The 863237-nt window shown below is 41.1% G+C and carries 784 protein-coding genes, 22 tRNA genes, 4 rRNA genes, 1 other RNA gene, 9 pseudogenes, 7 riboswitches and 3 other annotated features (1 of these 830 running past the window's edge); of the genes and pseudogenes, 405 read left to right on the top strand and 415 right to left on the bottom strand.

All coding sequences use genetic code 11. From position 1 onward, the window contains the following. Positions 1 to 70: 70 nt before the first annotated feature. Positions 71 to 1339: an MFS transporter gene (locus V5M37_RS14985; protein WP_423797989.1), complete on the top strand. Its 1269-nt coding sequence runs from the start codon at positions 71 to 73 to the stop codon at positions 1337 to 1339. Between the two features lie 114 nt (positions 1340 to 1453). On the opposite strand, the gene V5M37_RS14980 is transcribed toward V5M37_RS14985, so the two are convergent. After that, a complete protein-coding gene (locus V5M37_RS14980) occupies positions 1454 to 1711 on the bottom strand; it encodes an HPr family phosphocarrier protein (RefSeq protein WP_423797988.1) in 258 nt (85 codons plus the stop codon). A gap of 173 nt (positions 1712 to 1884) precedes the next feature. Between V5M37_RS14980 and V5M37_RS14975 the strand changes: the two genes are divergently transcribed. Further along, a complete protein-coding gene (locus V5M37_RS14975; protein ID WP_423797987.1) occupies positions 1885 to 2544 on the top strand; it encodes a DUF429 domain-containing protein in 660 nt (219 codons plus the stop codon). 71 nt (positions 2545 to 2615) lie between these two features. On the opposite strand, the pseudogene V5M37_RS14970 reads toward V5M37_RS14975, so the two are convergent. Beyond that, positions 2616 to 3236 (bottom strand): annotated as a pseudogene (locus V5M37_RS14970) (DUF3298 domain-containing protein). Between the two features lie 147 nt (positions 3237 to 3383). Between V5M37_RS14970 and V5M37_RS14965 the strand changes: the two are divergent. The 10 genes and pseudogenes from V5M37_RS14965 (at position 3384) to V5M37_RS14920 (ending at position 10562) form a co-directional block, all read left to right on the top strand. After that, a complete protein-coding gene (locus V5M37_RS14965) occupies positions 3384 to 3713 on the top strand; it encodes a DUF1904 family protein (protein ID WP_423797986.1) in 330 nt (109 codons plus the stop codon). A 50-nt stretch (positions 3714 to 3763) separates the two neighbouring features. After that, complete coding sequence (locus tag V5M37_RS14960) at positions 3764 to 4927, top strand: YecA family protein (RefSeq protein WP_423797985.1); 1164 nt, start codon at positions 3764 to 3766, stop codon at positions 4925 to 4927. Between the two features lie 167 nt (positions 4928 to 5094). Next, positions 5095 to 5922: an alpha/beta fold hydrolase gene (locus V5M37_RS14955; RefSeq protein ID WP_423797984.1), complete on the top strand. Its 828-nt coding sequence runs from the start codon at positions 5095 to 5097 to the stop codon at positions 5920 to 5922. Between the two features lie 217 nt (positions 5923 to 6139). Further along, positions 6140 to 6230: transfer RNA gene (locus V5M37_RS14950), tRNA-Ser, on the top strand. A gap of 48 nt (positions 6231 to 6278) precedes the next feature. Next, positions 6279 to 6363: transfer RNA gene (locus V5M37_RS14945), tRNA-Leu, on the top strand. 10 nt (positions 6364 to 6373) lie between these two features. Beyond that, positions 6374 to 6445: transfer RNA gene (locus tag V5M37_RS14940), tRNA-Asn, on the top strand. Next, an RNA gene (ffs, locus tag V5M37_RS14935) (signal recognition particle sRNA small type) lies at positions 6445 to 6529 on the top strand. The genes V5M37_RS14940 and ffs overlap by 1 nt, the downstream gene beginning before the upstream one ends. Before the next feature lie 301 nt (positions 6530 to 6830). Next, positions 6831 to 8342 carry a spore germination protein gene (locus V5M37_RS14930; protein ID WP_423797983.1) on the top strand — a complete coding sequence of 504 codons (1512 nt, stop codon included), beginning with the start codon at positions 6831 to 6833 and terminating at the stop codon, positions 8340 to 8342. Then, positions 8329 to 9429: a Ger(x)C family spore germination protein gene (locus V5M37_RS14925; RefSeq protein WP_423797982.1), complete on the top strand. Its 1101-nt coding sequence runs from the start codon at positions 8329 to 8331 to the stop codon at positions 9427 to 9429. The genes V5M37_RS14930 and V5M37_RS14925 overlap by 14 nt, the downstream gene beginning before the upstream one ends. An 11-nt stretch (positions 9430 to 9440) precedes the next feature. Beyond that, positions 9441 to 10562: pseudogene (locus V5M37_RS14920) on the top strand (GerAB/ArcD/ProY family transporter). Positions 10563 to 10822: 260 nt separating this feature from the next. On the opposite strand, the gene V5M37_RS14915 reads toward V5M37_RS14920, so the two are convergent. The 3 genes from V5M37_RS14915 to V5M37_RS14905 form a co-directional block, all read right to left on the bottom strand. Then, positions 10823 to 11389: a MerR family transcriptional regulator gene (locus tag V5M37_RS14915; protein ID WP_423797981.1), complete on the bottom strand. Its 567-nt coding sequence runs from the start codon at positions 11387 to 11389 to the stop codon at positions 10823 to 10825. A gap of 374 nt (positions 11390 to 11763) precedes the next feature. After that, the gene (locus tag V5M37_RS14910) at positions 11764 to 12453 is read right to left on the bottom strand and encodes a cell wall hydrolase (protein WP_423797980.1); all 690 of its coding nucleotides are present in this window, start codon (positions 12451 to 12453) and stop codon (positions 11764 to 11766) included. Between the two features lie 334 nt (positions 12454 to 12787). Then, complete coding sequence (locus V5M37_RS14905) at positions 12788 to 14617, bottom strand: glycosyl hydrolase family 28 protein (RefSeq protein WP_423797979.1); 1830 nt, start codon at positions 14615 to 14617, stop codon at positions 12788 to 12790. Positions 14618 to 15110: 493 nt separating this feature from the next. Here V5M37_RS14905 and V5M37_RS14900 point away from each other — a divergent pair, with 493 nt between their 5' ends. From V5M37_RS14900 to V5M37_RS14870, 7 genes are all read left to right on the top strand, one after another. Then, the gene (locus V5M37_RS14900) at positions 15111 to 15875 is read left to right on the top strand and encodes an SIR2 family NAD-dependent protein deacylase (protein WP_423797978.1); all 765 of its coding nucleotides are present in this window, start codon (positions 15111 to 15113) and stop codon (positions 15873 to 15875) included. Between the two features lie 34 nt (positions 15876 to 15909). Beyond that, positions 15910 to 16680, top strand: coding sequence for a TatD family hydrolase (locus V5M37_RS14895; RefSeq protein ID WP_423797977.1), 771 nt, complete (start codon positions 15910 to 15912; stop codon positions 16678 to 16680). A 198-nt stretch (positions 16681 to 16878) separates the two neighbouring features. Further along, entirely contained in the window at positions 16879 to 17277 is a 399-nt protein-coding gene (spxA, locus tag V5M37_RS14890; protein ID WP_423797976.1) for a transcriptional regulator SpxA, read from the top strand. 17 nt (positions 17278 to 17294) lie between these two features. After that, positions 17295 to 17429, top strand: coding sequence for a BA3454 family stress response protein (locus tag V5M37_RS14885; protein ID WP_378581904.1), 135 nt, complete (start codon positions 17295 to 17297; stop codon positions 17427 to 17429). Between the two features lie 102 nt (positions 17430 to 17531). Next, positions 17532 to 17957, top strand: coding sequence for an RrF2 family transcriptional regulator (locus V5M37_RS14880; RefSeq protein WP_423797975.1), 426 nt, complete (start codon positions 17532 to 17534; stop codon positions 17955 to 17957). 112 nt (positions 17958 to 18069) lie between these two features. Further along, positions 18070 to 18402, top strand: a complete 333-nt coding sequence (locus tag V5M37_RS14875; protein WP_423797974.1) for an IDEAL domain-containing protein — start codon at positions 18070 to 18072, stop codon at positions 18400 to 18402. A 285-nt stretch (positions 18403 to 18687) separates the two neighbouring features. Continuing rightward, positions 18688 to 19917, top strand: coding sequence for an MFS transporter (locus V5M37_RS14870; protein WP_423797973.1), 1230 nt, complete (start codon positions 18688 to 18690; stop codon positions 19915 to 19917). Between the two features lie 49 nt (positions 19918 to 19966). On the opposite strand, the gene V5M37_RS14865 is transcribed toward V5M37_RS14870, so the two are convergent. Continuing rightward, positions 19967 to 21631, bottom strand: coding sequence for a long-chain fatty acid--CoA ligase (locus tag V5M37_RS14865; protein ID WP_423797972.1), 1665 nt, complete (start codon positions 21629 to 21631; stop codon positions 19967 to 19969). A 373-nt stretch (positions 21632 to 22004) separates the two neighbouring features. Between V5M37_RS14865 and V5M37_RS14860 the strand changes: the two genes are divergently transcribed. Continuing rightward, on the top strand, positions 22005 to 22949 hold the full coding sequence (locus V5M37_RS14860) for a phosphotriesterase family protein (protein ID WP_423797971.1): 945 nt from the start codon (positions 22005 to 22007) through the stop codon (positions 22947 to 22949). 54 nt (positions 22950 to 23003) lie between these two features. On the opposite strand, the gene V5M37_RS14855 is transcribed toward V5M37_RS14860, so the two are convergent. Both V5M37_RS14855 and V5M37_RS14850 read right to left on the bottom strand, forming a co-directional pair. After that, a complete protein-coding gene (locus tag V5M37_RS14855) occupies positions 23004 to 24242 on the bottom strand; it encodes a multidrug effflux MFS transporter (RefSeq protein ID WP_423797970.1) in 1239 nt (412 codons plus the stop codon). A gap of 188 nt (positions 24243 to 24430) precedes the next feature. Next, positions 24431 to 25558: a 5-methyltetrahydropteroyltriglutamate--homocysteine S-methyltransferase gene (locus V5M37_RS14850; RefSeq protein WP_423797969.1), complete on the bottom strand. Its 1128-nt coding sequence runs from the start codon at positions 25556 to 25558 to the stop codon at positions 24431 to 24433. An 80-nt stretch (positions 25559 to 25638) separates the two neighbouring features. Beyond that, a riboswitch (SAM riboswitch) is annotated at positions 25639 to 25737 on the bottom strand. 211 nt (positions 25738 to 25948) lie between these two features. Between V5M37_RS14850 and V5M37_RS14845 the strand changes: the two genes are divergently transcribed. The 4 genes from V5M37_RS14845 (at position 25949) to V5M37_RS14830 (ending at position 28425) form a co-directional block, all read left to right on the top strand. Beyond that, positions 25949 to 26566, top strand: a complete 618-nt coding sequence (locus V5M37_RS14845) for a peroxiredoxin (protein ID WP_423797968.1) — start codon at positions 25949 to 25951, stop codon at positions 26564 to 26566. Between the two features lie 211 nt (positions 26567 to 26777). Beyond that, positions 26778 to 26981, top strand: coding sequence for a hypothetical protein (locus tag V5M37_RS14840; protein ID WP_423797967.1), 204 nt, complete (start codon positions 26778 to 26780; stop codon positions 26979 to 26981). 154 nt (positions 26982 to 27135) lie between these two features. Then, positions 27136 to 28095, top strand: coding sequence for an aldolase catalytic domain-containing protein (locus tag V5M37_RS14835; RefSeq protein ID WP_423797966.1), 960 nt, complete (start codon positions 27136 to 27138; stop codon positions 28093 to 28095). A 135-nt stretch (positions 28096 to 28230) separates the two neighbouring features. Continuing rightward, entirely contained in the window at positions 28231 to 28425 is a 195-nt protein-coding gene (locus V5M37_RS14830; protein ID WP_213146023.1) for an SE1832 family protein, read from the top strand. 77 nt (positions 28426 to 28502) lie between these two features. Here the strand turns inward: V5M37_RS14830 and V5M37_RS14825 are convergent, their stop codons facing one another. Together V5M37_RS14825 and V5M37_RS14820 are read right to left on the bottom strand one after the other, a co-directional pair. After that, positions 28503 to 29498 (bottom strand): LLM class flavin-dependent oxidoreductase, encoded by a 996-nt coding sequence (locus V5M37_RS14825; protein WP_423797965.1) that lies wholly within the window; start codon positions 29496 to 29498, stop codon positions 28503 to 28505. 18 nt (positions 29499 to 29516) lie between these two features. Further along, complete coding sequence (locus V5M37_RS14820; RefSeq protein ID WP_423797964.1) at positions 29517 to 29801, bottom strand: DUF3219 family protein; 285 nt, start codon at positions 29799 to 29801, stop codon at positions 29517 to 29519. A gap of 529 nt (positions 29802 to 30330) precedes the next feature. On the opposite strand from V5M37_RS14820, the gene V5M37_RS14815 reads away from it, so the two are divergent. The 39 genes from V5M37_RS14815 to V5M37_RS14625 all read left to right on the top strand — a co-directional run bounded on the left by V5M37_RS14815 (position 30331) and on the right by V5M37_RS14625 (position 60015). Further along, positions 30331 to 31880, top strand: a 16S ribosomal RNA gene (locus tag V5M37_RS14815). A gap of 205 nt (positions 31881 to 32085) precedes the next feature. Then, positions 32086 to 35020: ribosomal RNA gene (locus tag V5M37_RS14810) — 23S ribosomal RNA — on the top strand. A gap of 87 nt (positions 35021 to 35107) precedes the next feature. Next, a 5S ribosomal RNA gene (gene rrf, locus V5M37_RS14805) occupies positions 35108 to 35224 on the top strand. Positions 35225 to 35344: 120 nt separating this feature from the next. Next, positions 35345 to 35435, top strand: a tRNA-Ser gene (locus tag V5M37_RS14800). Positions 35436 to 35454: 19 nt separating this feature from the next. After that, positions 35455 to 35529 (top strand) — tRNA-Glu (locus V5M37_RS14795). Between the two features lie 5 nt (positions 35530 to 35534). Then, positions 35535 to 35610: transfer RNA gene (locus V5M37_RS14790), tRNA-Val, on the top strand. A 5-nt stretch (positions 35611 to 35615) separates the two neighbouring features. After that, a tRNA-Thr gene (locus V5M37_RS14785) sits at positions 35616 to 35691 on the top strand. 21 nt (positions 35692 to 35712) lie between these two features. Beyond that, positions 35713 to 35797: transfer RNA gene (locus V5M37_RS14780), tRNA-Leu, on the top strand. 56 nt (positions 35798 to 35853) lie between these two features. Further along, positions 35854 to 35930, top strand: a tRNA-Arg gene (locus V5M37_RS14775). Between the two features lie 15 nt (positions 35931 to 35945). Continuing rightward, positions 35946 to 36022: transfer RNA gene (locus tag V5M37_RS14770), tRNA-Pro, on the top strand. Positions 36023 to 36038: 16 nt separating this feature from the next. Next, positions 36039 to 36114: transfer RNA gene (locus V5M37_RS14765), tRNA-Ala, on the top strand. A gap of 22 nt (positions 36115 to 36136) precedes the next feature. Beyond that, positions 36137 to 36213: transfer RNA gene (locus V5M37_RS14760), tRNA-Met, on the top strand. 12 nt (positions 36214 to 36225) lie between these two features. Continuing rightward, positions 36226 to 36318: transfer RNA gene (locus V5M37_RS14755), tRNA-Ser, on the top strand. Between the two features lie 117 nt (positions 36319 to 36435). Further along, positions 36436 to 36509 (top strand) — tRNA-Met (locus V5M37_RS14750). Between the two features lie 3 nt (positions 36510 to 36512). Continuing rightward, a tRNA-Asp gene (locus V5M37_RS14745) sits at positions 36513 to 36589 on the top strand. A gap of 7 nt (positions 36590 to 36596) precedes the next feature. Next, positions 36597 to 36669: transfer RNA gene (locus V5M37_RS14740), tRNA-Phe, on the top strand. A gap of 23 nt (positions 36670 to 36692) precedes the next feature. Then, positions 36693 to 36768, top strand: a tRNA-His gene (locus V5M37_RS14735). A gap of 6 nt (positions 36769 to 36774) precedes the next feature. Then, positions 36775 to 36848 (top strand) — tRNA-Gly (locus V5M37_RS14730). A gap of 4 nt (positions 36849 to 36852) precedes the next feature. After that, positions 36853 to 36927 (top strand) — tRNA-Gln (locus V5M37_RS14725). Between the two features lie 4 nt (positions 36928 to 36931). Then, a tRNA-Gly gene (locus V5M37_RS14720) sits at positions 36932 to 37006 on the top strand. Positions 37007 to 37013: 7 nt separating this feature from the next. After that, positions 37014 to 37087 (top strand) — tRNA-Cys (locus V5M37_RS14715). Between the two features lie 6 nt (positions 37088 to 37093). Further along, positions 37094 to 37175, top strand: a tRNA-Leu gene (locus tag V5M37_RS14710). A 21-nt stretch (positions 37176 to 37196) separates the two neighbouring features. Beyond that, positions 37197 to 37313, top strand: a 5S ribosomal RNA gene (rrf, locus tag V5M37_RS14705). Together the 16S, 23S and 5S rRNA genes with 19 tRNA genes alongside form the textbook arrangement of a ribosomal RNA operon. Before the next feature lie 487 nt (positions 37314 to 37800). Then, a complete protein-coding gene (locus V5M37_RS14700) occupies positions 37801 to 38490 on the top strand; it encodes a FadR/GntR family transcriptional regulator (protein WP_423797963.1) in 690 nt (229 codons plus the stop codon). Between the two features lie 86 nt (positions 38491 to 38576). After that, positions 38577 to 39887, top strand: coding sequence for an FAD-binding oxidoreductase (locus V5M37_RS14695; protein WP_423797962.1), 1311 nt, complete (start codon positions 38577 to 38579; stop codon positions 39885 to 39887). Positions 39888 to 39889: 2 nt separating this feature from the next. Then, positions 39890 to 41242, top strand: coding sequence for a (Fe-S)-binding protein (locus V5M37_RS14690; protein ID WP_423797961.1), 1353 nt, complete (start codon positions 39890 to 39892; stop codon positions 41240 to 41242). Next, positions 41242 to 42708, top strand: a complete 1467-nt coding sequence (locus V5M37_RS14685) for an FAD-linked oxidase C-terminal domain-containing protein (protein ID WP_423797960.1) — start codon at positions 41242 to 41244, stop codon at positions 42706 to 42708. The genes V5M37_RS14690 and V5M37_RS14685 overlap by 1 nt, the downstream gene beginning before the upstream one ends. An 86-nt stretch (positions 42709 to 42794) precedes the next feature. Further along, positions 42795 to 44975, top strand: coding sequence for a malate synthase G (locus V5M37_RS14680; RefSeq protein WP_423797959.1), 2181 nt, complete (start codon positions 42795 to 42797; stop codon positions 44973 to 44975). A 165-nt stretch (positions 44976 to 45140) separates the two neighbouring features. Beyond that, positions 45141 to 46343, top strand: a complete 1203-nt coding sequence (locus V5M37_RS14675) for an NAD(P)-dependent malic enzyme (protein WP_423797958.1) — start codon at positions 45141 to 45143, stop codon at positions 46341 to 46343. A 14-nt stretch (positions 46344 to 46357) separates the two neighbouring features. Then, a complete protein-coding gene (locus V5M37_RS14670) occupies positions 46358 to 47137 on the top strand; it encodes a fumarylacetoacetate hydrolase family protein (RefSeq protein ID WP_423797957.1) in 780 nt (259 codons plus the stop codon). 75 nt (positions 47138 to 47212) lie between these two features. After that, positions 47213 to 47989, top strand: a complete 777-nt coding sequence (locus V5M37_RS14665) for an IclR family transcriptional regulator (protein WP_423797956.1) — start codon at positions 47213 to 47215, stop codon at positions 47987 to 47989. A 390-nt stretch (positions 47990 to 48379) separates the two neighbouring features. Continuing rightward, positions 48380 to 50074 (top strand): L-lactate permease, encoded by a 1695-nt coding sequence (locus tag V5M37_RS14660; protein ID WP_423797955.1) that lies wholly within the window; start codon positions 48380 to 48382, stop codon positions 50072 to 50074. A gap of 412 nt (positions 50075 to 50486) precedes the next feature. Next, on the top strand, positions 50487 to 53156 hold the full coding sequence (locus V5M37_RS14655) for a response regulator (protein ID WP_423797954.1): 2670 nt from the start codon (positions 50487 to 50489) through the stop codon (positions 53154 to 53156). 17 nt (positions 53157 to 53173) lie between these two features. Further along, positions 53174 to 54019 (top strand): CheR family methyltransferase, encoded by an 846-nt coding sequence (locus tag V5M37_RS14650; RefSeq protein ID WP_423797953.1) that lies wholly within the window; start codon positions 53174 to 53176, stop codon positions 54017 to 54019. Next, the gene (locus V5M37_RS14645; protein ID WP_423797952.1) at positions 53988 to 55964 is read left to right on the top strand and encodes a PAS domain S-box protein; all 1977 of its coding nucleotides are present in this window, start codon (positions 53988 to 53990) and stop codon (positions 55962 to 55964) included. Before V5M37_RS14650 ends, V5M37_RS14645 begins: the two co-directional genes overlap by 32 nt. A 90-nt stretch (positions 55965 to 56054) precedes the next feature. Further along, positions 56055 to 56972: a VOC family protein gene (locus V5M37_RS14640; RefSeq protein ID WP_423797951.1), complete on the top strand. Its 918-nt coding sequence runs from the start codon at positions 56055 to 56057 to the stop codon at positions 56970 to 56972. Between the two features lie 182 nt (positions 56973 to 57154). Further along, complete coding sequence (locus V5M37_RS14635) at positions 57155 to 58279, top strand: NADH-dependent flavin oxidoreductase (protein WP_423797950.1); 1125 nt, start codon at positions 57155 to 57157, stop codon at positions 58277 to 58279. Positions 58280 to 58382: 103 nt separating this feature from the next. Then, positions 58383 to 59417 (top strand): beta-carotene 15,15'-monooxygenase, encoded by a 1035-nt coding sequence (locus tag V5M37_RS14630; protein WP_423797949.1) that lies wholly within the window; start codon positions 58383 to 58385, stop codon positions 59415 to 59417. Positions 59418 to 59550: 133 nt separating this feature from the next. Next, positions 59551 to 60015, top strand: coding sequence for a hypothetical protein (locus V5M37_RS14625; RefSeq protein WP_423797948.1), 465 nt, complete (start codon positions 59551 to 59553; stop codon positions 60013 to 60015). A 64-nt stretch (positions 60016 to 60079) separates the two neighbouring features. Here V5M37_RS14625 and V5M37_RS14620 read toward each other — a convergent pair whose 3' ends face one another. Continuing rightward, entirely contained in the window at positions 60080 to 60538 is a 459-nt protein-coding gene (locus V5M37_RS14620; RefSeq protein ID WP_423797947.1) for a low molecular weight protein-tyrosine-phosphatase, read from the bottom strand. Between the two features lie 381 nt (positions 60539 to 60919). On the opposite strand from V5M37_RS14620, the gene V5M37_RS14615 reads away from it, so the two are divergent. The 8 genes from V5M37_RS14615 (at position 60920) to V5M37_RS14580 (ending at position 69325) form a co-directional block, all read left to right on the top strand. Beyond that, positions 60920 to 61714: a hypothetical protein gene (locus V5M37_RS14615; protein ID WP_423797946.1), complete on the top strand. Its 795-nt coding sequence runs from the start codon at positions 60920 to 60922 to the stop codon at positions 61712 to 61714. 413 nt (positions 61715 to 62127) lie between these two features. After that, complete coding sequence (locus V5M37_RS14610) at positions 62128 to 63684, top strand: class I adenylate-forming enzyme family protein (RefSeq protein WP_423797945.1); 1557 nt, start codon at positions 62128 to 62130, stop codon at positions 63682 to 63684. After that, positions 63681 to 64445 carry an ABC transporter ATP-binding protein gene (locus tag V5M37_RS14605; protein WP_423797944.1) on the top strand — a complete coding sequence of 255 codons (765 nt, stop codon included), beginning with the start codon at positions 63681 to 63683 and terminating at the stop codon, positions 64443 to 64445. Before V5M37_RS14610 ends, V5M37_RS14605 begins: the two co-directional genes overlap by 4 nt. Then, positions 64432 to 65139, top strand: a complete 708-nt coding sequence (locus tag V5M37_RS14600) for an ABC transporter ATP-binding protein (RefSeq protein ID WP_423797943.1) — start codon at positions 64432 to 64434, stop codon at positions 65137 to 65139. Before V5M37_RS14605 ends, V5M37_RS14600 begins: the two co-directional genes overlap by 14 nt. Before the next feature lie 38 nt (positions 65140 to 65177). Continuing rightward, a complete protein-coding gene (locus tag V5M37_RS14595; protein ID WP_423797942.1) occupies positions 65178 to 66380 on the top strand; it encodes an ABC transporter substrate-binding protein in 1203 nt (400 codons plus the stop codon). Between the two features lie 99 nt (positions 66381 to 66479). Beyond that, positions 66480 to 67346, top strand: a complete 867-nt coding sequence (locus tag V5M37_RS14590) for a branched-chain amino acid ABC transporter permease (protein WP_423797941.1) — start codon at positions 66480 to 66482, stop codon at positions 67344 to 67346. Next, the gene (locus V5M37_RS14585; protein ID WP_423797940.1) at positions 67318 to 68367 is read left to right on the top strand and encodes a branched-chain amino acid ABC transporter permease; all 1050 of its coding nucleotides are present in this window, start codon (positions 67318 to 67320) and stop codon (positions 68365 to 68367) included. Before V5M37_RS14590 ends, V5M37_RS14585 begins: the two co-directional genes overlap by 29 nt. Before the next feature lies 1 nt (position 68368). Further along, positions 68369 to 69325, top strand: a complete 957-nt coding sequence (locus V5M37_RS14580) for an amidohydrolase family protein (protein WP_423797939.1) — start codon at positions 68369 to 68371, stop codon at positions 69323 to 69325. Between the two features lie 58 nt (positions 69326 to 69383). Here the strand turns inward: V5M37_RS14580 and V5M37_RS14575 are convergent, their stop codons facing one another. Continuing rightward, positions 69384 to 69980, bottom strand: coding sequence for a TetR family transcriptional regulator (locus tag V5M37_RS14575; RefSeq protein WP_423797938.1), 597 nt, complete (start codon positions 69978 to 69980; stop codon positions 69384 to 69386). Between the two features lie 299 nt (positions 69981 to 70279). On the opposite strand from V5M37_RS14575, the gene menE reads away from it, so the two are divergent. The 10 genes from menE (at position 70280) to V5M37_RS14525 (ending at position 80476) form a co-directional block, all read left to right on the top strand. Continuing rightward, complete coding sequence (gene menE, locus V5M37_RS14570) at positions 70280 to 71830, top strand: o-succinylbenzoate--CoA ligase (protein WP_423797937.1); 1551 nt, start codon at positions 70280 to 70282, stop codon at positions 71828 to 71830. Positions 71831 to 71922: 92 nt separating this feature from the next. Further along, positions 71923 to 72942, top strand: a complete 1020-nt coding sequence (locus V5M37_RS14565; RefSeq protein WP_423797936.1) for a zinc-binding dehydrogenase — start codon at positions 71923 to 71925, stop codon at positions 72940 to 72942. Between the two features lie 19 nt (positions 72943 to 72961). Next, positions 72962 to 74107: an acyl-CoA dehydrogenase family protein gene (locus V5M37_RS14560; protein WP_423797935.1), complete on the top strand. Its 1146-nt coding sequence runs from the start codon at positions 72962 to 72964 to the stop codon at positions 74105 to 74107. A gap of 94 nt (positions 74108 to 74201) precedes the next feature. Then, positions 74202 to 75380, top strand: a complete 1179-nt coding sequence (locus V5M37_RS14555; protein WP_423797934.1) for an ABC transporter substrate-binding protein — start codon at positions 74202 to 74204, stop codon at positions 75378 to 75380. A 56-nt stretch (positions 75381 to 75436) separates the two neighbouring features. Next, complete coding sequence (locus V5M37_RS14550; protein ID WP_423797933.1) at positions 75437 to 76306, top strand: branched-chain amino acid ABC transporter permease; 870 nt, start codon at positions 75437 to 75439, stop codon at positions 76304 to 76306. After that, positions 76303 to 77313: a branched-chain amino acid ABC transporter permease gene (locus V5M37_RS14545; RefSeq protein ID WP_423797932.1), complete on the top strand. Its 1011-nt coding sequence runs from the start codon at positions 76303 to 76305 to the stop codon at positions 77311 to 77313. The genes V5M37_RS14550 and V5M37_RS14545 overlap by 4 nt, the downstream gene beginning before the upstream one ends. Further along, positions 77300 to 78025, top strand: coding sequence for an ABC transporter ATP-binding protein (locus tag V5M37_RS14540; protein ID WP_423802624.1), 726 nt, complete (start codon positions 77300 to 77302; stop codon positions 78023 to 78025). Before V5M37_RS14545 ends, V5M37_RS14540 begins: the two co-directional genes overlap by 14 nt. Continuing rightward, positions 78018 to 78725, top strand: coding sequence for an ABC transporter ATP-binding protein (locus tag V5M37_RS14535; protein ID WP_423797931.1), 708 nt, complete (start codon positions 78018 to 78020; stop codon positions 78723 to 78725). Before V5M37_RS14540 ends, V5M37_RS14535 begins: the two co-directional genes overlap by 8 nt. A 19-nt stretch (positions 78726 to 78744) precedes the next feature. Further along, positions 78745 to 79557, top strand: a complete 813-nt coding sequence (locus tag V5M37_RS14530; RefSeq protein WP_423797930.1) for an enoyl-CoA hydratase — start codon at positions 78745 to 78747, stop codon at positions 79555 to 79557. Between the two features lie 181 nt (positions 79558 to 79738). Beyond that, on the top strand, positions 79739 to 80476 hold the full coding sequence (locus V5M37_RS14525; RefSeq protein WP_423797929.1) for an SDR family NAD(P)-dependent oxidoreductase: 738 nt from the start codon (positions 79739 to 79741) through the stop codon (positions 80474 to 80476). Positions 80477 to 80717: 241 nt separating this feature from the next. On the opposite strand, the gene V5M37_RS14520 is transcribed toward V5M37_RS14525, so the two are convergent. Then, positions 80718 to 81479: an SDR family NAD(P)-dependent oxidoreductase gene (locus tag V5M37_RS14520; RefSeq protein WP_423797928.1), complete on the bottom strand. Its 762-nt coding sequence runs from the start codon at positions 81477 to 81479 to the stop codon at positions 80718 to 80720. 443 nt (positions 81480 to 81922) lie between these two features. Between V5M37_RS14520 and V5M37_RS14515 the strand changes: the two genes are divergently transcribed. The 26 genes from V5M37_RS14515 to V5M37_RS14390 all read left to right on the top strand — a co-directional run bounded on the left by V5M37_RS14515 (position 81923) and on the right by V5M37_RS14390 (position 111789). Continuing rightward, positions 81923 to 82978 carry a zinc-dependent alcohol dehydrogenase gene (locus V5M37_RS14515; RefSeq protein WP_423797927.1) on the top strand — a complete coding sequence of 352 codons (1056 nt, stop codon included), beginning with the start codon at positions 81923 to 81925 and terminating at the stop codon, positions 82976 to 82978. Positions 82979 to 83075: 97 nt separating this feature from the next. After that, positions 83076 to 83813: an SDR family oxidoreductase gene (locus V5M37_RS14510; RefSeq protein WP_423797926.1), complete on the top strand. Its 738-nt coding sequence runs from the start codon at positions 83076 to 83078 to the stop codon at positions 83811 to 83813. Between the two features lie 92 nt (positions 83814 to 83905). After that, positions 83906 to 85258: an MFS transporter gene (locus tag V5M37_RS14505; RefSeq protein WP_423797925.1), complete on the top strand. Its 1353-nt coding sequence runs from the start codon at positions 83906 to 83908 to the stop codon at positions 85256 to 85258. 321 nt (positions 85259 to 85579) lie between these two features. Continuing rightward, entirely contained in the window at positions 85580 to 86221 is a 642-nt protein-coding gene (locus V5M37_RS14500; RefSeq protein ID WP_423797924.1) for an MBL fold metallo-hydrolase, read from the top strand. Positions 86222 to 86324: 103 nt separating this feature from the next. Then, positions 86325 to 87329: a thiamine pyrophosphate-dependent dehydrogenase E1 component subunit alpha gene (locus tag V5M37_RS14495; protein ID WP_423797923.1), complete on the top strand. Its 1005-nt coding sequence runs from the start codon at positions 86325 to 86327 to the stop codon at positions 87327 to 87329. A gap of 15 nt (positions 87330 to 87344) precedes the next feature. Next, positions 87345 to 88340 (top strand): alpha-ketoacid dehydrogenase subunit beta, encoded by a 996-nt coding sequence (locus tag V5M37_RS14490; RefSeq protein WP_423797922.1) that lies wholly within the window; start codon positions 87345 to 87347, stop codon positions 88338 to 88340. Positions 88341 to 88456: 116 nt separating this feature from the next. Then, a complete protein-coding gene (locus tag V5M37_RS14485) occupies positions 88457 to 89623 on the top strand; it encodes a dihydrolipoamide acetyltransferase family protein (RefSeq protein WP_423797921.1) in 1167 nt (388 codons plus the stop codon). Positions 89624 to 89648: 25 nt separating this feature from the next. Continuing rightward, on the top strand, positions 89649 to 90419 hold the full coding sequence (locus V5M37_RS14480) for an SDR family NAD(P)-dependent oxidoreductase (protein WP_423797920.1): 771 nt from the start codon (positions 89649 to 89651) through the stop codon (positions 90417 to 90419). A 107-nt stretch (positions 90420 to 90526) separates the two neighbouring features. Then, the gene (locus V5M37_RS14475) at positions 90527 to 92509 is read left to right on the top strand and encodes a sigma-54-dependent Fis family transcriptional regulator (RefSeq protein ID WP_423797919.1); all 1983 of its coding nucleotides are present in this window, start codon (positions 90527 to 90529) and stop codon (positions 92507 to 92509) included. A 214-nt stretch (positions 92510 to 92723) separates the two neighbouring features. Beyond that, positions 92724 to 93938: an acyl-CoA dehydrogenase family protein gene (locus tag V5M37_RS14470; RefSeq protein WP_423797918.1), complete on the top strand. Its 1215-nt coding sequence runs from the start codon at positions 92724 to 92726 to the stop codon at positions 93936 to 93938. Continuing rightward, positions 93913 to 94965, top strand: coding sequence for a phosphotransferase family protein (locus V5M37_RS14465; protein ID WP_423797917.1), 1053 nt, complete (start codon positions 93913 to 93915; stop codon positions 94963 to 94965). The genes V5M37_RS14470 and V5M37_RS14465 overlap by 26 nt, the downstream gene beginning before the upstream one ends. Positions 94966 to 95142: 177 nt before the next feature. Then, the gene (locus tag V5M37_RS14460; RefSeq protein WP_423797916.1) at positions 95143 to 96285 is read left to right on the top strand and encodes an acyl-CoA dehydrogenase family protein; all 1143 of its coding nucleotides are present in this window, start codon (positions 95143 to 95145) and stop codon (positions 96283 to 96285) included. Positions 96286 to 96473: 188 nt separating this feature from the next. Beyond that, positions 96474 to 98033, top strand: coding sequence for a class I adenylate-forming enzyme family protein (locus V5M37_RS14455; RefSeq protein WP_423797915.1), 1560 nt, complete (start codon positions 96474 to 96476; stop codon positions 98031 to 98033). Positions 98034 to 98036: 3 nt separating this feature from the next. After that, the gene (locus V5M37_RS14450) at positions 98037 to 98975 is read left to right on the top strand and encodes an MBL fold metallo-hydrolase (RefSeq protein WP_423797914.1); all 939 of its coding nucleotides are present in this window, start codon (positions 98037 to 98039) and stop codon (positions 98973 to 98975) included. Positions 98976 to 99113: 138 nt separating this feature from the next. After that, positions 99114 to 99755 carry a DUF421 domain-containing protein gene (locus V5M37_RS14445; protein ID WP_423797913.1) on the top strand — a complete coding sequence of 214 codons (642 nt, stop codon included), beginning with the start codon at positions 99114 to 99116 and terminating at the stop codon, positions 99753 to 99755. 156 nt (positions 99756 to 99911) lie between these two features. Continuing rightward, complete coding sequence (locus tag V5M37_RS14440) at positions 99912 to 101576, top strand: sigma-54 interaction domain-containing protein (RefSeq protein ID WP_423797912.1); 1665 nt, start codon at positions 99912 to 99914, stop codon at positions 101574 to 101576. 227 nt (positions 101577 to 101803) lie between these two features. Next, entirely contained in the window at positions 101804 to 102952 is a 1149-nt protein-coding gene (locus V5M37_RS14435; RefSeq protein WP_423797911.1) for an acyl-CoA dehydrogenase family protein, read from the top strand. A gap of 14 nt (positions 102953 to 102966) precedes the next feature. Continuing rightward, complete coding sequence (locus V5M37_RS14430; protein WP_213139863.1) at positions 102967 to 103737, top strand: SDR family oxidoreductase; 771 nt, start codon at positions 102967 to 102969, stop codon at positions 103735 to 103737. Between the two features lie 252 nt (positions 103738 to 103989). Continuing rightward, positions 103990 to 105603, top strand: a complete 1614-nt coding sequence (locus V5M37_RS14425; RefSeq protein ID WP_423797910.1) for a long-chain-fatty-acid--CoA ligase — start codon at positions 103990 to 103992, stop codon at positions 105601 to 105603. Beyond that, the gene (locus tag V5M37_RS14420; RefSeq protein WP_423797909.1) at positions 105600 to 106478 is read left to right on the top strand and encodes a 3-hydroxyacyl-CoA dehydrogenase family protein; all 879 of its coding nucleotides are present in this window, start codon (positions 105600 to 105602) and stop codon (positions 106476 to 106478) included. Before V5M37_RS14425 ends, V5M37_RS14420 begins: the two co-directional genes overlap by 4 nt. A 15-nt stretch (positions 106479 to 106493) precedes the next feature. Continuing rightward, positions 106494 to 107267, top strand: a complete 774-nt coding sequence (locus V5M37_RS14415; RefSeq protein ID WP_423802551.1) for an electron transfer flavoprotein subunit beta/FixA family protein — start codon at positions 106494 to 106496, stop codon at positions 107265 to 107267. Between the two features lie 13 nt (positions 107268 to 107280). Continuing rightward, complete coding sequence (locus V5M37_RS14410; RefSeq protein WP_423802550.1) at positions 107281 to 108258, top strand: electron transfer flavoprotein subunit alpha/FixB family protein; 978 nt, start codon at positions 107281 to 107283, stop codon at positions 108256 to 108258. Between the two features lie 70 nt (positions 108259 to 108328). Then, on the top strand, positions 108329 to 109174 hold the full coding sequence (locus V5M37_RS14405; protein WP_423802549.1) for a 3-hydroxyacyl-CoA dehydrogenase family protein: 846 nt from the start codon (positions 108329 to 108331) through the stop codon (positions 109172 to 109174). Positions 109175 to 109189: 15 nt separating this feature from the next. Continuing rightward, positions 109190 to 109972, top strand: a complete 783-nt coding sequence (locus V5M37_RS14400) for an enoyl-CoA hydratase/isomerase family protein (protein WP_423802548.1) — start codon at positions 109190 to 109192, stop codon at positions 109970 to 109972. Between the two features lie 147 nt (positions 109973 to 110119). Then, positions 110120 to 110893, top strand: coding sequence for a hydroxypyruvate isomerase family protein (locus V5M37_RS14395; RefSeq protein WP_423802547.1), 774 nt, complete (start codon positions 110120 to 110122; stop codon positions 110891 to 110893). A gap of 2 nt (positions 110894 to 110895) precedes the next feature. Further along, complete coding sequence (locus tag V5M37_RS14390; protein WP_423802546.1) at positions 110896 to 111789, top strand: NAD(P)-dependent oxidoreductase; 894 nt, start codon at positions 110896 to 110898, stop codon at positions 111787 to 111789. A gap of 105 nt (positions 111790 to 111894) precedes the next feature. Here V5M37_RS14390 and V5M37_RS14385 read toward each other — a convergent pair whose 3' ends face one another. Together V5M37_RS14385 and V5M37_RS14380 are read right to left on the bottom strand one after the other, a co-directional pair. Continuing rightward, the gene (locus V5M37_RS14385) at positions 111895 to 112269 is read right to left on the bottom strand and encodes a PH domain-containing protein (protein WP_423802545.1); all 375 of its coding nucleotides are present in this window, start codon (positions 112267 to 112269) and stop codon (positions 111895 to 111897) included. A gap of 138 nt (positions 112270 to 112407) precedes the next feature. Continuing rightward, positions 112408 to 113235, bottom strand: a complete 828-nt coding sequence (locus V5M37_RS14380) for a GNAT family N-acetyltransferase (RefSeq protein WP_423802544.1) — start codon at positions 113233 to 113235, stop codon at positions 112408 to 112410. Between the two features lie 141 nt (positions 113236 to 113376). On the opposite strand from V5M37_RS14380, the gene V5M37_RS14375 reads away from it, so the two are divergent. From V5M37_RS14375 to V5M37_RS14350, 6 genes are all read left to right on the top strand, one after another. Further along, complete coding sequence (locus V5M37_RS14375) at positions 113377 to 114825, top strand: sigma-54 interaction domain-containing protein (RefSeq protein WP_423802543.1); 1449 nt, start codon at positions 113377 to 113379, stop codon at positions 114823 to 114825. 180 nt (positions 114826 to 115005) lie between these two features. Beyond that, positions 115006 to 116574, top strand: a complete 1569-nt coding sequence (locus V5M37_RS14370) for an AMP-binding protein (RefSeq protein WP_423802542.1) — start codon at positions 115006 to 115008, stop codon at positions 116572 to 116574. After that, positions 116571 to 117953, top strand: coding sequence for a short-chain fatty acid transporter (locus V5M37_RS14365; RefSeq protein WP_423802541.1), 1383 nt, complete (start codon positions 116571 to 116573; stop codon positions 117951 to 117953). The genes V5M37_RS14370 and V5M37_RS14365 overlap by 4 nt, the downstream gene beginning before the upstream one ends. Positions 117954 to 118080: 127 nt before the next feature. Then, positions 118081 to 118440 carry a hypothetical protein gene (locus V5M37_RS14360; RefSeq protein ID WP_213139875.1) on the top strand — a complete coding sequence of 120 codons (360 nt, stop codon included), beginning with the start codon at positions 118081 to 118083 and terminating at the stop codon, positions 118438 to 118440. Positions 118441 to 118544: 104 nt separating this feature from the next. After that, positions 118545 to 118751: a hypothetical protein gene (locus V5M37_RS14355; RefSeq protein ID WP_213139876.1), complete on the top strand. Its 207-nt coding sequence runs from the start codon at positions 118545 to 118547 to the stop codon at positions 118749 to 118751. A gap of 107 nt (positions 118752 to 118858) precedes the next feature. Continuing rightward, complete coding sequence (locus tag V5M37_RS14350) at positions 118859 to 119809, top strand: ribose-phosphate diphosphokinase (protein WP_423802540.1); 951 nt, start codon at positions 118859 to 118861, stop codon at positions 119807 to 119809. Positions 119810 to 120003: 194 nt separating this feature from the next. Here V5M37_RS14350 and V5M37_RS14345 read toward each other — a convergent pair whose 3' ends face one another. From V5M37_RS14345 to V5M37_RS14330, 4 genes are read right to left on the bottom strand one after another with little or no spacing between them, the layout of a single operon-like run. Further along, on the bottom strand, positions 120004 to 120231 hold the full coding sequence (locus V5M37_RS14345) for a hypothetical protein (RefSeq protein WP_423802539.1): 228 nt from the start codon (positions 120229 to 120231) through the stop codon (positions 120004 to 120006). Between the two features lie 30 nt (positions 120232 to 120261). Next, positions 120262 to 121428, bottom strand: coding sequence for a Ger(x)C family spore germination protein (locus V5M37_RS14340; RefSeq protein ID WP_423802538.1), 1167 nt, complete (start codon positions 121426 to 121428; stop codon positions 120262 to 120264). After that, positions 121406 to 122533 (bottom strand): GerAB/ArcD/ProY family transporter, encoded by a 1128-nt coding sequence (locus tag V5M37_RS14335; RefSeq protein ID WP_423802537.1) that lies wholly within the window; start codon positions 122531 to 122533, stop codon positions 121406 to 121408. Before V5M37_RS14335 ends, V5M37_RS14340 begins: the two co-directional genes overlap by 23 nt. Before the next feature lie 13 nt (positions 122534 to 122546). After that, the gene (locus V5M37_RS14330) at positions 122547 to 124121 is read right to left on the bottom strand and encodes a spore germination protein (protein WP_423802536.1); all 1575 of its coding nucleotides are present in this window, start codon (positions 124119 to 124121) and stop codon (positions 122547 to 122549) included. Positions 124122 to 124329: 208 nt separating this feature from the next. Here V5M37_RS14330 and V5M37_RS14325 point away from each other — a divergent pair, with 208 nt between their 5' ends. From V5M37_RS14325 to V5M37_RS14305, 5 genes are all read left to right on the top strand, one after another. Continuing rightward, complete coding sequence (locus V5M37_RS14325; protein ID WP_423802535.1) at positions 124330 to 124932, top strand: TetR/AcrR family transcriptional regulator; 603 nt, start codon at positions 124330 to 124332, stop codon at positions 124930 to 124932. Then, positions 124929 to 125711: a crotonase/enoyl-CoA hydratase family protein gene (locus tag V5M37_RS14320; protein ID WP_423802534.1), complete on the top strand. Its 783-nt coding sequence runs from the start codon at positions 124929 to 124931 to the stop codon at positions 125709 to 125711. The genes V5M37_RS14325 and V5M37_RS14320 overlap by 4 nt, the downstream gene beginning before the upstream one ends. A 65-nt stretch (positions 125712 to 125776) precedes the next feature. Beyond that, positions 125777 to 127330, top strand: coding sequence for a class I adenylate-forming enzyme family protein (locus V5M37_RS14315; protein ID WP_423802533.1), 1554 nt, complete (start codon positions 125777 to 125779; stop codon positions 127328 to 127330). 343 nt (positions 127331 to 127673) lie between these two features. Next, positions 127674 to 128912, top strand: coding sequence for a serine/threonine transporter SstT (gene sstT / locus V5M37_RS14310; RefSeq protein WP_423802532.1), 1239 nt, complete (start codon positions 127674 to 127676; stop codon positions 128910 to 128912). 117 nt (positions 128913 to 129029) lie between these two features. Next, positions 129030 to 129506 carry a hypothetical protein gene (locus V5M37_RS14305; protein ID WP_423802531.1) on the top strand — a complete coding sequence of 159 codons (477 nt, stop codon included), beginning with the start codon at positions 129030 to 129032 and terminating at the stop codon, positions 129504 to 129506. A 70-nt stretch (positions 129507 to 129576) separates the two neighbouring features. Here the strand turns inward: V5M37_RS14305 and V5M37_RS14300 are convergent, their stop codons facing one another. Next, positions 129577 to 130773, bottom strand: coding sequence for a CynX/NimT family MFS transporter (locus V5M37_RS14300; RefSeq protein WP_423802530.1), 1197 nt, complete (start codon positions 130771 to 130773; stop codon positions 129577 to 129579). Positions 130774 to 131027: 254 nt separating this feature from the next. On the opposite strand from V5M37_RS14300, the gene V5M37_RS14295 reads away from it, so the two are divergent. From V5M37_RS14295 to glnA, 3 genes are all read left to right on the top strand, one after another. Then, positions 131028 to 132296: a S8 family peptidase gene (locus V5M37_RS14295; protein ID WP_423802529.1), complete on the top strand. Its 1269-nt coding sequence runs from the start codon at positions 131028 to 131030 to the stop codon at positions 132294 to 132296. A gap of 112 nt (positions 132297 to 132408) precedes the next feature. Next, a complete protein-coding gene (locus V5M37_RS14290) occupies positions 132409 to 132909 on the top strand; it encodes a hypothetical protein (protein WP_423802528.1) in 501 nt (166 codons plus the stop codon). Positions 132910 to 133168: 259 nt separating this feature from the next. Then, the gene (glnA, locus tag V5M37_RS14285) at positions 133169 to 134530 is read left to right on the top strand and encodes a type I glutamate--ammonia ligase (protein WP_423802527.1); all 1362 of its coding nucleotides are present in this window, start codon (positions 133169 to 133171) and stop codon (positions 134528 to 134530) included. Positions 134531 to 134652: 122 nt separating this feature from the next. Here the strand turns inward: glnA and V5M37_RS14280 are convergent, their stop codons facing one another. Further along, positions 134653 to 135180, bottom strand: a complete 528-nt coding sequence (locus tag V5M37_RS14280; RefSeq protein ID WP_423802526.1) for a UGSC family (seleno)protein — start codon at positions 135178 to 135180, stop codon at positions 134653 to 134655. 69 nt (positions 135181 to 135249) lie between these two features. Continuing rightward, complete coding sequence (locus V5M37_RS14275) at positions 135250 to 136287, bottom strand: hypothetical protein (RefSeq protein ID WP_423802525.1); 1038 nt, start codon at positions 136285 to 136287, stop codon at positions 135250 to 135252. A gap of 244 nt (positions 136288 to 136531) precedes the next feature. Here V5M37_RS14275 and V5M37_RS14270 point away from each other — a divergent pair, with 244 nt between their 5' ends. Then, the gene (locus tag V5M37_RS14270) at positions 136532 to 137269 is read left to right on the top strand and encodes a TerC family protein (protein ID WP_423802524.1); all 738 of its coding nucleotides are present in this window, start codon (positions 136532 to 136534) and stop codon (positions 137267 to 137269) included. A gap of 108 nt (positions 137270 to 137377) precedes the next feature. On the opposite strand, the gene V5M37_RS14265 is transcribed toward V5M37_RS14270, so the two are convergent. Beyond that, the gene (locus tag V5M37_RS14265) at positions 137378 to 138157 is read right to left on the bottom strand and encodes an alpha/beta fold hydrolase (protein ID WP_423802523.1); all 780 of its coding nucleotides are present in this window, start codon (positions 138155 to 138157) and stop codon (positions 137378 to 137380) included. Between the two features lie 290 nt (positions 138158 to 138447). On the opposite strand from V5M37_RS14265, the gene V5M37_RS14260 reads away from it, so the two are divergent. The 6 genes from V5M37_RS14260 to V5M37_RS14235 all read left to right on the top strand — a co-directional run bounded on the left by V5M37_RS14260 (position 138448) and on the right by V5M37_RS14235 (position 146795). Beyond that, positions 138448 to 138795, top strand: coding sequence for a hypothetical protein (locus V5M37_RS14260; RefSeq protein ID WP_423802522.1), 348 nt, complete (start codon positions 138448 to 138450; stop codon positions 138793 to 138795). A 133-nt stretch (positions 138796 to 138928) separates the two neighbouring features. Next, positions 138929 to 140350 carry an amidase gene (locus V5M37_RS14255; RefSeq protein ID WP_423802521.1) on the top strand — a complete coding sequence of 474 codons (1422 nt, stop codon included), beginning with the start codon at positions 138929 to 138931 and terminating at the stop codon, positions 140348 to 140350. Between the two features lie 189 nt (positions 140351 to 140539). After that, a complete protein-coding gene (locus V5M37_RS14250; RefSeq protein WP_423802520.1) occupies positions 140540 to 142267 on the top strand; it encodes a CocE/NonD family hydrolase in 1728 nt (575 codons plus the stop codon). 749 nt (positions 142268 to 143016) lie between these two features. Continuing rightward, positions 143017 to 144063: a zinc-dependent alcohol dehydrogenase gene (locus V5M37_RS14245; protein ID WP_423802519.1), complete on the top strand. Its 1047-nt coding sequence runs from the start codon at positions 143017 to 143019 to the stop codon at positions 144061 to 144063. Beyond that, positions 144060 to 145037, top strand: a complete 978-nt coding sequence (locus V5M37_RS14240) for an NAD(P)H-quinone oxidoreductase (RefSeq protein ID WP_423802518.1) — start codon at positions 144060 to 144062, stop codon at positions 145035 to 145037. Before V5M37_RS14245 ends, V5M37_RS14240 begins: the two co-directional genes overlap by 4 nt. A gap of 15 nt (positions 145038 to 145052) precedes the next feature. After that, positions 145053 to 146795, top strand: coding sequence for an acetolactate synthase catalytic subunit (locus tag V5M37_RS14235; RefSeq protein ID WP_423802517.1), 1743 nt, complete (start codon positions 145053 to 145055; stop codon positions 146793 to 146795). Positions 146796 to 146905: 110 nt separating this feature from the next. On the opposite strand, the gene V5M37_RS14230 is transcribed toward V5M37_RS14235, so the two are convergent. Next, positions 146906 to 147703: a Cof-type HAD-IIB family hydrolase gene (locus V5M37_RS14230; RefSeq protein WP_423802516.1), complete on the bottom strand. Its 798-nt coding sequence runs from the start codon at positions 147701 to 147703 to the stop codon at positions 146906 to 146908. Positions 147704 to 147845: 142 nt separating this feature from the next. Here V5M37_RS14230 and V5M37_RS14225 point away from each other — a divergent pair, with 142 nt between their 5' ends. The 5 genes from V5M37_RS14225 (at position 147846) to V5M37_RS14205 (ending at position 151698) form a co-directional block, all read left to right on the top strand. Continuing rightward, positions 147846 to 149042, top strand: coding sequence for a CaiB/BaiF CoA transferase family protein (locus tag V5M37_RS14225; protein WP_423802515.1), 1197 nt, complete (start codon positions 147846 to 147848; stop codon positions 149040 to 149042). Positions 149043 to 149175: 133 nt separating this feature from the next. Further along, the gene (locus V5M37_RS14220; protein WP_423802514.1) at positions 149176 to 149424 is read left to right on the top strand and encodes a hypothetical protein; all 249 of its coding nucleotides are present in this window, start codon (positions 149176 to 149178) and stop codon (positions 149422 to 149424) included. 15 nt (positions 149425 to 149439) lie between these two features. Further along, on the top strand, positions 149440 to 149760 hold the full coding sequence (locus V5M37_RS14215) for a carboxymuconolactone decarboxylase family protein (RefSeq protein ID WP_423802513.1): 321 nt from the start codon (positions 149440 to 149442) through the stop codon (positions 149758 to 149760). 16 nt (positions 149761 to 149776) lie between these two features. Continuing rightward, the gene (locus tag V5M37_RS14210) at positions 149777 to 150721 is read left to right on the top strand and encodes a phosphotriesterase family protein (protein WP_423802512.1); all 945 of its coding nucleotides are present in this window, start codon (positions 149777 to 149779) and stop codon (positions 150719 to 150721) included. Between the two features lie 41 nt (positions 150722 to 150762). Next, positions 150763 to 151698 carry an aldo/keto reductase gene (locus tag V5M37_RS14205; protein WP_423802511.1) on the top strand — a complete coding sequence of 312 codons (936 nt, stop codon included), beginning with the start codon at positions 150763 to 150765 and terminating at the stop codon, positions 151696 to 151698. 58 nt (positions 151699 to 151756) lie between these two features. Here V5M37_RS14205 and V5M37_RS14200 read toward each other — a convergent pair whose 3' ends face one another. Next, a complete protein-coding gene (locus V5M37_RS14200; protein ID WP_423802510.1) occupies positions 151757 to 152749 on the bottom strand; it encodes an NADPH:quinone oxidoreductase family protein in 993 nt (330 codons plus the stop codon). Between the two features lie 230 nt (positions 152750 to 152979). Between V5M37_RS14200 and V5M37_RS14195 the strand changes: the two genes are divergently transcribed. The 4 genes from V5M37_RS14195 to V5M37_RS14180 all read left to right on the top strand — a co-directional run bounded on the left by V5M37_RS14195 (position 152980) and on the right by V5M37_RS14180 (position 156785). After that, the gene (locus tag V5M37_RS14195) at positions 152980 to 153540 is read left to right on the top strand and encodes a class I SAM-dependent methyltransferase (protein ID WP_423802509.1); all 561 of its coding nucleotides are present in this window, start codon (positions 152980 to 152982) and stop codon (positions 153538 to 153540) included. A 136-nt stretch (positions 153541 to 153676) separates the two neighbouring features. Beyond that, positions 153677 to 154147, top strand: a complete 471-nt coding sequence (locus V5M37_RS14190; RefSeq protein WP_423802508.1) for a CoxG family protein — start codon at positions 153677 to 153679, stop codon at positions 154145 to 154147. A 236-nt stretch (positions 154148 to 154383) separates the two neighbouring features. Next, the gene (locus V5M37_RS14185; protein ID WP_423802507.1) at positions 154384 to 155571 is read left to right on the top strand and encodes an amidohydrolase; all 1188 of its coding nucleotides are present in this window, start codon (positions 154384 to 154386) and stop codon (positions 155569 to 155571) included. A gap of 26 nt (positions 155572 to 155597) precedes the next feature. Continuing rightward, on the top strand, positions 155598 to 156785 hold the full coding sequence (locus V5M37_RS14180; RefSeq protein ID WP_423802506.1) for a M20 metallopeptidase family protein: 1188 nt from the start codon (positions 155598 to 155600) through the stop codon (positions 156783 to 156785). A gap of 63 nt (positions 156786 to 156848) precedes the next feature. Here V5M37_RS14180 and V5M37_RS14175 read toward each other — a convergent pair whose 3' ends face one another. Both V5M37_RS14175 and V5M37_RS14170 read right to left on the bottom strand, forming a co-directional pair. Beyond that, positions 156849 to 158618 (bottom strand): sensor histidine kinase, encoded by a 1770-nt coding sequence (locus V5M37_RS14175; protein ID WP_423802505.1) that lies wholly within the window; start codon positions 158616 to 158618, stop codon positions 156849 to 156851. 13 nt (positions 158619 to 158631) lie between these two features. After that, complete coding sequence (locus tag V5M37_RS14170) at positions 158632 to 159369, bottom strand: response regulator transcription factor (protein ID WP_423802504.1); 738 nt, start codon at positions 159367 to 159369, stop codon at positions 158632 to 158634. A gap of 216 nt (positions 159370 to 159585) precedes the next feature. On the opposite strand from V5M37_RS14170, the gene V5M37_RS14165 reads away from it, so the two are divergent. The 20 genes from V5M37_RS14165 (at position 159586) to V5M37_RS14070 (ending at position 180041) form a co-directional block, all read left to right on the top strand. Beyond that, the gene (locus V5M37_RS14165; RefSeq protein ID WP_423802503.1) at positions 159586 to 160602 is read left to right on the top strand and encodes an ABC transporter ATP-binding protein; all 1017 of its coding nucleotides are present in this window, start codon (positions 159586 to 159588) and stop codon (positions 160600 to 160602) included. Continuing rightward, entirely contained in the window at positions 160599 to 161591 is a 993-nt protein-coding gene (locus tag V5M37_RS14160; RefSeq protein ID WP_423802502.1) for an ABC transporter ATP-binding protein, read from the top strand. The genes V5M37_RS14165 and V5M37_RS14160 overlap by 4 nt, the downstream gene beginning before the upstream one ends. Positions 161592 to 161619: 28 nt before the next feature. After that, on the top strand, positions 161620 to 162570 hold the full coding sequence (locus V5M37_RS14155) for an ABC transporter permease (RefSeq protein WP_423802501.1): 951 nt from the start codon (positions 161620 to 161622) through the stop codon (positions 162568 to 162570). A gap of 17 nt (positions 162571 to 162587) precedes the next feature. Then, positions 162588 to 163502 carry an oligopeptide ABC transporter permease gene (gene opp4C / locus V5M37_RS14150; protein ID WP_423802500.1) on the top strand — a complete coding sequence of 305 codons (915 nt, stop codon included), beginning with the start codon at positions 162588 to 162590 and terminating at the stop codon, positions 163500 to 163502. 127 nt (positions 163503 to 163629) lie between these two features. Further along, complete coding sequence (locus V5M37_RS14145) at positions 163630 to 165261, top strand: ABC transporter substrate-binding protein (protein ID WP_423802499.1); 1632 nt, start codon at positions 163630 to 163632, stop codon at positions 165259 to 165261. Positions 165262 to 165382: 121 nt separating this feature from the next. Beyond that, a complete protein-coding gene (locus V5M37_RS14140) occupies positions 165383 to 166702 on the top strand; it encodes a DUF2254 domain-containing protein (protein ID WP_423802498.1) in 1320 nt (439 codons plus the stop codon). 223 nt (positions 166703 to 166925) lie between these two features. Then, a complete protein-coding gene (fabG, locus tag V5M37_RS14135) occupies positions 166926 to 167684 on the top strand; it encodes a 3-oxoacyl-ACP reductase FabG (RefSeq protein WP_423802497.1) in 759 nt (252 codons plus the stop codon). A gap of 79 nt (positions 167685 to 167763) precedes the next feature. Then, complete coding sequence (locus tag V5M37_RS14130; protein ID WP_423802496.1) at positions 167764 to 168540, top strand: DeoR/GlpR family DNA-binding transcription regulator; 777 nt, start codon at positions 167764 to 167766, stop codon at positions 168538 to 168540. A 77-nt stretch (positions 168541 to 168617) separates the two neighbouring features. After that, the gene (locus tag V5M37_RS14125; protein WP_423802495.1) at positions 168618 to 169880 is read left to right on the top strand and encodes an aspartate aminotransferase family protein; all 1263 of its coding nucleotides are present in this window, start codon (positions 168618 to 168620) and stop codon (positions 169878 to 169880) included. A 21-nt stretch (positions 169881 to 169901) separates the two neighbouring features. Then, a complete protein-coding gene (locus V5M37_RS14120; RefSeq protein WP_423802494.1) occupies positions 169902 to 170915 on the top strand; it encodes a phosphotransferase enzyme family protein in 1014 nt (337 codons plus the stop codon). Beyond that, positions 170902 to 171363 carry a hypothetical protein gene (locus tag V5M37_RS14115; protein ID WP_423802493.1) on the top strand — a complete coding sequence of 154 codons (462 nt, stop codon included), beginning with the start codon at positions 170902 to 170904 and terminating at the stop codon, positions 171361 to 171363. The genes V5M37_RS14120 and V5M37_RS14115 overlap by 14 nt, the downstream gene beginning before the upstream one ends. A gap of 23 nt (positions 171364 to 171386) precedes the next feature. Continuing rightward, entirely contained in the window at positions 171387 to 172904 is a 1518-nt protein-coding gene (locus V5M37_RS14110; protein WP_423802492.1) for an aldehyde dehydrogenase family protein, read from the top strand. 21 nt (positions 172905 to 172925) lie between these two features. Then, the gene (locus V5M37_RS14105) at positions 172926 to 173210 is read left to right on the top strand and encodes a BMC domain-containing protein (RefSeq protein ID WP_213115508.1); all 285 of its coding nucleotides are present in this window, start codon (positions 172926 to 172928) and stop codon (positions 173208 to 173210) included. Positions 173211 to 173248: 38 nt separating this feature from the next. Then, the gene (gene pduL / locus V5M37_RS14100) at positions 173249 to 173911 is read left to right on the top strand and encodes a phosphate propanoyltransferase (RefSeq protein ID WP_423802491.1); all 663 of its coding nucleotides are present in this window, start codon (positions 173249 to 173251) and stop codon (positions 173909 to 173911) included. A 1-nt stretch (position 173912) separates the two neighbouring features. Next, entirely contained in the window at positions 173913 to 174236 is a 324-nt protein-coding gene (locus tag V5M37_RS14095; RefSeq protein WP_423802490.1) for a BMC domain-containing protein, read from the top strand. Between the two features lie 31 nt (positions 174237 to 174267). Next, the gene (gene mdh / locus V5M37_RS14090) at positions 174268 to 175206 is read left to right on the top strand and encodes a malate dehydrogenase (protein WP_423802489.1); all 939 of its coding nucleotides are present in this window, start codon (positions 174268 to 174270) and stop codon (positions 175204 to 175206) included. A 155-nt stretch (positions 175207 to 175361) separates the two neighbouring features. Beyond that, entirely contained in the window at positions 175362 to 176963 is a 1602-nt protein-coding gene (locus tag V5M37_RS14085) for an APC family permease (protein WP_213139927.1), read from the top strand. Between the two features lie 37 nt (positions 176964 to 177000). Continuing rightward, positions 177001 to 177933, top strand: a complete 933-nt coding sequence (locus V5M37_RS14080) for a metallophosphoesterase family protein (protein WP_423802488.1) — start codon at positions 177001 to 177003, stop codon at positions 177931 to 177933. A 22-nt stretch (positions 177934 to 177955) separates the two neighbouring features. Continuing rightward, the gene (locus V5M37_RS14075; protein WP_423802487.1) at positions 177956 to 178855 is read left to right on the top strand and encodes an acetamidase/formamidase family protein; all 900 of its coding nucleotides are present in this window, start codon (positions 177956 to 177958) and stop codon (positions 178853 to 178855) included. Between the two features lie 85 nt (positions 178856 to 178940). After that, positions 178941 to 180041 (top strand): P1 family peptidase, encoded by a 1101-nt coding sequence (locus V5M37_RS14070; RefSeq protein WP_423802486.1) that lies wholly within the window; start codon positions 178941 to 178943, stop codon positions 180039 to 180041. A gap of 96 nt (positions 180042 to 180137) precedes the next feature. Here V5M37_RS14070 and V5M37_RS14065 read toward each other — a convergent pair whose 3' ends face one another. The 3 genes from V5M37_RS14065 to V5M37_RS14055 all read right to left on the bottom strand — a co-directional run bounded on the left by V5M37_RS14065 (position 180138) and on the right by V5M37_RS14055 (position 186843). Further along, positions 180138 to 184190, bottom strand: a complete 4053-nt coding sequence (locus V5M37_RS14065; RefSeq protein ID WP_423802485.1) for a hypothetical protein — start codon at positions 184188 to 184190, stop codon at positions 180138 to 180140. Between the two features lie 339 nt (positions 184191 to 184529). Further along, positions 184530 to 186272, bottom strand: coding sequence for an aminodeoxychorismate synthase component I (pabB, locus tag V5M37_RS14060; RefSeq protein ID WP_423802484.1), 1743 nt, complete (start codon positions 186270 to 186272; stop codon positions 184530 to 184532). Next, positions 186262 to 186843, bottom strand: coding sequence for an anthranilate synthase component II (locus tag V5M37_RS14055; protein ID WP_423802483.1), 582 nt, complete (start codon positions 186841 to 186843; stop codon positions 186262 to 186264). Before V5M37_RS14055 ends, pabB begins: the two co-directional genes overlap by 11 nt. Positions 186844 to 187141: 298 nt before the next feature. Here V5M37_RS14055 and V5M37_RS14050 point away from each other — a divergent pair, with 298 nt between their 5' ends. Beyond that, positions 187142 to 187681, top strand: coding sequence for an NADPH-dependent FMN reductase (locus V5M37_RS14050; RefSeq protein ID WP_423802482.1), 540 nt, complete (start codon positions 187142 to 187144; stop codon positions 187679 to 187681). 47 nt (positions 187682 to 187728) lie between these two features. On the opposite strand, the gene V5M37_RS14045 is transcribed toward V5M37_RS14050, so the two are convergent. From V5M37_RS14045 to V5M37_RS14035, 3 genes are all read right to left on the bottom strand, one after another. Then, positions 187729 to 188865 (bottom strand): SLC13 family permease, encoded by a 1137-nt coding sequence (locus V5M37_RS14045; protein ID WP_423802481.1) that lies wholly within the window; start codon positions 188863 to 188865, stop codon positions 187729 to 187731. A gap of 143 nt (positions 188866 to 189008) precedes the next feature. Next, entirely contained in the window at positions 189009 to 190352 is a 1344-nt protein-coding gene (locus V5M37_RS14040; protein ID WP_423802480.1) for a TldD/PmbA family protein, read from the bottom strand. 3 nt (positions 190353 to 190355) lie between these two features. Next, entirely contained in the window at positions 190356 to 191744 is a 1389-nt protein-coding gene (locus V5M37_RS14035) for a TldD/PmbA family protein (protein WP_423802479.1), read from the bottom strand. Between the two features lie 321 nt (positions 191745 to 192065). Here V5M37_RS14035 and V5M37_RS14030 point away from each other — a divergent pair, with 321 nt between their 5' ends. From V5M37_RS14030 to V5M37_RS14005, 6 genes are all read left to right on the top strand, one after another. Then, the gene (locus V5M37_RS14030; protein ID WP_423802478.1) at positions 192066 to 192746 is read left to right on the top strand and encodes a GntR family transcriptional regulator; all 681 of its coding nucleotides are present in this window, start codon (positions 192066 to 192068) and stop codon (positions 192744 to 192746) included. Between the two features lie 188 nt (positions 192747 to 192934). Beyond that, a complete protein-coding gene (gene hydA, locus V5M37_RS14025) occupies positions 192935 to 194341 on the top strand; it encodes a dihydropyrimidinase (RefSeq protein ID WP_423802477.1) in 1407 nt (468 codons plus the stop codon). Positions 194342 to 194485: 144 nt separating this feature from the next. Continuing rightward, positions 194486 to 195820, top strand: a complete 1335-nt coding sequence (locus V5M37_RS14020; RefSeq protein ID WP_423802476.1) for an MFS transporter — start codon at positions 194486 to 194488, stop codon at positions 195818 to 195820. Positions 195821 to 195840: 20 nt separating this feature from the next. Continuing rightward, positions 195841 to 196581 (top strand): maleate cis-trans isomerase family protein, encoded by a 741-nt coding sequence (locus V5M37_RS14015; RefSeq protein ID WP_378581810.1) that lies wholly within the window; start codon positions 195841 to 195843, stop codon positions 196579 to 196581. 252 nt (positions 196582 to 196833) lie between these two features. Next, on the top strand, positions 196834 to 197739 hold the full coding sequence (locus V5M37_RS14010; protein ID WP_423802475.1) for a fumarylacetoacetate hydrolase family protein: 906 nt from the start codon (positions 196834 to 196836) through the stop codon (positions 197737 to 197739). 220 nt (positions 197740 to 197959) lie between these two features. After that, positions 197960 to 200137, top strand: coding sequence for a malate synthase G (locus V5M37_RS14005; RefSeq protein WP_423802474.1), 2178 nt, complete (start codon positions 197960 to 197962; stop codon positions 200135 to 200137). 76 nt (positions 200138 to 200213) lie between these two features. Here V5M37_RS14005 and V5M37_RS14000 read toward each other — a convergent pair whose 3' ends face one another. Together V5M37_RS14000 and V5M37_RS13995 are read right to left on the bottom strand one after the other, a co-directional pair. Continuing rightward, positions 200214 to 200408 carry an alpha/beta-type small acid-soluble spore protein gene (locus V5M37_RS14000; RefSeq protein ID WP_026576247.1) on the bottom strand — a complete coding sequence of 65 codons (195 nt, stop codon included), beginning with the start codon at positions 200406 to 200408 and terminating at the stop codon, positions 200214 to 200216. A gap of 174 nt (positions 200409 to 200582) precedes the next feature. Next, entirely contained in the window at positions 200583 to 201359 is a 777-nt protein-coding gene (locus tag V5M37_RS13995) for an acetoacetate decarboxylase (protein WP_423802473.1), read from the bottom strand. Positions 201360 to 201759: 400 nt separating this feature from the next. On the opposite strand from V5M37_RS13995, the gene V5M37_RS13990 reads away from it, so the two are divergent. Then, positions 201760 to 202446, top strand: a complete 687-nt coding sequence (locus V5M37_RS13990; protein ID WP_423802472.1) for a CoA transferase subunit A — start codon at positions 201760 to 201762, stop codon at positions 202444 to 202446. 1 nt (position 202447) lies between these two features. Beyond that, entirely contained in the window at positions 202448 to 203149 is a 702-nt protein-coding gene (locus tag V5M37_RS13985; protein WP_423802471.1) for a 3-oxoacid CoA-transferase subunit B, read from the top strand. A 611-nt stretch (positions 203150 to 203760) separates the two neighbouring features. On the opposite strand, the gene V5M37_RS13980 is transcribed toward V5M37_RS13985, so the two are convergent. Next, positions 203761 to 204885 (bottom strand): CAP-associated domain-containing protein, encoded by a 1125-nt coding sequence (locus V5M37_RS13980; protein ID WP_423802470.1) that lies wholly within the window; start codon positions 204883 to 204885, stop codon positions 203761 to 203763. 170 nt (positions 204886 to 205055) lie between these two features. Between V5M37_RS13980 and V5M37_RS13975 the strand changes: the two genes are divergently transcribed. The 5 genes from V5M37_RS13975 (at position 205056) to clpP (ending at position 208161) form a co-directional block, all read left to right on the top strand. Beyond that, complete coding sequence (locus tag V5M37_RS13975; protein WP_423802469.1) at positions 205056 to 205616, top strand: YitT family protein; 561 nt, start codon at positions 205056 to 205058, stop codon at positions 205614 to 205616. Positions 205617 to 205748: 132 nt separating this feature from the next. Continuing rightward, a complete protein-coding gene (deoD, locus tag V5M37_RS13970; protein WP_423802468.1) occupies positions 205749 to 206462 on the top strand; it encodes a purine-nucleoside phosphorylase in 714 nt (237 codons plus the stop codon). Between the two features lie 103 nt (positions 206463 to 206565). Further along, entirely contained in the window at positions 206566 to 206712 is a 147-nt protein-coding gene (locus V5M37_RS13965) for a hypothetical protein (protein WP_423802467.1), read from the top strand. Between the two features lie 155 nt (positions 206713 to 206867). After that, a complete protein-coding gene (locus V5M37_RS13960) occupies positions 206868 to 207548 on the top strand; it encodes a sigma-70 family RNA polymerase sigma factor (RefSeq protein WP_423802466.1) in 681 nt (226 codons plus the stop codon). Positions 207549 to 207576: 28 nt separating this feature from the next. After that, positions 207577 to 208161 (top strand): ATP-dependent Clp endopeptidase proteolytic subunit ClpP, encoded by a 585-nt coding sequence (gene clpP, locus V5M37_RS13955; RefSeq protein ID WP_423802465.1) that lies wholly within the window; start codon positions 207577 to 207579, stop codon positions 208159 to 208161. Positions 208162 to 208661: 500 nt separating this feature from the next. On the opposite strand, the gene V5M37_RS13950 is transcribed toward clpP, so the two are convergent. After that, positions 208662 to 209057, bottom strand: a complete 396-nt coding sequence (locus V5M37_RS13950) for a DUF2243 domain-containing protein (protein WP_423802464.1) — start codon at positions 209055 to 209057, stop codon at positions 208662 to 208664. Between the two features lie 166 nt (positions 209058 to 209223). On the opposite strand from V5M37_RS13950, the gene V5M37_RS13945 reads away from it, so the two are divergent. Next, positions 209224 to 209727 carry a DinB family protein gene (locus V5M37_RS13945; protein ID WP_213139961.1) on the top strand — a complete coding sequence of 168 codons (504 nt, stop codon included), beginning with the start codon at positions 209224 to 209226 and terminating at the stop codon, positions 209725 to 209727. 121 nt (positions 209728 to 209848) lie between these two features. Next, positions 209849 to 210523: an NUDIX hydrolase gene (locus V5M37_RS13940; protein ID WP_423802463.1), complete on the top strand. Its 675-nt coding sequence runs from the start codon at positions 209849 to 209851 to the stop codon at positions 210521 to 210523. On the opposite strand, the gene V5M37_RS13935 is transcribed toward V5M37_RS13940, so the two are convergent. Both V5M37_RS13935 and V5M37_RS13930 read right to left on the bottom strand, forming a co-directional pair. After that, positions 210500 to 211345: an MBL fold metallo-hydrolase gene (locus V5M37_RS13935; RefSeq protein WP_423802462.1), complete on the bottom strand. Its 846-nt coding sequence runs from the start codon at positions 211343 to 211345 to the stop codon at positions 210500 to 210502. The two genes, V5M37_RS13940 and V5M37_RS13935, sit on opposite strands and share 24 nt — an antisense overlap. A gap of 102 nt (positions 211346 to 211447) precedes the next feature. Continuing rightward, complete coding sequence (locus V5M37_RS13930; protein ID WP_423802461.1) at positions 211448 to 212335, bottom strand: LysR family transcriptional regulator; 888 nt, start codon at positions 212333 to 212335, stop codon at positions 211448 to 211450. A gap of 236 nt (positions 212336 to 212571) precedes the next feature. Here V5M37_RS13930 and V5M37_RS13925 point away from each other — a divergent pair, with 236 nt between their 5' ends. Together V5M37_RS13925 and cysI are read left to right on the top strand one after the other, a co-directional pair. Beyond that, positions 212572 to 214377: an assimilatory sulfite reductase (NADPH) flavoprotein subunit gene (locus V5M37_RS13925; protein ID WP_423802460.1), complete on the top strand. Its 1806-nt coding sequence runs from the start codon at positions 212572 to 212574 to the stop codon at positions 214375 to 214377. 27 nt (positions 214378 to 214404) lie between these two features. Beyond that, positions 214405 to 216123 carry an assimilatory sulfite reductase (NADPH) hemoprotein subunit gene (gene cysI / locus V5M37_RS13920; RefSeq protein WP_423802459.1) on the top strand — a complete coding sequence of 573 codons (1719 nt, stop codon included), beginning with the start codon at positions 214405 to 214407 and terminating at the stop codon, positions 216121 to 216123. A gap of 31 nt (positions 216124 to 216154) precedes the next feature. Here the strand turns inward: cysI and V5M37_RS13915 are convergent, their stop codons facing one another. Then, positions 216155 to 217054 (bottom strand): DMT family transporter, encoded by a 900-nt coding sequence (locus V5M37_RS13915; protein ID WP_423802458.1) that lies wholly within the window; start codon positions 217052 to 217054, stop codon positions 216155 to 216157. Positions 217055 to 217293: 239 nt separating this feature from the next. Here V5M37_RS13915 and V5M37_RS13910 point away from each other — a divergent pair, with 239 nt between their 5' ends. The 3 genes from V5M37_RS13910 (at position 217294) to V5M37_RS13900 (ending at position 220808) form a co-directional block, all read left to right on the top strand. Beyond that, the gene (locus V5M37_RS13910; protein ID WP_423802457.1) at positions 217294 to 218484 is read left to right on the top strand and encodes a PLP-dependent aminotransferase family protein; all 1191 of its coding nucleotides are present in this window, start codon (positions 217294 to 217296) and stop codon (positions 218482 to 218484) included. A 633-nt stretch (positions 218485 to 219117) separates the two neighbouring features. Then, positions 219118 to 219888: a cyclase family protein gene (locus tag V5M37_RS13905; protein WP_423802456.1), complete on the top strand. Its 771-nt coding sequence runs from the start codon at positions 219118 to 219120 to the stop codon at positions 219886 to 219888. Positions 219889 to 219902: 14 nt separating this feature from the next. After that, complete coding sequence (locus tag V5M37_RS13900) at positions 219903 to 220808, top strand: fumarylacetoacetate hydrolase family protein (RefSeq protein WP_423802455.1); 906 nt, start codon at positions 219903 to 219905, stop codon at positions 220806 to 220808. A 122-nt stretch (positions 220809 to 220930) separates the two neighbouring features. On the opposite strand, the gene V5M37_RS13895 is transcribed toward V5M37_RS13900, so the two are convergent. Together V5M37_RS13895 and V5M37_RS13890 are read right to left on the bottom strand one after the other, a co-directional pair. Continuing rightward, positions 220931 to 221716: a cytochrome c oxidase assembly protein gene (locus V5M37_RS13895; RefSeq protein ID WP_423802454.1), complete on the bottom strand. Its 786-nt coding sequence runs from the start codon at positions 221714 to 221716 to the stop codon at positions 220931 to 220933. Beyond that, a complete protein-coding gene (locus tag V5M37_RS13890; RefSeq protein WP_423802453.1) occupies positions 221703 to 222206 on the bottom strand; it encodes a DUF2243 domain-containing protein in 504 nt (167 codons plus the stop codon). The genes V5M37_RS13895 and V5M37_RS13890 overlap by 14 nt, the downstream gene beginning before the upstream one ends. A 190-nt stretch (positions 222207 to 222396) precedes the next feature. Between V5M37_RS13890 and V5M37_RS13885 the strand changes: the two genes are divergently transcribed. From V5M37_RS13885 to V5M37_RS13875, 3 genes are all read left to right on the top strand, one after another. Next, positions 222397 to 223404: a TAXI family TRAP transporter solute-binding subunit gene (locus V5M37_RS13885; RefSeq protein WP_423802452.1), complete on the top strand. Its 1008-nt coding sequence runs from the start codon at positions 222397 to 222399 to the stop codon at positions 223402 to 223404. A gap of 79 nt (positions 223405 to 223483) precedes the next feature. Continuing rightward, the gene (locus V5M37_RS13880; protein ID WP_423802451.1) at positions 223484 to 224017 is read left to right on the top strand and encodes a DUF1850 domain-containing protein; all 534 of its coding nucleotides are present in this window, start codon (positions 223484 to 223486) and stop codon (positions 224015 to 224017) included. Further along, positions 224004 to 225959, top strand: a complete 1956-nt coding sequence (locus tag V5M37_RS13875; RefSeq protein WP_423802450.1) for a TRAP transporter permease — start codon at positions 224004 to 224006, stop codon at positions 225957 to 225959. Before V5M37_RS13880 ends, V5M37_RS13875 begins: the two co-directional genes overlap by 14 nt. A gap of 67 nt (positions 225960 to 226026) precedes the next feature. Here the strand turns inward: V5M37_RS13875 and V5M37_RS13870 are convergent, their stop codons facing one another. After that, on the bottom strand, positions 226027 to 227607 hold the full coding sequence (locus tag V5M37_RS13870; protein ID WP_423802449.1) for an acetolactate synthase large subunit: 1581 nt from the start codon (positions 227605 to 227607) through the stop codon (positions 226027 to 226029). Between the two features lie 150 nt (positions 227608 to 227757). On the opposite strand from V5M37_RS13870, the gene V5M37_RS13865 reads away from it, so the two are divergent. The 10 genes from V5M37_RS13865 to V5M37_RS13820 all read left to right on the top strand — a co-directional run bounded on the left by V5M37_RS13865 (position 227758) and on the right by V5M37_RS13820 (position 238912). Continuing rightward, the gene (locus V5M37_RS13865; protein WP_213139977.1) at positions 227758 to 228414 is read left to right on the top strand and encodes a PIG-L deacetylase family protein; all 657 of its coding nucleotides are present in this window, start codon (positions 227758 to 227760) and stop codon (positions 228412 to 228414) included. Further along, positions 228411 to 229706 (top strand): glycosyltransferase family 4 protein, encoded by a 1296-nt coding sequence (locus tag V5M37_RS13860; RefSeq protein WP_423802448.1) that lies wholly within the window; start codon positions 228411 to 228413, stop codon positions 229704 to 229706. Before V5M37_RS13865 ends, V5M37_RS13860 begins: the two co-directional genes overlap by 4 nt. Positions 229707 to 229720: 14 nt before the next feature. Then, positions 229721 to 230899: a carbamoyl-phosphate synthase gene (locus V5M37_RS13855; protein WP_423802447.1), complete on the top strand. Its 1179-nt coding sequence runs from the start codon at positions 229721 to 229723 to the stop codon at positions 230897 to 230899. A 30-nt stretch (positions 230900 to 230929) separates the two neighbouring features. After that, positions 230930 to 231997 (top strand): phosphotransferase, encoded by a 1068-nt coding sequence (locus tag V5M37_RS13850; RefSeq protein ID WP_423802446.1) that lies wholly within the window; start codon positions 230930 to 230932, stop codon positions 231995 to 231997. An 84-nt stretch (positions 231998 to 232081) separates the two neighbouring features. After that, positions 232082 to 233020 (top strand): NAD-dependent epimerase/dehydratase family protein, encoded by a 939-nt coding sequence (locus V5M37_RS13845; RefSeq protein ID WP_423802445.1) that lies wholly within the window; start codon positions 232082 to 232084, stop codon positions 233018 to 233020. Positions 233021 to 233107: 87 nt separating this feature from the next. Continuing rightward, positions 233108 to 233563, top strand: a complete 456-nt coding sequence (locus V5M37_RS13840; RefSeq protein WP_423802444.1) for a hypothetical protein — start codon at positions 233108 to 233110, stop codon at positions 233561 to 233563. Between the two features lie 96 nt (positions 233564 to 233659). Next, on the top strand, positions 233660 to 234646 hold the full coding sequence (locus V5M37_RS13835) for a proline dehydrogenase family protein (protein WP_423802443.1): 987 nt from the start codon (positions 233660 to 233662) through the stop codon (positions 234644 to 234646). 190 nt (positions 234647 to 234836) lie between these two features. Continuing rightward, the gene (locus V5M37_RS13830; protein WP_423802623.1) at positions 234837 to 235721 is read left to right on the top strand and encodes a thermonuclease family protein; all 885 of its coding nucleotides are present in this window, start codon (positions 234837 to 234839) and stop codon (positions 235719 to 235721) included. A 299-nt stretch (positions 235722 to 236020) separates the two neighbouring features. Next, positions 236021 to 237016, top strand: coding sequence for a VanW family protein (locus V5M37_RS13825; protein WP_423802442.1), 996 nt, complete (start codon positions 236021 to 236023; stop codon positions 237014 to 237016). Between the two features lie 144 nt (positions 237017 to 237160). Then, complete coding sequence (locus tag V5M37_RS13820) at positions 237161 to 238912, top strand: bifunctional metallophosphatase/5'-nucleotidase (protein WP_423802441.1); 1752 nt, start codon at positions 237161 to 237163, stop codon at positions 238910 to 238912. Positions 238913 to 238988: 76 nt separating this feature from the next. Here the strand turns inward: V5M37_RS13820 and V5M37_RS13815 are convergent, their stop codons facing one another. After that, positions 238989 to 240131: an acyl-CoA dehydrogenase family protein gene (locus V5M37_RS13815; protein ID WP_423802440.1), complete on the bottom strand. Its 1143-nt coding sequence runs from the start codon at positions 240129 to 240131 to the stop codon at positions 238989 to 238991. Positions 240132 to 240279: 148 nt separating this feature from the next. On the opposite strand from V5M37_RS13815, the gene V5M37_RS13810 reads away from it, so the two are divergent. After that, on the top strand, positions 240280 to 241344 hold the full coding sequence (locus tag V5M37_RS13810) for a tellurite resistance/C4-dicarboxylate transporter family protein (RefSeq protein ID WP_423802439.1): 1065 nt from the start codon (positions 240280 to 240282) through the stop codon (positions 241342 to 241344). Positions 241345 to 241543: 199 nt separating this feature from the next. Here V5M37_RS13810 and pepF (V5M37_RS13805) read toward each other — a convergent pair whose 3' ends face one another. After that, entirely contained in the window at positions 241544 to 243361 is a 1818-nt protein-coding gene (pepF, locus tag V5M37_RS13805; protein WP_423802438.1) for an oligoendopeptidase F, read from the bottom strand. 247 nt (positions 243362 to 243608) lie between these two features. Here pepF (V5M37_RS13805) and V5M37_RS13800 point away from each other — a divergent pair, with 247 nt between their 5' ends. The 4 genes from V5M37_RS13800 (at position 243609) to V5M37_RS13785 (ending at position 246520) form a co-directional block, all read left to right on the top strand. Beyond that, positions 243609 to 243986, top strand: coding sequence for a CidA/LrgA family protein (locus V5M37_RS13800; RefSeq protein ID WP_423802437.1), 378 nt, complete (start codon positions 243609 to 243611; stop codon positions 243984 to 243986). Continuing rightward, positions 243970 to 244659, top strand: coding sequence for an LrgB family protein (locus tag V5M37_RS13795; RefSeq protein WP_423802436.1), 690 nt, complete (start codon positions 243970 to 243972; stop codon positions 244657 to 244659). Before V5M37_RS13800 ends, V5M37_RS13795 begins: the two co-directional genes overlap by 17 nt. Before the next feature lie 211 nt (positions 244660 to 244870). After that, on the top strand, positions 244871 to 246022 hold the full coding sequence (locus V5M37_RS13790) for a lactate 2-monooxygenase (RefSeq protein WP_423802435.1): 1152 nt from the start codon (positions 244871 to 244873) through the stop codon (positions 246020 to 246022). Positions 246023 to 246034: 12 nt separating this feature from the next. Then, on the top strand, positions 246035 to 246520 hold the full coding sequence (locus V5M37_RS13785; RefSeq protein ID WP_423802434.1) for a PaaI family thioesterase: 486 nt from the start codon (positions 246035 to 246037) through the stop codon (positions 246518 to 246520). Positions 246521 to 246577: 57 nt separating this feature from the next. Here V5M37_RS13785 and V5M37_RS13780 read toward each other — a convergent pair whose 3' ends face one another. Next, positions 246578 to 247477, bottom strand: a complete 900-nt coding sequence (locus V5M37_RS13780) for a TetR/AcrR family transcriptional regulator (protein ID WP_423802433.1) — start codon at positions 247475 to 247477, stop codon at positions 246578 to 246580. 187 nt (positions 247478 to 247664) lie between these two features. Between V5M37_RS13780 and V5M37_RS13775 the strand changes: the two genes are divergently transcribed. From V5M37_RS13775 to V5M37_RS13725, 11 genes are all read left to right on the top strand, one after another. Continuing rightward, positions 247665 to 249245, top strand: a complete 1581-nt coding sequence (locus V5M37_RS13775) for a DHA2 family efflux MFS transporter permease subunit (RefSeq protein ID WP_423802432.1) — start codon at positions 247665 to 247667, stop codon at positions 249243 to 249245. A 97-nt stretch (positions 249246 to 249342) separates the two neighbouring features. Next, positions 249343 to 250110 (top strand): cobalamin-binding protein, encoded by a 768-nt coding sequence (locus V5M37_RS13770; RefSeq protein WP_423802431.1) that lies wholly within the window; start codon positions 249343 to 249345, stop codon positions 250108 to 250110. A gap of 51 nt (positions 250111 to 250161) precedes the next feature. After that, positions 250162 to 250983, top strand: a complete 822-nt coding sequence (locus tag V5M37_RS13765; protein ID WP_423802430.1) for a uroporphyrinogen-III synthase — start codon at positions 250162 to 250164, stop codon at positions 250981 to 250983. Between the two features lie 490 nt (positions 250984 to 251473). Further along, on the top strand, positions 251474 to 252841 hold the full coding sequence (locus V5M37_RS13760) for an NAD(P)-dependent oxidoreductase (RefSeq protein WP_423802429.1): 1368 nt from the start codon (positions 251474 to 251476) through the stop codon (positions 252839 to 252841). A gap of 44 nt (positions 252842 to 252885) precedes the next feature. Further along, entirely contained in the window at positions 252886 to 254172 is a 1287-nt protein-coding gene (gene preA, locus V5M37_RS13755; protein ID WP_423802428.1) for an NAD-dependent dihydropyrimidine dehydrogenase subunit PreA, read from the top strand. 22 nt (positions 254173 to 254194) lie between these two features. After that, complete coding sequence (hydA, locus tag V5M37_RS13750; RefSeq protein ID WP_423802427.1) at positions 254195 to 255613, top strand: dihydropyrimidinase; 1419 nt, start codon at positions 254195 to 254197, stop codon at positions 255611 to 255613. Positions 255614 to 255748: 135 nt separating this feature from the next. Beyond that, entirely contained in the window at positions 255749 to 257224 is a 1476-nt protein-coding gene (locus V5M37_RS13745) for an NCS1 family transporter (protein WP_423802426.1), read from the top strand. Positions 257225 to 257236: 12 nt separating this feature from the next. Next, complete coding sequence (locus tag V5M37_RS13740; protein ID WP_378581763.1) at positions 257237 to 257455, top strand: hypothetical protein; 219 nt, start codon at positions 257237 to 257239, stop codon at positions 257453 to 257455. Positions 257456 to 257531: 76 nt separating this feature from the next. Further along, positions 257532 to 259148, top strand: coding sequence for a PucR family transcriptional regulator (locus V5M37_RS13735; protein WP_423802425.1), 1617 nt, complete (start codon positions 257532 to 257534; stop codon positions 259146 to 259148). A gap of 150 nt (positions 259149 to 259298) precedes the next feature. Beyond that, positions 259299 to 260765 carry a CoA-acylating methylmalonate-semialdehyde dehydrogenase gene (locus V5M37_RS13730; protein ID WP_423802424.1) on the top strand — a complete coding sequence of 489 codons (1467 nt, stop codon included), beginning with the start codon at positions 259299 to 259301 and terminating at the stop codon, positions 260763 to 260765. Positions 260766 to 260799: 34 nt separating this feature from the next. Next, the gene (locus V5M37_RS13725; protein ID WP_423802423.1) at positions 260800 to 262155 is read left to right on the top strand and encodes an aspartate aminotransferase family protein; all 1356 of its coding nucleotides are present in this window, start codon (positions 260800 to 260802) and stop codon (positions 262153 to 262155) included. Between the two features lie 42 nt (positions 262156 to 262197). Here V5M37_RS13725 and V5M37_RS13720 read toward each other — a convergent pair whose 3' ends face one another. Both V5M37_RS13720 and V5M37_RS13715 read right to left on the bottom strand, forming a co-directional pair. Next, positions 262198 to 262635, bottom strand: coding sequence for an Rrf2 family transcriptional regulator (locus V5M37_RS13720; RefSeq protein ID WP_423802422.1), 438 nt, complete (start codon positions 262633 to 262635; stop codon positions 262198 to 262200). A 92-nt stretch (positions 262636 to 262727) separates the two neighbouring features. Continuing rightward, positions 262728 to 264686: a helix-turn-helix domain-containing protein gene (locus V5M37_RS13715; protein ID WP_423802421.1), complete on the bottom strand. Its 1959-nt coding sequence runs from the start codon at positions 264684 to 264686 to the stop codon at positions 262728 to 262730. Between the two features lie 260 nt (positions 264687 to 264946). Between V5M37_RS13715 and V5M37_RS13710 the strand changes: the two genes are divergently transcribed. The 9 genes from V5M37_RS13710 (at position 264947) to V5M37_RS13670 (ending at position 275729) form a co-directional block, all read left to right on the top strand. Continuing rightward, a complete protein-coding gene (locus tag V5M37_RS13710; protein WP_423802420.1) occupies positions 264947 to 265159 on the top strand; it encodes an acetyl-CoA carboxylase biotin carboxyl carrier protein subunit in 213 nt (70 codons plus the stop codon). A 71-nt stretch (positions 265160 to 265230) separates the two neighbouring features. Next, on the top strand, positions 265231 to 266793 hold the full coding sequence (locus tag V5M37_RS13705) for an ABC transporter substrate-binding protein (protein WP_423802419.1): 1563 nt from the start codon (positions 265231 to 265233) through the stop codon (positions 266791 to 266793). 24 nt (positions 266794 to 266817) lie between these two features. Beyond that, positions 266818 to 267765: an ABC transporter permease gene (locus V5M37_RS13700; protein WP_423802418.1), complete on the top strand. Its 948-nt coding sequence runs from the start codon at positions 266818 to 266820 to the stop codon at positions 267763 to 267765. Positions 267766 to 267780: 15 nt separating this feature from the next. Then, positions 267781 to 268620: an ABC transporter permease gene (locus tag V5M37_RS13695; protein ID WP_378581755.1), complete on the top strand. Its 840-nt coding sequence runs from the start codon at positions 267781 to 267783 to the stop codon at positions 268618 to 268620. Positions 268621 to 268631: 11 nt separating this feature from the next. Continuing rightward, positions 268632 to 269645, top strand: coding sequence for an ABC transporter ATP-binding protein (locus V5M37_RS13690; protein ID WP_213115594.1), 1014 nt, complete (start codon positions 268632 to 268634; stop codon positions 269643 to 269645). After that, the gene (locus V5M37_RS13685) at positions 269638 to 270606 is read left to right on the top strand and encodes an ABC transporter ATP-binding protein (protein ID WP_423802417.1); all 969 of its coding nucleotides are present in this window, start codon (positions 269638 to 269640) and stop codon (positions 270604 to 270606) included. The genes V5M37_RS13690 and V5M37_RS13685 overlap by 8 nt, the downstream gene beginning before the upstream one ends. Before the next feature lie 60 nt (positions 270607 to 270666). Further along, a complete protein-coding gene (locus V5M37_RS13680) occupies positions 270667 to 272280 on the top strand; it encodes an AMP-binding protein (RefSeq protein WP_423802416.1) in 1614 nt (537 codons plus the stop codon). A gap of 66 nt (positions 272281 to 272346) precedes the next feature. Further along, positions 272347 to 273951: an acyl-CoA carboxylase subunit beta gene (locus tag V5M37_RS13675; protein WP_423802415.1), complete on the top strand. Its 1605-nt coding sequence runs from the start codon at positions 272347 to 272349 to the stop codon at positions 273949 to 273951. 41 nt (positions 273952 to 273992) lie between these two features. Further along, positions 273993 to 275729: an AMP-binding protein gene (locus tag V5M37_RS13670; protein WP_423802414.1), complete on the top strand. Its 1737-nt coding sequence runs from the start codon at positions 273993 to 273995 to the stop codon at positions 275727 to 275729. A 39-nt stretch (positions 275730 to 275768) separates the two neighbouring features. Here the strand turns inward: V5M37_RS13670 and V5M37_RS13665 are convergent, their stop codons facing one another. Continuing rightward, positions 275769 to 277004: an MFS transporter gene (locus tag V5M37_RS13665; protein ID WP_423802413.1), complete on the bottom strand. Its 1236-nt coding sequence runs from the start codon at positions 277002 to 277004 to the stop codon at positions 275769 to 275771. A 447-nt stretch (positions 277005 to 277451) separates the two neighbouring features. On the opposite strand from V5M37_RS13665, the gene proB reads away from it, so the two are divergent. The 10 genes and pseudogenes from proB (at position 277452) to V5M37_RS13615 (ending at position 287569) form a co-directional block, all read left to right on the top strand. Then, positions 277452 to 278564, top strand: a complete 1113-nt coding sequence (proB, locus tag V5M37_RS13660) for a glutamate 5-kinase (RefSeq protein ID WP_423802412.1) — start codon at positions 277452 to 277454, stop codon at positions 278562 to 278564. Positions 278565 to 278569: 5 nt separating this feature from the next. Further along, positions 278570 to 279811, top strand: a complete 1242-nt coding sequence (locus V5M37_RS13655) for a glutamate-5-semialdehyde dehydrogenase (protein WP_423802411.1) — start codon at positions 278570 to 278572, stop codon at positions 279809 to 279811. A 77-nt stretch (positions 279812 to 279888) separates the two neighbouring features. After that, positions 279889 to 282157 (top strand): annotated as a pseudogene (locus tag V5M37_RS13650) (ATP-dependent DNA helicase). A 138-nt stretch (positions 282158 to 282295) separates the two neighbouring features. Further along, a complete protein-coding gene (locus V5M37_RS13645) occupies positions 282296 to 282550 on the top strand; it encodes a FeoA family protein (protein ID WP_423802410.1) in 255 nt (84 codons plus the stop codon). After that, the gene (locus V5M37_RS13640; RefSeq protein ID WP_423802409.1) at positions 282540 to 283232 is read left to right on the top strand and encodes a FeoB small GTPase domain-containing protein; all 693 of its coding nucleotides are present in this window, start codon (positions 282540 to 282542) and stop codon (positions 283230 to 283232) included. The genes V5M37_RS13645 and V5M37_RS13640 overlap by 11 nt, the downstream gene beginning before the upstream one ends. Next, the gene (locus tag V5M37_RS13635) at positions 283233 to 284606 is read left to right on the top strand and encodes a nucleoside recognition domain-containing protein (protein WP_423802408.1); all 1374 of its coding nucleotides are present in this window, start codon (positions 283233 to 283235) and stop codon (positions 284604 to 284606) included. Positions 284607 to 284675: 69 nt separating this feature from the next. Then, complete coding sequence (locus V5M37_RS13630) at positions 284676 to 284957, top strand: DUF1292 domain-containing protein (RefSeq protein WP_423802407.1); 282 nt, start codon at positions 284676 to 284678, stop codon at positions 284955 to 284957. Between the two features lie 554 nt (positions 284958 to 285511). Continuing rightward, positions 285512 to 285763 carry a hypothetical protein gene (locus tag V5M37_RS13625; RefSeq protein ID WP_423802406.1) on the top strand — a complete coding sequence of 84 codons (252 nt, stop codon included), beginning with the start codon at positions 285512 to 285514 and terminating at the stop codon, positions 285761 to 285763. A gap of 112 nt (positions 285764 to 285875) precedes the next feature. After that, a complete protein-coding gene (locus tag V5M37_RS13620; protein WP_423802405.1) occupies positions 285876 to 286652 on the top strand; it encodes an alpha/beta fold hydrolase in 777 nt (258 codons plus the stop codon). A 65-nt stretch (positions 286653 to 286717) separates the two neighbouring features. Beyond that, positions 286718 to 287569 carry a fumarylacetoacetate hydrolase family protein gene (locus V5M37_RS13615; RefSeq protein WP_423802404.1) on the top strand — a complete coding sequence of 284 codons (852 nt, stop codon included), beginning with the start codon at positions 286718 to 286720 and terminating at the stop codon, positions 287567 to 287569. Between the two features lie 58 nt (positions 287570 to 287627). Here the strand turns inward: V5M37_RS13615 and V5M37_RS13610 are convergent, their stop codons facing one another. Further along, on the bottom strand, positions 287628 to 288167 hold the full coding sequence (locus V5M37_RS13610; protein ID WP_423802403.1) for a helix-turn-helix domain-containing protein: 540 nt from the start codon (positions 288165 to 288167) through the stop codon (positions 287628 to 287630). 257 nt (positions 288168 to 288424) lie between these two features. Between V5M37_RS13610 and V5M37_RS13605 the strand changes: the two genes are divergently transcribed. From V5M37_RS13605 to V5M37_RS13585, 5 genes are all read left to right on the top strand, one after another. Then, the gene (locus V5M37_RS13605; RefSeq protein WP_423802402.1) at positions 288425 to 289078 is read left to right on the top strand and encodes an alpha/beta hydrolase; all 654 of its coding nucleotides are present in this window, start codon (positions 288425 to 288427) and stop codon (positions 289076 to 289078) included. Positions 289079 to 289100: 22 nt separating this feature from the next. Beyond that, positions 289101 to 289532, top strand: a complete 432-nt coding sequence (locus tag V5M37_RS13600; protein ID WP_423802401.1) for a DoxX family protein — start codon at positions 289101 to 289103, stop codon at positions 289530 to 289532. 17 nt (positions 289533 to 289549) lie between these two features. Continuing rightward, positions 289550 to 290326: a dioxygenase gene (locus tag V5M37_RS13595; protein WP_423802400.1), complete on the top strand. Its 777-nt coding sequence runs from the start codon at positions 289550 to 289552 to the stop codon at positions 290324 to 290326. Between the two features lie 108 nt (positions 290327 to 290434). Continuing rightward, positions 290435 to 291895, top strand: coding sequence for an aldehyde dehydrogenase family protein (locus V5M37_RS13590; RefSeq protein ID WP_423802399.1), 1461 nt, complete (start codon positions 290435 to 290437; stop codon positions 291893 to 291895). Positions 291896 to 292069: 174 nt separating this feature from the next. Beyond that, the gene (locus V5M37_RS13585) at positions 292070 to 293665 is read left to right on the top strand and encodes an amidohydrolase (protein ID WP_423802398.1); all 1596 of its coding nucleotides are present in this window, start codon (positions 292070 to 292072) and stop codon (positions 293663 to 293665) included. A 45-nt stretch (positions 293666 to 293710) separates the two neighbouring features. Here V5M37_RS13585 and V5M37_RS13580 read toward each other — a convergent pair whose 3' ends face one another. After that, positions 293711 to 294082 carry a hypothetical protein gene (locus tag V5M37_RS13580; protein WP_423802397.1) on the bottom strand — a complete coding sequence of 124 codons (372 nt, stop codon included), beginning with the start codon at positions 294080 to 294082 and terminating at the stop codon, positions 293711 to 293713. Positions 294083 to 294278: 196 nt separating this feature from the next. On the opposite strand from V5M37_RS13580, the gene V5M37_RS13575 reads away from it, so the two are divergent. The 10 genes from V5M37_RS13575 to V5M37_RS13530 all read left to right on the top strand — a co-directional run bounded on the left by V5M37_RS13575 (position 294279) and on the right by V5M37_RS13530 (position 304611). Continuing rightward, complete coding sequence (locus tag V5M37_RS13575) at positions 294279 to 295379, top strand: metallophosphoesterase (RefSeq protein ID WP_423802396.1); 1101 nt, start codon at positions 294279 to 294281, stop codon at positions 295377 to 295379. Between the two features lie 137 nt (positions 295380 to 295516). Next, positions 295517 to 295999, top strand: coding sequence for a hypothetical protein (locus V5M37_RS13570; RefSeq protein ID WP_423802395.1), 483 nt, complete (start codon positions 295517 to 295519; stop codon positions 295997 to 295999). After that, complete coding sequence (locus V5M37_RS13565) at positions 295989 to 297149, top strand: LuxR C-terminal-related transcriptional regulator (RefSeq protein ID WP_423802394.1); 1161 nt, start codon at positions 295989 to 295991, stop codon at positions 297147 to 297149. Before V5M37_RS13570 ends, V5M37_RS13565 begins: the two co-directional genes overlap by 11 nt. An 81-nt stretch (positions 297150 to 297230) precedes the next feature. Further along, complete coding sequence (locus V5M37_RS13560; RefSeq protein ID WP_423802393.1) at positions 297231 to 297686, top strand: DUF2269 family protein; 456 nt, start codon at positions 297231 to 297233, stop codon at positions 297684 to 297686. A gap of 13 nt (positions 297687 to 297699) precedes the next feature. After that, a complete protein-coding gene (locus V5M37_RS13555) occupies positions 297700 to 298506 on the top strand; it encodes an arylamine N-acetyltransferase (protein WP_423802392.1) in 807 nt (268 codons plus the stop codon). Positions 298507 to 298650: 144 nt separating this feature from the next. Then, positions 298651 to 300141 (top strand): long-chain-fatty-acid--CoA ligase, encoded by a 1491-nt coding sequence (locus tag V5M37_RS13550; protein ID WP_423802391.1) that lies wholly within the window; start codon positions 298651 to 298653, stop codon positions 300139 to 300141. Positions 300142 to 300237: 96 nt separating this feature from the next. Then, positions 300238 to 301290: a zinc-dependent alcohol dehydrogenase family protein gene (locus tag V5M37_RS13545; protein WP_423802390.1), complete on the top strand. Its 1053-nt coding sequence runs from the start codon at positions 300238 to 300240 to the stop codon at positions 301288 to 301290. A 133-nt stretch (positions 301291 to 301423) separates the two neighbouring features. After that, positions 301424 to 302575, top strand: a complete 1152-nt coding sequence (locus V5M37_RS13540; RefSeq protein WP_423802389.1) for an iron-containing alcohol dehydrogenase — start codon at positions 301424 to 301426, stop codon at positions 302573 to 302575. Positions 302576 to 302589: 14 nt separating this feature from the next. Next, entirely contained in the window at positions 302590 to 302991 is a 402-nt protein-coding gene (locus V5M37_RS13535; RefSeq protein ID WP_423802388.1) for an acyl-CoA thioesterase, read from the top strand. Positions 302992 to 303006: 15 nt separating this feature from the next. After that, complete coding sequence (locus V5M37_RS13530) at positions 303007 to 304611, top strand: FAD-binding oxidoreductase (protein ID WP_423802387.1); 1605 nt, start codon at positions 303007 to 303009, stop codon at positions 304609 to 304611. 552 nt (positions 304612 to 305163) lie between these two features. On the opposite strand, the gene V5M37_RS13525 is transcribed toward V5M37_RS13530, so the two are convergent. After that, the gene (locus tag V5M37_RS13525) at positions 305164 to 306327 is read right to left on the bottom strand and encodes a glycosyl hydrolase family 18 protein (protein WP_423802386.1); all 1164 of its coding nucleotides are present in this window, start codon (positions 306325 to 306327) and stop codon (positions 305164 to 305166) included. A 182-nt stretch (positions 306328 to 306509) separates the two neighbouring features. Here V5M37_RS13525 and V5M37_RS13520 point away from each other — a divergent pair, with 182 nt between their 5' ends. Further along, on the top strand, positions 306510 to 307718 hold the full coding sequence (locus V5M37_RS13520) for a CapA family protein (RefSeq protein WP_423802385.1): 1209 nt from the start codon (positions 306510 to 306512) through the stop codon (positions 307716 to 307718). Positions 307719 to 307776: 58 nt separating this feature from the next. Here V5M37_RS13520 and V5M37_RS13515 read toward each other — a convergent pair whose 3' ends face one another. Next, positions 307777 to 309201 (bottom strand): hypothetical protein, encoded by a 1425-nt coding sequence (locus V5M37_RS13515; protein ID WP_423802384.1) that lies wholly within the window; start codon positions 309199 to 309201, stop codon positions 307777 to 307779. A 313-nt stretch (positions 309202 to 309514) separates the two neighbouring features. Between V5M37_RS13515 and V5M37_RS13510 the strand changes: the two genes are divergently transcribed. Both V5M37_RS13510 and V5M37_RS13505 read left to right on the top strand, forming a co-directional pair. Continuing rightward, positions 309515 to 310087: a TetR/AcrR family transcriptional regulator gene (locus V5M37_RS13510; protein WP_423802383.1), complete on the top strand. Its 573-nt coding sequence runs from the start codon at positions 309515 to 309517 to the stop codon at positions 310085 to 310087. 24 nt (positions 310088 to 310111) lie between these two features. Continuing rightward, positions 310112 to 312694 (top strand): annotated as a pseudogene (locus tag V5M37_RS13505) (cytochrome P450); the annotation flags it as partial. Between the two features lie 160 nt (positions 312695 to 312854). Here V5M37_RS13505 and V5M37_RS13500 read toward each other — a convergent pair. The 3 genes from V5M37_RS13500 to V5M37_RS13490 all read right to left on the bottom strand — a co-directional run bounded on the left by V5M37_RS13500 (position 312855) and on the right by V5M37_RS13490 (position 316358). After that, entirely contained in the window at positions 312855 to 314264 is a 1410-nt protein-coding gene (locus V5M37_RS13500; RefSeq protein WP_423802382.1) for an aldehyde dehydrogenase, read from the bottom strand. Between the two features lie 8 nt (positions 314265 to 314272). Beyond that, positions 314273 to 315472 carry an iron-containing alcohol dehydrogenase gene (locus V5M37_RS13495; RefSeq protein ID WP_423802381.1) on the bottom strand — a complete coding sequence of 400 codons (1200 nt, stop codon included), beginning with the start codon at positions 315470 to 315472 and terminating at the stop codon, positions 314273 to 314275. 214 nt (positions 315473 to 315686) lie between these two features. Continuing rightward, entirely contained in the window at positions 315687 to 316358 is a 672-nt protein-coding gene (locus tag V5M37_RS13490; protein ID WP_423802380.1) for a helix-turn-helix domain-containing protein, read from the bottom strand. A gap of 303 nt (positions 316359 to 316661) precedes the next feature. Here V5M37_RS13490 and V5M37_RS13485 point away from each other — a divergent pair, with 303 nt between their 5' ends. From V5M37_RS13485 to V5M37_RS13460, 6 genes are all read left to right on the top strand, one after another. Beyond that, a complete protein-coding gene (locus V5M37_RS13485) occupies positions 316662 to 318602 on the top strand; it encodes an LTA synthase family protein (protein WP_423802379.1) in 1941 nt (646 codons plus the stop codon). A 135-nt stretch (positions 318603 to 318737) separates the two neighbouring features. After that, a complete protein-coding gene (locus tag V5M37_RS13480; RefSeq protein WP_423802378.1) occupies positions 318738 to 319661 on the top strand; it encodes a hypothetical protein in 924 nt (307 codons plus the stop codon). A gap of 9 nt (positions 319662 to 319670) precedes the next feature. Next, complete coding sequence (locus V5M37_RS13475) at positions 319671 to 320327, top strand: DUF4129 domain-containing protein (protein ID WP_423802377.1); 657 nt, start codon at positions 319671 to 319673, stop codon at positions 320325 to 320327. Then, a complete protein-coding gene (locus V5M37_RS13470) occupies positions 320314 to 321447 on the top strand; it encodes a DUF4350 domain-containing protein (protein ID WP_423802376.1) in 1134 nt (377 codons plus the stop codon). The genes V5M37_RS13475 and V5M37_RS13470 overlap by 14 nt, the downstream gene beginning before the upstream one ends. Further along, on the top strand, positions 321444 to 322373 hold the full coding sequence (locus V5M37_RS13465; protein WP_423802375.1) for an AAA family ATPase: 930 nt from the start codon (positions 321444 to 321446) through the stop codon (positions 322371 to 322373). The genes V5M37_RS13470 and V5M37_RS13465 overlap by 4 nt, the downstream gene beginning before the upstream one ends. After that, positions 322324 to 323682, top strand: coding sequence for a DUF58 domain-containing protein (locus V5M37_RS13460; RefSeq protein WP_423802374.1), 1359 nt, complete (start codon positions 322324 to 322326; stop codon positions 323680 to 323682). Before V5M37_RS13465 ends, V5M37_RS13460 begins: the two co-directional genes overlap by 50 nt. Here V5M37_RS13460 and V5M37_RS13455 read toward each other — a convergent pair. Further along, complete coding sequence (locus tag V5M37_RS13455) at positions 323633 to 324634, bottom strand: stage II sporulation protein M (RefSeq protein WP_423802373.1); 1002 nt, start codon at positions 324632 to 324634, stop codon at positions 323633 to 323635. The two genes, V5M37_RS13460 and V5M37_RS13455, sit on opposite strands and share 50 nt — an antisense overlap. Before the next feature lie 101 nt (positions 324635 to 324735). On the opposite strand from V5M37_RS13455, the gene V5M37_RS13450 reads away from it, so the two are divergent. Next, on the top strand, positions 324736 to 325539 hold the full coding sequence (locus V5M37_RS13450; RefSeq protein WP_423802372.1) for an RDD family protein: 804 nt from the start codon (positions 324736 to 324738) through the stop codon (positions 325537 to 325539). A gap of 59 nt (positions 325540 to 325598) precedes the next feature. Here V5M37_RS13450 and V5M37_RS13445 read toward each other — a convergent pair whose 3' ends face one another. Together V5M37_RS13445 and V5M37_RS13440 are read right to left on the bottom strand one after the other, a co-directional pair. Further along, positions 325599 to 325946: a spore coat protein gene (locus tag V5M37_RS13445; RefSeq protein WP_423802622.1), complete on the bottom strand. Its 348-nt coding sequence runs from the start codon at positions 325944 to 325946 to the stop codon at positions 325599 to 325601. Between the two features lie 68 nt (positions 325947 to 326014). Continuing rightward, positions 326015 to 326299 (bottom strand): ferritin-like domain-containing protein, encoded by a 285-nt coding sequence (locus V5M37_RS13440; protein WP_423802371.1) that lies wholly within the window; start codon positions 326297 to 326299, stop codon positions 326015 to 326017. Positions 326300 to 326503: 204 nt separating this feature from the next. Here V5M37_RS13440 and V5M37_RS13435 point away from each other — a divergent pair, with 204 nt between their 5' ends. Next, a complete protein-coding gene (locus V5M37_RS13435; protein WP_423802370.1) occupies positions 326504 to 326884 on the top strand; it encodes a hypothetical protein in 381 nt (126 codons plus the stop codon). Then, positions 326874 to 327359, top strand: coding sequence for an aminodeoxychorismate lyase (locus V5M37_RS13430; protein ID WP_423802369.1), 486 nt, complete (start codon positions 326874 to 326876; stop codon positions 327357 to 327359). Before V5M37_RS13435 ends, V5M37_RS13430 begins: the two co-directional genes overlap by 11 nt. 45 nt (positions 327360 to 327404) lie before the next feature. Here V5M37_RS13430 and V5M37_RS13425 read toward each other — a convergent pair whose 3' ends face one another. After that, the gene (locus V5M37_RS13425; RefSeq protein WP_423802368.1) at positions 327405 to 328097 is read right to left on the bottom strand and encodes a hypothetical protein; all 693 of its coding nucleotides are present in this window, start codon (positions 328095 to 328097) and stop codon (positions 327405 to 327407) included. Between the two features lie 185 nt (positions 328098 to 328282). Here V5M37_RS13425 and V5M37_RS13420 point away from each other — a divergent pair, with 185 nt between their 5' ends. Both V5M37_RS13420 and V5M37_RS13415 read left to right on the top strand, forming a co-directional pair. Beyond that, a complete protein-coding gene (locus tag V5M37_RS13420) occupies positions 328283 to 330436 on the top strand; it encodes a sensor histidine kinase (protein ID WP_423802367.1) in 2154 nt (717 codons plus the stop codon). Next, positions 330423 to 331082, top strand: a complete 660-nt coding sequence (locus tag V5M37_RS13415) for a response regulator transcription factor (RefSeq protein ID WP_423802366.1) — start codon at positions 330423 to 330425, stop codon at positions 331080 to 331082. Before V5M37_RS13420 ends, V5M37_RS13415 begins: the two co-directional genes overlap by 14 nt. A 47-nt stretch (positions 331083 to 331129) precedes the next feature. Here V5M37_RS13415 and V5M37_RS13410 read toward each other — a convergent pair whose 3' ends face one another. Together V5M37_RS13410 and V5M37_RS13405 are read right to left on the bottom strand one after the other, a co-directional pair. Then, entirely contained in the window at positions 331130 to 331384 is a 255-nt protein-coding gene (locus tag V5M37_RS13410; protein ID WP_423802365.1) for a DUF2533 family protein, read from the bottom strand. Between the two features lie 95 nt (positions 331385 to 331479). Beyond that, on the bottom strand, positions 331480 to 332466 hold the full coding sequence (locus V5M37_RS13405) for an MBL fold metallo-hydrolase (protein ID WP_423802364.1): 987 nt from the start codon (positions 332464 to 332466) through the stop codon (positions 331480 to 331482). A 329-nt stretch (positions 332467 to 332795) separates the two neighbouring features. Here V5M37_RS13405 and V5M37_RS13400 point away from each other — a divergent pair. The 8 genes and pseudogenes from V5M37_RS13400 (at position 332796) to V5M37_RS13365 (ending at position 337741) form a co-directional block, all read left to right on the top strand. Further along, a pseudogene (locus tag V5M37_RS13400) lies at positions 332796 to 333022 on the top strand (sulfurtransferase TusA family protein). 53 nt (positions 333023 to 333075) lie between these two features. Beyond that, positions 333076 to 333555, top strand: coding sequence for a DsrE/DsrF/DrsH-like family protein (locus V5M37_RS13395; RefSeq protein ID WP_423802363.1), 480 nt, complete (start codon positions 333076 to 333078; stop codon positions 333553 to 333555). Positions 333556 to 333566: 11 nt separating this feature from the next. Further along, positions 333567 to 333863 (top strand): rhodanese-like domain-containing protein, encoded by a 297-nt coding sequence (locus V5M37_RS13390; RefSeq protein WP_423802362.1) that lies wholly within the window; start codon positions 333567 to 333569, stop codon positions 333861 to 333863. A 43-nt stretch (positions 333864 to 333906) separates the two neighbouring features. Next, the gene (locus V5M37_RS13385) at positions 333907 to 334485 is read left to right on the top strand and encodes a sulfurtransferase TusA family protein (RefSeq protein WP_423802361.1); all 579 of its coding nucleotides are present in this window, start codon (positions 333907 to 333909) and stop codon (positions 334483 to 334485) included. A gap of 39 nt (positions 334486 to 334524) precedes the next feature. Then, complete coding sequence (locus V5M37_RS13380; protein ID WP_423802360.1) at positions 334525 to 335652, top strand: MBL fold metallo-hydrolase; 1128 nt, start codon at positions 334525 to 334527, stop codon at positions 335650 to 335652. Positions 335653 to 335975: 323 nt separating this feature from the next. Next, positions 335976 to 336359, top strand: a complete 384-nt coding sequence (locus V5M37_RS13375) for a DUF302 domain-containing protein (protein ID WP_423802359.1) — start codon at positions 335976 to 335978, stop codon at positions 336357 to 336359. 229 nt (positions 336360 to 336588) lie between these two features. Beyond that, positions 336589 to 336763, top strand: a pseudogene (locus V5M37_RS13370) (sulfite exporter TauE/SafE family protein); the annotation flags it as partial. A 75-nt stretch (positions 336764 to 336838) separates the two neighbouring features. Then, complete coding sequence (locus tag V5M37_RS13365) at positions 336839 to 337741, top strand: redoxin domain-containing protein (RefSeq protein WP_423802358.1); 903 nt, start codon at positions 336839 to 336841, stop codon at positions 337739 to 337741. Positions 337742 to 337812: 71 nt separating this feature from the next. On the opposite strand, the gene V5M37_RS13360 is transcribed toward V5M37_RS13365, so the two are convergent. The 3 genes from V5M37_RS13360 to V5M37_RS13350 all read right to left on the bottom strand — a co-directional run bounded on the left by V5M37_RS13360 (position 337813) and on the right by V5M37_RS13350 (position 340731). Further along, a complete protein-coding gene (locus V5M37_RS13360) occupies positions 337813 to 338046 on the bottom strand; it encodes a hypothetical protein (RefSeq protein ID WP_423802357.1) in 234 nt (77 codons plus the stop codon). 626 nt (positions 338047 to 338672) lie between these two features. Then, a complete protein-coding gene (gene brnQ, locus V5M37_RS13355) occupies positions 338673 to 340025 on the bottom strand; it encodes a branched-chain amino acid transport system II carrier protein (RefSeq protein ID WP_423802356.1) in 1353 nt (450 codons plus the stop codon). 328 nt (positions 340026 to 340353) lie between these two features. Further along, positions 340354 to 340731, bottom strand: coding sequence for a c-type cytochrome (locus tag V5M37_RS13350; protein ID WP_423802355.1), 378 nt, complete (start codon positions 340729 to 340731; stop codon positions 340354 to 340356). Positions 340732 to 341128: 397 nt separating this feature from the next. Between V5M37_RS13350 and xerS the strand changes: the two genes are divergently transcribed. Further along, positions 341129 to 342217 carry a tyrosine recombinase XerS gene (xerS, locus tag V5M37_RS13345; RefSeq protein ID WP_423802354.1) on the top strand — a complete coding sequence of 363 codons (1089 nt, stop codon included), beginning with the start codon at positions 341129 to 341131 and terminating at the stop codon, positions 342215 to 342217. Between the two features lie 579 nt (positions 342218 to 342796). Continuing rightward, the gene (locus tag V5M37_RS13340) at positions 342797 to 343222 is read left to right on the top strand and encodes a universal stress protein (RefSeq protein WP_423802353.1); all 426 of its coding nucleotides are present in this window, start codon (positions 342797 to 342799) and stop codon (positions 343220 to 343222) included. Positions 343223 to 343298: 76 nt separating this feature from the next. On the opposite strand, the gene V5M37_RS13335 is transcribed toward V5M37_RS13340, so the two are convergent. The 13 genes from V5M37_RS13335 to V5M37_RS13275 all read right to left on the bottom strand — a co-directional run bounded on the left by V5M37_RS13335 (position 343299) and on the right by V5M37_RS13275 (position 359064). Further along, complete coding sequence (locus V5M37_RS13335; RefSeq protein ID WP_213115665.1) at positions 343299 to 343499, bottom strand: cold-shock protein; 201 nt, start codon at positions 343497 to 343499, stop codon at positions 343299 to 343301. Positions 343500 to 343692: 193 nt separating this feature from the next. Beyond that, complete coding sequence (locus V5M37_RS13330) at positions 343693 to 343890, bottom strand: sporulation protein Cse60 (protein WP_423802352.1); 198 nt, start codon at positions 343888 to 343890, stop codon at positions 343693 to 343695. Between the two features lie 124 nt (positions 343891 to 344014). Next, positions 344015 to 344491, bottom strand: coding sequence for a CarD family transcriptional regulator (locus V5M37_RS13325; protein WP_213140075.1), 477 nt, complete (start codon positions 344489 to 344491; stop codon positions 344015 to 344017). Between the two features lie 169 nt (positions 344492 to 344660). Then, complete coding sequence (locus V5M37_RS13320) at positions 344661 to 344942, bottom strand: hypothetical protein (RefSeq protein WP_423802351.1); 282 nt, start codon at positions 344940 to 344942, stop codon at positions 344661 to 344663. Between the two features lie 200 nt (positions 344943 to 345142). Next, positions 345143 to 347035 (bottom strand): ABC transporter ATP-binding protein, encoded by a 1893-nt coding sequence (locus V5M37_RS13315; RefSeq protein WP_423802350.1) that lies wholly within the window; start codon positions 347033 to 347035, stop codon positions 345143 to 345145. Continuing rightward, entirely contained in the window at positions 347032 to 348759 is a 1728-nt protein-coding gene (locus V5M37_RS13310; protein WP_423802349.1) for an ABC transporter ATP-binding protein, read from the bottom strand. The genes V5M37_RS13315 and V5M37_RS13310 overlap by 4 nt, the downstream gene beginning before the upstream one ends. 18 nt (positions 348760 to 348777) lie before the next feature. Next, complete coding sequence (locus tag V5M37_RS13305) at positions 348778 to 349230, bottom strand: MarR family winged helix-turn-helix transcriptional regulator (RefSeq protein WP_423802348.1); 453 nt, start codon at positions 349228 to 349230, stop codon at positions 348778 to 348780. Positions 349231 to 349344: 114 nt separating this feature from the next. Beyond that, a complete protein-coding gene (locus V5M37_RS13300) occupies positions 349345 to 350103 on the bottom strand; it encodes a hypothetical protein (protein WP_423802347.1) in 759 nt (252 codons plus the stop codon). Between the two features lie 99 nt (positions 350104 to 350202). After that, positions 350203 to 352641 carry a DNA topoisomerase IV subunit A gene (parC, locus tag V5M37_RS13295; protein WP_423802346.1) on the bottom strand — a complete coding sequence of 813 codons (2439 nt, stop codon included), beginning with the start codon at positions 352639 to 352641 and terminating at the stop codon, positions 350203 to 350205. Further along, positions 352638 to 354617 carry a DNA topoisomerase IV subunit B gene (gene parE / locus V5M37_RS13290; RefSeq protein ID WP_423802345.1) on the bottom strand — a complete coding sequence of 660 codons (1980 nt, stop codon included), beginning with the start codon at positions 354615 to 354617 and terminating at the stop codon, positions 352638 to 352640. The genes parC and parE overlap by 4 nt, the downstream gene beginning before the upstream one ends. A gap of 283 nt (positions 354618 to 354900) precedes the next feature. Further along, positions 354901 to 355320 carry a CoA-binding protein gene (locus V5M37_RS13285; RefSeq protein ID WP_423802344.1) on the bottom strand — a complete coding sequence of 140 codons (420 nt, stop codon included), beginning with the start codon at positions 355318 to 355320 and terminating at the stop codon, positions 354901 to 354903. 167 nt (positions 355321 to 355487) lie between these two features. Continuing rightward, positions 355488 to 356327 (bottom strand): sensor histidine kinase, encoded by an 840-nt coding sequence (locus V5M37_RS13280; RefSeq protein WP_423802343.1) that lies wholly within the window; start codon positions 356325 to 356327, stop codon positions 355488 to 355490. A 997-nt stretch (positions 356328 to 357324) separates the two neighbouring features. After that, a complete protein-coding gene (locus V5M37_RS13275) occupies positions 357325 to 359064 on the bottom strand; it encodes a glycosyl hydrolase family 18 protein (RefSeq protein WP_423802342.1) in 1740 nt (579 codons plus the stop codon). Positions 359065 to 359227: 163 nt separating this feature from the next. Here V5M37_RS13275 and plsY point away from each other — a divergent pair, with 163 nt between their 5' ends. The 4 genes from plsY (at position 359228) to V5M37_RS13255 (ending at position 362592) form a co-directional block, all read left to right on the top strand. Continuing rightward, the gene (gene plsY / locus V5M37_RS13270; protein ID WP_213140086.1) at positions 359228 to 359827 is read left to right on the top strand and encodes a glycerol-3-phosphate 1-O-acyltransferase PlsY; all 600 of its coding nucleotides are present in this window, start codon (positions 359228 to 359230) and stop codon (positions 359825 to 359827) included. A 120-nt stretch (positions 359828 to 359947) separates the two neighbouring features. Beyond that, entirely contained in the window at positions 359948 to 360118 is a 171-nt protein-coding gene (locus V5M37_RS13265) for a hypothetical protein (RefSeq protein ID WP_423802341.1), read from the top strand. Between the two features lie 516 nt (positions 360119 to 360634). After that, positions 360635 to 361786, top strand: coding sequence for a CapA family protein (locus tag V5M37_RS13260; protein ID WP_423802340.1), 1152 nt, complete (start codon positions 360635 to 360637; stop codon positions 361784 to 361786). A gap of 44 nt (positions 361787 to 361830) precedes the next feature. Further along, positions 361831 to 362592 carry a CPBP family intramembrane glutamic endopeptidase gene (locus V5M37_RS13255; RefSeq protein WP_423802339.1) on the top strand — a complete coding sequence of 254 codons (762 nt, stop codon included), beginning with the start codon at positions 361831 to 361833 and terminating at the stop codon, positions 362590 to 362592. Positions 362593 to 362679: 87 nt separating this feature from the next. Here the strand turns inward: V5M37_RS13255 and V5M37_RS13250 are convergent, their stop codons facing one another. The 9 genes from V5M37_RS13250 to acnA all read right to left on the bottom strand — a co-directional run bounded on the left by V5M37_RS13250 (position 362680) and on the right by acnA (position 372376). Next, positions 362680 to 362997: a hypothetical protein gene (locus V5M37_RS13250; protein WP_423802338.1), complete on the bottom strand. Its 318-nt coding sequence runs from the start codon at positions 362995 to 362997 to the stop codon at positions 362680 to 362682. Positions 362998 to 363021: 24 nt separating this feature from the next. Continuing rightward, positions 363022 to 363453 carry an acyl-CoA thioesterase gene (locus V5M37_RS13245; RefSeq protein ID WP_423802337.1) on the bottom strand — a complete coding sequence of 144 codons (432 nt, stop codon included), beginning with the start codon at positions 363451 to 363453 and terminating at the stop codon, positions 363022 to 363024. A gap of 28 nt (positions 363454 to 363481) precedes the next feature. Further along, positions 363482 to 365773, bottom strand: coding sequence for an AAA family ATPase (locus V5M37_RS13240; RefSeq protein WP_423802336.1), 2292 nt, complete (start codon positions 365771 to 365773; stop codon positions 363482 to 363484). A 112-nt stretch (positions 365774 to 365885) separates the two neighbouring features. Further along, on the bottom strand, positions 365886 to 366116 hold the full coding sequence (gene tlp / locus V5M37_RS13235; protein ID WP_423802335.1) for a small acid-soluble spore protein Tlp: 231 nt from the start codon (positions 366114 to 366116) through the stop codon (positions 365886 to 365888). A gap of 136 nt (positions 366117 to 366252) precedes the next feature. Further along, positions 366253 to 366393, bottom strand: a complete 141-nt coding sequence (locus V5M37_RS13230) for an acid-soluble spore protein N (protein WP_217034550.1) — start codon at positions 366391 to 366393, stop codon at positions 366253 to 366255. 65 nt (positions 366394 to 366458) lie between these two features. Then, positions 366459 to 366590, bottom strand: coding sequence for an FbpB family small basic protein (locus V5M37_RS13225; RefSeq protein ID WP_066304847.1), 132 nt, complete (start codon positions 366588 to 366590; stop codon positions 366459 to 366461). 133 nt (positions 366591 to 366723) lie between these two features. Next, entirely contained in the window at positions 366724 to 367260 is a 537-nt protein-coding gene (locus V5M37_RS13220) for a peroxiredoxin family protein (RefSeq protein WP_423802334.1), read from the bottom strand. 116 nt (positions 367261 to 367376) lie between these two features. Then, on the bottom strand, positions 367377 to 369074 hold the full coding sequence (gene abc-f, locus V5M37_RS13215) for a ribosomal protection-like ABC-F family protein (RefSeq protein ID WP_423802333.1): 1698 nt from the start codon (positions 369072 to 369074) through the stop codon (positions 367377 to 367379). A gap of 596 nt (positions 369075 to 369670) precedes the next feature. Further along, the gene (acnA, locus tag V5M37_RS13210; RefSeq protein WP_423802332.1) at positions 369671 to 372376 is read right to left on the bottom strand and encodes an aconitate hydratase AcnA; all 2706 of its coding nucleotides are present in this window, start codon (positions 372374 to 372376) and stop codon (positions 369671 to 369673) included. A 322-nt stretch (positions 372377 to 372698) separates the two neighbouring features. Here acnA and sspO point away from each other — a divergent pair, with 322 nt between their 5' ends. Continuing rightward, complete coding sequence (sspO, locus tag V5M37_RS13205) at positions 372699 to 372848, top strand: small acid-soluble spore protein O (protein WP_423802331.1); 150 nt, start codon at positions 372699 to 372701, stop codon at positions 372846 to 372848. Between the two features lie 60 nt (positions 372849 to 372908). Here the strand turns inward: sspO and V5M37_RS13200 are convergent, their stop codons facing one another. Then, a complete protein-coding gene (locus V5M37_RS13200) occupies positions 372909 to 373178 on the bottom strand; it encodes a hypothetical protein (RefSeq protein ID WP_423802330.1) in 270 nt (89 codons plus the stop codon). A gap of 113 nt (positions 373179 to 373291) precedes the next feature. On the opposite strand from V5M37_RS13200, the gene V5M37_RS13195 reads away from it, so the two are divergent. Next, positions 373292 to 373432 carry a small acid-soluble spore protein P gene (locus V5M37_RS13195; protein WP_213115690.1) on the top strand — a complete coding sequence of 47 codons (141 nt, stop codon included), beginning with the start codon at positions 373292 to 373294 and terminating at the stop codon, positions 373430 to 373432. A gap of 66 nt (positions 373433 to 373498) precedes the next feature. Here V5M37_RS13195 and selA read toward each other — a convergent pair whose 3' ends face one another. After that, complete coding sequence (gene selA, locus V5M37_RS13190; protein WP_423802329.1) at positions 373499 to 374905, bottom strand: L-seryl-tRNA(Sec) selenium transferase; 1407 nt, start codon at positions 374903 to 374905, stop codon at positions 373499 to 373501. 102 nt (positions 374906 to 375007) lie between these two features. Here selA and V5M37_RS13185 point away from each other — a divergent pair, with 102 nt between their 5' ends. Next, positions 375008 to 375412, top strand: coding sequence for an Hsp20/alpha crystallin family protein (locus V5M37_RS13185; RefSeq protein WP_423802328.1), 405 nt, complete (start codon positions 375008 to 375010; stop codon positions 375410 to 375412). Between the two features lie 80 nt (positions 375413 to 375492). Here the strand turns inward: V5M37_RS13185 and V5M37_RS13180 are convergent, their stop codons facing one another. Beyond that, positions 375493 to 375732, bottom strand: coding sequence for an Rdx family protein (locus V5M37_RS13180; protein WP_372447556.1), 240 nt, complete (start codon positions 375730 to 375732; stop codon positions 375493 to 375495). Between the two features lie 122 nt (positions 375733 to 375854). Between V5M37_RS13180 and selD the strand changes: the two genes are divergently transcribed. Then, positions 375855 to 376907, top strand: coding sequence for a selenide, water dikinase SelD (selD, locus tag V5M37_RS13175; RefSeq protein WP_423802327.1), 1053 nt, complete (start codon positions 375855 to 375857; stop codon positions 376905 to 376907). 32 nt (positions 376908 to 376939) lie between these two features. Here the strand turns inward: selD and V5M37_RS13170 are convergent, their stop codons facing one another. From V5M37_RS13170 to V5M37_RS13155, 4 genes and pseudogenes are all read right to left on the bottom strand, one after another. Then, a complete protein-coding gene (locus V5M37_RS13170) occupies positions 376940 to 377902 on the bottom strand; it encodes an L-threonine 3-dehydrogenase (RefSeq protein ID WP_423802326.1) in 963 nt (320 codons plus the stop codon). Positions 377903 to 377929: 27 nt separating this feature from the next. Further along, positions 377930 to 379120, bottom strand: coding sequence for a glycine C-acetyltransferase (locus tag V5M37_RS13165; RefSeq protein ID WP_423802325.1), 1191 nt, complete (start codon positions 379118 to 379120; stop codon positions 377930 to 377932). Positions 379121 to 379366: 246 nt separating this feature from the next. Beyond that, positions 379367 to 380914 carry an acyl-CoA carboxylase subunit beta gene (locus V5M37_RS13160; protein WP_423802324.1) on the bottom strand — a complete coding sequence of 516 codons (1548 nt, stop codon included), beginning with the start codon at positions 380912 to 380914 and terminating at the stop codon, positions 379367 to 379369. An 11-nt stretch (positions 380915 to 380925) separates the two neighbouring features. Then, a pseudogene (locus V5M37_RS13155) lies at positions 380926 to 382580 on the bottom strand (AMP-binding protein). 279 nt (positions 382581 to 382859) lie between these two features. Continuing rightward, positions 382860 to 382961: riboswitch (purine riboswitch) on the top strand. Between the two features lie 127 nt (positions 382962 to 383088). Between V5M37_RS13155 and V5M37_RS13150 the strand changes: the two are divergent. Together V5M37_RS13150 and V5M37_RS13145 are read left to right on the top strand one after the other, a co-directional pair. After that, the gene (locus V5M37_RS13150; protein ID WP_423802323.1) at positions 383089 to 383682 is read left to right on the top strand and encodes a xanthine phosphoribosyltransferase; all 594 of its coding nucleotides are present in this window, start codon (positions 383089 to 383091) and stop codon (positions 383680 to 383682) included. Beyond that, on the top strand, positions 383682 to 384992 hold the full coding sequence (locus V5M37_RS13145; protein ID WP_423802322.1) for a nucleobase:cation symporter-2 family protein: 1311 nt from the start codon (positions 383682 to 383684) through the stop codon (positions 384990 to 384992). The genes V5M37_RS13150 and V5M37_RS13145 overlap by 1 nt, the downstream gene beginning before the upstream one ends. Before the next feature lie 27 nt (positions 384993 to 385019). Here V5M37_RS13145 and V5M37_RS13140 read toward each other — a convergent pair whose 3' ends face one another. Together V5M37_RS13140 and V5M37_RS13135 are read right to left on the bottom strand one after the other, a co-directional pair. After that, positions 385020 to 385316, bottom strand: coding sequence for a spore germination protein (locus V5M37_RS13140; RefSeq protein WP_423802321.1), 297 nt, complete (start codon positions 385314 to 385316; stop codon positions 385020 to 385022). 126 nt (positions 385317 to 385442) lie between these two features. Beyond that, positions 385443 to 385913 carry a hypothetical protein gene (locus V5M37_RS13135; RefSeq protein WP_423802320.1) on the bottom strand — a complete coding sequence of 157 codons (471 nt, stop codon included), beginning with the start codon at positions 385911 to 385913 and terminating at the stop codon, positions 385443 to 385445. Between the two features lie 272 nt (positions 385914 to 386185). Between V5M37_RS13135 and V5M37_RS13130 the strand changes: the two genes are divergently transcribed. The 3 genes from V5M37_RS13130 to V5M37_RS13120 are packed head-to-tail and all read left to right on the top strand — an operon-like array spanning position 386186 to position 389499. Then, on the top strand, positions 386186 to 387088 hold the full coding sequence (locus V5M37_RS13130) for a putative selenate ABC transporter substrate-binding protein (protein WP_423802319.1): 903 nt from the start codon (positions 386186 to 386188) through the stop codon (positions 387086 to 387088). Between the two features lie 16 nt (positions 387089 to 387104). Continuing rightward, on the top strand, positions 387105 to 387866 hold the full coding sequence (locus tag V5M37_RS13125; protein WP_423802318.1) for a phosphonate ABC transporter ATP-binding protein: 762 nt from the start codon (positions 387105 to 387107) through the stop codon (positions 387864 to 387866). Next, positions 387859 to 389499, top strand: coding sequence for a PhnE/PtxC family ABC transporter permease (locus V5M37_RS13120; RefSeq protein ID WP_423802317.1), 1641 nt, complete (start codon positions 387859 to 387861; stop codon positions 389497 to 389499). Before V5M37_RS13125 ends, V5M37_RS13120 begins: the two co-directional genes overlap by 8 nt. Positions 389500 to 389622: 123 nt before the next feature. Here V5M37_RS13120 and V5M37_RS13115 read toward each other — a convergent pair whose 3' ends face one another. Then, on the bottom strand, positions 389623 to 390141 hold the full coding sequence (locus V5M37_RS13115; protein WP_423802316.1) for a hypothetical protein: 519 nt from the start codon (positions 390139 to 390141) through the stop codon (positions 389623 to 389625). Positions 390142 to 390312: 171 nt separating this feature from the next. On the opposite strand from V5M37_RS13115, the gene V5M37_RS13110 reads away from it, so the two are divergent. Both V5M37_RS13110 and V5M37_RS13105 read left to right on the top strand, forming a co-directional pair. Further along, positions 390313 to 390987, top strand: coding sequence for a response regulator transcription factor (locus V5M37_RS13110; protein ID WP_423802315.1), 675 nt, complete (start codon positions 390313 to 390315; stop codon positions 390985 to 390987). Next, positions 390984 to 391967 carry a sensor histidine kinase gene (locus V5M37_RS13105; protein ID WP_423802314.1) on the top strand — a complete coding sequence of 328 codons (984 nt, stop codon included), beginning with the start codon at positions 390984 to 390986 and terminating at the stop codon, positions 391965 to 391967. The genes V5M37_RS13110 and V5M37_RS13105 overlap by 4 nt, the downstream gene beginning before the upstream one ends. A gap of 17 nt (positions 391968 to 391984) precedes the next feature. Here the strand turns inward: V5M37_RS13105 and V5M37_RS13100 are convergent, their stop codons facing one another. Beyond that, a complete protein-coding gene (locus V5M37_RS13100; protein ID WP_423802313.1) occupies positions 391985 to 393910 on the bottom strand; it encodes an FtsX-like permease family protein in 1926 nt (641 codons plus the stop codon). Then, positions 393897 to 394664, bottom strand: a complete 768-nt coding sequence (locus V5M37_RS13095) for an ABC transporter ATP-binding protein (protein WP_423802312.1) — start codon at positions 394662 to 394664, stop codon at positions 393897 to 393899. Before V5M37_RS13095 ends, V5M37_RS13100 begins: the two co-directional genes overlap by 14 nt. A 211-nt stretch (positions 394665 to 394875) precedes the next feature. Between V5M37_RS13095 and V5M37_RS13090 the strand changes: the two genes are divergently transcribed. Next, on the top strand, positions 394876 to 396033 hold the full coding sequence (locus tag V5M37_RS13090) for an MFS transporter (protein WP_423802311.1): 1158 nt from the start codon (positions 394876 to 394878) through the stop codon (positions 396031 to 396033). A 76-nt stretch (positions 396034 to 396109) separates the two neighbouring features. Beyond that, complete coding sequence (locus V5M37_RS13085; protein WP_423802310.1) at positions 396110 to 396442, top strand: hypothetical protein; 333 nt, start codon at positions 396110 to 396112, stop codon at positions 396440 to 396442. Positions 396443 to 396453: 11 nt separating this feature from the next. On the opposite strand, the gene V5M37_RS13080 is transcribed toward V5M37_RS13085, so the two are convergent. Together V5M37_RS13080 and V5M37_RS13075 are read right to left on the bottom strand one after the other, a co-directional pair. Further along, a complete protein-coding gene (locus V5M37_RS13080) occupies positions 396454 to 397236 on the bottom strand; it encodes a sulfite exporter TauE/SafE family protein (RefSeq protein WP_423802309.1) in 783 nt (260 codons plus the stop codon). A gap of 156 nt (positions 397237 to 397392) precedes the next feature. Then, positions 397393 to 397656 (bottom strand): metal-sensitive transcriptional regulator, encoded by a 264-nt coding sequence (locus tag V5M37_RS13075; protein ID WP_423802308.1) that lies wholly within the window; start codon positions 397654 to 397656, stop codon positions 397393 to 397395. A gap of 233 nt (positions 397657 to 397889) precedes the next feature. Between V5M37_RS13075 and V5M37_RS13070 the strand changes: the two genes are divergently transcribed. Beyond that, positions 397890 to 398069, top strand: a complete 180-nt coding sequence (locus tag V5M37_RS13070; protein ID WP_213141340.1) for a hypothetical protein — start codon at positions 397890 to 397892, stop codon at positions 398067 to 398069. Positions 398070 to 398126: 57 nt separating this feature from the next. Here V5M37_RS13070 and V5M37_RS13065 read toward each other — a convergent pair whose 3' ends face one another. Beyond that, positions 398127 to 398915, bottom strand: coding sequence for a hypothetical protein (locus V5M37_RS13065; protein ID WP_423802307.1), 789 nt, complete (start codon positions 398913 to 398915; stop codon positions 398127 to 398129). 188 nt (positions 398916 to 399103) lie between these two features. Here V5M37_RS13065 and V5M37_RS13060 point away from each other — a divergent pair, with 188 nt between their 5' ends. From V5M37_RS13060 to V5M37_RS13050, 3 genes are all read left to right on the top strand, one after another. Continuing rightward, on the top strand, positions 399104 to 399385 hold the full coding sequence (locus V5M37_RS13060; protein ID WP_217036543.1) for a DUF2642 domain-containing protein: 282 nt from the start codon (positions 399104 to 399106) through the stop codon (positions 399383 to 399385). A 94-nt stretch (positions 399386 to 399479) separates the two neighbouring features. Beyond that, a complete protein-coding gene (locus tag V5M37_RS13055) occupies positions 399480 to 399578 on the top strand; it encodes a YjcZ family sporulation protein (RefSeq protein WP_241113772.1) in 99 nt (32 codons plus the stop codon). A gap of 150 nt (positions 399579 to 399728) precedes the next feature. Then, a complete protein-coding gene (locus V5M37_RS13050; RefSeq protein ID WP_423802306.1) occupies positions 399729 to 401066 on the top strand; it encodes a D-serine ammonia-lyase in 1338 nt (445 codons plus the stop codon). 33 nt (positions 401067 to 401099) lie between these two features. Here V5M37_RS13050 and V5M37_RS13045 read toward each other — a convergent pair whose 3' ends face one another. The 9 genes from V5M37_RS13045 to V5M37_RS13005 form a co-directional block, all read right to left on the bottom strand. Beyond that, positions 401100 to 402584: a pyruvate kinase gene (locus V5M37_RS13045; protein WP_423802305.1), complete on the bottom strand. Its 1485-nt coding sequence runs from the start codon at positions 402582 to 402584 to the stop codon at positions 401100 to 401102. A gap of 223 nt (positions 402585 to 402807) precedes the next feature. Continuing rightward, positions 402808 to 403968, bottom strand: coding sequence for a VWA domain-containing protein (locus V5M37_RS13040; RefSeq protein WP_423802304.1), 1161 nt, complete (start codon positions 403966 to 403968; stop codon positions 402808 to 402810). Between the two features lies 1 nt (position 403969). Then, a complete protein-coding gene (locus V5M37_RS13035; RefSeq protein WP_423802303.1) occupies positions 403970 to 406228 on the bottom strand; it encodes a DUF5682 family protein in 2259 nt (752 codons plus the stop codon). Then, complete coding sequence (locus tag V5M37_RS13030; protein ID WP_423802302.1) at positions 406225 to 407310, bottom strand: AAA family ATPase; 1086 nt, start codon at positions 407308 to 407310, stop codon at positions 406225 to 406227. The genes V5M37_RS13035 and V5M37_RS13030 overlap by 4 nt, the downstream gene beginning before the upstream one ends. Then, a complete protein-coding gene (locus tag V5M37_RS13025; protein ID WP_423802301.1) occupies positions 407310 to 409103 on the bottom strand; it encodes a HEAT repeat domain-containing protein in 1794 nt (597 codons plus the stop codon). Before V5M37_RS13025 ends, V5M37_RS13030 begins: the two co-directional genes overlap by 1 nt. A 15-nt stretch (positions 409104 to 409118) precedes the next feature. Then, positions 409119 to 410531, bottom strand: a complete 1413-nt coding sequence (locus V5M37_RS13020; protein WP_423802300.1) for an SWIM zinc finger family protein — start codon at positions 410529 to 410531, stop codon at positions 409119 to 409121. Between the two features lie 142 nt (positions 410532 to 410673). Next, a complete protein-coding gene (locus V5M37_RS13015; RefSeq protein WP_423802299.1) occupies positions 410674 to 411978 on the bottom strand; it encodes an arsenic transporter in 1305 nt (434 codons plus the stop codon). Between the two features lie 288 nt (positions 411979 to 412266). Then, entirely contained in the window at positions 412267 to 412905 is a 639-nt protein-coding gene (locus tag V5M37_RS13010) for a hypothetical protein (RefSeq protein ID WP_423802298.1), read from the bottom strand. A 15-nt stretch (positions 412906 to 412920) separates the two neighbouring features. Continuing rightward, entirely contained in the window at positions 412921 to 413160 is a 240-nt protein-coding gene (locus V5M37_RS13005) for a hypothetical protein (RefSeq protein ID WP_423802297.1), read from the bottom strand. Positions 413161 to 413449: 289 nt separating this feature from the next. Here V5M37_RS13005 and V5M37_RS13000 point away from each other — a divergent pair, with 289 nt between their 5' ends. From V5M37_RS13000 to V5M37_RS12985, 4 genes are all read left to right on the top strand, one after another. Then, positions 413450 to 414520 (top strand): CotH kinase family protein, encoded by a 1071-nt coding sequence (locus V5M37_RS13000; protein ID WP_423802296.1) that lies wholly within the window; start codon positions 413450 to 413452, stop codon positions 414518 to 414520. Positions 414521 to 414671: 151 nt separating this feature from the next. Then, a complete protein-coding gene (locus V5M37_RS12995) occupies positions 414672 to 415199 on the top strand; it encodes a hypothetical protein (RefSeq protein ID WP_423802295.1) in 528 nt (175 codons plus the stop codon). Positions 415200 to 415255: 56 nt separating this feature from the next. After that, a complete protein-coding gene (locus tag V5M37_RS12990; RefSeq protein WP_423802294.1) occupies positions 415256 to 416599 on the top strand; it encodes a hypothetical protein in 1344 nt (447 codons plus the stop codon). A 185-nt stretch (positions 416600 to 416784) separates the two neighbouring features. Beyond that, positions 416785 to 417453, top strand: coding sequence for a DUF2642 domain-containing protein (locus V5M37_RS12985; protein WP_423802293.1), 669 nt, complete (start codon positions 416785 to 416787; stop codon positions 417451 to 417453). A gap of 175 nt (positions 417454 to 417628) precedes the next feature. Here the strand turns inward: V5M37_RS12985 and V5M37_RS12980 are convergent, their stop codons facing one another. Beyond that, the gene (locus tag V5M37_RS12980) at positions 417629 to 418702 is read right to left on the bottom strand and encodes an NAD(P)H-dependent flavin oxidoreductase (protein ID WP_423802292.1); all 1074 of its coding nucleotides are present in this window, start codon (positions 418700 to 418702) and stop codon (positions 417629 to 417631) included. A gap of 160 nt (positions 418703 to 418862) precedes the next feature. Here V5M37_RS12980 and V5M37_RS12975 point away from each other — a divergent pair, with 160 nt between their 5' ends. Continuing rightward, positions 418863 to 419255, top strand: a complete 393-nt coding sequence (locus V5M37_RS12975; RefSeq protein ID WP_423802291.1) for a thiol-disulfide oxidoreductase DCC family protein — start codon at positions 418863 to 418865, stop codon at positions 419253 to 419255. Between the two features lie 59 nt (positions 419256 to 419314). On the opposite strand, the gene V5M37_RS12970 is transcribed toward V5M37_RS12975, so the two are convergent. Further along, complete coding sequence (locus tag V5M37_RS12970) at positions 419315 to 419866, bottom strand: GNAT family N-acetyltransferase (protein WP_423802290.1); 552 nt, start codon at positions 419864 to 419866, stop codon at positions 419315 to 419317. 462 nt (positions 419867 to 420328) lie between these two features. On the opposite strand from V5M37_RS12970, the gene treP reads away from it, so the two are divergent. From treP to V5M37_RS12925, 9 genes are all read left to right on the top strand, one after another. Next, entirely contained in the window at positions 420329 to 421753 is a 1425-nt protein-coding gene (gene treP / locus V5M37_RS12965) for a PTS system trehalose-specific EIIBC component (RefSeq protein WP_213140132.1), read from the top strand. A 65-nt stretch (positions 421754 to 421818) separates the two neighbouring features. Next, a complete protein-coding gene (gene treC / locus V5M37_RS12960; protein WP_423802289.1) occupies positions 421819 to 423486 on the top strand; it encodes an alpha,alpha-phosphotrehalase in 1668 nt (555 codons plus the stop codon). A 14-nt stretch (positions 423487 to 423500) separates the two neighbouring features. Continuing rightward, positions 423501 to 424214 carry a trehalose operon repressor gene (gene treR, locus V5M37_RS12955; protein WP_423802288.1) on the top strand — a complete coding sequence of 238 codons (714 nt, stop codon included), beginning with the start codon at positions 423501 to 423503 and terminating at the stop codon, positions 424212 to 424214. An 86-nt stretch (positions 424215 to 424300) separates the two neighbouring features. Next, positions 424301 to 424978: an SOS response-associated peptidase gene (locus V5M37_RS12950; protein ID WP_423802287.1), complete on the top strand. Its 678-nt coding sequence runs from the start codon at positions 424301 to 424303 to the stop codon at positions 424976 to 424978. A gap of 255 nt (positions 424979 to 425233) precedes the next feature. Further along, entirely contained in the window at positions 425234 to 425482 is a 249-nt protein-coding gene (locus V5M37_RS12945) for a hypothetical protein (protein WP_423802286.1), read from the top strand. 13 nt (positions 425483 to 425495) lie between these two features. After that, positions 425496 to 425738, top strand: a complete 243-nt coding sequence (locus V5M37_RS12940) for a hypothetical protein (protein WP_423802285.1) — start codon at positions 425496 to 425498, stop codon at positions 425736 to 425738. A 44-nt stretch (positions 425739 to 425782) separates the two neighbouring features. Beyond that, positions 425783 to 426016 carry a hypothetical protein gene (locus V5M37_RS12935; protein WP_423802284.1) on the top strand — a complete coding sequence of 78 codons (234 nt, stop codon included), beginning with the start codon at positions 425783 to 425785 and terminating at the stop codon, positions 426014 to 426016. A 134-nt stretch (positions 426017 to 426150) separates the two neighbouring features. Beyond that, positions 426151 to 426768: an RraA family protein gene (locus tag V5M37_RS12930; protein WP_423802283.1), complete on the top strand. Its 618-nt coding sequence runs from the start codon at positions 426151 to 426153 to the stop codon at positions 426766 to 426768. A gap of 62 nt (positions 426769 to 426830) precedes the next feature. Continuing rightward, positions 426831 to 427982, top strand: a complete 1152-nt coding sequence (locus tag V5M37_RS12925) for an ion channel (RefSeq protein ID WP_423802282.1) — start codon at positions 426831 to 426833, stop codon at positions 427980 to 427982. A 32-nt stretch (positions 427983 to 428014) separates the two neighbouring features. Here the strand turns inward: V5M37_RS12925 and V5M37_RS12920 are convergent, their stop codons facing one another. Further along, positions 428015 to 428452 carry an N-acetyltransferase family protein gene (locus V5M37_RS12920; protein ID WP_423802281.1) on the bottom strand — a complete coding sequence of 146 codons (438 nt, stop codon included), beginning with the start codon at positions 428450 to 428452 and terminating at the stop codon, positions 428015 to 428017. 219 nt (positions 428453 to 428671) lie between these two features. Between V5M37_RS12920 and V5M37_RS12915 the strand changes: the two genes are divergently transcribed. Continuing rightward, positions 428672 to 429502 (top strand): DUF4405 domain-containing protein, encoded by an 831-nt coding sequence (locus V5M37_RS12915; protein WP_423802280.1) that lies wholly within the window; start codon positions 428672 to 428674, stop codon positions 429500 to 429502. Between the two features lie 61 nt (positions 429503 to 429563). On the opposite strand, the gene V5M37_RS12910 is transcribed toward V5M37_RS12915, so the two are convergent. The 4 genes from V5M37_RS12910 to V5M37_RS12895 form a co-directional block, all read right to left on the bottom strand. Next, entirely contained in the window at positions 429564 to 429809 is a 246-nt protein-coding gene (locus V5M37_RS12910) for a hypothetical protein (protein ID WP_423802279.1), read from the bottom strand. Between the two features lie 35 nt (positions 429810 to 429844). Beyond that, complete coding sequence (locus V5M37_RS12905) at positions 429845 to 430279, bottom strand: SRPBCC family protein (RefSeq protein ID WP_423802278.1); 435 nt, start codon at positions 430277 to 430279, stop codon at positions 429845 to 429847. 68 nt (positions 430280 to 430347) lie between these two features. Then, entirely contained in the window at positions 430348 to 431505 is a 1158-nt protein-coding gene (locus tag V5M37_RS12900; protein WP_423802277.1) for an acyltransferase family protein, read from the bottom strand. A 223-nt stretch (positions 431506 to 431728) separates the two neighbouring features. Then, a complete protein-coding gene (locus tag V5M37_RS12895) occupies positions 431729 to 433321 on the bottom strand; it encodes a long-chain-fatty-acid--CoA ligase (protein WP_423802276.1) in 1593 nt (530 codons plus the stop codon). A 171-nt stretch (positions 433322 to 433492) separates the two neighbouring features. Here V5M37_RS12895 and V5M37_RS12890 point away from each other — a divergent pair, with 171 nt between their 5' ends. Beyond that, entirely contained in the window at positions 433493 to 433897 is a 405-nt protein-coding gene (locus V5M37_RS12890; RefSeq protein ID WP_423802275.1) for a hypothetical protein, read from the top strand. Between the two features lie 228 nt (positions 433898 to 434125). On the opposite strand, the gene V5M37_RS12885 is transcribed toward V5M37_RS12890, so the two are convergent. Then, on the bottom strand, positions 434126 to 435538 hold the full coding sequence (locus tag V5M37_RS12885) for a PLP-dependent aminotransferase family protein (RefSeq protein WP_423802274.1): 1413 nt from the start codon (positions 435536 to 435538) through the stop codon (positions 434126 to 434128). 268 nt (positions 435539 to 435806) lie between these two features. Here V5M37_RS12885 and V5M37_RS12880 point away from each other — a divergent pair. Beyond that, a pseudogene (locus V5M37_RS12880) lies at positions 435807 to 436301 on the top strand (DUF3231 family protein); the annotation flags it as partial. A 24-nt stretch (positions 436302 to 436325) separates the two neighbouring features. On the opposite strand, the gene crcB (V5M37_RS12875) reads toward V5M37_RS12880, so the two are convergent. The 4 genes from crcB (V5M37_RS12875) to V5M37_RS12860 form a co-directional block, all read right to left on the bottom strand. Continuing rightward, complete coding sequence (gene crcB / locus V5M37_RS12875; protein ID WP_423802273.1) at positions 436326 to 436688, bottom strand: fluoride efflux transporter CrcB; 363 nt, start codon at positions 436686 to 436688, stop codon at positions 436326 to 436328. After that, positions 436685 to 437059, bottom strand: coding sequence for a fluoride efflux transporter CrcB (gene crcB / locus V5M37_RS12870; RefSeq protein ID WP_423802272.1), 375 nt, complete (start codon positions 437057 to 437059; stop codon positions 436685 to 436687). Before crcB (V5M37_RS12870) ends, crcB (V5M37_RS12875) begins: the two co-directional genes overlap by 4 nt. Positions 437060 to 437172: 113 nt before the next feature. After that, positions 437173 to 437313 (bottom strand): YrzI family small protein, encoded by a 141-nt coding sequence (locus V5M37_RS12865; RefSeq protein ID WP_423802271.1) that lies wholly within the window; start codon positions 437311 to 437313, stop codon positions 437173 to 437175. A 152-nt stretch (positions 437314 to 437465) separates the two neighbouring features. Next, a complete protein-coding gene (locus V5M37_RS12860; RefSeq protein WP_423802270.1) occupies positions 437466 to 437975 on the bottom strand; it encodes a YbaK/EbsC family protein in 510 nt (169 codons plus the stop codon). A gap of 271 nt (positions 437976 to 438246) precedes the next feature. Between V5M37_RS12860 and V5M37_RS12855 the strand changes: the two genes are divergently transcribed. Together V5M37_RS12855 and V5M37_RS12850 are read left to right on the top strand one after the other, a co-directional pair. Beyond that, a complete protein-coding gene (locus tag V5M37_RS12855; protein ID WP_423802269.1) occupies positions 438247 to 439038 on the top strand; it encodes a GNAT family N-acetyltransferase in 792 nt (263 codons plus the stop codon). A gap of 128 nt (positions 439039 to 439166) precedes the next feature. Then, the gene (locus V5M37_RS12850; protein ID WP_423802268.1) at positions 439167 to 440078 is read left to right on the top strand and encodes a DMT family transporter; all 912 of its coding nucleotides are present in this window, start codon (positions 439167 to 439169) and stop codon (positions 440076 to 440078) included. A gap of 157 nt (positions 440079 to 440235) precedes the next feature. On the opposite strand, the gene V5M37_RS12845 is transcribed toward V5M37_RS12850, so the two are convergent. The 6 genes from V5M37_RS12845 to ilvA form a co-directional block, all read right to left on the bottom strand. Further along, a complete protein-coding gene (locus tag V5M37_RS12845; RefSeq protein ID WP_423802267.1) occupies positions 440236 to 440955 on the bottom strand; it encodes a YebC/PmpR family DNA-binding transcriptional regulator in 720 nt (239 codons plus the stop codon). A gap of 226 nt (positions 440956 to 441181) precedes the next feature. After that, positions 441182 to 441382 (bottom strand): CLC_0170 family protein, encoded by a 201-nt coding sequence (locus tag V5M37_RS12840; protein ID WP_423802266.1) that lies wholly within the window; start codon positions 441380 to 441382, stop codon positions 441182 to 441184. Between the two features lie 18 nt (positions 441383 to 441400). Further along, positions 441401 to 442612 carry a Ger(x)C family spore germination protein gene (locus V5M37_RS12835; protein ID WP_423802265.1) on the bottom strand — a complete coding sequence of 404 codons (1212 nt, stop codon included), beginning with the start codon at positions 442610 to 442612 and terminating at the stop codon, positions 441401 to 441403. Next, a complete protein-coding gene (locus V5M37_RS12830; RefSeq protein ID WP_423802264.1) occupies positions 442602 to 443702 on the bottom strand; it encodes a GerAB/ArcD/ProY family transporter in 1101 nt (366 codons plus the stop codon). Before V5M37_RS12830 ends, V5M37_RS12835 begins: the two co-directional genes overlap by 11 nt. Next, a complete protein-coding gene (locus V5M37_RS12825) occupies positions 443650 to 445254 on the bottom strand; it encodes a spore germination protein (RefSeq protein WP_423802263.1) in 1605 nt (534 codons plus the stop codon). Before V5M37_RS12825 ends, V5M37_RS12830 begins: the two co-directional genes overlap by 53 nt. A gap of 233 nt (positions 445255 to 445487) precedes the next feature. Then, a complete protein-coding gene (gene ilvA, locus V5M37_RS12820; RefSeq protein WP_423802262.1) occupies positions 445488 to 446747 on the bottom strand; it encodes a threonine ammonia-lyase IlvA in 1260 nt (419 codons plus the stop codon). Between the two features lie 69 nt (positions 446748 to 446816). After that, positions 446817 to 447073, bottom strand: a binding site (T-box leader). A 223-nt stretch (positions 447074 to 447296) separates the two neighbouring features. Here ilvA and V5M37_RS12815 point away from each other — a divergent pair. Continuing rightward, positions 447297 to 447803 carry a gamma carbonic anhydrase family protein gene (locus V5M37_RS12815; RefSeq protein ID WP_213140161.1) on the top strand — a complete coding sequence of 169 codons (507 nt, stop codon included), beginning with the start codon at positions 447297 to 447299 and terminating at the stop codon, positions 447801 to 447803. Positions 447804 to 447879: 76 nt separating this feature from the next. Here V5M37_RS12815 and V5M37_RS12810 read toward each other — a convergent pair whose 3' ends face one another. The 4 genes from V5M37_RS12810 to V5M37_RS12795 all read right to left on the bottom strand — a co-directional run bounded on the left by V5M37_RS12810 (position 447880) and on the right by V5M37_RS12795 (position 451083). Beyond that, positions 447880 to 448461: an SCO family protein gene (locus V5M37_RS12810; RefSeq protein ID WP_423802261.1), complete on the bottom strand. Its 582-nt coding sequence runs from the start codon at positions 448459 to 448461 to the stop codon at positions 447880 to 447882. 62 nt (positions 448462 to 448523) lie between these two features. Further along, positions 448524 to 449531 (bottom strand): ABC transporter substrate-binding protein, encoded by a 1008-nt coding sequence (locus V5M37_RS12805; protein ID WP_213140163.1) that lies wholly within the window; start codon positions 449529 to 449531, stop codon positions 448524 to 448526. A 21-nt stretch (positions 449532 to 449552) separates the two neighbouring features. Beyond that, positions 449553 to 450314, bottom strand: coding sequence for an ABC transporter permease (locus tag V5M37_RS12800; RefSeq protein ID WP_213140164.1), 762 nt, complete (start codon positions 450312 to 450314; stop codon positions 449553 to 449555). Further along, entirely contained in the window at positions 450298 to 451083 is a 786-nt protein-coding gene (locus tag V5M37_RS12795) for an ABC transporter ATP-binding protein (protein WP_423802260.1), read from the bottom strand. Before V5M37_RS12795 ends, V5M37_RS12800 begins: the two co-directional genes overlap by 17 nt. A 214-nt stretch (positions 451084 to 451297) precedes the next feature. On the opposite strand from V5M37_RS12795, the gene V5M37_RS12790 reads away from it, so the two are divergent. Further along, a complete protein-coding gene (locus V5M37_RS12790) occupies positions 451298 to 451753 on the top strand; it encodes a YndM family protein (protein ID WP_423802259.1) in 456 nt (151 codons plus the stop codon). A gap of 127 nt (positions 451754 to 451880) precedes the next feature. Here V5M37_RS12790 and V5M37_RS12785 read toward each other — a convergent pair whose 3' ends face one another. The 3 genes from V5M37_RS12785 to V5M37_RS12775 all read right to left on the bottom strand — a co-directional run bounded on the left by V5M37_RS12785 (position 451881) and on the right by V5M37_RS12775 (position 455729). Next, positions 451881 to 453206, bottom strand: a complete 1326-nt coding sequence (locus tag V5M37_RS12785; RefSeq protein ID WP_423802258.1) for an MDR family MFS transporter — start codon at positions 453204 to 453206, stop codon at positions 451881 to 451883. Between the two features lie 217 nt (positions 453207 to 453423). Beyond that, entirely contained in the window at positions 453424 to 454650 is a 1227-nt protein-coding gene (locus V5M37_RS12780) for an ATP-binding protein (protein ID WP_423802257.1), read from the bottom strand. A 209-nt stretch (positions 454651 to 454859) separates the two neighbouring features. Then, complete coding sequence (locus V5M37_RS12775) at positions 454860 to 455729, bottom strand: proline iminopeptidase-family hydrolase (protein ID WP_423802256.1); 870 nt, start codon at positions 455727 to 455729, stop codon at positions 454860 to 454862. Between the two features lie 128 nt (positions 455730 to 455857). On the opposite strand from V5M37_RS12775, the gene V5M37_RS12770 reads away from it, so the two are divergent. Further along, on the top strand, positions 455858 to 456037 hold the full coding sequence (locus V5M37_RS12770; protein ID WP_423802255.1) for a hypothetical protein: 180 nt from the start codon (positions 455858 to 455860) through the stop codon (positions 456035 to 456037). Positions 456038 to 456150: 113 nt separating this feature from the next. Here the strand turns inward: V5M37_RS12770 and V5M37_RS12765 are convergent, their stop codons facing one another. The 3 genes from V5M37_RS12765 to V5M37_RS12755 all read right to left on the bottom strand — a co-directional run bounded on the left by V5M37_RS12765 (position 456151) and on the right by V5M37_RS12755 (position 460168). Beyond that, a complete protein-coding gene (locus V5M37_RS12765) occupies positions 456151 to 457368 on the bottom strand; it encodes an MFS transporter (protein WP_423802254.1) in 1218 nt (405 codons plus the stop codon). A gap of 148 nt (positions 457369 to 457516) precedes the next feature. Then, positions 457517 to 459355, bottom strand: a complete 1839-nt coding sequence (locus V5M37_RS12760; RefSeq protein WP_423802253.1) for a PAS domain S-box protein — start codon at positions 459353 to 459355, stop codon at positions 457517 to 457519. 114 nt (positions 459356 to 459469) lie between these two features. After that, positions 459470 to 460168, bottom strand: a complete 699-nt coding sequence (locus V5M37_RS12755; RefSeq protein WP_423802252.1) for a Na-translocating system protein MpsC family protein — start codon at positions 460166 to 460168, stop codon at positions 459470 to 459472. 392 nt (positions 460169 to 460560) lie between these two features. On the opposite strand from V5M37_RS12755, the gene V5M37_RS12750 reads away from it, so the two are divergent. Continuing rightward, positions 460561 to 460737 (top strand): hypothetical protein, encoded by a 177-nt coding sequence (locus V5M37_RS12750; protein ID WP_213140174.1) that lies wholly within the window; start codon positions 460561 to 460563, stop codon positions 460735 to 460737. Between the two features lie 58 nt (positions 460738 to 460795). Here the strand turns inward: V5M37_RS12750 and V5M37_RS12745 are convergent, their stop codons facing one another. Beyond that, a complete protein-coding gene (locus V5M37_RS12745) occupies positions 460796 to 462622 on the bottom strand; it encodes an APC family permease (RefSeq protein ID WP_423802251.1) in 1827 nt (608 codons plus the stop codon). 128 nt (positions 462623 to 462750) lie between these two features. Then, a riboswitch (cyclic di-AMP (ydaO/yuaA leader) is annotated at positions 462751 to 462893 on the bottom strand. A 124-nt stretch (positions 462894 to 463017) separates the two neighbouring features. Here V5M37_RS12745 and V5M37_RS12740 point away from each other — a divergent pair. Then, positions 463018 to 463152 carry a hypothetical protein gene (locus V5M37_RS12740; protein ID WP_423802250.1) on the top strand — a complete coding sequence of 45 codons (135 nt, stop codon included), beginning with the start codon at positions 463018 to 463020 and terminating at the stop codon, positions 463150 to 463152. 91 nt (positions 463153 to 463243) lie between these two features. On the opposite strand, the gene V5M37_RS12735 is transcribed toward V5M37_RS12740, so the two are convergent. Further along, positions 463244 to 464221: an aldo/keto reductase gene (locus V5M37_RS12735; protein ID WP_213140176.1), complete on the bottom strand. Its 978-nt coding sequence runs from the start codon at positions 464219 to 464221 to the stop codon at positions 463244 to 463246. Positions 464222 to 464338: 117 nt separating this feature from the next. On the opposite strand from V5M37_RS12735, the gene V5M37_RS12730 reads away from it, so the two are divergent. The 3 genes from V5M37_RS12730 to V5M37_RS12720 all read left to right on the top strand — a co-directional run bounded on the left by V5M37_RS12730 (position 464339) and on the right by V5M37_RS12720 (position 466552). After that, positions 464339 to 464524 (top strand): hypothetical protein, encoded by a 186-nt coding sequence (locus tag V5M37_RS12730; RefSeq protein WP_423802249.1) that lies wholly within the window; start codon positions 464339 to 464341, stop codon positions 464522 to 464524. Continuing rightward, positions 464515 to 465111 carry an arylamine N-acetyltransferase family protein gene (locus V5M37_RS12725; protein ID WP_423802621.1) on the top strand — a complete coding sequence of 199 codons (597 nt, stop codon included), beginning with the start codon at positions 464515 to 464517 and terminating at the stop codon, positions 465109 to 465111. Before V5M37_RS12730 ends, V5M37_RS12725 begins: the two co-directional genes overlap by 10 nt. A 214-nt stretch (positions 465112 to 465325) precedes the next feature. Further along, positions 465326 to 466552 carry an MFS transporter gene (locus tag V5M37_RS12720; protein ID WP_423802248.1) on the top strand — a complete coding sequence of 409 codons (1227 nt, stop codon included), beginning with the start codon at positions 465326 to 465328 and terminating at the stop codon, positions 466550 to 466552. Positions 466553 to 466576: 24 nt separating this feature from the next. On the opposite strand, the gene V5M37_RS12715 is transcribed toward V5M37_RS12720, so the two are convergent. The 4 genes from V5M37_RS12715 to V5M37_RS12700 all read right to left on the bottom strand — a co-directional run bounded on the left by V5M37_RS12715 (position 466577) and on the right by V5M37_RS12700 (position 470104). Then, positions 466577 to 467413 (bottom strand): hypothetical protein, encoded by an 837-nt coding sequence (locus tag V5M37_RS12715; RefSeq protein ID WP_423802247.1) that lies wholly within the window; start codon positions 467411 to 467413, stop codon positions 466577 to 466579. Between the two features lie 120 nt (positions 467414 to 467533). Then, positions 467534 to 468748, bottom strand: a complete 1215-nt coding sequence (locus V5M37_RS12710; RefSeq protein ID WP_423802246.1) for an AAA family ATPase — start codon at positions 468746 to 468748, stop codon at positions 467534 to 467536. Beyond that, on the bottom strand, positions 468749 to 469624 hold the full coding sequence (locus tag V5M37_RS12705; RefSeq protein WP_423802245.1) for a tetratricopeptide repeat protein: 876 nt from the start codon (positions 469622 to 469624) through the stop codon (positions 468749 to 468751). Positions 469625 to 469630: 6 nt separating this feature from the next. Beyond that, positions 469631 to 470104 carry a hypothetical protein gene (locus tag V5M37_RS12700; RefSeq protein WP_423802244.1) on the bottom strand — a complete coding sequence of 158 codons (474 nt, stop codon included), beginning with the start codon at positions 470102 to 470104 and terminating at the stop codon, positions 469631 to 469633. A gap of 190 nt (positions 470105 to 470294) precedes the next feature. Here V5M37_RS12700 and V5M37_RS12695 point away from each other — a divergent pair, with 190 nt between their 5' ends. After that, positions 470295 to 471980 (top strand): hypothetical protein, encoded by a 1686-nt coding sequence (locus tag V5M37_RS12695; protein WP_423802243.1) that lies wholly within the window; start codon positions 470295 to 470297, stop codon positions 471978 to 471980. A 93-nt stretch (positions 471981 to 472073) separates the two neighbouring features. Here the strand turns inward: V5M37_RS12695 and V5M37_RS12690 are convergent, their stop codons facing one another. Both V5M37_RS12690 and V5M37_RS12685 read right to left on the bottom strand, forming a co-directional pair. Beyond that, the gene (locus V5M37_RS12690; protein ID WP_423802242.1) at positions 472074 to 473384 is read right to left on the bottom strand and encodes a hemolysin family protein; all 1311 of its coding nucleotides are present in this window, start codon (positions 473382 to 473384) and stop codon (positions 472074 to 472076) included. A 59-nt stretch (positions 473385 to 473443) separates the two neighbouring features. Next, on the bottom strand, positions 473444 to 473857 hold the full coding sequence (locus tag V5M37_RS12685) for a MerR family transcriptional regulator (protein ID WP_423802241.1): 414 nt from the start codon (positions 473855 to 473857) through the stop codon (positions 473444 to 473446). A 179-nt stretch (positions 473858 to 474036) separates the two neighbouring features. Here V5M37_RS12685 and V5M37_RS12680 point away from each other — a divergent pair, with 179 nt between their 5' ends. Both V5M37_RS12680 and V5M37_RS12675 read left to right on the top strand, forming a co-directional pair. Further along, positions 474037 to 474831: an EcsC family protein gene (locus V5M37_RS12680; RefSeq protein ID WP_423802620.1), complete on the top strand. Its 795-nt coding sequence runs from the start codon at positions 474037 to 474039 to the stop codon at positions 474829 to 474831. Positions 474832 to 474906: 75 nt separating this feature from the next. Then, positions 474907 to 475290: a VOC family protein gene (locus V5M37_RS12675; RefSeq protein WP_213140186.1), complete on the top strand. Its 384-nt coding sequence runs from the start codon at positions 474907 to 474909 to the stop codon at positions 475288 to 475290. Between the two features lie 68 nt (positions 475291 to 475358). On the opposite strand, the gene V5M37_RS12670 is transcribed toward V5M37_RS12675, so the two are convergent. Continuing rightward, complete coding sequence (locus V5M37_RS12670) at positions 475359 to 476474, bottom strand: UDP-N-acetylmuramoyl-tripeptide--D-alanyl-D-alanine ligase (protein ID WP_423802240.1); 1116 nt, start codon at positions 476472 to 476474, stop codon at positions 475359 to 475361. 210 nt (positions 476475 to 476684) lie between these two features. Here V5M37_RS12670 and V5M37_RS12665 point away from each other — a divergent pair, with 210 nt between their 5' ends. Then, positions 476685 to 478061 carry a YheC/YheD family protein gene (locus V5M37_RS12665; RefSeq protein WP_423802239.1) on the top strand — a complete coding sequence of 459 codons (1377 nt, stop codon included), beginning with the start codon at positions 476685 to 476687 and terminating at the stop codon, positions 478059 to 478061. 169 nt (positions 478062 to 478230) lie between these two features. Here the strand turns inward: V5M37_RS12665 and V5M37_RS12660 are convergent, their stop codons facing one another. Further along, on the bottom strand, positions 478231 to 479142 hold the full coding sequence (locus tag V5M37_RS12660) for a DMT family transporter (protein ID WP_423802238.1): 912 nt from the start codon (positions 479140 to 479142) through the stop codon (positions 478231 to 478233). A gap of 222 nt (positions 479143 to 479364) precedes the next feature. Here V5M37_RS12660 and V5M37_RS12655 point away from each other — a divergent pair, with 222 nt between their 5' ends. Both V5M37_RS12655 and V5M37_RS12650 read left to right on the top strand, forming a co-directional pair. Beyond that, positions 479365 to 479988: a TetR/AcrR family transcriptional regulator gene (locus V5M37_RS12655; RefSeq protein ID WP_423802237.1), complete on the top strand. Its 624-nt coding sequence runs from the start codon at positions 479365 to 479367 to the stop codon at positions 479986 to 479988. A 35-nt stretch (positions 479989 to 480023) separates the two neighbouring features. Next, entirely contained in the window at positions 480024 to 481535 is a 1512-nt protein-coding gene (locus tag V5M37_RS12650; protein WP_423802236.1) for a DHA2 family efflux MFS transporter permease subunit, read from the top strand. A 52-nt stretch (positions 481536 to 481587) separates the two neighbouring features. Here the strand turns inward: V5M37_RS12650 and yeiL are convergent, their stop codons facing one another. After that, a complete protein-coding gene (gene yeiL, locus V5M37_RS12645) occupies positions 481588 to 482259 on the bottom strand; it encodes a transcriptional regulator YeiL (RefSeq protein WP_423802235.1) in 672 nt (223 codons plus the stop codon). Positions 482260 to 482338: 79 nt separating this feature from the next. On the opposite strand from yeiL, the gene V5M37_RS12640 reads away from it, so the two are divergent. Beyond that, complete coding sequence (locus V5M37_RS12640) at positions 482339 to 483487, top strand: MFS transporter (protein ID WP_423802234.1); 1149 nt, start codon at positions 482339 to 482341, stop codon at positions 483485 to 483487. Positions 483488 to 483535: 48 nt separating this feature from the next. On the opposite strand, the gene hprK is transcribed toward V5M37_RS12640, so the two are convergent. The 7 genes from hprK to V5M37_RS12605 form a co-directional block, all read right to left on the bottom strand. Then, positions 483536 to 484471 carry an HPr(Ser) kinase/phosphatase gene (hprK, locus tag V5M37_RS12635; RefSeq protein ID WP_378581670.1) on the bottom strand — a complete coding sequence of 312 codons (936 nt, stop codon included), beginning with the start codon at positions 484469 to 484471 and terminating at the stop codon, positions 483536 to 483538. Positions 484472 to 484639: 168 nt separating this feature from the next. After that, a complete protein-coding gene (locus V5M37_RS12630; RefSeq protein WP_423802619.1) occupies positions 484640 to 485284 on the bottom strand; it encodes a response regulator in 645 nt (214 codons plus the stop codon). A 9-nt stretch (positions 485285 to 485293) separates the two neighbouring features. Next, positions 485294 to 486433, bottom strand: a complete 1140-nt coding sequence (locus tag V5M37_RS12625; RefSeq protein ID WP_423802233.1) for a sensor histidine kinase — start codon at positions 486431 to 486433, stop codon at positions 485294 to 485296. Positions 486434 to 486594: 161 nt separating this feature from the next. Next, positions 486595 to 488154: a malate:quinone oxidoreductase gene (locus tag V5M37_RS12620; protein WP_423802232.1), complete on the bottom strand. Its 1560-nt coding sequence runs from the start codon at positions 488152 to 488154 to the stop codon at positions 486595 to 486597. 332 nt (positions 488155 to 488486) lie between these two features. Further along, a complete protein-coding gene (locus V5M37_RS12615; protein WP_423802231.1) occupies positions 488487 to 489833 on the bottom strand; it encodes a TrkH family potassium uptake protein in 1347 nt (448 codons plus the stop codon). 124 nt (positions 489834 to 489957) lie between these two features. Next, on the bottom strand, positions 489958 to 490617 hold the full coding sequence (locus V5M37_RS12610) for a response regulator transcription factor (RefSeq protein WP_423802230.1): 660 nt from the start codon (positions 490615 to 490617) through the stop codon (positions 489958 to 489960). Then, positions 490598 to 492751: an ATP-binding protein gene (locus tag V5M37_RS12605; protein WP_423802229.1), complete on the bottom strand. Its 2154-nt coding sequence runs from the start codon at positions 492749 to 492751 to the stop codon at positions 490598 to 490600. The genes V5M37_RS12610 and V5M37_RS12605 overlap by 20 nt, the downstream gene beginning before the upstream one ends. A gap of 199 nt (positions 492752 to 492950) precedes the next feature. On the opposite strand from V5M37_RS12605, the gene V5M37_RS12600 reads away from it, so the two are divergent. Then, positions 492951 to 493514, top strand: coding sequence for a hypothetical protein (locus V5M37_RS12600; protein ID WP_423802228.1), 564 nt, complete (start codon positions 492951 to 492953; stop codon positions 493512 to 493514). A gap of 210 nt (positions 493515 to 493724) precedes the next feature. Here V5M37_RS12600 and pepF (V5M37_RS12595) read toward each other — a convergent pair whose 3' ends face one another. After that, complete coding sequence (gene pepF / locus V5M37_RS12595; RefSeq protein ID WP_423802227.1) at positions 493725 to 495515, bottom strand: oligoendopeptidase F; 1791 nt, start codon at positions 495513 to 495515, stop codon at positions 493725 to 493727. A gap of 92 nt (positions 495516 to 495607) precedes the next feature. On the opposite strand from pepF (V5M37_RS12595), the gene V5M37_RS12590 reads away from it, so the two are divergent. Next, positions 495608 to 496528 carry an MBL fold metallo-hydrolase gene (locus tag V5M37_RS12590; protein ID WP_423802226.1) on the top strand — a complete coding sequence of 307 codons (921 nt, stop codon included), beginning with the start codon at positions 495608 to 495610 and terminating at the stop codon, positions 496526 to 496528. A gap of 141 nt (positions 496529 to 496669) precedes the next feature. Here V5M37_RS12590 and V5M37_RS12585 read toward each other — a convergent pair whose 3' ends face one another. Together V5M37_RS12585 and V5M37_RS12580 are read right to left on the bottom strand one after the other, a co-directional pair. After that, positions 496670 to 498679, bottom strand: a complete 2010-nt coding sequence (locus tag V5M37_RS12585) for a hypothetical protein (RefSeq protein ID WP_423802225.1) — start codon at positions 498677 to 498679, stop codon at positions 496670 to 496672. A gap of 195 nt (positions 498680 to 498874) precedes the next feature. After that, positions 498875 to 499426: a DUF421 domain-containing protein gene (locus V5M37_RS12580; protein ID WP_423802224.1), complete on the bottom strand. Its 552-nt coding sequence runs from the start codon at positions 499424 to 499426 to the stop codon at positions 498875 to 498877. Between the two features lie 110 nt (positions 499427 to 499536). Here V5M37_RS12580 and V5M37_RS12575 point away from each other — a divergent pair, with 110 nt between their 5' ends. Continuing rightward, entirely contained in the window at positions 499537 to 500364 is an 828-nt protein-coding gene (locus V5M37_RS12575) for a GDSL-type esterase/lipase family protein (protein WP_423802223.1), read from the top strand. A gap of 53 nt (positions 500365 to 500417) precedes the next feature. On the opposite strand, the gene V5M37_RS12570 is transcribed toward V5M37_RS12575, so the two are convergent. The 6 genes from V5M37_RS12570 to uraD form a co-directional block, all read right to left on the bottom strand. After that, positions 500418 to 500594: a Fur-regulated basic protein FbpA gene (locus V5M37_RS12570; protein WP_423802222.1), complete on the bottom strand. Its 177-nt coding sequence runs from the start codon at positions 500592 to 500594 to the stop codon at positions 500418 to 500420. 226 nt (positions 500595 to 500820) lie between these two features. Continuing rightward, positions 500821 to 502206: an MFS transporter gene (locus V5M37_RS12565; RefSeq protein WP_423802221.1), complete on the bottom strand. Its 1386-nt coding sequence runs from the start codon at positions 502204 to 502206 to the stop codon at positions 500821 to 500823. A gap of 176 nt (positions 502207 to 502382) precedes the next feature. After that, on the bottom strand, positions 502383 to 502904 hold the full coding sequence (gene tpx / locus V5M37_RS12560) for a thiol peroxidase (RefSeq protein WP_423802220.1): 522 nt from the start codon (positions 502902 to 502904) through the stop codon (positions 502383 to 502385). A gap of 44 nt (positions 502905 to 502948) precedes the next feature. Next, positions 502949 to 503302 carry a hydroxyisourate hydrolase gene (gene uraH, locus V5M37_RS12555; RefSeq protein ID WP_423802219.1) on the bottom strand — a complete coding sequence of 118 codons (354 nt, stop codon included), beginning with the start codon at positions 503300 to 503302 and terminating at the stop codon, positions 502949 to 502951. Next, positions 503299 to 504270, bottom strand: coding sequence for a factor-independent urate hydroxylase (pucL, locus tag V5M37_RS12550; protein ID WP_423802218.1), 972 nt, complete (start codon positions 504268 to 504270; stop codon positions 503299 to 503301). Before pucL ends, uraH begins: the two co-directional genes overlap by 4 nt. A 112-nt stretch (positions 504271 to 504382) precedes the next feature. After that, a complete protein-coding gene (gene uraD, locus V5M37_RS12545) occupies positions 504383 to 504883 on the bottom strand; it encodes a 2-oxo-4-hydroxy-4-carboxy-5-ureidoimidazoline decarboxylase (protein ID WP_423802217.1) in 501 nt (166 codons plus the stop codon). Positions 504884 to 505152: 269 nt separating this feature from the next. On the opposite strand from uraD, the gene V5M37_RS12540 reads away from it, so the two are divergent. Further along, on the top strand, positions 505153 to 505899 hold the full coding sequence (locus V5M37_RS12540) for a PucR family transcriptional regulator (RefSeq protein ID WP_423802216.1): 747 nt from the start codon (positions 505153 to 505155) through the stop codon (positions 505897 to 505899). A 32-nt stretch (positions 505900 to 505931) separates the two neighbouring features. Here the strand turns inward: V5M37_RS12540 and V5M37_RS12535 are convergent, their stop codons facing one another. From V5M37_RS12535 to V5M37_RS12470, 14 genes are all read right to left on the bottom strand, one after another. After that, entirely contained in the window at positions 505932 to 507155 is a 1224-nt protein-coding gene (locus V5M37_RS12535) for a PucR family transcriptional regulator (RefSeq protein ID WP_423802215.1), read from the bottom strand. Between the two features lie 30 nt (positions 507156 to 507185). Further along, complete coding sequence (locus tag V5M37_RS12530) at positions 507186 to 508517, bottom strand: nucleobase:cation symporter-2 family protein (protein ID WP_423802214.1); 1332 nt, start codon at positions 508515 to 508517, stop codon at positions 507186 to 507188. Positions 508518 to 508681: 164 nt separating this feature from the next. After that, a complete protein-coding gene (locus tag V5M37_RS12525; protein WP_423802213.1) occupies positions 508682 to 510043 on the bottom strand; it encodes an allantoinase in 1362 nt (453 codons plus the stop codon). A gap of 205 nt (positions 510044 to 510248) precedes the next feature. Then, complete coding sequence (locus V5M37_RS12520; protein WP_423802212.1) at positions 510249 to 511160, bottom strand: sugar phosphate isomerase/epimerase family protein; 912 nt, start codon at positions 511158 to 511160, stop codon at positions 510249 to 510251. A gap of 87 nt (positions 511161 to 511247) precedes the next feature. Further along, a complete protein-coding gene (locus tag V5M37_RS12515) occupies positions 511248 to 512978 on the bottom strand; it encodes a thiamine pyrophosphate-binding protein (protein ID WP_423802211.1) in 1731 nt (576 codons plus the stop codon). 1 nt (position 512979) lies between these two features. Next, a complete protein-coding gene (locus tag V5M37_RS12510) occupies positions 512980 to 514431 on the bottom strand; it encodes a four-carbon acid sugar kinase family protein (RefSeq protein ID WP_423802210.1) in 1452 nt (483 codons plus the stop codon). Between the two features lie 21 nt (positions 514432 to 514452). Then, complete coding sequence (locus V5M37_RS12505; protein WP_423802209.1) at positions 514453 to 515400, bottom strand: transketolase family protein; 948 nt, start codon at positions 515398 to 515400, stop codon at positions 514453 to 514455. Continuing rightward, on the bottom strand, positions 515401 to 516225 hold the full coding sequence (locus tag V5M37_RS12500; RefSeq protein ID WP_423802208.1) for a transketolase: 825 nt from the start codon (positions 516223 to 516225) through the stop codon (positions 515401 to 515403). It abuts the gene before it with no gap. 372 nt (positions 516226 to 516597) lie between these two features. Then, positions 516598 to 517353 (bottom strand): IclR family transcriptional regulator, encoded by a 756-nt coding sequence (locus V5M37_RS12495; protein WP_213140218.1) that lies wholly within the window; start codon positions 517351 to 517353, stop codon positions 516598 to 516600. Positions 517354 to 517503: 150 nt separating this feature from the next. Then, positions 517504 to 518760: an ArgE/DapE family deacylase gene (locus V5M37_RS12490; protein WP_423802207.1), complete on the bottom strand. Its 1257-nt coding sequence runs from the start codon at positions 518758 to 518760 to the stop codon at positions 517504 to 517506. After that, positions 518757 to 520028 carry an allantoate amidohydrolase gene (locus V5M37_RS12485; protein WP_423802206.1) on the bottom strand — a complete coding sequence of 424 codons (1272 nt, stop codon included), beginning with the start codon at positions 520026 to 520028 and terminating at the stop codon, positions 518757 to 518759. Before V5M37_RS12485 ends, V5M37_RS12490 begins: the two co-directional genes overlap by 4 nt. A 273-nt stretch (positions 520029 to 520301) precedes the next feature. Further along, positions 520302 to 520814, bottom strand: a complete 513-nt coding sequence (locus V5M37_RS12480; protein WP_423802205.1) for an RNA polymerase sigma factor — start codon at positions 520812 to 520814, stop codon at positions 520302 to 520304. 37 nt (positions 520815 to 520851) lie between these two features. After that, the gene (locus V5M37_RS12475; protein WP_423802204.1) at positions 520852 to 523080 is read right to left on the bottom strand and encodes a sensor histidine kinase; all 2229 of its coding nucleotides are present in this window, start codon (positions 523078 to 523080) and stop codon (positions 520852 to 520854) included. Further along, positions 523058 to 523750, bottom strand: a complete 693-nt coding sequence (locus tag V5M37_RS12470; protein ID WP_213140222.1) for a response regulator transcription factor — start codon at positions 523748 to 523750, stop codon at positions 523058 to 523060. Before V5M37_RS12470 ends, V5M37_RS12475 begins: the two co-directional genes overlap by 23 nt. Before the next feature lie 248 nt (positions 523751 to 523998). On the opposite strand from V5M37_RS12470, the gene V5M37_RS12465 reads away from it, so the two are divergent. Beyond that, positions 523999 to 524595 carry a hypothetical protein gene (locus V5M37_RS12465; RefSeq protein ID WP_423802203.1) on the top strand — a complete coding sequence of 199 codons (597 nt, stop codon included), beginning with the start codon at positions 523999 to 524001 and terminating at the stop codon, positions 524593 to 524595. A 548-nt stretch (positions 524596 to 525143) separates the two neighbouring features. Here V5M37_RS12465 and msrA read toward each other — a convergent pair. The 3 genes from msrA to V5M37_RS12450 form a co-directional block, all read right to left on the bottom strand. Then, positions 525144 to 526100, bottom strand: coding sequence for a peptide-methionine (S)-S-oxide reductase MsrA (msrA, locus tag V5M37_RS12460; protein WP_423802202.1), 957 nt, complete (start codon positions 526098 to 526100; stop codon positions 525144 to 525146). 248 nt (positions 526101 to 526348) lie between these two features. Beyond that, entirely contained in the window at positions 526349 to 527323 is a 975-nt protein-coding gene (locus tag V5M37_RS12455; RefSeq protein ID WP_423802201.1) for a bile acid:sodium symporter family protein, read from the bottom strand. Next, complete coding sequence (locus tag V5M37_RS12450; RefSeq protein WP_423802618.1) at positions 527323 to 528714, bottom strand: FAD-binding oxidoreductase; 1392 nt, start codon at positions 528712 to 528714, stop codon at positions 527323 to 527325. Before V5M37_RS12450 ends, V5M37_RS12455 begins: the two co-directional genes overlap by 1 nt. A gap of 190 nt (positions 528715 to 528904) precedes the next feature. Here V5M37_RS12450 and V5M37_RS12445 point away from each other — a divergent pair, with 190 nt between their 5' ends. Continuing rightward, positions 528905 to 529633 (top strand): FadR/GntR family transcriptional regulator, encoded by a 729-nt coding sequence (locus tag V5M37_RS12445; RefSeq protein ID WP_423802200.1) that lies wholly within the window; start codon positions 528905 to 528907, stop codon positions 529631 to 529633. 97 nt (positions 529634 to 529730) lie between these two features. Here V5M37_RS12445 and V5M37_RS12440 read toward each other — a convergent pair whose 3' ends face one another. Next, positions 529731 to 530078 (bottom strand): YrdB family protein, encoded by a 348-nt coding sequence (locus V5M37_RS12440; protein WP_423802199.1) that lies wholly within the window; start codon positions 530076 to 530078, stop codon positions 529731 to 529733. A gap of 254 nt (positions 530079 to 530332) precedes the next feature. Here V5M37_RS12440 and V5M37_RS12435 point away from each other — a divergent pair, with 254 nt between their 5' ends. From V5M37_RS12435 to V5M37_RS12415, 5 genes are read left to right on the top strand one after another with little or no spacing between them, the layout of a single operon-like run. Beyond that, on the top strand, positions 530333 to 530851 hold the full coding sequence (locus V5M37_RS12435) for a cytochrome C oxidase subunit II (protein WP_423802198.1): 519 nt from the start codon (positions 530333 to 530335) through the stop codon (positions 530849 to 530851). Positions 530852 to 530872: 21 nt separating this feature from the next. After that, on the top strand, positions 530873 to 532357 hold the full coding sequence (locus V5M37_RS12430) for a cbb3-type cytochrome c oxidase subunit I (RefSeq protein ID WP_423802617.1): 1485 nt from the start codon (positions 530873 to 530875) through the stop codon (positions 532355 to 532357). Beyond that, positions 532350 to 532961 (top strand): SCO family protein, encoded by a 612-nt coding sequence (locus tag V5M37_RS12425; RefSeq protein WP_423802197.1) that lies wholly within the window; start codon positions 532350 to 532352, stop codon positions 532959 to 532961. Before V5M37_RS12430 ends, V5M37_RS12425 begins: the two co-directional genes overlap by 8 nt. Before the next feature lie 13 nt (positions 532962 to 532974). After that, positions 532975 to 533538, top strand: coding sequence for a hypothetical protein (locus V5M37_RS12420; RefSeq protein WP_423802196.1), 564 nt, complete (start codon positions 532975 to 532977; stop codon positions 533536 to 533538). A 25-nt stretch (positions 533539 to 533563) separates the two neighbouring features. Next, entirely contained in the window at positions 533564 to 534403 is an 840-nt protein-coding gene (locus V5M37_RS12415; protein ID WP_423802195.1) for a formate/nitrite transporter family protein, read from the top strand. An 87-nt stretch (positions 534404 to 534490) separates the two neighbouring features. On the opposite strand, the gene nirD is transcribed toward V5M37_RS12415, so the two are convergent. The 4 genes from nirD to V5M37_RS12395 all read right to left on the bottom strand — a co-directional run bounded on the left by nirD (position 534491) and on the right by V5M37_RS12395 (position 540446). Then, positions 534491 to 534817, bottom strand: coding sequence for a nitrite reductase small subunit NirD (gene nirD, locus V5M37_RS12410; protein WP_423802194.1), 327 nt, complete (start codon positions 534815 to 534817; stop codon positions 534491 to 534493). Positions 534818 to 534851: 34 nt separating this feature from the next. After that, entirely contained in the window at positions 534852 to 537266 is a 2415-nt protein-coding gene (gene nirB / locus V5M37_RS12405) for a nitrite reductase large subunit NirB (protein ID WP_423802193.1), read from the bottom strand. A gap of 107 nt (positions 537267 to 537373) precedes the next feature. Continuing rightward, positions 537374 to 539509 carry an assimilatory nitrate reductase catalytic subunit NasC gene (gene nasC, locus V5M37_RS12400; protein ID WP_423802192.1) on the bottom strand — a complete coding sequence of 712 codons (2136 nt, stop codon included), beginning with the start codon at positions 539507 to 539509 and terminating at the stop codon, positions 537374 to 537376. Then, positions 539502 to 540446 (bottom strand): (2Fe-2S)-binding protein, encoded by a 945-nt coding sequence (locus tag V5M37_RS12395; RefSeq protein WP_423802191.1) that lies wholly within the window; start codon positions 540444 to 540446, stop codon positions 539502 to 539504. The genes nasC and V5M37_RS12395 overlap by 8 nt, the downstream gene beginning before the upstream one ends. A 341-nt stretch (positions 540447 to 540787) precedes the next feature. Between V5M37_RS12395 and V5M37_RS12390 the strand changes: the two genes are divergently transcribed. Next, on the top strand, positions 540788 to 541993 hold the full coding sequence (locus tag V5M37_RS12390) for a nitrate/nitrite transporter (RefSeq protein WP_423802190.1): 1206 nt from the start codon (positions 540788 to 540790) through the stop codon (positions 541991 to 541993). A gap of 78 nt (positions 541994 to 542071) precedes the next feature. On the opposite strand, the gene V5M37_RS12385 is transcribed toward V5M37_RS12390, so the two are convergent. The 4 genes from V5M37_RS12385 to V5M37_RS12370 all read right to left on the bottom strand — a co-directional run bounded on the left by V5M37_RS12385 (position 542072) and on the right by V5M37_RS12370 (position 546124). Then, positions 542072 to 543385: an ammonium transporter gene (locus V5M37_RS12385; RefSeq protein WP_423802189.1), complete on the bottom strand. Its 1314-nt coding sequence runs from the start codon at positions 543383 to 543385 to the stop codon at positions 542072 to 542074. Between the two features lie 5 nt (positions 543386 to 543390). Next, positions 543391 to 543750, bottom strand: coding sequence for a P-II family nitrogen regulator (locus V5M37_RS12380; RefSeq protein ID WP_378581639.1), 360 nt, complete (start codon positions 543748 to 543750; stop codon positions 543391 to 543393). 286 nt (positions 543751 to 544036) lie between these two features. Further along, on the bottom strand, positions 544037 to 545698 hold the full coding sequence (locus V5M37_RS12375) for an AAA family ATPase (protein WP_423802188.1): 1662 nt from the start codon (positions 545696 to 545698) through the stop codon (positions 544037 to 544039). A gap of 135 nt (positions 545699 to 545833) precedes the next feature. Continuing rightward, complete coding sequence (locus V5M37_RS12370; RefSeq protein ID WP_213115825.1) at positions 545834 to 546124, bottom strand: hypothetical protein; 291 nt, start codon at positions 546122 to 546124, stop codon at positions 545834 to 545836. A 165-nt stretch (positions 546125 to 546289) separates the two neighbouring features. On the opposite strand from V5M37_RS12370, the gene V5M37_RS12365 reads away from it, so the two are divergent. Further along, complete coding sequence (locus V5M37_RS12365) at positions 546290 to 546715, top strand: HIT family protein (RefSeq protein WP_423802187.1); 426 nt, start codon at positions 546290 to 546292, stop codon at positions 546713 to 546715. Positions 546716 to 546763: 48 nt separating this feature from the next. Here V5M37_RS12365 and V5M37_RS12360 read toward each other — a convergent pair whose 3' ends face one another. Continuing rightward, on the bottom strand, positions 546764 to 548758 hold the full coding sequence (locus V5M37_RS12360; protein ID WP_423802186.1) for an acetoacetate--CoA ligase: 1995 nt from the start codon (positions 548756 to 548758) through the stop codon (positions 546764 to 546766). Positions 548759 to 548993: 235 nt separating this feature from the next. Here V5M37_RS12360 and V5M37_RS12355 point away from each other — a divergent pair, with 235 nt between their 5' ends. After that, entirely contained in the window at positions 548994 to 550430 is a 1437-nt protein-coding gene (locus tag V5M37_RS12355; RefSeq protein ID WP_423802185.1) for a PLP-dependent aminotransferase family protein, read from the top strand. 35 nt (positions 550431 to 550465) lie between these two features. On the opposite strand, the gene V5M37_RS12350 is transcribed toward V5M37_RS12355, so the two are convergent. Next, a complete protein-coding gene (locus tag V5M37_RS12350) occupies positions 550466 to 550648 on the bottom strand; it encodes a hypothetical protein (RefSeq protein WP_423802184.1) in 183 nt (60 codons plus the stop codon). Positions 550649 to 550924: 276 nt separating this feature from the next. Here V5M37_RS12350 and V5M37_RS12345 point away from each other — a divergent pair, with 276 nt between their 5' ends. Next, positions 550925 to 552592 carry a ribonuclease J gene (locus tag V5M37_RS12345; protein ID WP_423802183.1) on the top strand — a complete coding sequence of 556 codons (1668 nt, stop codon included), beginning with the start codon at positions 550925 to 550927 and terminating at the stop codon, positions 552590 to 552592. A gap of 39 nt (positions 552593 to 552631) precedes the next feature. On the opposite strand, the gene V5M37_RS12340 is transcribed toward V5M37_RS12345, so the two are convergent. Then, positions 552632 to 553480 carry a gamma-glutamylcyclotransferase gene (locus V5M37_RS12340; RefSeq protein WP_423802182.1) on the bottom strand — a complete coding sequence of 283 codons (849 nt, stop codon included), beginning with the start codon at positions 553478 to 553480 and terminating at the stop codon, positions 552632 to 552634. A gap of 180 nt (positions 553481 to 553660) precedes the next feature. Between V5M37_RS12340 and V5M37_RS12335 the strand changes: the two genes are divergently transcribed. Beyond that, positions 553661 to 554224: a phosphatase PAP2 family protein gene (locus V5M37_RS12335; RefSeq protein ID WP_423802181.1), complete on the top strand. Its 564-nt coding sequence runs from the start codon at positions 553661 to 553663 to the stop codon at positions 554222 to 554224. Positions 554225 to 554273: 49 nt separating this feature from the next. On the opposite strand, the gene V5M37_RS12330 is transcribed toward V5M37_RS12335, so the two are convergent. After that, positions 554274 to 555041 (bottom strand): alpha/beta fold hydrolase, encoded by a 768-nt coding sequence (locus tag V5M37_RS12330; RefSeq protein ID WP_423802180.1) that lies wholly within the window; start codon positions 555039 to 555041, stop codon positions 554274 to 554276. Positions 555042 to 555239: 198 nt separating this feature from the next. On the opposite strand from V5M37_RS12330, the gene V5M37_RS12325 reads away from it, so the two are divergent. After that, a complete protein-coding gene (locus tag V5M37_RS12325; protein WP_423802179.1) occupies positions 555240 to 556346 on the top strand; it encodes an AbrB family transcriptional regulator in 1107 nt (368 codons plus the stop codon). A gap of 642 nt (positions 556347 to 556988) precedes the next feature. Here V5M37_RS12325 and V5M37_RS12320 read toward each other — a convergent pair. From V5M37_RS12320 to V5M37_RS12285, 8 genes are all read right to left on the bottom strand, one after another. Further along, positions 556989 to 557726 (bottom strand): response regulator, encoded by a 738-nt coding sequence (locus V5M37_RS12320; RefSeq protein WP_423802178.1) that lies wholly within the window; start codon positions 557724 to 557726, stop codon positions 556989 to 556991. Next, a complete protein-coding gene (locus V5M37_RS12315) occupies positions 557704 to 559314 on the bottom strand; it encodes an ATP-binding protein (protein ID WP_423802177.1) in 1611 nt (536 codons plus the stop codon). Before V5M37_RS12315 ends, V5M37_RS12320 begins: the two co-directional genes overlap by 23 nt. Before the next feature lie 70 nt (positions 559315 to 559384). After that, complete coding sequence (locus V5M37_RS12310) at positions 559385 to 560911, bottom strand: tripartite tricarboxylate transporter permease (RefSeq protein ID WP_423802176.1); 1527 nt, start codon at positions 560909 to 560911, stop codon at positions 559385 to 559387. Between the two features lie 62 nt (positions 560912 to 560973). Next, on the bottom strand, positions 560974 to 561429 hold the full coding sequence (locus tag V5M37_RS12305; protein ID WP_423802175.1) for a tripartite tricarboxylate transporter TctB family protein: 456 nt from the start codon (positions 561427 to 561429) through the stop codon (positions 560974 to 560976). 60 nt (positions 561430 to 561489) lie between these two features. Then, positions 561490 to 562530 (bottom strand): tripartite tricarboxylate transporter substrate binding protein, encoded by a 1041-nt coding sequence (locus tag V5M37_RS12300; protein ID WP_423802174.1) that lies wholly within the window; start codon positions 562528 to 562530, stop codon positions 561490 to 561492. A gap of 235 nt (positions 562531 to 562765) precedes the next feature. Further along, on the bottom strand, positions 562766 to 562906 hold the full coding sequence (locus V5M37_RS12295) for a YrzI family small protein (RefSeq protein ID WP_423802173.1): 141 nt from the start codon (positions 562904 to 562906) through the stop codon (positions 562766 to 562768). 195 nt (positions 562907 to 563101) lie between these two features. Next, entirely contained in the window at positions 563102 to 563707 is a 606-nt protein-coding gene (locus V5M37_RS12290; protein WP_423802172.1) for a TetR/AcrR family transcriptional regulator, read from the bottom strand. A 112-nt stretch (positions 563708 to 563819) separates the two neighbouring features. Beyond that, positions 563820 to 564341, bottom strand: a complete 522-nt coding sequence (locus tag V5M37_RS12285) for a cupin domain-containing protein (RefSeq protein WP_423802171.1) — start codon at positions 564339 to 564341, stop codon at positions 563820 to 563822. Positions 564342 to 564629: 288 nt separating this feature from the next. Here V5M37_RS12285 and V5M37_RS12280 point away from each other — a divergent pair, with 288 nt between their 5' ends. Next, entirely contained in the window at positions 564630 to 564827 is a 198-nt protein-coding gene (locus V5M37_RS12280) for a hypothetical protein (RefSeq protein ID WP_213115843.1), read from the top strand. A gap of 93 nt (positions 564828 to 564920) precedes the next feature. On the opposite strand, the gene V5M37_RS12275 is transcribed toward V5M37_RS12280, so the two are convergent. The 3 genes from V5M37_RS12275 to V5M37_RS12265 form a co-directional block, all read right to left on the bottom strand. Next, positions 564921 to 566291: an MATE family efflux transporter gene (locus V5M37_RS12275; protein WP_423802170.1), complete on the bottom strand. Its 1371-nt coding sequence runs from the start codon at positions 566289 to 566291 to the stop codon at positions 564921 to 564923. 191 nt (positions 566292 to 566482) lie between these two features. Next, positions 566483 to 566800, bottom strand: coding sequence for a hypothetical protein (locus V5M37_RS12270; RefSeq protein WP_423802169.1), 318 nt, complete (start codon positions 566798 to 566800; stop codon positions 566483 to 566485). Between the two features lie 87 nt (positions 566801 to 566887). After that, the gene (locus V5M37_RS12265) at positions 566888 to 568171 is read right to left on the bottom strand and encodes an MFS transporter (protein ID WP_423802168.1); all 1284 of its coding nucleotides are present in this window, start codon (positions 568169 to 568171) and stop codon (positions 566888 to 566890) included. A 196-nt stretch (positions 568172 to 568367) separates the two neighbouring features. Here V5M37_RS12265 and V5M37_RS12260 point away from each other — a divergent pair, with 196 nt between their 5' ends. Beyond that, the gene (locus V5M37_RS12260) at positions 568368 to 568649 is read left to right on the top strand and encodes a hypothetical protein (RefSeq protein WP_213140248.1); all 282 of its coding nucleotides are present in this window, start codon (positions 568368 to 568370) and stop codon (positions 568647 to 568649) included. A 36-nt stretch (positions 568650 to 568685) separates the two neighbouring features. Here the strand turns inward: V5M37_RS12260 and V5M37_RS12255 are convergent, their stop codons facing one another. Beyond that, complete coding sequence (locus V5M37_RS12255; RefSeq protein WP_423802167.1) at positions 568686 to 569516, bottom strand: hypothetical protein; 831 nt, start codon at positions 569514 to 569516, stop codon at positions 568686 to 568688. Between the two features lie 163 nt (positions 569517 to 569679). Between V5M37_RS12255 and V5M37_RS12250 the strand changes: the two genes are divergently transcribed. After that, complete coding sequence (locus V5M37_RS12250) at positions 569680 to 570894, top strand: MFS transporter (RefSeq protein ID WP_423802166.1); 1215 nt, start codon at positions 569680 to 569682, stop codon at positions 570892 to 570894. 215 nt (positions 570895 to 571109) lie between these two features. Next, a complete protein-coding gene (locus tag V5M37_RS12245; protein ID WP_423802165.1) occupies positions 571110 to 571847 on the top strand; it encodes a protein-glutamine gamma-glutamyltransferase in 738 nt (245 codons plus the stop codon). A gap of 71 nt (positions 571848 to 571918) precedes the next feature. On the opposite strand, the gene V5M37_RS12240 is transcribed toward V5M37_RS12245, so the two are convergent. The 22 genes from V5M37_RS12240 to V5M37_RS12135 form a co-directional block, all read right to left on the bottom strand. Beyond that, positions 571919 to 572914: an ABC transporter substrate-binding protein gene (locus V5M37_RS12240; RefSeq protein WP_423802164.1), complete on the bottom strand. Its 996-nt coding sequence runs from the start codon at positions 572912 to 572914 to the stop codon at positions 571919 to 571921. 23 nt (positions 572915 to 572937) lie between these two features. Further along, the gene (locus V5M37_RS12235; RefSeq protein WP_423802163.1) at positions 572938 to 573705 is read right to left on the bottom strand and encodes an ABC transporter permease; all 768 of its coding nucleotides are present in this window, start codon (positions 573703 to 573705) and stop codon (positions 572938 to 572940) included. Then, the gene (locus V5M37_RS12230; protein WP_423802162.1) at positions 573695 to 574465 is read right to left on the bottom strand and encodes an ABC transporter ATP-binding protein; all 771 of its coding nucleotides are present in this window, start codon (positions 574463 to 574465) and stop codon (positions 573695 to 573697) included. The genes V5M37_RS12235 and V5M37_RS12230 overlap by 11 nt, the downstream gene beginning before the upstream one ends. Then, positions 574440 to 575111, bottom strand: coding sequence for a thiaminase II (gene tenA / locus V5M37_RS12225; RefSeq protein WP_423802161.1), 672 nt, complete (start codon positions 575109 to 575111; stop codon positions 574440 to 574442). Before tenA ends, V5M37_RS12230 begins: the two co-directional genes overlap by 26 nt. A gap of 5 nt (positions 575112 to 575116) precedes the next feature. Further along, complete coding sequence (locus tag V5M37_RS12220; protein ID WP_423802160.1) at positions 575117 to 576406, bottom strand: acetylornithine deacetylase; 1290 nt, start codon at positions 576404 to 576406, stop codon at positions 575117 to 575119. Between the two features lie 72 nt (positions 576407 to 576478). Beyond that, a riboswitch (TPP riboswitch) is annotated at positions 576479 to 576582 on the bottom strand. Beyond that, positions 576583 to 577092 carry an energy coupling factor transporter S component ThiW gene (gene thiW, locus V5M37_RS12215; protein WP_213140254.1) on the bottom strand — a complete coding sequence of 170 codons (510 nt, stop codon included), beginning with the start codon at positions 577090 to 577092 and terminating at the stop codon, positions 576583 to 576585. Between the two features lie 7 nt (positions 577093 to 577099). Continuing rightward, complete coding sequence (gene thiE / locus V5M37_RS12210) at positions 577100 to 577741, bottom strand: thiamine phosphate synthase (RefSeq protein WP_423802159.1); 642 nt, start codon at positions 577739 to 577741, stop codon at positions 577100 to 577102. After that, on the bottom strand, positions 577738 to 578550 hold the full coding sequence (thiD, locus tag V5M37_RS12205) for a bifunctional hydroxymethylpyrimidine kinase/phosphomethylpyrimidine kinase (RefSeq protein WP_423802158.1): 813 nt from the start codon (positions 578548 to 578550) through the stop codon (positions 577738 to 577740). The genes thiE and thiD overlap by 4 nt, the downstream gene beginning before the upstream one ends. Continuing rightward, entirely contained in the window at positions 578547 to 579371 is an 825-nt protein-coding gene (thiM, locus tag V5M37_RS12200; RefSeq protein WP_423802157.1) for a hydroxyethylthiazole kinase, read from the bottom strand. Before thiM ends, thiD begins: the two co-directional genes overlap by 4 nt. A 75-nt stretch (positions 579372 to 579446) precedes the next feature. Further along, a riboswitch (TPP riboswitch) is annotated at positions 579447 to 579555 on the bottom strand. Between the two features lie 127 nt (positions 579556 to 579682). After that, positions 579683 to 579925, bottom strand: coding sequence for a glutaredoxin family protein (locus V5M37_RS12195; RefSeq protein ID WP_423802156.1), 243 nt, complete (start codon positions 579923 to 579925; stop codon positions 579683 to 579685). 331 nt (positions 579926 to 580256) lie between these two features. Beyond that, positions 580257 to 581057 carry a HipA family kinase gene (locus tag V5M37_RS12190; RefSeq protein ID WP_423802155.1) on the bottom strand — a complete coding sequence of 267 codons (801 nt, stop codon included), beginning with the start codon at positions 581055 to 581057 and terminating at the stop codon, positions 580257 to 580259. After that, the gene (locus tag V5M37_RS12185; RefSeq protein ID WP_423802154.1) at positions 581054 to 582169 is read right to left on the bottom strand and encodes a glycosyltransferase family 4 protein; all 1116 of its coding nucleotides are present in this window, start codon (positions 582167 to 582169) and stop codon (positions 581054 to 581056) included. The genes V5M37_RS12190 and V5M37_RS12185 overlap by 4 nt, the downstream gene beginning before the upstream one ends. Before the next feature lie 34 nt (positions 582170 to 582203). After that, positions 582204 to 583220 carry a hypothetical protein gene (locus V5M37_RS12180; RefSeq protein ID WP_423802153.1) on the bottom strand — a complete coding sequence of 339 codons (1017 nt, stop codon included), beginning with the start codon at positions 583218 to 583220 and terminating at the stop codon, positions 582204 to 582206. A 252-nt stretch (positions 583221 to 583472) separates the two neighbouring features. Further along, complete coding sequence (locus V5M37_RS12175) at positions 583473 to 584756, bottom strand: YjiH family protein (protein ID WP_423802616.1); 1284 nt, start codon at positions 584754 to 584756, stop codon at positions 583473 to 583475. Positions 584757 to 584936: 180 nt separating this feature from the next. Continuing rightward, positions 584937 to 585935, bottom strand: a complete 999-nt coding sequence (locus V5M37_RS12170) for an agmatinase family protein (RefSeq protein WP_423802152.1) — start codon at positions 585933 to 585935, stop codon at positions 584937 to 584939. Continuing rightward, on the bottom strand, positions 585913 to 587205 hold the full coding sequence (gene hutI / locus V5M37_RS12165) for an imidazolonepropionase (protein ID WP_423802151.1): 1293 nt from the start codon (positions 587203 to 587205) through the stop codon (positions 585913 to 585915). Before hutI ends, V5M37_RS12170 begins: the two co-directional genes overlap by 23 nt. Before the next feature lie 212 nt (positions 587206 to 587417). Continuing rightward, positions 587418 to 589091 (bottom strand): urocanate hydratase, encoded by a 1674-nt coding sequence (gene hutU / locus V5M37_RS12160; RefSeq protein ID WP_423802150.1) that lies wholly within the window; start codon positions 589089 to 589091, stop codon positions 587418 to 587420. A 204-nt stretch (positions 589092 to 589295) separates the two neighbouring features. Next, on the bottom strand, positions 589296 to 590777 hold the full coding sequence (locus V5M37_RS12155) for a helix-turn-helix domain-containing protein (protein WP_423802149.1): 1482 nt from the start codon (positions 590775 to 590777) through the stop codon (positions 589296 to 589298). A 126-nt stretch (positions 590778 to 590903) separates the two neighbouring features. Then, positions 590904 to 591311, bottom strand: a complete 408-nt coding sequence (locus V5M37_RS12150) for an acyl-CoA thioesterase (RefSeq protein WP_423802148.1) — start codon at positions 591309 to 591311, stop codon at positions 590904 to 590906. 86 nt (positions 591312 to 591397) lie between these two features. Next, a complete protein-coding gene (locus V5M37_RS12145) occupies positions 591398 to 592444 on the bottom strand; it encodes an ATP-grasp domain-containing protein (protein WP_423802147.1) in 1047 nt (348 codons plus the stop codon). A gap of 137 nt (positions 592445 to 592581) precedes the next feature. Next, positions 592582 to 593076: a flavodoxin domain-containing protein gene (locus tag V5M37_RS12140; protein WP_423802146.1), complete on the bottom strand. Its 495-nt coding sequence runs from the start codon at positions 593074 to 593076 to the stop codon at positions 592582 to 592584. 113 nt (positions 593077 to 593189) lie between these two features. Beyond that, a complete protein-coding gene (locus V5M37_RS12135; RefSeq protein ID WP_423802145.1) occupies positions 593190 to 594116 on the bottom strand; it encodes an alpha/beta hydrolase in 927 nt (308 codons plus the stop codon). Between the two features lie 176 nt (positions 594117 to 594292). On the opposite strand from V5M37_RS12135, the gene V5M37_RS12130 reads away from it, so the two are divergent. Next, on the top strand, positions 594293 to 595600 hold the full coding sequence (locus tag V5M37_RS12130) for an ectonucleotide pyrophosphatase/phosphodiesterase (protein WP_423802144.1): 1308 nt from the start codon (positions 594293 to 594295) through the stop codon (positions 595598 to 595600). 23 nt (positions 595601 to 595623) lie between these two features. After that, positions 595624 to 596898 (top strand): MFS transporter, encoded by a 1275-nt coding sequence (locus V5M37_RS12125; protein WP_423802143.1) that lies wholly within the window; start codon positions 595624 to 595626, stop codon positions 596896 to 596898. 40 nt (positions 596899 to 596938) lie between these two features. On the opposite strand, the gene V5M37_RS12120 is transcribed toward V5M37_RS12125, so the two are convergent. From V5M37_RS12120 to V5M37_RS12095, 6 genes are all read right to left on the bottom strand, one after another. Beyond that, positions 596939 to 597835, bottom strand: coding sequence for a carbohydrate kinase family protein (locus V5M37_RS12120; protein WP_423802142.1), 897 nt, complete (start codon positions 597833 to 597835; stop codon positions 596939 to 596941). A 109-nt stretch (positions 597836 to 597944) separates the two neighbouring features. After that, on the bottom strand, positions 597945 to 598151 hold the full coding sequence (gene copZ / locus V5M37_RS12115; protein WP_423802141.1) for a copper chaperone CopZ: 207 nt from the start codon (positions 598149 to 598151) through the stop codon (positions 597945 to 597947). 14 nt (positions 598152 to 598165) lie between these two features. Beyond that, complete coding sequence (locus tag V5M37_RS12110) at positions 598166 to 598504, bottom strand: metal-sensitive transcriptional regulator (protein WP_423802140.1); 339 nt, start codon at positions 598502 to 598504, stop codon at positions 598166 to 598168. Between the two features lie 69 nt (positions 598505 to 598573). Continuing rightward, positions 598574 to 599389: a hypothetical protein gene (locus V5M37_RS12105; protein ID WP_423802139.1), complete on the bottom strand. Its 816-nt coding sequence runs from the start codon at positions 599387 to 599389 to the stop codon at positions 598574 to 598576. A gap of 75 nt (positions 599390 to 599464) precedes the next feature. Next, entirely contained in the window at positions 599465 to 601885 is a 2421-nt protein-coding gene (locus tag V5M37_RS12100) for a heavy metal translocating P-type ATPase (protein WP_423802138.1), read from the bottom strand. Positions 601886 to 602600: 715 nt separating this feature from the next. Then, positions 602601 to 604421, bottom strand: a complete 1821-nt coding sequence (locus V5M37_RS12095) for a CocE/NonD family hydrolase (RefSeq protein WP_423802137.1) — start codon at positions 604419 to 604421, stop codon at positions 602601 to 602603. A 325-nt stretch (positions 604422 to 604746) separates the two neighbouring features. Here V5M37_RS12095 and V5M37_RS12090 point away from each other — a divergent pair, with 325 nt between their 5' ends. After that, a complete protein-coding gene (locus V5M37_RS12090; RefSeq protein ID WP_241113873.1) occupies positions 604747 to 604899 on the top strand; it encodes a hypothetical protein in 153 nt (50 codons plus the stop codon). 56 nt (positions 604900 to 604955) lie between these two features. Here the strand turns inward: V5M37_RS12090 and V5M37_RS12085 are convergent, their stop codons facing one another. Together V5M37_RS12085 and V5M37_RS12080 are read right to left on the bottom strand one after the other, a co-directional pair. Further along, entirely contained in the window at positions 604956 to 605423 is a 468-nt protein-coding gene (locus V5M37_RS12085) for a CBS domain-containing protein (RefSeq protein WP_423802136.1), read from the bottom strand. Positions 605424 to 605444: 21 nt separating this feature from the next. Further along, entirely contained in the window at positions 605445 to 606092 is a 648-nt protein-coding gene (locus tag V5M37_RS12080) for a TetR/AcrR family transcriptional regulator (protein WP_423802135.1), read from the bottom strand. A 287-nt stretch (positions 606093 to 606379) separates the two neighbouring features. Between V5M37_RS12080 and V5M37_RS12075 the strand changes: the two genes are divergently transcribed. Both V5M37_RS12075 and serC read left to right on the top strand, forming a co-directional pair. Then, the gene (locus V5M37_RS12075; RefSeq protein WP_213115881.1) at positions 606380 to 606532 is read left to right on the top strand and encodes a hypothetical protein; all 153 of its coding nucleotides are present in this window, start codon (positions 606380 to 606382) and stop codon (positions 606530 to 606532) included. Positions 606533 to 606711: 179 nt separating this feature from the next. Then, positions 606712 to 607809, top strand: coding sequence for a 3-phosphoserine/phosphohydroxythreonine transaminase (gene serC, locus V5M37_RS12070; protein WP_423802134.1), 1098 nt, complete (start codon positions 606712 to 606714; stop codon positions 607807 to 607809). A 23-nt stretch (positions 607810 to 607832) separates the two neighbouring features. Here serC and V5M37_RS12065 read toward each other — a convergent pair whose 3' ends face one another. Then, complete coding sequence (locus tag V5M37_RS12065; protein WP_213140280.1) at positions 607833 to 608411, bottom strand: DNA-3-methyladenine glycosylase I; 579 nt, start codon at positions 608409 to 608411, stop codon at positions 607833 to 607835. 3 nt (positions 608412 to 608414) lie between these two features. After that, positions 608415 to 609110: an ATP-binding protein gene (locus V5M37_RS12060; protein WP_423802133.1), complete on the bottom strand. Its 696-nt coding sequence runs from the start codon at positions 609108 to 609110 to the stop codon at positions 608415 to 608417. Positions 609111 to 609270: 160 nt separating this feature from the next. Between V5M37_RS12060 and V5M37_RS12055 the strand changes: the two genes are divergently transcribed. Then, complete coding sequence (locus V5M37_RS12055) at positions 609271 to 609930, top strand: hypothetical protein (RefSeq protein WP_423802132.1); 660 nt, start codon at positions 609271 to 609273, stop codon at positions 609928 to 609930. A gap of 53 nt (positions 609931 to 609983) precedes the next feature. On the opposite strand, the gene V5M37_RS12050 is transcribed toward V5M37_RS12055, so the two are convergent. The 22 genes from V5M37_RS12050 to V5M37_RS11945 form a co-directional block, all read right to left on the bottom strand. Continuing rightward, the gene (locus tag V5M37_RS12050) at positions 609984 to 610919 is read right to left on the bottom strand and encodes a manganese-dependent inorganic pyrophosphatase (protein WP_423802131.1); all 936 of its coding nucleotides are present in this window, start codon (positions 610917 to 610919) and stop codon (positions 609984 to 609986) included. A gap of 100 nt (positions 610920 to 611019) precedes the next feature. Further along, positions 611020 to 611880 (bottom strand): GNAT family N-acetyltransferase, encoded by an 861-nt coding sequence (locus V5M37_RS12045; RefSeq protein ID WP_423802130.1) that lies wholly within the window; start codon positions 611878 to 611880, stop codon positions 611020 to 611022. 159 nt (positions 611881 to 612039) lie between these two features. After that, positions 612040 to 613248, bottom strand: coding sequence for an iron-containing alcohol dehydrogenase (locus tag V5M37_RS12040; protein WP_423802129.1), 1209 nt, complete (start codon positions 613246 to 613248; stop codon positions 612040 to 612042). Between the two features lie 19 nt (positions 613249 to 613267). Beyond that, on the bottom strand, positions 613268 to 614791 hold the full coding sequence (locus V5M37_RS12035; protein WP_423802128.1) for an aldehyde dehydrogenase family protein: 1524 nt from the start codon (positions 614789 to 614791) through the stop codon (positions 613268 to 613270). A gap of 110 nt (positions 614792 to 614901) precedes the next feature. Then, complete coding sequence (locus tag V5M37_RS12030; RefSeq protein ID WP_423802127.1) at positions 614902 to 615795, bottom strand: R2-like ligand-binding oxidase; 894 nt, start codon at positions 615793 to 615795, stop codon at positions 614902 to 614904. Between the two features lie 45 nt (positions 615796 to 615840). Next, on the bottom strand, positions 615841 to 617358 hold the full coding sequence (locus V5M37_RS12025) for a class I adenylate-forming enzyme family protein (protein WP_423802126.1): 1518 nt from the start codon (positions 617356 to 617358) through the stop codon (positions 615841 to 615843). Between the two features lie 258 nt (positions 617359 to 617616). Then, complete coding sequence (locus tag V5M37_RS12020) at positions 617617 to 618429, bottom strand: enoyl-CoA hydratase/isomerase family protein (protein ID WP_423802125.1); 813 nt, start codon at positions 618427 to 618429, stop codon at positions 617617 to 617619. Further along, positions 618426 to 619520, bottom strand: a complete 1095-nt coding sequence (locus tag V5M37_RS12015; RefSeq protein WP_423802124.1) for an acyl-CoA dehydrogenase family protein — start codon at positions 619518 to 619520, stop codon at positions 618426 to 618428. Before V5M37_RS12015 ends, V5M37_RS12020 begins: the two co-directional genes overlap by 4 nt. Continuing rightward, positions 619517 to 620671 carry an acyl-CoA dehydrogenase family protein gene (locus tag V5M37_RS12010; protein ID WP_378581572.1) on the bottom strand — a complete coding sequence of 385 codons (1155 nt, stop codon included), beginning with the start codon at positions 620669 to 620671 and terminating at the stop codon, positions 619517 to 619519. The genes V5M37_RS12015 and V5M37_RS12010 overlap by 4 nt, the downstream gene beginning before the upstream one ends. Positions 620672 to 620872: 201 nt before the next feature. After that, on the bottom strand, positions 620873 to 622303 hold the full coding sequence (locus V5M37_RS12005; protein WP_423802123.1) for an aldehyde dehydrogenase family protein: 1431 nt from the start codon (positions 622301 to 622303) through the stop codon (positions 620873 to 620875). 121 nt (positions 622304 to 622424) lie between these two features. Beyond that, positions 622425 to 623627, bottom strand: a complete 1203-nt coding sequence (locus V5M37_RS12000; RefSeq protein WP_423802122.1) for an acyl-CoA dehydrogenase family protein — start codon at positions 623625 to 623627, stop codon at positions 622425 to 622427. Between the two features lie 18 nt (positions 623628 to 623645). Beyond that, positions 623646 to 624698, bottom strand: a complete 1053-nt coding sequence (locus tag V5M37_RS11995; RefSeq protein ID WP_423802121.1) for a phosphotransferase family protein — start codon at positions 624696 to 624698, stop codon at positions 623646 to 623648. 21 nt (positions 624699 to 624719) lie between these two features. Further along, on the bottom strand, positions 624720 to 625484 hold the full coding sequence (locus tag V5M37_RS11990) for an SDR family NAD(P)-dependent oxidoreductase (protein ID WP_423802120.1): 765 nt from the start codon (positions 625482 to 625484) through the stop codon (positions 624720 to 624722). Positions 625485 to 625647: 163 nt separating this feature from the next. Next, positions 625648 to 627270, bottom strand: a complete 1623-nt coding sequence (locus V5M37_RS11985; RefSeq protein ID WP_423802615.1) for a long-chain-fatty-acid--CoA ligase — start codon at positions 627268 to 627270, stop codon at positions 625648 to 625650. A gap of 2 nt (positions 627271 to 627272) precedes the next feature. Continuing rightward, complete coding sequence (locus tag V5M37_RS11980) at positions 627273 to 628061, bottom strand: tyrosine-protein phosphatase (RefSeq protein ID WP_423802119.1); 789 nt, start codon at positions 628059 to 628061, stop codon at positions 627273 to 627275. Between the two features lie 45 nt (positions 628062 to 628106). Continuing rightward, positions 628107 to 629369, bottom strand: a complete 1263-nt coding sequence (locus tag V5M37_RS11975) for an ABC transporter substrate-binding protein (RefSeq protein WP_423802118.1) — start codon at positions 629367 to 629369, stop codon at positions 628107 to 628109. Between the two features lie 118 nt (positions 629370 to 629487). Further along, the gene (locus V5M37_RS11970) at positions 629488 to 629892 is read right to left on the bottom strand and encodes an acyl-CoA thioesterase (protein WP_423802117.1); all 405 of its coding nucleotides are present in this window, start codon (positions 629890 to 629892) and stop codon (positions 629488 to 629490) included. A gap of 49 nt (positions 629893 to 629941) precedes the next feature. Further along, a complete protein-coding gene (locus V5M37_RS11965) occupies positions 629942 to 630643 on the bottom strand; it encodes an ABC transporter ATP-binding protein (RefSeq protein WP_423802116.1) in 702 nt (233 codons plus the stop codon). Beyond that, positions 630627 to 631403 (bottom strand): ABC transporter ATP-binding protein, encoded by a 777-nt coding sequence (locus tag V5M37_RS11960; RefSeq protein ID WP_423802115.1) that lies wholly within the window; start codon positions 631401 to 631403, stop codon positions 630627 to 630629. The genes V5M37_RS11965 and V5M37_RS11960 overlap by 17 nt, the downstream gene beginning before the upstream one ends. Further along, positions 631390 to 632400: a branched-chain amino acid ABC transporter permease gene (locus V5M37_RS11955; protein WP_423802114.1), complete on the bottom strand. Its 1011-nt coding sequence runs from the start codon at positions 632398 to 632400 to the stop codon at positions 631390 to 631392. Before V5M37_RS11955 ends, V5M37_RS11960 begins: the two co-directional genes overlap by 14 nt. 6 nt (positions 632401 to 632406) lie before the next feature. After that, entirely contained in the window at positions 632407 to 633273 is an 867-nt protein-coding gene (locus tag V5M37_RS11950; RefSeq protein WP_213115902.1) for a branched-chain amino acid ABC transporter permease, read from the bottom strand. An 18-nt stretch (positions 633274 to 633291) separates the two neighbouring features. Continuing rightward, entirely contained in the window at positions 633292 to 634920 is a 1629-nt protein-coding gene (locus V5M37_RS11945; RefSeq protein WP_423802113.1) for an acyl-CoA synthetase, read from the bottom strand. Between the two features lie 418 nt (positions 634921 to 635338). Here V5M37_RS11945 and V5M37_RS11940 point away from each other — a divergent pair, with 418 nt between their 5' ends. Continuing rightward, entirely contained in the window at positions 635339 to 636601 is a 1263-nt protein-coding gene (locus V5M37_RS11940) for an ABC transporter substrate-binding protein (protein ID WP_423802112.1), read from the top strand. A gap of 117 nt (positions 636602 to 636718) precedes the next feature. Here the strand turns inward: V5M37_RS11940 and V5M37_RS11935 are convergent, their stop codons facing one another. From V5M37_RS11935 to V5M37_RS11825, 23 genes are all read right to left on the bottom strand, one after another. Next, positions 636719 to 637489, bottom strand: a complete 771-nt coding sequence (locus V5M37_RS11935; protein ID WP_378581556.1) for a 3-hydroxyacyl-CoA dehydrogenase — start codon at positions 637487 to 637489, stop codon at positions 636719 to 636721. 117 nt (positions 637490 to 637606) lie between these two features. Then, positions 637607 to 638758, bottom strand: coding sequence for a thiolase family protein (locus tag V5M37_RS11930; protein ID WP_423802111.1), 1152 nt, complete (start codon positions 638756 to 638758; stop codon positions 637607 to 637609). Between the two features lie 30 nt (positions 638759 to 638788). Then, positions 638789 to 639769, bottom strand: a complete 981-nt coding sequence (locus V5M37_RS11925; protein WP_423802110.1) for an NAD(P)H-dependent flavin oxidoreductase — start codon at positions 639767 to 639769, stop codon at positions 638789 to 638791. Between the two features lie 26 nt (positions 639770 to 639795). Further along, the gene (locus V5M37_RS11920; RefSeq protein ID WP_423802614.1) at positions 639796 to 640947 is read right to left on the bottom strand and encodes a CaiB/BaiF CoA transferase family protein; all 1152 of its coding nucleotides are present in this window, start codon (positions 640945 to 640947) and stop codon (positions 639796 to 639798) included. A gap of 113 nt (positions 640948 to 641060) precedes the next feature. Beyond that, entirely contained in the window at positions 641061 to 642593 is a 1533-nt protein-coding gene (locus tag V5M37_RS11915; RefSeq protein WP_423802109.1) for a class I adenylate-forming enzyme family protein, read from the bottom strand. 93 nt (positions 642594 to 642686) lie between these two features. Further along, complete coding sequence (locus V5M37_RS11910; protein WP_423802108.1) at positions 642687 to 643832, bottom strand: acyl-CoA dehydrogenase family protein; 1146 nt, start codon at positions 643830 to 643832, stop codon at positions 642687 to 642689. 30 nt (positions 643833 to 643862) lie between these two features. Continuing rightward, positions 643863 to 644651: a crotonase/enoyl-CoA hydratase family protein gene (locus V5M37_RS11905; RefSeq protein WP_423802107.1), complete on the bottom strand. Its 789-nt coding sequence runs from the start codon at positions 644649 to 644651 to the stop codon at positions 643863 to 643865. Continuing rightward, positions 644651 to 645511, bottom strand: a complete 861-nt coding sequence (locus V5M37_RS11900; protein WP_423802106.1) for a crotonase/enoyl-CoA hydratase family protein — start codon at positions 645509 to 645511, stop codon at positions 644651 to 644653. The genes V5M37_RS11905 and V5M37_RS11900 overlap by 1 nt, the downstream gene beginning before the upstream one ends. 55 nt (positions 645512 to 645566) lie before the next feature. Further along, complete coding sequence (locus tag V5M37_RS11895) at positions 645567 to 646778, bottom strand: acyl-CoA dehydrogenase family protein (protein WP_423802105.1); 1212 nt, start codon at positions 646776 to 646778, stop codon at positions 645567 to 645569. A gap of 38 nt (positions 646779 to 646816) precedes the next feature. Next, a complete protein-coding gene (locus V5M37_RS11890; RefSeq protein ID WP_423802104.1) occupies positions 646817 to 647275 on the bottom strand; it encodes a hypothetical protein in 459 nt (152 codons plus the stop codon). 10 nt (positions 647276 to 647285) lie between these two features. Then, entirely contained in the window at positions 647286 to 648320 is a 1035-nt protein-coding gene (locus tag V5M37_RS11885; protein ID WP_423802103.1) for a phosphotransferase family protein, read from the bottom strand. A 40-nt stretch (positions 648321 to 648360) separates the two neighbouring features. Further along, positions 648361 to 649425 (bottom strand): phosphotransferase family protein, encoded by a 1065-nt coding sequence (locus tag V5M37_RS11880; RefSeq protein ID WP_423802102.1) that lies wholly within the window; start codon positions 649423 to 649425, stop codon positions 648361 to 648363. A gap of 13 nt (positions 649426 to 649438) precedes the next feature. Continuing rightward, positions 649439 to 650998 carry an acyl-CoA synthetase gene (locus V5M37_RS11875; protein WP_423802101.1) on the bottom strand — a complete coding sequence of 520 codons (1560 nt, stop codon included), beginning with the start codon at positions 650996 to 650998 and terminating at the stop codon, positions 649439 to 649441. Between the two features lie 392 nt (positions 650999 to 651390). Beyond that, positions 651391 to 652164 (bottom strand): 2,4-dienoyl-CoA reductase, encoded by a 774-nt coding sequence (gene fadH, locus V5M37_RS11870; protein WP_423802100.1) that lies wholly within the window; start codon positions 652162 to 652164, stop codon positions 651391 to 651393. Positions 652165 to 652250: 86 nt separating this feature from the next. Continuing rightward, a complete protein-coding gene (locus V5M37_RS11865) occupies positions 652251 to 652631 on the bottom strand; it encodes a MaoC/PaaZ C-terminal domain-containing protein (protein WP_423802099.1) in 381 nt (126 codons plus the stop codon). Between the two features lie 12 nt (positions 652632 to 652643). Further along, a complete protein-coding gene (locus V5M37_RS11860) occupies positions 652644 to 653051 on the bottom strand; it encodes an FAS1-like dehydratase domain-containing protein (RefSeq protein ID WP_423802098.1) in 408 nt (135 codons plus the stop codon). 10 nt (positions 653052 to 653061) lie between these two features. Then, complete coding sequence (locus V5M37_RS11855; protein ID WP_423802097.1) at positions 653062 to 654246, bottom strand: acetyl-CoA acetyltransferase; 1185 nt, start codon at positions 654244 to 654246, stop codon at positions 653062 to 653064. A gap of 1 nt (position 654247) precedes the next feature. Beyond that, complete coding sequence (locus V5M37_RS11850; RefSeq protein WP_423802096.1) at positions 654248 to 655660, bottom strand: OB-fold domain-containing protein; 1413 nt, start codon at positions 655658 to 655660, stop codon at positions 654248 to 654250. Positions 655661 to 655759: 99 nt separating this feature from the next. Then, positions 655760 to 657310 (bottom strand): long-chain-fatty-acid--CoA ligase, encoded by a 1551-nt coding sequence (locus V5M37_RS11845; RefSeq protein ID WP_423802095.1) that lies wholly within the window; start codon positions 657308 to 657310, stop codon positions 655760 to 655762. A gap of 22 nt (positions 657311 to 657332) precedes the next feature. After that, positions 657333 to 658106 (bottom strand): enoyl-CoA hydratase/isomerase family protein, encoded by a 774-nt coding sequence (locus V5M37_RS11840; RefSeq protein WP_423802094.1) that lies wholly within the window; start codon positions 658104 to 658106, stop codon positions 657333 to 657335. Between the two features lie 121 nt (positions 658107 to 658227). After that, a complete protein-coding gene (locus V5M37_RS11835) occupies positions 658228 to 659400 on the bottom strand; it encodes an acyl-CoA dehydrogenase family protein (RefSeq protein ID WP_423802093.1) in 1173 nt (390 codons plus the stop codon). Positions 659401 to 659445: 45 nt separating this feature from the next. Then, positions 659446 to 660639 (bottom strand): acyl-CoA dehydrogenase family protein, encoded by a 1194-nt coding sequence (locus tag V5M37_RS11830; protein ID WP_423802092.1) that lies wholly within the window; start codon positions 660637 to 660639, stop codon positions 659446 to 659448. 66 nt (positions 660640 to 660705) lie between these two features. Next, positions 660706 to 661491 (bottom strand): enoyl-CoA hydratase, encoded by a 786-nt coding sequence (locus tag V5M37_RS11825; protein WP_423802091.1) that lies wholly within the window; start codon positions 661489 to 661491, stop codon positions 660706 to 660708. 297 nt (positions 661492 to 661788) lie between these two features. On the opposite strand from V5M37_RS11825, the gene V5M37_RS11820 reads away from it, so the two are divergent. Beyond that, the gene (locus V5M37_RS11820; RefSeq protein WP_213115925.1) at positions 661789 to 662385 is read left to right on the top strand and encodes a TetR/AcrR family transcriptional regulator; all 597 of its coding nucleotides are present in this window, start codon (positions 661789 to 661791) and stop codon (positions 662383 to 662385) included. Positions 662386 to 662428: 43 nt separating this feature from the next. Here V5M37_RS11820 and V5M37_RS11815 read toward each other — a convergent pair whose 3' ends face one another. From V5M37_RS11815 to V5M37_RS11790, 6 genes are all read right to left on the bottom strand, one after another. Then, entirely contained in the window at positions 662429 to 664000 is a 1572-nt protein-coding gene (locus V5M37_RS11815) for an acyl-CoA synthetase (protein ID WP_423802090.1), read from the bottom strand. Between the two features lie 98 nt (positions 664001 to 664098). Continuing rightward, complete coding sequence (locus V5M37_RS11810; RefSeq protein WP_423802089.1) at positions 664099 to 665277, bottom strand: acyl-CoA dehydrogenase family protein; 1179 nt, start codon at positions 665275 to 665277, stop codon at positions 664099 to 664101. Between the two features lie 23 nt (positions 665278 to 665300). Beyond that, positions 665301 to 665705 (bottom strand): PaaI family thioesterase, encoded by a 405-nt coding sequence (locus tag V5M37_RS11805; protein WP_423802088.1) that lies wholly within the window; start codon positions 665703 to 665705, stop codon positions 665301 to 665303. A 43-nt stretch (positions 665706 to 665748) separates the two neighbouring features. Beyond that, positions 665749 to 666660, bottom strand: coding sequence for an SDR family NAD(P)-dependent oxidoreductase (locus tag V5M37_RS11800; protein ID WP_423802087.1), 912 nt, complete (start codon positions 666658 to 666660; stop codon positions 665749 to 665751). Positions 666661 to 666689: 29 nt separating this feature from the next. Next, a complete protein-coding gene (locus tag V5M37_RS11795) occupies positions 666690 to 667991 on the bottom strand; it encodes an acetyl-CoA hydrolase/transferase family protein (protein ID WP_423802086.1) in 1302 nt (433 codons plus the stop codon). Between the two features lie 55 nt (positions 667992 to 668046). Further along, complete coding sequence (locus tag V5M37_RS11790; protein ID WP_423802085.1) at positions 668047 to 668832, bottom strand: IclR family transcriptional regulator; 786 nt, start codon at positions 668830 to 668832, stop codon at positions 668047 to 668049. 155 nt (positions 668833 to 668987) lie between these two features. Continuing rightward, positions 668988 to 669222 (top strand) — a binding site (T-box leader). A 42-nt stretch (positions 669223 to 669264) separates the two neighbouring features. On the opposite strand from V5M37_RS11790, the gene V5M37_RS11785 reads away from it, so the two are divergent. Further along, the gene (locus V5M37_RS11785) at positions 669265 to 670794 is read left to right on the top strand and encodes a 2-isopropylmalate synthase (RefSeq protein WP_423802084.1); all 1530 of its coding nucleotides are present in this window, start codon (positions 669265 to 669267) and stop codon (positions 670792 to 670794) included. Between the two features lie 70 nt (positions 670795 to 670864). On the opposite strand, the gene V5M37_RS11780 is transcribed toward V5M37_RS11785, so the two are convergent. The 21 genes from V5M37_RS11780 to V5M37_RS11680 all read right to left on the bottom strand — a co-directional run bounded on the left by V5M37_RS11780 (position 670865) and on the right by V5M37_RS11680 (position 691219). Next, a complete protein-coding gene (locus V5M37_RS11780) occupies positions 670865 to 672079 on the bottom strand; it encodes an ABC transporter substrate-binding protein (RefSeq protein ID WP_423802083.1) in 1215 nt (404 codons plus the stop codon). 144 nt (positions 672080 to 672223) lie between these two features. Continuing rightward, positions 672224 to 672931 carry an ABC transporter ATP-binding protein gene (locus V5M37_RS11775; protein ID WP_423802082.1) on the bottom strand — a complete coding sequence of 236 codons (708 nt, stop codon included), beginning with the start codon at positions 672929 to 672931 and terminating at the stop codon, positions 672224 to 672226. Beyond that, positions 672924 to 673691 (bottom strand): ABC transporter ATP-binding protein, encoded by a 768-nt coding sequence (locus V5M37_RS11770; protein ID WP_423802081.1) that lies wholly within the window; start codon positions 673689 to 673691, stop codon positions 672924 to 672926. The genes V5M37_RS11775 and V5M37_RS11770 overlap by 8 nt, the downstream gene beginning before the upstream one ends. 2 nt (positions 673692 to 673693) lie before the next feature. Continuing rightward, the gene (locus V5M37_RS11765; RefSeq protein ID WP_423802080.1) at positions 673694 to 674722 is read right to left on the bottom strand and encodes a branched-chain amino acid ABC transporter permease; all 1029 of its coding nucleotides are present in this window, start codon (positions 674720 to 674722) and stop codon (positions 673694 to 673696) included. Continuing rightward, positions 674722 to 675585, bottom strand: a complete 864-nt coding sequence (locus V5M37_RS11760) for a branched-chain amino acid ABC transporter permease (protein WP_423802079.1) — start codon at positions 675583 to 675585, stop codon at positions 674722 to 674724. The genes V5M37_RS11765 and V5M37_RS11760 overlap by 1 nt, the downstream gene beginning before the upstream one ends. An 80-nt stretch (positions 675586 to 675665) precedes the next feature. Further along, a complete protein-coding gene (locus V5M37_RS11755; RefSeq protein WP_423802078.1) occupies positions 675666 to 677342 on the bottom strand; it encodes a long-chain fatty acid--CoA ligase in 1677 nt (558 codons plus the stop codon). 27 nt (positions 677343 to 677369) lie between these two features. After that, positions 677370 to 677954, bottom strand: a complete 585-nt coding sequence (locus V5M37_RS11750; protein ID WP_423802077.1) for a TetR/AcrR family transcriptional regulator — start codon at positions 677952 to 677954, stop codon at positions 677370 to 677372. A 157-nt stretch (positions 677955 to 678111) separates the two neighbouring features. Then, the gene (locus V5M37_RS11745) at positions 678112 to 679281 is read right to left on the bottom strand and encodes a thiolase family protein (protein WP_423802076.1); all 1170 of its coding nucleotides are present in this window, start codon (positions 679279 to 679281) and stop codon (positions 678112 to 678114) included. Positions 679282 to 679329: 48 nt separating this feature from the next. Beyond that, on the bottom strand, positions 679330 to 680103 hold the full coding sequence (locus V5M37_RS11740; protein ID WP_213140399.1) for an SDR family oxidoreductase: 774 nt from the start codon (positions 680101 to 680103) through the stop codon (positions 679330 to 679332). A gap of 22 nt (positions 680104 to 680125) precedes the next feature. Continuing rightward, a complete protein-coding gene (locus V5M37_RS11735; RefSeq protein WP_423802075.1) occupies positions 680126 to 681331 on the bottom strand; it encodes an acyl-CoA dehydrogenase in 1206 nt (401 codons plus the stop codon). Positions 681332 to 681622: 291 nt separating this feature from the next. Beyond that, a complete protein-coding gene (locus V5M37_RS11730) occupies positions 681623 to 681997 on the bottom strand; it encodes a PaaI family thioesterase (RefSeq protein ID WP_423802074.1) in 375 nt (124 codons plus the stop codon). A 53-nt stretch (positions 681998 to 682050) separates the two neighbouring features. After that, positions 682051 to 682431, bottom strand: a complete 381-nt coding sequence (locus tag V5M37_RS11725) for a PaaI family thioesterase (RefSeq protein WP_423802073.1) — start codon at positions 682429 to 682431, stop codon at positions 682051 to 682053. A gap of 15 nt (positions 682432 to 682446) precedes the next feature. After that, on the bottom strand, positions 682447 to 683637 hold the full coding sequence (locus tag V5M37_RS11720; RefSeq protein ID WP_423802072.1) for a thiolase family protein: 1191 nt from the start codon (positions 683635 to 683637) through the stop codon (positions 682447 to 682449). 29 nt (positions 683638 to 683666) lie between these two features. Next, positions 683667 to 684815: an acyl-CoA dehydrogenase family protein gene (locus V5M37_RS11715; protein ID WP_423802071.1), complete on the bottom strand. Its 1149-nt coding sequence runs from the start codon at positions 684813 to 684815 to the stop codon at positions 683667 to 683669. 22 nt (positions 684816 to 684837) lie between these two features. After that, on the bottom strand, positions 684838 to 686442 hold the full coding sequence (locus tag V5M37_RS11710; protein ID WP_423802070.1) for a long-chain-fatty-acid--CoA ligase: 1605 nt from the start codon (positions 686440 to 686442) through the stop codon (positions 684838 to 684840). A 30-nt stretch (positions 686443 to 686472) separates the two neighbouring features. Then, a complete protein-coding gene (locus tag V5M37_RS11705) occupies positions 686473 to 687384 on the bottom strand; it encodes a ketopantoate reductase family protein (protein ID WP_423802069.1) in 912 nt (303 codons plus the stop codon). A 66-nt stretch (positions 687385 to 687450) separates the two neighbouring features. After that, on the bottom strand, positions 687451 to 688218 hold the full coding sequence (locus tag V5M37_RS11700; protein ID WP_423802068.1) for a class II aldolase/adducin family protein: 768 nt from the start codon (positions 688216 to 688218) through the stop codon (positions 687451 to 687453). Positions 688219 to 688357: 139 nt separating this feature from the next. Next, positions 688358 to 688759 (bottom strand): MaoC/PaaZ C-terminal domain-containing protein, encoded by a 402-nt coding sequence (locus V5M37_RS11695; RefSeq protein WP_423802067.1) that lies wholly within the window; start codon positions 688757 to 688759, stop codon positions 688358 to 688360. Beyond that, the gene (locus V5M37_RS11690; protein WP_423802066.1) at positions 688756 to 689205 is read right to left on the bottom strand and encodes a MaoC family dehydratase N-terminal domain-containing protein; all 450 of its coding nucleotides are present in this window, start codon (positions 689203 to 689205) and stop codon (positions 688756 to 688758) included. The genes V5M37_RS11695 and V5M37_RS11690 overlap by 4 nt, the downstream gene beginning before the upstream one ends. A 17-nt stretch (positions 689206 to 689222) precedes the next feature. Beyond that, positions 689223 to 689987, bottom strand: coding sequence for a beta-ketoacyl-ACP reductase (locus tag V5M37_RS11685; protein ID WP_213140409.1), 765 nt, complete (start codon positions 689985 to 689987; stop codon positions 689223 to 689225). A gap of 59 nt (positions 689988 to 690046) precedes the next feature. Next, positions 690047 to 691219, bottom strand: a complete 1173-nt coding sequence (locus tag V5M37_RS11680; RefSeq protein ID WP_423802065.1) for an acyl-CoA dehydrogenase family protein — start codon at positions 691217 to 691219, stop codon at positions 690047 to 690049. Positions 691220 to 691470: 251 nt separating this feature from the next. Between V5M37_RS11680 and V5M37_RS11675 the strand changes: the two genes are divergently transcribed. The 3 genes from V5M37_RS11675 to V5M37_RS11665 all read left to right on the top strand — a co-directional run bounded on the left by V5M37_RS11675 (position 691471) and on the right by V5M37_RS11665 (position 693725). Continuing rightward, the gene (locus V5M37_RS11675; RefSeq protein ID WP_213140411.1) at positions 691471 to 691623 is read left to right on the top strand and encodes a YpzG family protein; all 153 of its coding nucleotides are present in this window, start codon (positions 691471 to 691473) and stop codon (positions 691621 to 691623) included. Between the two features lie 159 nt (positions 691624 to 691782). After that, positions 691783 to 692286, top strand: a complete 504-nt coding sequence (locus V5M37_RS11670; RefSeq protein WP_423802064.1) for an N-acetyltransferase family protein — start codon at positions 691783 to 691785, stop codon at positions 692284 to 692286. 113 nt (positions 692287 to 692399) lie between these two features. Continuing rightward, positions 692400 to 693725, top strand: a complete 1326-nt coding sequence (locus V5M37_RS11665) for an ATP-binding protein (RefSeq protein ID WP_423802063.1) — start codon at positions 692400 to 692402, stop codon at positions 693723 to 693725. A 39-nt stretch (positions 693726 to 693764) separates the two neighbouring features. Here the strand turns inward: V5M37_RS11665 and V5M37_RS11660 are convergent, their stop codons facing one another. From V5M37_RS11660 to V5M37_RS11640, 5 genes are all read right to left on the bottom strand, one after another. Continuing rightward, positions 693765 to 694904, bottom strand: a complete 1140-nt coding sequence (locus V5M37_RS11660) for a GerAB/ArcD/ProY family transporter (RefSeq protein WP_423802062.1) — start codon at positions 694902 to 694904, stop codon at positions 693765 to 693767. A 21-nt stretch (positions 694905 to 694925) separates the two neighbouring features. Beyond that, positions 694926 to 696137, bottom strand: coding sequence for a Ger(x)C family spore germination protein (locus V5M37_RS11655; protein WP_423802061.1), 1212 nt, complete (start codon positions 696135 to 696137; stop codon positions 694926 to 694928). Continuing rightward, entirely contained in the window at positions 696137 to 697720 is a 1584-nt protein-coding gene (locus tag V5M37_RS11650; RefSeq protein ID WP_423802613.1) for a spore germination protein, read from the bottom strand. The genes V5M37_RS11655 and V5M37_RS11650 overlap by 1 nt, the downstream gene beginning before the upstream one ends. Before the next feature lie 406 nt (positions 697721 to 698126). Continuing rightward, the gene (locus V5M37_RS11645; RefSeq protein ID WP_423802060.1) at positions 698127 to 698333 is read right to left on the bottom strand and encodes a hypothetical protein; all 207 of its coding nucleotides are present in this window, start codon (positions 698331 to 698333) and stop codon (positions 698127 to 698129) included. 113 nt (positions 698334 to 698446) lie between these two features. Beyond that, a complete protein-coding gene (locus V5M37_RS11640) occupies positions 698447 to 699664 on the bottom strand; it encodes an MDR family MFS transporter (RefSeq protein WP_423802059.1) in 1218 nt (405 codons plus the stop codon). A 152-nt stretch (positions 699665 to 699816) separates the two neighbouring features. Here V5M37_RS11640 and V5M37_RS11635 point away from each other — a divergent pair, with 152 nt between their 5' ends. Beyond that, positions 699817 to 700494, top strand: coding sequence for a DUF421 domain-containing protein (locus V5M37_RS11635; protein ID WP_423802058.1), 678 nt, complete (start codon positions 699817 to 699819; stop codon positions 700492 to 700494). A 43-nt stretch (positions 700495 to 700537) separates the two neighbouring features. Here the strand turns inward: V5M37_RS11635 and V5M37_RS11630 are convergent, their stop codons facing one another. Next, complete coding sequence (locus V5M37_RS11630; RefSeq protein ID WP_423802057.1) at positions 700538 to 700804, bottom strand: phage holin; 267 nt, start codon at positions 700802 to 700804, stop codon at positions 700538 to 700540. 183 nt (positions 700805 to 700987) lie between these two features. Between V5M37_RS11630 and V5M37_RS11625 the strand changes: the two genes are divergently transcribed. Next, positions 700988 to 703090: a transglycosylase domain-containing protein gene (locus tag V5M37_RS11625; RefSeq protein ID WP_423802056.1), complete on the top strand. Its 2103-nt coding sequence runs from the start codon at positions 700988 to 700990 to the stop codon at positions 703088 to 703090. Positions 703091 to 703106: 16 nt separating this feature from the next. Here the strand turns inward: V5M37_RS11625 and V5M37_RS11620 are convergent, their stop codons facing one another. The 8 genes from V5M37_RS11620 to V5M37_RS11585 all read right to left on the bottom strand — a co-directional run bounded on the left by V5M37_RS11620 (position 703107) and on the right by V5M37_RS11585 (position 710375). Further along, positions 703107 to 703688 carry an ECF transporter S component gene (locus V5M37_RS11620; protein ID WP_423802055.1) on the bottom strand — a complete coding sequence of 194 codons (582 nt, stop codon included), beginning with the start codon at positions 703686 to 703688 and terminating at the stop codon, positions 703107 to 703109. Next, positions 703688 to 704356 carry a DUF4430 domain-containing protein gene (locus V5M37_RS11615; protein ID WP_423802054.1) on the bottom strand — a complete coding sequence of 223 codons (669 nt, stop codon included), beginning with the start codon at positions 704354 to 704356 and terminating at the stop codon, positions 703688 to 703690. The genes V5M37_RS11620 and V5M37_RS11615 overlap by 1 nt, the downstream gene beginning before the upstream one ends. A 2-nt stretch (positions 704357 to 704358) precedes the next feature. Then, the gene (locus V5M37_RS11610; protein ID WP_423802053.1) at positions 704359 to 705657 is read right to left on the bottom strand and encodes a hypothetical protein; all 1299 of its coding nucleotides are present in this window, start codon (positions 705655 to 705657) and stop codon (positions 704359 to 704361) included. A gap of 135 nt (positions 705658 to 705792) precedes the next feature. Then, positions 705793 to 705985: riboswitch (cobalamin riboswitch) on the bottom strand. Positions 705986 to 706122: 137 nt separating this feature from the next. After that, positions 706123 to 706590, bottom strand: a complete 468-nt coding sequence (ribE, locus tag V5M37_RS11605; RefSeq protein WP_423802052.1) for a 6,7-dimethyl-8-ribityllumazine synthase — start codon at positions 706588 to 706590, stop codon at positions 706123 to 706125. Between the two features lie 18 nt (positions 706591 to 706608). Further along, positions 706609 to 707802: a bifunctional 3,4-dihydroxy-2-butanone-4-phosphate synthase/GTP cyclohydrolase II gene (locus tag V5M37_RS11600; protein WP_213140424.1), complete on the bottom strand. Its 1194-nt coding sequence runs from the start codon at positions 707800 to 707802 to the stop codon at positions 706609 to 706611. 37 nt (positions 707803 to 707839) lie between these two features. Then, on the bottom strand, positions 707840 to 708499 hold the full coding sequence (ribE, locus tag V5M37_RS11595) for a riboflavin synthase (protein ID WP_423802051.1): 660 nt from the start codon (positions 708497 to 708499) through the stop codon (positions 707840 to 707842). Between the two features lie 151 nt (positions 708500 to 708650). Then, a riboswitch (FMN riboswitch) is annotated at positions 708651 to 708798 on the bottom strand. 77 nt (positions 708799 to 708875) lie between these two features. Further along, on the bottom strand, positions 708876 to 709343 hold the full coding sequence (locus tag V5M37_RS11590) for a GyrI-like domain-containing protein (RefSeq protein ID WP_423802050.1): 468 nt from the start codon (positions 709341 to 709343) through the stop codon (positions 708876 to 708878). Positions 709344 to 709535: 192 nt separating this feature from the next. Next, positions 709536 to 710375 carry an oxidoreductase gene (locus tag V5M37_RS11585; RefSeq protein WP_423802049.1) on the bottom strand — a complete coding sequence of 280 codons (840 nt, stop codon included), beginning with the start codon at positions 710373 to 710375 and terminating at the stop codon, positions 709536 to 709538. A 117-nt stretch (positions 710376 to 710492) separates the two neighbouring features. Between V5M37_RS11585 and V5M37_RS11580 the strand changes: the two genes are divergently transcribed. Continuing rightward, the gene (locus tag V5M37_RS11580; protein ID WP_423802048.1) at positions 710493 to 711485 is read left to right on the top strand and encodes a nuclease-related domain-containing protein; all 993 of its coding nucleotides are present in this window, start codon (positions 710493 to 710495) and stop codon (positions 711483 to 711485) included. A 411-nt stretch (positions 711486 to 711896) separates the two neighbouring features. Here the strand turns inward: V5M37_RS11580 and V5M37_RS11575 are convergent, their stop codons facing one another. The 6 genes from V5M37_RS11575 to V5M37_RS11550 all read right to left on the bottom strand — a co-directional run bounded on the left by V5M37_RS11575 (position 711897) and on the right by V5M37_RS11550 (position 716957). Continuing rightward, complete coding sequence (locus V5M37_RS11575) at positions 711897 to 712097, bottom strand: cold-shock protein (RefSeq protein WP_213140427.1); 201 nt, start codon at positions 712095 to 712097, stop codon at positions 711897 to 711899. Between the two features lie 112 nt (positions 712098 to 712209). Beyond that, a complete protein-coding gene (locus V5M37_RS11570) occupies positions 712210 to 712956 on the bottom strand; it encodes a Cof-type HAD-IIB family hydrolase (RefSeq protein ID WP_423802047.1) in 747 nt (248 codons plus the stop codon). Between the two features lie 177 nt (positions 712957 to 713133). Continuing rightward, entirely contained in the window at positions 713134 to 713439 is a 306-nt protein-coding gene (locus V5M37_RS11565; protein ID WP_213140428.1) for an iron-sulfur cluster assembly accessory protein, read from the bottom strand. 27 nt (positions 713440 to 713466) lie between these two features. Next, on the bottom strand, positions 713467 to 714168 hold the full coding sequence (pssA, locus tag V5M37_RS11560; RefSeq protein ID WP_213115975.1) for a CDP-diacylglycerol--serine O-phosphatidyltransferase: 702 nt from the start codon (positions 714166 to 714168) through the stop codon (positions 713467 to 713469). A 186-nt stretch (positions 714169 to 714354) separates the two neighbouring features. Beyond that, the gene (locus tag V5M37_RS11555; RefSeq protein WP_423802046.1) at positions 714355 to 715134 is read right to left on the bottom strand and encodes a TerC family protein; all 780 of its coding nucleotides are present in this window, start codon (positions 715132 to 715134) and stop codon (positions 714355 to 714357) included. Positions 715135 to 715424: 290 nt separating this feature from the next. Further along, the gene (locus V5M37_RS11550) at positions 715425 to 716957 is read right to left on the bottom strand and encodes a carboxypeptidase M32 (protein ID WP_423802045.1); all 1533 of its coding nucleotides are present in this window, start codon (positions 716955 to 716957) and stop codon (positions 715425 to 715427) included. Between the two features lie 244 nt (positions 716958 to 717201). Here V5M37_RS11550 and V5M37_RS11545 point away from each other — a divergent pair, with 244 nt between their 5' ends. From V5M37_RS11545 to V5M37_RS11535, 3 genes are read left to right on the top strand one after another with little or no spacing between them, the layout of a single operon-like run. Then, the gene (locus tag V5M37_RS11545; RefSeq protein ID WP_423802044.1) at positions 717202 to 719547 is read left to right on the top strand and encodes a xanthine dehydrogenase family protein molybdopterin-binding subunit; all 2346 of its coding nucleotides are present in this window, start codon (positions 717202 to 717204) and stop codon (positions 719545 to 719547) included. Further along, positions 719544 to 720383, top strand: a complete 840-nt coding sequence (locus tag V5M37_RS11540) for an FAD binding domain-containing protein (protein WP_423802043.1) — start codon at positions 719544 to 719546, stop codon at positions 720381 to 720383. The genes V5M37_RS11545 and V5M37_RS11540 overlap by 4 nt, the downstream gene beginning before the upstream one ends. Continuing rightward, positions 720380 to 720868, top strand: coding sequence for a (2Fe-2S)-binding protein (locus V5M37_RS11535; protein WP_423802042.1), 489 nt, complete (start codon positions 720380 to 720382; stop codon positions 720866 to 720868). Before V5M37_RS11540 ends, V5M37_RS11535 begins: the two co-directional genes overlap by 4 nt. Positions 720869 to 720917: 49 nt before the next feature. Here the strand turns inward: V5M37_RS11535 and V5M37_RS11530 are convergent, their stop codons facing one another. Next, the gene (locus V5M37_RS11530; RefSeq protein ID WP_423802041.1) at positions 720918 to 721304 is read right to left on the bottom strand and encodes a hypothetical protein; all 387 of its coding nucleotides are present in this window, start codon (positions 721302 to 721304) and stop codon (positions 720918 to 720920) included. Positions 721305 to 721482: 178 nt separating this feature from the next. On the opposite strand from V5M37_RS11530, the gene V5M37_RS11525 reads away from it, so the two are divergent. Continuing rightward, positions 721483 to 723546, top strand: a complete 2064-nt coding sequence (locus V5M37_RS11525) for a peptidoglycan D,D-transpeptidase FtsI family protein (protein ID WP_423802040.1) — start codon at positions 721483 to 721485, stop codon at positions 723544 to 723546. 25 nt (positions 723547 to 723571) lie between these two features. Here the strand turns inward: V5M37_RS11525 and V5M37_RS11520 are convergent, their stop codons facing one another. Genes V5M37_RS11520 through V5M37_RS11505 form a run of 4 tightly spaced genes read right to left on the bottom strand, consistent with a single transcriptional unit; the run spans position 723572 to position 728258 of the window. After that, entirely contained in the window at positions 723572 to 724027 is a 456-nt protein-coding gene (locus tag V5M37_RS11520; RefSeq protein WP_423802039.1) for a (2Fe-2S)-binding protein, read from the bottom strand. Positions 724028 to 724042: 15 nt separating this feature from the next. Continuing rightward, positions 724043 to 724882 carry an FAD binding domain-containing protein gene (locus tag V5M37_RS11515; protein ID WP_423802038.1) on the bottom strand — a complete coding sequence of 280 codons (840 nt, stop codon included), beginning with the start codon at positions 724880 to 724882 and terminating at the stop codon, positions 724043 to 724045. Continuing rightward, positions 724869 to 727199 (bottom strand): xanthine dehydrogenase family protein molybdopterin-binding subunit, encoded by a 2331-nt coding sequence (locus V5M37_RS11510; protein WP_423802037.1) that lies wholly within the window; start codon positions 727197 to 727199, stop codon positions 724869 to 724871. Before V5M37_RS11510 ends, V5M37_RS11515 begins: the two co-directional genes overlap by 14 nt. A gap of 54 nt (positions 727200 to 727253) precedes the next feature. Further along, complete coding sequence (locus tag V5M37_RS11505; protein WP_423802036.1) at positions 727254 to 728258, bottom strand: XdhC family protein; 1005 nt, start codon at positions 728256 to 728258, stop codon at positions 727254 to 727256. A 190-nt stretch (positions 728259 to 728448) separates the two neighbouring features. Between V5M37_RS11505 and V5M37_RS11500 the strand changes: the two genes are divergently transcribed. Beyond that, the gene (locus tag V5M37_RS11500) at positions 728449 to 729771 is read left to right on the top strand and encodes an MFS transporter (protein ID WP_423802612.1); all 1323 of its coding nucleotides are present in this window, start codon (positions 728449 to 728451) and stop codon (positions 729769 to 729771) included. A gap of 478 nt (positions 729772 to 730249) precedes the next feature. On the opposite strand, the gene V5M37_RS11495 is transcribed toward V5M37_RS11500, so the two are convergent. Then, positions 730250 to 731029 (bottom strand): NlpC/P60 family protein, encoded by a 780-nt coding sequence (locus V5M37_RS11495; protein WP_423802035.1) that lies wholly within the window; start codon positions 731027 to 731029, stop codon positions 730250 to 730252. Between the two features lie 358 nt (positions 731030 to 731387). Between V5M37_RS11495 and V5M37_RS11490 the strand changes: the two genes are divergently transcribed. Continuing rightward, complete coding sequence (locus V5M37_RS11490; RefSeq protein WP_423802034.1) at positions 731388 to 732575, top strand: TIGR04053 family radical SAM/SPASM domain-containing protein; 1188 nt, start codon at positions 731388 to 731390, stop codon at positions 732573 to 732575. 43 nt (positions 732576 to 732618) lie between these two features. Here V5M37_RS11490 and V5M37_RS11485 read toward each other — a convergent pair whose 3' ends face one another. Genes V5M37_RS11485 through V5M37_RS11475 form a run of 3 tightly spaced genes read right to left on the bottom strand, consistent with a single transcriptional unit; the run spans position 732619 to position 736152 of the window. Beyond that, complete coding sequence (locus V5M37_RS11485) at positions 732619 to 733719, bottom strand: Ger(x)C family spore germination protein (RefSeq protein ID WP_423802033.1); 1101 nt, start codon at positions 733717 to 733719, stop codon at positions 732619 to 732621. After that, complete coding sequence (locus V5M37_RS11480) at positions 733716 to 734792, bottom strand: hypothetical protein (protein WP_423802032.1); 1077 nt, start codon at positions 734790 to 734792, stop codon at positions 733716 to 733718. The genes V5M37_RS11485 and V5M37_RS11480 overlap by 4 nt, the downstream gene beginning before the upstream one ends. 25 nt (positions 734793 to 734817) lie before the next feature. Further along, positions 734818 to 736152 carry a spore germination protein gene (locus tag V5M37_RS11475; protein ID WP_423802031.1) on the bottom strand — a complete coding sequence of 445 codons (1335 nt, stop codon included), beginning with the start codon at positions 736150 to 736152 and terminating at the stop codon, positions 734818 to 734820. Between the two features lie 167 nt (positions 736153 to 736319). Here V5M37_RS11475 and corA point away from each other — a divergent pair, with 167 nt between their 5' ends. Next, a complete protein-coding gene (corA, locus tag V5M37_RS11470; RefSeq protein WP_423802030.1) occupies positions 736320 to 737270 on the top strand; it encodes a magnesium/cobalt transporter CorA in 951 nt (316 codons plus the stop codon). Between the two features lie 69 nt (positions 737271 to 737339). Here corA and V5M37_RS11465 read toward each other — a convergent pair whose 3' ends face one another. Beyond that, entirely contained in the window at positions 737340 to 738047 is a 708-nt protein-coding gene (locus tag V5M37_RS11465) for a DUF421 domain-containing protein (protein WP_423802029.1), read from the bottom strand. A gap of 151 nt (positions 738048 to 738198) precedes the next feature. On the opposite strand from V5M37_RS11465, the gene V5M37_RS11460 reads away from it, so the two are divergent. The 7 genes from V5M37_RS11460 to V5M37_RS11430 all read left to right on the top strand — a co-directional run bounded on the left by V5M37_RS11460 (position 738199) and on the right by V5M37_RS11430 (position 744004). Next, complete coding sequence (locus V5M37_RS11460) at positions 738199 to 739248, top strand: M42 family metallopeptidase (RefSeq protein WP_423802028.1); 1050 nt, start codon at positions 738199 to 738201, stop codon at positions 739246 to 739248. Between the two features lie 192 nt (positions 739249 to 739440). Continuing rightward, positions 739441 to 739590, top strand: a complete 150-nt coding sequence (gene dltX / locus V5M37_RS11455; protein ID WP_213140447.1) for a teichoic acid D-Ala incorporation-associated protein DltX — start codon at positions 739441 to 739443, stop codon at positions 739588 to 739590. Between the two features lie 15 nt (positions 739591 to 739605). Beyond that, complete coding sequence (gene dltA / locus V5M37_RS11450; protein ID WP_423802027.1) at positions 739606 to 741123, top strand: D-alanine--poly(phosphoribitol) ligase subunit DltA; 1518 nt, start codon at positions 739606 to 739608, stop codon at positions 741121 to 741123. After that, complete coding sequence (gene dltB / locus V5M37_RS11445; protein WP_423802026.1) at positions 741120 to 742286, top strand: D-alanyl-lipoteichoic acid biosynthesis protein DltB; 1167 nt, start codon at positions 741120 to 741122, stop codon at positions 742284 to 742286. The genes dltA and dltB overlap by 4 nt, the downstream gene beginning before the upstream one ends. 5 nt (positions 742287 to 742291) lie before the next feature. Then, positions 742292 to 742528 carry a D-alanine--poly(phosphoribitol) ligase subunit DltC gene (gene dltC / locus V5M37_RS11440; protein ID WP_213115992.1) on the top strand — a complete coding sequence of 79 codons (237 nt, stop codon included), beginning with the start codon at positions 742292 to 742294 and terminating at the stop codon, positions 742526 to 742528. Continuing rightward, the gene (gene dltD, locus V5M37_RS11435) at positions 742525 to 743721 is read left to right on the top strand and encodes a D-alanyl-lipoteichoic acid biosynthesis protein DltD (protein WP_423802025.1); all 1197 of its coding nucleotides are present in this window, start codon (positions 742525 to 742527) and stop codon (positions 743719 to 743721) included. Before dltC ends, dltD begins: the two co-directional genes overlap by 4 nt. A 73-nt stretch (positions 743722 to 743794) precedes the next feature. Then, positions 743795 to 744004 carry a twin-arginine translocase TatA/TatE family subunit gene (locus V5M37_RS11430; protein ID WP_213140451.1) on the top strand — a complete coding sequence of 70 codons (210 nt, stop codon included), beginning with the start codon at positions 743795 to 743797 and terminating at the stop codon, positions 744002 to 744004. A gap of 69 nt (positions 744005 to 744073) precedes the next feature. On the opposite strand, the gene V5M37_RS11425 is transcribed toward V5M37_RS11430, so the two are convergent. Together V5M37_RS11425 and V5M37_RS11420 are read right to left on the bottom strand one after the other, a co-directional pair. Next, positions 744074 to 744196 carry a hypothetical protein gene (locus tag V5M37_RS11425; RefSeq protein ID WP_277398128.1) on the bottom strand — a complete coding sequence of 41 codons (123 nt, stop codon included), beginning with the start codon at positions 744194 to 744196 and terminating at the stop codon, positions 744074 to 744076. A 134-nt stretch (positions 744197 to 744330) separates the two neighbouring features. Further along, positions 744331 to 744891 (bottom strand): hypothetical protein, encoded by a 561-nt coding sequence (locus V5M37_RS11420; RefSeq protein WP_423802024.1) that lies wholly within the window; start codon positions 744889 to 744891, stop codon positions 744331 to 744333. 278 nt (positions 744892 to 745169) lie between these two features. Between V5M37_RS11420 and V5M37_RS11415 the strand changes: the two genes are divergently transcribed. After that, complete coding sequence (locus tag V5M37_RS11415) at positions 745170 to 746393, top strand: NAD(P)/FAD-dependent oxidoreductase (protein WP_423802023.1); 1224 nt, start codon at positions 745170 to 745172, stop codon at positions 746391 to 746393. A gap of 102 nt (positions 746394 to 746495) precedes the next feature. Here V5M37_RS11415 and V5M37_RS11410 read toward each other — a convergent pair whose 3' ends face one another. From V5M37_RS11410 to V5M37_RS11395, 4 genes are all read right to left on the bottom strand, one after another. After that, positions 746496 to 746864 (bottom strand): VOC family protein, encoded by a 369-nt coding sequence (locus V5M37_RS11410; protein WP_423802022.1) that lies wholly within the window; start codon positions 746862 to 746864, stop codon positions 746496 to 746498. Positions 746865 to 746935: 71 nt separating this feature from the next. Continuing rightward, complete coding sequence (locus V5M37_RS11405) at positions 746936 to 747916, bottom strand: ABC transporter permease (RefSeq protein ID WP_423802021.1); 981 nt, start codon at positions 747914 to 747916, stop codon at positions 746936 to 746938. Beyond that, positions 747909 to 748823 (bottom strand): ATP-binding cassette domain-containing protein, encoded by a 915-nt coding sequence (locus V5M37_RS11400; RefSeq protein ID WP_423802020.1) that lies wholly within the window; start codon positions 748821 to 748823, stop codon positions 747909 to 747911. Before V5M37_RS11400 ends, V5M37_RS11405 begins: the two co-directional genes overlap by 8 nt. Before the next feature lie 12 nt (positions 748824 to 748835). Then, positions 748836 to 749612: an SGNH/GDSL hydrolase family protein gene (locus tag V5M37_RS11395; protein ID WP_423802019.1), complete on the bottom strand. Its 777-nt coding sequence runs from the start codon at positions 749610 to 749612 to the stop codon at positions 748836 to 748838. A gap of 216 nt (positions 749613 to 749828) precedes the next feature. Between V5M37_RS11395 and V5M37_RS11390 the strand changes: the two genes are divergently transcribed. Then, positions 749829 to 750677: a DegV family protein gene (locus V5M37_RS11390; RefSeq protein ID WP_423802018.1), complete on the top strand. Its 849-nt coding sequence runs from the start codon at positions 749829 to 749831 to the stop codon at positions 750675 to 750677. 122 nt (positions 750678 to 750799) lie between these two features. On the opposite strand, the gene hmpA is transcribed toward V5M37_RS11390, so the two are convergent. Beyond that, positions 750800 to 752065, bottom strand: coding sequence for an NO-inducible flavohemoprotein (hmpA, locus tag V5M37_RS11385; protein ID WP_423802017.1), 1266 nt, complete (start codon positions 752063 to 752065; stop codon positions 750800 to 750802). A 222-nt stretch (positions 752066 to 752287) separates the two neighbouring features. On the opposite strand from hmpA, the gene V5M37_RS11380 reads away from it, so the two are divergent. After that, positions 752288 to 752899, top strand: coding sequence for a YdcF family protein (locus tag V5M37_RS11380; RefSeq protein WP_423802611.1), 612 nt, complete (start codon positions 752288 to 752290; stop codon positions 752897 to 752899). Between the two features lie 4 nt (positions 752900 to 752903). Here V5M37_RS11380 and V5M37_RS11375 read toward each other — a convergent pair whose 3' ends face one another. Further along, positions 752904 to 753464, bottom strand: a complete 561-nt coding sequence (locus tag V5M37_RS11375) for a GNAT family N-acetyltransferase (RefSeq protein ID WP_423802016.1) — start codon at positions 753462 to 753464, stop codon at positions 752904 to 752906. 61 nt (positions 753465 to 753525) lie between these two features. Next, positions 753526 to 754956 carry a proline--tRNA ligase gene (gene proS, locus V5M37_RS11370; protein WP_423802015.1) on the bottom strand — a complete coding sequence of 477 codons (1431 nt, stop codon included), beginning with the start codon at positions 754954 to 754956 and terminating at the stop codon, positions 753526 to 753528. 95 nt (positions 754957 to 755051) lie between these two features. Next, positions 755052 to 755267 (bottom strand) — a binding site (T-box leader). Positions 755268 to 755436: 169 nt separating this feature from the next. Between proS and V5M37_RS11365 the strand changes: the two genes are divergently transcribed. The 4 genes from V5M37_RS11365 to V5M37_RS11350 all read left to right on the top strand — a co-directional run bounded on the left by V5M37_RS11365 (position 755437) and on the right by V5M37_RS11350 (position 759612). After that, positions 755437 to 755574 carry a hypothetical protein gene (locus V5M37_RS11365; RefSeq protein WP_423802014.1) on the top strand — a complete coding sequence of 46 codons (138 nt, stop codon included), beginning with the start codon at positions 755437 to 755439 and terminating at the stop codon, positions 755572 to 755574. Positions 755575 to 755676: 102 nt separating this feature from the next. Continuing rightward, positions 755677 to 755877, top strand: a complete 201-nt coding sequence (locus V5M37_RS11360; protein WP_423802013.1) for a hypothetical protein — start codon at positions 755677 to 755679, stop codon at positions 755875 to 755877. Between the two features lie 132 nt (positions 755878 to 756009). Beyond that, complete coding sequence (locus V5M37_RS11355; RefSeq protein WP_423802012.1) at positions 756010 to 756471, top strand: MarR family winged helix-turn-helix transcriptional regulator; 462 nt, start codon at positions 756010 to 756012, stop codon at positions 756469 to 756471. Positions 756472 to 756474: 3 nt separating this feature from the next. Further along, entirely contained in the window at positions 756475 to 759612 is a 3138-nt protein-coding gene (locus tag V5M37_RS11350) for an MMPL family transporter (RefSeq protein ID WP_423802011.1), read from the top strand. 57 nt (positions 759613 to 759669) lie between these two features. On the opposite strand, the gene V5M37_RS11345 is transcribed toward V5M37_RS11350, so the two are convergent. Beyond that, positions 759670 to 760182 carry a CBO0543 family protein gene (locus V5M37_RS11345; RefSeq protein WP_423802010.1) on the bottom strand — a complete coding sequence of 171 codons (513 nt, stop codon included), beginning with the start codon at positions 760180 to 760182 and terminating at the stop codon, positions 759670 to 759672. A 223-nt stretch (positions 760183 to 760405) separates the two neighbouring features. On the opposite strand from V5M37_RS11345, the gene V5M37_RS11340 reads away from it, so the two are divergent. Together V5M37_RS11340 and V5M37_RS11335 are read left to right on the top strand one after the other, a co-directional pair. Continuing rightward, positions 760406 to 761863 (top strand): alanine/glycine:cation symporter family protein, encoded by a 1458-nt coding sequence (locus tag V5M37_RS11340; protein WP_423802009.1) that lies wholly within the window; start codon positions 760406 to 760408, stop codon positions 761861 to 761863. 183 nt (positions 761864 to 762046) lie between these two features. Then, positions 762047 to 763600, top strand: coding sequence for a TerD family protein (locus V5M37_RS11335; RefSeq protein WP_423802008.1), 1554 nt, complete (start codon positions 762047 to 762049; stop codon positions 763598 to 763600). Positions 763601 to 763639: 39 nt separating this feature from the next. On the opposite strand, the gene selB is transcribed toward V5M37_RS11335, so the two are convergent. Further along, entirely contained in the window at positions 763640 to 765526 is a 1887-nt protein-coding gene (selB, locus tag V5M37_RS11330; RefSeq protein ID WP_423802007.1) for a selenocysteine-specific translation elongation factor, read from the bottom strand. Positions 765527 to 765618: 92 nt separating this feature from the next. Further along, a complete protein-coding gene (coaW, locus tag V5M37_RS11325) occupies positions 765619 to 766419 on the bottom strand; it encodes a type II pantothenate kinase (RefSeq protein WP_423802610.1) in 801 nt (266 codons plus the stop codon). Positions 766420 to 766526: 107 nt separating this feature from the next. On the opposite strand from coaW, the gene V5M37_RS11320 reads away from it, so the two are divergent. Then, positions 766527 to 767000, top strand: a complete 474-nt coding sequence (locus V5M37_RS11320; protein WP_423802006.1) for a GNAT family N-acetyltransferase — start codon at positions 766527 to 766529, stop codon at positions 766998 to 767000. A 34-nt stretch (positions 767001 to 767034) separates the two neighbouring features. Here the strand turns inward: V5M37_RS11320 and V5M37_RS11315 are convergent, their stop codons facing one another. Together V5M37_RS11315 and V5M37_RS11310 are read right to left on the bottom strand one after the other, a co-directional pair. Continuing rightward, a complete protein-coding gene (locus V5M37_RS11315) occupies positions 767035 to 767487 on the bottom strand; it encodes a GNAT family N-acetyltransferase (protein WP_423802005.1) in 453 nt (150 codons plus the stop codon). 51 nt (positions 767488 to 767538) lie between these two features. After that, positions 767539 to 768117, bottom strand: a complete 579-nt coding sequence (locus V5M37_RS11310) for a histidine phosphatase family protein (RefSeq protein ID WP_423802609.1) — start codon at positions 768115 to 768117, stop codon at positions 767539 to 767541. 336 nt (positions 768118 to 768453) lie between these two features. Between V5M37_RS11310 and liaG the strand changes: the two genes are divergently transcribed. After that, positions 768454 to 769314 carry a LiaG family protein gene (gene liaG, locus V5M37_RS11305; protein WP_423802004.1) on the top strand — a complete coding sequence of 287 codons (861 nt, stop codon included), beginning with the start codon at positions 768454 to 768456 and terminating at the stop codon, positions 769312 to 769314. Positions 769315 to 769360: 46 nt separating this feature from the next. On the opposite strand, the gene V5M37_RS11300 is transcribed toward liaG, so the two are convergent. From V5M37_RS11300 to V5M37_RS11275, 6 genes are all read right to left on the bottom strand, one after another. Further along, entirely contained in the window at positions 769361 to 769945 is a 585-nt protein-coding gene (locus V5M37_RS11300) for a uracil-DNA glycosylase (protein ID WP_423802003.1), read from the bottom strand. Between the two features lie 99 nt (positions 769946 to 770044). Then, positions 770045 to 773182, bottom strand: a complete 3138-nt coding sequence (locus tag V5M37_RS11295; RefSeq protein ID WP_423802002.1) for an AAA family ATPase — start codon at positions 773180 to 773182, stop codon at positions 770045 to 770047. Continuing rightward, positions 773179 to 774324, bottom strand: coding sequence for an exonuclease SbcCD subunit D (locus V5M37_RS11290; protein ID WP_423802001.1), 1146 nt, complete (start codon positions 774322 to 774324; stop codon positions 773179 to 773181). The genes V5M37_RS11295 and V5M37_RS11290 overlap by 4 nt, the downstream gene beginning before the upstream one ends. A 183-nt stretch (positions 774325 to 774507) precedes the next feature. Next, on the bottom strand, positions 774508 to 774708 hold the full coding sequence (locus V5M37_RS11285) for a cold-shock protein (protein WP_042463935.1): 201 nt from the start codon (positions 774706 to 774708) through the stop codon (positions 774508 to 774510). A gap of 384 nt (positions 774709 to 775092) precedes the next feature. Further along, entirely contained in the window at positions 775093 to 775449 is a 357-nt protein-coding gene (locus tag V5M37_RS11280; protein WP_423802000.1) for an ArsR/SmtB family transcription factor, read from the bottom strand. A gap of 24 nt (positions 775450 to 775473) precedes the next feature. Beyond that, positions 775474 to 777222, bottom strand: a complete 1749-nt coding sequence (locus V5M37_RS11275; RefSeq protein ID WP_423801999.1) for a SulP family inorganic anion transporter — start codon at positions 777220 to 777222, stop codon at positions 775474 to 775476. A gap of 354 nt (positions 777223 to 777576) precedes the next feature. Here V5M37_RS11275 and V5M37_RS11270 point away from each other — a divergent pair, with 354 nt between their 5' ends. Continuing rightward, the gene (locus tag V5M37_RS11270; RefSeq protein WP_423801998.1) at positions 777577 to 778368 is read left to right on the top strand and encodes a TIGR00266 family protein; all 792 of its coding nucleotides are present in this window, start codon (positions 777577 to 777579) and stop codon (positions 778366 to 778368) included. Between the two features lie 563 nt (positions 778369 to 778931). Here the strand turns inward: V5M37_RS11270 and V5M37_RS11265 are convergent. The 9 genes from V5M37_RS11265 to pruA form a co-directional block, all read right to left on the bottom strand. After that, positions 778932 to 780392 carry a DUF4153 domain-containing protein gene (locus V5M37_RS11265; RefSeq protein ID WP_423801997.1) on the bottom strand — a complete coding sequence of 487 codons (1461 nt, stop codon included), beginning with the start codon at positions 780390 to 780392 and terminating at the stop codon, positions 778932 to 778934. Positions 780393 to 780462: 70 nt separating this feature from the next. Continuing rightward, positions 780463 to 781101: an HAAS signaling domain-containing protein gene (locus tag V5M37_RS11260; RefSeq protein ID WP_423801996.1), complete on the bottom strand. Its 639-nt coding sequence runs from the start codon at positions 781099 to 781101 to the stop codon at positions 780463 to 780465. Beyond that, positions 781082 to 781429, bottom strand: a complete 348-nt coding sequence (locus tag V5M37_RS11255; RefSeq protein WP_213140481.1) for a PadR family transcriptional regulator — start codon at positions 781427 to 781429, stop codon at positions 781082 to 781084. Before V5M37_RS11255 ends, V5M37_RS11260 begins: the two co-directional genes overlap by 20 nt. Positions 781430 to 781549: 120 nt before the next feature. After that, positions 781550 to 781723, bottom strand: a complete 174-nt coding sequence (locus V5M37_RS11250) for a hypothetical protein (protein ID WP_378581396.1) — start codon at positions 781721 to 781723, stop codon at positions 781550 to 781552. Between the two features lie 85 nt (positions 781724 to 781808). Then, the gene (locus V5M37_RS11245) at positions 781809 to 783254 is read right to left on the bottom strand and encodes an amino acid permease (RefSeq protein WP_423801995.1); all 1446 of its coding nucleotides are present in this window, start codon (positions 783252 to 783254) and stop codon (positions 781809 to 781811) included. A 350-nt stretch (positions 783255 to 783604) separates the two neighbouring features. Continuing rightward, on the bottom strand, positions 783605 to 783859 hold the full coding sequence (locus tag V5M37_RS11240; RefSeq protein ID WP_423801994.1) for a hypothetical protein: 255 nt from the start codon (positions 783857 to 783859) through the stop codon (positions 783605 to 783607). Between the two features lie 46 nt (positions 783860 to 783905). Further along, positions 783906 to 785171: a Glu/Leu/Phe/Val family dehydrogenase gene (locus V5M37_RS11235; protein WP_423802608.1), complete on the bottom strand. Its 1266-nt coding sequence runs from the start codon at positions 785169 to 785171 to the stop codon at positions 783906 to 783908. 66 nt (positions 785172 to 785237) lie between these two features. Next, the gene (locus V5M37_RS11230) at positions 785238 to 786434 is read right to left on the bottom strand and encodes an ornithine--oxo-acid transaminase (RefSeq protein ID WP_423802607.1); all 1197 of its coding nucleotides are present in this window, start codon (positions 786432 to 786434) and stop codon (positions 785238 to 785240) included. 67 nt (positions 786435 to 786501) lie between these two features. Beyond that, positions 786502 to 788046 carry an L-glutamate gamma-semialdehyde dehydrogenase gene (gene pruA, locus V5M37_RS11225; RefSeq protein ID WP_423801993.1) on the bottom strand — a complete coding sequence of 515 codons (1545 nt, stop codon included), beginning with the start codon at positions 788044 to 788046 and terminating at the stop codon, positions 786502 to 786504. Positions 788047 to 788259: 213 nt separating this feature from the next. Here pruA and V5M37_RS11220 point away from each other — a divergent pair, with 213 nt between their 5' ends. The 3 genes from V5M37_RS11220 to V5M37_RS11210 all read left to right on the top strand — a co-directional run bounded on the left by V5M37_RS11220 (position 788260) and on the right by V5M37_RS11210 (position 790496). Further along, complete coding sequence (locus V5M37_RS11220) at positions 788260 to 789675, top strand: sigma-54 interaction domain-containing protein (RefSeq protein WP_423801992.1); 1416 nt, start codon at positions 788260 to 788262, stop codon at positions 789673 to 789675. Positions 789676 to 789857: 182 nt separating this feature from the next. Continuing rightward, positions 789858 to 790064, top strand: a complete 207-nt coding sequence (locus V5M37_RS11215) for a methionine aminopeptidase (protein ID WP_241113643.1) — start codon at positions 789858 to 789860, stop codon at positions 790062 to 790064. Positions 790065 to 790157: 93 nt separating this feature from the next. Further along, positions 790158 to 790496, top strand: coding sequence for a hypothetical protein (locus V5M37_RS11210; protein ID WP_423801991.1), 339 nt, complete (start codon positions 790158 to 790160; stop codon positions 790494 to 790496). 48 nt (positions 790497 to 790544) lie between these two features. Here the strand turns inward: V5M37_RS11210 and V5M37_RS11205 are convergent, their stop codons facing one another. Further along, positions 790545 to 791843, bottom strand: a complete 1299-nt coding sequence (locus tag V5M37_RS11205) for a purine/pyrimidine permease (protein ID WP_423802606.1) — start codon at positions 791841 to 791843, stop codon at positions 790545 to 790547. A gap of 297 nt (positions 791844 to 792140) precedes the next feature. Here V5M37_RS11205 and V5M37_RS11200 point away from each other — a divergent pair, with 297 nt between their 5' ends. After that, complete coding sequence (locus V5M37_RS11200) at positions 792141 to 793013, top strand: alpha/beta fold hydrolase (RefSeq protein ID WP_423801990.1); 873 nt, start codon at positions 792141 to 792143, stop codon at positions 793011 to 793013. Between the two features lie 58 nt (positions 793014 to 793071). Here the strand turns inward: V5M37_RS11200 and V5M37_RS11195 are convergent, their stop codons facing one another. The 7 genes from V5M37_RS11195 to V5M37_RS11165 all read right to left on the bottom strand — a co-directional run bounded on the left by V5M37_RS11195 (position 793072) and on the right by V5M37_RS11165 (position 801325). Continuing rightward, positions 793072 to 793527 carry a nucleoside deaminase gene (locus V5M37_RS11195; RefSeq protein ID WP_423801989.1) on the bottom strand — a complete coding sequence of 152 codons (456 nt, stop codon included), beginning with the start codon at positions 793525 to 793527 and terminating at the stop codon, positions 793072 to 793074. A 93-nt stretch (positions 793528 to 793620) separates the two neighbouring features. Next, on the bottom strand, positions 793621 to 795162 hold the full coding sequence (locus V5M37_RS11190) for a xanthine permease (RefSeq protein WP_423801988.1): 1542 nt from the start codon (positions 795160 to 795162) through the stop codon (positions 793621 to 793623). A 31-nt stretch (positions 795163 to 795193) separates the two neighbouring features. Then, positions 795194 to 796156, bottom strand: coding sequence for a carbamate kinase (arcC, locus tag V5M37_RS11185; protein WP_423801987.1), 963 nt, complete (start codon positions 796154 to 796156; stop codon positions 795194 to 795196). A gap of 15 nt (positions 796157 to 796171) precedes the next feature. Continuing rightward, a complete protein-coding gene (locus tag V5M37_RS11180) occupies positions 796172 to 797344 on the bottom strand; it encodes an ankyrin repeat domain-containing protein (protein WP_423801986.1) in 1173 nt (390 codons plus the stop codon). 120 nt (positions 797345 to 797464) lie between these two features. After that, the gene (locus V5M37_RS11175) at positions 797465 to 798892 is read right to left on the bottom strand and encodes a DUF1116 domain-containing protein (protein ID WP_423801985.1); all 1428 of its coding nucleotides are present in this window, start codon (positions 798890 to 798892) and stop codon (positions 797465 to 797467) included. 2 nt (positions 798893 to 798894) lie between these two features. Then, a complete protein-coding gene (gene fdrA / locus V5M37_RS11170; protein ID WP_423801984.1) occupies positions 798895 to 800442 on the bottom strand; it encodes an acyl-CoA synthetase FdrA in 1548 nt (515 codons plus the stop codon). Continuing rightward, a complete protein-coding gene (locus V5M37_RS11165; RefSeq protein ID WP_423801983.1) occupies positions 800420 to 801325 on the bottom strand; it encodes a DUF2877 domain-containing protein in 906 nt (301 codons plus the stop codon). The genes fdrA and V5M37_RS11165 overlap by 23 nt, the downstream gene beginning before the upstream one ends. A 253-nt stretch (positions 801326 to 801578) precedes the next feature. Between V5M37_RS11165 and V5M37_RS11160 the strand changes: the two genes are divergently transcribed. After that, positions 801579 to 803288: a PucR family transcriptional regulator gene (locus V5M37_RS11160; RefSeq protein WP_423801982.1), complete on the top strand. Its 1710-nt coding sequence runs from the start codon at positions 801579 to 801581 to the stop codon at positions 803286 to 803288. A gap of 329 nt (positions 803289 to 803617) precedes the next feature. Here the strand turns inward: V5M37_RS11160 and V5M37_RS11155 are convergent, their stop codons facing one another. From V5M37_RS11155 to V5M37_RS11130, 6 genes and pseudogenes are all read right to left on the bottom strand, one after another. Further along, positions 803618 to 804307, bottom strand: a complete 690-nt coding sequence (locus V5M37_RS11155) for a response regulator transcription factor (protein ID WP_423801981.1) — start codon at positions 804305 to 804307, stop codon at positions 803618 to 803620. Positions 804308 to 804320: 13 nt separating this feature from the next. Continuing rightward, positions 804321 to 805778, bottom strand: coding sequence for an ATP-binding protein (locus V5M37_RS11150; RefSeq protein ID WP_423801980.1), 1458 nt, complete (start codon positions 805776 to 805778; stop codon positions 804321 to 804323). Between the two features lie 118 nt (positions 805779 to 805896). Next, positions 805897 to 806727, bottom strand: a pseudogene (locus V5M37_RS11145) (DUF4822 domain-containing protein); the annotation flags it as partial. A 367-nt stretch (positions 806728 to 807094) separates the two neighbouring features. After that, positions 807095 to 808315 carry an amidohydrolase gene (locus V5M37_RS11140; RefSeq protein WP_423801979.1) on the bottom strand — a complete coding sequence of 407 codons (1221 nt, stop codon included), beginning with the start codon at positions 808313 to 808315 and terminating at the stop codon, positions 807095 to 807097. A 17-nt stretch (positions 808316 to 808332) separates the two neighbouring features. Continuing rightward, positions 808333 to 809568, bottom strand: coding sequence for an amidohydrolase family protein (locus V5M37_RS11135; protein ID WP_423801978.1), 1236 nt, complete (start codon positions 809566 to 809568; stop codon positions 808333 to 808335). Positions 809569 to 809651: 83 nt separating this feature from the next. Next, entirely contained in the window at positions 809652 to 811208 is a 1557-nt protein-coding gene (locus V5M37_RS11130; RefSeq protein WP_423802605.1) for a glutathione ABC transporter substrate-binding protein, read from the bottom strand. Positions 811209 to 811570: 362 nt separating this feature from the next. Between V5M37_RS11130 and V5M37_RS11125 the strand changes: the two genes are divergently transcribed. The 8 genes from V5M37_RS11125 (at position 811571) to ncs1 (ending at position 819729) form a co-directional block, all read left to right on the top strand. After that, positions 811571 to 812425 carry an ABC transporter permease gene (locus V5M37_RS11125; RefSeq protein ID WP_423802604.1) on the top strand — a complete coding sequence of 285 codons (855 nt, stop codon included), beginning with the start codon at positions 811571 to 811573 and terminating at the stop codon, positions 812423 to 812425. A gap of 15 nt (positions 812426 to 812440) precedes the next feature. Further along, a complete protein-coding gene (gene nikB, locus V5M37_RS11120; protein WP_423801977.1) occupies positions 812441 to 813361 on the top strand; it encodes a nickel ABC transporter permease in 921 nt (306 codons plus the stop codon). A 16-nt stretch (positions 813362 to 813377) separates the two neighbouring features. Further along, positions 813378 to 814394, top strand: coding sequence for an ABC transporter ATP-binding protein (locus V5M37_RS11115; RefSeq protein WP_423801976.1), 1017 nt, complete (start codon positions 813378 to 813380; stop codon positions 814392 to 814394). Beyond that, complete coding sequence (locus V5M37_RS11110; protein WP_423801975.1) at positions 814394 to 815389, top strand: ABC transporter ATP-binding protein; 996 nt, start codon at positions 814394 to 814396, stop codon at positions 815387 to 815389. The genes V5M37_RS11115 and V5M37_RS11110 overlap by 1 nt, the downstream gene beginning before the upstream one ends. 98 nt (positions 815390 to 815487) lie before the next feature. Beyond that, complete coding sequence (locus V5M37_RS11105) at positions 815488 to 816255, top strand: sensor histidine kinase (RefSeq protein WP_423801974.1); 768 nt, start codon at positions 815488 to 815490, stop codon at positions 816253 to 816255. Next, positions 816252 to 816944 (top strand): response regulator transcription factor, encoded by a 693-nt coding sequence (locus V5M37_RS11100; RefSeq protein ID WP_423801973.1) that lies wholly within the window; start codon positions 816252 to 816254, stop codon positions 816942 to 816944. The genes V5M37_RS11105 and V5M37_RS11100 overlap by 4 nt, the downstream gene beginning before the upstream one ends. Then, on the top strand, positions 816941 to 818242 hold the full coding sequence (locus V5M37_RS11095) for a hypothetical protein (RefSeq protein ID WP_423801972.1): 1302 nt from the start codon (positions 816941 to 816943) through the stop codon (positions 818240 to 818242). The genes V5M37_RS11100 and V5M37_RS11095 overlap by 4 nt, the downstream gene beginning before the upstream one ends. Before the next feature lie 29 nt (positions 818243 to 818271). Next, on the top strand, positions 818272 to 819729 hold the full coding sequence (gene ncs1 / locus V5M37_RS11090) for an NCS1 family nucleobase:cation symporter (RefSeq protein WP_423801971.1): 1458 nt from the start codon (positions 818272 to 818274) through the stop codon (positions 819727 to 819729). Between the two features lie 38 nt (positions 819730 to 819767). Here ncs1 and V5M37_RS11085 read toward each other — a convergent pair whose 3' ends face one another. The 4 genes from V5M37_RS11085 to aspA all read right to left on the bottom strand — a co-directional run bounded on the left by V5M37_RS11085 (position 819768) and on the right by aspA (position 825875). Further along, positions 819768 to 820988: an amidohydrolase gene (locus V5M37_RS11085; RefSeq protein WP_423801970.1), complete on the bottom strand. Its 1221-nt coding sequence runs from the start codon at positions 820986 to 820988 to the stop codon at positions 819768 to 819770. Between the two features lie 78 nt (positions 820989 to 821066). Further along, entirely contained in the window at positions 821067 to 822635 is a 1569-nt protein-coding gene (locus V5M37_RS11080; RefSeq protein ID WP_423801969.1) for a glutathione ABC transporter substrate-binding protein, read from the bottom strand. A 109-nt stretch (positions 822636 to 822744) separates the two neighbouring features. Continuing rightward, positions 822745 to 824229: an amidohydrolase family protein gene (locus tag V5M37_RS11075; RefSeq protein WP_423801968.1), complete on the bottom strand. Its 1485-nt coding sequence runs from the start codon at positions 824227 to 824229 to the stop codon at positions 822745 to 822747. Positions 824230 to 824450: 221 nt separating this feature from the next. Beyond that, complete coding sequence (aspA, locus tag V5M37_RS11070; RefSeq protein ID WP_423801967.1) at positions 824451 to 825875, bottom strand: aspartate ammonia-lyase; 1425 nt, start codon at positions 825873 to 825875, stop codon at positions 824451 to 824453. A 431-nt stretch (positions 825876 to 826306) separates the two neighbouring features. Between aspA and V5M37_RS11065 the strand changes: the two genes are divergently transcribed. Beyond that, a complete protein-coding gene (locus V5M37_RS11065) occupies positions 826307 to 828721 on the top strand; it encodes a cytochrome P450 (RefSeq protein ID WP_423801966.1) in 2415 nt (804 codons plus the stop codon). 45 nt (positions 828722 to 828766) lie between these two features. On the opposite strand, the gene V5M37_RS11060 is transcribed toward V5M37_RS11065, so the two are convergent. Further along, a complete protein-coding gene (locus V5M37_RS11060) occupies positions 828767 to 829195 on the bottom strand; it encodes a MarR family winged helix-turn-helix transcriptional regulator (RefSeq protein WP_423801965.1) in 429 nt (142 codons plus the stop codon). A 182-nt stretch (positions 829196 to 829377) separates the two neighbouring features. On the opposite strand from V5M37_RS11060, the gene V5M37_RS11055 reads away from it, so the two are divergent. Continuing rightward, positions 829378 to 830619, top strand: a complete 1242-nt coding sequence (locus V5M37_RS11055) for an MFS transporter (protein WP_423801964.1) — start codon at positions 829378 to 829380, stop codon at positions 830617 to 830619. Positions 830620 to 830673: 54 nt separating this feature from the next. Here V5M37_RS11055 and V5M37_RS11050 read toward each other — a convergent pair whose 3' ends face one another. From V5M37_RS11050 to V5M37_RS11020, 7 genes are all read right to left on the bottom strand, one after another. Then, positions 830674 to 831516: an aldo/keto reductase gene (locus V5M37_RS11050; protein WP_423801963.1), complete on the bottom strand. Its 843-nt coding sequence runs from the start codon at positions 831514 to 831516 to the stop codon at positions 830674 to 830676. A gap of 251 nt (positions 831517 to 831767) precedes the next feature. Continuing rightward, a complete protein-coding gene (locus tag V5M37_RS11045; RefSeq protein ID WP_423801962.1) occupies positions 831768 to 832550 on the bottom strand; it encodes a sirohydrochlorin chelatase in 783 nt (260 codons plus the stop codon). Between the two features lie 15 nt (positions 832551 to 832565). Further along, on the bottom strand, positions 832566 to 833165 hold the full coding sequence (gene cysC, locus V5M37_RS11040; protein ID WP_423801961.1) for an adenylyl-sulfate kinase: 600 nt from the start codon (positions 833163 to 833165) through the stop codon (positions 832566 to 832568). Between the two features lie 11 nt (positions 833166 to 833176). Further along, positions 833177 to 834325, bottom strand: coding sequence for a sulfate adenylyltransferase (gene sat, locus V5M37_RS11035; RefSeq protein WP_423801960.1), 1149 nt, complete (start codon positions 834323 to 834325; stop codon positions 833177 to 833179). A gap of 27 nt (positions 834326 to 834352) precedes the next feature. Next, positions 834353 to 835402: an anion permease gene (locus V5M37_RS11030; RefSeq protein WP_423802603.1), complete on the bottom strand. Its 1050-nt coding sequence runs from the start codon at positions 835400 to 835402 to the stop codon at positions 834353 to 834355. A 34-nt stretch (positions 835403 to 835436) separates the two neighbouring features. Next, the gene (locus tag V5M37_RS11025) at positions 835437 to 836156 is read right to left on the bottom strand and encodes a phosphoadenylyl-sulfate reductase (protein ID WP_423801959.1); all 720 of its coding nucleotides are present in this window, start codon (positions 836154 to 836156) and stop codon (positions 835437 to 835439) included. Positions 836157 to 836231: 75 nt separating this feature from the next. Continuing rightward, positions 836232 to 836342, bottom strand: a complete 111-nt coding sequence (locus V5M37_RS11020) for a YezD family protein (protein WP_378581377.1) — start codon at positions 836340 to 836342, stop codon at positions 836232 to 836234. Between the two features lie 378 nt (positions 836343 to 836720). Here V5M37_RS11020 and V5M37_RS11015 point away from each other — a divergent pair, with 378 nt between their 5' ends. Both V5M37_RS11015 and V5M37_RS11010 read left to right on the top strand, forming a co-directional pair. Continuing rightward, complete coding sequence (locus V5M37_RS11015) at positions 836721 to 837590, top strand: cation diffusion facilitator family transporter (protein ID WP_423801958.1); 870 nt, start codon at positions 836721 to 836723, stop codon at positions 837588 to 837590. 74 nt (positions 837591 to 837664) lie between these two features. Then, positions 837665 to 838522, top strand: a complete 858-nt coding sequence (locus V5M37_RS11010) for an MBL fold metallo-hydrolase (protein WP_423801957.1) — start codon at positions 837665 to 837667, stop codon at positions 838520 to 838522. A gap of 44 nt (positions 838523 to 838566) precedes the next feature. On the opposite strand, the gene htpG is transcribed toward V5M37_RS11010, so the two are convergent. Next, a complete protein-coding gene (htpG, locus tag V5M37_RS11005; protein WP_423801956.1) occupies positions 838567 to 840447 on the bottom strand; it encodes a molecular chaperone HtpG in 1881 nt (626 codons plus the stop codon). Between the two features lie 166 nt (positions 840448 to 840613). Next, positions 840614 to 842086: a PAS domain S-box protein gene (locus V5M37_RS11000; RefSeq protein WP_423802602.1), complete on the bottom strand. Its 1473-nt coding sequence runs from the start codon at positions 842084 to 842086 to the stop codon at positions 840614 to 840616. A 349-nt stretch (positions 842087 to 842435) separates the two neighbouring features. Here V5M37_RS11000 and V5M37_RS10995 point away from each other — a divergent pair, with 349 nt between their 5' ends. Then, positions 842436 to 843053, top strand: a complete 618-nt coding sequence (locus V5M37_RS10995; protein WP_213140525.1) for a YitT family protein — start codon at positions 842436 to 842438, stop codon at positions 843051 to 843053. Between the two features lie 48 nt (positions 843054 to 843101). On the opposite strand, the gene V5M37_RS10990 is transcribed toward V5M37_RS10995, so the two are convergent. The 6 genes from V5M37_RS10990 to V5M37_RS10965 are packed head-to-tail and all read right to left on the bottom strand — an operon-like array spanning position 843102 to position 847492. After that, positions 843102 to 843656: a hypothetical protein gene (locus V5M37_RS10990; protein ID WP_423801955.1), complete on the bottom strand. Its 555-nt coding sequence runs from the start codon at positions 843654 to 843656 to the stop codon at positions 843102 to 843104. 32 nt (positions 843657 to 843688) lie between these two features. After that, on the bottom strand, positions 843689 to 844288 hold the full coding sequence (gene cysC, locus V5M37_RS10985) for an adenylyl-sulfate kinase (protein ID WP_423801954.1): 600 nt from the start codon (positions 844286 to 844288) through the stop codon (positions 843689 to 843691). Continuing rightward, positions 844275 to 845444, bottom strand: coding sequence for a sulfate adenylyltransferase (gene sat / locus V5M37_RS10980; RefSeq protein ID WP_423801953.1), 1170 nt, complete (start codon positions 845442 to 845444; stop codon positions 844275 to 844277). Before sat (V5M37_RS10980) ends, cysC (V5M37_RS10985) begins: the two co-directional genes overlap by 14 nt. Positions 845445 to 845473: 29 nt before the next feature. Further along, positions 845474 to 846187: a phosphoadenylyl-sulfate reductase gene (locus V5M37_RS10975; protein ID WP_423801952.1), complete on the bottom strand. Its 714-nt coding sequence runs from the start codon at positions 846185 to 846187 to the stop codon at positions 845474 to 845476. A gap of 19 nt (positions 846188 to 846206) precedes the next feature. Then, on the bottom strand, positions 846207 to 846740 hold the full coding sequence (locus V5M37_RS10970) for a histidine phosphatase family protein (protein WP_423801951.1): 534 nt from the start codon (positions 846738 to 846740) through the stop codon (positions 846207 to 846209). Continuing rightward, a complete protein-coding gene (locus V5M37_RS10965) occupies positions 846725 to 847492 on the bottom strand; it encodes a phosphosulfolactate synthase (RefSeq protein ID WP_423801950.1) in 768 nt (255 codons plus the stop codon). Before V5M37_RS10965 ends, V5M37_RS10970 begins: the two co-directional genes overlap by 16 nt. A 187-nt stretch (positions 847493 to 847679) precedes the next feature. On the opposite strand from V5M37_RS10965, the gene V5M37_RS10960 reads away from it, so the two are divergent. From V5M37_RS10960 to V5M37_RS10950, 3 genes are all read left to right on the top strand, one after another. Beyond that, positions 847680 to 848906, top strand: a complete 1227-nt coding sequence (locus V5M37_RS10960; protein WP_423802601.1) for an MFS transporter — start codon at positions 847680 to 847682, stop codon at positions 848904 to 848906. A gap of 14 nt (positions 848907 to 848920) precedes the next feature. Further along, entirely contained in the window at positions 848921 to 849205 is a 285-nt protein-coding gene (locus V5M37_RS10955) for a hypothetical protein (protein ID WP_423801949.1), read from the top strand. A gap of 121 nt (positions 849206 to 849326) precedes the next feature. Further along, positions 849327 to 850091 carry a sulfite exporter TauE/SafE family protein gene (locus V5M37_RS10950; RefSeq protein WP_423801948.1) on the top strand — a complete coding sequence of 255 codons (765 nt, stop codon included), beginning with the start codon at positions 849327 to 849329 and terminating at the stop codon, positions 850089 to 850091. 56 nt (positions 850092 to 850147) lie between these two features. Here the strand turns inward: V5M37_RS10950 and V5M37_RS10945 are convergent, their stop codons facing one another. Genes V5M37_RS10945 through V5M37_RS10930 form a run of 4 tightly spaced genes read right to left on the bottom strand, consistent with a single transcriptional unit; the run spans position 850148 to position 854180 of the window. Next, a complete protein-coding gene (locus tag V5M37_RS10945) occupies positions 850148 to 851251 on the bottom strand; it encodes a GerAB/ArcD/ProY family transporter (protein WP_423801947.1) in 1104 nt (367 codons plus the stop codon). Next, positions 851248 to 851466, bottom strand: a complete 219-nt coding sequence (locus V5M37_RS10940) for a hypothetical protein (RefSeq protein ID WP_423801946.1) — start codon at positions 851464 to 851466, stop codon at positions 851248 to 851250. Before V5M37_RS10940 ends, V5M37_RS10945 begins: the two co-directional genes overlap by 4 nt. A gap of 3 nt (positions 851467 to 851469) precedes the next feature. After that, on the bottom strand, positions 851470 to 852624 hold the full coding sequence (locus V5M37_RS10935) for a Ger(x)C family spore germination protein (protein WP_423801945.1): 1155 nt from the start codon (positions 852622 to 852624) through the stop codon (positions 851470 to 851472). Continuing rightward, complete coding sequence (locus tag V5M37_RS10930; protein WP_423801944.1) at positions 852621 to 854180, bottom strand: spore germination protein; 1560 nt, start codon at positions 854178 to 854180, stop codon at positions 852621 to 852623. The genes V5M37_RS10935 and V5M37_RS10930 overlap by 4 nt, the downstream gene beginning before the upstream one ends. A gap of 164 nt (positions 854181 to 854344) precedes the next feature. On the opposite strand from V5M37_RS10930, the gene V5M37_RS10925 reads away from it, so the two are divergent. Further along, positions 854345 to 854620 carry a YqhV family protein gene (locus tag V5M37_RS10925; RefSeq protein ID WP_213116087.1) on the top strand — a complete coding sequence of 92 codons (276 nt, stop codon included), beginning with the start codon at positions 854345 to 854347 and terminating at the stop codon, positions 854618 to 854620. Between the two features lie 113 nt (positions 854621 to 854733). Here the strand turns inward: V5M37_RS10925 and odhB are convergent, their stop codons facing one another. After that, positions 854734 to 855978 carry a 2-oxoglutarate dehydrogenase complex dihydrolipoyllysine-residue succinyltransferase gene (gene odhB / locus V5M37_RS10920; RefSeq protein ID WP_423801943.1) on the bottom strand — a complete coding sequence of 415 codons (1245 nt, stop codon included), beginning with the start codon at positions 855976 to 855978 and terminating at the stop codon, positions 854734 to 854736. A gap of 51 nt (positions 855979 to 856029) precedes the next feature. Next, entirely contained in the window at positions 856030 to 858918 is a 2889-nt protein-coding gene (locus V5M37_RS10915) for a 2-oxoglutarate dehydrogenase E1 component (protein ID WP_423801942.1), read from the bottom strand. A 168-nt stretch (positions 858919 to 859086) separates the two neighbouring features. Between V5M37_RS10915 and V5M37_RS10910 the strand changes: the two genes are divergently transcribed. Beyond that, complete coding sequence (locus V5M37_RS10910; RefSeq protein ID WP_423801941.1) at positions 859087 to 859971, top strand: LysR family transcriptional regulator; 885 nt, start codon at positions 859087 to 859089, stop codon at positions 859969 to 859971. Between the two features lie 167 nt (positions 859972 to 860138). Here the strand turns inward: V5M37_RS10910 and V5M37_RS10905 are convergent, their stop codons facing one another. From V5M37_RS10905 to V5M37_RS10890, 4 genes are all read right to left on the bottom strand, one after another. Then, entirely contained in the window at positions 860139 to 860462 is a 324-nt protein-coding gene (locus V5M37_RS10905) for a hypothetical protein (protein WP_423801940.1), read from the bottom strand. Positions 860463 to 860566: 104 nt separating this feature from the next. Continuing rightward, entirely contained in the window at positions 860567 to 861592 is a 1026-nt protein-coding gene (locus V5M37_RS10900) for a patatin-like phospholipase family protein (protein WP_423801939.1), read from the bottom strand. A 157-nt stretch (positions 861593 to 861749) separates the two neighbouring features. Beyond that, positions 861750 to 862802, bottom strand: a complete 1053-nt coding sequence (locus V5M37_RS10895; protein ID WP_423801938.1) for a ketopantoate reductase family protein — start codon at positions 862800 to 862802, stop codon at positions 861750 to 861752. Between the two features lie 65 nt (positions 862803 to 862867). Continuing rightward, on the bottom strand, positions 862868 to 863237 hold the 3' portion of the coding sequence (locus V5M37_RS10890) for a 3-oxoacid CoA-transferase subunit B (protein WP_423801937.1). The gene runs 305 nt beyond the window's last position; 370 of the gene's 675 nt are visible here — the last part of the coding sequence; the start codon falls outside the window, past its right edge — the gene reads right to left on this strand; it ends in the stop codon at positions 862868 to 862870.

Here is an 863237-nt window from a genome sequence, read left to right as displayed (position 1 = left end):
TAACGTTTTTGGGTATAGGAGGAAGGATGTTGGATGAAGTTGAGGTACGATTGTAAAGCAGGTGTACAACATGAATAAAGATAAACAACTCTATTTTGGTTGGTATATTGTCATTGCCGCGTCCATTATTGGTTTGCTTACAACAGGTATGAGGATGGGAATCGGGCCGTTTATCCATCCCATCATGGAAGATTTAAAATTGTCGCGAACTGAAATTTCGCTCGTTGTTTCTGTAGGAATGCTTGTTTATGGGATTGGAATGGTGCTAGCAGGTATTCTGTTAAAAACTTTTAATACCCGTATTGTTTTGTTGATTGGGCTGGCCATTGTATGTATTTCTACTATATGGACGGTTTATTCCAAAGGGATGCTTTCCTTTTTCCTCTCCTATGGTGTGTTCCTGTCGATTGGTCTATCTTTTTTAAGCAATATCACCTTATCGCCGATTGTTAGTAAATGGTTTGTCCGCCAAAGAGGGAAGGTCCTTTTTTATTTGACGACCGGAGGAATGGCGGGTATTGCCATTTTGACCCCCGTTGAAACATGGATGATTGGCCTTGTTGGCTGGAAGAATACACTTTTATTTTTTGGAGTAATCTTTGTTTGTATTATTCTGCCTTCTGCGATTTTTATCATGCGGGAAGATGTTCCGGAAGAGGCTGATAGTCCGGGCAATGCCAGCGGAATCACTAGACAGGAAGCTCCGGCAACCGTCACATTGAAGGATGCTTTAAAGACAACAACCTATTGGAAAATTGTTTTTGTGCTATTTGCTTGTGGATTTGGGATGAATCTATTAGGATCGCACGGGGTTCCTATGTTGATGGATCACCATTTTGGGCCAATGACCGCTTCCTTTGGGGTAGGTTTGATTGGAATTGTCGCGATCTTCGGAACGTTGTTTTTAGGACAGCTCGCCGACCGTTTTCCGAGAAGAAATATTTTATTTTTAGTATTTTTTGTCCGTGGACTTGGATTTTTTGGTCTGGTTTTATCAGCCCACACTTGGCAGCTCTTTCTAGTTTCCATTATCGGAGGATTGGTATGGGCAGGTTCAGTGGCCATGGCCACAGCGATCTTAGGTGACTTATATGGAGTAAAGTTGCTCGGAATTTTAAATGGGTTAGCATTTTTTGTAGGGCATCAAATAGGAGCCGCAATCGGTTCTTTCCTAGGCGGATGGGGGTACGAAGTGTTTGGAACGCATCTATTTTCGTTCAGTGCCGCGGGTATCCTTGCGCTTCTAGCCAGCTTGGCATCGATAACTTTACCTCAAAGTCTATCGTTCTCCAAGCCAATCAAGCTTGGAGAAAAGCATAACATAACGACTGGACAATGAGAGTGGTTAACTGGAGTTAACTAAACATATAGACGACCAATTAAGGTTGTCTTTTTGTTTTTAAAAACGTGAGTTGAAGCGGAGGCATGGGGGAAGAAGAACCGTCCCCATGTGTCAGCTAAACGATTCAAGCTTTTTCAATAAGTGTTCTAGTGCTTCCTTTTCATCATGACCAGAGGTTTCTATGGTTACTTGTTGTTTGTTTCCTAACATGAGTGTCGTTACACCAAGCAATGATTTCAAATTCACCTTTCGGCCTTTCTGAGTAAGAAAAATTTCGGAATGAAATCGTGAAGCTTCCTGAACTAATTGAGTAATAGGTTTTAGGCCTAGAACATCCTTATTATTAAGCTCAACAGTTTGTTGCATCATAAAAACTCTCCTTTCTAAACTTAATTATTCTTGCCAAAAGAATAATCGCTTCTTTATAAAACTATGGTGATTTACCCCTTATTATTAAGGATTTTAATTGAATACTGGCCTTATTGTCATAAAATTTGTAAGAAGATTTGCCATAATATTTATAGAAAGTGATGGAGCATTTAATGAAAATCATTGGGATTGATTTATCAGGACCGAGCAATCGTAAAGATACTGTCTTGGCTGTATTTGAAAAACAAGCTGGTGCTTTAAAATTTATCAAACAATTAAGTAATATTGGTGATCTGGAAATATTAAATGAAGTTATGCATCAAAGTCAAAATGATGAAGTGGTAATCGGAATCGACGCTCCTTTATCATATCAGGATGGCGGCGGGGACCGGCCGGGTGATAAAGAGCTAAGGCAGTACATCGTGTCCTTAGGGATGAAATCCGGTTCCATTATGCCGCCGACTTTTAATCGAATGGTTTATCTTACCTTAAGAGGGATTAAGCTTAGCAGGGAAATCGGAAATTTGAAAACTGAGAATCCCATTTCGATGGTGGAAGTGCACCCGGGTGCCGTTATTGGTTCTCGAATTTCTCAGAGTAATCTTGAGTATGTTCTGAGTTATAAGCAGGATTTGACTGCGAGGACATTCATAAGAAAATGGTTTAAGGAGCAAAAATTGACCGATCTGCCGGTTTGTATAGAGGAAGAAAGTCATTCCATTGATGCCTGCGCTGCGGCATTAGGCGCATGGCATTGGCGGGATAAGCAGTTTCGTCCTAAGTGGATTTTACCTGCAAATCTACCGCTGCATCCGTATGATTATTGTTGTTGATAAACATAACAGGTATTGTTCCAGCACTGGCCGGCTACAGCAGCTTCGACTGTAATCAGCCGCTTTTGGTATTAATTATTTTCTGCCATCCGTCCAAGCGGGCCGCTTTCATCTAAAATATCCTGAAGCTCATATACCGATATTGGAAACATTGGAAATCCAAAAGCATATGGGGTAATGTCATAAAGCTGGAAGTAGATGACGAGTGCTTTGTCAGCGATGTAAAAGTCCTGATCAGGCTTTATGCTGGTGAAATCGCCAAGAAGGAAAATATCCCGTTTTTTGATTTGCTCCTGAATAAGGGTTGTGAGCCTTTTGATATAATTACTTCCAGGTTAGAACAGGTCCTTGAGTTGTACCAGTGTTTCTTTTTGAAGGTCGAAGGTTAAGGATTTAATATAGGTCATTCCATGGGCAGCATGTTCATGATAAGTATAATTGGAGAGGTTAAGGCTCAATACATTGCGCTGGTTGTTTTTCAATTCAAAAGTTCCTAGCATTTCACTGACAGTGGAGGGCATATCCCCAACCTGAGTGTCTATTAGCTTTTGGGTTTGTTGCACAATGCCCTGATTGATGGATCTTTCCAGCCGTTGGTTGCGGTGGTTAACTACTTGTGGATAAATAACCTCCTTTTTGGGACCGCTCCTATAAATATACGGTTTGACATCTACGGGTAATATAATTGGCATTTCTCTCCGCCCTTTTTCACTTATCTTATTCGTGAGCGGATGGCAGGTGCGTTTAGAAAAAATCAAATAGGTTCATCAAGGATTTTTTTATGGTAAAATATCGGAAAGATCTTCTGGATATTAACTTTTTTATGGAGGGAATTAAAAGTGCCGCAATTAATTTTTAAAGGAGTAAGTGTAGAGCAAGTCAAAAAAATTAGTACACCTTTGGTAGAGGAATTGGCTGAACTTTGTGAGTGTGAAACAGATAATTTCACTTTTGAAATTGTGGATTCGATTTTTGTTTTTAATGGAGAAGAAGTGCCAGGGTTTCCATTTATTGAAGTGAAGTGGTTCGATCGGGGCCAAAAAGTTCAAGATGAATTTGCTGCCATCACAACCGAGCATTTACATAGTCTGGGAATTCCAGATGTAGAAATCGCCTTTAGAGTGTTTTCTGAGTCAGATTATTATTTAAATGGGAAAAGCTTTGCGTAAATTTCATTTACCTAGTTGTTAGAAAAAAACAAACTCAGAGGGAGTTTAGCATGACATTTTTAGAAAAAATAAAACCACATTTAATTAGTGACGATATTTTAATTCAGGAAACGGTCCTACATGCACTGCACGATTATCCATTGTTCCCTGAAGAATGGACAGTAGAATTACTGAAAGAAGCTTTTAGAAATAAGGAAAAGCAATCTTATATTCTCATCTATGTAGATCATCAGACGATTAATGAAGAGGCAGTCAAGGTCTTGATTGAAAATATTCCCAGCATGGACAAGTCCAAGGTTCATTTAGCAATTAACCTGCTTTTGAAAATTGAACCTGAACTTGCTCTTACATATAGGGAATCCTTGGAAAAATATATCCCCAAGGATATGTGGGCCATTTATGAGTTAACTGCAAATGGGACGGAAGAAGAAGTTTATATGGAATATGGAGGCATCTTAAGTGATCTTGACCATGCAAATCCATATCAGAACGATTTATACATAAAGGGCAAAATTCTAGCTGCCTGCATAGTGAAAAATGGCTGGGTGACGGAACAGGAAATCGACATTATAATTCGCGAGGAATTGGAAGAACAATGGTTTTCTTATCATGGAATTCTAACGATTTATATGATTGGCTTGTTAAAAATAGAAAAATATATACCGATGCTGGCAAGCATGTTGGGACGAGATGAAGATGTTTTGCTGGAAGAGGTCTCTGCTGCGTTAATTCAGTTTCAATCAGATGATGTGGTGAAGGAAGTCGCGCCGTATTTATATAGAGAAGATTCGGTTATTTTTGCAGCCTCCGTTGTAGAGAATATTAAAACAGACTTCGCCATTCAGGTCTTAAGAGAGGCCTACGCTGCGGCTGAAGAAATTGGTGATCAAGATATCCTTATCGAATCCATTTGTCATCATTTCTCTAGAGAGGCACTGCCCGAAATTAGCCGCCATATGAAAAACGAGTATACTTCAAACATAGTGGATATTGAGCAGACGGTTTATAGTTACTATTCTATTTTGGGGGAGCACCATCCTGAATTGGAATTTTGGAGAAAAGCTGCCCTTGAAAGAGAAATGGACTTTAGAAATGACGGCAGGGAAGGGACGTTAGGTAAACCCGCCCCCGTTCGGATTGAAACGAAAGTTGGCCGAAACGATCCCTGTCCATGCGGAAGCGGGAAAAAATATAAAAAATGCTGTGGGAAATAGATCTGTTGTAATCACAAGGAAAGACCAATTATATCTTGAAGAGAAGGATGTCTAATAAAGTTGAGGCATCCTTCTTTTTTAAATGGAAAAGAAAGGATTTTACCTCTTTTTGTCGAATTATTGTGAGAATATAAAATCTTTACATTAGAAACAATTGGAGGTCCAGAATGAATACGAAAAAAACACTAACCATAAATTATCAAAAGCTTTCCTATATTGATGAAGGTGCCAAAACTGACCCGCCAGTTTTGCTTATTCATGGAGTCCCAGAGTCCAGCATGCTTTGGAAACACATCATCCCTGAAATTGCTGCATTAGGTTTTCGGGCGATTGCACCGGACCTTCCGGGATTTGGTCAGAGTGACCGTTTTCCATACGAGTCTACTTGGGAAAACTATGTTGCTTTTATCAATGATTTCATGGAAGCATTAGAATTAGAAAAAATCCATCTCGTTGTCCATGACTGGGGTGGAATGATCGGATTAAGATGGGCGTGTGACAATCCGGATAAAGTGGAAAGCTTGATTATAACCGACACAGTATTGTTGCCAGGATATACGTGGCACCCACTAGCCCAAAAATGGAGAACGCCTGGTTATGGTGAAAAAGTAATGGAAGCCATGGCCAATAAGGATTCATGGATGGCAGGTATGATAAAGGAGATTCCGTCTGTAGATGAAGGGATCTTGGAAGACTTTTTCGCCATTTTTGAGACTGCTGAGAAAAGGAATGTCATTTTAGAATTATACCGTTCTGCCAATCAACAATTAACGGAACCGTATTTGAATCTTGCTGCTATAAAGTCCCCTGTTACGATTCTTTGGGGTGAACATGATCCTTACATTTCAACCGATTTTGCTTATCAGACGCGTGACCAGCAATTCCCGCACGCAGCGGTACATATCATTCCTGGTGCGGGGCATTTTATTCATGTTCAGGTTCCGGAAAAGGTGATTCCACTTGTAAGAGAACATTTTCTAGCTATTTTAGAATAACCAATTTTACAGTGGTCATTTTGCGGAGTCATGAGGACAGGGTAAGTGTGAATATTTGAGATAATTTTTCTTATGTTGGGGCTATGAGGACTCCCAGAGTGAATTTTACTAGACAAACGTCCTCACACCAGTGGAGCTTTCTGTTTTAGATTACCAAAATTTACAGCTAGCTCCCAATTTCAAAAGATGATATATTTGTTTTGTAAGTTATTACTACAGAGAAGTACTCAAGCGGCTGAAGAGGCGCCCCTGCTAAGGGTGTAGGTCGGGTAACCGGCGCGAGGGTTCAAATCCCTTCTTCTCTGCCAGAAAAATCTTGCAGGTTTAGCACAAATGGTATAATATATTAACATCATGCGGGTGTGGCGGAATTGGCAGACGCACCAGACTTAGGATCTGGCGCCTTCGGGCGTGGGGGTTCGACTCCCTTCACCCGCACCAGAATTATTATTCCGCAGTAGCTCAGTGGTAGAGCTATCGGCTGTTAACCGATCGGTCGTAGGTTCGAGTCCTACCTGCGGAGTCATAGTCCAACAAGGACACTAAGAAAGGGTCAGGGCGGGAACGCAGCAGCCATCATTAGTGAAATTGTGTGGGCTATTACATAGTCCAGAAATAGAAACCGCTAAACTCAATAATTATTGAGTTTAGCGGTTTTTTTGAATTAGAAACTATTTCTATCATCTCTTTTAATTAGCGGCAGTGATTGCCTTTCTTGTTTCCTCTTCTATTAAATTAATTCATTCCTCATCTTGGTTATCCAAATGTTCAATTATACTATTAGTATTTTTTATTATGGCTTAATAAGCCATGCATTGAAACTACATACGTTGGCAAAATAAGCCTATGATGATTACACTGTTTATACTAACTTAGGCTAATTCATAAAAAATAGTTGGTGAGAAGATATGCCTTTTAAAAACTCAAATCGCAAAGATAAAAATAAAAAAAAAACTGAAATAAAGTCCATTGAAGATGTTTTTCAGCAGGCAAAAAAGTCAAGTGATTTTTTTCAATTTTCCCCCTTTAAGCGGGAGGATTCCCTTATTATCAGTTATTATAAGTCCATGATAGATGGTAAAGCGATTAAAGAGTTTTTGCTTCCAGTATTTAAGGAGAACGGTAAAAAAGTCAAGTCACTCCAAGAATTGGAACAATTAATTCCTTTTGAAGGGATTCAATATTCTGAAGACCCCAATGACATTGAAAAAAAGCTAATTAAAGGTTTTGTCACTGTTCAATTTAGAGATTTTAAAGAGTTACTTGTGATAGATATTCAAAATGAGGAACTTGGGTATAGAAAAAATAATGAAACCGAGAATGAATTTAGTGTGATAGGTCCCAAAGTTGGGTTTATCGAAAACATCAATGTCAATATTCATTTATTAAGGAAAAAAATTGCTGTTCCGGAATTAGTTTTTGAAGAAATAAAACTCGGTTCTCTATCTAAAACAGAAATAGCGATTGCCTATATTGAGGGGGTAACAAACCCGCAGTATATCCAGACAGTCAAGCAACGTATAAAGGATATTGATTTTGATGTCATTTTTGATAGCTCACAAATTGAACAGATTTTTTCCGATAACTCAAACACTCCTTTTCCGATATTTTTATCAACTGAAAGAATAGATCGAGTTGTTTATGCCATGATATCAGGGCAAATTGCTATATTTGCTAACGGTTCACCCTATATCGTGACAGGCCCATCTACTTTGTTGGATTTTTTTATATCTCCAGAAGATTATTATCTGTCTTGGATATTAGGTTCTTTTTTTAGGATTATCAGAATTTTAGGGGTTATTTTTTCCATGTTTTCTAGTTCGATATATGTTGCCATACTGACATTTCACTATGAGGTGATACCAGGAGATTTACTTCAACCATTAATAAGTTCAAGGGCACATGTTCCGTTTCCTCCGGTATTGGAAGCAATATTCCTGGAAATAACTATTGAACTATTACGTGAGGCAGGAGCCAGGCTCCCTACGAAGATAGGACAGACGTTAGGGATCGTAGGTGGTATTGTCATTGGACAAGCTTCTGTTGAAGCAGCTTTAACAAGTAATATCTTGCTGATTATTGTCTCATTATCCGCTCTGGCTTCATTTACAACGCCAATATATAAAATGTCTAACGCAATTCGTCTTCTGAGATTCCCTTTCATTATTTTAGCTGCTTTTTTAGGCGGATTTGGCATAGCAATTGGAGTTGTTTTTCTGCTTAGTCACCTATTAAAATTAACGTCTTTAGGGAACCCTTATATGGTTCCTCTTTATCCTTTTAGAAGGAATAGCTTTAAAGATAGTTTTATTCGAACATCATACAAGTACACTACAAATCGAAGCCGGTTTTTAAGACCTCTTTCGCTTGTTAGATATAATCCTAAAGAAAATAAGGATGATTCTAATGAATGGGCCTAATTTGAAATTTATCATTACTTTCTTAGCTGCTTTATTAACTTTGACTGCCTGTAATTATCCTAATAATAAGACCATTGATGATATCCAAATTCCTTCTGTTTTAGGATTAGATAAAGGAAAAGATCATTATATTGGAACCATTCTTTATACTGACTATACAAAAGAAGAGGAGAAGGGGGAAGTTACAACCTTAGTGGGAAATGGAAGGAATACAAGGACAATACTGGAAGAGATGGATGAGCAGTCTTCGAAGCCGGTTGAAATAGGAAAATTGAGTTTATTGTTATTTGGTAAAGAATTAGCCGAAGATGGTATCGCTTATTTTGTAAAAACTATTTGCAGAGACCCGCTGGTAGGAAGCAATATGTATGTGGCTGTCTCCGAAGGTCAATCAGGTGAGTTATTAAAGAACAGTAAAAGTAACAGTAGTGACCATATCGTTAAATTAATTGAGCATAGATATGAAAAGGGTGAGTTACCTCTTCCGAATATGCATAGTTTTTTATTTGATTATTACGGCGAAGGAAGAGATAATGCCATACCAATCTTAAAAGTAAACTCCGTTGGTAAAATAACCACTGGCGGATTAGCGATATTTAAAAACGATAAGTTAATAACAACCATCGATAAAAAAGAAACGTTCTTATATAAAATATTAAAAGGGAGGAAGATAAGTGGAGAAAGTATATTTGACGTAAAGAAGGAAGAAAGAAAAGGATCAATTGTCTTTACTGTTTTATATGGTGAGATTAGAAAAAGATTTGATAGAAATTCATCAATACCAAAGATTCATTTTCATATGGAGTTACAAGGTATGGTGAAAGACTATCCTACTTGGTTAGACCTAAGGGCAGATCAAAATAAATATATGTTAAAAAAACAACTAGAAGAACAAGTAGAAAAAGAATGTAAAAAACTTCTTTATAAACTGACTGCCAATAAAGTAGATCCACTTGGTATAGGTGATTTGGTAAGGGCCAAAACTAGAGATTGGGATGAAAAAGAATTTTATGAAAAAATATATCCGAATGTTCAATATGATATTGACCTAAATATCGAATTAACTCGGGCAGGTATTGGGGAGTAAGGTGGAGGATTATGGGCAAGGAATTAAAGGAAAGTTTAACAGTCTCTCCCTTTTTTTTATTTTTTCTTATCCATGGGGCACAAACGGGTGTAGGTTTACTTGGATTTCAAGGCAAGATATTTAGAGGTGCGGAACAAGATGCATGGGTGTCAATCCTTTTGATGGGAGCGGCTTTTCATTTTGTTGGTGTGTTAATATATTTTTTATTAAAGCATGCCAGAAACGGAGATATCATGTCGCTACAAAAAGAATTGTTTGGCAGATGGGTGGGGAATATATTAAATCTCCTTCTATTTAGTTACTGTATATTAATCGTATCTATTGTCATCAGGTCCTACTTAGAGGTGTTAATGACATGGGTTTTTCCAAGTACTCCAATATGAATATTATCTTTCATTCTTTTAATTGTAATTGTTAATATCGTTAAAGGCGGGTTTCGAGTTATTACCGGAATATGCTTTTGGGGAGTAATCTTACCAAGCTTTTTAATCCTTTCATTGTATTATCCAATTAAGTACGCTAATTGGTTAAACTTATTACCGCTATTTAATCATGGGATCCATGATTATTTTGTTTCCGGGAAGGAATGTATGCTAAGTTTTCTTGGTCCGGAATTCTTGCTTATTTATTATCCATATATCAAAGATAACTTTAATTCTCAAAAGTGGTTTCACTTGGGTATAGGTTACTCGACCTTGTTATATGTTCTAGTAGCCATATTTACATTTGTTTACTTTAGCCATGGGCAACTTTTACATACAGTTTGGCCAACTTTAATTATGACGAAAATAATTCGTTTCCCGTTTATTGAAAGGTTTGAATATGTTTATATTTTTACTTGGCTTTTGGTCTTTTTACCTACATGCTGTTTAGCAGTTTGGGGGGGAGTGCGAATTCTTAAAGAGTCTATTGGAATAAAGCCGAATATAACCATTTGGGTTTCAGTCATACTTGTGCAAATTATTGTTTCACTCTGTAATGATACTTTAGAGGTCAACAAAGTGGAGTCCATACTACTTTTATTTAGTTCTATTTTTCTTTTTACTTATTTACCCGTATTAAGCATTTGGGTTTTTATAAGAAATAAATTTAAAAAAACAAATAAAGAGATAACAAATCTAAAACCTAGTTAAAATGAACGTTCAAAAATTATTGTATTTTCCTTCTATATAAATAGTACCTGTATTAAAAAAGCTAACCCACATTCTACTAGCTTAAATTATAAATGAACATGCTTCTTTCTTTATTATATGATAAGGAGATTTAAGCTTATTAGAAATTAAACAAACAAATACTTTAAAACAACTTTTTGCTCTAAATTCCTATGAAAACTTAACCATAAAAAACCCCCTAAGCTGGATTATTAGTCCAACTCAAGGGGGCCATTTCAGGTTTAGCTTTTTTTGAATATAAACCAATTCCACCATTTCTTATGACTGGCAGCAGCAATTTGCATTCTTGTTTCCTCTTCTATGTTTCTAATACGGTCAGACTCCAGATGATCTATACGTTCTACATGCCTTAAAATTTGATTAATCTTTTCCTCTTGGTAAGCTTCCCGTACAGCCTTTTCCTTCAAGAGCTTGATTAAATCCAAGTTTATTTGCTCTAAATGTTCTATGCGTTCCATTAATTCTTCATGGTTACAATTGTGCTCCACAACTTGGTCGCTAGTAATTTGTATGGGTTCTTCTTCCGTAACAGAGCATCTGTTATTTTTTTCAGAAACCAATTTCAATACTGCTTCAGCAGACTTTTCCATTGTCATACCCTCATGTTTGCTGAATTCCATTAATTTGCGGAATGTATGAACATCCTTCTCAAAATAAACTCTATGTCCTCGATTATTTCGGTGAACATGATACCCATGCCCTTCGAGGAGAGTGGCGTACTTCCTTAAAGTACTGGCATCTATTTCAAATAATTTCTGTACATCACTAGGTGAATATATTTCCGTCATTCATTTCACCTCTATTAAATACATTTGTAAATTATACTGTAATAGCCCGATGTTATTTTATAAATAGGTTAAAAGCGAATGAAATTAGCCATCCTAGTGCAAGAAAAACTGATAGATATGTACCTAAACCAACTAAAATCTCTGCCATGATTCCTACTCCTTTAATTCGGGCTTTGGTTTCAATTTCTTCAATACAATGTCATTATAGCAGGGGATTTTTTAAAATTTGTCGAAACTAGGGAGGTTAATCAATTTGTAAAAAGACTGTTAACTTTTTTTAATAATAGTTGGGTATAAAACAGGTATAATGATGTGAAAAATCCACCCTAAAGTTTATTAACGATTAGGTGGATTCAACGACTAGCATTTTTATCTTATTTTGCGAATACATGATGGCCAATTGTCCTAACGACTGAACGAGTACGAATCCATTTATCCGTGGCAATGGCTGGGTTATAAAAATAAATGGAATCACTCAACCGATCCTTTCTCGTCAATGCCTCTTCGACTGCTCTTCTGGACTCATCTGATGCTGGCTTCCTAATCTCGCCATTTTGAACAGGAGAAAAGGCATAGGCATGTCCAACTACCTGATTAATAACGCCTGTCACCGTCTTAGGGAAACGTGGTGATTCCACTCGATTTAATACAACGGTGGCAACGGCTACTTTTCCTTGATAGGGTTCACCTTTTGCTTCGGCCTCTACTAATCTGGCAAATAAGTCTTTTTCGTTATTGGAAATGGAAATGGCCGGTGTTTCCGGTGCTTTTTCAGGTGGCATCTGCCTCGTAATCCCAATTTCCGGTTTTGTTGAGTGAAGGGTTACTTCTACTTGTTTTTCCGGCTTTTGCTTGATTTCTTCTGTATTAATTTGATTGTATTTGCTAGGTTTGTCTTGCTGACCATTCTCGGCAATACCACCATATTTTTGCTCAAGGTTTATGGAGCTATTTTCTGTTACGGCTCGATCTTCGGAAATAGCCTCGGCATTTTTACTTATTCCAATAAATGAACTTGCTGCTACACAAGCTACAATTAGTGATTTTATGTATGTTTTTTTCATCTGTGCTACCTCCTGAATTTTTGCTTTATATTACTCTACCATTGGATGGTATTTAATTTACAGAACGATAGCGTTACATTTCTTTTTAGTTTGATGAACAAAATGTCAGAAAATAATCAATTGTGACATGATGCCTAGTTTGGTGTCACAATCCAACCAATATTACGAAACATAGGAATATCTATCCAAAAACTATAAAGATTCAATATATATACAAGTGGTTATAAACAGGCGGAATGAATTATTCGAAAAAGATAGAAGGGGGGAGAGGGAGCTGTATCATCAAAAAAAAGCATCAGTAGTTTCTACTGATGCTAGTATTTTTACATATTCCTTAATTTTTTGGTGGTGTTACTGGCCAGTCGGTATCTAGAAGTTTTTCTCCATCAACTGTGAGATTTTGGTATATGCTGTTAGGCTGGAACATAATACCGTTATTGATGTTGACATTCTTCATTGTAATGTTTCTTACATATTGGAAATACAATGGTTTGTCAGCATGCACGGTGACGTTCTCCAATGTTAGGCCATCAACAGGGCTTTCATATAGTCCCTGGAAGAAGGAAGCTTCTTGAGCACCCTCAGCGGTAATATTTTTGATCGTAATATTTTTAATGTAAGGTGTCGTTTCATCGATTACACCAGTGAATGGCAGTGGAGTGCCGTTAGATGTATAGTTAGAGTTAATATTAAATACATCGCCTGCAATATCTTTCATCATGATGTTATCAAATGTTAGATTTTCAATGGTACCGCCACGTCCGCGAAGAGTTTTCATACGAATACCAATGTCGGTTCCATCGAAAATGTCATCTCTTGCTACAACATTTTTAACGCCGCCAGACATTTCACTACCGATTGTAACGCCGCCATGACCATGCTTCATAATGTTGTTGCGGATTTCGATGTTTTGGCTTGGTTTGCCAGTTTGACGACCTTCAGCATCTTTACCTGATTTAATCGCGATCGCATCATCACCAACATTAAATGTTGAACCAAAAATCTTTAATCCATCAACGGAGTCTGGGTCAACGCCATCTGTGTTGGGTGCATCAACTGGGACAGCTGGATTTTCAACGTGTACACTATCAATGACCACATTGTTGCTGTATAACGGCTGGATTGTCCAAGATGGTGAATTCTGAATCTTTAGACCTTGAAGAAGGACATTTTCTGAATCCTTGAATTGAACCAATCTTGGGCGAGCAGTTTGAGTTGCAGGATTGGTCGCTTTTGGATTATCCCACCACAATCCCATATTAAAGTAAACAGTTTGCTTACCCTCTGCGTTCGGATCATATTTACCATTGTTATAGTCATATGTTCCATCAAGGGTTACTTTTTTGTAAGGATAACCGAATTCATCGGTTCCATTCGAATCCATAGCCTTGATTGGACCTGCATTTCCATCAACTGTACCTTCGCCGATGACTTTAAGATTTTTAGCACCTTGTGATGCAATCAAGCTTTGGTAGGAGTGGAATGTAGTTCCTTCCCATCGGTCTTGGATCACTGGGTAGTCATCTTTGTCGCGACTTCCAAGAAGCGTTGCATCTTTTTGAATCTCAAATGTCATATTGCTTTTTAAACTTAGCGGAGCAGAATAATAGGTTCCTGCAGGGAGGATAACAACACTGTTAGGACTTGCGGAAGCTGCATCAATCGCTGCTTGAATGGCAGCGGAATCTTTTGTTACACCGTCACCCTTTGCGCCAAAATCCTTAACATTAAATACTTCGCCTAATACATCAGTTTTAATATTAACGTGAGCGCTTTCGTTTGAATGATTACCTGCCGCATCTTTTGCCACAACTTTGAAACTATACATCTTATTCGGCTTTAAGTCTTTTACGGTAAAGTTTGACATAGCAATTCCATATTCATTTGGTGTTGAACTTCCAGCGTATTTACCATTTACATAGACATCATAAGCTGTTATTCCCGTATTGTCAGTAGACCTATCCCAGATTAGACTTACAGATTTATAGGTTGTTGCATACGCATAAACATTGATAGGGGCTGTTGGTGCTTGTTTGTCAACTGAAACTTGAGCATTTGAATTTGCGGGTGTTGTTGCTGCAAATGCACCAAATGGGGCAATCACGGAACAGCCTAGAGCAAGGCCTAGTGCTCCAGTTAGATAGGTTTTTTTACCGAATTTCATAGATTATACCCTCCTAATTTTTAGTAGTTTGAATGAAACTGCTTACAATTTTAGGTGTTACAAATTCTTTATTTGCTGGGTATTACCGTTCGAAAAAATAAAAACGTTTTCATTCTTAGGTATCCTAGTTTTTTAGTCTCGATGCACCATCCTTTTTTCTAATTTTAACGTTAACATTTTATAACAGCACTAATAATTTATAGTTTTTTAAATTTCTATCTCAAAAAATGTTAACGTTAACATTTTTTCTAATATTTATTTTACTATTCAGATAAGATTTATAAAAGTGACCAAATCACTATCTGTATACAGCGTTGAAAATAGTGAAATAGTCTCGCTTTTCTTCTTTGTTAGTTCGTTTTATAGGGAATTTGATGGATTATTGTTTTTATTTTCAGATAATTGGAAAGGAAGAGATGAAAACTTTGTATTATAATGATAATAATTATAGGAACAACCTTTAATGAACATCTGAAAGTGAGGTTTATCTGGAATGGAAAGTAACATAGAAACCTGCACCAACCTTCTTAGGGAAGCACGAAACATTGTCGTCCTGAGCGGTTCTGGGATCAGCACGGAATCGGGAATCAAGGATTTTCGATCCAAAACTGGTGTATACCAAATGGCCCCAGAATATATCCTGTCACTTGATTATTTTTACAAAAACCCGAAAGATTTTTATCAGTTTGCTTTTGAAAATCTATTTCATCCGGATGCCATCCCAAATAAAGGCCACGAAATACTGGCAAAATGGGAGGGACAAGGCAATGTTCAGTACATTATTACTCAAAATATCGATGGCCTTCACCAGAAAGCCGGCAGCGAAAACGTCATCGAGTTTCACGGAACAATGAAAACCGCATCTTGTTTGAATTGTGGAAAAATCTATCCTTCCTCGGAAATGGAATCTCGTTTTGAGACAATGGAGGATTTTTTTGTATGCAGCGATTGCGAAACAAAGAGTGAAAAAGACCGCTATATCAAGCCTAATGTTGTTTTGTTCGGAGATACAGGTGAATGGTGTACAGTAGAAGGATTTAATGCTGTCATCCAACTTATTGATCAGGCAGATGCCATTTTGGTATTGGGCACAAGTCTTCAAGTGACGCCTTTTTCAACCTTTCCACAGTACAGGAGAAAGGGCGTACCGCTGATTATTATCAATAAAGGCGGAACACCTTATGATCGTGGAGAGGGAGCATATGTCATTCATGATTCGATTGGAAAAACATTGTCCCTAATTGACGAAAGTTTATGATGAACCAAATCCTTTCCAGGAAGTGTGATAACGAATGAAATTGATTGATGCCCACCTCCATTTAGATAAATATAAAAATAAAGAAATTGACTCTATTCTTGTTGGAACAGAATGGCTTGAAGCAGTCGTGGCCGTGTCATTTGATCTTGATTCATGCAAGCGAAACCTTCAATTATCAAAAAAGTACAAAAAAGTAAAGCCCGCATTTGGTTTTCATCCCGAGCAAGATCTGCCAAGCGAAGCTGACATTAGCAGCCTGATTGACTGGATGACGCTGCATCGGGCGGAAATGATTGCTTTCGGCGAGGTAGGGTTGCCGTACTATTTAAAGCAGGAAGAAAAGGTATCCAGTGTACAGATTGGCCAATATATTGAACTCCTTGAGACGTTCTTGAAGCTGGCCAGGAATTGGGAAAAACCAATTGTTTTGCATGCCGTTTATGATGATGCACCAATTGTTTGTGATCTTTTAGAAAAACATTCAGTCGAAAAGGCACATTTTCATTGGTTCAAAGGGGACGATAAAACGATAACGAGAATGATTGAAAATGGTTATTTTATTTCCGTTACACCCGAGATTGTCTATAAGGAAAAAATTAAAAAGATAGCTCAGATTTACCCGTTAGCGCAAATGATGGTCGAAACAGACGGTCCATGGCCATTCGAAGGTCCATTTTCAGGCAAAATGACACACCCCGCCATGATGAAGGAATCAATCTCCATGCTGGCAAAAATAAAAAATCAATCGGAAACAGAAATATCGGAACGAGTTTTGAAAAACACAAAAGAATTTTACAGTATTTAGAGGCATGGGGACGGTTCTCGTGCCTCAAAAATGAATGATGCATAAGAAGATTAGCCCTGCATTTTAAAAAAAATGATGCATAAGAACCGTCCCCATGCATCATAATATGGTTGACAAAATCAACTGTAAATATTAATATTACAGTATAAACTGTAAGGATTTTTATTACATTTTTTTATTAAAGGAGTGATTAGTGGTATGGTGACATTGTTTACGACACCGAGTTGTACTTCTTGCCGTAAAGCAAAGGCTTGGTTTGATGAGCATCAGATTGACTATAAAGAAAGAAATGTATTGGCTCAGCCGCTTTCCGTAGATGAAATTAAATCGATTCTTCGTTTGACTGAAGAGGGGACCAGCGAAATCATTTCAACTAATTCAAAGACATTCCAGGAGTTAAATATAGATCTTGATACGCTTCCGCTCAATGAATTCTATAAATTAATAATTGAAAACCCGAAAATGCTGCGTCGGCCAATTATATTGGATGAAAAACGATTACAGGTTGGATATAACGAGGAAGAAATTCGCAGCTTTCTGCCGCGCAGGGTTCGTTCATTTTTGAGCATGGAATTGCAAAAAGCGGCAAATCAATAGAATGGAGGAAGAATAAGATGATTGAAGTTTTCGTAACAGTTCATTATAAAGATAGAAATTATCATACCAATGTTATTGTGGAAAAAGAAATGAAATGGGACAGAATTAAAAAGTTAGCAGAAGAACAAGTTAAAAAACAGTGGAATGTTTAAATTTGACAAGCTAATCTGTAACGTTTACTATTACAGTACAATAATTTATTTAAAATAAGACATAGAAATAGAAAGATTAGCATTTTTTGAGGAGGCCAGGTTATGAACAGCGATTTTACACTTGCTATACACAGTCTAACATATCTCGCACTACAGCCTGACCGAATGTCAACAAGTGAAGCCATTTCAGAAAGTGCCGGTGTCCACCCGGTTCGGATTCGTAAAGTCCTAAGTTTGTTGAAAAAAAATGGATTTATAAAATCAAAAGAGGGAATTGGCGGCGGATTTATTTTTGCACTGGATTTAAGTGAAGTTACTCTCTGGGATATTTATAAAATTACCTCTGAAGGTGCTTTGCAGCCTAAGTGTCCAGATTCCAATGAAAAGTGTATAGTGGGTGCGAATATGCATACAGTCCTGTTTAAAATATTCTTGGGTGCTGAAGAACATCTTGGGGAGTATTTAAAGGACTATACGATAAAGGAAATCGTCGATCTAATTAATCAATGCAAAGGCTGTGATTGTTGATTTTCTTAAGGTTTCTTTTTGTTGAAAGTGTAATAAAAAACATTACAGATTACGTATCCTAAATGGCTGCAAATTCATACAATACATTAAAATAATTTGGAGGTGACCAGTTATGGGGCCGAACGATCGTTTTAGTTTAAAAACAGGTGATTGGATTAAGGGAACTTCATGGGGTGGTGAATTAATCCTTGGTTTTATAGAATCAATGGATATTCTAGAAGGAGTGGTTAAAGTAACGGTCATTAGAAGTGACAATACGGAGACCATTGGAAAAACCATTCCGATTTTAAGCAAACAGGTGAAGAAATTGCCTGTCTCAACAGCCACAAATAAGGAGCAAACTAGATTCCTAATAGACCTGGCATTGTCTACAGGTGATGAAGAGTGGTTTATGGAGCTGTCTGCCAAGTTAAACGAAATGAAACAGCTTGTAAGCAGTGAATAATGATACAAAACTAGATTCTTATAATAAAATAACATCCGTTTATTAATAAAAACCTTCTCATTTATATTCCGAGAAGGTTTTTTCAATTTGTTAAGGGACAATAGTAGCAAACCTATCCTTATAAATTCTGTTGTTGTCAAAAATTTTATATGTTATATTATCGGTTCAGTGAGGACTATGAGATGATTGCAATAGCAGATTAGTAGCCTAAGTCTTGGACTTGATCTCATGATGAATGGGACAAACAATTAAAGTTCATTTGAACACAATAAAAGAGGTTTAAACATGATAACATTCCTTTTAATTATCATTTATTTGGCTTTTATTAGCTTAGGTTTACCTGACTCATTGTTAGGGGCTGCGTGGCCGGTCATGCAATTAGATTTAGGGGCCCGTCTTGATACAGCTGGATTTCTTTTTATGACGATTGCGGGCGGTACGATTATCTCAAGTTTAGTTAGCGGAAAGGTACTGAAACGGTTCGGGACTGGAAAAGTCACATTTGTCAGTGTCTTCATGACAGCTTGTGCTTTGCTGGGTTTTCATTTTGCACCATCGGTTTTTTGGCTATTGGTATGTGCCATACCACTTGGATTAGGGGCAGGAGCAGTTGATGCAGGATTAAACGATTATGTGGCAACACATTATAAGGCACACCATATGAGCTGGCTCCATTGTTTTTGGGGAGTCGGAGCCACTCTTGGCCCAATCATAATGGCTCAGTCTATTTCGGGCCAAAATTCTTGGAGAAACGGATATTTCACTATTTCTGGAATTCAGTTTGCGTTAGTGATCATCCTTTTCCTTACTTTGCCTTTATGGAATAGAGTGACAAAAAACAGCAATATTGCAGTAAATGAAGATCACGAAGATACATCTTTTGATGACGATGGTAAGGATATAAAACCTTTACAAATTAAAGGAGTGAAATTGGCTCTCGCATCCTTTTTGTTTTATTGTGGGGTTGAAGCATCAGTGGGTCTTTGGGGAAGCAGTTACTTGGTAAATGTCAAAGGGATAAGTGCGACCGCTGCTGCCCAATGGGTTTCCCTCTATTACGCAGGAATAACGATTGGTAGATTGATAACAGGCTTTATTACCTTTAAGATTAGTAATCTCACTCTTATTCGGATAGGGCAAATCATCGCATTAGTCGGTGCTGTATTTCTTTTCCTGCCATTGTCAACGATTTTTTCGCTTGTGGGTTTTATATTGATTGGATTGGGATTGGCGCCGATCTTTCCGTGTATGTTACATGAAACACCAACACGTTTTGGGAAGACGCATTCCCAGACGATTATGGGTTATCAAATGGCTGTTGCCTATTCAGGCAGTACCTTTGTGCCGCCGCTTCTTGGTTTCATGGCATCTCAATCAACAGTAGGGATCTTCCCAATTTGCATTGTTATTTTTGTGGCAGTCCTGCTCTTTAGTTCAGAAAAATTAAATGCCTTATTGAAAAAGGAAGGATTTTATAAAAAGGAAAGACACCAGTTCAATATAACAAGAAAATGACGTATGCCAATTTTGATCATACGTCATTTCTTATGTCGTTTAGCTAAACCTATTTCACTTTTTCTTCTTCCATCTCCTGCAGCTTCCTCCATAGGATCTTCCCGCTGCCTGACATCGGCAGTTCATCTAAAAATTGAACAATCCTCGGAACTTTATAGGCGGCCATATGCTCTTTGGACCACGCGATAATTTCCTCTTCCGAAGTTCCTTTTCCTTGTGAGTTCAGCACGATAAACGCCTTTACGGTCTCGCCGCGTCTTGGGTCGGGAACACCGATGACACAGGCATTCTGAACGGAAGGGTGCTTATACAAAGTATTTTCCACTTCCGCAGGCCATACCTTGAAACCGGAGGCATTGATCATCCGTTTGACCCGGTCAACCAGGAAGAAATAGCCTTCTTCATCATAGCGGCCGATGTCGCCTGTTCTGAAAAATTCCTTCCCTTCAATCGTTATAAAGGAATTCTTGGTTTCCTCAGGTCTGTTCCAGTAGCCTTTTAAGACTTGGGGACCATTGACAATGATTTCCCCCTGTACATTTGGACCCTGCTCCTTTAACGAGACCGGATCAATCACTCTAGCATCCACATCAAACTGCGGCACTCCCAAGCACTGCATCTTCGGCCGGCCAACTGGATTTTGATGCGTTTGTGAAATGGTCTCGGTTAGCCCGTAGCCTTCTACATAGCGAAGCCCTGTCAGCTCTAAAAGCTTTTGGCCGACTGCTTCTGGAAGGGGAGCACCGCCGCCGCTAATCATCTTCAGGGAATCGATTGAATAGTCTTTGAGATTTGGGTGCGCCAATAAATCAACGACCATCGTTGAAATGTTCGTCCATCTTGTGCACCGATAGCGATCAATCAATTTTAAAGCAACATCCCGGTCCCAGCGCGTCATCATCACCATCGTGGAACCAAGAGAGATCGGTCCATTCATGTTATGCTGCAGTCCGGTCACATGAAAAAGGGGAAGCGTTGACAAACCAATATCAGCCGCTGTTGACTGCGACCATACAATTCCGCCTAGAAGAGTAGATTGCAAGGTTTTATGTGTGTGCATGCAGCCTTTTGGCTTGCCGGTCGTTCCTGAAGTATAAGGGAGGCAGCATAAATCATCGCATGTTGCCTTGCTAGGATCAGCTTCTAAGCCTGCTGTTAATGCTTCATTCCAATCAATTATCGCTAATGATTCAAATCTTTCCTTTGGAGCAGCCACGGAAGGAGGGACCGTGTAGTCCAAATCAGTTTGGGCATAGTCCGAATAGGCTGCAACAATAATCCGCTCAAGAGGAGTGAATTTAATACACGGCTCAATTTCCCGAATTAATTCTTGCCCCACAATCGCCACTTTGGCATCACAATCTGATAAATAAAACGCCACTTCATCCTTCACATTCATTGGATTAATTGGCACTACGACAGCGTCCGCCCGTAATATCGCGTAAAAGGCGATAATATACTGTGGTGAATTTTGCATGTACAGCATTACGCGGTCGCCTTTTGCTACACCAAGCTCTTTCTGCAGATATCCTGCTAGTTTATTAACTTCTGTGTGTAGTTGTTTATAGGTGATTTCTGTTCCGTAAAAAATAATTGCCGTCTTATTCGGATAACGCTTTGTCGTCATTTCCAGATTGTCGTAAATGGTTGATTCAGGGATCGGTAAAGTTTTCGGCAGCCGTTCTGGCCAGAATTCAAAATGACGTGTAAACATTGAACAAATCACCACCAAATAGATTTTTTTAAACACTCTGCTTCTGCTGAAATCGGTTACAGTTATAATAATAATACAACGAATACAGAATATTCTAGTAATTAAGTGAATTTTTTCTGCAAGAAATAATAATTTACAAGAATACAAGGTTGACCTGGGATTTTTTACAAAAAAATTGACATTAAAGGATGAGGCTTGGTACTATATCTATCAGATAATTCATAATCTTTTAAAAGTTGATGAATGAGATTAGCAACAAATATGCATTTTTTATGCGCTAATATGAAAACGTTAACATTTGTTGTGCTCGAGACTTAGGTTAGGGATTATTTTTTAATTTTTCAATGGACCGAGGGTGAAAGGGGAGTATGGAATGACACTTATTAATTCTGTTACAGGACAAGTTGATTCTGCCGAACTGGGTTTAACGCTAATCCATGAGCACATGCGTATTCGCTCTGAGTCTGTTTTCGTGCAGTTTCCCCATTTGTATGATGAGGAGAAAGACTTCGCTAGAGCAGTGGTACAAGTGAATAAAGCAAAAGCACTCGGTGTGAAAACCGTCTGTGATCCAACCGTCATGGAACTTGGCCGTGACATCCGCTTTATTGAGAGAGTCTCCCGCGAAACGGGGGTTCAAATCATCGCCGCAACTGGAATCTACTCCTATCACTATATCCCACCACATTTCCAAAACCGCGACATCGACTATATGGCTGATTTGTTTGTCCGAGATATTGAAGTCGGAATTCAAAACACATCCATTAAAGCAGGGTTCTTAAAATGTGCCACGGATACACAAGGGGTCACCCCTGATGTTGAGAAGGTTATCCGCGCCGTTGCCCGTGCTCAAAAGCGGACAGGTGTACCGATTATGACACATTCTCATCCAGGAACCGGCACCGGCTTAAACCAAATTGATATCCTTCTTGAAGAGGGAGTGGATTCAAAGCGGATTCTGATCGGGCATACCGGAGATACCGATAACATGGAGTACATATTGAAGGTGCTGGACCATGGAGTATTTATCGGCATGGACCGTTATGGCTTAACTGCTGAGTGTACAACGGAAAATAGAAACACAACCGTTATCGAACTCGCGAAGCAAGGCTATGCAGACCGCATGTTTTTATCACAGGATCACTGCTGCTCGATGGATTGGTATCCTGAGGGACTAATTGAGCATGTGCTCCCGAAATGGACGATGACTTTTGTGCTTGAAGAAATTATCCCAGAATTGAAAGCGAGTGGAGTAACGGAGGAACAAATTAACCTTATGATGGTTGATAACGCCCGCCGCTGGTTTGAGGGGAAATAGAAAAAAAGACCACCTTCCATCGTTACAAATGGAAGGTGGATTTTTCAGGAGGGTTTAAATTGAACCCCTTACTCGGTTTCTCTTTACTAGAATCCAATACAATAACACCGCTCCACAACCGGCACATAAAATTACTACGCCCATCGGAATGGCTGTCTGCCCGCCGCCTATACCAACGAGGGGAGCGACAAATCCACCAAAGGTAAAGGAAGTAACACCCAGCAAGGCAGAAGCACTTCCCGCATTTTTTCCTTGTGTTTGCATAGCTAAGGAGAATCCTGCTGTATTTACCATTCCTACACTGGATACAACGAAAAACAATGGAATCAAAACCAAAATTAGCTTTGCCTGTAAAAATATAAGAAGGAGTAAAATGATTCCGCCTGTTGCGGACATTCCCAATCCGAATTGGAACAGTTTAGCTTCAGGGATTCTCCCTGCCAACCTGCCTGTTGTTTGACTCATGATCATAATCCCGATCGCGTTGATCGCAAAGATCATGCTAAACATTTGCGGGGAGGCACCATAAATATCCTGTACGACAAAGGGAGAACCTGAAATGTACGCGAACATGCCAGCAAAGACTAAGCCCTGTGCTAAAGCATAACCCATAAAGCTTCGATCCATGATTAGTTTTAAAAAAGGTCTAAATGTATTCTTCATGCCTCCAGCCGAACGCATTTCTTTAGGCAGCGTTTCAGGCAAACCAAAAAGAATGACAAAAAACATTACGATTCCAATGATACTTAAAACAATAAAGACACCTTGCCATGGAAATGCCTTAAGCAGCTGCGCACCAATAATCGGAGCGAGGATCGGGGCCAGCCCGTTCACCAATGCAAGAAGTGCAAAAAACTTGGTTAATTCAGTTCCTGAATATAAATCTCTGACAATCGCCCTTGAGATGACAATTCCTGCTGATCCGGCAAAGCCCTGGATGAGCCGTAAGATAATCAATCCCCAAATGGAAGGGCTAAATACGCATAAAAGGGACACGATAAAGTAAATCATTAAGCCGACTAAAAGTGGTTTTCGGCGGCCGGTTACATCACTGATAGGTCCGGTGAGCAGTTGCCCTGATGCTAAACCGAGCACGAAAAGCGACAGGCTGAGTTGAACAGAAGAGGCGTTTGTATGGAAATCTTTTGCGATATTCGGCAGGGCCGGTAAATACATATCAATGGATAAAGGGCCGAATGCTGCAAGTGAACCGAGAACAATCGCCATCCATACTCGTTTTGAACGAGAAAGCACTGCTTGATGATCCTCTGCCTTTTGTATGAAATCCCCCATATAGTAAGTCATTCCTCCAGTTATGTAAATCCAATCTAGTTACCTCAGATTTTATCATTCTATGTTAACAGATTATTCAATATTTAGGAATTCTTTAAAGTAGAAACATACAACCAATTTCAGAAACGATTAAATTGAAAAAGGCCACCTTCCATCATAGAAATGGAAGGCGGCCTCTCCTAATGGGATTAAATGGTTCCCCAAACATCCTTAGCAATAGTCACTACATGTTTAATCTTATTCCACTGCTCTTCTTCCGTTAAAATATTTCCTTCTTCTGTGCTAGCAAAGCCGCATTGAGGGCTTACTGCCAGGTTTTCTAAAGGAATAAATTGACTTGCTTCTTTAATTCTTGCCTTAATGGATTCTGGATCCTCGAGTTCTGGGAATTTAGATGTGAATAATCCTAGTACAACGGTTAGGTTAGGACGCTGGAAGCCTTTTAAAGGTTCGAAGTCACCAGAACGCTGATCATCATACTCTAGGAATAGCCCGTCCACATTTAGCTCAGCGAAAATGGCATCGGAAATTTGATCGTAACCGCCGCTTGTAATATAGGTGGATCTGAAGTTGCCGCGGCAAATGTGCATCGTAATTGTCATATCTTCCGGCTTATTGGCAATGGTTTCATTGATCGCACTTACTCTTGTTTTGATGATTTCATGAACATCCTTGCCAACTTTTTCTACCACTGCATTGATCCGCTCTTCTGAAACAAAATCAATCCAAGATGTGTCGTCTAATTGCAAGTAACGGCAACCAGCCTCATAGAAAGCTTGGATGGCTTTTTGATAGGCCGCTACGGTATCTTTAAAAAATTGCTCACTGTTGCCATTGTAGTACTCATCGCCTTGAATTCTCGTAAACAACATGTTCGGGCTTGGGATGGAGAACTTCGCCACTTGGCTGCCATCACCATATTTTTCAACCGCCTGCTTTAAAAATTTGAAATGTTCGAGCATATAATGATCATTAAAGTCCACTTTGCCCACTACTTTAATGGCGTTGTTTCTTGTTTGGGCGCCTTTGAAGTTGCTGATATATTCATTTTCGAAAAACGCTACACCTTCCAAACCAGCCAAGAAATCCAGATGCCACCATGAACGTCTAAACTCACCATCTGTAATGGATTTTAAGCCTGCTCCAATTTGGTTTTGAACCAATTTCTCAATTTCTTGGTCCTCAACCGCCTTCAGGGCAGCTGCATCAATTTCCCCATTGGCAAAAGCCTTTCTAGCTTCTTTAACCGGTTCTGTTCGAAGAAAGCTGCCGACATGGTCAGCTTTGAATGGAGTTTTTACTAGTGTTGCTGTCATTAATTATTCCTTCTTTCTCGGTGTAATAAAAAACCCTCTTCTCAAAAATAAGAAGAGGGTAATAGCCATTACTAAATCTCTTCTTATCTTCAAGCACTCGCTTCTGGAATTGGCACAGTACGAACGTGTCTGCTGCCGAGGCTTCAAAGGGCCAGTCCCTCCACCTCTCTTGATAAGAATATTCGAAAATATTTAATTAACAGTAAAGATACACCTGTTCAGATTTTCTGTCAACAAAAATCTACAACACTATTGTTGTGGTTGAATGGAAAAGCTATCCAAAATAGGCTCAATGGGACAAATACCTAAACATATAGTATTTATGGCAACGTATTAAAAAATGAACTGCAGCAAGGAATTAAGATTCACGTGATGATCTGAGGTGAAACAATGGAATTTAACAGGCGAGAGGGTCATTTTGATGGATCTTTGCAGCCATTTTGTGCACAGACAACGGATATGGCGCCCCTATTTGAAGCAGAAGCTTATGATCATGCAGAAAAGAAAATAAAAAAGCTTCGTCTAGAAAGCTATCGTGGAAGCTGGGTTATTTTATTTTTTTATGCAAGTGATTTTACCTTTGTTTGACCGACAGAATTGGCAGCGGTCGCTGTTATTAAGGATCAACTAAAGACACTTAATACAAATGTCCTTGCTATCAGCACGGACAGTGTGTATGCCCATAAAGTTTTCGCTGAGGTATCTCCTAATGCCTCTCAGGTATCATTTCCACTTCTAAGTGACCGAACACACCAAATCAGTAAAGCATACAGAGTCCTAAATGAAAAAGTTGGGGCAGCCTTAAGAGCAACCGTCATTATCGATCCAGATGGAATAATTGTATCCAAATTGGTATACCCATTAGAAGTTGGCCGAAATGTTTACGAAATACTAAGGATCATACAAGGGGTACAATACGGAAGAAGCACCGGAGAAGGAGTCCCAGCTAACTGGGTTCCCGGTAACCCAGGAATCATTAGAGACCCAAAGAATATCGGAAGAATTTGAGGCATGGGGACGGTTCTCATGCCTCATTTAGGCTTTTAAGATCCTCTACATACATCATTGATTCCTTAATTATGTCGTAATTTGTCGAAAAGTTAATAAAAATGTACGCGTTTTCACCTGATATGATAGTTTCTATACAAATATTCTAAATATTCACCCCTTTGTGACTACCCAGGAAAAATGGATAGATCGGTCTGTCAGGAGGTATAAAATGTGCCAGGAACACAGAAATAAAAATGTAGAAGTAAATTTTGAAATACCCGAAAACATAATCCAAAGTTTTAGAGATGCTGTTGAAAAAAATGGAAAGTCTATGAATGACGTGCTTAGGTTATATATGCAAAAATACATTTGGAAACAAAGTGAATTACAAAGAAATAGACAAATGCGACGTCAAAGTATTGGAGCCAAGTGATAAAATGATAGTAGTATTAATATAGAAATACTTTAACAATTTTATCAAATATTTTTAGAACGGCTGACATGTAAGTTTGACACCTTTAAAAGATTCATGGTATATATATTCAAATTATGACGAATGAGCATAACCACAGGGGGAATTTAAAATTATGGAACATCGCAGCAAAATTTTAGATTGTACGATCCGTGACGGAGGTTTAGTAAACAATTGGGATTTCAGTATCGAATTTGTCCAGGACTTGTATAATGGACTAAGTGCGGCTGGCGTTGAATATATGGAGATTGGCTACAAAAACTCCGCTAAGCTGCTGAACGCAACTGAGCCTAATCCATGGAGATTTTTAGATGATCATTTTCTGAAAGAAATCATTCCTGAGAAAAAATTCACGAAGCTATCTGCATTAGTAGATATTGGCCGTGTCGATCCCAACGATATCCTGCCTCGCGAGCAAAGTGTGTTGGATATGATTCGGGTAGCCTGCTATATCCGTGAAGTGGACAAGGGCCTGGAGCTTGTCCAAATGTTCCATGATTTAGGATATGAGACATCTCTCAATATTATGGCTTTATCTAGTGTGCCTGAACAGAAGCTTATTGAAGCCATGGAAATGGTCAAAGAAAGTCCAGTCGATGTTGTGTATATCGTGGACTCTTTTGGAAGCTTAGACCCGGCTGATATTGCACATCAAGTGAAAAAGTTTCAAGCAATGCTCCCTAACAAGCAGCTTGGTATTCATACACATAACAATTTGCAGTTAGCATTTGCTAATACCTTGACAGCACATCAAAATGGAGTTACCTTCCTGGATTCATCTGTTTACGGCATGGGACGGGCGGCAGGGAACTGCAATACAGAGCTTCTTGTCAGCTACATAAAAAAACCAAGCTATGAACTAAAACCGTTACTGGGTGTAATCGAAAAGCATATGTTAGAAATGAGAGAAAAGTGGGAATGGGGCTATATCATTCCTTATATGATCTCTGGTGTCCTTAATGAGCATCCACGGGTGGCAATGGCTTATCGAAATAGTGACGAGCGCGACCAATTCGTTGACTTCTATGACAAGGTAACAACACCTGAAGCAACTTTAGCTACAACTTCTAGGTAGTTTATTACATTTACAGCCGCCTGCGGGCGGTTCTTTTTTTGGGGATGAAAGCAACTGGGCAGAATAGTAGTGAAAACACATCGGATTTGTAATCATAGAAAGAAGAATTAAGACTTATGGAGAGTGAAACCAATAATGGATAAAAAACAGATTGAGTATAAAATTTTAGAGTTGAAAGACGAATACTTACAACTGCAACATAATCTTGAAAAATTAGAGTATGTAAAAGGAAACATAGCCCCGTTGGAAAAACGACTATCTGAAATTGAAGAGGAATTGAATTCTCTTAATCAATTATTACGAAAAATAGCGGGGCAAACACAAAAATAGTAACTTAAGTTCAAGAGGCCATCGAAATGATGGTCTCTTTTCTTGTATCAAAGTTTTAATAGATGCGTATTAAATAGTTATAAAACCACTTTTTCAGCGATGAGTCTATAGGATTCGATGCGATCCTTCGGAGAATGTGTAATCGTTAAAATCATAATTTCATCCGCATTATATGAAGCTTGTAACTGCTCAAGTTTCTTTTTTACCTCCAGTGGATTGCCAATGATCATTCTCTTTTTCATCGCTGCTAATTTTTCTAGTTCTTTTTCATTGAGTTCGTATTGCTTGGCTTCCTGGATAGAGGGCACAAATTGGCCTTCGCCTTTTTCCTTCTGTAATGCCCAGATTAGATTACTTAATGCGATTTCTTCAGCTTTTTCGGCCGTTTCCGCGCAAACCACTGAAACAGTTAACAATACCTGAGGGGATTGCCCGTGTTTGTTAGCTTGAAAGGCATCAAGATATTGTTGGATAATGTCTGCTCCGTCTTTGTCGCTCATGAACTGGCCGAATGCATATGCCAAGCCATGTTCAGCAGCAAGGTGGGCACTTTTTTTACTTGTACCAAGAATCCACGGCAACGGCGGCACTTCCGGCAGGGGAGAGGCCTTTAGTTTTGAAAACTCGTGATCTTCAGGAAAATCATTTTTTAAAAAGTGAAGCAGTACTTTTACTAAGTCAGGCATTTTCCAAACCTGTTGTAAAAAATTATCGGATAAAGCATTTGTTGCCTCCGCTGATCCGCCAGGTGCACGCCCAATACCGATATCAATCCGATTTGGATATAGAGTGGCCAGCATATTATAAACCTCGGCCACTTTATATGGTTTATAATGCGGCAATAATACAGCCCCAGAACCGAGGCGAATCCGTTTGGTGTTGGCGCCAATATAACTGATCATCACTTCAGGAGCCGAGCAGGCCAGACCCGGCAAATCATGATGTTCGGAAATCCAATACCGTGTGTAACCTAACTCATCTCCTGCTTGGGCTAGCTTCAACGATTCATTTAATGCCTCTTTTGCTGTTTGGGTGGAGGAGATGGGAGATAAATCTAGTATGCTTAATTTCATTGCACTAAGCCTTCTTTCTTAATTCTTCACTTCGAGCAAAGTCAATGCAAAAATTCCTACTTGTCCTTTTTCATAGAGATTCGTGACAGAAGTGGAATATTGTTGAATGGTACCTTTAAACGCTAAACCAGTTTCAGGAACTTTTACATCAAAAGATCCTTCATACAGCAACACTGCAGTGTCGTGATACTCCTCACTCGTCACTTTAAATTCAATAACAATTTTATGTAAACCGTTCTCAAGCTTTTGTTTATATTTGTCTACACGAATGGAAGTATTATTTAAGATGATTTCATTAACCAATGACACCACACCTTTTTTGTTATTATGAAAAAATAATAGCACTGGGCCAATAGGGGAGCAAATGAATTGGACCGTCAGATTAAAAATAACAATAGTCTTCTTATATAATATAAGCCCATTTCATTTCTAAATTTCTTAGCACATACATCGTTCATTATTTGGTAAAAATTTCAGGTTGAAGATAAATGGAAATCGCGATATATTATAAATCCGTCACTTACACGAGTGACAGAAGACATGATACATTTTTAGATGGTTTCAAGAAATTAAAAACTTTTTCTTGCGATATAAAAATGTATGTGTTAATATAATAAATGTCGCTTTTGAAATAAATCATTAACTTCTTAAATTGGAAGAAAATGATGGTTGATAGATTAGTAGAAATGCGATATGCTATAACCCTTGTCGCTTAAACAAGTGACAAAGATAGTTCTTTGAAAACTAAACAAACAAAAACGTCAACAAACAATAATATTCGTTTCGTTTGAAACGAAGCCAACGTAACATTTTTGAGCTAATCAACTCAACTTTATTGGAGAGTTTGATCCTGGCTCAGGACGAACGCTGGCGGCGTGCCTAATACATGCAAGTCGAGCGAATCACTGGGAGCTTGCTCCTGGTGGTTAGCGGCGGACGGGTGAGTAACACGTGGGCAACCTGCCTGTAAGACTGGGATAACTTCGGGAAACCGGAGCTAATACCGGATAAATTCTTCCCTCGCATGAGGGAAGGTTGAAAGTCGGTTTCGGCTGACACTTACAGATGGGCCCGCGGCGCATTAGCTAGTTGGTGAGGTAACGGCTCACCAAGGCGACGATGCGTAGCCGACCTGAGAGGGTGATCGGCCACACTGGGACTGAGACACGGCCCAGACTCCTACGGGAGGCAGCAGTAGGGAATCTTCCACAATGGACGAAAGTCTGATGGAGCAACGCCGCGTGAGCGATGAAGGCCTTCGGGTCGTAAAGCTCTGTTGTCAGGGAAGAACAAGTATCGGAGTAACTGCCGGTACCTTGACGGTACCTGACCAGAAAGCCACGGCTAACTACGTGCCAGCAGCCGCGGTAATACGTAGGTGGCAAGCGTTGTCCGGAATTATTGGGCGTAAAGCGCGCGCAGGCGGTCCTTTAAGTCTGATGTGAAAGCCCACGGCTCAACCGTGGAGGGTCATTGGAAACTGGGGGACTTGAGTGCAGAAGAGGAAAGCGGAATTCCACGTGTAGCGGTGAAATGCGTAGAGATGTGGAGGAACACCAGTGGCGAAGGCGGCTTTCTGGTCTGTAACTGACGCTGAGGCGCGAAAGCGTGGGGAGCAAACAGGATTAGATACCCTGGTAGTCCACGCCGTAAACGATGAGTGCTAAGTGTTAGAGGGTTTCCGCCCTTTAGTGCTGCAGCTAACGCATTAAGCACTCCGCCTGGGGAGTACGGCCGCAAGGCTGAAACTCAAAGGAATTGACGGGGGCCCGCACAAGCGGTGGAGCATGTGGTTTAATTCGAAGCAACGCGAAGAACCTTACCAGGTCTTGACATCCTCTGACACTCCTAGAGATAGGAATTTCCCCTTCGGGGGACAGAGTGACAGGTGGTGCATGGTTGTCGTCAGCTCGTGTCGTGAGATGTTGGGTTAAGTCCCGCAACGAGCGCAACCCTTGATCTTAGTTGCCAGCATTCAGTTGGGCACTCTAAGGTGACTGCCGGTGACAAACCGGAGGAAGGTGGGGATGACGTCAAATCATCATGCCCCTTATGACCTGGGCTACACACGTGCTACAATGGATGGTACAAAGGGCAGCGAAGCCGCGAGGTGGAGCCAATCCCATAAAACCATTCTCAGTTCGGATTGCAGGCTGCAACTCGCCTGCATGAAGCCGGAATCGCTAGTAATCGCGGATCAGCATGCCGCGGTGAATACGTTCCCGGGCCTTGTACACACCGCCCGTCACACCACGAGAGTTTGTAACACCCGAAGTCGGTGGGGTAACCGCAAGGAGCCAGCCGCCTAAGGTGGGACAGATGATTGGGGTGAAGTCGTAACAAGGTAGCCGTATCGGAAGGTGCGGCTGGATCACCTCCTTTCTAAGGATATAAGCTGGACATATGAGCCAGACAATACATGTTTGTTTGATTGTTTCTTGTTTGTTTAGTTTTGAGAGAACAATCTCTCAAAACTTTCGTTCTTTGAAAACTAGATAATCGTAAAAGAAGAAGTAACCAAGTAAGAACCGAGTAATCGCCATTTTAGTTTTTCTCTCTTATTTTTAAGAGTAAGTAAAACCTTTTAGGTTAAGTTAGAAAGGGCGCACGGTGAATGCCTTGGCACTAGGAGCCGATGAAGGACGGGACTAACACCGATATGCTTCGGGGAGCTGTAAGTAAGCGCCGATCCGGAGATTTCCGAATGGGGAAACCCACTGTTCGTAATGGAGCAGTATCTTTACCTGAATACATAGGGTATTGAAGGCAGACCCGGGGAACTGAAACATCTAAGTACCCGGAGGAAGAGAAAGCAAACGCGATTCCCTGAGTAGCGGCGAGCGAAACGGGAACAGCCCAAACCGAAAGGCTTGCCTTTCGGGGTTGTAGGACACTCAACATGGAGTTACAAAGGAACGGGGTAGATGAAGCGGTCTGGAAAGGCCAGCCATAGAAGGTAAAAGCCCTGTAGTTGAAACTTCGTTCCCTCCTGAGTGGATCCTGAGTACGGCCGGACACGTGAAATCCGGTCGGAAGCAGGGAGGACCATCTCCCAAGGCTAAATACTCCCTAGTGACCGATAGTGAACCAGTACCGTGAGGGAAAGGTGAAAAGCACCCCGGAAGGGGAGTGAAAGAGATCCTGAAACCGTGTGCCTACAAGTAGTCAGAGCCCGTTCATGGGTGATGGCGTGCCTTTTGTAGAATGAACCGGCGAGTTACGATTGCATGCGAGGTTAAGTTGAAGAGACGGAGCCGCAGCGAAAGCGAGTCTGAATAGGGCGAATTAGTATGTAGTCGTAGACCCGAAACCAGGTGATCTACCCATGTCCAGGGTGAAGTCCAGGTAACACTGGATGGAGGCCCGAACCCACGCACGTTGAAAAGTGCGGGGATGAGGTGTGGGTAGCGGAGAAATTCCAATCGAACTTGGAGATAGCTGGTTCTCTCCGAAATAGCTTTAGGGCTAGCCTCACGTAGTTAGAGTCTTGGAGGTAGAGCACTGTTTGGACTAGGGGCCCTCATCGGGTTACCGAATTCAGACAAACTCCGAATGCCAATGACTTATCCGTGGGAGTCAGACTGCGAGTGATAAGATCCGTAGTCAAAAGGGAAACAGCCCAGACCACCAGCTAAGGTCCCAAAGTATACGTTAAGTGGAAAAGGATGTGGAGTTGCTTAGACAACCAGGATGTTGGCTTAGAAGCAGCCACCATTTAAAGAGTGCGTAATAGCTCACTGGTCGAGTGACTCTGCGCCGAAAATGTACCGGGGCTAAACGTATCACCGAAGCTGTGGGTGGACACCTTGTGGTGTCCGCGGTAGGAGAGCGTTCTAAGGGCGTTGAAGCTAGACCGTAAGGACTGGTGGAGCGCTTAGAAGTGAGAATGCCGGTATGAGTAGCGAAAGATGAGTGAGAATCTCATCCACCGTATGCCTAAGGTTTCCTGAGGAAGGCTCGTCCGCTCAGGGTTAGTCGGGACCTAAGCCGAGGCCGAAAGGCGTAGGCGATGGACAACAGGTTGATATTCCTGTACCACCTCTTTATCGTTTGAGTGATGGGGGGACGCAGGAGGATAGGGTAAGCGCACTGCTGGATATGTGCGTGCAAGCAGTTAGGCTGGCAAGTAGGAAAATCCGCTTGCCATAAGGCTGAGCTGTGATGCCGAGGGAATTATAGTACCGAAGTTCCTGATTCCACACTGCCAAGAAAAGCCTCTAGCGAGATAAAAGGTGCCCGTACCGCAAACCGACACAGGTAGGCGAGGAGAGAATCCTAAGGTGAGCGAGAGAACTCTCGTTAAGGAACTCGGCAAAATGACCCCGTAACTTCGGGAGAAGGGGTGCTTTTTGGGGTGAATAGCCCCGAAGAGCCGCAGTGAATAGGCCCAGGCGACTGTTTAGCAAAAACACAGGTCTCTGCAAAGCCGCAAGGCGAAGTATAGGGGCTGACGCCTGCCCGGTGCTGGAAGGTTAAGAGGAGGGGTTAGCGCAAGCGAAGCTCTGAATCGAAGCCCCAGTAAACGGCGGCCGTAACTATAACGGTCCTAAGGTAGCGAAATTCCTTGTCGGGTAAGTTCCGACCCGCACGAAAGGCGTAACGATCTGGGCACTGTCTCAACGAGAGACTCGGTGAAATTATAGTACCTGTGAAGATGCAGGTTACCCGCGACAGGACGGAAAGACCCCATGGAGCTTTACTGTAGCCTGATATTGAATTTTGGTACAGCTTGTACAGGATAGGTAGGAGCCTGAGAAACCGGAGCGCCAGCTTCGGTGGAGGCGTCGGTGGGATACTACCCTGGCTGTATTGAAATTCTAACCCGCACCCCTGATCGGGGTGGGAGACAGTGTCAGGTGGGCAGTTTGACTGGGGCGGTCGCCTCCTAAAGTGTAACGGAGGCGCCCAAAGGTTCCCTCAGAATGGTTGGAAATCATTCGCAGAGTGTAAAGGCACAAGGGAGCTTGACTGCGAGACCTACAAGTCGAGCAGGGACGAAAGTCGGGCTTAGTGATCCGGTGGTTCCGCATGGAAGGGCCATCGCTCAACGGATAAAAGCTACCCTGGGGATAACAGGCTTATCTCCCCCAAGAGTCCACATCGACGGGGAGGTTTGGCACCTCGATGTCGGCTCATCGCATCCTGGGGCTGTAGTCGGTCCCAAGGGTTGGGCTGTTCGCCCATTAAAGCGGTACGCGAGCTGGGTTCAGAACGTCGTGAGACAGTTCGGTCCCTATCCGTCGTGGGCGCAGGAAATTTGAGAGGAGCTGTCCTTAGTACGAGAGGACCGGGATGGACGCACCGCTGGTGTACCAGTTGTCTTGCCAAAGGCATCGCTGGGTAGCTATGTGCGGACGGGATAAGTGCTGAAAGCATCTAAGCATGAAGCCCCCCTCGAGATGAGATTTCCCATAGCGTCAAGCTAGTAAGATCCCTGAAAGATGATCAGGTTGATAGGTCAGAGGTGGAAGCGCGGTGACGTGTGGAGCTGACTGATACTAATCGATCGAGGACTTAACCAAGTCATAATTAAGTAAGGTGAACTCGTTTTTACTAAACTTCTTCTGCGTTATCTAGTTTTGAGGGAATGAAACCCTTAATTCAATAGGTCCGGTAGCAATGGCGAGAAGGTCACACCCGTTTCCATCCCGAACACGGAAGTTAAGCTTCTCAGCGCCGATGGTAGTTGGGACGCAAGTCCCTGTGAGAGTAGGACGCTGCCGGGCTAAGACAGAAATTTTACTTTCTGTCTTTTTTCTTCCCCTATAATGAATTTGGAAGAAATTAGTCATTGTTATAAAAGTAGAGATGTGAGAAGATATTCACTGTCGCTTCTTTCATATTATGGAGAGCTGTCCGAGTGGCCGAAGGAGCACGATTGGAAATCGTGTATACGTTAACCGCGTATCAAGGGTTCAAATCCCTTGCTCTCCGCCATAATAAACTTTTTCTAAATGGCCCCTTGGTCAAGCGGTTAAGACACCGCCCTTTCACGGCGGTAACACGGGTTCGAATCCCGTAGGGGTCACCATAAATGGAGGATTAGCTCAGCTGGGAGAGCATCTGCCTTACAAGCAGAGGGTCGGCGGTTCGATCCCGTCATCCTCCACCATATATGCCGGCTTAGCTCAATTGGTAGAGCAACTGACTTGTAATCAGTAGGTTGAGGGTTCAAGTCCTTTAGCCGGCACCACTTCAAATAATTACTTCTTTTGCGGGTGTGGCGGAATTGGCAGACGCACCAGACTTAGGATCTGGCGCCTTCGGGCGTGGGGGTTCGACTCCCTTCACCCGCACCATTTATTTGCGGAAGTAGTTCAGTGGTAGGCTCCAATTTTTCAAAATAACAAATAATGCGCCCGTAGCTCAATTGGATAGAGCGTCTGACTACGGATCAGAAGGTTATGGGTTCGACTCCTGTCGGGCGCGCCATCAAATTTTATAGTTCGGGAAGTAGCTCAGCTTGGTAGAGCACTTGGTTTGGGACCAAGGGGTCGCAGGTTCGAATCCTGTCTTCCCGACCATTCTTTAAAAACTTATGGGGCCTTAGCTCAGCTGGGAGAGCGCCTGCTTTGCACGCAGGAGGTCAGCGGTTCGATCCCGCTAGGCTCCACCATTGAATATTATAAATGAATGTTGGCGGTGTAGCTCAGCTGGCTAGAGCGTACGGTTCATACCCGTAAGGTCGGGGGTTCGATCCCCTCCGCCGCTACCAAATATGTTTTACGGAGGAATACCCAAGTCCGGCTGAAGGGATCGGTCTTGAAAACCGACAGGCGGGTTAAACCGCGCGGGGGTTCGAATCCCTCTTCCTCCGCCATAAGACTGTTATTTATTTTAGAGTGTATCAATTGAACTCTTTTTTGAATATACTTTTGAAGATTGATACAGTCAGACGTAAGCTTTATGTATATCGTTTCTAAATATTTCTTATTATCGCGGGGTGGAGCAGTCCGGTAGCTCGTCGGGCTCATAACCCGAAGGTCACAGGTTCAAATCCTGTCCCCGCAATCCGGTCTGGTAGTTCAGTTGGTTAGAATGCCTGCCTGTCACGCAGGAGGTCGCGGGTTCGAGTCCCGTCCAGACCGCCACTAAAGTGGCTCAGTAGCTCAGTCGGTAGAGCAAAGGACTGAAAATCCTTGTGTCGGCGGTTCGATTCCGTCCTGAGCCACCTTTATTTTTAAAAACATCACGGCGGTTGTGGCGAAGTGGTTAACGCATCGGATTGTGGTTCCGACATTCGTGGGTTCGATTCCCATCAGCCGCCCCATCTATTGCGGGTGTAGTTTAGTGGTAAAACCACAGCCTTCCAAGCTGTTGTTGTGGGTTCGATTCCCATCACCCGCTCCATTATTGGGCTATAGCCAAGCGGTAAGGCAACGGACTTTGACTCCGTCATTCGTAGGTTCAAATCCTGCTAGCCCAGCCAATATGCGGAAGTAGTTCAGTGGTAGAACACCACCTTGCCAAGGTGGGGGTCGCGGGTTCGAATCCCGTCTTCCGCTCCAAAAATATGGCGGCATAGCCAAGTGGTAAGGCACAGGTCTGCAACACCTTTACCACCGGTTCGAATCCGGTTGCCGCCTCCAAATCATGCCGGTGTGGCGGAATTGGCAGACGCGCACGACTCAAAATCGTGTTCCGTGAGGAGTGTCGGTTCGACCCCGACCACCGGTATCATATCTAAATAAAAACATGTCCGGCAGCAATGGCGAGAAGGTCACACCCGTTCCCATCCCGAACACGGAAGTTAAGCTTCTCAGCGCCGATGGTATTTGGGGCAAAAGCCCCTGTGAGAGTAGGACGCCGCCGGGCAAACCAAAAAGACAACCTGAAATGGTTGTCTTTTTTTTGAAGTAAAGCGTAATGACTGAAATTTTGATGCAGTAATATCGTCCAAGATCACTTGGAAATACTCTCTACCAAGGTTTTAAAAAGTCTGAAGTACTTGATGTGCAGTCTTCGGACAAAATTGGGCGAAAAAGGGGTGGAAGCGTCCGAACTTGTGCAACCTTCGGACAAAATCGCTTTAAAAAGGAGTGGAAGTGTCCAAATCTGGGGCACCTTCGGACAAAATCGCTTAAAAAAGAATCGGAACTGTCCGAACCTTACCTTCTTAGTCTTGAGCCGTCTCCGCCCATCATTTGAGGCAATAGAACCGTCCCCATGCATCATTACTGAATTTTATAAAAAAATAATTTATTCAGAAAATTAATTGAACTTTTTTGTTAAAGATGGTTTAATATAGGTAATCGTTGTAACTTGTCAGATATGTGATATCTGAAAGGAAGGGGGGAGATGTTTGCATATACAAAAGATCTCGACTAAGAAAGTGTCCGATTCTGTTGCTGAGCAAATCGAGGAGATGATTAGATCCGGTACGTTTCAGGTGGGAGAAAAGCTTCCTTCGGTCAGGGAACTATGTGAAATGTTTGGTGTTGGCCGTTCCGCAGTCCGTGATGCTATTACGACTTTAAAAGGAAAAGGTATTGTCGATGTAAAGCAGGGAGAAGGAACATATATTTTGGAATTTGACTCAACGAGACTCTTCAACAATCATTTGCTGCTCACCCAACCAAGAGATATCAGTCAACTTTATCAAGTTAGAAAGATCTTAGAACCAGGGATTGCTGAGCTTGCCGCTATACATAGAAAAGAAGAAGATCTGCAGTTAATGGCAGAAATCTTCGCCAACCCAACTATGAATGGGTGGGATTCAGATTATCTGTTACATACAGCCATTGCCAAAGCGGCAGGAAATGATATCATTATTCAACTTTTAGAATTTATCTCAACAACGATGAAGAACGCCATGATTGATTTTCACCACTATATTAAGAAAAACCCAACCACTGCTCAGATGATGGAAATACAACATTTTAAAATCTATGAATCCATTAAGCTAGGAAAACCTGAGAATGCGAAACAGATGATGATGGAACACTTGGATTACGTCGAGAAAGAGCTTTTGAACAGTCTTGTCTTACAGTAGGCTAAGCAGGCCGACAAAGTGATTTCATTTTTTTTAAGAAATAGCAGAAACTAAGTTGCTTATTATGCAACTAGGAGGTGTTGGTAGTGATTACCACAGAACTTTTAACAGAGTTACAGGCCATTCTATCACAAGAGCAAGTCATCGAAGGAGATAAAAACCATCCGCTGGGAAATAGCGGTATAGTCAAGGTGTTTCCGCAAACAGAAGAAGAAATAGCAAGCATTCTTAAATTTGCCAATGATAATGGTAAAAAGGTAAACGTAGAAGGCAATGGAACCAAAAAGGGATTTGGCGGTTTAACTGAATCAGCCGATATTTTACTTTCGCTATCAAACTATAAGGGTATTGTAGAACATGTCGTGGGCGATATGACGTTAACTGTTAAGGCCGGTACCAATTTCAAGGAATTGCAGGAGTATTTGGCACAGTTTAAGCAAAAAATTTCACTTGATCCTTATTGCCCAGAATCTGCAACGATTGGGGGGATTATCGCAGCGAATGATAGCGGTCCCAAAAGATTGGGTTATGGCTCTTCAAGAGATGTTGTCATTGGGCTAAGAATCGTTTATCCAGATGGTAAAGTGATTCGTTCAGGCGGAAGAGTGGTCAAAAACGTCGCCGGTTATGATATGAATAAATTGTTTATCGGTTCGATGGGTACGCTCGGTGTGATATCAGAAGTAACCGTAAAGCTTCGACCGCTCCCTAAATATGAAAGTTTGAATTTAGTATTATTCCCACAAGGAAATATGGAAGAAATCAGGGCGTTTGCTACCAAGCTTCTAGATTCTACGATGGAACCCGTAACGCTGGAATTGCTTAGTCCAGCATTGTCAGAAAGATTGATTGGCCATGACTGTTACACAATCGCGGTTAGTCTAGAGGATGTTGAAAAATCGGTACGCTATCAAGAGAGCTTTATCCAAAGCATTCAGCCGGCCCATTCAGAATTGAAAGTTCTTTCTCAACAAGAAGCACAGTCTTTTTGGAACAAATTTTACTCACTTTCACCAAACTCCTCCACAGATTCAACACAGGCTTCTTTGAAAATTGGTGTCATTAACATGGATGTATCGCACGTCGTAAAAGAAAGTCATCTCCTTATTGATTCTCACAACTTAGATGTCGAAGCGCATGGCGGATTAGGCCATGGCTTATGTCAAATTAATCTTAGCGGTTCAAAGGACGATATCATTTCAGCCATTCAGCAAACAAGAGAATTGTCCACAAAACTTGGCGGGTACACCGTCATTAATCATTTACCTTTTGCGTTAAGACAGGAAGTTGACACCTGGGGTAAAAAGCCATCACATTTCTTCCTATTAGAAGGGATCAAATCCAAGGTTGACCCAAATAGAGTTCTTAATCCTAAACGATTTGTGGGAGGGATTTAATGATGAGTCTTATAGAAGCAGATTTAAAGAAAGACCCAGCATGCACAACTAGTTTAAGTAATTATCTGGCGAAGGATCACCCAGATGAAAGCAAATGGGCAGATTGTGTACATTGTGGTATGTGTTTGGAATCATGCCCAACTTATGAAATTACTGGTCAGGAGCAACATTCTCCGCGCGGCCGCGTCCATTTGATTAAATCGGTGGCGGAAGGACGGCTCACTGTCAATGAACAGTTTATGGATCCTGTTTTCGCTTGTCTTGACTGCCGTGCTTGTACAACTGCCTGTCCAGCGGATGTGGAAGTCGGCGGACTGATTGAAGAGGCCCGCGGCCAGATTCGCCAAGCAATGCCGTTAACAGGCGTAAAAGGTGCGGTAAGCAAGGTGTTCCTGCAGGGATTATTCCCGCATCAAAATCGCCTCAATAAACTTGGAAGCCTGCTGCGATTCTATCAAAAGAGCGGTATGCAAAAGGTTGTAAGAAAGTCAAAGCTGATTAATATCATGCCGCAGCATCTTGTCGATATGGAAGCGATCATGCCCGAGGTCAAAGAGCCTGTTCGAAAAAAATACAAAGATGTCAATGTCATTAAGTCCAAAGGGGAAACAAAGCGCGAGGTGGCATTCTTAACAGGCTGTGTGATGGACGTGATGTTCAGTGATATTAATGAAGCAACGATTAACGTTTTAACCCGTAACGGGAATGATGTAACGATTCCGAAGAACCAAACCTGCTGCGGAGCACTGCATGTCCATGCGGGGGACCGTGATATGGGAAGAAAGCTGGCAAAACAAAATATCGAGGCATTTAAGGATTCAGATAAGGTGATTGTCAATGCAGCTGGCTGTGGCTGTGCCTTAAAGGAATATCCTGAGTTATTCCAGGATGATCCTGAATGGCATGAAAAGGCGGAAGAGTTTTCTGCGAAGGTAGAGGACATTTCGAAACACCTTTATGATACAGGCTACGAAATACCAAAAGCGGAATTAAAAACTCGGATTACTTATCACGATGCCTGCCATTTGGCGCATGGACAGGGGATCCGTCAAGAACCGCGCGATCTGTTGATCAATATTCCTGGAGTGGAAATGGTTCATATGCCAAATTCGGACCGTTGCTGCGGCAGTGCGGGAATCTACAATATTACGAATCCGGAAATGGCTTCTGCCGTCCTTGAAAACAAAATGCAAAATGTCCCGGATGATGTTGAAATGATTTCGATGGGGAACCCAGGATGTATGCTCCAGATGGCAATGGGTGTACAAAAGCATGGCAGAAATCAAAAGATTGTCCACACAGTTCAGCTGCTCGATTGGGCTTACCAAAAAGAAGACGGCAAGGGGGAACTCTAATGGCGGTCAAGGGAATCAAATCAACCGATCGGCATATTTTAAATCTTGCAAGGATCGTAGGAGACACCCGGTCGATTATTTACAATAAGGAAGATCTCATCGCATATGACTGTGATGGCTTCACATTACACAGGCATTTGCCCAAAGCCGTTGTATTCCCGAATAACACTGAGGAAGTGGCTGCCCTAGTGAAATATTGCGCAGAAAATCAGCTGCCATTCCTCGCACGTGGGGCAGGAACAGGCTTAAGTGGCGGCGCCATCCCTTTAAATGGTGAGGTCATTATTAGCTTAGTTCGAATGAAAAAGCTGTTAAGTGTTGACTTCGAGAATCGCCGCGCTGTGGTTCAACCAGGCTTCGTCAATTTAAAGCTGACGAACTCCATTTCTGATAAGGGCTACTATTATGCGCCAGATCCTTCCAGTCAGTATTGCTGTACAATCGGTGGAAATGTTGCAGAAAATGCCGGAGGTGCTCACTGTTTAAAATATGGGGTAACAACCAACCATATCCTTGGTCTCGAAATTGTTTTACCAAACGGTGAGATTGTTGAAATTGGAGCCAACGGCATTCCTGATGAGCCGGGCTATGATCTACTCGGGCTATTAACAGGGTCTGAAGGAACTTTAGGGATTGTTACCAAAATTACGGTCCGTATCCTAAAAAACCCTGAATCAAAGAAAACGGTGCTGGCTTATTTTGATAAAGTGGAAGACGGCTCACAGGCTGTTTCCGATATTGTTTCTGCAGGGATTGTCCCAGCCGCTCTAGAAATGATGGACAAAACAGCGATTGAAGGGGTTGAGGCAGCCGCCTTCCCAGTCGGGCATCCTAAGGATATCGAAGCCGTGCTTCTGATTGAAGTAGATGGTATTGAAGCTGGTTTGGATGAGCAAATTAATCAAATTCTTGACGTCTGCAAAAAAAGGAACGTACGTGAGGTCAGAGCAGCAAAGGATGAGGCGGAACGCGGCAGATGGTGGGCGAACCGGAAAACAGGTTTCGGTGCTATGGGCGCGATCTCTCCTGATTATTTAGTACAGGATGGCGTTATCCCTCGCAGCAAACTGCCGGAAGTTCTAAATAGAATTAACAAAATTAGTGAAGAATCCGGACTCCGGATTGCGAATATTTTTCATGCGGGAGATGGAAACTTGCACCCGTTAGTTCTTTTTGATGCCAGAATTCCCGGGCAAAGTGAAAAGGCTTTGGTAGCCGGAAGTGCCTGTTTGCAGGCTTGTGCAGATGTGGGCGGTACTATCACCGGTGAACACGGCGTCGGAATTGAGAAAAGAGAAGAAATGCGCTTCGTCTTCACCGATGAAGAAATTATCGCACAAACAGATGTTCGAGAGGTCTTCAATCCTGATAATCTATTAAATGCCGGAAAACTATTCCCGATGCCGGGGCGATGCGTGGAAATTAAGAGGGATCTAAAAGAAAAGGAAACTGCTATTACATCCTAATTTTAACGGCATGGAAGTTCCCGCTCAATCCATTAACATATTTTTCGAAACTATTACTTTTACCAAATCAAGGGAGGAACATCATCATGACTAATTATGTAAAAAAGGGAAATCTACAAGTGGCCCAGGAACTCTATGAATTTATTAACTCGGAAGCACTTCCGGAAAGCGGATTGACTGCCGATCAGTTTTGGTCCGGTTTTGAAGCGTTAATCAGCGACTTAACGCCTAAAAACAAGGAGCTGCTGGCAGTTCGTGATGATATTCAAAACAAACTGAACACATGGTATCGCGAAAATAATGAAAACTTTGATTTCGAAGCATATAAGTCATTTTTAACCGAAATTGGCTACCTTGAACCGGAGGTAGAAGATTTTGAGATTACAACTGAAAATGTGGACGATGAAATCGCTGTGCAAGCCGGACCGCAGTTAGTTGTACCAGTTAATAATGCCCGCTATGCGATTAATGCTGCCAACGCCCGTTGGGGAAGCCTTTATGATGCACTTTATGGAACGGATGCGATTAGCGAAGAAGCTGGTGCCAGCCGTGAGGGAGGTTACAATCCTGTCCGCGGTGCAAAGGTCATCGAATTTTCCAGGAATTTTCTTGACCAAGCGGCTTCGTTACAAGGAGCATCGCATAAAGACGCGGTTTCCTATACCGTAGCAGATGGTAAACTACAGGTTGCATTAAATAATGGAACAACGACTGGGTTACAAGATGAAGCAAAGTTTGTCGGCTATCAGGGAACACAGGAAAATCCATCCGCCATTCTTTTAAAAAATAATGGACTTCATTTTGAAATCCAAATCGACCGAAATCATCCGATAGGCAGTACGGATGCGGCTGGCGTGAAGGATGTGATCCTTGAATCGGCGATTACGACCATTATGGACTGCGAAGATTCTGTAGCGGCCGTAGATGCTGAAGACAAAGTGCTCGTCTATCGCAACTGGTTAGGCCTTATGAAAGGTACACTTTCTGCTACTTTTGAAAAAGGCAATAAAACGATGACACGGACACTCAATCCTGATCGCAGCTACCTGTCTCCGGCCGAAGAGGAAATCACTTTAAATGGACGTTCCTTGCTATTTGTCCGCAATGTTGGACATTTAATGACTAATAGTGCCATTCTTGACGCAAATGGTGAGGAAATTCAGGAAGGTATTTTGGATGCTGTTCTGACTAGCCTTATTGCCAAACATACACTCTTAGGCAATGGTCCATTCCAAAACACGGAGAAGGGTTCAGTCTACATTGTAAAGCCAAAAATGCATGGTTCAGAAGAGGTTGCTTTTGCCAATCAGCTATTTGACCGCGTGGAAGATTTGCTTGGACTTGAGCGCAATACGTTAAAAATCGGTGTTATGGATGAAGAACGCAGAACCACTTTGAACTTGAAGGCATGCATCAAACAGGTAAAAGACCGGATTGTGTTTATTAATACTGGGTTCCTTGACAGAACAGGCGATGAAATTCATTCTTCCATGGAAGCTGGTCCAATGGTCCGTAAAAATGATATGAAATCATCCAAATGGCTCCAGGGCTATGAACAATCCAATGTGATTGCCGGACTTTCAAGCGGATTCATGGGCCGTGCACAGGTCGGCAAAGGCATGTGGGCTATGCCGGATTTAATGGCGGAAATGCTAAAGCAAAAAATCGGTCATGTAAAAACGGGAGCCACTACAGCTTGGGTGCCATCTCCAACTGCTGCGACATTGCATGCACTGCATTACCATGAAGTAGATGTAAAAGAAGTACAGAATGAAATGCTTCATCAAACTGGAGACTTCCAAGATGATATCTTACAAGTTCCTGTTGCAAAGAACCCATCCTGGACTCCTGAAGAAATCCAGGCAGAGCTTGACAACAACTGCCAAACTCTTTTAGGCTATGTTGTCCGCTGGGTAGATCAAGGAGTTGGCTGTTCAAAAGTACTAGATATCAATGACGTGGGGTTAATGGAAGACCGCGCTACATTGCGAATTTCCAGCCAGCATTTGGCAAACTGGCTTCACCATGGTATTTGTACGAAAGAGCAAATTCTTGAAACATTGCAGCGTATGGCCAAGGTTGTTGATAAGCAAAATGCAGGAGATCAGATGTATCACAACATGGCTCCGAACTATGATGACTCCGTTGCCTTCCAGGCTGCCTGCGATTTGATTTTTGAAGGCTATGACCAGCCAAATGGCTATACGGAGCCAATCCTGCATCGCAGACGGATTGAAGCAAAGGCTAAGTTCGCAGTGAAACAATAATCGATTTGAATAGATGAATTCTGGGGCATTCTTGTAATGAGAATGCCTTGGAAAAAAGTCAACAGTTTAAATTATTCGTTGAAATGAGAGACTGCACCGAGCCTAAGACCGCCATTTTCAACATTACTCAAATTTTTTGAAAAAATAAATGGAGGTTATGAGGCTATGCAAAACCTAAGGGAGACTTCGCTGGAACTTCACAAGCAGTCAAAAGGGAAAATAAATATCGATGTTAAGGTTCCGGTGGAAAATGCATATGATTTAAGTTTGGCTTATTCACCGGGGGTGGCAGAGCCTTGTAAAGAGATCTATGAAAACCCAGAAAAAGTCTATGACTATACGATTAAAGGAAATCTTGTAGCGGTCGTATCGGATGGATCAGCCGTACTAGGCCTTGGGAATATTGGTCCAGCAGCGGCAATGCCCGTTATGGAAGGTAAAGCCGCATTATTTAAGGCTTTCGCTGATGTGGATGCATTTCCAATTTGCTTGAATACGAATGATGTGGAGCAAATTATCCAAACGGTAAAATTACTGGAACCAACATTTGGCGGCATCAATTTGGAGGACATCGCAGCACCGAATTGTTTCATTATAGAAGAGAGACTTAAAAAGGAAATGAACATCCCTGTTTTTCATGATGATCAGCATGGAACGGCAATTGTCACGGCAGCTGGATTAATTAACGCTTTAAAGGTAGTTGGCAAACGTCTTGAAGATACGAGAGTAGTAGTCAATGGCGCAGGTGCGGCGGGCATTGCCATTACAAAATTGCTACTGAGAATGGGAGTATGTGACATCATTTTGTGTGACACAAAAGGCGCTATCTATGAGGGACGCCTAACAGGAATGAATTCGATGAAAGACTCGATTGCTATGCTGACCAATAAGAGCCATATTCATGGAGATTTAAAAGAAGTGATTAAAGGGGTAGATGTGTTCATCGGTGTATCTGCCGCTGGAGCAGTCACACAAGAGATGGTCATGTCCATGAACGAGGATGCGATTATTTTTGCCATGGCAAACCCAATCCCTGAAATCATGCCAGAAGAGGCAATGGAAGCTGGAGCGGCAGTGGTAGGGACAGGACGCTCTGATTTGCCGAATCAGGTGAATAATGTTCTTGCATTCCCTGGTATTTTTAAAGGGGCGCTGAAGGTCCTTGCTTCTGAAATAAATGAAGAAATGAAGCTGGCTGCAGTTTATTCCATTGCCAACTTAATCACGCAGGAAGAACTTTCCCGCGAATATGTGATTCCACATCCTTTTGATAAAAGAGTTACAGAAGCAGTAACCGCAGCAGTTGCGGAGGCTGCCATTAAAACAGGAGTCGCACGAAAGAAAATGGAGCAAGAAAAAACTGTTTGAGAGGAAGTATCACAATGAAATTTACTAGATTTACACAAGGTTTAACTGTTTATACAGGTGTGATAAAAGATAGCAACATCCAGGAAATTAAAGGTGATCTGTTTGGAGAATGGGAGTTTACGGGGAACAGTTTCTCTGTAGCTGACGTAAAATTGCTGGCGCCGCTTGAACCAAACCAAATCATTGGGATTGGCGCAAACTATGTGTCTAAGCTTGAGGATCTGCCAACCGAGCTTCCGGAAATTCCAGTTTTCTTCTTTAAACCAACCTCATCCGTTATTGGTCCCGAGGATGAAATTATCATTCCAGAGGGAATTGAACAGGTAAAGTTCGAATCTGAGTTAGCGATTGTCATTGGTAAGGAAGCTAAAAACGTTCCTGAATCAGAAGTGTTGGACTATGTATTCGGATATACGGTAGGAAACGACGTAACAGCCCCTCAATTTTTCCATCAGGACGGGCATTGGACAATTGGCAAGTCTTTTGATACCTTCACTCCGCTCGGGCCTGTGATCGAAACAGAACTGGACCCATTCGCTGTAAAGGTAGAAGCAAACCTGAACGGTGTGGAGAAACAAAATAGTGCTACGGAATTAATGATTATTCCGATCCGAAAAATGGTATCTTATTTGACAAAAGTGATGACTCTTAAGCCGGGAGATGTGATTTTGACAGGCAGTCCGCTTGGAGCTGAGCTGGTTGGTGCCGGAGATACAATTGAATGTGAAATTAAAGAAATTGGGACATTGCGTAATACATTTGTATTGGCAAAAGAATCCGTTAAATCTAATTAAATCCCTAGCAATGGCCGGTAAAAGATTTATGCTTTCATGTAACTTATTAGGGACAGTATTTTGAGGTGAGCGATTATGGATAGAGAGAATATGGTCAAATCTGTAAGCAGGGCGTTGGATATTATTCATTTGGTGAGTTTAAAAAAGGGCGGATTAGGTGTGACAGAGATTGCTAAACAAATAGATATCAACAAAAGCTCTGTTTACCGCATCCTATCAACATTTGTCCAGTATGGTTATATCGAGCAAGATGAAGTTACCGGCCGCTATAAACTGGGTTATAAATTCTTAGATATCAGTTCAAAGTTGCTTGAATCCATTGATCTAAGGGCTGAGGCAAAGCCATTCTTAAAACAATTGGAAAGCGAAAGCAATGAAGTTATCCATCTTGTTGTTTATGATCAAGGGGAAGTCGTTTATATCGAGAAATTAGAAGGTACTGAAACGTTACGAATGCATTCCAAAGTAGGAAAAAGGGCTCCCATGCATTGTACATCCGTTGGTAAAGCCATCCTTGCTTTTCAACCAACTGATGTTGTACTGGATATTCTTGAGCGAAAAGGCATGCCGATGCACACAGATAAAACCATTACCAATAAAGAAGAGTTTTTCCGGGAACTGGCGAACGTAAAACGGAAGGGTTATGCACTTGATTTAGAAGAAAATGAATATGGAATTACATGCATTGCTGTACCGATCTTTGACTATACGGGCAAAGTTGTTGCGGCAGCCAGCCTCTCTGGACCAACAATACGAATGACGGATGATCGATTAAAACGACTTGAAGCACGAATGCTGCACATAGCAAAACAAATATCAACACGACTGGGTTTTGAAAATAGAGTTAGCTAAGAATATTTGACTAGTATAAATGATATACTGGTCAAATATATTTTTGAATTTTTTTAATTATAATTTTCTAAAAATTGTTGTAATTCAGATAAAAATCCGTATAATAAAAGAGTGATCGAAATGTGTTATATAACATTTGAATTATTGTTGTATAACATGTTTCGTCCTTAGCAACAAATTTAAGGGTTGTTTCTTATTACGAAACGAAGAGGGGGGAAGTTTTTAAAAAAAATTAAAAGTATGAAATTACAGCGTTTCGCAGTCACTTACATATTAATCAGTCATCATAGAAATCTATTGATTTATCCATCAGAACTATTCATTTCTAGGTCTGAAAAGGGATAAGACCGATACATGAAAATTTTAATTTTTTTATGATGGGGGATTACTATGACATTTACACAAAATTTCACGGCGGTGGGAGATAGTCTCGCCTTATCCGCTTTGGTAGCTCTTATACCAATTTTATATTTTTTCTGGGCTTTAGCCATAAAACGTATGAAAGGCTATTTAGCTGGTTTATCAACACTACTAATTGCTTTAATACTTGCAGTAGTTGCATTTAAAATGCCTGCCGGTATGGCGGTCATGTCTGCCACGCAGGGTGCCGTATATGGAATATTGCCTATAGGCTGGATCATTATCACATCTGTATTCCTCTACAAATTAACTGTCAAGACTGGCCAATTCGATATAATCCGCCATTCGGTCGTTTCACTTACAGAGGACAGACGTCTTCAAGCACTTTTGGTAGCGTTCTCATTTGGAGCTTTCCTTGAAGGAGCTGCCGGTTTTGGCGCTCCAGTTGCCATCTCGGCAGCGCTTCTTGTGGGTCTTGGATTTAATCCTCTTTACGCTGCTGGCCTGTGTTTAATAGCCAATACAGCGCCTGTTGCCTTTGGTGCAATCGGAACTCCCATCATTGCCGTCGAAGGACCAACTGGGATATCAGCATTGGAAATTTCCAAAATGGTCGGACGTCAGTTGCCGTTCTTATCATTATTCGTTCCGTTTTATTTAGTTGTTATTATGGCAGGGTTTAAGAAAGCATTGGAAATCTTACCGGCCATTTTCATAACAGGGTTCACTTTTGCAGTAACTCAATACTTAAGCTCCAACTTCCTTGGTCCAGAACTTCCCGATATTTTATCTGCATTAGTGTCATTGTTTGCCCTAGCAATCTTCTTAAAATTTTGGAAACCAAAAACTATTTTCCGCTTTTCATCTGAGCAAGAACTGGCTGCATCCGTTGCTGCCAAAGCATCTAATAGTCAGCAAGTAAAATACTCAGGTGGGCAAATTTTTAAAGCTTGGTCACCATTCCTTGTATTGACTGCATTTATTACGATTTGGGGAATCCCAACAGTCAAATTGGCTTTGACAGGTCATTATGAAGGAACAAACGCTATTTTGAAAGCGGTAAATGCTCTTGGACACGCGTTAACACTGATGCCTGAAGTTCCATTATTAAACAACAAAGTCATTAATGCTGCCGGTGCTCCTGTTGCGGCCATTTATAAGCTGGAAATCTTGGGTGCAGCTGGTACATCAGTCATTATTGCGGCCATTGTCACCAAGTTTATCGTTAAAATTTCTTGGAAAGAATGGGTTGCAACCTTTGGGGAAACTCTCAATGAATTAAAGTTCCCTATCATTACAATCGCTTCAGTTGTAGGGTATGCCTATGTAACTAACTCATCAGGGATGAGTACGACATTAGGAATGACGCTTGCAAAAACAGGTTCCCTATTTGCCTTTTTCTCTCCAGTCCTTGGATGGTTAGGCGTGTTTATCACTGGATCAGATACATCATCGAACCTTTTGTTTGGTGCAATGCAAAAGGTGACAGCACTGAACCTTGGTATGGATCCGGTATTAGCAGTCGCTGCAAACTCTTCGGGCGGGGTTACTGGAAAAATGATTTCACCACAATCGATTGCTGTAGCGTGTGCAGCTGTAGGCCTGGCAGGAAAAGAGGCCGACTTGTTCCGCTTTACGGTTAAACACAGTATTGTTTTGGTCTTTATTGTCTGTATCATGACATTCCTGCAAAATAGCAGTGTATTAGGTTGGATGGTTCCATAAAAATAGAATCCAATCCGTTTCGATTAAGGTCAGCCAAATTTTAGGCTGGCCTTTTTGTGATACCTGGTGAAGGTACAGTGTCTTGGGCGGTGTGTTTTTTAATTTGCTAGAAAAAGGGAAAATGGGGATTAGATAACCTAAAATTGGTAGGATTTGAACTAATTATTGGAAGATCTGCGGTTGGCTTTTATCGACAAGTTTCTAAACAGAATCCCATCTCTATTTGTCTTAAAAATTATTTTTCGAGCTTTGTCGAAAAAACAAATTTTCTTAAAAAATTTTTGTTAAAATAATTTGAATAAGTCTGATTTTTATTCTAGTTAGTTTCAATAGGTTAATTGTAAACTAGAGTATATAAATGAAATAGTTTTTAGCATTAAACAACACTTGGCAGAGCGGTGAAAAAATAATTATGAAATTTAAAACAAAATTGTATTTAGGGTTTGGCTTATTGATTTTCCTGTTTATTGTTTTTTTATTATTCTTAATGATGCTGATGAATCAGTTGAACACGAATATGAAGAATGCCGTTGACAACTACGAACTGGCAAAGACTGCCTACAAGATCCAAGATTCCCTCAATTGGTATCGCAGTGATTCCAAGGGCATTTTGGCGAATCCGCCGGCTGACCTATTAAAAGAATTTCAAGACCATAAGGAACAAAGTTACTTGAATGCCAATCAAGCGATTGAGAGTCTCCGTAAGCTCGACAAACGCGAAAAATCTCAGAAAGTCATCGCTGAATTACAAACATTAAGTATTCAGCTCCGTGCCATGGAGGCCAAGACCAATAAGTTAATGGAACAAAACAAGGACGAAGAAGCAAGGAGCCTATTTTGGTATGATACGTGGGATGTCATTGATAAAATGACAAGTGATGCCACTTATTTACAGACCATTCAGGAGGATGGAGTCCAAAGTGAATTTGAACTGTCGAACGATACCACCTCCACCGCCTACAAATTCATATTTGGCTATGCTGTCGCCGTTCTCATCTTGGGCGGAGCGATCACATTCTTTATCCTAAGGAGCATGTCTAAAAATTTAAATGATGTCATGTCTGTTTTCACAAACGCCGCCTTTCGCAAGGGGGACCAGCTGCCGCGGATCAAGGTGAAAACAAAGGATGAAATCGGAAAAATCTCAATCGCTTATAATGAAATGGCCCAGGTGCTTGAAAAACATCATAAACAAGAAAAAGAATTAAAAAATGCAGCTGAGGAACAAAGCTGGTTAAATACGAAGATTGCGGAAATTGCCACGATGTACCCCGGCATTAACAACCTCAATGAATTAGCTCATCTTTTTATTACAAGGTTGGCGCCTATTGTCGGGGCAAGCTACGGGCTTATTTATATGAAGGAAGACAGCGTATTTCGAAAGTATGGGTCATATGCCGGCCAGGAGGAGCCTGTTGGGCGGGAAAGTTTCTCTGTGGGTGAAGGGCTAGTCGGTCAATGTGCGCTTGACAGAAGGCCGATATCGCTTGAAGACATACCCGAGAATTATATCAAAATTTCATCCGGCACTGGTGAAGCGTCCCCAAACAGCATCCTTGTCATTCCTGCTGAATATCAGGGAGAAGTGCTTGCTGTCATTGAACTCGCTTCATTTAAACCATTCGCTCGGCTTGAACAGGTACTCCTTGAGGAAGTCGTCAGCCATCTTGGTATCAACATTAAGAGTATCCAAAGGCATATGCGGGTGGAAGAATTGCTCCAGGAATCACAAACCCTGACCGAAGAGCTGCAAAGTCAGTCCGAAGAGCTGCAATTGCAGCAGGAAGAATTACGGACCGTCAATGAACAGCTTGAAGAACAGTTCAAAAGCTCGGAGAAAAAAACGCATGAACTTGAAAAAATTAAAAATATGCTCGAGGAGAAGGCTCAGCAATTAATGATGAGTTCCCAATATAAATCCGAGTTTCTTGCCAATATGTCACACGAGCTGCGGACACCGTTGAACAGCTTGTTGATTCTAGCACAAATGCTTTCAGAAAACAGCGCTCAAAACCTAACCCAAAAGCAGGTTGAATATGCAAAAACAATCCTCTCCTCCGGTCATGACCTGCTGCGGTTGATCAATGATGTCCTTGATATCTCTAAAATTGAGGCTGGTAAGATGGAGATTTACCTTGAGAAAACGGAGATTCAAGAAATAAAGGCATCACTCGAGTCACAATTTTTCCCGCTGGCACGGCAAAAGGGACTCGATTTTTCGATTCAGCTTGACCCTTTTTTACCGGGTCTAATCCATACCGATCCACAGCGGCTCCAGCAAATTCTTATCAATTTGCTATCAAATGCCTTCAAATTTACAGAAAAGGGCCGGATTATGCTGCAGATTGAGAAAGCAAAGCAAACTGTTTTTTCAGAGGAAAAGGGAAATAATCAAGTCGAAACCATGATTGCTTTTTCAGTAAGGGATACAGGGATTGGCATTTCACAAGAGAATCAGAAGTTAATTTTTGAGGCCTTTCAACAAGCCGATGGAACGACAAGCCGCAAATATGGCGGTACTGGCCTGGGGCTATCGATCAGCCGCGAACTAGCTCAGCTTTTAGGCGGCTATCTGACGGTTGACAGCACAATCGGCGAAGGCAGCACGTTTACATTATACATCCCTGGTTTGGCACATGAACCAGCACAGCTTGAGGCGGCCGTCACGGTTGAAGAATCAAAGCCGGTTGGTTTTACCGGGGAATCGCTTGAAGGGAAAAAAATCCTGATTGTCGACGATGATATGCGCAATATTTTCGCTTTAACAACCGCACTTGAAAGCTATTTTGTTGAAGTAGTTTTTGCGGAAAATGGCAGAGAAGGCATCGATGTCCTCCAAAAAAATCCGGATATTGACCTCGTGTTGATGGATATTATGATGCCGGAAATGGATGGGTTTGAAGCGATTCGCGCTATCCGCCAGATGCCTGAATACATGAATCTTCCTATCATTGCCCTGACCGCAAAGGCAATGAAAAGTGATCGAAAAAAATGCATCGAAGCCGGGGCATCTGATTATATCAGCAAACCCGTGCATATAGAGCAGCTTATTTCCATTATGCGAGTTTGGCTATATCGATAAGAAAGGTTTAATTATAAATGGAAAAATTAATATCATTCGACAAGAGTGAAATTGAAAAGATTGAAATGAACCTGCTGCTAGAGGGGATTTATCGATTATATGGGGTTGACTTCCGTAATTATTCTACCCCGTTTGTAAAGCGGCGAATTGAACATCGGATCCGGACAGAGAAGCTCTCAGGAATCTCTGACCTCCAGCGAAAGATTCTCTACGACCCGCTGTTGATGCGTCGCTTTTTTAACGATTTTTCAATAAATGTGACGGAAATGTTCCGGGACCCTTCGTTTTTTCTAGCATTTCGGACAAAGGTTGTTCCGCTCTTGCGCAATTTTCCCGCAATTCGGATTTGGCATGTCGGCTGCGCGACTGGTGAAGAGGTCCTGTCGATGGCGATTCTCCTGCATGAGGAAGGCCTTTATAAAAAAACTAGACTTTATGCCACCGATATTAGCGAGGGGGCCCTGGACCAGGCCAGAAAAGCGATGATGCCCTTGAACAAAATGAAAAATTATACGAAAAACTACCTTGAGGCAGGCGGGACAAGTGCTTTTTCCGAATATTATGTTGCCCGGGAGTCATGCGCAGCCTTCCATTCTTTTCTTACTGAAAATGTAGTGTTTGCGCAGCATAATTTAGCCACCGACCAATCGTTTAATGAATTTCATGTCATCATTTGCCGGAATGTCATGATCTATTTTAATAAATCGCTGCAAAATCGTGTGCTGCACCTGCTGCATGAAAGTCTGTCTGCATCCGGATTCCTTGGCTTGGGAAGTAAGGAGGGAATCCAGTTTACCGATATCGCAAATTATTATGAGGAAGTCGATTCTGATGAGAAACTCTACCGTAAAATCCATTCATAATATCCATCCTGTGGATCCAATCAATATTTTAATGGTCGATGACCGCCCGGAAAACCTGCTCGCTTTAGAGGCCGTTTTAGCATCGCCCCATTATCGTTTAGTGAAGGCAGGCTCGGGTGAGGAAGCGTTGAAATGTGTGCTGAGGCAGAATTTTGCCGTCATTTTGCTGGATGTGCAAATGCCAGGCTTGAACGGTTTTGAAACGGCAAAATTGATTAAGGCGCGGGAAAAATCAAAGTTTGTTCCCATTATTTTTATCACGGCTATCAGTCAAACGACCGAGCATGTCCTAAAGGGATATAATTTAGGGGCAGTTGATTATATTTTTAAACCGTTTCATCCGGAGACATTAAAGTTAAAGGTACAGGAGTTTGTCAAAATCCATCAAAATCAGGGTCGTAAGGAAATCGAGCGGCAGCAAGAGCTTCTTCATGTAAACGCAAAGCTGAACAAGACGACCCTTGATTTGCAAAAAAAAGAAGAATTGGCCCGGGTGATTGAAGAAACACTGATTGACACAATTATTACGTTTGACCAGGAAGGGTCGATTATCTCGGTCAATCCTGCAGTTCAAAAATTATTTGGCTATTCGATGGGGGAGTTTTTGGGACTTAAAATGGAGGACCTTTTTGTAAAAATGTGGGATCAAAATGGACCCTCCATTGGGAAAATGCTTGAGGCTGTTGCCAAGCATAAAAACGAAAATCACTTTCCTGTCGAGCTGCAAATCGGTGAGGCGGTTATCCATAATGAGCATTTCTACGTTTGTTCGCTGCGCGATATTACCGAGCGAAAGCAGCAATACGAGCTGCTCGAGAAGCTGGTGGAAGAGAGGACGAATGAACTTGTCATTGCCAACGAAAAGCTGCGTAAAGAAATAGAGGTACGGATGCAATTTGAAGAAGAGCTGCGAAAGGAAATTGAAGTCCGAAAACAATTTTCTGAAGACCTGCGCCTGTCGCAGGAGCATTTTTATAAAATTTTTCAATCAAGCCCCTGCCTGATTGAAATTCGTTCAATGACTGACAACAGGTACCTGGACGTCAATGCAAGCTGGCTCAAATTTACCGGTTATTCCTTAGTAGAGGTCATTGGCCGGCAGCCGTCGGTTTTACCTGCCTGCCACAAGGAATCCTTGCAAAATGAAAAGATTCATTACCTAACAAAATCAGGAGAGAAGCGGCAGGGTTTGTTGGCAACGGAAATCATTGAGGTGAAAGGTGAAAGCTGCATTCTCAGCGTGATAACTGATGTAACCGAGCTTGAACAATTGGGAGCGAAAATGGCGCGCCTAGACCGACTGAATTTAATTGGTGAGATGGCGGCGGGAATTGCCCATGAAATTAGGAATCCGATGACCACCGTCAAAGGGTTTTTGGAGCTTTCAAAAAAAAGCATCGACAATCTATCCGTTCAATATATTGATTTAATGCTGTCCGAATTGGACCGGGCCAATTCAATTATTTCCGAATTTCTTAATTTAGCGAAAAACAAGCAATCGTATAAAAAATCTCAGTGGTTGAATCCGATTATTGAGGGGCTTTACCCTTTGATCAAAGCCGAAGCGCTGCTGACGGATAAAACGGTCTCCCTGCTGTTATCGGAAGTTCCGAGGCTTTATCTTGATGAAAAGGAAATTAGCCAACTGATTCTAAATCTTTCCCTGAATGGGCTCGAGTCGATGGCAGCGGGCGGGGAATTGACAATAAAAACTTATCTTGACGGGCAGGATGTAGTGCTGGAAATCCAAGACCAAGGCTCCGGTATCGAACCTGAACTGATCGATATGATCGGGACGCCGTTTTTCACTACCAAAGATTCCGGGACTGGCTTGGGCCTGCCCATTTGCTATAGTGTCGCTGAGCGTCATGGAGCCGTTATCGATCTGCGAACAAGCACTGAAGGAACTACCTTTTTTGTCCGTTTTCTGGAAAGGGATTTCTAGAGAAAAACACATATTTTTTTGTTTGACAAAAAAATATGAGGCAAAAGAACCATCCCCATGCATCCGTAAGAGAATTAAGGAGGAAGAGATTTGGCAAAAACAAATCAAAAAATTGTTCCGCATTTATGGTATGACAAGGAGGCAAAAGAAGCAGCCGAGTTTTACGTTAACATATTCCCGGACTCGAAAATTACAGATGTGACAACCATTCATGACACACCCTCAGGCGACTCTGATATAGTCTCATTTGAGCTATGGGGGCAGAAGTTCGCAGCTATCAGTGCAGGACCTTTTTTCAAGATCAATCCGTCGATCTCTTTTATGGTAAACTTTGACCCATCACGAGATAAAGACGCGAGAGAAAAAATAGATGAGGTTTGGAACAGATTATCCGATGGGGGCACAGCGTTAATGCCGCTTGATAAGTATCCGTTCAGTGAAAGGTATGGTTGGATTCAAGATAAGTTTGGTTTGACATGGCAGTTAATCCTAACCAATCCAGAAGGTGAAGAGCGTCCTCCATTAATTCCATCACTTTTGTTTGTCGGTAATCAATGTGGTAACGCGGAAGAGGCGATGAATTTTTATTTATCAATATTTAAGAATGCGAAGCAGGGACTGATCGCCCGCTATCCTAAAGGAATGGAACCTGACAAAGAAGGTACAGTCATGTTCAGTGAATTCATGCTTGAAGATCAGTGGTTTACCGCAATGGATAGTGCCCACGAGCATAAATTCAGTTTTAACGAGGCAATCTCATTTATGGTTTACTGCGACACACAAGAAGAGATTGATTACTACTGGGAGAAGCTCTCTAAGGTTCCTGAAGCGGAGCAATGCGGCTGGCTGAAAGACCAGTATGGTATATCTTGGCAAATTGTGCCTAGTGAGATGGACGAAATGATGAGCAAAAGTACACCTGATCAACTTGCACGCGTAACGAAGGCATTTCTAAAAATGAAGAAATTTGATCTTGAGGAATTGCGTAAAGCATACAAGGGATCTTGAGAATAGTGCCTAAGTTAAATAAAAATAAATGAAGTAGAATTCGGAGTGTTGGTTCGATCCCGACCACCGATATACATAATATAGCAGTATTATAATGATACACGAGAACCGTCCCCATGCATCACTTGCCTTTGTTAGGGAAAAGTATGGATGAAAAGAATTTCATTTTGGGGGATTTTGCATTGAATTCTAAATTTAAAGCTTTGTTTGAGTCGTTTACTTTACCATGTGGTGTTGAATTGAAAAACCGGATTGTGATGGCACCAATGACTAATTTTTCATCGAACGAGGATGGGACAGTTTCGGATTCCGAAGTTAAATATTATGCAAGGCGGTCTGGCGGTGTAGGAATGGTGGTCACTGCTTGTACATATGTGACTGCAAATGGTAAGGGGTTTAATGGAGAATTTGGCGCTGATTCTGATGAATTAGTCCCCAGTTTACGGCAACTGGCCATAGGTATTAAAGAGCAGGGTGCTAAAGCTGTATTGCAAATTTTCCATGGCGGGAGGCAAGTTCCTCCTCAATTAGTGCCAAATGGTGATGTTGTTAGTGCTAGTGCCATTCCGTCTGAAGGGGCAGGGAAGCCTGTTCCTAGAGAACTGCCGGAAGAAGAAATTGAAGCGATTATTAAAGCTTTTGGAGAAACAACTAGAAGGGCCATTGAAGCAGGCTATGATGGTGTTGAAATCCACGGGGCAAATGGCTATCTTATTCAACAATTCTTTTCTCCGCATTCCAATCGCCGGGATGATCGATGGGGCGGCAGCATTGAAAAGAGATTGACCTTTCCACTGGCAATTGTCGATGAAGTGAAAAGGATTGTTGCCGAAAATACAAATGAACCTTTTATTGTGGGCTACCGCTTTTCTCCGGAAGAACCAGAAACACCTGGGATTACGATGGCAGATACTTTGGTGCTAATCGATGCGCTGGCTGACAAGAACCTTGATTACCTCCATGTTTCATTAAATGATTTCTGGTCAAAGCCAAAAAGAGGCGTGGACGATTCCCGGGCACGAATCGAAATTATACAGGAACGCGTCGGAAGTAAGGTACCTGTAATCGGTGTTGGCTCACTTTATTCTGCAGACGATTTCCTCCGGGCAAAGGAGACGGGGATACCACTTATTGCAATGGGTCGGGAATTAATTATTGATCCAGATTGGGTTCAAAAGGTTGCAGAAGGCAAGGAAGATGAAATCGTAACAAAAATTGACAAAGGAAAGCAACAGGAATTAATGGTTCCTGACCCATTGTGGCAGGCTATCATCCATACTCCGGGCTGGTTTCCGGGAATTGAATAGAAATAGATAAAGTATCCTTTTTTTAGGATACTTTTTTCTATATATCTAATAAGTGTATAGGTAAAATATGGTATGATGAAAGAAAAAGAAAAGAGGGACTTTTATGATTTTAAAAAGAACCTTGAACCGGAATGCGCAGCTGATTTTGCTGTTACTAGTGTTGGGTGCGAATTATTCCTTGTACCATACAACATTGGGAATTCAAATATTGCCTGAACAGCCGAATATCATCGTTGCTGCTTCCATGGTAGACGTAGCGTTGATTTCACCGATTTTATTTTTGGCATGGAAACGGAAAATGAATTGGAAAAACCTGATTATTGGGATAGCAGGCGGACTTATTTTGGTGCGCTTTCTCATACCGATGGAGTATTTAGCTCCATTTGAGGCTGTTACGTGGGCTGGGTTTGCCGTTGAAGGCGGCCTCTTGTTGTTAGAGGTTATGGTTATTGTCTCGTTGTTTAAATATATGCCAAACATTGTACGTGCTGTTAAAAGAAGTTCCCTTCCAGTTATCTTTTCTTTTTCAAAAGCTGTGGACCAAGAGGTTAAACCATATCCAATTATTCGCATCATTTGTTCAGAAATGCTCATGTTTTACTATGCGTTCGCATCCTGGAAAAAGAAACCGCAACATGGGCAGAATGTGTTTACGTTACATCAAAAATCAAGTTTAATTGCGATGCAAGTGATGCTGATTCACGCAACAGTTATTGAAATGGCTGGGCTTCATTGGCTGTTTCATGAAAAGTCTGTGATTCTATCCATTATTTTACTGGTACTTAATGTATATACAGTCATTTTCTTTTTAGGTGATATCCAAGCCGTTCGCCATAATCCCTTACTTGTGACTGAAGAAGGTATGTACATTTCCCTGGGATTGATGAAACGAATGGAAATAAAGTGGGATGATGTTGAAGAAGTTATCGAGGCGCCATTGGTTGGAAAACGTCCTAAGGATACCATAGAATTCATTGCCCATGATTTTGAAGAAGTAAAGCCTGACGTTATATTGAAATTAAAAAAGCCCGTCGATGCAACATTAATCATGGGACTTAAAAAGAAATATTCACAAATAGCAATTCGCGTAGACGAACCCAACAGATTTATAAGCGCTTTAAAAGAAAATGTGAAATGATGCATGGGGACGGTTCTCATGCATCATTTATTTTATGAATCAGGCACACTAACCGTCCCCATGCTTCTTCTTAACCCAGTTTATGCATATAATGGGTGGGAATGGACTCATCATTAAATAGGAGGGGATGATGATGAAATTTACGGTACAATATATTCCGCTGGATAAAATCAAGCCGGATTTTTCGGCGAAGATGACGGAGCATATGAAGCGTCTGCAGAGATTTATGTGGGATTGCATGTTTGTTCTGGTCGTCAGAAAAAACAGGAAAGATGGCAGCTATATCATTGTCAGCGGCCAGGAGCGCTTCGAAAGCCTCAAGAAACATACAAAAAGTATTTACGCGCCGTGTATTGTAGACAAAAGCACTTCCTCTGATATTAAATCGTGGTTTCATCGTTTGCTTAAAAAGCAGCCCCTGGATGATTTTCCTTTCACTCCAAAAAGCTGGTCGATTGTCCGCTACTTTCTAAAACAAGAACCCCGTTTCAAACACCTAACCCGATCCCAACAAATAAGAGTCCTAATATTGGCTGTAAAGTACAAAAAAACCGTAGTTTACTCAATGAGAAGTATGGTTGATGAAATCTTAAAATGAAGCATGGGGACGGTTCTCTTGCCTCAATTTTCTTCAAGTGAGGCGCAAGAACCGTCCCCACGCTTCAATTTTCCGCAAGGATTTTCTCAAGTAACGCCCGGCATCCTTCTGTTACAAGCTGGTAGGTTTCTTGGAAATCACCTGTGTAGTAAGGGTCCGGGACATCTTTTCTGTGATTAGTTAAGTCCAGTAGACGGATGATTTTGGGATGATTCGGCTTTCCGGTAATTTCGTTAATGTTTCTTGTGTTGCCTTCATCCATGCCGATGATGTAGTCGAATTTTTCAAAGTCGTCTTTTGTTAATTGACGTCCGACAAGGCCCTCCGAGGAAATGTTATATTTCTTTAAGATTCCCAAGGTTCCTTTATGCGGTGGAGAACCAATATGCCATGAACTGGTTGCAGCGGAATCCACAGCAATTTGGCCGGAAAGATTTTCTTTTTTCAGTAAGTCGCGAAACACAGCCTCAGCCATCGGCGACCGGCAAATGTTCCCCAGACAGACGAATAGAACGTTGATCATGTTATGAACTCCTTTAGTTAAGACTAGCGGGTCGAAAGGTAATACCGTACCGACAATTCTAAGAATATTATACTTTAGGATTATTGAAAAGCGGAGTGTATATGTTCCCGGAAACAATGCCGAAAAATACCTGCGATAAAAGAGTGAATTAGAATTACTAAAAATACTCTCAAAAACTCTCAAAACCAATAAACCCCTTGATATAGTGCTTCTTGAATTCCATAATGAGGCATAAGAACCGTCCCCATGCCTCATTTAATAGTCTTATTGAGCCATTCACATTCTTTTTTTCCTCCTTTAATATTAAATAGGAAACTATTAAAATATATGGCCATTTGTGTCATTTTCTGTCACCTCAGTTGTTTTTAGAGGAGGATTCTTGTGAATACTGATCAAGCTTTTGAGTTGTTAAAGAGTGCTGGAGTTCCGGATGAGCTTAGTATTCAGACGGTTAGACGGTGGATGCGGGAGCGAAAAATAAGGTTTGAAGGGAAGCAAAGGCTCTCCAAAACAGAGTACATACTGGAAGATACGGATCAAGCCTTTGACCTATTAAAGGATGCAGGTGTTGCTGCAAATATCGGTATTCAACTAGTCAAACGCTGGTATAATGAAGGGAAGATTCATAGACTAGGGAATGTTGACCAAATCAAGGAATACATATCTACCCAGCCAAAATTGCCAGCTTTTGAAGACAAGCCTTCCGATTTGACGATTCGTGAGCTAAAAGTAAAACTTAAAGCACAGGATGAGCAAATCAAAGGGATACAGGAGCTTCATCAAACGTCTTTAAAAGCGATGATCCAGCAACGGGACAAGCTGAATAAAGAAATCGCCAGCCTTCAACACGAAAAATCGGAATTGCAAATGGAGACTAGAAAAGTATTAAAGGAAAATATTGACCTTCGTAAGGAATTGTTAAGACTAAAAGAAGAGCTCTCGAAACAAGGTAAAGGAGAGGATGAAAAGGTTCAATCCCAATCCGGCCCACCATCTAATCCGCAAGATTATCGTCGAAAACTGGGGCTATCCAAAACAGCAGGTCCAAAAGAAGTCATGGTCGGTTTTAAAAAATTATTAATAGAAACGCATCCAGACCATGGCGGCAGCGCCAGAGCCTTCCATTACGTGAAAACAGACTATGATCAATATAAAAAAGGGTTAAAAGGAAATTAAAACTCTCAAAATAAATTTCAAAACTTACAAGGAACAAAATAAATTTTTATTAAGTTGTGGCTAAGGTATTATTTTTCTACCTTAGCCTTTTTCATATTCTAACACCAATTTTCTATCTTATTTATATTTTTTTCTTATAGAATAGTCTACAATGCCCACTATAATTGTTAAAAAAATTATTTAAATTAACTGCATGATATTTTTTTGTGAAGAGTAAGAAGTAAGTTCCAATAAACATTTATATATTGAAATTTAGGAATAACGTCATAATTAATGAATAATAATTTATTAACTTATAATTTAAATTTTTAATTTGAGTTTTGTATCTTTTAGTAATTGGTTCTTGTGTAATAGTTGATCCTGAGTTTTAAACCTGAAGGTAGTTTCGACGTAATAATGAAAGGGATGAGTTCATGCTTGTAAGTGATATTATCAGATTAAATGCACTCACGTATCCAAGTAAAACAGGGTTCATCTTTGAAGAAAGGAGATTTTCTTTTGAACAGTTTAATCAAAGAATAAATTTAACAGCTAATGCTCTTTTAGATTCAGGAATACAACAAGGTGATCGTATTGCCGTATTAGATCAAAATTCTATAGAATACTTTTGTCTTTATTTTGCAGTTTCAAAAATTGGGGCAATATTAGTTCCAATCAATTTTTGGTACAGGCCAAATGAGGTAGCTTATGTAATTAATGATTCCAAACCCAAAATGCTTTTTGTGGGAGTGGAATACTACGAAAATATTAAGAATTTTGAAAGAGAATTAAAAACAATTCAGGAAATTATTATTCTTTCTGAAAAGTCTACCAATCAACACAGAAATTTCAATGAATTTGTAAAATCTGTTAAGTCCGATGAACCAGATGTATTTGTTTCTTGGGAGGAGCCGCATTTAATATTATATACATCAGGTACAACAGGCAGGCCTAAAGGAGCGATTCTTTCCCAAAAAAGGACAATAATGGATGCGCTTTCAATGTCGTTATCCTTAAGAATCAAACCGTCTGATAGGTTCATTAGTTTCTTTCCGCCTTTTCACGTAGGTTTATGGGATTATGCTAAATTATTTTGGATTTCAGGTGCTACAGTCGTATTAATGAAAAAATTTGATGCCGGGAATGTTTTAGAAACACTAGAAAAAGAAAGGATTACATTTCTATTAGGCGTTCCGACAATGTTACGGTCAATGATGGAGCATCGAAGGTTCAATCAAGTTGATATAAGTTCATTACGTGCTTTTTTATACGGGTCTTATGATCCAACAGGAGTCATTGAAAGAATTACAAATGCAATAAAGGAAAGAGTTGAACATTTAGATATATTTCATCTCTATGGATTAACTGAAGGGGGCCCGTTTGTCACTGTTTGTCAACCAGATGATATTTATCATAAATGGGGTACCATTGGAAAGCCGATTCCTGGAGTGGAAGTTCGTCTAGTAGATGATGCAGACCTAGAAGTAAAGACAGGAACTGCTGGTGAGATAATTTTCCGCGGCCCAATGTTAGATGGATATTGGGAAATGCCAAAGGAAACTGAGCATGCAAAACGTGGCGGTTGGTTTCACACCGGGGACATAGCGGTTAAAGATCAAGATGGATTTTACTTTATTGTGGATCGGAAAAAAGACATGATTCGAAGTGGTGGTCAAAATATCTATTCAAAAGAAATTGAAGATTGTTTAAAAGGGAACAGCTCAATATTGGATTGTGCTGTAATCGGTGTACCTGATGAAGTGTACGAAGAAAAGGTAATGGCTGTAATAGTTTTGAAACAAGGAATAACCTCAACAGAGGATGATATTAAAAATTATGTCAGTCAAAGAATGGCTGGTTATAACGTACCGAAAGAAGTTGAATTTGTTGATGAATTACCCAAAAACGCTGTTGGAAAAACATTGAAAAATGAATTGCGAAACCGATACGGTTCGTTATTTGCCAACATAAAAAGAGGGGAAGGAAAATGATTGTAAAAAATGTTTCCAAGACATTTGGCGGCATTGCAGCTATTTCAAATGTAAGCATGAGATTGGAAAATGAAATTTTAGGAATAATTGGGCCAAATGGAGCGGGTAAGACAACATTGTTAAACTTAATTAGCGGTTTAATTTCACCTGATGACGGTGAGATTTATTGGAAAAATATCAATATCGCAAAATATAAAATCGATGCCGTTTCAAGACTGGGATTAGTCCGCACATTTCAACATGTAAAAGTTTTCCCTAGTCTTACAGTATTGGAAAATATACTCATATCAATCTATGCGCGTGATATAGGTTCAAAAATGTCACCTTTAAAAGCGTTCGGAGGGAAATATAAGAAGGCAGCGTTAGCTGAAGCAGAGGATTTATTAGGAATGGCGAATATGAATCAATATTCTGATCAAACCGCAGGTGCTCTCCCGTACGGGTTAGGAAAACGTCTCGGAATCCTTTTGGGGCTATCTACGAAGCCGGAAGCCATTTTGCTTGATGAACCTGCAACAGGTCTTAATAATGAAGAAATAAAAGATTTAGATCGATTATTGCGAAATACATTTAAAGATAAAAAGATAGCAATAGGATTAATTGAACATAATATGAACTTTTTAATGAACTTGGCGCACAGAGTGATTGTTTTAAATGAAGGCGAAGTTATCGCAAATGGCTCACCTGCTGAAGTTCAAAAGGATGAAAAAGTAATTCAAGCGTATTTTGGTACCGGGAGGAATGAAGTTGAGCTATTTTAATATAGCTAACCTAGAAGCTGGTTATGGAAAATTGCAAGTTTTAAAGGGAATTACTCTCGAAGTTTTCGAAGGAGAGATTGTTTGTGTACTTGGAGCTAATGGGGCAGGGAAATCGACTTTACTAAGAGCAATAAGCGGGCTAGTAAAAGTGAATAAAGGTTCTATTACTCTTGAAGGTAATGAAATAGTAAATCGCAAAACTAATGAGATTGTATCAAATAGAATTATTCATGTACCTGAAGGCAGGCAAGTCTTTCCCGAGATGTCAGTAAAAGAAAATCTCTTGATGGGTGGGTATATTCGCAAAAAAGATAAGGATATTCAAAACGATATGGAAGAAATTATTGAACTGCTGCCATTATTAAAAAAATTACTTCATAAAAATGCCGGTCTTTTAAGTGGCGGTGAACAACAAATGTTGGCAGTAGCCCGCGGATTAATGGCGAAACCCAAAATATTGTTATTAGATGAACCATCAATGGGGTTAGCACCAGTTATTGTCAATCAAATAGCCTCCATTATCCAAGAAATTAATAAGAAAGGTACTACTATCCTCTTGGTGGAACAAAATGTAAACCTTGGATTAGGTATTGCGAATCGTGCCTATGTTTTAGAACTCGGTAAAGTCGTATTGGAGGGCAAAACTGAAGAACTTGCTGAGAGTGATTTAATACGTAAGGCATATCTAGCATAATAAAATTTTTGCAAGCTAACAAAGGGGGCTCATTAATAATGAAGAAAAGAAGTTTAATAATCATTTTTGTTCTGATTTTGACCTTAACTACTTTTTTAGCAGCTTGTGGAAATGATTCTTCTAGTGGAACCGGTTCCAAAGCTAAAAAAACAATTGTTATCGGTCAAATGGCAACATTAACTGGGTCTGCTGCTAGTGTGGGTGTTCCGCAATCTAATGGTGTAAAAATGGCGGTCAAAGAAATCAATGATGCTGGAGGAATAAAAGTCGGCAACGATAAGTATAAAATTAAACTGATCACTTATGATGATGAAGGTAACCCTCAAGCCGGTGCAACAGCAATGCAGCGATTACTTAATTCCGATAAAGTAAAGTTCATTGTTGGAACGGTTTCTAGTGCAGTTGATGGAGCAACTGAACCGATGCTCCGAGGTAAAAATGTTATCAATGTCATTGTAGGATCGGCTTTAGCTGGCTCTACAAAAAATCCAAATAACTATCGTCCTCGCGTTATAATACCACAATATGTAGATGCAACTAGCAAATATCTGATTGATAAGGATGTTAAAACAGTAGCGTTGCTAACTGATAAACAGCATGCGGGCTATGTTAATTTAACCGATTCTTTAATTAAAGAATTAGAAGTAGCAGGCATAAAAGTTGTAAGCAACGAGTTTTATACATTTGGAGATACGAATTTTGCAACACAACTCACTTCTATAAAAAAATTCAACCCTGATGCTATTAATATTCGAGGATATCAAAACGATGTCGTATTGGCTACCATGCAAGCTAAAGATTTAGGACTTAACTCGTTAATTGTAACCGGCTCTGGTATTACAACCGAGGTTGAGGCCCACAATGCAACTGCAGCGATGGAAGGCAATATTGATATTACCCCGCCTACAGCTGTTGACTTATCTGCTTTGGGAGAAACGAAAGCAAAGGAATTTATTGAAAACTACCGTAAAAACTTTAATGCAGACCCAGGTTTTACAACTTTAAGTGCTTATGGCGGTGTCTATATTCTGGCAACAGCGATTGAAAAAGCCGGAACTGTAGAGAACATAGAAAAAATAAAAAAGGAAATGGATAATTTATCAGTTAAGGATGTCCCGGAATTAGTTGAGCCTATTTTGGAACAAAACGGAAAAATATTTAAAGACCGGCAGGCCAGTTTTAAAATGGTATTACGAGAATTTAAAGATGGAAAATTTACTCCAGTTAAATTCCTTGAATAAGAAATTCATAAAAATGTTTGAAAACCCTAATAATCTCTTGTCAATGGGTTATTAGGGTTAAAACAACTTAATTAACAGAAGGGTAGGTGATACCGTAATATGTTCTGGCAACAATTGGTTAATGGAATTGTAGACGGGGGTATTTATGTTTTAATTGGGATTGGTTTAATGCTTGTCTTTGGCACAGTAAGAATACCGAACTTTGCACATGGGGAATTGTATATGGTTGGGGCTTTTATTAGTTATTTCCTAATTACGCTCTTTCATTTTCCCATTTTTATTGCATTCTTGGTTTCCGCACTAGGCGTTTCCTTAATAGGAATTTTTAAGGAAAAACTGGTTTTTCGGCCACTCAGAAATGCACCTGAATTGTCACTCTTAATATCTTCTATTGCGGTAATTTATATATCAGAAAGTGTTGCTTCATTATTATGGGGAGAACAATCGAGGTCAATTCCTGTTTCTTTTTCAGGTAAATTGGAGATAGGTAGTGTTACCATCACCTATATAAAGATATTCATAATTGTGATTACATTGGTAACCATTTTCCTTTTACACCTGTTCATCAATAAAACAACAACAGGAAGAAGTATGAGGGCGCTTGCCCAAAATAAGAATGCAGCTGCGTTAATGGGGATTGATATTGATAAGATCACATCCATAACTTTTGGTATTGGGTCAGCATTGGCTGCCATGTCTGGCACATTAGTGGCACTGCTTTTTCCTATCGATGTGTTTATGGGTTCCATGGCATCTTTGAAAGCCTTCACAGTTATCATACTAGCCGGATTGGGGAATATACCGGGTACAATTGGTGCAGGACTCTTACTAGGAATATCGGAAAATCTTGGAGCAGCTTATATTGATTCCGCATACAAAAATACCTTCGCGTTTATCCTATTAATCATTATTTTGATCATTCGCCCAGGTGGATTATTTGGCAAAAGAGGTGTTTTACGTGATTAATAAATCTAAACGACTCCGTCCCATTATGATCGTTATTTTTCTTTTGCTCCTCATAATCTTACCGCCTATGAGTAATGATTACATTATTAATTTAGGAGTCATTACCGGAATATGGGTAATTCTAACCCTTGGCCTAAATATAATTATGGGCTATGGTGGTCAAGTTAATATTGCACAAGGTGCCTTATATGGAGTTGGAGCATATGCTTCTGCGATTCTTACTGTAAAAATACAATTTCCTTTTATATTAAGCCTATTTCTATCCGGTTTGATTGCGGCGGCTATAGGGTTAATTTTTGGTTACTTAACATTAAGGACTGCTGGATTATATTTTACAGTTACAACTTTAGGACTAGGAATAATATTTCATGACATTTTCTTGAATTGGCTTGGTTTAACAGGCGGTCCGATGGGTTTTCCAGGCATTTCAAGGCCTGGTCCAATTAACCTAGGATTTTTGGAAATTGACTTTTATAACACTCTACCCTTCTATTACCTTGTTTTTATATTAGTAATTGCCACTTTTATTTTATTAAATATTTTTATAAAATCCCCCTTTGGAAAAATATTGGTGTCTATAAGGGAAGATGAGATGTTGGCACGGTCGATGGGAATTAATGTGGTTTCCTATAAACTTATAGGCTTTGTGTTATCTTCCTTTTTCGCTGGGGTAGCCGGAAGTTTATATGCGCACTACATCGGGTTTATCTCCCCAGAAAGTTTTAACTTATTTGCTTCTTCGCTTCAAGCTTTTGTTATTGTAACTGTTGGTGGAGCAGGGTTTATGTATGGACCAGTAGTGGGGGCCATATTATTAACAGGTTTGCCAGAACTATTAAGGATGGCACCTGAATTCAAAGGTTTAATATACGGTATTCTTCTCTTATTAGTAAACTTATTCATGCCAGAAGGAATTGTTGGACGTATAAACAGTTATTTAAAATCGACCAAACTTAGGCAAAAAGGTGATTTACAAACGAAATCTACTAAAAAGTTAAAAAAATTTAAGGAGGGTATATGATATGATAATAGATGCATTATGCGGGCACATCCCATCAAGAGAATCTATTGAAAATGAAATTCGAACATTAGGCAAGTTGCATGGGTATATTGATATGTTTGGCCATGGGGCGATTCCCGGTATTACTGAAGATGAATTTAATATCCTTAAGGAAAAACACAGCTATGATCAGTTTGTTGAAGAATTGGCGGTACGAGCTGGAGACTCAGCGCCTAGTGAAGTAGATTTCATAAAAAATTTAGATGATAGCAATGTAAAAAATGCCGTTATGTTTAATGAAGACTATGAAACAACTCTAGGTGTGTCACCTTTTCCTAATGATGCACTTGCAGAGTTTGTTCACAAATACCCAAACCGTTTTCTCGGATTAGGTGGTGTTGATCCTTGGAAAGGGGAGGCAGCGGGGAAAGAGGTTGAAAGATGTGTTAGAGAACTTGGTTTACATGGTGTTCTAATTTCACCTTTTAAAAGTAAACTATACGCAAATGATTCCAAGTATTACCCGATTTATAAAAAATGTGAAGAAAACGGTGTTCCAATATATGTACATTTCGGGATAAATTGGTGGTATTCTGCGACCATGGATTATGGTAGGCCAATCCACTTAGATAAGGTTGCGTGTGAGTTCCCGAATCTTAAAATCGTAGGTATACATGGTGGATGGCCATGGGTTAATGAAGCAGTCATGTTAGCTTGGAGGCATCCTAATTTTTATATTGATATATCAACTCAACGTCCTAAATTTTTTACTCAAGCAGGGAGCGGGTGGGAGATGCTCTTATACTTTGGGGCAAGAACCATTCAAAACAAAATCTTATTTGGATCTGCCTCATCCCTGTTAGGTGTTGGGATAAATGATCTTGTCGAAGAGGTTCGTAATTTACCATTGAAGGAAACAATTAAAGAAAAATGGCTATATCAAAATTCATTGAATTTATTTAAAGAATTTCTTAGTTAAAATTATGAAATAAAAAATAGCCCGCCAATATAAAGGGGGCTATTTTTTGTTGCAAAGGTCATTTTTTAACAACCATCCTCAGTAAGTAATTTGTGAAAGCGTTTGCAATTTCTTCCCCGGATTTTGAGCCGTCTTGAACATACCAATGCTGTATCCAGTTTAATGCCCCCAAAATAACCATTCGTACCATTTTAACGTCCATATTAGGATCGAATACATTCTTATCAATGCCTTCATTTATTATTCTATCAAAATATTGAGAATAATTTCGTCTAAGCTCTAAAACGTCCTCAAGCTTCTCATTAGAGAAACTTTGATGCGGTTTATCCATAATCATAAACATCGATTTCTCACTGGTTGCTAGTAGGATATGTGCCCTAATTGCGTTTTGTAATTTCTCAATAGGGTCTGATTCACTTGATGCAACTTCTTCTATTCTCTCTAAACTCATTTCCATAATCATTTGATGGCAATGATAAAGAAGATCGTCTTTATTTTTAAAGTAATAATACATTGAACCCTTTGTCAGGAGAAGTTTTGCCGCAATTTCTTCCATTGTTGCCCCATGGTAACCTTTCTCAGCAAGAACAGAAGCGGCAGATCGCAAGATTTCCTGTTTCCTCTTGGCAATTTTTTGTGCTCTAAGAGAAGCCATGTAAAACCTCCTTTTAATTCTTGTTACTTTTCCTATTGGAGTTTTATAGTAAACTAGCAGTTATTTTGATGTTTTTTTAAATATATGTTAAATTTTCTGAAAAATCAACCTGAAATTTAAAAATGTGGGAAAAAGTGTTAAATTGTCTTATGTTATGAATAGTTTTTTATAGGTTTAAAATTATCCTATGAAAAATATTAAATTTATATATTGATTTTTCAGAATCTTTGAAATAAAATAAAAAAGTAAACAGTAGGTCAAAAAGTAAATAGTAATTCAGTTGAGATTGGAGTGAAAACATGCTGGAGTATGTCAGAGCAAAACAGTTATTGGTAGATGAAATGCTCAACAGGTCAGCTCGCAGGTTTCCAAATAAAACCGCTATCGTAGATGATAACAAAAGGATTACGTATGTCACTCTGCAAAAACGCGTCAATCAATTAGCAGGCTGGTTTCAGTCGAAGGGAATTAACAAGGGAGAAAAAGTAGCGCTCTTGTTGTACAACTCCATCGAAATCACTGAATGCTTAATAGCTTTAGGCAAAATTGGTGCAGTTGCTGTTCCTGTCAATTTTCGGCTTCAGCAGCTTGAATTTGAATATATTCTCCAAAACTCCGATGCGAAAATGCTGATTGCCCACCAGGATTTTGTTGACATCATTGGAAAAATGAGAGTCAATCTCCCATTGCTGGAAGAAGTGATCGTTGTTGACCAGCAAGAAGCTAAACACCATTCCTATTTTTCATATGATGACATTTTTGGAACCGCTTTTATTCCTAGTTTGGAAGAATTGAAGGACGATGATGATTTTCTTATCGTATATACCTCAGGAACAACAGGAAAACCAAAAGGTGCTGTCCTCACTCACAAAAATGTCTTTATGAATTCCGTCAATATGTGCCTTGAGTGCAGTTTAACAAAGGACGAAGTACAAGTCATTTCAACCCCCTTGTTTCATATAGGCGGCATATCTGCCTTGACAATGCTATTGCTAGTTGGTGGAACGACCATTTTTCTACGTAAATTTGACCCCGAACATCTTTTGCAAATCTTTGAAAAAGAAAAAGTAACATATTCTTTTATGGTGCCATCGATGTGGAACATACTCCTAGAACTTCCTTCATTCAAAAATTACAATGTTACAAGCATTCAAAAAATATGCTGTGGTGCCGCCACAACACCACTTGAGTTAAAGAAAAAATTATTGAAGCATTTTCCAAATGCAGGTGTCTTTGATACATTTGGGCATACAGAAATGGCAGCGAGCACATCCACTTTAAAAGCAAGCGATTCGATTCAGAAAACCGGCTCTGTCGGCCTTCCATATTCCAATGTAGAAGTAAGAGTAGTAGATGAAAACATGAATGACTGCGCTCATGGTGAGGTAGGTGAGATTGTATACCGCGGACCAACCACGATGAAAGAGTATTATAAGAACCCTGAGGCTACCGAGGAAGCAGTAAAAGGCGGATGGCTCCATAGCGGGGATTTGGTAAAGCTGGATGATGAAGGATATATCACCGTTGTTGATAGGAAGAAAGATATGATCATCAGTGGCGGCGAAAATATCTATCCAAAGGAAATTGAAGAGGTGTTATATACTCATCCGGATATTCTTGAGGCGGCTGTGGTGGGAATCCCGGATGAAAAATGGGGTGAAACCGTAAAGGCATACATAGTCCTGCGGAATGGGAAAAGCATTACAGCGCAGCAGGTGATTGACTATTGCACGGATAAAATTGCCCGCTATAAAAGGCCGCATTATGTTGAATTTTTAGCGGAACTGCCGAGAAATGGCTCGGGGAAAATTCTCAAAACAAAGCTGAGAGATTATAACTTAAAAGTGTAATAGAGTGGAGTGGATGGGGACATGGATCAAGTCTATACCCCACTGAAGGGCAGTAATTTGCATGAGAGTTTAAAAGAGTAAAGGAGGAACATATGAAAGCCGTTATTTTAAGAGACCTTGGCGGACCGGAGCAATATCGAATCGAAGATGTTGACATCCCCAGTCCCGGTGAGAATGAGATTTTAGTACGTGTTAGGGCAGCGGCTTTTAATCGCCGTGACATATTTATTCGAAAAGGCGAATATCCGGGAATCCGTCTTCCATCTATTCCAGGGGCGGATGGGGCAGGTGAGATTGCTGCTGTCGGCAAAGGGGTGAAAGACCTCGCTATCGGAAATAAGGTGGTCATCAATCCGGCATTAAATTGGGGTGATGATGAAAGAATCTATACAAAAGACTTTTCGATTGTCGGAGTCCCTACAGATGGCACTTTTGCTGAGTATATCAAGGTTCCAAGGGAAAATGTTTTTCCTAAACCTGAATATCTCTCGTGGGAAGAAGCTGCAGCCTTGCCATTAGGAGGGCTTACTGCGTATCGTGCATTGTTTACTAAAGGCAAGGTACAAAAGGGTGAAGTTGTTTTAATTCCGGGTATTGGAGGTGGTGTCGCGACATTCCTGCTGCAGATGGCATCTGCCTTGGGTGCCAAGGTGTTTGTTACCTCCAGCAGTGAAGACAAAATTCAAAAAGCAATTTCTTTAGGAGCAACAGGGGGAGTCAATTACAGAGACCCAAATTGGGATAAGCAATTAAGAAAATGGCTGCCGGAGGGCGCTGATCTGATCATTGACAGCGTGGGCGGTGAAAATTTTGCAAAGCTCTTGAATATTGCCAAGCACGGTAGCCGGATTGTTACCTTTGGGGCCACTGCCGGACCTGTTCCACAGCTTGTAATGCCAAAATTATTCTTAAAACAAATCGATGTTTTGGGGACCACAATGGGTTCACCAACTGAATTTCAGAAGATGCTTTCCTTCTATGATGAACACAAAATAAAGCCGGTCATTGACTCTGTTTATTCCTTTGCGGATATTCAGGAAGCGCAAACCCGAATGGAAAAAGGGTTAAACTTCGGCAAAGTTGTGGTTACCATACAAAAGCAAGAATCGTAAACGATGGAGGTAAAAACAGATGGCAAGGGCATTCCTCAAGGAAGAGCACGAAATATTTAGACGTTCCCTAAGGAAGTTTTTAGAAAAGCAAGCCATTCCTTTCTATGAACAATGGGAACATGAGAAGTTGGTTCCACGGTCCTTCTGGAAGAAGATGGGGGAAAATGGCTTCCTCGCACCATGGGTTGATGAAAAATATGGCGGTGTGAATGCTGACTTTGGATATTCCGTTGTCATTAACGAAGAACTAGAAAAGGTTGGCAGCGGCTTGGTTGGCATCAATAACCATAATGATATTGTCGTTCCTTATATTAATAGTTTTGGTAACGAAGTACAAAAGGAAAAGTGGCTTCCGGGCTGTTTATCAGGGGAATTCATAACCGCTATTGCGATGACCGAACCGGGTTCAGGCTCTGATCTTGCAGGTATCAAAACTACGGCTAGAAGAGAAGGAGATTACTATATTGTAAACGGTGCCAAAACGTTTATTACCAGCGGCATCCATGCCGATCTAGTCGTTCTTGTCTGCAAGACAGATCCGAAAGCGGAACCTGCGCACAAAGGTGTCAGCCTGTTGGTGGTTGAGGCAGGAACACCTGGGTTCATTAAATCCAAGCAGCTGAGTAAAGTTGGGCAGCATTGTTCGGATACGGCTGAGCTTGTATTTGAAGATGCAAAAGTACCTGCGGCAAATCTCCTCGGAGAAGAAGGAAAGGGTTTCTATTACTTAATGGAAAAACTGCAGCAAGAAAGGCTCCTCGTAGCAGTAGGTGCTGTTGCTGTTGTGGAACGAATGTTCGATATAACGAAGGATTATGTGAAACAAAGGACTGCGTTTGGAAAATCGATCAGCCAATTCCAAAATACCCAATTCAAAATGGCGGAAATGGCGACGGAAATCCAGATTGCCCGCGTCTTTGTCGATGATCTTGTGGCCAATCACATCGAGAAAAACGATGTTGTGACACAGGTGTCAATGGCGAAGTGGTGGGTAACAGATCTAGCCAAAAGGATTGCTACCCAATGCATGCAGCTCCACGGCGGCTATGGATACATGGAAGAATATGAGATTGCCAGAAGGTTTAGGGATATTCAGGCGACCTCCATATATGCAGGAACCAACGAGATTATGAAAAGCATCATTGCGAAAAGGCTTGAATTGTAAGCAGCACACGAAAAAATAACTGAAAATTCTATTTTTATAAAAGAGTATAGGTCTATACCAATCCAATTTTAACCCTTAGGAGGGCGTGTTGTTTATGAAAAAAGTAAAGTTGGGCCTAGTAATTTTCGTACTTTCCGTTTTTGCTGCTTTGGCAGGGTGCAGTAAAGGATCAGAAGAGACTTCCGGCAAATCGGGCGGTTCTGGAGGAACTGTAGAAATTGGCGTTGTGCTGGCCACCTCCGGACCAATTGCGCAAACCGGAACGTGGGTTTTGGACGGACATAAAGCAGCTGAGAAAGAAATCAATGACAACGGCGGTTTTAAGGTTGGCGACAAAACCTATAAAGTGAAAATCGTTCAATATGACTCCGAGGGAAGAGCTGAATCAGCAACAGCCGCAACAGAAAAGCTGATTAATCAGGACAAAGTGCCTGTCATTCTTGGAACCTCGATTAGTTCCGAGACAGCCGCCATGATTCCAATTGCCCAACGTGCTAAGACACCTCTTATCACTTTTGTTGCCGCTAGTGACATCTTAACAGCCCAAGGAGCCAGCTTCTTCTCACAAGCAGCACCGGCAAACAAAAACTATGTGGAAGCCGGTACAAAAACGATGAAAGACATGGGAATGAAAAATATTGCTTTTATCTATGTTGATGATGCCTGGGGTCAATCATATGGAAAGCTATACCCACCTGCAATGGAAGAAAAAGGTCTTAAAATTGTCGCAACGGAAAAGTTTGCGCCGGAACAAAAAGAATTTATGACTATGTTAAATAAAGTCAAGGCAAAAAATCCTGACGGTGTCGTACTAGCAGCCGAAACGGAATTAGCTGTTCCGTTATTAAAGCAACTGCATGAAGTAATGCCTGATGTGAAAATCATGGAGTCAGGCGGAAGTATTCCAGAAGAATTGATTAAATTGGCTCCAGATGCCGTAAACGGCTTGGTTACCTTAAGCCGTGCCGGCGCCATAACACCTGAAATCACAAAATTCCAAGAGCTATTTGCTAAATCCAATAGTTACAAAGCTAATTCCTTCAACTATTCCGGTTATGATGGCATCCACTTTATTGTTGATGCGATGCAGAGAGCGGGCACTGTATCAGATAAGGAAAAAATCAACAAAGCAATCCGTGATGCAAAGTATAAGGGACTCATTGGAACTTACAGCTTCAATGAAAAAGGTGAAAACAGCCTAGTAGGGAACCGAGCAATCATCAAAGATGGTAAAGTGATTTACCAAACAGTCAACGAACCGCTACCGAAATAATTATATAGGGGGCAGAGATCTTGGTCTCTGCCTCTATTTCTAAAAGGGGGGTAATCATGGGAGATCAAATAATTCAATCTATACTGGATGGACTAGTGAGTGGCAGCATTTATGGATTAATGGCGATTGGCTTTACCCTTGTATTTGGCATTATGCATGTTATTAACCTTGCACATGGCGAATTGTATATGCTGGGTGCTTTTACTACGTTCATTATGGTTGGTGTCTATCATATTAACTTCTTTGTAGCGATTCTTGCGGCCATGTTGATTGTCGGCGGTCTTGGATTTTTGATTGAGCGCTATATTTTCCGGCCGCTCAGAAATACGGCTATGTTAAATACTTTATTAGCTTCCATTGGGTTATCTATCTTTATCAGCAATCTAGTTTTGAAGATTGCAGGGACAGGAATGAGAAGCATTCCGACGCCTTTTTCTGATAAGAGTTTTACAATCATCGGTGCTTCTATTTCCACCCATCGTTTAATGGTGTTGTTACTGACGGCATTATTAGTGGCGGTTCTATTTTGGGTCATTAAATTTACGAAGTTTGGAAGGTCGCTAAGGGCAACATCACAGGATCAAGATGCATCGGCCCTGATGGGGGTCAACATAAACCTTACATACGGCCTGGTGTTTGCGATTAGTGCCGGGATGGCGGCGATGGCGGGCGGATTAATTGGTTCACTATATGTCGTTGACCCGACAATGGGGTTAGGGCCTGGCTTGAAAGCTTTTATTATTGTCATTCTTGGCGGAATGGGGAGTGTCGTTGGGGCGATTGTCGGTGCCTTCGTTATGGGGTACGCCGAAACGTTTACCTCTCTATTCTGGGCTGCTTCCTACCAAGATTTAGTGGGATATATTCTGTTAATTTTGGTTCTTTTACTAAAACCTAATGGCTTGTTTGGGGGGGCGAAAAGATGATCAATAACCGAATGAAAATGGGAACGATTATCGCGGTCTTGGTTGTTCTCTCTGTCTTGCCGTTCCTATTAGACTCGTATTTAATCCACATTCTCAATCAAATTGGTATATGGGTCATCCTAACTGCCAGCCTTAACCTGATGGTCGGGTATACCGGTCAGCTCTCGTTTGCCCATGTTGGTTTGTTTGCAGTTGGCGCTTACACAAGTGCCATCTTGACAACTTTAGCAGGCTTTTCGTTTTGGGCTTCCTTCCCCATTGCAGCAATCGTTGCGGGGGTATTGGGGTTTATAATTGGGCTTCCGGTACTGCGCTTTAAAACCCACTTTTTTGCCATCGTTACCTTGGGTTTTGGCGAGATTATCCGCTTAACCATCTATAATTGGCGGGATTTAACCGGCGGACCAAATGGTATTTATAACATTCCGTTTCCAACTAATATTCTCGGGCTGGATTTTGCCCTGCGTGAACACTTTTATTACTTAATATTAATCAGTGCGGTTTTGGTAGTTTTGTTTGTGAAGCTGTTAATTGGCTCGAGAACGGGTAAAGCCATGATCGCCATCCGCGAGAATGAAAACTTTGCGTTGTTTGTCGGGATTAATACTTGGAAAGTAAAGATTTTTGCTTTTACGTTAAGTGCCGCGCTCGCTGGATTTGCAGGCAGTCTTTATGCATCCTATAACTCCTATATATCCCCGTATTCCTTTACCGTTTCAGAGTCTGTCAGTATACTTCTGATGGTCATTATCGGGGGGATGGGAACCATCATCGGACCGATTTTAGGCACAACCTTCCTTATCTTTCTGCCTGAGCTGTTACGCAGTGTATCGGAATGGCGGATGGTGATTTACGGAGGATTGCTTGTTTTAACGATTATGTTTATGCGTGACGGTATTCTTGGTCTCCTTAAGAGTTTATTCCGGAAAAAGAAACACCATAGCGAAAAAAATCTTCTGTCGACAGGAAAGGAGGAGGCAGCCATTGCTGGAAGTGAAAGGAATTAGCCGATTCTTTAAAGGTTTAGTGGCACTTGACAATGTTTCGTTTACGGTTGAGCAAGGGGATATTTTGGGGATTATCGGTCCAAACGGGGCCGGAAAGAGTACGCTTTTTAACTGTATCACCTGCTTTTTCCCGCCTTCACAAGGAGAAGTCTATTTAGAAGGAAAGAAGATTACAGGCTTAAATCCTTTTCAAATTACAGAATTGGGTTTAACAAGAACCTTTCAGCATACGCAGGTTTTTCCTAAATTGTCTGTCTATGAAAATATCACAACTGGACAGTACGTAATGAAAAGAAAAGACCCATCAAGAACGAAGCGCCAGCTTGAACAAAAGGCATTCGAGATTATGGAGTTCGTCGGTGTCAGCGAATATAAAGATACCACTGCTGAAAACTTGAGTCTGGGCTATCAAACCCGGCTCGCCATTGGCATTGCTTTGGCAACAGAACCAAAGCTGTTTCTCCTCGATGAACCTGCCGCCGGGATGAATCCAGAGGAAACGAAGCAATTGGTGCATTTACTGAGAGAAATCCGGAGCAAATTAGGTGTGACCATTATTTTGATTGAACACGATATGAAAGCCGTCATGGGCTTGTGCGACAAAATTGTCGTATTGGAGTACGGCAAGAAAATTGCTGAAGGAACACCACAGGAAATCCAAGAAAATCCTCGTGTGATTGAAGCCTATTTAGGGAGTGAGGCACTTGCTTAAAATCGAGAATCTTCAAGTCCATTATGATAAAGTACAGGTCATCCATGATGTCTCGCTGGAGGTCAATGAGGGCGAAATCGTGACCCTCATCGGCTCAAATGGTGCGGGGAAGACCACGTTATTACGAACCATTTCCGGTATTAAAAGGGCTTCTGGAGGGTCGATTACTTTTATGGGAGAGCCGATCCATCAGATGACCTCCCATAAAATTGTGGAGATGGGAATTGGGCATGTTCCGGAAGGACGGCATGTTTTCCCTGACATGTCTGTCTATGAAAACCTGCAAATGGGTGCCTTCCGCCGCAAGGATTCACAGGCTGCTATCAAAAAGGATTTAGAACACATCTTTGACCTTTTTCCCCGGCTGAAGGAACGAAGCCAGCAAATGGCGGGAACGATGAGCGGCGGGGAACAGCAAATGCTGGCAATAGGCCGGGCGATTATGGCAAAGCCTAAGTTGTTTTTGTTTGATGAACCATCGTTAGGCATAGCCCCCATCATTGTTGCCGAAATTTTCAAGATGATTAAAAGGATGAACGAAGAAGGCTCCACCATTCTATTAGTGGAACAAAATGCCAATGCCGCGTTAAAGATTTCCGACCGGGCTTATATTCTTGAAACAGGCAGAATCGGCCTCGAAGGCCAGTCATCTGACTTATTAAATGATGATCGGGTCAGAAAAATTTATCTTGGGTTTTAACGGAGAGGAGAGGTCGGTTATGGACTTTGAAACGATTTTATATAAAGAATCACCTGAAGAAGGAATTGCATGGGTGACGATGAACCGTCCGCAAAAACGAAATGCCATTAATAAAAAGATGATTCTGGAGATGGGGGACGCCTTCCGCCGTGCCGAGAATAATGAAGACATTCGCGTGATTATCTTTAATGGCGAAGGTCCTTGTTTTTCGGCTGGACATGATTTGTCAGTCGAGGAGCAATATCCGAATACTTCTGAGGAACGGATTCAATGGGAGCGGAAGTATTACTTTGATGAAATCATGTATTTGCGGAATATCCGTAAACCATTAATCTCTCAGGTTCATAGTTATTGTATCGCCGCAGGGCTGGTATTGGCGTTAATGGCCGATATTGTCATCGTTTCAGAGGATGCCGTGTTTAATGATCCTGTTGTCAGAATGGGTGCCAATAGTCAGGAAGTCATGATCCTGCCATGGGTGGTTGGTGAGAAAAAAGCCAAAGAATTGCTTTTTACAGGTGATAGTTTAACCGCTCAGGAAGCATTGCGGCTTGGAATGGTCAATAAAGTAGTTCCGCGAGAGGGGCTGGATGATGCGGTTTATGAAATGGCCAAAAGAGTGGCCCTCATGCCGCTGATGGCAGTATCACTTGTGAAAGAGTCAATTAACAATACCCTTGATAATATGGGCTATACCAACTCTATGAAGATGCACTTTGCCTCCCATTTGTTAAGCCACTCTACCGAAGAAGCCAGATATGGAATGGGAAATCATAAACGCGGGGATTTGAGGAAACTTTTCGATGAACGAGATAAAAGTTTTCAATCATGACTTAGTTAAAAGCATTGGTGATTTTTAACCAATTGGAAATAACTTAATTAACTCCAAAGATATAATTAACCTTTGGAGTTTTTTTCGTATTTCATAGCTTACAAAAAGTATTCATTTTATGAATTATTATTATAGATCAAAGTCTATATTAAGAGAAAATAGAGGAGTGTTGCAAAGAAAAATGAAGCTTAATAATAGAGTGGCAATTGTTACAGGCGGCGCTAGCGGAATTGGAGAATATACGGTTAGAGAAATGGTGAAAGAAGGAGCAAAGGTTATAATTGCCGATCTGGATAAAGAGAAAGGCAATCAACTTTCTCAGGAACTGCATCAAACTAACGTTATTTATTCTTATTGTGATGTAACGGATGAAACGCAAATAGAACAATTAATCAATTTAGCAGTTTCTAAATTTGGGAGAATCGATATTTTGTTTAATAATGCAGGTCTAGGTACTGCTAGCCCTGTTACGGATTTAGCTCTAGAGGATTGGCATAAGGTGCTGGGAGTCAATCTAGATAGTGTTTTTTTAACAGCAAAGCATACCATTCCAGTAATGAAAAGAACAGGTGGAGGCAGTATCGTCAATAATGCTTCAATTTTGGGGCATGTAGGGCAACTCAATGCCGCCGCCTATTCTGCATCAAAAGGGGCAGTTGTAAATCTTACGAAAACATTGGCTATCGAGTACGCAACGGAGAATATTCGAGTAAATACTGTCTGTCCTGGTTATATCGAAACCCCATTCATCTCTCATTTTGATGAACAAAAGAGGGATCAATTAATTTCGCTTCATCCTATGGGCAGATTCGGTAGGCCTCATGAGATCGCAAAGGCTGTTGTCTTTTTAGCCTCTGATGATGCAAGTTTTATTACCGGTACCAGTTTGGTCGTTGATGGTGGTTATACTGCTAGATAATATTTTAGATTAATATAAAGTTAAGTTATCAACTCAATATTGTATGGAAAATTATTAGTGGCTCTGGAAAATTTCCAGAGCCTTTTTTAGTCATTCATATGGGATATTTGGTCACACCGTCTATCTGTGAATTATTCAGCTAACTAAAAAGCCTTTAAAATGGCTAGTTAATAAAAACGAAGGGAAGATTGTATCATGCACCATGTACAGATAAATAGCGGTAACGATTTATCCAAAGAAGTTATTTCGCGGTTGCACCGCCATCAATAGCTATTTCTGCACCAGTAATATAACATGCATCGTCTGAAGCTAAAAATAATACCAAATTTGCTACTTCTTCAGGTTGTGCCGCACGGCCTAGTGGAATACTTTGTAATGCTGCTTTTGTTAATTCAGGATTATCTGTCACTACCGATACCATTGGAGTATCGATAAAACCAGGGTGAACAGAATTAACACGAATATTATCTGGACCTAATTCAACAGCAGCATCCTTGGTTAATAGACGAATGGCACCTTTTGATGCAGTATAATGAATACCAGCTGCACCACCAACAAGACCAGCCATGGAAGAAATGTTCACAATTGATCCTCCGCCATTTTTTCTTAATTCTGGAATAACTGATTTAATTCCCAAGAATTGACTTGTTGCATTAACTGTCATAAATTTATTCCAACCGGCTAAATCAACATCATCTATTAAAGCAAAACCAGCAGCACCGCCAATACCTGCATTATTGACAAGGACGTCAAGTTTTCCATATGTATTGACGGCTTTATTCACTACTTCTTGCCATTGTTCTTCTTTTGTTACATCGTGATTAACAGCAACTGCTTCTCCGCCGTTATCTTGAATTTCCTTTACCACTTTTTCCAATAATTCGATTTGAATATCTGTTGCGACTACTTTTGCGCCTTCCCTTGCAAATAAACGCGCCTCTGCTGCTCCCTGACCGCTTGCAGCACCAGTTATTATTGCTACTTTACCCGATAAACGACTCATAAAAATCCCCCCATTTGTCAGACTTTTCAAAAAGTTTTACCGCTTTCATTCTAGCAAAAAAGAAAAAATTAGTCACCTATTTAATTGAAAATTTGTTCAAAGAGTCTAGGAAACATTTGGAAAAAAGATATTTTTGTCAACAATGCCGAGTATCCAACACAAAAATTTGCTCTGGCTTTATTAAGGACTGCATGAATTTTTTTTGCAAAGACAAGAAAATTTGCAAAAAAATTCTCAAAAAAGGAAAAAGAAAAAATACTTTCCGACTAAAAAACCTCGTCTATTCCACATGTTGTGTTTGGCATGAAAGTTGCAAAGGGTATAACGAAGTACAAATCAATCCATATCGATTGAAAACGCTTACCCAAAGGGGGTGGTCGGATTACATAAAAATTTATCCGAAGATTCGTAGTTTTTTATTATGTGTAAAGGAGTGTTTTCCAATGGGAAAAATGAAGGCAGCAGTTTATTATGGTCCAAGGGACATTCGAGTTGAAAATGTTGAGATTCCAGAAGTTGGGCCAAATGATATTTTGCTCAAGGTAAATGCTTGCGGAATTTGTGGGTCGGATGTTCATAGTTATGGTTCGGGAATGTATATTGAAAAAGGCCAAATCATGGGGCACGAATTTTCAGGTGAAGTAGTCAAGGTTGGTGCCCTTGTAAAAGATATCGAAGTGGGCGAAAGAGGAACAGGGTTCCATTCAGGGGTATGCGGCACCTGTTTTTGGTGCAAAAGAAACGAATTTACACTATGCCCCAATTTATTTAAGGCATCTACAGGATACGGTCTCCAGGGAGCGTTTGCCGAATATCTAGTAATCCAAAATGCGATGAATGGAGTAAGTTTCCATAAAATCCCGGATCACCTCGATCCTATTACGGCCGCGACAATAGAGCCAGTTTCAGTTGCGGCCTATACGGTAGATCTTTGTCAACCCAAGAAAGGGGATAAGGTTGCCGTTCTTGGTGCAGGGCTAATTGGCAACGCGTGTATGCAAGTGTTTAAATCCTATGAAGTGGCTCAGGTTGCTGTTAGTGAGGTATCGGAAATTAGATTGGATATGGCAAAATCATCAGGAGCCGATGTCGTCATTAACGCAGCCAAAGAAAATGTATTAAATAGAGTCAAAGAATTATATGGTGCAGGTCCCTACCATTTTAACGTGGGGGCGATGACGGATATCGTGGTTGAAGCATCTGGCGCACCTTCGGCGGTTGAAGATAGCTTTGAACTTGTCCGAAGCGGCGGTGTCATTGCGTTTGTTGGCCTTCCTGAAAAAAAGGCACTCCTTGACACGACCAAGATTGTCCACAAAGCACCGAGAATTCTCGGCTGCTTAGGCGGCGATTTCCATCGATCAATCGAGTTATTAACAAATCAACAAGTGCAAACCAAGCATTTAATTACCCATGTGTTCCCGATTGATCACGCCAAAGAAGCTTTTGAAACCCAAATGAATCCACATGCTTCAGTAAAGGTCATGATTGAGTTTTAATTAGGTTTTCCTTAACCGGCGACTGGCTTTTTTATAGATTCCAGTGCCTGACAGTTTGGTATTGATTTGACCAAAATCTACAACAAGGGGTTTTGTGATGAATGTATTAATCCTAGGGGGCAGTAAAGGAATCGGAAGAGCTACGGCTATACAATTTAGCTCAGAAGGAAATCAAATATTTGTGAATTACGCCCATGATGATGCAGCAGCAGTAGCAACAGCCTCGGAAATTACGGAAAGGGGAGCGGAAGCGCACATAATCAAGGCCGATGTCGGCGACCCGTTGGCGATAAAAGAGATGTTGGGACAGATTAAAAGCAAGACTAATAGACTGGACTTGATTGTTCATTGTGCCGTGGCCATTATCCCCGGCGAAGGGTTATCCCTTTCCTGGGAACATTGGCAACGGGCAATTGCAGTTAGTAATCTTTCCTTGATCGAAACCATTCGCGAAGCGATGCCATTGCTGCATTATGGCTCTTCGGTTATCGCCCTTTCCAGTCGTGGTTCCGACCATGTAGGACCATATTATGCGGCTATGGGCTCAACGAAGGCGTTTACCGAGGCAATCGTTCGTTATCTTGTCCTCGAACTAGCTCCGAAGGGTATCCGGATTAATGTGATTTCCCCGGGGACATTGGATACAGAGGCACTAAGGCAGGTAATACCGGAAAAAGTTGAAGAGTATCTGGAATATGAAAGAACGATAAACCCCAGTGGGCGCGGGCTTCAATTTGAGGACGTGACTCAGGTCATTGCCTTTTTGGCAAGTCCGGGCGCTCAGATGATCCAAGGCAGAGTCATCCCGATCGATGGGGGCCGGGGATTGCTATAATTCTATAAATTTCTAAATGGTAACCTATACCATCCTGCTAAGTTAAGTCAGCCTTTTATATATTCACCCAAAATTAATGGAGGTGCAAGTGTATGAAGTATGCTGCTGCTGCAGATATAGAAGTGACAAAGAAAAGGTTTATTGTTTTAGCCATTGTGTTTGCAATTAATTTTGTAGTTTGGATGGATGAAAGCGTCTTTGCCGTCTTGACCCCGCTATGGAGCGGATCACTTAAATTAACTACGGCACAAATTGGTTCGGCCTCTGCGGCCTATCTACTAGGCTATTTCCCTGTATTATTTATTGCGGGGATTTTGTCGGACCGGATAGGTGCTAAAAAGATGCTGGTCATCTGTCTAGTCGGAGTATCGGTATTGAGTGCATCGATGGCGTTTGTAGACTCCTATTCTACTCTTTACCTTCGAAACATTGTTTTCGGAATATTTTTTGGCTTTTTATGGGCTCCATGTAATAAAATGATGGCCATGTGGCTGCCGAGCAGAGAAAGAGCGCGCTACGCTGCCATTTGGATGAGCTTTACGATGGCATCCGGGGCGATCGGAGCTATTGTCGCACTGCCTATTTCAGATGCTATTGGCTGGGAAAAAGTATTTTTGCTTGTTTCTGTCTTAGCTATTCCATTAATTTTCTTCCTTATTTTTAAAACTACTGATCGTCCCGAAGATTTTAAAGGCATTTCAAAAGAAGAAGTAGCTTATATTTATTCGGACCAGCCTTCTATTGAAGAACAAAATGCCGAAAAATTCCAATGGTCCCATTTAAGGGATTTGTTTAAACAACGAACTGTTTGGACGATGGCGATTGCAACCGGTTTAGGTACAACACCGACTTGGCTGATTGGCACTTGGGGGTCTTATACGCTATTAAATGAGTTTAAAGTTACGCCTGCAACCGCTTCGATGATGATATTTTTCGTCACATTTATCCCGATAATCTTTGGCTTTCTTAGCGGACCGATGATTAATAAATTTTTTGGCGGAAAATGCCGTCCGGCTTTAGCCTTTGGTCCATTGGTAAGTGGATTGGCCTTTTTTTCAGCCGCCCTGTTAAGTCCGAATTATATTGTGTGGGCGATCCTGATTTCCGGGTTTGGTTTTTTCTGTAATCCGTTCTTTTGGGGGACGGTTAATGCCTATTGGGCAGGGATTGCAAAACCGGAATACTCTGGTACGCTAAATGGGTTATCAGCGGCATTACAGGTAGCATTCGGTTATATCCTTGTGAACATGAGCGGCAAATGGATTGACCCTTCGGTTAGCGGCCCCGCAGCCCTAAATAAGATCTGGATCATTGGCGGTTGTGTCTTTTTAGCTACAATTGTATTAGTTTACCTATCGAAGGAAGTTAGGGTTAATGCCACATCAAATCCAGATTTATCTAATAGTGGATCCAATCAAGAAAAACCTGCGCCTACAATTATCTGAAAAATATGAAAAGTGAAAATTTAGTAAAGTACTAAAAAAATAAAGATCATAATGCACCTACCTTTATAGAGTGACCCTGGAGAATTTAGGGTCACTTTTTTCATGCTGCCAAACAAAGGGAATTCCAATTTTCTCAAGAATAATAAATATAACGGGAAAATTCCTAATAATATGAAAAATAGCAGATTAATTTCTCGAATTATTGTGATATTTACGTAATTTGTTGGTTGGCACGAAACTTGCATCTGTTTTTAATATAGAAAATGCACTTCATCTATTAAAACGCTTTCACGTTTTGCTTATTGGAGGAGGGATCTTCTCATGGAACCTTTAAAAATACACTGTTTTACTTCAGGAAAACTGCAAACCAACAGTTACGTCATTTCAGATCTTGAAGATACCTTTTGTATTGTCATCGATCCGGGGGAAAATCCCGATGAAATGATAGAATTTATCGGCAGCAGGAAAATTGAATACATCCTTTTAACTCACAGCCATTATGATCATATCTCTGGTTTAAACATCCTTAAAAAAATTACAGATGCTTCTGTCATTGTCCATAGCTCGGAAGCGGAATGGCTGATGAATCCAAGTTTAAACCTTTCCAGTAAGGATCATTCCGTAATAGTTTGTGAGTGGCCCGACATTTTACTTAATGGCGGTGAGACCATCCATTGTCATTCTTTTTCTATCAATGCAATCCACACACCTGGCCATACTCCAGGAAGTGTATGTTATCTCATAAACGGCAGTTATTTGTTTACTGGAGATACATTGCTGGCCGGGGCAGCAGGACCATCCAATCTCCCATACGGCAACCGTGAACTGCTGAAAGCATCTATTGCACAAAGGCTGTTTTGTCTAGCAAATGATATTGTCATATATCCGGGGCATGGAGGCAAGTCATCGATTGGTTTTGAGAAAAGTCATCCAGTGCTGCCGCATATCAAACACATCATTTAAAAAAAGGTACTGAAAGGGGGTGTTTCCACAGTTTCGGGGCGTCTTAATTCTATAGATATTCTTAAACATGATTTCGTTTAATTTTAAGAAGGAGTGAATAAAAGTGGCTGAAATCTATCAAAAAGACATTGATTTAAAGAATTACAGCAAAGAAGAGTTAATTGGGTATTATCGTGAAATGGTGAAAATCAGGAAATTTGATGAAAATTTAATTCGCTTAATGATGGAAGGAAAAGTTTCCGGTTTTTACCATTCTGGAATTGGTTCTGAAAGCGTTTCAGTAGGCTCGATTACTAATATTCTTCGGGACGAAGATTATATTTATTATAATCATCGCGGTTGTAATCAAAAGATTGCTAAAGGCGTGCCGCTTTCGAAAATCTATGGAGACTTTTTAGGAACTGTGGAAGGAACTACCCGGGGACTGGGAGCTGGGATTGTACATAGTGCCGACCCATCACGGGGGGTATTGGGGCAATGCGGGACGATAGGTTCCCAGTTTAATATTGCTGTAGGAACCGCCTATTCTTCAAAACTTCAAGATACCGATCGCGTAACCATTGTTTACTTTGGCGATGGGGCAGCATCGAGAGAACCGCTGCATGGATCTTTAAACTGGGCGGGCCTTTACAAATTACCAGTTATCTATATTTGTGAAAACAACGGATATGCCATCTCCTCTACCACAGAGGAAACACATTCCATAAGGGAACATATTGCAGATTGGGCATGGGGATATGGTATTCCAAACTGTGTTGTCGATGGAAATGATGTTTTGTTGATGCATGAATGCGTTCAAGAAGCAGTGGAAAGGGCTAAACGCGGTGAAGGTCCGACCTTTATCGAGGCAAAAACCTTCCGCCACCGCGGCCATTTTGAAGGAGACACTTACGATTATGTCGATCCGGAAGTGTTGAAATATTGGAAAGAACATAAAGACCCAATTAAGAATTATAAAAAACTATTAATTGAAAATAGTATTTGCACTGAAAATGAGCTTTTGAATGTGGAAGAGCAGCTTGATCAGGAAATCCTGGAAGCCATCAAAAAAGCGGATGAAGCACCGCTTCCAAACCCAGAAAGAATCTATGAAGGATTATTTGCCTAAGGAGGAGGGGTAACTGTGAGTACATCTGTAAAAGTAAAAACAATCACTATGCGTGAAGCCATTGTCGAAGCATTGCACGAGGAAATGGAACGTGACGAAAAAACGGTATTGTTTGGTGAAGATGTTGGCAAATTCGGTGGTATTAATGCGATTACCAGAGGGTTATATGAAAAATTCGGAGGAAAAAGGGTTTTCGATACTCCGATTGCTGAAACGACCATTGTCGGTGCCGCACTGGGTATGGCGATCACCGGATTGCGCCCGATTCCTGAATTACAATTTGGAGATTTTGTCGGCATCGCTTTTGATGAAGTATTTAACAAACTGGGAAAATGGCGTTTTATGCACGGAGGCCAAATGGAGGTTCCGGTTACCCTAAGGCTGCCTGTCGGAATCGCAGGCGGTGCCGGTCCTGAGCACTCCCAAAGCCCGCAGGCACTGTTCATGCATGCACCTGGTGTGAAAATAGCTATCCCTTCCACGCCATATGACGCAAAGGGAATGTTAAAATCAGCGATTCGTGACAATAATGCCGTCTTATTCTTCGAACATAAGATGCTCTATGCTGTTAAGGGAGAAGTTCCAGAGGAAGAGTATTTAATTCCGCTCGGCAAGGCTGACGTGAAACGGGAGGGCAAAGATGTGACAATCATTGCAACGGCCCTTCAGGTTCAGACCTCATTAAAGGCAGCAGAGAAACTGGCAAAGCTTGGTGTAGAGGCTGAGGTTGTCGACCCTCGTACGCTCGCTCCACTAGATATGGAAACGATTTTAAGTTCTGTTCGCAAAACGGGCCGGGTTCTAATTGTTCATGAAGAACCGAAAACGGGTGGCTGCGGCGCAGAAATTGCCGCTCAAATATCTGAACAAGCGCTGTTTGATCTTCAAGCACCTATCAAACGCCTTGGCAGCCCTGATGTGCCAATCGCTCAAAGTATTTATTTGGAGCAGTTCTACATTCCTAGTGAAGAGCAGATCATCGAAGCCGTAAAGGAATTAATGGAATACTAGTATCAATAAGAAACGGTGTTTCCACCCTATTAAATATTGGAAACACCGTTCACTCATAGATTACTATCGACTGCAAATAGATGTTATTTACTGACATATTTTAGGAGCGTGAAAAAATGATAGAGATTAAAATGCCGCGTCTAGGTGTAACCATGCAAAACGGAACTGTCTCCGAATGGCTGGTGGAAGAAGGAAACTTCGTCGAAAAAGGCGATTTACTATTTGAGTTGGAAACAGAAAAATCAATGCTTCAAATTGAGGCACAAGAGTCCGGATTCTTGAAGAAAATTGTCGTTCCGTCAGGAAAAGAAGTTCCTGTGAATACCGTTATTGCTGTTATTGGCAACGAAAACGAGGAAATTGATTTATCTCTTTATTATGAAGAAGACAAAGCAAAAGCGGAAACGGCAGCTGCTGTTAAACTTGAAACAAAAGAGGAAACTAGAATGGCAGAGGGACCTAGTGGAACGAATGCTGGGAAAGTGTCACCAAGGGCCAGAAGACTTGCCAAAGAGCTCGGAGTAACCATTGAGAATGTTGTTGGAACGGGCAAAGATGGAATCATTACGGAAGATGACATTCGCAGTTTCGCAAAGTCCGAAAATACAGATATGGTAAAAGAAAGAATTGCTTTAAATAATGTGAAAAGGGCAATGGCTGAAAACATGCTAAACAGTTGGAGAAACATCCCGCAATTTACACAAATGGTCTCCGTCAATATGGAGAACGCCCTAAAAGTGAAGAAAGAGCTTGGCAATGTTTCAATTAATGACATTCTGATCAAATCAGTTGGCAATGCTTTAAAGGATAATTCTATGGTTAATAGCCGCTTTGAGGACCAGCAAATTATTGTATTTAAAGATATCAATATTTCTGTAGCTGTTACCAGTAAAAATGGCTTGGTTGTCCCAGTTGTAAAAAATGTTGAAACCAAATCGGTTTTTGAAATTTCCCAAGAGATTCGCAGTTTAGCAGAGAAGGCTGAAAATAACAAATTAACTGTTGATGATTTTGCAAATGGAACAATTACTGTCTCGAATCTGGGCAGCCTAGGTATTGAAAATGGCACGCCAATCATTAATCCACCGCAATCCTCGTTGGTTTTTGCCGGAGCCATCAAAAAGACTCCTGTTGTCAATGAAGAAGGCGACATCTTCGTTGCACCAATCATGACCCTTTCGATTAGCTATGACCATCGGTTTATTGATGGCGTTACCGGAGCCCAATTTACAAATGATGTGAAACATGCACTGGAAAAGCTAGAAATCTCAGATTTATTTTAAAGAAAAATGCCGGGAGGAATCGTTTATGAGATTAAGAGATAGGGTTGCCATTATCACAGGATCCGGAAGCGGACAAGGCAGAGCGGCTGCTAGAATATTTGCCAGAGAAGGCGCTGCTGTCGTTATTGCTGAGTGGAACGAAGAAAATGGCAAACAGGTGGAAAATGAGATTTTGGCTGACGGTGGGCAGGCCATGTTCATAAAAACCGATGTATCCAATGAAGAAAATATTGTTGCACTTGTTGATGAAGTCATGAATCGTTATGGAAAAATTGATGTTGTTTTCAACAACGCCGGCATCGGTTTTTCAGCCAATTCCAAGTATAAAATGGCGTCATTGATTGATACTCCACAAACTGATTGGAACAATATATTAGGGATCAATTTAAACGGTGTTTATTTGTTGTCCAAACATGTTCTGCCTATCATGATCAAGCAAAATGGCGGAAGCATTATCAATAATGCCTCATTGAATGGAATTGCTGGTGTAACGGGAGCAGATGCCTACACCGCGGCCAAAGGGGGAGTTGTCGCGTTAACCCGGGTGATGGCGGTTGATTATGGAAAATATAATATTCGCGTAAATTGCATATGTCCTGGAGCGATTGATACGCCTATGATTGCGGAAGTTCTAAGTATCCCTGAATTTGCCGAAAAATTCGCGGCTGGATGTCCATTAAGGAGAGTAGGTAAACCCGAGGAAATCGCTAATGCCGCCCTCTTCCTTGCATCGGATGAATCCAGCTACGTGACCGGACTCATAATGCCTGTCGATGGCGGAGTTTATGCGCTGTAAAATACAGCGAAAAACTGTAATAAAATTATTAAAAAATTTCGGGGGATTTTTCTCGTGGACTGTCGAATAGAATTAAGTAGAAAACATTGATCGGGATGTGATTGGAATTGGATCATATTTACACATTGAATGACAGTTTTCGAAACTATGCAGCGCCCCGAACGGAAAAAACATTAAAAAATATTTGGACGAATTACTTCATTAAGAAGAAAGAGATTGGAGCAATTCGTCCTGTTATTTTAAGCTCGTGGAAGCGCTCGCAAAAACATCGAGCAAACCCGTTTGCCAACGAAGCCCCGGTTTGCGACCTGGCGACATTAAAGAAAATACAACAAGAAAACAAGAATATTTTGACGCTGATTCGGCCCTTTATGGATGATTTATTTGAAATGGTGAAAGGTACTGACAGTTTAATTGCGTTTGCAAATAGGGATGGAATCGTCCTCGATTTATGTGGTGACAGTGAAATCGCCATGAATGCGGCATCCATCAACTTCACGGTTGGGGTTAATATGAAAGAAGAGTCAATTGGGACAAATGCAATTGGGACAGCTTTGGCTATTGAAAAACCTATTCAGGTAATTGGCGCCGAGCATTATTGTTCCGTTTGGCATAGTGCCCATTGTTCAAGTGCCCCGATTATCGACCCCTTTACGAACGAACTGATTGGTGTCATTACGTTAATAGGCTATATCCGCACTGCCAATCCCCATTCTCTTGGACTCGTTAAAACTGCCGCAGATACGATTGTGAAATTAATTGAACAGCAAGGCATTATAAAAGAAAAATACATGATGAGCAATTACTTCAGTGCGGCACTTGACTCGATATCAGACGGTATTCTCATTGTCAATCGCTTTGGGGACATTATTCAGGCAAATAAGATTGCCTCTCACTTATTGAAAATACCATTATTGGACGCTGTCAAATGCAGGCTGAGTGACATTGAACATTTACAGCCTTTTTCGAAATACCTATCAGAAACGATCGATGGCAATGAAGTTATTTTTCAGGATGAACTATGCATTCCCCATGATCAAAAGCATAAGTTGATTTTTACAATGAGAAGAATTGATGATGGGAAAGAACATATTGGCTGTATTATCATTCTTAAAAAGAAAGTAAACAAGGAAACCAATAAACTAAAGGCAAAATACTTTTTCTCTTCACTTATTGGTGAGGCACCCCTGTTTAAGCAGGCGATTAAACTGGCGGAAAAGGCGGCCTCTACGGATAAAAGCATCTTGATAACCGGTGAAAGCGGAACAGGTAAAGAGCTTTTTGCTCAGGCCATCCATAATGAGAGCATGCGGCAAAATGAACCATTTCTTGCCATAAATTGTGCGGCCATTCCAAAAGACCTTATAGCAAGTGAATTATTTGGTTATGTAGAAGGTGCTTTCACAAATGCCGCGAAGGGAGGCAGGAAGGGGAAATTTGAAGCTGCGAATGGCGGAACGATTTTTCTTGACGAAATAGGGGATATGCCGCTGGAATTACAAGCCCATTTATTAAGGGTGTTGGAGGAAAAGGAAATTACCCCGGTCGGTTCCCATGTATCAAAGCCTATTGATGTTCGTATTATTGCTGCGACCAATAAGGATTTGGTTGAATTGGTTAAGGAAAACAAATTTCGCCTTGATTTGTTTTATCGTCTAAACGTTATTTACATTCAAATACCTCCTTTGAAAAAACGGAAACAAGATATTGAATTATTTATCAGGCATTTTCTTCCTTCAAAGGAGATAAGCAACGATGTTCTGAAATATTTTTTTGAATACGATTGGCCGGGCAATTTAAGGGAATTCAAAAATGTGATGGAGCAAATCGAAATTTTTTGTGATGAAATGATGGTAACCGAGGAGTATATTCCTGCTTATGTTCGTACGGCTATCCAAAGTGAAAAGGAAGAGTTGAATTTATATCAATCACTGGCAAATGAAACCAGGAAAGACACCTTAATTTCTACTTTGAAAAATAGTGGAAGTGTCTCCCAAGCAGCCACAAAACTGGGAGTATCAGCAAGCACATTATATCGTTGGGCCAGTGAATATCAAATCAATATTAAGGAGTTTATTAAATCGAGTTAAGTATGGTTCTTTGAACCTGATGCATGTATACCCCCGTATTAGCTCCACAAGAAATGACAGAAAACTTGCAAATTAAACACCGAGAAATCAAGTGGCACCAAAATAAGAAAAAAGCATACTAATTTTATTTACAAAATAATACCTTGGCAAAAGAGAGCCATTATTGGTTCTCTTTTGCCTTACTAAATATTTTTTAAAAAGGGAGTGATCAAAAGTGTTTCATTTTACAGAAAGTGAAGAACAACAAAGAATGCTCGATAAGGCTATAGAAATTATGGATAAATATGTATTTCCTAATGAGAAGTATATGGTTCCACATCGTGGGCTGCCGGATGAAATCTTAAAGCCCTTGCAGAAAATAGTAAAAGATAACGGATTATGGGCCGCCCACTTACCGAAGGAATACGGCGGTATGGGAATGGGGTTCGTCTCTTTAGGTCTGCTGTCTGAGGTGATTGGCCAAAGTCCAATTGGACCCTATATCTTTGGTTCGATGGCCCCAGATGCAGGAAACGGTGAGATTCTAGTTCATGCGGCAACAGAAGAACAAAAGGACAAATATTTAAGGCCGCTCGCAAACTACCATATCCGCTCCTGCTTTGCCATGACAGAGCCGGAAGTTTCTGGTTCTGACCCGAGAACATTACAAGGCACGGCTGTAAAAGATGGTGATGAGTGGGTCATAAACGCCCATAAATGGTACACAACAGGAGCAGAGGGGGCTGCTTTTGCCATTGCTATGGTGGTGACGGATCCCGCTGCAGACCCATACAACAGAACAAGTTTGTTCATTGTTGATACCGATAATCCGGGCTTTGAAATTGTTCGCGAGGTTCCTGTTTTAGGTGACCATTATGTCGGGGGACACTGTGAAGTCCGTTTTTCAAACTGCCGGATTCCGGAGAAAAACATGCTCGGGAGACGCGGCGAAGGCTTTAAGTTGGCCCAGCTGCGCTTAGGTCCCGGCCGGATTACCCATGCCATGCGCTGGATAGGGGTTGCCCGTCGCTCACTAAATGAAATGATCGCTTATTCTTTAACGAAAAAAGACGGTAATAAGACTCTCGCAGACTCGCAAATTATCCAAAATTACATCGCCGATTCAGAAGCAGAAATACAAGCCTCAAGACTTCTTACATTGCATGCAGCCTGGAAAATGGACCAGGGCGATGAAGCCCGCAAAGAAGTATCCCTTATCAAGTTTTACGGAGCCCAAGTACTGAACAATGTGATTGACCGTGCCATTCAAACTCTTGGAATGTACGGTTTAACCCCAAATACACCGCTCGAAGGCCTGTACCGTGAAGCAAGGGCAGCCCGCATTTATGATGGTGCCGACGAGGTCCACCGAATGGTCGTAGCGAGACACGTATTAAAAGAGTATCAAGCAAAGGAGAGGTTGAATGAGCCAGCAGCAGTTCCAAAATAAAGTAACTGAAGTGAATTGGTCAAAGGTTGAAGAGTATCTCAAGCAGGAAATCCCTGTACTAAGTGACGAACCCATTCAGGTCAAAGCGTTTTCTGCTGGGTACTCCAACTTAACTTACTTTATCCAAATAGGAGATTGGCAGGCAGTATTAAGAAGACCACCGTTTGGCGCCATCCCTCCTAAAGCTCATGATATGAAAAGAGAATTTATCATCCTTCAGAAACTAAATCGCGTTTTTCCATTAGCACCTAAACCCTTTCTTTATTGTGAGGATTCAAGGATTATGGAGCGGCACTTTTATGTGATGGAGAAAAAAGAAGGTGTCGTGATTGATGATTCAATTCCTGATGAGTTTCAAACCCAAGAAAATACCGGCTTACTAGTTTCTAATGCCGTTGTGGATACCCTGGCAGAGTTGCATGCCGTAGATTATGAAGCAGCCGATCTGCAAGATTTCGGATATCCGGATGGGTACTTAAGCCGGCAGGTGCATGGCTGGATTAAACGATTCCATAACTCGAAAACAGATGATATTCCTTCCGTTGAAAAATTAGAGAAGTGGTTAATTGACAATATCCCATCTTCACCCGCACCATCTATCGTTCATAATGATTTTAAATTAAATAATATGATGTTTTCAGCCAGCAACCCAGGAGAAGTCGTCGGCGTCTTTGATTGGGAATTAAGTACAATAGGTGATCCATTAACAGATCTAGCCTCCGCAATCGCCTACTGGGCGGAACCTGGTGAGGAGGATAGCGGATTGACGTCCGTTACAGCCAATTCCGGTTTTCTCTCGAGAAAAGAAATGTTAGAACGATATGCGAAGAAAAGCGGCCGTGATGTATCCAACATTGATTATTATCTTACGTTTGCATTTTATAAAATTGCCGTCATCCTTCAGCAACTTTATTACCGCTGGAAAATTGGCGAAGCACCTGATGAACGCTTTGGCAAACTAGATACGGGCATTAAAAACCTGCTGAAACAAGCGGCAAAAGCACAGCAGAAGGAGCTTTTGCGATAAAAAGCTTTACTTAAGCTAAAAAAAGCTTTCCTATTAGCGGATTTTAGCCGTCTATTAGCTAATTTCCGACTTTTATTATCGAATTTAGCAGTTTTATTAGCGAATTACCCCCGGTTATTAGCGAAGTTATTGCAACCGTTTATTTAGGAGTTAGCCTTTAACAAAGGAGTGAAACACATGCCCAACACAATTGTAGATATTGAGCTCGAAATACTAAAAAAGACTGTCCAGTCCTTTATCAAAAACCATGTTCTGCCCGCAGAACATGCGCCTGAAAAGTATGTAAAAGAGCTTTCCGAGGAAGTTGTCGCCCGACTCAAAACTGAGGCCAAAAAGGCGGGATTACAGGCATTGCATGCCAAACAGGAATGGGGCGGGACAGGATTGTCTTTATCAGCAAGAGCTGTTTTGCTTGAGGAAGCCGCTAAGCACAGGCTGGGACTCTACCACCCTGCCGCTGATGCATTTGGCGGAGACTTCCCAAGTTTTTTGGACAAATGTTCACAGGAGCAGATTGATAAATATATAAAGCCTGCCATCAGCCTGGGCAAGGGATGTTTTGTTGCTGTATGGGAGGAACAGGAAGATAACCATCTTGACAGCTTGACCACGACAGCGATAAAGGACGGAACGGAGTGGATCATTAACGGCCATAAGGCATTCATTCAAAACATGGCCCAATCTTCCTTTGGAGTCATTCTTGTCAACTGTCAATTAGAAAATGGTGATTATCAGCCAGCCTTATTTTTACTGGAGACCAATCAACTTAGTGTTAAGGAAACCGTGCTGATTGATGTTCAATCAACTCATAGTATTGTATTGGAAAATATCCGTGTCAACGATTGTCAACGAGTCGGGGCAATAGGGGAAGGCATAGCTCTCGTTCAGCACTGGCTTGCAGAGGCACAGGTATTGCTTGGTGCAAAAAGTATTGGCGTAGCTACCAAAGCGCTTAAATTAGGGAAACAATATGCAATGTTACGAATAACTAGAGGGAAACCGCTCTCTGAATTTCCAACCATCCGAACCATGCTGGCAAAATCATATTTGAATCTGCAGGCTGCAAGATTAATGGTAAGCGATGCAGCCAAAAAAATAGAATCAAAGGAACAGAACTGGCAGCTTGCAGCCCAAATGGCAAAACTGCAGGCCACCGAAACTGCTTCAAAAGTCATCGATAATATTGTGCAAATACACGGCGGTTCAGGGTTCGCCGGTGACCTGCCAATCGAGCGATGGTACAAGGAAATTCGGATAGCAAGGGTAAACCTACAAAAAGCTGAAACTATCATGGAAAATATTGCCGATATAATACTTTAGAGTTAAAGAAAATTCTCTTAAGGGGTCTGACCTGTCAAGTTTTGGGATTACAAACTTAGCGGGATCCGGCCCTTTTTGAAAATTATTTTTTGAAAATTACAATAAATGGAGGGATTTTCGATTATAAATGGAATTTTAATATAGTAACCTTTTAATTTTAAACATTATGTCAGTTAAGGAGCGATATCATGATAGATTTCATTCGATCAAGACAGTTGTTAGTGGACCAAATGCTTGAGCGGTCAACAAGAAGGTTTCCCAATAAGATTGCCTTAGTGAGCAATGAGATGCGGGTAACTTACGAAGAACTACATAATCGTGTCAACGTCCTGGCTGGCTGGCTCCAATTCAAAGGTATTCAAAAGGGTGACAAGGTTGCCTTGTTACTATTCAATCGAATCGAGTATGCAGAGTGTTTATATGCTTTAGCCAAAATAGGGGCTGTCGCTGTTCCGATTAACTTCCGTTTACAGCCGGCTGAAATTGAGTATATTCTCACAAACTCTGAAGCAAAAATGATCGTTGTTGACAACAAACTTGTTTCTACGATAGAAGCTATTAAAAACCATCTTCCGAACCTTGAAGAAATAGTTGTAGTTGATGATTACAGCCTACATAATGATTCCCATTATCCCTATAATCAGATTTTTGCCAATCCATATACTACTAGTTTGGTAGAGCTTGAAGATGATGATGATTTCTTAATTTGCTATACATCCGGGACAACTGGCAAACCGAAGGGCGCTGTCCTATCTCATAAAAATGTTTATATGAATGCTATGAACTACTCTCTTGAATTTGGCCTTACAAAGGATGAGGTCCAGTTAATTACGACACCGATGTTCCATATCGGCGGGATTTCTGCCTTCTCCATGGTGGTTCTCATGGGAGGAAGGTCTATTTTTCATGATAAATTTGATCCAGAACGCGTATTGGAAACCTTTGACGCTGAGAAAATTACATACAGCTTCATGGTCCCTTCCATGTGGAATATGTTATTGGAACATCCGAGATTTGGAGAATTTGATGTTTCAAGTTTGCGGGTCCTTTGTACTGCCGCTGCTTCCACACCATTAGAATTGAAAAAACGGCTCATGAAGCATTTCCCAAATGCAGGAGTCTTTGATACCTACGGCCAGACAGAAACTTCACCAGGAACCACGACCTTAAAACCAACCGATTCCTTAAATAAATCTGGCTCGGTGGGATTGTCTTTTACCAATGTCGAGATTCGGGTTGTTGATGAGCGGATGCTCGATGTAGAACCGGGGCAGGTTGGCGAAATTATCTTCAGAGGTCCGACCGTTATGAAGGGCTATTATAAAAATCCTGAGGCGACGGCGGAAGCGTTTCGAGGCGGCTGGCTTCACAGCGGCGATTTGGCCGTGACAGATGAAGAAGGGTATATTTCCGTTGTTGACCGCAAAAAGGACATGATTATCAGCGGCGGCGAGAATATTTATCCAAAAGAAATTGAAGAGGTATTATATACCCACCCTAATATTCTTGAAGCAGCAGTCATTGGTGTCCCGGACCCTAAATGGGGCGAAACGGTAAAAGCCTTGATTGTCTTGCGCAATGGGAAAAGTTTAACAGAACAAGAGGTTATCAACTATTGTTCAGGTGCATTAGCAAGCTACAAAAAACCGCGCTATGTAGAATTTTTGGAAGAATTGCCACGGAATGCGGCAGGAAAAATTCTAAAAACTGTTTTAAGAGAATTAGAAAGTACCAGGAAGGAGTCGTAAATTTTGCTTACAGAAATAGGAGTCACACCAGTAACCGTCCCGCTTCCTTTTCGTTTAAATCACGTGAATTGTTTTTTAGCCGAGGGAGCAAATGGATGGGTCATCATCGATGCAGGTTTAAATACAGAGGTTTCAAGGGATATCTGGCGGCCCATTATTGAAAAACATGATGTCAAAGATATCATCATTACCCATTATCATCCTGACCATTTTGGCTATGCAGGGACTTTGCAGCAATTAACTAACGCTGAGGTTTGGATGACCGAAGTGGATGCAAAGACAGGACTAGACTGCTGGGAGCCGGAATCGATTGCTGAAATGCAGCAGCATTATGATACCTTTGGCTTTCCCGATGATTTATCCGCGGTACTAACATCAGATGAGAATAGTTTTAATGCTAAGGTAAAACCTTATCCTACAGTAAACCATCACCTCATAGAGGGAATGAAAATCCCTTTCGGTAACTATGAATATGAAGTGATATTTACACCGGGACACTCAGATGGGTTAATAAGCCTTTTTAACAAGGAAAATAGCATTCTTTTTTCAACAGACCATATTTTGCCGAGAATTTCACCTAATATCTCTTATTGGTTCCGCGGCATCCGCAATCCATTAGAAGCGTTCTTTCAATCTCTTGAAAAAATAAAGGTATTGGATGCTGATTTCGTCATCCCTTCCCATGGCAAACCTTTTCGTGGAGCCAACCAGAGAATCGATGAATTATTGGCCCATCATCAGGAGCGGTTGGAAAAAGTCTGTGAGGTGCTGAAACAACCAAGGACCATCTACGAAGTTAACGGGCATTTGTTTCAAAATCTAAACATCCACGAAACACGCTTTGCCGTTGGTGAAACATTAGCACACTTGGAATATCTCTATTTCAATAATCAATGTACTAAAAATTTGCAAAACGGTACGTGGTATTACGAGATTAAATAAATTTTTTAAACAATAACCTTACAGCAGCGGCCTTGATAAAGGCTGCTTTTATTATGGTGTTTTGTGGCATTGCTTGGATTTTAAATGAAGAATTGGGAAAAATACCTATAATTCTTTCTCAAACGAAGGGTGTTTTTTATGGAATGGAGTTATTTATGGAAAGCTGTCTTGATTGTTATAGCGGGGACCATCCTGTTGAGAATTGCAGGCAGGAAAACCATATCTCAAATGACCTTAGCGGAAACGGTTGTTATGATTGCGATTGGAACTCTTCTTGCTCAACCTGTTGCGGGTAGGGATTTAAGGACCACCTTTATGGTTGGTGCTGTCTTTGTCGCGACACTGTTGGTAATGGAATTTGTCCAAATGAAATCTGACAAAATTGAAAAAGCGATCACAGGAAAGGCAAAGGTGGTAATCGACAACGGCAATTTAAATGAAACCAATTTGCGAAAACTGCGGTTATCGGTCGACCAACTTGAAATGAAACTCCGACAAAAAAGTGTAACCAAAATAAGTGACGTAAAATGGGCAACACTCGAGCCGAATGGTCAATTAGGCCTTGAATTAAAGGAGGAAGCTCAGCCTGTTACGAAAAAAGACTTTGAAGAGTTTAAACAAACGATCGTAAATTTGATACCTAGTAATTCGCAGATTTCGCATATTAATGAAGTTTTGCAGTTGTTAAACAATAAGGTGAAGCCCGAATCCCAAGAGGACATTTTTGCTGAGGTCAAGAACCAGGAACATACATCTCCACCGCCAAAGTATTTACAGTAATTAGAGCGCTAGGCACTATCTCTTAGAGGATAGTGCCTGATTCTATTTGAAGATATCTTTGCGTTATTATATTATAAAATTAATAATACTCAGTAGAGAATGAATATTTTTAGAATTTCAAACAGTTCCTTTTAAAACTATTGTTGGAGTGATTCCATGGCCGCGGTCCTCACCGATAAAATTCCGTTTCCGTTTTTTACAGCAGCATCTGACGGTTCCATCCTATATAGCAATGAAATAATTCAAAAGCATATTCCGTTTTCTGGGAAGAATATCATTGAGGTTTTTGATACCTGGCTTGAGTTAAGAGGAGGCCAGTTATTCCAAGCATCAACGGGAGATAAAGATTGGATTTTTATCAAAAGCCCATTCCCTGATTCTGAAAAAATAGGCTATATCGGAACTTTTTCTACAGAATTGACTTCATTAATCGCGGAATTAAAGGAAGCCAGGAAAATTAACCGAGAGCTTAATGCGGTTATTGAGAATATGTATGACGGGATTTATATTACTAACAAAGAAGGTATTACCGTTAAAACAAATTCGGCGATTGAAAGGCTGACCGGGATTCCAAAGGAATATTATATTGGCAAAAAAGTTGATGACTTGATGAAAAGGGGGATTTTAAAAAATTCCGTCACCCATCAGGTCCTAGAGAAAAAGCGAAGCGTGTCTTTAGTGCAGCAAAATTTCAAAGGCAGGGAAGTGCTGTTGACCGGCAGTCCTGTTCTTGATGAAAATGGAGAAATCGAAAGTATTGTCACCAATATCCGCGACCTATCGGAGCTAAATGACCTGCAGGCCGCACTGATAAAAGCAAATCAGTTGAATCATAGTTATAAAGAAGAAATTGAGCGTCTGAAAGGCAAATCATTTACAAAAAGTGGCGTGGTTATCCGAAGTGAGCAGCTGCAGAAAATTTATGAGACAGCAGAGCGCATCGCCAATGTCGATGCGACCGTGCTGATTCTTGGTGAAACAGGAACAGGGAAAGATGTCCTGGCCCGCTATATATTTGACAATAGTGAACGAAGCCGGAGAGGCCAAATGATTAAAATCAATTGCGGTGCCATTCCTCCCGATTTGCTCGAATCGGAATTGTTTGGCTATGAGGCCGGTGCCTTCACTGGCGCGAGTAGCAAAGGAAAGGCGGGTATGTTTGAGCTTGCCAATGATGGCATTCTTTTCCTTGATGAAGTGGGTGAGCTTCCGCTTCACTTGCAGGTGAAACTCTTACGGGTCATCCAGGAGCGGGAAGTGCAGCGGATCGGCGGAACGGTCCCTAAGAAAGTGGACGTGCGTATCATTGCTGCCACGAACCGAAATTTAAAGGAAATGGTAGCGGATGGGAAGTTTCGCGAGGACTTATTTTATCGTTTGAATGTGATTCCCATTTCCATTCCACCGCTCAGCGATCGAAAGGCCGATATTCTGCCGCTCGTCGATTATTTCCTGGAGGTAATGAATAGCAAATATTCCTTGGAAAAACAACTCTCCTCGGGTCTCAAAGAGTTCTTCTATAATTATGGCTGGCCAGGGAACGTCCGCGAATTGTCCAATTTGATTGAGAGAATGTGCCTTGTTACAGAAGAATCAATCTTAACAGCAGACCATCTACCAGTGGAATATCAAAAAACGGAAATGCAGGCTATTCCGATCAATGAGATGATGACTTTGAAGCAGGCAACTGAAATAGCGGAAGAGAGGCTACTTAAACTGGCACTGAAAAAATATCGGACTACCTATGAATTAGCGGAAGCACTAGATAGCAGCCAGCCAACCATCGTAAGGAAATTAAAGAAATATAACTTGAAATTTTGATTGACCAAACCACCTTCAAAAGGTGGTTTTTATTTTTGATTCATTAATGATTTTTTAATTCAAAAATGAATCATGGTAATTAACCATACTTTTGCCGTTTCTTTAATTCAATAATGAATCATTAAAATTATAAAAAAGTTCAAAATACTTATTTTTTAAGCGTTTCCAATCTTGGCACGGTTCTTGCATCTATATTTAGCAGAAACAAAAATGAGGAGGAAATACATATGTTAGTGACACTTCCACAAGAAATTGAACAAATGAAACAAATGGTACGAAACTTCGTTGAAAAAGAAGTTGAACCATACGCTCAAATCATCGAGGACGAGGACCGCATTCCGCAGCATCTGATTGAACAAGCAAAAGACTTAGGATTATTTGGCATCAGCATTCCAGAGGAATACGGCGGCATCGGCCTTAATACGGTTGGCAAAGCTGTTGTTCTTGAACAGCTTGGCCGCACGCATAACGGTTTCGTCAGCTTAATCAGTGCCCATACTGGAATCGGTTCTACCGGGCTTGTAAAGCTAGCCTCTGAATACCTGAAGCAAAAATACCTTCCAGACATGGCCGCAGGCAAGAAAATTGCCGCTTTCGCTCTTTCTGAACCAGGTGCCGGCTCAGATGCCACCAATCTAGCGACACGTGCAGAAAAAGTGGGCAACAATTGGATTCTGAATGGGACAAAGCATTTCATCACCAATGCACCGGTTGCCGATGTGTTTACCGTATTTGCCTTAACAGATCCTGAAAAAGGAGCCAAGGGGGGCATCACTGCATTCCTAGTTGAAAAGAATTTCCCTGGTTTCACTGTTGGCAAGAAAGATAAAAAGATGGGCTTGCGTGGTTCCTATACTGCCCAGTTAATTTTTGAAGACTGTGTGGTTCCTGAAGAGAATGTGATTGGCGAAGTCGGCATGGGCTACATGTCAGCGTTAAAAATCTTGGGCGAAGGCCGCGTAGGCTTGGCTGCACGGTCCGTCGGTTCATGTGACAAATTAATTGAACTTTCTGCTTCCTATTCTAAGCAAAGAGTCCAATTTAAAAAGCCAATTGCGGCGAATCAGGCGATTCAATGGATGCTGGCCGATATGGCAACCGAAACAGAGGCGGCAAGAGCCCTTACCTTAAAAGCAGCAATGATGATTGATGAAGGAAAAGTAGTCATCAAGGAAGCATCAATGGCAAAATTATTTGCTTCCGAAGTGTTTAACCGAGTAGCTGATAAAGCTGTTCAAATCCATGGCGGTATGGGATATGTATCCGATTATCCGGTTGAACGCTTCTACCGTGATGCGAGGATTACAAAGATTTATGAGGGCACCAATGAAATCCAGCGCCTGATTATTGCAAGAAGAATTTTAGAAGAGAATTAAGATGGGGGACGGACATGCAAAAAGAACTGTTTAATATCGAAAATAAAGTTGCTTTTATTACAGGCGGAGGCAGAGGGCTTGGCCGGCAAATCGCTGAGGCATATGCTTCCTCCGGTTGCCACATCGCCGTTTGTTCGCGGCATTTAGACCAGTGTGAGGAAACGGCACAGTATTTATCTGAAACGTTTGGTGTGAAAGCGAAAGGGTATTCCTGCAATATTCAAAATGAAAACGACGTCAACGAGCTGGTAAGTCAGATTCTCTCTGATTTCGGACAAATTGACATTCTTGTCAACAACAGCGGCGCCACCTGGGGAGCACCGGTTGAAGAAATGCCTTTGGAAGCCTGGGAAAAAGTCATGAACGTTAACCTGACCGGGATGTTTCTAGTGACAAAAGCAGTCGGCAAACAGATGATTGAACGAAAATCCGGCAAGATTATCAACATTGGTTCAGTGGCCGGCATCAAGGCGGAACCGCCTGAAGTGCTAAATGCCATTGGCTACAGCACTAGCAAAGCGGCCGTTCATCATTTTACAAAAGACCTTGCTAGAAAATGGGCCCGTCATCAAATTTATGTCAATGCCATTGCACCGGGATTCTTCCCATCCAAAATGACGAAACATGTGCTAGCAGAACGCGGAGAAGAAATTAAAAAGCACAATCCGCTTGGCAGAATTGGCGATGACCACGCTCTAATGGGAGCCGCGCTTTACTTTGCCAGCCCGGCGAGTGACTTTGTGACTGGGCAGGTTTTGGCTGTGGATGGTGGAAGTACGCTTTAAGGCTCGTCTCTGCCTTGAAGGCGTCTTGCGAGAGTAAATCGGGTTTATCCGAGAGTAAGTCGAGCTTATGCGAGAGTATTTCTTACCTATCCGAGAGTAAAAGCGTCTTGCGAGAGAAATTTGAGTTTATCCGAGAGTAAACCAGGCCTATGCGATAGTATTTCCTTTCCATCCGAGAGAAAAACCAATTTATCCGCGAGTATTGCCCGAAACCATATTTAATTCAACTCTTCAAAAGGAGGTGCGATGTACTTGCAAAATTTAAAGAACCGGCCCTGGTATCAATTTTACAAGCAGGATGAGAGTATTGAAATTCCAGAAATTCCGCTTTACCGCATGCTGGAAGAATCCGTCCAAAAATATAGCGATAAAACTGCCATTATTTTCGAGGATGAACATGTCACCTTTCAGGAACTGAAGGATCAGGTCGACAGGCTGGCAGGCGCTTGGCTGGAGCTGGGCTTCCAAAAAGGCGAGCGGATTGGCTTAATGCTCGCCAATCATCCAGATTATATTATTTGTTATTATGCTGCACAAGCACTCGGGCTAACGGTCGTGCAAATCAATCCATTGTATACGCCAAGAGAGCTATTGCAAATCGTTAATGATTCGCAGGTCTCCTATATTGTAGGAGATCCAAAGTCAAAAAAAACCATTCTCGATGTAAACGAAATCTATCCGTTTCGGTACATTATTGGCTCACAATTTGAAGATTTGCACTCAGAAGAGTGTAAAACACTGGATTTGCTGATTCCATTTTCAGAACCAATCAATGCACCTGTGGAAATAGACGTCAGGGAAGATATTGCGGTCATTCAATATACCGGGGGCACCTCCGGGAAAATGAAAGGGGCCATGCTTACCCATTACAACCTGGTTGCCAATGTGGTTCAAAGTCTTCATATGTATGGGGAGAACATGGTCCACGGTGAGGAGACCATTCTCGGTGCAACCCCTTTGTATCACGTGTACGCCATGACAAGTGCTATGAATCTCGGAATCCATATTGGCGCCAAAATTTTGTTGTTCAGAAAATTTGAAATCAATCATGTTCTGGAAAAAATTGAACAATATCAACCTACATTTTTTCCAGGTGTACCTAAAATGTATATTTCTTTCGTGAACCACCCGGCAATCAAAGATTATCGCTTGAACTGCTTGAAATTTTGTTCATCCGGTTCTGCCCCGCTGCCGGTAGAAGTGCTCAAAGGCTTTGAGGGGCTAACAGGTGCAAAAATTTCGGAAGGATTCGGACTGTCGGAAGCATCGCCTACCACACACCGAAATCCGCCATTTGGAATCCGGAAGGTTGGAAGCATTGGGATTCCCCTGCTAGGCACAGATTGCATGATTGTAGATGAACAGAATAACGAAGTGAGTCCGAAAAGTATCGGGGAACTTTTGATCAAAGGCCCGCAGATTATGAAAGGCTACTGGAATAACCAAGAAGAGACTCATGCAGCACTGCAGGACGGATGGCTTCATACCGGAGACCTCGCGATGATGGATGATGACGGTTATTTTTACATCGTCGGCCGAAAAAAAGAAATGATCATTGTCGGGGGATTCAATATCTATCCACAAGAGGTGGAGGGTGTCCTTTATGAACACCCGGATATCGAGGAAGCAGCCGTGGTCGGTATTCCCCACGAATTGCACGGGGAAATCGTCAAAGCATTTATCGTCCCAAAAAGCGGGAGGGAAATCGATCACGATGAATTAAAGGGATACTGCTATTCAAAGTTAACACCATACAAGGTTCCAAAAGTGTTCGAAGTGCGCGAGGCCCTGCCGAGAAATACCGTAGGGAAACTTTTAAAAAGGCTCCTAGTCAAAGAGGAGCTTGAGAAAGGAGAAAAAGAATGACAACAAACATTCAAAAAGTCGGTGTCGTTGGCGCTGGCACCATGGGGGCACAAATTGCCATGGTAAGTGCGCTTGGCGGTTATTCCGTCACACTACAGGACGTAAGTGCAGAAAGCCTTGAAAAAGGAAGACAAATTCTTAATGAACAAATGGGAAAAAGGGTGGCAAAAGGAAGACTGACCGCAGAGACAGTAGAAGCAGCTTTCAGTCGAATCACGTTCACGTCTACACTTGAAGAGCTTAGCGATGCAGACATTGTCATCGAAGCAATCGTTGAAAAATTGGAGATTAAGAGAGAGCTATTTTCAAAGCTTGATAAAATTACTCCAGCCCACGCGATTTTGGCCACCAACAGCTCAACCATCGTTAGTTCGAAAATTGCGGATGCAACCGAACGTCCGGATCAAGTGTGCAATGTCCATTTCTTCAATCCTGCCCTTGTGATGGAGCTTGTCGAGGTCGTCCGCGGGCCGCACACTTCTGCCGAGACTGCAGAAACAGCGATGGAATTTGTGAAATCCATCAATAAGCTTCCAGTCTTGCTGAACAAAGAAATATCCGGATTTGTCGCCAACAGGATTTTAGGAAAGCTGATGGACGAGGCGTTGTTCCTTTTGGAAAACGGGATTGCCAGCCATGAAGACATCGACCTAGTTGTCAAAAAGGCGCTCAACCATCCAATTGGACCATTTGCTCTAATGGATTTAACCGGCCTCGATGTCAATTACCTAGTCCGCATGCAGCGTTACCAGGAGAGCGGCGATGAGAAGGACAAACCTTCAAAGATTGTCCAAGAAAAAGTTGAAAAAGGCGAGTTAGGAAGAAAGACAGGAAAAGGATTTTATACGTACGATGCCACCCCGGCAAAAGTTTAATAGGAGGGTTTTGACATGAATATTTATGTTTTGTTAAAAAGAACGTTTGATACCGAGGAAAAAATTGTCGTCTCAAAAGGAGCCATCCAAGAGGACGGTGCTGAATTTATTATCAATCCATATGATGAGTACGGTGTGGAAGAAGCGATCCAAATCCGCGACAATCAAGGCGGGGAAGTAACTGTCGTGTCTGTTGGCGGAGAAGATGCAGAAAAGCAGCTGCGTACGGCGCTGGCAATGGGAGCAGATAAGGCTGTCCTAATCAATACAGAGGACGACCTTGAAACTGGCGACGAATTTACGACTGCAAAAATTTTAGCAGAATACCTAAAGGAGAAGGATGCTGACCTAATTTTCGCTGGAAATGTAGCGATTGATGGCGGAAGCGGCCAAGTCGGACCGCGTGTCGCTGACCTGTTAGATATCCCATATGTAACGACCATTACAAAAATTGAAGTAGACGGTCAGAACGTCAACATCGTCAGAGACGTAGAAGGAAGCTCTGAAACAATTGAAACATCACTTCCGCTCTTGGTGACTGCACAGCAAGGCTTAAACGAACCGCGCTACCCATCTTTGCCAGGAATTATGAAAGCAAAGAAAAAGCCGCTTGAAGAACTAGAGCTTGATGACCTTGATTTAGAAGAAGATGATGTTGAAGCGAAAACAAAAACAATCGAAATTTATCTGCCTCCGAAAAAAGAAGCAGGCCGCGTTCTTGAAGGAGAGCTTCAAAATCAAGTAAAAGAACTTGTTAATCTGCTGCATTCAGAAGCAAAGGTAATTTAAGGGAGGAACTAACATGACAAGAAAAGTAATCGTACTTGGTGAAGTCCGTGATGGGGAATTAAGAAATGTATCATTTGAAGGGATCGCCGCAGCGAAAACTGTCGCTGAAGGTGGCGAAGTAGTTGCTGTGCTGCTTGGAGAATCCGTGGGAAATCTGGCACAAGAGTTAATTCAGTATGGTGCTGACAGGGCAGTCGTGGTGGAAAACCCTAAGCTTGCCAGCTACACGCCAGATGGCTTTTCCCAGGCAATCCTTGCTGTCGTAGAACAGGAACAGCCAGAAGCCATTATTTTTGGCCACACGGCTCTTGGTAAGGACCTATCTCCTAAGGTTGCCAGCAAGCTTGGTTCCGGGCTGATTTCCGATGCCGTGGCGATTGAAGCAGCAGGGGGAAATGTTGTTTTTACCCGACCAATCTATTCAGGTAAAGCATTTGAAAAGAAAATTGTTACGGACGGCTTAATTTTTGCCTCTATCCGTCCAAATAATATTGCGCCGCTTGAGAAAGATGAATCACGCACTGGTGAGGTGTCCTCTGTTTCTGTGGAAATCAAGGATTTGCGTACTATTATTCGCGAAGTAGCGAAAAAGGCAATCCAAGGTGTTGACCTAACAGAAGCAAAAGTGATCATTTCCGGTGGACGCGGCGTGAAAAGTGAAGAAGGCTTCAAGCCGCTTCAAGAGCTTGCAGATGTACTTGGCGGCGCGGTTGGCGCTTCACGCGGTGCGTGTGATGCGGAGTACTGCGATTATTCCCTGCAGATTGGACAAACAGGTAAGGTTGTGACGCCTGATCTTTATATCGCTTGCGGAATTTCTGGGGCCATCCAACACCTTGCGGGAATGTCCAACTCCAAAGTGGTCGTTGCGATCAATAAGGATCCGGAGGCCAATATTTTTAAAGTGGCCGATTATGGAATTGTCGGAGATTTATTTGAAGTGGTGCCAATGCTTACCGAAGAAATTAAAAATTTGCTTGTAAAAGCTTAGGTTTAGGAGATTAACAGAAAAGCAGCCCCCTTCTTAGGAGGGCTCTTTCTGCATGAAAGGGGAAAGTAGCATGGAAATAGTTAGTGTTATCGGTTCCGGCACGATGGGACGAGGAATTGCTTATACAAGTGCAGCGGCGGGTTTTATCACCTATGTTCAAGATATCAGTGAATCTTCCCTAGGAACCTGCCGATCCTACATCGAAAAGCAATTTAATCGTGCTGTTGAAAAAGGCGAACTTGATAGAGAAACGGCAGATGCTGCCATAAACAGAATCCGCTATACCACCCAGCTTGAAGAAGCTGCCAAGGATGCCGATATCGTCATTGAAGCAGTTTTGGAAATCATGGATTTAAAAATCGAAATCTTTAAGCAGCTGGATCAGATTGTAAAACCTTCAGCGATTTTGGCTACCAATACTTCGACGATGAGCCCAACGGAAATTGCGGCGCAAACATCGAGACCGGACCGCTGTGTTGCTCTTCATTTCTTCAACCCAGTACCAAGAATGAAGCTGATTGAAGTGGTTTGTGGACTGGAAACATCCGAGGAGACGATCGAAAGAAGCTTTGAATTTGGAAAAGCGCTCGGAAAGGAATGTGTCAAAATCAATGAATTCCCCGGCTTTGCCACCAGCCGAATGAACTGCCTCATCGGGAATGAAGCCATGAATATGGTCATGGAAGGTGTTGGGACGGTCGAGGATATTGATAAAGCGATTAAATTAGGCCTTAACCATCCAATGGGTCCGCTTCAACTCGCCGACCTTGTTGGTCTTGATACAAGGCTCCGCAATATGGAATATCTCCATAAAACACTTGGGGAGAAATACCGTCCATGTCCAATTCTTGTAAAATATGTAAAAGCAGGCCGGCTGGGGAAGAAAAGCGGTAAAGGGTTTTATAACTATAATTAATAGGGGGAGTTATTGATGCAAAACTATCAAAATCTTGAAATTAATCGAAAAGGGCGCCTTGCCTATATCGTCATTAATCGTCCTGAGCTTCGCAATGCTTTGAACTTTGAGACTTTGCAGGAGATTGTTGCCGCGCTTAACGAGTTAAGGGGAGACGATTCAGTCGGCGTTGTAGTTTTTACCGGAAAAGGTGAAAAATCCTTCGCTGCCGGAGCAGATATCAGTCAGTTAAAAAAGAAGACTGCTCTCGATGTTTTCAAACCGGGCGGGATGCAAGAGGTATATGACCTCATTGAAATGTATGATAAACCAACCATTGCTATGGTAAACGGCTTTGCCTTAGGCGGGGGCTGCGAGCTTGCGCTTGCTTGTGATATACGGGTTGCGTCCGCGAATGCCAAGTTTGGCCTGCCGGAACTGAATCTTGCTATCATTCCTTCTGCTGGCGGGACCCAGCGACTAGCTCGCGTGGTTGGCAAAGGGAAAGCGCTTGAGATGATTCTAACTGGAAAAATGATTGACGGCGACGAAGCGTACCGGATTGGATTAGTATCTGAAGTAGTAGCACCGGAAGATCTGGTCGCAAAAACCGAGGAAGTAGCTGATAAAATCCTTGCAAAAGGACCACTTGCTGTTAAGTTGGCAAAGCTTGCCGTTTTAGCCGGATTTGAAACAGATCAAAGAACAGGCCTGCTTATTGAAAAACTTGCCCAAGCTGTCCTGTTTTCTACAGAAGACAAAAACGAAGGAACATCTGCCTTTTTAGAAAAAAGAAAGCCGGAATTTGCATCTAAATAAAGTAACAAGTGCCTGGTATCATCCGAATTAAGACGGTACCAGGCATTTTGTTTGTCGATTTTTTGAAAAAATGCAAGGAAAAATTAAAATTATAGTCGAATCTTTTATTTAGTGCTTTTCTAAAAATTTTTATTGATGGAGTTTAAGATGAACAAATTTGCTGTTAACCTTACAACTATTTTTACTGAAGTTCCTTTTTTGGAACGGTTTAAGAAAGCCCGGGAGTGTGGATTTTCCTTTGTGGAGTGTCAATTTCCTTATGATTATTCGATAGAAGAGATTCAGATGGAACTTGTCCGGAATCAATTATCGATGGTTCTCTTGAATTTGCCGCCAGGTAATTGGTCAAAGGGTGACCGGGGCCTTGCGGTAGACCCTAATCGAGTGGATGAATTTAGAAGTTCAGTTATGGAAGGAATAAAGTATGCCACAGCCATGAACGTTCCGAGAATTCACTGTATGGCCGGTATCGTTTCCGAAGATGATAAGAAAATCGCTAATGAAGTCTTTCATGAGAACCTTTTCTTTGCCGGAACGGAAATGGCGAAGCATGGCCTCACAGTTTTGATAGAACCGATTAACCAAAACGATATGCCGGATTATTTTTTGAGTGATATTCATCAGGCAAAGGACATTCTCGATACGTTGAGGCTGCCTAATGTGAAGCTTCAATTTGATTTTTACCATATTCAAAGAATCCATGGGAATCCGCTCACACTTTTTCAACAATATGCAGACGTGGTGGGCCATATTCAAATTGCCGATGTTCCGGGGCGGAATCAGCCTGGCATAGGGGAAATGGATTATCAAAGTATTTTTCAATATTTACATGATACATATGAAGGGTATATTGGGCTGGAATATACCCCTTTAGGGAAAAGCCAAGATAGCTTCGAATGGCTTAGGGGAGGAGGAAAATAAACATGAAAATAGGATTTGTTGGGATTGGAGTAATGGGTTCAAGGATGGTAAAAAGGCTCTTGGATCACGGGTATCAAGTAAGTGTCTATAACCGGACGAAGGAAAAAGTAAAAGCGTTGGTGGAGCATGGTGCAGGACAAGAAGAATCTATCTCATCGCTGGCACAAAACAGTGATGTTATTTGCACCTGTTTATCGATGCCAGGGGACGTTCTAGAAGTGTATCAAGGAAACGGCGGAATCCTTGAAAATGCCCGGCCCGGTACCATTTGTATCGATTTTACTTCGGTCGGCGCAGATACGAGCAAGACCATCCACGCTCGCGCCATTGAAAAAGGATTGAGTTATCTCGACTGCCCGGTAAGCGGCGGGCCAGAGGGTGCGGAAAGTGGATCTTTAACGATAATGGCCGGGGGCGAACGGGCTGCTTTTGAAAAAGTTTTTCCGATACTAGGCGTTGTCGGGGGAACAATTGAACATCTCGGTCAGTCAGGTGCTGGCAGCATTGCCAAACTTATGAACCAATATCTTGTTGCGGTTCATTCCTTGGCAGTTTCTGAAGTGATGGTAACCGGGTCTAAATTTGGCCTTGCCCCAGAGCAACTTTACAAAATTCTCTCTGCGAGCTATGGGGACAGCCGAATTTTGCGGAGACATATGAAGGAGTATGTATTCGACCGCCAATTTGAGCCTGGCGGCGCCGTGAAATATGTTCACAAAGATGTCCGCTTGGCCAATCAGCTATTACAAGAGGCAGGGTTGAGGGAATTTACGGGTCAATTGGCAGAGGAGGCCTATCGCTTGTCAACCGAGCAAGGTTTAGGCGATTTGGATATGTCGGCGGTTATTCTGCCGTTGGAGGAACAATGCGGGGTCGTGGTGAAGAAAAACAGTTAGTAAGTTGGTTTATATTTTACCCGAAGGGGTGCCCGGATAGCTCCGACAGTAAAAATCAGTAAAGAAAAGTGCCAGATACCCTTTTTAGCGGCCATCTGGCACTTTCTACGACTTTATTATCTTTGCGTGCGGACAGTGTTTTGCGAGAACGTCCATAAACTCGTCCCTTTTTAAAGACAACGCCGGGCTAGATAAGGGATTCATGGTTTTCTTGACGGATTTTATGGAATAAAACGGAATAATTTTCTTAAACGGCCCATACCTAACAATTAAGTTTTTATCATCAATAACATAGTAAGTAGTGAGCCACAGCCACAATATAAAAAAGGATAATAGAATCGGGACTAGGAGCGCAACTATTGTTTCTCCAACATTTGGAGTGTCTTCAAAAACCGCCATTCCGCTGCTTCCAATTGCAAATATCATGCCCCCAAAAACAATAACAGTTAGCCACCAATCTTTCTTTGATGAATATTTCATAATATCACCACCAAAAAGGTTCTTTATATTTAATACGATTAACTTTATAAAAAGGTTTCCTAAAAAAATGATAAACCTGCAATGAAAAATTCACTAAAAACAGTCAGGATATCTAAACATATCCTGGCTGTTTGTGATTTAATTTTGATATATATAATAATCCTGCGAATGATAACTCCTAAACCCGCAAGATTCATAGAGCCCAAGCGCATGGGCGTTCTTAGCTTCGACTTCGAGAAAAATCGGCAAGCCTTTCTGATGTTCCATTTTGACGACCCTTGATAAAGCACGACGTCCTATCCCTTTTCCTCGCAGTTCAGGGAAAATCGCGAAACCGTAAATCCAAGCTTCACCATTCAACTCAGAAACACGCATCTTTCCAGCTATCCTGCCTTCGGCCTCAATAATCAGCCTATCCTCATTGCTAGTTTCCGAGATGGTCTGCTGAAATTCACGCGCTTCTTTTTCACTGAACCCAAAGCCTGAAATTTCCAACTGGATTTCCGCCTCCCAATCCTCTTTGCTAGAAGAGGGCCTTACCGTAACAGAAGGATCATCGACTAATTCTGTGTGCTGCCATTTCATCTGATATTCTGCTACCGAAAAGGTACATGGAATCATTTTTAAAAATTCCTTTGCTGACAGGGATCCAGTCGGGGCATTCAGCAAAATCGTGTCCGCACCGTGTCTTTTCGCCTCATCAAGCCCTAACTTAAGCAGCTTAGAGAAGATTCCTTTTCTGCGGTAATCCGGATGCACCATCCCGCAAAGCTCCACTTTATTTCCAAACCCATAGCTTCCTAAAAAACCAACAAGCTTGCCGTCTTCGTAACGAAAGAAATCTTCCTGCCGGTTTGCGCTACGGTTTTCGAGCATATCATCATTAAGCTTTAGGTGGAAACCACCTTCTTTTTCACAAGTCTCTTGTAGAGCTTTAATTTCCTTTAATTGTTCCTGTTTTAACATCTTTGTCACCTCAGTTCATAATCCACTATATTTATTCTTGTTCAAGTTGAAGTATTCCTTCTTCAAGGACAAGTTTCCACTATTAAGTGATGAAAAAAGTAATCAGATAATTTATAATAAACTGACAAGGGGTGGAAATAGATGAATAATTTGGGAACAAATCTTCAAGAACAAATTCACAAACTTACTGACGAATTAAACCGTACCATCAAATTGGCCAAGATTTTTGAAGATTTTATCGACTCCAGCTACGATCCAATTTTTATTACCGATAAAAACGGATATGGTTTTAAAATGAACAAAGCTTATACAAGAGTCACGGGTGCCACAAAAGAACAGCTAATTGGAAAACATATGAACGATTTAAAAGAGCAAGGCATCATTTCCGATTCCATATCTATGCATGTTTTAGAAAAAAAAGAAAGACTGACGATGGTCCAAAAAGTAAATGGGAAAGAACTCTTGGTTACAGGTAACCCCATCTTTGATGAGAATGGGGAAATTTTGTATGTTGTCACCAACCTAAGGGACATCTCCTCTTTAAATCAATTGAAGATCGAACTAAAACAGACCAAGGCGCTTGCGGACCAGTATTTGCAAGAATTAGAGTTCTATCAAAAAAAGGAACATATCATCTCACACCAAGGCATTATCGCCAACAGTGACAAAATGTTAAAAGTCATCGATTTAGTGCAAAAAATTGCCCCGGTTCATTCGACGGTTTTACTGCTTGGGGAATCAGGGGTCGGGAAGGAAATAATCGCTAATTTAATTCAAAAATTAAGCTCCCGTGCCAATCAACCTTTTATCAAAGTGAATTGTGCCGCCATTCCCAAGGATTTGCTTGAATCTGAGTTATTTGGCTATGAAAAAGGGGCCTTTACCGGTGCTGACATCAGGGGCAGGGCAGGACTATTTGAACAGGCCGACAAAGGCACCATTTTCCTTGATGAAATTGGGGAAATGCCGCTCCATCTTCAGGTCAAGCTTTTAAGGGTCATTCAAGAATTAGAAGTCAGACGGATTGGCGGAGGTCAACCGAAGAAAATTGATATTCGGATTATCTCAGCTACCAATAAAGACCTGGAATCAATGGTAGTCAGAGGGGAGTTTCGTCAAGATTTATACTACCGCTTAAATGTTGTTCCTATTAAAATTCCTTCCTTACGCGAACGGAAAGAGGACATCCCGCTCCTCGCTTTTTATTTTTTAAAGAAATTGAACCAAAAATATAACATGAATAAGCAATTGTCGGATGCGGCTATTACCCAAATGAAGACCTATTCATGGCCGGGTAACATTCGCGAGATGCAGAATTTGATAGAACGGCTTGTGGTAACTGTCGAGTCAGAAATGATAGATACCCGCCATTTTTCTTTCAATCATCAGTATTTGTCCCAATCCTTAACAACTGAAAAGACATTAAAAGATGTTGTCCAAGACCTTGAAAGAACGATGATCATGGAAGCGATGGTTCAATACCGATCTACCAGAAAAGCGGCAAAGGCCCTCGGTATCAGCCAATCAACATTAGTGAAAAAAATGCAGAGGCTTGGATTTCAGCAAACCGATTACGTTCTTCATCAGTGATTCTGAATAGAATCACTTTTATTGTGCTTTTAGACTATAAAAATAACAATTTTGTGAACATGACAATGTTTTGTGGTTTTGGCATGGAAATTGCATATTAGATAAACGTGCAGAACTATTAAAAATAATAGGGAGGAATTCATTAAAAATGAAACGATGGTTGGCAGGAGGGAACAACCCATGACAGATATTATCGGAAATAGAACAATTCCAAAGCTTTTAGAAGAAATGACCGCTCTTTTTCCAAAAAAGACCTTTATCGTATTTGAAGACAAAGATGAACAGACACTTTCTCATACATATGAAGAATTTAGCAGCCGGGTCAGAAGGCTTGCATCTGCTTTACATGCTTATGGTATTAGAAAAGGTGATAAAGTCCTGCTGCACCTGCCTAACAACATGGACTTTATGATTTCCTGGTTCGCCATTACATCCATTGGCGCAGTTATGGTGCCAACTAATATTCTTTCCACAGCAGATGAAATTGCCTACCTATTGGAACATTCGGAAACAAGGCTTGTCATTACCGAAGATGAATATGTAGAGAAGTTTACTAGTTTCCAACCTCAATTAAATGGTTTGATTTTATCAAGAAGCAAGGGCAACCAAGAGTATGGGGTAAGTCTTGATGAAGTGATCAAGCAGCATGAACCAATGAAGGCCTTTCCTAAGCTCTCAAGTGATGATCTTGCTGCGATATTGTATACATCAGGGACGACATCCAAGCCAAAAGGGGTTCTAATCACTCACGCCAACTATGTGTTTGTCGGGGAAATCATGTCGAGATCGTTAAGGTTAACTCCTGAAGACCGAGTTATGATTGTACTGCCGATTTTCCATGGGAACGGTCAGTATTATTTGTCGATGCCAGCCCTCACGGTAGGAGCAAGTATTGCGATAACAGAAGCCTTCAGTGCTTCCAGATATTTTAAGCAGGCGAAACGTCTCGAGGCCACGGTCGGTTCCTTGTTTGCCGCACCAATCAAAATGATATTGAAAAAAGAATATGATTCGGAAGATGCCAATAATAACCTGCGTTTAATTGTTTTTGCCCAATCAGTTACGAGTGAACAGCTGCGAACCTTTGAGGAAAGGTACCAGGTTCCACTATGCCAGTTGTATGGCATGACAGAAACCGTCGGAACGCCGCTGATCAATCCAATAAATGGCGTACGTGATAATTTAAGTATCGGCCGTCCGAATATTGCCTATAACGTCAAACTGGTAGATGAAAATGGCTGTGAAGTAGGGGACGGTGAAGAAGGGCAAATTGTCGTTTCCGGTATTCCAGGCAGAACGATTATGAAGGGGTATTTTAACAATGAGACAGCCACAAACGAGACATTGCAGGCTGGCTGGCTTTATACAGGAGATATGGCCCGTAAGGACCCGGATACGGATTTTTTCTATTTTGTTGACCGGAAGAAGGATATGATCAAACGAGCCGGAGAAAATATCGCAGCCAGCGAAGTGGAGTTTGTTTTGAATCAACATCAGGCTGTGTTTGAAAGCGCTGTCATAGGTGTTCCTGATGAAATGAGAGATGAAGCCATTCACGCCTTTGTTATCTTGAAGGACGACTATGAAACTTCCGCGCAGGAATTAATTGATTACTGTAAAAATAAACTGGCCAAATTTAAGGTTCCTGAATCCGTTCAGATTCTTTCAGAATTTCCGAGAACCTCGGTTGGGAAAATTCAAAAGCATCTATTAAAAAATTATATTGGTAAAAGGGAGGAAATAAAATGAAACCAAACCTGCAAAATGAATCGCCAAAGTCTTCGTTAAATAACCAAAATAATATTGTTGCAAAGGTTGGACTTTTCTTTGCTAAGATTGCAGAAAGATGGCTGCCGGATGCCTTCGTCTTTGCTGTTTTGCTTACGGTGATCACGTTTCTTGGCGGAATGTTCATCACAGATAAGTCACCTGTGGACATGGCCATTTATTGGGGAGACGGCTTTTGGGGACTGTTAACCTTTACCGCGCAAATCATCACAACGTTCATCATGAGTTACGCTTTAGCTTTAACAAAACCAGTTTCAAAAACACTTGAATCAATCGCCGGAATTTGTAAAACACCAACTTCTGCTATTTTACTAGTGACCTTTACGTCGCTTTTTGCCTCACTAATCAGCTGGGCATTTGGACTTGTGGTCGCCGGCATTATCGCGAAGCTAGTGGCGAAAAAGGTACGGGATGTGGATTACCGAGTCCTAGTTGCCGCTGGATATTCAGGATTTGTCATCTGGGAGGGCGGCCTTTCTTCCTCACCGGCTTTGTTCGTAGCGACAAAAGATCATGTTTTTCAAGATAAAATTGGCATCATTCCAACATCTGAGACGCTTTTCTCACCTTTAAATTTGGCCATCGTCATCATCACCTTCTTCACTTTGCCATTCATCATGAAACTAGTCCATCCAAAAAGAAAAGAAGACCGCTTTATTATTGATCAAAAACTGTTGGAAGACAAAATTGAAGTGGACACAAAAGATTCTGAGACCAATTACCTCAATGATAAATTAGAAAAAAGCAGACTTATCACCGTTTTCGGAGGGCTTTTAGGATTATCTTACTTAATCAATCACTTTGTGAAAAATGGGTTCTCACTGGATTTAAATACGGTCAACCTCATCTTCTTAACGTTTGCTCTATTATTATATGGAAACGTCCGAGATCTTGGAAAAGGGATATTAAAGGCGTCCGGCAGCGTCGGCCAATTTGCCTTGCAATATCCGTTCTATGCTGGAATCATGGGGATGATGGGTGCTTCAGGGTTGGCGCTATGGATTTCCGATTTATTCACGGATATTTCTACAAGCAATACATTACCGTTATTTACATTTTGGGCGGCGGGATTACTCAATATGTTTATTCCGTCTGGAGGCGGCCAATGGGCCGTTCAGGCACCAATGATTATACCGGCTGCTCTTGAAATGGGGGTAGAACCGGCAAAAGTGGTGATGGCCGTTGCTTGGGGCGATGCCTGGACCAACATGATTCAGCCATTCTGGGCCATCCCGCTTCTAGCCATCGCTGGCCTGAAAATCCGCGACATCATGGGCTTCACCGTTATCACACTTGTTTATACGGGAATCATTATCTCAGTTTGTATGTATATTTTTTAAAAAGTAAAGTAAGTGCCGGGCATCATTCATTGACAGGTGCCTGGCACTTTTCGTTTTGTAATATAATAAAAGTTCTAAACATACACTTTTCCTAGGAAAACATTATGTTTTCAGGGGTGATGGAAACATGCAATTCGAAATGCAAAAAGCGATCATGCTCGCTGAAAATATAAATAATTTTATTAAATTTGTCCATAAGACCCACGCAAATAAAAATAGTGTTTATGTAAATGTGGATAAGGTGTATCAAATGAAACTAATCATGGAGGAGTTTCAGTATCAAATCATCGCAGATGAACTTATTAGGATTAATCGCTTTTCCTGGGATGGAAAATACACTCATTATTTAGTGAATCGGTTTCAAGAAGGGCACGACATTATTGAAGAGTATGTAAAAAATAACTACGATGATTTATTTATTTTCTCGGGAAGACTCTATACGCTAAAAAATCTCGTTTTATCATTCAGCAAAAAGAAACGTTATTAACAGTTGTTCTTAATAATTTCAAAAATTGAATGGCTTTTCAAAAGGATTTTCACCCTCCAACATCGAATAATGAATAGTAACAACATAAGTTAGGAGTGGGGGAAATGAAAATTAAAGTCGTCATGGATTCTGGAAAGGAATATGTCATTAGCGAAAAGGATTATTCATTAAAAGACTTCACTCGAACGTTTTATACTGATTCAGCAAATGGTGAAAAAACCTTGCATAACACGCTGGTATATTTAGACAGAGACGAGAAAATTGTCATCAATCCAACACGGATTTCCTCTGTGGAGGTAATTGAAAAATAACAATGGGTGCATCCTTTCGAGGGTGCTTTTTTATTTTTATGCAAAATTTTATCCTTGTCCCAATTGAATGTTATAATAATAGAAAAAGTATTTTTGGAGGAAACAAGGTGCCTTATCAATTAAATAAAGACTTCAAAATGTTTACCTTAAATTCAAACCGCAAGCTGGCAGAAGAAATGGCTGAACTTTTAGGCTGTACGTTAGGCCGAAGCTCCGTGAAGCAATTTAGCGATGGTGAAATTCAAATTAGCATAGAAGAAAGTGTTCGCGGAAGTGAAGTCTTCTTAGTCCAATCCACTTCACATCCAACGAATGTACATATTATGGAGCTTCTTATCATGATTGATGCCTTGAAACGAGCTTCTGCAAAAGTGATTAACATTGTTGTGCCATATTACAGCTATGCCCGCCAAGACAGGAAAGCAAGATCGCGGGAACCGATTACAGCAAAACTTGTCGCGAATCTTTTGGTTTCAGCTGGTGCCAGCAGGATTATTACGATGGATTTCCATTCCCCGCAAGTACAAGGTTTTTTTGATATACCTGTAGAACATTTAACCGGGATTCCGATTCTTTCTAAGTATTTTGAAGAAAAAGGATTAGAAGATATCGTTGTGGTTGCACCGCATAACGGCGGGGTGGTCAGAGCAAGAAAAATGGCCAGCCTGTTAAATGCCCCGATTGCCTTGATTGACCGGCGCCGCCCTGAGCACGATACATCTGATATTATGAACATTATTGGAAACATTCAAGGAAAGAATGCAATTATTGTGGATGATCTCATTGATACAGCAGGGACCATTACAACCGGAGCAAATGCCATGATGGAAAAAGGGGCAAAGGCTGTCTATGCCTGCAGCACACACCCGCTACTTTCTGGACCGGCTGTCAGCAGAATCGAATCATCCTCGATTAAAGAATTGGTGGTTACCAATACGATTTCCATTCCAGAAGAAAAGAGGAGCGGTAAAATGACAATATTATCCGTCGCTCCATTACTTGTCGAAGCCATCGATCGGGTTCACAACAAAAAGGCGGTCAGCCCATTATTTGAATAACCTTCCACCAAAAAAATCCACCCGTAGCCCAGTGCTAGGGTGGATCTTTCATTTTTGGGGAAGTAAAAAAAGGCTTACTGTGGGATAGGTTCTTCTAACTGTCGGATAACAACCGTTAACTGTCACATGGCACTCTCTAACTGTCGGATAAGAGATGCCAACTGTCGCATTCCCCCCGCCAACTGTCGCAAAGCCTATTTTTCGATCAGCTTTCCAAATGGCTTGTAAATCCAGTCAATTAATTGAGTGGGGCCAGGCATTTCTGGATATAAAATAAGTAAAACGGCGAGAAGCAATCCAAGACAGGTTAGCGAGAGAAACGCTGCTTTTTCCTTTTTTTGCTGCTTTTTCAGTTTTGGCCATTGATAAAGAAACATGATGATGGCAATGAAAATGCTAACAATCACCAGACCCCATTTCATGATTTCACCTCTTTTTTTTCTGCAATTGTGTTAAGAAGTTAAGCCCTGCCTGCGAATATGGCATTCTGTATCGAATTTTAATTCCACATCGGGAAAGATTTCATCCCATCGGTACTTTTCTTTATTCCATATATTTGGGTATTTACGATGGAAGGCTTCAGCATATCCAAAGATATCTGCTTTCATCTCCTCTTGCACTTGATTCCTTGCCTTCTTAATTCTTTTTTCAATCTCTCTCGCTAACAGCGGTTCAAGAGATTTTGCTACAACTGGATTCGATACGTCTAAATTTGTTTCATTTTGGACGATATCACTGGCGGATACTGATTTAAGGGTAATTGTCCATTTGCCATTCTGTATTTTTGGTATAAGCTTTGCTTGTGCTTGCAGGACATTTACTGAAATATAACCGTCCGTTTTGGGCGGTTTAATCGTGATTACTCCTAACAGGATCTCATTTCTTAGCCAAAGCACCCCTCTTGTAACGGAATCGTCAATAATTCCAATCATTTTATCCCTTTTGAAAATCGCGGTTCCGGTACTATAAGCAATCGTCCGATTAGGATTTTTCTTACTTTCGGGGGGAAGGATTGTAATCCACGGAAGAGCACAATCACCTGAATCACCAACCAGCATTTGTGCCAATTTTTTGGTGGTAATGTTCAATCCCAATTTATGCTGGCTTAATTCCTTTAAAACCTCAGACAAATCCCGTTCAAGAGGGGGCATAAGTTTTAATACCTTTTTCGCCTTTTGGCTGCTGACAAAAATTTGCCCGCGTTCCCGAAGCGTTGGATGTCGCATGATAAAGTCAATGTGTTTGGCAATACCCTGTTTAGCAAGCTCCTCATGAAAAATAAATACATCAGTGTGGCCCCAAAAGATTTTCCGGGGCAGTTTCTCTTGAAGTTTGGCCATCGCATCAGCAACGGTTTTTCCCGCGGCCGATCTTACCAGTGTTTCACTAGCTCCGCCGTTGCTGCTCTCCATCGTTTGGGTGTTGCTGCCGCCTCCTTTCGGTATAAAGACAAGAACAGTAAGCTCAATCTTATCATCTGCAAATTTGTCAAAACCAGCAGCCGTAATTAAGGCCAAATCATTTACTTCATTCCTGTCCCAGCACCCAGAAAGTAGAATGACTAAACAAATTAGGAGAAAATAGAGCAGCCCTTTTTCACTGATTGACTGGAGTTTCATTCTGTTTATTTCCTTTCCGCTGCCCGAGCTTTTTTCGAATGGAGGCAGTTATCAGCAGGATAACAGGAATCACAACTTGTATGGATAAAATATAAACAGCCCCTGATGTTGCTAGAAAATGGGATAATTCCTGAAGGTCTCGTGCTGCCCAAAGCCCCTGTAAGAGAATTAAGAAACCAATCGGAAGCGCGATTGGGCGGTAATCTGAGAGTTTAAGCCATTGCGCAGTACCAAGAGTAAGTGCATAATAAAAGACCGTAATTTTGATAAAAGTCCCGGCAATCCAAATCGCCATAACAATCGATTCCAAATGTTCCAAGAAATCAGCGATACTAATGTAACGGGCTGCCACCATCACAGGGTAGGTAAGGGAAGCGGTCAAATTTCCAAATAATAAGAGAGTCATGATGTTGGTAAGAACCATTAGAAACAAGACGATGAATACCGCTATCAATCCCCATTTAAACCCTTTTTTCTGATTTGTCACATACGGCAATAAAAAAGAGACCAGGATGAACTCACTGTACCAGCTTTGCGGGACAATGGAACCCATTAATGAAGGCTTAATACCGTTCTCCATAATGGGAAACAGGTTACTTACTTCCAAATCTTTAATCAGCAGAATGAAAAGTAAAATATAGAGGAGAATCACAACTGGAACGATGATTTCAGATGCTCTTCCCATTACTTCGAGGCCGCCAAGAACTGCAAACGAACAAACAACTACCATGGTTCCAATTATAACGCCCATTGGGGTATGGAACAGGGCCGCCCCAGAGACAAACTCGCCGTATTCCCGTACGATAATCCCTGTTATGTGCAAATAGAAAAATAGAAAAATGCCCCCAATCAATTTTCCAAGTATTTTTCCTAGAGCATGTTCGCTATATTCGATAATGGTTTTTCCTGGAAAAAGTTTATTCAATTGATACGATATAAAAACAACGAAAAAACCTGTTCCGGACGCCCATATTGGGGACAGCCATAAATCATGATGGGCATGTTTGGCGGTGATCGACGGCACCAACAGAAGCACAGTTGCGATTATGGTCGGGATCATTAGCAAGGCCATTTGAACTGGCGAAATTTTACCTTGTTCCAGCATGGTGAGTCAGCTCCTATTCCTTTCCCTTTAGAGGAGAAGGCTTTTGTCCATTTGGCTGGCGGACCTTATTATAATCATCCGTCCAATGGGGCCGCTTCTTAAAAGACCACCAGGGCGCCCTGAGGATGGAGTCCTTTAACTCTGAATTTCTAATTGGCGCCAAGGGCTGCAGATAGGGAACTCCAAAGGAACGAAGTGTACACATATGAACAATGATCGTAAGAAGGCCGAGCATGATGCCAACTAATCCCAATGTACCAGCCAGAAACATGATGGGGAACCGGAGAATCCTAAGGACAATCGATGCACTGTAACGCGGGATTAAGAAGGAAGCAATCCCAGTAATCGCCACTGCCATGACCATTGGTGCTGAAACCAAACCCGCCGAGACAGCCGCTTGACCAATGACAAGGGCACCGACAATGCTAACCGCTGAACCAATGTTCTTAGGCAAGCGGATGCCGGCCTCTCGAAGTGCCTCGAATGAAACTTCCATAAGCAATGCTTCTACCAATGCCGGGAAAGGGATTTGTTCCCGCGATTTTGCAACGCTGATTAACAGGGTAGTGGGAATCATTTCCTGATGGTATGTCAGGATGGCAACGTAAACGGAAGGCAGCAGCAAAGCCACCAGCAAAAAGACATAACGCAGCCAGCGAATCAATGTTCCAATAATAAACCCCTCATAATAATCCTCTGGTGACTGCAGAAGGGAGTAAAAGGTCGTTGGTGCAATCAGGACGAAGGGAGTCCCATCCGTTAAGATAACCACATTTCCTTCCAGTAAGCTCGCAGCTGCAATATCCGGCCGTTCTGTATCTAACATCAACGGAAAGGGAGAGTATGGATGATCCTTAATAAATTCCTCGATATATCCGCTCTCCAGAATGCCGTCAATATCAATCCGATTTAAACGGTTTTGAACCTCTTCGATTAACGTTTGATCGGCAATACCTTCAATGTACATGATGACGACTTGTGTTTGGCTATAGCGTCCTATTTGATGGGATTTCATTTTCAATTTAGGACTTCTGATTTTCCTGCGCAGGAGGACAATATTTGTGCTTAACGTTTCAATAAAGCCATCTCTCGGACCGCGGACGACTGTTTCTGTAGTCGGTTCTTGAAGTGAACGTTTTTCCCATTTAGGAATTCCGGCCGAAATTCCTTTTGATTGATCATCTATTAAAATGATTGGATTTCCTGATGAAACCTCATTAACCACATCGTCATAGGTTCGTATTTCTTTTATGTTAGAAACTGTTAAGGTCCTTTCAATCAGGGCATGGATATCCGGTTCTTTTTCTAGTTCTAAACTCATTAAAGGTGTTAAAAGATTATTATCGATTTCTTCGACGTTTGACATGCCGTCAACATAAATAAGAACAGCTTTTGATTCATTCCCGAGTATAAAATACCGGAACTTTATATCGGCACAATCCGTATAGATCGATTCCAATTTTTGGACATTATCGTCTAAATGGATAGATAAACGATCTTTACTTAAAAGCGTTTGTTGTTCATCTAGAACCATTTGACTTTTCTCATTTATAATTTGTGATAATAATTTCCTTTTACGGAATTTCATGTCCCATTTCCCCTGTATATTTAAGTCCTTTTGACAAATTCCACATTTTCTCAATGTTAGTATGATTTGGTGTCCCAGGTTTTATGCAGACAGGCCAGGAGTATGTAGTTTAGGAGTTGGAATAAAAGGTGTTATAGTTGACAGAAAATTCATTAAAGTATTATTATTTATATTGAACGTTCATTATAAATAAAAAGGAGGTGCCATTGTGCCAAAAGTAGGAATGGAAGACATCAGGAAAGAGCAAGTGATAGAGGCCGCCAAAAATTGTATTATTTCAAAAGGGCTTTCAAATTTGTCCATGAAAGATATAGCCGAGGAAGCCGGTATCAGCACGGGGATTATTTATCATTATTTTAAAAGCAAGGAAGATCTGCTTATGCAGGTTCTCAAGGTTTCATTTCGCCGGTCCCATGAAAAGGTAATGGAAACAGTTGAACCGCTGCAAAATCCGGAAGACAAATTGATGAAGCATTTGGAAAATATTAATGTGGTTTCAAAAGAAAATCCTGAATACATGGCTGTATTTTTAAATTATTTGGGTGAGGCAAATCATAATCCTCAAATCCGTAAAATTATTAATAAGTTTTTTAACAACCTAGTAGATTATACCCAGCAATATTTAGGTGATGTATCCATTAAGGGAACGCAGCTAAAAAACTTACCTGTCATGATTATCGCAATGGGTATCGGCCTGGGGACGATGTGGACAATGAATAATCAATTATATGACATGGACGAGATGGAACTAAACTTTAAAGATTTAATTTCTAGTTATTTAAACGGGAGAGTAGGAGGCAGTCAAGAATGAATGTGATTATGGAGAAAAAAGGGAAGGTCTGTACGATTACGATTAACCGACCTGAAGTGAGAAATGCTGTTGATCGGAGGACCGCTAAGGAGCTAGCGGATGCATTTAGAGAATTTGAAAATGACGATACATTAAGGGTTGCTGTTCTGCATGGTGCAGGCGGAACATTTTGTGCAGGGGCTGATTTGAAGGCGCTTTCTAAAGATGAAGGAAATGAAATGAACCTTGACATGTTAAAGGATGGTCCAATGGGACCTAGCAGAATGCACTTATCCAAACCGGTAATTGCTGCAGTATCAGGTTACGCGGTTGCTGGCGGTATAGAGCTTGCCCTTTGGTGTGATCTGAGGGTGATGGAACGAGATGCTGTCATGGGTGTGTTTTGCCGGAGATTTGGTGTTCCGCTTGTGGATGGCGGAACGCAAAGACTGCCAAGGTTAATCGGTATGAGCCGAGCGTTAGATTTGATATTAACCGGACGGCCTGTTTACGCGGAGGAGGCACTGATGATTGGTTTAGCAAACCGTGTCGTTGAACCAGGGACAGCTAAGGAAGAGGCGGAAAAACTTGCTGCAGAAATTGCCGAGTTTCCACAAGCTTGCATGATTAGTGACCGGGAAGCAGTCTATCGGGGCTTTGATCAGGACTTTGATAAGGCCATGCAGCTGGAGTTCTTGTTAGGGGTGAATGTCGTTAATAGTGGAGAAACGAGAGAAGGTGCCTCCCGTTTTTCAAAAGGACAGGGCAGGCACGGAGAATTCGGACTGAACTTGAAATAGAAGGGTAATGGATCTTATTCGTAATTGAATTTTAGAAATATATTCTTATCGGGGAGGAATCGTTAGTGAATGCAGCTGAATTAATCAAAAGAGGTGCCGTTTATTTCCCTAATCATACAGGAGTTATTTTTCAAGGGCAAAAATTAACGTTCGATCAAGTTTATCGGAATAGCAATCGCTTAGCCAATGCCCTGTTGAGCCTTGGTCTCAAAAAAGGGGACCGGGTGGCATTTTTGCTGGCAAATTCCCTTCAAAGTGTTGAAATTGATTTTGCACTTCTCCTTACTGGGATTATCAGAGTCCCACTTAATACAAGATTATCAGAGAATGAACATATTCATATGATTAAGGAGACCGGTGCCAGTGCGCTTTTATATACAGAGGAATTTAGTGAACGAGCCGCACAAATAAAAATTCATTGTGAAAATCTCCGTTACTTCTGCCAAATGAATGGTTCCACAAGAGAACCATGGATGATTAATATGGCAGAATTTATTAAAGGTGTTTCCGAAGAGGAACCGTCAGTGAAAGTACATGAATCCGATATTGCCACTATTCAATATACTTCAGGAACAACTGGTACACTTAAAGCAGCCGTTCATACTCAAGAAATTTGGACAGCTATTAGCAATAATATCTTATCATCATTAGATATCCACGAAGGAGATACAATGCTTCACGCGGCGCCATTGACCCATGCGTCAGGTACGTTGGTGCTTCCGCATTGGGTATCAGGTGCAGCAAATTCCATTCTGTCAGGCTTCAATCCCGAACAATATCTTCAAACCATACACCATGAAAAACCTACCACATTGAATTTAGTTCCAACCATGATTGTCATGCTATTGTCCCAGCCTAATGTCGAACAGTATTCCTTTGAATCCGTTAGAAATATTATATATGGTGCGTCACCGATGCCTCGTGAAGCTTTGCGGCGCGGACTCGCCTTATGGGGCCCAAAATTTGTTCAATACTACGGCCAAACGGAGGCACCGCTGATTCTTTCCATTTTAAACAAACAGGACCATACCATTGGTGGAGAGGAAGGCGAAGAAAGATTGCTGTCCTGTGGCCGACCCGTTCCGACTACATCTATTAAAATAGTTGATGAATTCGGTGAGGAGCGCCAAGCTGGGGAAATTGGCGAGATTGCTGTAAAATCCAGTCAAGCTATGCTTGGTTATTGGAATGAACCTGTGTTAACAGATGAAACGATAAAAGATGGCTGGGTACATACCCGGGATATGGGATATATCGATAAAAAAGGTTATTTATTCTTGGTTGACCGTAAATCAGATATGATCATTTCAGGTGGTTTTAACGTGTATCCGCGGGAAGTGGAGGAAATCCTTTATCAGCATCCGGCGGTCATGGAAGCCGCTGTAGTTGGTGTTCCGGATGAAAAATGGGTAGAAACTGTGAAGGCATATGTCGTTCTCAAAGACGGCCAAACAGTATCTGAAGAAGAACTTATCATATTTTGTAAAGAGAAGTTAGCTTCATATAAAAAGCCTTCTTCTATTGAATTCATTGAATCCTTGCCAAAAAGTCCGGTAGGAAAAGTAGTCCGCCGCCTATTGAGGGACCCACACTGGGAAGGGAAAGAAAGGAAAATCTAGTCAATCGAAAATAAAAGATAGCTGAGTAACCCACCCTTTTTGTCTATGAGGGTGGGTTTTGTTTTCTAAAAAGCTGACGTCTTAAGGGAACTGTTTATATTATTATACCATTCGCTAATAGAAGAGATTGTGATATTATTGAATTAATAATAATTTGGACAGGGAATAAACTTGATAGATTTCTAAGATTGTATATTTATAGGAATTTTTAAAATATTCTATATATAACTACTTGAAAATAATACTATTGTGAGATATCTAAATATTCTTTATAATAATGTTAGGCAATAGGGTTTGGCAGAGATATTTTTTACGTAAATAATAAAAAAGTGGGGGAGTTTATTTGAAAAACCTATTGAAAAAGTGGAATCAAGTAAGTCTAGTAAAACAAATCATTGTTGGTTTGATTATTGGTATTATCCTAGCTTTAACGGTTCCTGCAGTAGCAAAGCCGCTAGTCATTTTAGGTTCATTATTTGTCGGTGCTTTAAAAGCCATTGCACCTGTATTGGTACTTTTCTTGGTTATGTCGGCCATCGCGCAGCACAAGAGCGGTCAACAAACGAATATGAAATCCATTCTCGTTCTTTATCTCTTAGGTACATTTCTAGCAGGATTAATCGCAGTAATTATAAGCTTTATTTTCCCAGTAAATTTAACTCTTGCAAAAGGCGCCGAGGATCTGACAGCTCCTGGGGGTGTTGTAGAGGTTCTGAAAACTCTACTTCTGAATGTTGTTGATAACCCTGTCAAAGCCATCTTTAATGCGAACTATATCGGAATCTTAGCTTGGGCAGTTGTTCTTGGTATTGCATTGAAAAATGCTCCGGATACAACAAAAACAATGATTTCGAACTTTTCCGATGCTGTCTCCAAAATGGTCACTTGGGTCATTAAGTTGGCACCGCTAGGCATCATGGGTCTTGTTATCGACTCGATTACGACAAATGGTATTGATTCTTTGCTTAGCTATGGAAAATTGCTAGTCGTTTTACTTGGCTGTATGATTTTTGTGGCGCTTGTCGTCAATCCGCTTATCGTTTTCGTTGCTACACGTCAAAACCCGTTCCCACTTGTGTTTATGTGTCTTAAGGAAAGCGGCATTACAGCCTTCTTTACACGTAGTTCTGCTGCCAATATTCCGGTTAATATGAAATTATGTGAAAAACTAGGTTTAGATAAGGATACTTATTCTGTCTCCATTCCGTTAGGTGCAACCATCAATATGGCCGGTGCTGCTGTTACGATTTCAGTTCTTACACTAGCAGCTGTTCATACCCTTGGTATTCAAGTAGATATCCCTACTGCTATCATTCTTAGTGTTTTATCAGCCGTATGTGCTTGTGGTGCTTCAGGGGTTGCGGGCGGATCGTTATTATTGATTCCACTGGCATGTTCCCTATTTGGAATCCCAAATGACGTGGCAATGCAAGTTGTCGGCGTAGGTTTTATCATCGGTGTTTTACAGGATTCCTGTGAAACAGCATTGAACTCCTCAACAGACGTATTGTTCACGGCTACTGCTGAACACCGTAAGAACCGTTTAGAAGGTAAGAAATCTTTCATCCGTAAATCTGCATAAGGCTGTAAGCCCTCTATCTGGGATAGAGGGCTTTTTTAATTAAGTTGGTGATTTAAATGCAAAATATTATAATGTAGGTTAAAATGATATTTTATAGATAGAAATTTGGAGGATATTATGCTGACTTTTGAAGAAAAACTGGCTGTAATCGAATCATTTCCTGAACTTGAGAAGGTAAATGTTTCACTAGGACGAGTAAATTTCCAATATAACGAAAGTGTTTATGAAAAGAAAAATGTGGTGTACCATCTCCATCCCAATGGAAATGGATTCGTATATGCCGGCCGCATATCCCAATATCATACCGATGCTAAAGGGATGGTTAATATACGAGACTACTCGGAGGAAGAGTTAAAAAAACTGATTAGAGAATCCATTAATAGCTTGTCTGCTGTTGAAAAGCCTCTCGAAGAGGAAGCGATTGTTGGGGATAACGAAGAGGAACGATGGGTCAATGTGGAAAATCAAGTTCTGTTATTAGTGAACGAGGATGAAACCTGGAATATTTATTTCGGACTCAATCTCGAAGAAACTTTCGGTACACGAGAAGAGGCGGAAATATTTTTAGTTGAAGAAGGCTTTAGAAGAAGATAGTTTTTCTAAAATGAAGAAAAAAATGCCGGTTACTCTCATTTACAAAGGAGTACCGGCATTTTTTTAGTTTTTAACTAATTTTTTTCAATGGTTCACGAAAGACGTATTGATTTCTTCCCGCACCAATACCTGCAACGGTTAACATGACATTTATAATTGCTAAAACGAATAACGGAATCATCCATGACTGGGTCTGGTCGAAAAGGAAACCAATCAAACTAGGACCGATTGCTGCCAGCAGATAGCCGATTGATTGAGACATGCCAGATAAACTCGCTGCCTCTCTAGCATTGGTTGTTCGTAGACCGATAAAGGTGAGGGCTAAACTAAAGCTTGCACTCTGGGCAACTCCTATAAAAATAACGGACGTTATTAATAATATGGTATTACTACTAAAGATAAGTCCAAATAACCCAACTAAGTGAAGAATTCCTAAAAAGAGAACCATTCCTTTTTGATGTCGAAAACGTTCGGCTATGACCGGTGTCATAAACGTGGCCGGAAGCCCCGCCAATTGCATGATAGAAAGGATCCAGCCTGCTAACGTCAAGCTCATCCCGTGGCTTTCTAAAATGGCCGGCAACCAGGCGATTGTGCAGTAAAACAAAAATGATTGTAGTCCTATAAAAAAGGTAACCTGCCAGGCCAATGCAGAAGACCATAGGCCTTTATTTCCGGAAGGAATGTTCTCGACCGGTTTACGGACGCTTGTTTCACGAAGCTGCGGGAACCAAATAATCATTGCCATCACGGCTAATACGGCCCAAAAAGCTAGAGCTGTTTTCCAGCCTAAAGCCATCCCTTGGGCTAGCGGCACAATAATCCCAGACCCAAGCGCAGCAAAGGTACTAAGTGCTGTCGTATAGGTGCTTGTCATGATTCCAACCTTATCCGGGAATTTCAGCTTTACTAAACTAGGCAGGAGGACATTCCCGACTGCGATGCCAACCCCAATCAGAAGGGTGCCGAGAAAAACAGTTGGGATGTAGCCAAGTGACCGTATGATAATTCCGATAAATAAGATAAAAAGGCCGAAAAATATAGTTCGCTCATTGCCATAGGTGCGGCTTATTCTTGGTGCAAGCACGGAAATTACCGCAAATGATAGTAATGGGAGAGTGGTAATAAATCCGGCTGTCCCATTTGAAATGCCTAAGTCCGTCCGGATAAACCCTATAAGTGGGCCCACAGATGTGAGGGCAGGCCGTAAATTAAACGCTACAAAAATAATCCCAATGATGAGCAGGGTTCTATTCATTTTTTTCATTTTGTTCCTCCGTGGTGAAAAGAAAGAGAGCTTCCTTTTTTATTCATAACCATAATCATATCATTTTATTGGCTCAGAATGCATTAAATTCATATAGAAAAATGAGAACCTATAATTGTATTATGTTAACTAATGGCTATAAAGAAATTTTCCCAACTTTTATCAATGTAAACGCATTCATATATGAGTGATTCAAAAATAAACTCAATATTGCGGTTGAATGCCGCTACATAAAAAAGAGAGGGGAAGAGGGAATGAAAAAGTCAAAAAAGGTGGGTTCTGCAATTCTTGGTTTGTTAATGGGGGCATCCTTGTTTTCGACTGGAGCATTCGGTCAAGCTCCTGACTCAAATGAAACATTTAGAGTTATGATTGAAGGGCCAAGTGCAGAAATGGCAAAAGCAAAGCAAAATGTTGGCGTTCGCTGGGACTTTGGGACAGAAGGCTTCACAACGACTATAAATACCAAGCAATATGAAGCATTATTGAATAATAAGAATTTAAAGATTGAAAGAGTACCAGAGGTGCATTTGGATCGAGTTGAAAATGTGCCGAATGGAAAAGTTGGTGCAACCGCCATAACCTCTCTACCGGACGACCGGACACCATGGGGAATTCAGGCAATTTATAATGATCCGTATATTACCAGCACATCTGGCGGGACGGGGATTAAAATCGCAGTGTTAGATACAGGTGTATATATAAATCATTATGATCTAGTTGGAAATGGTGAGCAGTGTAAAGATTTTACGCAATCTTCATCTTCAATGGTTAATGGCACTTGTACAGACCGAAACGGGCATGGCACACACGTAGCAGGTACAGCTAATGCTCACGGAGCTTCTGATGGATTAGGAGTCTATGGTGTAGCACCACAGGCTAAGCTTTGGGCTTACAAGGTGTTAAATGACCAAGGCTCCGGTTATTCTGATGATATTGCTGGTGCTATTCGCCATGCCGCAGATGAAGCGGTTAGAACTGGTTCAAAAGTAGTCATTTCCATGTCACTTGGTTCTAGCGGAAAAGACACCATGATTGCCAGCGCCGTCGATTATGCCTACAGCAAGGGTACGCTGATTGTCGCCGCGGCCGGAAACAGTGGCTATGCCGATAATACCATTGGTTATCCAGGTGCGTTGAAAAACGCCGTTGCTGTGGCTGCTTTGGAAAATGTTCAACAAAACGGAACGTATCGAGTAGCAAATTATTCGTCCCGCGGCAACTCCGCTACTGATGGTGACTATATGATTCAGGAGCGTGATGTTGAAATTTCAGCGCCAGGCAGTAACATTCAATCCACGTGGTATGATGGCAATTACAATACCATCAGCGGAACTTCGATGGCCACCCCGCATGTTTCAGGGTTAGCAGCGAAAATTTGGTCCTCTAATTTATCCTGGACCAACACTCAGCTCCGCGCAGAACTGCAAAGAAGAGCTAAACTATACGACATTAAAGGCGGTTACGGTGCAGCAACGGGCGATGACTACGCATCAGGGTTTGGATTTGCAAGGGTAAAATAGTTAAAGGATTCTGCCCTCCTGCTGATTGAATAACTAATAGGTTATGATATAAAATTAAGTTAATAGTTAAAAATAATAGGAATGTTTGAGACAGCTGCATGGGGGAACAGATATGGTTGTTGTAAAATCGGTAAAAATTGATGGAGAGAGTATCCGTATTTTTAATAGTGCCATCTATATTTTTGAATCAAGTTCTGGATTCAGCTTGCAATTGGATCTCATTGTGAGTGAAGTGACGGTAAAAAAATACAGAAAATTTGAAAACCTGATTATGGAAATAGAATTAGAGGACGGTCGCATCCTTCAGACTATTATGCATGCGAAAATTCTCCCAGGAGGCTTGCCACAGCTAAATTTATTTTCTGAACTTGATGACCTAAATGAATATGAGGATTTCGATAAAATCAACGAAAACGATTCATGGTTTCCTAATATTGAAGAGGGCATCACATTGGAAGAAATAAGAAAAGTGGAAATGCCGTTGGAAGAGGTCAGTTTAAAATTAAAACTGCCCATAAACCAGATTGAATGGCTTAAAGCCCAAAAAAAGAGCGTTTTGAATGAAATGTTTAAGGAAGTAATTAAGGATATTATGAAAAAACAAAACCTATAAGGTAACGAACATGGTGTTAAAGCCGACATTCTGGGAGGAATGTCGGTCTTTTTAGTTTATCATACATAATTATGTATATTTATGAATAAAAAACCTCTTAGAAATTGATAGTAACCAATTGTCCATTATCATATTATGAAAACGCTTTCTGAAAAACTAGCATAAATATTCAAAAAAATATGCAGAAAGTACTTGTCTAATGATAGACTTTTAAATATAATGTAAGAAAATATAACATGAAATTGAGAGGTAATGTGACATGACAGAAACACTTATTTCAAATGCAGCTGTAAATTCTACTCTAGAACAAATTAAAAACACAATTAAAGAAAAAAGTGTTGAGCTACTTCACTTACAATTCGTAGACATTGAAGGAATCCTAAAGCACGTTACCGTAACAGCGGAGCAGTTTGAAGATGTAGTAGAAGGAAAAATGATGTTTGATGGATCGTCAATTAAAGGTTTCTCCCCAATAAATAAATCCGATCTTTATTTGCAGCCAGATTTAAATACGTTTGCAGTCCTCCCTTGGACAGTAGAAGCAGGATATTCCGAAGCTCGTTTCCTATGCTCTGTTAAGAACCCTGATGGAACATTATTCGAGGGAGACACTAGAAACGTCTTGAAGAAAACAGTGGAACGTGCTGCTGATCAAGGCTATACCATTTCGGTCGGTCCTGAATTGGAATTCTTCCTTTTTAAAACAGATGAAAATGGTTACCCAACTCAGGAGCTCGGTGATAAAGCAGGTTATTTCGAGCCATCTCCATATGATTTAGGGGAACGTGTTCGCCTAGAAATCTACCGTGCGTTGAAGGCAATGGGCTTTACGATTGAAGCCTCCCACCATGAGGTTGCAGAAGGGCAGCATGAAATTAACTTTAAATATGCAGATGTCCTTACTGCTGCGGACTTGGCGACTACTTATAAGTGGGTTGTTAAGACAGTTGCGAAGAAATTTGGTTTGCATGCTACCTTTATGCCAAAGCCGGTTTTCGGTATCAATGGTTCCGGAATGCACGTCAATATGTCATTCTTTGAGGGAAGCGAAAATGCATTCTTCGATCCTTCTGATGAATTACAATTATCGAAAAAAGCCTATCAATTTATTGCAGGTGTATTAGAAAATGTAAAGAGCTTTACTGCCATCACGAACCCGCTAGTAAACTCTTACAAGCGTTTGGTTCCTGGCTATGAGGCGCCGTGCTATATTGCATGGTCCACATCAAATCGTTCAGCCCTTATTCGTATTCCTGCCAAAAGAGGTCTTGCTACTCGTGTAGAATTACGCTGTCCAGATCCATCATCCAACCCATATTTAACGTTTGCGGTTATTGCTTCGGCAGGCCTGGATGGAATTGAAAAAGAATTAGAAGCGCCGGCGCAAATTCAAGAGGATATTTTCCACATGAATGAAGAAGAAAGAGCATTCCGCGGCATCGACAATCTTCCGGGAAGCTTAGCAGAAGCTTTAAAAGAATTAGAGGCTGGAGAAATTGCTTCTCAGACATTGGGAGAGCACGTTTACACAGAATATGTTTCCCTGAAAAAAGGAGAATGGGACAGCTATCGTACTGCCGTTCACTCTTGGGAAATCGCAAACTATCATTCTAAGTTTTAAAAAATATTTTGGTAACGCGATGTACTTTACGTCATCGACTTGAAATCAAAAACAAAAACTGCCGGGGGTGCCCGGCAGTTTTTGTTTTTGGAATAAACATCTGGTATCTAAAAAATTTTTTATTAGCTATTCAATAGAATAGTTTCAACGTCACTGACAATCTGATCCACCCATTGATGAAGGACCTCTTTTTCGGTCGCCGCGATTGGATGAGGGATGGTGACAAAAGGGTAGTCAGGTATTCCATGTGCGACGGCCATGGCTTTACTTGAAGAAATAAACGGTTTGGTGCTGATGACGGCAGTTGGGATGCCGTGCTTTTCCATGATGATCCCATCGAGCAAACTGCCCGAGCTGCAGGACCCTCAATCGCCGACTCCGGAAATGATAAAATCACATTTTTGGGAAAGCAAGCGGGCCTCATCTTCAGATAAACCGTGTGAAAAAGATAGTTTTTTATGCTGGATGACTTCTTTAAGGTTATATTTCTGCTGAAGACGTTCCGCCAGAAAACGTATGACAGTATCTGAATTCTTCTTTCCGTTATCAACCAACCCAATGACACTGCCTTCTAGAGTTTTCTCTCTTTTCGCCATTCGCAATTCTTTTAAACTAGGACCAGAGGTAGGATTAAACACAATTAAACTCAAATCGCAGCCATCCTTTCTATTAATATATATTTATAAAAACCAATCACCGATTGGTTAAGAGCACTCGTGTCAGGTGAATCCTGTTGCGGCTTTAATCGATTTTGTGACGGCTTTCGACTGTTTGTAGCTAAACCATCCCGGCATACAAGCAGAAAATCTTCCTGCTTCCCCGCCGGCAATCATTAAAAGGATTTGTTCCGGGGAAGGAATAGCGTGTTTGAATTTATGCTCATCTCCATCATCAATGGGTGCATCGATGATTCCACCATGTTTCATATCACGGATTGACCTTTTTGCATTCTCGTAGAGAAATTGCTGAACACTTTCCTTAGACCAGCCTTCCTTTTGCAGGTGATGGTAATGTTCAGGGCAAAGGACAACCGCCATTTCCGTTTCACTCGCCATATTCATGGTACCTAAAGCACTCATCCGGTCCGACATCGTTCTGAGAATTCCAACGCTGTTAAGGGAACCATGATTTTGAATTTGATTTGGACCTTCACAAGCAAACACAGTAACTGTGCTGTCATTTTCTTTAAATCCTCTTTGAACATGAAGAGGTGTCCAATCAGTCTTCTTTTCAGCAAAACAAAAGCTGTATTTGGCTGAGGTACCAAGAGTCGAGCGGTCGAATTCTGGAGAACCGCCGGCATTGATCATCAACAAGCGAATCGCCCGTCCAATCGTGGCGTTTGCTCGATTCCCGGGGCCAAAGGCATTAGCACCAGAATTTAACCCAATTTGCTCGACAATGGGACCATTTACGGCAATCATGATAGCAGCACCATGAGTACTGGCACTTGGTCCGTGCAGTCCAAATTCAGGTTCACAGATGGCTTGTACCGCTGACATGACGACCGGGAAATATCCTGGCAAACAACCTGCCATGACCGCATTTATGGCTACTATTTCAGCTGTAAAAACTCTTCCTCTTTCAGGAATGGCACCAACGATGGTGTCCGGTTCCATATTGACACTTTGCAACATTTCATAGATTCGCTCTTCCGTCGGCGGAACAATTGGCAGACCATCCGTCCAGCCTTTTTGAAAAAAATGCTCAATTGCCGCTAGACCATCCTTCACTTCCATTTTTTCAGCCCGAAGCATATCCAACAACCACCCCTTTCAGTCTTTTATAATGTATTCTGAAAAACTATCAGATATCCTGCTTTTTATAGGAAAGAAAGGTACAGTAAAAGGAACTTTGTGGACTTTATATATTTTTAGTTCATATATCGCAAAGCAGTTCATAAATTTAGAGAGAAGGGATGGACTGTTGATTTTAAAGTGGACAAACCTATGACCTGTAGATAAAAAGCAGAAAATTCCAGCTTAAGGAAAAGGAGTAATCATGCTGATGGAATTCCTTCAAGAAATTATCCACAATTATAGTACATTTTTTTCATTAAAGGCTTTTGAATCTGTAGCTTTTGATCATGCCAGCTGGGGCATTATTGGTTCATTGATCATTCTTGAAGGATTATTATCTGCGGACAATGCTTTGGTGTTGGCAGTAATGGTGAAGCATCTGCCAAAGGAACAGAGAAAGAAGGCATTATTTTATGGAATATTCGGCGCCTATTTTTTTCGATTATTGGTCATTGGCATAGGTGTTTCCTTAATTCATATTGCATGGATCAAGATTGTCTGCGGCCACTATTTGCTGTTTATTGTCCTGCAGAACTTATTTTTGAAAAAAGAAGAAGAGGATGAGGTTCGGCCTAAAAGAATGGGCTTCTGGAGGACCGTGTTAACGGTGGAGTTAATGGACATTGCCTTTAGCTTTGATAGCATTGTTGCCGCTTTTGGTGTTTCAAATGAAGAATGGGTCTTGTTCATGGGCGGAATATTGGGAATCTTAATGATGCGGGGAGTCGCCCAGTTATTCCTAAAATTGATTAATAAAGTACCGGAATTTGAAACAACCTCTTTTATATTAATCGCCATAATCGGAGTAAAAATGATTATCTCTTCATTTGGAATTCATTTTGATGAAATCATATTCTTCAGCGTTTTAATCACCACCTTCTTCGGAACATTTATCGTCCATTTGGTCAGGAAAAACTCTGGAAACGAACCTACTATCTAAGCTTGTGATATAGCAGAGTATTGAATGAAATAAGCTTTGGAAGAAATAAAATAGCCCCTCTTGGTTGAGAGGGGCTTTAAGTATGGAATTAGTAATAATGGGGGGAGGCTAACTTGCGGTATTAAGTTTATTTAAGAAGTTACGAAGTTCTTTGTTAAAAGCATCTTTTGCCTCAAGCTTGGCAACATGACCAGTATTTCTGAATATAACAAACTCGGAGTGGGCAATTTGCTTATGCATTAAGTACTGTATCCAAACTGGAGTGACAGAATCATATTGTCCGCCGATTATAAGGGTAGGTACAGTTATGTTTGAAAGTAATCTTAAATAATTCACTTTCAAACATGCTTCCGCCGATTGGATATAGAATTCTTTATTTGGTTGATAATATCGGAAAAACTTTTCGAAGTTTTCCTTTGACCAAGAATATAAACAAGTCTTGGCGGCAGTTTCTTTCATACCTTCCAACGATTTATTCTTTACCAGAGCACGACGGTATTTTAAAAATAATTCCCCAAACTGTTTTGGGGCATAATGGAATGTACTTACTAGCAGCAAGGAGCGGCACATTTCTGGTGCCTGACGATATATTTCCTGTGCCACCATTCCGCCCATTGATAAACCGCAAATGTGTGCGCTTTCAATTCCAAGGCTTTTTAATAATGTGATCACATCGTAGGCAAAGTTATAAATGGATATTTCACCGGGAAAATGATACTCACCATGTCCACGTAAATCCGGAATAATTAAGTCAAACTGATCGGCTAATTCGAATTGATCTGACCAACCTTCCTTCACTTCACCAAGTCCGTGAATGAAAACTAATGGCTCACCGGCACCGAGACGTAAATAAGGAATTTCGGAGCAACTTTTTTGTACCTCACTCAAAGTTCATTCCTCCTAAGGGTTTGGATAAAACCTTTATTTCCTATATTTTTATGGTGAAAACATACATAATGTTAGATTTAATTTATTATATCATCAAGTTAAATTTTTTAACACACATAAATGTAAATTACATATAGGTATTTTTTTAAAGGGATATTTGACAGAAGTCAATGCAAGCAGATCAAAGGGGAATGGTTGTGCAAATCATTTATATTGTGATTCATGTCACAGTTTCCCCTTTTGGTTTACACTATAATGGTAGTGTTATTATAGTGAAAAGAGGTATTGTCATGTCTCAAATATTGGATCAGGAAAAAGTCAACGAGTTCGTGGACCGCTTTTATGATAGGTTGATGAAGGATGATTACTATATCAACATGTTTAAAGAAAGAAACGTGGACATTGAACAGTTAAAGAATCGTCAACGCACATTTATCAATCGATTGGTGTCTGAAGAAACAACTCACGATCATGAGAATCAGGTTAAGGATCGGCATTCCTTCCAAATCGCTCCAGAACGGGCGGAAATGTGGTTTAATAATATGAAGGAAACCATAAATGAAATGGATTGGGATTCTGCCTCAAAAGGGCGTTTAATCGAAAAAGTAGAATTTCTATTGAATAAGATGGTGAAATAAAAGATAAGCGCAAGGAACTAGGTTTCGTGAGTTCCTTGCGCTTTTTTTAAACAAATATTCAGAAAATAATTAAAATTGACGATAAATTCAAGTATAATAGAAAAGAAGACTTATCCAAAAAGGAGTGAATGGCGTGTCCATTACAGATTTCACGGCAACAGAGTTAGGCAAGTTAATCAGACAAAAGGAATTGTCCCCAGTCGAGGTAATAAGAGCCTTTTTAAATCGAATTGAAACTCACAATTCCCAATGGAATGCATATGTGACGATCAATGAACAAGCTCTCGAAGAAGCAATCAGAGCTGAGGAATCCGTGATGAAGGGAGAAAACGTTGGCAAGCTTCACGGTATCCCGATTGCCATCAAGGATTTAACCCCCACCAAAGGAATTTTAACTACATATGGATCTCCACTTTTTAAAGATTATGTTCCGGATTACGACCCTATTTTTTTACAAAGAATTAAGGCGGAGGGCGGGATCGTCCTAGGAAAAACAAACACACCGGAATTCGGCCATAAAGGGGTTACAGATAACCCGCTGTTTGGTGTGACGAAAAATCCTTGGGATGACAGGTTAACTCCAGGGGGGTCAAGCGGCGGTTCTGCTGCAGCTGTGGCCGCTAAACTTGCACCGTTCGCCGAAGGAAGCGATGGAGGCGGATCCATCCGCATTCCGGCAGCACTGACAGGTATTTTTGGGTTAAAGCCAACCTTTGGTCTGGTTCCTCACGAGGATCGTCTCAATTTATTTGGTTCCGAACATCCGTATTTACATAATGGACCAATGGCAAGGACTGCGGAAGATGCTGCGTTGCTGCTTTCGGTTATGGCCGGCTATGATGTGAATAATCCAAATTCTATTCCGGATTCAGGAGAGGATTTCACGGACCTTAACAGGGATTTGAAGGGCCTAAAGATTGCCTATACCCGTAATTTCGGTCTGTATGAAATTTCGGATGATGTTGCCGAAGTTGTCGACAAAGCGGTTGGGCATTATGCTGATCTTGGCTGTGAAGTGGAAGAGATTGACCTTGACCTTGGTTTAAGCTTAAAGGAGCTCGCTCGTGCCTTCTCCGGAATGTGGTGCGTGAAATTTGCTGCCAGCTACGGCGAATATTTCGATAATGATCCTGGAAGTTTCTCAGATGGTATGGCCAAAATGATCGCAATTGGAAGAAAACTTAGTGCGATTGATTATAAAGCGATTGAACTTAAACGAACGATTGTATGGAAAAAAATCCAAGATGTATTAAACAATTATGATTTGTTACTTTCACCTGTTCTGGCAACAACAGCGTTTGAACACCACTTACCGGGTCCGTCCTTGATTAACGGAAAAAGTGTAAACCCTTCCACAGATTGGATGCTTACACAAATCTACAATATGACCGGACACCCTGCGGCGTCCTTGCCAGTTGGGTTGGCTAGCAGCGGGTTGCCTGTCGGATTGCAGGTGGCAGGAAACAGATTTGCAGATAAACTTGTCTTGCAGGCTTGTCATGCATATGAAAAAGCATTTCAAACTTATTTGGAACCAGTGAGTGTATTAGGTTAATATTCTCCGGGGGAAATGGTGTTAAGCGCAGTAAATTGAGGTTATCCGCGAGTAAACGTGGTGAACGAGAGTAAAGTCAGCTTATGCGAGAGTAAACTGAGGTTATCCGCGAGTAAATTCGGCTCATACGCGAGTAAAATCAAGCTATCCGCGAATAAAGCATTGCGACCATAAAAAGGAGGGATTTTGTTGAGTAAAATCATTCACGAAAAGAGTGTCCCGGCTGTTATGAGAGATGGCACCACCTTGTATGCTGAGGTTTTTCGTCCCGATGGAGAAGGAAAATATCCCGTTCTGTTACAACGAACCCCTTATAACAAGGAATTTCTTCCCCTGACCACGATGGTACTGGATCCAATCGCTGCCGCCCACAAAGGGTATGTCGTCATCATTCAAGATGTGCGCGGCCGCTTTGAATCAGAGGGCGCTCCTTTTTATATTTATAAAAATGAATATAACGACGGCTACGATTCGGTAGAGTGGGCGGCCTCCTTGCCATACTCGGATGGAAACGTCGGCATGTATGGCCTGTCGTATATGGGCATGACTCAATTCCAGGCTGCCAGCATGCAGCCGCCTAGCTTAAAAGCGATTTTTCCCATCACATGGGGAACCGATGTGTATATGTATCGCGGCGGTGCACTTGAACTTGGTTTACTGGTCTCTTGGAGTATGTCGACGATTGGCCCGAATGCAGTCATAAAGGCCAAACAAGGAAAAGCGGACTTTTTAAAAGAATTTATGACACTTCTCGATTCCATTGACCATATAGAAGAGGCTGCCTATTCGCAATTGCCGATCCGAGACAGTGAATGGCTCAAACTAGGGGAAGGCTACGCCGCGTTCGTTCACGATATTTTGAATCATGATCTAAGAGATGAATACCATCAGGAAATCAGTGTTAGAGAAAAGTCAGGTAACATTGATGTGCCTATTTTCGGCATTGCAGGCTGGTATGATCTCCTCCTAGGGCAGGATCTCGAGCACTATGAAAAATTAAAAGGAAATAAGAATACGAAGCTCATGATTGGCCCTTGGGCTCACGCAGGTTTTGCCCCAATCGTAGGGGATCTCAATTTTGGCATGAGCACATCAAGCCTGCTGCTTGAACTGAAAACAGATTTAACAAGCCTGCAATTAAAATGGTTTGACCATTGGTTAAAGGGAATCAAAAACGGTATCACGGAAGAGCCGCCTATCAAACTATTTGTTATGGGTGAAAATAAATGGCGCAGTGAACAGGAATGGCCGCTGAAACGAACCGTTTATACACCTTACTATTTCCAAAGTAATGGCAAGGCCAATACGAAAGATGGCGATGGTACTCTATCCGCAACTCCGCCGCTGGAGGAAACAAACGATAGTTATGTTTATGACCCAGCCAATCCAGTACCTACGCTTGGCGGTAACCTGTTAATGCCGGCGAATTATCTTCGTGGTCCAATCGACCAGCAGCATTTGGAAGCGCGCGATGATATTTTAGTCTATACGAGTGAGGTTTTAGAGGAAGACATTGAGGTAACCGGTCCGGTAAAAGTGGTCTTATATGCATCAAGCTCCGCGATAGACACTGACTTTACCGCTAAACTGGTCGATGTCCATCCAGACGGGAAAGCGTTTAACATAGCGGATGGCATTATCCGAGCCAAATACAGAGAGAAAAATCAGCCGCCTTCCCTCATCACTCCAAATGAAGTGTACCGCTATGAAATCGATTTACTGTCAACCAGTAATTTATTTAAAAAAGGGCACCAGATGAGAGTGGAGATTTCTAGCAGCAATTTCCCGCGTTTTGACCGGAATACGAACACCGGTGAATCTGGAATTGATAGCAAGGAGTTCATAACCGCTTCCCAAAAAGTATTTCATAGTGAGGAATATCCATCCCATATCTTGCTGCCGGTTATTCCTAGGTAGGTTTGTTAATTTGATAGAAACACAGAATATTAGGTGAAAAAGCCCTCAGCTGAGGGTTTTTTCGCTCTTGCTATTTACAAAAAGAATATATCTTTTCAACAGGGCAAGAGCAAAAAGAAAATACCTTTTATATGCGCCCGACTGCTTAAAGGCTTTGGTATTTCGGAAGCATTTGAGGTTATATATGCCCCCGAATGCTTAAGAAGGTTGCTGGTTCGGAAGCATAGAGCTTTTATATGAACCCCAACGCTTGAAAAGATTGCTGGTTTAGAAGCATAGATTTTTTATATGAACCCGAACGCTTAAAAAAATAGCTAGCTCGGTAGCATAGAGCCCCTATATGAACCCGAACGCTTAAAAAAATAGCTAGCTCGGTAGCATAGAGCACCTATATGAAGCCGAAAACTTGAAAAAATAGCTAATTCGGTAGCATAGAGCCCCTATATGAACCCGAACGCTTGAAAAAATAGCTAGTTCGGTAGCATAGAGTCTTTATATGAACCCGAACGCTTAAAAAAATAGCTAGCTCGGTAGCATAGAGCACCTATATGAAGCCGGACGCTTGAAAAAATAGCTAGTTCGGTAGCATAGAGCCCCTATATATGCCCCCGAAAGCTTGAAAAAATAGCTAGTTCGGTAGCATAGAGCCTTTATATGAACCCGAGAAATTAAAAAACCACCAATCTGATAGCCTATAATTTTTTAAATCATATCAACATATCTTTTTCGAAGAGGGGGGATATCCTAAAATGGAATGCGTAGTGTTGAAGGATGGAAGTGTCGCCTTAGATGATATCGATATTCCAAAGATTGGTGAGCATGAAATACTAGCCAAAGTTAAGCGCGCAGGTATTTGTGGGACCGATTTAAAATTATATACAGGCAATTATCACATTAAAGATGATGCACCGCCAGTTGTTCTGGGCCACGAATTTATCGGAGAAGTGGTCGCAGTGGGGGAAAAGGTCACTAAAGCAGTGATCGGGGACCGGATTGTGGCCCATCCTACATACAGCAGCTGTCAAGAATGTACCTACTGCAGCAGTGGAGAATTTAATCTGTGCTCTCATCGTAAGCGAATTGGTTTCGATTATGATGGAGTCTTTGCCCAGTTTGTAAAACTTCATGAACAGCAGGTTTATATTGTCCCTGATACGATTTCAGATGATGCGGGTGCGTTAATTGAACCGCTGTCTGTAGCGGTAAGAGGTGTTTATAAGGCTGATATTACACCAACAGGTACAGTTTTAATTATTGGACCAGGCACCATCGGATTATTTACGGCTCTTGTAGCAAAACAATTTGGGGCAACAGTGTTAGTTTGTGGGACGCCCGCAGATGCAGACCGCCTCGAAATCGCTTCGCAAATGGGCGTGGATACCACAGTCATGTCCGGGGATTTGCCAAGTCTGTTAAAAGAGAAAAAAATGAACATTGATATCGTTTTCGAATGCTCCGGGAATGAAAACGGTGTTAATTTAGGTCTTTCCGTTCTGCGTCCAAAAGGACAATTTATCCAGATAGGTACATCCTCGAAACTAACAAATGTATCTTTTATGGACATCGCTTATAAAGAATTAAAAGTGACTGGCAGTATCGCTGCCATTAAAGAAGATTGGCATACAGCCATCAAATTAATGGAAAAATTGCAGACCAAAGCCCTCTTAATTGTAAAAAAATACTTGGAACTTAAGGATTTTAAAGAAGGTTTTGAGGAATGCCTAAACAATGGCGGCCCGAAAGTTTTATTTACCCCCCAGAGAAACTTAAATGAAAGAGAGGCAATGATTAGATGAAAGCTGTTCTAGTAAACGAAAAAAATCATGATCTTTATATAGGAGAAGTAAATGACCCGATCCTAAGCGAGGGTGAGCTACTTGTAAAAGTGAAAGCAACAGCCATAAACCGGGCCGATTTGCTGCAGCGAAAAGGGTTATATCCGCCACCTCCTGGTGAATCAACCATTATTGGTTTGGAGATGGCTGGTGTGGTTGAAAAAGTTGGCCATGGCGTATCAGACTGGAAGGAAGGTGACCGGGTTTATGCCCTATTGCCTGGTGGCGGCTATGCAGAGAAGGTGGTCATTCCGGCAGATATGGGGATGAGAATACCGGACGAGATGACGTTTGAGGAAGCGGCAGCGATTCCGGAGGCCTTTCTGACTGCCTATTTAAACATGGTTGTATTAGGAAATTTAAAAGCGGGAGATCATGTGCTGATTCATGCCGGCGCTAGCGGTGTTGGAACAGCTGCCATCCAGATTGCAAAGGAAATAGGTGCGGTAAGTATCGTGACTGCTGGCTCTGCTGAAAAATTAGACCGCTGTGTATCTCTCGGCGCAAACTATACCGTTAATTATAAGGAAGAAGATTTTTCGGAAAAAGTCCATGAAATCACGAATGGAAAAGGTGTCCAGCTAATCATGGACTTCATAGGTGCTTCCTATTGGGAAGCAAATGTAAAGTCAATTGGGATCGATGGAAGATGGATTTTAATCGGGACCCTGGGCGGACAAGCATTGACCTCAGCGCATTTAGGACCATTCCTTCAGAAGAGGATCCAATTTATCGGGTCAACGCTTAGGTCCAGGACCAAAGCATTTAAAATTGATTTAACCCGTCAGTTTGAAGAATTTTCGAGAGGAAAATTTAGTGCAGGAAAACTGGCTCCGATTATCGATCAAGTTTTTGATTGGAAAGATGTATCTTCAGCTCATCAGTATATGGCGGAAAATCGAAATACCGGAAAGATTGTTTTAAAGGTAGAGTGAGGAGGGGAATTGTGAATGTCCAATGTTACAGAAACACAAAAGGAAACTGAGATTTCGACTAAGGAATTAACGAATGCGGAGAGATTTGCTTTAGCATTAAAACGCCATGGTGTTAAGTTTATTTTTGGGCAAAGTAATCCGCAAACGATTATGCTTGCCTGTTCCGATCTTGGAATTAAACAAATCGGATTCAGGCAGGAAAATGCTGGCTCCTATATGGCGCAAGCGTACGCGATGTGTTCTGGCACAGTAGGGGTTGTAGCGGCACAGAATGGACCCGCTGCCACATTGTTGGTTCCTGGGCTGGCAGAATGCCTAAAGGCCTCCCATCCGGTAGTGGCCCTCGTTGATGAGGTGCCGATTTCCGAGGAGGAAAAAAACTCCTTTCAGGAGCTTGATCATGTAAAGCTTTTCTCAGGTGTAGCCAAATGGGTGAAAAAAGTTCCAGCAGAAGCTAGAATCGAAGATTACGTGGACATGGCTTTTACCGCTGCAGCGAGCGGGCGGCCTGGACCTGCCGTTTTGCTTATTCCAAAAGATATTTCCTTCGATACGAAGAAAAACCCTGTACAAATAGAAAGAAAGGCTTGCCTGTCTGCTTACCCTTTGGACCGGACTATTGCAGACCCGGCCCGAATCGAAGTGGCTGCTGAACTGCTCGCAAATGCAGAACGTCCATTTATTTATGCAGGCGGAGGTGTCATTTCATCGGGGGCTATCGACGAACTTCGCCAAATTCAAGAAGAATGTTCAATTCCTGTCGCGACAACGACGATGGGTAAAGGCTCAGTTGATGAAGAACATCCGTTAACCATCGGACCGATTGGTTACTACATGGGTAAAGGCGGCGCCACAAAATTCTTGAGGCCAGTGGTTGAAGAGGCCGATGTCATTTTATTGGTGGGAAATCGCACTAACCAAAATGGAACCGATTCTTGGAAACTATTTTCTAAAGACGCACGATTTATTCACATCGATATTGACCCATTGGAGATCGGCCGCAACTATGAATCTTTAAGGTTAGCAGGAGATGCAAAATTAACATTGGAAGCATTGAGAAGCGCCCTTTTGCGCAAGAATCTCGAAAAAAGAGATAAACAGCGTCCTAGTCTGGTAGAAGCAATTGCCAAAGCAAGAAAAGCTCATACTGAGGAAGCAGAAAAAATCCAAAACACAGACCAATCGCCGATTAGAGTGGAAAGATTTTTAGCCGAACTTGAAAAACAATTAACAGATGATCATATTATTGTGGCGGATGCAAGCTTCTCGTCTGTTTGGCTGGCCAATTATATCAAGGCAAAAGGAAGTCGAAAATTTATTTTTCCACGGGGAATTGCAGGTCTTGGCTGGGGGCTTCCGATGGCAATGGGTGCTAAGGTGGCACAATCAAATCGAAAGGTCTTTTGTTTATCAGGAGATGGCGGCTTTGCCCATGTTTGGAGTGAACTGGAAACATGTAAACGGCACGGAATAGATGTGGTGGTTGCCGTCATAAACAATGAAGTTCTGGCCTATCAAAAATGGGCTGAGCAGGCCCGCTGGGGAAGAAATACATCTGCTTGTGACCTGACTGCCGTTGACCATGCCAAAGTGGCGGAAGCATGCGGCGTAAAAGGTATTAGAGTGAGTTCTCCAGAAAAAATCGAAGAAACGTTGAAGGAGGCCTTTGCAACAGAAGGATCAGTGGTTATTGATTTAATAGCAGAGCCTGCTTCTTTTCCGCCTCTTCCTTTTTTGAGCGTATTAAATAATATTTAACTAACAAAAAGTTCGTCCTAATTTAAAGTTTTGATCAAGAAAATAAGGAGGGGCGTAAAAAGCACGCCCCGAATTTGTTTTGTTTTTGCCATGCTGCCTTAGAAGAAATGCTAAATATTTAATAAGTTCCGGACTGCGTAGGCAAATCCATCTTCATCATTTGACTTAGAGACGATATCCGCTTCCTGCTGAACATATAGGGGGGCATTGGCCATTGCGACGGAAGTAGTTGCTGCTTTAAATTGAGAGATATCATTCCCACCGTCTCCAAACGCAAAAATTTCATCAAACTGTACATTCATTAATTGTTGGTAGCGTCGCAGTGCTTCTCCTTTATTTGCCTCAATAGAGGTAATTTCGACTACGTGAACGTAAGAAGAGGCCATGGAGACTGCAAATTTCCCCTCGATTGCTTGTTTGACTTGGTCAATCTTTTCGAGTTGATTCCCGGGCGCGACCACCATAATCTTGTAAATTTTAAGATCATCCTGATCAAGAATTTGATCGTAATCATAATGATGGAAAATCTTCACGATTTCTTCAGGATCTTTATCTTGAAGCGCTGGATATCGACATGGAAAGCCACCTTTATTGGTATAGACCATAATCCACATACCAATTTCTTTTAAAATTTGCATGAGTTCTTTATAGATGGAAACCGATAAAGATGCTTCGTATAGGACATCTCTTTTTTCGGAGTATAGAACAGTTCCATTAATAGTAAAAATGGGAGCTGCTATTTTTTGCACATGAGCATATTTGATTACATCATCAAAAGCTCGGCCTGTGTTAAAGATAATCTGATGTCCCTGTTCCCGTAATTCCTTTAGTACCTTGAAACTTTCATCTGATATTTCATGTTTTGAGTTTAATAACGTTCCATCCAGATCAATCGAAAAACATTTCATTTGATATTTCCTCTCTTTTTTTATTGTTACTATGTTCAATATACCATTTATATAAAACAATTTTTAAAAAATCAAACATATAAGTGTTGGAAAGTCGCTATTGCCATATCTAATAAAAAAATATAAAAGAGAGGTGACCGGTATGTCAATTCTATCTGGCATTCGGGTTTTAGATTTTACTCATTACATTTCGGGACCTTACGGCAGTCAAATCCTTAGTGACCACGGTGCTGAAGTAATTAAAATAGAACGGATTGAGGGGGAAGTAGGAAGAATGGCTGGTCCTTTCCATGAGGACACAAGCCTGTATTTCGCTGCCCAGAACCGAAATAAACGAGGACTTTCTATCAATTTAAAATCCGAAGAAGGCAGAGAAATCATTCATAGGCTTGTAGAAACAGCGGACCTTCTCATTACGAATTATGGTGCTGGGGTGCCTGAGCGTTTAGGAATAGACTATCAAACTATATCAGAAATTAACCCTAAAATAAGCATGGTCCATATTACAGGTTTTGGCTTAACAGGGCCTTATCGGGAATATGGAGCATACGATGGAACCATTCAAGCTATGAGTGGATTAGCAGGGCTTACCGGACATATAGACGGACCTCCTACCAACGTCGGTTTTTATATTGCCGATCATCTTTCCGGTTTACAAGCGGCAATGGGTGCGATGCTGGCATTATTGCACAAAGAACGAACCGGAAGAGGAAAATATGTTGATGTAAGCATGCTTGATGGAATGATTTCCTTGCTTGGTTACCATTTTTCTGAAGTTATGCTAAAGGGGATAGAGCCTCGGCGAATCGGCAATCGTGACCCTCTTGCCTTTTGTAATACGTATCCGACAAAGGATGGTTATATATTTATTGCACCCGCTGCTCAGCATATGTGGGAAAAGCTTTGCAGAATCATAGGTAAAAATGAATGGCTGAATAGCGATTCTCCCTTTAATAGCAAGGAGGGACGAATGGAGAATCGGGATGTATTGGAAAAGATGGTTTCAGAGTGGACCATCCAGTATACAAAAGAGGAAGTTTTTCAGCTTCTTCAAAACGCTGGAATTGCGTGCGGCCCGGTTAACACGTTAATGGACATCATTAACGATCCGCAAATAAAGGATAGGAATATGGTAAGGGAAATGAATATGGGTGAACAGAGTGATGCTGTATTTGTTACTGGAGTTCCTATTAAAATCAATGATACCAATGCTCAGAAGTTTTCAGCTCCACCAGAAATAGGCGAACATTCCGTTGAAATATTGGCGGAATTAGGTTATTCCATGGAGGAAATAGAAAGATATTTGACGCTTGGAGTTGTTAGCACTTCTGAAAAATAGATTGCTAAAATACAATTTGTCGACTAGTGAAAAGTTTAAGAACACTATTAACAAACCCAGGAAATAGCCTGGCTTTGCAATTATTGTCGGAAAATTATAAACTATCAATAAAGTGAAAATAGAAAGTTGGTAGATGATGGAACGGATTGCAATGATAGAGTATGACCAGGCAAGTCCCGAAGTCAAGGAGTCTTTAGATTTCATTCAGGATGCGTCCGGGGGACACGTAATGAATGTTTTCAAGGTGCTGGCCAATCAGCCTAAGGTATTGGAAGGAGTTTCGGATCTTATCTTTGGTGTGTACCGGTCCGGTGAGGTAGATATTCAGCTGACTGAACTTGCTTATCTTTATACCTCCACATTACACAAGTGTCATTACTGAGTACCGACCCACATTATGCTCGGTCGGGGCATTGGACTATCTAAAGATAAAGTGGATCACCTCCGTCACTGGAGGGAAAGTACTGTTTATACCGATATAGAACGGCTTGTACTTGAATATACGGAGAGGCTGGCTACGGAGGTTCGAATTGAGGATGAATTATATGACAGACTCAGAGAACACTTTACCCCAAGGCAAATACTCGTCCTTTGTACTACTGTTGGGGTAGCAGGGATGATCAATCGTATTCATGGTACCTTCAAAACGGAATTAGAAGAATTCACTTCATCAAGACCAAAAGTACAAGAGAGTTTGGATAAATTGCTAGAAAAATAAAGAAGGAGACTAGGCTATGACATTAGTAAATACTGTAACTGGACCAGTTGAGTCTTCTGAGCTTGGGGTTACGCTGATTCATGAACATATGCGTGTCCGCTCAGAAGCTGTCTTTGTACAATTTCCCCATTTATATGACGAGGAAAAGGAATTTGCCAAAGCGGTAGAGCAGGTAAATAAAGTGAAGGAACTTGGTGTTAAAACCATTTGTGACCCAACGGTGATGGAACTTGGCCGAGATATCCGCTTTATTGAGAGAGTGGCCCGTGAAACGGGTGTGCAAATTATCGCTGCTACTGGTATTTATTCTTACCATTACATCCCGCCTCACTTCCAAAATCGCAGCATTGACTATATGGCGGAATTATTTGTCAGAGACATCGAGGTCGGCATTCAAAACACATCCATCAAGGCTGGCTTTTTAAAATGTGCCACCGATGCACAAGGGGTTACCAAGGATGTTGAAAAAGTCATCCGTGCTGCAGCGCGGGCCCATAAAATGACCGGTGTGCCGATTATGACTCATTCCCATCCGGCGAGCGGAACGGGCCTAAAACAGCTTGATATTTTACAAGAAGAGGGAGTGGATCCAAAACGGGTATTAATCGGGCATACTGGGGATACCGACAATCAGGAGTACATTCTGCAGGTACTGGATCGGGGGCCATTTATTGGCATGGATCGATACGGAATAACTAGAGTATGTTCAAACGAATCCCGAAACGATACCGTGATTGCCTTGGCCAAATTAGGTTATGCAGACCGCATGTTCCTATCACAAGATTATTGCTGTTCGTATGACTGGTATCCTGATGGAACATCTGCAAAAACATTTCCGAAATGGAGCATGAGTTTTGTGTTAGAAGAAGTGATTCCAGAATTGAAGAAAAACGGTGTAACGGAAAAGCAGGTTACCGATATGATGGTTGATAATGCTCGCCGTTGGTTTGAAGGAAACTAAGAAACTAGTAATAAAGTAAAAAACTAGGAGATGAATGGTGCATGGTAAAGCAAATTCAAATTGGAAAAACTGATTTATATGTGAACCCAATCGGCTTGGGAACCAATGCCGTAGGCGGACATAATTTATTTCCCAACCTGGATGAGGAAGCAGGAAGGGATTTAGTACGGGCAGGATTGGAACAGGGAATTAACTTTTTGGATACTGCGTTTATCTATGGTCCAAAGCGTTCTGAAGAAATCGTCGGGGAAGTGGTCAAAGAAAGGGGAAATCGTTCAGAGATTGTCATTGCCACGAAAGCGGCCCATAAATTTGTTGGTAATGAAGTGGTGCTAGATAATTCTCCAGCCTTTTTAAAGCAATCAGTGGAGGAGAGCCTACAGCGCCTGCAAACGGATTACATAGATTTATTTTATATTCATTTCCCTGATCAAGATACACCTAAGGATGAAGCGGTCGGGGCCTTGAAGCAGCTAAAAGATGAGGGGAAGATCAGGGCGATTGGGGTCTCTAATTTTTCCCTTGAGCAGTTAAAGGAAGCGAATAAAGACGGCTATGTCGACGTCTATCAAGGGGGCTATAACTTATTAAGCAGAGAAGCAGAGAAAGAATTATTCCCATACACGATTGAACATGATATTTCTTTTGTTCCTTTCTACCCGCTTGCCTCCGGGTTTTTGACGGGAAAATATAATATTCATACAGTGATTAGTGAAAAGAATCAAAAACGGCCGCAATTCCAGAAAGAAGTGTATGAGCAAAACTTAGCTAAAATTGAGAAGGTACGGGAAATAGCCGAAGCAAAAGGGGTAGAGGTTGCTCATGTTGTGCTCGCTTGGTATTTAACTCGTGACGGGATTGATGTCATTATACCGGGGGCAAAGAATGCTGACCAAGTACTTCATAATTTAAAAACGCTAGATGTAGAGCTTTCACCACAAGAGATTCAAAGCATTGACCAGATATTCCAATTATAAATCAGAAAAAGGACCCCTTGGAAACTTAATTCCGATGGGTCCTTCAATTTTTTAAAGCTTAAATTCTTACTACGAATCTCCCTTTTGCCTGCCCTTTCAAAATGATAGGGAGGGTTTCAGGTAGGTCGTCTAGCGAAATTTCAACTGCAATGGAATCCAATAGCGTGGACGGCTTTAAGTCTGTGGCCATTCGATTCCACAGCTTTTTGCGTACTTCCATTGGGCAATAGACCGAATCGATCCCCAGCAGGTTTACACCGCGCAAAATAAAAGGAAACACGCTAGTTGGGACCTTTCCGCCTCCAGTTAATCCACTTACAGCTACCGATCCGCCATAGTGAATTTTACTTAATACAGACGCTAAGGATTCACCGCCAACGGGATCAACCGCACCAGCCCAAAGCTGCTTATCCAATACTTTGACTTTTCCATTATAAACCTCTTCACGGGAAATCACTTCAGACGCACCAAGGTTATGTAAATAATCATGTTCAGCAGCTTTTCCAGTACTTGCAACCACCTCGTAGCCCCGTTTAGATAGCATCGAGACAGCAATACTTCCAACACCGCCAGTTGCTCCAGTTACCAAAACCTTTCCCTTTTCAGGAGTAACCCCGTTTTCTTCCAGCCTCTGCACAGAAAGGGCAGCGGTAAAGCCAGCTGTTCCCAAAACCATCGCTTCTTTCAGTGAAAGATTTTCCGGGAGCGGAACAACCCAATCGCCGGGAATACGAGCATATTCACTAAATCCGCCATAATGGGAAACCCCAATTTCATAACTAGTGGCAATAACTTTGTCACCTTCCTGGAAGCGCGGATCCTTAGATGAAACCACAACCCCGGCCAAATCAATACCTGGGATAAACGGGTAAGAACGGACAATCTTCCCATCCGGGATACTAGCTAAACCGTCTTTGTAATTGATACTGGAATACGCTACTTTGATTAATACATCAGCTTCAGGAAGCTCGGCAAACTTTAAATCTTTAATCCCTACTGTGAAAGCTTCCTCTGTTTTATCCACTACTAACGCTTTAAAATGTTCAGTCATCATCATTACTCCTTTCTTTTGTGAGGTTATGCCCTGCGAGCAAACCTATTAAGATACCTAATTAATAATTATTTTACATGGTAAAGCACAGATTGTAAAAAAACTAGTCAGACTTATCTAAAAATTCACCCAAAATTTCAGTCCACTTTTTTCATTAAGCTGTCTTTTTAGAGAGGCATTTGTATGGTAGAATTTAGTAACTTATTACAGATTGTTGTGGTGTAAAGAATATGGACGACAAATCAAAATGGAACGCCAAATATAAAGACCGTTTGAACGAATGGAAAGAACCTGTTCCAAATCCCCGATTGAAAAATCTTTCAGTATTTCTTCATGGCGGGAAAGCACTTGACCTTGCTTGTGGACTTGGAGGAAACAGTGTATATCTCGCCCAATTAAACTATCAAGTAGAGGCATTGGATTTATCAGAGGTAGCCATTGGCTTCCTTCAGGAGCAAGCTGCCAAAAATCATCTCAATATCGCTCCGCGTGTCTGTGATCTAACAGAATTGAATCAGCTTCAGATAGAGAACCGTCCAGCCGACCTTGTTGTCATTACCTATTATCTCGACCGAACCTTATATTCTTTTGTCAAAAGCATAGTAAAAAAGAACGGCTTTTTCTTTATGGAGACCTATTATCAGTCACCAAAGACGATAAACCGAACTGTTTCCAATCAATTTAAATTGGAGCCAAAAGAATTGTTATCTGAATTTGGCAATTGGAAGATACACTTTTTTGAAGAGAACGAACAAGAAGGACGACAAACAATCTTTTGTGAAAAGGTTTAACAATACTAAAGCGAGGGGGGAAGGTGATTGAACCAAAAGTTGGTGATACCCACAATTCTTCTTTAACATGACTGGTAACCAATGAATACTATGATGACATAGAGTTCTAATACTGATGCCCAACGGGGGGATAAGGTTGAAGATTGAGTACAATCATGCCTTTGGTTTGCCGAGAAATTTAGTATGGAAATGGCTGAAAGATGAAACAGTCCTAAAAAACTCGATTCCTAACTGCAAGTCGTTTGTTGAAACTTCAAGTGGTGTTTACCGAGGCGAAATTGATATCCGGATTGGTCCAATCAACGATGTATTTGCAATCGACATACGACGTTTGGAAGAGAAAAATCCATCATTTTACCGCCTGAAAATAACCGCAAAAAGCAAACTTGGAAATATTCAGGCGCAGTCTGATTTATTTCTAAGAGATTGGCAAGGGGCTTGCAAATTAACTATTAAAGCGGATGTCGTGATAACAGGGACTATGGAAGTGACTCCTGATCGGTTACTAAATGGAGCAGCAATCAAAGTGATCGAAAACCTATTCCAAAACCTGGAGAAGGAAATTAAAAAGGCTGTCTATCAGTCCAGAAAGAAATTTCGTACTTGAGTTCCCATTGATTTAATAACAGCATCCAAGCTTGAAATAAGCCTGGATGTTTTCTTGTTAAAATGATAGATAAATTCTTGTTAAAATGATAGATAAAGTGGAAGAAAAAGGTTTCTTAGATTCAGAAAATACTCTTATATTGACTGTTATTAGAATATTCTATATTTTTGTTGTATTTCAGTGTACTTTTTCTCTAAAATTATCTTGAATAAAAGAATTTTAGGGAGGCTTAATTTATGGTCGAGAAAACGCTGGATCTTCAGAAATTAGTTGAAGCTGTTGAAAAAGAGGTTGTGGAGTGGCGCAGGCATCTCCATGAAAATCCTGAACTTTCATTTCAAGAGGTAGAAACATCCAAGTACGTATTTGAGAAGCTGGAGTCCTTTGGCAATATTGAGTTATCCCGTCCAACGCCAACAAGCGTGTTAGGTAGGATTATCGGCGCAAAGCCTGGTAAAGTTGTTGCTTTACGTGCTGACATGGACGCGCTTCCAATTCAAGAAGAAACCGGGCTGCCATTTGCCTCCAAAAATGACGGTGTGATGCATGCCTGCGGTCATGATGGACATACTGCCATGCTTTTAGGAGCGGCAAAGGTTCTGTCCCAATTAAAGGATGAAATAGAAGGGGAAATCCGCTTTTTCTTCCAGCATGCTGAGGAATTGTTCCCTGGCGGCGCTTCAGAAATGGTAAAGGCCGGCGTTACAGAAGGGATTGATGGAGTCATCGGCGTTCACCTTGGTTCGCAAATTCCTGCAGGGATCTTTACTGTTTGTTATGGACCAGTTACTGCAGCGACTGATGCATTTGATATTGATATCCAGGGCAAGGGCGGACATGGTTCCGCACCAAATGCAACGATTGATCCAATTGCAATTGGTGTTCAAATTATTAACGGAATCAACCAAATTATTTCACGGAAAGTGGATGCAGCCCAGCGCGCTGTCATTTCTGTTACCAAATTCAATGGCGGAACAGCCAATAATATTATTCCTGACCGTGTAAGCCTAGGCGGGACTGTCCGTACGTTTGATCCGGAAGTACGTAAACAAATTCCTGTCTGGATTGAAAAAATTGCAAAAGGAATCACTGAAGCCCATGACGCTTCCTATGAACTTAATTATATGCTGGGATACTCACCTGTCATAAATGAGGAAAATATCACCAAATTGGTGGAAGAAACCATTGTAGACACATTCGGAGAAAGCAATCGAATTATTGCGAATGGGATTATGGGAGGGGAGGATTTCTCGGCATTTTCAGCGGAAGCTCCTGGATGTTTTGTTTTTCTAGGTGCTGGAAGTGAGAACCCAGCCGAAAATTATCCGCATCATCATCCAAAATTTGATGTGAAGGAAGAGGCATTAATAAAAGGTGTCCATTATTTCGTCCGCTCGGCCTTCAAATTTTTAGGTGAGAAATAAAAGTACCCTAATGTGGAGGAGATTTTGTGATTGAAAGAGTAGTAGATATCCAGAAACTAATAGATGCAGTTGAAGAAGAAGTAGTCAAATGGCGCAGACATTTTCACGAAAACCCAGAGCTTTCTTTCAAAGAGTTTGAAACTTCTAATTACGTTTATGAAAAACTGCAATCGTTTGGCAATATTGAAGTTTCCAGGGTCACAGCAACCAGTGTCATGGGACGCTTATTTGGCAGCCAGCCTGGCAAAGTATTGGGGCTGCGGGCAGATATGGATGCCCTGCCAATCATTGAAGAGACTGGATTGCCATTTGCCTCCAAAACCCAAGGTGTGATGCATGCCTGCGGTCATGACGGACATACTGCGATGCTCCTTGGCGCGGCCAAAGTTCTATCTCAATTACAGGACGAAATCAAAGGGGAAGTTCGCTTCTTCTTCCAGCATGCAGAAGAACTAAATCCTGGCGGTGCCCAGGAAATGGTAAAGGCGGGGGCAGCAGATGGCCTTGACGGTGTGATCGGGCTTCACCTTGGTTCACAAGGTCCGTTGGGCAAATTCTCGCTCTGTTACGGACATGTGACTGCGGCGTGTGATGATTTTGATATTGTCATTCAAGGTAAAGGCGGGCATGGTTCCGCACCGGAAGAAACTGTTGACCCGATTGCCATTGGAGTTCAGTTGGTAAATGGAATCAATCAGTTTATCTCCAGAAAAGTCGATGCCAGCCATCGGGCAGTTATTACGGTTGCCCAGTTTCACGGTGGAACGGCCAACAATATCATTCCAGACAAAGTGACCTTAGGCGGTACTGTCCGAACGTTTGACCCGGAAGTTCGCAAGCAGATTCCAATCTGGATGGAGAAATTAACAAAGGGACTCACCGAAGCACATGGTGCAACTTATCAATTAAACTATGACTTTGGCTACAGTCCAACTATCAATGAAGAACAAATTACCACTATGGTTGAAAAAGTTATTATTGAAACCTTTGGTGAGGAACATTTTGTCAGAGGTACAGCATTGATGGGTAGTGAAGATTTCTCGGCATTTGCAGAGGCAGCACCGGGATGCTTCGCCTTTTTGGGGGCGGGAAGCCACAACCCTGCCGAAAATTATCCGCACCATCATCCAAAATTTGATGTAAAAGAAGAAGCATTGATTCTTGGCGTCCAGTATTTTGTCAGAAGTGCATTGCAGTACCTAAATGAAAATTAAGATGTGAAAGGGGCCTGAACCCAGGTACGTTAATGATTAACGCGCCGGGCCCAGGCCCCTTATTTATTTGATAGGGATTCGGATTGAAATGCTTGTTCCCCAATCGAGTTTGCTGCGGATGGCCAGACCATAGTTGTCCCCGTAGGTAAGCTGCAAGCGTTTATGGGTATTATAAAGGCCGATGTGATCGTTTGCTGTATAATTTGATTTCAGCTTTGAACAGATTTCCCCTAGCCTTGCCTTGCCGATTCCCTTGCCATTATCAATGACCGCTACATAAAGGTGTGAAGGAAATACTCTTATTTTCACTTTAATCGAAAGGGTTCTTCCCAATCCCGGCAGGCCATGCTGCAGTGAATTCTCAATCAAAGGCTGTAGGAACAGTTTAACAACATAATAGTTTTCAACACCCTCATCACATTCCCAATAGAACTCAAATTGATCCTTATGCCTAATTTTCTGAATCTCAACATAGCTTTTCGTATGTTTGATTTCATCCTTTAAAACAACTAAGCTATCCTTTGCATTTAAGGAATATCGGAGGATATTCCCGAGATGATCAATCATTTGGTTAATCTCGTTTGGCCGCTTGGTAAGACTGATCACCTTCCAATTAATCGTTTCTAGTGTATTGTACAAAAAATGCGGATTTAATTGGGATTGGTGCACGGATAACTCCAGCGCCTGCATTTTATACTTTCTCTCCGACAGGAGCACCTTCATATAGGATTGCTCCATAAAATTGGTCAAAATCTTATGAATGATTAGGCTGTGAACATCCTTTACGTCGTTTGGCAAATGGGGGAGAGGTTCACCCTTTTCGGCATTATTTAAGATATTGACAATCGAATCAATTTCGGCAAAATTCTTTTTCGTTAGAAAATAAGCGATAATCCCCCCAACAATAACCGACGAAAGCAGGAGAACTAAAGTAAGCAAGCTTAATTGGTATGGCAGCTTATAAAGAGAACTCCGCGGGATGGTCGAAAAAAACACCCAGCCATATTTTTTTGAGTCCAACTTAAAAACAGTAGAAGGGTCATTTCCAATTTTCAATGTGGTAATTTCATTAGACGAGGAAATCATTTCCTCCGTTTCGAATGACGTTAAAAGGACTGGATGATTTTCAAACAGAACTTGGTTATTTTTATCCAAGACTATAATATTTTGACCGCTCATTTTATGCAAGCTGTTTAAATGATCCTTTACATAATCAGTGTTTACATTCAGAACAATGTACCCCAGTTTGCCATTTGCAAGAGTAAAGCTCCGATATAAGGAAATGACCTCAATCTTTTGGTCAGGGAAATCCACAAGCTTTCGAATCACTGTTCTTCTTTCTGTCCAAATGGTTTCGCCGCTTTTTACCTTATCGAGCCCTTTATACCAAGAGGTGTCATCAAAATGCCCAAGATCCACCAAACCGCCTGTAGTTGATGTTAAAAATCGTTTTTTATCATTTTCAATATAAATATAAATCGAATCAATGTACGGATGAGCAATAGCGGGAGAGTCGATGGTATTTTTTAACGACGCCAGTTTAACAAAATCCTCAGGATCTAGCCATTTTTTCTCGAGCATGTTTTGCAGGTCCAGAAATTCTTTGGCGCTAGCGGCAATGGTTAAGTTAATAGAATTTAGCTCATCGAAAATCATTTCCACGTTCATTTGGATTTGATTTAATAGATTCAAGTTTTCTTGATTTATCTTTTCCTTCAGATATAAATGAATTAACGTAATCGCAAGTGTTCCTAGAATTAACACCGGGATTAGCATTGGAATCAGCAGCTTGCTTAAATTTTTAATAAAAAAGGAACGTTTTAAAGAATCCATTAGGAAGCCGTCCTTAATTTAGCCGATATTCCTTTGGGCTGACCCCAAAATATTTTCGGAACGCGCGTGTGAAATTCTTGGCATTGCTATATCCGACCATTTCACTTACCTCATAGGCCTTGTACTTCATTTCTTTAATTAATTTTGCTGCTTCTTCCATTTTGACTTGAAAAAGAAAATCAGAGAAATTGACATCTGTTTTTTGTTTAAAATATTTGCTTACATAATGCGGGTTCATATAAACGACTTGGGCAGCCTCATCTAATGTGGCATTTTTAAAATTGTTTTTTACATAATCTTTAATTTTATTAATAATCGGATCATCATCGTCGTTTTTTAGTTTTACGGAAACCGTTTGGGTGGAGGCAGGCATTCTTTGGTCTAGTTCTTTTTTTATTTGCGAAAACGCTTCCGTTATTTCTGAAAAATTTGTGGGTTTTAGAATATAATTTTTGACCCCGTACTTAATGGCAGACTGGGCATAGTGGAACTCCTGGTAACCGCTTAAAAACACAGTCAAGACAGGGGAGTTCTGCTCATGCATCTCCTTTATGACCTCAATGCCAGTCATGATGGGCATTTGAATATCGCAAAGCAAAACGTCAGCATTTCCCTCTGATACTAGGTCAAGGGCTTCTTTCCCATTTGCTGCTTCCCCAATTACTTCGAACCCAAGTTCATTCCACGGAAAATAGTTTACTAGGCCGTGCCGAATTTCATATTCATCATCTGCAATCACCAGTTGGTACATTTGGCACCCCCTAAAACATTATTTTAATATTCAAAATATACTACACTTTGACACGTTCAACAAGAGTAAGCCTATCATTGTTTGTCAAGTAATGATACGAAATGTCAATTCAGGTCCCTTTTTTTCATACTACTATTTTTAATAAAATAATGTTAACCGAATAGAATGTTCCGAAAATTTTTAAAATTGATAGTTTTTAGAAAGAGGGGTGAAGGAATGAAACCTTTACTGGAAGTAGACCATGTCCAAATTGCATTTGAAACAGACAAAGAAGAAGTGATTTCAGTAGAAGAGGTGAGTTTTTCAGTCAACCCTGGAGAAACCATCGGCATTGTTGGGGAGTCCGGTTGCGGAAAAAGTGTCACCTCCTTATCGATAATGGGTTTGCTCGGAAAAAACGGAAAAGTAAAAAAGGGTCAAATTCTTTTCGGAGAAGAAGACCTGACAAAAGTATCCAATCAGCGTTTAAGAGATATCAGGGGAAATGAGATATCGATGATCTTTCAGGAACCCATGACCTCATTAAATCCTGTTTTCACCATTGGAAACCAAATGATTGAAGGAATCAAGCTTCACTTAAAGATGAGTCCAAAGGCTGCAAAAGAATACGCCATTGAAATGTTAAAAAAGGTTGGGATTCCAAGGGCGAATGAGATTATGAGGGAATACCCGCATGCATTGTCAGGCGGAATGCGGCAGCGGGTGATGATTGCGATGGCGCTTGCGTGCAAGCCGAAGCTGTTAATTGCGGATGAACCGACAACTGCCCTGGATGTAACGATTCAGGCACAAATTCTCCAGTTGATGAAAACCTTGCAAAAGGATTCTAATACAGCCATTATGCTGATTACTCATGATCTTGGGGTGATTGCCGAAACGGCCGACCGAGTTATTGTTATGTATGCCGGTCAGGTTGTCGAGGAAGCAGATGTTTTTACGCTATTTAAAGAGCCAAAGCATCCTTATACCCAAGGGTTAATGGCCTCCATTCCACATTTGGAGTATGAAAGTGAACAACGCCTTGCTTCAATCCCTGGTTCAGTGCCAAGCATTAAGCATATGCCGGCAGGCTGCCGGTTCCATACCCGCTGCCCATATGCTACGGAACGGTGCGAGCAGGAACAGCCTAGACTTAAAGATGTTCAAGCAGGGCATAAAGTAAGGTGCTGGTTAACCGAGGAAGACGGTTTAAGGACAAACTCCGATCAACCAAAGGAGGAAATATTCACATGACCACCATGATTGAAAAAGAAACGACTCCTTTACTAAAAGTAGAAAAATTAAAAACCTATTACCCTATTAAAAAGGGTGTTTTTTCGAAAACGGTTGGTCACGTGAAGGCGGTAGATGGGGTCGACTTTTATATTAACGAAGGTGAGACACTCGGATTGGTAGGAGAGTCGGGCTGCGGGAAATCAACCATTGGGAAAACGCTTGTAAGGCTAGAAAATGCCTCAGAGGGTAAGGTGTATTTTCAGGAGAAAGAAATCACCACTGCTAACAGAGATACGATGAAAGGTCTGCGCCGGGATTTACAAATTATTTTCCAAGACCCCTATTCATCTCTGAATCCAAGAAAAAGAATCAAAGATCTCCTCGAAGAACCGATGAGAATTCATCAAGTAGTTGAAAAGGAAAAAATCCATAAACGGGTGGACGAGCTTTTGGAACTGGTTGGGTTGCCGAACAGTTATAAAAACCGCTACCCTCACGAATTTTCCGGCGGCCAGCGGCAGCGGATCGGAATTGCCAGAGCGCTGTCGCTGAATCCAAAACTGATCATTTGCGATGAGCCGGTATCTGCTTTGGATGTATCCATTCAGGCACAAATCCTGAATTTATTGAAGGATCTGCAAAAAGAATTCAATCTTACTTATTTGTTTATTGCCCATGGCTTAGGAGCTGTAAAGTATATCAGCGACCGGATTGCAGTGATGTACTTAGGGAGAATTGTCGAGGTTGCAAAAACGGAAGAAATTTTCAAAAATCCGCAGCATCCTTATACAAAAGCGTTGTTAAGCTCTTATCCGATACCAAACCCTGAATTAAGGTCAAAAGAAAGAATCATTATTGCTGGCGATGTCCCAAGTCCGGCCAATCCTCCAAGCGGATGCAGCTTTCATACACGTTGCCCGATTGCAACGGCAATTTGCCGGGAGCAAAGACCTGTTCTTAAGGGGAACGAACATAGCGTTGCTTGCTTTGCAGTTAACGATGCATAAATTCTAGTTTTTGAAAGAGGGTGAAAATATGGTTCCCTATATTATTCGCAGGCTTTTAATCGCCATCCCTGTTTTATTTGGGGTTATGGTTGTCAACTTTATCATTATTAATATGGCACCGGGAAACCCGGTTGATATGTACGTCGACCCCAATTCTTCTCCTGAACTGCTGGCGATGAGGAAGGAACAGCTTGGCTTAAATGATCCGCTTTACATTCAGTTTTTCCATTGGCTCGGTAACCTCGTACAAGGCAATTTGGGTTACTCTTTTTCGACTTATGAACCGGTAAAAGAGATGATTTTTGAAAGGCTTGGCCCGACATTTGAATTAATGGGACTAGCCCTTATAGTCGGGTTAATCATCGCTCTGCCGATCGGTATTTTAAGTGCAGTCAAGCAATATAGCAAACTTGACTATTTGGCGACAGGGACTTCTTTTTTCGGAATTTCCATCCCGCATTTTTTCCTAGGATTGGGCCTCATTTATATCTTTGCTGTACAATTGCAGGTCCTGCCGGCTGGGGGCATGTCGACTCTCGGCAGTGAGGACAATTTCTTGGATAAGGTGCAGCATTTAATTCTTCCGGTGATCGTGCTCGCAGTCGGAATTTCAGGACAATATGTCCGCTATGTCCGCGCAAGTCTCTTGGAGGTGCTGGGCCAGGATTATTTACGGACGGCGAGAGCAAAGGGGTTAAAGGAATTTGTTGTTACCAATAAACATGCTTTAAAAAATGCTTTGATTCCGATTATTACGATCATTGGCATGGAGATTCCTTTCTTACTTGGCGGAGCGGTTATCACCGAACAGATATTTCAGTGGCCGGGAATGGGTCAGTTGACCATTCAGTCGATTATGTCGAGGGATTATCCAACACTGATGGCTCTTAATCTATTGACGGCATTTATGGTGCTGTTTGCCAATTTATTAACAGATATTGTCTATTCGTTTGTTGACCCGCGCATTAAGTATAAATAGGGAAGGAGGAACATGGTATGCCAATGCTTGAAACAAATATTAAAAAGGATGTAAAACCTCCCATTTCCCATACAGAGATTGGCGGAGAGGAAACGCCTTTACAACTAATAATTAAACGTTTTATGAAGCATCGCTTGGCCGTAGCAGGCAGTATTTTGATGTTGTTAATCATCCTGATTGCGATTTTTGCACCAGCTATTGCACCAAAGGACCCGTATCAGGTTTATGACGAATTTTCTGCACCGCCATCTGCTGAGCACTGGTTAGGAACCGACCAAGTCGGTCGGGATCTTTTCACACGCCTCATCTATGCATCAAGAGTTTCGATGGCAGTCGGACTAGGGGCAGTTCTTATTTACACCGTCATTGGAACCATCCTAGGTGCAGTTTCCGGCTATTTTGGCGGATGGGTCGATATTGTGTTAATGCGATTGACAGACGTCTTCATGTCATTCCCTGGATTGATGTTAATTCTTGTAGTGGTCAGTATTTTAGGGCCTAGCCTATTTAATATCATCTGGATTTTGGGACTCCTAGGCTGGCCGGCCGTTGCCAGATTGGTTCGCGGAACGGTACTTTCGCTGAAACATGTTGATTATGTCAAATCGGGTGTTGTGCTTGGGTTAAGTACACCAAGGATTTTATTCCAGCATATTTTACCGAATGCGATTGCTCCTATACTTGTACAGGCTACATTTGGCATAGCAGCAGCCATTATCGTAGAAGCTTCCCTAAGCTTCCTCGGAATGGGTGTACAGCCGCCAACGGCGAGCTGGGGGAACATGCTGACAGATGCCCAATCTATCACGGTATTAACCGACCAGCCATGGCTATGGGTTCCTCCGGGGGTAATGATTGTCATTGTCGTATTAGCAATCAATTTTATCGGTGATGGCCTGCGGGACGCTTTGGATCCGAAAACATTGAAGTAACATTGAGGTATTTAGCGCATTAACTCAGTGGGGGCCAGCCCCTCATCACATTAAGGCGTTAAACGATTGGAGGCCATGCCCCCAATGATATATAGCAAACCAATATAAAACGAAAAGAGGGACGGGAATGAAGAAGCTGAAAGGAAAATTTTTAACGCTTTTATCGATTGCTTTGTTATTATTTTTAAGTGCATGTTCAGGTTCTAATAATGCATCAAGCACACCGAAGGAAAATGGGAAGGGCGGCGGCTCAGCACAATATGGTGATACCATTGTCGTAGGTGTTTCAAACGCAATCGGTGCGATCAATCCGATTAATACCCGTGACTTGGGTGCCATTACCTTGGCAAATATTCTATTTGATCCTTTCTTTGAACCAGATGAAAACATGAAATTTCAAAATAAGTTAGCAGAAAGCTTTGAAACAAAGGATAATCAAGCGTTTACGATTAAAATTAATTCAAAGGCAAATTGGACAGATGGGAAGCCTGTTACGTCTGAGGATGTTAAATTTACGTTTGATCTGCTGGCCAATCCTGCCGTTCAAAGTTCCGGCTTGAAAACTCTTAACGTTATTGATGGTCTGGATGAAAATGGCCAGCTGCCAAAAGGAGAAAAGTCTGTTAAGGGGATTGAAGTAGTTGATGACAAAACCTTTGTCATTCATACTAAAAAACCGACGGACCCGAACTATCTAAAAGGGAGCTTAATCAATTTCCGAGCTGTACCAAGCCATATCTTGAAGGATAAAGATCCGGCAACACTTCATCAAGATCCATTTATGTTAAAGCCAACCGTTTCCAATGGTGCCTATTCGCTTGTTAACTTCAGCGGGGAATCAAGTGTAGAACTTAAGGCAAATCCAAATTACTATCGAGGTGCACCAAAAACTGCCAAGCTGTTCTTTAAGGTAGTTCCACAAGCAAACATTACAGCACAGCTGCAAACAGGCGAAATCCATATCAACTACCCATCCACAGGTGCAATTGCGATTCAAGATATTGAAAAAGTGAAAAATATGGCGAATGTCACAACAAATGATCCAAAGGGCTATGATTGGCAGGAAATCTACATGAATACAAAAACCTTTGATCAGAAGATGCGCCAAGCGATTGCTTATGCGATTAACCGTCCGCAACTTGTTGAAAAGTTATTAAAAGGAAAAGCAGAAATCATTGATGGACCATACACAAAGATCCATCCATACTTTGATAAAAACATTAAGAATTACCAATATGATCCAGAGAAAGCTAAGAAGCTCATTGCAGAATCAGGCTGGGATAAGAGCAAGCCAATTCGAGTCAATGTTCCAATCGGCAACCAGGTTCGTGAGCAATCCGCTGTTATTATTGCAGAAAATTTAAAAGCAGTAGGGTTAAACGTTCAGGTTCAAAAGTACGACTTCCCAACTCATATGCAAAAAGGTGCTAAGCATGACTTTGATATTATGTTCCTAGGAATCCCGTACCAAATTGATCCGGATGTAAGTACATTCTATGCTACTGGTGCAACCTATAATTTTGCTGATTATAGCAATCCTGAGCTTGATAATTTGTTAACACAAGGTAAATCAGAACCAGATCCAGAAAAGCGCAGAGTGATTTATGACAAAGTCCAAGAAATCCTGCATGAAGATCTGCCAACACTTTCACTTTATTCAGACTTCCTAATGGGAGCCGTAAATAAGAAAGTTAAAGTGGGACAACCAAAGCAATTCGGTATGTTCTACAACGTGAATGAATGGCAAATTGAAAAATAACTACAAAAAAAACCAGCGGGGGTAGTCCCCGCTGGTTTTCTGCGTTTTTACACATTTTATGATGCCAAGCTTTTGGCAAGACTAGTTAAAAAAACTTGTTTTTTAGAAGAGGTAGACACGTATGAAGCTATTAACTCTATGGAGACATATTCGTGGCAGTTTCTGGTATTTGCCAGCCCTTTATAGCTTGGTTGCTTTTATATTGGCCATTCTGACGATTCGCTTTGACTTTTTTTTATCGGCCCGTCCTGATATTTTGAAATACGTGCCAAATCTTTTGCTTTCCGATAAGGGATTAGCTCAAACGGTGCTAGGTTCCATTTCCTCGGCACTTCTAACAATGACAACTATTACGTTCTCCTCGATATTAGTTGTTCTGACTACGTTTTTGTCCAACTTCTCACCGCGGACATTGCAAAATTTTATTACCGACCATAGCACGCAGCGTGTATTGGGAAGCTTTGTTGGTGGTTTTGTATATTCTGTCATTCTACTTTTGTTGTTAAGAGAAACAGAGGAAAAGACCACATTCCTGTCACCTTCATTCGCTATACTTGTAACCATAATTTGCTTAGCCGCTTTCATCTTTTTTGTCCATCATACCTCCAATTGGATACAAGTCGGTCATTTAATTTTTAGAATTTCTTCTGAAACCAAAAAGGTCGTTGAGGAAAAATACTCGATAAACGAAACAGTGGAGGTTAAAAGGGAAGAATACGATTTTGAATCTCACGAAAAACATGATCCTATTCTGATAAAAGCCCCGGAAACTGGATATATTGAAGTTATTAATGAAGCTGCCCTATTGGAAGTGGCAGTGCGAAATAATGGTATTATTCGAATCGAAAAAAAACAGGCTGATTTCGTTAACCAGGGTTCACCTTTGTTTTCGGTCTGGAACATGGCAGATGAGGGGCTCGAAAATGAACTGTCCACTTATTTTTCTATCGGTCCCACTCGGTCCCCCTACCATAATGTTGAATTTGGGTTAAAAAAGTTAGTTGAAATCGCTTTACGTGCGATTTCGCCTGCCGTGAATGATCCAAATACAGCTGTTAATTGTATTGAACAGATTGGCAGTATTTTGGAAGGGCTAGGCCAAAAACAACTGCCGAAACCCTTAAAATACGATAAACAAGGCAACTTAAGGCTTATTACTAAGCAGCTTCTTTTTTCAGATTATTTATACCTAAGCTTTTATCAAATACGTCACTATGGCCAAGAAGATATCTCAATCATCCGTGCCATTCTAAAAGCATTAACGGTTATCGCTGAAACCAACGATTCTACTATTAAAAATACTGTATGGGAATTTACCGCCTATATTTTGGAGGGTATTCAAGATAAAAAATTAATTTCCCTTGATCGTCGTTACCTAAATGACTTGCTTCTTATACTAGCTAAGGCATGTAAACGACAGCATGAATTCAAAGTTCTTTAAATATTTATCCAAATGCCAAAAGCCCAGTCAATGGGCTTTTTTTAATAGAGACAACTATTTTTTATAAACTGAATATTCTGTTCTAGGCTATCATACATATTTACTATCTTAAAATCCACAACATCTCACAGTACATCCCACAACTTCATGCAAATTGGATATTGGCAACTTGTTGTTTTTTTAAAAAGCCCATTCACATTTAAATAGTAGAGGAGCTGTTAAGATGTATAGTTCATTGCAGGGTAAGACAGTTATCGTTACGGGTGGCAGTAAAGGAATTGGGAAAGGGATTGCCCGCGTGTTTGCCAAGCACGGTGCCAATGTTGCGGTTGTCGCAAGAAATTTGGAGGCCGCCGAAGCATGTGCAGCAGAATTAGATAGCAAAAATGCAAAAGTTGTGGCATTCCAAGGCGATGTCCAAAATCGTGACTCGATGAAGGCTGTAGTGAAAGAGGTCCATGAAACATTTGGCGGTATTGATGTTTTGTGCGCCAATGCCGGGATTTTTCCATCTGCCTCGCTGGAGACGATGACAAATGAAGATTGGGATACTGTCATGAATACCAACGCGAAGGGCACATTCCACGCTGTACAAGCGTGCATCCCATATCTCAAGCAAGCTGAATACGGACGAATTGTCATTACCTCGTCGATTACTGGTCCTGTTACCGGTTATCCGGGTTGGTCTCATTATGCGGCTAGTAAAGCGGCGCAATTGGGTTTCATGCGAACAGCGGCCTTAGAGCTGGCTGGCGAACAAATTACCGTGAATGCTGTGCTGCCAGGGAATGTCTTAACAGAAGGACTCGAAGGTCTAGGTGATGACTACCTAGAAGAAATGGCCTCGGCCATCCCAATGAAAAAGCTTGGCACCGTTGAAGACATTGGCTATGCAGCCCTGTTCTTGGCCACTAAAGAAGCAGGCTTTATCACTGGACAATCGATCATCGTCGATGGCGGACAAATATTACCTGAAAATTAATTACGAGTTATTTTTTGAAAAACTAACACCTTTACTAGAATAAAGGTTCCAATTCTGTGCTTAGTAGGTGGTACTAGATATGTCTTTATCCTATGAAGAACGAAAAACAACCATTATGGAATCTTTAGAAAAGGAAGAAAAGGTCCAGGTGCGCGTCTTGGCCAACCTTCTCCATGTTTCCGATGAAACGATTCGCCGCGACCTAGACCGGCTTGAAAAGGAAGGATATTTGAAAAAAGTATATGGTGGTGCCATCAAAAATAAGATTCATAGCTGGGAACTGCCTTTCGATGAAAAAACAACGATTAACCAAAAAGAGAAACAAGCCATTTGTAAGGCGGCTGCAGACCTAGTGGAAGACGGTGACATCATTATGATTGGCAACGGAACGACTCCGCTCGACATGATTCCGTTCCTCGCAGATAAGCAGGATATTACTCTGATTACCCATTCTGTTCCAGTCATGCTTGCGGCCATGGACAGTTTTAAGGGCCGAGTCATTTTTATTGGCGGCGAAATTGAAAGAAACCAGAAATATATGAGCGGGCCGCTGTCCGAACGGATGCTTGAAATGCTTCGTGCCGATAAAGCCTTTGTTTGTGCAGGAGGGGTTTCCATTGCCAACGGAATTACCGATTATGATATCAGCGGATCAAGCATCTCCCGAAAAATGATGGAGCGAGCAGAGGAGGTCATAGTTCTCGCCGACCATTCCAAATTCGGAAAAACGACCTTTGCTTATATGTGCTCGATTACAGATGCATCCAGGATTATCACGGACCAAAGCTGCCCCGACGAGTGGAAGAAAATTGTAGCGGCCCGTGGCGTTGAATTAATTGTGGCCGATGAGATATAGAGAAATCCTGAATTTCAAAAATTAAAGATGTGATAACCATCATAACTAAACGCTTTGAGAGATAAGGAGAAACGAATATGATTGAATTTGGCAGTAAAAATGCAATCCTTGACCGCTCTATTAAATGGTGGAACCCGGGAAAAACCAGCCAATGGCAAAAAGATGGCATTGACTTAGTGATGGGGAAACGGGAAGGATATTACTTTTATGATATGGAAGGCAAGAAATTAATGGATGTCCATTTAAATGGAGGGACTTATAATCTTGGTCACCGCAATCCAGAAATTATTGCCACTTTGAAAGAAGCATTGGATGAATTTGATATCGGTAATCACCACTTTCCGGCCATGACGCGTGCACGCCTCTCGGAAAAACTCTCACAATGTACACCTGACAGCCTTCATTATTCCATTTTATCTGCTGGCGGAAGCGAGGCTATTGATGTAGCCTTGAAATGTTCCCGCTATGCAACGAAACGGAAGAAAATTGTTTCGATTATAAATGGCTATCACGGTCACACAGGCCTCGCCGTCTCTTTAGGAAATGAACGGTATTCCAGGATGTTTTTAAGTGAGGGTGACCCATCGGAATTTATTCATGTTCCCTTTAATGATTTGGATGCCATGGAACGGGCACTCGGAAATGAAGATGTCGCCTGTGTCATTATTGAAACCATCCCTGCAACCTATGGGTTCCCGCTGCCGGAACGAGGCTATCTATCCGCTGTAAAAAAGTTGTGTGAAAGATTCGGGACTTTATATATCGCCGATGAAGTACAAACTGGTCTAATGCGGACTGGTAAGCTTTGGGGGATTGAACATTATGGGGTCGAACCGGATATTCTCGTGACCTCTAAAGGCTTTAGCGGCGGAATTTATCCGATTGCCGCAACCGTCGTCAGCAAACAAGCTGGGAATTGGATGAATGAAGATGGCTTTGCTCATATCTCGACGTTCGGGGGATCAGAATTAGGCTGTATTGTTGCCATGAAGGTTCTTGAAATTTCGCAGCGTAAAGAGGTTCAGCAAAACGTTGATTTTGTGGCCCGATACTTGCGGACAGGATTAGAAACCATCAAGAAGCAGCATCCAGACTTTTTTGTCGGTATCCGCCAATTGGGCGTGGTGATGGGGCTTGAGTTTAATCATCCGCAAGGCGCCCTTTATGTCATGCAGGAACTTTATAAAAATGGCGTGTGGGCTATTTACTCGATGCTCGATAATAGGGTCCTGCAATTTAAACCTGGTTTGCTTTGCGATAAAGAATATTGTGATGAGTTACTGTCAAAATGCGAGGCAAGCATCAAACAAGCAGCTAAATTGATTTTCAGCTACAGTTAACAATTCGAAAGGAGTAATGATATGGGCAGCTCCTCAATTGATCCTTTACAGGAATCCATGGAAAAATTTAATCAAATTGCCAAAGCCGCTATTCCTTTTTATCCCTTTTTATTGCAATCTTCTATTCAACTATTAAACTATTCCGAAAATGCTACTTACCTAATTACAGACACTACTACGAGGGAAAAATATATTCTGCGTGTGGGACGCCCCGGGTACCACACAAAAATAGAAGTGGAAAGTGAACTGGAGTGGTTAAGGTCGATTGACCAGCATTCGTCTATCCAGGTCTCCTTGCCGGTATCTGGGGGAAATGGTGAATATATTCAAGTCGTTAACCATGATAACATGGACTACCACTGTACACTTTTCACATTTTTGGAGGGCGAGGCACCTAATGAAGATAATCAGCAGGAGCTAATCAGCCAATTTAATATGCTTGGTGCGATTACAGCCCAGCTGCATGAACACAGTATTGCCAATTGGGAACAACTACTTCATGTCCGAAGGCTTACTTGGGATTACGATACCATACTTGGCCAATCTCCAAAGTGGGGCAGATGGCAGGATGGACTGGCGATAACGCCAGAGCGGGCAGAACTGTTCACAAAGGTGTCCGCTAAAATAAAAACGAGATTGGAGCGATTTGGCAAAGCCCCAACCCGTTACGGCCTCATCCATTCTGATTTACGACTTGCAAATCTTTTAGTTGAAAGGGATCAAATCAAAGTAATTGATTTTGATGATTGTGGTTTTGGCTGGTATTTATATGATCTTGCAACATCCTTAAGCTTTATTGAACATAAGCCATATGTCCCGGAACTCATTGCTTCATGGTTAAAAGGCTATCGAAGTGTCCGCCCTCTTTCGGAGGAAGAAGAACAAGAAATCCCTTCTTTTATACTGATGCGGCGGCTTCAGCTGATTGCCTGGGTTGGCAGCCGAGATAACGAGACAACACGAGAATTGGGCAGTGGCTTTACAGAAGATACCGATGAATTAGCAGAAAAGTATTTACGAGATGGAAAAATTTAAGAAACCTGTGGCAGTTTTAGGTGGTGATACAATGGATGCCGAATTGGTCGAAAAGATTACCAGATTAGTACTTTCGAAGCTGGAAGAATACGCGGGTCCGTCCCAATCCAACGGTTGGAACACAGGTCCTCATGAAGAAAACAAAAGCCCGGAATATCCGCCGTTGTCAGATTATGATTTTAAAAAATGGAAAGAAATTTCTTCAGCTATAGGTTTTTCTAAGGAAAGAACTCACCTCGCTCCCTTGTCAGAGGAAGAAATCAACATATGGAAGAATATTTCCGCGTCAATTTGCTTTAACAGGAAACCACAGGCAGATGCAGGCGGGCAGTCTGATTATCCTCCACTAACAAAAGACGAATTATCGAGCTGGAAACGTTTAGGGAATAAGACTGCAAGTTTGGAAGAGGGACAAGGGCAGGTGAAATTTTTCCCGCATCATGATTAACAAGATAGATGAAGGGAGGGAGAATGTTTTTGCAAATGGATACAGATTTGAATTCTATTCAAGAAATGAAGGAAGCTGTCAGCAGGGCAAAGGAAGCGCAAGCAAGGTTTCAGCAATTTTCCCAGGAACAGGTCGACCGCATCGTCAAGCAAACCGCACAAGCAGCCTATCAAGCTTCTGAAAGACTAGCGCAAATGGCCGTTGAGGAAACAGGAATGGGTGTGGTTGAACATAAAAAAATTAAAAACGACTTAGGCTCACTGGGAGTCTATGAATCTATCAAGGATGAAAAAACGGTAGGCATCATCAGAACAGACAAAAAAGAAAAAATCACGGAAATCGCCTACCCGTTCGGTGTTATTGCCGGGATCATCCCAACGACGAACCCAACCTCGACGGCATTTTTTAAAACACTTATTTCATTAAAATCGCAAAATGCGATTGTCGTCAGCCCGCATCCTTCGGCGGTAAAGTGTACGGTGGAGGCGCTTCGGGTATGCCGAGATGCCGCCACCGAGGCAGGCGCACCTGAAGGGTTAATCGGCTGGATCAGCAGACCGACAATGCAGGCAACGACCGAACTGATGCACCATCAAGATATCCAATTAATCCTGGCAACAGGCGGCGGCGGGCTGGTCCGAGCCGCGTACAGTTCTGGAAAACCTGCCTACGGTGTCGGACCAGGGAATGTTCCGGTTTATATTGATCGTTCCGCTAATATCAACAAAGCAGTCAAGATGATTGTTGACAGCAAAACGTTTGATAATGGCACGATTTGTGCCACCGAGCAGGCGATTGTCGTCCACAAAAACGTGAAAGAAATGACGATAAGAGAATTAAAAAACAATGGTGCCTACTTTTTAACTGGCTCAGAAAAGTCATTGGTCGAAAACGTGATTTCTCCAACACAGGGAAAATTGAATCCAGCGATTGTTGGAAGGTCTGCCGTAAAAATTGCCGCCATGGCTGGCCTAACAGTACCAAGTGGGACACGATTGTTAATTGCTGAGGAAGAATCAATTGGGAAGGAAATCCCTTTTTCAATTGAAAAACTTGCTCCGATTTTTGCCCTATATACAGCTACGGATGTGGAAGAGGCGAAAAGAATCTGTCAGGAATTGTTGAATATTGGCGGAAGGGGCCATAGCCTCGCCCTTCATACCAATGATGAGAATGTCGCCAAAATGTTTGGTCTTGAAATGCCCGTCTCTAGAATTTTAGTAAACACACTGGCATCGATTGGCGCTGCAGGTGCAACGACAGGATTGACCGCCTCGCTTACACTAGGGTGCGGGTCATACGGTGGCAACATTACGGGAGACAACATCACGGCAAGGCATTTGATTAATATTAAACGAATCGCTTACGGAATAAAGGATGTATCCATTCCAAAGCCTGCACAATCGATTGAAAAAATCGGCAGCAGTGAGAAAATCGTCGAACAGGTCTTGGAAAAAGCAAGCAAGAACCGGATGGAGATAGACAAAGAGATGATTACCCAGTTAGTTAAGAGTGTAATAGAACAATATCAAAAATCTTAGTACATTTAGGAGGAATAGGGTATGGCGATAAATGGTGCTCTTGGCATGATTGAAACAAGAGGTTTGGTAGCTTCATTGGAAGCGGCCGATGCGATGGTAAAAGCAGCGAACGTAAATCTTGTAGGGAAGGTCCATGTTGGCGGCGGAATTGTGACTGTGTTAGTAACGGGTGATGTCGGCGCGGTTAAAGCCGCGACAGAAGCAGGCAGTGAAGCGGCACAGCGGGTGGGCGAACTTCTCTCAGTTCATGTCATTCCAAGGCCGCATACTGAATTGCAGCTGGTATTACCGAAGATTGAGGGATAGACCTATAATTCAAGAGATGAAAAAATGAGGTTAAGAGGATGAAGGAAGAACTAACAAAACGGATTGTTGAGGAAGTAATAAGGCGGCTGCAACAGAGTCCTCATGATGAGGCCTGTATTCCTATTGGTGTATCGGCACGGCATTGTCATTTAAAGGAAAAGGATTTAGAATTCCTTTTTGGCAAGGGTTATCAGTTAACGAAAAAGGCTGATTTGTCGCAACCCGGGCAATTCGCTGCAAATGAAACGGTCATCATTGCCGGACCGAAGGGGAGCATCGAAAGAGTTCGGGTTCTTGGGCCATTACGGAAGGAAACACAAGTAGAGGCAAGTCAAACCGATGCAATTAAACTTGGTTTGAAGCCGCCTATCCGAGAATCAGGAGACTTAGAGGGATCTTCGCCGGTAACCATTATCGGCCCGAATGGCAGTCTATTTTTAGAAAAAGGATTAATCATCGCCCAAGCACATATCCATATGTCGCCAGATCAGGCACTCCAATTTAGTGTGGCGGACGGGGAATATGTTGCCGTGGAAGTTGGTCATCTAATTCGGCCGATCAGATATGAAAGGGTGCAGATTCGAGTTTCATCTAAGTATATTTTGGAAATGCATATCGATACTGATGAAGCGAATGCTGGGTTGATTGTAAGCGGGCAGACAGGGAAACTGGTGAAAAGAGACGCGGAAGAGGTGAGGTGAGTTGGCAAAAGCTTTAGGAATGATTGAAACTAGAGGGCTGGCTACCTCCATCGAAGCATTAGATGTGATGGTAAAAACCTCATTTGTCCAGCTTGTCAAACAAAATATGGTCGACCCAGCTCTCGTTACGATCGTAGTAGAAGGGGATGTCAGTGCCGTAAAGGCAGCGGTCGAAGCAGGGGCGGATATGGCCAGAAAAAAAGGTTCTTTAATTGCACTTCATGTCATTCCACATCCTGATGAAAGCCTGCCGCAGTTATTTATGGAGAAGTCTAACGTTAAAAAACAAGAGAAGATTGAAGACAATTCAGAAAAAAAATCTTAAACGTTCTAGATGCAAGAAAGGAGGATGAATTATGTCCTTCAAACGAATAAAGTTTGCCGTCATCGGGGCAGGCCATACCGGGACGACAATCGCTCTGATGCTCGCCCAAAGGGAGTTGGGGGACATTGTCCTGTTGGATATTCCTTCGCAGGAAAATCCGACAAAGGGGAAGGCATTAGATCTACTCCAAGCGGGTCCCGTGCAGAAATATAATTCTATCATAATAGGCAGCTCCCACTATGAAGATATTAAGGACGCAGACTTGGTTATTATTACTGCCGGAGTCGCCCGTAAGCCTGGGATGAGCAGGGAAGACTTAGTCTCAATAAATACAAAAATTATCAAGGAAGTATCTGAAAATATCGCCTACTATTCTCCGAATAGTTATGTATTAGTCCTTAGCAATCCGGTTGATGCGATGACCTATGTTTGCTACAAAACAACTGGATTCCCTAAAAACAGGGTAATTGGGCAGTCGGGGGTCCTTGATACGGCTAGGTTTAATACCTTTGTTGCTCAAGAATTAAATGTGTCGATAGAAGATATATCTAGCTTTGTCTTGGGCGGGCACGGCGATACGATGGTGCCGTTGGTCAGGTTTTCGTATGCCGGCGGTATTCCATTGGAAAGGATCCTTTCTAAGGAGAAGATTAATAAAATCGTGGAACGGACGCGCAACGGCGGCGGTGAGATTGTTCAACTTTTAGGTCAGGGTAGTGCCTATTATGCCCCCGCCGCAGCAATCGTAGAAATGGCTGAGGCGATCGTAAAGGACAAAAAGAGAATTCTCCCTTCGATTGCCTATTTAGAAGGGGAATATGGGTATCAGGACATATATTTGGGGGTCCCTGCAGTTCTTGGCGGGAATGGCATTGAGAGTATTATAGAATTGCCGCTCACACCTGAGGAAAAAGAGGGGCTCGATGTTTCTGCTCAAGCCGTAAAATCCTTGCTGCGTTTGTTAGATTAATTTTTTTGAGTTTACTTTTCAGAATATTGTTAATTATCTAGAGGGGGTGACTGCCAGAAGAAGCCTCTTTTCTTAGAGAAAGCAAATTGTCTTTGGTGTAGAATGTCTCGTCACTGTGATTTTTCTTTTATTTTTAAAGAAAGAAGGGTGAAAAGATGTCTAAAGCAGGTCTCGCATTATTTGAACAAAAGTCAACAGGTGGAATTGCCAGACAGATCAGCCCAATTGACACGATGATTTATTCCGCTGCCAACCCGGGTTTAATGTTCGCACTCGTGTATATTATGTGGGCACCATTTTTATATCCGGGTGCCCATATGGTTTGGGCGATTTTGACGGTGGCGCAGATGTTTATTATTGCAGGCCTTTATTGGCTGCTATCGGTCTCAATGCCGCGCTCCGGCGGAGAATATATTTATATAAGTAGGATTCTGCATCCATCGCTTGGACTGATGGCAAGTTTTATGATAACGTTTACATCCATTTCTTGGACGGGAATTCTGTTAAATTGGATTATCAAATGGTCGATCGTTGAATTCTTCTATTCAATAGCACTCATTAACGGAAATGACGCAACATGGCTGGGGCTGGCGGAGTTTTTCAACAGCAATATCATGCATGCGATTATTGGTACCGCCCTGTTGGCGTTCATCTACTTTATCTATTATAAAGGGACAAAGTGGATGGTTAGGCTGGCCTATTTAACGCTCGGTGCAACGCTGGTAGGGGCGGTTGTCTTTATCATTGCAAACCTGATTACCGGGCAGGGAACGTTTGCGGCTAATTTTACTGAGCTGACAGGCTTGGCCTATGGCGATGTCATTAAATTAGCTGAAGCAGATGGCTACACAACAAAGTTCCTTTTTGGAGCAACAGTCATGGCCGGTTCCACTTACATTATTCTAAACACCCTTGGCTCCACCTTTGGGGCAAACCTTGCTGGCGAAGTCCGTAATGTGCAAAAATCTCAGCTTCTGGCCTTATTTGGTTCACTGGCCATTTTAATGGTTGTTTGGGCGATTTTCTATGCGATGTCTTATATTAACTTCGGCGATATTTGGTCCAATAGCTTGTATTATCTGTACAATGCCGGCCATGAGGCCTATCCTTTCAAGGGCTATGATCCATTTATCACGATCATGATTGGAATTATGACGAAGAGCCCAGTATTTGTCTTTTTGATTGCTATCTGTTTCGCGGTGGCCACCTTTGGCTCAGCGGCAGGTCTTGGCTTCGGCCCTTCGCGTAATATTGTCGCTTGGTCTTTTGACCGCTTGATTCCTAGCAAATTTATGGAACTCAACAAGAAAACGAATTCACCAACCTACGCGTTAAGAACGGTCATCATCGGTGCCTGGTTCTTCTTAATGCTCGATATTTTTATGCCTTCCTGGACGGCCAATATCGCATATACGATATTCACTTGGTTCTTAGCTTGGATTTTCCTGGGGATTTCCGGAATTGTTTTCTCCACCCGCAAGAAGATTTTGTTTAACTCCTCACCGCCGATTGTAAAAACAAAATTTTTAGGAATCCATTTAATTACCATTCTTGGCTGGTTAACCCTGGCAATCAGTGTTTCGATTTGTTACTATCTTTTGATTCCGTTTTTGAGAGGCGATTTGCCATTTACAATGATTGTGGTTTCGCTCTGCTTAATGTTAATCCCAATTATCGTCTATTTCGTGATGAAGCGGTCCCATGCGAAGAAAGGAATCGATATCGATATACAGTTCCAAGAGATCCCTTCGGATTAAGTAAACCATTTTTAAAAAAAGTAGTGGGGTGAGCAAAGTGAAAATTTTTTATGCAGCAGACCTGCATGGCGGTGAAACAGCCTTCCGAAAATTCACTAATGCCGGTAAGTTTTATAAAGCTGACTTAGTTATTTTTGGAGGGGATTTAACCGGGAAAATGGTTGTTCCGATTGTGGAAAAAAACGGCGTTTATACTTGCAGGTATTACGGCTCAACCGTTAAAGTTAAAAAAGAGAAGGAATTGCCAGATCTGGAGCGAAATCTTAGGGATGCCGGATTCTATCCCTTCTTAGTCACAGAGGATGAATTAAATCGTTTAAACGAAAATGATGCCGAGCTGATCATCAAAGAGAAGCAGATTGAAGTCCTGCAGGAGTGGATTCGGTTGGCAGATGAGCGATTTTCAGCGGCAGGAATTCCCTGCATCTTGATTCCTGGAAGTGTCGATGATTTTTATTTAGATGAACTGATGAACGCGGGAAGTTTTGTCGCAAACGGTGATGGGAAAATTATTGAAGTAAATGGGTTTGAGATTCTTTCTGTGGGTGGCGGTAAGCCTAGTGTGTTTAAGTACCCGCGTGAATTTAGCGAGGAAGAGCTGGCAGAGAAAATCGAACAATTGGCCGCGCAGGTGAAGGACATGAATCGCTGCATTTTTAATATTCATATCCCTCCTTATGATACTGACTTAGATCAAGGGACCTTATATGATGATGAGTTAAAGCCTGTACTTGATGGGGATTCCCTGGCAACCGGTCCAGCAGGAAGCAAAGCGGTGCGAGAGGCGATTGAAAAATACCAGCCGCTCCTATCTTTGCACGGGAATGTTCATGAAAGCCGCGGTGTGACGGCATTAGGGAGAACCATTTGCATTAACGCCGGTACAGACTATGACCAAGGCCTGCTAAGGGGCGCGTTGGTGGATGTCGGTGCTGATGGACAGGTGTCCTATACACTGACAGCGGGGTAATTTTTTTAAGGGAGTTGTAACCATGGAAATCATTCGCAAGGAACAAGGAGTACTGACGATGTCACCGAACAATAAGCCTGTTAAAAAAGTTCAGGCTGGCAGCACGGTGGTGTTCGAAACGTATGACTGCTTTAGCAATCAAATCCAGCGGGAGGATCAGCTGTTCAGCTCGGTCGGCTGGGACCAGATCAACCCCGCCACAGGTCCTTTGTATGTAGAAGGGGCGGAGCAGGGGGATATTCTAAAAGTAGAGATATTGGATATTAAAATAGACCATAAAGGTGTCATGACGACGACACCAAAGCTTGGTGTTTTACGGGATTATGTGTCGGGCGAAACGACAAAAGTTATTCCAATTCGGGAAGGTAAAGCTATTTTCAATGATAAAATTCATATTCCTATTAAACCGATGATTGGTGTTATCGGTACCGCTCCTAGCGGGGTGGAAATTCCGACTGGTACACCAGGCGAACATGGCGGCAATATGGATTGCAAGCAGATCATAAAGGGCTCTACTCTTTATTTACCGGTAAATGTTCCAGGCGCCCTTCTTTCAATGGGAGACCTGCATGCCGTGATGGCTGATGGAGAAATTGTCATTTGCGGATTGGAAATACCTGGAGAAGTAACCGTCAAGGTCGATGTTTTAAAAGGAGAATCGTATCCATTGCCGATGCTTGTCAGCGAAGAAAAGCTAATCACAATTGCATCTGCTGAAACTTTAGATGAGGCGGCCAAACAAGCCACAATCAATATGCATCAATTTCTTGTCCAGCAGCTTGAATTTGATACCGATGAAGCAGGAATGCTGTTATCCCTTGTGGGTGACTTGCGAATCTGCCAAATAGTGGATCCGCTCATGACAGCACGGATGGAACTCCCACAATGGATCCTAGATAAATACGAATACAAAATAAAGTAAGAACAAGTTGAGGGCAGCTTCACTCTGTAAATCTTGATGGAGTGGGTTGAGCCCTCTTTTGTTCGCAGTAAGGAGGAGTTGTAATTTGGGTAAAAAGCGTGCCCGTGATCTCGGCTTGCCATTCCCTGGTGTGACAGGAGAAAATAATGCCTTAACTGATGTACCGGGGGTAGAAATTGGTTTTACGACCATTATTGAAGGGGAAGGGCCGGTTCAAATCGGTAAAGGGCCCATCCGTACTGGAGTGACGGCCATCCTGCCAAGAGGAAAAAAGAATACAATGCAGCCAATTTGGGCCGGATTTTACAGTTTAAATGGAAATGGCGAGATGACTGGGGTACATTGGGTGAACGATGCCGGCTACTTTCTTAGCCCCATCTGCATCACCAATACTCACTCGGTAGGAATGGCTCATCATGCCACCACAAAATGGATGATAAACCATTATGGTGAACAGTTCAGTAATGAACATTTATGGTCAATGCCTGTTATTGCCGAAACCTATGATGGCGTCCTTAATGACATAAACGGTCAGCATATTTCTGAAGAGCATGTGCTTTCGGCGATTAATAATGCAAAAACGGGTCCCGTTGCTGAAGGGAATGTTGGCGGTGGAACGGGAATGATTTGCTACGAGTTTAAAGGCGGGACAGGGACATCATCACGTGTTGTTACCATCGATGGCCAGACGCATCATATAGGAGTTCTTGTCCAAGCCAATTTTGGCTTGCGAGAGTGGCTAACCATTTTAGGTGTACCGGTAGGAAAACATATGATGAAGGAAAAACTTTTAGATAAAGAGCAGGGCTCCATCATTGTCATTATTGGGACTGATATCCCGATGCTTCCACACCAACTGCGGCGCGTTGCCAAACGTGCGGCGATTGGCATTGGAAGAAGCGGAAGTCCTGGCGGAAACAGTTCAGGAGATATTTTTCTCGCATTTTCTACTGCGAACGAAATGGATATTCCGCAATCAGCACCAGAAAAGCTGAAAATGGAGTTTGTTAATGACGAAGTTTTTGACCCGATATATGAAGCGGTTTGTCAGGCAGTTGATGAGTCTGTGGTAAATGCCCTTATTGCAGCAGAAACAATGACAACCGTGAAACCCAACGGGCATAAGGTTGAAGCGATTGATCATCAAGATCTATTGCGGATAATGAAAGAGTATAATCGAATATAATTCTTATTATCACATGTAGAGTTAGCGACTATGTCTACTTTAAAGTTACAAAATAAGAACTCCGGATAACGTTAATAAATCCGGAGTTCGTTTTTTTTATTGTGTTATAACAGAAATCGGTGTTGTCGGTTGTGAATTTTCCGTCATTGTCGGATAGCCAACCGTCGGCGCTGAGTATTTCTGAGTGTAGCCCGTTGTATTACTGGCGATTATCCTGTAATAATAGGTTTTCTTCTTCGTTACAGACTTATCTAAAAATGTAACGTTGCTGCCAACTCCTTTCGCACTAGCTATTGTCCCGACATTGGTCCATGGCCCATCTAATGCGGTAGACCGCTGAATTAAAAAGTCGGTTTCATTCAGAGAGCGATCGGTCCAGGTTAACGTCACACCCGTTTTACCTGCTGCACCTGCAAGAGTGTCCGGCGCTTTAGGAGCAACAGTTACGACCATCGGCCGCATCATAATATTTTCTTCATGTCCTAGCAAATGACAATGCCACAGGTATTCCCAACCAAAGTTCACCAATTGATTTGTGACCGCGGCCGGTTGATTGGTCGGATCTACGTTCATGAAGCCCATGGCCGACCCGAGCGGCATCGTCGGATCAAGCGGCCGTACGCTGTTAGGAAGATCGAACGGGACATCTGGAATAATCGGTCTCATTGCAATAATCACGTCTTCTAACGGATTCATGCGAATGGTATCCTTCCAGCCCAATTCATTTGGATCCGGAGCCTTGATCATACCATCCCAACCTACGCGGTTAATCAACTGCACATCAAACATATGCCAGTGCATTGCATGTGTGTCCACACCGTTATGAGTAATTTTCCATATTTGTGTACCATCCGTTAGCGTACCTAAAGGAACGGCTGCATCAGAGTTTTTAAATATTTCTGTTGGCGGATCAATGTCAACATATGGGATGGAGGTTTGAACATTAGCACTTGTGTGAGGCACTTCGACCCCTAACATCGAATTCATTCTTCCGTAATTCACATCAAAGTCTTCGATAATTGATTTAGGCTGCATTTCCATTGTAAGTCCTAACGCCTCAGCGGTTGCACCAGATCCGCCACCTCCGGTGATGCTTACAGTTGGAGCTGAACCATAACCATCTCCACCGTTGACTAATTGAACGCTGGCTACAGCTGCTGGCGCGAGTACGGCAGTTGCTTGAGCCCCAGATCCACCTCCACCTGTAATGGTTACAGAAGGTGTTGAAGTATAACCAGAACCGCCATTGGATAATGTTATTTTGCCAACAGAGGTCGGGGTAAGATTAGCTATTGCAGCAGCACCGTTGCCACCACCGCCCGTAAATTGTATGGTTGGTGCAGACGTATAGCCGGAGCCAGGATTTGTTACTGTTATCGCCGTGACTCTGTTGTTTCTCACTGTGGCTGTAGCCGCAGCTCCTAACCCGCCGCCGCCAATGAATGACACTGTTGGCGGAGAAGAGTATTTATTCCCGCCATTAGTAACCGTGATAGTGGCGATTGAAGTTGGCGTAAGATTTGCCTCCGCTAGCGCCCCAGATCCGCCGCCACCTGTAACAGACACCTGTGGGACACTAGTGTAACTGGTTCCACCATTATTGACACTTATCGACTCAATTGGCCTTGCTGCTAATGTAGCAGTCGCGGCTGCCCCAGTACCGCCACCACCTGTTATGGATACTGTAGGTTCAGATGTATAACCAGATCCGCCATTAGTTAATTTAAATCCTGTTATCGGCCCGTTGAAGAAGGTCATGGATGTATCAAAGATTCTTGCATAGCCGTCAGCAGGATAAGTGGTACCGAAAGCATTGTTGTAACCTGCCTGAGGAACTATTGGTTTATCTTGAAAATTTGCATAAGCGGCTGGCAATTGTTTATCCAATGTATCTAAATTAAAGGTATTACCTGTTCCAAGATTGGCAGAAACCTGGAACTGCATAATTGTCCTTGTGTTCGGCCCATATCCAGGCAGGGTAGATGGTGCGCCGCCTGTGTCAGTTTGATCCGGGTTCCCAGTGTAATAATCGTAGCGGGTGTCAAATGCCGGAACCGGTGCAGGTGCATCGTTATAGAGAATGAGCTTAGAACCATCAGGGACACCGGAAAAATCGATAATGACATCTGCACGCTCAGCAGGACCGAGGAAAAGCGTTTTATTTGTGACATTTAAGACGGTCATACTGCGGCGGTCATAATCGTAGCCAACTGGTGTATTCGGTAGAACGACAGGCTTTGGTAAAAAGCCGCTTTCTGTACCGATTTGGATCATGCTTGGACCTGATTCCGCTGGATCAGGGACACCGCCATCACGGCCATCTGTTGGCCAAGTGCTAGGAAGCCCCGCCTTTGGAACGGCCGGCACCATGTTCACTTCTCCGGCATTTGGATTATTTAAGTTGCCGTTATCATCCCACATCGCATCGTTCGACTTAGCAAAATAAAGCTGTAGATTAAAGAAGCGGTCGTTGCTGGCGTTTAAAATCCTGAAACGATAAGCTTTTTTTCCCACCTTAAGGAATGGGTAGGCGGTTCCGTTAACAAGCGGAGTATCCATGAAACTTTCTGGGACAACCGATACATTAGGAACTCCAGGGATTACCGGCGGTTCCCACGGTGCATTGACCGGGTCATAATAAGGGTTTGAAACTGGACCGTTCACAATCCCTGTAAATGGCGGCCAGAACCATGGTCCATAGTCCCATCTACCCATTGCGTTTGCCCCTTCAATATCGTAAGGATTTTGGTTTGGCATATAAACATGCGGAAACCAGAGATTTCCTTCACCGCCCCATTTGGATTTATCCCAAGTCGGGTCTGTTGCGGCTAGTTGAGTGTCATTTGGGACAAAGGTCTTGTCCTGAATAATAAGCGGCACTTGCTCTGCGGGGATAACTCCCGCGTCGATTAATGATTTTTCTGCTGAGTCTTCAAGGATGTAGCCAGCAGATTCACCCGCATATACATTAAGTCTAGTGATACCATAGGAGTGATCATGGTAAAACATTAATCTAGCACTTTGTTGATTGGTGTAATAGAAGGTTTGTGAGCCCGGTTCAGGAGTGGCCATATCTGGAACATTTTGAACGCTAACTCCTTGTGGGTAATCGGTTTTTTCTCCTGCTGGAGTAATCCATTGATGTTGTGTACCATCGCTAATCCATGGAGTATTTCCACCATGCAAATGCAGGGTAGCCCTATTCTGTGTGTAATTTAGCGGGTAACCTGGTGTTACTTTCAACCCCTTGTCACCAAGGCCAGCGCCCATAACAGTTGTATCTACTGGTAAGAATAAATTTCCTCCTTCATCTGTTGAAAGATGATTAACAAATTTCACCCTAACAGGACGGTCCTTCTGTGCAATAATCATTGGTCCAAGGTAGTTGAAGTTGGTGATAGGGTTACCTTGAGAGTCTATTTGCCGATAGCCTCTAAGGGTTGTAGGAGGCAGGTCACTGTGAAGCTTTTCGGTATACTGACGGAGTTCGATGATATAATAATCTGAGCCATTATAGGTTGTTGTATCTGGTACGGCTACAGGTATATACTGACCAAGATTGTTGGCATTATTTGCTCCTAATCCTGGTAATGAATCGACAAACTTGCGGATGCCTCCAGTTCTAACATAACCGCTGCCGCCGTTGGTGATCGTAATGCTTTTCACTACTCCGTTTTCCACTATTGCTTCTGCAGCAGCTCCTGTTCCGTTGCCACCAGAGATCTCAACAGTAGGAGGGATAGAATATCCAGAACCGCCATCAACGATCGTAATTTCAGAAATAACTCCATTTGCTACGGTTGCGGTGGCTGCAGCTCCTGTACCGTCGCCGTTGATTTTCACGACCGGTCCATCAGTGGGAAGCTGGCTATTCGCGTAGTTAGGGATTTTACCAAAATAATCCGGAGTTGCACCCGGCGTAAGCGTAGGTGTTGTGTCTTGGCTATTTACTGCGTCCATTTTAACTGATAATCGGTCAGCTGCAGCTTGTCGGTCAGCAGCAGTAATTTTGCTTTTTTTCTTGTTGATAACCTCTGTACTATTTTTGGTTTTGCTTTCTACTTTGGCGATAGTAGTCTGACCAGACGCCTGAAACAATAGTAATAAACACAAAATGACAGTAAACAAGATTTTTAATCTTTTTTTCATATGCAAAAACCTCCCCCGATATAAAGAATGATGTTCACTTTAAAGAACAAACAAATTATGCACCCCCAAATTCTTCAATAATAATATTTGGAATTTCAATATAATAATACAGCATTAATAAAAAGTAGAAAATAAAATGTTCTCGATAACAAACGACTGATTTTGCTAGGTTTTATTACGAATAAAGAGTTTTTTGTAGAAATTTGATATTTTAAAATATTATATAAACATTATGAAAATAGTAGAATCTGTTAATGAATGTAAGATGGAGTAGAGGACTGTATGGGGAGATTAAAAAAGAGGAGGAAGGTGCACGCTGCACTCCTCCTCATAAACGCGTTAAACCAATTGTACTTCCATCCATTTACGGACACTGTTAATAAACCAGATTTTCTCGCTATTATACAGATCTGCAAGCGTGAGTGTTTTTTCTTGGATCTCACCATTTTTTATAAGAATATCACGAAAAGTACCAGCTAGTAGTCCGCTTTTTACGGAGGGGGTCCATAATAATCCGCCTATTTGCAAAACGATGTTCCCATTTGTAAATTCCGTCAATTCTTCATCTTCATTCCAAAGGAGGACATCGAAAATGTCACCCGGCTTCTTCTTCTGGAATTGCGTATAAATGTCACGATACGTTGTCTTATGATATAAAAATAAGTGTTCCTTGGTTACTGGTTTGTCTGCAAGAGTAACCTTCACGACAGAATCCATTTGGTTAATCGGACTACCTTCGATTGTATACTGGCCTTGCCGGTCCAAGAGAAGACGAACTTTCAATTGACCCGTATTATGGTTAATTGAAAAATCATTCAAAGTCCTTCTGATGCCATCAAAATCAAACGGAAAACCGAAGTATTCAGCAGAATTTTTCAAGCGATGGAGATGCTCATCCAATAAAAAGAAGGTGCCATCCTCCAATAACAAGCTTTCCAGCAATTGAAACTCCGGACTATTCGCTTCAAGCAGACTTGCTTTAGTGAGAATTTCTTCATATTCACCCGCAGAGGTAGAATCCCATGTGATCCCGCCGCCAACCCCGTAGGTAGCTTCTCCTGTAAGATGATCAATCAAAACGGTTCGAATCGGTACATTAAAAACAGCTTCCTTGTTCGGGGTGATATATCCAATCGCACCGCAATAAACATCACGCGGTTCCGTTTCCAAGTCGGTAATGATTTTCATCGTGCTAATCTTCGGTGCACCTGTTATAGACCCGCATGGAAAAAGGGCCTTAAATATTTCAACGAGTTGGATATGATCAGCCACCTCTGCCGTTATCGTTGAGGTCATTTGATGTACGGTCGGATAATGTTCAATTTCAAAAAGCTTTGGAACTGAAACCGTGCCAGGTTCAGCGATCATCCCTAAATCATTTCGTAATAGGTCCACAATCATCAAATTCTCGGCCCGGTTTTTTTCCGAATCGAAAAGCCAGTTCGAATTTGCTTTATCTTCCTCCAATGTTTTTCCTCTTTTTATCGTACCTTTCATCGGCCGGGTGGTGATATCGCTGCCATTCCAGTGAAAAAACAATTCAGGAGAGGCTGATAATATACTATGTTCACCTGTATTAATGTACGCACAGTAATTCGAAGACTGGGCTTTTTTAAGTTTTCCATAAAAAGCAAGGTCGTCTCCTTGAAAGTGAGAGTTTAACCGAATGGTATAGTTGGTCTGGTATGTATCGCCGCATTCAATGGATTGCTTAATAAAATCAATCGCTTGATAATACTTATCCATCGTAACTGATGCTGCCCACTCCGTATGGGTATAGGAGCCGGTACTGTTGACCTGCTCATTCAAAGGCTCTTGAAATATACCAAACCAAAGCAGGGGGAAGGTACCGCCATCCGCCACTTTGAAAGCCGAATCAAAGGCTGGCGCACTTTCATATGAAAGAAACCCCGCTGCATAATAACCGTTGTCCACCCATTCTTGCAGGCGTTGAAAGCATGGTAATACTTCCTCAATTGTACGAGCCGTAATTACTTCAATAGGATTTTGAAAAGTATATGGCATAATGTTCCCGGATAAATCGGCAAATTCTAAGACTAATAGAGGTGCTCTATGTTTCATTTATCTTTTCCTTTATAAAAAAATTTCGTAGCATGTCCATTCCGTTTTCTGTCAAAATGGATTCAGGATGGAATTGAACGCCTTCCACTTTATATTCCTTATGGCGAAGGGCCATAATTTCCCCGTCCTCACTTCTGGCACTAATCTCTAAGCAGGAGGGAAGAGTGGATTCTTCGACTATTAATGAATGATATCGTGTGACTTGAAAGGGTGAAGGCAGTCCCTTGAAGACACCACGCTTGTCATTCGTGATGGAAGAAATTTTTCCATGCATTGGCTTCGCCGCTTTTATAATGTTTCCACCAAATGCTTGGGCAATGATTTGCTGACCAAGGCAGACACCCAATATAGGAATTTCCTGATGAAATCTTTTCACAACATCTAAACAAAGACCAGCGGTATCGGGATTACCCGGTCCGGGAGAAATCAAAATAGAATCAGGCTGCATGAATTCTATTGTTTCCAAGGTTAACTGGTCGTTCCGAATCACTACTACTTCCTCACCGAACTTGCGTATGTATTGAACTAAGTTATACGTGAATGAATCATAGTTGTCGATCATTAAAATCATGGTATTTACTCTCACCACCTAGATTTAAACAAAATTCAAATATTAGTATACATTCACATAGAGGAATTAGTAAACTTGTCCTGTTTTTTCAGTTTAACTTTAAGTGATATTTTTCCAGAAAGTGAAAGTTTTTCTTTTAAAATAAAGGTGTTTTCAAATATTAAAATGAGCAATTAGTCCTATTGGTCCTCGAAATATAGATTTTTCTGTTAGGCACCTTTGTTGAAAGTTAAATTTTTTATACCTATAATCTTTTAAGTAAACGTTTTTTATTATTACATAAAGAGGTGTGACAAAAATGAAATTAGTAGCAATCGTGGGAAGTTTACGGAAAGATTCTTATAATAGGGGTTTGGTAGAAACGATTAAGGAGAGGTTTGTTCAAAAATTCGAATTAGAGATTCTTGAAATCGGACAACTTCCGCATTATAACCAAGATGATGAATTTAACCCTTCTGAGCTTGTATTGGAATTCAAGAAAAAGGTTAAAGAAGCTGATGGTGTTATTATTATTACTCCTGAATTCAACTGGTCGATTCCTGGCGTGTTAAAAAATGCGCTTGATTGGTTGTCTCGGGTCGATAAAGTATTGATTGGAAAACCGGTTATGACCGGCGGTGCAACTATGGGCATAGCAGGAACACTGCGGGCCCAACTGCATATACGTGAAATCTTAGCATCACTTCAGGCAAAGCTATTGCCGCCGGCAGGAAACGAAATCCTGATCAGCCAGGCACATACGAAATTTGATGAAGAAACAGGCCTTTTGAAAGAAGAAGCAACGTTGAAATTCGTCGATGATGTCGTCGAAAGATTCTTCGCTTTCGTTAAAGAATAAACTCATTTAAACTGTAAAACGCCGGGGGCAAGTCTCCCGGCGCTGGTTTATACACGAATTAAATACTGTATAAGGGTTATTCCTGCTAGAAACGAAAAATTATAAATGGTGAATTTTATTAAGTATTTCTTATTTTCCTCCGGAAACTCCCTAATGAATAGTTTATATGAAATGACACTTGCCAGTGAAGCAATAATAGTGCCAAGTCCCCCAATGTTGACGCCCAATAATAACGGCTGCCAATCTGGCGTAAATTTTGCCAGCAGGAGGGAGGCAGGGACATTGCTGATTAATTGGCTTAAAAGTATCGACGTAAAGAAAACAGAATGTGAACTGTCGAGACGTTCATTCGCAAACGTGTTTACGATGCTGGTATTCGATATATTTCCGATGAAAACAAAAAAGCAAATAAACGTAAACAGCAGGGTATAATCTATTTTTCTCAATAAATGAATATCTAGCAAACAAACTGCCGCTAACGTCAGGAATAAGGCGAGTTTGTCACTAACCACACCAAAGATAGAGGCAATGATGAAGGCGAATACTACTCCCCAAACAACCGCTTTTTTTCTTCCATCTAAAGTAGAAGACGGAAACACCAAAGTTAATTCTTTCCCCTTTAGTCTTATCAAAAGAATTCCAAGGAAAACAATTCCCAAAAAAGCTAATAGAAAAACCGTCCCGAAAAACTGCAAAGGTTTTAGTCCGTAATAAGTAAAGATGAACAGGTTCTGCGGATTTCCCATTGGTGTCAAACTGCTGCCTAGATTAGCCGCGATCGTTTGCAGGATAATCGTTTCCATCATGTTGATCTTCAACTTTTTGCTTATAATAAGTGTTAACGGTACAAATGTTATTAAGGCAACGTCGTTGGTGACTAACATTGAGCTAAAGAAGCATAAGAAAACGAGAATCGCGGATACTTTTTTGCTTGTATGGCATTTATTCAAGATTGAAATCGCGAATTTATCTAATATTTTCAATTCCTCGAAGGCCTTAATGACGAGCATAAGGTTAAATAAACTTATGATAACCTTGAGGTTTATATATTCAAGCTTTGGAGGATGCAGAAAGCAGCTTGCTAATGCTAATATAAGTGAAACCGTGAATACGATGTCTTTTTTTAAAAAAGAACCGGGCAAACTTAGTCTTTTCTGTTTTCGAACAACAACCAATTCTTTCACAATGATCACCAAAAAGGTTAGGATTTTTTCAACAATGATAACATTATGATTAAATTCGATTCCTGTCAATTAAATTTTATAGCTTAAAAGCAACGGGGGGCTGACCCCCAAGGTGAGAGACAGCCCCCTATAAAAACACCATTTTATTCTACTGTAACGGATAAGGACTTAATAAGTAGTGACGGCGAACCAACTGGTGAGAGCGGGAAGGTTAGGTCGGATCCTACTTTTTCCACATCAGTCAAAAGCTGATAGAAATTCCCCGCGATCGTCATAAGATTAACTGGAAATTGGATCTTTCCGTCCTTTACATAAAACCCATTCGCAGCAACCGAGAAGTCACCGGATATTTGGTTCGCACCTGAATGTAAGCCGGATAAACCGGTAATCAACACGCCTTCGCCCATCGTAGAGACTAACTCTTCCAAAGATGATGCTGAAGGAACAATATAAAGATTGGAAGGCCCAACCTTGACGGCACCTTTATAGGAATCTTTCTGGGCATGACCGGTTGTAACTGTTTGGTCCTTTTTAGCTGTTTTTAAATTATGGAGGAAGGAATGCAACACACCTGATTCCACCAAGGTAAGTTTCTCCGTTGCTACTCCCTCACTGTCAAAATTTCTGCTGCCAAGGCCATCTTCAAGGAATGGATCATCGACGATTGTTACCATCGAACTCGCTATTTGCTTACCCAGTTTATCTTTAAGCGAAGATAACCCCGCTTGAGTGTTTTCCGCCGAAAAATTTTCGGCAAAAGTAGCTAACAGGCTGGCGGCCGCATCATTACGTAACAGGACAGGGTAATCCTTGCTCGTAATATTTCGCGAACCCAACTGTGATAAGGCTTCCTCAGCTGCTCTTGTAGCAATCTCTTTGGCATCCAGACTTTGAAAGTCCTTTGTTACTTTAAATTCAAAGGATGTCTTGGTTTCCTCTCCATCTTTCACAATCGCTTCCACCATGGCATACAAATAATTCACTTGATCACTCAAGGACAGTCCTTTATTATTGGAAAGGCTTTTGGTTACCGATGTCGTACGTATCAAACAATAATCTGTCGCCACAATCCTCGGGTCCATTGCCAGTAATTCACGTTCCACATCTTTGATAAATTGAATTTTTTCCGGAATGGTGACTTCATTTAAGGCTGTGGAATAAAAATTCCGGTTCTCATAAAAGCTGCTGCCCGCAAATATTTCTTCCACATCCTCGTCATTCATGAACTCAGCATTTTCTTTTGCATTTTTTAATAGGAAGGGGATAGAGGCATCATCTAATTTTTCCGTATAGGCGTAGCCCATTTTCCCGTCAATGATACCACGGAAAGAAACACCGCCGTCTTCCGCGATTTCGTATTGGTCGATTTCGCCTTTAAAAATTTGGCAGCCAAAAACTTCTTTCCTTTCATAGTAAACCTCAACATCTGTAAAACCAGTGGAGGCGGCATCTTTAAAAAGTTTCACCTGAAAATCCTGTATATTCATCTTTTATTCCCCCTTTGTCCCGCCAACGGTGATTTCACTTACCCGAATCATTGGCTGGCCGACGTTAACCGGGATACTGCCACTTAAGGAACCGCACATTCCCGCACCATGCCCGAGATTGTTCCCGACCATATCGACAAGCTGTAAGGTTTTCGGTCCGTTCCCAATTAAAGTAGCCCCCTTTAATGGCTTTCCGATTTTTCCGTTTTTTACCTCGTATGCTTCCATGATGGCAAAGTTGTAATCGCCTGTTGCTGGGTTGACCTGGCCGCCGCCCATGTACTTGGCATATATTCCATTCTCAGTCGCTGCGATGATTTCTCCCGGTCTTGATTTGCCTGGGGCGATATACGTATTGGTCATCCTTGAGGTAGGGGCAAAGCGGAAGGACTGCCTTCTGCCGGAACCGGTAGATTCCATTCCCATCCGGCGTGAATTAAATTTATCAATTAAATAGCCTGTTAAAATCCCATTTTTGATTAACACATTTTTTCGTGCCTTTTCACCCTCATCGTCGATGTTAATGGATCCCCATTCATTTGGAATTGTGCCATCATCAATGTACGTAACGATTTCCGGAGCAACTCTTTCCCCGATGCGATTAGCGAATACAGAATTGTTTTTCGCGACAGCAGTGGCCTCTAAGCCATGTCCGCAGGCCTCATGAAAAATGACCCCGCCAAACTCATTATCAATAATCACCGGGAATTTGCCGCTCGGGCATGGGCTGGCATCGATCATGGTTACGGCAATCCTGGCTGCTTCATTGGCATAAAGATCGAGATTTAAGTTTTCGATAAATTCAAAGCCGCTATGGGCACCCGGTCCGTAAAAACCAGTTTCCATTTTATTTCCGCTTACAGCAACGGCTTGTATCGCCAGTCTTGAGCGAACTCGTTTGTCTTCGATATATTTTCCTTCAGAATTGGCAATAAGCACATTCTGCTCCTCATCCATTAAACGGACGGTTACCTGAGAAATACTAGAGTGATAGCTTTTAGCCGTATCTGAAGCATTTTTCATGACGGCAATTTTTCTAGATTTCACTACCTCTTGCGGCAGCAATTGGATCGGATGGAGTGTACTATACGACTCTCGAACAAATGGGGCAGGGGAGATGACACTATTTCCTTTAATGGCTTGTGCCGCATTTTTCGCAGCCTTCACCAGACCGTCCTTACTGAAATCGGTGGTATACGCATAAACACTTTGTAATCCCTTAAATACACGGATTCCAACCCCAAAATCACGTCCGGAGAGAGCGGTTTCAATTTTACTGCTTCTAAGGGTGATATTATTGGTAAACCGATCCTCTACGAAAATCTCAGAAAAATCGCCGCCAGTGGATAAAGCTGCTGTCAGTACGTCTTCAATTAATGATTGACTTAGCATGATGACCTCCTATGTATTTTATTTTTCTACGCTATTATCAAACTACAATGTAATAGTCGGAAGAGGATATGTCTTGGTTTCGCATTTAAGAATGTTTTTTTATCGACAATTATTTCAATTTTTTTGTCGACAAAAATCTGTTTACAAAACTAATGGAATTTTGGGAAAATTTTAATAATAGTTATTGGATTTACCAATTAAAAGTGATACTATATTTTTGTGGATTATAACAGTTTGATTAACGAATAAACTATGTTTAGTTAAGTTTGATAGTTTTATGAATTTCAAGGTGTCGACAGACTACAGTAGGTGGTGAATAAAATGGATTCTTTTTCTATCGAAAAACCAGTCCGATATTACGATCAAGTCTATAACACGCTTAGAGAAATGATTGTTCAAGGGGACTTAAAACCTGGTGATAGTATATATGAAGCAAGAATTGCCAGAGATCTAAATATTAGCAGAAGTCCTGTCAGGGAAGCTGTCCGCGCTTTAGAAAAAGAAGGGTTATTAGCCATTGATGAAAAGTCAAGAATCACTGTCTATAAACCAACTTTGAAGGATATCGTGGATATTTACGAGTGCCGGATGGTCTTAGAGTCCTTGGCTGCTAGATTGACAACTAGGCTTGCTACAGCGCAGGAACTGCAGAACATCGAAAAAACAGTCATTAATTCGAAGCAATATTTGGATGCTGAAGGGGAACGGAACAGGCAGGCCTTGATTGCCGAAAATGGCCGTTTTCACGAATTAATCATTAAATACAGTCAAAATAGGAGATTAAAGAAACAGCTGAGAGACCTACATTCATTAAGTCACTACTTCAGGACCCTAAACTTCCAAGGTGAGAATAGGGAATGGATTGTGTATAACGAACATCAGGATATTTTAGTGCAAATGAAAAGAAGGGATGAAGACAAGGCTGCTTTTATGATGAACAAACATCTTGAAACTGACTTGGAGCATCTGAAGGAGATATTCTCTAAATACACTAAAGAATAGAAAAATAAGAAGGTCATCAAATGGATAAATGCCTCATATTTTAAACTGTCGACAGACTACAGCAGATTAAGGATCTTATTGCTTTTGGCAACAGAAGATTTTATACAGAACCTTGCCGATTTAAACTGTCGACAGGCGACATATAATAAATGTTTATAAAAAATCCACACGAAAGGATTGAAGACAAGTTGAAAACCATTATTCAAAATGGAACGATTGTAACGGCTACTGACATTTATAAGGCAGATATCCTTATTGAGAACGGGGTGATTTCCGGCATTTCCAGCCATTATGCAGCAGCCCCAGATGCCAATGTTATTGATGCAAGCGGGCAATATGTTTTTCCCGGAGGAATAGATGTACATACTCATCTTGCTTGGCCATTCCAAAGCACTGGAACGGCTGACGATTTTGTAAGCGGAACCAGAGCGGCGGCGGCAGGCGGGATTACCAGCATTATTAATTTTACCAATCCTAAGAAAGGCCAGACACTCCTTGATAATTTACAAGAATGGAAGAAAAAGGCCGAGTTATCGCTAATCGACTACGGTTTTCACTCCATAATTAGCGAATACAACGATCATGTTCTCGAGGAACTCCCAATTCTCGCAGATAAAGAAGGTGTTACTTCTATCAAACTATTTATGGCTTACAAGGGCGAGCTGATGGTGAATGACCGTGAAATGTATAAAATTTTGAAAAAAGCGGGGGAAGCAGGGATTATCACAAATGTCCATGCGGAAAACGGCGATATTATTGATGAATTAATTGCGGAGTCTCTCGCAAAAGGAAATACCGAGCATATCTATCATGCCTACACAAGACCGCCGATTACTGAATCAGAGGCAACTGGAAGAGCGCTTGCCATCGCAGAAGCAGCCAAGGCTCCTATTTACATCGTTCATGTTAGCTGTGCTGATGCACTGCAAAAAGTAGCAGAGGCAAAAAAACGCGGGGTGCAAGTAACTGCGGAAACATGCCCTCATTATCTTGTCCTTGATGAAAGCTATTTAGAACTTCAGGATTTTGAAAGTGGAAAATATATCTGTTCCCCGCCGCTTCGTGAAAAATGGAATCAGGAGCATCTTTGGAACGGTATTGCCGCCGGTCTAATTTCAACGGTAGGGTCAGACCATTGTCCATTCCTTTTTGAAGGACAGAAGACTTTGGGAAGAGACAATTTTGCAAAGATTCCTAACGGTGTACCTGGCCTCGAGGATATTTTCTCGATCGTTTATCACTTCGGGGTTAATGAGGGAAGAATATCTCTCCAAAAATTTGTTGAGGTCCTCTCCACTGGGCCTGCCAAAACATTTGGCCTCTATCCGAAAAAAGGAAGTATAGGAATTGGTTTTGATGCTGATCTTGTTCTGTTCAATCCGAATGTTTCAAGAGTCATTACCCACAAAAAACAATATCAAAATGTTGATTACAACCTTTATGAAGGTACCGAAGTCAAGGGAACCATTACTCGTGTGCTGTCTCGTGGCGAGGAAATTGTCCGCGACGGATATGTCATTGGGGAACAAGGCCGTGGAAAGTTTCTGTTCAGAAATAAGGTTTCAAAAGTTCAGTCAACAGTATCAGCGATGTAAAACTTATTAATTAACCCCCTAAGATGTGTTATCGAATATGAAAGGAGGTGAGGGCTGACAAGTAATTCGATAATCGCAAAACACATCGTACATTGGTTTCGTTTTTTGTGGAAAAACAATGAAATCTATTAAAGGGGGATTTTTATGCAAGGTGGAACTGGTCTTAAAGTTTCAAAAAATCCAAATGCGGCACTAGCTGCCAAACCAACGAATGTCCGTTGGCGCGTATTTATTATGCTTTTAGCCCTTGTCACAATCAACTATGTGGACCGCGCAGTTCTATCGATTGCCATGCCGGCAATTCAAAAGGACCTAGCGCTAGACCCTGCTATCGTCGGAGTCATCTTAAGTTCATTCTTCTGGGGCTATGCCCTCATGCAAATTCCATCTGGCTGGCTGTCTGACAAAATCCGTCCTGATAAAGTCGTGTTCGGGGCAGCACTTGGCTGGGGTATTGTCCAAACATTAACAGGTTTCATCAATGGACCGAAAATGCTGATGACATTACGTGTGTTATTGGGAATAACGGAAGCACCTGTTATGCCAGGATCATCAAAATTGCAGGCGATTTGGCTGAGCAAAAGCGAACGGGGCCGCGGCGCTACCATCATTGATAGTGGTGCACCACTGGGAACAGCTGTAGGCGGACCGATTATTGTTGCCTTTATGGCCTGGTTTGGCGGCTGGCGCGGCGCATTGATTGGCGCCGGTATTTTGACCATCGTTGTTGCCTATCTTGTCTGGAGGGTTATCAAAGGTGGACCCAATGCCAATCCAAAAGTCAATGAAGCAGAGCGCGAATATATCAGAAAAGCACTTGAAGAAGAATATGAAGAACATAAGCGTAATGCCACTGGTTTAAAAATCGGCCCAAAGGACTACTTGACCGCAAGAAATTTCTGGTGCATGTGTCTTGGATGGTTTTCGTTTAATACTGTTTTCTATGGGCTGATGACATGGGGGCCATCATATCTGGCACAAACACAAAACCTAGACATTAAAGCGATTGGCGGATCGATTTTAATTATTTTTGGTGCCGGGTTTATTGGTGAGATTATCGGCGGATTGATTACGGATAAATGGCGTGAAAAGGGCGGCAATGACAATACCGTTATGCGAACCATGCTGTCTATCGCCGGTATTATGACTGCGATCTCAATTTTCCTTTTATCTAAGTCCACTTCCGTAACCATGGCCATTACGACACTTTCCTTTGCACTATTCTTCCTGCGCTGGGGAGGTTTATATTGGAGTGTACCTGCAGCCATTTCACAGCGCGAGCATGTCGGAACTGTCGGCGGATGTATGAACTTTGCCGGGAATATTGCCGGTGTCATCACACCTATTTATGTCGGTATTATTGTATCAACAACAGGTTCCTATTTCTTAGCCCTTATGGTGTTCGTCTTTGCCGGAATTCTCTTGGCAACCGTATCTAGCTTAATTAACTACAATAAGAAAATTGGCTCAGTCAATTAATGAAGGAGGAAAAAGTAATTATGTCAGAACCAAAGAAAATCGGAATGCTTACACCGTCATCCAATACGGTTTTAGAGCCTATCTGCTCAAGAATGTTATACAATGTACCGGAAGTTACCTGCCATTATGGACGTTTTGAGGTAACAAAAATCTCACTGGAACAGGATGCTCTCAGCCAATTTAATTTTGAACCGATGTTGCAAGCAGCTGAACTGTTGGCCCATGCGGAAGTAGATGTGATTGCCTGGAACGGTACATCCGGTGGATGGCTTGGCTTTGATATGGATTATAAGCTTTGTGAAGAAATTACAAAAAGAACGGGTATCCCGGCTACAACTTCCATGCTGTCACAGGTGAGAGCATTTAAAGAACATAATATTAAATCAATCCACATGGTTACCCCATATATCCCGGAAATCAATAAATTAATTGTTGAACAATATAAAAAGCATTGTAATGTAGAGACGGTTAATGTTTCTGGACTTGCGCAAACTGTCAACCGTTCTTTCAGTCAAGTTTCACAGGAAAGAATTGAGGAGCAGATTAAGGAAGTGTGCGTGACGCCTGCAGATGCTCTAAGCGTGGTGTGTACAAACTTCCCTGCGGTTGGAAAAGTAGAATACTATGAGGAAAAGTATGAAATCCCAATGTATGACACAATCAACGTGCTAATCTGGGAGTGTTTAAAAATGGTCAATGTCGATCCTGCCAAAGTAAAGGGTTGGGGAAAACTGTTTTCAAGGGTAACAGTAAACAACTAATACTTTTTCATGGGCATTTCAACCTGGCGGGGTTGGAATGCTCTTTTTTTTAAAGAAGCAATTGGGTGCTGCATGGTGTTTTTTCGTCTTCACTGACGACTCCATACATTTTACGGGACAGAAGTTTGGCGCCCCAACCCCGATGTATACCACTTTCAATGACAGTACCAATATAAATTATACAACAATAAGGAACGCTTGAAAATTTTTTGGAAAATAAATTCTATTTTTTACAAAAACGGAGGGAAAGCAATGATCTCGTTAAATTTTTATAAAGAAGAACAGCTGTGCCTGGGTATTAAAACAGAAAGAGGAATCTTGGACGTAAAGGCAGCCGTTAGTAAACTCCCCCATATTCAATCAGCGCCGAAAACAACGGCTGAATTAATTGCTTTTGGGCCAAAAAAGCTTCGAGAGTTATTAGATTGGTCTAACATGGAGGATTCGCTATTCTTAGAAGAGGAGTCATTGACCTTTGGCCCTTGTATTACTGAACCGCAAAAAATCATTGGCGTTGGTCTTAATTACAAGGATCATGCAGCAGAGTGCGGGCTCCCATTACCGCCTGTCCCAATTATCTTTAGCAAATTTAATACAGCCATCCGGTCCCACGGGCAAGACATCTTGTTGCCAAAAAATACAAAGCAAGTGGATTATGAAGGTGAAATAGCGATTATTATTGGTAAAAAGGCCAAAAATGTGAAGAAGGAAGAAGCCCTTTCCGTTATCTATGGATATTGTATTACTAATGATTTAACGGCCCGCGACCTTCAAAAGGTAACCGGACAGTGGCTGTTAGGCAAATCCTGTGATGGATTTTGCCCGCTTGGTCCGTATCTTGTCAGTAAGGACGAAGTAGAAAATCCCAATAATTTAAGGATTGTTACGAAGCTTAATGGAGAGGTTTGTCAGGATTCCAACACTTCCAATATGATTTTTCCATGCGAGGAACTTATAAGCTATATTTCTGACCATTTTACTCTTCATCCGGGGGACGTCATTTTAACAGGTACACCAGCAGGAGTCATTCTCGGTAAACCAGAAGAACAGCAGGTATGGCTAAAGGATAGCGATGAAATCTCAATTGAGATAGACAAATTGGGCACTTTGAAGAATAAGTTTAAATCTGAAGGATATAGCAGTTCCATAGTAGAATAATAATATGAAGAAATTGAATTGTTGGAAAATTTATAAATAAATATTGAATATACTATCTGAAAATGCTAATCTTTAATTGTGTAATATAACAGATTTTATAATGATAGACTGTATTAATAAAGGTTTCTGTAAATGGTTAATTTCAAATTTATGGTTGTTAATCCAAACATTTATAGTTTAGGATTTTAAATAACTACTAGTTTTAAGGAGGAATTATAGCATGTCCAACTATGTTAAGGCGGGAAATCTACAGGTTGCTGGTATCCTTTATCGATTTATCAATGATGAGGCACTTCCGGGAACCAATCTTGAAGCTGCTGCATTTTGGTCCAATTTCGAAAAAATTATCGATGAACTGGCACCAAAAAATCGTGAGTTACTTGCGAAGCGGGATGTAATCCAAGACAAAATTAATAAATGGCATAAGGAAAACAAAGACTTTGATGCCGAAAGCTACAAACAATTTTTAAAAGAAATTGGCTACATAGAGCCTGAAGTGGAAGATTTTCAGGTTACAACAGAAAACGTTGATGAAGAAGTTGCACTTAAAGCAGGCCCTCAGCTAGTGGTGCCGGTGGATAATGCCAGATACGCTCTTAATGCGGCAAATGCCCGTTGGGGAAGCCTGTATGATGCGCTATACGGAACAGATGCAATTAGCGAAGACGGCGGAGCAACACGTGAAGGAAGTTATAATCCTGTTCGTGGTGAAAAGGTTATTACATTCGCAAGAGAATTCCTTGACAAGTGCGTTCCTTTGAATGGCGGAAGCCACAAAGATGCTGTTCTATATGCAGTTGAATCAGGGAAATTAGCTGTAGCTTTAAGCAATGGAACTACTGTTGGCCTTCAAGATGAAGCTAAATTTGCGGGCTATCAAGGAAACTCTGTTGCGCCATACGCAATCCTATTGAAAAATAATGGCCTTTATTTTGAAATTCAAGTGGACCGGAGCCATCCGGTCGGTAACACTGATAAAGCAGGAGTCAAAGATATCCTGTTAGAATCAGCTTTAACCACCATAATGGATTGTGAGGATTCGGTAGCGGCGGTTGATGCAGAAGACAAGGTTGGCGTTTACCGAAACTGGCTTGGGTTGATGAAAGGTGATTTAACAGCAAGTTTTCAAAAGGGTGATAAGACACTCACTCGCAAATTAAACCCTGACAGAGAATATACTTCGCCAGATGGAAAAATCATCTCACTTAAGGGTCGTTCCCTAATGTTTGTAAGGAACGTGGGCCACTTAATGACCAACAATGCAATCTTGGATAAGGACGGCAATGAAGTGCCTGAAGGCATCATGGATGCAGTAGTGACAAGTTTGCTTGCCAAGCATACGTTGCTAGGGAACGGAACTTATCAAAATTCTAGCAAAGGTTCCATTTATATAGTAAAGCCGAAGATGCATGGATCCGCAGAGGTAGCATTCGCAAATGAACTTTTTGACCGTGTAGAAGAAATTCTTGGCCTTAAAAAGAATACCTTAAAAATTGGTGTAATGGACGAAGAGCGCCGCACATCTTTAAACTTAAAGAATTGTATTCATGCGGTAAAGGAAAGAATCGTCTTCATTAATACAGGCTTCCTGGACAGAACAGGTGACGAAATGCATACTTCGATGGAAATCGGTCCGATGATTCGCAAAAATGAGATGAAGTCATCGCGATGGCTGCAAAGCTATGAAAAGTCAAATGTCTATAATGGCCTAGCTACAGGACTGCAAGGCCGCGCGCAAATCGGTAAAGGAATGTGGGCAATGCCAGATTTAATGGCAGAAATGTTGAAGCAAAAAATCGGCCATCCGAAAGCAGGCGCCAATACAGCATGGGTTCCGTCGCCAACAGCTGCCACCCTTCATGTGCTGCATTACCACCAAGTAGACGTTACAAGCGTTCAGGAACAATTAAAAAATGAGATTAAGGATCTACGAGACGATATTTTAGAAATTCCTGTGTCGCCGAGCCGTAATTGGACCGCTGAGGAAATCCAGCAAGAACTCGATAACAACGCTCAAGGAATCCTCGGTTATGTTGTCCGCTGGATTGACCAAGGAGTTGGCTGTTCCAAGGTTCCGGATATTAACGATATAGGTTTAATGGAAGACCGTGCGACACTAAGGATTTCAAGTCAGCATATTGCCAACTGGCTTCATCATGGAATCTGTAAGAAAGAGCAAGTAGTAGAGACACTTAAGCGGATGGCAAAAGTGGTTGATGCCCAAAATGCTGGTGATGCCAACTACCGTCCGATGGCGCCTGACTATGAGGATTCAGTTGCCTTCCAGGCCGCATGTGACCTCGTTTTCGAAGGATACGACCAGCCAAACGGTTATACCGAACCAATCCTTCACCGCCGCCGCCTGGAATTAAAAGCAAAATTATCCGTGAAAAATTAATCTAAGGGTGATATCACCTGGTTAAAAAATAAAAAAAGCTGCCCAACGAGGCAGCTTTTTTCGTTGAAATCACAGGTTATTGGCCTTGTTGATTTCGCAGGGATTGTTCAGCATAAGCAACGAGACGTTTGGTCATTTCGCCGCCGACTGAACCATTCGCTCGTGCGGTCGTATCAGCACCAAGCTGCACTCCAAACTCGTTGGCGATTTCTTCCTTCATTTGATCCAGAACATTGCCTGCACCAGGAACCAATAGTTTGTTTCTAGCCATGATACATCACTCCCGACGAAGTTTTTGAGCAATAAAAATATTGCTCGTATATAATGTATCCAATTTGAAAAAGCTAATTCGTGGTGCAAGACGCTTCATACCGTAAAAGGCCTGACCCTATTCTTTACTGTAGTAAAGTCTTGGGGACAGGCTCCGTTTCTTCTTTTTTATTGTTTATTTTTGGCTGACTAATTCTTTTTGTGTTAGTGATCCCTCTGTGGCAAGGTAGTCATGAACCACTTCTGTACGAGGAAGGCTTAGATCCGTAAGAATATGGGAAGCAGAGACGATTTCTAGCACAGGAAAGTCTGCCAGCGGTGCAAGAGCATGAGCAAATAGCTGCAGGCGGGCAGGGGAAGTCCATGCGCCTTTGATGGTAATGTCCTTAATCTCTCCTCGCACCAACTCACAAATACGAGGCTTTCCATTCTGTCCCCGAATAACCTTTAGCATATAGTACGGCTTACAAATTTCTTCACGAGCCGCTTCTAAATCGATTTGCTGATGCTTATAACCCATCGTCGCGGTTGCTACTCTTAATGTACCGTAGTCCAAAGTGCCTACAAGTGTGTCGGAATCTATGTATAAACTTGGTTTGCCCAGTTTCTTTGGATACGCGCCAACTTCACGTCCTGCAGCAATGGCTGGATGATTATCCACATACATGCAGTGTACATAGTCGCCTTTTTCACCATTGTAATTAACCTGAATGACTTGACCACACTCAGTGTAAGAGCCCAGACCGGTCACATCCGGCATCCGGATGACCTCAAACTTCACAAGCGGCTCATCGATTTCAAGCGGTTCTGGTACTACCTTTCTCAAAGCATCGATGTCAGTACGATAGACAATGTTTAAGTATTCGCGATTATTAAATCGATATGGCCCGCGTGGGAAAGCAGGTGCATCCAGCGGAGTGGAGATTTGTTTTGCAACTTCTTCTAATTTCATTTCAAACATCCTTTCAATAGTTTAATAGTTATGTAAAATTTTTAAATAATAAAAACCCTTTTGGAACTAAAAATTGAATAACAATACAGTTATTATTGTACATGCAATAATAGCTTTGTCAACAAAATTAGCAGACTACTCGAAATTTTTAGACTTTTGTCGAAAAAGCGCGAAAATATTGTTATGACAATGTTTTGTGATGATTGTATTATTATATTGACACTTTTCAAAGTTAAGTTCTTTTTGGAATAACGCAAAAAAATATTATTCTCAAAAGAAAAAAATATTATTGAAATATCAATTGACAGAAAATTACCTTTTGTCTTATTATTTAACATGATAACATACCAACCGGTTAGTATGGAAGTGAAAAACAGTAAATTCATAAGGAGAATGCAGGATGAACGATACGATTGAACAGATTCAAACGAAGGTGCAATTCTTATCAGCAGACGAGGCTATCGGGCAGATACCCGAAGGCTCCAGTATTATGGTAGGGGGATTCGGTTTCCCTGGTATGCCGCGTCATCTTTCGAGGGCGTTAGTTAAACGGGAAGAGCTAAGTGATCTTACGATAATTACTAATAGTCTTGGAAGTGTGTCTATTCTGAATGATTTGTTTGAGCAAAATCGCATCAAAAAAGTAGTTGGGAGCTTCTTTTCAACGAATAAAGAACTAGTAAAAGCCTATCGTGAAGGTAGCGTTGAGATCGAGTTACTGCCGCAGGGAACATTTACTGAAGCAATTCGTTTGGGCGGAGCGGGGATTCCGGCATTTTTCACCCCAACAGCTGCGGGAACAGATCTGGCCCGTGGGAAGGAAACACGTACATATAACGGACGCGAGCATGTCCTTGAACAATCATTGACTGCTGATGTGGCAATTATCCGTGCCCATAAGGCTGATAAAGCGGGTAATCTTGTCTATAAAAAGACAGCGCAAAACTTTAACCCAGCCATGGCAACTGCAGCCAAATTAACGATTGTGGAAGTAGACGAAATTGTGGAGATTGGTGAGTTGGACCCGGATAAGATTGTTACACCATTTATCTTTGTTGATATTGTTGTAAAAAGGGAGGAAGTGTAAGATGAGCTACTCTGTTAAGCATTATATAGCATGGCGTTGTGCACAGGAATTATCTTTAGGTTGTGTAAATCTTGGAATTGGAATCCCAACCCTGGTGGCAGATTATTTACCAAAGGGAGTTGTTACCCTGCATTCTGAAAACGGTATTCTGGGTGCCGGACCAGAACCTGGACCTGATTTTGTTATCGATCCAGAGAACATGGATTTAGTTAATGCCTCAGGTGTTCAGCCAATTACCGCACTGCCGCATGCTTCATACTTTGATAGTTCTCTTTCATTCTGTATTATGCGCGGCGGCCATCTTGATGCGACTGTTATCGGGGCACTGCAGGTCTCCGAAACCGGTGATCTTGCCAGTTGGGCCGTACCAGGTAAAGACGTTCTTGGTGTAGGTGGTGCAATGGACCTAGTTGTTGGAGCAAAACGAGTCATTGCTGCGATGACGCACCTATCACCTAAAGGAGAACCGAAAATTCTTCCGGAGTGTACCTATCCTTTAACTGTAAAAAATCGCGTCGACACAATCGTTACGGAGTATGCTGTATTTAAATTCCGAGAAGGGAAGCTTTATCTGGTAGAAATGGTAGATGAACTTACTTTCGAACAAATGAAGGAAATGACACCAGCCTCCTACGAAATTGCAGATGATTTCAAATGGGTAAATAGAAATTCCATTACTGAAGATGAACTTGTTTTAAAATAGAATTGGTATCCTAAACATTATCATATTAATAAAATAGGTACCTTCAAAGGTTCCTCAGATTGCCGAGAAAGGATATTTTTCTCGGCAATTTTACATTTTGTCTAAAGCATTATTGATTATCCCTGCTAACTGGCAAGTTGATTTCCGCTCCGGACACTCTCTTTTTCGTGGAAGGTCCAAGAAAATCAATTAAAAAAGGGGAGGAAGTGCACGAACCATTGGCACCTTCGGACAAAATCATTTGAAAGAGAAGAGGATTTGTCCGAACAAGTCCCAACTTCGGACAAATCACTTGAAAGAGAAGATGAAGTGTCCGAACCAGTGCCGCCTTCGGACAATATCGCTTAAAAGAGAAGAGGATTTGTCCGAACTAGTGCCGCCTTCGGACAAAATCGCTTGAAAAAGAGGAGGAAGTGTCCGAATTAGTGCCGCCTTCGGACAAAATCGCTTGAAAGAGAGGAGGAAGTGTCCGAACCCCAATTATACCGACGTTTATCCAAACCAAGTAAAATAAAAGGCCATCGAAGTTTACTCGACAGCCTGAGGACCCTTTTTGATTCCTTTATATTAGTGCAATACCTGCCCGGAATTTAATTAATGGGGGTCATGGGTTATTTTGCATAAAAGTTTTCTGTATAGTAAGGGTGCGACTCGTTATTAAATGCGACCCCTACACCAAGATAGCGGTATCCTTCACGCAGAATATTTTCCCTATGGCCGAGTGAGTTCATCAGCCCTTCATGGGCAAAAATACTGCTGAATTGTCCATAGGCAAGATTTTCTCCGGCCAAGTGAAAAATAATATGATCCTCTTTCATCCGATCAAACGGAGATTGTCCTTTCAAATTCGTATGGTCAAAATAGTTATTCACAGCCATATCTGTGCTGTGCTTTCGTGCTGTTTCCCGGACATGCTCATCCCATGTCAGAACAGGCAGCTGATGGGTGACCCGTATCGCGTTGGTTAAATCAAATAGCTGGTATTCAAATCCCTCTTTTAATGCAGGGCTTGCTTCTGTGTAAAAATCTACTTTTCGCTGCTCCATATCCTTTCTAATGATCTGCATAGCAGTTACAGTATTTCCCTCATGTTTATCATAAAAAATGGTCACATAGGCATTATCCTTTAAATACACATCATAATCCCTGTCAGCTTCAAACTGATAAACATATCGCCCTTTTTGAATTTGCTTTAGAGGATTCCCCAAGATTGTATGAACCTCGTCCTTTGTGCTTCCGCGCTTAACCCCACTTGTAGAAGAGATTAAATCTTGATCCGTATATACTCCAGAAGCTTTATTGTTTTCATCGTACATCACCATAAAAAAATTATGGTAATTATTGTGGTAGGCGTACCAATCGCTCCCATACTCATTAAGGGAAGACCGTTTAGCTGCTCCTACATTCATTTCGATTTGTTCCTTTGTCTGGCCTATTTCAATATTTGATATAGAAAATAGCTGTTTCTCCGGTGTTTGCAGCTCAATCTTTTCAATCGGTTCTTCTTTTTGCGGCGTTTTTGGAAGGTCTTCTAAATTTAGGTTTAACTGTTTCAGCAGCTGTTCAACTTGGGCAAATATTTGTCCAATCGCTGACATGATTTCCGGAATATTGACCTCTGATTGGATCTTATCGACTGCTTGCACCTTATCGCTATGGTCTAATTTTTGTTCAATAAGCGGGGCTGAATAATTAAATAAAAATAATAATGAAATAATAGCTAATATTCGAGTCAAATTTTTCCACCTCCATAACTAATTTCATTCTCGCCAATCCTACTGTTATCTATAAGTGTCTCTATGGGTTTAGTTACTATTTTAACAGAAAATGTTGCAAATTCGCTTATTCTTAATTTTTTGATGCCTTCATATCATAAAATTAAAAAGGTTGGACAAGGTGATTACTATTGTTTGAGAAATTTTTTGCTACGATGGTTGGAAGTCTGCTGCTTGGTATCGGGGTTAACGGGTTCTTTATTCCTAACCATTTAATCGATGGCGGGATTTTGGGAATCGCTCTCATTATTTATTATTTTTTTAAATTCCAAACTGGGTTATCAATGATTGTATTAAGTCTCCCAATATGTATACTGGCATTGCTAAAAGAAAAAGCATATTTTTTAAGCAGCATTCAAGGGCTGCTTGTCTCATCATTATTTATTGATTTGCTTGCACCGCTTCGAGACGAATTTTCCGTTTCAAGTTTGACCGGTGCGCTGGTCGGAGGAATCATCATTGGAATCGGTGTGGGACTTATGCTCCGTCATAAAACCAGCACAGGGGGTACGGATTTACTTGCCAAACTAATATCGAGACGCTTTTCAATCAATCTGGCACTAACCATTATTTTTATAGATGGACTGATTGTTTTGGCAGGATTCACCGTACTGGATGTTCATCACTTTCTTTATTCATGTTTGGCTATTGTAACTGTAGGAATTATCACATCCTTAATTGAAGGTTATTAACTTTGTGTTAATTGATTAATGTAAAAATAGAGAATTATTTCTATTAATGGTATCTTTTAATAATGTTGAATCAAAAAAGGCTAAAAGCGAGAACTTAATAAAAATTAGCTTTAGCACAAAGGAGAAAACATCATGAACGAGATGAAAGAAACACCGCATATCAAACCGAATGGTGTGGAAATTGCAGAAACCATTCTTTTACCGGGTGACCCATTACGGGCAAAGTTTATTATGGAGACGTATTTAGAAAATGCTCAGCAATTCAATTCCGTTCGGAATATGTTCGGGTATACCGGAACGTATAAAGGGAAGAAAATTTCCGTCATGGGGACGGGAATGGGAATGCCAAGCATGAGCCTCTATTCCTGGGAACTGATACATATTTTTGGGGTGAAAAATTTAATAAGGATTGGAACCTGCGGAGCCATTCAGGATCATATGAATTTGTATGATCTTGTACTGGCGATGGGCGCCTCAACCGACTCTCGTTATGTCCACCAATACAATTTACCCGGTGAATTTGCCAATATTGCATCTTTTGAATTATTGGACAAAGCAAAGAAAGCGGCCGATCAAAAAGGGCTCCCAGTGCATGTTGGAAATATTTTGACTAGTGATATCTTCTACAATGCTGACCCGACCGCACTGGAAAAGTGGCAGAAGATGGGGATTCTCTCAGTGGAGATGGAGACGGCCGGACTTTATCTTAACGCTGCCTATGCAGGGGTAAATGCCCTTACGATCCTAACAGTAAGCGACCATATTCTTCGCCGTGAACAAACAACTCCAGAGGAAAGACAAACCGCCTTTACAAACATGATGGAGGTTGCGCTTGAGTTGGCATAAATAAATATTGTAGAATTCCATAATTATGTTATGTTAACTCGATTACTTCATAGTGTAATAAATTTTTCCATAATGAAGCACTCTAAAAGTGGAGGTGAAATTTATGGAAAAAGATAAAACCCAAATTTCCGAAAACCAAGCAAAAGATACAGATAATGAAGCAATAATGAATAGAGTAAATCAAACCTTCGATAAGATTTCTCAAGATGTTAAAGAGATGATCAATGAAAATAACAACCAATTGTCATGAAAAACGCCAGAAATGGTGTTTTTTTGTGTATGTCGTGTTAATACATTCATTATTGAATATGATAAATTAAATTTATAAAAGAATTTTCCAACCCCGTATCTTTTCGTCTCCCAATAAACGTTTATAGTGTAGAGAGTGCAAAAGGAGTGAAAACCATGTTACACAAGCTTAACCCGAAAGTCGATGAACAAGCGGATTCATACTGGCAGGAGCAGTTTCCAAAACTAAAACAGTATTGTCACTTTCTTACTCAAAACACGTGGGATGGGGACGATGTTGCACAAGAAACTTATCTCAAAGCCTTAAAGTATGAAAATCAACAGCAAAGCGTAACGCCAGCCCTGTTAAATAAAATTGCTTATAACCACTGGGTGGACGTCATTCGTAAAAGAAAAAAAGAAAGCCTTCAAGAGGATACTGAAATGGCCGGCGCTTGCCAAAACGCTAATCGAGATGAACTATTCAATACGGTTGAGATGCTTATCAACCATTTCACTCCAAAACAGTCGATTATCTTTTTATTAAAAGAGGCGTTTCAATATCAGATAAAGGAAATTGCTGAAATTTTAAATACATCGGAGATGGCGGTAAAGGCTAGTTTGCATCGTTCCAAAAACCGTTTGGAAAAGATAAATGAAGAAGGTCATTTACTAACGATTGAACCACATTGGAATGAAGCTGAACGTGAGCAATTATCCGAGCTTTTTTATGAAGCTTTGAAAACAGAGGATCCAACGAATCTTATAGAAGGAATTCACGCTATCATCTCTGAAATTCCAAAAGCAATTACTACAAAAAAATTCTCTCCTTCAAGCACTCTCTGCATGGCTGCTTAGCCAAATTGCTTATAAGGAGACGGTAATTATGAGTACAATTCCATACGTAATTGAAAACACGAATCGCGGCGAACGATCCTATGATATATACTCGCGCTTGTTAAAGGACAGAATTATCATTATTGGCGATGAAATCAATGACCATGTGGCCAATAGCGTGGTAGCACAGCTTTTATTTTTAGCAGCAGATAACCCAGAGAAAGAAATTTCCCTTTATATAAACTCTCCGGGAGGATCAACATCAGCTGGATTCGCCATCTTTGATACAATGCAATATATTCAGGCGGATGTCCGCACCATCTGTACCGGGATGGCGGCTTCGTTTGGAGCCATGCTGCTCCTGGCTGGAACAAAAGGGAAACGATTTGCCCTGCCAAACAGTGAAATTATGATTCATCAGCCGTTGGGAGGGGCGAGAGGGCAGGCAACGGAAATTGAAATTTCCGCTCGCCGCATTTTAAAACTACGGGAGCACATCAATCAAATTATTGCAGAGCGAACCGGCCAGCCGATTGAAAAAGTGGCAAAGGATACAGACCGCGATTTCTTCATGAGCGCAGAAGAAGCTAAAGAGTATGGGATCATAGATGAGATTTTATATCCAAAGTCATAAGAAAAAAAACCGCTCGGATTTGTAATTAACGGGTTTACTTTAGAGGGGTATGAAATTATTATTGGAGGGTGTGTATTTTTTAAACTTCAGTAACTAGTGATAGTAAAATAAGCGGATATTTTTCCGCTAAATGTAGAATAGGGCTCATTCCGGCGTAAATAAGGGAAGGTTTTCCGCTTAAACAAAGTAAAATCCCCAATACTAAAGTTTTTTGAGTCAATAGTGGAAATTTCTCCGCCTATTTAAGTTATTCTTAATCTTATTTATTAATTAAGGGAAATTTCTTCGCTTATTTATCAAACTCTCTTAGTGTCTAATTAACTTATACTCTCTTACGGTTGCATTATTCAGATAGAAAATTTGAAAAAAGGCTTAGAGATATTTTCATCTCAAAGCCTTTTTGACTGTGTATATACTCTGATTTGCCAAGTGGTTAGGTTTGTGATTTACCGTTTTGCACCTCACAAGTAAACCTGTTAATTTGTAATCCAGGCAGTTTTTTATGAAAATGGCATACCATTATGGTTGCTGACTTCAGCAGACCGTTCTTTTTTGATTCCAAACCACACAAAAAAGGATCCAAAGACAACAAACAGCGGCTCCAGCCAATTGGCTTCCGGCCCATTGGTAATTCGATGAAGCTGGAAAATCCAATGAAAGACAACAATATCAAAGCTCAAGAACAAACCAGCGGCGACGGTAAACCCGTTAAAGAATGAACGTGAAAAGAAGCGGTAAAAGACAGCCATCAAGATCAAAAGTACAAGCAACCCTAAAAAGACGGCACCAATCCGTTGCGCTTGCGTTTCAGCCTTCAAGCCCATCGCTAAGGCATCAATTAAATGAAAGAAAAAATCTGTAACAAAGAAAGCCGCAATCGCACCAAGTATCCTCATGATAAATCCCCTTTATTGCAAAATTGAAAACCACTTTAAAAATTATAAGCGATAATAAAAGCTACGTTAATCATTTTTTGCAGAAGAAATACCATACATGAACGTCCACATTTTGGTAATAATGATATAGGTAGAAAATCATGACCAACAAAACGGAGGAATTATCATGTATACATCAATCCAAGAATTCGTGCAGGAATGGAACCAAGAGGCGGGGTCTACACAAAAAATCATGGATGCGTTGACTGACGGTTCCCTTCAGCAAATGGTGTCAGCGGATGATCGTTCGCTCGGGAGAATTGCCTGGCATGTCGTCGCCAGTACACCGGGAATGTTAAAGGAATTCGGTATCAATGTAGCCCAGGTTGAAAATGAAGGAACAGTCCCAACTTCAGCCAAAACTATCGCTGATGCATTTCGTAAGGTAAGTGCCGACACCGTGGAAGCAGTCCAGCAGCAGTGGACCGATGACTCTTTAAAAGATATGAAAGATGTTTTTGGGATGACGATGCCAAAGGCAGTTACCCTAAATCTTCTCATCAAGCATGTCATCCATCACCGCGGCCAGATGACCGTGCTAATGCGTCAAGCAGGACTTCAGGTACCTGGTGTATATGGTCCTGCCAGAGAAGAATGGGGCCAAATGGGAATGGAAGCACCAGCCATATAATCACTTTTCGAGCACACTAAAAAATAGTGTGCTCTTTCTTATGGAAAAAGGAAGGGAAATTTGCCCGGTTGGTTGAATATAGATGTAATTAAACTATAAATAACAGAAAGGTGGTAGAAATATGGAGGTTACACCAAGACCTGCATCCACAGTCGTGTTATTGGATCATCTCGATAGAGTTTACTTGACACAAAGACCGAAAACGATGAAATTTATGGGAGGTATTTATGTATTCCCCGGGGGAGCGGTAGATGATAGCGATGCCATCCATGATGATGAGTATATAAAAAACGAAAAGCGGGATGAATCAATAAGCCAGTCTTACTATATCGCCGCGGCACGTGAATTATTTGAGGAAGCAGGCATTCTTCTTTGTCAAACAGTCGACGGTACCCCAGTTCTTTTGGAAGAAGATACCGCCCTGGAATACCGCCGTCTGTTAATTAAAGGAGAAATTTCTTTTTTACACATGTTAAAAAAGGAAGCGCTTTATCTGAATCTAGAATACTTAACTTATTTTGGCCGAATTGTCACACCTAGTCAGAGCAAAATTCGCTTTGATACAAAATTCTTCCTGGCCAGGCTGCCCGAGGGTCAAACGCCAATACCAGATGAAAATGAAATTGATGATTCTTTATGGATTAATCCCCAAGAAGCTCTAACTCGATATGAAGAGGAAATAATTCCATTAGCACCGCCAACGATTCATACATTGAAAACGATTGTTCATTATGTAAAAAGCGGTCAGCTTTCGATGCCGGAGTTTAATCGATTAGACTACAAGATTGTTTTTTAACATATAGGCTTCTTCATGCTGTGTGACGGATTCCTCGTTTATCAATTTGATTAAATGTGCCTCAGTTGTTCTTTTTGCCACTTCAAACACACTAGGATGAATGGAATCTTGATAAATCAAATTCGTTAAATCGACAGAAGTTAAGCACTGATGTTCTTTCAGCAAGTCCTTAATTTGGTTTTCACGATACAATCTTCGGTTCAACACAAACTCAATGTGCTCATACGGCGTTGTAACCCATTCCCCATGGCCAGGACCGATTTTACTGATCTTTAACTGTTGCAGGCGATGGAGGGTTTTAAAATAATCACCCATGTCACCATCCGGAGGGCCAATCCAGGATGTTCCTTCCGCGACGATATTATCCCCTGCGAGGAGAATTTGCTTAGAAGGAATATACAGGTTCAACTGGCCAGCCGTATGGCCAGGGGCATGAAGAATATGTACTTCCTCACCCGCAACACGGAGAACGTCCAAATCATTTAACAAAGAAATATTGCTCCAAGGCGAAATGGCTGATTGAGTTTCCTCTTTTTCAAGGTGATGACAATACACAACCGGATTCCAGTCGATAAGCTGACAAACACCAGTAGCATGGTCAGGATGGGAGTGTGTAAGAATAATCGTTTTTGGGACAGCGATTTCATTTTCAACAAGGGCATTTTCTATTACACTTCGCGTTTCCGGTTGGTCATATCCGGCGTCAACCAAGATACTTTCCTCCCCATTCCCAATCAAATAGCAGTTGGTTGTCATATGGGGAAGCAAAGTAGGGGTCGGAACGGGCACACGGATTATCTTAAAATCATTTACTTTTTTCATAAAAATACATCCTTTCATCCTTTTTCGGCAGATTTCTATTTATTTTTCTTACATATTCATCGTGTTAATGAAAAAATCCTGCTAAAAGGATGGGAAAGAATATTAACTGAGCCATTTATTGTTTAGTGCATAGATAAACGTCTTCACATTTCGCTTTTCTTCCATGATAGGCGAGTAGATATATGAAAGAGTTCGATTAAAAGTTTGATTTTTTATATGAATAATAGATAGCAGCCCTTGCTTGACATCCCTGTCAATGATACTGCCGGACAGAAGTGACAGCCCCATTCCGTTAATGAGTGTTTCTTTTATTCCTTGGCTGCTGCTGATGGTTAAAAAGGATTTGACTTTCAAACCATTGGAACGAATAACATGATTTAAATACTCACGGGTTCCCGAACCATTTTCCCGTGTTACCCATGTTTGATTTTGCAGGTCAGCCATGGTAACTCCTTTTTTTCGAGCGAGTTCATGATTGTTTGACGAAACCACGAAAAGCTCGTCTTCCATAAACGGATGGACTGATAATTCCTTTTCGTTGGTGTGACCCTCAATTAATCCAATATCCACTTTATACAATTTTACTGATTGTGCAATTTCCTCTGTGTTGCCGATCACTACATGAAGATCCAATTCTGGATAATCTTTCTGCAGGTCAATCAGTAAAGCCGGGAGGATGTATTCCCCAATCGTAAAACTGGCCCCGATGATTAATTCACCTTTTATTGAATCTTGGTGTTCAAGAATGTCCTGCCGAGTTTGATCATAAATGGTAATCATTTGTTTGGCTCGTTCGTAAAGTATCTTACCCGTCGGAGTGATTTGCAGGAATTTGGGAGAGCGCAGAAATAATTTTGTTTGAAATTCTTTCTCAAGATTTTTGATATGTAAACTCACACTGGGCTGTGACATTAGCAGCAGCTCTGCCGTTTTTGTAAAATTTTTCACCTCTGCAAGGGTGACGAACGTTTTTAATTCTTCGTAATGCATAGAAATCCCGCCTTATTATTAAAAAAACTAATAGTTTCGATAATTAATATTTATTTTACTAATGTTTAGATATTAGGTAAAGTGAATATGACATATCGCAAGCATAGTTTTTTTATAATTCCTACTTGACTTATAGGAATAGTAAAACTATTATAATAGTAATCAATTTTTCAATGAAAATGATGTCTTAAAGCAATTTCAAAAATGGCTTATTTTCCTTAGGGGAGTGATATTTTTTGCAACTTCAGGTATTGAACAGTCCATTTACTGAGGAGCAGGCAGAGCTCCTAAATCGTCTTCTGCCAAGCTTAACGGAATCGCAAAAAGTTTGGTTAAGCGGGTACTTTGCTGCCTCTGCGAATTCAATTGTATTGGGAGCACCGGCAGGGCAACCTGTACAATCCCAAAGCGTATCCAAAGAGGTGACGATTCTTTATGGATCGCAAACTGGAAATTCCAAGGGTCTGGCGAAAAAAGCAAGTCAGGCACTTGAGGGGATCGGTTTTAAAGCAATCGTTTCGGCGATGAGTGATTTTAAACCAAACAATTTAAAAAAGGTTCAAAACCTGCTCATTATTGCTAGTACACATGGTGAGGGTGAGCCGCCTGATAACGCAAAATCCTTCCATGAGTTTTTGTTTGGAAAACGGGCGCCAAAGCTTGACGGTCTGCAATTTTCCGTTTTGGCACTTGGAGACAGCTCATACGAGTTTTTCTGTCAAACCGGAAAAGATTTTGACAAACGTTTAGAAGAGCTTGGCGGCACTAGACTTTATCCACGCTTTGACTGTGATGTTGACTTTGATGAGCCGGCAGGTGAATGGCTGCAAGGTGTTCTTGGCAGCTTGAATGATGCTCAGGGTGAAAGTGCAGCATCAGCCCCTGTTCCTGTAGGAACAACGCAAACTGCTGAGTCTGTGTACTCAAGAACAAATCCGTTCCGTGCGGAGGTCCTTGAAAATATTAATTTAAACGGCCGCGGTTCGAATAAAGAAACTCGTCACCTTGAATTATCGCTTGAAGGATCAGGTCTCAGCTTTGAACCAGGTGACAGCCTGGGGATTTATCCAGATAACGATCCTGCGCTAGTTGAACGGTTGCTTCAGGAATTAACATGGAATCCGGATGAAGTTGTTACCGTAAAACAAGGGGATGCCCGTCCACTTAAAGATGTGCTTACGTCTTTTTATGAAATTACCGTGTTGACAAAACCATTGCTTGAAAAAATCGCTCAGATTTCAACAAATGTTGAGTTGAAGGAGCTTGTAGCAGCAGGAAATGAAGATAAATTAAAGGCTTATATCGAATCCAGAGATTTACTAGATTTAGTCCAAGATTTTGGTGCTTGGGGAGAATCGTCACAAGAGTTTGTATCCGTATTACGTAAAATTCCAGCACGACTTTATTCCATTGCTAGCAGTTTGTCTGCTAATCCGGATGAAGTTCATTTGACTATTGGCGCCGTCCGCTATGAGGCACATGGCCGCGAACGGAAGGGTGTCTGCTCAATTTTAACAGCGGAGCGTCTTGAAGCAGGAGATACCTTGCCTATTTTCATCCAGCATAATGAAAACTTTAAACTGCCTGTTAACCAGGATGCGCCGATAATTATGGTTGGGCCGGGAACAGGGGCTGCACCGTTCCGTTCATTCATGCAGGAGCGTGAAGAAAACGGTGCGGAAGGTAAAGCTTGGATGTTCTTTGGCGATCAGCATTTCGTGACCGATTTCCTTTATCAGCTTGAATGGCAAAAATGGCTGAAGGACGGCGTACTCACAAAGATGGATGTAGCGTTTTCTCGCGACCAAGCTGAAAAGGTATATGTGCAGCAGCGCATGTTAGAGCAAAGCAAGGAATTGTTCCAATGGCTTGAGGAAGGTGCTTACTTCTATATTTGTGGTGATGAAAAGCACATGGCACATGATGTCCATAACACTTTAATTGAAATTATTGAAAAAGAAGGCAATATGAGCCGTGAGAAAGCGGAAGAGTATATAACCGAAATGCAGCAGCAAAAACGCTACCAGCGTGACGTATATTGATTTGGTTTTGAAAGGAGTCTTTTCAACATGGTGAACTCAATTTTAAAAGCACCGGATGGTAAGCCAAGTGATGTCGAGCGTATTAAAGTAGAAAGCGACTATTTACGAGGCACGCTGACGGAAGTAATGCAGGACCGGTTGAGCTCAGGTATTCCTGATGATGACAACCGTTTGATGAAGCATCACGGCAGTTATTTACAGGATGACCGCGATCTTCGGAATGAGCGGCAAAAACAGAAACTAGAACCAGCATATCAATTTATGCTCCGTGTCCGTGCACCAGGCGGTGTGGTAACACCGGAACAATGGCTGGTATTGGATGGGCTTGCTGATAAGAACGCCAACGGAACCATCAAACTGACTACTCGTCAATCGTTCCAATTTCATGGCATTTTAAAATGGAACATGAAAAATACGATTCAAGAGATTCACAATTCGCTATTGACGACGCTTGCTGCTTGCGGCGACGTTAACAGAAACGTAATGTGCAACCCGAACCCTTATCAATCGGAGATTCATTCCGAAGTATATGAATGGGCGAAGTATTTGAGCGATTATTTATTGCCGCGTACAAGAGCCTATCATGAAATTTGGCTGGATGAGGAGAAGGTAGCTGGAACTCCAGATGTGGAAGAAGTGGAGCCATTGTATGGCCCAACTTACCTTCCGCGTAAGTTCAAGATTGGGATTGCTGTACCGCCGTCTAATGATATCGATGTCTTTTCCCAAGACCTTGGCTTAATTGCGATTGTCGAAGACGGCAAGCTTACTGGCTTCAACGTAGCAATTGGCGGCGGCATGGGAAGCACACATGGCGACAAAGCGACCTATCCACAGGTTGCGAAAGTCATCGGATTCGTTACTCCTGACAAAATCGTGGAGCTAGCTGAAAAGACCATTTCGATTCAGCGCGATTACGGAAACCGCTCTGTCCGAAAGAATGCCCGTTTCAAGTATACGATTGACCGCCTTGGATTAGATACCGTTAAGGCAGAATTAGAAAACCGCCTAGGCTGGAGCTTGGATGAGGCAAAGCCATACCACTTTGACCATAATGGTGACCGCTACGGCTGGGTGAAAGGCGTTGGCGGCAAGTGGCATTTTACCTTGTTTGTTGAAAATGGACGGGTGAAAGATTATGAAGATTACAAGCTGAAAACAGGCTTAAAGGAACTAGCCAAAATTCATACTGGTGATTTCCGTTTAACACCTAATCAGAATCTTGTGATTGCCAATGTTTCAAGTCAGAAAAAGAAAAAGATTTCCGAATTAATGGAGCAATATGGCTTAACGGATGGTAAGCACCATTCGGCACTGCGCCGTAATTCAATGGCGTGTGTTGCGCTCCCAACATGCGGGTTGGCATTTGCTGAAAGTGAACGCTACCTGCCACAGCTAATTGAAAAGATTGAAGAGATTGTAGATGAGAACGGGCTGCGTGATGAGGAAATTACAATCCGCATGACTGGCTGTCCGAATGGTTGTGCCCGCCCGGCGCTGTCAGAAATCGCGCTGATCGGGAAAGCGGTCGGAAAGTACAATTTGTATCTTGGGGGCGCTTTTGACGGCAGCCGTATGAACAAAATGTACAGTGAAAACATTGGTGAAGCAGAAATTCTAAATGAATTGAGCGTCCTTCTTGGCCGTTATGCGAAGGAACGAAATGAAGGAGAGCACTTCGGAGACTACGTTATCCGTGCTGAAATCATTAAAGCTGTTACAGACGGAACTAATTTCCACGACTAATAAATAAGAAGGGGCATGAAGCCGCTGTGCATTAGGCAGTGCGGGTCATGCCCCTTTTCTTCCTTTTATTTGGAGTTTGATAGGTTGCAAGAACAGCACCTATAATGGTTATGATGCCTCCAAGCAGGGTTGCCAACGACACGCTCTCTCCTAATAACAAAACACCAAATACAACGGTCCAAACGGGCAGCAAATTGATAAATGGCGCCGCTAGTGCCGGTCCAACCATTTCGACTCCTGCGCTCCAGGAGAAGAAGGCAACAACAGAAGCCAATGTACTAACGTAGACGACTGCAAGCCAGGCGGAACCGGTCATATGGATCATTCCCGTATCGACGGTGCCTATGCAGCTTAACGCGCTCCATAGGGTGCCATAAAAGGATGCGCCGGCCGTCATGGTTAACGGATCCATACTTTTCCCGTAGCGTTTCAAAAGAACGGTATACATTCCCCATGCCAAGCAGGATAACAGAATCTCAATTTCTCCGATTAGGGAGCTGTGGGATGCCCCGCCTTGTTTTCCCTGAATTAAAATCATCACACCAATCACTGAAATGACAGCACCAATCCACGATTTAGCATGAATCTTTTCCTTTAAAACAAACGGTGTAAACAGCAAGATGGCAATCGGAATCCCTGCAGATATCATTCCAGCTTGAGAAGCACTTAAGGATCTTAATCCTAAGTAATTTAAGGTTGAAAAAGCAAAGACCCCAAAAAACCCAAGAATCAAAAATTCCTTCCATTTTTTTAGGATAGGGAAATCCTTTTTATTAAAAGCAAGTATTCCCCAAAGAAGGATGGTTGATATGCCCCATCGAATCGTGTTTAGCAGCGTTGCCGGAAGAGCCGGTGCCAGAAAACGTCCGCATATGTAATTACCTCCCCAAAGAATGGTGGCTAAGATTAATAGTGCAACACCTTTTTTCATGTAAATTACCCTTTCTAGTTAGTCTGAAACATTCGGTTTATACTATTAAATTATAATACTACTTTAAAATTATTTAGGAAAGCGAATGGTTTCAATTTTTCAAAACATTTTGAAATAAATTCTTGCATCTAAGGATTTTATATTATACTATTTAAAATAATATCAATTTTTAATTATATGCTTTAGTAAAATAGCATTAAATTGAACTATTTATTTTTCAAAAAAGGAAGCGACTAACATTGAATTATCCATTTGCATCTCGTACTCAAAGCTTTGAATCATCTGCTGTCAGGGATATCCTAAAGGTAACGCAGCAGGCACATGTCATTTCATTTGCCGGAGGACTGCCTGCCGAGGACATTTTCCCAGTGGAAGCGGTAAGAACTGCCTATGATAAGGTTTTTTCCTCAGGAAACAACGCCTTACAATACGGTTTAACTGAAGGCTTTATCCCGCTTCGTGAAATGATTCAAACTAAAATGGAGCGAAAGGGAATTACATCTTCCCCTGAAAATATATTGGTTACAACAGGATCTCAGCAGGTCATTGATTTGTTCTCAAGAATCATGCTAAGCGAAGGGGATGTTGTTCTCACCGAGGACCCTACATATCTATCAGCCTTGCAAGTGTTCCACTCATACGGGGCGGAGGTAATTGCTGTCCATAGTGATCAAGAGGGAATGGACCCTGAGGATTTAAAGGTTAAACTGGAACAATACCAGCCTAAATTTGTTTATGTCATTCCAACTTTCTCCAATCCTGACGGCAAGGTTTGGAGCGCGGAAAGACGCCAGCATTTACTTGATCTTTGCTATCAATATAATATTCTAATATTAGAAGACGATCCATACGGGGATATTCAATTCCATGACGACGAGTATTACCAGCCGCTGGCATCACTTGATGAGCAACGTACCCATGTCGTTTATACGAGTACCTTCTCGAAATCTGTTGTTCCTGCACTGCGCACAGGCTGGGTAACCGGTCCGATCGAAATCATTCAAATGATGGCGAAAGCCAAGCAAATGAACGATTTGCATTCGAGCAGTCTGGACCAGCAGGCACTATATTATCTGCTGCGCGATTTTGACTTGGATTCCCATATCCAGACAATCCGCCGCGAGTATTATCTTCGAATGACGATTATGCGGGATTACCTTGCAAAGCTCGGCACTGACTTGTTCAAATGTGCTGAACCGAAAGGCGGCATGTTTATGTGGGTGGAAGCCAATGAAGAGATTAATACCACCGCATTGCTGCATCAGGCAGTTGAAAAGGGTGTTGCATTTGTTCCTGGCGCGCCATTCTATGTTGGTCAGCCTAAATACAACACCTTCCGCTTGAACTTCAGCCATTCGAGCCCTGAAAGGATTCAAGAGGGAATGGACCGGTTGGTAAGTGTTCTGCTTAAGCCGGCACATTCTAAGTAAATCTAAAACATATAAAGTATAAATGTGTCTTAGCCACCGAGGCTGTCGAAATACTTTCGACAGCCTTTTATAATGTGTTTAAGTAACAATGCGTTGCGCTAATTGATGAAGGCTTATTCATAGGTTTATTTGGTCTCATGCAAAGCGTATATTAGCGATCTATGCTACTGAACGGGGAATATATCCAAGAGTTCGGGCATGTATAAGGGTTCTATGCTAGCGAACCGGTCATCTTTTCTAAAGTTCAGGCGCATATAAGGGTTCTATGCTACCGAACCGGTCATCTTTTCAAAAGTTCGGGCGTATATAAGGGCTCTATGCTACCGAACCGGTCATCTTTTCTAAAGTTCAGGCGCATATAAGGGCCCTATGCTACCGAACCGGTCATCTTTTCAAAAGTTCGGGCGCATATAAGGGCCCTATGCTACCGAACCGACTATTATTTCAAAAGTTCGAGCGTATATAAAACGTCAACTATTTAAAGTGTTAAGGCCTAATTTCCTTAGCACTTTTTTTATGTCTGATTGTTACTTATTGGGAGATTTCGACAACATTTTTATTCTGGGTCTGCTATGATTTCAGTCGTAAACGGAAAATGTCCAACCTATACCTTTACGGAAAAGGGGTAAATAAATGAACCGCAGCCAATTGCGTATTATTGATTTAAGTGTTCCGTTGGATATTCGAGCGAAGGAGCCTTTCCCGCCTGAAATCATCTATGAATCGCACGAACAGGGGGCCGAGCAGGCAGCCAAAATCCTAGGCTTAAAGGCCAGTGATTTTCCGGACGGCGCTGCCTGGGCGGTAGAAACGGTCACGCTGACAACACATACCGGAACACATGTTGACGCGCCGTGGCATTACGCTGCGAAAACAGCCGGAGAACCATCCAGGACAATTGACGAACTGCCTCTTGAATGGTTCTATGGCCGTGGTGTTCTCTTTGATTTTAGCGACAGGCAGCCTGGCTATGAAATCAAAATAGAGGATTTTGAAAAACAATTAGAAGAAATGAGTTATCAGCTGCAGCCATTTGATATTGTTTTAGTTAGAACAGATGCCGATAAAAAATACTTCGAAGAAAACTATGCAGCAATGCATGCAGGCGTTTCGGCGGATGCAACACGCTGGCTCATTCAAAAAGGAATAAAAGTCATGGGAACAGACGGCTGGGGCTGGGACATTCCGCTTTATCATCAGGCTGCCGATTATAAGCAAAATCCGCGTGATGGCGTCCTGTGGGCGGCCCATTATGTTGGAAAGGAAGCAGAATATTGCCAAATTGAAAAACTGGCAAACTTGGAATTACTGCCAAAACGATTCGGCTTCAAAGTAGCGGTTTTTCCTGTCAAAATAACAGGTGCCAGCGCAGGCTGGGCGAGACCAGTTGCCATTTTTGAATAAAGGAGACAATAGGAATGAAATTTATAACATTTATTGATGCAAACGGCCGCCAAAAAGCCGGCTGGATTAAGGATGAGAACGTTTATGATATGAATCTCGTCAGCAACGGTGAGCTGCCTGATAATCTATTAGAGTTAATTAAGAACTATTCCGGATATTTGCCAATGTTGAAGAGTTTGGAGGGCATTGCGGAGCCATCTGCTCAGTTAAACGAAGTTACACTAACAGCTCCACTGCCAAATCCGCCAAGTGTAAGGGATTTTATGGCTTTTGAATTGCATGTGTTGAATGCCAGGAAACTAACAGGCCGCAAGGTACCCGAAGAATGGTATGAACTACCTGCCTTTTATTTTACCAACCATTTAGTTTTGTCGGGCCACAATGAAAAAATAGAACGTCCTCTCGGCTGTTTCGCGTTGGATTATGAATTGGAGCTGGGCTGCATCATTGGCAAGGAAGGGAGGAACATCAAGGCAGAGGAAGCTGAAGACTATATTTTCGGCTACACCATATTTAACGATTGGTCGGCCCGTGATCTGCAGCAGAAAGAGATGAAAATCGGACTAGGACCGGCGAAGGGTAAGGACTTTGCGACCACCATCGGACCTGTCATCGTCACGAAGGATGAGCTTGAAAAATATCGATTCGGCCGCGGCTTTGATTTAACGATGACAGCCAAAGTAAATGGAGAACTGCTATCAAAAGGAAATGCTAAAGATCTCTATTACTCATTTGGACAAATGATCGAAAGGGCATCGGCTGGAGTCACGCTCTACCCTGGAGATATCCTTGGATCCGGCACTGTCGGAACGGGCTGCCTCCTCGAGCTTGGACCAGAGGTTCACAGATGGTTAGAGCCCGGCGATTCCGTAGAGCTAGAAATCACCGGCATCGGTAAATTGAAGAACCAAATCTTTTAATTCTTATTAGAGACATCTTCAATTTTTCAAAGTGTTTTGCTTTCTGAAGCCGCCGTCACACGAGGGCGGCTTTCTTTGGCTAATAAGAAAGTATAAGTGCAACTACGCCTCTGTCTTCGCCCTTAGGGGCTTGCCAATCGGCGAGTTTTCTTTATATACCACTGATAGCAAAAAATAATAACAATAATAAGATCAATTGCATCGCCTCCATAGTACATTAAAATACCCCCTAACTCAGCCTGCTCTGCAGGAACTCCTGCAGGAGGATGGCCATAGATGTACTTGGAAAGGATTCCGTGCCCGGCTAACGCCGCTACCATCACAATTCCACGGTATATAAAGCTCCTTCGATTCGGTATTGGATCAATATACAAAAGCGCGGAGGTAAATACATATCCTCCAAGAAAGACATGTAAATGGACTGCCACGTAAACAAGGGGGTGTTTATGCATAGCCATATAAAGGTCACTTGTATAAAGAACCCAAAGTCCTCCGACGTTAATCAAGGATGCAACAACCGGATCACTAAGAAACAGACAATACCTCTTTTTTAAAAAGGTAACAAGTCTCCGCGCAGCATTCACGTTTAATGTTCGTAAAATTATAGTCATCGGAGCCGCTAATACCATTAATAAGGGAGCCAGCATGCCCAAAAGCAGGTGGCTGAGCATATGTGCTGTAAAATCCTGATGGGCCCGCATAGCTAAGGGTCCGCTAACCGCGGCAACAGCACAACATATCGCTAAAACAAAGAAAAATGTCCGGTTCAACGGCCATGTTTTTTTTCGAAATTTTAATAGAGAAACTGCTAACAGATACAAAAACAATACCAGTACGAGCGGCAATAAAAGGACAACCTGTAAAAATGTATCGTCCAAATAATGAGTAACATATTTATTGGAGTGCATTTTCTGTCATTTCTCCTGAAGGCAAAGATTTTCTCCGTGCCCGGCGTAGAAGAATGAAGCCTGCGATTATAATCATTATTGCCAAAACGTTCCATACGATGTCATAGGGCAATATTTCAACGTTATAGCGAATCTGGTGAAGCTTCATCAGTTTGTGCTGTACGATGCCATCATATAGATTAAATAAACCTGCACCGAGGCACATACCTGCTAACCACCTTGTTGTCTCCCATGCGTTCCGGCGGCGCAGATCTGCCACCATAAACAATGCCCCTACAGTCGCAATCCAACTAAACGCATGGAAAAGTCCATCAGAAACCAGACCAATGCCTGTAGTGGATTTGTCATAGAAGTGATGCCAGTGCAGAAGCTGGTGAAAAACAGTCTCATCTATAAATGCCACCAAACCAATGCCAAACAGAAAGCCCGACCAAACATTTCGAGTTGCATAAACTCCTTGCTTATTTTTCCGGTTTTGCGTTTCAGCCATATTACCATCCTCATTTTTTGAGCCGCCTTTTATACCAGCCCATTTTCTATTAATACTTTATCCGAAATAGAATAGCCATAATCAAGAATTAGGACTAAAGAACTAATTTAACCAGAAATGACAAGTTTCCTCCTTCTACTTAATAAAGATAGTTACGACAGACAGAAAATTTTTAAAGGGGGATCTACAATTGAAAAAGAAAACGTTTCTTCTTTCTATGATTTTTGTTGTGGTCATGTCTATGATTCTGGCAGCATGCGGTTCGAGCACGAAGGAGGAGGAAGAGACCACAACCGGGACAAGCGGCGGTGAAAAAGCAGAAGAAAAGCCAAAATTCATCAGTATTTTGACCGGTGGAACAGGCGGGACCTATTATCCACTGGGCGGTTCTTTTGCCAAGATTATTAAGGATGCCACAGGAATCGAAGCAAACGCTGAGACTTCAGGAGCTTCCGCAGAAAATATGAACACCTTAAAAAATGGTGACGGAGAAATTGCTTTCACCCAGACCGATATTGCGGCTTATGCTGTTGAAGGTAAACTGATGTTCAAGGAAAAGGTCGGAAATATTAAGGCTATTGCCACCCTCTATCCGGAAACCATTCAAATTGTCACGACAAAGAAATCAGGTATCAAATCCATAGCAGATTTGAAGGGAAAAAAAGTTTCTGTGGGAGCACCAGGTTCCGGAACAGCAGCAAATGCAGAGCAAATTCTCGAAGTACATGGCCTTAGCTTCAATGATATTCAAAAGCAGGACCTTTCCTTTGATGAATCTACCCAAGGAATTCAGGACGGGACAATTGATGCAGCATTCGTAACGGCAGGTACGCCAACCGGAGCTGTAGAAAGCCTATCCGCGACAGAAAACGTGGTGATTGTCCCGATCGCCCAGGATAAAATCGACGAGCTTATTAAAAAGTATCCATACTATATCAAGGATGAAGTCCCATCCGGAACTTATGGGCTCAGTTCTGTGGTTTCTACTGTAGCTGTCCAGGCCATGCTTGTAGCAAGAAGTGATCTGTCAGAGCAAGTCGTATACGATATCACGAAAGCCATTTTTGAAAATCTCGATAAAGTGACCCATGCCAAAGGGAAGCTCATTAAAGTGGAGAATGCCCTAAATGGGGTAGGGATTGATGTACATCCGGGAGCAAAAAAATACTTTGATGAGAAAGGTGTCAAGGCCGAATAAAACTATCTTGTTCACAATTATTGACCGGCTCTGGCATACGCTAGCCGGTCTCGTTTTCTTCATTATTTAAGGAGGAAAAATGAAAATTAATAAAATAGCACAAATATTCATTGTGCTAGCTATTTGCTTATCTATCGCTATGCTTGTAATAGCACTCATTCCACTCCGGCAGGCGCTTGTGTTCACACCGGTTCATTCAAGTGCCAAAGCCGCTTATATTCTAGTAAACAAAGAATCCACCTTTCAAATTAAGTACACCCATTCAATCCACCTGTCTGATGTAGTGGAAAGCTACAAAATCACCGATGATCAGCAAATTCAGCAATATGAATTAGAGTATGAGGATACATCAATTGGAATGCCGGCAAATGCCGATAAGGGAGAACGTTTTGAACAGATCAACGGAAAGTATTACATCAAGAACATGAAACGAATTTTTCCATCCTTTTATTTGCGAATCGGACAGGTCCGGGCCAATCACCGCGTCATTTTTAATCATAAGGAATATCCTTTAGCGCATACCATTAAACCGGGAACAATCGTTAATGTAGAAATACGGAAACTGAATATATTTCAAATTTGGAAAGGAGTGAACATCCTTGAGTACTTATGACGAAGCACTGTCTGAAGAACAACAGCAGGAGCTTTTAGAAAAATACGACCCGGAAGCAGGGGCAAGAAAGCTGAAGGGCAGGATTGGCTGGATTGTGTTTGCCATTCTGTTGGCCTTTTCTTTATTTCATCTCTATACGGGAATTTTCGGAGTGTTAACTGCCCAGCTGCAGAGGTCTATTCATTTAGGTTTTGCATTAGCGCTTATTTTTTTACTTTTTCCGGCCAGTAAGAAAAAACGTGGGAAAGAGCATAAGGTTGCTTGGTACGATTATATTTTAGCTGCCATTTCAGTCGTTGTTGGCGCCTATTGGCCGCTCATGATCGATGACTTGGTGTTACGGGCTGGTATGCTTACTGATCTAGACTTTTATGTAGGTTTAGCAGCGATTGTATTGGTGTTGGAAGCAACCCGCAGAGCGGTCGGTCTGCCCATCGCGATTATTGCGATAGTTTTTATGGTGTACGCACTTTTCGGTCCTTACATGCCCAGCTTTTTAGCGCACCGCGGCTTGGAACTGGACCGACTCGTGCAAACGATGTTTTTTACGACTGAAGGCATATTGGGAACACCGATTGCGGTGTCTGCTACCTACATCTTTTTGTTCTTATTATTTGGTTCTTTTTTAATTAAAACAGGAGTGGGCGAATACTTTAACGATTTGTCGATTGCGATTGCGGGACGAAGTGTCGGCGGGCCGGCCAAGGTGGCGGTTTTCTCAAGTGCCTTGCAGGGAACAATCAGCGGTAGTTCTGTCGCCAATGTAGTAACGTCAGGGGCCTTTACAATCCCGATGATGAAAAACCTTGGTTATAAAAAGGAATTTGCTGGGGCAGTTGAGGCAGCCTCATCAACCGGGGGACAGTTGATGCCGCCGATAATGGGGGCAGCGGCCTTCCTCATGGTCGAGTTTATCGGAAACGGGATTTCTTACTGGGACATCGCTAAAGCTGCGGCGATCCCAGCTGTCCTGTATTTTACCGGAATTTGGATTATGACTCATTTCGAAGCTAAGAAAATCGGCCTTCGCGGGTTGACAAAGGAAGAAATGCCAAACCGGAAAGAAGTATTCAGCAAGCTTTATTTATTGCTTCCTATTGTTGCCATCGTTCTGTTGTTGATGTCCGGGATGAGTGTAATCCGCGCTGCTCTTTGGTCAATCGTTATTACCGTGGTGGTAAGTGCGATTAAAAAAGAAACTAGAATCGGTTTTAAAGGAATCATCGACGCGTTGGCAGATGGTGCGAGGTCGGCCCTCGGAGTGGCCGCCGCTACGGCAGCCGCCGGTATCATTGTTGGGGTGGTGACGAAGACGGGGCTGGGCTTGAAAATGGCGAATGGCTTGCTCGATTTATCCGGTGGATATTTGTTGCCGACTTTATTTTTGACAATGATCGCTTCTCTGATATTGGGCATGGGTTCTCCAACGACGGCCAACTATGTCATCACCTCCACGATTGCCGCACCAGCCATCATTTTATTAGGGGTCCCAGATTTATCAGCCCATTTATTCGTGTTTTATTTCGGGATTGTCGCAGATATCACACCGCCAGTGGCCTTAGCTGCGATGTCTGCAGCGGCTATATCGGGAGGTGAACCATTCCGGACAGGGGTGGAGTCAACTAAACTGGCGATCAGTGCATTTATCATCCCATATATGTTTGTGCTTTCACCGGAATTGCTAATGATTAATACAACCTGGACGTATGTGATTTGGGTGGTCTTTACGGCGTTTATCGGGATGATTGCCATCAGTGCAGGTGTAATTGGTTTTTGGATGAGAAAAATGCACTGGTTAGAACGAATTGTCGCCTTGATTGCCGGTTTATGCTTAATTTATCCGGAAAAAATAAGCGACATTGTCGGGCTGGTGGCGTTCGCGCTTTTATTCGGCCTACAGGTAATGCATAAACGAGGAAATGCTGCGAAAACTAGTGCCTAAACACAAGGCGGTTCCACCAAAAAGATCTAAGGTGGAGCCGCCTTTTTATATCCCGTCATGGGTTACTTCAGATGGAAACATCTATCAATACGATTTCCTCTGAGGCAAGTGCCTCTTTAAAAACTTTTTCAAAATACGACAACGTTTCGATCCGGAAACCTTTAATGCCGAAGCTATCGGCCAAATGGACAAAATCAGGATTCCCGAAGGTAAGGCCGTAGTTTTCTCCAAACATTTTGTTCATAGTTTGGACTTCAAGCTTGAACATTGAGTCGTTTAAGACAATGATGATAAAAGAAAGGCCTAAACGCTTGGCGGTTTCGATTTCGGAAATATTCATTAAAGCTCCGCCGTCTCCGGTAATGCAAATAACCTGATCGGAAGGGGAGGCAAGCTTCGCGCCAATGGAACCCGGGATGGCAATCCCCATTGAAGCCAGCCCATTTGAGATTATCGTTCTATTCGGCTTTTTAGGCTGATAGGTTCGGGCAATTGCAACTTTATGGGCCCCTACATCGGAAATCACAATTGCGTTTTCGTTGGTGCATTTTTCAACTATATGAAGAATGTTTTCGATCGTTAAATTCGAATCGGTTTGCTCTGTTTGATAAGCTGTTTTTATTTTTTCCTGAAGGCCGCCAGATGGGGCCCAAGTTTTGTGCGGAAGCTTTTGCTGCACAAGCATTTCAAGCGTTTTCTTGATATTTCCGACCAATTCAGCTTGAACTGGGTAATACTCATTTACTTCTGCCTGAACTGTATCAATATGGAAAACCGGCAACTTTTTCGGATTCCAGTCCTTTGGTAATCTTTCAACAAAATCAAACCCTATGACAATGAGGAGGTCTGCCTCTTCTAGCCCAGCTAAAACTTCGTCCTGCTCATTAAAACCAAATGTAAAATATTGCTGAGGGTGATCTTTTGGCAGCACCCCTTTGGCCATAAAACTATGTGTGACTGGGGCATCGAGGGCCTCGATAAAGGAGAGCAGTGCGTCCCCAGCATCCTGACGGATGACCCCGTTTCCGACAATGACAAATGGCTTAAGATGATTTTCAATAAGGCGGACGGCATATTTTATCGCCTCCATATCAGGAACCATATCTGGAATCGGCGGCACCGGCAGAGGTTTGTTTGGGATCATCTGCGCTGCCAGATTTTCCGGGAGGGTGACCACTACAGAGCCGGGTTTTTCTAATTTTGCCGTTCTAAAAGCTTTTCGGATTGCAGTTGGAAGGGATTGGGACTCCAGAATTTGCGTGCTCCATTTTGTGACCGGTTCAAACAATTTGACGATGTCGACAAATTGATGGGATTCCGGATGCTGCCTATTCAAGCCCGCCTGGCCGACAATGGCCACGACCGGTGAATGGTCGAGCTGGGCACTGGCAATACCAGTTATTAGATTGGCGGCACCGGGTCCAAGAGTGGACGTACAAACACCAGGTTTTTTAGCTAACCTCCCATAAACATCTGCCATAAAAGCGGCACCTTGTTCGTGCCGGACATTTACAAACTGGATCTGCTCAGATTTTGACAAGGATTCCGCAAAATCCAGCGTTTCCTTTCCGACGATTCCAAAAATATATTCCACACCTTCGTTCTCCAGGCATTGTACAAGCACATCCGTTACTTTCAAATCATTCATCTCCCCAAAATTTTTTCATACTCTAGTTTTTACTAAATAATGTCCAAAAAATCTGCCCGTTTTCATTGTTCCTGAACGGGTGTCCCTGTCCCTGATACGCTTTTTACATATAATTACAAGAAAGCATTTTTTATAAGGTGAGGTGGAACAGTGAATCAGACAGTTCTCGTGGTTGCAGCACATCCCGATGACGAAATCCTCGGAATCGGCGGAACGATAAAAAAATTAATTAATCACGGCTATAAGGTTGTAACCGTTGTTGCTGCAAAAGGGAGGAAGGAAGAGGAGAATCATATCAAGCCCTTTATGCAAAAAGCAAACGAACAACTAGGGGTGGAAGAAACCGTTTTTTTAGAAATGCCGAACCTGTTATTAGAAATGATGCCCTTGCACGAACTTAATAAGGAAGTGGAAAAACTAATCGCCCAATATGACCCATGCATGATTTTTACCCATCATTATGGCGACCTAAACCGAGATCATCAGGTTCTGTTTCAAGCGGTCCTTACGGCAGCCCGGCCGCTGCCCGGCAGGCGACCGATAGAGATTCTCTGCTTCGAAACAGTTTCCTCGAGCGAATGGAGTCAGCACACAAATGACAAGGAATTTAAACCTAATTATTTTGTCGATATTTCCGATACCATTCACGATAAAATCAGTGCCCTAAAGCATTATGATGTAGAAATGCGCCCTTATCCTCATCCACGTTCTTATGAGGGAGTCACTTATTTGGCTCGAGTCCGCGGGATGACGGTCGGTGTCGAATATGCCGAAGCATTTGAAATCATCAGGAGGGTTTGGAAGTGACTAAAGAACAAAAAAATGAACCACCCTCCACACAAATCTTATTCCCGCAGCTCATCACTCAAATGGACAAATATTATGGATTAACAGAACAACTGGAGGATAATGGAAAAAGGTGTCAGACACCTTCTTCCATAAGTTCTCAAAAGGATAAATTGCGTATTTTAATGACAACTTTTTGGGAATATCCGTTTGTGGGGGGCTTGCAAAATTATATTGCGGCTTTGAAGAGCGGGCTTGAGGATTTGGGGCACCAGGTCGATGTTTTGAGCCCGAATCAATTTCCAAGGGATGAAGTGAAAAAGCTTCGGTCTGAGATTACTGAGAATGCAAAACAATTTTTCATTAACCGTTATGGGAGTTATAATCAAAAAATTTTAAGAAATTATTGTGATTTATCTGTTTTTGAAGCTTTGGCAAAAAGTGTGGATTTAAAAGAGTACGATATTATTCATTCGCAAGACCGCTTTACTGCACTCGTGATGGCAAAATTAAATCAGAAATATAACAAACCACTATTATTCACTCCGCATGGTTTTATGACCCAGCGCCGCTTAAAGTTCAATCTAATTGAAAAGGGATCGTTAGAGGAATTCTACTTTTCTGAAATTGATAGACAAGCCGTAATCAACGCCAGTCATATCGTCATCTTGTGCGAAGTATTCAGACCTCTTTTGCAAAATCTAGGAGCAGAAGATGAAAAGATGACGACCGTTTATACCGGTATCCAATTTGAAAGAGTGAAAGCGGCGAAACAGCGGGACAGCGTCGTGATTACCTGCGTTTCCCGTCTTCGCCCGCGCAAGGGCCATAAATATTTATTCGAGGCACTTGCCCTTCTTAAGAAAAAACTAGGAAATGTAGAAGTACGTATTGTCGGTGACGGGGAGATGCGGGAGGAACTCGAGAAGCAGGTTCAGGACCTTCAATTGAAGAATGTTAAATTTTTGGGGAAGCGGACCGATATTCCGGATCTTTTAAGCGAATCTGACATCTTTGTGTTACCAACGACAAGTGATACTTTGCCGATTTCAGTCATTGAAGCGATGTTTGCAAAGCAAGCCATTTTAACAACTAATTGCGGCGGCATTCCTGAGATCATCCGTGATGAATATTCCGGACTGATCGCAGAGCCCGCCAATTCTAAACAGCTCGCCAAAAAACTGCTTAGGCTCGTAAAGAAACAGACCTTAAGGAAAAAATTGGCGAGACAGGCACGGAACTATGCGAAAAAACAATTAACTGTGAATTATATGGCCCTAAAAATAGCTGGAATCTATCAATCTTTATTATGAAAGGAGGGAAACGTGTGCATCACGATATCCCTGCCGTCGTACTTGATATGAGTGCCACCGGAATCGGTATCGTCAGAAGCCTGGCCCAAAAGGGAATTAAGGTTTACGCGTTTGACACTTTAGGAAAATACAAAATTGGCAAAACGCGGCATGCCGTTTGCGGCGCCTGTCCGAATCCGGTGACGGAGGAAGAGGAGCTGCTATATTTTCTCTGCCAAGTTGGACTTAACTTTTCGCAGAAAGCGGTCATGTTAGCAGGCTCAGATGATTATGTTCATTTTATTTCAAAAAATAGATACGTTTTATCGCAATACTATCGTTTTTTATTGCCAGAGCACTCTCTGATCGAAGCAGTCCTCGATAAACGACTGACCTATGAATTAGCCGTTAAATCCGGCGTTCCCTGTCCAAAGACTTTTATCGTAAACGATGAGCAGCAGCTAGAACAAATTATCGGACAGCTGATCTTCCCCTGTATTTTAAAACCCGTCCATTCCTCTCATTTTCGCTCTAATATTGATCACAAGCTGTATAAAAAAGCCATCTTGATTGAAGATGCCGCACAACTACAAGAGGAATATCTTTTTTATCGTCAATATGGCGAGCTAATGATTCAAGAAGCCATACCGGGTGAGGAGAATGCTATTTTCTCCGTTAAAACCTTTTTTGATAAGAAGATGGATTTAAAGGGTCTGTGGATGAATCAAAAGCTTCATCAATTTCCGCCTCACTTTGGCTCTTCGGCATTGGTCGTCAGCAAAAGGGAGGAGGAAGTCATCGAGATTGCTGTTCCCTTTCTGAAGTCAATTGAAATGAAAGGATTGGCCATTGCTGAGTTTAAAAAGGATCCTAGAGACGGAAAGTTTAAATTCATCGAAATTAACCCAAGAATTGGCTTGACTCAAGGCTTATCGATAGCTTGTGGGGTTGATTTAGCCTATTTATATTATTTATCACTTACGAATCAAGATCCGGAGCCGGTCGTAGTGCAGAAGGATGGAATCAAATGGGTTTACTTTGTTCGTGATTTCTTGTCCTTCCGGCAAAAGAAAAAACTTGGCGAGATGACATTTTTCGAGTGGCTTAAGGGTCTTTCCGGGAAAAAAGTCGAGGCGCTGTTCAGGTGGGACGATCCGTTACCGTTTATTCGCAGCTTTGTCTCACATCTTCGCAATTTATGGAGCAGACGTTAAAAAATTTGCACAAAAGGAGGGATTTTTCCTTTGACCAGTAAGGAAGAAATTCTCAGCCAATGGCAGCATTATGGCTGGGAAGAAAAGTTTGCGGGCGTTCTTCAAAAACCCGTCACCTTAAGCGAAATAGAATGTTTGAAAAATTCACGGGATAAAACAAGTGTTTGGAAACTAACTTTAAATTCGGAATCAGGAACCGTTCCTGTCATCCTGAAAATTTTTCAGCAACCACTAAAAGAAAACCACATGGTAGAAATGAATATGTATCGCAAAGCCTATCCTGTCTTTCAGGAAATGATGCCGAAAATGATTTGGCTCGAGTCTGATGTAAAGGACGGTGAATTCTGGCTGTTCACTGAATGTTTGGAGCCCGTTCGGGGTCAGATTAAGCTGAGACCTTATCACCTGGAACGGATGATTCCAACGGTGGCAAAATTCCATGCCCTTACTTTCAAAAGCCCTCTTTCGGATGAGCAGGCGACGTTATTTGATTCTTGGCTTCCCCGTTATGAGTCTAAGGAGTTGACTGCGGAGAGAATCGAGCATATTGAAAAAACAAATGAATACCTGGATTTAGCCATGAAAGATCCAGATTTAAGAAAAGTGGTAGAGCCCGCTTATGATATTATTAAAGTCATTTTGGAAAAGGGGCCATTGTTTTTCCCTGAAGTGATTGAAGCGGGTCAGTGCCTCATCCACGGTGATCTTCATATTCACAATATTTGCTGTCAAGACACGAGTGATGAACATAATTGGCCTGTTCAATTAATTGATTGGGAGTCTGCCAAATACGCACCTTGCTGGTATGATCTTGTTGTACTTGTTGAACTGCTTATTGATTTCCGCGCCGATTGGCATAAGAAGGAGGAGGACATTCGCAGCCGCTGTGTAGACATTTACAACAAGGAAATGGCAAAGTACGGAATTGTCTTTCAAGAAGATCCTGTTAAGCTTTTAAAAATGACTTATTTGCAAAGGGTTTTGGAAAAAAGATTACTTAATCATTTACGAAGGGTGTTAAACGGTGAAAAGAGCCTTCTTTTAAAAAGATACCTTGAGAAAATCGTGGTTTGGGGTAAGGAGCTCGATTTATATTAGGTTTTTTATTGACAGTTAGGGGGATTATTTTTTGATGAGAAAAAAGCAGGGCAGTCTCGCTGAACTGGATGGCAGTGAGTATAAATGAAAGTGCTGGTAACAGGTGGAGCGGGGTTTATCGGCTCTCATGTTGTGCAAAATTTAGTAAAGTCCGGCCATGATCCGGTTGTGGCCGATAATTTATGTACAGGTAGTCTTGAGTTTGTTGAAAAGGATGTCCCCTTTTATAAGGTAGATATAACCACGCCGCAGATCGAGACAGTTTTTGCAAAGGAACGTCCGGATGCGGTTATTCATCTAGCGGCACAGGTGGATGTGGCCTATTCAATACAAGATCCAGCGGGGGATGCCAGGCAAAATATCCTCGGAACGATTCAGCTTTTGGCCAATAGCCAGCGATTCGATGTGAAGAAGTTTATTTTTTCCTCTAGCTGTGCTGTTTACGGGAAACAGGATGATGTAAGTATAGAGGAAACATTCCCTGTTCAGCCATTATCCTATTATGGAATCTCCAAGTATTCCTCGGAAATGTATATCAAAGCCTTTAACAGTCTGCATCAACTTCCCTATACGATTTTAAGATATGCCAATGTGTACGGACCCCGGCAAAGCACAAAAGGGGAAGGCGGGGTCATTTCGATTTTTGCACAAAAGGTTCTTCAGGGAATTCCGCCCTTTATTTATGGCGACGGGGAGCAGACAAGAGATTTCGTCTTCGTGAAGGATGTTGCCGAGGCTAATGTGCTTTCGCTTAACAGCGGTACGAATGAAACCTTTAATATTGGCTGCAATACAAAAATTAGCATCAATGAACTCTATCAATCTATCTCCAAACTTACCTCTAAAAACATCCAACCAATCTTCTCGCAAGCACGCAACGGAGATATCCTCCACAGCTGCCTTAACAACTCCAAAGCGAAGTCACTTTTGGGCTGGGAGCCAAAATATGATCTTCATAGCGGTCTAACCGAAACACTAAATTATTACTTGAACACAAATGAAAAAGGTTCGTTTGGTGCCTGAACATCGCCTCCTAAAATGGGGGCTTTTATTTTTTAAAAATAAGTGCAACACTATAGGCAAACAGACTTAAGCTATTTGAGGGCAGGGATGAAAATGATTTTTACGAGCATCATAATCATTATCTTATTAGTATATTTTTTAATTGTACGACCGCTAACCAGCCGAAACCGTCCACAAATCATGGAACCTCCGCACAGAAATTACTACGGACGGCAGGATTATTACCCTTCTGGGGGCGGAGGTTTTGGTCGGTTTGGAACCTTCGCAGGGGGCATGGCGGCAGGCGCTTTATTGACCTATCTTTTTGAACAAGGCAGAATTGGCTTTGATCAATTTCAAACAATGCAGCACCTGCAAGACCATGAAATCATGCAGCAGTTGATGGAGCAAAATATTATACAAGAGGATGAAATTGAACAGCTCCGGGAAGAGCTAGGGGATGACCCTAACCAGGATTACGATTATGACAATGCAGACAACGATGACCAGCAGGATAATTATGACCAAGGAGATTATGACAGCGGTGACGATAATTGGGTATAAGCTAGATTCATTTTGAATTTTCGCAAAATAAGTTATATTGGAAGCGTATGCTATAATATTTTTGTAAATTGAATACAACAGTAAAAGGGAGCAGTCATGATGTTAAAAGATATATTTATGAGTCTATCGCAAAATCAATTCCTTAATAGTACTGCCAAAAAGTACGGCTTGAAGATGGGAGCACAAAGTGTTGTTGCGGGAACAAATATTGAGGAAGCAATAAAGAGTATTAAGGACCTCAACGCCAACGGAATCTCCTGTACTGTCGATAATTTGGGAGAGTTTGTATTCAAAGAAGAAGAGGCAGCAGCTGCTAGGGAACAGATTCTTAAAGTTATCGAAGCAATACATAGTAATCATGCCGACGCCCATATCTCTTTAAAACCGACTCAACTTGGGTTAGATATTGATTATAGTCTTTGCTTAAACAATGTCAGAGAGATTGTCGACATGGCAAATCAATATAACATGTTTGTCAATATCGACATGGAGGATTTCAAGCATCTTCAGCCAACGTTTGATCTATTAGATGATCTTTCTTTAGAGTATGATAATGTCGGTACCGTTATCCAGGCTTACTTCCATCAGGCGATGGATTATCTTGAAAAATATAAAAACTATCGGATTCGCCTTGTAAAAGGAGCCTATAAAGAGCCTGCAGAGATTGCCTATCAGGACAAAAAGGATATTGATGCCAACTATATCAAGTTGATTGAATGGCACCTATTAAACGGCAAATTTACATCAATTGCCACTCATGACCATCGAATTATCAATCATGTGAAGGAATTTGTTAAACTGAACAATATTCCTAACGATAAATTTGAATTCCAAATGCTGTATGGTTTTAGAAAAGAGCTGCAGTTAAAGCTGGCAAAAGAAGGCTATAATTTCTGTACGTATGTCCCATTTGGCAACGACTGGTACGGCTATTTCATGCGTCGTCTTGCAGAAAGACCGCAGAATTTAAATCTTGTGGCGAAGCAAGTATTCAATAAGAAAACAAACACGATTCTTGGTGTTGCGGCTGGAGCCTTTATTTTAGGACGTGTGACAAGAGGCAATAACAATAAACGTAAATAATGCACTTCAGACTCCCATTTTCACGAATGGGAGTTTTTTTGGCTTATACATGTATTTACATGGTAAATATAAGTAAAATCAAAGAAATTAATCACGAAAAATGATATAGTTATCTAGTTAAATAGTTCTGTTAATTTTTATTAAGGAGAGAGAAGCTTTGGAGAGATTTTTACGAAACCCAGGTTGGGTTATGATCATTTCCCTCATCACCTCATTGCTGTTGGGAGCATGTTCAAACGATACTACTTCAAAGGAAACCAACAATACAAAAGTAAATACGGTTGCAAAGGAAAAAACGGAAAAGAAGGCAGAATCTGAAAAACAGGCACCAGCGGAAACTGTCAAAAACGAGCCCGTTGCTGAGCCCAAGCAAAGTCAAGAAGAGCTTGCCAAAAGTCTTGGTTTGGAGTTAGTCACTGTCGGCAGGGTTGTAGATGGTGATACGATTGTCACTTCAGACGGAAGAAAAGTTCGCTTTGTTGGGGTTAACACTCCGGAATCGACGACTAGACATGAAGTTTACGGTAAAGAAGCCAGCAATTATACGAAATCGAAGCTGGAGGGAAAACAGGTTTGGCTGCAAAAGGATGTATCCTCAACCGACCGCTATGGACGCTATTTACGGATTATCTGGATGGGAGTACCGACAAATGATATGGATGAAGCGGAAATCCGCAGCAAAATGTATAACGCGGATTTGGTCTTAAATGGCTATGCGGAACCCTCCACATATCCTCCGGATGTGAAATACAGTGAGTTTTTTGTAAAATTTGCGCGGGAAGCACGGGAAGCGAATAAGGGTCTTTGGTCATATGGCGCAGATGGAACGACGAAGGGGGATCTGGACGGAAGTTCTACTTCAAAAAGCAGCGGTTCCTATTCAACAGGGAGCAGCACGTCTACAGGTTCTACTTCGAGCGGAACGGATGCAAGCACATCAGCAGGGACTAATTCTGAGATTTTCCAAAATTGCACTGAATTGAGGAAGGTGTATCCAAACGGTGTTCCTGCCGGCCATCCAGCTTATCAAGCGAAAATGGATCGAGATAAAGATAATTATGCGTGTGAGCAATAAGGCGGCAGGGCGGTTATTTTTCCCGGTCAGTTCTAAAAAGTCATCTTTTGATGGCTTTTTTTGTTTTTAAGTCAGACAAACGGACAAAATTCGACATTGGCTTTGTTTTATAATAATAAAGGACTGGATAATAATCCCTGTTTTCTCATTACATATTTTGTCGGTTAATAAGGTCATTTGAAGCAGATTGGGAAATACCTAGTCATGTTGACATGTATTCCAGAATAGGATAGTTCAGTGGGTCTCAAATATGGCGTTGATAAGACAACTAGATAAAGGATAAGAGGAGAAGTTGCGTAATGGGAAAGTGGAAGTGGGTCGTGCCAATTTGTTTAATTGGTAGTTTACTAGGATTGGCCGGCTGTGCTGAAAAAACGGTCAAAGAGAACACTGGCCCAAAGGTGACAGAACCGGCCAAACCGCCTGCTAAAACAGGAGAAGAAAAACCTCAGAAGGAAGAACCAAAACCAATTATAGTCAATGTTATTGATCCAAATACTAAGGAAACTATTAGAACGTTTTCGCCAAAGGAAATGGGATTTGAAAAAAATAAAGAAGCCTATCAAAAAGAACTTGAAAAATGGGCGAAGGATTTGGCAAGAGGAACTGAAGCGAAACCGGGATATGATCAGAAGATGGTTCTCGATAAAATCGATGCCAATGGTCAATTAATTAAAGGAAAACCGCGGATTATCCTTGAAGAGTCTGAATTGGTGGAAAAAATAATGGCGGCATCTGTTGCAGGCGGGGATGTGGATCTGCCAATTTATGTGACAGAAAGCGGCTATAAGCCTGAAGATATTGCTGGTTTGGGAGAAGTAGTATTGGCATCCTATTCGACTTACTTTGACAGTAGGGTGGCGGGGCGCTCCAAGAATATCGAGCTATCAGGCCAAGCCATTGATAATGTGATTGTTGGTACTGGAGATGTTTTTTCCTTTAATACAACTGTCGGCCCAAGTGATGCTGTTCATGGCTATCAGCCCGCAAAGGAAATCGTCAATAAGAAACTGGTAGATGGGATTGGCGGCGGTATCTGCCAAACGTCTTCAACATTGTTTAATGCCATTGACAAAGTAGGTGTGCAATATATTGAATGGAATCACCATTCACTTTCGGTTGGCTATGTCCCTCCTGGCCGTGATGCCACTGTCTCCTACGGAGGCAAGGACTTTCAATTTCAAAATACCACAGGAGTGCCGTTATTAATCAAAACCATTTACGGAAAAGGAAAATTAACCATTGAAATAAGAACTTCCGCAGCCTATCAAACCCTTTATGCACAGGGACATTAGATGTTTTTGTGGTGTCAGACACTATATCCTTATTGGATATACTGTCTGACACCTTTTTTATTTGGTTAATTTTTAAATGCATATTCCTTCTATACAAAGCGAAAAATAGCTTTGGTTTGTTAGAAAAATATAGGAGGTAATCGAATGAAATGGATAAATAAGATGTTCCTTTTTGTTATTGTTCTTTCCTTGATGGGCTGGTCGGGAAACTTACAGGTCTCCGCTCAAGGGACGGAGGGTCAGCAGCATCATGAACTAATTTCTGAAACACATAGTGTTGAAACAGTGAGACAGAATCAAGGAGGAAACGGCGACCAAGGTTTGTCTGAAAAGTATCATGGACATATTTCAGACCGTCCGGAAACAAAGCAGAAAAAAACGAAGCCGCCTGCTCCGAGTCAGCGCTATATTCCCATTCAGCTTTTGGGAATCAATGATTTGCATGGCCAGTTAAACGTAACCCGTAAGGTAAACGGGAAACCTGTCGGACGGGCTGATTATTTAGCGGCATATTTAAAGCAGCGTGCAGCAGAAAACAAAAACACCCTGCTTGTCCAGGCCGGTGATATGGTCGGAGCAAGCCCGCCCGTTTCCGCGCTTTTGCAGGATGAACCGACAATCGAGTTTTTAAACCGAATGGGATTTGATATTGGAACGGTTGGAAACCACGAATTTGATGAAGGGGTAAATGAACTGCTTCGGCTTATCCATGGCGGCTCCCATCCAAAAACAGGAAATTTCGCAGGATCCCAATTCCCTTGGGTGGTCGCCAATGTCATTAATAAAGAAACAGGCAAAACGATCTTGCCGCCTTACCAAGTCATGAAAGTAAACGGAATGCCAATCGGCTTTATCGGCGTTGTCACAACGGAAACTCCAACCATTGTGGTACCAAGCGGTGTAGCTGGTTTGCAATTTACGGATGAGGTTGAAGCTATTAATAAAAACGTTGCAGAATTGAAAAAGCAAGGTGTCAAAGCGATCGTTGTTTTAGCCCATAATCCGGGCACTTCCGGTCCAAATGGAGAAAACCCAACGGGCCAGCTGGTCGATATCGCCAATCGTGTTGATGACGAAGTGGATGTGATTTTTGGCGGACATAACCATGCCTATATGAATGCCACAATCGATAATAAGTTAATAGTTCAAGCCTACTCTTATGGAACCGCTTTTTCTGATGTCGATATCGAGATTGATCCTAAGACAAAGGATATTGTCACAAAAAGAGCTGAAATTGTGACAACATTCCAGGAGGGAATTGACCCAGATCCTGAAATAAAGCAAATGATTGAAGGATATGAATCAAAAATTGAACCGATTGTAAACCGTGTTGTTGGTTCCACATCCGAACCATTAACAGCCAAGCAAAACGAAAATGGTGAATCGGTTCTCGGCGACTTCATTGCCGATGCCCAAAGACAGGCCCTAGGAACGCAAATGGCATTTATGAATCCAGGCGGGATTCGTGCAGATTTTGATCCGGGGGATATCACATGGGGCGAAGTGTATACGGTTCAGCCATTTAATAATGATATGGTGAAAATGGTAATGACAGGTCAGCAAATTCGCAATTTGCTTAACCAGCAGTGGACCGACTCGAAAATGACCATGCTGCAGATTTCTGGGATAACCTATACTTGGGATTCCACGAAACCTGTTGGCCAACGGGTAGGAATTATCAAGCTTGCCGATGGAACGGAACTAGACCCTAATGCTTCCTATACGGTAGCGGCCAACGTTTTCCTTTCTGGCGGGGGAGACGGTTTCACAGAATTCACTAAGGCCACAAATAAAGAGATTGGTCCGGTCGATTTAGATGTTCTGGTGAATTACATTCAGGCGCAGCCAAAACCATTCACCTACAGCAACCAAAATAGGATTCAGAAGGTTAAATAATCGAAGCTTTGCAATAAAAAAGGGCGCTGATTAAGAAAATCAAAGCCCTTTTTTCTTTTGAATCTAAAAACCATTCTTAAACTCCAAGAACCATTTTACTCAAATTTGATCTCATCACGTCATTATTGCCAAAATGGATCGTCAATGCGCGGGCATCCCGGTAATATTGTTCGAACGGATATTCTTTGGAATAGCCATACATCCCGTGTAATTGAATAGCGCTATCAATGATTTTTAATGCCTTTTCCGTGGTATTGATTTTGGCCTGAAAGACGGTTGGAATCGGTCCTGGTTTACTTGTATCCCTGTCACGGGCAGCTTGGTATAAAAGGCTTCGGGCTGCTTGAAGCTCAATCAGCATATCAGCAAAGCGCATCTGAACTGCACCCATTTCTCCTAGTTTTTGCCCGAGGATTTGACGATCCTTGAGATAAGTCTTTGTTTCATCAACGGCAGCCTGGGCTAATCCTAAAGCGATGGCCCCCGCGCCTAAAGCAGCCAATCCGCCTGCCACACCCATTACCTGAAGACCGGATCCAATTGATCCTAGCAGGGCATCACCTGAGAGGCGGCAATTTTCGAAAATTAATTCTCCTGTTGGGAGAGCGAGCATCCCAAGTTTATCCTCCAATTTTCCGAAGGTAAATCCAGGTGTGCCTTTTTCGACTAAAAACATACTTAATCCAGGTTGGCCTGATTCGTTTACTGTTTTCGCCATCACCAAATAAACATCTGTTGAGCCTGCACCACTGATAAAGGTTTTTGTTCCATTTAAAATATAAGAATCCCCGCTTTTGACAGCGGTTGTTCGGATTGTAAATGGGTTCGAACCTCCGCCTGATTCGGTTCCTGCAAGAGCACAAATCCATTCTCCCCGTGCCAACGGCTTTAAGTATTTTTCCTTTTGTGCGGCTGATCCAAGCGCAAGAATGGCTAATGAAGCACCCAAATGTGTGTTGAATAGGAAGGCAGTGGAAGGGCAAGCTCTGCCGATGGATTCCATTGTAATAAGGAAACTGTATGTATCTGCCCCCGCTCCTTCAAAAACCGGCGGAAGCATTAATCCCATCAACCCTTGTTTTGAAAGAAGGGAGAAAATTTCAGCTGGAAAAGCTCCATTTTGATAAAATTGTTTAGATAAAGGTGCTATTTTTTCAACTGCCAAATCCCTCACCATTTTTTGGAGTTGAGTTTGTTCATCAGAAAGCAATAAATTCATATCTCTAAAACCCCTTTCGGTATCCTGAATTTTCAATCTATTGTCAGTATATAGAAGGGACCGCTATTGTTCTATGAGCTGTATCACAGAGGGCAAAAAAATGTTATTGTTAAAGTAGTGATATTTTTACATCCTAGGAGTGTGTAAGATGATAAATTTTATCAAGCAAACAGCGAAAACGCTTTTTCCCGGGTATTTTGCTGTGGTAATGGCTACCGGCGCATTATCAATCGCCGCCTTTTTGCTTGGAATGAAACTAATCTCGATAGCTTTGTTATATGTTAATGTGGTGGCGTATATTATTCTGTGGTTCTTAACGTTGATCCGGTTATTTAAATATTTTCCTAGTCTTAGAGCGGACATCTCCAGTCATACAAAAGGACCGGGATTTTTCACTTTAGTCGCAGGGACCAGTGTCCTTGGAAGCCAGCTTATTATTGTCGAGAAAAATTACACCATTGCAGTATTTTTATGGTACCTAGCCATATTTTTATGGATTTTGGTTATGTATACGTTTTTCGCAGCCGTAACCATACGAAACGATAAACCTTCTTTGGCAGATGGGATTAACGGCGGCTGGTTAATTGCGGTTGTGGGCACACAGTCTATTTCTATTCTCGGTACCTTGCTTTCGCCGCATTTAGTGGAAGGAAGGGATATGGTTTTATTTTTTACCCTATGCATGTACTTTTTGGGATGTATGCTATACATAAACATTATCACTCTCATATTTTATCGATTTACTTTTATAGAATTGAAATTCTCTGCTATGACACCGCCTTATTGGATTAATATGGGGGCAGTTGCAATAACAACCTTGGCAGGTGCTACATTGATTCTCAATTCACAAAATTGGTCATTTCTCGTTGAAATAACGCCATTTATTAAGGGATTTACCCTATTCTTTTGGATTACCGGTACTTGGTGGATACCGCTCTTATTCATTTTGATGGTATGGAAGCATTTATATCATCGGGAGCCAATAAACTATGACCCGCAATTCTGGGGAATGGCCTTTCCGCTTGCCATGTACACGCTTAGCACATTTCAACTTTCGAAAGCCCTAAAGGTGCCATTTTTAACCGTTATTCCGGACATTATGGTCTATATCGCGATGGGGGCATGGGTGACCGTTTTTATTGGACTTATTCATCATTTGTATCGCTACATTAAAACCAATCATAAAAATACGGGTGTTGGGCATGGTGCCTAACAACCTTTGGAATTCATAACATCCGAAGGCCCGAAGGAATCAGAACTCCGGTCGTTATAAAAGATTCATAACATCCAACTGCTGAAAAAATGGGAACTCCAGTGGTTATGAAATTCAATCATTTACAAAAAAGGCAAATTGTCCGCCTCAGGTGGACAATTTGCCTTTTTGTCTTTTTGCACTGCCTGACACCTACCTTTTATTCGTAAGACCGCTCCAATTCATCAATTAGTGACCCAACATAAGCTACTGCTTTCTTGATTGGTTCCGGGCTAGACATGTCGATGCCGGCATGTTTTATCAATTCTAATGGTTTCATGGTTCCGCCAGCGCGAAGGACGTCGAGCCATCTGTCAACCGCAGGCTGGCCATCTTCCTGGATAATTTGCGCCATAGCCGTGGAAACAGTTAGTCCTGCGGAGTAAGTGTACGGATATAAGCCCATATAATAATGCGGCTGGCGCATCCAGGTCAGGCGGGCACCTTCATCAATCACCACTGTGTCTCCCCAGAACTCGGAAAGAACTGTGCCAGTTACTTCTGTTAATGTTTTAGCAGTCATTGCTTTGCCTTCTTCGGCCAAGGCATACACTCTACGTTGATACTCAGCCTCGAGCAGGTGAGTGACAAAATTATGATAGTAAGTTCCCAATAACTGTAAAATAACCCAGCGGCGCATCTGCTTGTCATCTTTGTAATTAGCCAATAAATGCTGGCCCAGCAGCATTTCATTCATCGTGGAAGGGGCCTCGACGAAATACATCGAGGGACGGACATTCATGATACGTTGATTCTTATTGGCTAAATAGAAATGTCCTGCATGACCGAATTCATGGGCGAGTGTGAAGCATCCGCGCATATTATCCTGCCATGTAATCAAGATATACGGATGTGCGCCATAAGGGCTCGAACAAAAGGCCCCGGTTGATTTGCCTATATTGTCCGCCCGGTCTACCCATCTTTCATTAAAACCTCTTTCAATTACTTCACAGTATTCAGGTCCCAGGACTTTCAAAGATTCCAAGATTACCTGGCTGGCTTCTTCAAAGGTGGTACTTGGATTGAAATCCGGATCGAGCGGTGCTTTCAAATCACAGAAAAGCATTTCATCAAGACCCAAGACTTTCTTCTTCAAAAGTGCAAACCTGCGCATGTGCGGAGCCAATTCTTTAAAAATGATATCAATCTGATTGTTATACATTTCAAGCGAAACCTGCTGAGGCTCGAGGAGCATGTGAGTGACAGATTCATAATTGCGTAAGCGGGCAAGTGTAACTTGCTTTTTCACCTCTGTCGAATAAGTAGCTGCCATTGTATTCGTGTACTGTTTAAGCGTCGAAACAAAAGACTTATAGGCTTTACGACGAACATCTGTATCTTCCGAAAACTCATAGCGGCTTTCAAAAAGGGCAAAAGAGACCGGCAGTTCCTTTCCGTTTGAATCTTGAATTGTCGCAAAGTCCATATCTGCCAATTTTGTCATTTGATAGATTTGATAGGGGGCACCATGAACATCTCCAAGTGCAGCAAGCGCTTCTTCGGTTTCTGGTAAAAGCCGATGCTTTTTCGTTTCTAAAAGCTCATTTAAACTTTTCCAGAATGGTTCTAACCTAGGCTCTTCTTGAAAAAACTTTTCAAGGGTTCCTTCTTCAAAATCAAGGATTTCCGAATTGATAAACGATAGGGCAGCAATACTCTTTGTCCGTAATAAAGCAAATTTTGCGGAATTGGCTTGGTTTTCCGGATCTGACCCGTCAGCCGATTGCTTTAAGTTCACATATGTCCAAGCTTTGATAATCCGCATCGAATGCTGCTCCTGTGCCGACAGGCAATCCAGCAAGGCTTTAGAACTTGTATGTAAAGTACCCTTAAACTGATCGAAGAAGGCAATCTCTTTATCTATTATGTCTAACTCTGCTTCCCATGCCTCTATGGATGGGAATAAATCACTGAGATTCCAAGTGAAATCCTCGGGTACTTCGGACCTGCTCAGCCGTTTTTCGATTGTTTTATCCATACATGTATTCCCCCTAAAATATTTAGCTTCCCTAAATTTCATCATATAATTCCCCTGAAAATTTAGTCAACTTTATTTTATAGAAAAAGTTAGGATATCTCACAAACATCAGCGCTGATTTACATTTCAGTGTTAGAAAACCTTACAAATTTGCAGAATGTTCCTTCACTATATGCCATACTAGCATTATTAAAAAGATTCCTGCTCGTTAAACGATAAAAATGAGCTGACAGGAGGGTGGGAACCGATGGTTAATTATTTTGTTCAATTCATCACAGTCCTTTTAATTTATCTGATTGGAAATGGATTGGTGCGCTGGCTTGATCTTCCTGTTCCTGGGAGCATAGTCGGAATGGCCCTTTTATTCCTCGGTTTGACCTTAAAGGTCTGTAAACTCAAATGGGTGGAAGGTATCGCACAGCTCCATATCAAACATATTACACTCCTTTTTATTCCTTTTGCTGTCGGGGTGTGGCACTATACTGGTATCTTTTGGATCGAAGGATTTAAACTGACTGCCATACTCGCAGCCAGCAGCATCGCAGTATTGCTTGTTACGGCGGGAATGGCAGAGTTTTTCGAAATCAAAACAAAGAGGGGGAGGCAAAATGGAAAAAATGATTGAAAGCATCCTTTTATGTACCGCTGTCACGGTAATCAGCTACCTAATCGGATTGAAAGTTTTTAAGAGATATCAAAAGCCGTGGTTAAACCCTTTATACACCGTTACAGTTTTCATCATTTCGATGATTTCGTTGTTCCACTTAAAAATGGATGATTATACATCAGGCTCAGAGGTATTCTCTCTCCTTTTGGGAACAGCCACTGTTTCATTAGCTGTTCCTTTATACAAACATATCAAGCTAATAAAAAGATATTTATTGGTCATTCTATTGGCGGTCCTGTCAGGTACAATAACGGGTGTGGCGACGGTTGTGTTTTTGACCAAATTGCTCCACGTAAATAGGGAAATAATGATTACCCTCATTCCAAAATCAGTTACTGCACCCATTGCACTTTCTATTTCACAATCGGTTGGAGCAAGCTCTTCACTAACCTTGATGTTCGTTCTGTTTTCCGGTATTTTATCCCTTACTATTGGGCCTTCTATGTTAAAGTACGCGCGTATCAAAAGTGGAATTGCAAAAGGCTTGGCATTGGGAACTTCTGCGCAGGCAATTGGGGCCAAGAGGGCATTTGAGTGGGGAGAACTCGAAGGTGCAATGGGAAGCATTGCTATGATTACCGCTGCCATCATTATGTCTGTATTCGCTCCTTTAATCCTTTATATTTACTGAACAAGATTGACATTTTGTAAATTAAAAGAAGGAAGATACTCAACTTCCTTCTTTTTCTATTTCCAATAAAAACAAAAAATGTTTTTATAATATTTCGTCAACTCGTTGACCAAGCTATTTTTCCAATGATATCATGACATTGTAAACGTTTTCGATAAACATTATTTTAAAAAAAGTATTTAAGAAAATAATCATAGGGGAGGAAGTAAAAATGAGTTTCGGTAATCACGTCCAATTCAAGGTATATCAGCAGTACGAGAAAAATATCATTCCAGTATCTTACGAAGAGCTAGAGGCAAAGGCTAAGGAAAAACTAGAAAATAAGCCCTATTATTATGTAGCTGCTTCAGCGGGTGCCGAAATCACGGCGAAGCAAAATAACAAGGCATTTGAAAAATGGCAAATTGTCCCTAGAATGCTTTGCGACACATCTTCTAGAGATTTAAGCATCGAGCTATTCGGCAAAAAATTGGCTTACCCAGTTTTGTTGGCACCAGTTGGGGTTCAGTCCATTGTCCACCCTGAAGGTGAACTCGCAACAGCAAGGGCAGCGGCGGCCATGGATGTTCCGTTCATTGCAAGTACAGCCTCTACATACAGTTTGGAAAAAATAGCTGGTGAGATGGGACAAGCTCCCCGCTGGTATCAATTATATTGGAGTAAAGATAGGGAAATTGCAGCCAGTATGGTGAAAAGGGCGGAAGCAGCTGGCTACGATGCAATCGTCATCACCTTAGACACACCGATGATGGCATGGCGCGAAAAGGATATTGAGAATGCTTATTTGCCATTCCTGGAAGCGCAGGGGATCGGCAATTATTTGGAAGACCCCGTTTTCTGTTCGAGACTAGACAAATCTCCACAAGAAGATTTGCAAGCGGCTATTATGCTGTGGGCGAGGGTTTTCGGCAATCCGACTTTAACTTGGGAGGACCTTGAATTCATTAAAGCTCAAACCTCCCTACCAATACTACTAAAAGGAATTTTACACCCTGAAGACGCAAGGCTTGCATTAGAACATGGTGTAGATGGAATCATCGTCAGCAATCACGGCGGCAGACAGGTCGACGGTGCCATAGCCGCAATCGATGCATTACCAGATATCGTCGACGCTGTAAACGGTGAAATTCCAGTACTAATGGACAGCGGAATTCGAAGAGGCTCTGATATTATTAAAGCACTTGCGTTAGGGGCGAAGGCAGTTTTGGTCGGACGTCCATATATGTACGGTTTGGCTCTGGCGGGTCAAGATGGGGTTAAACAAGTTTTAAGAAACCTAATCGCCGATTTTGACTTAACACTTGCTTTATCCGGTAAACGCTCTGTTACTGAATTAAATAGAGATTTGTTAAAAAGTGTTTAGGGGGTAAGCAAAATGGAGGAATTAGTGATAAACGCAATTCAGGATGAATATCCGGATGATTTTGCCTGGTGTTATGGCTGCGGCCGCTTAAATGAAGCAGGTCATCACTTTCGGACCGGCTGGGACGGGGAAAAAACCGTTACCACCTATACCCCAAAACCTGAACATCTAGCGCTGCCGGGTTTTGTTTATGGAGGGCTTGTTGCTTCCTTAATTGATTGTCATGGTACGGGTTCAGCAGCTCTTGTCCTGCACCGGAAAAATGGCCATGAACCGGGGGAAGGGGCTGAACCGCCTCGTTTTGTCACGGCATCCTTAAATGTCAATTTTATGAAGCCAACTCCACATGGCATACCATTAAAAGCGGTGGGCATAGTGGAGGAGATTCACCCTAAGAAATTTAAGGTGACAACCGAAGTTTTTGCAGATGAAACTCTCTGTGCAAAAGGTGAAGTTGTTGCAGTTGTCATGCCTAGCACATTTGTGCAAAAGGGGTAATAAATAAAAAAAGCAGTACCTTTACCAAAACCGGGTAAAAGGACTGCTTTTTTCTATTTATTTATCAGTTTTATCGAGACTGTTAAAAAAAGCTTCAACAATACTTTCCATTTTCTTGAGGTCTTCCTTCAATATGGCCTCTATTTGTGCATTTAAAGAAAAAAGGGCGCTTTCAATTAGGAATTTACGAGGCTTTTTTGTATCGAGCAGCTCTTCTTCAATAAAATCCAATAGGCTAATAGAGGCAGATTGCTCATTTTGTCCCAATTTGTTTTTGAGGGTAAAAATGGCATGATGAATCCTCTTTTGAAAATCATGCTGATTTTTTTTACAATCAGGGAACCAGGAATCCAAAGTCAGCGGACTAATTAATTGCTCATCCTTTACCGCCACTTCATTCACCATATTTACTAACCGGTTAACTGTATAGCGTACTACATGGTTGAGATTGGCATTTGAATCATGGGTCAATAGCGAAAACTTTAAGTTCTCTCTAAGCATTCCCATAAACATAATGGCACAATCTAATAAATAGTCTTTCTTTTTTTCGCCAAAAAGATCAATTAAACGCAGGTAAACCCAATGTATGTTCTTTACTTTTCCCCGTTCAATAAATTGCTTTAGGTCGGCATCATTAGAAACCAACACCTCTTCAAAAAGGGTGATTAACTTATTTTTTCGATTCGTCTTTAATTGAAGCTCAATCTGCTTAATAAAGATTTCAATATCTGAACGGTCTTGGCCAATTAATAGTTCATTTCGTAAAGTCGCTAATTCAGAAAAAACAGTTTTAAAAATAGCAATTAATAATTCATTTTTGGAGGAAAAGTAATTATAAAAGGTCCCTTTGGAAATGCCGCTGTAATCTAATATATCCTGAATCGATGTTGACTGAAACCCTTTATCAATAAATAGCTGATGGGCCATTTTGACAACATGCTTTTTTCGATCATTCATCATTTATCACCTTGATTTTTTTTTGTACCGAGGGTATAAAATCATAGTACCTGAATTTTTGCTAGTTTACAAACCAATTAAACACGCAGATTTTTTTATTGCAAAAATTGAACAGCGCGTATATTATTATGTAAGTATGTAACAGGGGTATAAAAAAATGAACAACTAGTTTATAGGGGGAAATAGAATGGATCAAACCATAAATAAGTCCGGCCAGCCGCCATATGGCATTATAGCGGTGTTAATGGTCGGAGCTTTTATAGCGTTTTTAAATAATACATTATTAAATATTGCTTTGCCTTCAATTATGAAGGACTTGGATGTCGAAGCATCAACTGTGCAGTGGCTGACCACTGGCTTTATGCTCGTAAACGGAATTTTAATTCCATCCACCGCTTATTTAATTCAAAAATATTCAGTTCGACGATTGTTCTTGTCGGCCATGCTATTATTTTTAGCTGGGACAATTCTCGCAGGTACTGCTCACGTTTTTCCTATATTATTAGGCGGACGGATGCTGCAGGCTTCGGGTTCTGCCATTTTAATGCCGCTCTTGATGAATGTTATGTTAGTAAGCTTCCCTGTTGAAAAAAGGGGAACGGCAATGGGCGTGTTCGGCCTCATCTTAATGTCTGCACCAGCCATTGGGCCTACCCTTTCAGGCTGGATTATTGAACATTATGATTGGAGAATGCTCTTCCACTTTATTACACCAATAGCCATCGTTGTAGTATTAATCGGCTTTTTCTTACTGAAGGATAAAAAAGAAAAAGTGAATATGCGTATTGATTTAATTTCACTTGCGTTATCTAGTCTTGGCTTTGGCGGAATCCTTTATGGATTTAGTTCCGCTGGAAAGCGAAATACTTCAGGGGATACAGGCGGCAGTACATGGGGCCAAGGCGGCTGGGATGACCCGATTGTCTATGGTTCAATTATTATTGGGGTCGTCTGCTTGATCGTGTTTATTGTACGACAATTAAGACAAGAAAATCCTTTACTGAATTTCCGTGTATATAAATACCCAATGTTTGCTTTATCTTCTGCCATCGCCATGGTTGTCAATATGGCATTGTTTTCAGGAATGATTTTACTACCGATTTATGTCCAGACCATTCGCGGCATTTCGCCTATGGATGCGGGATTGATGCTGCTTCCTGGAGCGATTTTGATGTCCATCATGTCGCCGATCACAGGAAAATTGTTTGATAAGTTTGGCGGCCGTATCTTGGCGCTTACCGGTTTAACTATATTGACAGTAACAACTTTTATGTTTACTAAGCTTGAGCTGCATACTTCCTATACCCACTTGATTATTCTATATTCCATCCGGATGTTTGGCATGTCGATGGTCATGATGCCGGTATCAACGAATGGCTTAAACCAATTACCAGCCCGCTTATATCCACATGGAACAGCAATGAACAATACCTTAAACCAGGTGGCTGGTGCGATTGGGACTGCCTTGTTAGTAACGGTTATGACCAACAGGACTACTGCAAAGGCAGAGGAACTTGGGGCTGCTGCGCAGGCAGCCATGAAAAACGCTACCCAGTCTCCAACACCGGAAGTTATCGCGCAAATGAAACAAGAAATTATGATGAAAGCCATGTTAGATGGAATTAATTACTCCTTCATCTTTGCGACTGCTATCTCTGCGGTTGCACTCGTTCTCTCCATCTTTATTAAACGAGCAAAACAGGCAGAAGATTCAGGTGAAACAAAGCCAATGGGTGCTAAAGCAACAACAAAATTAGCGGGAAATTAATCTGCACCAAATAAACTTTTTACCAGGTATTCCTTTCGGATGCCTGGTTTTTATATATAATGAAAAAAAGACTTGTTTCGAAGGGGAGAAGGATGCTTTGCGAGTAATTTCATTATGTCCGAGTAATACCGAACTGATAGAGTACCTAGGCTTAACAAATTTGTTAGTGGGGGTTGACGATTTTTCTGACTGGCCGGCAGCCGTTTCAGATCTGCCTAAATTAGGTCCTGATTTATCAATAAATATGGACTTAGTTGAAAAGTTGCAGCCGGATATGGTTCTGGCTTCACTTAGTGTGCCTGGTATGGAGAAAAATGTAGCGGCCCTAAAGGAGCGCGGGATTCCTCATATTGTTTTAAACCCGCAATCATTAAACGATATTGAGCAGGACCTAATTCTAACCGCTGAAATTCTTGGGATGCCAGAACGGGGGACAACTGCAGCTAAGGAATTCCGTAATAGGCTGGAAGGCATTAAATCCTTAGCCGCCAAGGTAACGAACCGTCCGACATTATATTGGGAATGGTGGCCAAAGCCGATTTTTACACCTGGAAAAATTAATTGGCTAACTGAAATATCGGAGGCAGCAGGTGCCAAAAACGTCTTCGGGGATGTGGAATTGGCGAGCGTCCAAACCGATTGGGAGGATGTTCTAAACCGGAAACCTGATTTTATTTGTCTCGCTTGGGTAGGGGTTAGGAGGGAGAAGGTTCAAAAAAATGTAGTCAAGAAGCGGCCAGGTTTTGAACGATTAAACTATTTGACAGATGATCGGATTCTCATCCTTGAGGAGGAACTATACTGCCGTCCATCACCAAGACTATTAGAAGGATTGGAAAAATTATACAAGCTGATACATACATAAGAAGGTGTTTAGTCTGAAATTACGTTTTGTGCCTTGAGCGAAGTGAAAGGAATGGGTATAAATATGAACGAAAAAGGGTTGAGAGGGAAGAAGATTATTATTTGCGGATCAAGAAAAATCGAAGAGATTAGTACGATTATTGAGAAACAAGGAGGAATTCCAATCGTCCGGCCCCTCCAAGGGACAGTTTTTTTAGCTGAAAAAGAAGTGGAGCCTGACTTAGTGAAATTTGCTGAAAATGGGGCTGATTGGGTAATCCTTACGACCGGAATTGGAACTGAAACACTCGTTAGCTTAGCGGCAAAGCTCGGTTTGGAGGAGCTTTTCTTAAAAAGACTGCGTGAGGCTAAGGTGGCGGTAAGAGGCTATAAAACGATTTCGGCGCTAAAAAAATTAGCAGTACAACCGGTTGCCACAGCAGAGGATGGTACTACAAAGGGATTAGCTCTAGCACTTGAGTCCTATGATTTCTCCAATAAAAAAATTATGATACAGCTGCACGGAGAATTGGCACCGACATTAACGTCGTTTTTTGAAAGCCGTGGTGGGTCGGTCCAAAAAATCCTCCCTTATCAGCACATAGCGCCTGAGCAGGGGATAGTTGAAAAATTGTCTCAAGAATTAATGACTACTGAATGTGATGCTGTATGTTTTACCACGGCAACACAGGTTCACTCGCTTTTTAATTATGCACGGGAGCATAATATTTTTGATCTTTTAGTAAATTCCTTGAATAAAAACGTAGTAGCGGCAGCAGTGGGAAAAGTTACCGCTGAAGCCTTAAGAGAAGAAGGTGTAAACCGTCTCGTCGTTCCCGAAAATGAAAGAATGGGCGCAATGATTATCGAACTTGCTAAGTATTTCAACGCTTAACAGTATAAAAGTGTTCCTTTTGGAGCACTTTTTTCGGCTAATAAGACAAGTATAAAATTTTACCAAATTTTTTACTTGTCTTAACGCATAAATTCAACTACGCCTCTGTCATCGTCCTAACGGACTCGCCAATCGGCGAGTTTTCATTTATTTTGTAAAAATTGTCGATAAAAAAGTTTGTAAGGATAATTGACAATACGCCATTTTTTTACATTTTTTTCAGGTGAATTGTGCTAAATTGAAAAGGTATTCAGAAAAAAGTACAGCTAATAATATTTGTGTATTTGATAGGATTCTTTTTACATAGTGATTAATTTATAGGGAGAACTATTTAACAGGATGTAAGGTGTAATGCCGATTTACAAACTGTAAAATAAATGGAGTATGCAGAGTTTTTGTAAAATATATATTGAAAAAGGGGGTTAAAAAAATTATATATTAAAGCGCTTTCATTAATGTTGTTTAATGAACAAAAAGGGAGGGCTTTTATTTGGCAATCGAAAAAACAAAACGAATTTCCTTAACGAATCTTGAAAAAAACTTTCAAGAGGTTGAGCCGGGACTTACGAATCAAGAAGCGATAGATGAAGCTAATCGCTGCCTCTACTGTTATGATGCCCCATGTATCAAAGCCTGTCCAACGGGCATCAATATTCCTGCCTTTATTAAAAAAATTGCCTCAGGAAACTTGCTTGGATCTGCAAAGACGATTATGTCGGCTAACCCGGTAGGTGCAAGCTGCGCAAGAGTATGCCCGACAGAGGAACTCTGCGAAGGAGCTTGTGTACTGAATCACTCCACTAAACCAATCATGATTGGCAATCTGCAGCGTTATGCGACAGATTGGGCCATCCACAATAACCAAACTCTATTTGAAAAAGGTAAATCAAACGGAAAGAAAATAGCGATCATCGGGGCTGGACCGGCTGGATTATCGGCAGCACGTGAGCTTGCACGGCTGGGCTACAAAGTGACTGTTTTTGAAGCTGCCAACAAGGCTGGCGGTTTAAATACCTATGGTATTGTCTCGTTTCGGTTGCCGCAGCGTATTTCTTTTTGGGAAGTCGAGCAGGTGAAAAAATTAAACGTTACGATCCGAACCAATACGATGGTAGGAAGGGACATTACGACTGAAGAATTAATGGAAGGGTTTGACCGGATTGTCCTTGCAGCTGGAATGGGACATGTGCCAGGGCTCGGCATTTCAGGCGAGGAGCTGGATGGGGTTTATGATGCCATTGAGTTTGTCAAAGCAACCAAGAGTGGGGAACTGTCTCATGAATTTGTGGGTAAGCGTGTGGTTGTAATTGGTGCTGGGAATACAGCCATAGATGGTGCGACTTGTTCCATTCGGCTAGGGGCTGAAAACGTGAAGATCCTCTATCGAAGAACCGTAGATGAAATGACAGCCTATGATTTTGAATATGAGTTTGCCAAGCAGGATGGTGTCGAGTTTCGCTGGCTGACTGCACCGCAAAGGATTATTGGAAACGAGAACGGCAAGGTGACAGGAATTGAGTGTTTAAAGATGAAGCTCGGTGAACCTGAGGCGGATGGACGGCGCCGTCCTTTAGCGGTTGTTGGGTCAGAACATGTGATTCCGGTTGATGTTGTGGTGAAAGCTATCGGACAAACAAGACATCTCTCTTTAATTGAGCAGTTTGGATTGGAGCACGACGGAGGGGTGGTTAAAGTTGACCCGGTTACATTGCAGACATCAAATCCAGACATATTTGCCTGCGGCGATGTGATTTTTGGCAAAGGACAAGGGGAAGCCATGGTTGTGACGGCTGCCCAGCAAGGAAAAGAAGTGGCCTATGCCATTCACAAACAATTTACAACGGTGGGAACTACTTGACTCTAGTCTATTAATCTCATGAAAACTTTAAAGGGGGAAATTTGATGGCTGATTTACGGATTAACCTCGCAGGGATCAATTCGCCAAATCCATTTTGGCTGGCGTCTGCACCACCGACAAATTCAGGCTATCAGGTTCAAAGGGCCTTTGAGGCGGGGTGGGGAGGAGCCGTCTGGAAAACGCTCGGGGATCCCATTCTGAATACAAGCTCCCGCTTTGCTGCCATCAGCTTTAACGGCCAGCGGGTCGCAGGCTTTAACAATATTGAATTGATTACTGACCGTCCGCTCGATGTAAATTTAAAGGAAATCTATGAAACGAAAAAGAAGTTCCCAAACCATGCCATCATCGCCTCTCTGATGGTCGAGCCGAAGCAGGAAAAATGGCATGAAATTGTTAAACGTGTGGAGGCTGTCGGGGTCGATGGACTTGAGCTAAACTTCGGATGTCCGCACGGCATGGCAGAGCGGGGCATGGGTTCAGCCTCAGGACAGGTGCCGGCCCTTGTAGAAAAACAAACCTTTTGGGTAAAAGAAGTGGCGAAAACACCTGTTATCGTCAAGCTAACTCCGAATATTACCGATATTACAGCAACTGCGGAAGCGGCTTGTAACGGCGGTGCCGATGCTATTAGTATGATTAACACGATAAACAGCCTTATGGGCGTGGACCTTGATACATGGAATACGATCCCGCATGTCGCCGGGAAGGGTGCCCATGGCGGTTATTGCGGTCCTGCCGTAAAGCCAATTGCCTTAAATATGGTGGCAGAGTGCGCCAGACATCCACATATCAATGTACCGATTTCCGGAATCGGCGGCATCTCCAACTGGCGGGATGCGGTTGAATTTATGCTGATGGGGGCAACCGGAGTCCAAATCTGTACCGCAGCTATGCATCACGGCTTCCGGATTGTCGAGGATATGATTGAGGGGCTGAATCATTACCTGGACGGCAAGGGAATCGCTGCTGTTTCCGACATTATCGGCAAATCAGTGCCAAAATACTCGGATTGGGGAAATCTTGATCTGAACTACAATATCGTAGCGAAAATCAATACGGATGTTTGCATTAATTGTAACAAATGTTATATAGCCTGTGAGGATACATCGCACCAATGTATTGAAATGCTTTCTGATGCATCAGGAAAAAGCTATCTGAAGGTGCGGGAAGAGGATTGTGTCGGCTGCAACTTATGCGCAATTGTCTGTCCCGTAGATGGGGCAATTGATATGATTGAAGTCCCAAATGAAATGCCGCCCATGTCTTGGAACGAACGTCAGGCTGCTATTAACACAGCCATAACTTGCAAAGTGGATACAACGAAATGATAGATTAGGAGGGGCTAAACCTATGAAAAAAATCGTTAAAAACGGAACGATTGTTACAGCAGCAGATACGTTTAAAGGAGAAATATTAATTGAAGACGGCAAAATCACACAAATTGGCGCCAATATTTCGGCTGTTGGAGCAGAAGTGATTGACGCAAAAGGCTGCCTCGTCTTCCCCGGAGGAATTGATCCACACACCCATCTAGACATGCCATTTGGCGGTACTGTAACGAGGGATGATTTTGAATCGGGCACGATTGCCGCTGCCTTTGGTGGCACAACCTCGATCATCGATTTTTGTCTGACCAATAAAGGTGAACCGTTAAAAAATGCGATTCAAACCTGGCATAACAAATCCAAGGATAAAGCGGTCATTGATTATAGCTTCCATCTCATGATTAGCGAAATCAATGATCAAGTACTTAATGAATTGCCTCAAGTTATAAATGAGGAAGGAATCACCTCCTTTAAAGTGTTTATGGCGTATAAAAACGTCTTCCAAGCGGATGATGAGACCTTATTTAAGACGCTAGTGACGGCAAAGGACCTAGGCGCGCTGGTCATGGTCCATGCCGAGAACGGGGATGTTATTGATTACTTAACGAAAAAAGCCCTCGCGGAAGGGAACACGGATCCGATTTATCATGCCTTAACAAGACCGCCGGAGTTAGAGGGTGAAGCGACTGGCCGCGCTGCCCGATTTACCGGTCTGGCCAATTCTCAATTATACGTCGTTCATGTTTCCTGTGCAGATGCGGTTGAAAAAATAGCCGAAGCAAGAGCAAAAGGATATGAGGTGTGGGGGGAGACCTGCCCGCAATATCTAGTTCTTGATCAAAGCTATTTGGAAAAACCGAATTTTGAAGGTGCGAAATACGTATGGTCGCCGCCGCTCCGTGAAAAATGGAATCAGGATGTCCTTTGGAATGCGTTAAAAAGCGGCCAGCTGCAAACATTGGGCTCCGACCAATGTTCATTTGATTTCAAAGGCCAAAAGGACCTGGGACGTGACGATTTTACGAAGATTCCAAATGGCGGACCGATGATAGAAGACCGTCTTACCATTTTATTCTCGGAGGGGGTGAAAAAGGGAAGAATCAGTCTGAATCAGTTTGTTGACATTACCTCGACACGGATTGCCAAGCTTTTTGGCCTTTTCCCGAAAAAGGGAACGATTTCCATTGGTGCTGATGCCGACCTTGTCATTTTTGACCCGAACATCGAGCGGGTACTTTCAGCGGAAACCCATCATATGGCCGTGGACTACAATGCCTTCGAAGGAATGAAAGTCACCGGAGAGCCAGTTTCTGTTCTAGTTCGCGGCGAATACGTGGTTCGCGACAAGCAGTTCGTCGGCAAGCCAGGCTCTGGTCAATACTTAAAAAGGGAGAAATATAGTTCAACTTCACCGGTAAATCAGAATGAAACACTATCAATCTAGCAAACCTATTTTACTCTTGAACCACTCCTGCAATTGCTCGGGCGTGCTCGAGTGATTGCCCCATTAATGAATTATTCATGTCGGTTGTTTTCATTAAATTTTTTTATAAAAATTTAACCGAATTGGAGTGTTCATATGAAAAAAAGCCATTTAAAATCACCCGATTTATTGCCCATCCAGCAAAAGGACCGGAAAATCACCAATTTAGGCTACTCCTTTATGTGGGTGGGGATGGTCGTCGTTCTTGCCACCTTCGCCATTGGCGGAGCGGGGGTCATGTCCCTATCGCTGCCTTGGGTTATTCTTGCAACAATTATCGGAAGCCTTGCCATTGGTTTCTTTATATCTTTGATCGCGGACATTGGGATTGAACATGGGTTATCTTTTCCGGTCTATATGAGGGCACCGTTCGGAACGATCGGAACGCATATTCCTTCGATTACCCGGGGTGTAACGGCGTCCATGTGGTTTGGGATTAACACCTATTTTGGGGCAACGGCAATGAACGGTATTTTAAATATTTTATTTGGGTTTGATAACTGGTTTATTTGCTTCCTGATTTTTGCGGTTGTTCAGTTGGTCAACACTGCTTTGGGGATTAAATCGATTGAGAGATTTGCGGATTTGGCCGCTCCGATTATTCTTATAATCTCGCTCTGGATGTACGTGTCGTTATCAGACCAGGCTGCTGCAGCCGGGAGGGACGTTTGGAGCTGGGTGGAATCACCTGTTACTGGCGGTGCTGCTTTTACGGCGTTTTTGGTCGTTATTTTTTCCAACATGGGCTTTTGGGCAACATTAAGTGCTGATATTCCAACGATATCTCGGTTTATTAAGGCACCTGCCAACGAAAAGAACTGGTTTAAGCGGAATAAAGGCTCGTTGATTGGTAACCTTGTGGCGATGCCATTAACACAGACTTTTATGATTATTATTGGTGCAGTTTCATATATTGCGGTACTAAATTATGATCCTGTGGTGGCTCTGCAGAAGGCTGCCGGCGGCTTCATTCTTGCCATTTTACTATTAATGATTGTGTTGGCTCAATGGTCAACCAATACAGCAGCCAATGTTGTTCCTGCTGCGACCATTTTTTCAAACGTAGGCGGTCCTAAGTTTCCATTTTGGGCCGGTGTCATTACAGCTGGCATCGTCGGAACGGTCGTTCAGCCGTGGGAACTGTTTGGTGTTATTATCCCGATTCTTTTATTTGTAGGGGGAATCCTTTCTGCCATCGTTGGTATTTTGTTTGCCGATTACTATCTGATTCGAAAAAGAAGGGTCAATGTTCCTGAACTATATGAAGATCATGGGCAATTTAAATACCTAGGCGGAGTAAACGCTGCCGGATTTATTGCTTGGATTATTGGGGCAGCAGCTTCTTACTTTGTCCCGGAATATGGCTTTCTCGTTGGCTTTCTTGTAGGTGCAGCCGTTTATTATGTACTGGCTAAATATTGGTGGTTTAAACTATTCCGTCAAGCCGAAATTGAAGAGCCGAGTGATGAAAAATATTTAGGAATTTCAGTAGGGCGGGACTGGGTTATTGAAGAGGAACGCATCTATGAACCGGCTGCTGAAGAACTTCCGGAAAATCTCGATTTATATTAGAGGAGGCGGGACATGTCTGAGCATCAACAATTTCTTGCGGAAAGGGACAAAATAGACTTTTTCATCCAAAAGGGATATCGAATACATTCTGTAAATGAGCATTTGGATGGGGCTACTGTTGAATTTGTACATCCAAACGGAAACGTTACAGAAGCTTTGTTGATAAGCAATGCAAATGCGCGAAAATATTTTTCCAGCCTTTTAATCAAACAGAACTCAATGGGCAAATAATGGTTTCGGAAAAGGATTGACTTCAAGCCAGTCCTTTTCCGAAATTCAGCTGACATTTTTAGGGGAGAACTGCGGGATGAAAGAACAATTCCAGCTTAAAGTGTTAGATATTTTAACTAGAAAGCACTTTGACAATACACGTGTCATTGCCGGACAGGAGGGGCTGACCCGGTTTGTCAAATGGGTACATGTAGTCGAAGTAACAAGTATTCGGAATCTCTTAAAAGGTCAAGAACTGATTTTATCAACGGGTGTTGCTTGGAAGGATCAGCCCAGTCTGTTTATTTCCATGGTGAAAGAGTTTATTCAAAACCAGGCAGCAGGATTGTGTATTGAAATGGAAACTTATATTTCAGAAATTCCCGAAGAAGTCATTGCAATTGCCAATCAACACCAATTCCCGATCATTATTTTTCAAGAGGAGGTCCCGTTTGTTGAAATCACCCAGGACATTCATTCTGTGATTATCAGCCAGCAGTACCAAAAAATTTCCGATTTAGAAAATTATTCGCAAAGACTAAATAAACGGCTTCTAACCATCGAAACATATGAGGACATTTTGCAATTTATTTTTTCAGCATTGGATGTTCAAATTATTTTTCGCTTAAAAAATCAAGAATATGAATTTGTTCCGAATATCTCCTCTCCAGAACAAGCCAATATTCTCGAGCAGTTGCTAAGTACCAATGAACAAGGAAGCGACCGCATCGCTTCTGTACCTGTATTCTTATTCGGGCAAGAATATGCGGAATTAGCGATCTATTCTGCAGATATTTCAATCAGTGAATACGATTTATTGATTCTGGACCGAACCGCAACAGCATTAGCCCAGCATTTATTAAGGGATTTATATGTGGAGGAAAAGAAGAGGGCAGAAGAATTCGAATGGCTGCACGGCTGGCTTGAAGGTGAGCATTCACTCGAAGATATTCAGGAATACCTCGTTGAAAATGGGTTGACAGTAAAAACAAATGAAGCGGTAGTGGTCATTTCGAAGCTTTTCCCGGTAAAAGAAAAATCTAGTCATGACGTAACCTATCTAAAGCTATTATTTCGCTCGGTTTTTGAACAAAACGGCTTTACTGTTTTTATCGTTGAAAAAAGGAATGAGCTTATCTTTATTCTCATCAATAACCGTGCCAAGAGGAATTTGAAGGATCGGGTTAAAAATTCGATTGACTCTATCCGAAATTCCGAATTTTTCCGTAAACAAACATCAGCGCGGTTTACTGCCGCTGCTGGAAAGTTTTCGGATTCATTATGCGAGGTACATAAAAGTTATCAAACTGCCAAGGAAACACTGCGAATTCAAAAAAATATGTCACAGCGGCAAATCTATCATTTTTATGAAGATTTGCATTTATACAGACTAATTTCGCAGCTGAGCAAGCAGACAGATTTACAGGAATTGGCCTCGGAGTATCTTGAGCCAGTTATTCAATACGATCAAAAATATAATGCCAAGCTGTTGGAAACCTTGAAGGCTTATTTAGAATGTAACGGTTCGAAACAGGAAACCGCCAATAAGCTTTATATTGTCAGGCAGACCCTTTATCACCGTCTGCAAAAGTTGGAAAACCTTCTTGGCGAGGATTTTATGGAGCGTGAGAAGAGGGTGGCAATTGAATTTATGCTGCTCGTTCATGATTATCTAGCAGCATCACAGCCCAATAAAATTAATCAGGTACGCTAGGGATAACATGATCCGAGTCTTTATAGACATTTAAAGATGTCACACTGTCGATGAATTGCTCTTTGTCGTTTTACGAATTGTCTAATGAATGCTTTTTAAGGATAAGAGATAATAGTTTATAAGCTATATATAAAAGAAGGAGGATAAAGGATGAGCGTGACAAAAAATGATACTGCGGTTTTAAAGAATTTTATTAATGGGAAATGGGTGATTTCGGCAAGCGGACAGACGCTGGATGTACCGAATCCTGCCACAAATGAACTTTTAATCAAGGTGCCTGTTTCATCCAAGGAAGATGTTAATCTGGCAGTGGCTGCCGCAAAGGAAGCATTTATGACATGGAAGAATGTCCCGGTCCCGAAAAGAGCCCGTGTTTTCTATAAGTATCACCATCTATTAACAGAAAACCATGAAGAATTAGCCCGCTTAATTGTTCAGGAAAATGGCAAGGCTTACAAGGAAGCTTACGGGGAGGTGCAGCGCGGAATCGAGTGTGTCGAGTTTGCATGCGGAGCACCGACATTAATGATGGGTGAGACGTTGTCTGGTATCGCTGAAGACATTGATTCGGAAATGTTCCGCTATCCGTTGGGTGTTGTCGGGGGAATCACGCCTTTTAACTTTCCAATGATGGTGCCGTTATGGATGTTTCCGCTCGCCATCGCCTGCGGTAATACCTTTGTGTTAAAGCCTTCTGAACGGACGCCAATTCTAGCAAATAGATTAGCAGAGTTGTTTGCGGAGGCGGGGGCACCGAAGGGTGTTTTGAATGTCGTGCATGGAGCGCATGATGTCGTAAACGGTTTGATTGAGCATAAGGACGTAGCCGCCATTTCGTTTGTCGGTTCACAGCCAGTGGCAAAGTACGTTTATGAGCGGGCTGCTAGGGAAGGCAAACGGGTTCAAGCCTTATCCGGTGCGAAAAACCATCATATTGTCATGCCGGATGCGGATATAGAAAAGGCTGTTCAACATGTAATGAGTGCAACCTTTGGCAGCGCTGGACAGCGCTGTATGGCCTGCAGTGCAGTCGTTGTCGTGGGAGATAACGAACCGTTTGTCGCAGCATTAAAGAGGGAAGCTGACAAGTTAAATATCGGCAGCGGCATGGATGAGGAAGTGTTATTAACCCCGGTCATTCGCAAGGAACACCGTGATAAGGCCCTTGGCTATATTGAAAAAGGCATAGAAGAGGGAGCGGAGTTAATTAGGGATGGCAGAAAGGAAATGAGTGACCTTCCAAAGGGCAACTTCCTAGGACCAACCATCTTTGACCATGTTACTCCAGAGATGACCATTGCGAAGGATGAAATTTTTGCACCGGTATTGAGCTTGCTGCGTGCCCAGAATTTGGATGAAGGCTTGGATTTTATTCGCAGGTCCCGTTATGGAAATGGAGCCACCATTTATACAAATAACGCTAAAGCGATCCGGAAGTTCCGCGAAGAGGCAGAGGCGGGAATGCTCGGAATCAATGTAGGGGTCCCAGCCACAATGGCCTTTTTCCCGTTTTCAGGCTGGAAGGATTCCTTCTATGGCGATCTTCACGTTAACGGCAAAGACGGACTCAATTTCTACACCAGGAAGAAAATGATCACATCACGATTTGACGCATAAGTATAAATAACTGTTAGAATTGGAGGGAAGTGTGATGGTTCAAACGGACCGTTCGCAGGAATCGTTGGTGAAGAATGATGATAAATATGTTTGGCATGCGATGCGTCCATACAGTCCGGATGCGACGATTGTTGTTGAGAAGGCGGAAGGTTCTTGGATTACAGATGTAGATGGGAAGCGTTATTTGGATGCGATGTCCGGCCTCTGGTGTGTAAATATTGGCTACGGACGAACGGAATTGGCTGATGCCGCTTATGAGCAATTAAAGGAAATGGCCTATTTTCCCCTTACACAAAGCCATGTTCCGGCAATAAAGCTGGCAGAGAAGTTAAACGAAATGCTTGGTGATGATTATGTAATATTCTTCTCAAACAGCGGTTCTGAAGCAAATGAAACTGCTTTTAAAATCGTGCGCCAATACCACCAGCAAAAGGGCGATCACAATCGCTATAAGATTGTCGCCAGGTACCGTGGTTACCATGGAAATTCCTTTGGGGCGCTTGCTGCCACGGGCCAGGCGCAAAGGAAATATAAGTATGAACCGCTTGCATCAGGCTTTATCCATGTATCTCCGCCGGATTCTTACCGCGATGATACGAATGTGTCCGATCCAATGAAATTATCCTCCGTTCAAGAGATTGATAAAACGATGACTTGGGAGTTAAGTGAAACGATTGCTGCGATGATCATGGAGCCAATCATTACGGGAGGCGGCATTCTTGTCCCGCCGGATGGATACATGAAAGCCGCCCAGGAGGTTTGCAAAAAACATGGGGCGCTTCTCATTGTCGATGAGGTCATTTGCGGATTTGGACGTACCGGCAAGCCGTTTGGTTTTATGAACTATGGGGTCAAACCTGACATAATAACAATGGCAAAAGGGATAACAAGTGCGTATCTGCCGCTATCAGCAACCGCTGTACGCAAGGATATATATGAAGCGTTTAAAGGAACCGAGGAATACGACTATTTCCGTCATGTCAACACATTTGGAGGAAATCCGGCAGCCTGCGCGTTAGCGTTGAAAAACCTCGAAATTATGGAAAAAGAAAAGCTTTTTGACAGGTCCCGGAATTTAGGAGAACAAATGTTAAATGATTTAAATGACCTGCTCAAAGACCACCCGTACGTCGGCAACGTCCGTGGTAAGGGCCTATTAATTGGTATCGAGTTAGTAAAGGATAAGGGCACAAAAGAGCCCCTTGACGTCAGCCTTGTTAACCAGGTAATCGCCGGCTGCAAGGAAAAAGGCATTATCATTGGTAAAAACGGAGCAACAGTAGCCGGATATAACAATGTTCTTACCCTTGCCCCGCCATTAAGTATTGAACAAAAGGATTTGAACTTTTTAGTAAAAACGCTGGGAGAGGCACTTGATAAGATTAAATAGGTGAAAAAAGAGCACTCGTGAATGTTCACAAAGTGCTCTTTTTTATTGAGATTGCTTTTCCTTCTCCAAAATTCCTTTTACAACATCCTCAATCGTCACATTAGCCAGAACTTTTTCCATGGCCAATTGCGCTGTGGAGAAAAGGGGCCCGATTGTATCTTGAATATTTCTCCCGACCATGCAGGCCGGATTTGGCTCCTCATGGATGCTAAATAACTCATTATCTGATACAACATTAACTGCCTTATAAACATCCAATAATGTTATTTCCGATAACCCCTTAGCCAATCCTGCGCCGGCGATACCGGGCCTGACATGGACCAAACCGGCGTTCTTCAGCATCCCCATGATTTTTCGAATCACAACAGGATTTGTGTTAACGCTTCTAGCAATAAATTCAGAAGTGTTGATTTCATCTTTATTAACTTCCAACAAGGATAATATATGAATTCCTACAGAAAAACGACTACTGATGGACATACCCTTCGCCTTCCTTTTTCTTCATTCCAATCATCTATCATTCAGTATAACACATTGATAATGATTGCATTGGGAAACAATCTATCGGCCATTTAAAAAAATGACTCCTTTAAATGACAGGCAAGCTGAATTTTCAATCTGTTTTCCGGTTCCTCAAGAGAAACATTTAACAGATCCTCAATTTTTTTCAGCCGTTGATACAAAGTATTAATGTGAACATGAAGGAGCTCGGCCGTTTTCACCGCCGATTGATTCGTTTGAACATAAGTGATTAATGTTTTTTCCAATTCATTATTTCTCAGTTTATTGGAATTTAGAGGCCCAAAGATTTCTTCTAAAAACCTTTCGATTTCCTCTTTGGATTGATTTAAAAAGAGGCGGTTAATGCCGATATCCGAAAATTCCATTAATCCGGAACGGTGTCTGGAGCTTAAATAGGCAATGGCCCTTGCTGCTTCATTATGGGTTTTATAGACAGATTCTACACCCGTATATACTCCGCCAACTCCTGCCCTTAGTGCCACACCTTCATTTTGTTCCCACTCTTTTAATATTTCTTTAATATTATTCAGGACTCTCGGAAAAGCATCAATAGTTTTAAACGTTAATAGAAGCATTACTTTGTTGCTATTTCCGAAAACGATCTTATCTATCCCGGAGAGCTTGGATTTGATCCTTGAAACTAATCGGTGAATACTTGTTTGCAAAACATGATGGTCAATAAAATTGGTTAGTTCGATGATCGTTGTGCAAAGATAATTATTTAAATCAATTCCAATATCAAGCCCTTGTTTATAGAGAAGACGCGGCGCCTCTTTTCTTAATAGATTTTGATAAAAATCACTTGTTTTTTTAAAGTAGAATTCTGTAAGGGATTGCCGCTTTGCCAATTCTAGTGCCAATACGGATCCGCCACGTTCTATAATCATGTGTTCGAGCTGAGTTATAGAGCGCTGGGCAGAAACAATTAGGCAGCCGGTACAGGTGTTGTCAGTAAAAATTGGATAGATAAAAAAAGATTTCTCATCATGGTCATAAAGATCCACATATATAGGATAGTTTTTTGCGCCGATAATCTGTGCTAATTCCTCCATACTGAAGGTTAAAATAGCTCTGCCGGGGAAATATTCGTTCTTTAATAGATCGACAAAAATTAAAGACATTCCCAGCATTCCGGTCAACTCTTTAACAATCACATCAATACCTTTGTTTTGGATGGATAACTGTGTCAGTGTGGCATGCACTTCATTCTGTTTAATGAGGACCTGATTTTTCCTGTTTATTTCCGTAAATAGGCGGGCATTCTCGATGGCAATGGCAATTTGAGCTGTCAGCCCTTTTAAAAGTTTAAGATCCCAGTCAGTAATTTCATGTTCAAGGTTAACCCGGTGTATTCCTAAAACGCCAATAATTTCATTGTGAAAACTAACGGGAACCGTTATGGTTGCGTTCACTTTCCCACCATGAAAAGCTTTTTTCAAGAGCTCATCATTTTCCTTGGATGTCCCTTTCATGGCCTCATTTGCCTCGCGAAAGGAGTTATAGATGCGCGGTTTGCCATCTAAAAATGTTTTCCCTGTCACTGATTCTCCGACCCTGTATTTTACTTGTTCAATTTCCTTTTTCCAGCCTCTATAAGCCCTGCATACCAGCCGGTCAATGACCGGATTATAAAGCCAAAAGGCCGCTGTGTCGGCTCCTGGGATGATGCTGGCTACATTATCAAGGATTTTTGTCAGAAGCACATCTAAGTCTAGGGAAGAGGTGATGTTTTGAACCCCTTCAATCAATTTTTCCATTTCTATATTTTTCGATTTCAATGCGTACTGTGTATATATGGGGTATAAAAGATGATAAAAAATATCAATATTTTCTTTTTCTTTGGAGATATTTTCGTCGGAGGATAAAAGATATACCTTGTAGCTCTGTGGGTAATCTAGCGTGATGATGGTTTGATGAACCAGTTTTAAGGGCGATAATTCCTGTACAGAGAAATTAATGTTTTCAATATCAGAATCATAGCTGTCGATCAGCGCCCATTTATGCTCCACGGGAGAATAAATCCAAATTTGATAGGAAGATATAGATAATTTTCTCTTAAGAAATGACCTTAGAAGAGAATGGTCAACCACTTTACAACACCTCAATGTAAAAAACTCTATTTATATTACCCAAAATGTAAATGGACCTACATTGTGTCAATTCTATCAATTATATATACTTTAAGTAAATACTGAATATTCAGACATAAATCGACAATTTTTGAAATCGCTTTCTTTAAGCGGTTATTTAAAAGGAGGTGGCGAAAAAGATGAGTTCTATCACTTCGTATATGGCAGGCAACATTTTTAAAGTCCTAGTAAAAGAAGGGGATACGATTTCACCTGGTGAAGATGTTGTCATATTGGAATCAATGAAAATGGAAATACCGATTACAGCTGAAGCGCAGGGGACAGTTATTGAAGTTACGGTGAATGAAGGCGATTTTGTAAACGAAGGGGATATCCTAATTAAGTTCGAATAGCACCATTCATACCTTACGCGAATATTTGCGCTTACTTGCCAGTCAAACCCCACTTATTAAGGAGGTTTCATATGAAGAAATCTAGTAAACTATTTGGTGCCATATTGTTAGCCATCCTGCTGCTTGTTGCTGGTTGCTCAAAAAATAATTCAACGACTAATAAAACTTCAGGCAATACGTCGGAGGGGACAACAAAAACCGAACCAAAAAAAGGTGGAAGTATTGTTGTCGCTTATGACTCCGATATTAGCAACTATGACCCGATTCTTGGCAATTCCGGTAATGACCACGCACTTCTTTATCCTGTATATGACACACTGGTTAACTATAACGCAAATTTAGAGCCGAAGCCAGGACTTGCAAAATCCTGGGATACACCGGACGATAAAACGATTGTTCTTCACCTCCAAGAAAATGTCTTATTCCACGACGGCACCAAATTTAATGCGGATGCAGTGAAATTTAACATTGAACGTGTCACTTCCAAGGATTCAAAGGTTTCCGACCTTTCCAATGTTGAATCTGTAGAGGTGGTTGACGAAAATACGGTTAAATTGCATCTAAAACAGCCGGACTCTTCTATCATTCTTGCCTTATCAGATCGATCAGGAATGATGGTTTCGCCTGCCGCCGTTCAAAAGTTTGGTGCAGATTATGCACAAAACCCGGTCGGTACAGGGCCATATAAAATGGTCAAATGGGTCCGCAATGGGGAAATTGACTTTGAAGCAAATAAAGATTATTGGCAAAAAGGGCTTCCATACTTGGACAAAATTACAGCAAAAATCATGCCAGATGAAAATACGCGTTTAAATGCTCTGAAATCAGGTCAGATTCAATTCTATTGGAATGTTTCGCCTGATAACAGCCAGGTATTAAAGAATGACAAGAATATCGTGTTAGATACGAAAATGAAGGTGGCTTTCTATAATATTTACCTAAATACAAAAATGGCTCCATTTGACAAGAAGGAAGTCAGACAAGCATTGGAATATGCCATCGATCGCGAATCATTGGTAAAAGCGTTAACATTCGGCGAGGGAGAGGCGGCCTATCAAACCTTTCCAAAAGACTATTGGGCAGCATCTCCTGATGCAAAAATTGCATATGACCCTAAAAAAGCAAAGGAATTATTAAAACAAGCCGGTCTTGATAGCGTCACTTTTGATATGTTTGTACCTACCAACACCTTCTATACAAGGTTGGGCGAAGCAATAAAAGGTCAGGTAAAGGATGCAGGATTTAATATTAATATCCAGCCAATGGAATTAACAAAAGGAGTAGCGCTTTATTTTAACGAAAAGCAAATTGCTGCTAATCTAACTGCCTGGACCGGAAGACCAGACCCGCAGCAAACCGTCAATTTATTCCTAAGCCAAAAAGGTTTTTATAATGTCGGCGCTGAATCCTCACCGGAAAAGGAAGAATTAATAATGAAAGCCGCTTCCTCCTATGATCAAAAAGAACGAGCTAAATTATATGCGGAAATTAACAAGATTTCTATTTTAGATGAAGCTATGCAAGTTCCGATTTTGTTCCAGCCTTCAACTGCTGCTATGTCAACGAAAGTGAAAGGCTTTGAAGGAACATTACTTGGAAAACCGAAATTTTCAACCTTATGGTTAGATCAATAGAATTGGAGAGAGGGGAAGAGATCCATGTTTTTTAAGTTTTTACTGCGGCGTTTGATGTATGTAATCCCAATGCTAATTGTAACGACACTGATCGTCTTTTCCCTCATCTTGATCATTCCGGGAGATCCCGCTCTGGCGCTTCTTGGAGACAATGCCACTGAAGAGAAATTGGCATTGTTAAGAAGTCAGCTCGGGCTGGATCAGCCCGTACTGATTCAGTATTGGAATTGGCTTACCAATGCGGTTCAAGGTGATTTGGGACGCTCTCTCTTTACTGGGGAGATTGTGAGTGATGCAGTCTTTTCAAGACTTGGTATTACCTTCCAGCTTGTCGTCGCGTCCATCGTCTTTTCATTTATTTTTGGAATGATTTTCGCGATTGGGTCGGTTATTAAACCGAATAGCTGGATGGATTACGTTTCAAGATTTATGGGAACAATTGGCACTGCAATCCCTAACTTTTGGCTGGCAATGCTGCTTATTGTCGTATTCAGTGTAAATCTTGGCTGGCTTCCGGCAACAGGATTTACAAGTATTTCTGATAATCTAGGCGGCTTTTTCCAGAGTATCATCCTGCCGGCAATTTGTTTAGGTTCTTTTGGTGCAGCCCAAATTACGAGGCAATTACGATCGTCCCTTCTTGAAGTGTTGGAATCGGACTATATTCGTACTGCCTATTCCAAGGGTTTATTGCTTTGGCCGGTTATTTGGAAGCATGCACTGCGGAATTCCCTGCTCCCAGTTATCACAACAACAGGACTGCTGTTTGGGAACATGTTAGGGGCAACCGTCGTCATCGAAACGGTATTCGCGATCCCGGGAATGGGGCAGCTTGCGGTTAATTCGATTTTACAGAGAGACTTTCCAATGCTGCAGGGAGTTGTGTTAGTCATGGTTATCTTGGTATTGATTATCAATTTCGTGACCGATGTATTATATAGTGTTTTGGATCCGAGGATTGAATTTAAATAAGAAGGAGGCGGCTTGATGCAATTCCGTTTGATGTTTCAACGATTATTTCACGAAAAGCTGGCATTCGTAAGTATGATTTTTTTGCTGCTTTTAGTATTCCTATCAGTATTTGCATCTTGGATTGTTCCTTTTGATCCGAATAAGCAGGATTTGACCAAAGTCATGCTGCCACCTGACGGGACGTATTGGTTTGGAACAGATGAATTGGGCCGTGATGTGTTTTCACGTGTACTGATGGGAGCACAGGCAGCGATTCAAGCTGGCGTTGTGGCGATTTTAATTCCACTTTTTGTAGGAGTTCCGCTTGGCATTATCTCGGGATATTTAGGCGGCATTGTCGATGATATTTTCATGAGAATTGTCGATGCCATTTTATCGTTTCCCGCTATTCTTCTTGCCCTGGGAATTACCGGCGCATTAGGGGTTAGTTTATGGAATGCGATGATTGCGATTGGGATTATCTTTACGCCGCAATTTGCCCGCCTTGCAAGAGGGCAGACCCTTCAAATCAGAAGGGAGCCTTATGTGGAAGCGGCCAAAATTTCAGGTGCAGGTCCTTTGTGGATTATGATGAAGCATATCCTTCCAAACATATTGTCTCCCATTATTGTTCAAGCATCCTTTAGCTTCAGTCTTGCCATTTTAGTAGAGGCTTCCTTAAGCTTCCTCGGCATGGGGGCGCAGTCGCCTCAGGTCAGCTGGGGCGGAATGTTGCATCAAGCCTACAGCATGATTTTTGTGAATCCATACATGATGCTTTTCCCAGGCCTAGCCATACTGATTTCTGTGTTGGCGGGTAACTTTTTTGGAGACGGATTACGGGTCGCTATTGATCCAAAGATGAAAAGATCTTAGGGGGTATTGAATTGAGAGGTCCGAATGAACCTGTTTTAGAGGTGAAAAATCTATGTTCATATATCCCCACATCCAGGGGAGTCATCAAACCAGTAAATAATATCTCATTTTCCATCGGAGCGGGTGAAATTGTTGCTTTGGTTGGGGAATCAGGAAGCGGAAAAAGTGTAACGGCATTGTCCATAATGGGTTTGAATTCACCGTCAATTAAATATGAGAAGGATAGCGTGATTTCCTTTAAAGGTGAGAATTTGCTGAAGATGAAAAAAAGGCAAATGAAAAAGATTCGAGGAAATGAGATTTCCATGATCTTTCAGGATCCGATGTCCTCGTTAAATCCATTGCATCCAATTGGAAAACAAATTGCCGAGCCGATTCAGCTTCATCAGGGTGTCAGCTATCAGAAAGCAAAAGAAATTGTCGTCAATTTGCTAGCAAAGGTCGGAATTCCTGACCCGGAAAATCGGCTGAATGATTATCCCCATCAATTGTCCGGGGGAATGCGGCAGCGAATTATGATTGCAATGGCATTAGCCTGTAATCCATCACTACTGATTGCCGATGAACCTACAACAGCGCTTGATGTAACGATCCAGGCGCAGATCCTGAATGTGATGAGAGATTTGCAAAAGGATACGGGCATCTCCATCCTGATTATTACGCATGATTTAGGTGTTGTGGCTGAAATGGCTGATCGCGTTCTTGTCATGTATTGCGGGGAAATTGTCGAAGAAGGTGATGTCTATTCACTGTTCAAAAATCCCCAGCATCCGTATACAAAGGGATTGCTGGCAAGCGTCCCAAAACTCAGGGGGGCATCGGAAAAGCTTCTTCACACGATTCCAGGCGCTGTGCCGAATCCGCTTGAGCTGCCGAAGGGCTGTAATTTTTCCGGGCGGTGCAGTTATGCCACGGAAAAATGTCTCACTGAGGCTCCAAACCTGGTGGAGACAGGGAAAGACCGGAGAGCAGCCTGCTGGCATATTGTAGATTTGCAAACGGAAGAGGTGACTGTACATGCCTGAACCATTGATATCGATTAAAGACGTCAAAAAACACTATCCAATTGGAAGCGGTTTATTTAGCAAAAAAGGAAAATGGTTAAAGGCCGTGGATGGAATAAGTCTTGATGTCCACCGTGGTGAGACAGTTGGTCTGGTTGGAGAATCAGGCTGCGGAAAATCGACACTTGGCAGAATGGTTGTCGGCCTCTTGGAGCCGACTTCAGGTGAAGTCGTATTTGAAGGAAATTCGCTTTTATCCAAAGGACGAAATAAGCGTGATTTGGGGCAAAAAATTCAAATGGTCTTTCAGGACCCATATTCTTCGCTGAACCCGAGAATGAATGTGGCCAACATTATTGCCGAACCATTAGTGCTTCATAAAATTGGTACCGGCAGTGAGAGGAAGAAACGTGTGGATGAGCTGCTTGAAAAGGTAGGGCTGACAGCGGCTCATGGAAGCCGCTATCCGGAAGAGTTCTCTGGCGGTCAGCGGCAGCGAATCGGCATTGCTCGAGCGTTGGCCCTTAATCCAAGTTTGATCGTTTGCGATGAACCAGTTTCAGCATTAGATGTGTCGATTCAAGCTCAAATCTTAAATCTATTAAAAGAAATCCAGGAAGATATGGGTCTCTCCTATATATTTATTGCCCACGGACTGCAGGCAGTCAAGCATATTAGTAATCGGATTGTGGTGATGTATTTAGGAAAGATTATGGAAATCTCAGAAACAGATCAGCTCTTTGAGCAGCCGCTCCATCCTTATACAGAAGCATTGATTTCTGCGGTGCCAGAGCCTGATCCAACTGTTCGGAACCGTGAACGCATTTTGTTAAGCGGAGATCTTCCAAATCCGGCGAATCCCCCGGTAGGCTGCAGATTTTCTACTCGGTGCCCGCTTGCGGATGAGCGCTGCAGGCGTGAAGAGCCGCCGCTTGAACAGGTCTCCGAGGGTAGATGGGTTGCTTGTTTTTATCATGGGTGATTCATAGTTTTAGATATAAAAAGATTGAAAGTAATTATGTTTACGAAAGGGATGTGTTCCTTGAATAGTGGAAAGCCATTACACGAGTACCTAAGAAACCATGCAAAAGTGAACCCAAATAAACCAGCCGTCATCTTTTATGGAAGAACGCTGACATATGAGGAACTTGATGAGCTCTCGGATCGTTTTGCCCATTATCTGTATTCACAAGGGATTCGCAAGGGGGATAAAGTAGCTCTGTTTTTGCCAAACTGCCCGCAATATATCATTTGCCATTTTGGAATTCAAAAGATTGGTGCGATTGTAGGGCCATGTAATCCGATGTTCAAGGAATGGGAGCTGGAATATGAAGTCAATGACCTTGGGGCAAAAGCCATTGTGACTCTGGATCAATTGTATCCAATCGTCGAAAAGGCAAAGCCAAATACCATGCTCCAATTAGTGATTTCTACTAGCTACATAGACTTCCTCCCGGAGAAACCGATTCCTGAATTCCCTGAGGAACTGCAGGATAAGAAATATTATCCAGATGCAACTGATTTAAACAGCATCCTTAACACCTGGAGTGCAGATTGTCCGAATGTTGATTTAGATATTGATGAAGATGTATGCCTTATCGTCTACACATCCGGTTCGACTGGACTGCCTAAAGGTGCGATGCTCACTTACCGGAACGCACTTTACAAATCTCAAGGTGTTGCAGAAGCAAGGGGATTTCATGCCGATGATATTGCCTTATCAATAATGCCAATATGCCATATTGCTGGCATGTTGTTTATGAATGTTAGTTTTTACACAGGTGGAACGATCGTTCTACTTAATCGCTTTACACCTGAAGCCGCGATGGATGTCATCGAACGGCATCGAGTAACAGTGGCGCAAACTGTTGTACCAATGAATGTGGCCATTATAAATCATCCTCATGCAGCCCAAATTGATTTCAGTTCACTAAGAGTCAATTCCTGTACCAGCTTTGGGATTCAATTGACAGAAGAAATCTCGAATCAGTGGAAGGCGCTGACAGGCATCGGATTATTTGAATCCGCTTATGGCTTAAGCGAAACGCATACAGGAGATTCTTTGATGTCACCAGAAGCTGTTAAATTCGGGACGACTGGAAAACCAATTCCAGGTACGAGGATTAAAATTCTTTCACTAGATGAACCGCGTCGAGAACTTCCAATCGGTGAACAGGGCGAAATTGTGGTCAACAGTCCTGGAGTATTTAAAGGCTATTTGAATAAACCCGAAGCAACCGCCAAAACACTGCGTGAGGGCTGGGTATATACCGGGGATATCGGCAAGTTTGATGAAGATGGTTATCTATACTTTTTAGGACGTATCAAAGAAATGATTAAATGTTCCGGTTATAGTGTGTTTCCGGAGGATGTCGAAATTTTATTGAACAAACATTCGGCTGTTTCTGAGTCCGCTGTAATCGGTGTACCGGACCCAATCCGCGGTGAGACCGTTAAAGCATTCGTTGTCCTTCGTCCAGACTATGAAAACAGCATAACTCCGGAAGAGCTCATCCTATGGAGCAAAGAAAAAATGGCGGCTTACAAGTACCCCCGTCATATTGAATTCCGTGAATCCCTGCCAAAAACAGGGACGGGAAAATTGCTGCGAAGAGTGCTGGCAGATGAAGAAAAGGCGAAAGTAAAGATTAATTAAGAAGAATAATTTCTACAATATAAATTTGATATAAATCAGAATGGTTTCGGCCCAAGGAGGTTATCAATGGTGGAAAAACTAATCGATTCTACTCATAAGGAGGAGAAGAACAAGATGTCATGGGAACCAGAAATTAAAGAACTGCGGCGCCGTGAAGAACTCGCTCGCCAGATGGGCGGCGAAGAACGTGTCGCAAAACATAAAGCGCAAGGGAAATTAACAGTAAGAGAAAGAATTGATGGTTTATTAGATACCGGTTCGTTCCATGAAACTGGGGCAATTGCCGGAAAGAGCAAATATGACGAGAATGGAAATTTAATAGACTTTACACCAGCAAATTTTCTCTTGGGCACGGGAAGGATCAATGGGCGGAAGGTGGTTGTTGGTGCAGATGACTTTACCGTAAGAGGGGGCGCGGCAGATGGAGCTATCCGCGGCAAACAGGTTTATGCAGAACGTCTGGCCCATGATCTGCAAATCCCGATTATTCGGCTGGTTGATGGAACCGGAGGCGGGGGCAGCGTGAAATTCCTGGATATGGAAGGACATACCTATGTTCCTGTTAATCCTGCATGGGATTTAGTAGTTTCCAACATGGAACGCGTCCCGGTTGTTGCTGCCTGCTTGGGATCAGTTGCCGGGCTTGGGGCAGCGAGAGTTGCGGCTTCCCATTTCTCGGTCATGGTTGAGGAAACTTCCCAGTTATTCGTTGCTGGTCCGCCAGTTGTTAAATATGGCATGGGACAGGATTTAACGAAAGAAGAACTTGGCGGTGTACAAGTTCATCGGACAAGCGGCGCTGTAGACAATATGGCGAAGTCTGAGGAAGATGCCTTCGAACAAATCCGTACATTCTTATCCTATTTACCATCAAGTGTCTGGCAGCTGCCACCGGTTCTGCCATCAAACGACGACCCTGAACGCCGGGAAGAGCGGTTAATCTCTGTGATTCCGAAAAACCGCCGGGTTCCTTATAAAATCCGTGATATCCTGCAGATGATTTTTGATAAAGATTCCATCTTTGAGATGGGCCGGTACTATGGCGGCGGTACTCTCACTTGTTTCGCGCGCCTTGATGGATATCCGGTTGGGGTAATGGCCAACGATCAGTTTGTCAATGGAGGCGGATTGACCGCCGAAAGCTCAGAAAAAATCGAACGATTCGTCGACCTTTGTCAAACCTTCCATTTACCAATTGTGAACTTAGTTGACCAGCCAGGCATGATAATCGGACTTCCTTCTGAGAAGAAAGGAACAATCCGCAAAGGAGTCCGCGCTATTTCTGCCATCTATCAGGCTACTGTTCCGATGATGGAAATTATCCTTAGAAGAGTATTTGGTGTCGGCGGGGCAGGAATGTCTAATGGTCACGGATTAAACTTAAGATATGCCTGGCCTTCTGGTGACTGGGGATCACTCCCTGTTGAGGGTGGTGTCCATGTAGCCTATCGCCGCGAGCTTGAAGCAAGCGAAAATCCTGAAGCTTTACTAAAGGAATTATTGGAACGAATGGAATCCGTACGATCCCCGCTTCGAACAGCTGAAGCCTTTGGCGTGGAGGAAATCATCGATCCTAGAGACACCCGTCCATTGCTCTGTGAATGGGTCCGGGATGCCTACGAGCTGCTTCCACAGCAATTGGGTCCTTCCAGTCACGGAATGAGACCATAATTTATAAATAGAAAGATGGCATAATGGAGGAGGTTGAAGAGATGAATCAGACAGAATTATTAAATGAATTATCTTCCCGTGAGGAAGTCGTGCCCAAATGTCTTGAATATTGGGCGGAAACAGCCGGGGAGAATACCTTTATTTATTACGGGGAATCAGATAAAAAAATTTCGTATCAAAAATTCAATCAGATTTCCAATAGCATTGGCCATTCTTTACAAGCCAGGGGAGTCCAAAAGGGGGATCGAATCTCGGTCTTTTTAAGAAACCCTCTTGTTACTACCATGGTGATGTTTGGAATTTGGAAATGCGGGGCTGTTTTTAGTCCGATTAATTTTAATTACCGAGGAAGGCTGCTCAGTTATCAGTTAAACGATACCCAGCCAAAAGTACTTTTTACCGAGCGTTCAATGGTACCAATTTTAAACGAAATTGCTTCAGAAGTAGAACAGTTGTCAACCGTTGTCTTCAATCCCCAAGAAGGCGATCATGATTATATAGCGGAAATGGCGGATATCCCGTTAAATCTAGTTTTTAATGAAATTTCCTTTGACCGGATGCTGCAGGCCGAAACACATAATCTCAATATCGAGTTAAACTATTATGACATTGCCAATATCATTTATACATCCGGAACAACTGGACCGGCTAAAGGAGTCGTTCAGTCCCATCGATGGGTGAATGGCTATACATTAAGATTACGCTCTTGTTTGACGCAAGAGGATGTTGTATATAACGATCTTCCGTTGTATCACGTCGGCGGTGCATTTGCCAATATTGCCAGAGCCTGTTATGCAGGATGTGCGGTCGCAATCTGGGATAAATTCAGCCCTAATCAATTCTGGACAAGGGTTGAAAAATCAGGGGCAAGTGTAGCAATTTTACTTGATGTCATGATCCCTTGGCTGATGAATGCAAAACCATCAGAAAACGACAGGTTCAATACCCTCAATAAAGTCCACATGCAGCCGCTGCCAAAATATCACAATGAGGTAGCCAAACGATTCGGGTTTGATATCGTCACAGCCGGGTTTGGACAGACGGAAGCCGGAGCGCCTATGTCGAGCATTATCTTGGAAACAGAAGAGGGTGAAGGTACCCCAATGCACCTTTATAAAGGGCTTTCAAGAAAGGAGATTATTGCGAATTGCGAAAAGGAGCAAGTTCCGATTATTGACGGCAAAAAAGAATTAAATAAAGGGTTCATGGGGAAACCCAACCAATATTTTGATGTCATTGTTTTGAATGAAAAAGATGAAGAGGTTCCTGTCGGGCAAGTAGGACAAATTGCCTTCCGCCCGCGTCTGCCGCATCTTGTCTTGTCCGAATATTACAACAAGCCTGAATCGACCAAAAATGCTTTTCAAAATCTTTGGTTCCACAGCGGAGATGCCGCATATCTAGGTGAAGACGGCTTTTACTATTTCGTCGACCGCCTTGGCGGTGTGATTCGCTGCCGCGGTGAAAAAATATCCTCCTATCAATTGGAGGATATTATCAACAGTCATCCTGATATTGATTTGTGTGCCGCCTTTCCTGTACCGGCTGAAGTCGGTGATGAAGATGACGTCGCTATTTATGTGGTAAAGAAAAATGGTGCAGAAATCGATGAAGAAGAATTAAGGATTTGGGTGAAGGATAAAATGCCGAAATATATGTGGCCGAAGCATATTCGCTTTACCTTGGATATTCCTAGGACACCGACCAACAAAATTGAAAAATATAAAATACGTCAAGAGTTAATGATGGAACTAGAAAAAGAAAAAGAGACTGTATAAGGTAACAAATAAAAAAGCATCAAATCTGATGCTTTTTTATTATGGACTAACATGCTCTTTTAAATCTGTATTTAAAGTTGTTACCACCTGTTCATTCTGTGCAGCATTTCTAACCTTCACCGTTAATATGATCCCAAAAACGAGGCAAATGGTTGAGAAAATGAACGCTGTTCTAAAGCCGCCAAAATCTTCAATCAACCAGCCTGCGATGGCAGGCCCTACCAATTGGCCGACAGCGAAATAGAAGGTGACATAGCTAAATGCAATCGGCATCTCAGAAGGTTTAACATGATCCATACTTGCTGCCTGAGTTAAAGTGAACATCCCGGTGGAGGTGCTGCTCATTAAAATGATGTGCAATGTAAAGCCAAGCTGCGTAGGAAATAATACCGGAAGGAGCATCGAGACCATCGTTAGTCCCATAGTTAGGATTAACGATTTTCTCCGGCCGAACCTGTCAGAAACAAATCCCCAAAACGGCCCGCTGAAGATGGATAATACCCCGTTTAAAGCCATTAGCTGTCCCGCAAATTTTACACTTATTCCCTCATCTATCATATAACTCATAATAAAAATCACCTGAACAATATAGGTGAGCCCTACTACACCATAAATCAAGCCAATATTAATTACCTTTGGATTTTTATAGATTTCCTTTGCCGGTGTCTTTTGCTGCTTTTCAGATACAGGCTCAGCAGGAGGGTTTTTAATGAAAATCATCGTTAATATGACAACCAAAAGGCCAATAGCCGCATAAATCCCCCATGCCCATCTCCAGCCATTTTGGCTATTAATACTGCTAAGATACGGAACAATCATTCCGGCAAAAAGGATACCAATTCCCGCTCCACTAGTTGATAAACCAATGACAAATCCTTTTTTCTGAGGAAACCAGGAAACGAGCAAGGTGATAAACGGCGTAAAGGTAAAGGAAGTACCAATCCCCAATAAAAGCATAAACAAAAAGGCTAGCAAATATGAGTTGCCTAATGAAAGTCCTGCGAGTCCTGCTGTAACCAATGAAATACCGAGTAAAACGGTCCTTTTACTGCCCCATTTAGACGCAAGAATGCCAGCAAAAATCAGTGTGCTTAAATATCCAAACGAGGTAGTTGTTCCTAGAAAGCCTGCCTCTTTATATGACAGGCTTAATCCATCCCGCATAAATGGCAGGATCACCCCATATGAAAGTCTTGCAAAAGCCAGTACGACAGCGGTTGTTAACATTCCAATCAAGGCATATGTAAGCAGATTATTTTTGTTCTTTTGCTCCATTTAGTACGCTCCTTTACATTTATAACAAGGTATTGTAGTTTTTATTTTACCATTATTTCGAGTATAGAAGCATTATTATAGATTAAAAATTATAAATTTTCTTAATTTTTACTTCGTTTTAATATTACTTCAAATTTTCAAAAAACTCTATTGACTTTTCCTATTTTTCCTAAGATAATCAAAGAAATTATATTAAAAGCAAGGGACTAGTAAATTTTTGGAACGTGCAAGAGAGTGAAACCCTAAAGGCTGGAAGGTTTCTCACGGGAAGAGGTTGAACCTGCCCTAATGAATGCTGCTTATGCAAACATAAGCCGTCTAGTCCGCGTTAAGGTTTCAAGTGGGTGCATGGCATCAAATAAGGTGGTACCGCGGAAACGATTTTTCCGTCCTTTGTATAAGGGCAGAAGAATCGTTTTTTTATTTTTTCAAAAAGAGGGTTTAAAAATGAAGAAACAATTAGTGGTAGTGAAAATTGGTAGCAGTTCTTTGACGACTCCGGCTGGGACAATTTCAGAAGAAAAAATGCGCGATCATGTGGAAGCACTGGCCTTATTAAAAAAACAAGGGCATGATGTCATCCTTATTTCATCAGGTTCAATTGCGGCCGGTTTTGGTTCCCTGGGTTATCCTGCACGTCCGAAAACAGTTGCGGGCAAGCAGGCAGCCGCTGCTGTTGGGCAGGGCCTGTTAATGCAGCAATACAACCAGATGTTTCAACAGTTTCAGATTGTACCCGCACAAATGTTATTAACTAGGGAGGATTTTTACAGCAAGGTCCGGTTTCAAAACTTATATTCCACAATGACTGAGCTGCTCCACCGAGGGATGCTGCCAATCATCAATGAAAATGATTCGGTATCTATTGATGAGCTGACATTTGGTGACAATGATATGCTTTCCGCGCTGGTCAGCGGGTTTCTTCATGCAAATGCCCTGATTATTTTAACGGATGTAAATGGGATATATGACGGGAATCCGAAAGTCTCAAGGGATGCCAAGAAATATCATTTCATCCCTGAGGTATCGGAGAAAATGCTGGAAGCGGCAGGCGGGAGCGGTTCTTCATTGGGGACTGGCGGGATGAAATCCAAGCTTCTGGCTGCAAAAAAAGCATTATCGCTTGGTGTTAGTGTGTTTGTCGGAACTGGTTCGGGGCCGGAAAAATTGTTAGACATTCTAGCTGGCAAAGGGGATGGAACGTATCTCGGCGGACCATTCCAAACACAAATGCAAATGAGAAAACAATGGATTGCCTATCATTCACAGGTTGGCGGAGTCATTGAAGTGGACGACGGGGCAGAACAAGCAATCGTGCAAAAAGGGAAAAGCCTGCTTCCGGTTGGGGTTACAAACGTCATTGGTGATTTTAACGCTATGGATGTGGTCGAGGTCCGGAACAAAAAGGGGAAAACCATCGGAAAAGGGCAAATTTATTTTTCCTCACAGGATTTACAAAAAGTAAAAGGGCTGCCAAGCGAACAATCGAAGATTTATTCCATCAATAAGCGTGCAGAAGTGATTCATCGTGATAATTGGGTTATTTTACGGGAGGAGTGAATGGAATGAGTGAATTAATCGAAAAGGCAAAGCTGCTAAAGGCTGCCTCAAAGAGATTAGGGATGCTTTCAACTAGTGAGAAAAATGATGCAATAGGCCAAATGGCTGCTCGCATTGCTGAGGAAAAGGAATGGATTCTTCAAGAAAATGAAAAGGATATACTAGCTGGCAAGGGTAATGGTCTATCTGATTCCCTTTTAGACCGCCTGCTCCTAACTTCTGAGAGAATCGATCAAATCGTTGATGGAATCCGGCAGGTTATTAGTCTCGAGGACCCGACCGGAGACGTAATCGAATCATGGGAACGGCCAAACGGCTTGCAAATTGAAACAGTCCGTGTTCCGCTTGGCGTTATTGGGATGGTTTACGAAGCACGGCCAAATGTAACGGTGGATGCGGCTAGTCTTTGCTTGAAGGCAGGGAATGCTGTCTTGTTGAGAGGAAGTTCATCCGCACTGAATTCAAATAAGGCACTTGTTCACGTCATGCGTGCTGCCTTGGCCGAAACAGCGATTCCAGCGGATGCCGTGCAGTTATTGGAGGATACCAGCAGGGAAACAGCCTCAGAAATGTTTAGGCTGAATCAGTACTTGGATGTGCTCATCCCGCGCGGCGGGGCCGGCCTTATTCAATCTGTCATTCAAAATGCAACTGTACCCGTGTTGGAAACAGGCGTCGGCAACTGCCATGTATTTATTGATGAAACGGCTGAACGGGAAATGGCCATCCAGATTGCCATCAATGCAAAATTGCACCGCCCGTCCGTTTGTAACGCAGCAGAAACGATTCTAATTCATGAGAAATGGCCATATGCTTCTGAATTATTAGACGCTCTTCATCGCCAAGGAGTAGAGCTGCGGGGGGATGAGGTATTGGCGGGAGCGAATGCTTTTGTGAAGCCCGCTGAGGAAAACGATTGGTATACTGAATTTTTAGCTCCAATTGCTGCGGTAAAGCTAGTCGGTAGTGTGCGAGAAGCGATTGACCATATTGATCGATATGGAACGAAGCATTCGGAAGCGATCATTAGCGAAAATGATGATAACGTTAGTTTATTTTTCCGAGCCGTTGATGCCGCTGTGCTGTATCATAACGCTTCAACTCGTTTTACTGATGGTGAGCAATTTGGCTATGGTGCTGAAATTGGCATCAGTACGCAAAAGCTGCATGCCCGTGGACCGATGGGGCTTAAAGCCATCACAACATCAAAAGCAATTGTACGCGGAACTGGGCAGATTCGTTCTTAAAACTCCTCAACATGAGGAGTTTTTTGTTATAATGAAGATACAAACATACATTCTGTTTCCTAAAGGCCGGTGATTCCGTGGAAGAAATCCGTATATCAGTTAGAACCCTCGTTGAATATGTCTTTCGCTGCGGCAGCATTGATTCGCGGTTTCGTTCGACATCAACGCTTTTAGAGGGGACGAGAGCCCATCAAAAAATACAAAAAACATATAAGGAAGGTGACCAGAAGGAAGTCTATCTTCGTGCCGAAATTCCTTTCGAAGAACTTCATTATGTTATCGATGGACGCTGCGATGAACTGCTTTTCGATGGTGAAGAGGTAACCATTGATGAAATTAAATCATTTTCACACCCTTTTGATGAACTAGAAGGCGAGGGCTATCCAGTCCACTGGGCACAGGCGAAAATGTATGCCTATATGTACGTGAAGGATCACCAGCTCACGGAAATTAATGTTCAGCTTACATATGTCCAGGTTGATACTGAAGAAAAGAAGTATTTTAAAAGAAAGTACATAGCAGAGGAACTAGAGACTTTTGTCTTCGACGTTATGAAAAGATATGCTCCATATGCAAGCTGGCAGACAGAGCACCGTTCAAATAGGAATGAAACCAGCAAAGAGTTGTCGTTCCCATTCCCATCTTACCGAGAAGGCCAGCGGAAATTAGCTGGTGCTGTTTACAAAACCATTGCAGAAGGGAAAAATCTGTTCACCAAAGCTCCCACCGGAATCGGCAAAACCATTTCAACACTTTTTCCAGCTGTAAAGGCCATTGGCGAGGGACATACTGACCGGATATTCTATTTAACGGCTAAAACGATTACCCGAACAACGGCAGAAGAGGCTTTCGCGCAAATGCGCCGATGCGGTCTATGCATGAAAAGTGTCACGATTACAGCGAAGGACAAAGTTTGTTTTAAAGAAGAAACCAACTGCCAAAAGGATTATTGCGAATTTGCCAATGGCTATTATGACCGGATTAATGATGCCATTCTTGATATTTTGGGGAATAAAAACGAATTAACTCGCGATGTAATAGAAGCCTATGCCCGAAAACATACCGTCTGTCCGTTTGAGTTTTCGATTGACCTTGCCTATGCAGCAGATGCCATCATTTGCGACTACAATTATATCTTTGACCCCCAGGTTTCATTAAAAAGATTGTATGAAGAGCAAAAGAAATCCACAACAATATTGGTGGACGAGGCTCATAATCTGGTTGACCGCGGCCGAGAAATGTTTTCGGCTTCTATCAATAAAGACATGTTTCTGCAAATAAAAAAGTGAATTCAAAGAACTGAATAGGCCTGTCTATGAAATAGCCAATAAAATAAATGCCTGGTTTATTGCTTTAAAAAAAGAAAATAAGACTGAATTTGTGTTGGAAAAGCTGGACGAACCCTTTTCAGAACGATTAGAGGTATTTGTAGAAGAAGCGGAAAAGGTTTTGGCATTAGGAAGCACTCCAACGTTATTAGATGCATACTTTCAAGTTCAATCCTTCCTGAAAATTCTCCAATTACTGGATGAGGATTATATCATCTATGGAGAGAGGAATAAAAACGACGTAATGGTCAAGCTATTTTGTATTAACCCTTCAAACCTACTTAAGCAAATGGGGAAAGGATTTCGCTCCAAAGTATTCTTTTCAGCAACGCTTGAACCAATGTCCTATTATCAGGACATTCTTGGTGGTGAAGTAGAGGACTATAAGCTGTCAGTCAAATCCCCATTTTCCAAGGAACAGTCTGAGGTTTACATTAAACCATTATCTACAAGGTACAACGATCGGGAACAAACGGCTGGTGAAATCGCTTCATTAATAAATTCATTAACACAAAACCAAGAGGGGAATTATCTAATTTTCTTTCCTTCCTATCAATACATGATGACAGTTTATGAACAGTTTGGACAGCTCAATGAAGAAGCGAAATTACTTCTGCAGTCAACAGGTATGACGGAAGCACAAAAAGAAGGGTTCTTAGCTGAATTTAAACCAGATTTACCGCAAACATTAGTAGGCTTTGCCGTTCTAGGCGGCATTTTTTCCGAAGGCATTGATTTAAAAGGAGACCGGTTAAATGGAGTGGTAGTTGTAGGAGTTGGGCTGCCTCAGCTATGTTTTGAACGGAATCTCATCAAGGAACATTTTTTCAAAAAAAATAAAAATGGCTATGATTATGCCTATGTTATCCCTGGGATGAACAAGGTATTGCAGGCAGGCGGCAGGCTGATTCGTTCAGAAACGGACCAGGGCACCATCGTCCTTGTTGATGACCGGTTTCTTCAGCGGAAATATCAATCGCTCATGCCGGAAGAATGGCTTACGTATACGATTATTTAAAGCACTTTTTGCCAGTCATGGAAATGGTGCTTTTTTTATTGCGGAATTTTTGCAAATTTGATGACAAAATTAGAATCTTTATCATATAATTAACAAAAAGTTGCACGAGGTAAAAACTTTGAAGGTGGTGCAAGAGTGATGGATGAGCCAAAACTTGTTAAGTTGGTAAATGGTGAAAAAGGAAATATTATAAAAATTACTTCTATAAATCTAGATGGTATCATGCGAAGAAGATTATTAGATTTAGGGTTTGTTGCGGGTGCATTGGTTGAGGTTGTTCGCAAAAGTCCGTTAGGCGACCCGATTGCTTTTCGAGTCAGTCAAACGACCATTGCCCTTCGCAAAGAGGAAAGTGCGAAAATTGAAGGGGAGCTGGTTTCCAGTGGGAAATGAATACCGAATTGCTTTGGCTGGTAATCCGAATACTGGCAAAAGCACATTGTTCAATGCCTTGACTGGTCTTAGACAGCATACCGGAAACTGGGCTGGGAAAACCGTCTCAATGGCACAGGGAAGTGTCCCGTTTAAGGATAAAGTGTTTCAATTGGTTGACTTGCCGGGAACGTATTCGCTTTTTTCCAACTCCAAGGATGAAGAAGTGGCCAGAAATTACATCGTCTTTGAAAAGCCGGATGTTACTCTGGTAGTCTTAGATGCCACTTCTCTTGAGAGGAATTTGAATCTCGCCCTGCAGGTATTGGAAATGACCAAGAATGTAGTTGTTTGCATTAATTTGATCGATGAAGCAGAAAAACAAGGCATCAAGATTAATGAAAAATTGCTGATGAACCGTTTGGGAGTACCTGTGATAAAAATTTCTGCACGTAACAAAATAGGTTTTCCGCTGCTTTTGGATACAATTGACCGCATTATAACTGGTGCAATTGAATGCCATCCGGCACAGATGAAGTACTCAGATGAAATTGAGGAACAAATTCGAAAAATTGAACCAAAAGTCCGTGAGATGGTTGGCGACCGTATTTCGTCGCGCTGGGTATCATTACGTCTGCTTGATGGGGATGAGGCCCTATTGAATGAATTAAATAAGCGGTTTGTACCTGAAGGGGTGAGGTAAATGGACATTCAAAAGCTTTATAGTGAGGCTCAGCAGCTGTCGACGGCAAAGATGCGGGACGATATCGTTCAGCAGCTTTATGATCGAAGCCATCAATTATGCCGCGAAGGGGTTTCTTATACCAAATCCGATCGAGACCTTAGGACGGAAAAATTGGATGCCATTTTTACCTCACCGATCCTTGGGTTTCCGATTATGATTGCCATGCTTGGTTTGGTTTTTTATATCACGATAGCAGGGGCCAACATACCTTCTGCGATGCTGGCAGAGTTCTTTGGCTCGCTTGAAAAATATATAACTAGCTTTTTTACATTTATTCATGCTCCTGCATGGGTGAATGGGATTCTGGTTCTTGGCTTATACCGCGGCACAACTTGGGTAATCAGCGTCATGCTGCCGCCGATGGCGATCTTTTTTCCAACGTTTGCTTTGTTGGAGAATTACGGCTACCTGCCGCGCGTTGCCTTTAATATGGATCGGTTATTTAAAAGGGTTGGGGCTCATGGAAAACAGTCACTTACAATGGCTATGGGCTTCGGCTGTAACGCGGCAGCGGTAATTTCGACGAGAATCATAGAATCTCCCCGCGAGCGAATGCTCGCTATCCTGACTAACAATTTTGTACCTTGTAATGGGCGCTGGGGTACGCTGATTGTTCTGTCTTCCTTGTTTATGGCTGCCAGTTATACTGGAGGAGTGAAATCCCTTGTAACAACTGGTGTCCTCATAGGAATTGTTATGTTTGGGGTTATTGTTACCTTTTTTGTCTCTTGGGTATTATCCAAAACGGCTTTAAAGGGGGTTCCAACACATTACACATTGGAGCTGCCTCCATACCGCAAGCCGAAAATTTTTGATACGGTGATTCGCTCCTCGGTGACAAAATCGTGGTCAGTTTTGGTAAGAGCAGTGAAGGTAGCCGCACCTGCCGCAATCCTAACCTGGGTTTTTGCCAATATTTATATAGGTGACACCAGCATCTTAATGTATGCCGTACAGTTTTTAGATCCATTTGGAAAGCTGCTTGGGCTAGATGGCTATATCATGATGGCCTTTATCCTCGGACTGCCGGCCAATGAAATTGTCTTTCCGATTTTACTGATGGGCTATTTATCCACCGGTTCCTTAACAGAGGTTGATAGTCTAGTTGCTTTGAAAAAGATTTTAGTGGACCACGGCTGGACCTGGCTGACGGCTTTAAATATGATGTTATTCTCCTTACTGCATTATCCATGCGGGACGACGCTGTTAAATGTATATAAGGAAACGAAAAGTAAAAAATGGACTTTCCTATCGTTCCTTATTCCGACAGTGATTGCCATTATCGTTCCGTTCGTTATTACACAAACCGTCAGAATGCTTGGCTTAATATAATGCTGTTTAAAATCCATCCTTAATGAGATAATGAATAAGGATGGATTTTTCTATTGGGAGGAATTTACGATGAGTAAAGTTGAAGTAGGCGAAATTTTTACAATCAGTGATGATGAAAATGAAGAGGGGCAGGAAGTTGAAGTTCTTGGTGTCATGACACTTGAGGGAACTGATTATGTGGCTGTTGGATTTGTAGAGGATATCCTTGAAGCTGGTGAAGAAGATATTGATATCTTTTTCTTAAAGGCTGATGAAGACGGCGATTTTTCAGCCATTGAAAGTGACGAGGAATTTGATAAAGTTGTCGCTGCTTTTGAAGAAATGATGGAAGCGGAAGAAGATGAAGAGTAATTTTTGATATAGAGCCTTGTTAGGGGGTTATCTCTAGTAGTTGATAACGACCTTAGCAGGGTTTTATTATTTTGTTCGTGGTTATGAAAGGCTTATAACTCCCGAAGACTGATTCTTGATGATAGTTCGGTCTTTATAAAAGGATTCATAACTCCCGAAGACTGATTCTTGATGATGGTTCAGTCGTTATGAAAGGCTTATAACTCCCGAAGACTGATTCTTGATGATAGTTCGGTCTTTATAAAAGGATTCATAACTCCCGAAGACTGATTCTTGATGATGGTTCGGTCTTTATAAAAGGATTCATAACTCCCGAAGACTGATTCTTGATGATGGTTCAGTCGTTATGAAAGGCTTATAACTCCCGAAGACTGATTCTTGATGATAGTTCAGTCGTTATGAAAGGCTTATAACTCCCCAATCTAGAATTTTACGAATAATTTCAGCCTTATAAATTCAGTACCAAAGACGTATCTGTTTTTGGAAAATATATGTATGAATAAAAAAATACTTGGCATAATGTTAGGGAGAATAAGATTCAAAGGAGAGACGAAATGCCTATTGAAGAAGGTGCCAAGTTTCAAATTTCTCAAAGTGCACAAGGTTTGTTTAACTCCGCAGATTTATTAACGGTCATTTCAAATAATGGCGTAACCGTTCAATTTACACTGGGGGAAGGAAAGGGTTACGGGGCGATGCCCGTTGACCATATGAACTATCTTCTTAAAAGATCAAACCTCACAAAAATTCAAAATAAAAGAGCTTTATTGAGTCCAAGTGAAGACACTGAAGAACATATTAGTTAGATGGAGAGGGATAAATAAATCTCTCTCTTTTTTATTTTACAGGGGTAGGAAATGAACTATAAATCCAGAATATTTAATGGGATAAATATACAAAAAGGACAGGTGAAAACTGATGAATTTAAAAAAACATCAATTAAATGAATCCACACTAGCCTACATAGACGAAGGCGCTGGGAATCCTGTTGTCCTTCTACACGGTTTCTGCGGAAGTTCTCAGTATTGGGAAAAAGTAGTTCCTGAGTTGGCCAAACATTATCGTGTCATCGCCCCTGATTTGCCAGGGCATGGGCAGTCTTCACCACTAAAGCCAGGATTTTCAATAGACGACCTCGCACAAAAAATTAAAGAATTATTAGATGCGTTAAACATTGAGAAGGTGTCGATGTTTGGCCACTCCCTAGGCGGATACATAACGGTTGCCTTTGCGGAAAAATTTAATTCCTATTTAAATGGCTTTTCCCTTGTACACTCTACTGCCTTCCCGGATTCAGATGAAGCGAAAAAGGGAAGAGAGGCAGGTGTTGCAAAAATAAAGGACGAAGGCATTCATACATTTATTGATGGGTTGGTTCCGAAGCTTTTCTCACCAGAACACCTAAATGAAAGCTATGTAGAAAAAGCAAAACAAATTGGCTGCACCACTTCACCACAAGGGGCAATGGATACACTTTTAGCAATGAAAAATCGCCCTGACCGCAATCATGTATTACAAAATACCGAAGTACCCGTCATATTAATTGCGGGAGAGCAGGATCAAATTGTCCCAGTTGAAAAAACTTTTTCAGTTTCAAGAACAAACATCAAGCAAGCTATAATTAAAAATGCCGGACATATGAGTATGTATGAAAATCCAAATGAGCTTATAAAACTTATCACGACATTTTCTTGACAATTTCGACAATTCGGTAATACTTAAAGTTAGATATATATTTTTTCAGGAGAGAGGAGTTACGTATGAAATTACTAACCTTTAAAAAAGACAATGAGGTCAGGCTTGGTGTGAAGACAGACAATGGCATCCTTGACCTAAATAAAGCTGGGCTTGATGTCAATCTCGAAGATTTAGTAAAAAATGAAAACGAACTGTCACTTGTGAAAGAAATCATCAACAGCACGGACTCAGAACACTACTTAAGTGAGGCAGAAATCGAATTTCTACCGCCATTACTGAATCCGGAAAAAATTATATGTGTAGGCCTGAATTATCAAAGCCACGTAGAGGAAGCAAAGCTGGTAAATGTACCTGAGAACCCTGTTTTATTTAGTAAATTTAACAATGCTTTAGCAGCACACAGTGAAAATATCCCACTGCCTAAAGTTGGGGAAAAATTTGATTTCGAAGCTGAGCTTGTTATGGTCGTGGGGAAAGAAGCAAAGGATGTATCAGAAGAGGAAGCTCTGTCCTATGTTTTCGGCTATACAGCAGGAAATGATCTATCTGTCCGTGACCTGCAGTTTTTGACCGGCCAGTGGCTGATTGGGAAATCGCCAGACGGATTTGCTCCGATAGGACCGTATGTTGTCTCAGCGGAAGAGGTTGATCCATTCAATTTAAACATTGAATGTAAAGTAAACGGTGAAGTCCGCCAATCATCCAATACCAAACATATGATATTTAATTGTGCCAAAATCGTAAGTTACATATCCAAACATATGACCTTAAAACCGGGAGATTTAATATTCACCGGAACACCTGAAGGAGTTATTTTAGGATTGCCTGAGAATGAGCAGGTATGGTTGAAGCCTGGTGATAAAATGGAAGTCACGATAGAGAATATAGGGACATTAAGGAACGTCTTAGCTTAATCCATTTATATTATAGAAAGAGCAAACCTCAAGATTTTATGATCCTGAGGTTTGTTTTTTAATAAATGCCATTATGTTCAGAATCAGTATAAGTTGCAATCAGGATGACTGCTTTTTGATCTCCGATATTTTTAACAAAATGCGGGACACTCGCATTCCAGCTAAAGGAATCGCCTTCCTCTAACATGTAGGAATCTTCGCCTTGTTCAGCAAGGACCTTGCCTTCCAAGACTAAATGTGATTCTTCACCCTCATGGGCATTTGCTTCCCCCATTGATGCTCCGGGGGGAAACTCCACACTCATCAATCTCAATCCGCCAATTGATGCGATATGCTCGATTTTCAACTCATTAAAAGTGGAATAGGTCCGCTCATTTTTTTTGACAACTCGCATGTGCTGTTTTTTCTCCAATAATAAATAAGGTAATGGGATTTCTAAATAATTAGCAATCGTTTGCAAAGTATTTATTGATGGAGAGGTGTTATTATTTTCAACATTGCTAATAAACCCTTTTGAAAGACCTGTGCCTTCACACATTTGGGCAATTGTTATCTTTTTTCTGTTTCGGATGGCGCGAATTTTCGATCCAATATCCAATTTTTCCACCTCCACCGTTTTCTTATATAGAACTTATTTATATATTAGCAAAAAAATAATTGACAATCTATATAATCTGTTGTTATCTTATAAATAACAAAAGTTCATATTAAGAAACACATTTATTTTTTTGTATTTTAGTTTTCTTATATGAATCTTTGTTTATTATTCAAATATATTGACTCTCAATTCTTTGGGATTAGTATTTACGTCTATAGCCAACCTATAGATATTAATAATTTAAATTTATAGAAAGGGTGACGGCATTGAAATCATCATTGACTTACGTACTTCTTAAGCCTGGGCAAGTTGATCCCGATAAATCCTATCCTGCCTTATTTTTGATGCATGGAATGGGCAGTAATGAACAAGATTTGCTGCCATTAGTTGCTGGTTTGGAAGAGAGATTTTTCATTTTTAGTATTCGTGGTCCATTAGTGCAGCCACCTGGCTTCGCGTTTTTTACGATTGAAGGCTTTGGAAAACCGCACCGCGATGTTTTTGATGAGACAGTAGGGAAGATCGCCAATTTTATTGATGATGTTTTGACTGAATATCCAGTAGATCCAAATCAACTATATTTGGCCGGTTTTAGTCAGGGAGCAATTCTTTCGATGTCCCTCGCAATAAAGCTGGGTAACCGTATTAAAGGCATTGCCGCTTTAAGTGGGTACATTCCTGGATTTGTGAAAGAAGAATATGAAAAGAACCGGGTAGATGAACTATCGCTGTTTATATCCCACGGTGAATTTGACCAGATTCTGCCCTACCAATGGGGTGTTGAAAACGAGGAATACTTTAGAAGTTTGGGAGCAAAAGTCAATTTCCACACGTATCCGGCGGGTCATACTGTCACATTAAATAATCAACAAGATTTTACAAAATGGTTAGTAAACAAACTAGAAAAATAAACATAATAGGAGAGATGAGAAAATGTTAAAAAAATACGAGGTAAGTACATTCATTTTACGTGTAGTTTTAGGAGCAACGTTCTTTGTCCACGGATTGGTAAAATTTCAAGGCGGAATCGAAAATATTGCCGGCTGGTTTGCAAGTATTGGTCTGCCGGGATTCATGGCATACGGTGTAGGGCTACTGGAAGTAGTAGGGGGGATCGCCTTAATTCTCGGATTTGGAAGCAGAATCGTTTCCGCTTTATTTGTATTGTTAATGGCTGGTGCCATTATTAAAGTTAAATTAGCAGGCGGCTTTTTGGGAAATGGGCAAGGTGCCGGTTATGAATTAGAACTAGCGTTTCTGGCGATGTCATTATTAATCGCCATCAATGACAGCAAGTTGTTCGCTCTCGACCAACTATTATTTAATAAAGAAAAGAAAGACACTAATATTAGAAAAGCGGCTTAATTAAAGGAGGAATCATAATGCTTCCATCATTATTTATCGCACATGGCGCTCCATTACTGGCGATTGAAAACAATGAATACACACAGTTTTTAAATCAATTAGGGAAAAATCTTCCTCGTCCTAAGGCTATTGTCATTTTTTCAGCCCATTGGGAATCCCGTTTGCAAAAAGTAAGTGATGTTGAACAATATAGTACCATTTATGATTTTGGAGGATTTCCTCCTGAATTATATACGATTCAATATCCTGCCCAGGGAAATCATGAACTTTCTCAAGAAATAATGGATTTGTTTGCTGCCAATGAGGTACCGTTTGAAACTGAAATGCAGCGGGGCCTCGACCATGGTTCATGGGTTGTACTTCGGATGCTGTATCCGAACGCTGATATTCCAGTTATTGCGATGTCGGTCAATTCCCGCCTGTCTCCTGAAGAACAGTATAAAATCGGCAAAACCTTGACCGGGCTACGAGAAAAAGATATCTTAATCATCGCCAGCGGGGGGACTTCGCATAACTTAAGAGCCGTCAATTGGGCAGATAGCGGTGTGGACCAGTGGGCTCTTGAATTTGAAGATTGGCTTGCCTACCATCTGAATCATTGGGATCTAGACTCATTATTCCATTATGATACGTTAGCTCCAAATGCGGAATATGCCGTTCCTCCGTATGGAAGAGAACACTTTATCCCGCTGTTTTACGCGATGGGAGCGGCCGACAATGGGAAAAAAGCATCCTTGCTGCACCGCAGCTTCCGATATGGAAACTTGACACATAGTGTTTGGCAATTTGGATAAACGTTCATATAATTTAACCTTTCCCATCATACGTATCTCCTTTTTAGAAAAGACTATCTAAAGTATGTACTCTCATTTGTGATCAAATTTAAAAAAGGAGAGAATGTGATGGAAAGGTTTGAAGGGTTTAATAAGAGTTTTATTGATGGCAAGTGGACAGAAGGGAAGACTGGGCAAACCTTCGATAATAAGAATCCATACGATCAATCGGTCATAAATACATTTAGCCTCGCGAGTCTTGACCAGCTTAAAGGAGCATTTGAAACGGCTAAGGAAGCGCAAAAGTCTTGGGGACAAACAACCCCTGAGGAGAGAAGAGAAATCCTTCAAAAGGTGGCTGAATACTTAGAAAACAACCGCGAAAGTATCGTCGATATCATTTCCCGCGAAACCGGAGGCAGCAATCTAAAAGCAAATGTGGAGCTGGATTTGACACTGCAATACCTCGTGGCCTCTTTTGATTTAGTCGATAAGGTTAATGCTGGTAGAGAAGTAACCGCAAGTCCAGAAGGAAAGAAAAATTATGTTTACCGGCTGCCATTAGGGGTAATCACCTCGATTTCTCCATTCAATTTTCCAATGAATCTATCAATGAGAACTATCGCTCCGGCGTTGGCGTTGGGAAATACTGTTGTCCATAAACCCGATGTACAGACTGGTTTATCGGGTGGTTCCATTATTGCTCGGGCGTTTGAAATGGCTGGACTCCCTAAAAGCGTCCTTCAGGTTATTCAAGCGGATGTCAAAGAACTAGGCGACGAAATGTTCACGACACCGCACTCCGGTCTCGTTAGTTTTACGGGTTCTACAGCCGTTGGAAAGCATATCGGCGAAGTTGCTGGAAAACTCCTTAAGAGGGTGGCATTGGAACTTGGCGGGAACAATCCCTTTATCGTTCTTTCCGATGCCGATGTTGACCGCGCGATAGATGCCGCGATATTTGGGAAATTCATTCATCAGGGTCAAATTTGCATGATTATCAACCGCTTTATCATCCATAAGGATAAATACGATGAATTCGTTCAAAAGTTTATTAATAGAGCAAAACAGGTTCCATATGGAGACCCAAAAGATCCGAAAACGATTATCGGTCCGCTTATTAATGAACGGCAAGCCGATAAGGCGATGCAGTTTATTGAGCAGGCAAAGGATGACGGCATCAAATTAGCATTAGAAGGACAGCGGATTGGCAATCTCATCACCCCGTATGTTTTTGTCGATGTTGATAATCGCAGCAAACTGGCGCAAACAGAGATGTTCGCACCAATTTGTACGATGATTAAAGCGGAATCGGATGAACAGGCCATTGAAATCGCGAATGATACGGAATACGGGCTTAGCTCCGCTATCTTTACCTCGGATTTAGAAAAAGGACGGGAACTGGCGTTGCAGGTTGAAAGCGGCATGACACATGTAAACGACCAAACAGTTAACGACAGTCCGACCGTTCCGTTTGGCGGGACTAAGGCGAGTGGCGTTGGGCGATTTGGCAATGAGTGGATTGTGGATGAATTTACCGTGACCAAATGGGTTTCTTTGCAAACTGAATATCGAAAGTATCCTTTTTAAATTTGATAAAAAAACTCTTTCCAGACGATGGGAAGAGTTTTTTATATTAAACCGTTCAATTCCTAAGCAATCTTGAAGTAACATGCAGAATGGTTATTAAAATAGTTCATTACAAAGTTTGCTTTGGTATTATATAGAAAGGTATACATATCAGTTTTTTGGAGGAATGTTTGTATGGCGAAGACAATTTTCACGAACGGAATAATCTATACGCTGGATGAACTCCAGCCCTTGGCAGAGGCAGTTGTAGTGGAGAATGGAAGAATTATTGATGTGGGTACTCATGCTGAAATGACCCTTCATTGGGGTAGAGATGGGTCTCATGTTGTAGATTTGCAAGGGAGGACGGTTACTCCCGGACTGATTGACAGTCATCTGCATCTTTCTGGCGTGGCCTTTAATTTCTTAGATCTTGATTTAACGGGGGTCAAATCAAAACAAGAAATGCTTGATAAGCTCCGTTCAAAAGCAAACAGCGTTCCGCCTGGAAAATGGCTGGTCGGAATGGGTTGGGATGAGAATTTGTTTACCGAAGGCGGAATTCCAACTCTTGAAGAGCTGGATTATGCAGCACCGCATTGTCCAATTTATTTAAAACGGATTTGCCACCACGCCTTTCTAGTAAACAGTAAGGCTCTTGAAGTGTCTGCTTACGACCCTACCACTGAGGTTCCCGCCGGGGGAACGGTTGTATTAGATCCTATTACGAAAAAACCGACAGGATTGATTTTGGAATCGGCATCTAAACTATTTACCAAACACATTCCGGATAAAAGCTATGAAGAGTTAAAAAGCGGTTTAGAAAAGGCAATGAACTTTGCTGTTAAAAAAGGGTTAACAAGTGTTCACACGAATGATCCAGCCTTTTTTGGCGGATTAGAGCTAACCTATAGAATGTATGATGAATTAATTAATCAGGAAGGAAAAGGCTTACGCTGCAATCTATTGATTGATTATCCTTACCTTCAGGCTTTGAAGGCTAAGGGAATGTATGCCGGTTACGGGAATGAGAAATTGCAAATCGGCTCTATCAAAATATTCGCAGACGGCGCTTTTGGCAGAAGAACGGCGCTATTATCTGAGCCATATCATGATCAACCTGATGCGTATGGGGATGCAATGCTTAGCCAAGATAAACTATATGAGATCGTGAAAAACGCAAGGGAACATGGCATGCCAATTGCCGTACATACCATTGGTGATCAAGCATTGGAAAATGTTCTGGATGTGCTTGACCAATTTCCATCGGTCAAGTATCGTGACCGGATTATCCATGTTTCTTTAGTTAGGCCGGATTTGATTAAGAGACTGGCGGTACCGAGCCGGATTGCCGACATTCAACCGAGATTTGTGGTCGGTGATTATCCATGGGTTAAGGAAAGATTAGGGGAGAAGCGGGAGCAGTATTTGTATGCTTGGAAATCGCTGCTTTCGGCAGGTGTCATATGTGCGGGTGGTTCTGATGCACCTGTCGAACCTGTGGATCCACTGTTAGGCATTCACGCTGCCGTTACCCGCAGAGCACCATGGGATTCCCATGAAGGCTGGAATGCCGGAGAAAAGCTATCTATACAGGAAGCGGTGAGATTGTTTACGGTTGGTGGTGCCTATGCCACAAACGAGGAAGCTTTGAAAGGAACTATCTCAAGAGGAAAACTGGCGGATATGACCGTTTACTCGAAAAATCTTTTCGAGCTAGAGGACCCGGATGAACTGCTGCAGACTACGGTTGAGATGACGATTATTGGCGGAGAAGTCCAAGGAAATTAATAAAAATCCTTCCCAATTTCATAGATTGGGAAGGATTTTTAAAACCTATAAGCCTTTTGGCGCGGTGCCCATAAATGTTCCATCAAAGAAAACTGCCATCATGATGGTACCATTTTGAGCTATGTAGGGTACGCCTACCATCGTAACACCATAATAATTATTAACCATTACTTCAGTGTTATTAATGCCCCTCCAGTTATCTCCATCCTTAATAATATCAAGTTTTGCATTTTTAAATTCTTGACTGCTAATTAAATTTGCGATGATTTTATTTTTTTCTGCTCCATAAATCGTTGTAACGTCATGGCAGTGACAGGTAGGATCATCTTCTGCCGCTTTTACAGGATTACCAGGGGCAGCAAATAGGGAAAACGCCATAACACCCCCGCATAAAATAGATAACAATTTTTTCTTCATCCTTTTTTCCTCCTTTAATTGATCTCGATACTATCTTTCTATTCAATTCGACAATTTCCTTTAAAATGATTGGTAATACTTCTATCAAACACCAACATTTATGCCAAAATTGTGTCCGTCACCCTAAAAGTTGTCAATTTATCCTAAATAAGGTCTAATAGAATTAGTATTTTCGTATGGTAAAGGGGAATCTTGAGTGGTTTTTTTTGCAGGAGTATTAGTCATCTATAATTTACTTTTATTCTATATCGGCTGGAATGGATGGAAATGGCTGAAAACATTTATTGTTGGAAAAAAGCGTTTAATATTTACTTACTGGCTGGTCCTCATTTTTGTTGCCTATACCTTTGTGTACGCCCGTTTTTTAGATGATAGTGCTGTATTTACATGGCTTGGCGGAATTTGGCTGGGTATTTTTTATTATTCAGTTCTCTTGCTTCCATTTGTGAATCTTTTTGTATTTTTAACAAGGTTTACCCGTATTCAAAAAGAAAAGGTTGTAAAATGGTCCGGTTTTACCACTATAATGATTATTGCTGGATTATTTGCATTAGGCTTATACAATGCCTACACTCCTGTACTAAGAACCTATGAAATCAACATTCCGAAGCAGGTGGAAGGGGTAAAAAGTCTTAACATTGTCATGGCATCCGACATGCATTTTAGTGAAATGTCGGGGGCAAACCATGCTAAAAACCTCGTTAAGCACATCAATGCGTTGAAACCAGACCTTGTGCTGTTTCCAGGGGATATTATTGATGATGATGTGGATCCTTTTCTCGATAAAGGAATTCCGGATATTTTGAAAAAGATAAAAGCACCGGTCTATGCCTCTATGGGGAATCATGACCGGGAGGACCCTGGGATTGATCTGATTAAAATTTTTAATAACAGTGGTATGAGGCTAATGGCAGATGAAGTAATTGTTTTAGATAATGGGATTACCTTGGTTGGCAGGAAAGACCGCGGTTATCAGGATGTGGTTAGGATGAAGCTTTCCGATTTAATGAAACAGGTGGATTTATCAAAACCGGTTATTCTCCTTGACCACCAGCCCTATGATTTGGATGTTGCCGAAAATAATGGAGTAGACCTGATGGTGTCCGGACATACTCACCGTGGACAATTGTTTCCAGCTAATTTGATAACAAATAAGATTTATGAAAATGATTGGGGCTACCTTAAAAAAGGTCAGCTACATTCAATTGTCACGTCCGGGTATGGTTTCTGGGGAACGCCCCTAAGAATCGGCACCCAGTCAGAAATTGTTCAAATAAAGGTGAAGTTTACAAAATAAAAAAAAGAGCCAATTTGGTATTTATCTAAAAACGCCAAGTTGGTTCTTTTTCTATTTATTTTTAGGAGGAATTTACCATTTGCATAAAGAACAATATGGTTGAGGCCTGATTTGTATCCACATTATTTGGAGGTTTTATGATATTAGACGATTCGGTTGTTCATTTTTTAAGAAAAACAGAACCGCTTTATATACATCTTGCTGTCGCCAATTCTGAAGGGCGTTCCTATTCCGTTCGGGGGTTTGGTGTGCAAACAAATGAAGGGAAGGACCAGCTTAAAATTTTCATACTTAAATCGCAAACAAAGAAGGTTTTATCTTTTATTCATTCAGGCACTGGAAAAATTTCGTGCTTATTTACGGATGGTTTTACGAATGAATCCTATCAAATAAAAGGGAGTTTTATAGAATCAAAATTGTGTGCTGAAGAGGATAATGAATTCTTATCACGGTATCGGAAAGGCAGCCTAAAGCTTTTTCCAAAAATGTACGACAAATTTCCGTTGTCAGCAACGTTTTGTGATTCCGTATCGTTTTTTGTAGAAGAAGTTTATGTCCAAACACCCGGTCCTTATGCAGGGAGTAGGTATGTAAAAGGAGTGGACACCCATGATACCTGAGGAAATGCATCCAGCCTTAATGGGAGTAGTTCCAGCAACCATAATTACTAGCAATAAGGATGGAGTACCCAATATTACAAATATCGCCAGGGTATGGTTTGTTGATTCTCATCATGTTGCCATCGCCAACCATATGTTAAACAAGAGCATTCAAAATTTGCGCGAAAATCCATTTGCCTTTATTCGGACAATGGATACTAATTCATTTACGACCTGGGAAATCGAAGTAGAATACGAGGGATCTAATTCAGATGGGGAAATTTTTACGGAAATGAAGAAGCAATATGAGGTTCTCTCGATGATGCTGGAATCTGGAAATCCCATCACTGTAAAAAGGGCTGAGGTATTCCAGGTACTGTCGGTCCGTAGTTGCGACGAAGAAAATAGTCATTTGATTTCTAATACCGATTTATATATTCCCTTACTGGAACAATTAGAGAAAAAATTAGGCTGGGATTCCTCTGCAGTATGGATAGGGGATGAAGCTTCTGATGAATTACATCTTGTCACAATGCGGGGGCTGGATGAGGAATTAGCAGCTAAAGTTCTGAAACGGGTTGCCCAGTTGTCATTTCAGCAAAAAAAGCCACTACGGATTTTAAATATCCGATCGCAGTTTCAATATGCGGTTACCACCTATCTTCGTCTACAGGATGTTCAAAATAATTTTACTGGCCAAGACTACCGGAAAATTCATCAACATTTTGTTGCCATCCCACACATAGGGGAAGACGGGGAAGTCATTGCCGTCATTGTGAGTCAAAGTAATGATTCTGATAAATTTCGTATGTTTGAAGAAGAGGTATTGGAGAGCTTTTCGAGGGGATTGGCAAAGTTAATTGAAAAAAGCAGCGGAATTAATGACGAAAACGAACGTCTGAAGATAATGGAACAGGAGCTTGAACATGTCCTGCTCAAGGTCCTAAAACAGACTACAAAGGTGAAAATCCCTTTAAGTCCAAGGGAAATCCAGGTTGCGATACAGGTCGCAAAAGGACTTTCGAATGACCAAATCGCGCAAACTTTGTTCATCAGTAAGCGGACGGTCACCACCCATTTGGAAAGGATTTATCAAAAATTAGAGATAAGCTCCCGTGCTGCCTTGACAAAGTATGTTCATGAAAATAGTCTAACAGACTCATCCGCTTAAAATTACGTATTTTAACCGATATTTTTCATTTGGCAAACCACTTATGATAAGTTCAAGACTTATGAATAGGTGGTGTTTTTTATGGAATGGATTGTTTTATTACATGTTGTCTCGGCAGTTGTCGGGCTTGGCCCTGCTTATGCCTTTCCTTTGATTTTAAGGAAGGAAAAATCACTGGAGGAAGTAAAAAGGATGGCGGACCTGGTGACAAGGTTAGAGATCCTTCCAAAAATCTTTGGTGGGTTAACGTTGTTAACCGGGATATTATTGGTCTGGCTTGGCAATTACGGCACGTTTTTTACTTTATGGATTGTGGCCGCGCTCATCTTGTTTATTTTAGCGGAAGTGGTCATCATTGGATTTCTGACTCCTGTAGCTAAAAAACTTGCTATGACACTAACGGAATTAACCAAACAAGGAGAATCCGAAATAAACCCAATAAGTTTAGACCTTCTATCAAAAGTGCGAAACTACCATATTATCTCATGTGTAATTGTATTGGTGATTATTGCTCTAATGGTCTTAAAACCGGTATAAGGAGAGGGAAAAATTGAATCAATGGACGAAAAAGTATTTATCAATATTAAACGTTGAGGCAGCTGCACCAAGCTATGAATTTTTGCAGCGCTTAGTAGAGGCACATTTGCATCGTTTACCATTTGAAGTATGCAGTAAATATTATTATTTCTCCACTAAGAAAAAAAATGAGTTCATTCCCTCCAAGGAAGAATTTTTGGATAACTTTCTTGAACGAGGCTTTGGAGGAAATTGTTATATTTTAAATATTCATTTCGGGGAACTGTTACAATCTCTGGGATTTGACGCAAAATATGTCCGTGCTAGAGGCGGAAATAACCATCTAGCATTGATGGTGACAATCGGGGGTAAATCCTATTATACAGATGTCGGGTACATGGCCCCGTTATTTGAACCGCTATTTATTGAGAAGGAGCCCTATTTGATTCGCTGCGGCGAAGAAATTATCATTAAAAAAGAAAACGAGTTTGAATATCTGATTGATAGGAGAACTGGCGGGCAAAGTTTTGTCGTCAAAACAATAGAATGGGAACCAGTACAGCTTGAGAATTTCAAAGAAGATATCATCCATTCTCATCGGGATGAGGAGGAAAACCCATTTATGCGCAGGATTGTTGCGACCATTTTTAAGGAACGAGTTAGCTATGCAGTCATGAATTCGAAACTAATCATCAAATCGGATCAACATATCCAAGTCCAGGACTTCGTAGATAAGGGCGAATGGCTCAACATGATGCAATCAACCTTTAACCTACAAAAACAAGACCTTGAATTTGCGCTAAATTTCCTGAAAGAACGTAATGTCTTGATTTTTAATTAAAAATATCTTAACCGAGGTGTCAAACTATATGTAAAAATTACCATATCGCTTGACACTTTTCTTTTTCATAGATTAATATGTAAGCGCATACACTTTTTCTATATGCCTATTTTTCTGAACAATAGAATAGGGAGGGAACAAAAGTTGAATATTAGTGAAGTTTTGTTTCAAACGGCAAAAGAAATGCCCAATCATGCTGCTATTGTATTTCGGAACGAGAAAATTACCTATCAGGAGTTAGCTTATAAGGTGAAGGAAAAAGCAGCAGGACTTCGAAAGTATGGAATTACAAACGGTTCCCATGTCGGTCTTATGATGGCCAATAAGCCGGAGTATGTCATTGCCTATTTTTCCTTGCTAGCAATTGGTGCCACTGTGATTCCTCTTAATCCTACCTTCAAAGAAAATGAAATAACCTATATTCTAAATGATTCCGATGCTGTTGCCCTTATTGTTGATGAAATTGGCCTCGGTGAAGTTCAAAAGGCTCACAAATCTCTCTCGTCAGTAAAATCTATCTTCACTTTAACCAAAACAGAAGCCTATGTCGCATGGGAAGAAGTCTCCGGTAAACCAGCAGACTTCTATATTGAACCAAAAAATCAATATGATAATGCCCAAATAATTTATACTTCAGGAACAACTGGCAAGCCGAAAGGGGCATTGATTACGCACGGAAATCTGGGATGGATGTCAGAAACGAGTGCTGACCTTTTGGAGCTAACAAAGGAAGACCGAGTTCTTGTCGTTCTCCCGTTATTTCATGCGTATGCAAAGCTGCAGGGCTTACTTATCTGCGTGCTAAGAGGGGCTACGATCTACCTCGAAGAACGCTTTATTCCAGATGTTATCTTACAGAAGCTTGCAGAAAATCAAATTTCCATTTTCCTCGGAGTTCCTACCATGTACACGATGTTTGTCCATTCTCCAAAAATAAAAGAATTAGATTTTTCCAGGCTAAGACTTGCAGGTTCAGGCGGTGCCAGCCTCCCGGTTGAAATTTTAGAAAAAGTCGAGGCGGAAATGGGTGTGCAAATCGGCGAAGGCTATGGCCAGACCGAAAGTACTGTCATGATTAGCTGTTTCCCTAGCGAAATTGAAAAGGTTCCAGGGTCAGTCGGGGTGCCCGTTCCTGGCATCGAACTGCAAATAGTCGATCCGAATGGCAGGGAAGTCCCTGTTAACGAAGTCGGGGAAATTATTTTTAAAGGGCCTAACGGCATGAAAGGCTATTATAAAAAGGAAGAAGCAACGAACGAGACAATAAAAGAAGGCTGGGTTTATACGGGAGACCTGGGCAGGAGGGATGAGCGAGGATACCTTTATATTGTTGACCGCAAAAAGGACATGATTATCCGCGGCGGCTACAATGTCTATCCACGTGAAATAGAGGAGGTTCTTTATACTCACCCAAATATTGTAGAGTGTGCTGTAGTGGGCGAATCCGACCCTGTTTTTGGAGAAGAAGTAGCTGCTTACGTTGTGACGAAATCGGAAATCACAGCAGACGAGATCACTAGTTTCTGTAAACAGCAGCTGGCTCATTACAAGATTCCTAGAAAAATATATTTTATGAAAGAACTTCCGAAAACAACAACTGGAAAGATCCTTAAAACACCATTAAAAAAGAAATAAATCTCCAACAGTTTGTTCTTTTTTCGATAGGACAAAGAATATCTTTTAAGGTAAATACTTACAAATTGATAGGTTAAAGTTTGGGAGGGAATCTATTTGAGAGCTGCACAAATTATTGAGCAAAGACAGCCATTAAGAATCGGAAATGTAGTTGATCCAACACCAGGTCCACATGATGTGATTGTAAAGGTAGAGGCAAGCGGTGTTTGCCGGAGTGACTGGCATGCGTGGATGGGGGACTGGGCATGGCTTGGGCTGAGTCCAGTGCTGCCAATTATACCAGGCCACGAATTTGGGGGAGTTGTTGAAGCCGTCGGAAAAGAAGTAAAAAACTTCAGGCCAGGCGACAGGGTGACGGCACCGTTTCATGAAGGCTGTTCACACTGCTCAAGCTGCTTGAGCGGACATTCTAACCGCTGTGATAACCTGCAAATTTTCGGGTTCGCCCATGATGGTGCCTATGCAGAATATGTAAAGGTTCCGAATGGCGATTTTAATTTGGTCCCGCTTCCAGATGAGGTCGATACAGTGACGGCTGCTGCGATTGGCTGCCGCTACATGACGGGCTTCCATGGTGTGGTGCGTGCCAACTTGAAGCCAGGGAATTTCCTAGTGGTTCACGGGGCTGGCGGTGTAGGGTTGTCGTCCGTTCAAGTCGGAAATGCGATTGGCGCCCAAGTCATCGCGGTAGATGTGGATGATGCCAAATTGGAAATGGCCCGAAAAGAAGGCGCAGTTGCTACGGTGAATGCCCGAAATGAGAATGTGGTGTCAGCTGTAAAGGAAATCACCAGGGGCGGTGCCCATGCATCTATTGAAGCGCTGGGAATCCAGGAAACGATCCTTAATTCTGTCCTTTGCCTACGAAAGGGCGGCCGCCATGTGCAAATTGGCTTAACAACCCATAACGAACAAGGAATTGCCGGCCTTCCAATTGATGCAATCACGGCAATGGAATTAGAAATCGTCGGAAGCCTTGGGAATCCACGGTCTGAGTACGATGGATTATTGTCAATGATTGCCCAAGGCAAATTAAATCCACGTTCCCTGGTATCAAGGGAGATTGCTCTAGACCAAGTGAATGATGTCCTAAATGATATGACTAATTTTAAAACATATGGCTTTAATGTTATTACAAAATTTAAATAAGCTCTGATTTTTACATAATAAATAGCTCGGTGTGCGCCGGGCTATTTATTATGTAAAAATCAGCAGGGATATTGCCTTCCTTGTTGAAATAGTTTAATAGGTACGGAAAATTTTTAAAGGAGGGACAACGTAAATGATTTCAACCTTAAGATTCCCAAGACGATCATATACCGGCTGGGGCTCCATAGCGAAGCTTTTTGAAGAACTGGAGGATCTGAAGCCCAGCCGTATTCTAGTAGTTACCGACCAAACCCTTGTTAAAATTGGATTGGTCCATCAATACTTATCTCCTCTAAATAAACAATTTAATGTTAGCCTTTATACTGATGTTGAGCCGGAACCGTCGCTCGCTTGTGCAGAGAGATTGGCGGCGTATGCCCGCGAAGGCGGGTTTGATTGTGTTATCGGTTTAGGCGGAGGTAGTGCATTGGACTTGGCAAAAATCGCTGCCGTCATATCGCAAAATGAGGGTGATACAGCAGATTATCTTAATCTCTCTGGTACACGGAAGCTAAAAACGAGGGGCGTCCCGAAAATATTAATTCCCACAACATCTGGAACTGGCAGTGAAGTAACAGATATTGCCGTTGTTTCACTTGAAGGGACCAAGGATGTCGTTACTCATGATTTCTTACTAGCCGATATTGCGATCGTTGATCCACAATTAACCCTGACTGTTCCAAAAAGAATAACAGCGGCCACCGGAATTGATGCCTTGACACATGCTGTGGAAGCCTTTCTTTCTGTTAATGCAAACGAGGCAACAGATGCACTTGCCATTAAAGCAGTTGAATTAATCGCTGGCTCATTAAGGAATGCTGTTGAGAATGGGGAAAACCAGGAAGCTAGAACTGCGATGAGTTATGGCAGTTATCTTGCCGGACTGGCCTTTTTTAACGCTGGAGTCGCCGGTGTTCACGCACTTGCCTATCCGCTTGGAAGCCAATTCAAATTACCCCACGGAGAGTCCAACGCTGTGTTGCTTCCCTATGTCATGAAAACGATTTCTTCAACCTGCCGTAACAAACTGAATCGAGTATGCAACATATTAACCAATCACGGTGAGGAACGGTCTGAAGAGGAAATTTTAACGTTATTTTATAAACTGGTCGAAAGCGTCGGGCTTCCAACGACACTAAAAGAATATGGCATACCAGAATCCAGTCTTACAAGCTTAACTGAAGATGCAATCAAACAAAAAAGACTGCTGGCCCGAAGCCCAAAACCTCTTGGCAAAGATGAAATCTATCAAATTTATCAAATGGCTTTTAACGGCTTAAATTAAAAGGTGGTTATCTCATGTATTTGACCGTAATCGAACCAAGGGTTTCTGAAACTGACGGTGTCGGGCATATCAATAATACGACGATCCCAATTTGGCTGGAGGCAGGCCGAAACAAGCTTTTTAAATTATTCAACCCGGATGATACCTTTCATGACTGGAAAATGATTATTTTAAAAACAAATGTAGAATACGTCGCACAAATTTACTTTGGTAAAGACGTAGAGGTAAAAACGTGGGTGAATAAAATCGGCAATTCCAGTTTGGAGCTATATGAGGAAATTCATCAAGAGGGCAGACTATGCGTTATTGGTACTGCAGTATATGTGAATTTTAACCTCGAAACGCAGAAATCCGAACCAATTCCTAATGATATCAGACAGGAACTGGAGCTTCATTTATATGAGAGTATTAATTAATGAGGGGGAATTTAAGTGACACCTCGCAAAATGAAATTTTGGGGATGGGGCTATGAAGATGGCCTATCCCTTCAGGTTCAGTATCAAGTGGAAGCAGCAATGGCAAAGCGGTTTGGAGTAAGTGAATGGAAGAAGACGCCGCCGCCAGCTATCGCTGAAATATCTCTCAAGCAGCCTCGCATAAACATACCACAATCTCTTCAGCATCTTTGTACGAATGATACCCACGAGCGCTTATCGCACACATATGGAAAATCCTACAGGGATGTCGTGAGGGCTTTTCGCCGTGATTTTTCGAATGCCCCAGACATAGTGGCATTCCCCCGAACGGAAAATGAGCTTATTAATATTTTAGATTGGTGTAATGTTAATCATGCTGCTGCCATTATTTATGGCGGCGGAACAAGTGTAGTAGGAGGGGTTGAGCCTGAAATCGATGACCGATATTCGGGTTCAGTATCGATTGATTTAAGGAATTTTAATCAAGTCCTAGAAATTGACAAAGTTTCTCGTGCTGCACGTATTCAGGCGGGGATTCGTGGGCCAGCTATTGAAAAGCAATTAAAGGAACAGGATCTAACTCTCCGTTTCTTCCCACAGTCTTTCGAATTTTCCACGTTAGGTGGATGGATTGCTACCCGGGCCGGGGGCCATTTTGCCACCCTGCACACACATATCGATGATTTGGTGCAATCGCTCCGTGTCATTACTCCAAAAGGTGTGGTTGAAACAAGAAGGCTGCCCGGTTCTGGTGCAGGACCCAGCCCTGACAGGATGTTTATTGGCTCTGAAGGTACCCTTGGAATCATCACTGAGGCCTGGGTCAGGCTGCAGGATCGTCCAGTTTATCGGACTGCAGCATCGGTACGTTTCCCAGATTTTCAGTCCGGAGTGAAAGCCGTCCGGGTGTTAAGCCAATCTGGTTTATATCCTTCCAATTGCCGTTTACTTGATGCAGGAGAGGCGCATGACTCTGGGGCAGGGGACGGGAAAACAGCAGTACTTATGCTTGGCTTTGAGTCGCATGATCATCTTTTGGACGTTTGGATGATTAGGGCATTAGAATGCTGTAAGGAATTTGGCGGAGTATATGGGAAGGATGTTATCAAAACTAGAAGGGATATATCCGCAAGCAGGGAAGGTGATGTGGGTACGTGGCGAAATGCCTTTATCCAGGCACCGTATCTAAGGGATGTCCTTGTCGGCTTAGGGATAATTGTGGAAACCTTCGAAACAGCGATAACATGGGACCGTTTTGAAGCATTTCATACCGGAGTATTGGAGGCTGCCCAAAAGGCAGTTAGAGAAATTTCCGGCCATAACGGATGGGTGACATGCCGAATCACACATGTATACCCTGATGGACCGGCACCATATTACACTGTTAAGGCACTCGGGAAGCATGGCAGTGAACTTGAGCAGTGGGACGAAATCAAAGCAGCTGTATCTGAGGCCATCATTTCCCTCGGCGGCACGATTACCCACCATCACGCAGTCGGCCGTGACCACCGGCCATGGTATGACAAGCAGCGGCCGGACCTGTTTGCCTCTGCATTAAAATCGGTGAAACGCACACTGGACCCTGGATATATTCTTAACCCGGGAGTGCTCATAGATTAAAGCTGCATTTAAGGGCTCTTATGCTACCGAACCGGCGATTTTTTCAAGGGTTGGGGCGCGTAGAAAGGGGCTATGCTACCGATCCGATGATTTTTTCAAGGGTTGGGGCGCATATAAAGGCTCTATGCTACCGAACCGGCGATTTTTTTAAGCGTTGGGGCGCATAGAAAGGCTCTATGCTACCAATCCGGCGATTTTTTCAAGCGTTGGGGCGCATAGAAAGGCTCTATGCTACCAATCCGGCGATTTTTTCAAGCGTTGGGGCGCATAGAAAGGCTCTATGCTACCGATCCAGTGATTTTTTTTAGCGTTGGGGCGCATAGAAAGGCTCTATGCTACCAATCCGGAGATTTTTTCAAGCGTTTGAGCTCAAATAAAAGATCTATGTTACCAAACCGATGACTTATTCAACTGTTTGAGCTCATATACAGGCTCTATGCTACCAATCCGGTGATTTTTATAGCAATCGAGGTCATATAAATTCTCTACACTAAAAAGGCCTTACCCCTGGTGCTTATAAACAGCAACGCAGGGAGTAAGGCCCTTTTAAACTTAATTTCCTTTTACTGTGTAGTATTTTATCGGATCCTTTTCGGACTCCTTCAGGACTTCTGAAATTGTGTTTGTTATGCTTTGTGGTCCTTTGGCATCAAGCCCGGTCTCCCACATCATCATTCCACCCATACCATGGTCTAGGGCCAATCTCGTTTTCTTCTTCATTGTCTCTTCACCATTATAATAGTAGGTTGTTCCGTTCATTTGGACTGTATCAGCACCAGAATTGGAAGGATTCTGATTCAAAATTGCTCCGAATGAAACCTGCTTGACTTTTGGATCCTCAGGCTGGGCATACAGCGGTACCCCAAGCACTAATTTCTCCTTTGAAATATTATATTTATCAAAAAGTCCTGTCCAATAGCTTACGATTTTTTCAGTGAATGGGTATGGAGATAGGTTTGCGGCATGGTAGCCGTCATCCCATTGTCCGTCATAGGCCATAATGTTTACGCGGTCCACGTATTGAAACATTTCTGGCTCATATTTAACAAAGGCAATTTCCGTTAACGTAACTGCATGAATCATCGAATAAACTGCAATTGACAGCTCTTTGTTTTTAGGGTGAAGCTGTTCGCTTAATTCTTTGGCGAACGCGGACAGATTTTGAGCATCCTCTGCAGAACGAGGGTGTTCAAAATCGATGTCGATCCCGTCCAAATTCTCTCTATCAGCAATTCCAGTAAGCTCATTTACTAGTCTTGTCCTCGATTCCGGATTAGAAATGGCCGTTTTGAAATATTCATACGATTCTCCGCCTTTAATGTGATACCATCCACCAATAGCTAAAATCGCCTTCGTATTATGTTTTTTCGCATTTGTGACCATTGCCCGCAAGTTACCAAGTGCTTTATCGCCGTTAAGTAAAATCCCGCCATCCTTGGTCGGATGCACAAAAGAGAAGATTACATGGGATAACTTGTCATATTCGACTGTATTTGGATCACGAAAATCTTGTACATATCCAATGAGAACTTTTGAGTGCGCTTTTTCCACTTCAGGGACTACTTTTTCCTGTGGCTTTAAAGCGGATTTTGGTGATTGATCTATTTTTACAATTTTTGAATCATGATCGTTTTCGGAAAAGAAAAATCCTGCAGCAATTCCTCCAATAAAGGTAAATAAGATTACCAGTGCAAGGAGGATTTTTCGTTTATTCATCGCTGACTTCCTCCTATAAAAATATGACATTAAAAGTTTAACAGATTAGGAGGAAGGAGTGGATGGTAATATCTTGTAGGTTTACAAAATTCGGAATATTCTTTAAACACAACTCGAATTATGGTACAATTTGCAAATGTAAGTCATTTCCAAAGAAATAAAATAAAGGAGACAATTAGGGAATGGATAGCAAGGACCAATTAAGTAGGACTGAATCAGGAAAACGGCAGAAGTTCAAAAATAAGATTAGTTTTACCATTATTATTGTAGCTGTATTCGTTGCTTGTACTTTTGCAATTGCTAATTATATTAAGAGAGATAAGACTGTTCCTACGAGTACCCCTGTAATCGTTAAAGAGTCTAAGCAAGAGGACAAGAGTGATGTTCAGAAGGAACAACCTGAACAACCTCAGGCTCAAATACAGACGCAGCAAAATACAGAAACGACAATTAAAATAAGTGCAGCTGGTGATTTTACGTTAGGGACAGACGAAACTTTTACATATCCAGATACTTTTGTTCGTACAGCATCGGCAAACGGTTTGGCTTATTTTGTTCAAGAACTCGATACTATTTTTCAGGAGGATGATCTTACTACGGTCAATTTGGAAACGACGTTAACAAATTCAACACAAAAAGCACAAAAAACGTTTCGTTTTAAAGGAGACCCCAGTTATGCGGAAATATTAAAACTGGGCGGTATTGAAGCAGTTAACCTCGCCAACAATCATATCCATGATTACCTTCAGAAAGGATATACTGACACGATTGAAGCTTTGAAGAACCAACAAATCGGCTATTTCGGCTACGAAAATCAATATATAACAACCGTAAAGGGCGTTAAAATAGGGGCTTTAGGCTTTGAAGGCTGGCAGGATACTCGTGAAGTAAGGAATAAGGTTTCACAAGGTATCAACCAGTTGCGAGAGCAGGGGGCACAGATTGTTCTTGTTCATTTTCACTGGGGAGTGGAACGGCAATACGTTCCGACAGCCTCGCAAAAATCATTGGCCCGCTTTGCAATCGATAGTGGTGCGGATTTGATTCTTGGACACCATCCACATGTCGTCCAGGGAATTGAAGAATATAATGGTAAATTTATTGTGTACAGTCTTGGGAATTTTATGTTTGGAGGAAACCGGAATCCATCTGATAAAGACACGTATGTTTTTCAACAGACATTTCATCTGGAAAATGGAGTTTTGACTGACAAAAAAGAAATCAATGTAGTCCCATTTTCGATATCTTCTGTTTCGTCGAAAAATAATTACCAGCCTACAAAGTTGAAAGGTTCGGAGTTTGATAGGGTGAAAAAGAAGATTATTGATGTTTCGAATAAAATTAATGGGACTGGGTGGATGGTTTATGATCAGGTAGTGAATGAAGAATAAATCAAATTTAAAATGATAAAAAATTTAAAGCAGAGAAGGGACTCTCTGCTTTAAACCTTTATTGATTAGGAGTCCATGGTGTTAAATCATAGGAACGTCTAGCTGTAGTAAATTGTGTACCAAATAAAGAATCTGCTACAGCCTCAGGATTTAAGATGTCATCTCCGGCCGGTTTTACACCCTTTTCCGCCCATTTAATTAAGTCGTCAAAGGCATTAATCTGTTCTTGTGCATTAAATTCACAATGGCCAATAGTTCGAATAGCGCGAGAAACCAGCAGGTTATTCTTTCCTTTTTCCTCAGCTCTTTTCGCATAAATCTGCTCCATGGAGAATGGTACAAATAGGTCACCTAAAGTATGGAGTGAAACAGTTGGAACCTTTAAATCTCCTGTTACTTTAGGAATGGCGGCTAAACCATTATTATTACGGCCATTTGGATCATTGGCAATTCGAAGGACACTGGCGTTTAGTGCTTTTTCTTCGTCAGTTAAAGCAGGATTGCTATCCAACTGGTAAATCGTATCCGTATTATTGACTACATTACCAGTTGCTTCGCCATAAGCAAGATTTGTTGGCATTCTCCAGAGTAGAAAATCGTCAAAGGCAAATCTGTAGGCGGTCTCAAATAATGGCCGATCACCGCCACTTAGATTTTCAGTAACTCTTTCTAGGAGAGCACCCTCTTTAGTCAATGATTTAAATATATTTGTATCTTTATTAATTGGTACTACACCATTCCCTAATTTACCTTCCATAAACGGTATCGTTTCCGTAAAGTATTTATCGTCAGCCATTACCTTCTGGTCTTTTTTATCAATCCCTGATAGCGATTGCGCTAAAAGCCCATAATCCGTAAAGAAATCAAACAATTCCGAGTCTCCCATTACCCCGCACATTGGCAAGGCTCCATCTACGTCACCATATTGCTCGGCATAAACACCGGTAATATGGCCACCCATAGATCGCCCAGTAATATAGGTCTCAGTTGGGTTTCCCACTAATTTTCTAAAGAAACCGTTTAAGTCATGAGTATCTTTAACACCTGATTCTACATCGTAACCATTCGTGCTATAGCTAGACGCAGCCCATGCGTATCCCTGTTCAATTAAGTGTTGTCGAATTGGCGGTGCTTCGACAGTTAATGTATTGCCTGTTCCTCTATATCCATGGGCATACAATACAAGTTTACCATTCCAATCATTTGGTACTTCGATCCAATATCCGGCACCGTTATGTATGCCCTTAAACAGTTTTGTTGTTTCATACCCTTCTAAATGTGATAAAGAATTTAATTGTGTTTTATCCACATAAAAGTTTTTCTTATTCTGTCCATTAGGAACAAAAAACTCTGGAGGTTTAATATTCAGTGAAGTGGATGAATCAGTTGATGAAGGTTGGTCTGCAAATGCGACGGAGCTGAGTACAGATAAAGAGAGCGTTGTGGCTAATGCTGCTGCGAATCCTTTTTTCCTTTTTTTCATGGAACCACCCCTGGTTAAAATAATATTGGGAATATTAGTACTAATATTCAGCCAATTTGATTATAAGACAAGCCAATTACTTCGTATATTGAAATATTTCTACACGAAATAACAGCAAAACACAGCAGGAAACAGGTTATGATAAAAAAACATAAATTGTGATAATAGATGTTTTAAAAATGTAGAAAGAAGTAGAAAAATAACGTCATTTTATTTATTTGGAAAACAGGTATTTTATACCATGACAGAGATTTCAGAATATTATATATAATAGTTAGTAAGTATTCACTAACCAAAAGAGAGGGGGAAGAATTTGGGATCGCAGTCGGATACTAAAAAGAAAATTATCCGGGAGGCACGCAAGCTCTTTGCCGAGCGAGGATATAATGGCGCCACAACCGCCGAAATTGCCAGGCGTGTTGAAGTTTCAGAAGCAGCTCTTTATAAACATTTTAAGGGCAAAAAGGATATTTTTCTTGCCTGCATTACTCCGTCTGTGTTTGAGCCCCCCAAGATGAATTCTGATCATAATCCTGATCTGGTCAGGGATGTCATCAAAGCAAGAGTGGAAGTAATCCGCAGCAATCTGGACAGCTTCAACATCCTTTTTAGGGAATCACCCAACCATCCAGAGCTGGCAAAGATGTTTATGGAGCAGATTTATATTCAGGACAAAAGTATGGAACAGCTTTTGCAAAAGGTATCTAACGGAAATCTCACCCCAGTCCAATCCCTTCTATTTGAACTTGGAATCACTAGCGCTATTTGGTCCCTACTCAACTTTGAAAAACTCCAGGAAGAAATCATCTCAGAAAAATTACCACTCGACCATATGGAGGATGAAATCGCCGATGTTGTTTTATACGGTTTATTAGGTAAAAGGTGAGTAATTAACAGAGAGGAGCTTTTTATGGAAAATAATATGCGGATTCCGCAGCCAAAAACGTATGGCCCGTTAGGCAATATTCCATTAATCGATAAAGATGCACCAACGCTGTCATTTTGGAAAATCGCCGATGAATACGGACCTATTTTTCGCTTTGAGGCTTTTGGTTTTATCATGCATTTTGTTTCAGGTCATGCATTAGTTGCCGAGGTCTGTGATGAATCCCGGTTTGACAAAAGTCTCTCCGGAGGGTTGTATTTTTTGCGTGCACTAGGGGGAGACGGCTTATTTACAAGTAAAACGAAAGAGCCGAATTGGCAGAAAGCCCATAGCATTCTAATGCCAGCCTTCAGCCAGCAAGCAATGAAAGGCTATCATACGATGATGGTTGACATCGCCCAGCAGCTCGTACAAAAGTGGGCCCGTTTGAATCCAAATGAGAGCATCGATGTTCCCGATGATATGACCCGTCTGACCCTAGATACGATTGGGTTATGCGGATTTAACTATCGCTTTCACAGTTTCTATCGGGAAAACCACAATCCGTTTATCATCAGTATGATTCGGGCACTTGACGAGGCCATGCACCAAAGCACAAGGCTGCCTATTCAAACCCAGCTGATGGTAAGAACCAAGCGGCAGTTCGAACGCGACATTAAGTCAATGTTTTCTCTAGTAGATAAAATTATCGCTGAACGCAAAGAAGGCGGCGATCAAGGGGAAACTGATTTGCTGGCCCGAATGCTGAATGTCAATGACCCGCAAACAGGAGAGAGGCTTGATGATGAAAATATTCGATTCCAAATCATTACCTTCCTCATTGCCGGTCATGAAACGACAAGCGGATTGCTTTCTTTTGCCATATACCTGCTTCTGAAGCATCCTGAAGTACTTAAGAAGGCATATGAGGAAGTTGACCAGGTACTAGGCGATTCTATTCCATCGTATCAGCAGGCACTCGACCTTAAGTACATTCGGATGATTTTAAATGAAGCTTTACGTCTTTATCCTACTGCGCCCCAATTTACTTTGTACGCAAAAGACGAAACGGTCATTGGCGGAAAATACCGGCTAAAAAAATACGACAATGTGTCCGTCATTATTCCAAAACTTCATCGCGATAAGGATGCATGGGGGGAGGATGCCGAAGAATTTCATCCTGAGCGTTTTGCAGATATGACTAAAATTCCCGCACATGCCTATAAGCCCTTTGGAAACGGGCAGCGAGCGTGTATCGGCATGCAGTTCGCCCTCCATGAGGCAACGCTTGTGTTAGGAATGATTCTGCAGCATTTTGACTTAATCGACCATATGCATTATCAATTAAAAATTAAGCAAACATTGACGCTTAAACCTGATAATTTTAAAGTTCGCTTAAAATTGCGGAAAAATAAGAGAATCGATACATTTGCTTTATCTGCTGAAAAAGCGGCAGCCCCGAAAAATAACCAAGAAGCTCCGAAGTATTCACTTATTGGGGTGAATAATAGACCGCTGCTTGTTTTATATGGTTCCAATATGGGAACAGCAGAGCAGGTTGCACATGAGCTTGCCGATATTGCCCGTTTGCATGGAGTAAGAAGTGAGGCCGCTCCCCTAAACGATAGGATTGGTAAGTTACCAACTGAAGGAGCCGTAATCATTGTCACATCCTCCTATAATGGGAAACCGCCAAGAAACGCACGCCAATTTGTGCAGTGGCTGGAACATCTGGAAACAGGTAGTTTAAAAGGTGTCCAGTACGCGGTATTTGGATGTGGCGATCACAACTGGGCGAACACCTACCAGGATGTGCCTCGTTATATTGATGAACAGCTTGCCCTTAAAGGAGCAGTCAGATTTTCAGAGCGGGGGGAAGGTGATGCAAGCGGCGATTTTGAGAAGCAATTTGATGAATGGAAAAACCGGATGTGGCAGGATGCCTTCAAAACCTTCGGAATTCAATTGGATAGAAATGATGAAAAAGTGGCAAATACAATTTCCATACAGTTTGTCAATACTGTAATGGGTTCACCTTTGGCTGATAAGTACGATTCCGTACAAGGTTCGATTGTAGAAAATCATTTAGTGTTTAATGCCGAAAATGAACAAACAAGGCAATTTGTGTTTTCCTTGCCTGAAGGGCTAACCTATCAAGAAGGTAACCATCTTGGGGTCTTTCCAAGGAATAGCAAAGAAACCGTTCAGCGAATTATTAAACGCTTTAGATTAAATGGAAAGGACCATGTGATTATTACCGCATGCGGCCGTACTTTTTCCCATCTTCCGTTAGACCGCCCGGTAAGTCTAGTTGATCTCCTAAGTCAAAGCGTGGAAGTGCAGGAAACAGCAACGCGGGTACAAATTCGTGAATTGGCCGCCTATACGGTTTGCCCTCCGCATAAGCGGGAACTAGAAGCGTTATTAGCGGATGGGGTATATGAAGAATTTGTTTTGAAAAATAGAGTTTCGATGCTTGACTTGCTTGAAAAATATGAAGCCTGTGAAATGCCGTTCGAACGTTTCTTAGAGCTATTGCCTTCACTTAAACCAAGGTATTTTTCGATAACTAGCTCTCCTAAGGAAAGTCCGAATCGAGTGAGCATTACTATTAATGTTGAACAAGGGGCTCTAGCTTGTGCATTCTTTGCGGATTTAAAGCCAGGGGATGAAATCGTTATGTTTTTAGTGTCCTCTGAGCTAGACGACCACCCTATAGAAGACCAGCAAGTTAAAATAGGTTAAAACGAAAGTCCCTGAATTCTTTTTGAGAATCAGGGACTTCCCATTATTTTAAAAACATCTTCAACATCTTAAGTCCATTCTTAAAATTCGGATAGCGGAATGGAATATCAAAAAGGGTGGTTTGCTTTAGGACACTTTTCTTATGGGAGAAGGTATCAAAGCTGCCTTTTCCGTGATAAGAGCCAATGCCGCTTGGTCCGACACCGCCGAAGGGGAGGTGAGGGGAGACAAAGTGATAGACAGTGTCATTCACACAGCCGCCGCCAAACGAAACACTGTTAAGAACCGTTTGCTGGACCTGGTTATTTTCCGTAAAAATATAAAGGGCGAGCGGTTTCGGATGATTATGGATGCCATCGAGCACTTCTGATAAATGGCTGTATTCCATAACAGGAAGAATCGGGCCAAAAATCTCATCCTGCATAATTGGATCATCCCAGCTTATATTCGTTAAAACAGTTGGCTCAATCGCTAGGGTATCCGAATCTGTTTTACCCCCAGAATATACTTGACCATTATCCAAAAAGCCCTCCAGCCGCTTAAAATGCCGCTCACTAACAATATGGGTGAAATCGGGGTTACGTAACGGATTTTCGCCATATAATTCTTTAATCGTATTTTTAAACTCGCTCAGAAATTTGTCTTTGACATTTTTATGAACATAAAGATAATCGGGGGCAATACAGGTCTGACCAGCATTCGTGAATTTACCCCAGGCAACCCGTTTAGCCGCTACCTTAATATTGGCATCATCATGAACGATGCAGGGACTTTTGCCGCCAAGCTCTAATGTAACCGGAGTTAGATTTTTTGCCGCAGCCTCCATAATGATTTTCCCAACAGGTACACTTCCAGTAAAAAAGATATAATCGAATTTTTCCTCAAGGAGTGCTGTGCTTGTTTCCACACCGCCTTCTACAACTGAAACAAACTCTTCAGGAAATAGACCATTGATCAGCTTCGCCAATACTTCAGACGTTTTTGGTGTTAATTCAGAAGGTTTCAAAACGGCACAATTTCCCGCTGCAATCGCACCGATTAACGGGGCAATCGCCAGCTGAAATGGATAGTTCCACGGAGCAATAATTAATGCCACACCGTAGGGTTCTGAATAGATGTAACTCGTCGAACCAAAATGGGTCATAGGAGTTTTAACACTTTTTGTTTTTACCCAAGAACTCAGGTTTTTAATTGTAAAAGTCAACTCAGCAAGGACAAATCCGATTTCTGCCGCATACGCATCTAGCTCGGATTTATTTAAATCCGTTTTTAACGCTGCCATAATCTCTTGCTCATTTACCTTTATGGCATCCTTCAATTTTTTCAATGCAGCCAATCGGAAGGAACCATTCTTTGTCTGTTCTTTTCGGAAGAAGGACTTTTGTTTATTTACTAGGTAACTGTAATTTTCTTTAGTACCGCCTTCATTTAATAGGGGAGAGGAAATACTCATATTCATATCTACTCCTTTATCAGATGATAAAGCTTTAATAAATCATTTTTATAAAGAATCTTCGGAACAGGATAGAGAGGATTTGCTTCTTTCAAAGACCGTTCCACCATGAGCGGAATATCCTTTTCGATGATTCCGTTCACCTTGGTCGGGATAGCCATTTTTTCATTAAGCTCTTTAATGGCATCAATAAATTTCCGTGCTTTTTGTTCAATTGTATCGGAAGGCTTTGTTATTTTAACCAAATCTGCCAATTCTGACAACGGCTTATGGGCGGATTCCCCATAATACTCTAGTACATATGGAAGAATAATGGCATTCGCCAGACCATGGGGAACCTGATAAAACCCGCCTAAGGTATGGGCGATCGCATGCACGTACCCGACATATGCCCGGGTAAAAGCGATTCCGGCCAAATAAGCAGCCTTTTGCATGTTTGTTCTAGCCTGAATGTTGGTACCATTTGAATAGCATTCATAAAGATTTTCAAAAATTAACTGTACTGCCTCAATACTGCACTGTGTTGTTTCTTTCGTATTGCTTTTCCCTATATACGCCTCGACTGCATGTGTCAGTGCATCAATACCCGTAGCAGCCGTGATATGGGGAGGAAGCTTTACAGTAAGAAGCGGGTCTAATACAGCATAATGGGGGATAAGGGCCGTGTCCATTATCGCATACTTTTCATGTGTCTCGCTGTTTGAGACAACAGCGGCAAGCGTTGCTTCACTGCCTGTACCTGCTGTCGTTGGGATAGCAAACAGAGGCGGTATTCTTTTTAATACCTTTAAAACACCTTTCATCTGTGGAATACTTTTTTTAGGCCTTGCCGCGCGGGCGCCTACACCTTTTGCGCAATCCATTGGCGACCCGCCGCCAAATGCAACAATTCCCTGGCATTTATTCTCCTTGTACATTTGAAAGGCTTCTTCAATATTTTCTATTGTTGGGTTTGGAACGGTTTTATCATAAATGGAAAATTGGATGCCCTCATTTTTCAAGCCATCTAAGAAAGGGTCCATCAGGCCAATGGAAACAATCCCTTGATCCGTCACGATTAAAACGCTTTCAACTCGCATACTTTTAATAAGGGTTGGAAGTTTACTTAGACTGTTTTCTCCTTCTAATAATTCCGGTTTTCGCCAAGGAAGTATAAAGGAGGCTACCTTCATCCCACCTTGATACGTTCTGCAATATAATGCGTACATCAATAATCCCCCGCTTTCAATAAAAAATAAAAACACGCAAAATACCCAAAAAACCAAAAAATGTATACAAACTATATATCGTAAAAACGGAGGGAACGTCAAGAGAATATTTAAAAAATTCTGAAATATACTTCCTTTGTAGTATATAAACTAGACTTGATATCAAACCAAAAAACTATCTTTGAAACGAAAAATCAGCCGAAATCGGCTGATTTTAACTTTGTCCAATGAAATTAATTAATAAACCTAATTCGCCAGCATTAAGCTCGCTGACATTGTCAATGAATTGCTGAACGAGTTTCACCATATCCGGACTTAATTCCTCACCAACCGATTGAATAATCATTCCAACAACTGCCCCTGTAAATACTGTTAATTGCATCTTTGCTTCCTTGGAGGCATTGATTAAGTTCACCGTTAATTCCTTCACGTTTTTTCCTAGTGTATTCAAGAATAATAGCAAAATACTAAGAAAGTAAGCGCAAAACTCCAGCTTAACTTCTACATTTTTCATGAGCGAAATGATATGATGAATTGCTTCTCGTAAAGGCAGATTTTGTGGATTTTCCACTAATTTAATGACTTCAGGCAGGATGGCTTCCCACTCTTCTGTGTTTGTTAGCTCTCTGCGTTCTTTTTGGAAAAAGCTCTCTGCAATTTCAGTAGGGGAGAAGACAACGATTGAACGACCCGCTTCATTCTCATTCGTGGAATACGTTCTTTTTACAAGCCCCTGGTTTTCCAATTCCTTTAATACATCATAGGCTGTCCATTTGCTTACGCCAATGGCTTCCGCCACCTTCGAATAATGGACAGGGTTGTTTGTTTTCTTAAATTGACGGTAGATATGATCAAGGAATTCCTGACGTCTTTTTGTTAGAGACAAACTTTTTTTCACCTCAGATCTATTGATGGAAACTTATGTAAATAAATATCATGATTACATGTATTATACCATTCCCGACTAAATATAATGGACAGGATTGCATTCATATATGGGTTGACTTTTTCAAAAAAAGTAGTATAGTTACTATCTTGTGAGCAGGTCATTTACGTTTTTTCTTGTTTTATTCATAGTTTGTTCATATTTACCATTTAAGATATAGACTAGACTAAATAGTACTAATCACATATAGGAAAGTAAATTAAAATATGCAATAATGATTTGCTAGAAGGAAGGTGCTTAATAATGAAACTAAAAGGTCAAGGTATTTCCCATAAATATATTGGCTTTTTCTTTTTGGCCGTCATTCTTCTTTGGATAAAAACATATGTTACGCAATTAACACAATTTGATTTAGGGATCCAGAACTCAATCCAGAAGTTTTTATTATTTTTAAATCCATTAGGATCGGCGTTAATATTTTTAGGGATTTCAGCATTATTTAAAGGCAGAAAAAAGTATATTTCATTGATTGTGATTGATTTTCTATTATCGTTCTTATTGTTTGCCAATGTAGTATACTATCGTTTCTTTAATGATTTCATCACGTTGCCTACATTGACCCAAACACAGAACTTTGGTGATGTCAGCAGCAGTGTGTCTTCTTTATTGAAGCCATATGATTTCTTATTCTTTATAGATACAATTCTATTAATTGCATTACTAGTATTTAGGATTGTAAAAATCGAGAAAAAAGATATGAGCCGTCAAAAGGTAGCTGCTTTATTCTCCATGGCACTAGCCATTTCTTGCGCCAATCTTTCATTAGCAGAAGCGGACAGACCGCAATTATTAACAAGAGGTTTTGACCGAAATTACATTGTAAAATATTTAGGCATGTACAATTACACGATTTATGATACGGTGAAAAGTACGACAGCCTCTGCTCAACGGGTAATGGCGAGTAGCGACGATGTTACTGAGGTGAAAAACTACACTAACTCCAATTATGCTGCACCCAACCCGGCATATTTTGGTGCCGCTAAAGGCATGAACGTTATTTATTTGCATCTTGAATCGACACAAAACTTTTTAATTAATTATAAGCTTCATGGGGAAGAGGTTACACCGTTTTTAAACTCGTTAACACGTGATCAGAATACCCTATATTTTGATAACTTCTTCCACCAAACCGGACAAGGGAAAACAGCAGATGCTGAATTTATGCTTGAGAATTCATTATACGGACTGCCGCAGGGAGCTGCCTTTACGACCAAAGGCATGAACACATTCCAATCAGCACCGGGAATTTTAGGACAGCAGGGTTATACTTCTGCAGTATTCCATGCAAACTCAGGAAGCTTTTGGAACCGCAATGAAATTTATAAATCTTTTGGCTATGATAAATTTTTTGATGGAAAATATTATCAAGTAAACCCTGAGGATCAAGCGGAATATGGTATGATGGATAAACCATTTTATCAGCAATCTAAACCAATGTTAGAAACATTACCGCAGCCGTTTTATGCGAAATTTATTCCGGTAGCAAACCATTATCCTTATAAAATGGATCAAAGCTTGGCCACAATTGCACCTGCAGAAACTGGCGATGCTTCGGTGGATGATTATTTCCAAACAGCAAGATATGAGGACGAAGCTCTAAAAGAGTTCTTTGATTATTTAAAGCAGACAGGATTACTTGACCGTTCCATTATTATTATGTACGGTGACCATTATGGAATATCCGAAAACCATAATAAAGCGATGTCCCAAGTGTTGGGTAAGGAGATTACTCCGTTTGAAAGTGCCGGCCTGCAGCGTGTTCCATTATTTATTCGTGTCCCAGGCATCCAAGGGGGAATTCATCATGAATACGGCGGCCAAATTGATATCCTTCCTACTCTGTTTCATTTGTTAGGGATTGATTCAAAACAATTTGTTCAGTTTGGTACTGATTTATTGTCCGAGCAGCACGATCAGCTTGTTCCATTTCGAAATGGCGACTATGTAAGTCCAACCATAACTGCTGTTAGAGATAAATATTATGATTCGACAACTGGATTGGAACTTTCACAAGATAAATTGGATCAGGCTAAGAAGTACCACGAAATCGTGGACCAAAAGCTGGCAGAATCCGATAAAGTCGTAAATGGTGACTTATTGCGTTTCTATACACCTGATGGCTTTAAACCAATCGACAGATCAAAATATAACTATAACAAGGGTCAAGAAGATTCTTCTAAATAAAAGACGCTCTCCGGGTTTCGGCCCGGAGAGCTTTTTTGTACTCGTTACTTGTAAATATTTGCAACTTTTTACACTTATTAGACAAAAGTAATGTTAAAATAATTCTTGTGACAAACAGATTAAGGGGGATTTAGATTGGATTCTAAGTTTTCAAAGCCGAAAGGATTCGGAGAAATACTCGATCATACATTCAGTTTAAGTAAAAACAGATTTAAGGATTTCTTTATGATTTTCCTCTTGCTTTTAGGTCCTGTTTACTTATTACAAGCCATCATATTATTAATATCAGGAACAAGCTTCTTTAGGGAAGTGAAAGGCGGCGGTGATTGGTTTGAGCAATTCATGACCAGCTTTGAAAATCAAGGAACCTTTGACGCCGGAAGCTTTGGGGCTGACATTGGAATGGCGGTGATTGGACTAATCACAGTGATTCTTGGTCCGATCACAGAGGCAGCTATTCTTTTTGCCGTCAATCATATTCGCAAAAATGAGGAGTTTACTGTCGGGTCGGTTATCAAGCAATCCCTATCACGGTTCTGGCCCATGCTGGGCAGCAGTATTTTATTTGGATTGCTTGCCTTTGGCATCATGCTGGTTCCTATTTTAATCATCGCCTTTTCAGGAGTAATTGGCTCCATGGCCAATCCCGTTTTAGGAATATTATTAGCTATCGGGTTATTTCTAATCTTCGCACCGATAATTGCCTATTTTTTAACTCGCTGGAGTTTTTATTTCGGGTCGGTAGTTCTTGACAGACAGTCACCAGGATTCGGTAGAAGCTGGAGATTGACCAAGAAACGTACATGGCCGCTTATGGGCCTTTATATTATATTTTATTTAATTATTACTATTATCAGCTTCTCAGTGGAAGGGACAATTGGGTTAGCTTTAGGAAATAGCGTATTGTTTACGATTATTTCAAATCTTGTGACCTTAGTGACAACAATGATTTTCTCAGTGGGATATGCCGTGATGTACTTGGACTTAAAAGTGCGCCACGATGCCGATGATTTAAAGGAAATGATTGATGACTATGATCGTACCTCTTTTTTAAATTAGGTGATTGAGATGCTGACTACTGAAAAAGCACGGGAAAACCTAGAGAAAATTTTGAACGAAAAGGAATATCGGGTTTATGACAAAGCTTCTAAAGGCCTTTTCGCTGAATGGTGGGAAAAGACTAAGCAGTGGATTGCGGACAAGTTAGCCGGTTTGTTTCCATCAATTGAATCTGCCGATAACGCCGCAAGCTCTATTTTAATCGCTGTCATTATTGTGGTCATCGTTCTATTGGCTTTAGCTGTATTTTTTCTGATTCGTCATTATAAAAGAGAACGGGTTCTCCGAAGCAAAAAACCGCTTCAATCTTTAAAGGATATAAATTGGACTTATCATGAGCATTTAAAAGAGGCAGAAAAGCTAGAAACTGCAGCCGATTATTCAGCTGCAACACGACACCTGTTTTTGGCCCTGCTTCTTTTCTTTCACGATAAAGGATGGCTTGAGGCAAGAAAATGGAAGACCAATTGGGAGTACTATGAGGAGCTTAGAAAAGAGAATAAACAGCAGGCCGGCCAATTTTACCATCTCGCGTATTTTTTTGACGAAGTGACTTATGGCGAAAGGGAGGCATTTCAAGAGGAATATCGGCAGTTTCAATCTGTTGTTTTGAGTCTGTTGTCGGAAATGAACAAGGAGGGAGGGGGAAACGTTGCACAAGGCTAGAAAGGGTTGGCTTTGGTTAGTTATATTAATAGTTGTTTTTGCGCTTTTAAGCTATTTCACCTTTACTCCCAAGCCGAAAGTATATCCGAATTACGTAACTGAATCTCCTTCCCCAACGGGGACAAAGGGCTTTTATACATATTTAAAAAAGGAAATGAGTGCAAAAAGCTGGAACCATTCGCCTTCTTTATTGCCAAAGAATAAAGAACAGCAGCTATTAATCATGGTGGAGCCGGGAGATTTTACTGAAAAAGAGGAAATCAGCTCATACCTCGATTTTATCAAGGAAGGAAATTCGCTTCTATTGCTTACTCAAAATCCAGATGGTCTGTTTGATTTAAGGACAAAACAATTGGAGAAAGATATACCATCTCTAGAAGCCTTAAAAATCTATGGAAAGGGCGGCAAGGCAGCACAAAAGGCGGAAGTCCTATCATACGTTCGGCTACAGCCTCGTAACGGAGAAGATACTTTATTGCACGATAAATACGGACCTGTTGCATTGAAACGTACTGTTGGTAAAGGCCAATTAATTGTCGCGATTACACCAGAATGGATAACGAATGGCAAGATTTTAAAAAACGACCATTTACCACTGCTGATTTCGCTGGTTAATGAAACCAACTCCAAGACTATTCTGTTTGATGAGTATGTTCATGGCGAGCAAACAACTTCAACATTTTTATCTGCTTTTCCAAAGTGGTTTTTACTGTTGATGTTTCAGGGAATATTGATAGCTTTCATTTGGCTTTGGAATAAGGGCAAACGGTTTGGCCCAATTATGGTTCCACGGGAAGAGATGGTCCGTTTTAGTGATGAAGGAATTCGCGCGATAGCAGCCTGGTATCTTCGGGGAAGACGATATCAGGATTCATTGTTAATTCAAGCCGATTATCTGAAGCAGCTCCTTCAAGAACGATGGCAGGTTCCTTATCACAAAGAATGGCAGGATATTTGGGGATATTTAGAACGCAAATGGACGGGAATAAAAACTAATGAGATTCGCTTATTTCTTCAGGAATTGGCCATAATTCTCGATAAAAACAAAATCACTAAACAGGAATATTTGCTTTGGTCTAGAAAGTTAGACCAGTTACAGAAAGAGGTGGAACAAGGGTGAGGACAGAACTAACATCCCTATTGGAACAATATGAAAGGCTAATTTTAGGACAAAGTCTTAATTTACGATTGTTATTATCCGCGATTTTAACAGGCGGCCATGTCCTGCTCGAAGGGGTGCCAGGCACCGGGAAGACTCAAATGGTCCGTATGCTTGCAGGACTGCTTGGCGGCGATTTTACCCGCATACAGTTTACACCGGATCTGCTCCCAAGTGATATCACCGGCAGCATGATTTACAATATGAAGGAAGGTTCCTTTCAAACGTTGAAAGGGCCTATTTTCACCAATATATTATTGGCCGATGAAATTAACCGGACACCAGCCAAAACACAAGCCGCCCTGCTTGAGGCGATGGAGGAAAAACAGGTGACCATCCAAGGGGAAACCTACATGCTGCCAGACGTATTTTTTGTGGTGGCAACACAAAACCCGATTGAATTTGAGGGGACCTATCCACTGCCCGAAGCCCAGCAGGACCGATTTTTATTTAAACTTCAGGTTGATTTTCCATCCTTAGAAGAAGAGAAAAATGTATTAAAACAAGTTATTGAGAACAACTTTAACAGGACGCAAGTTTCTCAAATAATGGATTTAGACACGTTCGTGGCAATCAGAAAAGAAATTGAAGATATCACAATTAGTGATAATGTACTTGATTACATTATGAAAATCGTCAGGAAAACGCGGGATACGGACATGATTCGCTTCGGTGCTAGTACCAGGGCGGCGATTTCGATTGGTAAAGCAGCACAGGCTTGGGCCTATTTGTCAGACAGAAATTATGTGACTCCAGATGATATCAAGATGGTTGCAAAGCCTGCTTTACGTCATCGGATTCAGTTATCTCCTCATGTAGAATTGGAGGGAGCAACCGTTGACCAAATCATCGAAGAGCTTGTGGGCTCGGTTCCTGTTCCAAGATAGAGGTATACTGCCGACGAAACGGCTGATGTTGATTTACCTTGTGCTGACTATTTTTTTAACACTGGGGGTATTAAGGGATTTATCATGGTGGTACGTCTTTATGATTAACATTGTTGTTTTTTTCATCAGTCTGGTTGATTTATTGTTCTCAGCGAAAAAAACACAGCTTTCCTTCAAGCGGACCATAACAGAGGAAATGGAACGGGGACTTACCTATCCGATTACGATTGAGGTTCGCAATCATTCTCCATATTCACTAAACTACCGATTCATTGATGGTCTGCCGCAAACCTTTACAAAGCCGTTTCCGATATCCGGAAGGGGGCAGGCGGATTCAGCCAACGTCATTAACTATGAAACGGTACCTGCTGAGAGGGGAAAATACGAAATCAATAAGCTGTACTTCCGTTATCGAAGTGTAATCGGCTTGTGGGAAAAGCAAGTAACAGTAGATTTAACTGGTTCAGTGAAAGTGATTCCCGATCTAACGGAAACAAAGCAGTATCTAGAAAATGCCCAGCATTATTTATTGTATGAAGGCTTGGAAATTCGCAAACAGCGAAGCGGGGTTGGCGAATTTTCGAAAATCAGGAGCTTTGTGGTTGGAGATGATCCGCGGAAAATTAACTGGCGGCAAACCGCTAAGCTTCAGGAATTGATGACAAACGAATATGAGCCAGAGCATGGTAAGTACATTACGATTTTACTTGATTGCGGCCGTATGATGGGGGCAGAACTGAAAAAAGGCAACCGCTTAGAAAAAGCCCTGGAAGCTTCCATAACTGTTGCCGCTGCTGCTCTTCAAAAAGGGGATTATGTGTCCGTTCTAGCTTTTTCAAATGAAATTAAGGCTTTTGTTCCGCCGGCAAAAGGGATGGCCCATCTGCAAACCATTCTCCAGACCATTTACCATATAAAAGTTGATGCAGTAGAATCAAACTATGCAGCCGTTCTTCAATATTTGGAAATGGTGCAAAAGAAACGAAGCCTGCTTTTATTATTTAGTGATATACAGACCTTTCTACATGAAGAACACGCCCTTGCCTACCTTAAACAGCTTCGAATGCGGCATTTATTTTTCATGATCGGGGTTGAGGACCGAACGCTGTTGAACAGAACAAAAGCGAAGCCGATTGATGTCCAAGCGGCAATGTTGAAGAGCATTGCCCAGCAGCAAATGCTTTTCAAGAAACGGGAGAAAAACAAATGGGAAAAGCAGGGCCTGCCAATGATAGAGGCCCGTGAGGAAAAATTAGCGGTTACCGCTGTGTCCCATTATATGGAGATAATGAATCAGAATCTTTTATAGCATGACTGTGTTTCAGTTTTCCAAAAACAATATAAAGAACTAAACCCAAAACAGTCAAGATAGCAACCATATATTTAGCTTCAAGCGAGATGGCTGCGGGTGTGATAAAACCTTCAATGATTCCGGCGATGATGAATAATGGTATAGTTCCAAGGAGCAGCTGAACAGAGCGTTTTCCATGTTCCTTCAATTGGTACCCTCTTGAGTACGAGCCAGGTATAAAGAGCTTATAGCCCATTAACAGACCAGCACCTCCGGCAATAAAAATGGTGGTAAGTTCAATCATGCCATGGGGAACAATATAGGCCCAAAAATCATAGGCTTTGCCGTGATGCCAGAAAAGCGCTGCAAGTGCTCCTATGATAATGCCGTTGTAGATAAGCAAATAAACCGTTAATATTCCAAAGGTTATACCACCAGCGAAAGCTAGTATGGCCACTTTTATATTATTCGTCATGATACTAGCCGACATGAGTGAGGAATCGACCGCACCATCCCTACTTCCGAGCTGTTCCGGGTCAACGCCTCGGGCAATTTCTGGAGGGAGAATGGAATAGATATGGAGTGGATCATTCAAGACTGAAAGGAAGCTGCCAATCGCGCCGATTGCAAACAAGATCATCGCGGCCACAACGAATTTCCATTGTTCTAGTAATAACCCGATAAACTTGGCGGCGAAAAAATGATGAATTTGTTTGACGCTTGATACCTGGTCTTTATATAAAAGATTATGCGATTTTGAAACAAGTCCATTCAAATATTGCGTTACTTCGTCATGAGGATAATACGTTTGGCTATAAGAAAGATTCTGCGCCGCTTTCTGATATAGGCGTGAGAAGAGTATAATGTTGTCTCCAGTTATCGTCTTTCTGCCCTTGCTTAATGTTGCGATTAACTGTTCAAGCTGTTTCCATTCTTCACGATGCTGCTTGATAAATTGTTTAACATTCATTTTTTCACCATTCTTTGCCGTTAATCTTTTCTTCTATTCCTTATTATAGTAATTTTGTAGAAAAATAGGAAACTTTATCATCTAGAAAGGGGAGAACCCTGTTGAATCATGAACAAATGGATATTAAAACACCGGAATACGTCTCACTTCAGTTTAGCCTTGCCGGTTTAGGCAGCAGGGCTGCGGCATTTATCATAGATCAATTAATCTTAATGGTGTTTAATATTTTGTGCATTATTTTGGTTATTTTCATCATGAAAGGCATGTCGTCTTTTCCCTTTTTTTTAGAAGAGAATACGGTCCCTTTTGCCATAGCGATTATTGTGATATTTATTATTAATTGGGGCTACTTTTTTGCCTTTGAATTTTTCTATGGCGGCAGAACCCTAGGCAAGAAATGGATGGGTATCAGGGTTATTCAAGAAAATGGACACAGCATTACCTTGCTTTCAAGCTTTATCCGCAATCTAATGCGAATTGTCGATTCTCTGCCAGCGGGGTATTTTCTTGGAATGCTAATGGTGTTTTTTCATTCCAAGCATAAGAGACTAGGTGACCTAGTTGCTGGGACAGTTGTGGTTCATGAACGGGGTACTAAAGCTAAGAAAAAGCCTTCAGGAATTGAGAAAGAAATCCTAAATAGGGGTCTTTCCAAAGAGGAGTTAATCATTGATGAATGGGCGCTAAGATCGTTAGGAATGAAGGAGTGGAAGTTGATCCGTACATATGCGCATCGCTTTGTCCAGCTGCCCGTTACAGAGCGGAAACAACTAACCGGGCAAATTGCTGAGATTATGCTTCCAAAAATCGGTGTGGAAGCAACTGGACACAGTGATATAGAACTTGAAAACTTGCTCCTGTTACTTTACTTACATTTACGTGAGGAATGGGAGTTTGAACTTTAAATAATCAACATGAAACGGGCAGTGATCACGCTGCCCGTTTATTTATGCCGATGACTATTCTATTGAAGTGGGTACGGAAACTGGCTTGAGTAATTGCTAAATTGCTGATGGGCTTGGTTGACCTTCTGCTGTTCCTCGGCCTCAAGTTTATACCATCCATTTTGGAACATGAGTTGGAAAAACTGCCGGCTGCTCTGGTGAGTTTCATTTAACATCTGCAACAGGTCAGCGTGCAGCTGCTGATGGCTTGCTTCACGTACGGCAATGTTTAAACTGTCTGTAATATATTTGCAGGTGCTTAGTGCATCATTTAAAAAGTCACGATCGTTCATTTCCGGACCTTTAACTTTTGGCAATTGTCCTGTTTGTGGATTGGCAATCTGGTTAGAATTCTGGGATTGCTGCATTTGTTGACCTTGCTGCATTTGTTGATTCTGTGGCATTTGCTGGTTTTGCACTTTTACATACCTCCATTCTAATGCATTTGCTGTTGCTGTTGCTGCGCATTTTGCAGGCTTGATAATACAGCATTATTATTAACTTGTAGATGAGACAACAATTTTTGATAGTGCTTTTGATGCATTTGTCCTGCTTGGTCAAGAGCTTGCTTAACATCCTGATTAGTTGCGTGCTCAGCTAAAAAATGTAGCTTTTTAAATGCGAGAAGCTCCCAGGACATGGCATCTTTTAAATACATAAGATCTTTGGTTGTGATCGCCTGAGGCGGTTCTGGTATCGGTACTTGATTGGTTTGCACCATAAAATCTCCTTTCAAAATTCATATCAATTCATATTTATAATGAACTATTTTCCTTTTTATTATGTAAATATCGTTTTGCATGGCGCTTTTTGTCAAATCCATGCGACTTTTGTTGTGTTTGAAAAATAGGAGTCGAAAAATATAGGTTTGGGATGTATAATAAGAACTTGTGATACTAATAGAATGTGAAAGGAGACTGTCTTAATGGAATGGACATTAACCACTTTGTTTGTTGTATCCATTTTGCTGCTGATATTCTCAATCCTGAAAGAACGGCAAACTGCTAAGAAAAACCATAAAGAAATTGACCTTGTTCATATATCTGTGATGAAAGAAATAAATGGGATGCAAGAATCACTTCGCAACATGGAACTTGATTTGGAAATTGTCACAAAAGAGACGGGAGTTCAGCTATCCACGGAGGAAAAGATTTTAAAGCGTGAAGTACTAGACTTATACAGACGTCAATACTCCATTGATAGCATTGCTCAACAAAAACAGGTTTCCGAAAATGAAGTCAAGCAGATTATCGCTGTTTACCAATCATCACAAGCTGAAGGGAGACTGGTTGCCAATGAAGGTTAACCTAATCAGCAGTTTTTCAGCGGGTCTTCTATTGGCGACAGGTATCAGCACCATTGCTTATTTTTCAAGCGACAGCCATGTTTCAAAGGCGGCAGGACAGCCAGCATCAAATCAGGCTTCTGTATCAAAGGATGAAATGAAAAAGCAGCTTACCGACGCAGGATATATAGTGCAAACAAAAGATGAGTATAACAAAAATCTGGATGCCGCGAAAAACGGTACGGCTCAACAAGAGGCTGCCCCTCCTGCGGATGCACAGAAGCAAAATGTATCTCAAGCAGTCATTAATGTTGCAGACGGCATGACAAGCATTGATGTAGGGAGAATGCTAGTATCAGCTAATCTTGTTCCTGATGCTTTCCAATTCTCAAAAGATATCGAGGCAAGAGGACTGCAAAATAAATTACGACCAGGTACATATACCGTTGATAGCGGGATGTCATATGACCAAATCATAGCGGCTATTTTTCATTAGAAGTAAAAAGACACTTTCCAATCGGAAGGTGTCTTTTTTTTAACACTATTTTTCGATTTGAATCATCTCATCATTATGGCTAGCAAGAGATTTTGATTTATTAAATGCCAAGACGCCGCCAAACCATACAAAGACTAGATGAATATAGGCGAAGGAAATCTCAAGCAAGTGAATATGAACTGGAACGATAAAGCTGACAATTTGAATGGCCAATACAACTAAGAGAAAGATAGCTGGCGCTTTCGGTAAAACTTTTGCTTTTAATGAAGATATCCCCAACAATAATAGACCTAAAAGAATTCCTGGAACGAGTGGGATGAAAATAGCCAGCTGAAGCGGATATTTATCAACAGCCATATTGTTAAGAAGATCGCTGACATGCTGGAGGTCTGTTGAAGTATGAACGAAATCAAAGATAATCGGATAGGCAATAATTTGAACTGGACCATGAAAAATTTCAAGCATTAAACCGGTGAAGAGAAGAGGAAAGGCAAGCCAGCCCCACCATTTCAATCCAGAAGACTGTTTTAAAAATAAAGCAGGCAGCCCCATTAAAATAAACGTAGATGCATAGGCTAAAAGAACGTGAATATTGACAGCACTTTTTAGGAAATCGGGAATATCTTTTACCGAATCAGGAACATCACCCAAATGAATTAATTGTCCCGTAAATCCCATAATCCCCCCTAACAATAACATGATTCCGCTAAACTTAAGATATCCCTTTGGAATACTCATTTTTCATTCCTCCTGTTTGATTTAATTATCTTCACATGAATCATACCATCCCATTACTTCCCGGCCGATAGAGGGTTTTTTTCCCGAAAACAAGGAAATCAGAAGGGAAGAAAAATAAGTATTTACAGAAAAATCCGATTTTTGCTACAATTTTCCTATCACAGATGAACAGGAGCGTTACGATCATGGAAGCTTCTCAAAATCAATCCATTGCAAAATGGAAGGCCTATACAAAGTGGGGATTGTTAACATTTATTTTGCTTACTATAATCCTCTTTACAATAAGTATCCCAGTCTATTATCACTACATAAAAGACCAATGTATTAACAAATCCTGTGCAGCCTTTTATAATCCTCCCCCTGGGACCAAGTGGCTTGCGGTTCAAGGAATAAGTCCATCCGAATACTCAGTTGCATATGTAAGTATTTACGTGCTGTTCGGGATTGTATTTATTACGGCTGGATTGATTCTATTTTGGAAAAAATCAACTGAGCTTATGGGGATGCTTGGGAGTTTTATGCTTGTTTCTTTGGGAGGAACCTTTACACCGATAATGGAGGGGTTAAAACTCAGTTCCCCGTTTTTGGTTTACTTGGTTAATTTAATTGGAGCAGGCGGCATGGCGGCTTTTATCATTTTCTTTTTTCTGTTTCCAAATGGAAGATTTGCTCCGAAATGGTCCAAATACCTTTGTTTTCTGCTCATCATCTTGCGTATTCCAGGGATGATTTTTCCAGATACATTCGTTGATTTGGAGTATGTATCAAAGCTATGGGGATTTGGTTCTTGGTTTATTCTGTGGATTGGCAGTCTCCTGACTGTCCAAATATACCGCTACAAATATGTAATGGCGCCGTTGGAGAAGCAGCAGGCAAAATGGGTTGTTTACGGTGTGGTCATGGCACTTGCCGGCTTATTTAGCGTGACCGCCATTTTTGTAAGTAATGAAAAATCCATATCATCAGACCCCTACCAATTGTATTATATAGAAATTGCCGTTCACACCTTCATGATTCTGATACCAGCTGCGATCTTGATTGCGATGATGAAGCATCGGCTCTGGGACATTGACTTCATCGTCAATCGTACACTAGTATATGGGATCATGACCGTTAGCACCGTTTTATTTTATGTCCTGGCTGTTTGGTATTCCGGGTTACTGCTGCAAACGAATAGCCATTTAATCAGTTCCCTAATTGCGACAGGGATCGTGGCGGTTTTATTTGCACCGATAAAGCAAAGGGTCCAACAATTTATTAACAGAAGGATGTATGGGGAAAATGACGACCCATACTCTGTCCTGCTTAGGTTAGCACAGGAGCTGGAAAACCCTATGGAGCCTGATTCCGTATTATCTTTGGTAGTGAAGACAATCAGAGATTCGCTTAAGGTTCCATATGCCTCACTTTCCGTATATCAAGATGGAAAGGTGATTATGACCGCAGAGGAAGGCACTGATAAAGGGGTTCCACTAACGTACAATTTACTATATCGAGGAGAAGAAATGGGCGTTTTGAAACTATCACCACGTTCACCTGGTGAGGCGCTCACTGTATCCGACCGAAAATTTTTGGATATGCTTGTCCGCCAAGCAAGCGTAGTTGTTCATAGCGCAAAAGCTTCCATTAGTTTAAAGCTTCTGGCTGCTGATTTGCAGGAATCTAGGGAAAATCTTGTTTTGGCTAGAGAGGAAGAAAGAAGGAAGCTTAGAAGCAATCTTCATGATGGGCTGGCACCACGGCTCGCTGCACTTGCCTTAACTGCCGCAGCAGCTGAAGACCTGGTCGAAAGTAATCCGAATGCCACTCGAAATATACTAGGGGAATTGCGTAGTACCATACGCCAGACTGTTTCAGAAATTCGCAGCCTGGTCTATGACTTACGTCCACCAACATTGGATGAGATGGGCTTGATTGGGGCCATTCATGAGCAAATAAAGGCGTTGTCCTTTAGCATTTCGGAAAAAATCAGCTTTACATTAAACGTACCCGAAACTATGACTGTATTACCCGCTGCAGTAGAGGTTGCAGCTTTTCGAGTCACAACAGAAGCAATTGTTAATGTGGTAAGGCATTCTAAAGCAAAAAACTGCATTATTAGTATTTCTGTTAATGGAAAAGGATTGCAGATAAATGTGGAAGATGACGGGATTGGAATCCTTCTATCAAGAAAAAGAGATTCAAAGAATGGAGGCATTGGAATCGGGTCCATGAAAGAAAGAGTAAACGAACTGGGCGGAAGTTTCCTGCTTGGAACAAATAAATACGGCGGAACAACGATAACCGTATCTTTACCGATAAATTCCGATAATATGGGGGAGAGAGATGAAAAAGCTTAAAATCCTAATTGCTGATGATCATCCTTTATTTCGGCATGGTGTGAAAACACTCTTTATGACAACACCCGAAATAGAGGTTGTGGGTGAAGCGACATCTGGAGAAGAAGTAATCCAGTTTGCTCAAAAATTAGAACCAGATGTCATCCTAATGGACCTGCGAATGCCTGGCTGCAATGGAATTGAAGCAACCAGAGAGATCATGAAAGATAATCCAAATACTCAAATCTTAATTTTAACCATGTTTCAGGACGATCATTCTGTTTTTGCAGCCATGAAGGCTGGGGCAAAAGGTTATGTCCTAAAAGATGCGGAGAAGGACGATTTATTAAATGCAATTAAAACAGTGGGGAATGGCGGGGCTATTTTTAGCCCGGGAATCGCTTCGAGAATGATTGACTATTTTTCGATGGCACGCCCCGCTGCACCGAAGGAGGCCTTTCCGGATTTGACGGAACGAGAAAGGGAGGTGCTTTACCTAATGGCTGATGGCTTGAACAATTCTGGGATAGCCGCGAGGTTAAAAATAAGCGGAAAAACAGTATCTAATTATGTCACAAACATCCTAAATAAACTTCAAGTGGCTGACCGGGAGGAAGCAATCGAATTGGTAAAGGAATCACGGTTAGGGAGAGAGGACGAGGATTAAAATACAAAAAGACACTTTTCACCTGTTGGGAAAGTGTCTTTTTGTGGCTAACGTAATTTATTCACATACTCCAGTACCATTTCAGGTGTAACATTTTTTCTAATCGATATAATCCGTAAATTTATCTTATTCATTCTATTTGTCACTTCATTAATTTTATCAGTAGAAAAGGGTTTACCTTGTTTGCATAAATCAACTGCTTCTTCAATATACATTTCCCGCTGCTGATCTAGAGCCAAAAACTCCTGATACGATTTATTTTGATTTTCTGCATGCTTGATTAAATCATTATGTACACTCATGTTTTCACTCCTAAAAAAGACGATATATCAATAATATCATCCTTTTAGATGCTAAACTAGTATTTTAACTGAGTGTACTTTTACCTAAGGTAAGGCTATACTGTTACGTGGTAGTGACAAATACTCTGCAGTTTCTTCATTGTTACTTTCTTCTTCGCTTCCAAATAATCCAGATGGCCGATAATTTCCGACATAACTAAAGAAAATTGTTCATTATAGGTATTTTTATATAATACCTGCGCAATTTCATTGGCTGTAGAATGACCAGATTGGATATATCTCAAGATGAGCTCAGATTTTTCTTCAATCCGCTCTAATCGCTTATGAATAAGTGCTTTCGGATCTTGAATGACCGCTCCATGCCCAGGGAAAACAGAATCAATATGGATAGCTGCACATTTATTTAAGGAACCAATCTGCTGACTAATAGTTGGCAATCGGCTTCCGTTTTCATCAGGCTCAACAATGGCATTACTTGAAATGTGTTCAATTAATAAATCGCCGGCAAATAACTGCTTTCTTTGTTGATCCAAAAAAGCCAACTGATCAGGGGAATGTCCAGGGACTTCCAAAATAGTGAAACCAAGGAATTCATTGTCTGTTATTGCTGTAATTTCTGCATGCATTGCTTTACCCTTATTACGCAGTAAGGCTTTCTTTAAATAAGCAATTTGTTTCTCACCGGTTTCCCCACATCCCATTTCATAATAAAGCTTTTCGAAAAATTCAACCCGCATTTCCATAAAATCTTTGTCTCTTTTTAAGCGGGGAATGGAAAGGGGAGAAGCATATACGGGAATGGGATGTGCATCGACAATTCTGTCTACCAAACCAACATGATCAATATGATGGTGTGTTAAAATTATTTCGGTTAAATCCTGTAAGACCAAGCCATTTTGATTCAATGCCAGGTTTAGTGCCTCCCAATGAGAGTCGGTATTGTACCCAGCATCGATTAATGATAACGACTTTTCTTGTTTAACAAGAAAAAAATTGACCGTTTTTAACCCTCCAAGCTTCTCCGGAATCGAAATCGGTATGACCAAGCTGCAGTCCTTTTTTATATCTAACAAGATGTACACCTCACTATTATCAATTAAATTTTAAATAATATATATTTTTTGAACGTTTGTTTAAAACAATAATATTCATATTATACAAAAAATTCTAAAAGATGTATAGTAAATGTATCGGAAATACTTATAATTTGTTCCTTTCTACTTAGGTTTCTTTCCCTAAATTGAAAGTGCGTTTTTTAAAAATTAATATGTTGACAATATACCTATTAGGGTATAGAATCAATATTGTTCGAAAGCAAATATGGACTTGAAAAGGGTTATTGCCCTCTTTTATTTTTCAAAAATTTATACCCATATGGGTAATTGTATAGTCAATAGGGAGGAATTCTTTAATGAATATTACAAAGGTTTTAGACGCAAAAGGACTTGCATGTCCAATGCCGATTGTAAAAACAAAAAAGGCAATGAATGAGCTGGAATCAGGCCAGGTGTTGGAAATCCATACAACTGATAAAGGTGCAAAAAACGATTTAACGGCGTGGGCCAAGTCTGGTGACACGAAGTATTAAATTTTGAAGATGAAAATGGCGTGTTAAAATTCTGGATTAAAAAAGGATAAATTTTTTTATTCATTAAGATACCCTTGCACGTATAAAAAACAGGAGGATTACAATGACAGAAAAGAAAAAAACAACGATTGTCTTGTTCAGCGGCGATTACGATAAAGCAATGGCAGCCTATATTATTGCAAATGGGGCTGCGGCATATGATCATGAAGTCACCATTTTCCACACATTTTGGGGGCTGAACGCTCTTCGCAAGGATGAAAACATTCCCGTAAAAAAAGGCTTTATGGAGAAAATGTTTGGAAAGATGATGCCGAGAGGCGCTGACAAAATGGGTCTTTCTAAAATGAACTTCGCTGGATTCGGTCAGAAAATGATCAAGGATGTAATAAAGAAACATAACGCGCTTGAACTGCCACAGTTAATTGAAATGGCACAAGAACAAGATGTAAAACTGGTTGCCTGTACGATGACAATGGATTTATTGGGTCTTAAGGAAGAGGAACTTATGGATTACATTGAATATGCAGGAGTGGCTGCTTATTTGGCAGATGCCGAAGATGGTAATGTAAATCTGTTTATATAGGAGGATGCACAATGAGAGAAATGACTGCAAAAGAAGTAGAAAACTTACTAAACCAAGGAAAAAAATTAAACATTATTGATGTTCGCGAAGTAGATGAAGTGAAAGCAGGCAAAATTCCTGGTGCCATCAATATGCCATTAAGGCTGGTTGAGTTTCGTATGCATGAGTTAGACAAAACAAAAGAGTATATCATGGTTTGCCGTTCCGGTGGAAGAAGCGGCCGTGGCAGTCAATTTCTCGAAAGCTACGGTTTTAACGTTATTAACATGGCCGGCGGAATGCTGGCTTGGGAAGGTAAAGTGGAATAATTTTTTCAATAAATACCCTTGCAGGTAAAACGGGAGGACAATCATGACAAACATGAAGGCAAATGTCGTATTAGATGCTAAGGGCTTGGCATGTCCAATGCCCATCGTGAAAACGAAAAAAGCAATGAATAACCTTGAAGCAGGGCAAGTTATCGAAGTTTTAGCAACCGATAAAGGTTCAAAAGCAGATATGAAAGCTTGGGCTGAAAGCACTGGGCACCAATATTTGGGGACTATTGAAGAAGGTGGAGTGTTAAAGCATTACCTGAGAAAATCTTCAAACGATGAAACAATTGAGAAAAAACATCCAAATGTCATAAATAACGAAGATCTTGAAAAGAAACTTGGTTCTGCCAATGACAACATTATTTTACTTGATGTAAGAGAATCGGCAGAATACGCGTTTAACCATATTCCACAGGCTATTTCGATTCCTTTAGATGAATTAGATGAGCGTTTATCTGAGCTAAACAAAGAAGATGAAATTTACGTGATTTGCCGGACTGGCAGCCGCAGTGATTTTGCTGCACAAAAGTTAGCGGAACAAGGGTTTAAAAAGGTAAGGAATGTCTTACCCGGTATGAGTAAATGGACAGGAAATACCATCGGATTAAATAAATAATTTTTTTAGGTAAAAATATACCTTAGGGGGTAACAGAAGATGACAGTAACTGTGATGACAGCAAAGGAAGTAACGAAAAAAGTTTTTAACAAAGAAAAACTGTTTATTTTCGATGTCCGTAATGAGTCTGACTTTCAAGATTGGAAAATTGAAGGTGACAACTTCCAGTACTTAAATATTCCATATTTCGAATTACTTGATGGTGTAGAAGAAATTCTAGACAAAATCCCGACTGAGCAAGAAGTATTAGTCGTTTGTGCGAAAGAAGGGTCTTCCGTTATGGTCGCGGAAATGCTATCTGATGCTGGCCTCGATGTTTCTTACCTACAAGGTGGCATGAAAACGTGGAGTGAGCATCTAGAGCCTGTTAAAGTTGGAGACTTAACTGATGGAGGGGAACTATATCAATTTGTTCGAATTGGAAAAGGATGTTTGTCTTACATGGTAGTTTCGGGCGGCGAGGCAGCGCTGATTGATGCAACTAGGATGACCGATATTTATCTTGATTTCGCCAAAGAAATCGGAGCAAACATTACTCATGTGTTTGATACTCACCTTCATGCTGACCATATTTCTGGCGGCCGCAAAATTGCCGAGACAACAGGCGCCACGTACTGGCTGCCTCCAAAGGATGCAACGGAAGTTACGTTCGAATATCAACCGCTAGAAGATGGTAATCATGTGACAATCGGAAGTACTACAATTGATATCAACGCCCTATATTCTCCTGGTCATACCATCGGTTCCACTTCCTTCGTTGTGGATGGCAAATTCCTGCTTTCAGGTGACATTTTATTCATCGATTCAATCGGACGGCCTGACCTTGCCGGAAAGGCAGAAGATTGGGTTGGCGATTTAAGAGAAACTCTATATAATCGATATAAAGAATTATCAGAAGAACTAGTTGTTCTTCCGGCGCATTTTATGATTATTGAAGAATTAAACGAAGATGGCAGTGTATCAGAAAAATTAGGAGTACTGTTTGCAAAAAACCATGGCCTTAATATTGAGGATGAAAACGAATTCAGAAAGATGGTAACAGAAAACCTGCCGCCGCAGCCAAACGCGTATCAGGAAATCCGTGAAACCAATATGGGAAAAATCAATCCGGATATCGACCAGCAGCGGGAAATGGAAATCGGTCCTAATCGTTGTGCGGTTCGATAATGAGGTGACTTAACAATGACTGAGGAAAAAAAACAATTAAACGATTGCAACACAACTGGATCTTGAGGAATTAGCAGGACTAATGTTTCTGGAAATGGTAAACAGGTTAAACAACCGATACCTATATGACCAGGCACGTTAGTCTGGCTCCTGGCAGGAGCCATTTACCTCATTTATAAAGCATTTATGTAATTCTTTATCTAAAGAGTGTGACTTTTAAGGTCATGCTCTTTTTTCCTAATCTTAATAATTGTTAATTGAAGAATATGGAATACTAAAAATGGTGAAGAATTAGAAAATAATCCTGAAGGAGAAGGAAACGAATGTTTGATTTTACATTAATTACAAATAAAAATATCGAAGAGGCCATTCAATCTTTGGAGGAAAATTTAAAGGCAGAAAAGTTTGGTGTTTTGTGGAAGTTTGATATCAAGGAAAAGCTTCAGGAAAAAGGGCTGGAGTTCGATAAAGAATTTAAGGTGCTGGAGGTGTGCAACCCAGTCGAGGCGCAAAGAGTGCTTACTGAAAATGAAATGGCTGGATATTTTCTGCCGTGTAAAATTGTCGTTTATGATAGTGAAGGAAAAACGAAAATTGGCATGCCCAAACCAACAGCACTAATCAGTCTTTTACAAGACGAAAAAATGAAACAATTTGCAGGTGACATAGAAGACCGCTTAATACATTGCATAAAGAAAAGTATTTAAATTGGATGACAAAAAAGAGCCTCGATTAACGAGGCTTCCTATTTGCAAATGTTGTAAGCGTTACCATTGTTAAACCAAACAAATTTATTTTAAAGAAAAACTCAATAGAAAAATGCTGTTAAATTATTTTTAATGAGATAGAGTACATCTTCATATTTTTTTATAAATCCAAATACCCATATACGTATAAAATATTAGGAGGTTTCCATGCAATGTAAGAGGCGGTATGATTTCTTCAATCGGTGCAGTCACCGGAAAAATATCAACGGGACAAGTACCAATTATGCCTGCAATTATCATGGTAGCAGCCAGTCTTCTTGCCTCTCCGTTAGGGGCAAATGCCGGAAAAAGGGTGAATATTAATCCTGGCCACTGCAGTGAAGACATGGAAGGAAATTTTATGATAAAAAGAGCTAATTAAGCCCTTTTAACATACCCCTTATAGTATAATGAGTAAAAACCTTAAAAAGGAGGGCGCTATGCAAGTAATACAAATTGGTTCACTTGCCATTTCGCTCAAATGGCTGCTGCTGGGGGTTGGTATACTGATTGGCCTCTTCATCATCAAATTTTGGGTAAGAAAAACACATGAAGGGGAGTTACATAAGAGAGTATTTGATTTGTTGGTAAATACACTTATTTTAGGATTTTTTATTTGGAAGGGAAGTCTACTCATTCTCGAACCATCCATTGTGATGAAAAGTCCATTATCCTTGTTGTATTTTACTGGAGGAAGCAAGGGTCTGATTCTTGCCATGATCGGGTCCCTTATCTTTTTCGTTTTCAAAGGACGGAAAACAAATATTCCTAATTCGCTTATCAAAAAAATCCTAGCAGTAACTGCTTTAACAGGGCTGATTGGATGGACAATGTATGATTTTGCTTTTTCACAAACTAAGCTTGATAAAACCGTACAAAAAGGGCAGACAGTGCAACAAAATTCTGATGAAATTGGAATAAAAGAAGGAAATAAAGCTCCCAATTTCCAATTGGAGAATATAGAAGGGCAACAAGTTCAACTGTCTGACTTTAAAGGGAAGAAGGTAATCTTAAATCTATGGGCAACCTGGTGTCCGCCATGTAAAGCGGAAATGCCTCATATGAAAGATTTCTATCAGGAACAAAAAGGGAAAAATGTTGAAATTGTTGCTGTAAATCTAACCACATCAGAGAAGAATCCAGATAGGGTAGAACAGTTCGTGAAGGATTACGGTTTAACTTTTCCTGTCTTACTTGATGAAAGCGGAGAAATAGCTGACGTATATCAAGCCATTACGATTCCAACAAGTTATTTCATCGATACTAATGGGATCATTCATAAAAGAATAGTTGGACCAATGGATAAAGAGATGATGACAGATTTGATTAATGGCATGAAATAAATACTAGGCTATTGAAAAAAAAAGCACATTCTAAGCGGGAGCCTTCTTCTTAGAATGTGCTTTTTTTTAAATTAATTGTTAATCATACAATTGGTACTTGATTCTTTTTTCATTTGAGTTACACAATCCTTATGCATTTCTTTTAATTGTTTTTCACTTAGCTGCGGGTGTTTTTCCTGCATCATCGGGAGCATCTCTTTGAAATCTCCCACCTTGCAAGCAATCTGATCACTGGCCGCCAAAACACCAGTTCCCAATCCCAGCAATAGGATAAGGGTAAATGCACTTGTTGCTATTTTTTTCATTTTAATCCTCCTTTGAATTTGCATTTCTAATTACAATTTAATTTTATAATGTTTTTTCACATACGGAGTGGGGTAAATTTGACAAGTTAGTAAACTTTAGAAAAGTAAACACATTCTCGTCAAATTTTTAAGCATTTTATTACTTTCTAACACCGCGATAGGTTAAAATAAAAAGGTGATTATTAAACAGGAGGAATTGAACATGAACATCACAGACCAGGCTCGTGATCTGTTAAAACAAGTGTTCAAAGAAGAGAATGCCAACAACATTCGTATCTTTTTTGAAGGCTATGGCTGAGGGGAGCCAAGAATTGGACTGGCTCTGGATGAGCCGGATGCAGACGATATAATCGTCACAATAAATGAAATCACAGTAGCAATTGACCCTATCATTGAACCTAATATAGAAGGCCTAACCCTTGACCAAAGCGGAGATGGAAAAGGCATTTCTTTGATTGGCAATACGGGTGCATGCTGTTAGTAAAAAAGACCTTTCTAGGTCTTTTTTAATTGTTTTCACTTTTAATAATAGTTTTTCGTATACAACTTGGGATAATAGTTATTTATCTTAAAAGCTTAAAAAACGTATAATAGAACCACCCATTTTACTGGGTGGTTCTAATTTATTATTGAGTAACAGCTTTTTTGGCCCCCGTTGGCCAGAAATAGCCAATAACCGCACCAACTACTGCCGGTAATATCCATCCTAGACCAATACTATAAAGCGGTAAATATTCAATGTACGAAGCTTTAATTGCTTCGAATAAAGAAATGGTCGCTCCGGGTAAGCTTCCAACTAACGTGCTGTATCCATCGAAGAAACTAACACAAAAAGTAAGAAACATAGACGCTGCATATACACTTTGCTTATGTTTAAATAATGATGAGCTAAGCGTCAACAAAATCAGAACAATCGCCAAAGGATATAATAGCATTAATACTGGAACAGCGTATTGAATAATATTGTTTAAACCAAAATTGGCGATGATAAATGACACAAGACTTAGGATAAGTACGAACATTTTATAGCTTACTTTTGGAAAAACACTATTGAAAAATTCACTACATGAGGTAATGAGTCCAATGCTTGTTTTTAAACATGCTAGAACAATAATAATAGCAAGGAGGATCGCACCGAATTCGCCAAAGTAATGATTGGCGACCTTAGCAAAGATTAATCCGCCATTATCGAATGTACCGATGGCAGATATGCTTGATGCCCCCATATACGTAATGAGACCATAAATCAGCATCATTAGTGCCATAGCGAAAATGCCTGATTTCCAAGTTGCTTTTGCAATTGTCTTCGTGTCGGTGATTCCTTGTCCTTTAATAGCATTGATGACAACAATACCAAATGCTAATGAAGCAAGGGCATCCATCGTGTTATAACCCTCTTTAAAACCAGTAATAAAGGCCAATTGGCTGTAATCACCCGTTGGCGCTCCAAATCGTCCCATAGGTTTGACGATTGCGATAATAATTAATAAAAATAAAAATACTAAAAATGCAGGTGTTAGATATTTTCCAATATAGTCAATAATTTTCGCGGGATTTAATGAGAAATAATAGACAATGGCAAAAAATACGAAACTAAAAAGCCCAAGATATAAGCTGGTGTGCTCTGGATTAATAAATGGTTCGAAACCGACTACGAAAGGTACTGTTGCTGTACGTGGAATCGCAAAAAACGGTCCAATGGTTAAGTAAAGGGCCATGGCGAAGGCGACTCCAAATTTCGGGTGGACCCGACCTGCTAATTCACGAAGTCCATTACTTCCGGATAGCCCGAATGCCAAGATCCCCATAAATGGCAAACCAATTGCTGTTACAAGAAAACCAATTAAAGCTGGCCAAAAGTTAGTACCGGCAACCTGTCCCATCTGAATAGGGAAGATCAGGTTTCCTGCCCCAAAGAACATACCAAACAGCATTGTACCAATGACTGCGTATGTTGAAAATGATATTTTTTGATGCATGCATGTTGCTCCTTCTAGATGAATTTCATTTATTTTAACATCGTTTAGAATAATTGGCTATCATGGATTGATTGCTGGAGCAAGTTGGCATTAAAACTTTTTGGACATCTAAATGGCAAACATATCTGAAATAGGGAGGAGAATATGGAGATCGAGCCAAGTTTAATAATATTACTGAAATTCAGACAATCAGAGGAGGTTGAAGAAGAAGGGAAGGAGGAATTGGCTTATGGAAACAATGCGCTTTAAATTAAGTAAATATAGGCAAAAAGAGGAGAGAGGGAACTTGATTTCATTTAAGTTCCCTTTTTAATTTTTTTCATCGGAATTATTTTAATGTTTTCAGCCATGCAGCCATTCCTGGCGCATCCTCTTTGGACACCAAACCAGCTGGCATACCGCCTCGGCCGTGTTGGATGATGTCCTCGATCTCCTTATCCGATAAACGGGAACCTACTCCTTTTAAAGAAGGCCCGACTCCGCCTTGGTATTGATCTCCATGACAGCTTACACAAGTTTTCTTATAAATGGATTCTCCGTCAACTTTGGATACCGCTCCTTCTTTGGATACCGCTCCTTCTTTGCCTTCTTGCTGAGCAGGCGTTTCTTGTGCTGATTCTCTTTGGTCTTGCACATTACTGAGAATAAAAAATCCACCAATTCCAATCACAAGGATGGCCAGGGCAATTAAAACAGTGTTTTTCATAAAATCGCCTCCTAATTTTATTTTTTCGATACAAGAAATAAAAATGATGTGCAAACTAAATCTAACCTTACAAACGCAAGGATTTGTCGTGCATATAATGTAAGAAAGATGTTATATGTACGACCACTCATCCTTGCGAATAAGTAAACCAAAATACCCTTTGATATAAGTATGAGCAGATAAATGGAAACTACGCATAAAAGAGAAAACTACTAGAATGCCTAAAATTCAGAAGGACATATTATTCCAACAAAGGGCCATTTAATTGAATAGGTAAAGGATAAAAGTTTGTGTATCTCAAAGAAAAAAGTAGAGGTAATTACAAATTTAATTATTACGTAAAATATAAATTTGACGTAATAATCCTTAGGAGGTAAAATATAGTAGAGGTGTTATTATGGTAAATCCAGCAAAACAGGAAAATTTCAAAAAGCTCCAGGCAATGCTTAATGAACTCCCTTGGTATGTTGAAGAATACATAAATCATAAATTACGAAAACTTTCTACTGCATCGTTGTTCAACTATTGTCACGACTATAAAATCTTCTTTAACTGGATGATTACTGAGCAATTATGGTCCGGCAGCATCAAAGAGATCCCATTGGAACGTCTTGAAAAAATGACAGTCATTGAAGTCGAAGGATTTTTAAATTTTCTTCATTACGAATTAAATAACAAAGAATTAACCGTTAACCGTAAATTATCTGCGTTGAAATCCCTTTTTAATTACCTGCAAAATATCGCGGAAACACCGGATTTGGAACCCTATATTAATCGTAATGTCATGGCGAAAATAGAGTTTAACGAAGTTAAGGAAAGTTTGGAAACGAAGGCAAATAAAATGGAAGGCAAAATTCTGCTTGGGGATGAATATGAGCGATTTCGTCTGTTTGTCGCCCATGAATATGGCGAAATCAATAAAGAAAACAAAAAAATCTTCAATTTTCATCAATTAAATAAAGAACGTGATACCGCGATTGTATCATTGATTTTAGGTTCTGGATTACGTCTTTCTGAGCTAATTGGTTTAGATCTTGAAGATATTGATTTCAGTAAGTATAGTGCACGAGTGATTCGCAAAGGAAATAAAGAACAATTTGTTTATTTTAGCCAAACGGCCATGGATGATTTACAAGAATACCTAGCAATCAGGATTCTAAAATACCAGGTTGATAAAAATATGAAAGCATTATTTGTGGCTGCTCCGATAGGTCCAAAAGGCAAAACAAGAAGGCTGACAGCGCGATCAGTGGAAAAATTAATTGAAAAATATGCAACTGCGTTCGGTAAACCATCATTATCAGTTCATAAATTACGGCATTCATTTGCAACCAGATATCATGCGGAAATCAATGATGTGCCAAAGTTACGCCGGCAATTAGGTCATTCATCGATTCAAACTACGATGATTTACACGCATATTAAGAATGATGACTTAAAGATTGCTGTTGATAAGATGGATATGCCGAAGGAACAAATAGATTAAAATGATAAGAAGGCTGTATTAAATAGCAGCCTCCTCCTTGTTTTATTTCAATTTATTAGTTTACATAATATATTTATAGTTAATAAAATTTATGATATCTCAATTCTAGAGTATACTTAAGATAGTGAGACGAAACAAAATTTTTAGTTATTTTTTCAGTAATATATATACTCATATTTCTTATCTGATTCGCAGCTAACTCACTTTAGCCCCTTAATTAATAATAAATTTGCGATTAAATTAACTTTGGTTTGAACTTATATTTTTTGCTTATTTGATTTGCCTCTTCCCTAAAAATACCTAGCTAGTTTCATCCGAAAATCCAACAATTGTATAATGTTGAGATCTTGGTTATCACTTTCATCAGCGATTTGAAAAATACCTCCCCTCCTCCCTCTTTGTTTTTCTCTAAAGAATGATTACAACATCTATCTCTAAAATGCTATTACATTATTTATTGTTCGGAAAAAAAGCTGCCTCACAAAAAGCAGGTATTTCTGTAGTAGAAGCAAATTCTTCAATAAAATAATGTATACTTAAATATATTAAAAAATAAATATATTTATTGGGGATGATCCTATGTTCAATCGGATTCTTGTAGCCATAGACGGTTCTAAAATGAGTGAAAAAGCATTACAAACCGCTTTAAAATTTGCTAATGAAAGATATTCTAAAATTGGTGTTATCCATGTGGAGAAAAATTTGCAAATTGTCGATGGGATGCCAATAAAAACAATTGATAATATATATACTGACCAAGAGACAAAAGGCCGTGATCTATTACAACAAGCGGTTACTCTTGCAAATGAAGAAGGAATTGAGATAGAATCCCATTTTGTAATGGGAGAACCGGCGATTCAAATTGTCAAAAAAGCAGATGAATTAAACTATCAGCTGATTGTCATAGGAAGCAGAGGGTTGGGGAATATTAAAGGGTTAATGCTCGGAAGCGTCAGCCAGAAAGTTTCCCAGCTAGCGCATTGTCCTGTTTTAATAATTAAATAGTATAAAAAATAGTAATTAAATAAAAAAGGGCTGCCCCTGAAAAGTTACACTTTTGGGACAGCCTCTTTTGGTTTTGTTAAGCTTTACGAACGTTTGATGCTTGTGGTCCGCGGTTACCTTGCTCAACGTCAAAAGTAACTGATTGACCTTCATCTAATGTTTTGAAGCCTTCGCCTTGAATCGCTGAGAAATGTACGAATACGTCTTCTCCACCTTCACGTTCGATGAATCCGAAGCCTTTTTCGCCATTAAACCATTTTACTTTACCTTTTTCCATTGTGTTGCCTCCTAGTGTGTAAATACACACAATGTAATACTATCCTTGCTCTCAGTGATGATCAAGACGAAAAGTTCAAACTTATACCAATCCTTTACACCGAACAAAAATAATTCTTTTTAATTATCGCATTCTTTGTAAAAAATTGCAAGAAGACGAAAAATTTATCATATTGTTAGACTGTTTGGACTGACTATTTGTTAAATATAATCATTGCGGTGTATTTTGTATCTGGATAAACCCCATATTCTGTATGTGTGCTTACAGCAAGAGGAACAGAATTGTATTTAACATCTATCAGCTTTCCTTCCTCTAATGTACCAAGAAAATCATTAACAACCCGTATAAGTTCTGCAAAGTCCGTGCTTTGAAAACCTTTTGCCTCGTACATTTATTCTTCCTCCCTTTATAGAAATTGCTAAAATATACTTTAATAAACATAAGAAAAAATCCCTTTTAAACAAAAGGGGTTTCTTATAGATTAGGCGTTAAAGTTAAACTTTGAAATAAAGCATTTAACCAACCTTGTTATTTATTAAATCTATTGCTTGATTTTCAGTTATACCTCTAATTAAACCTAGTTCACTGATAAAAATCCTTCGTGCACTCTCCAGCATCTGCTTTTCGCTTGAATTGAGCGATTTATTTTTGTTTATTCTCATTAAGTCCCGTACAACTTCCGCGCCTTCTTGGATATTACCTGATTTAAGTTTTTCCAAATTAATTTTGTATCTTTCTTTCATCGAAAGGGTTGTATCGGTTACACCATGATAAAAAATGTCCAATACGTTTTCAAGTGTAATCAAATCGGTAGCTAAACGAATTCTTGATTTTTCTACTTTTGCGATAGGGATCATGACTTGCATTTTATTGATTCGCATATTTATTATATAATACTGCTGTTTTTCACCTTGAATTTCCTTTACTTCTATTGCTTCAATAACTCCTGCTCCCTGCATTGGATAAACGATGCAATCACCAACTTGAAACAACTAACCACCTCCAAATTAAGTACATCTTAAGTATACCATACGACTTCGAAATAACAAAATTTTTAATTATATCATCTGTTTTTAGTCAATGTCAACACTTTTCCCCTGATCTGATAATAAAAAAAACAATGGGCTCGATGCCCATTGTTCGTAGTTCAGTATTTTTGAATTATTGATTATTTTCCATTTCTATAATCAAAGTTTCAATTTGTTCCTGTGAAAGCTTTTCACGTTCAATTTCAACATCGTTACCGTAGCCAATCAAAACTAAATCATCATGATTTGATAATGGTTTTCTTCCTCTCGGTACAGATTCTGTGTATTTTTTCCATTCACCATTAATCTTAGCGAGTGATACATCGCCTCTTTTCATCATCAAGCCATCTATACTTTTCGGCATCTTTAAACCTTTAATAAATTGTTTTTTTGAGAAATAAAAGTCTTCTTCCATTTTTTCATCTCCTTAATGTTAATAGTATATGTCAATTACGCCATAAACCATTTATGAATATTTATCGTTTCGGTAACTAAACTGCTCCGCTACTTCAAAATGTCCCACAATAGCCGGCTATTTCAATCTAATTGCACAAAAAAAAGCGCTTTGGCAGCTGCTTCACTAGGAAAGCAGTCCTTAGCGCTTTTTTCGTATACTTATCCTGCATTTTTCATACGTCCACCAGAAAATTGACTATTATATAAATCTGCATAGAACCCGTCTTTCTCCAACAATTCCTGATGATTTCCCTTTTCAATAACACGGCCGTTGTTCATGACTAGAATGATATCTGCGTCGCGGATCGTTGATAGTCGGTGGGCTATGACAAAGCTTGTGCGACCCTTCATCAAATGATCCATCGCCTTTTGTATCTGGACTTCGGTCCGAGTATCAACGCTGCTTGTAGCCTCGTCAAGGATTAACATCGCCGGATCTGCAAGAATCGCCCTAGCAATCGTTAATAGCTGCTTTTGACCCTGAGAAATATTCGAAGCTTCCTCATTTAAGATGGTATCATAGCCATCAGGCAATGTGCGGATAAAGTGGTCTGCATTAGCAGCTTGTGCAGCAGCAACAATTTCCTCTTCTGTTGCTCCATCCCTTCCATAGGCGATGTTGTCACGAATTGTGCTGTTAAAGAGCCATGTATCCTGGAGCACCATTCCAAATAAGCCGCGCAGGTGCTCTCTCTTCATATCCCGTGTATCGATTCCGTCAATCAAAATTTTACCGGTATTGATTTCGTAAAAACGCATTAATAGATTAATAAGTGTTGTTTTACCCGCTCCAGTCGGACCAACGATAGCAACCTTTTGCCCTGGTTTGACTTCAATGTTCATATCTTCGACTAATAATTCATTTTCTTTATATCCGAAAGAAACATCCTCGAATTTTACCTCGCCCTTTGGCTCAGCTAGCTTTTTTGTTGTGGCAGCTTCCTTAATCTCTTCTGTTTCATCAAGGATTTCAAACACCCGCTCTGCGCTGGCCACCGTTGACTGAATCACGTTGGCAATCATCGCGGTCTGGGTAATCGGTTGGGAAAATTGTCTAGCATATTGGATAAATGCCTGAATGTCACCTATTTCAATCGCTTTTTTTGTGACCAATATTCCGCCTGCCACAGATACAAGTACATAACCGATGTTATTGATAAACGACATGAATGGCATAATTAACCCAGACATAAATTGCGCCTTCCAGCCTGCTTGATAAAGTCTTTCATTGATTTCTTCGAATTGATCAATCGACTTTTGCTCACGGCCAAATACCTTAATAACCTTATGGCCGGTATACATTTCTTCAACATGTCCGTTTAGCTGGCCAAGCGCCTTTTGCTGTCCCTTGAAATAGGCTTGTGAACGTTTGGCAATATTTGCTGTCGCAATAAAACTAAGCGGCAGTGTCACCACCACAATCAATGTCATTAGCGGACTAATCGAAAGCATCATCACAATTACACCAATTAAGGTAACCACTGAGGTAATCAGCTGGGTTAAGCTTTGCTGCAAGGTGGTGCTGATGTTATCGACATCATTTACTGCCCTGCTGAGGATTTCACCATGGGTGCGTGCATCAAAATATTTTAAAGGCAGACGGTTTAGCTTTTCTTCTACTTCCTTACGAAGCTGGTAAACTGTTTTTTGTGCCACTCCCGCCATAATATATTGCTGAATGTATGCAAAAACAGCACTTAAAATATAAAGCCCAATTAATAATAAAATGATATGCCCGATGTATTCAAAGTCAATTTTTGCTCCAGGAACCCCTCTAAACTTCATCATCAAGCCTTCAAATAGTTTGGTTGTCGCTTTCCCCATTATTTTAGGACTGACGATCGAAAATACGGTACTGATGATGGCGGTGACCAGAACCGATACGAGCTGAATTTTAAAGGGCATTAAATACGCAATTAACCGTTTCAGCGTTCCTTTAAAATCCTTTGCTTTTTGAACAGGGGCACCCATTCCCATTGGACCAAATCCGCCGCCAGGCCCCCGAGGACCAGGTCCTGGTTGAGGTCTATGATTCTGTGAATCTTTACTCATGCGATTTCCTCCTCAGAAAGCTGAGACATGACAATTTCACGATAAACTTTGCTGGATTCCATCAGCTCTTTATGTTTGCCAATTCCAGCAATTTCGCCATTATCAAGGACGATAATCTGGTCCGCATCGATGATGGTGCTGACGCGCTGGGCAACAATTAATACAGTAGATTGCTGCGTTTCTTCTTTTAATGCCGCCCGAAGCTTGGCATCTGTTTTAAAATCTAAAGCAGAAAAGCTGTCATCGAAAATATAGATTTCCGGTCTTCGGACCAGCGCGCGAGCAATGGATAAACGCTGTTTCTGCCCGCCCGAAACATTTGTTCCGCCTTGGGCAATCAGCGTGTTGTAGCCTTCAGGCATTTCGTTTATAAACTCTGCCGCTTGGGCAATTTCAGCGGCATGACGCACTTCTTCATCCGATGCTTCTTCTTTGCCGTATCGAATATTTTCCGAAATAGTCCCTGTAAAAAGAACAGCTTGCTGCGGGACAAAGCCAATTTTTTTGCGAAGTAAATCCTGAGTCATATCTCGTACATCGATTCCGTCAACCAACACTTTGCCGCTGCCAGCGTCATAAAAGCGAGGAATCAAATTAATAAGCGTTGATTTACCTGAGCCGGTTCCACCGATAATCGCGGTGATTTCACCTGGCCTCATTTTAAAAGAAATATTCGAAATAGCAGGCATTTCAGCTCCTGGATAGGAAAAGCTGACATTCTGAAATTCAACCTCCCCATTGCTGCTTACTGGGGGACGGGGAATTGATGGATTTTTAATATCAGCCGTTGTATCTAGCACCTCAATAATTCTTACTGCTGATACAGAAGCTCTTGGAATCATCACAAACATCATCGATAACATCAAGAAGGAGAACATGATTTGCATCGCGTATTGGATAAAGGCCATCATGTCACCCACTTCCATGTGCCCATTACTGATGCGGATGCCGCCAAACCAGATAATCGCTACTGTAGTCAGGTTTAGGATAATCATCATCGTAGGCATCATGACGGCCATCAGTTTATTGACCTTTATCGCGGTTTGGGTAAGATCCCAGCTGGCTTCGTCGAATCGCTTCTTCTCATGCCGGATTCGATTAAAGGAACGGATCACACGAATTCCAGTTAAATTTTCCCGTAAGACGCGATTTAGGTTATCTAGTTTTACCTGCATCGATTTAAATAATGGAATAGCATTTCTTTGTACAATTAAAATAATGATAATTAATATGGGAATCGCCACAGCGAGAACTAAAGAAAGTTTGGTGTCTTTGGATAAAGCCATGATGATTCCGCCGATGCACATCATTGGAGCCATGACCATCATTCGGAGCATCATGATTAACACCTGCTGTATTTGCGTAATATCGTTTGTTGTTCTCGTGATGAGTGAGGCTGTTCCAAATTGATCAAATTCCTGTAAGGAAAAATCGCCGACATGGGAAAAGATTTTACTTCGCAATAATTTTCCGAAACCTGAAGCGGCTTTGGCGGAAAAAAAGCTGGCACTGACAGAGCAAATCATGCCGCCTGCCGCGACGAGGAGCATGAACCCGCCAATTTTCCAAATATAGTGTGTATCGCCGGTTACTACACCCTTATCAACGATATCGGCCATTAAGGTCGGCAGATACAGTTCAGACAAGGATTGCAGAAGCACTAATACCAAAACAAACATAACAGGGAACTGAAATGGTTTTAGGAATTTTGCTAATTTAAGCATTTTGGTCATCTCCATTCCTTATTGACGATAGGTATGCTCGAAATAGTTAAAAACTTTATTAAGAAGCTCAGCAAGCTTCTCACTGTCGTCCTCCCCTAAATAATCAATTAAACCTGCAAAAGTTTCGGTAAAAGCTTTTTTAGCTTCGTTCGTTACTTCGATGCCTTTTTCTGTTAGGTGAATATTTACAGCGCGTCGGTCAACTGGGTCGGTGTTGCGTTCAACAAGGTCATCCTTCTCGAGCTTATTGATAATCTGCGTAACTGTTGGGGACGTAACCCTAAGAATACTGCTAATCTCGGAAACCTTCATATCCGGTTTCTCCTCGTTTGTTTCATGCCTTATTGCCATAAGAACCTTGATTTCACTGGGATTATAACCGGCTATTTGCCGATCGTGCCATCCGGACTTTCTAAACTGTGAAAATGCTCTCAGAAGTTTTTGCGTGGTATTTGCATTATAATCCGTCATTTTTTCCACCTCCTATAAAATAGATAGGTTACTAATTTATTTACCAACCTAAGTATAATTCGTATACAATTTTTCGGTCAATCAAAAAACACAGGGGATTCCTGTGTTTTTATCCTAAACCTCTTCTTTTTTTACTTCTACCTTAACTAATTTCCATTTTCCATCTGAGTAGGTCCAGATAGACTCCACAAATGCAATGGTATCTGCATTCGCAATTCCGGTAACTCTTTGAATACCTTTTAACCCTAATTTTCCCCCATCTAATTGGATAGGTTCAAGACTGTTAAAAGGATTCACCATTAATTCGGTTGGTTCATTCAGTTTACCTTTTCGATAAAGCCCCATTTTTTTATAATAATCCTTTCGATCTCTTAGGTCGAAAAGATAGGATTTACCTGTAGCGTTAATTTTTATTTCTGCTTTATAGCCATCTAAAAAATGAGTTTCCATATCAAGAGGCTCAGAGGCAGTTAGATCTTTTTTTTGAAAATCTTTAAGCGTATATAAAAATGTATCGACGATTCCGCCGCTGCCGCCGGTATATACTGTGGCAAATACATCCTTAACACTATCATGATTAATATCCGCCAGCTGCAGTGCTGCTTTTGCTCCACTTTCCAATGGAATTGTCGTAGTTTTCCCATCTGAAGTATTTATTTCGATGAAAATTTCTTTTAGGTAACTATTTTCATCATCCTGGTAGGGTTCCCCCTTTAATTGGATTACCTCGTTTTTTCCATCACCTGTGATATCTTCTTCCTCTTTCGATATCGTAATCACTTTTGCTTTTTCTTCAATGGCATAAACAACTGTAATGGCAGAAAGCGAAACCATAAAAAAAGCAAAAACAGCTAAAAGCGTTTCTTTTTTCATTTTAATCCCTCCCCATACTGATTATTTGTTAGTATGCCCAAGAATGGAAAAAAGATGAAAAAAAAGACCCTCTTTTTTAAGAGAGTCCTTATGAAAATATTATTCAGCTGGGATTTCTTTACCTTCGACCTTCCAAACTCTTGTCACCTTTCCGTTTACTCCTTCATCTAGAATGAAAGAACCATTGGAGTAGCGGTCACTAAATTTAATGTCTGAAGTTTTTATTGTCTCAATATAGCCTTTATCTGTCAGTATAAATATTTCATCCTGATCCTTAGCAGCAACATAGCCCATTATTCGGTGAGGATTGGCTTTTAGTTCACGAAGAATCACAACGCCCCGTTTTGCTCGGGTTGCTTTATCAAATTCACGTAGTTTCATTCGTTTCAATGCACCGCGCTGGGTGGCCACGACTATGGATTCGGTACTGTTTGGCTCAAGAACCTGACCGCCAACCACGTAATCGCCATCTTTCAGATTTATTCCTTTCACTCCGGCGGCCCGCTGTCCGACGATGCTTACTTCTTCTTCATCAAACCATAAGGCATAACCTAAATTCGAAATCAGGAATATTTCCTTTGTACCATCTGTTAAATGGACATCAATTACCTGATCATCATCTTTCAGATTCACGCCCACCAGAGGTTTGGAATAGCGCTGGGCATGATATTGCTTCAGTTCGGTTTTCTTAACCATACCGTTTCTGGTGATAAAGACAAGGAACGCATTTGTCTCAAAATCCTTTACCGGTATGGCTTGGATAATATCTTCATCGCGGTCAATTGGAATAATGTTCGCGATGTGCTGACCCATGTCCTTCCAGCGAATATCAGGAAGTTCATGAACTGGGCAATATAAGTAATTCCCTTTATTCGTGAACAGTAGCAGAACATCCTGTGTATTCATATCAAGCTGCGCTAAGATACGGTCTGATTCCTTCATGGCAAAATCCTGACCGTTGGAAGCGGCATAAGAGCGCTGGCTCGTCCGTTTGACATAGCCATGTTCAGTAACCGTCACAATGACATCTTCACTTGGCACCATAACTTCTAGGTTGATTTTCAGCTCTTGAATTTCTGCTTCAATTTTCGAACGGCGTTCATCAGCAAAGCGTTTTTTCACTTCTTTTAACTCTTTTTTAATAACGGAAAGAAGCTTTTTCTCACTATCTAATATGCTAGTCAGTTCTTCGATCTTTTTGGCCAATTCTTCCGCTTCATTTCTTAAAGCCGTAATGTCGGTATTTGTTAAGCGATAAAGCTGTAAAGAGACAATTGCTTCTGACTGAAGCTCTGTGAACGCGTATTTCGCAATTAAGTTATCTTTTGCATCACGCTTATCTTTTGATGCCCGAATCGTAGCGATCACTTCATCAAGTATGGATAAGGCCTTCATTAAACCTTCAACAATATGCTGACGTTCCCTTGCTTTGTTTAAATCAAATGTTGTTCTTCTTGTCACGACTTCTTTTTGATGTTGAATATAGGCGTCCAGCAGTTCGCGAAGCCCCATTTGTTTTGGCCGTCTATTATGGATGGCGACCATATTAAAGCTGTAGGAAATTTGCAGGTCGCTGTTTTTATATAAATAGTTCAAAACTCCTGCTGCATCGGCATCTTTTTTAAGTTCAATGACGATTCTAAGGCCGGTTCGGTCTGTTTCATCACGAACTTCTGAGATTCCTTCGACTTTACGGTCGAGGCGGAATTCATCGATTTTTTTCACAAGATTGGCTTTATTGATCTCGTATGGAATTTCCGTGACGACGATTTGCTGACGGCCGCCGCGGACATCTTCAATTTCCGCTTTCCCGCGAATGATGGTTTTTCCTTTACCAGTTTCATAAGCTTTTTTAATCCCGTCGATTCCTTGGATAATTCCACCGGTTGGGAAATCCGGTCCTTTTATCACTGTCATTAATTCATCAACCGTGATGGCTGGGTTATCCATTTGCATGATGACACCGTCAATGACCTCACCCAGGTGGTGCGGCGGAATATCAGTCGCATAACCGGCTGAAATCCCTGTTGATCCGTTTACGAGCAGATTCGGGAACGCTGCCGGCAAAACGGTAGGTTCCTTAGATGTATCATCAAAGTTAGGAATCAAATCAACAGTATCTTTTTCGATATCACGCAATAGTTCAGCAGCAATTGCCGAAAGCCGTGCCTCAGTATAACGCATCGCTGCCGGCGGATCCCCGTCAACACTACCGTTATTTCCATGCATTTCTACCAGGACATTGCGAACCTTCCAGTCCTGGCTCATCCGCACCATCGCTTCATAAACAGACGAATCGCCATGCGGGTGGTAGTTACCAATAACATTACCAACGGTTTTGGCGGCTTTCCGGAAGCCTTTGTCATGGGTATTGCCCTCGACATGCATGGCATATAAAATTCTTCGCTGAACCGGCTTTAAACCGTCTCTAGCATCTGGCAAAGCGCGGTCCTGAATAATGTATTTACTATAGCGGCCAAAACGGTCGCCAAGAACGTCCTCTAGAGGTAAGTCGCGGAATTTTTCACTTGCACTCATCCTTCAACCCCCTCTTCTGCAACAGAGATATTTTCATTTTCTAAAATCGTATCGTCTTCTTCCAATCCAAACGCGACGTTACTTTCAATCCATTTGCGGCGCGGTTCAACTTTATCGCCCATTAGCGTGGTGATCCGGCGTTCTGCACGAGCAGCATCGTCAATTTTCACACGAATCAGCGTCCTAGTTTCTGGGTCCATCGTTGTTTCCCAAAGCTGGTCGGCATTCATTTCGCCAAGACCTTTATAACGCTGAATAATATAACCTCTGCCGACCTTTTTGATGGCTGTCTGCAGTTCATCTTCATTCCAGGCATACTCGATGATTTCTTTCTTGCCTGTGCCGCGGCTGACTTTAAAGAGCGGAGGAAGGGCGATGAACACTCGGCCCGCTTCTACAAGCGGCTTCATATAGCGGTAAAAGAACGTCAGCAAAAGAACCTGAATATGCGCTCCGTCCGTATCAGCGTCTGTCATAATAATGATTTTGTCGTAGTTGATATCTTCAATATTGAAATCTGAACCGACTCCGCCGCCAATAGCATAAATAATCGTGTTAATCTCTTCATTCTTAAAAATGTCGGAAAGCTTGGCCTTTTCTGTGTTAATAACCTTACCTCTTAGCGGCAATACAGCCTGGAAACGGCGGTCGCGACCTTGCTTTGCTGATCCCCCGGCGGAATCACCCTCCACCAAATAGAGTTCATTTTTTTGCGGGTTGCGTGATTGAGCAGGTGTCAATTTTCCTGACAATACCGTTTCAGTGCGCTTGCGCTTTTTCCCGCTTCGGGCATCTTCACGCGCTTTTCTGGCCGCTTCCCGTGCCTGATAGGCTTTAATCGACTTTTTAACAAGCAGGGAACTGATGTCCGGATTTTCTTCCAAAAAGTAAGAAAGATGCTCGGAAACAACAGAATCAACAGCCGACCGCGCTTCGCTTGTCCCTAATTTCCCTTTTGTCTGACCCTCAAATTGCAATAGTTCTTCAGGGATACGAACGGAAACAATCGCAGATAATCCTTCACGAATATCGGCACCATCAAGATTTTTATCCTTTTCCTTCAGCAAACCAACCTTGCGCGCATAATCGTTGAATACCCTCGTCATCGCCGTTTTAGCACCAACCTCGTGGGTACCGCCATCCTTTGTGCGGACATTGTTGACGAATGATAGGACATTTTCAGAATAGCCATCATTAAATTGGAAGGCGAAATCGACTTCAATGCCATTATGCGTGCCTTCAAAGCTGAATACAGGATGAAGAGAATCCTTCTCCTCGTTTAAATAGGCAACAAAAGCCTCTATTCCATTTTCGTAATGGAAAACCTCATGAAGATTGTTTCGATCATCGATGATTTCTATTTTTAAGCCTTTTAATAAAAAGGCAGATTCTCGTAATCGTTCACCCAATGTTTCAAAATTATAAGTGGTAGTCGAAAAGATTGTGGTGTCAGGCTTAAAATGGATCGTTGTTCCGCTTTGGTTGGTTTTGCCGATCTTTTCGAGTGTTGTAACAGGCTTACCGCCATTCTCAAAACGCTGTTCATAAACAAAGCCGTCTCTCTTAATGGTGACGATTAACCATTCTGACAATGCATTAACGACAGAAGCACCAACCCCGTGCAAACCGCCGCTTGTTTTATATCCGCCTTGGCCGAATTTTCCCCCGGCATGCAGTACTGTTAAGATGACCTCCGGTGTCGGTTTCCCCATTTTATGCATACCCGTAGGCATCCCGCGGCCTTTATCGACGACACTGATCGAATTATCTTTGTGTATTTTGACAATGATGTGTTCACCAAAGCCTGCAAGCGCTTCATCGACAGCGTTATCGACAATCTCATAGACGAGATGATGCAGTCCTCGTGAATCGGTGCTGCCAATGTACATTCCAGGACGCTTTCTGACTGCTTCTAGTCCCTCTAGTACCTGTATGGCATCATCATTGTATTCAAAAGCTTGTTGATTTCTTGCCACTAAAAATACCCCTTTCATCCCTACAAAAAGAAAACAATTCTAAAAACACATTCCTGCTATCTATAAAAAAATGTATTTTTCTTTCCGTAAACAATAATAGAACAAACGTTTCATTACTTAATTTTACCATAAGTTCATTTGGCGTCTATGCTTTATTTTAGCGATTTATTTCGATTTAGCAAATAAGTAATTTTAAACAATCGTCTTTCGAACGGTTAATTCCCCTATATTTTGGACAGAAAAAATAAAAAGCTGCCAGTATCGTTAGCAGCTTTTTTTCATGTTATCTTGATCTTGTTAAAGCATGGATAACCTTAATGCAGCGGTCCATAATGACGGTGTAGCCCTTTTCCTTTAAAAATTGATAGGCTTCTTCATTCTCGAGTCCTTGCTGAGCCCAAAATACGTCGGCATCGATTTCAACAAATTCCTTTGCCACATCGAATAATTGCTCGGAGCGGCGGAAAACATTGACAATATCTACATGGCCCTCAATATCCTTTAACGATTTTACAGCCTTTACACCTAGCACCTCATCGATCGTCGGGTTTACGGGGATGATCTCGTATCCCGCCTTTTGCATGACCTCGGACACTTGATAAGAAGTCCTGTCATGTTTATCGCTTAAACCTACCACAGCAATCCTTTTCGCTTTTTTTAATATAGCACCCATTTCTTCAAGGCTTGGATATTCTACTGCCATTACCTTCACTCCTACAAACTTTGTTTTTCTTATTGTATCTTAATTTACTATAATTATAAAGAAAACTCGCCGATTGGCGAGCCCCTAAGGGCGGTTCATGAGGCGTAGTTGCACTTATACTTTTTATTAGCTAAAAATGAAAAGCTTCCAACGAATCGGAAGCCAACTTAAATCGGGTTCAGTTCAGGTCTGACAGCGGAAGTAACCTTAGGGACCGAAATGCAAACACTGACCCCCTCACCATTATTTTCAATAGAAATATTGCCGCTCATATTTTCTAGCATGGTTTTAGCCATATAAAGGCCAAGTCCAGTTCCATGTCTTCTCGATGTGAAATAAGGGTCAAATACCTTAGCTAGCAAGAAAGGTTCAATCCCCCCTGCGTTATCTTTAAATTCTGCCGTAATATACTTATCTGATTCGCAAATTTTTATGATAATTTTTCGGTTCTTTATGTCCTTCTCCACAAAAGAGTCCCTAGCGTTCATTAAAAGACTTAGGACAATTTGACTGAAATCATTTGGGTACCCGTAAGCCATTTGCTCTCCCCTGTACATAAAGTCCACTTGAATCCCGTGGTTTTTGAGACAAATTGAAAAGATTGACAACGCATCCTCAATGGCTTCACTGACAGAGAACAGATTTTTCTCAAGATTAGGCTTATAGAATTTCCGAAAATCATTAAATGTCCTTGACATACTTTCAAGCTGAATCATGCTTTCTCTTGTAAATCGATCGACGTATTGACCGTTTATTTCACCATATTCCAAGGCAGCTCTGATATCTTGGATTAACATTAATAAACTGTTTACAGGCTGGCGCCATTGACTGCCAATGCCAGCAATCATTTCGCCCATCGCTGCCATTTTTGCCTGCTGGATTAAAATAAGATCTTTTTCCTTATTCTTGGCGATTTCCTCTTGTAACCGGTTTTCTAACATTTTGTTGATTGCTTCATATTGTTCAGCCAGCTCTTGATAGTTTGTATTTTCCTTTTCATTCCTCATGTTTTTTCACCCCTTAGTGAACATAGTAGATATATAAAACCGACCAAGTGGATTAATATTGGCCGGTTATTCTTTATGTTTCTATATTTATTTTAGCTAAATTATAGAAAAACAGATACATACCTTCCAACGAATTAACAAATGGTTTGAAAATTCTCCATATTTCTGTAAAGAAATTGCCTTTAAATCTCCCTATTTTATTGGATAAAAAAACAAAAAACCGGCACTTACCGGTTCAGATTGTCGATAAAGGGTATTATTATCCCTGCTAAAGGGCCTGTTGATTTTCGCTTCGGGCACTCGCTTTCCGCGGGGAGGTCCTGGAGCCTCCTCGGCGCTTTGGCGCCTCCGGGGTCTCCAGTGACCTCTATATCCCGCAGGAGTCGAGTGCCCTCCGCTCCAATCAACAGGGAGGCAAATCAACCTAAGTATTGCAACACACATTTTCCATCCTATGGAACTTATAAGCCTAAAATCCAACGGTAAGGCAATGTTCGTTTTTTTCTCGTTCTAGTTGACTTTCGGAACAAATACCAAAAAAATACCCATTTAACATCATTTAAAAGTGAATGTGGGATTAGATGAGGGTCCATTGTCCTTGATATAAAAAGGATGAACTTTTTTCACATCTGGAACAAATTCATCAATAGAAACAAATTCATTTTCATTTTGGCTAAACTCTTTTGGCTAAACATAAAACACCACTTATTTTATTGAAGTTGAAGGGCTTTTATTGAAACACCTGTTGATTGGCGCGGAAGGCACGAAGACTCCTGCGGGAGTACGGGGCAGGGGAGACCCCACAGGCGCTTAAGCGCCGAGGAGGCTCCCCGTACCGCCCGCGGAAAGCGAAGTGCCTGGAGCGCCAATCAACAGACTTGTTGAAAAGCTTTGAAATAATATTATTATAACGAATTAACGCTGTTAATTGTTAAAGTACGTGGATAAATAAAAGGCTATCGATGGTTTTTCGACAGCCTGAACCGGCACTTGCCGGTTATTCGTTTTTGGTGATATTTTTTTCTGAAAGGGTGTTAAGAGCAGTCCATGCCGTTTGGTCAGCGAAAAGTCTTGACCAGCTTCCGACACCGGCTAATTGATATTTCACTGCCATCTCAGCCCGCTTCTTTAAAGACATTTCATCTTCAATCCAAATTTTATAATTGGCCTTCTCTGTTTCATCATAGTATTCCGCATAATTTTGCCCGCTTTCCTCATCATAGGAAGGCTGCAATCCTCGTTCGGTCAGCCATGCCTTCACCTTCTCCATAGAAAGCGCCTGAGCAAAGACCTCTTTCGTACCATCAGCTTTCATTTGTTCTTTCCATAGCCGGGCGTACAATGGAACCCCTAATATAAGTTTCTCCTTCGGCACCTCCGTCAGCAGGTTTTGCAAATTGCGCTCAACCCATGGAAGACTGGCCACACTGCCAGGGCCGGTAGCTGCGGTATGTTCATCATAAGCCATGATCATTAAATAATCCGCAATGTCAGCAAGCTTTGGCCTTTCATAGAAAGAGGACCAATTGTTATTCTCACCGGCAGAAAATGTAATATCCATCGATACAGTTAATCCCGCTTCATGCAAATATGGGGCTGCCTCCCTTATTAATTGTGTAACCAGTGGCCCGTCCTCAGGATTCACATTTTCGATATCAAAATTGATACCCTGCAGCTGATACATTTGGCTAAAATAAAGCAACTGCCGAATGATCTTCTGTCGGGTTTCAAAATCCTTGAAAGCTTTGTTTGTCAATACCGGGTCAAAGGAATTAGAAAACAATCCCCACACATGGATTCCCTTCGCCTGAGCCCACATGCTGTATTCCAATGATGCTAGGTTTTTGATGGAACCATCTTCTCCCGCCAATGAGAACCAAGTTGGAGAAACCACATTGATTCCAGCCATTTCAGGAATCGCGGCGGCATTTGGATTCTTTGTATAAACGGCTTCCCATGTCAAATGGATTGGCCCGGTTATTTTCGGCAGTTGAAATGATTTACTTTCACGGACAATCGAAATTTTCACGGATTCCTCTTTTTTAACATACTCTTTTTTGATATAGCCGCCGATACCGTCAGCCTTCCTGACAAGATAAAAATCTTCCTTTTCTCCCTCGATTGAAACAGCTTCCTTTTGGTTCACTTCTGCAGTATAAGGGGATTGCCACGAAGCTTTTGTCCGAAGCCTGAGCTTTTCCTCGTTGATATCTTTATCTATAATTCTTCCAGTTTGATATGTTTCCCCGTCTTGCTGAATCCAAATGGCACCGGTTTGTGGAAGCCTATGATACTGAATTGGGTAAAAAGCAAGAATGGAGTCAAGAGCCAGATAGATATCGCCTTCCATCGATTTGATAGGCGAAAGCTGTAAAGAAACAGGCTTTTCGTTGACAAAATACGTTAACGAATCGGTCGGCATTTGCACGACTTTATCTTTAGTAGTAATAATGACGGATTTCGATTTTTCATCGTAGGTAATGGAGTGGTCCATACTTTCTTTTAAAAAATGGAATGGAACATAGATATTGTTCCCTTCAATTAAAGCATTGCCTTGCTGTTCCCCTTTAAATAAAATAGGGCTGCTTCCATTAAAATAGACCTTTTTCTCTTCTGATGCAAAAGGATAAAAAAATAAAAAAATCGAGGAAATAATCAGGAAAATGCTTCCTGCCAATCCTCCCAGCAGCCATTTTGGTGAAATTGGCTTACTTTTTTGATATTCTATTCGAGCCATAAATATTGTTCCTCCCCAGATACTATCGTACGGTATGACATTTGAAATGGAAAGACATTTTTATAGGAGTTTTGACTCATAAACTATTTAAGAGATAGTGTTTTTTCAAAATAACATGGTAAAATAGAAGAACTGGATTCTTTTTTTGGAGGAGAAATAGTTAATGATTCAAATTATCGTTGTTCTAATCCTTGCTTACCTGCTCGGCTCCATACCCTCTGGCTTAATTGTCGGGAAAGTTTTTTATAAAACCGATATTCGCCAGCATGGAAGTGGCAATTTAGGGGGAACCAATACATTTCGAACACTTGGAGTGAAAGCGGGATTAGCCGTTACCATTGCTGACATTTTAAAAGGGACCCTAGCAGCAGCACTGCCCTATCTGATTCATGTTGATATGAACCCACTGATTCCAGGAGTACTGGCTGTTATTGGACATACATACCCCATCTTTGCGGGGTTCCGGGGTGGTAAAGCGGTTGCTACATCTGGCGGCGTCATTTTGTTCAGTGCCCCAATCTTGTTCGTGACTCTGGTAGCAGCTTTCTTTATAAGTCTTTACATTAGCAAATATGTTTCTTTATCATCAATGATCGCTGGAATTATCGGTATTATATATGTCATTACCATGGGGTTCGTACAAAAATGGGACATTCCTTTACTTATCGTAATCACCCTGTTGGCATCATTCGTCATTTACCGGCACCGTGCTAATATTCGTAGAATCGTGAATAAGACAGAACCGAAAATAAAGTGGCTGTAAAGGAACCTCATTGGTTCCTTTTAAATTTTCATATAAATTTCATATTCCTTCCATTCAGTAATTAATTTTATAAAGTAAAATAAAAATAGGAAGATAGCTTACTGACTGGAGGGAAACAAGATGAAAAAAACTGCCCAGGACTATATTTACAATAGTGTTGTTTCCGATAGTAATGACGTAAACGAGTTTATAATTGAATTTTTATCTAGGGAAACGAGTGAAGGTTCTCCCGTCAAGGTCACAAGAAATTTTGAAGAATTAATCGAGTTCTTTGAGGAAATGGAAGATTAAATAAGAAGCGGAGCCCGTTTTAGGGCCCCGCCTTTTTTTCCTAACGCATAAATTCAACTACGCCTCATGAACCGTCCTATCGGCGAGTTTTCATTTATACCTTTAACAATTGAAATTTTTTATTGCCCATTACATCTTCAACATAATCTAGCTTTGTATGATCAAAATACACAAAATCCTTTTCATGAATGATTATAATCAGATCCTCAAACTCAAAGGTGAGGTCTCCTTTAATTTTCCGCTCCTCCAGAGACAGATTTAACTTTGGCCCCCCTCAGCCAATTCCCATACTTAAACGCAGATAAAGTTCCTCATCCACCGTTTTCTTCTCGTTATTAACGGTTTTAATTAATACTCGGTACGCCGCTTCCGTTACTTTAAACAATTTAATCACATCCTCATTAAAAAAAATGTTGTCAAAATATGTTTTAATTTGCCAGATAATAATTTATAGTATTATCAAAGAATAAAAAGATACACAGAACAATTAAACCAAAATAATAATAGGAGAAGAATATGATGAAAAAATCCATTATTCCGTCCTTGTTGATTATTATTGGCTGTTCTCTCCTTGCCACTGTCCTCATGATTAAACAACAAAGCCAATCTAATCATACCGCAAAAGTTTACGCAACAACAATTCACAAGTCCCGGCCCATGGAAAACCTCCAGCATTCGTTGACACAGAAAATAACGGTTGGTGCCATCGGGGATATTCTAATTCACAGCCCTGTATATCAGGATGCCTTTAACGGGGCGAGCTATAATTTCGACCCAATGTTTGAAAATGTGAAAGCGCTTTTAGAAAAACCTGATGTGCTTACTGCCAATCAAGAAAGCGTTCTTGGCGGCACAGAACTTGGACTTTCCAGTTATCCGACCTTTAATAGTCCACACTCGGTTGCCGATGCATTAGCAATGAACGGTGTTGATATCGTCTCCAATGCAAACAATCATTCATTGGACAAGGGTGAACGCGGGATTCAGTCGGAAGCGGCTTATCTAAATGCGATTGGTCTCCCCTATGTCGGCAGCTTTGTCGATGAAAAGGATAGGGAAACATTAAGAATTATTGAGAAAAACGGGATTAAGCTGGCATTTCTCTCCTATACATACGGAACCAACGGAATTCCTGTACCAAGTGGAAAAGACTATCTAGTCAACCTGATTAACCGTGATCATATGCAAGAAGAAATTCATCGTGCCAAAGACAATGCAGATGTGGTAGTTGTAAGTATTCATTGGGGTAATGAATACCAGCGAATCCCAACCACCGACCAAAAAGATCTGGCCCGCTTTTTGGCAGGAGAAGGGGCTGATATCATCTTCGGCTCCCACCCGCATGTTCTTCAGCCGATGGAGTGGATTAATAATCCAGACGGCAGAAAAACCTTTGTAGTTTATTCTTTAGGCAATTTCATTTCCGCCCAATACGGTGATTATAAAGATATTGGCGGAATGGCCGAAGTTGAGGTTACCAAGCAGACGACGGAACAAGGAAGTACACTTGTACTTTCAAATCCTAAATTTTATCCTACATTTGTAACGAGGAATCCGAATCGAGATTATCGTGTGGTGCCGCTTGAGACAGCCGGGACGTTTGGTCTTTCGAAAGCTGAGCAAAAATATCAAGAAATCCAGCAGCATATGGTACAATGGCTCCGATAGGTCGGGGCCTTTTGTTTGAGTAAAAGGGTATGGGGGGATTTATGGTGCTGCAAAAAAATGTCATTGGCATCATTTTAGGCTTTATATTTATGATCATGACTTTTCTTTACACAAGAGGCATATTTACTCCATTTTTTGCTTGCATGATTGTATTGCTACTGTTCATTGCCTTTTTGAAGGAAGAAAGCAGAGTTTTCACGTGGGTCCTGATCACGTTTTTTCTTGGAAATCTGTTGGTCGGTTACGCTAGTCAATTCCTTGAACGTTTTCGATTGTCTGCCTTTTCTTTTGTGATGTTTAATCAACTTTTATTGCTAATCCCAATCTTCATGATTCACTATGTTTTAATTAAATTTAGGCGAAAAATGTCCATCTACTTTGGGGGGCCGTCTATTTCTTCATCCGCACAAATTTTTTATATAATTCTTTCTATCATTATTTTATTAAGCTTTCCCACCCTTTTATTTATGAACAAAATGCCCGTCAATGGGCAGTCCTTTTTATATATTCTATTGTTCTCTATTACCTATGCTGTATTGCAGGAAGTGTTGTGGAGAGGGCTTCTCCTTCCCCATTTTAGACTCACTGCAGGCAATAAAATAGGGGGCATCATGACAAGCATCGCCTTTGGCTTCAACACTTCATTATTTAGCCAAACCTTCACATTAACCATCCTGTTTATTTTAATCGGATTCCTTTTTGCTATTATTACGGTAAAAACAAAAAGTATCTATCCTTCCATCTTCATTCATGCATCGATAATCGCTCTCCTGCTGATCAGCGGGTTGATGGTGCTTCCTATATAAATGAAAACTCGCCGATTGGCGAGTCCCTTAGGACGAAGATAGAGGAGTAGTTGAATTTATACTTATTAGCAAAAAAAAGCTCACTTATTATTCAAGTGAGCCTTTTTCTTTATGTTCCCAAATATGTTCTAACTGTCCCTCTTGAATTAAAATTCCCTTTTGCCTAGGGCCGATTAAATCAAAATGAGAATAGCCATCCTTGCGGTGATGGATCCATTCCTTCTTTAACCCATATCTTTGGCCCCAGGCAGCCAGCCTATCCAAATCCTCGCAGCCAACCTTTGTGACAGTTTTATAGCCGGGGAAGCGGTCGTCAAGCCAATAATGAGTAAGAAAGGCGATTTCCCCAGAATCGATTTTTCTTTTCCATTCATTAATGTCCCGTTTTTTAATGCCAAACGCCAACCTGATTACCTCCTGGGTCTGTGATTAGTCCCGTTTCTTTATTTCCTCGTATTTCAAGTGCCATTCCGGAAATGCTTTTTTAAATGATGTCGGCCGGAAATTTTCTTTTTTCACAATAATGTGGGTCGAAGTACCTTCAGCGCATACTTCCTCATTTCCATTTATTATTGTATAGCCGTAGATTGTCTTAATTCCATCGTTATGGGCGACCCAGGTTTTTACGAATGCTTGATCGCCGTACCGTAATGGTTTTTTGTAGGTGATTTGAATATCATAAACCGGCGCATAGTAACCGGCTTCCTCCATCGATAAATAGTTATAGCCAAGGTCTTCAATTAACGCTGTCCGTCCCAATTCAAAGAACTTCAGATAATTGGCGTGATAAATTACGCCCATCATATCTGTGTCCGCATAGTACAGATGTATTTCCCTTTTAGAAATAAAATAGTTCTCCATTTCTTTCTCGTCCCCTTTATCGTATCTTTTACATGATTTTTTTCAGCGCCGCCTCTGCATCCTCCGCTTCAAGTAGCTGTGCTTTTTCCAATAGATTTTCGCTGTGTTCTATATTGACTAATCTTTTGGCCTGGGCCTGAATCATTTCATCCACCAGGTTTGCTGCCATCCGTCCGTTTCCTTTGAAAGCTTCCTTCGCAATAGACTGTATAAGCATACCTTTAGCTTTTTCTGTAAGTTTATATTGATAACTTCCAGCATAAGAAACGATAATCTCCAGCAGTTCCTCAGGTGAATAATCAGGGAAAAAGAAAAACTTTTTAAACCTTGAACGGAGCCCCGGGTTGCTTTCCAATAATTCATTCATTTCAACAGGATAACCCGCTAAAATGACAACCAGATTATCATTATGCTTGGTCATTTCATCAACAAGCGTATCGATTACTTCTTTTCCAAAGTCTCCTGCTGTAGACCCAAGGAGGGCATAGGCTTCATCAATGAACAGGACACCGCCAAGAGCCTCCCTAATTTTCTTCTTGGACTTACCGGCCGTTTGCCCTACATATCCTGCCACAAAATCCGCTCTGCTCGTGATAATTAAGTGACCTCTTTTTAAAAAACCGCATTCCTTTAGCAATTCGGCATAGATTTCAGCTACAGTAGTTTTTCCTGTTCCCGGATTGCCGGTAAATACGGAATGCAGTTGAATGGGTACGGTTGGGAGACCATTGTTACGACGGTATTGCTGCATTTTTACAAATGAAACTAATGAACGAATTTCTTCTTTTAATGGCCCAAGACCTATCAAGGCATCAAGCTGATCCTGCGGGGACTCTTTACCTTCGGGCTGATCTAAAAGAAAATCTTCCTTTGTTAAAAGGATAAATTTCAAAATTTCATCTTCGCTCTTGTTTTCTGATCCTTTTTTAAAAATGGCATCCAACACGATATTACGAGCTGCTCTAGCATTTCCGAATGATTCGTCCACCCGCTCGAGATCAAGACGATGTTTGATTTCCACCTTTGCTTCCTCTGTTAGCAAATAGTCATTATCAGCAGCCGCCATTTCGGCGATTTGGATCAACTCTTCATTTGAATAATTTGGTAAATGAATCATATTAGATTGCGGGAAACGGCTGCGAAGTCCCATATTAGCCTCTAAAAAGCTGCGCATTTCTTCGGTATATCCTGCTAATATTACCGCAAATTTCCCGCCGTACTCCTCACTTGTCATCAAGGCAACCAAAGTGTCGATGGCTGCTTGTCCATAATCATTTCCACTTTGGCCTTCCCGCTTCAGACTATAGGCTTCGTCAATAAATAATACGCCGTCTTTTGCCCTTTCCACTGCAGCTCGGACGTTTTCTTCAGTTTGGCCGACAAAGGAGCCCACAAGCTGCGAGCGGTTGGTCTCAACCACTTTTTCCTGAGGGAGGACGCCCAGTTCATGATAGATTTTGGCAAGCAGCCGAGCGACCGTTGTTTTTCCAGTACCCGGATTCCCGGTTAAAATCATATTTAGGCTGAATTCATCCTTTATATTAAAGCCAAGCTCTTTGCGCTGTTTTTGGTATTTTAACACTTGATAAAAATCATTTACTCTTTTTTTAACCGTGGCCATACCAACCATATCATTCAGCTGATCCAACGCCTTTTTTTCAGACTGGCTTTCAGGATTACTTTCAACAAATAGCTCCTGCCATTTTACTTTAATTTTTTCGAGGTTGGCTAAATGACTTTTTAAATCCTCATAGTAGACGGAGGTATGGAAAACACCAGTAATCGATTGATCATATTCTTCGGCAGCCTTTAATAATTGGGCGGTTTCTCCAATTGCCGAGGATAATAATACATATAGCTGATGATAAGGTTCAGTCTGATCCATCCGTGATGAAGTTCCAGACTTTGATTCAAGATCGTGCAGTGCATCCTCTGCTTTGGCTAAAAAGCTTTTACATATTTCTATGTATTCCTCTGCAATTTTCTTCTTTGCAGTTCGGTTATCGGTCTCCCTTATTGGTGGAAATATGAGTGGAGCGGTGATATCCTTCATTTTTTTCCAGTCAGCTTGAAAAAGATATTCCGTTGCCTTTTTATTATCAGGATCCAACTGGAGAGCTTTTTTAAGCAATGGGACGGCTATGCTGTCTTGGTTATTACGTCCAAGTCTTGATAATGCCGCTGTGGTCAATAGGTCCGATAAGATTAAAGGATTTCTTTCTTTTTCCAAAGCAGCAATAATTGGCCCTTCATCCTTAATAGTTCCGTACTGCTGAAGTTCCATTTTCCAAATCTTTAATTGGTTCATTTCATGTTTCAATAGGATCAACTCTTCATAAGAAATTCCCTTCTATCTTAACATAACGGGCTTGATAACATAAAATTTGCGAATCAAAAAAGGACCGTCCTTGATGAACTGGTCCCTCTCTTTTTTATTCTTGGGTGTTATTTGCTTCATCCTTAATTTCTGAACGGAAAGATTCGATGCTTTCTTCTCTGCGATGATTTTTTTCTTGAATTTGCCGGCGCTGCGTATCACTGTCCGTTAGAGCCATTGATTCTTCAGCGGCCTCCATATTTTGAATCGTATTTTCAATCATGTTTTGCAGTTTCTCAACATTATCGCTGCGATCATCTGGGTTTGGTTTGTTGTTATAAGGCATGTAAACTCCTCCTAAATAATTGTTCATGTTACAGATATAGTTTGTATCGATGGCTAAAAAATATCACAGAAAAAAATTCATTAACAAAATAAAAAGACCCAGCGCAAGTTCACACCGGGTCTTGGTTTTTCTATATTTACTCGCCTTTAGTTTGCATAACCTGGGCGTGTTGGCCGGATGTATCGCCCATTTGATTACCCTTATTCGCAGTTGAACGTCTTGGCTGCGTCCCCACATGTGTTGGACGGAAGCGTTTTGTTTGATAACCTTTACCCATTCTAATCCCCCCTTACTAACATTTTGTCCAAAGAGGGCAGATGAATGAATGGTAAACTTTTTTAATTACTCAGCTTTACCGAGGCGCTTTGCTTCAATGCGCTGTTCAATTTTTTCCATTGCAGCACGGTCTTTTAAAAGTTGTGATTTATTTTCAGATACTAGTTCTGCAAAAGAACGTTTTCTTGGCTTTCTCATTTGTATCACCTTCCTTATGTCCTATTCTAACAGTTATTATCACCAATAACGGTTTAAATTATTACAACTTTTTGAAAATTTAATTCTTTATTTTTTTTATAAAAAAAAAAACGCTGGATGTTTAATCCAACGTTTATTTCAACTTGCTTGTAAATTCTTTCATTTCCTCAAGCTTCATGGAACCAACGAATTTATTTTGAATGACTCCTTTGCTATCAATAAAATATGTCGATGGAATTGATAGGACTTGATACTTTTCATTTACTGCATCCTCAGCGTCAAGCAGGATTGGGAACGTTATTTTATATTCATTCACAAATCCTTGAACATCCAATTGCGGGTCGATATTTACTGCTAGGATGGTTATATCGTCGCCTGCTTCTTTATGAAGCTGTTCCATATCAGGCATCTCTGCTTTACATGGCGGACACCAAGTCGCCCAAAAGTTCAGCATAACTTTTTTACCTTTTAAATCAGATAGCTTGACGGTTTCTCCAGTCAAAGTTTTAAGTTCAAAATCAGGTGCTTTGGCACCGATTGCCGGGCCGTTTTGAGCAGCTGCTGTCGGGCTTGCGGTTTCGGGTTTCTCTGCCTTTTTATTTACTGCTTGGACGATTGCTACGGTTAATAATGATATCAATAACACGGCAGCAATGACTTTCTTCATCATCCCGAATCTCTCCTTTATACATAATCCAATTACCCTGATTTTACACTATAAACTCAGTTGAAACAAAGCATACATATTTCGATTTTGTGACAGTTAACGGAAGAGCCCTGAAGCCGTTACCCAATTAGATTCCTTTTCTGTTTTAGCAATTCATTAAATTCTTTATCTAATAGAGGATATTTTGGATCTTGGCGGTCAATAAGTGCTAACTCCCCAAGTACTGCGGCAATTTTGTTTTCAATTACCATTAGGATTTCTTTTTGGTCCCCTTCAACTTTTTTATTCTCTTTATCAAAAAACTCCTCCGGTCCCATTTCAAATCGTTTTATTTGCTGTTCTTCAAACACCAAAAGCCGATTACAAAGTTTATTTAAAAAATAATAATCATGAGAAACTGTGATAATTGTCCCAGTAAACTCAGACAATGTTTTTTCAAGCTGTTCTCTACTGGGCAAATCCAAATGATTAGTCGGCTCATCCAGAATTAAAACATCATAGTCTTTCAATAACATATCAACAAGCTTAACCCTGGTCCGTTCACCAAGACTTAACGTTCCAATAGGTTTTGTAATGAATTGTTCCTTAAGCCCCAGATTGGCAAGCAGGGTTCTTGCTTTAAAAATGTGATCGCGGTCGGTTAATCCCAATGCTTCGATTGCTGTTTTTTCAACAGGCAAATCAGCAACATCCTGGCTTAAGTAAGTAATTCTTAATGAATCGCTCTTCCACAATTCTCCGTCGGTCCGTGAAACCAATCCCATAATAATTTTGATTAACGTTGTTTTCCCGCAGCCATTTTCGCCAAGGAGTCCAATCCGCTCTCCATAATTAATGTAAAATTGGGAATTTTGGAAAAGGTATCTGCCACCAAAAGCCATGGAAAGTTTTTTTGCCTCAATGATACGCTTCCCTCTTTTTCCGTAGCTGTCAAACTCAAATTTAACCTTTGTTTCTTCCAAAGGTTTATCTACCCTGTTTTTGCCCAGTTCACTCTGCAGTCGTTTCATTTTTGACTTTATTTGTGCGTCACGCTTCTTTGCTTTGACCCGGTGATATTCCTTAAAACCTTCCTCTTTTGTGGAGGTTCTATGCGCTTTATCCGACCAGGATTTTAATTGGTCCATTTGCTCTTCTACCCGCTCAATCTGGCGCTGCTGCACTTCGTACTGATGCTGTTGGTTCGCTCTTTTACGCTCCTTCTCCTTACGGTATTCACTATAATTTCCTTGGTAAAACTGAAGCTTTCCATCCTCCAACTCAAAAACCCGGTTAACCGTTCGGTCAAGAAAGTGTCGGTCATGTGAGATTATCAAAACAGAACCCGGGAATTTTTCTATTTCAGAAATTAACCAATTAACACCTTTAAAGTCTAGGTGGTTTGTCGGTTCATCCAAAATTAACAGGTCCGGTTTTGAAGCCCATATACTTGAAAGAACAAGTTTTAACTTTTCGCCGCCGCTTAAATGCTCCAGCATTTCATCCTGCCAATTTTGAACCTTTTTCAATCCTAACTCGCTGGCGAGCTGAAAAACCTCACGTATTTTTAAGGATTCCTGAAAATCATTTACTTCATAATCAATTGATTGAGATAGGTAGCCGATTTTCAGATCAGGTGACTTTTCTATGTGGCCCCGATCCGGCTCTTCCTTCCCCAAGATGAGATTGGCCAATGTCGTTTTGCCGCTGCCGTTGTAACCAACAAGACCGATTCTTTCACCAAATTTAATATCCAACTGGATTTCATCTAAGATTTTTCGTAAATGAAAACTCTTTTCTAATCTTTTTACACTTAAAATAACATTATTTTTGTTCATAAAAAAACTCCCTCCATGAACCTGAAGAGAGTGAAATGTCTTATTAAAAGCAACACAAAAATAAACCTTTCTAAAGGTTATTAGCATCAGCTTATAATCAGGACATAAAAAAGGACAGATTTATCCCATTCTTCAGGTTCAACATTTTTCGTTTATTCGAATCATGTTCTGAAAAATAAGATTAAAACTTCATCGGTCCTTTGTTCATTCCTTTACGATTGATTAATCCAATTTTAAGCAAGTATAAGCATAATTGTCAACAAAATTCAAAATGAGGATTTATGGATTACTTCTGGTTTTTGTTATTATCTTGTTGTACTTGATTTTGACCTTCTTGTTTATTCAAATGATCTGTTTGCTTTCTATATACATTTCTTCGATTTGGCGAATAATAATTTACATTATTGGGTCTTACTTGTTTAGATGACTTGCCACAACCACATGCCATATTACTCACTCCTCTTTCTGATATTCGTAAAAATACGATAGGTATTATGTGATATTATATGGTGCTAATAAGTGAGGTGCTTGGACAAATATAAGAAAATGCAAAAAACACCATGCGCATTCACGCATGGTGTTTTACTATTCTAGGATTAGCCTTGTAATCTTTCACGAAGAACCATTTGCAGGATTCCACCGTGACGGTAGTAGTCGATTTCAACTTCAGAGTCAAAACGTACAACTACTTCAAATTCCTTCTTGCTGCCATCTTCAGCAGTAGCAGTAACTTTTACAAGATCACGTGGTTTTACGTTCTCATCAACTTGAACTTCAAATGTTTCCTTGCCAGTTAAACCAAGTGATTCTGCGTTGTCGCCTTCTTTGAATTGAAGTGGAAGAACGCCCATTAATACAAGGTTTGAACGGTGGATACGTTCGAAGCTTTCAGCAAGAACAGTTTTGATGCCTAATAGGTTTGTACCTTTTGCAGCCCAGTCACGGGAAGATCCCATTCCGTAGTCTTTTCCAGCAAGAACCATTAAGCCAGTGCCTTCTTCTTTGTACTTCATGCAAGCATCGTAAATGGACATAACTTCACCTGTTGGCCAGTAAGTTGTGAAGCCGCCTTCTGTGCCAGGTGCGATTTGGTTACGGATACGGATGTTTGCGAACGTACCGCGCATCATAACTTCGTGGTTACCACGGCGGGAGCCGTAAGAGTTGAAGTCACGAGGCTGAACGCCTTTTTCCAATAAATATTTACCAGCTGGAGTATTTTTGCCGATCGCTCCTGCAGGTGAAATATGGTCAGTTGTGACAGAGTCGCCAAACTTACCAACAATGCGAAGAGCAGTTAATGGCTCTACTTCACCTGGGTCTTTAGATAAACCTTCAAAGAATGGAGGATTTGCAATATAAGTTGAATCCTCATCCCAAGTATATAATGGCTCGTTGCTTGTCTTGATTTCATTCCAGCGCTCGTTGTCGCCAAACACGTTCTCGTATTCTCTACGGAACAGTTCAGGTGTTACAGTTTGTTTTACTACTTCATTTACTTCAGCAGTAGTTGGCCAGATATCCTTGAAGAAGACGTCGTTGCCGTTTTTGTCTTTTCCGATAGGATCTTTTTCAAAGTCAACGTTAACTGTTCCAGCTAATGCATAAGTAACAACTAGCGGTGGTGATGCTAGGTAGTTAGCTTTTACAAGCGGATGGATACGTCCTTCAAAGTTACGGTTACCGGAAAGAACAGATGTAACTAATAGGTCGTTTTCCGCGATTGTTTTTTCGATTTCTTCTTTTAATGGACCGGAGTTACCGATACATGTTGTACAGCCGTAACCAACAAGGTTGAAGCCGATTTGCTCAAGGTATGGAAGTAAGCCGGAATCACGAAGGTAACCAGTTACAACCTTAGATCCTGGTGCCAAAGAAGTTTTTACAAACTTAGGAACTTCCATTCCAAGTTCTACAGCTTTCTTCGCAACAAGACCTGCACCCACTAGAACATATGGGTTAGAGGTGTTTGTACAGCTTGTGATAGAAGCAATCGCAACTGCACCTGTTTTGATTTCTGCTTCGTCACCATTGTTAAATTTAACGGTTGCAGACTTTTCAAGCTCATCAGAACCTAAGCCGAAGCCTTGATTGCCTTGAGGAGCAGAAACAGCTTTCACGAATTCTTCCTTCATTTGTGAAAGTGGAATCAAATCCTGCGGACGCTTAGGACCAGAAAGATTTGCTTCAATTTCAGCAAGGTTGATTTCGACTACGTCAGTATAAACTGGCTCATCAGCTGGTGAGAAGAATAAGCCGTTAGCTTTGCAATATGCCTCAACAACTTTGATTGCTTCTTCATCGCGGCCTGTTAAGCGCATATATCCAAGTGATTCTTCATCGATTGCGAAGAATCCGCAAGTTGCACCGTATTCAGGAGCCATGTTCGCAACTGTTGCACGGTCAGCAAGCGGTAATGAAGGAACGCCTGGTCCGTAGAATTCAACAAATTTGCCAACTACGCCATGCTTACGAAGAACTTGTGTTACTTTTAATGCAAGGTCAGTAGCAGTAGCACCGTTTGGCAGTTCACCAGTTAATTTAACCCCTACAACCTCTGGTACTGGGAAGTAAGAAGGCTGTCCAAGCATGCCTGCTTCTGCTTCGATACCGCCAACGCCCCAGCCAAGAACGCCAAGACCATTAATCATAGTTGTATGAGAGTCAGTACCTACAAGTGTATCTGGATAAGCTTCAAGCTCGCCGTCAACTTCAGCAACATGAACAACATCAGCCAAGTACTCAAGGTTAACCTGGTGAACGATACCAGTTGCAGGAGGAACTGCGCGGTAGTTATTGAATGCTTTTTGTGCCCAGCTTAAGAACTGGTAACGCTCAGCATTACGTTCGAATTCTAAATCCATGTTAACTTTTAATGCATTTTCGTTACCATATGCATCAACCTGTACAGAGTGGTCGATAACAAGGTCAACAGTTTTTTCAGGATTGATTTTGTCTGGGTCGCCGCCAAGGTCTGCCATTGCTTTTCTTAAGGAAGCAAGGTCAACGACTGCAGGAACACCAGTGAAGTCCTGAAGAATTACACGGGAAGGCTTGAAAGGTACATCTACCTCTTTAAGTTCATCTGTTCCCCATTTTGCAAGATTTTCAACATGCTCTTTTGTAATAACACGGCCATCATATTGGCGGAGCACGGATTCAAGTAATACTTTTACGGAATAAGGCAATTTGGACACGTTGCCAATGCCTGCTTCTTCCAAAGCGTTTAGACGGTAATAATGATAAGTTTTGCCGTTTACGTCAAAGGAAGATCGTGCGTTAAACACATCATTTTTCGCCATGGTAGTAACCCCCTTATACGTCATAAAAATACAAAAATCGAAAAGTTGAAAAATCCCCATCCGGCTTTTACTTTTCTCACAAAAATAATCTTAATACAACCGATTACATAAGTAAATAACAAGAAAGTTATTGTGATTGATAAGTTTTTCTTATGGTTTTTTATGTAATTTATTCGGAATATTTTGAAAAAACTATCATTACCTATGTAAAATTTTCTTTTGCCATCCGAAGGATTCCCTCTTACATTATGGCAAAAAAACTTTTATTTGTCATTAATTTCGTCCGAATGGAGATAGTAATTTTAACAGGAGGTGAAGGTTAATGGCAAAAAGAAAGGCGAAGCATGTCATACCAGGAATGAATGCAGCTGGTGCGCAAGGTATGGGTGCAGGCTATAATGAAGAGATGGCCAATGAACCCCTTACAGAAATGGAAAGACAAAACAATAAAAAACGTAAAAAGAATCAATAAAGATGCTTCCATTGCTTGAAATGGATTGAAAAAGCGGGACGGGATTCCCGCTTTTTCTTATTAATGAAAATCATTTACATCAGTAACAATTTGTTTTAGATCCTGCTGGAATCTCTCAAGCTGTGCCCTTTGTGTTTCAGAAGCCACTTCGAGCGCATTCTCAATTTGCTGGTATGCCTCATTCACTTCATTTTTTAAATGCTTTAATTGATGTCCATAGCTAGCACTGTCGCTGACAATCGTTTCGAAAAGTCCCTGTGCATTCTCAAACCCCTGCTGAGCAGCTTGAAAAGCTTCCTGTTTATTCTTGTTATAAGGATTTCTTTGCATCTTTAGGATTCCCCCTTAAATTGTTTACCCATTAAATTGTACAGAACGAAAAAAAATATTCAGCACATAAAAAGAATGATTGACCGCATCCTAACTGATGAGGAGGGATAATGATGACCAACAAAAATGACGGGACAGATATGCGCAGAAATGCCCCAAAACAATCCGGCCAGCCGGAGCCTTTAAGCGGGTCAAAAAAAGTGAAAAATCGCAACCATACGCGTCAAAAACATAATTCAAGCCATGATATGTAATTTAACGATTAGCTAAATGAAAAAAGCATCGATTCAGAATTCACTGAAACGATGCTTTCGTTTTTCTTAAATATGTAACAATGTATCTAGGAGCTGCTCCTCTTCCTCCTTAGTAACAGTCCTCAGATCAATTAAAAATTCATCCTTTTGAATTCTGCCAATGATAGCAGGCTTCGACTCCGTTCTCAACTTCCTGCCAAGCTGCTCGGCCGTTAAGGATTCATGCCTTAAGGCTATAACCCTTGCAGGCAATTCCACATCCGGCATTGTGCCTCCTCCGACCTGACTTGTTGCTTGAAAAATATTTGCCTGAAAAGCAGTTGTCCTTTGTAACAAATTTGTAACAAAGTTTGCTGCCCTTTCGTCTAATTCATTGACAGAAATTAATAAATCACGGATGACCGGAATATTTTTCATTGTCTTTTCACCACGGGCATAATCTAGTAATGTACCCTCAAGCGCCGCAAGTGTCATTTTATCCACCCGCACCACTCGCGCAAGCTGGTGTTTTTTCAATCGATCAATAATTGCCTTTTTCCCAGCAATAATTCCTGCCTGCGGGCCTCCTAACAGCTTGTCCCCGCTAAATGTGACAACATCTGCACCCATTCCAATTACTTCTTTGACTACCGGCTCGTCCCCAATTCCATGGTTTCTTAGGTCAAATAACGCACCGCTCCCTAAATCCTCATAGAAAAGGACATCTTCACGGGTTTTTGTAAGCTGAATTAATTCCTCTGACTCAACCGATTTTGTAAAACCAATTACCTTAAAATTGCTGGTGTGAACTTTCATGATGATAGCCGTGTCGGGCGTCACCGCATTTTCATAATCATAAAGATGAGTTTTATTGGTTGTCCCAACTTCGATTAATGTCGCACCGCTCTCCTCCATGATCGAAGAGATTCGAAACGATCCGCCGATTTCAACAAGCTGTCCTCTTGAAACAATGACCTCTTTATTTTTGGCCAAGGCTCTTAAGACAAGGTAAACAGCAGCAGCATTATTATTCACGACCATCGCCGCTTCGGCCCCAGTAATCTCTTTAATCAAGGCTTCAACATGACTATGGCGAGAACCACGTTCCCCTTCATTTAACTTATATTCAAGATTGGAATAGTTTTGAGCTACTTCCACTACATGTTGAATAGCGGCATTGCTTAACCTAGCCCTGCCAAGGTTGGTATGTAAAATCGTGCCTGTTGCATTAATAACTTTTTCTAATGTATATGAAAGCTGTTTTTTAATTTTATATTGCAGCTGTTGAAAAATTTCATCAATAAACGATTCCGTTCCAGGCAATGGCCCTAGCCACTGTTGGCGGATGATTGCTTGTCTAGTCTCATCCAGAATGTCTTTTAGAAGACTAGTCAGGGCTACTGCATCAAGCTGATTTTGTTCAATCAACACTTTAAACTGTGGGTGATGTTGAAGCTCATGTACAGGTGGAATGCTCCGCAAGGTTTCTTTCATGCAATAAATATCTCCTTAAAATCCTTCTTTTGTCCTATTATAGCATTTTTAACATTTTTCGGCTCCTTGAATAAAATGAAACGTGTAAGGAGGAATAATATTTTGAAAAAGAAAAACCTGCCTCGAAATTCTGTTGTAGATTTTGAGAAAATGGAAAAATGGTTAACAAATTATTTTTTGGATCCATCTACAACCCATTGCGATTTATATCAATTCAGAATTGATATATACGAAACCGAAACAGATTGGATTGTTGAGGCATCATTAAATGAATATGTCAGTTCGGAGATTAAAGTAAAAACTGATAATACACAGCTTGTCATTACAGCGCAAAAACATTCTTACACATTCCCATCACGACATCCAAAAAAGACCCGTACAATTGACTTTCCTTTCTCTATAATTAATCATTGTATAAACGCTTCCTTTCAAAATAATGTTTTAGAGATCTTTATATCAAAAATAAATAATGGTTCAGGAAAAAATCGGTATATTACGCTGCCTTGATTTACTTTTTTATTACACAGTTTACATAATAAAATTACCGGCAATTTAAAACCCTCACAGTTGAAATGTGAGGGTTTTTGTTATTTTGACTCCATGATTTTAATAATGTCTTCTGTATCTGGGAATAACCCTATTTCATCTTTAGAGTAGATTTTTTCCCCATTCACGGTAACCTCGAAGATTCCTCCTGAGGCTGGAATCAATTCCAATTTTGAAATATCACGCCGGAAATGCGTGATTAGTTCCTCCGCGAAACTCGCGGCTTTTGGTGCGTAGTTTCACTGCATGCAAAATTCAACAATTACATGAAAGTTTTTCATTGATGACCTCCTGCTTTTCATTATGTATATGGTAGAAACATTTTATCTTTTCAACTATTATTCCGCAAATGTTTTGCACCTATTAGTATAATAGGTATACTATTTAATGGGAGGTGTACATAATGAGTGAGCAGGAAAAGATTCGCCTAACCTCTTTATCAACTAAGGCTGGTTGAGGCTGTAAAATTGGTCCAGAGGACCTGACGCAAGTTTTGCGTCTTTTACCAAAACAAGACCCTGTTCCCGAATTACTTGTCGGGAATGAAACTAGCGATGATGCGGGTGTGTATCAATTAACGGATACGATTGCGCTGATTCAAACAGTAGACTACTTTACTCCAATTGTGGACGACCCGTATATGTTCGGCCAGATTGCAGCCGCAAATTCATTAAGCGACGTGTACGCCATGGGTGGAGAACCAAAGACTGTATTGAATATCGTCGGCTACCCTATAAAAAAACTCGGAGCGAATATGCTTGCAGATATTTTACGCGGTGCTGCAGATAAAGTTAAAGAAGCTGGGGCCCTCACGGTTGGCGGCCATTCCATCGATGATCAGGAACCGAAATTTGGGTTATCCGTGACAGGAATTGTCCATCCGGAAAAAGTTTGGAAAAATGTCGGAGCAAAGCCTGGAGATATCCTAATATTGACAAAACCAATTGGCGTTGGAATTTTGACAACTGGGATTAAAAGAAATGCCGTAACTCCGGAGCAAGAACAAGCCGTGACAGAAACAATGGCAATGCTGAATAAAACCGCTGCTGAAGAGCTCTTCCCATTTACTCCAAGTGCTGTGACCGATGTGACCGGCTTTGGCCTGTTAGGACACGGAAGTGAAATGGCACGAGGGAGTGATGTGAGCTTTGAAATTTCATTTAACCAGGTGCCAATTCTTGAAGGGGCCATCGAATTAGCGAAAAATGGCGTAGTCCCTGGCGGCTCTAAGTCTAATCATAAATGGATATCTGATGATGTTGTGTACGAGGACATTCTTCCTGAAGAGCAGCTTGTTTTATGTGATGCGATTACTTCTGGGGGTTTGCTTGTCTCAATTAACGAAAAAGATGCAAAGCTTTATGTGGATGGCTTACATTCACGTGGATTGGCAGATGCCTCTATCATTGGACGAGTAACCGAGAAAAATGACAAATTGATCTATGTGAAAAGATAACAGCGAAGCTTTAAGAGCTTCGCTGTTTTTCTTTAACTTGGGATTTTCAATTGAAATTTTTGGCTTAATTTATCAAGCATATCTTTGGTCATTTTGTCTAAATCATAGTCGTATTTGAAGCCCCATTCTTGCTTAGCAGCGCTGGAGTCGATAGAATTTGGCCAGCTTTCGGCAATTTTTTGACGAGCTGGGTCTACATTATAGTTTATTTTAAAACCAGGTATATATTTTCTGATGCTTGCCGCGATTTCTTCCGGGTCGAAACTCATCGCAGACACGTTAAAGGAATTACGGTGGTTCAACTTAGAACCATCCGCTTCCATTAAATCCACGATGGCATTCAATGCATCCGGCATATACATCATGTCCATATAGGTGCCTTTATCGATATACGACGTATAGCGCCCATTTTTTATTGCTTCATAATAAATTTCCACAGCGTAGTCGGTAGTACCGCCTCCAGGAAGTGCCACATAGGAAATCAATCCAGGGAAACGCAAACCGCGTGTGTCAACACCGAATTTTTCAAAGTAATAATCCGCCAAAAGTTCACCGGCTACTTTATTGACACCATACATGGTGGTAGGGCGCATAATCGTATCCTGTGGCGTATTGTCTTTCGGTGTTGATGGACCAAAAGCACCAATTGAGCTTGGGGTGAAAAATTGTGCATTCATTTCGCGAGCTGTCTCTAGCGCATTTAACAGACCGCCCATATTCAAGTTCCAAGCGAAAACTGGTTTTGCTTCGGCAGTGGCTGACAATAGGGCTGCTAAATGCATCACCGTATCCACCTTATATTTCCGGGCCGTCTCCACCATTGTTTTACCATCGGTCACATCGACCACTTCAAACGGACCACTTAATGCCGCTTCGCTATTGTTTTTCTTTATATCAGTAGCAATAACATTGTCCGATCCGTAAATATCTCTAAGCTTTAAGGTTAATTCAGAACCGATTTGACCTAAAGCACCCGTTATTAATATACGTTTCATCTATATCATCCTCTGTCAGTAAAATCTTTAAATAATTCCTAATTCCTTGCCGACTTTTTCGTAAATGGCGATGGCCTTATCAAGCATTTCTTTCGTATGGGCTGCTGTCGGCATATTGCGGAGCCGTCCTGTCCCGCGAGGAACGGTCGGGAATACGATCGCCTTCGCATAAACCCCTTCTTCATTTAACCGTCTGCTAAAATCCTGAGTTAATTTTTCATCGCCAATGATACATGGAGTAATCGGCGTTTCACTATTTCCAATATTAAAGCCCAAGTCCTTTAATCCTTTTTTCAAATAGTTTCCGTTTTCCCAAAGCTTTTTATTAAGCTCAGTACTTTCCATTAAAATCTCGATTGCACGTTTGCTTGCAGCCACATCAGCAGGTGTTAGGGAAGTGGAAAATAAGAACGGACGGCTGCGAACCTTCAGCCAATCAATTAAGTTTTGCTTTCCGGCAACATAACCACCGACAACTCCGATTGCTTTTGATAGAGTACCAATTTGAAAATCGATCTTATCGGAGAGTCCAAAATGTTTGACCGTCCCTGCACCTTCACCGAGTACACCTGAACCATGTGCATCGTCTACATAGGTAATCAAGTCAAATTCCTCAGCAATTTTAACGATTTCTGGCAGAAGCGCGATATCCCCGTCCATCGAAAAAACACCATCGGTAATGACCATTACTTTGTTATAATGACCAGACTCGACTGCTTCTTTGGCTTTGGCGCGCAAATCATCCATATCAGAATGGTTGAAACGGATGATCTTAGCTCTGGACAGTCTGCAGCCGTCAATAATAGAGGCGTGGTTAAGTTCATCTGATAATATCGCATCGTTTTGATCCATGACAGCGGAAATAGCCGCCATGTTACAATTAAAACCTGATTGATAAGCTATGGCTGCTTCTGTATGTTTAAACTCAGCTAATTTTTCCTCCAGCTCTAGATGAAGCCTGAGAGTTCCATTAATAGTCCGAACAGCTCCTGCCCCCACTCCGTATTTTTCAAGCGCTTCGGCAGCAGCTTTTTTCAACCGTTCATCGGTTGCTAATCCTAAATAATTATTGGAAGAAAGATTAACAAGTTCCTTGCCGTTAATCGTAATCACCGGTCCATTTGGACTTTCAAGCGGATCGATGACGTTATATAGGCCTTTTCCCTTTAAATCCTCAAGATTTTCATTTAAAAAATGCTCTAGCTTTTTACTGGACATATCAAATCCTCCTTTATCATGAAAAACGATGTTTATGTATTTTTTAAAAATACAATTGTCCTCCTGAGGTGGACATTTACACTCCATATAAACCCTGCTATAAAAGGATTCATTTACTATACTTTATCACATTTCCACAAGAATGTTCACCCCAGGTGGACATTTTTTTAAAATATTTTTTATTAGTTTGCCCATTTAGGACGCAAAAAAAAAAGAACCCTTCCACGATGGAAAGGTTCCATAAGTTTATATACCCGTCGGCCAAGTCGCTAGCAGCCTCTCGCTTTTTTCACGCTTTGAGGTTAATAAGTATTCAAGTGACTGACAAAGGAATTTTCGTGTTTCATTGGGCTGGATGACATCGTCAATCAAATGCTTCGCTGCCGCTTTATATGGTGAACTATCAAATGACCAAAGCTCTAAAAGTTTTTTCCGTTCCTCACTTGGATTTTCAGAGCGGGCCAATTCGCGGCCAAACACGACATTCACCCCGACTTCTGGTCCGGTAAAATTAATTTCCGCGCTAGGCCAAGCGACCACTAGATCACCGCCCATGCCCGGACCGCACATATTCCCGTATGCAGCACCGATACTTTTACGGATGACAACGGAGATTTTCGGTACAGTTGATAAAGCCAACGCCTGATTCCAGACCATAATTTTTGTTGGCATTTTTGCTTTTTCTGCCTCACTGCTGATACGGAAACCTGGAGTATCGTGCAGAAAAATCAGCGGGATATGATAGGAATCACAAAGACAAATAAACTCAGTCGCCTTCTGACACTCATGCGGGCCAGGTGCTCCGGCAAATTGGTTTGGCTGGTTGGCGATAATTCCGACCACATGCCCGTTCAAATGGGCAAACGATGTAATCAAGCCTTTGCCGAATTTCCGTTGATATTCGTAAAAGATGCCATCATCAACAATCGTTTCAATAATTTTCTTCATATCATAGACACGGTTGTTTTGCTGCGGCAGTATATTGAAAACCTCATCTACTAAGCGGTATGGATCATCATTCGTCTGTCTCATTTGCGGGCGTTCACCACTGTTTTGCGGCATATATGAAAAATAGGTTTTCAACTGGTCAAAGCATTCTTCTTCCGTTGCCCCATCATCATCAATTTGTCCGGTAAAGCGGTTATGAATATCGACCCCGCCTAATTCTTCCGGTATCATCCTCTGCCCGTTCGCGAGCTCAAGCATCCGTGGTCCGGCAATCGCCATACAGGTTCCTTGCAGCTGGGTGACGAAATCTGAAGAAACAGCAGTCCAAGTAGGACCGCCAAAGCTGTCTCCCAAGATGGCCGTCATCGTCGGTACTTGGCGGTGAACTGTCAGCATCTCACGCGGGAAAAGTTTATCGCTGAAACCGTCTGAACCCATTCCATCCGGCATCCGCAATCCGCCGCCTTCATGCAGTGCAAACATTGGGAGGCCATTTTTAACCGCAAACTCATGGATACTTTTGGATTTCCGCATGTGAACGGCACCTTCCGTCCCGGCAAAAACAGTCTTGTCCCCGGCCTGAATGACGGCTGACCGGCCATTCACTTTACCGACACCAATGATTAGTCCATCCCCATAGCTTTTATGCTCGGTTCCCTTTACATCGGATGTATTTAACATGCCAAGCTCCATAAAGCTGCCGGCATCAGCAAATTTTTCAATTCTTTCGCGTGCAGTTAATAGTCCGCGTTCGTGCTGGGCAGCGATTTTATCACATCCGCCACCTAAAAGTGCCGCTTCTTTTCTGTCCTGTAAATCCTTTGATAATTTTTGTAATAACTCCATTGTATAATCTCCTACTCTTCTTTTAATAATTTTCGCAATACCTTTCCGGATGATGTTGCCGGCAGCTGATCAATGAATTCTATATAACGTGGATATTTATACGCAGCCATGTTTTCTTTTGCCCATGAGATGATCGCGTCAGGAGTCAAGCCTTCCTTATTCGAATCCTGCAGTACGACAAATGCTTTGACAACTTCTCCTTTTACAGGATCAGGCACGCCGATAACGGCTGATTGGCGAATAGCCGGATGTAAATTGAGAAGTGCTTCGACGTCTTCTGGAAAAATACTGTAGCCTGAGCTTTTTATCATTTCTTTTACTCGTCCCATGAAATACAAATATCCATCCTCGTCAAGGCGTCCGATATCACCAGTATGAACCCAACCATCCCTAAGCGTTTCGGCTGTTGCTTCCGTCCGGTTTAAATACCCCTTAAACACACCCGGATTTTTCACGACAATTTCACCCTGCTCGCCTGCAGGCACTTCCTCACCTGTTTCGATATGAAGGATGCGAATTTCTGTATCAAAAGTAGGGATTCCACAGGAACCAAACTTCACTTTATCCTTTGGCATAAACGTGTCACATGTATGAGTTTCACTTAAACCATAGGAAGCCTCGAATAACGGGCAGCCCTTCGTAACCGCTTTCCATTTGTCTGAAAGCTCTTGTGTGACCTGAACTCCAAAGCTGGTGGCCAGATTGGTTGTTAAACTGGACAAGTCTCTTTCGGCAATGCCTGGAATTTGTAAAATGGCCCAATTCATCGGCGCAATGCTATACCAATAGGAAACACGGTACTTTTCTATGGCGTCGACCGTTGCAAGCGGATCAAAACGAGTAAATAACACACATGGCCTGCCCGAATAAATGGTTGAATTTAACCCCATCAACATACCAGCAATATGGCATAATGGAGCACTTGCCAATAAAATTTCATCGTCCTTCATAACGTTTGAATGGGCAGCGGCTGCGGATTTAAAAAGGGCATTACCAAATGTGAGCATTGCTCCTTTTGGGCGTCCGGTGGTTCCGGAGGTAAAGACCATTAACCCAATATCATTCCACAAATCAACTTGTTCAGTATGTTCGTACGGATTTTCAGTTTGAAGGATCGTGGTGAAATCATCTGCTTCTGTGAGGTGGTGTTTTGGTACAAGCAATTCTTCAGGAAACTTCCATTGAGGCTGGTCTGGGAGAAAATCTTGATAGTTAGCAGTCACTATAAAGTTCAGGTTGCGGGACTTTTCCATCGCTTTTTTGACAAGAGGGTAAATTTCTGCACCAGCTACAATCCCTTTAATTGGTGCTTCTTCGAAATAATAGGCCAATTCATTTTCTTTAAACATTGGGTTTAGTGGCACAACCGTTCCACCAAGTTTTTGTATGGCGAAATGAGCAATAATATATTGCGGACAGTTTTGCAAATAAAGGGCGATGCAGCTGCCTTTCTTAACCCCTTTTTTATGTAAATAGCCAGCAAAGCGATCACGTACTCCAAGAGTTGTCCCCAAGTGACCTCTTGTCCATAAAAAATATAGGCAGTGTCATTTGGGCGCTCGTTCCCATGCTGCTCTAAATAAGCAAAAAGTGGTTTTTCACCTTGTAAATAGGTAAAGTTGGCAGGTACATCAGCTGGCCAATAGGGGCGGATTTTTTCAACCATCTTTCATTCCTCCAATTATTCTTTATATGAAAATTATGATTGGGCCCAAACATCCTAACCGGTTAGTATCCTCTAGTGATATTTATTTCCCTTTTCACAATTTTCTAATATATACGTACATTTTAATAGTAACTGAAATGGGCTAATTGTTCAATCCTTCTATGATACTTACGGGAAGGGTTTCTAAAAGACGAACAAAATAAAAAAATTATTAGTACATTATTCGCTTTTTGCGAAAAAAGTGATTGATTTCTCGATTTACCGTGATATAATTTGAAATGAATTCAATAAGGCTTCACTCATATAATCGCGGGAATATGGCCCGCAAGTCTCTACCGAATTGCCGTAAACGATTCGACTATGAGTGGGTAATGAGAACGGATGCTTTTCTTTTAAAGCGTACTTCCATTCTATTCCTTTCGGACACTAAGCCCAAAGGCCATTACCTCACTCAATTTGATGTGGGGACGGCCTTTGGGTTTTTTATTTTTAAAAATGGGGGTACAACATGAGACTATTACAGGAAAAAATCAAAAATGACGGGCAAGTTTTATCAGATCAAATCCTAAAAGTTGATTCTTTTTTAAACCATCAAATTGATCCAGAATTAATGCTTGAAATTGGCAAAGAGTTTGCGAAGCGCTTCGCTAACGAGGGAATCACCAAAATTGTCACCATTGAATCTTCGGGCATTGCCCCTGCAGTTATGACGGGCCTACAGTTCAATATTCCAGTTATTTTCGCCAGAAAAAGAAAATCACTCACATTAACCGAAGGATTGATCACCGCTTCTGTTCATTCCTTTACAAAGCAGGAAACTAACGAGATTTCGATTGCGCAAAAGTTTTTAAAGGCTGAGGACAAAGTTCTTATTATTGATGACTTTCTTGCCAATGGTCAGGCAGCCTTAGGGTTAATAGATATTGTCAACCAAAGCGGCGCCGAAGTGGCCGGAGTAGGAATAGTCATCGAAAAGTCCTTCCAAGACGGTGCAAAAATGCTAGCCGACCAAGGAATAAGAGTTGAATCTTTAGCCCGCGTTGCTTCCCTCGCTAACGGTGAAGTCACTTTTAAATCTGAAAAAGTAGAGGAGCTAGTATAATGAAAAATTCAACACTTAAAACAGCATCCCTTGGAATTCAGCATGTTCTCGCTATGTATGCAGGAGCAGTTATTGTTCCGCTTATTATTGGCGGTGCCCTCAATCTTTCGAATGAACAGCTTGCCTATCTGGTTTCTCTTGATATATTAACAAGCGGTATCGCTACATTATTACAGGTATGGCAGAATCGTTATTTTGGGATCGGTCTTCCGATTGTCCTTGGCTGTACATTTACGGCAGTAGGCCCGATTATTGCCATTGGAAATCAGTATGGCATGTCCTCTATTTATGGTTCGATCCTAGTTTCCGGATTAATTGTCATGTTGATTGCGAAATACTTTGGTAAACTGATTCACTTCTTCCCTCCAGTCGTAACGGGTTCTGTTGTGACGATTATTGGAACGACACTAATTCCTGTCGCAATGAATAATGTTGCCGGCGGTCAAGGCAGCCCTGATTTTGGTTCAATTTCAAACATTGTGCTGGCATTTGGTACGTTATTATTTATCATTATTCTTTATCGTTTCTTTAAAGGGTTCATACGGGCTATTTCTATATTATTAGGCTTGATAGCAGGTACCATTGCTGCAGCGTTCATGGGAAAAGTAAATTTTTCTGCAGTTGGTGATGCATCCTGGTTTCATATGGTAACACCTTTACATTTTGCAACTCCTTCTTTTGAACTGGCACCGATTATTACGATGACAATTGTAGCGATTGTGAGCCTTGTAGAATCAACTGGTGTTTATTTTGCCTTAAGTGATATCACGGGCCGAAAGTTGACGGAACAGGATTTAGTGAAAGGGTATCGTGCAGAAGGGTTGGCAAGTGTAATTGGGGCATTCTTCAATTCATTCCCATACACCACTTACTCGCAAAATGTTGGGCTTGTCCAGTTTTCTGGGGTTAAGGATAAGAGCGTTATTTATACAATGGGCGGAATTTTAATTTTTCTAGGGTTTGTACCGAAAATTGCGGCATTAACAACAGTTATCCCAACTGCTGTACTTGGCGGAGCAATGGTTGCTATGTTTGGGATGGTCATTGCTTCTGGAATCAAGATGCTTAGTAAAGTAGACTTTTCTTCACAAGAGAATCTATTAATCATTGCTTGTTCTGTTGGAGTTGGTTTAGGTGTAACTACCGTTCCGGATTTATTTGCACATCTGCCTGAGAGTGTTAAGATTCTTACGAATAGCGGGATTGTTGCTGGAAGCTTAACAGCTATCTTTCTAAACATTGTCTTCAATGTCATCAAACCCGCTAAGCGGACGCAAGTTCAAACAGCAAAAGGATTAAAAGTATCATAAATCATAAAAAATAATCAGACGGGGCTGCTATCGGCCCCGTCTTCTATTTACCGCCATTTTATTACCTCTATGTCCTGCACTTTCTGCTCTGGATTGTCTCGTATTTCCTGAACCCAATAATCCCTGATTATCCGCAATTGATTGAAGCAGATTGCTTGCGGCAGTAAGTGCCGTATTTCCAGAACCACCGGGATCCGTATTTCCGGAGCCTGAACCTGAAACGGTATTGGTAACCGAAATGGGTGAAATAATCACTGCCCCGCCAAAGTTTACGATTCCTCCTGATACGGTTCCGATGCTGATACCATCCTTCAATATGCCCATCGCCCTCCCTCCTTTTACGACTGTCATTTTTATTAGAGTATGTACAAGCAGCCAAGCCTGTTTATACAATTTCATCAATAAAATAAAAAAAGAGAGAGCGTTTCTCTGCCTCTCTATGCAATCCTATTATTGGCAAATCGACCTTTTCTCCAACCGGCATATCCATTTATAATACCCCAATAATATTAAAAGCAAAATGGGGTCTAAAATGGCAGCATGCCAAAGCTTCCACCAGCCATAATGGAAATATCCCCAAGGTTCCGGGAATAGCGTAATCATCTCGTAACCTAAGATTGCAATCACAAATAAAATTATATAGAATGCCTTTTTTACATGTGTTCCTTTAAAAGGAAACCAATTTAAAAAAATCATATTAACAGGTGGAACCACGAACAAATGAGGAATTTCACCAGCCCAATCAACTTCTTTATTGAAATACCAATAAGCTTGGTATTTAAATTCTATAAAAACATCGAAAGTCGTTTGAAAGGCAATTGTGAAGCACCAAATATGAACAATTTGATTAAGAGTTAAAACCCTATTGAACTTAAAAGCGATAAAATTAAAAATGAGGATGGCGATAATTAATCCAATCATACATTTATCCTTTTTTCCTTAAATTGCCTCCAAAATCAAAACCTATTCATTTCTGCTGACATTATTTTTTCGTCACAGCAAACTGTATAAATTGAAATTTTCTGCCCCTGTCAGACCGACAGGGGTTTTATCTATTCGAATAATCGATACTAATCGATTGAATAAATCGATAAATTGAATTTATTACGTACTAACATTTCCTTATAATTAGGAAGGTTAATATTTATTTCTATTCATTTTTTAGTAATTGACAATTGAGGTGGGTATCTTTTATGAAAAAGTGGTTTTCTGTAATGATCCTGGTGATGATGGTATTTTCATTAGCCGCCTGTGGTCAAAACAATAATGAAAAATCTAGTGAAGGCAAGAAAGAACAAAAAACAGATCAAGTGTTTAAAATCGGAGCCATTCCGGACCAAAATGCCGCCGACTTGCAAAAAGGCATGGATGCAGTCGCTAAATACTTAAACGAGAAAACTGGCCTAAAGGTAGAGTTCGTTCCTTCTGTTGATTATGCCGCTTTAGTAACAGGATTCCAGCGCGGTGAAATCAGCATGGCTTGGTTTGGCGGATTAACAAGTGTTCAGGCTAGAAACCTTGTCCCTGAGGCTAAATCCATCGTTCAACGGCCGCGGGATGCTGAGTTCCAATCAGTGTTTATCACTCAGCCTAATTCCGGCATTAATTCCTTGAAGGATTTAAAAGGGAAATCATTTACGTTTGGCAGTGAAAGTTCAACATCCGGCCATTTAATGCCGCGTTATTTCCTTTCAGAAGCGGGTATTGACCCGAACAAAGACTTTAATGGTAAGCCTAATTTTTCCGGCTCACATGACACAACCTATAAGTTAATCGAATCCGGTTCCTTCCAGGCGGGTGCATTAAATATTTCCGTTTGGGAAGCAGCCGTTAAAGAAGGTAAAGTGGATACGAACAAGGTAAAGGTATTCTATACAACACCTCCTTACTATGACTATAACTGGACCATTAATAAAGAGATCGACAAGAAATTTGGCAAAGGCGCAGAGCAAAAAATTAAGGATGCCCTCCTTTCTTTCAATGGAGAGCCAAAAGAAATGGCTGATTTGTTCCAAACCGACAAGTTTATCGAAACAAATAACGGAAACTATGGCAAAATTGAAAAAGTAGCCAAAGAACTAGAGATTATTAAATAGTAGGTGTTTGTCATCTATGACTACAAAAATCATGATTGATATAAAAAATTTAACAAAACATTTTGAGCGGAAGATAGCCTTATCTTCCCTTTCTTTTACCATTAAACAAGGGGAACTGGTGGCATTGGTTGGCCCGAGCGGCGCCGGAAAATCGACGCTGTTAAATTCAATTGCCCGCCTCGTACCTTTGGAAAGTGGTGAAATGGTCATTGACGGCCAGGACATCTCTTCTTATAAAAAAGGAAAAGCCTTCGCGAAAAAGGTTGGGGTTATCCGTCAGCAATTTGATCTAATCGGTCCGCTAGCAGTGATCCATAACGTCTTGGCGGGAAAATTAGCGGAATGGGGAACCGTGAAATCATTGATATCTCTGCTCGTCCCACAGGAAAAAGATGCGGCAATTAGCGCGCTTGAACGTGTCGGTCTCGCGGATAAAGCTTATGAAATCACCTCTACCCTTTCCGGCGGTGAGCAGCAGCGTGTTGCATTGGCCAGACTAATGGTTCAAAAACCGGAGATTATTTTGGCAGATGAACCAGTTGCCTCCCTTGACCCGGCACGGGCTGATGACGTTCTGTCGATGCTCACTAAAATTGTTTCAGAGGATAACCAAACGCTAATTGCCAGCCTACATTCAGTTGAATATGCACGAAAATATTTTGACAGAATCATTTCCTTAAAAAACGGTGCGATATTTTTTGATTTGCCTACAGAAAAGGTAACCGATGAAATGTTAACCGAACTGTACAGTCTAAAGGAGCATTCGAGCCATGCATAAATGGAACTCCTCCTTTCGGCTCCATAAACGATTTATTCTTTCATTGATTTTGTTGGCAGTTTTCGGATGGAGTTTGTTTTCGGTCAAATGGGATGCAGATGAGGTGTACCATGCTGGCGGAATTCCAACATTGGGGCAAATTTTTAAAGGTCTCTTTCAACCGGATTTAAGCTCTGAGGTTTTATCGAAAGGTCTTGAAGCCGCCTGGATTACTTTGGCATATGCCGTAGCAGGAATGTCTCTAGCCATTATTTATGCTTTTATTGTCGGCGTCCTCGCATCGGGGACGTTAACATCTTCACGGGCATCTAGACTTGCCAATAAGGTATTTTTCAGAGGAATATTAGGATTTACCCGTTCGATTCACGAACTGGTTTGGGCGTGGCTGTTCGTGTCTGCCATCGGTTTCTCCCCGTTTGCTGCCATATTTGCCTTAGCAATTCCATACGGCGGGATTCTTGGCCGAATTTTCGCCGATATGCTAAATGATGTACCCAAAGAGCCAATAAAAGCTTTATTGGCAGCCGGGGCCTCCAAACTTGAGGTCCTCTTTTACGGGTATTTGCCATTAGTTTGGGCTGATATGATTAGTTATACGATGTACCGTTTTGAATGCTCGATTCGTTCTTCGGCAATTATGAGCTTTGTCGGTCTCGGCGGTCTTGGCTATCAAATTCAACTTTCGCTTGCAGATTTGAAATACGACCAAGTTTGGACCTATGTATTTTATTTGATTGCCTTGGTTGTACTTGTGGATATTTGGAGTAATTTTGTCCGCAAAAGCTTAACAGATCGAAAGCGCCAGCGTGGTTTCAGTTCAGGCTGGCGTGCCGCTCTTTTGGCGTCATTGCTGATTGCAGGTTCGTGGATATATATTTATATTATCGACCATGCCGATATATTTGACCTTTTCTCTGATCAAAATGCGGAATACGCGGGAAAGTTTTTTGGAGGATTAATTGGTTTAAATGAAAACAATCCAGCCTTTTTCAATGCCGAAAGCTGGGCTTCTGCGTTAAAACTGACCTATGAGACGCTGGAAATGAGCGTAATGGCGATTGGGTTTTCGACCATTGCAGCCTGTTTAACGGTGATTCCAGCTGCGCGTAATATTGCGAGCGGTAACCTGACCATTTCGAAAAAATGGTACAATTGGCCGCTATACGGTCTGGTCCGTCTCGTTTATATTTTTTCCCGTTCCGTTCCGGAATTGGTCTGGGCGATGATGATTATTTTCATTTTAAAACCGGGTATTTTGCCAGGCGCACTTGCCCTTGCTTTGCACAATTTTGGAATTCTAGGAAAGCTATGGGCAGAGGTAATTGAGGATATGGATCCACGGCCGATTCGCAACTTGGCTGCATCTGGTGCCTCTAAGATTGAGACATTGTTTTACGGGATTCTTCCCATTGTTATGCCAAGGTTTTTAACCTATGTGTTATATCGCTGGGAAGTGATTATGAGAACCACGATTGTTGTTGGATTCGTTGGTGCAGGCGGTCTAGGCATGGATTTTAAACTAGCCATGAGCTATTTTCAATACACGCAGATTACCCTGCTGCTGCTTTGCTATATGATTCTTGTTGTCATCGCGGACTTTGCATCGGAAAGTACGCGGAAAACAGTGAAATAGGGAGATTACGGCCGCTCGATCATTGGATCGGCGGCTTTTTTGGTTAATAACAATCACATACTATCGTTTACACACCGGGCTAAACAACTGCTAAAAATAATCTATCATTTAGCTAATAAACAGCTAGCATAAATCAGCTTGGTTTTTATGGTCTAAATCCTTCGGCTGCTGGGCCTTTCTCACTAGCTTACCGCCATCAAAATGCCGGCCATAGGTGGTTACGATTTCTGCCGCTTCTTCATAAGTCGGGATTTGTCCGTTTGCTTTCCATGTTAAAAAGTAGGATTGAACCTTTCCACTGTAAAACACCCAGCTAAAAAACTTCCTAGCAAAGTTATGCATACCTCCAGTTCGGAAGGAATTCATTTCTTTGCCTGCTTTCCAGACAGTCAATGTCTGGCCGATTCCGCCTTCTAATTGCCCTCTCAATTCCGCATACAGCAAATTGTCGTTCTTGCTCATCGCCTTCATGATCATCTGGTTTAAAAAGCCATTGATTATTAGGCGCGGTATGTTGAAATGTTCTCCCCTTGTGACTGAAACCACTGCTGCTTCAGGAATTTCAATGTTCCTATCACCTAATATAAATGCTCCACCGTATTTATTATTAGAATCAATCTGTTTTTCCCACTTTTTTTGCATGGTCCCTCATCCCCATATTTTATAATATAAGCATTTGCGCACAGTAATCATACCAAATTTTTTTAATATTATGAATCTAAAAATATGACTTTTTTCCTATCAATAAGATAATTTTTTCCAAATCCATCCTTTCCCTTGTATAATAGAATCATATGGAAGGGGCGGAATATCTTGTTTAAGATTATGATTGTAGAGGATGATCCAAAAATATGCGATATTATTTCTGAACACCTATTGAAATGGAGGTTTGAACCTAGTAAGATAACAAATTTTGAGAACCTGGATGAACAGTTTATCGAAGTTAAGCCCCATCTTGTTCTGCTGGATATCAATTTACCAATCTATGATGGTTTTTATTGGTGCAGCAAAATCAGACAGCTGTCCAATGTGCCCATCATCTTCATCTCCTCTCGAAATCAAAATATGGATATCGTCATGGCCATGAATATGGGGGGCGATGATTTTATCCAGAAGCCCTTCTCATTAGAGGTGCTGACAGCCAAGATGAATGCTATTTTGCGAAGGACTTACACCTATCAGCAAGAGGAAAAAGAAGTTATCGAGCATAGGGGCTTAATTCTTAATCTAAATAAGGGGAATATTTCTTACCATAACAGCGATATAGACCTAACCAAAAATGAGTTTCAGATTCTTTATTTATTATTGAAAAAGAAGGAAACCATTGTAACTCGCGATGAAATCATGCAAGCCTTATGGGAAAGTGAAAATTTTATAGATGATAACACGCTAACCGTCAATATCGCACGTCTGCGCAGAAAATTGGAAGATTTGGGTCTCATCGATTTTATCGAAACGAAAAAACGGCAAGGATATATGATTCCATGAAATTCAGATATTACGTTTTAGATGAAAAATGGCAGCTAATTACATTCTATTTCATACTTGCCGTTGTTTCCATTCTAATCAGTGTGGAGCCTAGCTTAAAGGTCTCCTTTGGCAGTCTTATTTACTTAGTATTGCTGGCTGTAATCCTTTATAACATTTATTTTATCGGTACTTATTTTAGGAAAAATTCTCAACTCCAAAGCTGGAAGTCCTCCACATTAGAAAATCCACCTGCCTTAATTACATACGAACAGCAGGAATACTATCAAAATTTAAAAGTATTAGAAACAAGCTATGAAATACAAATTCATGAGCGTAATGAGGCTTCTAAAGAACAGCTCGAATTTATGACGGAATGGTTTCACGAAATCAAGACCCCTATTGCCGTTGCACGTCTCCTTTTGGAAACAGAAATCGATTCACCAAGCATGCGGGAAGAAATTGATAAAATCGAAAGCTATGTGGAGCAAGCCCTTCACTTTTCACGCCTGCACGATTTTAACAAGGACTATCTGATTCAAGAGATTGATTTGGAAAAGCTGATAAAGGAAATTGTTATTGATGAATCAAAAGCCTTCATTGGAAGAATGATGAAACTAGATTTACAGATTTCACCAATGACTGTTTTAAGTGATAAAAAAGGCCTGTCCTACATTGTCCGCCAAATCCTGTCTAACGCATTAAAATACACGAAGGAAAACGGGAAGATTACGATAATCACAAAGCCAAAGTCCAAGAAGCTAATCATCCTCGATTCCGGAATCGGGATTTCCGCTGAAGATCTCCCCCGTGTTTTTGAAAAAGGGTTCACCGGAAAAAACGGCAGAGGCCATCATCGGTCAACTGGTATGGGGTTGTACCTCTCAATGAAAACGGCTGAAAAACTGGGCCATAACTTATCATTGGAATCCACCTCGGGTATTGGGACAAAAGCCACCCTACATTTTCCTGAAGCAACAAATAACTTCCATAAGCTATAAAAAAACAAGCTCATCCATCATGAGCTTGTTTTTATTAACCGATAATATCCGGCCATAGTCATTAGATAGTAAATCAAATAAATAATGAGATACGCACCAAGAAACATCGTAAAGGGGACCTGCAATGATATCTGTAAAAAGTCTGATATCAAATAGGTAATCATTGCACTATGGCTGATGGCGGGGAGCAATGGCAGAAAAAACACAAAGCCCACTTGTCGTGCAACCGTCTTTTTTATTTCCTTTTCCGGAATGCCGATTTTTCCAAGAATCTGATAACGGGCTTTATCAGATGTGGCTTCCATCAACTGTTTGAAATAGATAATGCTTCCGGTGGCAGCGATAAACACTAGACCAAGAAATCCTCCAATAAAGATTAATAGGCCATAGGTTTCAAGACCGTAATGATATTTTCCGTAATAGCTCGAAAAGATTGGGTTATTGTCATTAAACTCCATCGGTTTAACAATCTTGTTGATTTTCGCATCTAAATTTTTCAAAGATTTTTCATTAGCAATTTTAAAGATGTGCAGATACTGTTGTGAGGTTCCCTTTTTTAATATTTCATATTGAGAATCGCTGATGACGAGTGGGAAAAGCATTTCCCCCTGATTAACAAATGAATACGCCTCATATGCGGTAATCGTTAATTTTTCACCACTTGGAAGCACCAGTTCTTTTCCTGTGTACGGATCAGATTTTGCGTCTAAGTTTCCATCAAAGAAGGCTGCTGCCTCATTACTCTTTACTTGGAGGGATTCGTTTTTCCCTCTCTTCTCCATTAATTCCTGGTAGTTTTTTTCAGAAATCAACATCGTCTGAAAGAAATCAGGAACCCTTTCCATATCGGACAAATCCGGCTGAATAGGAAGATACTCGAGATTGTATTGATAGCTTAGCTTTCCAGATGAATCTCTTTGAATCAAATTCTCTATTTCCTTGTTTACTTGCTCATCCTTCATATTAAACATATAGCTATATGGATTTTGCTCTTTTGTTAACTTTTCAATCTGATAATAAAATCCCAGAATGGTCCCGCAAGCGCAAAGTGTCACACTGGTTAATAGGGAAATCACAGTCAAAATAAGGACATTTCCTTTAAGACGGTATAATAAATTGGTGACCCCAAGTAAGTTCTTCCCTGTCAAATAAACCGAGTGCACTCTCTGTATTAGCCTTAACAAATACGTTACCAAGGAATTAATAAAAAAGTACGACCCTGCAACCAAGAAAATTACTGCAGCTGCAAGCCTTAAACCCGTATTATTAATAATCACGAAAGATTCAGGATTCCAGAATAACACGTAAGAAATTCCGATTAGAACAATGGCTAATAAACTTGTGACGATCGAGCCATTGGCCATCCTCTCTCCTTTACGGTCAGCTTTAAATAACTCGGCAAGCGAAAAGCGATATATTAATCGGAAGCTATGGATGGAGGTTACCAATAATATGATAAGAAACACCACAATTGTCTGCAGCAGTGCCTTGCTTGATAGTGTAAAAGACACTTCGAGTGAAAAGCCCATTAACTTAAAAATTATCATCATGAACAACTTCGAAAATAATATCCCGCCCCCAATACCAACAACTAAAGCCAGAGCCCCGATAATCATATTTTCATAAAAAAGAAGCAGGCCTATTTTTTTCTTGCTCATTCCATATAAGGCGTATAAACCGACTTCTTTTTTTCGCATCCTCGTAAAAAACGAATTTGAATACCATATGAAAACACCCGAGAAAATCATGAGAATCATAGATGCTGCCAAAAAAGCTGACTCCAGTTTTCCAAGCGTAACCGTGCTATCTAGAAGCTGCTGATTGTATTGAAACGAAACAAATGTAAAGTATATGGCCGTACTAAAGACGATCGAATAAAGATAGAGCAAGTATTGGTGGATGTTTCGGATGATATTCTTTCTAGCAAGTTTAGAGAGCGTCATATTGCCCGCCTCCTATACTGGAGAGAATATCTAAAATTTGCCCGAAAAGCTGCTTTCGCGAGTGCTCACCCTTTCGAATTTCGGTGAAAAGTGTTCCATCTTTAATAAACACAACACGAGAACAAAAGCTAGCGGCATAAGGGTCGTGGGTAACCATAAGGATGGTTGCCTCCTGCTCCTTATGTAGTTCCGATAAAGTTTCCAGCAAATAATAGGCTGACTTTGAATCCAGTGCGCCGGTAGGCTCATCAGCAAATAGGATCTTTGGCTGGCCGATGATTGCTCGGCATACAGCGGTCCTTTGCTGCTGCCCTCCTGAAATTTCATACGGGAACTTTTCCAAAATTTCTTCAATCCCGAACTTTCGTACCACTTCTCGAACTAATCTTTTCATTTCCATTTTCGGAGTTTTACTAAAGGTCAGCGGAAGGAGAATATTCTCTTCCACTGTTAAAGTATCCAGGAGGTTATAATCCTGAAAAATAAACCCCATTTGATCTCTTCTGAAATCAGTGAGCTCTGCTTCCTTCATGTTTGTCAGGCTGTTTCCGTTGAAATGAAGGAGGCCGGAGGTTGGCTTCTCAATGGTTGAAAGAACATTTAGCAGGGTGGATTTCCCTGCACCTGATGGCCCCATGACTGCGACGAATTCTCCCTTAGTAATGGTTAAATCTATATTGTGTAAAGCGGTGTAAGAGTTCCTTTTTGTGCCAAACACCTTGTTTATCCCTTTTGCTTCTAATATTAATTCCATATATATCACCCATTTCTAATATCCTTAGTTTTATCATAGGAAATTAATGGCTTTTTTTCCATAATCAATCCTTACGAAAATCGAAGTGAACCTTACATTTTTGTAAGGAAGAGCAGGAAATGATGGTTGCATTATATTAGCATGCTAGGTGATAATGAGTATTGGGTTTCATTTAGTGGAATTTGGATTTATTTGAAGGAGTTGACATCCTTTGCAGAAAAAGACTGCTTTACCGATTCTATTTGTTGTCATGTTTTTAGTAATGGTCGGGTTTGGCATCATCATCCCGGTCCTGCCATTTTATGCGGAGGAAATGGGGGCTAATCCTACAGAACTTGGGCTGTTAATGGCAGTCTATTCCTTGATGCAGCTGATCTTTGCACCAATGTGGGGGCGCCTATCTGACCGAATTGGCCGAAAACCGGTCATGATGATAGGGATTACTGGTCTTGCCCTTTCATTCTTTATTCAAGCGATTTCAACCGAGCTTTGGATGCTGTTTGTCGCCAGAATTTTAGGAGGAATACTTTCATCCGCTAATATGCCTACTGCAATGGCATACGTTGCTGACATTACAACGGAAGAGAACCGCGGAAAAGGAATGGGCATCATCGGTGCTGCGGTTGGCCTTGGCTTTGTTTTTGGACCGGCTGTCGGCGGTATTTTTTCTAAAATCAGCTTGAGTATGCCTTTTTTCCTTGCTAGCGGATCCGCAGCCATCACCCTTGTACTTGTATTTCTTTTATTAAAGGAGTCAAAACACGTAACAGGACAGGCTTCTGAAGAAAAAAGCTCCATCTGGAAAGCCTTTACCCGTGAAGTTTCCGTCTTATTTTTCGTACAATTATTCATTTCCTTATCCCTTTCAGGTTTGGAAGCCACTTTTGCCTATTTTGCTGCTGAAAAAGCGGGTCTTGATTCAACACAACTGGGCTATATCTTCATGATTATGGGGTTTGGCGGCGCGCTGGTACAAGGAGGACTTGTAGGCAGGTTAACAAAGAAATATGGAGAAAGTGCCGTTATTCAAGGTGGAATGATTGTTTCTGCCATTGGGTTTGGGCTTATACTACTTGTAGATAATTTTACGACAGCGGCAATCTATTTAACCATTTTTGGATTAGGAAATGGCGTAATCCGGCCAAGTGTTTCTTCACTGCTGACGAAGACATCATCCGCAGGACATGGAAGTTCAACTGGGCTTTTGTCATCCTTTGACTCGTTGGGCCGTATTATTGGACCGCCGCTTGGAGGCTGGCTGTTTTCGCTGGCGATTGGTCTACCTTATATTTCAGGCGCTATAATCACCATCCTGGCATTTTTCATGTTTTTATTTTTCAGGCCGCGTGTGAAACCTGCAAACATTTAAAAGCTAAAGGCATATGTTCATCGGACGAGCATAAAATGGGTTACGAGAATTCATTTATTAAAGGAGCTCGGAACGCATGAAAATAAAAACCTACTTAATTGTCTGCGGTTTGCTAATTACCATTGGTTTAAGTGCCTATCTGGATTCACCATATTCTTTTATAAACAAAAAATTGTCCTATACAGCTGATCAACCGGTCCATGCGGTTCAAGCCAGCGTAGAGCCGCCGGAGGATATGCCGGAGATGGTAGAGAAAATGGTGAAACGTGAAAAAAAGGATGGTTATATTCTTGAAACTTATCAGGAGTATGAGGTTTATAAAGACGAGGATGGAAATATAACCGAAGAAGTGCCCACCTCCAAGACAGAGATATTAAAATATTATGATTATAGAAATAAGGACCGCTAAAATAGCGGTCCTTATTTTAATAAAATATCCATCCATACCTTTATGGCCACTGCCAAAATCAATATCCCCATTATCATTTGCAGAATTTTAGTATTCATTCTCTTCCCTGCATTAGCACCAATTGGCGCCGCCAGTAAGCTGGCCACAACCAGTATCAGCGCAGGTAAAAGGTCGACGTGACCGGTAGTGATTTTACCGGTAATCGAACCAATAGATGAAATAAGGGTAATCGCCAATGATGAGGCGATGGTCATCCGGGTCGGTATCTTTAAAACAACAAGCATGATTGGCACCAAAAGGAAAGCACCTCCCGCCCCCACAATGCCGGCTCCAATCCCGACGATAAATGCCAATATTGCCCCCAGCCATTTATTAAATTGGACTTGATCGAGCGGAATATTATCAATCCCTTTTTTCGGGATAAAAATCATAATGACAGCAATTAAAGCAAGAATACCGTATACAATATTTATGCCGCTTTCGGGCAATTGCGAAGATACGAATCCCCCAATAAAACTACCAAGCAAAATACTGATCCCCATATAGGCAATAAGAATTTTATTTAAATAATCGCCCTTCCGGTAGGCTAAAACACCCCCGATTGTGGCAAAAAATACCTGGATGGCCGTTATTCCTGAAACCTCGTGTGCTGTAAAATGGCCGATACCAAGCGCCGGAGGAATATACAAAAGCATCGGAAAATTTATGATGGCTCCGCCTATTCCCAACATACCCGATAGAAATGCACCTACGAATCCGATAATAAAAACTGTAATGATAAAACTAATTTCCATGACTGCCCCCTAAAAGTAAGGAACAATTTAGTCCCTTCCCATAATAAATATTACAGGTTGATGCCCAGTTGCACAAGAAATGTTTGTCTGACCAAACATAAATACCCATATAGGTATTTATTTGAAAAAAAATAAAAGAGGGCACCTCCACTCTTGTTACCGGCTTTTCACGAGTAGATTTACGGCCTCTTTTACCAGATCTTCCATGTTTTTATTCCCTTGCTCTTCTGCCTTTTTTACGCACTCCACCAAATTGGAGCTTACAATAACACCAATTGTACGATCAATGGCAGTTCTAGAAGCAGATAGTTGGGTAATAACGTCTTTGCAGTCCTTGTTTTCTTCCATCATTTTTAATATTCCGCGCAACTGGCCTTCAATACGTTTGACTCTATTTTTAATTTGATCATTATAGTCCAAATCACTTACCTCCTAATAAAAACAAGCATTGACATGATTTATATTATACCCGCAAAGGTATATTGTCAACCTACTTAAAATTAGTTGCATCTCTCCATGATTTAACTCTTCCATATTCACCTAATTTTTATGACCCCATATGATAAAAATAAACGTTAACTATTGATATTTAAGGGAGATAATGTATAATTCATAGTATAACTATAGGAATTAAGGGATAGGAGGACTAAAGCGTGATGCGTTTTTTTAAAAACCTTTTCGTTGAACATTGTCCGAAATGCAATAAAGAGTTGGAAACGCATAAATCCAATTTATTAAGCTCAGTTGTCGTAAAATCCTGTCCAGAGCAGCATTATCAGAAAGAATATCATCCAGCTTTTGAAACATATATTGAAAGCGATACTGTCTCCTAATAGGCGGAGCTTCACAGCTCCGCTCATTATAGTTTTTATTACATATGAATTTTTCGTTTATTTAGAGATAATGTACATTTCTTTTTGGAATTTTTCTAATATCTCTTCAAAGGGGGAATGAATTAAAAGAGGAAACAGATCTTCGAGGGCTTCATAATAGTCCTGTCCTAACAACTCGCGCAAAATCACATACCTTTGAAACAGCAGGGCTATTTCAAAGTCAATGCCCATGTCATATAAACCATTAAACAAGTCTTCTTTTGGTAATTTTCTTATTTTCCTCAGAATCTTTTCATTTTTTTCGATAAATTTTTCATGGAGATAGTGGGTTACATAGTCTGTATAAATCATTTGCCCGATTTCATTTGTTTCTTTTTTGGAATGATTAAAGCCGATGACACGGTCTTCCTTTTTTTCCTGTAGGATAAATGTTTTATTGCCGCTTAAATGGGTGATGAAATTCTTCACACTTTTATCAAAAATTTTATCAAACTGGATGATTTGATGTAGTTTTACTGCAAAATCCTTATGTTCCTCCCCTACGACGAATAACCGGTCTACAATCGGCAACAGCTTTAAAACCCCTTCAGAAAGCTTGCTGGATGCATCATAAATGATAATATCATGTTTTTTCTTCATCGCTTTGACTTTTCGCTTTTGTTCCGTTAATGTCAGTTTGGCGAACTCATGGATCAATTCGTTCGAACAATCTTCCTTTTCTAGACTCCCATATGATATAAAAGCGACGGATAAATTTGTGTTTGTCTTAAGCCAATTATAGATCGATAATGACAGTTCAGTTACACCTGATTTTGCTTTCGGGGAATAAAACCCGACCAAATACATTTTTCTCACCTGCCTTATAGTTATTCATATTCAGATGTGAACTATTTGGTTGGACAAACTCCCATTCTTACAAAACGCTTTCTTGGTCCACTTCTATTTACAAACACCCCCGTTAAAAATTTTTCAAAAGACAATCCCATTTTCCTATGTTTTGCATTTACTATACCTGAGAGGAGATGAATAGACGAATGAGCGATAAAACATTTCATCAATTTGCCCATGAATTAGTAAATGAAGAAGTGAATGTTGTTACAACTCAAGGAAATTTTGAAGGAAGGCTTCTTTTAGTCGGTTCAGATATTATTGTCCTGCAAAATAGAATGGCTGCACGGCGCAGAATTATCATTAGAATTCTCGAAATCGTAGCACTGTTCCGAGCAGAAATCCGGCCAACAGGCCCATTTGGCTTTATGGGCGCCGCTCCTGAGTTTGAGGAATCCCATGAAAGCCGTGATCACGAGCACAACTAATCATGTAAAAATCCGCATTAAAAATACATGTTTGTCTATACGCCGTAAAACCTTCAGACATACCCTGTAGTAAAGAATGTTGGAGGTGATATGTATGAGCGGCGGCGGCGGAGCAGGATTTGCTTTAATCGTAGTTCTGTTTATTTTGTTGATTATTGTTGGTGCAAGCTTTATGGGCGGTTACTTTTATTAATAAATACCGTTAATATGGTAATCCACCATAAAAGACGATCTATTTGCAAAAATAGATCGTCTTTTTCATTCTTTCAAGCTGATATTTTAATATCTTTTTTGCTAATATAAAAGATAATTAAGATAAGTTATAGATGGCAGGGTGATATACATGGAGAAAGAGTTTTATAATCGGATGGGTAGTCAAGAACAGTTGCTGTTTAATCGTCTTTCAAACTATCAGGAAGTATACTGGTCGAATGGCAAGCTTGAGAAATATCAGATGGGAATCGAAAAATGTACGTTAACTTGGAATGATGTTGACGATGCGGAAAAGCGTCTGGAGCGCTTTGCTCCCTATATTGCAAAAGTGTTTCCAGAAACTCAGAATACAGGCGGCATAATCGAATCTCCGTTAGTAAAAATTCCAAGCATGCAACAAAAAATGGAACAAGATTTAGGGCAGCGAATTTCGGGTGATCTTTGGTTAAAATGTGACAGCCATCTTCCTATTTCAGGATCCATTAAGGCTAGAGGCGGCATTTACGAGGTTTTAAAACATGCGGAAAAATTAGCTTTGAGTCAAAGGCTTATAACAATGGATGACGATTACTCGGTTTTAGACAGTGACCAATTTCGTGGTTTTTTCTCGCAATATTCGATTGCAGTCGGTTCCACCGGTAATCTCGGTTTGAGCATTGGTATTATGAGCGCAAAGCTAGGTTTTAACGTTACTGTACATATGTCTGCGGACGCCAAACAGTGGAAAAAAGATTTGCTGCGTTCAAAAGGGGTAACAGTGGTTGAATACGAATCGGACTACAGCAAAGCGGTCGAGGAGGGCCGACGTCAGGCCGAGGCTGACCCGTCCTGTCATTTTATTGATGATGAGAATTCCCAAGATTTATTTCTAGGTTATGCCACTGCTGCATTGCGGTTAAAAAATCAATTACAAGAATTAAAGATAGCTGTAGATGAAAATCATCCATTATTTGTATACCTGCCATGCGGTGTTGGCGGAGGGCCAGGCGGTGTGGCTTACGGTCTAAAGCTACTGTTTAAAGATAATGTTCACTGTTTCTTTGCCGAACCCACTCATTCCCCATGTATGCTGCTGGGAATGATGACAGGCCTTCATGACCAAATTTCCGTGCAGGATATTGGACTAGATAATCTTACCGACGCAGATGGACTTGCTGTCGGCAGACCTTCCGGCTTTGTAGGGAAAATCATCGAGCCATTTTTAAGCGGAATTTATACGGTTAGTGATGTGAGGCTGTATAAACTGCTGAAGGATTTGGCAGACTCGGAAAATATTTATTTAGAACCCTCTGCATTAGCCGGGATGATTGGTCCTGTGTGGCTGGCTGGTGAGGCTTCGGATTATCTGAGCAGGCATGGGTTATCTGAAAAGTTGAGCCAAGGTACGCACATTGTTTGGGCGACTGGTGGAAGTATGGTGCCAAAGGAAATGATGGAGAAGTATTATCAAAAAGGTGTTAATTCATAAGTTCAGGGCCGCTGAATATGGTTGCGGCCCTTTTTAAAGTACCCCAAATTGGGCAATATGACTTCCAAAAGCTATATCTTTCCTTGGAAAATTCGACTCTTCTTTTAACAGTTTTGCCAGCATAATTAAAGCTTCATTAATAAAAAGACCTTTATTCAACATGACGCAATCCGCCCTCTTGGCCTGAGACACGTCGGTAATTTCCGACCGTGCCGCTATTCCCTTTTTCGTCAGTTTCTCTAAAACACCCGTTGCCCAAATAACAGGGACATGAGCAGCAGAACAGATCGTGAGGATTTCTTCCTGAACAAATGACAGGTTTTCGGGGCCAACCTCTACGGCCAAGTCACCTCGGGCAATCATAATCCCAAATTTATTAAAGTTTAACCCTTCGATGATGATTCTTGATAGTTGATGAATGGCGTCCTTGGTTTCAATTTTCGCTACAACGGCCAAATCCCCTGCTGCTTTTCGATCCAATTCCACCCTTAATTTTCTTAAATCCTGCGGTGAATGTACGAAGGAAATACCTGCAATGTCGGCATGTTTGGTGACAAAGCTTAAATCCTGAATATCTTTTTCAGTTAAGGCGGGAACATTTAAGCTAAGTAGTGAATCAGGTAAATTTATCCCCTTCCCTGGTTTGACCTGGTATGGGGCGATTGCCGGTGACAGGATTTCAACTTCCACGTACTCTTTTGTTACGTGGTGAACAATTCCCATAATTTTTCCGTCATCGATGAAAATTCGGTCTTTGGCACGGACATTTCGAAATGCTTTCACCAGCGTCACCGGAACTCCAGCAGGTTGATCTGTTGTTTCTTGATGTCCAATTTGCTGGGGATCCAGATATAATCTTAATGTATCGCCTTTTTTGACAAAAATATTAGCGGATTGCAAGTCACCAATCCGCACCTTTGGGCCAGCCAGATCCATGAAAATTTTGCATGTCCGGCCTTGATAGTTACCTTCGTCCCTCAGTTTATTTTCCGCATTCCGCAATGCTCCGATAATTTGCAACCAAACCTCCGGATGATGGTGGGCACAATTGATTCTGGCAACATTCATCCCATTTAATAGTAAACTCTCCATTAGGACGGGCTCATGGATACTCTTTGCATCCAAGGTGACCATGATGGAGGATTGCAGGCCAGGGTTGGTGTTTCCAAAGAGTCCGTAGGTGCGGTGTTGCACGTTTTGCCTTGCAGCTTCCGGTGTCGGAGCGTGGAGGCTTGACGATGGAATTACCTGAGCATCCAAGTTTTTTAATATTTTTTCTAATGTATATAATACATGGGGCGCCGAGCGGTCAAGTGCTGCCAATCCTTTGTTTGTTAATTGTTCGCTGATTTCTGAGGTTAATTTTTTCCTTAAAGACAAATAGGCAATTAGGTTATCCCGACTTTCCACGAAGTTCGTTACTGGGAAATTTTTGCTGGCATTTTCGCTTTCCTGTTTGACCTGATAATCTATACTCAACAGTTGTTGGGTGAAATCTGGAGAATTAATGGAAACCACTCTTATTCTCTCCTTATTGATATATTTAATTAAGGAGTAATCGGATGTTATATTGGTTACCCTCGTATTCGTTGTATTTATGGCATAAAAATTCATTATCATAAAATTGTATGCAACGACGCAGGGAGCGATGTATGTACAGCATCTTACTTTGGTCACTTGCAAAAAAGACAAAAAGCAGCACCAGCCCAAAAACCTACCTCCGGTACTGCTTATACCCAACTTAAACCTGCTTATTCTTCCCTGTCCACCCGCTCAAATCCTTCCCCATCAACGCGTCCTCCAGCAGTTCCGGCAGGAGCTCCGGAGTACACCCGAAACAAGGAATCCCCATCGCAGCCAATCTCCTAGCATTGCTCTCATCATAACTAGGAACACCCTTATCAGAAAGTGCCAATAACGCAATCACCTTTACACCTGATTCGCGCATCTCCTTCATTCGGCGCAGCATCCCCGCCTGATTACCACCCTCATACAAATCCGATATCAATATAAAGATGGTTTTTCCAGGATCACTAATAAATTGCTCACAATAGGCAAGCGATTTATTGATGTCCGTACCCCCGCCAAGCTGGATGCCAAATAACATATCGACCGGGTCTTCCTTGCATCTTTCCGATAAATCCAAAATCTCGGTATCAAAAGCAACCACATGCGTCTTAAGCGCCGGAATACTCGCAAAAATGGAGCCAATGATTGAAGCGTAAATCACCGAATCGGCCATCGACCCACTTTGGTCAATATCCAAAATGATATTCCATTGACTGCTTTTTCGCTTATGGTTGAAAAAATAAAACCGCTCCGGAATAATTATTTTTCGATCCAAATCATAATGCTTCAAATTCCGCTGGATTGTATATTTCCAGTCAATATAATTTGCCCCGCTTGGCACAGTGGATCGCTTTTGCCGATTGATCGCTCCCTTCACCGCACGCTGCACATCGTTTTCAAGAAGAAGCTTAATTTCCTCGACAACAGCCCTGACCAATTCCCGAGCGGTATCCTTTGTCCGCTCGGGAATTTTTCCTTTTAACGTCATTAATGTGGCGACCATTTCAATACTTGGCTTCACATTTCGAAGGGTTTCGGGCTCAAATAATAGTTGGGACAAGCCTTTCCTCTCGATAGCGTCTGCTTGTATCACCGAAACAACATCATCCGGAAAAAAAGTCCGAACGTCGCCGAGCCATTTTGATAGGTGGTATCCCCCAGACTGTCCGAGCCCTGCTCCTTTTCCCTGGTCATAAAGTGCTGCAAGGGCTTCGTCCATCAACACCTCTTCCGCCGATAACAATGAACCTCCATCAAGACCTGTCTGAAATTGCGATTCTGAAGCATTTCCCAATACCAAGCGCCAGCGTTTCATTTTTTCCTTCATGTCCATTTTAAAAGTCTCCAAAGTCAAATTCGTTCAATTCATCGAGAATCGTTTCTTCGGCTTCGGTAAGCGATTCATTTAAATACTCACTTACTTGAAGCTCGTCAAATCCCCAAATTCCACCTAAAATTTCTGCCACCTTCCCTCGGTCAGATGCGGAGAAGTTAGTAAAAGAGCGACGCAGGAACACAAGGGCGCGACGAAACTCTTCATCAGACAAGGTAGCAATGTAACGATCCATATTCTCCCATAGGTAGATCCGCGACAACAACGCGTATTTATTGCTCATGCACAGACCCTCGAACCAACTCGCTCCAAGGTCGGCCGGAATCCCGGGCGAAAGCCTTCGGGAAACCTCCTCCTCCAGCGTCAGTGAATCTATTATGTTTTTCTCCAGCAACAATCCACAGGCATACCCGGATAACAATGGATTAAGGTCGTCACGTAAATACAATTCAGTCAGTTTCTCGAACCAAAGTTTTTCATCCACATGCTCAAATAGTTCCCGGGCTGTCTCATTCATTACCTGAATGGCTTTCATCATGACTTTTGCCCGTTCATCATCACATGCCGCTGCCCCCAAAATCAAAAGCGTTCCTCGTAGAAATAGCCGCTCAACCAAGGGAATCAGCGTTTTTGTATCAAATCGTCTGACATCACCGAATTGAATTACTCGGCTTAATTCGTTAATCGCCTCGGCATTTTCCACAAAATCAACCGAATCAACGGCAAGACTCATTACCGTCTCTCTTGCTGCCTCAAGCATCTCCAGCATTCCGCACATATAGCTGATGCGGACAAGAAGGGCGGCTGCTCCGACGTGCTCGCAGGTATTCAGGTTTTCCCTTATTCGATAAGCGGCTGCAAGCTCAAGCGTTTCCCCGAGCAGTGTCGATTCGACAAGCTGAATTTCAACCTCCGGGTTATACCGCAAACTCCAATTTTCAGCCCACGAGGCGTGCTCCTGTTGAACATTTAATGGCTGTGCAAATTGAATTCCCAGCACCTGCAACTGATGGAAAAAAAACGAGCGATGCAAATCTAAAAACGCTGCAGCTTGACTTTTTACTCTTCGATTCTCACGCAAATCCAATTGGATGACTGCAGCAGTATTGGTCCGATATTTTACAAGCTTCAAATCTTTTAATCTTCTTAAAAAATCCTCCTGGATTGGGGTTTGCGATACCCCATCAGGAAGTTCTCCTATTTCGTTTCCGATTTCTACCTTTACGCAGGCATCAACAATTCTTGAAAAATCACCCCGGCCCATGCAGACAGTTGCAGCATCCCGTAAATCCTTTAGCGTTGGTGTGCTGTTCCTAAACGATGCTAAGGCATTGGCCAACCGGACCCCCTCCAACACCTCGGCGGTCGAACAATGATTTCCCGATGCCCGCAGTTCGGAAACAATTTTTATAAGATATTGTGAAGAAAGACGCTCCCAATCTCTCCGCTTAAGGCACTCCCACAACATTTGAAAATAAGCAGGCGCATGGTTCCCGGCGCCATATCCAGATTGTGAGGAAAGCTTATAATTGGAATAGGGCATTAAGGTGGTACTGATTTCTCTGTTTGGCAGTGTGTTAAAATCTACCTCAGGGAGCGAATCCGCCAAAAGTGCCGGAACATGGAACGCACCTGTTATAACGACCACTTTATCGGGCCGATGGCCCGCTTCTATTATTCTTTCAATCTGCCGGCTCATATACGATTCCCTGACCCGATGGTACTCCAGTTCAGCCTCGCTGTCTATTTGCTCCTCTAAATTTCGTAATTGAACAGCAAAGCTCTCCATTGCCGAATTAAAGTCTTCCAAACTGCGAATTTGTTCAAATGACCTCTCCCAAAAGGTTTCATAATCGGACTCACCGGCAAGCTTGGCGATGGTTTCATAAATATTCACCCGATCTACTTGACTTATATCATCGGCCATTAGCTTTTTTCGAGGATAGCAAACCGACATACTGCTTGGCAAATCAATAAATTCAACATGAACATGATGCCTTGAAGCCCACATCATCGCCCGGTACTCCGGAGAATATTCTGCCAGCGGATAAACGATTGTTTCGACCGGCAGCTCCTTCGTATACGCCATCATTGCAATCGGAGGTTTTGTTTCCACACGTGTAATGTCGGCAATTAATCCGGTCAGATCAGATGGCCCTTCAATTAATACTGCGCTCGGTTGAATCTCATTCAATAACGTCTCCAGATGATAGGAAGCGGCCGGTGACAGGTGCCTGACACCAAAAACATTCGGTTTCATCGCTGATTCAGCTCACTGCAGGCCAGATACAATTTCCGCCATTCCGAGCCCTTTTTCTTCATGACATTTTCGAGGTATTCTTTCCAAACCAATTGGTCCTTCTCCTCATCCTTTACAATCGTTCCCTGCAGACCTGCAGCAATGTCTTCCTCTGTAATCACACCAGAGCCAAAGCTTCCGGATAGTGCCATGCTGTTGGTCAGCAAGGAAATCGCTTCTGCTGTTGAAATCACCCCGCTTGGTGATTTTAGTTTTTCTTTACGGTCAAGACTCATCCCGGAGCGAAGTTCACGAAAGATGGTGACCACCCTCTCTATCAGTTCCGCGGCCGGCGGATCTGCATGTAATTGATGCTGAGCGGAAAGCTCAGCAACCCGTTTCCTGACAATATTTACCTCCGTTTCCATATCCGAAGGCGTCGGCAATACCAAAATATTAAAACGTCTTTTCAAGGCGGCAGACATTTCGTTGACTCCCCGGTCTCTTGTGTTAGCAGTTCCAATCACGGAAAATCCTCTTACTGCCGATACATCCTCATCTAGTTCAGGGATGCTGATTGTTTTTTCTGATAGAATCGAAATCAGCGCATCCTGGACTTCTGAAGCACAGCGGGATATTTCTTCAAAACGGGCGATGGTTCCCGTTTCCATTGCGCGAAAAATGGGGCTCTTCACCAACGCTTCCCGGGTCGGGCCATTGGCCAGGAGCATCGCGTAGTTCCACGAATATTTCACTTGATCCTCGGTCGTTCCGGCAGTTCCCTGGATAACTTTCCCGGAATCAGCATGAATTCCTGCCGCAAGCAGTTCCGAAAGCATCGATTTGGCTGTCCCTGGCTCACCAATCAACAACAGAGCCCTGTCAGTCATTAAAGAAGCAATAGCCATTTCAATCAGGCGCCGGCTGCCGATGTATTTAGGCGTGATCTCCAGTGCACCAGCTTTTCCACCGGCAATAAAGGTAAGCACGGATTTCGGCGACAGCTTCCAGCCGTTCGGAACAGTGCCGCTGTCATGCTTTTTTAGTTCAAGTAATTCCTCCTCATAAAGCTTCTCAGCCGGCAAACGCAATAACTCCGCCATCAAATTTCCCCCTTATGGTTTAAATAATAGACAATTTCCTGTAACCTGCTTTTTATTCGATCATTATCTATTTCATTTTCAGCAATTCTTCTAATTTCCTCTGCATATTTTTTCGGTAAGGCACACAACATCCCTAAGTTGGTAATAATCCAGCCATGATGAAACTGGACAGACTTCATATTGACATCTGTTTTTTTCAACACATCCATTAAAACGTCAAACACCTTTTCATAACCAATTTGGATAAGCGAAACCATTACTCCAGTTCCTCTCTTGCTCGAAAAATAAGGATTTATGGCAAGCTTGTCCAATAAATACTGAAGATGCTTTTGACTCATCACTCTTTTCGGGAGGCGAAAGACAAGCTGTTCTTCATCAAGCTCCATTAACACGTCAACCCAGCGCTCATCCCATTCCTTTCCTACCAGCCTATGCTCAGTAACAGGTTTATCGCCATATCCCGCATATTGGTTTTTCAGAAACCTTTCATCATATCCCCTTAGTTCCGGAATAAAGTAGATGAAGTTGTCCATCGTAGCAAGAATCGCATTGCCTCCGGGGTCTTTGCGCGACCGTTTTGCATATCTTGAGAAATGGTCAAACACTTCCTCTTTGGACCTTATGTACAGGCTAGCTTGCAGGGATAAATCAGCAAGCCCGGCCAAGCGGGGAATTTGATGAACCTTCTCAACAAATTCAAGCGTTTCAAACCCACCTTCGTTAAGTAAACTAACAGCAGCAACTCTTGCAAGGGAGCTCGGAATATCCCGATTTTCAATGATTTCTTGTAAAAATTGGCCAGTTTCCAGGTTTGGAACAGGTCTGAAACAGAATAGCACAGCGTGAAGCCGTTTTACTTTTTCCTCCTCTTTTGTTTCGAGGAAGTCATTAAGTAATCCCTTGGCATAACCCAGCAGGGATTCTTTTAATCTATCAGAACCAAATCTGGCTAGATGAATCACGGTATCATGGTCACGGCCTTCCAATGCCTTCAGCAAAAATTGGACTGCTTTCGCACTATCCCGCTTCACTAATGACTCAAATGCAGCTCTCCTTGTATCCGGCTTTTTCGCCATCGCATACTCCAGCAAAAGTTCCTCCGCAGCATCATACAGATATAAAATCTCCAGCGCGGCGATTCGTACCTGCTCGGACCCTTTTTCCACACATTCTATATAAAACGGGAGGCCTTCTTCTTTTAAAATTCCACTGATAACCCGTAACCGTCTACCGTCAGCTTTTTTCCCTTTGATTGAAAAAGTAGATTGAACCATCGGCAGCACGGCCATACCGAAGTCTGGCAATACTTTTTCCGAGATAAAATCAGCCAGCTGGAGATTGCTGTCGCCCAAAGCGGAAATAAGCGGCTGAATCAAGCGAAGGTCGTTTAAAGAGCCTGACTGGTAGGCCTGCTCAATCACCTCTGAACGGCTGGAGCCCTTTGTTGTCAACGCTTCCAAGATTGGTTTTAATTTTTGATAGCCAATATTGGTTGGGAATTCGTGCACGGTACCCGTAGTAACCAAATCCCCGTCAACCCCTGTTTTCCCCATCGTATACATGACGGATGTGAGTAGTTCAGCTAACTCCAGCAATTGATTTGAAGAATCCCCGCCATCTGTCAAAGATTCTGTTAACATTGCCAGCCTTCCGAAAACCGCCGATTTTTCTCCAAGTTTCATAAGAACCGGTACTTTTTTCTTTAGACTCATATCGCCTGCAGCCAGGTCGCTCCCGGCAATCATCAATCGTTTTAAGTCATCGTGTAAATCCTGCAAGATTGGTAGACTCATACTGTTTCTCCCCCGTTAACCCAATAATCGGACAATCCGTTTTGGCGTGATCATCGTTAGAGGCTTTGCCGACAACGCACCTGTCCCTAGTTCATGATAAAATTGGACGAGCATCGCACCATCGACTAAATCCTGATTTGACAATAAATCTATTATGCTAAGAGTATCAATTTCGGCAGGCGTTCCATTTGTCAGTGTCAGCCTTGTGCCGTCCTTTCCATCTAACACCCACTGTTCATCAACTTTGCCGACTTTGGAAAAAGAAATAAGCGCCACCGGATACTTATCCGCAAGCGGAAGCCTTAATTGTCCACGCACCTGCTTAAGCACTTCGGTTACATTCTGTTTTGCCATGCTAATGATCTTCTTTGTTTGTGGCGCCGGACCTAACTGATACTCCTCCCAGCGTATCCTCCGGTTACCTTCGCCCGGGTAAATAAATAACTCCTTTATGCTGGCAACAGGAAAAATCGAATCATCTTCTTTAATATGCTTGGCGGCACGATAAGGGCGGTAATTTTTTGAGAAATATAGTTGTCCATCCGCTAAATCAAGCCATACACCCAGATCAATAAATTCCTTGCGGGCATCACTTTTGATTATCGAGAAGGATAATTGAACCAATTCGACATCTGTCTTGGTCATCCCTTGTTCGCGCAGCTCTGCCAGCTGCCAAATATGACCTAACTTCTCCTCAATGCTTGTCCCGGTGTCAGGCACCAGAGCCTGGTCCTCAAGCCTCTTGGTAAGATGCTCTTTACCTTTCTTGGTTATAGAATACAGAAGTAATACTTTTTCAAAAGCTAGTGAAAAGATTTCCTCTTCAGAAAGATTCTGCTGCCAAATGAATTGAAATTCCCGCAGTTCATTTTGCAATTCTTTTAAATAATAATTTCCTAACTGCTTGGCCGTTTCCTCAAGCCCTTTCAGTTTTTTGACATCAATCGAGGCAAATCCAGCTCGAACAATCTGCTGCAACTGGCGGTCCAATACATCTAGTCCTTCTAGCTGCGCCTTTAGTTTCTTCGTTAAAGCAGACTTGTTTACCTTGTGGGTGTTTGTTGGCTGCTCCTTCTTTTTCTCCCTACGGACAGCTGCTTTTGCCCGTTTGGCAATGATATCTTCCGGAATCGGTGCTGTCGTAAAATTAGCCCCGTTTAAAAAACTATACAGCAGCCCAAGCGAATGCTTACAGGGGAATTGCCTACTAGGACAGGTACAGCGGGCAGTGGGTGTTTCCCCAAAAAAATCGACCGAGGTTAGATAATTGTTTTTCCCGCTTCCGATACATTCGCCAAACAAAACGCTTCCGTCTTCACTTTTTTGAAGGACAACGAATTGATTTTTCTTCACTAATCCCCAGCCATTTTTTACAGCTGAAGCATTCGGCGCCAAAGAATCTACATACTCTTCTGTAAATGTCAGCATATCCTACTCCCTCACAAACCTATAATTATAGATTCATTATACCTTATCGAAAGAGGTTGTTTGAACTACACCTTTACAATATGTGGTAAAAAATGCACAAAAAAGTACATGCACTAGGCATGTACCTGTTAAGCTTATGGATTTATACAAAAACTAGCAACAGCCATAGGTATAAGCTGATTAAGGTAAAAATTAATGTCGGCGGAATAACGAGAATTGTTACCTTTATATACTCCATCCAAGGAATTTGAATTTTATTGTTTTTAAGAATGTGCATCCAAATAAGGGTTGCCAGCGTTCCAATCGGCAGAATGAGCGACCCGATATCACTGCCAATAATATTGGCAAGATAAACAGTTTTCATGATTAATGGGTCCAAGCCCATTTCTGTTAATGCCAATGTAGAAATCATCAAAGCCGGGTGATTGTTAAAAATATTCGAGAGCACTGATGTAATCACACCCATCGTCAAGCTGGCATGGAACAGGCTGTCATTTACGATCGATTTTAGATGCACCAGCAACAAATTGGTCAGTCCAATATTGTGTAATCCGTAAATGATAACATACATGCCGAATGCAAATATTAAGATATGCCATGGAATTTTACCAATAACATCTTTTGGGTTAATTTTTAAATACACCCATCTCCAGATTAACAGGATAATGGAGCCTAAGACAGCCACTAATGATACAGCAATGCCAAGATATGAAGCAATAAATAAACTGATTCGTACTATGAATACGAAGATGAGCATATTAATCATCAATTTCTTTTTTTCATTAAACAAAACATCGCTATTTTTTTGCAACGGGTGATAGAGTCGATTTTTTTGCAGTGGAATGGAGTAGGAATGTGGGGAAATTTGTTGAGGAATTTCCTTCTTGAAAATCATATAGAGCAGGAAGGATAGAAACACTAATCCAAGAACACCTGGCACAAACATCATTTCCGTCTGCATATAAAGGTCCATCCCGATAATCTTTAAGGCAATTAGATTTACGATATTGCTGACCCCGATTGGCGCACTTGAGGCCGTCGCAATGAGGGCGCCACTCAAAAGGTATGGAATCATTTGCCTCACTTTTAAGCCTAAATTCTTGAGTGTTAAGATTAAAATGGGTGTAGTAATCAAAATGCTGCCGTCATTATTGAAAAAAAGTGTCATTAAAAAGCAAAGCAGTAATGTATACCAGTATAGACGTACACCAGAACCCTTTGAAACTTTTAACATTAAAGCTGCTGTCCAGCTGAAAAATCCGATGCTTTCCAAAACAATCGCCATAACGATTGTGGCTATGATGGTGATGGCTGCTCCCGTTACTTTTGAACTAATATCTATTAGATCGGCCGTAGAAACACTTCCGCTTAAAAAAACGATCACTGCTCCAATGGAAGCAGGAATGGCTTCATTTATATTTTTTGGACGGATAAATATCATTATCATAGTAAATAAAAAAGCTAGTATGGTAATGATAACCGTCGATTGGTTATAAATCGTAATAATTTCACATCCTTACCAATTGTGTTATTGACTTGATATTGTTTATCCCACCCCTCGTCCTATGGTTTATTTTACGCCTGTCCTTGACTGCTTGACCTAAACGAGTATCTCGGTCTCACATAAATCAGCAAAAGACTAAATAATTTTTCCTTTCATTATGTAGGCACCTGCCTGCTTTGGTTACAGAAGAAAAAAACAAAAATCCGGTACTATGGCTAAAAGTACCGGATGTTATTTCATATTTTCATAAAATACATTTTTAACAGAGTTATTATTTCTTTTTACCCTTGCCGCCCTTTTTCCCTTTGCTGCCATGGCTTCCGCTGCTGCCGTGGCTTCCTGAACTGCCATGACTGCCGCTGCTGCCGTGGCTTCCTGAACTGCCATGACTGCAGCTGCTGCCGTGGCTTCCTGAACTACCATGACTGCCGCTGCTGCCGTGGCTTCCTGAACTGCCATGACTGCCGGTGCTGCCGCCGCTTCCTGAACTGCCATGGCTTCCGCCACTTCCTGAACTTCCGTGGCTGCCATGCTTTTTCGGACCAGGGCCAGGTTTTTTATGTTTTTTATGTTTTTTATGATCACCAGGGCCTCGACCCCCACTTGATCCTCCGCTACTTCCGTGACTGCCGGTGCTTCCACCGCTGCCATGTGATCCGGTGCTTCCACCGCTGCCCTTACTGCCATGTGATCCAGTGCTTCCACTGCTGCCCTTACTGCCATGTGATCCAGTACTGCCGCTGCTGCCGGTACTACCATGCGATCCAGTACTGCCACTGCTGCCATGTGATCCAGTGCTACCGCTGCTGCCCGTACTGCCGCCGCTTCCAGTGCCTCCGCTGCTGTGATGTTTCTTTGGACCAGGACCATGCTTCTTATGTTTTTTCAACGGGCCTTTTCCACTGCTGCCAGACTTGCCAGAACTACCGCTGCCCTTGGAGCCTGTGCTGCCAGTGCTTCCGTGACTGCCGGTGCTTCCATGACTGCCAGTGCTTCCGTGACTGCCAGTGCTTCCGTGACTGCCAGTACTTCCATGACTGCCGGTGCTTCCATGACTGCCGGTACTTCCATGACTGCCGGTGCTTCCATGACTGCCGGTACTTCCATGACTGCCGGTGCTTCCATGACTCTTTCCGCCTTTGCCTTTCTTATGTTTACCAGCAGGATTATTATGCATAAATGCAAGTACACCATTTGCTTCTGCTTGTTGTAATAATTCTTCAACGCCCAGATTTAACACCATTTATACACCACTTTCCAATACAATTTATTTTCTCTTTCAATTTATGAAATTGGCGTTTGTTTTGATATAGACAGATATATATTTTTCAAAACTAAAAGTCATTAGGAACAAATACACACCTCCAATATCTATTGCATATATCTAGATAAAATATGGTATAGGGGTATTAAAGTGTTAAAATACGAAATTTTAATAAATCCTAAGTGGTTAAGAAAATTGGAATATGATATTTGGAATGACGATTTAGTCCCAGCTGTGTTAAAGATTGGAAACAATCGCTATAAAATCAGCCTTTCGTACCGCGGCAATGTAATTAGAGATAAGAAAAAGAGATCCTACCGGATTGTATTTGAAAAGCCATTTACAAAGAATGGCGCCCATGAACTTCATCTCAATGCCGAGTTCTCAGATATATCCTTGTGCAGGAACAAACTATCACTAGATTTTTTTGATCGGATCGGCGTTATATCTCCTCACTCACGCCATATACTTTTATACGTTAACGGATATTGTAAAGGTATTTACTTAGAAATAGAATCATTAGACCAATACCTCCTGGAAAAAAGAAATTTACCGGATGGTGCCATTATTTACGCAACCAATAATCGAGCGAACTTCTCCTTAATAACGAAAAAAAATGAACCAAAAAAGAGGCTCGACCAGGGGTATACGCTAAAATATGGCAATAAAGAAGATATGGAACATTTACGGAGCTTCATTGCGATGATAAATGTGCTAAAAAATGAGGATTTTAAAAGAGAAATCGTCAATATATTGGATGTAGACAAATATTTAAGATGGCTTTGTGGCGTGGTCTGTACACAAAACTACGATGGATTTATCCATAATTATGCACTCTACAAAAATGGGGAAACAAATTTATACGAAATCAGCCCTTGGGACTATGACGGTACCTGGGGAAGAAACCTTCATGGCCGGCTCCTTGATTATGATTACGTCCCCGTTACAGGATATAACACTTTAACTGGGCGAATTCTACACTTCCCGGAATTTAAATGGAAATATAAAGAAATTCTATCCTCTATTTTAGATAATGATTTTACCGTAGAGGTTCAAGCACCGATTATCAATGAGCTATTGGAAAAAATAAAACCCTACATCAGCCTAGATCCTTATATTGAATTGGATGAGGAAACACTGGACGAGGAAAAAAATGTCTTTTTTGAGTTTATTCGAAATAGAAATGCCTATCTTAGCAGCGAACTTTCTATTTTAATTTAGGCCTTAAGTATATGGTTTATGACCATATTTTTTTTGCCTATTTTTCAGGTACTAGTTAAAAAAAGGCTACTTTATTAGTACAACATCATCCCATGATACATATAGATGCAGTGTAAATGTTTATCTAAATATAAGGAGGAAACTATGGGTTATGAATAAAGAGTCGATGATGCAATATGTGGGCAAAACGATTCGTGTCGATCGGGGTGGCCCTGAATCCAGGATGGGAAAAGTATTGGCCGTTTTTGAAGATTATTTTGTTCTTTTAACTGAAAGAGACGGCGTGGTTTATTACAAAACCAATCATATTAGAAGTGTGACTGAAAGTTCAAGGGATCTTTTGAAACTCGGTGTGAATATTCCAAAGGACTTCGAATACAAAACTGGCGAAAACTTTGTCAAACTATTAGAAAGTATTCGATATCAATGGATACGTATTAACCGTGGAGGAACTGAAGCATTAGAAGGTGTACTAAATGATGTTAATAAGGATATTGCTTCATTAATTGTGAAAGAAGAAGTTGTACGTTTTTCTATGAAGCATATCCGAAACATTAGTTATGGTTTAGTGATTGAGGGTAAATCCGGCGGCGGTAAAAGCAACAAGAGCAATGATGATAATGACCATGATGAAGATAATGAGGATGATGAGGGTTCAAGAGAGGAAAGTAACGATTAAAAATGAGTCGCTTCTCCTTTGAGGAGCGACCCATAATCTCTTTAGGAGGCTGAATAATGGGATTAGAGAAATTTACTGCTGCATTAGATTTGCTAAAAGGCTACTATGTGAATCTATTTGTTGGCGAGGAAGTTTATAAAGGTAAATTGCTTGGCGTTGAAGAAGACCATGTTGTCTTAGAAACCGACCAAAAATTTATCTTTTACTACCGAATTGATAAAATTCAGGCCATTACGAAGAATACAAAAGACTTTAAAGTTCTAAATTCCAAGACACCATTTCAAAAAACACAAAGCTTGATTGCTTTATTAAATTCATTTCAACACACCTGGGTCACCATTCTAAGTATCCATAAGCAAAGATTTAGCGGCGTGCTTAGTGAAGTAGATTCAGATTTTGTTACTTTGATTAATGGTGAAGAACGAATTTTATTAAAATTAGACTATGTTTCCAATATACTCAAAGGGTTTATAAAAGAAGAAACAAAAGCCAAGGAAAAAAAGGAAGCAGCAGAAGGACAAAACAAGACAGAAAACAAACAAGAACAATCGAAGGAAAAAGCAGCTGCTAAAAAGGATAATAGTAACCAAAAAACGGAAAAAAATGCTGAAGCGGCAAAATCGGATTCACACTCCGAAAAGAATATAAAAGCGGAAATCAAGGAAAATGATGATAAGCATCAGGCGGCGGCACAAGAGCATACAGGCTGGTCTAAGCCATTTAAATTGGAAACCCCAGTGGCATCTATTGAAGAGGAAGAAAGCCATTCCAGCTCTGGAAATGAGGAATCAAAACAGGAGGAAGAAAGCCACTCCAGCTCTGGAAATGAGGAATCAAAACAGAAGGAAAAAACAGCTCCAGTATTGCTTAAGGCTGTAGTAAAAAAGAACAGCGATAATCAAAATGATAATAAAACTAAAAATCAAGAGAGAACAAAACAGGTTGTTTCACAAAAAGGAACAGCGAAAGAAAAAAATGAGCAAAAGTCAAAACAAGTGGCGAAGTCGGATACTACTGCTGCTAAAACAAAGGAAAAAACAAGATCGGATGCTGTATCACCAAATAAGAAAGAAATGAAAACAACGGGAACCGCTCCAGCCAAATCAAAAGATAAAATAGCAGCAGAAACCGCACAATCCCCATCTGCTACCACAAAATTTGAAAAAGGCCAAAAAGAAAAGAGATTTATATGGAATGCCTTCGAGCAGGAAAAGAAATCCTCCCGTTTTGCTGGTGAAGGTGCAGGTGGTTCAAATGTAAATCCTTCCCCATTCGAAGGTGAAAGCGTGTCAGGATCGATGGTGAAATCTTTACCATTTGCCGAAATGGCATCTGGCTCCAGCAAGAACTCATACTCATTTGCTGAACCTGCAAAAATAAAAAGATTCAGAGTTTATTAATAAAAAAAGCTGTTAATTATTTATGATAATATCAAGTAATCAACCAACCATTTTTATTGTCCACCCTAATCCCCTTTTACAAAAGTGAGCTGGGGTCCATTATGTTCATCCAATTTTTATTATAAGGGAATGTTGAAAGCCCCTCTCTTTTTGTAAACGTCACTCTTTGGAAAGGAGTGTGTGAAATGAATTTTAAAGAAGCAATTGGAAAATATATAAAAATTGAAATTGCCGGCAAGAAGCTTTTAAGCGGTATGCTGATTGATGTTGGCGGTGATTTGTGTGTATTGTTTAACGGGACTGATTATCTTTACATCCCTACTATTCATATACAAAACTGGCAGTATCTCAAACAGGATGAAATTGAGGAAATAACAATCAGTAATGAACCGACCCCCATCTATAATCATAATGAAGATATCTCTTTAAGAAAAATCCTTACATCCGCGAAGGGTATTTTTACAGAAATCTATGTTACAAGTAAACAAGCACTGCATGGCTACATTATCAGCATCATGAACAATTATTTTGTGTTTTACTCACCTATTTACAAAACCATGTTTATCTCCTTAAATCATTTAAAATGGCTTATACCTTACACAAACAATAAAAGACCTTATGGCCTAAGCAACTCCAATTTACCCGTTAATCCAAGTAATATCACCTTTGCTCGATCATTCGAAATCCAAGTAGAAAAACTAAAAGGAGAACTGGTTGTCTTCAACATTGGAGAAAACGAAAATGTCATTGGCAAAATCCAAAACATAAAAAACAACTTCGTCGAATTAATATCAGCCAAAGAAGACCCAGTCTACCTCAACCTCCATCACATCAAAACCCTCCACATGACGTAGCAACTATCTGTGCCCATCTGCCCGCAAAGTAAACAAGCTCTAGGCACAAAATAAAGTGGTGTCTAAGTGATATCAGGCACCGCCCGTGGACAATTTACTCATAAGAAAGGCTGAATCAGATTCTTATTGTTTCTGATTCAGCCTTGTTGTTTTTTTGGTAGGCCTTTTTTCAAAGCTATAACTTTGTTTGAAGGTTTTCAGCCTCTGATGTTATACTGCCGATTAATTTGCTCACGGTTATGTTTCTAGCCAGCCTTGGACTTTGTCCGGACCAGAGTGACATATATTCGTGGTTTCCTTTGGCAGCCGTGGCTTTTCTAATTGCCTTTGTCAGTTCGTTCTGCACTGGATAGTCTGGTAGATGCTCCTCCATTTGTTCATGTTTTTCGATAAACCGATTGTTAATCCCCCTTGCCATTTTACCGGAAAAGGCTTTGGTCAAAACAGTTTGGTCCTCCTCCGCTTCTAAAATTGCCTGCTTATGCAGTTTATTGGCTCCGCTTTCTTCACATACCAAGAAGGCTGTCCCCATTTGCACTGCTAAGGCGCCCAAACATTTAGCCGCCATAACTCCACGCCCGTCCATGATCCCGCCTGCCGCGATAATCGGAATACGAACACTGTCAGTTGCTTGTGGAAGGAGGGACATCAAACCGATTAAACTTTGTTGGTCCCCGCCTAAAAACGTTCCGCGGTGTCCGCCCGCTTCCATCCCTTGGACCACAACCGCATCCATCCCTGCTTCTTGATTCAATTTTGTTTCCTGTACTGTAGTGGCCGTTCCAATCAGGATAATGGAATTCTGTTTAAGTTTGGCCGTGATTTCAGCTGACGGCAGCCCAAAGGTAAAGGAACACACTGGGATTTTTTCTTCGATAATGATATCCACCTGTTCATGAAACTTCTTTAGGTCTTCTTCGAAACTAGGGAGACTTGGATTACCCTCTATTCCCAATTCCTCCTGCAGAGGTATTAAAACGGATTTGGCATTGTTAATCTTATCCTCATCGAGATGATAAGTACTTGGAACAAATAAATTCACACCGAAATTACTTGAAGTTAACTCACGAATTTCATGAATTTGCTGCCTCAATTGACTTGGACTTAAATAACCAGCGCCAATCATTCCGAGCCCACCGCTTTTGGAAACAGCGGCAACTAATTCCGAAGTTGTAACACCTCCAGCCATTGGCGCCTGAATAATTGGATACTTAACTTTCAGCAACTTCGTTAAAGAATTTTCCCACATATTCAACCTCCTCTATACCTAACTTAACTATAACGATTAAATTCGTTATCCTGCAAGATAAATTGGGAAAATCATGATATTTCTGGTAAGCAACAATGAGAAACTGCTCCAATATTATGGTAAGCTATCGATATAAACAAAGTGTGAATGGGGTGTCTAAATGGAACGAATTATTTTGTATGATGGGGTCTGCAATCTTTGCAATAAGAGCGTCCAATTTATTATAAAAAGGGATTCCGCAGGCCAATTCAAATTTGCATCCCAGCAAGGTGCCGCCGGACAAAACCTGCTCAAGAAATTCACCTTACCCCCTAAGATGAACAGTTTTGTGCTAATAGAAAATGAAAAAATCTACCTTGAATCAACGGCAGTACTTAAAGTTTGTAAAGATCTTTCAGGGGCATGGAGACTCCTCGCTGTTCTGTTCGTCATCCCCCGCCCCATTCGTGACCGGCTTTATAAAACAATTGCCAGAAACCGATATAAGTGGTTCGGAAAAACAGAAAGCTGCATGCTTCCAAAACCGGAATGGAAAAATAGATTTTTAGATTAATGCTGCTAAACTAAAACAAAACAGCCCCTCTATGTGCTGTTTTTTCCTTTTTAAAGATTTCAAGAACCGGTAAACGACTTTTTATGAAAAGCACCAATATACTTAAAAATTTCCTCACCGCTTTCAGGCAGCGCAGTGCCAGGCCCCAATTTAATAAACATGGCCCGATAAGGTTCAGGTACCCATATATAATGATGAATGTAATCAGTTATGATAAAGCCGCATTTTTCCCAAAAGCGAATTCTTGCGAGGTTTTCGGTGGTCTGGTCAGATTCAACCTCTATAACAAGATTCTCACATTGGCCTTCCTGTGCCGCCCATTCTTTAATATAAGTAACCATGTTTTTACCAATTCCCTGGTTTTGATACTCTTCTGGTACAGCGAGGTAATCAATTAATAACGCAGATATTCTAGCAAGTTTTCCGCTGATTGCCATTGCCGCTGCCTGATTATCCAAAAATCCCACATGCAAAAAACAAAGCTTCTTCCTGAACATGTTTCGGATAATCTTCTCCGGCTTTGCTCCCTTACCAAGAAAAGCCTCTTCATAAATGGGAAAAACCTTGCCCCATATAGCCTCATCAAAGTAGTCAATTGTTTTAAATTCCAATAATGGACAACCTCCATAAAGTACTTTCTATCATCATACACATAAAATTCCATTAAAAAAAAGACCCTTGAACAAAGTCAAGGGCCAAAGCGAGAACCTAGCGGTCACAACTAAGTCTCAAATTAGGAGGTCTAAACTCAGAAGAATTTAAACATCTATAGTGTAACATTTTCTAAAAATTCATTCAATAGTTTAAAGTGTTAAAGACTAAAAGTATTTTAAAAATTCAGGAAAGCACTATACTTTTTTACCAAAAAACCCCATCACTTACTGAACTTTTCCAATAAAATTTCATTGTTGACAAACCTGTATATACAAGTCATAATGAAAACGTAATCAAAACTTGTATATACAGGTAATCGAAACCAACTAGTAAACGCATACAAAATCTGTATAAAATTAAGGGTTTGATAAAAATATAGGAAACAAATGGGAAATATCCATTCGTTAGGGGGAAATCAGATGAGTAAATACACAGATCCTTCAAAGGAATTACTCAAACATATTGGCGGTAAAGAAAACATTGCGGCCGTTACTCACTGTGTAACTAGAATGCGGTTTGTTTTAAAGGATCCATCGAAAGCCGATGTAAAAAGTATTGAATCAATCGGACTTGTTAAAGGTACATTTACCCAAGCTGGCCAATTCCAAGTCATTATTGGAAATGAAGTTTCTAGCTTTTATAATGAATTCGAAAAAATTGCAGGTGTTGAAGGCGCTTCAAAAGAAGAAGCAAAAATTGCAGCGAAGAAAAATCAAAACTGGCTTCAGCGAATGATGGGGCATTTAGCTGAAATCTTCACACCATTAATTCCAGCCCTTGTTGTCGGCGGTTTAATCCTTGGATTCCGAAATATTATTGGCGACATTAAACTATTAGATGATGGAACAAAAACAATTGTAGAAGTTTCTCAATTTTGGGCCGGTGTCCACTCATTCCTTTGGCTGATTGGTGAGGCGATTTTCCACTTCCTCCCTGTCGGCATCACCTGGTCCGTAGCCAAGAAAATGGGCGCATCGCAAATTCTTGGTATCGTTCTCGGAATTACCTTAGTATCACCGCAATTGCTAAATGCTTATGCCGTTGCGGGAGCGAAAGAAATTCCTACATGGGATTTTGGTTTTGCACACATTAAGATGATTGGTTATCAAGCTCAAGTAATCCCTGCGATTCTAGCTGGCTTAACGTTAGGCTTCCTTGAAACAAGACTGCGTAAAGTAGTGCCCAATTCAATCTCGATGATTGTTGTGCCATTTTTTGCACTGGTTCCGACTGTATTAATTGCTCACACAATTTTAGGGCCGATCGGCTGGCAAATTGGTTCAGGCATTTCTCATGTGGTTTATTCAAGCTTAACTTCTTCCTTTGGCTGGTTGTTTGCAGCAATCTTTGGATTTGCTTATGCTCCACTAGTCATTACAGGCTTACACCATATGACAAACGCAATTGACCTTCAATTGATGAGTGAGCTTGGCGGTACAAACCTATGGCCAATGATTGCTTTATCCAATATCGCTCAAGGTTCAGCCGTTCTTGCGATGATTTTCATCAACCGTAAAAACGAAGAGGAAAAGCAAGTTTCAATCCCGGCGACCATTTCATGTTACCTTGGGGTGACGGAGCCGGCAATGTTTGGTATTAATCTGAAATATGGTTTCCCATTCTTAGCAGCAATGATTGGTTCCATGGTAGCAGGCGTTGTCTCCGTAGCCAGCGGCGTGATGGCAAACTCAATTGGTGTCGGCGGTCTTCCTGGCATCTTATCGATTCAAGCAAAACATATGGCGATGTTTGCTGTCTGCATGGTCATTGCCGTTGTTGTTCCATTCCTGTTAACAACCATCTTTGCAAAAACGGGAATGAACAAATTTTCTTTGAAAAAATAAATCCAATCAAGGAGGGAGAACAGCTCCCTCCTTTTCACATTAAATACATTAGGCAGGTGCAAAAAATGTCAACAGCTTGGTGGAAAAATGCAGTCGTTTATCAAATTTATCCAAAAAGCTTTAAGGATACAACCGGTAATGGTACCGGAGATCTTCAAGGCATCATTGAAAAACTCGACTATCTGAAAAAATTAGGTGTCGATGTACTATGGCTCACCCCTATATATCAATCGCCACAGCGAGATAATGGGTATGACATTAGCGATTATTACAGCATATATCCCGAATATGGCACAATGGAAGATTTTGATCGGTTGCTGAATGAAGCCCATAAGCGCGGTTTAAAGATCATGATGGATATTGTCATCAATCATACCTCAACAGAACATGAATGGTTTAAGCAGTCAAAATCTTCAAAAGATAACCCATACCGTGACTTCTACATTTGGAAGGATGGTGTAAACGGAGCACCGCCAAACAACTGGCAGTCTAAATTTGGCGGTTCGGCTTGGGCGTATGACGAAACGACTGGCCAATATTACCTTCATCTTTTCGATGTGACCCAAGCGGACCTCAATTGGGAAAACGAAAAGGTCCGCGAAGCCTTATATGAAATGATGCATTTTTGGCTTAAAAAAGGAGTCGACGGCTTCCGTCTTGACGTTATCAATCTCATCTCAAAAAACCAGCAGTTCCCGCAGGATGAAACGGACGGACGCAAATTTTACACTGATGGTCCAAGAATCCATGAGTTTCTGCACGAGATGAACGAAAAGGTTTTTTCAAATTATGATTTAATAACGGTCGGTGAAATGTCGTCTACCTCTATTGATCATTGCATCGATTACACAAAACCCGAACGGGAAGAATTAAATATGGTGTTTAGCTTCCATCATCTGAAGGTTGATTACCTGAATGGCGATAAGTGGACGAAGGCGGATTTCGATTTCGAGGCCCTTAAAAAGATTCTGTCTAACTGGCAAATAGAAATGATTAAGGGAGGCGGCTGGAATGCCCTTTTCTGGTGCAATCACGACCAACCACGCGTGGTATCGCGATTTGGGGATGATATGAAATACCATAAAGAATCCGCGAAAATGCTAGCCACTGCGATTCACATGATGCAGGGCACCCCTTATATTTACCAGGGGGAAGAATTCGGAATGACTAATCCGAACTTTAATTCCATTGAGGACTACCGTGATGTAGAATCCTTGAATATTTTCGAAATCAAGAAAAACGAGGGAATGAGTGAAAAAGAAATCCTTGCTATCTTGAAGCAAAAGTCACGGGATAACTCAAGAACACCGGTACAATGGGATTCCAGCCGCAATGCTGGGTTTACGGCAGGTACTCCATGGATTAATACAGCGGAAAATTTCTTTGATATCAATGCCGAAAATGCCATGCAAGATCCCGATTCTATCTTCTATTATTATCAAAAACTTATTCAGCTTAGAAAAAGTCACGATATCATAATGGACGGAGACTTTGAATTAATTTTAGAAGATGACAAAGAGGTTTATGCGTATGTTCGTTCCAATGGCGTTGAAAAAATGCTTGTTCTAAATAATTTTTACGGAAAAGATAAGACGGCCACTCTCCCATCTCACTTACTTCTTGATGGTGAACATTGTGAAATGTTAATCTCTAATTATGAGGATTCAGCCGCACTCGGGAGCCAAATTCATTTGCGGCCATATGAGTCCATCGTTTACCTTATGAAGAAGTGATTGGTGATGTCTTTATGACAAACAAATATTTATCCATCTACAATACGATTGTCGATCAAATTAAAAGCGGACAAATCCTACCTCAGACGCTCCTACCTTCTGAGAATGAATTAACGGAACACTTCCAGACTTCAAGGGAAACTATCCGCAAAGCGCTAAATTTGCTATCGCAAAATGGATATATTCAAAAAGTCCGCGGCAAAGGTTCCATCGTCATCGATGTCTCCAAGTTCGACTTCCCTGTTTCCGGACTAGTCAGCTTTAAAGAGCTTGGCCAAAAAATGGGCCGGAAACCAAGAACCATCGTGAATGAGTTAGAATTAATGAAACCGGACGGCTATATCCGCCAGCAGCTCCAGCTTACCGGGAAAGATCAAGTCTGGAAGGTTGTGCGGACACGTGAAATCGGCAGCGAAAAGATCATTTTAGATAAGGACTTCCTGAATAAAAAGTTTGTTCCTGAATTAACTGAAGAAATCTGCGCAGATTCTATTTATGAGTATTTGGAAAAAGACTTGAATCTTACCATCAGTTTTGCGAAAAAAGAAATAGTTGTTGAAGAACCGACGGATGAGGACCGTGCCCTTCTGGATCTTGATGGTTTTCATAACATCGTTGTTATTAAAAACCTTGTATACCTGGATGATGCCAGCCTATTTCAATATACGGAATCTAGACATCGCCCCGATAAGTTTCGGTTCGTCGACTTTGCCCGAAGGACTCATTGATTCTTAAAGGAAATCTCTTGTAAAAGAGGTTTCCTTTTTAATTTTTTGCTACAATAAACCTAACTTAAGAACCTGAGGTGAAAAGTATGTGCGGGCGATTTACCTTAACAGCAACGATTGATCAGATTCTTGACCGGTTCGATATACAAGCTTTCCTTGATGAGGAAAATTATTTGCCAAGCTTTAACATTGCCCCCTCTCAACTGGTATTGGCAATCATCAATGATGGCACGTCCAATAGGATGGGCTTTTTAAAATGGGGGTTGATTCCTCCCTGGGCCAAGGACATGTCGATTGGTCATAAAATGATCAATGCTCGGGCAGAAACTTTAACAGAAAAACCAAGTTTCCAAATGCCGTTCCGGAAAAAGCGTTGCCTTATTATTGCGGATAGCTTTTACGAGTGGAAACGAAATGATGATAAAACGAAAACACCAATGCGGATTAAACTGAAGGATGATAACCTTTTTGCGATGGCAGGACTTTGGGACAAATGGAAATCCCCCGAAGGGCAATCTGTCTTTTCCTGCTCTGTCATAACAACAGCCCCGAACGAATTGATGAAGGATATTCATGACCGAATGCCGGTCATTTTAAAACCGGAGGACGAACATAAATGGCTTGACCCCTCGATTACGGATACGAATTTCCTTAATCAATTTCTGGTGTCATTTAATAAAGATCAGATGGAAGCATACGAGGTCTCTTCGCTTGTAAACTCGCCAAAAAACAACTCGATGGATCTCATTCAAAAAATATGCTAACGCACATTTTTTCCGACTATGGACAAGTTGCCTATATGCACGTCCACATTCTTTCATATGATGTACTAACCCATTAAGTTTTTCCTTCTTTTAAGTGGCCGGAAGCCACTTTCTTTTTTTTGTCCGAAAACCCATAAATGGTCTGTATCACATATAAAGTGAATACAATGTAAAATACCATCAGCAAATAACCAGGGGCACCCCCACTAAATTGCAGTGACTTGTTGATACCTTTTGTTTTTAGAGGTGAGATGATTGGTTTTCATTCCTACAAATTTGAATATTTGTTATTTAAAAGTTGGCACCCCTGACCATAAGAGCGCTGTTTCCTTTGGTCAAAATATTTATTTGGGCATCAATACAGTTGGGAAGAAAACTCAGGGATTCGGCCAGCAGATGGCCGATGATTCTACAACCGTTTTTCCTATCGGAATCATATTTGATGATGAAATGATTGATATGCCTTCGATTAAAAGCGAACCCAAGCCGGGTCCGCACGCCTAAAAATTGAACAGGAGTGATTGGTTTGAATATTGCACCTATGGCCATCAATTTCATTGGTTTTAAGATTAATGCAGTGGATAACACCTCTGTGATCAACTTTGGACCGAACCAATTTATCGATCAGTTTCTATCTTATAAAAGAAACCAAGGAGTCGGCGAACAAAACGGTGATATCTCCCCTGTCAACATTCCGATTAACTATGTCATTGATCCAGACATTAATGATAGTGGAACAGTGAAAAACAGTGTTATCTAAATGGCATTAGGGAAAAAAATCCACTATACATTGAGGTGAGCCTTTTGATCTTTGCACCAATGAACATCAATCTTGGTGATATAAAAATTAATGTTTTCGACCACGCCTCCGTCATGAACATGGGCCCCAATCTATTTATCGACCAATTTGTTTCCTATAAACGGAATCAAGGCTATGGAGAGCAAAACGGCGACTTTGTTCCGCTTTATATTCCGATTTGTACGGTATATGACCAAGATTTCAGTGACAGCTGGACAGGAAAAAGCAGTTTTATTTAGTATATAGATATGGCCGTCTGGCTTTCTGCCGGCGGCCATTTTTATGTTCTTCTTCACTAACGCTTTCCTAATATTCCAATTTGTTAGAATAGTAGTATAATAAAGGAAACTTTACATAAAGGAGAATCGCTAGTATGGATAACCTACTAAACGAATTTAAGAATCTGCCGACAACCTGCATTTCCGATGGAACGGATGGTTTAAATAACCTCCACCCTTCCATTAAACCACTTAAGGAAGAGTACAAGCTTGCAGGGCGGGCCTTTACTGTCAAAATCCCAGTCGGTGATAATTTGGCTGTTTTAAAAGCGATTCGTAACGCTCAGCCGGGTGATATCTTGGTGGTTGATGCCAAAGGAGACCAATACCGTGCCATTGCCGGTGATTTTGTTGTCGGCATGATGCAAACTCTCGGAATCGGCGGCTTGGTGGTTGATGGTGTCATCCGTGATATTGTGGGTATTAAAGAATTAAACTTCCCTGTTTTCTCCCGAGGTACAGCGGTCGCTGCAAGCGGCAAAGCAGGTGTCGGGGAAATCAATGTGCCGATATCCTGCGGCGGAGTCACGATAAACCCTGGTGACATCGTTGTTGGAGATGCCGATGGAGTAGTTGTCGTCCCTCAATCAATTGAACAAGAGGTCTTAACTAAATCTCAAGACAAATTGAAAAAAGACCAGCTAAGAGAAGAAAAGATTTCCGGCAATCGTGAAGCGATTATCAAACACTTGGATGAAATGCTATCCAAATAATTTTAACCCCTTTTCCTCTATAGGAATTGGGGTTTTATAAATTTTTCAGCCTACAATCTAAAATGGTACCTGCCCCTTATTCAATTCTTATACTTATTTGGCGAAGTTTGGGAAATATAAAGATTATAAATGTAGATTTTTGGCTGGGATGGTTGCTTGTGGGGATGAAGATTAAAAAGATTCTTTATCATTTAATTATGCTCAGGGATAAAATATTAGTCCCTTTTGTGCTTTTATACATCTTATTGGCGGCGCTTGGGATTTTCTGGATAGAACCAAAAACCTTTAAATCGTACATTACCTCAATCTATTGGGTATTAACCACGCTGGCAACTGTAGGTTTTGGTGACTATGCGCCAGTAACAGATGCAGGAAAAATTTATACCATCTTCCTTTATATCACCGGCATTGGGTTAATAAGTGTATTTGTTGGTAAAGTCATTAATACCGTATACATAATTGATAAGCTTAAGGTTGGAGGAAAAATGAAATATACAGGGAAACATCATATTATTCTGATTGGCTGGAGCCCGAAAACAAAATTAGCCGTAAAGGAAATTCTTAAGACAGACAAAAAGACGGATATCGTCATTATTGATAATTTAGAAAAAGCTCCAATTTCCGAGGAACACCTATTTTATGTCCGCGGTGATGCGACCGACGAAGAAACACTCATGAACGCCAACCTTCCAAAAGCTAAGGGTGTAATCATTTTTGCCGACCAGGTTGCACAGGATAACTTTTTAACCAAGGACCCTCTTCTTGTTGACGGCAAAACCTTATTAGTGGCGACTGCGATCACAACGCTTGAGGAAAAATTAAAAAAAGATATTCATGTTACGGCAGAAGTTATCAATGAAAACCATATCCAATTGTTCAAACATGTTCAGGTCGATGAATTTATTCCAACCCAGGAAATGATTTCGCATGCTGCCGTCCGCTCATTATTCTCACATGGCGTTACCCATATGTATTCAGAATTAATGAGTACACAGTATGGTGATTCCATGTATGAAATTTCGAAAAAAAAGGAGTGGAAAACGTACCGTGATGCTTTTTTTGACCTGCTTAATCAAGGGGCAACGTTAGTAGCCGACCGGGGCGACATGCACATTAATCAAAAGCTGGACCAAATGATTCCTGAAGATGCCCAGCTGTTTGTCATTTGTGATAAGGAGACCATCAGCCAATTAACTACACATGTTGAAAAATAATTTTAAAAAAAGGGGTGGGAAAAACACCACCCCTAAATAGAAAAATAATAAAAATAATGTGTTTCTCTTTTGAAGCCAATTTTTTCATAAAGACCCTGAGCAGGAATATTGTCAGAGGCTGTCTCAAGCAGTACACCTTTTGCTCCAGTATCCCGTGCCATTTCAATTGCCTTATGAATTAATTTTTCACCAGCACCCTTGCCACGGTATTCTTTTTTCACATACAAATCATTCAAAGTCCAAGAACGCTTCATGCTAACTGATGAAAAGCTTGGATACAGCTGCGTAAAGCCAACCGCCTCCCCACCTTCATAAGCGATGAAAATAACCGATTCCCCATTTAATATTCTCGCCTTTAAAAACTCCCGTGCTCCTTCGGAATCAGGCGATTGCTGGTAAAATTGTCTGTATAAATCAAAAAGCTCCGTTACAGCATCCAGGTCATTGATTGTGGCTTTGATTAGATTCATAATTCTCCGCACCCCCTTATAAATTCTCAGTTTCCTATTTTTGGTACACTTTATTGTACTTCAATTGGATTCATTTTTAATAGTCTTTTTTATTCCCCAAAAATGAAAAGTTCTTTTTACAAAAAATAAGGATTTATTTTTTGGCTTAAGGTTTTCTTAAGGTTCACGCACCATAATGGGAAACAGTTAAGGTGAATGAATGAATTTGGAGGAATTAAGATGAAAAAGAATTATACGAAAATTGTTCTCGATATGATGATGGCTATCACGTTTGTGCTGCTAATGAATCCAAGAGTATTAGATGGACTGCCGTTTCATGAAATTGCAGGACTGGTAATAGGAGTTGCTATTCTAGTACACATCGGCTTGAACTATCGCTGGGTGGTCAATACAACAAAAAAGATCTTTGACCCGAAGCTTCCTAATAAAACACGATTTAGTTATCTTTTAAACGTACTGTTGTTAATTTCGATGACAGGTGTTATTATCACAGGCATATTAATTTCTAGGGTTGTATTACCAAGTCTCGCCATTCAGGGAAATCACACTATTCGTGAATTGCATGGATTATCTGCTGATGCCACACTTGCATTTGTTGGACTTCACGTTGGTGTACATTGGCAGTGGGTAATGAGTATCTGTAAAAAGGCATTTAAAACAAAGGAAGGGAAATTTAGGAAAGGTGTTATTGCATCAGTTGCCCTGTCACTCGCTATTTTAGCAGGTGGAATTCAATGGTTCGCTTCAACAGCTACACCAAGCATTGGTGAGTTCAAACCGATGCAAATGCAGCAAAGCACTCAAACATCTAATAATCGAAATACCCTAAATACAGAGAACTCAACTGCGATGACAAAGCAAGGACCTCCTAATAGAGATTTTCGAAATGAAAAATTCCATGGAAAAGAAGGACATGGAGGATCAAGCAACCCATTTCTCGTAGTTCTTAACTATTTTGCGATTTGGGCAGTGATCATCATTCCTACTTATTATATTGAAAAGCGAATTTTAAGGAAAAACGGAAATCTAAATTGGCCCATCCTCAAATGACATAAAAATGTATTTGTGATTTAAAAAAGTCCGGTTTTATTGTTCCGGACTTTTTTACTTCTTATGATAATTTGAGAAGATATTCATTCATCCAATTGTTACTTTTCCATTTTTTAGAAAGAATATCATTAATTGCAGGGGGATATGGACTTATTCTAATATGCTCATGAATACTTCCAAGTACGGACTCGTAATCTAACTCGGCACAAACGCGAAACCATTGTTGGACCGTTTCATTTTTTGCCACAAAGAGAGGATATACCCTTTCAATCAAGACAATCAGTTTATACGTCTCTTGTTTAGTCAATGAGAATCTCCTTTTGTAATCCCTTGTAATAATGATTATTTCAGCAATCCGCCACGTAATTGATTCACTCCAAATTCCAGATAAGCTTTTAAACAGGTCAGCATAAATACCCAACCTTCTTTATTGTCCAGAATATTATGTATTAATGCAGGGTCATTCTCTTGAAAGCCTTCTTCCATTATTTCAATAATCGTGCCGGACGGATCCATTTCTTTAAAGTTGATGGTTACGGTATGTTCGTCCTCTGGCGGACCCCAAAGAAAGACAATTTTTTTATTCTCCTCTACTTTAACCGCTTTAATTTCCAGTTCAGCATTATACAAATCATATTCCAATTTGATGGTCTTTCCCGCTGCCCATCTTTCTGAACTCGAAGAGAACCAAAAATTCCCGATTTTAGAAGGATCGACAAAGGCCTCAAATACATCTTTGGCAGGCTTTTTAATTTGAAACTTTGTTAAATTATTCATTTCTAATCCACTCTCTTTCACGTATTAACATAATCAGGGTCGTCTCATAAAGTTTATTTTATACCATTTTAGCTTTTTCTTAGTCCACTATCTGAATAAATCTGTTTATCTTGTTTCGGTTTCACCTTCACACCAAAAATCCATCTCGTAACGGCCGTCCGCTTAATGATAAACTCATATATTAGCCAAGAAATAAGCAAAGTCAGGACCATAATGAGGAAAAACGACAGAATCATACCAAGATTGATTTTTAAAACATAGTAACCTATGACAACTAAAACACTCTGGTGAATAATATAGATAGGAAATGCTGCTTCATTCATGTACGGGATAGCCTTGTGAGGAAAATTCAAAAATTTGTGACCGAAACCCAAAATCACCGCAAGCGTTAGCCAAACATTGAAGGTTCTTAAAATAGATATAAGTATATCCACACCTTGGAAAATCGGCCCATCCTGATTCATTTGCAGCAAGACAACCCATGCCGGAACTAAAACGACCAGTGCTGCAAGTCCCTTCCCGCGAATACGATTAAACATATTTTGATAGCTTTGATGGGAACAAGTAATAAAGCCCATTATAAAAATTACCAAGAAAAAGAATGGATTTTGACCACCTGGTGCCGGGAGTGCCTGTGTCACAAACAAACCAATGAATAGTAGGAAAAATACAGATGGTCTGCTGCATACTTGATTAAATTTTTCTATTTTGCTTTTTCTCAGGGGATTTTTATAAAAGTTGAAAAACGGCAAGGCCACAACCGAAAGGACAAATAAATAGAGTATGAACCAAAGGTGTGCCGGTGTGAAGGTGCCAAAATAGCCGGATAAATCGCTGAAATCAGTAAAAAATGTTCTTAAAAAAGTGAAATAATTCCCTGCTGCTCCTGTGTGATTTAATTTCGCAAAATAGCCCTGTGGCGGAATGATAAACAAAACGCCAAAAATCAGGGGAGTCAACAATCGATTAATGCGATCCTTTATGTATTCCTGGTTCGACCTCCTCTTTAGGGCGTACCAGCTCGCTGACCCTGCCAGCCAAAAGAGCAGCGGCATAAACCAATAACTGGTTACGGCAATGAACCAACTAAGCCCCCAGCTTAATTCCCCACTTTTCACATAAAACGGATCCCAATAATCAAACACCCTGGCGGAGTGAAAAGGAAACAACAGCAGGATTCCCAGATTTCTCAGCCAATCAATATCGTATCTTCGATTCTCACTCAATCAGACTCCTCCAGCCTAAAAACCAATTTTTTCCTAGATTTATTGTAGTGATTCCCACTGCTTCTTACAAGGAAAATTTTCCTAAAAACGAAAAATCCCCCGATAATGGGAGTTTCATATTATGCTTTTATGAAAAATTAGAAGGACTACATTCTTGTAGAAAACACAAAATAGCGGACTGGAAACAAAAATCCAACCCGCTTATTAATTCTATGAACCTTTTTTAGTTAACGAACCTTCCTGTTTTACCCATTGAGCTCCAGTATTCATTACGGAGGTGAACCTTTTGGATTTTTCCGGAGGCAGTCTTCGGAAGTTCCTTTACAAAGGTGACACCTGTAACCGCTTTAAAATGAGCCAATTTTTTACGGGAAAACGAAATGATGTCCGCTTCGCTGACTTCAGCACCTTCGCGCAAAACTACATATGCATGGGGAGTTTCGCCCCATTTTTCATGAGGAACTGCAATGACGGCAGCCTCTAATACCGCAGGATGCTCGTAAAGCGCCCCTTCCACTTCAATGGAAGAGATGTTTTCTCCGCCGCTGATAATAATATCCTTTTTCCGGTCAACGATCTCGATATTACCGTATTCATCGACCGTTCCCATGTCACCCGTGTGGAGCCAGCCGTTTCGGATTGTTTCCATGGTCGCCTCCGGGTTTTTCCAATAGCCAAGCATAACACCGTGGCTTCTTGTGACGACTTCACCAATCTCCTGACCGTTATGGGCTACCTCTTCTCCATGCTCGTTGACTACTCTAACATCAGAACCAATCATTGGATAACCCGCTTTTGCTTTGATGCGTGCTTTCGTTTCGGGTGACAAGTGTGTAAGCTCCGAGCGGATTGTTGAAACCAAGCTTAGAGGCGTAGATTCTGTCATTCCGTACACTTGAATAAACTCCCAGCCAAGCTCTTGTTCAACGCGGGTCACGAAGGCCGGTGGCGGCGCGGAACCCGCTATAACCACGCGCACGTCATGCTCTATTGCCGGTTTATTTTTTTCATAGTATTGCAGCAAAGAATTCAGCACGGTTGGTGCCATGTGCAGCACTGTCACCTTATGTTCCTGGATGGCATGAAAAATTGATTCAGGAGTTGCCTTTTTCAAACAAACATGTGTTGCACCATTCGCCGTATAATAAAATGGCGAACCCCAGCCGTTCACATGGAACATCGGAAGAACATGAAGATAGACATCTCGGTCGCTCACGCGCAGGTGGTGCATCGTGCTTAACGCATGCAAATAATTATTGCGGTGCGTCAGCATAACCCCCTTAGGGTTTCCAGTTGTGCCGCTTGTATAAAGAAGACTGCAGACGTCATTTTCATCAAGTTCTGCACGATTGAAATTCCCTGATGGGTAGCCTGCCAGCCATTTCTCATAATCTACCTCATCGGTTTGTTCATCTTTATATTGAACAATAATGTGTTTGACTGTTTCGAGCTGCTCTTTAATTGGAGTGATTAATTGATACAAATCCTGGTCAACCAGCAGTACTTTGGATTCACTATGATTTAAAATAAATAAGTAATCCTCAGGCTTCAAGCGGATATTGAGCGGAACCATGATGGCCCCAAGCTGGAAAGTGCCATAAAAACCTTCAAGCATTTCAACAGTGTTTGGCGCAAGAAATGCAACCCGTTCCCCTTTTTCTACACCTAATTCCCTTAACCCATGAGATAGCTGGTTTACTCTGCCATTCAGCTCAGCATATGTAAATTGGCGTTCATCGCAAAAAACAGCCTGCTTGTCTCCATAAAGAGAAACGGCACGATCTAAAAATTCCGGAAGTATTAAAGGTACATTCATTTTTTTCACCTCTTTTTAAATTTTAGAATATTCCAACATAATATTATTCTATCATACAATTTTTAAATAAAAATACAAAAATTTGTCTAAAAATAAATAATTGCACCTAAGTACTAATCTGCTGGAAAATCCCATAAAATAGAATATACGTTCGTAGAGGAGGACGAGGAAATGCTTAAAAGCAATGATTCCTTGATTACAGGTGAGATGTTAGTCAAATATTACGAACTAAACAAAAAGAAAAAAGAAATCGAACTGGAAATGGATGAATTAAAGGAAGTGTTTCAAAGCTATTTTAATAATTTAGTAGGAAAGGACATGAAGGGCGAAATTACGGTGAGCGGTTATAAATTGCAAAGGCAGATTCGCAAAATGGAAAAATTCCATGAGGCGGAAACGGTGAAAAGGTTGGAAGAAATGCAATTGAACGACCTCATCCAATTGGTGAAGAAGCCCGATGATTCAAAAATAAAAGCGGCGCTCGAACTGGGATTAATAAAGCCAAATCAACTAGAGGGCTGTATCGTTACTTCTCTTTCCCCTGCTATCTCGGTAAAACCAGTGACACCGCGATAAATACAGACAGAAGATTTTTATGGGTAAATTTCATTTTTTTGTAATCGCTTGGGACTTCCAGGCGTTTTTTCGTTTTGTTCTTCATTACTTCATGAAGGACACTTCCCTCTTGAAGTCCCTTCGTTTTGGTCCTCATCAGCTTCATGAAGGACACTTCCCTTTTGAAATCTTTCCTCTTTGCCACCCCATTTTTGTCCCATACCCAATTTCTGTTAACCTTTCCCCTTTCTACTTTTTTGTTATCCCCCATGCATCAGCCAGAACCCGTATCCCCTCTTTAATTTGATTCTCTGACAGCCCGCCGTACCCAAGTAAAACCATCGAATCCACCCCGCCAGCCAACTCCGCATCATAGACAGACAACGGATACACCTTTACTCCAGCAGCCATCGCCCTCCGTACCAACTCCTCCTCCCTCATGCCATTCCTAACGTCCAAAACAATATGCAAACCCGATTTTTCACCGATTACCTTCACCCATTCACCCATAAAATCATGAATCGCTGAAATCAGGGAGGCTTGCTTTCTCCGGTAAAGTGTCCTCATTTTATTTAAATGGGTTTGCCAGTGTCCGTCGTGCATAAAACGATAAAGCGTATCCTGATGGAGCCGGGAGACCGTTTGTTTATAAATGGTGAATTGCTCCCTGTACCTGGCCAGCAGTTCTTCAGGCAGGACCATATAACTGATTCGCAAGGATGGGATCAACGACTTTGAAAAGGTGCCTAAATAAACAGCTCTTCCGGATGAATCCAGCCCTTGCAAAGCTGGAATCGGTTTGCCTTTATATCGGTATTCCCCGTCGTAATCATCCTCAATAATGTATCCGTCCCTTTCTTCCGCCCATTTCAACAATTCCATTCGTCGAGCAATTGGCATAACCATTCCCAGCGGGAACTGATGGGATGGAGTGACATACACGACACGGGCGCCGCTCCCGCGCAAACATTCTACAGCAATCCCTTCTTCATCCAAAGGAACCGGAACAGTTCTGACACCTAAATCTTGCAAAACTGCCCTTGTCCGGTGAAATCCAGGGTTCTCCAAGGCATAAATTTCATCCCTGCCGATTACTAAACAAAGGAGTCCCATCAATACCTGTGTTCCCGCACCAACAACAATTTGCTCAGCTTTGCACCGAACACCCCTAGACTGAAATAAATACTTGGCAATTTCCTCGCGAAGCAGCTTTTCCCCTTGCGGATTGCCGGTATAAAACAAATCCCCCTGATCCTCATATAAGGCTTGAACCGACAGCCTTCTCCATAAACTGAATGGAAAATGTTCAAGGTCGACCTTTCCCGAATTAAAATCTATTTTTACAGCAGGACCCGTCAGCTCCTCAACCATCCTTACAGGCTCCACCTTATCATGACTGACCATTAAATCCTCCAGCAGCTCAACAACAAACAAACCTGAACGCGGACGGCTTTCCAGAAACCCTTCCGCACAAAGCTGGTCAAAGGCAGACTGAATCGTGTTTAGACTTAGTCCCAAATATTTAGCCAAATTTCGTTTGGATGGCAATTTTTCCAGAGGTTTAATATTACCTTTAAAAATTTCATCTTTGATAAAGTTCGCAAGCTGCATATATAAAGGTGTTGGGCTTTTATGATCCAATACAGGCATTACCTCAAGCATTGCCAATCCCCCCCAAAAGCTGACCCTACTAAAATCATTTAATCTGATATCTTTGATTATACCAGTTTACCAATTAAACTTGAGTTCACATCTAAGATTTTCTCTTTGTGAATCCGTAACTTAATCTCTAAAATTTTTCCAACAAAGTAGGATTGTTCCTACTTTTTTCATAAAAAAGGAAATTTTGTAAATAATATAACTATGACATATTGTGAAATGGGGTCATGTAAATGAATCATGCCAATATTAAGCTTACAGCATCTGAATATTCGGTGACAAAAGACCGTTAAATGCTATTGAGATTTCTCATTTATTTTTAAATGTGCATACTAATTCAATTGGTGCAAAAATCTCTCTTAGTTTCGCACAAACCTCACCATCTAAGGAAGTTCAGGAGTTCATGTTACGAGGCAAAGAAATTTCACAAAAACATGTCACGATTTTTGCGCAAACTTTACTGGAAAATAATTTACAAACACCTGAATCTTCAGATATTGGAATCACAGATTCCACTATACAAGTGTTCTCAGAAAAACTTATGATGTACCATATGGCACTGTTAAGTGCCGCCGGATCGGGGAATTATGCAACTGCAGCAGCAGCCAGCCAGCGAACAGATTTATTCCAGATGTATGACCGTCTGTCACTGGAAATTGCCAAATTCGCTAAGAGTGGTGCCGATATTATGATCAAAAACAGCTGGCTAGAACAACCCCCAGGGACGAAAGACAAAGAGATGCTGTCTAAAAAGAAGGAAGGGTAAACTTAATCCGAACTATTTTTTTCTTTATTGAAATTGGCTACCCAATAAATATCCCAAGTAAGCAAGAAAAATTCCGATTATGTAGGTTAAGAATGTATAAAGATAAAATTGCCATTTTTGTTTTTTCAAAAGGAATTGTAACATTTCCAATTTTAACGTAGAAAATGTGGTAAAGGCTCCCATGAACCCGGTTCCAAGTAATAGGGCGGTCGTTGGGTCGGCCTTTGCCCCGCTAATTATTCCTAGAAGAAATGCGCCGGCCAAATTAACAGTTAAAGTTCCTAGCGGAATTGCTGCCTTTGCATTTAACTGCTTGCTTATCAAAAAACGGGCAATTGCGCCAAAAAATCCCCCTAATCCAACCATTATTAAATGGACAATTGTCATGATTTTTGCACCGCCTCACTGTATTTAAATCCTAATCGGCTCATTATAAGACCACCGATAACACTAATAGCAACGTATAATACGCCTAAAACAACTTTTCCATGATGAAACAATTGGACGGTTTCAACACTAAGCGTGGAAAATGTGGTAAATGAGCCGACGAACCCTGTCCCAATCGCAGTTGTAATCATAGGTGGCAACGAAACCCGTTTAAACAAATTAGTCGTAAACCACGCCAGCAGAAAACTCCCGATTAAGTTAATGGTTAAAGTGGAAAAAGGAAAAGAACCACCTTTAAACAGCGCAATCCCTATCCAATACCTTAAGATTGCACCTAGCGCCCCGGCAATGCCCACTAAAAAATAAACCAAATGAAATGCCCCCTTGGCTTCGATATAAAAAACTCCTGCAAGGAAACACCCCGCAGGAGATAACAACAAATTTATTATAAACCCTGATTTTTGAAAAAGAAAGATTCCCTATTTTAGAAAAATAAATGTGAGAAAATTTGCCGGTCCTTATGTTCCTCATATAGCTGATCGACCAACTCTTGGTGTTCGGCCTCTTCCATGGTCACATTGCGTTTTTTTATTGTTATGGTAAAAAATAACATATTCAAGTTCATTTTGAGTTCCTCCTTCTAAGGTTTCCTTTATTTATCTCTAGTATAGAAGGATTTCCCATTTCTAAAATCGTGACTATGATGGAGATTTTCCTACTCCTTTAGTCTGAGAATAGTTATCTCGTGTGAACATTTTATGTACAGAATAAATCTTTTTAGCTGCGTACTGCTACCTTTTCCGGAAGCTCTGCCCCTTCCCAATCTTTACAAACATCGACCCAATCCTTGGCGAAGCAATATTCAAAAATTTCATCACCTGTCAACTCGATTGCAGAATTTGCGCTTCCGCAAGCTGGAAAGAGAGTTTCAAAACGTTTAATGGAAACATCTAAATACACATCTAAATCATTTTTCAAACCAAATGGACATACACCGCCTACAGCATGTCCCGTTTGTTCCAACACTTCTTCGGCAGATAACATGCGGGCTTTAAAGCCAAAGGTCTGCCTAAATTTTTTATTATCAATTTTTGCATCACCAGCCGCCACAACCAGAATGGCTTTTTCTTCTTCCCCTCTGAAGGACAAAGTTTTAGCAATACGCGCCGGAATAACGCCGATGGTTTCAGCAGCAAGATCCACTGTTGCACTCGACGAATCAAACTCCATCACATCCTGTTCCCGTCCCCATTGCTTGAAATGGGCTTTCACACTTTCTAAAGACATCCTATTCCATCCTTTCCCAGCAATTTTATGAAGTATCATAACAATTTTCGTGACGCAAAACAAATCAAATGCTTATCTTTGAAGCTTTTCAGCACTTAGGGACACCTGCAACTATATTGTTAGATACTGCTATCATTTATCTACTTAAACAATATAAAATTGATATATATTTGCAATCACATTAAGATTAGGGACATTTGCCTATTTTTGTAGTCTCTCCATCGCTTATTATGATTTAATGGAAATAAATAAACAATTGGGAGGTAATTAAGTGAATTCATTATTTAGTAAAGTATTAGAATTAGACATTGCTTATCTAGATACCTTTACGAATAGAATCGACACATCCTGGGGGTATTTGTTTCATAATGAAAATCAGCCAGCCTATTATGATGCTAATCATGCGCATATCCATGAAGCTCCGTCTGATCCAAAGTTTGTCATTGAAGAGGTACTTGATTTTTATCAAAAAAGAAACTTGACCCCAAGATTCTATATCTTCAATATTGAAAATCAAGGACCTTTAATCAAAGAATTGTATGCCAGCGGCTTTCGATATGAGGAGCTCGTCTCCCCTGTCCAAATTTGGAATAAAGAATTAACATCACGACAGCAAAATAACAGAATACAAATAGAGAGAGTCACAGAGGCCAATTATACTGATGCATTAGAAATCGAATGCCAAATTAAAGAGTTTGGCGGCCGGGGGGTGAGGGAAAAAGCCTTTGCCGTAGAGTTTAAACACCCAGCATTCAGCCGCTATCTGCTTAAGTTGGATGGCATTGCCTGCTCCACTGCCTGTTTGTTCGAGCATGGGAATCAAGTCCGTTTGGAACACGTTGCCACACTTGAAGAATATCGCGGCAAAGGCTTAATCGGCGACCTCATTTATTTTCTTCAAGAAGAAGTAAAGAAAAAAGGCTTGGAGAACTTGTGGGTTTTTCCTATCGATGAGCGGGTTGAGAATGTATATGCCAAATACGGATTTCAATCGTTAGGAAAATTTATTACAGGGCATGCTTTTTTGTCTGGAAAAAGCGTGATGGAAATCAGAGGCAGCTAATGGTGTTCCCTAATCAAATAATTAGTTTAAACGAAGTTAGGTAGGGACAAATTCCCCCTTTTAAAACGTTTGAAACTTTTGTAATATTAAGAGATTGAGAGCTTAGAAACACCTTTGGGGGGATACAAATGAATTCGCATGGTGCAGTTTTGCCATATCCGCGGGCAAAGGGCATTATATTGGTGATTATCGCAGCTGTCTGCTGGGGCGCTTCCGGTACAGTTGCCCAATATTTATTTCACAATAAAGGCTTTAACTCAGGTTGGACGGTTGTCATTCGACTCCTTCTTTCCGGGACAGGATTATTATTTTTTGCACAAACTGTTGCGAAGCAAAATATATGGAATGTTTGGAAAAACAAACAGGATGTGGTCCAGCTTGTCTTGTTTGGAATCTTCGGCATGCTTGCTGCTCAGTATACCTATTTTGCAGCGATTGAGTATAGTAATGCAGCTGCCGCAACGGTCCTTCAATACTTGGCACCTGTTATGATTGCTTCTTACCTTTGTATGAGGGAAAAAAAATTACCGTCAAAGCTTGAAGTGATGGCCATTTTGTTCGCATTGGGCGGAACATTTTTGCTAGTTACAAAAGGCAATATTCATTCGTTAGCAATCTCTGTACCTGGTTTTGCTTGGGGAATTCTTTCAGCATTTGCGCTTGCTTTTTACACACTATACCCGGGCCGCCTGCTTGCAAAGTGGGGGTCGCTCATTACGGTTGGATGGGGAATGATGATCGGCGGTATCGTCTTCAGCTTTGTCTATCGACCATGGCAGTTTCATGGTGATTGGTCCGGGACGTCATTTTTGGCGATGGTGTTTGTCATCATTTTCGGAACAATCATCGCTTTTTTCTGTTACATGGAAAGCATGAAGTATATTAATGCATCAGAAGCGAGTCTTCTTGCTTCCGCAGAACCTTTATCGGCAGCCTTTTTATCTGTTGCTTGGTTGCAGGTTTCGTTTGGACCCGCTGAGTGGCTCGGCTCCTTCGCCATCATTGCAACAATATTTATTTTATCGGCTGTAAAAAAATAAGGATAACCCATAACGACTCCTTTTGGGTTACCCTCTGTTTTGGCTAATAAGAAAGTATTAACTTTCTGTCGAAAGATTAATACTTTCTTAACGCATAAATTCAACTACGCCTCATGAACCGCCCTATCGGACTCGCCAATCGGCGAGTTTTCATTTATTATTCTCCTAAATCAACGTTATGATAAACCTGTTGAACATCATCAAGATCTTCAAGTGTATCGATTAATTTCTCGAACTTAGCAACAGCATCTTCCGGAAGCTCAACCTCGTTTTGCGCAAGCATGGTAAGCTCGGCAGTTGTAAACTCAGTAATACCTGCAGCTTTGAACGCTTCCTGCATGGCATGGAATTGGTCTGGTTCCGCATACACAATCACCTGATCGTCTTCCTCTACCACGTCACGGACGTTTACGTCTGCTTCCATTAGAAGTTCAAGAACTTCTTCTTCGGATTTGCCTTCTACGCCAATTACAGCAGTGGCATCGAACATATATGCAACAGAACCACTAACACCCATATTTCCGCCATTTTTTCCAAATGCGGCGCGGACCTCCGAAGCAGTGCGGTTTACGTTATTAGTTAAGGCATCAACAATAATCATCGAGCCATTCGGACCAAAGCCTTCATAACGAAGTTCATCAAAGCTCTCATCAGAACCGCCTTTAGCTTTATCAATCGCCTTGTCAATAATATGCCTTGGCACGCTGTAAGTCTTAGCACGCTCTAGGACGAATTTTAAACCCTGATTGGCCTCTGGATCTGGTTCTCCGCGACGTGCTGCCACGTAGATTTCACGGCCAAATTTAGCATAAATACGACTCGTGTTAGCGTCCTTTGCTGCTTTTTTATCCTTGATATTGTTCCATTTACGACCCATATGAACACTCTCTTTCTGGTTTGAATCTATCCAAAATAATTTATGAAAAAGCTGTTACGATTCATCCTTTTCAAAAATTGCTTATTGGAAGTCTATTTTCTAAATATACACAGATAATATTATACCTAATTTAGCTCATTTGTTAAGAGTTTGATTTTTAAAAAGAAAGAAAGTTCATTAGAAAATGATTAGTAACTAACCATTCAGCGGGTGATAACGACATTGATTACCAAAAATAATAACGAGAAATCCACTGTACAACCAATAATACAATGCCCATACCGATGTTTATCCAGCCTAAAAAAAGTGTTGCGATTTTTTCCTTTTTCATATTCGCATTTTTATATGCTTTACTGTCGGTAAGGAGAATTAAAGTGCCTGTTAAAAATAAGATGACGATGACATATCCTAAAAACCCAATATACATGCATGACACCCTCTAAAGTTATTTTGCTTTCATACCGACACGATGTATATGGGTACTTACCTGAACATCATAGGTAAGATTTTTATATACCTCTTCCCATCTATCTTTGGTTTTCACCTTATTATTCCAATAATTTGGTAGTTTCGCTCGAAAATGTTCTCCAAATCCAAATACATCAGATTCCGATTTTTGTGTCTTTGCGATCAATTTTCGAATAGATTGATCGACACCTTTAGAAGTTTCCGTTTCAATTTTCTTTATTATGCGAGAATTTGTTAACATAATCTTTGGACCTTGTTTTTCATCAATTTCACTTTCATATCGAACTTTGATAACTACATGTGGTTTTCCATCCTTAAGACTAACATTTATTTTCGTTTTCCGGTTAATGGCCCTGACAATTACCATTTCATCAGTGTCTGGCACATTTACGAAGGCTGCATAGCCCCCCCTTCCGATACCAAGGATGGCCATGTAGATGCCAATTTCTAAAGGAGTGGTCTTTCCTGCCATCTTGTCCCCCTTGAAATAGGCAAGACCATTCAATTGAATATTTTCTTTACCTTTAATAGCTAAGTAGGGCAAGTATGGATCCTGGCCTTTGCTGGATTGCACCGTCCAAAACAAACCAATAAAGCTGGGGGGGAATCTTCCCAACGCTGATAAATTATCAACCATATCTGCTAAATAAAGGGATGGGACCCGCTCAAGTTCCGGAGACAGCTTCATATAGGTGGACGCAGGCTCTTTAGAAACAACAAGGGAAGCGGTTCTTCGAATTTCCGGATTGCGCCTAAGAAAATCGTTAAATCTTAGTGTTCCTTCTTTTGCCACTTTTTCATTTAGTACGATAATTCGCAAATGCCCCAAAAACAATTCATCAGCTATCTCCTGCTGAAGATTGAGCATTGCATCTTCAAAAGTATGTCCTATCACCTTAACCACCAAAACAGAACTTCCTGAACTTTTTGTTTGTTCAGGACCTAATGGAATTCGACCGGGTACAGCAACTTGAGCCGTTAATTTGATAATTCCTTCCTTTGGATTAGGGAATTTACTTCCTAAATGAGCGATGGCTTCTTCCTTATTCTTTTCTTTTTCATCTGCTTCATCAATTCCGATGGCCAGAACATTTGCGCGCTGTTCAATTTCTTGGCTATCCCAACAGCCGCTGAGCAGAGGAATGACTAATATGGTTGCGATCAGTATTTTTATATAATCATTCAACACGTTTTTTCTGCCTCCATCCCTTTAAAAGGTCAATCGCTAATAACAATAGCGGGTACATGATGGTTATCACTAGACCCGCTCTGCCAATCATTTGGATTACCTCATACATATGTAAGATGTTTTGCGGAAGCATGGCGAGAACAAACACAATTGGCATGATGAAATAGGAAAGAGCTTTATGGTCCTTTAACCTAAAAAGTTCTTTTATAGAATGAATGGTAAAAAAATAGCTCGAGAAAAGGGTCGTAAAAACAGCTGTTACCCAAACAGCTAAAAAAATAACATCCAGACGTTGTAAAATATTACCCGGCACGCTCGTTGTTCTGGCCAATTCCAGCGTTGGCCAAAACAGATGTTTGATTTCTTCAGGCCCGAACACAGAGACTGTTGCAATGACAATTAATAGGTATAACCCTCCTGATATGAAAATCCCCCAAAAACTCGCCTTAAGGGCTTTTTGGGGATTTTTCATTGCTGGAATTATCATCGTAATGATAAAAGAACCTTGTAACAAGGCAGAAATAGTCAACATTCCAGACATCATTTCTTTAAAGTTGTTTCCAACCAGCGGCCGTAAATACAGGATGTTGGCATTTTTTAGCGATAAGGCCACGACAATTAAAGCTGGAGCCAAAATAATTGGAAAATAAAAATTATGAATATATGCAAAAACATTGATATTGTTCCGGCAGCTTATACATGCAAGAGATAGCATCACGATGACGGTTACTTCCAACGGCGTTTCTCTCAATACTGCCGTTACAACAACAGCCCCAAATTCACGTGCTGCTAGGCCTGTTAATACTAAAAAGAAGGAAATAATGAACAGGCTGCAAAATCTCCCAAGCCATTTACCTACAATATCCTCACTGTACATAATGATCGTTTTATCCGGATGTCGGATTCCAAGATACGCGAGGATAAATAAGCCGATGGCGGCAAAACCAATTCCTAATAATGTGACGAATGGTGCACCTGTATCCCCTGATCGAACTGCAAACAAAGGCAACGGAAGAACTCCTACTCCGATAATGGTACTAATTAAGGTCGTTGTTGCCTGAAGAGTTGTTATCTCCTTTGGATCCCCCATTATTCGAAGCCTCCCGTTGATCGTTTCCTAGCTTGTTATGTTTTAAGACAGTATTTTCATTTTTGCCAAGCCTGGTTCGATTTTCTGGATGTAGAAACTCCGGCCTTTTTGGCATCCACCACAATGGGCTGCGGATTACAACATCCTTCATGCCTTGATAGTTTTCTGGTGAGACAGGTGACATGTACGGGACACCAAAAGATTTTAAGGATAACATATGATTAAAAATAAAGATGATCCCTATAACGACACCGTATAATCCCAAAATCGCTGCCATGATCATAATCGGAAATCTAAGCATCCTTAAGGCAAAGGCAGCCGTGTAGGCTGGTGTTGCAAAAGATCCAATGGTCGTTAAGGCTATGACGACCACTGTAATTGGACTCGACAACCCTGCCTCAACTGCAGCCTGACCAATAACTAAAACACCCACAATCGATAAGGCTCCGCCCACTTGTTTGGGAAGGCGAACCGTTGCTTCACGTAAAATTTCCATCGAAATTTCAATGATTAATACTTCAATTACAGCAGGATACGGGACACCCGCACGTCCACCCGCTACCGCTACAGCAAACTCAGTCGGCAGAAGTTCGGGGTTAAATGAAATCAGTGACACATATAAGGACGGAAAAACAAGTGAAAATACCAGAGCTAATATCCGGGCGAGCCTGACAAAGCTGCCCATCAAGAATCTTGACGAATAGTCCTCAGTTGTTTGATAGAATTGATTAAAAACAACTGGAACTAACAAAGCAAAAGGGGAGCCGTCGACAAGAATGGCGACTCTCCCTTCAATCAAATTTGCTACTGTCCGGTCAGGCCTTTCCGTAGACTGCGTTTGGGGAAATGGTGAGAAAGGGTTATCTTCAATAAATTGTTCCAAATAACCCACATCCAAAATGGCATCTATATCAATTTCAGAAAGTCTTTTTTCCACTTCCTTTACAACCTTCTCATTTGCAATTCCTTTAATATAGCAAATGGCAACAGTTGATTTTGTCAAACGGCCAATTTTCATCGATTTTACTTGGAAATCACTGGTTGGAAGACGATATCGAAGCAACATAATATTTGTTGAGATATTTTCTATATACCCTTCCCGTGGTCCTAAAATAACCTGCTCCGTCTCCGGTTGGTCAATGGAGCGTTTTTCAATCCTCTTCGTTCCTATATGAATGGCAATAGGAATACCGTCAATTAAAACAACGGTTTCTCCGCGTAAAAGAGCTTCAATTAATTGATCAGTATTCCTCCCAGTATCTGCAAGGCTATGATATAGAGTTTCATTCATAATGATGTCAATCAAATTATCAGGCTGTATTTTTCTACCTAACAAATGGTCAGGTACATACATAAGTGACTTTAAAATATCCTTATTAATGGCCTCTTGATTTACGATATTGGAAAAATAAAATAGCACCGATTGAAATTGCCCAAAAATTTTAAATGGCTTAATGGTGAAATCGTCATTATCTCCTAAAATTTGCTTAATATATTCCTCATTTTCTCTAAGTGTACTGCTGATGTGTCTGTCACCTTGTTCCTCCTCCATTTCGCTATGAAACTTCATATATGTATTTTTTCTATTTTTATTTTTACTCTTTAGATTTTTAAATAAGGTCACTTCACCACCGCCTTACCGATAATTTTTGTCATTTTTCGGTAAATATTCCTTTCTGTCTTACTCTGCAATAATAAATTTTTTTACATATAAAAAAAGTGGTCCACTTTTCAAGTGAACCACTTACAACATTGCTAATATTAATTTTGGTGCCTTTCATAATTTTAAACCAACATTTGAAATAGCGTACTATCCTTATTTACTTCCCTGCAGTTAAAACCTTTCGTCTTGATTCGTTCAATTAAAGGGAAATAGTCTTCTCTATCCTTCAGCTCGATTCCAACTAATGCCGGTCCGGTTTCACGGTTGTTCTTTTTCGTATATTCAAAATGGCTGATATCATCGTTTGGTCCAAGGACCTCTAATAAGAACTCCCGCAGTGCACCTGGGCGCTGTGGAAAATTAACGATAAAATAATGCTGCAGTCCTTCATAAAGCTTTGAGCGCTCCTTGATTTCCTGCATCCGGCCGATGTCATTGTTCCCGCCGCTGACGATACATACAACAGTTTTACCTTTAATCTGTTCAGCATATGTATCCAATGCAGCAATAGATAAAGCACCTGTAGGCTCAACAACGATCGCATTTTCATTGTATAAAGATAGAAGCGTCGTACAAACCTTTCCTTCAGGTACAACTACGATATCATCGATAAGCTCTTTACAGATATTAAAAGTCTTCGTACCGACTGTTTTAACCGCCGCACCATCAACGAATGGGTCAATTTTATCAAGCGAGGTGACTTCCCCTTTTAAAACCGATTCCTTCATCCCAGGGGCGCCTTCAGGTTCAACACCGATTAATTTAGTTTCTGGAGAATAATGCTTCAGGTATGTACCCACACCAGCCATTAGACCGCCGCCGCCAATTGCTCCGAATAGATAGTCGATATTTTCATGACAGTCATTTAGAAGCTCGACACCTACTGTACCTTGCCCGGCGATGACGTCATAATCATCAAACGGATGGATAAACGTTCGGTTTTCTTCGCGGCTGCATTCTATTGCTTTTTCGTAAGCATCATCAAAGGTATCGCCTACCAAAACGATTTCGACGCTGTCCTTGCCCCAAAACTTCACTTGGTTTACCTTTTGTTTTGGTGTCGTATTCGGCATAAAGATTTTCCCGCTAATGTTTAATAGGTGGCAGGAATAGGCGACCCCCTGTGCGTGGTTTCCAGCGCTTGCACAGATAATGCCATTCTCTAAATCCTCGGGGCTCAACCTCTTAATACGATTGTAGGCTCCACGGATTTTAAAAGAACGGACACTCTGCATATCTTCACGTTTTAAGTAGACATGGCAGCCATAACGCTCAGACAATAAATGATTGTATTGAAGCGGAGTCGGCGAAATCACATCCTTGATGGTGTGACTAGCAATGATGATATCCTCCACATTAAATGTTTCGACCTGTTGACTCATGGTCAATTCCCTCCTCAAGTTTGAAAAAATCTCAGCTTTTATAAACAATAAAAAACCCGTCCCCATTGGTATAGGGACGAGTTAGCTCGCGTTACCACCCTACTTCCGCAGCATCCAATAAACAACTTGCTGCGGCTCTCGATCATCCGTACATTGTAATATACGTGTTCCATTGTAACGGCGGACTTCCCGGTGCGGCTTACTGGAAATATTTCAGCAGCACATCTCAGAGATGATTTTCAGACAAGGCCTGTCATCGGCTTCCACCAACCGCCGACTCTCTTTAGACAAACAGCAAATCCTACTCTTCTCGTCATCGATTTTATAAATCAATTTTTAATAAGGTTAACACCGAAAAAAGGGTCTGTCAATATTTTTAGACTATTTATATTATTTAGACAATTATTAAAGCGCTTTCATTTCCATTTCAGGACACAGATGTCATTTATTAAAATCCAGCTTCATTAAAAAGGACAATTACCCTATATTTCCACTAATTATGTTATAATAAAATATATAAATATTCTGATATTTAGAGGAGAGGTAAAAATGATTATTCCCTACAATGGTAAAACCCCTTCTGTTCATGAATCTGTATTCGTCGCTCCTGGCGCTTATATCGTTGGCGATGTTACCATCGGCAAAGACTCCACCGTTTGGTTTAACGCTGTTCTACGGGCAGATGACGGCCCGATCATTATCGGAGAACGCTGCAGTATCCAGGATAATTCCACCATACATATGTTTGAATCCTGTATCATCGAGGACGATTGCACGATTGGCCATAATGCCATCCTCCACGGCTGTAAAATTGGCAGGAAGACAATCGTCGGTATGGGCTCTACCATATTGGACAATGTCGAGGTTGGCGAGGAATGTATTATTGGAGCCAATACCCTGCTGGCAGGCGGAATAAAGATTCCGCCCCGCTCCCTTGTGTTAGGTTCACCGGGAAAAGTGGTCCGCGAGCTGACCGAGAAGGACTTGCAAATGCTGCAAATGTCCAGTGCCCACTATGTCCAGAAAGGGAAAGAATTTAAGGATATATTAAAATAACGTTAATAAGGGCACTTGCTTAAGCAGTGCCCTTTAGATAAATATATAAGTTTACATAATATTATTATACTAAATATTATTGTAATGATTTAATATCCTTAATGATCTGCTCATAAGGTACATCCGTTGCACCTTCGTACTTCTGAACAACAAACCCATTTTTGTTTACTAAATAAAACGAAGTGCTGTGCACATATTGATTTGACCCTTCCAGCTTCGCAGCCGGGGCCATAAACGACTTATTAGCAAAGCTTTCAATAAACTCCTGCTTATAGCCCGTGATCAAATCCCAGTTTGCGAAATCAGCCTCCACTCCACTCGCATATTGCTTTAGGACTGCAGGCTGATCCTGCTCTGGATCAATGCTAAAGGAGACGAGCCGGGTGTCCACACCTTCATCCGCCAATTTTCGCTGCAGCTCGGCCATATTGGCAGTCATTGGCGAACAAACCGTGTCACAGTTCGTAAACACAAAATCAGCCACCCAGACCTTACCCTTTAATTTTGATAGGCCAACTTGTTTCCCGTCTTGATTGATTCCTTCAAATCTCTCCACCTTCATGCTAAGCGGAAACTCTACCTTCTCCTTCTTTTCTTTATCCGCCGAACAAGAAGTAAGAAGCAGGACGGAAAATAATACAATTAAAAAACGTTTCATTCTCACAATCCCCTTTTGCTTAAAAAAAGTGCCGAGCATCCACTCAGCACCTTCTTTCATTTTTAGTTAATAAATTCTGTATCAATTAATGACGCGAAATCTGGCTTTTCCTTCAAGAATTTAAGCTCTACGGAAGAGTTAGCAAACTCTTGAATCACATCTTTATTGACATCAGTCGTGAAATGAATATTTTCCCAAGCAGCATCAACTACATCCTTAGCAAGGTCTTGCTTTGTAATCTCTTTAATGCTCTTAATTGTGATATCTTTTGCTTCTTCAGGGTTTTTTTCAATAAACGCAATAGCTTCGTCTTGTGCTTTCACAATTTTAGCAATAACATCTTTATCATCTTTAATTTTCTTGCCGCTTGAAACTAAGATTGTGTTTGGCAGTGTTTTACCAAAAGAAATTTTAGAGCTGTCGACGATAATTTTCGCGCCGCCGTCTTTCACTAACTGGGATGCCCATGGCTCTGGAACAGCCGCGATATCCACTTTTCCGGACTCAAACATGCTTGCATACTGGGCAGGGTTCCCGGTTACATGCTTCAATGTACCGCCAATCCGAGCCGAAGAGATTCCGAAATCCTGTAAAAATGTTTCCATTTGAACATCATGTGTACAGCCAACGCCTGGTGTAATAAACGTCTTTCCGTTGAAGTCTTCAACAGAATTAATGCCGCTCTTCTTGCTAGCTACAATGGCTGTACCGCCTGAAGAGGCACCTGCAAGGATTTTAACATCTGCACCGTTTGTAAAGTTATTCATAACTGGGCCAGGTCCAACTAAACCAGCATCAATATCGCCAGTTTTAAGAGCGGTCATAAATGCGCCGCCGTCCGGGAATGTTTTGTATTCCACTGTTACATCTTTACCCAATTCTTTTTCATAATAGCCTTTTGCCTTTGCAACCATAGCCGGAGCATGATCAATGTTTGGAAAATAACCGATGACTACTTTTTTAGCAGCCTTTTCTGAACTGCCGGAACTAGCTTCTTTTGAGCCACAGCCCGCTAGCGCTCCGAATACCAATAATAGAATAATGCTGATGATGGATACCTGCTTTTTCATCTTTTTCTCCCCTTTTAATCTCTAATTGCTAGTTTCTAAACCCCAGCGGCGCATGACATTTTTTTCAACGCGCTGGAAGAAGGTAATATCAACAATCGTTCCAATGACGCCGATGATGATCATAATCGCGATAACAAGGCTCATATTGCCAAAATCGGAGGCAAATTTAAGTGTATAACCAAGCCCCGGACCGCTGCTTAAAAGTTCCCCCGCCATGAGCGCTCGCCAGGCAAATGCCCAGCCAAGTCTGGCACCCGTCACGGCGTATGGGATGGATGCCGGAAAAATAACCTTAAGGAATAAGTCCAATCCCCCTGAACCCATCGTTTGTGCGGCTTTAATATATAGAGGCGAAACGTTTTTAATCCCCATCCGCATATTGATGGTCATTACCAAGGTGGCACCGAGAATGACGATAAACGTAACGGCTTGTTCGTTTAAGCCGAACCACATGATTGCAATTGGCAGCCAGACGATGCTCGGTACACTTTGCAGGGCCAAAATCAAAGTTCCAAGAGTCTCATCAGCGGTTTTATTTTTTGCTAAAAGAATGCCAAGACCGACACCAATTACGATGGCAAGTGACAATCCAATAGCTAAGCGCCGCAGGCTGGCAAGTATATCGTAGATTAGTGTTTTATCAGAAAAACCTTTGGCAAGTGCTTCGTAAACATCCGTTGGTGCCGGCATTAGCGCTGGTGAAATGTCAAAAATTCTTACTGCCCCCTGCCAGATGATTAAAAGCAGTGCAAAGAATATGGTGCGTTTAATTGTTTGCTGCATATGCGAGTTCCTCTTTCACAACTTTATCAATCTCGGATTGTAGTAATCCCATAATCTTTTCTTCCAATTTGGCCACCATTTGCGGATGGTTTGCGCGCGGCCTTGGGATTTTTACGTGAATATCCTCGAGAACCACTCCTGGACGCGTTCCCATCACAACAATCCGGTCTGATAGCTTAATAGATTCGCTGATGCTATGGGTGACAAATAGGATCGTTTTCCGTGTTTCAAGCCAAATTTTTTCTAACTCGGTATGGAGACGAGAACGTGTCTGCTCATCAAGCGCACCAAACGGTTCATCCATTAAAAGGACCTTTGGATTCATTGAAAGCGCACGGGCGATTGCCACGCGCTGCTGCATTCCGCCCGATAGTTCATGCGGTGAATGCTTTGTATAGTTGCTGAGCTGCACCATTTTTAAAAATTGGTGGGCTGTTTCCCTTGCTTCCTTCTTTTTCATCTCTTTGCGGAGCGGGAACATAACATTCTCTTCCACGGTCATCCACGGGAATAGAGCAGGTTGCTGGAACACCATCCCGCGGTCTCGGCCCGGTTTGGTAATAGGCTGGCCATTCAAGAGGACATCGCCGCTGGAGGGCTTAGTCAACCCGGCCACAATAGATAATAAGGTCGATTTCCCACAACCGGACGGCCCAAGAATCGAAACAAATTCGCCCTCTTTTATTTCCAGATTTATATCTGAAAGAACTGTACTTACCTCATTTTGATTAAGAAACTGCTTATTTACCTCATTAATGTGAAGAAACACTTCGCATCCCCACTTTCCCTATAATTCGCATTAATTTTATCGGATTTATATTGATTAAAATTTATTATAAAGGTTCTGTGGGTAAAGTCAATTATTTTTCTGCAAATTTTGCAAATTAATGATTGTGGGTTGGGTAAAAAAGGTCCAGGTTCCTCTGTATTTGTATATTTGGAAAATTCAAGGGGAAATCTACAGGAAAAAGGAGGATTCGTTGATGCAAAATGTATATCGTTTGGCATTCAAGTTTATACCCTGCTTGATTGTACTTGGGATCATTCTCGGTTTGTTTTTTGATTTTAGTTTTGGAGATGTCCTTTTGATAACGGTTGTACTGGGGATTGTCAGTTATGTAGTAGGAGATTTACTGATTCTTCGTAAAACCACCAACCTCTTGGCAACCGTGGCGGATTTTCTAGTTACCTTTTTGGCGGTGTGGTTAATGGGGCGAATGCTGACAAACGAAAATAATCTAATTTGGGCCTCGTTTATTTCAGCTGCTGCCGTGGCCTTATTTGAATACTTTTACCATGGTTTTCTTACGAATGAGAAAAACAAACAATTTACAAATACCTCGAGGCCTATCCAACAACAACCACATTTCCAAACAGAAGCTGCCGAGGAGTTTACTCCGGTAAAGCCGGACGTCAGGAGTTCGGACGAGAATAAGTAGGAATAACCTAATTCAGAGCATGGTTAACTCTTATAAAAAAGTCCTCATGGAACAATTCATGAGGACTTCTACCACAAAGGTTTACATAATATATTTATATGCAACCTTCTTATCTAGTCATAAGTTGTTATCCCTCACTCAATTCTGCAGTCTTCGCAGGAATGAGGAAGCTTAGCACAACCGTGACCAAACTTAAAATTAAAGCATAGAGAAAGACATTCTGCATGCCATTTACAATATTTGCAGTATGGTTAATAATCAACCCCATCACGGTAACGCCAATCGATGTACCGATGTTCCGCAAAAACATCTGCAGCGAGGTGGATACCCCTTTAATATTGGCTTCGGCGAACTCCTGCGAGGCAATCGTGCCGACTGCAAACAATAACCCAAATGAAAAGCCCTGTACCGTCAAAATTAAAAACAAATTCGTATATGACAAATCTTTAATAAACATAAACAGTGCAAGTCCTGATAACGCAGTAATAAAACTGCCGATAATAAATAACCGTTTATAACCGAATCGGATAATCCATTTTCCAGCAGGTGTACTGCCAAACATCCAGCCGACTGCAATGCTTAATAAAATCAAGCCGCTCTTATAAATACTCATATGCGAGCCCTCTTGAAGAAATAGCGGTATATAATTAGAGGTGCCAAAAAACGATAAACAGTACACTAGCATAAATAGATTCGTCATCAGGATGCCTCTATTTTTAAAAAGGGAAACAGGTAAAAAAGGATGCGCTTCCTTTCTTTCTACCAAAATAAAAATAATCATGCCAATTATGCCCGCTATCACATACCAGATAGCGTTGCCTACATTGGTAGATAATAATAGAAGGCTGACCGAAGCCCCAAATAAAAAGAAACCTTTATAGTCAATATGAGTTTTCTTAAATTCTGTATGCTCTTTATAAGGAAGCAAACATAATACAGTTGCTATACCAATCGGAATATTAATAAAGAAAATCCATCTCCAAGTCAGAGCCTCGACGAAAAAGGAGCCCATCACTGGCCCGACAATTGAAGAAATGGCCCAAATACTGCTGAAAACCGCTTGGATCTTGCCGCGCTTTTCAATCGTGAACAAATCTCCGACAATAATCATCGAGAGTGGAATCATGCCGCCTGCTCCAAGGCCCTGAATACCTCTATATATAACTAAGGAAACCATTGAGTTCGCCGTGCCGCATAAAATGGAACCTAATGTAAAAATCCCAACCGCAATCATCAACAGATTTTTTCGTCCATACATATCCGATAATTTTCCGTACAAAGGTACGGTTACTGTACTTGCCAGCATATAGACAACAAATATCCACGCAAACAACTCCATTCCGCCAAGCTGTTTGACAATAGTAGGACTAGCTGTCTGCATAATATTGGCGTCAAGCGCCGAAATGAGGGTCGTAATGACCAGCCCCCAAAATACATATTTATTTTTCCCCATATAAACCTCCGTGAAAAAGCCAAATATAACTCTTCCGATTTTTTACATATATATGATTTCAGACTAAACTATTATAGCAAAAGGTTTACTAATTTTTTATTTTTTAAAAAGTAAGAATAATCGGCGCCTGGACATATTTTGCATTAGAACTGCCCCATACCTCTCCAAAAAAAAAATAGTTCTCATGCAAATGATGCACAAGAACCGTCCCCATGTTTCATTTTTTTAATAATGGCTGCGTAATTGTTGGGAGGGTGACTTCTACGGTTGTTCCTTGGTGTACTGCGCTTGTAAATTTGATTTGGCCGCGGTGGCCTTCGACTATTTTGAAACAGGTCATTAGTCCGAGACCGGTTCCTTTTTCTTTTGTTGTATAGAATGGCTCTCCTAGTGTTAGAATCCGTTCTTCTGGTATGCCCACCCCTTCGTCGGTAATCCGGATGGATATTTTGCCTTCTTCCTTTACCCCTACCGTTACAAAGATATCGCCGCCTAGAGGCATGGATTCAATTGAATTCTTCAAGAGATTTAAAAAAACTTGCTTTAACTGATTTTCTTCACCAGATATCATCGGGAGCTCTTCAGCAATTTCAGTATAAATCTGCACATTATTAATGATAGACTGAGTATTTATTAAGGTAATAACATCATGTAACAATAGTTCAATATTCTGTTCCTTGAAAACAGCCGCGGATGGTTTGGCCAGAACCAGGAATTCGCCCACAATGGCATTAATACGTTCCAGCTCTGATAATACGATATCATAATATTCACCCTGTTCACTGTTTGCTTTGAATAATTGGATAAATCCCTTAATGGACGTAAGCGGGTTGCGGATTTCATGAGCAATTCCCGCCGCCATTTGGCCGAGCAAAGCCAATTTTTCGGATTTTTGCAGAAGTCTTTCTGTTTCCTCTCTTCGGGCTGTGACATCCTTTCCAACCACGAGGATCGCTTCTTTTTTTCCAAAAACAATCGATAAGGGGGTAACTTCAAGAAAAAATTCCGTTCCGTCGGTCCGTTTAATTTTATATTCAATAGTAGCAAGGGGGCATTTTTCTTTCTTAATTAGCTTGATTCGTTCTTCGAGCCGTTCTTTATACTCAGGCGTGATAAATTCAAAAATAGACTTCCCAAGAACTTCTGCCAAGTTTTTGGCGCCAACCATACTAAGAGCTGCCCGATTTCCATAAACAATTTTCGTATCCTGATAAATAAAGATAGATTCAGGGAGTGAATCAAGTAATCTCTTATAGCTTTCTTCACTTTCACGTGCTTTTTTTTCAAAAAATCTGGCCTTATCGTATTGCCAGCCAACAAACCAAGCAATCAGGGTAAAAAGGAAAAAGTCAAATGTAAAGAAGGGTTCATGATACATAATCTTTTGGTAGGTAGTAAAAATGAGTGATAGTAGCAGCAAAATGATTTGTCCTGATTTATTCATGTCCATTCCTCTTTGTGTATGTAGGTTACCTGATATAATTCGACGAAATCACAAATAATCCTTTATCATTCTCCAACTTTTTCATCTCAAGGAAAAAAGGTCCAATATAAAAGGCATCTATTTTATGCCTTGTTATAAATTAATTATTCGTTTTCCAACTAGGTCATTAAGAAGAAAAAACCACCTGAAAAAAACTCAGGCGGTTCTTCTTATAGACTATCAACCCAGTGCATAAATTCCCCAACAACCCGTAAAAATTCTTCCGGTTCCTCAATATATGGCATATGGGCACTGTTTTCAAATACATGAAATTTTGAGCCAGGTGTTGAACGGCTGTAATGCTCTGTTGTTTCCGGCGTAGCCTCATCGTACCGGCCACACGTATAAAGTGCGGGGCAAATGATTTTCTTCAATTGTGAGGTGCAGTCAAATTCTTTTAAATTCCCCAGTACCGTAAATTCGGATGGTCCCCACATAATATTGTAAATTTCGGAGTTTCGGTATTCAGGGTGCGCTTTTAGATGCTCAGGTTTTGGAATCCGACAGACAAATTCTTTGCTGAACACCTCGATGGCTGCCTCAAACTCTTCCGAATCCGTGGCTCCGTCTTCTTCACAGCGTTTTATGGTATCTTGGACTTCAACCGGCAGCTTTTTCAAATTCCGCTTTTGATCCTGTTCCCATAATGGCGCACTCAGGCATGGGCTTGAAAAAATGACACTTTTCACCCCGCTCGGTTTCGTTAAACAATAGGCTGCCGCTAGTGTGGTTCCCCAGGAATGCCCAAGAATATGTACTTCATCAAGGTTCAAAGCGGCGCGAATTTGTCCCAACTCTTCCACGAATCGATCCAACTGCCAAAGTGAATCATCTTGTGGCCTTTCTGACCTGCCGCAACCTAATTGATCGTATAGAATGACCGGGCGGTCTGCCGCCAACTTCTTCAACCCCTGTAAGGAAAAGCAAGATGAACCCGGACCACCATGCAAAATAATTACCGGTGTGTTCCCCGTTCCATGATCATATTTCTCATACCAAACTTTCCCACCGGTTACGTCTATGTATCCTTCTGTCCGCATTAGAATTTCTCCTTTAATATTTATCTTGATTTTGTTTAAGACTATTTTACATCATTTATCTACAACAGAATATTAGGGACTTATGAATAATTTTAATTTTACTTCCCACTCTATAGGATGTCAGGGAGGTGAAAAACACAATGGAACAATCGCCTAGTAACAAACAGCAAAAAGGAAAATCACTGACGAGCGGTCAGAATTCTGGAACTCAATACCATGAGGAACATGCCGGAAGTATAGAAGGGTACGGCCAGCCTCACCCCATTACTAATAGCATCGATACTAAAACGAATAACACAAAAGCATAAGAGCTGGCCAAGAGTGAATTTTTCGTTCACTCTTTTTTTACGGACTCATTATATTTTCAGTAAAACAAAATGAGATTGGGATTTGCTCCAATCTCTTTGTTGTTATTGAAATATTAACCTGATTTTCTGGCAATAATCTTCCCCTTCAATGAACCACTTAACACACCTGCATTCCAATACACCATGCCCATGGCAGTTAAAAGAAGGACACCGGTTACCAGGAACACACTTTGAACCGGTAATATTCCGCCTAAGAAGCCACCAATCATCGGACCCGTCATGCCGCCAATCTGATTGGCGGTTTGGTTTAATCCAAAGGCACGGCCACGGAATTCATCTGGCGTGGATTTTACGACCAAACCGTTTAACGCTGGATAAACCGCGCAGAAGAAGACGCCAAACATGAAGCGGATGATAGAAAATCCCCATATTTGCGAGACCAGTACCTGGGCTAACATGCCGATGCCGCCGCCCATCAAGCCTATGAATAACACCCGCTGAAAACCTACTTTATCGGCCCATTTTCCCCAATACGGGGCAAATAAAGCACTAGCGATACCTGGAAGTGAAAACACGATACCGGCAATTAAAGAGGCGTTATCGGATGACCCGCCCAACTTTACAACATATAAAGGAAGCACCGGTTCGATCGTCATGATGGAACAACTTGTTACAACTGTTAAAATGAGCACAAGAAATAATGGCCGGTTGGTCATCGCTGTCTTAAAATCATTTCTTACAGAGCCCCCGCGCTCTTTGTTAGGCTTGAAATTTTCTTCTTTTACCCAAAAAATAATCAGCAGCGTGGCGAGGAATACAAATACTCCACCACTGGCAAAGGCAAGCCGGTTACCGACAAGATGTGCAATACCCCCGCCTAATAGTGGACCAAGGATGCCCCCTGATGCTGATGCTGAGGAGATCATGGACAAGGCATATCCAACTTTTTCATTCGGAGTATTGGTTCCAATCAAAGCAATTGCACCTGGAATAAACCCACTAAGTAACCCCTGTAAAATCCTTAATGCTAAGATTTGGTATGGATTGGTGACAAATGCCATTAACGTATAAATAACAAAAAGGGCAATTCCAGCCCTTATAATCATTGGTTTTCTTCCATATTTATCGGCCACACGCCCCCAAAACGGTGAAGCGAAAGCACCAGCAAAGAAAGCAGCACTAAAGAGCACACCCGACCACATTTCAGCGTGATCATGCACCCCTAATTGCAACAGAAATATCGGTAAAAAAGGAATTACCATGGAAAAACTGGCTGATGTAAAGAACACGCCAACCCAAAGCACCCATAAATTTCGTTTCCACATTAGCACGTTTTCCATCTCCTAAATTGTACTTTTTTCCAAAAATTTAAATTTAATACTGTCATAATATCATAAACTAAAATTATTTTCACTCCCGAAATATCCGGTTGTTGAAATATAAATATCCCAAGTATTTTTACTTGGGATACTTTTATCGCTATTGTAACGGAAGAGTGACCTCAATAATGGTGCCCTTCTTGTCACTCCAAAAATGAACGGTGCCGTGATGGTTTTCAATGATTTGTTTTGAAATCATAATTCCGAGCCCTGTGCCATTTTCTTTGGTCGTAAAGAATGGTTCACCCATTCGTTTTAAAATGTGCGGCGGAATACCGTCACCCGTATCCTTAAAGAAAATCTGCACCTTGTTCTCACCAATTGCTTTCATTTCAATAATGCAGCTGCCACCATTCGGCATTGCTTCAATAGCATTTTTTAAAAAGTTGATAAAGACCTGCTTTAACTGATTTTTATCCCCCTTGATGGTGATTGGTCCATTTGTATTAACCACTTCAATACTAACATTATTCATAATTGCTTGGGTATCGATTAATGTTTTAATATCTTCAATCAAGGCTGGCAAATAGACGGATTCGAACTTAACATCCTGCGGTTTGGCTAGAACTAGCAATTCACTGAGGATTAGTTCAATGCGATCTATTTCCGATTCAATTATTCCAAAATAGGTTTGATCTTCCATTTTCCTTTCCATTAACTGCAAAAACCCTTTAATGGCTGTCAGTGGATTTCGGACCTCGTGGGCAATGCCTGCTGCCAATTGCCCGGCAATGGTTAATTTTTCAGAGTTTAGCAAAAGCTCCTGCGTCTTTTTACGTTCAGTAATATCCCGAATAATCACATGTTGGGCATAATGATTATTGAAAAATGTAGGAATTCCTTTTATTTCAGCATCAAAAACTGACCCATCCTGGCGGATTACTTTGTAATCCCTAAAATCGACCGTTTCACCATTAGAAACGGTTTGAATCCGCTCCTTCACCTCTTGATGGTAATCAGGGTGAATAAAATAGAGAAGTTCTTTTGATAGAATCTCTTCGGCATTGGCAGCACCTAGCAATTCAATACCTGTTTTATTTACAAAAATAATATCCTTATCCTGAGCAATGAGTACAGCATCCGGGGAATGTTCAACTAATTCGCGGAATGCCTTCTTACGGCTCCACAATTCCTCTTCCGCTTTAATCCGTTCAGTAATTTCCCTGACAACTGAAACAACCTCCACTATTGTTTGTGTATCCGGGTCAAAAACCGGTTTACTGAGTGCCTCCACCCAAATCAAATTTCCATCTTTTCTGCGGATCCGATACTTCCCGCGGATGCTTTCCCCACCTAAATAGGATAATTTTCGATCGGCATAAGCCTTTTCCCAATCTTCCTCATGAACGATAAATGAAAAAGTGGTTCCAATTAATTCGTCGGCTTTATAACCGGAAATCGTTTCGCAGGATGGAGAAATATAAATAATTTTCCCTAATAAATTTGTACAGACGATTGTATCAAGAACATTTTCCGTTAATACGCGGTGAAACTCTTCTATTTTCCGAACTTCTGTCTTTTTTTGTTTTAATAGAGTAATATCTTTTAAGACAGCTATCACCCCAACGATTTGGTTATCGACACTGATTGGTATGTTTGTAATATTGACATCATGGATGGCACCGCTTTTGTTGTTCAACTGGCAGTCGAAGTTTTCCAACTGACCCAATGATGTCTTATGAAAATGATGGAAAACGTTGTCTAAGCTATCAAGCGGAAAAAAAGTCTGCAGTTTCATCGTTATCACTTCTTTAGCAGTATACCCACAAAGCATCTCAAATGTCGGGTTAACCCTCACTATATTCCCTGCAGTATCTAATAATAAAAGCGCATTTTGGCTGCGTTCAAACAGCATTTCGTAATCAGCAAAACGTTCCCCTATGTATTTTTTTAATAGCTGGTTCTTTTCATTCTTAATATTTTCAACAGGACTGTTCATCTTTCTCTATCAGTTCCTTTCCTACTTTATACCTATACAAAAAAGCCAAGATAGGATCATCTCCCATCTTGGCTTGTGTCTAGCTCAATCAAAATTGTCTAACTCACTTCCGCCCTATGATGTTGGTGATAAGATTAGAACGATGGCACTTTTATCTAATTGAAAATCCCAATCCACAAAAATGTCTGTCACTTTTGTTTGAAGAATGCCTTCGAAATTACCTTTATTATGTAATAATCTTTTTTCAAGATTACGTTTAGAGATCTTTAATATTTCGGAATGGCCTAACCGAATTAACTCCCTCTCAATCGGAACAAGTATTCCCTTCCTAATCACAACCAATGTTCGATTGTTAATGAAATAGGAATCAATCTTCTCCGGTTCTTTTTCAGCCTGAATGCTGATGACCCTGACTTCTTCATGTATTGAGTTTCTTCCACTGTACTCCGCATTATTTTCGTCTTTCGCGGGATCAGAACCGATACAGACAAACATCCCGCTTTTATTATGCAAGCCCCAATCATAATAAAACTCTTTAATATCCAATCCGGTTAAGATCTTCATATATGCCTTAAACTCTGGAATGAGTGTTTCCATTAAAATATCCCTAGTACTTTGGACCAACTGTTTTTGCTTTTGTTCCAATAAAACATTCTCAGTCGGCGAGATGAAATTTCGTAAATACACTGTAATAAAAGCCTGATTGACCGAAACATAAACGGATTCGGGTCCCTTTCCAAAGGCTTCACGCAGTGCTCTGCCAATATAGCTTGAAAGTTCCATTTGAAGCTGCTTGCTTTCCAATAAAACCATCCTCTTATTGAGATAAAAGCATTTTTTCTTTTATCCCCAATATATTGTATATTTTTCTGCTAAAATTTTCAATGATTTTCTACTATTTGCCATTGACAAATAGTAAAAGCATTTAAATTTACATATAAATATTATCTTATATAAATAAAATAATTATTCATTTTTATACTGAACGGCAAGTCCGTTTGCATTGGTCATCCGCTGCCAACAAGCGCATCTGTTGTCGTTATTTGAGAGATGTTCAATAATAGCCGCCAATCTTGAATGATTCTGCCGATATTTGGTGATAAGTTTTTCACGTTGCCTGCAGGAAAAAAACAGTCTTTTCTAAAATTTAATTAAAAAGACGAAAATCATTGTCTAACGAAATTAGTTGAAAGGTGGTTATATACTTGGATTTAACCCTACAACAAATCGTCGAAGGCTTGCCGAAGTCCCTTTTAAACGCTACTGACAGAGATTTGGAAGGTTTCCAAAAGATTATAGAAGAAGCAATTAAGTTAAGAGAGGGCCACAGAAATCTGCAAAAAATGATAAAGAACTTCTCTACCTCTACCATTCGCACCTAAAACATTTGAATGCACAAAAAATAGGAAGGTGCCAGTTTTACACCTTCCTTTGTCTTATTTACTTTTTCAAATGATATGGGACCGTCGTGACAATCACGTTTCTGCGATATAGTAAAAAGGATCGGATTAGCAGGCTGGATTGATTATGGAGAATGTTTTCCCAACTGTGCTTTGGCATAAATTGCGGAATGACGACAGTAACACGGAAATTGGCCTCACTTGCTTTATTTTCAACAGTATCAACGAACTTCGTTAATGGATTAATGATACTCCTGTAATGAGAATGCAGCGTCACAAGGCGGATATCCGGGTGCCATTTTTTCCATTTCTCTTCGAATTTATGCTCGTCCTCTCTTTCAAACGCGACATAAACAGCAATAATTTGATCAGGCTTCAGCGATTTTGCATAATTGATCGAATTTTCGACCACATGGGTAATACCCGCCACAGGGACGACAATGACATTCCCTTCAATCGGAACAGCTGGCTCGCAATCGGAAATTCTAAGCTGGTCCCCGACTGCTTCATAATGTTTTTTAATCCTGTGGAACAGAAGGATAATCAATGGCAAAAAGATTAATATTGGCCAAACCCGTGAAAATTTTGTAACGAAAAAGATGAGTGTTACTGTAAAACTGATTAGGGCCCCGGTGGTATTAATAACAAATTTTAATCCCCAGCCATTTGGTTTTTCGCGAAGCCATTTGACCATCATACCTGTTTGTGACAAGGTAAACGGTATAAACACCCCGACGGCATAAAGCGGAATAAGATGCTCTGTCTCCGCATGAAAGGCAAGAATTAAGATCATAGACGCCGCACCAAGAATAATGATTCCATTCGAATACCCTAATCGGTCTCCTCTAACCAGGAACATTCTCGGGATGAATTTATCTTTTGCCAAATTGACCGACAATAGTGGAAACGCAGAATACCCCGTGTTTGCGGCCAAAATCAAGATCAAGGCTGTAGTTCCCTGTATAAAGTAGTACATGAAATTCCGCCCAAAGGTGTGTTCAGCTATTTGTGAAACAACGGTTACCTCTGCTCTAGGCACGATGCCGTAATAATAAGCCAAAAAGACAATTCCCGAAAATAGAGCCGCAAGCAGAATTCCCATTGCCATTAAAGTTTTGGCGGCGTTTTTGGGTGCCGGATCTTTAAAGTTTGGAATAGCATTCGAAATCGCTTCAACACCTGTTAAGGCAGAGCTTCCGGAAGCAAATGCCCTTAATAAAATAAACAAACTGATCCCAGCCACTGGCGTCCCTATTGGAGTATGTAAGGCAGGCGAAATTTGGCCAGTCATGATTTTATATAAACCTACACCAACTAAAATAAACAAAGCTAGGACAAAAAGGTATACAGGATAGGCTAAAATGGACGCAGACTCTGTTACTCCCCTTAAATTTAAAAGGGTAATGAATAGAACAAATAGAATCGCAATCCCCACATTATCGCCATGCAAATTAGGAAACGCTGAAGTGATGGCATCAGTTCCGGCGGATACACTGACAGCAACCGTTAAAATATAATCCACTAACAGAGAGCCTCCGGCCACCAGCCCGGAATTCACTCCCAAATTACTCTTCGACACCACATAGGCTCCGCCGCCGTGCGGATAAGCAAAGATGATTTGCCGATAAGACAAGATAAGTGCAGTTAAAAGAATCAATACGCCGACGGCGATCGGAATGGAATACCAGAATGCGGTCGCTCCAACTGTCACGAGGACAATTAAAATCTGCTCAGGACCATAAGCCACTGACGACAACGCATCCGAAGAAAGAATCGCCAAAGCTTTTGTTTTATTAATTTTTTGTTCTCCTAGTTCATGTGATTTCAGAGGCCTCCCTATCAAGAACCTTTTTACAGAAGAAAACATTCATGTCACCGCCAAATTTCATAAGTTGTAAGTAAGTTTCCCTATTTTCCGCAAAATAAAAAGTGCCTCCAAGTCATTACGAATAGACCTGTAGACACATCATTTCTTTTGCATCACAAGCTCCGCCTTCCTACTCAATATAACGCTTGCGAGGTTAGCTGTCGGGTTCGGGCCTTTGAGTAGCCCTGCCTGAAAGGATTCACCCCTAGGATTATTTACTAATCCAGAACAATGGTTCCCCCGCACCTATCGGTTTCAGCGATTTAGAAATTTGAAACTGTGAATATCATACTCCCGTGTTCGCTTGTTGTAAATGATTTTTTTTATAGATAAACGGTTATGTTAAGTAACGGGACAAGCGATTATTCCATAAAATAGTCAAAAGGAGGATTTTCATGCGTAACGAAAAAAATCCTATTATATCTGATGAATTTTTAAACGAGCTAGTGAAAGACATTAACGAGGAATTTGGGTGGGACACGGTTGAACAAAATGTCGAGCATTATGACCATGAAACACATAAAAATTGAGATGTCTAATAAGAGTGAAAACAGACTACGATGTAAAAAATCGTAGTCTGTTTTATTTAACAGAAGGTAGTTATAATATTATGAGTTACTATTAGAAGCCGCGAACCGGATGAGGGACATAAGGTTCTTCCAAATAGGCCACTTCTTCCGGGGTGAGTTTAATCGAGATTGCTGCAACTGCATCTTCAAGATGAGGCATTTTCGTGACCCCAATGATAGGTGCTGTAACAGGTGCTTTTTGCAGCACCCACGCAAGTGCAATTTGTGCACGGGGAACCTCCCGTTTTGCGGCTAATTCCGCTACACGTTCGACGATTTTACGGTCCGCCTCAATTGCAGATGTGTAAAGTGTTTTTCCAAATTCATCTGTCTGGGATCGGGAAGTCGTTTCTACCCAGTCGCGGGTCAGCTTCCCTCTTGCCAGCGGACTCCAAGGAATTACACCGATTTTCTCTTCCCGGCAGAGCGGCAGCATTTCGCGTTCCTCTTCACGATAAAGAAGGTTTAAGTGGTTCTGCATGGAAACGAACTTCGTCCATCCGTTACGCTCAGCAATATTTTGTGCTTTCATAAATTGCCACGCATACATGGATGAAGCGCCTATATATCTGGCCTTACCGGCCTTCACCACATCATGCAGTGCTTCCATTGTCTCTTCAATAGGCGTCTTGTAGTCCCAGCGGTGTATCTGATACAGGTCGACATAATCAGTCCCTAGGCGCTTTAGGCTGTTATCGATTTCTGCCATAATAGCTTTTCTGGAGAGCCCTCCACCATTCGGGCCTTTATGCATGCGCATGTACACTTTGGTTGCAATGACAATCTCATCCCGGTTTGCAAACTCCTTCAGGGCGCGGCCGACAATTTCCTCACTTGTTCCGTCTGAATAGGCGTTTGCCGTGTCAAAAAAGTTGATGCCATCATCAAGTGCCTTTTTAATAATCGGGCGGCTTAGTTCTTCGTTAAGCACCCACTGGTGAGTTCCTCGCTCAGGAACACCGAAACTCATGCAGCCAAGACATAACCGGGAAACATCTAACCCTGTATTACCAAGCTTAACGTAATCCATCATGTATGTACCTTCTTTCAATTTGGTTTCAACTTAACTATAATATATTTTGGATAATTTTTACATAATGCATTTTTCGCATTTTTAATTGATTATAAATTTTAGGAGGATTTACGAATGGGTGAATTAAATCTATTATTCCGCAAAAGAATTGGGTACCCCCAAGAGGAAACTGTTACCTTTGAAAAAGTAGACACCATTCTTGATAAAACAGCAAAATCCATTCCCTTTGAAAATTTGTGCATCATCGCTAATAAAACTGCCGAAATTTCAAAAGAAAATCTGAAAACAGAATCCTATTAAAAAATGAAGGCGGACTTTGTTATGACCTTAACACCATTCTCTATTATTTTTTAATAGAAAATGGTTTTAATGTCTCCTTAGTTCAGGGTGTAGTATACAATCATATTGCCAATCAATGGAGTTCTACCGGAAGAACTCATGTGGCGATTGTCATCACCCACAACGAGTACCGATACCTCATCGACACAGGTTTCGGGGGGAACCTGCCATTGAAGTCCGTCCCATTCAGTGGGGAAATCGTAACATCCCAAAATGGAGAATTCCGCATCGAGCAAACCAACACAGAGCATGGAAATTACATTTTGCATATGAAACTAAAGCATAAAGACCGAGATTGGAAGATGGGCTATGCTTTTGACACCAGGAAATCCGTAGATGAATCTGATTTAAATGAGGTGCAGAAAATCATCATCGAGCACCCCGAATCCTCTTTTAATAAAAAGCCATTGATCACCAGGTTCACCGACAGGGGTAACTTAATCCTTACTGACACTTCGTTAACCGAGTGGACGGATGGAAAAATGGTCAAAAAGGATATTGACCCAGAGCAGTTTAAATTGATTGCCAAAGAACAATTTGGAATTTGAGACTAAAATAAAAAGGCATGGTCCGTGATTGCCACGCCTTCTTATTTTGACCTTTAGATGATAATTCCACCATACCTCCCGTTCACCAATTTCATGCATATCAACAATTAGAATTTATGTAAAAAGAAGAGTATGATAATAATATCTAACTATAAGAGGGACTTAGATGTAATGCTAGCATCTAGTTAAAACAAAATAAAGGAGTCTTCAAAAAATGAGTTACATTCAACGTGGGACACGCACCTTTAAAATGGTAAACCTAGCATTATTTGCAGGCGGTTTTAGTACCTTTGCCATTCTTTGGGGAACACAGCCCCTCCTGCCAGATTTTGCTCAGGAATTTCATATTTCGCCGGCGGTTTCCAGTTTAAGCTTGTCTTCCACTACGATTGCCTTATCTCTCAGTCTTTTAATAGCCGGTTCTTTATCGGAGGTATTTGGACGTAAATCAATCATGACGATCGCATTATTTACCTCGTCCATCCTATCCATTTTAACGGCTTTTACACCAAATTTTCATTTACTGATTTTAAGTCGGATCTTGCAAGGCATTGCGCTTGCTGGCCTGCCGGCAGTAGCGATGGCCTATTTAGGCGAGGAAATCGAAGGCAAAAGCTTAGGAATGGCAATGGGGTTATATATCAGCGGGAATTCCATAGGCGGAATGGCAGGAAGGATTATCAGCGGCATTTTAACCGATTATTTCAGCTGGCATGTCGCCTTAATTGGCGTTGGCATTATTAGTTTACTGGCAAGCTTTGTTTTCTGGCTGATTTTGCCTAAATCTACACATTTCACACCGCAAAAATTAGCCATTAAAAAACTGGCAACTTCATTGTTCAGCCAATTTAAAGAACCGGGTCTCATTTATCTATTTATCATTGGATTTTTATTAATGGGCAGCTTTGTCTCTTTATACAACTATATTGGCTTTGAGCTCATTAAGCCTCCTTATTCATTAAGTCAAACGCTGGTTGGATTTATTTTCATCGTGTATTTAGTAGGAACCTTTAGCTCCACTTGGATGGGTATGCTGGCCGACCAGCATGGAAAAAAGAAAATTATACAGCTGTCTTTGGTCATCTTATTAATTGGTGCCTGCATCACGCTAAATACCCATTTATGGATCAAAATCTTGGGAATCGCCATCTTTACCTACGGCTTTTTCGCCGGCCATTCGATTGCCAGCGGCTGGGTAGGCAAGGCCGCAACTCGTGATAAGGCACAAGCCGCATCATTATACTTATTTTTCTATTATGCTGGTTCGAGCATTGGAGGAACAGCAAGTGGAACAATGTACAGCCAATTCGGATGGCACGGGGTTGTCTACATGATTGCGATTCTTGCCATTGTTTCAATTGGAATATCGATTCGTTTAGGGATGATAACCAACAGAAAATTAAAATTATCTTCCATTAAAGGATTAAAGCATAGCAGTTAAAAAACAACAACGTCACAGCTATTTTCATCGATTGGCCAACCGTATATTCACTTGGTAAAGCAGATAGCTAATTACCCATGTTAAAAGAGAAAAAGTTAAGGCAATGCTGGAAAAAGCAAGCACATAGGCATTATACTCCGCCAGCTTAGTAACGGCCCGGTACGTATCAAAACCAAAGATTCCGGCCGTCAGATTCCATAGGACGAGAAGGAAAAATATCATCCCAAGTCCTCTGGCGGAGCCTTTAATGTCTGCCCAGCTTAAAGCTATATGCGAAGAAATACAAATGGCCAGCACAAAATAAACCCAAAATAACGGGTTCAGCAAATTTTCTAAGGTAAATAAATTCTTACTAAAAACGACTACGACTTCCCATACGGTCAATAGTAAATGCAAATCAACTTTTTCAAAGGTTATATGCTGTGCAATAAAAGAATCAAGTGTTGCAAAAGATTGTGGAACTAGCAAATACATTCCTAATAGCAACGACCCAATGCCGCTAAAAATTGGCCCCAACCCTATAAAAAAATTCCCCGCCTGCTGATACATACTGTTCGGGTTATATTGGTGGCGCACGAAACCAAGCATGCCATCAGGGCTATTAAGCTGAAGCAGCTTCACCTGTGTCACCTTATGCCCCCATAAAAAGCACTGCAGCAGATGCCCAATTTCATGAATAGGAACACCAATCCACGCCGTAGCAAGCACCCCTTTTGCTCCAAATGCCCGATATAAAAATGAATTAGAATAACGTTCAAGCACGCCTAAAATCAAGCCTACCAGGATGATGACACCGAAAAGATACGCTAGTTCAAGCAAACTTATCAGCAAAATATTGAAAAAGGATGTGAGGATGCTCATATCATAGCTCCTTTAAAATTCATTATTCAATATCCATTTTATACCTATTTGAATTCATTTAAAAACACAATAAAGCTTGGGCTATTCCAAAGCTTTATTGTGTATATCAATGCACGTAATCTACAAATTCTCCTTAATAAAAGCTGCAGCATCACTGTAAATGCCGCCTTGGTTTGCGTACTTGATGTAATTTTTAATTGTTGTTAACCACTCAATCGTTGTCGGCTTCGTGACCTTGATGGCATCGAGTAAATCTTCCATTGTAATTAGACGTTCGCTGCCGCCATGCATAATCTCCGATAACACATTTTCTGCCGCCATCTCGACAACATTCTCAATATCCGCACCTGAATAGAGCGGGGTTTGATCTGCAAGGACGTCATAAACCATCCCCTTTTCAACCGGCCTGCCGCGAAGTTTTAATTCAAAAATGATCTTTCTGGCTTCCTTGTCCGGTGGAGGAACAAAGACGAGCTTGTCAAATCTGCCTGGGCGCTTAAACGCATCATCCACGTCCCACGGCATATTGGTAGCCCCGATAATGAGTAATTTATCATTCGTCGATTCAACACTCTGGAGCTCATTCAGCATCGTATCCACTAGTGGACGCATCACATCGGAACGGGATTTTGAACGGCTGAAGCCAAGCGCATCCAATTCATCGAAGAACAACACAGCAGGAGCATTCCCTCGTGCCCTTTCGAAGGCATTATGCAAATTCTGCTCACTTACTCCAACAAATGGATCGAGAATTTCTGAGATGTGGATCGGATAAAAATTTGCCCGACATTCCCCGGCTGTTGCTTTGGCAATAAACGTCTTTCCGCATCCCGGCGGTCCATACAACAAAATACCTCCGCCAGCCTTCTTACGAAATTTCGCAAAAAGACCAGGATTCATGAACGGTTTGATAATTTTCATCTCGATGGTTTTCTTTAAATCGCCAAGACCGCCAACCTCATCAAATGTTACTCTTTTTGGAATTCGATTCTCAATAGAAATGACATTGCTCTGTTTTATTCCCTCAATGACTTTAAAGCCTTTATTATTTTCTTGTGAATGAAAAGGAGTGAGCACTTCGTTATCTATATCTGCAGGCATGACTCTTGGTTTAACCGTTTCAATTGTGACTAAACTAGGATTCTCAAAATCTCTTAGAGCAGAAAGAACCATCTCTGTAAGGGTCGGATCATCACTCTTTACAGCGAATGAAAAAGAGTGCAGCGCTTCAGAAAGCTGACTGCTTTTTAAATATTCCTCCCCGAGCAAATACCAGACCTGACAATTGTCCGCGTCCCTTTCCAAAATCGACTGGTAAATCTCTATTTTATTCATCTAAAGCCTACCTTTCACAAACCATTTATATAATAAAAGTGCAGTCCACGAATAAATGGCATACAGAACATAGATTATAGCAATGATGATTAGCGGGATGTAAAGCTCCATCCAATTTAACAATAACGCCATCACCATAAAGGTAATCCAGACCACAGCCGGCCCGCCAATTTTATCAACAAAACGCTGGGGAGCAAATAAAGGGTGAGTTAATGAGTCGTATTCCCCAAGCAAAGCTAGAATATTTTGGTCAGCAGGATTCAGCAGAAATGCTTGCCGATAACATTCTTTCGCCTCCTTGACTTCTCCTTTTAAGGCATGGTACATGGCAATGTTGGTCAGGTTTTGAACCTCATCTGTTGAAGTCTCAAGTACATTCCGGATGTATTCTTGCTGCTTTTTAGAATCCGCTTTTGCAAAATAAAATTGTAAGATAAGCTGATTCACTCTATCACTGAAAGGTTCCAATTCCCTGGCTTGTTCCAGGAGAGCATGTGCTTTTTTATCATGGCCTGCTTGAAGCATCAAATAACCGTAGGAAGCAATCAACTCACCATTAAGCGGATCAATTTTAAGCGCAGCCAAAAAGGCTTCTTCTGCATCTTTATACATCCCTACATGCTGATAGGTCGATCCGATGAAGTGGTATCCGATTACTTCGCTATACCCAAATTGCATTGCTTCACGACAAAGTTTCCTAGCTTCTTCAAAGTCTTCACGAGACATCTCTACCACTGCCATTTGAAACAGAGCAGTGGCGTTTTTAGGGTCTTGTCTTAGCTGGTTTTCTATGATTGGAGCCGCCGCTTCATACCTTCCTAAATGAAAATAATGCTCGATGACAGCAGCATCATTTTCTTTTATCTGAATTGTCATAGATCATCACTCCACCCTACCAGTCAGGATAAAGGCCGTAACCATGATAGCCAACTGAATGATGCAGCCAAGAATAATCCAGAGAAGCGCCTGCTTAAATAAAGGCTTAATTTCGCCATTTGTAACTAAATGCTGCTGAAATGGCTTGTTCAACATATATTTGTATAGTAGAAACAAAAGAATAGAAAGAATTTGCATAGAATAACGAGGCATTCTGTTTCCTTCAGTAAAAGCGCCATCGGCATACATGTAAAAAATAACACCTTGTGCAATCAGAACAAGAATACTAGCGACCAGCAGCATATTAGTTTTTGCCTTGGGTACATTCAGCCACTTGGCGTTCCTAATGCCAAGCACCATCATGGGAATTGGGCCGCCTAAAAAGGCAACGAGAAAAAAGCGGTTGATATCATACGATTTAGTTTGGTTCCAGCCATCGTTTAGCGAAGGCTGAAAAAGGTCATAATTCGGTTTAGACATAGACTCCCCCTGAAAAATTTCTATATAATTCTAATCCTATAATCCCAAAAATCAAAAAACTGTCAATAGTTTCTTATAGAAAATAACACCTGCCATTTATCCTTCATTTTTACAATTGCCGTATGTATAGAAATGGAATAAAATGAATGAAAGAGTAAAATTTTACTAGATTATAGGGCTGGTGAGGAATTTGTACGAATTCAAGCTGCGCAATATTCTTAGACAAGTGAAAAGCCAAAATCCGCAGAAACGCTATGAAGCCCTTGGGCAGCTATTCGAATATAAACAGCAGGAAGGGCTAGAGGTACAGATTGATCTTTTGAAAAATATGATCAAAACGGCGGCATCCAAATTTCCCGAGCGCGTCGACCATTGGGATAACCCTTCCTATTTCCTCATCGATTTCGTTTGTGATTTTTCCAGACCGGAAGTTGCCGAGGGACTTATCAGGCATTTTGATAGTTTTGACATTCAGGCGAAAGAACGGGCAATTGACTTCTTAATTTTAACGGAAGACGAAGAGATTTTTTCTTTTTTGGAAGAAAAAATTGTCCAATTAATCAAGACAAATGATTTTATTATCCCTTACCGGCAATTGGCGCCCTATCCCACATTGCTAAAAGGGATTCTTGATGCCTCGCTGGACATGCTTGAATCCCAGCGTTTTAAATTTTCAACCTATGACATGCTGCTGTCGTTGAATGCCTCTGGTTATGAAAAGGGATATCAAAAAAAAGTAGTTCTGCCCATTTTGTTAGAGGACTACATGACAGAAAAGCAGGAATATTTGAAATTTGACCCAGATTATACCACAAAATATGTGTATACTGCCTGGAAGGATAGTTATTTTATTGTTCGAAATCGTATGAGGCTGTTCTTAAATTTGATGGAATATTATTTTACTCCTGAGGTGGAAATAGAACTTCAGCAGGCTTTAAAATTCCGTGACCCATTTTTGAAAACAGAAGCGCTACTTTTGTGCATTGTTAAAAACCTTCCTTACGATGACAGCATCTTAAAGGATTGCGCTACACATATCGAGACGGCAGAAATGGTCTACTGGGAATTGAAGGATCGGAATATGGAGCAACTGTACCCTATTCATGAGGGCAAGCAGCCTCATTTGGCCAAGACCCGGCTTTTTACCACCATTATCAAATTGCCGGAGGAAGACAATAGGATTGTCCATTATCCGGACGACATCCAGGTTCAAGATAAAATGGAGATGGAAAATTACTATGGCCAGCCGGTGCGGTACTATTTAATGAGCTTTAAGGAGCATGACCGTGGGTATGTGGGTTGGGTTGGTGCGTATGCCCTTGAAGATGGGGAAGATACCGCCGTCCTTTGGAACGATTCCTATACGGATTATGTGGAATTTGATTCAGCGCCGATCGAAAAGCACAAGCAAGACTTTTTCAAGGAACGGGCCGAAGAAAAGCTGAATTATGATAATAATGTATACTTCCAAAGCTCTCCTAAGCTTAGCAGAGGTGCATGGTTCTTCATCGCCCTGGCAATTGTGCATTGGATACGCGAGATATTATCCGGTTATGCGGAAAACTCCCTTCTTATCTCAATTTTCTTCACCGTGGTTGGCGGCGCACTGTGTTATTTGGAATTCTATAAGAATAAAAAGAGAAAAGTATTGATTATCGGCCAACAGCTGGTAAAGCAGGATGGTGCCAAGCAACAAAGCATTGGCATTCAGGAAATCAAAAAGGTTGAGTATGACAAGAAAAACGTGCTCGTCTACAATAAGAAAAATGAACTTGCCTTCAAATTCCCGATTAGATGGGTCCACTATGAATTGTTCTATATGTACATGAAGGAGCACTCGGGGCATTTGAAGAACCGGCCGTTTATACAGGGGTAAGTAGAAGTTGGTGGTTAAAAACAGCCGTGACCATAAATCTAAAAAGGATTCCCTCTTAGTGCCTGACAGACACCAGTGGGAATCCTCTTAAAATTATGCAGGCGTGGCCTGCGGTTCTAATTTTTCAATTTCCAACGTTTTAATATGGTAGCCGTCGACTTCGAGGACTTTAAATGCAAAGTCTCCATACTGGATTTTGTCACCTTCGCTGACGTCAATCTTTTCAGAAAGTACCCAGCCGCCGATGGTATCCATTTCTGAATCATCAAGGTCTAGTCCGAATAAATCGTTGACTTCTTCAATCAAAACTTTACCATCCACGATGGTTTTGGTTTCGTTGATGTGATTGATTTCAGGCATTTCGTCAGCGTCAAATTCGTCGCGGATTTCACCGACGATTTCTTCCAAAATGTCCTCAACAGTCACCAATCCTGCTGTACCGCCATATTCGTCCATTAAAATCGCCATATGAATCCGTTCTTTTTGCATTTTCACCAAAAGCTTGTCAATATCAATGGATTCAAACACCTGAATGGCAGGACGAACATATTGGTCAATCGTTGCGTCCAACTGATTACCAGAAATAAAGTCCGTTAAGACTTCCTTCATATTCACCATACCGACGATGTTGTCTTTCTCCCCATCGATCACCGGGTATCTCGTGTAATTCTCATTCTTCATAATTTCGAGACATTCGGCTACAGTTTGCGATTTGTCAAATGCTGCAATTTCGGTCCTTGGTACCATGATTTCTTTGGCAATCCGATTATTAAATTCAAAAATGTTGTTAACATAATGATATTCCGATTGATTAATTTCCCCGCTTTTAAAGCTTTCAGAAATGATGATTTGCAGTTCTTCCTCTGAGTGTGCCTGCTCATGTTCCGAGGAAAGCTTCAATCCAAAGAGTCCTGTTATAAATCGTGCCGAGCCGTTTAACGCTTTTACAAACGGATAGGCAATTCTATAGAAAAGAATCATCGGCCTTGCCAATATTAATGTAACTTTCTCAGCTTTTTGAATGGCTAATGTTTTCGGTGCCAGCTCCCCGACAACCACGTGGATAAACGTGACCAATGTAAAGGCAATTACAAATGAAGCAATAGTTGTCACTGATTCAGGTAGACTCAAGCTTACGAACAGCGGATGTAAAATATGTTCCACTGTCGGTTCACCTAACCAACCTAACCCTAAGGCTGTAACGGTTATACCTAATTGACATGCAGATAAATATTCATCTAGATTTGAAATAATTTTTCTTGCGGCAATGGCACTTTTATTTCCCTCGGCCACAAGCTGGTCAATCCGCGTGCTGCGGACTTTAACAATAGCAAATTCGTAAGCTACGAAAAATGCAGTAAAAGCTATTAGAATAGCAATTACAAATAAATTAATAATGGTCAATAGAATCCTTACTTACGAAATGTGTAAGCAAGGAATACACCTCCTGTTTTTTGAAAAAATTAGTTTAATAGTAATAACAAGGTTTGTGCCAACGTGACACCCTGGGGTGACAGCTTATTGACAACCATTTCTTTTTCGTGTTCGTTTAATTTTTGCAGAAACGGTTCGATGATTTTTATTTCCTCTTTCAGATGCTGCATAATGTTGGCAATCTGTTCAACGTGTTTTTCAACTTTTTCTTTGTCAATGCCGCAGTCCGCTTTCATCAGTTCAATGAAGGACTTGATTTCTTCAAGCGGCATATTCAAATTTTTGTAATGCTCCACTAAGTTTAAGACTTGAACGCTCTCTTCTCCGTACAATCGATAATTTGAATTTGCCCGCACAGGGTTCAGTAAGCCTATTTGGGTATAGTAATCGATTGTTCGTTTGGAGAGGTTCATAACTGCTGCTAGTTCACCAATTCGATACAACTTCCCAACTTACTCACCCCTTCCAATTTTATATTTACTATACCACATTTTGAACTATACAGTCAACGTGATGGTTTTTAAACAAATGTTTTTGGACAAATTGGTTGAAACTACTCTTATAGTTGAAACGTAAAACATTTAAGAAATTAATCGATTTGGAGTTGATTTATTTGACAGCAATGGACTCAGCTGATTTTTTAAAAAGTGAATTACGGAAGATTGAAAAATGGGAAAAAGATCAAAAGGGCCTATGGTTTTGGGAGAAAATCGGCCGCCTGCCGTTTGTTTTGCTTGATAAACTTACACCTAAATCAATTCAGGAAAAGCTTGGCACAGCCATTGATGAATTGGGAGGCTACATACAAACGGGCGGACAATACTTGATTAATGAGGATGGTATTTTAAAAAAGTTTGACCGTGAAGTGGTAAGTTTTAATCAAGTACAAGAGATGCCAATCAGCAAAATGGATGCAGTAGCCGAACAAATTCGAAATTCGCGAACCAATATGGCTACTGTTCAAGGTGCCACAACCGGGATTGGCGGAATATTTACACTTGCTATCGATATTCCCTTACTAATCGGTATGTCCCTAAAGGTACTACAGGAAGTCGCTTTGTGCTATGGATATGACCCAAGGGAGAAATCGGAGCGAATCTTCATTGTGAAATGCTTGCAGTTTGCTTCCTCTGATATTGTTGGGAAAAAAGCCATTCTAGATGATCTCGCGGCATTTGAGGAGAAGAAGCAGAACACCCAAATTTTTTCGCAATTGCAGGGCTGGCGTGAGGTTGTTATGACCTATCGGGACAACTTTGGCTGGAAAAAGCTGTTTCAAATGATTCCGATTGCCGGGATTATTTTTGGGGCATTTGTTAATAAATCACTTATTGGGGATGTTGCGGAAACTGGGATTATGCTGTATCGAAAACGGAGAATATTGGAAAGAATGCATCAGTTGGAACGAGCCCATTAATAATTTAAAATAGTTTCTCCCTCTCCTTTGTGTCAAAATTTGGTATAATAAAATCAAATAGATAGGAGTGAATTTATGATTAATATTTTAGGTCAAGTTATGGTTTATGTTAACAATCAGGATGAAGCGGTAAAATTTTGGACAGAAAAGGTTGGATTTACGGTTATTTCAGAGGAAGATAACGGTCAAGGCATGCGTTGGATTGAAGTCGCCCCGACCAATCAGACTGAGACAAGCATCATTCTGCACAATAAAGAATTCGTATCTAAAATGGCACCTGAGTTAAATCTTGGCACTCCCTCTTTAATGTTTTTCACAAAAAATCTTGAACAATTACATAGCGACTTATCAAACAAAAACGTTACAGTTGGAGAAATTGTTAATATGCCTAATGGTAAGGTGTTTAATTTTGCAGACAGTGAAAATAACTACTTTGCCGTGATGGAAAGAAACAAGTAAGAATTGAGGGATATTCTCCTGGGTAAAGAGAAATAGCATGGATCTGATTCCATGCTTTTTCTTTTGAATTATTTAAAATAGTCCCTTAAAAACATAGCTGTATCAATCATTTTTACTCTCATGGCATTCTCCATTCCAAAATACCCTTTAATCAGAACAGTTGTTTTTTCCTTTATTTGACCAACAAGCGTTTGATGCAATTCATCGATAGAATGAAAATGCTTCACATTTTCATCGGCTATACCGGATTGATTTGCAGCCTCTCCTATTATTTTTGTTCCTTCCCCTACTGTATAAAGATAATCAATTTTACAGCTAGCTACATAACTTCCTATATCTCTATAGGCTTGTTCCTCATGAATGCCTAAGTCAAACATGCAGCCCAAAATAGCAATTTTTGTATCCTTACCAATATTGGATAAGACATTAATGGCTTCTTTCATAGCATCAGGTTTTGCATTAAAAGTATCATTAATGATGGTTATTTCATTTTTTAAATGATAGATTGTTAAGCGGCCAAACGTTTGATAAAAGTTTTCTAATCCAAGACGTATATCATTTATGGACAATCCTAATCGATGGGAAACTGCTATAGCAAATAAAGCATTATACACATTATGTTTACCGAAAATCGGAATATAAAATGGGCAGTCCATACCATCCATTTCAACCCGAAAATTCATTCCATTCTCAGTGTAATAAATTTCCCTCGCCTGATAGTTGGCTTTGTTTTGAATGCCTATAGAAAGAATTTCGCCCCGAAAATCCCCTTTATCCAACAATTTTGAATTCAGATCGTCCTCGTTTAAAAATAAAATCCCATCTGATTTCATTCCTTTAATCAATTCTGACTTCGCGGCTATTACACCAAATTCCTGGTCCTCAAAATTTCCAATATGGGCTATTCCGACATTGGTGATGATTCCGATATTTGGTTGAATAAGTTTGCAATGCTCCGTAATATTCCCAGCATGTGTCATCCCGTATTCTAAAACCAGCGCCTCATAAGTAGGATCAATTTGCTTCACATACTGAGATGTAAACCAAACGTCATTGCCATTTTCATATGACTTAAAAACCTTCCAGCGCCTCTGTATAATAGATGACACCATTTCTTTAGTAGTTGTTTTCCCTGAACTTCCTGTAATGGCTATAATCGGTTTTTCTATACCAATATTATCCACTTTCAATCACCCGCTTTTCACATGAGGATTAATATATAAAACTCCTTTTCAAAAATGGAGCTTTCAATTAACAGGTTATGAAAAAAGAAATAAAATTGTTATACGAAAATAGAAATCACCCCAAAAACCACACCTATTTTTGGTACAACCCCATGCGAAATTATTCCAAACATAATATACTACTATAAAACAATTTGAAAAGGTGATGAAGTGTCACAGAATAATATTGTTCATATTCATTTTCTTGAGGAGAACCCAAACAGGGAACTATTAATCTCTCGGAAGTTGTGGAAGGAATTTGGTTTAAACAGGCGTAATTATTATATTCAGTTTGGTCATCGGATTATCGTAGCAAAAGTTATCCCTATTGACTGCAACGAATCAGAAATTTATTTGTCCTCAATATTAATAAAAGAGTTAATGATCCCTTTCCCCTGCCAGTTAAGGGCTCATTTTGATAATGGCACACTGCGGATAGGCCCATTAGTAGGAATATTAATGGCAGATAGCTCTCACAGTCAATTTTTTGAATATCTACTGTCGACGCTGAAGAATGAACCAATATCCATTTTTCTTTTTACTCCTCAGGTAATCGATTGGTCGAAAAAAAACGTCACAGGTACATTTCTCGAGACGACAACAGATGGTTCAAAAAAATGGCTGGAATGCCAAGTTCCTTTCCCTAACGTGGTCTACAACCGAATCTATGGGAGGGAAAATGAACAAAAAGAGATTTTTAGCGTCTTCAAGAAGAATATCAATCTTTATACTAGCGCTAAAATGTTTAATTCTTCTTTTTTTAATAAAGACATGGTTTACCAACAACTCAATTCCCATCCTGAGATTATGAAACATATCCCTGATACATGTTTAGCCCCGTCCGTTTCAGACATACAGGACTTTTTAAACAGGTACCAAGTAATTTTTCTTAAACCAGTAACAGGAAGTTTTGGATATGGTATTTTCAAGGTATGTTACCAAAATGGGACAGGCTTTCTATGCCAATACCGTGAAGATTCACAAGAAGTGTCTCGGGTTTATAAGAGTTTAGACGACCTCGCTGATCATCACTTTAAGAATGGATTATTATCCACCTATCTTTTGCAGCAAGGTATCGATCTAGCTTGCGTCGACGAACAAACCTTTGACTTTAGAATCCATCTTAATAAAGACGGTTATAACAAATGGCAGCCAACCGCAATGGTTCCCTTTTTGACGAATAGAAATCAAGTAACCACACAATCCGGAAAGTATACCTCAAGAGACGTTCTTAAAGAAGTATTTTGTGAGCGGAGTATCGAATTAACGAAGCAAGTGAAAGATGCAGCAATCTATGCGGTCACAGCAATGGAATCTTCCCTAAATCAACTTATTGGAGAGGTTGGAATTGATATCGGTATTGATAAGAATGGTCATATTTGGATCTTTGAAATTAATTCGAAGCCTAGCCACATGATAACGATTAGCGAAAGTCTTATGAATGAGTATCAGCATTCCACCCGCTGCCTAAGTGAATTTTTCCAATACTTGGCGGGCTACCGAATGAAACACGGGGACGGTTCTGCTGCATCACCTGATGCAAATTAAACGGAGTATAGGTAAATTTATATTCTGGAAACCCTTTAAAAGCCCCATAGCTTGACAAGTTGACGTCAAAAGCCGCCATAAATGGCGGCTTTCTTTTGAATTGGAAAAACTCCTTCGATATTTCAAATAAACAAGAGGATCTTTGGTTTTACAGAACTGCTTCCCTTCATTAGTTTGCATGCCGTATTCCCATATCTGCAGCCGTTTTACGTGAGACTTTGTGGTTAATTAGGTAAATGCTTAACAGAATTAATACCATGCCGCCAAATAAGCTAGCTGTAAACGGCTCGTTTAACATAAATGTTCCGATGACCACGCTGATCATTGGTACAAGGAACGTGAAGGAACCAACCTTGCTGGCTTCACCTGCACTCATTAATTTCAGGTAGGCAGCCGTTGCTAAGGTTACACCGAAGATACCCGCATATAGCAGGCTCCAAACAAATGAAGCGTTCCAGTGAATGGCGTGCAGGTTTTCGGTGTATGCGCCATAACCAAACATTAGCAAACCACCGATGATATTTTGGATGGCTACAAGCCATAGGTTATGCACAAGTGCACTAGTTTTTTTGACATAGACAGTGCCGATGGCCCAGCCCATTCCGGTAATGAGTGCAAGAATAATTCCAATTGCAGAAATTTTTCCCGACATCCCTTCAAGACTTACCACGACCACGCCAAGAAATCCAATGACCATGCCTAGAATTTTCTTTGCTGATAAGGATTCCTTCAGCCACATCCAAGCTAGCAAAACCACAAGCACGGGTTGCAGATACACAATAACGCTAAATAAGCCGGAAGGAAGATACTGCAAGCCAATCATCTGGATACCGTTGAACATAAGGATATTAAAAAATGTTGAAATAAGATAAATAGACCACGTTTTTTTCCATTGAATTTTTCGCCATTGCGGGATTAAAATTAACGCCAAAAAAACCCCGCCAATCACTCCACGTAGTCCGGCAAAAAGCATCGGCGGCGAATAATTGAGAGACACTTTGTAGACCGGCCACATTGTTCCCCAAATTAGAACAACAAAAGCAATGCCAAGGGCCGTCTTTGTTCTGGACAATTGCTCCATTTTTTAAAAGTACCTCCCCTAAACAATGTATTAATGATGTAAATTATTTCACATTTTCCATTCTATCACCTTTTTCAGAATATTGTTTGAATTGTGCTTTTCGATTTACTAAATAAGGTGTGACACAGTGTCATTTTAAGTGTTGACTTATGACAACGTGTCACATATAATATTTCTTATCAAGAATTGTGACACAGTGTCACAGCAGATAGGAGAATATTGATGCCTAAACAAACGTTTTTTCATTTACCAAAAGATAAACAGGATACTTTAATTCAATCTGCCAGGAAAGAATTCTCTAGGGTCCCATTACACGAAGCATCCATTGCCAACATTATCAAAGATGCTGGAATACCTAGAGGAAGCTTTTACCAATATTTTGAGGACAAAGAGGATCTGTTTTATTACTTGTTAAGCCGGCTCTCACAAATCAATTATGAGAGATTTGTTTCAACCCTAAAGACTTATGACGGTGATTTATTTAATACGTTTATTGACTCATTTCAATTAATGATCAAATACCTTAGAAATCCGGAGCACCAAAATCTTTTTAAAAATGCTTTTTTAAATATGAACTATAAAATGCAAAATACTTTGGCCAATAACATTTATGAAGAGGATCAGAAAAAACGATATTTAGATATGGTTAACTTAATTAACATAAGTAATTTAAGCATTAAGGATGAACAAGAGCTGCATCACGTTATAAAAATTATAAACGCAGTCACATTCCATAACCTCGTGCAAATGTTTGTAAAGGATTTATCGGATGAAGAAACTTTTCAAAATTATATCAGCCAGCTTGACTTGCTAAAACGCGGGTTATATAAAGTAGAACACCAATGAATTCCCTTAAAGGGATAAAAAGGAGAAAAACATATATGGATTCAACATTACAACAAAAGAAAACACCCTATTTAATGCTTGCGATTTTATTTGTCGGAGCATTTGTTTCCTTTTTAAATAATTCACTTTTAAATGTAGCGCTGCCATCAATGATGACAGATTTAAATATTAAAGATTATTCCACTATCCAGTGGCTTGCAACAGGATATATGCTAGTTAGCGGCGTTTTAATTCCTGCCTCAGCATTTTTGTTAACACGCTTTTCGAATCGTGGTTTATTTATAACATCTCTCGCCATTTTCACACTAGGTACTGCATTAGCAGCCTATGCTCCAAACTTTAGTGTATTACTTACCGGGCGATTGGTTCAAGCAGCAGGTTCTTCCGTAATGGGGCCATTATTAATGAATGTGATGCTAATCAGCTTCCCACGGGAAAAACGCGGAACTGCAATGGGAGTTTTCGGATTAGTTATGATTACAGCTCCTGCAATCGGGCCGACTTTATCTGGTTATATTGTAGAAAATTATGACTGGCGTTTACTGTTCGAAATGATTTTGCCGTTAGCTGTCATTAGTTTAGTATTAGCTATTTGGAAGCTTGAGAATGTAATGGAACAAAATAAAAATGCCAAACTGGATTATTTCTCAGTTGTATTATCTTCTATCGGCTTTGGCGGTTTGTTATATGGTTTCAGTTCTGCAAGCTCAGACGGATGGACAGATACAATCGTCTTAACCACTTTAATCGTTGGCGCTATTGCCTTAATTGCCTTTATCGTCCGTCAATTAAAAATGGCTGAACCATTACTGGATTTACGTGTCTATAAATATCCAATGTTTGCACTTGGCTCAGTTATCGCGATTGTCAATGCAGTAGCGATGTTCTCCGGGATGATTTTAACACCGGCATATGTACAAAATGTCCGTGGCATATCCCCGCTTGATTCAGGATTAATGATGCTGCCTGGTGCGATTGTGATGGGGATTATGTCGCCGATAACAGGGAAATTATTTGATAAATTTGGTCCTCGCATTCTTGGTGTAACAGGACTTGTCGTTACAGCCATTTCAACTTATATGCTGGCAAACCTGCAAATTGACTCAAGCCACGCCTATATAATACTTGTTTACACTCTCCGTATGTTTGGGATGTCAATGGTAATGATGCCAATTATGACAAACGGACTTAACCAATTGCCAACGCGCTTGAATCCGCACGGTACAGCTGTAAATAACACCGCACAGCAGGTGTCAGGTTCAATTGGTACAGCGGTTCTTGTTACCATTATGAATTCCGTTACTAAAACAGAAGCTCAAAGTCTAGTGGCTGGCGTAGATCCAACAACCTTTACCGCTGCTTCAAAAGCGCTATTAACACAGAAAGCTCTATTAGCAGGCATTCAATATTCATTCTATGTAGCACTTGGCATAAATATTGTCGCCCTAATCCTAGCCTTATTCGTTAAACGAGTCGATACAAGCAAAGAGTCGGTAAGACAATTAGACCAGCAAAAAAATAACCCTACCAAAGCGGTAGCACATTAATGGTTTGTGGGGGACGGTTCTTCATTTGATGCACAAGAACCGTCCCCATGCTTCATTCTGCTCTCAACATTCCTGCCAATTCTTCCAAGGCGCTCAGCTGTTGAATGCGGTAGTGGCGCCCCTCTTTTTTTAAATAGCCTTTTTCGCAAAATTGCCCGAGCACGTGCAGCAGGTGGCGGTATGAAACTCCTAAAAAGTCACATACCGAAACATGTTTTTCCTTATATATTCTTTCATCAGCCGTTTGCAAAATAAATTCGGCAAGCCGGTTTTCAAGCGGGAACGCGAGGCTTTGCGAATATTTTGCGGCCATTTTAGTTGCTTTGGCACTTAATAACTTTGTCAATTCACGCAAGAACACTACATCTTCAAGCAGCTGTGTGCGGAAGCGATGAAAAGGAAGGGCAAAGCAAACCGTCTTTGTAGTGGCTTGAATCCCTTTTGTATAGTACACATCGTTTAATAATTCCATTTCTCCTACATATTCGTTCTCATTGATAAAGTTAATTAACGAAACTTTCCCATTTAGATGCGTTAAATAAATCTTCGCTTTGCCTTCAATGACATAATATAAAAAATCCGGTCGCATTCCCTCTTGAATAATCCACTCATCTCGTTTATATTCACGCACCTCTACAAACTCGTCAATTGGAAAAGAAAATAAATGGGCGATGGAGTGTTCTTCCAAATATCGTTTTCGTTTTTGATTTTTATAAATTTCCATAATCCACCTCAGAATATGAGATATCTCATATTATTGTACGATTCCACATGATATCATGCAAATCATGAGGTGAAACATTATGAACACACAACGCTGGATGAGCAGCCAGTTTTTTACTTTTTATTTGACTTGGGGCGTCTTCCTTCCATATTGGACGGGTTGGATGATTCATACAAAAGGAATTTCGATTTCACAAGCCAGTTTAATTATGAGTTTAGGTTTGGTTGTTCGGGGCATTTCCACATTAATGGCGTATCCATATTTTTCGAGGAAGTTCAGCAGTAAAACTTTATTAAATGGGATGGCAATTGGGACATTGGTATCCATTCTGTGTTATATTCCTTCGAATTCCTTTGCCAGCATACTACTTGTAACGCTGCTAATAAACTTTTTTTACCCTACATTGATGCCTGCTCTGGATACCGCGGCTGGCATCCTAGTACAGAGTAAGCAATTAAAACATTATGGAAAGAGTCGTTCATGGGGGTCTATAGGGTTTGTCGTTGCTGGCATGGTCTTAACAGTCTTTACAGGAGCACTTGGGGATATAGTCATTTTATGGGCGCTCTTAATCGGTACTATGGTTTTCGTTGGGCTAGGCCTGATGCCAGCACCATTAGTTTTATCTGAAAAACCACAACCGAACCAAACAAAAAAAGCTAGAATGCTGAACTTATTTCGCATCAAACACTTTGGTTTGGTGCTCGTGATTGTGATCTTACTGCAGGCTGCCCATGCAACTTATTACACCTATGGATATATTTTTTTACAAGAAATACATTCACCTAAATATTTAATCGGCGTAATCCTGAATATTGCCGTGATCGCAGAAATCATTTTCTTCTTAATTGCCGATCGGTATTTTCAGCGATTTTCTGCAGGGTCTTTACTAGCACTTTCAGCTTTAGGTTCAACTGTACGTTGGATATTAGTATTTATTTTTCCAAATGTGTTGGTCTTCTCTATCTCCCAAGTTTTGCATTCACTTTCGTTCGCCATGGGTCATTACGCCTTTATGAAATACTTGATCAAAAATATACCACACCAGCAGATACCGAATGCACAAGGCATGTATTCAGCACTTGCACTAAGCTGGAGCACAGCGGTATTCACTATATTCGGCGGGTATCTATATGAAATCGAGCCGCGATTCGCCTTTATCGGCATGATTGTTTGTTCCATCCCATCGATGGTGCTTGCTCTTGTATATCGGAAACTTGAAAAATAGGGACGGTTTTTGTGCATCCTATGATGCACAAAAACCGTCCCTTTGTATTCATTCAATACTAGAATTCGTAATATCAGCCTCTATCCTGCTCAGGAACTCTTCTGCGGCGCTGTAACCTTGCTGCTTCAAATACCAGTTATTTGCAGCTGCCTCGATTAACCCAGCTACATCACGTCCTGGCTGAAGTTGGATTTCAATGGAAGGTATCTTAACACCCATATAGTCTGTAGAATGAACTTCTTGATCCAAATCATTATACAAGGCATCTTTTTCCCATCTGGTCAAATTAATATCCAGCGCGATTCGTGTTTCGTCCTGAAAAGCCTTGCGTCCATATAACCGAACCACATTCAGCAGCCCAATACTGCGAAGAGCCAAAAACTCTTTGGTTTTCTCATCATGAGTACCCAGAATGGTTTGATGACTAAGTTTTTTTAGAACAACAATATCATCCGCTACCAGCCGATGTCCCCGGCGGATTAAGGTGTGTGCTGTCTCGCTTTTTCCGACCCCCGAATTTCCGCGAATTAAGACCCCAATACCGGATACATTCATACAAACTCCATGCACAGCAATTTCCGGTGCTAATTCTTTCACCAAATACGCATCCAATTTGGGAATAAACTCTGATGTAATCTCAGGCTTATTTGTCAACAACAAGGGGATGCCCTGTTCAACACAGTGTTGATTCAAATAGGTAAGTCCTTCTTCACCACAAGTTACGATAAAGCACGGCGGATGATAATGGACAATATTTCCGATTCGGATTTTCCGTTCCTCTTTACTTAACCTATGTAAATAAGTAACTTCCTTTTTTCCTAAAATTTGAACTCGCTCTGTTGGAAAAAAGTCAAAATGGCCAACAAATTCCAAGCCCGGACGATGCACCCGTGATTGCGTTATCACATTCTGAAGCTTACTTTCACCAGCAAGCACCTTCAATGAAAACTTCTCAACCAAGTTTTCAACTGTTATTTTCTTCACTACTAAACTCCCCTCAATTAGTCTTTATATAATTGCATTATACTTAGATTAATGGAATCATCATCATTATCAAAATAAATTGTTGTTTCTATCAAGCCTTGTCCATGTAGAATACTCCCTCGGTATTTCTGGTAAAGGACGAAGAAACATAAAACCCGTCCCCATGCATCATTTTTCCTTTAAATAAATAATCAGCTCTGAACGGCTTTTGAGTTCTAGCTTATCTAGAATGCGGGAAACATAGTTTTTAACTGTTCCTTCTGATAAAAATAATGTCGCGCTGATGGTCTTATTGCTTTTTCCTTGCATAATTTGTTCCACGACTTCTATTTCTCTTGGTGTAAGTATTTTGGACAAGTCTTTCTTTTCTGTGGTAGATGCCTGCTGAGATTCAGGAACATTCCGGAGGACGCTGATTAGTTTACTTGTTACATCTGAATGAAGTAGCATCGTTCCTTCGTGTGCGGCCTTTATTGCCTTAATAATCTCTTTTAGGTCGGAGTCCTTTAGAATAAAACCGTCTGCCCCATTCTTCAGTCCGTTAAAAATATACTCATCTTCATTAAAGGTGGTTAAGATGATTACTTTCACATTTGGATATTTTTCCTTAACTGCTTTTGTAGCCTCGATGCCATTCATGACAGGCATTCTAATGTCCATTAGTATCACATTTGGCGTCATTCTTTCCAATAATGCAATAAGTTCTTCCCCATTCGTTGCTTCCCCGATAATCCGAATCTCTTCATTTAAGCTAAGCAACATTTTTAAACCATCCCGGACAATTCCTTGGTCATCTACAATTATCACGTCAATCACTTTTCATCACTCCACATTTGTCACAAATGGAATTTCTGCTTCCACCGCAAAACCGTGTCCCTTGGCCGACACAAACTGAATACTCCCTCTCAATAAATGGATTCGTTCCTCCATTCCCCGCAGGCCGTGGGATTTTTTAATATCGGTACACCCTTCCCCGTCGTCCTCTACTTTCACCAGCGCCTTTTTTTCATTTACAAAAATATCAATATGAAACGTACGGGCATTCCCATGCTTAATCCCGTTCGTAATGGCTTCCCTCACGGTTTCAAAAATTCCATTTTGAATGTCGCGGCTTGCGAACTCAACGGTGTCATCGAAAAATAATTCAAATTGCAATCTGCCGGCGGTTTGCAAGCTATCTATTAAATCCTCAATAGAGTCGCGCAGTTTAACCTTATCTTTCCATGCCTGATTATCCTTTAAAACGTCAACTGCTTTACGAAGGTTCGTTATCGATGTTTGGGAAATGACTAAGGCTTTCTTCATGACATCCTTTGATTTTTCTGGGTTTGAATCCATCATATTATCGGCAAATTCCAGGTGCATTTTTAAGGCGATCAGAGCATGGCCAATGGAATCATGGAGCTCCTGGGCAATTCTAGTCCGCTCTTTTATAATCGTGATTTCCTTCAGTTTGGCATTTGCCTCCATTAATTCAGCATTGAGCAGATTTCCCTTCTCCCTTTCTCTGCTGTTGCTCCGAACAAGGTAGATTAGGGCCATCAAAGCTAAGTAAGGGATTAATGCTTGTTGGATTCCTGCCTTAAGCGCAAACATACCGATTACAAACATGAAAATATGAAGAATGACCAGACCAATTTGTATAGTCGGCCGATAAATAAAAATTTCAACGATTGGAAAAATAAAATAAATATTTAGCGGTATGTTATCAAATTGAATCACATATAAACCGATTGCTATAATACTTACCGACATCGATATATAGTAGATTATACGATTTTTTTCATATAGTTGGTAATAATTTCTGTAAATATCATTTAAATGCAAAATAACCAATCCTATAATGAAAGCCGCCTTTATAGGAATCGAAGAAGGAGACTGCCCCATAATATCAATCGAAGCCATAATGATCAGGATGATTCGAAAAATCATCATTACCGAGGGGGTTTTATGTTTTTCCATGACATAACATCACATCCATCCAATTAGTTTCAATTTTAATTGCATTATACTATTCTGCTAAAAAACTGAATAGCTATCAAAAGTCATACAAAAATGAAAAATGGGGACGGTTCTTCTGCATCTGATGCAGAAGAACCGTCCCCATGAAACTTCCCATAAACTTAAACTGATACAGGTTCCTTTTCTACACTACGTTTCTCTTTCGATAAATCCTTCTTATTGTTTACAGGTGCGCGTCCTTTACTTAAGCCAAGTGCAAACGCTGTTGAAGCATGAATTTCGTCGAAAAGCTCTGGGTTTTCCACTAGTGAAATGCCATAAGATGGTATCATTTCTTTTATTTTTGGTTCCCACGCTTCGCGGTGCTGAGGGAAACATTTTTTTATGATCTCGAGCATGACGGAAACAGCTGTTGATGCACCTGGTGAAGCACCGAGCAATGCTGCGACTGAGCCATCTGCTGCAGTAACCACTTCAGTACCAAATTGAAGCGTTCCTTTACCGCCCGCTTCTGTATCTTTAATAACTTGTACACGTTGTCCGGCTACCACGATATCCCAATCTTCGCTTTTTGCATTTGGAATAAATTCGCGCAGCTCTTCGATACGCTGTTCCTTCGATAACATTAGTTGTTGGATCAAGTATTTTGTTAATGGAATATTTTTGGCACCTGCCGCCAACATTGTAATGACATTATTTGGTTTGACAGAACCTAATAAGTCCATATTTGAACCAGTTTTCAAAAATTTGGGTGAAAAACCCGCAAATGGTCCAAACAATAGTGATTTTTTGTTATCGATAAATCGTGTGTCAAGATGCGGCACTGACATTGGAGGAGCACCAACCGCAGCCTTGCCGTATACTTTTGCATGATGCTTGTTTACAACCTCAGGATTGTTACATACTAAGAATAGTCCACTTACAGGGAATCCTCCAACATGTTTACTTTCAGGAATACCGGTTTTTTGCAGTAAAGGCAAGGAGCCGCCGCCGCCGCCAATAAAGATAAATTTTGCAGTATGGCGTTCAATTTCACCGGTTTCCATATTCCACACTTTTAATTCCCATAGTCCATCCTCAGTACGTTTAATATCATCAACTTGATGTTTGTATTTAATATCAACGTTTTGATTCTTTAAATGTTCAGTCAACATGCGTGTTAAAGCACCAAAGTTTACATCCGTACCAGAGTCAATTTTTGTAGCCGCTATTGGTTCCTTAGAAGTCCGGCCTTCCATAATAAGCGGAATCCATTCTTGCAATTTTTTCGGCTCATCGGAATATTCCATCCCTTGGAACAATGGATTGTGTGAGAGTGCTTCAAAACGTTTTTTCAAGAACTCTACATTATTTTTCCCTTGTACCATACTCATATGTGGCAGCGGCATAATAAAATCGTGCGGATTGCGGATCAGATCACTGTTAACAAGATAAGACCAAAACTGTCGTGAAACCTGAAACTGTTCATTAATTTTGATAGCTTTGTTTATATCTATTGAACCGTCTGGTTTTTCTACAGTGTAGTTCAACTCGCACAGTGCAGAATGTCCAGTTCCTGCATTATTCCATTCGTTCGAGCTTTCCTCGCCTGCTTTTTCAAGCTTTTCAAAAACTGTAATTTTCCAGTCCGGTACTAATTCCTTCAAGAGTGTCCCTAAAGTGGCACTCATGATTCCGGCACCAATTAAGATAACGTCTGTTTCAGTTTGTCTGCTACTCATTTTTCCCATCCCTTATATGGTATGATTTGCAGAAAGGATGCTGGCGCCCATGCTTAAAGCAAACAGCAAGCTAAGGCGCGACTAGTTACACACCTTTTCTGGATCAATTAATTCCTTTATATAGTGTATCACTAATATCGATAGATTTAAATATTTATTACTATAATAATAGTTAGTAAGCTATTTAAAAGCTGGTAAAAGTGAGAAGTACATCCACAAGGCCCTGTATTTATCAAATCTTTTTGGCGATCGCTTACATTTTTGTAAAATCATTTTTTTATGATGAATATTTATAAACCACGCCGTTTACCTATACACGGATTATATTTCAATTATCCTATTAATATCTTTTCTTCAGCATATCTAAGTCTTGCCTCATGGCGCTGCGACATGAGCGCGAATGCCATGGTTAATGGCCCAAGGCGACCGATGAACATCATTAAAGTGATTAAAAGTTTTCCATAAGGTGATAAATCCCCTGTGATACCCGTTGACAATCCGACTGTTCCGAATGCCGAAATGGTTTCAAAAAGCAGCTTATTCATCGGCATATCTTCTGTGTAGGTCAGCAAAAAGAATATCGTAAAAATAAAAATGATGGCGGACACCCCAATGGATAAAGATTTATTGACCAAGCTCCAGGAAATTCTTCTTTTAAAAATATTAACATCGCTTCGATTCGTCAACACTGTCCAAAAGGCAAATATGATAATGGCAAAGGTCGTAACCTTAATACCTCCGCCCGTAGAGCCCGAAGAAGCACCGATAAACATCAATGCCATCGTAAAAACTTGAGAGGACAGCGTCATGTGGCCAATATCAATGGTATTAAAGCCGGCCGTTCTTGGTACGACACCTTGAAAATAGGAGGCCCAGAATTTGTCGTTCCAGTTTAGGTTTCCAATCGTTGCGGGATTATGAAATTCAGAGATTAAGATAATGATTGTTCCCACAACATTAAGGATTAATGTCATAAGCAGCGCCACTTTGGAATGAAGGGACAGCTTACGTAAAGATTTTTTCTGCCAGACATCCAAAATGACTGTGAAGCCAATACCGCCGATGATAAATAAGGAAGTGATGGCTAAGTTGACGGTCGGATCCCCTACCCATTTGCTGAGATTGTCTGGTTCGAGGCCAAAACCGGCGTTGTTAAAAGCGGATATGGAATGAAAAAATCCGTAATACAAGGCTTTCGTCCATGGCATCTCAAAGGACCAGCGTATGGCTAAAATTAGCGCCCCTGTTATTTCTACAATTAAAGTTATCAAGATAATTCTAAAGACTAGCTTTACAACGCCTGAAAGTGTAAATAGGTTAAGCGAATCTTGAAGTAGAAGTCTTTCTTTCAAGCCAATTTTCTTTCCGAGGATGATAAACATGAAAATGCCTATGGTCATAAATCCCCAACCGCCAATCTGAACTAAGAAAAGCATTACCAGTTGGCCGAAAATGGTAAAGGTTGTTCCTGTATCCACAACCGCGAGACCTGTTACGCAGACAGCAGAGGTTGCCTCGAATAAGGCGTCGACAAAATGGAGGCCCCTTCCCTCCTCGTAAGTCGAAATGGGCAGCATTAATAAAAGTGTACCTAGTAAAATAAGTACCGCAAATCCGATAACCAGAATTTGCGCAGGATGAAGCTGGATAAACTTCCCTTTTTTCTTGATTAACTCCACAAATACTCCCCTTTGTTTGATAAGATATAAAATGTGTAAATATGGATAAATTTATGAATCATATCTTACTCTTGGGAGTTGGATTTGTAAATAAAAAATTTCTTTTCCCGCGTGTTGTTTCCTTTCATGATTCCATTTCAGATTCTCCCCAGTTTTGCGAGGTTTTAAAAATTTTCTTAGCCTCATGCCGGTCGGCGGCCTGCAATTTATTAAGGATATTCGTAACATGATTTGCTACAGTTTTCACACTTAAATGGAGTTTTGCAGCAATTTGTGCATTTGTTTTTTCCCCGACAATCAACTCCAATATTTCCTTTTCACGGGCAGTTAGGTCGGACAATACTGGATTTACCGATTCTATCTCTTCTGTTTTTGAAAAATAATGCACCATCCGTGCGGCAATGTCTGCGCTGAACACGGCGCCGCCATTTCCGACCATGCGAATAGAATGAAGGAGTTCCATTTCTCCGGCATCCTTTAACACATACCCGCTTGCACCCATTTTCATTGCCGTAAAAACAGATTTATCATTTTTCAGCATCGTGACAATTAGAATTTTTATTTTCGGAAATTTTTCCTTTATGATTTGAGTAGCTTCAATTCCATTTAGTCCTGGCATGCGTATATCCATGACAATGACATCCGGTTGGAGTGAGGACGCCATTTCTACAGCTTCCTCTCCTGTGGCAGCTTCTCCAATCACTTCTAAGTCATCCGTTGTTTGAATCAAATTTCGAACTCCTCCGCGAAACAACGGATGGTCATCAGCTAAAACTATTCTCATCCCTAATCACTCCTGTCGAAAAAGGCAGAACTGCCCTTACTCGTGCTCCACCCGTTTCCAAAGATTCCATTTCACATTTCCCGCCAAGCTCCAATGCTCGCTCTCTTATTGATGTTAAACCAATTCCTCCGTTTTGGGACGGCCTCAGCTTATCAGGAAACCCAGCGCCATTATCCGTAACCTCAAGTTCTAGTGTGTTTTCGACAATTGTTAAACGAACTGTGCATTTGGTCGCATTCGCGTGGCGGATTACATTGACGAGTGCTTCCGTTATAATCCGGTACGCTGCAACCTCAACTGCTGCGGGCAATACAGGCAAACTTTCCGGGGCTTCCAAGTAAATTTCAATAGAACTAACTTCCGATGTAGCAGACACTTCTTCCGACGTTTTCCTGATTTCGTCCACCCTCGCCTGGATTGAACCCAGCAGTCCAAATTCATCAAGAGTCGGTGGTCGTAATCCATGGACCATCGTACGAATTTCATCCACAGTTGAACGAATTACTTGACGCAGCCCCTCCATTAACTCCAAAGCTTTCGCTGGATTTCTTTCAATATATTGCTCGGCTGCAGCGACGTTAAAAGCTAATGACATGAGCCGAGGGGCGAGGTCATCATGAAGGTTGCGGCGAATATGGAGCCGTTCCTCTTCACGGGCCAGCACCAATCTTTCCCGTGACTGCTGCAGGTCATTTGCCAGTAATTTCATTCCCAAAGTCATTTTCACATTTTGAAGAACGGGACCAGCTTGGCGGAGAAGAACCTCAATAAGTTTATTGTCCTCACCAGTAAATACCTCATTTAAAGACCTGCTTGATAAATGAAGTGTCCCTAGCTCTTCTCCTCCATGAATAATCGGTAATGTGTGGATATCAAACTTTACTTTTCCCGATGCTGCAGCAAGTGTCTCTTTTCCGTTTATATTAACGAAAATCCCGGCGTATGGCAGGCGAAGGGCATCCCGTATTGTACCCGTCACAACGTTTAGCATCTCTTCAGGAGCAATGGGTTTGATCAAATGATCCCCAAGTTCCTTCAGTATGGTATATGGTTCATCATGTCTTCCCTTCATCAGCCTGTTCACAAGGCGCTGCAATCTTTCTTTTATTGGCGCGAAAAAAATTGCAACAATGGCGGTTGCCACTAAGGAAATGATGAAGTTGTTATCTGTCTTAAACAAGCTGCTAAAATAGAGAACTAAAAATGAGTATAGAAGAATAATAGCCAGCGACAAGGTGCCATAAACAACTGTCCGGTTCACAAGAGGGTCAATGTCCCACAGGCGATGACGAAGAATCGCAAATGCCAATGTTAATGGTATGATGGCCACAACGCCATACAGTAGTACACTTAAATAAAGATAGGATACAGGGTTTTCGCCAAAAACCGGATAGACAAAAAAACCGCTTATGATGATTGACCCCAGAAATGAAAGCGATAATCCAAAGACCACCCATTTGGTTTGCTGCCGTTCGACCCGGGTGGATATTTTTTTATATTGATAGATTTGTGAATAAATCGTCATAATAATCATGATTCCATAATTAAGCAGTCTCGCCGTGCTCGACCAATTTAATAAATCAACAACCGTGCCCGGAAAAATCAAACTAATGAACTGGATGATACAAAAAGGAGTAAAAAGGACAAGCGGCCAGCGGTGAATAAAACGTCCGTTAGGAAATATTAAGAAGAATAAGAATAAAGCCATTCTACCTACAGCCCCGATGATTTCCGGAAACTGTTCTACCAATTCGCGGCCATCTGATGCAAGGTATACCAATGATGTGTAGGTTGATCCATATGTGACCAATGCCAATACTGCCAGAAGCCCCATCATATCCCGCCTGCTTTTAATAAAAATGATGATAGCTGCTGTGAAAAATAGGAAGGCAAACGCGGATTCGATGATGACAAATAATGCCGCATACGTATTAGAGGTTAAATGGTATTTGCTTAACGCTTCAATCGTTGTTGGGGGCGCAGGTGCCAAGGAACTGCAGGACTTGAGGATACATTCGTTTCGTAGGGTGTCATAATAGCCCGCAATGGATTGAATGAAAAATACTAAGGTCAATATAGAAAAAATAATCACAAAGACTTGAAACAGGAAAATTTTCTTATTTACTCCATTCATCCAGGAACGATCCCCACCTTTTGCACCTAAGATATAGGAAAATTATAACAAGGCGACCAACTTCTGTATAGATTTGGTTTTTCCCGTTTATTCCCATAGAAACTTCCCGATTGAAATGGGAATCCCCCTCCCTTCAAATCAGGAATTCCCCTTTGATACGATTAATTCGTAAACAACAATACAAAGGGAGTTGGAAAACATGACGTTAGAAAAAATTGTTAAGGTTCTTGGGTTTATTGCTTTCTTAGGGGGAATCGCCAGAATGGGGATGACGCCGTCAGGTTTGATTTGGGGGTCAGACAGCACACCTGAACTAATCTTCGCTTTTGCCGCAAGTATATTAATGGCAATCTCGTCTATGGCTTTGTTTATGTCCCAGTCACGGCAGACAGGTGTTTTCGGTTTCATCTCCGGTCTTATTCTTTCTGCAGGAAACTTAATGCTATCGGCGACCTTCTATGGTTTGTTCGCTTACGGCGATTATCCGAAAGACGGCTTGTTCGTCAATCTTGCGAATAGTCTCTCCTACGGAGGGCTGCTGCTTGCCACGGTCATCCTGATGATTGTTACCTTTCGCGCAAAAGTGTTCCCTCGCTGGTACGCAATTGTGTTCTTGCTGATGCTTGTCTGTCTTGGCCTTCCGTTCCTCGGTGATTTCTTCGCCTTCTTCTGGGGATTGACATATGTACTGATGGGTTACTCCATCTTCACTGGAAAAGGAATCAACTTTGTTACTGTTAAAAAAGAGGAAATTGCCTCATAAAATTATGATTTTTCCTTTAAAGTAATATATCAGCGGATTTTTTTAAGATATCAGCGAATTCTTTGCACATATCAGCGAATTTTTCATTATATCGGCGAATTTCCAATTTTATCAGCGAATTTTCGAAATATATCGGCGAATCGCAAATATTCTGATTAAAAAGATAAAAGCTCTATTGCCAATCTCGGGCATGGAGCTTTTTTCATTAACCTATACAGATGCAAATTCACGAATCAACTGCTCAAACCGTTTCAATGCATTGTCTATCGGTTCAGGTTTAGATAAATCTACACCGGTTTTCTTTAACAACTCGAGCGGATAATCGGAGCTTCCGCTCTTCAAAAATTCAAGGTAAGCATTGACGGCTGATTCATCCCCGCTTAATAGCTGTTCAGCAATATGAATGGCAGAAGCAAAGCCGGTTGCGTATTTGTACACATAAAAAGGTCGGTAAAAATGCGGGATCCGTGACCAGCCGTATTTCACTTCCTCATCAAACACCACTTCGTCCCCGTTATATTGCCTAAATAAGGATTCGTAAATTTCACTAAATACATTAGCGTTTAAAGGTTTTCCGCTTTCCGCATAATCATGGGTGATTTTTTCAAATTCGGCGAACATGACCTGGGTAAAGAAAGTGCCTCTAAATTGATCAATAAAGTGATTGAGCAAGTATTTCCGTATCTCTTGATTTGTTTCTTTTTCTAACAAATAATGAATCAATAGTACTTCGTTCACCGTCGAAGCCACTTCGGCTACAAAAATGCTGTAGCCGGCGGAGATTCTAGGCTGATGCTTGCTGGAATACCAGGAATGCATGGCGTGACCGAATTCGTGAATCATCGTGAACATACTATCCAAATCATCATGTTGGTTTAACAGCACAAATGGATGTACCCCATAGACACCCAGGTTGTAAGCACCCGAACGCTTGCCTGGCGTTTCCCGGACATCGATGTAGCGGGCATCTTTAAAGGTTTTCAGTGTATTAACGTAATCCTCGCCCAGGGGTGCCAAAGCTTTTAAAATTGTTTCATACGCTTCTCCATAGGAAATTTCTAATTTTACACCAGGAACCAGAGGAACGTTCAGATCGTACTGGCGCAGCTCCTCCAAACCAAGCAGTTTTTTTCGAATAGAGCCATATTGATGCAACGGTCCAATATTGGCTTTTGTCGCCATAATCAGATTTTCATAGACCTCTCTTGGAACCATATCCCCGAACAAACCTTTTTCCAAAGCGGATGGGTAGTTCCGCAACCGGGCCAACGTCGCATTAGTTTTAACGTTCGCAGACAAAGTCGAGGCAATCGAATTTTTCAATTGCAAATACGGCTGGTAATAAGCCTTGTACGCTTCCTTCCGCTTGTCTCGATCCTCATCTTCAATCAACTTTGAGTACATGCCGCGCGTCAGTTCGACTTTCATTCCTTCATCACTCGTCACCTCGCCGAATTTGATATCGGCGTTGTTAAGCATACTGTAGGTGTGGCTTGGCGCAGAAAGGGCCTCACCTAAGTTGGATAAGATCTCTTCTTTTTCCTTGGTCAGAACATGTGCTTTATATCGGAAAGCTTCAAAAAGGTCTTGTTCAAAGTATTTTAACCTCGGTTCTTGCTCAATATATTCTCTTAATGTGCTTTCCTCTAAACTCAATAAAAATGGCATGAAAAATGATGAAGCTGCGCTTATTTTTACGGAAAGCTGCTTGGCACGGTCAACGAGCGATTGCGCCAAGGCATCGCGGGTGTCTACATCGGCCTGGAGCATCCCGTATACATAGACAAGATTTAATTTACTGGAAACTTGTTCTTTTTCGGATAGATAATCATAAAGCGACTCTCCACTGTGAATCGCACCGTCATATTTTTTCAATTCAGCAGTCTTTTTTTCAATCCAGAGATAATCATTTTCCCAGTCTTCAAGATTTTTATAAAGGTCCTCGAAATTCCATTTTTCTTTTTCCGGCACCTCAACCCTTGACTTAAAGGTAATGGTCATGTGAATCCCCCTCGCAATTGTAAGTTACTTAATTTTACCATTTAATTGAATGCTGTTATAATCAAAACAAAAAAATTCCCCCGGGTGAGTTTATGAAAAAAAAATACTCGAATCTCGATGATGTGAAAAACAACAAGTCATTTAAAGATATGATGAAGTGGAACAAAGAAAGAAGAAGCAAGGTAAAGGATTTAACGATTAATATTCCACAATGCCAGGATAAACAGATTGAAAAAATTAAAGAAAACCGGAGCCGAACTTCTTATACCTGGATTGGCCACTCCACCTTTTTGATTCAAATGAATGGGATTAATATATTAACCGATCCAGTTTGGGCAAAGCGGATGGGCTTTCAAAAAAGATTAACGGAGCCCGGTATATCACTCGAGGATCTTCCTGAAATTGATGTAATCGTTATTTCTCATGGCCATTACGATCATTTGGATTTTCCAACCATCAAAAAAATAAAGGGGAACCCTCAATTTATTGCTCCAATTGGTTTAAAGCCGCTTTTTAACCGGAAAGGGTATCAAAAGGTCAGCGAAATGGGCTGGTGGGAAAGTGCTGAAATCAGAGGCATCAAGATTCATTTTGTCCCCGCCCAGCACTGGACAAGAAGAACCCTGACAGATATGAATACGTCTCATTGGGGAGGGTTTATTTTTCAAACTCAAAAAGAAACGCTGTATTTTGTCGGAGATACGGGATATTTTGCTGGGTTTAAGCAAATCGCCGAGCGTTTTGACAACATTGATACTGTGTTTATGCCAATCGGTGCTTATGAGCCGGAATGGTTCATGAAGGTTTCGCATATTTCGCCGGAGGATAGTGTTAAAGCCTTCTTAGAATTAAACGCGAAAGAATTTGTCCCAATGCATTATGGAGCCTACCGCCTCGCCGACGACACGGGACCCGAAGCCCTCGAAAGGCTTTATCGTGAATGGGAAAAACGGCAGCTGCCAACCGAACTGTTAAAGGTTTTGACAATTGGTGAAACAGTGATGGGAAAATAGGAATAACGGATTTCCAAGTTAGTCAATTAATATTTAATCAATAATATAGATGTAGATAAAATAAAAAATGTCGAGAAAAATCCTTTTTCACGACATTTTTAGCTTTTTGACATCAATATGCTGACTATTCATTTCAAAGGGTTAATTATTATTATCACCGTTATTATTTATGTTTATTCTGAAATTTCTACTGTTTCGGATGTTAATATTAATTGTTACGCCTCCATTATCAGGTGTTGTATCCGGCTCTTCTGGCACCTCCACTGGCGGAACTGTTTCACCGCTCTCAGAACAATGTCCTGGACCAATTAAGCCATTATTGTAGTTATCAAGAATGGTTTGTAATTGGTTTACAAAACTCTTTTGATTGGCTTTTAACGAACTCCAATCCGCGGAACTATGAGTTGCCAGATATGCATCTGCCTGGGAGATTATTGCAGTTACCGCTGAAGGATCGGCCCCATTAGCAATATTCAGTTTAGCAGCGAGCAACTGTGCATACAATTTATTGATACCATTAGATGCATCACCTGAAAAGTTAAGGTAATATACTGCTTGTTGGGCAGAAGTTATTTTAATAGCCTTTGAATTTGTAACGGTAGGGTCACCTAACCATATTGGCAAATATTGTGTCACCTTATCTGGATTGTTTCCAGTAAAACCTGCGTGAGTTTTCCAATAACCAATCGTAAGCGTACATCCTTGACAAGGAACATTTACATAGACTGTTGCGGAATCGCTTCCAACTGTTTTAGTGTCATTTGTAATAAAAGTGGCTGTGTTTTCATCTGTTGTTTGTTGGCAGGTATCGTAAGGTCCAATATCTCTTTGATACGTAAAGGTGGCTGGAACTGCAGAGGCGGTTACATTTCCCAATTCTCCGTACTTGTCATCACTCACCATTACCTCTTCATCAACGATATCTGTTGGTGTAGAACTAAAAATAACATCGGCTGTATTTGAAAAGCTTGTTTCTTGATCAAGTGGTGTCGCATTTCCAAACTGGTCATAGCTAAAATTCTGGATAGTTACTTGTGCTGTATTTACAAGGCTAGTCATATCTAGTAAATCTGCATCGTAGTGGCATGTAACGGATTCGCCTGCTGCCAAAACAAATGGAAAGGACAGGCTGCAATCGACGTTAGCTGCAATGCCCCCAGTAAGCATATCCGAAATATCATTAATTGTTGCCGCAATCGGGGCATTATTTGTTACAGTAATATCTCCTTCAACATGGAAATCTGTATCTGTAGATGAGGCATTCAACACAACTTTATAATAGGCTAAATGCGTTCCACCTACAGGGAGTGTAAGAGTAGTCGAATCTGCAAAGGCGGATTCACCATTAGAAACTTGTTTATCAATGGTCCAGGTATATTTTCTTGTATAACTTGTTTCCGCTGTTTTCGTAATATCAAGTTCATAGCAATTCACGGTTACACTAGCGGAAGCAGACTTTCCACTTTCTCCATTGCTAAAAACAATTGTTGCTGTATTATCATGTGTCCCTGCGTCATCGTCACATGTAAACATTCTTGAATAAGAGGCCGATCCGGAATCTGAAAATGGGAAATTCTCGCCGTTCGTATCCGTAACAGAAATTGAATCATTAACGAGTGTTGGATTTACCGGCATAATAGTAGAAGCTTTTTCGCTGGGTCCGAAGGGAGTAGGGGGATTTGTAATATGTCCTGCGTGGTTATCAATGGTAGCATTTGCTGTAACCCGATAAGTCTTCCCAGGGAAAACTAAATCTGATGGTAGATCAATCGTATAGTCGTAACAAGCCATCTTTTTAGCAGGTATTACTGTGTTTCCGTTTAGGTTCACCGGAATATCGGTAAGAAGCGTAGTAAATCCTCCATTTAAATTGGCTTCTAAATCAAGTTTAATTTGTAGATTTTCCGTATCAAAGTCTCCTCCATTTGTTACACAGATTTGACCTTCAATACTGCCCCCTAATGTTCCTGTGTCTTTGGTAACTTTTATCGTGTACTCTGAGGTCCCTGTATCCCCGCGAAATAAATTCCATGTATCTGGTAAAACAGATTTCGAGATATCCCAGTTAAACGTTTTCGTGTAATTTGCAGTCGCTGTCACCGTTTCCGAAAGGGTTGTACCTGATTGTCCCTGACTTGGCGTTATTGCCATAGAAAATCCACTTCCTTTTCGTTTAAATTTTTCACTCCTTTGCATATTATTCATTGCTTGTCTTATTGTGTAGATGTTTTATTTAGGTGATTAGCCCATTTTTTTTAAAAAGTAAAAAGCACTTAGGCTTTTCACCTAAATGCTTTCATATCTAGTCAATAGTAAGAGTTTTTTAAAGCTGTTAAATTTTATCAATCATTTATTATTTTCCACGACCTTGTCGAAAATGTTTTCACTTTTCGTAGGGGACTCTGTTTGGCCTTTCCCCATAATTTTCATTAATGCTTCCTGTGTCAGAGGTTGTGCATGTGGCATTAGTTCAAATCCGAATTCGCCATCCGTTTCAATCGTTCCGATTTTTACATCAGAAATATAAGAAATTCCTTTTTGTCGCATCCGCATTTCTAATTGCCCTTGGGTAATACGAAGTTTTTTTAAACTTTCCATTATGATTTTTCCATCATTAATGACCAAGGTCGCTTCGCCAATTGCATAACGTTCAATAAAACTCGATTTCATCTGCAGCTTTTGAAAAATAAATAAAAATATACCGAAGAAAATCAGAATGATGATTACCTGATAAAATTTATTTTCCTTAATAGCATGCCCCATGGTGGTCCCGGTTGCCAAAATGACAACCGACTCCAAATTGGTCATTCTCGCAACCGATTTTTTCCCGACAAATCTTAATATAACGATACTTGTAATTAATAAAATGGTTGCCTCATAAATGAAGTAGAATTTCAACAGTACCACACCAAACATAGCTTATTTACGGTTATTTTATCCCAAGTTCATTGGAAATCATCCACTAATTTCTTCCTCGAATTTGCCTGTTATAATAGGAGAGTTAAGGAGTGGTACCAATAAAAATCATTAAATACATTGTTATTTCTGTCTTAGTCATTGGCCTTGGCTTATCTGCCTGGATTTATTATCCCAAATATCAAATTCACAAAATAAAAAAACAGACTGTGGAAGTTAGTGCAACTGTCCATAAAATCACTTATCTTGATTATTTTCGAAACATGAAAAAAGGTGAAATTAATCACCTGGCAATTGGCGACTCTGTCATTCGCGGTGTAGGTGCTGGACAAAATGAAGATCTTGTCAATCAATTTTCGAACAAGCTAGGCAGCCAGATTCAGAAGAACATTCAATTTCAAAATGAAGGTATTAACGGGATTACGAGCGGCGAGTTAAGGGAATTGGTTCTCGAAGGCAGGTTTGATGAAGAAATGAAGAAAGCCGACATCATTACCATCAATGTCGGCGGAAATGATGTACTGAGGGCTGCTAAGGGTCAGAACCTGCAAAATGTATTTCAATCGTTTGGTGAGCTACAAACCTCTTTTACAAAAAACTTAACTGACATTGCATCAAGAATAAAATCGGTGAATCCGGATGCCACCATTATATTTTTGGAATTATATAATCCGTTATCACCGTCCGACACACTGTATTCTCTTGCAGATCAATTGCTGCCAAAATGGAATCTTAAGTTATATGAGACTGCCAATCAGTATTCGCCATCCCTAGTAATCGAAACCACCAAGGTAATAAACGGGGAGAGACCGGAAAATTTATCACCGGACGGTGTGCATCCTAATTCGAGCGGTTATTCTGCTATATCAGAGCTAATGATTTATCAATTTAAGCATCAGTATCGAATCGATTCTGTATAAAACAAAGGAGCCTTGTGGGCCCCTTTGTTTTATACATTTTTCTAACCGGCATACTATGTACCGGTTTTCCCGAAGTATTCTTTTTCAATATCCTCGAATTCTTTTTCTAATTCACTTATGGACCATTCATATAGATGTTTTTCATTGATTTTAAAGATACCTAATTTAATTAGCTCTTCAATTAGAAATTGTCTTTTTTCCTGAACAGTTTCGTTAAGAAGATGTTCCATTAAAAGCTCCCCCAATCTCTAAGCTAATAACAATTTCACTCACCTTCCACTGCCATTATAAAAAGTCCAATTCATGGAATTTGTCGAAAAAGGAGATTTTTACCGATTTGTTATCGTTATTTAATAAACTAGTGTGATAGTCACGAATATTTTTAATGAAATTGTAAAAAATTAGGCGTTTAAAAAATTCCTTTTTATGAATACAATAAAGCCAGAATAAATAAATTTATTCCGGCTCTTTAGAATTATTCATTTTTCGCCTTTGCAGTTCAGCCAATATGGCCGGGTATTCTTTGTCAATTCTAAAAAACAGCATAAGGATAATCTGGATCACAGCTAATGCCAGCGGTATTTGAATATTAACTGCTTTGATCATTTCAATAGCCAAAGCTGGCTGCTCGGCAGCCCCGCCTACATATCCGCCAATCCCAAGCAGCCATCCGACTACTGCAAGACCAAGCCCTGTACCAAACTTCATTCCAAAGCTAGCAGCACTATTGACCAGTCCTTCTGTCCGTAAACCAGTTTTGTACTCGCCGTATTCAACGGTGTCGTTGACCATCGCCAAAAGCAACCCAAGTGTTGGCATGACTCCCAAGCCCGCTAACGCTGTCCCAACTAAAAAAACAGGTAAATTACTAGGGTCCGCCCATTTTATTATTTGCCCCACAATCGCTACCAGTGAACCAATTATGGCCACGTTCCTTTTCCCGAACCTGGCCACTAAAGGGCCGATGAAAAATAACCCCAAAATCATTGGTGCCGTTAACGTAAGGCCAATGATAGGAAATTTATTGATATCACCTATAACCCACTGCGCGTAGTATAGCCCTGCGCCTTGTACCAGACAGATGGTGGTGTAAAAGGTGACGCAAAAAAGCGTAATGATAATCCAGTATTTATTTCGTAAGATGGCCTTAAAGCCAGCTGAAAAGGAAATTTTGTCTTGTTGTGATGTTGAAGATTCAACTCTTTCTTTGACAAATCGGAAGGTAATGTAGAGGGCAATAATTGATAACAATCCATAAAAACCAGCAAGTCCTGTCCATCCGATGGAAGCCGTCAACGGTTGGGTAAAGGTCATGACAATTAAGGTTCCAATCATGGTGAAAATCGTAGAATAAATGTTTGATAAGGAACGGCTATGCTGATGCTGTGTCATGACGCCGAGCAATGTTTTGTACGGGATGGAAGCAGCGGTGTATAGGAGGATGAACAAAATGTATGTGATGTATGCATAAATGATTTTGCCTGTATGATCGAGATCTGGGACTGAAAATAACAATACAATTGAGACACCGAGTGGAACAGACATCCAAAGCAACCATGGCCTGGCTTTTCCATGTTTAGATCTCGTCATATCAACTATGGAACCCATTCCGATATCAGTAATTCCATCAAACAATCTTGCAATCAGCATCAAGGTTCCGACAATCGCACCAGCAATACCGACTACATCCGTGTAATAAAAGGTTAAAAATGAACTAATCAGTGTATTGACAGAGAAAATCCCAAAACTTCCGACTCCATATGCCCACATTTCTTTTTTTCTTGGTTTCTCTAAATCGTGCTTTTGTTCAATCCATGGCCCCTCAATAATTGTTTGCCCCAACAAAATCCCTCACTTCAAATTGGAATTGTTTAATGAGATAAGTTATCGAATGTATGCGCTTACATAATATGAGACAAACCAGTGTATTAGACTATGCTCATAGTAAAAACTTATTAAATGGAGACCCCCAAAAAAAGCAACGGAATAATCCATTGCTTTTTTGGGGTCCCATATTTTTATTTTGCCGCTGCCTTTGCCGCTTCTAAAGCAGCTTCATAATTCGGATGGTTGGTCACTTCGGAAAGATACTCTACATACGTAACAATGTTTTCAGCATTTACTACGAAAACAGCACGGCTGTTTAAACGAAGTTCCTTTATATACGTTCCATAAGCTGTACTGAATGACATTTCAAAATGGTCAGACAATGTCTGGACGCCGCTGATACCGGCAGCCCCGCACCATCTGCTTTGGGCAAACGGAAGGTCGGCGCTGATGGTCAATACCACAACATTGTCGCCCAATTCAGACGCCGCTTCATTAAAGCGCCTCGTCTGCTGGTCGCAAACTCCCGTATCGAGTGAAGGTACCACACTGATCAGCCGGACCTTTCCATTTGAATCAGCAAGAGTAACAGGCGAGCGGTCATTTGCCAAAACCGTAAAGTCAGGTGCTTGATCACCTACTTTAATTTCTGGGCCAAGCAAGGTTACAGGATTACCCGCCAATGTTGCCGTTCGAGTCTGTTCTTGAATCATTTCTTGTTCTCCCCCTTTAAATACACTACACATCTATCTATAAATCAGCTGCCACGATAAGTGCTATAACCGCCAGGTGCCACTAACAGTGGAACATGATAATGGGAATTCGTGTCAGCAATTCCAAACCTAATCGGAACTTTATCTAAAAAAGGCGTTTCACCAACTCCCACACTTTGTTCCCGAAAGTAATCCGCTACATAAAAGACTAATTCATATTCCCCTGATTCTACATGTCCTTCAGCAAGCAACGGGGCATCCACCCTGCCATCGCTGTTTGTAGAAACTGTCTTTATAAGTGACCGCTCAGGTCCTAACCGCCAAAGTTCTATTTTTAAATTTTTTGCTGGAATGCCCTTGGATATATCAAGGACATGTGTGGTTAATTTTCCACTCATGCTTCTACACTTTCTGTTGGAAATTCTAAGCCTTCATTTACAAGATCTTGGCGGTTAACGACAAATCCCTGGAAGCCGTATGGAGGTCTTGGTTCTGTGAACACCGCACCCTCCGAATCCGGAATCTCCACAATTGTTTCCCATGTCCGGTTATTTGATAAAAATTGAACTTCAGCAAGCTGTGGGAAACGCTGTAATACACGGCAGCCGACTCGATAAATTAAATCTTGGATTGATAAGGTTTCAGCTTCATGGAAGACAGATGCTGCAATATCACGGACTTGTTCAGCAGGTACATAAACAGCAGGATTATCAGAAACAGCATCCTCTTTATCATTATAACGGTAGAAAATATCAAGATAGATATAAAGCGGACGGTCCTTAGCTTCTGGAAGAGTTGTGTACTCATCTTGGATGAAGCCATAGAAGGAGCTGCCGGTTACCTTAATTAAGTGAAGATTTTTAATGCCGCTCTCTTGCTTCACAAGCTGATTTCCTTGTTCAGTCCGTGCAACTTTGACAGTTGTTGTAATTAATTCATTTCTGGAGTGACGATAAACTAACGGGCTGGCCTCCAGTCCATTTTGTCCTGCCACTTGGACTGTTTCAAAAGGAACTTCATCTGCGGTGATTTCTACGGATGTTATGTGTGGATACGTATTAAGGAAGCGATTACAAACAAATTTTAAAAATCCTTCAAAGGTTGGTCCATGATACTGCGCTGCTTGACGAAGAATGAAATTTTTCATGGAATCCGTAGCGACGACACAGCTGTTATCGGCTTTTGTGAAAGAGTGAAGGAAGTCTCCCTCAAGGGCAATTTTGGCATTCATTCCAAAAATAACATTGTTGCGGCCAGTAAAATTGGACTCCGGAATTGTCTTGATTCCTTCTAGCGGGGTTTGATACGTGCGGAAAACAAAAACATCACCTTTACCATAATAGCAAACTCTTTCTTGTGAACTCATTTAAATTCCTCCCTAAGGTTTTATTATTTTAACCCCGAATCGCCGAAGTGCTGCTCCTGCGTTTCAAGATATAGGAACCAAAAATGATACAAACTTTAAGCCGTCAATTCTTTTACTTGATGATAAAATTCTCTAGGCGGAAGAAGGCGATTTTATAAATCTGGGTGAGTGCTTCCTGCAGTTCCTCTGCCGGATCATTATTCACCCGTTCCTTCATATTGCCTCGAATCGTGTCTTTCGTTTGTCCTTTTACTGCCATGATGAAGGGGAATTGAAATTTTGATGTGTATTCATTGTTGAGGGATAAAAATTCTTCATGTTCTTCTTTGGTGAGCTGATCTAGGCCTGCACTTGCCTGTTCCTTGACTGAGGCGTCAGCCATTTGAACCCTTGCCGCGAGATCTGGATGCGCCCTTAACAAGGCGAGCTTTTCTTCCATTTTTGATTCCTTTACCGTTTCCACCATCGCTTGATGAAGATCACCGACAGATTGGAACGGACGGTTCAACCAGGCCCGTTCTGCAACCCATGGTGAATGTTCAAACACCCAGCCAAGAACTTCTGTGAACGCCGGCTGATCTAAACTATTAAGCGTTTCCAGCTTCATAGTCATTCTGCTTCCTTCCTTTCTTCTCTATAACCCTTCCAAAAAGACTGGGGTAAATTACTCTCACACCTTGCTATTGGATTAACTTTATTTTACCTTCGATAATGGGGGAGGTCATTAGCCATAAGTGACAAATATCACGCTAATGGAGTGTGCTTTGTGCACACTGAATTATAAACGATCTACCCCAACCAATTAAAATAAACGAATTGTGCACAATGCACATTATAAAGTAAACTACTATTAAACAACTAAAAAAGGAGGGAACGTTTCCATTGAAGTTGACTTTAGCAGAAGCATTAACAATTCCACTACTTCAGCAATGTGAAATGATAGCTGGTAACCAAGGGCTTGGCCGGACCATTATGTCAGTAAATAGTTTTGATGCACCAGATGTGATGAGATGGTTAAAGACTGGGGACTTAGTATTAACAACGGGATATATTTTTTTAAATAATGAACAAGCGTTAACTAATTTAGTGTATGATTTGGCAGAAAGAAATTGTGCCGGATTAGGGATAAAAACTGCTCACTTTCCAAACTCCCTGCCTCAAGATATGATCCTGGCCGCGAACAAGATGGCATTTCCTATTTTTAGAATCCCTAACGAATTATCAATTGCCGACCTAATCCAAACCATATTGCGTGAATTACTAACACAACAAACGAAAACTGGAACAAACCTTCAAAAGTTAGCCGTTAATGATAGTCATGATTTTTCAACCTATTCCGTGCTTCAGCATATTCCAAAAGAAATTCTTAAAGAATACTATTCTGCCTTTTTATCACCATTAATTTCTCACGATCAAGAAAATCATACGGATTTTTTAAATACCCTCGAAGTCTATCTTAATTGCGGCGCAAAGACAACCGAGGCCGCACAAACAATCGGCGTTCATCGAAACACCATCCACCAGCGAATCAGCAAAATAAAAGAACTTCTCGGCAGTGACCTTGACAATGGTAAAACAAATTTCAGATTACAATTAGCTATAAAGATGTATCATTTAAATAAATATTAAAAAGGGCCCAACTAGGGCCCTTTAATTAAATATTAATAATGAGTTGACCTTATCTGTGATTCCGAATAACCAGGCAACATTCCCAGCAATCTAGCAATTCGCATCGCCAGTAGCAGGCGAAATTGAACCTGATTATCTGTTAAATCCAATCCCAATAATTCCTCAATCCGTACAATCCTGAATTTTACGGTGTTTCTGTGGACAAAAAGGCGATTAGCCGTGTCTAACAGTTTCCCGCCGCATTCCAAATAGGCTTCTAAAGTAAACAGCATATTGGATCCGTTTTCCTGATCATACTCTAAAAGAGATTCCAGGATACTTTGAAAATAATTTTTCAAGGCATGTTCCGGTAATTGCTGCAGTAATCCCTCTGGTGCATAGTTCCTATATTCAAAAACGGTATCCTTTACTTCCTTTGAAAGTTTTTTCCCTAACGAAATGGCCTCCACTGCCTCCTTATAGCTTCGTCCAACCGTCCCCAGCCCGGCACAAGGTAAACCAACCCCTATCTGGACCTGCTGTTTAGGAAATTTTATATGTATTTGATTTGCCAAGAAATTGGCTGATTTTCTCGCAAGATTCGCTAACTCATGTGACTTATTCGCCGTTACCGATACCAGCACCGCAAATCCCTGTGGAAGAGGAATACTGATTAATCTAGCATTTGCCTTCTTCTCCGCCGCACTGACTAGTTGGGAAAAAACAGAGTGAATCATTTTCTGTTCCTCACAGATTAAATATAAAAGGACAAAGTGGTTATCATGCCTTATGTTAAGCTCATCAGCAATCGAACGGACCTTCTCTTCTTCCGTTTTTTCTCCCCTCAGCAATATTTTAAAATCCTCATCTTTATCACATGATTGCCGTTGTTCATCTTGAAGAATCTCTTTTGTAATGGATAAAAGAGAATCCGACAAGACATTTTCATAGGGGAGCTCGATCAAAGGCAGACCTAAGCGATCTGCCTCCTCAAGCATACAAGCAGGAATTTCCGTCAAATAACGTTTTACTTTAATGGCCAAGCCCGCGCAGTTACGTTTGGCCAGGTCATTGAGCAATTTTATTTGAGTCGCTTGATGATCTTTAAAGACATAACCGGTTGTCAGGAGCAAATCACCCTGTTTTAACCAAGAGGTATCTGGCTCATCCATGATACTGACAGAACGAATGTTGCGGTTTAACCCACGGCCCCCTGCCACTACACGACATCCGGGAATCAGCCTTGTCTTTAAAATATCAGATACCGTAAATGCCATTGCTCAACGCCTCCATTCAAAAGAATAGTTTTAATGGGACTCCTCTGCAGCAGCCAATTCTGCATTTTCAATCCCATGACCGGCATGACTTGCCTTCGATGATGTACCATTTAAAATCATATTCAAGACAACCAGGACAAGTGAACCCATTACTACCCCGTTCCCTAACAGTAAGCGGGCAGTACTCGGTAAATCCACGAAAGCACCAGGGACCCCTTTAATCGCTAAGCCAATTCCTACTCCTACAGCAACAATGAGTTGATTAGCTGGAGAAGCCAAATCTTCCTTCGCAATTATTTTCAGGGCCGCGGAAATCAACATCCCAAACATTGGAACCATGGCCCCTCCAAGAACAGCTGGAGGAATCATCGTTGTTAAAGCACCGACCTTTGGCACAAGCCCCAGCACAATCAGGATACCGCCAGCGGCAGTCAATACCCTTAAATTGGTTACCTTTGTCAAAAGAACAAGACCGACGTTTTGCGAGAAGGTCGAATGGTTAAAGGAATTGAGGAATCCGCTGATAAATCCTCCAAGACCTTCAGCACGCAATCCCCGTTTAATATCATCTGATTTAATGTCTCTTCCTGTGATATCACCAAGGGCGAAAAATACACCAATACTTTCAATTGCAATAATAAAGGTGATAATGGTCATCGTAATGATAGATGAAGTATCGAATGTTGGTACACCGAAATAAAATGGCTGAGGCACATTAAACCATTTTGCTTCTAAAAAGACGTTAAAATTAACCATTCCGAAAAAGCTTGCAACAATCGTACCGATTACCATCGCTAAAAGAATGGAGATAACTTTAATAAATCCCTTAAACATGGTGTTGAATAATAAAAAGCATAATAACGTAAAAAGTGCTATCAGCAAGTGCTTCGGATCACCAAACGTTTTAGAGCCTGCCCCGCCTGCAGCATTGTTCATCGCTACTGGCATCAACGAAATGCCGATGATTAGAATAACCGAACCAGATACGATTGGAGGGAAAAACCTTACCAGTCTCCCAATGAACGGGGCACACAGGGCCACGAGCAGTCCTGCTACAATAACGGCCCCAAAAACCCCCGTTATCCCATGAATTTTCCCTATCGCAATGGCAGGTTCAACATTAATGAAGGAAACCGCCATAAGAGCCGGCAATTTGATCCCGATATGCTTTCCGCCCATAACCTGGAGCAAGGTTGCAAGACCACATGCCAATAAGTCAAAGGAAATTAGATATACAAGTTGTGCCTGCGTCAGACCTAATGCACCAGCCACAATAATTGGTACTGCCACTGCGCCGCCATACATAACGGCAATATGCTGGAATCCTAATGCCAGCGTTTTCCCTGTTCCTAATCTTTCCATCTATATTCCTCCCAAATTCCAAAAAGTTAATTGGTAGTGAAGCCGCTTCTGTTCATTCATGAAGAGTTAAAGTGGTCTTAGTAAAAAATACCTATTCTGAATATGGGTAATATTCAGATAATTTTCTTCATACAGGGATGAATGTGTCTATATAGAAGCTAGTTCTATTGTGGGATGGTTTCAGTGTTTTCTTGTGGCAATATTTCTCCATTTCGATACACAATGGATCCTTTTACGATGGTGATTCTATTTTTCCCCCTAAACGTTTTTCCAATATAGGGAGAATGGGCATGGCGGTAAAAAAGGTCATCTGCTTTCAACGTAAAGGGTTCATTTAAACTAATCAATGCCAAATCGGCATCGCTTCCCTCGGCTACTGCCCCTTTTTGCGGGTAGAGGCCAAATCGTTTCGCAGGGTTGGTGGACATGGAGGCTGCAATCTTTTGCAAGGATATGTTTCTTTTCCAATATCCTTCTTCCAATAGAACGGATAAACTAGTCTGCGCACCGCTTATTCCCCCCCATGCTGCAAACATATTGCCGTCTTTCGAACTCTTCATTTCCGGCGGGGCAGGAGAATGGTCAGAGCCAATTACATCAATCTCACCGTTCGCAAGCGCTTTCCATAATGCCTCTACTTCATCTGAGCTCCTTAATGGCGGTGCGCATTTTGCGATTGGTCCCAGCCTCGCGAAATCATCACTAGTAAGTGATAAATAATGCGGGCATGTTTCAACTGTTACATCAATTCCCTTTTTCTTCGCTTCTGTTATTAATTCAACGACTTTACTGCTGCTTGCATGAACAATGTGGACCTTGCATCCGGTCAATTCAGCATAGGATAACAGCCTTCTGACAGCCTCCATTTCCGATATAATCGGACGGGATTCGCAGTAATCCAGGGCCGAAAGCTTTCCTTCTTTAATCTTACTTGCAGCTAGTAACTCCGTCATAACAGTGCTTTCTGCATGGACAGCCAAGATCGATCCAAGTCTTGCGATTTCACCCATTCCTGCCATTAGCGTGGCATCATCCGAATGATGAAATTCGTCAATTCCGCTTGGTGACATAAAGGCTTTAAATCCAATTACACCGGATTGAATCAGTTCCTCGAGCAATTGTACATTTTCCGGAACCAGGCCTCCCCAGAGCCGGAAATCTGTGACAGATTTCTTAATCGCTTGCTCCTGCTTTAATCGGAAACCGTAAGCATCAATCGTTGGAGGGTTGCTGTTCAATGGCATATCAAAATAGGTTGTCACTCCTCCCGCCGCAAGACTTTTACTTCCGGTCAAGATGCCCTCCCAGTCCGTTCTTCCAGGTTCATTAAAATGGACATGAGTGTCGATTAATCCAGGAAAAATGTGAAGACCGATCGCATCTATTTCCTCTTTAGCTTTCCCTTCTATCGGAATATCTCTTGTTATTTTAATTATTTTTCCATTCTTGATCCCAATTTCACCTGTAAAACTTTCTTCAGGACCAACAACCATTCCATTACGGATAATTAGATCATATAATAGCATAATAGACTAATAACCCTTCCTCTCTAAACCAAGGTCCGCATAGTGAAAACGCTGCCATTAATATTAATTCTTTGTTAAACCATTAATTCCTCCCGTCTTTTAATATAAATTTAGAAAAGTTCTTATTAAAGAACTTTTCTATTTCATCCTCTCCCGAAAATGTATGAATACGGGAGAGGAATCATTCCTAATAAAATAGATGGATTTAGAGCCGTGCCCATGCTTGGATTAAGGTTCGTTTCGACTGTGCAATAATCGCATCGGAATCCTCATTTCCAACCGGTTTTACCTCAAATGCGACCACATTTCTAGACCCTTCCCCGATGTAACCTATTTCTAATAGCATTCTTAAATATTCCGTTAATTCCTCGACGTCATTCTCACTTCCCGGGTAGCCGAATCGAGGATGTTGGTCACCATAGGCAGGATCATTTTTATCCTTAATATAGCAATTGCCGATATGAGCGTGATTAATATAATCACGGGCAATGGTTAAGGCATCCTTTGAGGTTTCCCGCTGCATCGGAAGATGGCTCAAATCCAGCATTAAGCCAAAGCTTGGGTCTACTTTTCTTACTTCCTTCGCAATTTCAACCGCCAAATGATTTGGGCCAATTAGGCATCTTTTATCGGTTTCATCATCAAAGGTTTCTAATGAGAGTACTAGATTACCCTTCTGTCTAGCATACTGGGATAATTCAATTATCGAGTCAGTAAGCAATTGGAGGGCTCTATCTATATCCTGATCTGGTTTAGGACCGCTTAAGAATCCTAATTTCGAAGCATTCAACTCATAGGCTTGATCAATCCCGGCCTTGACAAGATCAATTGCCGCTTTCCGTTTTTCCGGGTCAAACGAGTTCAAATCGCCTTTATTGCTAAGCAGGATCGGCTGGGCACCAAAACCAACGGCCATTCGCCCGGATTTCAATAGGGAAGCAACCTTTTGTCTTTCTGCAGAATCATTGACCCTTGTTACTTCAATACCTGAAAAAAAGTCATCCGTGACGATTTTCCGAACTGTGTCTGAAATTTCCCCCTCACCCTTCATGGCTTCCGGATAGGCCATAAAGTGAACAATACCAACCTGCATAAAATGTTGAAGATCTGTTTTCATATGCAATACCGGAATAAATCCGGAACTTCCCCCTTCCACAAAGGAAAAAAGAGACCGCTGCTCTTTTTTCCTTTTTTAATAGATTGATTATTTGTTAGAATATTCAAAGCCAGTTAAACTACCGTTATTAGAGAACCCGCAAACTGCCGTTGGGTCGACAACCACTTCAATCAGGTATGGTTTGCCGCTGTCCACCGCTCGCTGCAATGCTGGTTTAATGTCATCATAGTGGGTAACAAGTTCCCCGCGGACGCCCATTCCAGCAGCGGTTTTCACAAAATCAATACCGCGCTCTTCATTGTCGCAAAGTTCATTTTTGTAAATCAGGTCTGTAGAGATATCACGCTCATCATAAAACCAATTTTGTTGCTGGCGAATCAATCCAAGTAATGAATTATTCATAACGAAAACGATTACCGGAATTTCATGCTTAGCGGCAGTGGCCAGATCCTGCAGGGACATTCCAAGACTTCCGTCGCCAAGAATATTGACACTTTGACGCTCCGGGAAGGCAAGCTTCGCTGCCATAGCAGCCCCTAATCCCCAGCCCATCGTACCTGCGCCGCCTGTTAATAAATAGCTGCGTGGAACATAAGTTTCAAACAACTGACAGGACCAAATTTGGCTGATTCCGCAGTCATGAGATGCAAAAGCATCACGGTCTAAGAATTCGCGAAGCTCTTTCAGGGCGCGTTCCGGACGAATCGGAAGTGTATCATAATCTTGTTTACGAGCATACTTCTTTCTTTCCTCGGATAAATCAAGCTTCTTAATGCCTGGTTCAACCGCTGCCGCGATGCCCACATCCAAAGATTTATAAACCTCAGATAAGCCCGCCATGAAGGATTTCACATCGGAAACGATTCCAAGCTCCGTCTGTACGGTTTTGCCAAGTTCTTTAGGATCCAGGTTAATGTGGATAATTTTTGCATCGCGCTTAAAAATATCCACTGTGCCGGTGCTGCGGTCTGCAAAACGGCCGCCTAAATTAATGATCAGATCCGAATTTAAGATGGTCATATTTCCGTATGGTGTATCTAGCATTGTACCCATTCTTCCGGCAAACAGCGGATGATCGTTCGGGAAAGTATCCATTCCCATACCAGTTGTAACTACAGGGATTTGCAAGGTTTCTGCCAGTTCCTTTAACTCTTCCGTGGCATTTGCAAGGTTTACTCCGCCTCCGGAAATAAGAACAGGTTTTTTGGCATCCTTTAATAGGTTTAGAACTTCATAGAGTTCCTCCTTAGATGCAGAAGGCAGTACCTCTGGCTCATCCACAAACTTATCCCAATCCACTTCAAGTTCAACCTTTTGCGTATTGATAGGAAGGTCAATTAAGACCGGACCCTTTCTTCCGGTTGTTGCAGTGGTCCATGCTTCATGAATCATTTTTGCTGCGTCTTTGCCGTCTGTTAATTGGTAGACTGCTTTACAGACCGGCTTCGCCATTTCGCAAATTGGCGCTTCCTGGAACTGCATTGTTCCAATAAGTGTAGATTTTTGCTGTCCTGTAAATGCGATCATTGGGATGGAATCCATCCATGCTCCATATAGTCCAGTCAGGAAGTTTGTTCCCCCAGGACCAGAAGTGGCCGCACATACACCAACCTTGCCAGTTGCCCGAGAATAGCCGTCTGCCATAAACGCTGCTGTTTGCTCGTGACGGACAACATAAGATTTTATGTTTGTCTTCTCACGAATCGCATCATACAATGGAAGAATTGCAGCCCCTGGTACACCATATAATTGATCCACGCCTTTTCGAACTAGATAAGCTGCAATTGCTTCAGCAGCGGTCATTTTTTGTTTTGCCATGTTAATCCCCCAGTTCACTGTCTATTTTTTTAAATATTTCCGTAATCGTATTTTTCTGACCTACATTCCCTGGAAACACAATATAAGTTGTATTTTTAATTCTCGCTTCTTCTCCTGTGAGTAAAACAGGAACCCCTGCAGCCGCCTGGCCGAGTATTTTAGCCTTCTTAATTCCTAAACCGCTCGTAGCAATATCACTGGAGGTGATCCCCCCTTTTGCCATAATGAATTTTGGTTTTACTGTTAAGGAGTGGACTAATTCTACCAGAGCTTGGGAGATGATCTGACTATACTGTAAATTCTCCTCCTTGCTTACCGCTTTGATAACAGTTCTGCTTGTGTAGAGTACTGTATTGGCACCATTTTTAATGGAGGCTTCTAGTAATTTGGCGGCCCTTTCAATTTCTCCTTGTCTTTGGTTCTTTTCTAAAATCATTTCCACATTCAATTCAATTGGTCTTATATGAACCTCCGAAACTAAGTCGGAAAGCTGCTCTGTTGTCAATTTAGTATGGGAGCCTACTACCAGTAATCCGCCAAAATTCTTACCGTCAGATCCTCGAGCCATTTCCTTTGCTTCAAGATATGGTTTATGGGAAAACCCACCTAATGACTTTACTAAGGAGGCGGCGGTCCTAAACAGGAAGTGCTTCCCTCCTTCAATGGCCTTTAACAGCGCCAGAGAAACGACATCCAAATCCTGATAATTGATGGCGTTCACCACAATTGGCACATTGCCGGAAGCTTTATCTAAAATTGAAAAAACTTGATCGACACCGCCGCAGCGAATATCTTCAATGGAAATGGATAATACCTGGTCCGAAGTAAACTGTCCTTCCGATTTCTCCTGTACATAATCCGGCAGATATGCGGTTGAGTAGCCAAATACTGCATCCTTGGCGAATTCTGTATTGTTCACCGGAACCAGATTTTGATTGACCAAAAGATAATGAGTATTATCGACTGTATATCGATTCCCTTCGAAAAAGGCTGGTATGATAAGGTGCCCATCAATGTTCCAGTCCAGCTTTTCGGTCAGTGCTTTTTCCAAAACGGAAATTTCTAATGGATAATGGCCGCGTAAAGTTGAGTCGCTCCGGCTGATGATCGTGAAGGATACATTCAATTCCTTAGACACCACCGCTAAGTTTTCAATAATTTCTGTATTGATTCTGGCGGCTTTTTCAGGCTCATAGCTTCTTGTATTCGTTAAAATATAGAGAACTTGTGTATCCTCCTCGAGGCCTTTACGAATCCAGCGTTTATCCCAATCTGTGATAACGGAAACATCATGGACTGTCTGGACTCCTGTTGGGTCATCATCTAGAACAATTAGCTTATGATTTAATTCTTTCAGCTTGGAAAAGATGGTCTTCCTTAACGGGGTGTCCCCCTGTAAGGTGGAAGAATTGCTGATTATTTCTTGAAAAATCATATCGGTTTTGGTTGTCAAGGCCGACGCCACCTCCTAGGTCTATTTGATTAATGCTGAATCGACCAGTTTTTCCGCAGTTGCAGTAATGCGCGCTGCTCTTAGTTCGAAGAAATCCAAAAGCTCATGCATTTTACCGGATACTCCGAAGCGGTCCTGTGTGCCAATCCGTTTTAATGGCACTGGGCAATGTTCGGAAAGGACCTCCGCCACAGCGCTTCCTAATCCGCCGATTATAGAATGCTCTTCTATTGTTACGACCCTCTTTGTCTTAGTAGCAGAGGTCGCAATCGCTTCAACATCTATTGGTTTAATCGTGTGGATGTGCAGGACATCTGCTTGTATCCCTTTTTTGCCAAGCGCTTCGGCTGCCTTAAAAGTTTCATCTAGCATGATTCCTGTACTGATTAAAGTAACATCGTTCCCGTCACGGTATTTTATTGCTTTTCCGATTTGGAAACGGTCTTCTTTTTTCGTTACAATTGGAACAGGCAGCTTCCCAACCCGTAAGTAAACCGGACCTTCATGGTAATATGCTGCTTCTACCGCCTTTTCCATTTCCAGGGAATCAGCTGGAACAATCACCGTCATTCTTGGTAAGGACCGCATAAGCGAAATATCTTCAAGCGGCAGGTGTGTCGCTCCTTCCTGTGCAGCCGATGTTCCAGCATTATGGCCGACAATTTTCACATTATTGTTCGAGTAACATACTGAAATCCGCATTTGGTCATAGGCACGGCCTGTTAAAAAGTTGGCGTAAGCATTGGCAAAGGGGATTTTCCCACCAATGGCCAATCCAGCTGCCGTCCCGACTAAGTCGCATTCAGATATCCCGACATTAAAGAATCGGTTTGGAAATTGATCCTTGAAAAAATTTGTCATATTGGATTTAGCACAGTCTGCATCAAGTACAACCAAATCTTCATGTTGATGTCCAAGTCTTATTAATGCTTCGCTAAAGCCTTCGCGTGGTGCTTTTTGTATTGCCATTTAAACCAACTCCTTTAGTGCCAATTCTAGTTCCTCATCATTTGGAGCCAACCCGTGCCACTTGTGGGTATTCTCCATAAATGAGATTCCTTTTCCCTTCACCGTGTGCGCCAGAATGGCCGTCGGCTTTCCTTTCACCGTCTTCGCCTGTTCGAACGCTGAATGGACGTCTTCAAGGTTATGACCGTCAATTTCGATCACATGCCAGCCGAATGCTTCCCACTTGGCTTTGAAATCCTTCATGCCTTTTATGTTTTCTACGTAATCATCCAGCTGGATTTTGTTCCAGTCGATAATCGCGCAAACATTATCCAAATTAAAGTGGGCTGTTGTCATTGCTGCTTCCCAAACTTGCCCTTCCTGTGACTCGCCATCACCAATCATCACGTAGGCTCTTCTTGGCTTGCCATCAAGTTTGGCAGCCATTGCTACTCCGTTCGCTAATGACAGCCCCTGCCCTAGTGAACCAGATGATGCATCGACCCCTGGGATATGCTCACCGCATGGGTGGCCATGAAGGCGGCCGTCCACATCTCGGAAGGTCATCAGTTCTTCAACTGGGAAGAACCCTTTTTCGGCCAAAACCGAATAATAAACTGGTGTGCAGTGCCCCTTGGATAAGAAGAATACATCCCTTTCCCCCCAATCAGGCTCATTTGGGTCGACATTCATATGTTCAAAAAATAAATCTGTTAATAATTCGGTTGCTGATAAAGATCCACCTGGATGTCCACTACCCGCATGATGGGTCATTTTGACGATATGACGGCGGATTGTTTTCGTTAATTCCTGTAAATATTCTTTACGGTTAGATTCAAGCTGCATTATTCCTTCCTCCTTTGTTGCTTATTATGAAACACAGTTTCTTTTAATGTGCAAAAAAATAATTATGCCATCTTTTTTGGGCCGCTCCTCCTGTTTGTTGCTTATTGAGAAACGCCGTTTCTGTTAATACTTAAAAAAAAGAGCAATTAATTATTTTAACACATCTCAACTTAATGTTGCTTATTATGAAACTGCGTTTCCAATATGTTTTATTTAAAGAAATCATAACATCGCTTTCAAATGTTTTCAATAGCCCTTTTATGAATTTTCTAATTATTCTTTCGACAAAAAAAGTCATGTTTCTCGCAAAACCATGTCTTGTCACGTTTATGTAAAAAGACATGCTCGCCTGGAGTCATGTCTTTTTTTCACTTATTCTCCTTTATACCCAAGGCGTCTTGAAATCGATGAACCGACTTCAATTAACTTGTCCTTTAGTTCATCCAGCCTAGCTTCCGTCATTCTCATGGAAGGACCGGAAATACTTACGGCACCAATCACATTTCCAAGATGATTAAAGATTGGCGCAGCCATACAAGTAACACCGGGTTCATTTTCTTCCCGCTCTACCCCATAGCCCTTTTTACGGATTTTTTCCAGAATATCCAATAATTCGTCTTGGTCCGTTATCGTGTTGTCTGTGTGTTTTGGCAGCCCTTTTTCCTCGATCATATCCATGACCTCTTCAGTCGGCAAATATGCCAATAAAACTTTCCCAGCACTGGTGCAATGCATAGGAACACGTCTGCCAACCTGCGAGTGCATTCGCAATGTTTCACTGCCCTCTAATTTTTCAATATAGACCGCTTCTTTTTGTGAATAAATGATTAAATGAATCACTTCATTTGATAGATCTACCAATTCTTGCAAAAATGGCTTTGCTTCTTTTCGGATATCAATGGAATCTAACAGCTTGGCGCTCAATTCCAAATATTTATAACCTAATTTATATTTCTTCGTATCTGGGTCCTGTTCAATGTAGCCGTGGGAGGCAAGGGTGGCTAAAATCCGAAATATAGAACTTTTATTTAATCCTAATTTTTCGGCCAGCTCCGTTACACCTAAACCGCCCTTCTGTGAACTGACATAGTTAACAATGGTTAAGGCTCTATCAATTGATTGTACCATGTTCCGACCCCTCTATCTTTGCTATTAATATTTATAAGGAGAATCAAATGCTGTACTTTTCATAGAATCTATTCTGTTCTCATTATATCACTATATTTTTAAACGAAGAAAGGATATTCTCAAATGAAGAATACCCTTTCAATATCCCTATTATTGTTGAGTTAATAAATCATATAAAGCTAATGTGACAATTTTGGTCGATTTTAACAGATCGTCCACTTTAATATGCTCGTCAGCACGATGTCCATTAGCCTCAAGGAGTGTACGCGGACCGGCTCCAAAGAGGACGACAGGAATGCCTGCTTCATAAAAATGACGGGCATCCGTATATAATGGCACTCCGTTCACCGGCAGTTCTCCACCCATAATTGTTGTCCAGTTAGTAGAAATTGATTGTACTAAAGGAGAATCAACTGGGACCGGCCCGAAAGCGCGCGCCAGCAGAATTTGGTTGATGTATGCCTCCACCCCTGCATAGCTTTCCAGTGCTTCAGCGATGACGTTACGAATTTCAAGCTCAGCAACCTGAGGATTTTCCTCTGGAATAAGCCGTCTGTCAATGCGGATGGTCGCCTCATCTGGTACCACGTTTGTATTAATGCCGCCAGAAATTAACCCTACTACGAGATTAGGAGAATCGATTCCAGGGACATTTGATTTAATTTTTGAAAAACCTTTTCTGTATTCGTATAATGCACTTAATACGCCGGTCATGGCTTCAAGGGCGTCGTGGCCATATTGCGGTTCAGCAGCATGGGCAGATTTCCCCTTCAATTTCACTTCCAGATGAAGACAGCCGTTATGGGCATTCACCAACGAATAAGTGAATCCTGGGCAAATTGCCATATCCGGGTTAATTAGTCCTTTATCAAGCAGCCATTTTGGCCCAATGTCACCGCCAGTTTCTTCATCGAAAGTGAACGCAAGAGAAATTTTGCCCTTTAGGTTAGTCTGCAGCTTTCTTAAAGCTAGAACAGCAAATGTATAGGAAGCAATGTCCGATTTTGACACAGCAACGCCACGGCCATACATTTTTCCATCGACCACGTTACCGCCGTACGGATCTTGGGTCCAGCCAAGTCCCGGTGGCACTACGTCACCATGAGAATTTAGGGTAATTTCAGGACCTTCGCCGCTTCCGAACGTGGAGTATGCGACCACATTGGATGCTCTAATCATTCCAACTGCCTTCACTTTTTCTTCTTCTACTTCATTAAGTGATACGTTTTCCAATCCAAAGCCATCAAGGCGCTTATAGATATGTTCAGCAATTGCTTGGCAATCTCCTGGGGGATTATCGGAAGGGATTGAAACAAGCTCTTGCAAAAACTTAATTAGTTCAGCCTGGTTTTCCTCAATATAATTGATTAATTGCTGCTTCTCTGCACTTAATGTGTTTGTTTTCAATTTACTTTCTCCTTTTCCATATTTGAATTTTTAACTGTTAATTGGATCACAGTATCCAGCAAGACTTTGGCACCCATTTCAATGTCTTTTACGGCTGCGAATTCAGCAGGGTTATGGCTGATTCCTTCTTTGCAGCGGACGAATATCATTCCTACCTTTGTAAGATCTGCCATCGCCATGGCGTCATGACCTGCTCCGCTTATTAAAGAAATGGTCCTCATCCCATTTGAGAGAATAGACGATTCAATGGCAGCGATAATGTTTGCGTCACATAGTGTAGGGTCGGTTTCCATTATTTTTTCAACCTGGAAAGAGAGATTGCGTTTCTGGCAGATGGTGTTCGCGGCATGAAGAATTTCGTCAATCACCCTTGATTTTCGGACTGCATCGGTATCACGAATATCAAGCGTTCCTGTCACTTCCCCTGGGATGACATTGCTTGCCCCCGGATTTACCTGAAGCTTTCCGACAGTTGCGACAATCGGCGCGTTTTCTTTAGCTAATTTTTCTATTGCTAAAATGATTTCTGCCGCTCCAGAAAGAGCATCCCTGCGAAGGTCGAGGGGCACGGTTCCCGCATGACCAGCAAAACCGGTAACTTTAAAAGAAAACCTGGAGGCACCGGCTATTCCAGTTACCACTCCACATGGAAGGCCTTCTTTTTCTAGTACAGGTCCTTGTTCAATATGAAGTTCTATGTAACCAAGAACATCATTTTCATGTCTTGCGGCTGATTTGTATTGATACGGTTCTAAGCCCAATTCCTCAAGAGAACTTGCCAGGGTGATACCTGTTTCATCTGTAAGCTCTAATGTTTGTGGAGAAAAGGTTCCGGCGATGGCTTTGCTTCCAAGGAAGGTGGAGTGAAATCTGACCCCCTCTTCATCGCTAAAGCCGATGACCTCGATTGGGTGGTCCAGCCGTGTGTCATTTTCATAAAGTACCTGAACAATTTCGATTCCGGCAATAACACCTAACATCCCGTCATATTTTCCACCGTTAATAACGGTATCAAGATGGGAACCAATCATTAACGCTGGTGCGTTTGGTTTTGCACCTTCGTAGCGGCCAATTATATTATTGACATTGTCGACACGAACCTTCATGCCGGCATCACTCATCCATTTTTTCACCAAATCTTGGCCTCTTTGAAACTCTTTTGTAAATGATAGTCTCGTTACCCCATTTTTTGTTTCAGAGATTTCAGCTAATTCCTCCAGCCTTTGTGATATTCTTTGGCCACAAATCTGTCCTTTTTTTATCTCCAAACAAATCACCCCTTGTCTGGTTAATTTTTGTTGCTTATTACAAAACCTCGTTTCATATTGTTCATGGCTTTATTTTATCATCACAAAATTAAAATAGCAAGATTTTTCAGATAACTAATTTTATATAAAAATTGTGCTTTAAATGTTAATATTATTATTCTATTTGATTCCATAATTTCCTTTTTGCTACAGAAACTTGGGGTTATTATACTGTTGAGAACTATCAAACTTTTAGGCAAAAAAAACACCGCCATCATCGACAGCGGCATTAATTTATGCAATTTTCGTTTCAAAAACCAATAGCTTAAGTTTTTTTCTGACCCGGTAGATCTTTGTTTTTACCGTATTAGGGTTCAATTGGAGTATATTTGCGATTTCCTCTTCTTTTAAACCTTTTGTGAACTTAAGCATCAGTAACTCCTGCTGCTCATATGGCAGTGTCCCAATTGCCTCATTGATCTCTTCAAAAAGCAAACCTGTCTCTACTTCCTGCTCTACATTCTGTTTTGTTTCTTTGCCCATCAGTTCCAGAAAATCGTGTTCAAAAGGGACAGCTTTTTTTCTTTTCTCTCGTCTGATAAAATCAATGGCAGTTCTGGCTGCAATCACCGCTAGCCAAGCTCCCATTTTCCCTTGCTCCTCAATCGTTCCCGCCTTATTCAACGCTTTAATGAACGTTTCTTGAACGACATCTTCGGCGTGAAACCGGTCCCTCGTAATGGAATAGCTAATCACAAACAACCGTTTATAATAAAGCGAATAAAGCTCTGTGAAATCAAGTTCCATCTCCCTTTCCCTTTCTAACGATATTTTTTTCCTGCGTTTAATCCGCAAGCCGCAAAGTAATAATCACCTTAAATAAATCGCCGTCTGCTTCAATATCCAATTTCCCATCATGCAGGTCGATAATTGATTTGACAATGGCAAGACCGAGTCCAGACCCGTCGGTATGGCGGGAGGTATCGCCGCGCTTGAAGCGTTCATACAACTCATCGACATTATCGCTCAGTTCATATTTGGAGACATTTTTAAACGTGATGAGGGCTTGGTGTTCCACAGTTTTAATAGATATATAGACACGAGTATTTTCATGCGAATATTTCAGGATATTGCCAATTAAATTATCAAAAACTCTCCACAGCTTCTGGCCGTCGACAAGGGCATAAATCGGCTGCCCTGCTTGGTTAACCCGGAATTGCAGGCTGGATGAACGAATCGTTTCATCATATTCTGCGAGGGCCTGCTGCAATAGCTGGTCGAGATCCACTTTTTCCTTTACCAACTCAACACTGCCGCTTGCCATTTTTGAAACCTCAAACAAGTCATCGATCAGCACCTTTAATCGCTTTGATTTTCGGTCAATTATTTCCAGGTATGCTGATTTTTCCTCCTCCGATACATCATTTCCCTTTAATAATTCCGTATAGGTAATGATGGAGGTCAGAGGCGTCCTAAGATCATGGCTGACGTTGGTAATAAGTTCCGTTTTTAATCGTTCACTCTTGGCCTGCTCGGACTGTGAGTGCTTCACCCCCTGCTTCAGGACGTTAATATTGCCTGCCAATGTAGCCAAAACGGATTTCCCGGTTACATCAAGGTCCTCCCCAAGTTTTCCAGCTGCCAGCTCATTTGTTTTTTGGACAATCCGATTAAAATAACCCACTTTTTTGACCAAATACATTCCAAGTGGAAACCCTGCGCCTGCTAACAGAAAAATATACAAGATAACAAATATAGGATTCATCGCCACCATCAACGCCGCCGCACCAATGAAAAACACCCCAGCAAGCAGAATGAACACCTGCGTTCCTGTGCTTTGATCAAGAAACGCTTCGACTAAGGCCGCACGGACGCTTTTGAAAACCTTTTTGCCGCCCTGCCATGTTTTTACCGATAAACTCTTCTTCCATTCTTCTTTCACATTGGTCCAACTTTTCAGATCCATCTGTAAAAATTTACGCTGCACATGGGTGATAGCCACAAAAATGGCTGTCCCAAGCAAGGCGAATACGATTTCGCTTGCTAATATATAAAGATTGTTATAGATATTATAAAAATTGTCATTGACTAGAAAGATAAATATTATGGACAATAGGGCGGTGATCAGAAATAGGCCCACTCTAATATCAATCGGAAGCTTATTATAGATAGGCCGCCAGCTTTCCACTTGCGCATTTACAGCCGTCATTTTTTTTGAAAAATAAAGGCTTAACAGCAAGCCAAAAATGCCTGCCAAGCAGTAACTCAGGATAATGAGCTGATTGCGTTTAAAATCCTTGTACTGCTCCATCAGAGGGGACGATGCAGAAAGGGTTTTGGGAATTCCGATTTGGCCTTCAAGTGTTTTTCTTGTGTTGACTCCTAACACATCGGCCAAGTCCTCAAATCCACCGGGACCATAGTGAATAAAGTAATCATTTGATATGCTAAAATCGGTTAAATAAAGCATATCTTTTTGTTTAAGCTGATTATCATTATTTTGATTGCTATAAACTTTTCCGGTTTCCGGGTCTTTAAAATAGTAGGTAAATTCTTTTTGGTATCTTAAAAAATCATACTTGAATTGGTCTCTTTTCTTAAAATACTCGTCAATTTTCGTTTCTTTTTCTTTGACCACCTTTGGCCTTACCCAGTCATCGCTGGCAAAATTGTTGCTGATGTCCTCTATTTTTGCATCTCTTTCCTTTATCAAGGCATTGGCTACCTCTTCATTTTTCGCTGCTTGAGCATCTTGAATGCGAGATTCATATTGTGCCCGGATGTTGGAATTTTGCTGTTCTAAACCACCATAGCGGAAGCGATGCTCATCTATATCGTCTTGCGTAACGGTGATCGCGGCTTTTGCCTCTTCAGGCGTAGTTTCGTTTAACTCAAACATGCTTAAATATCCTGCGAATTGATCAAGCTCGCTTTGAAATTCTGGTGTATGAAAAAAGTCTCTGTTCATGTACTGTGTTCCCGTTGTAAAAAAGGTTAAAACTCCACTTAGCGAAAATGTTAAGAGGGATGCCCAGAGATAAATTAGAACACTACTTTTCCATTTTGTAGCCAATGCCCCACACCACCTTTAAAAATCTTGGATTCTTCGGATCAATTTCAATTTTTTCACGGATTTTCCGGATGTGAACAGCCACTGTATTTTCCGCATTGTAGCCTGGTTCCTTCCACACCCGCTCATAAATTTCATCTATGGAAAAGACCCGGCCGGCATTGGTCATTAACAGTTCGACAATCTTATACTCTATCGGCGTCAGCTTGACCGGCTCCCCATGTACCGTCACTTCTTTTGCTTCTTGGTCTAGGGTAAGACCGTTTAAATCGATTACTTTTTTAATCCCGCCATATGTACCTAATGTGACATACCTGCGCAGCTGGGATTTCACGCGGGCGACAAGCTCCATCGGGTTGAACGGTTTTGTGACGTAATCGTCAGCCCCTACCTGAAGCCCCAGAATCTTATCTGTGTCCTCACTTTTCGCGCTTAAAATAATGATCGGGATATTTTGTTTTTCGCGGATTTTAAAGGTTGCGGAAATCCCATCAAGCCGAGGCATCATAACATCAAGGATAATCAGGTGAACGGTGTGTTCATTTAATATTTCGAGCGCCTCAATCCCATCCTTTGCCTTGAGGACGATGATCCCTTCATTTTTGAGGTAAATTTCGATGGCATCGCGAATTTCCTTTTCATCATCCACTACCAGCACAAAATAATTGTTCATATTCTCTCGCCTTCTTTCTTGCTTCAACATGTCTATATCGTAAACAGCAAATCTTAAATTCAAGTCAGGATAAATCTTAAGAATTTCTTAAGGTTTTATAAATTTGGCAGTTGAGGGAGAAAATTCAAATCTACCATTCTAAGGATACCAATGTTTTTATAAAGAATAAACCTTACTCTTGAAAAATGGTAATATTTTGAAGTATAAAAAGATAGAGGGTTTCTATTAATTTTTTTTGGGAGGTTTATATGGAAGGAATAAATTATTCTGATCAATATAGGTGTTGGGAAGGGCAGATTAATGTTAAACATTTTGATGGTGAGGTATTCTCCTTACGCATCTTTGTTGATAGCACAAATTCCCTTACAGAAGCGGATTATCATACCTTGACTTATGTAAAGGAGCATTTTGCGGAAATCTATGAAAATATATTACATACACTATTTGAGTGGCAGCAGTCGAATGGCATGACTTTCGAGGTTTTTGATGAGGAAAAATCAACATTTGATCGTATCCTATTTGATTCAAAGGAAGAGATCCACCCGCTCCTTGGTGAACCAATATTAGAGATTATCCCTGGCTATGAAAAAGAAAATTTGTCCTATTATTGCATAAGATTCGACCACTGCCTGCTTTCGATCGAGCATGGCTTCAATGCCTTGTGTCATAAGAATGACGTTATTGAAATTGAGGCCTGCGAAATTATTCCCCTTTTAGAGGCCCTCTCCTACTTTGAAAAAGACTACTCACGTTGGGAAAAGGATTTTTGGAAGGTAAAATTCAAATTTAATGCGGAACTATATAGTGAAAGAGATGCAGTTAGGGAGATGTGGTTGAAGAACTAACCATCTTTTTTGACTCGGACGTTATGACTACCCTCATAACGTCCGAAAACTTTATTCCACAAGCAATATCATATCCGGTCAGATTTCTTCAAAACTCCATGAACTACATAAAAAATGATCTGTACAATAAATACCAATGATGGAACCACGAGTTCCCATAGAAGATAATCCCATCTGAAAATTGTAAATCCTGTGAGGTCGTTTTTATAACTAATTATTGAATAGATATGGTAAAGGACATTTTGTGCAGCCATTAGCGAAAACCATATCCAAAATAGAAATCTATTAGAGCTTTTCTTTAGCAGCTTAAAAGAGACTATTAAGGAAAAGATAACAACAAAATAGATAACTACCATGAGTTCCCTATCCCCGCTATGTTTCGGGATAAAGACTGTTCCTGCAAGGACAAGCCAGACCAAATACTTCACCATAATGTCCGCCAAAAAAATCAGCCAATATTTCAGAGCTTATTCCTCCAATAATTTCCTATTATTAATATAAAAATACCACAGTCAGCTTGTACTGTGGCATTAAAATTGAAATTATACCTAATCAAACAATTTCCTAAACTCGCCGTATCCTTCCTCTACTAGCTTTTCCTTTGGAACAAACCGAAGGGCGGCGGAATTTATGCAATACCTTGCTCGGTCAGGGCCGGGTCCATCATCGAATATGTGTCCTAAGTGGGAATCCGAGGTTTTCGCGCGAACCTCAATTCGCCTTAACCCGTGGGACGTGTCAAACCTCTCTTCAAGCTCGATGCGCCGTAATGGCCTTGTAAAGCTAGGCCAGCCGCAGCCTGCATCATATTTATCTGTCGAGCTGAACAGTGGTTCTCCCGAAATGATATCAACATAGATTCCATCCTCTATATAATCCCAATACTCATTTTTAAATGGCGGTTCGGTTGCGTTATTCTTTGTTACTTCGTATTGAAGCGGCGTTAATACCAACCTAAGCTCCTCGTCACTTTTCCGCCTTTTCCAATTTTCACGTATGAATTTAGCCCGTCCTGAAGCTTCGAAATAATGATTATAGTGAAAAGGTATTTTCTTATAATAATTCTGGTGTTTATCCTCAGCCGGATAAAACGGACCTGCCGGCAGAATCTCGGTTACAATTGGCATCTGAAAACGCCCGCTCACTTCCAATTCAACCTTTGATGCTTCAGCCAATTCCCTTTGTTTATCATTATGATAAAAAATTGCCGTCTTGTAAGACTCCCCTCTGTCACTGAATTGCCCACCGGCATCAGTCGGGTCGATTTGCCGCCAAAAAATATGGAGCAATTTTTCATAGGGGAAGATTGACGGGTCAAACTGAATTTGAACTGCTTCATAGTGTCCGGCCGAATCCGAGCGTACATCATCATAAGTGGGATTTTCCTTGTGCCCGCCCGTGTAGCCAGATATGACCTCTTTAATCCCAGGCTGTTCATCAAACGGCGATACCATGCACCAAAAGCAGCCGCCCGCGAAGGTTGCCTTTTCAAGTTGTTGAGACATTTGGATTTCCCTCCTTGAGTTTATTACAATTATTAATTGTATCAAAAGGCCTAACAGTTTTTAAATTTGCCGTTTTTCACCAATATTTTCCGGATATGCAGAAATACTTTCCGAATTAAGGCTTTTACTTTCCAATTTGAAACATTTACTTCCCAAACTAACCACTTTACTTTCCACTTTTAACAAAATACTTTCCAACCGCTAAAAAAATAAAAAAAGACACCTAAACCAAAAGGTGCCTCCCTACATTAAATAGCCTTCTTTTCCTGTTCCTGACCGCTGCTCATTTGCCCCTGATTTGCTGGTCTCTTTGACCAATACGTAGCTAGAATTGGACCTGTAATATTGTGCCAAACGGCGCCGCAAACACTTGGGATAGCGGCTAATGGTCCAAAATGGGCAGTTGCCAGTGCCACACCCAATCCTGAGTTTTGCATACCGACTTCGATTGAAATTGCCCTGCGGGTCCCCTCATCAAGCTTCAAGACAAGACCAGTTAAATAGCCAAGAAGCAAACCAAATGCGTTGTGTATCATGACTGCAGCAAAGGTTAAAAATCCAGCGGATGCGATACTATCGGCACTTCCCGAAACAACCGCAGATACAATCAAGATAATCGCAACAACTGAAATCAACGGTAACACAGAGTTACATTTCTCTACCACTCCAGGTAGGAATTTCCGAATCACAATTCCTAAGATAATTGGAAAAATAATGACTTGAACGATTGACATAAACATCGCCATCGGATCAACAGGCATCCATTTACCGCCAAGCAACAAGAAAATTGCTGGCGTTGCGATTGGTGCCAAAAGTGTGGAAATGGATGTCATCGTAATCGATAGTGGAACATTCCCTTTTGCTAGGTAAACCATGACGTTTGATGCCGTTCCGCCTGGGACGGATCCTAGAAGAACAAGCCCAGCAGCCAATTCAGCAGGTAAATTCATAAAATAGGCAATCAAAAACGCGGTAACCGGCATGATAATAAATTGGGCACATACCCCGATAATAACCGGGATTGGTTTGGTGATAACAAGCTTAAAATCCACTGCTTTTAAGGTTAGACCCATACCGAACATGACTACGCCCAACAAAATCGTAATATAACCTTTGAACACTAAAAATGGAGCAGGTGCAATAAATGCAATAGTAGCAATTAAAATTACCCACACGGCAAAATATTTTCCAGCAATCGAACTAATAGATTCCACTATTTTCATCAGACTAACTCCCTCTTTACTTTGATTAGTTTATTTGGATTCAAGAGGTTTTCTGGGTCCAGTGCTAGTTTGATTCTTTCCATCACCTGCAGCGCTTGTCCGTGCTCCCGCTCCTGATATTTCTGCTTCCCTACTCCGACTCCATGCTCACCAGTACAAGTACCGCCTCGTTCAAGAGCATCAATCACGATGACTTCATTGAATTCTTCTGATTTTCTAATTTCTTCAGAGTTATTCATATCAATCATGATGAGCGCATGAAAATTGCCATCGCCGACATGCCCCACGATTCCTCCTGGCAAATCTAATTTATTTAAAGCCTCTCTCGCGTTATCAATGGCTGCTCCCAAATCTGAAATGGGTACACAAACATCTGTTGTCATCATTTTTTTACCAGGATAACCGTGAATAAAGGCATAGGCCAAATTATGACGGGCTTCCCATAGCTGGTTTAACGCAGCCTGATCGGTTTCGTACTCAATGCCTTCACAATGATAGTCGGAGACGATTTCCTTCATAAATTCCACGTCCTGTTTTAAGCCTGCCTCATTTCCGTGAAATTCCATAAACAATGTGGGCTGTTCCTTATAATTCGTATCGTTAAACAAGTTTACTTGTTTCATAGAGGGTTCGTCGACAAGCTCCACTCGTGCTACAGGAATTCCAGCCTGTAAAATGCTAACCACCGCCGAGACGGCATCCTGGACGGACGGAAATGATGCGCGCGCTGCCATCACATATTCCGGAATACCGTATACACGCAACGTTAACTCAGTGAAGCAGCCGAGCGTTCCTTCAGAACCGACAAACAATCCGTTTAAATGCAGGCCGGATGAAGATTTTTCCGCTAAATTACCCGTATGTATCACCGTGCCGTCTGCAAGAACAACCTCTAAATCACGGACTTGGTCGCGCATTACTCCATATCTGACTGCTGTCGTTCCGCTGGCATTCGTTGCTGCCATACCCCCTAAAGTTGCATCCGCTCCCGGGTCAACGGAGAAAAACAGCCCATATTTTTTGAGTTCTTTATTTAATTGGGTGCGCGTAACTCCCGGCTGTACTCTCACGAGGAAATCATTTTCCCTTACTTCTAAAACCTTATTCATAAGAGAAAAATCTATCGTAATTCCGTGATCATATGGAATGACGTGACCTTCTAAGCTGGTTCCTCTTCCAAATGGCACGACCGGTACTTTGTATTGACTAGCCAGTTTCATTATCTTGATTACTTCTTCTGTCGAAGCAGGAAAAACAACTACATCCGGCATACTTGGGGTATGATACGATTCATCCTTGCCATGCTGCTCTCTAATCGTTTCATTGATGGATACTTGTTCAGCTGGTAACACACTTTTCAGCGAAGCTACCAATTCTTCATTTGTTAACATTACTTTCACCTGATTCCTCTAAAATTCCAAACAATAGGTCATACCAATTTTCAATCACTTGAAATTGGTCCAACCTTTAATTTATTATAGTGAATAGTCTGAAAAAATCAACCATTTTGAATTATAAAATTGTAACTGTTGAAAAAATTTTTGTATGATAATATTATGATGGTTGGTGAAATTGAGAGGAATGAAAAAAGACATGCAGCTGCCAAGGAAAAAAGCATATGAAGTGGTCATTGATCAAATAAAAGAATCTTTTTTAAATGGAAAACTTCCTCCAGGAGAAAAGCTGCCAACGGAGAGAGAACTCGCGAGTCTTTTTAATATCAGCCGGACATCGGTAAGAGAGGCATTGCGGAAGCTGGAGATTGAGGGCTTTATTGAAATTAGACAAGGCAGTGGGACCTTCTTAAAAGCAGACCCTATACCAGATACAAAGAGTGATTTTTCCTTCTCTATCGTAAATAATAAAAAAAAATTAATATTTGAAATGCTTGAGCTACGCCGCGTTTTGGAGGTAGAATGTGCCTTTTTGGCATCACAAAGAGCCACAACCGATGACCTGGAGCAAATCCTTGATTCACTGGAATTAATGAGAAATTCCAATGATGATGTGGAACTTGGGCTTCAAGCAGATGTCAATTTCCATAAGAATATTGTCCGCGCTTCCCATAATTCTATTTTTTTACAGTTGATTCAGTCCCTTAGCGAACGGATGGAAGATACGATTCGGGCTACACGAAAACTGCGTTTGACTGATTCCGAAAGTGTAGAAGATACGTTTGATGAACATAAACAAATTTATATAGCCATCGCCACAGGAGATTCCCTTCTTGCCAAACAGCTTATGGAAAAACATATTTCTCAGATACGAAAAGAGATGACTGAATTTTTCTTGGAGCAGAACCTTAAATAAACCTTCCAATCCACATGATTGGAAGGTTTATTTATTACTCATTATAAATTAGCCTTATCATTTCCATTTTAAAAAAGAAGGATATACCTCTCCCCCATTATTGTTTCCATACAATCATTAAAATTTTATTTATAACCACAACAATCCCTAGGAACCAAGCAATCTCATCTTTTCCAAGCAGAGCAAGCAATAAGACCGGCAGGCCAAACACAATGATTTCCAAGATAAAATGAAAAGGTTCAGATAATTTTATCGGGGCTTTTGGGGATCCCATCAATCCCCATATAACAGCCATAACTAAAGGACCTCCAACCGTGAGAATCCATTGAACAACACGACTGTCTCCTGTGTTATACCCCCAATAGCCCACTGCGAAAAGAGAACAAAGTTCTAATAAAAATCGCAATGCAACATTAAATAACTGCAGACCGGCAAGCATGCTCATTTACAAAATCCCCCGTTCCTTTGGTTTTTTCACTTACTCAAACCACAAAACTATTATTATTAATATTTTAACTAATTTAATTAGTTTTAACAAGAGATTTCCATCCAACAAAAAGTAAAAATATTTAGAAAAATGTGATATTTTTAACGGTAATTTTAAATTTTGTTTTGTATGATTTTCTCAGACTCCTGCTTTTTCTCCATCTCTGCCTTAGTGTAAAGGAAAGCATTGATTTAAATAAGGGGGATTGGTTTATGTATCAACAAGCATCCTGGGTCATTACGCTGCTTACTAGTGCTTTTGTGATGGTTATTTTCCTCTTCGTTCTACTCAATTCCGGCAATAAAAAAGACTACTCAGGCATTCAGAAAAAAGGCTACTTTATTCGCAACATTTGGTTCCTAATTTTATTCTCAACATTTCTACTCGCAAGCTACGTTACCTTAAAAAACTTACCCTTTGAAAGGGCAGCAGCGAACGGAACTCCTCTCGATGTTGATGTTACGGCCGTGCAATTTAGCTTCGAAGTCTCACAGGATAAATTTAAGGTTGGTGACTATATCGCCTTTCACGTCACAAGTAAAGATGTTAATCACGGTTTTGGTTTATATGACAATGCGATGAACATTGTCGCCCAAACGCAGGCGATGCCTGAATACACCAATACTATTTATTATCAATTTACGGAACCCGGCACATATAGCATTTTATGCCTGGAATATTGTGGGTTGGCCCATCACATTATGAAACGTGAAATCACCGTTACTGAATAAATTTGGGAGGTTGAACAAATGATGCATTCATTGCGTGCTGATATCGATCCAAAGACAAAAAGAATCGTTGTTTTTCCGCTAGCCTTAAGCGGAGCATTGGTCCTGCTTATGATGATCGTTGGCGTTCTCATGCTCCTCAGCCAAGGAAAGTTACTTGTCTTGGATACCAGGTTGTTTTATAAGATTATGACCCTTCATGGAACCGGAATGATCGGAGCAGCCGCACTCGCTGTTTCCTCCATCATGTGGTATTTCTTAAGCCAATATGTCCGTTTAAAGAGGGCTGTTTTTCAGCTCTACCTTATTCTTTTCCTAGTTGGCGTTGCCATGGTGTTAGTTAGTATTTTCTCTTTTGATTTTGCTGGTGCTTGGACATTTTTGTATCCCCTCCCTGCCATTTCAGGGGGCATGTGGGGAAAAACTGGTGCTGCTCTTTATTTAGGCGGTATGTTAGTGATTGGAACAGCGTTTTTGATTTTTTTCTTAGAAGCCGCCCGTGCGATCATCAAAGTATACGGAAGTTTAGCTGCATCACTTGGTTGGCCGCAAATACTTGGGAGAAAAGATGGCTTTGGCCCACCCCCAACCATTGTTGCCAGCACCATGGTATGTATAGTTGACATCATTGCTCTCATTACCGGGGCTTCCGTCCTGGTCATGAGCCTCATAAACCTCGCCATGCCAAGCTTTAAGATCGACCCTCTTCTTGCCAAAAACTTAACCTATTCATTCGGTCATATTTTTGCCAACTCCACCATTTACATGGGGGTAATTGTGGTCTATGAATTACTGCCAAGATACACTGGAAGGCCATGGAAATCCAATAAAATATTTTTAATTGCTTGGAATTTTTCAACATTATTTACAATTCTAGTTTACCCGCATCATCTTTTGATGGACACCGTCATGCCAAAATGGATGTTGATCATGGGGCAAGCTCTATCATATTTGAATGGTATACCAGCCTTAGCCGTTACAGCTGTTGGAACATTAATGATCATTTACCGCTCCGGAATTAAATGGGACGTGGCAGCAAGCTTCCTCTTCCTTTCCATTTTCGGCTGGGTAATTGGCGTTTTCCCGGCGATCATCGATGCTACGATTGTAATCAACCACGTGATGCACAATACAAAATGGGTGCCAGGGCATTTCCATATGTACATGGGAATCGGAGCATGCTCGATGATTCTTGGATTCATGTACTACCTCACAAAAGTGGAAGGCGGACGAGTTGATCGCAAATTCGACTTTTTAACATTATGGCTTTTTGTTTTGACCCTGCTAGGTTTGACAGGTTCCTTCTTATTTTCTGGAAAAACCAGCGCTCCAAGAAGATGGGCTGAGCATTTACCGGAATGGATTCCTGCCGATGTGGTAGCTGCCCTCTTCGGGATAGCTGTTACGCTAACGTTCCTTTTATTCGTTGTCCGGTTCCTTAACTATTCCAGTAAGATTGGTTCGAAGGTTACCAATACAGATGATTTTGGAACACCGACAGATGGGTAAAAAAAGTATTTTGATGTTGGTGGGGATTACAATCCTTGGCATTAGCTTTTTATTTTATACAACCGATCATTTTCAAGCCTTCACCGCTGAACAGGCACGTAGAATTGATGTGTTAAATAATCGCCCCCAAATTCCGAATGTCACACTTGAGGATAGCACGGGAAAAACATTTACCTTTTCTGCATTAAAAGGAAAATACGTTTTAGCCACTTTTATTTATGCTTCATGTGGAGAAGTATGTCCGTTAGTTGAAATCAACTTTAATAAAATTTATTCAAGCCTTCCTCCTGACATTTTGGGTGAAAAATTGCAGTTATTAAGTATTAGTTTCGACCTCGCACGGGATACTCCGATGATACTGGAACACCACCGTGAAATGTACGAAGCGGATGGTGCCGACTGGAAAATGGTCCGTGTTCCTGACCAAAAGGAACTGGATTTCTTATTAAAGAAGGCGGGTGTCATTGTCATCCCGATTAAGAATGGTTTTGAGCACAATGCAGCATTTTACCTATTCAATCCTGAAGGCCGATTAATACGTATCTTTAATTACGATCCTGCTGAAAAAGTCGTAGAAGAACTTAAGCAAGAGATTTCATTTTAAAGGGGGAACGAAGATGAACTGGAAAATCTCCCTTAGTATTATATTAATAATAATATTATGTAAACCGTCGGTGAGAACGGGACTTGAGGATTCCATGATTGGCCAAATGCTTATCCAGATTCCATTGTTAGCCATTTCCGGCTATTTATTTGGTAGCGGGATTAGGAAACGTATCGATAAAATAGTTTCCAACTTTAATAGTTATGGGTCTCTCGGTCTGCTCCTTGTTGTTTTCACGAGTACCTATTGGATATTACCAAGAGCTCTTGATGCAGCGCTTAACAGTGCCTTTTATGAAACGATGAAATTCCTTACCGTTCCTTTGCTCATCGGCCTTCCCCTCGCTTTAAGCTGGGGGAAGCTTCCTTCCATTGTTAAAGGGTTTGTCTGGGCAAATCTCATTTCCATGCAATTCGTCATGGGCTGGCTTTACGCCGAAGCTCCAATCCGCCTGTGCAATAATTATTTAACTGGGCAGCAAGTCCAACTAGGAAAAACTCTAATGGCACTCTCCCTATTATTGCTATTTTTATTTTTTTGCAAAGCGTTTTTCTTTGGATTAAAAAGTAAGAATTAATCTCCGGAAGATGGAGGGATCAAGCTTGGACTATATTAAACCTCCCCAGCTAATTGAGGATGTTGCTAATACAGGCGCCTATAAATCCACGTTATCGATAAAAGATCTGTTAATTAAGGGAATATTGTCGGGGGCCTTTTTGGGATTTGCCACTACACTTGCATTTACGGCTGCAATTGATACTAAGCTAAGTATTGTCGGTGCTTTTGTTTTTCCAGCAGGCTTTGTGTTTATCTTGTTATTGGGGCTGGAATTGGTAACCGGCAATTTCGCGATGCTGCCCCTTGCTAAAATCAGAGGGCTAACCTCTACTTGGAACGTTATTTATAACTTCTTCTGGGCTTTTCTTGGAAATCTCTTAGGAAGCATTTTGTATGGCGTATTATTTTATATCGCCGCCACCAAGCTTGGTCATTTAACGGACGGACCGATGATTGAAAAGATTATCACCGTTGCCGAAGGAAAAACCCTAGCCTATAAAAGTATGGGCGGAGAAGGTATCATCCTATCGGTAACTAAAGCGGTTCTTTGTAATTGGATGGTAACGCTCGGAGCCTTTATGGCCTTTGTATCGAGTTCTACTATTGGAAAAATTGCCGCCATGTGGCTTCCGGTCTTTCTCTTTTTTGCCCACGGCTTTGAGCATGCTGTCGTAAACATGTTCCTTATTCCAACAGCCATGTTAATGGGCGCGCATATTTCGTTTGGGGACTGGTGGCTTTGGAATCAAATTCCTGTCACAATCGGAAACTTTATTGGCGGCTTTGTCTTTACTGGATTAGCGCTTCATTTGGTATATAAAAAAAGGAAAAAGGATTCAATAAGCCAAACTGCATCCGCGGAAGGATTAGAAACGAGAGGTTAATAATTATAAAGGAAGATTTTTGCTTGTTTCGTTCGGACACTTTAAAGAGAGCTCCACCATATTTTGATGGGGCCCTCTACCTCTCAATTATCTTTCATCAATAAGAAGAAATACATCTTCCCCTTCTATTATTGCTTGATAGCTTTTCACACATCCAATATCGGGCTTTTGAACTTTACCATCTTGCAAACAAATTTTCCAATCATGCATCGGACAAAAGACAAACTCACCGCTTACGATTCCTTGACTTAATACTCCGCCGCGGTGAGGACACCGATTTTCAACTGCCCGAAAAATCCCGTTTGATAATTTGAAAACCGCCACTTCTTTATCCCCTATTTGAACCGTTTTACCTAAGCGCTCCGGGAATTCATGAACATAGCCAAGCGGAATTTTTGATATGCTTTTATTCACAGGAATTATTCCCCCCTCCACCTATTTATCATTCTTACGACATGACCATGCTTTCAAACAGCTCTTTTCGCACTTTTTGATCCTCAGTAATTTCTTTCCAAGGGTCCCTAATGACTGATAGAGCCTTTTCCATTCTGGCATTTAATGCTGCACGTTTTTCCTGATCATCTAACACAGCGCGGACATGCTCCAAACCAACACGCTCAATCCAGGCCGATGTTCGTTCTAAATAGTTGGCTGTTTCCCGATAATATTGCAGGTAGGCGCCCGTAATCCCCATAACTTCTTCTTCCGTTTTTACTTTGTATAATATGTCTCCCCCGCGAATGTGGGTTCCCCCATTTCCGCCGACATAAATTTCCCAGCCGCCATCTATTCCGATAAAACCAATATCTTTGAATCCCGACTCAGCGCAGCTTCTAGGACAGGCGGATACGGCCATTTTTACTTTATGAGGAGTTTGCAGCCCTTCAAATCTCTTTTCCAGCATGGTTCCCAGACTGATTGAATCCTGGGTGCCGAATCGGCAAAACTGATCTCCGACACAGGTTTTTACCGTCCGAAGCGATTTTCCGTAAGCAAACCCGGACGGCATGTCCAAATCCTTCCATACTTTTGGCAGGTCTTCTTTTTTGACCCCAAGCAAGTCAATTCTCTGTCCCCCTGTTAATTTGACTAATGGAATATCATATTTATCAACCACGTCTGCAATCCGCCTTAGGTCATGTGAATTTGTCACACCTCCATACATCCGTGGAACGACTGAATATGTTCCATCTTTTTGAATATTCGCATGCATACGCTCATTCACAAAACGCGATTGTTTTTCATCTTCATAACCGGTTGGATTAACCATTCCCAAATAGTAATTTAGAGCTGGGCGGCATTTCGAGCAGCCTTCTTCCGTGCTCCAACCCAGGACAAACATAACTTCTTTTATGTGGGTCAACCCTTTTGTTTTAATTTCTTCAATCACTTCATCTCTTGATAGTGATGTACAGCTGCAAATCGGTTCTTTTTGCAAAGAGACATCAGCCTCGGATCCTAAAGTAATCTGTAAAATCTCTGCTACAAGTGGTTTGCAGCCTCCGCAGGAACGGGATGCACTCGTACATTCCTTAATATCATTGACGGTCGAACAGCCTTTTTCCTGAATCGCTTCGATGATAGTACCTTTTGACACGCCATTGCAGCCGCAAATAATTTCTTCATTGCTCATGGCAGCAGTCAGACTGTCTCCGGAATCCTCACCATTTTGGTTTAAAATGGCCACTTTTGTTAAATTGGAAATGTCTGTTTTCTTTTGAATCATGGAAACTAAACGGTTTCCTTCGCTGCTGTTACCAAATAGAACAGCACCGACAATTTGATCACCGGATAAGACGATTTTCTTGTAAATGTTATTTTGTTCATCAAAGACTTTGATGGCTTTTTTGTCTTTCTCCTCATAAAAGTCACCGGCTGAAAAAACTTCAACACCCGAAACCTTCAACTGGGTAAATAAAATAGAGCCTTTATAAGGTTCCGTTCTTACCTTGGAGATTTGTTTGGCTAAAATTTTTCCTTGTTCGTACAAAGGTGCCACTAAACCATAAGCAATTCCATTGTGCTCTGCACACTCACCAACCGCATAAATATGAGGGATATTCGTTTCCATATAGTCATTGACAACAATGCCGCGATTGACAAGGAGTCCGCTTTCTCTTGCCAGGTCAACATTTGGTCTGATTCCGGCTGCCATCACCACTAAGTCCGCTTCAAGTTCTGTCCCATCACTGAACCTTAATCCTTTTACCCGTTCTTCTCCCAAGATTTCCTGTGTTGGTTTTTCTAATAAAAAGTTCACGCCTTGTTTTTCTAATTCTGTTTGCAGCAGTTTCCCGGCGGTTGGGTCTAATTGGCGTTCCATCAAATAGGGGGCAAGATGGATGACCGTAACATCCATTCCTAAGTTTAGTAGTCCCCTTGCCGCTTCAAGCCCCAGCAGGCCTCCTCCAATTACTGCTGCCTTTTTAAATTGTTTGGATGTTTCAAGCATGACTTCTGTGTCTTTAATATCACGAAAAGCAGTTACCCCATCTAAATCCTTTCCCGGTATTGGAAGGATGAAGGGCAGAGAACCCGTTGCCAAAATTAATTCATCATAAGGTTCTATCCTGCCTTTATCTGTAATGACTGCATTCCTGCTGCAATCAATTTTGATGACTGTTTCACCCGTATATAACTGAATATTGTTAGTACGATACCATGCCCAGTCATTTAAAGTTATATCTTGAACACTTGTATCACCCTGCAGAACCTTCGAGAGCAAAATTCTATTATAATTCGGATGCGGCTCGCTTCCGAAAATAGTAATCTCAAACAATTCTTTTGAAATACTCAGGATTTCTTCAATGGTTCTTACACCAGCCATTCCATTCCCAACTAGAACTAGCTTTTTTTTCTCCACCTGGCATTCCCTCCTTGTTAAGTTTTTTAAAATATATCACACCCTTTTCAACTTGTTACCGTTCATGTAAGGTTTCCTAACGTAGTTTTTAAATTAAAAGCTTTCATTCAAAAAAGCGGGCTTACTTTAACCGCACTCAATTTATAACCCGGCATTTTGCAAATCGGATCCAGTTCCTTTGCTACGAGCAAGTTAACATTTTGCGAATCCGCCCAATGAAAAGGAACAAACACCGTATCCGGACGTATTGTTTCCGACCATTTGCTTCTCACAACTATACTCCCTCTTCTGGATTCAATTTTTACCAACTTTTCATCGCCGATTCCGTAGGCCTTTGCCGTTGAAGGGTGGATTTCCAGAAAGGATTCAATGTTTCTTGCGGCTAATGCCGGGCTTTTTCTTGTTTGCACACCTGTTAAATAATGCGAAACGACTCGGCCTGTTGTTAGATATAACGGATACTCTTCGTTTGCCTTTTCTTTGGAAGCGGCCAATTCATTCGGCACTACCGCCATAACCGCTTTACCATCCGGATGAGCAAAAGAGGTTTCGAACAATCTATTTGTCCCATTGCTGGATTCATCCGGACACGGCCATAACAAACCGCATTCCTTTTTTAAACGATCATATGTTATGCCGAAATAATCAGCGATTCCTCCACGGCTCGCCATTCGTAACTCATTAAAAATTTCTTCCGGTGATGCATAGGAGAAATATTTCCCTTTGCCTAGAGCTCTAGCGATGTCACAAATTATCTCCCAATCATGTTTCACCTCTCCAGGACACGGAAAGCTCGCTTCCCTTAACAATACCCGTCCCTCTACATTCGTCATTGTCCCTGTATCTTCAAGATAAGAAGAACTTGGTAAAATTAAATCTGCTAATCTAGCAGTCTCGGACACAAATAAATCTACGGCAACAAAGAATTTTAATTTTTTTAGAGCTTCTTGTACGAAAACGGCATTCGGATTGGAAACAATCGGGTTGGAACACATGAGCAGCATTCCTGTTATTTCACCTTCATAAATTTTTTCCATCATTTCATAGGCTGAAACACCCTTTCCGGGCAATTCCTCCACAGGGATTCCCCAGACACGGGCCATAAATTCGCGATGTTCCTCATTTTCAATTGAGCGGCAACCTGGAAGCTGATCTGCTTTTTGACCGTGTTCTCTTGCTCCTTGGCCATTTCCCTGACCGGTAATCGCTCCATAACCACAATTTAGCTTCCCAATTTTACCTGTAACAAGCAGAATATTCAGGAAATTGCACACAGCAACAGAGCCATCTATTTGCTGCTCCACTCCTCTAGCGGTAAAAATCATTCCTGATTTCTCTTTCCCAAACTTTCTCGCTGCTGTTCGAATTTGCTCGATGGAAACACCTGTTTGTTCTGCAATTTGATCCAACCTCAAGCTGTGGACGTAGTCTTTAACAGCTTCAAATCCATTTACCCGCTCCTCTATAAAACCATGATCCAAATAGCCTTCTTGAATGATGACCTTTAATAATCCGTTAGCCAGAACGGCATCAGTTCCCGGTCTTATCTGTAAGTGTAAATCAGCCAATTTCGTTGTCGCCGTTTCCCGTGGGTCAATGGCTATGATAAAAGCACCGTTTTCTTTTGCCTTCTCAAAATATGGCATGATAGTAGGCTGACATTCGGCAATGTTTGTTCCTGCTAAAATAACGCAACGCGCAAACGGAACTTCGGATAAACTGTTAGTGAACCCTCTGTCCATTCCAAACGTTTGGTTGGCGGCGGAAGCTGCGGCAGACATGCAAAAACGGCCATTATAATCAATGTATCTGGTTTTTAACGCTACCCGTGCAAATTTCCCCAACAAGTAAGCTTCCTCATTAGTAAGGGATGCACTCCCGTAAACAGCCATGGCATCGTGACCATCCTCCGCCTGAATTCGGGTAAACTTTTCTTTGATGTGATTTAAGGCTTCCTCCCAGGAAATCCGGACAAATTCCCCATTTACTTTTAATAACGGGTATTTCAAACGCTCGCGATGGAAGGCGTGTTGATGGGCATTTGCACCCTTCATGCATAAGCGCCCCTCGGAAGTTGGATTTTCCTTGCCCACTGTCATATATCTTTTCCTAGAAACAATCGATTGTTCGATCAACTGCATCTTACATTGCATGCTGCAAAATGGACATTGTGTATCGTACGTTTTTTCCTTTTCCACTTCCTGCTGCTTGTTTCGAAAATACTTTAATAATAACTCAGTCATGGACGCCCACCCTTTTCTTTCTTATCGATTCATCCTCTCTTAACCTCTTAAGCAATTGCTGGCGAAGCTCATCGTCAAACAATACTTCTCTTACATGGATTAGGCCCGCTCGTTCTAACCATTGCCATGTCCGCTCACGGTAATTGGCTGTTTCTCTGTAATATTGGATAAAACCGGAAACTATTTCGATTGCTTCTTCCTTGGTTACTGAAATACATAATAATTTTCCGCTTCGAGGGACATGCCCAGAGCTGCCGCCTACATATATTTCCCAGCCCCTGTCAATTCCAATCAGGCCGATATCCTCTGTTACAGGAACCGCCACATTATGCATACATGGGAAAATATCAATTTTTATAGGGTAGGGTGTTAATAGACTTTCAAATTTCATTTGAAGACACTCAGCAATTTGAGGAGCGGAATGCCAGTCACATTTACATATTTGTTCCCCGATATTAGTGTTGATGTTACCTTGCATGTTGGCTTGTTTATCCACGTATTGCGGATCTATCATGCTTAAATAATATTGAATAGCTGGGGTACAGGTCGGACAGCCAGTCGCATTTTCCCATTTGAGAACCGCTCTTACCTCTTGGACAGTAGTTAATCCCCTTAATTGCATCTCTTTAACCGCTTCTTCTTCTGTTAATGATGTGCAAGAACAAAAGGGTTTTAAGTGATTATCTTTAACAAATTGTTCACTCTGAATTAAGGATAGGAGATCTGCTACTAACGGTTTACAGCCTCCACAAGAACTAGATGCTTTTGTGCAGGTTTTTATTTGTTCAACGGTTGTTAACCCATTTTTTTGAACCGCCACCAAAATAGCCTCTTTCGTTACTCTATTGCATCTGCAAATGACTTTGTTTATAGGCATGGCAGCTGCCTTTGATTCCCCTTTAACCATTCTGTTTCCAACTAGAGCTGGTCTTTCCATCCCAAATAACACCTCCACTAGTGATGAAATAATCGAATATCCCACATTATTTCATAAAAATCGGATTAAGAAATTAAACGCGTTACATTTTCTAACATAAAAAATTCCATGTTAGATGACCTTACAGATTTTGAGACAAAACAAAATTGACCTATTATTCTTGAAAACAGCAAGGGATTTACGTAAAGCACTTAATGGGGAATGGAGGCTTGGAGATGAAAAAAGTAATTGGTTTTTTTACGTTTTCTGTATTGTTGGCTAAAATAATTTTCTCAAAAAAACAAAATATCGGATGGTAGATTCCTTTAGCCGGATAATACGCAAGGAAGGAGTACAATAAAATGAGATTAATAGAATTAAGAAAAAGCGGGCATGCCCCCTCGCTGCTGTCATCGTTTTTATACTTTGATGTCAGTTTCATGGTTTGGGTAATGTTAGGAGCTCTAGGAGTCTATATTACAAATGGCTTTAATCTATCACCTTCTGAAAAGGGATTCATCGTCGCCATCCCTATTCTTAGTGGCTCTTTTTTCCGCCTTATTTTCGGGGTATTAACAGACCGGATTGGTCCGCGCAAAACGGCCATTTTCGGAATGGTCGTATCATTGATTCCCCTCTTATGGGGATGGAAACTCGGAAATACATTAACTGAACTTTATTTAATAGGCATCTTACTTGGTGTAGCTGGGGCAAGCTTTGCTGCAGCCATACCGATGGCGAGCCGCTGGTATCCACCGCATTTACAGGGGCTGGCAATGGGGATTGCAGGAGCCGGAAATAGCGGTACACTTTTCGCTACATTGTTCAGCCCTCGTTTGGCTGAAGCTTATGGCTGGCATAATGTCATGGGACTGGCTTGTATCCCGCTTTTGATCGTTTTCATCATTTATATCATTTTGGCGAAAGATCCTCCTTCTCAGCCAGAATCTAAACCAATATTCGAATATCTTCGAGTCTTCAGGCAGAAAGACACTTTGTATTTTTGCTTGTTATATAGCTTTACTTTTGGCGGTTTCGTTGGGCTATCTAACTTTCTAGGGATCTTTTTTGTTGACCAATATCATTTATCAAAAGTCCAGGCAGGTGATTTCGTTACACTTTGTGTAGCAGCAGGAAGTTTTTTCCGTCCTATTGGCGGATATATAGCCGATAAAATCGGCGGAGTCCGCCTTCTTACCTTTCTATTGATTGCAGCAGCACTCAATATGTTCGGTGTAAGCCAGCTTCCTTCCCTTTATATGGCGATAGCTTTTTTATTTATCGGCATGCTTTGCCTCGGAATGGGCAATGGCGCGGTATTCCAGTTAGTTCCTCAGCGGTTTTCAAAGGAAATTGGAATGATAACCGGAATCGTCGGGGCGGCTGGAGGGGTTGGCGGTTTTTTTGTCCCGAATATTCTTGGTACTCTCAAACAAGTAACCGGAACATACCAAACAGGTTTTATCGTTTATACAGTCTTGGGTGTGGCTGTACTGATTGTCCTTGCCAACGCTCAGCAATACTGGCAAAAAAAATGGATTTCAAATGAGGCTTCAATCAAAATTTAATCTTTTCGTGAAGGGTTGGAATCTATAATAAAAAGAAATAAGCCAGTAATATCGAATTTCGATATACTGGCTTATAAGTTATACCGCATCCCTAGAAACTTTTTTCCCTCTGCTCGGGGCAACGGTGATACCTGTTGACTCTTCAAAATTGTACAAGCTGGCAGGCAAATCCGCGAATCGCTCTAATTCGTTATAGGCTGGAATACCGTGATAGGACATATCCAATCCTTCTTCTTCCTCTCGTTCCGTCGCCCGGAGTCCAACCGTTTTCTCGCATACAAAAGCCATAAACGATCCGCAGATAAGTCCCCAAATAACTACTGCTGAAGCACCCAATAGTTGAATTTTAATAAGAGAAAAATCCCCAGAAGTGAATAACCCATGAGACTGATCAAACAATCCAACCGCGATGGTGCCGAATACACCATTAAACCCATGAACCGCCACTGCACCTACAGGGTCATCGACTTTTAAATAGTCCACTAATAACGTTGCGTATATGACAATAATACCGCTGATAATACCAATGATGATTGCACTCCATTGCGAAACAAAGGCACATCCTGCTGTTATAGCCACTAACCCAGATAATACCCCATTGATCATCATACTTGGATCCGCTTTACCAAACTTCTTCATCGTCATAAAAAGAGCCGCTGTTCCGCCGCTCGCTCCTGCAAGCATCGTATTAATGGCTATAGAAGCAAAGGCTTTATTAGAAGCATCCAAGGTGCTGCCAGTATTAAAGGCAAACCAGCCAAACCACAAAATGAACGTTCCGGCTGAAGCTAAAGGTATGTTACTTGGAGCAAATACATTCGTGCTTCCATCGGAATTGAATCTTCCTTTCCTCGGCCCCAGCCATTTCGCCATAGCAAAAGCTGCAAAGCCACCGACCGCATGAATAGCGGCCGATCCGGCAAAATCCTTCATCCCCAGTTTCGCAAGCCAGCCGTTTGCGCTCCAAATCCAATGTCCGGAAAGTGGATATACAATGATACAGATTAAGGCAGCTGTTAAAATATAGGCTTTAAAGTTCATTCGTTCGGCAACAGCACCAGAGACAATCGAAATACAGGCAACCGCAAAGCCCATTTGAAACAACACGAAGGCCGTGCTCGGCAGGTCAATGGAAAGGGTAATATTTTGCGGGTGTCCAAAAAGTGTGGTTCCAAAAAATCCATTAACATCCTTCCCAAACATCACACCAAATCCAATCAGCCAGAAAGCTAAAGCACCAACCGTTAAATCCACAAAAATTTTCATGGTCACGTTTACGGCGTTTTTTGTTCGAACCAGGCCAGCTTCGAGTAGACTAAATCCGCCTTCCATAAACAGCACCATTGCCGCTGCAAGGACGACCCAAACCGAATTTAAGTAGATCAGTTCCATGATACTTATCCCTCCTTTTTCTGCAAATCATCAATATCATCATCCGTTTCACCTGTCCGGATGTTATACGCCTCTAAAATCGGATAAACATAAATTTTTCCGTCCCCATCTTCTCCAGTTTGCGCAGCGCCCACAATTGTCCGAATGGTCCGTTCCACCATGTAATCGGAAAGGATGATCTCCAATTTTACTTTTGGATGGAGGGTCACTTTGTAATTTTTCCCGCGGTATACACCTTGAGTATCTTTCTGCTTTCCTCTGCCAACCACCTGCGAAACGGTAAACCCAGTAATACCTATACTCTTTAACCCTTTTATGGTCTCAGTAAGTCTTTCAGGCCTGATAATGGCTTCAATTTTTTTCATTAAGGTGGACCGCCTTTCTCCGTGTTAGCTTTTATAACATATAATGATAAATAATATAACATTTGCAAAATTACTGTCAATTAAAATATAAATATTACAGTCTTTAACCCAATTTAATAGAAAAAGGAGCATCCCTTTTTTCCTAAAAAGAAAATGCTCCTCAATATTTCACAGCTTATTGGTTTACTCTTTCAAGCACATTACCAATATACAAAATGTGTAAAGGATAAATTCTATAAAATAACCAGTCAATCAAAGGATTAACTGGTTTCTTTCTTTTTTATAATTATGCCCCGACCTCTGGCATTTCCAGGCTCTGTTGGCCATTTAGTCCTTTATATATTTGTTCAATTTCATCTCCTGTTAAATCGCCCCGCTTAAGCAGTTCTTCTGCAATCGCGTGGACGAAGGCAGCATTCTCAAGAACCAGCTTTTTCACATTGTTCATTTCATCCTTTAACAGCTGGTTTATTTTTGTACGAAGAGCCCTTAGGCCATCGGCTCGCGACCCTAAGGCAAGCCAACTGAACAATTCATCTCCCATCCCAACAATACCGAGGTATGCACCGGCAAGCTCTGTTGCCTGCCGCAGGTCAGATGTGACGCCATTTAATTTTTTCCCGAGGAATTCTTCCTCCACCGCCCTGGCGGCAAGACAAACTTGTATTTCTGCAAGAATTTCACTGTCACTGCGGTTATATCTTTCATGGGTTGGTTTCGTGGCCGCAAGACCGAGGGCTCCGCCACGGCGAATGATAGTAACCTTCCAAACTCGTTCATGCGGTTTCAACAGGTACTGTGCCACCGCATGACCAGCCTCGTGATAAGCAACATTGCGTTTTTCATCTTCGCTCATTGAACGAAGCGGCTGTTTGAGCCCCCATTCATATGTTTCCATTGCGTTTCGGAAATCCTCATAGCTCGAAACCTGTGCCCCGCGCTGGTGAGCGATGACAATTGATTCGTTGACAATATGCTTAATTTGGGCTGGACTATAGCCGATGGTATCTAATGCAGCACGTTCTGGAGTCAGCGACTGATCACGCTTGATTTTTTGAAGATAATAGAAGAAGACGTCGACGCGACCATCATAGTCAGGTGAATCGACCCAAAGCTTTCGGTCGAAACGGCCGGGTCTGAGCAGCGCTTGGTCAAGAACATCCGGTAGGTTGGTCGCTCCAATCGTCAAAACCGGAGGCCGTTCAGCCTTTTTACGCCTTAAGCCTAGCGTGCGCAGAAGCTTGGCAAACCAGGAGCTGTCAATATTCGGGGGATCCATTTGCAAGAGGAGCTCATTTAAAAGGCCGGCGCCGCCCATTCCCATCATCCCTCCCATCATTCCGCCGCCTCCGCCGCCTGATTGACGGCTCATGCCGATGGCATCGATTTCGTCGATGAAGATAATACAGGCGCCATATAATTTTGCAAGTTTTCTAGCTTTTTTATATAAACCCATGACTTTAAGGTTTCCTACACCGAAGAACATATTCTGAAAGCTAGGGGCAGATGCATAGGCGAATGGTACTTGTGCTTCATTCGCTATGACTTGGGCCAAGTAAGATTTTCCTGTCCCAGGGGGTCCGCAAAGCAATAATCCCCTTATAGCTTCGCCCCCCATTTCCTTAAATTCCTTCACACCTTTAAGGAGGGTGACAATACGCTTGGCATTTTCTACAATTTCAGGGTTTCCTCGATAATCATCCCAAGAGGAACCTGTTTCACCTGGCAAGATCCAATAGGTTCGCCCCCTGGCCAGAAACCAAAATAGAGCAACAAACTGAATAATCATAAACATCATGGCAAAAAACAATTGGAAGACAAAACCTAAAATAGTTATCGCGATATTCCATGCTGCAGGTCCTCCTTTTACCAACAGCATGACTAAAAACACGAAAACCGCAACCCAGAGGATAATTTTCCGCCATTTGACCCACTGATAGTTCCTCAAGGTCTCACATCCCTTCTTAAATTTGTGAAATATTCTATGAAAAATAGGCTTCCATGTTGACAGGAAAGGTGTCAGGCTTGAAGAAATATTTTCATCAAAAAAACCCTCCGCAAAGGAGGGTTTCTATAAACCAGATTATTTAAATTTCTTATAAATATCAAATAAATACTTGAGAGAAATGGCGATACCGCCAATAAAATAGAAGGTTACCAGTATCCATCCTGACGGGTCTATGGAGAGCATTGAAATGAGGATATTTAATGGGAAGATGAAGTAGAGGACATCCTTAAGATAGTCTAAAACTAATGTTGGGCTGAATGAGCCTTTCCAAAATGATTTTACAAAAGCTATCAGAAAATCAATAAGCATAAGTCCGAAAGCAGCCCACAACGTATACAGCATCCAATCTGCAAGTGCAAAAGACATTATTCATCACCTCCTTACTACATAATATTCGTGTAGAATTAGCTGGTGAGAATAGTGAAAAATTTTATTATAAACAAAATAGTTTAAAATTAGACAAGATATGAGCACAATAAACGAGAAAAATTTATATTTACTATATTAAACTAGAGAAGAGGATGAAAATGGATGGAATTAAATAAAGATTGCATGTATTGCATGGAGGATGAAAGAATAGACAATCTTATGATTAAAATAGCTAATCTTGGTGTTTCCACAGTTTTTCTCTTTAAAGAGCAAACCTATAAAGGCAGATGTAATGTAGTATATAAGGATCACGTAAAGGAACTTTTTGAACTTAGTGACCAGGAATTATCTTTATTTATGAACGATGTAAAAAGGGTAGCAGCTGCTATTGACAGGGCTTTCCAACCAAATAAGATAAATTATGGTGCATACGGCGATACATTACATCATTTACATTTGCATGTCGTCCCAAAATATGAAGGAGAAGATAATTGGGGATCAACCTTCGTAATGAATCCCGGCAAAGTTTATCTGACTGACAAAGAATATTCAGATATGATCAAAAAGATTAAAGCCAATTTAGATTAATCCTGAAAACAATAATAAAGCCGCCCACCTTGTGAGCGGCCTAAAAGTTTATTTTTGTAAGCCGTTTAGATTTTTCTGAAATTCTATGAAATATTGTAAAGTATCAGGATTCGCTAATGAGCCTGTATTCACTGCCTTTTCAACAGGCGTTCCCATCAAAATTTTCTTGATCGGTACCTCTAGCTTTTTGCCATTTAAAGTTTTCGGCAGCTCATCTACTAAAAAAATTTCATTTGGCACATGACGCGGTGAGCAGTCCTTGCGGATGGCCTGATTGATTCTTGACTTCACATCTTCAGTCAGAACGGCATCCTCTTTCAATACAACAAAAAGCGGCATATAAGATTGCTCGGCACTTAGCGGCAGATCGACAACTAAGCTATCAAGAACTTCAGGCACTTTTTCCAATGCACTATAAATTTCACTCGTCCCCATCCGGACTCCGCCGCGATTAATCGTTGCATCCGAACGTCCGTAGATAATAGCACTTCCTCTTGAAGTGATCTTAATAAAATCACCATGACGCCAAATGCCTGGGTACATATCAAAATAGCTGTCGCGGTAACGCTCGCCGCTTTCATCATTCCAAAAATAAATCGGCATCGATGGTGTCGGCTCGGTTATGACGAGTTCACCTATTTCATCTGTCAACTCTTCGCCCTGTTCGTTAAATGCCTTTACAGCAGTACCGAGCGCCCGGCACTGCAGTTCCCCAGCATGAACTGGCAGGGTTGGAGCACCGCTAACGATTGAGGTACAAATGTCCGTTCCTCCACTTGTCGAAACGAGCCAAAGGTCTTCTTTCACATGTTCATACACCCATTCAAATCCGCTGACAGGAAGAGGTGACCCCGTTGACCCGATACTTTTTAAATGGGAAAGATCAAACTGTTCCCTCGGCTTCAGGCCAGCCTTCATGCAAGCCGTAATAAAGCCTGCACTGGTTCCGAACATAGTCATTTTCGAGGAATCGGCAAATTTCCATAATGTATCATAATTTGGATATGCTGGATTACCATCATATAATAGAATCGTTGAACCCACCAGTAAACCGCTTACAACTACATTCCACATCATCCAGCCAGTTGTGGTATACCAGAAGAAACGATCATCTTTAGAGATATTGCTTTGCAGAGCCATCATTTTAAAATGTTCTAATAAAATTCCACCCTGACTTTGGACAATCGCTTTTGGTTTGCCAGTAGTACCGGAGGAATATAAAATCCACAGTGGATGGTCAAATGGCACTGCCTCGAATGATATTGCTGCCCCTGTTGTAATTTCAAGCGGATGATTCCACAAGACAGCGTTCGTTAACTGTCCGATATTTGGCTCTTCTTTTATGTTTGGGATAATGATTGTTTGCTGAAGAGTTGGCAGTTCCGCTTGGATTTTTTTCACCAGTTCAAGGCGATCAAAGTCTTTTCCTCCATACCGGTAGCCATCAACGGCAAACAATACCTTAGGTTCAATTTGCTTAAAGCGGTCAATTACGCTCATGATCCCAAATTCAGGTGCACAGCTTGACCAGACGGCCCCGATGCTGGCACAAGCAAGAAAGGCTGTAATCGTTTCATGAATATTGGACGCATACGCTACTACACGGTCTCCCGGCTGAACTCCAAGTGATTTAAGATATTCGGCAATGGCCGCGGTGTTCTTTTTCAATTCAGCCCAGGTTATTTTCCCTTGTGTCCGGTTTTCACTTTCGTATATAATTGCTTCTTTTTCAGGGATTTCATTACGAAATACATGCTCTGCATAGTTTAAAGTTGCTCCAGGAAACCACTGAGCCCCTGGCATTTTTCTTACCTTTAAAACCTCTTCATATGGCGTTTTCGCCTGAATGTCAAAATAGTGCCAGACGGCAGACCAAAAGCCTTCAATCGAGGTAACTGACCACTTCCATAACTGTTCATATGTATCAAAGTGCAGTCCCCGTGTTTCTTCCAGCCATATCATGAATTTTTTCAAATTGGATTCATCCTGGAATTGTTGTGAAGGCTCCCACAACAACTTTCCTTCCATTTTTTCAATCGTCATTGCCATTCCCCCAAATGTCGTGTTCGAATTGTTTTAGCTACACTTACCATATACGAGTTTAGGATAGTAATTTCCTTCTTAATTTTTCAAAAAATGAAAAAACTCTTAAAAGAAAAGCTGCCTTGTTGCAGGCAGCTAAAATACGAGGCACCGACTATCGTGTCCAAAATGAAAAATGCTTTGAAAAAGTATACAATTATAAATAAGACCTAGTTTAAGTTAAAGGATGTAGCTAATGGATTGGAAACCTAACAGAAATTCTAAAATACCCATTTATAAACAACTTGCTATATATATCGAGAACGGGATTGCGGATGGAACTTTTCCCCAAGATAAGCCATTGCCTTCTGAAAGAGGCTTGGCGAAAGAACTCGGAGTAAACAGAAGCACCGTTATTGCGGCTTATGACGAGTTGGAATCAAATGGACTGATTGAGCGAAAAAAAGGCAGTGGAACAACCGTAAGCAAAGATATTTGGGGAATGGCTAAGAACCGTGTTCCAAGCTGGAACAGGTATATTGAGGCAGGCTCATTTCTTCCCAATTTACCTGTAACGCAAAGAATTCACAAAGAGATGGCTGAGCAAAAATTAATTAATTTAGCCAGCGGCGAATTATCTCAGGATTTATTTCCCTTATCGTCTCTTAGGGAAATTACTATGAACAGATCCTTTATCGGTACTTTGGGATATGACCATCCACAGGGTAATTTGATACTCAGAGACACACTTGCTAAACATGTTAAACAGTTCCGAGGGATCGAAACGAATCCTTCATCTATATTGGTTACTTCGGGAGCACAGCAAGCTTTGCATCTTGTGGTGCAATGCCTGTTAAAACCAGGAGACTCAGTTGCCCTTGAGAATCCTTCCTATCATTACAATCTGCCTGTATTTAAATCTGCAGGAATCAAAACCTATTATTTAAAGGTTGGCAAGGATGGGATAAACCCCGACGATATAACCGATTTATATAAAAAACATCGAATTAGGATGATTTTCTTGAATCCAATTTTTCAAAATCCTACAGGAACTCTTTTGTCCCTAGAACGGAGGAAAAAGATTCTTGAAATATCATCTGAATTTGGGATTCCAGTGGTGGAGGATGACCCCTATAGTTTAACGCCTTTTTCAATGAAGAAAATCCCAACTCTTAAATCATTGGACCATCATGGGAATGTTTTATATATTAGTTCTTTGACAAAAATTGTTGCCTCTGGGCTGCGGATAGGATGGATTATTGGACCGAAACAGGTCATTGAAAGGTTAGCAGATGCAAAACAGCAAGTCGATTTTGGACATGCCAGTTACTCGCAATGGATTGCAAATGATTTTTTAGAATCAAATGATTTTGAATCTCATATGAAAAGGTTAGTTAAGAGGTTGGAAAACCGCAGGAATCAAATTGTTAATAGTCTGGATACGTTTTTAAAAGATCAAGTCGAATTTAATATCCCACAAGGCGGCATTCACTTGTGGTGCCGAATTAAAAATGGATGTGATGAAATCCAATTGTTGGAGGAATCGATAAAAAGAGGTGTAATATTTGTCCCTGGTTCAACGATGGGGACTGAAAAGGGTTTCGTCCGTTTTACCTTTGCAAGGGAAAATGAGGAAATGATCAATGAAGGAATTCGAAGGTTTGCTGATGCACTTGAGATTGTTTCAAACTAAATAGGGCAAATAATAAGACCATCCTTCAAGATGGTCTAATCAACCCCAATATAGATTCCAAGTGAAATTAAAGCGATGCCGATAATAACAACATATATTAAAGTTAAGTTGGTGGTGTTTCTTTTTGTTGAACCAGTGTAGTTTTCATCAGGTTTCCTGGTAATTAATAGCGTTGAAACTACAGAAAAAATAAGGATTAAAATTACTAAACCGATCATTATATTCATACCGCACCTCTAATTAAAAAGCTTTTGCTACCTATATAATATCGAAAACACATTGATTATTGACCATCCAATTCATCTAAAATTAGACCATCCACTTTTTTCTTTATAAAAAAGGCCGTTGTTTATACGGGCCCCTATATTATATTGACACGTTACCTCATGATTTTGGGGCGGTGAATCTTACGGAAAAATGGTGTTCACAGTTAATTAATGAAGGATTCTCCGGGTATATTATGAATATCAGAATGTATTCGGGAGGAAGAAAAAGTGAGTAACAATACCCTATCCTTTTTTGCTTTAGGCGGCATTAATGAAATTGGCAAAAACATGTATGTGATTCAATATAATGACGATATCGTGGTGATTGATGCCGGCGGAATGTTTCCTGATGAAAGCTTGCTTGGAATTGATTTGATCATTCCAGATGTGACCTATTTGGAAGAAAACCGTGAGAAAATCCGTGCTTTAGTTGTGACTCATGGGCATGAAGACCATATTGGAGGTGTTCCTTATTTTTTAAAAAAATTAAATGTACCTATTTATGCAACACGTTTTACGCTCGGTTTGATTGAATTAAAATTGGAAGAGCACAGACTAAAACGGGATACTAAGCTTGTACCGATTGATGCTGATTCAGAGTTAGAATTTGGCGAGATTAAAGTTTCCTTTTTCAAAGTCAGCCATAGCATTCCGGATTGTCTCGGGATTGTTTTCCATACGCCAGAAGGAAATGTCGTTCATACGGGGGACTTTAAATTTGATCTAACTCCGGCCAATAACCAATATTCCGATATACATAAAATGGCAGAGATTGGCCAGAAAGGCGTTTTAGCGTTAATTTCGGAAAGTACGAACGCAGAAAGAAAAGGGATCACTCCTTCTGAGCAAATGGTGGGCAGTCATATGTTGGAAGCTTTTCTTCGGGCTAGGGGGAAAATTTTCGTTTCGACTTTTGCTTCCAATGTTAATCGTGTGCAGCAAGTAGTGGAAGCCTGTCTTGAGACAAATCGAAAGCTGGCCTTGCTGGGCCGAAGTATGGTGAATGTCGTTGATGTTGCCATTGAACGTGGCTATCTGCATGTACCGGAAGGAATGCTGATAGCAGCAGGCGAAATCGAAAAATTTGCCCCCGAACGAGTCGCCATCCTATGTACCGGAAGTCAGGGCGAGCCAAATGCCGCTCTCGGGCGGCTCGCAAGCGGAAGCTATCGGGATGCTTCGATTTATCCCGATGATACTGTTATTCTAGCAGCATCCCCTATTCCTGGGAACGAAAAGGATGTTTCCCGGATTATCGATAACTTGTTCCAGCGGGGAGCGCATGTTATTTACGGTTCCGGAAGCTCAACTGGTATGCATGTATCGGGCCACGGTTACCAGGAAGATCTAAAACTGATGCTTACGTTGATGAAGCCCACTTACTTTATTCCGATTCACGGCGAATACCGGATGCTTCACCATCACCGGATGCTTGCGGAATCGGTTGGAGTGGAAAAAGGAAATACCTTTATTATCCGGAATGGGGTTGTTGTGGATATTCAAGACGGGGTTGCGAGGCAGACAAGATCCGTCCCTGCAGGTGATACATATGTTGACGGTGTGAGTGTCGGTGATGTGGGAGAGATCGTGCTGCGTGATCGGAGGCAACTGTCTGAAGATGGCATGCTGGTAATCGTCTTAACGTTGAGCAAACGGGACCAACGGATTATCCAAGGACCCGACACGATTACGCGCGGATTTGTGTATGTAAAGGAATCTGAGAATTTGATGAGGGAAATTAACAACCTTGTCAAAAAGACAGTCAATGACTTACAAGAAGAAAACATTCGGCAATGGAACGTCATCAAACAAAACATCAAGAAGACTGTAGGACAGTATCTCTTTAAAGAAACGAAAAGAAAACCGATGATATTGCCGATTATTATTGAAATCTGAATTAGAGTCAGGCACCCTTGTAGGTGCCTGACTCGTTTTTTAAAGTGTTTTCACATGTTCTGTCAACTCAGCAATATACGAATCACTTAAAAACCCGTTGCCTCCACGGATAATTTCCTCGAGATAATGGTCAGGCGGTGCTGTTTCAGGGTCTTTCGAAACGACTATGAATGTTAGTACATCTTTGATTGTCTGGCCATCCATCTTGACATCAATTAATGCAGGCCGGTAAAGACGAGTATGAACGCCCTCACGCCGGTATAAATATTCGAGACATTCATATGGAATCTCGTAAACCTTCCCTTCCACAACGCCTCCCTCTTCCACAATGTCTGCCCGCCCGCCGTCAGGCAGCTTTTTTGTAAACCGAAGGGTGTAACCCTTAAGCTCTGCAACCCCTGCTAATTTTTGAAAATAATGATCGACCCCAGCTAGCTTAAACCTGGCATGATCCAAACAGCTGCCATATGCAAAATACAGAACGTTCCCACTTTGTTTTTCAAACTGATACACCTTCCAGTCACCTAGTACGATTGGCGTACTTAACATGCTTTCGTTGTGTTTGGCAACCGTGTAGATATAGGCTTCCGTCTTCCTATTGTCATGAAAAATGTTTTGTTTTTTACGGTCGTATAAATTGTCGTTACTATGTTCCTCATATTCTTCCAATTCGTCCAGGCTGCATAGATGATTATCTGAAACCAGGTATAATTCCCCATATACCGTAGCCGATTCTGATTCTTTCACCGCAGGATATCCTAGTCCGGTGTCGAAAAGTCTTCCGTTTGTCCAAGCCTGCTCAGCTACAAGCTCTGCCCCCTGCAACAAATGATGATATTTTTCATTCTTTCTCAATGTTCCATAAACGAAAACGTAATGTTTGTTCATTTTTTTCAGCAATCCCTTTCGTTGAACTAAATTCATCCATTCTAACCTTATCTTTACTTCGGCATAAAAATCCTAGATTCCTTTTACAGTTAGAGTAATTTTTTTTGGATTTCTTTCTATACATGGGCTGCTGGTTTGCTGGAAATAATAGCATTTAGTTAAAGTGAAGGGGGCTTTTTAATGGATCTCAATATTTTTAGAATAATAAATAAAATGGCTGGTCGTTCTCGTTTTTGGGATATGATCATGATAACCATTTCGAAAAAAGCTCGTTATGTATATGTATTATTATTAATTATCTTGTGGTTTCGCAATAAGAAATTCTCGCTATTAACGGGGGTATCGGTTGGAGTAACCTATATTATTACTTTCATAATAAAATTTTTCAATTATCAACCAAGGCCTTTTGTGAACCATGAGGTGCATTTATTACCTCCTATTCCAGCAAAAAAGGATTCTTCCTTTCTAAGTAAACATACAGCATTGGCTTTTGCGGCAGCTGTTTCAGTGCTATTATATCAACGAATATTTGGAAAAATAATGTGGTATTTGGGTATATTTATCGGAATCTCTCGGATTTGGATGGGGCACCATTACCCTTTTGAAATTATTAGAAGTGCTGCACTCGGAAGTATAGCTAGTTTCACGGTTCACCTTACGAAAAAACTGTGGGATCCATTCTTATCCCGATTTATTTATTCATATAATCGTTTTTGCTCCTTTTTAAAATTCCAATTAAAATAAAGTTAGCAGGAGCAGCCTTTAGGGTTCCTCCTTCTTTTTCATATTTGTTTTAATTATGTTGTTGAATAAACCTGCTGATTAGTTGGTTTAAGTGAGGAGCTGACTTTGTCGGTATCTGGTGCTTTTCATATATAAATTTTAATTCATTATTAGGAAGCTTTTCATTTAATATTTTTGCATATTTATGAAACGATTTATCTTTTTTTCCATAAATCAATAAAACCGGATGATTAATGGTATGTAATTGATTGGTACAATTGTATTGCAAGCTATAATTGTAATATTGTCCGATGTTTCTTGTATCACCATTCAGGGCTTCCTGATACATAGCTTTGAATATTTTTTTATCATCGGAATTGCCCCAAGAAATCCCTAAAGCCAACAAACGTTTGGCTCCTGCTTTGGCAAGTAGCCGTGCCAGAATAATTCTTTTTTCATTATACCAATCATAAACCTCAGACATTCCGCTTATAATAATGGCTCCCAATGCCCTGTCCGGGTTTGTCAATAAAAATTCCAAGGCAATGGAACCTCCGGTGGAATATCCGCAAAGATACGCTTTTGGGATTCTTAGATGGTCCAAGAGATACAGTATGTCATCCGCAATTAATCGATAGGTAAGAGGCTGCTTAGAATAAGAACTGTGGCCATGTCCGCGAATATCAAAACAAATGACTTTGTAACTTTTCGATAAATTATCCATCTGGTATTTGAAATTTGCACTAGTAAGTAAAGGCGGATGGATAAACACAATAGGTACTCCCTCGCCTTTCACGGTATAGTACAAGTTGATTTCTTCCTTTTCCATAACAAGCATCGTTAACACCTCCTTTATTTCATATTTCAAATGGCATTAATATTCAAAGTCACTATTTAGGTTTACTCCTTCATGAAGCCATTATTCCCAAAATTATTGCTTTAAAATATCAAGGATCAATAAATCATGGTAAAATGATGATAATAGTGGAGTATTTGAACATCACACCTTATATATTTCCAGAATGAAGGGTTATCGTTGACAAAATTTCTGAACATTAATGACAATAAAACAAATCGCTTTTTTATAACACTCATCATTGCCTTAATCGGCGCGCTGATTTTTCATTTCCTTCATACCCCCATTCCTTGGCTTTTAGGACCAATGACTGCTGTATTCATTGGCTCGAGGTTTAATCGAATTAATTTATATTGGCCTAGATGGATCCGAGATATTGGATTAATCATTGTTGGTTATTCGATTGGGCTGTCCTTTACCAAAACAGCTCTTGATCAAATTGCGGCAAATTTGCCTTCCATGTTGTTAACGACCACTTTACTAATTTGTTTTTGTGCTGGCATTGCCTTTGTTGTAGCAAAGCTGACTGACGTTGATTATCCAACTGTTCTAACCGGAAGTATCCCCGGTGGTCTATCGCAAATGATTACCTTTGCCGAAGAGATGAAGGGAATTGATATTACAACGGTGACGTTTCTTCAGGTTGCCAGATTAATGATGATTATCTTTTTTGTTCCGTTTCTTGTGTTCGGACCGCTTTTTCAGGATACAGGAAAGGGTAATACAGCCTCATCACTTTTACAAAGCGCAGATCAAACATTTGTTGGAAATTTTCCTCTGATGCTAATTTTATTTGCTGTCATTAGTGTTCTAAGTGCCCTGCTAGCGAAAAAAATAAAGGCTCCTACGCCGTTTTTACTTGGACCGATTTTGGGAACAGCTGTCTTGACGATTGGCGGACTTCACGGACCTGCCCTCACGCCGCCTGTATTAGACCTCTCGCAATTTATGATTGGCGGTTATATAGGACTGTTGTTGAAACCTGAAAAACTGACAAATAAAGCAAAAGTTATTACCCTTGCCATTATCAGCGGGGGACTGATGATTCTCTGCTCATTAGGATTAAGTTTGCTTTTGGTATACTTTCGGTATTTCACTCCATCCACCAGCTTCTTGAGTGTAGCCCCAGGAGGAATGGATCAAATGGGCATCCTCGCTCATGCAATAGGAGCGGACTTATCAATGGTGAGTGGCTTTCAGCTATTCCGGCTGTTTTTCATATACTTTGCCGTCCCGCCAATCCTAAGATGGATATTCAAAATTAAAAAAAACGCAAAATCCACATAAACTTACCAACAAAACAAAAAGTGTAAAACCCGATAAGGTCTTACACTTTTTTTATTATGCTGTTTTCATTTGTTTTTGCTCCTTTGCGACCGGTCCGCTAGTTTTTTCAAGCGTTGGGGCACATAGAAAGGCTATATGCGACCAGACCGCTGTTTTTTTCAAGTATTGGGGCACATAGAGAGGCTATATGCGACCGAGCCGCTGGTTTTTTCAAGTATTGGGGCGCATAGAAAGGCTATATGCGACCGAGCCGCTGGTTTTTTCAAGTATTGGGGCGCATAGAAAGGCTATATGCGACCAAACCGCTAGTTTTCTCAAGCGTTGGGGCGCATAGAAAGGCTATATGTGACCGAGCCGCTGGTTTTTTCAAGTGTTGGGGCGCATAGAAAGGCTATATGCGACCGAGCCGCTATTTTTTTCAAGCGTTGGGGCGCATAGAAAGGTTATATGCGACCGGTCCGCTAGTTTTTTCTAGCGTTGGGGCGCATAGAAAGACTATATGCGACCGGACAAGTTATTTTTCCAAATGTTCGGTCGCTTAAAGCAATTCAATATGTTATTTCTTCTTACTTAGAGCAGTTTTTATATTATGAAAGTAACACTCTTTTAGAAAAGAGCCTTTTATTAATAAAAGTTTCCGCCTCAGGTGGACATTTGTCTTTTGGTGGCGTCTGACACCAAGTAGACGCGTTCAGGGCGGCCAACTGTGCCGTAGGCTAAATCGGCTTCGATTTTGTCCTCGGCGACAAGGTGTTCGAGGTAGCGGCGGGCGGTGGTACGGCTGACACCGATTTCTTTGGCGACTCGTTCTGCGGTGAGACCGCCCTCTGCTCGTCCGAGTACTTCCATTACCTTATCTAAGGTAAGCGGGTCGATGCCCTTTGGAAGGTAAGGCTTGTCCCCCGCTCCTGCGGCCCCCTCAACATCCTTGCGCAACAGCTGGTCGACCTGTTGCTGGGTGACGTGCGGATTATCTTGTCCCAATTGAACAAGCTTTCTATGAAACTCTTGATACCGCAGCAATGATTGCTTGAAACGCTCAAATACAACTGGTTTAATGATGTAATCAAAGACACCTATACTAATTGCCTCTTGAACTTTATCAATCTCTTTCGTAGCCGTAATCATAATGACGTCCATTTGCTTTGCCTGCTGTTTTGTTTCCTTCAGCAAATCTAGTCCGTTCATATCCGGAAAATAAACATCCAACAGAAGCAGGTCCGGCTGCAAAATCTCGATTAACGTTTTTGCTTCCAGATAACTAGCCGCAATTCCCACCATTTGAAAGCCTTCGAGTTGTTCCAAAAACCTCTTTTGGATTTCCGCCACACGTAAATCATCCTCAACAATTAACACTTCAATATCTCGGTTCACCTTCATGCAAACTCCCCCTGCGTTTTGGAATCGCCACTGTAAAAATCGTTCCTTCTCCCTTGGCCGATGAAAACGTCACGTATCCCCCTAATTCGTGAATTTCCTTTTGAACGAGACTCAGACCGATTCCGGAATTGGTTCCTGAATTCTTTGTTGAAAAACCTTCTTTAAAAATCTGATCAGTCAACTCGGCGTCAATCCCTGCGCCGTTATCTTCTACTTCGATAATCAATTCCCTGCCAAGGTCGGTTAAAAACAAGGAAACGATTTTTTCCACCTTGTCATTTGCCCTCACAGCTTCAAAAGCATTGTTGACGAGATTTCCAATAATCGTGACTAGTGAATCCCGGCTGATGTCACCAGGAAGATCCCTAAAACTGCTTTCACTATCAATCGTAAACTGAATTTTCAGCTCGCTAGCCAGGCTGACTTTCCCTAGAATAAATCCGGCAATAATCGGATCAGGTATTTCCTTCATTAAAAATCGAATGAACGATTGGGTAACATCCACTTCTCTCGATATGAAATCGATTGCCTCTTTATAGGAACCTAACTGAATCAACCCCAGCAATGTATAGAGACGATTGGAATACTCATGTGTCTGAGCGCGCAGCCCTTCTGCATAAGCCTTGACATGAGATAATTCCTGAAGCAGGTGCGCCAATTCAGATTTATTCCGCAAACTCGCTACAGCCCCGATAACGGTACCTTTGTTGTTAAAAATTGGCACTCGGTTTGCTAAAAAGATTTCCCCAAAAATCATGAATTCCCTGTCATATTCGGCCTGACCGGTCCTGACTACATCGAGCAAATGCGTATTTTCCAGCACTTCTTCAATCCTTGTCCCACGTAGAACGGTATCGCAAGGGACCTGTAAAATTTTATGCGCTGTTTCGTTGACAACCGTTATTCTTCCATTCGTATCAATGGCAATTATTCCTTCATGAATGGATTCAAGGATCGCATGCTTTTCCTGATACATCCAGGCAATCTCCTCTGGCTCAAGCCCCAAAAGTGCCTTTTTAATATTAAATGAGATTAATATAGCAGCCAGAAGACCGCCTAATAAAATAATCATGATGGCCCAAAAGACCTTCTTCTGAATTCGCGCCACTTCTTTTTTAATATCTGTCTGCAGGTACCCTACAGAAACGACGCCGGCAACCTGTCCACCAATAAAAATTGGAGCTTTTCCTCGTAAAGAAGGTCCAAGTGTCCCAACTGATTCCGATATAATTGATTCTCCTTTAAAAACACGGTCATTATCTCCACCAACCATTTTTTTGCCTAAACGATTAGGGTTAGGGTGTGAATAACGGACCTCATCTCGATTTCCGATAACAATAAATTCCGCACCCACCTGTTTGCGTATTTTTTCCGCAATAGGCTGAATAATTAAAGCGGGGTCCTCCGCACTAAACGCCTTTTGTATTTCCGGCATGTTCGCAATTGATTGTGCAACGGATAACGCCTTCGTTCCAATCTCATGCTTCAAATTCGTTTCCATGATATTTTTAAACGTAAATTCTATGATGGTCCCCATTATAATAATAACTATAGAGATTCCCAGCATCAGTTTTGTATGTAAACGCATGCAAACACCTCTATCTTAATAATATATTAAAAAAACTCCTTTAAAAAGGAGTTTTTTGTAATCTTCAGATTTATCCCTCAACATTAATGATAACCTCTTTACCCCTGCGCTTCATCATGAATGGCACGACGAGCCATAATAGGGTGATTAATAGAAAAATTAATGAAATTGGGCGGGAAAGAAATACTGTATAATCACCATTCGAAATGGTCAATGCTCTTCTAAGGTTATTCTCAACCATTGGGCCTAAAACAAGTCCAAGAACAAGTGGAGCAATCGGATAATCATTTTTGCTTAAAAAGTAACCAAGAACACCGGAGGCTAATAACAAAAGTAAATCGTAAGTCGATACTTGGACTGCATAAACACCGAAAATCGAAATGGCAATAATCATTGGAATCAAGTACTTCTTTGGTGTCTCGATAATTTTTGCAAAAACTTTTACTAGAGGCAGATTTAAGATTAATAGCATAAAATTTCCGATAAACATACTGGCAATCAAGCCCCACGCCACTTGTGGGTGGTCTTCAAATAATAATGGACCCGGTTGAACATTGTACATCATCAGAGCCCCCATCAAGATAGCAGTAGTCCCAGAACCCGGAATACCTAGTGTTAATAATGGGATCATCGCTCCGCCTGATGCAGCGTTATTAGCGGATTCAGGAGCAGCAACTCCAGCAATCGTACCTGTTCCAAATTTTTCAGGTTTCTTTGAAATCTTTTTTTCTAGCAGATAAGAGAAGAACGATGCGAGTGTTGCTCCTGCCCCCGGTAGAATACCGACGAAAAAGCCGAGTAGTGATCCGCGGACAATTGGAGCTGCAGACTCCTTGAATTCCTCCTTGGACGGCAGCATATTGTTGATTTTGGCAATTTCTCCGTCATCCTCTTCTTTTTCAAGGATGGTTTTGAACACCTCACCAAGTGCAAATAAACCGACCGCGAGTGTCAAAAACTCAATTCCCTGGTATAACCATGGGATCTCGAAGGTAAACCGGGCAATCCCCGAAACATTGTCAATTCCAATCGTTCCTAGCAAAAGACCGCAAACCGTCATAATCAACGCTTTCGTTACCGATTTTCCAGCTAATCCGCTGACCGCCCCAAGCCCAAGAAGCATAAGTGAAAAATATTCTGCTGGACCAAATTTAAGAGCAACGTTTGATAATGGCTTTGCTAATAAAATAAGTGCGATAATTGTAACAATCCCGGCAAAGAACGAGCCGATTGCCGCAATCGAAAGGGCGCTCCCCGCCCTCCCTTTTTTCGCCATTTGATAACCGTCCAGGGTCGTCACAACGGAGGACGATTCTCCCGGTGTATTTAATAGAATCGAAGTTGTCGAACCCCCATACATCGCCCCGTAGTAGACACCAGCAAGAAGAATGATGGCGCTGGTCGCTGCCTGCTCCGGCGGAAGTCCGCCGGTTATCGATGCTGTTACCGGAATCAAGAGCGCGACACCGCTCATAGGTCCAATTCCTGGAAGCACCCCAACCGCGGTACCGATTAAAACCCCGACAAAAGCAAAGATGATATTATACCAGATAAGTGCTGTTCCAAAACCTTGTAATAAATAATCAAGTATACCCATGTCCGTACTCCTTTCTAAAAAGCTGACATTTCCTTAAATGCAGAAGGTCTATTGCTTCAAACCTACGAGAACCATATTGGCCAGCCTGGCAGTGTCCCTTTTAAAACCTCCACGAATAAAAAGTAAACAAGTCCAGAAAATGCTGCTGAAATGATAAGCGAATTGATCCATTTTGAACGTTCCATCGTTTGAAAGCAGACAAATAAAAATAAGAATGTGGTGATTACATAACCAATGGATTCCAACGTTAAAATATAAAGCAAAGTCGCAATAAAAATAATGATGAAAGGTTTGTATTCTAATTTTTCTTTATTTTCCTGCTTGTTTTTGTTTTGGAACGTCTCAAAAAACAAGCGAATACTTAACAACACTAGCACGTTTCCAAGGACGAGCGGGAAAATATCCGGCCCGACCACGCTTCCGTAAGATGAACTGGCAATATGCCGGCTGCCGATGATAAACAATACGCCTACTGCAAGAAACAGGACTGACGCAATACGGTCGAATTTCAATTCCATTCGAAGTCCTCCTTTTTGAAAAAATAAGGGAAGGAGAAAAGCAACTCCTTCCCGCCTTTATTACTTCTGCATGCCTAATGCTGATAATAATTCTTTGACTTGCTTATCCTGATCTCCTAAGAATTTTTGGAAGTCAGCGCTGTTTTTGTATTCCAATTCCCAGCCTTGTGTTTCAACTTCTTTTTTCCATTCAGGTGACTGAACCAGCTTGTCGATGGTCTTTTCCCAATAAGTTTTAGCTTCTTTAGACATTTTTTCCGGTCCAAACACGCCGCGCCAAATCGTGAACTCGGCATCTACACCCTGTTCCTTAGCGGTTGGAACGTCTTTGAAATCGCCGCCTAAACGTTCAGTTGAAGTAATCGCCAATACGCGAACCTTGCCTGCTTTTAAAAATTCTTTTACGCTCGAAGCATCTGTGCCGATCACGTCTGCGTTACCGCCAAGCAATGCCGTAATTGCCTCACCGCCGCCATCATAGGAAACGTACTTGATTTTGGTTGGATCCACTCCGTATTTAAAGGCCGGAAGAATAGAAATCAAGTGGTCCATTGAGCCAGGTGCGGAACCGCCGGCAAATGTTAGTTTAGTAGGATCTTTCTTCACTTCATCTAATACAGACTTTAAATCTTTGAATTTTGAATCCGCTTTTACAACGATTGCTCCATAATCCTTTGTCAGCTGTGCCAATGGTGTAGTGTTTTTATAACCATATGGGCTGTTACCTTCTTTTTTCAGATTGTTAATAATGATCGGCGGTGAGTTGACAAACAGCATGTCATTGTTTGTTGCTTGCTGTGTGGCGTATTCCGCCATAAACACGGCACCGCCGCCGCCCGGCTTGTTTTCAACCGTTAACGGCTGCTCCACCAATTTGGTTTCGCTTAAGATTTTTGTGAAGGAGCGTGCTGTTAAATCCCAGCCGCCGCCTGCCCCGGATGGTGCCACAACGGTAATAGCTTTTGTTGGATAGCCTGTCCCTTCTTCTTTTTTGGCTGCTGGACTTGAAGTTTCTTTGCTGGCACCGCTGCTACATGCAGCGAGGCTTAACGCCAATGCTCCCGCAGTCACCACTGTTGAAATTTTTTTGAAACTAAACATCTTTTTAATTCCCCCTTGTAAACGTTTACCTAATTCTACAAAAAATTTAGAATATTGAAAGTTTATATACTTAAACAGCATTAAAACCTTATTAATCATTTTGTTCATTTTGTTCACAATGAGGCGTGGGGACGGTTCTCGTGCCTCAAAATTTCGTTAAGCGGACCTCTTGAGACCATTCATCCGGTCCAACTAAGCAAAAAAAAAGCTAGGGCCTCTGCCCTAACCTCTATGATTATTTAAAATATCTCATCGAAATACGTTGATTTTTATTCGCATCATGTAGTTTTTCTATATAATCATCCTGTACTGCCTCTTTTAAACTTTTTGTTCGTTTTGTGATGGTGACGGTTAAAAACAAAATATTTAGAGTCATAATTTGCCCACCTTTCTTTCACTTTTTAAAATGACCAGTCGGTTTATTTAGTCTCTAAAAAAATAACCTTCAAAATAGACTATTAAGTCTATTTTGATTTTATTATATATTTATGCTGAATTCAATGATTTTGCGCTGAAATATCTGAAAAACCGCATGAAGAACAAATTTGTTCCACATGCGGTTCTCGTCAGGCTAAGCCTTAATTTTTCTTAAAAACATTTCCTTCATCTCGTTAATCACATCATTACATGGAAAGTCGGGATAGATCGTTTGAATCATTGCCCCATCAATTATCGACCAAAACACATTGGCATAAATGTCTGGCTTCAGATCCTTCTTTATCTCTCCTGAATGCTGCCCCTCTTTAATGATCTGTGAAAAAAGCTGGATAAAATACTCGTGTCTACGCTGATTTAATTTTTCCAATAATTCTGGGTGACGAGAGGCATGAAGTTTAAATTCATCGTGGACAACAATATTGCCGATATCCTCTCGATCCCTTGGTGATAAATACATATCAAATAGGTGTATTATTTTATCTATGGAATTGGTGCAGTTCCCCAATTCGCCGGTTAGTTTTTCATACGTAGCCTCTGTACTCGCCTTCATCAATTCCAGAAAAATTTCATCTTTGCTTTTGAAATAATTATAGATGGCCCCTTTGCTAATTCCGGAATGCTGCACAATGTCGTCAACGGTAGCAACTAGGAATCCTTTCTGAGCAAAGCAGACAAAAGCGCTATCCAATATCTCTTTACGCTTTTTTTCTTTATAGGAATCGGATACAATTGGCGGCATGGCTGTTCCCCCTTTTGCTGAACGAAAAAATATTATGACCAGTCGGTTTATTTTAATTATAGTTTTAATCACCATAAATTATCAATGAATTCATCATTTTTCTACATATAATTTATTCTGGCAATTCTTTATACGCCAGTTTCAAAATGATTTCTCTATGCTGAGGATATTTTTGTAATAGCTCGTCCTGTGTAAACAATTCAAAATCCTGAAAATCAAAGCCAGGTGAAACCATGCAGCCTACAAGCGAGCATGTTTCTTTCTCCATTACTGATGAACCGAAAATAGCATTTTTGGGGACAAGCGCTTGCGGAACTTCGCCATTGTTAAAATTCAATCCAAGCCTAATTTCCTCATATTCTCCATTTTCATGAATGATATGAATAGTCAAAGAGCTTCCACCATGAAAATACCATAATTCATCTGACTTCAACCGATGAAAATGGGAAACATCTTTAGACGTCAATACAAAATAAATACTTGTATACAGCTTTCGTTTTCCATTATAATTCACAGCTAACTCTTGGTCAGATATTTGCTCGGAAGATTCAAAAGTTCGTTTATAATAACCGCCTTCGGGATGAGGCTCCAGCCCTAAATTTGTCACCAAAGATTCCAGCATTTGAATATCCATATATTTATACTCCTCTTCATATATAACTATTTAAAAATAATTTTTATTTTTGGTTTTAGATCACGCTTTTTGGAATATTACGTATAAATAGAATAGTAAGATAAATTTTCCTCCGAAAGTATTTTTTTAAATGTTAATTTGTCTATTGAGAAAAGTCAAATCTATGAATCAGCTTCTAGGAGAATATGAAAAATTTGTATAAATTTGATACAAAATAACGATGGACTATTTTTAAAAGCCTGCTATAATGCAATATATAAATATATTACACACGTAAAGGTGGGCATTATGGGGAACACTTGTAGATATGTTGTCAATGCTCTTGGTAAGGGTGGGGAAACATATTATACACAATGCAGAGATAAGCAAGAATTGAAAAAGTGGATTACTGATAATCAAGAAAAATTAGTTATGAATGAACTGCAAATCACAGATAAAAACCAAAATCCATTACTAAAATTATTTGGAATAAAAAAGTTTTTTTAACAAAAAGACGCCATTCTGATGCAATGGCGTCTTTTCATTTTATTAAGAGAATTTCAGAGTGATTGATTTAGTGAAATAGCGTTTCAGGCAGATTTACCCCACTTCCAACATTTCAACGTTAGTAAATTTGTGTTTTTGGATGTAGATGAGCCTGATGGCTAAGGCGATTCCTGCGGCAAGGAGACCGATGGTGAGGCCGATCCAGTAACCCCTTGCCCCTAATCCGGTATTGTGTGCCAATAGGTATCCAGCAGGCAAACAGATGAGCCAGTAGGCAACTAACGTCATAATAAAGGCCAAATTCACATCTTTATATCCTCTTAACGCTGCCTGGGCTGTTGCTTGGATGGCATCGGAAATTTGAAAAAACAGGGCGAAAATTAAGAAGTTTGCCGTCAAACTTATAACCGCCGCCTCATTCGAGTAAAACCCTGCGACCTTGTAGCGAAAAGCCACCACAAATAATCCTGTCACAAGCGCAATCAACACCGCCAAAACAATACCTAGCCAGCTATAGACCTTGGCATCCTTATAGCGGCGGGCACCCACTTCATATCCGACTAGGACCGTCTGGGCCATTGAAATGCTGATAGGTATCATGTACAGGAACGACACGATGTTCAAAGCCGATTGATAGGCAGCAACAGTTGTTACATTAAACTTACTGATTAAAATAGTAACGACTGCAAACATGCTTGTTTCAAAAAACGTCGACAACCCCATCGGCACTCCAATTTGTAAAATCTCTCTGCACTTCGTCCACGAAAATTGCTTCATATTGCTAAATACGGGGTACGTAGAGAACGGTTCTTGTTTTAACACAATCAAAACCGTAAAAGCTAAAATCACCCAATAGGTAATCGATGTAGCATAGCCTGCACCTGCACCACCTAACTCAGGAAAGCCCCATTTGCCAAAAATAAACACATAGTTTAAGAGAAAATTTACAGGCAGGGATGAAACCATGATCACCATAACAACACGGGTTTTTCCCAAAGCATAAATAAACGAGCGTAATACATTAAAAATAAAAAGCGGCAAAATCCCATAACTAAGCCCGACCAGATAGTTAAAAGCGGTATCCTGCACACCTCTTGGAAGATTCATCGTTACTAAAAGCGGTGCCAATAAAAAGAAACCAAAAACAATGATAACCAATGTTAAAATGATGGAAAGATACACACCATGCTTAACCACGGCTGCAATTTCATGGCTCTTTTTTTCGCCAAAATATTGTGCAGCAATCGGCGATACTGCCAGGAGAATGCCGCTCAAGCCTGTAAAAATCGGATTCCAAATTGAAGAACCAATCGCAACACCGGCCAGGTCGGTTGAATGATATTTTCCCGACATGATCGTATTGAAAAACACCATGGAAAACATCCCAAGCTGGGTGATTAAAATTGGAACTAACAGAACGAAGATTTGTTTTATTTTATCCTTCAAGGTGATAGCCTGATTCATGGGTAGTAAACTCCTTAAAAATACATTCAAAAAATAATTATACTAAATATTTGTTCCATTTTCCTCTATTATTTTCGTTTCTGTGGTTCACAATATCCGCTGGGAATTAAACAATATGCCCGCAAAAATTAAAAGCAGGAGCCATAGCCCCTGCTTGATTCACGAACAACCTGTTCTGTTAATTAACCTTTTCAGCCTTGGCCTGGCTGGTAGGTACCGTGGCCGTGATGATATCCGTGGCCTGGATAATAGCCCCCGTGGCCGTGGTGATACCCGTGGCCCGGATAATACCCGCCATGGCCGTGGTGATACCCATGTCCTGGATAATAGCCCCCGTGGCCGTGATGATACCCATGTCCCGGATAAAAACCGCCCTGGCCGTGATGATAGCCCATTCCCGGATAACCAGGATAACCCATGCCTGGGTGCGCACCTGGATATCCCATTCCCGGATGACCAGGTGGTGCATAACCTCCGCCTGGTAAACCAATTGTTAATTGTCTATCCATTCTTTATCTCCTCCTCAAAATGGTTACAAATTAGTATATGTGTCCAAATTGAATGAGGGATAGGCTTATTGCCCAATTACTCCAAGCTTATACAATTGCCTCTTCACTTGGCCTGTTCACTTCGCGCCGATTTTCCTTGATCATCATTCCGCCGAGTAAGCCAATCAGGGCGAATGCGGCAGGAATAATAAACCCATAGTGGTACCCCACACTTGCACCGAATGAATGGAAATGGTCTAATACCTTACCAAAAATGCTCGGTAAAAGTACCGCGCTGATAAACCCCCCTGTGTTCGCAAATCCTGTGACTACGCCAACCTCCTTAATAGGGAAAGACTGACGGACGACCGCAAAGGTTAATGTACTGCCGCCATTTCCGTAACCTATTAAAAAGAAAAGCATATATAGTAGGAAAACAGGCGGATTTCCACCGAAAAGCAGAATGACAGTCCAGCTTAGAAAAATAACAACATGAACCAGGACATATGGTCTTTTGAGTGAATCAATCCGTGCTGAAACCCAGCTTGTTACAGGCGCACCGATGATGGCGCCAATCAAGCCAATCATAACCAGCTGGCTGGCAGCGGATCTTGTCATGTCATATACATGCATTCCGTATGGTACAGCCCATGAACCAATAAATCCAACATATGTCCCTACCGCTCCAAAATGACAGAAAAAAGCTGCCCATGCCTGACGATTTGAAAAAATACGGCGCAGCATCACCAAGGTTTTTTCCTGCCTCGGCTGTTTTTTAAGATAAGACTTTTGCGGCTTGGTTTGGTTCAGGCCCATTTGATTTGGCTTCATGACCAAAACGTAATATAAAAGAATTCCAGTAAGGCAGAGAATAATACCCGTTGTCAAAAAAGGCGGTCTCCAGCCAAAGGAGGCAATTAATGCAGAGAAGGGAACTGTCGCCAATAAAAATCCTAAGCTTCCGGCCATTCCTGCTAAGCCAAGCAATTTTACAAATTCATTGGCTCTAAACCACCTGCTTAAAATCAACACCAAATTGACCCAAATGGCGGCATCCCCTATTCCTACCAGCAATCTTGCAGCAAAAAGGATGGCTTCATTCGAGGCAGTACTATAAATAATTGTCCCAAGCCCCGTTAGGACGGTTCCGCCAATAAGAAAATAATTTGGACCCAAACGGTCAGATAAAATCCCAATCGGAATTTGCAGTCCAGCATACGCCAAAAACTGTATACTTGCCAACAAACCGATCGTGGCTGCTGGTAAATGGAATTCCTTCATTAATTGATCCGAAATTAATCCAGGTGCTGTTCTTTGACTTACAATGATAAAATATGTAAACAACACTGCCGTAAAAACTATCCATCTATACTTGCTATTTCGTTTTTCCAATGTTTCATACCCCTGTTGTATTGATTATTTCCCTTATTATACTCCATATTTCCCTAGATGAATTCCCTAATTTCCGATGGAGGCGGTTACATATAAAAAAATTTCAGTTCTCGAAATAATTGCTATTTGTGATTCCCGTCACCCCGTTCCTTCATCCATTTTTACTAAAATAAAACTACAGGGGAAGGTGATAAAATTGGAAAAAAGAATATCTAATTTTTCTATTTTTGAGAATTACCATGATAGGCAGGTCGTTTTAAACTACTATGAGGACGAAGATTTTTTATGGAAAAGAGATGGGTTTCATTTTGATAAAATACAATTTTTAAATGGAGTGCTTTTATTTACAAAAAAAGATGGAAGAACCTTTTCCATTTCCATTAAGGATTATGAAACTGTATCACTAAATACTGATTTTCAAAACTACTTCATGTTACGCAAGGGCTGTGACCGTATGGAAATGTATTTTCCAAATTGAACCGAAAAAAATGGGGACCAATATAGGTCCCTGTTTTTATTGTTTCGTTATTTTTGAAGGATTATTAATTTTATATAAGACTGGCACTTCGACAGTGAACTCCTCCGCCGCGTCCTTCCCTTTTGCTAGTTTTTTTGCGGCCACCTTCCCATCGAATTCGAGCATATCCCCAGGGGCAAGCTCAAACTTTTTCAATGTTTTGCTGTGGCTGCACCAGGCTAGACCAAGTTCGAGAGGGTTTTCCTGGACGATTTGGACATTTTCAAGGACAACGACTTCATCGTTTTCCTCATTAAAAGCATTGTAAGTCAGGGCAAACTGCTTCACAGTGGCTGTAAAATGCACTTTATCTGCAGGCAGCTCTATTTTAGGCGCCTTTTCCTTTTTAGGTTTAGCCTCTTTCACTTTTGCCGGTTTGGCCGGCTCGGCTTGGGTGTTGATTTCCTTTGTTTCTGCTTTACTTTCCAGGTCGATTTTTGCAGATTCCTCCTCACTAACTGTGGTATCTGCTTCCTCTACCTTCACATCCCGATCCTCAAGCGTAAGCATGCTTTCCTTCCCGAAACTTGCCTGCTGCATTTCCTTTAAATAAGCCGGGTGAATACAGCTAAGGGTTCCATCTGAAAATTCTATTACAAGGGTGTAGTTTTGATTTCCGTACATTTCATAGCCTTTTATGCTTACCAGGCATTGAAATCCTCTGTCCTTATACCAAAATTCTTTTTTTGCTGCTGACAACCCCCATTCCTTCAACTTCCCTTTAAAATCCTCTTCACTTTGAAAGCTCTCATATTCTCCCATTGGCGGTATGTATTGGGTTGACTTCTTTTTCGTCAATTGAGACTGCTGTGCTGTCAAATATTGCACATCCTTCCACTATTAATTTGTATTTTATTATAGCATGTTCTTCTTGACTGGCCTAAAAACAGCGATAGTGATGATGGGTTTATTTTTTGAAAAATACTTAGTGCAACGAAGATTTTTGGATGTATAATAGCTTTGTATATTTAAAGATGAACGGTGGAGACAGATGCGTACTTATAATGAAAAAATCAGCATATATCATGGAATGGTTTCGACAGTTGCGACAAACTTGGCAAGCAACTATTTTCCTATATTCGCCATTTCCATCCTTGGGGCAAGCAATTATCAGGTCGGATTAATCAGTTCTCTGCCGCCGCTTGTCGCCCTCATTATGACCATTCCTGCTGCTGTTATCCTAAATCGGTTGGAAGAGCAAAAGAAAACCGTTGCCTTATCCGTTCTATGGGCAAGGGTATTGTTTTTGTTGCTCATTGGTGTGGTTTATTTGCAGTCATCCATGCAGGCATGGACATTTTTATTGATTATTGCCTTAATGAATGTTCCCGGTACCATTTCAAACGTAGGCTGGCAGACATTAATCAGCGGGATGATTTCCGAAGAACGAAGAGGTACATTTTTCAGCGACCGTAACCGGCTTTTAACGTTGGTAGGAATGGTAACAACACTGATTATCGGGATTGTCATGAAGAAAGAAACAGATAACGCGGCTGCATACCAGACCTTATTTTTTATGGCCTTTACCTTTGGTGTACTGGAAGTTGTTTTCTTAATGAAGCATAAGGAAACGATCAAGGCAAAACAGGTGAAGGAACCGAAGAATTCTTCGATGGATTGGTCAATTTTTAAGGACCGGGGCTATAAATGGTTTCTGATTGCTGCCCTTTGTTTTAATTTCACTTGGCAAATGGCTTGGGGTCTATTCAATATTTATAACGTAAAATATGCTCATGCCACGATTCTGTGGATTAGTATTTTCTCTGTTGCGAATCAGCTAGTACAAATTTTTTCCTATCCGCTCTGGAAAAAATGGGCCGATCAAAAATCCAATACATTAATGCTTGTGTGGGTGGCAGCTGGAATGGCTACTGCACCTTTCTTAAATGCTATATCTACGAACCTTTACTATTTAACGTTTGTCAGCATGACTTCGGGATTCTTTGTATCAGGGACCGTGCTGCTGTTGTTTAACCTATTGCTTGAGCAATCACCGAAGGAAAAGAGAACCTATTGCATTACCACTTACAACGTTCTCCTCTCCTTCGTCGCCTTCATCGCACCGCAAATCGGCATCTGGCTGCTCGAAATCGGCGGAATCATAACCGCCCTCAACATCAGCACTGTATTTAGATTCATGAGCGCCCTCGTCTTTCTGCTCATGTACATGAAATCCTTGAAAGTGTCTATGAAGGTATCTCAATGAAGGTTTTACTACGTACGAAGATGTCAGGCACCTCTTGTTTACAATGTCCCCCTGAGACGGACGCATAATATGGAAATTGCTCTTAAAAAGTTGGGGTTTTTATCCCAACTTTTTGTTTTTCAAACTAGGCAGTGGAGAATTTATTTTAAGTGTCACAACTAGGGATTATTCATAATCTAAAGGTAGGCTGATATCTGATTTCGGGGGGGGAAAATATGATTCGTATCAATAATCAGGTTGTTAAGGCTGAGGAGCTTTATAAACAAATCACCAACCAAGAGCAGCGTAAAATAATAAAACAAATGACTGCTTATGAAGAGGTTTATTCGTATCAAACCATGGAGCAGCTTAAATTCGAACTGACTTTTCGGTCCAATACGATGAGAGCTGCCCGCGAACTGAACAAGAGCGGAGCAATATTTACAACCTTTACCTATGCAATCTGCAATAAAAAATATTGGGACCGGCTCGGCAACGGAGGGTTCCTACTGAAGCCAGGGGCAAGTCCTTCGACTGCTATTCTAGACATCTTAAAAAACGGAAAGCTATATGCTTTTGAGTGTTCCACTGCTATAGCCATTGTTTTATATATTGCTACCCTTTATTCAATTGGCAGAACGCGGTTTGATTTGCTGTTTGAACGCCTATATTTAATGGACTGGCAATTTGATGAGGATTTGCCGATCTACCAAAAATTCGGTGATGATTATTTACCAGGAGATGCTCTTCATTTCAACAATCCAGATTTCAGTCCAAAGGAACCACATTGGAGAGCGGAAAATGTCATCTATTTTGGCGGCGATCAATACTATGGCCACGGAATCGGTATCCGAAACGCCAAAGTCATTATCGACTTCCTAAACAAAAAACGAAAACCCAGCCCCAACCACTCAGCCTACCTGATGAACATGATCTCTCGCCCAAATTATTCATATTTTCTAACATATCATTAATGGTTTCAGGCACCGCGCGTGGACATTTGTCCACTTACGGTGCCTGACCATGACATCAAGATTATTATTTATTAAAAGTTAATATAGGCATCTTCTGGTTTAATATCTTTATTGATGATTTTGGTATCCTTTAGCCATTTAGCAGCATGTTCCCAGACTACAGAATCCTGGTAGCCGAATGGTTTATCTCCTGCATCCATCAACGGCAGCAGAATTTCGAGGCTCTTAGTCTCGATGTCCTTTTCCAGTGGCGATGATTTGTCTTCATGCTTTAATAGAATGGACAGCCCCTCTTCCGGATGGTCCGCAACATATTTTTGTCCATCTCTTATGGCAGCCATAAACTTCTTAAATACTTCAGGTTTTTCCTTTAACCCTTTTTCACTTCCTACCAGCACCAATTCATAATAGTCTGGAACACCATAATCTGCTGGATTTAACGTACGCATTGGGTGTCCCTCTTTATCAAGCAATAATTTCTCATGATTGATATAGCCGCCAATCAAGGCATCGGTTTTTTTCGTAGCCATCGCCGGAATCAAGTCCCAGCCGACATCGACCATTTTTATCTTTCCCGCATCTCCGCCATCTTCCTTTACCATCGTTTGAATGATCGCCTCATCTAAGGGAATCGATGGATAGCCGATGGTCCGTCCAGCCAAATCCTTCGGTGATTGAATCGGGCTATCGGCTGCAACCATTAATTGGTTAAGCGGATGTCTAACGAGAGCAGCGAATGACCGGACAGGAATATCCTCTCCACGTGCTACTAATACCTGCGGCTGGTAACTGATCGCCATGTCAAATTTACCAGCGGCCACAAGTTTTAAAGGATCGTTCGTGTCTGCAGGCATTTGAATGTCGACATCCAGACCTTGTTTTTTGAAATAGCCTTTTTCCTGTGCTGCGAAAAGAAACGAGTGAACGGCATTCGGATACCAGTCAAGCATCAAGCTGACTTTCTGGAGGCCCTCCTCTTTAACGGGGGACTTATCGGCCCCTGCCTTCCCGCATGCGCTAACTAACAGAAGCAGCAAACTCACCATAACCAATAAACTTTTTTTCACAATAATAACTTCCTTTCAGCAAATTAACGAATCTTATTTTTAATTAACTTTTTTTCTAGTAAGCTTATCAACAAAAACAATACAATTCCCATTAAAGAAAGCAGAAAAATAGCTGCAAAGACTGAATCTGACTGGAGGTTTGAAGACATCCTCCGGCTAAAATAGCCCAGCCCTTCACTTGCCCCCAGCCACTCTCCGATAGTGGCGCCGACGACACAATAAACCACCGCCATCTTCAAACCGGACATGATGGATGGCAAGGCCATCGGAACCTGCACCTTTTTAAAAATTGTCCAGCGTCCGGCCCCCATTGTTAACAGTAATTCACGATATTCGCTTCCGCCCGCCTTCAACCCGTCATAAGTACTCACAACGATTGGGAAAAAAGCTACCAATATTGTCACAGCAACCTTGCTCCATATCGTGTAGCCAAACCACATGATAAAAATTGGAGAAATGGCAATCATCGGGATCGTTTGAGAGATGATTAGAAAAGGATAAAGCACTTTTTCTAATATCTTAGAAAAATGCATACTAACGCCTAAAAGCAGCCCTCCTATAAGCGAAAGTCCAAAGCCAATCAAAACCTCTAAGAATGTCGCCGGTAAATGCTCGCCCAAAAGAATCTCACGATTATTCACAAGTGACTCGCCGATTGCCGTAGGTGCAGGCAATATAAATGAAGGCACCATTCCAGCTTCAACTACCCACTGCCAAATACTGATTAAACAAATGGCCGTCAGCAAAAACAAACCGTATTCTCCGGCCCATCTTTTCCATTTACTCCTCATGTTGTATCAGCCGCTCCAATTCTTTACGCATTGAAATAAACTCTGGTTGATAAATAGATTCTGAATTTCGTGGTCTTGGCAGGTTGACCTTGTATTCCAGGACTCCTCTATTTTGAAGGAGAAGAATTCTATCGCTTAATAGAATTGCCTCCTCGAGATCATGTGTGATGAACAGGACGGTCTTTTGAAGCTCACCCCATAGCCCCAATAACCAGCTATGCATGGTTCGTTTCGTTAACGAATCCAGCGCCCCAAACGGTTCATCCAACAATAAAAGTTCCCTGCCTGTCATAATGGTCCGTAAAAAGGCGACACGCTGTTTCATTCCCCCTGATAATTCATCTGGATAAGCATTCTCATATTCCTTAAGGCCAAAACGGGATAACCAAGCACGGATTTCGTGTGACTTTTCCCGCTTGTCCTCTTTCGCGATTTCTGAGGGCAACAGCACGTTTTCCATTACCGTCCGCCAAGGCAGCAGTAAATCTTTTTGCGGCATATAGCCAACTTTTCCTAGTCTGCCTGAGGATAGATTCCCAGCAATTTGTATTTTTCCCTGGCCCGGTTTAAGCAGTCCGGTAATTAATTTAAAAAGTGTACTTTTCCCTGACCCGCTTGGGCCAATAAGGGAAACAAACTCCCCCGCCTTTAAATCGAGCGAAAGCTGTTGAAAAATCGGCTGCATATCCCTATCAAATGTATATGTTAAATCTTCGATGTGTAACATATTTGAATTAGACAGGCCAATCTCCTCCCTCATAGACCATGTCCCAGAACATATACTCAAACCTGGATGTGGTGAGAAAATGCTCTTCTAAAACCGCCAATTCTCGCTCTGGTTTTCCTTCCGTTAATTTATCTAACAAATCGATTAGCCAGAGAGCCAGCGACCCAAATTCATCAGAAGAGTACATTTTCACCCAGTCGCCGTATAATAGATGATCGCTAGAGTTTTGATAGTTTTCTGCTAGCATTTTACCGATTTCCCAATAGCTCCACATACATGGCAGCAGACTTGATATTAATTCCTCCAAAGAACCATTTTGAGCCACATTTAACATGTAGCGGGTGTAAGCTAAATTAATCGGAGTAGCTTCGGTGCCTTCAAGATCCTGTTCCGAAATTCCAAACCGTTTCGCATACTCGCGGTGAAGGTCCATTTCACCATGTAAGGTTTCATCTAAAAGCTTTGCAAAAGCTGCCATGGTCTCAACATCTCTCGCCTTCACCGTTCCAAACGCAAACAACTTTGAATAGTCAATAAGAAACACGTAGTCCTGCTTCATATAGCGGATAAAAGATTCGACCGGAAGATCGCCACGTCCCAACCCGACTACGAATGGATGCTTATGTGTTTTCTCCCAAATTCCCTTAACTTTTTCAAAAAGCCGATCAGAAAATTTCATTGGCTTTACTCCCCCTTTCGTGTGTTGCACCAGACAGCAATAAATTGAGCTAACACTTTTGTAAAGTCTAACAATTGCCGAATCTCGACCTTCTCATTAACAGCATGGGCATCCTCTAGTTTTCCCGGCCCAAAAATAACTGTCGGAATTCCTGCACGGCCAAGCCAGCCTGCATCTGTTACCGTCGTTGACATATCGAGTACAGGCTTTTTCATAAGCGTTTTTTCAAAGGCGCTTGCCAGCATTCGGGTTCCTGAATGGTCCACATCAAGCTCCAAGGAAGGAAATATTTCACCACGATCGATTATCATAGATTTACCGCCCCAAACAAATTCCGGTGGATTGTCACGAAGCCATGGATCCGCAGCTGCCACTGCACCAATATGCTGCTCAATCTCCTTTATAATCTCTTCGTAATCTTCATCTGGGTAGAAATGAACGGTAACCCACAAGGCGCAGCGGTCGGCAACAAACGCAGCATGCCTTCCGCCCTCGATTACAGCAGGATTAATTGTATTCATACCTGGTGGAAAACCTTCGTAACTCTTTGTCACAGCCCAGTGGCGTTCAAGGTCTTGAAGGCCTTCGATGATTTTCGTCATTTTTTCAATCGCACTGGCACCATTGATGCCTCCGCCGGCATGAATCAGCCTTCTCCTCATCCCATCATGATAGGTTTCTTTGCTTTGAATCGTTATCCAGCCGGTTATGACGCCGCCCTGCCCTTGAATATGTAAATCGCTTGTGTCAACTACCACTGCATAGTCAGCAGAATAGCCCCTTTCCAAACAAGCAAGCGTTCCTGCCTCGCCAACTTCTTCTCCAATAACAGACTGAAATTGCAAATCTCCTTTAAGCGGAACCTCAAGCTCTTTTAAAAGTTTTATAGCAATGAGGGATGCGGCAATACCGCCTTTCATGTCGGCAACACCGCGTCCATATATATAGGAATCCTTGATTCTGGCAGAAAACGGGTCCGCCCCCCATTCCTTTTCGTCGCCAACCTCAGCAACATCCACATGTCCGTTGACAATTAAGCTGCTATATTGCTCGGAGGATTCACCCTTTAAAATTCCAACCACATTCGAATCCCCAGGATATACTTCCCACATATCGGTTTGAAATCCCATGTCTCCTAAATAGCTTTTAAGAAACTCCTGGATTCCCGTTGTATTCCGGGCCGGAGGACTTTCAGTCGGAAACGCAATTAGGTCGCTCAAAAGTTTAAGCAGTTCGGCTTCCCTAGCTTCCACTTCTTGTCCGATCGTTTCTATTAAATTTTCCAGACCAACCATTCCTAAAGCCTCCTAAATTTATTCTAGGTTTTAAAAAAATAACACCCACTCTTTATAGCAAAGGTAAGAGTGGGTTCTGACGGTCCACTTCCCTCCGCTGGAATCATCCAGTTCAGGTTCAAAGGGTTCGGAGCTGTGCCCATCTCAAGCCTTTTAGGCTTCCCCCAGTGAAGGTTCTATTTAGTTACTGTGATATTTTTCTCGCCAAGCCGCACTTTCTTCCTTAAGAAAATCGTTAAAATCACAAATCCAAGCAGTGCTCCGGCAAAGGAACTGAAAATAAATAATGGGATAAACCCGAATAGAGTTGCTTTCTGCCCGAGGATTAGGGTTGCAATAGGATAGGAAAGCAATGCTCCAAGAATTCCCGTCCCAATAACTTCTCCTATAACAGCAAAGTAGATTTTTCTAGTTTTCCAAAATAATAGTCCGGCTAGAAATGCCCCGACCATACTTCCAGGAAACGCAAAAAGCGAACCTGTGCCCATCATATTCCGAAGCAGGGAAACACAAAAGGCCTGGGCCACGGCATAATAAGGGCCCAACAGAACCGCGGAAAGAACGTTTAAAAAATGCTGCATTGGAAAAACCTTTGTAAAGCCAATCGGAATCACGACCAAATTACTTGAAAGAGTCCCCATCGCAATCATCATAGCAGTTAACGTAAGCTTATACGTTTTTTTCATGATCTCTTCACTCCCCTACACTTTTTCGCAAAGCCTTTGCAGCTAAGTGCGGTGAATCGGCAAGGCTGATGGCGGTAATAACTGAAACGCCATCCGCTCCGGCTTCCACGACAGTTGCCGCATTTTCACTTGTAATCCCGCCAATTCCAACAATCGGTACAGCAATTCCTTGACTTCGCAGTTCCTCGATCAGTGCAGTCCCTCTTGATGGCTTTGCATCGGCCTTCGTTTTTGTTGGATAAACCGGTCCAATTCCGAAATAATCGGCACCAGCGCTAAGTGCTTCTTCGGCCTCCTCCGGTGTATGAACGGATACACCAAGAATTTTATTATCGCCAATTTGATTTCTGACTGTTACAGCCGGTTCATCCTCCTGACCAATATGAACCCCATCTGCGTCAAGCGCGATTGCCAGTTCAAGATCATCATTAACGATAAACGGAATTCTGTGTTCTTTGCATAGGCTTTGCAGTTTTTTCGCAAGAGCATATTTTTCTTCCCCGATTAAAGCCCCTTCGCCTTTTTCCCGAAATTGAAAAAAGGTAATTCCTCCGGCGATGGCTTCTTTCAATACCTCAACCGGGTCCTTCCTGCAATTGGCTGTTCCCATAATAAAATATACTTTCAAGGCTTCTCGTAAGTTTATCATGATTGGACCATCTCCATGATCCTTTTCCGGTAAGCCCCATGGTTTGTCGGCCCATGTCCCTGTCCAATCGCAATCCCATCTTCAATTGCAGCCTGAATAAAATCCTTCGCCTTGATGACCGCTTGATATACATCTGCTCCCTTAGCCAGTTCAGCAGTAATCGCTGCTGAAAAAGTGCAGCCAGTGCCGTGTGTGTTCTTAGTCGGAATTCGCTTACTCGTAAAAGTATAGAATTCTTTTCCATCGAAGAGGAGGTCTGTTGATTCTGAAGGGTTTTCATCATGGCCGCCTTTCAACACAACGTTTTGCACCCCTAAGGCATGTAATTTTTTTGCTGCCTCCTTCTTATCTTCTGCTGTACGTATAGACATCCCGGTTAGGACCTCAGCCTCTGGAATATTCGGGGTAACCACTTTGGCAAGCGGCATTAAAAATTTCTGCATCGCAGAAATTGCTTCAATTTGCAGCAAGGAAGCCCCGCCTTTTGCGATCATTACAGGATCGACAACAACATTATCCCAATGATATTTTGTAAGATTAACAGATACAGCTTCAATAATTTCCGCATTAAATAACATACCCGTTTTCACCGCATCAGTCCCCATGTCCTCACCGATGGCTTTCATCTGCTCGATAACCGCTTCTGCTGTCATTGGATAAACTCCATGGACACCTAATGTATTTTGCGCTGTAACAGCGGTTAATGCGGACATGCCAAAAACCTCTAACTCCTGAAACGTTTTTAGGTCCGCCTGAATTCCGGCTCCACCGCCTGAATCGGAACCTGCAATCGTTAACGCCTTTTTCATTTTTGCCCTCCTCCTGTTAATTTTTTTATGGAAGAATAAAGATTGATGTCATCTTCAGCAATCTTCGAAAGCTGGTTCAAAAATTCGATTTGAAAGCTTCCTGGGCCTGATTCCACCGTTAGTTCCGCCGCCTTTTCTGCGGCTATTCCGTATATCGAGACTGCAGCAACAGATGCCTGCAGTAAATCCTTCTCCACCCCGGTAAATGCACCAATAACGGAGGTTAATAGACAACCAGTACCTGTCACTTTTGTTAACAATGGATGTCCATTAGCCACAACATAAGTGGTATTCCCATTCGTAACGACATCTTCCTTCCCTGTAATGACGACGATACAGTTTAATTTTTCTGCAGCAGTCATGGCGAGATCGGTAATATTACCATTTGTGCTTCCCGCATCGACACCTTTGATTTCCCATTTCTCTCCAACGACATTGGCAATTTCAGCGGCGTTCCCTCGAATTATGGATACTCTTAGTTCCCCCATGATCCTTTGCGCTGTTTCCGTCCGATAAGGGGTTGCCCCTGCACCCACCGGGTCAAAAATAACCGGAATACCTTGTTCATTGGCCGCCTTCCCTGCCAAAATCATCGAATCTACCGTTTGTGAATTTAAAGTGCCAATATTTAAAACTAGTGAACTGGCGATCCGTGCCATATCTGCGGCTTCCTCAGCAGCATTGGCCATTACCGGTGATGCCCCAAGAGCCAAAAGTCCATTCGCAGTAAAATTGGTTACCACTACATTCGTAATATTATGTATAAGCGGTTTTACTTCTCTTACTTTTTGCAACGTTTCAAACAAGTTGTTTTTAAGCAAATCCTTCTCCTCCTTTTTAAAAAAAAACCAGGCCCTCATAAAGGACCTGGTTAAGTTAAGTAAGAAACCGTAAAAATTAAACATGGTCTACTTTCCTACGCTGGTATTATCCAGTTCAGGTCCGAAGGGTTAAAAACTAGCCGTTTTCTCTCAGCCCGCTAACAGGGCACCCCTAGTAGTTACATCAAATATGAAATTATCATCAGAATAAACCTAAGAATCTTTTTTGTAAAGAAAAATATCTTAAAAATACTTTTGTTTAACCCGCTTCTAAAAACTCCGAAATACTCGATTTCCGAAATTTGTACTTATTAGCTCTCTTTCGCAAGCTCCATCAATTCTTTAAGATCATTTGTAAAACCCTTTACCGCACGGTTATTCACTACCGTAACAGGAACACCGAGAAAACCGAATTTTTCCACTTCCTTTTGATACTCAGGATTTTCTGCCACATTTCTTGTCTCAAAAGGAATCCCTTCTTCAGTCAGGACTTTCTTAACCATTGTGCATTCGATACAGTCGTTGGTGGTATAAACAATTACTTGTTTGCTCAAGATAAAATTCTCCCCTGTCCGATTATGTCTAACATACACAATATTCATTTTACCTACAAAAAGCAATTTAAATGATTATACGCCAAATGATTTATATAAAGGCAAACAGTGGGAATACAGCTTCATGTCGGGTCATGTCGTTTTGTACATCACTCTACCGACCTCACAACTCGAGAAATGTCACTTCATGCGCTTTCCCAAGGAATAAACACAATAATTTCCCATCACAAAACAGCCTATTCAACCAAAAACCACGAAAAAACAAAAAAATAACCGTCAAAAAATGACGGTTTAAACGATTGTGTACCCATTATTTTACAATTCATTCGCCTCAGGTGGACAATTTGCCAAAATGTCTTTTTGTGATGTCTGACACCCATTTTCTTTTCATAAACCTTTCGAGCAATTTAGGAAGAATTTTTTTTCGCCTTGTTACGAGTGTTGTTACTATTGCTTTTTTTTCGTCTTTTGTGACGCCCCATTCTTCCGGGATAAGCTCAACAATTTCTTCTATTAATAAAATGGGGATTGTTTGAATGACTTCCAGGTGCTCATAAAATATTTTTTCATCCTCGATATAGGCCGACATCAATTCATGTGTGGCACTTTTTAATAAATCGGCAGGGAGATTATCTACATCCTCCTGGGTCCAATTATAGGAACCAAAAACCTCTGCCTGGTCGATCATCCACAGCTTATACGCTCCTGAACCTGAGGCAACTTCTTGAAAAAGAACATTCATACGAGTCCGATCACGATTAAACAGCCAATAATCAAATGCAATAATACCCGCTAATGACTGGTGGTTATCAATAGAAGAAATTTTTGAAACCTTGTGGCCATCCAGACAATCGGGAATAAACAAAGATGCAAATTGGTATTGGGTGTGTCCCATCTCGGCAAGTTCAGGCACCTGTAACGAGAATTCCTCCGGAATTTCTACGATTCTGCCAAATGGAATCGGCAATCCTAGATATCGCCCAAGGCAGTAGGCGACCCATTCATTGGGCAAAGATCTTTCAAAACCTTGCTGAAAGAATTTCACCACATACTCCCTGCCATCATCAAACGTGATTAGATGAGCATTCGATTTTCCTTGTAATTTTTTCTGATAAGAAACAGGTTTAATCAAGTCGCCTCCACCTCCCCATCTCCATTCCTCTCCAATTGAATGAATGATTTTAATAAGTGAACGTATTGATCCGCGACCACTTGAATGGCAAAATTCTCTTCCACCCGACGAACTGCAGCTGCCGACATTTTTCGATGCATGTCGGGATTATCTACAATCTCATAGATTTGCTTGACTGCATCGTCGACGTTTTGGCCCCGATAAAGCAAGCCTGTCTCACCATTTACCACCAGTTCGTTAATTGGCATGATGTTCGAAGCCACAACAGGAACTCCGCACACCATCGATTCAATAAAAGTATTCCCGAACGATTCCGACTTCGTTGTCGCTAGGGTGCAGCCGCCCGATTCGCGAATTTTGGCATAGACATGCGGCATCTGCTGGTACGGAATAACGGGAAACCATTTCACAATGTCAGTTAGTTCCCCGTCATTCCAAGCGGCAGCAAATTCTTCCCGCTGGACGCTTTGTGCACCGCCAATGAGCCAGAATTCTATATCATCACGTTCATTTTTTATTTTCTCGGCGACCTCCAATAGCATTGGCCAATTCTTCCGCCTATCAGTACGGCCTATCCAGCCGACAATTTTTTTACCATGCTGGTTAAGAGGCTGGCTTGCAAAATCGATTTCCTCCAATGGCAATGCCCGAAAAAAAGATGTATCGACTCCGTTGTATATAACGTGAATAGGGATATCCTCTGTAAGAATGGAAACAAGCCTTTTCTGATAGTGGGAGGGAACAATGATTAGTTTGGGCTCGATTCCTTTGAAGGTTTTCAGGTGCGGCATCAGTTTGATAAGCTCGGGGGTTCTAGCCTCTATTAATATAGGACCTTTGTATTTCGCTTTTCGAATCCACTTGTAGGCAGCACCGGTGTCGACTACGATGATGGCGTCATATCCATTTTCTTTGATAATGTTAATAATCTCCTTGTCGTCCTTCGTTAAATAAACTTTAGCCACATCCTGCATAATATGAAGGCCGCCGTGGTCCGTCGTATAGAGGAATTCGGTCTCAATTCCGTGTTTTTTAAAATAAATGGCTCGATTTCGCCAACCGGCATTTACTCCTCCTACAGTGAGCAAGCGCCAGATGACTAATATCTTCATGTTCGCTTCACCTCTCTTTTAATAGGTTTGTAGATTACCTTTTGTGTCTTTTTTTATCTTTTTCATGCTTGTGACGCTTACGATCTTTATCATGATGACCTTTACTGTGGTGACGATCTTTTTTTCGGTCATCATAACTGTATCCTTCATATCGGCGGGAGCGTTTATCCTTATTTTTCTTGCTGCTCTCTTTCATTGAGTAATTCTTCTCAAAACTTTGTTCACGTTTATCCCAGTACTCATCAATCTTTTCCATAACTACTTCTGGGTCAGTACCTCGGGCCAGCATGGTTTTGATCCATTCTTCCTTAAAAACCTTATACATTAACCCTTCAAGCTGTAATACGTATTTTTTTTCGTTGTCTACGATTAAATTCTTTTCACTTAATTTTTTTAAAGTGTTTTTGTCGGTTTCCTGCTTGAGTATGATTTCATAAATATGACGTGAAAGTTCTTCCATTCGGATGAAGTTCTGCCATTCCTCATATAAGTCAGGCGATAATGCTTGTACATGGGATAAAAATACTTCTTTATACTCTTTCCCTAAGGAATTAATTAATTTTCGAGGATAAGGGTAAACACGGTCGCGCCATACGGTCCTCGCGACATCAATCACCTTTAAGCTCCCGTCCTCCTGCAAATAGATTTGCCGTTTATGATGATCTATCCGTTCATAACCTATTTTTTTAAAAGTGATAAGCATGTCTATTAGTTTTGCAGAGAGTTCCTCCGTTAATGGCTGTGATTGCAAATATTCCCGCAGATCAACCCCTTTGATAATCTCCATTGCAATGTAAAGCTTCCCTTTCGCATATACTCGCGGTAAAAGGGTAGTCTTTTGGCCAAGCGATAAAGCATAATACTCCCGTTCACAATCCTCTTCATTTCCAAACACCTTAACGCAAATGTTATTAGTATAGTAAAAAACTGCTCCCTGCCGGCCTTTCCCAATCATCGTCAGCCGCGTATTATTCACAACCTCCACATCTGCATTAGGTACATTTTGGACGCTAATCCTGCTCAATATATTTTCGAGACGCTTAATATTCATTTATTTCCTCCCTCCTGTATTTTTTAAAATATGCCATTAGGTATGAAGCATAATTCATTAATATTACCTCCACAAAACGATAACCATCCAAAATCTTAACAATATCCGCCTCTTCTAATAGTTAATTCATATGAGCGGCGAATGGTTAAGGCTTGTATCCTATAAATGTGAAAGTAATTTTTGAAAATAGCATTTTTTCATAAAAAAAAACCTTGAAACTCAAGGTTTTTTTGGAAAACGAAATTCCTTGGCTTATAGAATTAAAAATGCAATTGGTGCTGTAATCAGGATCGTCAGGACTACTCGTTCGAACCAGATGACCACAAGTTTGCCGACTGTAAGTGGTATTTCAGTTGAAAGGATACATGGTACCACTGCTGAGAAGAAAATGATGGAAGAAACGGATACAACAGCAATGACAAACTTTGTAACAAGTGCAGCCTTTGTTACTAAAAGTGCCGGTAAGAACATTTCGGCAATACTTAAAGCACTGGCTTTTGAAGCAAGCATGGCATCCGGTAGCTGTACGAGCTTTGCGAAAGGATAGAAAATATAGCCAAGCCAATCAAAAACTGGGGTAAATTCCGCTAAAACAAGACCCAGCAAGCCAACTGACATGATCGAAGGAAGAATCCCCATTGTCATGACAAAGCCGTCTTTTAGGTTGTCCCAAATGTTTTTACCAAGACTAGGAGACTCGTTTGCAGTTACCATCGCTTCTTTCCATGCAGTCTTCACTCTGTCTTTCTTAATGATAACCTCTACGTCACCCTCCATATCTTGATAATAGGAATCACTCATTTTGGATAATGGCCAAATACGGACGGTGATAGCGGTTACGATGAATGTTACGATAAATGTTACCCAGAAATAGGCATTCCAAATGTTCATTATATCCAGCGTTTTGGCAACAACGATCATAAAGGTGGCTGAAACAGTAGAAAATCCTGTTGCAATAATTGCTGCTTCTTTAATAGTATATTTTCCTTCTTTAAAAACACGGTTGGTAATTAATAATCCAATTGAGTAACTTCCTACAAAGGATGCCACTGCATCAATAGCAGAACGTCCAGGTGTCTTCCAAATCGGTTTCATCACCGGCTGCATAAAGATTCCGACAAATTCAAGCAATCCATAGCCGACCAATAAAGCCAGAAATACGGAGCCGATTGGTACTAGCAAGCCAACTGAAATGACTAACTTGTTAAATAAAAACGGTGCCATATTTGGGTCAAAAAACCACTTAGGACCAACATTAAATACAAGCATCACACCTGCCACAAAACCAAACACTTTGAGGATTGAAAAGACTAATGTTACCGTGTCTTTTTTCCAAGTGCCTTTAATAAATGGGTAAACAGCACCCAATAAAATCACGAGCAATGCATAATATGGCAGAACTCCTGGAGCCGCCGTTTGAATGTAGGAAACAATGTGGTCCAGCATGATAGATGATTTCCCATTTACTGTTACTGGAATAAAAAAGACAAAAATACCAATGGCACTATAAACAAAAAACTTCACGATATTCATCATGTTGCTGTTCTGTAATTCCGGCTGTACAGCCTTTACTTGTTCAACTGAATGATTTGCCATACTCCATCCCCCTTGAAATAAACTTCCTTTAGTTCATTAAAGTACAAAACCAAAAAATTAAGCATTTGTCCACCTGAGGTGGACAAATACCCCAAATTGTCTTTCTGTGGTGCCTGACACCTATCTCAACATAACCCCTGTAACAAAGGTTAAAAATACTTGGGTGCCGAGTTTAACGGTTGGTTGGACTGCACTGTCTTTAAGCGGGTCTAGACAGACGATGTCCATTGCGCCTACTTTTGGATGTTTGGCTGCTGCTAGTACCCCTTCAAGCAGTTCAGCTGTCGTCATGCCCCCCGGCGTTGAGGCCGGTACCCCTGGGGCATAAGCGATGTCAAGGACATCCATGTCAACCGTCAAATAAATAGTGTCAACTTTAGCGGCGAGTGCGTCCAGACATTCAAGGACCGTCGCCTCGATGCCTTTTTTCCTGGCACGCCCCAGCGTAATATAATTAACACCTTTTTCATCTGCATATTGCTTTAAATCTTTAGTGTTAAAAAATCCGTGTAGACCAATATTATACATATTCGAGCCGTTCACGACGCCGCTTTCAATCAGGTTCCGCATCGGTGTCCCATTCGAAGGTCCATTATCACTCATGTCCCGTAAATCAAAATGAGTATCAAATTGGATAATTCCAATCTTCTCGCCAGGCCGGGCGAGATGCAGACCCTTTACCATCATTGCCGTAATCGAATGATCGCCGCCAATAGCGCAAATCTTGGACTTCGTAAATTGCTGATGAAGTGCCGTAGATGCCGCGATAATATTATCATGGCAGCGGCGGATATCAGTGACATGCATTGGGACGTCTCCTGCGTCGATTGCCGTCATTTCGGTGAGATCCACATCTTCATCCAAATTATAGGTCGTGAATCCTTTCCATGCTCTTCGAAAGGCATCGGGAAATTCCGAAGCACCTGATGCACTGATGGACGAACGGGAAAGCGGGACGCCGACTATCACAAAGTCAGCATCCTTTGCTTTTTCGGGGTCGCTTGCACCTGACAGAGGCTCAATCCATTCATGAACTTTGGAGGCCTCCGCACTGCCCCCCTCTGGCCGTACCCATGTAAAGCTTGGCGGATTTAGTTTAGGATAAAGAAAGCTCTTCAATGAGCTGACCTCCCTTGACAACCACCCGGCCATTTTTCACGACCGTATCAGTATGGTTGACACCATAGGAATATTGAAGCTTCATATAGTTTTCAATGTTAAAAATAGTCACGTCGCCTTTTTTACCGACTTCTAAACTGCCAATCTCGCGGCCGCGATTGATGGCATGGGCAGCGTTAATGGTGGTAGCGGTGATAACCTCTGCCGGAGTCATTCCCATTTTCAAGCAGCCAAGGCTCATGATAAACGGCAGCGAAACCGTTGGTGATGATCCAGGGTTACAATCGGTGGAAAGCGCGACCGGCACTCCTAAATCAATCATTTTTCGGCCATTTGCAGACTCAGCCATTAAAAAATAGGCTGTACCTGGAAGTAATACGCCGACAACGCCTTTTTCAGCCATTGCCTTCATACCTTTTTCTGAAGCTTTTAGAAGATGGTCTGCGGAAATGGCTCCAACCTCTGCCGCAAGTTCCGCTCCTTCATATGGCTCAATCTCATCTGCATGGATTTTCGCAATCAAACCATGACGCTTTCCGGCTTCAAGAATGACCCTTGATTGCTCCGGTGTAAATACCCCATGCTCACAGAACACATCATTAAATTCCGCGAGTCCGAGCTCAGCAACTTTCGGAATCATCTCTTCCACTAACACGCGTACAAACTCATCTGGGTTTTCCTTATACTCCTTCGGAACCGCATGTGCTCCCATAAAAGTAGAAACTACATCAACCACATGCTTTTCCTGTAATTCTTTCGCCACTTCAAGCTGCTTCAGTTCAGTTTCCCAATTCATTCCGTAGCCGCTTTTTGCTTCAACCGTGGTAACACCATGACGCAAGAACTGATTTAAACGGTTATAGCTTTCTTTGTAGAGCTGATCATGTGATGCGGCTTTTGTTGCTCTTGTCGTCGCGTGAATCCCGCCGCCAGCATTCATGATTTCCATATAGGTTTTACCCTGCAAGCGCATATTGAACTCGTTTTCTCGGCTTCCCGCATGAACAAGATGTGTATGCGGATCTACTAAACCTGGTGTTACAAGCTTTCCACTGGCGTCAACTAGTTCAGCCTCAGAGAGACGGTTGGCATATTTAGCTGCAAGCTCTTCATCAGTGCCGACAGCCTGAATAACTCCGTCCTCAATCCAGACACTGCCGTTTTCGATAATGCCGAGCTCAGACATTTCCGCTTTTACCCGTGGAGCATCAGAGCCGCCATGTAAAGTAACAAGCTGAGATGCATTTCTAATAAAAATTGCTTTGGTCAATTTGAGTCATTCCTCTCAAAACATAGTATTGCGGGATTATCTCGGGCTACAGGTCCATTTCAACATGGAATCCGCCAAAAAGTGCAAGTTATTCGCCGAAAACATCAACATATCCGCCGAATTAACCGAGATATCCGCCAAAATAGCGGACATATCCGCCAAACTCGCAGATATATCCGCCAAACACGATTGCGTACCCTTACCTGGTAGTACTAGTCTTGCTTAAGCATTGGCATTTTGATGCCTTTTTCCTTAGCAGTCTTAATAGCCAGATCGTACCCGGCGTCAGCATGGCGGACTACACCCATCCCAGGGTCAGTTGTTAATACGCGCTGCAAGCGGACTTCTGCTTCCTTCGTACCATCGGCTACGATAACCATGCCAGAGTGCTGGGAATATCCCATACCAACGCCGCCGCCATGGTGCAACGAAATCCAGCTCGCTCCGCCTACAGCATTGATCATTGCATTTAGAATTGGCCAGTCGGAAACTGCATCCGAACCGTCTTTCATTGCTTCCGTTTCACGGTTTGGTGAAGCAACAGAACCAGCGTCTAAGTGGTCACGGCCAATAACGATTGGTGCTGAAACCTCACCGCTAGCCACCATGTCATTAATCACTTTACCGAAACGAGCACGGTCTCCATATCCTAACCAGCAAATACGAGCAGGAAGTCCTTGGAATGCGATTCTTTCCTGGGCCATTCTTACCCATTTGCAAAGATGCTCATCATCTTTAAACTCGCGAAGTAATGCTTCGTCAATTTTGCGGATATCTTCCGGATCGCCAGATAATGCCGCCCATCGGAAAGGTCCTTTTCCTTCACAGAATAACGGGCGAATGTAAGCTGGAACAAATCCTGGGAAATCAAAGGCATTTTCCACACCTTCGTCTTTTGCTACCTGACGGATGTTGTTACCATAATCGAATGTAACCGCACCTTTTGTCTGCATATCCAGCATTGACTTTACATGAACAGCCATGCTTTGTTTGGAAAGTTTCACATACTCAGCCGGATTTTCCGCTCTTAACTTCGTGGCTTCCTCTAATGAATAACCAATTGGTACATATCCATTTAATGGGTCGTGTGCGGATGTCTGGTCGGTTAACACATCTGGATTGAAACCTTTTTCGATCATTAATGGTAAAATTTCAGCCGCGTTTCCAAGAAGCCCAATAGAAAGTGCCTTGCCTTCCTTCTTCGCTTCAAACGCTAAACGTAATGCTTCATCAAGATCCTTCGTTTTTACATCCAGGTATCTTGTTTCGATCCGACGGTCGATTCTCCACTCATCGACCTCCACAGCGATACAAACACCATCGTTCATTGTTACAGCAAGTGGCTGAGCGCCGCCCATCCCGCCAAGACCAGCAGTTAGTGTAATCGTGTGTTTTAATGAACCGCCAAACTCTTGACGAGCAAGCTCAGCAAAAGTTTCATAGGTTCCCTGAACGATTCCCTGGCTGCCGATATAAATCCAGCTGCCGGCTGTCATTTGGCCATACATCATTAGGCCCTTTTTATCAAGCTCATGGAAGTGCTCCCAATTAGCCCATGCAGGAACAAGGTTTGAATTTGCCAGCAATACGCGCGGCGCATCCTTATGAGATTTCCAAACTACAACCGGCTTTCCGGACTGGATCAATAATGTTTCATCATCTTCTAACTCTAAAAGCGTTTTCACAATTGCATCAAAAGATTCCCAGTTACGTGCTGCCTTTCCAATTCCGCCGTAGACAACTAAATCTTCTGGCCGTTCGGCAACCTCCTGGTCAAGGTTATTGTAAAGCATGCGGAGCGCTGCCTCTTGAATCCAGCCCTTTGCATGCAGTTCAGTGCCTTTATAATTTTTAACTACTCTTGGTTGTGATGTTTTCGTTTCCATTTTTACACCCCTTATTGGTTTAAATCTATTTTTATTATAAAAAGCTAATCTTCTGAAAAATACGAATAAAACATTAGAAAACAGATACAATTTTTATAATAAAATGCTTTTTTTTAGGACAAACCCTCAATAAAATATACTTTTTTTAGAAAAAGTTAATTATTTTTGGAAATATAACAAAAAAAAGACTCAGTCAGCACTGAGTCATAGTTTCATTTCTTTTCGATATTCTCTTGGTGAGGAACCCATCAAATCCTTAAACAGCCTGCTAAAATAATTGGAATTTTGGAAGCCGGCCATCGCGGCAATTTCATTGATGGGCTTGTTCGTCTCCCGCAGCAGTCTTTTCGCTTCCTTCATCCTGATTCCAGTCAACACATCCGTAAAGCTTGAACCAGTCGTCGAGGTTATAAGATGACTGAAGTAAGACGGATTTCGCTCCACATGTTGAGCTACTTCTTCAAGCCGCAGCTGGCTATTTGAAAAATTAGCTTCCATATAGGCGATGCCTCTTTCGATTGGATCGTTTTTTAAGCTGCGGATGTTAGCCTCCACACCCTGGAAAATTTTTTGCATAAATAAAATCAGATTTTGAACCGTCCGGTAAAGAACCGTATCATATAAAATAGAATTAAAAATGTACCGATATTCCCTCTCAAAGTGCTCATCTTCCTCAAGAGTGTAGGTCTTCATAAATCTTCTTATTTGCGCCAAAATACTTGTCAACCTGATTCTGACCAGACCGGGATCCGGATAAGGAGTTTCTAAATGTAGAAATTCATCATAAAGGCATTTCTTTATTTTTTCCAATTCAAAGTTGGTCAGCATGTCAATCCAATTTCGTTGCTCGGGAGGCGTTAAGAATGGGTCAAGATAAACCCATTTCGGAGAGTATTCAAACTCCACCACCTGCCGGTATCCTTTATAGTAAGTGAAATCCAGCATTTTTCTGGTTTGGCGATATTTTTCGTTAAGAGGCATTGGGGAATTCCCTTTATGAACGACAATCGCAAGGGAGTCGGAAAATTCCTCTTCCCATTTTCTCATTGCTTTCCGGCATTGCTCCATTATGGTGGTACAGGACTCCATAAACAAAAGAATAACCATATCACTTAACGGAAAAATGCCATGCAAATCCTTAAACGAATATTCTAATAAAAAGGAATGCAAGGTACGATTCATTTCAATCTTTTCAGCCTTAAATGCAGCAATATGGTAGTTTTCGCTAAAACCTGTTTGTGAAATAAATAAGGACTCATAGGTAATATCTTTATAAAGGGTTGACTGCATTGGACCATTTGGTTTCAATTTGGTCGAAAGCTTTCGGGATGCCTTTTGATAAGCAGACTTTATTTTTACCGTCGAAAAAGGTTTGATCATTAAATCCAGTGCCTGCAGGTCGATGGCCAAGCGCGCTTTCTCAAAAGTGGCCTCAGCGCTAGTTAATAGCAGAATAGGTTCATATATTTGGATTAAATCACGAAAAGCCGGCCAATCTTCTTTGGTAATCATATCTAATTCGATTAAGACGACTTCAGGAGATTCTTTCTCAAAAAGGACGATAAATTCCTGATAATCAGCCGCCGACAAGATGTTGGCAACAGGAATAGAGGAGGTTTTTAACATCCACTTCAACCCCTCCCGTTCGTTTAAGTCACGATCTGCTATCAGCCATTTTCCTTCCATTAATGAATCCTCCGTTTTTTAAACCTATCTATCATTCTAAAGCATAAAATGTTTGATTAACAGTATCCAATATAGTCTTTATAAGAAAAAAGGACAAGCACCATCAGACATGGTGTTCGTCCTTTTTTAGCAGTTGATTAGTTCGGCAAGCTCAGCATTTTGATGGAGCAGTCGGCGAATTTCATCAGGTACAGTGGTTTTCATTCTTGTTTGCCGATTAATTGTTGTCAAAATGACTTCAGCAGACGCCAGCAGAATGCCTTGTTTATTTTCCATCTTTTGCATAAGGGTAAAACTTGTATTCCCAACTCGCTCAAGCCATGTGCGAACGATTATTTCATCATTATCAAACACTTCTTTTTTATAATCAACGCCAATATGGACCGCTACTGCCTCTATACCCAGCTGCTGGGTACAAAAACGGTACCATTCCTTACGCCCCAGGTCGAAATAATCAAAAATCTTCACATTACTGACATGAAATGTTTTTGTCTCTGCGATTAGCTCTAATTCAGAATAAGTCAATTTTTTCACCTTTCCCCAGCCACACCATTTTTTTGAATTTTCCATATTTATTTTATTTTACACTATCTACTAAACAAATGAAATCTTTATATGGTTTACGGTGCCTGACACCAATCATCCTTAAGAATCATTTCTCTTTCGAGATGGCTGGCGCGAATGCCGAAACGCGGGCTGACCGCTTCAATTTTCTCCCCGAGGAGGATTTTGATGGCCAGATAGGGCATATTGATGCCGGAAAGGCAGCTGATATGCATGCCGCCGCTCATACGCGGGTTAATTTCCAAAAGCTTTGGGATACCATTGTTATATTTTAATTGAATATTAAATATATATGGCAGCTTAAACTCAAGATGAAACCGATGAGCGAGTTGAATCAGTTCTTGATGATCTACTAGTTCACGGATTCTTCCATCTCCCTTCAACCTTGGGATCGCGGCAAGTAATCGGTCTGGTGTTGCCAGGCAATCAATACTATATTCCCTGCCCTCTAGATACTCAAGGACCATTAAATCTGGAAATGTCTCCTGCTGGCCAAGAATTTCGCAAGCGTACCGATAAGGCATTCGGAAACTAGTGCCATGATGAAAAAGCTGATTGACGGAATCAATCTCATCCTTTATCACGCGAAAACCGTTGGCACCCTCGCCGATGACCGGTTTAAAACAAACCTTATGTCCCTTTTCTGTCAGCCTTTCGCAAGCGGACTTAAATTCCGCTAAAGTATTAACCACATAATGTTCAGGAATGGAAAATATAGGTCCTTCTTTTTCCGCTTTTTCCATAATGGTTCGATAAGCAAGGGCCTTATTATCCATCTTCTCCATTAGTTCCGCATCTGGACAGACCAACACTTTGACGCCAATTTTTTCGAAATCAGCAAGTCTTTTTGAAATTAACACGTTTTCCTTGCGGGGTATAAAAATGTCGATCCCATGTGTTTCACAAAACTCCAGACAGAAAGCGATATATTCATCACCGGAGAGTTCCGGTTCGGTAAAAGCTTTATCACAATACTGCAAATATAGAGCATCCTTATTCGGACTCGTTCCATAGATTGTAAATTTCCGGTTATCGGGATTGTCTCGAATCATCTCAATATAGTGGGAAACAGTTGTAAACCAGCGGTTAAACCAAATTTTCATAAAAATCCTCTCTCATGTTGTAATTTGACCCTTCCATTATGTTCAAACCGTGGTTTTTTTAAACAGATAAATATTTTTCTAAAATAAAAAAACGCCTCTTTTGCTGCAGAAGCGTTTTGGAATAATAGTAAGGCTGACTAGACCGGGATTCTTATATTATTATATCTTAGGGCAAATTCCATGATGGAGTTGAGGTTTAGATGCGATTCGTCTTTTATTACACTATCCACTTTTTTTACTACTTGTCTTTCAAAAAAATTCATTTTAGAAACTAAGAATTCGCCACCAAATAGGCCCATTGCCACGGAGTTTTTCCGTAAGTCCTGCGGAAAGGCGCGGTTAAATTGCTCCACAGCGATATCACCATCCCGGATGCAGCACAGAAATAGTCCCACTTCTTTTTCTAAAAGCTCATCATGATGCTGTTTGATAAATTGTTTAATTTTCTTTTGAATTTCCCCTGCATGAATCGATCCGCCAATTATAACCCCATCATAGTCCTCTAAATCAAAAAGAATTTTATCCCGTTTCAAATCTACAGCGAGGACCTCTCCTTCAATATTCTCGCATAATACACTCACAGCCTTTTCTGTCGTACCATGGGAAGAGCAATAAACAATTAACGTTTTCATGATTTGCTCCTCCTTCAAAATGATGTTCCTATTAATTCTCATTATATAGCCTGAAAAAAAGACTGGCTGCAAAAATATTGGCAATATTATTACAATTTCTAATTTATGGGCATTCACTTAATTGTGGAGTTTTTAAAGCTTCGCTTCGCAAAATGCCCGATTTCGCGAATGGCTTTACGGGCCTCGGGCAGAACGCCACCGAAGATTTGCCAAACGTGCCACATTCCTTCCCATATCTTCAAGGTGACATCAACTCCAGCAAGCCGCGCCTTTGCTGCAAGCATTTCAGCATCACTTTGTAAAATTTCATGACTCCCCGATTGGATAAACAAGGGCGGGAAATCGGTCAAATCAGCGAAAACAGGCGAAATCATTGGATGATTGAGGGGTTTGTCACCTGCATACATGGCAGCTGCCTTTCTCACGGTTTCTGGGTTTAAATACGGGTCCAGCTTCCTGTTTTTCTCATAACTCTCCCCACTGCTTGTTAAGTCCGCCCAAGGCGATAAACAAATAACCGCTGCAGGCAGGGGATCGTTTTGTTCCCTCAGTTTCAAGACAGCAGCCATACTTAAGCCTGCACCTGCTGAATCGCCAGCAAAAATAATATTAGAAGATTTATAGCCCCGCTCAAGCAGCCAGTGGTACACTAAAACAGCATCTTCAACCGCCGCCGGGAATGGGTGTTCAGGGGCAAGCCGATACTCTGGCAAGAGTACCTTGGTACCGGAAGCCTTGCCAATTCTAGCCGCCAGCACACGGTGGGTATCTGCCGACCCATATTCATATGCACCACCGTGTAAATAAAGGATTACCTTGTCATCCTTAGTATCAGCGAAGGAAAGCCATTCAGAATAAAGCCCGCCAATTTTGCAGGATTCCCTCATACAGCCCTTAGGGAGCTTGCCAAGCTTGGCACCAAATTCATTAAATCTCTGCCGTCTCTCACCCATCCCTGTTTTCCTAATTCCTTTTTTCGCCATTCTTTTTACTGATAGTTTTATCATTTTTTCGATAAATAAACTTTGAATGCTTGGCATAACGGTCATCCCCCTCCCTAGACATTTATATACATTATACTGAAAAAACTTAATTACATATATCTTCCAACACCAAAACATCCTAATTTTTTCATAAATATTGTAAAAATTCTGTAACAACCCTGTATCTTATTGTACAATTGGATTAGCAGTAGTTACCAATTCGGAGGGTTTTTATGAATCGACTTACCGACCATCTCATCATTATCTCATTCGACTGTCTTTCCTCATTAGATTTTCCCATAATTAAAGAATTACCGCACTTCAAGACGATTTTGCAAGACGGGGCCTTGGTGGAAAACGTCGAGAGTATCTACCCATCTGTCACTTACCCTTGCCATGCTACGATCGTAACGGGAAAATATCCGAACAGGCACGGTGTCATTAATAATACCCTTTTGCAGCCAGGACGCTTATCTCCTGACTGGAATTGGTTTCGGAGCTCCATACGCGGAACCACCCTCTATGATGAAGCAAAAAAAGCAGGCATGACTACAGCCGCCTTACTGTGGCCGGTTACCGGAAAAGCGGATATAGATTATAACATGCCCGAGATTTTCGCAAACCGTCCATGGCAAAATCAAATTCTTGTATCTCTCACCAGCGGGACTCCCCGCTTCCAATGGGACCTTAATAAACGGTATGGTCATCTCCGCAACGGTTTAAGTCAGCCGGAATTGGATGACTTTGTTTTAGAAGCGGCGGTGGATACGATTAAAACAAAAAAACCAAATCTAATGCTGGTCCACTTTACCGACCTGGATTCCATGCGGCACTTCCATGGTTTTTCATCAGATGAAGCCATTGCCGCCATCCACCGTCATCACAGCAGGCTTGGCAGAATCATGGAAGCACTTGAGGAGAGCGGCATCAAAGATAACTCCACTGTAGTTATCCTCGGTGACCACAGCGCGTTAGATGAAAATAAGGCTGTACACTTAAACGTACTATTTAAAGAACATAATTTGATTACCACCAACTCTCGCGGAAAGCTGGTAAATTGGAAGGCATACTGCAAAAGCTGTGACGGTTCGGCATATATTTATGTAAAAGATCCAGGTGACACCATTACTTATGAAAAAGTAAAATCCTTATTGTCTGAAATGATTCAGGACCCATCTTCGGGAATTGAACAGGTGCTTTCAGGTATCCAGGCTGCCGAACGAGGTGCGGACGGGGAATGTGCCTTTATGATTGAAGCAAGCCTTGGGTATTACTTTTTAGAAGATTATGAGGGGGATTATATTAAAACCATTACAGCTGAAGATGTAATGGCAGATAAAAAATATACCCTGGCTACTCACGGCTATTCGCCCGTAAAAGAGGCATATGGCACCATCCTTATGGCGGCAGGAAAAGGAATTCAATCAGTCACACTTCCATCCATCCGGCTTATTGATGAAGGGCCCACTTTCGCAAGATTACTTGGTGTCAGCTTAGGAGATACTGATGGAAGAGTAATTGAGGAGATATTGAAACAATAAAAACTTAGTTAGGGGGAAAAAATATGAGCCGGATGACAAAGCAAGAAAAAAGCTGGGTATTTTACGATTGGGCCAACTCCGCCTATTCTATCCTGATTACCACTGCTGTTTTTCCGTTATATTTCAAAGCAGCCGCCAAAGAGGCAGGACTTGCAGGTGCAACATCAACCGCCTATTGGGGCTATGCCAACTCTTTTGCGACACTATTAATCTCTATTTGTGCCCCCGTCCTTGGCAGCATTGCAGATTTCCGAGGCTTTAAGAAACGATTTTTCACCTTTTTCTTTGCTTTAGGAGTTATTTTTACTTTTTTGCTCGCCGTGGTTCCAAGCAGCCAGTGGATGATTCTTTTAATCTGCTATATGGTTACGGTTATTGGCTTCGGCGGAACGAACATTTTCTATGATGCCTTTCTGGTTGATGTCACTACTGAAGAGCGGATGAACAAAATTTCCTCACGCGGTTTTGCGATGGGCTATATCGGCAGTACCATCCCGTTCATTATCGGAATTGCCCTGATCATTTTGGCCCAACAAAGCATTCTCCCATTGTCTGTCACCGTTGCCAGCCAAGTCGCTTTTGCCATCACCGCCTTATGGTGGGGACTATTCACGATTCCAATGTTAAAAAATGTAAATCAGGTTTATTACAAAGAACGCGTCCCAAACCCTGTTTCCAACGGCTTTAAACAGTTATTTATTACGTTTAAAAAAATTAAACTGTATCGCCCGTTATTTCTCTTTTTACTTGCCTATTTCTTTTATATTGACGGGGTTAACACAATTATTACGATGTCAACCGCGTACGGATCGGATTTGGGGATTGATTCTACCAATCTGTTAATCATCCTGTTTGCCACCCAGGTCGTGGCCGCGCCGTTTGCCATTTTGTACGGCAAGCTTGCCGATCGGTTTAAGGGTAAGACGATGCTGCTCGTTGGCATTTTCGTTTATATCATCATTTGTACTTATGCCTATTTCTTAAAAACTGTTTTGGACTTTTGGATTCTGGCCATGCTTGTCGCCTCTTCTCAGGGCGGCATCCAAGCGCTCAGCCGCTCTTATTTCGCCAAATTGGTGCCGAAAGAAAGTGCCAACGAGTTCTTTGGATTTTACAGCATCTTTTATAAATTTGCAGCCATCCTTGGACCGTTTTTAGTCGGTTTTACTGCACAGATGACAGGAAACACCAACAGCGGTGTTTTTAGCTTAATTGTTTTGTTCATCATAGGTGGGATTATTTTAATGAGGGTACCGGAATCAAATCAAGTTACACAATCAAATTCAATCACCCATTAAAAAGACAAAACAGCGAAGTCATGTGCTTCGCTGTTTTTGTTTACAATGCCCCCATTTTCGTCGTTGCCCGCGCACCGATTTCATTAGCAAATCGGACAAATTCTTCTAATTTAAAATCATCTTGAGGCACACCATGATTATGAAAGCGGGATATAATGGCCGCCATGAAGGCATCACCTGCCCCGGTGGTATCTACAGCTTTAACCTGCACACCAGGAATGAAAATGCTTCGTCCCTGATGTACGGCACAGGAGCCTTGCCCGCCCATCGTGATAAACAGAAACGGAATCCCCCATTCAAAGATAAGCCCCAGACCATCCTCCAGGTTATTTGTTTCTGTTAAAAAGAATAACTCATCTTCAGCCATTTTAACGATATCGGCTTGTTTGGCAAATGAAATGACAGTCTCCCGGCATTTCTTTTCGCTTTCCCAACGCTGCAGGCGGATATTTGTATCAAATGCCTTCAGCAGTCCCCTTTTGCGGGCATATTCGAGTGCCTGGCGTGTCGTTTCCCTTGCTATATCATGAAAAAGTGTCCCGGAACCGAAATAAAAGAGTTTCCCCTGCTGAAACAATTCTTCAGGAAGGTCATTGGTGGTCAGAAGTAAATCTGGAGTTGGGTTATTATAGGAATGAAACTGTCTCTCACCTGATTGATTTATATGTACCTTGACACTGCAGATTTTTTTTTCAGGCGTACGGACACAATAATCGACGTTCACTTTCTCTTTTACAAGCTCCATCTCCACAAAAGCACTTTCTTCGTCCGTTCCTAGTTTCGTTAAGTAATAAGAAAGCACCCCTAACCTGCTTGTCCAAACAGCGGTATTTACCGTCGCCCCGCCGGGAAACTGGTGAAATATTGTATTAGTTGAATCCTTTGATATGTAATCAATAAACGCATCCCCGAGGGATATCACACCTTGCCTACTCAACGCTGCACCTCTTTTCAAAGCTTTAACTATCATTCTACCACAGCTTTTTTTATAAAAAAATTTCCCCTTTGTAAAAAGAAAACACCCAGGCTAACCTGGGTGCCAATCATTATTCTACATCGTATCCTTGATCATCAATTGTTTCTTTAATCGTGCTGAGGGATACTAAGCTTGGATCAAACTCAACATCGACTTGACCTTTTTCCAGCTTAACGGAAACATTTTTTACGCCGTCCAATTTCCCGACGCTTCCTTCCACCGCTTTAACACAATGGCCGCAAGACATACCGCTTACATTTAATGTGACATTTTCCATTTTTCATTCCTCCATTATTTTTTCATTAATTTTTGTACGGTAACAAGAACCTCATCAATCACGTCAAAATCGCCTTCCTGAATCCGTTCCACAACACAGCTCTTCATATGGCCTTCGAGCAGGATTTTCGCTACACTGTTTAAAGCCGACTGTGTAGCAGCGATTTGGTTGATCACTTCATCACAGTACGTGTCTTTTTCAATTAACCCTTTAATGCCGCGAATCTGCCCTTCAATTCTATTCAGTCTTGTCACAAGATTGCTTTTTACCTTATCAGAATGGTGACTCTTTCGGTGATTTTCCTCCGTATGGCAGCAGGATTCATCCATTAATTCCTTTTCATTCATTGACATTTGACCCGCCTCCCTTTTTGCTAATTATATCATACCCCCCTACCGTAAATCGATGTGTTCAATAGCTTTTTATTTAATTTCTATTACAAATGAGAACACTCTAACTTTTCCTTCCTGCTTGAATTCAGCCCAAATTTTATATGTGCCCGGTTTATCAAATTGAGTTTCAAAGATCGGTTCATTTTCATTATGTGGGTGAACGTGCAGGTATTGATTTGCTTCCTCATCGAGAATGACGACATGGCCTGCCGCTCCTAAATAAGGCTCCAATGTAGATTCATCTAATTTAAAATCAAGCGTGACTGGTTTCCCGGCCTCAAATGAGCTGACAACCATTTCAGTTGTTCTTCCATCGACTGTTTTCTTTAATGTTTCATCCGCTTTTAGGTGATTTTGACGATGTGTTTCCTCTGATAATCCAACAGTAAACGCTGTCGGCTTGACATGATAGTTTAACTTTTTCGGCTTGATGTCAATAAAGGCCTTATAGGCACCATCCTTTAATTCATAAGCGATTTCAAACTGACCTGCACGAACCCTTTCCGGATGCAAGTGGTAGTATTGGTCAAGTTGATCATTTACCACAATCAAATGCAGCAGTTTTTCGTGGTTTACCTCTAAATCATCAACTGGATTGCCATTTTGGTCCTTTAAGTAAATTGTTATTTTCCCATCGTTGTAGGTGAAATTAGGTGTAACATCACCGGTCTTTTCCTCCCCCCCTTCATGACCATGTACTACTGTGCCAATGTGTTGTTCATTGCTTCCGTGGCTTGCCGCTTCACCATTTGGTACCTCTTCATTATCAAAGTAAACATCATAAGCGTTAAATCCGCCAATAACGGCAAACAAATATACAATCGCTGCAATCGCCCATTTTTTCATCACCATACACCCCTTTGTTAATGTTTCTTTGGGATGGCTACCCGGCTGGCAGCCCCCCCCCATTGTTGTTTGTTGTTATAGCTTCACTCTTTGTAATCGAAGTGCGTTTAAAACGACTGACACGGAACTAAATGCCATGGCCGCTCCGGCAAGCCATGGGGCTAGAAAGCCGATTGCGGCAATTGGAATCCCCAATGTATTGTATCCAAATGCCCAGAATAGATTTTGTTTAATGTTTTGGATTGTCTTTTTACTCATAAAGATGGCATCGGCGATGCTGTTTAAGTCGCCTCTCATCAGCGTGATATCCGCCGCTTCCATGGCGACATCGGTGCCGGTTCCGATTGCCATGCCAATATCTGCGACCGCAAGTGCCGGCGCATCGTTTATACCATCCCCGACCATAGCGACTTTGCGGCCCTGCTCCTGCAGCTTTTTCACTTCCGCTGCTTTTCCCTCTGGTAAAACTTCGGCAATAACGCTATCTACTCCTACTTCGCCGGCAATCGCAGCAGCCGTGCGGATATTGTCGCCGGTCATCATTATGACTTCTAGGCCCATATTCTTTAGTTTTTGAATCGCTGCTTTCGATGTTTCTTTCACGGTGTCTGCTACTGCGACGATGCCGGCAAACTCCCCATCAATCGCAACCAGCATTGCTGTTTTACCAGTTTCTTCAAGGGCTTCCATTTTCCCACCAGCAGCCTCAAATGATACGCCGTATTTATTCATTAATTTTCTAGTGCCAATTAATATTTCCTGACCATTAATGTTCGTTTTTATTCCATACCCCGGTATGGCTTCGAAATGGCCGACGGCCTCTAATAAGTTGATCCCTTTTTCTTTAATGCCATTTACGATCGCCTCAGCAAGCGGATGCTCAGATTGTTTTTCAGCGGAACCGACTAACTGCAAGAATGTATTCTGGGAGTAGTTATCTTCAATGATCACATCAGTTAACACCGGTTTCCCGTTTGTAACAGTTCCTGTTTTATCAAGTACCACTGTTGTAAACCGGTGGGTTGTTTCCAAATGCTCGCCGCCTTTGAATAGGACGCCAGCCTCTGCGGCCCGGCCGGAACCGGCCATAATTGATGTTGGTGTTGCAAGACCCAATGCACAAGGGCAGGCAATTACCAGGACAGCAATCATTTTTTCCAACGCTTCAGCGAAGTTGCCTGGGCTTACCCAGATGAACCAAACCAAGAAGGTTAAGACAGCAATTCCAACAACGATTGGTACGAAAATTCCTGAAATTTGGTCTGCAAGCCGTTGAATCGGTGCTTTTGAGCCCTGTGCTTCTTCAACCACTTTAATGATTTGCGCGAGTGCCGTGTCTCTGCCAACTTTTGTGGCTTTTATTTTTAAAAAGCCGTTTTTGTTAATGGTAGCGCCGATTACTGGGTCGCCAACGGTTTTATCAACTGGTACGCTTTCACCTGTCAGCATTGATTCATCAAGAGCAGATCGACCTTCGATGATTTCTCCGTCGACAGGAATTTTTTCGCCAGGCTTTACATAGATGATGTCCCCAACTACTACTTCTGCTAATGCGATTTCAAGTTCTTTTCCATCCCTCAAGACCGTTGCCGTTTTGGCTTGGAGCCCCATTAACTTTTTAATGGCTTCAGATGAGCGTCCTTTGGCGCGGGCTTCGAACAATTTTCCTAAGATGATCAAGGTTATCAGGACCGCACTGGTTTCAAAATAGAGTTCCACCATTTGTTCGCCTGACACAATGGTCATAATGGTTAAATATAAGCTATAAAAGTAGGCAGCGGATGTACCAAGTGCGACAAGAACGTCCATATTTGCGCTGCCGTTCCTTAGCGCCTTATAGGCTCCTACATAAAACTGTCTTCCTACAACAAATTGAACTGGTGTCGCCAAGGCCAATTGAACCCATGGGTTCATCAGCATGTCAGGCAGGTAAATGAACGATGTTAACTCAAAGTGGCTGACCATCGCCCATAATAACGGGAATGACAGAATCAGTGAGAAAATAAATTTACCTTTTTGTTTCTCGATTTCCTTTTGGCGGTGATCGACGCTTTCCGAAGTTTTATCCTGTTTCACTTTGGCTTCATAGCCGACTTTTTCTACCTTTTGGATGATTTCCTGAATATTGACTTGGGCCGAATTGTATTCGACGGATGCTGTTTCAAGTGCCAGGTTGACGGTGGCTTTTGTGACCCCCTCGAGTTTGTTAAGCCCCTTTTCGATTCTCGTGGCGCAGGCGGCACAGGTCATTCCGATAATGTCAAATTCGGCTTTCTCGGTGACAACCCCATAGCCGAGATCATGTATTTTTTTAACAAGGTTTTCCGTGTTCGTTTGTCCTGGGTCATACTTGATTGCTGCTTTTTCAAGCGCCAGGTTCACGTTTGCTTCCTGAACGCCATCTAATTTATTTAAGCCTTTTTCAATTCGTATTGCACAGGCTGCACAAGTCATTCCTGTTATCGGTATTTGGACTTCTTTGGTGGCATTACTCATTTTATTCTTCCCCCTAACTGTTTGGAGTTGATTTCAACTTTAATATTTACTTTATGTTTATATACTATACCCCCCTATCCTATATTGTCAATAAAAAATAAAAATTTTTCCAGTTTTTTATTATTGGGCTTATTTGGGTCGGAATTTTGAATATGGGGCTGCTTAAGTCGGTAAGGACAACCTCTTAACGACCAAAACCTTCTTTCCTTTAACCGTTTGGGCGTTATAAACCCGTCATAACGACCGATACCTTCTTTCCTATAGTCGTTCGGGCGTTATAAACCCTTCATAACGACCGAAACTTTCTTTCCTCTAATCGTTCGGGCGTTATGAACCCACTCTTAACGACCGAATCCTCCTCTCCTTTAATCGTTCAGGCGTTATGAACCCACTCATAACGACCGAATCCTTCTTTCCTTTAGCCGTTCGGGCGTTATAAACTCGTCATAACGACCGAATCCTCCTCTCCTTTAATCGTTCGGGCGTTATAAACCCACTCATAACGACCGAATCCTTCTCTCCTTCAATCGTTCGGGCGTTATAAACCCTTCATAACGACCGAATCCTTCTCTCCTTTAATCGTTCGGGCGTTATAAACCCTTCATAACGACCGAAACTTTCTTTCCTATAACCGCTGGGGCGTTATGAACTATCTATATTAGAAAAAAGCCGCCAATCACCGCAAAAACCAGTAATCAACAGCTTATTAAAAAGATTATTTTACTATTGGTAAGGTCACATAAGAAGGATATTGGCTGTTATGCAAAATAGTAACCACACCGCCTAATTGATTAAGCAGCATCGGTGTCGTTGATAAAGAATGCGGGAAGTCACTTGGCCCCACGCTAACCCGTAGGCGATGCCCATCTTTAATCTGTGCATTGGTCGGAAAAATCTCGATGTTTAATTCCATAACCTCGCCTGGTACCACCGCCTGGACCGCTTCCGTCGTAAACGGATGCCATGGCTGAATATTTTCGCCATTTAAAAAGCGGCTCTTTGACTTATCTACAGCACGATGTGAAGCAGCGAGCCAGCCCGCGGTCAATTCGCTAGAGGCGCCATCAGGAGCCACATCTGTTACACGAACAGATAGGACTGCTTCTTTAGCGGTTGTACTTACATAAATTCTTGCAGCAATCGGACCGGAAATTCTCACGTCCTGATTAACCGGAGGTGTTGTGTAGGTGACTTCTGTAGTCTCGGTTAAGCGATTATCCTTTGTACATGGAAAGACCCCCAAAATTCCCATCGTCCATTGGCTGGCACTGCCAGAGCAAATCCCGTTCACTGGCTGCTGCAGCATTAAATCGGGGCCTTCAATCATGGATGGAGTATCCTTTGTCAGCAGGTTCCCGGAACGAAGATAATATTTTTCAGCCTGTGCCTTGGCATGCGGCCAGCCTGGCTGCACTTCAAAGTGACCATCGCCTAACACAAATTGCGTTATATCAGGAATCCCTTCCACATCCACATTCATGCCCTTCACATATTTGTCGAACCATTTTAAGGCAATTTGGTCTAAAGTAGGAACATTATCCGCCGGTAATCCGCTTCCAAAATCTCCATGCGTCCAATTCCCGATCAACAGCTTCGTTTTGACCCCATTTGCCTTCAACTTTTCAAATAGTAAAGGTTCACCCCGTTGAAAAATATCATGGAGGCCGCCGGTTATAAATGCCGGCACCTTTACTTTATCTGCGACTAATAGCGGCGAACGCTGCCAAGAAAATGGCCCATCATAGGCAACTTCTCCGCCTGTAAGAGCGGATGTTAACGTATTTGTCTGAAAACCGGAGATTTGCCCAGCATGGTTAATAAGAACTCCTGCTGCCTGAACAGGGTCTGTCAATGTATAGCTTGGCGGTAATAAACCCGTACCAGTGACTAGCCCCAGCCACAGAGGGATAAACCCGGTATTGACCAAACCGCCTGACATCACGATATCCCGGTAGCTGTCTCCCATCGGCACAATTGGGAACATTGCAGCCAAGCCTTTGGGCTGCTGGGCTGCCGTAAAGAATTGGTTAATCGCCATATAGGAAGCCCCGTATAAGCCAACCTTGCCGCTTGACCACGCCTGACTGGCCGCCCATTCCACTAGCTCCTTTCCGTCCTGCTGTTCAGCAATCCCAAATGATTCCCATGTACCCTGTGAACTGCCTGTCCCACGGACATCTACCACTACCTGGACATAGCCGCGTTTAACAAAATATTCATTAACGCCATTAACATTTTTATTGTATGGCGTCTGCGTCAAAATAACTGGAAATGGCCCCGGTCCGTCTGGCCGATAAACATCGGCTGTCAATATGACGCCATCCCTCATCGTAATGAAAACATCTTTTTCGGTAATGTAGCTTTGATATTCCTCTGGTCTGTCGTAGCTTTCCCACTTTTTATTAGTAGTTGTGTCTATGGATGTTGTTTGAGTTTCCTCGCCTATTGGAGTGCCAGTTAAGGAAAATGCGGTTAAAAAAATAAAACCAATCATTACTAACAGTATGCCGCCGGCCTGAAACCGTTTCTTGTGCATATTCAACCCCCTATTCTGAATTTTCTTACTCTTATAGTGTAAGTCATCAGAATGCTGAAAAAAATAATACATCCTTACTACCAACCTAATACAAGTTGCGTATTTTTGGGAAATTAGTGGAAAACAAGGTTTAATCAGGAGGATATAGGAGGGATTGTATGGATTTGCAGGTTCAGGGAACATGAGGCCATCTCAGTCCTTAATATAACAAGATATCCCACTTTACGGGCTTTGTCGAAAAAAACTGTTCAATGGTAAGATGAAAGCCTAATAACTAAAGGAGGGTTTTAACATCCAACATTTACGTTTGAAGTACACGAGTGAAATGGAGAAAGCACTTCTTAATGCCCATGGTGTTTGTTATAAGGTTTATTGCCGGAATCATGACATACGGATATTAGTTGAAAAAAGACGGGAACAAGATTATATTACATCACAAATGATGCTTGCCGATATTGGACGCAAATTTCATACTTAACTCTAAAAAAGGTGTCAGGCTATCTTTAATGAAAGTACCTGGCACCTTTTCATTCTTCAATCCATCTCATCAATAATGGTTTGTTGGATGCTTCGAATCACATCTCCCCTGCTGAGGACACCGATAACACGATTATTACCGTTTAACACAGGCAATTTTTTAAAATGGTGCTTGGATAAGAGGGAGACAACTTTTTTCATATCATCATCAGGATGAACAGTGACAATCCCATTTGTTTTGGCAATCTTTATGATTTCCCTTCCCGCCATTTCACTCAAGCGGCTTTCTAAATCCTCCTCGGCGATATAAGTCATAAAGGTAAAATAATTATAAATTTGCCGATCAATGGGTTTAATGGCTCTTAAGATATCCCCGTCTGTTACAATGCCGCATAATTTACCCTCGCCATCTACAACAGGCATGCCGCCAATTTTCTTTTCTACAAAAATTTTCATAACATCCTTAATAGTATCAGTTGGTTTAGCTGTAATGACATTCATTATCATAAAATCCCTTACCTTCATCGCTAGTCACCACTCTTTAGTTTATTCTTTACTTTCAATTAGTAATTTCTTTAGTACATCAGGAGGGAAAACAATGCGGCAAATGACCTTTGCCAATTCCAAAAAATCTTCTTTTTTACAGTGTTGACCTATCTTGGTATTTCCACTCTCTGCCAACACCATGATTGACCAGGCAACCTTATCCAAATCCAAATCCCTCCAAGTTAACCCTGAATCATAAGCACGCTTTAATCCGGTAAGAATTCTTGAATGGATTTTCTTTCTGGCTTCTCCTAACACCTCGGCAAGTTCCGAATCCTTATACAGTAGTTCTGGCAAAACGCGGTGAAGTCCCATCCCGTTAAGCCGTTTCATATGTGCTTCTAATAAGGATGCCAATAAAAGTTCAGGATTACCGGTAGTCCAATTTGGTTCAGGAGGGAGCAATTCATCTATTTTATCCTCCAAAAGGGACATTAACAGCTGCCGTTTATCTGAAAAATAGCGATAAAAGGTTCCAGTAGCTACCCCTGCATGGGCCGCGATTTCCTTTGCGGTTGTTTGTTCATATCCTTTTTCAATAAACAAACTTCGCCCGCTTGCCAAGAGAGCATTTCTTTTTTGTTGGGCCCGTTCTTGTTTAGGAAGAATCGGAAATTCACCTACAAGCAAATCTTCACGTTCAGTCATAGGACCACCTCGGGCTTATTATAGCACAAAAGTTAAAGATGAACTACAGTTCATCTTTTTATTGACATGTCTAAAGCTGAATGTAATACTTGAACTATAGTTCATGTTATTCAATTCCTCCCCTAACACCCCTGGATTAAAGGAATTCGTCTAACATGAACAACTTTTTTAAAAATTTTTTAAAAAACAGGTTTTGTCAGGAAGGATATCACCATATTTTTCCGAATAATATAGGGTAATCTTATTTTTTATATTGGGTTTATTAATTTTGAAAGGTGTTGATCCATATGGCCAATCAATCTGACTCTAAAAAAATCTCCGTAAATTCAACTATTTCCTTAAAAGGAATAGTAAAAGCCATTTTCAACGATACCGTTCACGTCCAAATTGGCGGAAAGATCATTACGCTGCCAAAAAAGGATTTTCTTGCTGAAAGTTAAGTGATTTATATTTAAACATAGAAGCATTTTATCGGTCTGCTGCTTGCATTAGTGGCAGGCATTTTTTTGTTTAAAAATTGAACAAGCCTTTAACTCTGTAAAGGAATAAAATTTCCTGTCAAAATAATACGAAAATATGTTATATTCATATATATTAAAAAAACATGGGAGTGAACGAAATGAAACTAGACATCAAACGGGCCTATAATTTCAATGCCGGTCCATCTGCTCTTCCTCTTTCTGTACTGGAAAAAGCCCAGCAGGAGCTAATTGATTTCCGTGGCACAGGAATGTCAATCATGGAATTAAGCCACCGCAGTGCTGCCTATGAAGAAGTACATAATCAGGCGATCGCGCGCCTAAAGGATTTAATGGGTATTTCTGAAGACTATGAAGTACTCTTTTTGCAAGGTGGAGCAAGCCTGCAATTTTCAATGATTCCAATGAACTTTTTGGGAGAAGGAAAAAAAGCGGGTTATGTGATGACTGGCTCCTGGTCAGAAAAGGCTTTTGCCGAAGCCAAGCTATTTGGTGAAGTTGCTCAGGCGGCGTCATCAAAAGAAGGCAAATACCGCCGCATTCCTAGACTAGCGGAAATTCAATATCAAGGTGACGAGGCCTATTTACATCTGACCTCCAATAATACAATTTACGGAACGCAGTGGAAGGAATTCCCTGCTACTGGCAATGTTCCGTTAATTGCGGATATGTCCAGCGATATTTTATCCAAGCCTGTTGATGTCAGCAAGTTCTCCATGATTTATGCGGGTGCCCAGAAAAACCTTGGACCTTCCGGTGTTACGGTGGTGATTGTTCGCAAGGAGTTTCTTGAAAAGGCTAATTCTAATATCCCTACCATGTTAAAGTACAGCACTCATGCAAAAAACAATTCCTTATATAACACTCCGCCAACCTTCGGCATCTATATGCTCGGTGAGGTTCTTGGCTGGGTACAGGAAATTGGCGGTCTTGAGGAAGTTGTCAGAAGGAATGAGGAAAAGGGAAAGCTCATCTACGATGCTATTGATCATAGCAATGGTTTCTACATCGGGCACGCTGAAAACGACAGCCGCTCCCTAATGAATATTACCTTTAACTTAAAATCAGAAGAGCTGGAAAAAGCATTTTTAGCGCAAGCCAAGCAAGAAGGCTTTATCGGTGTTAACGGCCACCGCTCCATCGGAGGCTGCCGCGCATCCACCTACAACGCAGTTCCATACGAATCCTGCAAAGCATTCAGCGAATTTATGGAACAGTTTCAAAAGCAAAACGGATAAAAGATGGGGACGGTTCTAATGCCTCAAATTTTTGAGGCAAAAGAACCGTCCCCTCGTTTCATTTCACAGCTTTCGATATGGTCATTGACCATTCCTACTGCTTGCATGAAGGCGTAGCAGATGGTGGAGCCGACGAATTTAAAGCCGCGCTTTTTTAAATCCTTGCTCAATTTGTCGCTTATTTCCGTGGAGGCAGGTACCTCGCTCGCTTCTTTGAAGTGATTGATAATCGGCTTCCCGTCAACAAATGACCAAATATAGCTATTGAAGGAACCAAATTCCTCGACCACCTTTAAATAAGCTTTGGCGTTGCCAATCACCGCATTAATTTTTAGTCTATTCCGTACAATACCATCATTATGTAAAAGTTCTTCAATCTTTTGATCGTCATACAGGACAATCTTCTCCGCCTCAAAGTTGTCAAACGCCCTCTGGTAATTCTCCCGCTTTTTTAAAATCGTATACCAACTAAGGCCAGCTTGCGCCCCTTCCAAATTCAAATATTCAAACAACAAACGGTCGTCATGAACGGGGACTCCCCACTCATGGTCATGATAATCAATATATAACGGGTCTTGATTAACCCAGCCGCAGCGATTCATAAATCAAAACTCCCTTAATGGAATTAAATCGGTAAAGCAAAATCTTGTTTCACCAGTGTATACATCCTTTGAAAACTTTTTCTTGCCAACTTGAAACCGGATTGGCTTATTAAAAATCGGACCATCATATACAAATGAATGATACTCGCCGTTTTCACCGCAAGGATCCACACCTTCAGGCAGTGCTTCCATAAACACGTCATTAATTTCCTTACCGGAAAAATTCTCAGGCAGTTTCGTCAAGTCTACACAAGTTATAATTGTTTGATACCCTAGCGATAAAAAGCGGTAAATTAAATCTGCAGTATTCTGACCCCAGAGTGGAAAAACCGCTGTAAAACCTAAGGGTTTTAACTGTTCTTCACGGTACTTGCGGATATCCTCAAGAAATAGGTCGCCAAATACAATATGGTCAATCCCATTCGCCTTCAAATCAGCCAATTCCCGATTCATTATTTCCCCGTAGACTTCATTGGAGCATTGCTCCGGAATAAAGATTTTTCTTAATGGAATGCCAATCGATGCCGCTTGCGCCTCCAGCAGTTCCTCCCTTACTCCATGAATGCTTGTCCGATTAAAACCTGCAGTAACTGTCGTAAACAACAATTCAACCTCATATTCTTCCCCGTGAAGGAGTTCGTGCAATGCCAGTGTAGAATCTTTTCCACTGAATGATAACGCAGCTCTTTTTTTTGCCACGAAAAAATCACCTCTTCCCCATCTACCATTATAATTTGTCCGAACATGAAAAGCGAAAAAAGAATTTCCAGAGCCTTGCCCACATTTAATAGCAAAGCCCAAACGTGTCCCCTCTAATGTTTTGAAGCATAAAATATTACAAAAAGGAGTGGAGTGAGGTATGAGTTTATACATTAATAAGCGTGAACACCCCAATGTTTTTGAAAATAAACAAACGATCAAAGCCCCTAATCAGTCATATTCCAGACAGGATTTCCTAACTGAGTTAATCAAGGAACAGGAAAAAGCGAATGCCGCCTTAAGAAAAACATTAAGGGAACTGCAAATTCAAACTATTAAACAGGAAGAATCCCAAACTAGCCATTGGAATGATATCGGCAGCCAATTGATTGACTTGCAAAAAAGCAGCCAATCGCATCAAGAAATGATGAGAATGCAGGAAAAATTTCAAGAGGAAATAGCGGACAAATTAAATCGACTAGCCGTTTTTCAAAAAGAAGTAACAGAGAAATTGAACAGCCAAGAGGATTTTCAAAATCAAATCTCTGCCAAAATGAACAAGCAAGAAGAATTTCAAGAAGACGTCCTCAAACGATTGGATCATCAAGAAGCATTAACTGAGAAAATTTCACGGCAGTTAAACTTTATTCGGTCCATTCTATTTGAACGGACCAATTATTTGGCCTCCAAAATCGAAGATGGTTACAAACTCACCTCGTCCTATGTCTATAAACTGATGACAGGATCTGATAAGCCGCTGACCTTCTTCCTGATGAATCAGCATCATGATGAGCACACAAAGCAGACGGACAAATCATAAAAGATAACAACAAAAAACGTTCATGCCATCAAATGCATGAACGTTCTGTTATCTTAAACACCCTTTGTGAAAGTTTCAGTTAATACTGGCACAATTTGTTTCTTACGGGATACGACGCCTCTTAACATTGCAGTATTGGCATCAAGGGTCACATTATAAGCCTTTTCCACTGCAGCAGCCTTACTTCCAAGCGCTAACCCTACTGAATCATTATTAAGGATATCAGTCACTACCAATAAGAATAAGTCCAGATTCTTCTCATCGATTTTCTTAGAAATAGCTGCTTCTAATTCTTCTTTACGGGCAAGAACTTCCGCAGTATCTACAGCATTGACTTGGGCAATTTCTACTTTGCTTCCGCCCATGTCAAATTCTTTTGCATCCAGTGTTAATAAATCAGCTACAGACTTGTCGCTTAAATCAGCGCCAGCCTTCAGCATTTCTAAACCGTACGCTTCGGCATCTACACCGGCAATATCTGCTAATTCACGAGCTGCAGCCACATCTTCAGCCGTGCAGGTTGGCGATTTGAATAATAAGGAATCAGAAATGATGGCTGAAAGCATCAGTCCGGCGATTTCTTTCTTAATTTCCTTACCGTTTTCTTTGTACATTTTATTCAAAATTGTAGCAGTACAACCGACTGGCTCACAGCGGTAATATAACGGATCGCTTGTTTCAAAATTTGCGATGCGGTGATGGTCAATTACCTCAAGCACTTTAACATCAGTAATGTCGTTCGCACTTTGCTGGCGTTCATTGTGGTCTACCAAAATAACAGAATTAACTTCAGAAGCAACAGTTTCTACCAAACGTGGTCCCTCTACCTTAAAGGTATCCAAGGCGTATTGTGTTTCGCCATTGATTTGGCCAAGGCGGACAGGCTCGACGTCCATTCCCAACTGTTTTTTCAGGTCTGCGTATGCGATCGCAGAACAAATCGTATCTGTGTCTGGATTTTTATGTCCAAAAATAAGTACTTTTTCCATGTTCCTACTCCTAACCGTATTAAATTATGTAAGGACAAGCCAACTAAGGTTTCCCTATCGGAAATTATATATTAATACGGTAAAGTATTCAAAAATTTTTTTATAAAAATTTCACCATCTGCACTTGTTCCGTCATCTTATTAAATCCATGGCTCATTAGGTATGCGATGATTGGACTTGAGATAGAGGCATTGACCGTCATAAAGTTTACGGTTTTTTCAGCTCCCCCGCAAATGCTGGCAAAAATAATTTTCAATAAATCACTGTTTACTTCAGAAAACAACTCCAGTTGATAGATAACGACTTTTTCTACCTTTCCATGTTCATTCCATATTCTTTTAAACAAGCAATAGCCCAAAGGGTCATTTCCAGTTCCATAAAAAATTTGTGCTTCGCCGTTTCTGACACTTTGCCATTGGCATTGCCAAGGTACATTTTCTTTATAAAAAGAAAGTGTTGCCAATTGTTCAGGACGGATGGATTTTACCCAGATAGATGCGGCTAAAACTGACTCGAATTCCTCAGATCCATTTAAATGAACAAGGGAGTCAACAATCTCATATCCATATCGTTGATATAAACGAATGGCCCGTTCGTTTTCCTTTATCGCTTCGAGAGTGGCAACCTCCACCCCCTCTTCCGCGTAATTCCTTAAAGTCTCCTCCATTAAAAGCTTGGAAACTCCTTTTCCACGATACTCCGTGGCTACGCCGGTTCCTCCATTCCAAGCGGTCTTTTTTCCATCAATCAGACGCACTCCATTTAAGACAATTGCTACAGGCTTATCACCATCGAAAGCAACAATCGATAGATTCATTGAAAGCCCCTCATTAACCAACCTAGCAAAAAACAGCTCCGCAGACATTTCCAATTTTACAAAATAGCCTTCAAAACCGCGATTCCAGGCCGTGATAATGTCCGTTATTTGACATTCAGATAATTTTTTAAAAAGAATACTCATGAGTCGGCCCCCTTAAATAGCGTTGAAGAAAATTAAAATAAAATAGACTAAATAGTTTATTTTAATTAAACCAAAGCCTTCCAGTTTTTACAATCCATTAGAAAAATAAATCCCATTATGGACGAGAAAAAATCCATAATGGGATGATTTCAACTAACATTATTTAACCGGCAAAGGCACAACCCTCTGTCCAATTGCCGCTATTAGTTCCGGCGGCATTGGGAAGTTTAATGCGGCAGGATCCTTCATGACTGCCGGGATTACCATTTGTAGTGCCTCTCCACTAATATTGTATTCACTAAAATCAGCCGGCAAGCCAACTTTATGTTGAAGCAAGCGAATTTTTTCGATTACTTTTGCCAACGCCTCTTCTGCCGAATCACCCTTCACATCCACATTCAAAGCTTGCGCTAATTCAGCCGCACGAGGCAGGTACAACTGGGGAACAAGCTCCATTACGACCGGCAGGAAGACAGCATTTGCCAATCCATGAGGAATTCGGAACAGGGCACCGTAGGCATGCGCCATATTGTGAACCGGGATGGCATTCAAAGCAAAGCTGAAAGCCGTAATTCCCATTAAGCTTGCTTGCAAGAGGTCACTTCGGGCATCAAGGTTTGCACCATCTGCAACGGCGACAGGCAAGTTTCTTTCAATTAAGCGGATCGCATGCAGGGCATAGGCATCTGTTAGACCGGTTGCAGTAGGTGAAGCTAACGCTTCAATCGCATGGGTTAACGCATCAAACCCAGTAAATGCGGTAATTTTTGGCGGCAAACCGACTGTCAGATCAGGATCCAGAACCGCAATATCAGCCGAAATAAACGGATTGATAATATTGGTTTTCATTTTAATTTCTTCATTATAGATAACAGCAATTGGCGATACCTCGGAGCCGGTTCCGGCAGTCGTTGGAATTGCGATATGCGGAATCGGGATATGGCTCGCTTGCGGGAAAGATTCATAAACAAAGCCGCCCGGAATCGCTGTTTTAATATCGGACAAACCTTTGTGAAGCGCATACTTTACCCCTTTTACAGTATCAAGCACACTGCCGCCGCCAACAGCGAGCAAGCTGTCAGCCCCTACTTCCCTCGCATATTGGACCGCAGCATTGACACAGCTGCTTTCGGCATCCTGGGCGATGTCCAGATAAATCCCTACTAATTCCGGACCGCTGCCATGGCCAGTCAATTCAAAAATCGAAGCTACTTTTTCAACAACACCCGCTTTCTCCAGGCCTCTGTCACTTAATAGAAGAACCCGCTTGGCACCAAGACCAGCAAACAGGCTTGGGATTAGTGCCCGGGAATTGGAGCCGCTATTGATCGCCGTGCGCAAATTAAACTGAGATAATGTTGTTTTCATTTCCATTTTCACCTCTTCATTAATTTTGGCCAAACAGCATACCGTACCAAGGGCGTCTCTCAAGTTCAGTAACCATCGAGGTATGAACATGCTTCAACTGGGTATAGGCATCAAGGGAATGCTTGCCCATCTCCCGGCCAATTCCGCTCTGTTTATATCCGCCAAACGGCGCATCATTGCGAAGCATATGCCAATCATTAATCCAGACAACACCTGCTTGAAGCTTTCGGGCTACTTCATAAGCCTTATTCACATCGCGTGTCCACACACCGGCAGCCAAGCCGTAGATTGTATCATTTGCCATCTTAATTGCCTCATCCAAATCGGAATAGCGGATAACTGCGAGTACAGGTCCGAAAATTTCCTCTTGGGCAATTTTCATGTCATTTGTGACATTTGTGAAAATTGTAGGTTCAATGAAATTACCCTCTTCACATCCAGGAACCATTACCTCCTTGCCGCCACAGGCAAGCGTTGCGCCTTCCTTTACACCAGCTTCAATATACGAAAGAATGGTTTCCTTTTGCTTTTTCGAGATAACCGGGCCCATATCCGTGGCGGGATCGAGAGGATTACCAAGCTTTAACTTACTAGTTAAAGCAACAAGACCGGCCACAACCTCATCATAAATTTTGTCAGGTACAAAAAGCCGCGTCCCCGATTCACAGAATTGTCCGGAATGGAGGAATACGCCAAATAAACTTCCCGGCAGTGCGATATTAAGATCGGCATCTTCTAAAATAATGTTCGGCGATTTTCCGCCAAGTTCCAGAGTTGTGTTCTTAATCGTACCGGCAGCAAGTCCCATAATTTTCCTGCCTACTTCCGTTGAACCGGTAAAAGCTACTTTATCTACCTTCGGATGCGTAACAAGTGCCTCCCCAACCTCAGCACCCGGTCCGGCAACAACGTTAATAACACCCGGCGGGACAACAGATGATATGATTTCAGCTAGCTTTAATGTTGAAAGCGGTGTATAGCTGGCAGGCTTGATCACAACTGTGTTCCCCATTGCCAAAGCCGGTGCGATCTTCCAGCAGCCGATTACCATCGGATAATTCCATGGCGTTATTGCAGCACAAACACCAATTGGTTCTCTCCAAATAAAATTTTGAGCAGGACCCGGGAATGGCGGAACCGGCAGCGTTTCTGAAAACGGATAGTCAACTAAAAACTTCGCCATCGTTTGAAATAAGTCAACCATTTGCAGAATATCGCTGCCGCCAATGCGTCGGACTGTTCCTCCTGAACTGATTGATTCGAGGTAGGCTAACTCCTGCCCGTGTTCAGCTATTTGATAGGAAATGGCATTCAGAACATTTGCACGGTCCTTTGGCTTCATGTTTTTCCAGTCACCCTGGTCAAATGCCTCACGTGCTGCCGCCACTGCCCGATTGACATCTTCAACTGTACCTTTTGCGACCTTGGCGACCAATTCACCAGTTGCCGGATTGCATACATCAAACGTTTCCTGGCTGCTTGCGGGCTCCCACTTACCATTAATGAAGTGGGGAAATGTTTGCACTTCAACCTTTACTGTCATGACTACAAATCCTCCCTTATATAAGTTATTGTTTTATGAAAAAACAAGATAAGTACTTTTTCGTACCGCTTTTTGAAAGAGGCTGCCCCGAGAACAGCCTCACCCCCAAATTAAAGAACACCAATCTCACTTTCAGTTACTTTATAAATCTCTTCGATTTTCTTTCCCTTCGCCCTCGCTAAAACTTCCATGCGTACAGCAAGCTGCTTCATCGTGAAATTCATGACATCATCAGGGTTAGCACCAAACGAACTGACCTCTTTTCCGTCTATCCCTTCTTGATTAAGTTTGATTGCCAGCGGGGCCAATTCTCCCATTCTTGCAGCAATAAAATCATAGAGATGAGGATGTTCGCATATTAACCGTTGCAGCAGGAAGGTCCCGTAGCCGATATGCCGGGATTCATCCCGTTTCAAATTGCCGATTCCTTCCAAAAGCCCCGGCATGATTCCGGCTGTTTCCAAAGATTGATAGAAGGAGAAATACCCCGTTTCCGCAAGTACCCCTTCAACAAACATGTTGTAAACAACCGATGCCTCAGCAATAGCTTCCGGCGATTGGTCGGTGACTAAACGTTCCATTGCAGTTGGCAGGATTTCATGGAAAATATGCTGGTAGGTTTCCGAATGAAAATGCGACAAGTCTCCTGTCTCCCCAAGCGCATTTAACACCCTGCGAAAAAATTCTGTATGCTTCGCTTCTTCGTATAAAAATGTTGTTAAAAACATTTCCTCCTCGAGACGGCCTTCTTTGGCAATAGCCATCATCAGCGGCAGTAAATCCAGAGTTACGGCCTCTTCACCCGCTTGGAACATGGAAATAAGCCTTAAAATATCTTCTCTTTGTTCAGCGTTCATATTTTTCCAGTCCTGCTGATCTTTTGTGAAATCAATATCTGCAGGATTCCAAGTTCCTACACGCTTTGCTTTCTGATACAAGCGGTATGGGAATGAATCCTCCATCAAACCGCGGCTGCTAGTGGTCAAAATCGTTCTTTTTTCCATAATACATTCTCCTCTCATCATTTCCTTTATGTGAAAAAAAGTCTGTTACCGAATCACAATATCTGCAGCTGTTTTGCGAAGATGCGTTTTCAAAATCTTTCCAACACCGTTTCTTGGCAGTGAATCTAGGAATACAATTCGCCGTGGTGTTTTGTTTTTTGCTAAATGATCCTGGCAAAAACGAATCAATTCTTCCTCCGTTAGCTCGGAACCAGCTTTCTTGACTACACAGGCAACCATCTCCTCGCCCATCCGTTCATCCGGTATGCCGACAACAGCCGCTTCAGCAACCTGCTCATGACCATTTAAAATTTCTTCAACATCGCGTGGATAAAGATTGAAGCCGCCGCGGATGATCAAATCTTTCTTTCTATCAACTATATAAAGGTAGCCTTCATCATCAAGCCTGGCCACATCACCCGTGTAAAGCCACCCATCTTTTAACACTTTCCGAGATTCTTCCTCATTTTGATAGTAACCAGGGGTCACATTATCCCCGCGGACAATCAGCTCACCTACTTCGCCACAAGGAACCTCCACACCATTTTCGTTGACTATTTTCACTTCAACACCAGGAATCGGAATGCCGACAGAACCTGGCTTAATTTCAATACCCTTGCGATGGGCTGTTACAACCGGTGCTGCCTCTGACAGGCCGTATCCTTCAAAAACCTTTGCGCCAAACTTCTGCTCAAAAGCACGCAGCAGGGCTACTGGAAGCGGCGCAGACCCTGATCCTATCGATTCTAGACTGGAGGTATCGTATTGGTCTGCCTCCGGGTAGGATACAAGCGCATAAATCATTGCCGGAACTCCAGAAAACGTTCTCACTTTATGCTTTTCTATGGCATTAAGTACTTCCTTTACATCAAAGTTAGGAAAAACGACAATAGAACTTCCGGTTAAGTACAACACATTTGAAACCGTCAACCCATATACATGGGCAAGCGGAAGGACACCCAGGGTGGTTCCACGCTCGGTTTCATTATGTTTTGCCGAGTTTTCGGCATTCGAATATAAATTTTTATGTGTTAATAAAACCCCTTTTGGATTTCCGGTTGTTCCGGATGTATAAAGGATGACAGCGGTGTCCTCGGGCAGGACATCATCATAATAAAGATTGGCATCTTGTACCATCACATCATAAATATTTTTTGCTTTTTCATTTGTTGGCTGATCTGCAACAATCAATTCGGGTTTTACAGGCAGCCCTTCTAAGGATTTTTCTACATTTGGAAGAACATAGGAGGAAGTAATGACTGCTTTTGCCCCGGAATTAAGGGCGATATAATGAAGCTCTTTCGGATGAAGCGTAAACATGACTGGAACGATGATGGCCCCCGTACGGGTAATTCCTTGGTAGGCAATGATGACTTCCGGACAATTTGGCATACAGACCATAACGCGGTCGCCTTTTTCGACACCTAGCTTTTTCAAGCCGTTTGCCAATTGGTCCGCATATTCCTTCGTTTCCACATTCGTAAAGGTCTTTTCTTTGAAGTATAAAAACGGATATTCACCAAATTGGTCAATATTCGTTTCAAGAAGATCTTTTAACTTCACAAAATCCTCTCCTTTCACTCTTGCATCTATTAAACTATTTAGAATTACTAGCGTTTTGAAACCGCTATCATTTTAGAAATCTCTTTTTTAATATAAGGAAAAGGCTCCCCCTTTCATACTAATTAGTTGGTATTTCACTAACAATTACTATAAACAAAATATTCTAAAAATACAATAATTACCGTTTGACAATTTTCTCGTTTTTTCAACTGTAAAAAAAACACAGTGACAATGTATTGCCACTGTGTTTTTATAGCGTTATTTAAAATTTGGCTTTCTCTTTTCCAGGACAGCATGGACCCCTTCTTGGTAATCCTCGAGCTCGGTAACGATCCCCATTGCTGAAGAAATCATATCCAGAGATGTACGTAAATCGATATTTAATCCCTGGTACACAGCTCTTTTTGTAAAACGCATAACTGTTTGCGGGCCACTCGCTAATTTTTGAACATAGTCTTCCACAAACTCCTCTAGTTTGTCATCTTCCACGACATACGTTACGAGACCCATATCTTTTGCCTCTTTGGCAGTTAGGATTTTTCTCGTCCAGAGTAAATCCAAAGCTTGGTCGGTCCCGACAAACCTTGGTAAGAACCACGCCGCACCGTCTCCCGGAACAATTCCAACATTTAAGTAGCTTTCCGAAATTTTGGTGTTTTCGGCAGCAATGCGAATATCACAGGCCAAGGTCATATCAAAGCCTGCTCCAAAGGCAACACCATGCAGAACCGCAATCACAGGTTTATCAATTTCTTTCACCAAAAGAGGAATTCTTTGTACTCTTTTCCATAAAGAATTTTTTCTGGCTAAAGCGGTCGAGGAAAAATCTTCAGTCCCATCGCTTTGAAGGAATCCTTCTCCTCTCCCCATCGATTTGATATCCCCGCCCGAGCAAAAGCCGCGTCCATTTCCGGATATTACAAGTATCCGAATGTCATCGGAATCACGGACGGTCTCTAATGCTTTAATCCAAAGGTCAATCATTTCCGCACTAAAGGCATTTAAACTATCCGGCCGGTTTAAAATAATTTTGGCGACCCCATTTTCCACATTAAAAATTAGATCCGTCATTGGATTCCCACCTTTTTTGCATGATTCACAACGCCAGTTATCACAGACCATAATTCGTTTTTCTCTAATTTTAATAGTTCTTCCGTAATGACCTGTTCCCAATCGGATTCTGTCCCAAATTCCTCACGCCAAGACCAAAGTCTTCTTGTGCTGTGATGCAGGGTATGTTCATATGTAAACCCAATTGCTGCCAATACTTGATGTGCGATCGTATTGACTTTTCCCGCTGCTTCATTTATTCGGATTTTTGCATAGGCTAACTCTTTTGAAAAAGGATTCGTGCCGAAAGAATCAACAGCATATTTTGCGGCAATTCCAGCACCGGCAGTTTCGCCCGCAAGCGCTGCCAAATGATGCTGTATTGCTTGGAAACGGTGAATAGGCCGTCCAAATTGGGAGCGCTCATTTGTATGGTTAATGGTTACATCAAGAACTCTTTCGATAGCCCCCGCCATAAGCACGCTTCTTGTTAATGCCCCTGCATAATACAGCTTCTTTGTTAGTGCGCTGTAGTCGACAGATACGGTTTGACATTCCTCGATGTAGACCTGATCAAAGATCACTTCGTCCCGTGCTTCCCCAGCCATGTTTTTGCCAGGTTTAATTTCAGCTTTTTCAAGCGGTAAAACAAGAAGGACGGTTCCGTCGATTGATTCTCCTGGTACAAGCAGCTTTTCCGCATTCCTTGCCCATGGAACATATTTGGCTTTTCCGTTTATAATCCAGCCTTGACCGCTTTTTTGCAGCTGGAAAGGTTCCGAACTATTTTGTCCAGGGATCGTGACAATCCCCTCAACAACAGATTCTCCCAAATCACTTAATAACCAATTGGCTATAAACGTTTCGGCAAGTGGAATGGGTGCAGAATATTTGCCCGCCATTTGCAAAATACTCAAGGCATCATCCAGGTCACCGCCGCTTCCCCCTAATTCCTCAGGCACTCCTACTCCAAGCATGCCGTATGCCTCCAGGTTCTCCCATAATTCAGCTGCCCATTGACCTTTCTCAGCGTCATTAACCACTTCTTTGGTTGAATATTTTTCAAAAATCTTTGCTGCTGACTCCAAGATCATCTCTTTCATTTCACTCATTGGTTAATAACCCCCTTTGCCACAATTCCCCTTAGAATTTCCGTTGTCCCGCCGCGAAGTGTAAATCCTGGTGATTGCAGAATCGATTGCGCCAGGAACCTTTCTAATCTGTTTTCGGAATCGGTTGACGGAATGGCAGAAACTAGTAATCTCGTAATCTCAGGAATCTCCTGCTCAAATTGGGTTCCCATGTCTTTTACTAGAGAAGCAATAATATTAGAAGGCACACCTTCTTCCAACAATCGGGCAATGCCAAGCGACATATTTCGAAGTGTCCACAGTCTAGAAATGAGTCTGCTAACTTCATTTAATCCCTTTGTGTCACCTTTTTCTATTAACACATTCGTTAGTTCATTTAGAAGAGGAAAGGTGCTCAAAATGCGCTCCGGACCACTTCTCTCATAGGCTAATTCCGCCATGCCCTGGGCCCAGCCATTTCCAAGTGTCCCAACAACCATACCATCAGGAACAAACACATCTTCAAAAAAGACTTCATTAAAATGATGTTCCCCTGTCATCAGATGAATTGGGCGAATGGTTACTCCCGGCGCATTTAAATCGACAATCAATTGGCTCATCCCGGCATGGCGGTTGTTAGGGTCCATTGGAGTTGTCCGGCATAAGACGATAGAGTAATGGGCGTGATGAGCACCGCTTGTCCAAATCTTGCTGCCATTTAAGATCCAGCCTTTATCAACCTTAACGGCCCGTGCCTGAAGTGCAGCCAAATCGGAGCCTGCATTAGGCTCGCTAAGGCCGATCGCAAAATAACATTCTCCCTTTGCTATTCTTGGCAGGAAAAATTGTTTCTGTTCTTCTGTCCCATACTTAAGTAAAAGCGGACCAGTCTGACGGTCAGCAATCCAATGTCCTGAAACCGGGGCGCCTGCTGCCAGCATTTCTTCTGTAACTACATATCTCTCGACTGACGAACGTTCCCCGCCGCCATATTTTTTCGGCCAAGTCATGCCAATCCAGCCGCGTGCTCCCATTTTCCGTGAAAAATCCTCCGAGAATCCGCTAAGCCAGCAATCGCATTTTGTTTCGATTAAACCGTTTTCAATTTCCTCTTTTAAAAACTGCCTAATTTCTCTTCTTAGCTCTTCCGTTTCTTTCGGAAGCTTTACCACAGGAATTTCCAGCGTTTTCATTTGTTTCACCCTCTTTTCTGCAATTAACGCTTATGTAACTCTATTACTACCAAATAAATTATATAATAATTTTGACTTTATGGTCAATTTTTAATTATCTGAAAAGTTATCCTTTATTCATTATTCTAAGAAAATAAAAAAGACAAAAGCCCTATTTTCGTAGCCTTTGTCCTTTAAACATTTAAATAAAATTATCGAAAATTATTTTTTCTTAATCATAATGGTTTTTGTGTTGGTATATTCTTTTAATCCTTCGCTTGAATTTTCAACACCGATTCCTGATTGTTTATGGCCTCCAAAAGGAACGTTCGGTAAAAGGATATGTGCCTCGTTGATCCAGACCGTCCCCGTTTCCAACCTTTCGGCAATGGAACGTGCCAGGTTAAGGTCTTTTCCCCATACAGAACCGGCTAATCCATAATCAGTATTATTTGCCTTCGTGATGACCTCATCATAATTACTATATTTAATGACAGGCAGCACCGGGCCGAAGGCTTCTTCTGTTACCACCCTCGCATCTTCGGGCGGATTATCGACAATCGTAATAGGAATAAAGTAGCCTGGTTTGTCCTCAACGATTCCTCCGCAGACAATATTCGTACCTGTGCTTTTTGCATCTTCTATCAAAGCTTTAACCTTTTCATATTGCATCTTATTTTGGACTGGGCCAATTAAGGTGGCAGGGTTCATCCCATCGCCGATTGGAATGGTTTTGGCATACTGGATGAATTCGGCTAAAAACTCATCATAGATTTTTTGATGAACATACAGCCTTTTTGAGGCAACACATATTTGTGCTGTATTGGAAAAAGCCGCCCAAAATATTTTTGGAACAACTTCTTTTACATCTGCATCTTCTAAGACAATGGCAGCATCATTGCCTCCTAACTCGAGCGTAACGCGTTTTAAATTAACACTTGCACTTTGCAGTACCTTTTTCCCAGTAGCAGTTGAACCGGTAAAACTTATTTTATTTATGTCAGGGTGCTCTGTCATCCATTGCCCAAGTTCATTTTCACCTGTTACCACGTTAAATACGCCTGCCGGAAAAATATCTCTTGCGATTTCACCTATCCGTAAAGTAGTTAATGGAGTATAGGGCGAAGGCTTCACAACAATGGTGTTACCCGCTAGCAATGCCGGGGCAATTTTCCACATCGCCAAGAGGACAGGGAAATTCCATGGAACAATTAATCCTGCCACCCCAAGCGGCGTGTAATATTTCTCGATTGTATGACTATCATTTTCCTCAATAATTTCACGGGGCAGACGATTTTTAGCGATTACTTTGCACCAATGACAGGCTGAATCAATTTCCATATACGATCCAAATCCCCCATTAATCGGTCTTCCCATTTCCGCAGTAAAAAGGTTTGCCAGTTCATCCCGATGCTGCAGGATCGCATCAGAAAACGCCTCCAATTTGGCTGCCCGCTCCGCAATTGATAACATAGACCATGTACTAAAGGCTGCTCTGGCACCCTTAACGGCTTCGTTTAAGTCGTTCCTGCTGGCTTTTGGCGCCTGAGCAATCACGGTTTCATTTGCTGGATTAATTACAGGTACCGTTTGTTCTGTTAATACCGGTTTGCCATTAATGGTCATACAAAATTCCCTTGTTAAGGTATTCATTTCTCATCCTCCCAGATTTAGATAAGCCCTTTCTAACCTATTCATTGTCCGCCATTACTACTACTATTTTTTTGGATTAGCCTGACTTATCCCTTTTCAAATAAAGGGTTTAATCAATCCCTCATTCTGCATGCTTTTTTAATTCCAATTTGGTTACTGTTTCTTTATGCACCTCATCCGGGCCATCAGCAATTTTTACGATTCTTGCTCGTGCATACATTCTGGCAAGAGGAAAAACATTACTTACGCCGCCGGCACCATGAACCTGTATCGCTCGGTCAATGACTTTGCAAGCCATCTCTGGTGCAGCTACCTTAATCATCGCTATTTCTGCTCTCGCTACTTTATTCCCAACTGTATCCATCATGTAGGCAGCATTAAGGGTTAATAATCTTGCTTGATCGATATCGATTCGTGATTGAGCAATCCAGTCCCTGATGACTCCTTGTTCAATAACAGGCTTTCCAAATGTTACTCGTTCTTTCGCCCGCTTAATCATTAATTCCAAGGCTCTTTCAGCTGCTCCGATTAAGCGCATACAATGATGGATTCTGCCAGGACCCAATCTTGCCTGTGCTATCGCAAATCCTTTCCCTTCACCCCATAAAATATTAGAAACTGGGACACGAACATTTTCAAATATAACTTCAGAATGGCCATGAGGGGCTTCATCATACCCAAAAACCTGCAAATTACGGACAATATTCACACCAGGGGTATCCTTTGGTACAAGAATCATAGATTGTTGTTCAAACTTTGGGGCATCAGGATCCGTTTTCCCCATTACAATCAAGATTTTACATTTTGGAGATTCAATACCCGATTGCCACCATTTTCGGCCATTAATGACATAAAAATCTCCTTCACGTTTTATACTAGTTTGAATATTCGTCGCATCTGAAGAAGCAACATCCGGCTCTGTCATACTAAATGTAGACCGAATTTCTCCTTCTAATAATGGATTTAACCAGCGTTCTTTTTGTTCCTCTGTACCAAAGCGATCCAATATTTCCATATTCCCTGTATCAGGTGCAGAACAATTGAATACTTCAGGTGCCATTCCCGATCTCCCCATTATTTCACACAACGGGGCATACTCAAGATTAGTAAGACCTGCGCCATTTTCACTTTCTGGTAAGAATAAATTCCACAATCCTGCGTCTTTGGCTCTCTCTTTTAACTCTTCCATAATAGGTGGTTCATCCCAGTGATTTTCCTTTAATTGTTCCTCATAAACTGCTTCGTTGGGATAGATATGTTCTTCCATAAACTGAATAAGTTTCTGCTCAAGCTTTTCTACTTTATCGGATTTTTTAAAAATCATCTGCTTGCCCTCCCATTTCTAAATTTTTCTGTTCGCCTGAATTTCGGCATATAGCATGATATTTTTAACATTGCTATTAAGGTTGGCAAAACGTTCATCCTTTGTATGGCCTAGAGTATATCGATAATACATTTGTTGTACGGCAACGGCAATTTTAAAGAAGGCTAACGTCATATAAAACTGGAATGAGGATACATCCCGGCCCGTTTTTTTAGCGTATCTTTCTAGAAATTCACGGCGGCTTATGAATCCTTTCTGAGCTGTCGGCATAATCAAACTTTCCTTAATTAATTCGGAATCGTTTTCCTCAAGCCAGTAACTTAAAGTGGCACCGAGATCAAATAATGGGTCACCTATCGTGGCCATCTCCCAATCCAAAATGGCATTTATCTGTTTTAAATCATCCGATAACAGCACATTATTAATTTTAAAATCATTGTGAATTAATGTTGCCTCATTTGAATGAGGTAAATGATTGATTAACCAATTTATGACTTTGTCAACTACAGCAATATCATCTGTTTTATATTTTTGATACCTAGTAATCCAGTTTTTTAGCTGTCTTTCTATGAAACTATTTGGATACCCGATATTTTCTAATCCAGCTTTTTTATAATCCACCTGATGCAGATCTACTATGGCATCAACCATCAAATAGGAAATGTGCTGTTTATCGATAACATTCAGGTCATTCTCTTTATTTGGATCATCATCCAAGGTAATTCCTTTTACTCGCTCCATAATATAAAAGGGTGCTCCGATTACTCCCTTATCAGAACAATATAAATACGGCTTTGGAACAAGTGGAAATCCCGAATAAAGTTTATTAATTACCTCGTATTCCCTTTTCATATCATGTGCTTTTGGCGGTAAAGGTCCAAACGGCGGTCTCCTTAAAACAGCTTCCCAGCATCCGCAGCGTATAACATAGGTTAAATTAGATTTGCCTGCAGGAAATTGTTGAATCTCCAAATGTTCATTTGGAATGTCCTCAAAATTTTTCACAAGAAATTGTCTTACTGCCTCATAATCTAGCTCTTCCCCTTTTCTTACGGGAATTGTGTGACTCATGTAACAGCCCCCTTACTTTCGTTATTTTCTGTACCCTCCGTCCACGGCTAAGAGTGATGCAGTAGTGAAACTAGCAGCCTCTGAGGCAAAATATAAAGCTGAGCCAATAATCTCTTCTGGATTTCCAGGCCGCCCAAGAGCTGAGTTTTTCTCAAATCGTTTCATCGCCTCCTCCATATTCCACGCCTTAGCAATATCTGTTAAAAAGGGGCCTGCGATTATGCAATTGACGCGCACCTTAGGGGCGTAAGTATCTGCTAAAGCAAGTGTAAGCGCATTTAACCCGGCCTTGGCAGCAGCATAGGGCACTTCATTCTTTGTCGGCCGGATAGCTGCAATGCTGCTAATATTAATGATGGCTCCCCCACTGCCTTTCGCCATCCGGTCTCCTACCAATGCTGAGAGACGAAACGGCCCTTTTAAATTTAATGCTAAAACGCTGTCCCACATAGATTCGCTTACATCAACTAGGGAATCGTAAAGTGGGGACATACCGGCATTGTTCACTAATATATCGACCTTGCCAAAATGATCATAAGCGGCTTCTACCAATTCATTTACCTGGTTCCACTTCCCTATATGACAAGCATATGGGAGTGCTCGGCGGCCAATTGCTTCCACCTCTGCAGCAACCTTTTCACAGGCATCGAGTTTGCGGCTTGCAATCACAATATCCGCTCCTGCTTTGGCAAAAGCGAGTGCCATTTCTCGTCCAAGACCACGGCTTCCTCCTGTTATTAGAGCAACCTTACCAGTAAGAGAGAAAAGTTCTTCGACTGCTTTCATTCATTTCTACCTCCAAAAATTCTCTGTTTCATTATTTTATTGATTGACACATCTACCTTTATGAAATTTAGGAATTAAAAGGACATAGGCTCCATTTTAGTGAGCTTATGTCCTTTTGTTTTTTTCCTCTAACTATTTCGCATCCCTAAGAAACAATATTTTTTTACAACGTTTTTTCAGTAGAGGCAGTACGTTCTTTTTCTTGTTCAATTAATTTTTTACGCAAAATCTTTCCTACTGCTGTTTTCGGAAGTTCGTCGCGAAACTCAATCAGTCTGGGAATTTTGTATCTTGCTAGATTTTGGTTGCACCAATCTTCCACTTCTTTTTCGGTCAAAGCAGCATTTTCCTTTAGGACGATAGCTGCTTTTACCGTTTCACCACGATAGGGATCAGGTACGCCATACACGCAAACTTCCCTAACAGCCGGAAGTTGATATAATACCTCCTCAATTTCAAGCGGATAGATATTGTAACCGCCAGCAATAATCATATCCTTCTTTCTTCCAACAATATAAAAATATCCATCCTCATCCATAACGGCCAAATCACCCGTAAATAGCCAGCCATCCCTCAAAGCATGCGCGGTTTCTTCTTCATTTTTCCAATATCCCTTCATGACTTGTGGGCCTTTTACGATAAGTTCACCAGTTTCCCCAACAGGCAATTCAATTGTTCCTGTAGCGATATCAACAATCCGGCAATCTGTGCTTGGGATTGGTATGCCGATACTGCCGGGCTTTCGTACACCTTCGCTCGGATTTTTCGTCACCATCGTAGTCGCTTCTGATAAACCGTAAGCTTCAATAATTGGAGCACCTGTTTTTTCCTCAAAACGATTCATGATTTCCACAGATAATGGTGCCGATCCACTGCTGCATATTTTAATAGATTTAAGATCTTCGGAAGTCAAATGTGGGTGGTTTAACAAGGCAATATACATAGTAGGCGAACCGCTAAAGGTGGTCGGCTTAAAATTTCTGATTGTCTCTACAAGCAAATTTAATTCAAATCTGCTGATCGTATTAAATGTTCCGCCCCTAAAGATAGTGGTAACCATTGTCGTCAAACCCATAGCATGAAACATTGGGGCAATACCGATTATTCGTTCCCATGAACCTTCACTTGCTTCTCCGACACTCGATTCCTTGTTCTGATAAAGATTACTAATGAGATTGTAGTGTGAGATCATTACACCCTTTGCCCTGCCTGTTGTTCCCCCTGTATACTGCAAGATAGCAATATCATTTTCAACATCAATATTAACTTCAGGAGACGGGGTTGTTCCTTTTTCAATCCAGCCATGAAGGCTGTCTTTCTCGTCCTTTTCCCCCTCTGCAATAAGGACTGTTAATTTGTCTTTATAACCGATTTGCTCGAGTTTTGGAACTTGGATGCGATTCGTGATAAACCAAACTGCCTCGGAATCTTCTAAAATATATTTCAGTTCTCTGGGTGTATACAAAGGATTGACTTGAACAACAGTGCCGCCTAGGCGTTGCACCGCAAAAAAGGAGATTATGTACTCCAGACAATTGGGCAGCATAATCGCTAACTTATCTCCTTTTTTAAATCCACTATCATATAAGGCAGAAGCTAAACGGTCTACATCTGAGTTAAGTTGATAGTAGGTCTTCGCCTTTTGATTATCAATTACGGCAGTTTTTTCTGGATGGAGGTCGGATGAGTCCTTGAGCAAATCGTCGATGGAAACAGCGGGAGGAGTAATTTCGTATGGAACTTGTTCTGGATAAGAGAAAAGCCATGGTTTGTTCAAAACATTCACTCCTATTCTAAACAATAATTTTTAATGTTTTCCCTAACCTCTTCGGATATCCCGAATTCCTCTGCAATATACGTGTCAAAATCACCATAATTCCTTAATATCGCGTTATAGGCAGCATGAAGATAGTCTTCTCTTAGTGGAAAAGCATTTATTAATTGTTTATATTCTTCTGGAGTAAAATATTGCGATGCTTTTTCAAAAATGGTTTGATGACGTTCAGCTAATGTTAGATTTGAAAGTAAGTAATCTTCTAATACAGTTTCATAGGGTACCCCCATTGTCATCAATATTAACATGGCACCTACACCCGTTCGGTCACGGCCGCCCGTACAATGGTGGACAAGCGGCAAGTTTTCTTCCGGGCTTTTTAATAGCATCATTAATCTTTTGTAAGAAGGATTCTGTATTGGCATCTCAGTGTAAATCTTTATAAATCTTTCAACTGTGAATTGACGGTAATAGTCCGCATTAAATCCGTCATCTTTCACAAACATATTTGTGGCAATATTTTCTTCGCTAATCGCAGAAACCCGCTCAAGTATGGCAGACCCTAGAGGCGGATCGGGCTTCCGTTCCGCCTCTTTTTGTCTGCGATAATCAAACACTCGTTTTAATTGAAGGGTTTCTAATAAACTTACATCTTCGTCAGTTAATCCGGTTAATTCTGCTGCTCGAAAGAAGAGCCCTTTTTTTACTTTTCTGCCATCCTTTGTTGCCAGTCCGCCCATATCGCGGAAATTAACTGCTCCACTCAGTGGCAGGAGGCACTCCGGCATTATATTTTTCTTCATTCGTACCACCTATCAAATTTTATTTAAGAATTTTAATTTCATAAGTTATTTTTTGGGTAAGGAAATTTTTCCTGTTTCAGGATTAAACTCGATGGAATCAGATATTTGTTGAATTTTTCCATTATCGGCTTTGGTCATGTACATTTTCGTAATTCCATAATGGTTCTTTTCGGAAAAAGATACCCCCGCATACATAGAACCATCCCAGTTATCGAATGTATTGAAGGATTTCAGAAAATTATCCCAGGTAAGATTATCACCGGTTCTTTTTAATGCTTCAACGAATACTTGTGCAGCCGACCAACCGCTTTCTACAAAATTAGTTGCCTGCTCATTTGGATACGATTTTTTAAATCTTTCTTTGAACAGTTTAATTTTTTCATTATTTTCATCATCCAAACTAATCAGAATCCCACCGCTGTAGGTTCCTTCCCAAACGTCGCCTCCAGCCAATTGGAATGCATGGGTATCCCCGCCAGCAATGGAGGAAACAATGTAATTAGCCTTATCTAGACCGATTTTATACATTGCTTTTTTCAAATTGACGACAGGACTCATCACACCAAAATTAAAGATGGTATCTGGTTTGGCTTGTTGAAGTTTTTGAGCCTGGGCACTGAATTCCGTGTCAGCTGGAAGATAGGTCACTTCAGCGACAAGTTCAACACCCGGATAGGTTTTAATCATTTCTTTTATCTTGTTATAAGGGGCTTTGCCAAAGTCATCATTTTGATAAGCGATGGCTATTTTCTTTGCACCCAGCTCGTTGACAGCATAATTCAACATTATTTGGGCTTCCACTTCATAGTTCATCATGGTTGCCCCCATCCAATTCTTTACTGGTGGATCGACAAATCCCTTTAATCCAGTCCCTGGTAAAATGACTGGAACACCTTTATTTATATAGTAGTCTTTTGCTGCAAGGTTGGCGGCAGAGCCCTGATTTCCAATGACGGCAAATACTTTATCTTCCTCAACAAGTTTCTTTGCATTCTGTGAAGCTTTTGTTGGCTGATATTGGTCATCGTAAGCAATTAACTTTATTTTCCGGCCATTTATTCCACCGGTTTCATTTATATACTGAAAATAGGTATCCATACCCTTTCGGAACGTATCATATACAGCTACAGGTCCCGTTTGCGGTGCTGAATGACCAACCAGGATTTCGTTCTTTGTAACCCCTTGAGCTAGTTCATTGCTATCTTTTCCACCAGTTGCATTGTTTGAACTTGTTTTTTCCCCGTTGCAAGCCACTAATAGAAACACCATCATAAAAGCGGTGAATAAAGTAAAGCCTTTTTTGACCATTGATATTCCTCCTTAATAGGGAAATTGCACATAACAAAACTAATAATATGCATGTCAAGAAGCCTTACGTTTTTAACCTGCACTTGCATAAGAATGAGCTGTTCAAACTAATGTTTCATTATGATCTAGCACACTTGAAGTAACGGGCAATCTCATGGATCACGGGTACACCTTTTCTTGTCGCCGTATTGAACATCACAAATGTTTTCGTTGATTCGGTAATTAGAATATCGTCTTGATTATAAATCTCTTGTTTTACAGTAAAACTTTTGTTGCCCACATTCATTAAAGTTGTTGTAACACTCAAAGTATCTCCCAATCTAGCTTCCTTATGGTAAGAGACATCAAATTTGAGGACGACCGTACCGAGATCTTGTTTCCTTAACTCCTTAAAATTTACCCCAGCCTGTTTGTACCATTCTCCGACCCCTTTTTCTAAAAAAAGAATATATTTCAGGTAATTGACATGACCTAGCTGGTCGATGTCATCTTGTGTGACAACAATTTTTGTAGTAGTCTGCATTTTTTTCCCTCTTTTCATTACATTCTGCATTTATGATGCTCCAATTTTTTTACCCGCCTAGATAGAGTCGGCGGACTTCATCATTATTTCTTAAATCCTTGGAATGTCCTTCCAAAGCAATATGTCCGTTTTCCAATACATACGCATAATCAGAAATCCCAAGTGCCATATTGGCATTTTGTTCCACCAGCAAAATAGAGGTGCCATCTTTGTTGATTCTTTTGATGATTTCAAAAATTTCTTTCACAAGAATAGGGGCAATACCCAAGGACGGTTCATCCAATAGAAGAATCTTCGGCTTCCCCATTAGCGATCTTCCAATCGCGAGCATTTGCTGTTCTCCGCCACTTAGTGTTCCCGCTTTTTGTTTGACCCTTTCTTTTAACCTTGGAAAATATAAAAATACCTTTTCTAAATCCTCTTTAACATTTTTATCTTTGCGGCTATAGGCGCCAATTTTTAAATTTTCCTCCACTGTTAATAATGGGAAAACCCTTCTGTTTTCAGGACAGTGAATAATTCCTTTCTTGACAACTTTGCTTGGGCTATCTTTTAACATCGATTGACCGTCCATTTCATATGAACCTTTTTTCGGATGAATGAGTCTAGAAATCATCTTTAGTGTTGTTGATTTACCAGCACCATTCCCCCCTAGCAAAGATACAATCTTTCCATCCTCAACCGTCATGTTCAGGCCTCTTAATGCATGGACATGGCCATAGTAGACATGCACATCAGACAATTTGAGCATTCTCTTCGACCTCCCCTAAATAAGCTTCAATAACCACTGGATTTTTTTGAATTTCTTCGGGGGTGCCTTCTGCAATTTTTTGACCAAAATTCATCACCGTTACAAAATCTGACACTTCCATAACAAGCGACATATCATGTTCAATCACAAGGACTGTATAATTCATTTCTTTCTTTAAGCGGAGGATGAGCTCGCTAATTTTTTTAGTCTCCACTGGATTCATCCCAGCCACCGGTTCATCGAGTAAGATTAGCTTTGGTGAAGAAATGATGGCCCTTCCGATATCCACCATTTTTTGATAACCAAATGGGAGATTTCTAACTTTTTCATTCGCTAAATCGGTTATCGAAAGTAATTCCATCACCTCATAAGCTTTTTTAATTGATTCTTTTTCTGACCTTTTGACAGAAGGCAAATTTAACGAAATCGAAAAAATATTCTTTTTCAAGGTTGGGTGCAGCCCTACCAGCAAATTATCGAGGACAGTCATTTTCGCAAACAATTCCACATTTTGAAAACTTCTCGCAATCCCCTCATGGATAACTTGATGGGGTTTAAGTTTTAAAATATTTTTTCCATTAAATTCGATTGTGCCGGCAGCTGGTGTATAGAAACGGCTGATGCAATTGAAAACAGTCGTTTTACCAGCGCCATTTGGACCGATGATTGAATAAATATTTCCCTGAGGCACTTCAAAAGAAAGATCTTTAACCGCGGTTACGCCGGCAAATTTTACGGTCACATCTTTAAACGTTAGCATCCCTGGCAGCACCTCCTTGTTCAAGGTCAGAAAGATAAACTTCCGGTTCATCCATTCCTTTTTTGCTTGGTTTTTTTATCCTGAATAATTCCAGCAATGATATTAAACCATTTGGACGGAAAAGAATGATTCCGACAATGGCAATACCAATTATTATATTGGTCAACCCGATTAATGATTTTGTTAATTCAGGCAATACGGTAAAGATAACGGCACCGATAATGGCACCCGGAATAGAAGCCAGGCCGCCAATGACAATCATCCCAAGTAACAAAAATGACGTAAACACGGAGAAATCGTTCGGGCTGACGAACCCAATCCAATAACCATAAAGTCCGCCGGCAATTCCTGTAAAAAAAGCACTAATCACAAACATCAGCGTTTTGTATAAAGGAACGTTAATTCCGGTAGCCTGGGCAGCAACTTCACTTTCTCGAATGGCGACAAAAGCCCTGCCCAATCTGCTTTTCACGATATTCTGGAGGATCCATGTGATTAAAACAGTCATTAAAATAATGATGTAAATAAATTGACTATCAGCGGACAACCATTCCGGCCGGGTAAGAGGAAGACCGGAATACCCTCCAGTAAGGGAATCCCAGTTAAGTGCAATCTGTGGAATGGACAACCCAAACCCTAACGATACGACGGCAAGAAAGTTTCCGCTAAGCCGAACCGCAGGGAGTCCAATAAGTAATCCGATGATGCCGGTAATCACTCCTGATAACGGAAGAACAAGCAAGAAAGGAAGTCCTAATTTAGTCGTCAGGATGGCAACTGTATAACCTCCCACCGACAAAAAGCCTGCGTGGCCGATGGAAACCTGACCGCCAAAGCCAATTAATAAATCCAATGCCATCGCGGTTATGGCATATACGCAAACCATAACAAAAATAGAAATAAAATAAACCGATTGTCCAACGATAAAAGGATAAGCAAGGAATAAAAGAACGAGTAAAAATAACCAAGGTTTACGATTAGTAAATAGCTGTTTCAATTCACATCACACCTTTTTTACAATTTTTGCTCCCCCAAATATTCCTTGAGGACGAATGTACAGCACCACAACAATCAAAAGAAATGTAAAGACAATTTTCAGCTCCGGTGCAACATAATAACTGACTAAATTTTCAAATACCCCAACGATTAATCCACCAATAACCGCACCTGGCAAGCTATTAAACCCACCCAGAACAGCACCGGCGAAAGCGATGATCAAAACCTCTCCCATCATATTTGGACTTAAAAAAGTTACTGGGGCTGTCATCATCCCAGCTATACCGCCGAGTGCAGTACCAATCGCCCAAGCTCCCATAAAAACGCCGGAAACCTTAATTCCCATTAGCTCTGAGGCCATAATATCCTGAGAAGCAGCCCGCATCCCCAAGCCAGCTTTTGTGAATCGGAATAATAGGAAGAACAGCAGCATCAGAACCAACGTTAACCCAACCGTAAAGATTTCATTGGTCGAAATAAAAATACTGCCAAGTTTAAAAGGATCACCATGGAAGGCCTCTGGGAACGAAGTGGGCTGATACCCCCATTTAAGTCCTGCCAGCCCATTAAATATCATAAACAGTCCTAATGTAAGCACCACTTGATTTAAATGCGGAGCGGATTGAACCCTTTTCATAACCAACACATAAACCACTATTCCGAAAACTAAGGCAAATAAAAGCGCTAAACCAAGTGCTGCTAAGTAAGGGAATCCATATTTCGATAAAAAGACATAACTGATAAAGGTTGTGATCATGGCCATTTCGCCATGCGCAAAATTTGCAACTTCGGTTGTTTTAAAGATTAATACAAGCCCTAATGCTGCTAATGCATAGATACAACCAAAAATTAAGCCGCTGGCAATGATTTGCATACGTTTATCACCTTCCGCTTATTTATTTGCTGCTTCGAGACTTTGTTTTAAAATATAGCGCTGGATTTTTCCGCTAGGTGTCTTAGGGAGGGTTTCAACAAATTCAACTTCTCGTGGATATTGATGTTTTGATAGCTTTGCTTTTACGAAAGCACTTAATTGTTCAGCTAACTCTGAGGAAGATTTATGAGATGATTTAAGAACTACATATGCTTTTACAATTTCTCCTTTAACAGGATCCGGTTTCCCGATAACAGCAGCTTCTGCAACGGCTGGATGTTCCAATAGGCTGCTCTCCACTTCAAAAGGACCAATTCGGTAGCCAGCGCTGGAAATGATGTCATCGGCTCGGCCTTGGAACCAAAAATACCCGTCATCATCTTTACTCGCAAGATCCCCGGTCCAAAACCAATTTCCTGATATTTTTTCTGCCGTTTTCTTTGGATCATTCCAATAACCTAGAAAGAAGTACGGAAATGCATGTATATCGACGGCGATTTGACCCGCCTCACCGACTTCGACGGGATATCCCTGCTCATCTAATAAAGCAATATTATAGCCAGGAGCCGGCAGACCCATTGATCCGGGCTTTACCATCATGTCTGTGACGTTATAGTTGTTTACAATCATCCCTGTTTCGGTTGATCCGTAATGATCATAGATTTCTCGGCCAAAATTATCTTTAAAGAAACGGACAACTTCTGCATTTAATGGTTCTCCTGCACTGGAGAACTGTTTTACTTTTAATGAATATTTCTTTACTAAATCAGAACCAGCTGCCATCATCATTCTGTATGCAGTTGGGGCATATGCAAAGTTTGTAACTTTATATCGTTCTAGTAATTGATAGTATTTTTCAACCTGGAAAGGACCTTTATATACCACGATGGATATTCCGAGACTTAATGGGCAAATTGTACAGTTCATCAAACCATAAGCCCAGCCCATATCCGCACCGCCCATGAACCTATCATTATTTTCAATACCCATCGCATATCTAAGGTAAGGGTAAGTGCTGATAAAAATTTTATGAGCCCAAACGGCACCTTTTGGCATGCCTGTTGAACCAGATGTGTATTGGATTACACTAGGATCCATCATGGCGGTTGGCTCTGTTTTATGTTCAGCAGAAAACTGTTGAATAAACTCCCAGAAGGTTAATCCATTATCTGATAAACCATCAGTTAATAGAAGCTCACAGGATACTTGTTGACCTTCAATTTTTTTGGCCTGTTCCTGGTTCGTTACTAAAATTTTGCAATCTGCATCTTTTAATCGATACGTAATGGCCTCTGGGCCGAAAGCCGTAAACATTGGAACATAAATAGCGCCTATTTTCCATGTTGCAAGGACTGTCAAAATTAATTCCATGTCCTTCCCCAGGAGACCTGCCACACGATCGCCCCTTTTTACTCCTAGCGACCGAAGCGCATTCGCCATCCGATTGGATTGTTCTTTTAAACGGAAATAGGTCCAGACATCCTTATTTCCTTTTTCATCCTCCCAATAGATAGCGATACGATTCGGGTCATCCGCCCACCTATCACAACATTCATGTGCTATATTAAGCTTTTCATGAACATTCCAATCATAGGTTTTAACTACTTTTTCCCACGAGAAATCATCCCTTAATTCTGCATAATTCAATTTTTGTCACCTCGTTTAAATTTTTTGTTTAATTAGAAACCGCTTACAATAATATAACTTTCAGCTGTTCAGTATGTAATTCATGAATGCTATTTTTTCCAATTTAGTATTGATTATATAGTACAGAGCAATATTTGTACATATTTTTCTAAATATTATTAATTTTACAAAAACTATTATAACATAATGATTTTACAATGATTTTGTTAACTTTTTCTATATTTAATAATAAGAGATAAGATATTTATTACTTTTTTTGAATACTAGTTTGAATTATTTTAATTTTTAAATAATTAACTTGCAATTTAAATCAAATCTCTTTACACTTATTCTTGAGAGTTTTTAAGAATGTAAGCGCTTTTTTAGTAGTGTTTTGTTCTTTGCTCTTAAAGTGAATCTTTGATTGGGGGTAAATTTTGTGAAAAAAAAGTTGACATCAGCACTTGCTTTGATTCTAACTGTTATTTTGTTAGTTTCATGCAACGCACAAACCAGTAAAAACCAATCAACTAAGGGCGACCCAAAAGACGGCAAGAAACAGGCTCAAGGAGTAACGGATAAAGAAATAATTGTTGGACTCACCGGTCCACAAACGGGGCCAGTCGCAGAATATGATAAAGTCAGAAGAGGCGTTCAAGCATACTTTAATTATGTCAATGATAATGGCGGTGTAAATGGAAGAAAGCTTAAGTTAATCGCCTATGATGATCAATATCAGCCCGCAAAAACACTCCAAAGTATTCAAAGATTAATAGAACAGGATAAAGTATTCTCTATTATATATCCAATCGGAACGGCTAATATTGCCGCATCCCTACAGCTTTTAGAAAAAACCGGCATACCGGTAACGGGTCTGGGGACTGGGGCAGATAAATTTGTGAATCCTCCAGTTAAGAATATTTTTGGCGGAACATTTAATTATGTCGTCGAAGCAAAGGTCTTTTTAGATTACTCTGTCAATAAGCTGAATGCCAAAAAAATAGCCATTGCCTATCAGAATGATGATTTTGGAAAACAGGGACTTGAAGCGATCAAGAAAAATATTGGAAAATATCCTGGAGTTTCCATTGTAAAAGAAGTCCCTTTCTTGGCAACAGATAAAGAATTTAGCTCACAGGCACAGCAGCTGAAAGAGGCAAAAGCAGATGTAATCATTATGAATACAACTCCTGCGCCAGCAGCGGCATTGCGTAAAGAAATGCATAAAATTGGGGCATCGAACACCCCATTTATTGTTTCACAAACTGGCGGCGCAGATAAAAACCAATTTAATTTAGCTGGGAAAGATGCTTGGGAAGGAATAATATCTTCTCTACAATATCCTAACTATGAGGAACAAATGGATAACCCTGATGTCAAAAAGTATGTTGAGTATGTAACCAAAGACTTTGGGAAAGAATCGCTTGGAGCTCTCTCTGAAGGAGCATGGTCCACTGCCCAAGTATACGTCGAAGGGTTAAAGCGAGCAGGAAATGATTTGAGTTGGGAGAACTTTATTAAAAAAATGGAAACCTTTGATAAATGGGATGGCTCTTTCTACCCTTCCGTCACCTATACAGCGGAACACCGCTACGGAAATACATCCTTATTCCTAGTTCAAGCAAAAGCCGGTGACCTGGTGCCAGTCACAGGAAATATCCACTATGATCCTGAAAAAGATAAAATTGAGTATGAAAAGTAATATCTAAAACTACTAGAATATAAGCGGACTCCAGGTTTTGGAGACCGCTTTCTATTTTTTATCACTTAATTCATGAAAAAAACCTCTAGTTTCGATAACTGGAGGTTCTTTTGCTTATTACTTCGGCTGCATCCGAATCGCGCCGTCGAGGCGAATCGTTTCCCCATTTAAATATGGATTTTCAATGATGCATTTTGCTAAATGAGCATATTCGGATGAGTAGCCTAATCGCTGCGGGTACGGAACCATTGCCCCCAATGCCTGGCGGACTTTTTCAGGAGCACCTGCAAACAATGGCGTATCCATAAGCCCTGGAGCAATCGTCAAGACCCTGATGCCATGTCTTGATAGATCTCTTGCAATTGGCAGGGTCATGCCAACAATGCCGCCTTTTGAGGCGCTATAAGCTGCTTGGCCCATTTGACCATCAAATGCAGCTACTGATGCGGTATTAATGATTACGCCTCTTTCTCCCTCTTCGTTTGGAGCATTTTGCGTCATTTTTTCCGCAGCTAAACGAAGCACGTTAAATGTTCCAATTAAATTGACTTGTATGACTCTAGTAAAAACGCCAAGATCATGCGGTTTTTCTTTGCCGACCGTTTTCTCGGCCGCACCAATCCCTGCACAGTTTACAGCAACATGAATGGCCCCAAACTTTTCAATGGTCTGGTTAATAGCGTTGACCACATCGTCCTCACTGGTAACATTTGTTTTAACGTAAAGAACACGGTCTGAACCTAATCTTTCTACTAATGCGGCGCCTCTTTCTTCCTGCAAATCAAAGATGGCTGCATATCCCCCGTTTTCAACAATCGTTTCGACGGTGGCTTCTCCTAGCCCGGAAGCGCCTCCTGTTACAACAGCTACTTTGCCGTTAATTTTCATATATTATGCTCCTCCTCTATTAAACTGAAATTTTTAAAAATATGTTTAAGACCCTGAGGATAGCCCATTCCATTCTGTGTGGCATGAGCCTCCTTCAGGGAGTTTTATTGAAAGCGATTAGCTAATTCTTTCAACAATCGTGGCATTCGCCATTCCGCCGCCCTCACAAATTGCCTGTAAGCCATAACGGCCGCCGCTTCTTTCCAATTCATGCAGCATGGTAATCATCAGGCGGGCACCAGATCCGCCTAGTGGATGGCCCAAAGCAATTGCTCCACCATTTGGATTTAACTTTGCAGGGTCTGCTTTTAGTTCATCCATCCACAGCATTGGTACAGGAGCAAATGCCTCATTTACTTCATAGGTATCCATATCTTCAATTGAAAGGCCAGCTTTTTCAAGCACTTTTTTCGAAGCAATGGATGGACCTGTCAACATTAAAGTAGGGTCGGAGCCCACAACGGAACGGGCAACAATGCGGAATCTTGGTTTTAGACCTAATTCCTCTGCTTTTTCCCTCGACATTAATAGAACTGCTGCAGCACCATCACTCATTTGGCTGGAATTACCGGCATGAATTCTTCCGTCCTGCGTAAAGGCAGGCTTTAAAGAAGCCAATTTTTCTAATGAAGTATCCCTTCTTGGGCCTTCATCCTGAGTCACTACTACAGTTGACCCATCCTCAAGGTTAACTTCAATCGGCATAATTTCCCGATCAAATCGCCCTTCCTCTTGAGCTTTAATTGCTCTGCGATGACTCTCAAGAGAAAATTCATCAAGCTGACTACGGGTGTAACCCCATTTTTCAGCAATCCGCTCAGCAGATAAGCCTTGATGAATCATTTCATATTTTGATGTTAATTCTTCACTCCAGTTCGATTCCCGGCGGGTTGCTCCCATAGGGATTCTCGTCATGCTTTCCACTCCGCCGGCAATGACAACATCCATGTCCCCACTCAAAATGGCTTGTGCAGCAAAATGAATGGCCTGCTGGCTGGAACCGCACTGGCGGTCAATGGTTGTTCCTGGAACGTGAATCGGAAAATCGGCCATTAATGCGGCGCTGCGTGCAATATTTAGTCCTTGCTCTTCCACTTGCATTACGCAGCCTAAAATAACGTCTTCAACAATCCCTGACGAGATACCGGCACGGTTCACCAATTCCCTTAGAACTTTTGCAGCCAATTCATCGGGACGTACTGAGCTAAATACTCCCTTTCTTTTTCCTACTGGGGTACGTACTGCTTCAACAATAACAACTTCTCTCATTCTCTATTCCTCCTAAATTTTAATAGCAAACTAAACATTTGAATGAACTGAAATTCTTTTTTGAATAAAATCGATAGACTTCTTTGCCTCTTCTGTCATTTGGGCAAACAATTCCTTGATCGATAATATTTCTTTAATAAGACCGACTGATTGGCCGCAGGACCAAATCCCTCCATCTAAATCCCCTTCAAAATACACATGTTTGGCTCTTTGACCTGTAATTAGCGGCAATAATTGTTCAATTGTTGCTCCTTCTCTTTCAAGGCGGTCTACTTCCTTACTGACAGCATTTAAGGCAACGCGGGATGGACTTCCAATATTTCGTTGAATGATTATGGTATTCGTTTCATCAGATTCTACCATCCATCGTTTTACATTCTCGTGAATGGGCGCTTCCTCTGTAGCCATAAAACGTGTACCCATCACTACCCCTTCTGCCCCAAAAGCCAATGCACTTACCAGTCCTCTTCCATCCGCATAACCCCCGCCGGCAATAACGGGAATCTTGACTGAATCTACTATTCTTGGAAGCATGACTAAAGTACCGACATCACTCATACCAGGGTGGCCGCCTGTTTCATTGCCAACAATAATAACAGCATCAACTCCAAGTTTTTCTGCTGAGATGGCATATTTTACGCCGGCCACTTTATGGAGGACAATGAATCCGTTTTCTTTCAGCTTTGGCATTAAATCTTTGGGACTTCTGCCGCTGGTTTCGACAATTTTAACCCCTTCTTCAATTAAAATATCAATAAAATCTTCATTTGGAGTTGCTGTCTGGCTCGGGAATAAGTTGAGGTTTACGGCAAATGGCTTATTCGTAAGCGCTTTTATTTTGCGAATCTCTTGTCGAAGTGCTTCTGGTGTACCTTGGGTTTTTGAGGTAATGATTCCTAAGCCTCCAGCTTCTGAAACTGCGGCTGCCAATTCTGCTCTGCCCACTTGAAACATGCCGCCGCAAATGATAGGATATTCAATTCCTAACAATTCGGTAATTCTTGTTTTCACCGTATTTCCCCTCACAAAGTTAATTATTATTCTTTAAATGGTTTAAATAGTACCCCTAATTCTTGTAAAATCTCTTCGTTATGTTCTCCATGACCCGGCGCTTGGCGAACTGTTTTAGCCTGCGTTCTTGATAGTTTAATAGGATTTGCTACTTGTCTCATTGTGCCATGTTGAGGGTGGTTTACCTCTTCTATCATTCCTCGGTGCCTGATTTGCGGGTCATGAACCATTTCCTCCATCGTTAAGATAGGGGCGACACAGGCATCGACACCATCGAAGAGATTGACCCATTCATTTAATGTTTTCGTTCCGATTACGGCTTGAATCTCTTTTTTCATCGAGGCTTGCTGATCAGCTGGGGCATTTAACTGGCTTATTAAATCTTCCATACCAATTACCTGACAGAAGTTTTTCCAAAACTTAAATTCTAGTGCTCCAACAGATATAAAGCGGTTATCTTTCGTTTCATATGTCTCGTAACAGGCGAGGCGGCCGTTTAAGACGAGCTCTCCGCGTTTTGGAAGTTCTCCAGTGGCTAAAAATGCCGGCAAAAACGTTTGCATCCAGGAAACCGCTCCATCCAACATGGAAATATCAATAAATTGACCTTTCCCTGACTTTTTCGCGTCAATGATAGAAACGAGAATACCGATAACTGCCATTAAGGAACCGCCGCCAATATCTCCTATTTGAACGGAGGAGCTTACCGGTTTACTACCTTGTTCTCCTTGCAGATCCAATAATCCGGAATAGCTCAAAAAGTTAATATCATGACCTGGAATATCCTTGTATGGCCCGGTTTGACCGTAGCTTGTAATCGCACAATAAATCAACTTGGGATTATGTTTTTTCAGTTCTTCATATCCCAGTCCGAGACGATCCATTACACCTGGTCGAAAGGATTCCACCAGAACATCGGCTGTTTTCACCAATTCAATAAATATCTGTTTATTTTCTTCTTTTTTTAAATCAAGGCTCACACTCCGCTTATTCCGATTCAAAGAATGAAACATCGCGCTTGCTTCACCAATTTTTGGATCTCCCCATCGCGTGTAATCACCTAACTTCGGGTCCTCGATTTTAATCACATCTGCCCCAAAGTCGGCCAGCATTAACGAACAATACGGCCCCGGCAAAAGCCGCGTCAAATCTAGGACGCGAATACCCTCCAAAGGCATAGTCAACCGCACCCACTCCCTCCCAAAAAGATACAGTATAAAGTAGATTTCCTATTTTTAATAATACCAATTTTCTAATAATTTTACAATTTATTTATTTTTTAAACATTAATTCAATGTTGCGATGCAACCGTTTTGTAATTCTCTCTTAATTGATATTTCAAGACTTTCCCCGAAGTGTTTCGTGGAAGTTGGTTGATTTGATAGATGATTCTTGGAATTTTATAACCTGCGAGTTCTTCCCGGCAGAATTGCTGTAATTTTTCTTGATTCATTTGTTTTCCTTCTTTCAGAACGATAACTGCTGCTACCGTTTCACCCCATACTTCATGCGGAACACCAATAACCGCTGCTTCTAAAATATCAGGATGTTTGTAAAGAACGTGTTCAACCTCAGTAGAGTAGACATTTTCTCCACCGGAAATAATCATATCTTTTTTCCTGTCTACTAGGGTAATGTAGCCATCTTCGTCTATTTTTGCGAGATCACCAGTATATAGCCAGCCATTCCTAAGGACCTTTGCTGTTTCTTCAGGTTTTTTATAATAACCCTTCATGACGTTTTCACACTTAATTATAAACTCACCAACTTCACCAGGCTTTACATCTTCACCGTTTTCATCCACCACTTTTGCATCAGTACCATAAGAAGCCCTTCCAGAAGTGCCAAACTTTGTTTTGTGTTCTTCTGGCAATAGATATACTCCTCCAGGACCACCCTCCGTTTGACCGCACATATTATAAAATTGATCCGTCTGAAACATCTCCATTGCTTGTTTCAATAGGGCTGTTGGCATTGGGGCTGCCCCATATCCGCACCGTTTCACACTGGATAAATCAAATTGCTCTCTATTCGGAACCTGCAGCAAAAAGTTATACATAGTCGGAACTCCAAAGAATAGGCTGATTTTGTATTGATCAATATCCTTTAAGGTCTGTACTGGATTAAATTCCTGGCGGACAATTTGTGTACAGCCAAGGATTGAACCAGGGACAAGGAATAAATTCAATTGTGCACAATGGAATAGCGGGGCAATATGAAGTAGTTGATCCTCCGGTCCCATTTTAAATGTAATGATGATTCCTAGAGCCACATGGATAACGCGGTGATGATCCAGGACCACTCCCTTTGGCAGCCCGGTTGTTCCTGAGGTATAAAGAATTTCGGCATCATCCGATTCAAAGACTTCCCGCTCAGGATTTTCTACAACCGAGCTTTGGAACGCGGATAATTGGATTTGGTTCTCTCTTTTATTCGACCCCGCAATAACCTGAAACTGGATCTTGTCGTTTCCTTCAGAAGCTTTATGAACGACCTCTGCCAAATCCTCATCGGCAAAGACAATTATCGAATCGGAATCGTCCAAAATATAACTGGCTTCTTTGGCAGTTAAGCGAAAGTTTACAGGAACAGCGACCCCGCCGGCTTTTAAAATTCCATAATAAATAAAACAGAATAAATCTGAGTTTTTCATCATTAAGGCAATCTTATCGCCTCTCTTTACCCCATAGCTAATGAGAGCGTTGGCAATACGATTCACCTGTTCATTATATTCCTTATACGTATATACACTTTCATTAAAGATGATAGCTGTTTTGTCTGGCTGGTATCTGGCATTCCGCTCAAGTGCTTCAAAAAGATTCACTTCATATTCCTCCCACATTCAAATACATACACATGTATAATAGAAGAAAAAGGGGTGGTGACTTTAGTTCACACTCACCCCTGCAATATCAGCTTATAACCCCAAGTTCTTAGCAATAATTGTTTTCATAATCTCATTGGTGCCAGCATAAATCGAACCTACTGCCACATCCCGGTATCTTCTGGCAATCTCGTATTCTTCCATATAGCCGTAGCCGCCGTGCAGCTGCATACAGTCATTGGCAACACTCTTGGCAAGGTCCGTCAGCCACCATTTTGCCATTGAGACTTCATTGACCACATTCTTTTTCTCCATATGGTCGGTGATCAACTGGTCGACAAAGGTTTCGCCAATTTTGATCTTGGTGGCCATTTCGGCAATCTTAAACTGGGTATTTTGGAATTTGCTGATAGGTTTTCCAAATGCCGTCCGCTGCTTGACATACTCAATGGTCATCTCCAGCATATGTTTGCTGGCAGTAATGCTACCGATTGCCAGCATTAAACGTTCCTGCTGCAGCTTTTGCATGAGATAATAAAAACCTTTACCTTCCTCACCAATTAAATTTCCCTTCGGCACAACCGCATCCTCAAAAATAAGCTCAGAGGTATCATTGGAATGCTGCCCCAATTTACGAAGCTTTTTGCCTTTTCGAAAGCCAGGGGTTCCTTCTTCCACCACAATTAAGCTAATTCCTTTATGCTTCGGTACAGCAATTGGGTCTGTTACACATACAACGATAACGAAGTTAGCTGAATATCCATTGGTAATAAATGTTTTTTCACCATTGATAATATAATTGTCCCCACTTTTAATCGCGGTTGTTTTTACCCCAGCCAAATCAGAGCCAGTCCCCGGTTCGGTCATGGCGATAGCCGAAATCATATCCCCGCTGACCGCTTTTGGGAGCCATCTTTGCTTTTGCTCTTCAGAAGCAAATTCGGCAATATAAGGAATAACGATATCATTATGAAGTCCGATTCCGCTTGCTCCCGCGCCAACCTTATCTAGTTCTTCGGTAATGACAACGGAATAGCCAAAGTCAGCGCCCGACCCTCCATACTTTTCATCCACCCATGGACAAAGGAAACCTTGTTCTCCGGCTTTTTTCCAAAATGACTTAGGTACCTGCTTGGCTTCCTCCCATTCTTCGAAATAAGGGTATGCTTCCTTCTCTAAAAATTTTCTGAAGGATCTTCTAAAAATTTCATGCTCTTCTGATAGATATGATTTTGCCATTACAGTACCTCCTTATTTTTTAAAGTCAATTTATTGTCCCGACCAATTTGGCTTCCGTTTTTCGGCAAAGGCACGAGGACCTTCTTTCGCATCCTTACTTGCAAAAACTTGACTTGTGTATTCATTATTGATAGACCAGCCTTCCGGAGGAAATGTCATGGAAGTGTCTAATCCACGGTAGACAATTTCTTTACTCGCATTCACAGCCAGCGGAGCATTGCAAATAATTTCCTCTGCCAGCTGAATCGCGGCATTAAGGACTTGATCATGCGGGACAACTTCGTTCACCAGCCCCCATTGTTTTGCTTCTTCCGCAGAAATAGGATTTCCTGTTAGAATGACTCGCATTGCCACCTTCAAAGGAATTTGTCTCGGCAGCCGCAATAGTCCTCCTCCTCCGGCAATAAGACCCCTTTTTACTTCCGGAAGCCCGAATGATGCCTTTTCAGAGGCGACAATTAAATCGCAGGCTAAGGCAATCTCCGTACCGCCGCCCAGGGCAAATCCGTTCACCGCAGCAATAACAGGCTTTGAGATATGATGTCGCACAATCCCGGCAAATCCCCATTCCTTCATTTCGTCTGTTGTCGAAAATCCCCCAGCTCCTATTTCCTTTAGGTCAGCACCTGCCGAAAAGGCGCGCTCGCCAGCCCCGGTTAAAATGGCCACCCAAAGATCAGGGTCCTCATTAAACTCCTTTAACGCTGTTCCTGTTTCTAGCCAAAGACGGCTGTTAACAGCATTCATGGCTTCCGGCCGGTTAAAGGTAATCACAGCAATTCGGCCTATTTTTTCTACTATAATAGCTTGATAGTCCATTATGATTCTCCTTCATTATTCGTTTTCCACCACGGATAAAAGCTAGGAAGATCAGTGCTGACCTTCATTGGGAAGTTTGGTTTTCTTTTTTCAAAAAATGCCGTGATTCCTTCTTTTACATCGGCCTGCTGCCCGGTCCAATGAATCATTTTGGATTCAACTTTGTGTGATTCGTAGGGATGGCTTGCACCCAGCATCTTCCACATTAATTGCCGTGACAAGGTGACAGAAATGGCAGATGTATTTTCGGCAATTTCTTTCGCAATCGCTTCAGCAGCCGGAATAAGCTCTTCAGGGGAAACCACCTGACTCACTAAACCAATTTTTAATGCTTCCTCTGCCGGAATAATCTTCCCAGTATAAACAAGCTCAGCTGCTTTACTGATGCCTACTACTCTAGGTAAAAACCAACCGCTGCATGCTTCCGGGGTAATGCCGCGTCTGCTGAAAACAAATCCGATTCTTGCATTCGATGATGCAATCCGGATATCCATTGGCAAGGTCATGGTCGCCCCCACCCCGACAGCTGGACCATTGATGGCAGCGATGATTGGCTTTTTCAATTCATAGATTCGTAAACTTAACATTCCTCCGCCGTCCCGGTATTCCTCGATGGAAGCCTCCTTATTTTCAAATGTGCTAGTGCCGCTTCCTAAATCCGCACCTGCACAAAATGCCTTTCCGTCTCCGGTGATAATGATAGCTCTTACATCATCATTGGCATCTGCTTCATCAAACACTTGAATAAGTTCGGTTAGCATTTGATGATTAAAAGCATTTAAATTCTCCCTGCATAGGGTAATCGTCATGATTTTATCTTTGACTGTTGTCTTTAACGTTTCAAACTGAACTGTTTGCATTCTAATCACCTCAATAATTTTTATATTAAAATACTCATTTCATGTCGATGTCTTTTTAAAAATTGGCAGGGTCCCAGCTTTCCTCTTGTTGGTATTTTCGTAAAATACGGCGCGCGATGGTAGCAGTATGCGCCTCATCAGGTCCATCATAGATTCTGGCGTATCTAGCTTCCCGGTACATTTTCTCTAATGGTGTATCGGCGGTGACCCCTAATGCACCGTGTACTTGAATCGCGCGGTCAATCACATCATGAAGAACCTTTGCTCCATATACTTTTATCATCGCGATATCAATCCGGGCATCTTCTCCCCTGTCGATTTTTCTTGCAGCTTCAAGTGTCATCAGGCGTGCCGATTGGATTTCAGTTGCGGAATCAGCAATAAATTTTTGAATCATCTGCTTTTCTGATAAAAGAGAGCCATGAGCATATCGGTTTAAGGCCCGATTACACATCAAATCAAAAGCTCTTTGGGATTGACCCAGCCACCTCATGCAATGGTAGATTCTGCCGGGACCCAGTCTTTTTTGGGCAATGACAAAACCTTCTCCCCTCCCACCTAATAAGTTTTCCTTTGGAACCCTGACATTTGTTAAACGGATTTCGCAGTGGCCGCCTGAGGTATGTCCCATCGTCGGCACTACTCTATCAATCTCATAACCAGGTGTATTTGTCGGAACAATGATCATCGATGCTCTTTTGTGGCGGTTTGGTTCCTCAGGTTCGGTCACACAAAAAACGGTGGTAAATGCAGCACGGTTAGCTCCGGTAGTGAACCATTTATGGGCATTAATGACCCATTCGTCTCCGTCCAAGTATGCTGTGGATTGTATTAATGTTGGGTCGGATCCGGCCACATTAGGCTCAGTTAATCCTACAGATGGATTGATTTCCCCATTCACCATAGGATATAACCATGTTTTCTTCTGCTCTTCTGTTCCAAACAGATTTAACATCGTCCCGTCCTGGGCAGTATGGGTACCTAAAGCGAACATGGCAGCTTCGGAACGGCCAATCACTTCATTTATATAGACGTAGTCCATAAATTTCATACCGCCGCCGCCAATCTCTTTCGGAAGGCCTAAAGCCCATATCCCCGCTTCCTTTGCAAGGGCTTGTAATTCCTTAAGGACCCGCCTTCCTTCTTCCTCGCCTTTTTCAATGACGGTTTCTACCGGAATGACATTTTCATCGATAAACCTTCTAACCTTATTACGAATCTCCATCACATGGGGACTAATACCGAATTTTTGTTCAATCCCATTCAAAATACTTTCCCTCCTATCGGTCATGTTATTTCTCTTGTTTAACGAACTAGTGCCATTTCAATGGTTAACTGCTCCCGAATCCTCTTTCTTAAAGGAAAAATGTACTTGGATTCTATTGCTCTGTTAGCTGCATTTTCCTTATATAAAAAGCGAAGAAGGCGGCATTGAATTTCATTCAATTGTTTCCATTTTTCAGTTACATCCTCAATAAACACTGTTTCTTCCAAGGCGGAATCCAACTCTTCCACCCAATTAAAGGCAGAAGTCTCCCTTGAATCTGACCGTATCGCTTGTAAAAATTCTTCAACAGTTTGATTGATTAGCGTAATTAACTGTTCTTTCGGTTTCGTATTTTCAATAGTATTGGTATCCACATTTTTTAAAACAGAAAGCAAGGCAATGGCTTGTTCCTTTGCCATGCCGCTGGTGAGATTAGGAATGATTACATCTTTTATCACATCGTTGGCGGTTTTTAACGTAAAAGATTTATCGAACATCATTTCCCCCCTAGTAGCCTAATAATTCGGCAACCATATTCCTCATCAATGGCCAGCGATAGCCTTGCCGGGCCATCCGAAGATCCTTTGTTTCTCCTTTTGCAAACGACGTCCCAGCCGATTGGGAGATAAGAACAAACCTAACTTGATGGTATACCTCATAATAATGAAGCACCTTTTCCTCTACCCTTAATCCGGTTAGCTCACTATACGTATCCAAAAACAGCTGTCTATCAATTAGGTAACACATCAGCGGAGAATCCATCCGGTTCGATTTGGCACAAACATAGGCAACGTCTGCCATGGGGTCTCCGATTTCGGCTGCTTCCCAATCCAGTATCCCCATGATTTCATTGTGGCTATATAACAAATTACCGGTTCGGTAATCATTATGTATGAGGGAATACCTTTGGGCAGCTGGCTTATGTGCCTTTAACCATTCCAACGCATCAACCATTACCGGGTCGGGGCTGATTTGGTAGCGGTAATACATTTCCTCTAAACCTATTAATTTTTCATCAATAAATCCGTACTCTCCTTTGGGTTCGTCAAAGTCCTCCGTAAAGCCGGCTCCTCTATAATCAATAAGGTGCAATTTCGCCAAATACTGGACAAAATGAAAAGGAATATCCCCTTCTTCATTGGCTCTTTTAAAAAATAATTGCCCCTCCTTTGACCAAGGTACGTAACTGTTTCCGTGTAGTTTATCCATTACAAAAAACGGTCCGCCGAGAATCGATTCATCTGTTTCATACCAGTAAACTCCCGGGATAGGCAGATCGCAATTTTTACTTAAACGATCCAAATACTTGAACTGTAGAAAAAAATTTCTGTTCTCTCTCATTAACCCGCCTTTATTCTGTTTGCGAACCGCAAAGCCTTTTTTCTGTACCCCGCTCGCGGTTTCCCAGTGGACATCGAAAATAAAGGCTTCATCGGACCATCCTGCGGAAGGCTGGGAAAACTCCTGAATTTCAACATTTTTTGCCCCTTTAATTTTCGATTCAAAATAAGCTTTCAATGAGAGTTTTATTTCTTCTGCCAACAGCACCCCACCTTTCATCATTTACCAAAAATTCCTACATTCATTTCTTGAGAGTATTTTCCAATGCCCAATCCGTTAAATTCTTGACAAAGATATCAAGCTGCGCAAATCTTTCATCCTGGGTTTGTCCTTTCTTCCACCGGTAATACATTTGTTGGGCAATGACGACGTGCTTGAAGTAGCCAAAAACCATGTAATAATACATTTTCGAAACATCGCGCCCACTTTTCTTAGAGTAGGCTTCAATAAATTCATTTCTTGTCATGAAACCCGGCCTAAGAGTAATTGGGTTTGACAGTTGCTGGTTTTTGAAAAATTCAGGATCATCATGGTCGAACCATAAAACCAGTGCAGATGCAAGGTCATTAAGTGGATCGCCGACTGTACTCATCTCCCAATCGAGAATGCCTGCCAATTGACCTAATTGATTCTTAGAAAACAAGACATTTTTTAAGTGAAAATCATAGTGTATGAACGTTGCCGGCTGAGAAACGGGCCTGTTTTCGATAATCCATTTTATTAGCCGTTCCATTCCGGGAATTTCTTCTGTTTTTACGTTTTGATAACGGCCAATCCAGCCATGTACCTGTCGTTCTAAAAATCCTTGCGGACGTGTTAAGTTAACGAGATTAGTGTTCTTATAGTCTATTTCATGAATGGCAGCCAAGGTATTTACCATAGAATGAGAAACCTCATTAAAAAGGGCTGGATTTCCATCTTCATGATTTGGAAGTGCTTGATCCAGCAATACACCATGTAGACGCTTCATACAATAGAACGGTGCCCCAATAATAGATTCATCATCAATAAAAAAATAAGGCTTGGGTGCAAGGGAAAATATTGGACTAATTGCATCCAACACTTTAAATTCGCGTTTCATATCATGTGCTTTTGTATTAACTGGACCAAGAGGTGCCCTTCTTAGGACACCCTCCCAGTCTCCGATACTGATTAAATACGTTAAATTTGATTTTCCGGCACTAAATTGTTTCACTGTCATTGGGTCACTGCTTAAGTTTGGGAGCCTTTTTCTAATTAGCTCTTCAAGCTTGGAAAGATTTAATTCTTCGCCTTCGCGAACAGGGATTGTATCTTGTATATTCATGGGTAATTGCTCCTTAGTTCATTTTTACTTCTTTTTCCCTCAATACCCGTTTTAGTATTTTCCCAGATGGATTCCTTGGCAGTTCATTTAGAAACTCCACATATTTCGGCTTTTTATAAGAGGCTAAGTGGGTGAGGCAATGTTGAATCACCTCTTGCTCCGTTAAACTTTTACCGTTTTTAAGAACGATGTATGCCTTGACACTTTCACCCCACTTCGGGTCCGGGACACCCACAACAGCAGCTTCGAAGATTGCATCGTGCTTGTGAAGTGCTGCCTCAATTTCTGCGGGATAGATATTTTCCCCACCACTGATGATCATGTCTTTACTGCGGTCGACCACATATATAAATCCTTCATCATCCTGGCGGACTAAATCTCCGCTGTGGAACCAGCCGCCGCGGAAAGCCTCTTCTGTTGCTGCCGGATTTTTATAGTACCCCTTCATCACAGTCGGCCCGCGATAAATAATTTCACCAATTTCCCCGACTGGAACATCATTCATGTTTTCGTCGATAATCCGTACTTCCACATTCATAACAGGTTTTCCCACTGAATTCGTTTTCCTAAGTGAATCCTGCGGCAACAAGCAGGTGGTTGTGGGGCTCATTTCGGTCTGGCCAAACGCATCAAAGATTCCGGCATTCGGAAAATGCTTCATCATTTTATGCTTTACTTCCAACGGGCAAATGGCTGCCCCCGTTGAGCACCTTTGCACTGACGTTAAATCGTAATCCTCAATATTGGGAACATGCAGGACTAAATTCCACATAGCAGGCACCATAAAAAGACCGTTTATTTTCTCGTGGTGAATGGTGTGCAGGACTCCCACTGGATTAAACTCTCGATGAATCACTGTCAATCCGCCAACTGTACAGCTAATTAGAACATTTCCAACACCAGCGATATGAAATAAAGGTGTTATGACTAGTTGTTTAGAACCTCTTTCAATTTTGGAATCCACAACGCTGTTCAGCGCACTTAACAACAAGTTCTTGTGAGTCAACACGGCTCCTTTTGGCTTGCCGGTAGTTCCGGATGTATAACAAATCATGCAGGCATCGTTTTCTTCGACTTGCCCATCAATACTTTGGTATGGTATTTCCGAATGATAAATAGTTTCGTATGGAATCAATTCCATCGAATTCACTTTCCCGACTACAACAATCTTTTCTACGTTTGGAAGTTCTTGTCTGATCGATAGAATCATATCCTGGTATTCTTCTTCAATAAATAAAACCTTAGTATCAGAATGATTAATAATATAAACAAACTCCTCGGGCGCGAGCCTAAAATTAATCGGAACACTGACACACCCGGCAGACGCCGTCGCAAACATGACTTCAACAAAAGCAAGATTATTTTTAAAGATGATCCCTACCTTATCACCGATTTCTAGACCTTGCTGCTGGAGCCAGCCAGCCAAATGCAAAGTCTTCTTTTCCAGTTCAAGATAGGTAAGTCTTTCATCACCGTAAATGAATGCCTCTTGATTAGGTGTTTTATGGGCGGCCCTTCTGATTAATTCCCCTACTAATAACTGCCGTGACATTTGTAAACTTGTTGTTGTCAATGTCCTTCACTCCTCTATAGTAAAAATTAATAACACCTGTTCTGAAAGCCCTTTCATTTGATGTTCCAATTTTAATGGGAGTCTATCTCTGAAGCTGTTAATAATTGATACTTGATTTGATATACATGAGGTGTGTTACAGAAAAACTAGTACTTAATATATGTAGGCAAATTTAAAGCTAGGAGAGATTGTAGAATGAACAGTAGGTTTCCTTTTCTTGAAGGGTGTCCCGCTGCAAGTTTATGCAGCGGGAATAGGCATAGATGACATTATTTATTGACCAATAAACGCTACTAAGTTATCTAAAAATTAAAATAATTCAACCATATTATATATCCTTTTTTTACCTTTGTCTACTCGAAAGTCAAAAATTGAATTATTATTGAATACTACTAAACTTCTTTTAAGCCAGAGTTATTTAACCATCTCGCACCGTCCACCGTAATGCATTCCCCGTTAATGTACTCTGCCTCAGGTGATAACAAAAAGTATGCTAGATTCGCAATTTCTTCCGCCTTGCCAAACCGTTTGAGTGGTACCTGATTGATGGCTTTTTGATAGCCATTTCCTGAGTCAATTAATCTGGCAACACCCTCAGTGTTTTCGATTGGTCCGGGTGCGATACAGTTTGCTCGAATCCCATATTTGCTCCCCCATTCTACCGCCAGGGTCCTTGTCATCGCTAAAATTCCTGCTTTTGCACTTGCAGCATGAACATTTCCTGGAGCAGCCCCCCAGGCAAAAGTAGCTACTATATTGAGAATGCTTCCTTTTTGGTTGTTCGCAATCCATTCTTTTCCGACTGCTTGTGTGCAATACCAAGTCCCATTTAAGTCGATATTTATGACGGCATTCCATCCATTTAGTGAGAGGTCTTCAGCAGCACAGATAAAATTACCTGCAGCATTATTAATTAGCGCATCAATACTTCCAAATCTTTCCTTTACAGCTTCCACCATTGCTTGGACGTTTTCTGGAATTCTTACATCCATTTGAAAATCTAAGACTTGGCCTTTGAAGGTTTCTATTTCCTGTTTAGCGTTTTTTAAACGTTCTGCATTCCGTCCAGTGATGACGACATTGGCCCCTTTGTTGGCGAACTTCTGTGCCATTGCTTTTCCAATGCCGCTGCCGCCGCCTGTAATAATAACCGTTTGCCCATTCATTCCTATCTCCCCCAATCATTTTTAAAAAAATTGATAAAAACAACAAAACCGACAACAAATATCGGTTCTGTCACATCAATCCAGGTTTATTTTCGAATTTCAAAAAATGATTGAACTTTTACCTCCCCAGTTTCATTAACAGCTGCCGCTTCGCAAAGCCAGCGATCATCTTGTTCTCCGATTACCTTGCCTTTTACAGTGATTCTTTCGCCAGGTCTAGTCATAGCTTTAAACCGGGAAGAAAATTTGAGGAGATCCTTTACAGAAAACCATTTCCCAATCGCCTGACCAACAAAACCCTTAATCAGCATCCCGTGAGCGATAACACCTCCGAGTCCCGCCTCTTCTGCAAAAGGGACGACCGTGTGAATCGGATTAAAATCGCCCGATGCCCCTGCATATCTGACTAATTGCGAATGGGTCACTTCTTCTTTTTGTACAGGTTCAAATTGATAGCCAACTTGCATCTTCTTCCCCTCCTAATGTCTTTCAATAACCGTTTGCCGACAAAGTAAAACAAGTTCACCATGCTGATTAAAAAACTCTTTTTTGATAATGACAAAATTCATTTTTGCTTTTGTATAGGCATCCTCGACGACCGAATGCACGGTTATCTCGTCTTCAGGTTTAATTTCTTTTAAATATTCATACGTTTGTTCACCGTGCAAAACCTTTTTTACATTTAAACCTAATAAATTTGCAGACGACCCTTTTCCTCCCCAAAATTCAATAACAGTTGGAAAAGTCGGGGGTAAACTTTCTCCATTTAAGTACTCATCCTTTAAGTCGCCAATAGCCAAAGCCAACTCCCGTATTTTTCCTCTTTCTACCTTAAAGGTAAAGGACTCCAGTTTCATTCCGATTTTATCCTGTAAATGAGTCGTCATAATATCCCTCCTACGATAATTCCTTTCCTACAATCGAAATAAATGATACACATTGCATAGGGGTTCCGCCTAAATTGTGGGTCAGACCGAGTTTTGGATTCTCAAGCTGCCGCTTACCCGCACGTCCCTGGAATTGCAAATACATTTCATAAAGCATGCGCAATCCGCTCGCACCAATTGGATGCCCGAAGGATTTTAAGCCCCCATCGGGATTTACAGGCAATTCACCGCTCAATTCAAAAACACCATTCAAGACATCCTTCCAGCCTTGGCCGCGTTCACTAAACCCTAAATCCTCATAGATTACTAATTCCGTAGGAGTGAAACAGTCGTGTACTTCAGCCATACTGATTTCTTGACGAGGATTTTTAATTCCTGCCTCCCTGTATGCAGCCTGGGCAGCCGCTACATTTTCCTTAATGGACGTAAAATCAAAATCCTGACGTAAGCGTCCATCTCCTGGGCCGGCAGCGATGGTCAACGCTTTTACATACATTGGGTCTTTTCGATATTTATGGGCATCCTCTGTCCGCACAATAATGGCGGCTGCCGCACCGTCGGCGACTCCAGAACAATCAAATACACCAAGTGGGGCAGCCACAAGCGGTGACTTCGAAATTTTTTCCATCGAAACTTCGCTACGATACTGAGCCTTTGGATTTAATGACCCATTGTAGTGATTTTTCCAGGCGATCCGTGATAAAACCTCTCTCCCTTGCTCTGGGGTTAAACCATACTTTTTAAAATAGGCAGGAGCCAGGAAAGAAAATGATGCAGGTGCAGAGATGTTCGGTGCGGTTCCATCACTTGGCGGGTTTGGTCTGGTAAGGCCGCTGTACCCGGAGTCCTTTAATTTTTCGACACCGATGGCAAGAACAATATCATAGGCACCGGATGCAACTGCATAGCAGGCATTACGAAAGGCTTCTGAGCCTGTAGCACACATATTTTCAACCCTTGTAACCGGAATATACTGGGTTTTTAACGGGCCGGATAATGTAATCCCTGCATAACCGGAAATCATCGTCCCAAGCCATGCTGCCTCGACATCTGTTGGTTCAATCCCGGCATCAGAAAAAGCTTCATAGGCTGCCTCCACTAGTAAATCCTCGACACTTTTATCCCAATGCTCGGCAAAACGTGTGCAGCCCATTCCAATCACGGCTACTTTATCGCTAATTCCCTTTCTGCTCATTTCAAACACCTTCCTTTTTCCTGATTGGCCGCGCTTTCCAGAAATAGTTGCTGATGCCGCCTGCTTCAAAGAGACGCCTGAATGTCATTTCGACTTCCATGCCAATTTCAATTTCTTTTGGGTTGCAATCCGTTACTTCGCAAATAATGCGCCCGCCATTGTCAAAATCAATGACTGCGACAATCATCGGCGGTGCCGGCGATGCAGCCAAATAATCCAGGGTGAAAGTTGTTACTTTTGCTGATTGTCCAACAAATCGATAATCCTCCATCTCATCCTTTGCCTGACATTGAACGCACACGCGTTGTTTTGGAAATTGTGCTGTACCGCATTTTCTGCACTTTGAACCAATGAATCCAAGGTTTTGCTGGTAGCCCCGGTGCAAAGCAGGTGCTGATGGGCGGTCGGTTGGCGGTCTGCGCGGCGGCTCTGTTTTAATAATCTCTCTCCACTTGAGATAATCACTATATAAAACCTCATCATTCTTAATGCTTACATATCCTTGCACCCCTTTACGTTTACCAAGTCGGAAAATCGCTTCGGTCACTTCGAATAAGAGCAAATCAAGCCCTTCCGCGAACGAAATCACAAGAAGCTGATCGCCTGGGTTTGCACCTTCCAATGCCGAAACAAGCATCATAGGCGCATGGGCATTACCGGTTAAACCTACGTTATCAAATAATGGATTTTGTACTTGTTGATTTGAAAAACCGAGGGCTTGCGCTGCCTGTAAATGGGCCCGGGTTGTTGGTCCAGAAATAATCACTTTAGAAATTGTTCCAATGGAGCGGTCATTTTTTTCCAAAAATGGGCTGACTGACTCCTTAACTTGCCTCATAAAGGCTGATGAACTTAGACGTTCCTCCCAGCTTTGCGTAAATAAATCAGATTGGCTCCGCCAATGACTAATGACTTCACCTTGAACGCTAGTATAATCGATCATGTTGGCAATGACATCCGGGCCGCTGCCGATGAAGAAAGCAGCAGCACCATCACCAAACCATTGTTCATTCTGGCCGGTTGGGGCGCCCGTTCGGCAATCCCCAGCAATAACGAGCGTATTTTCACCCGGTTTAGCCGCCATGAGGGCAGCCGTCCCGCTTCTTAATGAGGCTGCCGATTCCATTCCCCTGACACTCTCCCTTAAATTTAATGCTGCGGCAAGAGTAGGAATAGAGCCCTTTTCCCTGTATGGGGAACTTGTGGTTGCAAAATAAACAGCGTCTATTTGTTCAGGATTCATTTCTTGCAGGCAATCCATGGCTGCCTCCACACCCATGGAGACACTGTCTTCATCATAACCGGCAATTGCTTTTTCACCACCCATGGCGGGCTTCCCAAAAAACTCACCTATTCTCTTCCGCTTTAGGCGATTATATGGAATATATGCTCCGTATGAAATGATTCCATTCATTGTTTTTTTCCACTCCCTTTTCTCTCTCAAAATATTTAAACGGAAACGGCTGGGCTTTTTTTCGATTGCATTAATGGTACATAACTTGATTGTTTGCTATTAAATTTGCAATTTAGTTTTATACTCTTCGACTAGATGTCGGCGCAATATCTTTCCCACGATCGTCTTTGGCAGGGCGTCCCGGAATTCAACCGTTCTTGGAATTTTATATCTGGCAATTCTGCCTTCACACCAGCTAAGAAATTCCTTTTCAGTTAAACTTTCACCTTTTTTCAAGACGATGACTGCCATTAATTTTTCACCTAAATAGGCATCTGGTACACCAAAGGCACAGGCTTCCTCTACCTTCGGGTGCTGGTAAAGAACCTCTTCTACTTCTGCAGGATAGATATTTAAACCTCCGGCAATAACCATATCCTTTTTTCTGCCCGATATATAATAGAATCCATCTTCATCCCGATAGGCAATATCCCCCGTGTAAAGCCAGCCATTACGGACAGTTAACATGGTTTCCTCGGGTTTCTTCCAATACCCCTTCATGACTTGCGGACCTTTTATGATTAGTTCTCCGTTTTCGCCAACAGGAACCTCTTCCAAACCAGTTTCCAAATCAACAATTTTTGAAACTGTTCCAGGAATCGGAACCCCAACACTGCCAATTTTACGTTTACCTCCTAAAGGAGTGCGGTGTGTGGATGTAGTTCCTTCCGACAAACCATATCCTTCAAAGATTTGCGCACCCGTTTTCCGTTCTAATTCTTTTAAGACTTCGATTGGCAGAGGCGCGGAACCGGAAACACAAATCTTAAAGCATGATAAATCATATTTTTCCAGATCAGGATGATTCAATAGCGCAATATACATTGTCGGGGAGCCTACCATGAAAGTCGGACGATATTGACGAATTAGCTCTAATACTCTAGTAGCATTAAATTTTTCAAGAATGATATAAGTTGCTGCCGTTCGAATCGCATTATTCATATTTGTCATTGCCATTGCATGGGTAAGAGGGGAAATTGCCAAGAACCTTTCTTCCCCCTCAAACATTACCGATGCCACTACTTCTCCGGATTGATGAATATTACAGACAATATTAAAATGGGTCAGCATAACGCCTTTGGATTTGCCTGTTGTTCCTCCTGTATACTGTAAGACGGCAATATCCTCTTTGGGATTAATATTCAGAGGCGGAAGTTCTAAGACTTTTTCCTTTAGCATTACTTGACTAGTTCCATTTTCATTTTCCGTAAAAATGATATGAACATTTTCAAACTTTTTTACCCTTGCTAGTTTTTCAGCCTGATTCCTGCCGCAAATAAACCATTTTGGCTCAGCATCATCAAGCATATATTCAAGTTCTGATGTTTGATATAATGGATTAACTTGGACAACAATACCGCCTAAACGCATTGCCGCATAGTAAGAAATCATATAATCAACACTATTAGGCAGCATTAAGCCGATTCGGTCCCCTTTATGAAAGCCCCTTCGATATAATACAGAGGCGAATGAATCCACTGTTTCCTTAAACCGTACATAATCCAGTTCAATCAGTCCATCTATGACTGCTAATCTATGAGGATATTTCTGAACAGATTGCTCCAGCATTTCATATATTGATAGCTGTGAAATTTCATTTATATTAAGCAAACTTCTGTTCTCCTCCTTATTATTAGTTGAACCTCGGTTTCCGTTTTTCGAAAAAGGCCCGTACGCCTTCCTTGAAATCTTCAGATTCGAAACATAGTCCTTGTGCGAAACCTTCCAATTCAAATGTTTCATTAATGTTTGCAAGAACACTTCTATTCACTAATTTCTTTGTTAAACCTGCAGCAAACCCTGGCCCTTCAGCAAGTCTCGAAGATATCTGATAGACTTCATCTTCGAAAGATTCATCCTCCACCACACGGTTGATAATTCCAAGACTCAGCGCCTGTTCAGCTGTCACTCTATCACCTAAAAGCATCAGTTCAAGAGCACGCTGTCTTCCAATTAATCGAGGCAGAAAGTAAATCGAACCTAGATCAGGAACCAGGCCAACATTCATAAAGCTTTGGACAAAAAATGAGGAGCGTTTTGCAATTATGAGGTCGCAAGCCAATGCAAGGCTGAAGCCTGCTCCTGCTGCAGCCCCATTAACAGCAGCAATAACAGGCTTTTCCAGGTCAATAATAGCCTGGATCATTTCATGTCCTGATTGCAATCTCAATCGGCCTTTAACTGCATCTATTTCTTTTAATGAACTTAAGTCACCTCCGGCGGAAAATGCTTTTCCCTCACCAGTTAACACAATGACTTTTATTTCATCGTTTTCTTTTACACTAGAGAAGAACTCTTTTAATTCTTTTCGTAGTGTGAGACCCAGTGCATTTCTCACATCAGGCCGATTGAGCTTAATCGTGCAAATTCCTTTATCAATCGTCACTTGAATGTCGTTAAAATCCATAGCATTCATCCTTTCCAGATTGAGATATTTCAAGAGTACAAATAATAAAAATTTAACTACAAAAGGCAAGCAACCAAATCTGGTAAACTTACCTTTTGCAAAACACCATTTTCTAATTTGATTAGGACATCAAAATTTCGGGAATGACATTTTCCGACCAGCCCAATTCAACTGCGATTTTTTCACGATGATATTCAGGCGATCCAAGATGATTTTCTAAGGAACGGGCCCGCTTTAGGAAAAGGTGGCAATCAAACTCCCAGGTAAAACCCATTCCCCCATGATTTTGGATATTTGCCCCAGCAGCTTTAATATAGGCTTCAGAAATAAAGGAACGGGCCATTGATACAGCTTCCGATAATTCTTCAGCATTGTTTTCCACTGCCCACGAGGCGTAATAGGACAAGGAACGGGAGCTTTCAAGAGCCAGTTTCATATCCACAATGCGATGTTTAACTGCTTGGAAACGCCCGATAGGTTGCCCAAATTGTTGCCGGGTCTTCGCATACTCGGTTGACATCTCCACAACACGCTCAATTCCACCTACCATTGTGGTGGCAAACGCAGCATTTAAATGGTTCAGACCTGTTTCCAAAATGGCCCATCCTTCGTTTTCTATACCTAACAGCTGTGTATTCGGCACCTTTACATCATGAAACGAAACATTGACCAGTTTTCTAGTTTCATCAATGCTTTGCAGTTCCTGCATGGTTAGGTTAGCCTGATTACAATCTACAAAAATCAAGGAAATTCCGTATTCAGCTTGGGAAGTACCGCCTGTCCGGACAGGAACAATAAGTGTATCAACAATGTCTGCATAAGGAACGAGTAGTTTCTTACCTTGCAATACATACTCATTGCCCCGTTGTTCGGCTTTTAGCTGGATGGCAGAAGGCGATAGCTCTCCGCTTTCTTCCAAAAGTGCCAGCGAAAACTTACGCTTTCCAGCAGCAATTTCAGGCAAATATTTCTCCTTCTGTTCCGCTGAACCGTAAGCTTCCAATAGCGGTACGGCAAAAGCCACTGTTTCAGGATAGGGACCCGGTACAACTGTACGGCCCATTTCTTCTAGAATTGGAACTAGTGATAGAGCTCCAAGACCTAATCCTCCATAGGTTTCTGAGATATTAATCCCCATAAAACCAAGGCTGCCTAAACCGTTCCATAAATCTTCAAGAACTTGTTTTTTCCCATTCATATAATTTCGGGGTATCGCCAAATCCCCCTTCGATTCTAAAAATTGTCTGGTTGTTTCTTGAAACATTAATTGTTCTTCATTTAATGCGAAGTCCATATAACCACCTCAATTTTTATTCTTTTATATACTCCTTGTAAGCTTTTAATATTTGATATCCTTTGGCAGACCTAGAATTCGTTCACCCACGATATTTTTTTGGATTTCAGATGTTCCGCCCTCAATGGTATAAGCAAATGACCGGAGGTATTCCTGCTGCCAATTTTGGTCGACGGATGCATCCCCCCTCCATAATGTACCGGATGCACCTTGGAGAGATATCGCATACGCTAACATTTCCTGCCCTAATTCACTTGAAGCAAGTTTATCCATCGAACCTTCCGGACCTGGACGTCCTGCACGAATAGTGTTGGTTAAGTGGCGGTAGTAATTGAACAATAGGGCTTTTGTTTTTGTCCGGAAAATGGCAAGATTTTGCCGAACCAGCGGGTCAGCGGCGAGGGGACGGCCATTCCTTTTCATTGATTTTGCCAATTCGACCAATTCCTCAAATTGTTTTTGCAGCCTGAATGTTTGTCTTGCTACCCCTACACGTTCATGACTTAGTAAAATCAAAGAAACTTTCCAGCCTTGATTAACCTCGCCAACGATATCCGCATCATAGGCGATGGCATCATTGAAGAACATTTCATTAAAATCACGGCGATCATTGATTGAACGGATTGTACGTGTTTCCACGCCCTCCTGATGCATATCAACTAGAAAAGCTGTAATTCCTTCATGTTTTTTTCCGGTATTTTCAGTACGGGCCAATAAAAAGCAGCGGTCAGCCAAATGAGCATAACTGGTCCAAATCTTTTGGCCGTTGATAATCCATTTATCGCCTTTTTTAACCGCCTTTGTTTGAATGGCAGCGAGGTCGGAACCTGCATTTGGCTCCGAGTAGCCTTGACACCAAATTTCTTCCCCATTTAATATTTTCTCGATATACCTCTCCTTCTGGTAATCGGTTCCAATTTGCAATAGAGTTGGGCCGACCATGGCTGTCCCTATAATATTTAACGCAGGCGGCGCTTTCACCCTTGCCATCTCCTGCTCGTAGATGACTTCCTGCATCAATGATGCACCTCTGCCGCCGTATTCCTTTGGCCAGGAAATTCCGGACCATCCACCTTCTGCCAGTTTTCGATACCAATCTCTCAAAAACGCTGCTTTTTGATTATCGTCCTCCGGAATGACTCGTTTTCCCTCAAGCCATCCTTCAGGCAGGTTTTCCTCTAGCCAAGCTCTTAGTTCTTTTTGAAACGCCAATTCTGATTCTGTGTACGCGAAATCCATTCGATTCAACCCCCATTTCAATTGGTTAATTATCAGAATATAATGATAAAAGTCTTTTTATATTATTTATTGATGTTTGAAGGATGGCGACCGTTTTTCAATAAATGCCTGGACTCCTTCGCGAACATCCTCGGTGCCGAATACTTCAGCAAAAAGTTCAGCCTCCAATTCTAATCCATCATCAAGGGAAGTATCGATTCCGTCATTTACAGCTTTCTTTATTCTGCTTAATGCCTGCAAGGAATAGCTGGCCATCTTTTTCGCCATGGAGATGGCTGTCTCCATCCCTTTCCCGCTTTCAACAACTTGATTAACCAATCCAATTTTAAGTGCTTCCTCCGCTGACAAAGGTTCTCCCAAAAACATTAATTCTTTTGCTTTGGAAGGTCCTATTAATCTAGGTAAACGCTGTGTTCCGCCGCCTCCTGGGAAAAGCCCTAATTTGACCTCAGGCAGTCCGATTTTTACATGCCCCTCAGCGATCCGAATATCACAGGTTAATGCCAGTTCACAGCCGCCGCCAAAAGCCAGTCCATTTAGCAGCGCAATCGTGGGTTTTGGGATTCGTTCAATAAAGTTCAATACGTCATGCGATTCTAAATTGTTTTTCTTTAATTGCTCTTTTTCCAACCCAAGTGATTGAGGGAATTCCTTGATATCGGCACCTGCCATAAATGCCCTGCTTCCCGCACCTGTTAAAATAGCAGCAATCACTTCGGAATCCTCCGCAACGGCGGTAAAAACCTCACCCAACTCTCTTGTTACCTCCTTGCTTAATACATTCATCGGTGGATTATCAATAGTGACGATGGCAACCCCTGCTAACTTTTCAATATGCACTAATTCTGCCAAAACAAAAACCTCCCTATCTTTTTTAATTTAAGCTTTGAGAACGTTTCCATTTATTACAATAATAGCAATTTTTAGATTATTTTACAATTTATTTATTTTTTAAATTTAAGTTCAGTTTTTCGTGAATGAATCTTGTTTTCTATATATATCTTTCACTTCGAAGTTTTAGTATAATACTTAAATAGGTTGATTTTTTAGAATAATTAATATACTATTTAAACTAATAGTAAAAAAATAAACTACGATTTAAATAAATAACTTAATTAATCATCATAAAAAGGGAGGGGAGTGAGTCATATGTCTTCATTTAGGGAACAAAAAATAGCAAAGAAAAAAAGGGAAATCCTACGTTCTGCTGCAGCCGTTCTTGCTGAAAAAGGGTACCATGGAACTACTATGGAAGAAATAGCAGCACAGCTTTTGATGACCAAAGGCTCCATGTATTATTATTTTAAAAATAAGGATGATATTCTATATCACTGCCATCAGATGATCATGGAATTGAGTCTTGAAAAAATCGAAGAAGTTGTAAACAGTGATTTAAACCCGATTGAAAAGCTGGAAAGTGCCATTAAAGCCCATATTCTGCTTTCAACAAAAGAAAAATCAATGTTTATGATCATGGATAAGCCATATCAAAAATTTACTGATGATCAATTGAATGAAGTTCTTGATGCCAGAAGAAATTACGCCCATTACTTTGACAAAATTTTAAATGAGGGCATTGAAAAGCAAGTCTTTGAAATTGATGATACAAAAATGGTTCGGATGATTATTCTAAGTGCCATCAACTATATCCAGCAATGGTATAACCAGGATGGTCCCCAAACGGGTGAAGAAATTGCAGAATCTTATGCTTCTAATCTTCTTAAAATGGTCGTTAAGAAAAGTTAAATCGTGGTGAAACCCTCCCTTTGCTCATTAGGGAGGTTTATTTTTAATGAATACCAAATTTTAAATTTTCTCCTCGCAATTCAGTTTTCAATACTTTTCCAGATGCATTCCGTGGCAGTGCAGCAATAAATTCTACCAATTTCGGCTTTTTATAGGATGCAAGATTCTGTTTACAATACTCTATAACTTCTTCTACCGTTAAACGCCGGCTTGGTTTCATCACAATAAATGCTTTGATGTTTTCACCCCATTCCGGGTCCGGAACACCGACCACGGCAGCTTCCAAAATATCAGGATGTGTATAAAGAACCTCCTCAATTTCTTTTGGATAGATATTTTCGCCGCCGCTGATCACCATATCCTTCTTACGATCGACTACATAAATGTACCCCTCTCCGTCCATCCGGACCAAGTCACCGCTGTGGAACCATCCACCTTTAAATGCCTCTTTGGTTGCTTCGGGATTTTTATAGTACTCTTTCATTAATGTCGGACCTTGGTAAACAATTTCCCCAACCTCACCCGGAGGAACGTCATTCATTTCGTCATCAACAATCCTGACCCGGACATTAATTGCTGGTTTTCCCACAGATGCTGTTTTTCTAATCGTGTCCTCGCCTGTCAAGTAAGTCGTCGATGGACTCATTTCAGTCTGGCCGAAGGCTTCGATTATTTTCCCATTTTTAAAGACTTCCATAATTCTTTTCTTTATTTCAACGGGGCATATAGCACCTCCTAAACCACAGCTAATCATAGTGCTTACATCATAGTCTAGTAGATTTGGTACTTGAAATAGAAAATTCCACATGGAAGGGACTAAAAACATCGCATTAATTTTTTCAGTTTCAATGGTTTTCAAGATTCTTTCTGGCTGGAATTCGCGTTGAATATAAATGGTCCCCTCCATCAAGCAGTTGCTTACTAATCGTGATAGTGCAGCAACGTGGAAAAGCGGTGGAACAACAAGTTCATTGATACCTCTTGGTGTTTGGCTATGAAAGGTTCTGTTCATTGCATTCAGATAAAAATTTTTATGAGTTAATACAGCCCCTTTTGGTTTTCCGGTTGTTCCAGAAGTGTAAATAATAGCGTGGGCATCATTGTCTTGTAGGTCTGTTGGAGGTGTATATTCAGAAGGTGAAGTAAATATTGATGTGTAGGCAACCATTTCATTTATGTGATTTTCTTGAATAGCACCATCTACGACAATCAATTGTACGTGTGGAAGCAAATCTAGGATTGGAGAAATAGTATCGTTAAACTCTTCTTCAACAAATAGTATTTTAATATCAGCATTATTTACGATATATTCGATTTCCTTGGAGACCAATCGAAAGTTGACAGGCACAAAAACTCCCCCTGCCAAACTCACAGCAAAATATAATTCAACAAATGACATTCCATTTTTAAATAAACAGCCAACTTTGTCGTTTTTACCAATTCCTTGTGCCTGCAACCAGCCAGCTAAATGCTCTGCATTCTTTAGAATTTCCCGGTATGTGGGTCTTCGGTTTTCATAAACAAATGCTTCACGGTTTGGGGCATTGTGAGCAGCGTATTTTAATGCTTCACCTATTAATAATTGCTGACTTGCAGAGACCATCAACTGATCCATATGTCTCCCCCATTATTTTTAAATAGTAAGTTAACAAGAGTAAAGAAAAGGATTTAAAGTAAAATCCTTTTCTTTATCTTTGTTAATAAGACTTCGTTTTATAATCCCAGTTGTTTAGCAATAATTACTTTCATGATTTCATTTGTGCCAGCGAAGATAGGTGAAACGGCAATGTCTCTGTATCTGCGGGCAATTTCATATTCTTCCATGTACCCGTATCCGCCATGGAGCTGCATGCATTCGCCTGAAATTCTTCTTGCCATATCCGTAATCCACCATTTGCCCATCGAAACCTCAGTTACAATATCCTCACCATTTTGATGTCTGACAATCAATTGATCGACAAAGGTACGGCCTAGCTGAACCTGTGTCGCAATTTCCGCAAGTTTAAATTGGGTGTTCTGAAACTTCCCAATCGGCTTTCCGAAAGCCTCTCTTTCTTTTACATATTTAAGTGTCAATTCCAGCATCCGTTCAGCGGCTACCTGACCGCCAATGGCAGCCAGTATTCGTTCCTGTTGGAGCTTTGTCATCAAATATCTAAAGCCTTTCCCTTCTTCGCCAAGTAAATTAGAAACCGGCACTTTTACATCTTCAAAAATGAGTTCGGCCGTATCCTGTGCATGCATACCAACCTTTTTCAATTTTCTTCCTCTGTAAAAACCAGGAGTTCCTCTATCCACTAAAATTAAACTAACTCCTTTGTGCGGCGGATTTGCATGCGGGTCTGTTTTGCATGCCACAACAATTAAATCAGAATGTATTCCGTTCGTGATGAATGTTTTTTGACCGTTAATAATATAGGATTCGCCATCTTTTACCGCAGTTGTACTAATATTGGCTAAATCGGAACCCGTTCCCGGTTCGGTCATGGCAATTGCCGTAATAATTTCCCCGCTTACGCAGCCCGGAAGATATTTCTGTTTTTGCTCTTCTGTTCCAAATGATTCCAAATAAGGAACGATGATATTACTATGTGTACTTGGACCAGAAAGACCTCCGCCAATTCGTGCGAGTTCTTCTGCAAGAATAATCGAAAGAGCAAAATCGCCGCCTGCACCGCCGTACTCTTCACTTACAGCAGGACATAAAAAACCATTTTCACCTAGTTTCGTCCAAAATGACCGGGGAACTAGTCGATCCTCTTCCCATTTTTCATAATATGGTATAGCTTCCTTCTCGAGGAATTTCCGTAAAGAATCCCGGAACATGACATGCTCCTCGGTAAAATAAGGACGGTCTTGTTTCAGCGGATTAAACGTTTTGGTTATGGTCATCTTTAATCCTCCATCTTTTTCAATTAAGTGTTACGTATTTTTTTAAATGTTCCTGTCGCCTTTGCAAAAACATGGCCATTTTCGTCTTCAATAGTACCCTCAGCCGTTACAATGCTTCCGCCTTCCTGGATAATCTTTGCCTTTGCCAGCATCGTTTCTCCATTAGCCACTGGTGCAAAGTAATTGATACTCGTGTTTATTGTAACTATTGGGAGCTTAACCACTGAACGGATCGTTGCACCCATTACAGAATCAAGCAAAGTAAAATACACCCCGCCATGGATAGCCTGATTCACATTTAAATGAGACGGTCTTGTGTCAAGCGAATAGACGACCTTGCCTTCCTCGAATTCTGCTAATTTTATCCCTAATAAATTATTAAATGGACTGTTTTCATAGATTTTTCTAATTTCTTCATTTGAATCCACTACCAAATTTTCCACCTCAATTTAAATATTTTCACTAACTCTATTAAACTAACGGCTCATATGGAAAAACATCTTTACTCACTTCAAGTGGAGTAAAGGCAGATTGTAAAGAACCTTTAATCGCGCTAATGCTATCAATTGACCAGCCTTCTGAGTTGTATACGGAACGAACTGGCCGAGGCTGCGAGAAGACCATGATTTCTTTGCCGCGAACACCGAAAATTTGTCCTGATACATCCGCCGATTCATCTGAGCTTAAGAAGGCTACAAGCGGCGCAATATGAGCAGGTGACATCTGCTTTAATTTTTCCACCCTTTCCTTTTCAGTGTCAGTTTCAGTCGGAATTGTACCGATTAATCGGCTCCAAGCAAAGGGGGCCACCGCATTTGCTGTTACATTATAGCGCGCCATATCTAAGGCAGTAATTTTTGTCAGGCCCGCAATCCCTAATTTTGCAGCAGCATAGTTTGCCTGCCCGACGTTACCGATTAAACCGGATGTAGAGGTAAAGTTAATAAATCTTCCTCCTTTTTGTTCTTTAAAAATCGGTGCAGCTACTCTTGTCATGTTGAAGGAGCCTTTTAAATGGACAGCTATAACTGAATCCCATTCTTCTTCACTCATTTTGAAAACCATGCGGTCCCTTAAAATCCCCGCATTATTCACCACAATATCTAACCGTCCAAATTCATTTAATGCTGTTTGAACAATGTTGCCGGCATTTTCAAATTCAGCCACTGAATCATAGTTTGCTGCAGCTGTTCCGCCTGCCTCTCTTATCTCCTGGACCACTTCGTCCGCTACTTTTGCGTTATTGCCCTTCCCGTCTGCACCGCCACCCAAGTCATTGACAATTACTTTTGCACCTTCTTTTGCCAATAACAATGCAATCTCCCGGCCAATTCCTCGTCCTGCACCTGTAACAATCGCGACTTTATTTTCTAATTTTTTCATCTTCAGCTCAACCCTTCCATTTTTAAATTTTAATAAATAACTTTCTTCATGAATTCCCTTTCAAATTCTGCTAATAATTTTTCCCGAAATTGCGGATGTGCGATGGAAACTAATTCTTTTGCACGTTCTTGAAGTGATTTTCCAAATAATGAGGCAATTCCAAACTCTGTTACCACATAGTCGATTTCTGACTTTACAGAAGTAATATAAGATGTTCTAACCTTAATTCGTGACTCTGTTCCTCTCTTTGCTGTAGACGGAAGGGCGATAATCGACTTGCCGCCCTTAGAAAGTCTTGCACCATGAATAAAATCCATTTGTCCGCCAACACCGGCTATAGGAACGTTACCGATTTGCTCCGCATTGATTTGGCCAAATAGATCCACTTCCAACGCGGAATTGATTGAATAAAAATTGCTAATGTTGGAGATTACTGCAGCATTATGAGTATAATCTAAGGGGTATAATTCAATAGTCGGGTTATTGTGACAATAGCGGTATAAATCTTCTGTTCCTGTCAGCGTTGTACATACCGTTTTATACCGGTTAATCTCTTTTTGTTCATTTGTTACAACTCCTAAATTGATCAATTCGATTATCGAGTCAGAAATTGACCCGGAATGGATCCCTAGTCCCTTTTTATTTTTTAGAGATAATAGAATACTTTCTGCAATTTTCCCAAGACCCACTTGGATGGTTGCAAAATCGGGGATTAGTTCTGCGACATTTCTGCCAATCGTTTTTTCTTCTTCAGAAAGATTTCCACGAGATAATGTCAGCACTGGTGTGTCAGATAAAACAAATTGATCGATTTCAGAAACATGTACAAGTGTTGCTCCATTTGTAAAAGGAAGATTTCTATTTACTTGAGCTATAACCAACCCCGCATGCTTTATTAATGTTTGTACGGTATCGACCGATAACCCAAGATTACAGTAGCCTTCTTCATTCGGAGGTGTAACTTGTATAAGGGCCACATCGATTTTTTGTGAGCTAAGCCACTTTGGAATTTCTGAAAGATTGACAGGCAAGTAGTCACATGTATTATGTAAAAATGCGCCTTTTAATAGAGGTGAACTTAGAAAAGTTCTTATTTGAAAGTGGGGATAACATGATGAATCAGCATAAATACATGGACTGCCGATCACTGCATTATAAAGTATCACATCTTGTAATCTCTCTTTTTGTAGCACCAACTCCTGAATAAGCCTTTGCGGCTCATTACAAAATGGTGCTAGAAAAACCTTTTGAGATGACTTTATGTTTAAAATAGCCTGTTCTACATTCGTTTGACGATTTCTATATAGGTCTTGCCATGACTGCAGTTCCACCCTTTTTTCACCACCAATAAGCCCAACTCACTTTTCACCTAATCTTTTTCTATCTCTAGGTTAGATTTCGAATTCTATTACTAATGTCTTTTGCAGCTCTTTTTACTAAGATTCCTTTTAAATGAAGGTCCTCTTTATCGAACTGAGAAGTAAAGCAGATTAATTCAATCGACATTTCAACAGTATTTTCCCCGCTGAATATAGGAGCAGCAATTCCGCCTAATCCCTTAATATACTCTCCGTATGTGATGGAATAACCATTTTCTCTAATAAACTCCATATCCCTTTCGATTGTTTGAACCTCTTCCTCAGAAAATGTTTTTAAGCCCTTTTGCTGTTTTAAGAAGTACTCCCTTTGCTGTTGATCCAGCGGAGCTAGAAAACACATGCCGAATGAACCATCCGTTATGGAAAAATGCCGGCCGACTGATACGCTGACGCCAAAATCGCTTGCTTCCACTTTTGCGACGATTGCCACCTTATCCTCCCCAATTTTATTGACAAGAATAGAAGTCATACCAGTTTCTCTTGTTAGTTTTTCAAGATATGGCATAATAATAGATAAATAGTCCAAGTGCTCTTTGGCTCTTTCCCCGAGAACGACTAAATATGGTCCTAAGGTATATCTCTTTTTGTTTTCTAAGTACCGGACCATTGAAAATTCTTCAAGGCTTTGCAAAATTCGATAGCAGGTCGCTGGATTTAAGGATAAAGCGTTTGCAATCTCGGTAACAGTACTCTCCCGGAAGCGATTACGGCTTAATAATTTAAGAATTTCCATAGCGTTTTCAATTGCTGGTACAGAGTATTTCCGCTTTTCTTTCATCTTTTGATTCTCCATTATTAAACACCCCTGCATATAATTTTATATACAAAAAAATATTGCGTCAACAAAAAGTCATACAATTCTAATAATTAAATTTATTTTTAAAAAAAATGTTGATTAAAAATATTTAATGTAGTAACATATGTTTAAATTAAAAATCTGAATATTAGTAATTGTCTATGAAAAGGAGTTTGATTATTCTTTCCTTAAAGAGAGCCTGTGGTTGGTGCAAACAGGCAGGAGAAATAATCTGTCTCGCCTTGGAGACTTTCTTCTGAATTAACAGTAGGAAGAACGGGCTGCAAACCGTTATGCATTTGTCTAAGTAATACCTTTACTTACCGAGGCTGTTTTCCGAAAGGGATCAGCGAATGAGGGTGGTACCGCGCGAATTGCGCCCCTCAGGTTAAGTGAAGGTATTTTTATTTTTATAAGGAGGGATTAATCATGGAAAAGAGGATTTATTTTTTTGATACCACATTAAGAGACGGTGAACAAACACCTGGAGTCAGCTTTAATTTGGATGAAAAAGTGGAGATTGCCCTAAGGTTAGAAAATTTAGGGATTGATATTATTGAAGCAGGATTTGCTAATGCCTCACCCGGTGATGCCGAGGCAATCAGGGCGGTTGCCAAAGCAGTTTCGGGGCCAATGGTGGTCAGCCTTGCACGCACCAATAAGGATGATATTGATGCTGTTATTAACACCTTGGGGGATATTGATAATACGGGCATACACATCTTTATCGCTACCTCTCCTATCCACCGCGAGCGCAAATTAGGTATGACTAAAGAACAAGTTTTGGAAAAAGCGGTCGAAAGCGTATCCTATGCCGCAAAGCATTTTAAACATATTGAATTTTCCTGTGAAGACGCAACACGTACCGAGCTTGAATTCCTTTCTGAGGTAGCTGAAAAGGTCATTGAGGCGGGAGCAACTGTCTTAAATTTTCCTGATACTGTCGGTTATACAACACCAGAGGAGTATACGAAACTTTTTCAATACGTTCTTGAAAACACAAAGGGTATTGAAAAGGTACGGCTAAGCTGTCATTGCCATGATGACCTAGGGATGGCACTTAGTAATAGCATTGCAGCCATCCAGGCAGGGGCAGTCCAGGTGGAAGGCTGTATTAATGGAATCGGTGAGAGGGCTGGAAACGTGGCCCTTGAAGAAGTGGCAGCACTTTTGGAAACAAGGAAGGATTACTTCAACATCCAGACAGGTATCAAACTTAAAGAAATCGCCAAAACGAGCAAGCTTATCAGCAGGTTGACGGGGATTGCCATTCCTCCCAATAAAGCGGTAATTGGCGGAAATGCTTACTCCCATTCTTCCGGAATACATCAGGATGGCGTGATTAAAGATAAAGCAACATACGAAATCATGACGCCGGAAAGTATTGGTTTTAATGAAACAAAATTAGTTCTAGGTAAGCTATCAGGAAGAAATGCGCTTAAAAAGAGATATGAAGAACTCGGCTATTCGGTAAACGAAACTCAATTAAAAGAGATTTTCAAAAAATACAAGGAATTGGCAGATCGGAAAAAGGATATTTTTGATGAAGATATTATCGCCCTATTGGAAACCCAGCCAAAAAATACAGTTCCATCTTTCTTTACGTTTAATGACTTTAGCTTACAGATCCTAAATCATAACCAATATCGTGCTTTCGTCAACATCATCGGAGCTGAAAATACCGATATCGAAGGAATTGGAGACGGAAATGGGCCGATTGATGCTATCTACAAAGGAATCGATTCAGCGCTTGGCCTTGAGCTTGAGTTAATTGACTATAAAATCAATTCTATATCAAAGGGAAAAGACTCAATTGGAGAGGTCTTTGTTAAAGTCCGGAACAACGATAAAATGGTTTCAGGAAGAGCGATTAACGTGGATATCATTGTTGCCAGCGCCAATGCCTATATAGATGCTATTAACCGATTAAAGGTTGCAAATGTAAAAACACTAATATAAATGAAAATTCCCCCTTGAAAACCTTCCTTCAAGGGGGAATTTATTTTTAGAGCTAGTTTTTTAAGTGTTATTATTTAACTTTAATAGGTACAATCTTACCATTTTCAACCGCTGCAACTTCTAAATCACCATCGAAGCCGCCGCCGTCAAATTTGTTAAAAATATAAACCTTTGCCTTTTCAGGAACATTTTCTACACCTTTTTGCATAGCCGCTTGGATTTTCTCTGCATCGTCTACAGAACCGGAAGCCTTCATTGCTTCTGCAAAGATATACATCGCAATATAGTTTAGACCTGCTTCAGAACCAGGGACTTCCTTATACTTGTCTTGATACTTCTTGACAAAATCAGGAATAACCGGGCTGATTTTGGACTCAGATAATGGCATAACGCCGATTGCACCATTCAGCATCTCATATGAACCAGTTACTTTCTTCATTTCGTCCAGTTTGGCTTGGTCCATCACGATGAAACCACCTTTAAAGCCAAGTTCACGAGCCTGCTTGATAACTTTAGCAGTTGGCTCAGAAGGACCGCCGACAAATAAGACATCTGGCTTTTCTTTCAATGCATTCGTTACAAGTGTAAAGAAGTCTGTTTCTTTTGCAAAGTCAATCGCAGATTCGAATACAACCTTGCCGCCTTGTTTTTCCCAATAAGGCTTCAGCTTAGCAGACCAATCCTTACCGTACTGAGAAGCAGTTGGAAGGAACGCAATTTTCTTACCGAACTTTTCCATTTCATACTCAGTAAATGGCTTCAAATATCCATCGTAACGCGGAGGAATACGAACTGTCAACTTATTGCCAACTTCAGAAACTTTCGGTTCACTAGTGTAAGCACCAATGATGAATTTATCCTGCTGGTTGAAAACCTGCATTGCAAATACGCCGCCGCTGTGTGGAGTAAAGATGATTGGCGTCTTGTTTTCCTGAAGCAATCTCTTTGCGTTTGCACCTGTTTCGTTTGGAAGGTATTTATCGTCAAGAGAGACAATATTAAACTTGTACTTTTTGCCGCTAACTTCGATACCGCCAGCACCGTTAATTTCTTCTACAGCCATTTTAACGCCGTTCAATGTACGCTCGCCGTAGAATGCAGCAGGTCCGCTTAATGGCCCAGAGTAACCGATGTTAACCGTTCCTGCATCTCCTGATTTGCTGTCTCCGCCGCCACTTGAAGGCTTTGTATTAGCAGTTTTATCACTTGTGCTGTTACATGCAGCAAGACTAAATACCATTACTAAGGTAAAAATAATCATAAATACCGATTTCATTCTTTTCATTGGTTTTCCCCCTAAATTTTTTTAAAATGTTTGGTAAGAAAATATTTCGTATTGCCGACAACCACCCCCTTCAAAAAGGAATGCAGTTATTGCTAAGGGTCGAACGTTTGAACCTTTCAGTCCAAGACCGCTTGACCCGCTTTCTTATGCACCGATGTAGGCCTTTCTCACCTCATCATTAGCAAATAATTCTGCAGACGTACCTTTAAGGACAATTGTTCCGTTTTCGAACACGTAGCCTTTATCCGCGATTTTTAATGCTGCATTGGCATTTTGTTCGGCTAAAAGGATCGTTGTCCCCTCTTTGTTAATTTTTTGAATTACCTCAAACATTTGCTCAACGACTAATGGAGCTAACCCAATCGATGGCTCGTCCAAAAGCATTAGCTTCGGTTTTGACATGAGTGTTCTTCCGATGGCCACCATTTGCTGCTGTCCTCCACTTAAAGAACCGGCTGGATCATGACGCTTGTCCTTTAAAATCGGGAACAATTCATACACATGCTCCAGCGAGTGCTTGATTTGGTCTTTCTTCCGCCGATGGACATAAGCACCCATTTTTAGGTTCTCTTCCACAGACATGGCATGAAATAGCTTTCTTCCTTCCGGGCACTGGCCAATTCCCCATTCCACGATTTTGTCAGCTGAAGACTTATTTAAATTCTTTCCTTCAAAAGTAATCCCGCCTACTGATGGTTTGTTAAGGCCGCTTATCGCCCGGAAAGTTGTACTTTTCCCGGCGCCATTTGAGCCTAGTAAAACGACAATCTCTCCCGTATTTACCTCAATATTGATGTCATGAACGGCAGTAAAGCTTCCGTATTTGACAGAGACATTATCAAGTTTAAGCACTGGCACTCCCTCCCAAATAAGCCTTAATTACCGTCTCGTTATTACGAATTTCTTCCGGTGTTCCTTCAGCAATTTTTTCGCCATAACTTAGAACCATAATTTTATGTGCTATTCTCATGATCATTTGCATTTTATGCTCAATCAGGCAGACCGTAATTCCTTTCCCCACCATCTTCTGCATTAATTCAGCCAGACCATCCGTTTCGCTGGGATTAACCCCGCCTGCAGGCTCATCAAGGAAGACGATTTCCGGATCAGTAGCCAGGGCTAATGCGAAAGCTGTTCTTTTCTTCTCTTCCTGGGTTAGTCCGCCTGCCAGTTTGCCAGCTAAATGCTCTAAACCAACGAATTCCAAAACTTCCATCGCTTTATCTCGACATTGTTCCTCTTCCCTTTTGAGCCTAGGGGTTCTCAATATAGCATCAAGGAGATTGGATTTTGTACGCAAGCGGTGCCCGACAATAACATTGTCCAACACGGTCGCCTGATCAAATAGATTGGTTGTTTGGAATGTACGTGCCACCCCAAGCTCAGCGATTTTATTAGAAGGCAGTTTGGTAATATCCTGCCCTTTGAAAATGACCTGTCCTGATGTGGGACTATGAAAGCCGCTTATCAGGTTGAAAAAAGTGGACTTTCCTGCACCATTGGGACCAATAATGGCATTGATTTTTCCTTTTTCAATTGAAAAGTCGACATTGTTGACTGCAACGTTACCGCCAAATTTCTTTGTCAGGTTTTTAGTCTCTAAATAAATCATGCTTACCCCTCCTTCACTTGATTTTCAGGCCGCAATTCACTTTGGATATACGAATCCTTCCTGACAGCCCGCTGCTTTTCTTTCTTGGCCATGCGCTTTCGGTAAACATCTGTGACACCGCCAACGATTCCGCGTGGATAAAAAATTACTAGGATCGTTAAAAGTGGTCCGAAAATGAGCATGCGGTACTGTTGAAAATCTTGAAGCAGCTGAGAAAGCCACATGACAAGCATAGTCCCAATCAGTGGACCGGTAAGTGTTCCGATACCGCCAACAACTAGGTAAGTCAGCAAATCAAAGATAATCGCAATGTTTCCAATATCCGGGCCGATAAAGCGTACAAATGATGCATATAAAGCACCGGAAAGGCCTGCAAAAAATGTTGATAATACAAAGACTGCTAATTTATTTCTTCCAGTTGCAATCCCAATGGTTAGTGCTAAGTCTTCACTATTTCGAATCGCAATGTACGATCTTCCAGTAAGTGAATGAATAATTCGGTACATAAGCAAAATGACGAGGAGAAGGAAAAATAAAACAAGATAATAATGTGATTTTTCCGTCTCAAAGGTAATTGGGCCAAAGCCTTGAGGTGCTGGAATCCCAATCAGGCCACGAACACCTTCCGTTAAACTTTCCCATTTATCTATCACGAGATAAATAATATAACCTAAACACATTGTGTAGATGGCGAAAAAGTGCTCACTCGTTCTTAATGCAATCAAACCTACTAATAATCCTATTAAACAAGTAATCACCAGAGATAAGACAAATGCAAGCCAGAAACTCATATGGGCTTTTACTGTTAAAATCCCTAAACCGTAAGCACCGATTGCAAAGAATCCCGCGTGTGCCAATGAAAGATAACCAGTATAACCTGCAAGCAGGTTAAGTCCATAAACCCCAATCATCCAAATAAACGCCAAAGTCATTACGTGGATCAAATAAGTATTTGTTGTTATTAATGGAAACCCAATAGCGACCAATACTAAGAGAATGATGATATTTCGTTTGTTCAATACCGCTGACATTAATGTCCCCCCTTTGAAAACAATCCGGTTGGTTTAACCGTAAGAATAATAACCAGGATAAAAAAGGCAATAATGTCCTTATAGTCATTTGAAATGTAGGTCGCTCCCAAGCTTTCGCTGAAGCCGATAATATAACCGCCGACGATTGCTCCTGGGATACTGCCCATTCCACCAAGAATAATGATAACAAACGCTTTTAAGATAACTAACTGTCCCATTCCTGGGAATACTAGATTGATAGGTGCCGAAATAGATGCAGCGATGGCTGCCAGTCCGCCTGAAATCATAAAGGTCAGCATCGCAACCCGGGTTGTATTGATCCCCACCAGGTTTGCCCCTTCACGGTTCTGCGACATCGCAATGATGGTGGAACCGGTATAAGTTTTTCTTAAGAAGAAATTTAATAGAATCATAACGATAACTGCAGCTACTACAATAAGAATTCTCTGCATTGTCAGCGTTAATCCGAAAACCTCAACGACGTTGCCATATGGTGTTGGCATGCTTTGGTATTCTGCTCCCCAATAATACTGCGCGAAAGCTTCTAGGAATAAAAGGATACCAATGGCAGCAATTTTATCTTGGATTGGCGGCGATTCACGTAGAGGGTGAAAAACCAACCTTTCCATTAATACTCCAAGAAGACCAACAACGATGATAGAAATAAAAATGGCAATCCAATAATGAAGCCCAAATTTTGTCATCATGGTCAGCGTTATGTATCCGCCCATCATGTATAGTGCACCATGAGCAAAGTTTGGAATGTGCAAAATTCCATAAACTAGGGTTAAGCCCAAAGCTACCAGTGCGTAAACACTCCCTATGGTTAAACCGTTAAACAACTGCTGAATAAGAATATCCATTGCTCTCCTCCTTTGTTTTAGTTAGTATAATTTTTTCAAGAGGGGCCTCCTCTAATGTCAGCCCTCTTGATCATAAACGTTTAATGGACCTGATTCTGAACCTTTTCATTTTCTTCCTCCTGAAGGGTGCGCCAGAGAATTTTGCCGCTGGAGGTCATTGGAAACACCTCTCTGAACTCAATCATGCGTGGATATTTATAGGCGGCCATGTGATGCTTGGACCACTCGATAATTTCATCCTCGCTGACTTTTCCTTCATACCCTTCATTTAAGATGACAAAGGCTTTTACGTTTTCCCCTCTTCTAGGATCTGGTACTCCCACGACGCAAGCTTGCTGAATAGCAGGGTGCTTGTAAAGGTATGACTCGACTTCAGTTGGCCATACCTTGAATCCAGAGGCATTAATCATGCGTTTAACACGATCGACCATAAAGAAATATCCATCTTCATCAAAACGGCCAATATCCCCAGTTCGGAAAAACCTCTTCCCATCAATCTCAAGGTATGCTTCCCGGTTTTCATCATCGCGGTTATAGTAGCCAACCATTACCTGCGGTCCATTGACAATAATTTCACCGACTTCGCCGACACCAAGTTCCTTTCCAGTTGACGGCTCAATAATTCTAGCATCGACATCATAGGAAGGGATTCCAAGACACTGCATTTTTGGTCGATTCGGCGGATTGAAATGGGTCTGGGCAATCGTTTCTGAAAGTCCGTAGCCTTCGACAAATCGCAATCCCGTCAGGTTAAATAATTTTTCACCAACTGCTTCTGGAAGAGCTGCTCCTCCACCAGCAAGATAGGTTAAGGAAGCAATGTCCTCCACCTTCAGATTTGGATTGGCAAGAAAATCGACAATCATAGTGGCGATTGTGACCCAATGGGTGCAGCCTAAGCTCTTTATTAGTTCCACTGCCGCATCCCGATTCCACCTCGTCATAATTACCATCATACTGCCGCTGAAAATTGGCATGTGCATGCTGTGCACCATACCCGTCACATGGAAAAGCGGCAAGGTCATCAGATGGATGGCATTTGGTGTTGTAGAGGACCAGTGGTAGCAGCCTACAGTATTCGCATTGACTGACCGGTTAGTATGCATACAACCTTTTGGAAGACCTGTTGTCCCTGATGTGTAGGGCATAACAGCCAAATCATCACCTTTTGCCGTATGTTCCGACGGAGTGAGATTTGCCTGAATCGCATCAACCCAGTTGTAATGATTAGGATTGTTCACCACTAATCTTGGTGCCTCCACCTCTTTTGGAAGCATTTTTTCGAAGCCTTCACCTATATAATCTGAATAGGCTGCAAGGAGCAGGTGCTCCAAGGAGGTTTTTCCTAGCAGAGGCTGAACTCGGTCTAAGAGTTCTTGTCCGGCGATTGCTGTTTTAATTCCGCAGTCGCGAATGTAAAATTCAAGTTCATCCGCAACTAGCATTGGGTTAATTGGGACTACAACAGCGTTGGCCCTTAAAATGGCGTAGAAACCAATCACAAATTGCGGGGAATTTTGCATAAAGAGCAGGACTTTGTCCCCTTTTTTTACGTCTAACTTATGCTCTAAGTATCCGGCCAGGGCATTTACTTCTTCATCTAATTGCTGGTAAGTCAATTTATTCCCATAGTAGAAGATAGCATCCTGATCAGGATAACGGCTTGCACTTACTCTAAGATTGTCATAGAGTGAAGTGGCAGGGACATTCAATGATTTTGGGATATTTGGCCAATGTTGATAATGAAGAGTTAACAATCTCGATCTCTCCTTTTTGCAAGAATGCTAGATGTTAGGTGTGTAAACGCTGTCATTGCTGATTCCGTTTAAAATAAGGTCAAGAAATATATCCGCAACCCTTTCTTCAGGTACTTCTCCCTCCGGGTTGAACCAATAATAGCTCCAGTTGGTCATGCCAAGGATAGCCATTGTTATTATATCGGCGCGGCCCTTTTGGAGGATTCCTTGTGTAATACCTTCTTCAATTAATTTTTGGACATTATGACGAAATGCGCTTCGTTTTTCCTTGATTTCCAGGAAATTATCTCTGCTTAAATGCCGCATTTCTCTGGTAAATATCCGGGCACTTCTCAGTTCGATTCTAATGGTGCTAATCTGCATTAAGATAATCTCATGCAGTTTTTTGGCAAAATCGTACGAAGAATTATTCATAATTTCTTCCTGCTGTTTGATTATTGACTCAATATACAACAGGTGAATTTCCTTTAACAATTCCTCTTTACTGCTGAAATAATAATAAAATGTACCTTTTGTTACACCCAGTTCCTGGACAATATCCTGTACCGAAGTTGACTTAAACCCGTTTTTATCGAATAGTAAAATCCCCGTCTCCATTATCTTTCGCTTCATCGGCTTATCCTTTCAGCATTAAAATCAAAGTGCTGCTGTAGTGGAATGTGGTAGGTGCGTCTGACACCAAGATTGACTTTTCCTCTTTCAATAAGGCGTTTGGTCAAGTTTGGTGCCTGACACCTAGATGAGTACCACCACAGTCAGTACCTTGTTTTTATTCGCTCTCGATGATTGTTGCGATTCCTTGGCCGCCGCCAATGCAGGCGGTGATAAGGGCATATCTTCCGCCGGTGCGTTTTAGTTCGTAGCAGGCTTTGGTGACGAGGATGGCACCTGTTGCTCCCAGCGGGTGGCCATGGGCGATGGCCCCACCGTTAACATTGACTTTTTCCATATTCATTTCAAGCTCGCGGTTGCAAGCAATTACTTGAGCAGCAAAGGCTTCATTGATTTCGATTAAGTCCATGTCTTCTATGGATAATCCTGATTTTTCAAGAACCTTTCTAACAGCCGGAACAGGGCCGATTCCCATGATATTCGGGTCAACACCGGCGACTGCATAGTGACGGATAACTGCTAGTGGAGTTAAATTTAATTCCTCTGCTTTTTCCCGTGACATGATAACTAGGGCCGATGCAGCATCATTTAGGCCTGAGCTGCTGCCTGCTGTGACTGTTCCATCCTGGAGGAATGCTGGCGGAAGCTTTGCCAAACCCTCAATGGTCGTTTCCGGCCTTGGATGCTCATCACTAATGAAAACAATCGGCTCACCTTTTCTAACAGGTATAGTGATAGGAACGATTTGCTCATCAAAGCGTCCTTCTTCCATGGCAGCTTTCATACGCTGCTGGCTTTGGAGCGCGAATGCGTCCTGCTCTTCCCGTGTAATATTGTATTTTTTCACGAGATTTTCGGCCGTAATCCCCATTGGCGGATCGCCTATTTCTTTAGGAGAGAGCTGCGATTTCCGGAAACTTGGAGGATTCGCACCATACGGTTTTTCCGGCCGGTCCATCAAGTAAGGAGCACGGCTCATACTTTCTGTTCCGCCGGCAATATAGATATCTCCATCCCCGGCTTTAATTGCCTGGGCTGCTAGATTAATAGCATTAATTCCAGATCCACACTGCCTATCGACTGTCACGCCCGGAATTTCGATGGACAGTCCCGTTTGCAATGCAGTTAATCTCGCAATATTTCCACCGCCTGATAAAACATTTCCCAAAAAAACGTCGTCTATCATGTCAGGCGTGATATTTGCCCTTTTAACTGCTTCTTTAATTACTTCAGCTCCAAAAACATGTGCTGGAACGCTTGCTAGTGCGCCTCCCTGTCTGCCAATGGCAGTTCTAACTGCCGAAACAATGACAGCATCTCTTTTCATTAAGCAAATCCCCTCCTGCTTTTTTATATTTACGATTCTATTGATTTCTTACATTACATGTGAGCCGCCGTCTACAACAACGATATCCCCGGTTACAAAGTCCGAAGCTCGCGATGCCAGGAACAACGCTACACCTTTCATATCTGTATCAGTCCCAAACTTACGTAATGGAGTGCCTTCTAAGATGGCTTCACCACCAGCATCAAGCAGCCCTTTTGACATTTTTGTTGGGAAGAATCCCGGTGCAATTGCATTAACATAAATACCATGCTGGCCCCATTTCACAGCTAAATCCTTTGTGAAGGTAATAACTGCCCCTTTACTAGCGTTATAGCCAATAGCATTCATGTATTTTGGGTTCGACCCCTGCAGCCCAGCGACAGAAGCAATATTAATGATTTTGCCGCCCTTTTGTTCGATCATCACTCTTCCGACTGCCTGGGACATTAAGAAGGTTCCGGTAACATTCGTATTCATTACCTTATTCCAAGCCTCAAGCGGCATTTCCTCGACAGGTGCTCCCCAAGATGCACCGCTGTTGTTGACAAGAATGTCAATGCGTCCGAATTTTTCCATTGTTCGTTCCACAACGTTTCTAACATCTTCAGGATTGGAGACATCACATTTTAATGCTAGACTCTCGACTCCAATCTTTTTTAAGCCTTCACTTACTTCCTCACAGGCCTCAAGTTTACGGGAACAGACCACTACATTGGCGCCTGCCTCCGCAAATCCTTCAGCAATTTGCTGTCCAAGACCTCGGCCGCCGCCTGTTACAATGGCGACTTTACCTGTTAAATCAAAAAGCTCTTTAACATGCATCTATTTTTTCCTCCTAATACGATTAACGGTATTTTTTCAATTCATAGCGGGCAATCGCACGCTTATGCACTTCATCCGGACCATCAGCAAGTCTTAGTGTACGGATATTGGCCCAACTTGCGGCAAGAGGAGTGTCCTGGCTTACACCGGCGGCACCAAATGCCTGAATGGCACGGTCAATTATCTTTAATGCCATGTTAGGCGCAACCACTTTAATCATGGCAATTTCGCCTTTAGCCTCTTTATTCCCAACCGTATCCATCATGTAGGCCGCTTTCAATGTAAGTAAACGGGCCTGCTCGATTTCGATTCTCGCTTCGGCAATCCATTCTTGAACTACGCCTTGCTCGGCAATTTTTTTACCGAATGCTGTCCGTTCCTGAACGCGTTTGCAAAGAAGCTCAAGTGCACGTTCAGCTGCACCGATGGTTCTCATGCAATGATGAATTCTTCCAGGTCCTAGACGTCCCTGCGCGATTGCGAAACCTTTACCTTCGCCCCAAAGCATATTTGAAGCCGGTACACGAACATTGTTGTATTCAATTTCGGCATGGCCATGCGGTGCATGGTCATAACCAAATACAGTTGTAACTCGTTTGATTGTGACTCCAGGAGCATCGAGCGGTACTAGAATCATCGATTGCTGCTCATGTTTTGGTGCATCAGGATCATTTTTACCCATAACAATCGCAATCTTACAGCGAGGGTCTCCAGCACCCGATGACCACCATTTTGTTCCATTGATGACGTATTCATCGCCATCACGGACAATACTTGCTTGAATATTTGTAGCATCGGATGAAGCAACATCCGGCTCAGTCATTGAGAAACAGGAGCGAATTTCGCCATTTAATAACGGCTTCAGCCATTTTTCTTTATCTTCTTCAGTCCCGTAACGGACCAATACTTCCATATTTCCGGTATCAGGCGCAGCACAGTTAAACACTTCTGGTGCAAAATGGACACGTCCCATGATTTCGCAAAGCGGTGCATATTCAAGGTTCGTTAAACCGGCACCATATTCACTCTCTGGTAAAAATAAGTTCCATAGACCAGCTTGCTTTGCCTTTTCTTTTAATTCTTCCATGATCGGCGGGATCTTTGAAAATGGATCGTTTTTATCAATTTGATCATGATAGAGCTTTTCATTTGGATAAATATACTCTTCCATAAATTCAGTAAGCTTTTTTTGCAATTCTACTACCTTATCGGAATAACTAAAATTCATCCTTACCACTCCTCTTTTTTCTACATACTAACTAGTTGGTATGTCGAATAACCTAATATTATTAAAAATTTTTCGAATATTCAATTCGATATTTTCGACAATTTTCTCATTAATATAGTAGAAACATATTTTTGGGTGTCTTTTTACTATTGTGCTTTCTGATTACTATAAATTACCGTAATTTAACTGACTTTTATTAGATTAGTAAGGACACGCCGCGAAAGAAATTTCTATATTAATCTACTAATTTTAGTCGAAATTTTTTGAAAATAATATTTAGAAATTTCTTCTCTATGCATTTCTGACTATCTTATAGATACCTGTTCCTTTGGCAATTAATGTTGCATTCTCGTCAATAATTTCCGCTTCCAGCACAGCCATTTTATAGCCCTTTTGGAGAAGTTTAGCCCTAGCAAAAAGATGACCGGTATTTGCTGGAGCAAAATAGTGAACATCCAGATTCATAGCTGTAACCGGGCATTGATATACGGAACGGAGAGCAATTGATTGCACCGTATCAAGCATCGAGGCGTGAACTCCTCCATGCAGGCTTTTATTCGTATTTAGCAGGTCGGTTTTTATTGAAAGCTTCAGCAAAATCTCTTCCTCTGAGGAATTTACGAGTTCAAATCCGATATGCTTGAAAAATGGATTCCTTTCCATCATTTCATATATCCCCCAATCCAATCGGGACACCCTATCACCACCTTTCAATTTCTTCATTGTTTAATAGGACTTGCCTTGAACATGCCTATAGCCTTGGCAGCAACAGCACCATCCTGCCCATAAACGATTCCCTCGGCTGTTATGACTTTTTCCTCGATATTCAGTATATTTGTTTTCGCATGATAGTTTTCTTTCGGACTTAGGTCAAAAAAGGACACGTTAAGGTTTATCGTCGTTGCAAACGAATTTGTTTCCAGGGAGGCAGTAGCCCCCATGGAAATATCCAGCATTGTGGAAAAAACGCCCGGATGGACAGTGCCATCATCCTGCAGCAAAATAGTCTGAAGCGGCAAATCAAGATGAAACGTGTCGGTTTTAGTACTGTTAAAACCCAAGTATTCAAAAAATGTCGATCTCGTCACTGGTAATTTCACATTTCCTGCCCTTTCCTATTGATTAACTGCTTCAACGAGGATTGCCATTCCTTGGCCGCCGCCAACACAAAGTGTTGCAATTCCGTATTTTTCACCACGGCGTTTCAATTCATAAATCAGAGTCGTCATAATCTTCGCACCCGTGGCACCAAGCGGATGGCCCAAAGCAATTGCACCACCGTTGACATTCACTCGGGACGAATCTAAGTTTAACTCACGAATAACAGCAAGTGATTGCGAAGCGAACGCTTCATTCAGTTCGATTAAACTAATCTCGTCAAGCGTTAAGCCTGTACGTTCAAGGAGTTTTTTCACTGCTGGAACCGGGCCGATGCCCATAACTTCAGGTGATACACCAACAGCTGTCCAATCGACAATTCGCGCCATCGGTTTTAAGCCTAATTTCTCGGCATGGCTGCCTGATGTTAATACAAGCGCAGCTGCCCCGTCATTCCGCCCGCAGGCATTACCAGCCGTAACCGTGCCATTTTGTTTAAACGCCGGCTTTAGGCGGCTTAATGCCTCGATGGTTGTATCAGGTCTTGGATGTTCGTCCTCCGTAAACCAAACGGACCCTTTTTTCCCTTTAACTTCTACAGGGACAATTTCGTCCGCAAAGCGTTTCTCACTAATGGCAGCTGCTGCTCTACGCTGACTTTCTAGCGCAAATGCATCCTGGTCCTCGCGAGAAATCGAAAATCTTTCAGCGACATTTTCCGCCGTTATTCCCATTCCAAGCCCGCTGCCGTATGTTTCCTGAGGCTGTTGGCCCGCCTCTGCATTGGAATCAACCAGCTTTGGATTGTCACCGCCAAAACGGGAGTTTCTTAGGTAAACAGGAGCATTACTGAGGCTTTCAGTTCCCCCAGCGACTACAATATCTGCTTGACCAAATGCAATTTGCTGCGCCCCTGAAGCAACTGCCTGCATTCCTGAGGCACACAAACGGTTAATCGTAAATGCCGGAGCTGTTTCCGGAACCCCAGCCCGAAGCGCAGCGACTCTGGCTACATTGGAGGATTCTGTCGTTTGTCTAACCTCTCCTAAAATCACTTCATCGACTTGCTCAGGCTTAATACCGGCACGATCAATAGCCTCTTTAATTGCAACCGCTGCCAACTGCCCGGAATTAAGACTTTTTAATGTGCCGCCATATCTCCCTACTGGTGTTCTTACTGCACTTAAAATGACAATATCATTTTGCATATTAAATCACCTGTCCCTAGATTAATAGTTTAGCTGTATTCCTTCTCTAACTGCGCTGCAATAATGTTTTTCTGAATCTCTGAAGTTCCTTCATAGATTCTTGTGATCCGCGCATCACGATAAAAGCGTTCAATCGGATAGTCTGCAATATACCCAATTCCTCCATGGATCTGAACGGCCTTATCAGCAACACGATTGTATACCTCGGAACCGTATAGCTTCAGCATCGCTGCTTCTTTGATGACCTTCATTCCCTGATCAACCATCCAGGCAACGCGATACGTAAACGAACGCAGTGCTTCGATATCTACTGCCATCTCAGAAAGCATATGACTGACAGCCTGGTTCCTGATGATTGGTTTGCCAAATTGAATTCTTTCAAGCGCATATCGCGTTGACATGTCGAGAAGCTTTTGGCAGGATCCCAAATTCCGGGAGGCCAAACCAGCACGTCCGTTGGCAAGAATTTTCAAGGCATTCATATAGCCCTGTCCTTCTTCACCAAGCACATTTTCCACTGGAACCTCGCAATCTTCAAAAATCAATTCTGCTGAATGAGACCCTCTTAAGCCCATTTTTTTCTCAACGGCCCCCACCCTGAAGCCGGGGAAATCCTTTTCAACAATGAACGAGGTGATGCCCTTGGCCCCTTTAGACGGGTCGGTCACAGCCATCACAGTGAAAACGCTGGCCTCAGTAGCATTGGTAATATAATGCTTCAAGCCGTTTAGGATATATTTATCACCCTTACGAACAGCCGTTGTTTTCAGGTTAGCAGCATTGGACCCCGCTTCAGGTTCGGTTAAGGCAAATGCGCCAATTTTTTCACCGCTCGCCATATCTGGCAGGTACTTACGCTTTTGCTGCTCATTTCCCATTTCCACAATACCGACCGAACCTATTCCTGTATGGGCGCCGATTAAAGTTGTATAGCCATTATGAGTCTGGCCGATTTCCTCATATAGGGCACATTTGCCGACCATGCCAATTCCAAGCCCGCCATATTCCTCAGGAATACTTAAACCGAAAAGCCCCATCTCTTTTGACATATTGATAATTCTTTCCGGAATTTGGTTTTCCTCTTCAATTTGCATCGCAACCGCTTCGACTTCGGTTTGAATAAATTCCCTGACATTCTTTTTTAAAAAAAGAATATCCTCATCCAGTTCAAAGTTCATGACTAAATCCCTCCGTTATGCCTTAAGCCTTTTTTGCTTCTTCTTCTACAAGGATTCTTTTTAAGAGCTTTCCTACTGTGTTTCGAGGCAGGGATTCTCTTATTTCAAATTGTTTCGGTACTTTGTAGCGGGTCAGGTTTTGGTAGCAATGTTCCTTTAATTCTTGAATATCGATATCTTTACCGGCTTTCGGAACAATATAGGCCTTGACGATTTCGCCGGCTTCCTTATCCGGAATCCCGACTACTGCTGCTTCTAATACAGCAGGATGTTCATATAAAACTCCTTCAACCTCCTGGGGATAAACATTAAAGCCCCCGACAATCACCATTTCTTTTTTTCGTCCGACAATATAAAAGTAGCCCTCATCATCCATCGTTGCTAAATCACCGGTATAGAGCCAGCCATCCTTTAGTGCTTGGGCCGTTTCTTCTGGTTTATTCCAGTATCCAAGCATGACCTGCGGCCCCTTAATTAAAATCTCGCCGACAGTCTTTTCCGGTACATCCACACCATTTTCGTCAACAATCCGGCAGTCTGTAGCTGGCAATGGAATCCCGATGCTGCCTATTTTGCTAACACCATCAGGCGGATTGCGATGTGTAGTTGGAGAAGTTTCCGATAGTCCATAACCTTCCCCAATCGGCACTCCCGTCAGGTCCTTCAATTTTTTCATAATTTCAATCGGCAATGGAGCCGACCCGCTTGTACAGACCTTAAAGCAGGTTAAATCATATCGGTCAATTTCCGGGTAATTGGCAAAAGCATTATACATTTTTGGAACACCCGGGAAGAACGTAGGCCTGTAAGTTTGAATGAGTCTTAGAACCTTCTCAAGTTCAAAACGGTTTACTAATAGAATGGCTGCCCCAAGGTAAATCGGCAGATTCATGCCGCTCGTCATTCCGTAAACATGGTAAAGCGGGGTTGCGGTCAAAATGATTTCCTGTCCGTAAACCATTGTACTTCCATAAAGAACCTTGCTCTGCAACACATTCGCGCTCAAGTTGAAATGCGTCAGCATGGCACCTTTCTTTTTACCGGTTGTTCCTCCGGTATATTGAATTACTGCAATGTCCTTCTTTGCTGAAATTGAACATGTTTCCTTTAGAGGAACGGCACTTTCAATCAATTCCGAAATAGTTGGAATGTCATTGGTTTGCGAATCACCGGCAGAAAATATCTTCTTAAATGAATAAATTTCAGAAATTTTCGCAATTTTCTCGAGACCATCCGGCTCTGCTACCAAATAAGCGGTTTCAGAATCATTGAATATTTCAAGCAGTTCCCTTGGTGTATAGTGCGGATTGATTTGCACGACAATCATCCCAAGCTTCAGGGCAGCATAATAGGATACAACATATATAGGGTGATTTCCGACCATCAACCCCAGACGATCTCCTTTTGCTGCGCCAAGCTCTTTCCAAACCGCTGCCAGCCGGTCAACCTTATCCTTCAAATCATGGTAGGTCAGCTTTTCATTTTCATAAATAATAGCCGTATTATCAGGGTATTTTTCAGCTGTATGATCCAAAAATGTGTAAAGGCTCATTTCCGGAAATTCAATGGAAGATACCGCAGTTTCAGGATAGTGGCCGAGCCAAGGACGTTTGTGTTGTATTTGCAATTCGAACACCTCTTTTAGCACATTGATTACTCAAACGTTCCTCGTTTGAAAGTTTAAAAGATGATAAATAGTATTGAGGACTGGGGTTTCTACCCCTAATTCTTTTCCTTTTTTCACGATATAACCGGCAATAGATTCCAGTTCCAGCGGTTTCCCTTTAAGCTTATCCTGCAGCATCGAGGTTTGGTGATCTTGGGCAAACTGCCCTTGCATCATCACTGTTTCATACTGGTCTTCCTCGATCTCAACCCCTGCTGCTCTTGCAACAGCAATAGCTTCCTGACAGATTTTTATCGCCGTCTCTTTTAATCCCTTGTCCTCATAAATAGCCCTAACCTTTGCTTCTATTAAGGCTGTCAAAGGGTTAAAGGTGACATTCCAAAGCAATTTTTTCCACTTGATTTTTAAAATGTCACGAGTTGGATAGGCTTCAATATTAGCAATGTTAAATAGCTCATGAATGACACTGAGTCTTTCCCATAAATCTTCCTCTAAAGCTCCAAATACCAGCTTTGGCGGGACACCGATTTGTTTTACAGTTCCTGATTCCGTCACACCTGCCTGAATATAAGCAGCAGCAGATAAGATCCGGCCGCTGCCAAATACGGAAGCGAGAAATTCTTCATTATCTACCCCATTTTGAAGAGTCATAATCATGCATGATTCCTTTAATACACGGGTAAACTTCTCAGCCATTTCCATTGTGCTTGTTGACTTAACACAAAACAACAGCAGGTCTACATCCGTAAAGTCCTCATAACAATCGGTAAACGTTGCCTCCACTGTGAATGATTCGGAATCGCTTTCAATGGTCAGCCCATTTTCCCTCATTCTTTCGAGATTGTTTCCCCTCGCTAAAAAAATGACCTCATTACCCGCCCTTTTTAAAAGGCCGCCAAAATAACCACCGACCGCACCTGTACCGGCCACGCCAATTTTCATGCTGCTTCCCCCTGCTTATTCCATATGTATGGCTCTGAAAGGAATCGCTCCCTTCAGAGAACATGATTAATCTAGTAAATCCGGCTGTTCCTTGACAATCCGATTCCATAATGGCTGGAACTGGAACCATCCCGCACTGGAAGTACCGACAGTATTATAGGTATTGCTAGCACTTTCATTATCAATAATTACCGGTTTACCAACTGCCTCAGCAAGAAGCTGTGCCTGACAGGAGCGCTCCATCGTAATAAACCACCAGGCTGCCTCATCAACGGACCTTCCGACCGTTAAAAGACCATGGTTTCTTAGGATACAGGCTTTCTTATCACCAAGCGCTTGGCCAATCCGTCTGCCTTCTTCAATTTCATGAACAACTCCAGTGAAATCATCAAACAAGGAATGATCCTGATAAAATGCACATGCATCCTGTGTGATTGGATCAAGAAGGCGGCCTAGCGAAGACCATGACTTCCCATAGACTGAATGGGCATGGGCAGCTGCGATAATGTCCGGCCTTGCAGCATGGACCTGCGAGTGAATAGCGAATGCGGCCCGGTTTACCGGATAATTTCCTTCGACAACTTCACCTTGATGATTGCAGAGAATTAAGTCAGAAGCGCTGATTTGGCTGAAATGCATGCCGAACGGGTTTACCCAGAAGTGATCCTTTAGTTCGGGGTCGCGTGCGGTAATATGTCCTGCGACACCTTCATCAAATCCAAATTTTGAAAATAAGCGGAAGGCAGCAGCCAGTTTTTGTTTTAAATGCTGGCGTTCCTCTTCGACTGAGGAAAATACCGGCGGCTTATAACTTAATTTTAATTTGACTGTCATATAATCATCCCTTTTTAAATTTAACTTTGATGTGATTTAAGCTCCAATCAACAACCGATAACAATAAACCCAGCATTCAGAGGGGAGTCCATCTTTCGTGCCGGGTCTATTCCTTCAATCTGCAATTCTGTCTTTCATGTTAGTAAAGCTGGTATACAACTTCTCCTTTTATTACATCCTTCCCTTGCTGGTTCACAGCCTGGACATCGAAGCGAAGCTGATTATCTTCCTTCTCCTTTAAAGAAGCATTTAATGTAATCACGTCATTTAAGAAAACCATGCCTTTAAAACGGATTGAGTAATCCTTGACAAAGCCCTCTTCATAATATTCCGTAAACAACTTGGCCAGATTTCCCATCGTCCACATTCCATGGGCAATGATTCCCGGCAGACTGGCTTTTGTTGCTTCTTCGTCAATTGTATGGATCGGATTAAAATCTCCGGAAGCACCTGCATATTTAATCAGGTCGATCCTGGAAACAGGTGATAACTGGATTTCCTTTAAGGAATCACCGGTTTGCAATTGAGTTAGTAAACTCATTTCGCCAACACCTTCCTTACAGCTTCAGATATGACTACAGTAGAACTAGAAGTGAAAATTACATTTCCTTCTGAATCCTCACCACAGTTTTCCATTACCAGGAAGCCCATTTCTCCAAAGTTCCCTTTTTTCTCAAAGTAATTTTTCACCTGAGAATAACAATAAATTTCCTCACCTACATATAATGGGCGCTCATAATGGAAAGACTGCTCCCCATGTATCAAGCCTTTATTAGGCAGGTACAGGTCTTCTATCACCCCATAATCAAATACCCTTGGGAAGGTTGGCGGGGCAATGTTCTTTTGATAACGTGAGAGTCTGCCGGCATCCTCATCAAAATAGATAGGATGCAAATCGCCAATGGCTTCAGCAAATTTCTTAACGGCTCCTCTTTCTACGGCATTTTTCACTTTATTAGATCGCTTGCCAATTTGATCTTTGAACAATTTAGCTCACCCCTAAATTAACATTTTGGTCCGCCGGCAACATAGATAACCTGGCCGTTAACAAACCCTGATTTCTCATCTGCAAAAAATGCAACAGCATTTGCGATATCAGCAGGTTTTCCGCTTCTGCCGACAGGAATATTGGCTACACTAGCCTGAATCATCTGGTCAAAGGAGATTCCAATTCTTTCAGCCGTTGCTTTTGTCATATCGGTTTCGATAAATCCAGGAGCAACTGAGTTCGCTGTGATACCATACCGTCCTAGTTCAAGTGCAAGGGTTTTCGTAAAGCCCTGAAGTCCGGCTTTTGCTGCTGCATAGTTTGCCTGACCGCGGTTGCCTAATGCAGAAGTTGAAGAGATATTGATGATCCGGCCATATTTTTGCTCAACCATGTATTTTTGAGCAGCACGGGCAGCATTAAAGGAACCTTTTAGGTGAACATCCATGACAGTTTGCCAGTCGGCATCAGTCATTTTGAACAATAAATTATCGCGGATTACCCCAGCATTGTTTACAAGAATATCAATGCGGCCAAAAGCATCATGAACCTCTTTAACTGCAGCCTCTACCTGCTCAGGGTCGACAACATTGGCTACCTTTGCATAGACTTGATATCCTTTTTCTTTCAGTTCGCTAGCTGTTTCGCTTAATGCCTCTTCATTTAAGTCGATAAGAGCAACACTAGCTCCTTCTTCTGCAAAATACTCGACAATCCCTTTGCCGATTCCACGGCTTCCGCCAGTGATAAACGCAACTCTTCCTTCAAATCTTCCTGCCATTATTGTTCCTCCTTACATCTTTATGTTTATTTTTTTAGACAACGCTTACAATAAGCTTATTAAATACCAAGTTTCACATGGCCCTTAAGCAGGTTACGAGAAATAATCAGGCGCTGAATTTCATCAGTTCCGTCGTAAATTCTCCAAAGTCTGGCTTCACGGTACCAGCGCTCAATTGGCAATTCTCTTGTGTAACCCATACCGCCATGAATCTGCATAACTTTGTCAACCACACGGTTGCCCATATTGGCACCATAAAGTTTTGCCATGGATGCATAATGACGATTATCTTCGCCTTGGTCAAGTGTCCATGCTGCGTTTAACACAAGCCATCTTGCTGCTTCAATATCAACAGCACTATCGGCAATCATCCATTGAATTGCTTGTCTATCTGCAATCGGTTTGCCGAAAGTCTCGCGTTCTTTTGCATAATCAATCGCCATTTGCAATAAGCGTTCTGCTGTACCAACAGCTCTAGCGCCAACAACCCATCTTGCAAAGCCAATCCACTCAAGTCCAAGATTGTAACCTTTATGCAGTTCGCCAAGAATATTTTCTTCTGGAACTCGGACATTATCAAATACCAATCCGGCTGGACCCCATTCTCCCATGGTATGTATAAATTCTGATTTCCAGCCCATATCGCGGTCAACGATGAAGCATGTTACACCTTCACGGCCTCTAGTTTTTTGGTGCAATTCTTTATCAGTAATCGCAATGGCCATAACGAAATCTGCTTCATTTCCGCCTGTAATGAATGTTTTTTCGCCATTTAGGACCCATTCATTGCCATCTTTAACAGCGGTCATTTTAATATTTGTTGTATCAGATCCAGCACCTGGCTCTGTCATGGCGAAACATGATTTCTTTTCACCGTTAATAGTTGGAATTAGGTATTTTTTCTTTTGTTCTTCATTACCATAGTAGAGGATGTTATCAGCAGAGCCGCCGAATGAGAATGGTACAAATGTTTTGGAAACCTCCATGTAAACAAGCGCCATCATCATTTGTCCAAGATCCGCACCACCGTATTCTTCCGGAGTGTTGATTCCCCAGAATCCGGCTTCCTTAGCTTTTAGCCGCAATTCCTGCAGTTTGCCCTCCGGTAGGCTTGGCTTACCTTCCCGCTCTCTTCTTAGGACTTCATTTTCAAGCGGCATTAGTTCTTTTTCAACAAATTTTCGAATCGTTTGCTGAACCATTTTTTGTTCATCTGTTAGACGTAAATGCATGCCTTTCACTCCAATCTAGGATTCTAGTATTTTTTACTGCTATTAATATTATGCCGGTTTAGTTTAATACATACCTACCGGTTGGTATGTTTAAGATTATTTTATTTCGAAATTTCAGAAAAAACAAGATTAAATTTAAATTTATATTTAAAATTTTTTCAGATAGACTATTTTTCATTATCTTTACAAATGATAAAGATGATATTCTATTCGAATATCATCGTTTCAAAATCCTATTTTGAGGTGATTTGATGAGCTACAGAGAGCGTATGGATGCACACTCGGATATGTTTGTAAAAAATTCGACAAGGCATAAGCGTCAGAAATCTCAGGTGAATGGCGAAACGCAAATGTCGCAAAACAACATCATCTTAAGGAGTAATGCCAAAGCCCACCGCTGGTAGGGATTTGCCAATGAAACGAATCAGGGAAAACCTTTTTCCGGGGACAGCATTCCCGGGAAAAGGTTTTTCTTTTGAATATTCGAGCGGATATTGATTTTGATTGATAGAAGGGTTACCATAAAATCTAGCTATTTATTCAATTTATTGGGGTGTTAGGTCATGTTTGAAGAATTCATAATTAGAGATGCAGAAATAAAAGATTTAGAAGATATTGTTCACATATATAATACAACCATTCCAGGCAGAATGGTGACTGCTGATCTAGAGCCTATCAGTGTTGAAAACCGGACGCAATGGTTTTACGATCATACACCTGAATTTCGGCCATTATGGGTAGTAGAACATGATGGGTATATTTGCGCATGGGTAAGCTTTCAATCCTTTTATGGGAGACCTGCCTATAATAGCACTGCTGAAATCAGCATTTACATTCATCCTGATTATCGAGGCAAGAAGCTTGGTAAATATCTGATCCAAAAAGCGGTCGATTTCTGTCCAAATCTCGGCATCAAGACCTTGCTTGGCTTTATATTTGCCCATAATGAGCCAAGCGTTAAACTCTTTAACAGCTTTGGTTTTGAAAAATGGGCCCATCTTCCAAATGTAGCCGAATTAGATGGTATTGAAAGAGACTTGCTGATCCTCGGCAAAAGAATTTACTAGATAATTCCACTTTGCCTGTTTTTCCATGAATATGATGTTTCTAAATCATCCATTATCAAGTAATATAGATAAAAGATAAATATATAACCCAGTAGAGGGAATTGGAGATTTTCATGCAGAAAAAAAAGCTGATTATCATCTACTTTTTTACTAGTTTAATATGGATTTATGGTTCCAACTATTTAGTTGCACATTTTGTGCCGGATTCTTATATGGAAATATTGGCAAGAATCAAAGAAATTTTTTATTTAATGGTAACAGGGGCATTCATTTATTTCTTTATGAATAAAGCTAATGAATTGAATGAGTCCAAGGAAGACCAGCAGCGCCTTTCTACCCTGATTAATTCGATGGTGGATTTTGTCAACTTTAAAGATGGGCAAGGCCGCTGGATTGAGGCCAATGATTTCGGGTTACAATTATTTCAGCTCGAAAATGTTGATTACCGTGGTAAAAAAGATTCCGATTTAGCCAAGTATACAAATTTTTACGCCGAGGCTCTTAGAAATTGTGAGATCTCAGATGAAGAAACTTGGAAAAATAAAAAGATCACCCGTGTTGAAGAGGCACTCCCCCTTCCGGATGGGTCAGCAAAAGTTTTTGATACGATAAAAGTCCCTCTATTTAACCCTGATGGAACTAGGCAAGGGCTCGTCGTTATTGGCCGCGATATTACAGAAAGAAGGGAAATGGTTAAGCAACTTGAAGAACGGGAAGAACGCCTTAGAAGGACCGAGAAGTTGTCAGTTGTCGGTGAACTGTCGGCGAGCGTAGCCCATGAAATACGGAATCCGCTAACCTCCCTTAAAGGCTTCGTACAGCTTCTTAAAGTCGAGGATGAAAGACACCAGTTTTATTATCAAATCATGCTCGATGAGCTAGACCGAATTAATCATATTGTCGGTGAACTTTTATTACTGGCGAAGCCTCAAGCCGTAAAATTTACAAAGGCGGATGTAAAAAAACTCTTAAAAGATGTTATTTCATTACTAAGTTCTGAGGCCAGCTACCATAATGTCCAGATTGAATCTCGATATCCAAATGACGATATGACGATTGAATGTGAGCCAAACCAATTGAAACAGTTGTTCATAAATATCATAAAGAATGCGATTGAAGCATCAGGTAATGGCGGCATGGTTACCATCTCATTAAAAAAAATGGAGCCAGAAACGATTTCTATTGTGATCGAAGACAACGGCTGTGGTATCTCTGGGGAAAGACTTGCCAAAATTGGCGAACCTTTTTATTCATCCAAAGAAAAAGGAACTGGCTTAGGATTAACTGTTAGCTTTAAAATTGTTCAATCACATCATGGCACCATTCATTTTGAGAGCAAGGAAAATCAAGGCACATCTGTTCATATTGTCCTACCTATACTGCAGGCAAGCCATGCCCAATCCCATCATGATAACCAGAAACAGCCTTCACAGAGTTAAGGAAGGCTGTTTTTTTGCTACATATAATAAAAACGATTATTACTGACTGGATTGTTGATTAGGCTGTTGGGTCGATTGCTGTTTCGGTTGCTTCTTTCTATTTCTAAAAAAGGCGATCACTAGTAAAAATACTGGAATGATGATTTGAAAGGGCCAAGATAAATAGATGGTAACAACGTTTAGCCCCTCCTCGATATGTTCCGCAAAATTTGAGGCAATCATAACTGAAGCCAATAATATTACAAAACCGATTGGAAAATTCAGCTTTTGATGGCTTTTTAATTTGAATAGATCGGCAGCTCCAATCACTGCTACATAATAAAAGATTGTAATTTTAAAAAAACCGCCAATCACCAAATAAAGCATAAAAAATACATCCAACCGTTCTATAAAATTCGCTAGTTGGATTTTTCCAATTGTGGTTAATAACGGGAAATTGGATCGTACAAAAAGATCTGGTCCCAATACTGCTACGTTAACTAATGCGGTAATAGCGATATTGATACCCGCTAAACTCATTCCCCCAATACAGGCGATTTTGACCTTTTTTGGATTGTTTAAATATGGCAGCAGCATGGTAAAAACAATCATCTCCCCAAATGGGAAAACAAGGGTTTCTTTTATAAATGTGCGAAATACAGGTTTAAATCCATTCTCCAGCATTGGTTTAAGATTTTCAAGGTGGATAAGTCCAGAACCTGTAACAAGGATCATTCCGATAATTGCCATGATGTAAATTAGGGCGAAGTACAACTCACCAATTCTGGCAATTACCTCAAAACCTTTATGAATCCCATAAATGATGGTCAAAATCATTAAAGAGTTGATGACAACTAGAGGAGTAGCTGTGTAAATAGTCGTTGTCAACAGCTCTCCGAAGTCCCGTAATACTCTTGTCGCAATATAAATAAAATAGACAATGTACAACAAGGCAAGTATTCTGCCAATCCATTTTCCCATTATTTTTTGCAGATAGCCTGTCAATGGAAGTTCCGGGTAATATATAAAAAGCCGGTAATAAACAAAAAAGATTAAAATTCCTCCCGCCAACCCTAATAAAATGCTAATCCAAGCATCTTGCCTTGCACTTGCTCCAAGCCCAACAAGTAATGAGCTTCCCATTTCAAATAGGACCACGAGGACAAACATCTGCGATGCTTTTATTTTTGCGTTTTCCATCCTTATCCCCTCACTAAGGGTTTATTGATTGATATCAAACCAAAATGGCTTCGTCCGGATTCCTTCACGACGTGTATAGGAATCTACCTTAACATTTACTTCAAGGTCCGCAAATCGTTCGTTCCAATTCCCTTTTAGTTTTTTCCAAAGCTTAGGATTTTTCCGGTGTATTCTTTCGCCGAACCCAAAAATATCGCTTTTCTTCTTTTGAACTTCTGTTATAGTAGACTGAATTTGCTTTTTTATTTCTTTTGCCACGGACTTATCAATCTTACCCATCACATTCGGGTCCGTTAAATCCACCGTTGTATTTGCTTCACTTATCCATCCTTCAAATTCGATCGCTACATTTACAACAGGCTTCCCCTGTTTTATATTTACGGCAACTTTTGTTTTAGATCGTATCGGGGCCATCGTGATGGCATTTTTTTTTCCATTCCAATCGATATTGATGGATGTGCTCTTCACCCTATCCATTAACCAGATAACTCCCCGGGCTTTTTCTCGGTCAATCCATCCTGAAAGCTTGCCATTCTTAAAAATCGCTAATCCTGAAGAAGCAAGGACGGCCTCTGATTTTGTCTTCTTTAGATCATCCGCATTTCCAGAAATTTTTTGGTTACCAGATATTGTATATCCATTTACAAACGGTTCTCTCCCATGACTTATAAGGCCGTTTATGAACTCATCAATATTTACGCTCATATTTTCACCTAACTGCATTTCGGTAGATTCTATTTCTTTTGTAACTTTATTGACAGGCAGTTTATCAAGATTAGCCAATGCCGAGACCAATTTTTCTGCGCTTGTTGTTCTTGCTACGACTAGTTCAGTGGTCGTTCTAAATTCCGGATCACGATCCAAGGCATCAAGAATATCAAGGAGTCCATCCTTCGCCACTTCCTCACTTACGGCAATTAAATTGGTATGGGCATAATAAAGACGACGCGAAATTTTTTGAGTCGCTCTTCTTGCAGCTTCAGTAAGTGTGTCGCCTGAACTTGTATAGACCGCAATTGGCATACCCTGTCCCCCGCCTCCGCCCCCTTGGCCGGAAGCTACATTTCCAGGGTTCACAATTTGAAATGAAACTCGAAACCTCCGATCTTCGCCTTTATCAATACCCAAAGCCATTACAAATGCTAAATCTGTTAGCTCCTTTTGATTCCAGCAGGCGCTGAGAGTCGGCAGGATCAAACCGATGAGTAAAAAAATCATCATGGTTTTTCTCATCATGATTCACCTTTCGAATCTTGATTATCCCCTTGTTTAGGTGGCATGGGTTTCTGATTGTCTCCAGCTCTTATTGTATTTCCTTTACTTATAAATTTGGGGCGGCTTTTCATAGCCCAGATTGGATATCGGATAAATATATCCTGCTGATTTTGAACATTGAATGGCGCAATCGGCATCATATAAGGAATCCCAAAAGAACGTAGTGCACATAAATGGATGGACATAAACATGAGCCCCAATACAATTCCGTATAAACCAAGGAAGGTAGCCAGTCCCATCATCGCAAACCGAATTAGTCGTGCTGCAATAGCCATCATAAAGGTTGGCGTTGAAAAATTGGCAATCGCTGTAATTGACACAACAATAACCATAATTGGCGATACAATTCCCGCTTGAACGGCTGCCTGCCCAATAACTAAAGCTCCTACAATGGAAACCGCTTGACCTACAGCCCTTGGCAGTCTCAAGCCTGCTTCCCGTAGGATTTCAAACGTCACTTCCATAATTAAGGCCTCTATAAAGGCCGGAAAAGGAACATTCTCTCTTTGAGCAGCAATGGCAATGGCCAAAGTGGTAGGAATCATTTCCTGATGAAAGGTTGTCGCTGCAATATATAGTGCCGGACCCATTAAGGCAATTAAGAAGGCCAAAATTCGTAGTATGCGAAGACTTGTCGAAATATCAAAGCGGGCATAATAATCGTCAGGCGCTTGAAAAAATTGAGCAAAAATAGCTGGCACTGTAATCACAAAGGGTGTTCCATCCACTAAAATGGCGATTCTCCCCTCGAGTAAATGCGAAGCTATCACATCCGGCCTTTCGGAATGATGTGTCGTCGGAAATGGTGTCCAAGTTTGGTCCTCAAACAATTGCTCAATATACCCCTCCGCCATCACAGCATCAATATTAATTTGATTAAGCCGTTCTTTCACTTCCCCAATAATTTTTTCATTAGCGATTCCCTTGATATACATAATGGCGATATCGGTTTGAGCAACGGTACCTAGCTTCATCGATTCCAGCCATAAATTCGGGCTTTTTATCCGCCGCCGGATTAATGCGGTATTAGTTCGAATCGTTTCCGTAAAGGAATCCTTTGGGCCCCCAATGGATAATTGAGTACTCGGTTCGGATATGGAACGTTTATCCCATCCCTTTGTTTCAACATTGATTGCTTGATTGTAGCCATCTAAAAAAAAGAGTGTATTTCCAGAAAGAAAAGAATCAAAAACTTGATTCCATTCAGTGGCAAACTGAAAATTTCCTAAACCTGCTGCTTTCTCAATTAAAAACTGGAACGGATCTTGATTGCCATTGAATCCTGAATTTAAAAGGGTCTCATTAAAAAAATCATTGATAAGCTGCCCATTTGCCAGACCATCTACGTATACAATAGTTCCTTTATGATCACCAATCTGATACTCACGGAACAGCAAGTCCGTGCTGTTACCTAATTCTCCTTTAATTCGTGAAACATTATCTTCGTAATTCCTATGAATAGGTTGTTCTTCAGGTTTTTGCGGATCATTGTGCTGTCTTACATTATCATTCTTCCGTTTTTTTTGTTTGTTTTTCAACATGGTAGACCAAATCGACACAATTTCCGCCTCCTTTGCAGAACAAATCGGATATATTAGGTAGACTGCCCAAATATAAATGGGTTATCCATAATTTACATAGTATTAATTTGTTTAGCATAACTAACTGAAAAAAATAAAATAATAATGATACTATTATTATGAAGGTGACCTATTTGAAGATATTCTTCGTAACCGTACTTATAACTCTAACCTTAGCAATGTTAATTATTTCAATAGATATGGTAATGGGCACTAAACTTTCCGGAATTGTCACGAAAGAACTTAATCCTTTTAGGGTTATGGAACCTGCGGAAAATATAATCATCTTGTTATTTATACTCTATTTTTCCATTAAATCCGTTGTATCTTTTTTTAAGAAAAGAAATGAAAATACAAAAAGCTCGCCTTAAAGCGAGCTTTTTTCATGATTATTTGGTTCTGTAGTTTCAGTATTTTTATGCTTCCGTCTAATTAGCATTACTAAAATGGAAAACCGATTCTTCCATTTTTCTTTTCTCTGAACATTTGGTCCGTAAACATATCGATTCCAAAAATAATTAGTCGTTTCCTCAATCACGAAAATCGACAAAATTACCATCACCATCCAGAACATTTACAGGACCCCTTTTTAAAAGGATTAATTAATCCTATTCAAAAAAAGCTTTTTCTTTCCTATTATTTATCAAATTTTACCAAACGACAGATTTTTCGGCAATCATAATGGTGTTAAAATGATTCAGCTTTCACAGGCTTTGACTTGATAAACGTTTTGTTTCCTGCTGTGAAGAAAATAATGCTGGCTAGGGTTACTAACGAAATTATCAAAAACATGAACTGTCCTTGAAGGTGGCTTAGTAGATATCCACCGAGGATTGGACCGAAGAAATGACCAATCTTACGAAACTGTCCGGCTCCGAAGTAGGTGCCGCGTAAATGTTCTGGGGCAAGTTTGTCCATCATCATGCTGTTGGCCGGGAAAATCAATATTTCACCAACCGTTAAAAGCACCATGGCAATAATTGCAGTTACCCAACCATTAATGAAGCTAAATCCGATTAATCCGGCTGTCATAAAGATAGCACCGAAAACCATTCCCTGCATCAAGCTCAGCTTCTCCGCGATATGGCTGATTGGCATTTGCAAAAACACCACCATGACAGCATTGATGGTAAGAAGCACAGAGAAAATCAGCACGCCATCCTCCACCGACTTTTCCAGGTACTGCGGCAGGTTCGAGTCTATTTGGGAATATCCCATGTTTATCAAGATAATCCCAACTAATAAATATCTTAATGCCTTATCCGTCTTTATAATTTTTAATGCATCTGCCGCAGAAACTACTTTTTTCGCAGCAGATTCATTTGAGATAACTAGTTTATTCATTAGCCATAACAAGATTATGGCATACAAAAGATAGGTACTGCCTGTAATGGCAAAGGACACTTTTGCAGATGTATTGGCAAAATAGGCCCCAAGAAGCGGACCAACAGATGCCCCGATATTGATGGCTGTGTACCGTAACGAATAAACCTTCATGCGTTTCGTCTTGTCAGTTAAATCTGCCATAAGTGCTTGAGAGGTTGGTTCGAAAAAGGATGTACAAAGTCCATTAAGGGCGTTAAGAATAATAAACCAGATTTGCGCATTTGCAATAGTAAAACCGAAGTAAACAAGTGTCAGTGTAAATAAAGCAGTCAGCATGATTGGCTTACGGCCAAACCGGTCCGACAGATGCCCCCCGATAAATCCCCCCACCGTTCCCATTAGCGGGCTCATCCCAACTGTAATCCCGATGACGATTGGAGAAAGCTCCAAATGCCTAGATAAATAAATAGACAAAAATGGCAGAGTCATAAAAGCTGAGCCCCTGGTTAAAACGGTTCCTAATAACAAAACCCAGACAATCGGATGAAACTGGTCAATATACTGTTTTATTCTGGTCATATAGATGTCCTCGCAAATTTTTAGATACATACTAGTAAACTATTTTATTAGAAAAATGTAAAGAAATTTTCTGAAGATATTGGAATGTGTTTCATTATACGAATACTTGGCAATAAAAGAATGTAGTATGTGTTTTGATTGGAGCATTGACCATGAAACTGGCTTATATAACAACTGACCTGATTGTCGGCTTTATCCTTCTCATTATTTGGATAAAAATCATCGGCAGAAAAATTATCAAAAGGGCTACCCCCTTTACCTTTATTTCTTCCATTGTTCTAGGCGAATTAATCGGTAACGCCATCTATGATGATAAAATCAGTTTTTACTATATTATGTATTCGATGGTCCTATGGGGGGCTCTTCTTATAACTGTCGAATATCTTGGACAGAAATTTCTAACCTTTCGTGGCATGGTTGAAGGAAAGCCCTCTGCCCTGATTAAAAACGGTGTCGTGGACCGGCAGGAATTGAAGAAAAACCGTATGAACATCAATCAGCTGCAAAGCCTGCTCCGGCAAAGTGAAACCTTTTCGATCCGCGAAGTCGCTTATTGCTATCTTGAGGCAAATGGTTCACTTAGCATTTTAAAAAAGACAAAGTATCAAAAAACCACTCAAGAGGATTTTAATATGCCCCCAAAACCTGTTTACATACCCGTAACAGTTATTCGGGATGGCGAGGTATTATGGGATGAAATCTACGACCTTGGCTATGACGAAGCATGGCTGACGACTCAACTACATTCCCATAATATCACGGACTACAAGAATATTTTTATTGCTGAATGGCTGGAGGGGGAAGGTTTATTTGTACAAACCATTTCATAAACAGCGAAAAAGAGGCTGTCTCGCTTGACGGCCTCTTTTATGGTTAATTTGGATCCTTATAATTTAAGGCTCGGGTACTGTCGCCATACCCTTTGGTCGTCGGGTCTTGCACAATACCTAGCAATGATAGCAATACAAAAACAGCATTTGCCAAGGTAATTACCCAATCCTGAAGTGCATCCGAAAGCTGGAAACTAGTTATGCCCAAGGAATTTAATCCGCCTAGTATCATTTGCGCGACAATAAATAGCTGCGAGATAAATGCAATCACCCAGTTCCGGTTCTTAAACCGGACTCTCCAGTTAATCATGACACCATCCCTTTCCACAAAAATTATTTATCTTTCTACTAACATATGCTTAGATTGGAATTGGTTGTCCACGATTGTCATGGTGTTAAAAGATTTCTCTTTAAACGTCTTTGTTGGTCTTTTTTAACATGAATATTTATAATAGTAAGAAGCAAAAAATCACACGAAGGTTAGGAGATCATTATGGACAAGCTGCGCCCAATCTGGGAATTAGTCGTCCGTTTCTGGAAAAGGAAACATCTAACTCAAATTCTATTGTTGATTTGTCTAGTAATCGTGCTTTCAACTATTTCATATTTTGGCTGGCTCGCCTCACGAGCCAATGTACAGTCATTAAAGGAAGGTCTAAGCCAGCCGACGGTTATTTATGATAAAAATGGCAACGTTGCTTCAAATGTTGCAACAAACCGAACAAAAGGTGTGAAAATTGAAGAGCTGCCCAAATATGTTCCGAATGCGGTGGTTGCTATAGAGGACGAGCGATTTTATGAGCATGGCGGTTTCGATATTCAGGGGATCGCCCGTGCCTTCTTCGGTAACTTATTCGCCGGCAGGATTACTGGAGGAGGAAGCACCCTTACGCAGCAGCTCACCAAAAACGCGCTGCTGTCGCCAGAACGAACCTATAAACGGAAGGCTGAGGAACTATTTTTAGCGGTAAAAATTGAAAAAGTTTATACTAAAGACGAAATTCTGCAAATGTATCTAAACCAAGTTTATTTCGGCAGCGGTGCCTGGGGAATTGGCAATGCCTCAAAGAAATATTTTAATAAGGATGCCAAGGACATGACCATTAGTGAGGCTGCAATGATTGCCGGTCTTCTGCATGCGCCGAATTATCTTGATCCTTATAGAAATTATACGGGAGCAATGGACCGAAGAGATGTCGTGTTGGGTAAAATGAAGGAACTTGGGATGATAACCACAGCCCAGTACAGCCAAGCTAAAAAAGAAAAAATCCGCCTGCATGACGGCGGTGGTAGTTTTGTAGAGCGGAAATATCCTTATTATGTTGATGCTGTTTTAAACGAAGCCATTTCCCGATACGGTCTGACACAGGATGAAATTTTAACAAGAGGCTACCGGATTTATACGGAAATGGATCAACATTTACAGGCGGGCCTAGAAAAAGTTTATGCTAATAAATCCTTGTTTCCTAGAGGGATGGGGGGAGAAACCGTCCAAAGCGGCTCTGTCTTGATGGACCCAGCATCAGGCGGTGTTCTTGCCCTCGTCGGGGGACGCGGTGAACAAGTGTTTCGCGGCTTTAACCGGGCGACGCAATTAAAGGCGCAGCCAGGTTCTTCAATCAAACCGCTAGCCGTCTATACAGCAGCTCTTGAGGAAGGTTATACTTATTCGTCAGAACTGGTGGATGAGCCGCTTACAATTGGCAATTACAAGCCGGAAAATTTCACAAAAACATATCAGGGCAAGGTTCCATTGTATAAGGCTTTGGAAGACTCCTTAAATGTTCCGGCCGTTTGGCTGTTGAATCAGGTAGGTTTAAACAAGGGACTTGATTCCTTGAAACGTTTCGGTATTCCTGTAGAAAAAGAAGATAGAAATCTAGCAGTCGCACTTGGTGGGATGAGTAAAGGCGTTTCCCCTCTGCAGATGGCCAATGCTTACACTGTTTTTCCAAATGGCGGGAAGCGTCAGGACAGCCATTTGATTACAAAAATTGTTGGCCCAACAGACAATATTATTGCTGAACGTGAAGCTAAAACAACCAAAGTGACCTCTAAAAAGGTCGCAAATGAAATGACCTCCATTCTTCTAAATGTGGTTGAATCTGGAACAGGTCAAAAAGCCCGCATCCCGGGAGTACAAATTGCCGGGAAAACCGGTTCAACTCAGCTTCCGTTTGCAGATATAAACGGCACTAAAGATCAATGGATGGTCGGCTATACACCAAATTTGGTAGGGGCCATTTGGATTGGTTTTGACCAAACGGACCGCCAGCACTACCTGCCAAGCTCAAGTTCTTCAAATGTCGTGCCTATTTTTAGAGAAATCATGAGAACATCAACAACCTCTCTTCCAAAAGAAAATTTTGATGTTGTGTCCATAAATGCTAAGCTAGCAGGGGAAACAAATCCTGCAGCAAACATACAAGACCAAGCAGAAGAAATTGGTAAAGAATTAAATGAAAATGCCAAAAAGATTGGGAACACGATAAAAGAACAAGCACCTGAATGGAAAAAGGGTTTGGAGGAAGTACTCTATAATGTTGGCGAAAAGGTCGATTCGTTGATTCAAAAACTGCAGAGTATGCAAAAATAGCACGCCGCTCGGCGTGCTATTTATCATCTGTTAACTCGATTGGGTTTTGATGAAATGTTTTTTCCTTATGCCTTTGTAAAAGCTTTAGCAGGACTGGACCAAGGGTTAAATAAAACAAAAAGTTGCCGGCCGCATGATATAAATCAAACGGGATCCCTCTTAGGTAGTAAACCCAAAAAGCAGCCGGACCGCCAATGATGAAAACATTTAAGGATACCATAAATCCAAAAAACAGCCCGGTAAAACCGGCGTATACCGATAAAAGCAGATGGGGAATTTTCTCATAAAACCTTCCAATTACGCCCGATACAACGGCAACTGCTCCCCATGCTATCAGCTGCATCACAACAAAAGGACCAAAGCCTAACACCAGGTTTGAACCCAAAACCGTCAGAACAGCAATAATCAGACCAAACCTTACTCCATAAATCAAGGCAGAGCAAATTATTATAACCGTTGATGGCTGGACGTTTGGAATCATCCCCATATAAATCCTGCCAACAATACTCAAGGTTGCTAGGCACGCCATCAAGGTCATGTTTCTTAACGATAAAAGGTTCCGTACCCTGGGCCTAAATATGGAAAGAACGCTCTCCATCACTTGTCCTCCCTATAATCGACAACATAATTCCACTCTAATGTGTCGCCCGGATTAACATCCTTTATGCCGGATGAGCGGTCTCCTTTGACTCCATTTATTCTGTAGCTCCATCCGCTGTATGGCCCTTTGTCAAACTCACGCCAGCCGCCAATACCTTTTGTATATAACGTGGCACCTGAACCAGTAGTTTCCAGCTTTATGCCAGCCTCCTGACAGACTTGTTTTAAAACATCAGCTGCTTTCGTTTGATTGTTTATTTCAACTGACCGCGGTGCAATTAAATAGCCATCAGGCGTCTTTACTGAAACAGTTACTGTGTCTTGCTTTTTTTCTTCGACCGGTGCAGATGCTGGTGCCGTACTGCCCGCTGGCTGCTGCGTTACCGTTGAAGTTTGTTTTACAGGCTGAGTAGTAATTACTTTTACGGTTGAATTCTTTCCAGCTGTATCAGATGACGTTGCTTCCGCATTGGAAACAATCCCTTCCACATTCTTTACAGTTTCCGCAGCAGTTTGCTGATCCTGCTGAACTTGTTTAACCTGAGGGGTGGTGGTTGTCGTTGTAATCGTTTTGCCCGGAGTATAGCCATATAAAGCATAGCCAATCCCGCCGATAACCAAAAGCCATGATGCAATATCACCGATGATTTTCTGCCAGCCTTTCATGGTTACACCCCCAAGAACTTTCTTCTAAGAATTAAAGCCAGTGCCCCAATAAATGCGGTAGTGCCTCCTACCTTAAGGTTATTGGAATTGATGGTACCACTTTCTTTTTCAACTTTTACCTCAACTTTGGGTTCACCAGCTGCTGTTTGAACCGCGGCAGGCTGCTGGACGACTATCACTTGCGGCTGTGAAGATGTGTTTCCTGCAGCTCCAGCTGTGCCAGCATTATTGTTTGTAATGATTTCTCTAATTACCTCTTTCGTGGACTCTGAGACAGGCAATTTTGAAACGTCTGTTGTCGGCGTAACAGTCACATAATTATTGTTGTTTACTACTGTTGGTGTTGGAGCAGGTGTAGATGGCTGGGCTGGTGTTGATTCCACCGGCAGCGGTGCAGAGAAGTGAAAAAGTCTATCACCATTCTTAAATAGGTCATATGCTACTAGCGCTTGAAATGCCTGTTCAGTTGCCATTGAGTTTTCGGCTGTTTCACTTTTCAGCCATTTAAAACCATCTTCCCATGGCTGTGTCTTATATGATAGCAATGCTTTAACTGGATTAGTAGACCCCTTAACAAAATCACCAGCGGTCGGATCAACTCCTACTGAGGATAAACCGATAATTGCTTGAGAGGTAGAGTTAGCGTTATCACCACTGAAAGAATCGCCAAATTCCGCATTAGCACCTTCTGAAGTCTTTAAGAAATTAACAGCATTATCAATATCAGCCTTTACAACAGGATCATCTTTGTGGGCAGATAAAGCGGTAAGCGCCATACCTGTAGAATCAACGCTAGCCGTACCATCCCAGCCTGCCCATCCGCCTGTTGGCAGGTCAGAGGCTGTAATCCTATCAATCAGCTTCTGCTTGGTCCATAGTGCATCAGCTGGAATATCGTAATCACCGGAATCTAATGCGATTAAAGCATAGATATAAGCTGTTGTAGATATTAATGTTGTATCACTATAAGCTTTCTTAATTAGGTTCTGACCTTTATAATTTTGTGGGTTTTCCCCTAGTGCACGAAGTGCTAATATAATCTTATGCAATTCAGTACCCTTCACATCCCCTGTTAAACGAACATCTAACTTATCAAGATAAGCTGTCTTATTAGATGCTGTCAGCTTACCTGCTCTACCGAGAGTTATTATATGCCAATCTGAGTCTAATACTGACGATTGAACATGCAGTGCTGTCTTGTGGATCTGGTCTGAAACATTCTCTTCGGCGTACACATTGATTGGCAGCGAAAGTGCCAGTGCACCAATCAACATGATTGCCTTAATCTTGGTTAGTTTCATTTTCTTCTCTCCCTTTCTATCTTTACCCCAAAATTGGCATAAAAAAATCCTCCTATCAGTTAGGAGGAGGTGTTATGTATGCTAAGTAACAAACGAGTGACGTTTCCTGCTTAACACTCTCCTATCCACGTAGGCATTTGTGTTTAAAAACAGGCAGGTTTCCTGGCTCATGGTCATTGCTTCCTATGTCTTCCCATCTATTAAGACAGTGACATCGTATAGGTTGCTCCCATTTACAGTGGCGGGACCGCGTTGGCTTTTAACCAACTTCCCTATTAAGCTAAGAGTCTTGTTTTAAGACTTTAGCACCTGTTTTTTAAAGATTATTTTTTTATGCTGTTATTATTATAGTAAAAGTCTGGTTCATTTGTATATGTTTTTGTTTTTACTTTCTTCTTTTTAAATCAATTTATTGAATTAAACAAGCAAGGAGCAACCCTAAAAAGGTGCCCCCATAGCCTTCTATTATTCAAAATTTCTTGTTAGGTTGGCCATTTCGATGGCGCCAGAAGCAGCATCCCAGCCTTTGTTGCCTGCTTTTGTACCAGCCCGCTCGATTGCCTGCTCGATTGAATCTGTGGTTAATACCCCAAAAATAACCGGAATGCCAGTGTCAAGCGTGATGCGGGATACTCCTTTTGCCACTTCATTACACACGAAATCAAAATGTGGTGTAGAACCGCGGATAACAGTACCAAGTGTGATAACTGCATCATATTTTTTGCTGTCCGCCATTTTTTTAGCGATTAATGGAATCTCAAATGCGCCTGGAACCCACGCGACATCCACATCAGCATCATTCACTCCATGGCGCTTTAAAGCATCCTGTGCCCCAGACAATAATTTGCTTGTAATAAATTCATTAAAACGTCCTACTACGATTCCGACTTTCAGTCCTGTACCAACTAAATTTCCTTCAAAAATATGTCCCATTTCTATTCCTCCGTATTTTTAATAATGAAGCAGATGGCCTAATTTATCATGTTTGGTTTTTAAATAGCTTTCATTTTCTGGTCTCATTTCCATTTGCAGCGGTACCCGCTCGACGACTTCCAGGTCGTAGCCCTTTAGGCCCTTAATTTTACGCGGATTATTCGTTAATAACATCATTTTTCTGATGCCAAGATCTCTTAAAATTTGTGCACCAATTCCATAATCCCTTAAATCAGGCTTAAATCCGAGTTTTTCATTTGCCTCTACCGTATCATAGCCTTGTTCCTGAAGCTGATAGGCCTTCATTTTGTTAAGGAGGCCAATGCCTCTGCCTTCCTGGCGCATATACAACAGCACACCATTGCCTGCTTGTTCAATCTGCATTAGGGCGGCGTGGAGCTGCGGACCACAGTCACAGCGGTAAGACCCAAAAACATCACCCGTTAAGCACTCCGAATGAACCCTGACCAGAATTGGCTTCTCCGGGTCAATTTCACCTTTAATGAGAGCAACATGCTCTTTGTCGTCTACCATATTTGAATACCCGATTGCTTTAAAATCGCCATATTCAGTCGGTAACTTGATTTCCACTTCCCGCTTCACCAATTTATCCTTTTGATTTCGGTATTCAATCAGATCTTTGATCGTAATCATTTTCAGGCCCAGCTTATCGGCGATTTTTCTTAGCTGCGGCACCCGGGCCATCGTCCCGTCTTCATTCATGATTTCACAAATGACGCCAGCAGGTTTGGCTCCAGATAGGTTTGCAAGATCTACTGCTGCTTCTGTGTGACCTGTTCTTCTAAGGACGCCGCCTTTTTTAGCGATAAGCGGAAAAACATGGCCAGGACGTTTAAAATCGGCAGCTTTTGACTGAGGATCAATCAAATTCATGATTGTCGCAGACCGTTCAAAGGCCGAAATACCTGTTGTAGAATTTTTATGATCAATGCTGACTGTAAAAGCAGTCCCATGCGGGTCGGTATTGTTCGCTACCATCGGCATTAAATCCAGTTTTTTTGCTAATTCTTCCTCAATCGGAACACAGACAAGGCCTCTCCCATGCGTTACCATCAAATTGATAACCTCAGGAGTTGTTTTTTCGGCAAGCGCTATGAAATCTCCTTCATTTTCCCTGTCCTCATCGTCGCAAACAATGATTACCTTCCCTTGTTTCAATTCTTCGATTGCTTCTTCAATCCTGTCAAACATACCGTATCACTCCTTTGTTCAGTTTTTTCATGCAATTTTATAAAAATCCATTCGCTTCTAAAAATTGGGCCGTAATACCTGATTGGCCTTTAGGCTTCTGATTGTTTGAAAAATTATTCATAAAATGAGCGACATACTTGCCAATCATATCGCATTCCAAATTTACAATCTCACCCGGTCCTTTGTTACCGACCACAGTTTCCGACATCGTATGGGGAATTAACGATAAGGTAAACGAGTTTTCGGTTACTCCAAATACCGTTAAGCTTGTCCCATCCACTGTTATGGAGCCTTTATAAATGATGTATTTCAATATTTCCGGCTCGGTCTCAATTTCATAATAGACAGCATTTTCAAGCGCATTTTTACTTTTAATAACCCCGGTGCCATCGATATGCCCCGAAACAATATGACCGCCAAACCTTCCACCGGCCGCCATTGCTCTCTCAAGATTTACTTTTGAGCCGCGCTTTAACGAATTTAAACTAGAGGCTTTAACCGTTTCCGGCATGACGTCGACCGTAAAGCGGGTTCCCGTAAAGGAGGTAACAGTTAAGCAAACCCCATTGACAGCAATACTGTCACCAAGATGAACATCGGCGAGAATTTTTTTCGCTTCAATCGTCATCACAAATGAATTACCAGTCCGCTGTATAGCCGAAATAGTACCAATCTCTTCAATAATTCCGGTAAACATCCTTCTTTCTCCCTTCATTAGGGTTTCCAGGGATTAAAGATTCTTCTAAAAAGCAAAAAGACCCTGAGGTAAAAAACCTTCAGGGCCTGTTTAAAGACAATAGAAAATTAAGGCTTAAAAAAGGCTAAATTTCGCCAATTTTAATCCTGCTATTTCCCTTCTCCCATCCAGACTTTAACTGTCGGCTCCGGAATTTCACCAGATCCACCGTTTAACAAAATTGTTAACCGGGTCACGGACTAAGAAGCATGCGCTTCATCACCGCCGGTAAGGATTTTCACCTTGCCCCGAAGGAATTACTGTTAAATTATTTTAATATTATTATACAGAAGTGCATCTGTAAAGGAAACCGAACTGATAAATGAAAAAATAAACTTTATTTATACACCATAACTGGCAAATAAATTTCAAAATGAAGATCACCGCTGGCATTTTGCCCTTTGTGCTCTTCCTTATAAATCTCTAAACTTAATGCTTGATGGTCTTGCTCATAGCCATATTCTTTCATCCACGTAAACAAAAGGTTATATGTATTTTCTACCTCTTCAGGTTTTCCTTTATGGGTTGTCACCACATAATTTTTACTTGGAATCGTAAAGCCAACCATTCCTTCCGGGATTTCTGTAATTTTTTCAACAGGTGCAGTGACGTAATAAGTAAACTCCGTCTCCCGGCTATGAAACGGGGCAATAAGAACCGGTTCCTCTGTCTTAAAGGAAATTTCCTCTAGTCGTTGTTCAAATTTTGTAAACAACTTGGGTATCTTGTTAGTTTCAGTATAACTTCCATTCCATGAAATTCCAACTACTCTCAATTCATTTTTTTCTACTACTTGGATATCCATGTTAAAACCCCCTTTTTTTCTATCTTATTTCTAATATTCTCACAATATCCTTAAATTCCTGCCAAAAAAATTCGACTTTTTCAAAAATTTATTATTTTAAAAAAACCAAAAATGCAGCCAAAATGGTGGCTGCACTTTGTTTCTAAATGTTGGAATTAATTTCAAAAATATTCCACAAGAACTTCTTGAATTTTATCTCTTAGGTAGTTTGTTTAATAGAATCCTCTCCCATCGGCTCCAGGGGATCAGATTTTTAATGAGGATGGCCATTTGTACACCCTTACCAATAGGAAAACGTAATGCTGGTTTTTGCATTTTGGCTATTACTGCGATTTTTTGGGCTACCTCCCGTGGGTCGCCAAACTTTTCTTCTCCGGTTAGAATGTAATTTTCCATGCCTTCCATTAATCGGTAGTACGGTGAGTTGGGTTGGGAGCGGGTAATTTGTTTTCCTGAAGACCAAATACTGGTCCTGTACGATCCAGGCTCTACAAGTACTATATCCACGCCAAATGGCTTCATTTCCAGGCGGAGGCATTCACTCCAGCCTTCGAGGGCGTGCTTTGATGCCACATATGGTGACATTCCTGGAAAGGCGACAACGCCGCTGATGCTGCTAAGATTAATGATTTTTCCATGACGCTGCTGTCGCATAAATGGCAAGATGGCTTTCGTAACTGCCATCACGCCAAAAACGTTTGTTTCAAATTGTTTACGGTATTCCTCCATCGGGAGCTCCTCGACAAACCCGGCAGCGGCGTAGCCCGCGTTGTTGACGAGTACGTCGATACGGCCTAGAGTTTCCGTTAGTTTGGCAAGTTGGTTGATTGAATCTTGTGAGGTAACGTCTAGTTGGTGGATGGTGAGTTTATTTTCGATGTTTTCTTTCTTGGCTTCTGAAAGGAGTCCGCCACTTTTTTCAAGATTTCTCATCGTCGCTATAACATGAAAACCCGACCGAGCAAGCTCCAGAGTTGTTAAAAGGCCGAATCCGCTTGACGATCCTGTTACAATGGCAATCGGTTCGTTCATGGTATTTCCCCCTTAAATAAAAGTGTAACAAAATTTTGACAAATTCCTGCAAAATTCAGCAGGAAATTTTCTTCTTTTTGAGAAAGATTAATGGGAAATTAAAAAGGAGTGATGAATTTGATAATAAAACCACGCTTTATCCCACTGATTATTCTTATTTTAGAGGCCTTGGTAAGGCGTCTACGGAAAAACCATCCAAAATGGCAACTGATTTCAGATGAATTAGCCGGACGATGGGCCGGATACCGGGGTGAACAATCGATTGATTTCTACCTACACTCTCTCCCCGAAAAAGAATACCATATTTTCCACGATTTGAACCTTCCCGATGGAGAGTACAACTGCCAAATTGATACCTTTCTTACAACTACCAAAAGCGGAATTATCATAGATGTGAAAAATTATAAGGGAAAGATCTTAATTGACACAGATTCAGAACAATTAATTCAAACAGTTAACGGTGAAGAATATACATACCCCTATCCAATCTTTCAGGTAGAAAGGCATCAAAGTGTCCTTAATAGAGTGCTTACTGAACACAATTTACCACCATTACCCATTGAATATTTAGTAGTTTTCAGTAATCCTAATGCCATTCTTTCCTTTGTCGGGAGAAACGGATTGAAGGTCATGCAGCGCATCTGCAAATCCCCTAGTATTCTTCATAAAATGCAGTTATTTGAGAATTTCCATAAACAAGAGATATTTGACCCAAAGGATCTTCGGAAGTTTGATAAACTTTTGTTGAAACTTAATACTGTTCCAACAAAGCCAATTCTCAAGAGATTTGACATACTCCATGGTGATTTGTTGCCGGGGGTGCATTGTCCAATTTGTTTACATTTACCAATGCAACGCAAAAACCAAAATTGGTATTGTTCATTTTGTAACACCTTTGTTCCAAATGCCCATCTTTACACTATCCAGGATTATTTTTTATTATATGGGCCTAGTATTACCAATCAACAGTTTAGGGAGTTCGCGCAAATATCTTCGCCAGATGTTTCTGGCAGGTTGCTTCGCTCGGCAAATCTTAATTCGTCAGGCACAAATAAGGGAAGAATTTACTTTCCAACTGAAATGCCTTTTATAATGCCCAAAAATAAGTAGACTGTTTTAACCTATTTTGGGATTCGCAGATATATTTGAAAATCCGCAGATAAATTCAGAAATTCGCAGATATATTTGAAAATTCGCAGATAAAATTTAAAATTCGCAGATATCCATCAAAAATTCGCAGATATATTTTTTCAGCACATAAAAGTTCCCGTTAGATACTAGAAAATACGATATATCCATTTGCACGGGTGTTCATATTCCGAAAAAAGGAAACTTCCGCGCGAATTTTGGCCCAATTCCAACTATTTTTAAGCAAAACACGGTGCCCACTCACAATAGTTAGTTACCTTTTAAAAAACAACCAACCAAAAAAGGCCGTTCGCACACCAAAACGCGAACGGCCCAATTTTTTTACGAAAAAAACAGACCCTTTAAAAGAGTCTGTTTAATTTTTAACAGTTATTAAGCTTTACGGACATTTACCGCTTGCGGCCCACGCTGGCCGTTTTCGATATCAAACGTAACTTCTTGTCCTTCGTCTAAGGTTTTGAAACCCTCGATTTGAATTGCAGAGTAATGAACGAAAACGTCTTCTCCGCCATCTCTTTCGATAAATCCAAAACCTTTTTCACTGTTAAACCATTTTACCTTGCCATGTTCCATTTCTTTCGGTGCCTCCTAGCATAATCCCATAACTAAATTTTGCAAAATAATGCTTGCACATATATTTTTACCCGTATGCATTCCTCATATACCAATTCCAAGTAAAAAAATTTTATTTATCTAAAACCCATTTGCGAATAGCCTTCGCCACGCCATCTTCTTCATTAGAAGCTGTCACCCAGTCAGCCGTTTCCTTTACAATCTCCTGGGCATTTCCCATGGCCACACCCATGCCAGCTTCTTTAATCATGGCCAGATCGTTAAGGGAGTCTCCTACGGCCATTACATTCTTCATCTCAATTCCGAGCCGCTCGCACACAAGCCTTAATCCTTGCGCTTTGTTAATACCCGAAGCGTTAACCTCTATGTTGAATGGCGTGGAATTTGACAGTTCAAATTCACCTCTAGCTTCCAGCTCTTTAATCACAATTTCGCGGACGGCATCATCATGAATATTGAAGCCAAATTTCATCCACTCAACAGAATGCAAATCCTCTGGCATTTCATTGTGCCAGTTTCGTTCCGTACTGATTGCCCAAAATGTTGCTTTGTGCTCATTGGCAAGCTTCAGCATCCATTCAATTTGTTCAGATTTTACAAGCGATCTTCTCACAAGTTCGCGTTTTTCATCCCAAATCTCACTTCCATTTACCGTCACCAAAAAAGACGAAAGATTTAGAGAATCGGCATGATTATGACTATTTAAAAAAGATCGTCCTGTACTTAGAACAACAAATACGCCCTTATCCTGGGCTTCTTTGATTGCCTCACGGTTTGCCACAGAAATTTCATGCTGATTATTTAATAAGGTCCCATCCATATCAAGGGCAATTAATTTAATATCTATATGATTATTCAATTCCTCTTGCTCCCTTCTGTTCTGCTCATTACATTAGATTACCATTTTTGAATAAGTCTTTTCAAAGAAGGAGACTTCTAATTTACATGATATTTTTATGGTAACAACAAAAAAACTCCCTGCGATATTCCGCAGGGAGGGAGATGAAAATAAGAAACTGATAGTTGCTCCTGATGATTAATGATGATGGTGATGGCCGCCTCTGGATGGGTTGGTAATTACCCACTCTTCATTAGGTACTTGGAAAAATTGAATCCAAACACCATCCAACCATTCATTATCCTTTTCCAGAATAAAATCAATATCCTTATCGGATTTTACCACTTCATCCTTGTCGGTTGGTGTATCAAGCATCAGGTCATAATGGGCATGATCGCCGTGGATGTTGGAAACATAAACACGAAACAATTTACCCTCTGCTTCCTCTTGTCCAAGCATTTTTTTCAATTCCTTTGCAGCACTACGATTTACTTTTACCTTCATTTCTTCTAAGCCCTCTTTCTAAAATGATTAACGAGTATTTCGTTTTCTTTTCTCTCTAACCAGCTGGAACCAAATAAACGCGATGTATAGCGGTATGGCTACATAGAGAAAGTACGGAAAACGATATTGTTCTTTTTTGAAAAATAAATAAATGGCGCAGCCTAAAAAAGCAGTGACAATAATTCCGTATTTGGGCAGAGGAACGTCCTTCAGGCTTGGGATTTTAACGGTGCTTACCATTAAGAAACAAATCACAAAAAAGGCGATAGGGAGAACAATTGATGGCATTTTGCCGTGAAACAGCGTCAACAGCGTTAACACCCCGCCCCCAGCCGTGATGGGTACACCCGTAAAATACTTTAATGAAGATTTCACCGCATTTATGTTGAAGCGGGCTAATCGATAAGCTCCGAATAATGGAAACAAACCTGAAATCGCCATGCCCACGATGCCATATGTAGAAAAGTAGGAGTAATAAGCCATCATCGCAGGCGCAACACCAAAGGTAACGATGTCAGCGAGTGAATCAAGCTCTTTCCCGAGCTCACTTTCCACACGCAGTATTCTGGCAATCCGTCCGTCCATGCTATCGAGCATCATCCCGATTAAGATCAGAATGGCCGCATTCTTATAATCACCCTGGGCCGAATACATGACCGACAAAAAGCCAAAAAATAAATTAAATAGCGTAAACAAATTTGGAATACTGTTTCTAATAATATGTATCACTCCAATTTAAACAATAAAAAGGATTAAATTCATACCCTTTTATTCAAAATCATTCCTCTCTTATTAATATCTGTTAGGTTACGTTACTATGTCAATATTATATCATAACATATTTTAACAAAATTAATTTCAAAAACATAGAAGAGGCTGTTCCATATTGAAACAGCCCCCTTTTTTATGATTTCTTTATGATACTTCTTTTTCTGAAGTTTTTAATACTTTATCCTTTGAGAAGAACCATCCGGCTGCAGCAATTCCAACCAAGACAAGGTAAAAACTCACCTTCCATTCGGTTGAGTGGGCAAAATCTTCATTTAATATTGCTAGTTCAGGATGGGATAGTGTATAGACAGCAAGTTTTACTCCCACCCAGCCAACAATCGCAAATGCGGCAATCTCAAGGCCTGGGCGCCTCTCTAGAAGCTTAACAAACATATTAGCAGCAAAGCGCATTATCACTAGGCCGATGATTCCTCCGGCAAAGATGACCAAGAACTTTCCGCCATCGAGTCCACCAATATTCGGCAGAGGCGTATTGGGAAGGACGACAGCCATGGCAACAGCAGCAAGAATTGAATCCACAGCAAAAGCGATGTCCGCTAATTCCACCTTTAACACAGTGGTCCAAAATCCGCTTTTCCTAACCGTTTCCTTTTTCTCTTTTTCAACAACATTTCCTTTCACTACTTTACGGAAAATGTGATTGCCGGCCATAAACAATAAATACAGGGCACCGATGGCTTGAACCTGCCAAACGTCCACAAGAAAGGAGATGGCGAAAAGAGAAGCAAAGCGGAAGATAAATGCCCCGGCTAAACCGTAAAACAATGCCTTTTTCCGTTCTTCCTCTGGGAGATGTTTCACCATGATCGCCAATACCAAAGCATTATCCGCTGCTAGCAAACCTTCTAATGCCACCAAAATAATTAAAACCCATCCATACTCCATCAATAGAGATACATCCACTAAACAATTCCTCCTTTAAAAGGTTTTGGTTGATAAAATACCCTTTTGCCAAATAAAAAGGCCCTTACCGAATACAGTAAAGGCCTAAAAAAGCATACAAAAAGACCTTTACAGTAAAGTAAAGGTCTTGCTAACAACGTCCATGTTGCCAATAAAGCCGGAGAATAAATTCTCGGAATGACGACTTTATTGTAGCAGCTACTCCCCTTTAAAAAGGAAATATTCTATTACTTATACTATATTAAACTTTTAAAAAGATGTCAATGTAAGTTTCTAAGAATGCAAATATTTTACAGTTCATATACAGCGGAGTATTTTTCCTCGAGGTATTCCACCAGGTAGTCAGCATTCAATACTTCACCTGTTACCTTGACAATTAATTCATTCGGTGTATAAAGCTTCCCATATTGATGAATATTTTCCTTTAACCAGTCCTGAATCGCATCAAACCTGCCATTTTCAATAAGCTGATGAAATTCCGGCAAATCCTTTTGAATTTTCCTTAGAATTTGCGCCGAATAGAGGTTTCCTAACGAATAGGATGGGAAATAACCAATGCCGCCAAACGACCAGTGAACATCCTGCAACACTCCCACCGTATCAGAAGTCGGAGTAATTCCTAGGTAATCCTCGATCTTTTGATTCCAAATGCTTGGCAAATCCTTTGCTTCGATTTCACCAGCGATTAGAGCCTTTTCGATTTCATAGCGGACCATAATATGCAAATTATAGGTAAGTTCATCTGCTTCAACTCGGATGAACGATGGCTCAACTGTGTTAACCGCTCGATAAAACTCATCGACAGACACATTTGAAAGCTGCCCTGGGAATGTTTCCTTAAGCTTGGGATAAAAATAATTCCAAAATTCTTTGCTGCGGCCGACCATGTTTTCTAAAAATCTTGATTGAGATTCATGAATACCAAACGAGGCACCGCTTTGAAGGACAGATTCCTCATATTCCGGATTAATATGCTGTTCGTAAATGCCATGACCCGCTTCGTGGATCGTGCCAAATAAGGCAGAGCGCACATTTTGTTCCAAATATCGTGTCGTCAAGCGGACGTCCCCAATATTCACTGTTTGAGCAAACGGGTGAACAGTCTCATCCAATCTTCCGGCCTCCATATCAAAACCAATGATTGGCAGGATATAGCGATTAATTTGTTTCTGTTTTTCAACTTCAAAAGCCTGGTTGAAAATTTCCGACCTTGTTCCTTTACCATTCTTTTGAATCCGATTCAATAACCGTACACTGGATTCTCTTAGCTTTGCAAACAGCGGATCCAGTATTTTCACGGTTAAACCAGGTTCAAATTCATCTAGCAAAGCATCATATGGATGGTCCTCATATCCATAAATTTCAGCGAACTTTCGCTTGTACTCCACAATCTTTTCCAGATACGGCAGGAAACGCCCAAAGTCGTTATTTGCTCTTGCCTCCTCCCAGGCATCATTTGCCTGTCCTGTCAGCACCGAATAGTCCTGGAACATGTGAGCGGGAATGCTTTTGGATTTTTCATAAAAAGTCTTATATTCTCTTACCTTCGCTTTTGTTGCTTCATCTAAAACTACAGAATTTGCAGAAAGTGTTAAAGTAGTAAGCAGTTCACCCATTTCCGGCGAAACCGATAATTTAAACACCTCTGTCCTTAATGTGCCGGCTGCCTTTGCAAAAACGTGTCTCCCTTTTTTCGGTGCCATCACCTTCTGATCCCAGTCAGCCAAACCGATAATACTTGAGTAATGCGTTATTTTTTCATCTAATGCCTTAAATTTCTCCAATGCCTGTTGTAATTTAGGCTCCAATACCTTCTGTTCCATATTAGCCCCCTCTTCTATTTTCCAATTGATGATAAAACTGTTAGTTCATCCCCATTTATTATAAAGGAAAACTGGTCATTATGGAAAAAAATTGAAAGCCTTTTCAAATGATTTTTATTTCTTTTCTCCCTCAATTTTATATCTGTATAAATTTTACAAATGGGTGAAAAATACAAACATTGTTCAAAATATTTCCGTATTTATTAATGGAATTTTATTTCCTTACTTCAAGGAGGGCAATAATATGCAGGAAAACATTTGGATGTCGGTCGGAAAACCTGAGCATCGAATAGATGCTTTGGAAAAGGCTTCAGGCAACATCAAATACCTGGCCGATTATTCTGCGCCCGGACTTGCCCATGCGAAATTAGTTACAAGTACTCATGCCCATGCCAAAATTAACGCAGTAGATGTTACAGAAGCCTGGAAGGTATCTGGAGTTCGAGCGATTGTGACCGGCGACATGTTCCCATTTCATATCGGCCCGATACTCGCAGATCGCCCACCACTTGCTTATGAAAAAGTACGCTATTATGGCGAACCTATCGCCATTGTAGTGGCTGATCATGAATATCAGGCAAAAAAAGCGGCAGGCCTTGTTAAGGTCGACTATGAACCACTGCCGATTGTTAATTCCGTTAAGGAAGCATTTCAGAGCGGCGCACCCCTAATCCATGAAAATTCAGGACAGTATATAAAAATTATCAGTAATGTTTATCCTGTTCAAGGAACAAATATCGGAAGCCATATCAAAATCCGCAAAGGTGATTTCATAACCGCTTGGGAAAACTGTGAAGTGAAAATAAAAGAAACCTATTCTTTTAACCTTTCAGACCATGCCGCTCTAGAACCACGCTGTACAAGAGTGGAAATTAGCCCAAACGGGAAGGTTATTGTCCATTCCACCACCCAGTCGCCCTATACGATAAAAAAGGTGTTAAATCAGTTTTTTAATATTGAGGTGGGTAATATTGTCGTTCACGTCCCAATGCTTGGCGGTGCTTTTGGCGGTAAAGGTACCGTTCAATTAGAACCGCTTGCTTATCTGGCCTCAAAGGCGGTAGGCGGGAAAATGGTTAAACTTGAGTATGACCGGGAAGAAGATTTGATAACAGCCCCCTGCCATATTGGCTTAGAGGCTACGATTTCTCTTGGAGCTGATAAAAACGGCAGACTTATTGCAGGGCAATATAACTTTTTAATTGATTCTGGTGCCTATACTGATCAGGCTGCCGGGATTACCAGAGCCATGGCTCTTGATTGTACAGGTCCATACAACATACCAAACGTTTGGTGTGACTCCTATTGTATGTATACAAACCATCCTTTTGCGACATCCTTCAGGGGTTACGCACATCCAGAGCTGACTTTTGCAGTGGAGCGGACGATGGACCAGCTTGCAAAAAATTTAAATATCGATCCGATTGAGCTGCGAAAAAGAAATATCATCAAGCCGGGCAATACGAGCCCTACACAGACTGTCCTTACAGCGAATAATATTGGCGATGCGGAAAAATGTATGGAAAGGGCGAAGGAACTCATTCAATGGGATCAAGGTCAGCGGATTGAAACCAACAATGGCAAGGTGGTAACAAAGGGCATCAGCACCTTTTGGAAAACTTCGACAACCGCAACAAATGCGCAGGCAGGTGCCATCCTGACTTTTGAATCGGATGGCAGCGTTAATTTAAACTGTGCTGCGATTGAATTGGGACAGGGCACTAAAACAATCCTGGCACAAATGGCAGCGGAACGGTTGAAGATGGAACTAAATAAAGTCCACGTCACAATGGAGGTCAATACCCAAAATGATCCGCACCAGTGGCGAACAGTTGCCAGCAGCACCACTTTCTTGGCAGGCCGGGCAGTTATGGCAGCTTGCGATGATGCCATCTCACAGCTTAAAAAAACAGCTGCAATCGCAATGGAATGTTCTGCTGAGGATTTAGAAGTCGGCGGCGGCCGGGTATATTTAAAACCAAACCCGGAATATGGCATAAAAATCGAAGATATTGCCCTTGGATATAAATATCCCAATGGCCATACTGTCGAAGGACAAGTAGTCGGGCACGGGAGATATGTCCAAAGACATCTAACCCCGATGGATAAGGAAACAGGCTTCGGAAAGCCCGGCCCCTGGTGGTCAGTTGGAGCGCAGGCAGTTGAAGTGGAATGGGATTCCAAAGACTGTACGTACAAAATTTTAAAAGCAGTAACAGTGCTCGACGGCGGCAGAATCATTAACCCGGCAACCGCCACACAGCAAATGCGGGGCGGCATGTTTTTAGGACTTAGTTTTGCCAGTCATGAAGCGTTTATTTTTGACGAAAAGGGAATAGTCCAAAACCCGCAATTACGAACCTATCAAATCATGAGGTTTGGCGATCAGCCAGTAGAATATCTTGTTGATTTCGTGGAAACACCTGCAATTGATGGCCCATTTGGGGCAAGGGGAATTGGCGAATATGGAGTAATTGGCATGGCTGGTGCCTTGGCAAATGCCCTTTCTTCTGCTGCAGAAGTGGATTTAAACCATTTGCCGTTAATCCCCGAACTGATCTGGAAGACCCGGGAGGAAAAGCTGAAATGATCCCATTTGAATTTGAATATTATAAGCCTGCTTCCATTCAAGAAGCGGTTCAGACCTTTAAATCCCTCCAGAATCAGGGAAAAACCGTTATATATTATAATGGGGGCACAGAATTCATTACTTTTTCCAGGATCAATAAGATGACAGCCGAAGCAGTTATTGACCTAAAAGGAATTCCGGAATGCAATGTTATAGAATTCCAGGGTGAGGAGCTTGTCATCGGCTCTTCCCTCTCATTAAACAAAATTTCGGAAACAGACCTATATCCTTTGCTTAGTCAAACAATAAAACGGGTAGCTGACCATACTTCACGTAATAAAATTACACTTGGTGGAAATCTGAACAGCCGGCTTATCTATCGGGAAAGCCTTTTGCCCCTTTTAGTAGCGGATGCAAAGGTAAGAATAGCTGGTGATGAGGGTGAGACAACCCTGCCGCTAAATGATATTTTCGATAAGGAAATCAAGCTAAATCCAAGTCAATTCATCGTCCAGATACTGATTAACAAAACAAATGTCAATCTCCCATTTGTCAGCCTGAAAAAAACGAAAATTTCTAAAATAGGATATCCAATTGTTTCGCTCGCGGCTGTTGAAAAGGACAAGCAGATCCTGGCGGCACTCAGCGGAGTTTGTGAATTCCCGTTCCGGTCAAGCGAAATGGAGTCTGCTTTAAATGATACCTCCCTTTCAATTGATGAACGGATTGATAAAGCGCTCACCCGTTTGCCTGCGCAGATTATCGAAGATATTCAAGCCTCAGCCGCATACCGTCAATTTGTACTAAAAAATACCCTTAGGGAAATGCTGGATAATTTGGAGGCTGCAAAGGCATGAACACAAATGGTACGGAAAAAACAATCGTAAAATTACATGTAAACGGGGATTCAAAAGATGTTATGGTTCGGTCAGCAGATACCTTGCTTGAAACACTAAGGGAAGAGCTTGGCTTAACCGGTGCTAAGCGTTCCTGTCAAAATGGGGACTGTGGGGCCTGCACGGTTTTGATTAATGGTGAACCACAGCACGCCTGCCTATCTCTAACGGTAGAAACCGTCAATCAACCGGTTACTACTATAGAAGCGCTGATGAATTCGCCGATTCAAAAGATATTTGTAGAAAAATGGGCCATTCAATGTGGATTTTGTACACCCGGCTTTATTTTAAACTGCCATGCCCTAGCGGCTAAACATCCAGATGCAGATGATACAACCATCGAGGAATGGATGCAATCCAATCTCTGCCGCTGCACAGGATACCAGGAAATTCGCGATGCGGTCAAAACAGTACTGCAGAATAACAAAAATGATTTTGCCTCTTAAAAAATAAAACCCGGCTTAATGTGATCCATAAGCTGGGTTTTATTATCATTCATCCTTTTTTGAAGCTGTTATTGGTAGTATTCAGCGATTCAATCAAACTTAGGGTTTGCGAGGCCTGTTCAATCTGCTGCTGAACCTGCTCCAATTGCTGCTGCTGAGCTGTAGCAGCCTGGGTTACAGCTATGCCCTGCATCAAATCAAGCTGTTGGACGGCCTGCTGAAGCTTTTGCCCGGCTTGCTGTATGCCTTGTGGATTTGCCATTGATACATTTTGCTGAATGGTTTGCGAAGCTTCCTGCATAGTTTGCAATGCCTGTTTCTTTTGTGCCTGAAATTGCTGCTCCATGGCAGGCTGGTTTTCCTGAAGCTGCTGAGTCGCTTGCTGCATTTTCTGCAGTTGGTCCATTTGGGATTGCTTTTGCTGCTGTTTTTTCACAACCACTGCACCCTTTCTTAATAGTTGTCTATACGTAGTTTTCTAAATTTAACATGAGAATATCCAAATGCATTATTTCACATTATGAAAATAATTTACCAATATATTCGTTATGCGCCTTTTTACAATAAGGCATAATAATTTTAACAATTCGTAGGAAAAAGGAAGTGAAAGCTAATTGGAGAAGGAAAAAAAGAAAAAATCCCACTTTCCCTTTCGTTTAAATTTCCTTTTTTTCAGTGTGTTTTTTTTATTTTCCATCCTCATCCTAAGGCTTGGCTTTGTTCAGATTGTCTATGGAGAAAATTTCAAGAGGGATTTGGAACGAAAAGAAGGAATTACAGTAAGTAACCCTGTCCCAAGAGGGAAAATGCTTGACCGCAATTACCGAGTGATCGTGGATAATATCCCTAAGAGTGCCATTACCTTCAGCAACGAAGGATTTACGCTAACAGAAATGCTTGAGACAGCTCAGAAATTAGGAAAACTAATCGATAAAAATACAGATAAGCTAACTGACAAAAATAAAAAGGATTATTGGATTATAAAAAATCCAAAGCAAGCCGATGCGAAAATCACCAGAAAAGAAAAGGAATTGTTTGCTGCAAAAAAATTAACGGATCAGGATTTATATAAATTAAAACTGGAACGTATAACTGACGCGGACATGAATTTATCCAAAGAGGAACTAGAGGCAGCCGCCATATTCCGAGAATTTACATACGGGTATAAATTCACTTCACAGCTTGTAAAAAATGAAAATGTTAGTGATGGGGAATACGCAGTTGTCAGCGAAAATCTCGAGTCCCTTCCTGGCGTAGATACGACCACCGATTGGGAGCGGTCCTACCCTTTTGGTTACACACTGAGGTCTGTCCTTGGCAAGGTGACCAATTCGGATGAAGGGCTCCCGGCCGATCAATTGGATTATTTTTTAGCAAGAGGATACAGCCGCAATGACCGGGTTGGCAAAAGCCAACTGGAACTGCAGTATGAAGAAGTATTAAGAGGATTTAAAACAAAAGTTAAAAATGTAACCGATAAAGCCGGCAGGGTCATTGAATCGCGGCCTGTTTCAGACGGCCAAAAAGGAAAAGACCTTGTCTTAACCATTGACATGGATCTGCAAAAAGCAATTGACCAGATTATCGAAGAAGAACTCTGGGCTGCCAAAAAAATGCCGGGTACTGCCTTAACTGACAGGGCTTATGTTGTTTTAATGAACCCCTTTACAGGCGAAATATTGGCCATGTCCGGAAAAAAAATAGTCAAGGATTCTTCCGGGAGAATAGTAATGGAGGATGATGCCCTTGGCACGTTTACAACTACATATAATGTCGGTTCCACAGTGAAAGGGGCAACTGTCTTAACCGGATATAAAACGGGAGCTATTTCACCGGGAACAGTTTTTGATGATGCCGGAATAAAAATTAAAGACACTCCGCTTAAAAAGTCCTATGCCTATTTAGGAAGATTAAATGAAATTCAGGCGTTAAAAAAGTCCTCGAACGTTTATATGTTTCATACAGCGTTAAGAATTGGAAACGCGCACTATGAATATGATCAACCATTAAATCTAAAAAATCTGCAAGCGTTTGAAACCATCAGAAATTCCTTCGCTTCATTTGGTCTTGGGACAAGAACGGGTATTGATTTGCCAAATGAGCAAACTGGATTTAAAGGAATGAGCAGGCTTCCAGGGTATTTGCTCGATCTGGTCATCGGGCAGTATGATACCTATTCAGCTATGCAGCTGGCCCAATATGTTTCGACCATCGCCAATGGCGGCTATCGGATGCAGCCACATGTCGTGAAGGAAATCCGCAGGCCTGCTTCGGGAACGGAGGAGCTGGGTTCCGTGGCACAGGAAATTTCTCCTGTCGTTTTAAATACAATTGATGCCAAAAAGGAGTGGCTGAACCGAGTACAGACGGGCTTTCGCAAAGTCATGCAGGAACCGGGCGGTACGGCTTTTAAATTTTTTGAAGGTGCTGCATATGCACCTGCCGGAAAAACCGGTACTGCGGAAGCCTTTTATGATGGCCCATTAAGAAGCCGCTTTGGAGAGATCCCTCCATCAGTTATGAACCTGAGCCTCGTCAGTTACGCTCCAAGTACTAATCCCGAGGTGGCGATGGCTGTTTTAGTTCCATGGGCGTTTCAAGGAGATGAAGATAACAAGGCTAATTTAAAAATCGGCCGAAGGGTTTTGGATACCTACTTCCAATTGAAAAAACAATAAGGGTAAAGGGTGCTTAAGCACCCTCTTATTTATTCTCCAATACACTTTTTACTGCCTTCTCAATTTCAGCATAACCGGTGCACCGGCAAATATTTGATTCAAGCCATTCCTTGATCGTATCATCACCCGCATCTGGATGCTGTTTAATTAGTGCATGGCAGTTCATGATAAAGCCTGGTGTACAATATCCGCATTGAAAGGCGAAATTTTCTACAAAGGCTTTTTGGATAGGTGTATCCTTTAACCCTTCAATTGTCGTTACCTCTTTTCCAATCGCCTCAACGGCCAGCATCAAGCATGATTTCATCGGCCAGCCATCCACATTTACCGAACATGCCCCGCAATCACCATTTAAACAGCCTGGTTTAGCGCCTGTCAGCCCGAGTCTTCCGCGCAGTACAAATAAAAGGGTGTCCGCAAATCTGGCGGTCACCATCCGCTTATCTCCATTAACATTCAATGGAAAAGTGTGCAAGCTCATTAAAAGCTCCCCCTTTTACACTGTCATTCCATCCAAAGCTCGAAGGATATCAATAAACAAATTTTTTAATACAAATAGGCGGTATTCAGCCGATCCTTCAATATCATTTAAAATGGGCCGAGGCAAAACAGTAAGTGCTCTTTCGACTCTTGCTTCTCCCGTCACTCCCTGTCTATTTAATGCTTCCTCCACTTCCCTTGAACGGAATGGAAACGGGCAAAGTCCGCTAATGGCGACGCGAATTTCCCTATCAATTTTGAGAGCTGCAATGGTAATCAGCGGATAGCCTGTTTCCCACTGTTGACGCCGTTTTATGCTGATAAAAGGTGCCTCGACAAACCTTCTTTCAGTGACTATTTGAACGAGAAATTCTCCTTTTTCCAACTGAAGTTCCTTGTTAAAAACATCATGAATAAATGCGGTTTTCACACCTTTAGGGCCAACAAGAACTACCTGGCTATCTGCTAATAAAAACGGCAGTACAGCCTCTCGATAAAAAATTTGTCCGCATATATTCCCTCCCACTGTTATTTTTCCACGGGCGGTGTGATCAGCAATTTCACTTGAGGTCTTTGTTAAGAGCGGGAAAGGGTTTACCTCTTCGATATTTGTTAAAGACAGGGTACTACCTAAAACCAAGTAATCCCCATCCATCTCCATAACTCTACCTTCTGCTATCCCCTTAATATCAATAACAGCATCGGCATGAGCCAAATCAATTCTTCCAAGTGTGATCAGCTCAGTTCCACCGGAAAAAAACATGGGCTTTTTTCCTTGCCGTTCCAAGTTTTGGTATAATTCAACAGCTTCACTGAGCGATTGCGGCCTGTAATAATCAAAATCAAATGGAAGCATTTCTTGCTGCCTCCTTTGCCTTCCATACTAATTCAGGAATGAGCGGCAAGTGGTGCAGGGATACTCCCGCCGCCAGTGACAATGCATTTCCAAGTGCTCCAGGCATCCCCATTAGCCCATGCTCTCCGACACCACGGGCACCGTATGCGGAATCAAGGGCAGGCGTTTCAACAAAGCCAACTAAAAACTCAGGGTTTTCGCCGTATCGAAGCGGACGATACGTACGCAGCTGAGGATTTAGAACTCTGCCAAGCTCATCAAAATAAAAGGTTTCTCTGCCGGCAAAAGCGAGTCCCATGCTCATCGCTCCCATTACCTGGCCGAGGGCTGCTTTCTCATTCATCACTTTCCCTATATCTACAACCGTGCAGGCCTTAACGAGTCTGTATGTGTAATCCCGGCGGTCAAATTCAATTTCAACACCATAAGCCGCTGGCGTCCATTCCGGCCCTGGTTTTCCGGCGCCGGTCTCGGGATCTAAATGGCTGAGATGCCTTAATACAATATTGCCCTTGCCAATAATTTGCCCGCCAATGGCGTTCCCATTTGGATATTGATAGCCGTAGCCAATATCTTTGAAATGCAGTCCGATTGCAGGATCATCGCGTAAATATACTCGGCTTCCGCCCACCTCTAAATCTTGGATCGGCGCCCTTAACACACAGGCTGCGATCTCTTTTAACTGACGAATAACATCTTCTGCCGCCTCTAGCACAGCCCGGCCGCCCATATAGGTTCCGCGGCTAGCCACCGTTTTCCAATGTTCAGGTGTTGTCTGCGTATCCACCTCCATACGCACATGTATTTTGTCAACATCCATTTTCAACCGTTCAGCAAGAATCTGTGCGAGAACTGTTTTCGTCCCAGTGCCAATTTCAATCACACCAGACATCAAATTAATGCTCCCGTCCCGGTTAAACGTCAAAATTACCCCTGAAGGTGCATCAGGGTCTATCGTTGATGTTTTCCAGCTGCAGCTTATCCCTTTTACCCTTACATACCGCTCATTTATTTCTTTTACGGGTCCTTCATTCCAATGGAACAGTTCTCTTAATTTCTCAATACATTTTCGCAGGTCCCCGACATTGCTTCTGTTCAAAAGAACCCTTGTCGGCGTTGTATCCCCTGGCTGAATGGCGTTTATATACCTAAGCTCCAAAGGGTCCATGCTTAACTTTTGGGCTAGCAGGTCCATTGTCCGTTCAATGGCAAAGGATAGTTCCGAGTGGCTGAAACCCCGGAATGGTGCTGCATAGGGATGGTTCGTATACATGCAGTAAGAATCGCACCATACATTTTCAAGTCTGTATGGTCCTGTGCAATCTGCCGCACCAGACCTTGTCAAATCAATCGCTTTATCGGAATATGCGCCGCCATCCCATAAGTATTGAATCTCGGCAGCCTTAAGTTTCCCGTTGCGGTCAGCTCCCAATTTTACGGTGGCATCAAGGCCGATATGGCACGGGGAAGTAAGTATATCTTCTTCTCTTGTATTTAAAAGCTTAACTGGTTTACCGCCGACTTCCTTTGAGGCAATGTAGGCAAGTACCTCGAGCTGTACAGATGCCTTCCCGCCATAGGCACCGCCGACAAACGGGGTATGAACAATAATTTTTCCCATGTCCTCCCCAAAGTAATCGGCAATTAACCGTTTTGCCATAAAGGGCGCCTGTGAAGAGGTCATAATAATAATTTGTCCATCAGGCAATATTTCTGCGGTTGAACACCTCGTTTCCATTGCTGCGTGATCGGACGGGGCAAATGAGAAACTCGCCTCCACCACAACCTCGCTTTCCGCCCACCCCTTTTCCATATTGCCCTTTCGAATTTTGATATGAGTGGCAATATTGGTGCCAGGCACCGGATGGGAATCCTCTTCCTTTTTGTATTCACCCAACCGTTCATGGACCAAGGGGGCATCTCTTCTAAACGCTTGGGTAGGCGAATTAACGACGGGCAATGGTTCATATTGAACATGAATCAAATCAGCAGCCGTTTTCGCCTGTCCGGGAGTATCTGCCACTACGAGGGCAACCGGTTCGCCGTGGTACCTTACCTTATCAACGGCAATTGGCGGCCGGTCGCGAATGGCTTCACCCGTCAACGGATAGCGTTTTCCCGCAATAATCGCCCTAACGCCCGGGACTTGCTGGGCCTTCGAGGTATCAATGCTGACGATTTTGGCATGGCCATATGGGCTGATGACCATTTTTGCTGACAGCATCCCGCTGGTTTGATAGTCATGTGTGTATCTGGCCCGACCCGTCACTTTATCGAATGCTTCCTTGCGAATGACACTTTTACCAACAACCTCCACCTCAGGTCCCTCCCCCAACTCTATCTTTCTTTTTCTGAGTCCGGTAAATGTCGGCTAATCAGGTATGGTCCATAAGTGCTCTACTTGTTCACGGACCGGTTTTCGCCACGCTTCAATCATTTCCGCAATGATACTAATGGCAATTTCAGCAGGCCCCTTCGCCCCGATTGACAATCCGACCGGTGAATGAACCCATTCCGGAATCTTTTCTCCATTTAGGAGTCTTGCAGTTCTCTCTCTAGGTCCAAGAACCCCTAAGTATCTAATATTCTCATCTAGCAGCGGCCAGAGAATTTCCTGATCTCTTTGAAAATGATGCGTCATTATTACGACAAAATCATAGGGTGAAAAAGAGACATTCCGTAAAATCTCCCTGGGGAACCCTATTAAAAGCTCGTCTGCTGCAGGAAAGTTTTGCTCCTGACAAAGCGCTTCCCGCCAATCGCACACCGTAACGGAAAAACCGGTTTCTGCCGCCAAAGAAACGAGCGATTTTGCATCCGGCCCAGCTCCAAAAACGATTAACCTTGGCTTTGGCAGATAAATGTGCTGAAAAATGACGCCATCTGTCATCAGCCCACTCTTGGAGGCAAAATTAATAATCGGAAATGAGCCTTCCCAACAGCCAAACGCTTCACCCTTTTCGGGAACAAAAACATACTCCCCCAAATGGCCCAAGCTCTTAAACCCTGCCACCTTGATATTGTTATCGAGTAATTTTTTCACCAATTTCATATCTTCTTCTAACTTTCTGTTAATCGGCTCAAGCAAAATATCAATGGTTCCGTTACAGCCCTTTCCCCAGCCGATGTCACCCTCCTCAGTCAAATCGTACCGGACAAGCTGGGGCTCTTCGCTTTCAAGCACTTTTTTTGCCCACTCCACTAAATCAGCTTCCACACAGCCGGCACTAACCATCCCGATCTGGGTTCCGTCATCCATAAAAATCATTGAAGAACCTTCTCTTTTATAGGCAGATCCCTTTACATCAACGATTGTTGCCAGCACTTTTTTACCGGGATGGTTCAGTACCTTGATAGTTTGAAAAAAATCCTCCACGGCTCTCCCCCGCTTCAACACGTAAAGTCCTACCCTATTTATATGGCCGGGTAGGCTATTCCTAGAATGAAAATTCATTATTTAACGGCTAGAGACAGTGGGTTAAGGATATGCTAAAACAAAAATACGGGAATGATTCGACTTGAAACAAACACGTGCGTTGTTTATAACTGGCGTTGCCTCGGGAACTATGCTGAATCCCCTAAATTCATCGATGATCGCCCTAGCCTTACATAGCATTCAGAAGGACTTCCAACTTTCCTTTTCAACCGTTTCCTGGTTAATTACCGCCTTCTATTTATCGAGTGCTGTAGCACAGCCGGTAACAGGAAAAATCGGAGATATCTTTGGGAGAAAAAACACCTTTTTGTTTGGACTAGTCCTTGTTGCCCTTTCCGCCATTGGCGCTCCCTTCTCTTCGACCTTCCTATTATTAGTGGTAATGAGATTAGTTCAATCGATTGGCAGCAGTGCGATTTATCCATCAGGGATGGCGTTAATCAGGGAGCATATTAAAGAGCGGCAAGCATCTGCCCTCGCCGTTTTGTCTATTTTCGCCTCGGCAATGGTTGCGCTCGGGCCGACGATCGGCGGCTTTTTAATTGTTTGGGGAGGCTGGCCAGCGATTTTTTGGGTGAACCTGCCTTTTGTTTTCCTTAGTTTCACGCTTGGCTGGCACATGTTTCCTAAGGATGTGAAAAAGGATAAGGCAACGGTTAAAAGGTTATTTTCCAACCTTGATTTTTGGGGAATGGGATTTTTTGCTGCAGGAATGGTATTATTTTTATGGTTCTTGCTTTCCTTTGAAAAAAGTGTCCATTATTCAGCAGGGATTGGAGGCTTACTCTTTTTTGCTTTATTTGCATGGAGAGAATTGAAGGTTAAAGAACCATTTATTGATATTCGTATTTTTAAAACAAACCCTCAACTGACTTTGGTTTACGTGCAGTTTATTTTGTTAAATATCTTTTTTTATTGTTTATTTTTCGGTCTGCCTGCTTATTTTCAGGAGGCAATGGGACTGGGCGTAGAAAAAAGCGGCATGCTTATGCTGTTTATGTCGGGAGTCAGCATTATTATTTCAACGGTTGCAGGGAAATGGGCTGATAAATCTGGTGTGTATCAGCCGATTATGGCGGGGGCATTTTTATCAATTATCGGGGCCTGCGCCTTTACATTCTTTTTTGTTGGCGCCTCCTATATTGTGATTGGGATCCTGTTATCGATTATGGGGCTAAGCTATGGTATTGGTAATGTTGTGCTTCAAGTGGCGATGTTAAAGGAAAGTCCCAAAGCCATAATCGGGACTACTTCCGGATTGTTTCAAACCTGCCGTTATCTAGGCTCGATTTTTTCCACCATCATTCTTGGCATGATATTTGGCGCTGAAGCCTCACCTGAAAAAATGAAAATCGTTGGCGGGATCATGATTATTCTCGGAACGATCAGCTTTTTAATAAGTGTATGGTTTTCAAGGCAATCATTACGATTCGGCAATTTAAAACGAGTCTGAAGAAAAGGAACAAGAGCTTCTTTGGGCTTTGTTCCTTTATTTATTGTCCATCAACTTCCTAATTTCTTCCCTTGGGCTCCAGCAATTGAATTTATAGCTGGACTTTGTCTCATACCCCAAGCGTTTGCAAAAATAAAACATTCCTTCCGCTTTTTTCTCAGCTTTAAAATGCTGACAGGTGGCGCAGCAATGATAATCTTTCATCGAATTTTACTCCTCTTGAGAAGGTTTCTTAATCTATTAATTTTTCATTCATAATTTTTTCATATTTAACCATTATGATAGTAACAGGTTCGATAATGAACCATTCAACCTCCGCCCCCTTTTAATAGATATTTGTTTTTGCCCGGCCTTTCTTGGCCGGGTATTTTTTTATGTATAGTATAATGGCAAAATATATTTTCATAAACGATTACTTTCTAATTTTTTAGATAAAGAAAAGACCTTTGCCGATACGAAAAGGTCTTTTCTGTCTTTATTAAAACGCTGTTCGCGCACCAAGGTAGCGAGATTTCCAGTAGGTAAGGCTCATATCGCTGATGGTGACCCCTTTTGATCCTGCATTAATAAATTTATTGTCCCCAATGTAAATGCCTACATGTGTTGGACCTGGTGCATATGTTTCATAAAACACTAAATCACCGGGTTTAGGACTTGTGATTGGAGTTAATCCGGACCACTGTGTCGCGGCTGTACGCGGAATGGATATTCCTACTTTACCAAACACGTATTTTGTAAAACCGCTGCAATCAAATCCGGCAGGCGTATTTCCACCCCATAAATATGGTGTTCCTATCAATTTTTTCGCCTCATCGACTACCAATTGTGCTTTTGAAACTGTTGGCGCGGGTGCTGGTGCCGGAGCTGGTGTAGGAGTTGCTGCTGTTTCCGGAACCCAAAGCTTCAGGACTTGTCCCACATAAATAGTGTCAGAAGTTAAATTATTGATAGATTTAAGCTGGGCAACTGATACATTGTTGTTGACGCCGATTCGGTAAAGGGTGTCACCCTTTTGAACTGTGTATTCATGAGAATGAGGAGCAAGTAATGATAGTTTTTGATTTACGTAGATGGTATCGCTATTGAGGTTATTCCATGCTTTTAAGTCCGTAACTGATAGATTGTTTGTGTGCGAGATTCTCCAAAGGGTATCTCCAGATTGAACCGTATAGGTCATTTCGTGGGCGCTTGCGGCTCCCGCATAAGAGGATAAGAAGATGCCGGCTGCCGTGACGGCTGTCAGTAGCTGTTTTTTCATTCTTGTTGCACTCCTTCAAGATATTTGTATTTACATGGTATCGAATAGTTTAGTTGGATAAAATGCCAAAGATATGGTTTACATGGCAGTGTTCGACACAATTGGAAATAAACAGGCCAAATATAACAAATGATAACTACTCTAAAGTACATCCAATCCTTGATTTTTTTACACTTTTGCTATTTTCATATAACTATTTGTGACATCAATGTAACAAAATTGTAATAGTTGAAAGACATTACTAGTAATGTAGAAATATTGTAACAAAGCACCCATGCACTAGAAGACTTCAATTTTATAATGAACCTATAGAACGTTTTCAAGGTTACAAAAATATCTATGAAACATGGTGATGAAAATGCAAGGATTTAGTAAGGGACATCCTCAAGAAATGGGTCAAGGCCACCCGCATGGTAGAGGAAAATCAATTGATTATGATCAAAATCCGTTTATTGTCATTTGGGAGGTTACTAGGGCCTGCCAACTAAAGTGTGTACATTGCCGGGCAGATGCACAGCTAACACCGGACCCGCGGGAGCTGACTCACGAAGAAGGAATCAATCTCATTGATCAAATCTATGAAATGGACAACCCGATGCTTGTGTTCACCGGTGGGGATTGTATGATGAGGGAAGATTTGTTTGAGTTGGCTGACTATGCTATCAATAAAGGTATGCGTGTTTCGATGACACCGAGCGCAACACCAAATGTCACCATCGAGAAAATGAAGCGTGCCAAAGAAGTCGGCCTCTCGCGCTGGGGTTTCAGCCTTGATGGTCCGACACCGGAAATTCATGACCATTTTAGGGGCACACCTGGTTCCTTTGAATTGACTCTTGAGAAAATAAAATACTTAAATGAATTACAAATGCCGCTGCAAATTAACACGGTAATCTCACGATATAATTATGACCATCTGGAGCGAATGGCCGAGCTTGTCGGAGAACTTGGTGCTGTTATGTGGTATATCTTCCTGCTTGTTCCTACTGGACGTGGGCAACTGGATGCCTGTATTTCACCTGCCCAGCATGAGAAGGTTTTCCGCTGGCTTTATGAATTGAGCAAAACTGCGCCATATGATATTAAAACGACAGCTGCCCAGCATTATCGCCGTGTTGTCCTTCAGCAGAAAACCCGTGATCATCTGATTGAAAAAGGGGAAATTCGCTACGAGGATTCGATTACAACCGATTTCGCCTCGATGCATGACGGGCTAAAGCGGGCGCCAAAAGGCGTCAATGACGGAAATGGGTTTGCCTTCGTTTCTCATATTGGCGATGTGATGCCAAGCGGACTGCTGCCGATTGTCGGCGGCAACATTCGCGAGGAACCTTTGGCAAGGATTTATCGTGAGGCAAAAGTATTTAAAGAACTGCGCCAGCCTGACAATTATAAAGGAAAATGCGGCATATGCGAATACAACAAAATCTGCGGCGGATCCCGTTCGAGAACATTTGCCGTCACCGGAGATTATTTAGAAAGTGAGCCATTCTGCGTTTATATTCCGCAAGCGATGCGAAACAAAGAAACTGAACCAGTTGTTTGATACAATTTTAAAAAGGGCCATCCTTTGCAGGAGAGCCCTTTCTTCATTCAATTAATCCTGTATCCGTAATTTTAACTTTCGTATCTACCTTAAAGACTATTTTGGGATATATTTGTTTCCATTCCTCCCAATCATTCTCACTAAAATGGCGGGAACGATAGTGCAATCCAAAGCCAATCGGGTCCAGGCCTGACTTCTGTATTTTCACTAAAACGGCTTTGATAAATTTGTTCGCTTCTTTTTCTACTTCCTTTTCATATTTGGCTAATCTGGTATTGGGAATTTTTCTGCTTGTCTCCTCTACGATCCCCTTTATTTTAACATCAAATTTTATATACGGAGTTTTCCCCTTTGGCGTATATATTTTATACTTCGAGCTTATTTTTTGAGTATCTATAAAAAACCTCGTTTTGCCTTTTTTTGCCCATATTGCTGATTTTTCTTCCTTATTCAAAAGGAAGTTAAGTGCTTTTGTATCCTCAGGAGTAAGGGTGAGTTCCATATGACTTTTATTGAAAAGACCAGTGGTTTTAATTTCAAATAATCCCTTTTTTGCTTCCACAATCGGCAGCATCGGGTCCAACCCCCGTTCAATCAGCCTCATCTTAAAGTCAAACAGGAAATCCGGCAGAATATAAGGTGTTTCCGAGCCGTCTTGTCCCATAGCGAGAAACAATGAATTCGACGGAATTTGTTCTGATTTTGGTTTGACCTTTAGCACCTCAAGCGCGCTAGGCCTGGCAACTGCCACCCAGGAAATCATTTGAATATCTCTTCTTCTTGACAGCCAATAGTAAATCCCGGCATTACCCCTTTGTTTTGCAAGCTTCTCCCCTACCAAAATCATTTTGGCATGACTAAAATCGATTTCTTTATCCACTTTTGTTTTAATAATTCGGACCGCATCCGACATTGAGTCTGCTTGTTCTGATACTATCGTGAATTCGTTTGGCTGTTGTTTTGACCCGCTTGGAATGGCAAATTTAAGGTGGACATCATATCTCTTCGAACTGTTCTTGGCAAGATCCACCCCAATACTGACGACAAACAGGCGCTTATCGATATCTTTGAAACCGCACCCAGTCAGAAGTAAGGAACCTGTGCCGATGAAAACTGCAACAAACCAATTTACAGTGCTTTTCATGCGATCTGCCTCCTTGCCCATAAGCTAAAAGAAATCACAAGGATTATTTCAAAACCTAATCGAAAAATCATCCAATAGGTAGTAATCTGATTTAAAAGGATTGTCTCAATAAACATGACTGCAATCACTGCACACCCAGAATAGGCTGAAAGGGCAACCCATTTCATTTTTTTATTTTCCTTTTTCCTAAATGTCCCCTTTAATAATTCAAATGCTACATGCCATTGTACCGTGATACTCATAAGCGTAATACTCATATAGAACATTAAAAAAATAAAAATGACTCTCTCTATCGGGCTGTAAACGAGGCGCAGGGAATCTGACGTCGATATCCAAGGGTATAGAAATTCCTGGGCACCGTCGGATCCATGAAAGCCGATTGGAATAAAAAAAGTAGTAAATAAATTAAAAATACTCATAAAGAAAATAATGACAAAATTCCAAGCTTTAAGTTTTTCTTTAATGACACGGTTAAAAATAACAAGATTGGCATAACCGCTAAAAACGTAAGAAGCTGCAGCAATGGCTTTTACGCTTGGCCGATCGAACAGATGGGTGCCAACCTCAAGAATCGAATCCCAGCTTAAATAATCACTGGTGAATGCTTTAAAAACGATAAAACCGATTAATGGTGTATTCATAAACAGGACAATTTCTAAAATATACATAACCCTTTCAGTAGGAAGCTGAATAATAAATATAATTGCGATTAAATAAATCGTCAGCAATAATAATCTTGGCATTTCAGGGTTGATAAAACGGGTTAAGATATCAATAAAACCAACCAGCGTGATGAGCCCAGCAGAAAAACCGGCAAGCTGGATACTGCCAAAAAAAAGAAATTTTAACCATCGGCGCTTAAAATATTTATCAGCAATTTCGGGAAACCCTAGCCCGGGGAATTTCGTGATTGCCTTACTGAAAAGGAAGGAAAGCGTAAAACCAATCGGTATGGCAATCAACATCCCCATTACTGCGCCTTCATAACGGTATTCAATTAAAATTTTCGGCACAAAAATGATTACGTTAATTAACATATTTGTTAATATTAAATAGAGAAAATATCGGTTCAATGCAGTCCTCCCTCCTAATCTAAAATTACTTTTTATTTGGCTTCGTTTGAATTAAAGTAAGAAAAGGCTGGCCAAAACTGTCAAGCTTAACCATGTACGCAATAAACAACAAAAACCCAATACCTACACCAACCAGCCCAAACACAGTGGCGAGTCCCAATACGATATATTTGACAACTCTTACCGAAAAACTAAAGGCGTTAATCGGGACAACAAAATTAGAAATGGCAACAGTAGATACAATGATAATCATAATATTACTCACTAGCCCTGCCTCTGTTGCTGCCTGTCCCAAAATTAAACCGCCTACGGTTGTCGCTGTTGGTCCAATTGCCTTTGGCAGCCGTATGCTGGCCTCTGTCAACATTTCCATCATAAACAGCATCAGCAATACTTCGACAAATGAAGGATACGGAACAAGATTTCGACTCCCAGCAATCGATAAGGCCAATTGCACCCGATATATCTCCGGATTATAACTAGTTGTCGCCACATACAGCCCCGGTAAAACTATGCTGACAAAAAGGCCGATATAACGCATTGTTTGCAGGAATCTCCCAACCCAATAGGTTTGATAAATATCAGCCATCGAAGCCATAAAATCCTTCATCGAAGTCGGCAAAACAACGGCGAATGGCGATCCGTGAATTAATAAAATTATTTTTCCTGTTGACAAATTTATGGCGACCCGATCCGGTCTTTCCGTCACAAGCATGACCGGAAACAAGGATCGATTACTTTTTTTGATACTGTCAAGCAGCTGTTCCCCTGTTTGAAACATATTAATCTTGACATTACCCAAAAATTCTTTGATTCGGCCTAATGTGTCCATATCAGCAAATCTAGTGTCATAAAGGAGCATCACCTTCGTTTTGGAAATGGCCCCCACTTGTGAGGATTCAACTTTTAATGTGGCTTCTGGATAACGGTGGCGGATCAGTCCAAGATTTGTCGGCAAACTTTCACTAAATCCCGATTGCGGCCCTTGTATCGTCGTTTCCACCGTTGTATCTTGAACAGCATTATTATGGTCAACCTTGCAATCAAATAAAAAAATATAGTCCTGATAAAAAAGGACTGCCTCCCCCCTAAGCACACTTTCGACCGTTTGCTCCTCAGTCTTAAATACTGTTATTTTTGGATGAGATTGAAGATAATCCAGAAATAACTCAGAGCCTTGAATTTCAAAAAAAGGTTTAAGTACATATTCGCCTAAAACCTGTTCATCACTGATTGATTTTATATAATAGGTTTCAAGATATTTTTCTTTCGTGAAGTTTTCTTTAAATACTACATCTTCCGCTTTTTGTATCTTGCTCATTATGCTTTCTTTGATGGATTCCACTTTAGTAGTCGGCATATGTCTCCCTCTTTAACAACTGCTTTGTACGTTACTGTCCCACAACAGCTGGTATTTTATTCTAAAAAAAGAGGGTTTTTATGGGGGTTACTTTATGGTTTTTCGTTGGGTTTAGTGGTATTATCGTAATAGTTTTTAAACATTTGTGCGCTTTTTAAGGAGTCTTTATGATAAGAACCATTGCTATTAAAAACAATAAGGAAATCGTCAAAGACGTGGATATCATTCACTTGGTTAAGGGAAATTTCAAGTGGTACTGGATTGATTTTAATCAGCCGACAGATGAGGAAATCGAATTCCTGAGGGACCCACTCTCTTTTCATCCATTGGCAATTGAGGATTGTATTCATCATTTACAAAGGCCAAAGTTAGATTATTATGATAACTATACTTTTTTTGTCACTCAATCCTTAAACCAGGAAACGATTTCAAAAGAAGAGGTGGATTTCTTTCTTAGCGGGAACTATATTGTTACATTTCATCACAACCCCTCAATGGAAATCAACGAAGTATGGAACCGTTTAAGTCAATCTCCACATATTCAAAAATGGGATCCCTCCCACGTCCTTTATAATATTATTGATAAAATGGTGGACAACTATTTTCCTCCAATTTATAAGATTGAAGACCGCTTAAGTGAGATTGATGAGAATTCAACAGGCAGATCAATGGAGGTGTTGTTGGAGGATTTGTTTGATACTCGGCATCAGCTTCTATCGTTACGACATACGATTACACCGATGCGCGACCTAATCTATCGAATGTTAAATTCGCAGCGGATGACGGAAATGCAAGGGAAAATGGTTTACTTTTCCGATATCCATGACCATTTGTTAAAATTAACAGAAATGATTGAAGCAAACAGGGAATTAACGACGGATATCCGGGACAGCTATATATCCATCAACTCCCACCAGACAAATCACGTGATGAAGGTCTTGACTGTCATCACAACTATTTTCATGCCACTGACTTTTATTGCCGGCCTCTACGGAATGAACTTTCATTATATGCCAGAGCTTAATTGGACATATGGTTATTTTGCTGTCCTTTTTCTGATGTTCCTAGTCGGGCTTTGGATGTTCTTATGGTTTAAGAAAAAAGGATGGTTTAAGTAAATAAAGGGGTGTCCTTAAAATTTTTTTATACCTTTGGGACCCCCTCTTATTAACCCCACATGATATCATTTAATTATCTTCTCCCGGATTGTAATAGTAAGGATCTCCCTTATGTTCCTTTATTACATCATTATCAATAAATAACTTCCCATTTTCTAAATAAGTGGCTAATATGATGTCTTCCACTTTTTCACCCGTTTTTTTTACCTCGTTCATCAGCCAGCCTTGTTCTAGTTTAAGATATTTTAGATTATGATAAATAATTTGCCCGTCCATAATTAGTGGTATTGGGACATACTCTTTCTTCACCTTTAAATTTAAATCTTTCGGCTGAATTGGCCGGTATTCTGATTTAGGTATCACACTAATGCTGCCTGTTTCCTCCATTACGGCAAGATCAATATTTTGCGTATCCGTATACCCTTGCACCCTCAAATGCGATAATAATTCATTCATCGGCATACGCACCTTTTTCAGTCCTGTCCGATCTATATCACCATTGCGAATTAACACAGTAGGACTTTCATAAATGATCCATCTTAATTTGTTATGTAACGATAGACGAATTAAAATTTTATATAATACGACTGTTATTGCTGCATAAGTTAAAGCTTTGCCTAGTCCATTTACCTCAATAGGCGTACTAATAATATTTGTAAGGACAAAGATATACAAAAGATCGAAGGTATGCATCTGCGATACAGCCTTTTTACCTGTCACCCTTAAAAATACATATCCTGCTAAAAAAACAATAATTGTGCGATAGATTAATTCCAATATGTATCTCCCCTAGCAATAGTAAAACGACCATTTGACTCGATGTTAGTATTAGATTTTTTTTTTGCATCTAAACCAGAAGCATTTTATTAACATGGAAATTTAGATGTATAATAAAAAAGATCGCTATTATAGAGAGGAGATCGTAATTGTGGCATATCCAAACACGGAAGATACAATGAAGCTATTGACAGAGTTAGTCTCCATTCCAAGCCCTTCCGGAAATACGAATGAAGTGATTACCTTTGTTGAAAAATTCTTTGCTGAACTGCAGATTGAAACGAAGAGAAATCGTAAAGGCGGCCTTATTGCAACACTTGAAGGCAAAGACAAAAGCCAGCAGAGGATGCTGACCGCTCATGTAGATACACTCGGTGCCATGGTAAAGGAAATAAAATCTAATGGCAGACTGAAAATTGACCTGATTGGCGGATTTAAATACAACTCGATCGAAGGTGAATACTGCCAAATTGAAACATCGAGCGGCAAGAAATTCACTGGGACCATCCTGATGCATCAAACATCCGTCCACGTTTACAAAGATGCCGGAAAAGCGGAACGGAATCAGGAGAATATGGAAATTCGAATTGATGAGAAAGTACATACAGCAGATGAAGTCCGCGCGCTTGGAATTGAAGTAGGAGATTTTGTTTCTTTTGACCCGCGCGTTGAGGTGACACCGAGCGGTTATATCAAGTCTCGCCACTTGGATGATAAAGCGAGCGTGGCTGTTCTCCTGCAATTAATTAAACAAATTAAAACGGAGAATATCCTTTTACCTTACACAACGCATTTCCTCATTTCGAATAATGAGGAAATTGGCTATGGCGGCAACTCCAATATTACACCGGAAACGGTTGAATACTTAGCGGTGGATATGGGAGCAATGGGAGACGGACAGTCAACCGATGAATACACGGTTTCGATCTGTGTGAAGGATTCAAGCGGCCCATATCATTACGGCTTACGTAAACATTTGGTGCAGCTTGCAGAAGCTAACAATATCGGATATAAGCTTGATATTTATCCGCACTATGGCTCAGATGCCTCCGCTGCCATCCGTTCAGGACATGATATTGTCCATGGATTAATCGGCCCCGGCATCGATTCATCACACGCGTTTGAACGGACCCACAAATCGTCACTAGAAAATACAGCCAAGCTTTTGTACCATTACGTTCAATCGGATCTAATTTTATAAAACCTTCTTAATTAAAAAGACCAATTGGTGCCCCAATTGGTCTTTTTGCCGCTTAGTTTCTTAATAAAATTTAATAATTTATTAAGTTTTTATTTATTGAGGCGGGAATAAAAGCTATTTATGATTAGTTAGTAGATTAAAAAAATGGTTCATTTTAACTACATCAAAACAACAATACTGGAGGATTCACCAATGTTTGCTAGGTTAAAAGTTTTCTTTGCCAATCAGAAGATAAAATGGTTTGGCAGATTTTTTTATTACTTGCTTATCCTCCTTCTATTATTCTTCATGTATGGCTTCAACGATGCAAGCGCAGGTGCTTATATTTATAACGATTTTTAACGGGAGGCATCCAAGATGAAAATGTTATCAACCATTCAGAACTTTGCAATTTCAAATCCAAATACATTGGCATATATCTCTCCCACTGAAGAAATCACTTATGGTGAGTTATGGAGACAATCTGAACAAGTAGGAGCATATCTTCTTAACGAAATGAACGAAAGAAAAAATCCTGTGATTGTTTACGGCCATATGGATGCTTCCATGATTAGTTCCTTTTTGGGCTGCGTAAAAGCAGGATTAGCCTATATCCCTGTTGATACCTCCATTCCAATCGAAAGAATCATGACGATCATCAACCGTTCCCATGCGGAATTCGTAATCAATACAACTGGGCTGGACCTTAATGTTGACAATCTTCCTGTCACGACTGTTAATTTTGAAAAAATCATGGCTGAACAGGTAACAACTGCCCCAATTCATGTCGGAAATTGGGTTGACGGTGACGAAAACTATTACATTATTTATACATCGGGCAGTACGGGCAATCCAAAAGGTGTGCAGATTTCCGCCAATAACCTGCAAAGCTTTGTCGATTGGATGTTGAATGACTTTCCAATCACAAGAAATCAGCGGTTCCTTAACCAGGCTCCTTACTCTTTTGATCTTTCCGTAATGGACCTATATCCAGCGCTTGCAAGCGGAGGGACTATTTTCGCGATTACAAAAGAGATGATTGCTAAGCCAAAGCTGCTATTTGAAGCATTAGCAAAATCCAAAACAGAGGTCTGGACCTCGACACCATCATTCGTGCAAATGTGCTTAATGGATCCATCCTTTAACCAAGAGCTTTTACCGGAACTGCGGATATTCTTATTTTGCGGTGAGATCTTGCCGACAACGATTTGTCAGCAGTTAATGGAACGATTCCCTAAAGCCAGGATTTTTAACACCTACGGGCCTACGGAAGCAACGGTTGCGGTCACTTCCGTTGAGGTAACTTCAGAATTGCTTGAAGCGAATCCCAATCTGCCAATCGGAAAACCTAAAGCAGATACCCAGATTTTCATTGTCGATGAAAACGGCACCATCGTCCTACCGGGAGAAAAAGGTGAAATGATTATTGTCGGTCCAAGTGTAAGTAAAGGCTATCTTGGAGAAAAAGAGCTGACTGAAAAAGCCTTTCTTCGTATCGATGATAAACAGGCCTATCGAACAGGTGACGCCGCTTTTATCGACGAAAAAGGTTTGATTTTCTACAAAGGCAGAATCGATTTTCAAATCAAACTGCACGGCTACCGGATGGAATTGGAGGAGATTGAACATCATATTGCCAATTCCAAATATGTTAAATCTGCAGCGGTAGTGCCTATTTACCAAAATGACAAAATAGAGTATTTACTGGCAGCCATCATTCCTACTGCTCATGAGTTTGAAAAGGAATTTCAGTTGACGAATGCGATCAAAAAAGAACTCAGCAACGTATTGCCCGTTTATATGATTCCGAGAAAGTTCTCCTATTTTGAAGAACTGCCGATGACGGCAAACGGAAAAATGGATCGCAAAAAATTTAAGGAATTGGTGTTGCAATGACACCATATGGTTCTTTTACATTTTTTATCATCCTTGCTGTACTTTTAGCGCCAACTGCTGTTCTGGGACTTATGGGAAAAAGATTTCACACTTACAATATGGTTATAACGGTTATTGCGCTAGGGTTAATCTTTGCTTCATCCCTTAAGCAGGCTGCGGCCTTAAGTCTATTTACCGTTTGGCAGGTAGTATTAATACAGTCATATATTTCGTACCGAAAAAAGAGCAATAGCAATGGCGTCTTTTACGGGGCCGTGATCCTATCGATTTTACCGCTTGTTCTTTACAAGCTGCTGCCCTATTTTTCGGATGTTAATTTCATCGGTTTTCTAGGTATTTCCTATTTAACGTTTAAGGGCACACAATTAGTAATGGAAACAAGGGATGGACTGATCAAGAAAAACCCTCCCCTTTCCCGCCTGCTCTATTTTATCTTGTTTTTCCCGACTATTTCATCCGGCCCGATTGACCGCTATCGTCGATTTGAAAAGGATATGGCTGTTGAAATGCCAGGGGAACAATATAAATTGTTACTTTATGAAGGAATCAATAAAATTTTTCGTGGTTTCCTATATAAATACATTATCGGCTACTCTATTAATCACTATTTTATAGCCAATCTAAGATTTATTGCTCACAGTCATCTTGAGAATCATCTTTATTATATGTATGCTTACAGCCTTTACCTATTTTTTGATTTTGCCGGTTATAGCGCGTTTGCAGTTGGTGTCAGCTATATTATGGGGATTAAATCGCCGGAAAACTTTAATAAGCCATTTATCAGCCGTAATATAAAAGATTTCTGGAACCGCTGGCATATGAGCCTTTCTTTTTGGTTTAGGGACTATGTCTATATGAGATTTGTCTTTTGGATGACTAAGAAGAAATGGACAAAAAACAGAAACCTGCTCTCAAACCTTGGCTACATTCTGCTGTTTTTATTAATGGGAGTCTGGCACGGCCTTGAGATGCAATATATCATTTATGGGATTTACCACGCTGTATTAATGGTAGCCTATAATTCATTTGAGCAGTTGAATAAAAAGCATAAATGGTGGCCGCAAAATAAATGGACAAATGCCATCTCAATTGTGATTACCTTCCATTTCATTTGCTTTGGTTTTTATATTTTCTCTGGACAATTATTTCATAAAGGAGCTTGATTAAGATGGAATTCAAAAATGAAGTGATTTCTTTGTTAGCAGAAATTTGTCAGGACGATATTGTGAAGGAAAATCCGGATATTGATTTATTTGATGCCGGTTTATTAGATTCATTCGGAACAGTCGAACTGCTTGTTCAAGCCGAGGAACGTTTCGGTATTACTGTTCCGATTACAGAATTTGATCGTGAAACATGGAATACACCGAATCAAATTGCCATTCAGCTGGCTGATTTAAAATGAAAAAAGCCTTATTTTCTCCCATCCTCATAGCCTTTCTTGGATTGGTTATGATCATTGGGATACCCAATAATTGGATTATCAATATGATTCCCAAAAACAGGGTAGCACAAGCTGCAACAGAATTAAACCCATTTATGTTTCAAGGTAAGTATATTCAAGATAAGATGCTTGAAGATCCTCGTTATTTACCTATTTATGGGTCTTCTGAGCTTGCAAGGCTGGACCGTTTCCACCCAAATAATTATTTTCAAGAAACCGGGGCAGATTTTACCCCTTTTCTTGTTGGCCGGGGAGGAATGGAATCATTAATCCATTTTCTTAATTTTTCAGAACATGCCCAGCAGCTGAAAGGCAAGAAGTTAGTTTTTGTTCTATCGCCACAATGGTTTCAGCCTAAAGGTACAGACGAAACCCATTTTGTTCCAAACTATTCCTCTTTACAGGGATATGATTTAGCCTTTAACAGAAATATCAATCCAAACCTTAAGAAAAAGGCAATGAAACGTCTTTTACAGTTCTCGCCTGTACAAAACGATCCGATTCTTTCTACAATGTACCGGGCGGAATTGACAAAAGATCCGTGGATTAAACGAGAAAGTTATCTGGTGCGTCCGATTGCGTTCACCTATCGGGAGTTATTGGAGAAGAAAGACCTTTATTATACGTTAGCGGGTGGGTTTTCAAGCAAACGGGACATTAGTCCATCGGTTAAAAATAAATCATGGACTGAATTAGCGGAACAGGCAGACCGATATGGTGAGAAAAGAGCAACGAATAATGCCTTTTATATCAGTAACTATCAGTATGATAAAATTCGAAAATTATTGCCTTCATTAAAAAACTCAAAAACAGGTGCTTCTTATGGCGAATCACCTGAATACGATGATTTTGAACTTGTTCTTGATCTTTTAAAGGATTCAGGGGCAGAACCATTATTTATATCTGTTCCGGTCAATGGTAAATGGTATGACTATACTGATTTCCCTCAAGAGGGTCGATCCGCGTACTACGATCGTATTAAGAAGCAAATTGAGGCGAACGACTTTCGGGTTGCCGATTTCTCCAATCATGAATACGACCCCTACTTTATGAAGGATACTATTCATATAGGCTGGAAAGGCTGGGTTTATGTTGATAAAGCCATAAAAGATTTCTATGATGGACATGAAAATACATCGGTAGCCTTGGAATAGACAGTCCTAGAAAAATGGCGGATAAATCTGTATAATATATCTGAACAAATAATCATCGCTAGGAGATGAAGGAATGTTTTCCAACATTGGAGTACCCGGATTAATTTTGATCTTAATTGTTGCGTTAGTTATTTTTGGTCCAAATAAACTGCCGGAAATTGGCCGTGCCTTTGGTAAGTCCATCCGTGAATTTAAAAATGCCACCAGCGGAATTGCTGAAGATATTAAGGCGGAAATACATGAAGACATTAAAGAGGCGAAAAAAGTCGACATTACAAAATAATCCTAAGAACAAGGCTGTCTCAAAACACAAGGGCTTGACCCGTGTTGAGGCAGCCCTTTTTACTAGTCATTATCTTCTTGATTTTGCCAGTCCCTGAAGTTGATTCATGAGTTTTTTACGGGACTTGTCATTCCGCATTAAATACGCAGCACCTAATGCTACAGTTGTCATCATTAATTTTTTTCGATCCATACCCATACCTCCCTTTCATGTCTCCCTTTTAAAATTCCCCTTTGACAGTCTTTTAATAATGTAATTTTTATATTGTATAAACACTCAATAGAAAAAGCCAACTACAAATAATTGGCTTTTTCTTTAAGATTTTTTTATTCACCGAGTTTTTCTTTGAGCTTCGCATTATGTTCCTTAAATTGTAATAATAATTGATTAAGGGTTTCTGCTGCCTTTTTCGAATCGTTCTTCTCTACCGCAAGACTAAGGTCATGAAATGTTTTCCATTTCATCATATCTTTTTCACCATGAACCTTTTTGATAAATTCTTCTTTAGTAATTTTCCCTTCATCTAATTGTTTCTTAAGCTCAGTCATTTTTTGCATTTTCTCTTTCTTCCATTGCTCCCGTTTTCCGGCATTTTCCGGACCCATCCATTTGGTGCGAAGAGCATTTCTCTCCTTTAGAACAGCCTCCCATTCTTTTTTCTTATCTGGAGTATACTTCTCTACCGATGATAAAAGCTGCTTCTGCCGTTCTGCCATTTTAGCCTGCCAGTCACGATGCATCCCATGTTCATGCTTAGTCTCTTCTGATTCGCAGTCACATGGTTTTTCAAGCTGTTTCCCAGTAGTGTCAGGCACCATATTCGCCTTCCCAAGGCCAGGTACCGCCAAGAACAGTCCCAATAATAAACAAGCTATTTTACTTTTCATAAAAATCTCCTTTCAAAATCTTTTATATTGTTTCGAAACCAATAAATGGAATTTGGCACGAATTTATAATGCCCAATTTACGAAAAAAAATTTACCATTTTGACAAAATTTTAGTGATTATTAACTTGTACTCTCTTACAAAATATCGTAATCTATATACATGAATCACTTGTGAATATTTTCACATACTAAAAATAATAAAGCATGTTTGCTTATTTTTTAAAAATTTCATGTGAAATATTTCACAAATTAGGCGTTTTACTGGGAGCTGATGACATATGACAAAGAAAAAAATTGTGATTCTCGGTGCTGGATACGGGGGCATTATTACAAGCAAACGACTGGAGAAGTTGTTAAAAGACGGGGAAGCAGACGTAACCCTTATTAATAAACACGATTATCATTACATAACCACCCAGCTCCACAAAATTGGCGTTGGTACGGCGGCAGATCGGCAATTTGCCATTTCCATTCCGGATTTAGTTGACGCTAGCAAAACCCGATTTATTAAAGGTGCAGTATCCACTGTCGATATCCAAAACCAGTTAGTTCACCTAGATGGCGGGGATACCATAGAATACGACTATTTAGTGTCGGCATTAGGCTTTGAAGTAGAAACATTTGGGATTCCAGGCATTAAAGAAAATGCCTTGGCAATCCGCAGCTTTAGAAGCTCAAAAGCAATTTATCATCATATCACAAAGCAGTTGAACCTTTATAAAGAGGATCAAGACCCTTCTCGGTTAACCTTTGTGGTTGCTGGCGGGGGATTTACCGGGATTGAGATGCTAGGAGAATTAGCTGAGGGACTGCCTAATCTTTGCAGGCAACACAATATTCCATTTGAAAAAGTAAAAATTATTGCCGTGGAAGCGGCTCAATCTGTTATTCCCTTCTTTCCAAAACAATCAATAAAGTATGCAACCGAAACATTAGAGAAATTTAATGTTGAATTAATTACTTCGAAGAAAATATTGGAATGCACTCCGGAAAAAATAATGTTAGAAACCGATTTGGAAATTCCTGCTCGAACCATAATATGGTCCTGTGGCGTAAAGGCAAATTCCATTGTCGAAAAATTTGGATTGCCGCTGGAAAAAGGAAAGATTCCTGTTGATTCGTACCTTAGGGTAAAAAATATGACGAACGTCTTCAGCATTGGGGATTGCTCACTATTCATGAAGGATGAAAGAAGCTCTTTACCCCCTACTGCGCAGGTTGCCCTCCAGCAAGCACCTGTTTGTGCACAGAACATTGTGTCTACACTCCGCGGCAATGAATTGAAGGTGTTTGAATATCATCATAAAGGGACAGTTGCTTCCATTGGCAATTTTGCCGCAGTTGGCTTAGTTGGTCGCTTCCGCCTTTCCGGATTATTTGGCGCCTTCATGAAACAGGTGATTGAAGCACGATATTTGTTCAATCTTGGCGGACCTGCATTAATCCTAAAGCAGCACTTTAGAATCGACCGCGACCCTGTCAAAATCACTGCAAAACAATAACCTTATGATTAGAGGACGCAGCCAACTTACCTGCCTCGATTGATTAGAAAGGCAGTCTCATCCGATATAGAAAACAGCCCGCTTGTGACAGCGGGCTGTTTTCTATATCCATTCCAATAACTCAAGGCGGTTTCCGAATGGATCATGCAGGTGGATTCGGTTTGCACCAGGGAGATTGTCGTCTGTAGTAAAAGGTATATTGTTATTATTTAGATGCTCTTTTAAGGCATCGATGTTTTCCACAACAAGGGCGGGATGGGCTTTTTTAGCAGGGCTAAAGGGCTCTTCTACTCCAATATGAATTTGGAACGTACCAAACTCAAACCAAACGCCGCCGCGTTTCTTTAATTCCTCCGGTTTCTCCACCTCGGCTAACCCTAAAATATCTCCAAAGAATTTTCTCGCTTCGTCTTTACAGCCTTTTGGAGCAGCTAGTTGAACATGATCAATTTTTTTGACGACAAATGACATATTGATTCCCCCATTTTCTTCGTTTACACCTTTTATTTTATAAAATTTAAAAATTTCTATCAAATTTTAATTTAGTAAACATCCCTCTTGGTAAAGACCATAAACGATACCATTAATGCTGCCGCCCACCACACTAAGAGGGTGAGTAATGAAAACGACAGCGTCATACCTTCAATTGGCGGTGCGTTGCCCTTCATATAGTCTGTCAGTCTTAAATTCACCATAAAAAAGAATTTGGCTGATTTCCATGAAGAAACCATATTATTTAAAATCGCCCCGGAAATTAAGGCTGCCAGCATAACCCCCATCCCTGCCGCGGTACTGCGGATTAAAACCGATAACATAAATGACAAGGTGCCAACGACGATAGCTACGAACCAAACAAGTCCAAAATCCATTAATAAAAACTTCCACAGACTTAACAGCCTTACTTCAGATGTATTTAACCCGGTATCGGTAACGCTGAATCCAGTCAGGATCGGTGCGCCCCACCCTTTATATCCGAAAACAAGTCCGGAAATACCATATGAGAGAATTCCGGCAATGGCGATAATTAATGAAACGGCAAGGCATAGTGTTATGTATTTGCTTAAGAGGATTTTCCATCTTTTGACGGGCCGGGTTAAGAGCAGTTTGACAGTGCCAAGACTATGCTCAGAGGAAACCAAGTCACTCGCTATAACCATCACCATTAAAGGAATAAACAGGTCAATCGAATTTTCCAGAAAAATCCGCATAAAAGTAGGTGCCCCGGGTTCTGAGGGATTGATATCATGTTCAAGGTAATACTGCTGCTGCTGAAGCGAGATTTGCAGCTGTTTTTTCCATTCGTCTGAAATCCGGCTGCTCGATAAACGATTGGTGGTGTCGACAATCTGCTGCTGAAGGATGGTCCGCCAATCACTGGTGCCCAATTTCTCCCGCTGTGTTTCAATCTGCTTATATTGAGCATAAGTAAACAACATGACAAGAACGCCAATGATGATGGCAATAACGATTAATCGTTTCTTGGCTATCAGCTTGAGCATTTCATTTTGAATCAATTTATGCAATTGTCTCACCCCCAGTAAGCTCAAGGAACAAATCTTCGAGCACAGGAAGCTTTCGATGGAATTCAATTACCGAAACCCCAGCTTCAACAAGCTGTTTATTCCACTCAGGCGTTCTTTGTTCGTCAAACTCTGTTAAAATGGTGCCGTCTTCTTTTTCTTCTATTGCTGTCAAAGCTGCTAATACTTGTTTTCCTTTGTCAATCGGCGCAAGCCGCCAGACGACTCTTTCACGATTTGATAACAACTTTTCAACTGTATCTATGCGTATGATGGCACCCTTTGAAATAATGGCAACCCGGTCACACAATAACTGAATTTCACTTAATAAATGGCTCGAGACAAGGACACTCAATCCTTCCTGTTCGGCCAAGAAGCGGATAAATTCCCGCATTTCACGAATTCCGGCGGGATCTAGTCCGTTAGTAGGCTCATCCAGAATCAGCACCTTCGGATTTCCTAATAGTGCTTGGGCAATTCCCAGGCGCTGCCGCATACCAAGTGAGTAAGTTTTTACTTTATCATGAATTCTTTCGGTCAAGCCAACAAGCTCCGTCACTTCCTTAATGCGTTCTTCGCCGATCCCATCAAGCATGCGAGCAAAATGAAGCAGGTTATTATAACCCGACAAATATGGGTATAATTCTGGATTTTCGACAATACAGCCCAAATTTTCCATGGCCTTTTGAAAATGCTCTCTAATGTTAAAACCACAAATGTGAATAGTTCCGGAGGTCGGTTTGATTAGACCGACTAGCATACGGATTGTCGTTGTTTTGCCTGCGCCATTTGGTCCGAGGAAGCCAAATACTTCTCCTTCCCGCAAGTCAAAGCTCAATCCCCTGATAATCTCTTTACGCCCGATTACTTTTTTCAAATCCTTAACGGACAATGTTATTTTTTTCTCCATCGGTTTAACTCCTTACCATGTCATCAATGCAGCAACTCGTTCAGCTATTAACCGATACCCTTTTTGATTCGGATGGAACTTATCCGAATATAAATAATCATTTACCTTCAATTCAAATAAATCGAACGTCGGAACAAATACGATTTTAGGGAATAAGGCACTAATTTCAGCGCTATCGTAATTCCATTTCCGAACAACTTTTGACATTTCTTTTCCTTGATTTAATTCAATGAAAGGATTGTACAAACCAACAAAGAACACATTGGCAGTTTGATTGTATTTGCGTATTTCTGTGAAAATAAAATTCAAATTATCCAGATATTTTTTCTCAATGGCGGTTATATCCTCCGCTTGAAAATCCATTAACCCCTGTCCGCCTCGAAACAAATCGTTACCGCCGATTGTCACTAGCACAACATCTGCTTTTTGGATTTGTCTTCCGACCTCCTCCTCCTGAACCTGGTTGCGAAGCTGGTCCGATCTTTGGCCATTAATGCCGAGGTTGGTCAGTTGGACAGACTTTTTGGTTTTTTCCTTGATTTCGTCTACTAGGACACCTACATAGCCTTTACCCGTCTCATCACCAGTTCCTCGTGTTAAGGAATCCCCAAGAGCCACTACGGTTAATCCCTTTTTCTGGTCAACTTTCTGCTCCGAAACGGATGGCTTAGAGATATTTCCCGATGTACCTGCATAATACTCCCCAACTGCCCAACCAAGTCCACCAAGCCAGAGGAGACAAAGGAGAACTGCCACGCCCGTTATCGTCCGAATTGAATTCTTACTCATATATTCATCCTTTCTGCCCTTCTTCTATCTTTAATTTAAACACTAATTGTTTGGGAAGCAAATTTGAGAATATGAATTTTAAGCGAAAACTTAAAATATTTATTGACTCTACAATACGATTCTAGTATCTTTTATGTAGTTATGAAAACTACATGATTTGCTATTTTGAAATGTAAGCTATTACATCTATTGAATTACGCGGAAGGAAGAGGACTTATGAACAAGGCAAAGATTGCATGGATTACCGATACAACATCTTCTCTCTCTAAGGAATTTATTGAGAAGAATGACATACATGTTATCCCGCTGCATGTTGTAATTAACGACGAATTTTATAAGGAAACGATTGATATTACTCAAGAGGAATTTTACGAGCGAATGAAAAATGAGGATGGGAAATTCCAATCTTCCCAGCCGTCCATCAATGATTTCGTAGAGCTCTATGAGAAGTTGAAAGAGGAATATGATTTCGGGATTGCTGTCCATGCATCAAGTGTTCTAACCGGTACCTATCAAACTTCCGTTTTAGCCGCTAATATGGCTGGCTTTAAACTTTACGCTATTGATTCTCTTACAGGATCATATCCACTTTCCTTTATTGTTAAAAGAGGGATTGAGCTTGTTGAACAAGGACTCGAGATTGAAGAAGTTGTAAATCGGCTAAATGCTTTGCGTGACCATACGCGACTATTTTTAGTCCCTTCTAATCTCGATCAGCTGCACAAAAGCGGCCGCGTCTCAGGCGGACAAAAAATACTAGCATCTCTTCTAAATATCAAGCCGATATTAGCCATCGAGGAAGGTACGGCAAAAATTAAAGACAAAGTCCGTTCCGATAAAAAAGCCTTTGCTTGGCTAATAAAGACATTAAAAGAAGATTTGGAAACAAAAAAGGTCCAAAAAGCGGCTATTCTTCACGCAAACGATTCAAAAAAGGCATCAGAACTGGAGAAATTACTTAACGAAACCTTCCCAAATTTAAAAACTGAGATTATGATGTTGATAACCGTTGCAGGAGTTCATACTGGGGTCGGGACGACAGGTCTTTCCTGGGTATGCGAATAAATGAAAACTCGCCGATTGGCGAGTCCGATAGGACGAAGACAGAGGCGTAGTTGAATTTATACTTTCCTATTAGCTAAAAATAAAACCCGAATTCCATTCTTGGAAATCCGGGTTTTTGTTTATTAAACTGTAACTAACTCCTCAGACCGTTCGGCAATGGCTGTATCCTTTTCGTTATTTTCTAAACTTCCCATTGGTCCAAAGAATTCAAAGTGGATTCTCTCTTCAGTTACCCCAAGTCCTTTTAAAGAGCCATTAATGGCCTTCATGAATGGAACCGGTCCGCAGAAATAGAATTCAGCATCTTCAATTGCTACATTCTCTTGCAGCCATTCACGTGTCACATAGCCTTCAACATCGAAACGATTGTTTTGGCGATCATCTTCTGTTGGGGAATCATAAAAAATGCAGCTATTTACATTGTCAAGCTGTGCAAGTTCTTCAACTTCTTCCCTAAGCGCATGGACATTACCATTTGCTGCCGCATGGACGAAGGTAACCTTTCTTTCCGGCTGAAGTTCTACCACTGTTTTTAACATGCTCATCATTGGCGTTAAACCTACACCGCCGCTAAGTAATACGACCGGATTCGTTTTTTCAGTATTTAACACAAAATCCCCTGCTGGCGCACTTACCTTTAAAATGTCTCCTTCTTTTACTTCATCATGAAGGTAATTAGATACGACTCCATCCGGATTTGGAGTACCTGCCTCGCGTTTCACGCTGATACGATAGTAATGTTTTCCTGGAGCATCTGAAAGGCTGTATTGACGGATATGGGTAAACTTTTCCCCTTTAATCTCTAGTAAAATACTAATATATTGACCTGGTTCAAAGCCGGCAATCTCTTTTTGGTCTTCAGGCTTTAAATAGAAGGATGTAATGACATCACTTTCGATCACTTTGCGGTCAACGATAAAGTTGCGAAAACCGTCCCAGCCGCCTGTTTGATTAGCTGCTTGACCATACATTTCTGCTTCCACACCGATGAAGGCACCTGCGATTACTTCATAGGCTTGAGCCCAGGCATCGATGATTTCATCAGTTGCTGCATCTCCTAAAACATCCTTGATTGCAAGCAGCAAATGTTTTCCGACAATCGGATAATGCTCGGGTTTGATGCCGAGGCTTCTATGCTTGTGGGCAATTTGTTTGACCACAGGAATAATGGCTTCAAGATTGTCAATATACATTGCCGCAGCATAAACCGTTCCGGCAAGAGCTTTTTGTTGTCTTCCCTGTTTTTGGTTGGCGTGATTGAAAATGTTCAATAATTCAGGATGGTTCCCAAACATAAGCTGATAAAAGCGTGTCGTAATTTTTTCACCGTGTTGTTCTAAAACTGGAACTGTTGATTTAATAATCTCGATTGTTTTTTGGTCTAACATTATTGTCACTCCTCTTTGTGTTTCCACTATAAATGCAGTGAAATATATATCCGTAGTGAATTATATGATAGAAATCACTGAGACAAAGTGATGTAAATCACATATTATTATTTTTGAATAATTCGGACTATGACTTTAGTCGCAAAATTTTCCAGTCAATTCATTTATAATGTAAAATAAAAAGGATTGGTAAATTGTTGAGGTGCGAAATCAATGAAAAGGATTCGAAAAAAGACAGTTTTATTGTTTTGGGTAATATTTGCGGCGGGGATCATTTATGCAGCCTTTTTACAATATAAGATATCCTTAAATTATGGTGTAGTTCCTGCTAAAAATGCGGATTACCTAATTGTTCTTGGCGCTAGAGTCAAAGGCACCGAACCATCGTTAACATTAGCTAGCGGAATAGATGCAGCTGCGGTATATTTAAAGAAAAACCCGAGCACAATAGCCATTGCTTCAGGAGGGCAAGGTCCCGGAGAGGATATATCTGAAGCTGAATGTATAAAAAGAGAACTACAGAAACTTGGGATTAACGAATCTCGGATTGTTTTAGAAGGTAAATCAACTGATACATATGAAAATATTCGTTTTTCCAAAAAGCTCATTCCGACATCTGCTAAAGATGGTGTTGTAGTAACGAATGACTTTCATCTCTATCGTGCCTTGTCACTTGCCGCTGACGCCAACCTTAAGGTACAAGGGCTTCCAGCGGAAACACCGTTGATCGCTGTCCCAAAATCATATATTCGTGAATATTTGGCAATTACAAAATATTATTTAGTTACGTCCCTAGCTAATTTAAAAACTCGACTTTTGGTCGAGTTTTTTTAATACTTTATTTTATTTTGGCAAAAACACATGTATCTCTTGATTCATTTCCAACAACAGAAATACTATCATTTTTTAAAATGCCTTCCAGGTCAAATCCCAGACGTTCGGGAATGGCCCGGCTTTTCACGTTTTTGGAATCGCAGCGGATTTCTACCCGCTTGGCGTTCAATTCTTGAAAAGCAAAATTGGTAATACCCTCAACCGCTTCCGTTATGTAACCCTTTCCGCTATGCCGTGTATCAATCCAGTAGCCAATTTCAAATTTGGGAACATCCCAGTTGATCCTATGCAATCCGGAAGATGCAATAAACTCACCGGTTTCTTTATGAAATATATGCAATCTTAGATCTTCTCTAGTGAGAAACTTCGCATGCGCTTCACGCATGTTGGCCTCTACCTCTTCTGGCGTTTGATCGCGGTGGGCCCAAGGCATCCACGGCTTCAGTTCGGTCAAGGAAGCCTGCATTGCCTCATAAACCACTTTTCCGTCACCCGGCATCGGCTTACGAATAACTAATCTTTCTGTGTAAAATTCTTCTGGGAAATCTATTAAGATAGGTTTCATTTTGTGCACCTCCTAAAAATGGGCTCTTCCGTCTTGAAAGAGCCCCCCAAAAAGGTATTTTTTAATATGCTTTTGCCCAGTAAACCATCTGATCTGCATCTTTTCCGCAGCAAACGCATTTATCTGATACTTTTTCTTGTTCAAATGGGATACAACGTGACGTAGCGCCGGTATCTTCTTTGATTTTTTCCTCGCAGGCTAACTCTCCGCACCACATTGCTTTGATAAATCCTGGCTTTGCTTCTAAAGATTCCTTTAATTCAGCAAGTGTAGTCGCAACCGATGTTCTTTCTTCACGATGCTTTAACGCTTTGTTGTACAGGTTCGACTGAATCTCCTCAAGCAGCGCTACAAGCTTCTCTTCTAGTTGATCCATTGAAACGACGATTTTTTCCAAAGTGTCCCGGCGCACCAAAACTACCTGCTTGTTTTCGATATCCTTTGGACCAACTTCCAAACGGACAGGAATACCTTTCATTTCGTACTCATTGAACTTCCAGCCTGGCTTTTTGTCGCTGGCATCGATATCGACACGAGCCACTTTGCCAAGGGAATTTTTCAAGTCATATGCAAAGTCCAGTACGCCCTCTTTATGCTGTGCGATTGGCACAATCATGACTTGAGTTGGTGCTGCCTTTGGCGGAATCACAAGACCGCGGTCGTCGCCGTGCACCATGATTAAGGCGCCGATTACACGGGTTGTAAAGCCCCATGATGTTTGATGGACATATTGAAGCTTTCCGTCCTTATCAGTGTACTGAATCCCAAATGCTTCAGCAAAGCCAGTGCCAAAGTGGTGGGAAGTACCGGATTGCAATGCTTTACCATCATGCATTAAACTTTCAACCGTAAAGGTATGTTTTGCCCCAGCGAATTTTTCCTTTTCCGTTTTTTCCCCTTTTACAACAGGAATCGCTAGAGTGTTCTCAAGTACATCAGCATACACATTCAGCATTTTGATGGTTTCTTCCATCGCATCTTCATCGGTTGCATGGGCAGTATGGCCTTCCTGCCACAAGAATTCTAATGTCCGTAAGAATGGACGGGTTGTTTTCTCCCAGCGGACGACGTTTGCCCATTGATTATAAAGCTTTGGTAAATCACGATAGGAGTGAATAATATTTTTATAATGCTCACAGAACAGAACCTCAGAAGTTGGGCGGACAACTAATCTTTCTGCCAACTCTTCAGATCCGCCATGGGTAACCCATGCAACTTCAGGAGCAAAACCCTCTACGTGGTCCTTTTCTTTTTGCAGTAGACTTTCAGGGATAAATAATGGCATATAAACATTTTCATGCCCTGTTTCCTTAATCCGACGGTCTACTTCATTTTTGATATTATCCCACAATGCAAACCCATATGGGCGGATAATCATCGAACCGCGGACGCTTGAATAATCGATTAAATCTGCTTTAGTAACAACATCTGTATACCACTGCGCGAAGTCCTCATCCATCGCAGTAATATCTTTTACAAATTCCTTAGCCATTTTGACACCTCATCATTTTCTGAAAAATATTTCCCGCTCCAGCGCCTGTTTTAGACGCATTTAGCTTTTTGCATATAAAAAGGCCTTGATCCTAAAAAAGGGACCAAGGCCTGGCGGTACCACCCTAAATTCATAAAGCAAATGCTTTAAACTCTTTGCATGATAACGGATTTGATCCGCATGTATCTTCAATCCATCCGATACAGAACTCGGGAGGCAGGTTCAAATGACCGTCTTAAGAAACCTCACACCAATGGTTTCCTCTCTTGGTAAGACCTTTTCATTTTACTAATCCCCGTCATTGTTTCTAGTTATATTTTTGAAAAAATTATATATTTCCCTTAGCTAAAAGTCAATTCCTTCATAAGAATATTTTTCTCAACATCAACCATTATTGCCTTTTTTTAATTTTTAATACTACTTTAATCGACGTACCGAATCAGTTAAAATGCTATTAATAGCTAAATTGGGGTGATTTGCATGGAAAAGGAAAAAAAGGATGAACTCGTGCTCGATGAGGAAGAAAAAGAAGCATTGCTTGAATACATGAGAATGCAAAATGAAGCCCTGAAACGTATTTTTAAAAATGCCGTTGATAAAGAAAAAAATGAAGGATGATTCCTCAATTTGTTTCATAAACCGCTTTTTTAAAATCTAGCATTATTTCCCCCTACCCGAATATGATTAATAGAGAAATGATAGATTTTAGGGGGCATGCTAGTGGTAAGGAAAGAACTGGAAATTAAAAGTAGTCCTAGTACAACAAACAATAAAAATGATATTAAGGTGAATAACCAATTCAGTCTAACAATTAACTTTGGCGATTCATTAAATGTGCTGGCATTGATAGCCGGTATATATCTAATCAAAAGAATCAAGAATAAGAAAAAATTACAAAAGCATATGGAGCAATGGCCTTGATTATTATACAATCAGGGTCTTTTTTTGCTGTTTGTTCCTAATTGACACAATATTTACTTTGTTATATAGTTTAACAGGTGAATAGTTCAATATGTTAACTATTTTTTCAAAAAGTAATGGGGTGAAGGCAAAATGGATAACAACACAATCCAGGATTTAATTGACCGCTATGTAAACATTTCCTTTCAGGTACATAAAAAAGCAGAAGCCTTAATTAAAAATCAACTTGGAAACGAATTGACCAATGACCAGCACTACATCTTAAGATATATCCACCAGACAGGAGAATGTACCTCAACGGAATTGGCCGAAGTTTTTCAGGTCAATAAAAGTGCAATAACAGCTATCATCAATCGAATGACTGATAGAGGCTTGATACAAAGAACTAGAGACGAAAAAGATCGCAGAGTGGTTTATTTAACACTAACAAAAGAAGGCGTCGAACTGTTTCAAAGTGCCCAGGAAAAGGTCCATCAATTAGTTGAATCTATCATTACCCAGTTCGATGAAACCGAAATCACAACTTTTATTTACACGTATGAAAAATTAGCACAAATTTTAGACAACAAGAAACAGGAAGAACTGGGGGAATAGCAAGTGAGAGCCATCATTAAGGGGAAATGGTTTATCTTAATCGCTTGGATTGCAGTCATTGCTGCGCTTTTTATGGCTGCGCCAAATATGGAAAATCTCGTTCGAGAGAAAGGACAAATTTCCGTTCCAGAAGGCTACCCCTCCACCCTTGCCGAAAAAATTCTCAAGGATGTTCAATCAAGTGAAAATAAGGGTAATTCCCTGCAAACGGCGCTTGTCTTCCATAGTGAAAAAAAATTAACGAAGGACGACTTCGCTGATGCTGAAAAAGCTGTCAAAGAACTAGAAAGAAATAAGGAGACGCTAGGAATCACTGAAATCCTCACCCATTTCACTCAAGAGGAACTGAAGGACCAGCTGGTTTCAAAGGACGGCAAAACAATCCTAGTTTCCATTAAAGTGACTTCGAATAATAGGGAAGCAAAGGAAATTGTCAAAGAATTAAATAAAGCGATTGATGATGTCAAACTTGCTCATTACTATACAGGCGGCTGGGTGATTGGCGAGGACCTCGTCACAAACTCTCAGGAAGGACTGAAAAAAACCGAAGGCATAACGGTAGTTTTCATTTTAGCCGTGTTGCTGCTTGTCTTCAGATCAGTAGTGGCCCCTATTATTCCTTTGATAACGGTAGGATTTAGCTATCTAACAGCTCAATCCATTGTTGCTATTTTAGTAGATAAATTGAACTTTCCATTATCAACCTTTACACAGATTTTCTTGGTTGCCGTCCTCTTCGGGATTGGAACGGATTATTGCATCCTGCTCTTAAGCCGCTTTAAAGAGGAATTGTCTGCGGGTGAAAATGTAACAGAGGCCATCGTTAAAACATACAAAACAGCTGGAAAAACGGTCTTTTTTAGCGGTGTCGCTGTTTTAATCGGATTTGCTTCAATAGGTTTATCCACCTTCCAGCTATACAAATCCGCCGCTGCTGTGGCCGTTGGAGTAGCGATTTTATTAATCGCACTCATCACAGTAGTGCCATTTTTCATGGCAGTCCTTGGAAAAAAATTGTTTTGGCCGGCAAAAGGCAAGCTTGAGCATAGCGATAGTAAGCTATGGGGTGTAATGGGGAACTTTGCCCTGAAACGTCCATTGATTGCTTTTATTCTTGTTGCCATTATCGCAATACCTTTCCTATTCACGTATAAGGATCAATTGTCATTTAATTCGCTTGAAGAAATCAGCGATGAATATCCATCTATTAAGGGTTTTAATATAATTGCGGATTCATTCGGGCCTGGTGAATCTATGCCGACACAAATTGTCATTAAAAATGACGATAAAATGAACACCACGGAATATTTGTCAATTACCGAAAAAATCAGTCAAGAACTCAAAAAAGTTAATGATGTCAAAACCGTCCGTTCTGTCACCCGCCCGACCGGCAAACCAATTGACGATTTTTATATTTCCAAGCAGGTAGCAAGCCTTGAGGACGGACTTGGCAAAGGAAATGACGGGATTAAACAAATCAGCGGCGGGCTATCTGAAGCAAGCACCCAGATGGCAGCTAATCAGCCAAAAATGGAGCAGGCAACAGCTGGAATCAGCCAATTAATCTCTGGCACGAAAGAAATCAAAACGAATTTGGCCAAGGTTCAAAGCGGCCTTTCAGATATCGAAACAGGACTTAAACAAGGTTCTTTAGGTTCAACACAAATAAAAGAAGGCTTAACCCAAATCAAAATTAATTCTCAAAGAGCTTTAGATGGAAGCAAACAATTACTTGCGGGCTATCAACAAACAGAAACTGGGCTGGGTACCCTATTAATCAACTATCAAAAAACGGCCGCTGGGTTGGAATTACTAAGCAGCAGCCTTAATTTGCAAGCTAATTTTAATCAGTTGGAAACAGATTATCCGACTGTCCAGAATAGTCAAGACTACCAAACTATTAAGGCGACAATTGAAGGCATCCCAGGTAAGCCGGAGGCTCCTGGGGCCTATGCGGCAGCACAGCAGCTAGCTGCAGGCTTGAATCAACTTAACGCAGGCCTCAAAGAAGCACAAAACGGTCTTAATACGGCCAATAGCGAATTTGCGAAACTGATTTCCGGACAAGAACAATTAATCAGAGGTATGGAACAGCTCCTTCCGGGAATTACGGCACTTGAGTCTGGTTTATATCAAATGGAAGACGGCCAGGGACAAATCGTCGCAAACATGCCGAAGTTTACAGGCGGTCTGGATGGCATCAATAATGGCCAGCAGGAATTGCTTTCCGGGTTTGAAAATATCGGCAGCCAAATTAACCAGCTTTCTGACGGGTTAAATCAAAGTGCCGATGGATTAAACCAAGTCTCAAATGGGCTGGTAAGTGCCCAAGATTATTTGGCCGATGTATCCAAGCAGCAGCAAAATGGTTTTTATATCCCTCAGGATGTTTTGGACAGCAATGATTTTTCGAAAGTGCTGAATGCCTATATGTCAAAAGACCGTAAGGTCATGACGATTGATGTTGTCTTTAATAAGAATCCATACTCTAATGAGGCGATAAACAGAATACCAGTCATAAAAGATGCTGTAAAACGTGCAGTTAAAGACACCAAGCTTGAAAATGCAAAGGTTGCTATTGGCGGTGTTTCGAGCATGCACCATGATTTGGATACCATTTCCAAAGGCGACTATTCCAGAACTGTTATTTTAATGCTTGCAGGAATCGGAATCATCCTAATCCTCCTGCTCCGTTCATTGATAATGCCAATTTACCTAATCGGCTCTTTGGTCTTAACCTACTATACATCAATGTCAATCTCTGAATATATTTTTGTAAACTGGCTAGGATACACAGGCATCAGCTGGGCTGTACCATTCTTTGCCTTTGTTATTCTCGTTGCTCTTGGAATCGACTACAGTATTTTCTTAATGGATCGCTTTAACGAGTATCGTGATTTACCTGTTGAAAAAGCCATTCTTGAATCAATGAAGAAGATGGGGACAGTCATCGTTTCAGCAGCTGTCATCTTAGGCGGAACGTTCGCAGCGATGATGCCTTCCGGTGTTTTATCATTACTAGAAATTGCTACGATTCTATTAATTGGTCTTGCCTTATACGCCCTAGTGGTTCTTCCGCTGTTTGTACCAGTTATGGTGCGAACCTTTGGAGAAGCCAATTGGTGGCCATTTAGAAAATGACGCCAATGTACTATCATACGAACGAATAAGCACGCTGAATCCAGCGTGCTTTCATTATTATTTCATTTTAACAAGGCTGACATCAAAAACAAAAATTAAGAAGAAGCTGAAGATTACAGAAATAAATAATGCCAGCAGTGGTTTGGAGTAATGAATTCTTAGTACTAGGAACATGACAATAACAAATATGCCTGACCAAAATAAATTCCAATTATGATGATAAGTGATCGCTCCTATTTTTATTGACACATATTCGAGCACGAGGAACATCACTACATAAAAACCGATATACATTGCTTGAATCGAAAATCTTTTACCAAAGGGATATTTTGATAAAAAAATCCAAGTAGACAAGGGCATTCCTATTAATATAAGTAGCATCATCGGAATGATGGCTGCCGGCAATCCATTCGGTTCCATCTGCCAAAGCTGGTATTTATAGCAAATAATTTCGTATAATGCATTCCCCAGTGAGGAAAATAAAATAGTGGGATAATATTGTTTCCATTCCCTATCTGCCAGTTTAAAGGCAGCAATTACCCAAAGAATCGAATAGATAATGGCAATCATAAAAACTCTCCTTCAGATTTTATAATCCCAGTAAATATAAATTTTATTCCTCAGCAAATTCCTCTTCTTATTTAAAAATAGTTAATAATATCTTAATTATGATGGCGTTTTCACAAAGTGGTTAAACAAGTGTATAATAAATATTTCAAAAATATAAAATATTCTTTATTTTATAGAAACCCTGTTATATAATAGAAAAGGCAAAAGATAAAGGGGGAGATTTATGGAGAATTTAGTAAATTGGCTTAATGATATTATCTGGAGTCAAGCATTAATCTTTTTATGTCTGGGAGTAGGATTGTTTTATTCTATTATTACTAGATTCCTACAAGTCAGACACATGAAAGACATTTTCAAATTAATGTTTAAAGGTCAAAAATCAGAAGCGGGGATTTCATCGTTCCAAGCATTATCTCTCGCTCTATCCGGAAGAGTTGGAACTGGTAACATTGCCGGTGTAGCGACAGCGATTGCCTTTGGCGGTCCTGGTGCCGTGTTCTGGATGTGGATGATGGCGTTCTTAGGAGCTGGGTCAGCTTTTGTTGAATCCGCTTTAGGTCAGGTTTATAAAGTTAAAAAAGATGGCCAATTCCGCGGCGGTCCTGCATACTATATAGAAAAAGGATTAGGTATAAAATGGTATGCTGTACTATTCGCCATTGTAACAGTCGTCGCTACAGGCGTTCTACTGCCTGGTGTTCAGGCAAATAGTATTGCCTTAAGTGTTGAAAACGCTTTCGGAATCAACCCAGCAATTACTGGTATTATCATCGTAACACTCCTTGCTGTTATTATTTTTGGAGGAGTAAAGCGGATCGCACGCGTTGCAGAGTTTGTAGTACCTTTCATGGCATTAGGTTATATTGTAGTCGCACTGATTATCACATTTATGAATATTTCTGAAATACCTGGTGTTCTAAAGCTCATCTTCTCCAGTGCATTCGGCGCCGATGCAGCATTTGGTGGTATCCTCGGTTCCGCTATTACATGGGGTGTTAAACGTGGTGTATATTCAAATGAGGCTGGTCAAGGTACTGGACCGCACGCCGCTGCTGCAGCTGAGGTATCACACCCAGCAAAGCAAGGAATTGTGCAAGCATTCTCTGTTTATGTAGACACTTTATTGGTATGTTCTGCCACGGCATTTATGATCTTAATTACCGGCATGTACAATGTTGCCCCTGAAGGTAAACCTGTGATTGTCAACAACCTTGGCGATATGCAGCCTGGACCTGGTTATACGCAAGCAGCTGTTGAATCGGTATTCCATGGTTTTGGGGCACCATTTGTTGCAGTTTCTTTATTCTTCTTTGCCTTTACTACAATCATGGCTTATTACTATATGGCAGAAACGAACCTATCCTATATTAATGGCCAAAAAAGGCGGATTTGGACTGAATACGTTCTTAAAGTTGTCATCTGTGGAATGGTGTTCTACGGAAGCGTCAAAACGGCTTCTCTTGCTTGGGGATTAGGTGATGTAGGTGTAGGAAGCATGGCCTGGCTGAATATTATTGCCATTCTTCTGTTAACCAAACCTGCTCTAAAGGTTCTACGAGACTATGAGTCACAGTTGAAGGCTGGTAAAGACCCTGTTTTTGACCCTGTCAAACTCGGAATTCAAGACGCAGACTTCTGGGAAAAGGAATACAATCCACTTGAAAGTGAAAAGACAGGTTGATATTTTACCTTGCATCTAAAAGGACAAACTCGGATTTAATTCGGGTTAGTCCTTTTTATTTGATTTAATGAAACTTTTTAAGGACTATTTCGTAGAAACTGTTATATGTATTCAATATGTTTCTCCCTATTCTTAAATAGATTTATATGGGTTAATTGTTTGAAAAAATAAGGAGTGAAAAATGTGGGTGTTACATTAAGCAAAGGTCAAAAAGTGGATTTAACCAAATCTCACCCAGGCCTTCAGAAAGTTGTTGTGGGATTGGGCTGGAATATCAATCAAAACGGATCGAATTTTGATTTGGATGCATCCGCTTTTTTATTAGGTCCATCAGGAAAAGTACAAGGCGATCAGGATTTTGTTTTTTACAATAATCCATCCGGAGGGAATGGAGCCATTATTTATAGCGGCGATAATCGGATTGGCTCCGGCGTTAAGGACGATGAACAAATACGAATTGAATTAAACCGGGTACCGGCTCACATCCACCGTATCGCCTTTACCATTACAATTCATGATGCCCAGGCGAAACGACAAAATTTCGGGCAAGTTTCGGATTCCTATGTTCGAATATTTAATGAGGAAAACAATGAAGAATTATTGAGATTTAATCTAGGTAGGGATTTTACAGTTGAAACTGCGATTGTCGCAGCGGAAATATATCGTCATAACGGAGAATGGAAATTTAATGCCATTGGCAGCGGATTTCAAGGCGGATTAGCGGCCCTTTGTGGAAATTTTGGGGTAACTGTTGATGATGCCCCTGTCAATTCATCCTATTCTGCTCCGGTTCAACAGTCTGACCGCCAGTCCGGGAATTCAGTTCAACCAGGCTCAGCCAATCAGTTCACGGGAAATCCTTATCAAAGTCAGAGCAATAATTCCTATCAAACGCAGTCCTTTTCCCCGCAGAACGGGAGCCAAAATTATAATAATTATGATCCGTACCGCCAAAGTCAAAATCAATATGATCCATACCCGCAAAGCCAAAATACATCCCAGCAGCCGATCCATCTTCAGCCGGATTCTGCCCAGCGACAACCTGCTTTTGGCTTTCCGTCTCAAACATTCCCTTCTTCAACGAACCCGCGGTCTACATATGGCGGCGATGATATCGTTTGCCCACGTTGTCATTCTTCAAATGTACGTACCGGCAAAAAAGGGTTTGGTTTGGGCAAAGCGGCAATTGGTGGCTTAATTCTTGGTCCTGTCGGTTTGCTAGGCGGGTTTATTGGACATAACCAATTAAAATTCACCTGCAATAGCTGTGGTAGTAATTGGTCCCCTTCGCAAACAGACTACGCGGAATGGGCAAACACGCAAAAAAGACGAGCCCAGGAATTATTTAATCGCTACAAGAGTCAGGATGTATTAGATGCCGTCGTTGCCGCTTGTGCATTGGTAGCCATGGCAGATGGTTATTTAGATGCTTCTGAACGGCAAAAGATGGTCGATTTTGTTAATCAAAGTGAAGAATTGAGGGTATTTGATACCACCAAAGTCATTCAAAGATTCAACTTTTTCGTTTCCAGGATTGAAAATGACCGAATGCTTGGCCGTGCCGAAGCATTACGGGCGCTTGGGAAAATTCGCACAAAACCGGAAATTGCCCGCCTGGTCGCCCGCTATTGCATTGCCATCGGCTATGCTGATGGGAACTTTGACCATAATGAAAAGCAGATGGTCGTTGATATCTGCCACGAACTCGGGTTAAACCCAGCTGAGTTTTTATCGTAAGAGTGAAAAAAAGCCTCTGCACTTGGCAGAGGCTTTTCTCTATTTATTTTTCCAAACTCGCTTATTCTCGACTCGTTTTGTAAAACCTTTTGCATCTAGCTTTTCCATGAAGGGAATCATGTACTTGCGTGAAAGGTCAAGGACCTCTTTCGCTTCACCCACTTCAAATTCGGGCCCCGTAGCGGTTTGAAGTTTATGAACGGCTTCTTTAAAAACATCTCCATGATAAGCAAACTGATCATCGAGCAACACAATCAACTCTTGGTCCTCTAGGAATCTTCGTAAATCCCCTTCCAGAGAATCCGGAATGCCTGCATCCGATAAATAGTCTTTTAAATAGCGAACTTTTAACTCATCCTTTTTCAATTCAGCAAGCAGATTTTCCGTCCGTTTTGCCCAGTTTTTTGGAACATGCGGTGAAAACTTAGCCAGCGAGACAAACTGTTCCCTCCGGTTAAATACCTTTTTAGAAATCGCATTTTCTACTACATAATCAAGAAGAGATTTCGAGAATTTCTTTTGCATCGATTGCAGAATTTCAGCTTTATTGACACCTTGCTTCATTGGATTTATATGATGATAATCCTGCAGTTTGTCATAAATATCTTCCTCTATAGAATGGATTAACTGTTGCAATGTATATTCCTTTCCATTAAAAAGAACAAATTCATCATCCTCGAGATGCTCGGATAAGGTTTCTTCGTCCAAGGCGGTCCGTTTGATTAATTCCGGTAATGAGAGGCTTTTCGCTTCCAACAGAGCGGCTGTTATCCGTTCTTTAGGCGTGCCAACTTTTTTCTTCTCCAGTTCCCCAATCGTTTGTTCTCCGAAACGATATTTATTTCCCCTAGGATCAATAACCCAGCCGCCTCCAATCGTTTCTGTTGGGCTTGGCCGTCTTAAGATGAAACGATCACCGCGTTTGGTCAGGATTTCTTCCTCAAGTCTCAACTGGCAAAGGATTTCACCGTTCTCTTCTTTAATTTCATTTCGGTCAAAAAAGACAATCCGTCCCATTACTTCGGCTGTCCCAATATGCAGTTTAATCGGCATCCGCTGCTTGATTAAATGCTCCAATTCCTCCACAACACGAATGGCGACATCTATTATTCTGGTTACAATAAAATGCTCCGAGGAAACAAGAACTTCACCGCGTTCCAAATCCTCTTTTGAGACTCCTGACAGGTTAATTGCTGCACGTTGTCCGGCAAAGGCTTTCTGGGAAGGTTTGTGATGAACTTGAATCTGCCGGGCCCGGACCTCCAGCCCTTTAGGCATGATTTTTAAAGCCTGCCCCTCTTCCACCGTGCCTTCATAAACCGTGCCGCGGACAACTGTCCCCTGCCCTTTCACAGTAAACACCTGGTCAATCGGCAGGCGGAACGCTCCTTTGGCATCGCGCATCTCTTGTGCCTTGAGCTTTTTAATGATTAGCTGTTTTATTTCTTCAATTCCTTTTTTAGATAAACTGTCAATTAAAACAAATGGTGCATCCTCAAATACAGTGCCTTGCAGTTCTGCTAAAATATCATCCTGTACAAGTTCAATGAATTCTTCGTCGACACGGTCAATTTTTGTTATGGCGATGATCCCGTTTTTGACACCGAGAAATTTTAAGATCTCGAGATGTTCTTTCGTTTGCGGCATGACACCTTCATCGGCTGCCACAACCAGTACCACCAGATCAATTCCGGCAACTCCGGCAATCATTTGGCGAATGAAGCGTTCGTGCCCGGGGACATCGATAACGGAAATCTGGATTTCCTCATCTTCATATAATGGAGCAAATCCGAGTTCAATCGAGATTTGCCGCTCTTTCTCTTCTTTTAATCGGTCTGTATCAACATTGGTAAGGGCCTTCGTTAAGGATGTTTTCCCATGGTCAATATGCCCCGCCATTCCAATCGTAAAATATCTCTTTTCCAAGCTTGCCACCTTCTTTAACGGTCTTCTTCTCTACTGTAGCCTTAATAGGTTGATTGTTCAAGCGAACTTTTTTAGACAAGGATTTATATGTCTTAAATTGATAGTAATGCACCAACCGCACCACAGTACTCCCCATTTTTTAAAAACGTTGACTGTAAGCCAAGCATCTTCATATAGGTCTCAAGAGTCTTTGTCAAAGACGGATTTCCTATCAATGAACTTCCGATAAAAACAATCTCTTTCACCTTATGGATGGCTGCCGCTTGCAGCGTTAGTAACATAATGGTTTCCGCAACCATATTGGTTACAGCGGCCATCCTGTCGGATGGAGAATGCTTCACGCTCAAACCTTTCGCAAAATTTGCCGCAGTCAGGTCACCATTTATCGGAGGCGCATCGGACTCATAAATATCCTTCACCCGTAAGTCAAGGTTTTCCTTTTGTCCCGTTACGGCCAATTCAGACAGCCGATAAAAATCGGATTCATTCGTTAGAAGCATACCAAGTCCCATGAAGGTGCCCCCGCCCATGCCGCTCCCTAAAATGCGCTCATACTTTTCCCCATCCACCAAATGCCAGGAAGTTCCTGTCCCTACGTTGACAATGATATATGGATCCGGCGTTTTCCTTCCCTCTTCAAGTAAAAATAGCCTGACCCCCTCACAGGTTGCCTGAAATTCAGGAATAATCGTACCGCTTGGGAAAAACCTTTCCTGCAAAATATGAGCCTTTCCACCTGTTAAAGCAGCCATTATATTCGGGGCAGCCGCTTTTAACCAGGAAATAGCGGACTCTAATTCACTAATTGGATATTTTTTATAATGCATTACACCACGTTCTTGAAAAGCAATTTTTAATAGAGAACCGCCTGCATCGATTCCCACCTTTTGCACAGTCAATCCTATCACCCCTTCAAGAATTACTATTATTTAATTCATTTTAAAAGGATATCGACCCGTCATGTCAAATCCTATATGTATTAAGACTAGGAGGAACAAAAATGATTAAACTAGTGAAGGTTTTAAAGAAAGAAGAACAAATTCTGCATAATCTCATGCAATTTTATATTTACGAATTTAGCCAATTTATCCCCGCTATTTCTTTGGAGGAAAATGGCGCATATAAGCCATTCGATTTAACACCATATTGGAGCAGTCCTATCCACCATCCATTTTTTATAAAAAAAGATGAGGAATTCATAGGGTTTGTTTTAGTAGAAAGTGCCACAGAATCGGAACCAAATACAATTCTAGAATTCTTTATCATTCGCAAATATTCCGGGAACGGCTTTGGAAAAATAGCTGCAAATGAAATTTTCACTCTTTTCCCGGGGAAGTGGCGAGTCACTCAAATCGAGAAGAACGAACCGGCCAAGGCCTTTTGGAGGAGTACCATTTCTAAATTCACCGGAGGTAGATTCAACGAAACAACTGATGAAAGAAGATGTACCATACAAGAGTTTGTAACGGTTTAATAATAGGGTGCCTTCGAGACACCCCTTCTTGAATTCATTTTCTTTTTTCAAAATGACTAATGAAAAAACCTGGTGCTACCTCCATGTCCTCCACCAATATGAAGCCATTTTTTTGATATAAATTTTTGGCAGGTTGATTGTCCTTTCCAGTGGAAACTTTATATACCTGGATGTTCCGGTCGATTTCTTCAACAGCATTTAATAGCTTCCCCGCAATTCCCTTTCTGAAGTGTTTAGGGTCGACTACCATTCGGCAAATCGTCAGTTCATTCCCTTCGATTTCATAAGAAACTGCTCCAGTAAGTTCTTCCCCTTCAAAAAATCCAATAAAGGTTTCATTACAATTCAGAAAATCTTCAAAGCTCTCCCTAAGAGGCGGGATATCATCAAAACCTATGAATTTTGCTTCTACTAGATAAGCGGCCCTTTGAAGGTTATATAGGTCCTTCGCTGTACTTAAATTTTTCATATTTATTTTTTGTATCATAAAGTTAATTCCTTTTAGTAATTTTTTATTTCACCATAATCTGGCGACCACCTATTCATCAAGAGAAAGATGTTCAACCCGATTATAAGCTTTAATGATCCAGCCATTTTCCTCAAAATGAATATCATTAAGACAAGCGTTATCAATCCTCGACTTTCCGTAGCCTAATTCCCCATCTGACAAATGGGCTAGAATGGCATTAATAACGGCGCCATGGGCGACGAGCAGAACGTTTTTATCCTCGTAGTTGTATTTAATTTTTTCCAGTCCTCCCATAAGACGTTTAATCAGGGCATCTGCACTTTCTTGATTCGTATAATTTCTGTCAGGGAAAGCAGTCCTAATTTCTTCAATTGTCATTCCTTCTGCGTCACCAAAGGACTTTTCCTTAAAATCATCCATCACAACTAATGGAACATTTATATAAGTATTGATAATTTCCGCTGTCTTTTTTGCTCGTTGTAATGGACTCGTTATAATAACATCCCATTGTGAATTTTTTAGGTATTCTCCACTTTCCTCGGCCTGCTTGATCCCTTTCTCGTTTAAGGGGATATCCGATCTTCCTTGTAGTCTTCCTATAGCGTTCCATTCAGTTTCCCCGTGTCGTACGATGCAAATCTTCGTAATGTTAATCCTCACCTTTCAATCATTAATGGGAACTCTTGCTTTAAGCGGCCACTTCTTTAATCCATACATTTGTTTATTTATATATAGTTTAAAAATCAATTGCTTATACAATTTAACCTTCCAAACTTAGCCACCGCAATCTAATTATATTTTCCTTCAAATTTTCATAATTGTAAATTTCCTGAAGTTATTCAATGTAAATTGGGACTGCTCCTTTACCAATTATAAATACACCTCAAGTCTTAGTTGAAAATAAACCCCTGGTACATCGTGGAAAATCAAAGGATTTCTTATGCTATATATAGAAGATGTATGAAGAAAAAGGGGATGAATTTAATGAAAAGAATTTTAATACTACTATTGGTTATAACCGGCTTATATATTGTTTTTAACCAATCCTACACATTCGATGTATTTGGTTCAGGTAAAAATGATGGGCAAGTTGCCATTACCAATGATACGAAGATGATCAAGGTAGATGTTGGCAGTGTCAAGACAACCATCATTCCTGAAGACCGGAAAGATTTAAAGGCGGTTTATGAAGGCAAACAAAAGCTGACTGTTAAAGAAAATGGGGATGCGGTAGAGGTTTCACTAAAGAGCAAATGGTTTACATGGTTCAATTGGGGTAATAACAAAAGCAACCTAATAATCTACATTCCTCAAGATTACGAAAGAGATATGACCATTGATCTTGGATCCGGATATTTATCTTTTTCCGGGGAATCCAAAACTAAACCAATGCGATTACAAAAATTAACTGTTGATATCGGATCTGGATATATAAAGCTTAACAATCTCGATGTGAAAGAGCTTAATCAGGGCGTATCATCAGGAAAGGCAGACATCAATTCTGTTAAAGCTGATAAAGGTATATTTGATCTCAGTTCTGGAGTTCTCGACATTAGGCATTATTCTGGTGCATTAGCAGCCGATGTCAGCTCGGGGAAGCTGGCGGTTCAAGTTGATGAATTAACAGATTCCGTCAAAATGGATGTCAGCTCAGGTTTAGTTAATCTTGACCTGCCGGATGATGCTGATTTTAAATTAGATGGCGGGTTTAGCAGCGGCTTGATTAAATGCGACTTGTCATTGAAAGAAAAAGTCCAGGATAAAGACAGTATCAATGGTACACATGGGTCTGGAAAGCATACTGTTGATCTTGATGTTTCGAGCGGGATCATTCATATTTATTAATCACTCTACGTATATGGTTTCCTAACCTTCTAAAAAGCGGCGCTTGTTAATGAGTGCCGCTTTTTAAATGGTAGTATTCTGCAGCAACCTTCCAATCCTCCAAAAATACTGACCAAAGATTAGGTCGGCGCCTGACTGCTAAGGGATGATATCCAACGGCAGTAGGGTAACCCTTAATTTCATGAATGGCACCACGAAGCAATTTTACCTCTGCTTCCGGATGGCCGAAAAAGGATTGAACCGCTACGTTTCCAAAGCAAAGAATCAGCTTGGGCTGTTTTTCCTTCAGCTGCTGCTTCAGATGAATCATGCATGTTTCACGCGCATATTCTTTGTCATAGGCTCTTACCGGTTTTCTTTTTAAAATAAAGGTCACGTACAAATCGTCCATGGTGAAACCAACATGATGGGCAGCCTTTTGTAGAGTTTGCCTAGTCCCACATACGAATGGATTTCCTTCCCTGTCCTCGCGGGCTCCTGGGTTATCAAGAATTATCATAATCGGGGCTTCCGGGTTCCCCTCTCCCCAAACCATCCGTGAACCATGCTTATCTAAGCCGCACTCGCTGCAGTTTTTTAAGTCTTCCGGAGTTGGCTCTTCCGGCCACAATATTGGACAAAAGTCTGACATGTTATCCCTCCAGCCATTTTAAAAACTAATGGTAGTTTAACCTTTTTCCATTTATATAAATACGAAAAAAAGCGAGTGGGTTTCCCCACTCGCTTTTGTTTAATTCGTAAACACAAACTCTGTCCGGCTCCCGGCTTGCCCCGCGATAACCTCAAGTCTTGCATCAATTCGTTCCTTTAATTCCGGAACGTGCGAAATGATTCCGACCAAGCGCCCGCTGCTTTGGATATCCATTAACGCTTCAATCGCCTGTTCAAGTGATTCAGGGTCTAGTGTACCGAATCCTTCATCGATAAACATGGTTTCGAGCGAAACCCCGCCGGCATAGTTTTGTACCACGTCTGCCAGCCCAAGCGCTAGCGACAAGGAAGCCTTAAAGCTTTCTCCGCCTGATAATGTTTTAACGTGGCGTTCCTGGCCTGTGTATTGGTCAAACACCAGCAATTCCAAGCCGCTTTGGGCATTCCCTTTAGCACGGTCTGTTTTTCGCAGCAACTGGAAACGGCCTGACGTCATTTTCTTCAATCTGTGATTAGCTTCTTGTAAAATATCATCCAAGAAAGCTGCCAACACATACCGTTCAAAGGTAATCCGGAAGCTGTTCTGGCCCTTCGTAATCTCGTAAAGATGTCCAATCAGCTTATACCGTTCCTCAAGGACCTTCATATTTTCATTTAATTTTTCCACACGGTTGAAGATTTCTTCGTTATCCCGTTTTTTCACAAAAAGGTCCGTATAATTGCGGTTTAACGCCGCTATTTCACTGTCAATGATCGCAAGCTCATTTTTAAGCCCGTCCACATCTGGAGTTTTCACATTCATTAATTTTTCCGTTAATTCATTCAATCGGTCGGAAACAGAACGTAATTCCTCCCTAAACCCGCGAATCTCTGCTTCAAGGCCGCGAATCACAGCTTCCGAAAGTTTTGACGCATGATAAACATTATAGTTTTCGAAGCCCTGTTCCACCAATTTATTCTTAAAAATCTCACGTTCAGTGGTTAATTCCTGCTGTTTAGAATCAAAGTGCTTCTCGGCGTCCTGCAATCTTGCAGATTCGGCAGCAAGCTTTGCATTTACGGATTGCAAATGCCGTTGTGCCTCTTCTAACTGTTTAATTAGCGCATCATAGCGGTTTTTAGAAATGGTGAGTGCTTTTTCATATGCTGATTCAGAACGGAGATTCTCCGGAATTGTATTCATCATTCTAGTCAGAATTGTCTTCTTCTCAGTATATTGAACTGTCAGTTCCGAAACTTCTTGTCCTAATAGTTGAATCGCCTTTTGCAGCTTTTGTTTTACTAATTCCTGATTCCCCAGTTCCCTCTTAACCGAATCGAGCTTATTCATTTTTTCCGCTAATTTTCGTTGCGTATCCTGCAGACTATTTTTCTCAGCAATAAGCTCCGATTTCAGAAGAGGTAAATCAGGTTCGGAGAACTCAGCACGGTAACTGCAAATTTCCTTTAGGACTTCCTCTACTGTTTCCCTTTGTGTATTTTCTGCAGACTGGCACTGGTAAAGCTTTGCTTCATCAAGAGATTTTTCTTTTTCCCATTTAGCCGCTTGTGCTTTCGCTGCCTTCATGTCTTCTTCACTTGGAACACTTCCATCGTGCAGGACGGCTTTAGCAGGGTGATGTTCAGAACCGCAAACTGGGCAAGCTTCCCCCTCGTGCAATTGTGCGGCTAAAAGAGAAGCCTGTCCATGCAGCCATTTTTGCTCCAGTTCTTCCACAAGGGCCTTTGCATCTTGAAATCTGGCAGCCGTATTTTCATATCGCCCTGTAATTATTTGCAGTTCCTGTTTAGCCTTGTGATGGCGGCCAAGCAAGTTTTCAAATTTGTCAAGACGCTCAAGCTCAGACTGCAGTTTTTCAATCAGCTGTTTATTTTCAACAAACACCAGCTGGCCTTTTTCAATTTCCTCCTTTTGCTGCTGAAGGAGTTTTAACTGTTGTTCTGTTAATTCAAGATTACGTTCCGTTTTCATCTGGTTGTTTCTTGCGGTTTGCAAGGAGGTTTCTACCTTAGCAACCTCTTTCATTAAAGATGCAAATGAATAAACATCCTCTCTCATGTTAACTAACCGGTTTACTTCCTCTTGTGCTGTTTGCCGGTCTGCTTCTCTTTCGAGTTCAATCTGGAGGCTCATTTCTGACTGTGCCTTGAGGCTAGTTAAATTTCCTACCTCCGCTTTTAGTGAAGCAACATTAGCATTTAATCGATCCAATTCGCTCTTCAAACGATGGCATAACTCTTCCTGTTTGGCTAAAAGGGCCGCTTTTTGGGCACGCTGAACCTGCCTTTCTTTTTCCAAGAACAAATCAACCTGAGATTCCAAAAGAGCCTTCTTTTCCTTCAGTTCTTCCTTCTTTTGCAGCTGTTTAAGCGTCTCTTCTGCTTCATATAGCTTGCCTTTAAGCGAATCCTGCTGCTTTACCTTTTCCTTTAACTCTTCAGACAACTGCCCCAATAATTCCTCCATACCGACAATTTCTGCTGTCAATAGCGGCATGATGATGGTGTCATTGTCACTTCCGGCAGCTACATATTCCCGAAGTTCATCATTGGTCACTGCTTGAATCCGACGAAGGGCTTCGTTCCTAGCCTGTACTTGGTCTTCAACGGACTTTTTCAGTTCATTCGCTTCCTCTTTCAGCTTATCCTCAACCATTTTATAAAGCTGCGTATGGAACAGCCGCTGCAATATGACTTCCTTATCTTTACTGTCTGATGTTAAAAGCTTGCGGAATTCGCCTTGAGGTATCATTAAGATCTGCCGGAATTGATTGGCATCAATCAGCATGATTTCTTTAATTTTTTCCTCGACATCGTTGATTTTGGAGGCTAACAGCTTTTTCTCCCCTTCAGCGTCCCACATATATAATTCGGCTTTTGCACCGATTGAAGTGTAGCCGTCACCTTTTTCCTTTGGTTTCAACTGCTGTGGCGAGCGTGTAATGGAATAGACCTTGCCCCTTAATGAAAAATCCAGAGAAACCTCGGTCAGCAAATCATCCTTGGCAAATTGACTCCGAAGTTCGGGGCCGTTACGATCCTCGCCGCTTGCCTTACCGTAAATGGCATAGCTAATCGCATCGAAAATTGTCGTTTTTCCAGCACCCGTTTTTCCGGATATGACGAACATCGTCCGATTGCCCAGTTCCGTAAAATCAATTACTTCCGTTTCAGCATAAGGGCCAAATGCTTTAATCGTTAGTTTTAACGGTCTCATCTTGCGCCTGCCCCCTTCAACACTTTATCGATGATTTCTGACATGGCATCTTTTTTATCCACTGTAAATTCGGACGTTGTCATCTCGTTGTAAAATTGTTCAAACAAATCGATTTCCGACTTTTTCTCGCTCCGAAGGGCGTTGAAGGATTGTTTTTTCTTTAAATCGGTCATCTCAATTTTCCGCTCTAAATGAAGTACGTTCGGGTATACTTGGCGCAGCTTATTAATTGGGTCAATAAGCGCTCCTTCATCTAATAGGTTTATTTTTAAATAGTCTTGGGTCCGTTCTTTTTCATAATATTGCGGGTCGAGCAGTTGTTCAAGGTATCCCTCCATCTCGCGCATATCATGTGATGGAGTAAGAGAACGGTAACGGTGTTCAAAGTTTCCCTTCTCATCCATTTCAATGATGGAAATAGACTTTCTTTGTTTGGCTTCGGAAAAAGAATATTTTAACAGAGAGCCAGAATATTTAACCTTTTCGTGGGTAATTGCATCAGGGCTGTGAAGGTGGCCCAATGCCGTATAAGAAAACGGTTCAAACAATTCTGCACCGACGCATCCTGATCCGCCAACGGATAAGATTCGTTCAGAATCGGATTGAACTCCGCCTAATACAAAGGCATGTCCAACCAAAACATTCGGTTCATTCGGGTTTAACGTTTCTTCGATTTTGCCAATCATCCTCTTCATCGCTTCTTGATGGGAGTGGATGGAGTCATCCTCTAAAAGCTGGCGTACGACCCCAGGCTCTGCGTACGGTACGAGATAAAAGTTTACCCCGTTAATCCGGACTGGATCAAAGCTGTTCGTGAGTTTGCCTGATAAATAAAATTGGCTGTGCTTGTACCATGAACTGCCAAACGAAAGGCGCTCCGCGCTGTCGTGATTTCCGGCAATGGCTACAATCGGGGTTTTTAATTCAACATTTATTTTAAAAAGTATTTCGTCAAGAAGTTCAACGGCATCGGTAGGAGGAACAGAACGGTCGTAAAGATCACCGGCAATGACAACTGCGTCAGGTTTCTCCTCCGCAACTACGTCCACGAATTGGTATAGGACCTCGCGTTGATTTTCCGTCATGTAAACGCCGTGTACCAATTTTCCTAAATGCCAATCAGCGGTATGGATAAATTTCATCTGCATCACTCCATGTTTTAAATACGTTTATACAATACTATTATTATAGCAAAATATATAGCAGGCTGGCCTTGGAAATGGGTTATGTTTTTTGGAAGATGGGGGGATAATATCCATTGTGTGGGGAGACAATAAAAAACAGTCCGGCACAAGTACCGGACTGTTATAGTTAGTTTAATAAAATTACTTCTTAGTTACGTTAGCAGCTTGTGGTCCACGAGCTCCTTCAACTACTTCGAAAGAAACTTCTTGGCCTTCTTCTAAAGTTTTGAAACCTTCAGTTTGGATTGCAGAGTAATGTACGAATACATCGTTTCCGTCTTCTCCTTCGATGAATCCGAAACCTTTTTCTGAGTTAAACCATTTTACTTTACCGTTTTTCATAAAAAAAAATCCTCCTATTGGCTTGAAAAAAGCCATGTGTAAAATTCACCAAATTACAACGCAGATAGCTTTACTCATTACTTCATCCAAACTTCGGTCAAAACCTTGATCAAGCATATTACATAAATCTAATCTCGTGCAACGGCTGTTTACAATTTATCATTATTTAGTAGGAAAGTCAAGAAAGGGCAAGACGACATAAACTGACATCTTTTTCGCTAATCCCATGATTTTTTATTATTCATACAATAATATTTACTTATTAATCTATCGGATGAGGAGGAAAACAAGAACCGTATGTCGTTTTTTGAAGAAAAATATTTGGGCTTTCCCTTTGAAAAAGTCCTGACTGGTTTAATATTCAAATAGAAAAAGCCGAAGATTTTAATTCTTCGGCGTAACTGCTGGTACTTCTTCCTCTTCTTTAAATTTATCCAATATGGTGATGGTATCGACCAAATGATTGTTGAAAATCTGTCTTGCTACTGCTAACAGGTCGATGATCATAGGATCCTTTAACGTGTAGATAACTTTGTTTCCATCCTTGGTGCCCGATACGATATTTTTTGCTCTTAGTACCTGCAGCTGCTGTGAAACAGCCGAACCTTCACTGCCTGCAAGTATCTGTATTTCATTGACACTTTTTTCTCCCTCAGCGAGAATTTCTAAAATACGAATTCTTAATGGATGAGACAAAGCTTTAAAAAATTCTGCTTTAAATCGCTGCATTTCTAAATTCAATTCATCATCACCTTTACTGTAAAACTAGAAGGTAGCCGTTAATTTCTGTCTGCTTCCCTCTTTTGCCTCTGTACCGGAAAGCTTCTTACATTCTCTAAATGCAAAATGCTTACAGCCTAGGCATTTATTTTGATTAATTTCCTTCAAAGCATATTGAATGGCTTCACCGGTATGAGCAAAGAAATGTTGTTCACCAACAACCTCGTATAACCCCGTCTTTTTCAATACACTTTCCGGCTGCGGATTTAATCCTGATATTAATACTATACCATTTTTGGAAAAGTGGCGTACAATACTGGCCAAATTCGCTTCCCCGGTTGTGTCCATAAATGGAACCCTGCCCATCCGCAACAACAGAATCTTGGGACGATAATTGATGGTATTCATGATCGTTTCTTCAAATGTAAGGGCTGCACCAAAAAACAGCGGTCCTTCAATATTAAAGATGCTAATCTGCGGACAGTCGTGTGTATCAGTCACCATCCCAGTTTCCACCTTGGCCCGATTGGTTTCCTGGTTAGGCAGCGCTTTGGCCGTAATCATGACGTCGCTCATCCGTTTGACAAACAGAATGGCCGACATGACCAATCCCACCTCCACCGCCACGGTCAAGTTCACAAAGACTGTTAATACAAATGTGACGACAAGAACAAGAGAGTCCGTTGATTTTGTTTTAAAAATATGAGCAAAAACTTTTTGCTCGCTCATATTCCAAGCAACGACCATTAGTATCGGCGCCATGCTGGCAAGTGGAATAAATGAAGCATATGGTGCAAAAAAGATTAACACAAGCAGTACCACAATTCCATGAAAAATCCCTGATAACGGTGAAACTGCTCCATTTTTTATATTTGTTGCTGTCCGGGCAATGGCACCTGTCGCCGGAATCCCGCCAAATAATGGCGTAATCATATTGGCAATACCTTGCCCGACAAGCTCCTTATTGCTGTTGTGACGACCGCCCGTCATCCCATCTGCGACCACCGCAGAAAGTAGCGATTCAATCCCGCCAAGCATGGCTATAATAAAGGCCGGCCTTATCAATTCTAGGATGATATCCATATTTAACTCAGGCACATGCAGTGCGGGCAGCGTACTAGGAATTTGACCATAGGCCGTTCCAATGGTTGCTACCTCACCAGGATAAAACAATGAAGCGGCGGCCGTTGATACGACTAGACCGATTAAAGGCCCCGGAACCTTTGGCGCGATTTTCGGTGTTATGATAATCGTTGCCAAACAGATTGCTGCTGTTAAAATACTGAAAATATTCGTAGATCCTAGGTGCACAACAATTTCCTTAATGTTTAAAATAAATTCCTCATGCTTTTTGATGCCCTCTAAACCTAGGAAACTGGCAATCTGTCCTGTAAAAATGGTTACCGCAATACCTGCGGTAAAGCCGATGGTAACAGGCCTTGGGATATATTTAATCAGCGAACCAAGCTTAAATATCCCCATTAAGACAAGGATTACTCCAGCCATAAAACCAGCAATCAGCAGGTTTTCATAGCCATACGTCATAACGATTCCAAACAAAATCGGAATAAAAGCACCCGTTGGACCGCCAATTTGATACTTGGAGCCGCCGAATAAGGAGATAAGAATCCCGGCAACAATGGTCGTATAGATTCCATACTCTGGCTTCACTCCGGAAGCAATGGCAAAGGCCATACCAAGGGGGATCGCAATCACCCCGACAATCAACCCTGAGAGCAGATCCTTTGGTACACTCTTTAAAGAATAATGATGGAATCTTTTGTCTGTAAACATACTCACCCTTCTTATCACCTATTTTTGTATATCTGATTATTTGAATATATAATAATAGATAAATATAATCAATAGTATTTGTAAAAAAATGTACAATTGTTTTCTTTTTTTGTTTATTGTTTTCTTTCTTTGTCTATGGTACAATAGCATAGCGATGAGCTGAATTGCATAAGACGAGAAAACATTCCTTTTAGGAGCGCACAATGTGGAGTGTGGTTTTTTCGCCGCAATACGCAAAGACGCCTGATTTTTCAGGCGTCTTTTTTATTTGCCTTTTATTAAAATTAGCACTTTTTTCCTATCTCCTTTAAAATGTATATGGGTGTTAATTTTTAAAAAGTGGAGGAATCATTTATGAATAACCACGAAATAGATTACAAAATTTACGGCGACGATATGCAGTTTGTGGAGGTGGAGCTGGACCCGCAGGAAACAGTTGTCGCAGAAGCGGGAAGTTTCATGATGATGGATGACGATATACAAATGGAGACAATTTTTGGCGACGGTTCCGGTGGTAGCGGCGGCGGCCTGATGGGCAAGTTGTTTTCAGCGGGAAAACGCGTGTTAACAGGTGAAAGCTTATTTATGACAACCTTCACGAATGCAGGCGCAGGCAAACGCCATGTATCCTTTGCTTCCCCTTATCCTGGAAAAATCATTCCGATGGATTTAAGTCAGTTTGACGGCAAGATTGTCTGTCAAAAGGATGCATTTCTCGCAGCGGCAAAAGGTGTTCAGGTCGGCATAGAGTTCCAGCGAAAAATTGGCGTCGGCTTCTTCGGCGGCGAAGGCTTTATCATGCAGAAGCTCGAAGGCGACGGAATGGCGTTTGTTCACGCAGGCGGAACGATCATTAAAAAGGATCTTCTTCCTGGTCAAAGTTTGCGTGTAGACACCGGGTGTTTGGTGGCAATGACCCGTGATGTCCATTATGATATTGAGTTTGTAAAAGGCGTTAAAACGGCATTGTTTGGCGGTGAGGGCTTATTCTTCGCAACATTGCGTGGCCCTGGTTCAGTATGGATACAGTCCCTGCCATTCAGCAGGCTGGCAAGCCGGGTATTTGCTGCAGCACCCGCACGCGGCGGCAGCAAAGATGAAGGCAGTATCGCCCGCGGGCTTTTTGATATGTTTAATGGCGATTAAATAGCCTATTTCATTTACAAAAGAAAATTCAAATCATAAGACAATAACCGGGCCTCCCAGTAACGGGCCAGTTTCTGTCGGAAAACCCAAATATGCAATCGAAAATGCAGCCCAATCTGTACTGCAACTTTCTGTTTTTGCAATTAAAAATAAAATGGCTCAGTACACTATACTGAGCCATTTTTAGTTGCCTGAATACTACTCGTTAAATGATGCTAATACCCTCATCTGAGTCCGTGAGGGTCCGCTCTTATCGGTTGGGAGGGCAGGTCAAGCACCGAGATTGATAAATAAGCGTAGAAATTTCTCTTAATTAGAAAATAGCACTAGAAAATGACTAAATAGGGGAAAAAATTCCGACTAATGAATCAAAAAACATGAAAATGAGTAATTTTTCTTTGCTTAATCGGAAAATTTTCGCTTATTTCCCCCGAACCAAGCTCTATTCAACTGTTTAACAGAAAAATCTCCGCTTATTTTTAATATCACTGGTTACTCAATTCACGATAAGACTACTTATGTTTCTTAGCATTTTTGTATGATAAATTGTAGCCGATTTATGTTTATTTTAAATTAAGCTTTCTCAGCTCCAAAAATGCCTGCTCTCTTTTTAAATTATAGGACTGCCATGTTCCATCCTCTGTTAGGGCCTCCTTCTGCCTGACTTCTAAAATTTGTGTCAAACCTTCAATATTCTTATCTTTTTCGTAAAGGTCGATTAACCCCAGAACACCTGTATAGGACAGGCTGTCAAAGTGGTGAACATCAATTTTGCCTGTTAATTCATAGCGGTCAAGGTTCTTAGTTACGACAATTTGATTAGGATCGATGACCATCATGGCTGTGTAATAAAGTAAGGATGAAATAAAGAAAAAATGAAATAACGACAGCCGCTCTATCCAAACTTTCACCAATGTATAGGTAAAAATAATCACTAAAAATATCATAAACGAGTGTGCCATGACTCTTATAAAGGTAAATCCATAAGCATCCTCATACATACTTAGCCTGATAAAAGCCGAGCATAGCGTCACAGCACTTGAAAACACCAAAAGTGTCAGCAGGATTTGCGTAAATCTTTTTATAAAATGAGATGTCAGGCCCACGAAAGTCAATACAACCACAATGATCGATAAATTAATGATGGTGACGAATAACAGTTCAAAAAAACCCTTCCTAGCGTACTCGGCATAGGTATAATCACCCTGGAGGGTTCCACTGAAGAAATATTTAAACTGAACTACGGTAAATAATAGATAAACGATATTTATTAAACAAAGAACCGTTATGGTGATAATCGCATCCACTTTCAATCCCGGTTGGAACTCAGGCTGCTTGATCACCTCAATTTGCTTTTTAATCAAGACTTGCATAAACCCAAAGAATGCTGCCGTAAAAATGAGAATGACGATTAACCTTATCATCCCTTCTGCATCTAATACCTCGAACCAATTCGGAATACCGCCCATAATCCGTTCAAACTGAGTATCCGCCGACATAAGTAGACTTAAAACCACAAATAGGACTGGGATCGAGATCAGGATACCGATGAAAACCTTTTTCCAAATGATAAATTTATCTTCATCCACACCTCGTTTTACACCGCTTCCAATCAGCTTAGTCATTGCAGCATCATATTTGATTGCATCTAACAGTCTTAAAAACAAATAAGGTATAAACCAGATTTTATTCCACTGCATACTTTTCGGACTGGTTACAATGACTATATGAAAAACAACTAGCGCAGGTATCACTAAAATGTTTAATACATTAAAAAATTTATTATCATTCAAAAAGTAGCTTGCGGCCAGAAGCCAGATGCAGCATAGAACCAGGTAACCGAATCGTTGGTGGGTAAACGAAAAGCGCCGGTACCGCCAAAAAAAGACTGCATAAAACGCCATCAGAAACACCAAATATGAAATCCCTATTTGCCCACGGAAAAATGATTCTTCAGCTAAAATCCCAAGCAATAAGCACAAACCTAAAAACAGCCAATCCGTTTTTTCCATTTTGCTTTCCATATTCATCCCTCATTTACATTGTTTTTCTATATACATCGTATTACTAGGTAATATCGCAAAAAAAAACTGCTTATATCGACGCTTTCCTCCCCCAGCGATAGCCAAGCATACTTATTGGGTACAGAAATATCGTAAAAATGATACAAGCAATAATAAATGTTTTCGTTAACAAAGGAGCAAACCATGAATGTGGTATGATTTCGAAAACAGTTAGCGTCATTAAAATTAAGTTAGGTATGAGCGATAAAAGAAATGTTTTTCTAAGCAGCTTTCGGCCGCCATGTCCAAAGCCTTTGCCGATTTCATACCCCAATAACGCCCAAAAAAACATATACAAGAAGGCAATTAAAGTGGGAATGGATGTTAGATGATTCCAAATTGATGTCAGCCACGACCATTGGTACAAATTATGTATAAGCGTAAGAAAACTGCCTCCCGCAAAAAAAATAATATTGAGGAGAATGAACAGCCATTTCATATTGCTCGGAGTGACGGAAAGTTCCTCCTTCCAAGCGGCAGCTATTTCTTCCGGACTGCCAAGCCTTGCGAATAAAAGGTCCTCAAGCTTCCCATGATCCGTATCTTCAAAGGATTCCAAGATGAATTCATCAATATGGGTCTCGTATTCGCGAAGAATATTTTCTTTATCTTTGTGAGTACCGAGTTCTTGGGACAGTTCATTAAGAAACTTATTCTTCAGCTGTTCCATGCTTCGATCTCCCAATAACCTTATTCATTACTTTTACAAAGTCCTGCCATTCTTGTGTTTTTTCTGCGAGCACTTCTTTTCCAGCGTCAGTGATGCAATAATACTTGCGGGCCGGTCCCTTCTCCTGCTCCTGCCAATAGCATTCAATGTATTCCTGCTTTTCAAGCTTATGGAGAGCGGGATATAATGTCCCTTCCTTTACACTTAAACCATTTTCACTGCGCTGCTCCAATTCCTTTACCAGCTCGTAGCCATACATGTCGCGCTCGTTTAATAATTGTAATAAGATTAACGATGTGCTTCCCTTTACCAGTTCACGGTTAAACATTTTTTCACCTACCTAGATTTATTAGGTATATAGAAATACTACATGACAATTTTTGCCTTGTAAAGGGTTTTTACATAAAAAGTGACGATTTTAAAAAAATCGCCACCCCATTGAGTCTTTTTATTTCATTTTGAAATCATCCTGCTGACGCTCAATATACTCATCACGTTCGCCGCCATCAGACAATTCCTCAGAAAAACCATATCCCGTGTCACTCTGCACCAAGTTGCTTGTCCTGATTGTTTTTGGATGTAAATTGTTATTAGGTGCAGCCTGCTCATTCCACTTTCCCATCAATATCACCTCATTTTTATTATTTGGTGATTTTAAAAGATTATCCACGAAAAAAAACGCTTGGAAGTTCAAGCGTTTTTGAAAATTAAATAACCATTTTTTTATCATTTTGAAGTTGTAATTCTTGTTCTTCTGTTCCGTCCTGCTCGCGGTTCTTTTTAATTTTAAAATGATAAATCAAGTAGCAGGCGATAACAAATGGAACACCAAGATACAATGCCAAGCGCTGCTCTGAGTCAAATGCCAAGCTGGACAATACCACAACGTTTAAGGTTAGTCCAATAATTGGCAGGATTGGAAATAGTGGTGTTTTAAATTTCAAATCCTCCACTTTACCGCCTTCACGGATAAATTTACGACGGAAGGCAATTTGTGAAGCAGTAATGGAAATCCAGCCCACCTGTGCTCCTAAACCTGCTACTGACAAAAGCCAAACAAAGACAGTTTTTTCAGCAAAAAAGCCTGATAATAAAGATAGGAGTGCAATCCCAAGTGTTAACAGAAGCGCATTCAATGGAACACCATTCTTGGTTACTTTTGTTAGAGCAGGGCTGGCCATCTTTTCCTTGGACATTGCATACAACATCCGGGTTGCAGCGTAAAGACCTGAGTTTGCTACAGAAAGTAAAGCTGTTAGGATTACAAAGTTCATAATATCAGCAGCATATGGAATACCGATACTGTCAAATACCACAACGAACGGGCTTTCCACCACACCTGCTTTTTCCATTGGAATTAAGCCGGCCACGACAAAGATGGCTAACACGAAGAAAAATAGAGTACGCCAAACTGTTTGTTTAATCGATTTTGGAATGGTTTTCTCCGGCTCTTCACTTTCTCCGGCAGCAATCCCGATTAATTCGGTTCCCTGGAACGAGAAGTTAACTGCAATCATGGTAATGATTAAAGCAGTAAAGCCGTGCGGCATGATACCGTGAGCTGTAAAGTTCGATAAGAATGGGGCAGCATGTCCGCCTTTCATATGAATTAGACCAAACATGGCAGCGCCGCCTAGTGCGATAAACATGATAATTGCTAAAATTTTTATACTTGAAAACCAAAATTCTGCTTCACCAAAAGCTCGGGCAGATAAAGCATTTAGAGAAAATAATACGACGGCAAAAACTGCACTCCATACCCACACATCTACATGCGGAAACCAGCGCTGCATCAGCTGTCCTGCTGACAGCAGTTCAAGAGCAACAGTAACAGCCCAGCCTAACCAATATAACCAACCAAGAGCAAATCCTGTCCCCGGTCCAATAAATTTAGTGGTATAGGTTTGGAACGATCCCGATACTGGCATGGCGACAGATAATTCGCCAAGACAAAGCATTGTTAAAAACATAATGAAACCGCCGACGATATACGAAATAATTGCTCCTGTCGGTCCTGCCTGGCTGATGGTATAACCAGATCCTAAGAACAAACCTGAACCGATGACTCCGCCCAGCGAAATCATGAACAGATGGCGGGACTTCATCGTTCTTTGCAGTTCATGAGTTTGATTGTTTTCTTCAGGTAATTGCATGAATTTCCCCTCTTCCCCATTGAAGTATACGCTTTCAAATTGATGATGATTGTAAAAACAGGAGAAAATGTGACTGGCCAGCTGCCTTCACTTTTCTGTCACACAAGAAAGAATAAGCGAATATATAATTTTATACAACCGGCAAATCTTTCTAAAATTATCACTATTTTTACGTTATATTAATTTGCAATTTTCATGCCAACATAAAAAGCTTAATTTTTGAACATTTTTCGAAATTATAGCGCCAAAATTTTTGGCATAATTTTAAATATTTTGCGCTCCATATGCAAAAATACTCTTCCCAGCAAAATGGGAAGAGTATTAAATGGATGTAAAATCAACTATTTTTATTAATCGCAGCCGGTAATTTGTAAATCATCTTGGATGATTCCTAACTTGGTTTGCGGATCCACCTTTTGTCCCTTCTTTACATAAATGGATCTTACATAGCCGCTTATACCGAACGAAATCTCTACAATGGCACCGTTCTCTGCTCTTACTAGAAATAGTTTCTCCCATTCATACACGTGGTTGTTTTCCTTTGCGACAACTTTTTCAACCGTGCCAGAACAGGGACTATAAATAGTTTCATCCTTAAAAATCAATTTTGTTCTCTCCTTATCTAAGATTTCGTCCGATTTTGAAAGCTTCTTACACCCAGCCGCGGAATTGTGCTGCTTCCGCCATTTTTCTAATACCTGTCATGTAGGCGGCCAAACGCATGTCAACTTGATATTCATTCGCCGTCCGATAGATTTTTTCGAAAGAGTCAACCATTACTTTTTTAAGTTTCTCGGCTACTTCCTCTTCAGTCCAATAATAACCTTGATTATTTTGCACCCATTCAAAATAGGAAACTGTTACACCGCCTGCACTTGCCAAAATATCAGGGACAAGCAGGACACCGCGTTCAGTCAGAATATTCGTTGCTTCAAGAGTTGTCGGACCATTAGCAGCTTCGACTACGATTGCTGCTTTAATATTGGCTGCGTTTTCCGCAGTGATTTGATTTGAAATGGCAGCAGGAACAAGAATGTCACACTCTAATTCAAGCAGTTCTTTATTGGAAATTGTCTCTTTAAAGAGCTGTGAGAACGTACCAAAACTATCTCTTCTATCAAGCAAGAAGTCAATGTCAAGACCATTTGGGTCATGGACTCCGCCATAAACATCGGAAACAGCAATAACCTTTGCACCGGCATCATGCATGAATTTAGCTAAATAGCTGCCCGCGTTTCCGAAACCTTGGATAACTACCCGAGCACCTTGCAGTTCAATGCCTTTTTTCTTAACCGCTTCTTCAATGCAAATAGTTACGCCGCGTGCCGTTGCCGTTTCACGCCCTTGGGAACCGCCCAATACGATTGGCTTACCGGTAATAAATCCTGGTGAGTCGAACTCGCGAAGACGGCTGTATTCATCCATCATCCACGCCATAATTTGGGAGTTCGTATAAACATCCGGAGCCGGAATGTCCTTTGTCGGACCAACAATCTGGCTAATCGCACGAACATAGCCGCGGCTCAATCTTTCAAGCTCTCTAAAAGACATCTTCCGCGGGTCGCAAATGATGCCGCCTTTACCACCGCCATAAGGAAGATTGGTGATGCCGCACTTTAAGCTCATCCAGATGGACAATGCTTTTACTTCTTCTTCATTCACTTCCGGATGGAAGCGAACGCCGCCCTTAGTTGGACCAACCGCATCATTATGCTGGGAGCGGTAACCGGTAAACACTTTAACTGAACCGTCATCCATTCTGACTGGTATGCGGACTGTCAACAATCTTAATGGTTCTTTTAATAAGTCAAACATCTCGTTTTGGTAACCCAATTTTGCCAAAGCCTTTTGTATTACTGTTTGCGTAGAGTAAAACAAATTTAATGACTCCTGCTCCTTTTGCTGCTCTTTTTTCATTTCGTTTACCACTGCATTAACAGACATGGAAGACACCTCGTCAAATTTTTAAAATATTAATATTAATTACCCTAAAATCTTTTGAATTTTTGCAACTGCCCAATCAATTTCTTCTTTGGAAATGATCAGCGGCGGTGCAAAACGAATAACTGTATCATGCGTTTCTTTACATAACAAGCCTTCTTCTTTCAACTGTTCACAATATGGTCTTGCTTCCTCTGTTAGTTCCACCCCGATAAACAATCCTTTACCGCGGACTTCCTTAATCATCGGATTGCTGATTGTCTTCAATTGATCTAGGAAATATTTCCCTAATTCAAGTGAACGTTCAGGCAGGTTTTCCTCTTCGATGACATCAAGTGCTGCAAGGGACACGGCACAAGCGAGCGGATTACCGCCGAAAGTGGAACCGTGCGATCCTGGATTAAATACACCTAAAACATCGGAATTGGCAACCACGCAGGAAATTGGGAATACCCCGCCGCCTAATGCCTTACCTAAAATAAGCATATCTGGTTCAACATCTTCCCAATCACAGGCGAACATTTTACCAGTACGGGCTAAGCCAACTTGAATTTCATCGGCAATAAATAAGACATTGTTTTCTTTACATAGTTCAGAAGCAGCCTTTAAAAATCCGTCAGGAGGTAAAATGATTCCCGCCTCACCTTGAATTGGTTCCATTAAGAATGCTGCAGTATTTGGAGTAATCGCTGCCTTTAACGCCTCAAGGTCACCGTAAGGAATTAATTTAATCCCAGGAAGCATCGGGCCAAAACCGCGCTTATATTCTGGGTCGGAAGATAAGGAAACCGCACCCATGGTCCGGCCATGGAAATTGCCTGTGCATGCAATGATTTCTGCCTGATTTTCTGCAATGCCTTTCACATCATAACCCCAGCGGCGTGCAGCTTTTAACGCTGTTTCAACTGCTTCTGCACCAGTGTTCATTGGAAGCGCCATGTTCTTGTTGGTCAGTTTGCAGATTCTTTCATACCAAGGGCCAAGCTGGTCGTTATGGAATGCGCGTGATGTTAGAGTTACGCGGTCTGCCTGGTCTTTCAAAGCTTGAATGATTTTTGGATGACGATGGCCCTGGTTTACTGCGGAATACGCACTAAGCATATCCATGTAGCGTGTTCCTTCAGGATTTTCCACCCAAACCCCTTCTGCCTTGGAAATGACGATTGGCAGCGGATGATAGTTATTAGCTCCAAATTTATGTGTTTTTTCAATAATTTCAGTAGATTTAGTTGATGTCATAGTCATTTTATGTCCTCCCTTTATAGTTGCAAGAGAGCTTGTGAACCCCCTTGCTATCCTCTTAAAATTACAGCGTTTCTGAAGTCGTTTTTGCTTGCATATGAAGAATTAAATAATCAGGGCCGCCTGCTTTGGAGTCCGTTCCTGACATATTAAATCCGCCAAATGGCTGATAGCCAACAATGGCACCTGTACAGCCGCGGTTGAAATAGAGATTGCCAACATGGAATTCGCGGCGGGCTCTTTCAATATGCTCACGATTATTGGAAACCAATGCACCAGTTAAGCCATAATCGGTGTTATTGGCAATCTGCATCATATGGTCAAAATCACGTGCTTTAGCGATAGCCAATACCGGCCCAAAAATTTCCTCAAGCATAATGTGGGCATTCTCATCAACATCCGCAAAAATGGTCGGCTGAATGAAGTAGCCCTTAGAATCGTCCCCTTCACCGCCGGTCATAAGTCTGCCTTCTTGTTTGCCAATTTCAATATAGCTCATGATTTTTTTGAAGGATCTTTCATCAATGACAGGTCCCATATAAGTATCGGCTGATTCAGGGCTTCCAAGCGTTAAAGTCTTGGTAAGGGCAACCACTTTTTCAAGAACATCATCATAAACATCTTGGTGAATAACAGCACGTGATCCTGCGGAACATTTTTGACCAGAGAATCCAAATGCAGAGTAAACGATAGAAGACACGGCTAAATCTAAATCTGCATCTTTATCGACAACAACTGTATCTTTACCGCCCATTTCGGCTATCACACGCTTCAGCCAAATTTGGCCTGGGTTAACTTTAGCTGCGCGTTCGTAAATGCGGCAGCCCACTTCACGGGAACCTGTGAAGGATACGAACCGTGTTTTTGGATGGTCAACAAGATAATCCCCAATTTCAGCCCCGCTGCCTGGAACATAGTTCAATACTCCATTAGGAAGTCCAGCTTCATGCATTAGCTCTACAAATTTTGCAGCAATGATTGGCGTTGAGTTTGCCGGCTTTAAAAGCACAGTGTTTCCGGCAACAATCGCAGCTACTGTAGTTCCGGCCATGATCGCCAATGGGAAGTTAAATGGTGAAATAATAATCCCCACTCCAAGCGGAATATAGCCGAACTGATTAAATTCACCGGGACGGCTGTTTACTTGAGCACCGTCTTTGATTTTCAGCATTTGACGGCCATAGAATTCTAAAAAGTCAATCGCTTCTGCGGTATCAGCATCTGCTTCCTTCCATGGCTTCCCTGCTTCCTTCACCATGTAGCTGGAAAATTCATGCTTGCGGCGGCGCAGAATGGCTGCAGCGCGGAATATAATGTTGGCACGATGTTCAGGGGCCCAGTTTTTCCATGTTTCAAAAGTAGTTAATGCTGTTTGCATAGCACTTTCAGCTAATTCTAGGTCCACCATCGATACGGTACCGATAACTTCTTCCTTTTTTGCTGGATTGATAGACGCAATCTTTTTGTCAGTTGTAATTAGCTCTCCGCCAATGACGACTGGATAGTGCTTGCCAAGCTGTGATTGAACGAAGTCAAGTGCATCTTGAAATGCTTTTTTATTTTTTTCTTCAGAAAAATTCGTAAGTGGTTCATGTGTATACGGTTGCATGTAATTAAGCCTCCTTTGTTTGTAACACACTTTTAATATGCAAGTTCCGTGCCAACTATTTTTTTGCAGTTTAACAACATTTCAATATAAAAAACACGCCAATTTTTTTTGCTATTTTGCATATATTTAAGAATTTACGCAAAATTATTTTGCATTATAGTCTGATTTTTGATTAAATTGGTGCATAAGGGATTTGCAAGGAGAGAAAACGTCATGGAAAATACAAAAAGAACAATTCAACAGCTGCAATATATAAACAGTATGTACAAAAGGATATTGGACGAGGTCGACGTAGGTGTCCACGCCGTCGATAATACGGGGAAAACAATCGTTTACAATAAAAAAATGATGCAAATAGAGTCGATGGATATTCAGGAAGTAATCAATAAGAATTTGCTGGATGTTTTTAAATTTAAAGATAATCAATCTAGTACACTAGTAAAAGCTCTACAGGATGGGAAAGAAACCAGTAATGTCAAGCAAACCTATTTTAATAATAAGGGCCGCGAAATTACAACCATCAATAATACGATCCCAATTTATCAAAATGAAAATCTGCAAGGTGCAGTTGAAATTGCCAATGACGTGACGAAACTCGAACGCCTGATAAAAGGAAATACCAATAAAAGCGGCACCAGATATACGTTTGATAATATCATTGGGAATAGCCCTGCCCTTAAAGAAGTGATCGAGGCAGCGAAACGTGCGAGCCGGACTGCATCCTATGTATTAATCGTTGGGGAAACAGGTACAGGCAAAGAGCTTTTTGCGCAGAGTATTCATAATGCCAGCACTCGGCTTGCCAGTCCATTTATTTCGCAAAACTGTGCTGCCTTGCCTGATAATTTAATCGAAAGCCTTCTTTTCGGAACGAAACGCGGAGCTTTTACGGGCTCTGTTGATTCACCGGGATTATTTGAACAGGCTGAAGGCGGCACACTGTTACTTGATGAAATTAACTCTTTAAATATGAACCTTCAGGCAAAGCTGCTTCGGGTTCTACAGGAACGAATGATCCGCAGAATCGGCGATACAAAGGATACACCTGTTGATGTCAGGGTGATCGCCAATATCAACGAGGATCCGATTGATGCCGTCGCCAATAACAATCTTCGAAAAGATTTATATTATCGGCTGGGGGTGGTAACGATTTTCATCCCGCCATTAAGAGAAAGAAAAGAAGATATTCCATTATTGGTGGAGCACTTTATCGAAAAATATAATGAACGTTTTCAAATGAATGTAAAAGGATTATCTGATGAGGTTAAGCAATCATTTTTTGAATATGATTGGCACGGTAACATCCGCGAGCTTGAACATATCATTGAAGCTGCGATGAACATCATGATGGATGAAGAAATCATCAAGTACTCCCATTTACCGTATCAATACCGCAATAAAATGCAAATGAAGGAAAGAATGCTCCCTCTTTCTACAGTTGATACCTTTATTAATGAACAGGCTGATATTGCGATCCCTCTTAAGGAGCAGCTGGAGCTATTTGAAAAATCCTACATCGAACATGTGCTGAAAAAGAATAACCACAATATTTCAAAGAGTGCTAAACTGCTGGGACTAAGCCGGCAAAGCCTGCAGTATCGAATAAAAAAACTAAATCTCAGCATTTAATATTTTAAAAAAAAGCGGTAATCAACGGGATTACCGTTTTTTTGCATTCACAAACAGGGCTTGTTTTACATAAAAATATTATTATATAAAAGTATTTGCAGCAGCTGTTACCTTTTTAAATGGTAAAAGCATAATTATTCCATTTTTACCCCATACTAAATAAAAACGTTGAGGTGAAAAAAATGGGACTGCTCAGTTCATTCAATCAATGGAGAGAAACACGATATCAAAATCATCTCTCCAATATGAAAGACCAAGGCAAATGTCCAGATTGTTTTGGCCGAGGCTACACCGTTTACCCTTACAATGAATTTGCATATTTTAATTCGTTTGAATGTCCGGGATGTCAAGGCAGCGGCCATTACACGGATTGGGAAAGCTATCAATAAACTAGTCCAAAATAGAAAGAGGCAGTCTCACATGGATTCTGATCCACTAGCCTTCGAGACTGCCTTCTTATTTAGTTGATTGGAGGTAATGCAATGTCGGTTATTGTTCACCAGACATTCACGATTAAACAGGATAAATTTAAAGAAGGCATTGAAAATTTACGAGAAATAAAAAAATTTAGAATGGAAAATTATAACCATAAGGTTGAGATTCTAACGCCAATTTCTGGAAACGATCATACATATGCATTGCTCTCTACTTACGACGGGTTAGCGGAGATGGAATGGCAAAATAAGAAAATGTTTGATGATGAAGAATATCTTGAACTAATTGGACCATTTTTTCTTGAAAATATAGCAGAAGGCAGCATGTATACGCAGATTTATCGCACGCTTAGCGATAAAAGCAATGAGAAGAAAAATGACAAATAACAGCAGAAAGCGTGCAAAAATTCTTTGCACGCTTTTTTTCTATTAAAATCATATAGTTGTCGATGGCTGTTTTTCTTTCCAAATCTGTTCAAGTAAGATAGCCATAAAAGTCCCGACTAATAAACCATTTTTACCCAGATTTTGAATCACGTACGGAAGTCCATTTAAACCATCAGCAGGTAAAAACATTGTTCCAATCCCTAATAGGAGTGAAATTCCAATAATGGCTATATTCCTATCGTTTAATGGTTGCTTTGTCAATGACCTGATACCAATTGACAGCATATCAATTAATGTTGCTAAAAGCGCAGCACTTGCAACAGATAATGGCAGCGATGCCAACAAACTCACTGCACCAGGAAAAAAGGAAAAGGCCATTAAAACTCCACATGCTGCAGCGAATGGAAAAATCCTGTATTGTTTGGTTATCTTAACAAACCCTGCAGTCGCCGGAAGCGGTACAACGGCAATGGTTGAAAATACGGCTGATAAAATATGAGAAAGTCCCCCAGCGCATGTTCCTTTATAAAGCCTAACTTCTAATGATGTTTGTTGATTTGGAATTGTATCCGCTGCAGCACTGATAGCAGCAAATGTGTTTGAAATAAGTAAAAAGGTAAATAGTATCGAGGTAATCAAAATACCACTTGTCATATGTGGATATCCCCAAGGAAATATCTCAGGAAATTTAATCCATGATGCTGAATAAGATATAGACTGTGAACTCTTACCGAAGATTAATAACAGCACCCAACCGCATACTATACCTATTAAAATTGCGTAACTTTTCAGCCAGCCCTTTCCTTTTGTGGAAAGGAAGATGATAAGGAAAAATACTAGTATTGCAGCAAAGAAACTCACCTTGTCAATTTGGCCTGTAAGAGGATTTATGGATACCATTCCTTTTATAAATACACCACTTAGCTGGATTGCCAAAATAAAAAGAAAACAACCAGTTACCAATGGAGAGAAGAGGAATAGCAAATGACGTACCCATTTCGACACGCCTAATAACAATAGCAGCATTCCTGCTAAAATTAATCCTGCCTCAAGAGTCTGTAATGTTTCTTTCATTGTCAATCCCTGCTCCGCGCCAACTCCTGCGAAAATAACAAAAATGCTTACCCAGGACCCAGCAGGTCCGTCTGCAATTGGAAATCGATGGCCAAATTTCAACTGAATAAAAGAGCTTAATCCGACAATAAAAAACGTTCTTTGCATAAGGTCCGAAATTGCTGCATCAGAAAGGTGAAATACATTTCCAATCACAACCGGAAGCGCAATCGAATTTGCGAGTAAATAGATAAACCATTGAAGGGTACTAAAGAAATTATTACTTTTACTCATTTGCAAAGCAGCTTACCTCCAAAAAATTTTATTAGAATACAAAGTCCAGCACCATCTAAAGAAAAGTGCCGAACAAATCCATTAAAGCAATCTTTATTACGCTACAAATAATGAAAGCTTATTAGCGTTCCAACATCTTGACTATATCTTCATTTTAGACACATTGCACAAATCCGTCTTTGTACCACTAATCCAAAATATCAGTATTTTTGTTAGGCAACATACACAATGACTTTTTTTACATTCTTTGATAAACTTGGCACGTTCTCAATACTTCATGATTGGACGTGCAAATTGATGAAGCAAACAGTTATATATAAGCAGAACGATTCCTTTGAACTAAAAGCAGATTACTATGGAACAAATCGGGAGCATGCACCTGTTGTGGTTTATATTCACGGCGGGGGATTAATTTGGGGTACAAGAGAAGAAATTAGTGACGATATGATTCGGTTATATACCGACAACGGGTTCGCGTTGTTTTCCATCGATTATCGCCTGGCTCCAGAAACGAAGCTGCCGGAAATTCTCGAGGACATTCAAGATGCAATCGATTGGATTATCACAAAAGGGGTAGAACAGTTCTCGATTAATCCCCAAAAAATCGCTGTAGTTGGCAGTTCCGCTGGCGGGTTTTTAGCACTAAGTACCGGCACCTTTAAAAATAAACCAAGCGCAATTGTCTCCTTCTATGGATATGGCGACATTTTAGGTAAATGGGCAACTTCACCAAGCAAATATTATTGTCAAAAAGACATGGTTCCACAAAATGTAGCAAATACTCTTATTTCAGATAGGACGCTTACCGAAGCCTCTGTAGAAGAGCGGTTCCTTCTTTATGTACATGGCAGACAGCAAGGTACTTGGATTAATTTAATCACTGGCAAGATGCAAGAGAGCAACAAAGAAGTGCTCAAGAAATATTGTCCAATTCACAATGTTACCAAGGACTATCCCCCAACACTAATGCTGCATGGGACAAAAGACATGGATGTTCCATACGAGCAGTCTGTGTTTATGAGAGCAGCCATCATCAAAGAATCTGTCGAAGCAAAGTTAATAACAGTATTAAATGGTGAGCATGTATTTGATCAAGAATTTCATGATCCTATAGTTCAAAATGCCCTTCTACAAGTTGCTGATTTCCTGCATGTCCACCTAAACACGTAGAATAATGTTAAAAGCCCGGTGCTGAAACTTCACAGACCGGACTTTTTTCGCTTATTTATTACTTCTCGTTAAGCTTATGAAAATGCTCAAATAAGTTATCGCAATCATCTCTTTGTTCTACTTTAACCATTTTTATAACGCTATCATCTTCACCTTTTAAATATTTGCGCAGGTGCATGTCGGAGAACCCATGCTTATCAGCATCTTCTTTTGTATTAACGTAATATACCTCTTTAATCCCCGCCCAAATCATGACAGACACACACATTGGACATGGCTCACAAGTTGCATACATTATGCAATCTGATAAATCAAAAGTCCCTAATTTTTTACAAGCTTCTCTAACCGCAACCAATTCTGCGTGTGCAGAAGGGTCAGTATCTCTCATCATCGTATTGCTTACTGCAGCAATGACTTCACCATCACGTACAATTGTGGCACCAAATGGTCCGCCGATCTTATTGTTCATACCTTCTATCGTTGCATCAACAGCCATTTTAATGTATTTTTCCATAGCCAAATTCCTCCAAGTTTTGTTCATTATATATTTTTTAAAATAACTAAATTTGGAAGTAATCTAAGTTAATTCCTGAGTAGCTTTTCACTTTTACTCTGTAACAGGACCAATGTTTTCCTTCTTATTTACATAGAGTTTATATGCTAAAAATCCTCCAATTAGTAGATATCCCCAAACGAAAGGCATAGCAGTTGTTTGGGCAAGTCCGATAGTGCTTGTATGAATTGCACCAATAAAAGTTAAAACAGCCCCTAGCACTGCAGCTATTATGCCCCCAATAGGCGTGTTACGGATCGTAAAGATTGCGATACAGCCCCAAAGAACACTAGTAATAGGAGCACCATTACCTAGGGCTACCAAGCCATCGTAGAAAAGTCCGGCATTGTGCAGGGCAAGTGAAGAAACTTGATTGGCAGCAGTACCCACCGACATACCAGCAGCCGAAATTGCATTATTAACAGCAACAAGTGCCCAGTTAGCAACCCATGGGAAGAAACATACAAAGATTACAGGGGCTTCAAATTGCGGACTGTTTTTGACAGCTTGATGCCCTGTTACAATCGCAATAAATACGAGCATCGGAACAATAGCGGCAATTGGAATAACAGCCAGCAACAGTCCCATTAGACTTAAAATCGATAATAAAAATATCGCTGCACAGCTAGCAATAGAATAGCCTATACCTGCACCAACTTCTTTCCAACCAGCATGGCCTACATATACTGTTACCGGGAATGGGTTACCACATAGGCCGCCTATTGCAGAACAAATACCATTTGTAAGCATAACATCTCTAGTTTTGTATTCATCCCCAACAACAGCAGCAGCTTCAACATTTTCCAGATTAAAAATGTAGTTCGCTAACCCTAGAGGTACAGCAGTTAATAAATATGGCAGAGCAGCGCCAATATGGTCGAAAAGTCCATTTAAATGCAACATGGGAGGATTAAAGCCAAATGATTTCAGAGCTTCAGTAACCGCAGCAGGACTTTGATATCCGAATATCCAGGCAATTGCGGTTCCTATTACAATCAATAATAAACCCGTAGGTATTTTCTTTAATATTGGATGTTTACTTAACCAGTTCATGAAGATGATGATAAGTGCAACAAATGCCACTATAGGCATTTCAAAAGATTGCAGCATTGGGTTCATACCCAAGAATACAAATGCCAAACCTGCCAAGGCTGCGAGTAATACAGTTCTTGGGACGAACTTTCTAAGAGTATCGCCCAGGAATGCACCTATTATTAGCATGGTGGCCTCAAAGAAGCACCAAAGCACACCGACTGTTGTAGTGAAAGCAGCATCCTTTGTTTGATGATATAGAGGAAGCATAATGACAAATACGATAAGAAAAATACCAGGTGAACTAGAACCTGATGGTAGTGCTGTGACATCAGTTCTGCCTGTTTTCTTAGCTAATTTATAGCCAAAATAAGCAAATACAATGCCAGATAGGAGTACAGCTAATCCAAAGCCAGGAACAATTTGTTTAAAAACAAACTCCTTTGGCATCCCAACTACACCAATTAATAATGAGATCATTACCAAAAAGTCTGTCAAAACATTAACGAACAAACCGAAGGAAGCAGCAAAGTCTCCTTTTTTCCATAAAGAAATATTTCCCATGTGAAATTCTCCTTAAGACCGTCTTAGATGGTCATGAATTGTTTTTTTTAACAAGATGGGTACCTGCTTTTTCTTGAATAGCATCCTTTAGACTCTCTGGGTTTGTGATGATGACCCTGGAACCGCCCTTTTCCAAGAAGTTTAAACTTGCTTCAATTTTGGGAAGCATGCTGCCTGGAGGGAAGTGACCTTCTGCAACATACTGTTTTGTTTCTTCAATTGAAATATTTTCGAGTGCCTGTTGATTTGGCTTGCCAAAATGAATGCAAACTTTGGAAACACCTGTTGTAATGATTAAGGTATCCGCCTCAACTTGCTCTGCTAACAAACTTGTTGCAAAATCTTTATCAATAACCGCATCAATGCCTACATATGAACTATTTTCTGTTTTAACAACAGGAATTCCGCCCCCGCCAACAGCAACGACAACAAATCCAGCCTCTATTAATGTTTTAATTGCATCTTTTTCAACTATATTTATTGGTTTCGGCGAAGCAACAACCCTTCTATAACCGCGGCCGGAGTCTTCTACAAAGATCCAATCCGGATGTTCTCTCTTCATTTCTTCTGCTTGTTCGATCGTAAAGAAGGAACCTACCGGCTTTGTAGGGTTTTTAAAATTAGGGTCATCGGGACTTACCTCAACCTGTGTAATAACAGTTGCTACTTTTTTGTTCATAGCTCTTTTGGCAAATTCATTAATCAAAGCTTGTTGAATTTGATAACCTATTCCGCCTTGAGTTTCAGCGCCGCAATTGACCAGTGGTACTTCCGGCATGCCGGCAACTTCATTTGCAATTTCCGATCTTCTAAGACCGAACCCTACCTGTGGTCCGTTACCATGTGTAACAACCACGTTTAAGCCTTCGGCAACCATATCAGCGATATTTACCGCCGTTTCGCAAACAGCCTCATATTGATCCTGAACAGAATCTAGTCCATTTTCCCGGACCAAAGAATTCCCCCCGATTGCTACAATAACTAATTTTTTCACTGCGTCTTCTCCTATCTAACTACTTGATTTTTGTAATAATTCAATAGATTGCTCTTTATGAAGATGATATAAAGAGTTCGACGGGTCATGTTTAATAGCATTCTCAATTGCTTCAATCGCTTCCTCATGTCTCCCTAATGATCTTAGACTGTTAGCCTTGTGGAAGGAGAAATCATAGCGATGCGGCTGCATTGCAAGCAGCTTATCCATTTCCCGTACTGCTTCCTCATGTCTGCCCAATTCTCTTAAATAATTTGATTTGTGATAACGATAAAACGTTTCGTCAGGGTTTAATTCACAAGCTTTATCATATTCTGCAAGCGCTTCCTCGGACTTGTTCATTAATCTCAAGCAGTTTGCTGTATAGAAGTAGAAATCTAGTTCATTGGGATTAATTGCTAAAGCTTTGTTGTACTCTTCCAGCGCTTCTTCGTACCGCTTTAGTTCTTGCAGGCTATATCCTTTGTAGAAATAGTAATCAAGATTGTTTTGGTCCTCTGAAAGAGCTTGATTGATTACTAGGATTGCTTCTTCAATGCTATTTTCTTTATATAGCTTTTTGGCTGTTTGAATTGTTTGGTTATTTTCTTGAAATTCTTTTTTAAGAATTTTAACTACTTTTTCTTGATTTAATTCTACTGCATGGTGAAGAGATGATTTTCCATCTCGATCCTGCAAATTCTCATCAGCCCCAGCTTCTACAAGAACTTCTATAATATTCGAGTATAAACGGCCCCCATTGCCCAAAATGACTGCTTCAAGAAGTGCTGACCAGCCTAAATTATTCACATGATTGACGGGAACCCCTGCATCAAGGCAAACTTGTACTGTTTTTAAATAGCCTTTCTCACTAGATGGCAATAGGGCTGTACCGCCAAAACGATTGACACTTTTTAGGTCTGCACCATATTGCAGCATCATGGCTAGAATTCTATGAAAACCATTTGCACCAGAACAAATGAAAGGTGTTAGCTGTGTAATATCTCTGGTATTGACGTCACTGCCTGCTTCTAACAACAGTTTTACTGTATCAAATTGATTTTTTTGAGTCGCAGCCATTAATGCTGTCCGGCCGTTTTCATCTTTAAAATTTACACTTGCTCCCTCATCAAGCAATCTTTGAACAGCTTTGACATCTCCCCGTTCACTCACAAAGATCAATTCCAAATTTAAAGACTTATTGTCCATCAACAATCGCTCCTGTTCTTATGTCCTGTCACACAGTTTCCAATGGAGCTTTTGGGGGAAGGTTTCCCAAACCAATGATTAAGGGTTGGGATATCACCCTCCCCCAAAAAGCATATTTGATTAATGAATAGTTTCGCTTAATGCCAACATTGCTTTTTCAAAAGCTTCTACCGGCGGATAAGTGATACCCGCGCCAATCATTCCGATACCAGCTTCTTTATGGGCAATGGCAGTATTAATGACTGGCATTATTCCTGTTTGGACAACTTTTCTCACATCAATTCCAGTTGGAAGACCCATAAAATCAAGCAATGGGATTGTTACATTGGGATTCTGAGTTGTTGTGACTTCCTTCATTTTTGTAGAAAAGCCGATTGCTTCTTCAACTGTGCCGCCTACTAATGCAACAATCGCAGGAGCAGTAGCCATTGCAAAGCCGCCGAAACCATATGTTTCAGTAATCGCACTATCACCGATATCAAGTCCTGAGTCTTCCGGCTTGTAGCCAGCGAACATTGGGCCAATAACTTTTTGTGCAGGGCCAGTAAACCATGTATTTTCAGGCATGCCGCTGACACGGATTCCGAATTCCACACCATTACGGGCCATAGTGGTTACGATTGTACTATTTTCAATACCGTGAGCGGAATCAAGAGCACATTTCGCCATTGCCATCCATGTTGGACCTGAGAAATAATCACTGCTGGCTACGAAATCAAATACTTCTTTTTTCTGCTCAATTGTATAATCAGTTTGTAAAATATAAGGTGTTAATGCTTGAATTAATAGAGTCGTTCCAGCAACATTGCGGTTGTGGCACTCATCACCCATGTGAAGCGCTTGGGCTAGCATTAAACGCAAGTCAATGCCATCCGGATTTAGTTTCATTGCATCTCTTAAAATAGGTCCAAAAACATCACGCATCCATACTAATCGGTCGACTACGCTTTGATCATTGGCACCCATACGAAGAATTTTCGCTAACTGTTCACTTAAGTTTGTATAGGCAATATTGCCATATGTTTTGTTCTCAACGATATGCATGAACATTGATGCAGAAGTGACACCTGCCATAGAACCAACACAATTGTGTTCATGACATGGCGAGAAGGTGATTTCACCAGATGCTGCAAGTTCAGCGGCCTCGTTAATATCCTTTGCCAAGCCTTCGAATACCAGCGCACCGGTGACAGCACCCTTCATTGGGCCATTCATTTTATCCCAAGTGATTGGCGGGCCGGCATGAAGAATGGTTTTCTTTGTCATACCTGGTACACAGTTAATCGCTTGGTCATAACCGATTAGAACCGGATGAGAATTAATAATTCTTTCCACCGCCAACTTATTTGCTTCTTCAATTCTTTTCAAAATGGCAGGGTCTTCAAACTTATCAAGCGCTGCAATTAACGCAGGATTTCCTCTTCCCGGTGGTGTCCATTCTAAATGAATGACTTCTGCACCTTGTTTAGCTAAATCCTCTTTGAAAGATTCAATGCCTACGTTGATAACATTTGGTTTACCTTTAAAAAGTTCGTTAATTTTACTCATGGCTATTCTCCTTTCACAACAAATTCTCTTGCTAATAAACCTGCGTTCTGGCTGCTGCTTGCATGAGTGACACCTGCAGCCAATAATTTATTGATTTGCTCTTCATAATCTTGCGGATCTAATTCTGTACCAAGAACATACCCAATAATCTCTAAATGCCTTCCTTCTTGTTCTGCCAGCAGTTTAGCTTCCATGATTGCAGGAAGGAATGCTCCAACCGGATCTTCGTGAGCACCGTAACCTAATACAAAGTCCATTACAATAACACCAACGGATGGATCTTTTGCTTCCTGCATAAATCTGTCAAGACGTGTAGAAGGATCAATCATTGGATGCGGCTTGCCTTGTGTATATTCGTCATCACCAAAGTCGATGAATGTATGCTCTTGACTTGTATAACGATCTTTTAAACGATACTCAGGATTTCTTGCGATATTGCTGTATACATTATCGAATTTCTCCATAGCTGCGTGCATTGCCTCATCGCAAAGTGTACCGCCGCTGAATAAACCGCGAATATATCTTTGCTCTGGCTTTAATTTAGTACGAACTTCTTCAATAAGCGGAATGTTTAATGCACGCTTATTAAGTTTGCTCTCATCTGTACCAGCAAGTAAAACCGCTTTAAGTGCTGCTTCCTTTGACATTTTGGCAAAATGACCGCCAGCTGCAGTAATTTTCTCCTCATCGCCGCCAATAAACCAAACGACAACAGGCTTTTTACATGTTTTAATTTTCGCTAGCACTTTTTCTTCCACACTTGGTGCAGGAGGCTTCGAAACAAGGACAATAACCTTTGTTTCCTCGTCATCTTCTAGCGCTTGGATTCCATCAAGCATCATGATTCCGCCAACTTCTTCTTTAAGGTCTCTTCCGCCGGTGCCAATCAGCTGAGTGATCCCGCCGCCAAATTCATGGATACGAACACTTACTTCTTGGGACCCGGTACCGGATGCACCAACAATCCCGATATCTCCTTTTCTAACAGCATTTGCAAAGCAAAGGGCAGTATTTCCGATAATCGCTGTACCACAGTCAGGACCCATCATTAATAATCCTTTTTCATGCGCTAAATTCTTTAAAGCAATTTCGTCTTCGACGCTAACATTGTCACTGAACATCATGACATTCAAGTTATTTTCAAGAGCTTTTCTCGCTTCTCTAGCAGCGTATGCCCCATTCACAGCAATAATCGCTAGATTTGCATCCGGATTATTTTCTGCAGCTGAGGAAATAGTAGAGTATTTAATATCACCTTTTCCTTTTTTGCCTGAATCCCTTTTAGTGAATAATTCATTTATGCTCAAGAAAGCGTTTTCGAAGAGCTCCTCAGTTTCAGCTTTCACTACAATAATCAAATCACTTGCGCCGGCTTCCTCGACTTCCGGTGTCATTAAACCGACATTTTTCATTACCTCTTTGTTCATTTCAGTACCCATTGCGATAATCGCTTGTTCAACACCATCAATTTGATTCGCTTTAGTAGATAGCGACATTAATGATACCGAATCGAAATACGTGTTAGGTTTAATCAATGCTTGTACTAACATATAATTTTCCTCCTGCTTTTATATTGGCCTCCAATCCGCCGACAAGACCTAATGCGATGTCAGTACCGGATGAAGATCCGATGTTTAATACTTTATTTAAAGAGAGAAATAAGTCTGCTTCATTCTCATCGAGCAAGGCGTTGAGTAACAAAATGATAGACTCTCTCACTTTACCAGTGGATGCTTTCTGCAATGCCATCCAGCTAATGTCATTCGTTAAGGTTTTGGCCTTGCTAACGACATCTTCACAGAATGACCTTCTTCCATAGAATGGACTGTTCAACATACTAAAAGAGGTAAATAGCCCAACTAAAAAATCATCCCCTGATGGTGTAAGCCCTGGTCCTAGACCAATAATCGAAATGGCATGTTCAAAAGCAGATGACATTCGATCTTCCGCTAATTCGTCTAAAAGTAAATTAGTTCGTTGTTCGAGCATGTTGGACATTTTCGCTTCAAATAGGCTATTGGGTAATTCGTGTTTTTTTATTCCGCCGCTTTTTCCATGAATGTCGATAAATTTTTTCAACTTCTTTAAATTTTGATTCAAAATTTCTTCATTCGAAGGGTATCCGGGAACAACACTGATCCATTGATTAACGTTTTCAAAAGAAATGGCAAGCTTATTTCCAATGTGCAAAATATTTTTTTTCGTAAATACCTGATCATTTACTGCAATTTCCATAGGTCTAATGTTATCAACATCGATAATTAAGGTATTGGGTCCATTATCTACGTTTCTGCATGCAATGGTGTATAACTCATTATTTTGAGAACATTTAATATTAAATGTCCGATTAAAGGTACTATGAACAAACCCTGTGAATTTCGAGTTATTCAACTTCTTCACAAAATCAACATCAGCCGATACTGTTTTTATCACGTAAGACACCTCATAAATCTGACTCGGGGAGCCTCATTTACAATTGGACAAATCTTACCTCCTTTTAAAAAGTGAATTTATCCTAGAGAAAGCTTTATACAATTTTCATTTGACAAAGTATGAAGCTTACATGATTATTCTAGATATAATGCATAACACCGTCATCGTTTATAAAATCCAAAAAGCTATCTATTCAATTGTGCAACTTGCATAATGGATTGTGTTTAAATTTTGACAAAGGGGCGAGAGAAGTTTGCTTACGGTTAAAGAACTATTTAATATAAAAGCGATTGATGGCATAAAGATTGTTGCGGGAGAAAAAGGAATTAACAATGAAATTTCAATCGTAAATATTATTGAAAATCCTGATGCTTTCGACTGGCTTTCACCAAATGAATTGCTGCTATCGACTGGCTATATTTTCAAGGATAATGAGAAATTACAAAACAGAATCATTAAAGAGCTTGCTGAAATTAACTGTGCTGGACTGATCGTGAAAATGAAACGTTACTTCGATACACTTCCGAAAAATATGATTGATAAAGCGAATGAGTATGGTTTTCCGCTTATAGAGCTTCCCTATCAATACACCCTTTCAAGGGTCATTTCGATTATCAACGAGAAAGCATCAGGCAGGTATGATTTATTAAATAGAAAAACATTGGATATGCATAGTTTGTTCTTCAGAATTACACTTGAAGGCGGAGGAATTGAGCGGATTTCCTCCATGTTGTCAGAGACAATTGGTAATCCGGTAATCATAGTCGATCAAGATTGGAAGCTGGTGAACGCAATTGAGCACATCAACAACAAAGTACCACTTTCGTATTGTTTTGATTTAATTAAAAATAGACCTTCCTTTCCTAAAGAGTTCATAGACGCTATACCTGAAGATATAAGTGATATGAAAAGATCAATTAAAAGACTATTCCGTTTAGAGGATATAGAAGTTAAATGCCGTATTTTGCCTGTAGCTGCAGCAAGTAATATTTACGGGTATATAATCGTTTGGGAAACTGTACGTGAGTTAACCGAGTTTGACTTTATCATTTTGGAACAAGCATCAACGAACATTGCCCTGGAAAGAATTAAAGCGAAGGAAATCGAGGAAGTGAAGTTAAAAATTAGGCAGGACTTTTTTGATGATTTGCTCACTGGAAAAATCACCTCAACTGAATCCATTCAGACTTTAAGTGAAATGCATGGATTAAATTCACAATATAAGTACCATAGTATGGTGATTAATATAGATTCCAATGATCAGGATCAATTTGAGGATTTGGTCGCCAGAAGGGTTCAAGTGGAGAACAGATCCAAAAAATGCGTGGATTTAGTTTATGAGCATTCTAATTATTCCAATGGAGAAGTTACCTGCTTTCACCGTAATAACCGAATTATTATTTTGATTGGACAGCACGAAAATAGAGCACCGATTTCCGTTAATGAAGCGAAACAATATGCCCAAAAAATATACGATGTTCTAGGGAAACATATTAAAAATACCACTTTCTTAATTGGAATTGGCAGACAGTATGAAAGAATACAATCCCTGCATAAGAGCTTCTCTGAAGCCAATGAATCCATAAGACTAATGCAAAAGTTCGATGACCGTGGGGGTATCTCGCATTTTGAAGACCATAGCATCTATCACTTTTTGGATTCAAACGTAAAAGATATGGAGCTTGAAGACTTCTTCATGAAACGTCTCGGAAAAATATATGAGCATGATAAATTCCATGGTACCGGCTATATTAATACCTTAGAGAATTATTTTCACAATAACCTTAATATTAGTGAAACTGCGAAAGCAATGTTTTTGCACCGTAATACTCTCATATATAGAATTGAAAAAATTAAAGAAATCTTGAACAGTGATTTAAAAAATGCAGAAGAACTGCTTCAAATTCAATTAGCTATAAAAATATACAGACTGCTAAACAAAAAACTTCAAATAGATTCATAAAAAAGTATTAAACCCTATCCCTGCTGTGCAAGCAGAATTTATACTCCTTGCACAGCAGGGATTATTTTTTTTATTTTGCATGCAACGTCAAAGTTCTTTCACAAACCTTTGTACGGAATGCATAAGCGTTATCGTAGTTTTTTAGTTTCTATATCCAAAGACCGTTAAAATTTCCTCTTTAAAATAAGAATAAGGATCCTGTAGAAAGCGCTTTAAAAAAGTAAAGGCGGTGAGAATGACACAATCAAATAAATACAAATAGATTGTTTTAAAAGTATCATAATCAAATCCTATCTATATTTTTAAAAAAAATTAAAGTCAACACTTGTTTAAACAGACATCATATATCCCGCACCCCAAACGGTTTCAATAAATTGAGGTTTCGAGGGATCTTTTTCGATTTTACCGCGGATTTTCCTTATATGAACCGTGATAGTGGTTATATCCCCAGATGAATCTAACCCCCAAATACTTTCGAAGAGATCCTCTTTACTAAAGACTCTGTTAGGGTGCTTAGCTAGGAAAAGTAATAAGTCAAATTCCTTTGCAGTTAAGGATATCTTTTGATTATTTACTAAGACTTTTCGAGCCAATTCATCAATGACAAGTCCTCGTATTCTTATTTCTTTGTTTGTAATATCATTATTCCCTATAAGTCGTTCATATCGCGACAGGTGCGCTTTTACCCTGGCAACAAGCTCACTGGGGCTGAAAGGTTTAATAATATAATCATCAGCTCCTAGCCCTAAACCTCTTATTTTATCAATATCCTCCTTCTTGGCTGAGACAATTAAGATTGGGATATTTTTTACAGCTCTAACTTGTTTACATATTTCGAACCCATCTACCTCCGGCAGCATGATATCGATAATTAATAAGTCATAATCTTTATTTAGTGCACGTTTTAATCCCTCTTTACCTGAGGTTTGCAATTCAACTTCATAACCATCAATCTCTAGGTAATCCTGTTGTAATTCACCAATATCAAGATCATCTTCTATAATTAATATTTTTTTCAACTAATTCACCACGCTAATTTTCCTTCTTCAAAGTAAAAAAGATACTTGTACCTGATCCTAACTGACTTTTAACCCAAATATCTCCATCATGTTCGTTGATAATTTGCTTTGCGATCGCAAGACCAAGACCGCTGCCGCCGGTTGATTTATTTCTTGATGTATCCACGCGATAAAAACGTTCAAATATATAAGGCAGTGACTCTTGCGCAATTCCTGAACCATTATCACGGACTTCAATTTCTACAAAATTTGCCTCACCTTTAATGTAAATTTCTATTTGTTTTTCTGCCTTGTTCAAATGTTTTATCGAGTTATCAATAATATTTGTCAATACTCTTCTTAACTTATCACGGTCGGCAATGACTAATACCTCGTTTTCTGTTCTATTTTCAACACAAATATTAATATCCTTTTCCTCTATATCAAATCTTATTTCCTCAACAAAATTGTCGATAAAACGGATTATGTCAATATCCTCGAAGGAAAACGGCAGCTTTTTTAGATCAAGTTTGGAAAAAAGAAATAAATCGTCAATTAATTGATCCATATCTGTAGCTTTTCGTTTGATGGTAGAAAGATATTTCTCCATTTTCCCTTGTGAATCTGCAACACCATCTTGAATTCCTTCAATATATCCTTTAATAGCGGTAATCGGAGTTTTTAAATCATGTGAGATGTTAGAAATCAATTCTTTCCGGTTTTCCTCATATTGAAGCTGTAGTTCAATTGATTCTTTTAGTTTTATCCTCATTTTGTCAAATGCGTGACTAAGCTGAGCGATCTCATCCTGCCTGTTATTTTCGATTCTAACATTTAAATTTCCCTCACCCATTTGTTCTGTTGCCTTTTTCAATGAAAATAACGGTTTAATAATACTTTTCGATACAAAAAAACTTAATAGACCATTTATAAGAATTAAAGTAAAAAATAATAGCCCAAATATTAATGGAAATAAGCTCCTTGATAGCTCAACAAAAGGACTCACTTCCCTCAATATGATAACACTGCCTTTTTCTTGATCATGAAAATAAAAATCAAACTTTACATATAAAAAAAATTGATGACCTATACTGATCGTATCTCTCACCTTAATGTTTTCTGGTTCAAACGGAGGAAGTTTTTTTGCATCCTGGATGGACTCTAAATTTTTTGAGGAATGAACAATTTTATCTCCTTTACGGATAATTAATCCCGAGTGCACAGAACTGAGTTTTTGATCAAATCCTTTAAGCATAGCCTCATTTAGCAATTGATCTGATTGTTTTTTGGCTAAATATTTCACATCTAGATATGCAGTTTCCTCCTGTTTAGTTAGAGGCTTAAGTGCATATTGACGTGTATACAAATCTTTAATACTCCTGACATCGCCTGTAATCGCCACTGGAATCAACAAAGCGCTTACTATGAAAATTACTAGCGTTACGATTAGCATGGTTGTATGCGAAATCAATAATCTCAGCCGAATAGACATTAGAAGGCCTCCTGACAGAGGTACAGTTTTATAAACATTACCATAAAGGAAAGAAAGGTTGTCACTTTACCCGAGGACAACCTTTTTCTAAATAGCATGTCAATCTTCTTTGAATCCTTTAAAAACTAAATTTGGGTTTAAGATCATCTTTATATGGTTCATGTTCAACGAATACAGTTATGTCCTTGCCATCTTTATCTTTACCAATTCTTTTATACGTAAATTTATTTTGATTTAGCTCTGTAAGTTCTAGAGCCGCACCATACTTTCTATCTCCAATTGAAACATGGGCTCTTATTTTATTTCCATGGACAACATCGAAGTAGCCATAATCACCACGGCTTTCTCCTGTGTTAGCATGGAAAAACTCATATTTATTAGTCTTATCATCAAATTTTGCCACACTTATAAAATTTGAATTATAATTTGTTACGTCATTTCCTTCTAAATCTAGGACCTTTGTTCCATGCCAAAGAGTGCTCCCTAAAATTTTATCTCCATCCACATCTTTAACAATATCTCCTGTAGCAGTGTCTAACTGCTTATCGGGATCAGTAAAGGAAAGCTCTTTTTCTTTATATGGAACATGTTCTACAAATACCTCTATATCGTTACCATTAGCATCTTTACCCATTCTTTTATAGGTAAAAACATCATTAGTTAGTTTTGTCATTTCGACAACAGCTTGATAATTCATTGATTCTGAAATTAATATTCTCTTCTTTCCATCATTTGTGATAAAGAAAGTTCCTTTATCACCACGGCTCTTACCCGTTTTAGCATCAAAAAATTCATATCTGCCTGATTGGGCATCATATTTCGCAAGACCTATGAAGTTTGCATTCTCTTTTGTTAAATCATTATTATTTTTGTCGTATACTCTTGTACCTTGCCAATTTGTACTGCTAAGAATGTTAGCCATTTTCTGACCCTTAGTTAGCTTATTTTCTGATTGCTTTTTATTTGAATCTTGGACTTTATTTAGTTCTGTTTTGGTTGCTGTATTTTGTTCGCTTGCGTTCGCTTGTGTGCTGTAACTGTACACTCCTAATGCTATTGTCAATCCGAGTAAAGGTGATATTATTTTAGCTTTCTTAATCATTCTTTCATCTCCTAATTCAATAATTTTTAATACAAGCCTGACTTCGTCGACGTACATTGATTGTACCTTACAGAACTTAACTCCCCGTATAAAAAACATTATCAAATTATTAACTTTTCAGTTTGATTTATAAAGGCAAAAGCTTCCATATTCCATTAAAAAAAGCCCAATTAATGGGCTTTTGCTTATAGAGAATGTTATCTTCCATGAAGGATTAAATTTGACCCGAAACGACTTTCCCTCTAAAAATAACAGCTTCTCGTTTTGGTGTTCTTGCAACCGCTTCTGCTGTACAAGATGCATTAACCAGAACAAGGTTGGCCTCGTCTCCTTCAAGCGGCCAAGCCACTTTTCCATCTTTCGTTAATGGTGTTGGTCCTCCTGTTGCAAATTTTAACGATTGAGACAGCGACAGTTCATCGCTCTTGCGGTATAACTCTCCGAAGCGGGTCACCTTCTCAAGTACATCACCTGTACCAAACGGTCCCCATGAATCATAGAAACCATCACAGCCTAAATAGACATTAACCCCTTTGCGGTCAAATAAATCAATTGGAGGAAGCGTTCTATTAATTGGAATCGTGGACATAATCGACATCCCTAAATTGCTAAGCTTTTCAGCAATCTCTTCCTGCTGTGGAATCGGCACATCCCCTAAGCTAAAGGCATGACTGACGGCTGCACGATTATGCCATTTTGCCTCTTCAACCAATTCAGCTAATTTATCTACCGTATAATAGCCAACATGACCGCCGTCATGCAAATGGATATCCACGTCAGCATCAAATTCTGTTGCTAGGTTCATAACTTCATATAAAGATTTTTCTATGTTACGATCAATCCCTGCTGGGTCCAGCCCGCCAACAATATTTGCGCCATTTCTCATGGCATCCTTCATTAAGGAAATAACATTGTCCCTTAAAAGTCCATGCTGCGGAAAAGCGACGATTTCATAGGTTAATTTATCGGAATAATCCTCTAGTGCCGCTTTGACGCCTTCCAGGTTTTTTAAACCGATATACGGATCGATATTCACATGGGTGCGGATATGTGTGGACCCCTGTGAAAGAAGAAGCTCAATCATGGCGCTGGCGCGCTGCTTAGTTGATGAAGCCAATTCCTCTAGTTCCAATGCTTCCAAGCGTAAGCGTTCAGTCAAATTTTTTGCTGGTATTGGAGCCTTCCAATCAAGAGATAAATAGGTTTTATCAAGGTGATTATGCATTTCCTTAAAGGTAGGAACCGCTAATAATCCTTTCCCATCTATTTTTGTTTCCCCGGATGGGATAACAAAAGTAGTGTCTTTTTTCTCAACAAATTTCCCATCCTCTATTTTCAAATGGAAGAGTGATGTTTTCGTTTCATAAACCCCCTTCTCATCTTGTTGATATCCAGTTTCTAATCGAACGTTTGTCAACCAATATGAAGCAGTCATTCTTCATTCCCCCTCACTTACACTCTTACTTCATTTGTTTCCGTTAGCTTACTTTCGACCTTTTTCCCTTTAAAAAATAAGGCTTCTACAGTGGCCCGCCTTGCGATTGCTTCTGCTGAACAAGATGCATTTACTAACATCATGGTTGCGTCATCGCCAACCTTTGGCCAGACACGTTCCCCTTTTTCATTAAGTGGCGTTATACCGCCAGTTCCATATTTTAAGACAGTTGATAAAGAGTATTCATCGCTCAATCGGAACCTCTCTGCAAGGGTTCCAAGCTTTTGAATGGTATTTCCAGTGCCAAATGGAGACCAGTGGTCCGTGATGCTATCATGGCCTACGGAAACCGGAACACCCAAATTATCAAGAGTCGGAATTGGTATCGTAGGACGATTAACTGGTACAGTTGTTGTCACATCAAGCTCTTGTTCTCTTAAAATAGCCGCCATTTCAACGAGTGCTTCCCCCGATAAATCGCCTAGTGCTATCCCATGGCTGATGGTTGCTTTTCCTTTTAACCCGGCTTGCTCCGTATAGTGAGCCATTCTTTCAAAAGTAAATGCACCTAATGTGTTAGGATCATGAAGGTGAATATCGACACCCTTATCGTTTTCAACAGCAATTTCAAAAATCGTCGCTAATGATTTTTCAATATTTCTATCAACCGTTGCCGGGTCAACCCCCCCTACCAGGGTAGCTCCATTTTTCATCGCATCGCGAATTAATTGAACAGAATCACTCCTGAGGAGACCATGCTGCGGGAAGGCGACGATTTCATAGGTTAGGACATCCTCATATTTTTTCAAAGCATTCACAGTGGCTTCCAAATTTTTTAATCCTATGACTGGATCGACGTTACAATGGGTGCGGATATGGGTATGCCCATTCCGAATATATAATTCAATCATTTTTTCAGCGCGTTCCTGTGCAGTTGGTAAAAGCTTTGGCAAAAGCACCTTTTCTTCTTCTAATCTGGTAAAGATCCCTTTTGTGATTGGAGTACACGCTTTCCAAGGTCCGCCATAATAGGTTTTATCGATGTGAATATGCATATCTCGTAAGGATGGCAGTAATAGCTGCTGCTTCGCATCAACCTGCTTTTCCAAGTTAGGCAATTCACTAGTGATTTCGGTGATTTTGCCTCCTTCAATTTTCAAATGGCAAATTTCTGTTTCAGTAGCGGTAATACGTTCATTTTCATATTTGAAGCCTTTTTCTAAACGAACATTTGTTAACCAAAAAGTCGTCATTTCATTTCCTCCTATGAAAAAAAATTAGGAAAAGCACTTTTGTAAAAAGGTACTTTTCCTTCATCAACATTTAATCAAGCTTTTTACTTAATAACTACATCATCAATCATTAGGTAGTTTGAAGCGTTTAACCAATACCCGCTTACATTTTTATTACTTACTGCTAAGTACTCGTAATTGCGGATTGGAATATAAACTGCATCGTCAATTTCTTTTTGCATAACTTCTTCATACAGTTTTAAGCGTGTTTTCTCATCAGTTTCTCTACGCGCATCTTCAATCAATTTGTCTACTTCAGGATTACTATAGTAGAAATGGTTCCCTGCAGGACCTTGTGAAGAAGTATGGAATAAGTTGTATTGGTTATAATCTCCATCGCCAGTGGCATTTCCCCATCCGTTGATGACCATTTCATGTTGTCCCTTATTAAGAGTTTCAATAAATGCGCCATATTCCATCACTTGAATCTTCACATTTACCCCAATCCCTTTTAACTGAGATTGAATAACTTCAGCCATATTTATACGTTCTTTACGATCGCTGGTAACTAAGGTAATCTCTAAACCTTTTTCATAGCCTGCTTCTTTTAACAATTTTTTGGCTTCATTTAAATCATAATCATACGGCTTTACCTTGTCGCTATAACCGAATACTTTAGGGCTCATGGCAACGTTAGCAAGGGTCCCCACATTATTATAAACACCTTTAATGATGGCTTCTCTTTCAATCGCATGGCTGATTGCTTTACGGACTCTTACATCATCAAATGGTTTTTTCTTTACGTTAAAGCCGAGGAATTCAACAGCAAGTCCTTCGGTGCGATAAAGCTCCATGGTATCTGAAGCTTCGATCCGTTCAATTTCAGTGACAGGGACTTGATCGTTGATATGCGCTTCGCCCGTTTCAATCATGGCTAGACGAGTTGCATCTTCTGGAACAACTTTAAATACTACGCCATCGATATTTGGTTTTTTCCCCCAGTAATTTTCATTTTTCGTAAGTGAAATTTCTTGACCGCTTTTCCATTCTTTAAAAACAAATGGGCCAGTTCCAACTGGATGTTCAGCTAGTTTTTCTGGATTTTCAGCCAACGCTTTTGGACTAATGATGCTTCCTTCTTGGCTAGCTAATATAGATAGAAGTGGAGCATATGGATAGTCAAGCAAGAATTGAACGGTATAATCATCAACAATTTTTACTTCTTTAATCATGGCAAATTTCGTACGCTGTGGCGATCCAGTTTTTGGATCTAATAAACGATCAAATGTCGCCTTCACAGCTTCTGCATTAAATGATGCTCCATCATGGAATTTAACACCTTCTCTTAATTTAAATTCCCAAGTTGTATCATTTACGACCTTCCATTCTTTTGCTAACAGTGGTTGAATTTTAAAATCTTTATCTGGTACAACCAGTCCCTGATATACCTTTTGATATACAACATTAGCAGAAGGAATATCGGTTATAAAATGTGGGTCTAATTTCGTTGCATCAGAAAGACGAACTACAGTAAGTATTCCACCTTTTTTAACTTCATCTTTCTTCCCTGTTGTTTCGTTGGTATTAGCTGATTTCGTTGAACAAGCTTGAGCAAACAGCAGCATTAATCCTATTAAAACAAATAGAATGCCATTTTTCATGGTGTGTCTTTTTTTCTCCATATCACTTTCCCCTTTATGATGTTATTTAAATTCTATATCTAAGCTGTATCCGTTTTTTCACCTGCCTCTAAATTTGCTTATCTGCATTATAGAAGATGATGATTTGAAATATTTACAGAATATTTACTTAAATTTTAACTATTTTGACAAACAATTTAAAAAATATTTACTTTCACTTAAATTTTGATAATTTTGTACTTATTCCACATAAAAAAATTAGCTTTCATAAGGAGGAACATGACAACCAGAAACTACAGCATTCTTTCAAATAAAATAAATAAGGAGGGTTTTACATGACACTTGAAGCAAAAACAAAACAAACAGTTGTAGTAACACAAACTATGAATCATCCAAAAGAATCTAAACTGAAAGATTTCCTTTCCATTTTAATGCAAAATAAAGCGGCGATGGTTGGTGCTATCATTATACTTTTCTATATAATAGTTGCACTCTTCGCACCATTACTTGCTCCTTATGATCCATACGAAATTAAATTGGAAAATAAATTAATACCCCCGTCCCCAGATCATTGGATGGGAACAGATGATAAAGGAAGAGATATTTTAAGTCGGATTCTATATGGATCGAGACTGTCAATGGGGATTGGAATCACCGCGGTAATCTTCGGTGCCTTTTTCGGTATTATTTTTGGACTTGTAGCGGGCTACTATGGAAAATGGATTGACTCTACGATTATGAGAATCATGGATATTCTGCTAGCTTTCCCTGGAATTTTACTAGCATTGGCAATCATCAGTGCACTTGGACCAGGCTTAACAAATGTAACCATTGCAGTAGGAGCATACTCGATTCCGTTATTTGCCCGAATTGTTCGCGGTTCGACTTTAGAAGTAAAGCGGCTTGAGTACATTGATGCCATCCGTTCGCTGGGAGCGAATGATATAACAATTATTTTTAAACATATATTACCGAATATTCTGTCACCTATCATTGTACAAGGGACACTAAGACTAGCAACTGTCATTCTCTCAGCAGCTGGCCTATCCTTCCTTGGGCTTGGTGCCCAGCCCCCATCTCCAGAGTGGGGGACGATGTTAAGCAACGGAAGGGATTTCTTATTCTCAGCACCTTATATCGCTATTTTTCCAGGGCTGGCCATTTCCATACTAGTTTTAGGTTTTAATATTTTTGGTGATGGATTACGAGATGCGTTTGATCCAAGAATGAAGAAATAGGGAGGTTGACCAACGATGTTAATGTTTATCTTACGCCGTTTAATGCAAACAATTCCTGTGGTTATTGGGGTAACGTTTGTAGTGTTCATTATTATGCAGCTTGTTCCGGGGGACCCCGCTGTATTGCTTGCTGGCGAAGGTGCTTCTAAAGATACCATTGAAGCCATTCGGGAACAATTAGGGTTAAATAGACCACTATACGTACAGTATTTTGATTACTTGATGAACGTTTTTCGTGGTGATTTTGGGGTATCCCTTAAAAATAGCCAGCCTGTTCTAGAGGAAATATTGGTTAGATTACCAATAACTATGGAGCTTGCCTTTTTCAGTATCATCATTACGATCGTTTTAGGAATGGCTGCTGGCATCATATCTGCAGTTAAACCTTATTCCCTGACAGATACAACGGTTATGATTGTCGCTTTATTAGGGATTTCATTACCAAGCTTTTGGTTTGGTTTAATGATGATGTATTTCTTTTCTGTAAAATTGCAGATACTGCCAGTCGCCGGATGGGATAGCATTCTTCACGTGATCCTTCCAGCTCTTACATTAGGTGCTGGCGGCGCAGCTATTGTTGCCCGAATGACGAGATCAAGTATGCTTGAAGTTATTCGTCAGGATTATATAAGAACTGCTCGTGCTAAAGGTCTTCGTGAGCGAGTAATCGTTTATAAGCATGCTTTACGTAACGCATTAATTCCTGTAATCACCGTTGTAGGCCTACAGTTTGGCGCATTGCTTGGCGGTACCGTTTTAGTCGAGTCGATTTTCGCTATTAATGGATTAGGAAGGATGATCGTAGATTCTATCAGGATGCGCGATCTTCCGATGGTACAAGGAGGAGTATTAGTAGCCTCGCTAGTTTTCGTTATCGTGAATTTATGTGTTGATGTACTATATCGATTCTTTAATAAACGGATTGAACTAAATTAAAAGGTGGTGAACGGTCATGAATGCTGAAAACAGACCGATTTTAGAAGTGAAAGGTTTAAAAACACATTTCCACACGAAGCGTGGTGTCAGTAGAGCCGTTGACGGCATCGATTTTACACTAAGGAAGGGCGAAACATTAGGGATTGTAGGTGAATCCGGCTGTGGAAAAAGTATGACATCTCTTTCCATTCTAAGGTTAATCCCCTCCCCTCCCGGAAAAATTGCCGGTGGGCAGATTCTGTTTAAAGGTAAAGACTTAGTCTCCCTTTCAGAAAATGAAATGAGGAAAATTCGCGGGAATGAAATCTCGATGATTTTCCAGGAACCGATGACCTCGTTAAACCCTGTCATCCCTGTTGGAGAACAAATCGCCGAAGCATTAAGACTCCATCAAAAGTTGGGTAAAAAAGAGGCATGGGACAAGGCAGTAGAAATGCTGAAGTTAGTTGGTATACCCTCTCCTGAAAAAAGAGCAAAACAGGAACCTTTTCAATTAAGCGGCGGCATGAGGCAGCGTGTCATGATTGCAATGGCACTAGCTTGCACTCCTGAGGTATTAATTGCGGATGAACCGACAACAGCCTTGGATGTAACTATTCAGGCGCAAATCTTGGAATTGATAAAAGATTTACAAACTAAGCTTGGGATGGGCGTTATTATGATTACCCACGATTTGGGAGTTGTTGCTGAAACCTGTGATACAGTTGCCGTCATGTATGCCGGTAACATTGTAGAGCATGCGCCAACTAATAAGATTTTTTCGGATCCAAGACATCCTTACACGCAAGGTTTAATAGCCTCATTACCTAAAATCCATGAGGATCAAGATGAATTGCAAACCATTGAAGGCAGTGTCCCAAGTCCCTATAATATGCCTCCTGGCTGCCGATTTGCATCCAGATGTCCCTTTAATCAGCCAATTTGCCATGAGCGTCAACCAGAACTGGCAGCACAACCGGATGGTGTAAAGGTCCGCTGCTGGATGTATACAAGTCAATGGACAGAATCCCAACAACAGGAGGCTGTAAAATAATGCAGGCACAAGCCGAGAAAAAGCTATTATTACAAGTAGAAAATTTAAAGCAGTATTTTCCTGTCAAATCAGACTCCCTTTTTAAACCAAAGTCATATGTAAAGGCAGTTGACGATGTTTCTTTCCATCTTTTTGAAGGTGAGACTTTAAGCATTGTCGGCGAATCGGGCTGCGGCAAATCTACCACCGGGCGGGCAATTTTAAGGCTTGATGAACCAACAGATGGCAAGGTTTATTATTCAGGACAAAATATTTTGGATTTAAACAAAAAAGAAATGCGAAAGTTAAGAGGAGACCTGCAGGTAATTTTTCAAGATCCTTTCGCCTCTCTTAATCCAAGACAAACAGTAAAACAAATTTTGAATGAAGCGATGGCCATTCAAGAGGTCGTTCCAAAACCAAAAAGATTGGAAAGAATGCTGGAATTACTCGGGTATGTTGGTCTCCCGCCAGAAGCATTAGATCGATATCCTCATGAGTTCAGCGGCGGCCAGCGTCAGAGGATTGGGATTGCCCGGGCACTGGCAGTGAATCCGAAATTAATCATCTGTGATGAAGCTGTCTCAGCTTTGGATGTCTCCATCCAGGCGCAAATTCTTAACCTATTAAAAAAGCTGCAAAATCAGTTTCAGCTCACTTTTCTTTTCATCTCACATGATTTAAGTGTGGTACGGCACATTTCTGACCGAGTCATGGTGATGTATCTAGGGAAGGTAGTCGAGATTGCTGAGAAAAAAGCTTTGTTTGATTCACCGCTCCACCCTTATACCAAAGCATTATTATCATCAATTCCGGTACCTGACCCGGAGTTAAAAAGAGAGCGGGTCATTTTAAAAGGTGATGTCCCCTCCCCTATTAACCCACCAAGCGGATGCCGGTTCCATACACGCTGCCCGTTTGCAACAGAAAAGTGCAATAATGAGGAACCCGCGCTTAGACAATTGGAGAAAAATCATTTTGTCAGTTGTCACTACGCGGATGAACTTGTTAAATAAAATATTTTCAAATAATAAAAAATATGTATAAAATATTATATTAAAAAAGGGAGTGAGGCAGACTCCCTTTTCGCCATGTAAAGGAGAGTCACTTTTATATGCTTTCGATGGATACTTTCTCCCTTTATATTATGTTTTGTGTGCTAGCCCCTTTATTAGGAGCATTCACACTGCTGTTTTTGTTCATCTTTGAAAAAAGGATTGACCTTTTAGAAAAACAAACACGGGAAATTGCTTTGGAAAAAGAACTTCAAACTGCCCTTTATAATCAATTAAACCAGGAAATACAGCCGCATTTCCTTTTTAACACATTGAATTCCATATTAAGTTTGGCAAGGCTCGAACGTAAAACTGAATTAATACGTTCTATTGAAGCTCTTTCAAGGCTGCTTAAATTTAAGTATCAAACGAATTCTCCCTTTATAACGATCAATGATGAACTGACTTATATTAAATATTACTTGGAAATTCAAAAGATAAGGTTTCGGGACAGACTCCATTATGAAATCACTTTGGATCCTTCTGTTGGACAGGCTGTTATTATCCCATTTTTAATCCAGACATTTGTGGAGAATGCATTTAAGCATTCATTTGAAAAATATGCTGGAGAAGCGTTCTTAAAAATAATTGTTGAGAAGAAAGAGAAGTATGTACATGTAACGGTATGGAACAGTTCCAGTGAAAAACATGAAGACCAGCCTCATAATGGGGGGCTGGGATTAGAAAATATCGCCAAAAGACTGGAGCTTTTATTTTCACCTGAACATACTTCTATTCAATTAACATCGTTAAATGATAAAACCAACATTTTGGCTGTTTTTCCATATATAAATAAGAACGAAAATCAAGGAGATAAACGATTATGAATATCATGTTAGTTGATGATGAGCCGCTAGAGTTAGAGCAGCTTGAATACTTAATCCAAAAAAAATTTCCAACATGGAAATTTTTCAAAGCACAAGATGCATCCCAGGCTGTTCAAATTCTGAAACAACATGATATCATGCTTGCCTTTTTGGATATTCAGCTTCCGGGAAAATCAGGATTAGAGTTAGCCGCGGAACTGACTCGTTCTCATAAAATGGATATCATTATGGTAACAGCTATTCAAAATTTTGAATATGCTCAAACTTCGATACGACTTGGTGTTGTTGATTACATTACTAAGCCGGTTATTGAAGATGAATTACTTGAAGTGTTAAAAAGATACGAACGTATAGGACGTTACTCTGAACTAATCATGAACGCCCTGCAAATTATTCACCAAGAATATAGTGAGAAATTGACATTGAATTATTTGGCTTCGAAAATCCATATAAATCCAGCTTATTTTAGCAGAAAATTTCATGAGGAAGTTGGGATGGGGTTTTCAGAATATTTAAATGATTATCGATTAAAGGAAGCTCAAAGAATGTTAATAGAAAATCCCGAACTAAGCATTAATACTATTTCAGACAGATGTGGATTTAACAGTCAGCATTATTTTAGTCAAATTTTCCGTAAAATAACTGGATACTCCCCACGTGACTACCGACTGAAGGAGACATTGCGTTGAATAGGAAGGATTATCAATTTTACATTAGTGGTGCTGTAAAATTAGGAGTTAGCTTCGGAGTTGTCAGCTTATTGGCACGCTGGATTACCGGAAATACGATACTTTCTGCACCGGAAACGCTAGTAAAATACGGAATCACCGGTGCCATCGGCTATTCATTAATGGGGGCTCTTGCTCTCATCTTATTTGGATTTTTAGCAAAAAAAATCCGAAAAAATTTTCCCAATGAACAAACGATTGGGGATGTAATGCGGCAAAAGCTGACTCCTAGCGGATATTGGTATATAATGTTTATTCTTTTTGTGACGAGCTTTTATTCGCTTTTTATTCAAGCAATGGGTGCAGGGATTCTCATACATATTATTTTCCCTATTCCCGTATTTATAGGGATGATTCTGTTTATGGGCTTTTGTTTTTTTGTTGGTGGAGTAAGCGGAATGCAGCGAATTCATCAGTTTTCCGGCGTTAATGTGGCTTTGATATTTGGCGCAGTCCTCCTGATTCCTGTCTATTTTTATATTCAAGCAGGGGTTCATCCTGTATATGACGGAATAAAGCTTTACCATCCCTATATTTTATACTTTAAAAATATGGATGCGATATGGTTTATATTTACCGCACTTTTGATCTTCTTTGGACAGATTATGATGGACCGTGCCACCTGGCAAAGAGTATTTATTATTGAAAAAGAAAAGGTAAGAATGACCTTTTCTTTAGCGGGGGGCATCTGGGCAACCATCCCTCTAGCCATATCATCTTTATTAATGATTATTATGTTCGGTAGAAGCTATAAGAATATATATTCGCTTTTGTTTGAATTAGTGGACAAGATTCAGTCCACAATGCTCATTATATTATTTGTATTATTTTGCTTTAGCGCAATTTCTTCTGCGATAAATGCTGAATTGCACGCAACTACTACCTTGTTTGTAAAAAATATGTTGGAATTGTTTCGACCATTAACGAACCATGAAAGATGGAAATACTCCTATATTTTTTCTGGAATAGTTTGTGTTTGTTTACTAGTAATTGTCAGTATTCTTACGCCGAATCCATTAAAATTATTGTTCTTTTTTGGAAATATTTATGCCTCGATAATTATTCCAATGCTGTACATCATTCTTAGCAGCAAGCCCATTCCCGTGCTCATACCATATTCCTCATTGATTGGAGCAGCGGGGGGCTTTTTATTGATTCCGTTCACCAATGACCTTAAAGCGATTTGGATTAGCTTTGCGATATCGGGTGTCATCTGTTTGTTTGTATACATTTTTAAAAAAGCACCTATAGAATCTTAGGTATTTTACGACTTTTGGAGGGAGCAGCATTGGGACAATCACAATCCCTATTCGAAGATTTATCCATGTTAAGTCATGACCTATTACCAACACAACCTGAAGCAAGAACATGGAAAAAAGGACATTTTTTCTCTATTTGGATGGGGTCGGTCCATAACATCCCTTCTTATGTTACAATTGGCGGCTTCTTCGCGTTGGGTTTAACAATATGGCAGGTTTTTTTTATCATCATGATTTCAGCTGTACTACTTGCAGGTATGCTAGTTTTGAATGGTCATGCCGGTGCTAAGTATGGAATTCCCTTCTCTATTCTGCTTCGGTCAAGCTTTGGAGTTAGGGGAGCAGTTTTTCCGGGAGTGCTCAGAGGGATCATTGCTGCCATCATGTGGTTTGGACTGCAAACCTATGCCGGCAGTTTGGCCGTTTCCATCTTAATTGGAGAATTTTGGCCGGGTTTTTTTTCACTGGGAGGAAATTGGAGCTTTTTAGGGTTAAATTTAACCAATTTTCTTTCCTTTCTCCTCTTTTGGTTCATTAACGTCATTTTTATTTATGCCGGTATTGACTCATTAGGAAAACTAAATAAGGTCATTTCCCCATTAGTTTTCGTTGTTTTTGGCGGAATGTCTGTTTGGGCGGTTAACCTCGCCGGCGGAATTATTCCCATTTTAAACTATAGTCCAAAAGGAATTGAAGGAAGTCCCGTATTGATTTTCATTAGTTGTATTTCTGCAATATTAGCAACCTGGGTTGCCCAAATTGTAAGTGTTTCCGATATCACCAGATTTGCACGCTCGAATAGAGAGCAGTCAATTGGGCAAATTGTAGGATTAATTCTTACCTATTTTCTTTTTGCTATTGCGAGTATTACGATTATTATTGGTTCGGAAATTGCTTTTGGGGTTCCAATCTGGAATGTGTTAGAAGTGATAGACAAATTTGATAGTACATTTGCCATCGCAATCTCCCTGTTGACGCTTTGCTTATCCACCATATCTGTCAATATTGTTGGGAATATTATTCCGGCAGGCTATCAGTTGGCCGCACTTTTCCCAAAAAAATTAGGCTTTAAATCTGGAGCTTTAATTAGCACCATTATCGGAATTCTAATCATGCCTTGGAAGCTGATGGAAGATTCAACGAGTATTTTTTCATTTTTAAATCTAGTTGGCGGCTTGCTCAGTCCAGTAATTGGGATTATGCTGGCTCATTATTTTTTTGTAAGTAAGAAAAAAATTAATTTACAAGACATATATTCTTCAAGGCAAACTGCAAAACCAGTGAATATTCCTGCATTATCTGCTACACTTTTAGCTGGGATCTTTAGTTTAATAGGGAATTTTCTCCCTATTCTAAAACCGCTTTATAGCATTTCTTGGTTTACAGGAATATTTTCAGCAATCATATTATATCTATTTTTCAATTGGGTAAACTTTCGGACAATAAAAGCGGCAAAGTATTTTCCAGGAGCTGCAAAAAGGGGATGACCGTGTCATCCCCTTTTTGTTAGGTTTCATTTTGTGTTTTAAAGTGAGCCAGATACGATATTTCCTTTATAAAAAACCGCTTTCCGCTTGGCTCTTCTTGCAACAGCTTCGGCCGAGCAGCTCGCTTCAACCAGAATCATATTGGCGGTGCTCCCTGGTTTTGGCCAAATCTGATTACCTTCTTTGTCCAACGGTGTTAAACCTCCGGTAATATATTTAAGTGCTTGCCCTAAGGAAACTTCATTTGTCCAGCGGCTTCTTTCTACTAATCTGCCCAATCTTTCAAGTACATCCCCGTTACCAGTTGGCCACCATGAATCAAAGATATTATCATTACCCACAGCCACTTCTACTCCATATTCAGTAAGCAGCGGAACAGGAGGTATGTTGCGGCCGATTGGTAGACTGGTCACAATCGATATTCCTGCATCCTTTAAAATCTCAGCCATTTCTACGGCCTCTCCCTGCGAAACATCGCCAAGGCCAAATGCATGGCTTATGGCAACTCTTCCCTCCCAGCCTGCCTGCTTCGTTAAATAGGCCAGCCGTTTCATCGTGAAGGTTCCTAAGTGTCCTGGGTCGTGTAAATGCAAATCGATATCAGCATTTGCCTCAACTGCCAAATCCATTAACTGTACTAAAGATGCTTCGATATTATTATCAACAGTTGCAGGATCGACAGCACCCACAATCCCGGCACCATTTCTTAATGCTTCTTTAACAAGTTCAACTGTCCCTGGCCGCAGCAAGCCGTGCTGGGCAAAGGCAACAATTTCCGAACTTAATTTAGAGGAATATGTTTCTAGAGCTTGTTTTACTCCTTCTAAATTTTGCAATTTTACCTCAGGATAAATATCCACGTGGGTTCTAACATGAGTGGATCCGAACGATAATAACACCTCAAGCAGCGCTTCTGCACGTTCCTGCGTACTGGATGATATCGAAGTAAGAATGTTTTTTTCTATTTCACACCGTTCAATTACACCAGATGCTGGTATACAAGCCCTCCAGTGATCTCCCATATAGGTTTTGTCTAAATGAACATGCTTTTCAACAAAGGATGGGATCAGAAGCAGGCCCTCAGCGTTCATCACGGGTAATTCATTCAAGAGTACCTCTGATGCATCGATTATTCTCGTAATCTTGCCATTTTCAATTAATAACTGAAATAGACCTGTTTTTGTCCCTGCAACTCTTCCGTTCTCCTGAATGTAACCTGTTTCTAAACGAACATTCTTTAACCAAAAACTTCTATTCATTCTCTAACTTCCTTTCTTTTCAGAGCAAAAGATAAAAGGGGGTACCCCACTGAGATATCCCTTTTATCTGCTTTAAAGTTATTTAATAGATACATCGTTTATTTCTAAATAGCCTGACGGGCTAATCGCAAAGCCATCTACATTTTTTGAAACAGCTGCTAGGTTTTCTATCACACGGACCGGAATATAAACTACATCCTTCATTTCTAATTCTTGTGATTGTGCATAAAGCTCCTTGCGTTTTTCTTGATCCTTTTCTCTTCTAGCTGCTTCAATTAAACTATCAACCTCTTTGTTGCTGTAGAAAAAGGTGTTTCCTGCCCCACCTTGAGAACTTGTATGGAAAAGATTATATTGATTGTAATCAGCATCCCCAGTAGCATTTCTCCAGCTGATAATAAACATTTCTGAATCACCTTTGTTTACTTGCTCTACAAATGTTCCATATTCCAATACTTGAATATTAACCTTAACGCCGATCCCTTTTAATTGAGATTGAAGAACTTCGGCCATATTGATTCGCTCTTTGCTATCCATTGTTTTAAGAGTTATTTCCAATCCATTCGAATAGCCTGCTTCTGCAAGCAGCTTTTTCGCTTCATTTAAATTATATTCATAGGCCTTCATTGCATCATTGTAGCCAAATACTTTAGAGCCCAATAAGGAATTCGCTTTTTTCCCAACATTGTTATAAACACCTTTAATAATGGAATCCATTTCAACAGCGTAGGATATAGCCTTTCGAACACGAACATCGTTAAAAGGTTTCTTCTGAACATTAAAACCAATATATTCTGTTCCATATCCTTCACTGCGGTATACATCGACAGCCTTTGAAGTTTTTACTGTATCCATCATCGGTACGGAAAGCGGTTCAGCTATATGAGCTTCTCCCGTTTCAAGCATCGATATTCTTGTCGTTTCTTCAGGAACAACCTTGAATACGACTTTATCCACCCTTGCTTTTTCTCCCCAATAATCGTTGTTCTTTTTTAAGACAATTTCTTGACCCGGTGTCCAGGATTCGAAAACAAATGGACCTGTTCCATTTGGCTCTTGGATAATTTTCTTGCCATATTTCTCAATCGTTTTTGGACTGATAATACCGCCTTCATGGCTCGCTAAGATAGAGAGTAACGGAGAGAACGGCTCAGATAAGATAAACTGAACGGTATAATCATCAATAACCTTTACTTCCTTGACCATTTTAAATACAACCGCTCTCGGTGAACCAACGTTAGGGTCTAATAAACGATCAAAGGTAGCTTTAACAGCATTTGCCTTAAATTCGGTCCCATCATGGAACTTTACACCTTTTCTTAAGGTAAACTCCCAGGTTGTATCATCCTTTTGCTCCCACTTTTCCGCTAGCAATGGCTTTATTTGAGCATTTTTATCCCTGCCAACTAAACCCTCATAAATCTTCCGATGAGTAATACTTGCGGCATTAATGGTAGACATAAAATGGTGGTCCAAATTTTCAGCATCAGATAAGCGTGCTATGACCAAAGTTCCCCCTTCTTTAGCGGCTGAGTCACTTTTTTTGGTGTCACTGCTAACATCTTTTTTGGTTGAACAACCCGCCATGATTACCATCATAATGAGCATGACGATAAAGAATTTTCCTAACCCCCTATTTCCCTTCATCAATCTTACCTCCTGAATATTTTTTAAAAGGGTTTAACCTTTGTCTAATTATAAAAATATTCAGATAACAATATTTCAAATATCTTTACTTCCTTTTTTAATATCTTTACTACTTTCTTTCATTTTTAATAGATTCTACAACTCTAAAGGATGTTGGAAATAATTGTCGTTCCGGAAGCTGCTGATAATCTCTTTCCATATATCCCTTTCTCATTTTATTAAAGTATTGTTGCCCTTTGAGTTTAATTTCTTCTAAATTAACGTTTGGAATTTGCTGATCCTTCATAACAATTCTGCCATTGATGATAGATAATTTCACATCTCTTCCAGTTCCGCTTACTACCATCGTGCGAATTGGGTCATCCAGAACCCCCATGTGGAATCCATCCAAATCAATCGCAATAATATCAGCTTTCGCACCAACAGCGAGCCTGCCGAGATCGGCCCTGCCTAGGAATTTAGCACCACCGAGTGTTGCTGCCCTATAGAAATCAGCGTATGTTGAATCTTTCACTTCTTTTTCAATAAAACGAGAAAACATGCTTCCGGTCCGGATGTTCTGGAAAATATCCGGAGGGAAGGTATCCGTTCCGAGGGCCATATTAATTCCTGCTCTTTTATATTTCGCAAAGGACTCTAAAGCTGACATGTGCCTGCCAATAATTAACGGACAATGAATCACTGTCGTCCCGGTTTCTTGCAGAAGTGCGATATCGTTCCCTTCACCAACTTTTGCTTCACTATATCCGGCAATATAGTGAGCGTGTGGGATCCCAGTTTTGGGCCCTAAGAAGCCAAGGTCGTATAAGAAGCGAATCGGAGTGACCCCATATTTTTCCACAATGGTATGAAATTCAAAGGTTCCTTGTGCCGCATGGAGTTTAATTGGAACTCCCAGCTTCTCGCTAAAATACTTCGTTTGTGACAAACTATCGATAGTTTGGCATTCTATCCGTTCAGGTGCAAGCATGCCCCGAACTAGTCCATCAAAAGCACCGTCAAATTCCTCCACAAATCTAACCGCTCGTTTTAATCCCTCTTTACCGGCTTCTTCATCCAAATACAGCTTGATCGTACCATCGGGTTGTACTACCCTGATCCCAGATTGATAGCTAGGACCAAGATAAATTCTTAACCCAAGGTTTCCGGCATGGTTTGCAGCTGCGGCTAACTCCTCATATGTTTCAGCCCATTTTTTATAAAAAACTGACGTAATTGGCATCGCCGTTGTAATCCCGTGGAGAATTAACTGCGTATAGGCATAAAGAGATTTAAAAGCTTCTTCTTCAGCGGTCATCACTTCATGGTGTCCGTCCTTAATATATTGCGCTGACCAGAGCAAGTTTTTCTGTCTGTTTGTACTGGCCTCGAGGTGTAAAATATCATGGTCGATATCTCCTAACGCATTTAAATCAATAAAACCAGGGCTAATAACGGCATTCCCTACATCGATTATTTCATTTATTTCACCTGTGTAATTTTTACCGACATATATAATAGTGTCTTGTTCATAAACAACTTCAGCATTTTCGATGATAACATGGTCTTCCCCGTCATAGCCTATAACATACCTTCCCTTTAACTTTGTCTTCATCCACTTTCCCCTTTCTTCCTTTTACCTTTATTATAAAAAACTCTCGATGCCCCCATTTTCGGAATTATTACTCTTTTTTTAAATTTTTCTACTTTATTGAAGCAGAATATTTACTTAAGTTAAAAAAAGAAAGGTTGTCAACTTTTAGACAACCTCTCTTAATACATCCAAATTTAAATTTAAAAAAGCGAACAGTTCACTAACTGTTCGCTCTTTGAGTTTTAATCCCGATCTAAAAGTGCCGCTCCGGCAATCCCCGGTTTTGTCATTTCATAGATATTGAGGATTTGATCCAGCTCTTCTTCCGTTAAAACATCATGCTGGAGGCACAGCTCACGTACCGATTTTCCGGTAAGGGTAGCTTCCCTTGCAATTCTTGCCGCTGCTTCATAACCAAGATGCGGATTTACTGCAGTAATAATCCCAACACTCTTTTCAACATATTCTTTTAATCTAGCTTCATTCGCCTCAATTCCAGCTAAACAGTGGTCAGTAAATGAGCGGAAACCATTGTTCATGATACTGATAGATTGCAGCAGATTGAAGACTAAAACAGGCTCCATTACGTTTAGCTCAAGCTGCCCTGCTTCCGATGCCAGACAAATAGTATGGTCATTGCCAATCACCTGAAAAGCAATTTGGTTAATAAGCTCAGGCATAACTGGGTTTACTTTACCCGGCATGATGGAAGATCCTGGCTGGCGTGCCGGCAGAGAAATTTCAGCCAGACCTGCCCGTGGTCCTGAAGCCATCAGACGAAGGTCGTTAGCAATTTTCGACATATTCATCATACATACTTTTAGAGCGGCAGAAACCTCCGTATAGGCATCGGTATTCTGGGTGGCATCCACCAAATGCTCCGCATTGACCAATGGCAACCCGCTGATTTCAGCCAACTGTTTTACCACATCTTCAATATACTGAGGGTCAGCATTTAATCCTGTTCCAACTGCAGTTGCCCCCATATTTACCTCATATAAATGGTTCCGCGATTGAGCAATTCTTTTCATATCCCTTTCAAGCACACGGGAATACGCTTCAAATTCCTGACCGAGGCGAATCGGTACAGCATCTTGAAGGTGAGTTCGGCCCATTTTGATTACTGTTTCAAATTGCTTTGCTTTTGCCTTGAAAACGCTATGCATATACTGCATTGTCTCTAATAATTTGCTCAATAGATTTAGTGTTGCAATATGGATCGCCGTTGGGAAGGCATCATTTGTCGATTGCGACATATTGACATGGCTATTTGGGCTTAAATGCTTATAATCCCCTTTTTTGTGTCCCAGTAATTCAAGTGCACGGTTGCCGATCACCTCATTTGCGTTCATATTCATGGATGTCCCGGCACCACCCTGAATCGGGTCGACGATAAACTCGTTATGCCACTTCCCTTCAATGATCTCCTCGGCTGCCTGAACGATTTTTTCCCCAAGTCCGCTGTATAAACGTTTGGTATTCATATTAGCAATAGCGGCTGCTTTCTTGACCATTGCTAATGCTTTAATTAATTCCTCATGGATTCGGTATCCTGTAATCGGAAAGTTTTCAACGGCCCGTAATGTTTGAATCCCATAATAAGCATTCTCCGGTATTTCTTTTTTTCCTAAGAAGTCTTGTTCAACCCTTGTTGTATTCGCTTCCATTTTATTACCTCACCTTTGTATTTAGGCATTCTATTTTAATAGAATCCTATTATAAATAATAACATTTACAAAGCTATTGTATTACATTCCTGCTATAATTTCATTCGTAAAGCAAAAATTCTTTAAAAATATTATTTCAAAAAAATATTACCTGAACAACAAACACTTTTAAGAAGACACTATAATCTTCTTAAATATCACTTCACTCTATTTATAATATACGCTTTTTTGAAACCGTTTTCAATAATTTGTTTGTTTTTCAGCCTTTTTCGTAAAAGCAAAAAATGAAAAAAATGTAGAAATTTGTCTGAATATTTACTCATCAAATACTTTATATTAGTAATATATACATGGTATAATCTTCTAAAATATTATTTTAAAATTATTTAAAATTAAATTCTCGAGGAGAAAGGAAGGTCGTAAAAACAAATATGTCTACTTCCGAAATTGCTGCGATACCGCAGCCGAAAACGTATGGCCCACTTGGCAACATGCCTCTGATTGATAAGGAGGCCCCGACACTCTCCTTATGGAAAATCGCGGAAAAATACGGACCGATTTTTCGTATGGAATTTTTCGGCGGATTTTCTACCATTTTTGTTTCCGGCCATAAATGGGCCGGCGAGATTCTGAACAGCGGAAAATTTGATAAAAGTTTGCTCGGCGGCCTCCATCAGGTCCGCGAATTCGCTGGCGATGGGCTGTTCACAGGAAAAACATTTGAACCAAACTGGCAAAAAGCCCATAACATTCTTATGCCTTCATTTAGTCTGTCAGCTATGAAAGGGTACCACTCCATGATGGTAGACATTGCAAGCCAGCTCGTCCAAAAATGGGCCCGGTTGAATCCAAATGAGAGTATTGATGTACCGGATGATATGACCAGACTTACGCTTGATACCATTGGTTTGTGCGGTTTTAACTATCGTTTTAACAGCTTCTACCGTGAAACGCATGACCCTTTTATTATCAATATGGTGAATGCCCTTGATGAAGCCATGCATAAAGGGACCCGCCTTCCGATTCAAGATAAATTCATGGTGAAAAAACGCCAGGAATTCCAAAAGAACATTCAAGCGATGTTTTCCTTGGTAGACAAACTAATCGCTGAACGGAAGGAATCCGGTGATCAAGGGGAAACAGATTTGCTTGCTCGGATGCTAAGCGCTAAAGATCCGCAAACAGGCGAAATACTCGATGATGAAAATATCCGTTACCAAATCATCACCTTCCTGATTGCAGGACATGAAACAACCAGCGGTCTTTTGTCCTTTACGCTTTACCTGCTGTTAAAGCACCCGGAAATCCTGGAAAAAGCCCGCGCGGAAGTTGACCGTGTATTGACAGGACCAGTTCCAACCTTTAAACAAGTTTTGGAGCTGAAGTATATTCGGATGATTTTAAATGAATCGTTAAGGCTTTATCCAACAGCACCGCAATTTACCCTATATGCCAAGGAAGATATGGTTCTTGGAAATAAATATAAGATCAATAAAAAGCAGACGGTTGCCATTCTCCTCCCTCAACTGCACCGCGACAAAGAAGCTTGGGGTGAAGATGCTGAAGAATTTCGTCCTGAACGGTTTGAAGACCCGAAAAAAATACCGCATGACGCCTATAAACCTTTCGGCAATGGACAACGTGCATGTATCGGAATGCAGTTTGCCCTTCACGAGGCAACATTATTAATAGGAATGATTTTGCAAAACTTTGATTTAATCGACCATACGAACTATCAATTAAAAATTAAACAAACAATGACGCTGAAGCCCGAAAACTTCACAATGAGCGTCCAGCTGCGTGATAACCGTTTCGTTGATTCATTTGTAATACCTGCTGAAGAAAAAAGCTCTTCTGCCTTACATTCAGCTAACCAACAATACGATTCTTCAATTGGAAATAACACACCCTTACTTGTGCTATATGGTTCCAATATGGGGACCGCGGAAGGAATTGCAAAAGATTTGGCAACAAGTGCTCGTTTTAAAGGTTTCAAAAGTGAAATAGCTCCGCTTGACGAATACGTTGGCGTACTACCAAAAGAAGGAGTTACTCTAATTGTCACTTCCTCTTATAATGGTAATCCGCCAAAGAACGCTCGAAAGTTTGTCAAGTGGTTGAAAGAGTCTGAGGGTGAGGTGCTCGATGGTGTCCGTTACGCTGTTTTTGGCTGCGGAGATACAAACTGGGCGAACACCTATCAAAGTGTTCCTAACTTGATTGACGAAAAGCTTGCTGAAAAAGGTGCTAACAGAATATCGCCAAAAGGCCAAGGGGATGCAAGCAGTGATTTTGATCAGCAATTTGAAAAATGGCATGAGCAATTATGGCCAAATGTGTTCAAGGCATTAGGACTAAATGTTGAAAATAAATCAGAAGAAACGAACCAGGCATTGACAGTCCAATTTGTCGATGAAGTACAAACCGCGGAGCATGCTTCAGGAGGTACTGCGGTACAGACTGTGAAAACGCGTAATTCTATTAAGACGGTTGAACGTGTTCTTAACCGCTTCGCACTAGATACAAACACACAGGTTGTCTTGAGCGGGAATCAGCAATTTGCGACCCGGCTGCCACTTGATATCCCAGTCCGAGTCAGCGACTTACTAAGTCTAAAGGTTAATTTAGAAGAAACTGTTACCCGACCGCAGCTTCAAGAGCTGGCTGAACATACAGTATGCCCGCCTCATCAAAAAGAATTAGAAGCACTTCTAACTGAAGATGCCTATAAGGCTCACGTTGTAGATAAAGGCATTACGATGCTGGATTTACTTGAAAAATACCCAGCCTGCCAAATGCCATTTGAAAAATTTTTAGAGCTATTAGCGCCATATGAGACACACTAAAATAATTAAAAAAGAGGATGACCTGGTTTTGGTCTATCCTCCTTTTTATTCTTGAATGGCTGCAATATTAAATCTTGTTAAAAGTTTGCCAAATGTGGCCCGTTCTTCGTCGGACCAGTCCTTTGTCACTTCTCCTACCCTTATCTTCCTCGCTTGTCTCTCTTCCCTTAATTTCCTTAAACCCAATTCAGTAACATCTAAGAAATATGCCCTTCCATCTGTTGGATCAGGAATTCGATATAGGCAGCCTTTTTGTTCTAACGCGGATGCCTGCCTGCTTATTGTGGAAATATCCAGTTGGGATTGTCCTGCTAATGTTTTTACTCCTGCTGGACCATTTGTTGCAATTTGATGTAAGAGAAGATACGCGGAACGATCAAGATTGCCAATTCTTTTATGGGAAGAATAGGATGTGATACGGCGAATCATAATCGCCAGTTCAAGTTCAATCGTTTCAAGGGATTCTTCAGACATAATTATCACCTCACAAGGTGTCGTTTCTTGTTCTATGATATCATACGAGCGCCCAAAATTATAACTTATAGGCGAATTCACTATTGACGTAGTGAAAAATGGTTGTATAATACAAATATATAGTTTCATTATACAACTATTTTTAATACTTACAAAGAAAAGATAAAACAAGGGGGATTCAGATGTCATCAACATCACAAACTGTTGTACCAAGAACTACTAGCATGACTTCTATAGAAGAATCAAATCTTCTTCAGCAGCCAAAGGCCGTTTGGGCTGTCTTCTTTGCCTGCATTATTGCCTTCATGGGTCTGGGACTTGTCGACCCGATTTTACCTGCAATCGCTAACCAATTACACGCTTCCCACAGTGAGGTTACACTTCTTTTTACAAGCTACAATGCTGTAATGGCCGTTGCCATGTTAATCACCGGCACGATTTCATCAAGACTAGGCATTAAATGGACACTAATTGCCGGAATTATCATAATTGCTGTCTTTTCAGCGCTTGGCGGCTATTCAAATGGAATCTGGACACTTGTTGGCCTACGCGGCGGATGGGGCCTTGGTAACGCACTGTTTGTCGCAACTGCCTTGGCGGCGATTGTGTCTCTTTCTAACAGCGGGACCGCAAAAGCCATCATCCTTTACGAAGCTGCTATTGGTTTAGGGATTTCTGTAGGTCCTTTACTTGGTGGCTGGCTTGGGGCCATTTCCTGGAGAGGTCCATTTCTCGGTGTTGCCACACTTATGATTGTAGCCTTCGTTGGGCTTTTGATATTAATGCCGCGAACACATCAGCAGCAGAACACACAACAAAAGAAAACTTCCTTGCTTGATCCATTCCGCGCCTTAAAATATCGTTCATTATTGGTATTTGGTATTGCTGCGGCACTTTATAACTTTGGTTTCTTCACCCTCCTTGCCTACGCTCCATTTGTAATGGGTCTTGACGAACATGGCTTGGGGTATGTGTTTCTGGGATGGGGTATTTTGCTTGCCATTACATCAGTTGTGACTGCTCCAAAGCTTCAGCAAAGGTTTGGCACGATCAATTCAATGAGCGCAATGTTAACAATATTTGCGTTAGTCCTATTGGCAATGGGTATTTGGACTTCAACCCAGTGGGTTATTATAGCTGCTGTTATTTTTGCAGGGGCTTTACTTGGGAATAATAATACTCTTATTACAACGGCAGTTATGAACTCGGCACCGGTCGAACGAGCGACTGCATCCGCTGCATATAGCTTCCTGCGCTTTATTGGCGGGGCCATTGCACCATATACGGCCGGTAAGCTTGCAGAAATTTATTCACCGTCAACACCATTTATTGTAGGTGCAGGATTTGTCCTTGTATCGGTAGTATTTATCTTAATGAATCGCCGCCATGTCAAGCACGTCGACGATGTGGAGTTAGGGCATTAATTTAATCGTAAAAAAGCGAACAGTTTTGCGGCTGTTCGCTTTTTTTGTGCGCCCTTATTCGGTAAATCCGTTCGTAAAATCATCCGGATCTGGACCGACCCGCTCATCTTTGTTCAAGCTATCGATTCTTTCCATATCCTCTGTTGATAGTTCAAAATCGAAAATATCGGCATTTTCTATGATACGCTGCTCTTTGATGGACTTCGGAATAGTAACTACTTTTGATTGCAAATCCCAGCGTAAAATCACTTGGGCGGTGGATTTTCCATATTTCTCAGCAATCTCGCTTAATGTAGGGTCGTTTAATAACTGACCTTGCTTAAGAGGAGACCATGCTTCTAGTTGAATCCCTTCTTTTTGGCAAAAAGCAAGTAAATCCTTTTGAGTTAAATGTGGATGATATTCCACTTGATTCACCATCGGTTTAATCTCGGCATCCTTTAATAGTTCCTCTAAGTGATGGACCTTAAAGTTGCTGACACCGATGGCACGAACGCGGCCATCCTTATATAATTTTTCAAGGGCTTTCCACGTTTCTTTGAATTTGTTTTTGCCTGGCCAGTGAATGAGGTATAAGTCAAGGTAATCTAGTCCCAGCTTATTTAAACTAGTTTCATATGCTTGAAGTGCCGACTCGTAACCTTGATCAGAGTTCCATACCTTTGAAGTGATGAATAACTCCTCACGAGAAACACCGGACTCTCTGATGGCCTGACCGACACCTTCTTCATTTTGATAAACCGCTGCAGTATCAATACTGCGGTAGCCATTTTTGATGGCTGCCTTTACAGAGTCAATTACCTCTGACCCTTCCTTCACTTTAAAAACACCAAGGCCAAACCAAGGCATTTCAACACCATTATGTAATGTAGTCGTATCTTTTAAGCTTTCAAGCATTGCTTTCACCTTTTTCATGGATTTTTAGGCATATACCAACCTATTATGGCACTTATACCCAATGAAAATTCTATCTCAACAAGAAAAATCAATCCAATAAAAAGCTTATTTGGGAAGCATTTTCGTATATCTGCGAATTATGTGACGATATCAGCGAATATTTCATTTTATCTGCGAATTTCTGAATATATCTGCGGATTTTTCATTTTATCTGCGAATTTCTGAATATATCTGCGAATCCCAGAAAAAACTTATTCATCTTCAATTGCCCGCTTAATAATGACATCTTCAATCACATGGTGCCTGCTCAATTGACCTGTATGTATAATCGAGTACCCTTCTTTTTCTTTTTTCCGCACCTTTTGGGCCACTTCCGTTAATAGAAGTCCTGAAAACAGCAAGTAAGGAACGACAATAACCCGGCCCGCAGCATCGTTGCAGACAGTTTCCAATCCCTCATCGAACCTGGGTTCAGCGGCAGCTAAATAGCAAACAGAAACACGATTAATTCCTAGACGATTTCGGATTCCATCAACAATGTTTGCAAAATCCGCTAGTATATCCGGGTCGCTGCTCCCCCTGCCGACAAGTAAAATGCTGTCTTTAGCTGTCAGCGTCCCTGCTTCTTCATTCACAAGTTCCGCTAACCCATCAAGAATGTTCCCCTGCACCCCAAAAGGGTCCTTCACTTTTACCTTAACATAAGGATATTTCTCACGAAGCCTTGCCAATTCATTTGGAATATCCTCTTTAATATGCCCGGCGGCAAGCAGAAAAAGAGGAACAACCGTTATTTCGGCGGCACCCCTTTCTACACAATGCCTGAAACCATCTTCAATCAGCGGCTCAGCCAGTTCCAGAAAACTCATTTCCTGAATCGGCACATCGATTCTGGCTATGATCCGCTGGATAAACGCCCTTGCCTCATCTGCCCCTTTCCTTGAGCGAGTACCGTGTCCAATGTAGAGAATTGCTTTCATGCCGGCTGCTCCTTTCACCTTTTTTCCATTCAAACGGGTACTATGTAATTTCATAGTACCCGCTTCTTGTTAAATAATATTCTTGTTTCGTAAATATCCTAACACTTGTTCCACTGCTTCTTCAACTGTCACCAAATCAGAGCGGATGATGATTTCCGGATTTTCCGGTGACTCGTATGGAGAATCAATCCCCGTAAAATCCTTAATTTCACCTTTACGCGCCTTCACATAAAGCTGCTTGGGATCACGGCGTTCGCATTCATCAAGAGGGCAATCAATGAAAACTTCGATAAATTCCCCTTCTTGAAATAACGCACGAACATTGTCACGGTCGGAACGGAATGGTGAAATAAACGCAGTAGTGACAATCTGGCCGCTGTCAACAAACAGCTTTGCCACTTCCCCGATGCGGCGGATATTTTCTGTTCTATCTTCTTCAGAAAAACCAAGATCCTTATTTAAGCCGTGACGGATATTGTCGCCATCAAGAACGTATTCGTTAATTCCCTGCCGAAACAATTCGTTTGAAACTGCATTCGCAATTGTTGATTTCCCGGAACCAGACAGCCCTGTAAACCATAGTGTGCAGCTTCCATGACCGTTTTGCGCACGTCTGTCTTCTTTTGTAATGGTAGCGTTATGCCATGTAATATTCGTTGATTTGCTCATTTTCCTACTCCTTATACTGTCGCTTTTTCTCTCATTCCTTCAATCAGGACCTCGACCACTTCTTTACGGCTGAAGGTTGCTGGCGGAAGAACTCCTGAGCGGAGCATCTCTCTAACTTTAGTTCCCGACAGGATTACACGATCCTCCTTGCCATGCGGGCAGGTCTTGTCAGATGCCATACCATCGCATTTAGTGCAAAAGAAGCTGTGCTCAAAGAATAATGGTTTAATCCCAAGTTCCTCTTCAGTGAAATTGCTGAAAATATATTGCGCATCATAGGTACCGTAATAGTTCCCTACCCCAGCATGGTCACGGCCGACAATAAAGTGTGTGCAGCCGTAATTTTTGCGGGCAAGCGCGTGGAAAATAGCTTCTCTTGGACCTGCATAGCGCATTGCAGCTGGGTGGACACCAAGCTGGACCCGTTCTTTTGGATAATAGTTTTCCAATAAAACACGATAGCTTTTCAGACGTACATCAGCTGGAACGTCATCAGATTTTGTTTCACCTACAAGCGGGTTTACGAACAAGCCATCAACGGTTTCAAGGGCAGCCTTTTGAATGTACTCATGCGCACGATGAATCGGATTTCTTGTTTGGAAACCAACAACTGTTTTCCAGCCTTTCTCTTCAAAAAAGGCGCGAGTCTGCTTTGGTTCGAACCAGACATCACCGAACACACCTTTTTCAGGTTTCTTAACAAGCACAACTTCCCCTGCCACATAGACAGGTCCTCTTTCAAATAGCCGCTTAACGCCTGGATGAGCAAGCTCTTCCGTTTTATAAACTTCTCTTGCTTCTTTGTTTAAATCCGGCTCATACCATTCGGAAACCTTAATCACACCGTAAACTTCATCGTTATGTTTTAATTTAATTTCTTCGCCGACAACTAAGGATTCCGCAACTTCAAAAGATACAGGAAGAGTTACTGGAATGGACCAGATCGTATTGTCGGCTAAACGCATATTGCTGACAACAGATTCATAATCCTCTTTACCAAGAAAACCTGTTAACGGGCTGAAAACCCCCACTCCAATAAGTTCAAGATCGCTTAAAGCAATCGCATCAATTTCTAATTCTTTTGCTGCATTGGATAAATCATAGTTTGGATCAAAAGCTTGAATAAGTTTGCCTCCGTGAGGTTTTGGTAAAAATGACATGTTTGATATCAACCCTTCTATTTGTTTTTATTTATTTGCAATATCGGTAGGCGCACCAATCGATGCGGATGTAGTGCGTTTCATTAAGAACAGCACTCCCAAAACAGAGATCAGGACGCCTGCCATGACAATAATCGGATAAAAATTCCGAACTATCACTAATTGAATAATGGTGTATGAGAGCACCATTGAAATAACCGGTGAAACAATCCAGACCGTCAGAAGCTGTACGACAATTCCCTTTTTCAAGACTGATTTGCCGTATTTAGCAAAACCAATCCCAATAATGGAGGAAGTCGTGATTTGCGTGAGCGGAACAGGAATTCCAAACAACGATGCAACTGTTACGATGCTGGCACCAGTACCGGATATGATACATCCCTCTTCCAAGCGAAGCTTTGTTATTTTCTTCCCATTGGTTTCAATTACTCGGTGACCGAGCAGGAATGCACCAAGCGATACAGCCAAACCTCCCCAAAGGACGGCTGTCTCTTTAGACATTAATGATGCGGCAACAAGGGGGCCAACGGCATTGGCCACATTGTTCATCCCTGCCGAAAAGGCTTCGAACAATCCCATAAAGACGACAAGTACCGCAACAAGAGGTCCTGCTTTTGGTTTCTCGACAAATTTTTTAATAGGTTTGATTTTTAAAAGATTAGCAGCAAGGATCGCCAGCACGAAAGCTGCAACTGGAGTTAACAGCCAAAACACCATAATCCATAGGAGCTTGCCGACGAAAACGGATTGATAGACAATCCCCGCCCCTACCACGGCGCCCACTGCTACTTCACTTGTCGAAAGCGGTATTCCAAAAATATTCGCTAAAAACAGCGACATAGCTGCTGAAGCTAACACGATTAAGGCAATAGCATTTGTAAAGGTACTGCTTGGAACGATACCGCCGCCAATCGTCTTTACGACCTCGCCGCCGCCAAGCCATGCACCAAGGAACACCGCTATTCCACAAAGGAATAAAGCCAGTTGTTTTTTGACAACGCCGGCACCATAGGAAATTCCCATTGAAGCAGCTGCCCCGCTAGCCCCGATATTGACTGCAAAAAACAAACCTATCATTATAGCAATGATTGTGATCGTTTTGACCGCCCCCTTACGATGAGTGTAATCCACACTCGGTTTTACTGCTGCCGGACCAGCGTCCGGCTCGGGAATCACCATCACTGGCAACTGCTTGCGTACAAGGGAAGCAGCCGATGCTTGGGTAGTTGTGGTCATGCAACTCGTTATATGGAAGGTCTTTTTCCCGAATATAGGACCATACCTCATCCCATGTCCAATGAATCAGCGGGCATATTTTAATATTTTTAAATTTTTCATCTTTGTTAACAAACTCAGTATCTTTCCTTGTCGGCGACTGTTCTCTGCGAAGACCTGAAATCCAAGCATCTCTTGCTGTAAGAGTTTCCCTAAGAGGAATGACTTTTCGGATTTGGCAGCATTGGTTAGGGTCGCGTTTCCATAATGCTGTCCCATATTGCGCAGCCTGTTCATCAAGAGATAATGCAGGTTTCTTCTTCTCGATTTTCAATGATGGAAAACGTTCTTCGATCCTTTTGATAACATCGTAGGTTTCTAGAAAGTGAAGATCTGTATCCAAGAAAACGATGTGCGCATCAGGTTTTACCTGAGCAATCAAGTCAATCAACACAATCGCTTCCGCCCCAAAGCTCGAAGCATAAACAATTTTATTGTCAGAATAATTTTGATAAGCCCATTCCAATACTGCTTTAGCACCTTTCGTTTCATCTTGAATCGAAAAAGAATCAGAAATGGAATTCCAATTTTCATATGTCACTGCGTTTGTCATCATGCAAGCCTCCTTATTCCTTTAAAAAAAAGGCAGCCTTCAACCATTAATGGTGAAGACCGCCTCTAGTTTGTCTAGTCAGCGTGTTTTATTCGATTGAAGACGAACCTTTTCGTTTTTCTCAATTTGCACAACCTTACCGTCCTGGACAACAAGTGTAATCGATCCGAATTTGATTGATTCGAGCATCGGCCTAAGGTGTGCCGCAATTTCTTGCCATTCATCTGGTGTTTTCAGCCGATTCGCCCCCTTTTCCTAAAAAATTCATCCTATTCCAGGAAAGGCATTTTACTGTTTCAATTCCTTAGCATTAATCCCACTAGACCAATAGGAATTTATATATATAGTTGATGAAATTAATCCTACTAGACACATAGGGATTTGTCAATATAAATGGTGAAAATATTTTAACTATTTTTTCATCAAAGCAGATATCTGTTTTGCCCATACTAAACTTTTTTTCCTAGTATAAGAATTTTAAGTCAGGACTAAAAAGGTTTCTCTAGACCCACATAATAATAGATTGCTAAGATAATGAAGGGAATGAAAAGCTAAGGGGCAATACATATGGAAAATGAAAAGTATTTAGCATTAAAAAAAGGAGAACAAGCCGCATATATCAGTATTTTGGCATACATTTTTCTATCCATTTTAAAACTGGCAGTTGGCTATGCATCCGACTCGGAGGCACTAAAAGCCGATGGGCTAAACAACAGTACGGATGTCATCGCATCTATTGTTGTATTAATCGGGCTAAAACTTTCACAAAAGCCTGCAGATAAAGACCATCCATATGGTCATTGGAAAGCGGAAACTGTTGCCTCCATGGTTTCTTCTTTTATCATGATGGCCGTGGGTATTGAGGTGCTATATGATGCGGTTACCACCATCATCAACGGAAAGAGCGAGTCGCCAGACCCCCTTTCTGCCGTGACCGGAATTTTTTGTGGCGCAGTCATGTATGCTGTCTATCATCATAACCATAAGCTTGCTGCAAAAATTAACAGCCAGGCGGTAATGGCTGCCGCGAAAGACAATCTCTCTGATGCTTGGGTGAGCCTCGGAACTGCTGCAGGGATTATTGGCGCTCAATTCAATCTGCCATGGCTAGATCCAATTACAGCAGTAATCGTAGGACTTCTTATCTGTAATACAGCATGGGATATTTTTCGAAATGCCTCCCACAGCTTAACCGATGGTTTTGATGTGAAGGAAATGTATTCTTTTAAAAATACAATTGAAGGGATTACTGGGGTTAAAGGAATAAAGGACATCAAAGCACGGAATTATGGCAACAGTGCTGTTGTTGATGTGGTAATCCTCGTCAATTCCAATCTAAATATTCGGGAGGCACATGATGTTGCCACAAAGGTGGAAAATGCCCTAATCAAGGAACACGATGTGTTTGATGTTAATGTCCATGTGGAGCCTAACTAAGCTGTTTTTGAATAATCGTTTTAAACTGCGGAAAACTATCCCTAAAATTAGGAAATTGATAAGGGGATCGTTTAATGGATAAAGAAATGTCATATGGTAGTGATTATAAATTTATTCCGGCCACTTCTATTGGCAGCGGGGTCGGGATTCAGGTTTTGCCGGATTTATTTTCTTATACCATCCAAATCGTCAATATTTGTTTTGTCGGTAACCCTGATAACGGCGAGTTTGTTTTAGTAGATGCCGGCATGACGGGGTCTGCAGACGAAATTATCGAAGCAGCAGAAGAACGGTTTGGCGAGGGGTGCCGCCCGAAAGCGATTATTTTAACGCACGGTCATTTTGACCATGTTGGAGCAATAATCGAACTGGTGGATCATTGGCAAGTACCCGTATATGCTCATGAAATTGAATTGCCTTATTTGGTCGGGCAAAAGAGCTACCCTGATCCAGACCCCAGTGTGGAAGGCGGGATGGTGGCAAAGATGTCACCTCTGTTTCCGAATGAGCCGATTAACCTCGGTAACCATGTAGAAAAACTTCCTCCTGATGGGAGCGTTCCAGATATGCCTGGTTTTCGCTGGATCCACACCCCAGGCCACACACCTGGACATGTTTCCTTTTTTAGAGATGAAGACCGTGCGTTGATTGCAGGAGATGCATTCATCAATGTGAAACAGGATTCTTTATATAAGGTCATGACCCAGGAGGAGGAAGTAAATGGTCCTCCTAGATACTTCACAACGGATTGGAGGGCCGCTTGGGACTCGGTTAAAAAGCTGGCTGAACTAAATCCTTCGACAGCGATAACAGGGCATGGTGCTCCGCTGTCAGGCGAGGCATTAACCAGCGGACTTGAGCGGCTGGTAAATAATTTTGATAGCTTAGCGATTCCGGATTACGGTAAATATGTGGATGGAAATATTCATTAAAATGAAAAAGGATTGCCGTATCACGGCAATCCTTTCATCAATCATTACACCATAATTTTGCAAATGTTATTCGTAAATTCAACCGGATCCTCAATTGGCAGGCCTTCAATTAGCAGTGCCTGATTATACAATAGGTGGGTATACAATGTCAGCTTATCTTTGTCTCCGGCAAATGATTCTTTTAAGGATGCAAACACTTCGTGATTTGCATTGATTTCTAGTACCTTCTCAGCTTTAATTCCCTGGCTGTTCGGCATGGCGTTTAGGATTTTTTCCATCTCGATCGAAACTTCCCCATCTGTTGATAAGCAAACCGGGTGCGACTTCAGGCGTTTGGAAACACGGACATCCTTCACTTTGCCCGCCAAAGTCTCCTTCATATAATCAAACAGTTCTTTGTTATCCTGCTCTTCTGCTTCCGAATCCTGAGACTTTTCATCTGCCTCAAAGCCTAAATCACCACTAGAAACGGACTTAAACTCTTTATCTTTGTAGCTCATCAGCATTCTAATCGCGAATTCGTCAATTTCATCTGTAAAATAAAGAATTTCATAGCCTTTGTCTGCAACCAACTCCGTTTGCGGAAGCTTTTCGATCCGCTCATTGGAACCGCCAGTGGCGTAGAAAATATATTTTTGGTCCTCCGGCATTCTAGAAACATATTCATCTAACGTTACGAGCTTTTTCTCTTTTGAGGAATGGAACATCAATAAATCCTGCAATTCTTCCTTATGAGCGCCAAATTCGCTATAGACGCCATACTTTAACTGGCGGCCAAATGCTTGATAAAACTGCTCATATTTATCCCGTTCATTTTTCAATAAGCTTACCAGCTCACTCTTAATCTTCTTATTAATATTTTTCGCGATTAGCTTTAATTGACGGTCGTGCTGGAGCAGTTCACGTGAAATATTCAAAGATAAATCTTCTGAGTCGACCATTCCCTTAACGAAGCTGAAATAGTCAGGCAGGAGGTCGGCGCACTTGTTCATAATTAAAACACCGCTCGAATAAAGCTCTAGACCCTTTTCATATTCTGCAGAATAATAGTCAAACGGCATGCTTTCTGGAATATAAAGAATCGCGTTATAACGGACCGCTCCATCCACACTGATATGAATATGCTTCAGCGGTTTGTCAAAGCCGTACCGCTTTTCCGCATAAAAATTATCATAATCCTCGGCTGTCAGTTCGTTTTTATTTTTCCGCCAAATCGGCACCATGCTGTTGATGGTTTCTTCGACTTGATAATCTTCATACTCCGTTTCGCTGCCCTCTTGAAGACGGCTTTTCGACACATCCATTTTAATAGGGTAGCGGATAAAGTCAGAGTATTTCTTAATAATCGCTTTTAAACGATATTCCTCTAAATACTCATCATAATTTTCTTCTTCGGTATTATCTTTGATCTTTAAAATAATCTCAGTACCGACCGTATCTTTCTCGCAAGGGACAATCGTGTAGCCCTCGGCACCCTGTGACTCCCATTTATAGGCCTCGTCGCTTCCTAATGCCTTGCTAATGACAGTTACTACGTCCGCAACCATAAATGCTGAATAAAAGCCAACACCAAATTGGCCGATGATATCATAGCCATCCTTCAATTCATTCTCGCTTTTGAACGCTAAAGATCCGCTCTTGGCAATCGTACCAAGGTTATTTTCTAATTCTTCCTTGGTCATCCCAATCCCAGTATCAATTAATCGTAAAGTTCTATTTTCCTTGTCAGCGATTACCTTTATGTAGTAATTGTCTTTATCGAATGCCAAGGAATCATCTGTTAATGCTTTGTAATAGATTTTATCGATCGCATCACTGGCATTGGAGATTAACTCACGCAGAAAAATTTCGCGATGCGTATAAATCGAATTAATCATCATGTCTAATAAACGTTTCGATTCCGCTTTAAATTGTTTTGTTTCCATACCCAATTCTCCTTCCATTTTTACCCTTTCCATCATAATTGCAGGAGGTCAATAAATCAAATGATTAGCACTCTATCACATTGAGTGCTAACAACTATTTAAATATCATAAAATCCACATATCGTCAATAAAAAAAACGGACGGTCTTTCCTCCGTCCGCTACCATTCACTGTATTGGCAGTAATATCTCCATCGTAGTTCCATTTTCATCACTTGAGATATTTATTGTGCCATTGTGATTTTCAATAATTTGCATGCTAATCATCAATCCTAATCCATTTCCATTATCCTTGGTTGTAAAAAATGGCTGGCCGATTCGTTCGAGATGCTCTTTCGGGATCCCGCATCCTTGGTCAATAAACCGGATTTTTATTTGGTTGGAATCTGTACATTGAACCTCTATGATGATTTCTCCACCCTTAGGCATGGCCTCAACAGAATTTTTGAGGAAATTAATAAACATTTGCTTAAGCTGGTTTTCATCGCAATAAACTTCAGGGATTTCAGTCAGGTAAAGTATATGAATCCCTATATTTCTCATAATTGCCTGTGTATCAGCAAGCGTTTTAACATGTTCTAAAATGGTCGGCAAATCACGTTTCTCAAATTTCATAGACTGCGGTTTCGCTAGCAGCAATAATTCACTGAGAATCAGTTCAATACGGTTCACTTCAGAATTGATAATATCCAAATATCCAGAATTAAATTCACGGCCTGTATCCATTAGTTTAATAAAGCCTTTTATAGCTGTTAATGGATTTCTTATTTCATGGGCGATTCCAGCAGCAAGCTGCCCTGCTACTGTTAACTTTTCAGACTGGAGAAGCAATTTTTGCGTTCTTTTCTTCTCCATTATGTCCCGAATGATAATATGACGTGCAGGTTCGTTTTGATAAATGGCCGGAATGGCTTTTACTTCGACTTCAATAATCGTGCCATCTAAACGGACAAGCTTTTCCACGATAAAATCAACAGCCTTGCCGTTTTCAACGTTCTTGGCCCGTTGTTTCACAATGTCAGAGTAAGGGCTGTCCAAAAAATCGTATACGCTTTTTCCAATCACTTCATTTTTAGCCTTCGCACCAATTAATTCCACGGCCGTATCGTTGGCAAATAGAATTTGCTCATCTTTAACAATCGCAACGGCATCAGGTGAATGCTCTACAATATCCCGATAGGTATTCTCCCGCTGCTGAATATCTTCCATAAGCTTTTTCCGCTTTTGTTTGAGTTCCGTAATATCCTTGGCTACTGCATAAACGCCCACAATTTCACCATCGATGACAATCGGATAATTTGTCATATTTAAATCAATTAATTTCCCACTTTTATGAACGATTTGACAATCGAAATTCTGCAATTTGCCATCAATTGCCTTGTAAAAAAATGAAATGGCTCGATCCAGGTGCTCCAATTTCATGACTTTCATATACGTTAATTTTGAAAATTCGTCCGAATTATATCCAAAAATGAGCGCACAAGCAGGGTTTAATGGAATGAAATAACCATCTAAATCCATCGCATAAATGGCATCAGAATCGCATGCGAACAAAGACTGATAGCTATTCAGGCTGCCATTTAAATGCTTTTCTAACAAGATCCGCTTTTCCTTTTTAATATCAGTTATAGAACTTTGCATCACGATCAAAAGTTCCTTTCATTATTTATAAAAAAGCCAAATTAGAAATAGTCAAATGATCCTACTTCCAATTTGGCTTGTCAAAGGTCTAGGTGTACTAGTTCATTTTCACTATTTCATATGATAATAGTCCATTAATCTTATTATAATATTAATCTTAATAATTTTGATTTTCAATCCTAATATTGCAATTTAAAACATTGGTAGATTGGGAAAACTTTGTTTTTTCACAAAATATTCCTACATATTCTTTTTTCTTCACTCATAAAATGGACAAGAAAGGCATGTCCAGGGAGGTAAAACAGTGAATGGTATGAAGAGTATTTTTAGAGATTATTTCTTTTAAATAATGAAAAAAACAGTATTAATTTACCTATGTTTGCTTTTTGGTGCAACCTTGCAAGGATTGTCAATGTCCCTGTTTTTATTTCCCCATTCCATCCCTTCCGGCGGTGCGGCAGGACTGGCCATCTTAATGAATTATTGGTTTGGTTTATCGCTTGGCTTCTCCCTATGGCTGGCCAATATTGTCTTCTTACTTTTTGCGCTAAAATATTTTGGCTATACATGGACATTTCGAACCATTCTATCAGTCGCTACTACCTCTACAGTTGTTAGCGTCATTACAACCCAAATACCACATCATCACGTTCATATGGTGTTTGATATGGTTTGCGGCAGCATCTTTTTTGGCATCGGCGTTGGCCTTTTAATTCGTGCAGGGGCATCAAGCGGCGGGATGGTCATTCCTGCGCTAATGATTGCTACCTATAAAAATTGGAGTCCAGGAAAAGTGATGATGGGCATCAATATGATGATATTTTTATTAACCGGGTTGGTGATTGATTATAAAATTGTCGTGTACGCCATTGTTTGTCAATTCTTTTCAACCAATATTATTGATTTTATTTATGAATTAAGATTTAATCGATTACTTTTCCTTTCTGCCAACTGGCGAAGACGATAAAGAGGCTGTCTTGAATTGACAGCCTCTTTTTCATCAATTTCGTTAAATCTAAAAATACCTCGATAAAAATACAAATACTCGCTTACTTAGACCCATCCAGATTAAACTGTAGATCAAAGAGAATAGGAAAATTGTTATGGAAGTTTTAAAATTAAATATAGATGAAACTGCTGGTCCTAAAACAGGAAACTCTAAAACGTAAAGCAAAAACATAATTCCAATTGAGAGACCAAATCCGCCGGCCAAGATGATAGAAATCCAACTTTTCCACAGCTTGAATGCGATTCCCAAGGAAAGTCCTAATAATCCTGTTGTAAAAGGAAATACAAACAACTCACTGGGCTGGATAATAGCCAATAGGAAAATGGTAATAACATAAGACAGGAACCCAATCCTCAAAGACAACTTGGAAGCAAGAACAATAGGCAGTGTAGTTAACATACTGAAGGCATAGCCAATTCCCGTAAAAAATCCCGCGGCCTGCAGGATGGCTGCGATTCCAGCTAGGAGAGATCCTAGTACTAATTTCGTTGTACTGGAGTAATTTTGAGTTGAAATGGATTGGAGATTTTGTCCTGACATATTATTTATTCTCTTTTTCACGGTACCCCCCCAAATAGGTAAAGGAAGACCTGTTAAAGGATCTTCCTTTCCTTTAAATAATTTAAAATTTCTTTTACCGATTCCTCAATCGACATTCGACCTGTTTCAATAATGATTTCCGGATTATCAGGAATTTCGTATGGGGAGGAGATTCCTGTAAATTCGGGGATTTCTCCAATTCTCGCCTTCCTGTACAACCCTTTAGGGTCCCGGTCTTCACAGATTTGAATCGGGCAATTCAAGAAAATTTCAATGAACTCCCCGTTTTCAAACATATTACGAACCTGCGCCCGGTCCTCAAGAAAAGGGGAAATAAAGGCAGAAGAAACGATTTGACCACTGTCCACGAATAGTTTTGCCACTTCCCCAATTCGCCGGATATTCTCTTTCCTGTCACTAACACCAAAACTTAAATCTTTATTCAAACCATGACGAATATTATCCCCATCCAATACATAACTTCTAAAGCCTTCTTTAAAAAGTGCCTGGTCTACAGCATTTGCCAGCGTAGATTTTCCTGAACCTGATAAGCCAGTAAACCAAAGTACGCAGCTTTTATGTCCATTCTTCTGATGCCGGTCTGTTTTTGTGATCGTTGATTGATGCCAGGTAAGATGATTACTTTTCCCCATTTCCTACACCTTCTAGTTTGTAGACTTCCCTCATCCCCTCGATAAGGATTTCAACGACTTCTGGGCGGCTGAATTCCTTTGGCGGCTGCTCGCCATTTTTGAGCATCCCCCTGACTTTAGTGCCAGATAAGATGACATGGTATTGCCTGTCATGCGGGCAGGTTTTTGCAGAAGCCATGTTCTCGCATTTTTTACAATAAAAGCTATGTTCAAAAAACAGCGGCTTGATCCCAAGCTCCTCTTCGGAAAAATGTGAAAATATTTTTTGGGCATCATAAGTACCATAGTAGTTTCCTACCCCAGCATGGTCTCTTCCGACAATAAAATGGGTGCAGCCAAAATTTTTCCGGACAAGAGCATGAAAAATCGCTTCCCGCGGTCCGGCGTAACGCATCGCTGCCGGGAAAACGGACAGGAACACTCGGTTTTTTGGATAATAATTTTCAAGTAAGGCTTGATAGCTTTTCATTCTGATTTCGCCCGGGATATCATCTGCTTTTGTCTCGCCGACAAGAGGATTAAGGAACAGCCCGTCAACCGTTTCCAGTGCCGACTTTTGAATGTATTCATGAGCCCGGTGTACCGGATTACGCGTTTGGAACCCAACAACTGTTTTCCAGCCTAAGTGCTGGAACATTTCCCTTGTTTGTAAGGGGTCTAAATAAAAATCCTCAAACTGGCCTTTTTCGGGTCTTTTTATAAGTGTGATAGGTCCCGCCAGATAAACAGCGGGACGTCCAAAAAGTTTCTTTACACCGGGATGGGCAAGTTCCGTTGTCTTGAATACTTTTTCAGCCTCTATCCGTTTATCTGGTGAAAACTTTTCGGTTACCTCCATGACACCATAAACCTTGTCATTATGAATGAGGTTAATGGTCTCACCGATTGTTAATTTGGCCGCTTTGGTCTGATCGACTGCCAGAGTAATCGGCAGTGACCACGGCAGTCCCGAAACAAGCCTCATTTCGTGTACAACCGATTCATAGTCGGCTTTTCCCATGAAGCCTTCAATTGGACTGTAAGCACCGTTAGCGATTAACTCCAAATCGCTTAATTCCAATTTATCGAGTTCAACATAATTGAGAGAATAGTCCACTACATAATCTTGATTGATTCGATTGACTAATTTCCCGCCATGGGGAATACTCTTGTTCAACGGTTTTACCTCCCAAAATTTCTTTATCTCTAAGTTAAATGGAGTCCGCACTCCGTTTTTGATTGTCCTGCCCAGCGCCCCGCTCTCTGGTCACCAGAATCAGTAACCGGCTGGGTACACGGTGCGCAGCCGATACTTGGATAACCGTTATCATGTAATGGGTTATAAGGCAATTTGTTTAAGTCAATGTATGTCAATATATCATCCCAAGTCCAATGAATAAGCGGACAAATCTTGATATTTTGGAACTTTTCATCTTTATTGATGTACTGGGTTTTGCTCCTTATAGCCGATTGTTCCCTTCTGAGCCCCGAAATCCATGCCTTTACGCCCTGCAGCGCTTCCTTTAAAGGGGCAACCTTTCTTATCTGGCAGCACAAATTTGGATTATGACACCAAAGCTCTTCACCGTGCTCCTTTGCCTGTTCCAATAAAGTTAGCTTCGGTTCGATCATTGTGATGTTTAATGAAGGGTAGCGGTCTTTCACCTGATTTATTAATTCGTACGTTTCCGAGAAATGAAGGCCCGTATCAAGGAAAATGATTTTTGCCTGTTTGCTAACTTTATGAATTAAATCGATTAACACCATTCCTTCTGCTCCAAAGCTACAGGCGTAAACAATTTCCTCGCCATCATATTCCTGATATGCCCACTTTAAGATATCGAAATAGTCCCTGCTTTTCCCGCTAATTTCCGCTATTTCTTGTTCGTCCCAATTTTCATACGTAAGTTTCGAAGCCATTCCCACCCCTCCAAATTGATTATGAATCCATCGTTAACGTTACAAAGGAGTTATTTTCCAATAATACTTTGTTCATCTCATTGATATGACCATGCTTTGAAAAGGAAATCATCGCTCGAATCCAACAGCCGTGGCCAAATACTAACATGTTTTTATATTCCCGATATTTCTCCAAGAACATGGAAATACGTTTTTGAAGGTTATGAATGCTTTCACCTAACACGAGCTTGCTTGGGTTCTCTAACCAGGCATCTCCGAATACTTCAACTAGCATTGCCTTTGGCTGGCCTTCAAATGGACCAAAATCCAATTCATCCAATAAGCATTCGGTTTCCGGCTGAAATCCATAATGCTGCGCTGTTTGTCGCGTTCTTTTTAAACTGCTGGCCAAAACAACTTCAAATGGAGCAAGACCATTCAACATGCTTTTGTTTTCAGCAATACCTTTGCGAAATTCCTCGGTTAACGGAGATATTCCGACATCCCTTCTCCCTTGAAGCATATTGTTGTTATTCCATTCGGTAGGCAAATGGCGGATTAAGGTAATTTGCATTCCTGTGCCTCCAAGTAAAAGGTTTCACTTCTCAGACCGCAGCGCTGGGCCTCCAACATTAAAACATCCGAAAGCTTCACATTACCCAAATTTACATTCGGCCCAAGCTCCCTAATAAAATACATTTGATGCTTTGCTGATGGCGCCTCGAAAATAATCTTATTCGGATCCAAATCTCTGACTAATTCCTGAATCAGGTCAGACTTAACCGTACCGCATTTTTCATAAATGCCGGAAGTACCAGAATCACGCCCTTCTGTAATAACGTATTGACAGCCGGCCTCAAGCAATTGCTTGATTTCTGCTCTCCATTCTGAAATGGGCATCTCTTTCTCGGTATCCTTGGAGCCAACCTCGGCAATCACGTTAAAATTATTTTTTAGTAAATAAATCAATTCCAGCCTCTGGTCAAGGGGGATATCCAAGGTCCCATTTGAAACTTCAACCCATTCAATCCCGAGTTCACATAAATAAGAAAGGTATTCCGGGATTTTGTTTTGGTAATAACATTTTTCAAATAATGTGCCGCCGCAATAAGGCTTGATACCGTATTCCTTATACAGGTCCACCTTCTTCTTTATATTGGGGGTGACATACGCAGAACCAATTCCAATTTTGGCAATGTCAATGATATGGCTGTAATCCGCCAATATATTCCTTAATTCTCCCATAGGAGTTCCGAAATCGGCGACAGAGGTTAACCCATAAGTTCGGCTGCCGGAAGTCCGTTCAGGAAGTGTTAAAAAATCCATAGGCATTACGCCTCCTCTTTTTTTCTAGGATAGATTATTCAAAAACTAGGTGAATGTGTAGATATTGGGCCTATTCATTAGAAATTAGGCATTCGCCTTGTATAAACTTATGTCCCTCGTCAAACAATAAAAGAGCTTATTTAAACGATAGGGGTGCACTCCATTGCCAAAACAAAAACACAAAGGCATGACGATTTTTGCAATTGGTTCAATCCCGATGATTTTAGTCTTAGGAAACTCAATGTTAATTCCAATCCTCCCGAAAATGAAATCAGAGTTAGATATTTCACAATTTCAGGTAAGTTTGGTTATTTCGGTGTTTTCTATTGCAGCAGCAATTTCGATTCCGGTATTAGGGTATTTTTCCGATCGTTTTTCAAGGAAAGCGGTCATCATCCCTTCCCTCATTTTATATGGTATCGGCGGGCTTTTAGCAGGTGCTTCAGCAGCATGGTTTGGCAGCTCCTATACTTGGATTCTTGCCGGCAGGGTCATGCAAGGAATAGGCGCAGCGGGAACAGCACCAATTGCCATGGCGTTAACAGGAGATTTATTTAAGGGCGGAGAACAAAGTAAGGTATTAGGGTTAGTAGAAGCATCAAACGGTTTTGGCAAAGTGATTAGTCCAATCATCGGCTCGTTATTGGCCCTCATTTTCTGGTACGCCGCCTTCTTTGCCTTTCCGATTTTCTGTTTCTTATCCGTGTTATTAACCATCTTTTTTATCAAGGAAAAGAAAACAAAAAAAGAGCCGCCGCCAGTTGGAAAATATGTAAAAGGTCTGGTTTCTGTATTTAAAACTGAAGGACGCTGGCTATTTGCCGCTTACTTGACAGGAGCGGTATGCTTATTTACTTTGTTTGGCATTTTATTTTACATTTCAGATATTCTTGAAAAGGACTATCAAATTGATGGAATATTAAAGGGGGCCATCTTGGCCATCCCACTTTTATTTATGACCACAACCTCTTATATCACTGGAAGTAAAATCGGCAAGAAAATGAAGCTGATGAAAGCACTGATTATTATTGGACTTCTCTTGATGACCGGCTCATTTGCATCGTTAATTTTCTTTAAAAAGCTGGTTCCGTTTTTTTCTGTACTTGTTATAAGCAGTATCGGAACAGGGCTTGTGCTGCCTTGCATTAACAGCTTTATTACCGGCTCAGTTCCGGCAGACAGGAGAGGATTCGTCACCTCCTTATATGGCTCCGTCCGTTTCTTAGGCGTTGCCATTGGGCCGCCCATCTTTAGTAAATTAATGGATTGGTCTCGGTCCGGAATGTTTTTAACGACGGCCGGTTTAACACTCATTTGCGCTTTACTATGTATGGTTCTGATTCATGTGGCGAAAAAAGAGTCTTCGAAGGAAAAGGAAAATGATACGCTATTTGAAAAATTGCAGTTTACGTAAGGGAGCTGGAAACAGTGCAAATATATTTTTCACCTGAAGTCATTACTCCTCATTTTCAGGTCCTAAATGTTGTCGATTCCACCAATAAAGCAGTCGGCAATGTTGCCTTCTTGTTTGATGAGAAAAAACTGTTCGTATATGGAATTTTGGAAGAGGAGGGGGCCGGACTCGACTTTAAGGATCTTGTTACCCCTTATATCAAAGGGATGACAAAAGCAAAACCAGGGCTGGATATCTTCTCTTGTTTATATGTTGGCTGTAAAAAAATCAAATTGAATGAAGAAGAAGAAGAAAAATAAAAAAATTCCCAATGAGGACTTATGTCCTCTTTTTTATTTGAAGAAATGGGCTGACAAGGCGTATAACTACTTCATATTTTATTGATGAAATATAGATTAGAGAAATTGGAGTGTATGCCTAATGAGTGTCGGCATCATTATCATGGGGCTTTTCATTGGCTTTATGGTCGGATTAACCGGGGTTGGGGGTGCTGCCTTGTTAACACCAATCCTCATTTTATTGGGAATCAGCCCTTCGATTGCAGTTGGTACAGACTTGTTTTATAACTCCATTACAAAACTATTCGGTTCAATCCAGCATTGGCGGCAAAAAACCATCAATCTAAAACTCGTAAAGTACCTCGCCATCGGCAGCATTCCCAGCGCCCTTTTCGCAGTTGGTCTGCTTCATTTATTTGATTCCTTCTTCCATAACCAGGAGCAAATTATCAAGCATGCCCTTGGATATGTACTTATTTTAGTAGCAGCAGCCACCCTGTTTAAAACATTTATGAAGAAGAAATTAGAGTGGAACCCTATGCAGCTAAAACCTCTAGAGGAGAAAAGGGTCTTAACCATCACAATTGGAGCGGTATTAGGCTTTATTGTCGGGTTAACCTCGATTGGATCCGGTTCATTATTTGCCATAGCGATGCTTTACTTGTACAGGATGGGTTCGTCCGAACTGGTTGGAACAGATATAGCCCATGCATTTTTGTTAGTTACCGCAGCAGGTTTTATGCACGCCGGAATCGGCAATGTCGATTATTTATTAACACTGAATCTGTTATTAGGCTCCATCCCTGGGGTTCTAATTGGAAGTACATTATCTTCAAAGTTTCCTGCAAAACCACTAAGAACGATCATGGCTATAATGATTTTATTCAGTGGGATCAAATTAATCTAACAACAAGTTGTATCCCATAAAGGAAACACGGTATTTATTCCGTGTTTCCTTTCTCTTCAAGACGTATTTGCTGGGTTATTTTCCTTCTTTTTAAGAACCGTTCTTTTTAAAAAAAGAAATAAAATAACAATGCATCCTTCCAAAAAGATTCCAAGTGAATTCCACGCATAAAACGAAAAATGGATATGTTCCATACTGTTTTTAAACAATAGAATCGATAAATATCCGAGTGTAAACGCAATCGGCAGAAGAAATTTATTTGTATTGGATTTATAGAAATAACTAAAACAAAAATTAATCACATACATTAAAAATGATACTTTGCAGAAGAAAACCGGAATCCATACTGACACAATGACTAAATCCAGCCGGTCAAGAAAATCAGTTAAGTTGATTTGCTGGACAAGTACATAGGTTGGATAGGCTGCCTCCCGGACAATTTTTGTTCCTAAAACTGAGATGTTTAAAATAAGAACAATAAAAAACAGAAACACACCCAAAGCCGTACCGGATATTACTGCTTTTCTAGCTGCTTTTAACGGGTTCACATTTGCGATAATCAGAATGAAAAAAAACAGTTCCCCTATCCAGGAGAAGGATATAAAAACAGATTTCGTTAATGCTTTAACTGAGCGCAGTCCAGGGAGCGGCTGTAAATTTCCCGCATCCAGTTCGTTTAGCAAAAGAAATGGAAGAAAAAGGACCACAATGATGAAAATAAAAAAATGGATGGCATTAATTCTTGCAATGACCTCTATTCCAGCCATGCTGATATAAATGATGACCAAGGTCGATAGAACCATTAACATATTAATAGGGGTGTTTGGCAAAAGTACGGATGCCACAAAATCAACAAGCGCCCGTAAATCACGAACAAAAACAAATAGAGCTAAAAAGAAAAATAAAATGATGATCCCTTTTTCCAATAGGCTCCCTTTCTTCCCGATGGCAAAGAGATGTTCAAATCGTTCCGCCTTCCCTTTCTTTCCAAAAATCAGATAAATGATCAATATACAAAATGGAAATGAAAGAATCGGGACAAGCCACGCGTTCTGCCGTCCCGTATGAACGATAATTTGCGGCAGGCTGATTACTGCTGCACTCATAATAAAGTTTGCGATTAGAAAGATTAACTGAAGATTGGAGATTTTTTCCCTCATATGTTCACAACCATTCTTGACAGCCTTCCAAATGAATCATTTAAAAATATGGTAACACTATTTAATGAAAGATGCAGACCCGTCAAAACAGTGCATCCGACAGTTAAAATAATGAACAGGAACACCCATTTACGCTCTTTTTTATCAATAATTTTCGCCTTAAAAATAATCACAACATAAATGGCAACAGATAACCAAACAATCGCTATATCCATATGTTAGTTCCTTTCCACATTCCCGGTATTCGTCGTTCTTTGAATATCGGCGTCCACCTTAACCGTTACCTTTAAAGAGGGAAGCATCGATTTCCAATTCTGCTTCCACTCATGCTCCCATTTTTGATGATGACGTTTAAATAAAAACCATCCGAATCCATAAATATCTATACCTTGTGTATGAGCACGTTTCAATATTGAATGGATATCATTCTTTATTTTCTCTTCCATATTATCAATAATTTTGTTATAGGTTGCTGGGTCTTCGATACGTAAATTTGCTTCATTTTCCACCAGATGCCCTGTTATCCTGACGGAAACGGTAAATTCAGGCTTCCCATTCACTATTTTTAAGTTTGGTCGGACACTATTTTCGTTAATATGAACTGTCATTTCCTTATTTTTCGAAACGGAAAAAGAATAGCTTTTCTTTTTCATCCGTTCGAGCAGCCATAAGATGCCGTGGGATTCCCTTTTACTTGTAAAGAAGGAAAGCTTGTCAGCCTTAAACACAGCAAAGCTGTCCATTAGTACCTCTTTTCCATCGCTTTCCTTTTTTAATGTCCCAGTTGGTTCCACCATCGGAATGATCAACGACTTTCCTTGCCGGTCTAAATTTTGCAGGACATCCATCACGGTCAAGTTCGCACCTGCTTTGGCCATTTCCCGCATCGCTTCAGCGGACGATAGTTCCATTCGCGGCTGGGCTTTTAACATTTTAACAGCCTCTCCTTTTGAAACAATTAGAAAAGTTGATAATCTTGACTGAGGCTGGGTAAAAACAGCATTAAGAATTTCCCTTATTCCTTCTTTTGCCTGATCCTCACCAATTACCAAGACCCTGCGGTGAGCAAAATAAAGCTCTCTTGATAATCTTGCCTGGATGTCCTCAACACCTTCCCTGATGTTTCGACCAGTCCCGGTTGCGATAAGAAAAGGCCCTTCACCGCTAGTCCCGCCGCCTCCCCCGCTCGAACCTGTTCCGCCTAAAGAGCTTGGCAAAGGTACCTGCACAGTAAAACGGTATTGCTGCTTCGGACCCTTATCAACTCCCGTTGCCACAACAAATGCCAAATCGTTTATTTCCGTTCGATCCCAACAGCCCGTTAATGGTATGAGAAGGAACAGGATCAATAATAAAATCCGGGCCTTCTTCATGAGGGACTCCCTTCTTCGCCAGCCTTTGGAGGGCTAGGCATTAAATGATCAGCTTGTCTGATATTATCCTCTTTTACTAACTGATTTGGTCTCTCGTTCATTGCCCACCATGGGACCCTGATTAAGGTATCCTTTAGAGCTTTAAATGACATTGGGGCGATAGGCCAAAAATATGGAATCCCAAACGATCGTAATTTGCATAAATGTGTCAAAATAATCAGGAATCCCAATACTACACCAAACAGTCCAAACATACCGCCTAGAATCATCAGTGGAAAGCGGAGCATCCGTACGGAAATCGACATATTGTACCTTGGAATTGTGAATGATGCGATGCCGGTAAGCGCAATCATAATAACCGTTGGTGCAGAAACTATACCGGCTTCTACCGCCGCCTGTCCAATAACCAGAGCACCAAGAATCCCTACTGCCTGTCCGACAATTTGCGGAAGTCGTATTCCCGCTTCCCGCAATGCTTCAAACGCCAATTCCATAATCAGTGCTTCTACAAACATAGGAAACGGTATAGCTTCCCTGCTTGCGGCAATCGATAAAAGAAGCGAAGTGGGAATCATCTCCTGATGAAAGGTGGTTACAGCGACATATATACCCGGTAGTGTGATGGCAATAAACACGAAGGAAATTCTAAGCAGCCTTAAAAAAATAAAAATATGAAACCGATCGTAATAATCTTCACTTGACTGAAAAAACTGCCAAAAGGTTGCCGGCAAAATTAATACAAAAGGTGTCCCGTCAACGATGATGGCAATTCTGCCCTCGAGGAGGTTAGCAGCCACTGTATCAGGTCTCTCGGTGTTTTGGATTTGGGGAAACATGCTCCAGGCGCTGTCCTCAATGAACTCTTCAATATAGCCGCTTTCTAATATCCCATCAATTTTTATTCGCTCAACCCTTGAGAGGACTTCTTCCACCAATTCCGGGGGCGCTAAACCTTCCACATACAAAATGGCTAAGTTCGTTTGGGTTTCTTCTCCGACGTCTTTTGAAAGAATTTTTAATCGATTGGAGCGGATCTTATGGCGGACCAGAGCCGTGTTTACCCTTAATATTTCGGTAAACCCTTCACGCGGTCCACGGACGGCGGATTCGGTAGTGGGCTCTGAAACCCCTCTTCGTACTCCCCCTTTAGCATCGAAAATAATCGCCTTCGTCAGCCCATCAACCAATAGTACGGTATTGGCTTTCAATACGTTGCTAACGACTTCATCCAATTTGATTGTTTCTGATACAGAACTGATCGAAATAACTCTTTCTGTCAAAAACTCTGCTGTAATCCGGTTTACTTCATTTTCTTCGATTAGTTGTTTTAACCCATGAAGTTCAATGGATTTCGTATCTACAAAGCCATCTACAAACAGCAAACAGGCATGGACGTTGCCAGCAATCAACGGACGGAAGACAACATCAGTACAATCCTGAAACAGTTCTTTTAAGATCTCAATGTTGACCTGTAAGTCAGCCTGAATTTCCTTATGAGTCTCATCACTTGATAGTGATTTTTCTTTAGAGGATTTCAATTTTTTTAATTTCTTCATTGGAGTCCTCCGTGTCGAGAATTTTGGCCGTGGATATTTCAAAACCATTTTTAATATTACCCAGTAGTTGTAAATTATCCCTTTTGGTATTTTTAAAAACTTGTCCTTGTATACGGATTGCCTTCATATAATGAGAATGACTAACTGTTTTCAGGGGGTTACATATGTTTATTTTTATTGAAAAAGCAGTTTTGGCCATGGCTATGCTGAGGGTCTTGTCTGGCAGTATCGAAATATTTGCTGCTGTGCTGATGATAAAATTTAATTCAATTGAAAAAGCACTTATCGTAAATAGTTCACTTGCACTGGTCGGGCCAGTGATCCTCATATTGACAACCACCATCGGCGTTCTTGGAATGGCAGGTGGAGAATTATCGATTGTAAAAATATTGTGGATCTTTCTTGGGGTAAGCTGTATTTTAATTGGGGTGAAATGGTGACTAAAAAGGGAGATTACTGGCTGCTCTGCCGCTCCTTGATAAGTAAAGAATAACCTACTCACGTTTAAGAGTAGGTTATCCTGCTAATATTCCATCAGATTTCTCAGTAACTTTTATCCTTCTAATAAAAGAGAGTGAGGATCTTCCAATAATTCTTTTACTGCTGCCAGGAAGCTGACAGCTTCTTTACCGTCGACAATTCGATGATCGTATGAAAGAGCAATATACATCATTGGACGGTTTTCCATTCTTTCTTCATCGATCGCTACTGGCCTTGTTTGGATTTTATGCATGCCGAGAATACCCACTTGCGGGCTATTCAAAATCGGTGTGGACATTAATGAACCAAACACTCCGCCGTTTGTAATCGTAAATGTTCCGCCTTGCAAATCATTTAAAGTAAGGGCGTTATCACGAGCTTTTTTACCAAGAGTGCTGATTTCTTGCTCGATTTCGGCAAAGTTTTTCTGGTTGGCATTACGGACAACAGGTACAACCAAACCCTCTGGGGCGGCTACTGCAATTCCAATATCATAAAACTTTTTAAGAATCAATTCATCGCCTTGAATTTCAGCATTTAACAGTGGGAATTGCTTTAAGGCTGAAACCACGGCTTTTGTAAAGAACGACATAAACCCTAGTCGAACACCATGTTTTGCAAGGAATGCATCCTTCCGCTTATTGCGTAAATCCATAATTGCGGACATATCCACTTCATTAAAAGTAGTTAACATTGCTGCTGTATGCTGGACCTCCACTAAGCGCTTAGCAATTGTTTGACGGCGGCGAGACATTTTTACACGTTCTACTGGTTTATCAAACTCAACATCTATTTGTTGTGCTGGTGCCGGTTTTGGGCTTGCCTTTTCCACTTTTGGTGCTTCCGGTACTGCCGGTGCTTGCGTATGTGCTTTTACATCATCCGGACGAATTCTGCCAAGCGGGTCACTGCTGTTTACTTGGTGTAAATCGATTCCCAACTCTCTTGCCAATTTTCTTGCCGCTGGTGAAGCAATCGGACGGGCAGCTATAGATAGTTCCGGCTCAGGCTGGCTGATTGGTTGATTGTTTGTTTCTTGTGCCGGCTTTTCCGGTGCTGCTGTCGGAGCAGCACCCTCAGCTGCATTCTCTTCGATAATGGCAATTACATCGCCTACTCCTACTGTATCGCCAGGCTCTTTTAATAGCTTTGTGATAACCCCTGAGTCTTCGGCATTTAATTCAATATTTACTTTATCCGTTTCTAATTCTACGATACTATTCCCCTTGCTGACTTTGTCTCCAATATTAATAAGCCATTGTGAAATGGTTCCTTCTGTAATGGATTCCGCAAGCTCTGGTACTTTGATTTCAATCATGTGTCAAATCCTCCTGAGTATTTTGTTAAGTCTATTATCACAATTTCATATTTAGCGTGTGACGAACTTTTCCTCTTGTTTCTGTGTATCTACTAGACTCTCAGAATTTAATGCCTGATGGACAATGCGTTCTTGTTCCGCTTTATGAACGAGTGGATCTCCGCCTGCCGTGCTTGAACGGTACTGACGTCCAATGTAGCCGACTGACAGTCTGCCAGATGCAAGTTCAAAAAGGGTTGGGGCAATATAATGCCACGCTCCCATATTCTTCGGTTCTTCCTGTACCCAAACGATTTCATTCAAGTTTGGATAACGCTTGATGATGGCTTCTATTTTTTCGTGTGGGAATGGATACAACTGCTCAATACGTACGATGTGTATCTCATCCAAGTTACGATTTTCTTTACTTGAGTTGATTTCAACTGCCAAATCGATGGCCATCTTACCCGTTGTTAATACTAATCGTTTTACTTTATCTATCGCTTTTCCGAGCTGCGGCTGTTCGATCACCGTTTGGAAACTGCCTTCGCTAAGAGCGGAAGCTTGAGAAGCGACCTGCGGGTGACGAAGCAGACTCTTTGGTGTCATTATCACTAATGGTCGAACAAATTCTGTTCCTAAAGTGGCTGCCTGACGGCGTAAAATATGAAAATATTGGGCCGCACTTGTCAGGTTGGCAATAGTCCAGTTGTTTTCCGCTGCCAATTGTAAGAAGCGTTCCAAACGAGCGCTGGAATGCTCAGGGCCTTGGCCTTCATAACCGTGCGGCAGAAGCAGAGTAAGCCCTGATTTTTGCCCCCATTTTGCTCTTGCCGATGAAACAAATTGATCAAATAGGGGTTGTGCCGTGTTGGCAAAGTCGCCATACTGCGCTTCCCACATGACAAGCGTCTCAGGTGCAAATACGTTATAGCCATATTCATAACCTACTACTGCCGCTTCCGATAGCGGGCTATTATGAACCGCAAACGAAGCGTTTGCCTGCGGAAGTTGGTGCAGTGGTGAATATGTTTGGTTTGTTTCTTCGTCATGAAGAACAATGTGCCGCTGCGCATACGTTCCACGCTCAGAATCTTGACCAGTTAGACGAATCGGAGTGCCTTCATGTAACATCGTCGCGAAAGCCAGCACTTCTGCTACTGCCCATTCCACTTTTCCGTTCACTTCCAAAGCTGTTTCACGGCGCTCAAGAATCTTCTTTAATTTTGGATAAATATGAAAACCTTCAGGCCAATTTAGCAAGTCACGATTTATTTCTTGAAGAGTGCCAAGCGGTACTTTTGTTTCCAGCGGTGGAATTCCTTTCGCTATAACACCCGGAACCGCTGCTTCTGTCGGTGCTTCACCATGCTTATTCTCTGATGCTTTGTCATACTCAGTCTGCAATAGTTCCTGCACGCTAAGATCGATTTGTTCAACTTCCTGTTGATTTAGTGTTCCGTTGTTTAACAGTTGAGTAGAATACAATGCTCTTACAGTTGAATGCTTGGCGATTTTTTTGTACACCTGTGGCTGAGTGACCGCAGGATCGTCCATTTCATTGTGGCCAAATCGGCGGTAACCGACTAAATCAATCACAAAATCCTTTTGGAAACGAACACGATATTGATAAGCGAGGCGAACAGCTGCCAGACATGCTTCAGGATCATCTGCATTCACATGGACAATCGGAATCTCAAATCCTTTTGCTAAGTCACTGGAATATCGAGTTGAACGAGAGTCGTGGCTATCTGTCGTAAAACCGACCATGTTATTCGCAATAATATGGATGGTTCCTCCTGTTCGGTATCCTTTTAATCCACCTAAATTCAAAGTTTCGGCTACAATTCCCTGGCCCGGAAAGGCTGCATCGCCATGGACCAAAATCGCAAACGCTCTTTTAACATCCTGCTCCGGATAACCCGGTTTCTTTCGTTCCTCTTGGGCAGCCCTGGCAAAACCTTCAACTACCGGATTGACAAATTCAAGATGGCTTGGATTATTCGCCAAGGTAATACGAGTGCGAACGGAACCAGTGCCTTCAACGAATCGATTGCGTCCTAAATGGTATTTCACATCCCCTGTCCAGCCCTCGCTAATGTCGACTAAATCTGCTGACGGACCTTGTTGTTTGGCGTGGGAGTGCTGAAATTCAGAGAAAATCTTGCTGTATGGTTTTTTTAACACATGTGCGAGAACACTTAAACGTCCGCGATGCGCCATCCCAATTGCGACGTTGTGGACTCCTTCTTCAACACCTTCACGCACTGCTTCATCAAGCATTGGGACAAGCATGTCTACACCTTCAATGGAAAATCTTTTTTGACCAACAAAGGTTTTGTGTAAAAATTGTTCAAATCCCTCAACTTCTGTCAAACTCTTTAACAGGTTTGTTCGTTCTTCTTTAGATAAGGAGCGTTGTAAGGAACCCGTCTCCACCATCTCAGTCAGCCAAATTCGTTCCTCCGAATCACTAACATGCGTAAACTCGTATGCAAGGGATGATGTATAGCGCTCCATTAAACGGTTCATGGCATCAAATGCGGTTTCAACATCTTCCGGTGCCTCTTCCCAAACCAATTTAGCTGGTATCGCTTTCAAATCCTGTTCACTTATTCCATGTTTTACAGGATTGAACAACTCTTGACCCTTTCGATTCTCCTCCAAAGGATTTATGTTTGCTGCCAAGTGGCCATTTGTACGAATGTTTTCAAGCAGTTTAGCCGCTTTCATTACTTTCTCTATACTTGCTGAAGGAAGAGCAGGTACATTTTCAACGGTTTCTTTTATTTGAATTGTTTCATAGGACAATGGTGAGCCCCATTTAATGAAAAGCTCTTTTAATTCTTGATCAACGGATTCTTCTCCGTTCGTGAACCGTTCATATTGTTCAATCACGTATCCAAGGTTCGGACCAATAAATTTTTTCCATGGATTTGGTTGGTTGTCCTTTACTCCCATTTACAATACCCCCATGATTCAGTTCTGATGTTTTATATTTAAATAGATAAATAGTAATAATTATCAATTGCCTATGGATAAGGATAATGTAATAATTGAAATAAATAAAATGCTAAAAAATTATATTTTATTATAAAAATTATTTATATCAGATAGATAGGTGGAACAATGGATTATCGTGATTGGGAAATATTGAAGGTGCTATATAATCAAAAAAATCTAACGAAAACAGCTCGTCTACTATTTCTGACTCAACCTGCATTAACGAGCCGATTAAAACATATGCAGGAAGAGCTGGGTGTTAAAATCGTAACTCGTGAAAGCCGGGGTGTACATTTTACCCCGCAGGGAGAATATCTGGTCCATTGTGCTGAGGAGGCACTAGCCCATTTTCAAAAAGTAAAAGAAAATGTCCAAAATATGAGTAATAACGAAAAGAATGAAGTGGCAGGTACATTGAAATTGGGGGTATCCAATTATTTCGCGAATAATGAACTTCCATATATTTTGAAATTATTCAAAAATCAATATCCCCATGTGGAATTCAAAGTGATCACAGGATGGAGCAGAGACGTAACTCAGCTCATACACAATAAGGATGTTCATATCGGTTTTGTTCGAGGGGACTATGGCTGGAGGGGGCTATCAATACATCAATTATTTGAGGAAACCATCTGTATCGCTTCCACGAAAAAGATTGATATAACGGATCTTCCACGTCTTCCAAGAATCGATTATCGAGGGGATTACCTCCTAAAATCAATAATTGATCATTGGTGGGCAGAAAATTATGCGGAAGCACCCTTTATTAGTATTGAAGTCGACCAAGTTGATACGTGTAGAGAAATGGTTATAAATGGGTTAGGATATGGTATTTTATCCAGCAGGGTACTTGACGGAATAGAAGACATTTACAAAATCCCATTAACAGATCAAGAAGGAAATCCTCTATTGCGAAGAACTTGGATGTACTATCATAAGGAATCACTGGAATGGAATGTTGTAAAAGCGTTCGTACATTTCATCGAAAATTTAGATTGGAAAAATCATTGATTATTAGATGGGCCAAATAAAAAGATTCAGACTAATTTGGTCTGAATCCTTTTATTTTATGGAGTTTGTTAAAACTGTCAGTGGCATATCCGTAAGCTCCGTAGCCATGTACCATTCCTATAAATAAAAAAACACTCAAACAGCTTGAGTGCCTAAATGGTGCTTGCTTATTTAAATTTTGTCCAATCATACATTTTTTGTCTTTGTTTTCTAAGCCGTTCTTTCTTTTTACTTTCAACTTGTTTTTCTTGGATAAAATTCATGATGAAACCACAATCTTCACAAATGTAGGTAAATAAATTTGATTGCTCAGGAATGTTTTTTAATGGGTGTTCCTCTTCAGATTCCAGTAAGAACTTTAAATCAGCATCAGCAGTCTCATTAATTTTATAATTCTCATGGTACCTTTCATATTTCACCGCAATATATCCTTTTCGAAAGTGGATACCATTGCAAACAAGGCACTCAATATCATTTGTTTTATTTTTCAATCTCAACACCTCCAATAGAAATTTTATGAAGATGCCTTATTATTCAAGACCACATAACCAACCCCTAACCCCAAAAAATGATTATCTAGAAAAATAGTAAATACTTATGGCCGATTTGCCGGCGGTTTATCCGCTCCATCATACCATTCGAAATATTTAATGGAGAATTCCTTCCCCGATTTCACAAGTGCTTCTTTTATTGCCCGATCAAGATCAAAATCAGTTGTCTTTACCCCTAATGTGTCGATGTATATGGTTCTTTGCCAATCATCACTATGCAGATGCTGATTTCCCTGGACCTCGAGGATTGTTTCAACCAAATTCCACATGTAGGAAAATAAATTCTCAATTTCATGGCGCGGCGGTTCGGATTGGTCCCGGAAAGCAGCAATTTCTCCGGCTGAATCCAAACGAAATCCAAGCGTTTCCTTATTAAAAACATAAGGATTTACGTTTTTCCCTATTTGATTCAAGTAATTGTTATGCTTCTCATAGTATTCCGGGACGTTATAGTATTGCTCAACATACTTCATACGGTCAAAGAGCTTAATCGGATAGTTATCTAAAACACCTCCGTCCACATAAACATCACCGCGGCTATTTGTTTTGGCTGTGAAAAACAGCGGGATTGACATCGAAATGCGGACTGCATCTGCGATACACATCCTTGGCGTGTGTTCAAAGGAAAATACTTCTCCAAAATGAGTGGATAAATTGGTGCCTACAAAATAAAGGTCACGAAATTGGTTTTTCTGCTTCAGGTTATTAACATCTTTAAAAGTGGCTTCACTATTATTTGTTTTTTCTTTAACAAGATTGGCAATCCAATTTCGAAAATAATCTCCCTTATACCAGCCATATTGATGAATCAATCGATTAGTATCTAAAACAAGCCCCCACGACTCATCCATGAAATTTCGAAAATTCATCTCGAGCAAGATTTTTTTTATTTCCGCTGTGGAAAAATTCAACCCTACAAGCAGGGCAATAATGGCACCCGCTGAAGTACCTCCCACCCTTTGAATATCCTTAAGGATCCCCTTTTCATTTAATACCTCCAAAGCCCCGACATATGCAATCCCCTTAACCCCTCCACCTTCAAATACTAGATTTTTAAAATGATACCCCATTATTCCCGCCCCCATTACAAAGTCATGATATTTTTAATTATAATTAGTTGGAATTGATTTTTTTGTAAAAAAATGTATATCAATAATTATAAAAAGTGGGATTATCAACAGGAGCAAAATCTATTACAAAAAAAATAGGTGAAGGCTATAGCCTCACCTAAACTCGAGATACAATTAACTTTGATTTCTCTATCAATTCTTCAAAACATCTAATATTTGCATCGAAATCTGGTACAGTATGAGACTCTTCGGCTGCCTTAACCAATTTTACAACCATATCATTAAAAGGTGTAGAAATTCCTGTACCCTCAGCAAGCCTTGGTATAACCCCATTAATAAAGTCGATTTCTGTTTTGCGTTTCTTTTCCAAGTCCTGCAGCATGCTTGCTTTTAACATTCTAGAAGCTTTTAATATGAAACGAAATGTTTCGACGTGTTCAGGAATATCCTTTTCACTTTGGATTCGTAGTGTCTCGTAATCAAAGTTCCTCTTACGGTCAAATTTTATGCCATTAGCTTGTCCCACCCGGATCGTTTCATCTGCGATATGTACCGCACTTAAAATCGCAATCTCATGATCTAGAATTTCCCCATAGGTTGCATTCAATGCCGCAGACATGCCACTAAACGCATTGTTGATGAGTAGCTTTGACCACTTCGTTCCAATTAAGTTATTGGAAATGTGTGTCCCGCCAACAAGTTCTAAAATAGATTTGATACGTTGAATTCTTTCTGTTATTTCACCATTAAATTCCCCTATTTGAAACGCAAAATTCTTAAACTTGCTAAATTCTGTTGTTAGCATGGATACACCTGGTTCCATATATGTAGCACCAAATTCAACAGCCCCAGCAACAACACGGTCCCGCCCGACAATGAAAGCCACCTTCTCTTCAGGGATACCGTTTTGCAATGAGCATACGACACTATGGCTCCCTAAAAATGGCAGTAATTCTTGAAGAACTGAATCGTTGTATAACTGCTTTGTTAATAGCAAAACTAAGTCGTATGTTCCTGACATGTTGCCAGGAGTAATAGCTTTCACCTTAGCCTGATACTCTATTGTGCCGATAATTTTTGCTCCGGAATGATTCAAGGCATCAACATGTTCCTGGTTAACATCAATCAATTCCACGTCTTTTCCACCGGCAGAAATGAAAGCACCGATAATAGTACCTAGCGAACCTGCGCCTAAAACGGCAATTCGCATGTGAAAAACCTCCCTATTAATCTGTTAAAAATGAAATGATTGATCTTTTTCTTTTATCACAATATTTAGGGAAGATTAATCAATTCTTTCCTATTAACAATTTTAAAATCACTTGCTATTTCATAGTAGGCAGGTGTTATTTTCTTTAGTTGGTCCATTGTGATTTCATCACTCATTTCCACTAACCAAAGTTGCTGATCTCGAAATTTAAAAACGGCATACTCTGTGATAATGGTATCGACTCTTTTCTTAGCCGTAAGTGGGAACGTGCATTCACGGAGTATTTTTGGCTCACCTTTTTGATTCAAATGTGTCATGGCTGCAATGACCCTTTTGGCCCCGACTACTAAATCCATAGCACCGCCGACCCCTAGAACATCTTTTCCTGGTATTGCCCAACTTGAGATATCACCTTGTTCCGATACTTGCAGTGCC

It is taken from the genome of Neobacillus sp. SAB-20_R2A, assembly GCF_049568635.1.
GTDB classification, from domain to species: domain Bacteria; phylum Bacillota; class Bacilli; order Bacillales; family Cytobacillaceae; genus Neobacillus; species Neobacillus citreus.
The sequence above is the reverse complement of the archived record's forward strand: the minus strand, read 5'-3'. Positions and strand labels throughout refer to the sequence as shown.

Excerpts from the sequence above, each read along its gene's own strand:
- V5M37_RS12975 (WP_423802291.1), top strand. The coding sequence starts at position 418,863 with ATGGAACGAATTATTTTGTATGATGGGGTCTGCAATCTTTGCAATAAG.
- V5M37_RS11015 (WP_423801958.1), top strand. The coding sequence starts at position 836,721 with ATGGAAAATGAAAAGTATTTAGCATTAAAAAAAGGAGAACAAGCCGCA.
- nasC (WP_423802192.1), bottom strand. The coding sequence starts at position 539,509 with ATGACTGAGTTATTATTAAAGTATTTTCGAAACAAGCAGCAGGAAGTG.
- V5M37_RS12010 (WP_378581572.1), bottom strand. The coding sequence starts at position 620,671 with ATGAAAACGCTGGAAATTCCTGTGGTAAAGCTTCCGAAAGAAACGGAA.
- V5M37_RS12730 (WP_423802249.1), top strand. The coding sequence starts at position 464,339 with ATGGGTGAATTAAATCTATTATTCCGCAAAAGAATTGGGTACCCCCAA.
- V5M37_RS11200 (WP_423801990.1), top strand. The coding sequence starts at position 792,141 with ATGAAGCAAACAGTTATATATAAGCAGAACGATTCCTTTGAACTAAAA.
- V5M37_RS11210 (WP_423801991.1), top strand. The coding sequence starts at position 790,158 with ATGTCGGTTATTGTTCACCAGACATTCACGATTAAACAGGATAAATTT.
- V5M37_RS12005 (WP_423802123.1), bottom strand. The coding sequence starts at position 622,303 with ATGAATACCTTAACAAGGGAATTTTGTATGACCATTAATGGCAAACCG.
- V5M37_RS13615 (WP_423802404.1), top strand. The coding sequence starts at position 286,718 with ATGAAATTACTAACCTTTAAAAAAGACAATGAGGTCAGGCTTGGTGTG.
- V5M37_RS14655 (WP_423797954.1), top strand. The coding sequence starts at position 50,487 with ATGAAATTTAAAACAAAATTGTATTTAGGGTTTGGCTTATTGATTTTC.
- V5M37_RS12745 (WP_423802251.1), bottom strand. The coding sequence starts at position 462,622 with ATGTTTTCTTCTGTAAAAAGGTTCTTGATAGGGAGGCCTCTGAAATCA.
- V5M37_RS11575 (WP_213140427.1), bottom strand. The coding sequence starts at position 712,097 with ATGGAACATGGCAAGGTAAAATGGTTTAACAGTGAAAAAGGTTTTGGA.
- V5M37_RS11320 (WP_423802006.1), top strand. The coding sequence starts at position 766,527 with ATGATTAAACTAGTGAAGGTTTTAAAGAAAGAAGAACAAATTCTGCAT.
- V5M37_RS10915 (WP_423801942.1), bottom strand. The coding sequence starts at position 858,918 with ATGGGAGTAAAGGACAACCAACCAAATCCATGGAAAAAATTTATTGGT.
- V5M37_RS12980 (WP_423802292.1), bottom strand. The coding sequence starts at position 418,702 with ATGTGGGAAAATTCTTTAACGAAGTTGCTGAAAGTTAAGTATCCAATT.
- V5M37_RS13385 (WP_423802361.1), top strand. The coding sequence starts at position 333,907 with ATGACAAACATGAAGGCAAATGTCGTATTAGATGCTAAGGGCTTGGCA.
- V5M37_RS10910 (WP_423801941.1), top strand. The coding sequence starts at position 859,087 with ATGGATTATCGTGATTGGGAAATATTGAAGGTGCTATATAATCAAAAA.
- V5M37_RS14905 (WP_423797979.1), bottom strand. The coding sequence starts at position 14,617 with ATGAAATTCGGTAAAAAAACCTATCTAACTGGAGCACTAGGCCTTGCT.
- V5M37_RS11660 (WP_423802062.1), bottom strand. The coding sequence starts at position 694,904 with ATGGAAAACGCAAAAATAAAAGCATCGCAGATGTTTGTCCTCGTGGTC.
- abc-f (WP_423802333.1), bottom strand. The coding sequence starts at position 369,074 with ATGAACAAAAATAATGTTATTTTAAGTGTAAAAAGATTAGAAAAGAGT.
- V5M37_RS11535 (WP_423802042.1), top strand. The coding sequence starts at position 720,380 with ATGAACACAAATGGTACGGAAAAAACAATCGTAAAATTACATGTAAAC.
- V5M37_RS11265 (WP_423801997.1), bottom strand. The coding sequence starts at position 780,392 with ATGGAAAGCAAAATGGAAAAAACGGATTGGCTGTTTTTAGGTTTGTGC.
- V5M37_RS13585 (WP_423802398.1), top strand. The coding sequence starts at position 292,070 with ATGGCGAAGACAATTTTCACGAACGGAATAATCTATACGCTGGATGAA.
- V5M37_RS12455 (WP_423802201.1), bottom strand. The coding sequence starts at position 527,323 with ATGAAAATAGTGGAATCTATTAGTTCGATTGCTGGAAAATATTTTGCC.
- treP (WP_213140132.1), top strand. The coding sequence starts at position 420,329 with ATGAGTAAATACACAGATCCTTCAAAGGAATTACTCAAACATATTGGC.
- V5M37_RS13500 (WP_423802382.1), bottom strand. The coding sequence starts at position 314,264 with ATGAGTATTTCCTCTCCCCTATTAAATGAAGGCGGTACTAAAGAAAAT.
- V5M37_RS13125 (WP_423802318.1), top strand. The coding sequence starts at position 387,105 with ATGACTACAAAAATCATGATTGATATAAAAAATTTAACAAAACATTTT.
- V5M37_RS12335 (WP_423802181.1), top strand. The coding sequence starts at position 553,661 with ATGGATCTCAATATTTTTAGAATAATAAATAAAATGGCTGGTCGTTCT.
- V5M37_RS13420 (WP_423802367.1), top strand. The coding sequence starts at position 328,283 with ATGGAAGCTTCTCAAAATCAATCCATTGCAAAATGGAAGGCCTATACA.
- hmpA (WP_423802017.1), bottom strand. The coding sequence starts at position 752,065 with ATGTTAGACCAAAAAACAATCGAGATTATTAAATCAACAGTTCCAGTT.
- V5M37_RS11790 (WP_423802085.1), bottom strand. The coding sequence starts at position 668,832 with ATGGAGAATCAAAAGATGAAAGAAAAGCGGAAATACTCTGTACCAGCA.
- V5M37_RS14900 (WP_423797978.1), top strand. The coding sequence starts at position 15,111 with ATGGAAAGTAACATAGAAACCTGCACCAACCTTCTTAGGGAAGCACGA.
- V5M37_RS11195 (WP_423801989.1), bottom strand. The coding sequence starts at position 793,527 with ATGGAAAAATACATTAAAATGGCTGTTGATGCAACGATAGAAGGTATG.
- V5M37_RS13645 (WP_423802410.1), top strand. The coding sequence starts at position 282,296 with ATGGATGAGCCAAAACTTGTTAAGTTGGTAAATGGTGAAAAAGGAAAT.
- V5M37_RS13570 (WP_423802395.1), top strand. The coding sequence starts at position 295,517 with ATGATATTAGACGATTCGGTTGTTCATTTTTTAAGAAAAACAGAACCG.
- V5M37_RS12220 (WP_423802160.1), bottom strand. The coding sequence starts at position 576,406 with ATGGTTGGTCTGGAAAATTTAATAGAAACGATCGGACAAGAAGTGGAA.
- V5M37_RS11130 (WP_423802605.1), bottom strand. The coding sequence starts at position 811,208 with ATGAAAAATGGCATTCTATTTGTTTTAATAGGATTAATGCTGCTGTTT.
- V5M37_RS12720 (WP_423802248.1), top strand. The coding sequence starts at position 465,326 with ATGAGTTACATTCAACGTGGGACACGCACCTTTAAAATGGTAAACCTA.
- V5M37_RS14330 (WP_423802536.1), bottom strand. The coding sequence starts at position 124,121 with ATGAAATTCCGTAAAAGGAAATTATTATCACAAATTATAAATGAGAAA.
- V5M37_RS13390 (WP_423802362.1), top strand. The coding sequence starts at position 333,567 with ATGAGAGAAATGACTGCAAAAGAAGTAGAAAACTTACTAAACCAAGGA.
- V5M37_RS12065 (WP_213140280.1), bottom strand. The coding sequence starts at position 608,411 with ATGAATCGCTGCGGCTGGGTTAATCAAGACCCGTTATATATTGATTAT.
- V5M37_RS13260 (WP_423802340.1), top strand. The coding sequence starts at position 360,635 with ATGATGAAAAAATCCATTATTCCGTCCTTGTTGATTATTATTGGCTGT.
- V5M37_RS12040 (WP_423802129.1), bottom strand. The coding sequence starts at position 613,248 with ATGAAAACAACATTATCTCAGTTTAATTTGCGCACGGCGATCAATAGC.
- V5M37_RS12285 (WP_423802171.1), bottom strand. The coding sequence starts at position 564,341 with ATGGATATTCAAATGCTGGAATCTTTGGTGACAAATTTAGGGCTGGAG.
- V5M37_RS13100 (WP_423802313.1), bottom strand. The coding sequence starts at position 393,910 with ATGACGCTCTCTAAACTTGCTAGAAAGAATATCATCCGAAACATCCAC.
- V5M37_RS12920 (WP_423802281.1), bottom strand. The coding sequence starts at position 428,452 with ATGAATCTAATCAAAGCCACAATCAATGACCTGGATGCTGTAACGGAG.
- V5M37_RS14485 (WP_423797921.1), top strand. The coding sequence starts at position 88,457 with ATGATAGAGATTAAAATGCCGCGTCTAGGTGTAACCATGCAAAACGGA.
- V5M37_RS11730 (WP_423802074.1), bottom strand. The coding sequence starts at position 681,997 with ATGATGGAAAGGAATCCATTTTTCAAGCATATCGGATTTGAACTCGTA.
- menE (WP_423797937.1), top strand. The coding sequence starts at position 70,280 with ATGCTGGAGTATGTCAGAGCAAAACAGTTATTGGTAGATGAAATGCTC.
- V5M37_RS13825 (WP_423802442.1), top strand. The coding sequence starts at position 236,021 with ATGGGAAAGTGGAAGTGGGTCGTGCCAATTTGTTTAATTGGTAGTTTA.
- V5M37_RS13495 (WP_423802381.1), bottom strand. The coding sequence starts at position 315,472 with ATGTACGCATTATATTGCAGAACGTATCAAGGTGGGATGAAGGTAGCC.
- V5M37_RS12790 (WP_423802259.1), top strand. The coding sequence starts at position 451,298 with ATGCAAAATGTATATCGTTTGGCATTCAAGTTTATACCCTGCTTGATT.
- V5M37_RS11295 (WP_423802002.1), bottom strand. The coding sequence starts at position 773,182 with ATGAGACCGTTAAAACTAACGATTAAAGCATTTGGCCCTTATGCTGAA.
- V5M37_RS11065 (WP_423801966.1), top strand. The coding sequence starts at position 826,307 with ATGTCTACTTCCGAAATTGCTGCGATACCGCAGCCGAAAACGTATGGC.
- V5M37_RS10995 (WP_213140525.1), top strand. The coding sequence starts at position 842,436 with ATGAAAAAAACAGTATTAATTTACCTATGTTTGCTTTTTGGTGCAACC.
- V5M37_RS14610 (WP_423797945.1), top strand. The coding sequence starts at position 62,128 with ATGCTTGTAAGTGATATTATCAGATTAAATGCACTCACGTATCCAAGT.
- V5M37_RS11025 (WP_423801959.1), bottom strand. The coding sequence starts at position 836,156 with ATGATGACAAACGCAGTGACATATGAAAATTGGAATTCCATTTCTGAT.
- V5M37_RS14870 (WP_423797973.1), top strand. The coding sequence starts at position 18,688 with ATGATAACATTCCTTTTAATTATCATTTATTTGGCTTTTATTAGCTTA.
- V5M37_RS12520 (WP_423802212.1), bottom strand. The coding sequence starts at position 511,160 with ATGAAAACAGATCTTCAACATTTTATGCAGGTTGGTATTGTTCACTTT.
- V5M37_RS12090 (WP_241113873.1), top strand. The coding sequence starts at position 604,747 with ATGGAGAAAGCACTTCTTAATGCCCATGGTGTTTGTTATAAGGTTTAT.
- V5M37_RS13170 (WP_423802326.1), bottom strand. The coding sequence starts at position 377,902 with ATGAAACGTATATTAATAACGGGTGCTTTAGGTCAAATCGGTTCTGAA.
- V5M37_RS11100 (WP_423801973.1), top strand. The coding sequence starts at position 816,252 with ATGAATATCATGTTAGTTGATGATGAGCCGCTAGAGTTAGAGCAGCTT.
- V5M37_RS14590 (WP_423797941.1), top strand. The coding sequence starts at position 66,480 with ATGTTCTGGCAACAATTGGTTAATGGAATTGTAGACGGGGGTATTTAT.
- V5M37_RS11055 (WP_423801964.1), top strand. The coding sequence starts at position 829,378 with ATGTCATCAACATCACAAACTGTTGTACCAAGAACTACTAGCATGACT.
- V5M37_RS11675 (WP_213140411.1), top strand. The coding sequence starts at position 691,471 with ATGAGCTACAGAGAGCGTATGGATGCACACTCGGATATGTTTGTAAAA.
- V5M37_RS12605 (WP_423802229.1), bottom strand. The coding sequence starts at position 492,751 with ATGAATGGAGTAAATAAGAAAATTTTCCTGTTTCAAGTCTTTGTGATT.
- V5M37_RS13720 (WP_423802422.1), bottom strand. The coding sequence starts at position 262,635 with ATGTCCATCAGTAGTCGTTTTTCTGTAGGAATTCATATATTATCCTTG.
- V5M37_RS13880 (WP_423802451.1), top strand. The coding sequence starts at position 223,484 with ATGAAAATTAATAAAATAGCACAAATATTCATTGTGCTAGCTATTTGC.
- V5M37_RS14220 (WP_423802514.1), top strand. The coding sequence starts at position 149,176 with ATGATGGAACGGATTGCAATGATAGAGTATGACCAGGCAAGTCCCGAA.
- V5M37_RS13415 (WP_423802366.1), top strand. The coding sequence starts at position 330,423 with ATGAAAAAGCTTAAAATCCTAATTGCTGATGATCATCCTTTATTTCGG.
- crcB (WP_423802273.1), bottom strand. The coding sequence starts at position 436,688 with ATGACAATTGTCCATTTAATAATGGTTGGATTAGGGGGATTTTTTGGC.
- fabG (WP_423802497.1), top strand. The coding sequence starts at position 166,926 with ATGTATAGTTCATTGCAGGGTAAGACAGTTATCGTTACGGGTGGCAGT.
- V5M37_RS13840 (WP_423802444.1), top strand. The coding sequence starts at position 233,108 with ATGAAAATGATTTTTACGAGCATCATAATCATTATCTTATTAGTATAT.
- V5M37_RS12825 (WP_423802263.1), bottom strand. The coding sequence starts at position 445,254 with ATGGAGGAGGAACAAGGTGACAGACACATCAGCAGTACACTTAGAGAA.
- V5M37_RS14550 (WP_423797933.1), top strand. The coding sequence starts at position 75,437 with ATGGGAGATCAAATAATTCAATCTATACTGGATGGACTAGTGAGTGGC.
- V5M37_RS11190 (WP_423801988.1), bottom strand. The coding sequence starts at position 795,162 with ATGGGAAATATTTCTTTATGGAAAAAAGGAGACTTTGCTGCTTCCTTC.
- V5M37_RS14355 (WP_213139876.1), top strand. The coding sequence starts at position 118,545 with ATGAAAATTAAAGTCGTCATGGATTCTGGAAAGGAATATGTCATTAGC.
- V5M37_RS12625 (WP_423802233.1), bottom strand. The coding sequence starts at position 486,433 with ATGGAAAAACATAAAACCCCCTCGGTAATGATGATTTTTCGAATCATC.
- V5M37_RS11855 (WP_423802097.1), bottom strand. The coding sequence starts at position 654,246 with ATGAGCAGAAAGGGAATTAGCGATAAAGTAGCCGTGATTGGAATGGGC.
- V5M37_RS12465 (WP_423802203.1), top strand. The coding sequence starts at position 523,999 with ATGGAAGGAATAAATTATTCTGATCAATATAGGTGTTGGGAAGGGCAG.
- V5M37_RS11475 (WP_423802031.1), bottom strand. The coding sequence starts at position 736,152 with ATGCCGACTACTAAAGTGGAATCCATCAAAGAAAGCATAATGAGCAAG.
- V5M37_RS11275 (WP_423801999.1), bottom strand. The coding sequence starts at position 777,222 with ATGTTTACAGACAAAAGATTCCATCATTATTCTTTAAAGAGTGTACCA.
- V5M37_RS11220 (WP_423801992.1), top strand. The coding sequence starts at position 788,260 with ATGGAAAATACAAAAAGAACAATTCAACAGCTGCAATATATAAACAGT.
- V5M37_RS12760 (WP_423802253.1), bottom strand. The coding sequence starts at position 459,355 with ATGAACAGTCCTGTTGAAAATATTAAGAATGAAAAGAACCAGCTATTA.
- V5M37_RS14055 (WP_423802483.1), bottom strand. The coding sequence starts at position 186,843 with ATGATTTTAATGATCGACAACTATGATTCATTCACGTATAACTTAGTT.
- V5M37_RS14415 (WP_423802551.1), top strand. The coding sequence starts at position 106,494 with ATGAATATTTATGTTTTGTTAAAAAGAACGTTTGATACCGAGGAAAAA.
- V5M37_RS12295 (WP_423802173.1), bottom strand. The coding sequence starts at position 562,906 with ATGACTCTAAATATTTTGTTTTTAACCGTCACCATCACAAAACGAACA.
- V5M37_RS12620 (WP_423802232.1), bottom strand. The coding sequence starts at position 488,154 with ATGAGTAGCAGACAAACTGAAACAGACGTTATCTTAATTGGTGCCGGA.
- acnA (WP_423802332.1), bottom strand. The coding sequence starts at position 372,376 with ATGGCGAAAAATGATGTGTTTAACGCACGATCTTCCTTTGACGTAAAC.
- V5M37_RS11910 (WP_423802108.1), bottom strand. The coding sequence starts at position 643,832 with ATGGCAAAATCATATCTATCAGAAGAGCATGAAATTTTTAGAAGATCC.
- V5M37_RS10930 (WP_423801944.1), bottom strand. The coding sequence starts at position 854,180 with ATGAAGAAATTAAAAAAATTGAAATCCTCTAAAGAAAAATCACTATCA.
- glnA (WP_423802527.1), top strand. The coding sequence starts at position 133,169 with ATGACAGAAACACTTATTTCAAATGCAGCTGTAAATTCTACTCTAGAA.
- V5M37_RS11565 (WP_213140428.1), bottom strand. The coding sequence starts at position 713,439 with ATGAAGGTAAAAGTAAATCGTAGTGCTGCAAAGGAATTGAAAAAAATG.
- V5M37_RS13065 (WP_423802307.1), bottom strand. The coding sequence starts at position 398,915 with ATGTATTTGGTCGGGTTTTATTCCCCGAAAGCAAAATCAGGTGTAACT.
- V5M37_RS11585 (WP_423802049.1), bottom strand. The coding sequence starts at position 710,375 with ATGAACGAACCGATTGCCATTGTAACAGGATCGTCAAGCGGATTCGGC.
- aspA (WP_423801967.1), bottom strand. The coding sequence starts at position 825,875 with ATGGAAGCGAATACAACAAGGGTTGAACAAGACTTCTTAGGAAAAAAA.
- dltC (WP_213115992.1), top strand. The coding sequence starts at position 742,292 with ATGGAATTCAAAAATGAAGTGATTTCTTTGTTAGCAGAAATTTGTCAG.
- V5M37_RS11965 (WP_423802116.1), bottom strand. The coding sequence starts at position 630,643 with ATGCTCAAATTGTCTGATGTGCATGTCTACTATGGCCATGTCCATGCA.
- V5M37_RS14215 (WP_423802513.1), top strand. The coding sequence starts at position 149,440 with ATGCTCGGTCGGGGCATTGGACTATCTAAAGATAAAGTGGATCACCTC.
- V5M37_RS11920 (WP_423802614.1), bottom strand. The coding sequence starts at position 640,947 with ATGCCTTTGGAGGGTATTCGCGTCCTAGATTTGACGCGGCTTTTGCCG.
- V5M37_RS13410 (WP_423802365.1), bottom strand. The coding sequence starts at position 331,384 with ATGAGTGTACATAATGATTTAATCAAGCATGCAGAAAATCAAAATAAA.
- V5M37_RS12850 (WP_423802268.1), top strand. The coding sequence starts at position 439,167 with ATGAATTCGCATGGTGCAGTTTTGCCATATCCGCGGGCAAAGGGCATT.
- V5M37_RS14865 (WP_423797972.1), bottom strand. The coding sequence starts at position 21,631 with ATGTTTACACGTCATTTTGAATTCTGGCCAGAACGGCTGCCGAAAACT.
- dltD (WP_423802025.1), top strand. The coding sequence starts at position 742,525 with ATGAAAAAAGCCTTATTTTCTCCCATCCTCATAGCCTTTCTTGGATTG.
- V5M37_RS12785 (WP_423802258.1), bottom strand. The coding sequence starts at position 453,206 with ATGGGGAAAAATAAATATGTATTTTGGGGGCTGGTCATTACGACCCTC.
- clpP (WP_423802465.1), top strand. The coding sequence starts at position 207,577 with ATGAGTACAATTCCATACGTAATTGAAAACACGAATCGCGGCGAACGA.
- V5M37_RS14515 (WP_423797927.1), top strand. The coding sequence starts at position 81,923 with ATGGGAAAAATGAAGGCAGCAGTTTATTATGGTCCAAGGGACATTCGA.
- V5M37_RS12640 (WP_423802234.1), top strand. The coding sequence starts at position 482,339 with ATGAACACACAACGCTGGATGAGCAGCCAGTTTTTTACTTTTTATTTG.
- V5M37_RS11865 (WP_423802099.1), bottom strand. The coding sequence starts at position 652,631 with ATGCAAGTTGGCTATCAATTTGAACCTGTACAAAAAGAAGAAGTGACC.
- V5M37_RS14465 (WP_423797917.1), top strand. The coding sequence starts at position 93,913 with ATGAGCCAGCAGCAGTTCCAAAATAAAGTAACTGAAGTGAATTGGTCA.
- V5M37_RS13030 (WP_423802302.1), bottom strand. The coding sequence starts at position 407,310 with ATGGCGGAGTTATTGCGTTTGCCGGCTGAGAAGCTTTATGAGGAGGAA.
- V5M37_RS13160 (WP_423802324.1), bottom strand. The coding sequence starts at position 380,914 with ATGGAGTTATTACAAAAATTATCAAAGGATTTACAGGACAGAAAAGAA.
- V5M37_RS14360 (WP_213139875.1), top strand. The coding sequence starts at position 118,081 with ATGCAATTCGAAATGCAAAAAGCGATCATGCTCGCTGAAAATATAAAT.
- V5M37_RS11020 (WP_378581377.1), bottom strand. The coding sequence starts at position 836,342 with ATGCTCGAATCAATCAAATTCGGATCGATTACACTTGTTGTCCAGGAC.
- V5M37_RS13330 (WP_423802352.1), bottom strand. The coding sequence starts at position 343,890 with ATGTACGAGGCAAAAGGTTTTCAAAGCACGGACTTTGCAGAACTTATA.
- V5M37_RS13540 (WP_423802389.1), top strand. The coding sequence starts at position 301,424 with ATGATTTCAACCTTAAGATTCCCAAGACGATCATATACCGGCTGGGGC.
- V5M37_RS11930 (WP_423802111.1), bottom strand. The coding sequence starts at position 638,758 with ATGAGAGAAGTTGTTATTGTTGAAGCAGTACGTACCCCAGTAGGAAAA.
- opp4C (WP_423802500.1), top strand. The coding sequence starts at position 162,588 with ATGCCAATGCTTGAAACAAATATTAAAAAGGATGTAAAACCTCCCATT.
- V5M37_RS11080 (WP_423801969.1), bottom strand. The coding sequence starts at position 822,635 with ATGAAGGGAAATAGGGGGTTAGGAAAATTCTTTATCGTCATGCTCATT.
- V5M37_RS12270 (WP_423802169.1), bottom strand. The coding sequence starts at position 566,800 with ATGGATAGACAATTAACAATTGGTTTACCAGGCGGAGGTTATGCACCA.
- V5M37_RS14340 (WP_423802538.1), bottom strand. The coding sequence starts at position 121,428 with ATGAAACTCCAGTCAATCAGTGAAAAAGGGCTGCTCTATTTTCTCCTA.
- V5M37_RS14880 (WP_423797975.1), top strand. The coding sequence starts at position 17,532 with ATGAACAGCGATTTTACACTTGCTATACACAGTCTAACATATCTCGCA.
- V5M37_RS11030 (WP_423802603.1), bottom strand. The coding sequence starts at position 835,402 with ATGATAGGTTTGTTTTTTGCAGTCAATATCGGGGCTAGCGGGGCAGCT.
- V5M37_RS11290 (WP_423802001.1), bottom strand. The coding sequence starts at position 774,324 with ATGAAATTTATCCATACCGCTGATTGGCATTTAGGAAAATTGGTACAC.
- V5M37_RS13320 (WP_423802351.1), bottom strand. The coding sequence starts at position 344,942 with ATGGAAGAAGACTTTTATTTCTCAAAAAAACAATTTATTAAAGGTTTA.
- proS (WP_423802015.1), bottom strand. The coding sequence starts at position 754,956 with ATGGCTAAGGAATTTGTAAAAGATATTACTGCGATGGATGAGGACTTC.
- V5M37_RS12780 (WP_423802257.1), bottom strand. The coding sequence starts at position 454,650 with ATGAATAAATCAGGACAAATCATTTTGCTGCTACTATCACTCATTTTT.
- V5M37_RS13095 (WP_423802312.1), bottom strand. The coding sequence starts at position 394,664 with ATGGAATTAATATTAGAAGCAAAAGGGATAAACAAGGTGTTTGGCACA.
- odhB (WP_423801943.1), bottom strand. The coding sequence starts at position 855,978 with ATGATTGAAATCAAAGTACCAGAGCTTGCGGAATCCATTACAGAAGGA.
- V5M37_RS13080 (WP_423802309.1), bottom strand. The coding sequence starts at position 397,236 with ATGGAAATTAGTTTTATCATTACAGTTTTTATTATCGGATTCGTAGGT.
- V5M37_RS13040 (WP_423802304.1), bottom strand. The coding sequence starts at position 403,968 with ATGGACATGAAGGAAAAAATGAAACGCTGGCGCTTGGTATTGGGAAAT.
- V5M37_RS12175 (WP_423802616.1), bottom strand. The coding sequence starts at position 584,756 with ATGATGAATATCGTGAAGTTTTTTGTTTATAGTGCCATTGGTATTTTT.
- plsY (WP_213140086.1), top strand. The coding sequence starts at position 359,228 with ATGATTCAAATTATCGTTGTTCTAATCCTTGCTTACCTGCTCGGCTCC.
- V5M37_RS13900 (WP_423802455.1), top strand. The coding sequence starts at position 219,903 with ATGAAATTTATAACATTTATTGATGCAAACGGCCGCCAAAAAGCCGGC.
- V5M37_RS13995 (WP_423802473.1), bottom strand. The coding sequence starts at position 201,359 with ATGAAATTAGAAGAAGTTGCAAAACAAATCTCCACTCCGCTGGATGCA.
- V5M37_RS12585 (WP_423802225.1), bottom strand. The coding sequence starts at position 498,679 with ATGGCAATAACGCCAAGTCAGGGACAATCAGGTACAACCCTTTCGGAA.
- V5M37_RS12500 (WP_423802208.1), bottom strand. The coding sequence starts at position 516,225 with ATGCAGCTTGAATCTAACCGTAAAGAATATTTACAGGAATTAACGAAA.
- V5M37_RS13940 (WP_423802463.1), top strand. The coding sequence starts at position 209,849 with ATGGAGGTTACACCAAGACCTGCATCCACAGTCGTGTTATTGGATCAT.
- V5M37_RS11390 (WP_423802018.1), top strand. The coding sequence starts at position 749,829 with ATGAACAAGGCAAAGATTGCATGGATTACCGATACAACATCTTCTCTC.
- V5M37_RS13275 (WP_423802342.1), bottom strand. The coding sequence starts at position 359,064 with ATGGCTCGAATAGAATATCAAAAAAGTAAGCCAATTTCACCAAAATGG.
- V5M37_RS11140 (WP_423801979.1), bottom strand. The coding sequence starts at position 808,315 with ATGACTGCTTCATATTGGTTGACAAACGTTCGATTAGAAACTGGATAT.
- uraD (WP_423802217.1), bottom strand. The coding sequence starts at position 504,883 with ATGACTATGAAGCTGGAAACGCTTAATAGTTTAGATCAGCCGGCGTTC.
- V5M37_RS11495 (WP_423802035.1), bottom strand. The coding sequence starts at position 731,029 with ATGAAAAAACAGCTACTGACAGCCGTCACGGCAGCCGGCATCTTCTTA.
- V5M37_RS13890 (WP_423802453.1), bottom strand. The coding sequence starts at position 222,206 with ATGGCTGAAACGCAAAACCGGAAAAATAAGCAAGGAGTTTATGCAACT.
- V5M37_RS14850 (WP_423797969.1), bottom strand. The coding sequence starts at position 25,558 with ATGACAGCAACACTAGTAAAAACTCCATTCAAAGCTGACCATGTCGGC.
- V5M37_RS14530 (WP_423797930.1), top strand. The coding sequence starts at position 78,745 with ATGGACTTTGAAACGATTTTATATAAAGAATCACCTGAAGAAGGAATT.
- V5M37_RS12800 (WP_213140164.1), bottom strand. The coding sequence starts at position 450,314 with ATGCAGCAAACAATTAAACGCACCATATTCTTTGCACTGCTTTTAATC.
- V5M37_RS14225 (WP_423802515.1), top strand. The coding sequence starts at position 147,846 with ATGTCAATTCTATCTGGCATTCGGGTTTTAGATTTTACTCATTACATT.
- V5M37_RS13945 (WP_213139961.1), top strand. The coding sequence starts at position 209,224 with ATGTATACATCAATCCAAGAATTCGTGCAGGAATGGAACCAAGAGGCG.
- V5M37_RS12290 (WP_423802172.1), bottom strand. The coding sequence starts at position 563,707 with ATGCCGCCAATTGTATCCGATTCCTATAAAGAAAAAAAGCGTAAAGAG.
- V5M37_RS12535 (WP_423802215.1), bottom strand. The coding sequence starts at position 507,155 with ATGGCATTTACGGTATCTGATATTTTAAAGACAAGGCTGATTCCCGGA.
- V5M37_RS12035 (WP_423802128.1), bottom strand. The coding sequence starts at position 614,791 with ATGACAGTAAAGGTTGAAGTGCAAACATTTCCCCACTTCATTAATGGT.
- V5M37_RS13435 (WP_423802370.1), top strand. The coding sequence starts at position 326,504 with ATGGAATGGACATTAACCACTTTGTTTGTTGTATCCATTTTGCTGCTG.
- V5M37_RS14380 (WP_423802544.1), bottom strand. The coding sequence starts at position 113,235 with ATGTTAAAACAGGAACAATTAAAGGAAATTAAAGCTCTACAAGAGACT.
- V5M37_RS13775 (WP_423802432.1), top strand. The coding sequence starts at position 247,665 with ATGGATCAAACCATAAATAAGTCCGGCCAGCCGCCATATGGCATTATA.
- fdrA (WP_423801984.1), bottom strand. The coding sequence starts at position 800,442 with ATGTTAGTACAAGCATTGATTAAACCTAACACGTATTTCGATTCGGTA.
- V5M37_RS12865 (WP_423802271.1), bottom strand. The coding sequence starts at position 437,313 with ATGAACTTGAATATGTTATTTTTTACCATAACAATAAAAAAACGCAAT.
- V5M37_RS11715 (WP_423802071.1), bottom strand. The coding sequence starts at position 684,815 with ATGAACTTTGAACTGGATGAGGATATTCTTTTTTTAAAAAAGAATGTC.
- dltB (WP_423802026.1), top strand. The coding sequence starts at position 741,120 with ATGACACCATATGGTTCTTTTACATTTTTTATCATCCTTGCTGTACTT.
- V5M37_RS14205 (WP_423802511.1), top strand. The coding sequence starts at position 150,763 with ATGGTAAAGCAAATTCAAATTGGAAAAACTGATTTATATGTGAACCCA.
- V5M37_RS14575 (WP_423797938.1), bottom strand. The coding sequence starts at position 69,980 with ATGGCTTCTCTTAGAGCACAAAAAATTGCCAAGAGGAAACAGGAAATC.
- V5M37_RS13230 (WP_217034550.1), bottom strand. The coding sequence starts at position 366,393 with ATGGGTAAAGGTTATCAAACAAAACGCTTCCGTCCAACACATGTGGGG.
- V5M37_RS13870 (WP_423802449.1), bottom strand. The coding sequence starts at position 227,607 with ATGAATGATTTGAAAGTAACGGATGTGCTTGTACAATGCCTGGAGAAC.
- V5M37_RS13820 (WP_423802441.1), top strand. The coding sequence starts at position 237,161 with ATGAAATGGATAAATAAGATGTTCCTTTTTGTTATTGTTCTTTCCTTG.
- V5M37_RS12100 (WP_423802138.1), bottom strand. The coding sequence starts at position 601,885 with ATGAGTAATGCCACCAAAGAAGTCCAAATACCGATAACAGGAATGACT.
- V5M37_RS11010 (WP_423801957.1), top strand. The coding sequence starts at position 837,665 with ATGGATAAAGAAATGTCATATGGTAGTGATTATAAATTTATTCCGGCC.
- V5M37_RS11640 (WP_423802059.1), bottom strand. The coding sequence starts at position 699,664 with ATGACCAGAATAAAACAGTATATTGACCAGTTTCATCCGATTGTCTGG.
- V5M37_RS12130 (WP_423802144.1), top strand. The coding sequence starts at position 594,293 with ATGAATCGACTTACCGACCATCTCATCATTATCTCATTCGACTGTCTT.
- V5M37_RS12395 (WP_423802191.1), bottom strand. The coding sequence starts at position 540,446 with ATGGAAAGACCAGCTCTAGTTGGAAACAGAATGGTTAAAGGGGAATCA.
- V5M37_RS11400 (WP_423802020.1), bottom strand. The coding sequence starts at position 748,823 with ATGGAGAAAAAAATAACATTGTCCGTTAAGGATTTGAAAAAAGTAATC.
- V5M37_RS14925 (WP_423797982.1), top strand. The coding sequence starts at position 8,329 with ATGAATGGGCCTAATTTGAAATTTATCATTACTTTCTTAGCTGCTTTA.
- V5M37_RS14560 (WP_423797935.1), top strand. The coding sequence starts at position 72,962 with ATGGCAAGGGCATTCCTCAAGGAAGAGCACGAAATATTTAGACGTTCC.
- mdh (WP_423802489.1), top strand. The coding sequence starts at position 174,268 with ATGTCCTTCAAACGAATAAAGTTTGCCGTCATCGGGGCAGGCCATACC.
- V5M37_RS14675 (WP_423797958.1), top strand. The coding sequence starts at position 45,141 with ATGCAAAACCTAAGGGAGACTTCGCTGGAACTTCACAAGCAGTCAAAA.
- hydA (WP_423802427.1), top strand. The coding sequence starts at position 254,195 with ATGAAAAAAATCGTTAAAAACGGAACGATTGTTACAGCAGCAGATACG.
- V5M37_RS14665 (WP_423797956.1), top strand. The coding sequence starts at position 47,213 with ATGGATAGAGAGAATATGGTCAAATCTGTAAGCAGGGCGTTGGATATT.
- V5M37_RS14335 (WP_423802537.1), bottom strand. The coding sequence starts at position 122,533 with ATGCTGGAACAAGGTAAAATTTCGCCAGTTCAAATGGCCTTGCTAATG.
- V5M37_RS11950 (WP_213115902.1), bottom strand. The coding sequence starts at position 633,273 with ATGCAAATCATTGCCAGCGGCTTAATTTTTGGTTGTATCTATGCATTA.
- cysI (WP_423802459.1), top strand. The coding sequence starts at position 214,405 with ATGGTGAACTCAATTTTAAAAGCACCGGATGGTAAGCCAAGTGATGTC.
- ribE (WP_423802051.1), bottom strand. The coding sequence starts at position 708,499 with ATGTTTACCGGAATTATTGAAGAGATTGGTACTATTTCGGCTATACAG.
- V5M37_RS11975 (WP_423802118.1), bottom strand. The coding sequence starts at position 629,369 with ATGGTCAAAAAAGGCTTTACTTTATTCACCGCTTTTATGATGGTGTTT.
- V5M37_RS14500 (WP_423797924.1), top strand. The coding sequence starts at position 85,580 with ATGGAACCTTTAAAAATACACTGTTTTACTTCAGGAAAACTGCAAACC.
- V5M37_RS14930 (WP_423797983.1), top strand. The coding sequence starts at position 6,831 with ATGCCTTTTAAAAACTCAAATCGCAAAGATAAAAATAAAAAAAAAACT.
- V5M37_RS13905 (WP_423802456.1), top strand. The coding sequence starts at position 219,118 with ATGAACCGCAGCCAATTGCGTATTATTGATTTAAGTGTTCCGTTGGAT.
- V5M37_RS14680 (WP_423797959.1), top strand. The coding sequence starts at position 42,795 with ATGACTAATTATGTAAAAAAGGGAAATCTACAAGTGGCCCAGGAACTC.
- V5M37_RS12450 (WP_423802618.1), bottom strand. The coding sequence starts at position 528,714 with ATGTTAACAAATGAAGAATTGGTAGCTTCGCTGAAAAGTGTGTTACCA.
- pruA (WP_423801993.1), bottom strand. The coding sequence starts at position 788,046 with ATGCAACCGTATACACATGAACCACTTACGAATTTTTCTGAAGAAAAA.
- V5M37_RS12740 (WP_423802250.1), top strand. The coding sequence starts at position 463,018 with ATGCGTAACGAAAAAAATCCTATTATATCTGATGAATTTTTAAACGAG.
- V5M37_RS12930 (WP_423802283.1), top strand. The coding sequence starts at position 426,151 with ATGGATAACCTACTAAACGAATTTAAGAATCTGCCGACAACCTGCATT.
- V5M37_RS14630 (WP_423797949.1), top strand. The coding sequence starts at position 58,383 with ATGATTTTAAAAAGAACCTTGAACCGGAATGCGCAGCTGATTTTGCTG.
- V5M37_RS13365 (WP_423802358.1), top strand. The coding sequence starts at position 336,839 with ATGCAAGTAATACAAATTGGTTCACTTGCCATTTCGCTCAAATGGCTG.
- V5M37_RS11315 (WP_423802005.1), bottom strand. The coding sequence starts at position 767,487 with ATGATACAAAAAATAAATATGAAAAATTTAAGTACAGCGAAGGACCTA.
- V5M37_RS11635 (WP_423802058.1), top strand. The coding sequence starts at position 699,817 with ATGAAACTGGCTTATATAACAACTGACCTGATTGTCGGCTTTATCCTT.
- V5M37_RS12390 (WP_423802190.1), top strand. The coding sequence starts at position 540,788 with ATGAGATTAATAGAATTAAGAAAAAGCGGGCATGCCCCCTCGCTGCTG.
- V5M37_RS13730 (WP_423802424.1), top strand. The coding sequence starts at position 259,299 with ATGAGCGTGACAAAAAATGATACTGCGGTTTTAAAGAATTTTATTAAT.
- V5M37_RS13130 (WP_423802319.1), top strand. The coding sequence starts at position 386,186 with ATGAAAAAGTGGTTTTCTGTAATGATCCTGGTGATGATGGTATTTTCA.
- V5M37_RS12860 (WP_423802270.1), bottom strand. The coding sequence starts at position 437,975 with ATGTCTTTAGAAAGTGTGAAAGCCCATTTCAAGCAATGGGGACGGGAA.
- V5M37_RS13625 (WP_423802406.1), top strand. The coding sequence starts at position 285,512 with ATGCCTATTGAAGAAGGTGCCAAGTTTCAAATTTCTCAAAGTGCACAA.
- V5M37_RS11970 (WP_423802117.1), bottom strand. The coding sequence starts at position 629,892 with ATGCAGACTACTACAAAAATTGTTGTCACACAAGATGACATCGACCAG.
- V5M37_RS12330 (WP_423802180.1), bottom strand. The coding sequence starts at position 555,041 with ATGCTTGTTATGGAAAAGGAAGAAATCAACTTGTACTATACCGTGAAA.
- V5M37_RS13595 (WP_423802400.1), top strand. The coding sequence starts at position 289,550 with ATGCTTCCATCATTATTTATCGCACATGGCGCTCCATTACTGGCGATT.
- V5M37_RS13950 (WP_423802464.1), bottom strand. The coding sequence starts at position 209,057 with ATGAGGATACTTGGTGCGATTGCGGCTTTCTTTGTTACAGATTTTTTC.
- hutU (WP_423802150.1), bottom strand. The coding sequence starts at position 589,091 with ATGGAAACGAAAACATCACAACCAAGAGTAGTTAAAAATTATAAAGGC.
- V5M37_RS11810 (WP_423802089.1), bottom strand. The coding sequence starts at position 665,277 with ATGACCATAACCAAAACGTTTAATCCGCTGAAACAAGACCGTCCTTAT.
- V5M37_RS11860 (WP_423802098.1), bottom strand. The coding sequence starts at position 653,051 with ATGACGACTCATTTACAGGATAAAATCGGAATGAAACTGGAGTCCTTT.
- V5M37_RS14385 (WP_423802545.1), bottom strand. The coding sequence starts at position 112,269 with ATGAAATATTCATCAAAGAAAGATTGGTGGCTAACTGTTATTGTTTTT.
- V5M37_RS14305 (WP_423802531.1), top strand. The coding sequence starts at position 129,030 with ATGCTGACTTTTGAAGAAAAACTGGCTGTAATCGAATCATTTCCTGAA.
- pabB (WP_423802484.1), bottom strand. The coding sequence starts at position 186,272 with ATGAAACATAGAGCACCTCTATTAGTCTTAGAATTTGCCGATTTATCC.
- V5M37_RS13220 (WP_423802334.1), bottom strand. The coding sequence starts at position 367,260 with ATGATGAAGAAAGTCATTGCTGCCGTGTTATTGATATCATTATTAACC.
- V5M37_RS12245 (WP_423802165.1), top strand. The coding sequence starts at position 571,110 with ATGATTCGTATCAATAATCAGGTTGTTAAGGCTGAGGAGCTTTATAAA.
- V5M37_RS11835 (WP_423802093.1), bottom strand. The coding sequence starts at position 659,400 with ATGGACTTCGCATTAAATGAAGAACAATTAATGTTTCAAGAAACAACC.
- V5M37_RS12840 (WP_423802266.1), bottom strand. The coding sequence starts at position 441,382 with ATGTATATTGGGTTTTTAGGATATGTCATCGTCATCTTATTTTTAACA.
- V5M37_RS14595 (WP_423797942.1), top strand. The coding sequence starts at position 65,178 with ATGAAGAAAAGAAGTTTAATAATCATTTTTGTTCTGATTTTGACCTTA.
- V5M37_RS12925 (WP_423802282.1), top strand. The coding sequence starts at position 426,831 with ATGGTACCTGCCCCTTATTCAATTCTTATACTTATTTGGCGAAGTTTG.
- V5M37_RS14245 (WP_423802519.1), top strand. The coding sequence starts at position 143,017 with ATGGAATGCGTAGTGTTGAAGGATGGAAGTGTCGCCTTAGATGATATC.
- V5M37_RS14185 (WP_423802507.1), top strand. The coding sequence starts at position 154,384 with ATGGTCGAGAAAACGCTGGATCTTCAGAAATTAGTTGAAGCTGTTGAA.
- V5M37_RS14435 (WP_423797911.1), top strand. The coding sequence starts at position 101,804 with ATGTTAGTGACACTTCCACAAGAAATTGAACAAATGAAACAAATGGTA.
- V5M37_RS12185 (WP_423802154.1), bottom strand. The coding sequence starts at position 582,169 with ATGAAGATATTAGTCATCTGGCGCTTGCTCACTGTAGGAGGAGTAAAT.
- V5M37_RS11270 (WP_423801998.1), top strand. The coding sequence starts at position 777,577 with ATGAATAACCACGAAATAGATTACAAAATTTACGGCGACGATATGCAG.
- V5M37_RS13670 (WP_423802414.1), top strand. The coding sequence starts at position 273,993 with ATGAATCAGACAGAATTATTAAATGAATTATCTTCCCGTGAGGAAGTC.
- V5M37_RS13315 (WP_423802350.1), bottom strand. The coding sequence starts at position 347,035 with ATGAGTAAAGATTCACAGAATCATAGACCTCAACCAGGACCTGGTCCT.
- V5M37_RS12810 (WP_423802261.1), bottom strand. The coding sequence starts at position 448,461 with ATGAAACGTTTTTTAATTGTATTATTTTCCGTCCTGCTTCTTACTTCT.
- V5M37_RS11075 (WP_423801968.1), bottom strand. The coding sequence starts at position 824,229 with ATGAAGACAAAGTTAAAGGGAAGGTATGTTATAGGCTATGACGGGGAA.
- V5M37_RS11215 (WP_241113643.1), top strand. The coding sequence starts at position 789,858 with ATGGGACTGCTCAGTTCATTCAATCAATGGAGAGAAACACGATATCAA.
- V5M37_RS13310 (WP_423802349.1), bottom strand. The coding sequence starts at position 348,759 with ATGCTTAAATTAGCAAAATTCCTAAAACCATTTCAGTTCCCTGTTATG.
- V5M37_RS13015 (WP_423802299.1), bottom strand. The coding sequence starts at position 411,978 with ATGATAATGATATTTATCCGTCCAAAAAATATAAATGAAGCCATTCCT.
- V5M37_RS12385 (WP_423802189.1), bottom strand. The coding sequence starts at position 543,385 with ATGGAACTGATCTACTTAAATTCGGTTTGGGTCGTCCTTGCAGCGGCA.
- V5M37_RS12365 (WP_423802187.1), top strand. The coding sequence starts at position 546,290 with ATGGAATTAAATAAAGATTGCATGTATTGCATGGAGGATGAAAGAATA.
- V5M37_RS11520 (WP_423802039.1), bottom strand. The coding sequence starts at position 724,027 with ATGAGCTTGCACACTTTTCCATTGAATGTTAATGGAGATAAGCGGATG.
- parC (WP_423802346.1), bottom strand. The coding sequence starts at position 352,641 with ATGAGTGCAAGTGAAAAATTCCGCGACTTACCTCTAGAGGACGTTCTT.
- treC (WP_423802289.1), top strand. The coding sequence starts at position 421,819 with ATGTCAACAGCTTGGTGGAAAAATGCAGTCGTTTATCAAATTTATCCA.
- V5M37_RS14165 (WP_423802503.1), top strand. The coding sequence starts at position 159,586 with ATGAAACCTTTACTGGAAGTAGACCATGTCCAAATTGCATTTGAAACA.
- serC (WP_423802134.1), top strand. The coding sequence starts at position 606,712 with ATGAAACTAGACATCAAACGGGCCTATAATTTCAATGCCGGTCCATCT.
- V5M37_RS11740 (WP_213140399.1), bottom strand. The coding sequence starts at position 680,103 with ATGCATGTTAAAGAGCTTTTTGATTTAACAGGTAAAGTCGCCATTGTA.
- V5M37_RS11655 (WP_423802061.1), bottom strand. The coding sequence starts at position 696,137 with ATGAGAAAAACCATGATGATTTTTTTACTCATCGGTTTGATCCTGCCG.
- V5M37_RS13150 (WP_423802323.1), top strand. The coding sequence starts at position 383,089 with ATGAGACTATTACAGGAAAAAATCAAAAATGACGGGCAAGTTTTATCA.
- V5M37_RS14050 (WP_423802482.1), top strand. The coding sequence starts at position 187,142 with ATGAAATTAGTAGCAATCGTGGGAAGTTTACGGAAAGATTCTTATAAT.
- V5M37_RS11500 (WP_423802612.1), top strand. The coding sequence starts at position 728,449 with ATGCTGAATCCCCTAAATTCATCGATGATCGCCCTAGCCTTACATAGC.
- V5M37_RS14875 (WP_423797974.1), top strand. The coding sequence starts at position 18,070 with ATGGGGCCGAACGATCGTTTTAGTTTAAAAACAGGTGATTGGATTAAG.
- V5M37_RS13985 (WP_423802471.1), top strand. The coding sequence starts at position 202,448 with ATGAGCTACTCTGTTAAGCATTATATAGCATGGCGTTGTGCACAGGAA.
- V5M37_RS13895 (WP_423802454.1), bottom strand. The coding sequence starts at position 221,716 with ATGCACTCCAATAAATATGTTACTCATTATTTGGACGATACATTTTTA.
- V5M37_RS12570 (WP_423802222.1), bottom strand. The coding sequence starts at position 500,594 with ATGGAACATCTTCTTAACGAAACTGTTCAGGAAAAAAGACAATTTCTA.
- V5M37_RS13675 (WP_423802415.1), top strand. The coding sequence starts at position 272,347 with ATGGTGGAAAAACTAATCGATTCTACTCATAAGGAGGAGAAGAACAAG.
- V5M37_RS12355 (WP_423802185.1), top strand. The coding sequence starts at position 548,994 with ATGGATTGGAAACCTAACAGAAATTCTAAAATACCCATTTATAAACAA.
- V5M37_RS14260 (WP_423802522.1), top strand. The coding sequence starts at position 138,448 with ATGTCTCAAATATTGGATCAGGAAAAAGTCAACGAGTTCGTGGACCGC.
- V5M37_RS13055 (WP_241113772.1), top strand. The coding sequence starts at position 399,480 with ATGAGCGGCGGCGGCGGAGCAGGATTTGCTTTAATCGTAGTTCTGTTT.
- V5M37_RS13725 (WP_423802423.1), top strand. The coding sequence starts at position 260,800 with ATGGTTCAAACGGACCGTTCGCAGGAATCGTTGGTGAAGAATGATGAT.
- V5M37_RS13060 (WP_217036543.1), top strand. The coding sequence starts at position 399,104 with ATGAGCGATAAAACATTTCATCAATTTGCCCATGAATTAGTAAATGAA.
- V5M37_RS13590 (WP_423802399.1), top strand. The coding sequence starts at position 290,435 with ATGGAAAGGTTTGAAGGGTTTAATAAGAGTTTTATTGATGGCAAGTGG.
- V5M37_RS14275 (WP_423802525.1), bottom strand. The coding sequence starts at position 136,287 with ATGCTTCGGGCTGAAAAAATGGAAGTGAAGGATGGTCTAGCGGCAATT.
- V5M37_RS11980 (WP_423802119.1), bottom strand. The coding sequence starts at position 628,061 with ATGAAGAAAAATATAATGCCGGAGTGCCTCCTGCCACTGAGTGGAGCA.
- V5M37_RS14505 (WP_423797925.1), top strand. The coding sequence starts at position 83,906 with ATGAAGTATGCTGCTGCTGCAGATATAGAAGTGACAAAGAAAAGGTTT.
- V5M37_RS14235 (WP_423802517.1), top strand. The coding sequence starts at position 145,053 with ATGTCCAATGTTACAGAAACACAAAAGGAAACTGAGATTTCGACTAAG.
- V5M37_RS12905 (WP_423802278.1), bottom strand. The coding sequence starts at position 430,279 with ATGAATAATTTAACAAAGTTTCAAATTAAAAAGCCTGCCAAAGATGTA.
- V5M37_RS12250 (WP_423802166.1), top strand. The coding sequence starts at position 569,680 with ATGCGTACTTATAATGAAAAAATCAGCATATATCATGGAATGGTTTCG.
- V5M37_RS13765 (WP_423802430.1), top strand. The coding sequence starts at position 250,162 with ATGGGTATAAATATGAACGAAAAAGGGTTGAGAGGGAAGAAGATTATT.
- V5M37_RS11490 (WP_423802034.1), top strand. The coding sequence starts at position 731,388 with ATGCAAGGATTTAGTAAGGGACATCCTCAAGAAATGGGTCAAGGCCAC.
- V5M37_RS12125 (WP_423802143.1), top strand. The coding sequence starts at position 595,624 with ATGAGCCGGATGACAAAGCAAGAAAAAAGCTGGGTATTTTACGATTGG.
- V5M37_RS12075 (WP_213115881.1), top strand. The coding sequence starts at position 606,380 with ATGGCCAATCAATCTGACTCTAAAAAAATCTCCGTAAATTCAACTATT.
- htpG (WP_423801956.1), bottom strand. The coding sequence starts at position 840,447 with ATGGAAACAAAACAATTTAAAGCGGAATCGAAACGTTTATTAGACATG.
- V5M37_RS14985 (WP_423797989.1), top strand. The coding sequence starts at position 71 with ATGAATAAAGATAAACAACTCTATTTTGGTTGGTATATTGTCATTGCC.
- nikB (WP_423801977.1), top strand. The coding sequence starts at position 812,441 with ATGTTAATGTTTATCTTACGCCGTTTAATGCAAACAATTCCTGTGGTT.
- V5M37_RS14160 (WP_423802502.1), top strand. The coding sequence starts at position 160,599 with ATGACCACCATGATTGAAAAAGAAACGACTCCTTTACTAAAAGTAGAA.
- V5M37_RS11995 (WP_423802121.1), bottom strand. The coding sequence starts at position 624,698 with ATGAGTCACACAATTCCCGTAAGAAAAGGGGAAGAGCTAGATTATGAG.
- V5M37_RS13135 (WP_423802320.1), bottom strand. The coding sequence starts at position 385,913 with ATGATTGGATTAATTATCGCCATCCTCATTTTTAATTTTATCGCTTTT.
- V5M37_RS12775 (WP_423802256.1), bottom strand. The coding sequence starts at position 455,729 with ATGCGGACAGAAGGATACATAGACGTAACCGGTGGGAAAGTTTGGTAT.
- V5M37_RS14405 (WP_423802549.1), top strand. The coding sequence starts at position 108,329 with ATGGAAATAGTTAGTGTTATCGGTTCCGGCACGATGGGACGAGGAATT.
- V5M37_RS13280 (WP_423802343.1), bottom strand. The coding sequence starts at position 356,327 with ATGAGGAATGAAAAGGAAAATACAAACTATCAAGAGCTGGCTGAACAA.
- V5M37_RS13340 (WP_423802353.1), top strand. The coding sequence starts at position 342,797 with ATGTTCAATCGGATTCTTGTAGCCATAGACGGTTCTAAAATGAGTGAA.
- V5M37_RS13225 (WP_066304847.1), bottom strand. The coding sequence starts at position 366,590 with ATGAGAAAGCCAAGAAAACGTTCTTTTGCAGAACTAGTATCTGAAAAT.
- V5M37_RS12895 (WP_423802276.1), bottom strand. The coding sequence starts at position 433,321 with ATGAATGTACCTTTAATACTTCCGGAATTTTTAGATCGTGCCGTTTCT.
- V5M37_RS12425 (WP_423802197.1), top strand. The coding sequence starts at position 532,350 with ATGGGTAAAAAAAGTATTTTGATGTTGGTGGGGATTACAATCCTTGGC.
- V5M37_RS14375 (WP_423802543.1), top strand. The coding sequence starts at position 113,377 with ATGAATAATTTGGGAACAAATCTTCAAGAACAAATTCACAAACTTACT.
- sspO (WP_423802331.1), top strand. The coding sequence starts at position 372,699 with ATGGCAAAAAGAAAGGCGAAGCATGTCATACCAGGAATGAATGCAGCT.
- spxA (WP_423797976.1), top strand. The coding sequence starts at position 16,879 with ATGGTGACATTGTTTACGACACCGAGTTGTACTTCTTGCCGTAAAGCA.
- xerS (WP_423802354.1), top strand. The coding sequence starts at position 341,129 with ATGGTAAATCCAGCAAAACAGGAAAATTTCAAAAAGCTCCAGGCAATG.
- V5M37_RS12095 (WP_423802137.1), bottom strand. The coding sequence starts at position 604,421 with ATGCACAAGAAACGGTTTCAGGCCGGCGGCATACTGTTAGTAATGATT.
- V5M37_RS13700 (WP_423802418.1), top strand. The coding sequence starts at position 266,818 with ATGTTTTTTAAGTTTTTACTGCGGCGTTTGATGTATGTAATCCCAATG.
- V5M37_RS11960 (WP_423802115.1), bottom strand. The coding sequence starts at position 631,403 with ATGCTAACGTTTAAAGATGTGACCGTAAAATTTGCCGGCGTAACCGCG.
- preA (WP_423802428.1), top strand. The coding sequence starts at position 252,886 with ATGGCTGATTTACGGATTAACCTCGCAGGGATCAATTCGCCAAATCCA.
- V5M37_RS12275 (WP_423802170.1), bottom strand. The coding sequence starts at position 566,291 with ATGAATCAGGCTATCACCTTGAAGGATAAAATAAAACAAATCTTCGTT.
- V5M37_RS14145 (WP_423802499.1), top strand. The coding sequence starts at position 163,630 with ATGAAGAAGCTGAAAGGAAAATTTTTAACGCTTTTATCGATTGCTTTG.
- V5M37_RS11540 (WP_423802043.1), top strand. The coding sequence starts at position 719,544 with ATGATCCCATTTGAATTTGAATATTATAAGCCTGCTTCCATTCAAGAA.
- V5M37_RS13845 (WP_423802445.1), top strand. The coding sequence starts at position 232,082 with ATGAAAGTGCTGGTAACAGGTGGAGCGGGGTTTATCGGCTCTCATGTT.
- V5M37_RS14020 (WP_423802476.1), top strand. The coding sequence starts at position 194,486 with ATGCAAGGTGGAACTGGTCTTAAAGTTTCAAAAAATCCAAATGCGGCA.
- V5M37_RS14410 (WP_423802550.1), top strand. The coding sequence starts at position 107,281 with ATGACAAGAAAAGTAATCGTACTTGGTGAAGTCCGTGATGGGGAATTA.
- thiD (WP_423802158.1), bottom strand. The coding sequence starts at position 578,550 with ATGAAAAAGGCGTTAACGATTGCAGGTTCCGATTCAGGCGGTGGAGCC.
- V5M37_RS14320 (WP_423802534.1), top strand. The coding sequence starts at position 124,929 with ATGAATGTGATTATGGAGAAAAAAGGGAAGGTCTGTACGATTACGATT.
- V5M37_RS14195 (WP_423802509.1), top strand. The coding sequence starts at position 152,980 with ATGGACGACAAATCAAAATGGAACGCCAAATATAAAGACCGTTTGAAC.
- V5M37_RS11670 (WP_423802064.1), top strand. The coding sequence starts at position 691,783 with ATGTTTGAAGAATTCATAATTAGAGATGCAGAAATAAAAGATTTAGAA.
- V5M37_RS12805 (WP_213140163.1), bottom strand. The coding sequence starts at position 449,531 with ATGAAAAAGCAGGTATCCATCATCAGCATTATTCTATTATTGGTATTC.
- V5M37_RS13695 (WP_378581755.1), top strand. The coding sequence starts at position 267,781 with ATGCAATTCCGTTTGATGTTTCAACGATTATTTCACGAAAAGCTGGCA.
- V5M37_RS12015 (WP_423802124.1), bottom strand. The coding sequence starts at position 619,520 with ATGAGTGAAATGAAAGAGATGATCTTGGAGTCAGCAGCAAAGATTTTT.
- V5M37_RS10940 (WP_423801946.1), bottom strand. The coding sequence starts at position 851,466 with ATGGATATAGCGATTGTTTGGTTATCTGTTGCCATTTATGTTGTGATT.
- V5M37_RS11245 (WP_423801995.1), bottom strand. The coding sequence starts at position 783,254 with ATGCAATTACCTGAAGAAAACAATCAAACTCATGAACTGCAAAGAACG.
- V5M37_RS14345 (WP_423802539.1), bottom strand. The coding sequence starts at position 120,231 with ATGAAATGGGGTCTGGTGATTGTTAGCATTTTCATTGCCATCATCATG.
- V5M37_RS11905 (WP_423802107.1), bottom strand. The coding sequence starts at position 644,651 with ATGGACTATCAAGCTATTATAGTAGAAAAAATAGGCCGAATTGCTGTG.
- V5M37_RS12655 (WP_423802237.1), top strand. The coding sequence starts at position 479,365 with ATGCCTAAACAAACGTTTTTTCATTTACCAAAAGATAAACAGGATACT.
- V5M37_RS11135 (WP_423801978.1), bottom strand. The coding sequence starts at position 809,568 with ATGACGACTTTTTGGTTAACAAATGTTCGTTTAGAAAAAGGCTTCAAA.
- V5M37_RS12155 (WP_423802149.1), bottom strand. The coding sequence starts at position 590,777 with ATGGAAGGAAAATGGCTGATAGCAGATCGTGACTTAAACGAACGGGAG.
- V5M37_RS12700 (WP_423802244.1), bottom strand. The coding sequence starts at position 470,104 with ATGTCTAAACCGAATTATGACCTTTTTCAGCCTTCGCTAAACGATGGC.
- V5M37_RS12030 (WP_423802127.1), bottom strand. The coding sequence starts at position 615,795 with ATGGAAAAAAGAACGATTTTGACCACTAGCAGCCGCGGTTTGATGGAG.
- V5M37_RS14140 (WP_423802498.1), top strand. The coding sequence starts at position 165,383 with ATGAAGCTATTAACTCTATGGAGACATATTCGTGGCAGTTTCTGGTAT.
- V5M37_RS11205 (WP_423802606.1), bottom strand. The coding sequence starts at position 791,843 with ATGAGTAAAAGTAATAATTTCTTTAGTACCCTTCAATGGTTTATCTAT.
- V5M37_RS13430 (WP_423802369.1), top strand. The coding sequence starts at position 326,874 with ATGAAGGTTAACCTAATCAGCAGTTTTTCAGCGGGTCTTCTATTGGCG.
- copZ (WP_423802141.1), bottom strand. The coding sequence starts at position 598,151 with ATGGAAAATGTCACATTAAATGTAAGCGGTATGTCTTGCGGCCATTGT.
- V5M37_RS13710 (WP_423802420.1), top strand. The coding sequence starts at position 264,947 with ATGAGTTCTATCACTTCGTATATGGCAGGCAACATTTTTAAAGTCCTA.
- liaG (WP_423802004.1), top strand. The coding sequence starts at position 768,454 with ATGAAAAGAATTTTAATACTACTATTGGTTATAACCGGCTTATATATT.
- V5M37_RS11300 (WP_423802003.1), bottom strand. The coding sequence starts at position 769,945 with ATGTCAGACTTTTGTCCAATATTGTGGCCGGAAGAGCCAACTCCGGAA.
- V5M37_RS13810 (WP_423802439.1), top strand. The coding sequence starts at position 240,280 with ATGATAAATTTTATCAAGCAAACAGCGAAAACGCTTTTTCCCGGGTAT.
- V5M37_RS11180 (WP_423801986.1), bottom strand. The coding sequence starts at position 797,344 with ATGGACAATAAGTCTTTAAATTTGGAATTGATCTTTGTGAGTGAACGG.
- pucL (WP_423802218.1), bottom strand. The coding sequence starts at position 504,270 with ATGAGTTCACAAGAAAGAGTTTGCTATTATGGTAAAGGTGATGTTTTT.
- cysC (WP_423801961.1), bottom strand. The coding sequence starts at position 833,165 with ATGAGCAAATCAACGAATATTACATGGCATAACGCTACCATTACAAAA.
- V5M37_RS13630 (WP_423802407.1), top strand. The coding sequence starts at position 284,676 with ATGAGTAAAGTTGAAGTAGGCGAAATTTTTACAATCAGTGATGATGAA.
- tenA (WP_423802161.1), bottom strand. The coding sequence starts at position 575,111 with ATGAAATTTTCTGATCGGCTTTTTGAAAAAGTTAAGGGAATTTGGGAG.
- uraH (WP_423802219.1), bottom strand. The coding sequence starts at position 503,302 with ATGAGTGGAAAATTAACCACACATGTCCTTGATATATCCAAGGGCATT.
- V5M37_RS11850 (WP_423802096.1), bottom strand. The coding sequence starts at position 655,660 with ATGAATGGAATCATTTCATACGGAGCATATATTCCATATAATCGCCTA.
- V5M37_RS12990 (WP_423802294.1), top strand. The coding sequence starts at position 415,256 with ATGGGATTAGAGAAATTTACTGCTGCATTAGATTTGCTAAAAGGCTAC.
- V5M37_RS12610 (WP_423802230.1), bottom strand. The coding sequence starts at position 490,617 with ATGAGAATAGTTTTAGCTGATGACCATCCGTTGTTTCGCGGAGGAGTT.
- thiE (WP_423802159.1), bottom strand. The coding sequence starts at position 577,741 with ATGATAAACTTACGAGAAGCCTTGAAAGTATATTTTATTATGGGAACA.
- V5M37_RS12845 (WP_423802267.1), bottom strand. The coding sequence starts at position 440,955 with ATGGGTCGTAAATGGAACAATATCAAGGATAAAAAAGCAGCAAAGGAC.
- V5M37_RS11105 (WP_423801974.1), top strand. The coding sequence starts at position 815,488 with ATGCTTTCGATGGATACTTTCTCCCTTTATATTATGTTTTGTGTGCTA.
- V5M37_RS12470 (WP_213140222.1), bottom strand. The coding sequence starts at position 523,750 with ATGAACAATTATTTTGTGCTGGTAGTGGATGATGAAAAGGAAATTCGC.
- V5M37_RS11765 (WP_423802080.1), bottom strand. The coding sequence starts at position 674,722 with ATGTCAGCGGTATTGAACAAACGAAATATCATCATTCTCTTAGTATTG.
- V5M37_RS14290 (WP_423802528.1), top strand. The coding sequence starts at position 132,409 with ATGGTTGTTGTAAAATCGGTAAAAATTGATGGAGAGAGTATCCGTATT.
- V5M37_RS10975 (WP_423801952.1), bottom strand. The coding sequence starts at position 846,187 with ATGGCTTCGAAACTTACGTATGAAAATTGGGACGAACAAGAAATAGCG.
- V5M37_RS13305 (WP_423802348.1), bottom strand. The coding sequence starts at position 349,230 with ATGACGGATTATAATGCAAATACCACGCAAAAACTTCTGAGAGCATTT.
- V5M37_RS10950 (WP_423801948.1), top strand. The coding sequence starts at position 849,327 with ATGAGTGTCGGCATCATTATCATGGGGCTTTTCATTGGCTTTATGGTC.
- V5M37_RS10945 (WP_423801947.1), bottom strand. The coding sequence starts at position 851,251 with ATGAGGGAAAAAATCTCCAATCTTCAGTTAATCTTTCTAATCGCAAAC.
- V5M37_RS12675 (WP_213140186.1), top strand. The coding sequence starts at position 474,907 with ATGATTAATATTTTAGGTCAAGTTATGGTTTATGTTAACAATCAGGAT.
- V5M37_RS12105 (WP_423802139.1), bottom strand. The coding sequence starts at position 599,389 with ATGAAAAAATGGGCGATTGCAGCGATTGTATATTTGTTTGCCGTTATT.
- V5M37_RS14065 (WP_423802485.1), bottom strand. The coding sequence starts at position 184,190 with ATGAAAAAAAGATTAAAAATCTTGTTTACTGTCATTTTGTGTTTATTA.
- V5M37_RS11430 (WP_213140451.1), top strand. The coding sequence starts at position 743,795 with ATGTTTTCCAACATTGGAGTACCCGGATTAATTTTGATCTTAATTGTT.
- V5M37_RS14895 (WP_423797977.1), top strand. The coding sequence starts at position 15,910 with ATGAAATTGATTGATGCCCACCTCCATTTAGATAAATATAAAAATAAA.
- V5M37_RS13600 (WP_423802401.1), top strand. The coding sequence starts at position 289,101 with ATGTTAAAAAAATACGAGGTAAGTACATTCATTTTACGTGTAGTTTTA.
- V5M37_RS11680 (WP_423802065.1), bottom strand. The coding sequence starts at position 691,219 with ATGCATTTACGTCTAACAGATGAACAAAAAATGGTTCAGCAAACGATT.
- V5M37_RS14690 (WP_423797961.1), top strand. The coding sequence starts at position 39,890 with ATGAGTCTTATAGAAGCAGATTTAAAGAAAGACCCAGCATGCACAACT.
- V5M37_RS14565 (WP_423797936.1), top strand. The coding sequence starts at position 71,923 with ATGAAAGCCGTTATTTTAAGAGACCTTGGCGGACCGGAGCAATATCGA.
- V5M37_RS13395 (WP_423802363.1), top strand. The coding sequence starts at position 333,076 with ATGACAGAAAAGAAAAAAACAACGATTGTCTTGTTCAGCGGCGATTAC.
- V5M37_RS12885 (WP_423802274.1), bottom strand. The coding sequence starts at position 435,538 with ATGCTTGAGGTAATGCCTGTATTGGATCATAAAAGCCCAACACCTTTA.
- V5M37_RS13475 (WP_423802377.1), top strand. The coding sequence starts at position 319,671 with ATGCTGACTACTGAAAAAGCACGGGAAAACCTAGAGAAAATTTTGAAC.
- V5M37_RS13520 (WP_423802385.1), top strand. The coding sequence starts at position 306,510 with ATGGATAGCAAGGACCAATTAAGTAGGACTGAATCAGGAAAACGGCAG.
- V5M37_RS13795 (WP_423802436.1), top strand. The coding sequence starts at position 243,970 with ATGGAAAAAATGATTGAAAGCATCCTTTTATGTACCGCTGTCACGGTA.
- V5M37_RS12045 (WP_423802130.1), bottom strand. The coding sequence starts at position 611,880 with ATGAGTATTCTTTTTAAAAAATTATCTGAATGTCAAATAACGGACATT.
- V5M37_RS13195 (WP_213115690.1), top strand. The coding sequence starts at position 373,292 with ATGACCAACAAAAATGACGGGACAGATATGCGCAGAAATGCCCCAAAA.
- V5M37_RS14210 (WP_423802512.1), top strand. The coding sequence starts at position 149,777 with ATGACATTAGTAAATACTGTAACTGGACCAGTTGAGTCTTCTGAGCTT.
- V5M37_RS14525 (WP_423797929.1), top strand. The coding sequence starts at position 79,739 with ATGAAGCTTAATAATAGAGTGGCAATTGTTACAGGCGGCGCTAGCGGA.
- V5M37_RS11785 (WP_423802084.1), top strand. The coding sequence starts at position 669,265 with ATGGAAAAGAGGATTTATTTTTTTGATACCACATTAAGAGACGGTGAA.
- V5M37_RS11550 (WP_423802045.1), bottom strand. The coding sequence starts at position 716,957 with ATGGAACAGAAGGTATTGGAGCCTAAATTACAACAGGCATTGGAGAAA.
- V5M37_RS13655 (WP_423802411.1), top strand. The coding sequence starts at position 278,570 with ATGAGTGAATTAATCGAAAAGGCAAAGCTGCTAAAGGCTGCCTCAAAG.
- V5M37_RS12915 (WP_423802280.1), top strand. The coding sequence starts at position 428,672 with ATGAAAAAGAATTATACGAAAATTGTTCTCGATATGATGATGGCTATC.
- V5M37_RS14955 (WP_423797984.1), top strand. The coding sequence starts at position 5,095 with ATGAATACGAAAAAAACACTAACCATAAATTATCAAAAGCTTTCCTAT.
- V5M37_RS13245 (WP_423802337.1), bottom strand. The coding sequence starts at position 363,453 with ATGGAGAACTATTTTATTTCTAAAAGGGAAATACATCTGTACTATGCG.
- V5M37_RS13960 (WP_423802466.1), top strand. The coding sequence starts at position 206,868 with ATGTTACACAAGCTTAACCCGAAAGTCGATGAACAAGCGGATTCATAC.
- pepF (WP_423802227.1), bottom strand. The coding sequence starts at position 495,515 with ATGACCATTACCTTTAAGTCAAGGGTTGAGGTGCCGGAAAAAGAAAAA.
- V5M37_RS12315 (WP_423802177.1), bottom strand. The coding sequence starts at position 559,314 with ATGCGTTTACATACAAAACTGATGCTGGGAATCTCTATAGTTATTATT.
- V5M37_RS12305 (WP_423802175.1), bottom strand. The coding sequence starts at position 561,429 with ATGGAATTGAAATTCGACCGTATTGCGTCAGTCCTGTTTCTTGCAGTA.
- V5M37_RS13565 (WP_423802394.1), top strand. The coding sequence starts at position 295,989 with ATGATACCTGAGGAAATGCATCCAGCCTTAATGGGAGTAGTTCCAGCA.
- V5M37_RS11000 (WP_423802602.1), bottom strand. The coding sequence starts at position 842,086 with ATGCAAAGTTCTATAACTGATATTAAAAAGGAAAAGCGGATCTTGTTA.
- V5M37_RS12080 (WP_423802135.1), bottom strand. The coding sequence starts at position 606,092 with ATGACTGAACGTGAAGATTTGCTTGTAGGTGAATTTCCGATTCTTCCT.
- V5M37_RS11545 (WP_423802044.1), top strand. The coding sequence starts at position 717,202 with ATGCAGGAAAACATTTGGATGTCGGTCGGAAAACCTGAGCATCGAATA.
- V5M37_RS13105 (WP_423802314.1), top strand. The coding sequence starts at position 390,984 with ATGAAATTCAGATATTACGTTTTAGATGAAAAATGGCAGCTAATTACA.
- V5M37_RS12480 (WP_423802205.1), bottom strand. The coding sequence starts at position 520,814 with ATGGAACTTGATTTCACAGAGCTTTATTCGCTTTATTATAAACGGTTG.
- V5M37_RS11990 (WP_423802120.1), bottom strand. The coding sequence starts at position 625,484 with ATGAAAGCAGTCGAAGAACTTTTCTCTCTTACTGGTAAGGTTGCTCTA.
- V5M37_RS13785 (WP_423802434.1), top strand. The coding sequence starts at position 246,035 with ATGGAGGAATTAGTGATAAACGCAATTCAGGATGAATATCCGGATGAT.
- V5M37_RS14670 (WP_423797957.1), top strand. The coding sequence starts at position 46,358 with ATGAAATTTACTAGATTTACACAAGGTTTAACTGTTTATACAGGTGTG.
- V5M37_RS11355 (WP_423802012.1), top strand. The coding sequence starts at position 756,010 with ATGGATAACAACACAATCCAGGATTTAATTGACCGCTATGTAAACATT.
- V5M37_RS12650 (WP_423802236.1), top strand. The coding sequence starts at position 480,024 with ATGGATTCAACATTACAACAAAAGAAAACACCCTATTTAATGCTTGCG.
- V5M37_RS11815 (WP_423802090.1), bottom strand. The coding sequence starts at position 664,000 with ATGGATCAGTTGATGGTCTCTGCAAGTCAGCAATTATTAATAGGTGAA.
- V5M37_RS12140 (WP_423802146.1), bottom strand. The coding sequence starts at position 593,076 with ATGAAAACGTTAATTGTTTATTGCTCTTCCCATGGTACGACAGAAAAG.
- V5M37_RS14400 (WP_423802548.1), top strand. The coding sequence starts at position 109,190 with ATGCAAAACTATCAAAATCTTGAAATTAATCGAAAAGGGCGCCTTGCC.
- V5M37_RS14555 (WP_423797934.1), top strand. The coding sequence starts at position 74,202 with ATGAAAAAAGTAAAGTTGGGCCTAGTAATTTTCGTACTTTCCGTTTTT.
- V5M37_RS11770 (WP_423802081.1), bottom strand. The coding sequence starts at position 673,691 with ATGATTTATTTAGAGACTAAAAACCTGACAAAGAAATTTGGCGGTAAC.
- deoD (WP_423802468.1), top strand. The coding sequence starts at position 205,749 with ATGAACGAGATGAAAGAAACACCGCATATCAAACCGAATGGTGTGGAA.
- V5M37_RS12300 (WP_423802174.1), bottom strand. The coding sequence starts at position 562,530 with ATGTTTAGTTTCAAAAAAATTTCAACAGTGGTGACTGCGGGAGCATTG.
- V5M37_RS13025 (WP_423802301.1), bottom strand. The coding sequence starts at position 409,103 with ATGAGTCTACCAATCTTGCAGGATTTACACGATGACTTAAAACGATTG.
- V5M37_RS13685 (WP_423802417.1), top strand. The coding sequence starts at position 269,638 with ATGCCTGAACCATTGATATCGATTAAAGACGTCAAAAAACACTATCCA.
- V5M37_RS14840 (WP_423797967.1), top strand. The coding sequence starts at position 26,778 with ATGTGCCAGGAACACAGAAATAAAAATGTAGAAGTAAATTTTGAAATA.
- V5M37_RS11620 (WP_423802055.1), bottom strand. The coding sequence starts at position 703,688 with ATGGAGAGCGTTCTTTCCATATTTAGGCCCAGGGTACGGAACCTTTTA.
- brnQ (WP_423802356.1), bottom strand. The coding sequence starts at position 340,025 with ATGCATCAAAAAATATCATTTTCAACATACGCAGTCATTGGTACAATG.
- V5M37_RS14825 (WP_423797965.1), bottom strand. The coding sequence starts at position 29,498 with ATGAAATTAAGCATACTAGATTTATCTCCCATCTCCTCCACCCAAACA.
- V5M37_RS13830 (WP_423802623.1), top strand. The coding sequence starts at position 234,837 with ATGATCATTTCCCTCATCACCTCATTGCTGTTGGGAGCATGTTCAAAC.
- V5M37_RS14110 (WP_423802492.1), top strand. The coding sequence starts at position 171,387 with ATGTTTTTGCAAATGGATACAGATTTGAATTCTATTCAAGAAATGAAG.
- V5M37_RS11285 (WP_042463935.1), bottom strand. The coding sequence starts at position 774,708 with ATGAAAAACGGTAAAGTAAAATGGTTTAACTCAGAAAAAGGTTTCGGA.
- V5M37_RS11760 (WP_423802079.1), bottom strand. The coding sequence starts at position 675,585 with ATGGATATTCTTATTCAGCAGTTGTTTAACGGTTTAACCATAGGGAGT.
- V5M37_RS12660 (WP_423802238.1), bottom strand. The coding sequence starts at position 479,142 with ATGGAGCAATTGTCCAGAACAAAGACGGCCCTTGGCATTGCTTTTGTT.
- V5M37_RS11695 (WP_423802067.1), bottom strand. The coding sequence starts at position 688,759 with ATGAGTTTACTAACTCAATTGCAAACCGGTGATTCCTTAAAGGAAATC.
- V5M37_RS11735 (WP_423802075.1), bottom strand. The coding sequence starts at position 681,331 with ATGAATTTTAGTTATTCCGATAAGGTAGTAGAATTGCAAAAAAAGCTT.
- V5M37_RS14960 (WP_423797985.1), top strand. The coding sequence starts at position 3,764 with ATGACATTTTTAGAAAAAATAAAACCACATTTAATTAGTGACGATATT.
- V5M37_RS13035 (WP_423802303.1), bottom strand. The coding sequence starts at position 406,228 with ATGAAACCGAATGTTTTTGGTGTCAGGCACCTGTCACCGGCCGCTTCC.
- dltA (WP_423802027.1), top strand. The coding sequence starts at position 739,606 with ATGAAAATGTTATCAACCATTCAGAACTTTGCAATTTCAAATCCAAAT.
- V5M37_RS14125 (WP_423802495.1), top strand. The coding sequence starts at position 168,618 with ATGATTGAATTTGGCAGTAAAAATGCAATCCTTGACCGCTCTATTAAA.
- V5M37_RS11590 (WP_423802050.1), bottom strand. The coding sequence starts at position 709,343 with ATGGATATCCAAGTAGTAGAAAAAAATGAATTGAGAGTAGTTGGAATT.
- V5M37_RS14270 (WP_423802524.1), top strand. The coding sequence starts at position 136,532 with ATGCTGATGGAATTCCTTCAAGAAATTATCCACAATTATAGTACATTT.
- V5M37_RS14300 (WP_423802530.1), bottom strand. The coding sequence starts at position 130,773 with ATGAAAAAAATGAATAGAACCCTGCTCATCATTGGGATTATTTTTGTA.
- V5M37_RS12280 (WP_213115843.1), top strand. The coding sequence starts at position 564,630 with ATGGGGAACACTTGTAGATATGTTGTCAATGCTCTTGGTAAGGGTGGG.
- V5M37_RS13005 (WP_423802297.1), bottom strand. The coding sequence starts at position 413,160 with ATGGAAGCACCGGCAGTCATGGAAGTACCGGCAGTCATGGAAGCACCG.
- V5M37_RS13020 (WP_423802300.1), bottom strand. The coding sequence starts at position 410,531 with ATGCTGACATTTACAGAAGAGTATGTAGATTCTTTGGCGCCGAATGCT.
- V5M37_RS12180 (WP_423802153.1), bottom strand. The coding sequence starts at position 583,220 with ATGAATATTAAGCGTCTCGAAAATATATTGAGCAGGATTAGCGTCCAA.
- V5M37_RS11615 (WP_423802054.1), bottom strand. The coding sequence starts at position 704,356 with ATGAAAGGCTGGCAGAAAATCATCGGTGATATTGCATCATGGCTTTTG.
- V5M37_RS11415 (WP_423802023.1), top strand. The coding sequence starts at position 745,170 with ATGACAAAGAAAAAAATTGTGATTCTCGGTGCTGGATACGGGGGCATT.
- V5M37_RS11050 (WP_423801963.1), bottom strand. The coding sequence starts at position 831,516 with ATGCTTGAAAGCTTAAAAGATACGACTACATTACATAATGGTGTTGAA.
- V5M37_RS11420 (WP_423802024.1), bottom strand. The coding sequence starts at position 744,891 with ATGAAAAGTAAAATAGCTTGTTTATTATTGGGACTGTTCTTGGCGGTA.
- V5M37_RS12600 (WP_423802228.1), top strand. The coding sequence starts at position 492,951 with ATGACGTTAGAAAAAATTGTTAAGGTTCTTGGGTTTATTGCTTTCTTA.
- V5M37_RS13965 (WP_423802467.1), top strand. The coding sequence starts at position 206,566 with ATGGAAAAAGATAAAACCCAAATTTCCGAAAACCAAGCAAAAGATACA.
- V5M37_RS11820 (WP_213115925.1), top strand. The coding sequence starts at position 661,789 with ATGTCTTCATTTAGGGAACAAAAAATAGCAAAGAAAAAAAGGGAAATC.
- V5M37_RS12380 (WP_378581639.1), bottom strand. The coding sequence starts at position 543,750 with ATGAAAAAAATTGAAGCCATTATCAGGCCTGAAAGACTTACTGAGACC.
- V5M37_RS14545 (WP_423797932.1), top strand. The coding sequence starts at position 76,303 with ATGATCAATAACCGAATGAAAATGGGAACGATTATCGCGGTCTTGGTT.
- V5M37_RS14120 (WP_423802494.1), top strand. The coding sequence starts at position 169,902 with ATGGGCAGCTCCTCAATTGATCCTTTACAGGAATCCATGGAAAAATTT.
- V5M37_RS12710 (WP_423802246.1), bottom strand. The coding sequence starts at position 468,748 with ATGAATAAAATAGAGATTTACCAGTCGATTTTGGAAAGGGACGCGGAC.
- V5M37_RS11235 (WP_423802608.1), bottom strand. The coding sequence starts at position 785,171 with ATGAAAAAAGAGCAGCAAAAGGAGCAGGAGTCATTAAATTTGTTTTAC.
- V5M37_RS14390 (WP_423802546.1), top strand. The coding sequence starts at position 110,896 with ATGAAAATAGGATTTGTTGGGATTGGAGTAATGGGTTCAAGGATGGTA.
- V5M37_RS13145 (WP_423802322.1), top strand. The coding sequence starts at position 383,682 with ATGAAAAATTCAACACTTAAAACAGCATCCCTTGGAATTCAGCATGTT.
- V5M37_RS13380 (WP_423802360.1), top strand. The coding sequence starts at position 334,525 with ATGACAGTAACTGTGATGACAGCAAAGGAAGTAACGAAAAAAGTTTTT.
- V5M37_RS14130 (WP_423802496.1), top strand. The coding sequence starts at position 167,764 with ATGTCTTTATCCTATGAAGAACGAAAAACAACCATTATGGAATCTTTA.
- V5M37_RS11345 (WP_423802010.1), bottom strand. The coding sequence starts at position 760,182 with ATGATTGCCATTATCTATTCGATTCTTTGGGTAATTGCTGCCTTTAAA.
- V5M37_RS14075 (WP_423802487.1), top strand. The coding sequence starts at position 177,956 with ATGGAAATCATTCGCAAGGAACAAGGAGTACTGACGATGTCACCGAAC.
- V5M37_RS14030 (WP_423802478.1), top strand. The coding sequence starts at position 192,066 with ATGGATTCTTTTTCTATCGAAAAACCAGTCCGATATTACGATCAAGTC.
- V5M37_RS14660 (WP_423797955.1), top strand. The coding sequence starts at position 48,380 with ATGACATTTACACAAAATTTCACGGCGGTGGGAGATAGTCTCGCCTTA.
- V5M37_RS12755 (WP_423802252.1), bottom strand. The coding sequence starts at position 460,168 with ATGGTTTTATTGGAAAGCAAGCAGCTTCAAATGGAACTTTCAAGCTAT.
- V5M37_RS12985 (WP_423802293.1), top strand. The coding sequence starts at position 416,785 with ATGAATTTTAAAGAAGCAATTGGAAAATATATAAAAATTGAAATTGCC.
- V5M37_RS11175 (WP_423801985.1), bottom strand. The coding sequence starts at position 798,892 with ATGAGTAAAATTAACGAACTTTTTAAAGGTAAACCAAATGTTATCAAC.
- V5M37_RS14005 (WP_423802474.1), top strand. The coding sequence starts at position 197,960 with ATGTCCAACTATGTTAAGGCGGGAAATCTACAGGTTGCTGGTATCCTT.
- V5M37_RS10965 (WP_423801950.1), bottom strand. The coding sequence starts at position 847,492 with ATGGATTTTTTAACACTTCCTGAACGGACTTCCGGCAGCCGAACTTAT.
- V5M37_RS12145 (WP_423802147.1), bottom strand. The coding sequence starts at position 592,444 with ATGAAAATTTGGTTTAACCGCTGGTTTACAACTGTTTCCCACTATATT.
- V5M37_RS14885 (WP_378581904.1), top strand. The coding sequence starts at position 17,295 with ATGATTGAAGTTTTCGTAACAGTTCATTATAAAGATAGAAATTATCAT.
- V5M37_RS11700 (WP_423802068.1), bottom strand. The coding sequence starts at position 688,218 with ATGACAGTCAAATTAAAATTAAGTTATAAGCCGCCGGTATTTTCCTCA.
- V5M37_RS14365 (WP_423802541.1), top strand. The coding sequence starts at position 116,571 with ATGAAACCAAACCTGCAAAATGAATCGCCAAAGTCTTCGTTAAATAAC.
- V5M37_RS14460 (WP_423797916.1), top strand. The coding sequence starts at position 95,143 with ATGCCCAACACAATTGTAGATATTGAGCTCGAAATACTAAAAAAGACT.
- V5M37_RS13930 (WP_423802461.1), bottom strand. The coding sequence starts at position 212,335 with ATGCATTACGAAGAATTAAAAACGTTCGTCACCCTTGCAGAGGTGAAA.
- selA (WP_423802329.1), bottom strand. The coding sequence starts at position 374,905 with ATGAAAGAAACCTTGCGGAGCATTCCACCTGTACATGAGCTTCAACAT.
- V5M37_RS14105 (WP_213115508.1), top strand. The coding sequence starts at position 172,926 with ATGGCGATAAATGGTGCTCTTGGCATGATTGAAACAAGAGGTTTGGTA.
- V5M37_RS11720 (WP_423802072.1), bottom strand. The coding sequence starts at position 683,637 with ATGCAAAATGATATTGTCATTTTAAGTGCAGTAAGAACACCAGTAGGG.
- pduL (WP_423802491.1), top strand. The coding sequence starts at position 173,249 with ATGAAGGAAGAACTAACAAAACGGATTGTTGAGGAAGTAATAAGGCGG.
- V5M37_RS12085 (WP_423802136.1), bottom strand. The coding sequence starts at position 605,423 with ATGAAGGTAAGGGATTTTATGATAATGAATGTCATTACAGCTAAACCA.
- V5M37_RS11340 (WP_423802009.1), top strand. The coding sequence starts at position 760,406 with ATGGAGAATTTAGTAAATTGGCTTAATGATATTATCTGGAGTCAAGCA.
- V5M37_RS13285 (WP_423802344.1), bottom strand. The coding sequence starts at position 355,320 with ATGGCAGTAGAATATCCAAGCCTTGAAGAAATGGGTGCTATATTAAAA.
- V5M37_RS14155 (WP_423802501.1), top strand. The coding sequence starts at position 161,620 with ATGGTTCCCTATATTATTCGCAGGCTTTTAATCGCCATCCCTGTTTTA.
- V5M37_RS11750 (WP_423802077.1), bottom strand. The coding sequence starts at position 677,954 with ATGAAGCGAAAGATAATGGAGACGGGGATTTTACTATTCGATAAAAAC.
- V5M37_RS13085 (WP_423802310.1), top strand. The coding sequence starts at position 396,110 with ATGAAAATAAAAACCTACTTAATTGTCTGCGGTTTGCTAATTACCATT.
- msrA (WP_423802202.1), bottom strand. The coding sequence starts at position 526,100 with ATGTCTCAACAACTTGAAAAGGCAACCTTCGCGGGCGGCTGCTTTTGG.
- V5M37_RS13350 (WP_423802355.1), bottom strand. The coding sequence starts at position 340,731 with ATGAAAAACACTGTTTTAATTGCCCTGGCCATCCTTGTGATTGGAATT.
- ribE (WP_423802052.1), bottom strand. The coding sequence starts at position 706,590 with ATGGGACATATTTTTGAAGGAAATTTAGTTGGTACAGGACTGAAAGTC.
- V5M37_RS13335 (WP_213115665.1), bottom strand. The coding sequence starts at position 343,499 with ATGGAAAAAGGTAAAGTAAAATGGTTTAATGGCGAAAAAGGCTTCGGA.
- V5M37_RS13440 (WP_423802371.1), bottom strand. The coding sequence starts at position 326,299 with ATGGTGCAAACCAATCAAGTACCGATACCAGAACCGCCTCAGGCGATC.
- V5M37_RS10970 (WP_423801951.1), bottom strand. The coding sequence starts at position 846,740 with ATGCAAATTACCTTAATCCGCCATTTGCCTACCGAATGGAATAACAAC.
- V5M37_RS11485 (WP_423802033.1), bottom strand. The coding sequence starts at position 733,719 with ATGAAAAGCACTGTAAATTGGTTTGTTGCAGTTTTCATCGGCACAGGT.
- V5M37_RS11115 (WP_423801976.1), top strand. The coding sequence starts at position 813,378 with ATGAATGCTGAAAACAGACCGATTTTAGAAGTGAAAGGTTTAAAAACA.
- cysC (WP_423801954.1), bottom strand. The coding sequence starts at position 844,288 with ATGGGGAAAAGTAATCATCTTACCTGGCATCAATCAACGATCACAAAA.
- V5M37_RS13560 (WP_423802393.1), top strand. The coding sequence starts at position 297,231 with ATGGAATGGATTGTTTTATTACATGTTGTCTCGGCAGTTGTCGGGCTT.
- V5M37_RS13140 (WP_423802321.1), bottom strand. The coding sequence starts at position 385,316 with ATGGGCATATTGAAGGATGGTATCAGCATCGGAACCGTATCAGGAGGA.
- V5M37_RS13485 (WP_423802379.1), top strand. The coding sequence starts at position 316,662 with ATGAAACTAAAAGGTCAAGGTATTTCCCATAAATATATTGGCTTTTTC.
- V5M37_RS12525 (WP_423802213.1), bottom strand. The coding sequence starts at position 510,043 with ATGCTATTATATGATCTAATTATCCGTAATGGAATGGTTGTTGGTCCT.
- V5M37_RS13790 (WP_423802435.1), top strand. The coding sequence starts at position 244,871 with ATGAGTTTCGGTAATCACGTCCAATTCAAGGTATATCAGCAGTACGAG.
- tpx (WP_423802220.1), bottom strand. The coding sequence starts at position 502,904 with ATGATTCAAGAACAGACTCGAACGGCAACATTGGCGGGTAATCCTGTA.
- dltX (WP_213140447.1), top strand. The coding sequence starts at position 739,441 with ATGTTTGCTAGGTTAAAAGTTTTCTTTGCCAATCAGAAGATAAAATGG.
- V5M37_RS14430 (WP_213139863.1), top strand. The coding sequence starts at position 102,967 with ATGCAAAAAGAACTGTTTAATATCGAAAATAAAGTTGCTTTTATTACA.
- V5M37_RS14645 (WP_423797952.1), top strand. The coding sequence starts at position 53,988 with ATGAGAAACTCTACCGTAAAATCCATTCATAATATCCATCCTGTGGAT.
- V5M37_RS14370 (WP_423802542.1), top strand. The coding sequence starts at position 115,006 with ATGACAGATATTATCGGAAATAGAACAATTCCAAAGCTTTTAGAAGAA.
- V5M37_RS13515 (WP_423802384.1), bottom strand. The coding sequence starts at position 309,201 with ATGAAAAAAAGGAAAAAAGGATTCGCAGCAGCATTAGCCACAACGCTC.
- V5M37_RS11060 (WP_423801965.1), bottom strand. The coding sequence starts at position 829,195 with ATGTCTGAAGAATCCCTTGAAACGATTGAACTTGAACTGGCGATTATG.
- V5M37_RS14975 (WP_423797987.1), top strand. The coding sequence starts at position 1,885 with ATGAAAATCATTGGGATTGATTTATCAGGACCGAGCAATCGTAAAGAT.
- V5M37_RS12495 (WP_213140218.1), bottom strand. The coding sequence starts at position 517,353 with ATGGTACAATCAATTGATAGAGCCTTAACCATTGTTAACTATGTCAGT.
- V5M37_RS11150 (WP_423801980.1), bottom strand. The coding sequence starts at position 805,778 with ATGTCTATTCGGCTGAGATTATTGATTTCGCATACAACCATGCTAATC.
- V5M37_RS12995 (WP_423802295.1), top strand. The coding sequence starts at position 414,672 with ATGAATAAAGAGTCGATGATGCAATATGTGGGCAAAACGATTCGTGTC.
- V5M37_RS12735 (WP_213140176.1), bottom strand. The coding sequence starts at position 464,221 with ATGGATTACGTTAAGCTTGGTAATACAGGGTTAGATGTTTCCCGGTTA.
- V5M37_RS11645 (WP_423802060.1), bottom strand. The coding sequence starts at position 698,333 with ATGTTCTGGATGGTGATGGTAATTTTGTCGATTTTCGTGATTGAGGAA.
- V5M37_RS14855 (WP_423797970.1), bottom strand. The coding sequence starts at position 24,242 with ATGGGGGATTTCATACAAAAGGCAGAGGATCATCAAGCAGTGCTTTCT.
- V5M37_RS12370 (WP_213115825.1), bottom strand. The coding sequence starts at position 546,124 with ATGTCTTTTGCACTTGCAGATTGGATGCTGTATACGTTGTGGGCTGCT.
- V5M37_RS12135 (WP_423802145.1), bottom strand. The coding sequence starts at position 594,116 with ATGCCAAGCATTCAAAGTTTATTTATCGAAAAAATGATAAAACTATCA.
- V5M37_RS11625 (WP_423802056.1), top strand. The coding sequence starts at position 700,988 with ATGGACAAGCTGCGCCCAATCTGGGAATTAGTCGTCCGTTTCTGGAAA.
- V5M37_RS11110 (WP_423801975.1), top strand. The coding sequence starts at position 814,394 with ATGCAGGCACAAGCCGAGAAAAAGCTATTATTACAAGTAGAAAATTTA.
- V5M37_RS14240 (WP_423802518.1), top strand. The coding sequence starts at position 144,060 with ATGAAAGCTGTTCTAGTAAACGAAAAAAATCATGATCTTTATATAGGA.
- V5M37_RS14035 (WP_423802479.1), bottom strand. The coding sequence starts at position 191,744 with ATGCTAAGTCAATCATTAATTGAAGACGTACTGACAGCAGCTTTATCC.
- V5M37_RS11900 (WP_423802106.1), bottom strand. The coding sequence starts at position 645,511 with ATGCAAACAGTTCAGTTTGAAACGTTAAAGACAACAGTCAAAGATAAA.
- V5M37_RS13425 (WP_423802368.1), bottom strand. The coding sequence starts at position 328,097 with ATGAGTATTCCAAAGGGATATCTTAAGTTTAGCGGAATCATGTTATTG.
- V5M37_RS13300 (WP_423802347.1), bottom strand. The coding sequence starts at position 350,103 with ATGAAAAAAGAAACGCTTTTAGCTGTTTTTGCTTTTTTTATGGTTTCG.
- V5M37_RS11260 (WP_423801996.1), bottom strand. The coding sequence starts at position 781,101 with ATGGAACAGCTGAAGAATAAGTTTCTTAATGAACTGTCCCAAGAACTC.
- pepF (WP_423802438.1), bottom strand. The coding sequence starts at position 243,361 with ATGGATAAAACAATCGAAAAACGGCTGAGCAGGTCCGAAGTACCCGAG.
- V5M37_RS14115 (WP_423802493.1), top strand. The coding sequence starts at position 170,902 with ATGGAAAAATTTAAGAAACCTGTGGCAGTTTTAGGTGGTGATACAATG.
- V5M37_RS12715 (WP_423802247.1), bottom strand. The coding sequence starts at position 467,413 with ATGAGCATCCTCACATCCTTTTTCAATATTTTGCTGATAAGTTTGCTT.
- V5M37_RS13935 (WP_423802462.1), bottom strand. The coding sequence starts at position 211,345 with ATGAAAAAAGTAAATGATTTTAAGATAATCCGTGTGCCCGTTCCGACC.
- V5M37_RS13835 (WP_423802443.1), top strand. The coding sequence starts at position 233,660 with ATGATGTTAAAAGATATATTTATGAGTCTATCGCAAAATCAATTCCTT.
- sat (WP_423801960.1), bottom strand. The coding sequence starts at position 834,325 with ATGTCATTTTTACCAAAACCTCACGGAGGCAAACTTATTCAAGCTTTT.
- V5M37_RS13635 (WP_423802408.1), top strand. The coding sequence starts at position 283,233 with ATGGACATTCAAAAGCTTTATAGTGAGGCTCAGCAGCTGTCGACGGCA.
- V5M37_RS12050 (WP_423802131.1), bottom strand. The coding sequence starts at position 610,919 with ATGGAAAAAGTACTTATTTTTGGACATAAAAATCCAGACACAGATACG.
- V5M37_RS12815 (WP_213140161.1), top strand. The coding sequence starts at position 447,297 with ATGATTATTCCCTACAATGGTAAAACCCCTTCTGTTCATGAATCTGTA.
- fadH (WP_423802100.1), bottom strand. The coding sequence starts at position 652,164 with ATGAATGGGCAAACGGTTATTATTACAGGCGGCGGCAGCGGCATTGGA.
- V5M37_RS11045 (WP_423801962.1), bottom strand. The coding sequence starts at position 832,550 with ATGAAATTACATAGTACCCGTTTGAATGGAAAAAAGGTGAAAGGAGCA.
- V5M37_RS11685 (WP_213140409.1), bottom strand. The coding sequence starts at position 689,987 with ATGGCAGGAAGATTTGAAGGAAGAGTTGCGTTTATCACTGGCGGAAGC.
- V5M37_RS14420 (WP_423797909.1), top strand. The coding sequence starts at position 105,600 with ATGACAACAAACATTCAAAAAGTCGGTGTCGTTGGCGCTGGCACCATG.
- V5M37_RS12340 (WP_423802182.1), bottom strand. The coding sequence starts at position 553,480 with ATGAACAAACATTACGTTTTCGTTTATGGAACATTGAGAAAGAATGAA.
- ilvA (WP_423802262.1), bottom strand. The coding sequence starts at position 446,747 with ATGAGTCAACAGGTCGAAACATTTAATGTGGAGGATATCATCATTGCT.
- V5M37_RS14085 (WP_213139927.1), top strand. The coding sequence starts at position 175,362 with ATGTCTAAAGCAGGTCTCGCATTATTTGAACAAAAGTCAACAGGTGGA.
- V5M37_RS11880 (WP_423802102.1), bottom strand. The coding sequence starts at position 649,425 with ATGAATATACAAGATACAATCCCTGTTCGCGAAGGCGAAGAATTAAAT.
- V5M37_RS13120 (WP_423802317.1), top strand. The coding sequence starts at position 387,859 with ATGCATAAATGGAACTCCTCCTTTCGGCTCCATAAACGATTTATTCTT.
- V5M37_RS14830 (WP_213146023.1), top strand. The coding sequence starts at position 28,231 with ATGGATAAAAAACAGATTGAGTATAAAATTTTAGAGTTGAAAGACGAA.
- V5M37_RS12235 (WP_423802163.1), bottom strand. The coding sequence starts at position 573,705 with ATGAGGAGTAAATGGAAAAGATGGGCCGGAGAATACGGTTTGTTTTTG.
- V5M37_RS13745 (WP_423802426.1), top strand. The coding sequence starts at position 255,749 with ATGAAAAAAAGCCATTTAAAATCACCCGATTTATTGCCCATCCAGCAA.
- V5M37_RS14455 (WP_423797915.1), top strand. The coding sequence starts at position 96,474 with ATGATAGATTTCATTCGATCAAGACAGTTGTTAGTGGACCAAATGCTT.
- V5M37_RS14175 (WP_423802505.1), bottom strand. The coding sequence starts at position 158,618 with ATGGATTCTTTAAAACGTTCCTTTTTTATTAAAAATTTAAGCAAGCTG.
- V5M37_RS14480 (WP_423797920.1), top strand. The coding sequence starts at position 89,649 with ATGAGATTAAGAGATAGGGTTGCCATTATCACAGGATCCGGAAGCGGA.
- V5M37_RS11515 (WP_423802038.1), bottom strand. The coding sequence starts at position 724,882 with ATGCTTCCATTTGATTTTGATTATTACAGGCCGCAATCGCTCAGTGAA.
- V5M37_RS14620 (WP_423797947.1), bottom strand. The coding sequence starts at position 60,538 with ATGATCAACGTTCTATTCGTCTGTCTGGGGAACATTTGCCGGTCGCCG.
- V5M37_RS11230 (WP_423802607.1), bottom strand. The coding sequence starts at position 786,434 with ATGACATCAACTAAATCTACTGAAATTATTGAAAAAACACATAAATTT.
- V5M37_RS11890 (WP_423802104.1), bottom strand. The coding sequence starts at position 647,275 with ATGTTCGATAAATCTTTTACGTTAAAAACCGCCAACGATGTGATAAAA.
- V5M37_RS14230 (WP_423802516.1), bottom strand. The coding sequence starts at position 147,703 with ATGAAATGTTTTTCGATTGATCTGGATGGAACGTTATTAAACTCAAAA.
- V5M37_RS13620 (WP_423802405.1), top strand. The coding sequence starts at position 285,876 with ATGAATTTAAAAAAACATCAATTAAATGAATCCACACTAGCCTACATA.
- V5M37_RS12420 (WP_423802196.1), top strand. The coding sequence starts at position 532,975 with ATGAACTGGAAAATCTCCCTTAGTATTATATTAATAATAATATTATGT.
- V5M37_RS12440 (WP_423802199.1), bottom strand. The coding sequence starts at position 530,078 with ATGAGCATGCTTGCCGGTCTGCAGTTATTTAATGTTGCATTGCGATTT.
- V5M37_RS12830 (WP_423802264.1), bottom strand. The coding sequence starts at position 443,702 with ATGGGGGATCCAAAGGAGATAACAACTCTTCAGGCAACAACGACCTTA.
- V5M37_RS12505 (WP_423802209.1), bottom strand. The coding sequence starts at position 515,400 with ATGGCAATACAAAAAGCACCACGCGAAGGCTTTAGCGAAGCATTAATA.
- V5M37_RS14200 (WP_423802510.1), bottom strand. The coding sequence starts at position 152,749 with ATGACTGAACATTTTAAAGCGTTAGTAGTGGATAAAACAGAGGAAGCT.
- V5M37_RS11665 (WP_423802063.1), top strand. The coding sequence starts at position 692,400 with ATGCAGAAAAAAAAGCTGATTATCATCTACTTTTTTACTAGTTTAATA.
- V5M37_RS11830 (WP_423802092.1), bottom strand. The coding sequence starts at position 660,639 with ATGGATTTCGCGTACACAGAATCAGAATTGGCGTTTCAAAAAGAACTA.
- V5M37_RS12430 (WP_423802617.1), top strand. The coding sequence starts at position 530,873 with ATGCATTCATTGCGTGCTGATATCGATCCAAAGACAAAAAGAATCGTT.
- V5M37_RS12435 (WP_423802198.1), top strand. The coding sequence starts at position 530,333 with ATGTATCAACAAGCATCCTGGGTCATTACGCTGCTTACTAGTGCTTTT.
- V5M37_RS12705 (WP_423802245.1), bottom strand. The coding sequence starts at position 469,624 with ATGACAATTCAGATAAAAGAAAATGATGCTGCTGTCATCGAGCATTAT.
- V5M37_RS11935 (WP_378581556.1), bottom strand. The coding sequence starts at position 637,489 with ATGAAAATTAACGGCAAAGTAGCTGTTGTAACAGGAGGCGCTTCCGGG.
- V5M37_RS11600 (WP_213140424.1), bottom strand. The coding sequence starts at position 707,802 with ATGTTTGACAGGATTGAAGAAGCAATCGAAGAATTGAAACAAGGGAAG.
- V5M37_RS11840 (WP_423802094.1), bottom strand. The coding sequence starts at position 658,106 with ATGGATTTTAACGACATTCAAGTGACGATTGATAAAGGAATTTGCACG.
- V5M37_RS12680 (WP_423802620.1), top strand. The coding sequence starts at position 474,037 with ATGGACTCAGCTGATTTTTTAAAAAGTGAATTACGGAAGATTGAAAAA.
- V5M37_RS10900 (WP_423801939.1), bottom strand. The coding sequence starts at position 861,592 with ATGGGGTATCATTTTAAAAATCTAGTATTTGAAGGTGGAGGGGTTAAG.
- corA (WP_423802030.1), top strand. The coding sequence starts at position 736,320 with ATGATAAGAACCATTGCTATTAAAAACAATAAGGAAATCGTCAAAGAC.
- V5M37_RS13165 (WP_423802325.1), bottom strand. The coding sequence starts at position 379,120 with ATGTCCAGTAAAAAGCTAGAGCATTTTTTAAATGAAAATCTTGAGGAT.
- V5M37_RS14605 (WP_423797944.1), top strand. The coding sequence starts at position 63,681 with ATGATTGTAAAAAATGTTTCCAAGACATTTGGCGGCATTGCAGCTATT.
- V5M37_RS12515 (WP_423802211.1), bottom strand. The coding sequence starts at position 512,978 with ATGGCAAAACAAAAAATGACCGCTGCTGAAGCAATTGCAGCTTATCTA.
- V5M37_RS12310 (WP_423802176.1), bottom strand. The coding sequence starts at position 560,911 with ATGGGTATACTTGATTATTTATTACAAGGTTTTGGAACAGCACTTATC.
- V5M37_RS13360 (WP_423802357.1), bottom strand. The coding sequence starts at position 338,046 with ATGAAAAAAATAGCAACAAGTGCATTTACCCTTATCCTATTGCTGGGA.
- V5M37_RS13265 (WP_423802341.1), top strand. The coding sequence starts at position 359,948 with ATGAAAAAAACTGCCCAGGACTATATTTACAATAGTGTTGTTTCCGAT.
- V5M37_RS13580 (WP_423802397.1), bottom strand. The coding sequence starts at position 294,082 with ATGAAGAAAAAATTGTTATCTATTTTATGCGGGGGTGTTATGGCGTTT.
- V5M37_RS13915 (WP_423802458.1), bottom strand. The coding sequence starts at position 217,054 with ATGAAAAAAGGTGTTGCACTATTAATCTTAGCCACCATTCTTTGGGGA.
- V5M37_RS11365 (WP_423802014.1), top strand. The coding sequence starts at position 755,437 with ATGGAAAAGGAAAAAAAGGATGAACTCGTGCTCGATGAGGAAGAAAAA.
- V5M37_RS12000 (WP_423802122.1), bottom strand. The coding sequence starts at position 623,627 with ATGATTTTTAAAAAATCCGATAAAGTAGAAAAGCTTGAGCAGAAACTT.
- V5M37_RS14440 (WP_423797912.1), top strand. The coding sequence starts at position 99,912 with ATGGCCGCGGTCCTCACCGATAAAATTCCGTTTCCGTTTTTTACAGCA.
- V5M37_RS11250 (WP_378581396.1), bottom strand. The coding sequence starts at position 781,723 with ATGGGAAAGTGGAATGAGCAGGCTGCACCTAATAACAATTTACATCCA.
- V5M37_RS14510 (WP_423797926.1), top strand. The coding sequence starts at position 83,076 with ATGAATGTATTAATCCTAGGGGGCAGTAAAGGAATCGGAAGAGCTACG.
- V5M37_RS14520 (WP_423797928.1), bottom strand. The coding sequence starts at position 81,479 with ATGAGTCGTTTATCGGGTAAAGTAGCAATAATAACTGGTGCTGCAAGC.
- V5M37_RS13200 (WP_423802330.1), bottom strand. The coding sequence starts at position 373,178 with ATGCAAAGAAATCCTTATAACAAGAATAAACAGGAAGCTTTTCAAGCT.
- V5M37_RS12590 (WP_423802226.1), top strand. The coding sequence starts at position 495,608 with ATGAAAAAAAAATACTCGAATCTCGATGATGTGAAAAACAACAAGTCA.
- V5M37_RS11125 (WP_423802604.1), top strand. The coding sequence starts at position 811,571 with ATGAATCATCCAAAAGAATCTAAACTGAAAGATTTCCTTTCCATTTTA.
- V5M37_RS13735 (WP_423802425.1), top strand. The coding sequence starts at position 257,532 with ATGAAAGAACAATTCCAGCTTAAAGTGTTAGATATTTTAACTAGAAAG.
- yeiL (WP_423802235.1), bottom strand. The coding sequence starts at position 482,259 with ATGGAAATTTATAAAAATCAAAAACGAAAACGATATTTGGAAGAACAC.
- V5M37_RS14040 (WP_423802480.1), bottom strand. The coding sequence starts at position 190,352 with ATGAATATACAGGATTTTCAGGTGAAACTTTTTAAAGATGCCGCCTCC.
- V5M37_RS14625 (WP_423797948.1), top strand. The coding sequence starts at position 59,551 with ATGAAATTTACGGTACAATATATTCCGCTGGATAAAATCAAGCCGGAT.
- V5M37_RS14580 (WP_423797939.1), top strand. The coding sequence starts at position 68,369 with ATGATAATAGATGCATTATGCGGGCACATCCCATCAAGAGAATCTATT.
- V5M37_RS10960 (WP_423802601.1), top strand. The coding sequence starts at position 847,680 with ATGACGATTTTTGCAATTGGTTCAATCCCGATGATTTTAGTCTTAGGA.
- V5M37_RS14915 (WP_423797981.1), bottom strand. The coding sequence starts at position 11,389 with ATGACGGAAATATATTCACCTAGTGATGTACAGAAATTATTTGAAATA.
- V5M37_RS10895 (WP_423801938.1), bottom strand. The coding sequence starts at position 862,802 with ATGCGAATTGCCGTTTTAGGCGCAGGTTCGCTAGGTACTATTATCGGT.
- V5M37_RS12890 (WP_423802275.1), top strand. The coding sequence starts at position 433,493 with ATGCTTAAAAGCAATGATTCCTTGATTACAGGTGAGATGTTAGTCAAA.
- V5M37_RS13525 (WP_423802386.1), bottom strand. The coding sequence starts at position 306,327 with ATGAATAAACGAAAAATCCTCCTTGCACTGGTAATCTTATTTACCTTT.
- V5M37_RS11705 (WP_423802069.1), bottom strand. The coding sequence starts at position 687,384 with ATGAAAATTGGCGTGGCCGGTACAGGTGCGGTCGGTGGTTATTTTGGC.
- V5M37_RS14835 (WP_423797966.1), top strand. The coding sequence starts at position 27,136 with ATGGAACATCGCAGCAAAATTTTAGATTGTACGATCCGTGACGGAGGT.
- V5M37_RS13375 (WP_423802359.1), top strand. The coding sequence starts at position 335,976 with ATGTTTGATTTTACATTAATTACAAATAAAAATATCGAAGAGGCCATT.
- V5M37_RS12950 (WP_423802287.1), top strand. The coding sequence starts at position 424,301 with ATGTGCGGGCGATTTACCTTAACAGCAACGATTGATCAGATTCTTGAC.
- V5M37_RS12055 (WP_423802132.1), top strand. The coding sequence starts at position 609,271 with ATGAGTTTATACATTAATAAGCGTGAACACCCCAATGTTTTTGAAAAT.
- treR (WP_423802288.1), top strand. The coding sequence starts at position 423,501 with ATGACAAACAAATATTTATCCATCTACAATACGATTGTCGATCAAATT.
- V5M37_RS11425 (WP_277398128.1), bottom strand. The coding sequence starts at position 744,196 with ATGGATCGAAAAAAATTAATGATGACAACTGTAGCATTAGGTGCTGCG.
- V5M37_RS14170 (WP_423802504.1), bottom strand. The coding sequence starts at position 159,369 with ATGTACCAACTGGTGATTGCAGATGATGAATATGAAATTCGGCACGGC.
- V5M37_RS13740 (WP_378581763.1), top strand. The coding sequence starts at position 257,237 with ATGTCTGAGCATCAACAATTTCTTGCGGAAAGGGACAAAATAGACTTT.
- V5M37_RS12230 (WP_423802162.1), bottom strand. The coding sequence starts at position 574,465 with ATGAGGGAGGAGATTGGCCTGTCTAATTCAAATATGTTACACATCGAA.
- V5M37_RS14395 (WP_423802547.1), top strand. The coding sequence starts at position 110,120 with ATGAACAAATTTGCTGTTAACCTTACAACTATTTTTACTGAAGTTCCT.
- V5M37_RS12530 (WP_423802214.1), bottom strand. The coding sequence starts at position 508,517 with ATGGAAAGATTAGGAACAGGGAAAACGCTGGCATTAGGATTCCAGCAT.
- V5M37_RS13445 (WP_423802622.1), bottom strand. The coding sequence starts at position 325,946 with ATGCAGCAATCCCAGAATTCTAACCAGATTGCCAATCCACAAACAGGA.
- V5M37_RS11610 (WP_423802053.1), bottom strand. The coding sequence starts at position 705,657 with ATGAAACTAACCAAGATTAAGGCAATCATGTTGATTGGTGCACTGGCA.
- V5M37_RS13050 (WP_423802306.1), top strand. The coding sequence starts at position 399,729 with ATGGAGAAAGAGTTTTATAATCGGATGGGTAGTCAAGAACAGTTGCTG.
- V5M37_RS11085 (WP_423801970.1), bottom strand. The coding sequence starts at position 820,988 with ATGAATAGAAGTTTTTGGTTAAAGAATGTTCGTTTAGAAACAGGTTAC.
- V5M37_RS14445 (WP_423797913.1), top strand. The coding sequence starts at position 99,114 with ATGGAATGGAGTTATTTATGGAAAGCTGTCTTGATTGTTATAGCGGGG.
- V5M37_RS14980 (WP_423797988.1), bottom strand. The coding sequence starts at position 1,711 with ATGATGCAACAAACTGTTGAGCTTAATAATAAGGATGTTCTAGGCCTA.
- V5M37_RS14015 (WP_378581810.1), top strand. The coding sequence starts at position 195,841 with ATGTCAGAACCAAAGAAAATCGGAATGCTTACACCGTCATCCAATACG.
- V5M37_RS13535 (WP_423802388.1), top strand. The coding sequence starts at position 302,590 with ATGTATTTGACCGTAATCGAACCAAGGGTTTCTGAAACTGACGGTGTC.
- V5M37_RS12350 (WP_423802184.1), bottom strand. The coding sequence starts at position 550,648 with ATGATCGGTTTAGTAATTTTAATCCTTATTTTTTCTGTAGTTTCAACG.
- V5M37_RS13665 (WP_423802413.1), bottom strand. The coding sequence starts at position 277,004 with ATGGAGCAAAAGAACAAAAATAATCTGCTTACATATGCCTTGATTGGA.
- V5M37_RS13780 (WP_423802433.1), bottom strand. The coding sequence starts at position 247,477 with ATGAATGATCGAAAAAAGCATGTTGTCAAAATGGCCCATCAGCTATTT.
- tlp (WP_423802335.1), bottom strand. The coding sequence starts at position 366,116 with ATGCCTTATAACAACAAACCAAACCCAGATGATCGCAGCGATAATGTT.
- V5M37_RS13455 (WP_423802373.1), bottom strand. The coding sequence starts at position 324,634 with ATGAATGTTAAACAATTTATCAAGCAGCATCGTGAAGAATGGAAACAG.
- V5M37_RS14000 (WP_026576247.1), bottom strand. The coding sequence starts at position 200,408 with ATGGCTAGAAACAAACTATTGGTTCCTGGTGCAGGCAATGTTCTGGAT.
- V5M37_RS12320 (WP_423802178.1), bottom strand. The coding sequence starts at position 557,726 with ATGAAGGTGAACCGAGATATTGAAGTGTTAATTGTTGAGGATGATTTA.
- V5M37_RS13815 (WP_423802440.1), bottom strand. The coding sequence starts at position 240,131 with ATGAATTTATTGCTTTCTGATGAACAAACTCAACTCCAAAAAATGGTG.
- V5M37_RS13800 (WP_423802437.1), top strand. The coding sequence starts at position 243,609 with ATGGTTAATTATTTTGTTCAATTCATCACAGTCCTTTTAATTTATCTG.
- V5M37_RS11800 (WP_423802087.1), bottom strand. The coding sequence starts at position 666,660 with ATGAAAAAATTAGAAAATAAAGTCGCGATTGTTACAGGTGCAGGACGA.
- V5M37_RS13705 (WP_423802419.1), top strand. The coding sequence starts at position 265,231 with ATGAAGAAATCTAGTAAACTATTTGGTGCCATATTGTTAGCCATCCTG.
- V5M37_RS10925 (WP_213116087.1), top strand. The coding sequence starts at position 854,345 with ATGTTTATTTTTATTGAAAAAGCAGTTTTGGCCATGGCTATGCTGAGG.
- V5M37_RS11650 (WP_423802613.1), bottom strand. The coding sequence starts at position 697,720 with ATGTTGAAAAACAAACAAAAAAAACGGAAGAATGATAATGTAAGACAG.
- V5M37_RS13990 (WP_423802472.1), top strand. The coding sequence starts at position 201,760 with ATGAACGATACGATTGAACAGATTCAAACGAAGGTGCAATTCTTATCA.
- V5M37_RS12360 (WP_423802186.1), bottom strand. The coding sequence starts at position 548,758 with ATGACGATTGAAAAAATGGAAGGAAAGTTGTTGTGGGAGCCTTCACAA.
- proB (WP_423802412.1), top strand. The coding sequence starts at position 277,452 with ATGAAGAAACAATTAGTGGTAGTGAAAATTGGTAGCAGTTCTTTGACG.
- V5M37_RS11630 (WP_423802057.1), bottom strand. The coding sequence starts at position 700,804 with ATGATTAACTGGAGAGTCCGGTTTAAGAACCGGAACTGGGTGATTGCA.
- V5M37_RS12110 (WP_423802140.1), bottom strand. The coding sequence starts at position 598,504 with ATGTCAATGAATGAAAAGGAATTAATGGATGAATCCTGCTGCCATACG.
- V5M37_RS13115 (WP_423802316.1), bottom strand. The coding sequence starts at position 390,141 with ATGCAAAAAAAGTGGGAAAAACAGATTGATTCTAATAATAAATACGGT.
- V5M37_RS14860 (WP_423797971.1), top strand. The coding sequence starts at position 22,005 with ATGACACTTATTAATTCTGTTACAGGACAAGTTGATTCTGCCGAACTG.
- V5M37_RS11375 (WP_423802016.1), bottom strand. The coding sequence starts at position 753,464 with ATGAAACCTATCTTAATAGATTTCCCAGAAGAATTTTACACAGAAAGA.
- V5M37_RS14910 (WP_423797980.1), bottom strand. The coding sequence starts at position 12,453 with ATGAAAAAAACATACATAAAATCACTAATTGTAGCTTGTGTAGCAGCA.
- V5M37_RS10935 (WP_423801945.1), bottom strand. The coding sequence starts at position 852,624 with ATGAAGAAGGCCCGGATTTTATTATTGATCCTGTTCCTTCTCATACCA.
- V5M37_RS12020 (WP_423802125.1), bottom strand. The coding sequence starts at position 618,429 with ATGACGGATCTAATTTTTAATGTGGAAAATGGGGTCGCCAAAATTATT.
- V5M37_RS11395 (WP_423802019.1), bottom strand. The coding sequence starts at position 749,612 with ATGAGTAAGAATTCAATTCGGACGATAACGGGCGTGGCAGTTCTCCTT.
- V5M37_RS11255 (WP_213140481.1), bottom strand. The coding sequence starts at position 781,429 with ATGTTTAACCGTGAACTGGTAAAGGGAAGCACATCGTTAATCTTATTA.
- V5M37_RS14650 (WP_423797953.1), top strand. The coding sequence starts at position 53,174 with ATGGAAAAATTAATATCATTCGACAAGAGTGAAATTGAAAAGATTGAA.
- V5M37_RS13010 (WP_423802298.1), bottom strand. The coding sequence starts at position 412,905 with ATGGTCCTGGTCCAAAGAAACATCACAGCAGCGGAGGCACTGGAAGCG.
- V5M37_RS11745 (WP_423802076.1), bottom strand. The coding sequence starts at position 679,281 with ATGAAAAGAGATGCTGTCATTGTTTCGGCAGTTAGAACTGCCATTGGC.
- thiW (WP_213140254.1), bottom strand. The coding sequence starts at position 577,092 with ATGAAAAAAACGTATAAGCTTACGTTAACTGCTATGATGATTGCGATG.
- V5M37_RS12445 (WP_423802200.1), top strand. The coding sequence starts at position 528,905 with ATGAAAAAAGACATGCAGCTGCCAAGGAAAAAAGCATATGAAGTGGTC.
- V5M37_RS14010 (WP_423802475.1), top strand. The coding sequence starts at position 196,834 with ATGATCTCGTTAAATTTTTATAAAGAAGAACAGCTGTGCCTGGGTATT.
- V5M37_RS14295 (WP_423802529.1), top strand. The coding sequence starts at position 131,028 with ATGAAAAAGTCAAAAAAGGTGGGTTCTGCAATTCTTGGTTTGTTAATG.
- V5M37_RS11410 (WP_423802022.1), bottom strand. The coding sequence starts at position 746,864 with ATGTCATTTGTCGTCAAAAAAATTGATCATGTTCAACTAGCTGCTCCA.
- V5M37_RS14685 (WP_423797960.1), top strand. The coding sequence starts at position 41,242 with ATGGCGGTCAAGGGAATCAAATCAACCGATCGGCATATTTTAAATCTT.
- V5M37_RS11780 (WP_423802083.1), bottom strand. The coding sequence starts at position 672,079 with ATGAAAAGAATGAAATCGGTATTTATGATTATTTTTACCTTAGTAATG.